The organism is Dyella dinghuensis (assembly GCF_003977615.1).
In the GTDB taxonomy this organism is placed as follows: domain Bacteria; phylum Pseudomonadota; class Gammaproteobacteria; order Xanthomonadales; family Rhodanobacteraceae; genus Dyella_B; species Dyella_B dinghuensis.
The window spans coordinates 1-779,772 of sequence record NZ_RYZR01000005.1; the positions used below are offsets into that span (position 1 = coordinate 1).

Annotated in this window: 719 protein-coding genes, 9 tRNA genes, 1 other RNA gene, 1 pseudogene and 2 riboswitches; of the genes and pseudogenes, 318 read left to right on the forward strand and 412 right to left on the reverse strand. The window is 59.6% G+C overall.

Features of this window, described 5'->3' with window-relative positions:
• Positions 1-166 precede the first annotated feature (166 nt).
• The 13 genes from EKH79_RS07435 to EKH79_RS07495 form a co-directional block, all read right to left on the reverse strand.
• Positions 167-242 (reverse strand) — tRNA-Thr (locus EKH79_RS07435).
• Positions 243-268: 26 nt separating this feature from the next.
• A tRNA-Gly gene (locus tag EKH79_RS07440) sits at positions 269-342 on the reverse strand.
• A gap of 96 nt (positions 343-438) precedes the next feature.
• A tRNA-Tyr gene (locus EKH79_RS07445) sits at positions 439-524 on the reverse strand.
• A gap of 105 nt (positions 525-629) precedes the next feature.
• Positions 630-1,118, reverse strand: a complete 489-nt coding sequence (locus EKH79_RS07450; RefSeq protein WP_126673180.1) for an acyl-CoA thioesterase — start codon at positions 1,116-1,118, stop codon at positions 630-632.
• 40 nt (positions 1,119-1,158) lie between these two features.
• Complete coding sequence (locus tag EKH79_RS07455; RefSeq protein ID WP_126673181.1) at positions 1,159-1,656, reverse strand: GNAT family N-acetyltransferase; 498 nt, start codon at positions 1,654-1,656, stop codon at positions 1,159-1,161.
• A gap of 88 nt (positions 1,657-1,744) precedes the next feature.
• The gene (gene ychF / locus EKH79_RS07460) at positions 1,745-2,836 is read right to left on the reverse strand and encodes a redox-regulated ATPase YchF (protein ID WP_126673182.1); all 1,092 of its coding nucleotides are present in this window, start codon (positions 2,834-2,836) and stop codon (positions 1,745-1,747) included.
• 82 nt (positions 2,837-2,918) lie between these two features.
• Positions 2,919-3,500 carry an aminoacyl-tRNA hydrolase gene (pth, locus tag EKH79_RS07465; protein ID WP_126673183.1) on the reverse strand — a complete coding sequence of 194 codons (582 nt, stop codon included), beginning with the start codon at positions 3,498-3,500 and terminating at the stop codon, positions 2,919-2,921.
• Positions 3,501-3,580: 80 nt separating this feature from the next.
• Positions 3,581-4,258 carry a 50S ribosomal protein L25/general stress protein Ctc gene (locus EKH79_RS07470; protein ID WP_126673184.1) on the reverse strand — a complete coding sequence of 226 codons (678 nt, stop codon included), beginning with the start codon at positions 4,256-4,258 and terminating at the stop codon, positions 3,581-3,583.
• A 465-nt stretch (positions 4,259-4,723) separates the two neighbouring features.
• On the reverse strand, positions 4,724-5,662 hold the full coding sequence (locus EKH79_RS07475) for a ribose-phosphate diphosphokinase (protein ID WP_126673834.1): 939 nt from the start codon (positions 5,660-5,662) through the stop codon (positions 4,724-4,726).
• Positions 5,663-5,712: 50 nt separating this feature from the next.
• A tRNA-Gln gene (locus EKH79_RS07480) sits at positions 5,713-5,789 on the reverse strand.
• Positions 5,790-5,817: 28 nt separating this feature from the next.
• The gene (gene ispE / locus EKH79_RS07485) at positions 5,818-7,197 is read right to left on the reverse strand and encodes a 4-(cytidine 5'-diphospho)-2-C-methyl-D-erythritol kinase (protein WP_126673185.1); all 1,380 of its coding nucleotides are present in this window, start codon (positions 7,195-7,197) and stop codon (positions 5,818-5,820) included.
• Positions 7,198-7,256: 59 nt separating this feature from the next.
• Positions 7,257-7,865: a lipoprotein insertase outer membrane protein LolB gene (gene lolB, locus EKH79_RS07490; protein WP_126673186.1), complete on the reverse strand. Its 609-nt coding sequence runs from the start codon at positions 7,863-7,865 to the stop codon at positions 7,257-7,259.
• The gene (locus tag EKH79_RS07495; RefSeq protein ID WP_425478492.1) at positions 7,862-9,571 is read right to left on the reverse strand and encodes a tetratricopeptide repeat protein; all 1,710 of its coding nucleotides are present in this window, start codon (positions 9,569-9,571) and stop codon (positions 7,862-7,864) included. The genes lolB and EKH79_RS07495 overlap by 4 nt, the downstream gene beginning before the upstream one ends.
• Positions 9,572-9,693: 122 nt before the next feature.
• Between EKH79_RS07495 and hemA the strand changes: the two genes are divergently transcribed.
• The 4 genes from hemA to ppk2 all read left to right on the forward strand — a co-directional run bounded on the left by hemA (position 9,694) and on the right by ppk2 (position 15,208).
• Positions 9,694-10,968: a glutamyl-tRNA reductase gene (hemA, locus tag EKH79_RS07500; RefSeq protein WP_126673187.1), complete on the forward strand. Its 1,275-nt coding sequence runs from the start codon at positions 9,694-9,696 to the stop codon at positions 10,966-10,968.
• 72 nt (positions 10,969-11,040) lie between these two features.
• Positions 11,041-12,120 carry a peptide chain release factor 1 gene (gene prfA / locus EKH79_RS07505; RefSeq protein WP_126673188.1) on the forward strand — a complete coding sequence of 360 codons (1,080 nt, stop codon included), beginning with the start codon at positions 11,041-11,043 and terminating at the stop codon, positions 12,118-12,120.
• A gap of 171 nt (positions 12,121-12,291) precedes the next feature.
• The gene (locus tag EKH79_RS07510) at positions 12,292-14,394 is read left to right on the forward strand and encodes an O-linked N-acetylglucosamine transferase, SPINDLY family protein (RefSeq protein ID WP_126673189.1); all 2,103 of its coding nucleotides are present in this window, start codon (positions 12,292-12,294) and stop codon (positions 14,392-14,394) included.
• Between the two features lie 34 nt (positions 14,395-14,428).
• Positions 14,429-15,208: a polyphosphate kinase 2 gene (ppk2, locus tag EKH79_RS07515; RefSeq protein ID WP_126673190.1), complete on the forward strand. Its 780-nt coding sequence runs from the start codon at positions 14,429-14,431 to the stop codon at positions 15,206-15,208.
• Positions 15,209-15,227: 19 nt separating this feature from the next.
• Here the strand turns inward: ppk2 and EKH79_RS07520 are convergent, their stop codons facing one another.
• The 3 genes from EKH79_RS07520 to EKH79_RS07530 are packed head-to-tail and all read right to left on the reverse strand — an operon-like array spanning position 15,228 to position 17,237.
• The gene (locus tag EKH79_RS07520; protein ID WP_199754231.1) at positions 15,228-15,494 is read right to left on the reverse strand and encodes an acylphosphatase; all 267 of its coding nucleotides are present in this window, start codon (positions 15,492-15,494) and stop codon (positions 15,228-15,230) included.
• Positions 15,495-15,498: 4 nt separating this feature from the next.
• Positions 15,499-15,966 (reverse strand): TlpA family protein disulfide reductase, encoded by a 468-nt coding sequence (locus EKH79_RS07525; protein ID WP_126673192.1) that lies wholly within the window; start codon positions 15,964-15,966, stop codon positions 15,499-15,501.
• Positions 15,963-17,237 (reverse strand): YihY family inner membrane protein, encoded by a 1,275-nt coding sequence (locus EKH79_RS07530; RefSeq protein ID WP_126673193.1) that lies wholly within the window; start codon positions 17,235-17,237, stop codon positions 15,963-15,965. The genes EKH79_RS07525 and EKH79_RS07530 overlap by 4 nt, the downstream gene beginning before the upstream one ends.
• 69 nt (positions 17,238-17,306) lie before the next feature.
• Between EKH79_RS07530 and wrbA the strand changes: the two genes are divergently transcribed.
• Both wrbA and EKH79_RS07540 read left to right on the forward strand, forming a co-directional pair.
• A complete protein-coding gene (wrbA, locus tag EKH79_RS07535; protein ID WP_126673194.1) occupies positions 17,307-17,906 on the forward strand; it encodes an NAD(P)H:quinone oxidoreductase in 600 nt (199 codons plus the stop codon).
• On the forward strand, positions 17,903-18,259 hold the full coding sequence (locus EKH79_RS07540) for a DUF2069 domain-containing protein (protein ID WP_126673195.1): 357 nt from the start codon (positions 17,903-17,905) through the stop codon (positions 18,257-18,259). Before wrbA ends, EKH79_RS07540 begins: the two co-directional genes overlap by 4 nt.
• Here the strand turns inward: EKH79_RS07540 and EKH79_RS07545 are convergent.
• On the reverse strand, positions 18,256-19,041 hold the full coding sequence (locus tag EKH79_RS07545; RefSeq protein WP_126673196.1) for an acyl-CoA thioesterase: 786 nt from the start codon (positions 19,039-19,041) through the stop codon (positions 18,256-18,258). The two genes, EKH79_RS07540 and EKH79_RS07545, sit on opposite strands and share 4 nt — an antisense overlap.
• Positions 19,042-19,148: 107 nt before the next feature.
• On the opposite strand from EKH79_RS07545, the gene EKH79_RS07550 reads away from it, so the two are divergent.
• A complete protein-coding gene (locus tag EKH79_RS07550) occupies positions 19,149-20,792 on the forward strand; it encodes an acyl-CoA dehydrogenase family protein (RefSeq protein ID WP_126673197.1) in 1,644 nt (547 codons plus the stop codon).
• 60 nt (positions 20,793-20,852) lie between these two features.
• Positions 20,853-21,344, forward strand: a complete 492-nt coding sequence (locus EKH79_RS07555) for an asparaginase domain-containing protein (protein ID WP_126673198.1) — start codon at positions 20,853-20,855, stop codon at positions 21,342-21,344.
• 315 nt (positions 21,345-21,659) lie between these two features.
• On the opposite strand, the gene sufT is transcribed toward EKH79_RS07555, so the two are convergent.
• Positions 21,660-22,217 (reverse strand): putative Fe-S cluster assembly protein SufT, encoded by a 558-nt coding sequence (gene sufT, locus EKH79_RS07560; protein WP_126673199.1) that lies wholly within the window; start codon positions 22,215-22,217, stop codon positions 21,660-21,662.
• A 212-nt stretch (positions 22,218-22,429) separates the two neighbouring features.
• Between sufT and EKH79_RS07565 the strand changes: the two genes are divergently transcribed.
• Positions 22,430-22,876 (forward strand): hypothetical protein, encoded by a 447-nt coding sequence (locus EKH79_RS07565; RefSeq protein WP_126673200.1) that lies wholly within the window; start codon positions 22,430-22,432, stop codon positions 22,874-22,876.
• Here the strand turns inward: EKH79_RS07565 and EKH79_RS07570 are convergent.
• Positions 22,873-24,351 carry an NAD(P)(+) transhydrogenase (Re/Si-specific) subunit beta gene (locus EKH79_RS07570; protein ID WP_126673201.1) on the reverse strand — a complete coding sequence of 493 codons (1,479 nt, stop codon included), beginning with the start codon at positions 24,349-24,351 and terminating at the stop codon, positions 22,873-22,875. The two genes, EKH79_RS07565 and EKH79_RS07570, sit on opposite strands and share 4 nt — an antisense overlap.
• Positions 24,351-24,659 (reverse strand): NAD(P) transhydrogenase subunit alpha part 2, encoded by a 309-nt coding sequence (locus EKH79_RS07575; RefSeq protein ID WP_126673202.1) that lies wholly within the window; start codon positions 24,657-24,659, stop codon positions 24,351-24,353. Before EKH79_RS07575 ends, EKH79_RS07570 begins: the two co-directional genes overlap by 1 nt.
• A 153-nt stretch (positions 24,660-24,812) precedes the next feature.
• On the opposite strand from EKH79_RS07575, the gene EKH79_RS07580 reads away from it, so the two are divergent.
• From EKH79_RS07580 to EKH79_RS07590, 3 genes are read left to right on the forward strand one after another with little or no spacing between them, the layout of a single operon-like run.
• A complete protein-coding gene (locus EKH79_RS07580; protein WP_126673203.1) occupies positions 24,813-25,400 on the forward strand; it encodes an RNA polymerase sigma factor in 588 nt (195 codons plus the stop codon).
• The gene (locus tag EKH79_RS07585) at positions 25,397-25,801 is read left to right on the forward strand and encodes a DUF3619 family protein (RefSeq protein WP_126673204.1); all 405 of its coding nucleotides are present in this window, start codon (positions 25,397-25,399) and stop codon (positions 25,799-25,801) included. The genes EKH79_RS07580 and EKH79_RS07585 overlap by 4 nt, the downstream gene beginning before the upstream one ends.
• 3 nt (positions 25,802-25,804) lie before the next feature.
• Positions 25,805-26,323 (forward strand): DUF3106 domain-containing protein, encoded by a 519-nt coding sequence (locus tag EKH79_RS07590; protein WP_126673205.1) that lies wholly within the window; start codon positions 25,805-25,807, stop codon positions 26,321-26,323.
• A gap of 69 nt (positions 26,324-26,392) precedes the next feature.
• Here the strand turns inward: EKH79_RS07590 and EKH79_RS07595 are convergent, their stop codons facing one another.
• Positions 26,393-27,493: an NAD(P) transhydrogenase subunit alpha gene (locus tag EKH79_RS07595; protein ID WP_126673206.1), complete on the reverse strand. Its 1,101-nt coding sequence runs from the start codon at positions 27,491-27,493 to the stop codon at positions 26,393-26,395.
• Positions 27,494-27,632: 139 nt separating this feature from the next.
• Between EKH79_RS07595 and cdd the strand changes: the two genes are divergently transcribed.
• The 4 genes from cdd (at position 27,633) to EKH79_RS07615 (ending at position 30,195) form a co-directional block, all read left to right on the forward strand.
• Positions 27,633-28,046, forward strand: a complete 414-nt coding sequence (gene cdd / locus EKH79_RS07600) for a cytidine deaminase (RefSeq protein WP_126673207.1) — start codon at positions 27,633-27,635, stop codon at positions 28,044-28,046.
• Positions 28,047-28,122: 76 nt separating this feature from the next.
• Positions 28,123-28,692, forward strand: coding sequence for a nitroreductase family protein (locus EKH79_RS07605; protein WP_126673208.1), 570 nt, complete (start codon positions 28,123-28,125; stop codon positions 28,690-28,692).
• 4 nt (positions 28,693-28,696) lie between these two features.
• Complete coding sequence (locus tag EKH79_RS07610; RefSeq protein WP_126673209.1) at positions 28,697-29,602, forward strand: 5'-3' exonuclease; 906 nt, start codon at positions 28,697-28,699, stop codon at positions 29,600-29,602.
• A 20-nt stretch (positions 29,603-29,622) separates the two neighbouring features.
• Positions 29,623-30,195, forward strand: coding sequence for an NUDIX hydrolase (locus tag EKH79_RS07615; RefSeq protein WP_126673210.1), 573 nt, complete (start codon positions 29,623-29,625; stop codon positions 30,193-30,195).
• Between the two features lie 5 nt (positions 30,196-30,200).
• Here EKH79_RS07615 and bla read toward each other — a convergent pair whose 3' ends face one another.
• From bla to EKH79_RS07640, 5 genes are all read right to left on the reverse strand, one after another.
• Complete coding sequence (bla, locus tag EKH79_RS07620; RefSeq protein ID WP_233590238.1) at positions 30,201-31,091, reverse strand: subclass B3 metallo-beta-lactamase; 891 nt, start codon at positions 31,089-31,091, stop codon at positions 30,201-30,203.
• 80 nt (positions 31,092-31,171) lie between these two features.
• Positions 31,172-32,227, reverse strand: a complete 1,056-nt coding sequence (locus EKH79_RS07625; RefSeq protein WP_126673211.1) for a TMEM43 family protein — start codon at positions 32,225-32,227, stop codon at positions 31,172-31,174.
• 39 nt (positions 32,228-32,266) lie between these two features.
• Positions 32,267-33,118, reverse strand: coding sequence for an MBL fold metallo-hydrolase (locus EKH79_RS07630; RefSeq protein WP_126673212.1), 852 nt, complete (start codon positions 33,116-33,118; stop codon positions 32,267-32,269).
• Positions 33,119-33,195: 77 nt separating this feature from the next.
• Positions 33,196-34,911, reverse strand: coding sequence for a gamma-glutamyltransferase (ggt, locus tag EKH79_RS07635; RefSeq protein WP_126673213.1), 1,716 nt, complete (start codon positions 34,909-34,911; stop codon positions 33,196-33,198).
• Positions 34,908-35,162 (reverse strand): YfhL family 4Fe-4S dicluster ferredoxin, encoded by a 255-nt coding sequence (locus EKH79_RS07640; RefSeq protein ID WP_126673214.1) that lies wholly within the window; start codon positions 35,160-35,162, stop codon positions 34,908-34,910. Before EKH79_RS07640 ends, ggt begins: the two co-directional genes overlap by 4 nt.
• Positions 35,163-35,177: 15 nt before the next feature.
• Between EKH79_RS07640 and EKH79_RS18860 the strand changes: the two genes are divergently transcribed.
• Positions 35,178-35,354: a hypothetical protein gene (locus tag EKH79_RS18860; RefSeq protein ID WP_158621213.1), complete on the forward strand. Its 177-nt coding sequence runs from the start codon at positions 35,178-35,180 to the stop codon at positions 35,352-35,354.
• Here the strand turns inward: EKH79_RS18860 and EKH79_RS07645 are convergent.
• The 3 genes from EKH79_RS07645 to rsmD are packed head-to-tail and all read right to left on the reverse strand — an operon-like array spanning position 35,339 to position 36,980.
• Positions 35,339-35,845, reverse strand: coding sequence for a hypothetical protein (locus EKH79_RS07645; protein ID WP_126673215.1), 507 nt, complete (start codon positions 35,843-35,845; stop codon positions 35,339-35,341). The genes EKH79_RS18860 and EKH79_RS07645 overlap by 16 nt on opposite strands.
• A complete protein-coding gene (gene coaD, locus EKH79_RS07650) occupies positions 35,838-36,377 on the reverse strand; it encodes a pantetheine-phosphate adenylyltransferase (protein WP_126673216.1) in 540 nt (179 codons plus the stop codon). The genes EKH79_RS07645 and coaD overlap by 8 nt, the downstream gene beginning before the upstream one ends.
• A gap of 45 nt (positions 36,378-36,422) precedes the next feature.
• The gene (gene rsmD / locus EKH79_RS07655) at positions 36,423-36,980 is read right to left on the reverse strand and encodes a 16S rRNA (guanine(966)-N(2))-methyltransferase RsmD (protein ID WP_126673217.1); all 558 of its coding nucleotides are present in this window, start codon (positions 36,978-36,980) and stop codon (positions 36,423-36,425) included.
• 74 nt (positions 36,981-37,054) lie between these two features.
• On the opposite strand from rsmD, the gene ftsY reads away from it, so the two are divergent.
• From ftsY to EKH79_RS07685, 6 genes are all read left to right on the forward strand, one after another.
• The gene (gene ftsY / locus EKH79_RS07660; RefSeq protein WP_126673218.1) at positions 37,055-38,125 is read left to right on the forward strand and encodes a signal recognition particle-docking protein FtsY; all 1,071 of its coding nucleotides are present in this window, start codon (positions 37,055-37,057) and stop codon (positions 38,123-38,125) included.
• Positions 38,126-39,214: an AsmA family protein gene (locus tag EKH79_RS07665; RefSeq protein WP_126673219.1), complete on the forward strand. Its 1,089-nt coding sequence runs from the start codon at positions 38,126-38,128 to the stop codon at positions 39,212-39,214.
• Entirely contained in the window at positions 39,211-40,272 is a 1,062-nt protein-coding gene (gene mutY, locus EKH79_RS07670; protein WP_126673220.1) for an A/G-specific adenine glycosylase, read from the forward strand. Before EKH79_RS07665 ends, mutY begins: the two co-directional genes overlap by 4 nt.
• Positions 40,269-40,547, forward strand: a complete 279-nt coding sequence (locus tag EKH79_RS07675) for an oxidative damage protection protein (RefSeq protein WP_126673221.1) — start codon at positions 40,269-40,271, stop codon at positions 40,545-40,547. Before mutY ends, EKH79_RS07675 begins: the two co-directional genes overlap by 4 nt.
• A gap of 70 nt (positions 40,548-40,617) precedes the next feature.
• Positions 40,618-40,693, forward strand: a tRNA-Phe gene (locus EKH79_RS07680).
• A 545-nt stretch (positions 40,694-41,238) separates the two neighbouring features.
• Positions 41,239-41,865, forward strand: a complete 627-nt coding sequence (locus EKH79_RS07685) for an outer membrane protein (RefSeq protein WP_126673222.1) — start codon at positions 41,239-41,241, stop codon at positions 41,863-41,865.
• A gap of 152 nt (positions 41,866-42,017) precedes the next feature.
• Here EKH79_RS07685 and EKH79_RS07690 read toward each other — a convergent pair whose 3' ends face one another.
• Positions 42,018-42,911: a hypothetical protein gene (locus EKH79_RS07690; protein WP_126673223.1), complete on the reverse strand. Its 894-nt coding sequence runs from the start codon at positions 42,909-42,911 to the stop codon at positions 42,018-42,020.
• Between the two features lie 558 nt (positions 42,912-43,469).
• Here EKH79_RS07690 and EKH79_RS07695 point away from each other — a divergent pair.
• From EKH79_RS07695 to EKH79_RS07705, 3 genes are all read left to right on the forward strand, one after another.
• Positions 43,470-43,730 (forward strand): hypothetical protein, encoded by a 261-nt coding sequence (locus EKH79_RS07695; RefSeq protein WP_126673224.1) that lies wholly within the window; start codon positions 43,470-43,472, stop codon positions 43,728-43,730.
• 116 nt (positions 43,731-43,846) lie between these two features.
• Complete coding sequence (locus tag EKH79_RS07700) at positions 43,847-44,071, forward strand: hypothetical protein (protein WP_126673225.1); 225 nt, start codon at positions 43,847-43,849, stop codon at positions 44,069-44,071.
• Between the two features lie 299 nt (positions 44,072-44,370).
• On the forward strand, positions 44,371-44,787 hold the full coding sequence (locus EKH79_RS07705; RefSeq protein ID WP_233590239.1) for a PepSY domain-containing protein: 417 nt from the start codon (positions 44,371-44,373) through the stop codon (positions 44,785-44,787).
• A 60-nt stretch (positions 44,788-44,847) separates the two neighbouring features.
• On the opposite strand, the gene EKH79_RS07710 is transcribed toward EKH79_RS07705, so the two are convergent.
• Positions 44,848-45,573: a cytochrome c biogenesis CcdA family protein gene (locus EKH79_RS07710; RefSeq protein WP_126673226.1), complete on the reverse strand. Its 726-nt coding sequence runs from the start codon at positions 45,571-45,573 to the stop codon at positions 44,848-44,850.
• A 167-nt stretch (positions 45,574-45,740) separates the two neighbouring features.
• Between EKH79_RS07710 and EKH79_RS07715 the strand changes: the two genes are divergently transcribed.
• From EKH79_RS07715 to EKH79_RS07725, 3 genes are all read left to right on the forward strand, one after another.
• Entirely contained in the window at positions 45,741-46,130 is a 390-nt protein-coding gene (locus EKH79_RS07715; RefSeq protein WP_126673227.1) for a thioredoxin family protein, read from the forward strand.
• A gap of 72 nt (positions 46,131-46,202) precedes the next feature.
• Complete coding sequence (locus EKH79_RS07720; RefSeq protein ID WP_126673228.1) at positions 46,203-46,547, forward strand: MliC family protein; 345 nt, start codon at positions 46,203-46,205, stop codon at positions 46,545-46,547.
• A 134-nt stretch (positions 46,548-46,681) separates the two neighbouring features.
• Complete coding sequence (locus EKH79_RS07725; protein ID WP_199754200.1) at positions 46,682-47,020, forward strand: hypothetical protein; 339 nt, start codon at positions 46,682-46,684, stop codon at positions 47,018-47,020.
• 24 nt (positions 47,021-47,044) lie between these two features.
• On the opposite strand, the gene recQ is transcribed toward EKH79_RS07725, so the two are convergent.
• Both recQ and EKH79_RS07735 read right to left on the reverse strand, forming a co-directional pair.
• Complete coding sequence (recQ, locus tag EKH79_RS07730) at positions 47,045-48,859, reverse strand: DNA helicase RecQ (protein ID WP_126673229.1); 1,815 nt, start codon at positions 48,857-48,859, stop codon at positions 47,045-47,047.
• A 97-nt stretch (positions 48,860-48,956) separates the two neighbouring features.
• Positions 48,957-49,298: an MGMT family protein gene (locus EKH79_RS07735; RefSeq protein WP_126673230.1), complete on the reverse strand. Its 342-nt coding sequence runs from the start codon at positions 49,296-49,298 to the stop codon at positions 48,957-48,959.
• 148 nt (positions 49,299-49,446) lie between these two features.
• Here EKH79_RS07735 and EKH79_RS07740 point away from each other — a divergent pair, with 148 nt between their 5' ends.
• Positions 49,447-49,851 (forward strand): hypothetical protein, encoded by a 405-nt coding sequence (locus EKH79_RS07740; RefSeq protein WP_126673231.1) that lies wholly within the window; start codon positions 49,447-49,449, stop codon positions 49,849-49,851.
• Here EKH79_RS07740 and EKH79_RS07745 read toward each other — a convergent pair whose 3' ends face one another.
• A complete protein-coding gene (locus EKH79_RS07745; protein WP_199754202.1) occupies positions 49,852-50,973 on the reverse strand; it encodes an inorganic phosphate transporter in 1,122 nt (373 codons plus the stop codon).
• A gap of 57 nt (positions 50,974-51,030) precedes the next feature.
• On the reverse strand, positions 51,031-51,660 hold the full coding sequence (locus EKH79_RS07750) for a DUF47 domain-containing protein (RefSeq protein ID WP_126673232.1): 630 nt from the start codon (positions 51,658-51,660) through the stop codon (positions 51,031-51,033).
• 136 nt (positions 51,661-51,796) lie between these two features.
• Between EKH79_RS07750 and EKH79_RS07755 the strand changes: the two genes are divergently transcribed.
• Positions 51,797-53,116, forward strand: a complete 1,320-nt coding sequence (locus EKH79_RS07755; protein WP_126673233.1) for a hemolysin family protein — start codon at positions 51,797-51,799, stop codon at positions 53,114-53,116.
• 195 nt (positions 53,117-53,311) lie between these two features.
• On the opposite strand, the gene EKH79_RS07760 is transcribed toward EKH79_RS07755, so the two are convergent.
• On the reverse strand, positions 53,312-54,070 hold the full coding sequence (locus EKH79_RS07760) for an RNA methyltransferase (RefSeq protein ID WP_126673839.1): 759 nt from the start codon (positions 54,068-54,070) through the stop codon (positions 53,312-53,314).
• 142 nt (positions 54,071-54,212) lie between these two features.
• On the opposite strand from EKH79_RS07760, the gene EKH79_RS07765 reads away from it, so the two are divergent.
• Positions 54,213-55,016 carry an inositol monophosphatase family protein gene (locus EKH79_RS07765; RefSeq protein ID WP_126673234.1) on the forward strand — a complete coding sequence of 268 codons (804 nt, stop codon included), beginning with the start codon at positions 54,213-54,215 and terminating at the stop codon, positions 55,014-55,016.
• A 41-nt stretch (positions 55,017-55,057) separates the two neighbouring features.
• Here EKH79_RS07765 and EKH79_RS07770 read toward each other — a convergent pair whose 3' ends face one another.
• The 7 genes from EKH79_RS07770 to EKH79_RS07800 all read right to left on the reverse strand — a co-directional run bounded on the left by EKH79_RS07770 (position 55,058) and on the right by EKH79_RS07800 (position 59,844).
• A complete protein-coding gene (locus EKH79_RS07770) occupies positions 55,058-55,399 on the reverse strand; it encodes a VOC family protein (RefSeq protein WP_126673235.1) in 342 nt (113 codons plus the stop codon).
• 81 nt (positions 55,400-55,480) lie between these two features.
• Entirely contained in the window at positions 55,481-55,843 is a 363-nt protein-coding gene (locus tag EKH79_RS07775; protein WP_199754203.1) for an antibiotic biosynthesis monooxygenase family protein, read from the reverse strand.
• A gap of 6 nt (positions 55,844-55,849) precedes the next feature.
• Positions 55,850-56,236: a VOC family protein gene (locus EKH79_RS07780; protein ID WP_126673236.1), complete on the reverse strand. Its 387-nt coding sequence runs from the start codon at positions 56,234-56,236 to the stop codon at positions 55,850-55,852.
• Between the two features lie 81 nt (positions 56,237-56,317).
• Positions 56,318-57,013 carry a DnaA regulatory inactivator Hda gene (hda, locus tag EKH79_RS07785; protein WP_126673237.1) on the reverse strand — a complete coding sequence of 232 codons (696 nt, stop codon included), beginning with the start codon at positions 57,011-57,013 and terminating at the stop codon, positions 56,318-56,320.
• The gene (locus EKH79_RS07790) at positions 57,010-58,176 is read right to left on the reverse strand and encodes an AI-2E family transporter (RefSeq protein WP_126673238.1); all 1,167 of its coding nucleotides are present in this window, start codon (positions 58,174-58,176) and stop codon (positions 57,010-57,012) included. The genes hda and EKH79_RS07790 overlap by 4 nt, the downstream gene beginning before the upstream one ends.
• Positions 58,177-58,250: 74 nt before the next feature.
• A complete protein-coding gene (locus EKH79_RS07795) occupies positions 58,251-58,829 on the reverse strand; it encodes a CDP-alcohol phosphatidyltransferase family protein (RefSeq protein ID WP_126673239.1) in 579 nt (192 codons plus the stop codon).
• 7 nt (positions 58,830-58,836) lie between these two features.
• Entirely contained in the window at positions 58,837-59,844 is a 1,008-nt protein-coding gene (locus EKH79_RS07800; RefSeq protein WP_126673240.1) for a DUF2066 domain-containing protein, read from the reverse strand.
• Positions 59,845-59,941: 97 nt separating this feature from the next.
• Here EKH79_RS07800 and purM point away from each other — a divergent pair, with 97 nt between their 5' ends.
• From purM to EKH79_RS07815, 3 genes are all read left to right on the forward strand, one after another.
• Positions 59,942-60,970 (forward strand): phosphoribosylformylglycinamidine cyclo-ligase, encoded by a 1,029-nt coding sequence (gene purM / locus EKH79_RS07805; protein ID WP_126673241.1) that lies wholly within the window; start codon positions 59,942-59,944, stop codon positions 60,968-60,970.
• A gap of 225 nt (positions 60,971-61,195) precedes the next feature.
• Positions 61,196-61,858: a phosphoribosylglycinamide formyltransferase gene (gene purN / locus EKH79_RS07810; protein WP_126673242.1), complete on the forward strand. Its 663-nt coding sequence runs from the start codon at positions 61,196-61,198 to the stop codon at positions 61,856-61,858.
• 52 nt (positions 61,859-61,910) lie between these two features.
• The gene (locus EKH79_RS07815) at positions 61,911-62,615 is read left to right on the forward strand and encodes a DUF3108 domain-containing protein (protein ID WP_126673243.1); all 705 of its coding nucleotides are present in this window, start codon (positions 61,911-61,913) and stop codon (positions 62,613-62,615) included.
• Positions 62,616-62,673: 58 nt separating this feature from the next.
• On the opposite strand, the gene murA is transcribed toward EKH79_RS07815, so the two are convergent.
• Both murA and EKH79_RS07825 read right to left on the reverse strand, forming a co-directional pair.
• Positions 62,674-63,933: a UDP-N-acetylglucosamine 1-carboxyvinyltransferase gene (murA, locus tag EKH79_RS07820; RefSeq protein WP_126673244.1), complete on the reverse strand. Its 1,260-nt coding sequence runs from the start codon at positions 63,931-63,933 to the stop codon at positions 62,674-62,676.
• A gap of 46 nt (positions 63,934-63,979) precedes the next feature.
• Positions 63,980-64,219, reverse strand: a complete 240-nt coding sequence (locus EKH79_RS07825; RefSeq protein ID WP_126673245.1) for a BolA family protein — start codon at positions 64,217-64,219, stop codon at positions 63,980-63,982.
• A gap of 177 nt (positions 64,220-64,396) precedes the next feature.
• On the opposite strand from EKH79_RS07825, the gene EKH79_RS07830 reads away from it, so the two are divergent.
• The 12 genes from EKH79_RS07830 to ptsP all read left to right on the forward strand — a co-directional run bounded on the left by EKH79_RS07830 (position 64,397) and on the right by ptsP (position 74,566).
• Entirely contained in the window at positions 64,397-65,407 is a 1,011-nt protein-coding gene (locus tag EKH79_RS07830; protein ID WP_126673246.1) for a KpsF/GutQ family sugar-phosphate isomerase, read from the forward strand.
• A 12-nt stretch (positions 65,408-65,419) separates the two neighbouring features.
• Positions 65,420-65,968, forward strand: a complete 549-nt coding sequence (locus tag EKH79_RS07835; protein ID WP_126673247.1) for a KdsC family phosphatase — start codon at positions 65,420-65,422, stop codon at positions 65,966-65,968.
• A complete protein-coding gene (gene lptC / locus EKH79_RS07840; RefSeq protein ID WP_233590240.1) occupies positions 65,965-66,630 on the forward strand; it encodes an LPS export ABC transporter periplasmic protein LptC in 666 nt (221 codons plus the stop codon). The genes EKH79_RS07835 and lptC overlap by 4 nt, the downstream gene beginning before the upstream one ends.
• Entirely contained in the window at positions 66,596-67,210 is a 615-nt protein-coding gene (lptA, locus tag EKH79_RS07845; protein WP_233590241.1) for a lipopolysaccharide transport periplasmic protein LptA, read from the forward strand. Before lptC ends, lptA begins: the two co-directional genes overlap by 35 nt.
• A gap of 7 nt (positions 67,211-67,217) precedes the next feature.
• Complete coding sequence (gene lptB / locus EKH79_RS07850) at positions 67,218-67,934, forward strand: LPS export ABC transporter ATP-binding protein (protein WP_126673249.1); 717 nt, start codon at positions 67,218-67,220, stop codon at positions 67,932-67,934.
• 124 nt (positions 67,935-68,058) lie between these two features.
• On the forward strand, positions 68,059-69,537 hold the full coding sequence (locus EKH79_RS07855; protein WP_126673250.1) for an RNA polymerase factor sigma-54: 1,479 nt from the start codon (positions 68,059-68,061) through the stop codon (positions 69,535-69,537).
• A gap of 163 nt (positions 69,538-69,700) precedes the next feature.
• Positions 69,701-70,024: a ribosome hibernation-promoting factor, HPF/YfiA family gene (hpf, locus tag EKH79_RS07860; RefSeq protein ID WP_126673251.1), complete on the forward strand. Its 324-nt coding sequence runs from the start codon at positions 69,701-69,703 to the stop codon at positions 70,022-70,024.
• A gap of 140 nt (positions 70,025-70,164) precedes the next feature.
• The gene (hprK, locus tag EKH79_RS07865; RefSeq protein WP_126673252.1) at positions 70,165-71,115 is read left to right on the forward strand and encodes an HPr(Ser) kinase/phosphatase; all 951 of its coding nucleotides are present in this window, start codon (positions 70,165-70,167) and stop codon (positions 71,113-71,115) included.
• A gap of 4 nt (positions 71,116-71,119) precedes the next feature.
• A complete protein-coding gene (gene rapZ, locus EKH79_RS07870; protein ID WP_126673253.1) occupies positions 71,120-72,013 on the forward strand; it encodes an RNase adapter RapZ in 894 nt (297 codons plus the stop codon).
• Positions 72,014-72,056: 43 nt separating this feature from the next.
• A complete protein-coding gene (locus EKH79_RS07875) occupies positions 72,057-72,449 on the forward strand; it encodes a PTS sugar transporter subunit IIA (RefSeq protein ID WP_126673254.1) in 393 nt (130 codons plus the stop codon).
• Positions 72,442-72,711, forward strand: a complete 270-nt coding sequence (locus EKH79_RS07880) for an HPr family phosphocarrier protein (protein ID WP_126673255.1) — start codon at positions 72,442-72,444, stop codon at positions 72,709-72,711. The genes EKH79_RS07875 and EKH79_RS07880 overlap by 8 nt, the downstream gene beginning before the upstream one ends.
• 124 nt (positions 72,712-72,835) lie before the next feature.
• Positions 72,836-74,566, forward strand: coding sequence for a phosphoenolpyruvate--protein phosphotransferase (gene ptsP / locus EKH79_RS07885; protein WP_126673256.1), 1,731 nt, complete (start codon positions 72,836-72,838; stop codon positions 74,564-74,566).
• Positions 74,567-74,577: 11 nt separating this feature from the next.
• Here ptsP and EKH79_RS07890 read toward each other — a convergent pair whose 3' ends face one another.
• Complete coding sequence (locus tag EKH79_RS07890) at positions 74,578-75,453, reverse strand: LysR family transcriptional regulator (RefSeq protein WP_126673257.1); 876 nt, start codon at positions 75,451-75,453, stop codon at positions 74,578-74,580.
• Between the two features lie 89 nt (positions 75,454-75,542).
• Between EKH79_RS07890 and EKH79_RS07895 the strand changes: the two genes are divergently transcribed.
• Positions 75,543-76,583 carry a YeiH family protein gene (locus EKH79_RS07895; RefSeq protein WP_126673258.1) on the forward strand — a complete coding sequence of 347 codons (1,041 nt, stop codon included), beginning with the start codon at positions 75,543-75,545 and terminating at the stop codon, positions 76,581-76,583.
• A gap of 153 nt (positions 76,584-76,736) precedes the next feature.
• Here EKH79_RS07895 and tsaB read toward each other — a convergent pair whose 3' ends face one another.
• Together tsaB and EKH79_RS07905 are read right to left on the reverse strand one after the other, a co-directional pair.
• Positions 76,737-77,423 (reverse strand): tRNA (adenosine(37)-N6)-threonylcarbamoyltransferase complex dimerization subunit type 1 TsaB, encoded by a 687-nt coding sequence (tsaB, locus tag EKH79_RS07900; RefSeq protein ID WP_126673259.1) that lies wholly within the window; start codon positions 77,421-77,423, stop codon positions 76,737-76,739.
• Between the two features lie 26 nt (positions 77,424-77,449).
• Positions 77,450-78,403 carry a hypothetical protein gene (locus EKH79_RS07905; protein ID WP_126673260.1) on the reverse strand — a complete coding sequence of 318 codons (954 nt, stop codon included), beginning with the start codon at positions 78,401-78,403 and terminating at the stop codon, positions 77,450-77,452.
• 189 nt (positions 78,404-78,592) lie between these two features.
• On the opposite strand from EKH79_RS07905, the gene EKH79_RS07910 reads away from it, so the two are divergent.
• The gene (locus tag EKH79_RS07910) at positions 78,593-81,421 is read left to right on the forward strand and encodes a valine--tRNA ligase (RefSeq protein ID WP_126673261.1); all 2,829 of its coding nucleotides are present in this window, start codon (positions 78,593-78,595) and stop codon (positions 81,419-81,421) included.
• A 163-nt stretch (positions 81,422-81,584) separates the two neighbouring features.
• Here the strand turns inward: EKH79_RS07910 and rimI are convergent, their stop codons facing one another.
• Genes rimI through pssA form a run of 3 tightly spaced genes read right to left on the reverse strand, consistent with a single transcriptional unit; the run spans position 81,585 to position 83,295 of the window.
• Entirely contained in the window at positions 81,585-82,055 is a 471-nt protein-coding gene (gene rimI / locus EKH79_RS07915; RefSeq protein WP_126673262.1) for a ribosomal protein S18-alanine N-acetyltransferase, read from the reverse strand.
• The gene (locus EKH79_RS07920; protein WP_126673263.1) at positions 82,055-82,525 is read right to left on the reverse strand and encodes a DNA polymerase III subunit psi; all 471 of its coding nucleotides are present in this window, start codon (positions 82,523-82,525) and stop codon (positions 82,055-82,057) included. Before EKH79_RS07920 ends, rimI begins: the two co-directional genes overlap by 1 nt.
• Positions 82,522-83,295, reverse strand: coding sequence for a CDP-diacylglycerol--serine O-phosphatidyltransferase (gene pssA, locus EKH79_RS07925; RefSeq protein WP_126673264.1), 774 nt, complete (start codon positions 83,293-83,295; stop codon positions 82,522-82,524). Before pssA ends, EKH79_RS07920 begins: the two co-directional genes overlap by 4 nt.
• Before the next feature lie 260 nt (positions 83,296-83,555).
• Here pssA and EKH79_RS07930 point away from each other — a divergent pair, with 260 nt between their 5' ends.
• The 3 genes from EKH79_RS07930 (at position 83,556) to EKH79_RS07940 (ending at position 86,558) form a co-directional block, all read left to right on the forward strand.
• Complete coding sequence (locus tag EKH79_RS07930) at positions 83,556-83,984, forward strand: DUF4124 domain-containing protein (protein ID WP_126673265.1); 429 nt, start codon at positions 83,556-83,558, stop codon at positions 83,982-83,984.
• Positions 83,985-84,072: 88 nt separating this feature from the next.
• Positions 84,073-85,770, forward strand: coding sequence for a proline--tRNA ligase (locus tag EKH79_RS07935; protein ID WP_126673266.1), 1,698 nt, complete (start codon positions 84,073-84,075; stop codon positions 85,768-85,770).
• A 464-nt stretch (positions 85,771-86,234) separates the two neighbouring features.
• A complete protein-coding gene (locus EKH79_RS07940) occupies positions 86,235-86,558 on the forward strand; it encodes an H-NS histone family protein (RefSeq protein WP_126673267.1) in 324 nt (107 codons plus the stop codon).
• A 70-nt stretch (positions 86,559-86,628) separates the two neighbouring features.
• Here EKH79_RS07940 and EKH79_RS07945 read toward each other — a convergent pair whose 3' ends face one another.
• The 30 genes from EKH79_RS07945 to ribD form a co-directional block, all read right to left on the reverse strand.
• Complete coding sequence (locus EKH79_RS07945) at positions 86,629-87,891, reverse strand: threonine/serine exporter family protein (RefSeq protein WP_126673268.1); 1,263 nt, start codon at positions 87,889-87,891, stop codon at positions 86,629-86,631.
• A 161-nt stretch (positions 87,892-88,052) separates the two neighbouring features.
• Complete coding sequence (locus EKH79_RS07950) at positions 88,053-88,499, reverse strand: NfeD family protein (protein ID WP_126673269.1); 447 nt, start codon at positions 88,497-88,499, stop codon at positions 88,053-88,055.
• Between the two features lie 66 nt (positions 88,500-88,565).
• Complete coding sequence (locus EKH79_RS07955) at positions 88,566-89,519, reverse strand: SPFH domain-containing protein (RefSeq protein ID WP_126673270.1); 954 nt, start codon at positions 89,517-89,519, stop codon at positions 88,566-88,568.
• Between the two features lie 54 nt (positions 89,520-89,573).
• Entirely contained in the window at positions 89,574-90,947 is a 1,374-nt protein-coding gene (locus EKH79_RS07960) for a sensor histidine kinase (RefSeq protein WP_126673271.1), read from the reverse strand.
• A gap of 124 nt (positions 90,948-91,071) precedes the next feature.
• On the reverse strand, positions 91,072-92,421 hold the full coding sequence (locus EKH79_RS07965; RefSeq protein WP_126673272.1) for a sigma-54-dependent transcriptional regulator: 1,350 nt from the start codon (positions 92,419-92,421) through the stop codon (positions 91,072-91,074).
• Between the two features lie 153 nt (positions 92,422-92,574).
• A complete protein-coding gene (locus EKH79_RS07970) occupies positions 92,575-93,789 on the reverse strand; it encodes an ABC transporter permease (RefSeq protein ID WP_126673273.1) in 1,215 nt (404 codons plus the stop codon).
• A 14-nt stretch (positions 93,790-93,803) separates the two neighbouring features.
• A complete protein-coding gene (locus tag EKH79_RS07975) occupies positions 93,804-95,129 on the reverse strand; it encodes an ABC transporter permease (RefSeq protein WP_126673274.1) in 1,326 nt (441 codons plus the stop codon).
• Positions 95,130-95,146: 17 nt separating this feature from the next.
• A complete protein-coding gene (locus EKH79_RS07980; protein WP_126673275.1) occupies positions 95,147-96,382 on the reverse strand; it encodes an ABC transporter permease in 1,236 nt (411 codons plus the stop codon).
• 1 nt (position 96,383) lies between these two features.
• Positions 96,384-97,688, reverse strand: a complete 1,305-nt coding sequence (locus EKH79_RS07985; RefSeq protein ID WP_126673276.1) for an ABC transporter permease — start codon at positions 97,686-97,688, stop codon at positions 96,384-96,386.
• A gap of 47 nt (positions 97,689-97,735) precedes the next feature.
• Complete coding sequence (locus EKH79_RS07990) at positions 97,736-98,986, reverse strand: ABC transporter permease (protein WP_126673277.1); 1,251 nt, start codon at positions 98,984-98,986, stop codon at positions 97,736-97,738.
• A gap of 11 nt (positions 98,987-98,997) precedes the next feature.
• Positions 98,998-100,320, reverse strand: coding sequence for an ABC transporter permease (locus tag EKH79_RS07995; RefSeq protein ID WP_126673278.1), 1,323 nt, complete (start codon positions 100,318-100,320; stop codon positions 98,998-99,000).
• A 53-nt stretch (positions 100,321-100,373) separates the two neighbouring features.
• Entirely contained in the window at positions 100,374-101,609 is a 1,236-nt protein-coding gene (locus EKH79_RS08000; RefSeq protein WP_126673279.1) for an ABC transporter permease, read from the reverse strand.
• 10 nt (positions 101,610-101,619) lie between these two features.
• The gene (locus EKH79_RS08005) at positions 101,620-102,936 is read right to left on the reverse strand and encodes an ABC transporter permease (protein ID WP_126673842.1); all 1,317 of its coding nucleotides are present in this window, start codon (positions 102,934-102,936) and stop codon (positions 101,620-101,622) included.
• A gap of 2 nt (positions 102,937-102,938) precedes the next feature.
• Entirely contained in the window at positions 102,939-104,171 is a 1,233-nt protein-coding gene (locus EKH79_RS08010) for an ABC transporter permease (protein WP_126673280.1), read from the reverse strand.
• A gap of 18 nt (positions 104,172-104,189) precedes the next feature.
• Positions 104,190-105,500, reverse strand: a complete 1,311-nt coding sequence (locus EKH79_RS08015) for an ABC transporter permease (RefSeq protein WP_126673281.1) — start codon at positions 105,498-105,500, stop codon at positions 104,190-104,192.
• Positions 105,501-105,592: 92 nt separating this feature from the next.
• Positions 105,593-106,315 (reverse strand): ABC transporter ATP-binding protein, encoded by a 723-nt coding sequence (locus EKH79_RS08020; RefSeq protein ID WP_126673282.1) that lies wholly within the window; start codon positions 106,313-106,315, stop codon positions 105,593-105,595.
• A gap of 132 nt (positions 106,316-106,447) precedes the next feature.
• Entirely contained in the window at positions 106,448-107,719 is a 1,272-nt protein-coding gene (locus tag EKH79_RS08025; protein ID WP_126673283.1) for an efflux RND transporter periplasmic adaptor subunit, read from the reverse strand.
• A 177-nt stretch (positions 107,720-107,896) separates the two neighbouring features.
• The gene (locus EKH79_RS08030) at positions 107,897-108,367 is read right to left on the reverse strand and encodes a hypothetical protein (protein WP_126673284.1); all 471 of its coding nucleotides are present in this window, start codon (positions 108,365-108,367) and stop codon (positions 107,897-107,899) included.
• Positions 108,368-108,661: 294 nt separating this feature from the next.
• The gene (gene hemP, locus EKH79_RS08035) at positions 108,662-108,868 is read right to left on the reverse strand and encodes a hemin uptake protein HemP (RefSeq protein WP_199754204.1); all 207 of its coding nucleotides are present in this window, start codon (positions 108,866-108,868) and stop codon (positions 108,662-108,664) included.
• A gap of 72 nt (positions 108,869-108,940) precedes the next feature.
• The gene (locus EKH79_RS08040) at positions 108,941-109,909 is read right to left on the reverse strand and encodes a potassium channel beta subunit family protein (RefSeq protein WP_126673285.1); all 969 of its coding nucleotides are present in this window, start codon (positions 109,907-109,909) and stop codon (positions 108,941-108,943) included.
• Positions 109,910-110,063: 154 nt separating this feature from the next.
• On the reverse strand, positions 110,064-110,867 hold the full coding sequence (locus EKH79_RS08045; RefSeq protein ID WP_148109000.1) for a hypothetical protein: 804 nt from the start codon (positions 110,865-110,867) through the stop codon (positions 110,064-110,066).
• A 140-nt stretch (positions 110,868-111,007) separates the two neighbouring features.
• Positions 111,008-111,505, reverse strand: coding sequence for a phosphatidylglycerophosphatase A family protein (locus EKH79_RS08050; protein ID WP_126673287.1), 498 nt, complete (start codon positions 111,503-111,505; stop codon positions 111,008-111,010).
• On the reverse strand, positions 111,502-112,461 hold the full coding sequence (gene thiL, locus EKH79_RS08055) for a thiamine-phosphate kinase (RefSeq protein WP_126673288.1): 960 nt from the start codon (positions 112,459-112,461) through the stop codon (positions 111,502-111,504). The genes EKH79_RS08050 and thiL overlap by 4 nt, the downstream gene beginning before the upstream one ends.
• 76 nt (positions 112,462-112,537) lie before the next feature.
• The gene (gene nusB, locus EKH79_RS08060; RefSeq protein ID WP_126673289.1) at positions 112,538-112,996 is read right to left on the reverse strand and encodes a transcription antitermination factor NusB; all 459 of its coding nucleotides are present in this window, start codon (positions 112,994-112,996) and stop codon (positions 112,538-112,540) included.
• On the reverse strand, positions 112,996-113,457 hold the full coding sequence (ribH, locus tag EKH79_RS08065; protein WP_126673290.1) for a 6,7-dimethyl-8-ribityllumazine synthase: 462 nt from the start codon (positions 113,455-113,457) through the stop codon (positions 112,996-112,998). Before ribH ends, nusB begins: the two co-directional genes overlap by 1 nt.
• Before the next feature lie 78 nt (positions 113,458-113,535).
• Positions 113,536-114,495, reverse strand: a complete 960-nt coding sequence (gene ldcA, locus EKH79_RS08070) for a muramoyltetrapeptide carboxypeptidase (protein WP_126673291.1) — start codon at positions 114,493-114,495, stop codon at positions 113,536-113,538.
• Positions 114,496-114,517: 22 nt separating this feature from the next.
• Positions 114,518-116,752, reverse strand: a complete 2,235-nt coding sequence (locus EKH79_RS08075; RefSeq protein WP_233590243.1) for a beta-glucosidase family protein — start codon at positions 116,750-116,752, stop codon at positions 114,518-114,520.
• Positions 116,753-117,041: 289 nt separating this feature from the next.
• Complete coding sequence (ribBA, locus tag EKH79_RS08080) at positions 117,042-118,136, reverse strand: bifunctional 3,4-dihydroxy-2-butanone-4-phosphate synthase/GTP cyclohydrolase II (protein WP_126673292.1); 1,095 nt, start codon at positions 118,134-118,136, stop codon at positions 117,042-117,044.
• A gap of 139 nt (positions 118,137-118,275) precedes the next feature.
• Positions 118,276-118,917, reverse strand: coding sequence for a riboflavin synthase (locus EKH79_RS08085; protein ID WP_126673293.1), 642 nt, complete (start codon positions 118,915-118,917; stop codon positions 118,276-118,278).
• 129 nt (positions 118,918-119,046) lie between these two features.
• Positions 119,047-119,224, reverse strand: a riboswitch (FMN riboswitch).
• 179 nt (positions 119,225-119,403) lie between these two features.
• Positions 119,404-120,525, reverse strand: coding sequence for a bifunctional diaminohydroxyphosphoribosylaminopyrimidine deaminase/5-amino-6-(5-phosphoribosylamino)uracil reductase RibD (gene ribD / locus EKH79_RS08090; RefSeq protein ID WP_425478484.1), 1,122 nt, complete (start codon positions 120,523-120,525; stop codon positions 119,404-119,406).
• Positions 120,526-120,616: 91 nt separating this feature from the next.
• Here ribD and cysK point away from each other — a divergent pair, with 91 nt between their 5' ends.
• Positions 120,617-121,573, forward strand: a complete 957-nt coding sequence (gene cysK, locus EKH79_RS08095; RefSeq protein WP_126673294.1) for a cysteine synthase A — start codon at positions 120,617-120,619, stop codon at positions 121,571-121,573.
• A gap of 230 nt (positions 121,574-121,803) precedes the next feature.
• Here cysK and nrdR read toward each other — a convergent pair whose 3' ends face one another.
• Genes nrdR through glyA form a run of 3 tightly spaced genes read right to left on the reverse strand, consistent with a single transcriptional unit; the run spans position 121,804 to position 124,318 of the window.
• Complete coding sequence (gene nrdR / locus EKH79_RS08100) at positions 121,804-122,340, reverse strand: transcriptional regulator NrdR (RefSeq protein ID WP_126673295.1); 537 nt, start codon at positions 122,338-122,340, stop codon at positions 121,804-121,806.
• A gap of 3 nt (positions 122,341-122,343) precedes the next feature.
• Positions 122,344-123,057, reverse strand: a complete 714-nt coding sequence (locus EKH79_RS08105; protein WP_126673296.1) for a CTP synthase C-terminal region-related (seleno)protein — start codon at positions 123,055-123,057, stop codon at positions 122,344-122,346.
• A gap of 7 nt (positions 123,058-123,064) precedes the next feature.
• Positions 123,065-124,318: a serine hydroxymethyltransferase gene (glyA, locus tag EKH79_RS08110; protein ID WP_126673297.1), complete on the reverse strand. Its 1,254-nt coding sequence runs from the start codon at positions 124,316-124,318 to the stop codon at positions 123,065-123,067.
• A 154-nt stretch (positions 124,319-124,472) separates the two neighbouring features.
• Between glyA and EKH79_RS08115 the strand changes: the two genes are divergently transcribed.
• Both EKH79_RS08115 and EKH79_RS08120 read left to right on the forward strand, forming a co-directional pair.
• Positions 124,473-125,549 (forward strand): alpha/beta hydrolase family protein, encoded by a 1,077-nt coding sequence (locus EKH79_RS08115; protein WP_126673298.1) that lies wholly within the window; start codon positions 124,473-124,475, stop codon positions 125,547-125,549.
• A gap of 12 nt (positions 125,550-125,561) precedes the next feature.
• A complete protein-coding gene (locus EKH79_RS08120) occupies positions 125,562-126,182 on the forward strand; it encodes a TetR/AcrR family transcriptional regulator (RefSeq protein ID WP_126673299.1) in 621 nt (206 codons plus the stop codon).
• A gap of 84 nt (positions 126,183-126,266) precedes the next feature.
• Here the strand turns inward: EKH79_RS08120 and EKH79_RS08125 are convergent, their stop codons facing one another.
• Positions 126,267-127,169: a DUF817 domain-containing protein gene (locus EKH79_RS08125; protein WP_199754205.1), complete on the reverse strand. Its 903-nt coding sequence runs from the start codon at positions 127,167-127,169 to the stop codon at positions 126,267-126,269.
• Positions 127,170-127,403: 234 nt separating this feature from the next.
• Here EKH79_RS08125 and ettA point away from each other — a divergent pair, with 234 nt between their 5' ends.
• The 3 genes from ettA (at position 127,404) to EKH79_RS08140 (ending at position 132,222) form a co-directional block, all read left to right on the forward strand.
• Positions 127,404-129,065 carry an energy-dependent translational throttle protein EttA gene (gene ettA / locus EKH79_RS08130; RefSeq protein WP_126673301.1) on the forward strand — a complete coding sequence of 554 codons (1,662 nt, stop codon included), beginning with the start codon at positions 127,404-127,406 and terminating at the stop codon, positions 129,063-129,065.
• A gap of 171 nt (positions 129,066-129,236) precedes the next feature.
• The gene (gene pyrF / locus EKH79_RS08135) at positions 129,237-130,049 is read left to right on the forward strand and encodes an orotidine-5'-phosphate decarboxylase (protein ID WP_126673302.1); all 813 of its coding nucleotides are present in this window, start codon (positions 129,237-129,239) and stop codon (positions 130,047-130,049) included.
• Between the two features lie 178 nt (positions 130,050-130,227).
• Positions 130,228-132,222, forward strand: coding sequence for a S1 family peptidase (locus EKH79_RS08140; RefSeq protein ID WP_233590244.1), 1,995 nt, complete (start codon positions 130,228-130,230; stop codon positions 132,220-132,222).
• Positions 132,223-132,274: 52 nt separating this feature from the next.
• Here the strand turns inward: EKH79_RS08140 and EKH79_RS08145 are convergent, their stop codons facing one another.
• The gene (locus EKH79_RS08145; RefSeq protein ID WP_126673304.1) at positions 132,275-133,453 is read right to left on the reverse strand and encodes an acyltransferase family protein; all 1,179 of its coding nucleotides are present in this window, start codon (positions 133,451-133,453) and stop codon (positions 132,275-132,277) included.
• Positions 133,454-133,558: 105 nt separating this feature from the next.
• Here EKH79_RS08145 and EKH79_RS08150 point away from each other — a divergent pair, with 105 nt between their 5' ends.
• Positions 133,559-134,389, forward strand: a complete 831-nt coding sequence (locus EKH79_RS08150; RefSeq protein WP_126673305.1) for an undecaprenyl-diphosphate phosphatase — start codon at positions 133,559-133,561, stop codon at positions 134,387-134,389.
• A gap of 46 nt (positions 134,390-134,435) precedes the next feature.
• Here the strand turns inward: EKH79_RS08150 and def are convergent, their stop codons facing one another.
• The gene (def, locus tag EKH79_RS08155; protein WP_126673306.1) at positions 134,436-134,975 is read right to left on the reverse strand and encodes a peptide deformylase; all 540 of its coding nucleotides are present in this window, start codon (positions 134,973-134,975) and stop codon (positions 134,436-134,438) included.
• Positions 134,976-135,273: 298 nt separating this feature from the next.
• On the opposite strand from def, the gene EKH79_RS08160 reads away from it, so the two are divergent.
• From EKH79_RS08160 to EKH79_RS08170, 3 genes are all read left to right on the forward strand, one after another.
• Positions 135,274-137,358 (forward strand): carbon starvation CstA family protein, encoded by a 2,085-nt coding sequence (locus tag EKH79_RS08160; RefSeq protein ID WP_126673307.1) that lies wholly within the window; start codon positions 135,274-135,276, stop codon positions 137,356-137,358.
• Positions 137,355-137,549: a YbdD/YjiX family protein gene (locus EKH79_RS08165; protein WP_126673308.1), complete on the forward strand. Its 195-nt coding sequence runs from the start codon at positions 137,355-137,357 to the stop codon at positions 137,547-137,549. Before EKH79_RS08160 ends, EKH79_RS08165 begins: the two co-directional genes overlap by 4 nt.
• Before the next feature lie 115 nt (positions 137,550-137,664).
• Positions 137,665-138,210, forward strand: a complete 546-nt coding sequence (locus tag EKH79_RS08170; protein WP_126673309.1) for a DUF2127 domain-containing protein — start codon at positions 137,665-137,667, stop codon at positions 138,208-138,210.
• Positions 138,211-138,213: 3 nt separating this feature from the next.
• Here EKH79_RS08170 and EKH79_RS08175 read toward each other — a convergent pair whose 3' ends face one another.
• The 6 genes from EKH79_RS08175 to xerD all read right to left on the reverse strand — a co-directional run bounded on the left by EKH79_RS08175 (position 138,214) and on the right by xerD (position 146,561).
• Positions 138,214-139,122 (reverse strand): DMT family transporter, encoded by a 909-nt coding sequence (locus EKH79_RS08175; protein ID WP_126673310.1) that lies wholly within the window; start codon positions 139,120-139,122, stop codon positions 138,214-138,216.
• Positions 139,119-139,991, reverse strand: a complete 873-nt coding sequence (locus EKH79_RS08180; protein WP_126673311.1) for a glycosyltransferase family 2 protein — start codon at positions 139,989-139,991, stop codon at positions 139,119-139,121. The genes EKH79_RS08175 and EKH79_RS08180 overlap by 4 nt, the downstream gene beginning before the upstream one ends.
• Before the next feature lie 50 nt (positions 139,992-140,041).
• Positions 140,042-140,827, reverse strand: a complete 786-nt coding sequence (locus EKH79_RS08185; RefSeq protein WP_126673312.1) for a hypothetical protein — start codon at positions 140,825-140,827, stop codon at positions 140,042-140,044.
• Positions 140,785-144,645, reverse strand: a complete 3,861-nt coding sequence (purL, locus tag EKH79_RS08190) for a phosphoribosylformylglycinamidine synthase (protein WP_126673313.1) — start codon at positions 144,643-144,645, stop codon at positions 140,785-140,787. The genes EKH79_RS08185 and purL overlap by 43 nt, the downstream gene beginning before the upstream one ends.
• Before the next feature lie 86 nt (positions 144,646-144,731).
• Positions 144,732-145,520 carry a disulfide isomerase DsbC N-terminal domain-containing protein gene (locus EKH79_RS08195; RefSeq protein ID WP_126673314.1) on the reverse strand — a complete coding sequence of 263 codons (789 nt, stop codon included), beginning with the start codon at positions 145,518-145,520 and terminating at the stop codon, positions 144,732-144,734.
• Between the two features lie 99 nt (positions 145,521-145,619).
• Positions 145,620-146,561, reverse strand: coding sequence for a site-specific tyrosine recombinase XerD (gene xerD, locus EKH79_RS08200; RefSeq protein ID WP_233590245.1), 942 nt, complete (start codon positions 146,559-146,561; stop codon positions 145,620-145,622).
• Between the two features lie 26 nt (positions 146,562-146,587).
• On the opposite strand from xerD, the gene EKH79_RS08205 reads away from it, so the two are divergent.
• Both EKH79_RS08205 and EKH79_RS08210 read left to right on the forward strand, forming a co-directional pair.
• On the forward strand, positions 146,588-147,088 hold the full coding sequence (locus EKH79_RS08205) for an RDD family protein (protein ID WP_126673315.1): 501 nt from the start codon (positions 146,588-146,590) through the stop codon (positions 147,086-147,088).
• A gap of 138 nt (positions 147,089-147,226) precedes the next feature.
• A complete protein-coding gene (locus tag EKH79_RS08210) occupies positions 147,227-148,492 on the forward strand; it encodes a polyhydroxyalkanoate depolymerase (RefSeq protein WP_126673847.1) in 1,266 nt (421 codons plus the stop codon).
• Positions 148,493-148,650: 158 nt separating this feature from the next.
• On the opposite strand, the gene ltaE is transcribed toward EKH79_RS08210, so the two are convergent.
• Genes ltaE through lptF form a run of 4 tightly spaced genes read right to left on the reverse strand, consistent with a single transcriptional unit; the run spans position 148,651 to position 152,406 of the window.
• Positions 148,651-149,667, reverse strand: coding sequence for a low-specificity L-threonine aldolase (gene ltaE, locus EKH79_RS08215; RefSeq protein ID WP_126673316.1), 1,017 nt, complete (start codon positions 149,665-149,667; stop codon positions 148,651-148,653).
• Positions 149,668-149,727: 60 nt separating this feature from the next.
• Entirely contained in the window at positions 149,728-150,183 is a 456-nt protein-coding gene (locus EKH79_RS08220; RefSeq protein ID WP_126673317.1) for a putative toxin-antitoxin system toxin component, PIN family, read from the reverse strand.
• A gap of 10 nt (positions 150,184-150,193) precedes the next feature.
• Positions 150,194-151,300, reverse strand: a complete 1,107-nt coding sequence (gene lptG / locus EKH79_RS08225) for an LPS export ABC transporter permease LptG (protein WP_126673318.1) — start codon at positions 151,298-151,300, stop codon at positions 150,194-150,196.
• Positions 151,300-152,406, reverse strand: coding sequence for an LPS export ABC transporter permease LptF (lptF, locus tag EKH79_RS08230; protein ID WP_126673319.1), 1,107 nt, complete (start codon positions 152,404-152,406; stop codon positions 151,300-151,302). Before lptF ends, lptG begins: the two co-directional genes overlap by 1 nt.
• A 97-nt stretch (positions 152,407-152,503) precedes the next feature.
• Between lptF and EKH79_RS08235 the strand changes: the two genes are divergently transcribed.
• The gene (locus EKH79_RS08235; protein WP_126673848.1) at positions 152,504-153,991 is read left to right on the forward strand and encodes a leucyl aminopeptidase; all 1,488 of its coding nucleotides are present in this window, start codon (positions 152,504-152,506) and stop codon (positions 153,989-153,991) included.
• 60 nt (positions 153,992-154,051) lie between these two features.
• On the forward strand, positions 154,052-154,474 hold the full coding sequence (locus tag EKH79_RS08240; protein ID WP_126673320.1) for a DNA polymerase III subunit chi: 423 nt from the start codon (positions 154,052-154,054) through the stop codon (positions 154,472-154,474).
• 26 nt (positions 154,475-154,500) lie between these two features.
• Here EKH79_RS08240 and EKH79_RS08245 read toward each other — a convergent pair whose 3' ends face one another.
• Complete coding sequence (locus EKH79_RS08245) at positions 154,501-158,142, reverse strand: hybrid sensor histidine kinase/response regulator (protein WP_233590246.1); 3,642 nt, start codon at positions 158,140-158,142, stop codon at positions 154,501-154,503.
• Positions 158,143-158,332: 190 nt separating this feature from the next.
• Between EKH79_RS08245 and EKH79_RS08250 the strand changes: the two genes are divergently transcribed.
• The 3 genes from EKH79_RS08250 to EKH79_RS08260 are packed head-to-tail and all read left to right on the forward strand — an operon-like array spanning position 158,333 to position 160,106.
• The gene (locus EKH79_RS08250; protein ID WP_126673321.1) at positions 158,333-158,968 is read left to right on the forward strand and encodes a YceI family protein; all 636 of its coding nucleotides are present in this window, start codon (positions 158,333-158,335) and stop codon (positions 158,966-158,968) included.
• The gene (locus EKH79_RS08255) at positions 158,965-159,546 is read left to right on the forward strand and encodes a cytochrome b (protein WP_126673322.1); all 582 of its coding nucleotides are present in this window, start codon (positions 158,965-158,967) and stop codon (positions 159,544-159,546) included. Before EKH79_RS08250 ends, EKH79_RS08255 begins: the two co-directional genes overlap by 4 nt.
• Positions 159,543-160,106, forward strand: coding sequence for a YceI family protein (locus EKH79_RS08260; RefSeq protein ID WP_126673323.1), 564 nt, complete (start codon positions 159,543-159,545; stop codon positions 160,104-160,106). The genes EKH79_RS08255 and EKH79_RS08260 overlap by 4 nt, the downstream gene beginning before the upstream one ends.
• A gap of 17 nt (positions 160,107-160,123) precedes the next feature.
• Here EKH79_RS08260 and EKH79_RS08265 read toward each other — a convergent pair whose 3' ends face one another.
• Positions 160,124-160,357 carry a glutaredoxin family protein gene (locus EKH79_RS08265; protein ID WP_126673324.1) on the reverse strand — a complete coding sequence of 78 codons (234 nt, stop codon included), beginning with the start codon at positions 160,355-160,357 and terminating at the stop codon, positions 160,124-160,126.
• Positions 160,358-160,725: 368 nt separating this feature from the next.
• Between EKH79_RS08265 and EKH79_RS08270 the strand changes: the two genes are divergently transcribed.
• The gene (locus EKH79_RS08270; protein ID WP_126673325.1) at positions 160,726-162,108 is read left to right on the forward strand and encodes an L-serine ammonia-lyase; all 1,383 of its coding nucleotides are present in this window, start codon (positions 160,726-160,728) and stop codon (positions 162,106-162,108) included.
• Between the two features lie 139 nt (positions 162,109-162,247).
• Here the strand turns inward: EKH79_RS08270 and EKH79_RS08275 are convergent, their stop codons facing one another.
• The 6 genes from EKH79_RS08275 to EKH79_RS08300 all read right to left on the reverse strand — a co-directional run bounded on the left by EKH79_RS08275 (position 162,248) and on the right by EKH79_RS08300 (position 166,439).
• Positions 162,248-162,586, reverse strand: a complete 339-nt coding sequence (locus tag EKH79_RS08275; protein WP_126673326.1) for an endonuclease domain-containing protein — start codon at positions 162,584-162,586, stop codon at positions 162,248-162,250.
• An 87-nt stretch (positions 162,587-162,673) separates the two neighbouring features.
• On the reverse strand, positions 162,674-163,978 hold the full coding sequence (locus EKH79_RS08280) for a sensor histidine kinase (RefSeq protein ID WP_126673327.1): 1,305 nt from the start codon (positions 163,976-163,978) through the stop codon (positions 162,674-162,676).
• Positions 163,962-164,648 (reverse strand): response regulator transcription factor, encoded by a 687-nt coding sequence (locus tag EKH79_RS08285; RefSeq protein WP_126673328.1) that lies wholly within the window; start codon positions 164,646-164,648, stop codon positions 163,962-163,964. Before EKH79_RS08285 ends, EKH79_RS08280 begins: the two co-directional genes overlap by 17 nt.
• Positions 164,649-164,943: 295 nt before the next feature.
• A complete protein-coding gene (gene rimK, locus EKH79_RS08290; protein WP_126673329.1) occupies positions 164,944-165,831 on the reverse strand; it encodes a 30S ribosomal protein S6--L-glutamate ligase in 888 nt (295 codons plus the stop codon).
• Complete coding sequence (locus tag EKH79_RS08295; RefSeq protein WP_126673330.1) at positions 165,828-166,280, reverse strand: ATP-dependent zinc protease family protein; 453 nt, start codon at positions 166,278-166,280, stop codon at positions 165,828-165,830. The genes rimK and EKH79_RS08295 overlap by 4 nt, the downstream gene beginning before the upstream one ends.
• A gap of 85 nt (positions 166,281-166,365) precedes the next feature.
• A tRNA-Gly gene (locus tag EKH79_RS08300) sits at positions 166,366-166,439 on the reverse strand.
• 243 nt (positions 166,440-166,682) lie between these two features.
• Here EKH79_RS08300 and EKH79_RS08305 point away from each other — a divergent pair.
• The 6 genes from EKH79_RS08305 to EKH79_RS08330 all read left to right on the forward strand — a co-directional run bounded on the left by EKH79_RS08305 (position 166,683) and on the right by EKH79_RS08330 (position 173,988).
• Positions 166,683-168,713, forward strand: coding sequence for a DUF6600 domain-containing protein (locus tag EKH79_RS08305; protein WP_126673331.1), 2,031 nt, complete (start codon positions 166,683-166,685; stop codon positions 168,711-168,713).
• A 54-nt stretch (positions 168,714-168,767) separates the two neighbouring features.
• On the forward strand, positions 168,768-168,968 hold the full coding sequence (gene thiS, locus EKH79_RS08310) for a sulfur carrier protein ThiS (RefSeq protein WP_126673332.1): 201 nt from the start codon (positions 168,768-168,770) through the stop codon (positions 168,966-168,968).
• Between the two features lie 57 nt (positions 168,969-169,025).
• Positions 169,026-169,826, forward strand: coding sequence for a thiazole synthase (locus EKH79_RS08315; protein WP_126673333.1), 801 nt, complete (start codon positions 169,026-169,028; stop codon positions 169,824-169,826).
• Positions 169,826-170,530 (forward strand): tRNA (guanosine(46)-N7)-methyltransferase TrmB, encoded by a 705-nt coding sequence (gene trmB, locus EKH79_RS08320; RefSeq protein ID WP_126673334.1) that lies wholly within the window; start codon positions 169,826-169,828, stop codon positions 170,528-170,530. Before EKH79_RS08315 ends, trmB begins: the two co-directional genes overlap by 1 nt.
• Positions 170,531-170,858: 328 nt before the next feature.
• The gene (locus EKH79_RS08325) at positions 170,859-172,676 is read left to right on the forward strand and encodes an SLC13 family permease (RefSeq protein ID WP_126673850.1); all 1,818 of its coding nucleotides are present in this window, start codon (positions 170,859-170,861) and stop codon (positions 172,674-172,676) included.
• A 28-nt stretch (positions 172,677-172,704) separates the two neighbouring features.
• Positions 172,705-173,988: a nucleotide sugar dehydrogenase gene (locus EKH79_RS08330; protein WP_126673335.1), complete on the forward strand. Its 1,284-nt coding sequence runs from the start codon at positions 172,705-172,707 to the stop codon at positions 173,986-173,988.
• Positions 173,989-173,994: 6 nt separating this feature from the next.
• Here the strand turns inward: EKH79_RS08330 and EKH79_RS08335 are convergent, their stop codons facing one another.
• The gene (locus tag EKH79_RS08335; protein WP_126673336.1) at positions 173,995-174,342 is read right to left on the reverse strand and encodes a Rieske (2Fe-2S) protein; all 348 of its coding nucleotides are present in this window, start codon (positions 174,340-174,342) and stop codon (positions 173,995-173,997) included.
• A 76-nt stretch (positions 174,343-174,418) separates the two neighbouring features.
• Between EKH79_RS08335 and EKH79_RS08340 the strand changes: the two genes are divergently transcribed.
• From EKH79_RS08340 to yedA, 3 genes are all read left to right on the forward strand, one after another.
• Complete coding sequence (locus EKH79_RS08340) at positions 174,419-174,694, forward strand: hypothetical protein (protein ID WP_126673337.1); 276 nt, start codon at positions 174,419-174,421, stop codon at positions 174,692-174,694.
• A 69-nt stretch (positions 174,695-174,763) separates the two neighbouring features.
• Complete coding sequence (locus EKH79_RS08345; RefSeq protein ID WP_126673338.1) at positions 174,764-175,636, forward strand: methylated-DNA--[protein]-cysteine S-methyltransferase; 873 nt, start codon at positions 174,764-174,766, stop codon at positions 175,634-175,636.
• 303 nt (positions 175,637-175,939) lie between these two features.
• Entirely contained in the window at positions 175,940-176,851 is a 912-nt protein-coding gene (gene yedA, locus EKH79_RS08350) for a drug/metabolite exporter YedA (RefSeq protein WP_126673339.1), read from the forward strand.
• A gap of 152 nt (positions 176,852-177,003) precedes the next feature.
• Here the strand turns inward: yedA and EKH79_RS08355 are convergent, their stop codons facing one another.
• The 11 genes from EKH79_RS08355 to EKH79_RS08405 all read right to left on the reverse strand — a co-directional run bounded on the left by EKH79_RS08355 (position 177,004) and on the right by EKH79_RS08405 (position 189,245).
• Positions 177,004-177,513, reverse strand: coding sequence for a fimbrial protein (locus EKH79_RS08355; protein WP_126673340.1), 510 nt, complete (start codon positions 177,511-177,513; stop codon positions 177,004-177,006).
• A 12-nt stretch (positions 177,514-177,525) separates the two neighbouring features.
• A complete protein-coding gene (locus tag EKH79_RS08360; RefSeq protein ID WP_126673341.1) occupies positions 177,526-178,044 on the reverse strand; it encodes a fimbrial protein in 519 nt (172 codons plus the stop codon).
• A 24-nt stretch (positions 178,045-178,068) separates the two neighbouring features.
• Positions 178,069-178,590 carry a fimbrial protein gene (locus EKH79_RS08365; RefSeq protein WP_158621214.1) on the reverse strand — a complete coding sequence of 174 codons (522 nt, stop codon included), beginning with the start codon at positions 178,588-178,590 and terminating at the stop codon, positions 178,069-178,071.
• A gap of 14 nt (positions 178,591-178,604) precedes the next feature.
• Positions 178,605-179,684, reverse strand: coding sequence for a fimbrial protein (locus tag EKH79_RS08370; protein ID WP_158621215.1), 1,080 nt, complete (start codon positions 179,682-179,684; stop codon positions 178,605-178,607).
• Positions 179,685-179,716: 32 nt separating this feature from the next.
• Positions 179,717-182,560 carry a fimbria/pilus outer membrane usher protein gene (locus EKH79_RS08375; RefSeq protein ID WP_126673344.1) on the reverse strand — a complete coding sequence of 948 codons (2,844 nt, stop codon included), beginning with the start codon at positions 182,558-182,560 and terminating at the stop codon, positions 179,717-179,719.
• 77 nt (positions 182,561-182,637) lie between these two features.
• Positions 182,638-183,381: a fimbria/pilus periplasmic chaperone gene (locus EKH79_RS08380; RefSeq protein WP_126673345.1), complete on the reverse strand. Its 744-nt coding sequence runs from the start codon at positions 183,379-183,381 to the stop codon at positions 182,638-182,640.
• Positions 183,382-183,454: 73 nt separating this feature from the next.
• A complete protein-coding gene (locus EKH79_RS08385; protein ID WP_126673346.1) occupies positions 183,455-184,030 on the reverse strand; it encodes a fimbrial protein in 576 nt (191 codons plus the stop codon).
• A 603-nt stretch (positions 184,031-184,633) separates the two neighbouring features.
• Positions 184,634-185,950, reverse strand: a complete 1,317-nt coding sequence (locus EKH79_RS08390) for an ABC transporter permease (protein WP_199754206.1) — start codon at positions 185,948-185,950, stop codon at positions 184,634-184,636.
• A gap of 14 nt (positions 185,951-185,964) precedes the next feature.
• Positions 185,965-187,134: an ABC transporter permease gene (locus EKH79_RS08395; protein WP_126673347.1), complete on the reverse strand. Its 1,170-nt coding sequence runs from the start codon at positions 187,132-187,134 to the stop codon at positions 185,965-185,967.
• A 10-nt stretch (positions 187,135-187,144) separates the two neighbouring features.
• Entirely contained in the window at positions 187,145-187,831 is a 687-nt protein-coding gene (locus EKH79_RS08400) for an ABC transporter ATP-binding protein (protein WP_126673348.1), read from the reverse strand.
• Positions 187,832-188,012: 181 nt separating this feature from the next.
• The gene (locus EKH79_RS08405; RefSeq protein WP_126673349.1) at positions 188,013-189,245 is read right to left on the reverse strand and encodes an efflux RND transporter periplasmic adaptor subunit; all 1,233 of its coding nucleotides are present in this window, start codon (positions 189,243-189,245) and stop codon (positions 188,013-188,015) included.
• A gap of 235 nt (positions 189,246-189,480) precedes the next feature.
• Between EKH79_RS08405 and EKH79_RS08410 the strand changes: the two genes are divergently transcribed.
• The 4 genes from EKH79_RS08410 (at position 189,481) to EKH79_RS08425 (ending at position 192,799) form a co-directional block, all read left to right on the forward strand.
• Positions 189,481-190,026 (forward strand): hypothetical protein, encoded by a 546-nt coding sequence (locus tag EKH79_RS08410; protein ID WP_126673350.1) that lies wholly within the window; start codon positions 189,481-189,483, stop codon positions 190,024-190,026.
• 50 nt (positions 190,027-190,076) lie between these two features.
• Entirely contained in the window at positions 190,077-190,763 is a 687-nt protein-coding gene (locus EKH79_RS08415; protein WP_126673351.1) for a fumarylacetoacetate hydrolase family protein, read from the forward strand.
• A 93-nt stretch (positions 190,764-190,856) separates the two neighbouring features.
• Positions 190,857-191,258 (forward strand): large-conductance mechanosensitive channel protein MscL, encoded by a 402-nt coding sequence (gene mscL / locus EKH79_RS08420; RefSeq protein WP_126673352.1) that lies wholly within the window; start codon positions 190,857-190,859, stop codon positions 191,256-191,258.
• 89 nt (positions 191,259-191,347) lie between these two features.
• Positions 191,348-192,799, forward strand: a complete 1,452-nt coding sequence (locus EKH79_RS08425; protein ID WP_126673353.1) for a M20/M25/M40 family metallo-hydrolase — start codon at positions 191,348-191,350, stop codon at positions 192,797-192,799.
• A gap of 66 nt (positions 192,800-192,865) precedes the next feature.
• On the opposite strand, the gene EKH79_RS08430 is transcribed toward EKH79_RS08425, so the two are convergent.
• A complete protein-coding gene (locus tag EKH79_RS08430; protein ID WP_126673354.1) occupies positions 192,866-193,342 on the reverse strand; it encodes a MarR family winged helix-turn-helix transcriptional regulator in 477 nt (158 codons plus the stop codon).
• Positions 193,343-193,403: 61 nt separating this feature from the next.
• On the opposite strand from EKH79_RS08430, the gene EKH79_RS08435 reads away from it, so the two are divergent.
• Entirely contained in the window at positions 193,404-193,925 is a 522-nt protein-coding gene (locus EKH79_RS08435; protein ID WP_126673355.1) for an O-acetyl-ADP-ribose deacetylase, read from the forward strand.
• On the opposite strand, the gene EKH79_RS08440 is transcribed toward EKH79_RS08435, so the two are convergent.
• The 11 genes from EKH79_RS08440 to EKH79_RS08490 all read right to left on the reverse strand — a co-directional run bounded on the left by EKH79_RS08440 (position 193,912) and on the right by EKH79_RS08490 (position 206,332).
• Positions 193,912-195,627: a BatD family protein gene (locus tag EKH79_RS08440; protein ID WP_126673356.1), complete on the reverse strand. Its 1,716-nt coding sequence runs from the start codon at positions 195,625-195,627 to the stop codon at positions 193,912-193,914. The genes EKH79_RS08435 and EKH79_RS08440 overlap by 14 nt on opposite strands.
• A complete protein-coding gene (locus tag EKH79_RS08445; protein WP_126673357.1) occupies positions 195,624-197,609 on the reverse strand; it encodes a tetratricopeptide repeat protein in 1,986 nt (661 codons plus the stop codon). The genes EKH79_RS08440 and EKH79_RS08445 overlap by 4 nt, the downstream gene beginning before the upstream one ends.
• Positions 197,606-198,583 (reverse strand): VWA domain-containing protein, encoded by a 978-nt coding sequence (locus tag EKH79_RS08450; protein WP_126673358.1) that lies wholly within the window; start codon positions 198,581-198,583, stop codon positions 197,606-197,608. Before EKH79_RS08450 ends, EKH79_RS08445 begins: the two co-directional genes overlap by 4 nt.
• Positions 198,576-199,085: a DUF4381 family protein gene (locus EKH79_RS08455; protein ID WP_126673359.1), complete on the reverse strand. Its 510-nt coding sequence runs from the start codon at positions 199,083-199,085 to the stop codon at positions 198,576-198,578. Before EKH79_RS08455 ends, EKH79_RS08450 begins: the two co-directional genes overlap by 8 nt.
• On the reverse strand, positions 199,082-200,014 hold the full coding sequence (locus tag EKH79_RS08460) for a DUF58 domain-containing protein (protein WP_126673360.1): 933 nt from the start codon (positions 200,012-200,014) through the stop codon (positions 199,082-199,084). Before EKH79_RS08460 ends, EKH79_RS08455 begins: the two co-directional genes overlap by 4 nt.
• Complete coding sequence (locus EKH79_RS08465) at positions 200,011-201,006, reverse strand: AAA family ATPase (protein ID WP_126673361.1); 996 nt, start codon at positions 201,004-201,006, stop codon at positions 200,011-200,013. Before EKH79_RS08465 ends, EKH79_RS08460 begins: the two co-directional genes overlap by 4 nt.
• A 135-nt stretch (positions 201,007-201,141) precedes the next feature.
• The gene (locus EKH79_RS08470) at positions 201,142-203,295 is read right to left on the reverse strand and encodes a type IV pilus secretin PilQ (protein ID WP_126673362.1); all 2,154 of its coding nucleotides are present in this window, start codon (positions 203,293-203,295) and stop codon (positions 201,142-201,144) included.
• Positions 203,296-203,350: 55 nt separating this feature from the next.
• Positions 203,351-203,893, reverse strand: coding sequence for a pilus assembly protein PilP (locus EKH79_RS08475; protein ID WP_126673363.1), 543 nt, complete (start codon positions 203,891-203,893; stop codon positions 203,351-203,353).
• Complete coding sequence (locus tag EKH79_RS08480) at positions 203,890-204,561, reverse strand: type IV pilus inner membrane component PilO (protein WP_126673364.1); 672 nt, start codon at positions 204,559-204,561, stop codon at positions 203,890-203,892. The genes EKH79_RS08475 and EKH79_RS08480 overlap by 4 nt, the downstream gene beginning before the upstream one ends.
• Positions 204,558-205,274, reverse strand: coding sequence for a PilN domain-containing protein (locus EKH79_RS08485; protein ID WP_126673365.1), 717 nt, complete (start codon positions 205,272-205,274; stop codon positions 204,558-204,560). Before EKH79_RS08485 ends, EKH79_RS08480 begins: the two co-directional genes overlap by 4 nt.
• Positions 205,274-206,332, reverse strand: coding sequence for a pilus assembly protein PilM (locus tag EKH79_RS08490; protein ID WP_126673366.1), 1,059 nt, complete (start codon positions 206,330-206,332; stop codon positions 205,274-205,276). Before EKH79_RS08490 ends, EKH79_RS08485 begins: the two co-directional genes overlap by 1 nt.
• Positions 206,333-206,580: 248 nt before the next feature.
• Between EKH79_RS08490 and EKH79_RS08495 the strand changes: the two genes are divergently transcribed.
• Complete coding sequence (locus EKH79_RS08495; protein WP_126673367.1) at positions 206,581-209,115, forward strand: penicillin-binding protein 1A; 2,535 nt, start codon at positions 206,581-206,583, stop codon at positions 209,113-209,115.
• Between the two features lie 44 nt (positions 209,116-209,159).
• Positions 209,160-209,837, forward strand: a complete 678-nt coding sequence (locus tag EKH79_RS08500) for a hypothetical protein (protein WP_126673368.1) — start codon at positions 209,160-209,162, stop codon at positions 209,835-209,837.
• A gap of 68 nt (positions 209,838-209,905) precedes the next feature.
• Here the strand turns inward: EKH79_RS08500 and EKH79_RS08505 are convergent, their stop codons facing one another.
• The 7 genes from EKH79_RS08505 to rpoZ all read right to left on the reverse strand — a co-directional run bounded on the left by EKH79_RS08505 (position 209,906) and on the right by rpoZ (position 218,038).
• Complete coding sequence (locus tag EKH79_RS08505; RefSeq protein ID WP_126673369.1) at positions 209,906-211,204, reverse strand: citrate synthase; 1,299 nt, start codon at positions 211,202-211,204, stop codon at positions 209,906-209,908.
• Between the two features lie 247 nt (positions 211,205-211,451).
• Entirely contained in the window at positions 211,452-211,697 is a 246-nt protein-coding gene (locus tag EKH79_RS08510) for a type B 50S ribosomal protein L31 (RefSeq protein ID WP_056005111.1), read from the reverse strand.
• A 91-nt stretch (positions 211,698-211,788) separates the two neighbouring features.
• The gene (locus tag EKH79_RS08515) at positions 211,789-212,718 is read right to left on the reverse strand and encodes a nucleoside hydrolase (RefSeq protein WP_126673370.1); all 930 of its coding nucleotides are present in this window, start codon (positions 212,716-212,718) and stop codon (positions 211,789-211,791) included.
• 83 nt (positions 212,719-212,801) lie between these two features.
• Complete coding sequence (gene recG, locus EKH79_RS08520) at positions 212,802-214,916, reverse strand: ATP-dependent DNA helicase RecG (RefSeq protein WP_126673852.1); 2,115 nt, start codon at positions 214,914-214,916, stop codon at positions 212,802-212,804.
• An 80-nt stretch (positions 214,917-214,996) separates the two neighbouring features.
• The gene (locus EKH79_RS08525) at positions 214,997-215,380 is read right to left on the reverse strand and encodes a RidA family protein (RefSeq protein WP_126673371.1); all 384 of its coding nucleotides are present in this window, start codon (positions 215,378-215,380) and stop codon (positions 214,997-214,999) included.
• A 68-nt stretch (positions 215,381-215,448) separates the two neighbouring features.
• Positions 215,449-217,611 carry a RelA/SpoT family protein gene (locus EKH79_RS08530; RefSeq protein WP_126673372.1) on the reverse strand — a complete coding sequence of 721 codons (2,163 nt, stop codon included), beginning with the start codon at positions 217,609-217,611 and terminating at the stop codon, positions 215,449-215,451.
• A gap of 136 nt (positions 217,612-217,747) precedes the next feature.
• Positions 217,748-218,038, reverse strand: a complete 291-nt coding sequence (gene rpoZ, locus EKH79_RS08535; protein ID WP_126673373.1) for a DNA-directed RNA polymerase subunit omega — start codon at positions 218,036-218,038, stop codon at positions 217,748-217,750.
• A 194-nt stretch (positions 218,039-218,232) separates the two neighbouring features.
• Between rpoZ and EKH79_RS08540 the strand changes: the two genes are divergently transcribed.
• A complete protein-coding gene (locus tag EKH79_RS08540) occupies positions 218,233-219,105 on the forward strand; it encodes an MlaA family lipoprotein (protein WP_126673374.1) in 873 nt (290 codons plus the stop codon).
• Positions 219,106-219,182: 77 nt separating this feature from the next.
• Here the strand turns inward: EKH79_RS08540 and EKH79_RS08545 are convergent, their stop codons facing one another.
• The 7 genes from EKH79_RS08545 to EKH79_RS08575 form a co-directional block, all read right to left on the reverse strand.
• The gene (locus tag EKH79_RS08545; protein ID WP_158621216.1) at positions 219,183-219,461 is read right to left on the reverse strand and encodes an STAS domain-containing protein; all 279 of its coding nucleotides are present in this window, start codon (positions 219,459-219,461) and stop codon (positions 219,183-219,185) included.
• 22 nt (positions 219,462-219,483) lie between these two features.
• The gene (locus EKH79_RS08550) at positions 219,484-220,182 is read right to left on the reverse strand and encodes an MlaC/ttg2D family ABC transporter substrate-binding protein (RefSeq protein WP_126673376.1); all 699 of its coding nucleotides are present in this window, start codon (positions 220,180-220,182) and stop codon (positions 219,484-219,486) included.
• A 27-nt stretch (positions 220,183-220,209) separates the two neighbouring features.
• Positions 220,210-221,103 carry an outer membrane lipid asymmetry maintenance protein MlaD gene (gene mlaD, locus EKH79_RS08555; RefSeq protein WP_126673377.1) on the reverse strand — a complete coding sequence of 298 codons (894 nt, stop codon included), beginning with the start codon at positions 221,101-221,103 and terminating at the stop codon, positions 220,210-220,212.
• 37 nt (positions 221,104-221,140) lie between these two features.
• Positions 221,141-221,914 (reverse strand): lipid asymmetry maintenance ABC transporter permease subunit MlaE, encoded by a 774-nt coding sequence (mlaE, locus tag EKH79_RS08560; RefSeq protein WP_126673378.1) that lies wholly within the window; start codon positions 221,912-221,914, stop codon positions 221,141-221,143.
• On the reverse strand, positions 221,911-222,747 hold the full coding sequence (locus tag EKH79_RS08565) for an ABC transporter ATP-binding protein (protein WP_126673379.1): 837 nt from the start codon (positions 222,745-222,747) through the stop codon (positions 221,911-221,913). The genes mlaE and EKH79_RS08565 overlap by 4 nt, the downstream gene beginning before the upstream one ends.
• 93 nt (positions 222,748-222,840) lie before the next feature.
• On the reverse strand, positions 222,841-223,470 hold the full coding sequence (gmk, locus tag EKH79_RS08570; protein ID WP_126673380.1) for a guanylate kinase: 630 nt from the start codon (positions 223,468-223,470) through the stop codon (positions 222,841-222,843).
• Positions 223,471-223,581: 111 nt separating this feature from the next.
• A complete protein-coding gene (locus EKH79_RS08575; RefSeq protein ID WP_126673381.1) occupies positions 223,582-224,439 on the reverse strand; it encodes a YicC/YloC family endoribonuclease in 858 nt (285 codons plus the stop codon).
• Between the two features lie 360 nt (positions 224,440-224,799).
• On the opposite strand from EKH79_RS08575, the gene rph reads away from it, so the two are divergent.
• The 10 genes from rph (at position 224,800) to cydX (ending at position 235,184) form a co-directional block, all read left to right on the forward strand.
• Positions 224,800-225,528, forward strand: coding sequence for a ribonuclease PH (gene rph / locus EKH79_RS08580; protein WP_126673382.1), 729 nt, complete (start codon positions 224,800-224,802; stop codon positions 225,526-225,528).
• Positions 225,525-226,142 (forward strand): RdgB/HAM1 family non-canonical purine NTP pyrophosphatase, encoded by a 618-nt coding sequence (gene rdgB, locus EKH79_RS08585; protein WP_126673383.1) that lies wholly within the window; start codon positions 225,525-225,527, stop codon positions 226,140-226,142. Before rph ends, rdgB begins: the two co-directional genes overlap by 4 nt.
• A 203-nt stretch (positions 226,143-226,345) precedes the next feature.
• Positions 226,346-227,509: a radical SAM family heme chaperone HemW gene (hemW, locus tag EKH79_RS08590; RefSeq protein ID WP_126673384.1), complete on the forward strand. Its 1,164-nt coding sequence runs from the start codon at positions 226,346-226,348 to the stop codon at positions 227,507-227,509.
• A gap of 79 nt (positions 227,510-227,588) precedes the next feature.
• Entirely contained in the window at positions 227,589-229,991 is a 2,403-nt protein-coding gene (locus EKH79_RS08595; protein ID WP_233590247.1) for a DUF1631 family protein, read from the forward strand.
• The gene (locus EKH79_RS08600; protein WP_126673385.1) at positions 229,988-230,326 is read left to right on the forward strand and encodes a PilZ domain-containing protein; all 339 of its coding nucleotides are present in this window, start codon (positions 229,988-229,990) and stop codon (positions 230,324-230,326) included. The genes EKH79_RS08595 and EKH79_RS08600 overlap by 4 nt, the downstream gene beginning before the upstream one ends.
• Positions 230,327-230,386: 60 nt before the next feature.
• Positions 230,387-231,706 (forward strand): Xaa-Pro dipeptidase, encoded by a 1,320-nt coding sequence (gene pepQ / locus EKH79_RS08605; RefSeq protein ID WP_126673386.1) that lies wholly within the window; start codon positions 230,387-230,389, stop codon positions 231,704-231,706.
• A 333-nt stretch (positions 231,707-232,039) separates the two neighbouring features.
• Complete coding sequence (gene cydP, locus EKH79_RS08610; protein WP_126673387.1) at positions 232,040-232,261, forward strand: cytochrome oxidase putative small subunit CydP; 222 nt, start codon at positions 232,040-232,042, stop codon at positions 232,259-232,261.
• Positions 232,261-233,844, forward strand: coding sequence for a cytochrome ubiquinol oxidase subunit I (locus tag EKH79_RS08615; protein ID WP_199754237.1), 1,584 nt, complete (start codon positions 232,261-232,263; stop codon positions 233,842-233,844). Before cydP ends, EKH79_RS08615 begins: the two co-directional genes overlap by 1 nt.
• A 57-nt stretch (positions 233,845-233,901) precedes the next feature.
• A complete protein-coding gene (gene cydB, locus EKH79_RS08620) occupies positions 233,902-235,032 on the forward strand; it encodes a cytochrome d ubiquinol oxidase subunit II (protein ID WP_126673389.1) in 1,131 nt (376 codons plus the stop codon).
• Positions 235,033-235,046: 14 nt separating this feature from the next.
• Entirely contained in the window at positions 235,047-235,184 is a 138-nt protein-coding gene (gene cydX, locus EKH79_RS08625; RefSeq protein ID WP_126673390.1) for a cytochrome bd-I oxidase subunit CydX, read from the forward strand.
• A 47-nt stretch (positions 235,185-235,231) separates the two neighbouring features.
• Here cydX and EKH79_RS08630 read toward each other — a convergent pair whose 3' ends face one another.
• Both EKH79_RS08630 and EKH79_RS08635 read right to left on the reverse strand, forming a co-directional pair.
• Complete coding sequence (locus EKH79_RS08630) at positions 235,232-236,581, reverse strand: aminopeptidase P N-terminal domain-containing protein (protein WP_126673391.1); 1,350 nt, start codon at positions 236,579-236,581, stop codon at positions 235,232-235,234.
• Complete coding sequence (locus EKH79_RS08635) at positions 236,539-237,102, reverse strand: UPF0149 family protein (protein ID WP_126673392.1); 564 nt, start codon at positions 237,100-237,102, stop codon at positions 236,539-236,541. Before EKH79_RS08635 ends, EKH79_RS08630 begins: the two co-directional genes overlap by 43 nt.
• Positions 237,103-237,204: 102 nt before the next feature.
• On the opposite strand from EKH79_RS08635, the gene EKH79_RS08640 reads away from it, so the two are divergent.
• The 5 genes from EKH79_RS08640 to EKH79_RS08660 all read left to right on the forward strand — a co-directional run bounded on the left by EKH79_RS08640 (position 237,205) and on the right by EKH79_RS08660 (position 239,119).
• On the forward strand, positions 237,205-237,429 hold the full coding sequence (locus EKH79_RS08640) for a TIGR02449 family protein (protein WP_126673393.1): 225 nt from the start codon (positions 237,205-237,207) through the stop codon (positions 237,427-237,429).
• On the forward strand, positions 237,422-237,760 hold the full coding sequence (locus EKH79_RS08645) for a cell division protein ZapA (protein ID WP_126673394.1): 339 nt from the start codon (positions 237,422-237,424) through the stop codon (positions 237,758-237,760). The genes EKH79_RS08640 and EKH79_RS08645 overlap by 8 nt, the downstream gene beginning before the upstream one ends.
• A 7-nt stretch (positions 237,761-237,767) precedes the next feature.
• Positions 237,768-237,954: non-coding RNA, 6S RNA (ssrS, locus tag EKH79_RS08650), on the forward strand.
• 98 nt (positions 237,955-238,052) lie between these two features.
• Positions 238,053-238,670: a 5-formyltetrahydrofolate cyclo-ligase gene (locus tag EKH79_RS08655; RefSeq protein ID WP_126673395.1), complete on the forward strand. Its 618-nt coding sequence runs from the start codon at positions 238,053-238,055 to the stop codon at positions 238,668-238,670.
• The gene (locus EKH79_RS08660) at positions 238,667-239,119 is read left to right on the forward strand and encodes an EVE domain-containing protein (RefSeq protein ID WP_126673396.1); all 453 of its coding nucleotides are present in this window, start codon (positions 238,667-238,669) and stop codon (positions 239,117-239,119) included. The genes EKH79_RS08655 and EKH79_RS08660 overlap by 4 nt, the downstream gene beginning before the upstream one ends.
• Positions 239,120-239,138: 19 nt before the next feature.
• Here EKH79_RS08660 and kch read toward each other — a convergent pair whose 3' ends face one another.
• On the reverse strand, positions 239,139-240,320 hold the full coding sequence (gene kch, locus EKH79_RS08665; RefSeq protein WP_126673397.1) for a voltage-gated potassium channel protein: 1,182 nt from the start codon (positions 240,318-240,320) through the stop codon (positions 239,139-239,141).
• A 153-nt stretch (positions 240,321-240,473) separates the two neighbouring features.
• Between kch and rpiA the strand changes: the two genes are divergently transcribed.
• Positions 240,474-241,115, forward strand: a complete 642-nt coding sequence (rpiA, locus tag EKH79_RS08670; RefSeq protein ID WP_126673398.1) for a ribose-5-phosphate isomerase RpiA — start codon at positions 240,474-240,476, stop codon at positions 241,113-241,115.
• A gap of 107 nt (positions 241,116-241,222) precedes the next feature.
• On the opposite strand, the gene EKH79_RS08675 is transcribed toward rpiA, so the two are convergent.
• From EKH79_RS08675 to rplM, 4 genes are all read right to left on the reverse strand, one after another.
• The gene (locus EKH79_RS08675) at positions 241,223-244,123 is read right to left on the reverse strand and encodes a TonB-dependent receptor domain-containing protein (protein ID WP_126673399.1); all 2,901 of its coding nucleotides are present in this window, start codon (positions 244,121-244,123) and stop codon (positions 241,223-241,225) included.
• 989 nt (positions 244,124-245,112) lie between these two features.
• Positions 245,113-245,186: transfer RNA gene (locus tag EKH79_RS08680), tRNA-Gln, on the reverse strand.
• Positions 245,187-245,253: 67 nt separating this feature from the next.
• Positions 245,254-245,646 (reverse strand): 30S ribosomal protein S9, encoded by a 393-nt coding sequence (gene rpsI / locus EKH79_RS08685; protein WP_126673400.1) that lies wholly within the window; start codon positions 245,644-245,646, stop codon positions 245,254-245,256.
• An 8-nt stretch (positions 245,647-245,654) separates the two neighbouring features.
• Complete coding sequence (rplM, locus tag EKH79_RS08690; protein WP_126673401.1) at positions 245,655-246,083, reverse strand: 50S ribosomal protein L13; 429 nt, start codon at positions 246,081-246,083, stop codon at positions 245,655-245,657.
• A gap of 125 nt (positions 246,084-246,208) precedes the next feature.
• Here rplM and EKH79_RS08695 point away from each other — a divergent pair, with 125 nt between their 5' ends.
• Both EKH79_RS08695 and coq7 read left to right on the forward strand, forming a co-directional pair.
• Positions 246,209-247,408 (forward strand): (Fe-S)-binding protein, encoded by a 1,200-nt coding sequence (locus EKH79_RS08695; RefSeq protein ID WP_126673402.1) that lies wholly within the window; start codon positions 246,209-246,211, stop codon positions 247,406-247,408.
• Positions 247,405-248,058 (forward strand): 2-polyprenyl-3-methyl-6-methoxy-1,4-benzoquinone monooxygenase, encoded by a 654-nt coding sequence (coq7, locus tag EKH79_RS08700; protein WP_126673403.1) that lies wholly within the window; start codon positions 247,405-247,407, stop codon positions 248,056-248,058. The genes EKH79_RS08695 and coq7 overlap by 4 nt, the downstream gene beginning before the upstream one ends.
• A gap of 314 nt (positions 248,059-248,372) precedes the next feature.
• Here the strand turns inward: coq7 and speD are convergent, their stop codons facing one another.
• Positions 248,373-249,158: an adenosylmethionine decarboxylase gene (gene speD, locus EKH79_RS08705; protein WP_126673404.1), complete on the reverse strand. Its 786-nt coding sequence runs from the start codon at positions 249,156-249,158 to the stop codon at positions 248,373-248,375.
• A 286-nt stretch (positions 249,159-249,444) separates the two neighbouring features.
• Here speD and crp point away from each other — a divergent pair, with 286 nt between their 5' ends.
• The gene (gene crp / locus EKH79_RS08710) at positions 249,445-250,140 is read left to right on the forward strand and encodes a cAMP-activated global transcriptional regulator CRP (RefSeq protein ID WP_126673405.1); all 696 of its coding nucleotides are present in this window, start codon (positions 249,445-249,447) and stop codon (positions 250,138-250,140) included.
• Positions 250,141-250,326: 186 nt separating this feature from the next.
• Here the strand turns inward: crp and EKH79_RS08715 are convergent, their stop codons facing one another.
• From EKH79_RS08715 to EKH79_RS08780, 14 genes are all read right to left on the reverse strand, one after another.
• A complete protein-coding gene (locus EKH79_RS08715) occupies positions 250,327-251,283 on the reverse strand; it encodes a bifunctional helix-turn-helix transcriptional regulator/GNAT family N-acetyltransferase (protein ID WP_126673406.1) in 957 nt (318 codons plus the stop codon).
• A 78-nt stretch (positions 251,284-251,361) separates the two neighbouring features.
• Positions 251,362-252,048 carry an HAD family hydrolase gene (locus EKH79_RS08720; RefSeq protein WP_233590248.1) on the reverse strand — a complete coding sequence of 229 codons (687 nt, stop codon included), beginning with the start codon at positions 252,046-252,048 and terminating at the stop codon, positions 251,362-251,364.
• A gap of 17 nt (positions 252,049-252,065) precedes the next feature.
• Positions 252,066-252,860: an indole-3-glycerol phosphate synthase TrpC gene (trpC, locus tag EKH79_RS08725; RefSeq protein ID WP_126673408.1), complete on the reverse strand. Its 795-nt coding sequence runs from the start codon at positions 252,858-252,860 to the stop codon at positions 252,066-252,068.
• A 51-nt stretch (positions 252,861-252,911) separates the two neighbouring features.
• The gene (gene trpD, locus EKH79_RS08730; protein WP_126673409.1) at positions 252,912-253,967 is read right to left on the reverse strand and encodes an anthranilate phosphoribosyltransferase; all 1,056 of its coding nucleotides are present in this window, start codon (positions 253,965-253,967) and stop codon (positions 252,912-252,914) included.
• Positions 253,964-254,563 (reverse strand): anthranilate synthase component II, encoded by a 600-nt coding sequence (locus tag EKH79_RS08735; protein ID WP_126673410.1) that lies wholly within the window; start codon positions 254,561-254,563, stop codon positions 253,964-253,966. The genes trpD and EKH79_RS08735 overlap by 4 nt, the downstream gene beginning before the upstream one ends.
• Before the next feature lie 82 nt (positions 254,564-254,645).
• The gene (locus EKH79_RS08740; RefSeq protein ID WP_425478494.1) at positions 254,646-255,602 is read right to left on the reverse strand and encodes a DMT family transporter; all 957 of its coding nucleotides are present in this window, start codon (positions 255,600-255,602) and stop codon (positions 254,646-254,648) included.
• A 33-nt stretch (positions 255,603-255,635) separates the two neighbouring features.
• Positions 255,636-256,310 carry a hypothetical protein gene (locus EKH79_RS08745; protein ID WP_126673412.1) on the reverse strand — a complete coding sequence of 225 codons (675 nt, stop codon included), beginning with the start codon at positions 256,308-256,310 and terminating at the stop codon, positions 255,636-255,638.
• 3 nt (positions 256,311-256,313) lie between these two features.
• Positions 256,314-257,789, reverse strand: a complete 1,476-nt coding sequence (gene trpE, locus EKH79_RS08750) for an anthranilate synthase component I (RefSeq protein ID WP_126673413.1) — start codon at positions 257,787-257,789, stop codon at positions 256,314-256,316.
• A gap of 50 nt (positions 257,790-257,839) precedes the next feature.
• Positions 257,840-259,846, reverse strand: coding sequence for an ATP-binding protein (locus tag EKH79_RS08755; RefSeq protein ID WP_126673414.1), 2,007 nt, complete (start codon positions 259,844-259,846; stop codon positions 257,840-257,842).
• Positions 259,847-259,879: 33 nt separating this feature from the next.
• Positions 259,880-260,473, reverse strand: coding sequence for a hypothetical protein (locus EKH79_RS08760; protein ID WP_126673854.1), 594 nt, complete (start codon positions 260,471-260,473; stop codon positions 259,880-259,882).
• On the reverse strand, positions 260,473-261,162 hold the full coding sequence (gene pdsR / locus EKH79_RS08765) for a proteobacterial dedicated sortase system response regulator (protein ID WP_126673415.1): 690 nt from the start codon (positions 261,160-261,162) through the stop codon (positions 260,473-260,475). The genes EKH79_RS08760 and pdsR overlap by 1 nt, the downstream gene beginning before the upstream one ends.
• 723 nt (positions 261,163-261,885) lie before the next feature.
• A complete protein-coding gene (rpe, locus tag EKH79_RS08770; RefSeq protein ID WP_126673416.1) occupies positions 261,886-262,554 on the reverse strand; it encodes a ribulose-phosphate 3-epimerase in 669 nt (222 codons plus the stop codon).
• A 98-nt stretch (positions 262,555-262,652) separates the two neighbouring features.
• On the reverse strand, positions 262,653-263,465 hold the full coding sequence (gene djlA, locus EKH79_RS08775; RefSeq protein WP_126673417.1) for a co-chaperone DjlA: 813 nt from the start codon (positions 263,463-263,465) through the stop codon (positions 262,653-262,655).
• Entirely contained in the window at positions 263,462-263,785 is a 324-nt protein-coding gene (locus EKH79_RS08780; protein ID WP_126673418.1) for a c-type cytochrome, read from the reverse strand. The genes djlA and EKH79_RS08780 overlap by 4 nt, the downstream gene beginning before the upstream one ends.
• A gap of 106 nt (positions 263,786-263,891) precedes the next feature.
• Between EKH79_RS08780 and EKH79_RS08785 the strand changes: the two genes are divergently transcribed.
• From EKH79_RS08785 to EKH79_RS08800, 4 genes are read left to right on the forward strand one after another with little or no spacing between them, the layout of a single operon-like run.
• Entirely contained in the window at positions 263,892-264,788 is an 897-nt protein-coding gene (locus tag EKH79_RS08785; RefSeq protein WP_126673419.1) for a phosphoribosylaminoimidazolesuccinocarboxamide synthase, read from the forward strand.
• 4 nt (positions 264,789-264,792) lie between these two features.
• Positions 264,793-265,128 (forward strand): DMT family transporter, encoded by a 336-nt coding sequence (locus tag EKH79_RS08790; protein WP_126673420.1) that lies wholly within the window; start codon positions 264,793-264,795, stop codon positions 265,126-265,128.
• A complete protein-coding gene (locus EKH79_RS08795) occupies positions 265,125-265,622 on the forward strand; it encodes an Mpo1 family 2-hydroxy fatty acid dioxygenase (RefSeq protein ID WP_233590249.1) in 498 nt (165 codons plus the stop codon). Before EKH79_RS08790 ends, EKH79_RS08795 begins: the two co-directional genes overlap by 4 nt.
• Complete coding sequence (locus EKH79_RS08800; RefSeq protein WP_126673421.1) at positions 265,619-266,032, forward strand: hypothetical protein; 414 nt, start codon at positions 265,619-265,621, stop codon at positions 266,030-266,032. The genes EKH79_RS08795 and EKH79_RS08800 overlap by 4 nt, the downstream gene beginning before the upstream one ends.
• Before the next feature lie 222 nt (positions 266,033-266,254).
• Here EKH79_RS08800 and tkt read toward each other — a convergent pair whose 3' ends face one another.
• A complete protein-coding gene (gene tkt / locus EKH79_RS08805) occupies positions 266,255-268,249 on the reverse strand; it encodes a transketolase (protein ID WP_126673422.1) in 1,995 nt (664 codons plus the stop codon).
• Positions 268,250-268,516: 267 nt separating this feature from the next.
• On the opposite strand from tkt, the gene EKH79_RS08810 reads away from it, so the two are divergent.
• The gene (locus tag EKH79_RS08810; protein ID WP_126673423.1) at positions 268,517-269,119 is read left to right on the forward strand and encodes an outer membrane protein; all 603 of its coding nucleotides are present in this window, start codon (positions 268,517-268,519) and stop codon (positions 269,117-269,119) included.
• 93 nt (positions 269,120-269,212) lie between these two features.
• On the opposite strand, the gene EKH79_RS08815 is transcribed toward EKH79_RS08810, so the two are convergent.
• The 6 genes from EKH79_RS08815 to EKH79_RS08840 all read right to left on the reverse strand — a co-directional run bounded on the left by EKH79_RS08815 (position 269,213) and on the right by EKH79_RS08840 (position 274,647).
• Positions 269,213-270,217 (reverse strand): class I fructose-bisphosphate aldolase, encoded by a 1,005-nt coding sequence (locus EKH79_RS08815; protein WP_126673424.1) that lies wholly within the window; start codon positions 270,215-270,217, stop codon positions 269,213-269,215.
• 136 nt (positions 270,218-270,353) lie between these two features.
• Positions 270,354-270,800, reverse strand: a complete 447-nt coding sequence (locus EKH79_RS08820; RefSeq protein ID WP_126673425.1) for an energy transducer TonB — start codon at positions 270,798-270,800, stop codon at positions 270,354-270,356.
• Between the two features lie 46 nt (positions 270,801-270,846).
• Positions 270,847-271,407, reverse strand: coding sequence for a hypothetical protein (locus EKH79_RS08825; protein ID WP_126673426.1), 561 nt, complete (start codon positions 271,405-271,407; stop codon positions 270,847-270,849).
• Positions 271,408-271,433: 26 nt separating this feature from the next.
• Positions 271,434-272,906 carry a pyruvate kinase gene (pyk, locus tag EKH79_RS08830; protein ID WP_126673427.1) on the reverse strand — a complete coding sequence of 491 codons (1,473 nt, stop codon included), beginning with the start codon at positions 272,904-272,906 and terminating at the stop codon, positions 271,434-271,436.
• Positions 272,907-273,316: 410 nt separating this feature from the next.
• Positions 273,317-274,129 carry a S1/P1 nuclease gene (locus EKH79_RS08835; RefSeq protein ID WP_126673428.1) on the reverse strand — a complete coding sequence of 271 codons (813 nt, stop codon included), beginning with the start codon at positions 274,127-274,129 and terminating at the stop codon, positions 273,317-273,319.
• A 53-nt stretch (positions 274,130-274,182) separates the two neighbouring features.
• On the reverse strand, positions 274,183-274,647 hold the full coding sequence (locus EKH79_RS08840; protein WP_126673429.1) for an OsmC family protein: 465 nt from the start codon (positions 274,645-274,647) through the stop codon (positions 274,183-274,185).
• A 171-nt stretch (positions 274,648-274,818) separates the two neighbouring features.
• Here EKH79_RS08840 and gap point away from each other — a divergent pair, with 171 nt between their 5' ends.
• Both gap and EKH79_RS08850 read left to right on the forward strand, forming a co-directional pair.
• Positions 274,819-275,835, forward strand: a complete 1,017-nt coding sequence (gap, locus tag EKH79_RS08845) for a type I glyceraldehyde-3-phosphate dehydrogenase (protein ID WP_126673430.1) — start codon at positions 274,819-274,821, stop codon at positions 275,833-275,835.
• 112 nt (positions 275,836-275,947) lie between these two features.
• The gene (locus EKH79_RS08850) at positions 275,948-276,859 is read left to right on the forward strand and encodes a hypothetical protein (protein ID WP_126673431.1); all 912 of its coding nucleotides are present in this window, start codon (positions 275,948-275,950) and stop codon (positions 276,857-276,859) included.
• Between the two features lie 51 nt (positions 276,860-276,910).
• Here the strand turns inward: EKH79_RS08850 and tpx are convergent, their stop codons facing one another.
• From tpx to hppD, 5 genes are all read right to left on the reverse strand, one after another.
• Entirely contained in the window at positions 276,911-277,411 is a 501-nt protein-coding gene (gene tpx / locus EKH79_RS08855) for a thiol peroxidase (protein WP_126673432.1), read from the reverse strand.
• An 89-nt stretch (positions 277,412-277,500) separates the two neighbouring features.
• The gene (locus EKH79_RS08860; protein ID WP_126673433.1) at positions 277,501-278,484 is read right to left on the reverse strand and encodes a fumarylacetoacetate hydrolase family protein; all 984 of its coding nucleotides are present in this window, start codon (positions 278,482-278,484) and stop codon (positions 277,501-277,503) included.
• 70 nt (positions 278,485-278,554) lie between these two features.
• A complete protein-coding gene (gene hmgA / locus EKH79_RS08865) occupies positions 278,555-279,862 on the reverse strand; it encodes a homogentisate 1,2-dioxygenase (RefSeq protein WP_126673434.1) in 1,308 nt (435 codons plus the stop codon).
• Positions 279,863-279,871: 9 nt separating this feature from the next.
• Positions 279,872-280,249 (reverse strand): endonuclease domain-containing protein, encoded by a 378-nt coding sequence (locus tag EKH79_RS08870; RefSeq protein WP_325050599.1) that lies wholly within the window; start codon positions 280,247-280,249, stop codon positions 279,872-279,874.
• Positions 280,250-280,326: 77 nt separating this feature from the next.
• Positions 280,327-281,421, reverse strand: coding sequence for a 4-hydroxyphenylpyruvate dioxygenase (gene hppD, locus EKH79_RS08875; protein ID WP_126673436.1), 1,095 nt, complete (start codon positions 281,419-281,421; stop codon positions 280,327-280,329).
• A 112-nt stretch (positions 281,422-281,533) separates the two neighbouring features.
• On the opposite strand from hppD, the gene EKH79_RS08880 reads away from it, so the two are divergent.
• Positions 281,534-281,998 (forward strand): MarR family winged helix-turn-helix transcriptional regulator, encoded by a 465-nt coding sequence (locus tag EKH79_RS08880; protein ID WP_126673437.1) that lies wholly within the window; start codon positions 281,534-281,536, stop codon positions 281,996-281,998.
• A gap of 88 nt (positions 281,999-282,086) precedes the next feature.
• On the opposite strand, the gene EKH79_RS08885 is transcribed toward EKH79_RS08880, so the two are convergent.
• Entirely contained in the window at positions 282,087-284,231 is a 2,145-nt protein-coding gene (locus tag EKH79_RS08885; protein WP_158621217.1) for a choice-of-anchor tandem repeat GloVer-containing protein, read from the reverse strand.
• A gap of 349 nt (positions 284,232-284,580) precedes the next feature.
• On the reverse strand, positions 284,581-286,089 hold the full coding sequence (locus tag EKH79_RS08890) for a peptide MFS transporter (RefSeq protein WP_126673439.1): 1,509 nt from the start codon (positions 286,087-286,089) through the stop codon (positions 284,581-284,583).
• A gap of 21 nt (positions 286,090-286,110) precedes the next feature.
• Here EKH79_RS08890 and EKH79_RS08895 point away from each other — a divergent pair, with 21 nt between their 5' ends.
• Positions 286,111-286,356 carry a hypothetical protein gene (locus EKH79_RS08895; protein WP_126673440.1) on the forward strand — a complete coding sequence of 82 codons (246 nt, stop codon included), beginning with the start codon at positions 286,111-286,113 and terminating at the stop codon, positions 286,354-286,356.
• 14 nt (positions 286,357-286,370) lie between these two features.
• Here the strand turns inward: EKH79_RS08895 and EKH79_RS08900 are convergent, their stop codons facing one another.
• Positions 286,371-287,219 carry a tryptophan 2,3-dioxygenase gene (locus tag EKH79_RS08900; protein WP_126673856.1) on the reverse strand — a complete coding sequence of 283 codons (849 nt, stop codon included), beginning with the start codon at positions 287,217-287,219 and terminating at the stop codon, positions 286,371-286,373.
• Positions 287,220-287,427: 208 nt separating this feature from the next.
• Between EKH79_RS08900 and pdhA the strand changes: the two genes are divergently transcribed.
• The 3 genes from pdhA to EKH79_RS08915 all read left to right on the forward strand — a co-directional run bounded on the left by pdhA (position 287,428) and on the right by EKH79_RS08915 (position 291,049).
• Entirely contained in the window at positions 287,428-288,513 is a 1,086-nt protein-coding gene (gene pdhA, locus EKH79_RS08905; RefSeq protein ID WP_126673441.1) for a pyruvate dehydrogenase (acetyl-transferring) E1 component subunit alpha, read from the forward strand.
• Positions 288,514-288,516: 3 nt separating this feature from the next.
• Positions 288,517-289,497 (forward strand): alpha-ketoacid dehydrogenase subunit beta, encoded by a 981-nt coding sequence (locus EKH79_RS08910; RefSeq protein WP_126673442.1) that lies wholly within the window; start codon positions 288,517-288,519, stop codon positions 289,495-289,497.
• Positions 289,498-289,663: 166 nt separating this feature from the next.
• Positions 289,664-291,049, forward strand: coding sequence for a dihydrolipoamide acetyltransferase family protein (locus tag EKH79_RS08915; RefSeq protein ID WP_126673443.1), 1,386 nt, complete (start codon positions 289,664-289,666; stop codon positions 291,047-291,049).
• A gap of 92 nt (positions 291,050-291,141) precedes the next feature.
• Here EKH79_RS08915 and EKH79_RS08920 read toward each other — a convergent pair whose 3' ends face one another.
• From EKH79_RS08920 to EKH79_RS08945, 6 genes are all read right to left on the reverse strand, one after another.
• The gene (locus EKH79_RS08920; RefSeq protein ID WP_126673444.1) at positions 291,142-292,608 is read right to left on the reverse strand and encodes an MFS transporter; all 1,467 of its coding nucleotides are present in this window, start codon (positions 292,606-292,608) and stop codon (positions 291,142-291,144) included.
• A gap of 78 nt (positions 292,609-292,686) precedes the next feature.
• Positions 292,687-294,123 carry an NAD-dependent succinate-semialdehyde dehydrogenase gene (locus EKH79_RS08925; protein WP_126673445.1) on the reverse strand — a complete coding sequence of 479 codons (1,437 nt, stop codon included), beginning with the start codon at positions 294,121-294,123 and terminating at the stop codon, positions 292,687-292,689.
• Entirely contained in the window at positions 294,120-295,157 is a 1,038-nt protein-coding gene (locus EKH79_RS08930; protein WP_126673446.1) for an aldo/keto reductase, read from the reverse strand. Before EKH79_RS08930 ends, EKH79_RS08925 begins: the two co-directional genes overlap by 4 nt.
• A gap of 11 nt (positions 295,158-295,168) precedes the next feature.
• A complete protein-coding gene (gene fae / locus EKH79_RS08935) occupies positions 295,169-295,687 on the reverse strand; it encodes a formaldehyde-activating enzyme (RefSeq protein WP_126673447.1) in 519 nt (172 codons plus the stop codon).
• Positions 295,688-295,896: 209 nt separating this feature from the next.
• Positions 295,897-297,270 carry a sensor histidine kinase gene (locus EKH79_RS08940; protein ID WP_126673448.1) on the reverse strand — a complete coding sequence of 458 codons (1,374 nt, stop codon included), beginning with the start codon at positions 297,268-297,270 and terminating at the stop codon, positions 295,897-295,899.
• Positions 297,267-297,962 carry a response regulator gene (locus tag EKH79_RS08945; protein ID WP_126673449.1) on the reverse strand — a complete coding sequence of 232 codons (696 nt, stop codon included), beginning with the start codon at positions 297,960-297,962 and terminating at the stop codon, positions 297,267-297,269. The genes EKH79_RS08940 and EKH79_RS08945 overlap by 4 nt, the downstream gene beginning before the upstream one ends.
• Before the next feature lie 215 nt (positions 297,963-298,177).
• On the opposite strand from EKH79_RS08945, the gene EKH79_RS08950 reads away from it, so the two are divergent.
• Entirely contained in the window at positions 298,178-298,696 is a 519-nt protein-coding gene (locus tag EKH79_RS08950) for a Spy/CpxP family protein refolding chaperone (protein ID WP_126673450.1), read from the forward strand.
• A gap of 118 nt (positions 298,697-298,814) precedes the next feature.
• Here EKH79_RS08950 and EKH79_RS08955 read toward each other — a convergent pair whose 3' ends face one another.
• Entirely contained in the window at positions 298,815-299,351 is a 537-nt protein-coding gene (locus tag EKH79_RS08955) for a carboxymuconolactone decarboxylase family protein (RefSeq protein WP_126673451.1), read from the reverse strand.
• Positions 299,352-299,490: 139 nt separating this feature from the next.
• Here EKH79_RS08955 and EKH79_RS08960 point away from each other — a divergent pair, with 139 nt between their 5' ends.
• Together EKH79_RS08960 and EKH79_RS08965 are read left to right on the forward strand one after the other, a co-directional pair.
• Positions 299,491-300,432, forward strand: a complete 942-nt coding sequence (locus EKH79_RS08960) for an AraC family transcriptional regulator (protein WP_126673452.1) — start codon at positions 299,491-299,493, stop codon at positions 300,430-300,432.
• A 64-nt stretch (positions 300,433-300,496) separates the two neighbouring features.
• On the forward strand, positions 300,497-302,083 hold the full coding sequence (locus tag EKH79_RS08965) for an inorganic phosphate transporter (protein ID WP_126673453.1): 1,587 nt from the start codon (positions 300,497-300,499) through the stop codon (positions 302,081-302,083).
• A gap of 140 nt (positions 302,084-302,223) precedes the next feature.
• Here the strand turns inward: EKH79_RS08965 and EKH79_RS08970 are convergent, their stop codons facing one another.
• Positions 302,224-302,439: a hypothetical protein gene (locus EKH79_RS08970; RefSeq protein ID WP_126673454.1), complete on the reverse strand. Its 216-nt coding sequence runs from the start codon at positions 302,437-302,439 to the stop codon at positions 302,224-302,226.
• Between the two features lie 329 nt (positions 302,440-302,768).
• Here EKH79_RS08970 and EKH79_RS08975 point away from each other — a divergent pair, with 329 nt between their 5' ends.
• Positions 302,769-303,212: a BON domain-containing protein gene (locus EKH79_RS08975; protein ID WP_126673455.1), complete on the forward strand. Its 444-nt coding sequence runs from the start codon at positions 302,769-302,771 to the stop codon at positions 303,210-303,212.
• 102 nt (positions 303,213-303,314) lie between these two features.
• Here the strand turns inward: EKH79_RS08975 and EKH79_RS08980 are convergent, their stop codons facing one another.
• The 4 genes from EKH79_RS08980 to rocF all read right to left on the reverse strand — a co-directional run bounded on the left by EKH79_RS08980 (position 303,315) and on the right by rocF (position 307,559).
• Positions 303,315-304,073, reverse strand: coding sequence for an SEL1-like repeat protein (locus tag EKH79_RS08980; protein ID WP_126673456.1), 759 nt, complete (start codon positions 304,071-304,073; stop codon positions 303,315-303,317).
• Positions 304,074-304,247: 174 nt separating this feature from the next.
• Positions 304,248-304,964 (reverse strand): SEL1-like repeat protein, encoded by a 717-nt coding sequence (locus EKH79_RS08985; protein WP_126673457.1) that lies wholly within the window; start codon positions 304,962-304,964, stop codon positions 304,248-304,250.
• A 180-nt stretch (positions 304,965-305,144) separates the two neighbouring features.
• Complete coding sequence (locus EKH79_RS08990; protein WP_126673458.1) at positions 305,145-306,524, reverse strand: tryptophan--tRNA ligase; 1,380 nt, start codon at positions 306,522-306,524, stop codon at positions 305,145-305,147.
• 111 nt (positions 306,525-306,635) lie between these two features.
• Positions 306,636-307,559, reverse strand: coding sequence for an arginase (gene rocF, locus EKH79_RS08995; RefSeq protein ID WP_126673459.1), 924 nt, complete (start codon positions 307,557-307,559; stop codon positions 306,636-306,638).
• Positions 307,560-307,725: 166 nt separating this feature from the next.
• On the opposite strand from rocF, the gene EKH79_RS09000 reads away from it, so the two are divergent.
• Complete coding sequence (locus tag EKH79_RS09000; protein ID WP_126673460.1) at positions 307,726-308,865, forward strand: hypothetical protein; 1,140 nt, start codon at positions 307,726-307,728, stop codon at positions 308,863-308,865.
• 68 nt (positions 308,866-308,933) lie between these two features.
• On the opposite strand, the gene EKH79_RS09005 is transcribed toward EKH79_RS09000, so the two are convergent.
• The 4 genes from EKH79_RS09005 to EKH79_RS09020 form a co-directional block, all read right to left on the reverse strand.
• Positions 308,934-309,009 (reverse strand) — tRNA-Thr (locus EKH79_RS09005).
• A 30-nt stretch (positions 309,010-309,039) separates the two neighbouring features.
• Positions 309,040-309,759: an SPOR domain-containing protein gene (locus EKH79_RS09010; RefSeq protein WP_126673461.1), complete on the reverse strand. Its 720-nt coding sequence runs from the start codon at positions 309,757-309,759 to the stop codon at positions 309,040-309,042.
• A gap of 32 nt (positions 309,760-309,791) precedes the next feature.
• A complete protein-coding gene (locus tag EKH79_RS09015; protein ID WP_126673462.1) occupies positions 309,792-310,550 on the reverse strand; it encodes a type III pantothenate kinase in 759 nt (252 codons plus the stop codon).
• Positions 310,547-311,518, reverse strand: coding sequence for a biotin--[acetyl-CoA-carboxylase] ligase (locus EKH79_RS09020; RefSeq protein ID WP_126673463.1), 972 nt, complete (start codon positions 311,516-311,518; stop codon positions 310,547-310,549). The genes EKH79_RS09015 and EKH79_RS09020 overlap by 4 nt, the downstream gene beginning before the upstream one ends.
• Positions 311,519-311,706: 188 nt before the next feature.
• On the opposite strand from EKH79_RS09020, the gene EKH79_RS09025 reads away from it, so the two are divergent.
• Positions 311,707-312,066: a hypothetical protein gene (locus tag EKH79_RS09025; RefSeq protein WP_126673464.1), complete on the forward strand. Its 360-nt coding sequence runs from the start codon at positions 311,707-311,709 to the stop codon at positions 312,064-312,066.
• 60 nt (positions 312,067-312,126) lie between these two features.
• On the opposite strand, the gene EKH79_RS09030 is transcribed toward EKH79_RS09025, so the two are convergent.
• The 5 genes from EKH79_RS09030 to EKH79_RS09050 all read right to left on the reverse strand — a co-directional run bounded on the left by EKH79_RS09030 (position 312,127) and on the right by EKH79_RS09050 (position 316,549).
• The gene (locus EKH79_RS09030) at positions 312,127-313,554 is read right to left on the reverse strand and encodes an ATP-binding protein (protein WP_126673465.1); all 1,428 of its coding nucleotides are present in this window, start codon (positions 313,552-313,554) and stop codon (positions 312,127-312,129) included.
• Complete coding sequence (locus tag EKH79_RS09035; RefSeq protein WP_126673466.1) at positions 313,508-314,194, reverse strand: response regulator transcription factor; 687 nt, start codon at positions 314,192-314,194, stop codon at positions 313,508-313,510. The genes EKH79_RS09030 and EKH79_RS09035 overlap by 47 nt, the downstream gene beginning before the upstream one ends.
• Positions 314,194-314,526 carry a PepSY domain-containing protein gene (locus tag EKH79_RS09040; protein WP_126673467.1) on the reverse strand — a complete coding sequence of 111 codons (333 nt, stop codon included), beginning with the start codon at positions 314,524-314,526 and terminating at the stop codon, positions 314,194-314,196. The genes EKH79_RS09035 and EKH79_RS09040 overlap by 1 nt, the downstream gene beginning before the upstream one ends.
• Before the next feature lie 90 nt (positions 314,527-314,616).
• Entirely contained in the window at positions 314,617-315,597 is a 981-nt protein-coding gene (gene dusA / locus EKH79_RS09045) for a tRNA dihydrouridine(20/20a) synthase DusA (RefSeq protein ID WP_126673468.1), read from the reverse strand.
• Between the two features lie 79 nt (positions 315,598-315,676).
• Positions 315,677-316,549, reverse strand: a complete 873-nt coding sequence (locus tag EKH79_RS09050) for a tetratricopeptide repeat protein (RefSeq protein WP_126673469.1) — start codon at positions 316,547-316,549, stop codon at positions 315,677-315,679.
• 341 nt (positions 316,550-316,890) lie between these two features.
• On the opposite strand from EKH79_RS09050, the gene EKH79_RS09055 reads away from it, so the two are divergent.
• Positions 316,891-317,667, forward strand: a complete 777-nt coding sequence (locus tag EKH79_RS09055; protein ID WP_126673470.1) for a ferredoxin--NADP reductase — start codon at positions 316,891-316,893, stop codon at positions 317,665-317,667.
• Positions 317,668-317,689: 22 nt separating this feature from the next.
• Here EKH79_RS09055 and EKH79_RS09060 read toward each other — a convergent pair whose 3' ends face one another.
• Together EKH79_RS09060 and EKH79_RS09065 are read right to left on the reverse strand one after the other, a co-directional pair.
• Positions 317,690-318,085, reverse strand: coding sequence for a hypothetical protein (locus tag EKH79_RS09060; protein ID WP_126673471.1), 396 nt, complete (start codon positions 318,083-318,085; stop codon positions 317,690-317,692).
• A 35-nt stretch (positions 318,086-318,120) separates the two neighbouring features.
• Positions 318,121-318,696 carry a protein kinase family protein gene (locus tag EKH79_RS09065; protein ID WP_233590278.1) on the reverse strand — a complete coding sequence of 192 codons (576 nt, stop codon included), beginning with the start codon at positions 318,694-318,696 and terminating at the stop codon, positions 318,121-318,123.
• Positions 318,697-318,883: 187 nt separating this feature from the next.
• On the opposite strand from EKH79_RS09065, the gene EKH79_RS09070 reads away from it, so the two are divergent.
• Together EKH79_RS09070 and EKH79_RS09075 are read left to right on the forward strand one after the other, a co-directional pair.
• Complete coding sequence (locus EKH79_RS09070) at positions 318,884-319,366, forward strand: DUF456 domain-containing protein (RefSeq protein WP_126673857.1); 483 nt, start codon at positions 318,884-318,886, stop codon at positions 319,364-319,366.
• A 73-nt stretch (positions 319,367-319,439) separates the two neighbouring features.
• Positions 319,440-321,212: a DUF885 domain-containing protein gene (locus EKH79_RS09075; protein WP_126673473.1), complete on the forward strand. Its 1,773-nt coding sequence runs from the start codon at positions 319,440-319,442 to the stop codon at positions 321,210-321,212.
• Between the two features lie 53 nt (positions 321,213-321,265).
• Here the strand turns inward: EKH79_RS09075 and trhA are convergent, their stop codons facing one another.
• Together trhA and EKH79_RS09085 are read right to left on the reverse strand one after the other, a co-directional pair.
• Entirely contained in the window at positions 321,266-321,934 is a 669-nt protein-coding gene (gene trhA, locus EKH79_RS09080; RefSeq protein ID WP_126673474.1) for a PAQR family membrane homeostasis protein TrhA, read from the reverse strand.
• A gap of 103 nt (positions 321,935-322,037) precedes the next feature.
• A complete protein-coding gene (locus tag EKH79_RS09085) occupies positions 322,038-322,487 on the reverse strand; it encodes a hypothetical protein (protein WP_233590250.1) in 450 nt (149 codons plus the stop codon).
• A 343-nt stretch (positions 322,488-322,830) separates the two neighbouring features.
• Between EKH79_RS09085 and EKH79_RS09090 the strand changes: the two genes are divergently transcribed.
• Positions 322,831-323,493: an energy transducer TonB gene (locus EKH79_RS09090; protein WP_126673475.1), complete on the forward strand. Its 663-nt coding sequence runs from the start codon at positions 322,831-322,833 to the stop codon at positions 323,491-323,493.
• A 102-nt stretch (positions 323,494-323,595) separates the two neighbouring features.
• On the opposite strand, the gene EKH79_RS09095 is transcribed toward EKH79_RS09090, so the two are convergent.
• On the reverse strand, positions 323,596-323,883 hold the full coding sequence (locus EKH79_RS09095) for a hypothetical protein (protein ID WP_126673476.1): 288 nt from the start codon (positions 323,881-323,883) through the stop codon (positions 323,596-323,598).
• 191 nt (positions 323,884-324,074) lie between these two features.
• On the opposite strand from EKH79_RS09095, the gene EKH79_RS09100 reads away from it, so the two are divergent.
• Genes EKH79_RS09100 through cls form a run of 3 tightly spaced genes read left to right on the forward strand, consistent with a single transcriptional unit; the run spans position 324,075 to position 327,509 of the window.
• Positions 324,075-324,653, forward strand: coding sequence for a cysteine dioxygenase (locus EKH79_RS09100; protein WP_233590251.1), 579 nt, complete (start codon positions 324,075-324,077; stop codon positions 324,651-324,653).
• Between the two features lie 42 nt (positions 324,654-324,695).
• Positions 324,696-326,063, forward strand: a complete 1,368-nt coding sequence (locus EKH79_RS09105) for an FAD/NAD(P)-binding protein (RefSeq protein ID WP_126673478.1) — start codon at positions 324,696-324,698, stop codon at positions 326,061-326,063.
• A 45-nt stretch (positions 326,064-326,108) separates the two neighbouring features.
• Entirely contained in the window at positions 326,109-327,509 is a 1,401-nt protein-coding gene (gene cls, locus EKH79_RS09110) for a cardiolipin synthase (protein ID WP_126673479.1), read from the forward strand.
• Positions 327,510-327,716: 207 nt separating this feature from the next.
• Here cls and EKH79_RS09115 read toward each other — a convergent pair whose 3' ends face one another.
• A complete protein-coding gene (locus tag EKH79_RS09115; protein WP_126673480.1) occupies positions 327,717-328,100 on the reverse strand; it encodes a hypothetical protein in 384 nt (127 codons plus the stop codon).
• Positions 328,101-328,188: 88 nt separating this feature from the next.
• Here EKH79_RS09115 and EKH79_RS09120 point away from each other — a divergent pair, with 88 nt between their 5' ends.
• Positions 328,189-328,827 (forward strand): nicotinamidase, encoded by a 639-nt coding sequence (locus EKH79_RS09120; RefSeq protein WP_126673481.1) that lies wholly within the window; start codon positions 328,189-328,191, stop codon positions 328,825-328,827.
• 4 nt (positions 328,828-328,831) lie between these two features.
• On the opposite strand, the gene EKH79_RS09125 is transcribed toward EKH79_RS09120, so the two are convergent.
• Together EKH79_RS09125 and EKH79_RS09130 are read right to left on the reverse strand one after the other, a co-directional pair.
• The gene (locus tag EKH79_RS09125) at positions 328,832-329,020 is read right to left on the reverse strand and encodes a CPXCG motif-containing cysteine-rich protein (protein WP_126673482.1); all 189 of its coding nucleotides are present in this window, start codon (positions 329,018-329,020) and stop codon (positions 328,832-328,834) included.
• Positions 329,021-329,029: 9 nt separating this feature from the next.
• The gene (locus EKH79_RS09130) at positions 329,030-329,749 is read right to left on the reverse strand and encodes an HAD family hydrolase (protein ID WP_126673483.1); all 720 of its coding nucleotides are present in this window, start codon (positions 329,747-329,749) and stop codon (positions 329,030-329,032) included.
• A gap of 126 nt (positions 329,750-329,875) precedes the next feature.
• On the opposite strand from EKH79_RS09130, the gene EKH79_RS09135 reads away from it, so the two are divergent.
• A complete protein-coding gene (locus EKH79_RS09135; protein ID WP_126673484.1) occupies positions 329,876-330,787 on the forward strand; it encodes an ion channel in 912 nt (303 codons plus the stop codon).
• A gap of 3 nt (positions 330,788-330,790) precedes the next feature.
• Here EKH79_RS09135 and EKH79_RS09140 read toward each other — a convergent pair whose 3' ends face one another.
• Positions 330,791-331,165: a YciI family protein gene (locus tag EKH79_RS09140; protein WP_126673485.1), complete on the reverse strand. Its 375-nt coding sequence runs from the start codon at positions 331,163-331,165 to the stop codon at positions 330,791-330,793.
• Between the two features lie 140 nt (positions 331,166-331,305).
• Between EKH79_RS09140 and EKH79_RS09145 the strand changes: the two genes are divergently transcribed.
• The 4 genes from EKH79_RS09145 to EKH79_RS09155 all read left to right on the forward strand — a co-directional run bounded on the left by EKH79_RS09145 (position 331,306) and on the right by EKH79_RS09155 (position 335,723).
• Positions 331,306-333,504 carry an alpha-N-acetylglucosaminidase gene (locus EKH79_RS09145; protein ID WP_126673486.1) on the forward strand — a complete coding sequence of 733 codons (2,199 nt, stop codon included), beginning with the start codon at positions 331,306-331,308 and terminating at the stop codon, positions 333,502-333,504.
• Between the two features lie 79 nt (positions 333,505-333,583).
• Positions 333,584-334,201, forward strand: coding sequence for a hypothetical protein (locus tag EKH79_RS09150; RefSeq protein ID WP_126673487.1), 618 nt, complete (start codon positions 333,584-333,586; stop codon positions 334,199-334,201).
• Between the two features lie 287 nt (positions 334,202-334,488).
• Positions 334,489-334,668 (forward strand): hypothetical protein, encoded by a 180-nt coding sequence (locus EKH79_RS18865; protein WP_158621218.1) that lies wholly within the window; start codon positions 334,489-334,491, stop codon positions 334,666-334,668.
• An 11-nt stretch (positions 334,669-334,679) separates the two neighbouring features.
• The gene (locus tag EKH79_RS09155) at positions 334,680-335,723 is read left to right on the forward strand and encodes a retropepsin-like aspartic protease (RefSeq protein ID WP_158621219.1); all 1,044 of its coding nucleotides are present in this window, start codon (positions 334,680-334,682) and stop codon (positions 335,721-335,723) included.
• A 73-nt stretch (positions 335,724-335,796) separates the two neighbouring features.
• Here EKH79_RS09155 and EKH79_RS09160 read toward each other — a convergent pair whose 3' ends face one another.
• Positions 335,797-336,240, reverse strand: a complete 444-nt coding sequence (locus tag EKH79_RS09160; RefSeq protein ID WP_233590252.1) for a hypothetical protein — start codon at positions 336,238-336,240, stop codon at positions 335,797-335,799.
• A 185-nt stretch (positions 336,241-336,425) separates the two neighbouring features.
• Between EKH79_RS09160 and EKH79_RS09165 the strand changes: the two genes are divergently transcribed.
• Positions 336,426-336,656, forward strand: a complete 231-nt coding sequence (locus EKH79_RS09165) for a hypothetical protein (RefSeq protein WP_126673489.1) — start codon at positions 336,426-336,428, stop codon at positions 336,654-336,656.
• Between the two features lie 160 nt (positions 336,657-336,816).
• Positions 336,817-337,011, forward strand: a complete 195-nt coding sequence (locus EKH79_RS09170; protein WP_126673490.1) for a DUF805 domain-containing protein — start codon at positions 336,817-336,819, stop codon at positions 337,009-337,011.
• 127 nt (positions 337,012-337,138) lie between these two features.
• On the opposite strand, the gene EKH79_RS09175 is transcribed toward EKH79_RS09170, so the two are convergent.
• From EKH79_RS09175 to EKH79_RS09190, 4 genes are all read right to left on the reverse strand, one after another.
• Entirely contained in the window at positions 337,139-337,795 is a 657-nt protein-coding gene (locus EKH79_RS09175) for a glutathione S-transferase family protein (RefSeq protein WP_126673491.1), read from the reverse strand.
• A 239-nt stretch (positions 337,796-338,034) separates the two neighbouring features.
• The gene (locus EKH79_RS09180; RefSeq protein WP_158621220.1) at positions 338,035-341,529 is read right to left on the reverse strand and encodes a protease pro-enzyme activation domain-containing protein; all 3,495 of its coding nucleotides are present in this window, start codon (positions 341,527-341,529) and stop codon (positions 338,035-338,037) included.
• Positions 341,530-341,841: 312 nt separating this feature from the next.
• Positions 341,842-342,561, reverse strand: coding sequence for a response regulator transcription factor (locus EKH79_RS09185; protein ID WP_233590253.1), 720 nt, complete (start codon positions 342,559-342,561; stop codon positions 341,842-341,844).
• 282 nt (positions 342,562-342,843) lie between these two features.
• The gene (locus EKH79_RS09190; protein ID WP_126673493.1) at positions 342,844-344,280 is read right to left on the reverse strand and encodes a sensor histidine kinase; all 1,437 of its coding nucleotides are present in this window, start codon (positions 344,278-344,280) and stop codon (positions 342,844-342,846) included.
• 377 nt (positions 344,281-344,657) lie between these two features.
• Between EKH79_RS09190 and EKH79_RS09195 the strand changes: the two genes are divergently transcribed.
• The gene (locus EKH79_RS09195; RefSeq protein WP_126673494.1) at positions 344,658-345,569 is read left to right on the forward strand and encodes a bestrophin family protein; all 912 of its coding nucleotides are present in this window, start codon (positions 344,658-344,660) and stop codon (positions 345,567-345,569) included.
• A 405-nt stretch (positions 345,570-345,974) separates the two neighbouring features.
• On the opposite strand, the gene EKH79_RS09200 is transcribed toward EKH79_RS09195, so the two are convergent.
• A complete protein-coding gene (locus EKH79_RS09200; protein ID WP_126673495.1) occupies positions 345,975-346,280 on the reverse strand; it encodes a hypothetical protein in 306 nt (101 codons plus the stop codon).
• A gap of 354 nt (positions 346,281-346,634) precedes the next feature.
• Here EKH79_RS09200 and EKH79_RS19140 point away from each other — a divergent pair, with 354 nt between their 5' ends.
• The 3 genes from EKH79_RS19140 to EKH79_RS09210 all read left to right on the forward strand — a co-directional run bounded on the left by EKH79_RS19140 (position 346,635) and on the right by EKH79_RS09210 (position 347,928).
• Positions 346,635-346,766 (forward strand): hypothetical protein, encoded by a 132-nt coding sequence (locus tag EKH79_RS19140; RefSeq protein ID WP_267900443.1) that lies wholly within the window; start codon positions 346,635-346,637, stop codon positions 346,764-346,766.
• A gap of 127 nt (positions 346,767-346,893) precedes the next feature.
• The gene (locus EKH79_RS09205) at positions 346,894-347,184 is read left to right on the forward strand and encodes a hypothetical protein (protein ID WP_126673496.1); all 291 of its coding nucleotides are present in this window, start codon (positions 346,894-346,896) and stop codon (positions 347,182-347,184) included.
• 198 nt (positions 347,185-347,382) lie between these two features.
• Positions 347,383-347,928, forward strand: a complete 546-nt coding sequence (locus tag EKH79_RS09210; protein WP_126673497.1) for a hypothetical protein — start codon at positions 347,383-347,385, stop codon at positions 347,926-347,928.
• Between the two features lie 130 nt (positions 347,929-348,058).
• On the opposite strand, the gene EKH79_RS19195 is transcribed toward EKH79_RS09210, so the two are convergent.
• From EKH79_RS19195 to EKH79_RS09235, 5 genes are all read right to left on the reverse strand, one after another.
• Positions 348,059-348,199, reverse strand: a complete 141-nt coding sequence (locus tag EKH79_RS19195) for an SEC-C metal-binding domain-containing protein (protein ID WP_199754240.1) — start codon at positions 348,197-348,199, stop codon at positions 348,059-348,061.
• A 158-nt stretch (positions 348,200-348,357) separates the two neighbouring features.
• On the reverse strand, positions 348,358-350,058 hold the full coding sequence (locus tag EKH79_RS09220) for an AIPR family protein (protein ID WP_126673498.1): 1,701 nt from the start codon (positions 350,056-350,058) through the stop codon (positions 348,358-348,360).
• A gap of 194 nt (positions 350,059-350,252) precedes the next feature.
• A complete protein-coding gene (locus EKH79_RS09225; protein WP_126673499.1) occupies positions 350,253-350,984 on the reverse strand; it encodes a TSCPD domain-containing protein in 732 nt (243 codons plus the stop codon).
• Between the two features lie 293 nt (positions 350,985-351,277).
• Complete coding sequence (locus tag EKH79_RS09230) at positions 351,278-351,730, reverse strand: histidine biosynthesis protein HisIE (RefSeq protein ID WP_126673500.1); 453 nt, start codon at positions 351,728-351,730, stop codon at positions 351,278-351,280.
• 108 nt (positions 351,731-351,838) lie between these two features.
• Positions 351,839-353,983, reverse strand: a complete 2,145-nt coding sequence (locus EKH79_RS09235; RefSeq protein WP_126673501.1) for an adenosylcobalamin-dependent ribonucleoside-diphosphate reductase — start codon at positions 353,981-353,983, stop codon at positions 351,839-351,841.
• Between the two features lie 391 nt (positions 353,984-354,374).
• Between EKH79_RS09235 and EKH79_RS09240 the strand changes: the two genes are divergently transcribed.
• The 4 genes from EKH79_RS09240 to EKH79_RS09255 all read left to right on the forward strand — a co-directional run bounded on the left by EKH79_RS09240 (position 354,375) and on the right by EKH79_RS09255 (position 359,664).
• Entirely contained in the window at positions 354,375-355,748 is a 1,374-nt protein-coding gene (locus tag EKH79_RS09240) for a DegQ family serine endoprotease (protein ID WP_425478485.1), read from the forward strand.
• A gap of 203 nt (positions 355,749-355,951) precedes the next feature.
• The gene (locus EKH79_RS09245; RefSeq protein WP_126673502.1) at positions 355,952-357,352 is read left to right on the forward strand and encodes a LysM peptidoglycan-binding domain-containing protein; all 1,401 of its coding nucleotides are present in this window, start codon (positions 355,952-355,954) and stop codon (positions 357,350-357,352) included.
• A gap of 38 nt (positions 357,353-357,390) precedes the next feature.
• The gene (locus EKH79_RS09250; RefSeq protein ID WP_126673503.1) at positions 357,391-358,092 is read left to right on the forward strand and encodes an HAD family hydrolase; all 702 of its coding nucleotides are present in this window, start codon (positions 357,391-357,393) and stop codon (positions 358,090-358,092) included.
• 192 nt (positions 358,093-358,284) lie between these two features.
• The gene (locus EKH79_RS09255) at positions 358,285-359,664 is read left to right on the forward strand and encodes a leucyl aminopeptidase family protein (RefSeq protein ID WP_126673504.1); all 1,380 of its coding nucleotides are present in this window, start codon (positions 358,285-358,287) and stop codon (positions 359,662-359,664) included.
• A gap of 129 nt (positions 359,665-359,793) precedes the next feature.
• Here EKH79_RS09255 and EKH79_RS09260 read toward each other — a convergent pair whose 3' ends face one another.
• The 13 genes from EKH79_RS09260 to EKH79_RS09320 form a co-directional block, all read right to left on the reverse strand.
• Positions 359,794-360,414, reverse strand: coding sequence for a DUF4126 domain-containing protein (locus EKH79_RS09260; protein ID WP_199754207.1), 621 nt, complete (start codon positions 360,412-360,414; stop codon positions 359,794-359,796).
• A 199-nt stretch (positions 360,415-360,613) separates the two neighbouring features.
• Entirely contained in the window at positions 360,614-362,953 is a 2,340-nt protein-coding gene (locus EKH79_RS09265; protein WP_126673505.1) for a carboxy terminal-processing peptidase, read from the reverse strand.
• A 10-nt stretch (positions 362,954-362,963) separates the two neighbouring features.
• Positions 362,964-363,971, reverse strand: a complete 1,008-nt coding sequence (lipA, locus tag EKH79_RS09270; RefSeq protein WP_126673506.1) for a lipoyl synthase — start codon at positions 363,969-363,971, stop codon at positions 362,964-362,966.
• 8 nt (positions 363,972-363,979) lie between these two features.
• Complete coding sequence (gene lipB, locus EKH79_RS09275) at positions 363,980-364,648, reverse strand: lipoyl(octanoyl) transferase LipB (RefSeq protein WP_126673507.1); 669 nt, start codon at positions 364,646-364,648, stop codon at positions 363,980-363,982.
• Between the two features lie 278 nt (positions 364,649-364,926).
• Positions 364,927-365,217 (reverse strand): YbeD family protein, encoded by a 291-nt coding sequence (locus tag EKH79_RS09280; protein WP_126673508.1) that lies wholly within the window; start codon positions 365,215-365,217, stop codon positions 364,927-364,929.
• Positions 365,218-365,247: 30 nt separating this feature from the next.
• The gene (locus EKH79_RS09285) at positions 365,248-366,474 is read right to left on the reverse strand and encodes a D-alanyl-D-alanine carboxypeptidase family protein (RefSeq protein ID WP_126673509.1); all 1,227 of its coding nucleotides are present in this window, start codon (positions 366,472-366,474) and stop codon (positions 365,248-365,250) included.
• 63 nt (positions 366,475-366,537) lie between these two features.
• Complete coding sequence (locus tag EKH79_RS09290) at positions 366,538-367,485, reverse strand: septal ring lytic transglycosylase RlpA family protein (RefSeq protein ID WP_126673510.1); 948 nt, start codon at positions 367,483-367,485, stop codon at positions 366,538-366,540.
• Positions 367,482-368,450 (reverse strand): lytic murein transglycosylase B, encoded by a 969-nt coding sequence (gene mltB / locus EKH79_RS09295; RefSeq protein WP_126673863.1) that lies wholly within the window; start codon positions 368,448-368,450, stop codon positions 367,482-367,484. The genes EKH79_RS09290 and mltB overlap by 4 nt, the downstream gene beginning before the upstream one ends.
• Before the next feature lie 135 nt (positions 368,451-368,585).
• Positions 368,586-369,701, reverse strand: coding sequence for a rod shape-determining protein RodA (rodA, locus tag EKH79_RS09300; protein WP_126673511.1), 1,116 nt, complete (start codon positions 369,699-369,701; stop codon positions 368,586-368,588).
• Positions 369,698-371,737: a penicillin-binding protein 2 gene (gene mrdA / locus EKH79_RS09305; RefSeq protein WP_199754209.1), complete on the reverse strand. Its 2,040-nt coding sequence runs from the start codon at positions 371,735-371,737 to the stop codon at positions 369,698-369,700. Before mrdA ends, rodA begins: the two co-directional genes overlap by 4 nt.
• Before the next feature lie 31 nt (positions 371,738-371,768).
• Positions 371,769-372,257 (reverse strand): rod shape-determining protein MreD, encoded by a 489-nt coding sequence (gene mreD, locus EKH79_RS09310; protein WP_126673512.1) that lies wholly within the window; start codon positions 372,255-372,257, stop codon positions 371,769-371,771.
• Complete coding sequence (gene mreC, locus EKH79_RS09315; protein ID WP_126673513.1) at positions 372,254-373,240, reverse strand: rod shape-determining protein MreC; 987 nt, start codon at positions 373,238-373,240, stop codon at positions 372,254-372,256. Before mreC ends, mreD begins: the two co-directional genes overlap by 4 nt.
• Before the next feature lie 194 nt (positions 373,241-373,434).
• Positions 373,435-374,481, reverse strand: a complete 1,047-nt coding sequence (locus tag EKH79_RS09320) for a rod shape-determining protein (protein WP_126673514.1) — start codon at positions 374,479-374,481, stop codon at positions 373,435-373,437.
• 266 nt (positions 374,482-374,747) lie between these two features.
• Here EKH79_RS09320 and EKH79_RS09325 point away from each other — a divergent pair, with 266 nt between their 5' ends.
• From EKH79_RS09325 to EKH79_RS09375, 11 genes are all read left to right on the forward strand, one after another.
• Entirely contained in the window at positions 374,748-375,683 is a 936-nt protein-coding gene (locus EKH79_RS09325) for a carbohydrate kinase family protein (RefSeq protein ID WP_126673515.1), read from the forward strand.
• 28 nt (positions 375,684-375,711) lie between these two features.
• Positions 375,712-376,074 carry a DUF1304 domain-containing protein gene (locus EKH79_RS09330; protein WP_126673516.1) on the forward strand — a complete coding sequence of 121 codons (363 nt, stop codon included), beginning with the start codon at positions 375,712-375,714 and terminating at the stop codon, positions 376,072-376,074.
• Positions 376,075-376,101: 27 nt separating this feature from the next.
• Positions 376,102-376,773 (forward strand): M24 family metallopeptidase, encoded by a 672-nt coding sequence (locus tag EKH79_RS09335; RefSeq protein WP_126673517.1) that lies wholly within the window; start codon positions 376,102-376,104, stop codon positions 376,771-376,773.
• A 382-nt stretch (positions 376,774-377,155) separates the two neighbouring features.
• On the forward strand, positions 377,156-379,321 hold the full coding sequence (gene fusA, locus EKH79_RS09340) for an elongation factor G (protein ID WP_126673518.1): 2,166 nt from the start codon (positions 377,156-377,158) through the stop codon (positions 379,319-379,321).
• 111 nt (positions 379,322-379,432) lie between these two features.
• Complete coding sequence (locus tag EKH79_RS09345; protein ID WP_126673519.1) at positions 379,433-380,656, forward strand: Dol-P-Glc:Glc(2)Man(9)GlcNAc(2)-PP-Dol alpha-1,2-glucosyltransferase; 1,224 nt, start codon at positions 379,433-379,435, stop codon at positions 380,654-380,656.
• A gap of 144 nt (positions 380,657-380,800) precedes the next feature.
• Complete coding sequence (locus tag EKH79_RS09350) at positions 380,801-382,402, forward strand: peptide chain release factor 3 (protein ID WP_126673520.1); 1,602 nt, start codon at positions 380,801-380,803, stop codon at positions 382,400-382,402.
• Positions 382,403-382,543: 141 nt separating this feature from the next.
• Positions 382,544-386,191 carry a response regulator gene (locus tag EKH79_RS09355; protein WP_233590254.1) on the forward strand — a complete coding sequence of 1,216 codons (3,648 nt, stop codon included), beginning with the start codon at positions 382,544-382,546 and terminating at the stop codon, positions 386,189-386,191.
• Between the two features lie 16 nt (positions 386,192-386,207).
• Positions 386,208-387,053: a CheR family methyltransferase gene (locus EKH79_RS09360; RefSeq protein ID WP_233590255.1), complete on the forward strand. Its 846-nt coding sequence runs from the start codon at positions 386,208-386,210 to the stop codon at positions 387,051-387,053.
• Positions 387,050-387,619, forward strand: a complete 570-nt coding sequence (locus EKH79_RS09365; protein ID WP_126673522.1) for a chemotaxis protein CheB — start codon at positions 387,050-387,052, stop codon at positions 387,617-387,619. Before EKH79_RS09360 ends, EKH79_RS09365 begins: the two co-directional genes overlap by 4 nt.
• Positions 387,616-388,614 carry a diguanylate cyclase domain-containing protein gene (locus tag EKH79_RS09370; RefSeq protein ID WP_126673523.1) on the forward strand — a complete coding sequence of 333 codons (999 nt, stop codon included), beginning with the start codon at positions 387,616-387,618 and terminating at the stop codon, positions 388,612-388,614. Before EKH79_RS09365 ends, EKH79_RS09370 begins: the two co-directional genes overlap by 4 nt.
• Before the next feature lie 83 nt (positions 388,615-388,697).
• A complete protein-coding gene (locus tag EKH79_RS09375; RefSeq protein ID WP_126673524.1) occupies positions 388,698-389,612 on the forward strand; it encodes a CPBP family intramembrane glutamic endopeptidase in 915 nt (304 codons plus the stop codon).
• Here the strand turns inward: EKH79_RS09375 and EKH79_RS09380 are convergent.
• Genes EKH79_RS09380 through EKH79_RS09390 form a run of 3 tightly spaced genes read right to left on the reverse strand, consistent with a single transcriptional unit; the run spans position 389,609 to position 393,523 of the window.
• Positions 389,609-390,088, reverse strand: a complete 480-nt coding sequence (locus EKH79_RS09380; protein ID WP_126673525.1) for a hotdog fold domain-containing protein — start codon at positions 390,086-390,088, stop codon at positions 389,609-389,611. The two genes, EKH79_RS09375 and EKH79_RS09380, sit on opposite strands and share 4 nt — an antisense overlap.
• Positions 390,089-390,138: 50 nt before the next feature.
• A complete protein-coding gene (locus EKH79_RS09385; RefSeq protein WP_126673526.1) occupies positions 390,139-392,619 on the reverse strand; it encodes an acyl-CoA dehydrogenase in 2,481 nt (826 codons plus the stop codon).
• 1 nt (position 392,620) lies between these two features.
• Positions 392,621-393,523, reverse strand: coding sequence for an alpha/beta fold hydrolase (locus EKH79_RS09390; protein ID WP_126673527.1), 903 nt, complete (start codon positions 393,521-393,523; stop codon positions 392,621-392,623).
• 118 nt (positions 393,524-393,641) lie between these two features.
• On the opposite strand from EKH79_RS09390, the gene EKH79_RS09395 reads away from it, so the two are divergent.
• The 5 genes from EKH79_RS09395 to EKH79_RS09415 all read left to right on the forward strand — a co-directional run bounded on the left by EKH79_RS09395 (position 393,642) and on the right by EKH79_RS09415 (position 398,296).
• Positions 393,642-394,220: a TetR/AcrR family transcriptional regulator gene (locus EKH79_RS09395; protein WP_126673528.1), complete on the forward strand. Its 579-nt coding sequence runs from the start codon at positions 393,642-393,644 to the stop codon at positions 394,218-394,220.
• Between the two features lie 151 nt (positions 394,221-394,371).
• Entirely contained in the window at positions 394,372-396,141 is a 1,770-nt protein-coding gene (locus EKH79_RS09400) for a phosphoenolpyruvate carboxykinase (GTP) (RefSeq protein WP_126673529.1), read from the forward strand.
• Between the two features lie 223 nt (positions 396,142-396,364).
• Positions 396,365-396,916, forward strand: a complete 552-nt coding sequence (locus EKH79_RS09405) for an RNA polymerase sigma factor (protein WP_126673530.1) — start codon at positions 396,365-396,367, stop codon at positions 396,914-396,916.
• Positions 396,913-397,368 carry a hypothetical protein gene (locus EKH79_RS09410; RefSeq protein WP_126673531.1) on the forward strand — a complete coding sequence of 152 codons (456 nt, stop codon included), beginning with the start codon at positions 396,913-396,915 and terminating at the stop codon, positions 397,366-397,368. The genes EKH79_RS09405 and EKH79_RS09410 overlap by 4 nt, the downstream gene beginning before the upstream one ends.
• Before the next feature lie 22 nt (positions 397,369-397,390).
• Entirely contained in the window at positions 397,391-398,296 is a 906-nt protein-coding gene (locus tag EKH79_RS09415) for a DUF4097 family beta strand repeat-containing protein (RefSeq protein ID WP_126673532.1), read from the forward strand.
• A 60-nt stretch (positions 398,297-398,356) separates the two neighbouring features.
• Here EKH79_RS09415 and EKH79_RS09420 read toward each other — a convergent pair whose 3' ends face one another.
• Positions 398,357-399,238, reverse strand: a complete 882-nt coding sequence (locus EKH79_RS09420) for a hypothetical protein (RefSeq protein WP_126673533.1) — start codon at positions 399,236-399,238, stop codon at positions 398,357-398,359.
• Positions 399,239-399,526: 288 nt separating this feature from the next.
• Here EKH79_RS09420 and EKH79_RS09425 point away from each other — a divergent pair, with 288 nt between their 5' ends.
• The gene (locus EKH79_RS09425; RefSeq protein ID WP_126673534.1) at positions 399,527-402,418 is read left to right on the forward strand and encodes a bifunctional diguanylate cyclase/phosphodiesterase; all 2,892 of its coding nucleotides are present in this window, start codon (positions 399,527-399,529) and stop codon (positions 402,416-402,418) included.
• A 17-nt stretch (positions 402,419-402,435) separates the two neighbouring features.
• Here the strand turns inward: EKH79_RS09425 and hslO are convergent, their stop codons facing one another.
• Positions 402,436-403,329 carry an Hsp33 family molecular chaperone HslO gene (hslO, locus tag EKH79_RS09430; RefSeq protein ID WP_126673535.1) on the reverse strand — a complete coding sequence of 298 codons (894 nt, stop codon included), beginning with the start codon at positions 403,327-403,329 and terminating at the stop codon, positions 402,436-402,438.
• A gap of 110 nt (positions 403,330-403,439) precedes the next feature.
• On the opposite strand from hslO, the gene mtgA reads away from it, so the two are divergent.
• The 3 genes from mtgA (at position 403,440) to EKH79_RS09445 (ending at position 405,692) form a co-directional block, all read left to right on the forward strand.
• Entirely contained in the window at positions 403,440-404,186 is a 747-nt protein-coding gene (gene mtgA, locus EKH79_RS09435; RefSeq protein WP_126673536.1) for a monofunctional biosynthetic peptidoglycan transglycosylase, read from the forward strand.
• Positions 404,187-404,249: 63 nt separating this feature from the next.
• The gene (locus EKH79_RS09440) at positions 404,250-405,182 is read left to right on the forward strand and encodes a glycosyltransferase family 2 protein (RefSeq protein WP_126673537.1); all 933 of its coding nucleotides are present in this window, start codon (positions 404,250-404,252) and stop codon (positions 405,180-405,182) included.
• A gap of 81 nt (positions 405,183-405,263) precedes the next feature.
• Positions 405,264-405,692 carry a CBS domain-containing protein gene (locus tag EKH79_RS09445; RefSeq protein ID WP_126673538.1) on the forward strand — a complete coding sequence of 143 codons (429 nt, stop codon included), beginning with the start codon at positions 405,264-405,266 and terminating at the stop codon, positions 405,690-405,692.
• Here the strand turns inward: EKH79_RS09445 and EKH79_RS09450 are convergent, their stop codons facing one another.
• Complete coding sequence (locus EKH79_RS09450; RefSeq protein ID WP_126673539.1) at positions 405,693-406,955, reverse strand: NTP/NDP exchange transporter; 1,263 nt, start codon at positions 406,953-406,955, stop codon at positions 405,693-405,695. It lies immediately after the preceding gene.
• An 81-nt stretch (positions 406,956-407,036) separates the two neighbouring features.
• Between EKH79_RS09450 and EKH79_RS09455 the strand changes: the two genes are divergently transcribed.
• Together EKH79_RS09455 and EKH79_RS09460 are read left to right on the forward strand one after the other, a co-directional pair.
• Positions 407,037-408,644, forward strand: coding sequence for a GMC family oxidoreductase (locus EKH79_RS09455; RefSeq protein ID WP_126673540.1), 1,608 nt, complete (start codon positions 407,037-407,039; stop codon positions 408,642-408,644).
• Between the two features lie 200 nt (positions 408,645-408,844).
• On the forward strand, positions 408,845-410,173 hold the full coding sequence (locus EKH79_RS09460; protein WP_126673541.1) for a serine hydrolase domain-containing protein: 1,329 nt from the start codon (positions 408,845-408,847) through the stop codon (positions 410,171-410,173).
• 121 nt (positions 410,174-410,294) lie between these two features.
• Here the strand turns inward: EKH79_RS09460 and EKH79_RS09465 are convergent, their stop codons facing one another.
• The 7 genes from EKH79_RS09465 to EKH79_RS09495 form a co-directional block, all read right to left on the reverse strand.
• The gene (locus EKH79_RS09465; RefSeq protein ID WP_126673542.1) at positions 410,295-411,347 is read right to left on the reverse strand and encodes an energy transducer TonB; all 1,053 of its coding nucleotides are present in this window, start codon (positions 411,345-411,347) and stop codon (positions 410,295-410,297) included.
• Between the two features lie 417 nt (positions 411,348-411,764).
• Positions 411,765-412,289, reverse strand: a complete 525-nt coding sequence (metJ, locus tag EKH79_RS19145; protein ID WP_126673543.1) for a met regulon transcriptional regulator MetJ — start codon at positions 412,287-412,289, stop codon at positions 411,765-411,767.
• A gap of 583 nt (positions 412,290-412,872) precedes the next feature.
• Positions 412,873-413,268 carry a glycine cleavage system protein GcvH gene (gene gcvH, locus EKH79_RS09475; protein ID WP_126673544.1) on the reverse strand — a complete coding sequence of 132 codons (396 nt, stop codon included), beginning with the start codon at positions 413,266-413,268 and terminating at the stop codon, positions 412,873-412,875.
• Between the two features lie 99 nt (positions 413,269-413,367).
• Entirely contained in the window at positions 413,368-414,468 is a 1,101-nt protein-coding gene (gcvT, locus tag EKH79_RS09480; protein WP_126673545.1) for a glycine cleavage system aminomethyltransferase GcvT, read from the reverse strand.
• Positions 414,469-414,536: 68 nt separating this feature from the next.
• Complete coding sequence (locus EKH79_RS09485) at positions 414,537-415,181, reverse strand: alpha-ketoglutarate-dependent dioxygenase AlkB family protein (protein ID WP_126673546.1); 645 nt, start codon at positions 415,179-415,181, stop codon at positions 414,537-414,539.
• Entirely contained in the window at positions 415,171-415,758 is a 588-nt protein-coding gene (locus tag EKH79_RS09490; protein ID WP_126673547.1) for a class I SAM-dependent methyltransferase, read from the reverse strand. Before EKH79_RS09490 ends, EKH79_RS09485 begins: the two co-directional genes overlap by 11 nt.
• A gap of 57 nt (positions 415,759-415,815) precedes the next feature.
• A complete protein-coding gene (locus tag EKH79_RS09495) occupies positions 415,816-417,213 on the reverse strand; it encodes an amidase (RefSeq protein ID WP_126673548.1) in 1,398 nt (465 codons plus the stop codon).
• Between the two features lie 181 nt (positions 417,214-417,394).
• Here EKH79_RS09495 and EKH79_RS09500 point away from each other — a divergent pair, with 181 nt between their 5' ends.
• From EKH79_RS09500 to EKH79_RS09550, 11 genes are all read left to right on the forward strand, one after another.
• A complete protein-coding gene (locus EKH79_RS09500) occupies positions 417,395-418,996 on the forward strand; it encodes an electron transfer flavoprotein-ubiquinone oxidoreductase (protein ID WP_126673549.1) in 1,602 nt (533 codons plus the stop codon).
• 185 nt (positions 418,997-419,181) lie between these two features.
• Positions 419,182-421,182, forward strand: a complete 2,001-nt coding sequence (locus EKH79_RS09505) for a glycosyltransferase (RefSeq protein ID WP_126673550.1) — start codon at positions 419,182-419,184, stop codon at positions 421,180-421,182.
• Between the two features lie 46 nt (positions 421,183-421,228).
• Positions 421,229-423,301: a glycoside hydrolase family 99-like domain-containing protein gene (locus EKH79_RS09510; protein WP_126673866.1), complete on the forward strand. Its 2,073-nt coding sequence runs from the start codon at positions 421,229-421,231 to the stop codon at positions 423,299-423,301.
• 147 nt (positions 423,302-423,448) lie between these two features.
• Complete coding sequence (locus EKH79_RS09515) at positions 423,449-424,195, forward strand: electron transfer flavoprotein subunit beta/FixA family protein (RefSeq protein WP_126673551.1); 747 nt, start codon at positions 423,449-423,451, stop codon at positions 424,193-424,195.
• A gap of 29 nt (positions 424,196-424,224) precedes the next feature.
• Positions 424,225-425,169, forward strand: a complete 945-nt coding sequence (locus EKH79_RS09520; protein WP_126673552.1) for an electron transfer flavoprotein subunit alpha/FixB family protein — start codon at positions 424,225-424,227, stop codon at positions 425,167-425,169.
• 194 nt (positions 425,170-425,363) lie between these two features.
• Complete coding sequence (locus tag EKH79_RS09525) at positions 425,364-426,335, forward strand: glycosyltransferase family 2 protein (RefSeq protein WP_126673553.1); 972 nt, start codon at positions 425,364-425,366, stop codon at positions 426,333-426,335.
• Positions 426,336-426,346: 11 nt separating this feature from the next.
• Positions 426,347-427,084 carry a class I SAM-dependent methyltransferase gene (locus EKH79_RS09530; RefSeq protein WP_126673554.1) on the forward strand — a complete coding sequence of 246 codons (738 nt, stop codon included), beginning with the start codon at positions 426,347-426,349 and terminating at the stop codon, positions 427,082-427,084.
• Positions 427,081-428,733, forward strand: coding sequence for an HAD-IA family hydrolase (locus EKH79_RS09535; protein ID WP_126673555.1), 1,653 nt, complete (start codon positions 427,081-427,083; stop codon positions 428,731-428,733). The genes EKH79_RS09530 and EKH79_RS09535 overlap by 4 nt, the downstream gene beginning before the upstream one ends.
• Positions 428,730-429,431, forward strand: a complete 702-nt coding sequence (locus tag EKH79_RS09540) for a WbqC family protein (RefSeq protein ID WP_126673556.1) — start codon at positions 428,730-428,732, stop codon at positions 429,429-429,431. The genes EKH79_RS09535 and EKH79_RS09540 overlap by 4 nt, the downstream gene beginning before the upstream one ends.
• A gap of 78 nt (positions 429,432-429,509) precedes the next feature.
• On the forward strand, positions 429,510-430,649 hold the full coding sequence (gene rffA, locus EKH79_RS09545) for a dTDP-4-amino-4,6-dideoxygalactose transaminase (RefSeq protein WP_126673557.1): 1,140 nt from the start codon (positions 429,510-429,512) through the stop codon (positions 430,647-430,649).
• A gap of 22 nt (positions 430,650-430,671) precedes the next feature.
• Positions 430,672-431,598 carry a lysylphosphatidylglycerol synthase transmembrane domain-containing protein gene (locus tag EKH79_RS09550; RefSeq protein ID WP_126673558.1) on the forward strand — a complete coding sequence of 309 codons (927 nt, stop codon included), beginning with the start codon at positions 430,672-430,674 and terminating at the stop codon, positions 431,596-431,598.
• Here EKH79_RS09550 and EKH79_RS09555 read toward each other — a convergent pair.
• From EKH79_RS09555 to cysD, 3 genes are read right to left on the reverse strand one after another with little or no spacing between them, the layout of a single operon-like run.
• Positions 431,595-433,163, reverse strand: a complete 1,569-nt coding sequence (locus EKH79_RS09555; RefSeq protein ID WP_126673559.1) for a hypothetical protein — start codon at positions 433,161-433,163, stop codon at positions 431,595-431,597. The two genes, EKH79_RS09550 and EKH79_RS09555, sit on opposite strands and share 4 nt — an antisense overlap.
• Positions 433,164-433,220: 57 nt before the next feature.
• On the reverse strand, positions 433,221-435,083 hold the full coding sequence (cysN, locus tag EKH79_RS09560; RefSeq protein ID WP_126673560.1) for a sulfate adenylyltransferase subunit CysN: 1,863 nt from the start codon (positions 435,081-435,083) through the stop codon (positions 433,221-433,223).
• The gene (gene cysD, locus EKH79_RS09565; RefSeq protein WP_126673561.1) at positions 435,083-435,979 is read right to left on the reverse strand and encodes a sulfate adenylyltransferase subunit CysD; all 897 of its coding nucleotides are present in this window, start codon (positions 435,977-435,979) and stop codon (positions 435,083-435,085) included. Before cysD ends, cysN begins: the two co-directional genes overlap by 1 nt.
• Positions 435,980-436,196: 217 nt before the next feature.
• Between cysD and EKH79_RS09570 the strand changes: the two genes are divergently transcribed.
• Genes EKH79_RS09570 through EKH79_RS09595 form a run of 6 tightly spaced genes read left to right on the forward strand, consistent with a single transcriptional unit; the run spans position 436,197 to position 442,367 of the window.
• Complete coding sequence (locus EKH79_RS09570) at positions 436,197-437,654, forward strand: UbiA family prenyltransferase (protein WP_126673562.1); 1,458 nt, start codon at positions 436,197-436,199, stop codon at positions 437,652-437,654.
• Positions 437,654-438,958 (forward strand): FAD-binding oxidoreductase, encoded by a 1,305-nt coding sequence (locus EKH79_RS09575; protein ID WP_126673563.1) that lies wholly within the window; start codon positions 437,654-437,656, stop codon positions 438,956-438,958. The genes EKH79_RS09570 and EKH79_RS09575 overlap by 1 nt, the downstream gene beginning before the upstream one ends.
• A 2-nt stretch (positions 438,959-438,960) precedes the next feature.
• A complete protein-coding gene (locus tag EKH79_RS09580) occupies positions 438,961-439,698 on the forward strand; it encodes an SDR family oxidoreductase (RefSeq protein WP_126673564.1) in 738 nt (245 codons plus the stop codon).
• Between the two features lie 5 nt (positions 439,699-439,703).
• Positions 439,704-440,654, forward strand: coding sequence for an NAD-dependent epimerase/dehydratase family protein (locus EKH79_RS09585; protein ID WP_126673565.1), 951 nt, complete (start codon positions 439,704-439,706; stop codon positions 440,652-440,654).
• Positions 440,655-440,679: 25 nt separating this feature from the next.
• Entirely contained in the window at positions 440,680-441,969 is a 1,290-nt protein-coding gene (locus tag EKH79_RS09590; RefSeq protein WP_126673566.1) for an NAD(P)/FAD-dependent oxidoreductase, read from the forward strand.
• Positions 441,966-442,367: a GtrA family protein gene (locus EKH79_RS09595; protein ID WP_126673567.1), complete on the forward strand. Its 402-nt coding sequence runs from the start codon at positions 441,966-441,968 to the stop codon at positions 442,365-442,367. Before EKH79_RS09590 ends, EKH79_RS09595 begins: the two co-directional genes overlap by 4 nt.
• 15 nt (positions 442,368-442,382) lie before the next feature.
• Here the strand turns inward: EKH79_RS09595 and EKH79_RS09600 are convergent, their stop codons facing one another.
• From EKH79_RS09600 to EKH79_RS09635, 8 genes are all read right to left on the reverse strand, one after another.
• Positions 442,383-443,654 (reverse strand): hypothetical protein, encoded by a 1,272-nt coding sequence (locus EKH79_RS09600; protein WP_126673568.1) that lies wholly within the window; start codon positions 443,652-443,654, stop codon positions 442,383-442,385.
• Between the two features lie 397 nt (positions 443,655-444,051).
• Positions 444,052-444,696, reverse strand: a complete 645-nt coding sequence (locus EKH79_RS09605; protein ID WP_126673569.1) for a class I SAM-dependent methyltransferase — start codon at positions 444,694-444,696, stop codon at positions 444,052-444,054.
• Positions 444,697-444,782: 86 nt separating this feature from the next.
• The gene (locus EKH79_RS09610) at positions 444,783-445,946 is read right to left on the reverse strand and encodes a rhamnosyltransferase WsaF family glycosyltransferase (RefSeq protein ID WP_126673570.1); all 1,164 of its coding nucleotides are present in this window, start codon (positions 445,944-445,946) and stop codon (positions 444,783-444,785) included.
• A gap of 255 nt (positions 445,947-446,201) precedes the next feature.
• Positions 446,202-448,085, reverse strand: coding sequence for a glycosyltransferase family 2 protein (locus tag EKH79_RS09615; RefSeq protein ID WP_233590256.1), 1,884 nt, complete (start codon positions 448,083-448,085; stop codon positions 446,202-446,204).
• A gap of 178 nt (positions 448,086-448,263) precedes the next feature.
• Positions 448,264-449,955, reverse strand: coding sequence for a hypothetical protein (locus tag EKH79_RS09620; RefSeq protein WP_126673571.1), 1,692 nt, complete (start codon positions 449,953-449,955; stop codon positions 448,264-448,266).
• Positions 449,956-449,960: 5 nt separating this feature from the next.
• Positions 449,961-451,319 (reverse strand): ABC transporter ATP-binding protein, encoded by a 1,359-nt coding sequence (locus EKH79_RS09625; protein WP_199754213.1) that lies wholly within the window; start codon positions 451,317-451,319, stop codon positions 449,961-449,963.
• A complete protein-coding gene (locus EKH79_RS09630; protein WP_325050592.1) occupies positions 451,309-452,166 on the reverse strand; it encodes an ABC transporter permease in 858 nt (285 codons plus the stop codon). Before EKH79_RS09630 ends, EKH79_RS09625 begins: the two co-directional genes overlap by 11 nt.
• A gap of 131 nt (positions 452,167-452,297) precedes the next feature.
• The gene (locus EKH79_RS09635) at positions 452,298-453,467 is read right to left on the reverse strand and encodes a trans-sulfuration enzyme family protein (RefSeq protein ID WP_126673870.1); all 1,170 of its coding nucleotides are present in this window, start codon (positions 453,465-453,467) and stop codon (positions 452,298-452,300) included.
• Positions 453,468-453,825: 358 nt separating this feature from the next.
• Here EKH79_RS09635 and rfbB point away from each other — a divergent pair, with 358 nt between their 5' ends.
• The 6 genes from rfbB to EKH79_RS09665 all read left to right on the forward strand — a co-directional run bounded on the left by rfbB (position 453,826) and on the right by EKH79_RS09665 (position 459,959).
• Positions 453,826-454,875, forward strand: coding sequence for a dTDP-glucose 4,6-dehydratase (rfbB, locus tag EKH79_RS09640; protein WP_126673572.1), 1,050 nt, complete (start codon positions 453,826-453,828; stop codon positions 454,873-454,875).
• Entirely contained in the window at positions 454,872-455,759 is an 888-nt protein-coding gene (rfbA, locus tag EKH79_RS09645; protein WP_126673573.1) for a glucose-1-phosphate thymidylyltransferase RfbA, read from the forward strand. Before rfbB ends, rfbA begins: the two co-directional genes overlap by 4 nt.
• On the forward strand, positions 455,756-456,313 hold the full coding sequence (gene rfbC / locus EKH79_RS09650; RefSeq protein ID WP_126673574.1) for a dTDP-4-dehydrorhamnose 3,5-epimerase: 558 nt from the start codon (positions 455,756-455,758) through the stop codon (positions 456,311-456,313). Before rfbA ends, rfbC begins: the two co-directional genes overlap by 4 nt.
• Complete coding sequence (rfbD, locus tag EKH79_RS09655; RefSeq protein WP_126673575.1) at positions 456,310-457,245, forward strand: dTDP-4-dehydrorhamnose reductase; 936 nt, start codon at positions 456,310-456,312, stop codon at positions 457,243-457,245. The genes rfbC and rfbD overlap by 4 nt, the downstream gene beginning before the upstream one ends.
• 3 nt (positions 457,246-457,248) lie before the next feature.
• A complete protein-coding gene (locus tag EKH79_RS09660; protein ID WP_126673576.1) occupies positions 457,249-458,661 on the forward strand; it encodes a mannose-1-phosphate guanylyltransferase/mannose-6-phosphate isomerase in 1,413 nt (470 codons plus the stop codon).
• A 134-nt stretch (positions 458,662-458,795) separates the two neighbouring features.
• On the forward strand, positions 458,796-459,959 hold the full coding sequence (locus EKH79_RS09665; RefSeq protein WP_233590257.1) for an alkaline phosphatase family protein: 1,164 nt from the start codon (positions 458,796-458,798) through the stop codon (positions 459,957-459,959).
• A gap of 92 nt (positions 459,960-460,051) precedes the next feature.
• On the opposite strand, the gene EKH79_RS09670 is transcribed toward EKH79_RS09665, so the two are convergent.
• A complete protein-coding gene (locus tag EKH79_RS09670) occupies positions 460,052-462,220 on the reverse strand; it encodes a S53 family peptidase (protein WP_158621221.1) in 2,169 nt (722 codons plus the stop codon).
• 729 nt (positions 462,221-462,949) lie between these two features.
• Here EKH79_RS09670 and EKH79_RS09675 point away from each other — a divergent pair.
• Positions 462,950-464,308: an OmpP1/FadL family transporter gene (locus tag EKH79_RS09675; protein ID WP_126673578.1), complete on the forward strand. Its 1,359-nt coding sequence runs from the start codon at positions 462,950-462,952 to the stop codon at positions 464,306-464,308.
• Between the two features lie 7 nt (positions 464,309-464,315).
• Here the strand turns inward: EKH79_RS09675 and EKH79_RS09680 are convergent, their stop codons facing one another.
• The 9 genes from EKH79_RS09680 to cyoA form a co-directional block, all read right to left on the reverse strand.
• Positions 464,316-466,718 carry a TonB-dependent siderophore receptor gene (locus EKH79_RS09680; RefSeq protein WP_158621222.1) on the reverse strand — a complete coding sequence of 801 codons (2,403 nt, stop codon included), beginning with the start codon at positions 466,716-466,718 and terminating at the stop codon, positions 464,316-464,318.
• Between the two features lie 91 nt (positions 466,719-466,809).
• The gene (locus EKH79_RS09685) at positions 466,810-467,808 is read right to left on the reverse strand and encodes a FecR family protein (RefSeq protein WP_126673580.1); all 999 of its coding nucleotides are present in this window, start codon (positions 467,806-467,808) and stop codon (positions 466,810-466,812) included.
• Positions 467,808-468,365 (reverse strand): RNA polymerase sigma factor, encoded by a 558-nt coding sequence (locus EKH79_RS09690; RefSeq protein ID WP_233590258.1) that lies wholly within the window; start codon positions 468,363-468,365, stop codon positions 467,808-467,810. Before EKH79_RS09690 ends, EKH79_RS09685 begins: the two co-directional genes overlap by 1 nt.
• Positions 468,353-469,495: a VirK/YbjX family protein gene (locus EKH79_RS09695; protein ID WP_158621223.1), complete on the reverse strand. Its 1,143-nt coding sequence runs from the start codon at positions 469,493-469,495 to the stop codon at positions 468,353-468,355. The genes EKH79_RS09690 and EKH79_RS09695 overlap by 13 nt, the downstream gene beginning before the upstream one ends.
• A gap of 82 nt (positions 469,496-469,577) precedes the next feature.
• On the reverse strand, positions 469,578-470,357 hold the full coding sequence (locus tag EKH79_RS09700) for an SURF1 family protein (protein WP_126673582.1): 780 nt from the start codon (positions 470,355-470,357) through the stop codon (positions 469,578-469,580).
• A 69-nt stretch (positions 470,358-470,426) separates the two neighbouring features.
• Complete coding sequence (gene cyoD, locus EKH79_RS09705; RefSeq protein ID WP_126673583.1) at positions 470,427-470,828, reverse strand: cytochrome o ubiquinol oxidase subunit IV; 402 nt, start codon at positions 470,826-470,828, stop codon at positions 470,427-470,429.
• Positions 470,825-471,463, reverse strand: coding sequence for a cytochrome o ubiquinol oxidase subunit III (gene cyoC, locus EKH79_RS09710; protein WP_425478486.1), 639 nt, complete (start codon positions 471,461-471,463; stop codon positions 470,825-470,827). Before cyoC ends, cyoD begins: the two co-directional genes overlap by 4 nt.
• Positions 471,456-473,429: a cytochrome o ubiquinol oxidase subunit I gene (gene cyoB / locus EKH79_RS09715; protein WP_199754250.1), complete on the reverse strand. Its 1,974-nt coding sequence runs from the start codon at positions 473,427-473,429 to the stop codon at positions 471,456-471,458. Before cyoB ends, cyoC begins: the two co-directional genes overlap by 8 nt.
• A 54-nt stretch (positions 473,430-473,483) precedes the next feature.
• The gene (gene cyoA, locus EKH79_RS09720; protein WP_233590259.1) at positions 473,484-474,374 is read right to left on the reverse strand and encodes a ubiquinol oxidase subunit II; all 891 of its coding nucleotides are present in this window, start codon (positions 474,372-474,374) and stop codon (positions 473,484-473,486) included.
• Between the two features lie 444 nt (positions 474,375-474,818).
• Between cyoA and EKH79_RS09725 the strand changes: the two genes are divergently transcribed.
• On the forward strand, positions 474,819-476,150 hold the full coding sequence (locus EKH79_RS09725) for an MFS transporter (protein WP_126673585.1): 1,332 nt from the start codon (positions 474,819-474,821) through the stop codon (positions 476,148-476,150).
• A gap of 9 nt (positions 476,151-476,159) precedes the next feature.
• Here the strand turns inward: EKH79_RS09725 and glmS are convergent, their stop codons facing one another.
• The 7 genes from glmS to EKH79_RS09760 form a co-directional block, all read right to left on the reverse strand.
• Positions 476,160-477,989: a glutamine--fructose-6-phosphate transaminase (isomerizing) gene (gene glmS, locus EKH79_RS09730; RefSeq protein WP_126673586.1), complete on the reverse strand. Its 1,830-nt coding sequence runs from the start codon at positions 477,987-477,989 to the stop codon at positions 476,160-476,162.
• 245 nt (positions 477,990-478,234) lie between these two features.
• A complete protein-coding gene (locus EKH79_RS09735) occupies positions 478,235-479,605 on the reverse strand; it encodes a pyridoxal-phosphate dependent enzyme (RefSeq protein WP_126673587.1) in 1,371 nt (456 codons plus the stop codon).
• A gap of 112 nt (positions 479,606-479,717) precedes the next feature.
• Positions 479,718-480,209: a hypothetical protein gene (locus EKH79_RS09740; RefSeq protein WP_126673588.1), complete on the reverse strand. Its 492-nt coding sequence runs from the start codon at positions 480,207-480,209 to the stop codon at positions 479,718-479,720.
• 9 nt (positions 480,210-480,218) lie between these two features.
• A complete protein-coding gene (locus EKH79_RS09745; protein ID WP_126673589.1) occupies positions 480,219-480,860 on the reverse strand; it encodes a hypothetical protein in 642 nt (213 codons plus the stop codon).
• A gap of 100 nt (positions 480,861-480,960) precedes the next feature.
• The gene (locus tag EKH79_RS09750; protein WP_126673590.1) at positions 480,961-481,185 is read right to left on the reverse strand and encodes an HP1242/YdcH family protein; all 225 of its coding nucleotides are present in this window, start codon (positions 481,183-481,185) and stop codon (positions 480,961-480,963) included.
• A gap of 355 nt (positions 481,186-481,540) precedes the next feature.
• Positions 481,541-482,167, reverse strand: a complete 627-nt coding sequence (locus tag EKH79_RS09755) for a hypothetical protein (RefSeq protein ID WP_126673591.1) — start codon at positions 482,165-482,167, stop codon at positions 481,541-481,543.
• Positions 482,164-482,757 (reverse strand): DUF4398 domain-containing protein, encoded by a 594-nt coding sequence (locus EKH79_RS09760; protein WP_233590260.1) that lies wholly within the window; start codon positions 482,755-482,757, stop codon positions 482,164-482,166. Before EKH79_RS09760 ends, EKH79_RS09755 begins: the two co-directional genes overlap by 4 nt.
• 210 nt (positions 482,758-482,967) lie before the next feature.
• Here EKH79_RS09760 and EKH79_RS09765 point away from each other — a divergent pair, with 210 nt between their 5' ends.
• Entirely contained in the window at positions 482,968-484,089 is a 1,122-nt protein-coding gene (locus EKH79_RS09765) for a PilT/PilU family type 4a pilus ATPase (protein WP_126673593.1), read from the forward strand.
• A gap of 157 nt (positions 484,090-484,246) precedes the next feature.
• Here EKH79_RS09765 and maiA read toward each other — a convergent pair whose 3' ends face one another.
• Positions 484,247-484,957, reverse strand: a complete 711-nt coding sequence (gene maiA, locus EKH79_RS09770) for a maleylacetoacetate isomerase (RefSeq protein WP_126673594.1) — start codon at positions 484,955-484,957, stop codon at positions 484,247-484,249.
• Between the two features lie 142 nt (positions 484,958-485,099).
• Between maiA and EKH79_RS09775 the strand changes: the two genes are divergently transcribed.
• The gene (locus tag EKH79_RS09775) at positions 485,100-486,263 is read left to right on the forward strand and encodes a phosphoglycerate kinase (protein ID WP_425478495.1); all 1,164 of its coding nucleotides are present in this window, start codon (positions 485,100-485,102) and stop codon (positions 486,261-486,263) included.
• Positions 486,264-486,423: 160 nt separating this feature from the next.
• Here the strand turns inward: EKH79_RS09775 and EKH79_RS09780 are convergent, their stop codons facing one another.
• From EKH79_RS09780 to EKH79_RS09805, 6 genes are all read right to left on the reverse strand, one after another.
• Positions 486,424-487,026, reverse strand: coding sequence for an alpha-ketoglutarate-dependent dioxygenase AlkB (locus EKH79_RS09780; RefSeq protein WP_126673596.1), 603 nt, complete (start codon positions 487,024-487,026; stop codon positions 486,424-486,426).
• A 14-nt stretch (positions 487,027-487,040) separates the two neighbouring features.
• Positions 487,041-490,118, reverse strand: a complete 3,078-nt coding sequence (locus EKH79_RS09785) for an error-prone DNA polymerase (protein ID WP_126673597.1) — start codon at positions 490,116-490,118, stop codon at positions 487,041-487,043.
• Complete coding sequence (locus EKH79_RS09790; RefSeq protein WP_126673598.1) at positions 490,115-491,515, reverse strand: Y-family DNA polymerase; 1,401 nt, start codon at positions 491,513-491,515, stop codon at positions 490,115-490,117. Before EKH79_RS09790 ends, EKH79_RS09785 begins: the two co-directional genes overlap by 4 nt.
• A gap of 9 nt (positions 491,516-491,524) precedes the next feature.
• On the reverse strand, positions 491,525-492,193 hold the full coding sequence (imuA, locus tag EKH79_RS09795; RefSeq protein WP_126673599.1) for a translesion DNA synthesis-associated protein ImuA: 669 nt from the start codon (positions 492,191-492,193) through the stop codon (positions 491,525-491,527).
• Positions 492,193-492,813: a transcriptional repressor LexA gene (lexA, locus tag EKH79_RS09800; RefSeq protein WP_126673600.1), complete on the reverse strand. Its 621-nt coding sequence runs from the start codon at positions 492,811-492,813 to the stop codon at positions 492,193-492,195. The genes imuA and lexA overlap by 1 nt, the downstream gene beginning before the upstream one ends.
• A 143-nt stretch (positions 492,814-492,956) precedes the next feature.
• Positions 492,957-494,288, reverse strand: a complete 1,332-nt coding sequence (locus EKH79_RS09805; protein WP_126673601.1) for an APC family permease — start codon at positions 494,286-494,288, stop codon at positions 492,957-492,959.
• 276 nt (positions 494,289-494,564) lie between these two features.
• Here EKH79_RS09805 and EKH79_RS09810 point away from each other — a divergent pair, with 276 nt between their 5' ends.
• The 3 genes from EKH79_RS09810 to EKH79_RS09820 are packed head-to-tail and all read left to right on the forward strand — an operon-like array spanning position 494,565 to position 498,804.
• On the forward strand, positions 494,565-495,500 hold the full coding sequence (locus EKH79_RS09810) for an ATP-grasp domain-containing protein (RefSeq protein WP_126673602.1): 936 nt from the start codon (positions 494,565-494,567) through the stop codon (positions 495,498-495,500).
• A 32-nt stretch (positions 495,501-495,532) separates the two neighbouring features.
• On the forward strand, positions 495,533-496,633 hold the full coding sequence (gene dinB, locus EKH79_RS09815) for a DNA polymerase IV (RefSeq protein WP_425478487.1): 1,101 nt from the start codon (positions 495,533-495,535) through the stop codon (positions 496,631-496,633).
• The gene (locus EKH79_RS09820) at positions 496,630-498,804 is read left to right on the forward strand and encodes an alpha-glucuronidase family glycosyl hydrolase (RefSeq protein WP_126673603.1); all 2,175 of its coding nucleotides are present in this window, start codon (positions 496,630-496,632) and stop codon (positions 498,802-498,804) included. Before dinB ends, EKH79_RS09820 begins: the two co-directional genes overlap by 4 nt.
• Positions 498,805-498,860: 56 nt before the next feature.
• On the opposite strand, the gene lpdA is transcribed toward EKH79_RS09820, so the two are convergent.
• The 4 genes from lpdA to EKH79_RS09840 form a co-directional block, all read right to left on the reverse strand.
• Positions 498,861-500,702, reverse strand: coding sequence for a dihydrolipoyl dehydrogenase (gene lpdA / locus EKH79_RS09825; RefSeq protein ID WP_126673604.1), 1,842 nt, complete (start codon positions 500,700-500,702; stop codon positions 498,861-498,863).
• Between the two features lie 14 nt (positions 500,703-500,716).
• A complete protein-coding gene (gene aceF, locus EKH79_RS09830; protein ID WP_126673605.1) occupies positions 500,717-502,087 on the reverse strand; it encodes a dihydrolipoyllysine-residue acetyltransferase in 1,371 nt (456 codons plus the stop codon).
• Positions 502,088-502,228: 141 nt separating this feature from the next.
• Complete coding sequence (locus tag EKH79_RS09835; RefSeq protein ID WP_126673606.1) at positions 502,229-503,065, reverse strand: mechanosensitive ion channel family protein; 837 nt, start codon at positions 503,063-503,065, stop codon at positions 502,229-502,231.
• 131 nt (positions 503,066-503,196) lie between these two features.
• Positions 503,197-504,000, reverse strand: coding sequence for a DUF2884 family protein (locus EKH79_RS09840; RefSeq protein WP_126673607.1), 804 nt, complete (start codon positions 503,998-504,000; stop codon positions 503,197-503,199).
• Between the two features lie 226 nt (positions 504,001-504,226).
• Between EKH79_RS09840 and EKH79_RS09845 the strand changes: the two genes are divergently transcribed.
• Entirely contained in the window at positions 504,227-505,882 is a 1,656-nt protein-coding gene (locus EKH79_RS09845; protein WP_126673608.1) for an FAD-binding dehydrogenase, read from the forward strand.
• On the forward strand, positions 505,879-506,892 hold the full coding sequence (locus EKH79_RS09850; RefSeq protein ID WP_126673609.1) for a 2-dehydropantoate 2-reductase: 1,014 nt from the start codon (positions 505,879-505,881) through the stop codon (positions 506,890-506,892). Before EKH79_RS09845 ends, EKH79_RS09850 begins: the two co-directional genes overlap by 4 nt.
• Before the next feature lie 6 nt (positions 506,893-506,898).
• Here EKH79_RS09850 and EKH79_RS09855 read toward each other — a convergent pair whose 3' ends face one another.
• The 7 genes from EKH79_RS09855 to EKH79_RS09885 all read right to left on the reverse strand — a co-directional run bounded on the left by EKH79_RS09855 (position 506,899) and on the right by EKH79_RS09885 (position 510,916).
• Positions 506,899-507,225 (reverse strand): DUF2845 domain-containing protein, encoded by a 327-nt coding sequence (locus tag EKH79_RS09855; protein ID WP_126673610.1) that lies wholly within the window; start codon positions 507,223-507,225, stop codon positions 506,899-506,901.
• Between the two features lie 51 nt (positions 507,226-507,276).
• A complete protein-coding gene (locus tag EKH79_RS09860; RefSeq protein ID WP_126673611.1) occupies positions 507,277-507,864 on the reverse strand; it encodes a DUF924 family protein in 588 nt (195 codons plus the stop codon).
• A gap of 3 nt (positions 507,865-507,867) precedes the next feature.
• Positions 507,868-508,311: a ferritin family protein gene (locus EKH79_RS09865; RefSeq protein ID WP_126673612.1), complete on the reverse strand. Its 444-nt coding sequence runs from the start codon at positions 508,309-508,311 to the stop codon at positions 507,868-507,870.
• A gap of 109 nt (positions 508,312-508,420) precedes the next feature.
• Positions 508,421-509,173 (reverse strand): DUF2884 family protein, encoded by a 753-nt coding sequence (locus EKH79_RS09870; protein ID WP_126673613.1) that lies wholly within the window; start codon positions 509,171-509,173, stop codon positions 508,421-508,423.
• Between the two features lie 83 nt (positions 509,174-509,256).
• On the reverse strand, positions 509,257-509,751 hold the full coding sequence (locus tag EKH79_RS09875) for a hypothetical protein (RefSeq protein WP_126673614.1): 495 nt from the start codon (positions 509,749-509,751) through the stop codon (positions 509,257-509,259).
• Positions 509,752-509,810: 59 nt separating this feature from the next.
• Entirely contained in the window at positions 509,811-510,359 is a 549-nt protein-coding gene (locus EKH79_RS09880) for a peroxiredoxin (RefSeq protein ID WP_126673615.1), read from the reverse strand.
• Positions 510,360-510,457: 98 nt separating this feature from the next.
• Positions 510,458-510,916, reverse strand: coding sequence for a hypothetical protein (locus EKH79_RS09885; protein WP_126673616.1), 459 nt, complete (start codon positions 510,914-510,916; stop codon positions 510,458-510,460).
• Between the two features lie 227 nt (positions 510,917-511,143).
• Between EKH79_RS09885 and EKH79_RS09890 the strand changes: the two genes are divergently transcribed.
• Both EKH79_RS09890 and EKH79_RS09895 read left to right on the forward strand, forming a co-directional pair.
• Positions 511,144-511,560 (forward strand): universal stress protein, encoded by a 417-nt coding sequence (locus EKH79_RS09890; RefSeq protein WP_126673617.1) that lies wholly within the window; start codon positions 511,144-511,146, stop codon positions 511,558-511,560.
• A 77-nt stretch (positions 511,561-511,637) separates the two neighbouring features.
• Entirely contained in the window at positions 511,638-512,498 is an 861-nt protein-coding gene (locus EKH79_RS09895; protein ID WP_126673618.1) for a ferritin-like domain-containing protein, read from the forward strand.
• Between the two features lie 56 nt (positions 512,499-512,554).
• On the opposite strand, the gene EKH79_RS09900 is transcribed toward EKH79_RS09895, so the two are convergent.
• The 5 genes from EKH79_RS09900 to EKH79_RS09920 form a co-directional block, all read right to left on the reverse strand.
• Complete coding sequence (locus EKH79_RS09900; RefSeq protein WP_126673619.1) at positions 512,555-513,016, reverse strand: DUF6491 family protein; 462 nt, start codon at positions 513,014-513,016, stop codon at positions 512,555-512,557.
• A gap of 93 nt (positions 513,017-513,109) precedes the next feature.
• Positions 513,110-513,382, reverse strand: a complete 273-nt coding sequence (locus EKH79_RS09905; protein WP_126673620.1) for a hypothetical protein — start codon at positions 513,380-513,382, stop codon at positions 513,110-513,112.
• A gap of 3 nt (positions 513,383-513,385) precedes the next feature.
• Positions 513,386-513,862 carry a DUF6491 family protein gene (locus EKH79_RS09910; protein ID WP_126673621.1) on the reverse strand — a complete coding sequence of 159 codons (477 nt, stop codon included), beginning with the start codon at positions 513,860-513,862 and terminating at the stop codon, positions 513,386-513,388.
• Positions 513,863-513,923: 61 nt separating this feature from the next.
• A complete protein-coding gene (locus EKH79_RS09915) occupies positions 513,924-514,667 on the reverse strand; it encodes a hypothetical protein (RefSeq protein ID WP_126673622.1) in 744 nt (247 codons plus the stop codon).
• Between the two features lie 74 nt (positions 514,668-514,741).
• Positions 514,742-515,614 (reverse strand): LytTR family DNA-binding domain-containing protein, encoded by an 873-nt coding sequence (locus EKH79_RS09920; protein ID WP_126673623.1) that lies wholly within the window; start codon positions 515,612-515,614, stop codon positions 514,742-514,744.
• Between the two features lie 78 nt (positions 515,615-515,692).
• Here EKH79_RS09920 and EKH79_RS09925 point away from each other — a divergent pair, with 78 nt between their 5' ends.
• The 3 genes from EKH79_RS09925 to EKH79_RS09935 all read left to right on the forward strand — a co-directional run bounded on the left by EKH79_RS09925 (position 515,693) and on the right by EKH79_RS09935 (position 518,106).
• A complete protein-coding gene (locus EKH79_RS09925) occupies positions 515,693-516,958 on the forward strand; it encodes an MFS transporter (RefSeq protein WP_126673624.1) in 1,266 nt (421 codons plus the stop codon).
• A 79-nt stretch (positions 516,959-517,037) separates the two neighbouring features.
• Positions 517,038-517,709 carry a glutathione S-transferase family protein gene (locus tag EKH79_RS09930; protein WP_126673625.1) on the forward strand — a complete coding sequence of 224 codons (672 nt, stop codon included), beginning with the start codon at positions 517,038-517,040 and terminating at the stop codon, positions 517,707-517,709.
• 79 nt (positions 517,710-517,788) lie between these two features.
• Entirely contained in the window at positions 517,789-518,106 is a 318-nt protein-coding gene (locus EKH79_RS09935; protein WP_126673626.1) for a hypothetical protein, read from the forward strand.
• 68 nt (positions 518,107-518,174) lie between these two features.
• On the opposite strand, the gene aceE is transcribed toward EKH79_RS09935, so the two are convergent.
• Positions 518,175-520,868, reverse strand: coding sequence for a pyruvate dehydrogenase (acetyl-transferring), homodimeric type (gene aceE / locus EKH79_RS09940; protein ID WP_126673627.1), 2,694 nt, complete (start codon positions 520,866-520,868; stop codon positions 518,175-518,177).
• Here aceE and EKH79_RS18870 point away from each other — a divergent pair.
• Positions 520,867-521,007 carry a hypothetical protein gene (locus EKH79_RS18870; RefSeq protein ID WP_158621224.1) on the forward strand — a complete coding sequence of 47 codons (141 nt, stop codon included), beginning with the start codon at positions 520,867-520,869 and terminating at the stop codon, positions 521,005-521,007. The two genes, aceE and EKH79_RS18870, sit on opposite strands and share 2 nt — an antisense overlap.
• A 132-nt stretch (positions 521,008-521,139) precedes the next feature.
• Here the strand turns inward: EKH79_RS18870 and EKH79_RS09945 are convergent, their stop codons facing one another.
• The 4 genes from EKH79_RS09945 to rsgA form a co-directional block, all read right to left on the reverse strand.
• Positions 521,140-523,431 carry an NADP-dependent malic enzyme gene (locus EKH79_RS09945; protein ID WP_126673628.1) on the reverse strand — a complete coding sequence of 764 codons (2,292 nt, stop codon included), beginning with the start codon at positions 523,429-523,431 and terminating at the stop codon, positions 521,140-521,142.
• A gap of 129 nt (positions 523,432-523,560) precedes the next feature.
• Complete coding sequence (locus EKH79_RS09950) at positions 523,561-524,844, reverse strand: peptidase MATCAP family protein (protein WP_126673629.1); 1,284 nt, start codon at positions 524,842-524,844, stop codon at positions 523,561-523,563.
• Positions 524,841-525,413 carry a hypothetical protein gene (locus tag EKH79_RS09955; protein WP_126673630.1) on the reverse strand — a complete coding sequence of 191 codons (573 nt, stop codon included), beginning with the start codon at positions 525,411-525,413 and terminating at the stop codon, positions 524,841-524,843. The genes EKH79_RS09950 and EKH79_RS09955 overlap by 4 nt, the downstream gene beginning before the upstream one ends.
• Positions 525,400-526,455, reverse strand: coding sequence for a ribosome small subunit-dependent GTPase A (gene rsgA, locus EKH79_RS09960; protein ID WP_126673631.1), 1,056 nt, complete (start codon positions 526,453-526,455; stop codon positions 525,400-525,402). The genes EKH79_RS09955 and rsgA overlap by 14 nt, the downstream gene beginning before the upstream one ends.
• A 144-nt stretch (positions 526,456-526,599) precedes the next feature.
• Here rsgA and EKH79_RS09965 point away from each other — a divergent pair, with 144 nt between their 5' ends.
• From EKH79_RS09965 to grxD, 4 genes are all read left to right on the forward strand, one after another.
• Entirely contained in the window at positions 526,600-527,847 is a 1,248-nt protein-coding gene (locus EKH79_RS09965; RefSeq protein ID WP_126673632.1) for an aminotransferase class I/II-fold pyridoxal phosphate-dependent enzyme, read from the forward strand.
• A gap of 1 nt (position 527,848) precedes the next feature.
• Positions 527,849-528,448 carry an SGNH/GDSL hydrolase family protein gene (locus EKH79_RS09970; RefSeq protein ID WP_126673633.1) on the forward strand — a complete coding sequence of 200 codons (600 nt, stop codon included), beginning with the start codon at positions 527,849-527,851 and terminating at the stop codon, positions 528,446-528,448.
• Between the two features lie 108 nt (positions 528,449-528,556).
• Entirely contained in the window at positions 528,557-529,414 is an 858-nt protein-coding gene (locus tag EKH79_RS09975) for a UDP-2,3-diacylglucosamine diphosphatase (RefSeq protein WP_126673634.1), read from the forward strand.
• 187 nt (positions 529,415-529,601) lie between these two features.
• Positions 529,602-530,525 carry a Grx4 family monothiol glutaredoxin gene (gene grxD / locus EKH79_RS09980; protein WP_126673635.1) on the forward strand — a complete coding sequence of 308 codons (924 nt, stop codon included), beginning with the start codon at positions 529,602-529,604 and terminating at the stop codon, positions 530,523-530,525.
• A 105-nt stretch (positions 530,526-530,630) separates the two neighbouring features.
• Here the strand turns inward: grxD and EKH79_RS09985 are convergent, their stop codons facing one another.
• The gene (locus EKH79_RS09985) at positions 530,631-531,305 is read right to left on the reverse strand and encodes a Fe2+-dependent dioxygenase (RefSeq protein ID WP_126673636.1); all 675 of its coding nucleotides are present in this window, start codon (positions 531,303-531,305) and stop codon (positions 530,631-530,633) included.
• Between the two features lie 150 nt (positions 531,306-531,455).
• Here EKH79_RS09985 and EKH79_RS09990 point away from each other — a divergent pair, with 150 nt between their 5' ends.
• Complete coding sequence (locus EKH79_RS09990) at positions 531,456-533,018, forward strand: tetratricopeptide repeat-containing sulfotransferase family protein (protein ID WP_126673637.1); 1,563 nt, start codon at positions 531,456-531,458, stop codon at positions 533,016-533,018.
• A gap of 89 nt (positions 533,019-533,107) precedes the next feature.
• On the opposite strand, the gene EKH79_RS09995 is transcribed toward EKH79_RS09990, so the two are convergent.
• Positions 533,108-536,320 carry a TonB-dependent receptor gene (locus tag EKH79_RS09995; protein ID WP_158621225.1) on the reverse strand — a complete coding sequence of 1,071 codons (3,213 nt, stop codon included), beginning with the start codon at positions 536,318-536,320 and terminating at the stop codon, positions 533,108-533,110.
• Positions 536,321-536,719: 399 nt separating this feature from the next.
• Positions 536,720-537,508, reverse strand: coding sequence for an AMP nucleosidase (locus tag EKH79_RS10000; protein ID WP_126673639.1), 789 nt, complete (start codon positions 537,506-537,508; stop codon positions 536,720-536,722).
• A gap of 168 nt (positions 537,509-537,676) precedes the next feature.
• Here EKH79_RS10000 and EKH79_RS10005 point away from each other — a divergent pair, with 168 nt between their 5' ends.
• The 3 genes from EKH79_RS10005 to EKH79_RS10015 all read left to right on the forward strand — a co-directional run bounded on the left by EKH79_RS10005 (position 537,677) and on the right by EKH79_RS10015 (position 541,780).
• The gene (locus tag EKH79_RS10005; protein ID WP_126673640.1) at positions 537,677-540,091 is read left to right on the forward strand and encodes an acyl-CoA dehydrogenase; all 2,415 of its coding nucleotides are present in this window, start codon (positions 537,677-537,679) and stop codon (positions 540,089-540,091) included.
• 80 nt (positions 540,092-540,171) lie between these two features.
• Positions 540,172-541,116 carry a DegV family protein gene (locus EKH79_RS10010; protein WP_199754217.1) on the forward strand — a complete coding sequence of 315 codons (945 nt, stop codon included), beginning with the start codon at positions 540,172-540,174 and terminating at the stop codon, positions 541,114-541,116.
• Between the two features lie 40 nt (positions 541,117-541,156).
• Entirely contained in the window at positions 541,157-541,780 is a 624-nt protein-coding gene (locus EKH79_RS10015; RefSeq protein WP_126673641.1) for a DUF4124 domain-containing protein, read from the forward strand.
• 117 nt (positions 541,781-541,897) lie between these two features.
• Here EKH79_RS10015 and EKH79_RS10020 read toward each other — a convergent pair whose 3' ends face one another.
• The gene (locus EKH79_RS10020) at positions 541,898-542,680 is read right to left on the reverse strand and encodes an SDR family oxidoreductase (protein ID WP_126673642.1); all 783 of its coding nucleotides are present in this window, start codon (positions 542,678-542,680) and stop codon (positions 541,898-541,900) included.
• On the opposite strand from EKH79_RS10020, the gene EKH79_RS10025 reads away from it, so the two are divergent.
• Both EKH79_RS10025 and EKH79_RS10030 read left to right on the forward strand, forming a co-directional pair.
• On the forward strand, positions 542,679-542,990 hold the full coding sequence (locus EKH79_RS10025; protein WP_233590261.1) for a hypothetical protein: 312 nt from the start codon (positions 542,679-542,681) through the stop codon (positions 542,988-542,990). The two genes, EKH79_RS10020 and EKH79_RS10025, sit on opposite strands and share 2 nt — an antisense overlap.
• Before the next feature lie 96 nt (positions 542,991-543,086).
• On the forward strand, positions 543,087-543,902 hold the full coding sequence (locus EKH79_RS10030) for an ABC transporter ATP-binding protein (RefSeq protein WP_126673643.1): 816 nt from the start codon (positions 543,087-543,089) through the stop codon (positions 543,900-543,902).
• Positions 543,903-543,941: 39 nt separating this feature from the next.
• Here the strand turns inward: EKH79_RS10030 and sppA are convergent, their stop codons facing one another.
• Together sppA and EKH79_RS10040 are read right to left on the reverse strand one after the other, a co-directional pair.
• Positions 543,942-545,822 carry a signal peptide peptidase SppA gene (sppA, locus tag EKH79_RS10035; RefSeq protein ID WP_126673644.1) on the reverse strand — a complete coding sequence of 627 codons (1,881 nt, stop codon included), beginning with the start codon at positions 545,820-545,822 and terminating at the stop codon, positions 543,942-543,944.
• 54 nt (positions 545,823-545,876) lie between these two features.
• Positions 545,877-547,283, reverse strand: coding sequence for an MATE family efflux transporter (locus tag EKH79_RS10040; RefSeq protein WP_126673645.1), 1,407 nt, complete (start codon positions 547,281-547,283; stop codon positions 545,877-545,879).
• Positions 547,284-547,374: 91 nt separating this feature from the next.
• Between EKH79_RS10040 and EKH79_RS10045 the strand changes: the two genes are divergently transcribed.
• A complete protein-coding gene (locus EKH79_RS10045; RefSeq protein WP_126673646.1) occupies positions 547,375-548,556 on the forward strand; it encodes a DUF3667 domain-containing protein in 1,182 nt (393 codons plus the stop codon).
• Positions 548,557-548,958: 402 nt separating this feature from the next.
• Positions 548,959-551,133 carry a primosomal protein N' gene (locus EKH79_RS10050; RefSeq protein WP_126673647.1) on the forward strand — a complete coding sequence of 725 codons (2,175 nt, stop codon included), beginning with the start codon at positions 548,959-548,961 and terminating at the stop codon, positions 551,131-551,133.
• On the opposite strand, the gene EKH79_RS10055 is transcribed toward EKH79_RS10050, so the two are convergent.
• From EKH79_RS10055 to EKH79_RS10105, 11 genes are all read right to left on the reverse strand, one after another.
• Positions 551,127-552,602: an efflux transporter outer membrane subunit gene (locus EKH79_RS10055; RefSeq protein ID WP_126673648.1), complete on the reverse strand. Its 1,476-nt coding sequence runs from the start codon at positions 552,600-552,602 to the stop codon at positions 551,127-551,129. The genes EKH79_RS10050 and EKH79_RS10055 overlap by 7 nt on opposite strands.
• Positions 552,589-553,806 (reverse strand): efflux RND transporter periplasmic adaptor subunit, encoded by a 1,218-nt coding sequence (locus EKH79_RS10060; RefSeq protein WP_126673649.1) that lies wholly within the window; start codon positions 553,804-553,806, stop codon positions 552,589-552,591. Before EKH79_RS10060 ends, EKH79_RS10055 begins: the two co-directional genes overlap by 14 nt.
• Positions 553,796-557,032, reverse strand: coding sequence for an efflux RND transporter permease subunit (locus tag EKH79_RS10065; RefSeq protein WP_126673650.1), 3,237 nt, complete (start codon positions 557,030-557,032; stop codon positions 553,796-553,798). The genes EKH79_RS10060 and EKH79_RS10065 overlap by 11 nt, the downstream gene beginning before the upstream one ends.
• 128 nt (positions 557,033-557,160) lie before the next feature.
• Positions 557,161-558,528, reverse strand: coding sequence for a sensor histidine kinase (locus EKH79_RS10070; protein WP_126673651.1), 1,368 nt, complete (start codon positions 558,526-558,528; stop codon positions 557,161-557,163).
• Positions 558,529-558,547: 19 nt separating this feature from the next.
• Positions 558,548-559,222, reverse strand: a complete 675-nt coding sequence (locus tag EKH79_RS10075) for a response regulator transcription factor (protein ID WP_126673652.1) — start codon at positions 559,220-559,222, stop codon at positions 558,548-558,550.
• A 101-nt stretch (positions 559,223-559,323) separates the two neighbouring features.
• A complete protein-coding gene (gene rpoH, locus EKH79_RS10080) occupies positions 559,324-560,181 on the reverse strand; it encodes an RNA polymerase sigma factor RpoH (RefSeq protein WP_126673653.1) in 858 nt (285 codons plus the stop codon).
• Between the two features lie 187 nt (positions 560,182-560,368).
• Complete coding sequence (ung, locus tag EKH79_RS10085) at positions 560,369-561,082, reverse strand: uracil-DNA glycosylase (protein WP_126673654.1); 714 nt, start codon at positions 561,080-561,082, stop codon at positions 560,369-560,371.
• The gene (locus EKH79_RS10090; RefSeq protein ID WP_126673655.1) at positions 561,079-561,918 is read right to left on the reverse strand and encodes a response regulator; all 840 of its coding nucleotides are present in this window, start codon (positions 561,916-561,918) and stop codon (positions 561,079-561,081) included. The genes ung and EKH79_RS10090 overlap by 4 nt, the downstream gene beginning before the upstream one ends.
• A 134-nt stretch (positions 561,919-562,052) precedes the next feature.
• Positions 562,053-563,018: a permease-like cell division protein FtsX gene (ftsX, locus tag EKH79_RS10095; RefSeq protein ID WP_126673656.1), complete on the reverse strand. Its 966-nt coding sequence runs from the start codon at positions 563,016-563,018 to the stop codon at positions 562,053-562,055.
• Positions 563,015-563,692, reverse strand: coding sequence for a cell division ATP-binding protein FtsE (gene ftsE / locus EKH79_RS10100; protein WP_126673878.1), 678 nt, complete (start codon positions 563,690-563,692; stop codon positions 563,015-563,017). The genes ftsX and ftsE overlap by 4 nt, the downstream gene beginning before the upstream one ends.
• Before the next feature lie 211 nt (positions 563,693-563,903).
• Positions 563,904-565,556, reverse strand: a complete 1,653-nt coding sequence (locus EKH79_RS10105; protein ID WP_126673657.1) for a DEAD/DEAH box helicase — start codon at positions 565,554-565,556, stop codon at positions 563,904-563,906.
• A gap of 358 nt (positions 565,557-565,914) precedes the next feature.
• On the opposite strand from EKH79_RS10105, the gene trxA reads away from it, so the two are divergent.
• From trxA to EKH79_RS10135, 6 genes are all read left to right on the forward strand, one after another.
• Complete coding sequence (trxA, locus tag EKH79_RS10110) at positions 565,915-566,241, forward strand: thioredoxin TrxA (protein ID WP_126673658.1); 327 nt, start codon at positions 565,915-565,917, stop codon at positions 566,239-566,241.
• Positions 566,242-566,402: 161 nt separating this feature from the next.
• Positions 566,403-568,190, forward strand: coding sequence for a transcription termination factor Rho (gene rho / locus EKH79_RS10115; protein ID WP_126673659.1), 1,788 nt, complete (start codon positions 566,403-566,405; stop codon positions 568,188-568,190).
• 199 nt (positions 568,191-568,389) lie between these two features.
• A complete protein-coding gene (locus EKH79_RS10120) occupies positions 568,390-569,055 on the forward strand; it encodes a response regulator (protein WP_115478317.1) in 666 nt (221 codons plus the stop codon).
• Between the two features lie 3 nt (positions 569,056-569,058).
• Entirely contained in the window at positions 569,059-570,564 is a 1,506-nt protein-coding gene (locus tag EKH79_RS10125; protein WP_126673660.1) for a sensor histidine kinase, read from the forward strand.
• Positions 570,565-570,760: 196 nt separating this feature from the next.
• Positions 570,761-572,128, forward strand: coding sequence for a glutamate--cysteine ligase (locus EKH79_RS10130; protein WP_126673661.1), 1,368 nt, complete (start codon positions 570,761-570,763; stop codon positions 572,126-572,128).
• Complete coding sequence (locus EKH79_RS10135) at positions 572,125-572,763, forward strand: LysE/ArgO family amino acid transporter (RefSeq protein ID WP_126673662.1); 639 nt, start codon at positions 572,125-572,127, stop codon at positions 572,761-572,763. Before EKH79_RS10130 ends, EKH79_RS10135 begins: the two co-directional genes overlap by 4 nt.
• On the opposite strand, the gene EKH79_RS10140 is transcribed toward EKH79_RS10135, so the two are convergent.
• Entirely contained in the window at positions 572,764-573,225 is a 462-nt protein-coding gene (locus EKH79_RS10140; protein ID WP_199754221.1) for a DoxX family protein, read from the reverse strand.
• A gap of 283 nt (positions 573,226-573,508) precedes the next feature.
• Between EKH79_RS10140 and bufA2 the strand changes: the two genes are divergently transcribed.
• From bufA2 to EKH79_RS10220, 16 genes are all read left to right on the forward strand, one after another.
• Positions 573,509-573,778, forward strand: coding sequence for a BufA2 family periplasmic bufferin-type metallophore (gene bufA2 / locus EKH79_RS10145; protein WP_126673664.1), 270 nt, complete (start codon positions 573,509-573,511; stop codon positions 573,776-573,778).
• Positions 573,779-573,840: 62 nt separating this feature from the next.
• Positions 573,841-574,692 (forward strand): MNIO family bufferin maturase, encoded by an 852-nt coding sequence (gene bufB / locus EKH79_RS10150; protein WP_126673665.1) that lies wholly within the window; start codon positions 573,841-573,843, stop codon positions 574,690-574,692.
• A complete protein-coding gene (locus tag EKH79_RS10155; protein WP_126673666.1) occupies positions 574,689-575,468 on the forward strand; it encodes an HvfC/BufC N-terminal domain-containing protein in 780 nt (259 codons plus the stop codon). The genes bufB and EKH79_RS10155 overlap by 4 nt, the downstream gene beginning before the upstream one ends.
• A gap of 81 nt (positions 575,469-575,549) precedes the next feature.
• Entirely contained in the window at positions 575,550-576,461 is a 912-nt protein-coding gene (locus tag EKH79_RS10160) for an AraC family transcriptional regulator (RefSeq protein ID WP_126673667.1), read from the forward strand.
• An 80-nt stretch (positions 576,462-576,541) separates the two neighbouring features.
• The gene (locus tag EKH79_RS10165; RefSeq protein WP_126673668.1) at positions 576,542-577,342 is read left to right on the forward strand and encodes a hypothetical protein; all 801 of its coding nucleotides are present in this window, start codon (positions 576,542-576,544) and stop codon (positions 577,340-577,342) included.
• A gap of 146 nt (positions 577,343-577,488) precedes the next feature.
• Entirely contained in the window at positions 577,489-578,391 is a 903-nt protein-coding gene (locus tag EKH79_RS10170; RefSeq protein ID WP_233590283.1) for an acyl-CoA desaturase, read from the forward strand.
• On the forward strand, positions 578,391-579,668 hold the full coding sequence (locus EKH79_RS10175; protein ID WP_126673670.1) for an NAD(P)/FAD-dependent oxidoreductase: 1,278 nt from the start codon (positions 578,391-578,393) through the stop codon (positions 579,666-579,668). Before EKH79_RS10170 ends, EKH79_RS10175 begins: the two co-directional genes overlap by 1 nt.
• A complete protein-coding gene (locus EKH79_RS10180; protein WP_126673671.1) occupies positions 579,668-580,474 on the forward strand; it encodes a DUF1365 domain-containing protein in 807 nt (268 codons plus the stop codon). The genes EKH79_RS10175 and EKH79_RS10180 overlap by 1 nt, the downstream gene beginning before the upstream one ends.
• Positions 580,471-581,769, forward strand: a complete 1,299-nt coding sequence (locus EKH79_RS10185) for an SAM-dependent methyltransferase (RefSeq protein WP_126673672.1) — start codon at positions 580,471-580,473, stop codon at positions 581,767-581,769. Before EKH79_RS10180 ends, EKH79_RS10185 begins: the two co-directional genes overlap by 4 nt.
• On the forward strand, positions 581,766-582,326 hold the full coding sequence (locus EKH79_RS10190) for a DUF2878 domain-containing protein (protein WP_126673673.1): 561 nt from the start codon (positions 581,766-581,768) through the stop codon (positions 582,324-582,326). Before EKH79_RS10185 ends, EKH79_RS10190 begins: the two co-directional genes overlap by 4 nt.
• The gene (locus EKH79_RS10195) at positions 582,323-583,123 is read left to right on the forward strand and encodes a DUF1295 domain-containing protein (protein WP_126673674.1); all 801 of its coding nucleotides are present in this window, start codon (positions 582,323-582,325) and stop codon (positions 583,121-583,123) included. The genes EKH79_RS10190 and EKH79_RS10195 overlap by 4 nt, the downstream gene beginning before the upstream one ends.
• A complete protein-coding gene (locus EKH79_RS10200) occupies positions 583,120-584,205 on the forward strand; it encodes an SAM-dependent methyltransferase (protein ID WP_126673675.1) in 1,086 nt (361 codons plus the stop codon). Before EKH79_RS10195 ends, EKH79_RS10200 begins: the two co-directional genes overlap by 4 nt.
• 4 nt (positions 584,206-584,209) lie before the next feature.
• Entirely contained in the window at positions 584,210-584,755 is a 546-nt protein-coding gene (locus EKH79_RS10205) for a lipocalin family protein (protein WP_199754222.1), read from the forward strand.
• A 131-nt stretch (positions 584,756-584,886) separates the two neighbouring features.
• On the forward strand, positions 584,887-585,444 hold the full coding sequence (locus EKH79_RS10210) for a sigma-70 family RNA polymerase sigma factor (RefSeq protein WP_126673676.1): 558 nt from the start codon (positions 584,887-584,889) through the stop codon (positions 585,442-585,444).
• Positions 585,441-586,277: an anti-sigma factor gene (locus tag EKH79_RS10215; protein ID WP_126673677.1), complete on the forward strand. Its 837-nt coding sequence runs from the start codon at positions 585,441-585,443 to the stop codon at positions 586,275-586,277. Before EKH79_RS10210 ends, EKH79_RS10215 begins: the two co-directional genes overlap by 4 nt.
• Before the next feature lie 200 nt (positions 586,278-586,477).
• Positions 586,478-586,795 carry an EF-hand domain-containing protein gene (locus EKH79_RS10220; RefSeq protein WP_126673678.1) on the forward strand — a complete coding sequence of 106 codons (318 nt, stop codon included), beginning with the start codon at positions 586,478-586,480 and terminating at the stop codon, positions 586,793-586,795.
• Between the two features lie 100 nt (positions 586,796-586,895).
• On the opposite strand, the gene dcp is transcribed toward EKH79_RS10220, so the two are convergent.
• The 8 genes from dcp to EKH79_RS10260 all read right to left on the reverse strand — a co-directional run bounded on the left by dcp (position 586,896) and on the right by EKH79_RS10260 (position 597,345).
• The gene (gene dcp, locus EKH79_RS10225) at positions 586,896-589,103 is read right to left on the reverse strand and encodes a peptidyl-dipeptidase Dcp (RefSeq protein ID WP_126673679.1); all 2,208 of its coding nucleotides are present in this window, start codon (positions 589,101-589,103) and stop codon (positions 586,896-586,898) included.
• 118 nt (positions 589,104-589,221) lie between these two features.
• On the reverse strand, positions 589,222-590,331 hold the full coding sequence (locus EKH79_RS10230) for a glycosyltransferase (protein ID WP_126673680.1): 1,110 nt from the start codon (positions 590,329-590,331) through the stop codon (positions 589,222-589,224).
• 18 nt (positions 590,332-590,349) lie between these two features.
• Positions 590,350-591,486: an adenosyl-hopene transferase HpnH gene (hpnH, locus tag EKH79_RS10235; protein ID WP_126673681.1), complete on the reverse strand. Its 1,137-nt coding sequence runs from the start codon at positions 591,484-591,486 to the stop codon at positions 590,350-590,352.
• A 134-nt stretch (positions 591,487-591,620) separates the two neighbouring features.
• The gene (idi, locus tag EKH79_RS10240) at positions 591,621-592,223 is read right to left on the reverse strand and encodes an isopentenyl-diphosphate Delta-isomerase (protein ID WP_233590262.1); all 603 of its coding nucleotides are present in this window, start codon (positions 592,221-592,223) and stop codon (positions 591,621-591,623) included.
• Positions 592,216-594,495 carry a hydroxymethylglutaryl-CoA reductase, degradative gene (locus tag EKH79_RS10245; RefSeq protein WP_126673683.1) on the reverse strand — a complete coding sequence of 760 codons (2,280 nt, stop codon included), beginning with the start codon at positions 594,493-594,495 and terminating at the stop codon, positions 592,216-592,218. The genes idi and EKH79_RS10245 overlap by 8 nt, the downstream gene beginning before the upstream one ends.
• A gap of 121 nt (positions 594,496-594,616) precedes the next feature.
• Entirely contained in the window at positions 594,617-595,693 is a 1,077-nt protein-coding gene (locus tag EKH79_RS10250) for a mevalonate kinase family protein (RefSeq protein WP_126673684.1), read from the reverse strand.
• A complete protein-coding gene (mvaD, locus tag EKH79_RS10255) occupies positions 595,690-596,718 on the reverse strand; it encodes a diphosphomevalonate decarboxylase (protein ID WP_126673685.1) in 1,029 nt (342 codons plus the stop codon). The genes EKH79_RS10250 and mvaD overlap by 4 nt, the downstream gene beginning before the upstream one ends.
• 54 nt (positions 596,719-596,772) lie before the next feature.
• Entirely contained in the window at positions 596,773-597,345 is a 573-nt protein-coding gene (locus EKH79_RS10260) for a DUF2147 domain-containing protein (protein ID WP_158621226.1), read from the reverse strand.
• Positions 597,346-597,422: 77 nt separating this feature from the next.
• On the opposite strand from EKH79_RS10260, the gene hpnI reads away from it, so the two are divergent.
• The 5 genes from hpnI to EKH79_RS10285 all read left to right on the forward strand — a co-directional run bounded on the left by hpnI (position 597,423) and on the right by EKH79_RS10285 (position 603,136).
• Entirely contained in the window at positions 597,423-598,577 is a 1,155-nt protein-coding gene (gene hpnI / locus EKH79_RS10265; protein ID WP_126673687.1) for a bacteriohopanetetrol glucosamine biosynthesis glycosyltransferase HpnI, read from the forward strand.
• A 78-nt stretch (positions 598,578-598,655) separates the two neighbouring features.
• Positions 598,656-600,083 (forward strand): hopanoid biosynthesis associated radical SAM protein HpnJ, encoded by a 1,428-nt coding sequence (gene hpnJ / locus EKH79_RS10270; protein ID WP_126673688.1) that lies wholly within the window; start codon positions 598,656-598,658, stop codon positions 600,081-600,083.
• A gap of 217 nt (positions 600,084-600,300) precedes the next feature.
• A complete protein-coding gene (gene hpnK, locus EKH79_RS10275; RefSeq protein WP_267900445.1) occupies positions 600,301-601,098 on the forward strand; it encodes a hopanoid biosynthesis-associated protein HpnK in 798 nt (265 codons plus the stop codon).
• Positions 601,095-602,135 (forward strand): flippase-like domain-containing protein, encoded by a 1,041-nt coding sequence (locus EKH79_RS10280; protein ID WP_233590264.1) that lies wholly within the window; start codon positions 601,095-601,097, stop codon positions 602,133-602,135. Before hpnK ends, EKH79_RS10280 begins: the two co-directional genes overlap by 4 nt.
• The gene (locus tag EKH79_RS10285) at positions 602,132-603,136 is read left to right on the forward strand and encodes a ferritin-like domain-containing protein (RefSeq protein WP_199754226.1); all 1,005 of its coding nucleotides are present in this window, start codon (positions 602,132-602,134) and stop codon (positions 603,134-603,136) included. The genes EKH79_RS10280 and EKH79_RS10285 overlap by 4 nt, the downstream gene beginning before the upstream one ends.
• 33 nt (positions 603,137-603,169) lie before the next feature.
• Here EKH79_RS10285 and hpnA read toward each other — a convergent pair whose 3' ends face one another.
• Complete coding sequence (gene hpnA, locus EKH79_RS10290; protein ID WP_126673690.1) at positions 603,170-604,147, reverse strand: hopanoid-associated sugar epimerase; 978 nt, start codon at positions 604,145-604,147, stop codon at positions 603,170-603,172.
• Positions 604,148-604,428: 281 nt separating this feature from the next.
• Here hpnA and EKH79_RS10295 point away from each other — a divergent pair, with 281 nt between their 5' ends.
• From EKH79_RS10295 to EKH79_RS10320, 6 genes are all read left to right on the forward strand, one after another.
• Positions 604,429-605,598: a phytoene/squalene synthase family protein gene (locus EKH79_RS10295; protein ID WP_126673691.1), complete on the forward strand. Its 1,170-nt coding sequence runs from the start codon at positions 604,429-604,431 to the stop codon at positions 605,596-605,598.
• The gene (gene shc, locus EKH79_RS10300) at positions 605,595-607,565 is read left to right on the forward strand and encodes a squalene--hopene cyclase (RefSeq protein ID WP_126673692.1); all 1,971 of its coding nucleotides are present in this window, start codon (positions 605,595-605,597) and stop codon (positions 607,563-607,565) included. The genes EKH79_RS10295 and shc overlap by 4 nt, the downstream gene beginning before the upstream one ends.
• The gene (locus EKH79_RS10305; protein WP_233590265.1) at positions 607,562-608,287 is read left to right on the forward strand and encodes a phosphorylase family protein; all 726 of its coding nucleotides are present in this window, start codon (positions 607,562-607,564) and stop codon (positions 608,285-608,287) included. The genes shc and EKH79_RS10305 overlap by 4 nt, the downstream gene beginning before the upstream one ends.
• Before the next feature lie 55 nt (positions 608,288-608,342).
• A complete protein-coding gene (locus EKH79_RS10310) occupies positions 608,343-608,714 on the forward strand; it encodes a copper resistance CopC family protein (protein WP_158621227.1) in 372 nt (123 codons plus the stop codon).
• Between the two features lie 191 nt (positions 608,715-608,905).
• Positions 608,906-610,561 carry a copper resistance D family protein gene (locus EKH79_RS10315; RefSeq protein WP_126673694.1) on the forward strand — a complete coding sequence of 552 codons (1,656 nt, stop codon included), beginning with the start codon at positions 608,906-608,908 and terminating at the stop codon, positions 610,559-610,561.
• Positions 610,562-610,655: 94 nt separating this feature from the next.
• Positions 610,656-611,555: a polyprenyl synthetase family protein gene (locus tag EKH79_RS10320; RefSeq protein ID WP_126673695.1), complete on the forward strand. Its 900-nt coding sequence runs from the start codon at positions 610,656-610,658 to the stop codon at positions 611,553-611,555.
• A gap of 24 nt (positions 611,556-611,579) precedes the next feature.
• On the opposite strand, the gene EKH79_RS10325 is transcribed toward EKH79_RS10320, so the two are convergent.
• From EKH79_RS10325 to EKH79_RS10335, 3 genes are read right to left on the reverse strand one after another with little or no spacing between them, the layout of a single operon-like run.
• A complete protein-coding gene (locus EKH79_RS10325; protein WP_126673696.1) occupies positions 611,580-611,930 on the reverse strand; it encodes a hypothetical protein in 351 nt (116 codons plus the stop codon).
• A gap of 57 nt (positions 611,931-611,987) precedes the next feature.
• Complete coding sequence (bioD, locus tag EKH79_RS10330; protein ID WP_126673697.1) at positions 611,988-612,665, reverse strand: dethiobiotin synthase; 678 nt, start codon at positions 612,663-612,665, stop codon at positions 611,988-611,990.
• Positions 612,662-613,366 carry a TMEM175 family protein gene (locus tag EKH79_RS10335; RefSeq protein WP_158621228.1) on the reverse strand — a complete coding sequence of 235 codons (705 nt, stop codon included), beginning with the start codon at positions 613,364-613,366 and terminating at the stop codon, positions 612,662-612,664. Before EKH79_RS10335 ends, bioD begins: the two co-directional genes overlap by 4 nt.
• Before the next feature lie 80 nt (positions 613,367-613,446).
• Between EKH79_RS10335 and EKH79_RS10340 the strand changes: the two genes are divergently transcribed.
• Positions 613,447-613,944 (forward strand): GAF domain-containing protein, encoded by a 498-nt coding sequence (locus EKH79_RS10340; protein ID WP_126673699.1) that lies wholly within the window; start codon positions 613,447-613,449, stop codon positions 613,942-613,944.
• Positions 613,945-614,129: 185 nt separating this feature from the next.
• Here the strand turns inward: EKH79_RS10340 and yihA are convergent, their stop codons facing one another.
• Complete coding sequence (gene yihA / locus EKH79_RS10345; RefSeq protein WP_126673700.1) at positions 614,130-614,774, reverse strand: ribosome biogenesis GTP-binding protein YihA/YsxC; 645 nt, start codon at positions 614,772-614,774, stop codon at positions 614,130-614,132.
• A gap of 115 nt (positions 614,775-614,889) precedes the next feature.
• On the opposite strand from yihA, the gene EKH79_RS10350 reads away from it, so the two are divergent.
• The 5 genes from EKH79_RS10350 (at position 614,890) to EKH79_RS10370 (ending at position 618,697) form a co-directional block, all read left to right on the forward strand.
• The gene (locus tag EKH79_RS10350) at positions 614,890-615,699 is read left to right on the forward strand and encodes a c-type cytochrome (protein ID WP_126673701.1); all 810 of its coding nucleotides are present in this window, start codon (positions 614,890-614,892) and stop codon (positions 615,697-615,699) included.
• A gap of 57 nt (positions 615,700-615,756) precedes the next feature.
• Positions 615,757-616,650, forward strand: coding sequence for a thiol:disulfide interchange protein DsbA/DsbL (locus tag EKH79_RS10355; RefSeq protein WP_126673702.1), 894 nt, complete (start codon positions 615,757-615,759; stop codon positions 616,648-616,650).
• 111 nt (positions 616,651-616,761) lie between these two features.
• On the forward strand, positions 616,762-617,427 hold the full coding sequence (locus EKH79_RS10360) for a thiol:disulfide interchange protein DsbA/DsbL (protein ID WP_126673703.1): 666 nt from the start codon (positions 616,762-616,764) through the stop codon (positions 617,425-617,427).
• A gap of 56 nt (positions 617,428-617,483) precedes the next feature.
• Positions 617,484-618,272: an endonuclease/exonuclease/phosphatase family protein gene (locus tag EKH79_RS10365; protein ID WP_126673704.1), complete on the forward strand. Its 789-nt coding sequence runs from the start codon at positions 617,484-617,486 to the stop codon at positions 618,270-618,272.
• A complete protein-coding gene (locus tag EKH79_RS10370) occupies positions 618,269-618,697 on the forward strand; it encodes a hypothetical protein (RefSeq protein WP_126673705.1) in 429 nt (142 codons plus the stop codon). Before EKH79_RS10365 ends, EKH79_RS10370 begins: the two co-directional genes overlap by 4 nt.
• On the opposite strand, the gene EKH79_RS10375 is transcribed toward EKH79_RS10370, so the two are convergent.
• A complete protein-coding gene (locus EKH79_RS10375; RefSeq protein WP_126673706.1) occupies positions 618,608-620,206 on the reverse strand; it encodes a glycoside hydrolase family 17 protein in 1,599 nt (532 codons plus the stop codon). The genes EKH79_RS10370 and EKH79_RS10375 overlap by 90 nt on opposite strands.
• Positions 620,207-620,371: 165 nt before the next feature.
• On the opposite strand from EKH79_RS10375, the gene EKH79_RS10380 reads away from it, so the two are divergent.
• The 5 genes from EKH79_RS10380 (at position 620,372) to EKH79_RS10400 (ending at position 629,418) form a co-directional block, all read left to right on the forward strand.
• The gene (locus EKH79_RS10380) at positions 620,372-622,471 is read left to right on the forward strand and encodes a transglycosylase SLT domain-containing protein (protein WP_126673707.1); all 2,100 of its coding nucleotides are present in this window, start codon (positions 620,372-620,374) and stop codon (positions 622,469-622,471) included.
• Between the two features lie 31 nt (positions 622,472-622,502).
• Positions 622,503-623,447 (forward strand): complex I NDUFA9 subunit family protein, encoded by a 945-nt coding sequence (locus EKH79_RS10385; RefSeq protein WP_126673708.1) that lies wholly within the window; start codon positions 622,503-622,505, stop codon positions 623,445-623,447.
• A 46-nt stretch (positions 623,448-623,493) separates the two neighbouring features.
• Complete coding sequence (locus tag EKH79_RS10390; protein ID WP_126673709.1) at positions 623,494-624,732, forward strand: multifunctional CCA addition/repair protein; 1,239 nt, start codon at positions 623,494-623,496, stop codon at positions 624,730-624,732.
• Positions 624,733-624,896: 164 nt separating this feature from the next.
• On the forward strand, positions 624,897-627,062 hold the full coding sequence (locus tag EKH79_RS10395; RefSeq protein ID WP_126673883.1) for an LTA synthase family protein: 2,166 nt from the start codon (positions 624,897-624,899) through the stop codon (positions 627,060-627,062).
• 124 nt (positions 627,063-627,186) lie between these two features.
• Positions 627,187-629,418 (forward strand): glycosyltransferase family protein, encoded by a 2,232-nt coding sequence (locus tag EKH79_RS10400; RefSeq protein ID WP_126673710.1) that lies wholly within the window; start codon positions 627,187-627,189, stop codon positions 629,416-629,418.
• A gap of 1 nt (position 629,419) precedes the next feature.
• Here EKH79_RS10400 and EKH79_RS10405 read toward each other — a convergent pair whose 3' ends face one another.
• The 5 genes and pseudogenes from EKH79_RS10405 to EKH79_RS10425 form a co-directional block, all read right to left on the reverse strand.
• The gene (locus EKH79_RS10405; RefSeq protein ID WP_126673711.1) at positions 629,420-630,625 is read right to left on the reverse strand and encodes a class I SAM-dependent methyltransferase; all 1,206 of its coding nucleotides are present in this window, start codon (positions 630,623-630,625) and stop codon (positions 629,420-629,422) included.
• Positions 630,626-630,628: 3 nt separating this feature from the next.
• Entirely contained in the window at positions 630,629-631,384 is a 756-nt protein-coding gene (gene tatC, locus EKH79_RS10410; RefSeq protein WP_126673712.1) for a twin-arginine translocase subunit TatC, read from the reverse strand.
• A gap of 141 nt (positions 631,385-631,525) precedes the next feature.
• Positions 631,526-631,712, reverse strand: a pseudogene (gene tatB, locus EKH79_RS19200) (Sec-independent protein translocase protein TatB); the annotation flags it as partial.
• Between the two features lie 24 nt (positions 631,713-631,736).
• A complete protein-coding gene (gene tatA / locus EKH79_RS10420) occupies positions 631,737-631,979 on the reverse strand; it encodes a Sec-independent protein translocase subunit TatA (protein WP_126673714.1) in 243 nt (80 codons plus the stop codon).
• A gap of 63 nt (positions 631,980-632,042) precedes the next feature.
• Positions 632,043-632,732: a lipid-binding SYLF domain-containing protein gene (locus tag EKH79_RS10425; protein ID WP_126673715.1), complete on the reverse strand. Its 690-nt coding sequence runs from the start codon at positions 632,730-632,732 to the stop codon at positions 632,043-632,045.
• A gap of 113 nt (positions 632,733-632,845) precedes the next feature.
• Between EKH79_RS10425 and hemH the strand changes: the two genes are divergently transcribed.
• Positions 632,846-633,904, forward strand: coding sequence for a ferrochelatase (gene hemH, locus EKH79_RS10430; protein ID WP_126673716.1), 1,059 nt, complete (start codon positions 632,846-632,848; stop codon positions 633,902-633,904).
• 17 nt (positions 633,905-633,921) lie between these two features.
• Entirely contained in the window at positions 633,922-634,764 is an 843-nt protein-coding gene (locus tag EKH79_RS10435; RefSeq protein WP_126673717.1) for an alpha/beta fold hydrolase, read from the forward strand.
• A 54-nt stretch (positions 634,765-634,818) separates the two neighbouring features.
• On the opposite strand, the gene EKH79_RS10440 is transcribed toward EKH79_RS10435, so the two are convergent.
• The 5 genes from EKH79_RS10440 to EKH79_RS10460 are packed head-to-tail and all read right to left on the reverse strand — an operon-like array spanning position 634,819 to position 639,149.
• A complete protein-coding gene (locus EKH79_RS10440) occupies positions 634,819-635,994 on the reverse strand; it encodes an ABC transporter permease (protein ID WP_126673718.1) in 1,176 nt (391 codons plus the stop codon).
• Positions 635,991-636,725, reverse strand: a complete 735-nt coding sequence (locus EKH79_RS10445; RefSeq protein ID WP_126673719.1) for an ABC transporter ATP-binding protein — start codon at positions 636,723-636,725, stop codon at positions 635,991-635,993. The genes EKH79_RS10440 and EKH79_RS10445 overlap by 4 nt, the downstream gene beginning before the upstream one ends.
• Positions 636,722-638,299, reverse strand: a complete 1,578-nt coding sequence (locus tag EKH79_RS10450) for an alpha/beta fold hydrolase (RefSeq protein WP_126673720.1) — start codon at positions 638,297-638,299, stop codon at positions 636,722-636,724. Before EKH79_RS10450 ends, EKH79_RS10445 begins: the two co-directional genes overlap by 4 nt.
• Before the next feature lie 7 nt (positions 638,300-638,306).
• Entirely contained in the window at positions 638,307-638,504 is a 198-nt protein-coding gene (locus EKH79_RS10455; protein WP_126673721.1) for a helix-turn-helix transcriptional regulator, read from the reverse strand.
• A gap of 42 nt (positions 638,505-638,546) precedes the next feature.
• Complete coding sequence (locus EKH79_RS10460) at positions 638,547-639,149, reverse strand: hypothetical protein (protein ID WP_126673722.1); 603 nt, start codon at positions 639,147-639,149, stop codon at positions 638,547-638,549.
• Between the two features lie 501 nt (positions 639,150-639,650).
• On the opposite strand from EKH79_RS10460, the gene EKH79_RS10465 reads away from it, so the two are divergent.
• From EKH79_RS10465 to EKH79_RS10480, 4 genes are all read left to right on the forward strand, one after another.
• Entirely contained in the window at positions 639,651-640,214 is a 564-nt protein-coding gene (locus EKH79_RS10465; RefSeq protein ID WP_126673723.1) for a fimbrial protein, read from the forward strand.
• Positions 640,215-640,286: 72 nt separating this feature from the next.
• Positions 640,287-641,036 (forward strand): fimbrial biogenesis chaperone, encoded by a 750-nt coding sequence (locus EKH79_RS10470; protein ID WP_126673724.1) that lies wholly within the window; start codon positions 640,287-640,289, stop codon positions 641,034-641,036.
• Between the two features lie 68 nt (positions 641,037-641,104).
• Entirely contained in the window at positions 641,105-643,834 is a 2,730-nt protein-coding gene (locus tag EKH79_RS10475; RefSeq protein WP_233590266.1) for a fimbria/pilus outer membrane usher protein, read from the forward strand.
• Complete coding sequence (locus tag EKH79_RS10480; protein ID WP_126673726.1) at positions 643,831-644,919, forward strand: hypothetical protein; 1,089 nt, start codon at positions 643,831-643,833, stop codon at positions 644,917-644,919. The genes EKH79_RS10475 and EKH79_RS10480 overlap by 4 nt, the downstream gene beginning before the upstream one ends.
• A 77-nt stretch (positions 644,920-644,996) precedes the next feature.
• Here the strand turns inward: EKH79_RS10480 and EKH79_RS10485 are convergent, their stop codons facing one another.
• Positions 644,997-645,296, reverse strand: coding sequence for a hypothetical protein (locus EKH79_RS10485; protein WP_126673727.1), 300 nt, complete (start codon positions 645,294-645,296; stop codon positions 644,997-644,999).
• A gap of 512 nt (positions 645,297-645,808) precedes the next feature.
• Positions 645,809-646,555, reverse strand: a complete 747-nt coding sequence (locus EKH79_RS10490; protein ID WP_126673728.1) for a ferredoxin--NADP reductase — start codon at positions 646,553-646,555, stop codon at positions 645,809-645,811.
• A gap of 338 nt (positions 646,556-646,893) precedes the next feature.
• On the opposite strand from EKH79_RS10490, the gene EKH79_RS10495 reads away from it, so the two are divergent.
• Genes EKH79_RS10495 through EKH79_RS10505 form a run of 3 tightly spaced genes read left to right on the forward strand, consistent with a single transcriptional unit; the run spans position 646,894 to position 649,358 of the window.
• Positions 646,894-647,844 carry an ABC transporter ATP-binding protein gene (locus EKH79_RS10495; RefSeq protein WP_233590267.1) on the forward strand — a complete coding sequence of 317 codons (951 nt, stop codon included), beginning with the start codon at positions 646,894-646,896 and terminating at the stop codon, positions 647,842-647,844.
• Positions 647,841-648,620, forward strand: a complete 780-nt coding sequence (locus tag EKH79_RS10500) for an ABC transporter permease (RefSeq protein ID WP_126673730.1) — start codon at positions 647,841-647,843, stop codon at positions 648,618-648,620. The genes EKH79_RS10495 and EKH79_RS10500 overlap by 4 nt, the downstream gene beginning before the upstream one ends.
• Positions 648,621-648,638: 18 nt before the next feature.
• Positions 648,639-649,358, forward strand: coding sequence for a pseudouridine synthase (locus EKH79_RS10505; RefSeq protein ID WP_126673731.1), 720 nt, complete (start codon positions 648,639-648,641; stop codon positions 649,356-649,358).
• 29 nt (positions 649,359-649,387) lie between these two features.
• Here EKH79_RS10505 and EKH79_RS10510 read toward each other — a convergent pair whose 3' ends face one another.
• Complete coding sequence (locus tag EKH79_RS10510) at positions 649,388-650,941, reverse strand: MDR family MFS transporter (RefSeq protein WP_126673732.1); 1,554 nt, start codon at positions 650,939-650,941, stop codon at positions 649,388-649,390.
• A gap of 174 nt (positions 650,942-651,115) precedes the next feature.
• Between EKH79_RS10510 and EKH79_RS10515 the strand changes: the two genes are divergently transcribed.
• Positions 651,116-651,721, forward strand: a complete 606-nt coding sequence (locus EKH79_RS10515; protein ID WP_199754228.1) for a TetR/AcrR family transcriptional regulator — start codon at positions 651,116-651,118, stop codon at positions 651,719-651,721.
• Between the two features lie 115 nt (positions 651,722-651,836).
• On the opposite strand, the gene EKH79_RS10520 is transcribed toward EKH79_RS10515, so the two are convergent.
• From EKH79_RS10520 to EKH79_RS10530, 3 genes are all read right to left on the reverse strand, one after another.
• Positions 651,837-654,401 carry a PKD domain-containing protein gene (locus tag EKH79_RS10520; protein WP_126673734.1) on the reverse strand — a complete coding sequence of 855 codons (2,565 nt, stop codon included), beginning with the start codon at positions 654,399-654,401 and terminating at the stop codon, positions 651,837-651,839.
• Positions 654,402-655,154: 753 nt separating this feature from the next.
• Positions 655,155-655,853, reverse strand: a complete 699-nt coding sequence (locus EKH79_RS10525; protein WP_126673735.1) for an ArsR/SmtB family transcription factor — start codon at positions 655,851-655,853, stop codon at positions 655,155-655,157.
• A gap of 65 nt (positions 655,854-655,918) precedes the next feature.
• A complete protein-coding gene (locus EKH79_RS10530) occupies positions 655,919-656,851 on the reverse strand; it encodes a LysR family transcriptional regulator (protein ID WP_126673736.1) in 933 nt (310 codons plus the stop codon).
• Positions 656,852-656,942: 91 nt separating this feature from the next.
• On the opposite strand from EKH79_RS10530, the gene EKH79_RS10535 reads away from it, so the two are divergent.
• The gene (locus tag EKH79_RS10535) at positions 656,943-657,932 is read left to right on the forward strand and encodes an NAD(P)H-binding protein (protein WP_126673737.1); all 990 of its coding nucleotides are present in this window, start codon (positions 656,943-656,945) and stop codon (positions 657,930-657,932) included.
• A gap of 8 nt (positions 657,933-657,940) precedes the next feature.
• Here the strand turns inward: EKH79_RS10535 and hrpB are convergent, their stop codons facing one another.
• From hrpB to gspE, 12 genes are all read right to left on the reverse strand, one after another.
• Positions 657,941-660,445, reverse strand: coding sequence for an ATP-dependent helicase HrpB (gene hrpB, locus EKH79_RS10540; RefSeq protein WP_126673738.1), 2,505 nt, complete (start codon positions 660,443-660,445; stop codon positions 657,941-657,943).
• Positions 660,446-660,526: 81 nt separating this feature from the next.
• The gene (gspD, locus tag EKH79_RS10545) at positions 660,527-662,953 is read right to left on the reverse strand and encodes a type II secretion system secretin GspD (protein ID WP_233590268.1); all 2,427 of its coding nucleotides are present in this window, start codon (positions 662,951-662,953) and stop codon (positions 660,527-660,529) included.
• A 3-nt stretch (positions 662,954-662,956) separates the two neighbouring features.
• Positions 662,957-663,685, reverse strand: coding sequence for a general secretion pathway protein GspN (locus tag EKH79_RS10550; RefSeq protein ID WP_126673739.1), 729 nt, complete (start codon positions 663,683-663,685; stop codon positions 662,957-662,959).
• Positions 663,682-664,332: a type II secretion system protein GspM gene (gspM, locus tag EKH79_RS10555; RefSeq protein WP_126673740.1), complete on the reverse strand. Its 651-nt coding sequence runs from the start codon at positions 664,330-664,332 to the stop codon at positions 663,682-663,684. Before gspM ends, EKH79_RS10550 begins: the two co-directional genes overlap by 4 nt.
• Positions 664,329-665,489: a PilN domain-containing protein gene (locus EKH79_RS10560; protein ID WP_126673741.1), complete on the reverse strand. Its 1,161-nt coding sequence runs from the start codon at positions 665,487-665,489 to the stop codon at positions 664,329-664,331. The genes gspM and EKH79_RS10560 overlap by 4 nt, the downstream gene beginning before the upstream one ends.
• Positions 665,486-666,355, reverse strand: coding sequence for a type II secretion system minor pseudopilin (locus tag EKH79_RS10565; protein ID WP_126673742.1), 870 nt, complete (start codon positions 666,353-666,355; stop codon positions 665,486-665,488). The genes EKH79_RS10560 and EKH79_RS10565 overlap by 4 nt, the downstream gene beginning before the upstream one ends.
• A complete protein-coding gene (locus tag EKH79_RS10570; RefSeq protein ID WP_126673743.1) occupies positions 666,355-667,020 on the reverse strand; it encodes a prepilin-type N-terminal cleavage/methylation domain-containing protein in 666 nt (221 codons plus the stop codon). The genes EKH79_RS10565 and EKH79_RS10570 overlap by 1 nt, the downstream gene beginning before the upstream one ends.
• Complete coding sequence (locus EKH79_RS10575) at positions 667,017-667,439, reverse strand: type IV pilus modification PilV family protein (protein ID WP_126673744.1); 423 nt, start codon at positions 667,437-667,439, stop codon at positions 667,017-667,019. Before EKH79_RS10575 ends, EKH79_RS10570 begins: the two co-directional genes overlap by 4 nt.
• Complete coding sequence (locus EKH79_RS10580) at positions 667,436-667,879, reverse strand: GspH/FimT family pseudopilin (RefSeq protein ID WP_425478496.1); 444 nt, start codon at positions 667,877-667,879, stop codon at positions 667,436-667,438. Before EKH79_RS10580 ends, EKH79_RS10575 begins: the two co-directional genes overlap by 4 nt.
• 101 nt (positions 667,880-667,980) lie before the next feature.
• Positions 667,981-668,421 carry a type II secretion system major pseudopilin GspG gene (gene gspG, locus EKH79_RS10585; protein WP_126673746.1) on the reverse strand — a complete coding sequence of 147 codons (441 nt, stop codon included), beginning with the start codon at positions 668,419-668,421 and terminating at the stop codon, positions 667,981-667,983.
• 60 nt (positions 668,422-668,481) lie between these two features.
• Positions 668,482-669,699, reverse strand: coding sequence for a type II secretion system inner membrane protein GspF (gene gspF / locus EKH79_RS10590; protein ID WP_126673747.1), 1,218 nt, complete (start codon positions 669,697-669,699; stop codon positions 668,482-668,484).
• Between the two features lie 174 nt (positions 669,700-669,873).
• Entirely contained in the window at positions 669,874-671,607 is a 1,734-nt protein-coding gene (gene gspE / locus EKH79_RS10595; protein ID WP_126673748.1) for a type II secretion system ATPase GspE, read from the reverse strand.
• Between the two features lie 255 nt (positions 671,608-671,862).
• Between gspE and EKH79_RS10600 the strand changes: the two genes are divergently transcribed.
• The gene (locus EKH79_RS10600) at positions 671,863-672,648 is read left to right on the forward strand and encodes a TatD family hydrolase (protein WP_126673749.1); all 786 of its coding nucleotides are present in this window, start codon (positions 671,863-671,865) and stop codon (positions 672,646-672,648) included.
• Between the two features lie 314 nt (positions 672,649-672,962).
• Here the strand turns inward: EKH79_RS10600 and EKH79_RS10605 are convergent, their stop codons facing one another.
• The 3 genes from EKH79_RS10605 to EKH79_RS10615 form a co-directional block, all read right to left on the reverse strand.
• Positions 672,963-673,499, reverse strand: coding sequence for a pseudouridine synthase (locus EKH79_RS10605; RefSeq protein ID WP_126673750.1), 537 nt, complete (start codon positions 673,497-673,499; stop codon positions 672,963-672,965).
• Between the two features lie 16 nt (positions 673,500-673,515).
• On the reverse strand, positions 673,516-674,424 hold the full coding sequence (locus EKH79_RS10610) for a class I SAM-dependent methyltransferase (RefSeq protein WP_126673751.1): 909 nt from the start codon (positions 674,422-674,424) through the stop codon (positions 673,516-673,518).
• A 215-nt stretch (positions 674,425-674,639) separates the two neighbouring features.
• Positions 674,640-675,302, reverse strand: a complete 663-nt coding sequence (locus tag EKH79_RS10615) for an NYN domain-containing protein (protein WP_126673752.1) — start codon at positions 675,300-675,302, stop codon at positions 674,640-674,642.
• Positions 675,303-675,480: 178 nt separating this feature from the next.
• On the opposite strand from EKH79_RS10615, the gene EKH79_RS10620 reads away from it, so the two are divergent.
• Positions 675,481-676,332, forward strand: a complete 852-nt coding sequence (locus EKH79_RS10620; protein ID WP_126673753.1) for an energy transducer TonB — start codon at positions 675,481-675,483, stop codon at positions 676,330-676,332.
• 49 nt (positions 676,333-676,381) lie between these two features.
• On the opposite strand, the gene EKH79_RS10625 is transcribed toward EKH79_RS10620, so the two are convergent.
• A complete protein-coding gene (locus tag EKH79_RS10625) occupies positions 676,382-676,720 on the reverse strand; it encodes a cupin domain-containing protein (protein ID WP_126673754.1) in 339 nt (112 codons plus the stop codon).
• A 37-nt stretch (positions 676,721-676,757) separates the two neighbouring features.
• Positions 676,758-677,675 carry a LysR substrate-binding domain-containing protein gene (locus EKH79_RS10630; RefSeq protein ID WP_126673755.1) on the reverse strand — a complete coding sequence of 306 codons (918 nt, stop codon included), beginning with the start codon at positions 677,673-677,675 and terminating at the stop codon, positions 676,758-676,760.
• Positions 677,676-677,773: 98 nt separating this feature from the next.
• On the opposite strand from EKH79_RS10630, the gene EKH79_RS18875 reads away from it, so the two are divergent.
• Both EKH79_RS18875 and EKH79_RS10635 read left to right on the forward strand, forming a co-directional pair.
• Positions 677,774-677,947, forward strand: a complete 174-nt coding sequence (locus tag EKH79_RS18875; protein WP_158621229.1) for a hypothetical protein — start codon at positions 677,774-677,776, stop codon at positions 677,945-677,947.
• A gap of 85 nt (positions 677,948-678,032) precedes the next feature.
• The gene (locus EKH79_RS10635; RefSeq protein ID WP_126673756.1) at positions 678,033-678,977 is read left to right on the forward strand and encodes an aldo/keto reductase; all 945 of its coding nucleotides are present in this window, start codon (positions 678,033-678,035) and stop codon (positions 678,975-678,977) included.
• Positions 678,978-679,045: 68 nt separating this feature from the next.
• Here the strand turns inward: EKH79_RS10635 and EKH79_RS10640 are convergent, their stop codons facing one another.
• The 5 genes from EKH79_RS10640 to EKH79_RS10660 all read right to left on the reverse strand — a co-directional run bounded on the left by EKH79_RS10640 (position 679,046) and on the right by EKH79_RS10660 (position 684,522).
• Entirely contained in the window at positions 679,046-679,423 is a 378-nt protein-coding gene (locus EKH79_RS10640) for a J domain-containing protein (protein WP_126673757.1), read from the reverse strand.
• Complete coding sequence (locus EKH79_RS10645; protein WP_126673758.1) at positions 679,420-680,142, reverse strand: hypothetical protein; 723 nt, start codon at positions 680,140-680,142, stop codon at positions 679,420-679,422. The genes EKH79_RS10640 and EKH79_RS10645 overlap by 4 nt, the downstream gene beginning before the upstream one ends.
• Positions 680,139-680,984, reverse strand: coding sequence for a DUF2167 domain-containing protein (locus EKH79_RS10650; RefSeq protein WP_126673759.1), 846 nt, complete (start codon positions 680,982-680,984; stop codon positions 680,139-680,141). The genes EKH79_RS10645 and EKH79_RS10650 overlap by 4 nt, the downstream gene beginning before the upstream one ends.
• An 82-nt stretch (positions 680,985-681,066) precedes the next feature.
• On the reverse strand, positions 681,067-682,107 hold the full coding sequence (locus tag EKH79_RS10655; protein WP_126673760.1) for a TraB/GumN family protein: 1,041 nt from the start codon (positions 682,105-682,107) through the stop codon (positions 681,067-681,069).
• Between the two features lie 180 nt (positions 682,108-682,287).
• Entirely contained in the window at positions 682,288-684,522 is a 2,235-nt protein-coding gene (locus EKH79_RS10660; RefSeq protein WP_126673761.1) for an NADP-dependent isocitrate dehydrogenase, read from the reverse strand.
• Positions 684,523-684,949: 427 nt separating this feature from the next.
• Between EKH79_RS10660 and EKH79_RS10665 the strand changes: the two genes are divergently transcribed.
• From EKH79_RS10665 to EKH79_RS10675, 3 genes are all read left to right on the forward strand, one after another.
• Positions 684,950-685,363: a hypothetical protein gene (locus EKH79_RS10665; protein ID WP_126673762.1), complete on the forward strand. Its 414-nt coding sequence runs from the start codon at positions 684,950-684,952 to the stop codon at positions 685,361-685,363.
• 97 nt (positions 685,364-685,460) lie between these two features.
• Complete coding sequence (locus EKH79_RS10670) at positions 685,461-685,826, forward strand: hypothetical protein (protein ID WP_126673763.1); 366 nt, start codon at positions 685,461-685,463, stop codon at positions 685,824-685,826.
• Positions 685,827-686,556: 730 nt separating this feature from the next.
• The gene (locus EKH79_RS10675) at positions 686,557-689,661 is read left to right on the forward strand and encodes a TonB-dependent receptor plug domain-containing protein (RefSeq protein WP_126673764.1); all 3,105 of its coding nucleotides are present in this window, start codon (positions 686,557-686,559) and stop codon (positions 689,659-689,661) included.
• A 146-nt stretch (positions 689,662-689,807) separates the two neighbouring features.
• Here EKH79_RS10675 and EKH79_RS10680 read toward each other — a convergent pair whose 3' ends face one another.
• From EKH79_RS10680 to EKH79_RS10690, 3 genes are all read right to left on the reverse strand, one after another.
• Positions 689,808-692,954 (reverse strand): efflux RND transporter permease subunit, encoded by a 3,147-nt coding sequence (locus EKH79_RS10680; RefSeq protein WP_126673765.1) that lies wholly within the window; start codon positions 692,952-692,954, stop codon positions 689,808-689,810.
• 305 nt (positions 692,955-693,259) lie between these two features.
• Positions 693,260-696,499: an efflux RND transporter permease subunit gene (locus tag EKH79_RS10685; RefSeq protein WP_126673766.1), complete on the reverse strand. Its 3,240-nt coding sequence runs from the start codon at positions 696,497-696,499 to the stop codon at positions 693,260-693,262.
• A 127-nt stretch (positions 696,500-696,626) separates the two neighbouring features.
• The gene (locus EKH79_RS10690; RefSeq protein ID WP_126673767.1) at positions 696,627-697,916 is read right to left on the reverse strand and encodes an efflux RND transporter periplasmic adaptor subunit; all 1,290 of its coding nucleotides are present in this window, start codon (positions 697,914-697,916) and stop codon (positions 696,627-696,629) included.
• Positions 697,917-698,367: 451 nt separating this feature from the next.
• On the opposite strand from EKH79_RS10690, the gene EKH79_RS10695 reads away from it, so the two are divergent.
• The 8 genes from EKH79_RS10695 (at position 698,368) to EKH79_RS10730 (ending at position 707,069) form a co-directional block, all read left to right on the forward strand.
• Complete coding sequence (locus EKH79_RS10695; RefSeq protein ID WP_126673768.1) at positions 698,368-698,889, forward strand: c-type cytochrome; 522 nt, start codon at positions 698,368-698,370, stop codon at positions 698,887-698,889.
• 149 nt (positions 698,890-699,038) lie between these two features.
• A complete protein-coding gene (locus EKH79_RS10700) occupies positions 699,039-699,728 on the forward strand; it encodes an alpha/beta hydrolase (protein ID WP_126673769.1) in 690 nt (229 codons plus the stop codon).
• A 12-nt stretch (positions 699,729-699,740) separates the two neighbouring features.
• A complete protein-coding gene (gene zapE, locus EKH79_RS10705) occupies positions 699,741-700,859 on the forward strand; it encodes a cell division protein ZapE (protein WP_126673770.1) in 1,119 nt (372 codons plus the stop codon).
• Positions 700,860-700,933: 74 nt separating this feature from the next.
• Positions 700,934-701,326: a peptidase C13 gene (locus EKH79_RS10710; protein WP_233590269.1), complete on the forward strand. Its 393-nt coding sequence runs from the start codon at positions 700,934-700,936 to the stop codon at positions 701,324-701,326.
• A 7-nt stretch (positions 701,327-701,333) separates the two neighbouring features.
• Entirely contained in the window at positions 701,334-702,209 is an 876-nt protein-coding gene (locus tag EKH79_RS10715) for a type 1 glutamine amidotransferase domain-containing protein (protein WP_126673772.1), read from the forward strand.
• On the forward strand, positions 702,206-703,495 hold the full coding sequence (tcuC, locus tag EKH79_RS10720) for an MFS transporter (protein WP_126673773.1): 1,290 nt from the start codon (positions 702,206-702,208) through the stop codon (positions 703,493-703,495). Before EKH79_RS10715 ends, tcuC begins: the two co-directional genes overlap by 4 nt.
• A 205-nt stretch (positions 703,496-703,700) precedes the next feature.
• Positions 703,701-703,997: a hypothetical protein gene (locus EKH79_RS10725; RefSeq protein ID WP_126673774.1), complete on the forward strand. Its 297-nt coding sequence runs from the start codon at positions 703,701-703,703 to the stop codon at positions 703,995-703,997.
• Between the two features lie 163 nt (positions 703,998-704,160).
• Positions 704,161-704,371: riboswitch (cobalamin riboswitch) on the forward strand.
• Positions 704,372-704,564: 193 nt separating this feature from the next.
• On the forward strand, positions 704,565-707,069 hold the full coding sequence (locus EKH79_RS10730) for a ribonucleoside-diphosphate reductase subunit alpha (RefSeq protein WP_199754230.1): 2,505 nt from the start codon (positions 704,565-704,567) through the stop codon (positions 707,067-707,069).
• Between the two features lie 63 nt (positions 707,070-707,132).
• Here EKH79_RS10730 and EKH79_RS10735 read toward each other — a convergent pair whose 3' ends face one another.
• The gene (locus tag EKH79_RS10735; RefSeq protein WP_126673775.1) at positions 707,133-707,429 is read right to left on the reverse strand and encodes a GIY-YIG nuclease family protein; all 297 of its coding nucleotides are present in this window, start codon (positions 707,427-707,429) and stop codon (positions 707,133-707,135) included.
• Between the two features lie 209 nt (positions 707,430-707,638).
• Between EKH79_RS10735 and EKH79_RS10740 the strand changes: the two genes are divergently transcribed.
• Together EKH79_RS10740 and EKH79_RS10745 are read left to right on the forward strand one after the other, a co-directional pair.
• Positions 707,639-708,664, forward strand: a complete 1,026-nt coding sequence (locus EKH79_RS10740; RefSeq protein WP_126673776.1) for a ribonucleotide-diphosphate reductase subunit beta — start codon at positions 707,639-707,641, stop codon at positions 708,662-708,664.
• A gap of 5 nt (positions 708,665-708,669) precedes the next feature.
• Positions 708,670-709,110: a GNAT family N-acetyltransferase gene (locus tag EKH79_RS10745; protein ID WP_126673777.1), complete on the forward strand. Its 441-nt coding sequence runs from the start codon at positions 708,670-708,672 to the stop codon at positions 709,108-709,110.
• A gap of 35 nt (positions 709,111-709,145) precedes the next feature.
• Here EKH79_RS10745 and EKH79_RS10750 read toward each other — a convergent pair whose 3' ends face one another.
• Entirely contained in the window at positions 709,146-709,781 is a 636-nt protein-coding gene (locus EKH79_RS10750; RefSeq protein WP_126673778.1) for a DUF2076 domain-containing protein, read from the reverse strand.
• 253 nt (positions 709,782-710,034) lie between these two features.
• On the opposite strand from EKH79_RS10750, the gene EKH79_RS10755 reads away from it, so the two are divergent.
• The 4 genes from EKH79_RS10755 (at position 710,035) to EKH79_RS10770 (ending at position 715,080) form a co-directional block, all read left to right on the forward strand.
• The gene (locus EKH79_RS10755; protein ID WP_126673779.1) at positions 710,035-710,421 is read left to right on the forward strand and encodes a BlaI/MecI/CopY family transcriptional regulator; all 387 of its coding nucleotides are present in this window, start codon (positions 710,035-710,037) and stop codon (positions 710,419-710,421) included.
• Positions 710,422-710,423: 2 nt separating this feature from the next.
• Positions 710,424-712,427 (forward strand): M56 family metallopeptidase, encoded by a 2,004-nt coding sequence (locus EKH79_RS10760; protein WP_126673780.1) that lies wholly within the window; start codon positions 710,424-710,426, stop codon positions 712,425-712,427.
• Between the two features lie 122 nt (positions 712,428-712,549).
• Complete coding sequence (locus EKH79_RS10765; RefSeq protein ID WP_126673781.1) at positions 712,550-713,854, forward strand: ABC transporter permease; 1,305 nt, start codon at positions 712,550-712,552, stop codon at positions 713,852-713,854.
• Positions 713,855-713,865: 11 nt separating this feature from the next.
• Positions 713,866-715,080 carry an ABC transporter permease gene (locus EKH79_RS10770; protein WP_126673782.1) on the forward strand — a complete coding sequence of 405 codons (1,215 nt, stop codon included), beginning with the start codon at positions 713,866-713,868 and terminating at the stop codon, positions 715,078-715,080.
• Between the two features lie 46 nt (positions 715,081-715,126).
• On the opposite strand, the gene EKH79_RS10775 is transcribed toward EKH79_RS10770, so the two are convergent.
• On the reverse strand, positions 715,127-717,475 hold the full coding sequence (locus EKH79_RS10775; protein ID WP_126673783.1) for a S9 family peptidase: 2,349 nt from the start codon (positions 717,473-717,475) through the stop codon (positions 715,127-715,129).
• 173 nt (positions 717,476-717,648) lie between these two features.
• Between EKH79_RS10775 and EKH79_RS10780 the strand changes: the two genes are divergently transcribed.
• Positions 717,649-718,035 carry an acyl-CoA thioesterase gene (locus tag EKH79_RS10780; RefSeq protein WP_126673784.1) on the forward strand — a complete coding sequence of 129 codons (387 nt, stop codon included), beginning with the start codon at positions 717,649-717,651 and terminating at the stop codon, positions 718,033-718,035.
• Positions 718,036-718,055: 20 nt separating this feature from the next.
• On the forward strand, positions 718,056-718,805 hold the full coding sequence (locus EKH79_RS10785) for a glutathione S-transferase family protein (protein WP_126673785.1): 750 nt from the start codon (positions 718,056-718,058) through the stop codon (positions 718,803-718,805).
• A 924-nt stretch (positions 718,806-719,729) separates the two neighbouring features.
• Here the strand turns inward: EKH79_RS10785 and EKH79_RS10790 are convergent.
• Complete coding sequence (locus tag EKH79_RS10790; protein ID WP_126673786.1) at positions 719,730-720,629, reverse strand: LysR family transcriptional regulator; 900 nt, start codon at positions 720,627-720,629, stop codon at positions 719,730-719,732.
• Between the two features lie 100 nt (positions 720,630-720,729).
• Between EKH79_RS10790 and EKH79_RS10795 the strand changes: the two genes are divergently transcribed.
• From EKH79_RS10795 to EKH79_RS10835, 9 genes are all read left to right on the forward strand, one after another.
• Positions 720,730-721,722, forward strand: a complete 993-nt coding sequence (locus EKH79_RS10795) for an aldo/keto reductase (RefSeq protein WP_126673787.1) — start codon at positions 720,730-720,732, stop codon at positions 721,720-721,722.
• A 14-nt stretch (positions 721,723-721,736) separates the two neighbouring features.
• Positions 721,737-722,132: a RidA family protein gene (locus EKH79_RS10800; protein ID WP_126673788.1), complete on the forward strand. Its 396-nt coding sequence runs from the start codon at positions 721,737-721,739 to the stop codon at positions 722,130-722,132.
• 51 nt (positions 722,133-722,183) lie between these two features.
• On the forward strand, positions 722,184-723,008 hold the full coding sequence (queF, locus tag EKH79_RS10805; protein ID WP_126673789.1) for an NADPH-dependent 7-cyano-7-deazaguanine reductase QueF: 825 nt from the start codon (positions 722,184-722,186) through the stop codon (positions 723,006-723,008).
• Between the two features lie 132 nt (positions 723,009-723,140).
• Positions 723,141-723,755: a hypothetical protein gene (locus EKH79_RS10810; RefSeq protein ID WP_126673790.1), complete on the forward strand. Its 615-nt coding sequence runs from the start codon at positions 723,141-723,143 to the stop codon at positions 723,753-723,755.
• 229 nt (positions 723,756-723,984) lie between these two features.
• Entirely contained in the window at positions 723,985-726,546 is a 2,562-nt protein-coding gene (gene mprF / locus EKH79_RS10815) for a bifunctional lysylphosphatidylglycerol flippase/synthetase MprF (protein WP_233590270.1), read from the forward strand.
• On the forward strand, positions 726,543-727,337 hold the full coding sequence (locus tag EKH79_RS10820; protein ID WP_126673792.1) for an AcvB/VirJ family lysyl-phosphatidylglycerol hydrolase: 795 nt from the start codon (positions 726,543-726,545) through the stop codon (positions 727,335-727,337). The genes mprF and EKH79_RS10820 overlap by 4 nt, the downstream gene beginning before the upstream one ends.
• A gap of 228 nt (positions 727,338-727,565) precedes the next feature.
• Positions 727,566-727,793 carry a CsbD family protein gene (locus EKH79_RS10825; protein ID WP_126673793.1) on the forward strand — a complete coding sequence of 76 codons (228 nt, stop codon included), beginning with the start codon at positions 727,566-727,568 and terminating at the stop codon, positions 727,791-727,793.
• A gap of 321 nt (positions 727,794-728,114) precedes the next feature.
• Entirely contained in the window at positions 728,115-728,345 is a 231-nt protein-coding gene (locus EKH79_RS10830) for a CsbD family protein (RefSeq protein WP_126673794.1), read from the forward strand.
• Between the two features lie 99 nt (positions 728,346-728,444).
• The gene (locus EKH79_RS10835) at positions 728,445-728,618 is read left to right on the forward strand and encodes a DUF1328 domain-containing protein (protein WP_126673795.1); all 174 of its coding nucleotides are present in this window, start codon (positions 728,445-728,447) and stop codon (positions 728,616-728,618) included.
• A gap of 137 nt (positions 728,619-728,755) precedes the next feature.
• On the opposite strand, the gene EKH79_RS10840 is transcribed toward EKH79_RS10835, so the two are convergent.
• Positions 728,756-729,622 carry a methyltransferase domain-containing protein gene (locus EKH79_RS10840; protein WP_126673796.1) on the reverse strand — a complete coding sequence of 289 codons (867 nt, stop codon included), beginning with the start codon at positions 729,620-729,622 and terminating at the stop codon, positions 728,756-728,758.
• Between the two features lie 126 nt (positions 729,623-729,748).
• Here EKH79_RS10840 and EKH79_RS10845 point away from each other — a divergent pair, with 126 nt between their 5' ends.
• Positions 729,749-730,210, forward strand: a complete 462-nt coding sequence (locus EKH79_RS10845) for a GNAT family N-acetyltransferase (protein ID WP_126673797.1) — start codon at positions 729,749-729,751, stop codon at positions 730,208-730,210.
• A gap of 11 nt (positions 730,211-730,221) precedes the next feature.
• Here the strand turns inward: EKH79_RS10845 and EKH79_RS10850 are convergent, their stop codons facing one another.
• On the reverse strand, positions 730,222-731,082 hold the full coding sequence (locus tag EKH79_RS10850) for an alpha/beta hydrolase (protein ID WP_126673798.1): 861 nt from the start codon (positions 731,080-731,082) through the stop codon (positions 730,222-730,224).
• Positions 731,083-731,604: 522 nt separating this feature from the next.
• On the opposite strand from EKH79_RS10850, the gene EKH79_RS10855 reads away from it, so the two are divergent.
• Positions 731,605-732,087, forward strand: coding sequence for a hypothetical protein (locus EKH79_RS10855; protein WP_126673799.1), 483 nt, complete (start codon positions 731,605-731,607; stop codon positions 732,085-732,087).
• Between the two features lie 31 nt (positions 732,088-732,118).
• Here the strand turns inward: EKH79_RS10855 and EKH79_RS10860 are convergent, their stop codons facing one another.
• From EKH79_RS10860 to EKH79_RS10890, 7 genes are all read right to left on the reverse strand, one after another.
• Positions 732,119-732,799: a hypothetical protein gene (locus EKH79_RS10860; protein WP_126673800.1), complete on the reverse strand. Its 681-nt coding sequence runs from the start codon at positions 732,797-732,799 to the stop codon at positions 732,119-732,121.
• A gap of 184 nt (positions 732,800-732,983) precedes the next feature.
• Positions 732,984-734,570, reverse strand: a complete 1,587-nt coding sequence (locus EKH79_RS10865; protein ID WP_325050596.1) for a sugar porter family MFS transporter — start codon at positions 734,568-734,570, stop codon at positions 732,984-732,986.
• Positions 734,458-735,348, reverse strand: a complete 891-nt coding sequence (locus EKH79_RS10870) for an SMP-30/gluconolactonase/LRE family protein (RefSeq protein WP_126673801.1) — start codon at positions 735,346-735,348, stop codon at positions 734,458-734,460. The genes EKH79_RS10865 and EKH79_RS10870 overlap by 113 nt, the downstream gene beginning before the upstream one ends.
• The gene (locus EKH79_RS10875; protein ID WP_126673802.1) at positions 735,345-736,109 is read right to left on the reverse strand and encodes an SDR family NAD(P)-dependent oxidoreductase; all 765 of its coding nucleotides are present in this window, start codon (positions 736,107-736,109) and stop codon (positions 735,345-735,347) included. The genes EKH79_RS10870 and EKH79_RS10875 overlap by 4 nt, the downstream gene beginning before the upstream one ends.
• A gap of 26 nt (positions 736,110-736,135) precedes the next feature.
• The gene (dgoD, locus tag EKH79_RS10880) at positions 736,136-737,284 is read right to left on the reverse strand and encodes a galactonate dehydratase (RefSeq protein WP_126673803.1); all 1,149 of its coding nucleotides are present in this window, start codon (positions 737,282-737,284) and stop codon (positions 736,136-736,138) included.
• Positions 737,281-737,922 carry a 2-dehydro-3-deoxy-6-phosphogalactonate aldolase gene (locus EKH79_RS10885; RefSeq protein ID WP_126673804.1) on the reverse strand — a complete coding sequence of 214 codons (642 nt, stop codon included), beginning with the start codon at positions 737,920-737,922 and terminating at the stop codon, positions 737,281-737,283. The genes dgoD and EKH79_RS10885 overlap by 4 nt, the downstream gene beginning before the upstream one ends.
• Positions 737,919-738,878 (reverse strand): 2-dehydro-3-deoxygalactonokinase, encoded by a 960-nt coding sequence (locus EKH79_RS10890; RefSeq protein WP_126673805.1) that lies wholly within the window; start codon positions 738,876-738,878, stop codon positions 737,919-737,921. The genes EKH79_RS10885 and EKH79_RS10890 overlap by 4 nt, the downstream gene beginning before the upstream one ends.
• 543 nt (positions 738,879-739,421) lie before the next feature.
• On the opposite strand from EKH79_RS10890, the gene EKH79_RS10895 reads away from it, so the two are divergent.
• On the forward strand, positions 739,422-740,144 hold the full coding sequence (locus EKH79_RS10895; RefSeq protein WP_126673806.1) for a FadR/GntR family transcriptional regulator: 723 nt from the start codon (positions 739,422-739,424) through the stop codon (positions 740,142-740,144).
• Between the two features lie 42 nt (positions 740,145-740,186).
• On the opposite strand, the gene EKH79_RS10900 is transcribed toward EKH79_RS10895, so the two are convergent.
• From EKH79_RS10900 to EKH79_RS10925, 6 genes are all read right to left on the reverse strand, one after another.
• A complete protein-coding gene (locus tag EKH79_RS10900; RefSeq protein WP_233590271.1) occupies positions 740,187-741,110 on the reverse strand; it encodes an aldose 1-epimerase in 924 nt (307 codons plus the stop codon).
• A 51-nt stretch (positions 741,111-741,161) separates the two neighbouring features.
• Positions 741,162-742,367, reverse strand: a complete 1,206-nt coding sequence (locus EKH79_RS10905; protein WP_126673808.1) for a glycoside hydrolase family 27 protein — start codon at positions 742,365-742,367, stop codon at positions 741,162-741,164.
• Positions 742,368-742,440: 73 nt separating this feature from the next.
• Positions 742,441-744,285 carry a glycoside hydrolase family 35 protein gene (locus tag EKH79_RS10910; protein ID WP_233590272.1) on the reverse strand — a complete coding sequence of 615 codons (1,845 nt, stop codon included), beginning with the start codon at positions 744,283-744,285 and terminating at the stop codon, positions 742,441-742,443.
• A gap of 140 nt (positions 744,286-744,425) precedes the next feature.
• Positions 744,426-747,308: a TonB-dependent receptor gene (locus EKH79_RS10915; protein WP_126673809.1), complete on the reverse strand. Its 2,883-nt coding sequence runs from the start codon at positions 747,306-747,308 to the stop codon at positions 744,426-744,428.
• Between the two features lie 556 nt (positions 747,309-747,864).
• Positions 747,865-748,374, reverse strand: coding sequence for a Dps family protein (locus EKH79_RS10920; RefSeq protein ID WP_126673888.1), 510 nt, complete (start codon positions 748,372-748,374; stop codon positions 747,865-747,867).
• 374 nt (positions 748,375-748,748) lie between these two features.
• A complete protein-coding gene (locus EKH79_RS10925) occupies positions 748,749-749,390 on the reverse strand; it encodes an HD domain-containing protein (protein ID WP_126673810.1) in 642 nt (213 codons plus the stop codon).
• A gap of 122 nt (positions 749,391-749,512) precedes the next feature.
• Between EKH79_RS10925 and EKH79_RS10930 the strand changes: the two genes are divergently transcribed.
• Positions 749,513-750,478: a GlxA family transcriptional regulator gene (locus tag EKH79_RS10930; RefSeq protein ID WP_126673811.1), complete on the forward strand. Its 966-nt coding sequence runs from the start codon at positions 749,513-749,515 to the stop codon at positions 750,476-750,478.
• Positions 750,479-750,572: 94 nt separating this feature from the next.
• Here EKH79_RS10930 and EKH79_RS10935 read toward each other — a convergent pair whose 3' ends face one another.
• Positions 750,573-753,890: a protease pro-enzyme activation domain-containing protein gene (locus tag EKH79_RS10935; protein WP_126673812.1), complete on the reverse strand. Its 3,318-nt coding sequence runs from the start codon at positions 753,888-753,890 to the stop codon at positions 750,573-750,575.
• 315 nt (positions 753,891-754,205) lie between these two features.
• Between EKH79_RS10935 and EKH79_RS10940 the strand changes: the two genes are divergently transcribed.
• The gene (locus tag EKH79_RS10940; RefSeq protein WP_126673813.1) at positions 754,206-755,660 is read left to right on the forward strand and encodes a sensor histidine kinase; all 1,455 of its coding nucleotides are present in this window, start codon (positions 754,206-754,208) and stop codon (positions 755,658-755,660) included.
• 104 nt (positions 755,661-755,764) lie between these two features.
• Here the strand turns inward: EKH79_RS10940 and EKH79_RS10945 are convergent, their stop codons facing one another.
• The 3 genes from EKH79_RS10945 to EKH79_RS10955 all read right to left on the reverse strand — a co-directional run bounded on the left by EKH79_RS10945 (position 755,765) and on the right by EKH79_RS10955 (position 759,615).
• On the reverse strand, positions 755,765-756,469 hold the full coding sequence (locus EKH79_RS10945) for a response regulator transcription factor (RefSeq protein ID WP_126673814.1): 705 nt from the start codon (positions 756,467-756,469) through the stop codon (positions 755,765-755,767).
• A gap of 278 nt (positions 756,470-756,747) precedes the next feature.
• A complete protein-coding gene (locus EKH79_RS10950; RefSeq protein WP_126673815.1) occupies positions 756,748-758,628 on the reverse strand; it encodes a CocE/NonD family hydrolase in 1,881 nt (626 codons plus the stop codon).
• 135 nt (positions 758,629-758,763) lie between these two features.
• Positions 758,764-759,615 (reverse strand): LysR family transcriptional regulator, encoded by an 852-nt coding sequence (locus tag EKH79_RS10955; protein WP_126673816.1) that lies wholly within the window; start codon positions 759,613-759,615, stop codon positions 758,764-758,766.
• Positions 759,616-759,736: 121 nt separating this feature from the next.
• Between EKH79_RS10955 and EKH79_RS10960 the strand changes: the two genes are divergently transcribed.
• The 4 genes from EKH79_RS10960 (at position 759,737) to EKH79_RS10975 (ending at position 762,755) form a co-directional block, all read left to right on the forward strand.
• The gene (locus EKH79_RS10960; RefSeq protein ID WP_126673817.1) at positions 759,737-760,738 is read left to right on the forward strand and encodes a zinc-dependent alcohol dehydrogenase family protein; all 1,002 of its coding nucleotides are present in this window, start codon (positions 759,737-759,739) and stop codon (positions 760,736-760,738) included.
• Between the two features lie 78 nt (positions 760,739-760,816).
• Positions 760,817-761,161 (forward strand): carboxymuconolactone decarboxylase family protein, encoded by a 345-nt coding sequence (locus tag EKH79_RS10965; protein ID WP_126673818.1) that lies wholly within the window; start codon positions 760,817-760,819, stop codon positions 761,159-761,161.
• 135 nt (positions 761,162-761,296) lie between these two features.
• Positions 761,297-762,121, forward strand: coding sequence for an oxidoreductase (locus tag EKH79_RS10970; RefSeq protein ID WP_126673819.1), 825 nt, complete (start codon positions 761,297-761,299; stop codon positions 762,119-762,121).
• Positions 762,122-762,143: 22 nt separating this feature from the next.
• The gene (locus EKH79_RS10975; protein WP_126673820.1) at positions 762,144-762,755 is read left to right on the forward strand and encodes a protoglobin domain-containing protein; all 612 of its coding nucleotides are present in this window, start codon (positions 762,144-762,146) and stop codon (positions 762,753-762,755) included.
• A 59-nt stretch (positions 762,756-762,814) separates the two neighbouring features.
• Here EKH79_RS10975 and EKH79_RS10980 read toward each other — a convergent pair.
• A tRNA-Arg gene (locus EKH79_RS10980) sits at positions 762,815-762,891 on the reverse strand.
• A gap of 150 nt (positions 762,892-763,041) precedes the next feature.
• Positions 763,042-764,946, reverse strand: coding sequence for a M61 family metallopeptidase (locus tag EKH79_RS10985; protein WP_126673821.1), 1,905 nt, complete (start codon positions 764,944-764,946; stop codon positions 763,042-763,044).
• 315 nt (positions 764,947-765,261) lie between these two features.
• Between EKH79_RS10985 and EKH79_RS10990 the strand changes: the two genes are divergently transcribed.
• The 3 genes from EKH79_RS10990 to EKH79_RS11000 all read left to right on the forward strand — a co-directional run bounded on the left by EKH79_RS10990 (position 765,262) and on the right by EKH79_RS11000 (position 768,260).
• Positions 765,262-765,909, forward strand: a complete 648-nt coding sequence (locus EKH79_RS10990) for an outer membrane protein (RefSeq protein WP_158621230.1) — start codon at positions 765,262-765,264, stop codon at positions 765,907-765,909.
• Positions 765,910-766,091: 182 nt separating this feature from the next.
• A complete protein-coding gene (locus EKH79_RS10995; protein WP_126673823.1) occupies positions 766,092-766,451 on the forward strand; it encodes a hypothetical protein in 360 nt (119 codons plus the stop codon).
• Positions 766,452-766,622: 171 nt separating this feature from the next.
• Positions 766,623-768,260 (forward strand): hypothetical protein, encoded by a 1,638-nt coding sequence (locus tag EKH79_RS11000; RefSeq protein ID WP_126673824.1) that lies wholly within the window; start codon positions 766,623-766,625, stop codon positions 768,258-768,260.
• Positions 768,261-768,291: 31 nt separating this feature from the next.
• Here the strand turns inward: EKH79_RS11000 and EKH79_RS11005 are convergent, their stop codons facing one another.
• The 11 genes from EKH79_RS11005 to EKH79_RS11055 all read right to left on the reverse strand — a co-directional run bounded on the left by EKH79_RS11005 (position 768,292) and on the right by EKH79_RS11055 (position 779,439).
• Positions 768,292-768,597: an STAS domain-containing protein gene (locus EKH79_RS11005; RefSeq protein WP_126673825.1), complete on the reverse strand. Its 306-nt coding sequence runs from the start codon at positions 768,595-768,597 to the stop codon at positions 768,292-768,294.
• 11 nt (positions 768,598-768,608) lie between these two features.
• Positions 768,609-769,796 (reverse strand): methyl-accepting chemotaxis protein, encoded by a 1,188-nt coding sequence (locus EKH79_RS11010; RefSeq protein ID WP_233590273.1) that lies wholly within the window; start codon positions 769,794-769,796, stop codon positions 768,609-768,611.
• A gap of 17 nt (positions 769,797-769,813) precedes the next feature.
• Positions 769,814-770,911: a protein-glutamate methylesterase/protein-glutamine glutaminase gene (locus EKH79_RS11015; protein WP_126673826.1), complete on the reverse strand. Its 1,098-nt coding sequence runs from the start codon at positions 770,909-770,911 to the stop codon at positions 769,814-769,816.
• 133 nt (positions 770,912-771,044) lie between these two features.
• Positions 771,045-771,698, reverse strand: coding sequence for a chemoreceptor glutamine deamidase CheD (cheD, locus tag EKH79_RS11020; RefSeq protein WP_325050598.1), 654 nt, complete (start codon positions 771,696-771,698; stop codon positions 771,045-771,047).
• On the reverse strand, positions 771,698-772,579 hold the full coding sequence (locus EKH79_RS11025) for a CheR family methyltransferase (RefSeq protein WP_126673827.1): 882 nt from the start codon (positions 772,577-772,579) through the stop codon (positions 771,698-771,700). Before EKH79_RS11025 ends, cheD begins: the two co-directional genes overlap by 1 nt.
• Positions 772,580-772,583: 4 nt before the next feature.
• On the reverse strand, positions 772,584-774,296 hold the full coding sequence (locus EKH79_RS11030; protein WP_126673828.1) for a methyl-accepting chemotaxis protein: 1,713 nt from the start codon (positions 774,294-774,296) through the stop codon (positions 772,584-772,586).
• Positions 774,297-774,307: 11 nt separating this feature from the next.
• Entirely contained in the window at positions 774,308-774,811 is a 504-nt protein-coding gene (locus EKH79_RS11035; protein WP_126673829.1) for a chemotaxis protein CheW, read from the reverse strand.
• A 94-nt stretch (positions 774,812-774,905) separates the two neighbouring features.
• Positions 774,906-776,567, reverse strand: coding sequence for a methyl-accepting chemotaxis protein (locus tag EKH79_RS11040; RefSeq protein WP_233590275.1), 1,662 nt, complete (start codon positions 776,565-776,567; stop codon positions 774,906-774,908).
• 168 nt (positions 776,568-776,735) lie between these two features.
• Entirely contained in the window at positions 776,736-778,712 is a 1,977-nt protein-coding gene (locus tag EKH79_RS11045) for a chemotaxis protein CheA (protein ID WP_126673831.1), read from the reverse strand.
• Between the two features lie 30 nt (positions 778,713-778,742).
• Positions 778,743-779,105, reverse strand: a complete 363-nt coding sequence (locus EKH79_RS11050; RefSeq protein ID WP_126673832.1) for a response regulator — start codon at positions 779,103-779,105, stop codon at positions 778,743-778,745.
• Positions 779,106-779,118: 13 nt separating this feature from the next.
• A complete protein-coding gene (locus tag EKH79_RS11055; RefSeq protein WP_126673833.1) occupies positions 779,119-779,439 on the reverse strand; it encodes an STAS domain-containing protein in 321 nt (106 codons plus the stop codon).
• Positions 779,440-779,772 lie beyond the last annotated feature (333 nt).

Below are 779,772 nucleotides of genomic sequence, written 5' to 3' on the forward strand. Positions count from 1 at the left end.
GTCGTCTTGCCGTGGTCCACGTGACCGATCGTGCCCACGTTCACGTGCGGCTTGGTGCGTTCGAATTTACCCTTTGCCATGAGCGCTAAATCCCGATGGAGTCAATGAGTGAAAGAAAAAATCTAACCTAAGGAAATCAAGCGAAACCCAACGGAGCCGCTTGTGATGGTGCTCATGACTGGAATCGAACCAGCGACCTCTTCCTTACCAAGGAAGTGCTCTACCGACTGAGCTACATGAGCATTGAAACTTGCAGCGACGAGATCAATGGAGCGGGAGACGGGAATCGAACCCGCACCATCAGCTTGGAAGGCTGAGGTTCTACCATTGAACTACTCCCGCCCTGCGCGGAACTCGTCTACCAGACCCTATTGGCAGATGAATCGCCGTTACGATCTGGTTTTCCAGCCTTGCCAATGGTTACCCGTGGCGATCAACTGGTGGAGGGAGGTGGATTCGAACCACCGAAGGCGTAAGCCAGCAGATTTACAGTCTGCCCCCGTTGGCCGCTTGGGTATCCCTCCAACAAAGAACGGCTATTGTGTGGATCGAGGCGTGATGTGTCAACACCTCGACCGGTCGAAACGGCCGGTTTTTCCGGATTTTCCCTGCGATCCTGACGCGCCTGTTCAGTCGTTTCCGGCGCCGCGCGTATCGACCAATTGCTCCATGCTCTTGGAGAGCTCAAGCAGATGCAGCGCTTTCTCTTGCAGACGACGTTCGTTGTCGTCGCGCGGCGTCCACGATGGCACCTGCGTGGGTTTGCCGTCGGGTTTATCGAGCGCAACAAACACCATGACGCAGCTGGTCGCCAGACGTTCTTCGCCGGTACGTAGATCGCGCGCCAAAACATCCACCGCCATCTGCATGCTCGATTTGCCGGTGTGAATGAGCTTCGCACGGACGCTAACCAGATCGCCGATAAGAATCGGTTTGACGAACTGGATGCCGCTGACTGCAGCCGTCACGCAATACGCACCGCTCCAGCCCACCGCACACGCATAACCAGCCTGATCGATCCACTTCATCACCATGCCGCCGTGCACTTTGCCGCCGAAATTGACATCGGTCGGTTGCGCCATAAAGCGGAACGTCACTTCGTGCTGCTGGCCTGACATGCGATCTCCCAAATGAGCGCAGCGAATCCAAGGGCGTGCATTATGCGCCTTTGCCTCGGCCATTCGGCAACGTCAGCACCATGGGCGTCGTAACCAGGCCCATGGGCGACGGTCGCTCACGCCCGGCCGCACGAAAACCCAGGCGTAAATAAACCGGCACGGCACAACGCGTTGCGTTGAGGGTGAAGCGTGGCGTGCCTGCACGACGTATCGCATCGCGCATCGTGCGCTCCCATAAACGCCGCCCTATGCCAAATCCTTGAAAGCGCGTACTCACAAAAAACTGGACTAGATGCGAGTCGTCACGCATCGCCGACACACCGACCAATACGCCGTCGATATAAGCAAGATGAAAGCGCTGCCCTTCGATGATTTTCTCGCGCAGCGACCGCGCGCTGCTGCGAGCGAGCAGCTCCTTGCCAACATGAAGCGACTGATCCGGAACGATCCAGCGCCGAACGAGGCGACGTATCAACAACCCCACCTCCCTTGCATCATCCGGGTGTGCGAGGCGCATGCGCAGTATCGGCTTGGACATGGGATTGATCGCCAGTAATGCCGCCAACATCCTCGCACGAAAAAGCCCCGTTTTTGCGGGGCTTTTTAGCGACAAACTTGGCAATTCCTTAAACGTTGAAGAGGAAGTGCAGCACATCCCCTTCCTTGACGATGTAATCCTTGCCTTCCTTGCGAAGACGACCCGCGGCGGCGGCGCCAGCCTCACCCTTGTATTGGATGAAGTCGCTGTAGGCGACCGTTTCGGCACGGATGAATCCACGTTCGAAGTCGGTGTGAATCACGCCCGCAGCTTGCGGTGCGGTCGAACCGGCTTTTACTGTCCAGGCACGTACTTCTTTGACGCCTGCCGTGAAGTACGTCTGCAAGCCGAGCAGCTTGTAACCCGCACGAATCACGCGATTGAGACCCGGCTCTTCCAAACCCAGATCCTTGAGAAATTCGTCGCGATCGGCGTCATCGAGCTGGGAAAGTTCTTCTTCAATCGCGGCGCAAACGGGCACGACCTCGGCACCTTCAGCTACCGCACGCTGACGCACGGCATCCAGATGCGGATTGTTTTCGAAGCCATCTTCGCGCACGTTGGCGATGTACATCAGCGGCTTGAGCGTAAGCAGGAAAAGGTCACGCACGAGCGCCTTTTCCTCGTCGTCCAGACCAAGGCTGCGGGCGGACTTGCCTTCGTTGAGACCTGCGGCAAGCTTCTGCAGAACGGGCTTTTTCGCCAACGCTTCCTTATCGTTCGCCTTCGCCGCGCGTTCCGCGCGATTGAGCGCCTTTTCGACCGAGTCGAGATCGGCCAACGCCAGTTCGGTATCGATGGTTTCGATGTCGGCGATGGGATCAACCTTGCCGGCCACGTGAATGATGTCGGTGTGCTCGAAGCAACGAACGACATGCGCAATCGCATCCACTTCGCGGATGTGCGAGAGGAACTTGTTGCCCAGGCCTTCGCCCTTCGACGCACCGGCAACCAGACCGGCGATATCGACGAATTCCACCGCCGTCGGCACCAGCTTTTGCGGCTTCACGATATCGGCAAGTTCATTCAAGCGCGGATCCGGCACGGGCACCACGCCGACGTTCGGTTCAATCGTGCAGAACGGGAAGTTCGCCGCAGCAATGCCCGCCTTGGTCAACGCGTTGAACAACGTGGATTTGCCGACATTAGGTAGGCCGACGATGCCGCATTTGATGCCCATGGTTTGAATCCGAAAGAGGTAATCGAAAATCGTGAAAGGAGAATAGTAAGACGGTGCGCGATGCGATCAACGTCTGCGTCCACTATTCCTTAGTTGTGTGAAGCTGTTGCATAGCCTTGTCGAACTGTCCATCGACGGCCAGCGGCAACACATCCAGCGCGCGTGCCACACCGTCGATCATGGCGTCTTCGTCTTTGACGGACGGACGACCCAGCACCCACGGCGTGACCTGATCGCGATGCCCCGGATGGCCAATGCCGATCCGCAAGCGGTGAAACTTGCCGTGCCCGAGGTGAGCGATGATGTCGCGCAGGCCGTTCTGGCCGCCGTGTCCACCATCGAATTTCATGCGCACGGTGCCGGCAGAAAGATCCAGGTCGTCGTGTGCGACCAGGCATTCGTCCGGTTCGATCTTGTAGTAGCGCAACGCGGATGCGACCGCGATGCCGCTCTTGTTCATGAATGTTGCTGGCTTGAGCAACCACACCGGCTCGCCGCCGATGCGCACTTTGCATGTCTCGCCATGCAGCTTGCCGTCGAGACCGAAACGCTCGCCCTGATCGCTTGCCAAGGCGTCAACAAACCAGAACCCGGCGTTGTGCCGGGTTCTGAGATATTCGGCACCGGGGTTACCCAGTCCGACAATGAGTCGCAAGCCTGCCATGGGCGAGATGACCGCAAGATCGGCCCCTCACCCTGCCCTCTCCCCAAAAGGGAGAGGGAAAAGTCAGGCGCCGTAGCGGCTTACTTCTTCGCATCCTTGGCGGGCGCTGCGGCAGCGTCGGCAGCCGGCTTGGCGGCTTCGCCTTCGGCACCTTCAGCCGGTGCTGCGTCGACTTCTTCCTGCACGGTCACAGCCGTGACCACCGGAACGTCGTGATCGGCGCCCAGATGCAACGCAACGATTTCCACGTCCTTCGGCAGCTTGAGCTCCGACAGGTGGACGATGTCGCCCGGCTTCAGGTCGGTCAGGTCGAGTTCGATGAACTCCGGCAGATCCTTCGGCAAGCAGGACACTTCCACTTCGTTGAGGTTGTGCGAGATGACCACACCAGCCGTTTTGCCGGCCGGGGACTTGTCCTGGTTGAGGAAGTGGATCGGCACATTCACGCGGATCGCTTCGTTCTCGTTGATGCGCAGGAAGTCCATGTGCAGCATCTGCTGCTTGAACGGATGCTTCTGCCAGTCACGCACCAGCACCTTCTGGGTCTTGCCGTCGACGTTGAGGTCGAGCACCGAGGAGAAGAACCACTCGTGCTTGGCGGCGAGCAGGATGGTGTTGTGCTCGATCTGGATGTTCTCCGGAGCGGCACCCGCACCGTAAACGACGGCTGGCACAAATGCCGTACGACGCAGGCGGCGGCTCGCACCTTTCCCCTGGTCCTTACGGCTCTGAGCCAGAATCTCATGAGTCTTAGCCATGTCAGTATTGCCTTGGTTTGGAAAACCGCCTCGCGGCGGCTGATTGGACTCTCCCGCGACCAGAAGAGCCGTATTGCCCGCTCGCGCGGACGGAAAAGTATTCAAGTATACAAGAAAATGCCGCATGGGGCCGAGCCTCGCGGCTTTAGCCCCTCTCCCCTCGGGAGAGGGGTTGGGGGAGGGTTCGGGCTTGCCGGGAGGTTGGATTTCTCGCTCCGGACGTACCCTCACCCGCCTGCCGGCACCCTCTCCCGGAGGGAGAGGGAATGCAAGCGTGGAGCCTAGCCTCGCGGCTTTAGCCCCTCTCCCCTCGGGAGAGGGGTTGGGGTGATGGTTCGGGCTTGCCGGGAAGTTGGATTCCCCGCTCAGAGCTACCCTCACCCGCCTGCCGGCACCCTCTCCCGGAGGGAGAGGGGATGCACGATTGGGCGATTGCCACTCTCCAAACGGAGAGGCGGCGCAGAATCAGTCGATGTAGAGCGAGCTGACCGATTCGCCGAAAGCGATACGGCGGATCGTCTCAGCCAGCAATTCGGCAACCGACAGCTGGCGGATCTTGGCGCACCCCTTCGCATCGTCACGCAGCGGAAGGGTGTTGGTGACGACCAACTGATCGAGCTGCGAGCCTTCGATATTGCGGATCGCCGCGCCAGAGAGCACCGGATGGACGCAATAGGCGACCACTTTGCGGGCACCGCGCTCCTTGAGAGCAGCAGCAGCGGCGCAGAGCGTGCCGGCGGTGTCGACGATGTCGTCCACCATCACGCAGGTCTTGCCGTCGACTTCACCGATGATGTTCATCACCGTCGCGACATTAGCCTTCGGACGGCGTTTATCGATGATCGCCAGATCGGCATCGTCCAAGCGCTTGGCGATGGCGCGGGCGCGGACCACACCGCCAACGTCCGGGCTGACTACAATCAAGTCGTCCATACTGTAGTTGCGCCAGATGTCGGCCAGCAGGATCGGCGAGGCGTAGACGTTGTCGACCGGGACGTCGAAAAAGCCCTGGATCTGGTCGGCATGCAGGTCGACGGTGAGGACACGATCGACGCCGGCCTTGCCGATCAGCTTGGCCACCAGCTTGGCGGTGATCGGCACACGCGCGGAACGCGGGCGACGGTCCTGGCGGGCGTAGCCGAAGTAAGGAATGACGGCGGTCACGCTGGCGGCGGAGGCGCGCTTCAGCGCATCGGCCAGGGCCAGCAATTCGAAGAGGTTCTCCGCGCTCGGCGCGCCCGTGGGCTGCAGGACGAACACTTCCTGGCGGCGCACGTTCTCTTCGATTTCGATCTGCACTTCGCCGTCGCTGAACTTGCCGACGAGCGCCTTGCCGAGCGGCACGCCCAGTCGATGGGCGACGTCTTCGGCCAAAGCACGGTGAGCGTTGCCGGTAAAGAGCATCGGGCTGGACGTGTCCACGGATGTTTCCTCAGAAACTAGCCATTGATGAATGGCTGGGGCGGTAGGATTCGAACCTACGCATGCGGGAATCAAAATCCCGTGCCTTAACCAGCTTGGCGACGCCCCAGTATTACTCGTTGTAGTTTGCTTCCTAATCAGGCCGTCGCGCCATGGCGCGATAGCGCCCGATGCAACGGTGACACCCCGACGCCCTCAGCCACCCAGGCTGTGAACGCGGCCGGACAGCGTCTTGCGACGGCCTCAGCCCGTTCGGGAGTTGCCGTTTCGAGGAAAACACAACCACTGCTGCCGGAGAGCCGCGCGTGGCCGTGGCTGCCGAGCCAGTCGAGCGCGGCGGCGACCCGAGGGTAGCGCTCGCGAACAATGGGCTCGAACACGTTTTCCAACGTTTCGCCGGAAGCAAAGGATGAAATTGTCGCCGGGGCCGCAATGCGTGTCAATTCAGTTGCTTGAAATAATTCGTCGCTTGACACGTTTGCGTGTGAGTCAAGTACGACATACCAGCGTTTGGGCAACGTGATCGATTTGAAGCGATCGACCGCGCCCGTCACCCATGCGGCGCGTCCACGCACAAATAGGGGCACGTCGTTGCCCAATGTTCTGCCAAGTTCTGCCAGCTCGTTCTGGTCGAGTCCGCATTTCCAAAGATGATTGAGCGCTACTAACACGGCGGCGGCAGTCGAACTCTCATCGCCAAGCCCGACATGCCGCGGAATACGCGGCTCGATGTCAATCTCGGCGCCTATGTTGATACCTGTGTGCGCACGCAACAGCACTGCAGCACGAAGAATCACGTCGTGTTCTTTTTCGCCATAACCCGTGCGATGACACAACTGATCGTCATCACGCACACGCAATCGAAGCTCATCACTCCAGTCGAGCAAACGCACAACGGATTGCCATTCGTCATGACCATCCTCATTCACGTCGAGCTTTCGCAAGAACAAATTCAGCTTTGCGGGTGCGGGCCAAACGGTCCACTCATGTGCCGCGGGTGCAGACAACTCGCGCGACATGAAAACACGCAATGCGTCAGGAAACCCGTTTTCACGATCCCGATCGCGCGCATAGGCAAACGCCGGGTCTCGTTTGTCGACAACAACGAAGCCGTGTTTTGCATAAAACGGCGCATTCCATGGCACATCCGCGAGCGTGCCCAGATCGACGCGGCGATAACCTGCCGATCTCGCCCATTCGCACGCACACTGCAACAAGGCCGCGCCGATACCTCGTTTGCTGTAGGCAGGCAGCACATCGATTTCGGCGATGCCGATGACATCGCCACCATGTTCCGTATCCAACCAGACAAAACCGACGGGATCATCGCTTTCCGCAACCCGCGCGACCCACACGAGTCCGCGCTGGATTGCTTCCTGAAGCATTTCCGGCGGAATAGATAGCGTCGCGTAAAACGGCCACGCAGGATGATCGCGAAACATCTGCACAGCGTTACGCTCAATCGCGCAGATGGCATCGACCTGAGTCGGAACCGCTCTCTCTATTTGAAATGACATGGGTGCTATCGCAGCCTGTTAGTGCACAAAAATGACGGGCAGCGAAGCATCGACAGGCGTCATTGCAAATTCCACGACTGGACGACGAGCTTCACCATGAAAGGGTTCTTCTGAGCGCGAATCAAAGTCGGCAACGGCGGTTTCTGCGTCGCGTCCCACGTGATGTAACTGACGCTCCAACCATCCTGCTGCAGCATCGAAAGCAGATGATCGTTGCCAAAACTCATGTCGGCATTCGAACCGCTGGCTCGCACGCCGAGCACCCAGGCGCGAAGTTCATCCAATGGCACATCCCAGCCCAGCGCCCGTTGCATCAGCGCCTCGGCGTTGGGGCCGCGTTGCGGGCCGCCATCCAGGCCTTCCAGCACAGCACCACCCGGCCCACCAGATAAGCGGAAACTTCTGCCGGTGATGGGCGCGCGCAGCTCGAATTCGTAGCGATCACCATTCTGCGTCCAGGTCAGATTGCCGCCACCGGCGTCACTCCCCGTCGACACAGCCAAACGCCCCACCAGCGTCCAGTGATTGGCACTGGCCAATTGCTGCTCACGCGCATCCTGTTGCGCGATCGACGTCGCATCGCCCTTGTTTCGAACGACCTGTTGCGGCACGCACGCAGCCAACAGCAGCGGCGCGGCCGCTACAAGAAAACGAAGGGAATATTTCATGGTTGAAGGCGCTTGATGGTTTCTTGAAGGTTGACGTTATGCGGATCGATGCGCCGCACTTCGTCGAAGATGCGTTGTGCTTGGTCGTGCTGCCCTGCTTTCCAGAGTACTTCACCAAGATGCACGCCGACGTCGGCATCTTTGCCGGACTGCCATGCAGCGCGAAGTACTTCGGCAGCCTGATCCAAATGACCAAGCCGATATTGCAACCAGCCCCACGAATCGGCGATGGAAGGATCATCCGGTTTTGCCGCGCGCGCCACCGAGATCAATTTCTCCGCCTCGGGCAAATCGCGGTTGGCATCGGCGAGCGTGAAACCCAGCGCATTGCTGGCATCGACGTCATTCGGTTTGATTTGCAGCAGGCGATGAAAATCGCCCACCGCCGAATCGATCTTGCCCATTTCGGCGTAAGCCAGACCGCGGCCATAAAGAAGATCCGGATCGTCGGGCACAACCTGCAACGCATGCGTGTACGCATTGATCGCTTCCGGATAGCGTTTTTCATGCATGTACAGATCGGCATCTACTTCATAAGCACGCCGCAATTGCGCCGGCTGATCGAGGTAATCGGTCTGCATTTCTGCCAACTGTTGATGCGCTTCGGCACTGCGCCCCAACGACTGCAACAGAATCGCGCTGCGAAGATCCGCGTCGAAGGCATGATCGTCGTCATCGGGAACCTGGTCATACCACTTCAGCGCATCTTCCTTGCGATCGAGCACCTCGGCGAGCTGGCCGAGCAAATAAGCGCTGGAATCGCGCACATCAGCGGGCGCTTGCGCGAGCTGCTTGTAGACTTCCGCGAGCGCTTTATCGTCTTTGGCATTCGCCGCCAGTGCAGCGCGCATCGCATAGGTCTGCGCGTTCTGCGGACCTTTCTCCAGCAATTGCGTCGCCTGCGCGTATTGACCGCTCTGGCCCAGCAACGAGGCATACGTCAGACGCAATCCGATGTTGGTGGGGTCTTTCCCCTGCGCCTCACGCAGAAGTGACAGGCCGCCGGTCTTGTCGCCATTGTCGAGCTTCAACTGCGCCGCCCATGCGTAGGTTTCGGCGGTACCGAAGCGTTTCATGGCTTCGTCGGCAATCTGCTGCGCATAGACGTGACGACCCAGCTGCTCGCCAAGCTGGCTCATCGCGAGCCATGCCTTGGGATCGGGCGGAAGCTTGTCGGGTGTCGCCAGGGTTTCCAGCAGGTGGGAAGCGAGCGCCGGATCGCGGCTGCCGATCAATACACGGCCGAACATGCGCCAGGCGTCTTTATCGCCACTGGCAAGCAGGATCGTCAGTTGCTGACGAGCCTCATCGGTTTGCCCCTGCTCTATCGCCAGCTCGGCACGCGCCTGCGCCAATTGCGAGGGAGACGCACCCAGCGCCTGCCAGCGGTTGATGGCGTTCTGCGCCGCGACCGGGTTATGCGTGGCGATCGCCAGGGCCGTGGCCTTGCCGGCGACATCAGGGTCCTTGGAGACCACCATCGCCTTGCCGTATGCCTGCGACGCCCTCTTGAGATCGGAGTCGGACAGCGCCAACTCACCGGCCAGCAGCTGGGTCAGAAGATCGTGGTCCGGATCCGGTGCCGGCAAGTCCACGCGCGCCAGGGGCTGCGGTGAAGTCGTTGATACGGCACCGCTTCGACCCTGCAGCGAGGCGCAGCCGGCCATGCTCAGCACAACCAACCCGCCGGCAACAAAATGCCGCATTTGCTTGAACTTGACCGTCCCGCTCAGCACACTATCTCTCCATCTCATCCGACGGTCCCGGTCATTCCGGCCACGCCTATTTTACGCCGGCCAACGCCTGCCGACTCCCATCGCATCTCGTCATGAAGCTGATTGCCCTCGGGCTTAACCACCTCACCGCGCCGGTCAGCCTGCGCGAAATGGTGGCGTTCGATGAAGATGCCACAAATGCGGCGTTGCGCGATCTGGCGATCCAACCTGGCGTGGATGAAGCGATGATCCTGTCCACCTGCAACCGCACCGAACTTTACGTAAGCGTAACGGCTGGCGCCGAGAACGTGCCGCAGGAATGGCTCAATCGTCACCATCATCTGACTCCGGGCAAGCTTGACGAGTTCCTTTATCGCCATGATGACGAAGCGGCTGTGAGGCATATGTTTCGGGTCGCTACCGGCCTGGACTCGATGGTGCTCGGCGAGCCGCAAATCCTCGGCCAGGTGAAAGACGCCTACCAGCAGGCCCGCGAAGCCCAGGCGCTGAAAACCTCGATGGACCGCCTCCTGCAACATACGTTTGCGGTAGCCAAGCGCGTACGTACGGACACCCGCATCGGCGCGCACACGGTGTCGGTGGCCTTTACGGCGGTGCGCCTGGCAGAACGCGTCTTTACGGATTTGCGACAGGCGTGCGTGTTGCTGATCGGCGCCGGAGACACCATCGAACTGGCGGTACGCCATCTGGCCGAAAAACAGGTCCGTCGCCTGATCGTCGCCAATCGCACGCTTGAAAATGCGCAGGAGCTTGCGAGCCGTCACGGCGGCTATGCCATCGCCCTGCAAGACCTGCCGCAGCATCTCGCCGAAGCGGATATCGTGATTTCTTCCACCGCCGCACGGCAACCCGTGCTGACGCGCACGATGGTCGAGAAAGCGATTGCCGCGCGCCGGCGCAAACCGATGTTCATGGTCGACATCGCCGTGCCGCGCGATATCGAACCCGCCGTCGGCGAACTCGACGACGTGTATCTCTACGGCATCGACGACCTGCGCCAGGTGATTGACGACAACCGCCGCTCACGCGAAAACGCAGCGCGCGAAGCCGATGCGATCATCGATCTGCAAGTCGAACGCTACATGGCGTGGCGTCGTGCGCTGACGGTGAAGAATCCCGCCGTGGATCTGCGCCTGCACGCCGAAACTTATCGCGACGAAGTGCTGGAAAAAGCGCGCGCGATGATTGCGCGCGGCAAATCGCCCGACGAAGCACTGGCGTTCCTCGCCAACACGCTGACCAACAAGTTGCTGCATCATCCCAGCGCACGTCTGCGCGAAGCGACATTGAGCGGTGATCACGACCTGCTCCACGCCGCCGGCCGTTTGTACGGTTTCGACGAAAAGCCCGAGACGAACGAGAACTAGCAAGGCGAAACGCCACTTGCCCGTTATCATGGGCTGCTATCACTCGTTCCATTCAGGGCACTGCTTTTGTCGATGACCCCTTCCATCCGCCGCAAACTCGAAGCCATTGCCGAGCGCCACGAAGAGATCGGGCTATTGCTCGGTCAGGCCGATGTGCTGGCCGACAACCATCGCTTCCGCGATCTCTCGCGCGAATACGCGCAGATCGAACCGGTCGCCGATGCCATGCGCGAGCAGACGCGCATCGAACGCGAGCTCGACGATGCGCGCGCCATGCTCGACGATCCGGATTTGCGCGACATGGCGGCCGACGATATCGGCCGCCTCGAATCCCGTGCAGCCGAGCTCGACGGCCATCTGCAACTGCTGCTGATTCCGAAGGACCCGCGCGACGAAGCCAATCTATTCCTCGAAGTGCGCGCTGGCTCCGGCGGCGACGAAGCCGCCATTTTTGCGGGCGATCTGTTCCGCATGTACACCCGCTTCGCCGAACGCCAGCGCTGGCAAGTCGAAGTGTTGAGCGAAAACCCCGGCGAACACGGTGGTTACAAAGAAATCGTGGCGCGCATCGAGGGCAAAGGCGCGTTCTCGCGCCTGAAATTCGAATCCGGCGTGCACTGCGTCAAGCGCGTGCCGGTGACTGAATCGCAGGGGCGCGTCCACACCTCCACGGCCACTGTCGCCGTGCTGCCCGAGCTGGACGAAATCGAAGAAATCGACATTTCCCCCGCCGACCTGAAAATCGATACCTTCCGGGCCTCCGGCGCAGGCGGCCAGCACGTCAACAAGACCGACTCGGCCATCCGCATCACCCACCTGCCCAGCGGCATCGTCGTGGAGTGCCAGGACGAGCGCAGCCAGCACAAGAACCGCGCCCGCGCGATGAGCCTGCTGAAAGCCCGGCTGCTTGACGAAGCTCAATCCAAACAGACCGCCGAGCAGGCGCAGTCACGGCGTCTGCAGGTCGGCACGGGCGACCGCAGCCAGCGCATTCGCACCTACCGCTACAAAGACAGCCTGGTCACCGATCACCGTATTGGCCTGGACCTGTACCGCCTGCCGGAAATCATGCAAGGCGACCTGGACGAGCTTTTGACGACCCTGGCGCGCGAACATCAGGCAGACGAACTGAAATCACTGTCCGGTGGTTAAAAAGCGAGTAAGAAGTCCCAGAGCGCGCTACTCTTGAAGCCGTCTGTAGGGGGAATCGAGTCACCTTGTCTGATCCGCCATTCCGGCACGCGCCGGAGTGAGGGAGCGAGTGTGAGGTCCTTCGCGACATTCGTGCCGTGCTCGCCATGACTTTCTCACTCGTTTCCTGACATGACAGAAGCTCCGCCAAACGACATCGCTGCGACACTGCAACGGCTCAATGAACTGCTGCAGCGTGACGCCAATGAAGAAGCGGTACAGCTCGCGGCCGGTTCGCGGCGCCTGTATCCCGTTTCGGCAGAACTCATCCACCTACACGGCATCGCGCTTTTGCGCCTTGGACGCCGGCGCGATGCGCAGCTGGCGCTGAATCGCGCTGCGGAACTTGCGCCCGGCAATATCGAACTGCAATGCAACCTGGCCAGCCTTTCGCTGGCGGACGGTAAGCCCGGCGCTGCCATCGAGCGGCTTCAAAGAGTACTCGCCGCAACCCCCGGACATCCGGCGGTGCTGCAATCACTCGGCGCAGCTTTCATGACAACCGGCCAGTTTGTACAGGCACGCGATGCATTCGCGCTGGCAGCCAAAACACTTCCGCAGCAGCCAGCGATCCGAGTCAACCTGGCCACGGCAGAAATGGAACTGGGCCGCATGACGGAAGCGGAGCAGCAGTTGCGCGAAGCGCTTCGGCAAGACCCATCCTTCGACGTAGCGCACGCGCTGCTCGGTCACATGATGCATCTGCAAAGCCGGCCGCACGAAGCAGCAGCGGCATTGCTCCGAGCCAGCAAGCTCGCACCGAAGAACGCGCAATACATGTTTCAGGCCGCGTTGATGCTGGATGAAGCCGGCGATCTTTCCGCCGCCAATGCAGCCTTCGCCGACTCGCTCTCGCGCGGGCCGACTTCGGTCCCCACGATGGGTCAACTGCTTTTCACCCGGCGCCGGCTTTGTCGTTGGAAAGGCATCGATGGACTCAGTGAACGCGTCATGCGCGCTGTAGCACAGGGCGAGCCTGGCGTTCATCCCTTTGTGTTTCAAGCCGAAGAAAGCGATGCCGCGCAACAGTTGCGTTGCGCCACCACGTACGCGAACAGGATCGATGAGCACGTCGGCGCGTTCCGCAAACAGCTTAATCTGCGCTACCCAATACCGTTACCAGACAGCCCGATTCGAGTCGGCATGATTTCCGATGGCTTCCACGAAACAGCCGTAGGACACCACATCGTTGGCTTGATCGAAGCGCTGGCCGATAGCGATTTGGACATCCATTTGTTTGCCACCACGCCGGACGATGGCAGCGTCATTCGCCGACGCCTGTCTGCCGCGGTGACGCTGCACGATGTGTCGAAGCTCAATCGCAAGCAGTTCGTCGAGCTTGTGCACGGCGGCGCGATTGAAATCCTGTTCGATTTAAACGGCTATCACGCTCGCGGCAATTCCGAACTGATGGCGTTGCGCACCGCGCCCGTCCAGGTGAACTGGCTCGGATACACCGGGAGTTCCGGTGCAAGCTGGGCAGACTATCTGTTGTCGGATGCCGTCGTATTGCCGTCGGAACTGCGCCAGCACGTCACCGAAAAAGTGATCCGATTGCCGCGTTGCGCGCAACCGAGCGACCCGGCTCGCAGAGGCGGCCAGACACCTTCACGTGCGGAATGTGGTTTGCCTGAAAACGGTGTTGTCTTCGCGACGTTCTGCGAAACCTACAGCATCAATCCAGCTGTCTTTGCGCGCTGCATGTTGATCCTGCAACAAGTGCCCGACAGCGTGCTGTGGTTGCTCAGCGGCCCCGCCGATGCGGACGATCGCTTGCGTCAAGCGGCCAAGGCGCTGGATGTTGCACCGGAACGTCTGGTGTTCATGCCGCGCATGCCCTATGAGGATTATCTGGCGCGCTACGCGCACGTGGATCTCTTCTTGGACACGCTGCCCATCAACTGTCGCGGCGCGGCATCCGATGCGCTTTGGGCAGGTTGTCCGGTGCTCACGCGCTCGGGCGAAACCATGGCCGGACGCACCGTAACCAGTTTGTTGCATCACCTGGGCCTGCCTGAATTGATCGCCGCCGACGCCGTGTCCTTTATCGGCATGGCCACGGCACTTGGCACGGACCCGGAAGCGCTGGCGACCGTACGACGCCATCTTGCTGAGGAACGCGCAAAGAATGCACTGTTCGACATGAAGGGATTTGCCGCAGACTTCCGTCGCGCCGTTCGTGCCATCAGCGCACGCCATCGCATTGGTCGACCGCCCACCGATCTGGACGTGTAATCTTGGGCTGAACTTGTCGCTTGGGAGAGAACCCATGAGCAAGCAGGACAAGCAATACAACAAGCGGATTGAAGAGCTTCAGCTGGAGCTTGCAGGCTTGAATCGCTGGCTGCACGAAAGCGGCAAACGCCTGTTGGTGATCTTTGAAGGCCGCGATGCGGCCGGCAAAGGCGGCACGATCAAGCGCATCACCGAAAGCATGGATACGCGCGGCTATCGCATCGCCGCACTCGGCAAGCCTGACGAAGTGGAAGCCGGACAATGGTATTTCCAGCGCTACGTTGCACATCTTCCCGCGGCTGGCGAAATGGTGCTGTTCGATCGCAGCTGGTACAACCGCGCTGTGATCGAACCGCTAATGGGCTTTTGCACCAAGGCGCAATACGAAGCGTTTCTCGACGCCGTGCCCGCGTTCGAAAAGTTGCTGACCGACGACGGCATCATCGTGCTGAAGTATTGGCTTACCGTCGATCAGAAAGAACAGGAAAAACGTTTTGCCGACCGTGCCGACGATCCGCTCAAGCGGTGGAAGCTTTCGCCTGTCGACATTGCGACGCGCTCGAAGTACGCCGAGCTTGGCGAACTGCGCAACAAGATGATTGCGCGCACGCATACGTCCAACGCGCCGTGGTTTCTGGTCGACTTCAACAGTCAGAAACGCGGACGCATAAATCTGATTCAGCACCTGCTGGAGCATGTGTCACGTCACGAAACACCCATACCGCGCGTCAAGCTCAAACCGCTCAAAGGCAAGCCCAAGCACGAGAATGTCAAAGACAAAGCGCTTTGGGTGCCCGATACGTTCGGCGAGTAATGCGATTCAAGGCGCAGTATCACGAGACGGCAAATCCGGCAGGAACATCGTCGTCGTACTCAGAACGCACAACGTCATCCACACGTGCCGCAGGTGGCCCTTGCCACAACCATTGCTCCAGCTCATCCACGGCGGCCGCGTCGCCGCACGCAACAACGTCGACGCGGCCATCCGGCAGATTTCTCGCATAGCCGCGAAGCTTGAGCCTCAACGCTTCGTTGCGCGCACTGGCGCGAAAGAACACGCCTTGCACTTTGCCGGTCACGAGAAAACGTGCGCTCATCACGGCATCAATGACCGATGGCTGCACTCAGCAACGCCGACGTGATCGGCCCGGTGAAATGCTTTGCAACTTTGCCGTCCGGACCAATGAGGTAGGTTGTCGGCAGACCCAGCGGTTCGTCGAAATCCTTCAGCGGCTTGTCCATCGTGACCTGGGCGATCGGATAAACGACGGCGTGTTTCGCCATGAACGCGCGAATATCCGCCGCTTCGGTATCGTCATAGGCGATGCCGATCGCACTGACGTTCGGATGCGTGGCGACGAAGTGCGAGATATCCGGCATTTCCTTGATGCAAGGCACACACCACGTCGCCCAGAAATTCACGATGACCCAGTGACCGCGCTGCGTGGCCAGGTCATACGGCTTGCCATCGAGCGTTGTCACCTTGAGCGACGGTTGCACGGGCATGGCGGCATAAACAGGGGATGCCAGCGCCATAGCAGCCAGCAGTAGTGATGACGCAAACCACTTCATGTTTCAGTTTCCTGGGGTTGGGGAGCAGGTGAAGCACGCAGAGGATAAACCTTGTCCAGCCGTGCACCCAAGGTTGCGCCGAGGGACTGCGCCAGCTTGGTCAGCAGCGCAAGAAGTTCCGGCGGAAGCTCGATATGCGACGCCGCCAGTTGCTCCACCGGATTCAATGGCAGGCGATAACCGCTATGGCGATAGACATGCAGCAGATCGGTGCTATCCAAACTGCGAGAGAGCAGCCAGCCTCCGGATTCGCTACGCCGAATCACATCGGCGCTCGACAAATCGTTGAAGTATGCGGCGATCGACGTGCTGCGCAAATTCGGCTCGGCCGCGCGAACGGTGGCTGTATCCAGCACAAGCCCTGCGCGCTGCGCATCCACGAAATGACGCAAAACGGCAAGCAACCCCAGAAATTCCGAACCTTCCGGCAGTACATCGCATGGCGCCTGATATTCAAACGCAGAAATGGACGCCGCCACCGACGCACAAAGAATGACGATGATCCACGACAGATAGATCCACAACAGCAGCAAGGGAATGATCGCTAGCGCACCATAGATCTGCTGATAATTCTGCGCATGCATCACGTAGTGGGTAAAACCCCATCGCGCCAGTTCGAACAAAATCGCACCGAGCAATGCACCGATGGCCGTATGTTTCTTGTTCACCCGGCGATTGGGCACCGTCGTATACATCAGCCACAGCGTGAAAAACGTCACGATAAATGGCAGTCCTTTCAACAGTTGCTGCACGATGCCCAACTGTTGCCCCGCATCCGCGAGCATCGGAATGGCTGCCACATAAGACATGGCGGCGATGCCGCCGACAACGAGGATCGGCCCCAGCGTCAGTGCCGCCCAATACAACAAAAGGCGCGGCCCCCACGGCCGGTGACGTTGCACCTGCCAGATGCGATTGAGCCTGTCTTCGATGCTGGTCATCATCGACACGGCACTGAACAGCATCACCAGTATGCTTATACCGGTGAGCTTGCGTGCATTGGTCGAAAAGTCACTGAGCGCGTTCTGCACCACATCGCCGGCAGTCGGGACAAAATTGCTGAAGACGAAATTGACCAAGGTGTCGCGTTGCGATTCAAACATCGGGAATGCGGCAAACATCGCCAGCATCGCCACCGTCAGCGGCACCAATGAAACCAGCGTGGTGTAGGACAGCGCACCGGCCGTCTCGAAGCACTTGTCGTCGAGGAAGCGCTGCCAGAGGAAATGGCCGAAGTTCAGGGTGCGGTCGCGATTGAAGCGCAAATTCATAAGTGCGAAGGATGCTCTTCCCTGGTGTCGCCCGTACACTACCCCATCCTATGTGAACGCCCAAAGCGCATGAGCGACATTCTGGTTCTCTACTACAGCCGTTCCGGCCATACCGCACAGCTCGCCCGGCTGATCGCGCGCGGCGTCGAAGAGGTTCCAGGCATGCGCGCACGCCTGCGCCAGGTACCCCCGGTGGCTCCGGTCACCGAGGTGGCCCAGCCGCCGGAACCGGAGGACGGTGCGCCCTACGTCACCAAGCAGGACCTGCACGATTGCGTGGGTCTGGCACTGGGCAGCCCTACCCGCTTCGGCAACATGGCCGCGCCGTTGAAATACTTCCTGGATTGCACCGGCGCCGAGTGGGCCAGTGGTGCGCTGGTCGGAAAACCGGCCGCCGTGTTTACCGCCACCAGCAGCATGCATGGGGGTCAGGAATCGACCTTGATCAGCATGTCGCTGCCACTGCTCCATCACGGCATGCTGTTGCTTGGCATTCCGTACACGGAACCGGCGCTCAGTCACACGACCAGTGGCGGCACGCCTTATGGCGCAAGTCACGTCACCGGCGCGAAAGGTGATAACGCCATCAGCGAGCACGAACGCGAACTCGCGCGTGCGCTTGGTAAACGCTTGGCCGTTGTCGCGCGTAAACTGGCGGCGAACGCGTGAGCACGCCGCTGCCTCCGATCTACCGCATCGGCCTTGCTGCGTGGGCTGTTTTGATCGTGCTGCAATGCGCGTGGTACGCATGGTTGTTTCCGCCGCAGAGCATGTCCGTGTGGACAGCCCTGGCCATTACCGTAGTGCCCCTGCTGTTGCCGCTGCTCGCGCTTCGCAATGTACGCCGTGCGCTGCTGTGGGTCGGCATCCTCAGCCTGTTCTATTTTTGTCACGGCGTGGCAGAAAGCTGGAGTTCGTCGCAAGAACGCTGGCTTGCACTGTTTGAAATTCTGCTGACGTTGCTGATCATCGGCGCGCTCGGCGCGGGTGTGAAACACAAGCCCACGGCAAGCGCCAGCTAACCGAACACCACCATGCTCTGGCGGCTCAGCGCGATGGGTTGTGCGCCCGGCCCCCAGAGCATCACTTGCTGACTGGTGTAACCGTCTTGCGCGGCCTGCAGCGTTGCATCGACGCGCCAATTGTTTAGCGGCAAGCCGCGGCTATCGCCGAACAGTTCCAGCATCCACGAGAGCGAACTGCCTGGCGCGGGTTTGTCGAGCATCGACAACGCGACCGGCGGGATGAAATCGGCAAAAGCCAGAACATGCGCTTCGTCAGCGACACCATCGTCCTTGAGCGATAGCTCGATCACCTGCTCCGTCTTCGTGCTGCCGGAAAATGGAATATCGCCCTGCAACCAGCGCGCTTCAAACTGCTGGGTGAATTGAGGCAGCAAGCCCGGCACATAGCGAAGCACATGCGGCTTCGCCATCGCCTCTACGACGGGTTGTATCGGCAACAAGCGCAACGCCGATTCGCGTGGCGCGCCAAAGATGCCTATCACCAGACATGCAGTCTCATCGCCATCGAGCAGGCGCGCCTCGATCTGCGTGACGCTTTTGCCCTGACGCAACACTTTCGCCGCGATTTTCACTGGACCGGCGGGAACGGGCGCAATGAACGCCACCTGCAAGCTGCGCAAGGGCACATCCGCGGATACGAGCGAACGCATGGCGCGCAAAGCCATCGCGGCCTGGATGCCGCCAAAGGCACTGCGGCCTTGCATCCAATCTTCGTCGAGCGAACCCGTCCACGTTTCGCCGTCGCGGCGGATGTTATTCAGTGTTTCGGAAAATCGCATGTTTTTGCCTCCGCGCGTATCCGGTCATGCTAACGGATGACTGCGACAGCGTGCAGCAAGCCATGCTGTGCCTATACTTGATCCAAGGCTCGAGCAAGGTGGCTGTCATGGGATTTCTGCAAGACGCTCCGCAACTGGCTCATCCGCATCGCAGCGACCGGTTGTTGATCGCTTTGCTCGACCGTGCCTTTCCGTCCAAACGCCGCAAGGCACTCGATGCCGATCTCGACGCGCTGGGCGATTACGCGCAGATGGCATGGGAACGCGCCAGTCGCAGCGCACGCCGCAAACCGATCCTTACTCAATGGGATGCATGGGGCCGACGTGTCGATCGCGTTGAATTGACTACTGCGTGGATGGAAGGCCCGCAGCTCACCACGCGTCACAGCATTCTCGCGTCGGGACACGAAAATCACGAACATGCGCGACTGGAAGAATTCACGCGCGCTTACGTCTATCACCTTGCGAGCGAGTTCTACACCTGCCCCCTGGCGATGACGGATGGCGCCGCGACGGCCATCAAGGCATCTGGCAATAAAACGCTCATCGATCGCGCGTTGCCGCATTTTCTCAGCCGCGACGCGCAAAACTTCTGGCTGTCCGGACAATGGATGACCGAGAACGCCGGCGGCTCGGATGTCAGCCATACCGAAACCGTGGCCGTGCAGGATGCCGAAGGTCAATGGCGTTTGTATGGCCGCAAATGGTTCAGCTCTGCGGTCGTCGGCGAAGCGGCATTGGCGCTGGCGCGCCCGGAAGGTTCGGGAACGGGGGCCGCCGCACTCGCGCTGTTTTACGTCGAAACGATGAACGGCGACGAGCGCAAGCCGGAACTGATGATCGATCGCCTGAAAGACAAACTCGGCACACACGAATTGCCGACTGCGGAAATTCATCTCGACGGTCTGCTCGCATGGCCGCTCGGCGAACTTGCGCACGGCGTGCGGCAAGTCGCGCCCATGCTCAACGTGACACGCACGTGGAACGCGATCTGCGCCGTCGCCAGCATGTCGCGCGCGATCAGCCTGGTGCGTGATTACGCGGCACGGCGGCAGGCATTTGGCCGTCCGTTGATCGAACAACCGCTACATGCGCAAACGATTGCCGATATGCAAGCCGAATTCGAAGGCGCCTTCGCGCTGGCCTTCGAAGTCGCCTACCTGCTCGGCCGCGTCGAACAGAATGCCGCGACGTTGCAGGAAACCGCATCGCTGCGCCTGCTCACGCCGCTTGCGAAATTATGGACCGGCAAGATGGCCGTGAACCTGTGCTCCGAAGCGCTGGAATGCTTTGGAGGCGCCGGTTACATCGAAGACACGGGCCTGCCGCAATTGCTGCGCGACGCGCAGGTGTATGCGATCTGGGAGGGCACCACCAACGTGCTGTCGCTCGACAGCCTGCGTGCGCTCGCCGGCAACAACAGCTTTGCGGCGTTGCGCAAGGTGATCAGCGGATGGCTGGGCGATGCGCACAACGCGCAGGCGGCCTTCGCCGTGCATGCAGCACTGGATGCCGCCGCCACACATATGGACGCGCAAAAACTCGAACGCAACGTGCTGGAAGCCGGCGCTCGCGGCATCGCTATATCGCTGGCCCGCTGTGCTGCGGCGGCCCTGATGGCACGCCAAGCCGCTTGGTCCTCGGCACGCGGCGACGAGCGTCCGGCGGCGGCATTGCGCCGTTTCCTGGGCCATGGCCTGCTGCGCCTGTCCGATATCAATGGGGAAGATACCCGCCTGCTGACGGAGTAATGCCGACAGCGGCGTCATCGTCCGGCTAAAATATCGGCTCACCCCTACGGCATCCCGATCATGCAGCATCTGACCATCGTCACCACCGGCGGCACCATCGACAAGATCTACTTCGATGACAAGTCGGACTACAAGATCGGCGCGCCGCAGATTGGCGAAATTCTCACGCAGCTCGGCGTTGCCTTTCAGTTCGATGTGATTCCGATACTGCGCAAGGACAGTCTGCATATGAATGCAGAAGATCGTGCGCTGATTCGTTCCACCATCGAAGCGCAGCCGCATCGTCATGTGCTGGTTACGCATGGCACGGACACGATGGTGGATACCGCCAAGGAACTCTCTGCGATCAAGGGCAAGGTGATTGTGTTGACCGGTGCGTTGAATCCAGCCCGCTTTCAGGGTTCGGATGCGGTGTTCAATGTCGGTTGCGCTGTCGCTGCCGTGCAGACGTTGCCTGATGGCGTCTATATCGCCATGAATGGCCGCGTGTGGGATCCGGCGAAAGTTCGCAAGAATCGCGATGCGAATCGCTTTGAAGAAGCGAGCAGCTAAAGTATTAACCCTCTCCCCTGCGGGGAGAGGGCTGGGTGAGGGGCAAACCTCGCGCGAAATTCGGGCGAAGCGCGCTTCGGCGCAGCTCAATCGCAAGATTGACCCCTCACCTCGATCCTCTCCCCGCAGGGGAGAGGAAGAAAAACTTAGAGGAAGCGAGCGGCTAAAGTATTAGCCCTCTCCCCTGCGGGGAGAGGGTTGGGTGAGGGGCAAACCTCGCGCGAAATTCGAGACGAAGCGCGCTTCGGTCCAGTTCAATCGCAAGATTGACCCCTCGTCTCGATCCTCTCCCCGCGGGGGAGAGGAAGAAAAGCGTTAGAGCATGCCGGTTTCGAGCTTGGCCACTTCCGACATCATCGACTGATTCCACGGCGGATCGAACACCAGATCCACATCCGCTTCGACAATCGTCGGAATCAATTCCAGCTTCGTGCGCGCATCGTCGATCAACACATCGCCCATGCCGCAACCGGGCGCAGTCAGCGTCATCTTCACGTACACCTTGCGCTGCTCGGGGCCGGCCGGCTCCAGGCTCACGTCGTAGACGAGGCCAAGCTCGACCACGTTGATCGGAATTTCCGGATCGAATACGGTACGCAGCTGCTGCCACACCAGCTTTTCCACATCGGCATCGCTGGCGTCGTCCGCAAGTTCCAGCGGCGGCGGTGGTTCCTTGCCCAGCGCATCAGCATCGTTGCCGGCGATGCGGAACAGATTGCCTTCCACGTACACCGTAAAACTGCCGCCCAGCGCCTGGGTGATGTAACCGACCTGGCCGGCCGGCAAAACCACGCTCTCGCCCTGCGGCACCATGACTGCGCTGCAGTCCCGCTCCAGAGTGAATGGTTCGCTGCTAAGACTGAAACCGCTCATGCCATCTCATCGATCGTTGTGGAAAGCCGCTTCGGCTTGCCCGGCCCTCTATTATGCCGGGGGCCTGTAGGGCCTGTCCCTACACATCAGGCTGAAACTACGAAATCTCAAGGGATGACGGGGGGAGAAAGACAGCGTATGCGGGTAAAATGGACGCTTTATGCGACAGGACTTTGCGTGACCGTGCAGCCTCTCAATCGCCGTTATCCGTCATGAGCCTGCGCCAGCTGATCGGCGAATGCTTCGCCCTGCTCTGCGCTGTGATGCTCGGCCTTGCGGCAGGTGCAATGTGGCTGCTACCCACCCTCTTCCTGCATCGGCAAATGCCGTGGATGGCCATACCCGTGGGCTGGCTGCTTGCGCATGCCACCTGCCAATGGGTGCATAAGCGTGCGTGGAATGCGGCAGCTCTTGCATCCATCGCGACCGTTGTCGCGACGGTTTACGTCCACGTGCTGGGTGCCGCGACCACGCTCTGGGAGATGACATCCGGTTACGGGTTGATGGGTGTCATACGCACCGCAGGCATTCCGATGCTGCTGGATCTGGCGCGTTTCGGTGTCAATTCAGGCGACATCGCCTGGTGCGTGGCCGGCATCGTCGTGGCCATCCTTGTATCGCTGCGCCTCTCGCGCAAGCCGGATCGGACGGCCAATTAGCCGTCCAGCGTCTTGAGTTCGGAAACCAGCTGCCCCGCAGCGGCCTGTCCGTCGCCGTACAACATGCGTGCGTTGTCGGCGTAGAACAGCGCGTTCTCGATGCCCGCAAAACCGGTGCCTTTGCCGCGTTTCACCACGATCACCTGTTTGGCGTCGGCGACGTCGAGAATCGGCATGCCGTAAATGGGCGATGACGGATCGGTCTTGGCGAGCGGATTGACCACGTCGTTCGCACCAATCACCAGCGCAACATCCGTCGCCGGAAATTCGGGATTGATGTCTTCCATGTCGACGATCAGGTCGTACGGCACGCCAGCTTCGGCCAGCAGCACGTTCATGTGACCCGGCATGCGCCCCGCCACCGGATGAATCGCGAATTTGACCTTCACGCCACGCGCCAGCAACAGCTGCGCAAACTCCCAAACCTTGTGCTGCGCTTGTGCGACGGCCATGCCGTAACCCGGCACGATCACCACGCGTTCGGCGTACGCCATCATCACGGCCGCATCCGCCGCTTCGATCGGCTTCTGGCTTCCGCCAATCTCTTGCGCCGCCGCGCCGGACGCGGCACCGAAACTGCCGAACAACACGTTGCCGATCGAGCGGTTCATCGCCTTGGCCATCAGCTGCGTGAGCAACGTACCCGCAGCACCGACCACCATGCCCGCGATGATCATCGCTTCGTTGTGCAGCACGTAGCCTTCGAATGCCACCGCCAGTCCGGTGAACGCGTTGTACAGCGAGATCACCACCGGCATATCGGCGCCACCGATCGGCAGCGTCATCAGCAGGCCAAACAGCAAGGCGAGCAAGAAAAAGGCGCCGATGAGCGGAAGGGTCAGATGCCCCATCGCGAGCATCACGCCAATCACCACGGCCGCTGCCAGAACCAGCATGTTCACGACGCGCTGGCCAGGGAAAACAAACCGCCGGTCCATCCAGCCCTGCAATTTGGCAAACGCAATCAGCGAGCCGGAAAAGCTCACCGAACCAATCAACGCACCTAGCACACCCAGCGCCAACGCGACGGGACTCAATGGCGCGATAACCGTGGCAACACCGTGCAGTGGTGACCAGCTTTCCGGCGCCAGCGGAAATGTATTGGGCGCCACGACACCGTTCACGGCGGCCAAACCGCCCACATGGCTGATCAGCTCCGTCGCACCAATGGCGGCCGCCGCGCCGCCGCCCATGCCGTTGTAGAGCGCCACCATCTGCGGCATCGCCGTCATCGCCACCCGGCGACCCGACCACCACGCGGCCGCCACGCCAATCAGCACGGCGCCGATGATCAGCCCGCGATTCTCCATGTCCGGCAGGAACAGGGTGGCGATCACCGCCAGCAACATACCGTAACCCGCCCACACGATGCCGCCCCGCGCGGTGCGCGGCGAGCTCATGCGTTTGAGGCCTAGGATGAAAAGAAGGGCTGCGAGGAAGTAACAGGCGTCGATCAGAGTCTGCAGCCAGGCCATCACTTGGCCTCCCCGCTACCCTTCCCGGGCTTGCTGGTCTTGAACATCTCCAGCATCCGTTCGGTGACCACATAGCCACCGGCCGCATTGCCGGCCCCCAACAGAACGCCCACAAATCCAATGGACATCTCGAATGGGGTACGGGCGTGGCCTAGCGCAATCATGGCGCCAACCAGCACAATGCCGTGGATGAAGTTCGAGCCCGACATCAGCGGTGTATGGAGAATGACAGGTACCCGCGCGATGATTTCGTAACCCGTGAACGCAGCCAACATGAAGATGTAAAGCGCCAGGAACCCGTCAAGCATGTGTTTCCCCCGCCAATCAGCCAGATACGACGCATCATACGGTGTCTGGTTGCCGTTCACTAAGTCAACCCGTGCGCGCGTCACGCGTTGATGTCGAGAGTCGAACAGATGGAGCCACGGGATGCCCGTCCAGACGATTCGGAAACTGGCGCCATGAACAGCGTCTCGGCAGTCTTTGAGTCGGATCTCCTGGTCCAGGAAGGCCGGGCCGTGCCCGCCAGCCTGGATGCTTTCCTGGCCAGCATGGAGCGCCGGGCCTTCCGCATGGCCGAGTTGCATCTGGGTCATCGCGAAGATGCCCTGGATGCCGTGCAGGACGCCATGCTCCGGCTGGTCAAGCATTACCGTGACAAACCGGCTGAGGAATGGACGCCGCTGTTCTGGGGCATCCTGCGCCGGCGTATCGTAGATATTCAGCGCCGACGCAAGGTTCGCTCCATTGTGGTCGGCTGGCTCGGCGGCGGTCACGACGACGACGGCGACGAACTACCCGTGTGGGAACCGGCCGATACCGGTCCGGACCCGCTCGAAAAATTGCACGGCGAACAGTCTTTTGCCGATATGGCAGCAGCCGTGAAGCAGCTTCCGCAGCGTCAGCGCGAAGCCTTCATGCTGCGCGTACTGGAAGGCCTGGATGTGGCTGAAACCGCACAGGCGATGGGCTGCTCGGAAGGCAGCGTCAAAACGCATCTCTCGCGCGCGATGCAACATTTGCGAGAGGAACTGGAGGAGTGGCGATGAACTCGTCCGACAAAGATTTCGAAAAGCGCGCCCGCGCGCTCTATCAGGAAGCCGCTCACCGCGTTGATCCGGTGACGGCCGGTCGCCTGCGCGCTGCGCGCCGCACGGCACTGGAAGCGGCCAAGACTCAGGCGTCGCCGCATCACCGTGCGCGCGTGTTGGTACCCGTCGGTGCGCTGGCCGCGATGGCCCTGGCTGCGTTGATGATCTGGCAACCGACACCCGGGTCGCACGACAACTCGTCCAACCAGCAGGCTGCCGTTCCGGTCGCTGCCGAACAGGACGTCGAAGCGTTGCCGCCGGGTACTGACAAGACCGATCCTACCCTGTACCAGAACCTCGACTTCTACAGCTGGTTGGCTGCCAATCAGAGCGGCAGCAGTAACCAGCCCAAAAACTGAGCCATGCTGCCACGTCGACATCGCCTGCCCGCCCTGTTCATCCTGACCCTTGGTTTCATGGCCGCGGCGCCGTCGTACGCGCAGAACGCACCCGTTGTACATCCGTGGAATTCCCTGTCGCCGACCCAGCGTAATCTGCTCGGTCCGTTTCAGTCACAGTGGGATTCCTTCCCACCGCGCAAGCAGGAACGCTTGCTTGACCGCGAAAGGAATTGGGAATCGATGCCGCCGGAACGCCAGGCGCAGATCCGCAGCAATATCGAACGCTGGCAGCAGATGACGCCGGAAGAGCGTCAACAGGCGCAGCAGAACCAGCATCTGTACGAGACGCTGCCGGCCGACAAGCAGCAGCAGCTGCATGACGCCTTTCAGCGCTTCCAGCAACTGCCGCCTGCCCAGCGCGACGCGTTGCGTCGTCAATGGCAGCAGCAATCGCCGGAGCAGAAGCAGCAATGGCTGCACCACCTTGGCCCTAATTCCACGCTTCCGGGTAAGCATGCCTTCGGCATGCCAGGGCGCTGACGGCGCCCATCGCCGTCATTTTTCTAACACGGTCGCGACAACGCTTGTGAAAACTCGTTTGCCGCCAAGCTACGCGGCAAAGATTTTTTCACCACCTCGCGTCACACAACTTTTTGCGACAAGCTCGTCGTTGAAGTCAGGCTGCAGGCTGTTTTCGCGAATGAGCAGCTCGGCGAAGTTGTAGACGTTGCGCGCATACATTTCCGACGCATGCAGCGGCGCACCCGCTGCAAGATTCAACGGACCGAGAATGGTCACACCACCGTGCTCGACGCGCTCGCCAGGTTGCGTCAATTCACAGTTGCCGCCGCTATCGGCCGCCAGATCCACAATCAACGCACCGGGCTTCATACCCTCCACCATCGCCTTGGTGAGGATTTTTGGCGCCGCGCGACCCGGTACGGCTGCAGTGGTGACAACGGCGTCGAAGACTTTCAGATGATCGGCCAGCGCCTGCTGTTGCGCGGCGCGTTCTTCGGCCGTCAGTTCGCGCGCATAACCGCCACTGCCTGCGGCACTGACACCCAGATCGAGAAACTTCGCGCCCAGCGATTCGATCTGTTCGCGTGTTTCCGGGCGCACGTCGTAACCTTCGATTTGCGCACCCAAGCGCCGCGCTGTCGCAATCGCCTGCAGTCCCGCAACACCCGCACCAATGACCAATACGCGCGATGGCCGGATCGTGCCAGCCGCGGTTGTCAGCATCGGGAAAAATTTCGGCGAGTTCTCAGCCGCAATCAGCATGGCGCGATAACCCGCCACCGCGGCCTGCGAACTGAGCACATCCATCGCCTGCGCGCGCGTGGTACGCGGCAGCAATTCCAGCGAGAAGGCGGTCACCTTGCGTTGCGCGAGCGCTTCGATACGCGTTGGCGCACCATGTGGACGCAACTGCCCGACCACGATGCTGCCTTCGCGCAAGCGAGTGATCGACGCGTCTTCGGGCGGTAACACGCACGCCAGCAAATCGGCTTGCTGCAATACCTGATCCTTGTCAGCGAACTCGGCATCGCCGTAGCTTGCATCCGGAAATCCCGCCGAGCTGCCCGCGCCATGCTCAAGCAATACGCGTACGCCCTTGCCATGCAATTTTTTTGCGACTTCGGGCGTGATGGCCACACGCCGCTCGCCAGCGGCCGTTTCACGCAATGCAGACACGGTGATCGACATCGGTTTTCCCCAGCGGAATCGTTTGAGCATCCTAGCCGATGCCCGTGTCGAGGCGAACTCCCATAAGCGCCTGTCTGCGGCCCCTGCGCCAACAGACTCTTGGGTTAGACTGGTCAGCCCGCCAGCGACGGAGTTCCGGATGTCGACGCAGCCAGTCAGCTCTGCCCTGCTGGAACTTGCCCGCGCCACGCGCGACAAGGCGTACGCGCCGTATTCGAATTTTCATGTCGGCGCCGCCCTGCAAACAAGGGACGGTCGTCAGTTTCCTGGCTGCAATGTCGAAAACGCGGCTTACGGTTTATGCAATTGCGCCGAACGCACCGCCCTGTTCAGCGCCATCGCCGCCGGATGCAAACCCGGGGATTTCACCGCCATGGCCGTGATTGCCGATACACCCGAACCCGTCACACCTTGCGGCTCGTGCAGACAGGCGCTTGCCGAGCTGTGCGACGGTGATATGCCCGTGCTGCTGGCGAATTTGAATGGTGCCACGCGGCTCACCACCGTTGCCGCTTTGCTACCTGATGGCTTCCTGCTGAAGCGGTCGGGCTAAGCCGATTCGAGAGGGCAAATTCTGGCGGAAACACGTACGGTTGTAGGATAGCGATTTACACCCCGACGGCCTCCCCATGCACGACGCGCTTTCCCTGCTTCAACAACGCCACTCGGCGCCCTCCCGCCAGCTCGGCGAGCCCGCACCGGATGCGGCGACATTGCGTGCTTTGCTTGAAGCATCCATTCGCGTGCCCGATCACGGCAAACTGGTTCCGTTTCGTCTGATCGAACTTCGCGGCGATGCAAAGCTTAGGTTCGGAGCACAGCTGGCCGAACGCGCCATTCGCCGCGATCCGAATCTGGCCGACTCCAAGCGCGAGAAAGAACGCAATCGCTACACATACGCACCGTTGGTAATCGTGGTAATTGCCCGCTTGCACGATGACGCCGGCATTCCGGAGATCGAACAGAAACTCTGCGCAGGCAATGTGGCGTACAACTTGCTGCTGGGAACCTACGCGCTGGGTTTTGGCGCGCAATGGCTAACCGGCTGGGCCGCGTACGATCCTGAAGTGGCCGCACTGTTGGGCCTCGCCAAAAATGAGTGCGTGATCGGCTTCGTGCACATCGGTACGCCACAGACCGAAATCCCTGATCGCGATCGTCCTGCTGTGGATGATCTGCTCAGCCAGTGGCAGGGCTGACAGGATGCCCGCATCCAGCCGTCCCACTGCGCACCTGATCGACGGCAGTCTCTACGTGTTTCGTGCCTGGCATTCGATGCCGGATGAATTCCACGATGCGGAAGGCCATCCCGTCAACGCGGTGCATGGCTACACACGATTTCTGTGCGAGTTGCTGGAACGCGAAAAACCCTCGCACCTTGCGGTGGCGTTCGATGCATCGCTGACCACGTCGTTTCGCAATGCGATCTACCCCCATTACAAAGCCAACCGCGAATTGCCGCCGCCGGATCTGGAACGGCAATTCGTGCAGTGCCGCGCCGTGACCGAAGCGTTGGGCGTGCGCGTGATGATCGATCACACCTACGAAGCGGACGATCTGATCGGCAGCGCGCTGTGGAGTTTGCGCGGACATGGATTTCGCAGCGTGATCGTCTCCGCCGACAAAGACTTCGGTCAGCTGCTGGGCGAGCATGACGAGCAATGGGATTTTGCGCGCAACACGCGCTGGGGACCAGCGGGCGTGTACGAACGTCTCGGTGTACGCCCCGAACAGGTCGCCGATTTTCTCGCCCTCTGCGGCGATGCGGTCGACAACATACCTGGCGTACCCGGCGTCGGGGCGAAAACGGCGGCGGCGCTGCTTGCACATTTCGGCAGCCTGGACGATTTGCTCGATCGTGTCGAAGAAGTCGCGTTCCTGCGCATACGCGGTGCCGCAAGCTGTGCCGCGAAACTGCGTGAGCATGCGGAATCGGCACGTCTTTATCGCCGGCTGACACGTATCGCATTGGATGCACCCGTCGAAGCAAGCGCGGAAGCATTGGTGCGTCAACGCAGCGGCGACAAAATCGAATCGCTATCCGAACAACTCCGCTTCGGCCCACTCACGCGCAACCGTCTGCGCGCACTGTGCAGTGCACAGGATTAATTCATAGGGAAATACTCGCCATGTCGACGAAGCATACGGATAGCAAACCCAGCGATGCCAACGCCCCGGTCGAGACCTTGTTTGAAGGACGCTGGCTCAGCATGCGCCGTCGCGGCCGCTGGGAATACGCCGAACGCAACAACCCGGGCGGCGCAGTCATCATTCTGGCCGTGACGCCCGAAGACAAGATTCTGTTCGTACAGCAATACCGGGTCGCCGTGCAGCAGTTCACCATCGAAATGCCGGCGGGCCTGGTCGGCGATCTTGCCGACAAACACAACGAAAGCGCATTACTGGCTGCACAGCGCGAGCTGGAAGAAGAAACCGGCTATCGCTGCGGCAGCGTGACCTTCGTGCACGAAGGTCCGTCGTCATCGGGTATGAGTAGCGAAATCATTGCCTATGCGCGCGCGCATGACCTTGTGAAAGTCGGCGAAGGCGGTGGCGACGAAAGCGAGAGCATCATCGTGCACGAAGTGCCGCGCAAGGAAGCTGGCGCATGGTTGCTCGCACGCGCCAACGAAGGTTTTTCCATCGATCCGAAGCTTTTCGCGGGTCTGTGGTTTATCGAACATGCCGACCTGTTCGGTTGATTCGATTACGGCTGCCCCGCTTTTTCCTTGGTCAGCTCAGCATCGAGATTTTTATCAGCGTCGGCAGCATAGGCTTTGCACGCTGCCGTATCGATGAGCGCATCAGGGTGAGCCCCCGTTTGGCGCCGCTGCACCCTGTCCCAGAAGTTGCTCTGATCGGGGTGCGGCGTTAGCAGGATGTCGCAAGGGAGTGCCGCGACAGTGGCAATCGACTTGCGAAAATCCTCGACACGGTGTGGATGCTTTGCATCATCGGTGTAGCGAAATGTTTTGTTGGTGTATGCCGTGAGACTGTCGGCATATGCGACGTTCAAACACGTATTTCCTTCGCAACTGTGCCACGTCCACGACATGCTGCCGGGCGTATGTCCGGGTGTGGCGTGTCCCGTGATCTCGACACCGCCAAAATTCACCACCTCGCCATCGCGCACCGCTCGTACGTGATGTACAGGCGTGTAGGTCGGTGCAAGACCAAATTGAGGATCTTCCGGATCAGCACCGCCCAGCTCCAATGCATGCGCACCGGGCGCACTGGCGAATACCTGTGCGCCGCTATCGTGCTGAAGCTGAGCAATGCCGCCAGCGTGATCGGAGTGTGCGTGCGAGTTGAGAATCCAATGGACATCGCTCACGCGAAATCCGAGCGCCTTGATATGTGCCTCAATGAGTGGCGCAGATTCGGGCAAGTCACCGTCGATCAAGACCAAGCCGTGCGGAGTGGAAATCAGAATCGACGACAAACCATGTGGACCCACGTAATACGTGTTTCCGAAAACCTTGAATGGTGTCTGTGGAGCATTCCAGGTTGCACGATCCTGCGCACTTACCGAAGACCAGGCCGAAGACCACATCGCGCAACAGGCAAGCGCAACGCCAAGTGAAAAGCGAACGGACATGACGAACTCCATCGTGGGGTCGCGGCGATGGTCCATCGCCGCGCGGTCCTTGCAGAGGCGTAAATGAGGCAACGCCGTGGCTATAAATGCGAATGGCTTCTCAGCGTCTTCACACGCCACGCGGTCAATACCGCGCCCACAAGCGCCAGACCGCCCCACTCGCCTACCAGCGTGCTGTCGTTGCCCAGCCACATAACGCTGGTGACCGCACCGACGACCACCATGGCAATCGCAGGCGTCAGGATCGGATCGATGCGTTCGTAATGCCAGCGCACCAGCAAACCTACGCCGGCCACAGCCAGGAGCAGACCGATCACATCGCGCAGCCAGCGGAATTCCGGCGGCACCGGCAAATCAGGGAAGATGTCGGAGATCGGCACGTCACCCACTTGCACGGCGTAACCGACACCGTCTTGTGCATCGCTGGCGGGAATCAACCGGTTGCCGTCCACTTTGGCTACGACCGTAACGGTTTGCGTCGGAACCGCTTCCCAGCCCACGCGAATATCGCCCACCTGCGGATTGGACGGAACGGCACTGGTGACGAGGTGCCCGTCGTACAGACTAAAGCTCGCCGCGAGATTGCTCGGCAAATTACGCAAATCCGGCGACACCGGTTGACTACCTTCCAGCGCGTGCAGCAGCGTCGTTGAGAGCACGAAGTCGTTGAGTCGCACGGCCCCCGCATAAAACTGCTGGCTCTGGATCGGAAGCGCGCCCGGATTGGTGTGCCCTTCGGGATGAACGAAATGACTGGAGTCGATCGGCTTGTCTTCCCAATCGAGTTCGTAGGCCGGCGGCCCACCGAATTGGGTTTCATGCCACTGGAACATTTGCACGTGGCGAATCAGGACCGGCTGCGGGGTCTGCTGATTGAATTGCTGATCGAGCGGCGATTCGACCACCTGCAAATCGCCGACGACGCGCACCATGTAACCCTGCTCGTCGCGATCCGGCCGCCCAGCCGTTCCCAGATCGAGAACATCGCCACCGTGGCGGCGCATTTGCGTCTGATAGTCGATCTGTCCTTTTTCGGTAACGGCAGTAAGGCCGACACCGATGAGAAGAATCACCGCTCCCAAAGCGGGCAACACCAATTCACGGAATGATGGAGGGGCCTTACGCTCGCCGCTCATCGAACCTCCGGTTGGTTGTCGCGGGACGGTGCTGTTGGTTTAGAGCAAGGCACCGCGCAATTCGGGCTGCTCCTCGGACGTACCATAGCGCCCACGCTCGTCGCGTGTCACGCGGGCCGTGGCGCAGGCGTGATCATGCGTGAAAAACAACCTCACGTTGCGTGAAAGCTTGTCGTCCAGGAAGACGCGCTTTTCTTCGATCAAGGCTTCCGGGAAGCGGTCGTAGCCCATGGTGATGGGAAGGTGGACCCAGTGCTTGCCCGGAATCAGGTCGGCGCAAAAAACTACGCCCGCGCATTCCGCCAGCATCAATCCCGGTGTATGACCGTCTGAAAAATGGAAGCGGACAGCCTGCCCCAGTGCCTGCGAATACTCGCCGGCCACCAGCTCCAGACGGCCGCTCTGCAGCAACAACGACTGCAACTCGGGAACAAAGGAAGCGCGATCACGCGGATGCGGCTTCATCGCACGCTGCCAATGTTGGGCACCGACCAGAAATTTTGCATGGGGAAACAGCAGGCTCGGCGTCTTGCCCTCCTCCCATGCCGCAAGCAAACCGCCGGCATGATCGAAGTGCAGGTGCGAGAGCACCACGACGTCGATGTCTTCATGCGAAACGCCCGCCTCGGCGAGCGAATCCAACAAGACGTGGTGACTTTCCACGACACCGTAGCGTTCACGCAGCGCCGGTTCGAAGAACGCACCGATACCGGTTTCGAACAGCACGTTGCGGCCGTCGAGATCTTTCACCAGCAGGCAACGGCACGCGAGCGGGATGCGGTTGAGTTCGTCCGGCGCAATCCAGCGCGACCACATCGCTTTGGGCGCATTGCCGAACATCGCGCCGCCATCGAGCTTTTGCGAATTACCGTTGATCGACCAGAACTGCATGACCACTACCCCACATCAAAGACGTCGCACTCAAACGCCTTTCGCCGATGACGAAAGGCGTTTGAAGCAGTTGCGCGTTATTGCACTTTGCCCAGGCCGTCAGCGCGGCGCGGATCGCTGGCTGCATCGACCTTGTTCGTGCGGCGGTCCCAGATCACCACATTCATGAAGCCCCAAGGCTCGCGCTGCTTGAGCGTGTAACCCATTTTGGTGAGCGCTTCGCTGGTCGATGCGTCGAAAGTGCCCGGCTCCGTCATGACCACATCCGGCATGTATTGATGATGGAAGCGCTTGTGCGCGGCAACGTCGTGCGCATCGCCGCCGTCGATAAAGGCAAGAATGCCTTCCAGCACCTGCGTGATGATGGTCGAGCCGCCTGGCGAGCCGATCACCGCCGTGCGATCAGGACCGATGACAATGCTCGGCGACATCGACGACAGCATGCGCTTGCCCGGTTCCGGCGCATTCGCCTTGCTGCCAAGCAATCCATAGACATTGGGCTTGTTCGGCACCAGGGCGAAGTCGTCCATCTCGTCGTTCAGCAGCACACCCGTGCCATCGGCAACGAAGGTGGAACCGAGCACGTAGTTCACCGTTGCGGTAATCGCCACCATGTTGCCGTCAGCATCGATGATCGAGAAATGCGTGGTGTGCATACCGGGATCTTCGCCGCTCGAAGGCGCAAGCATCGACGACGGCGTGGCCTTGTCGGGCAAGATGGTCTGACGCAAACCGTCGGCGTAATACGGCGACAGCAGCATGTTGAGCGGCATCTTCACGAAGTCCGGATCGCCCAGATAATCGTTGTGGTCGCGGAACGCGCGGCGCATCGACTCGATCACCAGATGCACGCGATGCACCTGATCGACTTTGGTCAGATCGAAACCGGAAAGAATGTTGAGGATTTCGGCAATGGCCACACCGCCGGACGACGGCGGCGGCGCAGTAATGATCTTGTAGCCGCGATAATCGAGCGTGATCGGCAGGCGCTCTTTCACGCTGTACGAGGACATATCTTTCAACGTCCAGTTGCCGCCAGCAGCGTGGACAGCATCGACGATCTTCTTTGCCGTTTTGCCGCTATAGAAACCAGCGTTGCCGTATTGCGCGAGCAATTGAAGCGTGTGTGCCTGATCCGGATCGCGCCAGATATCACCCGCTGCCGGCACTTTGCCGTTCGGCAGGAATTTAGCCGCCGATGCAGGCCAACGCTGAAGATTTTTCTGTTCGTCTTCAATGGAACCGAGCAAACGGTTATCGGGTTTGAAACCGTCGCGTGCCGTGCGGATGGCGGGTGCAAGCGAATCGGCCAAGGGCAATTTGCCGTAGTGTTTGGCAAGCCACACCAAGCCCGCCGGTTCGCCCGGAATGCCTGCGGAGAACGGCCCCTTCAACGCCGTATCGCGATTGGGCGTGCCATCCGGATTGAGGTAATCCTTGGGATTGACGGCTGCAGGTGCCGTTTCGCGCGCGTCGATAAAGACATCGCGATTGCCGGAAGCAACGTGCATCGTGGCCATGAAGCCACCGCCAATGCCCGAGCTTTCCGGTTCCACCACGGAAAGCGTGGACGCCACCGCAATCGCCGCATCAAAAGCGTTGCCACCTTTGGCGAGCACTTCGAAACCCGCCTGCGTCGCCAGCGCATTGGCGCTTGCGATACCGGCATGACCAGGACGCAACGCAAGCGGCGCAGTCTTGGTGGAAGGTGTCGGATTGTCGGCTGCGAAGGCAGCGCCGGTAGTCAGGACAAAACCAATAAGCAGCACGTGCCAGCGCAACGCAACCTTCATGCCTTGCTCTCCATCAGATGGGTGTATTTGTCGTGCAGTTGCTCGTGCGTTTCGGTATGCGCGGGGTCGATGATGATGCATTCGACCGGGCACACCACCACGCACTGCGGTTCGTCATGGTGACCGATGCATTCGGTGCACAACGAAGGATCGATGACGTAGTACTCCTCGCCAAGCGAAATCGCCTTGTTAGGGCAGACGGGTTCGCAGACGTCGCAGTTGACGCAGGTGTCGAGGATCTTGAGGGACATGCCGGACAAGTTTACATGGGCATACGCTTATTGTGCGAAGCAACAAAAGCGCATAAGCACAAGCACATCGGCGAAATGCCGAAAAAGCAGCGAGATAGCGCCCGGTTATCTGTACTGAAGTACGGGTGGGCGTATACCGAAGGCGGCGAGGATGCCCTCGCCGCCTTGGCGATGTCTTACATCGTGACGTAGCGAATGGTGGCGCCGGTCGGCTGCAGCGCCTGTTCCACGCGCTGCTCGTCGGCCTGATCGCCGATCACCAGAACGATGACGCCTTTGAAGGAACCGGGCTTGGCACCCTTGAAGGCATCGACGACGAAGTCGCCGGTCTTGCCCGAGTTGGAACCGCCGAAGGCAAGCAGGTTGCCCGGCAGCACGCCGCGAGCGACGTCGTCCTGCACGTTGCTCAGCTGGCGATCGCGCGAATCGTTGGAGGCATCGTCGTTACCGGCCGGCACCAGGAAGGCGTACGGCTGGCTGGCGGTCATGCCCTGCATGTTCTTCTGCACGATCTGGCCCAGGTAAGCACCCCAAGCCTTGCTGTCGTTCGGATCGGCCGGCTTGGTCAGCTGCTGGACCTGCTGCGTTTGCTGCTGCCCGTTGTCGCCCTGGTTGTTGCACGCGGACAGAGCCAGGCAGCCCGTCAACGCAAGGGCCGTGGCGATGAGAGTGAGTTTACGCATAGTTATCCCCTTCGGTTTCGGGTTGCTTTTTATGCCAGCGCTGCCGCATGGCTTGTTGGACCGCGGGATGCACGAAACCGGAAATGTCACCACCCAGGCGACCGATCTCGCGTACCAGCGAGGAAGAAATGAAGCTGTACTGCTCCGCTGGCGTCAAGAATAGCGTCTCTACCTTCGGAATGAGATGCCGATTCATGCTCGCGAGCTGAAATTCGTATTCGAAATCAGACACGGCGCGCAAACCGCGAAGGATGACGCCTGCACCGATCTGCTCGACAAACTGCGCCAGCAGGTTGTCGAACCCGCGCACTTCCACATTCTTCAGATCGGCCAGCGCCAGACGCGCGAGCGAAATGCGCTCCTGCAGCGTAAAGCCCGGACCCTTGCCCTTGTTCGGACTTTCGGCAACCGCCACTACCACGCGCTCGAACAAAGGCGCGGCACGCGCCACTAAATCGGCGTGGCCGTTGGTGATGGGGTCGAAGGTGCCCGGATAAACCGCGAGGCGTGTATTGACCGGTGGATTGTTCACGAAAAAGTGCTTTCGCGGGGGAAAGCATTAGCTTAACGGAATGGTCTAGGTCCGGCGATAGAGCGCATAGCGCACCTCGCCAGCCTGTCCTTCGCGATGCGGCATCCAATTGGCTGGAACAACGGGTGCCATTGCACGCGGGAATTCCACATATACCCATGCAGAGGCCGTCAGCCACCCGTGCTGCTCCAGTTGCTGCGCCAACGGCGTCCAGAGATTCAAGGCGAAGGGCGGATCGAGAAACACCAATCCGAACGGTTGCGGCGTTCCTTGCAGATAACGCCCGGCATCGAGGCCCGATACAACGCCGCCGTCTGCCTTGAGCCTTGCAAGGTTGCCACGGAGCGCCTCGGCCGCGGCGCCATCCGGCTCGACAAACTGCACCGTGCCGGCACCGCGCGAAAGCGCCTCGATACCCAACGCGCCAGTACCCGCACATAGATCCAGCGCCCGCACCCCCGCGATGGTGGGTGCCAGCCAGTTGAACAGCGTCTCGCGCACGCGCTCGGGCGTGGGCCGCAGCCCGGGCAGGTCTGGCACGTTCAAGCGGGAATTGCGCAAGTGACCGCCAATGATGCGGATTCGGCCAGACACAGGCTTCATGCGCCGTAGTCCTCAGCGGCCAGTACAGGTCGGGGTGATAGCATGATCGGTATTGTCTTTGAATATCGCCCCTCATGCTCAAGTTCTGGAAGAAGAAGCCTGCCGATAACGGCGCCGGGGAAAACGAGGAAGCGACGGATCAGGCCCCAGCGCAACCCATCGCGCAGGGAACGCCCCCTTCCGTCGAAGCGCCCGTTGCAGCGACCGAGACATCGGCCGAAGCGCCTGCGCGCCGTAGTTGGCGCGAGCGCCTGTCTGGCAGCGTTTTTTCGCGTGGCATTTCAACGTTGTTCTCCCGCCATCCCAAGCTCGACGACAGCTTGCTGGATGAATTGGAGACCACGCTGATTACTGCCGACGTCGGCATCGAAGCGAGCACCTCGCTCGTGGAGACGTTGCGCAAACGTATGCACAAGCGCGAGTTCGCCGATGCTGACGCATTGCTGCGCGCGTTGCGTCAGGAACTGATCGCATTGCTCAAGCCGGTGCAGACGTCGCTCGACATCGCAGGCCACAAACCCTTCGTCGTTCTCACAGTCGGCATCAACGGCGCGGGCAAGACCACCACCATCGGAAAACTCGCCCGTCGCTGGCGCGATGAAGGCAAACAAGTACTGCTGGCCGCTGGCGATACATTCCGTGCCGCCGCTGTGGAGCAGCTCAAGACATGGGGCGAACGCAATCAGGTGCCCGTGATTTCGCAAGGCCAGGATGCCGATGCGGCCAGCGTGATCTTCGACGCACTTCAAGCCGCGCGTTCACGCCATGCCGACGTGTTGATTGCCGACACTGCCGGCCGTCTGCATACGCAAGGAGGCCTGATGGACGAATTGGGCAAGATTGCGCGCGTGCTCAAAAAGCTCGATGCCGATGCGCCGCATGAAGTGCTGATGGTTATTGACGGCACCACCGGCCAGAACGCGGTGAATCAGGTACGTCAGTTCCGGCAGATTGTCGGTGTGACCGGCTTGGTCGTCACCAAACTCGACGGCACCGCCAAAGGCGGTGTGGTGTTCGCGCTGGCGCGCGAATTCGGCTTGCCGATTCGCTTTGTCGGCCTGGGTGAAACCGCCACCGACTTGCGCGTGTTCGATGCGGAGGCGTACGTCGATGGCCTGCTTCCTGCCGAATTCGCCAAAACATAAATGACCTTTCCGCGACCACTCCGTCTGTTGCTGATCATCACTGGCAGCGTGCTCGGTGTCGTCGTGCTTGGCGTACTGGCGTCGCTTTATCTGTTGCTGCAACCGGATCGTTTTACCGCGATGTTGCAGGAGCAAGCCAAGGAAGCAGGTCTGCAATTGACGCTATCCAGTCCCGCGAGCCCGACGCTGTTTCCGCGCCCTGCATTGCAACTGGAAGGCATCACGCTGATCGCCACCGATACAGGTTCGCGCGATACCAACATGCCCATCCTGCTCGCCGCAAACGGCCGGCTGGTGCTTCCTTGGCGCACGCTACTTGGCGGTCCGGTGGTGATCTCGCGCATGCAGATCAATTCACCGCGCGTCGATCTGGATGCGTTGCAGGCATGGCTGCTCGCGCTGCCGCCGCAGTCGACCAGCGTACCCGAACAGATACCGCGCATTGCGACAGGTGTACGCATTCGCAATGGCAGTCTGGTCGAAGGCAACAGCCAATGGTTGAGCGATGTGTCGCTCGATACCGGCCGCCTTGCGCCGAATCAGGCGTTCTGGATAAATCTGTCCGGCAAGGAACCCAACGGCACGCTTTTGCAGCTGCAACTCTCAAGCACTCTAAGCATCGACAAGGGTGCCTTGTTGCTCAACGAAATTACGGTACATGCTTCAGACAGCAGCGCTACCGAAGTGCACCTAGCGGGGCATGCACGCTGGAACGGCGCGGCAAACGCAACGCTGGCGCTGCAAGGCAAGTTCTCTCAGAAGGATGAAGGCAACTACGATGCTGCCGTCATGCTCACGCCAGCGAGCCAGGACAACCCGCTGTTGCTTCACCTTACGCTGCTCGGCACGAATAATCATGTCGATCTGGCGCTGCCGCCATTGGGATTGGCGCACTGGTGGAATCAGATGGCCAATCCGCAGGAGCCAAAGCTCTCCGCGCCGCCCGGTAATGGGCAAATCAACATGGCCTCACTCGATATCGGCAAAGTGCATATCGAAGGCTTGAGCGTGCAAACCGGCGATGCCGTGCCCGCCGATGCGCAAAGTGTTGCGCCGCCCGCAAAACCTGTCGCACCGCATCCGCAGTGACCACGTTCGCCAACGCCCTGCTCGCCTGGTTCGATCGTCATGGCCGTCACGACCTGCCGTGGCAACATCCACGCGATGCATATCGCGTGTGGCTGTCGGAAATCATGCTGCAGCAGACGCAAGTGAGCACGGTCATTCCGTACTTCCAGCGTTTCCTGGCGAAACTGCCTACGCTGGGCGATCTCGCCACGGCGGACGAAGATACCGTGCTCGCGTTGTGGTCCGGTCTTGGCTATTACCGGCGCGCGCGTTTTCTGCATCGAGCAGCGCAACGATGCGTTGAATTGCACAACGGTGAATTGCCGCGCGAATTCGATGCGCTTGCCGCACTACCGGGCATCGGTCGCTCCACCGCAGGCGCCATCCTCGCGCAGGCCTATGGACTGCGTTTTCCGATTCTTGACGGCAACGTGAAACGTGTACTGACGCGATACCACGGCATCGCTGGACATCCCGGCGAACGAGAAGTCGAAAAACAACTCTGGCTGCGTGCAGACGAACACACACCCGCAGAACGCACAGCGGATTACACCCAGGCGATCATGGATTTGGGCGCCACGGTATGCGTGCGCGCGCGCCCGCTGTGCGACGCGTGCCCGATGCGTAACGAGTGCATCGCGTTCCGCGAAAACCTCACCGCGCAATTGCCGACACCGAAACCCGGGAAATCCATTCCGACGCGCAGCACGATCATGCTGATCCTGCGCGACACCGAAGGCCGCATGCTTCTGCAGCGTCGCGGTGCACAAGGCGTATGGTCCGGCCTGTGGAGCCTGCCGGAAGCCGACGATACCGACAACGCATGGCGCGAAGCCCAGCGCCACGCCCGCATCGACGACGCGCAATCGCTAACGCCGTTCCTGCATGTCTTCAGCCACTATCGGCTTAAGATTCAACCCTTGCTGTTCGACAGCGCAGCACCCGCACACGCAATCGCCGATAATGCAGATCTGCGCTGGTGCGCCATCGCCGACCTGCCCGCACTCGGCCTCCCTGCCCCGGTGCGAACCCTGCTGATGGCGCTGCCGGAACCTACAGAAGAAGAGAAACAACCATGAGCCGCACCATTCACTGCGCGAAACTCGACATCGAGGCGGAAGGCCTGGATTTTGCCCCCTGGCCCGGCCCGCTGGGCCAGCGCATTTACGCCGAAATCTCCAAACCCGCGTGGCAGCAATGGCTGAGCCACCAGACCATGCTGATCAACGAATACCGTCTCAACCCGCTGGATCCGAAATCGCGCAAGTTTCTAGGCGAGGAAATGGAGAAATTCTTCTTTGGCGGCGACGTAAAAACCCCGGAAGGCTACGTCGCGCCCGAGTCCAAGTCTTGACGCACGGCCGCCCATCCGATTTAATGTGCGGCTCCACGCAACACCGATAGCCCCAGCGGCTGTCCACCCTGGCCGGGTAGCTCAGTTGGTAGAGCAGGGGATTGAAAATCCCCGTGTCGGCGGTTCGATTCCGTCCCCGGCCACCATGTTCTCGAGCCAAGACTTTGACCGGTCTTGGCTTTTTAGTTTCTGGGGTATGCACGCCCCACGCATCCACTCGCACGTGGATGTATTCTCGCTCCTCCATGAGCCAACCCTCCCCGACGCGTTCCTCTTTCGATCCCTTTGCATTAGGCATCTTCGTGCTGGTGTGTTTGGGGTTGAACTACGCAATCGTTCACCGATCGGGAGTCGTCAACGTCGGCCTTCAACTCTTCTATGTGGCGTGGCTCGTCATCGGTTCAACGTGGCCTTGTTGGAAACGATGGAGGCGCCAACATCGTCGGCGAGACTAACGCTATCGCGCACGGATATTCGCCGTGGAAGGCATGACAGGAGTCGCCGTTCATTGAAATTGCGCCCTACGCCTGCGCACTATGCCAGCACTGTCTAATGCAAGTCCGAGCTAAATTAGGCAATATGGACGTCAATACCGCAGGACGAAATCTTTAACTTGGCGCGAGTGTTTTGTCGCCGAGCCACATGAACGACAGACTCCCCTGTTGCCATTATTTTAAGGAAGGGAAATTACATGGACAGCAAAAAGCTTCTTTGCTTTGCATTACTCGCTTCAGTGACCAGCCTGAGCCACGCCAGCGGTTTTTTCGTAAACACCAGTCTCGGCGAAACGAATTTCTATCCGCAATCCAATGTGTATGACTTCTATGGACACAGTCATACGGAAGCGTTGCGCGTTGGGTATCGATGGACAAGCGGTGCGTTTTCATACGGACTGGAAACTGGATACGCGAACCTCGGCCACAGTCACCAATATTACGGTCATCTCATAGGATTCACCAATTTGAGTGAACGCATTGATGGCCCGGTGCTCGGCGCCAATCTGAAGTATTCGCTGCCGATGGGTTTCTACGTATCCGCGCGCGGCGGTTTTTTCAGGTCCACCGATCATCAAATATCCAAAGAAACCAGTTGGTCCTTTTTTCCGTACCCGCAAACTACCTACACGACCAGCGCCAACGTCTCCGGTATGGGAAGTTATTTCGGCGTCGGCATCGGATATGACATCAGCAAGTCATTTGGCGTTGGCCTCAATTACGACCGCTATCGCGCTCATGTTGTCACCAACTACCAAGAAATATTATTCGACGTAACGCCTCGAGTGGATGCCTACACGCTCACCGCAGAATATCGATTCTGATTTTCACGACGGCACCCCATTTGGATTGGCACGGAGCATTCATTACGGCGCGCCACGAGCATATCCAGCTTGTACCTCGATATGCTCAGCGCCACCAATTCTGCTTTTTTGGCGGGCACCCCCCGTCGTTGCCGCGCAAGGAGGCGCTGAATTCAATGCGCTCCCAATCGCTTGGACCAGGCTCCAATCTTGCGTACTGCGCCCCAGCTGATCGAGCCGTGCGATTCGCTTTGCATGAGACGCTGGCTGATTACACGAAGCACCTGGGCCATCAGCATGCATTCCTCTTCGGGCTTCAGCGCCTTTACGGCTGAGCTGGAGGTTTCATTGAGTCGCATGTCGAAGTCTGGGGCTTCCAGGCCATAGGAGTCGACAAGCCAATTGTTGATGTGTGCAAAGCGCTGCATCAGAGTTGCTCGCTCGTGAGACGTTAATGCACTCTCAAGCGCGAATTCATTTGATACGGCGTTATCGGATCGAAGCCACGCGAGCAGACTCCTGCGCAATTGGTTGGCTTCGTGATACGCATCCGGTGTGCCTGTGCGCACCGCTTCGCGCCATGTCGGTAGACATTGATTGATGCCGTGAAGAATTCGCGCTTCATACAGGCTGATGCGCTGATTGATGCGTCCCACCGATTCGAATTCAGACAGATCAACGTGTTCCAGTCCGGCGCAATGCAAGAAATCGGCGGCAAGCCCGCTTCTGCACGCGCTTGCATAGGATCTGACCGTCACAGCATCGCGACCGAATACCGCTTGCCAATCCTCCACAACCTGCAGCGGATTGAAACGGCGAACGTCAGGTGAAATGCGATCGATCGGTATCCAGTCACGGCTACCGCAACACAGATCTGTGGACAACGCGCTCAATGCCATCTCGTCCTGTCTGCGCACATAAAGAATGACTTGCACCGAGTGTGCGGAAAGATGTCCAGCCAATTCGTATATCGCAGCGAGGTCAAAACGCGAGGACATATGTTCGGCACTAAGCAGAACGCAGTCGCTGCGCGTGCGATCGATCAAGCGATTTAAATGCTCCATCATCAAAGCAACGGGTTGCTTGGAAGATGGGCTGATGAAGTCGCATCGATCCGATGAGAGAAATGCGGCAGCAATAGGATGGTGCGCTCGTTGCGCGCACAGCAGACTATCTGTGGGGTATAGAACGCCGTACCTTTTACGCAGCAAATTCGCATTCGCATGCAACGTGTGCTGCAGATAGGTCGTCCCAGTCTTTTCACTTCCAATGTGAAGAAGAACCTGCGCCACGTATTTTCCCCTGGCTGAAAGAAAGCAGCTGGCGCCCGATTCGTCGTCAGCTTGGCGCAAGAATAACGTAAGTCTTGATGAAAGCCAGACGAAGGCTTCGACTATTTTTCTCGTAAAATCATGCTGTTCCGATGCAACTTGCGATTTTCTCGCAATATCTTGCTTAACAGCACTTTGAAACGCAGCAACCGGAAAAAGAAAAGAGCTTGAGACGGCTTTGCCAGCGAATCTGGCGCCGAAGAATATCTATGGATCCTTGACGCGTTGTGCACCTGCCCCACACAGAAAAAATTTCACATTCACCCAACTCGTGTGAATCAACGGAAGGGTGTCATGAGCACGTTTTATATCCCCTACTGTGAAAGCCAAGCCGCAGAATGGCGTGTGGTAGAGAACGGTAAGACGCAGCTTTTTCACTCCCGCCGCGAGGCGCTCGTGTTTGCCATCGACCGATGCAAGGAGGCTCGGGCGTCCGGGGATCCTTCGGCGGTAATCAGCATCGAGGGAAACGACGGCCAATGGCGAGCATTTGATAGCCGCCTGCTGCCGGCCGCCGATGAACCTCCGGCCTGGAATGCCATGGTTCGCCACTGACGACTTGCACCCGCCCCGCCCGGGCTCAAGTAACCGCCAGACAGGCCGATAGAACACTCAACGATTCTCACCCGGACTTGGGGAAGTCTGGGGGCGGCCATCGCAGGGGGTGTGCCATGATTTTGACTGTTGTAGAAGAACTGATGCTCCACAACAAAACCTGCCCGCAATGTGGTGCAGGTGAACCATGTCTTGTTGCCGAGCATATTCAGGATTGTTGGCCTCAGCGTGTTGCCTCACAGGCGGCAGCGGTTCTTTCAGAGATCGCCGCCAGCGTTGTTGAAGAGCAACCCGTTATGGCGGCTCGCGTTCGCGTGCCGCAATTCAGCAGGTTTGGCTGACCTTCGCGTCAATCCGATGATGCATCGGTGATGCGCAACGCTCATCGGTGTGTCATCGAACGCCGCAAGTAACTTGCGGCGCGTCCTCGCGTGAGCTGCTTCACTGACATGTGTTATGGCCAAGCCATACATTTCTTGCGTATGCGCAAATACTACAAAAGGGTTCATGCCCGATACGGCTCGATAAACAGCCCGTTAGCAAAGCATGAATAAACCCCTATCGCGCCGCGCTGTTTTCACTCCGGATTGATATCGCGCGACAAAGACTCAAGGCTCCCAAAAGCCATGAGGATCCGTCCGTGAAAAAGACGATGACTTCATTGACCATCGCGCTAGCGCTGGTATGTGGTGTCGCCACGGCGCAGCAGGCCATGACTGAGCAGGATGTACGCGCCGACCTTGCGCAGCAGGGTTACAACGACGTGCACGATGTGGATTTTCATGACGGCGTCTGGACGGCTCGCGCCAAAAGCGGCGATGGCACGAAGGTGAAATTGCGCATCGATCCAACGACGGGACGCGCCTTTCCGGACTCGCAGATTTCTCGCCTGAGTGAATCCGACGTTCGCGCACAGCTCTCGACTGACGGCTACACACGCGTTCACGACGTCGACTTCGGTAACGGCGTGTGGACGGCGAAAGCAGAAAATCAGAACGGCAAGGATGTGAAGCTGCAGATCGATCCGGATACGGGCCGAATTATCGGCAGCAATTGATCGATCGCCGATTCTCACTGTGATAACACGAGGATTGACCATCCTCGCGTTGTTTGCATCTCACAGCGATGTCGTCAGGTTGGTAACCCAGTCGGGCAATATCCCGATGACGATGGCCTCCAGAGCGTGATCGGTGCCGGTGATGATCAGTACACCGACCAGTAACATCAATGCACCCAATATGCGTCGGCCGCGCGTGCTGGCATTCATCAATCTGGCACGCCAGCGCGACATCAACTTCTGTGTCGCCATGGCCATGGCGACCAGCACCGTCGCGATGCCGAGCGCAAAAGCCAGCATCACAAAAGCGACCTCGCCAAGGTTTTTACCTTGCGCAGCCAGCACGGTCGCAGCACCGAGTGTCGGCCCAACGCAGGGACTCCACACCAGACCAAGCAATACGCCAATGCCTGCTTGTCCCGCTAAACCGAATCGTTCCAATCGCGCCTGGCGTTCTCCCGCCCAGCTCGCGAGCGGCCCCATGATGTGCTCAAGCCACCCCTGCGCTCGCGGAATCAGCAATGCGATGCCTACGAGAAGCAAAAGAATGGCGCTTATCTTGCGAACCCGGTCGCCATCCAATCCAATCGAAGCACCGACAGTCGCAATAAGAAAACCGGCCAGCGTGAACGACGCGACCAGCCCGATCGCCAGCGCGAGTGGCCCAAAGCGATGACGTTGCGCTGCACTACCCAGCACGATGGGCACCAGCGGAATCACGCAGGGCGACAAGATCGTCAGCACGCCGGCTGCGTAGGCAACAAGTGGATTAAGGCTGCCGCTCATAAATACCTGACCAGGCAGGCAACGCCGATAAACATGTGCTCGTCTCCGTAGACATCTGTTGCCTGTGTCTTCGACATGCGTCGTATTGAAGTTACATTTCTCATCGGTGTAACCCGCGCCGTGCTTCCATCGAATAATGGTTTGACGACCAACGCAAGGCCCGACCCATGCACACACTTCGAATGCTCTCGCTTGCCGCGATTGGCTTGGCTTTCACATCTGTCGCCCTGGCTGCGCCGATTCAACCTTTCAGCACGGCTGCACTGAAAGCAGCGCAGGCAGCGGGGGAACCTGTCTTGGTGGACGCGTATGCGAGCTGGTGTCCGACCTGCCGCAAACAGGCACCGACCATCGACGCGATGGCCAAGGATCCCGCCTTCGCAAAACTCGTGATCCTTCGACTTGATTACGATAATCAGACGGCTGAAAAAAGCGCCCTGGGCATCACACAGCAAAGCACGTTGATTGCCTATCACGGTGCCAAAGAGGTCGGACGAACCGTGGGCATCACGGATCCCGAGCAGATCAAATCGCTGGCGCAATCGGCGCTGCAATAACGGCAAATCCTGTCGATAGGACAGCACGCTGAGTTCGTTCTATGCTGGCCCTCGCCAACACGAGGGCTGGCCATGCGCATTGCCAATGTCTTGCTCACCATATCGTTGATCGCCGTAAGCGGATGTGCGTCGACGGACGCAACGCACGCTCAGGCAAGCGCAACGTCGTCATGGATCAGTTATGCATGCGCGGATGGACGCGTCGTGCAAGCGGCGTATCCGGACACCCACACCGCGCAGGTCAAGATCGATGGTCAGACCCATACCCTGAACATCGCGATGTCCGCGGATGGAGCCCGCTACACCGGCGATGGCTGGCAATGGTGGACCAAGGGCATGCACGACGGCAGCCTGGCCCCCTTGGCAGCGAGCGAAACGATTGCGAACGCACCCGGCGTGGCCTGTCACGCCCCCTGATCTCACTTCGTTCTAACAAATGCGGCCCCAGTCATCGGAGCGACCACTGGCCGCCACGGTAATGACGCATAGGAATAACCGTCGCGTCATCGACGGCGCGCATCCTTTTGCCATCGGAAATGGAGTATCTCCCGATGGAGTCGCAGTACGTTTTTCCGTCCAGCCGTGGCCTTTTTCGCATTGTGAAACACGGTCACCGCTGGCGTTCGCTGGTCGAGGCGCTGGAAGTCGCGCGCCACGATTCGGCAGAAGCCGCCCTGGAAGCCTTGCGCATCGCCTGGCCACAGGCGCGTCTCCCACAGACTTTGAGTGAATGGCGTTACGTGGGTGAATCCACCGCGTTGCCCCATGCACGGTTGGCGCGTGCCACCAACACATTCAGAACTGCCGGCGTCGATCCTTCGCAAGCGCGCGTAAGTCGTTCGCGCCGTGCATGGAACCGCCCACACCGTGGCGTGACCGATCATGGATGATCGGTTGCTGCCTTCTCTCGCGGATCAATCCTTCGCGTTGATCACGTCGAGGAAATCGCGGCCATAGCGTTTGAGTTTTGCTTCGCCGATGCCGCTGATGGATGCAAGGTCTTCTTCCGTCTCCGGCAGTGCACGCAGCATGGCCAGCAAGGTTGCATCGTGGAAGATGACGTACGCGGGCACGCCATGTTGCTTGGCCAGCCTCGCACGCAGTGCACGCAGTGCTTCCCACATCGGCTGCTCGTAAGCCTCGATACCCAGACTCGCACCCGTCACCAACTGACTGTCGCGGCGACGCGATGCCTTGCGCGCAGGGCGCGTTTCTTCGCGCATGTGCACGGATTTGTTGCCGACCAGCACATCGCGGCTGGTTGCGGTAAGACGCAACGTGCCAAAACCTTCGGCATCCGTCGCAAGCAGGCCACTCGCCAACAACTGCCGGAACACGGAGCGCCACTGCTTCTCATCCATGTCGGCACCAATGCCGAACGTGGTGAGCCGATCGTGACCGAGTTGACTCATGCGCTCATTGTCGATGCCGCGCAGGACATCGATGACGTGCCCGGAACCGAAACGCTGTCCACTGCGATAGACCGCTGAAAGCGCCTTCTGCGCCGGCACCGTCGCATTCCAGGTTTTTGGTGGCTCAATGCAGTTGTCGCAACGCCCGCATGGACCATGAAAATCCTCGCCGAATGCACCCAGCAGCACTTCGCGACGGCAACGTGTTGCTTCGGCATACGCAAGCAAGGATTCAAGTTTCTGTCGTTCGACGCGCTTGCGTTCATCCGCAGATTCGGACTGCGCAATCATCTGGCTCATGGTGACCACGTCGGACAGGCCGTAAATCATCCACGCGTTGGCCGGCAAACCATCGCGACCGGCACGACCGGTCTCCTGGTAATAACCTTCCATGCTGCGCGGAAGATCCAGGTGGACGACAAAACGCACGTCGGGCTTGTCGATGCCCATGCCGAACGCCACCGTGGCCACCATCACCACACCGTCTTCGCGCAGAAAGCGTTGCTGATTGAATGCACGCTTCGCAGCATCGAGACCTGCGTGATAAGGCAATGCCTCGATACCCGCATCGGAAAGCCACTGCGCCGTTTCGTCGACTTTACGGCGGCTGAGGCAATACACGATGCCTGCATCGCCACGGTGCCCTTCGAGAAAACTCGTGAGCTGGCTGCGCGGATTATGCCGCTGCGCGACGATATAGTTGATGTTCGGGCGATCGAAGCTGGAGACGAACTGACGCGCCTGCTGCAACGCGAGCCGCTCGACAATCTCCTCGCGCGTGCGCGGATCGGCCGTTGCGGTGAGCGCGATGCGCGGTACGTTCGGAAAGCGCTGATGCAGGATCGTCAGTTCGCGGTATTCAGGGCGAAAGTCGTGTCCCCACTGCGAGACGCAATGCGCTTCGTCGATAGCAAATAGCGCGACTTCCGTGCGTTCGAGCAGATCGAGAAAACGCGAGGTAAGCAAACGTTCCGGCGCGACATACAACAAGTTCAATTCGCCCGCCAGCAATTGCCTTTCCACCTCGCGCTGTTGTTGCGCGTCCAGGCTGGAATTGAGATAGGCCGCGGCAACACCTGCTTCGCGCAAGGCATCGACCTGATCCTGCATCAATGCAATCAAGGGCGATACGACAATGCCCGTGCCTTGTCTGAGCAAAGCCGGAATCTGGTAGCACAACGACTTGCCGCCGCCCGTTGGCATGAGCACAAGCGCATCGCCGCCGTCGGCAACGTGTTCAACAATGGCTTGCTGAGGATCGCGAAAACGGGTGTAACCGAAAACGCTCTGAAGAATGTCGAGGGCGGTGGCAGGCATCCCTGCCATGCTAACAAACTGCGCCACCGCACTCACGGATGCCATGTGGTTGCGCGGAATGGAAGCGCGTCATCGCCATTCCCGAAACACCGTCCGATTACGATTCGGGCATGCCCCAGATCGCGTGATCGATATCCGCATCCAGGCCGAAACGCGACAGCGGCACGCGGCCGTTCTTCACTTCCACGCCTTCTGCCTTCAGCAGACGGCATTGCTCGCGATAACCGCGACTGCCGGGTGCCATGGCGATCTGACCGCTGGAGCGCAGTACGCGGAACCACGGCAAGACCATGCCATCGGGCACCTCGCCCAAGAGTCTTCCGACCAGCCGCGCCCTGCCCGGCAATCCGGCGCGCGCGGCAATGGCGCCGTAGCTGGCGACGCGCCCTGGCGGAATGGCCGCGATGGCAGCGAAAACCCGCAGATATTCCTCTTTCATGACAGTGTGCCCGTTTGGGGTACTCGGATGAAGCTTACGCAGACGTCGGCAGCAACCAGAGAAGTCTTCTTCATATCATGCCGTGTACGCAAAATTACCGCAGTCGTGGCACAGTATCCGTCCACCCGCTTTCTGTACGGACCGCCGTATGCATCATTTCGAAGCCGTACGTTCGCTTGTCGGCAGCCTGCATACCTTGAGGCAAAACGATCCGTATCTGATCAGCTTCGATCTGGTGCTCCCGCAAGGCCGCCATCAAGGCATTTACCTGGCGGAACTGGAAGATGAAACCGGACGGCGCTATCTGCGCATTTCCACACCTATCGGTCCGCTGTCAGGCACCGACCCCAAGCGTTGCCTGCGTTTCAACTGGGAGCAGCGCAACGGTTTTCTGGCTGTGACCGATCTCGATGGATCGCCGTACCTGCATCTGTGTGAAAACCGGCCATACGATCTGCTCAATCAGCAGGAACTGCGTCGACTGATCGATGAACTGGGCACGCTGGGCGATCAACTGGAGCAGGTGATCGTCAACGGCGGCGACTCGTTCTGATCAAAGCCAAAGACGCGCCACAGAAACGAACGCGTAAGCGAGCAGCGCCGTCACCGGCAGCGTGAGAATCCACGCCCACACCATGCGCTCGACTACCGACCAGCGAATGGCATTGAAGCGTTTCGCTGCGCCCACGCCCATGATCGACGACGAGACCACATGCGTCGTCGACACCGGCAAACCGAATGCCGATGCAGCAAGAATCACCATCGCGGAACTGCCTTCCGCAGCGAATCCATTGATCGGATGCAGCTTCACCATCTTGTGACCCAACGTCTTGATGATGCGCCAACCACCGCCTGCCGTACCCGCGGCCATCGTCAGCGCACACACCACCGCCACCCATGACGGCACGGCAAAACCGGTCGCCGTCGGCGCATGAATACGCAGGAAAGAAAGCCAGGAAGGCAAGCCATCGAACTGCCCCGCCGTCGTCGCGCTGGCGAGCGCGAGCGCGATGATGCCCATGCTCTTTTGCGCGTCGTTCATGCCGTGCGCCAAGCCCATCGCGCTTGCCGACACGATCTGCGCCTTGCCGAAGAAGCTGTTGACGAACGGCGTGCGCCCCAGATAGCGCAGAAAATTCTTTTGGCTTGCGAACCACGAAAGCAACGCGTAGAGCAAACCCATCAGCAGGAAGCCCAGCACGAAACCCATCAACGGCGAGACGACCATGGGCACCACCACTTTCGGAATGACGCCCTTGCCGTCCCACCAATGCGCGCCCTGCGCCCAGATCACCGCGGAAAAACGGCCGCCCGATGCCGCAATGGCTGCGCCCACCAGCGAACCTACCAAGGCGTGACTGGAGCTGGAAGGCAAACCCAGCCACCACGTAAGCAGATTCCAGACGATGGCCGCCAGCAACGCGCAAATCAGCAATTGCGGACCCGCTTCCACCACACCGGTGTTGACGATGCCCGCAGCGATGGTTGCCGCCACCGCCGTGCCCCACAACGCACCGATCATGTTGGTGATCGCAGCCAGCAGCACTGCCTGACCCGGCGTCAGCACTTTGGTCGCCACCACCGTTGCGATGGAGTTGGCGGTGTCGTGAAAACCGTTGATGTAGGTAAATGCGAGCGCGATCAGCACGACCGCAGCGACAAGGCCCAGACTCATGCGCCGACTCCCGTCGGGCAATACCATGCATAAGGGAAAGCGTGCACGGCGTTGTCCTCAGGAGTTCTTCAACACGATGGAATAAACGATGTTGCCGACGTCGCGGCATTTGTCGATGGCTTTCTCGATCAACTCGAACAGATCCTTGGCAAGCATCGCGCGCATGGGATCGTCGTTTTCGATGTAAAGCGTGCGATACGGCACCAGCAGCAGGCGATCGCCTTCCGATTCCAGCGTCTGCAAACGATCCTGCAGTTTCTTCACCGGGCCGATGCGCAAACCGTGCCGCAGCTCGCCGATCATCTGCGCGACGACTTCGGCCGAACGCGCGAGCACCAGCGTGCGCTGGGCGAAATCCACACCGGTGAGACGACTGGAGACAACCTCGTAGCGCTCGGCGAATTTTTCGATCGCCTTCGGAATCTTGTAGAGCGAGGTATTGAGCGCCTCGATATCTTCGCGATCCAGCGCGGTAACGAAAGTGTTCACCAGCTCTTCGCTGATCTTCGAAGCGAGCGCCTTTTCGCGCGCCCGAGCCGATGCGAAAGCCGCCATGACCGGCGCGCGATCGGCCTGCGTCACCAGTTCGTGCAAGGCCTTGGCGCTTTCGAGAGCCGCTTCTGCGCTCTCCTCGAGCAGGCCGTAAAACTTGTCGCCTTTGCCGAAAATGGTCTGGAGTGAAAACATGCGGGCAGCGCCTGAACCGGGAAATGGGGGCAAATGTGACGCGCATGTTACAGGACGCGCCTGCCGCGCCGCACCACCGGCGGCCCCGGGTGCCTTACACTCCACCCATGCCCGCATCTCCTCTCGCACTGTCGCGATGCTGACAACTATCGCGCTCGTCCTCGTCCTCGCCCTGTGTAACGGCTTCTTCGCGCTTTCGGAGATGGCCCTGGTCGCCTCGCGCAAGAGCCGCCTCAAGCAGATGGCTCGCACGAGCCGGCGCGCCAAGATCGCGTTGCGCCATGCCGAAGCGCCCGAACATTTCCTGTCCACGGTGCAGGTCGGCATCACACTGGTCATGCTGATCACCGGTGCGGTGGCGGGCGATGCGATCGGCTCCCACATCGCCGTCCTGCTGAACAACGGCGACTTGGCGTGGCTGGCGCCGTATACGCGCATCATCGGCATCGTGCTCGGATTCGTCGTGATCTCGTTCATCCAGATCGTGATTGGCGAGCTGGTGCCCAAGCGCCTGGCGCTGTCGGCACCTGAAAAAGTGGCCTCCATCGTCGCGATGCCCATGCTGGTGCTTTCGCGTGCCACGGCTCCGTTTGTGTGGACGCTCAATCGATCCAGCACCGTGCTGCTGAGACTGATGCGCGTAAAAGACCGTGGCGAAAACGCAGCAACGGAAGAAGAGATCCGATTGCTGGTGGCCGAAAGCACCGAACAAGGTGTGCTCGATGCCGACGAACAGGCGATGGTCAATCGCGTGTTGCGCCTGGGCGACCGCACGGTAGACAGCGTGATGAGTCCGCGCACACGCATTGCGTGGCTCGATATCAATGCACCGCTATCGGAAAACCTCGATGTGTTGCGGCAAACGCCATATTCGCGTTATCCGGCTTATCGTGGCGATGAGAGCGATATCGTCGGCGTGGTCGAAGTGAAGAGTTTGCTTGGCGGTATTACGGCCGGAAAGCTCGATCTGTTTCGCACCTTGGCCAAGCCACTGTACGTTCCCGCTACCGCGCGAGCGCTCGATCTGCTCGAAGAATTCCGCGATGCCGAAACACCCATGGCGCTCGTCGTGGACGAATACGGCGATATCGAAGGCGTGGTGACGCTCAACGATTTGCTCGCTGCCGTGGTGGGTGCGAGCCAGCTTGGACACGGCAAGGAAGAAAGCTCGCCGATCGTGCAACGCGAAGACGGCAGCTGGCTGGTCGACGGTGCAATTTCAACCGACGATCTGCGCGAATTGCTACATGTGGACAAGCTGTACGGCGAAGACGAGCATGAATTCCGCACTGCGGCGGGCATGGTCATGGCTGCACTGGGACACATTCCGCAAACAGGCGAAGTGTTCGAATGGCACGGCATTCGATTCGAAGTGGTCGATCTGGATGGCGCGCGTATCGACAAGCTGCTGATCACGCCGGCACCGAAAATCGAAGTTGCCGACGACGAGCAGTAGCGACGCGAGCGACAACGATTTTCCTCCTCTCCCCTTTGGGGAGAGGACCGAGGTGAGGGGACACTCTCGCGATTACGTGGGTGAGGGGACACTCTCGCGATTACGTGGCCGATGGGTGCATTGAACCATCGCTTCCGCAAGATTGGCCCCTCACCCCAACCCTCTCCCCAAAGGGGAGAGGGAGTCCCGCACGCTTTATTTCTTCTCGCGAGCCAGCTGCGCCATCCGCTGCGCATCGGCAAGAATCCCGTGCAGCATGCGCAACTCGCGTTCGTCCATTTGCGCACGCTGAAACAGTTTGCGTAACCGCAACATGATCGTCGTGGCGGCCCGGCCTTTGTGGAAATCGATATCATCCAGCGTTTGCGCCAGATGTTCGTAGAAGCGTTCCATTTGCGCGGCATCGGCCGGCGGCTCGTCATGCAACGGCGGCGGTGCGGAAATGTTTTCGCCGAGCCATGCAACGCGCAATTCGTACGCCATCACCTGCACGGCCTGTGACAGATTCAGCGAGCTGAAATCGTCCACGCTGGGAATGCGCACCATCGCGTGACAGCGAGCCAGCTCTTCGTTTTCCAAACCCGTGCGTTCGTTGCCGAAGACAAACGCCACCTGCTCGCCACGCTGTGCGGCCGCCAGTGCCTGCATCACGCCCTCGCGCGGCGTCAGCTCGGGCAGGTTCACGCCGCGCCGACGGGCAGACAGGCCGAAGGCCAGATTGGAGCCGGCCAGGCCTTCGATCAGCCCCTGATGGACCCCAGCTCCCTCCAGCACATCGTCGGCCCCAGCCGCCATGGCCGAGGCCTCGCGGTCAGGGAATTTATGCGGCGCCACCAATTCCATGCGGGTAAAACCCATGGTCCGCATGGCCCGCGCCGCGCTGCCGATGTTGCCCGGATGCGAGGTGCGGACGAGGACGAAGCGGAAAAGACGGGCGAGATCGGGGGCGGTCATGCGGATCGGATGGCTGGCAAACGGCTGAAAAGGATAGTGGAGATGGCGCCTTTTGGCCGCCAATACCCGTTCCGGGCCCGTCCGGCGCGCCACTCTGCTAGAATCCGCGGCCGCTAACCCGTTCTTTTGCCAAGCCAAAGCCATGACCAGACCCGCCGTCAACGTCGCGGTACGTGCCGCACGCTCCGCTGGTAACGTAATCCTGCGTTACATGAACCGCATCGACGGTCTCAACGTCGTTGAAAAACAACGCATGGACTTCGCCTCCGAGGTCGACAAGCTGGCTGAGGCCGAGATCGTCAAGGAACTGCGCCGCGCCTACCCCACTCACGCCATCCTCGCCGAGGAAAGTGGCGCGATGGGTAAAGGCCACTTGGTCTGGGTGATCGATCCGCTCGACGGCACGCACAATTACCTGCGCGGCATTCCGCACTTCAGCGTCTCGATCGCCCTGCTCGACAAGGGCGAGCCGGTGTACGCCGTGGTGTTCGATCCGTTGCGCGATGAGCTGTTCACCGCCAGCAAGGGCGATGGCGCATACCTCAACGATCGCCGCATGCGCGTGACCAAACGCGAGAACCTCACCGGCGCCATGATCGCGACCGGGTTTCCCTACCGCCAACGCGCGAATCTGGATTCGCAGCTGGCGATGACGCGCGCGCTGCTGTCGCAAGCCGAAGACATTCGCCGCTCCGGTTCGGCCGCATTGGATCTGGCCTACACCGCAGCCGGCCGCTACGACGGATTCTTCGAAATCGGCCTCAAGCCATGGGACATGGCAGCGGGTGCGTTGCTGGTGCGCGAAGCCGGCGGTCAGTACTGCGACTTCGCCGGCCGCGACGGCATTCCCGAAAGCGGCAATATCATCGCGGGCAATTTGCACGTGGTGAAGGCCATGACGGAAGCCATCGGTGCCAACGCCACGCCATCGTTATTGAAGGCCTGATGCAGGCCGAGAAAAAAGGCGCCGAAAGGCGCCTTTTTTGTTCACGTGGCCGACGCATCGAGCAACCCGATGTTGTAGGTCATGCCGAACGGATCGCGAACGTAGCAACGCGGCACCGCTGGGTTTTCCTCCAGCAACGTACATCCCGCCGCGAGCAATCGTTCCTTGGCGGCTTGAACATCCGGCACCAGAAATTCGAAAACCGGACCGTGCGACTTGCCTCTCTCGATGTAGAGGCGAAAGGCACCCGCTTCGAAACCGACCATGTTTTCGCTGCGCTGGACAATCTCCAGCCCCAACGAGGTTGCGTAAAACCTGACGGCCGCATCCCAATCTTCCGTGCGGATGATGATGTCGCGCGAAGAGCGAAACCCGTTTGTCATGGCAGTCACCCGATGCAAGGATCACGATCTGGTTGATTTCGCTGATACGGCTAACAAGAACCTACGCGTGCTCGCCTTTACTCAAGACGGTATCTGTCTTGCGACGACTTCGAAATGCTGCACTTCCGGCTCGAATTCCAGCAGAAAATCGGCGTCTTCCGGGTAATACTTCGCTTTCAGAATATCGTCGCCGGCAAAATCGCGGATCGCCTTTTCCGATACCCAATGCGTCATAGTCAGAAAGTGAGTAACATCGCCTTCCTCGCGACGCAGAACTGCAACGTCGATATTGCCAGGGACCGAACGATAGTCCGGGATGGCACGCTGCTCGAGAAACACAGCGTAGCGATCGGCGCGTTCGCGAGATGTTCGGCCATGCCAGATGCGACAGATCATCACGTTGCCTTTTAACAAAGCTGTATTGAGATCACTGACATCAACCATACGCCGCTATGCCGGCGAATGGCAGACCGCTTCGATATTGTTGCCATCCGGATCAAGCACGAAGGCGCCGTAATAGTGCTCGTGATAGTGCGGGCGCACGCCCGGCGCGCCGTTGTCGCGGCCGCCAGCCGCGATCGCGGCTTTGTAGAACGCATCGACGAGTGCACGGCTCGAAACGCGAAACGCCACATGGACAGGCGGATTGTTCGGCACGCCCTTGTATATCCAGAAATCCGGCTTCGGCGGTTCGCCCAACCCCGCGACATCGGTGTGACCGGTCACTGACGCGGGAAATTCCATCAATAGCGCATAACCAATCGCAGACAGCGCCTTGGTGTAAAACGCTTTGCTTTTATCGAAATCGCTTGCGGAGACGCCGGTGTGATCGATCATGCTTGCTCCGATGATGTCCAAGGCAGCTATCGTGAAAACGACGAACTTAGACTACTTCGAATACATTGCAATCAAAGCACGCTAAGGCTGCTCGCGCAAAAAGGTGCGTAGAAACGGCACCGTAATACGCCGCTGCGCCGCCAGCGATGCCTGGTCCAGTCGATCCAGCAGATCGAGCAACGCGCCCAGATCGCGCACATAACGGGCAAACAGCCAATCCAGCACCGCATCGTCCAGTTCGATGCCACGCAATGCTGCTTGTTGCTTCAACACTTCGCGGCGTTCTGCGTCGTCCAGCGGTTTGAGCGCGAATTGCGTGCATGCACCAAGCCGCGAACGCAAATCAGGGAGTGTCAGTGACAACTGCGCCGGCACCACTTCGGCCCCGAATAGAAGCGCCGTTCCTTCGGCTCGCGCACGATTGTATAGATCGAACAATGCATGCTCGGCATCGGGTTGACCTGCCAGTGCGTCAAGGTCATCCAAGGCAAGAAATTCGCTACCCGCCACGCCGCGAATGACCGATGCATGATCCTTCAACGTCTTCAACGGAAGGTATTGAACCGTGCGCCCCGCTTCACTCGCGCTCTGACATGCAGCAAGCAGCAGATGGCTCTTGCCGCTGCCCGATGGGCCGCTCAAGTACAACCATGGCGCGCCGCTCTTTGTTGCAAGCTCGCGAACAGCAGCAACCGCCGCGGCATTCGCGCCAGCATGAAAATGTTCAAAACGCTGGCGGCGTGGCCAGCGCAGAGTGAGAGGCAACTGCGCGGTCATGGCTTGTGCGGCCGCTCGCCTTCAATAACATGCGTTTCGGTTTTCACGTCGCCTTGCGTACCTTCGGTGATCGTGACATCCACTTCGGCGATTACCGTATCGGGCTCGCCTTCTTCGGTATACAGGTCGCTCTGTTTGTAGCGCTGCGCCAGATAACGCAGCAGCACGAGAATGACCGAGGCAGCCGGCAGCGCCAGCAATACACCGAGGAAACCAAACAGATAGCCACCGGCCAACACCGCGAAAATCACCGCCACCGGATGCAAGCCGATCTTCTCGCCGACCAAGCGTGGCACCAGCACATAGCCTTCCAGCAACTGGCCAACGACAAACACGCCGATCACCATCAGCAAATGCGTCCAGTCGCCGTGTTGCACGAGCGAGGCGATGATCGCTGCGGCGAAACCGGTGATGAAACCCAGATACGGAACGAAGCTGAGCAGACCCGCGACCATACCGATCAGCGGACCGACCGAAATACCAACCAGCGTCAACGCCACGCCGTAATAGATGGCAAGCGCCAACATCACCAGCAATTGACCGCGCACGAATGCGCCAAGCACGGCGTCTGCTTCGCGCGCCAGATGCGCAACGGTGGGTTCGATCGAGCGCGGCAGCATGCGGTCGATCCACACGACGAGCCGGTCCCAATCGCGCAGCAGGTAAAACCAGACGACCGGAATCAGCACCAGATTGGTCAACCACATCACCACACCAAAACCGGAGCGCGACAAGGTGCCAAGCACACTGCCGATGGACCCGATATGTTCCTTGATCTGCGCCATCAACCGATCGGTATCGAACGCATTGGGGTCCAGGTGCAGCTTTGTCTGCAGCCACGGCATGGCCACATTCCTCGCCCATTCCACGTAATGCGGAAAGTTCTCCACGAGGTTTTCGATCTGACGCGCAATCAAAGGCACCAGCAGCAGCAGCGTGGCGACGATCACGAGAATCAGCACGACAAACACGATGCTGACGGCCAGTGTGCGCCCAATGCCAAGCCGCTCGAGCCGATTGGCGAGCGGGTCGCCAAGATACGCGAGCATCGCGGCAATGGCGAAGGGCATCAGCACCGGCGCGAGCAGCCAGATAAACAGCGCGATCACCACGGTGATCGCCAGCAGTTGCCAGCGGCGGGAGGTCTCTTGGCTTATGGACACGAGTAGCTCATGAGTGACAGCCGGGTGCGGAAGGCAAGTTTGGCTTATGTGGCGGCGGGTTCAAAGCATTCGGCTCAGGACGCATGCCGCGCCTGCCATGCACGGTGCGACCAGCGCACGACATAGTCCAGGCCACTGACAACGCACAAGCCAGCGACCAGCCACATGAATGCGTAAGAGGACGGCGCAGGCCAGCGCGCCAGCGCCATCAGCACGCACACCAGATAGACGATCTGCATGAAGGTGCAGGCTTTGGATAACAGGCTCGGTTGCGGATAAATGCGCCCGATCAGCAAGCGCCACAGCACTGCGCCGGATGCAATGAGCAGATCGCGCGCGCAGACGATCAGCGTGAGCCACCAAGGCACCTCACCAAGCCACGCCAGAATCACGAAGCAGCTGACCAGCAGCAATTTGTCGGCGATGGCATCAAGCATGCCGCCAAGGCGACTCTGCCAGCCGTAATGGCGCGCCAGAAAACCATCGACGCCATCGGACACACCGGCAACGGCAACGAAAGCGAGTGACGACGACCAGCTCCGATGCAGCAACAACCAGCAAATGGGTGCGACCAGAACGACCCGCAGCATCGAAATGGCGTTAGGCAGATGCCGCCAGGGCGATTGCGACGCAGCGGGCATCGCGGCAACCATGGTCGTCTCAGTGCAGCCAGCGCAAGGTTACGTCGGCACCGTCGTGCGAGGTGCCCTGCATCATGCGGCCGCCGGCAGTGAGGTTCGCAGACAGAGTCGCCAATGGCGTTCCCGCTTTGACATCCAGCATCACGCCGTCGTCCTGCGCACCGAGCGTGCTGATTTTTTGCACGGTGGGATCGGCGCGCAAGGTGGAAAGCAGGTTGGCGTAATCCATCGCCGAATGCAGACCCGATACCCAAAGCTTGCCGTCGACCTGACCGGCGCCGATCACGTTGAGCGTCTGACCAAGACGATCCGTCGCGCTCTTGCCAGCGTCTGCGAACATCGCATCTTCACTGGTGCCTTGCGTGCTCCAATGCTGCGCGACACCGCCGCTGATCAAGGTCCAATCGGCGCTGCCGTTGTGCATGTCACCCATCAGCACGAGGCCGGTTTTGTAAATGCGCGTAATGGCAGCGAGCGCTGCCGGATCCGCACCGGCCAGCTGGCCCACATCGGGCAGCTGCGTGGGGTCAGCATACGTCACCTGATAACCGTGCTTGCTCACGGCATCAGCCAGCCCACCGAGATCGTCTTTGCCGAGCACGTTGCCGTCGCTACCGCGCACGACCAGCAGCACGGGCGGCTTCACGCCGGCGGCGGTCGCCCCCATCGTCGTAACGACACGCTGGACGGCACCCTGATCGAATGTCACCGCCAGCGTCAGGCTGGGCGGATTGCCAGGTCCACGCTGGTACTGGAAGACTTTCACGATACCGGCGGCATTCTGCATGGCATCGTCGTAACCGGCCTTGCCGCGCAGATCCTGGCCGCCTGACACACGCGCCAGCACCTGCCCCAATGCCGCTGAGAAGGCCTGCGTACGCTGCGCATCGCTGGTGTCAGTGACAGGCACCACCACGGTGTACGGCGACGTTGGCGGCGGCGGAGCGGCCTGACTCAAGGCGAGCTGCGGCAGGCCGGCGATCAGGCCAAGCAGCAAAGTAGCGAACAGCAAGCGTGTCAGGCGCATGGGTGGCCGGGCTCAGGGCGGGGGATTTGGGTCGAAGTCTGCCCAATCCGACCCCTAACGTCTATCATTGGACGTTTTCCGTGACGCAGGTTCCACCATGTCCGACGCCCTCACCTACCGCGCCGCTGGCGTGGATATCGATGCCGGCAATGCCGTGGTCGAACGCATCAAACCGCTGGTCAAGCGCACCTTCCGTCCCGAAGTGATGGGCGGCCTGGGCGGTTTCGGCGGTTTGTTCAATCTCGGCACGCGCTACAAGGAGCCGGTGCTGGTCTCCGGCACCGATGGCGTCGGCACCAAGCTCAAGCTTGCGCAGCAACTCGGGCGCCACGACACGATCGGCATCGACCTGGTCGGCATGTGCGTGAACGATGTGTTGGTGCAAGGTGCCGAACCGTTGTTCTTCCTCGATTACTTCGCGACCGGCAAGCTGGATGTCGATACCACGGTTGCCGTGGTCGGCGGCATCGCCAAAGGCTGCGAACTCGCCGGTTGCGCGTTGATCGGCGGCGAAACCGCCGAGATGCCGGATATGTATCCGCCGGGTGAATACGATCTCGCTGGCTTCACCGTCGGCGCCGTGGAAAAAGATGCGCTGCTCAGTGGCGAGGGCATCGTTGCGGGTGATGTGATTCTGGGCGTGGCATCGTCAGGTCCGCATTCCAACGGTTATTCGTTGATTCGCAAGATTGTCGAGCGCGCGGGCAATCCGTTCGATCTGGATATCGGTGGCGTCACGCTCGCCGATGCACTAATGGCGCCGACCACGATTTACGTGAAGCCCATGCTGGAATTGCTGAAGTCGGTGCCGGTGCACGGCATGGCGCATATCACCGGCGGCGGTTTGAAAGAAAACATTATTCGCGTGGTGCCCGATGGCCTGGGCCTGAAGATCGATGCGTTGGCCATCAAGCTGCCGCCGGTGTTCGAATGGTTGATGCGCGAAGGCAACGTGGCGCGCGAGGAAATGTGGCGCACCTTCAATTGTGGCATCGGCTTCACCATTCTGTTGCCGCGCGATGCGGTGGATGCGGCGTCCGCGCTGCTCGCCGAGCATGGCCTTGCAAGCTCTGTGATTGGCGAAGTCGTGAAAGCGACGGGCGACGAACGCGTCCACATTGGCTGAAGCGCTTTACTCCCTCTCCCCTCCGGGGCACGCGGAGAGGGGCCATGGATGGCCCAGGCTTTGAGGAGCGAGGAGAGGGCTGGGGTGAGGGGCCAACCTCGTCACGCGCTACACATCGTCAGCCATGAATCACTTCGATCTCGTGCATTAACGTCCACTTTCGCAAGAGTGTCCCCTCACCCCAACCCTCTCCCCGGAGGGGAGATGGAGTAAGAGCTGAAAGCCATGTCTTCACCGCTTCGCATCGCAGTACTCGCTTCCGGACGCGGCAGTAATTTCGCCGCGCTGCTGGCTGCGCGCGAACGTGGCGAGCTGTCGGCTGATTTCGTTTTGTTGGCCAGTGACAAACCCGATGCCGCGGCGTTGCAACTTGCGCGCATGGCTGGCGTGCCTACGCTGTTATTGGAACCGCACGATTACGCCGAACGTCGCGACTACGACGCCGCCTTGTTCGAACGCATCGCTGCCAGCAAACCGGACGTATTGGTGCTTGCGGGTTTCATGCGCATCATCGATGGCGATGCGTTGAAACCGTGGGTCGGCCGGATGATCAACATCCACCCGTCGCTACTGCCGAAATATCGCGGCCTGCATACGCACCGCCGTGCGCTGAAAGCCGGCGATACCGAACACGGCGCCAGCGTGCACTATGTCACCGCAGAACTGGATGGCGGCCCCGTCATCGCCCAGACCGTGCTGCCGATCGAAGCCGGCGATGACGAAAACACGCTCGCGACCAAGCTTCTACCGTTGGAGCATCAACTGCTTGCAGCGGTCGTTTCGCTCATCGCTGATGACCGCCTGGCGCTCACCGACAACGGCATCGCCTTCGATAGCGAGCCACTTCGCAAACCCTTGCGGTGGCATGACGGAAAGCTCACACGCTGACTCCGTGTTTCCGCAACGAGTCGTTCAGGATCGCTGCGTACACTGCCGATCCATGCGCACACTCAAACTCTCCCGAACCCTGCTCGCCGGCCTCACGCTGGCTACCTTCACCACCGCTGTGTTTGCATCGCCGCCGAAGTCGTTCACCGCGACTTATCAGGTACTGCGCGATGGCGAAGCGATGGGTCAGGCAACCATCACGCTGAAATCGCTCGGCAATGGCGAGTACGAATACAGCAACCAGATGAAAGGCACCTCTGGATTGGCCGCCATGCTCGGCGCCAACTCCAATGCCGTGACACGTTTCCGCTGGCACAACGACACGCTGGAAACGGAAAACTACACATCCAAAGTCAGCGCACTGAAAACCAAAGAGCGCACGATGCAGGTGAACTGGACCAGCAATCAGGTCACCGTCACCGACAACAAAGGCACGAATAACTACGCGGCAGTCCCAGGCATGGTCGACGGGAATACCTTTCCGCTGGCATTGGGTCTCGCATTGGCCAGTGGCAACCAGAGCGTCACGCTACCGGTCGGCGTGAAACAGCAGGTCGAGCATCAGCAATACAAAGTGCAGGCATCGGAATCGGTCCAGGTTCCTGCGGGCACCTTTAACGCCGAACGCGTGGCCCGCACGGATTCGGACAAACACTTCGAAGCGTGGTACGTGAAGCAATACCCGCTCCCGGTGAAGCTGGTGCAAACCGAAGGTGGCGATCTGACCATGCAGCTGAGTCAATTCAGCGCCAACTGAGCAAAAAAAACGGGCCGCATCAGCGGCCCGTTTCGTATGCGACCGTCACGTCGGCAAGTCAGGTCGGCAAGCGTCGAATCTTCGCGCCTAGCGTGCTGAGTTTCTCTTCGATGTTCTCGTAACCGCGATCGATGTGATACACGCGATCCACGGTCGTATCGCCTTCCGCAACGAGACCCGCCAGTACCAGACACGCGGATGCACGCAGGTCCGTGGCCATGATCGGCGCGCCACTCATCTTGTCCACGCCCTGGATGATTGCAGTATTGCCTTCAAGACGGATATCCGCACCAAGCCGCTGCAATTCGTGCGCGTGCATGAAGCGGTTTTCGAACACCGTCTCGGTAATAACGCCCACGCCTTCCGCGACGCAGTTGAGCGCGGTGAACTGCGCCTGCATGTCGGTCGGGAATGCCGGATACGGCGCGGTCGTGATATTCACCGCCTTCGGGCGGCGACCCTGCATATCCAGCTCGATCCAGTCCGGACCGGTCGAAATGTGCGCGCCGGCCTCTTCCAGCTTGGCGAGCACGGCATCGAGTGTGTTGGCGCGAGCATTACGCGCACGAACCTTGCCGCCGGTCATCGCCGCACCGACCAGGAAGGTGCCGGTTTCGATGCGATCGGGCAGCACTTCGTACGATGCGCCGTGCAGACGTTCGACGCCGTGAATCACCATCGTCGATGTGCCGGCGCCTTCGATCTGCGCGCCCATCGCGTTGAGGCAATTGGCCAGATCGACGACTTCCGGTTCCTGCGCCGCGTTTTCGATGATGCTGGTGCCCGATGCAAGCACGGCCGCCATCATCACGTTTTCGGTGCCGGTGACCGTGACCATGTCCATGACGATGTGCGCGCCCTTCAAGCGCTTCGCACGTGCCTTGATGTAACCATTCTCGACCTCGATCTCCGCACCGAGCGCCTGCAGGCCGCGAATGTGCTGGTCGACCGGACGCGAACCGATCTGGCAGCCGCCCGGCAGCGAGACTTCCGCCTGACCGAAACGCGCCACCAGCGGACCGAGCACCAGGATCGAGGCGCGCATGGTCTTTACCAGCTCATACGGCGCGAAATAGCGATCGGCAGAACGTGGGTCGACCTGGATCTTCATGCGGTCGTCCAGCACCAGCTGCACGCCCATCTGGCCGAGCAGTTCCATGGTGGTGGTGACGTCGTGCAGATGTGGCACGTTGCTGATCGTGACCGGCTCGTCAGCCAGAAGACAGGACGCGAGAATCGGCAGCACGGCGTTCTTGGCGCCGGAGATACCAACTTCCCCACGTAGCGGCTCGCCGCCGCTGATCAGAATTTTTGCCATCGGGAATCCTTCAAAAGCGAATGTCCGGGGAGCGCTGCAGCGACCGTCAACGGCGCGCGGCGACTTCCTCCGGCGTAAGAGTCTTGAGCGCGAGCGCGTGGATGGCGCCCCCCATCAGGTCGCCCAGTGTGGCGTAGACCAGGCGATGACGCGCCAGGGGCAGCTTGCCCGCGAACTGCGCCGCCACCACTTCAGCCTCAAAGTGCACACCGTCGTCGCCTTGCACGTTCACTTGTGCGCCGGGCAGGCCGTTTTCAATCATTGCCTGGATGCTGGCTGCGTCCATTGTTCTTCCACTGCGGGGGATCCTGAACGCCGGCACCCCTTTGTTAAGAGGTCAGCCATTGGCGTCAGGCATCAAGATAGAATGCGAATATGCCATGTTAATGGAAATCTGCTGTCGCAGAAACGACACGGGGTGCCCCAACCACGGCGAGCACCCCCTAGCCGTCAACGAGGACGCATGAACGCACCTATCGCCAAGCCCAAGTCCGCCCGGGTGGATGCCGCCGCCATCGTGCGCAGCGCACGCACCGTGATCGCCACGGAAGCGGCCGCCATTCGCGCGCTTGAGCCCCGCATCGACGATGACTTTGTCGCCGCTTGCGGGCTGATCCTGGGCTGCAAAGGGCGCTTGATCGTCACCGGCATGGGCAAATCCGGCCACGTGGGCCGCAAGATCGCCGCCACCATGGCCTCCACGGGTACCCCGGCCTTCTTCGTCCACCCGGGCGAAGCCAGCCATGGCGACCTGGGCATGATCCTGCCGCAGGACGTGGTGCTGGCCCTGTCCAACTCCGGCGAAACGGACGAGATCCTCTTCATCCTGCCGGTGATCAAGCGCCAGGGCATCCCGCTGATTGCCATCACGGGCAACCCGGATTCCTCCCTCGCCGGCCAGGCCGACGTGCACCTGGACGCCGGTATTTCCGCCGAGGCCTGCCCACTGGGCCTGGCCCCGACCGCCAGCACCACCGCCGCCCTGGTGATGGGCGATGCGCTGGCCATCGCACTTCTTGAGGCCCGCGGGTTTACCTCTGACGACTTCGCGCGTTCTCATCCCGCCGGCAGTCTCGGACGGCGTCTGTTGCTGCACATCAGCGACGTGATGCACACGGGCCCCGGCATCCCCACGATCTCGCCCGAAGCCAGCCTCACTGAAGCCTTGATGGAAATGACACGCAAACATTTGGGCATGACCGCCGTGATCGACAGCGATCAGCGTCTGCTCGGCGTGTTCACCGACGGTGACTTGCGTCGCGCTCTGGACGACGACGGCGTCGATCTGCGCAATGCCAAGGTCAGCGATCTGATGACGCGCGGCCCGAAGGTGATCAGTGCCGACAAGCTCGCCATCGAAGCGGCGCAGCTGATGGAGAAGTATCAAATTCACGCCCTGCTGGTGGTCGATCACGATCAACGCGTGGTGGGCGCCCTGAACATTCATGACCTGCTGCGCGCGCGCGTGGTCTGATCGGAAAAAAGCATGCCCAAGGATTATCTCGCCGACCTTCCCGCCGATCTGCTTGCACGCGCCGCGAAGATTCGTCTTGCCGCTTTCGATGTGGATGGCACGCTGACCGATGGCCGCCTGCTGTATAGCGAGAGCGGTCACGAAACCAAAGTCTTTCATGTGCACGACGGTCTGGGCATGAAGCGCTTGCAGGCCCATGGCATCGAAGTGGCGATCATCAGCGCACGCATCAGTCACCCGGTGGCCTTGCGCGCCGAAGAACTCGACATCGCCCACGTTTATCAAGGGCAGAACAACAAGCGCGAGAGCCTGCAACAAATCATCGAAGCGTTGAATCTGCAGCCCGAACAAGTGGCGTTCGTCGGTGACGATCTTCCGGATATTCCGGCAATGCGCATTGCGGGACTCGCCATCGCGGTCGCCAACGCGCATCCCTGGGTGGTCGAACAGGCGCATTGGCAGACGCGTCTTGGCGGCGGCTTGGGTGCCGTGCGCGAAGTGTGCGATCTGCTTCTGCACGCGCAAGGCAAAACGTCCGCAGAGAAGGAGCACTGGCGGTGAATCTGCGCCAATACCTGCGCGACAATCGAATCACGGTGGCCATTGTTGTGCTGGCCGTCCTGGCGCCTGCGAGCTGGTTTCTCGAACGCTGGGTGGAAGGACCGCCTGCGGTGAACGACTTCGTCGGCCCACCTGTTTCCGACTACGAGCTTTACACCTCCAAGGTGTGGAGCTACGACGTAAACGGCATGTTGAATTTCATCATGACCTCGCCCCGCATGAACCGCCGCGGCGGCGATGAGTCGCTGTACATCAATGCGCCGGAGTTCACGATCATTTCCAAGAAGCCCGGCATCCCCAACTGGCGGGGAAATGCCCCTTTTGGCTGGGTCAACAAATCCGGGACGCTGATGCGCCTGGATAATGCGGTCTACATGTGGCGACCTGCCTATGCGCAAGGTCCCATGGCAACATTATGTACCTCCAATGTCACTGGCTGGCCGAAAGAGAACCGCATGGAAACCGCGGATCCGGCCACCATGACGCAGGGTGCAAGCGTAATGAATGGCGTCGGCATGCGTGCCAACCTCAACGATAACCATCTGGAGTTGCTCCATGACGTGCACGGCACGATGTATTCCAGCCAGAACAACGCTACGGCTAAGCCTGTTGACTGCCGGGCTCTTCTTGCTTCTGCAACCGGCGCTGGCACGGCAGGATGATCGCAACCAGCCGATCAACGTCGTGCATGCCAACAGCATGGATGGCTACAACCAGCCCAACTCCATCAGCACCTTCACGGGGAATGTCCTGATCACTCAGGGAACCATGAAGCTGACGGGTCAGCTCGCAAAAATTTACACGGCGAAGGAAGACACCTCCGTCGATCACATCATTGTGACCGCAACGCCGCAGAAACAGCCGCACATCGAGCAGATCGACGACAACGGCAACCTCATGACCGGCGACGCGGATCAGTTGTATTACGACAACGTCAACAGCATCGCCATCCTCACCGGACACGCGCATGTGTGGCAGCAGAACAAGGGCGAGTCGTTCGGCGCCAAGCTCACCTACAACACGCAGACCGGTTACATGATCGGTGAAAGCGGTAACGAAGGTCAGGTACACATGACCTTCCTGCCCAAGCAGAAACCGTTGCCCCCGCCGAAGCATGGCGCGGCCCCTGCACCGGCGGCCGCGCCGGCCAAGCCCGCTGCAAAAACCCCGGCGGCAGCTACTAAACCGGCCTCCGCCTCCAGTTCACCGGCACCTGCCAGCAGCGCGCCGAGCAAGGAATAAACGCTACATGCTTTCCGCAGAAGGTCTGCAAAAAAGTTTCCGCGCGCGCCAGGTGGTGCGTGACTTCCAGTTCTCCATTCGCCAGGGCGAAGTCGTAGGGCTGCTCGGCCCTAACGGTGCCGGTAAAACGACCTGCTTCTACATGATCGTGGGTTTGATCGAAGCCGACGGCGGCCTGATCAAGCTCGACAAGCAGGACATCACCGGCCTGCCCATGCACGCGCGCGCGAAGCTGGGCATTGGTTACCTGCCGCAGGAAGCATCGGTATTTCGCAGACTTAGCGTGTCCGACAACATCATGGCCGTGCTGGAATTGCGCGAGCCGGATCAGCGCAAGCGCGACGCGCAGCTGGAAAGCCTGCTGGACGAATTGAAGATTTCGCACATCGCCGGCCAAAAAGGCATCAGCCTTTCCGGTGGCGAACGCCGCCGCGTGGAAATTGCCCGCGCGCTGGCCGCCGAACCGCGCTACATGCTGCTGGACGAACCCTTCGCCGGTGTGGACCCGATCTCGGTCGGTGAAATCCAGCGCATCGTGCGCCACCTCAAGGAACGCGGCATTGGCGTGCTGATCACCGATCACAACGTGCGCGAGACGCTGGGTATTTGCGACCGCGCCTACATCATGAATGAAGGCGAGGTGCTTTCGCGCGGCACGCCGGCCCATATCCTGGCCGACGAGAAAGTGCGCGAGGTCTATCTGGGCCGCGAATTCAGGCTCTGAATTCAGGCACTAAGTTGCGCCGTGTCACGCTCGTGCAATGAGCCACCCCATCCGGGCATGGGGGCTATGGCCGCCGCTCTATTTATAGGGTTAGGATGACCCTAAACTCGTTCCCATGGCAGGCATGAAACCCGGACTGCAGTTTCGACTCAATCAGCAACTGGCTCTTACGCCCCAATTGCAGCAAGCCATCCGGCTACTGCAATTGTCGCAACTGGAGCTGGCAGCGGAGTTGCGTCAACTCGCAGAGAGCAATCCCCTGCTCGAATTTGAAGAAGACGCCGACGCCGATCAGGAAGAGCTCGACGGCGAAAGCGACATCGATAACGACTTCGACATTCCCACCTCGTCCGCGAAAGAAACATCCGCGACGAGCGAGAACGACGAGGCCCCGGAATGGACCGAAGCCGATATCGGCTCGGACGAACCGATCGACTTCTCCTCGAGCAACGGCAGCAGTAACAGCAGCAGCCAGAGCAATCGCGACGATGACGGCATGGAGCCGCAGAACGCCGCACCGGAATCGCTGCAAGAACATTTGATGTGGCAATTGAACCTCACGCCGATGGATGGGCGTGCCAAGGCGATTGCCACCGTGCTTATCGACGCACTGAATACGGACGGCTATTTGGGTGAAGGCCTGGATGCCGTTCTCTCCGCACTGCCGCCGCATCTGAAAGCCACGCTGGATGAAGTGGAAGCCGTGCGCCGCCAACTGCAGCGCTTCGATCCTGCCGGCGTCGGCAGCATCGATCTGCCAGACTGCCTGCGCGCCCAGCTGGAGCAGTTCGACCCAAGCACGCCCTATCTCGATCTCGCACTGAAAATCGTCCAGCACGAACTGGAGCTGCTGGCGCGCAACGACATGGGCAAACTCGCCCGTCGTCTGCACGCCAGCGAGGAAGACACCACCGCCGCCGCCATCCTGATCCGCAGCCTGGACCCGCGGCCCGGCGCCGCGATGGATACCACGCCGGTGGAATACGTCGCGCCCGACGTCTATGCGCGCAAGGAAAGCACCCGCTGGCGCGTCTTCCTCAATCCGGACAGCCAGCCGAAGCTCAGCCTGAACCAGCATTACTGCAGCCTTATCGCCCGCGCACGCAGCGATGACGCCAGCTGGATGCGCGGACAGCTCCAGGAAGCACGCTGGCTGATTAAAAGTTTGGAGTCGCGTGCCGAAACACTCTTAAAGGTGGCCGACGCCATCGTGCGCCGGCAAAGCGCGTTCCTGGACTACGGTCCGGAAGCGATGCAGCCGTTGGTGTTGCGCGAAGTGGCCGAAGAGGTGGGTATGCATGAATCAACGATTTCACGTGTAACGACCCGCAAGTACATCCACACGCCGCGCGGCACGTATGAGCTGAAGTATTTCTTTTCAAGCGGTGTCTCCACGGAAGATGGCGGCAGCGCATCCGCAACGGCGATTCAAGCCATGTTGCGCAAGCTTGTCGACGGTGAAGATCCGCGCAAGCCGTTGTCCGATCAGGCTCTCGCTGAAGAACTTCACGGCAAGGGCATTCAAGTTGCACGTCGTACAGTCGCGAAATACCGAGAAATTCTGCGTATTCCCAGTTCAAGTGAACGACAGCGTAGTAGCTGAATACTTACTACCTACGCAAACGTAACAACTGGGAACTTGCGACTAAACGGAACGTTCTTATATTCAAGAGTAAGGTCTAGCTTCATGGTGCAAAAACCGTTTCACGGCGGTTCGCGCATCAGTCCACGCCGCCCAGGCGGCCTGCCAATGAAGGAGGCGCATCATGCAACTACAACTCAGTGGTCAAAAGATCGATGTCACACCGGCTTTAAGGGAACATGTGACAGCCAAACTCGATCGATTGACTCGCCTCGACGACCGCATCGTCAGCCTTAACGTCGTTCTTTCGGTCAGCAAGCTCCAGCAACGCGCTGAAGCCACTATGAACGTCACAGGCAACTCGCTGCACGCCGAAGCCATCGGAACGGACATGTACGCCTCGATCGACATGCTTTTCGACAAACTCGTGAACCAGCTTCGTCGATACCGTGAAAAGCTCTGCGACAAGCACCAGCATGAGGCTCGCGAGATTCGCCAAGCCGTTTAATACGCCCCAGCCCGCCCCACGCCGGGGCGGGCTCCCGCCCTGCTCCAAGCCGCGCGATGACGCGCCGCAGCGCACAAACTGGCACAATGTTCCTGCCGCCGCCTCCTGCCCAGGTCACCTGGCGGCACAAAGGAACGCTTTTGGACCGCCTCACCGCTCGACAACTCTATGACGACATCCATGAGCGCATGGCGCTCCGATGGGTCGCAGGTATGCGCGGCGAAACGCGCGTGCTGGAGTACGGATCCACGCCCGCCCGGCGCCCGTCGCTGGTGGGTTATCTCAATGTCATCTACCCGAACAAGATCCAGATCGTCGGCACGGAAGAGCTGAGCTACCTCGACGGCCTGGATTCGCGTCAACGCTGGGAAGTGATCCACAAAGCGGCCGCAACGCATCCGGTCGCTTTCATCGTCACCAAGGATCAAACCATTCCGTCCGACCTGCGCGAAGTGGCGGAAGAAACCAATACGCCGTTGTGGATCAGCTCCAAGCGCGGTCACGAATTGCTTACCTGGATGCAATATCACCTGGCGCGCACCATGGCGCCGCGCATTACGCTGCATGGTGTGTTGCTGGAAGTGTTCTCCATCGGCGTGTTGATCACGGGCGAGGCGGGTTCGGGCAAAAGCGAACTTGCGCTCGAGTTGATCAGCCGCGGACATCGCCTCGTTGCCGACGACGCGCCCGAATTCACCCTGATTGCACCCGACGTCATCGACGGTGCCTGCCCCGAACTGCTGCAGGATCTGCTGGAAGTTCGCGGCCTGGGCATCCTCAACGTTCGCGAGATGTTCGGCCACACTTCGGTGAAGACATCCAAATATCTGCGCCTCGTCGTGCATCTGAAACCGATGCGCGAAGGCGATCATTCCGATGCGCTCACACGTCTTACTGGCGACGTCGGTCATCGCGAAATCTTCGACGTAAAAGTGCCGATGATCACCCTGCCCGTCGCGCCAGGCCGCAACTTGGCGGTGCTCGTGGAAGCGGCGGTGCGCAGCCATATGCTGAAGAGCAAGGGCATCGATCCGGCCATGAGCTTCATGGATCGGCAGGCTCATCAAATGCAACGACTTCCACCCTGGTGATGTCATGAACGAGAACGGGAGTTTCATGGCTGCCGAGGATCCGAATGCCATCCATCTGGTCGTGCTCACGGGCATGTCCGGCGGCGGCAAGACGGTAGCGCTGCGCGCGCTGGAAGATCTGGAGTTCTACTGCGTCGACAACCTGCCCAGCGCACTGCTTCCGGAGTTGGTGGAAGCAGCCACGCGCGGCGACAACCGCCGCCGCCGGATCGCGGTCGGCGTGGACGTGCGCAATCGCGACGAAGATTTTCATCACATGCCGCAGGTGCTTTCCGCGCTTGCTGCCAATGTGCACGTGCATCTGATCTTTCTCGATTGCAGCGATGCGGTACTGACGAAGCGTTTCTCGGAAACGCGGCGGCGTCATCCGCTCGCATCGCGCCGCATGTCGCTGGCCGATGCGATTGCGCAGGAACGCCGCCTGCTGCGTCCGCTGATGGCGATTGCCGAACGGGTGATCGATTCCAGCGATCTCAACGTGCATCAGCTGCGCCGCCTCGTCGCCACCGGTTATGCGCAAACGACAGCGGGTCTCACGCTGATGTTTCAATCGTTTGCCTTCCGCCGCGGACTGCCGCTGGATTCGGATTTCGTATTCGACGCCCGCTGCCTGCCCAACCCGCACTGGGAACCAACCTTGCGGCCGCTATCGGGCAAGGACGGTCCGGTGCGCGACTTTCTCGATCAGCAGTTGCTCGTCGGCGAATACTTTGCCGACACCACGCGCTGGCTCGATGCATGGCTGCCCCGCTTCGAAGCGGACGACCGCAGCTACGTGACCATTTCCATCGGCTGCACCGGCGGCCGCCACCGTTCCGTCTACCTCGTCGAGAAGCTTGCCGCGCATTACCGCACTGGCCGCGAAAGCGTTCTCACTTTCCATCGTGAACTCGAGTGATATCCATGTTGTCACTAACAAACCCAACCGTAGCCGCTGCGCCATGACCGTCGGCGTGCTACTGATGACCCACGAGTCGGTCGGCCAGGCGCTGGTGAAAGCAGCACGTCATGTGCTGCCGAAGCTGCCGCTGCGTGTCGCCACCGTGGAGGTACCGGCTCGCGCCGATCCGGATGTGATGCGCACGCTGACTGCCAAGCATGCGCGTGAACTGGATCACGGCGATGGTGTGCTGGTGTTGGCTGATTTATACGGCGCCACGCCCTGCAACATCGGGCTGTCGTTGAGTACGGTCGGAGTAAGGCTACGCTGTGTATCGGGTTTGAATCTTCCGATGTTGCTGCGTGTTCTCAATTACGCCGACAAGCCGCTGGATGAACTTGCTGAAATCGCGGCCAGCGGCGGCCGCGGAGGAATTTTCATAGACCATGCTTGAAAAAGAGATTGTTGTCTCCAACAAACTGGGCTTGCATGCCCGCGCATCGGCGAAGCTGGTGCAGCTCGTGCAAGGTTTCAAATCCACCGTCTGGTTGATCAGCAGAGGCCGCGAAGTGAATGCCCAAAGCATCATGGGCGTGATGATGTTGGCCGCAGGTATCGGCACACCGCTGACGGTTCGCGCCGATGGCCCGGATGAAGACGCAGCGCTGAAAGAAGTGGTGGCGTTGTTCGATCGCAAATTTGACGAAGGAGCGTAAGCATGGTGCAAGGCACGGACAACGGAAAGCATGAAGCGCGAAACGCCATCTCTGTGGCGCAGCGCGACCATGTTTCCAACGCCCGTTCCCTGCTCGCCATTGCGCCCTCGCTGGAACATTGCCGATGAGGCAAATCCTCTCCGGCACCATGGCAGCGCGCGGCATGACCCTCGGTCGTGCACGGCTGGTTCAACCCAGTCGCTATCAAGTCGATACGCGCCCGTTGACAGAAGAGGAAATTCCTTCCGAACTTGAGCGCCTGCACGGCGCACTCGCTACCGCGCGTCATGAGTTGCATGAACTGCGCGGCAAACTGCACGGCGCTTTGGCGCGCGAGGTGAACGAATTCATCGATGCGCACAGTTTGTTGCTCGATGACGCCGAGCTGTTACGCGGCCTCGATGAAATGATCACCATCGGCCGCTATCGCGCCGGCAACGCGCTGAAGAAACAGCGCGACCGTCTTGCGAACGTCTTTGCGGCGATGGACGACCCGTATCTGCGCAGCCGCATGGAGGACGTCGACCAGGTGATCGGCCGCGTCGTGTCCGCCTTGCAACGCCAGACCAGCGCCGAAGAACGCAAACTGGCTGCGCGTGTCGGCGAGATTCTTGTGGCCGACACACTGGCGCCTGCCGACATGGCGCATCTGGCCGGCAATGGCCTACTGGGCGTGATCACCAGTTCCGGCAGCCCCTATTCGCACAGCGCCATCCTTGCACGCAGCTTGAGCCTGCCGATGCTGGTGGGTACACGAGACGCCTTGTCGACCATTCACGACGACGATCTGATCCTGCTCGATACCGAGCACGGTGAAGCCGTCGTGCATCCCACGGCGCAGGATCTCGCCCGCTATCGCGCATGGCAACGCGAAGCGGCGGCAGAAGGGCGCCGGCTGGCGAGTCTGGCCAACGCACCGACGCGCACGCGCGACGGTATCGACGTGCGGCTGCTCGCGAATGCCGAATCCACCACCGACGTCGCGCTCGCGCGATCGCGCGGCGCCGATGGCATCGGTTTGTACCGCACGGAATTCCTGTTCCTTCGCCACCGGCACCTTCCGTCCGAAGACGAACAGTTCATCGCCTACCGCGATGTAGTGCTCGGCATGGGCGGTGCGCCAGTCACGATACGCACACTCGATCTTGGTGCGGACAAGGCCGATGCCGCCGGATTGGTGGTTCGTGGCGAAGAGAACCCCGCACTCGGTGTGCGCGGTGTGCGTCTTTCGTTGCGTCACCCGGCTGTTTTCACGACCCAGATTCGCGCCATTCTGCGCGCTGCCTGCTATGGCCCGGTACGCGTGCTGGTGCCGATGGTGACGCAGCCGGATGAATTGATCGCGGTGCGTACGCTGTTCAAGCTGGCGCGGCAGGATCTCAAGCGCGAAAACATCGACCTACCGGAAAAACTTCCGCTGGGCGCCATGATCGAAGTGCCTGCCGCCGCGATCAATGTGCGCGCACTGCTAGAGCACGCCGACTTTCTCGCCATCGGCACCAACGATCTCGCGCAATATGTACTCGCTGCCGACCGCGGCAACGATGCGCTGGAAAACATCTACAACCCGCTGCAGCCCGCACTGTTGCGATTGCTTTCGCACGTTATCTCGGCAGGCCGGCGCGCGGGCAAGCCCGTCAGTCTGTGCGGTGAAATCGGCGGCGATGTGAATTTCACCGCGCTGTTGTTGGCGTTGGGTCTGTGCGAATTCAGCATGCATCCGAGTCAGATTCTGCACGTACGCGATCGCCTCGCTACGCTGGACCATGCACTTCTGCGCCGTCACGCGCCACGACTGATTCGCGCGCACACGCACGAACAAGCCGAAGAGTTGCTAGCCAGTCTGGTGCAGTAACGCGTAAGCCGTCAGACCGACTGCAGGAACGCTTCCAACGCAGCGCCGCGGTATTTTTCCCGATGCAACAGAATCGAAAGCTTGCGGCGTAAATCCAGGAACGGCGTTTTCAGCGCAACCAATCGCCCAGTGGCGACAGCATCGACAACGGCCACTTCCGGCAGGCATGCAATGCCCAGTCCCGCCGTCACCGCTTGCTTGATGGCTTCGATCTGATCGAGCTCCATCACGGTTTCGCCCGGCGGCAACTGCGCCAAAGCGCGCTCGCTGGTCGTGCGCGTGGCCGAGCCCGGTTCGCGCAATACCCAACGTTCGCCCGCAAAATCTTCGGGCTTCAGACTGCGTTTGCGAGACAACGGATGATCCGGCGGTGCGCACACAACCAGCGCGTCGTCACGCCACGGCCGTACTTCCAGCAGCGGATGCGTGACGGGGCCTTCCACGCATCCCACATCGAGACTGTGATCGAGCATCGCTGCAGCGATATCGCCCGTATTCGCCACCCGAAGACGAATGGCGACCTGTGGATGCGCGCGCACGAAGTCGCCCAGCAGTTCACCCACGCGATAGTTGCCGACGGTATTACTGGCACCGATGCGCAGGTCGCCCGCGAGCGAGACAGTTTTGCCCGCGGCCCGGCGTCCAAACTCGGCGTGGCGCTCGAGTAGCTCCTGCGCCAGCGGCAGCAACTCCCGTCCGCGCGGGTTTAGGCGCAACCTCCCGCGCTCCCGGTCGAACACGGGCGCATCCAGCTGACGCTCCATTTCGGCCAGGGCCATGCTGGCTGCGGGCTGGGTGAGGTACAACCGCTCGGCAGCAGCGCGGACGCTGCCGTGCAGGGCGATTTGCACGAAAACCTCTAACTGCCGCAGGCTGACGTTTAGCATCAGCTTATTTTATACATTTAATTAGATATTTCAAATTTTCTTTATCGATGGCGGCACGGACAATACGTCCAAACCCGAGGTATCCCGCCATGAACGCCACATCCATCCCCATGAAGAACATCCCGACCCTTCGCCTGAACGTATCCGGCCTTCTGCTGGCCGTCGGCATCTCCCTGGCGGCCTGGTGGCTCGGCCGCGCCGTGCCGCTCATTGGCGGCCCGGTCTTCGGCATTGTGATGGGCATTCTGGTGCGCAACCTGCTCTCGCCCAGCGAGACCTTTACGCCCGGCATCCAGTTCGCCAGCAAATACATCCTGCAGTGGTCGATCATCGCCCTGGGATTCGGCCTGAGCCTGACTCAGGTCGCCAAGACCGGACTGGAGTCGCTATCGGTAACGCTGGTGACGATGACCACCGCCTTCGTCACGGCGCTGGTGCTGGGACGCTTGATGAAGGTGCACAACAAGCTGCAGGTGCTGATTGGCGTCGGCACGGCTATTTGTGGCGGCTCGGCAATTGCTGCCATCACGCCCATCATCAAGCCTGACGATCACGACACGGCATTCGCGATCTCGACGATCTTCCTGTTCAACCTCGTCGCGGTGCTGCTGTTCCCGTTGCTCGGGCACATGCTGCATCTTTCCGATCTCGGCTTTGGACTATGGGCGGGCACGGCGATCAACGACACATCATCGGTGGTTGCAGCGGGCTACAGCTACAGCACGGCCGCGGGTGACTACGCCACGATCGTGAAGCTGACGCGTGCAACGCTGATCATTCCGATCTGCCTGATTCTTGCGATCGTTGTCGCCGTACGCGAAAAGCGCGCTGCCAAGCAGACGGGCGTCACCGGCGACTTCAGTCTCGCCCGCATCTTTCCCTGGTTCATCCTTTGGTTCCTGGTGGCATCCGGTTTGCGCACGGCAGGTTTCGTTCCGGCATCGTTGCTGCCAGTGCTGCACATCGCGGCGGAGTTCATGATTATCGTTGCGCTTACCGCGATCGGCTTGTCTGCCAATTTGCGCAAGATGGCATCGACCGGCGTACGCCCGATTCTGTTGGGACTTGGTGTGTGGGCAGCAGTGTCGATCAGCAGCCTGCTGGTGCAACTGGCCATCGGACAACTTTGAAACGCTGTGCTCCCTCTCCCCTGCGGGGAGAGGGCTGGGGTGAGGGGCCAACCTAGCGTCACCACCACGTCGAAGCGCAATTGCGATGCCACCGCATCGCAAGATTGACCCCTCACCTCAATCCTCTCCCAAGAGGGGAGAGGAGGAAAAGAGTCAGCGTCCCTGCTCAGCCAGCGTCAACGCGACCTTGTCACGCAAATACACTGGCAACGCGAGTTCAGGTGCATGTGCACGGCCAGCTTTGAACTCGCTGACCGCCAACGTCGCAACGTGGCGAGCCTGGGGATAACGCGCACCATCCGCAGAGCGAGGATCGATACCCAATCTCTCGCGCAAAGCGCTCGCATAAGTAGCCCAGCCCGTGCCGACAACGTGCCACGTATTGGCCTGTGGCAATTGCAGCGATTCGGCTGTGCACACGCGCTCTTCGTCCAACGCAATCAATCCGCCGTTGTCGTCGCGCCGATAGCTGACCGCATAGATTTCGCCCATGCGCGCATCGATCACCGCAAGAATGGCCGCATCGTCTTCGGGCGCTTCAAGCGCCAGCGCCGCGAGCGAAGAAATGGTCACCACGGGCAGATCGAGCGCCATGGCCATGCCTTGCGCCAGTGACACCGCCAGACGCACACCGGTAAACGCGCCAGGCCCACGACCCACCGCAATGCCGTCCAACGCATGCCTGCTGATGCCTGCTTCGGCCAGCAGTTCGTCCGCCATCGGCAATACGCGCTCGGCGTGCCGACGCGGCGCCAGCTCGGTGCGGGCAACGACGTCTTCACCGTGCACAAGCGCAACGGAGCAGGCTTCAGTCGCAGTTTCGATGGCTAGCAGGTTCATCGTCGCATTCTCGCACTTGTGCGCGCTCAGTACCGCTTCGCTTTAGGGTTGTAGTAACTGGTGTCAGATGCATCAAGCAATTGACGCATGGCCGGCCCAACGTGCTTGAACCCGTGCGCGGCGAGCACTTCTTTCTTGCCAGGAATATCGTACTGACCGGATACGCCCGGATGCGGCCGGCCATCGGCAGGAACATCTGCCGGACGCGGAAGTTGTTCGGGCCAGTGCTGCGCATGCAACGTCAGTGCGGGACACCAGTGACGATTGTCCGGATGCACCGGCTCGCGTTCCTTGATGTGGATGATCCCGCGTTTGTCGAATTCTTTGACGAAACCCTGATAAAAATCGTACTCGAGCGTGTTGTCGATCGTCGGCTGAACCGCATCGAGCATCGTGAAAAAGCGCGGATCGTTGCGTGCGATAAAAAACTGCGTCGACAAGGTGTGCTTGCGCTTGACGTAAAAATCGTTGCCCACAGCGCTGGCGATCGATGCCAAGCCCAGCTTCACTTTTGCAAACGGATGATGCAACCGACGCCACTGCGGGCGTTGATCGGTGCTCCATGTCGATGCAGCAAGATGCGCCTCCGGATGACGATCCAGCAGATCGATATAGCGCGTGATGATCTCCTGGTTGAACACCCAGGTGTCGGCTTCGATATGCAGCAGATACTGCGGGTTGTAGATCTCCACCGCCGCGCGACACGACTGCTGCAATAGATTCAGCGCACCATAGATGATGGTGCGCGGCTGGCAACGAACCAGCACGTCTTCCATGTGCGGTTCATACGTCGGGTCGGAACACGCATGGACGATCGGCCATGGCGCGGCATAGTTGAGCTTGATGATCTCCTGGTTGATTCGCGCGCAATCGGGCCGCTCATGGTTGGTCATGCACACGACCACCCTGGGACGCGGCGTCACCGTGGCTGGCACGGGCAGACCGGCGGTCGCGATATCGACTTCGTTCCTGATTTCCATGCGTGAGCGGTCGCCCTGTGCGAGAGTCGTCAAACCAGCTGGGCACTATAACGGAAGCAGACCGGCGCCCCGCTGACGCCCCACCGGGCCAGTTTGCCCGCGTTTTGGCAGGCCAGCTCCGGCCCTTTACAATGGATGCTTTACGCCTACCCACGCGTGCCGGACCCGGCGCGCAAACGCGAGTCCCCGATGGAAAAGAGTTTCGAGCCCCGCCCGATCGAGTCGAAGTGGTATGCCCGCTGGGAAGCCAGCGACGTATTCCGCCCGTCCGGCCATGGCGAGCCGTACTGCATCCTACTGCCGCCGCCGAACGTTACCGGCACCCTGCACATGGGCCATGCGTTCCAGCAGACCGTAATGGACATGCTGATCCGCTACCAGCGCATGCGCGGCATGAACACGCTGTGGCAGGTCGGTACCGATCATGCGGGCATCGCCACGCAGAAGATCGTCGAAAATCAGCTCGCGGTGGAAAGCAAAACCCGCCATGACCTTGGCCGCGAACCCTTCGTCGAACGTGTGTGGCAGTGGAAGGACGAATCCGGCTCCACCATCACCAATCAGATGCGCCGCCTTGGCGTCGCGGCGGACTGGTCGCGCGAACGCTTCACGATGGACGAAGGTCTGTCAGCTGCTGTGCGCAAGGTGTTCGTCGATTGGTATCGCGCCGGTTTGATCTATCGCGGCAATCGCCTGGTGAACTGGGACCCTGTGCTGGGTACGGCAGTGTCCGATCTTGAGGTGAATAACGTCGAGCGCGACGGCCACATGTGGTCGATTCGCTATCCAGTCACCGGCAGCGACGAAAGCGTTGTCGTCGCCACCACGCGTCCGGAAACGATGCTGGGCGACGTGGCAGTGGCCGTGCATCCGGACGATGAGCGTTACCAGAAGCTGATCGGCAAGATGCTGACGTTGCCGCTTACCGGCCGGCAGATTCCGGTGATCGCCGACGACTACGTCGACAAGGAATTCGGCACCGGCTGCGTGAAAATCACGCCTGCGCACGACTTCAACGACTACGCCATCGGCCAGCGTCACAAGCTGACGCCGATTGAGATCTTCACGCTCGACGCGAAGGTCAACGCGAACGCGCCCGCGAAATATCAGGGCATGGATCGCTACGAGGCACGCAAAGTCGTGCTCGCTGATCTCGAAGCGGCTGGTCTGCTCGTCGAAACCAGGCCGCACAAATTGCAGGTTCCGGTGAGTCAGCGTTCCGATGCTGTGATCGAACCGATGCTCACCGATCAATGGTTCGTCGATCTCACCAGCGACAAGCAGAAAGATGGCCGTCCCGGCGGCCGCAAGGCGATCACCGAACCGGCGCTCGACGCTGTGCGTTCGGGCGAGGTCAAGTTCGTGCCGGAAAACTGGACGACGACGTACACGCAGTGGTTGGACAACATCCAGGACTGGTGCATCAGCCGCCAGCTGTGGTGGGGCCACCGCATTCCTGCGTGGTACGACGAAGCGGGCAACATCTTCGTCGGCGAAGACGAAGCCGACGCACGTAAGCACGCGACCACCGCACCGGTCGGCGCACTGAAGCAGGACGAAGACGTGCTGGACACATGGTTCAGCTCAGCGCTGTGGCCTTTCTCCACGCTCGGCTGGCCCGCCAACGGTCCGGTGAAGAACGAGCGCGGCGACGTGGTCGCAAACTGGGAAGCCGACAAGATATTCCTGCCGAGCGCAGTGCTCGTCACCGGCTTCGACATCATCTTCTTCTGGGTCGCGCGCATGGTGATGGCGACCAAATACTTCACGGGCAAGGTGCCGTTCCGTGAGGTGTACATCAACGCCATCGTGCGTGATGCGGAAGGCCAGAAGATGTCCAAGTCCAAGGGCAACACGCTGGACCCGCTGGACCTGATCGACGGTATCGAACTGGAACCGCTGGTGGAAAAATCCATCAAGTCGCTGCTGATTCCGCAGGTGCGCGAGAAAGTCGAAAAACGCATCCGCAAGGATTACCCGAGCGGCATTCCCGCCATTGGTACCGACGCGCTGCGTTTCACCTTCGCTGCGCTGGCAAGCTACAGCCGCACCATCAACTTCGACATCAAGCGTGCCGAAGGCTACAAGGCGTTCTGCAACAAGTTGTGGAACGCGGCGCGCTTTGTGTTGATGAATCTTCCGGAAGGCGAATTGCCCGCGCCATCCGGTGCGCCGGCGACGGAAGCAGAACGCTGGATTCTCACACGCCTGAAGCAAACGCTGGGCGAAGTCGAACAGCATTTCATCACGTATCGCTTCGACTTGCTTGCGCAAGCGCTTTACGAGTTCACCTGGAACGAGTTCTGCGACTGGTTCCTCGAATTGTCCAAGCCTGCGTTGAACGGCGATGATGCCGCTGCTGCCGCGTCCACGCGCCACACGCTGGTCGTGGTGTTGGAAACTGTCTTGCGCGCGCTGCATCCGATCGTGCCGTTCATCACGGAAGAAATTTGGCAATCGGTGGCGCCGAAACTCGGCATCAAGGCCGACGGCATTTTGCAGCGCTCATGGCCCAACGCCAGCGATATGCCTGCCGATGAAGCCGCCACGGCTGAAATCGAGTGGTTCAAGAACGTACTGAGCGGCATTCGCCGCATTCGTGCAGAAATGAATATCGCACCGGGCAAGACGATTCCGTTATTGCTTGCCGATGGTGACGCGACCGATCGCGCACGAGCCGCGAAGTTCGCTGCGCAGATCAGCTTCCTCGCACGTGTGGACGCGCCGCAGTGGATTGCATCCGGTGCTGACGAACCAGCTGCCGCGGCAGCCGTGGTCGGTTCGATGCGCGTATTGATTCCGCTCGCCGGACTGATTGATCTGAGTGCCGAAAAGACGCGTCTCGCGAAAGAAATCGCACGCATCGAAGGTGAGATCAAGAAATGCGAGAACAAGCTGGGCAATGCGAACTTCGTCGCTAATGCGCCGGCTGAGGTGGTGGCGCAGGAGAGACAGCGGATTGCCGACTGGGGTACACAGGCCACGGCGCTGCGAGAGCAGATGCAAAAGCTCGGTTGATCGCTTCCGGAAAAGAAAAAAGCCCGCGTTCCTCACGGACGCGGGCTTTTTTTGCTCGTCATTCCGGCGTAGGCCGGAATCCAGTAACGGATGAGCTGAAAAATTCGGAAGAATATGGAGCGCTTTCGCCACTGGATTCCGGCCTACGCCGGAATGACGGGCATCAAGGAACATCAAACTCCAACGCCATCACAATGGCATCTTCGCGCCCGTTGTGCGCCGGGTAGTAACGCGGACGCCGTCCGATTTCGCGAAACCCCATCGATTCATACAACGTCTGCGCATTCGGATTCGACGGCCGGACTTCCAGAAACACGCGTTCGGCGCCGTTCCATCGTGCGATATCAAGCAACCGCTTCATCAGATGGCGGCCGAAACCTTGCCCGCGCTGCAGCGGATCGATGCAAACGTTGAGAACATGCGCCTCACCGGCACCCACTGACAAAATGCCGTAACCGATGATCTTGCCATCCATGCATAGCACCCACGAGGGGTGTCCCGCGCGCAGGCAGTCGCCGAAGATGCCTAACGTCCAGGGAAAATCATAGGAACCGTTTTCAAGTTCGCTGACGCGCGGCAAGTCCTCGCGCCGCATAGCGCGCATCTCCAGCGAGGGACGCGCCACGGCAACCATCAGGACGCCCCGGAAGCTCCCAGCGCGCGACGCATGCTACGCAACGCATGCCACAGACGGCGCTTGGAAGCGGCTTGAGAAAGCAGTTCATTGGGTGCATCGGCGAGGACGATATGCGCATCGCGCATGACGTCGGCCGGCAAGGCACGCCCCAGCGCGTGCGCCTGAGGCTCTCCGAACACGAGATACGCCTGAGCGTGTGGTACCTGCATCGCATCGGTCACTTCGATGCGTGCCGCGCGGGCGAGACTCGGCCCGAAAGCGCACAGCGCACGCCCAAGCAGATCTAGCTCACGCACTGCACACCCATGCGGTAGCACGACTACCACGCTGGTGCTGGACGGCAGCTCCATCGTTACCGGTTGTGCGATGGGTTCAACCACCGCCGTCGCACGCCGCCGCCACGACACCACGCCCAGCGCGCGAAGCACGCGCGAGCGGTGCGCAGGACTGGCGACGAGTGCGTTCATGCCACGCTACGCCGCGGACGTTTGCGATGCATAGCCAAACCCCACAGCGTCACCACCGGTCCGGATAGCAGATACAAGGTAAATACCACCAGCAACACGCGTGGCGGATCCACAAAGAACGGCACCAGAACCAGCACCGCGATAAGAATCCATAGAAACGGCACGCGCCCCATCGGCAGGGATTTGAAACTGTAGTAGCGGAAATTACTAACCATCAGCAAGCCGACGATTACCGCCATGAACGGCGTGAACTTGTCGAGCGTGACGCCGGACACTCCGAACTTATCCATACTCCAGACGAAAGACATGCACACTGCCGCAGCGGCCGGACTGGCCAACCCCTGAAAATAACGTTTGTCGATGACCTTGACCTGGGTGTTGAAGCGCGCCAGACGCAGCGCTGCGCACACGGCGTAGATAAACGCCGCCGCCCAGCCGATCCTGCCCCACGTGGCACCGTACTCGCGCAGGTTCGACAGCGACCAGTTGTACATCACCAGCGACGGTGCCAGGCCGAAACTCACCAGGTCCGACAACGAGTCGTACTGCACCCCGAATTCGCTCTGGGTATTGGTCAAACGCGCGACGCGGCCGTCCATGCCATCCAGCAGGGCAGCCACAAACACCGCAATGGCGGCATCCGTAAAACGGCCATCGATGCTGACGACGATGGCGTAGAAGCCGGCGAACATGGCGCCCGTCGTAAACAGGTTCGGCAGGAGATAAATACCGGGGTGCCGCGGCGGCCGGACTGGCGTGATGTCGCTCATGTATCAATCCGAAACGTGATGCCGTCAGTGTAGCAGGGTGCTGCGAATCGCCTCCCCGGATCGGGTGCGCCCTGGCGGGCACAAACCGCTTCAACTCCCTGTTTGTCCACGTGCCGCTTTAGCGCATTTACCCAAACGGGACGCAAGCAGAACGTGCAGAAAAGCACGTTCTCACGATTCCGGTACCTTCGGCGCTTGAGTCCTGACGACGCCAGCTGTTAACTAGTGCACCGCCTATACACCCGCCCCGGAGTCTGCCCATGCGTCGCCTCTCGTTTGCCCTTGCGCTTCTGCTGGTCGCGCCGATTGCCTCTGCTCAGGTCTACAAGTGGGTCGACGCCAAGGGCACCACTCATTTCTCCGAGAGCCCGCCGCCGGCCGGTACTAAATACAGCCAGGTGAACATCGCCGCGTCCGACTCGGAAGCCGCCGCAGCGTCATCGACCGCTTTGCCCGTAAACGCACCTAACGTTCCGACCGACAGCGGCAGCCAGCCGCAGCTCATGACCGATACGCCCCAAAACCGGGCCAAGCTATGCACCCAGCTCAAGGGAAGCATCGACGCCCTTACGGGCTCGGCCCCGGTCGTGGAACAACAGAACGGTCAACAAACACTGCTGAACCCCGATCAGCGCAAGCAGCAACTGGACGCCAGCCAGTCTCAATACCAACTGTACTGCGCGCAATAAGCACCTTTTCGCGCCCTCTTCCGCGAAGGGAAGAGGGAACGGCGGGCGGCCCGCTATAATCGGCGCTTTACCCCTGGATTCGCCGCACATGCGCCTTAGCCAATTCCACCTGGCCACCGTCAAGGAAGTCCCTGCCGACGCCGAACTCACCAGCCACAAGCTGATGCTTCGCGCCGGCATGATCCGCAAGCTCGCCTCGGGTATCTACACCTGGTCGCCGCTGGGCCTGCGCGTGCTGCGCAACGTGGAAAAAGTCGTGCGCGAGGAAATGAACCGCGCCGGCGCCATCGAAATGCTGATGCCCTCCGTGCAGCCGCGCGAGCTGTGGGAAGAAACCGGCCGCTGGCAACGCTTCGGCAGCGAGCTGCTGAAGATCAAGGACCGCAAGGAGCAGGAATTCTGCTACGGCCCCACGCACGAGGAAGTGGTCACCGATTTCGCGCGCAACGAGCTTAAAAGCTACAAGCAGCTGCCGGTCAATTTCTATCAGATCCAGACCAAGTTCCGCGATGAGATCCGTCCACGCTTCGGTGTGATGCGCTCGCGCGAATTCCTGATGAAGGACGCCTATTCGTTCCATCTCAACCAGGAATCGCTGAGCGAAACGTATGAGGTGATGTATCAGGCGTATTCGCGCATGTTTACGCGCCTGGGCCTGAAGTTCCGCGCCGTGCAGGCGGACACGGGCGCCATTGGTGGCAACGCCAGTCACGAATTCCAGGTGCTGGCCCATTCGGGCGAAGACGCCATCGCGTTCTCGGATGGTTCGGAATACGCCGCCAACATCGAAAAAGCCGAAGCATTGGCGCCTGCCATCAGCCGCCCTGCCCCGAGTGCAACGTTGCAGCGCATGGATACGCCGCGCGTGCGCACCGTCGACGATGTGGTTGCGCATTTCGGCATCACGCCCGACCGCGTGCTGAAGACCGTGCTCGTGCGCGGCAAGGAAGGCCTCGTTGCGCTGTGCCTGCGCGGCGATCACGACATCAACGAGGTCAAGGCCAACAAGCTGCCCGAGTTGCCCGACGAATCCGTGCTGGCGAGCGAAGAAGAGATTATTGCCGCCATCGGTGCGCGTCCCGGCTTCATCGGTCCGGTGGCGTTGCCCGATTCGATTCCCGTCATCGTCGATCGCAGCGCCGCGGCACTCGCCGATTTCGTCTGCGGCGGCAACGCCAACGACACCCATTACACCGGCGCCAATTGGGAACGCGACGCGCGCATCACACGCATCGAAGATATTCGCCAGGTCGTGGAAGGCGATCCTTCGCCCGATGGCCACGGCACCTTGCACATCGCACGCGGTATCGAGGTCGGCCACATCTTCCAGCTCGGCAAGAAATACGCCGAAGCACTTGACGCGACCGTTCTGGATGACCAGGGCAAGAAGCAGGTCATGCTGATGGGTTGTTACGGCGTCGGCATCAGCCGCATCGCCGCCGCCGCCATCGAACAATGCCATGACGATGCCGGCATCATCTGGCCCGAAACCATGGCGCCGTGGCGTGTGGCGGTGTGCGTGATCAATCCGAAGAACGCTCCGGAAGTGAATGCCGCTGCCGAATCGCTCTACAACGAACTCACCGCACGCGGCATCGATACGGTGTGGGACGATCGTGGCCTGCGCCCCGGCGCCATGTTTGCCGACATGGAATTGATCGGCATTCCGCATCGTGTTGTCGTCAGCGAACGCGGACTGGCTGCAGGCACGCTGGAATATCGCCGGCGCGATGCCGCTGAAAGCAGTGCCATCACGCGCGATGAGTTGTTCGAATTGCTGGGCTGAGCTCGGATTTCGCTCATCACAGAAAAAGCCGCCGCATGGCGGCTTTTTTAATCTCATCAGCATCAAAGCTCAGTAACTCGCAAGCCGCCCCTCCCCTACGTGCAGTAGGGGAGGGTTGGGGCGGGGTGAAGCCTTCAACCTCGCGGCAAGCTCGGACAACCCCACCCCGGCCCTCCCCTGTATGCAGGGGAGGGAGCAAATTCCAAGCAGCTAAGATTCCGCAGTAGCCTGCGTTTTCTTCGCGAATAAAAATAATCGCCCATTACCTTATTCACGCCCAAACGATTAACAAGCCTGCAATACGCAAATAGGATGATTCGTACAAATCGAATATTCATTATCTCATCGATATTGCTTTGCAATTCCGCAATATCTAGGGGAAAATCGAGAGTACTTCCGGGCATTTACAACTAAATGCACAAGCCCGGCAAGCCCATTTACACCTTTTTACCGGAGTCGCTCTTATGGCCATTGATATCAAAAACCTCAACCACACTCAGCTCAATGACCTGATCAGCAAAGCCCAGCTTCGCCAGAACGAACTTCGCAAGGAAAAAGTCATCAAGCTGCGCGAGAAAGTGCACGCTTTGATCAAGTCCGAGGGTTATACCTTCGAAGATGTCTTCGGCACGCCGCGTGTTGGCAAACGCCGTGGCACCGGTTCCGTGGCGCCGAAATACCGCAATCCGGCCGATCCGGAACAGACATGGTCCGGCCGCGGCAAGCGCCCGCGCTGGTTCAATGACGCACTGAAAGCCGGCAAGAAAGAAAAGGATCTGGCGATCTGATTTCTTGCAGCAACTGCTCGGAAAAAAACGCCGGCTCGTGCCGGCGTTTTTTATTGATCACGTTGCACGGTCATAGCGAACGGCGCGGGGCAATCGTCAATTCGCCAAACAATAATCCCGCCACCAGCGATATAAGCAGCGTCACCAGCAATATTCCGGTATCGAAACCAAGCGACGCATTGCGATCGAGCAGATAAGACACACTACGAAATCCCACGCTGCCCGGCACCAGCAACAAAATGCCCGGTTCGCGTACGACCGCACCCGGCCGGCCGACATAACGCGCATAAAGATTGGCTAATGCGCTGAGCAAAAAACCACCCAGAAACACACCGAATGGCGCGCCGGGCAAATTGACGGAAATCTCGCCGCCCAGGCGCGTTGTGACATAACCGACGATGACGGCCAGAATCACCACCGGCCAGTCCCTTTTCGCCGCGCGGAACAAAATCGCAAAAGCAATCGCAGCTACCAATAGCGCCGGATAATCCACCCATCCCGGCAGCGCAGGCAGTTCGAAATCGCGCGGTTCGATATGCAACACCGCGCAAATCTGCGTGGCGGCAACCGTACCGAATGTCAGCTTGAGCAGTGTCGCCATGGCACCACCCATGCGCGCCATGCCGGAGACCAGATGCTGACTGGAAATCTCGCGCACCGCTGTCGTCAACGACATGCCGGGCACCAGCACAATCAGCCCCGCAAGCACGACGGATTTGATCGCCAGCGGCACAACGAATGCGCTGACGATAATCGCCACGAGCGTCGCCACCATCGCGCAAATGGCGTCGCTGGCGACCGCCAATCGTGGCCGCGTGGCCGACAGTATTGTAATGGTGCCGATGATCAACCCGACCGCCGCCGCCACAAACAGATCCGCCAACGACGTATGCAGAAACAATGCATCGATGGCCGCCGCCGACAAACCGTAACTGCCGATCACCGCAGCCTTCTGTTGGCGCGTATCGGGAATCTCCAGCGCGCGCAACAGACGGAAACCTTCGCGCAAATCCAGCTCACCGGCGATGACGCGGTCGGCAATCTCGTCGGCACGGCACAGCTTGTCGAGATTCACATCGCCGGGAAGCAAACGAATGACTTGCGTAGCACTCGCCACACGGCCCTCATCGCCTTGCGCAAGATCGGCAAAGGAAATGATGATGGCGGTGGGGCTGGACCACACCTCCGCGCTCAGGCCAATGCGATGCGCCGAGCCGGAAATGGCCATCTCCAGGCGCGGCGACGATGCGCCGTATTTATGCAGGCGTGTTGCCAGTTCCACCAGAAACGCGATACGCGTGTTGATGGATGTAGTCGCAAACTGAACGCTCATGCGCCATCCACCCTTCGACAGGTGACGGCGGAGTACGACAGTGAATAGAGGATGTCATGGGCAGGCATGGCGCCATTCTTACCTGAAGCGCGCCACTTGGGTATGCGATGGGCTCGGCACCACGTAACGACGCCACGCTCCTCGCTTACCGGATACACCACTCAAGCCGGCCTTACCTTCAAGGTTGTGCCTTCCACAGCCACCACTTCGACCGTACTACCCAGCGGCAAATCGGGCCCGCTCACCAGCCATTGGCCGTCCCCGACGCACGCCGTACCTCGCCCGTTGACGATGGCTTCGATCAACACGTAACGGTTGCCGATCAGCTGCTCAGCGCGGCGATTCAGTTTTACGTCACCGGGCTCATTGCGGTGCAGCGTTGGGCGCAGCCCATACCAATAGGCCGCGCACGATGCGAACGCGAGTACCGCGAAAAGGATGGATTGAATCAGCATCGACAGACCCGGCACGATAAACACCAGCACACCCGTTACCGCAGCACCGATACCGATCCACAGCATGAAGTAGCCGGGCATGATCACCTCGATGGCAATCAACACCAGCGCGACGATCCACCAGATGTAATGCGCAGCAATGCTAGCGAACATGGTCGACTCCCTTACCGGTTCAACGCAGGCGTGGCGAGCGGAGTTCCACTCGCCACGCCTGAGATATCAGCTGATGGTCGGCGGCGTACGGCGCGCGGCAATCTTTTCTTGCTGCTGTCCCAATGATTCCTTCGCCAGCTCGGCAATGCCCGCCAGCGAACCGAGAATGCCCGTCGCCTCCATCGGCAGCAGCAGCATCTTTTGATTGGGCGAGTTGGCCATTTCCTTCAACGCTTCGACGTACTTGTTGGCGATGAAGTAATTGAGCGCATTGACGTTGCCGTTGGCGATCGCCTCGGACACCATCGACGTTGCCTTGGCTTCCGCCTCGGCCGAACGCTCACGCGCCTCGGCAGCACGGAACGCCGCCTCTTTCTCACCCTCGGCCGCCAGGATGACAGACTGTTTCTCGCCTTCGGCCTTGAGGATCGCCGCCTGACGGAAGCCCTCCGCTTCGAGAATATTCGCTCGCTTTTCACGCTCGGCTTTCATCTGCCGCGCCATCGAATCGATCAGGTCGCGCGGCGGCGCAATGTCCTTGATCTCGATGCGATTGACCTTCACACCCCACGGATGCGTGGCTTCGTCGACCACTTTCAACAGTTTTGCGTTGATCGCATCGCGCTGGCTCAACGATTCATCCAGATCCATCGAACCCAACACAGTACGAATATTGGTCATCACCAACGCGAGTGCAGCCTGCTGCAGATTCGCCACTTCATAGGCTGCTTTGGCGGCGTCCAATACCTGATAAAACACCACACCGTCGACGCGCACGACCGCGTTGTCCTTGGTGATCACGTCTTGGCTCGGCACGTCCAGCACCTGTTCCATCATGTTCATCTTGCGACCGATGCCGTACATCACGGGAATAAGAAAATGCAGGCCGGGCGACAGCGTGCGGATGTATTTGCCGAAGCGTTCAACAGTCCATTCGTAACCCTGCGGAACGACACGCACCAGCTTGGCCAGCACGACGAACACGAGCACGATAATGACTAATGCAACGATACTTCCCATGGCAACTCCTCCTTTTGATAAGGCGAGTATAGGCCAGCTTCGTTGCGTTACCGGTTACGCAGAGGTGGCTGTCAGAGGTAACGCCAGCGTAACGCGCAGGCCGCCGTCTTCCCGGTTGGCGAGTGCAATGCGGCCGCCGTGGGCTTCGCTGATCTCGCGCGCCAAGGCCAGGCCAAGGCCGGTGCCGGAACGCTTGGTGGAATAGAACGGCAACAGCGCCTGCGCCAGTACCGCCTCGCTCATGCCGGGTCCGCGATCGCCCACTTCGATACGCAGTTCATGGCCGACCGGGTGCAAGGCCAACGTCACGCCTTCCGGCGCACTACCCGACTCGTGCGCGTTCTTGATCAGGTTGATCAATACCTGTTCGATCTGCACCGGATCGAACCAGCCTGGCTGTGGCGGAATCTCACCGCTGAGCTGGAAGCGGCAATGCAGCGCCAGTCCATCGAGAAAGGGTTGCCATTCAATCGCCACCGGACGAGGCGCAGGAAGTTTCGCAAATCGTGCGTAACCGTCGATAAAGCCGTGCAGATGGCGAGCGCGTTCGCCAATGGTTGCGAATACGCCCGGCAAACGCTGCACATCGCCGCGACGCGCAAGCTCGGCACCGGAATGCGCAAGCGAAGAAATCGGCGCGAGCGAATTGTTCAATTCGTGGCTGACCACACGTATCACACGCTTCCACGCCGCCACTTCCTGCCTCGAAAGCTCGCGCGTCATGCGGCGGAACAGTTGCAGGCGATGCGGCCTTCCCTGCAGACGGAATGCCCGTTGCGAGAGATGGAAGGTTTCTTCGCTACCGTCCATTTCCACACTGAAAAGCGCGTCCTCGGTCCCTTCCGTGGCCTTGCGCAACGCTTCGGGAGAGTTCTCGATCAACGTGCCGAAATGCAGACCGTTGAGACTGCGGCCTTCGTTGAACAGGTGCCGTGCCGCGATATTCGCGTACGCCACACGTCCGCTGCTATCCGTCAACACCAATGCAACGGGCGTGTTCTGCACGACGGTATCGAGCAGCAATTCACGCTGCGCGAGATTCTGACGCTGCTCGCGGAGGGTCTGGCCCAACTCGTTGTGCACACGGATCAGGTCACCCAACTCGTCGCGGCGATTCAAGGCGATGGAAATACTGAAATCGCCATCGCGATAACTCGCTACCGCGCTTTCCAATGCACGCAGCAGGCGTTTGACGGGCTCCATCACGATATGCCCCAGCCACCAGCACAACGGCAGCAGGATGATCGCGCAGATGATGATGCCGCCTGCTTGAGTCGGCGGGGGGATGTCCAAAGTGAGCGCGGTGTGCAGCCACTTCAACGTCTGCGGTAAAGGCCAGCTCGTCACGCCGATATAAACCAGCGCGCCCATCAGCGCGGCAAACGCAAGCAAGACAGCCAGACGCCCTTCCAGCGACCTCAACCGCATCGTTCGTCCCCATTCACGCTAGAGCGGTGCTGCATGGAAGATCTCCCTGGGAATGCACCCGTTCTACAACACCCATGCGTGGATGTACCACTGCCGGAAGATCATGGCCCGCAACGGGTCCGATTCACGCCTGCTGCGTTGCGAGCCCGTAACGCTCCATGCGCCGGTAAAGCGCCTGTCGAGACAAACCGAGGGACTGCGCTGCGCGGCTCACAACACCATCGGCCTTATTGAGCGCCGCTTCAACCACCTCACGGCTGGGCTCGTCGAGATTGCGTACAGCCGCCGCCGTAACCGAATGCTGCGGCAAATTGAGCTGTTCGGGCGTGATAGGCGTGTTGTTGGCCAGTAAGGAGGCTCGCTCGATCGCGTTCTTCAGCTCACGCACATTGCCGGGCCATGGGTAGGTCAGCAAGGCCTCGCGCGCTGCCTCGCTGAGCTCCGCACGGCCAGCCAGGAAATGCTCGGCCAGCGGCATGATGTCGTCGATGCGCTCGGACAAGGGCGGAAGATTCACGTCGATGACGTTGAGCCGGTAATACAAATCTTCGCGGAACGTGCCGGCGCGAATCATCGCCTTCAGGTCCGCATTGGTCGCGCTCAATACGCGCACTTTCACCTTGCGCGTACGGCCCGAGCCCAGACGCTCGAATTGTCCGGTCTCCAGCACGCGCAACAGCTTCATCTGACCCGGCAACGGCAGGTTGCCGATTTCGTCGAGGAACAAGGTGCCCCCATCGGCAAGTTCAAAGCGTCCTTCGCGCGCCTTGTTGGCACCCGTATAGGCGCCAGCCTCGGCACCGAATAGTTCGGCTTCGATCAATTCGCCCGGCAACGCGCCGCAATTGACCGCGATAAACGCGCCATTCCGGACCGCCGAATTGGCGTGCACGATCGCCGCGATGCGCTCCTTGCCGGCGCCGTTAGGCCCGGTGATCAGCACAGGCACATCCGAACGCGCCACCTGACAGGCCAGATCCAGCGTCCGCGCCATGGCTTCGGAGGCAAACACCAGGCCGTCCAGATCGTATTTGCGCTGCAAGGCCTCGCGCCGCTTGCGGCGCTCCTGCCGCGTGCGGTTCACCTCGCGGGTGGATTCGGACAGCTCCAGCAGGTTCTCCACCGTCTGCAGCAGCTTGGCATCGTCCCAGGGTTTGGCCAGGTAATCGGCGGCCCCTGCCTTCACCAGCTCTACCGCGGTCTCCAGGTGCGTCCAGGCGGTCAGCAGGATCACCGGAAGGTCCGTGTGGCGCTCGCGCAGGGCACGGAACAGCTCCACGCCCTCTTCGCCCGAGGTCGTGTCGGCCGTGAAATTCATGTCCTGAATCACGACATCCACCGCTTCCCGCTCCAGCATCGCCAGGCCATCCTCGGGCGTCAGCGCCACAAGCGGCCGCACGTCATGCAACGAGAGCAGAAGCGACAGCGCTTCGCCCACGGCGGGGTTGTCGTCAATGATCAGTACGGTACGCATTCGTTTCCTACACATGCAGACATGGATGCAGCTCCTGCCCGAAAGGTTGCCATGACCATTTGCCTACGTATATGAAAAGTTGTCCGCAGCGCAGTGATCGTGTCGCGACGACAGGGTACAGCCTCGGGGCGTATGGTCGTGCTGCCCTCGCCGTCAAACCGTCCTTGTCGCCACCACCGGTGGCACGGCCGCAGCGCGCAACGCGGGCGCGAGTACCGCGAGCTGGCCCAGCGTCCACAACACCACGGCAGCAACGGGAAGGTAATAGAGCGGCAAGCGTGGCACTTCGTATTGCGTCACCAGCACAAGATTGAGCGCCAACGCAAACACGATGCCGAGCAAAATGCCTCCCGTGACGATGAGGAAATTCTCGGTGAGAAAGTAACGCAGGATATCGCCACGCGTTGCGCCCACCGCGCGACGAATACCGATCTGCCGGCGCCGCTGCTGCACCCAGAAGCTGGCCAGGCCGACGATGCCCAGCGCAGTGACCAGCATCAATGCAAGGATCACCCCTAACAGCATGCCAACCATGGCGCGGTCGCGTTCGAAATAATTGTGGCGCAGATCGCTGACGGTGTTGCTGTTGGCGTGATCGAACACGACATCCGGCGCCACCTTCGCGATGACGGCAGGCGCATCACGCACGATGCGTGGTATGTCGCTCGGGTCGGCGCGCACCAGATAGGTACCGTTGAGGAAACGTCCCGGCATGGTTGGCACAAACGCCGACCATTCCGCCGTATTCGTGCCCCGGCTTCCGGGTTGCGCGATCGCCAAATGATCGACTACGCCTATGACGCGGAAATGGAATCTATCGCACCAGAATTCCTTGCCTAGAGGATCGGCTCCCGGCCACAAGTGCGCCGCGAGTGCTTTGCTTATTACCGTGCTCGAATCATCGGCAAAATAATCATGCAGTGGCAGATAGTCAGCCGCTTGTGGCCACACGCCTTCGACAAGCTTCATACCCAGCGCCTGCACAGTACCGGGTCCGCCCTGATAGAAGTCGATCTGACCGCCCTGGATTTGACCCGCACGATCCTTGTTGATCCCGGCCGAATCGACCTGCTGCCCGAATGGAACGGTGTTGATAACACTGACCGACTGCACGCCAGCGATGCCGTGCAATCCGGCAATGATGCGCGCATTGACGTCCGGCCCCTGAGTGTCCTCAAAACCAGTAACGACGACCAAAGCCAACGAGTTTTCGTCTACCCCGCTAACGATGCGCATATTGCCAATCCGGTTGGCAATCAGGAAACAGGCGTTGCACAGCACGGCACACGCAAGCGCGATTTCCAGCGCAATCAACAAGGTCGCCAGGCGATGGTGGCGTAGCGCAGCGAGAATCGGTCGGATCTGCATGATGACGGCGCCCTTTAAAGTGTCTTCAATTGCAGCGCCGGAGGAATGCGGCTCGCGCGCAAGGCAGGCAGTGCACCGGCGATCAAGCTGACCACGAGGGCGAGCAAGAACGTCGTGAGTAACATCGTGAGATCCAGATGGGCCATATCCGCGTAGGCGGCCGGCTGACGACGCACCACCCACAGCCCGATCATCGTGAGCAACCAACCGCCAACGCCACCGAGCACGCCAATCAACCCCGCCTCGACCAGGCACTGAGCGAACACCGCACCACGCGTGGCGCCAAGCGCGCGGCGCACACCGATTTCGCCGCTGCGGCGCAGAAATTTCGCGAGCAAAAGACCCACCGTGTTGAACAGGCAAATGGCGAGAAAGGCGAATGCCAGCCATGTCTGGAGCCGCACATCGCTGGGCACCACGCCGTTGAAATCCAGCCATTGCATCAAGCCGCGCATGCGGGTGTTGTCGGCATGCGTGAAGCGGCCCAAGGCTTTCTGTTGTGCCGCGTAATCGTCTACAAAGCGCCGATAGCTTGCGACCTTTCCAGCATCGCCGAGCTGCACCCACAGCTGCACCCAATTGCACGGCGCCGCTTCAAGGTGCCCCGGCGTCGTTGGAATGCCCCAACAGTTGAACTGGTAGAAATGACCATCGTTGATTTCCAGCCCGCTAAAGAACGGCGCCATGACGTCCTCCGGCTTGCCGTAGAAGCTGGACGTATCGCCACCGCTGAAACGACCGCCCGCCACCGCATAGAACAATGGCGACGGCCGCCACGGTTTAAGTACACCGATGATGCGCACATCGCTATCGCGCAAACGTAAGGTGCGGCCCACGCTATTCTGACCCGCGAACAACTTGTCGTTAAGGTCCGCCGAGATCACCGCCACACGCGCATGCCTGGCGTCGTCCTCCGCGCTCCACCCGCCGCCGTATTGGAATGGCACATCGAACATCGGAAAGAAATCGGCCGTCGTCGACAGCATCGTTTCCATCAATGGCGGTAAATCCACACCCGGCGCACGCACCTTGAGCTGACTGTCCACGATCAGTGCCTGGCGGTCTGCGCGACGACTGCTCCACAGATCCATCGCCGAGCGGTAATCCATCACATCGGGTGGCTGGGCGTGATTGCTTTCGTTGGTTGGATCGGTATCGACCTGCGGATAGAACAGCGTGGCACTCTTGCCAGGCATCGGATCGCCCGAAAGCAGATGCATGACCGTGAGCGTGGTCATGCTGGCACCGATACCCACCGCGATCGCCAGCACCATCAACGCCGTCAGCATTTTGTTGTGCTTGAGGCTGCGCATGGCCAGATCGATGTAATACCCAAACATATGGCCCCCCTATGGACTCACACCGAACGCGTTGCGACGACCGGCGGCACGGCGGCAGCGCGCATCGCCGGGCCAAGCACGGCACACTGGCCGATCAGCCAAAGCAGCGCTGCGCCAACCGGCAGATACATCACCGGCAAACGCGGCAACTCGTAATGCACAATCAGAAAAAGGTTGATGCCGTACGCCAGCACCATGCCGACCACGATCCCCATCGTGGTGAGCAGGAAATTTTCAGTCTGAAAATAGCTGAGGATATTGCTGCGCGTTGCACCGAGCGCACGCCGCACACCAATGCTGTGATTTCGCTGCGACACCCAGAAACTCGCAAGTCCGACGATTCCCAATGCAGTGATGATGAGCATGGCGATGCAAACGCCGACAAGGATGCTGGCCATTGCACGATCATTCTGGAAGAAATCGCGCCGATGCTGCTCCATGGTGCCCTTCTCCAGCACGATGCGGTTGGGATCGAGCGCCATCAGTTTTGCGACGGCCGCTTTGAGCACCTCGTCCCGATCTTTCGGCGCGGTACGCAGCACATACACCGAGCCTTCGGCCGAACCCTCCTGGATGGGCAACACAACGCTGTATTGAGCGCCTTTTGCCATCTGCATTTCACTGGGCCTCACCAAGGTCCCCACCACGCCCACAACGGTGAGAGGGACGTCCTGGCCTATATAGACCTGCTTGCCAAGCGCCTCCTGTCCTGGCCACAGACGATCCGCTACAGCGCGTGAAACGATGGCTGGGTTAGGCTGGTTGCCTAGCTCGCCTTTATCCAGTGCCTCAACAACTTTGCTCATCGGCACATATTCTTCGGGTCGAAAGTCGCGTCCCTCGACTATCTGCGCACCCAATACACGCAACAAATTTTCGCCGTGATACATGGCCGCACTGAGACTGTCCTCCCGCTGGCTCAGCGTTAAGCGCAGGCCTGCGTTGTCGGAACCATAGTCGAACGGGATCTGGTCGATCAGCGCCGCAGCCTTGACGCCGGATATGCCTTCCAGCGCAGCAATATCCGCCGCCGCACGCGCGGGCGCGTCAGGGCGATTGCCGATGTAAGCGGTCTTCACGTACACCAGTTCCTGTTCTGCGACACCGCTGACGACGCGCATGTTTTCAAGACGCTGGTCAATCAGAAAGATGGCGTTGCAAATGATCGCGCATGTCAAAGCGATCTCGAGAATAAGCAGGCATGCCGTGAATTTGTGGCGCCGCAAAGTCATCAGTATGGGACGAATATCCATATCAATTCGCCTTCAATTGCAGTGCGGGAGGAATGTGGCAGGCACGCCACGCTGGAAGCACGCCCGCCACCAGGCTTGCACCGATAGCCAACGCAAAGGTCGCCAGCAGCATGGGCGTATCCATGTGGGCAAGCGGGGCGTACTCCGCCGGCTGCTGTCGTACGCACCACAACCCGAACAGAGACAGCAAAAGCCCGAGAGCACCGCCAGCGAAACCGATGGTGCCCGCTTCGATCAATAACTGTGCAAACAAAGCGCGGCGGGATGCCCCAAGTGCGCGACGCACGCCCAGCTCATTCGCGCGACGCATGAATTTCGCCAGCATCAGACCCACGGTATTGATGAGGCACACCACCAGAAAGCCCAGAGCCAGCCACGTTTGAAGACGCGCATCGCTAGGAACGACTTTCTGGAAGGCCAGCCATTGCATCATCGAACGCAAGCGGACATTCGGCGCCCGCGTGAATCGACCCAATGCGTGCTGTTCTTCCGAATAGTGCACGAGAAATGCCTGATATTCGCTGACGCTCGCGGCATCATCCAGTTGAACCCAGAACTGCAGCCATACGCATTGCGACCGCTCCAGATCTTCTGGGCCGCCGTTGCCGTTGCCCCAGCAATCGACCGAACCCTCGTGTCCCATGTGCGTGGCGCGCGATGTGGTCAAGGGAACAAAAATATCTTCGTCGCTGGCGTAGTTACCCATATAGGGGTCGTAGAAATGCGGATTCGGATGCCAATCGCCCAGCACGCCGATGATGCGAAAATCCGCTCCTTGCAAGCGCAACGTTCCGCCCACGCTGTTCTTGCCGCCAAATAATTTATCGTTCAAGTCAGAGCTGATAACGACGATGTGTGCTTTGCCAGCATCCTCCGCATCGCCCCATGCATTGCCGTACTTGAACGGCAAGCCGAACATCGGAAAGAAATCTTTCGTCGTAAACAACGCCATGGCCCGGAAGGGATCGATGCTCGACTGCGTTGGCTGCAGTGGCACCATGCCGCCGGTCATCAATGCCTGCCGCGTTGCGCGCTTCGCATTCAACAGGTTCATGCCGTCGATCCACGCTACCTGCTCCGGCGGCTCCGCGCCGGGAACGTACTTGCTGATATCTTGGGGATCGACTTGCGGGTAATAAATCGATGCGCTGCGCCCCGGCAGTGGATCGCCGGAGAGCACGTGAAGCACCGTGAGTGTTGTCATGCTCGCGCCAATACCCAACGCAATGGCCAGCACCATCAACGCGGTGAGCATGCGATTGCGCCTGAGCCCACGAAATGCGAGATCGAGGTAATAGCCAAACATCAGACACTCCTAATCCGATGACCCTGAGTTAGCGATTCAACCGAGCATCACACCGTGCGTGTTGCCACGACGGGCGGCACGTTGGCTGCACGCATGGCCGGCACCAAAACCGCCAACTGACCTAGTACCAACACCGTGGCCAAACCGACCAACACGTACCAGAAAGGCATGGTCGTCATCTCGAAGTACTGGATCAGCGCGCGATTCAAGCCGATGGCCAGCGCAATGCCAACCACTGCACCGCCACCGGCAATCAACAGATTTTCGAGCTGGAAGTAATGCCGGATATCGATCTTGCGTGCACCTAGCGCACGACGCACACCGATCTGCCGATGACGCTGCCCCACCCAGAAACTGGTCAGACCAACGATGCCCGCCGCAGTGACGGCCAGCAAAATCAGGCACACAACACCCATCAGCGCTGCCATACCGATGTCGGCGCGATACGCATCGGCGCGGATCGCCCCAAAGGACTTCACGCTGTCATCGTCGAGCACACGCATGGGATTGACCCCGTACAGCGCGCCGGGTATGGCATGCATCACCGCATCCATCCGTCCAGGCTTGGTGCGTACGGCGTAACGGGAATAATTGGCGTTAAGGCGAAGCGGTTCGATCGTCGAATTCCACACGAAAGTGCTCGCCCATGTGCCATTGCTGGGAACCTGCAAGCGCGCGACCACCCCGACAATCGTGGTCGGCTTGGTGCCGCCATCGAGGTACATCGCCTTGCCGACAGCACCTTGCGGAAATAACTTATCGGCAAGTTCTTTGGTCACCATCACCAAGGAAGGTTCGGCCGGATCGCGGAACCCCTTATTGGTGACATCACCCGCCGTGAAGTTGCGGCCGGCAACCAGCTGCAGACCCAGCGTCTTCAGGAAGTTTTCGTCGCCAAAGTAATACGTGCTGCGTGCATCGCCTTTAATCAGATCCGAACCCGGCTTCGTCGCGACAGAGCCGTTCCAGCTGCTGTCGAGCAACGGCAATGAATTGCTGGGTGTAACCGAGACGACATCCGGCATCGCACGCAAGGCTTCGATATCTTCGCGCTGCAGCTCATCGAGCTTCTGGATGCTGGCCGGATCGTCGCCGCTCGGCGCACCGACCCATTGCTGGCTCACCAGAATGAGATTGGATTCATCCATGCCGGTCGGGCGATTCACTTTCTCAACGCGCGAATAGATGATGAAAACGGCGTTGCAGACGATGGCAAGCGTGAGCGCGATCTGCATCGCGATCAGCACAACGCCTGATTTGTGTTTGCGTAACGCGGCAATCATGGGATGCAAGGACATGGCATCACTCCTCAATTCGATTTGAGCTGCAGCGCGGGTTGAACGCGCGAGGCTCGCCAGGTGGGATAGAGGCCCGCTAGCACCGTCGCGATGACGGCGACGATCAGGGTCAGGATCAACAAACTGAAATCCATACGGGCGAGCGTCGCGATCTCTTTCGGGAGTACCCACGCCACGCTCTTCACCCCGACCCATGTCAGCATCAAGCCAAGCAGGCCGCCCGCCGCGCCGACAATGCCGGCCTCGATCAGAAATTGCGTATAGATCGCGTTGCGCGGCGCACCAAGCGCCCTGCGCACGCCGATTTCCGAACTGCGGCGCAGGAACTTTGCCAGCAACAAACCGGCAGTATTTACCAGGCAGACAATCAGCAAGCCGAGTGCCACCACCAGCGACACCTGTGTATCGCTCGGCGCAACATGTTGGTCTTTCAACCATGCGGGCACGTCGCGCAAGCGATTGTTCACCGGCCAGCTGAAGCGTCCCGCCTCTTTCTGTTCGCGGAAATAACCATCCAGGTAATCTCTATACGCGGCGACATCGGCCTTTTCGTCCAGCTCGACCATGTAGGCAATCCATATGCAGGTCGATTGCTGCAGGCCAACGAACCCGCTTCCCTTCGGAATTTCGTCGCAATTGGTATTGCCATCGTTAGCTATCCCCATATCGATAGCACGCCGAAACGGAAGGAACACGTCCTCGAAATCGGTCGTGAAGCCGCCTGTGTTCACCACATCGTAGAAAACGGGCTTCGGCGCCCAGTTGTCGAGCACGCCGACAATGCGATAGTCCTTGCCTTCGATGTCGAGCGTTTTGCCGACGCTGTTCACGCCGCCAAACAATTTCTGGTTGAGTTTGCTGCTGATCACCACAACGGCTGCGCTTTGCGTATCGTCACTGGCGCTCCAACCGCTACCGTATTGGAACGGCACATCGAACATCGGGAAGAATTCGCTATAGACAGCGTGACCCCCGACATTGATCGGATGCATGCTTCGATCGGGCGGAATGATCGACGGCGATATGTGATACATCGCCGATTGATACTTGGCGCGATGCGCACGCATGAGCGCAACGGCGTCGTTGTAATCCATTGCATTCGGCGGCTCGGTGTCGGTGCCGCCCTGGCGCGCCTTGGGCCCCCAGATATCGATCTGCGGCACGAACAGCTTCGATGATTTCCATGGGATCGGATCGCCCGAGACGGCGCGAAACACCGAGTAAGTCGTCATGGACGCGGCCACGCCGAAGCCGATGGCCAGCACCATCAACATGGTCAAGCCTGGACTCCGCTTGAGACTGCGTACGGCCAGATCGATGTAATAGCCCAACATGGGGCACCTCCGCCCTTTGATTGATGTTCCTCTTGCGAGGATTTCTTCTTAATTCAAACCGATCGTGTCGCTTCCACCGGCGGTACACGCGACGCGCGCAACGCCGGTGCAAGCACAGCGCCCTGCCCCAGCAACAACAGCACGACAGCGCCCACAAGCAGGTACGTGCCCGACAGGCGCGCCACGTCGTAATGCGTCACCATCCACAGATTGATGCCGATAGCCAGCAAAGTTCCCACGACGACCCCAGCCACACCGATCAGCATGTTCTCCGTCATGAAGTAGCTGAGAATGTCGTTGCGCGTCGCACCCAGCGCGCGCCGGATGCCGATCTGCCGGCGCCGCTGGCCTACCCAGAAGCTGGTGAGGCCCACGATGCCGGCGGCGGTAATCGCCAGCAGCACGGCACTGACGATGCCCATCAAGATGGCCATGCCGTAGTCGCGCTCGTAAGCCTTGGCACGCACTTGCGCAAACGTCATCTCACCGTCGTCTGGATCGAAGATGCGCATGCGGTTTTGCGCAATCAGAGCTTTTGGCACATCGCGCATGGCTGCTTCCAGTTGTCCTGGCCGCGCCCGAATCAGGTAGTGCACATAACCTGTACCTACTTCTCGCATCGGCACCAGGACTGCGTTATACGCAAAGGCATTATCGTCGCTGTCCATCATGTGCGATTGCAGTGTGTCCGTGATGCCGACAATGGTCGAAGGCGTATTGTTATTGCTGGCGTAGATCTGCTTGCCGAGCGCGTCACCATTCGGGAACAGCACTTTCGCCAGATCCTTGCTGACGATGATCGCGGGCCATCCCTTCATGTCTTGAATCGTGAGCGATTGCACTTCGTCAGGCGTGAAATTGCGGCCCGCAATCAGCTTCACACCCAGCGTACCCAGCGTATGTTCGTCCGCCAGGAAGACCGACGCATCCGTCGTCATATGGATCTGATCGGGCGTCATGCGAATGAAGTTGTCCCAACCGGTTCCATGCAGGGGAAAACTGTTGAGCGACGTGGCGTCCTGCACGCTGCCAAGCTGATGCAACGCGGTCAGATCGGCTTTGATTTGTGCATCGATATTGTCATTGGACGAGTTGTCCGCCCAGTCAGACGTGATGACAAAAAGGTTCGACTCATTCACGCCCGACGGACGACTGACGCGGGCAATGCGCTCGTGAATGATGAATAGCGCGTTGCACACGATCGCCAGCGTCAGCGCGATCTGGAATCCAATCAGAATCGTGCCTGCCTTATGGCGGCGCATCGCGGCGAGTATGGGTTTGATCTGCATCGTCGTCGCCTCAGTTCGATTTCAGCTGCCAGGCCGGCTGCACTTGCGCGGCGCGCCATGTCGGATAAAACGCGGCAATCACCGTCGCCAATACCGCCACGATGAGCGTCGTAAGCAACAACGACATATCGAGATGCGCCAGACGTGCGACGTCGGGCTCGAACAACAGCCCAATCCCCTGCATGCCCACGATCGTCAACAGCAGACCCAGCACGCCACCCGCCAGACCGACGGTGGCCGCTTCCATCAGAAACTGTGCGTAGACTTCGCGACGCGTCGCGCCGAGCGCACGACGCACGCCTATCTCCGACGACCGCCGCATGAATTTGGCGAGCAGCAAGCCAATCGTATTCACCAGGCAGATGATGAAGAAACCGATCGATACGAACAATGAAATGCGGCTCTCGGCAGGCACCACTTTTTCGTGATCGAGCCACTCGGTCACATTACGCAAACGCACATTCGGCGCCCATTGGAAGCGGCCGGCTTGCTGCTGCTCGGCGGAATAGGCGGTGAGAAATTCTTTATAGCGTTCCGCGTCGGCCTGCGTCGGCAATTCGGCCCAGAACGGAATCCATGCGCACTCGCGATGCAACCATTGCTCGTCGTTCGAGAAATGGGCCGGCGCACCGCCGCAATTGTTGCGCCCGGCCATGCCGACATGGATGTCGACGGCGCGATTAACGCTGATGTAAACCTGCGCCGGGTTGGCGAACTCCATGTTGTCGTAGGCGTCGTAATAGCGAGGCTTCGGATCCCAATGCTCCGTCACGCCGACGATGCGATAGGCGTGCATATCCAGCGTCACATCGCGCCCGACGCTGTTCGCGCCGCCGAACAGCCGCTGATTCAATGCGTCACTGATCACCGCGACCGCCGCATGACCGTCGTCATCGGCATTCGTCCACGGCGAGCCGTATTTGAACGGCACGTCAAACATGGTGAAAAAATCCGCGGTGGTCGCGTAGCCGGTTGTCGTACTCGGTAAATCGTTGGCGTTTTGCGGAAGTACCGAAGGTGCGATGTCGTAGAGCATGGTCTGATGCGGCGCCTTGTGCGCCTGCATCAGTGCGACAGCATCGGTGTAATTGAGCGCGTCCGGCGGCTCGTTGCCTGGTTCGTTGTATTGCGGCCCACGGTTGTCGATCTGCACGTTGTAAAGCTGACTGGATTTCCACGGGATGGGATTGCCCGAGACCACACGAAACACCGACCACGTAATCATCGAAGCGGCCACGCCAAAGGCAATGGCCATCACCATCAATGCGGTAAGCACAGGGTTGCGCCGCAAGCTGCGCCACCCCAATCCCAGGTAGTAAACGAACATGCTCATGCCGGACGCGTCGCCTCGATCGGTGGTACGCGCGAGGCGCGCAATGCGGGAGCGAACACCGCACCCTGCCCTAACAAAACCAGTGTCACCATGCCGCCTAATACATAGGTCAGCGGCAGGAATCCCAGCGAGAAGGTTTTTACGAGCCAGAGATTGAGTCCGAACGCCAGCAAGGTGCCGATAGCGATGCCACCCAGACTGATGAGCAGATTCTCGGTGAGGAAGTAATGCAGGATGTCGCGGTGCGTGGCACCCAGCGCGCGACGCACCCCGATCTGTCGCCGCCGTTGGCCGACCCAGAAGCTGGTCAGTCCGACGATGCCGGCCGCAGTGATCGCCAGCAGCACCGCGCAGATGATGCCCATCAGAATGGCCATGCCGCGATCGCGCTCGAAGGCTTCCTCGCGAATCTGTTGATAATTGACCAGACCGTCTTTCGCAGGAAACATGCGCATGCGGTTTTCTGCATACAAGGCTTTGGGCGCCTCGCGCATCGCGTCGGCAAGCTGGCCCGGTTTGGCCCGCACTACGTAGAACACGCCCAACGGTTGCGCCAGCCGAAGCGGCCAGATCAGTGACTGGCCTGTATACGGTGCGCTCCACGTCGATACATCCTGGCGATGCAATGTATCGACAATACCGATGATGGTAGTTGGCGTGCTGCTCATCGAATAAAACGATTTGCCCAGTGCGTCGCCATTCGGAAACAACCGATCGGCGAGGGTCTTGCTGATGATGGTCACCGGCGGAATCGTGGATTCACGCAGGCCCATGTTTTGCACTTCGCCGGCATTGAAATCGCGGCCTGCAATCAACTTCAAGCCAAGCGTGCGCAGGAAATGCTCATCGCCTACGTAGACGGACGCATCGGTAGTCTTGGCGGTCTGATCGGGCTTCATGGTGATGAAGTTGTCCCAGCCACCGCCACGCAAAGGGTAACCGTCGGTGGGGGTAGCGTCGGCCACGCTCGGCAATTGCCGCAACGTAGCCAAGTCCTGCTGGACCTTCGCGGCTGCCTGCTCCTTCGTGTATTGCTCGCCCCACAGGTTGGCCATGGCAAACAGGTTGGGTTCGTCCACCCCGGTGGGTTCGGCAATATGCGCCAGGCGTTGATGGATGATGTACAGCGCGTTGCACACAATCGCCAGCGTCAGCGCGATCTGCAAAGCAATAAGCACGGTACCGGCCTTGTGCCTGCGTAGTGCGGAAAGAATCGGCTTAATCTGCATCACAACGACTCCCTCGCCTCAGTTGGACTTCAATTGCCAGGCAGGCTGCACCTGCGCAGCACGCCATGCCGGGTAGAACGCGGCCGCCACAGCGGCAAGCACCGACACCAACAGCGTCAGTGCAACCAGCGACAGATCCAGATGCGCCAGTTGCGCGATTTCCTGATCGAACAGAAGGCTCACCCCGCTCATGCCCACCGCTGTGAGCAGCAGACCCAGCACACCGCCTGCGATACCCACCGAAGCAGCCTCGAGCAGGTACTGCGTGTAAATTTCCCGCCGCGTCGCGCCAAGCGCGCGCCGCACACCGATCTCGCCGGCACGACGCATGAACTTCGCCAGCAGCAGGCCGATCGTGTTGACCAGGCAAATCACGAAGAAGCACAACGCCACGATCAGCGAGATACGGCTCTCCGGCGGAACGACGTTCTGCTGCGTCATGAATGCCATCACATCGAGCAACCGGATGTTGGCCGGCCAGCCGAAACGGCCCGCATGCTGCTGATCGGCGGCATAGCTGGTCAGGAATTGCCGGTATTGCTCCGCGTCACTGCGCGTATTGAGTTCCACCCACGGCATCAGCCATACGCAATTGCTTTGCAGCCATTGATCCCAACCGGTGAAGGCGAGATTGCCGCGGCAACTGTTGCGTCCGGAAGAGTCGACATGCAGGTCGAGCATGCGATTGAGCAACACGTAGAAGTCCGGCGATTCAGAGAACCCGTCTTCGCCCCACACAGCGTAGAAGCGTGGCGCAGGGTTCCAATGCTGGGCTACGCCGACAATACGATAAGCATTGCCGCCAAGGACAATTTCCTTACCGACGCTATTGGCGCCGCCAAACATGCGCTGATTGAATTCCTTCGTCAGAACGACATCGGCGGCGCGATGATCGTCTTCGCTGGTGTTCCAGCCGGAGCCGTAAAGAAACGGCACCTCGAACATCGGGAAGAAATCGCCTGTCACCGCATAACCGGACGCGGACGACGGAACACTATCGGCATCCCTTCCGAGCGCCGACAACATCACCGGATAAATCAAGGTCTGGCGCGACGCTTTATGCGCGCGCATCAACGCCATCGCATCGACGTAGTTGAGCGCTCCCGGCGGCTCGCCCTTTTCGTTCTGCTGCGGCCCCCAGCTATCGATCTGCGGTGCAAACAGCTGCGAGGACTTGTTCGGAATTGGATCATCCGACACCGCACGAAACACCGAGTACGTGATCATCGACGCGGCCACGCCAAAACCGATGGCCATCATCATCAGTGCGGTGAGCATGGGATTGCGCCGCAGGCTGCGCAGGCCAAGTTGTAGGTAGTAGGCGTACATCGGCTCGTGGCTCGTCCATGTCGGATGAATGCAATGGCGAGAGTGGCCCTCGCCCCCGCCCTCTCCCCGCATGGGGAGAGGGTGCTCGAACATCAGCCGCGGATTTGTCCGGCTGCCGCGGTATAGGCTGTGTGGAAGCGCGGATCTTCCGCGAGATCCACCACCTGACCGTCGATGATGTGCACGTTGCGTTGTGCGCGCGCGGCGAGTTCCGGATCATGCGTCACCATCACGATGGTGGCGCCTTCGCGATGGATTTCTTCGAGCAGTTCCAGAACGCCGCGTGCCATTTGCGTATCGAGGTTGCCGGTCGGTTCGTCGGCTAGAAGCAGGCGCGGCGTACCCGCCAATGCACGCGCAATCGCAACGCGCTGCTGCTGACCGCCGGAGAGTTCTGCCGGATAGTGCTTGGCGCGCGACGCGAGGCCCACGCGATCCAGCGCATTCATGATGCGCTCCTTGCGCTCGGCTGCTTTCATACCGCGATAGCGCAACGGCACTTCGACGTTGTCGAACACGTTGAGGTCGGGAATGAGATTGAAGGCCTGGAAGATGAAGCCGATTTTCTCGTTGCGGATCTTCGAGCGCGCGTTGTCGTCGAGCTGGCTCACTTCGATACCGTCCAGGTGGTATTCGCCGCCGGTGAATGTTTCGAGCAAACCTGCAATCGTGAGGAAGGTGGTTTTGCCCGAACCGGACGGACCGGTAACGGCGACGAACTCGCCTTCTTTGACGTCGATGTTGAAGTCGCGAAGTGCGTACGTCTCCACCACTTCGGTGCGGTAAACCTTAGAAAGGTGAGTCATCTTCAGCATGGTTGTGTCCTTCAGTTGAGGTTTTTGCCCCTCCCGCTTTTCTACGGGAGGCTGGGAGGGGGTGAAGGCTTGTCGTCACTCGACTCACCCCACCCCAGCCCCGCTCTGCGTACACAGAGCAGGGAGTAATCGTCAGCGGCTGATCACGACCCGCTGTGCGCCTTTAAAGTTGTCGGTGCCGGAGATCACGATGTTGTCGCCTTCCTTCAGGCCATCGAGGATCTCGACTTTGTCGATGCTGCTTTCGCCTACGCGAATCGGCGTCTTGGTGGCGATGCCGTCGTTGACGAGGTAGGCGTAGCTGCCGCCGGATTCGTCGACGAACGAACCGCGCTGCACCGTCAGCACGTTTTCGCGGTGATCCAGCAGAATGCGCACGGACAGGCGCTGGTTCTGACGCAGCTGCTTGGGCGTGCTGCCATCGAAGCGCACGCGCGCGGCGACTTCGCCGTTGACGACTTCCGGCGAAATGGCGCTGACGATGCCCTTCCAGGTGTTGTCGTTGCCGCTGATCTCACCCGACATGCCGATGGCAAGATCGCGCGCGAAACTTTCCGGCACCTTCACTTCCACTTCGAGCGCGGACAGATCGATCACGCTGAGCAGTTGTGCATCTTTCGCGACAGTAGCGCGCTCGGCGATAAAGAGCTGGCCGACCTGACCGTCGACCGGCGAACGCACGTTGAGATCGTCGACCTGGCGTTGCAGGTCTTTCACCAACAGCACCTGACGATCGTGCGCGAGTTTCTTTGCCTGGATGTCGAAGGTGCCGCTGTTGTTGTTGAGGTTGAGATCGGCTTGCGCGTGCTGCAGCGCGATGTCCGCTTTTTCGACGGAGTCCTTGGCGCGATCGACGTCCATCTCCGGCACGCCGCCCTGCGAATACGCTTTCTCGTAACGATCCAGATCGCGCTTTGCGGTTTGATCGTCGATCTTGGCGTTGTCGTACGCCTTCTGCATCTGCGACGTTTGCATGCGTGCACTGTTCTGCGAACGCATGTAGTCCACTTGCATGGCATCGGCGTTGGATTCTTCCTGCGCGAGCTTGTTGACGAGTTCGGGACTGTCGATGAGCGCGAGCACTTCGCCCTTCTTGACGTTGTCGCCCGCATGCACTTTCAGCGTCACGGCACCGCCGTAAGTGGCGTAAAGCGTGGGACTGACGGCAGCGACCACCTGGCCTTCTGCCGCGATGTCGCGAATGAAGGGACCACGCTGTACCGTGGCGAAAGCCAATCGTGAAGCACTCACCGAAGAGTCGGCTGAGAACAGTCGCGCAACACCCGGCGCAAAAATCGCCAGCACAATTACAGCCGCGACGGCACCGCCAATCCAGAGCAGTTTCTTCTTGCGGCTTGGCTTGACGTTGATCAGTCGGTCCTGGGCCGAGGTGTCGCGAATCATGGTGTTGTCCCTTGGCCGCGGACAGTGCGGCCCTACACCCGATATCAGCAATCTGCGTGCCAGCCGGCGAACGTGCGATTACTTTTGCACGATCAATCACTTATAGGATGCATGCGCATGCGCGCGACTGTCCGCGGACACCGGCCGGACAGCTGGACGGGCGGCGTGGACACGCCTTTACGGGTGCAAGGACACCGATTCCGCGTGCGCGATATGCGCAGCGACATGATGGCCCAAGGGCGAGAGTTCGCTGGTCGCGTTGCGTTCGAGCACGGTCAAGCCAGCGACCTCACGCAGACGAAAGTTTACGATGCGTGCGCTATCGGGCCTGAGCATCGGCATATCTGGCGAGCCGGGCGGCTGAAGTGGCGATTCGTGCATCGTCATCAAGGCTTCCCACGCGAGATAGTCGGTATCGGGAAGCAAATGCAGGCGCGCGCGCGGCCGACCGAAACGATCCATGCATTCGAGCCATTCGCGCGGACCGTCGTCAGTCACGGCGCTCGTCGCCATCAGCCAATGAATATCCAGCAACGGTGCAAGGGTGCGTTCGGTCACCAGCAAACCGGGTGGCAGCGCCTCGGTGATCACTTGCGCCGCGCTGTTATGCAGATAAAGCACGCTGCCGAGGCCCGGCAATTTGTGCATCAACCCATGCGGTGAAATGTGATGGAAACGCCGTGATAAAACAGTGCGCGGCGCGTGGCGGCAACGCTGTGCTATAGGCGTAGTAAGCCAACCGAACATGACGATCTCCCGATTGAAGACCTGGCTGGCGCACACATGCTGGCGAACAGGTTTAATTGAAATTCCCTTCTCCCATCGGAGCACGCGGGGAGGGCACATGGATGTGCCCGGCTCTGGGGAGCGAGGAAGGTGCCGGCAGGCGGATGAGGGTCCGGTGCTAAAGCCACCTTGAACCCGCTAGCACGAACCATCGCCTCACTTAGTCAAAATCAACTTCCCATTCCGCGTAAGCCGCAGGTGATATTCGCTACCAAGATGCTGAATCACCAGCTCCCGCTCACCCGCCAGCAAACGCTGACTGGAAATGCGCCGCACCGGCGATACGGATGGCGCGACGGCTTCCAAAGCCGACAGCATCGGCGGTTGCGATGGGCGGGAGAGGGTTAGCGTGCTTGCGGTCATGGCGCGACTCCGTCGTCAGGGTGACGATCAAATGATAATGATTCTCATTTAATAGTCAAGCGACGAGGTGAGTCAGGCCACGGAGCTCTCGATCCGCTGTTTCAGGGCTGCATCGATTCGCGGCAATAGATCCAAAGCACCCAGGTTTTGCTCCAGCTGTTCGCGCCGGCTGGCACCGAGCAAAACCGTCGAGACATGCGGATTGGTCAGGCACCAAGCGATCGCGAGCTGTGCCGGCGTCGTGCCCAATTCCGCAGCGATGACCGACAACTGCTTCACCTTCTCGACGCGGCTGCTGTTCTCGCCCAGCACCATATCGCGCAGCCATTCGTAACCCGGTTGCGTAATGCGCGAACCCTGCGGCACACCCTGGTTGTATTTGCCGCTCAACAAGCCTGATGCCAACGGCGACCAGATCGTGGTGCCCATCGCGTAATGTTCGTAGAGCGGTGCGTATTCCTGCTCGACACGTTCGCGATGCAACAGGTTGTATTGCGGCTGCTCGACCACCGGCGCGTACATGTGCATGTCGCGCGCGACGCGGTGCGCCTCATGAATTTCCGCGGCAGACCATTCGCTCGTACCCCAGTACAAGACCTTGCCCTGACGAATCAGCGTGTCCATCGCCGCAACGGTTTCATCGATAGGCGTTTCCGGATCGGGGCGATGACAGAAATACAGATCCAGATGCCCCACGCGCAAACGTTCGAGTGCCTGATGACAGGCTTCGATCACATGTTTGCGCGAAAGACCGCGCTGCGTCGGGCGTGGTTTCTCCGCTGCGCCGAAATACACCTTGCTCGATACACAGTAGCTATCGCGCGGAAAACGCAGATCGGCGAGTACATCGCCCATCAGGCGTTCGGCTTCGCCATGGTTGTACGTTTCTGCGTTATCGAAGAAATTGATACCGCGATCCCACGCAAGCGCCATCAACTCGCGTGCTTCGGAGCGGCCGACCTGGCGTCCGAATGTCACCCACGCGCCGAAGGACAACGCGGACAACTGCAGGCCAGTGCGGCCGAGGCGGCGGTATTGCATGGATATCTCCCGATTGTGACAGCAGCTATCGAACGCTGGATATCATCGACGATGATCAGACGCCGCAAAAGCAAACGCCCCCGCAAAGGTTACTACCTGTGCGAGGGTGCGATGTCACAAATTTGTGGACGAACGGCGTGATGAGATGGAAACGTCACTGCACCGTAAAATCGGTAACCGTGCTGTCAAGTGAGTTGCCCTGGTTTTGCATGTGCAGCGTCACTGCTACGTCATACTTTTCCAGATAGGCGAGCGTCATCTTGTTGGTCACCATGCCGTTGTTGTCGATGGCCTGGCAGTTGAGCTCCAGCGCCTGCCCCTGGATCGACGCATTCAACTGCGACGCACTGTAACGCTTGCCGCTCTCGCAAATGACCTGGCCCGGATCCGCAAACGTCGCCTGCCCTGCCGCACCGTACAAATAGACAAAACTTATGTGGCCATCGGTTTTCGTATCGAAATGCAGCACCTTGCGCGCCTCGATCACCGGCGAAATCGTGCTCTTGTCCGTCGGCACGTTCTGCGTCAGAAACGGAAAATAGCCGCGATACATCAGATCCAATCGCGTCGATGCCGCCGCACCGCGCGTCTGCGCGCTTTCCTTTCGGCGAACCAGACCGTGTCCAGCGTTTTCAATCGTTACTTCGACGGTATAGACACCGCCGGCATTACCTTGGCCGGTGCTCGTGACCTGGTCGCGCGTGTGCAAAACCATTCGGTTGAACGACACGGGATCCAGATTCGCGTTGATCACTGCACTCTTCACATCGGGAGCGAGTGCGTCGGCGCTGAAGTGCTGCGAAAAATAATCAGTATCTGTATTCGATGCGCCGCTCGGCGGAAGCGGTGCTGCGCCTTGATCCATGGACTGTGCGTTGCAGTTTGAACTGGCGTATCCAGCCATGAGCACCGGGACCAGCGTTAACGCAAGAAGCTTTTTCTTCGATGCAAAGCCCATGATCCGTCCTCTGAACGCACAATGCGCACCGCCAATCATCTTCCTCAAAACGATCGGCGAGAACAAGCTAAACAGCATGGCCGCCATGCAGAGGCTTCAGGTTCAACGTTACACGCCATTTCTTGCGATAGAAGCACGGGCTAGATAAGCCGCAAGACCGCCCAGAGCACGACGGCAGCGAATACCCCGGCGATCACATCGTCGACCATCACACCCAGACCGCCTTTGAGGTGGCGATCGAACCAGCGGATCGGCCAGGGTTTCCATACGTCGAACAAGCGAAATAGCGCAAAGCCTGCGACCACCGCCCACCATGGGGCGAGCAGCGCAGGCAACAGCGCGATCCACTGACCGATGAATTCGTCCCACACAAGACTGCGATGATCGTCGACACCGACTGCCCGGCCCGCTATATCGCATGCCCAGACGCCGATAACAAAACCGACAGCGATGACGAGCAGGTTGAGCGGCAATGACAGATGACGCAGCAACAACCACGGAAGAATGGCGGCGAGCGAACCGAACGTGCCCTGCGCTTTCGGCGCAAGACCCGAACCAAAACCGCATGCCAGCCATCCCGCGGGCGTGGATAAGAGTGCGCGGCGTTGTTCTACCGTTAGTGTCTTCGCGTCACTCATGATGTGAAGTGATCCCAACCACGATGCGTCAGCTCCAGCGGCTTTCCATCTGCATGTCGCACGCTCACGCCCTCGCCTTCCACGATGCGGCCTATCTTCGTCGCACCACAACCAAGCCGCGCAAAATCCGCCTGCACGGCTGCAATGTGCTGAGTTGGTACGGTGAAGCAAAGCTCATAATCGTCGCCGCCGCTCAATGCGAAATCCCACGACGTTGTGTCATCGAAGAGATCGAGCAGTGAAGAGGAACGTGGGAGCAGCGATACATCGATCTCCGCGCCGACGCCGCTGGCCACACAGATGTGACCGAGATCGGCGAGCAAGCCGTCGGATACATCGATACACGCGGTGGCGTGGCTACGCAAAGCCAAACCCGCTGCAACACGCGGCGTGGGACGATTCAGGCGTTCGATGAGGAACAGCGATCGCGCATCGTCATCACCATGCTTTCCTAAAAGCTGCAAACCAGCCGCCGCATCACCCAGCGTGCCGGTGACGAAGATCGCATCGCCCGGCTTTGCGCCGTCACGCATGAGTGCTTTGCCCGGCGGCACGAAACCGTGCACCGCAACGCTGATCGTGAGTGCGCCACGCGTCGTATCGCCGCCCACCAAGGCAAGACGATACGACTGCGCCAGTTGCGCAAAGCCGGTGGCGAAGTCGTCGATGAAATCGGCATCGCCCTTGGGCAGCGTCATGGCGAGCAGCGCCCATGCGGGCGTCGCGCCCATCGCGGCGAGATCGGAAAGATTGACGGCCAGCGATTTCCAGCCGATATCCGCAGCACGCGTGCCCGGCGGAAAATGCACGCCTTCGACCATGGTATCGATCGCGACCGCTAGTTCCTGCCCGGCTGGAACGGAAACAACCGCAGCATCGTCGCCGATTCCCAAACGCACATCGTCGCGCCCTTGCGCGGTGCGCTCACGAATGCGATCGATAAGGGAAAATTCCATGGCGGATTGGGTGTCAGCGATGAGGGAATGCGCAGGTCCGTAAGCGTGAGACGGCAGGACGTTCAGCGCTGTTCCGCTAACCGGCCCCGGGTCCGCGTTTTTCTACTCCACGCAGTTGCGCGGCGAGTTTGTCGAGCACACCGTTGACATAACTGTGCCCATGATCGGCACCGAAACGCTTGGTCACTTCGATGGCTTCATTGATGATCACGCGATAGGGAACGTCGGGCCGATACTTCAGCTCATAAGCCGCCAGACGCAACGCGGCGCGTTCGATCGGATCGATCTGCGCAACATCGCGATCGATGTACGGCTTGAGCGCTTCGTCGATGGCATCGACGTGTTTGTTCACGCCATGCAGCAGATCTTCGAAGTACTCCAGGTCCGCCACTTCCATATCCTGTTCGTGGCGGAACTGATCGATCACCGATGTCATCGAGCTACCGCTCATCTGCCACGCATACAATGCCTGCAACGCACGGCGACGTGCGCGCGAGCGTGCGGCGAGATCGATGCCTTCGGGACGTTGATTCATTACAGCTGTCCGTACAGGTTGACCATCTCAAGCGCAGCGATGGCGGCATCGGCGCCTTTGTTGCCGGCCTTGGTGCCGGAGCGCTCGATCGCCTGTTCGATGGTGTCGGTGGTGAGGACGCCAAACGCAACGGGTACGCCCGAACTGTAAGCCGCAGTAGCCAGACCCTTGGCGCATTCGCCTGCAACGAAATCGAAGTGCGGCGTGGAACCGCGAATGACCGCCCCCAACGCGATGACGGCTGCGTATTTTTCGGAGTTGGCGAGCTTGTGCGCCGCCAGCGCAATTTCCCACGCGCCGGGCACGCGGATCAGATCGATGGCGTCGTCTTTCACGCCATGACGCACCAGCGCATCACGCGCACCGGCCACCAGCGGTTCGACGACGAATCCGTTGAAACGGCCGGCGACGATGGCAAAACGGCCTTTGGGCGTGGCGAAATCGCCTTCGATGGTCTTCATGGTGCATGGATTCCTATGACGGGTGGGCCCGTGCGAGCCCGCTATTTTACGGGTTTGGGTTACGGCGTGCTTGGGAAATCAGGTCAATGGCGGCTCAAGCGGCTGCCGCAGATGGGGATAGCCGCTGAAATCCAGGCTCGCACGGCGTCCGACGACCCTCAGCCGGGCCGGCACACCGAACGGGAGGGTGAACTTGTCGGCATCGTGGCCGAAGGGCATGCCCGAAAGCACCGGGATGCCTGCAATGCGGCGAATCTGGGCAAACCCGTCCGCCAGGTCATAGCCGTTGTCATAGCTGGTAGGCCGGCATTGCGTGAAGTCGCCCAGAATCAGCGCCCGCTGCCGCCCCAGCACGCCCGACAGATGCAGGTGATAGAGCAGGCGTTCGATGCGGAATGGCGGCTCGCCGACGTCTTCGACGAACAGGATGCCGCCTTCGATATTCGGGAAGTACGGCGTCTGCAACAGACTGCAGATCATCGCGAGATTGCCACCCCACAATGGCCCCTGCACATCGCATTCGAGCCCGTCGCCGCAATCCCAGCTGGCGTTGCCGTGCGGTGCGCTCAACGTGCGCCAGAAATGACGCCAGGTAAGCGGGCTCAATTGCGGCGGACCAAAATCCGGACCGAGCATAGGACCACCGAACGTGACCACGCCGCTCTTGGCATACAACGCCATCTGCAATGCGGTGAAATCACTGTGGCCGACGATAGCGATGGGCTGACCCGCAAGACGTTCGCGCAACGCGTCGTAGTGCACGCCTTCGAGCAGACGTGTTGCGCCATAACCGCCACGAATGGACAACACAATGTCCGGCAGCGTATCGAACGTCGCCAGCGCATTGATGTCGGCAAGACGCTGCGCATCGCTTCCCGCGTAGCGCAGCTCGGTGCGATCGAGCACATCCAGACCATCCACCTCACAACCGGCCTCACGCAGGCGCTCCACGCCACGCGTCATCGCGTCGCGATTGTGCGGATAGCCCGAAGGGGCGATCAGACGAACGCGACAGGATGGATCGGCCTTCATGGTCATGAGTTCTCCTGGATGGGCATGATTACGGAGCGATGTGTGCCGCGGCGACGTTTGCCTGACCGTTCAATACGAAGTCGCGCGAGGAATGGCCGACCTGAATCGGATAGCTGCCGGCAGCGACTTGCCATTGATGTCCGGGCACATCGAACGTCGCAAGCAGACGCGGATCGACCGTCACCGTGACCGTCGTGCTCTGTCCCGGCTGCAAGCTGACTTTCTCGAAGCCAATCAGACGACGCGGTGCTTCGCCACTACCGGCAGGCATGCCGACGTAAACCTGCGGCGTATCCATGCCCGCACGCTGACCGGTATTGGTGACTTTGAAACTCACCGTGACGCGATCGCCTTGGGAGCTGACATGCAAATCGCTGTAACCGAACTTGCTGTACGAGAGACCGAAACCGAATGGGAACAACGGTTGCAGGTTCTTCTCGTCGTACCACTTGTAACCGACCGCAGCGCCTTCGATGTTGTAGTCGACATCCTGCGCATTGGTGAGCTGCGGGCGCGGCAACTGCTGCTCGTCCTGTGGGAACGTCACCGGCAAGCGGCCCGAAGGATTCACTTTGCCAGTTAGTACTTCTGCAATCGCCTCGCCGCCGCCGGCGCCGGGGAACCATGTTTCAACCACGGCATTGACCTTGGACAGCCACGGCATCTTCACCGGACCGCCGTTTTCCAGAACGACAACGGCATGCGTATTGGCAGCACTGACGGCATCGATCAGTGCATCCTGACCGCTCGGCAGCGAAAGATTCGGCACATCGATGCCTTCGCACGTCCACTGCGTGGCGAAAACAATCGCCACATCCGACGACTTCGCCAAGGCCGCCGCGCGAGCCGGATCGCTGCCATCGTCATAACGCACGGTGACGCCCGGCAGCAGTTTCTGCAGCGACTTCATCGGAGACGTCGGGTCGTAAACCATCCATTGCCACGTAGCTAGCCCGGGCGGTTGCGATGCGGGAATAGCTGGGCCACCGATCGGCCACACCTGTGCCGAACCGCCACCTGATAGCACGCCGACGTCGGCATGGCCGCCAATGATGGCGATGCTCTTGACGCTGTGATTCAACGGCAGCAGCGATTGATCGTTCTTCAACAGCACGATCGCCTGCTCTTCCGCACGCTGCGACACCAGCGCATCGGCCGCTGCGTTCAGCGGCTTGACGACCGGCGGATCATCGAACAGACCGCCGGCGTACATCTCACGCAAAATGCGATGCACCATGTCGTCCAATCGACTGACAGTCACCGTGCCTTTCGCGAGGGCATCCAGCAACGACTTGCCAAACGTTTCGGTCGAATTACCCAGACTGTCGCCGGAGACCACATCGATGCCGGAGACCTGATCCACACCTGCAAGCGCATCGTTGACGCTGTGGTCACCACCCCAGTCGGTCATCACCCAACCCGGATACTTCCAGTCGCCTTTGAGAACGTCGTTGAGCAGATGCCCGTTGGAGCAATCCCACACGTTGTTGACCTTGTTGTAACCGCACATCACCGAGGCGGGATGACCACTCTCGATGGCAAGCTCGAATGCAAGCAGATCCGATTCGCGCATCGCACGTTCATCGATGTTCGAACTGACCGTGAGGCGATTGGTTTCCTGATCGTTCAACGCGTAATGCTTGATCGTGGAAAGCACGTGCCGCGATTGAATACCGCTAATTTCGCCAGCGTCGATGCGCGAGGCAAGCAGCGGATCTTCGCCAAGGTATTCGAACGTGCGGCCGTCGCGCGGCTCGCGTGTCAGATTGATACCACCGGCCAACAGCATGTTGATGCCTTGCGAATGGGCTTCACCCGCAATCATGCTGCCGCCGGCGAAAGCGATTTTCGGATTCCATGTCGCCGCGATACCGAGCGTCGAAGGCAGTGGCGTTGCATTGCCCGCTTCGCCGCGCACGTGACGTGGCTGACCGTTTTGATCCTTAGTGGTCGGATAATTCTGGACGCCGATGCCCGCATCGTTTTCCTGCAGCGCGGGAATACCCAGCGAAGGCAGCGCAGGAACGTAACCGGCCGTACCGATGCCGCCCGGCGGTTGTTTCTCGATCATGGTGTTGTAGCTCTGCACCATGTGATGCTTGTCGTCCAGCGACATGCGTTTCACCAGCTGATCCGCGCGCTGGTCGGGCGTAAGCGAAGCGGACTGTTGCGCGATGGCGCTCGACATGCAGGCCAGCGATAGTGCCGTAAGGCATATCGTCTGCATCTGCTTGCGTCCGACTGGCAAATCCGTGACTTTCATCTCAACCTCGCATGTGCGGAACAAAACATGGCACAGAGCATGCCATGAAGAAGGTGTTTGTTGCGGCAAATGGCAGGCTAAATGGTGATGGTCTCGTCCGCCCACACGCCGACGCCCCCCTTGCTCGTCATTCCGGCGCAGGCCGGAATCCAGTGGCGATGGGGCTTGTTAGCGCGATAATGTGGCTGGCAATTGCATGCTGAGTAATCGCGTGACCGCAAAGATGACTACTGACGTCACTGGATTCCGGCCTGCGCCGGAATGACGGGATGTGGACTGTGGCGCGTGTTCACTCCGCGTACTCAACCACCTCCAGCCCAAACCCAGCGAGCCCCACAAGTTTTCGCGGCGTGCCAAGCACACGCAGGCGATGCACACCCAGATCGGTGAGTATCTGCGCGCCCAATCCATGCTGACGCCATTCCTGTTGCTGCACCTCTTCGGGCGCCTGAGCCGCCGGTTGCCGGTTGAGACGGCGCAGCAGCGCATCGGGCGTATCTTCACCCGACAACACCAACAGAACGCCGCGCCCTTCATCACCGATGCGGCGCAGCGCTGATGTCACCGTCAGGCCAAGATCGTCGCGTTGAAGATGCAGGACATCCGACAACGTGTTGCGCACATGCACGCGTGAAAGCACCGGCGAGCCGTCATCCACCGTGCCGCGCACCAGTGCGAAATGCAGACCGTGACGAATCGCGTCGCGATAAGCCACCAAGCGGAACGGACCGAACTCCGTCTGCACCTCGTCTTCGTAAACGCGCTTCACCGTTTTTTCGGTTTCCAGGCGATAGCGGATCAGATCGGCGATCGAACCTATCTTGAGGCCATGCTTTTTCGCAAAAACTTCCAGCTCGGGGCGACGGGCCATCGAACCGTCTTCGTGCAGCACTTCGATAAGAACTGCTGAAGGTTCCAATCCGGCGAGCGCAGCAAGATCGCAGCCGGCTTCGGTGTGCCCCGCACGTGTGAGCACGCCGCCAGGCTGTGCTGTGAGTGGGAAAATGTGCCCTGGCTGCGACAGGTCTTGCGGTTTGGCATCCGCTTTCACTGCCACCTGAATCGTGCGTGCGCGATCGTGCGCGGAAATGCCAGTGGTAACGCCTTCTGCCGCCTCAATCGAAACGGTGAAGTTGGTGTGGTACGGCGAGGTGTTGTCGCTGACCATCGGCCGGAGACCAAGCTGGCGCGTGCGTTGCTCGGTAAGCGTAAGACACACAAGTCCGCGTGCTTCGCGCACCATGAAGTTGATGTCTTCCGGCCGCACCATTTGCGCGGCCATGATCAGATCGCCTTCGTTCTCGCGATCTTCGTCGTCGAGAATGACCACCATGCGGCCGGCACGGATGTCTTCGAGGATTTCGGGGATGGTGTTGAATGCCATGGGTAGGTTGTCCGTTAGTCGGGCAAAACTTTTTTGGTTGCCCTGGGCTTGGATGAGGATTTGCGCAATGCGAGTGTTTCGCGCTGTGCGTGCCCTCACCCCTACCCCTCTCCCGACGGAAGAGGGGAATCATGTGGGGTTAGGCGAAACCGTGCTGTTTTAGAAAGTTTTCATCGATGCGCGGTGCTTCGCCGTTGCCCATCAGTCGTTCGATATAGCGCGCCACCACATCCACTTCGATGTTGACGGCGTCGCCTGCGCGTCGTGCGTGGAACGCGGTGTGTTCCACGGTGTGGGGAATCAGGTTCACACCGAAACGGTTGCCTGCTACTTCGTTGACGGTGAGACTGGTGCCGTCGATGCAGATGGAGCCTTTGGAAGCGATGTAGCGCGCAAGTTGTGCAGGCACTTCGAACATCCAGCGTTGCGAACGGCCATCGGGTGTAATGGATACGACCATGCCAACGCCGTCGACATGGCCCGAGACCAGATGTCCGCCAAGACGATCCGCCAGGCGCAACGCTTTTTCCAGATTCACGGGATCGCCAGCCTTGTGCTTGCCCAGCGTGGTGAGCGAGAGCGTTTCGTTGGAAACGTCGGCCGCGAATCCGCGCGCTTCGAGCGACACCGCGGTCAGGCATACGCCCGACACGGCAATGCTGTCGCCCAGTTGCACATCGGAAAGATCCAGATTCGCAGTATCGACATGCAGACGCACGTCACCGCCACGCGGTTCCAGCCGCGCGATGCGGCCGACGCTTTGAATGATGCCGGTAAACATCAGCGCACCTCCGCAACGAAGGTGAGCACGACACTGAGTTGATGATCGATCATGAAACGTTCTCCACGCACAGCGAATGTGGGAACGCCCCAAGGCATGAGGCACACGCACCGCTTGCGCGATGCATGCAGCCGTCTTCTTTCATCCGGACTTTGCGCGGCAGCGATCAACAGCTGCAACGTGAACCGTCGGCTCCGGCATTGGACCGGATCTGCTGACCTTCCGACAGGAGCCGGAAGCGCTCGCGGGCTCGGACCTTTCGGTCCCTACCGCCGGTGGGGAATTCCACCCCGCCCTGAAGACGTTTGTTGTCGGTTTGCTGGCAAGCCAGCCCCGCCAGTTTAACACCGACCGGCCGGATGAACCCGGCGCCCGCGTGCCCGGGCGGAAACAATGCGTTCGCCCAAGCGCCTGTAAGTGCCGGAATCGAGGCTTAAGGATGCGTGGGCCGGGCTTTTCTGTCCGGCCTGGATCTTTGACTGCAGATCAGCGCGTGACTCGAAAGCGATAGCGCCAGTCGTCGCCGATTCTGACCTCGTCCATGCGGCTCAATGCTGTCCGCTCTTGCATGCTTTTCAACGGCAACTGATGCATCAGCGGGCGCGCACTGTCGCCGAGTAAAATCGGGGCGACGTAAAGCAGAAGTTCGTCGGCAAGACCGGCGTCGAAGAGTGCGCCGCAAAGCGTGGGGCCCGCCTCGAGGTGCACTTCGTTGCAGCCGCGTTCGGCCAACAGATGCAAGACAGCGGCGAGATCGAGCCGATCCTCTTTCTCAGGCACAGCGATGCAATCGACATGCTGGAAGCGGTCGTCGACCGTCTGCGCAGAGTGCGCGTGCAACACGAGGGTCGGCACGCTGCCATCCAGCACATGGCTGCCTGCCGGCGTCCGCAGCTGTCGATCCACTATCACGCGCAATGGCGGTTGAAATGCGGTGTATGGATCGCCGCCTTCGGCAAAACGAACCGTAAGGCGCGGATTGTCGGCAAGCACCGTACCGCTACCCGTAAGAATGGCCGAGCTTTGCGCGCGCCATCGCTGCACATCGGCGCGTGCTGCGTCGCCGGTGATCCATTTCGATTCGCCATTCGCCAATGCCGTGCGGCCGTCCAGACTCATCGCCAGCTTGACGCGCACCCAGGGACGTTTGCGCTCGATGCGGCTGAAGAAGCCGATATTCAATTCGTGTGCGGCATCACGCATCAAACCCGCATCGACCGTGATGCCGGCCGCGCGCAATTTTTCGATGCCACGTCCGGCGACTTGGGGGAAGGAATCTTCCACCGCAATCACCACGCGCGCCACACCTGCAGCAACCAGCGCATCGGCGCACGGCGGTGTGCGCCCGTGATGCGCGCAGGGCTCGAGCGTCACATACGCCGTCGCACCTTTGGCGTTTTCACCGGCTTCACGCAATGCGAAAACTTCCGCATGCGGCCCACCCGCGCGCACGTGCCAGCCCTGCCCTACGACACGTTCGCCGTGCGCAATGACGCAGCCAACCCGCGGATTGGGTTGCGTGGTGTACAGACCGCACTCAGCCAGGCGCAATGCCTGCGCCATGTGCATGTGGTCAACCGCGTCGAAGGTGTCCAATCGTCGATTCATGGGCGGCAAGTGTGCGCGATCACGCCCCGTTTGTCGCGTGAGGAGCTGCGGAGTACGCTCTGCGTTTCGCGACCCTAGGCGAGGACCGACCATGATCCACAACAGCATCCTGGACACCATCGGCAGCACGCCCATCGTGCGCCTTCATCGCATCGCTCCCAAGCACGTCACGATGTATGCGAAGGTCGAATCGTTCAACCCCGGTGGGTCGGTAAAGGATCGCCTTGCCATCGCGATCATTCTCGATGCGGAAAAGAAGGGCTTGCTCAAGCCCGGCGATACGGTGATCGAAGCCACGTCCGGCAACACGGGTGTTGCGCTAGCCATGGTGTGTGCGGCGCGCGGCTATCATTTCGTCGCGGTGATGACCGAGACGTTTTCGGTGGAGCGGCGCAAGCTGATGCGCGCCTATGGCGCCAAGGTGATTCTCACGCCGGCCGCGGAACGCGGCAGCGGCATGGTACGGCGCGCGGAAGAGCTGGCGAAAAAGCACGGCTGGTTCCTGGCACGCCAATTTCAGAATCCCGCCAATCCGGCCTATCACCGCAGCACGACGGCTGCGGAGATCCTGCGCGATTTCGCCGGGCGCCGACTGGATGCATTCGTCACCGGCTGGGGGACTGGCGGCACGCTTACCGGTGTCGGCGAGATGCTGAAGCTCGCGCGGCCGGAAGTGAAGATCGTGGTATCCGAACCTGCCGGCGCGTCGCTGTTGCAGGACAAGCCTTGGCAGCCTCACAAGATCCAGGGCTGGACACCGGACTTTGTTCCCGACGTGCTCAATCGCGGCGTGTTTGACATCGACCTGCCCGTCGATGAAGTGCAGGCGCGCGACATGGCGCGGCGACTTGCTAAGGAAGAAGGCATTTTTGTCGGCATTTCCGCCGGCGCGACGGTGACTGCGGCGCTGAAGTTTGCCGAGACGGCCGAACCAGACAGCGTGATTCTCGCAATGCTGCCGGATACGGGCGAACGCTATATCTCGACCTTCCTGTTCGAAGGTGTTGAGGAAGGTTCGGATGATGCGTGGCTTGAAAGCCTTGGGTGAAGACCCTTCTGCTCGAATAAAGACGCTGGGAATAACCCTCAGCATCGCAATCTCGCTTTAGCTCGTCATTCCGGCGAAGGCCGGAATCCAGTGACCTCACCGCTTGATAGGCTTCAGCACGCTCGAAGTTTGTCGACACTGGATTCCGGCCTTCGCCGGAATGACGGTATAGATGTGGTCTTTGCGCGTGGTTGCTTCGACCGCTTCAAACGGAAGCGGCCGGGGGCAAATCAACTTTTACGCGAACGCTTGACCGCCGCCGCGGCAGCAGCCTCGCCGCCCAGCAACGAAAGCTGCAAACTTTCCAGCCCCGGCAGATCACGCTCAAGCTTCTCGATTTCCTCGCGGAACGCATGCACGTCTTCGAATTTGCGATAGACCGATGCGAAGCGAACGTAAGCCACCTGGTCAAGCTTCTTCAACTCACGCATGACCAGTTCGCCAACATGACGCGACGTCACTTCGCGCTCGCCGCTGCGGCGCAGATCGTCAATGACCGCGCGCACGGCGGCATCGACGTCATGGCTCGCTACAGGCCGTTTCTGCAGCGCACGTTCGAAGCTGACACGCAGCTTGCGCTCGTCGAAGTTCTCGCGCCGCTCGCCGCTCTTCACAATCGCCGGAAGTTTCAGCTCGGCCGTTTCGAACGTATTGAAGCGCTCGCTGCATTGCGGACATTCGCGCCGACGGCGCACGGTGGCGCCGTCTTCGGCAAGGCGTGAATCGATCACGCGCGTGTCTTCGTGCTGACAGAAGGGGCAATGCATGGGTTAAGCGGCCCTCCCAATTCGTAGGTCATCTGCGGCCTGCACGAATGCCTTGACCAGTGGCGGGCAGATGCCCCGCAAGGCGGCGCGTTCATGCTGGAACAGCGTGACTATGAAGTAAGGATGATTCTCCAGCTCCAATGCACGTACATCGTCCTGATCGTCGACAGCAACAACATGCAGCGGGTGATCGGCAATCGCTTCGCGGAAACCGCTGCCCAAACCGTAATTGCAGTGGTAACCCTCTTCGATACGCGTTTTACCGTAAATCTCCGCAATACGCGAACCGGGCTTGAGTTGCACGTTATCGCGCACTTCAACCAGGCCGCAACTCAGCGGAATGATGACGGGCCGCGCGGCGTCGGGCGCGGTCTCGGCGTGTTCGGCATCCGACCAACCCAAGGCATTCCGTGCATACTCCACGACTGCGTGCTGAAAACCGCCGCAGGTACCCAGAAAAGGCACGCCGGCTTCGCGCGCGTAGCGAATGGCGGTGAGTGCGCCTTCCATGTCGCGATACGGGCTGGCCGGCACGCACCACAAAGCGTCGAAAGCGTGCAGTGTTTTCCCGTCACCGATGGTGTCGGTGCCCACCCATTCCCACTCGACAGGAACGCCGGTGGCATCGGAAGCCAATGCAAGCGCCTGCGGAATCGCCCGGTGAGCGACGACATTATCGTCGCGATCACCGATCAAGCCGACTCGCAGCACTTGCATGGTCATCTCAGCCATAGACCGGGAATTTGCGGCACTGCGCGGCGACTTTTTCACGCACCGCCTTGATCACGTTCTCATCGCCGGGCGCATCCAGCACATCGCAAATCCAGTGCGTGAGTTCGACCACGTCGGCTTCCTTGTAACCACGCGTGGTCACGGCCGGCGTACCGACGCGCAAACCGGAGGTGACGAACGGCGAGCGCGGATCGTTCGGTACGGCATTCTTGTTGACGGTGATATGCGCCTTGCCGAGCGCGGCTTCTGCATCTTTGCCGGTGGCTTCGCGGCCGATCAGGTCGATCAGCATCAGATGGTTTTCCGTGCCGCCGGAAACGACCTTGTAGCCGCGCTCGATCAGCGTCTTGGCCATCGCCTTGGCGTTCTTCACCACTTGCTGCTGGTAATCCTTGAATGACGGCTCCAGCGCTTCCTTGAACGCGACCGCCTTGGCGGCAATCACGTGCATCAGCGGACCGCCCTGAATGCCCGGAAAAACGATGGATTGCAGCTTCTTCTCAATCTCTTCGCCAGCATCTTTCGCAATGACGAAACCACCGCGCGGACCGCGCAGCGTCTTGTGCGTGGTCGACGTCACCACATGCGCATGCGGCACCGGATTGGGATACACGCCCGCGGCGATAAGACCCGCAACGTGCGCCATATCGACGAACAGATACGCACCGACCTTGTCGGCGATAGCGCGGAAGCGCGCCCAGTCCATCACCTGCGAATAAGCGCTGAAACCGGCGACGATCATCTTCGGCTTGTGCTCGACGGCGAGGCGTTCGACTTCGTCATAATCCACCAGGCCCTGCTCGTTCACGCCGTACTGCACAGCGTTGAGCAGCTTGCCGGAGATGTTCACCTTCGCGCCATGCGTAAGGTGACCGCCGTGCGCCAGGCTCATACCGAGAATCGTGTCGCCCGGATTGAGCAGCGCGAAATACACCGCCTGATTGGCCTGCGAACCGGAGTGCGGCTGCACGTTGGCGTAAGTGGCGCCGAACAGTTGCTTCAGGCGCTCGATGGCGAGGCGTTCGGCCACGTCCACGTATTCGCAACCGCCGTAGTAGCGCTTGCCCGGATAGCCTTCGGCGTACTTGTTGGTCAGCACCGAACCCTGGGCTTCGAGCACGCGCGGACTGGCGTAATTCTCCGAAGCGATCAGTTCGACATGGTCCTCCTGGCGGCGGGCTTCGTCGGCAATGGCCTTGGCCAGTTCAGCGTCATAGCCGGCGATCGTGTCGGTCTTCGGGAACATTCGAGCCTCGTGGGGAATGAAGGTGGGAACGGCGGGGTTGAGTCTTGAAAGTGTAATGGTCGGGGGTGTTTGCGGCCACCGGCGGGACTTGTGGTGCCTATCGCGTACATTGTACCGTACAACGTACGCAATGGCACGCAAAGGGAGTATCCGCATGACGTTCGCCCGTTCCCGGCTCGCCCACGCCTGGCGTTGGCTTGCCCTGACGCTTTTATTCGCCCCGGCGATGCTGCTCGCGCAGACCGTCACCGGCGTGGGGTTTCATCACATCACCATCAACGATCCGGTCAACGGCGGCACGATGCCGGGCTTGGTGTTCTATCCGACCAGCCATGCGCCGGACGAGACCGCGATAGGGCCCTACCATGTCGCCGCCACGGTTGATGCACCGGCGATTCCCGGTGCAAAACCGCTCGTGGTGATCTCGCACGGCAATGGCGGCTCGGATCTCGGTCACCACGAACTGGCGACCTATTTGGCCAGCCACGGTTTCATCGTCGCCACGCTCGAACATCCCAAGGACAACTTTCACGACGTGAGCGGCGTGGGCTACGCGCCCGTTCTGGTTGGCCGGCCGATTCAGGTCAAAGCAACCATCACCATGTTGCTCAATGATCCACACTGGAAGATGTTGATCGATACAAATCGCATTGGCGTCGCCGGTTTTTCGGCGGGCGGATACACCAGCTTGATGATCGTCGGCGCGGTTCCGCAATTCCGGCGCTTCATCGACTTCTGCCATCGCTATCCCAACGACAAGGACGTTTGCGGCGAGGCCAACAAGCTCACTGCGGAAGCGCAAAGTCATGGGCAGACCCTCGAACAGATGATGGATGGCGTGCAAAGCCAACTCACGCACTGGGGTGATACCGCCGATCCGCGCGTGAAAGCGGCGTTCGTCATGGCACCGCTAAGTCTTGTTTTCGACGACGCGGGCATCGAGAAAATCGATCGCCCCGTTTTCCTCTACTACGGCCAGAACGATCATGTGCTCAGACCCAGCGCAAATGCCGAACATATCCGTCCGCTAATGAAAACGCTTGTGGCTGTGAAAATGGTGCCGCTCGCCGATCACTGGGTATTTCTCGATCCGTGCTCGCCCGAACTCGCCAAAGATGCGAAAGAAATCTGCAGCGATCCGCCGGGCGTCGACCGCGTGAAAGTGCATCAGCAGATTCAGGCCGATGCACTAGCCTTCTTCCGCAAGACGCTTGACGTTCAAACCCAATGATTCGAGATCCACGTGCCCAAAGCACTTAGCGACAGCGAGACTGAAGCCTTTCGCGCACGCATCTGCAGCGCCGCGGCAAAACTGTTCGTCGAAGAAGGCCCGGCGGCGATCACCATGCGCCGTCTGGCCAGCGAACTCGGATGCGGCACGATGACGCCGTATCGCTACTACGACAACAAGGAAGAAATCATCACCGCCGTGCGTACGCGCGGCTTGAATCACATGGCAGAAGCGTTGGAAAACGCACTGAATACGCCGGGTGATGGCCGAACGCGCAGCCGCAATGTGCGCGATGCCTACATCGATTTCGCGCGTCGCGACACGGCGACCTATCGATTGATGTTCGAATATCCCGAAGCCAATCGCGACGACCCAGCGTATCGCGAAGCGCACGCGCGTATGTGGCGATGCATCGCCGCCGACACGCAAGTGATGATCGACGAAGGCATCATCGAAGCGGATGCGCCGATTCTCGGTCATCAGGTGTGGGCCGCATTGCACGGTGCGGTAATGCTGGAAATCGCCGGGATGTTGCCGGAAGGTTTCGATGCGGCGGCGTTGCATGCGCGCACCTTTGTGGCGCTGATGGAGATGTCGCGTCCGGCGCGTCTCAAAAACAAGCCTGGACCCTAAGCCTCAGGTTTCTTTTCCCCTCCCCCTGCTTGCAGGGGGAGGTTGGGAGGGGGTCACTCACACTCGCCTCAACGCAAGAGTGTTTTAACCCCTCCCCAACCCTCCCCTGCGCGCAGGGGAGGGAGTCGTGCGATGCATGGCGATGGCGCTCACCATCACATAGCTGATGATCATCAGCAGCAACCACGCCCCCAGTTTCGATAACGGCACCATGCTCCATGCATGACGCTGCGCCGGATAACGCCACGCCGCGGTAAACGTGCCGATGTTCTCCGCAAACCAGATGAACGTCGCCACCAGCACAAAGCCAAGCAACAGCGGCATGCGCCGATGCACGCGCCGGATTCGAAAATAAACCCACGTGCGTCCGAACAGCACGGCAACCGCAACGAATAGCAACCATCGTGCATCAGGAAAAAAGTGATGCGTAAAGAAATTCACGTAAATGGCCATCGCCAGCCAAACAGTGGCCGCGAACGACGGATGATGCGTAAAGCGAAAATCGAACAAACGCCATGCCCGCGCGATGTAGCTGCCAATCGACGCATACATGAAACCGGAGAACAGCGGCACGCCGCCGAGACGCAAAAACGACGCTTCGGGATAAACCCATGAACCCACGGATGTCTTGAACACCTCCATTACCGTGCCGACGAGATGGAACATCAGGATGACTTTCGCTTCGTCGCGACTTTCCAGGCGCGTTGCGATCAACACGCACTGGATGGTCAACGCAGCCAGCGTGAGAAAGTCGTAGCGCGGCAACCACGCATCGCGCGGATAAAACGCCCAGGTCAGCCAGAGCAAACTGATCATGCACGCGCCGAACAAGCATGCCGATGCCTGCTTCACGCCGAAGCAAACCAGCTCGTGAAGGGCGATGGCCACGCGGCCGCGCGAGCGCGCCCATCGCCCGATTCGTGCGTCCCATCGCCGGATGACTCCCTGCGGGCCACGACGGCTTTTCGCGGTGACAGCTCCGTCCATCGACGACTCCCTCGGCATCAAAGGGAGCATCGCGGTCCGAAGTGTCCGTATCTGGCGCAAAAAGTGCCGCTGCCGTGGCCATCCGCTCGCATCCGGGCGGCAAAAAGCGCGTTCCGATGCAGGTCCCCGTCACCGGGAGTTGGGATGGAGCCGCTATAATGCCGGGTTTGATACCCACGCCCCGCGCGTTGCCTCTCTTCCCGGGCCAGCGACGCGCACGCCTTCGGAGCCAGCATGCAATACATCTACACCATGAACGGGGTCAGCAAGATCGTTCCCCCGAAGCGTCAGATCATCAAGGACATTTCGCTGAGCTTCTTCCCCGGCGCCAAGATCGGCCTGCTCGGCCTGAACGGCGCGGGTAAATCGACCGTGCTGCGCATCATGGCCGGCGTGGATACCGATTTTCAGGGCGAAGCCCGTCCCCAGCCCGGCATCAAGGTCGGCTATCTGGCGCAGGAACCGCAGCTGGATCCGGAAAAGACCGTGCGCGAAGTGGTCGAGGAAGGCGTCTCGGTAATCCTCGATGCGCAGAAGCGCCTCGAAGAGGTCTACGCCGCCTACGCTGAGGAAGGCGCCAATTTCGACAAGCTCGCCGCTGAGCAGCAGGAACTGGAAAGCCTGCTCGCCGTAAACGATGCACACGCCCTGGAGCGCCAGCTCGAAGTGGCCGCCGATGCGCTGCGCCTGCCGCCGTGGGACGTGCAGGTCGGGCCGCTCTCTGGTGGTGAAAAGCGCCGCGTCGCGCTCTGCCGCCTGCTGCTATCCAAGCCCGACATGCTGCTGCTCGACGAACCGACCAACCACTTGGACGCCGAGTCGGTGGAATGGCTGGAGCACTTCCTGCAGGACTATCCCGGCACCGTAGTGGCCGTCACCCATGATCGCTACTTCCTCGACAACGCCGCCGAGTGGATTCTCGAACTCGACCGCGGCCGCGGCATTCCGTGGAAGGGCAACTACACCGAATGGCTGGAACAGAAAGATGCGCGCCTGAAGCAGGAAGCGCAGCAGGAAAAATCGCGCCAGAAGGCGATCGAAAAAGAATTGGAGTGGGTGCGCTCCGCCGCCAAGGGCCGTCAGTCCAAGGGCAAGGCGCGTTTGAACCGCTTCGAGGAATTGAACGCGGTCGATTACCAGCGCCGCAACGAAACCAATGAAATCTTCATTCCGCCGGGCGAGCGCCTGGGCCAGGAAGTGATCGAGTTCAAGAACGTCAGCAAGTCGTTCGGCGATCGCATGTTGATCGACGATCTGTCGTTCAAGGTGCCGCCGGGTGCCATCGTCGGCGTGATCGGCCCGAACGGCGCGGGTAAGTCCACGCTGATGAAGCTGATCACCGGTGTCGAGACACCGGACAGCGGCGAAGTGAAGATCGGTCATACCGTGAAGCTCGCCTATGTCGATCAGTCGCGCGGCGCACTCGATCCGAAGAAGAACGTGTGGCAGGAAGTGTCGGGCGGTGCGGACATCCTCACCATCGGCAACTTCGAGATTCAGTCGCGCGCATACATTGGCCGCTTCAACTTCAAGGGTGTCGATCAGCAGAAGATCGTCGGCAATCTCTCTGGTGGTGAGCGCGGTCGTCTGCACTTGGCCAAGACGCTGCTGCAGGGCGGCAACGTGCTGCTGCTCGACGAACCGTCGAACGACCTTGACGTGGAAACGCTGCGCGCGCTCGAAGACGCGCTGCTGGAATTCCCCGGCTGCGCGATGGTGATCTCGCATGATCGCTGGTTCCTCGACCGTATCGCCACGCACATCCTGGCGTTCGAAGGCGACTCGCATGTCGAGTTCTTCCCCGGCAACTACAACGAATACGAAGCGGACAAGAAGCGTCGTCTGGGCGACGAAGCATCGAAGCCGCATCGTGTGAAGTACAAGAAACTGGCGTGACGCGCTTTACTCCCTCTCCCCTCCGGGGAGAGGGCTGGGGTGAGGGGCCAATCTACCGCCTTACTTCAATAAGACCGCGCTCCAATTGACCTTCACCGCAAGCGTGTCCCCTCACCCTAACCCTCTCCCCGAAGGGGAGAGGGAATGAGGAATCGGCAAGGAGAGACGACGATGCACTTCATGCAATCCCTGCAGGCCGCATGGACCCGCAACAACTCACTGGTTTGCGTCGGCCTCGACCCCGAACCGTCGAAATTTCCAGCGCATCTCAAAAACCATCCCGATGTCGTCTTCGAATTCTGCCGCGACATCGTTAACGCAACGGCCGATCTGGTCTGCGCATTCAAACCGCAGATTGCTCACTTCGCCGCGCTTCGCGCTGAAGAAACGCTGGAGCGCCTGATTGCGCATATCCACGCCGAACATCCCGGCGTGCCGGTCATCCTTGACGCCAAACGGGGTGACATCGGCAGTACCGCGCAGCATTACGTCACCGAAGCGTTCGATCGTTATGGCGCCGATGCCGTCACGCTCAACCCCTATCTAGGCCGCGATTCCGTCCAGCCCTTCCTGAATCGTGCCGACAAGGGCGTCATTCTGCTTTGCCATACGTCCAATCCCGGCGCGGCGGACCTGCAGGACCTCGACGTCGGCGGCAAGCCGCTGTACCAGCACGTGGCGAAGATCATCGCCAAGGACTGGAACACGCACGGCAACTGCGCACTCGTGACGGGAGCGACCTGGCCGGAACAGCTGGCCGAAGTGCGTGCCATCGTGGGTGACGTGCCTTTGCTGGTACCGGGCATTGGTGCCCAGGGCGGCGATGTGGAGGCGGTGGTGCGTAACGGTCGCACCGCAGCGGGCACCGGCCTGATGATCAGCTCCTCGCGCGCCATTCTTTACGCCGGCCACAACGTGGACTTCGCCACTGCGGCCCGCAAAGCCACCCAGGACTTGCGCGACACCATCAACCGGTATCGCTAAACCATTCGATTTACCCCGTAAGTTCCGGCGCCTATTTCGGGTGCGGCAAAGCCATCCGATGGCCCTCCCGCCCGCTGCACGGCTATGTCAGTATCGGTAGCGGGATCCGGCTTTTTTTGCCGGTCAGGCAATCATACGAAGGGAACGTATGCAGGCATTGAATGGGATGGCTCGACACGTGGTCACAAGAACAGCTGCCTTTCTTCACCAGCTTTCGCTGACGTTGTTGCTGATAACGGTTGTCATGGGCCTGTCGGGCCGCGCGCACGCGGCGAGCCCGGATCCGCAACTCGCGTCGAAGATCGACGCGGCGACATTCGAGGTGGTAATTCCCCGAGCTGTCGACGATCCGCTCACCTACGAAAAACCGTTGCCGCTCGATCTGATGCCTTATCAGGAACGCACGGACAAATATTTTTCGATCGGCACGGCGTTCTCCATCGGCAACAACCGCTACGTCACCGCCGGCCATGTGTTGATGGTCGCCGTGGGCGACCTGACCGGTGCGCCCGCGCTGCGCGATGCCAGCGGCCATGTGTATGCCATCGACAAGATCGAGAAGTTTTCGCTGCAGCAAGACTTTGTGATGTTCTCGCTGAAAGAACAACCGAACAACGCCGCGCTGGACGTCAACACGAAGCCGGCATTGAACAGCGTGGTATATGCCGTGGGCAATGCGCTGGGCACGGGCGTCGTGATCCGCGATGGTTTGTATACCTCCGACACCCCCGAGGATGAAAACGGCCGCTGGAAGTGGATGCGTTTCTCGGCAGCGGCATCGCCTGGAAACAGCGGCGGCCCGCTACTGGATGAACAAGGGCGCGTCATCGGCGTGGTGCTGATGAAGTCGGCCAACGAAAACCTCAACTATGCACTGCCGATCGGTGAAGTGCTGAACGCCTCAAATAGCGCAGCGGTTATCGACAAGCGCATGTCCTATCAGCTCGATGTGCTGAGCAATCATCAGAACAGCTCTTTCAAGGGGCAATTCTCCTTGCCCAAGAGCTACGCGGATTTCGAATCGGCGTATCTGAAACTTTCCGACAGCAATAGCGACGACATGCTAAAAGCGTTGTTGCAGTCGCAGGGCGACAACCTGTTTCCGCACGGCGCGGGTTCCAACGAGATTCTCTACAGCTCCCCGGATCTGAGTTACTTCCCGTCGCTGATCGTGCTCAGCAACAGCGGCCAATGGAATTACGAGGGGCGTGAATTCGGTCGCGTACCGCTAAGCGGCAGCGGTTACGTTGCGAGCGGCCTGGTCGGCCAAAATATGCTGATGCATCTGCGTCGGCCGGACGATTTGAAGGCGTCCACGTTCTACAACGATCCCAAGCAAGTGATGGACATGGTGTTGAAGACGGGATTCTTCATTCGCCCCGTGGGACCGGAACGCATCAAGATCACGTCGATGGGCAAACCCAAGTCGGATACGAAGTACACCGACGGCTGGCAGCGCGAATGGCGCGTTTACGTGTGGGACGAACCCTTTGCCAACATCCAGGTAGTGATGTTTGCCCTTCCCGTGCCGGACGGTTACGCGATCATGCTACGCATGAACCCTGCGGCGGTCACGCATGACAGCATGATCGACATGAAAGCGCTGACCGATTTCTTCAATGTCGATTTCGGCGGCACGCTGGCGCAGTGGAAAGATTTTCTTTCCGACAGCTCATTGTTGTCGGGCCCATTGAAAGACACGCACATCGACTTCGATTACGGCAAGCGCTTCAGCTACAGCTCCGGCCGCATCGCATTCAACTATCCCTCTTCGCTGCAGGAAGTCGCCACCGACAACGTGCTTGGCATGGGCTTCAGCTATTACACCCATAACGGCAAAATCGATCTGGAGACCAGCGATGTGCAGGTCCGTATCAATGTCACTGACCCGGATCGCATCAACGTAAGGCGTCACGTCGCGCCCAGCCCGGACCTCGATGACAGCTTCAAGGCGGCGTGGGGCAAGCTGCTGCACAAGCAGCATCCGTACGATGGCGTCGCTTACAACGACGGCGACGAAATGGATATCGCTGCCGTCGTCGATCCGGGCTCAAACGCGACGCCCACCGAGCTCTATACCGTTTTCTACGGCACGCAAGGCACGCATCAGCCCAGCGATATGAAAGCCAAACTGGATGAACTGATGAAACAGTTCAAGATCAAATCGCCTTGATAGATTGACTTGGTTCGTCATTTCGCATCGCGCGGAATGGCGAACCATCTGCTCAGGCACGTTGCACGGAAACGGCTTGCGACGACTTCAACGTCTTGCCCGACAAGCGCGCACGCAGCCACCGTTCGCACGGCACGGAAATCCAGCGAGCCACTGCCGCGCCCAGCAACCAGCACAGCGGCACGGCTGGCAGATACCAAAGAATACCCCACGTCATATCGGCACCTGTCAGGTGAAACAGGCGTACGACGGCCATCACCACAAACATGTGGCTTAGATAGATTTCGTAGCTCAGGCGACCGAACGAACGCAGCCCATTCAGCGCGCGCCAGGGATGCCATTCGCCTGCCGCTTGTCGCCACTGCAAGCCAATCAGTGCGCACATCACCGATGTCGTCAGCAGCAGCATGCAGCCGTCGTGCAATAGCGGCCACAATCTGTCTTCGATCACGTAAATCGCCACGAGGCCAAGACTGCCGAAGGCGATCAAAGCGCGAATGATTTCGATACGACGCGATGGCCATCGCGCCGCGATCAGCGCACCAAGCACACCCGTGGCGATAGCAGCCATGCCCGGCAAATAGGCTTTCTCTTGCCATATCTCGTTACCTGCCAGGGCGGCATGCGCCCACGGCAGAGACAGCGCAAACGCAATCAGCAACACCACCAGCGCCCACGTACGACGGATTAGCAGGCACGCCATAGGGAACCCGAGATAGAAGACTTCTTCTATCGACAACGACCAGAGCACATCCCAATTGCCAGGGAGATAACCGTAGTGCCCCTCATACCAATTCAGATGCAGTCCCAGTGCGGCGAGCAATGCGCGTGGCAGCGTCTGGCCTGCTCGGTGGATCACATAATCGTCGACACCGCATAGATGCAACACGCTGAGCACGATCAGCAACACCAACAGGCACGGCGCGATGCGCGCAAAACGCCTCACGTAAAAGGCACCTGCATCGATGCGATCAAGACCGCCCCAGCGTTGCAGCGTATTGCCTGTAATGAGAAACCCGGAAATGACGAAGAAAACGAAAACCGATTCGTAACCGTTGTAGTTGAGGGCATTGAGGATCGGAATCGGCACGTAAGCCGCCAGGACGCCGCGATGCAGCGGAATACGAAGACCGATGTGATGGAGCACCACCAGCAGGATGGACAGGCCGCGCAGCAGATCGATGCCAGGGTTGCGCTGAGGCGCTGCCGTCTGTTCCAAAACCTGCCCCATAAGTCTCCCTTGCCCCGAAATCGCCATATTTGACCGCACTTTCCCCGCCACGCAAGCGATGGGCGCTGACATAATTGGGCAAACCGATCCCAGAAGGAATCCCGCGTGAGTTTGTGGTTTCTCGTTTTTCTCAGCGTGCTGCAAGGCGTTACGGAACTCTTTCCGGTCTCGAGCCTGGGCCACACCTTGCTCGTTCCGGCGTTGTTCGGCATGCATATCGACAAGCATGCGCCGCAGCTCATCCCTTTCCTCGTTGCCCTGCATCTGGGTACGGCTTTCGCGCTGCTGGGATATTTCCGTCAACGCTGGGTGGCGCTTGTGCGCGGTTTTGTCGCGTCATTGAGCGGACGTCCGAACGATGACGGCCACATGATGTGGGCGTTGATCATCGGCACGATTCCAGCTGGTCTGGTCGGCATCGTGCTGGAAAAGCGGCTGGAGCTGGTGTTCAAGGACCTCCGCATTGTTGCCGCGGCGCTGATCGCCAACGGTGTGCTGTTGTGGTTGGGCGATCGCCTGCAGCGCACGCGTGCGCACAAGCCGCCGGAAAAACTCACGTATCGTCAGGCGCTCCTGATTGGTCTCGCGCAGATCGGTGCATTGATTCCGGGCTTCTCACGCAGCGGGCTGACCATGATTGCGGGTTCCGCGACGGGGCTCGACAAGGAAAAGGCTGCGGAATTTTCCTTTCTGCTGGGCACGCCCATCATTCTTGCGGCGGGATTGCTTGAAGTCCCCAAACTCTTCCACGCATCGCAGCAGCTGGCCGATGCGTTAATCGGCGGCGTGCTGACCGCGATTGCCGCATGGTTGAGCGTGCGCTTTTTGATGCGCTATTTCGAAGGTCGTGGACGCCTTGCGACCTTCGGTACCTACTGCGTGATCGCTGGTGCGTTTTGTCTCGGCTGGTTCCTGCTGCATCCGCAACCGGTTTGAAGTGACCATTCACGGCCGGTCTCTCTGGCCGTGAATGCATGACGCACTATTCGTCCGCTGACGGATCCATCCCCGGAAAAAGCACTTCGGTAAAACCGAACTTGGTGAAATCGGTAATGCGCGAGGGATACAGCCGTCCAATCAGGTGGTCGCATTCGTGCTGCACGACACGCGCATGGAAACCTTCCGCTGTCCGATCGATCGGCTGACCTTTTGGATCGACACCCTGATAGCGGATAAGCGAATAGCGATTGACCGCACCACGCAAACCGGGCACGGAGAGACAACCTTCCCAGCCCTCTTCCATATCCTGCGATAGCGGCGTAATCACCGGATTGAGCAGAATCGTTTGAGGCACAGGCGGCGCGTCGGGATAACGCTCGGAACTGTTGAAGCCGAAAATAACCAACTGCAGATCCACGCCGATCTGCGGCGCCGCCAAACCCACGCCGCCAGCGTCGTGCATGGTTTCGAACATATCGGCAATCAGCTCGTCGAGTTGCGCGCTGCCGATCATGTCCTTCGGTACAGGCGGTGCGACACGCAGCAAGCGCGGATCGCCCATCTTCAGAATTTCGCGAATCATGCCAACCTCACGAACGATGCTTAGCACTCTTACTGTGGACGACACGGCGTGAAAGCAAGCCTGCCACGTCGTCCTGTCAGTATACGAAGAATGGGCGTTTGCAGGCTGCCTGGCCTTAAAGACCTCGCCACTACGGCGCGATAGTGAGAGCCAATCCGGCGCATGCTGCCTTGCGCTATTGACCCTTGTCGCCGACAGGACGAACCTAGGGCCCTGCCCGCAGCCCGTCGGTAGCTTTCATCGCCCAGAGCGCGTTCAACGCGGCATCGAACAGGCTTATCTGACCCGGAGATCTGCCATGGAAACTGTTGCAACGAAGCCAATCGGCGTAGGCAGCAAAATCGTCTGGGCGCTCATCGCCATCATTGGCGCCTGTTGCCTCGCGGTAGTCGCACTGCGGCGCGGCGAGCCGGTGAACGCTATATGGATCGTCGCCGCATCCATTGCCGTGTTCCTGATCGGCTATCGCTTCTACGGGCGCTTCATCGAAAACTATGTTTTACGCATGGATCCCGGCCGCGCGCCACCTTCCGTGCTGCGTAATGATGGGCTGGATTACGTGCCTACTGACAAGTGGGTGGTGTTCGGGCATCACTTTGCAGCGATTGCAGGTGCGGGTCCCTTGGTCGGTCCGGTGCTCGCTGCGCAGATGGGTTACCTGCCGGGCACGCTATGGATATTGTTCGGCGTTGTGTTCGCCGGTGCCGTGCAAGATTTCATGGTGTTGGGTCTGTCCGTTCGCCGTGATGCACGCTCGCTGGGACACATGCTGCGCGAAGAACTCGGGCCGCTGGCAGGCGTCGTCGCGATGTTCGGCTTGCTTGCTCTGATGATGATTGTGCTGGCGGTGCTGGCGCTCGTGGTGGTGAAAGCGCTGACGCATAGCCCATGGGGCACGTTCTCCGTCGCCTGCACCATTCCGATTGCGCTGCTGATGGGCGTTTACCTGCGTTGGTTCCGTCCGGGGCGCATTCTTGAGGTGTCGATCATCGGACTGGTGCTGCTGATCAGCTCGATTGCTTACGGCGCGCACATTGCGGCGACGCCCGACTTGGCGGCGTTCTTCGACTTCGATGCGAAGTCGCTCGCGTGGCTGTTGATTGCTTATGGATTCTTCGCATCGGTGCTGCCAGTGTGGTTGTTGCTGGCACCGCGTGACTATCTGTCCACGTTCCTGAAGATCGGCACGATCCTGCTATTGGCAATCGCCATCTTCTTCGCTGCACCGCAGTTGCAGATGCCGGCGGTCTCGCGCTTTATCGACGGCACGGGCCCCGTGTTCCAGGGGCAGCTGTTCCCGTTCCTGTTCATCACCATTGCCTGTGGCTCGGTATCGGGCTGGCATTCGATCATCGCGTCGGGCACCACGCCGAAGTTGCTTTCCAACGAAGGCGAAGCGCGCATGGTCGGTTACGGCGGCATGCTGATGGAGGCGTTCGTCGCCATCATGGCGTTGATCGCTGCGACGTCGTTGCATCCGGGCGTGTATTTTTCGATGAATTCCCCCGCGGCATTGATCGGCACCACGCCCGAACACGCTGCAGCGGTGATCAGCCAGTGGGGCTTCGTCGTCACACCGGATGAGTTGACGCGCACCGCGCACGACATCGGCGAAACCAGCATTCTCAGCCGTGCCGGCGGCGCGCCAACGCTCGCAGTGGGCATGGCGCAACTGCTGCACAGCATTCTGCCGGGCGAGCGCATGATGGCGTTCTGGTATCACTACGCCATTCTGTTCGAAGCACTGTTCATTCTCACGACGGTGGATGCGGGCACGCGCGTGGGACGCTTCATGATCCAGGAAATCGCGGGCCTTGTTCACGAGCCGCTCAAGAGCACGGAATCGTGGCTCGGCAACGTGCTGGCGACGTCGATTTGCGTAGCATTGTGGGGTTACTTTCTTTATCAGGGTGCGGTCGATCCATTGGGTGGCATCAACACACTCTGGCCGCTGTTCGGCATCGCCAACCAGATGCTTGCGGCGATTGCCTTGATGCTGGCAACAGTGGTGACGGTCAAGCTGAAACGCCAACGCTACGTGCTTGTGCCGGGAATTCCTGCTATCTGGTTGATCGTATGCACGTTGACAGCGGGTTGGGAAAAGCTCAGTGGCTCAATCAGTTTCACGGCCGCTGCGCAGAACTACACCCAGGCCTTGCAAGCGGGGCAACTACTGGCGCCCGCGAAGAACGTCGCGCAAATGCAGCAGATCATCACCAACAACCGCGTGGATGCCACGCTGACCGGCCTGTTCATGCTGCTGGTGCTGACCATGTGCGCCTTCAGCGTCTACGCCATGATCAAAGCGTGGCGCAGCAGTGTGCCCACTGCGCATGAGGCACCCCGTATCGCACTGTCCAGTGTCGTGAGTCAGGCCTCATGAACATCGCCCTCTCTAAGCTGTGGCAGCGCCTAGTGCAGACCGCACGATTGAGCTGTGGCGTGCCGGACTACGATGTCTACGTGGCGCATCTGCGCACCCACCACCCCGAACGGAAAATCCCGACGTATGCCGAGTTCTTCCGCGAACGGCAAACCGCGCGCTACAAAGGTACGGGCGGCCGCTGCTGCTGAACGCTACGCCACGCCTGAATCTTGGAAAATCCGGGTCATGTCCTCATTAAGACATGGCCCGCCCACATCTCCCGCCATTAAACTGTCCCTTCACGCAAGCCCGTGACTGCCGCCCATGTCCCCCAGCGAACATCGCATTACCAAACCCAGCACCGAGATCGAAGCGCAACATAGCGTCGGTCTGCGGGTGATCGCGATTTACAAAGGGATCAAGACCATCGGACTGATCATCCTGGCCTTCATGGCGTTTGGGCTGCATCGCGAAAAAACATTCGATCATCTGATCGACATTCTCGAACATCTGTCGCTGACGGACACGAATGGCCTGCGCTGGCAGCTGGTCGAGATGCTCGAAAACCTCGGCCCCAGCAAATTCGTTGCCATCGGCATCGTTGCGCTGGTCTATGCGGCCATTTTTGCCACCGAAGGCACTGGGCTATGGTTACGCAAACACTGGGCAGAATGGTTCACCGTGATCGCCACCGGCTCGCTGATTCCGGTGGAAATCTATGAAGTGTTCCATCGCTTCACGTGGCTGAAGCTTGCAGCGCTGATCGCCAACGTCGCCATCGTGCTGTACCTGGTTCGCCTTGCTTTGCAACCGCATGCGCGAAGTTCGAATGGCAGCGCATCCAAAGCAACGCGCACGCAAGAAGGTTAACCGTCACACTTCGTGATGGACGGCCTCGGCAGGCAACTCACCTTCCGCTCTGCGACGCGGCATCAATTCGACGAGATACATCGCGGCAAGCACCAGTGCGCCGCCACCGACCATTCGCCACGTGAGCACATCGCTGCCCAGCAATACAGCGAAGAACGCGGCGAATACGGGCTCGGTCGTCATGACAATGGCCGCACGCGTGGCGGGCAAGTGAGCTTGCGCCCAGGTTTGCATCAACATGGCGCCCGCTCCCGCAATCAAGGCCATATACAGCACGGCGATCCACGCGCTGCGATCGGGTGGAAGCGCGGGACCGCCATGACTCACGGTGGCGAGCATGCAGACGACCGCGATGACGACCATCTGCACTGCCGACAGACCGAAAGCTTCTTCCGCATGCGACCAACGCCCGAGCAGCACGATGTGCAGGCCATAGAGCAACGCTGCGATAAGCGTAAGCCAAACACCTTCATCGACCGAAAAGCCATTCAGAGAGAGCAACGCCAATCCGAGCGTTGCCAATCCCACCGCCAACCAGATGATCGCCGGCATGCGCTGACGAAAAACGAGCGTGGCGAGTATCGGCGTGAACACCACATACATGCCGGTGACAAAACCGCTGACGCTGGGCGAAATAAGCGAGAGACCCCACGTCTGCAGCAATTGGCCGACACCGTAAAGCATGCCGAGCACCACGCCACGCCATAATTTCTGACGACCCAATCGCGCAACGTGACGATGGAATACCAGCAGCATCGCTATCGCGGCGATAATAAAACGCACCGCCAGAAAGTCGGCGACGGGCCAACGATCGACAACACCTTTGATCAGAACGAACGTCGAGCCCCATACCGCCGTCATCGCCAGCAAGCCGATGGTTGCCAGCGTGCGTATCCGCGATTCGGCAATCATCGTTTGGCCATCCGGAACAACTGACCGGGAATCTGCAGCAGGAAATGCGACCACAAGCCGAGCCATACCGTACCGGCAACCAGTGGCCGTTGTGCCGCGGGATCGAATTTCCGGAACCAGCGCCACATGCCGCGATGCTTGTGATAACTGACGAAGACAGGGCGATGGCGACTCGAACCGCCTTTGCCGTGCAGCACGCGCACATCGCCGGCAAGCAACACGCGCCAGCCCGCATCGCGTACGCGCCGGCATAGGTCAAGGTCTTCGCAATGCAGGAAGTACGCTTCGTCGAATCCGTTCAACCATTCGAAGACGCGACGAGGCATAAGCATCAACGCACCGGAGACGGCTTCTGCCTCGACGACATGATCGGGCATGGGACCACCGATATTCACGCCTTCGTCGTTGCGTTTGAATAGCGTCGTCAGCGCGCGTTGCAGCACCGGATCGCGACGATACGACGCGGAATCGGGCACACCTTTTTCATCGCATACCACGGCGCCAAGCAAACCTGCTTTCGGCTCTTTGGACAGAATCTCCAGCAATCGCTGCAGTTCCGATTCCGTGATCATGCAATCGGGGTTGAGAATCAGCAGCGTCTGTCCACGCGCCTGTGCGGCAGCGCGATTCACGGCCGGACCAAAACCCAGATTCTTGTGGTTGTAGATAATCTTGAGCCGGTGGTCGCTCTCGCGCCCACGCCCAATCGCCTGCGGAATGCCGTCGCTCGAGCCGTTGTCGATAAGCAGCACTTCCAGCGGGATGGAAAAACCCAGGACGCCGTAGATGCACTCGCGCAGCATCGGTCCGCTATCGGCGGAGACGACGATGACGCTGATGACGGGCGATGTTGCGTCGACGGCTGACATAGTGACCTTGCTTACCGAGACGAAGCGAACCTTATTCGATTGCGCTTCGTTTATTCGTCAATGTGATCCTGACCAAGCACATGCGATAGCGCCAGTGGCGGTTGATCGTCGCCGCGCGTCAGCCATGCTTCGTCGCCGCGCCAGCCAAACAGCTGCCAGCCACGAATTCGGAAGGCTTTATCGCGAACGAGATCGTACAGTACTACGCCACGCCCGGCTGTCATGGGCCATGCGACCCATCCCTGCCCCTTCGACAGTGACATTTGCGGCTCTACATGATGGATCTTCGTGTTCCTGCCGACGCGGTAACTCCGGTCAGTGAGGCATTCGATGTGAAAAGTTGCATCGGCCGGCCAATCACTGGGCGCCATCCACGTCGGCGATTCGAGTTCAATGATGACGGCCGAAGGCCCTACCGGCGCCATCGCCATGTCACGCCACTCTGGCGACTCGGCAGCCAGTGTTGAATCCCGCAAAGGTTTGCGGTTTTGCCACGACTCCAGCAACACCAGTAGCGAGAAACCCGCGAGCGCGACCAACAGCGTGAACGTAAGTCCCAGCGCGTGGCCTCCAAAGGCGCGAAAACTTGCAACCAGCACGCCCGCAAAGCCCCAGCGCAGCGCGCGACGGATAACACCGCTGTAGTACTGCAAGCGCGGCACATGCGTCAGCTGCGCGATCACCAGCGCCAGCAACAGCGGCGCACCGATCCACCACGGCAAGAGGGCAAGCAACAGTGCCCACGCGATGGCCACTATCAGACTTGGCCACCGGCGTCGTTGTGCGGCCGGATTCAGCCGCACCACACCCTTGCGTTGCGGAACATGCGCATCCACGGCGAATCCTCACCCCATGAATCCGGATGCCAGCTCATCTGGACGGTGCGATGCACGCGTTCCGGATGCGGCATCAGAATGGTGACGCGGCCGTCGGCAGCGGTGAAACCAGTCTGCCCGCCCGGCGAACCGTTGGGATTGAGCGGATAGTTTTCGGTCGGCTTGCCGCGGCTATCGACAAAGCGCAACGCAGCACCCGCCTTGGACGGACTGCACGCTTGCGGAAAACTCACGCGCCCTTCGCCATGCGCCACGACGACCGGAATACGCGAACCGGTCATGCCCTTGAAGAAGATGCTCGGCGAGTCGAGAACTTCCAGCGTGCACAGGCGCGCTTCGTATTGCTCGGACGCATTGCGCAGAAACTTCGGCCAGTGCTGCGCACCGGGGATGATGTCCTTGAGCTGGCTCATCATCTGGCAGCCGTTGCACACGCCGAGCGCGAACTTGGCCGGGTCGGCAAAGAACGCTTCGAATTGCGCGCGCAGCTTGTCGTTATAGAGAATCGATGCAGCCCAACCGCGTCCCGCGCCGAGCACGTCGCCGTAGGAGAACCCGCCGCATGCGGCGAGGCCACGGAAATCGTCGAGTTTCACGCGGCCGCTGGCGAGGTCGGACATGTGCACATCGACCGCATCGAAACCGGCACGCGTGAACGCAGCAGCCATTTCGACCTGACCGTTGACGCCCTGCTCGCGCAGGATCGCCACGCGCGGACGCGTGAATTGCTTGATATGCGATGCCGCGATGTCGTCGGACGGATCAAACGTGAGCTTCGGCGAAATGCCCGCATCGTCATCGGCAATGCGCCATTCGAGTTCGGCATCGGCACTGACAGGATTGTCACGCAGACGCTGCATGGCATGGCTGGTTTCATTCCACGCCTTGAACAGCTGCGTCCAGTTCCATTTGAACAGCTTATCGCCGTTGAGGAACATCTTGATGCCGAGCTTCTCGGTCGGACGGCCAATGCGCGCACTCATGCCTGCAAGGCCATGCTTGACCAGCAGTGCTTCGAACGCTTCACGATTGGCTGACGCAACTTGCAGCACGGCGCCGAGTTCTTCATTGAACAGTGCGCGCAGTGTCGCTTCCGCCCAACCATCGAGCGTGATTTCCAGGCCGCAGTGACCAGCGAAGGCCATCTCGAGCAGCGTCACAATGACGCCGCCGTCGGAACGATCGTGATAGGCCAGCGCCAGGCCGCTGCGATTGGCTTCCTGCACCAGCTCGAATATCGCCTTCAGATGCTTGGCGTTATCCAGATCCGGCGGTACGCCACCGCCACGATTGAACACTTGCGTCAGCGCGGAACCGCCAAGACGTGCACGACCGGCGCCAAGATCGATCAGCCACAGATCGGAATCGCCGCGATCGAGGCGTAGCTGCGGCGTCAACGTGCGACGAACGTCGCTAACGCGTGCGAAGCCGGTAATGACCAGCGAGACCGGCGCAATCGTGCGCTGCTGCGTATCGCCGTCCTTCCACACGGTTTGCATCGACAGCGAGTCTTTGCCGACCGGAATGGAAATGCTGAGATCGGGACACAGCTCCATGCCAACGGCTTTCACCGCATCGAACAGCGCTGCGTCTTCACCGGGATAATTGACCGCCGCCATCCAGTTGGCGGACAGGCGCACTTCACCCAGATTGTCGATCGGCGCAGCGGCAAGATTGGTAATCGCTTCGCCAACGGCAAGACGCGCGGCATCCGCGCTGCTCAACAAGGCGACCGGCGCGCGCTCGGCCATCGCCATCGCCTCGCCCTTGTAGCCGTCGAAGTCGAGCAAGGTCACCGCGCAATCCGCCACAGGTACCTGCCACGGGCCAACCATCGGATCGCGCGAGCACAAACCGCCCACGCTGCGATCGCCGATGGTGATGAGGAAGCTCTTGCTGCCGACGGTCGGCAAACGCAGCACGCGCATCAGCGCTTCTTCCATGCTGATGCCGTTCAAATCGGGAACGAGATCGATGCGCGGCTTGATGCGTTTCGCATCGCGATGCATGCGCGGCGGTTTGCCGAACAGCACATCCATCGGCAGATCGATCACGGTGAGGTTGCGGCGCGGATCGTTCACGCGCAGCACGCGCTCTTGCGTTGCCGTACCGACTACGGCATATGGGCAACGCTCACGTACGCAATACGCTTCGAATTCCGGCAGGTTTTCTTTCGCGATGGCGAGGACGTAGCGTTCCTGCGATTCGTTGCTCCACACCTGCATCGGCGAGAGCGAAGGATCGTCGCACGGCACTTTCGACAAATCGATCTCGCCGCCCACGCCGGCGTCATTCAGCAATTCGGGAATGGCGTTGGACAAACCGCCGGCGCCGACGTCGTGAATGCTCACGATGGAATTGCGTTCGCCACGCTGCCAGCAGGCATCGATGACTTGCTGGCAACGACGTTCCATTTCCGCGTTGTCGCGCTGCACGGAAGCGAAGTCGAGTTCCGCGCTGGATGCGCCGGATGCCACGGACGAAGCGGCACCGCCGCCGAGACCGATGAGCATGGCCGGACCACCAAGCACGATCACGGCATGACCCGGCTGCACGTCGTGCTTTTGCACGTGATCGTTGCGGATATTCGCAATACCGCCAGCGATCATGATCGGCTTATCGTAACCGCGACGCACACCGGCTTCGCCGGTTTCGTGCTCGTACGTGCGGAAATAGCCACCGAGGCATGGACGGCCGAATTCGTTGTTGAACGCGGCGGCGCCGAGCGGGCCGTCGCGCATGATTTCGAAAGCGCTCGCCATGCGCGGCGGCAGCGGACGATCCACTTCCCACGGTTGCGGCGAATCTGGAATACGCAGATCCGACACCGAAAAGCCGGTCAGCCCCGCTTTCGGTTTGGCACCACGGCCGGTCGCACCTTCGTCGCGAATTTCACCGCCAGCACCGGTTGCCGCGCCGGGCCACGGCGCAATGGCGGTTGGATGGTTATGCGTTTCGACCTTGATCGCGTAGTCGATGTGTTCTTCGTTGCTGCGCCACACATCGCCAGCGCCGACCGTGAAGCGCTTGCCGACGTTGCCTTCGATCACCGCCGCGTTGTCCTTGTAGGCGGACAGCGTGTGCGCCGGCGAGCGCTGGTGCGTGTTCTTGATCATCGCGAACAGGCTCTTGTCCTGCGCTTCGCCGTCCAACGTCCAACTGGCGTTGAACACCTTGTGACGGCAATGCTCGGAGTTGGCCTGCGCGAACATGAAGAGTTCGGCATCGGTCGGATCGCGGCCGAGTTCGGCGTAACGTTCGGCCAGATAATCGATCTCGTCATCGGCCAGCGCGAGACCCAGTTCGGTATTGGCCTTGGCCAGTGCCGCGCGTGCATCGCTGCCCAGCGCGATGTGTACGAGATCGCCCGGACTGCCGCCAAGAAAAAGACTCTGCGCCTTATCGAGGCTGGTGAGCACCGACTGCGTCATCGCGTCGTGCAGCACGGCGAGCACATCGTTGTAGCGTGCGTCGCCCTGCGCGGGCAAGCCGCTTACCTGCCAGGCCGTACCGCGCTCGACACGGCGGACATCGAAACCGGCGTCGCGCAAGATATCGGTAGCTTTGCTCGACCAGGGCGAAATGGTGCCAAGACGAGGCACGACCCACAGCGATGCCGCTTCCGGCTTGCCGTCCTTGGCCTCCAGGACTTCCAGCAACCGCTTGCGTTGCTCGCCCTGGGGCTCAGCCGAAGCATCGATGAAATTGACGAACCAGCACGCCTGCACCCGGGTACCACGATGCAGGGCATCAAGGTGGGCGTTGAGACGTTCCAGGCGAAAAGGCGAGAGGGCGCTCTGCCCGTCGAGTGCGATCATGCGGGGGAAAAGGCGCTAGGTAGCGAGGAAGCGCCTTATTCTACCTTATGCTGCCGCACTGCATCACGGCCATGGCGGCCGGGCGCTTAACTACCTGTATCGGAATGCTGTTTGACCGCATCCAGGAGCTGCTCGGGGGTCAGGAAACCGCCGATCACGGTGCCATCTTCGGCGTAAATCGTCGGGGTGCCCTTTTCGCCAACTCCCAGGCGCAGGCCCAGATCGAACTGGTCCTTCACCGGGTTCTTGCAGTTCGCCGGCTTGGGTTCGTGGCCCTCCTTGGCTGCCGTGAACGCGCTGTTGCGATCGGCAGCGCACCAGACCGAGACCATCTCGTTGTAGGTGTCGGTAGGCTTGCCGTCTTCGCCGGTCACACCGGTGCGCGGCCATGCCAGGTATTGGACGGCGATGCCTTCCTTGTTGATCGCCGCAATCTCTTCATGCAGCACGCGGCAATACGGACAGGTCACATCCGTAAACACCGTCACCGTGTATTTCGGATGCGGTGGGGCGTACACAATGCGATCGGCCATTGGCACCTTCGCAAGTTCGGCCTTGCTGTAGGTCGCCCAGGCGTCGTCCCGGAGGCTGTTGCCTTTCTCGGCGTCGATCAGATCGCCATTGATGACGTATTTGCCATCGGCGCTGACATACACCAGGTGCCCCGACGCGATGACTTGATAGAACCCAGGCATCGGCGCGGGCACTATCTGCTGAATCTCTGCAGAGGGAACAAGTCGCATGACGGCCATGCGCACGATGTTCTGAGGATTGTTCGGAGGTGCCGACATCCCCATCGTGGAATAGGCGTCAACGGCACCGCTCGACAGAGCGAGCAGACCCACGCAAAGCATCAAACGAAACTTCTTGGACATCACAACCTCACGACATACCGGCTTCGCTCAGGGTGACGTGCCGGTTGAGCACCGAAGTATCGCACAACGCCCGTAAGAGACTGTTCGCTCTGGCGGTTTTCAGCCACGAGGGTGATGCTGGGCATGCAGGCGTTTTAGGCCCTCTTTGGCGACGAGCGTGTAGATCTGCGTCGTGCTCAGGGCACTGTGGCCCAGCAGCATCTGCAGGGCACGCAGATCGGCGCCGTGATTGAGCAAATGTGTCGCGAAAGAATGCCGCAACACGTGCGGAGAGATACGTTTGGCATTGATACCCACCGCTGCCGCATGACGCTTCACCAGCGTCCAGAACATCTGCCGCGTCATCCCTTCGCCGCGATTGCTGAGAAACAGTGCGGGCGGTTGCCGACCTTTTGCCAGCGCAGGCCGCGCTTGCGCGAGATAGGTCTGAATGTGTTCCAGGGCAACTTCGCCCACGGGAACAAGACGATCCTTACCGCCTTTGCCGGTAATGCGTAAGACACCCTGGCGCGTATTCAACGCGGACAGCGGCATGTCGACCAATTCGGACACGCGTAGACCCGAGGCATACATCAACTCGAGCATGGCGCGGTCGCGCATGCCCAACATGGTCGATACATCCGGCGCGTTGAGCAGTCCTTCGATTTCGCGCTCCGCCAACGCCTTGGGCAAACTGCGCGGCATTTTCGGGCGTTCGATGAGTAGGGTCGGATCGTCGAACCCCGGTTCGTTGCGCGCCACGGACGCGTAGTAACGACGAAACGCCGACTGCCGCCGCGCCATGGAACGCACGGCGACCGGCTGCGAACCATGGAAGGCCGAGATATCTTCGCGCCGCGCCGTGTGCAGCCGGCGTCCGCGCGTGGCAAGCCAGCGTGCCAGGGTCTCGAGATCTTGCCGGTACGCCTCCAGCGTGCGTTCGGCCAGTCCGTCTTCCGACCACACCCGCTCGATGAAGGCAGCAATATCCTGCGCGTCCGCTTCGGCGATTGTCGTCTGCTCTTTACTCACATCACGTTTCATGCGCACGATGCTGGGCATTGCGCGCTCCCTATGCAAGCCATCCGATGACCAACACCACAACGACAGACCTTGCTTGCCCCCTTTGGCGACGATTGTTCGCTTTGCTCTACGACCTCGTTGCAGTGATCGCCATCGTGATGACGGTGGGACTGGTCTGTCAGCTGGCGACCGGCGGGCAGCTCATAACCGTCGACTCGCAGGTGCACATTGCATGGTGGTACCGGCCGCTTCAGGCCATCGTGGTGACGGCCTATTTCGTGTTCTCGTGGTTGCGCGGCGGTCAGACGCTGGGGATGCGGCCATGGCGTATTCGCGTGACGACGCGCGAAGGCGGAAGACTCTCGTTTTGGCAGGCCATTCTCAGAGCGGTTGTGGCTGCTGTGCCGCTAATGGCGCTGTTGCTGGCACCTGCCCTGGGCCTGCCCACAGCGCTGTGGTGCGTGCTGGGCATGTGGATCGTCTGGTTCGCCACGGGATTGGTGGATCCCCGCCGCCGCCCGGTTCACGACCTGGTAGCCGGCACCGAAATCCGCCGCATTGGCTGAGCCTCCCGGAATTTATTTCAATGAAACGACAGTCGCCTTGTAAGTCATTGATCCGTATTGGGTCAATTTCCTGTCGCATTGCAGCATTAAAATCCATTACCGGCTATCATCAAGCTTTAGATCGTGGGTAATTTCCTGATGCTCTACCAGCTACATGAATGGCAACGCGCCTTCCTCGGCCCCCTGAGCCACTACGCCGAGGCAAGTGCCCGCATGCTCAGCGAACCGAGCAGCCCGCTGTCGCAGCTGCCGGGTGCGCAGCGCATGGCGGCCGGCTACGAGCTGATTCATCGTCTGGGCAAGGATTACGAGAAGCCCGAGTTCGGCATCCATAGCATCAACGCGCACGGCAACGAGATCGCCATTGTTGAACGCATCGCGATGGAAACGCCGTTCTGCCAGCTTCGCCGCTTCAAGCGTTTCAGCGACGATCCGGACACCATCGAGAAGATGAAGAACGAGCCGGTGGTGCTGGTGGTAGCACCGCTGTCCGGTCATCACTCGACGTTGTTGCGCGACACCGTGCGCGCGTTGCTGCTCGATCACAAGGTATACGTCACCGACTGGATCGATGCACGCATGGTTCCGGCATCGGCCGGTCCGTTCCACCTGGATGATTACGTCGCGACGATCGAGCAGTTCATTCGCTTTATCGGTGCCGAATCGCTGCATGTGATTTCAGTGTGCCAGCCGACGGTGCCGGTGCTTGCCGCGATTTCGCTGATGGCCGCACGCGGCGAAGCCACACCGCGCAGCATGACGATGATGGGCGGCCCGATCGATCCGCGCCGCAGCCCGACCAGCGTCAACAACCTCGCGACCAAACAACCGTTGAGCTGGTTCAAAGGCAACGTGATTCACACGGTGCCGACGAACTATCCCGGTCATGGCCGCGAGGTCTATCCGGGCTTTCTGCAGCACGCGGGCTTCATCGCGATGAACCCAAATCGCCACCTCAACTCGCACTGGGATTTCTATCTCAACCTGTTGCGCGGCGACCTGGATGATGCGCAGTCGCATCGCAAGTTCTACGATGAATACAACGCCGTGCTCGACATGCCGGCGGAGTATTACCTCGACACCATCAGCACGGTGTTCCAGCAATTCCTGCTGCCGCGCGGTTTGTGGGACGTGAACGGCGAGCGCGTTGATCCGTCAGCCATCAAGCGCACTAGTTTGCTGACTATCGAAGGTGAACTGGACGACATTTCCGGCATCGGTCAAACCGAAGCGGCGCACGATCTGTGCACCGGCATTCCGTCGTCGCGCCGCGTGCATCGCGTGATTGAAGGCGCGGGACATTACGGTATTTTCAGCGGCCGCCGCTGGCGCGAAGTCGTTTATCCGCAGGTGCGTGACTTTATTCGTCGTTCGGAAGTGGCACTGGTTTCCAAGCGCGCCTGATTATCGCGCTGTTCCACATTAGCTCCTTCTCCCCTTTGGGGAGAAGGTTGGGATGAGGGGCGCACTAGCGATAAGTGACATTGCTAGATGCAGCGCGCTCATCCGCGGTCTCACAAGATTGCCCCCTCACCCTGCCCTCTCCCCGAAGGGGAGAGGGTTCAAGCGGCGAAGAATGTTTTGAACGCCTCGATGATGCGCGTAACGCCGTCGTCGTCGATATCCAGATGCGTGACCAGGCGCAGCGTCGGCAAGTAGCCAATGCTGATGCGCACCGATGCCGCACGCAGATGGTTGTCGAGTTCGCGCAGACGATCGGCAGGCACGTCGACGAACACCATGTTCGTGTGCAGCCCTAACACATTGACGTTTGGAATGTTCTTCAGACCGTCGGCCAGTCGTGCTGCCCGTGCGTGATCGTCAGCCAATCGTGTCACGTGATGATCGAGCGCATATGTGCATGCAGCAGCAAGCATGCCCGCCTGACGCCAGCCGCCACCGGTGACCTTACGCCAGCGTCGTGCCTTGTCGATCAGCGTGGCCGAACCCACCAGCACTGAGCCAACGGGTGCGCCCAAGCCTTTGGACAGGCACACCGAAACGCTATCGAAATGCCTTGCGATCTCGCGCGCTTGCACGCCACTCGCGACGGCGGCGTTGTAGAGCCGTGCGCCATCCAGATGAAGCGCCAGTCCACGTTCGCGCGCAAAGTCGTGCGCGGCACGCAGGTAATCGGCGGGAAGCACGCGTCCATGCCAGGTGTTTTCCAGGGCAAGCAGACGTGTGCGTGCGAAGTGCGGATCGATCGGCTTGATCGCCGCAGCGACTTTATCCAACGGCAATGTGCCGTTCGCGTCCTGCACGATGGGCTGCGGCTGAATCGAACCGAGCACCGCTGCCCCACCGCCTTCGAATTTGTAGGTGTGCGCATCATTGCCGACGATGTATTCATCGCCACGCTCGCAATGCGACATCAACGCAAGCAGATTCGATTGCGTGCCCGATGGCACGAACAGACCTGCCTCGAAGCCCAAATCGCTAGCCAACCGTTGCTGCAGCGTGTTGACGGTCGGATCCTCGCCGTAAACGTCGTCGCCCACTTCGGCGTCCAGCATCGCGGCACGCATGGCTTTTGTCGGGCGTGTGACCGTATCGCTGCGCAGATCGACCCAACTCATGGCGAACCTCGTGAATTCAGTGAATCTGTGACTTTGCCGCGCGCCGCGGGAATCGGCAAGTCAGCGCGGGCCGTTTATCGCCTCTTGCCATAAAGCAGGCGGCAGGATCAGAAACAAACTTTCGCGTTTGGTGCGGCGCGCGAGCCGCAGCAACGCCTCGTCACGCGTCAGCAGTGCCACGGCGTGGCTTTGATAGGCAAGCTCCAGAAATTTTTGATCGTCGCGATCGCGGCAGCGCGGGAGTGCGATGTCGGGTGCAGGCGCGTCCGGTGGTTGCCTGTGAACCCACCGATCAAAAGCCTCTACCGCAAGCGCGCGTTGTTCGTCGGTAAGCGCGAGTCGCCGATAGGTCAGCACGGCAAGCCATTCCGCGTAACAATCTTCGCGCGTGACAAGTTCGATCTCGCGCGCACGGACGGCTTGCAGCAGCGATGCACATTGCGGATCGCCAAACACGAACACATCCAGACAAACATTCGTGTCCAGAACGTAACGCGGTGTGGCTGGCGACGTCATGTCGCCACGCTCAAGCGTTTTTGCGGAAATAGAACCAGGCCACGGCGATCAGTATTAACGCCGGCAGCACGTTCGCCACGACAGGTGGAATGCCGTACACCGTGCCGAAACTGACGATGGCCTTCTGCACGAAGTACCAACTGATGGCGAGGATCATGCCCATGAAGATGCGCTTGCCCAAACCACCCGAACGCAACGCACCGAATGCAAAGGGCATCGCACACAGCACCAGCACCAGTACGTTCAGCGGATAAAGGATGCGACTCCACAGCGGTGTTTCGTACGGGCGTGTGTTTTCGCCATTCCTGTGCTTGTAGTCGATGATGTGTTCCAGATCGCGCATGGACAGGTATTGCGGCTGGATAAGCGACTGCTGCAACACTTCCGGATCGAGCTTGGAATCCCAACGCTCATTGGTCGCCGTTTGGCTGTGCACACCGGTGTCGTCGATCGTGCTGCTGCGCACGTTGTCGAGCACCCATTCCTTTCCGACCTGTTCGGCCGTGTTGGCCTGATCGAAGCGTGCCAGCTGCTGGCCGTCCGGCGTCAGCGTAAACACGCGCACGTCGATCAGCTGCACGTAAGGTCGGCCATTGATCGTACGCAACGTGCTGTTCTTCGCATTGATGATGCGGTCGCCGTCGCGCGCCCACAGACCACTGCTGGTCATGCCCAGGCTGCCGTTCGAGCGCAACCGCAATTCCAGCGCCTGTGCCTGCTGATCGCCCCATGGACCGATGGTTTCACCCATGACCACCACGCCGGCAACCAATAGGGCCACGACACCCACCGCCGACACCGCGATACGCAGACGCGACATACCAGCCGCACGCAACGCGGTCAGCTCACCGGTCGAAGCCAAACCGCCCAAGCCAAGCAAACCGCCAATCAACGCGGCGAAGCTAAACATCTCGTACATACGGCGAGGAATCGTCACCACGACGTAGAAGATCGCGTTGCTCAGCGTGTAACCGTTACGACCGATGAAACCCAGCTGACGCACGAACTGGATCATCGCGTCCAGACCGATCAGCACCAGCCACACCAGCAGCATCGAACCGAATACGGTCACGCCGATGAGATAATCCACGCGCTTGAGGCGAAAGCTAGCAGACATCAGGCGATCGCCTTTTTGCGCACCTTGCGCGCAGCGTATTGATTACGGAACGCCCAGGCTGCGAGCAGGAACAGCGCAAAGCTCAGCATCCACATCGGGAACGGATGATGCCAATGGCCTTTTGCCAGCTGACCGCGACACAACAACATGAGGTTGTTGTAAAGAAAGAAACCCAGCGCGGCGATCAGCATACGACCGTAGCGCGGTTCACGCGGCGTCTGTCGGGACAGCGGCAGGGCAAGCATCAATAGCGCGAGTGTCATCATCGGCACGATCGTGCGCCACGCGAACTCGGCACGCGCATCCGGGGTGTTGTTGTGCATCAGATCGATCATGTCCAGGTTGTGGATCGGATCTTCTGCATCGTCGGATTGGATCGACGACAACGCACTGTCGTTGCGCGTGTACTGCATGCGGCGCCAGTTGTCCCCGCCCAGCGGAATTTCATACTGCCAGCCGGTGAACAGCGCGATGTAACGGTTGCTGCCGTCGCTGTTGTAGAACAGATGGCCGTTCTTGCCGGTGGCCATTTTCATCGTGTACGTGCCGTCGCGGTTTTGACGCTCGGCAGCCAGGAAGGTGTTACCGAGCTTTTCGCCGTCGCGGCTCAGATAGTCCACCAGAATGATCCCGCCCTTGCCCGGGAGCTCCGTAAACCGGCCGGCGTCCAGACCCGCAGCGATCACCGAGCGGTTGGCTGCCGCGACGAGGTTGTCGGACGTGCGCGACGCCAGCGGGCCGCCCCACATCGAAATGGCCGCCACCATCGCGATCATCATCACCGCGACGATCGACATCGGCTTGAGCAAACCGCCCATGCCCATGCCGGACGATGCCAGCACGTGCATTTCGCTTTCGCGATACATACGGCCAAGGGATTGCAGTACGCCCAGGAATCCGGCCAGGGGAAGCATGGTCGACAAGCTGTCGATCATGCGCAGGCCAAGCACCTGGAACATGACGCTGGCGGGAAAGCTGCCTTTGGCCACCTGCTCCAGCACCTGCGCAAACGATGTGCCGGCCATGATGACCAGCAGCACGATGACGGTGGCGCCAACAGTCTGGCCCAGCTCGCGCAGGAAGTATCGGTCTAGGATGCTCAGCATGCGATAGAATCGTGGGTTCCATGCCCCGCCAGCCGGGCGAGGCAAACCCTAAGTCTAGCCGGTTCGACGCTCGTCGGCCTCCCGCAGGAAATTGATGATGACGCTCCAATTCAGCCTTGACTCCGCCGCTCCCGAAACCGCCGACGTCCCCTGTGTGGTCGTAGGCGTCTACGAAAACGGTCTGCTGACCAGCGCCGCGGCACGCGTGGACAGCGCAGCGGGCGGTGCGATCAAGCGTCAGGTGGAAAGCGGAGACATCACGGGTAAGGCAGCATCCACGACCGTGCTGTTCGCCCCGGAGGGCATCAAGGCCAAGCGCGTGCTGGTGGTCGGCCTGGGCTCGCAGAAAAGTTTCGAAGCGGCGCGCTTCCAGAAAGTGAACATGGAGGCCGCTCGCGCTCTCAGCCGTCTGCCTATCGATAGCGCCCTGTCATTCCTTACCGAAGTGGACGTTCCCAGCCGCGATACGGCGTGGCGCGTGCGCACGGCGGCACTCGCGGTCGACCATGCCACGTATCGCTACACCGCCACCCTCAAGCCGCGCGAGAAAAGCGGTCAGCCGGAGTTGTCCCATATCAGTTTCGCGGGAGCAGACAACGCGCAGACCGGCCTCGACCAGGCACGCGCCATCGCCGAAGGCGTGCTCTTTGCGCGCGAACTGGCCAACCTGCCGCCCAATATCTGCAACCCGGCCTACATTGCGCAGAAAGCCGTCGAATTCGCTGACGGCGAAGCGCACGTCAGCTGCAAGGTTCTCGATCACGAAGAGATGGCCACGCTCGGCTTCGGTTCGCTGCTTGCCGTGGGCCGCGGTTCGGCCAACAAGCCCAAGCTGATCGTCCTGGAATACAAAGGCGGCGGCGAAGACGAAAACCCTTACGCCTTTGTCGGCAAGGGCATCACGTTCGACACCGGCGGCATCAGCCTGAAGCCGGGTCCGGGCATGGAAGAAATGAAGTTCGACATGGGCGGCGCAGCCGGCGTGCTCGGCGCTTTCATTTCCGCGGTAAAGATGGGATTGAAGATCAATCTCGTGTGCGTCGTTCCGGCGGTCGAAAACATGCCCGATGGCGATGCCTATCGTCCGAGCGACGTGCTCACCAGTCTTTCCGGCATCACCATCGAAGTGCTCAACACCGATGCGGAAGGCCGCTTGATTCTGTGCGATGCACTCACCTACACCGCACAAACCTTCAAGCCACACACGATCATCGACGCCGCCACGCTCACCGGTGCATGCGTGATTGCACTGGGCAAATACGCCAGCGGCTTGATGAGCAAGCACGACGACCTCGCCGATGAACTGCTGCGCGCTGGTGAAACCACGCTCGACCGCGCATGGCGCCTGCCGTTGTGGGACGACTATCACGTGCAGCTCGAATCGGGCTTTGCCGATATCGCCAACATCGGCGGCAAGAATGCTGGTGCGATCACCGCGGGCTGCTTCCTGTCGCGCTTCACCGAAGGTCAGCGCTGGGCGCACTTGGACATCGCAGGCACTGCGTGGGACGAAGGCCGCAAGGGCCTCGCCACCGGCCGTCCGGTGCCGCTGCTGGCGCAGTGGTTGATCGATCGCGCCGGCTGATGGATTGGCCCATCGTTTCGATGCATTCGGAATGATGGGCATCCGCTACGTCACGACGTCATGCCGCGCGCCGACTTTTACCTGATCGCCAAGCCTCGCTTCAGCGAACAGCCGCTGCTGCTCGTGTGCGAACTCGCACGCAAGGCGTACGCAGCCCAACAGCCCACGTTGATTTTGACGCGCGACTTCGCGCAAGCCGAAGCGTTGGACGAACTGCTGTGGTCGTTCGACGACGACACGTTCATTCCGCACCAGCTCGCGGGTGACGACGATGACGAGCACACCGCCGTGCTGATCGTGCCGCCTGGTGTTGAACCGCCCGCGCGCGCCATGACGATCAATCTGCGCGAACAATGTCCGCAAAGCTATGGCGATCGCATCCTGGAAGTCGTCGCCGCCGATCCTGCCGAACGTGACGGTTCACGCACACGCTGGCGCGAATATCAGCGACTGGGCTTTGAGCTGAACAAATTCGACATGTGAGGGTGCGAACCCTCACCGTTACCGCTTCAAGCGGTTTTCGCTTCGGACGGCTTTGTTTCAGAACGCAACGCACGCGATGACAACGCGGCCATCAACGCTGTCGACAACTGCGCTCCGGTAAGCGGTTTGCGCAGAAACCCATCGATGCCGACCTGATGTCCGCGCGCCACTTCTTCGGCGCGCGTACGTGTGCTTATGGCGATAATCAGCACGTGCTCGCCAGCCCGCTCGCCCTGGCGTATGAGTTGCGCTACCTGGAATCCATCGATACCCGGCAAATCCAGATCGAGCAAAATCGCATCGCTGGATTCATGCGCCAACTCTGCCAACGCATTCAGGCCGTTGTTCGCGCAACGTACACGGTGCCCTTGATGTTCGAGGATGCCGCCGATGGCCGTCGCCGCGGTAGGATCGCCTTCGACCAGCAAAACATCCAGTGTTCGATCATTGCATTGCGAAGCGCGTTCCATCATGGGTGCACGCGTCGTCTGCTGCGCGACGAGCAACGGCAGACGAACATGAAACGTACTGCCCTGACCGAGCGCCGACTCCAACATGAGATGGCCGCCCATCAGGCTGACCAATTCATTGCAGATCGCGAGGCCAAGACCGCTGCCAACGCTGCGCTGCGGCCCCTCATCCTGTTCGAAGCGCCGGAAAAGTCGCTCGCGGCTGGTTTCCGGAATGCCCGGACCGGTGTCACTCACATCCATCTGCAGCTCGCCGTCCACCCATCCGAGATGAATGTCGATGCGACCTTGCTCGGTGAATTTCACGGCGTTGTTGAGCAGGTTGAACAACACTTGCCGGATGCGCAAACCGTCACCGATCAGTGACGCGGGCACATTCTCGTCAACGACCGCTTCAAGCATCAGCCCCTTGGCCTGCGCCGCGCCACGCTGCAAACGCACGACATCCTGCACCACCGGCCGCACATCAAATGCGGCCGATTCCAGAATCAGTTTTCCCGCTTCGATACGTGCCATATCCAGCGCATCGTTCAAGAGTTTGAGCAAGACGTTGCTGGCGCGCTGCATCGCTTCGGTATATTCGCGCTGCGTGTCGCTCAACGGCGTGGCGAGCAGCAATTCGGCCATGCCGATCACACCTGTCATGGGCGTGCGAATCTCGTGACTGAGCGTGGCCAGAAACTGACTCTTGGCCGCGCTGGCCTGTTCGGCGATCTGATGCCGCTGTTCGGCAAGTTGCATTTCATGCTTGTGCGACAGACGGCGTCGCCACGCGAGCAACACCAGATACCCCACAGCAATCACCAGCAACGCATAAATCAACCATGCCCACCAGCGCAACCATGGTGGTGACTGCACGTGAATCTTGAGCGGCGCGCTCAACTGCACCCACGCGCCTTCGGCACCGCGCGCCATCACGTCCAACGTGTAGTCGCCGCTGCCAAGACCAGAAAATTCGCGTTCGCCGTGGTAGTCGCGAGCAACCCATGACGTGTCCAGACCGTTCAGACGAAACCTGTACTGATTGCGCTCCGGATCGATATACGAAAAGAGCCGCGTCTGAATGTGCAGCTGGCTATCGCGCCAATCGATGCGCAACGGTTGCACACCTAACGGCAACGATTGCTCGACACCCTTGTTGTTCAGCACCGTGACTTGCGTCATCGACAACACCGACGAAGGCGGCTTGGCATCGACGATATCCGGATCAAAACCCGCAACGCCACCACCAGTGGCGGCGTAGAGATAACCGTTGGGCAGCAATGCGTAACCGCGCGAGAACTCGCTGTTGGCCAGACCGTTCTGCAGGCCCATTTTGTGGAAGGTGCCTTTGACGATGTTGAATCGCCACAAACCGTTGCGGCTGAAAATCCACACGCGCTGCATGCAATCCATATCCACATCGACCGCTTCCAGCGACGCCGGCCAACCATGCGCCGCATCGACGGAACGATCCAGCACCAGGCCCTGACCTTGCGCGTGGTAGTGATACAAACCGTCAGCGGTAGCGATCCAGATACCCGTGCGATCAAAATCGAATGCATCGATCGATTGACCCACAGGCACGCCCGGCACCATCTCGAAACGGTTCTTCGCGGGATTGAAGCGCATCAGGCCGCCATCGCTGCCGTACCAGAACATGCCTTTGTACAAAATCAGCTCGCTACCCCACATGACCTTGTCATTGGGTTTGTCCATCGCCACCGGTTGAACCACCAGCGTGTCCGGATCGATGCGGTACAGACCTTGCCCGAATGTGCGCGCATACATCTGGCCGTCGGGACCTGGCTCGACCTCGAGCGGATTCTTGAGGTACTGCGCATCCTGATCCACCTGATCGAGCTGACCATGCACATAGTCGTAGCGATACAGTGCACCCTGCACAGCGATCCATAGATGCTGCTTGGCGTCTTCGGTCATGCCGAGCACATCGCCGTCGCCGTTCAAGCCGCTGAGGATGTGCTCGATCTTGCCGGTGATCGGATCGAGTCGATCGATACGCCCCTTGCGCTCGCCGACCCACACATGACGTCCGTCGCGTCCGCGCGCCATGGTCGTCGCCATGGAGTCGCGAAGACTGTTGGGGTCTTCGGGAATGTGCGTAAAACGGCTGAAGCTGCTCCAGCCCGGCGCGAGATAACCCACACCGCCGTCGATGGTGGTCACCCACAATCCGCCTTCGCGATCGATCAACGTCTGCCAGATCCAGCTGCCGGGCAAGTCGCCAAAAAGCAGCGGTTGATCCATGACCGCCGTCACCGGCGCGCCCGGACGCATCTGCAGGTACATGCCGCGCTGCGTACCGATCCATAGATGTCCGGCCGCATCGCGCGTACTCGTCATCACATTGGTGTTGGGAATGACGGATGCGCCAAAGGGACGCGCGACGTCATCGGCCCCTACCACCAGCAGTCCACGCACCGATGCGATGCGTACTTCATCGCCCTCGCCATTGATGCGCCACGAATCCGTGGGCTGCGACGGTTCGAACATCTTGATGTGCGTAAAGCGGCCGTCCGCCTCGCGACGAAACACACCGCGATAGGCGCCTACCCACAATCGTCCTTTCGGATCGACGTAAAGCGCGCCCACCTGACCGAAATCCTCCGGTGTGGGGCCCAACAGTGGATTGACCACGTGCTCGAAGCCGTGGCCGTCCGCCAGCATGCGATCGAGCCCCTTGTCGGTGCCCGTCCAGACGGTTCCGTCCGGGGTCTGGGCGATCGCCCACACATGATCGCTGGTCAGGCTCTTCGGGTCGGCGGGATTGTGTCCCCAGTGGGTAAATCGGCTGGTCGTGGGATCGTAATGGTTGAGCGCCGCGTCCAGACTGGCCGCCCAGATGCTGCCGTCCCGATCGACGATCAGCGCCGAAATCTGATTGTTGTAGAGCGAGGTGGGATCGTTCTCGATGTGCCGGAAAATCTGGAAATGCACACCGTCAAATTCGGCAATACCGCTTTTGGTGCCGAACCACATGGAGCCATCGTGCCCTTGGGCAACGGCGTAGACACCGGAGCTGGGCAGTCCATCGTCCGCGCCGTAGCGGCGGAACTGCGGTGTCGGCAAGGGCGCGAATTCGGCGGTGTGCTCGGCCGCGTAGGTCGACGCTGCGGATGCCGGCTGCGGGGCAGACGCTGACGCGCCAGGTGCAGACGCGCCCAACATGAAGGCCAGCCCCAACATAAAAACCGACACGGTGGCCCCCTCAGGCACGTCAGGTGGGGCGTTCCCTACACGCACCCACACAAGGTTCGATCATGCCAAATCCCGGGCCTAACCGTATGTCCTTAACATGGCTACATTAGGGCAGATGTCGCGCAAACGGCAACAATCCGTTCTCCGTACTGCGGTGGAAGCGTTAACGCGTTTCGGCCAGACTCTCCGTATGACGCGCCGCGCCCTCTTCCCCGCCTTGCAGTGGCTTGCCCTAACGCTATCTGTCGGTAGCCTGACCGCGCCGTTGGCGGCCTGGGCCGCGCCAGAGAGCTATCACTACGATCCCGTGCATAGCCAGATCCTTTTCAGCATCGACCACGACGGCTTCTCCCGGCCGTTTGGACGGCTCCGCATGGCCCAAGGCTGGTTACGGTTCGATCAAGCCAACTGGTCGCAATCCAGCACCGAGCTGGATATCGACATGAACAGCCTGGACATGGGAGATGGCGCATGGAATGCCGCGGTGTGCAAATCATCGTTGCTCGACTGCAAGCAATACGGCACCGCCCACTTTGTCAGCACGTCCGTGGAGCAGAAAGATGCAACCCACGGCGTCTTGCACGGCACTCTCACCTTGCACGGCGTGAGCAAGCCGATGGACATACCCTTTCGCGTCAACCGCGTCGGCAACACTATTTACGGCATGCACACCATCGCCGGATTTTCGGCCACGGCGTCGTTAGATCGCACAGATTTCGGCATCGCTGCCTTTTCCAACTCGATCGGTCACAACGTCGTTGTCTGGCTGGAACTTGAAGCGATTCGCGATAGTCAGACCCCGGCAACCAACAAGGAAAGCCCATGAGCCTGCGCAATACGGAACATCATTGGGGGTCTGTCGCCAAGTTCTTCCATTGGCTCGTGGCGCTGGGAATTATCGTCAACGGCTTCTGGGGGCTGTTGATGACGGGCATGTCGCCGTCGATGAACAAGATCAACGTCTACGCATTGCACAAATCGATTGGCCTGACCGTGCTTGCGCTGTTTTTTCTGCGCGTGGCGTGGCGCATGTTCGATCGCCCGCCGCGTGACGAACCCGCGCCGCGCTGGCAGCAGATTGCCGCACACATCACGCACGTACTGCTTTATGCATTCGTACTGGCGATGCCGTTGACGGGCTGGTGGTATAACTCGCTGCACGGTTATCCCCTGCAGTGGTTCAAGTTGTTCAATCTTCCTGCGCTGGCCGCGAAGAACGACGATCTGGCGCGCACTGCCCATGCGGTGCACGAGTATCTGTTTTATCTCTTGTTGCTGGTGCTGGTGGGACACATCGGCGCGGCGCTGAAACATCACGTCTTTGATCAGGACAACGTATTGCGGCGCATGCTTCCCTTTGGTCGCGTGCGCCAAAGCAAGACAACCGACGGAGAACTCCCATGATATTGCGCACCCCTTATCGATCGATCGCGTTGTTGTTCGCACTGGCGTTGCCTTGCATGGCGAACGCAGCCGACTACGCCGTGCAGCCAGCCGGTAGCACGCTCGGCTTCACCAGCAGTTTTCAGGGCAGCAGCTTCGATGGCCAGTTCGGCAAATGGACGGCCGCCATCAGCTATGACCAGGCGAAACTCGCGGCGTCGAAATTCGACGTCACTGTTGATCTTTCGAGCGCCAAGACCGGCGACAGCGATCGCGACAGCGCGCTGCCCGGCCCTGATTTCTTCGACACCGCGAAAAATCCGCAGGCGCATTTCGTCACCACCAGCTTTCGCCAGCAAGGCAATCAGGTCATCGCCGTTGGCAATTTGACGCTACGTGGCGTCACCAAGCCGGTGAGCCTCAACGTAACGTTCAAGCCGCAAGGCAGCGGCGCGACGCTGGATGTCAGCGGGACAGTAAATCGTCTCGACTTCGGCGTCGGCGGCGGTCAGTACAAGGACACGAATGTCATCGCGGGTGACGTGAAGATCACCGCACACCTGGTACTTACCGCAAAATAATTCGCTGGCTTGCCGATTCACGCTTGTTCGATGAAGCCGCGCACGGCGGTTTCATCGAACGGCCAATCCAGTTCGCGGCCATCGCGAACATCTCGCAAAACCGGCACACGCGTGCCGTAACGATCTTCCAGCTCCTGGCTATCGTCCACCCACACACTGTCGAAATCAGGCAGACGCGCCTGCGCCAGCACGGCCAGCGCCTGATCGCACAGGTGGCAGTAATCCCGTTGATAGAGGACGAATGAGGCCATACGTAAGCGAATAGACTGCCGGAAACCGAACACACGCGTAGAATAGCCAGTTCATCCACGTCATCGCAGTACACTGGGGATGCTCTGATCAATTCTGCGTAGGTGGCATGATGTCCAGAAGGCTCTTAGAGTCCGTTGCGCGACGCAGGGAAGACTGGCTGTCTTGGCAAGTCGCGCAACGGACTCTAAGAGCCTTCTGGACATCACCCCATCATTTTAAAATTTAATACGCTGGGGCCGGCTCTATCCGTTCGCATCCCTTCGGTCCATCGTCTCGACAGACAGCCAGTCTGCCTTCGCCGATGGTCCTGTGGGCTGCGGACGGATAGAGCCGGTGACACCTACGCAGAATTGATCAGAGCATCCCCATGGCTGTCAGCGCTTTCGATATTTTCAAGATCGGTATCGGCCCTTCGTCCTCGCACACCGTCGGACCTATGCGCGCCGCTGCGCGTTTTGCCGAACGCTGGCTGGAAGAAAAAGGTGTGCTTGGGCGCGTCGCGCGGGTACACGCTGAACTGTTTGGCTCGCTGGCGATGACTGGACGCGGCCACGGTACCGACAAAGCCGTACTGCTGGGCTTCGAAGGCGAATGGCCGGACAAGGTCGATCCGGATCACATTCCGGAAATTCTCAAGCGCGTGCGCACGACACATCGCCTGCGCGTCCTGGGCAAGCACGAGATCGACTTCGACGAAAAGCGCGACCTGGTTTTCAACAAGCGCCAGAAGCTGCCCTTTCATACCAACGGCATGCGTTTTTCCGCCTACGATGCCGACGGCAACGAGCTGGCCACGCGCGACTACTACTCGGTGGGTGGCGGCTTCGTCGTCAATCACGATGAAGCCGCCGAAGACCGCATCGTCGCCGACACCACCGAGCAGCCCTACCCCTTCGCTAGCGGCGAACAGTTGCTGGCGTTGTGCGAAACGCATCATCTGACCATCGCCCAGCTGATGATGGAGAACGAGAAGGTCTGGCGTAGCGAGTCCGAAGTTCGCGACGGTTTGTTGAACATCTGGCGTGCGATGCAATCGTGCGTGGAACGCGGCCTTCGCTCGCCGGGCGTCTTGCCTGGCGGTTTAAAGGTAGCGCGCCGCGCGCCGGCCATGGCCGCCGAATTGCGCAATCAACCGGAAGCTGCCCTCAAGGATCCGCTGACGATTCTCGATTGGGTGAATCTGTACGCGCTGGCAGTCAATGAAGAAAATGCCGCAGGTGGCCGTGTGGTTACTGCGCCGACCAATGGCGCGGCAGGCATCGTTCCGGCCGTGTTGAATTACTACTATCGCTTCTGCCCGAAAGCCGACGAGAACGGCGTCATCGATTTCCTGCTGACGGCGGCCGCGATCGGCATTCTCTACAAAGAGAACGCGTCGATCTCCGGTGCGGAAGTGGGTTGCCAGGGTGAAGTCGGCGTGGCGTGTTCAATGGCGGCTGGCGGCCTTACGGCGGCGCTCGGCGGAAGTGTGCTGCAGATCGAGAACGCCGCCGAAATCGGTATGGAACACAACCTCGGTTTGACATGCGACCCCATCGGCGGACTCGTGCAGATTCCCTGCATCGAACGCAATGCGATGGGTTCGGTCAAAGCGATCAATGCCAGCCGTATGGCGTTGAAAAGCGACGGCAAACATCGCGTTTCGCTGGATAAGGTCATCAAGACAATGCGCGATACAGGGCGCGATATGAAGGACAAGTACAAAGAAACGTCGCGCGGCGGTCTTGCCGTGAACGTTATCGAGTGCTGAAACCTACCCCCTCCCAACCTCCCCCTGCTAGCAGGGGGAGGGGCATGTAGCGCCAAGAGTTAGGTTGATCGCGCCATCCTAAATCCTAAATCGACGCGACTGCTCCCTCCCCTGCTCACAGGGGAGGGTTGGGGTGGGGTCAGGCTTCACCCAACTTCCTCAAGATTTCCTCAAGCACCGATTCTGTTCGCAACAACACATCATCGTTCCAGAACCGAATCACCCGAAAACCGCATGCCTCTATGTCACGCGTGCGCGTTGCATCGTACTTACTCGCGTTGAGATGTTGGCCACCGTCAAGCTCGATAACGAGACGCAGCGGTATGCAAACAAAATCCGCGATATATCCCGCAATCGGATATTGCCGGCGGAACTTGAATCCCGCGAGATTCTCTCGGCGTAAATATCGCCACAAGTGATTCTCGGCATCCGTTGCAGCAGAACGTAATGCTCGTGCGCGCTTCCATTTTTCGTGCATAACCAGTCCGTGGTTTTGGAGAGAGCAAAAGATTTACCCCTCCCAACCTCCCCCAGCTAGCAAGGGGAGGAGCAAACGACCGTCGGCTTAGGCTGTTTGCGCGCTGCTTCGGTCGAAGATGATTGTGGCAACCGCACCGTTGGCATCACTGCGTGGCCGCATGGAAACATCCCATCCATAGAGCTCGCAAAGCCTGCGCACAATCGCCAGGCCAAGCCCGGCGCCGCTGCCACCCGCGCCTTCACCACGCACACCGCGCTGAAAGAGACGTTCGGCGTCTTCGGGCTTGATGCCCGGGCCGGTATCGATCACGTCAATGCGGCCTTTGTCGACCTCGACCGTCACGTTACCTTCCAGCGTGTATTTGATGGCGTTGCCGATAATGTTGGTAAGCGCGACCGACAAGACGGATGGTGGTGCATTGACGGTGACGGAACCTTTCTGAATCAACTCGATCTCGACAGGCTTGTCGCGCACTTGCGGACGCTGACTTTCGATGACATCGGAAGCGACTTTCGCAACGTCGGTGATTTCGCCGCGTGTGGGGCCGCGGCGCTCGGCTCGCGATAGCAACAACAAGGCCTCGATCAGCTCGGTCGCCTGACGCGACGCGCGCTCGATGCGCTTTAGACGTTCACGCAATTTGTCCGTAAGATCCGGCGAGCCTTGCAGCAACTCGGTCGTGCTGGCAATCACAGCGAGTGGCGTGCGCAATTCGTGACTGACGTCGGAGTTGAATTCGCGATCGCGCTCGACCATCGCGGTGAGACGCGCGGAATATTCATCGAGTGCCTGGGCCAATTCGCCCACTTCGTCATCCGCAAAATGCGGCGCCAGCAATTCAGCTCGGCCGGCTTTGCGGAAGTCACGCAGTCGCGAAGCCAGCTCGCTCACTGGCTTGAGCACCTTGCGGGAAAGCCAAAGGCCAATCGCCAATGACAGCAGACTGAAGAGAACGACAGCCGATACTAGCCCCGTAATGAGCTGGCGCTTGCCAAGGTCTTCGCGACTGATGTCGTAACTGAGAAAGCCGACCAGACCATATTTACGCGACACCGCCAGCTTGTAGTGCCGTACATGCCCATCAGGCTCCACGTCGTGCATGTCGTAGACGCCGGTGCCGAGGTTCTGCCAGGCAAGCGGTGCCTTGTAAATCGTGCGATCACTCCACAACCACGCATCGATCAGCTGAGATCGAAGTGGCTGATCGGGATTAGCGTTCTTGTTCTCGATCGCCTGATCGACATCGTTCTGCAGACTCGCGTTGATCAGCTGGTTCTCGACCTTCGCGCGCACGTACAACGACGCCACAGCAAACAACGCGCTGAGGCCAAATCCAAACAGCGCGAACGAGACAATGAGGCGGAAACGAAGCTTACGCCTGGACTGCATCCGGATCGACCATGCGGTAACCGATGCCGTGTCGGGTATGGATCAGCGCTTTGTCGAACGGCTTGTCGATCGCTGCACGTAAACCGTGGATGTGTACACGCAGGCTGTCGCTGTCGGGCAATTCTTCGCCCCACACTTTCTGCTCCAGATCCTGACGCGTGACGACCGACGGGCTTGCTTCCATCAATGCTTGCAGCAATTTCAAACCGATCGGATTGAGCTGGATCGATTTGCCTTCACGCGTGACGGTGAGCGTATCGAGGTTGTATGTGAGATCGGCAACCTTGAGCACGCGACTCTGCGGACCTTTGCCGCGACGTGCAAGCACTTCCAGTCGCGCCGCCAGTTCCTGCAGCGCGAAAGGCTTGGTCATGTAGTCGTCGGCACCGGATTCGAAGCCAGTGAGCTTCTGTTCCAGCGCGTCGCGTGCGGTAAGCATCAGCACGGGCGTTTGCTTGTGGGCTTCATGGCGCAGCTTGCGCGCCACGTCCAGACCATCCATACCCGGCAGGGTGAGATCGAGCACGATCACGTCGAAATCATGGACCACGGCCAAATGCAGGCCTGTGACACCATCTCCGGCGAAATCCACCACATGGCCACGATCTTCCAGATAGTCGCCGATATTGGTCGCAATATCGCTGTTGTCTTCAATCACCAGAACGCGCATGCGTCTCTCCGCTACGCATGCCGGCGCAGGGCCGGCGGAAGCTCAAGCTTAACGACTGCGGGCTGCAAATGTTAAGCGGGATGCTGAACGTCGAAAAACAGGCCGTTTTTCGACCGGGCAAAGAAAAAGCCCGGCTGCTGCGACGGTGCGTCGCTGCATCCGGGCTGAAGCTACTGCCCCGATACCGTCGTCTGCTGTCACCGGACCTTGCGGTTGAAGTGGCGAGCAAACAAACAGTGGTGCCTTTATAGGCTTGGGGGGGTTACGTGACAGTTAACCCCCGCTCACAGGCGGGTTAACGCGCCGCCTTGCCTGCCTTCTGCTCGAGGTGGCGGATGATCTTTTCGGAGACGTTCACGCCCGTAGCAGCCTCGATGCCCTCAAGGCCGGGCGAGGCGTTCACTTCCAGGATCAGCGGGCCGCGCTTGGAGCGCAGCAGATCGACGCCCGCGATGCCCAGACCAAGCGCCTCGGCGGCCCTCACGGCGATGCGTTTTTCATCGGCAGTGACTTTGGCGGCCTTGGCGCTGCCGCCTCGATGCAGGTTCGCGCGGAATTCTCCCGGCACCGCATCGCGCTGCATGGCGGCTACCACCTGACCGCCGACGACGAAGCAGCGTAAGTCGCTGCCTTTGGCTTCAGCGATGAATTCCTGCACCAGAAAATTGGCATACAAACCGCGGAATGCCTCGACCACGCTTTGCGACGCGGTGCGCTTTTCCGCCAGCACGACACCGGTGCCCTGACTGCCTTCATTGAGCTTGATGACATGCGGCGGCTCGCCGAGCATGTCCAGCACGTCGGTGGTGTCGTCCGGGTTGTCGCCGAAAACGGTGACCGGCATGTCCAACCCTTCGGCGGAAAGGATCTGCAGGCAACGTAGTTTGTCGCGCGCGCGCAGCACGGCATCGGATGAATTGGGTGTGTAGACGCCCATCATTTCCAACTGACGCAATACCGCCGTGCCGTAGAACGTACTGGATGTGCCGATACGCGGAATGGCCGCATCGAAATCGTGCAGCGCCTTGCCGCGATAGCGAATTTCCACGGAACCCGGCGCAATGCGCACGTAGCAGCGCAGCGGATCGAGCACACGCACGACGTGACCGCGTTCACGCGCCACTTCCACCAGTCGCTGGGTGGAATACAGCCGCGTGTTGCGCGAGAGAATGGCAATCTTCATGACTTGTCCGTCGTGATGTGCACGGGCCGAGGGAGGGTATAGGAAAGGGCGGGATTGACTGTGAAACGCCCGAACAAAGCGGTGCGCCCCAGCAGCATGGGGAAAAGCATGTGCCGGCGATCGGTCAAATTCATGTCAACCTCAAAACATTCACCTGCCATCGTGACTTCGGTTCGGATAAACCATCGTTCGCTGCGGCCGCCGCCGGTGTCGACGACAACCCGCCGATCCTGCGCCAGCGCTTCGCACTGCACCTGCCGCGGAAAGCGCCGGCCGATGCCGACGGTAAAGCGCAGCCAGGTCTTGCCATCACGTTCAAATGTTTCCAGCGCATCCACATGCAGCGAACTGCTGCGGGCGCCGGTATCCAGCTTGGCTTTGAGCGAAGGAATGCCTAACTGAGGCAATGCCAGTCGTTCCCGCCAGCCGAGGGTCATCACTTCCGCCATGTCAGCTCACGCTGTGGGTTTGGAGTTCTCGGTGGGGAACCGTAGGGAAATTTTTCGTTATCCATCCCCCTGTTTTCCAGCGGGATGGAGCGGGTGAAGGGAATCGAACCCTCGTCAGTAGCTTGGGAAGCTACAGCTCTACCATTGAGCTACACCCGCAACGTTCGGCGATGGTAACCGGCACTAGCGGCTTTGGGAATCCTGGTGAGGTGTTCATGTTTTTCACCGATGGCAACGCCATGTGAATCGTAGATAGCGGCCGGCTGAACCGCTTTTCCGAAAACACTTGCGGCATATGCATGGGGCCTTTTGCCGCGCCCATAATCTGCCTGCAACAATTCACAGGAAATGGACGACACACGGAAGCGCGACCGCCTCGCGCGTTACAGCACGGAGAGAACCATGCGCGTACTCAATGCTGAAGCTTCCTGCTTGCGCAGCCTGAAAATGGCGATGGCCATTTTGCTGCTGGTTTGCACGGGCTTCGTTCAAGCTCAGTCGGACGATACGCAAGGCAATGCTGCCAACGATCCGCCTGCACGCGTAGCGCGGCTTTCCTACGCTGCCGGCGACCTGGGCATGATGCCCGCAGGCAGCACGCAATGGACCGCTGCCGACGTCAATCGCCCGCTCACCAACGGCGACAAACTTTCCAGTGGGCCGGATGCCAAAGCGGAACTGGAGCTGGGCGGTGCAGCATTGCGCATCAATGGCCAAACCGATATCGGCGTGCTGAATCTCACTGATCAAACCGGCCAGTTCGAGCTTACGCAAGGCACGTTGAATATCACCGTGCGCAACATCTATCAGGGCGCAAGCTACGAGATCGATACCCCGACGCTGGCGCTGGTCATCAATCAGCCCGGCAGCTTCCGGGTGGATGTTCCCGCCGATGGCTCGTCGACCCGAGTGAATGTGCTCGACGGCATCGGCATGATCTACGGCGAAAACAGCGCACAGCGCGACGCATACAGCGGACGCAGCTACGTGTTCGCCGATTCGTCGTTGAGCAATGTCACCGTGAGCGAACTGGGTGGTGGCGATGCGTTCGACAACTGGTGCAGCGAACGCGATTCGGAGTATGCGAACGAAGAAACATCCAGCGCGCAATACGTGTCCGACGACACGGTGGGCGCGCAAGACTTGGCTGCTTACGGCACCTGGCAAGATGACGGCGATTACGGTCCGATCTGGTATCCAGGTGGCGTCGCCGTGGGCTGGGCGCCATATACCTTCGGTCACTGGGTGTGGATTGCGCCATGGGGTTGGACCTGGGTAGACGGCCTGCCGTGGGGCTTTGCGCCGTACCACTATGGCCGCTGGGCGTATGTGCATGGCCATTGGGGCTGGCTACCCGGACCACCACGCGTGCGCCCGATTTACGCGCCCGCATTGGTCGCGTTCGCTGGTCTGGGACGAGGCGGCCCGGTCGGCTGGTTCCCGCTGGGTCCGCACGATATTTACAACCCGTGGTATCGCGCGTCGCGCAACTACTACACGAACGTCAACGCGACCAACGTCGGCATCCATCCTGGCTTTACGCAGGACATGTTGTTCAACAACATCCACAATCAATACGGCTACTACCAGAACGGACGCACGCCGCCCGGTGTGACCTACGCCAACCGCAATGTGCCGCATGCCTTCACGGCCGTATCCGCACAAGCGTTTGCCAGCGCCGGTAATGTGCATACCAATCAGATACGCATGACGCCGCAGCAATTCGCCACGGCAACGGTGATGACACCCGCCGAAGTGCAGCGGCCGACGCCAGCCAGCTTCGGCCAGCCTCGTGCAGCGACTACGCGGCCATTGCCTGCGGCGGGATTCAATCGCCAGGTCGTCGCGGTCGGCGTGCCATCGGCGGCTGTGGCGGCGACGGCTTCATTGCACAGGGGCCTGCCCGCTTCGAACGTGCATGTAATGGGCGCGCATCCTGGTGTGGTCGCCAACTCGCCGCGGCTCATCACCGGCGGAAGTTACACGCGCCCGGCGGTAGCGCCTGCAGCAGCACCAAGCATCCCGCATCCGGGCAATCTCCCGCAGGTGCCGCGCTTCGAATCGGCGCAGCAGGTTCAGCAGCCCCCGGAATCTCCGCGGTATACACCACCTGCGCGCGTCGAACCCCAACAAGGCTACGCACAGCCACAAAATGAGGCACAGCAGCGTTATCAGGCAGCCGAACGAGCGCACGAATATGTGCCTGAGCAGCAGCGGGAACAAGAACAGCAACAGTCGCCATATCGTCCGCAAGACAGCTATCAGCAGCGCGACGCCTATCGCGCAGAGCCTCAGCCTGAGTATCGTCCGGCGCCCTCCTACACACCCGAACAGCGATCGGAGCCACGCCCCCAGCCGCAACAGCAGTCCCACCCGCAGAGCGCCCCGCACTCTGCGCCCGCGCCATCGCACGGAAATGACAATCAGCACTGATCTCGCCGCACAGGCCCGGCCAATTGCCGGGCCTGTGCCGTTACAATAGGCGGCATGCAGATCACTCTTAATGGCCAGCCGCGCGATTGCGGGCACGGCGCCACGGTTACCCAATTGCTTCTGGATTCCGGCTATGCCGGCCGCCGCGTCGCGGTGGAAATCAACCATGAAATCGTGCCGCGCAGCCGTCACGACGACCACCAACTGCGCGATGGCGATCGTGTCGAGATCGTTCACGCCATCGGTGGCGGTTGATTCGCTGCATTGTCTTCCATCCCCCCGCGCCCTGCGCTTTGCACGTCGACTATCCCCATGAATATCAAGACGATCGACAGCACCGACCCTCTCATCATCGCCGGCAAGAGCTACGGCTCGCGGCTGATCACCGGCACCGGCAAGTACAAGGATCTGGACGAAACGCGCCGCGCGACGCTCGCTGCCGGTACCGAAATGGTCACCCTGGCGATTCGCCGCGTGAACATCGGCCAGGATCCGAATGCGCCGAACCTGCTCGATGCACTGCCGCCGCACGAATTCACCCTGCTGCCCAACACCGCCGGTTGCTACAACGCGGCCGATGCAGTGCGCACCTGCAAGCTCGCGCGTGAGCTGCTGGATGGGCACAAGCTCGTGAAGCTCGAAGTGCTGGGCGATCAGCGCACGCTGTATCCCGATGTGATCGAAACACTCAAAGCCGCCGAGCAGCTGGTCGCTGAGGGTTTCGACGTGATGGTCTACACCTCCGACGATCCGATCCTCGCCCGCAAGCTGGAAGAGATCGGCTGCGTGGCCGTGATGCCGCTTGCCGCGCCGATTGGGTCCGGCCTTGGCGTTCAGAACCGATACAACCTGCTGGAAATCGTCGAGAACGCGAAGGTGCCGATCATCGTCGACGCTGGCGTTGGCACGGCTTCGGACGCTGCCATTGCGATGGAACTGGGTTGCGATGGCGTGCTGATGAACACGGCGATTGCGAGCGCGAAGGATCCGGTCCTGATGGCGCATGCGATGAAACTCGCCATTGAAGCCGGTCGCGCCGCCTTCCGTGCGGGACGCATTCCCCGCAAGCGCTTCGCATCTGCATCCAGCCCGATCGACGGCACCATCGGCTGATGAGCGATCGCGCCGGCCACGACGCGCCCGAATACATGCGCCGCATCCGCAGTTTCGTGCTGCGGGAAGGCCGCATGACACCTGCCCAGCAACGCGCGTTCGAAACACATTGGGCGCGTTTCGGCATCGACTACACCGGCACCGCGCAAGATTTCCACGCGCACTTCGGCCGCGCCGCACCGCTGGTCATGGAGATCGGCTTCGGCAACGGCGAGGCGCTTGCGTGGGCCAGCGAACACGACCTCCTTCGCGACTATCTGGGCGTGGAAGTGCATGGCCCTGGTGTGGGCCGTTTGATGAATGCGCTGGCAGCACGCGATGCTTCCAACGTGCGCATCTACAAGCACGACGCCGTAGAAGTGCTGGAGAAGGAAATCGCGCCGGAAACACTGGCGGAGGCGCGTATCTGGTTCCCCGATCCCTGGCACAAGAAGCGCCACAACAAGCGGCGCATCATCCAACCCGAGTTCGTGGCCTTGCTGGCGACACGTATGGTCTCTGACGGTTTGCTGCATCTGGCCACCGACTGGGAGCCTTATGCGCAGCACATGCTGGAAGTGATGGAAGCCGCTCCCGCCTGGCGCAATGCCGTGGGGCCGGGGCAATACGCCGAAAAGCCCGAATGGCGCATCGAAACCCACTTCGAGCGCCGTGGCCTGAAGCTTGGTCATGGCGTGTGGGATCTGCTTTACCGCAAACGATAGCGCCTCGCTCCTCCCCCTGCTTGCAGGGGGAGGCTGGGAGGGGGTCACCCATACTGGCCTCGACGCCAGACCGAGCAACCCCACCCCAACCCTCCCCTGCACGCAGGGGAGGGAGTTAGCGCATCGCTATGTGCATCCTTTGAGGAAGACAGCAGCGCTTCTTGCCCGCAATGCGGCAACGGTTCACCAGCTAGCCCGCTATGACGCTTATACTTTTGCGTCAAACAGGGACGAGTCACTGCGTGAATCATTCACTGCCCCGCCAAATCAAGCGTTGGCCGACGTTCCATAGGGACGTTCGATAGTGGCACTCGCCCTCACCCCCGAAATGATCCTGGTACTCGGGCTGGTGTGCTTCACCATGCTCATGCTGGTGCTGGAGTGGATCCGCGCCGACATGGTGGCGCTGCTGGTGGTGGTGGTCATCGGCCTGACGGGCCTGATTCCATCGGATCGCGTCTTCAACGGCTTTGCCGGTAACGCCGTGATCGCGATCATCGCGATCATGATCATGGGCGCAGGGCTGGACCGCGCCGGCGTGCTGGGCCTTACCGCCCAGTTCGTCATGCGTATGGCGCGCGGCAAGGAATCGCGCCTGGGCGTGGTGATCAACTCGGTTACCAGTCTCTTCAGCGCAGTGATCCCGAGTCAGGCCTTGGCGGCGCTGATGATTCCCGTGACCAGCCGCCTGTCGGCACGTACCGGTGTGCCGATCTCGCGACTGTTGTTGCCGATGGCGTTCTGCATCCTGACCGCAACGAACACGACGCTGATCGCCAACTCGCCGCTGATCGTGCTCAACGACCTCATCGCCAGCGCCAACGCCAACCTGCCGCCCGGCGCGCAGACGGTGCCGAAGTTCGGCCTCTTTAGCGTTACCCCGGTGGGCCTCGCGCTTGCTGTCACTGGCGTGCTGTTCTTCTACTTCTTCACCAACAAGCTGCTGCCGGAACGCGAAGACGAACGACAGAAAGTCACGCCCGGCCGTACGGAAAGTTACTTTGCGGAGACCTACGGCATCGTCGGTGAAACCGCCGAGCTGACGGTAACCGCGGAAAGCCCGCTGGTCGGCATGAGCATCGGCGAAGTAGAACAATTGCACGGTGCACCGCTGATTCTCGCCATCAAGAGCGCCAATGAAGCACGCATGGCGCCGCCTGCTGATCAAGTGATCTGGGTCGGCTCGATTCTGGGCGTATTGGGACCACGCGAGGAACTGAATCGCTTCGCCAATAACCAGCTGTGCAAAGTGTCGCCGCGCATGCGTCAGTTGGCCGAGTTGTTCAATCCCACGCGCGCGGGTATTTCCGAAGCGGTGATTCCGCCGAACTCGCGCTTTCTCAAGCAATCGGTGGGCGAGCTTCGTTTGCGCAAGCGCTACGGCATTTCCGTGCTGGCAGTGACGCGCGGCGATCAGATTTATCGCGATGATCTGCGCTCGGTGAGCCTGCGCACGGGCGACACGCTGGTGCTGCATTCCAGCTGGCGCGCGCTGCAGGAAGTATCGGAAGAGAAAGACCTCGTCGTCATTACCGACATTCCGCGCGAAGAGCAGCGCCCGAACAAGGTGTGGCAGGCAGTGGGCTTCTTCCTGCTCGCCAAATGCCTTGCGTTGTTTACCAATCTCGATCTTTCCGTAGCCATGATGACCGGCGCCATCGGCATGCTGCTCACCGGCGTGTTGAACATGGACGAGGCCTACCGCGCGGTGAACTGGAAAACGATCTTCGTCACCGCATGCCTGATTCCACTCGGCTGGTCGATGGATACAACAGGCACCGCAGCGTGGGTGGCGCAGGAAGTCTTGCTGCATCTCGGACATGCCTCGCCGTGGATTCTGCAGACATCGCTAGCCATCCTTACGCTGCTGTTCTCGCAGGTGATGTCGAACGTAGGCGCCACGGTGATGATGGTACCGGTGGCAATCAGCGTGGCGGTGGCAACGGGCGGGAATCCGTCCGCTTATGCGCTGATCGTCGCCGTCTCGTCCTCCAACACTTTTCTGTTGAGCTCCGGCCACCCTGCCCTGATGATGGTGACAGGCCCCGGCGACTATCGCGGCAAGGATTTTCTGCGTGCGGGTTTGCCACTCACGTGCATCGTGCTGGTCATCACCCTCGTCGCCATCAACCTGATGTTCCGCTGATCTTTCTTTCATTCCGGGCGACACCTACGTGACCACACACCCACGCGATCTTCGTCTTGCCATCGTCGGACTCGGTTACGTGGGATTGCCACTCGCGGTGGAATTCGGCCGCTTGTTCGACACGCTGGGTTACGACATCGATCCCTCACGCATTGATGCACTACAGCGCGGCACGGACAGCAATCAGGAAACATCTGCCGCCGAGCTATTGGCGGCAACACGACTACGTTTCACCACCGATGTCGAAGCGTTGCGCGATTGCAACGTTTACATCATCACCGTGCCCACACCGGTGGATGAGCACAAACGCCCTGATTTCACACCCTTGATTCGCGCCAGCCAGATGGTCGGCAGCGCGTTGCGCAAAGGCGACGTGGTGATTTACGAATCGACGGTGTATCCCGGCGCCACGGAAGAAATCTGCGTGCCCGAACTGGAGCATGTGTCTGGCTTGCAATTCAATACGGATTTTACGGTCGGCTACAGTCCCGAACGCATCAATCCCGGCGACAAGCAGCGCAGGCTTACCACCATCCCGAAGATCACATCCGGCTCCACGCCCGAGGCGGCGGATTTTGTCGATGCGCTATACGCACGCATCATCACCGCCGGCACGCACAAGGCACCGACTTTGAAGGTTGCGGAAGCCGCGAAAGTGATCGAGAACACGCAACGCGATGCGAACATCGCACTGATCAACGAATTCGCGCTGATCTTCCATCGCCTGGGCATCGACACGCAGGATGTGCTCGCCGCCGCCGGCACGAAGTGGAATTTCCTGCCCTTTCAACCCGGACTCGTCGGCGGCCATTGCATCGGCGTCGATCCGTACTACCTGATCCAGAAAGCACAATCGACCGGCTATTACCCGGACATCCTGCTCGCGTGCCGACGTATCAACGACGCGATGGGTCAGCATGTCGCCAGCGAAGTAATCAAGCTGATGGTCGGCCAAGGCCATGCGATACGCGGCAGCCGAGTGCTGGTGCTTGGTTTGACCTTCAAGGAAAACTGCCCCGACCTGCGCAACACGCGCGTCGTCGATCTTGTGCGCGAACTGGAAAGTTACGGCGCATCGGTCGATGTGCATGACCCATGGGCCGATGCTCATGAGGCGCAAAAGAGTTACGGATTGACGTTGTTGCCCAACGTTCAGTGCAACAGAAGCTACGCTGCTGTTGTACTGGCTGTTGCACACGATCAATTCAAATCCGGCGATGCGTACAACACACGCGCACTGACGATGTCCAACGGCGTGGTGTACGACATCAAGGGTGTGCTGCCGAAAGAGCAGGTCGACGGTCGCCTCTAAGCGAACTCAGTCGTTCAACAGAACGTCGCCGTTCTCGACGCGCACCGACACTGCGCGCAAGCTTTCGCCGCGGCACGGGCCGCCAATGCATTCACCGTTGTCGATGTTGAAGCTTGCACCGTGTGCGGCGCAGACCAGCATGCCGCGCGAGATAAGAAATTTACCGGGCGCCCAATCAAGGCGACGCCCTGCATGCGGGCAGATATTGAGCCAAGCACTTACGTGTTCGCCTTGTCGAAGCAGGATGACGCTTTCTTCGCCGTAGGTCGGCAGCATCACGTCCAGGGCCATGGCCTCGCCATTGGGCATATCTTCGAGCCGGCAGAGACGGCTTGGGGATGTAGCAGTATCCATCGGCACTTGCCTTGCTGGCTCTCAGGCGTCATCGTTACACGCGTAAGTCTTTGATTTTACCACACGGATTTTTAACATGCGCATCGTACTTCCACTGATGCATCGTCGCCGTCACCCTCTCGCACAGGCCTTTTCGCTGGTGTTGGGGCTGTTTGTTATCGGCGTGCTGATGGTATTTGGGCTGGTCGTTGCGGGCGTTTTGATGGTGGGCGGTGCACTGTGGCTGATTTGGCGCCAGTGGAAGCATGCCCGCACTGCGATGGCGCCCTCTGCGTCGCTCACGCCCCATGAGCCGGAAGTGCTGGAAGGCGAATATGTCGTCATTCGCCAGTCCCGCCCCGTGACGCACTAAGCGCAAGATTCGGATAGCTGCCGCCAGACGCCAGGCCTAACCTGTCGGCACCCTCACCCGGATGCCGTCATGTCCAACTCGTCCGCCACGCTTGAAGCTCCGCTGGAACACGTCCGCGCGCTGATCGAACGCGCGACGGAAGCGCCGTCGCTAAACGCACTTGCTGCTGCCGCCAAACTCAGTCCCACTCGTCTGCAACGCGCGTTTCGTCAGCGCTATGGGATGAGTCCTGCGGAATACCATCGCGCGCGTCGCTTTGGTCAATTCAAGACAGCGCTGCGTAAAGGTTCTCCCGTGGCCGATGCGGTGTATGACGCAGGCTTCGGTTCGGGTAGCCGCGTTTATGAGCACACCAATCGCCTGTTGGGCATGACGCCTGCGAGTTATCGGGCAGGTGGCGAAGGTGCGAGCATCCGGTACACAACGACCAGCACGCCGCTCGGACAATTACTCGTCGCCGCTACCGCAAAAGGTATTTGCGCCGTCACACTCGGCGCAAACGATGAAGAACTGGAGCAGCGGTTGGCATCGGAATTTCCACATGCCGAGCGCGAGCGTGTCGACAATGGACGCGAAGAATGGCTTGATGCCGTTATTGCACGCATCGCGAGCGAGTTAGGTTGGAGCGACAAAGCTGCGCCCGAACTTCCACCCTTAGACATTGCCGCGACGGCGTTTCAATGGCGCGTTTGGGAGGCGCTGACGCGTATTCCAGCCGGCACAACCAAAAGCTATGGCGAACTTGCCGCCGAACTGGGGCAACCGGGTGCTGCACGCGCCATCGGTCGCGCATGTGGGAGCAATCGCCTGGCGTTGATCGTGCCTTGCCATCGCATTATTCGCGAGGATGGTTCGCTGGGTGGTTGGCGTTGGGGTGTGGAGCGTAAACGGGTGTTGTTAGAGCGGGAGCTTCACAACGGCGATCGGTCTCAGAAGACCTGATGCTTAAGTAATAATCGTCAACGCCTCTTCTCCCACGGGGCTTCCTTTCCCTCACCGTCATTCCGGCGTAGGCCGGAATCCAGTGTCGACAAATCCCATTGGTGCCTCGAACTACCGACGTGATCGCTACTGGATTCCGGCCTACGCCGGAATGACGGTGAGGTGTAAATGACGGTGTGGAATACGTGCCCAATACCGATTCATGTCTTGCATTGATCGCCTTTCAATACTGCCTTGCATACCCATCTCTTCCCCAGAATGCATCCCGCAGCTATCGTGCACGCTATCCCCCGTGACACGCCCATGACCGACTCCGCCACTCCCGCCATCGCCACAACTGAAGCCCCGCGCGACAACCTATGGTTGCCGCTGTGCATGTTCGCGCTCTACATCATCTGGGGTTCGACTTATCTGGCCATTCGTGTCGCGTTGCAAAGCTACCCGCCCTTTCTTCTTGCGGGATGCCGCTTTGCATGTGCCGGCTTGTTACTGCTGAGCGTGCTGCGACTGCGCGGCGTAGCCATGCCTACCGCCCGACAATGGCGCAATGCCGCGTTCACGGGCATTTTGTTGCTTGGGTTCGGCAACGGCCTGGTGTGTTACGCGGAACAAAATGTGAGCTCCGGTATCTCTGCCGTCGTTGTAGCCAGCATGCCCTTGTTTGCTGCGCTCTTCGCGGGTCTTTACGGCGAATGGCCATCACGACGCGAAACGATAGGTCTGCTGATTGGTTTCGTCGGCGTAGCGGTGTTGAATCTCGGCAGCAGCCTGTCTGCCTCGCATCTAGGCGCTATCGCATTGCTGGTAGCGGCCGCTGCGTGGGCGTTTGGCTCGGTATGGAGCCGACGCCAAGACATGCCTGCGGGCCCTATGAATACTGCCGCACAAATGCTGTGCGGCAGCGCTGCACTGCTCATAGCGGGATTTGTTGGTGGAGAGAAGCTACCGCAACATCCAAGCCTTCATGCAACAATGGGTGCCGCCTACCTGGTGGTCTTCGGATCGCTCATTGCGTTTAGTGCCTATCTGTACGTGCTCAAGCACGCGCGCCCCGCTTTGGCGACAAGCTACGCCTACGTCAATCCGCCCGTCGCCGTGTTGTTCGGCGTGCTATTACTCGGTGAGAAAGTTGGACCATTTGATCTTATAGGCATGACGATCATTCTTGTCGGCGTCGTCACGATTACCGCTGCGAGGCAACGGCGGACGCGCTGATCGCATGAAAGCGTTAGCGCGCGGCATCGCCAGCTCGCGCTTCTTACCTCGTAAGCTAACGCCGAATTGCGCATCATCGATGGCGCCCTAAACGAGCCAGCCACGTTGATATACCACTGTCGCAAAACCAAGGCGACATGACACGCTATTACTTACTGATAAGTCACCGAAACCGTTGCGACGGATGAAACACTTCCCGCCGTGACTGCACCCACACGCCAATAACCCGCACGCAAAGCAATCACTGCTCCGTTATCGATAACGGGAACCGTGCGCGAGTTATTGGTGCCATTTGCACCAATGTTCAAATTATCCGCTGACTCCAGCTCTACCGCTGTGCCGTGCGCGCTGCCGGTATTGAGAAAACGTAGCGGATCGCTGGTATCTGACGTTCCACCAAACACAAACGTTGCACTGGTCATTCCCGGCGCGCAGTTCTGAAGGGTGAGGCTAAATGTCTGAAAGTTACCCGAGCCATTCGCATTAAGCACGCTAGCATCGATGGGGTCGAAGGTGATGGTGCGATCGTCGTCGCCCACGGCCCACTGACAAGTACCCGGATCGATCTCGCCAGTAATATCGAATTGCGTCTGCGCAGCAACAGCACTGGCGTGGATTGCCAGCACCGCTGTCCCCATTGCGACTAGGAATGTGCGCATCATGTGCCATCAACCTTAGAGGTAAGTAACGCCAAGAGTGACCGTCGCGCTGCCCGCGCCGGTTTTGGTCAGGCTACCCGTCTGATGGAACTGTGCCGTCAGAGGACGCGTACCACTGGTGCCAGGGTTGCTGATCACAATCGTGTTTGCGCCGCTCGGCAGCAGGACCGCGCCGGTGCTGCTTGTATCCCGCAGCTCAAACGGAGCACCAGGAAGACCGCTATCCCAGTAACTGACGTTGCCGCCGGTGGTCTTGTCAGCCGTACCCGTAAATTTAAAGGTAATGGACTGCATACCCTGCGAACAGCCCGAGTAGGCAATGTTGACCGGTGTGATAAATCCCGACTGGTAGGTGCCGGTGAACGAAGCGGCATTGAAGGTACCTACGTTGATGGGGTTGCCACTGTTAACCGAAATGGAGCAGGTACCCGGCGTGATGGTTCCAGTGATGTTGAATGTAGTTTGAGCTTGTGCAAACGAAGCGACGCACAACAAGCTCGTCGCGATCGCGAGTTTTAAAGTGAATGTACGCATGACAATGTCCTGTTGCTGGTCAAATCAGTTGTAAGTGAAGTTGATGGTGATGGGAACGTTGACAGTTCCCGCCGTAACGGCCCCTGTCGTCTTGTAAAAACGCACCATGGGGTTGTAGGTATTGGTCGGCAGACTTGGATTGACACCCGTCCAGTCAACGCTACTGCCTGGTGTTATTCGTGTTTGCGTGGATGCAGCAAGCAGCTCAATGGCAACCCCCGCAACACCCGAACCACTGTTCGCGGCGAATAACTGGTTATTTGATGAATCCGCCGCGCCCGAAAAACTAAGATGGATCGTACTGATACCTGTTGTGCATCCCGTTGCAGCGATCGGAATTCCCACAGCAGGTGTTGACGTATTCGTATTGAAATACGTATTTGCATAGGTACCTAGGTTGACGCTATTTCCGCCATTGACCGTAAACTTGCAGGTAGGCACAACGAACTGACCATTGAAGCTAATAGTCAAGTCCGTCGAAAAAACAGGTGCCGACGGCGCCGCAAGCGCCGCGAACAAGAACCAAGTCGCACATCTATATTTCATGGCCATCACCGTGATCACAGATAGGTCAACGTAACGGTAGCGGTGGCATTTGCCGCTCCCGCAGTGATAGACGTGCCCGTCTGGTAGTAACGCGCCTGAAGATTAATGGTGTAGTTCGCCGAACTCGTTTGGTTAAGAGTTAATCCGGAAGGCGTAGCCTTATTGAACTGAACTGGCGCGTTGCTGGTATTCGTCAACTGAATGCCCATGCCGGTAGCACCACCTGACGAGAGATTCATCACGCCGTTTGTGGCGTTGGCCACGCCATTGCTAGGGCTGATGCTGTACTGAATTGAATTCGCGCCAATCAACGCAGTCGACGTCGCCCCATCGGTGTTGGTCGACGACCAATAGCCAAAGAACGCCGGGCAATTATTCAATTGAATGTTTACAGGCACCCATTGAGACGTAGTGCTGCCCACACCTGTAAGTTCCGATGTGAGATGAGTGCCCATCGACACGTTGATATCGGGCGTCGCGCACGTTCCGGTGATGACGTTCAACGAACCTGAGGCGCTACCCAGTTCAACAAGCAAATTGTTTGACCCAATACGATACTGAACGGTGGGCAGGCTAGAAGCGGTGATGGCGCCAGAGCCGACGACACTGGCCGTTTTAACCAGACTGAAATAGAAGCGGTGGGTGCCCCATGAGTAATTCGAGCCAGCACCCACCGAATTAAAGTTGGCGGGAAACGCCTGGCTTTGCGAACCAGCCCAAGCCACCACACCGATGCCGGGAATGTTGGTCTGATAGATGGGTTGGTTACCGAAAGTAGAACTTACGTAGCCCGATACCGGCAACGGCGTTGAAGCGTAGGAATAGTTGAAGACGCTCAGCGCATCGCAATTTATGTTGGTGTTTGTATTCACTACGGCCTGAGAGCGATACAGCTCAGTGCCAACGGGCACATCGCGACCTGCCGTGATGGATCCAGTCAACGATGCAGTAAGCGTAACGGTGCTTCCGGCTAGAAATGAGCAAGAGGCCCAAACGTTCCCTGGGAGAAAACCGCTCACGCACAAAGCAATGATGGCGAAATAAAAACCCATCATCCCCCTCATGCAGCGCGCCTTGACGCCAGCGGGACGCATGTGAAGCTGCGACGAATTGGAACCATGCATAGTCATACTGCGTCCCTCGCGGTTAAACCGTGGGAAATGTGGTTACGTTGTAGAGGTGCATATTCCGTTGCGCCATCGAGCCGCACGCCATGACCACCGTGGTTGAGCACGGCGACCGGCTTGGTGACCGACGAATTGATTTGTTGCGTAGCAGCCGATGCCTTGGGTACGCACGACGCCTGGATCTTTTCCATATCCGTGCGCACACCTTTGGCTTGCGGTTTGAGTTGCACATTGATCTGGCACGAATCCGAGTCGCCTTCGCCCCACTGCACGGTGATGACGCCTGACGATTGCATGTCGCGCACATAGAGGCGGCTTGCCTGACCGGCGACACCGATGCTGTCGCCCTTCTCATCCAACACATTGGCGCCAAACGGGATAGGACGGCCGTCAGGCAAGCTGGTTTCAACGAGCAATGCGCGGCCACTAATGGTTTCGTAGTTGAGCAGCGTCACGGTGCCCGCGCGCGGAGCCACGCTTTCTTTCGTGGATTTCAGCTCCACACTGGTGCTGGAGTCCTTGGGATCGAGCTCGACGGTGTTGAGCTGATAAGGCTGCAAATACGGCACGACCGCATAACCGTTCCCGTCCACCACAGAACCCTGCCCGCTGAGGACTCGCGCACCTTTTGCGTTGGGTGCGTGCACCAGCGCGATAGTGTCGCCGGTGGGCGGCGAGAAGGTGAAGCCGCCGCCGTGCAGTATCAGCGAGCCCGAAGTACCAACGCTCGCCTGCGAATAGTTGGTGCCGTAGCTGTAGCTCGCGGCGTAATTGCCGTGACTACCGTTGTACTGGGCATTCACGCTTGCGTTGGTGGTGCTTGGGTCGTGGCTGAGCGTTGCGCCGTAGGCCAAACGTTGTTCGTCGCCAAGCATGCCGCTGACGCTGGCTTGCTCGTTGCTACCGCCTTGCTGCGAATGGCTCGTCAGCACATTGAAAGTCGGCGCACGCGCCGCCCGGCCCAGCGGCATGGAAAGCGTGAGGAAAATGCTCGTATCGACGCGACCCGGCGTGGTGGGCGCACCCACCGGCGCCGTGATATCGCCAGGAATGCTGTCGGTGATCGGGCTGCTGTACGGCGAATTTGCACTCGTCGTGTCGCGCGTACGCTGTGCGCTGATGCTGTAGTTCAGCAGTTTCCAGCGATTGCTGTAGCCCGCGCTGAAATTCACCTGGCGGCCACGCGCATTCCAATAATCGAGCACGGAACCGGTCAGGAAGAACTGACCGTAGCGATCGCCCAGCGTCTGGCTGATGTTCACGTCCATGCGGTTGCGCTGACGCTGGATGGCGCCAGGGTTTTGACCACGCGCGGCGGCGTCACGCATATACGTGGCGTCCTGTAGTCCGACGTAGCCGCTGGTGGAATACCGGTAAGCCGCCACCGCAAAGTTGGTGCCGGTGTCGACCAGATTCTTGTTGTAGCTCACCCGAACACTGGTGCCCGTCGTGGCGGACTGCCCGGGCACGCGATTGCGCGCCTCTGTGACGTCTGCCGCGAATGCGCCCACTTTGGTATTGAATGCCGCACCGCCCATCACCGATGCGTAATCGGTAGCCAAGGTAGCGCCACCATAAGCCGTGACAAGATTGGTAAGGCCACGTTGATACGTACCTTGCAAAATGGTCGGCTCATCGATCAGGTTGAGCTGATTGATCTTGCCGGCAGCCAGACTCCAGCGCGACATGCCCGGACGCAATGACATCGGTACCGCCGCGAAGGGCACCGTGAAGCGCTTCACACGCCCATCGGCTTCGATCTGTTCGACATCCAGATCGCCACCGTAACCGGTTGGCGACAAATCATCGATGACATAGGGACCGGGCGCTACGTTGGTGTCGTACACCACGTAGCCGTGCTGGCGAATAATCAGATGCGCATTGGTATCTGCCACACCGCGAACGATGGGTGCATAGCCGCGCAATGAATTGGGCAGCATGCGATCGTCACTGAAGAGGCGCACACCGCGCAGACGCACGCTATCGAACAGATCGCCCGGCGTGAACGTATCACCCACCAGCATTTGCGCACCCAGTGACGGGATATCGTGCTGCAAGAAGGTCGAGCTAGGCTGGTATTTGTTGCCATGGCCTTCGGTCCACATGAGCGAACCGGTGTGGTTGAGGCTCCACGAACCGATGTGCTGGGACAGGTTCAGGCCAAGATAGCCGCTAGCAAGCGAACGATTGCCATCGTCGCTGCGGTAGAAGTTGGCGTTGTAACCGATCACCGCCGCGTTGATACCGCTGTTCCATTCGGACGGGTCCACCCAGCCACGCGCGTTGTGCGACGAGTAGATCTGCGGCACCTCGATGGTGAGCGTCTGTTCGCCACCGTCGAAACTGGTGGTAGCACCAGGAATGTAGTCGCTCAGCGGGCTACAGAATCGACCGTCCGGAATGGGCTTTTTGTCAGGATGCGTGGTATCGGCAGCGACTTTCTTCAGATCGACGCCATAGCTCGCAAGCGATGTCTTGTCGAAACACGGCAAGACATCCTTGCCACCCGGCGCAACGTCCAAAACGATATCGGTGTTTGCGCGCCAAACGCGGTTTAGGATGATGTCGCCACGATAAGTACCTGGTGCAACTGCACCGCTCTTTTCAAAGCGCGAGAGATCCACTTTCGGCGCCATACCTGCGGGAAAGAAGTCCGCATCGAACGTTACCGCCGTCGTTGCGGCGGGATCGGCGGAGGAAGGATCGACAGCTGGATCGGCCGCCGCCGCATGCAACAAAGAGGGCGAAATCAGGATTCCGATGATCCAAGCCGAAAGCAGCCTCTGACGCATGGGCGCCACAGCACGGATACGTTCCGATTTGCTGGACTGCTTGATGGACACAACGATCTCCCGGTGAAGCGCAAGACTCCTAAGGCCGTGGCGAACACGGCCTCGGAGGAACGAAAGGAACAACCGACTTACTGATCGAGCGGCTTTACAACCTTGTCGAGCGCGCCAAAGTCATTGATGGTGGTGAAGACCACCTGCGTACCCGCACTCGGGGCACTGCTGAGATTTTCGATGGGGAAAACCGTGGACGAACCCGGCGCAACCATGCCGCCCTCACCGTCGATCTCGCGATCGCCCGCTTTCACGCCAACGTGTGCAAACGACACGTAGTAAGGCGTGGGGTTGGTGGCCTGCACGGCAAAACCTTTGCCCTTGGTATTGGGCACGACTTTCCATGTGAGCTTGTCGCGAGCCGTTGCTACGTCGCCCGACAAACCGGTCGGACGGAAAAACAATTTGATGCGCGTGCGAAAAGCGAACTGCAGATGGTTCTTGCCATCTTCAGCAGCCTTCGGCGGCACTTCGAGCACGTTCACCCAGAACAGGCTTTCCTTATCGGTCGGCAATGGTTCTTTGGTGTAAACCAGACGCACCGCTTGTCCTTTGGACGGATCGATGCGGAAAACAGGCGGCATGACAGTGAAAGGCACTTTCGCCGTGTCCGGCGTGGATTTGTCATCGCCGTCATCCAGCCACACCTGCACGAGCGCGGGTTGATTGCCCTCGTTGGTGAGCTTGACGGTAACTTCCTTGTCTTGGGCCGGATACACGACACGCGTGCCGCCGATCACCACACTGGCTTCGCTGCGGCCGGCAAAGACGCCCGCGAGTAAAAGACAGCCTGCCATGGCATAGCGCATTACGTTATTCATATATCACCTCAAGAATCTCTCGGTGACCGCGCCATGCGGCCACCGAGATAGGGAGCGATGGCTCTACAGCGGATTAGTTGTAGACAACCTGGTACAGCACGTCCGTGCTCACCAGACCAGCGGTCGCACCGCCGCCAACAGCCAGGTACTGCGCCTGGAAATCAGCAGTCGCCGTGTTGTTGACGATGGCCGGGAAAGTCACGCCGTTGGCCGGATCGTTCAGGACAATGGCCGTACCCGTGCTGTCGAGCACCTGCACTTCCGTGTTGGTGGCCTGGCCACTGAGCGCGTTCTTCAGCGCGCCGGTAGCCGCATCGACCTGCGGGCTGGACGGCACGAACGACATCGTGGCGACCTTGCCGTCTTCGCAGGTGGTCTGATTCGGACCGCCGATGATGACCTGGAACGTCTTGTTGCCAGCGACGTCGGTAGCAACAGCCAGGTCGGAAGCCGGAACCGGATCGAGAGCCACGGTGAAGTTGCCCGAGCCGCCGTTGGTGCCGGCGCCGCCGGTGACGGTGCAGGTCTGGTCGGTCACGGCGCCCGTGAACGTGATGGTGCCACCGGTGGAAGCCGCTGCGCTGGCAACGCCGGCTGCGGCGATACCCATAGCGACAACCAGGGCGGAGGCGAGTTTGATGTGCTTCATGAATCTAAGTCCTTGATGGAGGGTTTCAAATTAAAAATCCGCCGCCATGGCGGACTACTCTTGTCTCTCGCCAGATGACGAATGACGAAGATGCTTCGCTCAACTCACGTTTCGGAACCCGGCATATCCATGGGATGGATTTCTTCCGGGCAACATCCCTTCGACCCGGATAACTACTATCCAGTCAGGGATGCCTTTCCTTTGGCGCTTGCGAACTAGCGCAGAGTCGATGCCAACCGTAATGGCCGGGGGGATCAGTCGAAGTGCGCTAGGGCTCGGTGTTGTTTGAGCACGTGCTGCGCATGGTAATCAGACGAAAAAGACCAAAGAATGGGACTGATCTGAAAAATAAAAATTAGGACAAGTATGAAAAATGGAGAAGGGTGATTCGAGTCAAAGAATCGGGCTTCGTTTGCGGCTATGGACGTCGCCGCTCGCGCAAGTCGCCTGACGCCGATATCGCGCGAGGCCCACGAGAAAGTGTCAAATGCGCACACGCGCATAGCCTGAGCGATACATCAGGCGTCATGAGGATGTCTTTGGTGTCGGGATGGCGTGCAAGAACGAAGAGCACAGGCAAATGCCTGTGCTCTCGCCATCAGACTATAGCTCGCGCAATGCCGTGGTTACCGGCAACCGTGCGGCACGCAATGCGGGAAACAGGCCGCCCACGAAGCCAATCGCCAGCGCCCACTTCAAACCTTCCCACAACAGTTCTGGCGTCACTTTGAAGGTAAACGCAAGTTGCCCGGTGGAGCCGGCCGCCAAGGTGGAAGCTGTCCATCCATTGAAGATCAGCCACGCAAGCAAGCCGCCAATAAGACCGCCAAGCAAAGCCAGCAACATCGTTTCCAACATCACGGCCACGACAACGGGCACGCCGCGAAAACCGATGGCGCGCAATGTCGCGATCTCACGAGCGCGCGCGGCGACCGCCGCAAACATGGTGTTGAGCGCACCGAAGATGGCACCAATCGCCATGATCGAACCCACCGTAATGCCCATGATGCGCATGACCTTGCTCATGCCTTCGGATTGCTTGCTGAAGTAGTTGAGCGTGGTGTCGACATCCACTTGCAGACGCGGATCGGCTGCCAGTGCCGCCTTGAACGTGTCCATCGCTTTGGCGTCGGTGAGCTTGGCAAAAACGGACGTACGACTGCTGCCGCGGCGATAGGTATCCGCAACGACATCCGCATCGCCCCAGATTTCCGAGTCGTAAGCGTCGCCTGAAGCAAACACGCCCACGACATTCCACGTTTGCGTGCCGAGCTTGATTTCATGTCCCGGCTCCAATCCCACGAATTGCCGTTGCGCACCCTGCCCCACGACCAGCTCACGCATGCCAGGTTGGAACGCACGGCCAGCGATGATCTTGGCGTTGGGACGCAACGCCCATGCCTCATCACCGACGCCGCGTACTTGTACGCTGCCTTCGTCATCTGCCGCGCCGCCTTTTACCGGCAGATTGGCCGCTACGACGATTTCACCCGAAGCGATCGGCTTGTTCTGCTTATCACGCGCAATGCCGGGCGCTTGCTCGATGACCAAAATACTGTCACGTGTCAGCACCGAACTCACTTCGCTGGCCGAGCCGCCACGCAACACGATCGCCGTATCGTCGCTACCGGTGTTGCGCAACGTTTGGCTGTAGCCCTCGCCCATCGCCAGCAGCGCCACGAGCACACCCACCACGCCGGCAATGCCGATCACTACCACGGATGAGGAACCCATACGTTGCTTGAGCGTACTAATGCCCACACTGGTCACCGATGCGGCTTGTCGACCGCGCCGGCTAATCGCCATCCACAGCGCGAACACAACGGCTATCGCCAGCACTGCATACCATGGCAATTGCACCCATACGAACAATGCGACGACCAAGATCGCGAGCACGAGAAGATTGAAAAGAAATGTCATGATCTGGACTCCTGTCACCGGCCAGCCAGCGCGTCGACAATGTTCAAGCGCATGGCTCGCCATGCGGGAATGGCGCCTACCACCACACCGATCGCCAGCATCAGCGCGATACCCAACAACCAGCTGCTCTCGCCCACCGTCGGCAGATTCAGCATGCCGCCGCTGTTGGCGCTGACGCCGGGAATCAACACCGCCGCCAACGCTATCCCGATCACACCGCCCAGCACTACGAGCAACACGGATTCGGCCAATACCATCGCCAACACACCATGATCGGAAAAGCCCAGGGTTTTAAGAACGGCCAGTTCCGATGTGCGTTCACGCACTGCCTGCATCATCGTATTGCCCGTCAGCAGTAGCAGCGTGAAGAACACGGCACCCATGATCGAACCGACGATCAATCCGATGTCGGCCAACTGTTTCATCCAAGATGCTGTAGCGGCTGCTTCAGTCTGCGTGCGGGTTTCATGATCGGAATTGGCGGATATGGCGTCGATGCCTTTGGCCACCTGGTCGGCCTGGTTCACATCGTTGACACGCGTGACGTACCAGCCCACCTGCCCATTGTTGTAGCCCTTCATCACGGCGTCGTCGAAATACTTCCAGTGCATCAGAATGATTTGGCTATAAAACGACGCGCTCTGCTCCGTCGGGTGCAATACACCGACGATGTTGAACGTCCAGTTCTTGCTGCCATCCTGCTGCGGAAAAATATTCGACTGCAACGGAATCTGATCGCCCACTTTCCAGTGGTACTTCTCCATCAGCTTGTCGCCAACCAGAATGCCCGTTCGCGTCTCCAGGAACGACTTGCGTGCCGCGTCGGTGACCTGCACTTCCGGATATTGATCGATGTAGTTATCGCTGACGGCAAACGTGAACACCTGATTGTGCGGATCCTGATACGCGCCACCGAACCAGTTGGAATACGCCACCGATTTCACGCCGGGCACCGTAGCGATTTTCTGCCCCAAGCCCTGCGGCAACGTGTCGATAAACGAGAGCTTGGAACCGGTCTGCAGACGCTGCGCGCCGTTGGCGCTCTTGCCCGCCTGATCGAATGACGTGCGTACCGCATCGAGCATGCCGAACAGCAGGAACGCCGCCGCAATCGATACCAGTGTCAGCACTGTGCGGGCTTTGCGCCGGAACAGCGCTGCCCAGATGAGATGAAAGTATTTCATCGCAGCCTCCTCAGGCCGTGGCCGGCTCGACCAGCGTGCCCTTGTCCAGATGCAACGTGTGATCGGCGTGTTCGGCGGCTTTGGGATCGTGCGTCACCATCACGATGGTCTTGCCATGCTCGCGGTTGAGCTGACGCAGCAGACCCAGCACTTCTTCCGCCGATTGACGATCCAGGTCGCCGGTCGGTTCGTCGCATACCAGCAATGCAGGATCGGAGACGATCGCGCGTGCGATCGCCACGCGCTGCTGCTGACCGCCGGAAAGCTCGCTCGGCTTGTGCGACGCACGGTCGGCGAGACCCACCAGTTGCAGAGCAATCGATGCATTCTTGCGCCGTTGCGCGCCGGAGAGTTTGGTGAGCAGCAGCGGCAATTCCACATTCCTCTGCGCGCTGAGCATCGGCATCAGGTTGTAGAACTGGAACACGAAACCAACGTTGGATGCACGCCAGCGCGCCAGTGCACCCGCGCTCAACTGATCGATCCGTTGGCCACTTACTGTGATGCTGCCACCGGTCGGCGTATCCAGACCGCCCATGAGATTGAGCAAGGTCGTCTTGCCCGAACCCGACGGTCCCATCAACGCGAGGAAATCGCCCTCGGCGATATTGAGGTTGATGTGATGCAGCACTTCGACTTTTTGCTTGCCGCGTTCATACACTTTGGAGAGATCGCGGATTTCGATCAACGTACCCATAACTACATCCTCCTGAGTAGAACTGCCATCAGCACGCGTCAAAGACACATGCTGCTTGTCTTTTCCCCTCCCCCTGCTCGCAGGGGGAGGTTGGGAGGGGGTTGCTCGCACTTGCCTTGACGCAAGTGTGTTTGACCCCACCCCAGCCCTCCCCTGCAAACAGGGGAGGGCGTATTGGTCGCTAGTCGGTTTGAATCTTTACCTCGGAACCGTCGTGCAGATCATCGGGCGGTGACACCACTACTACGTCGCCCGCATTCACTGATGTGGGAATCAGACGCTTGTCGCCAAAGTCTTGTGTCGACGGTTGCACCGTTTGCTGGCGCACTTTCCCATCAGCAACGATAAAGACGCTCGCATTGCCATCACGCTGCACGATCGCTTTTTCCGGCACAAAGACACCCTTCGGCCCCGGCGTCGCCGCGGTCTGCTTAGCTTCAAGGAATGACACACGCACCCCCATGTCTGGCACGATGCGCGCATCTTTCTGTTCCATCGCCACACGCACTTTCACCGTGGCCTTGCCGCGATCGGCAGCGGGCACGATGGCAATCACGTGCGCGGGAATACGCCAATCGGGATACGCATCGAGCACCGCTTCGGCAGTCATCTTCGGCGTGACGCGTCCGATGTACGCTTCATTGACGTCCACATCGACTTCAAGCGAATCCATATCGACGATCGTGCCGACGCCGGTGCGCGTGAAACCACCGGTAGAGAATGGCGAGATGATTTCACCCACCTGCGCGTCCTTGGTGGTAATCACGCCGTCGAAGGGTGCACGTACTACGCAGTAGTCGTAATTGACTTGCGCTTCGACCACTTCGGCATCTGCAGCAACGGCCTGTTTTTCTTGAGAGCCGAGTTGCGCACGCGTGCTGTCGGCGAGCGTGCGCGCCTGCTCAGTGGCTTGTCTGGAAACTAAGCCTTGTTTGACGAGTTCGTCGTCGCGCGCAGCGTCGCGAAGATTTTGCGCCAGCTGCGCCTGAAATTGATTTACCAATGCATGCGCAGCCCTCGCTTGCGCGACAGCCGTGTCGAGCGCCGCTTTGTATTCGCTATCGTCCAGTCGTGCCAGCACCTGATCTTTCTTGACGCGGTCGCCCTCTTCGATCAGCACCTCGGTCAACGTGCCGGTGATCTGCGCAGACACGGTCGCCTGCCGGCGTGCGGTGACATAACCCGTGGCCTGCAACACGGCGCCTGCACCCGGATCATTGGCCGCGGCGACCGCGGTGGCGGTGTGTACGGCGACGGCCCGATGACCGAGCATCCACCAGCCACCGAATCCGACAACCAGCAAGACCAGCACGATTGCACCGACGATCCATGGCCAACGGCCCGAACCTCCACTGTGTTCTTCACGCTGATGACGCTCAATGCGTAGTTCCTTCAAGAGATCGCTGTTGCTCACCCTGCTGTCCCTTTGTTTCCCAATGAACGCACGATAGTGGTTCGAATCCGGGCGGACTACGTGCGCTCATCAGCCCTTATCAATGACAGCTGTCATGTTCTATGACGTATCAGAACGTCATGATTCGACACGAACCCGTATCTTTCTAAGATGCATAGCCACCATGGCACGGTGTGCGGTCGTAGCCGTCACGTATGATCGCCAACGCCATGTTGACGGTTCCCTGGAGCCAGTGATGCCGAAATTACCGCTCATCGCCTGCGTTCTGATGACGAGCTCCCTGCTGGTCATTGTGCCAAAGTCGACGCAAGCAACACCTGCCATGACAAGTAATTACTGCAAGGCACCCGAATTCAGGCAGTTCGATTTCTGGTTGGGCGACTGGGATACGTTTCGCATCAAGGACGAAAAGCCCGCGAGCACTTCGGTGGCGCGCAATCGCGTCACATCCATTCTCGGCGGCTGTGCATTGCGCGAGGTCTACACACGCACCGACGGTTACAGCGGCGAGAGCTTCACCATTTACGATGCCAGCCGCAACGTGTGGCATCAGAGTTGGGTAAGCAACCAGGGCGAGCTTGTGGTGGTGGAAGGTGCGCGGGAAGGCAACAACATTGTCCTGAGCGGCCGCATCACCGATACACAAGGTGTGCAACTGCAGCGTGTGACATGGGAGCCTGTAAAGGACGGCGTGCGCGAAACATGCCTTGGTTCACGCGACAACGGCAAAACGTGGACAGTGTTATTCGATATCCTTTTTCGCCCGCATGCTGCTTCGTGACGCCACTTGGGCGGCTGGGTCGCCCATTCGATAACTGCTACCCTTGCACCATGACATACATCATCGAAACGCCTGCTATCCCAAGCCTTCCCATTTACGGCCGCGAGGAACGTTTCCCTGTGCGCCGCGTGTTTTGCATCGGCCGCAACTACGCCGAACATGCACGCGAAATGGGCGCGACGGTGGACACATCCGCGCCGATGTTTTTCTGCAAGCCTGCCGATGCGGTGGTGACCGATGGCGCCGATGTGCCGTACCCGCAAGCCACCTCGGATCTGCATCATGAAGTGGAAATGGTAGTCGCACTAAAATCAGGCGGACACGATCTGGATGCCGTCCAGGCCGCCGACGCCATCTTCGGCTATGGCGTGGGTCTGGATTTAACGCGTCGCGATTTGCAGGCCATTGCAAAAGCCAAGAGTCATCCTTGGGATGTCGCCAAGGCGTTCGATCATTCCGCGCCCGTGTCCGCATTGCGGCTGGCAACGGAAGCGACACCCGCGGCCGATACCAACATCACATTACACATCAACGACACGCTGCGTCAGCAAGGTCATCTCAGCGAGATGGTGCATAGTGTTGTCGACATCATCGTCTCGCTGTCCAAGCTGTTCGAGCTCAAGCCCGGCGATCTGATTTTCACGGGAACACCCGCAGGTGTGGCGGCATTGCAACGCGGCGATCGTTTCCATGCGGAGCTCAAGGGCATCGCAACGCTGGATGGCCGCATTGTCTGAATAGCCGGCTCGGCGTCTGAAACCCTGTCTGCCTGCTCCCGCCTGCGTTAAAGTCGGCCTGCCGTCCGGCTCACTACCCTGGGAGAGATGACAATGAGCATGCTGCAGGAATTCAAAGAATTTGCCATGCGCGGAAATGTGGTCGACATGGCGGTCGGTATCGTCATCGGCGCTGCGTTCGGCAAGATTGTCACGTCACTGGTTAGCGACATCATCATGCCGCCCATCGGCTGGGCTACCGGCGGCATCGACTTCTCCGCCATGAAGTGGATTATCCGGCCAGCCGACAACAGCAACCCCGCGCACAAGATTCCGGAAGTCGCCATCGCGTACGGCAGCTTCATCAACACGATCATTGCGTTCCTGATCGTCGCCTTTGCCATCTTCATCCTGGTGAAGCTCGTCAACCGCTTCTACACCAAGGCCGCGGCCGCCACGCCAGCTGACGTAGTGCTGCTCACCGAGATTCGCGATCTCCTCAAAACCCGGCAATAAACCGCTCGCCCAGGGGGCGAGCATGACTTCCGGCCTAAGCACTGCCTCGTGCGAGCCCCATAATCGGGGTTCGCTACGAGGAGTCACCGATGCAACGCCCCACCCTTACCCTTCTTGCCGCCAGCCTGATGCTGGTTACTGGCCTTACCTGCGCAGCGGATGCGCCCACCACCATTCCCGCATCCGCCGTGCAGACTGCCGAACAGCTGCGCGACAAGGCCATGCACGACAGCACGGCGTACGACGTGGTCACGTCGCTGACCACGGAAGTGGGCGCACGCATGGCAGGCAGCGTCAACGATCCGCGCGCACGCGCATGGGCGATTGCCAAGTTCAAGGCATTGGGCTTCGACAAGGTTTACACCGAGGCGGTGACCTATCCGCTGTGGGTTCGCCGCAGCGAGCACGGTGCCATCGTGGCGCCGTTTCCGCAGCCGCTGGATCTGATTGCGCTGGGTTATTCGTCGGGTACGCCCAAGGGCGGCCTGACCGCTCAGGTGGTGCAATTCGCCAGCCTAGACGCGCTGAAAGCCGCCGATCCGGCCAGCATCAAGGGCAAGATCGTCTACATCGGCTATCGCATGCACCGCACGAAAGACGGCCATGATTACGGCATCGGCGGCGGCATTCGTGAAGAAGGCCCGCTGGTTGCCGCGTCGAAGGGAGCCGCGGCGTTTCTGCTGCGTTCCGCCGGCACCGACGCCAATAGCCGCACGCCGCATACCGGCGTGACCGATTTCAGCGACTTCGCGCACCCCGACAAGGCGATTCCTGCCGCAGCCCTGTCCAACCCGGACGCTGACCAGCTGGAGCGCGTGCTTGCTTACGGCAAGCCCGTCAGCATCAAGCTGGATCTGGATTGCGGCATCGTCGGCCAGTACACCGGCTACAACGTGATCGGCGAACTCACCGGCCGCAAATATCCGGACCAGGTGGTGGTGATCGGCGGCCATCTGGATTCCTGGGATCCGGGTACGGGCGCGATCGATGACGGCGCCGGTGTGGCGATCGCACTCGGCGCAGCCAAAGTCATCCACGATCTTCCGCAGCGCCCGGATCGCACCGTTCGCGTTGTCGCCTTTGCCAACGAGGAAATGGGTCTTTGGGGTGGTCGCGCGTATGCAGACAAGCACGCTGCCGAAGTCGGCAAGTTCCAGCTTGGAACCGAGTCGGATCTCGGTGCGGCGCCCGTTTACCAAATGCGGGCGAGCGTGAAGCCGCAGGCACGCGGCGCCATCGAGCAGATTGCCAAGGTACTCGCGCCGATTGGCGTGACCTACGACCCCACGCATCCGGGCGGCGGCGGTTCCGATCTATCGCAGATGCATCTGAGGGGCATGGCTGCACTCTCGCTCGATCAGGACGCCACCAATTATTTTGATTGGCACCATACGGCGAACGACACGCTGGACAAGATCAACCCGCAGGAGCTGGCGCAGAACGTGGCCGTCTATGCTGTGTTTACGTACATGGCGGCGCAGGCCGATGGTGATTTCGGTTCGGCACCGGGCGCTTTTGCGCACGATGGTGCGGGCGAATAATTGAGCGTTTTCGCGTCAACAAAAAAGGCGGCCAAGGCCGCCTTTTTTCATGCATGACGATCAGCGTTATTTGCTTTCCTCGCCTTCCGGCGAAGGCGGCGCTTCAGTGGTATCGAGCGCCTGCAGGTTCTCTTTCAAGCGTGTCATCACGTCCATCGCCTGCGACAGTTCTTCATAGGTGACGCCGACGGTACATTCGCGGCGCAGCTCATAAGCGATGCGTTCCATGTCATCGACCACGCCGCTGGCCTGTGCGGTCGTATACAAACGCCATGCACGGCGATCCTTGGGATCGGGGCGGCGTTCGACGAATCCGGCAGCCTGCAGGCGATCGATCACGCGGCCCACAGCAATCGGTTCCATCTCCAGGAACTCGGCCAGCTCAGTCTGTCTGAGACCCTCGCGGCGATAGAGCATCTTTGTCGCGCGCCATTGCGCACGCGTCAATCCGAACTTCACGGCGCGCCGATCAAAATGCTTGCGGAACAACAACGTGACGTCGTTGAGCAGGTAGCCGAAGGAAATATCTTCCGGTTTTGGCATGATGTGCAGCACTCTGGGTGTCACTTGACTGCCTAAGCATAAGCCGAAACCACCTGAACTTATGCCCATTACTCTCGTCACTGCCGACCTTACGCGACTGGCCCTGGACGCCATCGTGAATGCCGCCAATCCCGGCTTGCTGGGCGGTGGCGGGGTGGATGGCGCCATCCACCGGGCCGCCGGTCCGGCGCTATTGGCGGCCTGCCGGGCGATTCCCGAGGTCAACCCCGGCGTCCGTTGCCCTACCGGAGAGGCACGCATCACACCGGGTTTTTCGCTTCCCGCGCGTTTCGTCATCCACACCGTGGGGCCGGTATGGCATGGCGGCCATGACGGTGAAGCAGTCCATCTGGCGAGCTGCTATCGCTCGTGCATCGCCTTGGCTATTGAGCACGATCTAAATAGCGTCGGTTTTCCGGCCATCAGTTGTGGTGTGTATGGCTATCCGCCAGATCAGGCCGCGAAGGTCGCCATTGCCACGCTCCGCGACGTATTGACAACCCATCCGAAACTTGAGGTGCAATTGTGCGGTTTCGACGGCCGCATGACGGCGATCTGGCAACGCGCATTCAATCAAGTTTGAAGGGATATAACGGCGGCAGCGGCGAATCGTTCGCCGATGTGTTTTCAACACGCCACACGAAACCGTTGACGAAGACCGCGGCGAGATCGGTTGTACCGCTTGTTGCGTGATCCGCATACTGCGCACGCTGCAAACGTTCGATCGCTTCGCGTTGCGCATCGGAGTTCAACTCAGCAGATAGCTGACCGAGGTTCTGCAAGCCGGGGCGTTCCGCACGTGCCCACGCCAACAGGCTATGCGCTTGCAACGTGCTGTCTCGACCGCGTGCTGCATCCATGAATGCATGACGTAAATGCCGTGCAGAATCCATCGCGCGGGGCAATCCCGACGAAGCAGGCTTGCGCCTGGATCGACGCCACCACAAAAACGCCGCGATGCTGAGCAACCATAGTCCCACGCTGATGATAGCGACCCATTGCCAGAAGGAAGGTCCAGCGGACTGTGTTGTTGCGTTCGACGTTGCAGGCACACTGCTCGCAACCGCTGGCGTCGCGGTCACCGCGGCTTGAGTTGTAGAGGACGGCGTTGCTGGCGATCCATTTGCCGCTGCGACGACAGTCAACGTGCGCGCAGGAATCGTCGCCACCTGCTGCTGCCCGCTTTGTACGTCAAACCAGGTCAGCGTTGTAGCAGGAATAGTGAGAGTGCCTGCGCGCTGAGGAAAAATAGCGAAGCCGCGTTCACGGCGTCCCGTCAGCCACTGTCCATCATCCTGCGTCGTATTGGTGGGTTGATCGGGATACACCGTCGCGCCGTCGATCGTCGGCAAACTCGGTTCTGGCAGTGCATCGGCCGGGAGACCCATCGCCTCCACTGTCATGTGCAGATTAAGCGGCTGGCCCGCAGTGATCTTGCCATCGCTCGGCAACCCCTGAAGATCCAGCGTCAGCGTCCGTGCGGGCAGCCATGTCGTCTTGCCCCAATTGGAAGGCGTTGGCTGCACGTCAATCGTGACTGGCGACGAATCCGCCTCGACCGGCGTGCTGTTGCCAAACAGGCCGCCAAGCCCTGGATCATTGGCGTCGCCAGGTTCAACGGCCTCGCCTTGAAATTCGAACGACGGGATTGTCACGGTTCCCGCGCGCTGCGGGATCAATGCGTAGCGTCGTTCCACCACGTGATAGCGCTTTCCGTTTCGCACGGACTCATAATCCGTGTCCCCACCGAGCCGTCGCAAATCTGCGCCGTCGGCCTGTGGATCGGGCAACGTTCCGCCGTTGATATTCACGTCGAAGAACAGGCGCACGCGCAGAAGCAGTTGCTGACCTACGTAGGCATGACTCGGGTCAGCCGTGATGTCGATAAAGACATCCTTGTGATTGTCAGCACCCGTCGCCGAATTTTCGGGTGGATCGACATGCAGCGTCAGTGGCTGCGTTGGATTGCCTGCGATCGTCAACGACGGTATCTGCAAATCGCCCACATGCTTGGGTCGCAATGCGACGCCGATAATCACCTGCGCCGTCTGTTGACCGTTGACGACGTTCAATACGCTGTTAGTCGAAGCGCCGAGTATTTCGAAATCGTTATTCAGCGCACTGAGATCCGGCGTACTGGCATTCATGGTGCCATCGATGCGTACATTGAGTGTCACCGTCTCGCCAAGATGTACTTCATTCCGATCGAGCACGGCGTGCACACCATTCGCCATGGCGCTCAACGGCAGTAAAAGACAGAGAAGCCATAGCCAACGGTACATCATTGAACATCTCCATCGACTGGCTGGGCGCCGATGCGTTTGCGATACTCCAATTCAAACTTTCGACGCAGTAGCGCACCCGGATCGTCCGGCACGCGTTCCAGATTACGACGAACGTCATCAGGCAATTTCGAGAGCGGGTCATCGCTATCGATCGCGCCAAGTTCATGCGTCACGGGCTTCTTGTCGCCCTTCTTCTGCGCTTGAGCCAACGCATGATTCATCTGTTGACGCAAGGCCTGTTGCGCCTGCTCGGTTTGCACCTGTTCGCTGCTAGAGGCGGGCGCGGGGTTCTGACTGGCTGAATTCTGGGAGTCGTGGTCGCGCTGCTCCTGCTGTGATTTGGCATCTTGCTGTTCGCTGCGCGCCTGAGCATCTTGCGTTCCGTTGCTCTGTTGTTGGCCATTCTGTTGCTGGCCGCTTTGATCAGGTTTCGCCTGGTTTTTAGCATCCTGCTGCGCGCCATTTTGTTGTTGCGAAGACTGGCCGCCCTGCTGCGCCTGATTTTGATCGCTTTGGTTTTGTCCCGGCGACTGTCCAGACTGATCTTTCTGTTGACTCTGGTCGCTCTGACCATTTCCCGATTTCTGTTGCTGCTGCGACGGCGAATTCTGCTGTTGCTGCTTGCGCATCGCCTCTTCGACTGCATTGCGATTGACGCGCGCATCGTCATTGGCGGGATTCAATTGCAGCGCACGGTCGTAGGCTTTGATAGCGCCCGGATACTTACCCAATTTAGCGAGCGCGTTGCCGAGGTTATAGGCAGCATCGGGGCCTTTTGCCTGTTCCAGCGCCTGCACCGCACCGTTGTAATCCTTCGCGCGATACGCAGCAACGCCACGCCAGGCCGGATCTTGCGCAAGCTGCTGCGCTTTGGCGGCGTTGCCTTGCTGCAATGCGCTCGCTGCTTGTTGATCGGGACGTTGCCACCAATCCTGCCAACCGGACGCATAGGCGTGAGTTGGCCAACAGGGCAGCAACACCAGCGGCAGCAACATCACCCAGCCGCGCCGGAATGTCATGGCTGCGACAAGCAACAACGGCAATAGCAGCCACGGTCCGCGATCTTGCCAGACGTCACCGGCTTGCCCTTCGGCAAGCGTTGCGTGTTGTGAAGGCTGCAGTTCGGCGTGCAGTACCGTGATGTCGCTGCTGTCCTCGCTCATTACCGCGTAACGGCCGCCACCGGCTTGCGCGAGGTTGCTTAAGTCGTGGTCGTCGCGACGAGCAACGATCATATTGCCCTGTTCATCGTGGGCAAATCCGGTGTCACCTTGAGGCACGGGAGCGCCTTGTGGCGTACCGACACCCAACACCGAGACGTGCACTCCGGACAACGATGCTGCGCGCGCTGCAGCTTGAGCGGCGTTGTCGGCATCATCGGTGATCAGCACGATCGAGCCATTATTCAATTTGGCATGACGGATCAGCTCCACACCTTGCTGGATCGCCTGCGCCGCGTTGTCGCCATCGACCGGCATGGTATCCGGCCCCATGGCATTCAAGAGATCATCAAGGCTGTGCGCATCGCTTGTCAGTGGCGCCACGACAAAACTCTGGCCTGCATAACCGATGAGTGCATTCAATCCATCACGATTGGCCGCTAATAGATCGCGTGCCTTGTAGCGCGCACGCTGCATGCGGCTAGGTTGTATGTCCGTCGCCTGCATATGCTGCGACAACGAAATAGCCACAATCTGTGCGGCACGATTGGTATACATCGGCTCAGCGATTCGGCTCCAGGTCGGCCCCGCCAGTGCGAGGGTGCACAGCAACCAGCCCAGCGAAAAGAGCCACGCAGGCGTGTGCGTGCGCCGACCCTGGCCTGTGACCAGATAAGGCAGCAATGCCTCGTCTGCCAGCTTGCTGAGTTCGCGTCGCGAGGCATCGCGGCGCAGTCCCAGCCACAGACATACCGGCAAAGCCAGCAGAGCGAACAACCAGCCCGGCTGCAGGAAATGGAACTGATGAAAGGCTTCCATCATGACTGAGGCACCCGCAAGCGTGGCCACAGCATGCCAATCAGCAAACAAAGTGCCGCTGCACCGAGCGGAGCGCGGAACAGCTCGTGATGCAGACGCAGCGTCGGGCCTTGTTGTGGCATCGGCTCCAATGCATCGATGGCACGATAGGCATCCGCCAATTGATTGCCGTCCGTGGCCCGATAGAACTGGCCGCCGGTTTCATGCGCGATATAGGTGAGCATACCGGCATCGAGATCTTCGGACGGATTGACCTCGGTGTCGCCGAACAATCCTGGTACCGTCATGCGTGTCGCACCGATACCAATGGTATAGATGCGAACACCGGCGGCCTTCGCTGCGCGCGCTGCATCTTGAGGCGAAATGCTGCCGGAGTTGTTGACACCGTCCGTGAGCAGAACAAGCACGCGCGACGATTCAGGTAGCGCAGACAGACGTCGCACAGCGACGCCGATAGCGTCGCCAATCGCGGTTTCTGTGCCCGGCAGTCCAACTGCCGCACTTTGCAATTGCGCGCTTACCGCACTGAGATCGTAGGTAAGAGGCGTAACGAGATAGGCGTGCGTACCAAACACGATGAGTCCCATCTCATCACCGCTTCGGCGTGAGATAAAGTCGCCGGCGATCGCCTCGACGGCTCCGAAGCGCGTCACTTGCCGGCCCGCCAGCACCATATCAGGCGTTTGCATGCTGCCCGACAGATCGACGGCGAGCATGACGGCGCGCCCGCTGTGTTGTTGCGCCTGGGGTGGGCCCAGGGTTTGCGGCCTGGCTGCCGCGACCAACAGACATAGCCAGCCCAACCCCAGCAACCAGGATGTCGCGCTGCGCGCCGAGAGACTTCGCCCAATGTCCCAGGTGAGCGTCGCGTGCGGCAGCCGCAATGCCTGTCCCGGTGATGCGGGTCTTATGGCGAACCAGATCAGCCACGGTAACGGCAGAAACGCGAAGACCCATGGCCATGCAAACTCAGGCATGTTCCGCGCTCCCGGCGACAGCCTTTTCGCGTCGAAGCGCCGTTTCCAACCAGTGATACGCGGCGGCCTGCACACTCATCCGATCAAAATCTGCGCGTGGCTGATACATGCGCGCGTCGAGCGTCATCAGTTTGTCGAGCGTTGCGGTATCGACGGGTACGCGTGCCAACACTTCTCGCCATGCCGCGCCCTGTCGTTGGTGGGCATCCGTGGCATAGCGGCGCGCGGCGCGGCGCAGCAACTGGTGGAGTGATGATGCATAAGCAATATCGTCATCGCCGTGGCGGGTCGCTAATGCATGCAGCTCCGCGAGTATCTGCTGGCGTCGCATGCGTGCGCGGCGCCAGCGTCGATAGAGCAAAAAAGCAATGAAAAGAGCGACGCAGGCGATGGCGAGCAGCACCCACCAACCTGGCGCGGGTGGCCACCATGGCGGCGACGGCGGCATGTGCACATCACGCAGTACCACGTCGCTTTGCGGTTGCGGGAACGATGCGTTCATCGCCGAGTTCCCGCTTCAAGCAACAACGCCGCTGTCGATTCGAGCGGGTCTGCTGCCGTATCCATGACGCGATACGGCACGCCCAGCGATTGAGCCATCGCCATCAATTTGGCTTGTCCTGCACCTAGGCTTTTCTGAAATGCCTCACGCTGACTTGCCGTTTCCAGCACGAGGTTGTGCCGTTCACCGTGGTGCTCGATCGGGTAATAACCTGCCGGCACCTCATTCAGCTCGAGCGCGTCGGCTACGATCAGCACACGCAACGCGGTGTGGCGCATCAATTCAAGCATACGATCGCGCGCATCGTCCTCCGCGCTTTGTCCGTCGCTGATCAGCAATACACGATTGGCGTTCTGCTGAAGCCGAATGACGCGCTTGAACGCTTGTGAGAGCGATTCCTGATGATCCGTTGGGTTGGCATCGCATCGTGCCAGAGCGCCGCAGATGTCCAAAGCGCCGCGAGTTCCCCCACGCGGACGCTGCAAGTGAGCGTTGCCGCCGAACGTCATCAAGCCAACTCGCTCGCCTGCCCTCACTGCGTACCAGGCAGCCAATGCCGCCGCTCGGGCAGCTTGCACGGACTTGAAACGCACACGCGTTCCAAAGCGCATGCTCGCGTGCTGATCCATCAGGATAAGTAGTTGGCCTTCGCGTTCTTCCTGAAAAAGCTTGGTGTGCAAGCGGCCGCTGCGCGCGGTCAATCGCCAATCGAGACGACGTACATCATCGCCCGGTTGATACGCACGCGATTCGGCATAGTCCATGCCGCGACCATACAATCGGCTGGACTGCGCACCGACATGGGTGGCGCGACTGTCACGCGGCGGCAATCGCATTCGCGCCACACGACTGCGCAGCGCGATCAATTCGGACAGCGACACCTGGACACGGCCATTCCCGTCCACATGCTGGGAGACGACAGCGTTCACGGTAGAGGTACAAGATCCAGCAGCCGATGGATAACCTTCTCGCTACGAATGCCTTCGGCTTCGGCTTCGTAGCTGAGCAATACGCGGTGCCTCAGCACTTCATAAACGATGGCGTGAACATTTTCGGGGAGCACAAAATCGCGCCCGTTCAACCATGCGTGCGCGCGTGCGCAGCGATCCAATGCGATGGTGGCGCGAGGACTCGCTCCCCATGCAATCCACCGTTTCAATTCCGGCCCGTAGCGTCCGGCGTCGCGCGTGGCCAAGACCAGCTGCGCAATGTAGTGCTCGAGCGCGGGTGCCATATGGACGGCCAAGGCAGCTTCGCGTGCGGCGAATACGTCGTCTTGCGTGACGATGGGTGTAACGGATGGTGCCTGTTGTGCGGGCTTACTCGCCTGCTCTCGCGCCAATCGCAGGATGGCCAATTCCGATGCGGCATCGGGATAACCGATCGTAACGTGCATGACGAAGCGATCGAGCTGCGCTTCGGGCAACGCAAACGTACCCTCTTGCTCGATCGGATTCTGCGTGGCCATCACCATGAAAAGTTCGGGCAAATGCCAGGTGCTGCGTCCCACCGTGATTTGGCGCTCCGCCATCGCCTCGAGCAGGGCCGATTGCACTTTTGCTGGGGCTCGATTGATCTCATCGGCCAGCACGATGTTGTGAAACAGCGGCCCGCGTTCAAACTCGAAACTGCCTGACTGAGGACGGAAGATGTCGGTGCCCGTTAAATCGGCCGGCAATAGATCCGGCGTGAATTGCACGCGGTGAAAATCGGCTTCGATGCGACTGGCCAGGGCTTTCACAGCGGTGGTCTTGGCTAATCCGGGTGCGCCCTCGACCAGCAGATGACCATCGGCCAGCAGAGCGATCAGCAGGCAATCGATAAGGTGCGGCTGACCGATGATGTGGCGCTGCAGGTCATCGCGCAGGCGGGCAAAAGCGAGCTGTAAACGCCCGGGCATCGAGACTTGGGGCATATCCATCCAAAAATCCTGTACTGCGTGGTCCCATTTCAGACCACGGTGGTGGCTAAAAGTTTGGCAGGACTTACCTTTTCCAAACGTAAAAAGGGGCGGCACAGTGGCCGCCCCTTCTCATTGCGTCGTCGTTTTTCGCGCTTATTGCAGGCTGTCGCTCAGGATGCGCGGGGTGACGAAGATCAGCAGCTCATCCTTGTCGTTGATGTGCTGTGTGCTGCGGAAGAGGACGCCCAGGCCGGGGATGTCGCCCAAGCCCGGAACCTTGGAGATCGTGTCGCTCTTGTTAACTTCGTAGATACCGCCCAGCACGACCGTCTGGCCATTGTCGACAAGCACCGCGGTGTTGAGCGAGCGCGTATCGATGACAGGCACCTGACCGCTGCCCGGCACGGTGATGTAGTGGTCGAGCGAGTCCTTATTCACATTGATGCTCAGGAAGACTCGGCTGTCTGCAGTGATCGTCGGTGTAACTTTCAGTTCCAGCACAGCGTCCTTAAATGCCACGGTAGCTGTACCGCTTACGCCGCCAGAACCAGCCGTATTCTGATACGTCACGTAACCAATCTCTTGGCCCTGGCGAATATCTGCTTCCTGCTGATTGGCGGTAATCACACGCGGACTGGAAACCACCTCGCTGCGACCTTCAAGTTGTGCCGCGGACAGTTCCAGATCGAGCGCGTAGTTCTTGCCCAGAATGGCAGCAGCGAGGGAGGACGCGCTGCCCTGTGATGGTGTGGCGGGCAGATTCACGTTCAGACCACCCGAGCCCAATGTGTCCGAAGTGCCGTTATTACCTTGTGCACCACCGATAGCGCTACCGACCTGCAGCACCTGTCCACTCGGGTTGGTACGGTTGCCGCTCACACCCCACTGAACCCCGAGATCGCGCTCGAAGTCATCTGTCGCAATAACGATCCGCGACTCGATCAAGACCTGCTGCACAGGGCGATCGAGTTGCGAAATGATCGCTCGCAACTCCACCGTCTTTTCTGCCGTATCGTTGATTAGCAGCGTATTGGTGCGAATATCGAAAGTTACACTGCCGCGCGTTGACAGGAACCCGCGATGTTGGCTCGCAGGACCACTTGCGCCACCCGAAGTACTCTGCATGGTGCCGGTGGTCAACAGCTTGGCAATGTCCTGCGCCTTGCCGTAGCTGATCGGAACATAAGTGGTAATGAGTGGCGCAGTATCTTCTGCCTTGAAGCGCGCGTCTGAAAGACTTTGTTCGTAATCGGCGAGTTCTTTTTGCGGCGCAATCCAGGTCACATTACCGTTCTGGCGCTTGTCCAGGCCCTTTGCGCGCAGGATCACATCCAGCGCCTGGTCCCACGGAACATTGTTCAATCGCAGGGTGACACTTCCACCGACCGTATCGGAGGCAACGATGTTGCTCTGCGATTCGTCGGCGATGAGCTGCAGCGCTGAGCGAACCGGAATGTCTTGGAAATTGAACGTGACGCGCGTGCCGGTGTAGACGGGCTGTTGATTCAGCAGCGGATTGCCTGCTTTGGGATCGTGCTTCTTGGGCGTCACCTCGACCACGTACTGATCAGCAGTCTGGTAGGACGATGTATCCACGTCACCACTGAAAGCAATATCCACATGTGCACCGCCCGGCGTCGAATGCGACGAAACGGACTGCACAGGCGTCGCGAAATCCAGCACGTTCAAACGTTGAGCCTGGCTTGCCGGCAACTGCGCGTTGTCGATGTCGACAGCGACGTTACCGTTCTGGCTATGCATGTTGGCATTGGCACCGGCACCGTTGAAATTGATCAGCACCCGGCCAGCACCATTGGTTCCACGCTGGAAGTCGATATTGGTGATGGCCGGTCCGTTCATGGCAGACGGAAGCGCCTTCGACGGATCGACCGTGGAAGCCGTCGTCACTGGCTGAAGCGCACTGCCATTGTTGACGACCAGCACGAGACTATTGCCTTCGACGCGAGACTTGTAAGTCGAGGCTTGCATCAGCTCGATGACCACGCGAGTGCGTCCATCTGCCGATACGGCAGACACACCGGACGTCGTACCAACACCGATGTCCTGGTGCCGCGAAGCGTTGTTCACGGTATCGGGCAGGTCGATCGCGATACGCGGCGGGTTATCCGTCGTGAACACGCGAGGCTCGGGCACCTGGCTGCTGTCAAAGTTCAGGTGAACCTCCACCTTGCCACCCGGTAGGGTTTTGTAGGTGATGTCCTGAAGCGTGGTCGCCGCGGCGGCGCTAACCCACGTAGCGGCGCCCAGCATGATGACGGTCGTCAGGCAACGGCTGGCCAGGTGCATGGCTCGGCTCCGGACTGGTTTGATTGATTTGGTCATTGCATCAGCCCCTGTATTCCTATTTCGTCGCGTTCGCAGCGAGCGCGATGCTGGCTGGACGTTCCATCCAGCCGCCGTTGCCGTTGGAAACCAATTCGACCAGGTCGACCTTGTCACCACTGATGCCAGTGATACGGCCGTAGTTCTGGCCCATGTATTCGTTCGCATGGACGCGGTGAATCACGCCCATCGGGTCCTTGACCAATGCTTCCATGTTGGCGCCCGAACCGATGCTGCCAACCATTTTCAAGCTATCCAGAGAGAAAGCCTCCAAAGGCTGTCTCGGACGTCCTTCGTCCGGCCGTGGTCCGCTGTTTTCATTTAATTCGTCAGCGCTCGGACTGAACGGATCACGTTTATCCTGATCGTTGTAGATGAACGTCTCGAATGTCTTGATTACCGGCAGCGGCGGGATGGGCGCACCACGCTTGGCCTTCTCTTGCGCGACCCAATCGCGCAGATCGGACATGCCGCGTGTGCAACCAGCGAGCGTCAATACTGCGCCTGCGAGTAAGAGCACTTTGGCCAGATGCATGGGCTTCTTGGCAGTCATGATCTTCATTTCCGCCCCCCAGGCTTCTTGTTCTTCGCTTTGCCTGCCGTATCGCCTGTCTCAGAATCATCAAGGTACCGGTAAGTTTTTACCGTTCCCTGCAATACCAGAAGCTGATTTGGGCCAGGCTCCGCACCCGCCGTGGGCTTGCTTAGTGGTGTCAGGGAGACATCATGCATGGTCAAAATCACCACGCGCGGTAACGAAGCCACACCACTGATGAACGTACCAAACTGATGATAGGTGCCAATCATCTTCAGCTGAATGGGTTTTTCCGCGTAGAAGTCTTTCGGCACTTCGACGCCCGGCTGGAACAGTTCCTGCTGCAGCCCGGCAGAAAGCGCAGTCTGAGAGACATCCACCAGCAGCTCAGGCATTTCTGTCTTGCTGGGCAGCTGACGCAGCAGCTGGCGCAGCATGTCTTTCATCTCGTCGAGTTGCTGCTGCAGCGCCTCCAGATTGACCGACTTTGCCTGCTTCTCCGAGAACTCTCGCTTGAGTTGTTCCTCTTTGCCAGCGAGGTTCTGCAACGTGTCTTGCTGAGGGCTGATAATGAAATACCAACCTGCCAGCACGATGACTACAAAGAGCAATACTTTGAAGAAATTTTTTACTGATTTGGGCCAGCCGCCAATGTTGTTGCGGTCAAGATTCTTCAAATCATCGAGGAGTTTCATGACTTGGCTCCTCCCTTGACTGGCGCGCCCGATGGATTAGGTGCCTGCGAGTTCGTCGTCGGCATGGCCTGATTGGTCTGTGGAGCCGTCGTGTTGACTGGCGCATTCATCGACGAGCCGGTGCTGCTCGATGCAGCCGGCGATGCGCCAGGCCCGCTGCCATCGTCCTGTTTGGGACGCTGCAACGCGACAGTCAATCCAAAGCTATAGGGCATGCGCGTCGCATCGTGACTGTTTTCAGTTTTGCTGAGATCGGTCGGACCCATCCACGGCGATGCTTCGATGTTGCGCATGTATTGGGCGACACTGGCGTTCGATTGCGCGACGCCGCCGAGCGTCATCTGGTCACCCGCTTGCTTAATGGATGTCAGACGTGCGCTACCTGGAACGGTCTTAACCAATTCGTCAAACAGGTGAACCATCTGGGAGCGATTGGCCTGCAGCTGCTCGATGATCTGTTTGCGTGCAAGCAGCTGCGCGCGAACGTTTTCCAGATCGTTGATCTTGGTCAGGCGCGCGTCCACCTGCTTGATCTGATCCTGCAGGTAAGCGTTGCGCTCATTCTGATTGTCTACGCGCATGCCCATCCAGATGTTCCAGAGGACCATGAAGCCAATCGCAGCCGCAGCGGTGATGGCGAGCTGGACGAAGAAATCGCGTTCGCGTTGTTTCCGCGTCGCAGCGCGGTGCGGGAGTAGGTTTATGCGTGCCATCAGTCGAAACTCCTCATCGCGAGTCCGACTGCAATCATCAATGCCGGAGCGTCCTGGGTCAGCGACTGCGCCTGCACGCGATTGGAAAGCGACATCCGTGCCAGCGGGTTGGCGACGACGCAAGGCAAACCGAGCTGCTCCTCGAGCATCGTGTTGATGCCGTCGATGGAGGCACAGCCACCGGCCAATACGACCTGATCCACCTTGCTGTACTCGCTACCGGCATAGAAGAACTGCAGCAGGCGGCTGATCTGCTGGACCAGCGACTCCTTGAACGGCTGCAGCGCCTCGGCTTCGTACGATTCCGGCAAACCACCCTTGCGCTTCGCACGGCCGGCTTCCTCGTAAGAAAGACCGTAGCGGCGCATGATTTCGTCGGTGAGCTGCTTGCCGCCGAACACCTGCTCACGCGAATAAATGGTGCGCTGGTTCTTGAGTACGGAGAGCGTTGTCATCGTTGCGCCGATGTCGACGACGGCGACGAGCGCGTCGCGACCGACGTTCAACTGATCGGAGATCATCGTGAACGCGTTTTCCATCGCGAACGCTTCGACATCGATGATCTCGGCGGTGAGACCACCCAGATCGAGCGCCGCAACGCGCATATCGACGTTTTCCGTGCGCGATGCAGCGAGCAGCACGTTATTCATTTCGGGGTTGTCACGAACCGGACCCAGCACCTCGAAATCGAGGCTCACTTCCTCGATCGGATACGGGATGTACTGGTTCGCTTCCACCATGATCTGGCTTTCCAGATCGTCTTCGGAAAGTTCTGCAGCCATCGGAACGATGCGCGTGATCACTGCCGATCCGGCAACAGCAGCCGATGCGTGCTTCACCTTCGCGCCAGAGCGAGCGAGCGCGCGGCGAATGGCTTCGCCAACGGCTTCGACCTCGACGATGTTCTTCTCGACGACTGCGTTAGGGGGCAGCGGTTCGATCGCGTAATGTTCTACGCGATAGCGCCCGCCGGCTTGACTGAGCTGCAGCAGCTTAACGGCCGTCGAGCTAATGTCGACACCGACGAGCGGCGGCTTCTTGGGTGTTAAGAGCCCCACGATGATTCCCCCTTGACCCCTGGTGCGTCCGCCTATGGTTGGCGGGACTGCCGGGCCATTAGATCGAAAAATTAACGCAATAGCAACGGCCTACACGAACTTCTTCGAGACTTTTGACGTGATGGGCGCCACATTTGAGCCAACCCGCCAGAAGTCGCGATTAAGGTTTTGATAATCCGTCACTCATGTTGCACATACTGCTACATCTATACTCTGAACTGTTTTGACTCAGGTCTCGCTACACTCACATGACGCGAATTCTCAAGGCCCTCCTGCGCTGGGTCCTTATTCTGGGCTTTAGTGGACTTCTGCTCATCGCCTTGGCCGCCGGGGTCGCCTATTGGCTGGTCGCCCCCCGCCTCCCCTCGGTGGCGGTGCTCAAGGACTACCACATGCAGGTCCCCCTGCAGGTCCTGACCGCCGACGGCAAGCTGATCGCCACCTTTGGCGAGACCCGCCGTATTCCGGTCTCCATGGACCAGGTACCGGACATGCTCAAGCATGCGGTGCTCTCGGCCGAGGACGCGGACTTCTATACCCACCCTGGCGTGGACTGGCGCGGCGTCATGCGCGCGGGCTTCCATGTGGTGGCCTCGGGCGGCAACAAAACGCAGGGCGGCTCCACCATTACGCAGCAGGTGGCGCGTAACTTCTTCCTGAGCCCGCAGAAGCTTTATTCGCGCAAATTGATGGAAATGTTCATTGCGCTGCGGATGGAGAACGAGTTCAGCAAGGATCAGATCCTGGAGCTCTATCTCAATAAGATGTTCCTTGGACACCGTTCGTATGGCATTGCGGCTGCCGCGGAGTATTACTACGGCAAGAAGCTCGACCAGCTGACGATTGCCCAGTGCGCCGCAATTGCCTCGACCTTCCAGCTGCCCTCGGCGGTCAATCCGCTGACCAACGTCCCGCGCCTGACGGCTCGGCGCAACTGGGTGCTTGGCCAGATGCGCGAGCACAAGTACATCAATGATGCCCAATACACCGAAGCCATCAACACGCCGGAAAACGCCGCACCGCACGAGCAGCCCATCCAGGTCGATGCGCCTTACGTGGCTGAAATGGCTCGACTTCAGGCGCTGGACCGACTCGGCAACGACGCGCTAACCGAAGGCTATGTAGTCAAGACCACGCTGATCGGCACCCGCCAGCTCGCTGCCGTGGCGGCCGTGCGCGATGGCCTGGCCATCTACGATCATCGCCATGGCTGGCGCGGCCCGGAGGCCCATGAGGAGCTCTCCGCAGGTGCCGGCGAGTCCGATTACAGCAACATCCTTTCCAGTTATTCGGATGTAGCTGGATTGGTCCCGGGCCTGGTCGTTCACGCCACGGCCTCGGAAGCGGAGGTCTTCCTGCTCGATCATCAGACGATAAAACTCAGTCTGGACGCCATCAGCTGGGCGCGTCCGTATATCAGCGATAGCCGCGTGGGCGCCGAGCCAAAGGCCGTCGATACCGTGCTGAAGGCAGGCGACGTCATTCGTGTGATCCGCGATGACAAGGGCAATTGGCAGCTGACGCAGATTCCGAAGGCACAGGCCGCGCTCGTGTCGCTGAGCCCCGAAGACGGCGCGATCCAGTCGCTGGTCGGCGGTTTCAACTTCTCGCGCAGCAAGTTCAACCGCGTCGTGATGGCCGCTCGCCAGCCGGGTTCGAGCTTCAAGCCGTTCCTCTATTCGGCCGCGTTCGAGCGTGGTTTCACGACCGCTTCGATCATCAACGACGCGCCACTCGCGTTGCCCGATCCATCGCAACCGAACGGGCTTTGGACACCCAGCAACGATGACGACAAATTCGCAGGCCCCATGCGCCTGCGCGAAGCGCTGCTGGAATCGAAGAACCTTGTCTCCGTCCGCCTGCTTGACGCCATCGGCGTGCGTTACGCGCGCGAATACATCACGCGTTTCGGTTTCCCGCTCGATGCGCTGCCGAACAATCTGTCGATGGCGCTTGGCACCGCTTCGGTATCGCCACTCAGCATGGCGCGCGGTTATGCCGTGTTCGCCAATGGCGGTTATCTGATTACGCCGTACTTCATCAGCGAAATCGACGACCGCGATGGCAAACCCGTCTATGTGGCCAATCCAGCGCGCGCCTGCAACAACTGCCAGGCTCGCTTGCTGCAAAACACGCCGCCTGCCCCGCCGCCAGCCAGCATGCTGACCAACGGCGTATCGGCAAGCGCTTCCTCGAGTGCCCCGGCTGTCGCCGCCAGCGTGGCGACAGCCGGCGAAACTGTGCTGCCCGCAGATGCTCACAGCGGCGAAGCCGCGCCAGTGCTGGCGCCGCACGTCATCGATATCCGCAACGACTACCTCATCACGTCCATGATGAAGGATGTGATCACCAACCCGCTCGGCACCGGTTACGCGGCGAAAGTGCTCAATCGCCCGGATCTGGCCGGCAAAACCGGTTCGACGAACGATCACCGCGACGCCTGGTTCGTCGGCTTCAACGGCGATCTTTCAACGGCGGTCTGGGTCGGTTTCGACGACTTCGGCTCGCTGGGTAAAGGTGAATTTGGCGCCAAGGCGGCGTTGCCGATCTGGATCGATTACGTGGGCGAGGTCATGAAGGGCCTGCCGCAGAACAGCTTGGCGATGCCGCCGGGCATCACGACGCTGCAGATCAACAACCAAAGCGGCCTGCCGACCGAAACGGGCGATCCGGGCGCGATGTCGGAGATTTTCAAGGTCGAGGATATCGACCGCCTGCACAACATGGCCCAACAGCAACAGCAGCAAAACCAGGATCAGCAGCAGGCTAACGATATTTTCTAATTTTACGGTAGGCTTGCCCCGACGCTGCAGAAGAGGGCCGGGGCATGGCACGAGGTGAACACCACCGCATCCACGCACACGACCGTGTACAGCGCAATCGGTTACGCGTCGCACAAGAAGCGGCGCGCCTGATGAGTGAACACGGAATTCGCGACTTCCATCACGCCAAACGCAAAGCCGCCGAAAGACTGGGCGTACTCGACGAACAAGCCTTACCGCGCAATCACGAAATCGAAGAAGCATTGCGCGAACATCAACGGCTGTTTCAGGCTGACAGCCAACCGCAACTACTCAGGGCTCGACGCGAAGCAGCCGTCGATGCCATGCGATTCCTTCAACGTTTTGAACCGCGCCTGGTCGGTGCGGTGCTCGAAGGCACGGCCGATTCGCACTCTGCCGTGTGCCTGCACGTTTTTAGTGACGATCTTGAAGCTGTGGGTATCTACCTGCGTGAACATGGCGTGCCGGTTGAAACACAAACACGCCGTATTCGCATGAGCCGTGAAGAGCAAGCCGAGTTCCCGGTACTGCTCTTCGCCGCTGACAAGCTTCCGTTCGATCTGACCGTGATGCCGCTCAATGCATTGCGGCAGGCGCCCCTCAACCGCATGGACGAAAAACCGATGCGTCGTGCATCGCTGGCATCCGTGGAGATCATGCTCGCGGAGGAAGACAACGAGCAGGATGAATTCGAACGCAAATTGGCGGCAGCGATTCGCTGACTTCTATCACCCTGACAAAAAAAAGCCCGGCATGTGCCGGGCTTTTTTTATCTGGCGTGCGCGCTGGATTACTTGCGCTTGTCCATGCCGACGTAATTGCGCGTGTCGGAACCGACATACAGCTGACGCGGACGGCCAATACGCGAGCCTGGCGTTTCGTGCTGCTCGATCCAGTGAGCGATCCAACCAGCGGTGCGCGCAATGGCAAACATCACGGTGAACATCTCGGTCGGAATACCGAGCGCCTTGTAGATGATGCCCGAGTAGAAATCGACGTTCGGATACAGCTTGCGCTCGACGAAGTAGTCGTCCTTCAGTGCAGCTTCTTCCAGCTTCATAGCCACGTCGAGCAGCGGATCGTTGACGCCGAGCTCCTCCAGCACCTTGTGGCACATTTCGCGGATGATCTTCGCGCGCGGATCGAAGTTCTTGTACACGCGATGGCCAAAGCCCATCAGGCGGAAGTTGTCGTTCTTGTCCTTCGCACGCTTGACCGCGGTTTCCACCTTGTCCGGCGTGCCGATTTCTTCCAGCATCTTCAGCACGGCTTCGTTGGCGCCACCGTGTGCCGGGCCCCACAGCGCAGTGATACCGGCAGCGATGGAGGCGTACGGGTTTGCACCCGTCGAACCGACCAGGCGCACGGTCGACGTGGAAGCGTTCTGTTCGTGATCGGCGTGCAGGATGAAAAGCAGATCCAGCGCCTTGGCCACCACCGGCTTCATTTCCAGCGGCTCGCTCGGCACTTCGAACATCATGTGCAGGAAGCGATTGACGTATTCGAGGTTGTTGCGCGGATAACGGAACGGCCAGCCAATCGAATAGCGATAACAGGCTGCCGCAATCGTCGGCATCTTGGCAATCAGGCGGATCGCTGCAAGCTTGCGATCGTCGGCGTTATCGACGTCCAGATCCTCGTGATAGAACGCCGAAAGCGAGGCCACTGACGCAGCGAGCATCGCCATCGGATGCGCGTCGTGATGGAACCCCTGGAAAAAATTCCGCTGCGACTCATGCATCATCGTGTGGTGCGTGATGTCGTTTTCAAAGCCCGCGAACTGTTCCTTGTTCGGCAACTCGCCGTTGAGCAGCAGATAAGCCACTTCGAGGAAGCTCGACTTTTCGGCCAGCTGCTCGATCGGATAACCGCGGTACATCAGGATGCCCTGATCGCCGTCGATGTACGTGATGGCACTCTTGGTGCTGGCGGTACTGCCAAAACCCGGGTCGTACGTGAAGTGACCGGTGTCCTTGTACAGCGGGGCGATGTCGATGCAGGCCGGCCCAATCGTGCCGGTTAGCAGCGGCATTTCGCTACTACGGCCATTGGACTCATCTACCAGCTTGACGGACTTGGAATCGGACACGGAAACCTCCTACACATGGGTGCCACCGTGACCGCCGCAAAACGGCAACCGCCGGTGAGGGAAAGTCGCACCGTCGAGGGGGAACGTCGACGATGCATCCCATCCATTATCGCACATCGATCTGGAACATCCGAGGCCGCACGGTGCCATCGCGATGATTTACGAACGCGCAAAAACACAGAGCAGGCTGCGCGCCTGCTCTGTGTCGAATCGCTAACCTGCCGATGACAGCAGGTATGCAGAAAAATTACTTTTGCGCGTAACGGCGGCGGAACTTGTCCACGCGGCCGCCCACGTCGAGGGTCTTCTGCTTACCGGTGTAGAACGGATGCGAATGGCTCGAGATATCCACCTTGATCAGTGGGTACTCGTTGCCGTCTTCCCACTTGACGGTTTCCTTGGTCGCAATCGTGGAACGCGTCAGAAACGCGAAATCGGACGACAGGTCCTGGAACACCACCTGGCGGTAATTCGGATGGATATCGGGCTTCATGACGGGCTCAAAGCGGTGGGTGAAAAGAGCGGCATTATATCGGCCATCCAAAGGGTTGGTCAACCGATATGGACCCCGCGGAAACGGGTCTTCAGGCGCCCAAGGCCTTGCGAACCAGGGCCCCGAAGCGAGCCTGATCCAGCTCCAGCACCACATTCGCCCGGGCCGGCAGCTTCAGGCGGTTGTCCCAATCCACTACGGTGGCGCCACGGGTCAGGCGACCATCCAGTTCGATACCGACGTGCCTGCGCTCGCTGCGAACGATCACCGCAGGGTCGATCGCCACGGCCATCGCCAGCGCATCGGCGGCGATGATACCGCGACGCTCACGCTTGCGATTGGTTTCGCGCGCCACCCGGAACACGCGCTCGAAGAACGCGGCGCGATGGTCGCCGGTGGCCAGCCAGTGGTCGAATTCCGCTTCGTCGAAGGCATGTCGCAGGGTGAGCTCCCAATCGACCAGATCGAATTCGGGAAAACCTTCGAAAACGATATGCGCGGCTTCCGGATCGAAGCCCACGTTGAATTCGGCAGGTATATGCCCCGTATTGCCGTGACCGGTCACTGCGCCGCCCATCACGACAAGACGCTTGACCCGTTGTGGGAGCGTGGGATCGAGCCTGAGCGCCAGCGCAACATTGGTCAGCGGCGCGAGCGCCACCAGCGTGACCTCGCCGGGATGCTCGCGCGTCAAACGCAAAATCGCGTGCGCTGCATGCTCATCCGACACCCCCGTCACAGGCTCGGGAAAGCCGACATCGCCCAGACCATCACGCCCATGCACAAACGCCGCGTCTTCTTCGGGCAAACGAACCAGTGGTGTCGGGCAACCCGCGAAGACGGGCGTTTGGGCTTCCACCAAATCCACCAACGTGCGTGCGTTGCGCACAGTGTGCGACAAGCCGACGTTACCGGCCGCGATGCTCAATCCAAGAACATCGGCATGGGCGTGCGCCATCATGATCGCCAGGGCGTCATCCACACCGGGGTCGGTATCGATCAGAAGTAGTGGCTTGCTCATCGGGGGGGGAATTTGCGTCTGGGGAAGCGAGTTAGCTTAGACGCCATGTGGCGCTGGGGCTAGTCCACACGACATGGCGTCAGTTACGCGTTGGCGTATCGCGCCGCGCCACCGATCCAGCGTTCGATCAAACGACCTGCCTGCTCGGGATATTCGGCCAGCATCTGCTCGCCCACACGCTGCACCGCTGGCAAGAGATGTGCATCGCGCGTGAGATCGGCCATGCGGAAACTCAGCTGGCCAGTCTGGCGCGTGCCTAGCACTTCGCCAGGGCCGCGCAGTTCCAGATCTTTTTCGGCAATGCGAAAACCGTCGTTGGTTTCGCGCATGACCTGCAAGCGCTCTTGCGCGAGCTGTCCAAGCGGTGGTTGATAAAGCAGCACGCAGTTGGATGCAATCGCGCCGCGCCCTACTCGTCCGCGCAATTGATGAAGCTGCGAGAGACCCAGACGCTCGCTGTTTTCGATCACCATCAAGCTCGCGTTTGGAACGTCTACGCCTACTTCGATGACGGTAGTGGCAACCAATACGGCCAGCTCGCCTGACTTGAACGTATCCATCACGGCCTGTTTTTCTTTTGGCTTCATGCGCCCATGAATCAGGCCTACGCGACAATCGACAAGCGCGTGCGTCAGTTCCGCATGCGCCGCTTCGGCGGCCTGCGCGCGCAATTGCTCGGACTCCTCGATAAGCGTGCAAACCCAATACACCTGCCGTCCTTCCACGCAGGCGGCATGAATGCGTTCGATCACCTCTATGCGCCGCGCATTGGAAATGGCGATGGTTTGCACGGGTGTACGACCGGGTGGAAGTTCATCGATCGCGGAAATATCAAGATCCGCGTAGGCACTCATGGCCAGCGTTCGCGGGATCGGCGTCGCCGTCAACACAAGCTGGTGAGGCACCAGTTCGCCTTCCAATCCTTTATCGCGCAGGGCGAGTCGTTGCTGCACGCCGAAACGATGTTGCTCATCGACGATCACCAAACCGAGCCGCGCAAATTCGACACCCTCCTGCATCAGCGCATGCGTACCGATAACAATGGACGCACCTTCGGCTACGCGACGCATCGCTTGTTGCCGTGCCTTGCCTTGCTGCTTACCCGCTAGCCACTCCACCGAAATGTTCAACGGTTCGAGCCAATGACGGAAATTGCGCAGGTGCTGTTCGGCAAGCAATTCGGTGGGTGCCATCAACGCAACTTGATAACCCGATTCCACGGCCGCGAGCGCCGCCGCACATGCCACCGCGGTTTTGCCAGAGCCCACATCGCCCTGCACAAGACGCAACATAGGATGTGGCTGCGCGATATCAGCGCTCACTTCCTTGATGACGCGTTGCTGGGCAGCAGTGAGACGGAATGGCAATGCATCCAGCCAGCGCTTGCGCAACGCACCCTTGCCATTGAGCTTGGGCGCGCGACGTTCGCGCACCGCAGCGCGCAAGCGTTTCAGACTCATGTGTTGCGTAAGCAATTCTTCGAACGCAAGACGTTGCTGTGCAGGATGCCGGCCCAACATCAACTGATCCAACCGTGCATCAGCGGGTGGGCGATGCACATAAAGCAACGCTTCGCGCAATGAGGTCAGTCCGTGTTCGGCGCAAAGCGAAGGCGGAATCAACTCAAGCTGTGCATCTTGCGGCAACAGCTGCAAGGCCTTGTCGATCACACCGGCCAGGCGCTTTTGCCCCAGACCTTCAGTGGTTGGATAGACCGGACTCAGGCGTTCATCGAGCGCGATATCGGCGTTTTCCGCGAGGCGCTGGTATTGCGGATGCACCATCTCCAGGCTGCTGTTGCCCTGACGTACCTCGCCATAACACAGCAACCGTACGCCCACTCGCAATTGTTCGGCCTGTGCGCGGTTGAAATGAAAGAACCGCAGCAGCAGCGTTTCCATCGCACCATCGCCAATCGCCACCTTCAGTTGCGGCCGATAGCGAAAACCTTTTTCGACCGCCTCGACCGTGGCAACGACTTGCGCGCGCATTCCGGGCCGCAAATCTCTTAGCGGTGTGATGCGTGTGCGATCTTCATAACGCAGCGGCAAATGGAACCAGAGGTCCTGCACGCGGTGAAGACCGAGACGCGCGAATGTTTCGGCCAAGGCAGGCCCGACACCGCCCAGCGTTGCCACGGGCAGATGTCCGGGATCGGCAGTCGTGTCGATGATCGGGCGGGGTTTGGACGTGGCCATCGGCGTAAGACTAAACGAGTCGACGCGCCATGGGGACATGACTGCCGACAAGGGTTGTCAGCAGTCACCGCGTTGCAAAATCAGTCGAGCACCATGATCGCATCGACTTCGACATGCGCACCCTTCGGCAGGCCTGACACTTCGATCGTCGAGCGCGCCGGATACGGTTGCTGAAAGTATTCGCCCATCACCGCGTTGACCGCTGCGAAGTTGGCCAGATCCGTAACATAGATGCCCACGCGAACCACCTGCGCGAGCGAGCCACCTGCGGCCTGCGCTACGGCAACCAGATTGTCGAATACGCGACGCGTCTGCGTGGTGATGTCACCTTCAACCAGCGCGCCGGTTGCCGGATCGAGCGGAATCTGGCCGGAGAAATACACGGTATTGCCAGCACGGACGGCCTGCGAATACGGGCCGATGGCGGCGGGCGCCTTGTCGGTAGCAATGATAATGCGGGACATGGGAGACATTCCGTGGGGAGTAAAGCGCGGAGTGTAAAGCGACGCGCCGGGAATGCGTAGCCGACCTTTTACAGCGGATAGCGATAGACGCCGCTGACCACGCCCGTGCGGCGCACGCGCCGAATCACTTCCGCCAGATGCTTGCGATTCTTCACCTCGATGGTGAAGAGCAGCGTCGCCGCCGACATATCGCGCTCGACATATTCCACGTTTTCGATGTTCGAGTCGGCGGCCGCAATCGCCGCCGCAACGGTGGCAAGCACGCCAGGACGGTTGATGACTTCGATACGCAATTCGGCGCGGTAATCGCCCTGCACATCGCGATCCCACTCGATGGCTACGTAACGCTCGGGCGATTTGCGCAACTCCGCCACATTCGGGCATTCCGTGCGATGCACGACGATGCCCTTGCCAGGCGATAGATAACCAATGATGTCGTCACCCGGCAACGGGTGGCAGCAATTGGCAAAGCTCAACACGCCGCGCTCGGCGCCGGTGATGCGGATCTTTTCCGCAACGTGCGGAGCCCCCGCACCGCGCGCCGTCGTGCCGCGCGCAGCGACGAGCTGGCTGGCGACCTGATCGGCCATGCGATTGCCGAGTGCGATATCGGACAGCAGCTCTTCCAATCGCTTGAATTTGGATTTGTGCAGGAATTTTTCCAGCACGGCCGGCTGGATGGCGTCGAGATTCGTGCCAAGCGCGTCCAGCGCGCGATCGAGCATGCGATGGCCAAAGTCCACGGCATCTTCGTGCTGCAAATGCTTCAGGTACTGACGAATCGCCGTACGGGCCTTGCCGGTAACGACGAACTCCAGCCACGCAGGATTCGGCACCGCCGACGGCGCCGTGATGATTTCGACCAACTGGCCCGATTCAAGCCGCGCACGCAACGGCAGCAGCTTCTTGTCGACGCGTGCTGCCACAGCATGATCGCCGACGTCCGTGTGCACGGCGTACGCAAAATCGAGTGCCGTCGCATTACGTGGCAACGAAAGAATGTCACCACGTGGCGTAAACAGATACGTTTCATCCGGGAACAAGTCGATCTTGACGTTCTCGATGAATTCCGCCGCCGACGGCGTATTCGCCTGACTGTCGGCGAGCGCGGAAAGCCATTCGCGTGCGCGCGCCTGCGCGCTGTTCGCTGGACCACTCTCCGTCTTGTACGCCCAGTGCGCGGCCACACCACGTTCGGCCACCGAATCCATTTCGTCGGTACGGATCTGCACTTCGATCGGCGCACCAAATGGGCCCAGCAGCACTGTGTGCAGCGACTGATAGCCGTTCGCCTTGGGAATGGCGATGAAATCCTTGAAGCGGCGATCGACGGGCTTGTACAGCGCATGCACCACGCCGAGTGCCATGTAGCAGCTCATGGCGCTATCGGTGACAACGCGGAAGCCGTACACGTCCATCAACTGCGCGAAACTTTTGTGCTCGTTGCGCATCTTGGAATAGATGCTCCACGGCGATTTGATACGCCCGACCACGCGCACCGGAATGTGCTCGTCGATCAAGCGCGACGACAGCGCACCTTCGATGCGGCTCATCGCTTCGCGGCGATTGCCCAGCGCGGCGCGAATGCGTTCGCTGATCACACGATAGCGATCCGGATAGAGCGCGTGGAAACCCAGATCCTGCAGTTCCGCCTTGATCTTGTTCATGCCAAGGCGCTGCGCAATCGGCGCGTAAATTTCCAGCGTTTCGCGCGCGATGCGCCGGCGTGACGGCGCGTCCTTGGCCGAGAGCGTGCGCATGTTGTGCAGACGGTCCGCCAGCTTGATGAGAATCACACGCAGATCGCGCGCCATCGCCAGCAGCATCTTGCGGAAGCTCTCGGCATCCGCTTCCTGGCGGTTGCTGAAGCGCATCTTGTCCAGCTTGGTGACGCCGTCGACCAGTTCGGCGACGGTCTCACCGAACTCGCCCGCCAACTCGGCGCGACTCAGTTCGGTGTCTTCCAGCGTGTCGTGCAGGATGGCCGCGATAATGGTCTCGGCGTCCATGCCCATCTCGGCGAGGATGCCCGCCACTGCGATCGGGTGAGTGATGTAGGGCTCACCGCTCTTGCGCGTCTGGCCTTCGTGCGCAACAGCGCCTACCTCGTAGGCACGGATGACGCGCGCGACATGTTGCTCAGGGAGATACGAAATGCGCTCTTTCAGCGCCAACACATACGGCGGCAGTACAGACGTATCCTCTGAGGCGGGATGCGTGGCCGCGGACATGGTTTCACGACGCCCGTTCAGGCGTTCGCCTCGCTGCTTGGGATGGAACCAACTACGAAATGAAGGTGCGCAACGCGACCTTCAAGCCCGGTGTAACCGGATCGACGACTGCACTGTCGACAGCCGCCGCCATCCATCAGTCATCTCCACCCTTGGAGAGATCGTCATCAACTTCCTGTGCGGCCCATTCCAGCGCTTCGCGCTCGGCACGTTCGCGTTCGGCGCGATCGATTTCATCGATGGTGGCCTGGTCGATGCGACGGTCTGCGATTTCACGCAGCGCCAACACGGTAGGCTTATCGTTGTCGGGGTTGACGGCCGGTTCGGCACCGTTGGCGAGCTGGCGGGCGCGCTTGGTCGCCATGAGTACCAGTTCAAAACGGTTGTCGACTACCTCTAGGCAGTCTTCCACGGTAATACGAGCCATGGGGAATCCTTAAGCTTGAAAGCGACTTATGCGGCCTGACAGTTTATCGTTCAGACACTTGGCTGGCAATGTGATTGACTCTTATCATGTCGGGCTGTTGTGCGCCAGCTCGAAAGAAGGCCGCAAGTTGGGCACAATATAAAACTAGAAAGTACAATTTATCAAAATCCCCCTCCTTTGCGGATCCCCAGTCGATGCCCTCCCTGCCTCGCCTCGCTTTTCTGAACCGCCTTCTCCCCCTGGCCGCCGTGGCCATCCTGGCCGGCTGTGCCATCGCTCCGCCGCGTACGGACGACCCGCTGGAGAAGTTCAACCGCAAGAGCTACGCCTTCAACAACGCGCTGGACACCCATGTCCTGCGCCCGGTGGCGGTGGGCTATACGAAGATCACGCCCAAGCCTGTCCAGACAGGCATCAGCAACTTCTTCACCAACATCAAGCTGCCGATCAGCATTGCCAACAACGTGCTGCAGGGGCGTCCCAGCTATGCGATGGACGACACCGGGCGCTTGCTGATCAACCTGACGGTGGGTCTGGCCGGCTTCTTCGACCCTGCGACGAAGATGAATATCCCGCTCAAGGAAACCGACTTCGGTATCACCCTGGCCCGCTGGGGCGTGCCGGAAGGCGACTACCTGATGGTGCCGCTGCTGGGGCCGTCTACGTTCCGCGACATCTGGCAGTACCCGGTCGACGGTTACCTGTTCGATCCGCTGAGCTACTTCGAACGCAATCACAACTTCAAGGATGGCCAGTACTACATCCCCGAAGTGGTGTATTTCATCCAGATGCGCGCGCAGCTGCTTGATGCCGACAGCTTCCTGAAGTCCGCTTACGACCCCTACGCATTCATCCGCGATGCGTGGCGGCAGACGCGCTTGAACAAACTCTACGACGGCAATCCGCCGGCCGATGTGATGCTGAAGCTGCAGCAAGGTTCGGGCAACAACAACAATAACAACAACAATCAGAACTTCGACCCCGCGGAACTGCTGAAAGAGCAGCAGCAGTGGGAGCAAAAGCAGAAGCAGCAGAACAACTCAGGCAATCCGTCCGGCAATCAGTAAGGCTGTGTCGGGTAGCGCAAACAAAAACGGGGCATCTGCCCCGTTTTTTTTGTGCCCGCATGAAACGAAGAAGTGCGTCAGCTCAGAAAGGGCTCGACGCCGCAGACTTGCGCCAAGGCTTGCATCCCTTCGGGCACATGGAGCGCGGTCACGCGACGCGTAGCGTTATCTGCTTCGGAAAGCGCGGCCAATACACAGGCCAGACCCGCGCTGTCGCACGTGGTGACTGCGGAAAGATCCAGCTTATTCCGATCACCACTTCCGAACGCAACGCGCAATGCGGCAAGCGCTTTCGTTGCCGTTACAAAGCTCAACACGCCGGACACGGAAACCGTATCCGGTGTGTTGGTGGTCACACGAAAATCAGCTCGGGCAGAATTACTGACCGCCATTGGATTGGCCGCCATTGGGCTTGTTTTCCTGTTCCATGGATTTCAGTGCCTGATCACCCTGCGTTTCCAGATCGGCGATCAGCTTGTCGAGACCTTCCTTCTTGATCTCGGCATCGACCTGGTTGCGATAGTTGGTGATGTAGGAAATGCCTTCGATGATCACGTCGTACGCCTTCCACTGACCGTCAGCGGCCTTGTGGAACACGTAGTTGACCGAAATCGACTTGCCATCATCCGTGCTCACCTGCGTACGCACGACGGTGTACTTGTCGTTGAGGTCGCCCGTGAACGGAAGCACCTTCACCGTACCCTTGGTGTAGTTGAGCAAGCCGTCCGCATAACGGTTGGTCAGCGAGGTATAGAACGCCTTGGCGAAACGCGAACGCTGTTCCGGCGTTGCTTCGCGCGCATGCATGCCCAGCACCAGAATCGACGCCCAGTCGGTATCGAAATGCGGCAGGAAGATCTGGTTGATCATCGCCACCAGCTTGGGCTTGTTGTTCTGCAGTTCTGCCTTGTGATCGGCGATCTGGGTGTCGAGCGAATGGGTGATCTCGCTTACCACATCCTGCGGCGTGGCCGCGCTGGAAGCCTGCGCGCTCGATGCATCCTGCGCGAAAGCCGGTGCGGCGATCGCTGCGCTGCCCAGAGCGATAGCGGTGGCAAGTGCCAGGTGACGCAACATGGGAAACTCCTCGGAAAATGAACCGGCTTAGTGTTTACCGGCGTTGGGATTGGATGAACCATTGCCAGCGGGATTGTTGTTACCACCGTTGTTGGCATTGCTTCCGCTGGACGAACCACTGACCAGGAACTTGCCGATCAGGTCTTCCAGCTGCACCGCCGACTGGGTCAGCACCAGCTGGTCGCCATCCTTGAGCGAATTCGGCGAGCCACCGGGCTGGATCGCAACATACTGGCTGCCAATCAAACCACTGGTGAATATGGCGGCGGCCGAGTCATCGGGAATCTGGTTGTATTTCTTGTCGATGGACATGGTGACCGTGGCATCCAGCTTGACCGGGTCGGCCTTCACATCGGTCACGCTGCCGATGGCCACACCGGCCATTTTCACCGGGGCACCCACGGCCAGCGCGCCCACGTTGGTGAAGCTGGCCTTCACGTTGTAGGTGCCGCCAATGGCGTCAGCCGCACTGCCACCGCCGAGGAACTTGCCGAGCATTTCCTCCAGCGGCTGCGTGGATTTGGTCAAACCAATGTGACCACCATCGGCAAGATAGTTCTTCGCATTGCCAAACTGGACGCCGACGTACTGATCGCCAAGCAAACCGCTGGTGTAGATCGTCGCCACCGAGTCGGCGGGAATCTGCGCGTACTTCTTGTCGATCGACAGGCTGACGTCGGCGACATCCTTGCCCGGTTCGAGCGAGATGGATTGCACCTGCCCGATGCGCACACCGGCCACTTTCACTGGCGCGCGCTCTTTTAGCGCACCGATGTTGGCGAACTGCGCGTCGACCGTGTAGCTCGCGCCCTGATGACTGTTGGCGATCGACGACGTCTGGGTGGCGAGATAAACCAGCGCGGCGAAGCCAAGAACGATGAACATGCCGGTGCCGACGGCATAGGATTTTCTCTGGCTCACAGCAAAGTCCTCGAAAAGAAACGATTGATCATGGCAGTCACATCAGGAAAGCGGTGAGGATGAAGTCGAGTGCAAGAATCGCGATCGACGAAGCCACCACGGTGCGGGTGGTCGCGTAGGCAACGCCCTCGCTGGTCGGTGCCGTGGTGTAGCCCTGGAATACGGCGATCAACGAGCAGACCGCGCCGAACCCGACACTCTTCCAGATCACGCCATTGATGATGTCTTGATACACATCGACGGTAGAAGTCATGTTCGACCAGAACGTGCCGTTGTCGACGCCCAGCCAACTCACACCCACCAGATGGCCACCGAAAATGCCCATCGCACAGAACACGCAACATAGCAGCGGCATCGCGATCAGACCGGCAAGAAAGCGCGGCGCGACAACATAGGCAATCGGATCGACCGCCATCATCTCCATCGCCGCGATCTGATCGGTCGCACGCATCAGGCCGATTTCCGCCGTGATCGACGTACCGGCGCGGCCGGCGAACAGCAACGCCGTCACCACCGGACCCAGCTCACGATAAATCGACAACGCCACCACCGAACCGCTGGCCGATGTACCGCCGAAGATAGCCAGCACGTGATACAGCTGCAGGCCCAGCACCATGCCGACGAACAATCCGCAGGTCATGATGATGGTGAGGCTCATCGCGCCCACGAACCACAGCTGCCGCACCGTCTCTCGCACATGCCGAAGACTGCGTGGAACCGCCGCCAGGACGCGCAGCAGAAACAGGCCACACGAACCGATCTGCCCCAGCGACTGAAGAACGACGTTCTCGCGATGCACCTGCGCGCTCATGCAATTCCCTCTTTGAAACCAAGGGCCTGCGCGTAATCATCGGCCGGATACTGGAAAGGCACCGGACCGTCCGACTCGCCACCAAAGAACTGGCGCGTCCAAGGCGAACCGTCATCCGCGATGGTTTTCGGATTGCCCTGCGCAACAACCTTGCCGTTGGCGATCAGATACACATGATCGGCCACCTGCTTGATCGCTTCCAATTCGTGCGCGACCAGCACGCTGGTGATGCCGAGCGTTTCGTTGAGTGTGCGGATCAGCTTGAGCACCTGGTGAAGTGCGATCGGATCCAGCCCCACGAACGGCTCGTCGTAAAGAATCAGCATCGGATCGAAGACAATCGCACGCGCCAATGCGACGCGGCGCGCCATGCCGCCTGATAGTTCGGTCGGCAGCAGCGATGCGGCTCCGCGCAGCCCAACCGCCTGCAACTTGGTCAGCACGATGTTGCGAATCAGCACTTCCGGCAGACTCGTGTGCTGGCGCAACGGAAACGCAACGTTTTCAAAGACATCGAAATCCGTCAGCAAGGCGGAATTCTGAAACAGGTAGCCAATGCGTTCGCGCAGCGTAAACAGCTGCTCGCGCGAAAGCCGCGGCACATTGAACCCATCCACCCACACCTGACCCGCATCGCCACGCATCTGCCCGGTGATGTGCTTGAGCAGCGTGGTCTTGCCGGTGCCGCTGGGGCCCATGATGGCAGTGACCTTGCCACGCGGAATGTCCAGATCCAGCGCATCGAACACGGTCTTGCCGCTCAGCACCGTGGTGAGACCACGAATGCGCACCAGCGTGCGTTCGTCAGGCTTGGCAAGGACGGGATCGGTCATAGGGAGGGGACGCGGGGAAAGTGCTCAAGTTAGCTGAATTGAAGGTGTAATGCTATGCGGACCGGTACAGTAATCGGTCGAATTCGTCTGAATTCAAGGGTCCGCGAGCAATTCCCGGATCAAACCTTCGTGCCGCTGACACGGTAACTGGCTACGCTGACGAACGGCTTGCACGATCGCCTGAAGGCCGTCCAATGCGTCCTCGAGCCGATCGTTGACGATGATGTAGTCGAATTCGTGCGCGTGCGCGATTTCACCGCGCGAATTGCGCAGCCGGCGTTCGATGACTTCTGCGCTGTCCGAACCACGTCCACGCAAGCGGCGTTCCAACTCGGCACGCGATGGCGGAAGGATAAAAACGCTGACGCAATCGGGTTTGGATTTGCGAATCTGCCCTGCGCCCTGCCAGTCGATTTCCAGCAGCACATCACGGCCTTGATTCAGAAGACCCTCAACCGTCTTGCGCGACGTGCCGTAGAAATTTCCGTGCACTTCGGCGTGTTCGAGAAAGATGCCTTCCGCCACTTCGCGCTCGAACTCGGCCCGTTCCACGAAGTAATAGTGGCGTCCGTATTCTTCGCCCGTTCGCGGTGGTCGCGTCGTGTGCGAGATCGACAACGAGATGCCCGGCTCGCGCTCGAGCAGCGCGTTGACCAGCGTCGACTTGCCTGCACCGGAAGGCGCGGCAACGATGAAAAGCGTGCCGCTCTTATCGACAGGCATGACACGCAGTTCCTTCGCCCCCTCTCCCCATCGGGGAGAGGGTTGGGGTCAGGGGCCACGCCTTGCGCAACGTCGCTGCAATGCGCAGATTTCTTCGCATGGCGCCCGCACTCATTCGATGTTCTGCACTTGTTCGCGCATCTGCTCGATCAGCACCTTGAGCTCAACCGCCGCATTGGTGCTGCGTGCATCCACCGACTTGGAACCGAGCGTATTGGCTTCGCGATTGAATTCCTGCATCAGGAAATCCAGGCGGCGGCCGACCGGCTCTTTAAGACCCAGCACGCGACGCGTTTCGCCGATATGCGTGCTCAGACGGTCAAGCTCTTCATCGACATCGCTGCGGGTGACTTGCATTACCAGTTCCTGCTCAAGGCGTCCCGGATCGGCAGGTTGTTTCAGATCTGCCAGACGCGATTCGAGCCGCGCGCGCAAGGCGATACGAATCTCCGGCATCCAGCCACGTACATCTGCTACGACGCGTTCGATGCCATCGAGCCGTTCGCGCAACATATCGCCGGTCTTTGCGCCTTCGCGCTCGCGCGTCGCAGTCAGTGCATCCAACGCGCGATCAAGCACGTCGAGCAGCGCCATCTGCTGCACATCCTGGTCGACCTCCGCATGCTGCAGCACGCCGGGGAAGCGCAGCAGTTCGGTGAATTCGACACGCATGCGCGGGAAACGCGTTTCCATATCCAGCGCCAAGTCGGACAACCGCCCCAGCATCGCGCCATCCACCTTGAGCGATTCCCCACGCGACTCGCCCCGGCGCACGATCACATCGACCTTGCCGCGCGAAAGACGCGCCGCAATGCGCTCGCGCAATGCGGGCTCGAAGCTGCGCAACTCTTCAGGCAGGCGCGGGCTGATCTCCAGATAGCGATGATTCACCGTCCGCAGCTCACAGGTCAGCGTTCCGGCGGGAGAAAGGGCCTCGGCAGACGCATAAGCGGTCATGCTGCGAATCATGGAGTTAAGGCCCACGCTGTTAAGAAAGAGGGCAATGGTAAACTGTCCCGCCCTAACTTGCCCAATCAAGGGATGCTCTGATGTGTTCTGCGTAGGTGGCATGATGTCCAGAAGGCCTGCAGCGTGTGTTGCGCGGCGCTGGGAAGACTGGCCGTCTTGCCAAGCTGCGCGGCACAAGCTGCGGGCCTTCTGGACATCACCCCATCATTCAAATCCAATATGCCGGGGCCGGTACTGTCTGCCCGCATCTCTTCGGTGCGTTGGCTCGACAGACGGCCAGTCTGCCTTCGCCAACGCTCCTGCGATCTGCGAGCAGACAGTACCGGTGACACCTACGCAGAACACATCAGAGCATCCCTTATGACAACAGTGTCCCGCCCTAGCGGCCGTGCCAGCGACCAGTTGCGCAACATCGCCATCGAACGCCACTACACCCGGCATGCCGAAGGCTCCGTGCTGATCTCTTTCGGCGATACACGCGTGCTATGCACCGCCAGCGTGGAAGACCGCATGCCGGCCTGGTTGCGCGGCAAAGGTGAAGGTTGGGTCACGGCCGAATACGGCATGCTCCCTCGCGCCACCTCCAGCCGTACGCAGCGCGAAGCGACGCGTGGCAGCCAGGGTGGCCGCACCATGGAAATCCAGCGCTTGATCGGCCGCAGCCTGCGCGCCTGCGTGGATCGCCAGGCACTCGGTGAACGCGTCATCACACTCGACTGCGATGTCTTGCAGGCCGATGGCGGCACGCGCACCGCAGCCATCACTGGCGCCTATGTCGCATTGGTCGATGCAGTGACCGTGCTGATGCAGCGCGAGAACCTGCGCCGCAATCCGATCATCGGTGCGGTGGCGGCGGTCTCCGTCGGCGTCTATCAAGGCATGCCCGTGCTCGATCTGGATTACGCCGAAGACGCCAACTGCGACACCGACATGAACGTCGTGATGAACGACGGCGGCGGCTTTATCGAAGTGCAAGGCACCGCCGAAGGTCACGCATTCCGCCGCACGGAAATGGACGAGATGCTGGGACTGGCCGAGAAAGGCATCGCCGAACTCGTTCGACTGCAACGCGCGGCACTCGCAGGATGAGCAATACCTTCGCCACGCAGCGCATCGTGTTGGCCAGCAGCAATCGTGGCAAGTTGGCGGAGTTCAACGCGTTGCTGGCCGATAGTCACTTCGAAGTCGTGCCACAAGCCGAGCTGGGCGTCGATGATGCCGAGGAAACCGGCCTCACGTTCGTTGAAAACGCGCTGCTGAAGGCGCGTCATGCGTCACGCGTGACGGGACTGCCGGCGCTCGCCGATGACTCAGGATTGTGCGTTGCGCACCTCCGCGGCGCACCGGGTCTGTACTCGGCGCGCTACAGCGGATCGCATGGCGACAACGCTGCAAACAATGCCAAGTTGCTGCATGAGCTTGAGGGTGTGCCGCACGAACAGCGTGGCGCATTCTTCATCTGCGTGCTCGCCTTACTCGCGCATGCAGACGATCCCGCGCCACTGATCGCCGAAGGCCGCTGGCACGGACGCGTTCTCGACGCCCCACGCGGCACGCACGGTTTCGGTTACGACCCACTCTTTCTCCCGCACGACCAGCTGCTGAGTTCGGCCGAGCTGTCGCCCGAAGTGAAAAATCGCCTGAGCCACCGTGCGCAGGCCATGGCACAACTGCACGCACGCATTACCGAGCTGCGCACCTGATCTTCGCCCCCTCTCCCCTTTGGGGAGAGGGCTGGGGTGAGGGGCCACTCTTGCCACAGTGGCAAGATTTAGGAAACGCAAAATCGGCTTTTTTTCACCGGAGAAACATGCTTGGTCGCAAGATTGACCCCTCACCCTAACTCTCTCCCCAGAGGGGAGAGGGAATGGATTTGCGGCACATGTAAGTGTGAGGCTCACCAAGCATGTCATTGATCGCACCACCGCTAGCGCTCTACGTCCACATGCCGTGGTGCGTAAAAAAATGCCCGTACTGCGACTTCAACTCGCACGGCTTGCGCGGCGAACCGCCGTACGAACGCTACGTGGAAACGCTGTTCGCCGATCTTGATGCAGACCGCGCCGATTTCGGTGAGGCATTGAGCCATCGCCCCATCGTCAGTGTGTTCTTTGGCGGCGGCACGCCAAGCCTTTTTTCGCCGGAACTCGTCAAACGCTTTCTTGAAGGCGCACGCGAACGCCTGCCATTCGTCGACCACTGCGAAGTCACATTGGAAACCAATCCCGGCACGGTGGAACATGGCCGTTTCGACGGCTATCTCGCTGCCGGCGTCAATCGCATTTCCTTCGGCATCCAGAGTTTCGATGACGAAAAGCTCAAGCGCCTTGGACGCATCCATTCCGCGACGGAAGCGGAAGCCGCCGTGAAATCCGCGCAGGATGCCGGCTACGACAATATCAATCTGGACCTGATGTATGCGTTGCCGCAGCAATCCCTGCCCGGCGCGCTGGCCGACGTGGAACGCGCCGTCGCGCTCGATCCAACCCACATCTCGCACTATCAGCTCACCCTGGAGCCGAACACCGTCTTTGCTGCCAATCCGCCGCCGCTACCCGACGACGACGACGCCTGGGCCATGCAGGAAGCCTGCGAATCGCGGCTGGCCGAAGCCGGCTATGGGCAATACGAGATTTCAGCCTATGCACGCCCCGGCCGGCGCTGCGAACACAACCTCAACTACTGGCGCTTCGGCGACTATCTGGGTATCGGCGCCGGTGCGCACGGCAAGCTCACCGACGTGTCGGCCGGCCAAGTATTCCGCCGCTGGAAGATACGTCACCCCAACACCTACCTCGAGGCCGCTGGCTCCCCTGGCCGCGTAGGAGGCCATACCGCTGTCACATTGGATGAGCTGCCCTTCGAATACATGCTCAACGCCTTGCGGCTAGTTGAAGGCGTTCCGCTGGGCGATTTCGCTGCACGCACCGGCCTGCAGCCTCAAAGCATCGCCGCCAAAGTCGCCGCGGGGCGCCAGAAAGGCTGGCTGGAAAGCCACCCCGACCGCCTGAAAACCACCCCCTTGGGCCAGCGCTTCCTCAACGACGTCATCGCTAGCTTCCTGGACTGAAAATATTTTTCTGCCGCCAATGGCGGCGGCGGGCCGCTGGGCATACACTGAGCCCCGGGGAATTACTGAGAACCAGGTCATGGATGTCGAATTCAGGGGACGTCCGCCACTCACCGTCCGCGAGCACACCGACCGTGTCCAGCACGGCCAGATGCCGTCGCGCGCGCGCCGCTTGGTCGGCGACATTTGCGCCCTGTGCGATCAATGGCTGGATCCCACGCTCCGGCACTGTCTGGATCGTTTCGACAAACGGCTTTACGAGCAGGCCGAAAGCTCCCGCAATCATCTCGAACAACAACGCTGTTTCGATAGCCGCAATCTGATCCAGCAGCAGAGCGCCGGATTCATCCAGTCGTTTGCCTCGCGCCTGCGCGAAGCCTTCGAACAGATGGGCACAAACGACGACGAACAAGCGTCTCATCAGATGACGCTGCAATCGTTGAGCCTGCTCGATCGCAACGAACACGAATTGACGTCCGCGCTTGAGAAACACGCAGCGCGCATCGAAGCGCACAACGGACCCGTGCTGTCGGAGCTGTCGTATCGACTCGCCGTGCTCGTCGGCGCGCCGCCGCTGGAAGGCAAACACTTGCCGCCGGGGCCACTCAGCCTTGCGCATATCCTGCGCGATGCCAGCGAGGCCATGAGCCTGCCGCTCGAACATCGTCTCGTGCTGCTGCAGGTTTTTGAAACCAGCGTCGGCGACGCAATTGTGCGGCTCTACGACGGCATCAACGAAAAATTGATCGCTGACGGCATCCTGCCGCAGCTGCGTGCCTTCCCTGCGGCGCGCCCGGTTCATGGGCCCGCGCACGGTGCGGCACCCGCGGCGACGCAACCGGCCGCCACGCAAACACCGACGCCAGCACAACCCACCGAACAGCGCAGCGAACCGATCGCCGTGCTGGAAACGCTGCGCGATTTGCTGTCGCGCCAGCGCGTCACTGCTTCGGGTCCTGCACCGGTTTACAGCGGCCGCACAGCGACGTCGGATGAATTGCAAGGTGCGCTGTCGGCCTTGCAACAGCACATGATTCAGGTCACCGACCAGACCAGCCGCGAATTGCGCAGCGCCCAGCGTCTGCACGAGGAACTGTTGCTGCAACTCAACGCAGGCGTGCCGGCCGGTGCGCCGCGCATGCAGCTGAGCACCGAACAGGGCGATACCGTCGAATTGGTCGCCATGCTGTTCGAACAACTCGCACAACAACTCCATCACGGTCCGAATGCGCGCGCACTGCTGGGCAATCTGGAATTGCCGCTGCTGCGCATGGCCATCGCCGATCGCGATTTCTTCAATCAGCGCGAACATCCCGCGCGTCAGGTGCTCGGCAAACTTGCCGAGACCGTCAACGACTGGCTCGATGGCCCGGATGGCGACACCGATCCGCAACTGCTGGGCAAACTCAGCCAGCTCGTGGAACGCACGCAGCAGGAACCGCCTACCGCTGGCCTCTACACCAGTCTGCTTGCGGACATCGAACATCACCTCTCGCAACTGTCGCGCAAGGCGCAAGCGACCGAGCGTCGTCACGTCGAAGCCATGCAAGGCCGCGAGCGGCTGGAACAGGCACGTCGCCGCGCCGACGAGCTGATGCGCGAACGCTTCGCGGTGAGTTCGCCGCGCGGCCTGTTGCGCACGCTGCTTGAACGCGCATGGACGGATGTGCTCGCGCTCAATCTGTTGCGCCATGGCGAGCACAGCGACGGCTTCCGCCAGCAACTGCGCATCACCGATCAACTACTCGGCCAGTTCCCCGTCACCGACACCGCCTTGCTGCGGCACGAAGTGGAAACGGGCTTGCAGCAGATCGGCATGAATGCCGAAGAATCCGAGCAAGTGGCGCAGCGCCTGATCGGCACCGAGCCGTCAATACCTGAAACACCAACGATTGCGTCGCCGGACGATGTGCCAGCCGAAACGACCGCTCCCGAAGCGGCCTCGGACATCGCGCCGGAGTCGGAAAAGGCGACACCTTCCGAAGCCGCCGCTCCGATCATCGTGCCCGCAAAGCCGCGTCCGTCGACAGCGTCTGCGATGGCCGATCCACCCAGCGCCACCGATCTGGCGCTGCGTCTGAAGCAGCGTCAGCGCCTGGGCGAGCACCGTGGTCAGGAAGCACCGGTTGCAACCAACGCAGCTGTTGTGCCGCCGCTGGGTCTGCGCGAAGCACGCATTCACAACCGTCTGCGTCAGTTGCCGTTCGGTAGCTGGTTCGAATTCATCGATCCCACCACGGGCGAATCCACGCAACGCAAATTGGCGTGGTTCTCGCCGGTCTCGGGCAACAGCTTGTTTGTCACGCGCCGCGGTCAACGCAGCGATGTGATGAATCTGCAGGAACTGGCACGCGCCATTGCCACTGGTCGTGTGCGCGAACTGCCGCCGCAACAAGAAAACCTGCTTGATCGCGCGTGGCATTCGCTCACGGCGAGCCTGCTGCGTCCGTCGCCGTCGTCCCAGCCGGAAGTACGCTCATGAATGCGCCTGAACAACGCCGTTCACCGCGCAAGCGGCCGGATCACAACGTCACGATCACCGACGCGATCACCGGCCAACCGCTCGGCCATCTGGGCAACCTTTCCAGCAGCGGTATGCTGCTGATCGGTCACTGCGTTCCGCGCAGCGAAGCGGTGTATCAGGTCCATCTGCCGCTGCCACGCCACGACGGCAGCATGCCGAGCATCGAAATCGGCATCCAGGAACAATGGCACGAACCGGCGGCGAGCCCGGGGCAAACCTGGGTTGGCTACCGCATCATCGCCATCGGCAACATGGACGCCATGCATCTGGACGACTGGCTGCAGCAAGCCTGATTCGAGACAGCGGACCCATCGCGTTACACTGGCGTACTGATGCCTACGCCGGAACGTCGCATGAGTCACGACCTCGCCCCGCTTTACGCCCAACATATCGCCACGCTGCGCGCGCGCTCCGACAACGCCCTGGCCCTGGACGACTTCGATCATTTGCTGATCGCCGCAAGCACGCCGCTGCGCAAGTTTCTCGACGATCAGGATTACCCGTTCGTCGCCAACCCGCACTTTCGTCACTGGCTACCGTTGACCGATGCGCCGGGAAGCTGGGTTGTCTACACACCCGGCAGCAAACCGAAACTGATCTTCGTGCAGCCGCGCGATTACTGGCATGTCGTGCCCGATGCGCCGAGCGGTTACTGGGTAGACCAGTTCGACATCACTATCGTGCGCACGAGTGCCGAAGCCGTGGCTGCGTTGCCTCAAGGCAATCGTGCTGTCATCGCGCCGAATTGTCCGGAAGTAAATGGCGTCGAAGCGAACAATCCGGAAAAGGTCGTCAATTATCTGCATTGGCATCGCAGTTACAAAACACCTTACGAGCTGGCGTTGATGCGTCAGGCCAGCGTTGCGGGAACGCGTGCACATCGTGCTGCGGAAAAAGCGTTCCGCGCAGGCGAAAGTGAGTTTGGCATTCATATGGCCTATCTTGCAGCGGCCAATCAGATCGATGCGGAGCTGCCGTATGCGAGCATCGTCGGTTTGAATGAACACGGTGCCGTGCTGCACTACACGAACTTCGATCGCACGGCACCGAAACAAAGCCGATCCTTCCTGATCGATGCAGGCGCCAGCGCTTCAGGCTACGCAAGCGATATCACTCGCACCTACGCGGCGAAGGGTCATGCCGAATTCCAGGCGCTGATCGATAGCGTCGATAAAGCGCAGCAGGGCTTTGTGTCGAAAGTGAAAGCGGGACAGAGTTATCCCGAACTGCATATTCACGCACACCACGTACTGGCTGATGTGCTGCGCGAACACGGCGTCATTCGCATGAGCGCCGAAAGTGCGGTGCAGTCGGGCGTTACGGCCACGTTCTTCCCGCACGGCCTGGGTCACCCCATCGGCCTGCAGGTGCACGACGTCGCCGGTTTCCAGGCGAATGAAAGCGGCGGCAATATCCCGCGTCCGGACGGCCATCCGTATTTGCGCATGACGCGCGTGCTGGAACCGGGCATGGTCGTCACCATCGAGCCGGGCCTTTATTTCATCGACATGTTGCTGGAAGAGTTGCGAGGCAAGCCTGCTGCGAAGGATGTTGATTGGGCCAAGGTCGATGCGTTTCGTCCCTATGGCGGTATTCGCATTGAAGATGATGTCGTGTGCACGAATGGCGAGCCTGAGAATTTGACGCGGGATGCCTTTGCAGAGACTCACTAAAACTGCAACGAAACCTTGCGTGACACGCGAACCAATGCCGTCATTCCGGCGAAGGCCGGAATCCAGTGGCGACAAGCTCCGGGTGTGCTCATGCACATCAAACGATATCGTCACTGGATTCCAGCCTTCGCTGGAATGACGAACAAAAGCGACGCCGCCTTGCTTGGTAGCCACCTTTTTGTTGCGTTTTAAAACAGCAAAAGCGCAATCAAACATATACGCCTTATTACCAAAGCACCTATCGTGCCGCCGCTGCGGCACGATGGCGCACGACAATCACCGGAAAACAGAGGTATGCTCCGCGCATGTCATAGGAGGTAGGAAACCGTCTCTATGAACATGCCGGACCATGGGCCCACGTACCCTTCCCCGCCGCGCAACCCGCTGCGCCGGCTCAGTGCTGAACTCATCCTCATCGTTCTTGCCAAGATCGCGTTCTTTTCGCTGATCTGGTGGTTTGTCGCTGCGCATTATCCGCGGCCCGACACAAGGCCCGCGGCCATCGAACATTTGCTCGCACCGTCTCCGTCCACTACGCCGGAAGCCAAGCCATGATCATCGATAGCGATGTCGTCACCTTGTCGCGCTTGCAGTTCGCACTTACTGCGCTTTACCACTTTCTGTTCGTGCCGCTCACGCTGGGGCTCGTGTGGATGCTGGCGATCATGGAAAGCGTCTATGTGATGACCGGACACGAAGTCTGGAAACGCATGGTGCAATTCTGGGGCGTGCTGTTCGGCATCAACTTCGCGATGGGTGTCGCCACCGGCATCACGATGGAATTTCAGTTCGGCATGAACTGGGCCTATTACGCGCACTACGTGGGCGATGTCTTTGGCACGCCCTTGGCGATTGAAGGCCTGATGGCGTTCTTCCTTGAAAGCACGCTGGTTGGCGTGTTCTTCATGGGCTGGCATCGGCTTTCGCGCGTGAAGCATTTGCTGGTGACGTGGTTCCTTGCGCTCGGCACCAACTTTTCGGCTTTGTGGATATTGATTGCCAACGCATGGATGCAACACCCGGTCGGCGCAAAGTTCAACCCGCAGACCATGCGCATGGAGGTGACCAATTTCTCTGACGTGCTGTTCAATCCCGTAGCGCAGGCAAAGTTTGTGCACACGGTGAGTGCTGGGTATGTCGTGGGTTCCATGTTCGTGCTGTCGATCAGTGCGTGGTATCTGCTACGCGGACGCAACGTCGATTTTGCGAAGCGCTCGATGACGGTCGCGGCAAGCTTCGGTTTGGCTGCAGCACTTTCGGTCGTCGTACTCGGCGACGAATCGGGTTACGCCGTGTCGGAAAACCAGAAGATGAAGATGGCGGCGATCGAAGCCATGTGGGAAACCGAGCCGCCGCCGGCCTCCTTTACGCTGTTCGGCATTCCGGATGTGCAGAACCGCACGACGCACTTCGCCTTGCATGTCCCGTGGGTGATGGGTGTGATCGGCACGCGCTCGCTCGATACGCCCATACCCGGCATCAACAATCTGGTGGCGGACACCAAGGGCAAGATCACGGACGGCATCCAGGCATACGATGCGCTGTTGACGCTGCGCAAGAATCCCGGCGATGCGCAGGCTCAATCGACATTGACGAAGTACGACGATGACATGGGCTACGCGCTGCTGCTCAAACGCTACGTCGATGATCCGCGGCAAGCGACGCCGGACGACATTCAAAAAGCAGCCGACTCCACCATTCCCAACGTGCCCGTGTTGTTCTGGGCGTTCCGCATCATGGTCGCCTGTGGCCTTTACTTCATTGCACTGTTTGCCTATTCGTTTTGGCTGGCTAGCAAGCGCAAGCTCGATAGCTATCGCTGGTATCTGAGGCTCGCGTTGTACAGCTTACCGTTGCCGTGGCTCGCGGCGGAGCTGGGCTGGATCGTCGCCGAATACGGGCGACAACCCTGGGCCATCGAAGGCATTCTGCCCACCGCGCTGGGTGTGTCGTCGCTCACCGCGGGTCAGGTGTGGACATCACTCGGCGGCTTCGTTTTCTTCTACACCGCGCTCGCCGTGGTCGATGCGGTGTTGATGGCGAAATACGCGCGCAAGGGACCGGACGAACTGGGTCTATGGCCCGTACGCGATGCCAAGGCGCCATCGGGAGCGAACACGGCCGGAGCATTGTCATGACGATGCGGATCGCTGCTTCATCCCGTTGCCACGCGCGCACCCTTTGAGGAGAACGCCATGTTCGATACCACGACGTTGCGGCTGATCTGGTGGGCTTTGCTCGGCATTCTGTTCATCGCGTTCGCGCTGATGGATGGCTTCGATTTCGGGGTTGCGGCGCTGTTACGCATACTGGGTCGCGATGAACAGGAACGACACGTATTGCTGCAAACCATCGAACCGACATGGGAAGGCAATCAGGTGTGGTTTGTGCTCGCCGGTGGCGCAACCTTTGCGGCGTGGCCGACCCTCTACGCCACGGCGTTTTCAGGGTTGTACCTCGCGCTGGCGCTGGTGCTGCTTGCTTTCATCCTTCGCCCGGTGGGTTTCAACTTTCGGGACAAGGTGCATGACGCACGCTGGCGCGCGGTATGGGACAGCGTGCTGATCTTTTCCGGTGTCGTGGTGATGCTGATCAGCGGTGTTGCCTTCGGCAATCTTTTTCTCGGCGTGCCGTTTCGCTTTGACGACGATCTGCGCATGACGTGGCAAGGTAGCTTTTTCGACCTGCTGCATCCGTACGCGATACTCGCCGGGCTTGTCAGCGTTGCCATGCTGTTGACGCATGGTGCGTGCTGGGTGGCCTATCGTGCCGACATAACCATAGCGCAGCGTGCGGCACGCATTGCGCGATGGACGGCGCTGACGTATGCGATCACGTTTGTTGCCGCAGGTATCTGGCTGGGTTACGGCATTCCCGGCTTTGCCATTGCCGGCCCGGTGACCACCGATGGTGTTGCCAATCCGCTCTTCAAGCAAGTCACGGTGGGCAGCAGCTGGTTTGCCAGTTACATGCTGTATCCATGGTTCTGGGCCGCACCGGTGATGGGTTTGCTTGGTGCGATCGGCGTGCAGTGGACGGTCGGCAAGCACAGTTTGACGGGCTTTCTGTGCAGCAGCCTGATGATCGTGGGAACGATCCTCGCAGCGGGTTTTGCGCTGTTTCCGTTCCTGCTGCCATCAAGCCTTGATCCGCGTTCCAGCCTCACGGTGTGGGATGCGTCGTCGAGTCACGGCACGTTGCTCTTGATGCTGGGTGCGGTCATCGTCTTTCTGCCGCTCATCATTCTGTACACATCGTGGGTGTATCGCGTCATGCGTGGCCGCGTCACGCTGGAAGACGTCCAACACTCGCACAACACTTACTGAGGAGCACGATAGCCATGTGGTATTTCAGCTGGATATTGGGGCTTGGCCTGGCGTGCGCGTTCGCTGTACTCAACGCGATGTGGTACGAGGTGCATGCTTCCGATGAGGCGCATCAACAGAAAGAACCTCCGCCGCCGAACGAAGGCCGTTGATCGTTCGCAAACGGTGACGGTCGGCGCCTGCCGATCGTCACAATGGCTTATCGTGCATTCAAAAGTGCTTCGATCTCGCGTGGATCTTTTGGTACGCCCGCGGTGAGCACCTCATTACCGTCGCGCAGCACAGCCACATCGTCTTCGATGCGGATGCCTATACCGCGCCATGCTTCGGGGACGGTCAGGTCATCGGGAGCGATATAGACCCCCGGCTCGACGGTAAGCACCATGCCCGGCTCTAGCAATCGCGATTCGCCATCGACGCGATAATCGCCCACATCGTGTACATCCAGACCAAGCCAATGGCTGGTCTTGGCAGGGAAAAAGCGCTTGTAAGTGCCTTGCTCGACCGCTTCCGCCGGATCGCCCTTGATCAAGCCGAGTGCACACAAGCCCTCGGTGATCACATGCACGGCGACATCGTGTGCGGTGTTGTAACTACGCCCGGGTTGCACTTCGTCAATCGCGGCCAATTGCGCCGTCAGCACGATCTCATAGAGCGCGCGCTGCTCACGGCTGTAGCGGCCGTTGACAGGAAAGCTTCGGCTGATGTCGGAGGCGTAGCACTCCAACTCGGCACCTGCATCGATCAGCAGCAAATCGCCGCCTTTCAAAGCCGCGCGATTGGCTTGGTAGTGCATGGTGCATGCGTTGACGCCACCTGCGACGATGGGTGGAAACGCCGCGACCGCTCCGTGGCTGCGCATGACACGAAGCACTTCCGCTTCGACTTCGTATTCGTGACGGCCTGCATGCGCCAGCGACATCGCGGCAAGATGTGCCTCGACTGCAATGGCGGCGGAGGCACGCATCAGTTTCAATTCAGCGCGTGATTTGTACAGGCGCAAGTCGTGCAGCAAATGACCGAGCGCGACAAATTCCTTGGGCACGACGCCACCGCCCCGCAGCTGACGCAAGCGGCGCATCCAGCCAAGCAGTTGCGCGTCGAATTGCGGTTCGCGGCCGAAGTGACAATAGACGCGCCCACGTCCTTCGATCATGCCGGGCAGGATGTCGTCGATATCGTCGATGGGAAACGCATCGTCCATCCCGTAGTCGCTGACGGCACGTTCCGTACCGATGGACGGACCATGCCAGCGCTCATGCTCGGGATCGCGCTCGCGGCAGAACAAAACGGCCTCGCCATGCTGGCGTCCGGGTAGCAACGCAAGCACCGCGTCAGGCTCGGGAAAACCGCTGAGATAGTGGAAATCCGAGTCCTGCCGGTACGGCCATGCGGCGTCGGCATTGCGCATGCGTTCGGGTGCGGTGGCAATGATGACGACGGCATCCTGCCCCGCCATTTTCATCAGCTGGCGGCGACGGCGTGCGAATTCGTCGGGTGCGATAGTCAATGAAGGGTGTCGTTGGCGGGTTGATTCGGAATGTGGCATTCGGTGAACAACAACATGACACCCATGCGCACAAATTCGTGCACTTCGATCAGCGCATCCTCGTCTTCGTCTTCATCGCCGAAGTCCAGCGACGACGAGGCGATCGAGCTGATGTCGCGCAGGATTTCCTTGCCTTCATCGGACAACCGGTTATGGATTTCCGGACCGCCCAAACCGAAACCGCCGAGAAACCCGCGGCACCAATCGACAAGGGCGTCGGCACGTTCGGTCAAGGGGCGGTCATCGGACGGCAACAACGGTTCGAACCCAAGTTCGGGGTCGGCCAGTTCGGCTTCGCTTTGGCGAACCAGTTGTTCCAGTACTGCTTGATCGGCCGGTGCAACGGTGATGCCACCGGCATCCAGATGCAGTACTTCCAGCACCGAACGGCGCCCCGGGCGGCCGTTACCCGACAGGTAACCGCACAAGGACCCGTGCAACTCGCTGGCGCTGATAGCCAGCCGTAAATGCGTCGTGACGCTGTCCAGTTCGTCATGACCGATGAAGTCGGGGGCGGCCATAGCGGCACTCCGTTAACGGCTAAAGCACAAGTCTAATGCACACCCCCATCCCGACGTTCATTCCCCGCAGATTTCCACCGGCGTCCTGATATAGTGCGGCCCATGAAACCTTCCGACTCTGCCCAGTTCGAACTAGCCGCTTTAAGCCAGCAGCTTGATCGCCTGCTTGAGCATGTGCATCGGTTGAACGAAGAAAATCGCAGCCTGCGTCACAGCCAGGAACAACTGGCCAGTGAACGTGCTGGTTTGTTGGCACGCAACGAACAAGCACGCAGCCGGGTGGAAGCTATGATTCAACGACTCAAGGCACTGGAAAGCAATGGCTGACGTCATTAGCACAACGACCAACGAGCCCGTTGCGCTGCGATTGATCGATCGCGAATTTCTGATTGCGTGTCCACCCGACGAACGCGAAGGCTTGCTGGAAGCGGCAAGTTTTCTCGACCGGAAAATGCGCGACTTGCGCGCGCATGCCAAAACACCCGGCTTCGATCGTCTTGCGGTGCTCGCTGCCATCAGCATTACGCACGAATATCTGCAGCTGAAAAAACAAGCGGCGCCAAATGCTGACGCCAGCGTTGCTGAACCTGGCATCGCTGAAGGTCTGGCTACATTGCGCCGCAAGCTTGAAGCAGCACTCGACGCGCACGTAAAATAGATTCCGGCGTTCTCTGCGGTGTGCGCCAGCACACTCTTACATTTTGCCTTGTTCCTATTTACGACCCGGGACGGTTACTTAAGGTTGTTGTGCATGTCCGCCACGAGCGGAAAGCCTTTAGACCTTAATCTCCCTCCCACCTGATCCCATTTGGATCAAGGTCGTTTGGTGGGCAGCGGCATCGCGGTTGACGCCACCTCATTCCCAGTCCGGCCGCCGCTCTTGTGGCGGCCGGGAGCGGACCGCCAGCCGTGGCATCCGCGGGCGTACGAGCTTCAAGGAGACGCGCGACGTGGATACCGCCGCACGACGCCGTGAATTACGCCAGCGCCTCGCCGAGCGCCGGCGCGCGTTGACGCCGCCCCAGCGCATGATGGCCGCCCAGGGGCTGCGCCGCAGCCTTGAGCACCTGCCCGAATACCATACGGACCAGCGCGTGGCCGGTTATTGGGCCTGCGATGGCGAATTGCCGCTCAACCTCGTGATTCCGCCGCTCGCATCGCGCGGGCAACAGTTCCTGCTGCCGCTGATCGGCCAGGACAATCTGTTGCGCTTCGCGCCGTGGGCCGCCGGAGACGACGTGCAGCCGAACCAGTTCGGCATCCCTGAACCCGTGACGCCGCGCGAATGGCTCGCGCCATTCCAGCTGGATCTGGTGCTTGTACCACTGCTTGCGTTCGACCGCCAAGGCAACCGGTTAGGCTACGGCGGCGGTTACTACGATCGCAGCTTTTCATTTCTGAAGGATCAACTGCGCCCCACCGAACCGTTGCTGGTGGGCATCGCCTACGATTTTCAGGAATTACCGGGGATCGTCCCCGAAAGCTGGGATGTCACACTGGACTTCATTGCCACCGATCACGAACTGATCGATTGCCGCGCCGATTCCGCAGGAGACGCCAGCGCATGAACCACTGGCTGATGAAAACCGAGCCCGACACGTTTTCCATCGACGATCTCAAGCGCAAGAAGCATGAGGCATGGGACGGCGTACGTAACTATCAGGCCCGCAATTTCATGCGCGACGAGATGCGCGTGGGCGACGGCGTGTTTTTCTATCACTCCAACTGCGCGGAACCGGGCATAGCAGGCCTTGCGGAAGTGGCGAGCGACGCCTACCCCGATCCCAGCCAGTTCGATCCGAAAAGCAAATATTTCGATCCGGGCAGCTCACGCGACAATCCGCGCTGGATGCTGGTGGATGTGAAGTTCGTAAAAAAGCTAAAGCGTGTGATCACGCTCGACGAGTTGAAGAATCACAAGGCACTGGCCGATATGCGCCTGCTGCGCAAGGGAAATCGTCTTTCGGTGATGCCTGTGGAAGCCGCGGAGTGGAAATATATCCTGGGGCTTGAATAGAGCGTCGCGCCAACCCGACCTACTGAAACACGCGCTGCAAGACAAAATCTGCCGTGACTTTCTCGCCGGTGAGCAACATCGCCGTCAGCTCGCCACCCAGCACCTGCGGCGCAATGATCACATCCGGCTGAACAAGCCTGATCCGGCTTAAATGGCGTGCGTCGTTCACCGCCGCCACCGTGCGTGCGCTGCCGCCCAACTCTTTCACGGCAAGCACGGCAAAGGCGTTTTCAGCGTCATCATCCCGCATGGCCAGTACGGCCTTCGCCTCGTGTGCGCCGGCCTGACGCAACACATCGACATCGCTGGAGTCGCCGACGACGATGTCGACGTCCGACGGCTCGCCATCCGCTGGCGCGTCCCGCAGCAACCGCGTGACCGGTTGCCCGCGTTTCACGAGTTCGCGCCAGGTGTTGATCGCCAACGACGTATTGCCGATCACCACATAATGATCTTTGCGCTTCATGGTGCGCCCCTTGTGACTGACGATACGTTGCAGGCTGCGCTTCATCATCGGCGCAACCACGGCGGTGAGGGAGGTGGCAAACACCGCCACGCCTAGCACCACCACCGATACCGCAAAAAGCCGCGCGTCTTGCGTGCGCGGCACGATGTCGCCATAACCAACTGTGGTCATGGTGATCATCGCGTAATAAAGCGCCGTGACGAGATCCTTGATAGGCGGCGAAAATTCCGCGCCCAGGTAATAGCTGCCAAGCGTGGCATACATCACCAGCATGGCGACGGATGTAAAGGCAAAGAGCGTGCTGGCGGCGAGACTGGATCGATCGAATTGTTGCCACGCAAACACAAGGGCCAACAACAACAACGCAAAGTAGATCAGCAAGACGACGTTATGGTGTATGCCGAACGTAAGACTGGCGAGCGCGGCAATGACCAGAAGTACGGCCATCGTCCAGGCCAATCGCGAGCGCATAAGCAGGCCCACTGCCGTGATGAGCAGCCCAAGGCCAATCAATAGCGGCGGCAAGACACCGGGACGTAGGTCGAACTGGCGATCCATCAACAGCGCCACATAGTGCTGCCAGTCGTCACCCAGATCGGTGCGCAGCAGGCTGACGGTGCCTCCCGCCAACAGCAAGGCAAGCGGCAAATGCGGAAACCAGCCGTGGGCGCGCAACACTCCCGCCCATCGCCGCAGGCGAAGGTGCCAGTTGGGTTGCAGGGGCTGTAGAGGCATCCGGTCTCCGCATCGTCCGATCTACGATCCGCCCAACCGCCCAGGTGGATGGCGCAACCCTAGCAAGGTCCGGGCTAGCCTGCCAAACGCAGCGGAAAGGTGCGGTCATGCTTCAAATCGACGATCATTCGCGTTTTCAGGAATGGTGATGCCATGAGCAACAATCAGGAAAAGCGCGAGGCTGGCGAAGCCGCCATCCAGTACGTCGAAGACGGCGCCATTATCGGGGTAGGCACGGGTTCTACAGTGGCCTTCTTTATCGATGCGCTGGCCACGATGAAGGACCGCATCCAGGGCGCAGTATCGAGCTCGGAACAATCGACGGCGCAACTGAAAAAGCACGGCATTCCGGTATTCGATCTCAACGCAACAGGACCCCTGGCCCTGTATGTCGACGGCGCGGATGAGTGCGACACACATAAGCGCCTGATCAAAGGCGGTGGCGCGGCGCTGACACGCGAAAAGATCGTGGCACAGGCTGCGCAGAAATTCGTGTGCATTATCGATTCGAGCAAGCGCGTGGATTTGCTCGGCAAATTTCCGCTACCGATCGAAGTGATCCCGATGGCGCGCAGCCTGATCGGGCGCGAGATCGTCAAGCGCGGCGGCAACCCGGTGTGGCGCGATGGTGTGGTCACGGACAACGGCAACTGGATCATCGATGTGCATGGCTGGCAGATTGCCGATCCGGTGGCGATGGAAACGGAATTGAATCAATTGCCGGGGATTGTGAGCGTCGGCCTGTTCGCGCGTCGCCCCGCTGATGTGGTGCTGATAGGCAGCAAAGTAATGTGAGCGGCGCACGGCGATTACACGCCTCGCATCATCGCCATTGATCCGTCATGACAAAAAAAGCCGGGCCCTTTCAGGCCCGGCTTTTGTCTTGTTGCGATTGACGTCGATTACTTCGAACCGCCGAAACGATAGTCGATCTGACCCATGATTTCGCGACCGTACACGTTGTAGTTCTCGGTATTGAAGAACGGGAACGCGGTGTAGGAAGGATCCCTCGGCGGCATCTTGTTGGTCAGGTTGTTGACCAGCAGCGAGAGGTCCAGCCCCGGGATCGGCGTATAGGTGAAGCTGTAATTGAACGTGATCCACGGCGCTACGCTACCGGCACCCGGGAAGTTCGGGCCGTCGACCATGCCGGTGTAGTTCGGCGACGATCCATAACGGTGCCAATACAACGTGCTGGCGTACTTGTCATGCAACGACCAGTTCAGCGCACCGCTGACAATGCTCTTGAATTCCGAGCTGTACAGCGGGTTGGTAAGCTGGTTGATCGGCAAGCTGCCCGGATAGATCTGGTACGAGTGCTTCAGCATGTCGTTGTAATCGAACTGCAGGCCGAACGTTCCCACCGGCGTCGGGCTGAACTGGTACTTCAACTCCGACGTGATCGAGTCCGTCACTTCATTGGAGATGTTGATGTAGTACTGACTGATCGTGCTGACCTGACCGGTCACCGCATTGCGCTGCACCTGGCCGTCGTTACCGTTCGGCCCAACCACCGTCTGACAGATCTGCGAATTGGCGGGCAGCTGGCCCAGCAAGCACTGCGAATCCTGACGCATCAGCAAATCAGCCGGCTGCGGCGCGATTTCGTTGGTAATCGCAATGTGCAGGTAGTCGACACTGAAGCTCATGTTGTTGAGCGGCGCCCAAACGAAACCACCGGTCCAGCTCTTGGCGGTGGTCGGCTTCAGATCCTTGTTCGAGTACAAGGTGCCTTCCACTTCTTCGGAGAAGTCCGAAGCACAGTTCTTGCCGCCGTTTTGAACCTGGCAAAGGTAATAGTCGGTGACCGACTGGTAGTTACCGCTCGGGCCCAGATACAACGCCGACATATCGGGAGCCAGGAACGACGTCGCGTAGTTGCCACGCAGCAGCAACGTATCGAACGGGCGATATTCCACGCCGGCCTTGAACGTGAACTTGCCGTTCGTTTCGCCACCCTGCGGCAGCGAGTAGCGATCGTAGCGACCCGAGATGTCGAACGTCAGCGGCTTGAACACCGGCAGGTTCAACTGGAAGGCCGTCGCAGCGTGATTGCGGGTACCGCCACCGGACGTCGCAGTCTGGCCCCAGATGTCGCCGGCCTCTACAAGCGGATTGGCCGGTTCGTACCACGCTTCGCTGCCGCCTTCGATGAGCGCCGCAAAACCCGCATCGCCGCCTGGCAGATGGAACAGGCTGTCGTTGCTGATCGTGGCGCGGGCGTTGTTGACCCAGGTATTGGAGTTTTCTTCAACCGGTACCGTGAAGCTGGCGATTTGCGCGGGTGTCAGCGGCGTGAAGAACTTCGCGTAGTTCGGGTTGTACATGTTCAGACCCGTATTCGGGTCCATGCCCAGCGACGGGCCCAGGATCGAATTGAAATAACCGTCGACCGCCGAAGCAAGACGCTCTGGCGCGCTCACGCTGGTGCGATCGCCGGAACGCAAGAAGTAGGCGTCCCAGTTCCAGTTCGAATCGCCGAACGTACCGTTCGCACCGACGTCCGCCTGATACATAAGGTCGAACTGACGGGTCAACTCGTTGTAGTAGTTGTTACCCACTTCCTCCGGCGCAAAGATGCGCTCGGGGTCAAGGATGTCACCGGTCTTCGCATCCTCGATAAGTCCAGACGGATAGTTGTTCTGGTCGATCGGACCCCACCAGATGAAGTCAGATCCAGGCGTGAATTTCTGGGTCTGCACGTCCATCAAAACGTCGCTGTACAGACGAACGTGATCGTTGAGGTCGTAACGAAGCTTCAGCATGCCGTCATAGCTACGGCTCTGGTTGAGCATCGTGGTGTAGCCAAGCACATGCTGCGAACCGCAATACGTACCGTAACGACCCGCGACACTCGATGTAGTCTCGTTTGTCGTACCGTTGAACAGACCGCTCATCGGGCCGCAACCATTCGGCGGACTGATATAGCCCTGGATGGCGCCGGTGTACTCGTTGATGTTGCCGTAATCGGGAATCGTGGCTACCGGTTCATCGTGTGGCGTCGTCGCGGTGAAATCACGCTGATAGGCCCACATCGGCGACTGATTGTCGAATTCGAACGAACCCAGCACGTTGAGCTTGCCGTAATCGTGGCCGAACGAAATGGCGATGCGCTGGCTTGCGCCACCGCCGCCGTCGTAGCCGCCCGCACGCACAAGCACTTCAACGCCATCCATATGTTGCTTGGTGACGATATTCACCACGCCGGCGATCGCCTGCGAACCGTAAATCGACGAACCGCCGCCCGGGATGATGTCGATATGATCGACCATCGAGATCGGAATGTTCGAAATGTTGGTGAAGTTGCTCTGGCCGTTGTAGAGCTGGCCGAACTGCGTGATCGGTTTGCCATCGATCAGCGTTAGCGTGTACTCCGGGTTCAAACCGTACAAGCTGATGGTCTGCGCACCCTGAGTGAAGCCGCCACTTTCCTGCGGACCCTGCACCGAACCGGTTGCAAACACCGAACTCTGCAGCACGTCTGTCACCGAGTTGAAACCACGTGCCTGGATGTCGGCCGCAGTGATCGTGTAGGTCGGTGTTGCAGTCTGAATCTGTGCGTTGTTGATCAGCGATCCGCTGACCACCACCGTGTCGAGCCTCTTGGCCTTTTGGTCCTGCGTGCCGCTGGTGCTTTGATCAGTACTCGTCGACTGCTGCGTGGTGTCCTGAGGAGCCGCAGCGATGTTAACTGCTGTCGAAGTACTCGGGTTCGCGGTCGGAGTGGTGTCTGCGTAGACGTTCGCAACAACGCCAATCGACAACGCAGCCAGAATGGCTGCGGCAACGGGTTTTTTAAGCATGTGAGGCTCCCTCGGCCTGATCTGCGTTTGATTTATTTATTGCGGAGAACCCAAATTGGGCCCCTCCCCCGCAATCAGCACGTCGCAAACACTTTGACCCTCATGGGGCAAACCGAACGACGACTCCCAAAATGCACAACAGTCCGACTGCACTAACTTACGGCAGCCTTACCTAGTGCTACAGCTATGTTTACAAAATATGAAGATTTTGTGCAAATGGCTTACGGCACTGAGTGGCTAAGAAATATTCCTATTCGAGAAAATTCCTACATATTTTCGGTGCTTATGTTGTTAGGAAATTTTCTCGTGAGAAGCGCGACGCAGAGTAGTAAGCGGTTTCACTCAGGCGTCTTTCTCAAAATTTTGGTGAGGCGGAGATTCGCGCGATTTTTTTGCGTGTTAGGCCGTCCGTTTTTTGAGCGCGGTGATGCTTCGCCGCATGATTCTGCGGTCGGATACGGCTAACTTTTTGGTGCTTGGCTTGATAGTCGCTCAAGCTAACGTCGGCTCAACTGACGACCCACAGGGCGCGGCACGGGACGTGCCGAGTTAACGGGGTTCGCCTCCTTGACCCTCCGAGCCAGATACAGAGGGCCACCTTTTAGGCGAGCCTTTCGAATGGGTTCACGTAGGTGCGGCGAGGATTGTTCGCCCCATCCATGGGGCTCACCCCTCCGCGCTACGCGCTCCGGGGCCAGCGCTTTGCGCTGTCCAAATTTGCTCCTGGCAAATTTGTCGAACGTGGGTCGTCTCCTTGACCCTCCCAGCCAAATACAGAGGCCCGCCTTTTGGGCGGGCCCTTGGAATGCGCGAATGTGGGCGAGGATTGTTCGCCCCATCCATGGGGCTCACCCCTTCGCGCTACGCGCTCCGGGGCCAGCGCTTTGCACTGTCCAAATTTGCTCCTGGCAAATTTGTCGAACGTGGGTCGTCTCCTTGACCCTCCCAGCCAAATACAGAGGCCCGCCTTTTGGGCGGGCCTCTGTATTTGGCTGGGAGACTAGGATTCGAACCTAGATAAACGGAGTCAGAGTCCGTTGTCCTACCGTTAGACGATCTCCCAATGTCGTACCGAGCGGTGCGCTCTGACTTGGTGCACCGGACGGTCGAATCGCTGCCTCGAGTGAGGATTAGCGCTTCGAGAACTGGGTCGCGCGACGGGCTTTGTGCAGACCGACTTTCTTACGCTCGACTTCACGGGCGTCTCGGGTCACGAAGCCAGCCTTGCGGAGCTGCGTCTTCAGGCTTTCGTCGTACTCGATCAGGGCACGGGCGATACCGAGGCGGATGGCGCCGGCCTGGCCGGTGATGCCGCCGCCGGCGACCGTGACCTTGATATCGAACTTGTCGGTGCTCTGGGTCAGTTCGAGCGGCTGGCGCACGATCATGCGCGAGGTCTCGCGACCGAAGAACTGGTCCAGGGTCTTGCCGTTGACTTCGATCGCGCCGGTGCCCTTGCGCAGGAACACGCGAGCTGCGGAGGTCTTGCGGCGGCCGGTGCCGTAATTCTGCTGAATCGCCATATGCTTCCTTAGATTTCCAGCGCCTGCGGCTGCTGTGCGGTATGCGGATGTTCTGCGCCGCCATAGACCTTGAGCTTGCGGTACATGGCGCGGCCCAGCGGGTTCTTCGGCAGCATGCCCTTCACGGCGATCTCGATGACGCGCTCGGGATGGGTGGCCAGCAGGTCTTTCAGACTGGTGGTCTTGAGGTTGCCGACGTAGCCGGTGAAACGGTGGTACTTCTTGTCGTCCAGCTTGGCGCCGGTGACAGCCACCTTCTCCGCGTTGATCACGACGATGTAGTCGCCGGTGTCGACGTGAGGGGTGAACTCGGGCTTATGCTTGCCGCGTAGACGACTCGCGATCTCAGTCGAGAGACGACCGAGAGTCTTGTCCGTGGCATCAACCACGTACCAGTCGCGCTTGACGCTTTCCGGCTTGGCGCTGAACGTTTTCATTTCGGAATACCTGTCTGCCGCCACATGGGCGGTAAGCGGAATCGATGGAACAAAGGCGCGAGATGATAGCGAAGCTCTCATCTGTCGCGCAAGCCCACGAGGGGCTGCGAGTCAGCAATGATAGCATGATTGATATGCCTCTTGAGAAGCCCCAACACCGCATTGCCGTGCTGGCCGACCAGTGTGTGCAATGCGGCCTGTGCCTGCCCGTTTGCCCCACGTATGGCCTGGACGGCAACGAAGCTGAATCGCCGCGCGGGCGGATCGCGCTGGCCGCTGCATTGGCCCGGGGACAGGTTTCGGTTACCACGGCCCTGCGCGAGCCGATCGACCACTGCCTGGGCTGCCTGAATTGCCAGCGGGTCTGCCCCGCCGGCGTTCATTATGAGGAGCTATTGGTCGAGACGCGAGGCTTGCTCGGCCCCGCACCGGATCGCCCCGCCCTATTGCTGGGGGTGGTCAAACGGCCAAAACTGAATCGATGGCTGCAACGGCTGGTCCGATGGACCGGCGCTGCGCGATGGGTTCCCGCCATCCTGGGAGGAAAGACGGCGCCGTCCTGGCGCGCCGCATTGTCCTTACTGCCACGCGGATCCAAATTATCGGCAGTGAACTCGATTTCCCAACGCGAACCCGATTTGGGAGCGGTCGCCTTATTTCCAGGCTGCACCGCCAGCGTGCAGGATGCCGAGGCGGAACGTGCTGCGGAATCGCTGCTTCGCGCCGTGGGTTATCGCGTTACACGCCTTCCCGCCTTCTGCTGTGGTGCACTGGATTTGCACGATGGTGCCACCGCGGATGCCGATAAAGCGTCCGACAAGGTGCAACGCGCCTGGAGCGGCGCCCAGGCCGATCATCTGATAACGATCACGCCGGGTTGCCTCAGTACCTTGCGGCGCGCATTGCCCGGGGTTCGGGTCGGCGATCCCTATGCACTGCTCGCCGAACACTCCGATCGGCTGTCATTCCGGCCTTTGGCGTTGTGCGTTGCGCTGCACGTCCCATGCACGCAAGCGAATGTCGCGCGTAGCGATGCCGCGCTTGTGCAATTGCTGAAACGCATCCCGAATCTGGAACTCAAGCGCTTATCCACACCGCCGTATTGCTGTGGCGCCGCCGGTTCGCATGTGCTGCAGTTCCCGGATCGCGCGGAACGTTTGCGTGACGATGTCATCGCACACATCAACACGCTGGATGCGCAACTGATTCTGTCGTCCAATATAGGTTGTCGACTTCATCTGGCTGCAGGATTGGCCGAACATGCATCGACATTACCGACCCTGCATCCGCTAACGTTGCTGGCACAGCAACTGGACATCCGATGAACCCCACGCGCCATGTACGCACGCTTACACCGCTTGACCGCTTGCTCGCAGGTGTTGAGCGCGCCCTGGAAACCGTGGCCGGCTCGCCGGAGGCCAATCGTGTGTCACCGGCACATGGCATTGCAGAAGCCGAGATGGATGACAGCCAGCGCCGTCACGCTGCGGGCCTGATGCGCATTAATCACACGGGTGAGGTATGCGCGCAGGCGCTATACGACGGGCAGGCCGCGCTTGCGCACAAGGAAGAAAATCGCGTGCACCTGCTTCACGCCGCGGCCGAAGAAACCGATCATCTTGCGTGGTGCAACGAGCGTCTGTCCGAACTCGAAAGCCGTCCGAGCCTGCTCAACCCACTGTGGTATGCGGGCAGCTATGCGATTGGTGCGCTGGCAGCGCTTGCTGGTGATTCGATCAGTCTCGGTTTCGTCGTGGAAACGGAAAAGCAGGTGGAAGCGCATCTTGCGGAGCACATCGACAGGCTTCCTGCGCAAGACGAACGGTCACGAGCCGTACTTCAGCAGATGCAAACCGATGAAGTGCAGCACGCGCAGAATGCGCGTCAACGTGGGGGCATTGCGCTGCCGTTTCCCATTCCGCAGTTGATGCACACCACGTCGATGGTGATGAAGACGGTGGCGTATCGCGTTTGATGTGGCATGTGGTTTATCTATCGCTAGAGAAACATTGAGGCAATGTCGAAGCCCGACGTCATTCCGGCGAAGGCCGGAATCCAGTGGCGTTATCGCTGATTTGATACCTCATGGTTGGGACGCTCGCTTTGCAGCGTAGGTATCTGGCGATAAGGCTCGATTCAACACTGAAGACACTGGATTCCGGCCTTCGCCGGAATGACGGTGAGATGCTTGAAAGGGTTGAGGCCAGACGAATTGCCGCCTCAATAAATCGCGGCTCGCTCTCTGTCCAACAGACAACAAGAAAAAACCCGCCTTTCGGCGGGTTTTCGTTACATCAGGTTACGTCCGTGGAAGAGCTCTTCAATCTCACGGCGAAGCAGCGACTCGATGCGCTGACGTTCCTTGAACGACAGATCGTCCGCATGCGCCTCGAACAGATACGTATCGAGGTCGAAGTCCTTGATGTGCATCTTGGTGTGGAAGATATTTTCCTGATACACGTTCACATCGAACATCTCGTACTTCTGACGAATGTGGCGCGCCAGATAATCCTGCACCGAGTTGATCTTGTGATCGATGAAGTGCTTCTTGCCCCGCACGTCGCGCGTGAAACCGCGCACGCGGTAATCGCACACCACGATGTCGGACTCGAAACTGTCGATCAGGTAATTCAGGGCTTTCAGCGGGGAGATCACACCGCAGGTCGCCACGTCGATGTCCGCACGGAAGGTCGCGATGCCGTTGTGCGGATGCGTTTCCGGATACGTGTGGACGGTGATATGGCTCTTGTCCATATGCGCCACCACGGCATCGGAGATCGTGTCGCGGCCCAGCTTCTCCACCACCGGCTCCTCGGAAATGAGGATGGTGACCGACGCACCCTGCGGGTCGTAGTCCTGACGGGCCACGTTGAGGATGTTCGCGCCGATGATCTCGGCCACGTCGGTAAGGATCTGCGTGAGACGATCGGCGTCGTACTGCTCGTCGATGTACTCGATGTAACGCTGGCGCTGGTCTTCGGACACCGCATAGCAGATGTCGTAAATATTGAAGCTCAGGGCCTTGGTCAGGTTGTTGAAGCCCTGCAGACGCAGGCGCGGGAGGGGTTTCACCACGGCGACACTCCATGGCCGGGTCACGGCCGACAGGTGAGGCGGGTTAGCTACAAGGGTCCCCGCTGATTAGAAAAGCATGCTGGACCCTTATCCTGCACGCCTCTTGTGTACGAACGATGGCAGCTGCCACCATCCGGAAGACTGCGAAGTATGCGGCATATCGGAGCAAAACTGAACCTACGGGGTTCGCTTCGACTTTGCCATAATGCAAAGGTTGTTCAGGGACGTAAGCCTTTTTGCCGCTGGATGGGGCGGCTCTTGGAACTCTCAGCTTGGGGAAAATTCTGTGGTGCAGCTGAAATATCAACTACAACAAGCGTTCGAAAAGTCACAGGCTCCTCTCGGTTTTGCGCCAGACCCCGCCGCCATGGAGCGTTTTCTGGGGATGTGCCACCGCCGCCGGTATCCGGGCAAAACGGCCATCATCCGCCCGGGCGACCCCGCCAACACCCTGTATTACGTCATTGAAGGCTCTCTGGCCGTCTGTACGGAAGACGAACAGGGCCGCGAACTGATCCTGGCCTACATCAGCCGCGGACAGTTCATCGGTGAGATGGGGCTGTTCGTGGAGCAGGCCCAGCGCGAATCGATGGTGCGTACCCGCAGCCCTTGCGAAATGGCCGAAATCAGCTATGAGCGCCTGTTCCAGCTGATGGAAGGCCCGCTGCGCGATGAATGCCCGAAGATTCTGTTCGCCATTGGTGCCCAACTCACCCATCGTTTGCTGCGTACGTCCCGCCAGGTCAGCCGCATGGCCTTCATGGACGTCACCAATCGCATCTCGCGCACCCTGCTCGATCTCTGCCAGGAACCGGATGCGATGAGCCACCCGGCCGGTACGCAGATCCGCATCTCGCGTCAGGAAGTCAGCCGCATCGTCGGTTGCTCGCGCGAGATGGTCGGCCGCGTGCTCAAGCAGTTGGAAGAGCAAGGCATGATCGAAGTGTCCGGCAAGACCATTGTCGTGCGCGGCACGCGCTGAGCCCCTTGCCTCCTCTCCCCTTCGGGACGCGGGGAGGGGCCATGGATGGCCCCGCTCTGAGGAGCGAGGAAGAGGACTGAGGTGAGGGGACACGCTTGCCTCACCGGTTATAACAGCCGCGCTCCAGGTAGGCGCGAAGCAAGATTGGCCCCTCACCCCAACCCTCTCCCCACAGGGGAGAGGGAGTTATGACGCTGGCTTCTCGTAGATCATGTAAACGTCCGCGCGCTCGTAATGCGAGCCCGGACGGATGGCCGGCTGGAAGCGGAATCCTGCTTTTTCATACATGCCCAGCGCGGGCTTCAGCGCGCTGTTGGACTCGAGGAACAACGTGACGCCACCGCGACGGTGAAACTCGGCGATGGCTGCCTCAAGCAGACGCTTTCCCGCACCCAGGCCTCGGAACGTTTCGTCCACACCCATCTTGGTCAGCTCGAACACGCCGGGCGATTCCTGCAGCAGCGCACACGTGCCAATGATTTCGTTACCCAGCCGCGCGAAGAAAATCGCCCCGCCCGGTTCGAGGATGTAGTGCTCCGGATCGCTGAGCACCGCACGGTCGATATCCTCGATGTGGAAATAGCGTTCCAACCACGCCGCGTTCAGGCGATAGAAATGTTCGCGCCATTGGGGCGCGTAAGGCACGATTTCCAGCGGCGTGGCCAGCAGCGCGGCGTGCTCGGCCAGAATGGCTTCGGCGACGGGACGCTCCTGCAAGGCGCGCTCGCACGCCGCGATGGCCTCGAGCAACTGCGTGGCATGCTCGCCCAACGACGCTGTGACGCCCTGCCGCACGGCGCACCAGATCGGCCCGAGTTCGCCCAACGCGTGATTGGCCTTGTCGGTGAGGGCAAGCACGGAGCGACGCCCATCCTTCGCATCGCGTCCGCGTTTCACCATGCCGGCGCGAACCAGCTTGTCGGTGAGCTGGCTGACCGCCGAATGGGTTTGGCCGATCGCCTCGGCGACTTCCGTGACCGAGCGCGGCCCCACATCCCACAGGTAACGCAAAACCGGGAGCCAGCGCGATTCGATGCGGGCGCCGCGAGCCTGATAGACCTCATCCGCTGCGCCGTAGAACTGATCGCTCAACGCCTTCAGGCGGCTGCCCAAGGCCAGTTTTCCCAAGGATGCGATGTACATAGCCGGATCATGTGCGAGATACGTAAGTACTAACGTATCTCCGTCTGGCGTGGCTCGCAAGTGGCCAAATGAAGGGAATCAGTACCAGGCGACGCGCGCTACCGAGCGGCCGAGTGCCTTCTCCACGCGCTTGCACAGCTTGGGCGTGCCGTTCACCAGCACGGGCTCATGCGCCTGTTTGAGCATCGCCGCATCGAGCATGGAATCGCCGTAGGCGACACGCCACGTTTTCACGCCCTTCGCGGCAAGGCTTTGCACCTTGCGACGTCCGACGTTGTGCACTTTCACGCGCATGCCCGACCAGCCCGGCTTGATTTGCGATCCGATCACGCCGACCTCGGGCAAGCCCAGTTGCGAGAGCAAACGCGTGGCAAGCATCTGCTCACAACCCGTCACGACAAAGACTTCATCGCCATCGGCAACGTGTCGGCGCAATGCGTGCAAGCCATCGCGATAAAACTGCCGCGGGCGCCGCACGATGTGATCGGCGAACGCATCCACCGTTTCCTGATAACGCTTCTGACTCATTCCGAAAAGCGCAACATGGACCAGCACACGCGCCGCCCACCAGCGTGAGAACACACCGCAAAGCAACCACCACGGCATCGTCAGCAACGCCAGGATTTTGCTCAACAGCGATTGCTTGTAGCGATGACGCATGAACATCGCGAACGAATCGCCATGAAACAGCACGCCGTCGAAATCGAACAGCACCGTGCGTGACGCGCTCGCGTCGGCACCGGAAGACTCCGGCGCGTTTGTCATGTCCCCTGTCGCCATGATCAGTGCGTATCGAAAAGTCGCTTCAATTCCTGCCCGGGATCGGCTGCGCGCATAAATGCTTCGCCGATCAGGAAGGCGTTGATCCCGGCCTCGCGCAGCTGCGCGACATGTTCCGGCGTGTGAATACCCGATTCGGCAACCAGAATGCGGTCGTATTCGATCAGCTGCTGCATTTCCAGCGTGATTTCGAGCGAGGTTTCAAAGGTGCGCAGATTGCGATTGTTCACGCCGATCAACGGCACCGGCACGGCTTGTGCGCGTTCGAGTTCTTCCGCGTCGTGCACTTCGCACAGCACGTCCAGATCAAGATCGGCAGCGAGCAACGACAGTTCGAGCAAATCCGCGTCGCCCAGCGCTGCAACGATCAGCAGGATGCAATCGGCGCCAATCGCGCGGGCTTCATACACCTGATAGGGATCGATCACGAAGTCTTTGCGCAAGACAGGCAGCGAACAGGCTGCGCGAGCCTGCTGCAGAAAATCTTCACAGCCCTGAAAAAAATCCTTGTCCGTGAGCACGGAAAGGCACGCGGCACCGCCGATTTCGTAGCTGCGTGCAATCGCAGCAGGATCGAACTCCTGCCGAATTACGCCTTTGCTGGGACTGGCTTTCTTCACTTCGGCAATCACGGCCGGTTCGCCCGCGGCGATCTTCGCTTCGATGGCCGCAGCAAAACCACGCGTATCGGGCATATCAGCCGCGCGTGCGGATAGCTCTTTGAGTGGCAACTTCGTGCTGCGCTCGGCGAGCTCTTCGGCTTTGCGGGCAAGGATGCGTTGAAGAATATCGGTCATGAGGTTGCGTTCAACGGATGAAACAAAATAACAGTGGCGCGACCACCGGACTTACTCGGTAGTATCCGCGAGTCGCCGCGTAGTTGCCACGAATTCATCCATTTTGGCACGCGCCGCACCACTGGCGATGGTGGCCCGGGCCAGCTCGATACCACTGGCAATGGAACCCGCCAGACCCGAGGTATAGAGGGCAGCACCGGCATTCAGGCACACGATGTCGTGTGGCACGCCATGGCGATCTTCGAGTGCTTCCAGCAGCATGGTCTTCGAACCTTCCACGCTGTCGACACGCAAATTGCGGCTGGATGCCATGGCCAGCCCGAAATCTTCGGGCTCGATCTCGTACTCATGCACCTCGCCGTTGCGCAGCTCGCCCACCAGCGTGGCCGCACCCAGCGAGATTTCGTCCATGCCATCGCGGCCCCAGACGACCATGGCGTTCTGCGAACCGAGCGCCTGCAACACGCGCACCTGGATGCCGACCAGATCCGGGTGAAACACACCCATCAGGATGTTCGGAGCACCCGCCGGATTGGTCAGCGGCCCAAGAATGTTGAACAACGTGCGCACGCCCATTTCCTTGCGCACCGGCGAAACCACCTTCATCGCGGGGTGATGATTGGGTGCATACATGAAACCGATGTCGGTCTCCGTCATGCACTGCGCCACCTGCGTCGGTGAAAGATCGATGCGCGCACCGAGTGCTTCAAGCACATCGGCGCTGCCCGATTTGGACGACACGCTGCGACCGCCATGCTTGGCGATACGCGCGCCCGCTGCCGCGGCAACAAACATCGACGCGGTGGAGATATTGAAGGTCGACGCACCATCGCCGCCGGTGCCGACGATATCGACAAAATGCGGATGCGCCGGCGCGTCGACTTTGGCCGACAGCTCGCGCATCACACGCGCAGCGCCGGTGATTTCGCCCACCGTTTCTTTCTTGACGCGCAGGCCGGTGATGATCGCCGCCGTCATCAACGAGCTGACTTCGCCGTTCATGATCTGGCGCATCAGCGCGATCATTTCATCGTGGAAGATTTCACGATGTTCGATCGTGCGCTGAAGCGCTTCCTGTGGCGTGATGGAAATCGCGCGCCCGGTCATGCCGCGAGCTTTTTCTTCGGCAAGCCGAGGAAATTGCGCAGCAGATCGTGACCGTGCTGGGTCAGAATCGACTCCGGATGAAACTGCACGCCTTCGACGGCCAGCGTCTTGTGGCGCAGGCCCATGATCTCGTCGATCGAGCCATCCGCGTTCTCCGTCCACGCGGTGACTTCAAGGCAATCGGGTAATGAAGATTGCTCGACGACCAGCGAGTGATAACGCGTGGCTTCGAACGGATCAGGCAATCCAGCAAACACACCCTGCCCGCGATGGCGTACCGGCGAGGTCTTGCCATGCATTATCTGCTTGGCGCGAATCACTTTGCCGCCAAAGGCCTGACCGATGGCCTGATGCCCAAGGCACACGCCGAACACCGGAATATCGCCACCCAGCTGCGTGAGCACATCGAGCGAAATACCTGCATCGTCAGGCGTTCCCGGCCCGGGCGAAATCATGATGTGCGACGGCCGCAGCGCGCGGATACCGGCGATATCGAGCGCATCGTTGCGCACCACCTTCACCTCCTGTCCCAACTCGCCCAGGTACTGCACGAGGTTGAAGGTGAAGCTGTCGTAGTTGTCGATCATCAGGAGCACGGGCGGGATTCCGGCAGGGGATGCGATACGGGACAGCCATTATCCATCGAACACGGGCGGTGTGGACGATGACTCCCGGCACTCAGAGGGCGGGTGCCGGGGTCGGTTCGGCATGCCGCCACACCGACCAGCTCACGCCGGCCACCAGCAGCACGATGGCCGCAATTTCCAGCGGCCGCGGCCAGCGATGGTCATAGATGAACGCATAAAGCAGCGCGAACAGCGTTTCGAATACCAGCAACTGGCCGGCCAGGGTCAGCGGCAAGCGGCGGGAAGCGGCATTCCACAGGGCGTTGCCCAGCCAGGAAGCGCCGATCGCCAGCAGCAGATTGACCAGCCAGAACACTTGCCAGCGCGCGGGAGGAAGGGCCTCCTGCACCCAGCCCGCAGGCAGCAGCAGGACCAGTAGCCACAGCAACAGGCCAAGCAAACCCGTCACGGCGCCCCATAACATGGCCCATTCGTTGCCGGAGAAATGGGCGGTGCGGCGCAGGTAACGCGCGTTCTGCACCGCGTACCACGTCCAGCAAGCCAATGCGCCCGTCGCGCAGGCCATGCCGATGCAGCGGCTGAGAACGCTGGCGTGCGGTCCGCTGTTCGCGCTGAATACATCCGCATTGATGCAGGCGATACCAGCCAACACCATCAACAGCGGCCATGCCAGTCGCGACAATGGCACCGAACCATGATCGCCATGGCCGATCAATGTCACGGAAACGGGTAACACGCCGATGATGAGTGAAGTGGCTGCTACGCCGACCTCATGCACGGCAAAACCGAGCAGCACGTAATACAGCAGATTGCCCACCAGCGCGAAGCGCAGCAGTGCAAAGAAATCATCGCGAGTAAGTCGAGCGATCACGCTGCGCGCGGTCGGCAACAACGCAAGCGAGGAAACGATGCCGTACATCACGTAACGTCCCGCGCTCAACAGCACGGGCGAAAAATCGCCGAGCAGGCGCGGCACCAGAAACACCATGCCCCACATCGCGCCAGCCAGTAATCCGTACAACACGCCACGCTGCATGACGTTCCTTATGTGCTGAAAACTCTATAGCCGCGCACCCATGTTTTAAGGGCGCGCCAGAACTTGTCGCGTATAGCTTTCGATGACAAGACTGAAAGGCTGATTGTCGCCGGTGTACAGCACCGCGCGATGCTGCAACACGTGATCGGGAATCGTCAGCGATTGCTGACTAGCTGGCGGCAACGGGGTACCGCTGTCCCAACCCGCCGGCAACGGTGACCACAGCAAATCTGCTGCAAGCGTCTGGCGACGGAAGTGCAACGGTTGAACGACTTTGCCAAACGGCACATCGGACGTATCGAGTTGCCGATTCATCTCCGGCGTGAGGCGCGAAGGCACATACCAGTTATCTGCGTCCGACAACACCACGTCACCGCAACTCAACGCCACGCGGCGGTAGCGCACCTGTTCGTCCGGACCGATGCCGAGCAACGCTCGCGCACCATCAGGTAACGGTTTGTCGGCGCCATGCACGCGCTGCGCAACGATCTTCGCCTCCGGCGCGAGGTGATGCGCGCCGCACCATTGCTCCAGTGTCAGCGTTGCACTCGGGTGGCTTAGCAATTGCGCATTCAACGTCTGCAATTCGGCCAAAGCCTGTGTGCGGCTAAGCAGCGTATCGGGCCAGCCTTGCGACGATTGGCGCGCCGACAACGACCACGCGGCGATCAGCATCGTCAACACAACAAGATGACTAGCACGGCGCACGATGTCTGGCATGACTCACAATCCCTTGGCAGCCTGCGCGACCGCACGGAACAGCGCGCGGCCCTTGTTCATCGTTTCTTCCCACTCCGACGCAGGATCGGAGTCGTACACGATGCCCGCACCCGCCTGCACATGCAGACGGCCGCCTTGAATGACCGCCGTGCGAATGGCGATGGCGGTGTCCGCATCGCCCCACCAGCCGATCCAGCCGATCGCACCGGCGTAGATATTGCGCTTGTACGGTTCCAGCTCCTGGATGATTTCGATGGCGCGGATTTTTGGCGCACCGCTCAACGTACCAGCCGGGAATGTCGCCTTGAGTACGTCCATGTAGCTGAGGTTCGGCTTTGCGGTGCCCTGCACCTGCGACACGATATGCATGACGTGCGAGTAACGTTCGACGACGAACGACTCGCTGACTTCCACCGTACCGGTTTCACTGATGCGGCCGATGTCGTTGCGACCGAGATCGATCAGCATGACGTGCTCGGCCCGTTCCTTCGGATCGGCCAGTAACTCGGCTTCAAGTGCGCGGTCTTCTTCGTCTGTCGCGCCGCGCTTGCGCGTGCCGGCGAGCGGACGCACCAGGACTTTGCCGTCCTTCATGCGCGCCAGAATTTCCGGCGACGAACCGACGATCTGCGTATCGCCAAGATCCACGAAATACATGTACGGCGACGGATTCATCGCGCGCAATGCGCGATACACATCCACCGGCCGCGCGTTAAAGCCAACACTCAAACGTTGCGATGGCACGACCTGGAAAATGTCGCCCGCACGAATGTATTCCTTCGCCCGCTCGACCATCGCTTCGAATTCCTCGCGCGTGAACGAGGATTTGAAATCGCTCTCGTCGAGCGCGATCGATTGCGTGAGCTGCGGATACGACGCGCCACCTTGGCGCAGCCGATGCGTCAGCGCATCGAGGCGGCGCAGCGCTTGTGCGTACGCCTGCGGCTGCGACGGATCGGCGTGCACGATCAAGTACAGGCGACCCTTGAGGTTGTCGAACACCGCCACTTCTTCGGCGAGCATCAACAACACATCGGGTGTGCCGAGTTCGTCTTTGCGATCCCACTGCGCCAAGCGCGGCTCGATGTAGCCGATGGTTTCGAAACCGAAGTAACCCACCAGGCCGCCGCTGAAAGCTGGCAGTTGCGGCAAACGCGGCACGTTGTAGTGCTCGCGAAGTTTTTCGATTTCGGCCAGCGGATCGTCCAGATGCCGGCGTTCAACCACTTCGCCCGCATCTTCCACCTCAAGCTCGTGACCCCGCAGGCGATACACGCGCTTGGCCGGCAGACCGATGATCGAATAGCGGCCCCACGTCGCCCCGCCTTCCACCGATTCGAACAGGAACGTGTACGGACCATCGGCCAGTTTCAGATAGACCGATAGCGGCGTGTCCAAATCGGAGAACACTTCGCGCACCAGCGGGATGCGGGTGTGTCCTTGGGCTACAAGCGCCTCGAATTCGTCGCGGGAAATCACGTAGGGTTCCGGATGGCCAAACGGGGGAACGGCCATTGTACAGACTCTGCCTAACCGGCTAGACGCTGCCTTGGCATCGCATGCAGGCGCAGCGTAAAGGCCACGCCACTGCCATCTTCCAGATTTCTTGCGGAGGCGATGCCGCCGTGGCGCTCGGCCACCAGCCGTACGACGTACAAGCCAAGGCCCAAATGGGGTGCATCGCCCGGCGTAGCTTTCTCGCGCAGGCTGACCAGCGAATCGAACAGGCGGCCCTGCATGGCGGCTGGCAACAGCGGGCCCTGGTTGGCCAGTTCGATTTCCGCGCCGTTTTCGATCGGACGAAGACTGAGACGCAACCAGCCATCGGGCGGCGTGAACGACAGGGCGTTGTCGAAGAGTTTATCCAGTGCCTGGGCGATCAACTCCGGCGCGCCGTGCAAATGCACCGGTTGATCGGGCAGCACGCAATCCAGGTGACGCACGCCCGCAAGCGGCCGATACGCTTCCGCGCAACCGTCCACCACTTCGACCAGATCGACATCTTCTGGCTCGGCCGCCGCGATGGCGCGTTCCATTCGGCTCGCTTCGCTCATCGCGCGAACAAGCTGTCCAAGGCGCGCAACGCCATCGCGAGCACGCGCGAGATAAGGCTGCGCTTCGTCGGAGAGTTCAGCGTGTTCGAGGTTATCCAGCGACGACTTCACGATCGCCAAAGGCGTGTTGAGTTCATGCGACAACTTGGAAGCAAGCGTGCGCAAGTAATCGGTGTAACCACCCACAGCCTCGAACAAGCGTTGGAAGCTGCGTGCCAGGTCGCCGATTTCATCTTCCGATTCGGCCATCGGGAATTGGCCCTCAAAGAACTGGCCATCCAGACGGCCGTCGTTGATTTGGGCGCGTTCGACGGCATCGCGCAAACGGCCAAGACGAAGACTGAGGCGCGTGGCAAACAGCAACAGAATGGCGCCAGCAACAAGCATCACGCCAAAGCTGGTCAGCAGCAGACTCAGGAAGGCGCGGTTGGCGAGCAAGGGAACCGCTCGGCTGGCTTGTTCCAACAGCAGCACGCTGACCACTTCATGATCGCGCTCGATGGGAACCGCCGTCGCCAGCACCACGCTGTCGCGCTCTTCGCCCTGTCGCCACACCGTGGCCGGTTCACCACGGCTGGCACTTTGCACTTCAGGAAGGTCCAGACGCGGCGCATCTTCGGTCCACGACTCGGCATCTTCCAGCGGATTGGCTAGCAGCGAGCGATAGATCAGCGACGACAACCACGGCGGTTGCGGGCCGGATGTCGTCAGACGACCGCTTTGTGCAAGCAACCAACCGGACGGTGTCATAAGACGCGCACGCGTGTCATCAGGTGCCAGCCGAACAAGTTCCTGCGCCAGATCCGGCGAGTAGCGCCACAGCGATCTTTCTTCCGTTGCCAATGGATCGCCGCCATTGGCTGCCGAGTAAATGCCTACGCCAAGCGCGCTCAATCCAAGATCCGGCGGCAACCGCAGTTCTGCGCGATAGCCGCTGCCATCTTCCTGCCATTGACCGACGATTCTGTCCGGCAAATTGCCCGCAGCGGGATCGACCGGCAACGCGGTGAACGCACCGGGCGCTGCGCTGGCAATCAGATAGCGGCGATGAATGGAGCCTTGCACAAGATCGAGCACGAGATGATCGGCGGACATGGCATTGGCATCGCCGGCATCCGCACGCGTTCGGCGCGCCGTGCGCACATCGATGTACATGTAGAAGCCGTTGTCATCTTCGGCGAGCAGCAACTTGCCTTGCGTGCCGATGGACTGACTCCACGGCGTCATCGGCGCCCAATCGTCGCCGTAGCCATCGATGGTGATCGGATTCACCGCCTGCTGCACGTACCAGCCCTTGCCGGATTGCGGCAGCGGCGCATCGGTAACGGCGAGGCTTCGCGCGACAGCTGTCGCGGTTGCCGTAAGCGCCTGCTCCTGCCCCTGGCGCAGCAGCGTTTCCATCTGCCGCACATACAGCCAACCCGCCACCGGCAGTGCAAGCGTGCACAGCGCTACCAGCAGCAGTTTTTGGCGCAGACTCATGCGGGGGTGTCCCGGCTTGTTCCAAGCCGCAATTTAATGGGTTGCGGCTTTGCTGGTCGAGCCCGGCGCAGGAACGAACTTGGCGTAAGTGGAATGTTCGACGACTTGCTTGAATGCATCCAGCGCAGCCTGACTTTGCGGATCGCCCTGCCCGACCGTCATGGACCAGCTGTAACGGATGCCTGCGGCTTTTCCGGGATCGCAGAACACGACGACGTCATTGACGTGATCGCTGCCCGTATACATCACGCCCTGGCATGCCATGGAAGGATTTTTGACGGGGTATGCGGCAACCGTGCCTGCCGGATCGACTTGCAAGTAGTGCTTCCGGTCATCCTGAAGCTCGACATCCAATGACGGCAGTTTGGACGGCCAAACGTTAAGCACAATCACGCGATCCGGTTTGCCCGTCCAATCGCCCTGATAGAGCACGTAATTCACACCGATGGCGCTGGCATAGGTGCAGCAGTCTTTGGTCCAGCCGCCGGGCGAAACAGTGTGGATGGCCCAGCCCGGAACGTTGCCGTCTACAACGCCGTGAGCATCCACGACGTTGTTCGACGGCTGCGCGGCCATCGACACGTTCGCCACGAACATCAAAAGCGCAACAACCCAGCGCATACGCATCACGGGCGCCACCTGTAACCCACACCGTGCACCGTCTCGATGGCATCGAATTCCGGCGCCACCGCAATAAACTTTTTGCGGATGCGCTTGATGTGCGACGTGATCGTCGCATCGTCCACCACAAGCTCCGCTTCACGCATCAGCTGATCGCGATTCTTCACGTGACCGGGAAAGCGCACCAAGGTGTGCACCATCCAGAATTCGGTCACAGTGAGCGGCACTTCCGCATCATTCCACGTGATGCGCATACGTTCGGATTCGAGCTTGAGCGGACCGTGGCCGATCACCGTTTCGCTGGATATCGGCGCCTTCAGCGATTCGATACGGCGGAACAACGCAGCGATGCGTGCCGCCAGCTGATGCAGGCTCGTGTCTTTGCTGAGGTAATCGTCCGCACCAAGACGCAAACCGGAGATCACATCGAAATCCGAATCGCGCGCGGTGAGGAAGATGATGGGTAGCGTGGCGGACTTCGCCCGCAGCTCGCGGCACAGATCGAAACCGCCTTCCGGCTCGTCACCCAAACCGATATCGATGATCACCAGTTCCGGCAGGCGCGTCGCGAACGCATTGGAGGCCTCCAGCCGCGAGCCGTAACCGCGCGTGTCGTAGCCGAAACGGGTCAGCGCCTCGACGTAGTTGGCGCGAATCAGCGGTTCGTCTTCGACGATGGCGATGTGGCGTCCCATGAAAATTCCTCGTGATGTTGGCGCGCAGCGTGCAGTGTGGGTGATCGACACGCAAGCCGGTCGGGCACTTTGCCCGCGTTCTGCCAGATTCCATCGCCCGATCGCCCCGCAGCCGCCGGTAGGTGCGCCGCGGCGAGGTGTTTGATAACCCCAAGCCCAAACGAAACGAACCGCATGCGCGCTGACCCCTCGATCGACCCCAATGCCGAACTTCGCAGCTTCGAGCCACTGCGCGTGGTGCTGGCGCTGGGATCGCTGCTTCTTGCCCTGCTGATGAGTCTGCCCTGATGTCATCGAGTTACTTTCATGAAGCCGACGTGGACGGCTTCGGCGCGGCCGGCGCGCAAGGACGGGCACCGGTCGCGCCATGCGGCGAGCCCGATCCCGACTGGCAACCTCTGTAAACGGCGCAGTTGAGCCATTTTCTCCGGTCATTCCTGTCCCGGCGTTCCATCCCCTCGCACTCCCGAGGGGATTTTTTTTGGCGGCTCGAAATTATTTGCAGAAATCCGGGAACCATTTGGGGGGAGCCCGGTCACTTACTACGGCAGGCGTGTAGTCCATTTTGCCGTGGAACTCGCCGGTGCTGATAAGGCGGCCGAGCCTCCCGTCCTTACCAGCAACGTGCAGGCCACTCCTGCCATGGTGTCTCCTCTAGCGTCTTTCCGACGCCCCTCCGCCCGGTGCAGACTTCCCCCTGCGCCGGGTTTTTCTTTTCTGGCCTCAGCCCAGCGCCTGGCGCATCTTCGCGATGACGGCCTGGTAGTCCGGCGCATTGAAGATGGCCGAACCGGCCACGAAGGTATCGGCGCCCGCGGCGGCGATTTCGCCGATGTTGTCGGCGGTAACGCCGCCGTCCACTTCCAGGCGGATGTCGTAGCCGCTCTCGTCGATCAGGCGGCGCACGCGGCGCAGCTTCTCCAGCGCCTCGGGAATGAACTTCTGGCCGCCGAAGCCTGGGTTCACCGACATGATCAGTACGAGATCGAGCTTGTCGAGCACGTAATCGAGCCAGTTGAGCGGCGTCGCCGGGTTAAACACCAGGCCGACCTTGCAGCCGGAGTCCTTGATCAGGCCGATCGTGCGGTCCACATGCTCGGTAGCCTCGGGATGGAAGCTGATGCGGCTGGCCCCGGCCTTGGCAAAATCCGGAACGATTTGATCCACCGGCTTCACCATCAGGTGCACGTCGATCGGCGCAGTGATGCCGTAATTGCGCAAGGCCTTGAGCACCATCGGCCCCATCGTGAGATTGGGGACGTAGTGGTTGTCCATCACGTCGTAGTGCACCCAGTCGCCACCAGCGGCGAGCACCTTGGCGGTGTCTTCGCCCAGTCGCGCGAAATCGGCGGAAAGGATGGACGGGGCGATGATGGGCGACTGCTTGCTCATGGGAAGACCTTGCGAAAGAAAAAGGCGTGGCGGCGCAAAATGCGGCGCGGCAGGCGTGTCATTTTGCCACGTCGCCCGCGGCGACGCTTTGGCCCGGTCTATTTGAAGCCGCGCTCGGCCTTGATGCGCTCGTAGGCGGCGTTGATCTCGCTGGCGCGCGACTCGGCGCGCTTACGCATGTCTTCCGGCAGGTCGCCGAGGCGGTCCGGGTGATGTTCGGAAATCAGCTTGCGATAGGCGCGTTTGATCGCGCGATCATCCGCATCGCGCGCAATACCCAGCACGGTGTACGGGTCGGGGCCCTGCGCATTGCGCTGCGGCGGCACGTAACCGTTATTGCCGTGTCCGGTACCGTAGCCCTGGCCACGCGCGCCAGCGCCCTGCCACACGTAGCCCTTCATGGCCATCAACGCCATCAGCTCCATGTCGCTGATGCGCAGCGCGAACGCGAGTTGGCGAAGGATCGACATTTTCTCCGGCGACGGCGAGCCTTCCGCAAGCACGGTCTCGATCACCACGTCCAGCAATGGAAAGGCATGATCGCGACGCAAGCCCGCCCACTGGCGCAACGCGTTGATCGGCGTGGTGACATCGAACTCGGGCTGCTTGCCGGTATTGAACGCGCTGATCGCAGCCTGGCGTTGGCCGTTGGCCAGGCCCATGCGCGTCATGATGCGTTCGGCGGTGGCGATTTCCGCTTCGGAAACGCGGCCATCGGATTTCGCAACGGCGCCCAGCAACTGGAAAAGCGGTACGACGTAACCGCCCGATTCCGGAGCCGCCTCGCGGCGCTGAGTGAAATTCAGATTGTCGAGCGCGAAACCGATGATGGCGCCGATGACGACACCGGTCATCCCGCGTCCCAGGAAAAAACCTACTGCAGCAAACAGAATGGTGTAGGTGTATTTCATGGTTGCCCGGCGGCCTGCGGTGGCGGTGTTTGCGCGCTATACCAGCGCGCCAGCTGATCCAGATCCGCGTCGCTGACCGGACCGATGGCCGCGCGCATCAACGGCACATCGCGGCTGCCGTCGCGGTAATCCTTCAGTGCCTTGCGCAGGTAATCCAGTTTCTGGCCCGCCAGATTCGGCGCGCCCGGAATCTGCGCCATGCCCGTTTCGCCGTGGCATGCCGCGCACAAGCCCAGCCGCACCGGTTTGGGCGGCATATCGGCAGCAAGCGCTTGCAGGGCACAGGTCAGACCGAGTGCCACGACGAGGAAGGTTCGCATCGGCAACACAGAAATATAAAGTCGCCGATTCTATCAGTGTCCCCTATCAGCGTCGCTGGCCCAGACCGTTACAATAGTCCGCTTGTTTGACCCCTTGGAGCGCGCCGTGCCGACCACCCTCTCGCAATCGAACCTGCCCGGCCTTGAGCTTATCCACCGCGGCAAGGTGCGCGATGTGTATTCCCTGCCCGGCAAGCGCTTGCTGATCGTGGCGACCGACCGCCTGTCGGCTTTCGACGTAGTGCTCCCGGACCCGATTCCTGGCAAGGGCGAAATGCTGACGCAGATCTCGAATTTCTGGTTCGGCAAGACCGCGCATATCGTTCCGAACCACCTGCTGCACACGCCGTTGGAAGAGGTGCTGCCCAAGGGCACAGACCTGGCGCTTTACAGCAAGCGCGCGGTCGTCACCAAGCATCTGAAGCCGGTGCCGGTGGAAGCGATTGCGCGCGGTTATCTGATTGGCTCGGGCTGGAAGGACTACCAGGCAACCGGTTCGCTGTGCGGTATCAAACTTCCCGTCGGCTTGCGCCAGGCCGAGCAGTTGCCCGAACCGATTTTCACGCCATCGACGAAAGCCGCCGTGGGCGATCACGACGAAAACGTCAGTTTCGATGCCGTGGTTTCGGCGGTCGGCAAAGATCTGGCCGAACAGGTGCGCGATGCAACGCTCGCCATCTACAAATGGGCGGCTGAGTATGCTGCGAAGCGCGGCATCATCATCGCCGACACCAAGTTCGAATTCGGCACCGACGAAGACGGCAAGCTGTACGTGATGGATGAAATGCTGACGCCCGATTCGTCGCGCTTCTGGCCCGCCGATCAGTATCAGGTCGGCATCAGCCCACCCAGTTACGACAAGCAGTTCGTGCGCGACTATCTGGAAAAGCTGGGCTGGAACAAGCAGCCACCCGCGCCGAAAGTTCCCGCCGACGTGATCGCTGGCACCGCGGCGAAATATGCCGAAGCGCTGCAACGTCTCGCTGACATCAAGCTGGATTGACCCTATGAACGCGTGGCTTAGCCTGGGCCTCGCGATTGGTGCCGAGGTCATCGCAACCAGTGCGCTGAAGGCCGCGGATGGTTTTACGCATCTGTGGCCGAGCGTGATCGTTGTCGCGGGTTACGCCATGGCGTTTTATTGCCTCAGCCTAACGCTGCGGCAGATTCCGCTCGGCATTGCGTACGCCGTATGGTCGGGTGCGGGAACGGCGTTGATCGCGCTGATCGGCGTGGTGATTTATCGGCAGAAGCTCGATCTGGCCGCCGTCTTTGGTATCGCCCTGATCGTGGCGGGCGTGCTGGTACTCAACCTTTTCTCCAAGAGCGGCGCACACGGATGACATCGCAAGACACCATGCACGGCCCCCGCAGCATGCGCGACTGGCTCGACAGCTACAGCCGCGATCATCAGCATCCGACGAATCAAGTGCTGCACTGGATTTGCGTGCCGCTAATCCTGTGGAGCGCCATCGCGATGATGTGGACGATTCCCGTTCCCGAATCCTTGTTGCATCCGGGCGCGTGGTCGGTGCTGGCCATCGTTCTTGCATTCACGTGGTACTGGAAACATTCGCACCGTCTTGGCGCTGCATTGCTGATCGTATTGGTGCTGTTTGCGTTGAGTTGCTACTACCTGTTTCAGCAATTCGGGCCACGTGACTTGCTCAAGCTTGGCATCGTCGTCTTCGTCGTCGCCTGGATCGGCCAATTCATCGGACATCTGATTGAAGGCCAGCGCCCAAGCTTCTTTACCGATCTCGCTTACCTTTTGGTTGGCCCTGCGTGGCTGATGGATAAATCCCTCCGTCGCATGGGCTTCAAGGAAACCGCATGACGAGTGTGCTTACGCTGCTCAGCAGCCTGATCTGGTGGGTGTTGTTCAGCAGCGTTGGCGCCGTGGCGCCTGCGGTGATCGCGTGGATCGTGTTGCGTTGGAACGAGCGTACGTCGGTGGTTTTCAACCGCGTCTATCTGGCGTGCTTGATCTGGTGTCTGTCTACCATGCTGCTTAGTGCGGGTGTCGCGGCGCATCTGGGCATCATGCGTGCGCCGTTTGGCCCGCTGCTGGCTAGCGGAACGTTCCGTGCGTCGCTGGTGTTGTCGATGCTGGTGGGAGTTATCGCGATGTGGCGGTTGATTCCGCGTGTCGATGCGCATCGCATTCGTTTGACGAGTGCGTGTCTTGCGGTTGCCGTGGTGATGGCGATTGCGTTTGGGGTTGTGACGACGCTTGCTAGCGGTTGATTGGGTCGACGCGGAGCAATTCCAGCCTAGCCTCACCGTCATTCCGGCGCAGGCCGGAATCTAGTGTCCTCGCAACCAGTTCGTGAGGAAGCGTACAACCGTTATCGCCACTGGATTCCGGCCTGCGCCGGAATGACGGTGAGGTACCAGTTGCGGTTTTCGCGAAACTGGACTTATCGCTTTCTCCCTCTCCCCAATGAGGAGAGGGAATAAAGCGCATGATCAGCCAATAACTTTCTTCACCGTATCGACGACATGCGCAACGGTGAAACCAAACTTTTCGAACAATATCGGCGCCGGCGCCGATGCACCGAACGTAGTCATGCCAATGACTGCACCGTCAAGGCCCACATACTTGCCCCAAAAATCCGCATTGGCCGCTTCCACCGCCACGCGTGCACGGCACCAGCCCGGCAGAATGGCTTCACGATATTCCGCTGGCTGTGCATCGAATTCTTCCGTGCAGGGCATCGACACCACGCGCACGGGAATATTTTGCTGGGCAAGCGTGCGTGCCGCTTCCATCGCCAGCTCCACTTCCGAACCAGTCGCGATGATGATCGCCTTGAACTTGGTATCCGCCGGATCGGAAAGCACGTAAGCGCCGCGCTGAATGTCCGCCAGCTGCTGCGCGGTGCGTTGCTGATGCTTGAGCGTCTGACGCGAGAAGATCAGGCACGACGGCTTGCCTTTGCGTTCGACTGCCACCTTCCATGACACGGCCGACTCTGCCGCGTCACATGGACGCCACAAGCGATTGTTCGGAATCAGACGCAGCGAACTGATGTGCTCGATCGGTTGATGGGTCGGGCCGTCTTCGCCCAGACCAATCGAATCGTGCGTATAGACGTGAATGACATGCGCCGGAATCAGGCAGCTCATGCGCACGGCATTGCGCGCGTAATCGGAAAACACCAGGAACGTGCCGTCGTACGGAAGCAGTCCGCCATACAACGCCACGCCGTTCGCGATCGCGCTCATACCGAATTCGCGCACGCCGTAATGCACATAGTTGCCATCCGGGCCGGTGATGGTCTTGCTGCCCTTCCACATCGTGAGATTGGAAGGCGCCAGGTCAGCCGATCCGCCGATCAGTTCGGGCAGCAGCGGGCCGAACGCATCCAGCGTCATCTGCGAGGCCTTGCGCGAAGCGACATCCGGGCCATCTGCCTGCATCTTTTCGACAAACGCCTGCGACTTGCTGGCCCAATCTTTGGGCAGCTCGCTGGCGGTGCGGCGAACGAACTCTGCGGCAAGCTCGGGATACTCCGCCTGGTACTTGGCGAAGGCGTCGTTCCACTTCTTCTCGCGTTCGGCACCGATTTTCTTCTTGTCCCACGCGGCGTAAATTTCGTCCGGAATCACGAAGGGCGGATAGCGCCAGTCGAGCATGTCGCGCGCGGCGGCCACTTCGCTCTTGCCCAGCGCAGAACCGTGCGCTTCTTCCTTGCCTTCCTTGTTCGGAGCGCCAAAACCGATGATCGTCTTGCAGATGATGATCGTCGGTTTTTCGCTCTGCGCGTTCGCCTGCACGAAGGCTTGCTTTACCGCTTCGGCATCGTGGCCATCGATCGGGCCGATCACGTTCCAGCCATACGCGTCGAAGCGCTTGGCGGTGTCGTCGGTGAACCAGCCTTCCACTTCACCGTCGATGGAGATCTTGTTGTCGTCGTAAACCAGAACCAGCTTGCCTAGCTTCCACGTACCGGCAAGCGACGCGGCCTCATGCGACACACCTTCCATCAAGCAACCGTCGCCCGCGAAGACGTAGGTGCGGTGATCGACGATGTCATGACCCGGACGATTGAAGTGCTGTGCAAGCAATTTTTCGGCGAGCGCAAAACCCACCGAATTGGCGATGCCCTGACCGAGCGGACCGGTGGTGGTTTCCACGCCGACTGTATCGGCCGCTTCCGGATGTCCCGGGGTCTTGGAGTGCCACTGACGGAAACGCTCAAGCTCCGACATCGGCAGATCGAAGCCGCTCAGATGCAACGCCGCATACTGAAGCATCGAGCCGTGACCGTTGGAGAGCACAAACCGGTCGCGATTGGGCCACTTCGGATTGCCGGGGTTGAACTGGAGGAAGTCGTTCCAGAGGACTTCGGCGATATCGGCCATACCCATGGGCATGCCCGGATGGCCGGAGTTGGCTTTCTCGACAGCATCCATGGCCAGGGCGCGGATGGCGTTGGCGAGTACGCGGCGGGTGGTCATTCGGGGAATCTCCGGAAGTGGCGGCGTGAAAAGTCCGCATTGTCTCCGATCCCCACTGCTCCCGGCCATCCTTAACGAGTGAAAGAACCCTCCAACTGCCCGTTGACATTAACTTCGGCTTAATACTGTACCAATCGGTATTGAAACCCTTCAGCCGCCTCCCCATCTAATTGACCAGCACCGTCGACGAACGGAGCCCAGCCCGGCATGAAGCCTCTCCCCAAGGCGCCGTGGTCTGGATACCTAAGAGTTAAGAAGGAATCCCCCATGAAAAAGACGCTGTTTGCTATTGCCCTCGCTACTGTCGGTGTTGCTACCGTTCCCGCCGTGTTCGCGCAGAGCGCTCCCACTCAGACGGCCCAGCAGGGCTGGTATGTCGGCGCGCAAGCCGGCTACGGCGAGGTCAACAATGGCCGCTATGACAATCAGGGCAACTACATTGGCGGCATCAACGGCGGTTACCGTTTCGCCATCAACCCGGAAGCCTCGGTTGGCGTAGAAGCCGGTTACCAGTACCTGGGTGCGGTCGACGCCAAGGGTGCCAACGATTCGTCCTCCGACCGTGCGCGTCTCCACGGCCCGACCCTGGGTGCAAACCTGCGCTGGAACTTCAATCCAGACTGGTACGCCGAAGTCCGCGCTGGCGCTTTCTATGCGGAAGGCCAGGGCCTGACCAACGCGTATGATGGTTCTTACGCTCGTTTCGAGCGCGTTCGTCCCTACGCCGGCGTGGGTGTTGGCTACAACATCAACCAGCACTTCAGCGTTGGTGTGAACTACAACTATTACGACGGCTCCAGCCGCGGTGGCAACCAGGGTGTGCAGTTGGACACCAACGCCGTCACGGTCGCTGCCGAATACCGCTTCTAATAACAAGTTGTCGATCGACGTTGTCTGTTGAAATAAAAAAGGGCGCCATGTTGGCGCCCTTTCTTTTATCGACGAAATTATCGATGAAGGCGATCAGCCCTTCCACTGTCCCAGCGCGGCCAGACCGTTGTCCTTGGCGCGAGCGGAAACCGTCTTCTGCGCTTCGGCGTAGTTGCCCTTCATGTCTTCCGACCAGAGCTTCAACGCGGCCTGCTGCATGGCGCGACCGTAGGAGAACGACAGCGGCCAGGGATGCGGGCCCATGCGATTCATCGCATTGAGGTGCGCGGTGGATTGCTCGTCGCTCTGACCACCGGAAAGGAACACGATGCCCGGCAGTGTCGCCGGCACGGTGGTCTTGAGCACGCGCACCGTGGCTTCAGCCACTTCTTCCACGCTCACCTGCTCGTCCGATTCCTTGCCCGGAATCACCATGCTGGTCTTCAGGATGGTGCCTTCCAGCAGCACGTTCTGCTCATACAGCGCGTTGAACAGGCTGCGCAGCACGGCTTCATGCACTTCGTAGCTGACTTCGATGGTGTGGTCGCCATCCATGATCACTTCCGGCTCGACCATCGGCACCAGGCCGGCTTCCTGGCACAGCGCGGCATAGCGGGCCAGCGCGTGGCAGTTCGCTTCGATCGCGGTGGAGCTGGGGTTGTCTTCGCTGATGTTGATCACGGCGCGCCACTTGGCGAAGTGCGCGCCGAGCTTCACGTATTCGGCCAGGCGCTCGCGCAGGCCATCGAGGCCTTCGGTCACCACGTCGCCCGGGAAACCGGCCAGCGGCACGGGGCCTTTATCGACTTTGATGCCCGGGATGATGCCGTTCTTCTTCATCACCTGGGTGAAAGGCACGCCGTCCTTGGTGGACTGGCGAATGGTTTCGTCGTACAGGATCGCGCCGGAAATGTGTTCGGAGAGATTCGGCGAGGTGAGCAGCAGCTCGCGGTAGGCGCGGCGGTTTTCTTCTGTGTTTTCGATGCCGACGGCCTCGAAGCGCTTCTTGATAGTGTTGGTCGACTCATCGATCGCGATGATGCCTTTGCCAGGTGCGACCATCGCCAGGGCGATGCTCTCGAGATCTTCAATGCTCATGGGACGACTCCGTAACACTTGGGCGGCATAGGGCCGCAAGAAGGACGCCACCCGTACGGGCGGTTAGTTAGAAAGTCGGGAATTATAGCCCCAACCGGCCGGAGGGGTTCCGGCCGGGTCCTTTCAGCGCCTGGCGTCAGGTCGGCGCGTAGCCGGGAAGCTTGCAGGGCGCCATCACTGCGGCCTGCTCCTTGGGGTCATCCGGAGCGTTGAAGGGCACGACGTAATACGTCGACACCGGCTCGCCCTGCTTGTTGATCTTCGACGGCGCGTAGCGGAAGTGGGATACCGCGCTGACCGCGGCCTTGCCGAGATCGCTCGCCGGCACCACCTTGGCCACCATCACGTTGTACGGCACGCCATCGGAACCAACGTTGTACGTCACCGCCACGCACCCGGGCTTATAGATGTTCACGCCGCTATTGGGCACATCCACCGAGACATCGCTGTTGGTCAGAACCCACGTATAGGGAAGCTGCTCCGGCGCGACGCGACGGGGTTGTTGCGCCATGACAGGTGCGCTGCTAGCGACAGCCAGCGCCACGAGCAGTGCGGATCGGACACGACAAGAAGTGATGTTCATGGGGATATCTCCTGCCTACCGCGGAAAGTGGGGATGAGTATGCAGTTTAATCGTCGCGCGCCTCTGCAGCGCTATCGCCTGATGCAACTGTTTCGTTGACAGGATAACCGCGCAGCCTGTGCAGCAAACCGATCAGGCCACGAGATCCTACGGCGAGAGCACCACCTGCCAGGGCTTCGAGGGTGTAAGAGCACACGTACCGCCATTCGCCGGGCGGCAGCACCCCCGTCGCAGCATCGGCCACGCGCTCGCGAAGAAACAGCATGATCATCAGGTGGCTGATACAACCGCCAAAACCCGAAATAATCATCCACATGCCCAACACCGAAAAGGCGATATGCTGCACCTGATCAGCACTTATCGGACTCTCCAGAATTTCGCGCTGTCCTTTGCCGATGGCCCACCAGGCAAGTATGCCCGGGCGTACCCAAAGTACGGTTGCCAGGACGAGAACGAAGAGCCCTAACAACAGCTGATAGAGGGTATAGACGCTCCCGGGGTGCGATTGCGAAAGCCAGAACGGCAACTGTTCCAGAATGTTCACAGCGAGCAGAACAGCACCCAGACGGATAGCGATGCAAAGCACCGTAAACAACGTCGTCTTCATACCCCCTCCCTGACGGTTCGAACTAACTAAAGATCGCGAAGACTTTCCACCATGCCTTCCGCGCCTACGGAAAGAAGCTTCAGTGTATTCGTGCCACCGCCGCGGCCGATGTGGTCGCCATGCGTCAGCACGACGCGATCGCCATCGGAGAGCTTGCCCATCGCGAACATCTGACGCACGGCTTCGCGTGCCGATACGGCAGGGTTCAACGTGTCATGTGTGAACTTGACGGGCTGCACGTCGCGCAGCACCAGCATACGGCGACGCGCATCGTCGAACGGTGACAGTGCGTAGATCGGCACCGCGCTGCGATAGCGCGACAGCCATTGCGCCGTCGCACCGGATTCGGTCAAGGCAACAATGGCGCGTACGCCTACTTCGCTGGCCAGCAACATGGCCGCTTTCGCGATGGCCTGGTCGGTGCGATCAAGGCGATGTCCCGCCGTGCTCAGGTCTTCCTTTGGCTCGAATTGGCGTTCGGCGCCGAGACAGATGCGACGCAAAGCAGCTACGGCCTTGTCTGGGTGCGCACCGGCCGCGGATTCTTCCGACAGCATCACCGCATCGGTGCCGTCGATCACGGCGTTGGCGACGTCCAGCACTTCGGCACGCGTCGGAATGGGCGACTTCACCATCGACTGCAGCATCTGCGTGGCGGTAATCACCGCGCGGTTGCGTTGCACCGCTTCGCGAATGATCTTTTTCTGCAGGCCCGGCAACTCGGCGTCGCCGATTTCCACACCCAGGTCGCCGCGCGCCACCATGACAACATCCGACGCATCGATGATTTCGCCGAGCACAGGAATGGCATCGGCGCGTTCGATCTTCGCTACTAGCGATGCGTTGCCGCCGGCTTCGTGCAACAGCTTTCGCGCCAGATCCATGTCTGCGCCTGAGCGCACAAAGGACACCGCGAGAAAGTCCGCACCGATTTCCGCGGCCAACTTGATGTCGGCCTTGTCCTTGTCGGACAACGCGGCCACGGACAAACCACCGCCCTGACGGTTCAGTCCCTTGCGGTCTGAAAGACGGCCGCCGATCAAAACCTGGCAGCGCACTTCCGCGCCGACAACCTCAAGCACGGTTAGCGCTACCAAGCCATCGTCCAATAAAAGCACGTCGCCGGCATGCACGTCCTGCGGCAAACCGAGGTAGCTCACGCCAACGCGCGTCGTATCGCCAGGCGGCGCATCGGCACGGCAGTCCAGCACGAACGGTTCGCCATCGCGCAATTCGATCGGGCCATTGGCGAAGCGCTCAACGCGAATCTTCGGACCTTGCAGGTCGGCAAGAATGCCGACTTCGCGCCCTACCTTCTCTGCCGCCTTGCGCACTGCGACGGCGCGGGCGCGATGATCGTCGGATTGACCATGCGAGAGATTAAGACGAACGACATCGACGCCTTCGGCGATGATTCGCTCGAGCATGCCAGGCGCGTCGGTGGCAGGGCCCAGGGTGGCAACAATCTTGGTGCGGCGTAGATGAGTGTCGGTAGTCATTGCGTCATTTTCTGCAGTTGTCTTTGCAGACTAGCAGAACTGAACGGCGACTCGACAACTGCTTTTTGCCAACGCATGCGTACTGTCGCAGTGCGTCAAAATTGAGCGCTCGAAATGGACGGATAAACGTATACCCGTGCGAGTGCTTTTTTTGAGAACGGCGTCGTCAACACTTTCGAGTCATAGCCGCATATCAAGTGCAGCACGCACGCAATACCAGCTCTCGTAAGTCCATTCCATTCGAGAGATTTATGAGCCAACCAGATTTTCCAACGCGCCTCGCCTCAATCCGTGCATGGGAGACTTGCGTCACGATGTTCACGCAACGCTTACGACCTTGGCGCCCGTCTCGCCCCGCCCACTCGTCAAAATTCTGAATACGTATGCAGGGACGGAGGCGGCCAGCCTCATCACCCGTTTTGCAGCGCGATATTCAGTACTTCGGCCAGGCGGCGGCCTGCCTCGCGCAACCGGTTATCCGCGATGGGCAGGTTGGCATCGATATAGGCCTGATCGATCTTGTGGCCGTCCGGATAGATGGTGCGCGTGATCTGGCACGACTCCTCCGCCCATTGTGCGTAGGGGTTGTCCAGCGGAGCGATCGGCTGCGGCAACGGCTCGAAGCCTTCTGCATCGAGCATGTTCGCGTAGGCTTTCCAATCCATGTTGCGTGTGCCGAGCAGACCCGAATCCCACACGCGATGCAGATTGGTGCCCTGCCCCTGGAATTGCACCTGATAGTTGTTGGCACCCGCATCGTTTTGGAAATTGCCGTGCAGCGGCTGATGAATATCGCCCACGAAATGCACGACGAACTTGAGCGCCTGCAGTCGCGCCGCATCAGGCTGACTGCGATCGCTCAGGATGGCCACGTAGTGCGGAAGCGCCTCGACGACGCACTTGCCATCCTTGCAATCGCGCGGTGGTACATACACGCAGCTGGGATCGCGAAAGTCGATGTAATGCAGCGGACGTGTTTCCTTCCAGAGGGCCTGCTGGTTGGGATCGTTGCGAATTTCGTCCGGCCAGCTGGCAATGTCGGCCAATGATGTCGTGTGATCCAGCGCCAGCAGATGTTCCATTTCCGCCGTTGCCTCCGGACTCAAATGGCGCTGCGCCAATTCGGCAACGACACTGTGTCCAAGCGGGCCCCACGCCTCGGCGACCGGCGCGATGGCGAGTGTGACGAACAAAGCGGCAGCGATACGGCGTACACGGAACATACGGGCAACTCGACGGATGGAAACGGAGCATCTTGCCATAGTCGATATGACAGTCAGACGTTGCTGTTATGCACGACATCGCCAGCCGCATCGAACACGCGGACGTTCACCGTAATACCTTGCCGCACGCTCTCGGTGACGATGCAAAAATTTTCGAATTGCGCGAAGGCTTGATGGGCATGCTCCAGTGCGGATGCGTTGTCGCCGAGCTGCAGATCCACTTCCACGTGCGTGATACGTAGACGGCCGTGCTCATTTCGCGACACCGTGGCTCGCGACCTGGTCACCAGCTTCCCGGGATCGTTCTTGTATTTGCGCAAGGCGAACAACAGGCTGGCCGACAGGCAGTTCGCCACGGAAACCGCCAGCAGACGCGATGGATTGGGCCCAGCATCCTTGCCCAAGGGCGGGTTCTCATCCGTGATCAGATCGGGAATCTGCGTGCCGTCGAACCGGACGCGGAATTCATAAGGGCCCGTCTGCTCAAGGGTGATCTCGACCAACTGCTCGTCGCTCATGGGGTTTCTCCGCACCAAGAAGGGCCTTTATAGCCCGGCCCGGCGCATGCCTGCCTGTGCCCGGGGCCGGTTACCTGCGTGAAGTAGCCGGTTCGGGCTAAAATGCGCGTTCCGGCGGCCCATCAGGACCGCCGCTTTGCTGCTCGCCATCACTTTGGAGGACGCTGTCCCATGGCCATCAAGGTCGCCATCAACGGTTACGGTCGCATCGGCCGCAACATTCTGCGTGCGCTGTACGAATCCGGTCGTACGAACGAATTTCAGATCGTCGCGATCAACGACCTCGGCAATGCCGAGACCAACGCGCACCTTACTCAATACGACACCGCGCATGGCCGCTTCCCGGGTCAGGTGACGGTGGACGGTGGCGATCTGATCGTCAACGGCGACCGCATCAAGGTGTGCGCGGAACGCGATCCGTCGAAGTTGCCCTGGGGCGAACTCGGCGTGGACGTGGTGCTGGAATGCACGGGCCTGTTCACCTCCAAGGCCAAGGCCGGCGCGCACATCGCTGCGGGCGCTAAGAAGGTGATCATTTCCGCGCCGGGCGACAAAGACGTCGACGGCACCTTCGTGTTCGGCGTGAACGACGACAAGATCTCGGCCGGGCAGCATCAAGTCATCTCCAACGCCTCGTGCACCACCAACTGCCTTGCGCCGCTGGCGAAGGTTCTGAACGACAAGATCGGCATCGTGCATGGCCTGATGACGACCATTCACGCCTACACCAACGATCAGGTGCTGACGGACGTCTATCACTCCGACCTGCGCCGCGCGCGTTCGGCCACGCATTCGCAGATTCCGACCAAGACCGGCGCTGCTGCCGCGGTGGGCCTGGTGCTGCCGGAACTCAACGGCAAGCTCGACGGCTTCGCCATGCGCGTGCCGACGATCAACGTCTCGGTGGTCGACCTCACCTTCGTCGCGGCACGCCCGACCACGAAGGAAGAAATCGATGCGGCCATTCTTGAAGCTTCGCAGGGTGCGTTGAAGGGCATCCTCGATGTCAACAGCAAGCCGCTGGTGTCGATCGACTTCAACCACAACCCCGCCTCGTCCATCTATGACACCACGCAGACGCGCGTCATGGGCGGCACGCTGGTGAAAGTGCTGAGCTGGTACGACAACGAGTGGGGCTTCTCCAACCGTATGTTGGACATGACCAAGGCGTTGATCGCAGCGAAGTAAGTTTTCACTCATAGCGCATGCATCAGGGCGGCCACCTCGTGTGGCCGCTTTTTTTGTGCCATCGCCAGCGCGATACTGGCGCGAACATCCAGGTCCAGGAGGGAACCCCGAGATGAACGTCGCGATGAAACGTGCACTGTGGTTAGGGATAGGCCTCTGTCTGCCATGGGGACTCGCCACCTCCGTCGCCGCAGCGGATAACACCGGTTGGATAGCAGCACCTCCTTCTCAAGACATCATGCCGGACGCCGATTGGGTAACGCTCTTCGACCAAAGCAAACCATTGGCCGATCGCCAGCACATGCTCGCCAATCTCGAGCAATCGCCCGGACTGAAAGATGATCCTGAAGATCTTTACAGGCTCGGGTCGCTTTACCACATGGGCGAGCATGCTCCGGGTTCACCCGTACAAGAAGATCCCGTCAAGGCCACCCTGTATCTGGGCAACGCTGCCCTGCACGGAAGCACGCTAGCCATGGCGAAAATGGCGGAGCTGAAATTGGCAGCGGGACAGTATCGTGAAGCGATGAACTGGGCGCAGATTTACAGCCATTACGCATTGATGTCCCCCGCGAGCCAGGGCACCGCCACGGAAAGCTACGCCGCCGAGCTGGTCGATCGTATCAAGGACAAAATCGACCAATCGGTCATGCCGGCCGTCATGGCTGACGTGAACAGCTTCGTTGCTCAGCACGATGCCGATATCCGCCTCGGCATGGCCAGGGAACAGGCACGCGAACATCACACGCCGAAAACGCCTAAACATTACTACGTTGGCCCGCTTGGCAGCCGGGCATCGGATTCCGGCATTGCCGATTACATGCTTGTATTCAACGCAGACGGCACCGTGGCGACTATGCTGCTCATCGATGCCGTGCCACGCCCCAACATAGGAACAACGATGCGCTCGTATGCGGCGTCCATGACGTTGAAGCCTCAAGACAATCAACGCCCACGCTACGCATGGGTACCGGTGCTACTGGGGAACCATGAGTACCGCATGGATAGCGCGCACGGTGGCTGATAACAAAAAAAGCCGGGCATAGCCCGGCTTTTTTATCAACGATGTCGACCGTCAATGCAACGCCGCGAGCGCCGCATCGTAATTGGGTTCCTGCGCGATTTCGCTCACCATCTCGGTGTGCAGCACCTTGTCGTGCTCGTCGAGCACCACCACCGCGCGCGCGGCGAGACCGGCCAGCGGACTGGAGGCAATCGCCACACCGTAATGCCTGAGGAAATCATGACCACGCATGGTGGACAACGTCACCACGTTGCTAAGACCTTCCGCGCCACAAAAACGTGCTTGTGCAAAAGGTAGATCTGCGGAAATGCACAGCACCACCGTGTTGCTCAGTGCACTGGCAGCTTGGTTGAAGTGACGCACGGACATCGCGCAGGTTGGCGTATCCACACTCGGGAAGATGTTCAACACTTTGCGCTTGCCGCTGAAGTTCGCGAGCGTCGCATCGGACAGATCTTTGGCAACGAGGCTGAAAGCCGGTGCCTTATCGCCCACGGCCGGAAAATGACCGTCGATCTTGATCGGGTTGCCTTTCAGGGTGACTTGGGACATGAGGCGTAACTCCTGTGTCTGTGAGATGCATGCGCGCGTCGTGCGATCGGAAGAAGATAGCGCCGATGGCGCACCACGTCACCTGTGCATCACTTCTGCGGGGCGATAACCTGTTCGATAGCGCCGAAGATCGACGCACCACGCGCGTCGGTGATCTCGATACGCAACGTGTCGCCGTACTTGAGGAATGGCGTGCTGGGCTTCCCGCTCGCCAGCGTTTCGACGGTGCGCTGCTCGGCAAGGCATGACGCACCCTTGCTCGTATCTTCGTTGGCAATCGTGCCCGATCCCACGATGCTTCCTGCCGTGAGCGGCCGCGTCTTGGCCGCGTGCGCAACGAGCTGCGCAAAATTGAACTGCATGTCGACACCGCACTCCGCTTCGCCAAACCACTTGGCGTTGAGCCATGTGCGCATCGGCAGGTGAAGCTTCTCATCCTGCCACGCATCGCCCAGTTCGTCCGGCGTTACAAAAACCGGCGACAGCGCCGAGCGCGGCTTGGATTGCAGGAAGCCAAAACCCTTGGCGAGCTCATTGGGAATCAGATTGCGCAGACTGACGTCGTTGATCAAACCCACCAGCTGAATATGCGCAGCTGCCTGCTCTGGCGTCACCGCCATCGGCACGTCATCCGTAACGACCACGACTTCGGCCTCCAGATCGATACCGTAATCCTCGGTCGGCACAATCACCGGATCGCGCGGACCGAGGAAACCGGCGCTGGTCGCCTGATACATCAGCGGATCGACGTAAAACGATTCGGGCACTTCTGCGCCACGCGCACGACGCACACGCTCGACGTGGGGCAAATAAGCACTGCCATCGACAAATTCGTAAGCGCGCGGAAGCGGCGCTGCCAGCACTTTCATATCCAGTGCAAACGCACCCGGCGCTTTACCGGCATTGAGATCTTCCGACAACGCATTCAGGCGTGGCGCAATGTTCGACCAATCATCCAGCGCTGCTTGCATGGTCGCGGCGATGCCCGTGGCTTTCACCGCATGCGTCAGATCGCGACTGACGACGATCAGCGTGCCATCACGGCCGCCTTCCTTGAGACTACCCAGTTTCATGCCTTCACTCCGTCGGCCGCACTCACTAGCAGCCCTCTACGTATTCGATTTTCGGCGGCCAACGTGCGTATCACGCACGCTCCGGGTTGAAATGTTTTTTGATGCCTTGCCAGCACTTGTAGTAATCGTGCTGGAGCTGTGGTGCATCCAGCGCCTGTTTGGTCGGATGAATCACCTTGCGCGTTTCGAACATGAAAGCCATCGTGCCGGTGAGATGATCAGGCTTGCTGACATCCGCGACACTTGCTTTCTCGAAACTCGTGGCATCCGGACCATGACCGCTCATGCAGTTATGCAGGCTAGCGCCGCCCGGCGCAAATCCGCCCGCCTTCGCGTCGTAAACGCCTTCGATCAAGCCCATGAATTCGCTGGCGACATTGCGATGGAAATACGGCGGACGGAATGTGTGCTCGGCCACCAGCCAGCGCGGCGGGAAGATCACGAAATCGACGTTTGCCGTACCGGGCGTATCGCTTGGCGAGGTGAGCACCGTGAAGATCGACGGATCGGGATGATCCACGCTGATAGAGCCAACGGTGTTGAAGTGGGTGAGATCGTATTTGTAGGGCGCGTAGTTACCGTGCCAAGCCACCACATCCAGCGGCGAATGATCGATGCGAGCCGTCCACAGCGAACCCTGGAATTTATTGATCAACTCGAAGTTGCCTTCGACGTCTTCATAAGCGGCATGTGGCGCGAGGAAGTCGCGCGGCAATGCCATCGAGTTCGCGCCGATCGGACCGAGATCGGGTAAGCGCAGCAATGCACCAAAGTTTTCTGCGACGTAGCCGCGCGCTTCACCATCCAGCAATTCCACGCGGAAGCGAACGCCACGCGGAATCACCGCGACTTCGAGCGGCTTCACTTCCAGCACACCCAACTCCGTCGCGATATGCAAACGCCCCTGCTGCGGCACGATGAGCAACTCACCATCCGCGTCGTAAAAGAAGCGCCCTTGCATCGAGCTGTTCGCGGCATAGATATGAATGCCGCAACCGGCTTGCTCCGCCGGGCCACCGTTGCCTGCAAGCGTCACAAGGCCGTCGACGAAATCCGTCAGATCAGACGGCATCGGCCATGGATCCCAGCGCAATTGATTGGGCGTTGGTGGCGCTTCGTCGAAGCGATTGTGAAACGTGCCGTGCGGTTTCGGTTTGAACGGCAGATGCATGGCCGCTGGCCGAATGCGGTAGAGCCAGCTACGCTGATTGCAGTGACGCGGCGCGGTGAATGCGGTGCCCGACAACTGCTCCGCATACAACCCATGCGCCACGCGCTGCGGCGAATTCTGTCCCTTCGGCAAAATGCCGGGAATCGCCTCCGTAGCGAACTCGTTGCCAAAACCGGATTGGTAACCCTTCGATTCGATCACGCGCATCACCTGGTTTCAGTACTCCCCTCTCCCATCGGGAGAGGGGTTGGGGGTGAGGGTGCGGTGTTCGAGAGCGCTCAATATCGCCTCAAGCACCGCATCGGTCTGTTGCAACGCCTCGTTGTCCCAGAACCGCAAAACCGCCATGCCTTGCGATACCAGATACTGCGTGCGTATTTGATCCGACTGCTCGTTGTGTTGCGAACCATCCAATTCGACTACGAGACGTTTCGCTTCACAATAGAAATCTACGACATAAGGTGGTACTGCATGCTGGCGGCGGAATTTATAGCCATTCAAGCGACTATCCCGAAGGTGGTACCAGAGCTTTTGTTCTGCTTCGGTGCTCGTTCGCCTGAGACCGCGCAATAGCTTTCGCGTCGTGGTCGGCAACGGTGGTTTGATGCTTCCTTGCACTGCCGAACCCTCACCCCAACCCCTCTCCCGATGGGAGAGGGGCTTTTAAAGCGTTACAGCACGCCGCGCTTCATCTGGTCGCGTTCGATCGATTCGAACAACGCCTGGAAGTTGCCTTCGCCGAAACCTTCGTTGCCTTTGCGCTGAATGATCTCGAAGAAGATCGGCCCGATGTTGTTTTGCGTGAAGATCTGCAGCAGTTTGCGCTGCTTGGTCTCCGGATCGGCGTCGATCAGGATCTTGTTCTTGGCCAGGCGCGGCACATCTTCGCCATGATTGGGGATGCGGTGTTCGATCACGTCGAAGTACGTATCCGGCGTATCGAGGAATTCGACGCCCTTCGCGCGCATCGCTTCCACCGTGTCGTAAATGTTGTCGGTGAAGCAGGCGATGTGCTGGATGCCTTCGCCGTGATACGCATCGAGATATTCATTGATCTGCGATTTCGGATCGCTCGATTCGTTAAGCGGTATGCGCACGATGCCATCCGGCGCCGTCATCGCCTTCGACACCAGGCCGGTCTTGGCACCCTTGATATCGAAGTAGCGAATTTCGCGGAAATTGAACAGACGTTCGTAGTAGTCGGACCACTTCTGCATGTTGCCGAAGTAGAGGTTGTGCGTGAGGTGATCGATGAAGGTCAGACCGAAGCCTGCGGGATTCTGATCGGCACCCGGAATCGGCGCGTAATCGGCGTCATAGATGCTGCCCGCGCTGCCGTAACGATCGATCAGGTACAGCATGCAATCGCCAATGCCCTTCACCACCGGCGCATTCACCGCTTTCGTATCCGCTTTATCGGTCAGCGCTTCGCCGCCGTTCGAGAGCACGGTCTTGAGCACTTCGCTGGCGGGCTTCTTGAAGCGAATCGCGAAACCGCACGCGCAAGGGCCGTGCTTGGCGGCGAAGTCGGCTGCAAAGGAGTTCGGTTCTTCGTTGACCAGGAAGTTCACACCACCCTGGCGGTACACAGTGATCGCGCGGCTCTTGTGTTTGAGCACCGGCGCGAAGCCCATGTTCTTGAACAGTGCATGCAATTCGCCACCGCGAGCGCCGGGTGCGGCAAACTCAACGAACTCGAAGCCATCGATACCCATCGGGTTCTCGAAGGTGGTGACTTGCATACCGAGGTTGGGTTGGGCGTTCATGGCGCTCTCCTGGTCAATCGATGCGCGACGGCAGCCACGGCAGCGTGCCACCATCGGGATAAGGACCACGTTATAGTTACAAATGAAACTAATTGCAAGGAACAGTGCCGCAATGCCCAATCCGCGTAAGCCTGCCCCGGTCGGCGCCGAACACGCCCCTCTCGAGCTGGAGCATTTCCTGCCCTACCGGCTGTCGATCCTCTCCAACACCGTCAGCCAGGCCATCGCGGACGATTACCAGCGACGTTACGACCTTAGCGTTACCGAATGGCGTGTGATGGCGGTGCTGGCCCGATTCCACGGCCTGTCGGCGCGCGAAGTGGCCGAGCGGACGGCGATGGACAAAGTCGCAGTGAGCCGCGCACTGGCCCGGCTAGTGGAAGCCGGTCGCGTACACCGTGAAACGCACGACGGCGACAAGCGCCGCTCCGTGCTGAACCTGACCGAGGCCGGCTGGCTGATTCACGACGATGTCGCGCCAATGGCGCGCAACCGCGAACGCGAAGTGTTGGCCAAGCTCGATGCAGAAGAGCAGGAGTGGCTGACGCGCATTCTGGACAAGCTGCTGGCGCACTGAACTTTAGCCCGGCCGCAAATCCGCCTATGGCGAGTCGGGCCGATCAAGGATCGAACCCGACTTGCAGGAAATTACAACGCTGTCCGCATCAATTGGCCCAGATCGGAACCGTAGAGGGAAGACCCGAGTTGAAAATGACTTGACCGCTAGGCACGACAAACGACGGTGTGGAGAGCGTAAAGCTGCAACCACTATTCGGATTGCACGCCGTGCCCTGATTGGTCATCAGCATCGTATTCATTCCGTTTGTCCAAAGAATGTCGGCACGACCGTCGCCGTTAAAGTCGGCAACCGTAGCGATGTGATAGCCCTGTAACTGAGGTGGTATGGGTTCAACCACAATCTGTTGTACCGCCCCGCTATTGCTCATCATCCAGTAGCCCCACTCGGTGCCGGAAGCATTGACCCAAACAAGATCTGCAGTACCGTTACCGTCCAGATCGCCACGGCCCTCAAGCAACCATCCTGGAGGGAATGTCGTGATGTATTTGGATGTAAAGCCGTTCGCCCCTGCGAACCAGATGTAAATATCGTTTTTGGCGCTCGTCCAGACGATGTCTGCGTAGCCATCGCCATTGAAGTCGCCAATCGCGATGGGGTAATAACCCGGGGTGTAACTTACCGTCTTGTAAATAGGCCAAGCACTGGGGTCGCCCATCAACACGTACGAAAGAAGGTGCTGGGACACATTGTTGAACACGATGTCGTCAACACCATCATTGTTCATGTCGCCCGCACCAACGATCTGCGAGCCAGAAGGGACTGTCCCGTAGTATTTGGGGACATATCCGCTCGCGCTGCCGAACCAGATGTACATGTCATTCTTAGCGCTGGTCCAAAGAATGTCAGCGATGCCGTCGCCATTGAAATCGCCCACCGCCGCTGGGTAGTAACCTTGAGCAATCGCCTGCATCACGGCGCTGCCATTGTTAATGGAATTCAAGGTTGAAAGTTCACCCGGGCCATAAGACATGACCGACGAACGACCGCTACCAATGAGGTCATCGGCGACCGGCACCGTCAAGCGAAAAACTTCGCCGCCTCCATTCGCCCCGCCAAGCTGAGTGGTGCCGTAAAAGGCACGACCAGAACCTTGCAGCACGGCGTTGGGCCAGTAGCCACCGTTGGCCTGCTGCCCGGTAAAACTATAAAGAGACGTGAAGACCCCTTTCGGGGACACTCGAAAAACTGTTCCGCTATTGGCGGTACCACCGATTGTGGTGACACCATACAGGTTGCCGTCTGCACCAACGATGAGGCTCGGTACGACGGTAGGTTCTCCGTAGACAGAACCATCGTTGTTTGCGTACGAGAAAGAGTACAACACTGAGAATTGCCCGGCCGCGCTGTACTCAAAAATGGTACCGGCTCCACCCGCGCCGCCCCAAGACGTTGCACCAAACAAGTTTCCCTGTGCGTCCTTCGTCAAGCTTGTTATGGAATTACCATCGGCACTGTCGAGCGTATAAAGCAACGTCCTGTCACCGCCCGAATTCATTTCGAAGAGAATGTCGCCTGCCGACCCGGAAATGGCTCCTTGCGGTAACGATCCATAAAATTCTCCATTCTGGTCCATCTGAAGGGTATTGGGCGGCAGCGCATCCGTTGAAACATAAATCGGGGTTTCAACGCCGCCCGGTGTAACCCGAAATACCACCGATGGCGAACTGACGGTGCCCTGGGACGTGGTCATCATCGCGGAGCACATCGTGTAACCGTAAAAATTGCCATCCGCTCCCTGGAAAAGACCGGTTGGGCATGCTCCACTCGACGACGACCACAGGCCGCCGCCGTCTGACGGCGTCACGGAGAATGTAAAGAGATTTGTAAGCGACCCCGCTGAAGAGAGTGTAGACACTGTTCCTTCGGGCGCTTCATTTTCATTTACTAACGGAGGCCCCAGGAATGCACTTGAAAAGAGCAGTGTTCCGTTGCTCATCTGACTAAGCTTTGGGCCGTACTCGTTTCCTGAGAATGGATACGATCCGTTCAACGGTACGCCATCGTTCGCGGTCATCTCGTAGAGATCGGTATAGGACCCCGCGGGAGTGACTGAAAAAATACCGCCTCGCCCGGGAATCCCCCCAACGCCGGCAACGCCATATACGTTGCCGTCGTTCCCGACTATCAAAGAAATTGGTTGTGCCAGACCATTGATACCTTGTGAGGTACCAGGCATTGCCGTTTGCGATACATGGGGTGCCGCAGCGTGTGCTGCACTGCTCAAAGCCATCGCGAACGCAACTCCCATCAAACTACTGATGCGCGAATTCACAGTACCGGACAACGAGCGACGCGATGCGCCGCGCTGCATCGAACAACGACTCGACATGACTTCCCCCTAGAAGCGTGAATGTTTGTTACGGCAAATGCTTCAACGCAAGTTCAAACCACCCTAGTCCAAGTGCTTAAGTCATAAAGCACAAAAATTCGGTCAGCAGCTACCTTCTGGGCCACCGGACGATATTCTAACCATCACGCAGTGTGACCCGCTTTGGTATCCGATTGTGACAAAAGTACCTAATAAATGGTTGGAGTAGCGACATTTCCAGCCATTTAATGCACACCGCACAATCACGTGCTTACCTCACGCCGTGCATCAACCGGTTGATCAGCGGCGAAATCAGCAACAGCACGACGCCTGCACCGACGAGTGTCCAGAAGCTGAAATTGAAGCCGCTGAGAGCGGAAGCGGCGGTCATACCGTTTTCACCGCTGATATGGCCCGCAAGCAATCCCGAAAGATTGCCGCCCTCGGCTAGCGACAGAAACCAACCGCCCATCGCGACGCCAACCAGACGCGGCGGCGCCAGCTTTGTCACCATCGACAAACCAATGGGCGACAGACACAGCTCGCCCACCGTCTGCAGTACGTAGCAGGTGGTTAACGGCCAGAACGGGATCAATCCGCGCGGATCGATTAAACGCGACAAGGCATACACCAGCACCAGAAAGCCCAGGCCGTTGAAGATCAAGCCCAAGCCGAACTTGCGTGGAATCGACGGCTCCATGTGACGGCGCGACAAGAACGACCACACCTGCGTCACGATCGGCGCCAACACGATGATCGCCAGCGGCGTCACCGATTGATACCAACCCACCGGGAATTCCCAACCGCCAAACAGCTTCCGGTCGACCAGGTTTTCGGCAAGGAAATTGAACGACGTGCCGAACTGGAAGTAGAACATCCAGAACAACAGGTTGAAGGCGAAGATGATCAGCATGGCGATTACGCGATGCACCTGTACTTTGCCGGTACGCGCCGCTTCGGCAATCAACATCGCCGCAACACCAATGAACAGCAGACCGAGCAGCCACTGCAGACCCAGCGCGCTGATCTTCGACAGCACGAAGTAAATGACAGGCACCGCCACCAACACGCCGATGAAGACCCACAACACGCGCGTGCGACTCGCTGCTTCCGGCGCAGGACGGCCCACACCTCGCAGACCGCGGCGACCGAACCAGAACCAAAGCAGGCTCAACAGCATGCCGACGCCGGCCGCTGCAAACACTGCGCGATAGTTCTGCACCATCGGCGTATCGGTGAAGTAGCTCGCGAGCCAGCCGGTCAACAAGGGCGCCACAAAGGCACCGGCATTGATGCCCATATAGAACAACGTGAAACCGCGATCGCGGCGATCGTCATTGGGTCCATACAACTGACCGACCATCGACGAAATGTTCGGCTTGAACAGGCCGTCGCCGACGACCACCATCGCCAGACCCAGAAGCATCGCATCCTTGCTGGGCAGCATGATCGTAAAAAGTCCCGCCGCCATGACCAGCGCGCCGAGCAGGATCGATCGCTGATAGCCGATCAACTTGTCCGCCACGTAGCCGCCGAAAATACCGGTGGCGTAGATCAGTGCGGTGTACGCACCGTAGGTATTACTGGCCCAGGATTGTCCCGACGCATCGCCGTGGTAGAACTGCGCGACGATATACAACGCCAGCGCCCAGCTCACGCTGTAGAACGCAAAGCGTTCCCAGAATTCGGTCATGAACAGCATCCACAGCGGACGCGGATGGCCGAGCAGTTGTGGAAAGTCGGGCGTAGCGGCGGCGCCGGCTTCGGGATTCTGGCTCACGGATAGTCCCCTTGAATCGTGATGAGCGCGGAGTCGAAGGCCGCGCCGATTGGCTCTATGTATCGGGCGCGCGATGGGACGTCAAATGCGTCGCACCATGAAACTTCCCTCACCGTCATTCCAGACACGCAGATCGCCGTTGTTCCGCGCACTCGCCTCACCGTCATTCCAGCGAAAGCTGGAATCCAGTCAAATGTGGGTGCGCAGCACACATCATTTTCGTCGAAAAATGCCAAAGGCGCTGGATTCCAAATTTCGCTGGAATGACGATAAGGAAGGCATCAGCTTCCCAATATCGTGCGCACGTCGAGCAATTCCGGGAAAAACTCCAAATCCAGCGCCTTCTTCAAAAACGCCACACCGGAGGAACCACCCGTCCCCCGGCGATGTCCGATGATGCGCTCGACGGTTTTCATATGGCGGAAACGCCAGAGTTGGAAACTCTCTTCCACGTCCACCAGCTGTTCGCACATGTGGTACTCCGGCCAGAACGTTGCACGCTCCTCGTAAATGCGCTTGAACACCGGCAATAAATCGTCATGGCGCTGATAAGGTTCGCTCCAGTCGCGTTCGACGCGCGCCGCGGGCACCGCGTGGCCACGGCGCGCCAGATAACGCAGGAATTCGTCGTACAACCCCGGCGCTTCCAGCACTTCGCGAAGTTGCGCTTGCGCCTTGGGGTCGTAGTCGAATACGGGCAGCATCTGCGCGTTCTTGTTGCCGAGCATGAATTCGATCATGCGGTACTGCAGCGACTGAAAGCCCGAGGAAGGGCCCAGCACATCGCGAAACTCCAGATACTCCGAAGGCGTCAGCGTCTCCAGCACGGCCCACTGTTCAAACAGCTGGCGCTGCACCTGCTTCACCCGCGCAAGAATCTTCAGACACGCATCGATGTCATCCATCCGCAAATGCGCGATGGCGGCTTTCAGCTCGTGGATGACCAGCTTCATCCAGAGTTCCGCCACCTGGTGCTGCACGATGAAAAGCGTCTCATCATGGTGCGGCGGCTGGCTGAGGGGCTGTTGGGCGCTGAGCAACTGGTCCAGCCGCAGGTAGCCGCCGTAGGTCATCCGGCCGTTCAGGTCCAGCTCGATGCCCGCTTCAAGATCCCGCCGATTGTCCGTCATGGTCGCCCGCAAATCCCGGAAAACGCACATGTTAACCGGTCGCGGGGGCGGGGCCGTACGGACTCGCATGCTGCACCGTACCTTGCGGCGCAACATGGCGTCCTGCTAAAAATTGCCGTCTTACTCTGGGATTTTATGCGCGTCCGGCCCCACTGGATGGGCCGCGCCTCCCCCCGCAGATTTTTCCTACCCCACCCGGGAGCGAGTCGTGTCCATCGCCGCCAAGTTTGAAATCGAATATCTGCAATACCTCGATGCCGAAGGCAAGCAAGTCCGTGACGACCTGCCTGAGTTCGCCAAAGACCTCAACCACATGGTCGAGCTGTACAAGCTGATGATGTCGACACGCGTGTTCGACGCGAAGTCGGTAGCACTGCAACGTACCGGCAAGCTCGGCACCTATGCAAGCTGCCTCGGTCACGAAGCCTCGCACGTGGGCATCGGCAGCGCCATGCGGCCTGAAGACGTGTTCGCCCCCAGCTACCGCGAGTACGGTGCACAGCTCTACCGTGGCGTACAGCCGCGCGAGGTGTACATGTACTGGGGCGGTGACGAGCGCGGGAATGATTATCAGAAAGAACCTGCACGTCACGACTTCGCCTGGTCGGTGCCGATTGCCACGCAGTGCCTGCATGCCGCCGGTTCCGCGCTGGCCTTCAAGATCCGCAACGAACCGCGCGTAGCCGTATGCACGATCGGTGACGGCGGTTCGTCGAAGGGTGACTTCTACGGTGCCATCAACATCGCTGGCGCGCAGAACCTGCCGATGGTTGCTGTCATCGTGAACAACCAGTGGGCGATTTCGGTGCCGCGCAAGATTCAGTCCGGCGCCACGACGCTCGCGCAGAAAGGCATCGCCGCCGGCCTCTACAGCATCCAAGTGGACGGCAACGACATCATTGCCGTGCGCAAGGCGATGGAAGACGCGCTCGAACGCGCACGCACCGGCAAGGGTGCCAGCGTGTTGGAACTGGTTACCTACCGCCTGAGCGATCACACCACCGCCGACGACGCACGTCGTTATCGCGGCGAGCAGGAAGTGAAAGACGCCTGGGCGAAAGAGCCGATGAAGCGCCTGCGCAACTGGCTGGTCGCCAAGAAAGTGTGGGACGACAAGAAAGAAGAAGCCTGGAAGAACGAGTGCGACGAGTGGATGGATAACGAGGTCAACGCTTACCTCGAAACCAAGACCCAGCCCGTCACGGCGATGTTCGACTACACCTTCGCCGAAGTCCCTGCCGATCTCGCCAAACAGCGCGATCTGGCTATCTCGCTCGACAAGAAGGCGCACTGAGCCATGGCACAAATCACTCTTATCGAAGCCGTTACCCAGGCACTCGCTTATGAAATGGCGCACGACGAAAGCGTCGTGGTGCTGGGTGAAGACGTTGGCGTGAACGGCGGTGTGTTCCGCGCCACGCAGGGTCTGCAGGAAAAGTTCGGCGAACTGCGCGTGCTCGACACGCCGCTGGACGAAACCACCATCGCCGGCGTTACCGTCGGGCTGGCCGCACAGGGCATGAAGCCGGTAGCCGAAGCGCAGTTCGAAGGCTTCATCTATCCGATGATGGAACAGATCGCCTGCCACGCTGCACGTCTGCGCAACCGCACGCGCGGCCGCATCACTGTGCCGGCCGTGTGGCGTGCACCGTGGGGCGGTGGTATCCGTGCACCGGAACATCACTCCGAAGCGAACGAACATCTGTTCACCAATATCCCCGGCCTGCGCGTGGTGATGCCGTCGTCGCCGGCGCGTGCTTACGGTCTGCTGCTCGCCGCCATCCGCGATCCGGATCCGGTGATGTTCTTCGAACCCAAGCGCATCTACCGCCAGTACAAGGAAGAAGTGCCGGACGACGGTGAAGCACTGCCGCTCGACGTGTGCTTCGTGCTGCGTGACGGTACCGATGTCACCATCGTGACGTGGGGTGCGCAGGTGAAAGAAGCGCTGGAAGCGGCCGACGCACTGGCCGAAGAAGGCATCAGCGCCGAAGTGATCGACGTGGCCACGCTCACGCCGCTCGACTTCGACACCATCGCCGAATCGGTGCAGAAGACGGGCCGTTGCGTGATCGTGCACGAAGCGCCCAAGACCGCTGGCTTCGGCGCGGAAATCGCTGCACGCGTTGCGGAAGAGTGCCTGTATGAACTGCTCGCGCCAGTCGAGCGCGTTACCGGTTACGACACGCACATCCCGCTGTTCCGTCTGGAAATGAAGTATCTGCCCAGCACGGAGCGTGTGGTCGAAGCCGCCAAGCGCACGCTCGCAGCAAGCTAACGCTCTTAGCCCCTCCCCCTGCTTGCAGGGGGAGGTCGGGAGGGGGTAGTTCCCCACAAAACGCAGCATTCCGCTTTGTGACGGCTACACCCCCACCCCAACCCTCCCCCGCTACACGCAGGGGAGGGAGCCCACAACGAATCATCCACTTTTCGGAACTCCGAACATGGCCGACATCAAGACGTTCTACCTGCCGGACCTCGGCGAAGGCTTGCCCGACGCGACCGTCGTCGAATGGCACGTCAAGGAAGGCGACACCATCAAGCTCGACGCACCGCTGGTGTCGATGGAAACCGCCAAGGCGGTGGTCGACGTGCCTTCGCCCTACACCGGCAAAGTCACCAAGCTACACGGCGCTGCAGGCGACGTGATCGAAACCGGCGCAGCACTCGCCGAATTCGAACCCGATCCGAATGCCAAGCAACGTGCCGAAGCCGAATCCACCGGCCATCATCACGGACCGAAGAAGGCTGCCGCACCGGCTGCCGAGCCGAAAAAAGTCACCGCTTCCGATGAAGGCGGCGAGATCGAATCGGGCAACGGCAAGACGGCGGACCGCGAAGACGAAGGTACGGTGGTCGGCGCAATGATCAGCGGCAGCCACGTGCACGTTGAGCAAGCGTCCAGCGTGGGTGGCGTGAAGGCCGTTCCGGCCGTTCGCGCGCTGGCGAAGAAACTCAAGGTCGATATCGCACGCGTGAAGCCGTCAGGCGCCGATGGCGTCGTCACTCTGCAGGATGTGAAGAACGCTGCTGCAAATGGCTCCGCTGCACTCGGTGCGGCGCCTGCGCGTGCGGCGCCCTCTTCTGCTGGTCGTCACCTCGCTCCCGAGCTGCCGCAGCCGGAAGCGGCGCGTACGCCGACGTCGCTCGCGGGCAAGCCGGTGCGCACTGCGCCGCCAAGCGTGCAAGCAAGTGGCCAGCCGGAACAGTTGAAGGGCGTTCGCCGCAATATGGCGCGCGTGATGGCCGATGCACATGCCAACGTCGTTCCTACCACGCTGGTGGACGATGCGGATCTGCATGCATGGATCGGCAAGCAAGACATCACCGCTCGCCTCATTCGCTCCATCGTCGCTGCGTGCAAGGCTGTCCCTGCGCTCAATGCATGGTTCGACGGCAAGAACCTGACTCGCACGCTGCACCCGCATGTGGACATCGGCATCGCCGTGGACACGGAAGACGGCTTGTTCGTGCCAGCCCTGCGCAATGCCGACGTGCTGGATGGTGCCGGCATCCGCGCCGGTATCAAGCGTCTGCGTACACAGGTGGAAGATCGCACGATTCCGTCGTCGGAACTGAGCGGCTACACAATCAGCCTGTCGAACTTCGGTATGTTCGCTGGCCGTTACGCGACACCGGTGGTTGTGCCGCCATGCGTGGCCATCATCGGTGCGGGCAAACTGAGTCACGATGTGGTGGCAGTCATGGGCGGCATCGAAGTGCATCGCCGCATGCCGATCAGCATCACCTTCGACCATCGTGCTGCAACGGGTGGCGAGGCGGCTCGTTTCCTGAAGGCGATGCTTGACGATCTGTCGCTGCCTAACTAATCGCCGGTCGTTGCTTAAAGAAAAAGCGCCCCTCCCGGGGCGCTTTTTTTGTGGTCTAAATATTGTTTCGCAGACCAAAATGCGGTCGCCCTTCAGATCCTCGTGCAATCGTTCAGACGCAGATGCCGTGTTTCCGGCGCCCAGATGATCGACACCACCATGCCGATAACCAGTACCGCTGCCAGCGACAGCATCGCCATTTCCACGCCATAACGCGCCATGGCCATCGGCAGTACAAATACACTGAACGCTGAGCCAAGACGACTGAACGCGATGGCGAATCCCACACCGCATGCACGCACTTCGGTAGGAAAGCATTCGGGCGGATAAACACCAACGAGGTTTGATACCGCCGACAAGGCTGCCGTGAACACAGCGAACGACGCCACTAGTGCCATTCCCCATGAGTTTGGCAACAGGCTTAACGCCGCCAGCGATACAGCAGTGACTGCAAAGGAAGAAATCAGGAATACGCGTCGCGGCAGGATGACGGTGAGCCAGATACCGACGATCGCTCCTGCAATCAGCAAACCATTCAACAAGAGGTCGGCGTGTCCATCGTTCGGTAAATTGAATAGCCGGAGAATGGTGGGGAGGAACGTATAAATCGCGAAGTACGGAATCACGATGCACACGAAGAACACACAGTTGAACAGCGTGCGGCGAATCAGATCACGGTGAAAAAGACGACCGAATCCACCCGACGCATGATGATCGTCGCGCGTTCTCGTATCGAGCATCACCTTCTTGCCAAAGTACTTTTCCACCACCGCATTTGCTTCGGCCTGGCGTCCCTTGTTGAACAGCCAACGCGGTGATTCGGGCGTACCCATGCGCAATACTAGAACGATCAGTGCCGGAACACCGGCCGAAGCCAACACCCAACGCCACGCGTCAGGATTCGATGACTTTTGAATGTACTCCATGCCAATGATATTGGCCGCCACATAGCCGATGGTCCAAATTACGCTAAACGAACCCAACAGCAAACCGCGATGCTTGCGCGGCGAGAACTCGGCAAGAATCGCGTGCCCCACCGCGAAATCGCCGCCCATGCCTATACCGAGCAACACACGTAACAAACACAGTGCCAGCGGCGATTGCACATAGAACTGCGCAAAAGCCGTGGCAGTGATGATCACAAAGCTCAGCAGGAAAATCTTCTGACGGCCGACGCGATCGGATAGACGTCCAAAAATCAGACTTCCGAGGAAAATACCCATCAGAGTGGAGCTGCCAATCAGCCCATTCCATACAGCTGCAAGCCCAGCATCGACTCCGAGAAAATTCAGAATACTTTGCAGGACAACAGGCAACGGTTGAAGCTGCCCGTTGATGGCCTGCATCTGATTGAGAAATGGCGTCAACGCGTAAGCGATCGTGCCAATTGCATATCCTTCGGTCAGATGCGCGCCAAACGTCAGTCCGGCGATCTTGCAATGGAAGAAGTTCAACGGCACATCGTCGAGCAGAACCTTCTTCTCCGACGTCCCTTGTTGTTTGTCGATATGTCCGACCAATCCCTCCGCGGTTACAGCTCGTCCATCTCCGCTGCCCATGTCACTCCCTTCCCTAGCATGAGCGCCGAAGGCGCCCGGGTTATGCAAACCACAAGGTCGCCCGTGTCATTCGCTTCGTTATTGCAAGCCGCCCATCATCAGGTACTTCAGTTCGACGTATTCATCGAGGCCATACTTGGAGCCCTCGCGACCAAGACCTGATTCCTTTACGCCGCCGAACGGAGCGACTTCGGTGGAGATGATTCCTTCATTGATGCCGATCATTCCGCTCTCGATCGCGTCGGCAACGCGCCAGATGCGCTTCATGTCCTGCGTGTAGAAGTACGCGGAAAGACCATACGGCGTGTTGTTAGCGGCGGCGATCACCTCCTCTTCCGTATCGAATTGGAAACACGCTGCAACGGGGCCGAAGGTCTCGTCCTCGGCGATCAACATGTCGTGCCGGGCATTCGTCAAAACGGTCGGTTCGTAGAATGTTCCGCCCAACACATGGGGCTGGCCACCGATGAGCACGTTTGCCCCTTTGCTTACCGCATCCGCGACATGAGCTTGGACTTTTTCAAGCGCCGCCTGATTGATCAGCGGGCCTTGTTCGACCTCGCCCGTCAGGCCGTTACCGACCCTCAGCTTGCTGACTGCCGTCGACAGCGCCGTGGTGAAGGCATCGTAGATACCACTCTGAACATAGAAGCGATTGACACACACGCAGGTTTGTCCGGTGTTCCGGAATTTCGATGCCATCGCACCGCGCACAGCCGCATCGATATCGGCGTCGTCAAACACGATGAAGGGTGCGTTACCACCCAGTTCCAGCGACATTTTCTTCAAGGTATTCGCGCACTGGCTCGCCAGGAGCTTGCCGGTGCGCGTTGAGCCGGTAAACGAGAGTTTGCGAACGATTTCCGACTCAGTAAACACCTTGCCGATCGCACGCGCTTCGCCGGCAACAACGTTGAAGACGCCAGCGGGAATACCCGCCTCTTCGGCAAGCACCGCCAGCGCAAGGGCCGATAGTGGCGTGTCCTCTGCGGGCTTGAGCACCATCGTGCAGCCAGCCGCGAGTGCCGGTGCAGCCTTGCGTGTGATCATCGCGAGCGGAAAATTCCACGGCGTGATAGCCGCGACAACCCCCACGGGCTCGCGCGTTACGAGGATCTTCGAACCAGGAAACGGGCTGGGGATGACATCGCCATAGGCGCGCTTGGCCTCTTCCGCGAACCATTCCAGGAAACTCGCGGCGTAACCGACTTCTCCACGCGCCTCGGCGATCGGTTTGCCCTGCTCGCGCGTCAGAAGCTCCGCGAGCGCTTCTTTGTGCTCCAGCATCAACTCGCCCCAACGGCGAACCTTGATGCTGCGTTCCTTGGCGGTCAGCGCGCGCCAGGCAGGGAATGCTTTGGCTGCCGCGGACACCGCTTGCTGAGCTTCCACCTCACCGCCTCGCGCGATCTCGACGATGATGTCGCCTGTCGCCGGATTGCGAACGGGGAACAAAGTGGAACTTGTTACCCATTTGCCATCGATGTAGTGACTATTGCGAATCAATTCCTTCATGCCGCATTGCTCTTGTCTTGCGCATATTCGTTGTGCGCTGGGCGGGATTCGCGTGCGATGCGCTTACCGGACGTGTAATCGTTGATAAGGTCGCAAGGCGTGTAGTTGCGCTCCAGCTCGTACAACTCTTCGTCGTCGAGTTTTGTGTTCAGCGCTGCTACGGCGCTATCGAACTGCGCAGGCGAATCGGCACCGACCAGCATGCTGGCGATGCTGCTCTGACCGAGCACCCAAGCTTGCGCGATTTGCGCAGGGGACACGCCGCGTTTTGCGGCGACACGAGAAGCGGATGCAGCAATCGCCAGCGACGCTTTGTCGCCATACATCTGCGCGGTAAAGAAATCGGTCTGATTGCGCGTCGAGTTCGCATCGCCTGAGAGCAGGCCGCGCGCCAGCGGACTGAACACTGACACACCGATGCCCTGGTCGGCACAATACGGAATCATTTCACGCTCTTCCTCGCGGTACGCAAGGTTGTACTGCAGCTGCATGTTGATGGGTTTGGCCCAGCCATGCCGTTCGCACGCCTGGATGATCTTGGCGAGTTGCCACGTGTACATGGTGGACACGCCAACGTAGCGCGCCTTGCCCGAGCGTACGATGTCGTTCAATGCATCCATCGTTTCTTCGACGGGCGTATTCACATCGAAGTAGTGCAGCATGTAGATGTCGACGTAATCCATGCCCATGCGCGTGAGCGAGCCATCGATTCCATCCATGATGTGTTTGCGCGAATGGCCGCCGGCATTGGGATAGGCTCCCATGTCGTAACCCACCTTGGTGGTCACGACGATTTCTTCGCGACGAACCAGGCGGTTGAGGATGCGTCCCACGACTTCCTCACCGACACCGGTCGAATAGAAATCCGCGAGATCGATGAAGTTGACGCCCGCTTCCAGGGCGTGTCGAACGATCGGTTCGCTCTGCGCTTCGTCAAAAATCCAGGGCTTCCACTTCGGCGTACCCATATTCATGGTGCCGAGACACAAGCGCGACACTTTCAGGCCCGATTGGCCCAGTCGAACGTATTCCATGTTCGTCGTCCTCAAGCCTTCTTGGGCGTATAGAAGGGATTGGATACATCGCGCGCGGCTGCGAAGACGTCCTGGCGCAGTGGCAGGCCGAGCATGGCGGCCTTGATCGCGTTCTTGCAGGCGCGATAGTTGTTTTCGTACACCGCATCGAGGTCATCCGCTGCGGGATTGACCCAGTTTGCGGAAACGACCACCCAATCGTTCTCTGCTTCGGGCGGCAACACGCCCTGCTCCAGCGATTCGGCGACGGCCTTGGCGATACCCGCTTGCGATGCGCCCCACGTGGCGTTGCCGTGGAAGTCGTTCACGATCTGCGCTTTGTTGACGTAGAGTGTAAGCGGCTTGGTCGGCACACCGGGCGTGGCGATGATGACGAACGGTGCATGACCGGCTGACGGTGTCGCCAACGCCGTGGCAAATGCCTGGCCTGCGGGGCCGGTTCGTGGACCGACCAGCACATTGATGTGTGCGAGATTGACGCCCGGCCCTTCGAAGCCTTCGCCGATATAAAGCTGCTTGCCTGTATCCATGTTTGCTGTGTTGTTCCGCAGTGAGTCGATGACTCGATTGTGCGGTTCGTACAGCAAGCGAAAGAATCGTGCTTTCCCGATGGACACATGAGGAAAGCTCTTGGCACGCCGTGGAGTAATTCCTACACGGAACGAAAATCGTAAACGTACTAGGACTACCGAAATTTCTAGCGAAATCGATTTCGGAACATCACCTCTGATGCCAGAGGTTACGCTCCCTCAGCTCCCGGCAAGCGCATGGTTATCGCCAGTCCGCCACCGTCTGCGTTTTGCGCCGTCACGTCACCGCCATGCACATGCACAACACGATGCACGATAGCCAACCCCAGGCCATGCCCGTTGGCATGCATCGCGTTGGTGCCGCGGAAAAACGGGCGAAAAAGCAGACCAAGCTCTTCCGCTGGAACGCCAGGGCCATGGTCGCGGATGCGCACGATGGCGCTTTGCTGATCTTGCTCGACATCCACGTCGACCGTGCCACGGTCAGGGCTGAACTTGATCGCGTTGGCGATGATGTTGTCCAGCGCACGTTCGAGCAAAATGCCGCTGCCCCACACAAACACCGGGGCCGTGCTGCGTATCTTCAGATCGATACCGCGCGCTTCGGCCTCCACGCGCGCGGCATCCAGGCGTTCTTTCGCGAGATCGGCGATATCGACCGAATCGCGCTCCATGCCTGGCAGGCCGCCCTCGAGCCTTGAGAGTGCGAGCATCTCGGTAGTCATGCGATCCATGCGCACAATCTCGCGCTCTGCATGCTTGAAGTGCACAGCCGCCTCGTGAGCCGTCGCGCTGTGTTGCGCGAGATCGAGAATCAGATGCAGACGCGCCAGCGGTGAGCGCAGTTCATGCGATAGATCCTGCAAGACACCACGATCGTGCGCGACAAGCACTTCGATACGCTCGGCCATGCCATTGAAGTCGCTCGCGAGCTGACCAAGCTCGTCGTGCGCGTTACTCCATCGCTTGTCGACGCGCGTCGTGAATTCTCCGGCTGCCATCTTTCGCGTCGCCGCACGCATGGCTTCAACGGGTCGCGAGACGCTGCGCGCCACCCACCAGCCGATCGCGCCAACCAGCAACAAGGACAGCGCCAGCTGCGAACCAAGCAGAATCTTCTCGCGCATATGGCGCGGAATGCGTGCACGCGAACTACTGACGCCCACGAGTTGCCGCGTGTGGCCGTCCTTGCCGGTCACGTTTTGCACACCGATATAAAAACCTGGGAAGGGATTCAGCGCGAGGTTCTGACCCGCCGCCAGCCAATCCGGCAATGAATCGCGCACCGGCGGCGGCAAATGCATCTCGCGGAGCGGCTGGCCGTTTTCATATAACGTCGCATCGATGCCTTCCGCGCGTTGCTGCTGCGCCCACGTCGCCAGACCATCGGCGCCACCGGTGTCGTAGGCGTCTTCTGCCGACTGCGCAATCGTCGTCCAATCGATGTCCTGCTCGGCCGAAAACGCAATGAAGCTGCTGGTCACCCAGCTGCTGAGCGCGAACACAAGCAGATTGGCGATGCAGAAGTAGATCAGCAATCGCCAGAACAACGGACTTCTGAAGGGACTCTTGAAGGAGGTCATGCCTGCGCGGCGCCGTTGGCCAACAGCACATAGCCGGCACCGCGGATGGAATCGATGCGCGGCGCATTCGGCGAGGCCTCGGTGAGCTTGTGGCGCAAGCGGCTCACATGCACATCGATGCTGCGATCGAATCGCTCCAGCTCGCGGCCAAGCGCCACGCGCGTCAACGACGTCTTGTCGATCACTTCGCCGGCACGCTGCACCAGCATCAACAATAAGGAGAATTCGGCGCCGGTGAGATTGAGTTCCTGATCGCCGGCATACGCGCGCCGTTCGGCGGGCATCAAACGCAATACACCGGCCGTGAGCACACCAGCACCTTCGGCGGAGTGGCGCCTCAACTGCGCACGCACGCGGGCGAGCAATTCGCGCGGCAGGCACGGTTTGGACAGATAGTCGTCCGCGCCCAGCTCAAGGCCGACCACACGATCGACCGGCTCGCCGCGGCCGGAAAGCATGATGACGGGCAGACGATGTTGCGCGCGCAAATCGCGCAAGGTGTCCAGACCGCTACGGCCCGGGAGCATGACATCGAGGATCAACAGGTCCGGACGCAGTGCCGGATCGCGCAGTTGCGTCAGAACGGCCTCGCCATCGTGCACCACTTCCACTTGCAGACCTTCCCGACGCAGATATTCGGAAAGCAGCGCGCACAGCTCGCGGTCGTCATCGCCAATCAGTATTCGGGACATGGGTTCGTCGTGGGGAAGCCAATGGGGACCGGTGCCTACTATCGCATTACCTGTCGCGATTGGCTGCCGGTTAGGCCTTGTAAAACGCGGACTTGGACGACTCGCTTGCCTGACTGGCGATGACTTTACCCTTCTTTACCACGCCGCAAAGATCTTAAACGCGCCCATGCATTCAAATAATCACCAACAACAACCCCCCACGCAGGAGCTTCACTATGCGCAAGACAATGACTCTGTCGATCATCCTGGCTGCGGCTATCGGCTGTTCCGCGCTGGCCTTCGCTCAGGGTGGTCCTGGTTTCGGCGGCCCCGGCGGTCACGGCGGCCACCATGGTTTTCACGACGGCGGCCTCCCCCTCCGCGGCGTGACCCTCACCGACACGCAGAAGGCTTCGATCAAGTCTATCAAGCAGTCGGAATTCACCAGCCTGAAGTCGCAGTTCGAGGCCGTCCATCAGCAGCGCCAGGCGTTTGAAGCCTTGTCGCCGAGCTCGTCGGGCTACCAAGCTGCTGCGGCAAGCCTCGCTCAGGCTGAAGGCCAGCTCACCACCGCCCGCATCACCGCCGAAGCTGCTGCAGATGCCCAGATCTACAACAGCGTGTTGACCGGCGCACAGCAGACGCAGGTTGCCACCAACAAGGCGAACTTCCAGGCGCGTCAGGCCGAGTGGCAGCAGTTCAAGGCCGAGCATGCAACGCAGTCGACTACAAGCAGCTCGAGCTCTGCCCAGTAATACGTTTGACCCATAAAAACGAAGTGTCTCGGTTAGTCGAGTCTTAGCGGACGTTCTAACCCAACTTAAGCGATCGCCGCTGCATCGGCGATCGCTTTTTTTGTTTCCGCATTCGGTATTACGCAACCTTCGGAAAATCAACCACGGTGTCGTTGACGCGGTTGAGCATGTTGGTGAAGAGAATCGCGCTGATCGCATACAGCGCTTCGATGATCTGACGATCGCTATAACCCGCTTGCTTGACCGCATTCACAGCGTCCGCAGGAACGGTGCCGGACGTCTTCACCACATTCACGGCAAATTTCACCAGCGCATCGATCTTGGCGTCGGCACTGAATGCGCCGTTGCGCAATTCATGCATTTGCTCGTTGGTGAATCCGGCGAGCTTGCCCGTAAAGCTATGTGCAGCCACGCAGTAATCACAGCCTGATGCTTCGCTGATCGCAAGATTGATCGCATCCTGCTCGCGGGCATTCAATTGGGTCTGCTTGAGCGCAGCACCCGTTTGCAGCACCTGGCCCAACACGCCCGGTGCATTGCTACCCAGCACGGCATAGGCATTGGGCACCTTGCCGACGGCGCGCTTGATCGCGCTGAACATTTGCTCGGTTTCGCCGGTGGCTTCGTTGATGTCGATGGTATGAAGGCGGTTCATGAGATTTCTCCAGTGGGATTAAAGTTGGCGGGTTGCAACGATTCGCGTCGCTGCATCCGTGGAGCTATCTTAGGCACCGACTGTGCATCGATCTGCACAGAAAAATTCATTTTCTTACCCAATCGTCTCAAGCATTCCCATGGATAGCCTCAGCCATCTGGTCCGCACGCTGTCGGTTTCCGGCCGGGTCGACCTCCATTGCCTGCTCGCGGGCATCTGGATTGCCGATCAGCCCAAAGCGCCACCAGGTCATGTGCCCTATCACGTGGTCTTTGCCGGCGGGGTGCGCGTGCGCATGGGGCACAACGTCCACGAGTTCGAGGCGGGCGACATCCTGGTTTTTCCGCACGGTGCCGGCCACGTGCTGGAGAGCATCGCCCAGGATGCGAACCACACCCCCTCTGACGACAACTTGCAGCAGCATTTCAACGGCGTCGTCACCGAGTTGATTCACCCCGGCGAAGGACCGGCACTTGAGATGTTGTGCGGCGAATTCGTGCTCGGAGAAACCGGCATATGGCTGCTGCGCGCACTGCCGGATGTGCTGCGTATCAGCGCGAAAGACCGCCCATCCGTCCTGTCCTTGGTCGGCATGATGCGCGACGAAAGTGTGGAACCCAAACCTGGCAGCGCTGCGGTCGTCACCGAACTTTCGACCGCACTCTTCACGCTGTTGTTGCGCCGCGTTATGACCGAGCAAGTGGTCCATGGCAGCGTTCTTGCGCTGCTAGCGGATACGCGCATCAGTCGCGCTGTCGATGCCGTGCTGCAGAATCCTGCTCAACCGTGGACAGTCGATACGCTGGCCAAGCAAGCGCATCTCTCTCGCGCCACGTTCGCGCGGCACTTTACGCAACGCAGTGGCATGGCTCCGCTGGAATGGGTCACACAGGTCCGCATGGAACTGGCCGCGCGTTTGTTAACGCATGACGGATTAGCCGCCAATCACGTTGCCGAACGGTGCGGCTATGCATCCGAAGCCGCTTTCGGGCGAGTGTTTAAAAAACATTATCAAGTCGGCCCAGGCGCTTATCGCCGCCGCACACTGAATCGGAGTAGCCTCAACGATTCATCCGTGTGATTGTCACGTATTTGTCTTGTGCAGTGCTTAGCTTCCATGAGGCTGACCACTAAAGGGGCATGCCATGCAGACGGAAGTCGCTGTTGCTACAGCCGCGTCACCAACGAGCCAAGGTTCGGGGCGCATTTTCGGTATTGTTTTTGCCTTGGTGTTGTTGGTGGGCGCCGTCTATGCGGGCGTTCACCTGATCGAAGATCTCTCCATCGTTCGCACACACTCCTCCGGGCCTTTCATCCTGTTAGGCATCGCGCTGCTGATTGCGCTGGGTTTTGAATTCGTCAACGGTTTCCATGACACGGCCAATGCTGTGGCTACGGTGATCTACACCAATTCGTTGCCAGCCAATCTCGCCGTGATCTGGTCGGGCGTCTTCAACTTTCTCGGTGTGTTGACCTCAACGGGTGCGGTTGCGTTCACGGTGGTGTCGCTGCTTCCCGTTGAGTTGATCTTGCAGGTAGGCAGCGGCGCCGGCTTCGCGATGGTGTTCGCACTGCTTATCGCTGCGATTATCTGGAATCTCGGCACGTGGTATTTCGGTTTGCCCAATTCGTCCTCGCATACGTTGATCGGTTCGATCATCGGCGTCGGTCTGGCCAATCAACTGACGTCGTTGAAGACCGGCACCAGCGGCGTGGATTGGAATCAGGCGATGGGCGTATTCAGAGGCCTGATCTTCTCGCCGATTGCGGGTTTCATCCTGGCAGGCCTGCTGATGTTTCTGCTGAAGGGATTGGTGAAGATTCCCTCGCTCTATAAAGCACCCGAAGGCAAGAAGCCGCCGCCGTGGCCGATTCGTGCCCTGCTCGTTCTCACCTGCACTGGCGTGAGCTTCGCGCACGGTTCCAACGATGGTCAGAAGGGCATGGGTTTGATCATGCTGATTCTGATCGGCACGGTTCCCACCGCGTATGCGTTGAACAATGCGGTATCCGGCGGCGAAGTGAAGAGCTTCCATCAGGTCTCGATCGAAGCGCAGCAAGTCCTGGCAAGCCTCGACCACGGCGTACAGATCAATGGCGATCCGCGAACGATCGTCACCACGGCGATCCAGCAGCGCAAGCTGTTGCCCGATACGATCCCCGCGATGTCTGCATTGATTGCAGAGATCGACCATCAGATCGGCACTCGCCAGTCGTTGAGCAACGTTCCGCAAGAGCAGATGGGCAACGTACGTAACGACATCTATCTGGCCGACGCGGCGATTCCTTATGTCCTGTCCTCTCCCGGCGTGACCTCCGAGCAGCATGACGTGCTGACGACGTGGCATGCCCAAGGTGTGAAAGCGACGCAATTCATTCCGCTGTGGGTCAAAGTCGCTGTGGCGCTCGCGCTGGGCTTGGGCACGATGGTGGGCTGGAAGCGCATCGTCACGACGGTCGGCGAAAAGATCGGCAAGGAGCATCTGACGTACGCACAAGGTGCATCGGCAGAATTGGTGGCGATGGGATTGATCATGGCCGCCGACGCGTATCACTTGCCGGTCAGTACAACGCACGTGCTGACCTCGGGCGTCGCGGGCACCATGGCCGCGAATGGTTCAGGCCTGCAGTGGGCAACCGTACGCAATCTGCTGATGGCATGGGTGCTGACGTTGCCTGCTTCGATTCTTCTCGCCGGCATCCTGTTCGTCATTCTCAAGCACGTCTTCTAACTTCCCGATCCATGCAAAAACCAAAAGAGCGCGGCATTCACTGCTGCGCTCTTTTTGCATGAGGCTGATTGAACCAATCACCCGGAATCACAGTTGGTCGTCCCTGACCGTGCCACTTCCTGAGATGACCGTGGCAATGCTTAGTGCTTGTGATGCTTTGCCGCGTGTTTCTTGGCGGCGTGTTCGGCGTGCTCGATCGCATGCAATTTGTGGCCGTGCGCAAGGTGCGCATGGTGACTGGCCGTATCGTGGTCACCGGATTCGGCATGTTTTGCCGCTTCGCGATGATGCTTGGCTGCCTCGTCCAGATGCTTTGCAGCTTCGTGGTGATGATGATGAATCTCATGCTCGCTCATGCAACTCTCCTCGATAGCTAGGCACCCGGCACAGATAACCGGGCTTTGCTAGCTAATCAGAAGACGGTGTCATGCTTGTGACGTCAGACAATCTCGTTTTTCCCATCCGTTACAAAGTAATGCATGACGGCTCTAGGCGAGCAACGTTTGTCGAACAACCTGTTCGCACGATCAACACGTGCCTGAACAAACGCAACGCCTCATGACATTTTGCAACATTGTTTTCACATGCAAGCTGTTGCCATGGTTGCGCAACATGAAACGGACCGGCGTAATCGCTCGTCCGATCACTTTGCAAACAAGTGATTTATATGCCCAAGGAGATTGCCATGCGTAACCTGTCCATTCTGCGCAAAACACTAATCGCGAGCGGTGTCTTGATGGCCGTTGCTGCTCTACCGCTGACTCAGGCGATGGCGCAGGACACGTCCGGCTCATCCGCCATGCAATCCTCGCAACAAGCGCCAGCCTCCGCAGCGTCGTCAAGCAACGAAACCGTACCCGGCAAGGTAGATGACTCCTGGATCACCACCAAGGTGAAATCCAAGCTCGCGGCAGCGAAAGGTATTAAATCCTCGGATATCTCCGTCAACACGACGGAAGGTGTTGTGACGTTGACAGGCACAGTAGCCTCGTCCAAACAACGCACGCGCGTCGAGCACCTCGCGAAACAGGTCAAAGGTGTCAAGAGCGTCGATGGCAGCGGTTTGACTGTCAGCGCAACAAGCAGCAGTTCAACGCCTGCATCGTCAAGCAGCGCCAGCAATCACTAAAAGCGGGTTCGCTCGATGAGTGAACAGCTTTCGATTATGCCGGGCGAGATTCTGCATACCTCGCCCGGCATTGTTCCCGAGCTCGCGTTGTGAGCAGATTCGTCAGTCACGACTTGCGTTGTCGTTGTTTTGCACGGCCGCAGGCCTTTCCTTTAGAACGCCCTGCAAGTTTCCGACTGTTACAGTGCCTTTCCACATCGCATCGCGAACGCCGAAATATTCTTTAGGCACCCAGAACCATTTCGAGTAGAAGTCTGTGCAGACGCGAATGTCGCCAGACTCACAATTCGCGTTTCCCCGCGATATGTACATGTCCGAGTAACCGATAAATCCCGGTTCGGCCCCAAGACCGAATATGTCCATCCAGCTATCGTGCAAGGCTCTAACTTCGCGCGGCTTCGCACTGGCGTCGCCGAACTGTTTGTATAGCGTCTGTTCCAGAGCGAGCGCCTGCTTCTGCTGATCGGAAGTCAGTTGTTGCCAGATCCGGTCACGGGTTTTCTCAAATGGCGGATATTCGCGCTCCGCCGAAAGAGCCACCCATGCGTAAGCTTTCACAGGGTCCTTCGGGACGCCCTGGCCATTGAGATACATCAGGCCTACGCTGACTTGCGATACCTTGTCCGCGTACCAGGCGCTTGCCTGGAAATCGTACATGGCATTCTTGTAGTTTCCTATCGAGTAATCTTCCATGCCGCGATATTCGTAGCGAAGATCGGGATGGCCGACCGTCGTCGTGTTTTCCATAACGTGTAAAGCGTGGCGGGGAGTTGGCAATTTATCCGCGCTGTCTTGCGCGAACACAGGAACAACGATTGACGAGAGCGCGAGTGCTGCGAAACCGACGTGATGCAATTTCATGATGACCTCCTGCGCATTCAATCCTTGGAAACGCGACGTGACAGTCCGGCTGCCACGCGATCAACAGAAAGCGTATGTACCGTACAACCGTTCGATGACGCTGCGCGAGTGCCGTTGGGCGCAGTTCGCCTTGCGCTCATGTAAAAACTAAACCGCAAAGAAGCATGCGGCTAGTTATTGGCCATTGCCGTGAACATTTTGCAGCGGCCCCATGGTTACGGTGCCGCGCCAGGTCGCGTCGCGCCCGGCGAAGTAATTGTTGGGATCCCAATACCATTTGGCATAGGGATCGCTGCACTCGTTGAAGTTGTCCTGCGCACAAATCTTCACGCCGTTATAGGTATGCACATCGGCGCTGGCACCGTAATTGATGCCCGCTGTCATATCCACCTTGCTGTCACGTATCGCTTGCAGCATGCGCGGCTTGGCAACTGCATCGCCATACTGTGCAGCGATGGTCTGCTGCATCACCTTGGCCTCTTTGCGTTGCTGAGAGTCCAGATCTGCCCATACCTGATTTTGCGTCGCCGTAAATTGCGGATATTGACGCTCCGCCGCTACGGAAACCCATGCGTACGCTTTGACGGGATCTTTCTCTATGCCCTGACCGCGCAGATACATCAGACCGATGCTTAGCTGCGACGGTTTGTCCGCATAGTATGCGGCCTGCAAAAAGTCTTTCATGGCACCGGAATAGTCACCGGCTTCATAACGGCGCATACCGGCAAACTCATTGAAGAGATCGGGATGGCCCTGGGTATAGGTCTTGTCCATCGTCGCCAGCGTCGACGTCGTATCGTTCGGCGGCGATGCGGGGGCGTCTTGCGCGAGCGCTGAACCAGGAACCGCGCAAAGCAGCAACCCTAAAAGCTCCACATACGGCTGTTTCATGATGACCTCCGACGCGTTCGTCAAAACCACGCGGCGCGGCATCTTGAATGCCGCGTCATCGGCATAAGGCGAGCTACATCCTACGCCTGACGCGAACGTTGTGAAGGCCCTAGCGAGCGCCATCGCAAAGGGATTAATCCTTTGTGAGGACGATCTATGCGTACCGTTAAACGGATGCTTTTACGACGCTTGTTCTTTTTCTTGCGAGGCGAGCAAATCCAGCGCTTCACGCAAATAGTGGAGCGCTTCGTCGCGAGCAGGTTCGTCGACGTAATCGGGCGTGCTCGCTACCGGCTCACCATCGAGTTCCAGCACCAGCGAGCGTGGCAGAACATGCAGCGTTGCGGCATCGCCACCCAGCGTCTTCAGCTGCTTTTGCACGACACCCGCTGCCTTGGGATCCTTGAACGATTTGGACAGCAACAACTCGTCGCCTTCCGATGAGAACAACCGGAAACGGAAGCTGCCGTCCGTGTCGCGGAAGCTCGCGAAACGTGGCGACTTGATCGATTTGCTCGGCAACTTCGCTGAGCCCGCGCGCATTGTCACAGACGACATCGCACGCAGGCCAATGGCATCGCGAAGCTCGGCGAGTTTCGGTGCGGCAACGGCACGTGCCTTGCGCGCGCCTTCGCGCAAAATGTCTTCGATGGCGGCCGGACGCGAGATGAGGCTTTCATAGCGCTCTCGCATCGGCGCCACATCGGCTTCGATGCGCTCGTACAACACCTGCTTCGCTTCACCCCAACCGATGCCTTCTTCCAGCGCGCGACGGAACGCTGCGCTTTCCGCATCGCTGGCGAAAGCATGGAAGATGGTGAAAAGCGAGGAGCTATCGGGATCTTTCGGTTCGCCCGGTGTGCGCGAATCGGTGACGATGCGCATGACCGTCTCGCGCAAATGTTTTGCGCCGCCTGCAAACAACGGAATAGTGTTGTCGTAGCTCTTGGACATCTTGCGACCGTCCAGCCCCGGCAACGTGGCCACTTGCTCTTCGATCACCGCTTCAGGCAATACGAAGAATTCGCGGCCGTAAATGTGATTGAAGCGCTGGCCGATATCGCGCGCCATTTCAATGTGCTGAATCTGATCGCGGCCGACGGGCACCTGTTTCGCATCGAACGCCAAAATATCCGCGGCCATCAGCACCGGATACATGTACAAACCCGCTGTGATACCCGCATCGGCGTCTTCACCCGTTTCGGTGTTCTTGTCGACCGCAGCCTTGTACGCATGAGCGCGGTTCAGAAGGCCTTTCGAGGTGACGCAGGTAAGCAACCATGTGAGCTCCGGAATTTCCGGAATGTCCGATTGCTTGTAGAAGGTGACCTTGTTCGGATCGAGTCCCGCCGCCAGCCACGTTGCCGCGATTTCCAGGCGCGAGCGTTCAATGCGCGCCGGATCGTCGCTCTTGATCAGCGCGTGGTAATCGGCCATGAAGAAGAACGCATCGACATCGGCACGGCGGCTTGCGGCGATCGCCGGGCGAATCGCGCCAACGTAGTTGCCAAGATGCGGCGTGCCGGTGGTGGTGATGCCGGTAAGGACGCGTGTTTGCATGCGGCGACAGTCAATTCATCGAACGAGTGAACATTTCCGCACAGTTACGTGCGGGCTGATTTCAGGCAGTGTACGGGTAAAACCGGGAAACGCGACCCATGCGCAGTCCGATCAATCCGGGCCGCGCATCAAGGTGGACTTGCCGAACAGCGATTCGACCAGCTCCACAGCAAGTTTGGCCGTCTGATTGCGTTTGTCGTAAGCCGGATTCAGCTCGACGATATCCACCGAACCCAGACGCCCCGTGTCGGCAATCATCTCCATGCACAGCTGCGCTTCGCGATAGGTCGGCCCGCCACGCACCGTCGTGCCGACGCCGGGCGCGATGGACGGATCGAGGAAATCGACATCGAAGCTCACGTGCAGATGCGTATCGGCATCCAGACCATCCAGCGCCTCTTCCATCGTGCGCTTCATGCCCACTTCGTCGATGTGGCGCATATCGTAGATATCCATCTTCGCTTCGCGCACGAGGCGCTTCTCGCCTTCGTCCACCGAACGGATGCCGATCTGACGAAAAACATCTGGAGAGACCGCCGGTACGCGATCGCCGATTTCCACCAGCTCGCGCGGCCCGTTGCCGCACAAACAGGCGACCGGCATGCCGTGGATGTTGCCCGATGGCGTAACTTGCGAGGTGTTGAAATCTGCATGTGCATCCAGCCACAAAACACGCAGCTTGCGCCCCTGTTCGCGGCAATGGCGCGCGACGGCGCTGATCGAACCAATCGCCAGACAGTGATCGCCACCCAGCATGACCGGCAGGCGCCCGGCCTGCAGTTCGTGATGGATGGCGCCGTGTACGGCGGTATTCCAGGCGATGACTTCAGGCAGATGGCGGTAGCCCTGCTCCGGCGGCTGCCAGGGGTTCATCGGGCCATGCAGGTTGCCGCGATCGATGACCTCCAGCCCACGGCGGCGCAATTTCTCGGCCAGCTGGGCAACGCGTAAGGCTTCGGGCCCCATGGAGGCCCCCCGATGTCCCGCACCGATGTCGGTAGGCGCGCCAACCAGTGCAATCACCTGCTTACTCATACTGCTTTTCTCGTGATGTTTCGCGTAGATAGCCAAGTGTACCGGGTCGGGCGTTGACGGCCCATTAGGCCTCCCCAGGCCCGATGAATTGAGGCCTTCATGCATCTGCGATAAAAAGGCACCACAGGGAGAGGCGGCGCCCCTTCGCGCCGCACAGGGGGACAATATGACTTGCGCAGTATGTGGGGCGGCGACGTCAGGTACGTCGACGATTTGCGGTTCATGCGATCAGGTTGTCGGGCGCGGCCGGTTTGCCGGCAGCGGCGGCTCGTATTCATCGGGATCAGGACGCCTTGAGGATGTCTCATCGGGCATGGCGGCGGTCTGGTTTGTCGTTCTGCTGGCGATAACGCTGGGCAGCACCTTCGTCCTCCTGGGGCGACCCACCGATGCATTTACCAGCGGCGAACTGTTCGGCGGCGTAGCTGCCCATATCTTGCTGGCCGCGATCATTGCGGGGCTGCTTCGCTGGACGGCAAAAGCCCGTTTTGGGCGAACGTTCCTGATCACGTGGGCGATACTCATACCGCTGATGTTTATTTCGAACATCGCGCAGCGAAGTCAGCTGCAGAATCAAGGCGTGCATCAGGCACTGCTTGATCTGCGCAAGGCGATGAACACCAAGAGTCCGGCGACCAGTTCATCCGTCGCGCCCACGGCGAATCAGCCCACGGCAAATCAAACAGTGTCGTCCGATGGCAGCGGTGCATCGGCATTGCAAGTCGCCATCGAACACATTGCGCAAAATGCTGCGGCATTCAAGCAGCAGCAAGCGGCACGCACGCAGAAGGAAAAAGATCTTCATATTGAGCTTGTCTTGCAGCCGCAACGTCTTGTGTCGGCGCAGGGGATCGGGCTGAGCCGCTCATCGGTTGATCAATACCGAAACCTGATGACCGAACAACAGACCGCGCTGAAGACGTTCGAAGACCAGAACCAGGCGTATCTGATGCAGTTGCCCGAACCCATGCAAGACGCGGCACTGCGTGGCTTTCTGAAGTCGCGCGCATCGGCGGATCAGGCGTTCGACCAGTACTTTCTCGTAGAGAACACTACGGCCGATACGTTCGATCAAGTGTTGGACGTTGCGCAGCATGCACTCGGTCGCTCGCGCCTCGATAGCAACGGCAAACTGCTGCTTCCCGAACCGATGCATAGCCAGATGGTGAGCCTGTGGCAAACGCTCCAGCAGAACGTCGTGCAGGAGACGGAAGCCAAGCAGAACATGCAGGCACTGGCTGCACAGCATCAACAACAGATGGATCAGCTGCTGCAGCAAACTGCAACGCCAGGATCGTCCCAATAGATTTCGTGGAATCCACATAGCAACAGGCAAACAAAAAGCCCGCGACGAAGCGGGCTTTTTGTTGAAACTGGTGCCGGCACCCGGATTCGAACTGGGGACCTACCGCTTACAAGGCGGTTGCTCTACCAACTGAGCTATGCCGGCATGGAGCCGACTATTGTAGCAAACCATCGCTCAAAAACAGCCCGTGCTGTGGGATCCGATCGCGGTATCGTGGACGCGGCTGCGCCAGTCGAAGTGGGCGCTGTCTACCGGGATCAGGTCCAGCCAGTACTCCGGGACGGTTTCCGTGCGCTCGCTCATCTGGGCGGGGAAACCCGCTTCGGCGATCTGATCGCGGCGCTTGCGCGCATTGGCCGGGTCCTTGAACAGACCCAGGGAAACCGTGTTCTGGTCGTCCCCGGCGCCGCTGATCACAAAATAATCCTGGATGTTTTTCGCCGCGAGCTGACGCGCTTCCGCAAGCGCCGCGGCATGGCTGGACGTGGCCGGCAGATAAACCCACCACCCGCGCGACTGCGTGGTCTGCTCCTGCCGGGCACGCATGCGTTGAACTTGCGGCTCGAGCGCATTGCGTGCCACGCGCAGATCTTCCTGCGTCGCAAACGGGCCCAGCGCCATGCACGCGTAGCTGAGCGTATTGGTCGATGGCTGCGCCGACAACGGATTGGCCGCCGAGGAGGATTGCGCGGGCGTCGCTGCCGCCACGTTCGTCGCCGAGGCGCTTGACGTCACCGATGCCGCGGGTGGCGGCAATTCCGACAGCAGATGCAATTTATTAACGCCCGGATCGGTGGGCAGATGCGCGTGCGTGTCGTTCTGGCCAAGCAGCAGCCATGCGCCGACAGCGATATTGAGTGCAATAAGCAATACGAACAGCAGGCGCAGAAGCATTAGCCATTCACCAGCATGGGTCGTTGGGGATTCTAGGGGGATGCGGGCGCGGGATGGGAGTGGGCCCATATAAGTAAGCCACGCAGCACGCTATCGGGCGCGAGTTCGGCGGACAAGCCCAGCAGCGGCAGCAATGTCGCCGCGTCGCCGCCATCTAACAGCAAGCGTGGTGCTTTTCCGGGATGTTGGTTGGCGATGTGCCGGGTAAACCGTTCGATCAACGCCGCAACCGCTTGCCAGCAACCCGATGCCACGGCGTCAGGCGTGTTGTCGGCGATATCGCGAATCGCAGCGCGATAATCGGTTTGCACGCGCACCGTCGCGCCAAGCAGCGATTGCTGCATCAGCAGCGGACCGGGCGCGATCAAACCGCCCAGATGCTGGCCATCCGCTGCAAGCGCATCCAGCGTCAGCGCCGTGCCGATACCTGCGAGCACGCAAGGCGTATGCCCTTCCGCGTGCGCCGCCACCATCGCAAGAAAACGATCCACGCCCAGCCGATGCGGTTCGGGATACGCGTTGCGCACGCCGCATGCTTGCGCAGGTGTGCGCACCCACGTCACGTCGCGCGCAAAGATCTCAGCGATCAGGGTTTGAATCTGTGCCTCGCGTACTTCATCCACGACGGACGAACCCAACACATGGTCCGGATGTGTCAGCGCTCGCCACGATTGCGTCAAAACGTTTGCGACGTCTTCGTTCCACGCGACGGCACCGCGTGCCGACCAGCCATTCGCGGCCGCCATCGCCCATTTCAGCCGTGTGTTGCCAAGGTCAAGCAGGAGTTTCATGCGCGGCGCACCGTGACATCGGCGCTGTCGATACCGTGCAGGCCTGCAGCGGTTTGCAATTGCAGTGCGCCGCGTGCATCGATGCCCGCACCAATTCCGTCCAGATCGCCCATTGCGCTACTGACGCGCAATGGCACGCCACGTAGCGCATCGTGCTGCGCGTATTCGTCGACGAATGCCGCAAAACCATCGCGTTCGAATTGCGCCAGGCCCTGCACCAGACTGGTGACGAGCGCTGCCGCCACCTGATTGCGATCAGGCGGCGTACCGTTGCACAGACTCGCCAGATCGGCGATCGGCTGGCCGGCTTGCTCATGCAACGCCGGCGTCAATCGCAAATTCAGACCGATGCCAATCACCGCAGCACACGGCCCCTGATATTCCCCGCTCAATTCGACCAGAATACCAGCGAGTTTTCCGCGTTCGGTCAGCACATCGTTCGGCCATTTGAGGCGCGCACCATCGATGGCAAGTGCATGCAATGCGCGCAGCACGATGACACCCGTCGCAAGCGACAAACCCGAGAGCGATGCAAAGCCCGCATCGAAACGCTTCAGGCAGGACAGATAAAGATTGAGCCCTGGCGGCGACAGCCAGCTGCGCCCGCGCCGTCCGCGCCCTGCCGTCTGTGTTTCAGCGGTGACGATGCTGAAGTCGGGCGCGGCAGGGCCGCGCCGTTGCAATTCGCTGGAGGTCGAATCGAGCTCCCAGCGCACGTCCAACGCACCGAGCCGACCGGCAATGACCGGCGGCAGCTGCAAACGGATGCTCTCCTCGTCCAGCATCTGGATCGGCCAGGGCAAATGGTAACCGGCCGAACCGGCGGACTCGATCGGCACGCCGCGATGGCGCAGCGCCTCGATCTGCTTCCAGATGGCGGCGCGCGTCACGCCCGTCTCGGACGCCAGACTCGCCCCCGAAAGCGTGTCTCCGGAGGCCAACAAGGCCAGTAGTTGTTGCGGCTGCATGGTCTCAGTATCCGCGGAGACGACAGGCGCGAGGGGGCCGTTGAAGGGCTGGGAAAGAAGGATGTCGCATCGGGCGATTCTACCGGGAGCCGGCGCTTTCACCGCGTCCCGAGGGTGGCACTGGCATCTGTAGGTGGTTTCTGGGACGATCCGGCTGTTAGGGCATTCGCCTCGGGGACGGAATCGCCATGCGTGCCACACCATTGTTGCTTGGATGCTTGCTGGGACTGAGCGCCATCGCCACGGCGGCGGCTAACGGCTCGTCGATCGCGGGCACGCTCGGCAGCAGCGCGGGCTCCAGCTATAACTGCACCCACCAGTCGCCGGAACACAGCAGCAACCATGATGCCGCTCCGAGCGGCGGCGATGCGTTGAGTGTTTCTCACGCCAGCGCCGTACCGTCACCGCCTGCCAGCCATCACACCAGCACGCCGAACGGCTCGTCGGAAAGCGATGTCACGCACTTCGGCGATGACGCATCGCCGAATCATTCCTCGCACGATTCCGGCCTGAGCTGGCAATCGCTGCTGCCCGGCTCTATCCAGTAACAGCAACGCGCTGTCCATCTTCGACGGAACGCTTGCGGGAAATTCCGCGTCGTTCGTGCGTCAACCCGGCGGCAACAGCACGCTGAAGCGCGCGCCGCCAAATTCTTCGGAGCGGTCCACGGTCAACTCGCCGTGATAGGCGCGCACGATGTCCTGCACGATGGACAAGCCGATGCCGTGACCTTGCACGCGTTCGTCGCCACGCACACCACGCTGCAGCACCTTTTCGATCTTGTCGTCGTCGATGCCCGGACCGTCGTCTTCGACACTCAACAGCAAGCCGGGACGCTGACGCCCTCCCGCCGATTGCATCTTGACCACGAGCAACACGTGATGACGCGCCCACTTGAACGCGTTCTCCAGCAGATTGCCCATCAACTCGAGTAGGTCGCCCTGCTCGCCATAGAACGCGGCGTTGTCCTGAATATCGAATTCGCACAGCACGTTCTTGGCGGCGTACACCTTTTCCAGACTCTGCACGAGATCTTCGGCGTGACCGGCAATCGGCACGGCGCTCGCGAACGTCTGACTGCCCGTCGTCGCGGCACGTGCCAGCTGATAGGCGACCAGCTCGTCCATCTTGCGCACCTGATCGAGCACCGGCAGGCGCGCGGCCACCGGAACGTCACCGGCCGATTCCAGCTGCGAGCGAATCACTGCCAGCGGCGTCTTCAAACTGTGCGCGAGATCGGCGAGCGTGTTGCGGTAACGCGTACGCTGGACGCGTTCGCTGTCGATAAAGGCATTGATGCGTTCGGTGAGGCCCGTCAGCTCCAGCGGATACTGGCTGTCTAGGTGATCGGTCTTGCCGCGTTCGATGCGACTGAGATCGCTCGCCACTTTACGCAGCGGCGTCAGACTCCAGTACAACAGTATCAACTGCAGCACGATCAACATCACGCCGAGCAGCGCCAACCATCCAATCAGGCTGCGGCGATAGACGGCGACATTGCCCTCGAGCTCTTCTTCGGTCTGCGCAACGGTAAACGTGAGCAGCACCGGATTGCCATTGGGCACGTCCAGCGCAATGCCGAAACTGTAGTAGTAAAGACGGCCGAGCTCGGTATCGATGGGCCCGATGAATTGCTGCTGCCCCGGCGCCAGCTTGGGCAGGAAACCGAAGTCGCGTTCCAGCGCCGATGGCGATTCCCAATGGAATCCGTTTTCGCCGGTAACCACGGCATACAGCCCCGAGCCCGGACGCGAGAACATCGGATCGGGCGGTGTGTCGGGCAGCAGGGGCGTGCCGTCGCGGCGCGGATCGGTGCCGGCGATGTAGGTGATGACGTAATCGTGCAGACGATCCTGCAGCTTGTTGCGCTCGCTGGAATCGTAGCTTTGCGACAGCGTCAGGCCGATCGCGCCCAGGAATGCTGCGAGCACGAGTGCCGTGGTAAGCGCTGCGCGCGCCGCCAGTGAGAACGGGCGGCGCGCCGTCGCATTATTCGTCTTCGCTTCGAGGGATGGCAAAGCGATACCCGCGTCCACGCACCGTTTCGATCGGCTTCATCGTACCTTCTGGATCGAGCTTCCTGCGCAAGCGACCGATGAAAACCTCGAGCACGTTCGAATCGCGGTCGAAGTCCTGCTGGTAAATATGTTCGGTGAGGTCGGCTTTCGATACCAGCTCGCCGGCGTGCAGCATCAGGTACTCAAGCACCTTGTATTCGTAGCTGGTGAGGTCCACCACCTTGCCGTCGACCGTCACGGTTTGTGCCGTCGTATCCAGCTTGATCGGTCCGCATGCCAGCACGGGCTTGGACCAGCCGCTAGCACGGCGTACCAGCGCGTTGATGCGCGCCAGCAGTTCTTCGACATGGAAAGGTTTGACGAGGTAGTCGTCCGCACCGTGCTTCAACCCTTCGACCTTGTCCTGCCAGCTGCCGCGCGCGGTGAGGATCAGGATGGGGTAACGCTGACCCGCTTCACGCAGCGACTTGACCAGATCCATGCCCGACATCTTGGGCAGACCCAGATCGATGATGGCCAGATCGAACGGCACTTCGCGACCCAGGTACATACCTTCTTCGCCATCCTGGGCGGCGTCCACGGCAAACCCATCGCGTTTGAGTCGAGCCGCCAGCGTTTCGCGCAACGGCGCTTCGTCTTCGACCAGGAGGATGCGCATCAGTGTTTCTCCTTCTTGTTGCTTCCGCCATTAGGGGACTTCTTGGGGGATTGTGCCGCAGCCGGTGGACGCGCGCTGACTTCGGAAGGGACACGCAGGAAGCGCACATGTCCTTCTGGTGTGAGTACCTTGATGCGGTACTCCGTCCCACGCCCGTTTTGACGCGGCTCGGCCGACAGCACTTTACCGCCGACTTGCCGCTGCACCTGCTCTACGGCTTGATCCAGACTCAGATTTTTAGGAGGTGGTGCTGACGATTGGGCCGCAGCCATACCGGCCATCAGCAGCCCGGCTGCTGCAATCGCCCCTGCTAGATGGTGCTTGAAACCCATAATCCCTTGCGATTGATGCCGGATCCGGATCCGGCCGACGCGCCATACTGCAAAACGGGTGCTGAATGATCGCCGGACGGCCGATCAGCGTCACGCCGCGACCTGCGCTGGAGCCATCGCCTGCTCAATGAGTGACCAGTTCGCGCCGGAAAGATGCGCCCCCTCGCTCAATCGCCGGCGAAAGGCTCGCGCACCGGGCTCGCCCTGATAAAGACCCAGTAAATGGCGCGTGATGTGTTTCAGCGCGGTGCCGCGCGCCAGCTCGGCTTCGATGTATGGGCGCATGTGTTGCAGCACGCTGTCACGCGACGGCAACGGCATGTCATACAGGGCCGCCTCCACCTGCGCGAGAACGTAAGGTTCGTGATAGGCAGCGCGGCCGAGCATCACCCCATCGACGTGCGCCAGATGCTCCCGTATCGCGGGCACCGTGGTGATGCCGCCGTTGATGACCACCACCAGCTGCGGAAATTCGCGCTTGAGCCGATAGACGCGCTCGTAATCGAGCGGCGGTATCTCGCGATTCTCTTTCGGCGACAGCCCTTGCAGCCACGCTTTGCGTGCGTGCACGACGAGCACTTCCACGCCGGCATCGAGCATGGTTTCGGTGAAGTGCTGCAGATCGGCGTATTCGTCCTGATCGTCTACGCCGATGCGGCACTTCACCGTGACCGGCACGGGCACCGCATCGCGCATCGCTTTCACGCAATCGCCCACGAGCGCGGGCTCGCGCATCAGGCACGCGCCGAAGCGCCCGGACTGCACGCGATCGGAAGGGCAACCCACATTGAGATTGATTTCGTCGTAACCCGCCTGCGCACCGTAACGCGCCGCTTCGGCCAATTCATGCGGATCGCTGCCGCCCAGTTGCAACGCAACAGGGTGTTCCTGCTGGCTGTGTTCCAGCAAACGCAACTGCTTGCCGCGCACCAACGCAGCGCTGGTCACCATCTCGGTGTACAGCCGCGCGTGGGGCGACAACAGACGATGGAAATAACGGCAATGACGATCCGTCCAGTCCATCATCGGCGCCACCGATAACCGGTAGTCGTGGGGATTGATGCTGTGCATAGCTCAGTATTTTAGCCGCACAGCAAGCTATTGCGCTTTGGCGGTCGAAATTCGGCCCGCACCACGTCACCTGGAGCCGCTACAACGGATTCGTGCTTCCGTCCGGCTCATCCGTTGATGGCGTCGATGAGGCTGGCTGGGCCACTGACGTCGGTTTGGTGCTGACGTCCTGCAACGCCCCCACCCTGACCGTACCGCTCCAAAAGCTGTCCTGCGCCTTGAAATAGGTCTTGGAGTTCCACCGATTCTCGGCCCAGAAATCGCCGCAGCCGGTGATGACGCCACCTTCGACCGAGCCCAGGCCACAGTCAGGCAGCGGATCCCCAGCATCAAGTCCGGCCGCACCTAAGCCCGCCCCGCTCAAGTTGCCAAAAAACTGTGATTTGGTGGCCTGCGAATTAAAGATGGCAACACCAAGGGGCGAGCCAGTCATGTGCAGCTTCCCTTGCTGCAGTTCGGCGACCATGCGTGGTTTGGCCACTGCATCGCCGTATTCGGCCGTCAGCTGTTTCAGGATTTCATTGGCCTTATCGCGCTGATCGGGATCGAGCTGCGCCCACACGCTATCGCGCGTCTCGACAAACTTCGGGTAGTTGCGTTCCGCAGAAAGTGCGATCCACGCATAACCTGTAACAGGATCTTTGGGAACGCCCTGGCCATTGAGATACATCAGGCCGATGCTTAACTGCGACACCTTGTCGGCGTAGCGAGCGCCAAGCAGGAAATACTTCATCGCTCCGGCGTAGTCGCCTTTTTCGTAGCGAAGAATGCCGCCAAATTGACCATGCAGATCGGGATGACCTTCGGTCGAATTTTCCTTCATCGATTTCAGTGTGTGCTGGAGTTGCTGGTCCGATTGCGCCGCGGCTACATCACCATCGGCGGCAGCAGCGACAAAGGGAGTGAGTGCGAGCAGAACGCAGCAGATAAATGTGCGACGTAACGCCTTCATGACGCCTCCTTGGCCCATTACAAAAGGCAAGCCAGACAAGCAATGCGGACGGCGGGCAGTCTACACCTGGAAAATGCGTACTGTTTTGCGACATCGTCAGGCCCGTTCCGGGGCCAGATACCAGATCAACATGGCCGGCGCCAACCCGTCACGCCACGCGGCCCATTCATAGACCAGCGCTATGGATTCGTACAGACGATGATCCCGGCAATGGCGTAAAATATCACCGCGGTCACGACCCCCAAGCAGCTTGAGCCAGGCGCCCGGCAACCGCGAGCCCTCGCGATACGCACTCACGCAGTGACCCGCGTTCCCCTACCGCAATCTGAGAACACAACGCTATGGTGGCTTTGGCGACCGAACAAGTTATCGATGTGCATCACTGGAACGAAAGCCTTTTCAGCTTTCGCACCACACGCGATCCCGGCTTCCGTTTCGACAGCGGACAATTCGTGATGATTGGCCTGGAAGTGGACGGCCGTCCGCTGATGCGTGCGTATTCGATTGCCAGCGCGGCATGGGAAGAACACCTGGAGTTCTTCTCCATCAAGGTGGAGAACGGTCCGTTGACCTCGCGCCTGCAGCATCTGCAGCCGGGTGACAGCATCACCGTGAGCCGCAAGCCGACCGGCACGCTGGTGCTGACGGATCTCAAGCCGGGCAAGCATCTATATCTGCTGGGCACCGGCACGGGGCTCGCGCCTTTCATGAGCATCGTCCGCGATCCGGAAACCTACGATCGCTACGAAAAAATCGTGCTCGCCCATGGTGTGCGCAATATCAACGACCTGGCGTATTCGAACTATCTGCAGAACGAACTGCCGCAGCACGATTACCTCGGCGAACTGGTACGTGAGAAGCTGATCTACTACCCGACGGTCACGCGCGAACCGTTTCGCAATCGCGGCCGCATCACCGACAACATCGTCGATGGCGCGATGAGCGCTGCCATCGGATTACCCCCGCTCAATCCGGACACCGATCGCGTGATGTTGTGCGGCAGCCCAGTGATGCTCGACGATCTGTGTGCGCTGCTCGACGCGCGCGGCTTCCATGCGTCACCGCGTACACGCGAGCCGGGCGATTACGTCATCGAGCGCGCGTTCGTCGAAAAATAAGAACGAGGCCACGCAGGATCGCCTAGCTGTCGCGGTCCTGCGTCACGTGCCACGCAAAACATTTTGTCAGTCGAGCGGGAATGTCCGGCACGTTTTTCTGCACCCATTGGCCAATGGACGCTTCTTCATCTTTCATTGCCGCGCCCGCCCAGGTAGTGACGTACGTGCCGTGTAACGGATCGTTGCGATAGAACAGAAAGCCGTTGTCGGACACGTGCGTGTCGACATAGATCACGCGCCAGTCGCCGTCGCGGAAGACCTGCAGTACATCGACGTTCGCAACATGAAGCTGTGCTGCAATGACCGGTGCCCATGCGTGCTTTTGCGCATCGGTCAGCGTTCGATCAATGCCCGCGCACGGCGACGCGGTCGCGGCACCTGCGATCAGCGATGCATGGAGCAACAGCCATTTGCGCATAGAGCCTCCAGAGGTCGCAAACAACGCACGCGGCATCAATCGCGCACGCGGCCTTTTCCTTCGTTGTCCCAATAGCCGAACAAACGCCTTGCAATGAATTTGTACAGGCGCTTGCCTGTTGCGCGCCATAACCGCGAATGCGGCGCCGGTGTTTTCAGCATCGCATGTTGCCGCTCGCTGAGTGCATGATCGCAGTAGGTGCGTTTGTGCTTGAGTAAATGCCGCAGATCCTCGCGCGCAAGCAGGCGGAACAGACGCCCGCGCCGGCCACGCGTCCATGCAATCTGGAAGTCCACCAGCGCAGGACGCCCATCCGTCCGCACCAGCCAATTAGGCTCTTTGGCGAGATCGTTATGCACGATGCCGCGCCGATGCAATTGCGCCAGCAAACGCAGCGCATCGCGGTAATAGGCAACGTCGCGTGGCTTAGCCTGTTGCATGGGGAGGCCGCCGATATAACTGCGCAGCAATTCGCGTCCATCCCAACCCAGTAGCGCCGGCACGCCGTCGATGCCGTCCAGTTTCGCGAGCGCCCTCGCCTCGCGTGCTGCGGCACGTTTCGCAAACGCACGCGCCCACCAGCGCGCCGCGCGTACATCGCGGCGAATCATACGCACGCCATCGCGCTCGATGATCTCGATGCGGCCAAGTTCATCGGCCTTGAGCAAAGTGGGTTTGGCGTCTGACACTGATTTACCTGGCTGGGATGGCGAGCGGCTTGCCCATCGCGTCGCGGCGACGGACTATTGTGGCCGATCCGCGGCCCTGTCGCCGCCTCGAGGATGGCGCATGACTGCGATGGAAATCGCGCTCTACCTGTTGGCCGCGGTGCTGATCATTGCGGGATTGATCGGCACAGTGCTGCCCATCCTCCCCGGCATTCCGATGATCTTCGGCGGCATCTGGCTTGCCGCGGCGGTCGATGGCTATCACCACGTCGGCAAGGGCTGGTTGATCACGCTGGGTGCGCTGGCGGTCCTGGGCCTGCTGGTGGACTTCCTGGCCGCATCAATGGGCGCCAAGCGCGTCGGCGCCAGTCCACAGGCCATGTGGGGTGCCATGCTGGGCACCCTCGTCGGTCTGTTCTTCGGCCTGCCCGGTTTGCTGCTTGGGCCGTTTGCCGGCGCGCTGGTGGGCGAGTTCACCTCGGGCAAAAGCGTGCTGCGCTCGGCGCATGTCGGCATCGCGACATGGCTTGGGCTGCTTTTCGGGACGCTGGTCAAGCTGGTGATCTCCTTCATGATGATCGGCCTGTTCGGTTTTGCGATGCTGGTAGGGTAGCGACCAACTTTCGATACATGCCGCTCACACGCAGTCCCCGTAAGCTCGACCCACTTACATTGGGGAACTTCGTATGAGCAAACGTCTCGCCCTCGCCGTGGCGATCGCATTGGCTGCCGCCGGTTCGGTCCACGCGCAAACCTCGCAGACACCCGCATGGGTCGCGCGCAGTAACGACGACGCCAAAGTACTGCTCGATGTCATGGCGCGTTTCACGCCCGAAAACGCCACGCAGGTCGGCGTACCCGGCTATGACGACAAAGTCGTCGACCTGAAGCCCGATTCCGACGCACGCACACGCGCCGCCTATGTCGACGCACGCGCCAAGTTGCAAGCGATGCTCGCGACAGAGAAGGACACCAACGTACGCCAGGATCTGCAGATCATGATCAATGCAGCGAACCTGGCGATCGAAGGCATCGATCTCAACGACAAATACATGCTGCCGTACCAGGACGTCGGCCAACTGATCTTCAACGGCGAATTCGCGCTGCTGCGCGATGACGTCGATGCCAAGCGCTGGCCGGCCGCACGCAAGCGTCTGCAGTGTTACGTCGGCCAGGCCCCGGGCTGCACGCCACTGATCAAACTGGCCGAAGCACAAACCATGGCGCAGTTGTCCGACAAGCATCTGCTGGGCCCGTACAAGAACAACGTCGATCAACAGATCGACAACTCGGATCGTTACGCCCAAGGCATTCGCCAGCTCTTTACCAAGTACAAACTCGACGATGCTGCCGGCAAAGCCGCGCTCGATGCGATGGATGCCCAGCTGAAGGATTACAACGCATGGGTGCGCAGCACCATCGTGCCGCGTCAGCGCGATGATTTCCGCTTGCCCGAACCTCTGTATGCGTACAACCTCAAGCAGGTCGGCATCGATATTCCGCCGGAAGAACTGATCAAGCAGGCACAGCTAGAGTTCGTCGAAGTGCGCTCGGCCATGCAGACCATGGTGCCCGAAGTCGCGAAGGCCGGAGGTTTCCAGGCGACGGATTATCGCGACGTCATCAAGGAGCTGAAGAAGCAACAGCTCGGCAAGGACGATGTGGTGCCGTGGTATCACCAGGTGATTACGCAGATCCAGGACATCATCCGCCGCGAACACATCATCACGCTGCCGCAGCGTGACATGCAGATGCGTGTCGCGTCCGATGCGGAAACGGCTCAACAACCCGCGCCGCACATGGATCCCCCACCGCTCGTCAACAACCACGGCGAACGCGGCACGTTCGTGCTGACGATGGGCAACCCGGCCCAAAAGGGCGACAACTCGGCGACCTACGACGACTTCACCTTCAAGGCCGCTGCGTGGACGCTCACTGCACACGAAGGGCGGCCCGGGCACGAACTGCAATTCTCGGCGATGGTGGAACGCGGCGTATCGCTGGCACGCAGCTTGTTCGCCTTCAACAGCGTCAACGTGGAAGGCTGGGCGCTGTACTCCGAATCGGAAATGATGCCGTACGAACCGCCGGCAGGTCAGTTCACCACGCTGCAGTTTCGTCTGGTGCGCGCAGCACGCGCGTTCCTCGACCCGATGTTGAATCTGGGCATGATCAGCAAGGAACGCGCACACGACGTTCTGCGCTATGACGTGGGTCTCTCCGAAGCCATGACGCGCGAAGAACTGGACCGCTTCACGTTCAACAGTCCTGGCCAGGCCACGGCGTATTTCTACGGTTACATGCGTCTGCAACAGCTTCGTCTGCAAACCGAACTGGCGCTGGGCAAGAACTTCAATCGCCAGGCCTTCAACGATTTCATCATCGATCAGGGTTTGCTACCGCCCGATCAGCTTGCTGAAGCCGTGCGCACCCAGTTCATTCCATCGCAACAGAAGTAACGCAAGAACAGGCAGCCGGCCTAAACATCAGGCCGCCTGCTTTCGTTTGACGCTCAGAGATGCGCGTTCGGCACGACGTAAAGCAGCACGGCGAGAAACTGCAGCACGCTGCCGGCGAGCACGAAGAAATGCCACACGGAATGGTGATACGGCAAACGGCGCCACAGATAAAACGGCACACCCAGCGTGTAAGCCACACCGCCGCCGAGCAACAACACCATGCCGCCGGTTTGCAGATGCGCCAGCAACGGCCGGAACGCAACGATGCCGACCCAGCCCATGGCGACATACAGCAACACCGCAAAACGGCGATAGCGCTTGAGCAAGCCCAGTTCCAGCGCACTTCCCAAAAGCGCCAACGACCATACGATGCCAAACAGGCTCCAGCCCCACGTGCCGCGCAACGCAATCAGCGTGAACGGCGTATAGGTTCCCGCAATAAGCAAAAAGATCGCGATGTGATCGAGCGTGCGCAACACACGCCGCGCCGATTCGGCGCGTACGGTGTGATAAAGCGTCGAAGCGGTGTAAAGCAGAATCAGCGAGATGCCATACACCGCGCTCGCCAGTACATCGCTCGCGGTGCCGGCGATAGCCGTATGGATGACCAGCACGGCAAGTCCGATCACGCTCAGCACGATGCCGATGCCGTGAATCACGCTGCTGGCGAGCTCATCGCCAAAACCATAACGAGGAAGCACGGCCTCGTTTGCTGCAGTCATGCGAACAACTCCGTGGCATCCCGCCATGATGCGGGACAAGCTGGCACCTTAACCGGCCTGTCTCGATTTGCCTAATGCGGAAAACGCATCAGGCCTCGGCGCATCAGGGCTCGATGATGAAGGCGCCAAAGGCGATGCCGATATTCCATCCACGACCTTTGCCGCTCAGTGCAAGCGACACGTTTCCCTTGGTCAAGATCTGACTGTCCGCACTGACCTGCGCACCCGCATGGGCTTCAGCGCTCGCGTAGTGCCCCAGCACTTCGTGAATGTCGTAGACACCGGTAAAGCGGCCTTCCCCATCGTCGACTTCGGTTTTGCCGAACGTCAGTCCACCGCCTTCCGCACGAATGTGCACGTGCATGGTCTGGCCGTTATAGCAGCGGATCGTGCCGGTACCTTCGGCGCGCTTGTAGAAGGCCGACCATCCGGTCAACTGAAATTGCATGCGGCAGTCGACATCGGAGGCCGCATGCGCGGGTGCCGAGGTAGCCAAGCCCGCCAGACACAGCAATGCGGCACCCATCCACGTCATGGCAGCGGTCGTTTTCATCGGCGTTCCTGTGGCATGGGGAAGTACGAATTGTCGCAAAGGGTTCTACCGGATTTTCGTGAAGGCTGTCATCACGAAAGTTGCACATGCAAGCAAACCGCCGCCCGTCAGGATGCGCGCCAAGGGTGCCGCCTCCCCGGCACCCCTATCCTGCAACCCCGCGCCTCGCGGGGTCTTTTTTTGGCACGCCTTTTTTGGCCCACCCGTTCACGGCGTTTAGACGGCTATTGCACAAACCGTGACGAAAGGCATAGGCTGAAGTTGCGCCGGCCACGATCCCCCTGTGTCCCCACACAGCGCGGCTCAAGCGCATCACAACCACATCGTCGTCAGGAGGTCGCTTATGCCGTCCGCAAGCCTGGCTGTCGTTCGTCGTGCACAACCGGATATGGTTCGCGTTGCTGCACTGAGTGTGGCTATCACGCTCAATCTTGCTGCTTTGTTGTTAGTTATGCGGCCACTCGCGCCGCAGATTGCCGATGCGATTCAAACGGCGAAAGTCGAAACCGTACGCATCATCGAACCGCCACCACCCAACCCGCCACAACCGCCGGACATCATTGTCAAACCATTGCCCAGGCCATTGCCGGTCACACCGCCTGTGCATGTTGCGCACGTTGAGGTCGCTCCACCCGTCGTGACACCTACGACAGAACCATCGGATAACGCCAAACCGGTTACGGTGCCGACCAACAACAACGTTGCACCGCCGCCATCGATCGCCCCGGGCGTGGTATCGCTTGCGTATCGTTCATCGCCGTTGAAGTTTCCGGTGCAGGCGTTGCGTCAGCGCATGTCAGGCACGGTGTTATTGCGCGTTTTGGTGGATGAAAGCGGTAAACCGGTCGATGTGGTGGTCGAGCAGAGCAGCGGCTTCAAGTTGCTCGATAACAGTGCGCGCGAGCAGGTGTTGTCGTCATGGCTGTTTCAACCTGCCGTGATCGACGGCCACACAGTGCGCGCATGGGCGCGTGTGCCGGTCAGTTTTGCATTTCAGCAAATGTAAAAAGTGCGTTGCCGCAGATGCATTAGCGTGTAGGGATCGAAGCCCGGCCGGCCATCCAGTGTGCTGGACCGGGCCTCGCTCCACGGCTACCGCAGGGACATCTCAGCGCAACACGGTCGGCGCTGCCGCGGGGCGGCGTGCAGCGTGCGCGATGCCCCAGATCAATCCGAACAGCAATAGCGCAGGCAGGCACAACGGCAGCAGGGACAGCGCGACGATCGGCAACACCAGCAGCATCACAAGCCCGCCGATGAACAAGCCGATGCCGCCTGCAAGCAAGCCAATCAGGCCGCCCACCAATCCGAACGTCAGCTTGAATACCAGGCCAATCAACGACCCGATCATCCACAGGGCGCCTACCATCACTGCAATAACTATCAGCCCGATCATGTCCGTTTCTCCGTGTCAACCGTACGGTCAGATGCGCGTGGCCCGCTGAACGTTTAAAGGGCGTGGCATAAGGATAGGCCTGCGCAGACTGTGGTCCATGCTGCAAAAGTCATGGTTGATATCCAGGGTCTTACGTCCACTTAACGATGGGCATGCTCCACTTCGGATCGTCCAGGCCGCCCATAAAGCCTATGCGCTCTTACCGACACAGCCTCAAGGCGTTGCGCGACATTGCGCTTGCGAACACGCTTGAGAAAAATCCCGATCTGGCGTCGATATCGCGCGAGCTCGGCGCCATCATTCATCGCGATGCATCCGTATTGGCGGACGGCATGGCGGATCTGCGTCAACGCAATCGCGGTTTCGAGCGCTGGCTGCTGGGCCGGCGTGGTCGTCCGGGCGTCAGCGTGCTGGTGATGGCGTGGCCGCCGGGTTACACCACGCCGTCGCACGATCATGCGGGTTTGTGGGGCATTGAATTGAGTTTGTATGGCGCACTGGAAGTGGAATCGTGGTCGCGCGAATCCACGGCACAGGCGTGGCAACTGCGTGGACGCGACTGGCTCGGCCCCGGCGATTCGACATGGTTCGACGCCGATGTGCCGTATATGCATCGCTGCCGCAATCTTTCGCGGCACGAAACCGCGCTGACGTTGCATATCTATGGTGGCGATCTGGAAGACTACGCCACGTATGAAGAGTCCGAATCCGAACCGTACTGGCAGAGCCAGCCGCAGCGCGCAAGGATTGCCGGTCCGCTTCGCGTCTGATATCAACACACATTCAGCTGTATCCACGTTTCAAGGAATGACATGTTTCGACGGGTCGCCATCATTGGCGGCGGCGCCGCAGGGGCTACGCTGCTCAGCGAATTGCTGGAGCGCCCTGTGTCGCAGCCGCTGCATCTCGACTGGTACACCGGCGGCGGTGTGCCCGGTCGCGGTGTCGCGTATGGCACGCGCTCGTCGTTGCATCTGCTGAATGTTCGCGCCGCGTCGATGGGCATGTTCGCGAATCGTCCGGGCGGCTTTCTCGAGTACATGCAGAAAATCGATCCGGCCATTTCGGGCACCGATTTTCTGCCGCGTAGCTGGTACGGCGATTATCTGGAAGCACAGACCGCCACGGCACTCGCGCGTGCCAAGGACAAGGGCCACGACGTTCGCGTCGTACCGTATGAAGTGGAAGCGGCCGTACCGGAAAACGACGGCGTCACCCTGTTTCAGGGCGAATCGCAGACGCGCGTCGATGCCGCCGTGCTCGCACTGGGCGCACTGGAACCGCGTCCGCTATCTGGCGTAAGCGACGATGCACTGGCCAGCGGCCGTTATGTCATCAAACCCTGGCCGATGCTTGCCGAAGTGAAGCCCGATACCCAGGCACACAACGTGATCGTGATCGGCCTGGGTTTGACGGCCGTCGATGTGCTGCTAGAGCTTGCTTCCAAATGGCCGAACGCGCGCTTCACGGCCATTTCGCGCCATGGCTTGCTGCCGGAAGTGCATCAGGCCAATGCCGCGATGCCCTTCGAAGACAGCGACGAACTCGTCGAAGCGATGCGCGACGCGCCCGATATCCGCACCTGGATGCATCTGCTGCGCGACGCCATTCCGCGCGCGAACGACTGGCGTCGCGTGATCGATTGCCTGCGTCCACACACGGCCATGTTGTGGGGACAGTTGTCGCATGCAGAACGGCTACGTTTCCTTCGTCATACGCGCTGGGCGTGGGAACGCGCGCGTCATCGCATGGCGCCGCAGATCGCTCAATCCGTGCATGCGCTGGAACGTGAAGGACGCCTGCGCCGTTTGCCTGGTCATATGCACAATGTCGTTCTGACCGACAACGGTTTGCGGATGACTTTCCTGCCCAAGGGCGATAAGACGGAAGTCACGCTCGATGCGGACATGATCATCCAGAGTACCGGGCTGGAAACGGACGTGCGCCGCACCCAGCACACGCTTCTTCAGCAGCTGATGACCAACGGGCATATCCGCTCCGATCCGTTCGGCCTGGGCGTCGACGCCACCACCGACGGCCACCTGCTGCACGACGGCAAGCCATGGCCGCGGCTGTTCGCCATTGGCAGCTTGCTGCGCGGCACGCTGTGGGAGTCCACGGCCATGCCGGAGATCCGTCAGCAGGCACGGCAACTCACCGATCGGCTGCTGGCCGACTAAGGACTAGGAAGACCCACGCTCCGGCGTGCGAGAATCGCGCGCATCATGAGCATTCCGCAGCTTCTCACCGTCATCGCCATGTTGTTGCACATGGCGGGCATTCTGGCCGCGATGCACGCGGTGATGAACACACGCACGCCACAGGGTGCTTTCGCGTGGGCGCTTGGCCTGACCCTGCTGCCGTACGTTACGTTGATTCCCTACCTTTTCCTCGGGCGCAGGCGATTCTCCGGCTACGTCACGCTGCATCGCGCCCATCGCCAACGCCTTTCGGACGCCACGCTGCGCGACGGCCACACCGACATACCGCCTGCATGCTCGCAATACACCGCGTTGGTGCAAATGCTCAACGCAAACTTCCATCCGGGCCAGCAGCTGAAACTGCTGATCGACGGCGATGCCACGTTCGAAGCGATCCTCGGCGCCATCGCCAAAGCGGAGCGCTGCATACTCGTGCAGTTCTTCATCATTCACGACGATGCGCTGGGCCGGCGCGTGCAGAAAGCCTTGCTCGAACGCGCAGCAGCGGGTGTGCAGATATTCGTACTGTTTGACGGTATCGGCAGCCACGCGCTTCCGAAACACTATGTCGAGACATTGCAAAAGGGTGGCGTGGCGATCCATCCATTCGCCACGCAACGGCGCAGCAACCGCTTTCAGCTGAACTTTCGCAATCACCGCAAGATTGTAGTCGTCGATGGCTGGCTGGGCTTTGTCGGTGGCCTGAACGTCGGCGACGAATACCTTGGCTTGAAGCCGCCGCTGGCACCCTGGCGCGATACGCATCTGCAACTGAGCGGGCCGGCGGTGATCGATCTGCAACGCAGCTTCGCCGTCGATTGGCACTGGGTGACCGGCGAATTGCCGCCGATCCTGCCCACCCGTCCAGCGCAAGGCAGCGCTTACAGCTTGATTGCAGCGATGGGACCTGCCGATCCGCAGGAAACCTGTTCGCTATTTTTCACGGCGGCGATCAATGCAGCGCGTGAGCGTCTGTGGATATCGTCGCCCTACTTCGTGCCCGATCAATCGGTGGTATCAGCCTTGCGCCTGGCGGTCATGCGTGGCGTGGATGTGCGCGTGCTTCTTCCATCGCGACCCGATCACCATACGGTATTTCTCGCGTCATCGCTGCACGCATACGACGCCACGAATGCAGGCATTCGTCTGTTCCGCTATCAACCCGGCTTCGTGCATCAGAAGGTGCTGCTTGTCGACAACGATACGGCCAGCGTCGGCAGCGCCAATCTCGACAACCGTTCGTTCCGCCTGAATTTCGAAATCACGGCATTGAACGTGGATTCGTATTTTGCAAAAGACGTGGAGCAAATGCTGCTGGAAGATTTCAGCAAAGCCGTCGAAATCACCCGCGACGAATACCGCAAAGCGTCGTACTTGCGGCGCCTCGCCATGCATGTCGCGCGATTGTTCGATCCGATTCTGTAAAACGGCGAATCCAGGTGATTCGACATCTGCTCCCTCCCCTACGTGCAGTAGGGGAGGGTTGGGGTGGGGTGAAGCCGTCACGCTTGAGGCGAGATTGCTCAACCCCTCCCCGACCCTCCCCTGCTTACAGGGGAGGGAGCAAAATCATGCACTGTTGAGTTCTTCAGGAAAGACGTTGAACTAATTCGAAGACCCTGCTCTCTACGATCAGTCGCCGCGCAGCGCACCGCGCCAGTTGCCACCCAGAATGATCCAACCCAGACCTGCACCGACCATGGCGCCAATAAATTCACAGGTCACGCGCAAGCCGATGTTGTCCGGATCGTGTATCAACGCCAGCTTGGCTTTGAGCAACTGGATGGATTGCAGCTGGCCATAGTTGAAATAAAACAGGTCCCAGATATCGCCATTGGCCGTGAGCAGGATGGCCAGCAAAAACGCGATGCTGAATTGCCGCAGCGGACTCCAGCCCTGGCGGCGACCGAATGCATGGACGATCAGATACAGCACAAAGGCTGCTGCCGCGCTGATGGCACCTGCTTCCAGGCCGCCCACCATGCCGTAGCCCATCCATGACTGGTCGTATTGCATCGTCTTTCATTTCCGTCGATCGGTTCACTTGCATTATGCAGGCGATCCGCTGTGGAATCTTGCGGTTCGCTTCCTTTGCGGGTTAACCATGCAAGCTCATGCCGCCCTGATCCTTGTCGATGTGCAACCGGACTTCATGCCCGGCGGCGCACTGGCCTGCCACGAGGGCGATGCCATCGTTCCGGGCATCGACAAGCTGCTGAATCGCCAGCTTTTCAGGCACACCGTGGCAACCCAGGATTGGCACCCGCGCGGCCACATCTCCTTCGCCCGCATGCACGCAGGCAGCCAGCCCTTCCAGCAGATTCCGCTGTATGGACATCCGCAGACGCTATGGCCCGACCACTGCGTGCAGGGCACACCCGGCGCGGCCCTGCATCCGGATGTGGACTGGACCTCGATGGACCTGATCCTGCGCAAAGGCAGCCGCCCGGACGTCGACTCCTACAGCGGCTTCCAGGAAAACCACGGGCCGGATGGCACACGGCCAAGCACCGGTCTGGCCGGCTGGCTGCGCGAGCGCGGGGTGGACGAGGTGTATGTCGCGGGCCTGGCGCGCGATGTCTGCGTGCTATGGACGCTACAAGACGCGGCCGCTGCGGGCTTCCGCGCGCATCTGTTGTGGGATCTCAGTCGCCCGGTCACGCCGGACACGGATGCCGCAACACGCACCACGCTGGAAGCGGCCGGCATCGGTATCGTCGAATCAGCTTCCCAGCTGCATTAAACGCTCACGCTTCGTCTTCACCCGCGACGGAGACATGCGGGTTGTCATCTGCATCGATCCACACCTCGATGCTGATCGGGCGGCAACACACCTGACAATCTTCGATATAGCGCTGATCGCCGGCCGAGGCATCGACCAGGATCTCGATGCGTTCGCCGCAATAAGGGCACTGGATGTTCTGCGCGTTGAGCATGCACGTAGTCTAGCGCGCCGCCCGCAGGGCGAGCTGGGCGATTGCCGAGGGAATCGCTGCAGGGCCATCAATGGTCAGCATGCGCGGCGCATCCGCCTCGCCTAGACCGTTTTCCATCTCGTGCTCCCAGGTCACGTGATAGGGCATGTGCACGCCCCAGCCGCCCAGACGCACTACCGGCTCGATATCCGAACGCAGCGAATTGCCGACCATCGCGAACTGCGCGGGCTCCAATGCAAACTCGGCCAGCACGCGGCGATAGGTGCCTGCATCCTTCTCCGAAACAATCTCGATACGCCGGAAAAGATCGGCCATGCCCGACTGCGCGACTTTCTTCTCCTGATGAAACAGATCGCCCTTGGTAATCAGCACGACCGCATGCTGCTCGGCGACGGTGGCGACAGCCTCGCGCACGCCAGGCAGCAGTTCCACCGGATGTTGCAGCACACCCTTGCCGACCTCGATCAGCCGATGGATATCCGCCGCAGAAATCCGCCCGTCCGTAATGGCAATGGCCGTCTCCACCATGGAAAGCGTCATGCCCTTGGCGCCGTAACCGAACAGTTTTAGATTGCGGCGCTCGGTGGCCAGCATGCCGGCCTGCACGTGCGCATCGCCGACATCGACGTAATGGCCGACGATGGCGGTGAACTGGGTGCTGGCCTCGCGGTAGTAGCCTTCGCTATGCCATAGCGTATCGTCGCCGTCGAATCCAACCAGCTTGAGCATAAAGCGTACTTTGCGTCTGAAGAATGCAGAAGCTTACCGCTGATGGCCGGCGCGTGCAGGACGCCACTTTCCGGACAACCTTGAGCGCTACAATTCTTCCCGGCGCCAGCGCAACGGAGAACACTCATGGCCAGCAAACCTGCCTCACCCTCGCGACAACGCCCGCGTATCGTGCAGATCGGCGGCCGGCAATTCGTCTCCGAAGGCATGCATGTGCGCCTGTGGGACGACTTTTACCATCGCGCCCTCACCATGTCGTGGCCAACTTTTTTCGGCTTTGCGACCAGCGTGTTTCTGATACTCAATTCGATATTCGCGATGATCTATGAGATCGATCCGCACGGTATCGCCAATCAATATCCCAAAGGCCTGGCCGGCGCCTTTTTCTTCAGCGTGGAAACACTCGCCACGGTCGGTTACGGCGATATGCACCCGCAGTCGATCTACACGCATATCGTGGCGACCGGCGAAATCATCATCGGCATGGGCAACATCGCGGTGATCACGGGTTTGATCTTCGCGCGGTTTTCGCGCCCTCAATCACGTATCAAATTCGGCAAGCACCCCATCGTGCGCACCATTGAGGGTAAGCGGGTGCTGATGATGCGTGCTGCGAACATGCGTCTGAATCTTATCGCGCAGGCCTCAGCAAAACTGCATCTGATGCGCTTGCATTCGTCGCCGGAAGGGTTCCAGATTCGGCGCATCGAGGATTTGAAACTCGTGCGCGATCAGCATCCGCTCTTTGTGTTGAGCTGGAACGTGATGCACATCATCGACGAAGACAGCCCGTTCTACGACGCACCACTCGAAGAGATGGAAGCAAAAGAAGCGGCGTTACTGCTGACCATCGAAGGTATCGACGAAACCACGTCGCAATCGATGATGGCGCGCCACCAGTGGAGCATCAAGGAGATCCGCTGGAATTACCGCTACGCCGATCTGGTGCATCGCGGCGAGGACGGTATCAACGTCATCGACTACCGAATCTTCGACGACGTGTTGCCACTCGAAGAGGAAGAGCAGAAAGCGACGTAAACCTCAGGCACCCACGCGGCGGCGCTCGCCCTCGATATCGTGCACGGGGCGCACTTCGATGCATCCGGTCCTCGCCCACGGGAAAGACATGGCAATCTGCACGGCCTCGTCCATATCCTTGGCTTCGATCAGATTGAAACCACCCAGATATTCCCGAGCTTCGGAGAACGGACCATCAATCACGGTGGTCTTGTTGTCGCGCACGCGCACGGTTTTGGTTTTCTGGGGCGGCTGGAGTTGCATGTAATCCAGCAGGTGGCCTTCCGCACGCAATTCGTCGGCGTGCTTGAAACAGCCATTCATCATTGTGTCGTATTCGCCGGGCGCCAGCGCGTTGAGCAGCGCGTCGTCGTTATAGATCATGACCAGAAATTTCATGATGTACTCGCCTAAGTTGTTGAACGAAGCGACAACTGCTGAAGACTAGGGCAACCCATGGACAGAATCTACTGCCCCTGGTCATGCCTGAACTCGTGCGATGATGGTGTAACGCCGGCCTTACATGTGTGGAGAGTTCGATGCAGCGCCCGTTTCGCGCCCTTCTGCTGACCACCATCTGCTTCGGGATGGGCATTTCCAAAGCGCATGCCACGCCCGCACCTGCCTTCGATGTGCGCCCCGAGCAAGGCGTCATCAGCCGTTTGTTACCCAAGCAGGCGCCGCAGTTCGAGCTTGGCGCGATGGATTCGAAACACGGGCACGAACGTTTCCGCATTTCCCGGGATGGCAATCGCATCAAGGTCGAGGGCAGCAGCCCGAGCGCCCTGCTGTTCGGCGTGAATTGGTATCTCAAATACGTCGCACATGTGCAGATTTCACCGAACGGCGACCGGCTTGGTCCGACAGATACCTTGCCACTCCCCACAGCCACGATTGAACGGGAAACGCCGTACGCGTTCCGCTATGCGCTGAACGAAAATGTCGACGGCTACACCGCCGCCTATTGGGGCTGGCCGCGCTGGGAGCGCGAAATCGATGTGCTGGCACTGTCCGGCATCAACGCGATGATTGTCGAGCGCGGCATGGACACCGTGCTGTATCGCACTTTCCGCGACGTCGGTTATTCCGATGACGAGATCCGCCAGTGGATCACGCAGCCCGCGCATCAGAACTGGCAATTGATGGGCAACCTGTGTTGCTTCAACGGCCCCATCAGCAGTGCGCTGATGCAAAAGCGCGCGGAGTCCGCACAGAAAATCGTCGCGCGATTGCGCGAACTTGGTATCACGCCGGTATTGCCCGGTTTTTATGGCATCGTGCCGGCCGACTTCGATAAGAAATTTCCCGCCGCGCATGTCGTGCCACAGGGCGAATGGGCCGGATTTACGCGGCCGGGCTGGCTCGATCCGCGCGATCCGATGTTCGCCAAACTCGCTGCATTGTTTTATCGGCATCAGCGCGAGTTGTTTGGCGACAGCACGATTTACGACATGGAAGTGTTTCAGGAAGGCGGCGACTCCGGCAACGTACCCGTGCCCGAAGCCGCGCGCGATGTGCAGAGCGCCTTGTTGGCGGCGCATCCCGACGCGCGCTGGATGATGCTCGCATGGCAGGGCAACCCGCGGCAGGATCTGCTTTCGGGGGTCGATCGCCAACATCTGCTGATCATCGATATCGATCATGACCGCATGCCGCGCGACGATCGCCAGAAAGATTTTCAGGGTGCGCCTTTTCTGTTCGGCGGCATCTGGGAATTCGGCGGCCGCACGACATTGGGTGCCAATATCAACAACATCACTGCGCGCCTTCAGCATCTGGCACGCGCCAATAACAACATGGCCGGCACGGCAGTCTTTACGGAAGGCATGGATACCAACCCCTTCGCCTTCGACTTGTTCACCGAAATGGCGTGGCGAAACCAGCCGCTGGACACCGAGCGCTGGACGGCCGATTACGTGCGACGACGCTATGGCGCGCTCGATCCGCATGCACTGGCGGCGTGGCGCGTTCTTTTGAATACGGCGTACAACATCCGCATCGATAACGTGGTTTTCAACAGTGAGCGCGATGCTGCACAGGAGTCGCTGTTTAACGCGCAACCGAGCCTCACCGTCAATCGCGCGTCCAACTGGTCGCCGGAAGCGATGCGCTACAACGCCGAAGCATTCAAGAAAGCGTTGCCGGAGATGCTGCAAGTCGACCCGGCACTGCGTAGCAGCGAAACTTATCAGTACGATCTTGTCGACATTGCTCGCCAAACGCTTGCCAACGAAAGCCGACTACTGCTGCCGCAAATCAAGGCTGCTTACGACAGCAAAGATCGCGCGCGCTTTGACGCGTTGACGCAGCGCTGGCTTCAGCTCATGGATTTGCAGGACGCGCTGCTCAACACCAATCGCTTCTTCCTGGTCGGCACATGGCTTGCGCATGTGCAGCCGTGGGCATCGACACCGGATGAGCTGACGCAACTGGACTATGACGCCCGCTCCCTGCTCACCACCTGGGGCGACCGCAAGGCCAGCGAAGGCGCCAGCCTGCACGACTACGGCAACAAGGATTGGGCAGGCCTGACGCACGATTACTACCGCCTGCGCTGGCAGACCTATTTCCGGTCGCTGGATGAGGCGCTGAGCACCGGAAAGCCTCCCGCATCCATCGACTGGTTCGCACTCGGGGACGCGTGGAATCGAGGCCCACAGCGCTATGCCGACGTGCCCTCCGGCGATGCCTACGAGGTCGCCACCCGCATCGCCAGGACGCTTCAGCCAAGCCCCTGAAGTTTCCGCCAGCCGGGCCGATAACCCTGTCGAACCCCTTGGCATAGCGCCCTGGGGTGGTACTTACAGGGAAACCATCATGATCAGCACCCGGCCGAATCTCGCCTATCTGAAAGCTGCCTGGGCAGCGCACGCCAGCATCAGTGCCGAACATTGCCGGCAGAGCTATGACGAAGCGGGCATTTCCTTCGAACGCGTCAATCATTCGTGGATCGTGCGCAAAGACGGCACGCAGGTCTCCACGATGCCCTTGCGTTACACGCGACAGGAATTGCGCATGGGCTTTCTCGGCCGCATCGAAATGGAAGCCCGTAAGGCGGCCCATGAGATGGAAACGATCCTGCTGCACGAGCTGGAACTTCCCGAAGATCATTCCATCGTCGTCGAGATGGAAGAAGCCATGCGGCGCCTTCGCCGCAATGGCACGCGCTCGATGAAAATTTTCGTCGGCCCGCGCGTACTCTCGGAATGCTTTCCGCAGGTCTTCGCCGAAGTCCATGTATTTCTCGACGCGCCAAGAGCATGCCTGTTCCTGCACCAGCGCAATACCAAAGAAAGCCCGGCGACCGATCTTCTGGCCGACGCGCCCAAGCGCAAACGTCACCCTCGCGCTGAAAGCTACGCGGAACTCGCCAAGCTCATCGCAACGACGATTCAAGACACGACGGAAGAGTCGTCGCCAGCCATGGGCACCTGATGACATCTACCGATCCTTGCCCTACGCGGACGCGTCACGTGCACGATCAGCTGAACAAACCCTCGCAAAAAACTACGTCGAGCTGACGAAGGGCCGTCCCTGATCGGTCAAGAGACACCCATCTGGTGGCTGCCAAGAGACTGGGCTAGATTAGGCCCCGGGGGAATCCAGCTTGCACCATCCGAACCGTAACGACCCGTCTTTTCGGGGCGTTGCCGCGTTTGGTTTGCACCAATATGCATCGGCCACGGCATCCCCGCTGACGAACCAGCAACGGGAGAGTGCTGATGACTGTGCGTAACCTTATCGCGAAGAATGCCGTGGCGATGTCCACCGTCCGTGCGCGTTCTCCCGCCGCCAGTATCGTCGCCTCCCCTTTCCTCTTGCGTCGCCCGCATCCGCGAAGCCGATGGCTTTTTTGCGGCTACGTGGCGGCCATTGCGCCGAACTCCAACGATCAAACATGAAGGGATACATCATGGTCAGTACCCACACTTTTCGATGCTGGACGCTCGCAGTGATCGCCTTGTCAGGCACCTGCCTGCTCACCAGCTGCTCGGATGATTCACCCTCCGCGTCCGCACCGACCGCTACGCAGGCAGCTGCGCCCGCGACACCCGACTATGTGCAACCGAATGCATCGCCATCGCAGCTCGAAAAGATGGCAGTCAGCTGCCAAACGAACAACGCCAACCTGCCCTGTGCGGAAGCAAACTGGACGCAGTACATCAAGCTTCGCCCCACGGATACCAAAGCCATCGCGAATCTGGGCTTTGTGTTGAACGAAGAAGACAAGGATCAGCAAGCCATCGACCAGTTCGAAAAAGACATCAGCATGGGCGAAGGCACCTACGACATCTTTGCTTACTATGCCGATAGCCTTGCGAAAGTCGGCCGCACGGACGAGGCCATCGACTGGTCCTACAAGACGCTGAAAATCGTGCCTTCGCTCGTGGACGTACGCGGCAAACTTTCCAAACTGCTCATCACGAAGAAGCGCAATTACGAAGCGCTTGCCCTACTCGCCGAGTTCGACCAATACCTGGACACGAAAGGCCAGCAACCGTATTTCATCGGCGACCGCATGGCGATCGAATCGGCCCTGCACAACGGCATGGCCAAATCGGATGAAGCCAAAGGCATCCGGATGGAGAAGCTCGATGGCACGTTCTACGCACCCGTGAGCGTGGGCGAATCCGGCACGCGCGCGTTTGTGGTGGATACGGGCGCGACGGACGTGTTGCTCAACGACGACTTCCTCGTCGCCTCCAAAGCACCGTACAAAATCGTGCGCGCGCATGTACTGGCGAGGCTTGCCGATGGCCGCGAAGTCGACGCCAAGGAAGTCATGATCGATCACATGCTGGTCGGGCCGATCGAACTAGACAATGTGAAAGCCATGTCTTGCGGAAAATGCGAGCTATTGCTGGGCGAGAATGCTCTGTCCAAATTCAACATGAACATGACGCAGGTGCAGGGCGTGGATGTAGCAACACTGACGCCCAATACGTCGTTGCGATAACGTCAACGCTTTCGTCCCGCAAAAAAAGGGCGGCTGAAAAGCCGCCCTTTTTCGTGACCATCTCACAGCAAACTTAGCGTCTTGCCCCGAGCAAACCCACTTTGTAACCCGCCTCTTTCAATCGGCTGGTGGCTCTGATGCTCAGCGACACCAACACGATCAGATTCACGAGCGGCAAAAAAAGCGAGATGATCAGAAACACTTTGTTCAACGTGGAATAGCCCATGCCATTGCATAGGCGAATAATGCCGGTGATGCTCAGAGCCAAACTCGCCAGGACGCAAACCAAAGTGAGTCCGCCAGCGAACGATCGATTCATGGCCATTCCCACGAAGTACAAAAGAATCGAATAAATAATCAGCTTTTGCCCGCCTGCAACCTGCTCAAGCGCGGCGCTGTGCTCAACGACATCTTCAACACTGGACTTCGGTGCATCGTACGGATTGTTCACGCTCATGTTTTCCCCCTGGTTCCCGATTAGCCTGCTGCATACGTGTATCGGCTTGGCTGCCGGCATGTCAACAAGCCCCCCAATCGTCAGTCTGACGTAATCCGTCGGTAAAACAAGGGGCTAACCCGGGCGCGGGCCCTCATATGTAGACGTCTATCTGTGGGATCACGCAACCATTTCAAAAATCCGCGCCTCAAACGTCATGGACGGGTAGCCCCGAGTTTTCCCGCCGCCCCATGAATGGTGACGCCATGTACGCCACAACCGATCAGATCGAGCACATGCTCAGCAAACTGGCGATCTCTGTGCCGCGCTTGCTGACGGAAAACGACGGCATGGATTTCTGGATCGAATACCTGCAGCGCGCCGACCAGATCAAGGAACAGGCAGGCCTGGACAACTACGACTGGGTTGCCTCGCGGATCGATGAAATACCCATGAAATATGGCGTGCTACCGCCATCGCAGTGGATGTGCTGCTGATTCGAACCAGCCGATCTTAAACTTTGTAGCGGACGGGCCCAGCCGGCGACCCCTGATCGCCTGCTGGGCCCGTTTTTTATGTCACGGCCACGGCCCAAATAGCGCGCTCAGCTTTGGCGTAAGCTAGAAGTCCCTTCCGTGTAGAGCAAAGGGGCAACGTATGGAACCGCATTTCCACCCGTTCTTTGGGTTGATCGCTGGCATTCTGGCGGTGATTCCCGCCTGGAAGATTGTCTCCAAGGCTGGCTACAACGGCGCATGGTCGCTGTTGCTGTTTATCCCGCTGGTCAACATCATCATGATGTACGTTTTTGCTTTCAACGTGTGGCCGATAGAGCGCTCACGCGCACCGTAGTCTCTGCAAAAGATTGGCATGAAGGGGCCGACCTCGCGTCGGCTCCTTTTTATTTGTGTGGGTAAAAACTCCCTCCGGCGGCTACAAGCAAGAACTCCATCCGTTAGCCAAGGTCGGTGCTTCCTCATCAATCCCGGTCAGGTGCACCCAGAGGAAAAAACGGCCGATAGGGACGCGCCTCGTCCACTGCGCGCGCAAAGGATGGGCGGGCGAGTAATCGCTTTCGATATGCGATGACATTCGTGAAAGACGGATCGATACGATGCGTCCAGTCGGCATAAAAAAGAAAGGGTGCCGCACTGCAATCGGCAAGACTGAAATCACCCGCCGCCCACTCGCGGCCGCTCATCCTCTTATCCAGCCACGCATAGGCGGTATCGAGCAGCTTGCGCGCATCGGTGACGCCGAAAGGATCGCGCTGCGCTTCCGGACGCAAGGCGTTGAAGACGATTCTCTGTTGCGGTGTGGAAATGTAGTTCTCGAAGAAGCGATCCATCAGTCGCACGTTCAATGCAGCGCCGGGATCCTTGGGCAGCAGCGAAACCGGCCCCGGATATGTCAATCCGAGGTATTCGATGATGATCACCGCTTCCATCACGGTGCGATCGCCATCCACTAAAACAGGCATACGTTTAAGCGGCCACAACTCGGCAAATTCTGCGGTCATCGCTGGATTGTCGTGACTGAGCACACGCCATTCAAACGGCGTACCGTTTTCATAGAGCGCGACAAGCACCTTTTGACAATACGAAGAGAATGGATGCGCGTAGAGTTTCAATGTCATCGTTGTGCCTTCTTGTCGGAACGGACGAAACGACCTCAGCGGACCGTTTTGTTATACGACGAAGCAAACGAGGTCAAATCGACACAAAAAAATAACGGCAGCGCTTTCGCCGAACGGGCCAATTTTTACGGCGCATCCATACGTGCGCCTAAAACAGACTAAACGCGACCCCTGGAAATGATAAGGGGCGGGCTGTTATGCCCACCCCTTATCGTCATTTGCACTTACAAGAACAGCGATTAATGCAGCGTGGCGCGCTTGAGACTGCCAGCGTGGGATGAGCCAACCGAGGCCGTGACGCCCGGGGGGCACAACACGCCGCCGCATCCGCCACCGCCACCACCACCGCCGCCACCACCGGAGGAACCGCCGCCACCGTAGGAGCCCGAACCTTGTGACAGGGTGGCAACACCCTGCAGGCTGCTCTTCTGAACGACGTAACCAGCCGGAATCGTGTAGGGATTGCCTTGACCGTCGGCCACGCGTTCGGAAATGAAGCCGCCGCCCGGTGCACCGGTTCCCTGCCAGATATAGGCGCTGCCTTGCGCGTTCGTCCACAGGATGTCGGCCAAGCCGTCGCCGTCGAAGTCCTCGATCGACGCCACGGTGTAGCCAGCACCCGCACTAACGGCCTTGGTGCTAACAACGGTGTTGCCATTCATGATCCACCAGCCAAGTTGACTTGTGGATGCGTTGTACCAGATCAGATCCGTGCTACCGCTTCCGGCGATTTCACCGGCGCCTTCCAGAACCCAACCCGCCGGGTACGTACCACCATACGTCTTGGTGAAATTGCCCGTACCGTCATTGATCCAGTAGTAGATGTCGTTCTTGGTGCCGGTCCAAACGATATCGATGTATCCATCACCATTCAGATCGGCCAGGTGCGGCGTATATCCCGCAGCAACATTGATGACATTGCCCGGCGTTCTGCTGCAGTTGATGTTGTAGAGCTGACCATCCTGCTGCGTACCGCTACAACTGAAGCTCCAGAAGCCAAGCTGATTCGTCGTGCTGTTGTAGAAAATGGCCTCGGATTGGTTGGTGCCGTCGGCAACGCCCGTTCCGATCAGTGTCCAACCTGCCGGGTAGGGGAAGGTAAATTCATAATTACCCCAGCTGTAAACGTCGACCGTAAGCGTGTTGGTAATCGCGTTGTCGCTGAACTGCACCGCCTGGCCTTGCAGCAGACCGCTGAACAGATCGTTGGCGACCGACTTGATGGTGTCACCCACCTGGAAGGGCTGCCCGAACTGGAAGGTGACCGGATTGAATGCCCAAGGCGGAGACGCTACCTGCACGACTGTACCGCCACTCATCCACGCCATGATGGGTTCGGCATTGCCCTGTGTGCAGGTCTGGGCATTACTCAGGCAGCTGGCCGGCGGAAGCATCAAGATGGTGCTATGCCCGTCTGTTGCCTGTTGCGGCGTAATCGGATTGGCAACGTCAGCAGGATTGGATGCCGTACCGCTGGTGTTCTCACCTATCACGTTCCACGTACGCGTAATTGTCTGGCTGCGCGTATCCTGCGCCGAAATCGCATTCACCAAATTGGTGACGTTGAGCGAACCCAGACCTGTCGCATAGTCGTAACCGGCGCCCGTTACCCACGCTGGCACGAGCGACTGACTGCCGCCAGCACTCTCCACACCCATGGTTGTATAGCCATAGAGCGTGTCGCTTTGATTGGCAACGGCATAGCAATCGTCGGAGTTGATCGGGCACGGCTCATCGTTGTTACCGACGGTGACATCGTGGAAAACGCACGAAGGATCCGAGCCATTGCTGCCGCACGTATTCACCGGCGAACCGTTGATACCATACTGCTTGCGCGCCAACTGATACAGCATCGGTGCGATGTTGCCATGATTCGTGCTGTCCGACTGATTGATCAGCGCCTGCACGCCAGCCATGGCGGGTGCAGCGAACGACGTGCCACCTGCGCTATTGAAAATCACTGCGGTGGGGTCGAGATAGTTGCACGGTTGGGCATAAGGGTTCACCGTCGTGTCGGACATGCAGAAAAGCAATGCATGACCAAACATGCCGTTGGCAGCAAACAGCGAAACGTCAGGAAGTGCACGAGTCAGCGTTTGCGGCATGCCAGCGATACCTTCCTGCCACGCTGGCTGCTCCCACAGATAGCTCGGACCGCCGCTACCACCGATGACGGTAGTGAAACCTGCCGAATTACACGCGCTGAGCGGATCGGAATATCCAAGCGCCTTATCCAGTATCGGGCTGGCGCAGGAATCGTTCCAGGTCATCTCGGGGACATACGACAGTGCGCTTGCACCGAGTGCGCCGTTTCCAGCAAGCCAATACTTACTGGTGTCACTCGCGTCGTTGAAATCGGTACCGCCCACCGAGACATTGAAGGGCGTGCTGCCAAGGCCGTTAACTTCAAGACCGAAAACTGCGCCGCCCGATTGGTCCTGATCACATCCCGCCGAACCGGAGTCGCCCGACGAGACAAACACGCTGACGCCTTCAAAGGCTGCCTCATTCCAAAGATAGGAGACCTCTAGAGCGTCACCCACCGGCGCAGCCACCGACTCGCACTCGCCGTAGCTCAGGCTGAGGATGGGCGGCGGTGTAGCGCTGGAGAGCAGGTTCTCTGCGGCAAGAAATGCACCGAAGTCCGAACCGCTATTCGCGCAGGAAGCCAACACGACGTTGGCATCCGGCGCTGCAGCACCGGCCCATTCTGCATCGAGGGCAGCCTCGTCTTCGTCACCCGTGCGACCCGGATCCACGCACTCTGCAACGCCCTGGGGAGAGACGGGATTGACTTGACTGAACACACCCTGCGCATCGGGAGGCAGGAACGTCGAACGGAACGTCGCAACGTCCGGATTCTGCACGTCACTGTCTTCGAGCACTACCACGGTCTGGCCCGCACCGCGTACACCCTCGCTCCACTCGGGATTGACGTTGTAGATCGTGTTGAAGTCCGCAGGCGCTACGTCGTAATACGTGTTGCCGTTGTAGACGGAGTTGAAGTTCGACGACGGACCACTCGCCGACGTCCACTGCCCCTTTGCATTGCGCTTGACCGTGCCGACGTTGACAGCCTGCGACTTCGGGAAGAAATCCGAAAGCGACGCAACACCTGCTACAACGGGAGTCAGTGCAGCGGGCAGCTTCTGCTCGGTTGCATTGGCGAAATGGGTTTTGCCATTTTCGACATAGCGATGCATCGTCGTACCGAAGGCACGCTCAACGGCAGCCACCGGTCCCATGAAGTGAATCATCATCTTGTCGGCAGAAATCGACTTGACGCCCAATCCCTGCGATTGCAGCCAATTCTTTACCGTGGCGATGTCCTGGTCGCTCGGACCGAACTGCTCGCCCAACTGTTTGGCAGTAAGCCATTTGTGATAGTTCGGCGATCCGGGGGAGCTCAGCGACGCCGCATAGCGATTGAGCTGTTCCTGCTGTGCCGGAGTGCGCTTGAGCAGCAAGGTCATCGACGGGATCACTTCCGTCTGACCCATGCGACCACTGTCCACGCTGTGCGCGATCCGCACGGGGATCGTACCCTTCAGCGTGCTCGTCTGGTTATTGCTTATCTTCGAAGCGTCGATAAGCGGGGCGCTCTTTGATCCCGTTGCGGCTGTTGCGGATACGCCTGCGGTAGAAGCAACGGCGGCACACGCCTGCCCTGCTCCACCCGCCGCGAATATCAAAGCAGCTCCTGCAAGCCATGGCTTGTATTTGTTTGTTAGCACGCTGTCTCCCCCGGAGATTTGTGTTGACTGTTAGACGTCCCGGATATCCCCAACACCTGGAAGATGCTTTCAGTCGCAATCTTCGAGGCGCCTCTGATGATCATCCGTGCGACGAAATCGTCCTCATCAGTAGCGTGATCTTAATCATCGTGACTTGATTTCGTCACACACGGGGTGCCAGCTAAATCCTCACCGACTTCTCACGGAATTTCAGCAGGGCTTCAGACGCGGAACGATGGAAACGGCAAAAAGGATATGCGTCCGCGTCGACAAGGACCGGAGAAAAATGCGTTGAAAACAGGGGTGTAAACGTCAAATCGCGAGTACGTAACCCGTTCCGTGCACGGCATCCAGAGGAAGCGGCTCCCCCAGAGCGGCGAGCACTTTTCGGCGAAGACGATGAATAAGCGATTCGAGTCGATGCGGATCGAAGGCAGTAACGTCGTCCGTCAATGCTGCTATCAACGACTCACGCAAGATAACTTCATTCGGTTGCTTCATCAGAGCGTCAAGAAGACGTCGCTCTGCCTTGCTCAACTTCACCCTGCCGCCAGCCGGCGACAAAAGGAACCATTCGTCGGCACTCAAACGCCACGTTGCGCCATCGACCTGCGCCGAAGGCCCCAAACGTCGCGCAACACTGTAGAGCGTTGCGACAAGCACGTCGATTTCGACCGGCTTAGAGAGATACGCGTCCGCGCCTTCGCTCAGGCCACGCACTAAATTCGCGCTGCCGGAATGCCCGGTAAGCATGACAACACCAATGTGCGAGTGGTCAGCGCGCAGCTGCCGGGCCAGTTCGAAACCGTCGCCATCGGGCAACCCCACATCCAGCAGGACGATGTCCGGCAATCGCTTGCCCAAGGCCTCGCGCATTTCGGCTGCACGGCCCGTCGTCACCACCTCGAACCCAAATTGCCGCAGCTTGGGTACCAGAACCCTATCCCGAAGCACTGCATCGTCCTCCAGAACCAGGACGAACAACGGTCCAGGACGCTCGTTCAAGTCGGGCGAGTTGGACGGCAAATTCACGACACGTATTCCATGAAATCGGATACCCCACAAAGAAAACCAACGATGCGGCGAATGGACGCGTCAGTGCTCACTCAACGCGATGTCGCACGCAAACACTTAAAGTTACACGGCGCAAGCGTCCGTGCCTGGCGTTTTACCCGCAGCCCCCTGCGACGGCACGACCTCGATTACCTGACAAACCATACGCTATGGAAAACGAATGTTTGTCATCGCCGTGTGAGCAATTACTAGCAGCAAAAAAGACAAGCACGCAAGTCATCGATGAAAAGATGGATGCATTTAAAGGTAGGAACGCATCCCATCCTCGAAGGTCGCCGGTGTCGCCAATACCATCTCGGGCTCGGCGATCGGAAGTCGGATGCGAATGATGGAACCCTTACCAAGCTCACTTTCGACAGCAGTGCTTCCACCCGCGCCGCGGATGAGACCATCCACCACGCTCAAGCCAAGACCCGTACCATCGCCAACGGATTTCGTCGTGAAGAACGGTTCAAAGATTCTCGCCTTCACATCATCAGGCATGCCAATGCCGGTGTCATGGATAGATAAAGTGACGCGATGATCCGATCTCTCGATGGAAAATGTGCACGTACCGCCAGTCGGCATGGCATCGCGAGCGTTGGACGCCAAATTGATCGTCGCAAGTTCGAACTGGCTGCGATCGAAGTAGACCAGAATCTCATCGTCGGGCACATGCACCTGCAGCTGCACGGTTTGCGGTAAAACTTTCCGGATAAGCGGAAGAATGCCTTTCAACGCGGCAACGATGTCGAAGACCTCGAGATGCGCTACGTCGTGGCGACTGAACGCCAGCAGTTTCCGGCATACCGACGTACCCCGGCGCGCGGCACTTTCAATACCATCCATCGCCTCAGCCACAGCGAGAAGATCATCATCCGGCGAATCGTCTATCGGCAAGCGGTCTCGCTCGACAGAGAAACCAATAATGATTCCGAAAATATTGTTCATATCGTGCGCGATGCCGCTGGCAACCTTTCCCATGGCATCCATCTTCTGGGAATGCAGCAACTGCTCCTGAGCACGCTCGCGCGCTGCAATCTCCAGCGTCAGTTGTTTCTGCTTTTCATTGGCCTCGTTGTAACTCTGTCGCAGCGCGTAGATGCTTCGGTCGAAAATGACCGCGATGAGGAAGTAGCTCATCAATGCTCGCATCGGCAGCAAGGCGTAGGCATCGATGACGACGGGAGGCAAATGCAGCACATTGGCAACTTTGATCGGCGCAACACTCATGATTAGCGTGATGGCCTCGCCGGCATACGTTATCCAAAGCGCCGTTCTTCCCAGCATGATGCCGCTGAGCGCCAAAATCATGATGAATGTCAGATTGCCATCCGTGGCCTGATAACCGAAAGCGGTGTATGCAATCGCCCCTGAGCACAAGACGGACCCAAGGTAGATCGATACGGCGGGTTTGAATTTCCCCAGGCGGATGAGGTAAATCCCCAGCCATGCCGTAATGGTCATGGCCAGGTCCGTTCCAAAATCGATGGCGATGGCCGTCATCGATCCGGAGCGGGCGCGGTTGTAAAAGTGGTCCTGGAGATAGGCCCAGTGAAACGCCACCAGGTAGACCTTGTTCAGCGGGACGCGGAGGCCTTCGAACAAGAGCAGCAGTTGCATGAAGATGGCATTGCGACGATCCACCGGATCATCGATCGGCACTCGGCCAAGCCACGACTTTATTCGCTCATACATGCCAGACACCTTTGAATACACTTCTTAGGCATTCCCTGCGTGATTCTCCTGAAACAACCGCCAAGCTCAACCAGCGCGATGACCGGCGTCGCCATTGAAAAGCACTTCCCCGAAGACCGAGGCCCCATTTCGCTGCGAGCAGGGTCAAGCCAGTTCGAACGCGTCGGGCGCAGCATTCGGCATCGCTTATGTCGAGTACGTCGCACAGAGTACTTGTACTAGATTCCGGCCGCCGCTGACGTACTTTTCAACAGCAAAGCTGATCAAACACATCATGGACCGTTGCCACCCATCGGCAAGCGAGATTTCCTTTTCCCGCCCAAACTCGCGAGTATGGTGTAATTTCGATTCGTTAATCCCTTATCCCTGAAGCCGTAATGATCGTCCGTCCCCGCCCCAACTGGTTCCGTCTTTTGCTGGTCGTTCGGGGCTCGGTGCTGCCAATGATTTTGCCGCAGCTGCTGCTGACGCTTGCGTTTGCACTGGTGGTCACCCTTCTCCATGGCCGCGTTTATGTCTGGAAGGTCTCGCTGACCTTTGTGCCGTTCTCGCTGATCGGCTTGACGCTGGCGATTTTTTTGGGCTTTCGCAACAACACCAGCTACGCCCGGTATTGGGAGGCACGCGTGTTGTGGGGTGAGGTATTGAACGATACCCGGTCGCTGGCACGGCAATCGCTGACGCTGGTAGATAGGGACTCGAATAGCACCGTGTTCGTCCATCGACTCATCGCCTTTGTCCATGCGTTGCGCCACCAACTGCGCGGCACGGACCCGAATACCGACTTGGCACGCTGGCTCTCCAAGGACGACCTTTCCCGGCTGAAAGGCGCGCGTTACAAAGCCTCCGCCATTTTGCTGATGGCTGACGAATGGTTGCGCGATCGGCGGTTAGCAGGCCAGCTTGTCGCACCGCTAGCGCAGGCCATGCAGGTGCACATGGGACATTTGAGCGACGCGCTTGGCGGTTGCGAACGCATCGCCAGTACACCCATCCCGTTTACCTACGGCGTGATCATCCACCGCACGGTGTACCTCTATTGCCTGCTGCTTCCCTTCGGCCTGGTGGATTCCATCGGGGCGATGACGCCTGTCGTGATTACCTTTATCGCCTACACCTTCTTCGCGCTGGAAGCGCTGAGCTCGGAAATCGAAGAACCTTTCGGCACCGAACCCAACGATCTTCCATTGGATGCCATGTCCGAAGGCATCGAAACATCGTTGTTGGAACTATTGGGTGAGCGCAATCTGCCAACCGCGCCACAACCCAAAAACTACGTGCTGACCTGATAGAAAAATCGACTGCGTATTGAAGAAGGGGTATTCCTTTTTCAATTCGCTACAACGAACGCTTAGGCCAACATCGCTGCCAGGGTCGACACGCAAAGCACAACGCAGGCGGCGAAAAGGCTGTTGAGCATCAGGGTTTCGAATTTCATGGCGGTTCTCCGTTAAGTGGATGAGTGAGGCTTTCGAGATGGATATTGCAAGCCTGATGCCAACCGCATCAGTGCCTCGAAAACCGCATAACGGCGCCATTTACGCGTATTGTTAGCGACAAGCCATCCTGTCCGCGGACGGTTGTCCGCACTGTCCGGACAGGCTACGGACAAACCGATGTCTGCAAAGCACGACGGAGTGCGATGTCGATGCGCGCAAGCGCAAACAAACGTTTACGCAGCATGGTTTGAAGCGTTATTGCAACGCCAGCATGTAAGTCAGCAGCCAAAACGCCACTTGAGCGATCAACACTGGCGCGATGCGTTTGATCTCTTTTCGTCCCGACCATAGAAAGCTGATGACGACGGGTATCTGGCCGAACATTAAAAGTATGGCGATGTGATCAGCCGTGCCTTCGTCATGACGCGGCGCGTGGAATCCGTGGCGAATGAGATCCATGACTACCATCACCAACACGATGCCCGTCATCACCAAGGGTGTGGCACCGTTCCAGCGCTGAATAGGCGGCGTGTGTGCGTTATACGGTTCACTGGATTGCATGCCCGGCTCTCCTCCGCATGAGATCGCATCAAGCTTATCGCAGGTTGCGCGCGCGATATGACGCAGACATGTCCGCATGCAGCCGAACGCTGTCGTTTACGGGACGACATGTGGCAATGATGTTCCTAACCCCAACGAAGCTCTTTCGCATGCGTCGCGTAGGCATTGACCAACGCATCGAATCAATCAGCCCCGACAGATTGCATGCTGCACTTCATGGGAAGGTGCGGTAGTCGGGCGTGCCCATCCGCAGTGATGACCACGACACGCCCGACTTGATGTGAAGTAACGCGGATCGCCCGAGTTGACGCTCAGACGATCCGCTGGCCACCACCAACTAGTTAGGAGTTGATCATGGTTACGCTCGATCATACGGCACCCGCACGTCATCGTGACCCCGCCGCGGTGCATTTCCCTTACTTCACCGCCGCGCACGCTGCGCGATGTCGAGCCACAGTGGGCATTCGTCAAAACGGAAGCAGCTGATTCCGACAAAACGAGCAGGATTTTTCCTGCAGCCCTTCACGCCGCGCGCAATACGCGGCGTGACCTACGAACACATACGCACGTTGCCGCATCTTGCGGCAGGCTCAATCGTGCAAAGGAATCTTCAATGAACGAGAAAGCAAACGGCGCCTGGCTCACCCTCAACACCAGCTACTACGCCGCGCCCATCGGCAACCCGCTCACCCTGCTGGATGATTCATACCTGCTGCTGGAACGCGCGCATGGCATCGTCCAACTTATGCGCGAAGCACTGCAACTTTCACCCTGCATCGATGCGCACGCATTGACGCTCGCGCTAAAAGGCGTCGAAACACTGATGGAAATGAGCGCAGGCTCTGCCGAAGAAGCGCATGTTCGCCTGGCGCAGATTGGGGATGGCTGGGTTGCCAGTCAATGAATGGGTGCGTGAGTTGTGTCGCCCAGGAGTGACTCGCTGCGCCTTTTGAATCGCTCAGAAAGTGGGCCAAACCGCCGCCACATCTGGATTGGCCCCTTCTGCCGTGAGGTCGTTGACGCGCTCCCGCCCGCTATCTGACACTGCGCCTGGATTTATGTGCATATTTTCGCGGTCTTCCTAACCAGGGACATCAAACCTATGCGCTCTTCGATATCTCAGCGTGCCTTTCTGAAACGTGGATGGCGCGCATTTATACCTGCCGCATTGATCATCGCCGCAAGCACCATCGGCATCGGTTCGCAGGCCGTTGCCGCTGATGCATCCAGAGATGCACTCATCCGTGCCGCCGAAATGGCGTACCTGAAGAGCGCGGTGTTCACGCCCGACTCGCCGATGATGGACGCGTTGCTCGCACCCGCGAAAGCCGCAAATCCGGATGTATCGGACGACGTTTGGGCCGGTGTCAAAGCCGACACAGGTTCGGCGATTACATCCGTGATGTTCGGTCCGGGAAGCGCAGTCGAAACGACCATGCACCAATCGCTCGACAAACTCTCCAATCCGGAACTGCAGCACCTGACCGTGTTGCTGTCAGATCCGGTGATGATCAAGTTTCAGCAGCTGATGGCCGACCCGTCGACGCAACGCGAACTCATGCAGGGATTGATGGGCAGCACGGTAAAAATGCAGGCCGCGGTAAATGGTGTGCTGGTGCGGCATGGTTTAAAGGTGCCGGGCCCATAGTTTGACGCGTGCAGCAAGCGTAGCGAAGTCACTCTGTCCGACCCTTTCTATTGCCACTGACGAATAAAAAGAGCGGCCGAGGCCGCTCTTTTGTTATCTCACGTAATAGTGACGCCCGGCACCATCGAATTTACCGGACGGCATGCAACAGTTCTTGAAACAACCTCGCGGAGCCGCAGGGGCATGGATCGTTGCGGCCAAGTTTCTCGAAACAACTCCTTGTTGCCGTGGACGATACGCTCGCCCTTCTTGACCCGCTGCTCGGAGGGATAACCCTTCCGGCGTTTACTGCTGCGCTCGAAAGCTGAAATTGTTGGTTGACATGATACTTCTCCTCAACACGCTCCTGATGGAGCGGCGCTGATCATATTAGCGCGACATTTGACGACCCTCGAAAAAAATACTCAGAACTTTTCTATTTCTTTTACTCTATTGTGGCAAAGCAAATTGCTGAGCTCTTCCGTTATGAATGTCTTTTTCGTAAGCCTTCACAACCGCATTACGCAGAGCCTCTACAGCCTTCAGAGACTTAAATTCGGACTTATAATTGTAGCTGTCCCCACCGTGTTCTTTTACGTAGTAGTTCAACTCAACTATAGCGTGATCAATAATCGCCTTAAGAGACTCCAAGAGCCTGCGCTGCGGAGCTTTTGCATTCTGGCTCGACAAGAGAAAAGGAGAAGGATTCTTCAAAAACTCATTGCCAGCGGCTGATTCTTTAAGAATGCATCCTACCAAGTAGAGCAATATAAAGATCGTCAACCCATATTTCCCAATGCGCTCCTCTTTAATTTTCGAACGAAGGGAATAAATTTCTGTCGTCAGTAACTGTGCAAATCTCACGCGAGACGCATTCATATCTATAGAAAATATTCTCGCTTCCAAGTCACCGAATATACGGTACTTTTGATGCGCACTAGTTGGCTCACCCAGGTACAGAGCAAGAATCATCCTTCCGGCATCTTCGTTCTTAAGCTCGGCAGTGGCCACAACTTCACCACGCTTAATTGTGTACTCAGAGTAAGCGCCGTACAACGAGTCAAATTCATTCTTCAAGCGAAGCTGAGCAGAGTCGTTCGAATTTAGATCCCTAAGCGAAATAGCATTTTGATTGTTTGTACGATACGCGATCACTTCTGGAAGCTTTCTGTCCGAGCCAACCTTCACTATTCGAACCAAGACTTCCAATTTCGGAGTCAGGGCCTTTCGGTTTTCATAAAAGCTCAGCAACGATTGGCAGCCATTGCATACGGATAACCCCGACAGCGTGATCGTCGAACCTCGAACCTTGATATCTTTTGCAACCACTGTTAATCCATTATGGAAAGTCAAGAAATTCTCATGCTCTCCTTTATCTACAACTGACTGAATAATGTCCTTGTTAACCCTCGTTCTTCCCAATCCAAGACGAACGTTTTGCGCAAATATGCGTGAATCATCAATGCCTGGAAGACTAACTAACTCCTGGGCGCGGATCGCTGTGTATACGAGTTTAGGGGAAGTCTTTGCGCCAAAATAAAATAAATGGTCTGCGTCAACTTTGAGCTTGACCTCTTCATCAAGGAACCAATCCTTGGAAAGCTGTTTCAATAGTGGTCCAAGTCTTTTCAGATCCCACAATTCAATTAAATGACCTGCGGCTTCGGCTTGAGCAAGATAATCACTTGCATCCACATTTGCCGCCACATTGCAAACAAATATCGGTCGGATTTTGTAGCCATTCCCTATCTTGTCGGCGACATCTCCTTCTTCAAGGAGTTTCTTGAGCTCATCATTCTTGGTTGTCGCAATAAGCTTTAGAACCGAAGAACGCGACTTGAACTGCGCCAGCGCGCCAACAAAGCTTTTTAGATCGGTATCGCCAAGAGTTCCAGGAATCTTTTCCTTTCGCTTGGCTTGGAAAACCGTGATTTCCTTACTACTGTCCGACACCACGATTGCATCTACGCCGGCGTCATGTTTCTTATCGCAAACAGCGTCTTGCGCCTCAGTTTCATCGAGACGAAATAGCACTTCCAAAAACCAAATTAACAATGCTGCAGATGCAGTTCTTCCTTGAGCTTCGTAGGGAGTTACAAATTGGCTCAAAGCTGCAAAGTCTTTCGCGTCCGATTGAATATACTTAGCCATATACGTTCCTTGTCAGAATTCAACGTAACGAACAATCAAATACGACCATTTAGTGTCGATGGTCATTTGAATGTCGCGGAGCTGCTTAGAGCAGATACTCAGTCAACAAGAGCGGGCGACCTTTTCGTTACAATCAAGAAAGGGCGACATAACTGCCGCCCTTTCTTAAGGTTCTTGCCACTAAGCCATTGCGGCTAGCCGCACTTGCTATAGCCACAATTCAAACAAGTCTGACACCCATCCATCAGCACCAGCGCCTTCGTGTTGCACTTGGCGCACAGCGTTGCACCCGGCGGGAAGCCGGCGGAGTCGTTGGTGTCGGCGTCGGTGGGGCTTAACTCAGTTTTTTTTTGCGCGGATTTTTCGTAGGCGGCGCGCTTTTCTGCGATGAGGGCGCGTTGGCCGTCGCTCATTTCCGGGTCGTGGATGAGGCCGATGTTCTTCATGTGCTGCTCGATTACCGCGCCGATCTCGGCAACGATGCTGGGCATGTAGACGCCGCCGGCTTTGAAGTAACCGCCGCGGGGGTCGAAGACGGCCTTGAGTTCTTCCACGATGAAGGTGACGTCGCCGCCTTTACGGAAGACGGCGGAGAGAATGCGGGTGAGCGCCACGATCCACTGGAAGTGGTCCATGTTCTTCGAGTTGATGAAGATCTCGAAGGGGCGGCGCTGTTCGTACTTGGTGCCGGCGTTGAGCACGATGTCGTTGATGGTGACGTACAGGGCGTGTTCGAACAGCGGCGATTTGATCTTGAAGGTGGAGCCGATCAGCGCCTCGGGGCGCTCCAGGCTCTCGTGCATCTGGATGACTTCGGCGACCGGAGACTCTTTGGGCTCGATGGCAGGTGCGGCGGTGGGCGCGGCTTTGTCTTCGGGCTTGACGACCTCGTAGCCCTTGATCTTTTTTTCGATCTTGATCGTCATGTGCGGTGTCTCTTTTTGTGGCGGTGCGCGAGGTGCGGCTTATCTATATAGATGGGGGTTTGCGCGCCAGGGGCAAGTTTTTGGTCTGGCGTTTTTGCTTTGGGTGCGGACTGAAGTCACTGGATCCCAGCCTTCGCTGGGATGACGAGCATTTCACGGTGCGGCGTGATGGATGCGTCGAGGTGTTCTTAGCTACTGGGGCTTTTTTTGCCCCGGCCTCTCCCGGAGGGAGAGGGGGACTGCTGAAAAAAAACATCCGGCCCGCAGCTCTACGGGCCGGATGTTTTTAGTGCTTACTTCTTGCGGGCGGCCTTCTTGGCGGTTTTCTTGGTCGCCTTACGACCGGCCTTCTTGCTGGCAGTGGACCTCTTCACCGCTTTCTTGGCGGTTTTCTTACCGGCGGCCTTTTTGGCCACTTTCTTTACGGCCTTTTTAGCCGTCTTCTTGCTGCTGACCTTCTTTGCAGCTTTCTTGGCCGTCTTCTTCACGGCTTTCTTGCTGGCTTTCTTTGCAGCGCCCTTGCGGGTTGCCTTCTTGGCGGCTTTCTTGGCTGTTTTCTTCACAGCTTTCTTGGCACCAGCTTTCTTGGTTGCCTTCTTCGCGGCCTTCTTTGCAGGGGCAGCAGCTTTTGCTTTCTTGGCTTTCTTGCGACGCTTTTTCGGAGCAGCAGGAGCCGCTTCGTTCGACGCCGGAGCAGCCGGTGCAGTTTCGTCGTGATGGACTTCAAACTCGGTATCGATAGACATGCGGGTATTCCCCTCCGGTACGTTTGTTATGGAACTTGCGATAAGTCTGTTACGGATACGGATTGCTGTGAGCAGAAACGTAGCGCGATTTCGCGTTACATGCCACCACTAAAATTTTCCGTAATAGCCTTCCTTCAAAGCATCGAACAAATTGGCGGCGGTGTGCATCTCTCCGTCGTACTCCACTTCTTCGTTGCCTTTCAGTTCCACAACGCTACCGTCTTCCAATTCGAAGCGGTAGAGGGTGTTTTCAAGATCGGCTTCTTTCACCAGCACGCCCTGGAATGCAGCGGGGTTGAAGCGGAACGTGGTGCATCCCTTGAGGCCCTGTTTATAAGCGTAGAAGTAGATGTCTTTGAAGTCTTCGTAGGGGTAGTCGGTGGGCACGTTCGCGGTTTTGGAGATGGACGAATCCACCCACAACTGCGAGGCGGCCTGAATGTCGACGTGTTCTTTGGGCGAGATGTCGTCGGCAGCGACAAAATATTCCGGCAGCTTGGCCTTGGGGTCGTCGCCGAATGGCATGGCGTCGGCGTTGATCAAGGCGCGGTAGGCGAGCAGCTCGAAGCTGTAGACCTCGACCTTTTCTTTCGATTTGCGGCCTTCGCGGATGACGTTGCGCGAATAGTGATGGGCAAAGCTGGGCTCGATGCCGTTGCTGGCGTTGTTGGCGAGCGACAGCGAAATGGTGCCGGTGGGCGCGATCGAGGTGTGATGCGTGAAGCGCGCGCCAACGGTGGCCAGCTCTTCGACCAGGTTCGGCGCCACGCTGGCGACGCGCTGCATGTAGCGGCTGTATTTGGCGTGCAGCACGCTGCCGCGAATCTGATCGCCGACCTTGTAGCCGTCTTCGACCATTTCCGGGCGCTTGCGCAGCATGTCGCCGGTGACGGTGAAGGTCTGGGCGAGTACGGGCGCCGGGCCTTTTTCTTTGGCGAGGTCGAGTGCGACTTCCCAACCGGCCACGGCCATTTCGCGCGAGACGTCTTCGGTGAAGGCAACGGCTTCGGCGCTGCCGTAGCGCATCTTCAGCATGGTGAGCGTGCTGCCAAGGCCGAGAAAGCCCATGCCATGACGACGCTTGGAAAGAATCTCGTGGCGCTGCTGTTCGAGCGGCAGGCCGTTGATCTCCACCACGTTGTCGAGCATGCGGGTGAAGATTTTCACGACTTCGCGATATTCGTCCCAATCGAAACGCGCCTTGGGACCGAACGGATCGCGCACGAAGGTGGTGAGGTTCACCGAGCCGAGCAGGCACGAGCCGTACGGCGGCAGCGGTTGCTCGCCGCAGGGATTGGTGGCGCGGATGTGCTCGCACCACCAGTTGTTGTTCATCTCGTTCACCTTGTCGATGAGGATGAACCCGGGCTCGGCGTAGTCGTACGTCGAGACCATGATCATGTCCCACAGGTGACGCGCGCGGATGTGGCCGTAGATCTTGCAGGCGACCAGACCGTCTTCGCGCTCCACGTAGTTTTCATGCGTGGGCCATTCGCGCCACACGACGATGCTGGGATCGTTGAGGTCGACGTCGTCTTTTTCTTTGATGTGCACGGGGAAGACGAGCGGCCAATCCTGATCGAACTCCACCGCCTGCATGAAGCCGTCGGTGATCAGCAGCGAGAGATTGAACTGGCGCAGGCGGCCGTTCTCGCGCTTGGCGCGGATGAATTCCTTCACGTCGGGATGGCTGACATCGAAGGTGCCCATCTGCGCACCGCGACGTCCACCGGCCGATGAGACGGTGAAGCACATCTTGTCGTAGATATCCATGAACGACAGCGGGCCGCTGGTGTAGGCGCCCGCACCGGACACATACGCACCGCGCGGACGCAGCGTGCTGAACTCGTAACCGATGCCGCAACCGGCCTTCAGCGTGAGACCGGCTTCGTGCACCTTGTCGAGGATGTTGTCCATCGAGTCGCGGATGGTGCCGGACACGGTGCAGTTGATCGTCGACGTAGCAGGCTTGTGTTCCAGCGCGCCGGCGTTGGACGTAATGCGGCCGGCCGGAATCGCACCGCGGCGCAACGCCCACAGAAAATGTTCGAACCACTCTTCGCGAAGTTCCGGCGTGGCCTCCACATCGGACAGGGCGCGCGCAACGCGCTGCCAGCTGTCATCGATGGTGGCGTCGACGGGCTCGCCGGTTTTGCTGCGGAGACGATACTTCTTGTCCCAGATGTCCATCGAGGCGGGCTGCAGCGGAATGGCTGCATCGCGACCTACGTTTGTTGCACGCAAGGTGCTCATCGGCTTCCTGATCTCCCGATGTGGCCTCACGGCCACGCTGGTTTCTTATATAGATGGAGACTTCCGTCAGTTGACCGGGAAACCCGGTCTGCCAGTTCACGCCCCCGCGCGTGATCTCCGGCCTGACATTCACTTCGCGAACAGCGGCAGCCCCTCCTGACGATATTCACACAGGTACCAGTTCTTGGGTAGTCAACCGCTGCTGGTACACAAGATGTTGTGATTGCGGATGGGCGGAAACGTTACCCCCGCGACGGGGCGATGTAAAGTGCTAACTGCGTCGCACTTGCGGGCGCCCCGATTGACGCTGCGCAGGCGCGCTCCGGGAACCGCGCGGGAGGCTTGCGAGTCGAACAGGTCCAACCTTTTTGATCGTTGAGAAGGAGACTTCATGCAACACCGCTTTCTTCGCCGTTCCACGGCTTTTTTCAGCCTCGCGTTGATGGCTGCTTCACCAATGCACGCGTCGGCTGCACTGCCGCCGATCGTGGATGGACAGCCCCTGCCCTCGCTCGCACCGATGCTTCAGAAAGTGACGCCGGCGGTGGTGAACATCTCCACCAAGACGCGTGTACGGGTGAACAACCCGTTCTTCGATGATCCCGTGTTCCGTCAGTTTTTCGGATTGAACGGTTCGCCGCGCGAGCAGGTGGAACAGAGCCTGGGCTCGGGCGTGATCGTGGATGCGGACAAGGGTTACATCCTCACCAACAACCATGTGGTGGGAAATGCGGACGACATCACTGTCACATTGCAGGATGGGCGGAATTTCAAAGGCACGTTGATCGGCACCGATCCGGCAACCGATGTCGCGGTGGTGAAGATCACGCCCGATCATCTGCAGGCGTTGCCGATTGCCGATTCGTCCGCGCTGCGCGTGGGCGATTTTGTGGTGGCCGTGGGCGATCCGTTTGGATTGGGGCAGACGGTGACGTCGGGCATCGTGTCGGCGCTAGGTCGTTCGGGGCTGGGCGGTTCGAGTTTTCAGAATTTCATTCAGACGGATGCGTCGATCAATCCGGGCAATTCCGGCGGCGCGCTGGTGAATCTGCGTGGCGAGCTGATCGGCATCAATTCGATGATCCTGTCGCCGTCGGGCGGCAATGTGGGCATCGGTTTTGCGATACCGACCAAGGTCGCCAGCGATGTGATGCAGCAGTTGATCGCGCACGGCAAGGTCAGCCGCGGCAGCCTGGGCGCGCAGACGCAGGACATCACGCCGAATATCGCCAAGCTGCTTGGGTTGAAAGACAACAACGGTGCGGTGGTGACGCGCGTGACGCCGGGCTCCGCGGCCGATCGTGCGGGGCTTCAGGTGGGCGATGTCGTGACAGCTATCAACGGCACGCCGCTGGATAGCGCCGATCAGCTCAACAATGCCGAAGGTCTGCTTCCTGCGAACAGCACGGTGGCGTTGACGGTACTGCGCGATGGCAAGACGCGAACCGTCAATGCGCAGCTCACGCCGGAGAAAGTAGCGTCGATCGATGCCGGCAAACTCGATCCTCGTCTGGTTGGCGTCACCTTCAGTGATCTGAACGATGCGCAAACGAGTCAGGGCTTGGCAGGCATCGCGGTGACATCGGTGAGCCCCAACAGCCGCGCGGCGCAAGCAGGGCTTTCATCAGGCGATGTGATCGTGGGCATCGGCAATCGCCGCATCAGCAGTCTGCGTGATTTGCAGGGTTTGGCGGTAGCAAAGCCTCGCCAGCTAGTGTTGCTGGTCGCCGCGGGCGATGGGCTTAACTATGTGGTGATTCAGTGAGTTGAGGGACGGAGCGTATAGGCGATATCCGTCGATTCGTTCCGTCTCAATCAACTGTTTGACGCAAATATATGAACGCGCTTGATGTTTTCGCTTGATGTTTTGCCTCCAGGCCGTTGAAATACAGCATCCTGTCACTGTGTGCACGCGGTTTTGACGGCACACTGGCATCATTTCAGCCATTTCGTAGGTCGCGCATTCCTATGCCTGTACGTATTCCACGTCTGCTTTCTGTCGCCCTGATCGGTGCGAGTCTTTCCACCGTCGCACTCGTCGCACTGGCGCAATCACAGTCACTGACCTGGCGCGGCGACGTTGTCACCGGCAACGGCGTGATGAAGGGCATGGCGCAGGCGTGGCAGTCCTCCGGTCATGGCCGCGTCGAGCTGCAACCGTTCAACACGGCATCGGGTCTGGATGCGGTGGCGAGCGGTTCGGCGGATATCGCAGGCAGCGCACGCGGAAGTTCCGGCAACGCGGTCGATAGCGGCCTCACCTTCACGCCGGTGGCGTGGGATGCGCTGGTGTTGGTCACCAGTCCATCGAACCCGGTGAGCAGCCTGACCTTGCAGCAAGTGCACGACATCTACTACGGCAAGATCACCAACTGGAAAGACGTCGGCGGCAACGATTCGCCGATGGACGTGTTCGCCGTAGCCAGCCCCGGCGACGGTGTTGAGTTCAGCCTGCGCAAGCTGGTGTTCGGCCGCGGCAGTCAGCCGGTGGCGGCACCGCGCTTGTATGTGAACACCACGCAGCTGGAAGCATCGGTGGCGCTCGATCCGCGCGCGTTCGGTGTGACGACGCTGTCCAGCGTGGCGGGCAATTCGAAGATCAAGATGATCCGCATCAGCGGTGTTGCACCGAGCGTATCGACCGTGGCAAGCGGTTCGTATCCGTTGTTCACCGAGCTGTACCTGGTGACCAATGCCAGCAGCCCGAATGCAGCGAACGCGAAGGCTTTCGTCGATTTCACGCAGAGCGCAAAGGGTGAATCGGTGCTGCGCTCGCATAGTCTGGTGCCCTATGCCGACGGTGGCGCGTTGACGGCGATGGATTCGTCGCGCCGCAGCCGCATTCTGGCGGAAGTGGGTGCGCACGCCAGCGCCGAACCGACGCAGATCGCCGCAGCCGCCGCGCCGCGCGCAGTGGTTCCGTCCGCTGCCGCAGCAACCGCAGCCGCAGCCGCTGCACGCGCGAATACGCCTAGCCTCGCAGCCGTGGCAGGCGCCGTGGTCGCCGCACCGCAACCGAGCAGCCTGAAGGGTGTGCACGGCGATGCGTTTACCGTTGCCGATGCAACGAGCCATGGCAGCGATTTTGCGAAGGTCACCGCCGATGCCGTCGTGACGTTCGACAAAGTGCCGGTGAACAAGACCAAGGCCAGCAAGACGGCTGAAGCACCGGTCAAGAAATCGGATGTCCGCAAAGTCGCCAGCGCTCCTGCGCCGGCGGCTGCCCGCAGCTACCGCGTGGGTTCCGGCGAGACGCTGTATTCCATCGCGCGCAAGCATGGCGTCGATGTCGCACAGATTCGCAGCTGGAATCACCTGAAAGACAACACGGTCCGCACCGGTCAGGTGCTGCGCATCGAAGCGCGCTGAGCCGTCACGACGCGCCGATCCCTTCCAGGGATGCCCCCATGCGCATCCTCGCACTGACTATCGATCTGGATGACACCCTCTGGCCGGTGATGCCGGCGCTTGAGCGTGCCGATCGCGATCTGGACAACTACCTGCGCCGTCACTATCCGCAGGTCGCCAAGATCTGGCCGATTCCCGCCATGCGTGAACTGCGCGCACGCGTGGCCGCCGAACGCATCGACCTGGCGCACGACTTCACCGCACAGCGTTACCTCACCATGCAACGCGCCTTCGATGCCGCGGGTATCGCCGAGGCACCACTGGATGCGATGTGGGAGATCTACGCCACAGCACGCAACAGCGTGGAGCTGTATCCCGATGCCCTGCCCGCACTGGAAGCCCTGGCCGCCAAGTGGCCGGTGGCCAGTTTGACCAACGGCAATGCGGATCTGGAACGCATCGGTCTGCGCATGCACTTTGCACATCACATCAGTGCACGCGATGCAGGCGTTGCAAAACCGGATGCGCGCATTTTCCTCGCCGCTGCCGAGCAACTCGGTGTAGCGCCCGATCAGATCCTGCATATCGGCGATGATCCCGAGCTGGATGTCGTGGGCGCACGCGACGCAGGCCTGCGCACAGCATGGATCAACCGCCCCGGCCACCCCTGGCCCGGCACATTGGGCGCCAAACCCGATCTCGACCTGCGCGATCTGGCCACGCTAGTGCAGTGGCTCGACGCAAATCACTCCTCAACCTAGCCCCTCTCCCATTGGGAGAGGGGTTGGGGTGAGGGTGCGAACTTGTACAAACCTTCAAAGGTTCGTTCCAAGCCTTTCGTTTGAAAGCCACGCGTCTCGAAAAACGAAGTTTTCTCCAATTCCCACCCCAGAAGCTTTGAACAGTCTTGGAAACGCGCGATCATTCACGCCAAACAACCAAGACCAAAGCGCATGGCCGCACTGACCGAAATCCGCTCCAAACGCTCCGCTCCGACACCGATCGAAGCGACCGACACCGTCCATTTTTCCTCCACGCGCAGACGCCTTACACCCGCGCAGCGCAAATGGGCGGAAGAAACCGGGTTCGATGCGAAGCCCGGCAGCGTGTGTCTGCTAGCCGATACGAACGGCAAGCTGGCGCGCGTGTTAGTGGGCGTGGATCGACAGGATGCACTCGGCGCGCTGGCAGCGTTACCGACGATGCTGCCGGTCGGCGAATACACACTCGATGCCGACAGCGTGCCGCTCGATGCGCAACTCTCTGCGCTGGGTTGGGCCCTGGGTGCGTATCAGTTCACGCGCTATCGCAAAGCCAAACGCGCGCCCGCAACGCTGGCCGTCGACACCGCCACCTTCGAAACGCTCGCGCCACTCGTCAGCGCGACCGCCCTGGTGCGCGATCTGGTCAACACGCCGACCGAGGATATGGGCCCGAAGCAACTGGCCGATGCCGTGAAGCATCTAGGCAAGGTGCACAAGGGCAAGGTGCATGAATGGGTCGGCGAAGAACTGCTGGAAGCGAACTTTCCGACGATCTACACGGTGGGCCGCGCCAGTCATCGTCCGCCGCGATTGATCGAGCTGACGTGGGGCAAGGCATCGCATCCGAAACTCGTCGTGGTCGGTAAGGGCGTGTGCTTCGACACGGGCGGTCTGGATTTGAAACCGTCCGACGGCATGCGCTGGATGAAGAAGGACATGGGCGGTGCGGCACACGCCATCGCGCTGGCTGGATTGATCATGCACGCGAAGTTGCCGGTGCGCCTGACATTGCTGATTCCGGCGGTGGAAAATGCCGTTGCGGGCAACGCAATGCGCCCTGGTGAAGTGGTGGTTACACGCGGCGGTCATAGCGTGGAGATCGACAATACCGACGCCGAAGGCCGTCTGGTGCTATGCGATGCGCTGGCCTACGGTGCGGAGCAGAAGCCCGATCTGATCATCGACTTTGCCACGCTCACGGGTGCGGCACGCGTGGCGCTGGGCCCGGATCTTCCGGCGTTGTTTGCCAATGACGATGCGATTGCGGATACCGCGCTTGCACATGGTCGACAGGTCGCCGACCCGATGTGGCGGCTGCCGTTGTGGCGTCCTTATCGCAAGATGCTCGATTCCTATCTGGCGGATTTCGCTAATGCCGGTCCTTCGCGTCATGCCGGTGCGATTACTGCCGCGCTGTACATGGAACGATTTATTCCCGACGGCATGCCGTGGGTGCATCTGGACACGTATGCGTGGAACGACGGCGATCGTCCTGGCCGTCCGCGCGGTGGTGAGGCGATGGGTTTGCGCGCGATGTTTGCGTTTTTGCAGAGCCGCTATCGCGCGTGATGCACCGATTTTCTCCCTCCCCTGCGTGCAGGGGAGGGCCGGGGTGGGGTTGTCCGAGCTTGCCGCAAGCGTGAAGGCTTCACCCCGCCCCAACCCTCCCCTACTGCACGTAGGGGAGGGAGTTATCGGCTAACGCGTCGCGCCCGTCTCGCGAAATAGCCACGTCCCCATGCTGCGCACACGCTGCACGATCATGCGCAATCCGCGCGCGATCTTCGGCAGCAGCCAACACAGCAGCACCATAAACAGCACCAGCGCGATCAGCAGCACAAGCGGGTGCTGCCACATCAGGTAGAGGATGCCGAACAACGACACGTCCTCGCCCGCGCTTGCCGTCCAATTGCTGATCGGCTCGGGGGATGTGTTGATCAAGGCGCGGCCGCCGGATTTGGCCAGATGCGTACCCGTCACCACGGCACCACCGAGCAACGCAGCGGCAATTTGTTCGTCCATCGGCGAATGCTTGAAGACACCCCACGCCAGCAACGTGCCGACCGGAATGCGGATAAAGGTCTGGAAGGAATCCCACACGCTGTCGAACACGGGAATCTTGTCCGCGAGAAATTCGCCGAGCATCAACACACCCGACGCAATCAGCACCCAGTTGTGGCTGAGTACCACCAGTCCGGATGGCAGATCGACGTAACCGAGACGTCCAAGCAAGCCGGCGATGAACAACGTGGCGTAAAGACGGATACCGCTGGCCCATGCCAGACCGCCGGCCAGCGCCATGTTCGACAACAGGTTCATGCCATACCTCCCTCTTGCGAGCGGTAGCGACCTATTTCGGGTGACGACCTCTTGCCATGCACAGGGTGCTGCGCGCCGTTCGTTTCGACGGTGTGGCGAGGCCAACCATCGTCATCCTCCCCTTAAACCGGTGAGGAGGCAAATGCAAAAAAAAGCAGCGCCGAAGCGCTGCTTTTTCGGTTCATGCGATACCGCAATCTCAATGATTGCCGCTGGATGCCGACTTGGCCGGCGCAGAAGCGTGTGAAGCGTCTGGCGCGGGTGTACTCGAACCACCATCGCCGTTGCCGACGGAGGTTTCAGGTGCTGTCGTCGCATTCGGACCGGCAACCACGGCCAGCGCAGGCTCGCTCTCTTTGCCGCCGTACGGAAGCACCACGGCCGCCAGCTTCGGATTCGCGTTGATCAAGCCCACGGCGTCATACAGCACGTGCGCCGTTTCCTGCAGCTGCGGATCGGGAGCATTCTTGGCCTCTTCCTGTTCCTTCAGTTCGGTGGTGAGGCTGCGCTCGCTCGGGTTGAGACCGTCGTCGAGCTGATCGTTGTCGTCGGACACCGAGTTGTTGCCGTCAATCGTCTTGTGACGCGCACGGAAATCGGCCTGGATGGCGTCGAGCTGTTTGCGTTCGGTTTCACGCTGCGCAAAGTTGAGCGAGATCGTGGTGCGATCGGCCAGCTTCTTGTACTGCGTGAGTTCGTCGAGCATCAGCTGCCATGCGGGAGATTTGGCGGCGCGCGCATCGTGCAACTGCTGCAACTGCGCCAGGTATCCCTTCATGTCGGCGACGGGCTTGTAGTCGGCCGGTGCGATCTGCGTCCACGGCAGGGCGTTGTCGTACGTCGACTCGCCGAAATCCTTCTCGTCGCCGTTGGTCGGATACAGCAGGTCCGGAGTCACGCCACGCAGCTGCGTCGAACCGCCGTTGATGCGGAAGAATTCCTGCACCGTCATCTTCAACGCGCCGAAGTTAGCTTTGCTGTCCGGGTCGGAAGCGAAGCGATCGAGATCGATCAGCGTCTGCACGGTGCCCTTGCCGAAGGTCGGCGTGCCGATGATCAAACCGCGGCCGTAATCCTGGATCGCCGCCGAGAAAATCTCCGACGCCGATGCCGTGCCACGATTGACGAGAACGGCCATCGGACCGCTCCACACCATCGGGGAATCGTCATCCTTGCCCTGCGCCTGGACCGCACCGCCCGCATTGCGCACCTGCACGGTCGGACCCTTGTCGATGAACAGGCCGGTCAGCTCGTTGGCTTCATACAGTGAACCGCCGCCGTTGTTGCGCAGGTCGATGACCACGCCCTGCACGCCTTCGGCCTTGAGTTCGCCCAGCAGCTTGCTGACATCGCGGGTGGCGCTCTTGAAGTTCTTGTCGCCTTCGCTGCGCGCACCGAAGTCGGAATAGAACATCGGCAGTTCGATCACGCCGATCTTGCGGTCGACGCCGTTGTCGTCGATGTCGATAACTTTCTTCTTAGCCGCCTGATCTTCAATGGCGATCTTCTCGCGCACCAACGGAATGATGACGTGCTTGCCATCCGGACCCTGGTCTGCCGGCGCAATTTCCAGGCGCACGGTGGTGTCTTTCTTGCCGCGGATCAGGTTGACCACGTCGTCCAGGCGCCAGCCGACCACGTCGACGATCGGGCCGCTATCGCCCTGACCGACGCCGAGCACGGTGTCGCCCACATGCAACTTGCCGGACTTGATGGCGGGACTGGCGGGCACCAGCGAAGCGATCTGCGTGTAGTCGTCGCGGGCCTGCAACTGCGCACCGATGCCTTCGAGCGAGAGCTTCATCGTGATATCGAAGTTCTCGGCTTCGCGCGGACCCATGTAGTCGGTGTGCGGGTCGGTCGAATTGGCGTACGCCGTCATGAAGGTCTGGAACGCATCTTCACCGTCGAGCTGACGCACGCGGTTGACGTAGCTGCTGTAGCGCTTGTCGAGCGTCTTGCGGATGTCGTCGTCGGTCTTGCCGGCAAGCTTCAGGCGCAGCCAGTCGTTCATCACGCGCTTGCGCCATAGATCGTTGAGCTCGGCCTGGTCTTTCGGCCAGTCGGCGTTCTTGCGATCGATGGTGTAGGTGTCGTTGGTGTTGAAGTCGAAACCCTGCTTCAACAGGCTGCGCGCATAGTTCATGCGATCGACCGCGCGCAGGATGTACTGGTTGAAGATGTCGAACGGCCCAGAGAGGTCCCTGTTCCAGATCGCGTCGTCAAATTTGTCTTTGTATTGCGCGAACTTCGCCATGTCCTGCTGGGTGAAGTAGACCTTCTCGCCATCAAGCAACTTGAAGTACAGCGTGTAGATCTTCTGCGACATCGCATCGTCGAGCGGCTGCGCGTCGTAGTGGAAGCGGGTGAGCAAATGCGCGGAGATCAGCGCGGCATCGGCCTCGGTCGCGTTTGGCTGCAGCGGCAGCGTGGATTCTTTACGCGGCTTGGATGCCCCCATGTCAGCCGCGGATTGCGCGGAAGCTGTCACGGTGACAGTTAAGGCCAACATCAATGCGAGCAAGGGTCGAAAGGTCATGGAGTTCTCTTCAAGCGTGCTCGGTGACACCGGCCGCATGCGCCTGCTGGTCGGCGTGGTAGGAGGACCGCACTAGCGGGCCAGAGGCTACGTGGTGGAAACCCATCGCCTCGCCGGCCTCACGCAGCGATTCGAATTCGTCGGGCGTCCAGTAGCGCACCACGGGATGGTGGTGCGGCGTGGGTTGTAGGTACTGACCGATGGTGACCATTTCCACATCGTGCGCACGCAGGTCGCGCAGCGTTTCGATCACCTGCTCGTAGGTTTCGCCCAGGCCGAGCATGATGCCCGACTTGGTCGGCACATCCGGATGCTGCGCCTTGAAACGCTTGAGCAGGTCGAGCGACCACTGGTAGTCGGCGCCCGGACGCACTTCGCGATACAGATGCGGCACGGTTTCCAGATTGTGGTTGAACACATCCGGCGGAAATTCCTTGAGCACTTCCAGCGCACGTTCCATGCGGCCCTTGCCGCGGAAATCCGGCGTAAGGATTTCGATGCGGATGCTCGGGCTGGCATGACGTACGGCGCGAATGCACGCAGCGAAATGTTCGGCACCGCCATCGCGCAGATCATCGCGATCCACCGAGGTGATGACGACGTACTTCAGGCGCATGTCGGCAATGGTTTCGGCAAGACGCGCCGGTTCGAGCGGATCGGGTGCAGCCGGACGGCCATGTGCGACATCGCAGAACGAACAACGGCGCGTGCACACTTCACCAAGAATCATGAAAGTGGCCGTGCCCTTGCTGAAGCACTCGTGGATGTTCGGGCAGGATGCTTCTTCGCACACCGTCACCAACGCGTTTTCGCGCAGGCGCGCTTTCAGCTGTTGCACCGCGTTGCCTTGCGGCAGACGCACGCGGATCCAGCTCGGCTTGCGCAACGTCGGCACAGCCGTATCGAAGCCCGCGCGATTGAGCGCAATCTTGTCATTGCCAAGCTGCTTCTCAACGGTAGACGTCCCGCTGACGACGCTGATCGGAATGGCTTTGGCGGAAGTGGAGATATCGCTCATGAAATAAGTCAGACCGCCACGCGTGTGGGGAGTTCGGGAGTGACGGGGGCAGCCGGTTCAGCATCGAAGCCGAACTGCCGGCAAAGCTCACCGATCAGCACATCCTCGACGTCCACCAACCGCGACGGACCGCCCAAGTCTAGCACCTGAGTGACTGCCAGGTCCTTGTAACCGCAAGGATTAATGCGATGAAAAGGTTCCAGGTTCATGTTCACATTGAAGGCCAGGCCGTGAAAGCTGCAGCCTCGGCGAACGCGCAATCCGAGGGCCGCGACCTTGGCATCGGCCACGTAGACGCCCGGGGCGCCTTCACGCCGCACCGCTTCGATATTCCAATGCGCCAGCGTATCGATAATCGACTGCTCGATCTTGTTCACCAGCTCGCGCACGCCCACGCCGATGCGGCGCAGGTCGAACAGCGGATAAGCCACGATCTGGCCGGGCCCGTGATAGGTAACCTGGCCGCCGCGATCTACCGGAATCACGGGAATTTCACCTGGTGCGAGCACGTGCTCCATCTTGCCGGCCTGGCCGAGGGTAAAGACGGGGTCGTGTTCGAGAATCCAGAGCTCATCGACCGTGGTAGCGGTGCGGTTGTCGGTAAAGGCGCTCATCGACCGCCAGACCGGCTCATAAGGTTGGCGGCCCAGGCGGCGGATTTTCAGCGGGTGGGACATGGCGGAGCCTGCAAGGTATTGGGGCAATCTGAGGCCGCGATCGGGCGCTTACAAGTGAAGGAAGTCGTGCGGAAGGGGCTTTTCCGTGGGAAATGTCCGCCTACCGGAGGCGCCGTGCTCGCCCCGCTTTTGCTCGTCATTCCAGCGCAGGCTGGAATCCAGTGACTGTAGGGTTTAGCCAAAGCGAAAAAAGTAATGCGTGCTTCGCACGAGTATTTCACTGGAGCCCAGCCTTCGCTGGGATGACGTGGCGGGCTTCGTTAAAGGATACGTTTCAATTACAACGTGTACCGAATATCCGGATCAGCCCGCAGCGCCGCATGCGCCGCGTCGTACTGCTCACGCGATTCGCAGCGAAAACTCACCGTCACCGAGAGAAAGTTGCCTTCCCGCGATGGCCGGTGCCGCACGGTTTCGTGCAGCACGTGCAAACCGATACCTTCGAGGATCTCCGGCACGCGGGCTTTCAGATCCGCGCTGGCGTTACCCATCGCGGTGATTTCGAATTCGCCCGGAAACTGAAAACCCTGGCCTTCCTGCGCCGGCTTGATCTCGCCCAGGTCTTTCATCGGCTTTCTCCGCTCACTCGATTGCGTTGATCACTTCTTGCCGCTGCCGTGAAACCACAACAGGATGCTGTCCCACAGACGCTTGAAGAAGCCGCCCTGCGGCGCATCGTTCAAGGCGATCAGCGGCACGTCTTCGATCGGCTGACCATCTTCGGTGACATGCAGCGTGCCGACCTGCTGACCCTTCTTGTATGGCGCAATCAGCGTGGACGGAATGTCCATGGTCGCTTTCAGCTTGTCGTAGTCGCCGGTCTTCACCGTCACGAGCACGTCTTCGGCAACGCCGAGTGGCAGCTGGTTGTCTTCACCCTTCCACAGGCGCGGCGAGGTGAGCGCCTTGCTCGCTTCGTAAAGCTTGTGGGTTTCGAAGAAACGGAAGCCGTAGTTGAGCAGCGCGATCGCCGAATCGGCACGCGCTTTTTCGCTGCTGGAGCCCATCACGATGGCAATCATGCGCTGATCGCCGCGCTTGGCGGAGGCGTCGAGACAGAAGCCGGCTTCCGCGGTGTGGCCGGTTTTTACGCCATCCACCGTGGGATCGCGCCACAGCAGCGTGTTGCGATTGCCCTGCTTGATGCCGTTCCACTCGAATTCCTTGATCGCGGAAATCGCGTAGTCATCCGGATAGTCGTGAATCAGCGCGCGCGTGAGAATCGCGACATCGTGCGCGGTAGTGAAGTGATTGTCGGCCGGATAGCCCGACGCATTCACGAAGTGGCTATTCACCATGCCGAGCTGTTTGGCATAGGCGTTCATCAGGTTGGCGAAGGTGTCTTCGGAACCTGCCGTGTGCTCGGCGAGCGCGATGGCCGAATCGTTGCCCGACTGGATGATCATGCCGTACAGCAGATCCTTCAGATCGACCTGGCTGTTGAGCTTGAGGAAGCTCGTCGAGCCGTCCGTGCCGGCACCGCCTGCGCGCCACGCGTGTTCACTGATCATGACCTGATCGGTGAGGTGAATCTTGCCCGAGGCGATCTCCGCGGAGACAACGTAGTCCGTCATCACCTTGGTGATCGAAGCGGGCACCACTCGCACGTCTGGGTCTTTCGACGCCAGGATCTGGCCCGTGGCGTAATCCATCAGCACCCAGCTCTTGGCATCGACATCCGGCGGCGGCGGCACCGGCGTCGGCACGGCCACCGGAGCAGGCACATTCGGCGTGGGCTTGGGTGGGGTCTGCTGGGCGATGGCGCCGACGGCGAACGCGAGGGTTGCGACGGCGAGAATGGGCAGAGAACGGCGGAACAGATTCATCGTGGGCTTACATCCATTTGCTTGGATTATCGGCGCGCTCGGCGCCACTACATGGGGAAACGCTCAGTCTACCGCGACCTGCGGGTGAGGCAGGCCCATTTGTTCGATTTGGGTGGTCACCCGGTCGGCGCTGTCCACGTCGGCCAGGGGGCCAACGCGCACACGGTGGACGAGCCGTCCGGCAATGGTCGCATCCACGACCTGCACCGGAGCGAAATTCGCGGTGCGCAATTGCGCCGCGACGTGCTCGGCATTGGCCGGATCGGCGAATGCACCCACCTGCAGATAGATGCCCGGCGTGTGCTCCGACGGCGGCGGCACCACGGGCGGCGGCGGGGCTTCCTGATCGACTGGAGCCGAAGGATCGATGCCCTGCACTTCCACCAGGCCGGTGCCTTTGGGCCACACGCCGATTTTTACTGCTGCGGCGTAAGACAGATCGATTACGCGGTCCTCGTGGAACGGCCCGCGATCGTTGATACGCACGATCACACTCTTGCCGTTCTGCAGATTCGTCACGCGCGCATAGCTCGGCAGCGGCAGCACCTTGCTGGCGGCCGTGAACTTGTACATGTCGTAGTCCTCGAGATTCGAGGTCTTGTAGCCATGGAACTTGCTGCCGTAGAACGACGCGATGCCGCGTTCGTCATAGCCACGCGCACTCGGAAGCACCGAATACGTGCGGCCGAGCACCGTGTAAGGCGACTTGTTTCCGTACAACGAGTGCGACTCCACCTTTGGCACCGGCTCGGGCAGATTGCTCACGTCCGGTGGCGGACCATCCGGCACGCTGTCGCTGTTGCTGCGGTAGCGGCTGCTTTGCGGTTGACTGGTGTCGTCGTTAATACCGCCACCGCTGGATGCACTCGAACCACCGCTACCGCCGCCGGATGACGCCGGCGAATACGATGACGATGACGATGACGACGAACGCGTGCTGTGGTGACCACCGCATCCGACCAGCACCAGCGTAGTCGCAAGCAGCCACGACAGGTGCCATGGCGTCCTCATCGTGAGGCAGTCTCCGGACTGTTCACGCCTTGCGCGATCGCTTGCGCCAGCTGATTCACCGCCATCGCATACATGGGACTGCGGTTGTAGCGCGTGATCACGTAGAAATTCTGGAAGGTGAACCAGTATTCCGGACCATTCTCGCCCTGGAATTTCTGCACTGTGGTGCTGGCGCCGGGATCGAGATGCTGCACGGGCGCATAGCCCCAGGCTTCGAGTTGTTCCACCGGCCACAGCGGTGTCGAATCTTTTATCGTGAGCGGTTTTGCAGCGCCGTCGGGTTGCGCGCGTGCCGCCACGATGCCACCCGTCACCCAGCCGTGCTTGGCGAAGTAGTTCGCGACGCTGGCGAAGATGTCGGGCAGCGAGTTCTGCAGATCAATGCGCCCATCGCCGTCTTCATCGACCGCGTAGTCGCGAATGCTGTCGGGCATGAACTGGCCCCAGCCCTGCGCGCCTGCATACGAACCGGTAAGCGTATCGAGCGGGCCGGCCAGCTGATTGTCCGGCAGCTCAAGCAATGTCTTCAGTTCGCCACGGAAGAAGGATGCACGCGGCGGGTAATAGAAGCCGAGCGTGACCAGCGCATCGAGCACTTTGTAACTGCCCGTGTTGCGCCCGTAGAACGTTTCCACACCGAGAATCGCCACGATGTATTCGGGCGCTACGCCGTATTGCTTGCCGACTTTCTCAAGCAGATCGCGATGTTCGCGATAAAAATGGATACCCGCATCGATGCGTGCAGGCGTCATGAAGATTTGCCGGTACTCGCTCCACGGCTTCGCTTCGGCCGGACGGCTGATCGCGTTGAGGATGCTCTGCTGCTTATTCGCACCGTTGAGCAGCGCATTCAGAGCGGCCGGATCCTTACCCGTTTCCTTCGCCACTTCCTGGACGAACTGAGCCTGACCGGGATGATCCGCAAACGCCGGGGTGGCGATCAAACAGGAGAGCGCGAGGAGCATCCGCGAGGGACGAAAACGACGTGGCCATGAGGCCAGCTGCGGCAGTGGATTCGCTGTCTTGATCGGCATTGCGCACAGGTTAGCATGCAATGCGGCGCAATCTATGGCATGCCGCTGACGCGATAAGGATCGAGTTCAGTCGTGCACTTTGCGGTTGGCGTGGATCGACATCAACACACCGAACCCAACCAGCAATGTCACCGCCGACGTACCGCCGTAACTGACCATTGGCATCGGCACGCCGACCACCGGCAACAGCCCGGACACCATGCCGCCATTTACGAACACGTAGACGAAGAAACTCATGCCGATGGCGCCCGCGACGAGTCGCGAGTACGTATCGCGTGCCTCCATGGCGATCCACAAACAACGGCCGATGATGAAGGCGTACAGCACCAGAATTGCGCAGACGCCGATCAGCCCGAACTCTTCGGAAAACACGGCGAAAATGAAGTCGGTGGTGTGCTCGGGCAGGAAGTCCAATCGGGACTGTGTGCCCTGCTCGAAACCTTTACCGAACATACCGCCCGAGCCCACGGCGATCTGCGACTGAATGATGTGCCAGCCGTTGCCGAGCGGATCGGATTCCGGATTGAGCATCGTCAGGATGCGGTCGCGTTGGTACTGGTGCATGAAGTGCCACGCGATCGGAATCAAACCGCCGACACCGGCAAGCAGCAGACCGATACGCCACCACGCCATGCCGGCGAGGAACAAGGCGAACGCGCCTGCAGCAGTCACCAGCAATGCCGTACCCAGATCAGGTTGCTTGGCGATCAGCCCCGCCGGGATGGCAATCAACAGGCCCACCACCAGAATGTCTTTCCAGCGCGGCGGCAACTGACGCGGATGCAGGTACCACGCCACCATCATCGGCATGACCAGCTTCATCAGCTCGGAGGGTTGAAAGCGCATGATGCCGAGATTGAGCCAGCGATCGGCACCACGCCCCTCACCCAGCACGGCCACCACCACCAGAAGCATGAGGCTGCCGACGTACAGCCATGGCGTCCAATTGCGGAACATCGATGGCGGAATGCGCGACAACAGCATGATGAGCACACCGCCAAGTAAAAACCGCGCCGCCTGACCGGCAACGAGCGGAAGGTTGGCGTTGCCCGCGCTGTACAGCGTGACGAGCCCCACGCCGCACAGAATGACCAGCGCGCATGCGAGCGGCAGATCGACACGCGGGCGCGTGAGGATGCGACGCAGAAAACGATAGAACCGGGCGCGCAAGGTATCGATCATGGCGTGCCATCCCCCGCGCTCGAAGAATCCGGTGCGGGACTGGATGCATCGGGTGTGGGACTCGATGTATCCGGCGCAGGCATATCCGACTGCGGCGTGTCTTCCGGCGCGACACTGGTCGCGGGCATCGGCTCGGGCAACGGGCGATTCGGCGGTACAGCGCCGCCTTGTGCCGCCAGCCACGCATCGAGAATCTTGCGCGCGATCGGGCCGGCATCCTTCGCGCCCCATGCGCCGGCTTCCAGCACGACGGCCACGGCGATACGCGGATCTTCCGCAGGCGTGAATGCTTCAAACCATGCACGGTGACGAGCGGCGAGATACGCCGTGTTCTTGTTCTCGTTGTACGCGTCGCTGGTGCGCGAGAAGCGCTCCGCGGTACCGCTCTTGCCCGCAATGCGATATGGAAAACCGTCACCGAGTTTTACGCCGGCGCCGGTGGACAACGGGTCGTTGCTGTAGATCACCATCTGCATGCCTTCGTTGACCGCTTCCCAGTCCTTCGCGTTCTTGATCAACGACGGACCGCTAGGCGGATTGGCAAGCGGCAGCGGCGATTTGCCGACATCCGCCGTCGCCATCACCGCACGTGGCGCATAAGGCACACCGCGTCCGGCGAAGGTCGCCAGTGCATGGGCCAACTGCATCGTGGTGACTTCCCAGTAGCCCTGGCCAATACCTGCAATCACCGTTTCGCCGGGATACCAGCTCGGTTCCTTGGGCGAATGTTTTGCCTTCCATGCTCGTGAGGGCAAGATGCCAGGCACTTCGCCCGGAATGTCGACGCCGCTCGGATGTCCAAATCCGTAGGAACCCATGAAGTCGCTGACGCGATCGATGCCCAGATCGAGCGCGAGCTTGTAAAAGTACGTATTGACCGAGGCGTAGATCGCTTTGTAGAGATTCACCACGCCCGCGCCGTAACGCTGGTCGTCTCGATAACCGCGTGCTTGTCCCGGAATGTAGAAAACGCCGGTGGAAACCACGGAATCTTCCGGCCTGCGAACACCGTATTCCAGACCCGCCAACGCCATGAAAGGTTTGATCGTGGAACCCGGCGGATACGCGGCCCGCAACGCGCGGCTGATCAGCGGCTTGTCGGAATCGGTGTTCAACGACTTGTAATCGGCGGTACTGATGCCGTTTACAAACAGATTGGGATCGAACGTCGGCACGCTGACCATGGCCAAGACCTGACCATTGCGTGGATCGATCGCGACGGCTGCGCCGGGACGTCCTTCAAAAGCATCTTGTGCCGCTTTCTGAATACGCGAATCGATGCTGAGATAGATGTTCTTGCCGGGCGTCGGCGGATCGACGCTCAGAACGCGCTGGATACGTCCGTCGGCGTTGACTTCATCCAGCTCGTAGCCCGGCTTGCCGTGGAGCATGTCTTCATACGAACGCTCGACGCCAGTACGACCGATGTGCGTCGTGCCTTTGTAGACGTCCGGATCGAGGTCGTCGAGATCGTTTGCATCGATGCGGCTGACATAACCCACCACATGCGCAAACAACGGACCCATCGTGTATCTGCGCGTGAGGTACGGAACCACATCCACGCCGGGGAAACGCCAGCGATTCACCGCGAAGCGATCGATATCGTCTTCGCTCAGGCGCATCTTCAACGGCACGCTGTCGAAATGGCGCGTCTGCTTGAGCTGCTTGCGGAAGGCATCCAGATCGTCGGAATCGAGCGGCACCACCTGGCCGAGTTCCGCCAGCATGGTATTCATGTTCTGGATTTTGTCCGGCACCACTTCGAGACGGAATGCCGGGACGTTGTCGGCAAGCAACACACCGTTGCGGTCATAGATCAGACCGCGCGTGGGTGGAAGTGCGCGCGGCTTGACGCTGTTATTGACCGAGCGCAGCGCAAATTCGTCGTGATGCCGTACCTGCAAAAACCAGTAGCGGCCGACCAATGCCCCCAGGCCAAGCAGGATCAGCGCGAAGCCGACAAATGCCCGGCGACGGAAACTTTCGGCTTCACCGCGCGTGTCCTTGAAGGCGCGACGATTGAGCAACTTCGTCATGCCCGCCGCTCCATCTTGTCGCGCACGATGTTCATTGCAGTCGCAGCCGCATCCGCAGATCGTCGAGCAACAGGAACAGGAAGGGCCACAGCGCCGCACTGACAAACGGCGACGCCCACCACAGCGCAGGCGGTGTCGCTTCGCCCGCGAAAGCGCGCACGATCAGCAACAGAAAACGATCGTTGACCAACAGCGCCAGCACCGCCAGTGTCTGCTGCCACATCGGAAAAAAGCGCAGCCGCGAGCGGAAACGCAGCGCGATGAACGCCAGCACGCACAGGCGCAGTGCCTGTTCGCCCAGCAGCACGCCATTCAACATATCCGCGCATACGCCCAGCACAAAGGCCAAACCGAGGTTGATCCGCGCATCGCCCGATTCCAGCGCCCAATACAACAGCACGAGCGCCGGCCAGTAAGGCTTGAACGGATCCAGCACGTGCGGCAGCGGCACCAGCATCAGCAACAACGCGAAGACTAGCGTGCCGATGAACCACCACAAGGAGAGACGCGCGCGACTCACGTCTGCGGCACTCCTGTCGACGCCGGGGAAGCGGGCTTGAACGACGACGGCAGCGGCACTTTGGGCGCACTCGACGCCGGCGCAGGCGCTTCGTCCGACGGCGGCCCCGCGGACGGCGATGGTGGCGGCGGACCGGCAGGTTCTGCCAGATCGTGGAGGATCAATACTTCGTCGGTGCGATCCAGATCGGCACTGGGAATCGCATGCGCTTCCAGGAACATGCCAGTTGCGGATGGCGCCACGCTGCGAATTTCCCCGACCGGAAAACCTTCAGGGAACCGGCCGCCCAGGCCTGAGGTCAGCAACTTGTCGCCTACCTGCACATCCTGCGCAATGGGAATGTTCGGAAGCGTAAGCTGGTCGCCTGCACGCGACCCGTAGGCGACCGTGCGCAGACCGGTGCGCGCATCGACCACCGGAATGGCGTGATCGGGATCGGTGACAAGCATCACCGTGGATGAATTGGGCAGCACATCGATCACCTGCCCCATCACGCCATGCGAATCGATGACGGGCTGACCCGTCTTGACGCCGTCGCGTGCGCCGGCATTGATCATCATGCGGTGGCTATAGGCGCCAAAATCGATGCCGATGACGCGCGCCATCTGCACACGCAGGTTCAGGCTGCGCTGCGTGTCGAGTAATTCTTTCAGGCGCTGGTTCTGCTGCGCCACCGCCTGCATGCGATTGAGCTTTGCATTGGCCAGCAACAGGTCTTCGCGCAGTTGCTGGTTCTGATCGGTCAGCATGCGACGGTCGGCGAAGGCCACGCTCGCCGCGCGCAAGCCTTCAGACGGAAGGCTCGCCAGACGGTACACGGGTTCGATCACAATGGACGTGGCATAGCGCATGCGCCACAACCACCCGTTACGGTGGTCGAGCACCATCAACACCATCGCCATGGCGAGATAGAAGATCAGCCGCAGCGTACCTGCGGCGGTGCCGGCGAACAGGGGCGAGGATTCCTCGCGCGCTAGCGGCATGGGCGAACCTCACGCACGTACTCCCTCTCCCCTGCGGGGAGAGGGCTGGGGTGAGGGGTCATTCTCGCCAGATGCCTCTTATTCAGTGCTTTTTTTAATGCGCTCTGATTCGACATGGACGCAAACCTTGGCCCCTCACCCTACCCTCTCCCCGGCAGGGAGAGGGAATAATGTGTCCTCGCAGGCGAGGACCGTTACTCAGGTGCGAAGAAGTCGCTGCCGTGCTGATCGATCAGCTCCAGCGCCTTGCCGCCGCCACGCGCCACGCAGGTCAACGGATCGTCCGCCACCTGCACGTGCAGACCGGTTTCTTCGGACAGCAGACGATCCAGATCGCGCAGCAGCGCGCCACCACCGGTAAGCACGATGCCGCGTTCGGCGACGTCCGAGCACAGTTCCGGCGGGGTCTGTTCCAGCGCCGACTTCACCGCGGCCACGATACCGGCGAGCGGTTCGTGTAGCGCCTCGAGAATCTCGTTGGAGTTGACGGTGAACATGCGCGGCACGCCTTCGGCCAGATTACGGCCGGAGATTTCGATCTCCTTGACCTGGCTCTGCGGGAAGGCGCAACCGATTTCGAGCTTGATGCGCTCGGCGGTGGATTCACCGATCAGCGTGCCGTGGTTGCGGCGCACATAATTGATGATGGCTTCGTCGAAGCGATCGCCACCGACACGAACGGACTGCGAGTAAACGATACCGTTGAGCGAGATCACCGCCACCTCGGACGTACCGCCGCCGATATCCAGCACCATCGAGCCACGCGCCTCATGCACCGGAATGCCGGCGCCGATCGCAGCGGCCATGGGTTCTTCGATCAGGAACACGTCGCGCGCACCGGCGCCTTCGGCCGATTCCTTGATCGCGCGGCGCTCCACCTGGGTCGAACCGCAGGGCACGCACACCAGCACGCGCGGGCTGGGACGCAGCAAACGGGAGCGGTGAACCTGGCGGATGAAGTGCTGCAGCATCGCCTCGGTCATGGTGAAGTCGGCGATGACGCCATCCTTCATCGGGCGAACCGTGGCGATATTGCCCGGGGTACGGCCAAGCATGCGCTTAGCGTCGGTACCCACGGCGGCAACGGTACGGGGACCACCCGGGCCGCGATCCTGACGGATCGCCACGACAGAAGGTTCGTTCAGGACGATGCCCTGACCCCGTACGTATATAAGCGTGTTGGCTGTGCCGAGGTCGATGGAGACATCGTTGGAAAACATCCCGCGAAACTTCTTGAACATGGGTCCGCCGTCTATCGACTCTGGCTAAAAAGTAAGCGGGCCAGTCTAGTCAGCAAATCCTTTATCCGCAAGGACATGTTCGTTAAGAAAGCCTTGTACGACGCGGTGATACGGCCATTTTGTGACCTGTCAGCGCATCGCCCCGGCGCTGCCCGCAAGTCGCCATCTTCGCCGGTTGCCGCTACGATGACGGGCTTTGGTCAATACCATCGCTACCGAGGGTCGTACGCGACCGATCGGTGGCCCACATCGGGGCTTTCAACCACATGTCTGCCGTCATCTGCGGATCGCTCGCTTACGACACCATCATGGTGTTCCAGGATCAGTTCAAGAACCACATCATTCCCGATCAGGTGCACATCCTGAACGTGTCCTTCCTGGTGCCGGCGATGCGCCGTGAGTTTGGCGGTTGCGCCGGCAACATCGCGTACAACCTGAAGCTGCTTGGCGGCGATCCGTTGCCGGTCGCTGCCGTGGGTCAGGATTTCGCGCCGTACCGCGAACATCTGCACAAGTGCGGCATCCGCATGGATTGCATTCGCGTGTTCGAAGAACAGTTCACGCCGCAGTGCTTTATCACCACGGATCTGGACAACAACCAGATCACCGCGTTCCATCCGGGTGCGATGTCGAGCGCGCACGAAAACCATGTGCGCAACATTCCCGATATCAGTTTCGGCATTGTTGCGCCCGATGGCCGCGATGCGATGCTGCAGCATGTGGATGAGTTTGCGGCACGCAACGTTCCTTTCATTTTCGATCCCGGTCAGGCGATGCCGCTGTTCAATGGCGACGAGTTCCGCGCGATGATCGAAAAGTCGACGTACGTGATCGTCAACGATTACGAATCGCAGTTGCTGCAGCAACGCACGGGCTGGAGTGCGGCCGATATTGCATCGCGCGTGAAGGCTTACATCGTGACGCTCGGACCGCGTGGCTCGCTGATTCACGCCGATGGCAAAACATATGAAATTCCGCCGGCACGTGAGCGCAAAATTGTCGATCCGACCGGTTGCGGCGATGCTTATCGTGCAGGCCTTATTTTCGGCATCATGAAGGGCATGGAATGGCCGACCATCGGCCGCATGGCATCGCTGATGGGCGCGCTGAAAGTCGAGCATCCCGGTACGCAGAATCAGTCCTTCACTTACGACCAATTCGCGAAAGAATTCCAGGAACAGTTCGGTTACACCCTGGCGTAACCGACTCTTGCATCAGAGAGACATCAGCATGTCCATGCTAGCCAACATTGTGATTGCGATCATCGCTCTGATGCACGTCTGGTTCCTGGTCCTCGAAATGTTTCTGTGGGACAAACCCACCGGCCGGCGCGCTTTCGGACTCACGGCGGAATTTGCCACACAGTCGAAAGTGCTCGCTGCGAATCAGGGTCTGTACAACGGATTTCTCGCCGCAGGCTTGATCTGGGGATTGCTTCTCGGCAACACGCCGGAAGGTATGCACGTAAAGATTTTCTTCCTTGCGTGCGTGCTTATTGCAGGTCTGTACGGCGGCTCCACCGCCACGCGCAAAGTGCTCTGGATTCAGGGGCTGCCGGCCCTCATCGGTCTTGTACTTATCTTGCTGAGCTGACGCCTGTTACAGGCGACATTTGCCGTCATGACACATCACGATCGCGAAGCGGTAGGCAACGCTTTCAATCCAGCATTGATGCACCACGCGCGTGCGAAAAGCTGGGATGCGTTGAACGCCATCAGCGAGCGCATGCATCCGGGCATTCGTGAAGACGAGGCCCTGGCCATGGCCGGCGAGGTATTTCGCGAGCTGGGCATGGAACGCCTGTGGCACCCGCCATACATCCGGATCGGCCCCAATACCCTCAAAACGTATCGCGAGCGCTCCATCCCCGACGTTCAGCTGGGCGAAAACGACATCTACTTCGTCGACCTCGGCCTGGTTTTCGAGGGCCATGAGGGCGACGTCGGGGACACTTTCGTGGTCGGCGATGCCCCGAAATACGCCGCCTGCGCCCAGGCAGCCCGCGATTTGTATCGGGACGTCGCCGCAAAATGGCGAAATGAGGGCTTGAGCGGCCGTAACCTGTATAATTATGCGGATGAGCGCGCCGAGGCGATGGGCTGGCGATTCAACCACGCCATCAAGGGCCATCGCATAAGCGATTTTCCGCACTCGGTTCACAAAGGCGGCGATCTGGGCGATTTGGAACACAGCCCTTCCAGCGACCTATGGGTCCTGGAAATCCAGATTGCACACCCGAACGAACCCTTCGGCGCTTTCTACGAGGACCTGCTGACCGGTGCAGCCCTTTAGAGCCTGTTTACTGTTTCGGCGTGGCCCGCGCCGGATCTATTTGCCAGCCGGGCAAGGAGGAACGAAGGCGTGTATGTCAATACACAACTGAGTGAGGACGCAGCCCGGCGGGCAAACAGACCCGGCCCGAAGGGTTGCCACGGTGCGGCCGTCATGCGGCAGCGCGCGACTTGGCTTGACAGCCAGTCAAGCCTGCGCCGCGCACCACCACCTGCCGGCCGCACCGTGGCAACGCGGGCTACGCCGAAATAGTAAACAGGCTCTCAAGGCGCCCGCCAGCCCTCGGAAACGCCAGATACACATTGAAAACGTACGCTGCGGACAGAGCACGGAATGTCCGCCCCCTGTTCGCCCAACGACTTTTACTTACGGAACCAAGACTGTGGCTCGCCAAAAACCCTTAAGCCTCTACCGCAATATCGGCATCATCGCCCACATCGACGCCGGTAAGACCACCACCACCGAGCGCGTGCTGTATTACACCGGTAAGAAGCACCAGATCGTCGACGTGCACGACACGAAGGACGGCAAGGGCTCGACCACCACCGACTACCTCGAGCAGGAACGCAAGCGCGGCATCACCATTCAGTCCGCCGCTGTGTCCACCGAGTGGAAGGGTCACCAGATCAACGTGATCGACACCCCAGGCCACGTGGACTTCACCATCGAAGTGAACCGTTCGCTGCGCGTGCTCGACGGCGCCGTGGTGGTGTTCGACGGCGTGGCCGGCGTGGAACCGCAGACGGAAACCAACTGGCGCCTGGCCGACCAGTACAACGTGCCGCGCATGTGCTACGTCAACAAGATGGACCGCATCGGCGCGAACTTTAAGCACGCCGTGGACGGCATCAAGAACCGCCTAGGCGCCAACGCCGTGCTTTGCCAGGTGCCGCTGGGCAGCCACGACGATTTCATCGGCATGGCCGATCTGATCACCGGCCAGGGCTACATCTGGGAAGGTCACGACAAGGACAGCAAGTGGGAAACCATTCCGCTGGCCGAGATCGCCAACCACCCGAAAGTGCAGGCGTTCACCACCTCTGCGGACAAGGAATGGATCGGCAACCTCGCTGCATTGCGCGAGGAAACCATCGAAAAAGCGCTGGAAATGGACGATGAAGCCTTCGACAAGCTGCTTCACGCAGGCGACGTCGAAACCTTCGTCAAGAGCGGCGACTTCAGCCTGGAACTCTTGAAGAAGTGCATCCGTACCGGTTGCGTGCAGGGCAAGCTGGTGCCGATCTTCTGCGGCTCCTCCTACCGCAACAAGGGTGTGCAGCAGCTGCTCGACGGCGTGATCGACTACATGCCGTTCCCGGGTGAAAACGGCGGCATCGGCCTGGTGGACGAAGACGGCAACGTCGTCGGTGAACAGGGCGTGGTGGACGAAGCTCCGGCGCGTGCGCTGGCCTTCAAGGTGATCAACGACCAGTTCGGTACGCTCACCTTCTGCCGCATCTACTCCGGCGTGATCAAGAAGGGCGACACGCTGCAGAACGTGACGCGCGGTAAGAAAGAACGCATCGGCCGCATCGTGGAAGTGCAGGCGAACGCGACCAAAGACATCGACGAAGTTCGCGCCGGCGACATCTGCGCGTTCGTCTCGATGAAGGAAACCGAGACCGGCGACTCGCTCACCGATCCGTCGAGCCCCGTGTTGCTGGAGCGCATGCGCTTCCCCGACCCGGTGATCAGCGTGGCCGTGGAACCGAAGAGCCGCAACGACATCGACAAGCTTTCCACCGCGCTCTACAAGATGGTGAAGGCCGACCCGTCGCTGCGCATGGAAGTGGACAAGGAAACCGGACAGACCGTGCTCAAGGGCATGGGCGAACTGCATCTGGAAATCACCATCGACCGTATGCGCACCGAACTGGGCGTGGACGCGACGATGGGCAAGCCCAAGGTCAGCTTCCGCGAAGCCTTCGGCCAGATGGTCGAACACACCTACACGCACAAGAAGCAGTCCGGTGGTTCGGGTCAGTTCGCAGAAGTGAAGATGATCTTCGAACCGGGCGAACCGGGCAGCGGCGTGGTGTTCTCCGACGAAATCGTCGGCGGCCGCGTGCCGCGCGAATACATCCCCGCTGTCGAGCACGCCGTCACGGTGGAATCGCGCCAGGGTCAGGTTGCCGGTTACGAAGTGCTGGACTTCAAGGCACGCCTCATCGACGGCAAGTTCCATGACGTCGACTCCTCGGCACTCGCCTTCGAAATCGCCGGCCGCGCCTGCTTCCGCGAAGCGCAGCGCATGTCCAAGCCGAAGTTGCTCGAGCCGGTGATGAAGCTGGAAGTCGTGACCGAAGCCGATTACCTCGGCGACGTGATCGGCGACATCAACCGTCGTCGCGGCTCGATCAGCGAACAGGGCCAGAAAGGTACCAACGCATTCGTGCAGGGCTTTGTGCCGCTGGCGGAAATGTTCGGCTACATCAACTTCCTGCGCTCGGCCACCAGCGGCCGTGGCACCTTCTCGATGATCTTCGATCATTACGAAGAAGTGCCGGCGAGCATGGTTGCCAAGTTGATGGAGAAGGAAGCGAAGTAAGTTTCACTTCCGGATTCAACTAGAAAAGCAAAAACTCGGGAGGTCACTCCCGAGTTTTTTTGTAAGGGCGCGTAAGATCAGAAGACGCCGGAGAAATATTGAAGGGATTTTATGCAGACTTCTCGATCGCTCTGGCGAAATGCTTTTGCAGGTTTGATATGCGTTGCCGCGTGGCTATTCGCGCTGATTTACGCACACGCCATGCATCCGCAGGTGGCGGACGAAGCGGTACATATACCGCAGATCCAAGATTTTTTAAGCGGGCATCTTGCCATGTCCGCTGGATTGGCGATGCTTCCGGGCTATCACTTGCTGGTAGCTGGCATTATGAAAGCATTGACCCTCCACTCGATCATGAGCATGAGAGTCATCAGCGCCGTTTTTGGACTGGCGTCCGGCGTCACCTTTTATTGCATTCGCCGATCCTTGGGCGATGCATCTGCGTTTGTATATGCAAGCCAATTTTTTCTGTTCCCGCTTTTATTTCCTTACTATTTCCTGGTCTACACGGACATCCTGTCGCTTGCCTTGATATTGGCAGCGTTGCTTTCAGCGCTAAAACAACGACATGTCATCGCCGCGGTGATCCTCCTCGCCTCCATCGGCGTAAGGCAAAACAACGTCATCTGGGCTGCATTCCTGCCCCTTTTCGTCCTTTGGCCTGACATTAATAAGCAATCGTTTAAGCAAATAGCTCTCTCGAAAAGTACTTGGCGCATCCTTCTTCCTTATGCGTTGCCCGTAATCGCCTTCTTTGCTTATTGGGCATGGCATGGTTCGATTTCGGCCTCCAGCAAGGTCGCTTACGAAAACCCCGAACTGAGCCTTCACCCTGGAAACGTATATTTTTTCCTGTTTCTCTTTCTGGCGTTCTTTCCATTTCAAGCATGGACTGGCGTCAGGAAAATGTTTTTAGTCATCCGCTCAAAGCCATGGCTTGCGCTTCTTTTCATCGGCGCGGCCGCAAGCATCAAATTGAGAGGAAGCCCCGATAACTATGCGTTTGCTGACTATTTTCTGCGCAATGCGGTCATCGCGTTTGTTCATGGCGGCTGGCCACGCTATGTCTTTGGGTTGCTGGTGGTACTGGGTTTCTGCAGCATCGCTTTCACACGGTTCTTATTGCATCAGAGCTGGCTGCTATATCTCGTTTGCGCCTTCTACCTGTGCTCGTACTGGCTCATTGAAAATCGATACACCATGATCCCTTTTGCGCTCTGGATGGTGTTACGAAAGGTCGAGAATGACACCGCCGAACGATGGACCATGATTGGTTGGTTCATCATTTCCCAGTTTTTTGTTTGGGGCATCATGAGCCATCGATTCATGCTCTAAGTGCCTCAAAGACGCACTGCCTTGGCCGTTCCCTCCCCGCCATTCCGGGCTGCGCAGAAGCGCTTTAGTCCATGACGAATAAAAGCGCAGCCAGCCCAAATCCACGCTAAAATAAAGGGTTCGCGCCTCCATCGACGCTCCGATATGTCCAGCCATCTTCAAGAAACCCACCGCCGCCGCACCTTCGCGATCATCAGCCACCCCGACGCGGGCAAGACCACGCTGACGGAAAAGCTGCTGCTGTTTGGCGGTGCGATCCAGATGGCCGGCTCTGTGAAGGGCCGCAAGGCCGCACGTCACGCGACTTCCGACTGGATGGCGTTGGAAAAAGAGCGCGGTATTTCGGTCACTTCGTCGGTGATGCAGTTTCCGTACGAAGGCAAGATTGTCAACCTGCTTGATACCCCCGGCCACGCGGACTTCTCCGAAGACACCTATCGCGTGCTCACCGCCGTGGACTCGGCCTTGATGGTGATCGACTGCGCGAAGGGCGTCGAAGAACGCACGATCAAGCTGATGGAAGTGTGCCGCCTGCGCGATACGCCCATCATGACCTTCATCAACAAGCTCGACCGCGAGGGCCACTCGCCGATCGACCTGCTGGACGAAGTGGAATCCGTGCTCGGCATCGCCTGCGCGCCGCTGACATGGCCTATCGGCATGGGTAAGCGACTGAAGGGTGTCTATCACATGCTGCTCGATGAAGTGCATGTGTTCGAAGCCGGCAAGAATTTTACGCGGCAGGATTCGACGATTTTCAAAGGCCTCGATGCACCAGGCCTTGAAGAAGCCATCGGCTCCGAGGCGCTGAGCGAATTGCGCGAAGAACTGGAACTGGTGCAAGGCGCCTCGCACGCCTTCGATGTCGAGCAATACCTTGCCGGCAAACTCACGCCGGTGTTCTTCGGCTCGGCCGTGAACAACTTCGGCGTGCAGCTGCTGTTGGACTTCTTCGTCGAGCACGCGCCCTCGCCTCGCCCGCGCAGTACGCTCAGCCGTGAAGTAAAGCCGGAAGAAGAAAAACTCACCGGCTTCGTTTTCAAGATTCAGGCAAACATGGATCCGGCGCACCGCGACCGCGTGGCGTTCATGCGTGTGTGTTCAGGCACGTACACCGCCGGCATGAAGATGATGCAGACGCGCACGAGCAAGGAAGTGCGCATCGCCAATGCACTCACCTTCATGGCGAGCGATCGTGAAATTGTCGAGAGCGCGTATCCGGGCGATGTGATCGGCTTGCACAATCACGGCACGATCAGCATCGGCGACACCTTCACGGAAGGCGAAGCGATCAGCTTCACCGGCATCCCCAACTTCGCACCGGAACTCTTCCGCCGTGCCCGCCTGCGCGATCCGCTGAAGATGAAAGCGCTGCAGAAAGGTCTGGCGCAGCTTTCCGAAGAAGGCGCGACGCAGTTCTTCCGTCCGCTGATGAGCAACGACCTGATCTTGGGCGCCGTCGGCGTGCTGCAGTTCGACGTGGTGGCTTACCGCCTCAAAGATGAATATGGCGTCGACGCAAGCTTCGAGCCAGTCAGCGTCATCACGGCCCGCTGGGTGCATTGTGACGACGAGAAGAAGCTCGAGGAATTCCGCGAGAAAAACATCATGAACCTCGGCATCGATGCCGCCGGGGAATTGGTCTACCTCGCCCCGACCCGCGTGAATCTGCAGCTGGCGCAGGAACGTTCGCCCGCGGTGCGCTTCTCCGCAACCCGCGAGCACGCCGCGTCGCTCGACCTCTAAGCCTCGCCTGCGGCGACCCCGCGGGCAGCGGCTACCACCCTCGCCGTCATCTCGCTAATCTGGCCATCAGGCCGCCCCGACCGCCACCCGAATCTTCCGGGCGATGTGGGGCGCTCCACTGCCAACTCAGCGGGAATTCGCATGGCCGGTTCGAGCGTCATAACGACTCCAACTAAAAGGTATGGATGGCTGGCCAATCTGCCGATTCGCTACAAGATCATGCTGGCGATCGGGCTTTTGCTCGCGCTGTTCCTGATCGACAGCCTGGTCAACGTCGCTTCGCAGAACAAACAGTCCGAGACGCGGCACTGGGCGGATCACACCTATCAGGTACTCCTGCAGATCGAAAGCCTGCAACAAACGGCGCTGTCCGGGCAGCTCGGATTGCGTGGCTACCTGCTCACACGTAATCCCACCGAATTGGCGCGTGAGAATGACAGTGCCAAGGCGTTCCAGAATCGGCTTGAACAGTTGCGGCAACTGACCAGCGACAACGCCATTCAACAATTGCGCATCGACCACGTTCAAGCGCTCTCGCAGCAGTTCAGCCGCGAATTGCAGCGCATGGTGCTGACACCGGAAACACAGATCAAGGATACCGACCCACAAGTTGTCGCTCAGGACAAGGCAAAGATCCAGGCCGATTACCTCGCCCACCGCACCGTGCGCGTCGAAGATTACACGGCCGTACTGGATGAAATGCGCGATACCGAACGTCAATTGCTGACGGTGCGCAATGCAGACGTCGAACGCGTTTTAACGGAAACGCTTTACGCCAACATCGCGAGCGCAACGATCGGCTTGCTGCTTGGCCTGATGGTCATTTCTCTCACCTCGCGACTGGTGACGCAACCCATTCGCCGCCTTACCGATTTGATGACGCGCCTGGCTGCCCACGATCACGACATCACTATCCGTGGAGTTGGCCGCAAGGACGAAGTCGGCGAAATCGCGCGCGCGTTGCAAATCTTCAAGGACATGGTGATCGAGACAGAGCAACAGGCCGTACTGAAAAGTCAGGCATCGTCCATTTCCAGCAGCCTGCAAGTCGCCACCGATCATCGCGAATTCGCCGAGCGGCTGACGTCGCAACTGGCTCCGCTGCTGAGCGCAGGGGTCGCACTGTTCTACGGTTACGACGAATCGAGCCAGCGTCTGGATCTGCTGGGCAGCTACGGCCTTCGGTTGATCAGCAGTCCGGATGCTTATATGCCGGGTGAAGGATTGGTGGGACAGTGTGCGTTATCGCGCAAGCCCGTTTTCCTGAATCACATTCCCGACAACTATCTGCGCATTGATTCGGGCAGCGGCGCCGCGCTTCCTCGCCACGTCGCCATCTTCCCTCTGATGATGCGCGATCGACTGGTCGGTGTTCTCGAATTCGCAGGTTTCGACAACCCCACCCCCTTGCAACTGCAGTTGTTGGAATTGCTGCTGCCCATGGCGGCCTTGACGCTGGAAATCCTGACCCGCGCCATCAACACGCAAGACTTGCTTGATCAAACGCGTGAACAGGCCGACGAATTGCGCCTGTCGAGCGTCACCATGCGACAGCAGCAGGAAGCGCTTCGTGCTGCAAACGATACGTTGCAGACCAAAACCATTGAGCTGGAAGAGCAATCGCAGCGTTTACTGGCCTCGGAAGAAGAGTTGCGCGTGCAAGCCGATGAGCTGCAGGCCTCTAATGAAGAACTGCGACTGAAGACCGACACACTGCGGCACCAAAAGCAACAGTTGGAAGCGCTGCAAGAGGAAACCGAGCAAAAGGCCGAAGAACTCGCACGCGCCAGCCGCTACAAGAGCGAATTTCTCGCCAACATGTCGCACGAGTTGCGCACGCCGCTCAATAGCCTGCTGATCCTCTCGCGCAGTCTGGCCGACAATCGCGAGGGCAATCTGGATGCCGAACAGATCGAATCAGCACGCATCATTCACGACGCGGGCTCAAGTCTGCTGCGCTTGATCAACGACATTCTCGACCTGTCCAAGATCGAGGCCGGCAAGATGGAGTTGTCGCTGGTCGATCACCCGCTGCAAAGTCTGGCCCGCAGCCTGCGTCGCAACTTCGATCACGTGGCGCGCGAAAAGAAACTCGATTACGAAGTCGCTATTGAAGAAGGCTCACCTGCAGAAATTCACACGGACCCTAATCGGCTGGAGCAGATCATCAACAATCTGCTCGCCAACGCATTCAAGTTCACTGCGAAGGGATCGGTCCGCGTTCGCATCAGCGCGCCCTCGGGCGATTTGCCCATCCCCGAATCGCTCAATGGTCAGAACTTGGTGGCAATCAGCGTCAAGGACAGCGGCATCGGCATCGCGCCGGACAAACTCGAGCGCATTTTCAACGCTTTCGAACAAGCCGACAGCAGTACGAGCCGTCAGTTTGGCGGCACGGGACTGGGCCTGAGTATTTCGCGACGCATGGCCGAATTGCTTGGCGGCGATATCGTGCTACGCAGCGAAGTCGGCCACGGTAGCGAATTTGTATTGTTGATCCCCGAGCGGATCACCAGTAGCGCAGCAGAAACCTCGGCAAGCGCCACGCATGTGCTCCCACCACGCCCGGTGACACGCGCACTGATTCCGGCGGACGGCGTGAATGACGATCGCGATCGCATCGCACCCGGCGAAAGCGTCATTCTCATCGTCGAAGACGATCCGGCGTTTGCACGCATTCTCGCCGACATCGTGCGCCAGAAAGGCCATCGTATGTTGCATGCGGTGGACGGTGAAAGCGGCCTGGAATTGGCCCGCCGTTTTCATCCGGTCGGCATTCTGCTGGATGTGATGTTGCCTGGTATGGACGGCTGGACCGTTATCGAACGGCTCAAGGCCGATCCCGCCACGCGCCATATTCCCGTGCATTTCCTCTCGGCCACCGACGATGCAGGGCGCGGCCGCGAACTCGGTGCTGTGGGCTTCCTTACGAAGCCCGTCACGCGCGAAGCTATCAACGAAGCGTTCGAGCGTTTGCTGCATTTCGCCAAAGGGCGTACTCGTCACTTATTGGTCGTTGACGACGACCCCAGCGCGCGCAGCGCCGTGCGCACACTGCTCAACCAGGACGACGTGGCCATCGACGAAGCCGCTTCCGGTGAAGAGGCGCTCCAGAAGATTCAACAAACCGGCTACGACTGCATCGTGCTCGACCTCGGCCTGCCCGGCATCTCCGGCATGGAATTGCTCGAGACGCTTGCCGACAGCGGCAGCATTCCTCCCGTCGTGGTTTATTCGGGCCGTGAATTGAGCCGCGAAGAGAACCTGCGCATTCGCCAGTACACCGACAGCATTGTCATCAAGGGTGTCCGCTCGCCCGAACGCCTGATGGACGAAGTGAGCCTGTTCCTGCACAGCATCAAGCAGCACGGCGAAAGACTCGGTCCGACAGCCGTCCCCGCCAGCCACGATGGACTGGATGGTCACCACGTACTGCTCGTGGACGACGACATGCGCAACTTGTTTGCACTGTCCAAAGTGCTGCGCGGTTGGGGCATGCAGGTGACGATGGCGCAAGATGGCCATAAGGCGTTGCAAGTGCTGTCGGAAACGCCGCAAGTGGAACTCGTTCTGATGGACATCATGATGCCCGGCATGGACGGCTACGAAGCGACGCGTGCGATTCGCGGCCAGCCCACGCACGACAAACTGCCGATCATCGCGCTCACGGCAAAGGCCATGCGCGGCGATCGTGAACAATGCCTCGAAGCAGGCGCCAACGACTACCTGTCAAAACCCATCGATCTGGACAAGCTGGCGTCCATGATGCATGTGTGGCTGCGCAACTGATGCCGAGGATCAGACCGTGAGCGCGCCCGGACTGGATAACATCGAGGTCGACCTGCTCATACAGGCGCTTCAGCGACGCCACGGCTACGACTTCAGCCAGTACGCGCCGGCATCGCTCAAACGGCGCGTGCAGCAGCTCACCGAACAACTCGATTGCAAGACGATCAGCGGTCTTATCGAACGCGTGATGCATGAGCCGGAACTCCTTCCGAATATCCTGGAAGGACTTACCGTGCCGGCTTCGGACATGTTCCGCGACCCCACCATGTTTCGTGGTTTGCGCGAACAGGTTTTCCCGCTGCTTGCCTCTTATCCGCAAATCAACATTTGGCAAGCCGGCTGCGCCCACGGACAGGAAGTGTATTCGCTCGTCATCCTGCTTGAAGAAGCCGGCCTCTACGAACGCACGCAGATTTTTGCGACGGACTTGAGCGATCGTGCGTTACAGCAAGCGCAAGACGGCATCTATCCCGCACGCGAAGCGCAGCAATGGTCACGCAACTATCAGGCATCGGGTGGCACCCGCTCGCTCGCCGACTATTACAGCGCGCGCTACAACCTTTTGAAGGTCGACCAACACCTACGGCGCAACGTGACGTTCGCCAAACACAACCTCGTATCCGACAGCGTGTTCTGCGAAGCACACCTGATCCTGTGCCGCAATGTGATGATCTATTTTTCCAATCCTTTGCAGAATCGAGTGCTTTCGCTGTTCCGCGACAGCCTCGTCCGCGGTGGTTTTCTGTGCCTGGGTTTGCGCGAAAGCCTCGAATACGCATCCAGCGCCGGGGAGTTCACACCTTTTGCCGAACAGCTTCGCATCTATCGGCTGGCCATTCATCAGGAGCGCAAGCTTGCATGAACGTGCCAGCGGCCATCGCGATTGGTTGCTCGGCCGGCGGCGTCGATGCGCTCAAGGCCGTCATCGGCGGGTTGCAAGCAACATTGCGCCAGACGGTGGTAGTGTGCTGCCACAGCAGCTCCGATACGGTGGGGCTGCTGTGCGAAGTGCTCGGCCGCACATCGAAGCTGCCCGTCATCGAGGCGGCCGAACGCCATCAGGCGCAACCTGGTGTCGTGCAATTGGCGCCTACCGGTTATCACTTGCTAGTGGAAAACGATCACCACTTTTCGCTGTCGATCGACTCGCGCGTGAACCACTCGCGACCGTCCATTGACGTTCTCTTCATGTCTGCCGCCGACGTCTGGCGCAGCGCACTCATCGGCGTGGTTCTGACCGGTGGAAATAACGACGGAGCAGCCGGTTTGCGACGCATTCGCCAGTTGGGCGGCTTAGCTATAGTCCAATCTCCCCACGGTGCCGTTGCGGCCACCATGCCGCAAGCTGCGCTGGATCTTGCGGGCGCGGACCACTGCGTTCCGCTCGATGACATCGCCCCCCTGATCAATCGCTTGTGCATGGCATGACTACGCATATTCCAAAAATACTGGTTGTCGACGACACCCGCGCCAATCTCGTGGCGATGCGCCGTCTTCTTGCCGATTGCGGCGCCGAACTGGTAGAAGCCAGCAGCGGAAACGAGGCGCTTTCGCGCTGCCTCGACCAGCAATTCGCGTTGATTCTTCTGGATGTGAACATGCCGGACATGGACGGTTTCGAAGTCGCCGGCTTGCTAGCCGATGCCGAACAATTGCGCGACACGCCGGTCATCTTCGTCACCGCTGCGTATGCAGACGATTTGAATCGGCTGAAAGGCTATCGCTCGGGCGCCGTCGACTACATTGCAAAGCCGATCAACGATGTGATCCTGCAATCGAAGGTTCGCGTTTTCCTCGAACTGCATGCTGCACGCATGCAATTGCAGCAAACCCTGGAAGAACTTTCCTCACGCAACGAGCAGCTGCAGAAAGAAATTGCCGAACGTCAGCGTGTCGAAGCCAAGGTGCGTCATCAGGCGACTCACGACATGCTTACCGGCCTGCCCAATCGCGTGCTGTTTCATGACAGGTTGCGCGACGCCATGCAGCACAGCGCGCGCCGGGAAAGCAGCTTTGCCTTGGTACTGGTCGATATCGATGGTTTCAAAGCCGTGAATGACACGCACGGCCATCCTGCCGGCGATGCGCTACTGCAAGCCATCTCGGCGCGCCTCAACAACCACGTTCGCAGCGATGACACGGTGGCGCGCCTGGGCGGCGACGAATTTGCGCTGATCTTCGAAGACGTGAGCGGCACCGCGCCGCTGCTGCAGCGCTGCCAGGATATCTGCGACATGCTGGCCAAGCCTTACCCGCTACAGAGTTCGCGCGGCGATTTCACCGCGCATGTGAGCGCAAGCGTCGGCGTCGCCGTGTGGCATGAAGGTATCGACTCCGATGAGTCGCTGATTCAGGCCGCCGATCGTGCGATGTATCAAGCCAAAGAGAACGGCAAGAACGGCTGCGTGCTTTCCGCACTTTAGATAATCAACCGCAGGCATGACGTATGGCACTGCGCATAGTGTGGCGCGCAGCCCTAGCGTGCTGACAAAACAAGGGAGTTTTCATGAACGAGATGGTCGCCTTTACAACACCCGCTTCGGCGCCAGCCTGGAAACGGTGGCTGATCTTTTCGCCACTCGCGCGCATTGTGATCTACGCCGCATGTTTCTTCGCAGTCGGTTATCCGCTTTTTCATCTGGCGACCGCACTCCATCTGGGTGGCAAAGACGCCTCGCCTTTGGAACGCAACGTTGTCGGCCTGGTGCTTGAGTTCATCTCGATCTTGCTGGTCTATATTGTTGCTGTGCGCTTGGTCGAACGGCGGCGCGTGTCCGAACTCGCTTTGCGCCAGCTCCCCACCTATGGCATCGCCGGCCTTATCGCCGGGTTCCTGCTGCTGAGCACGATGACGTTGCTGCTGTGGCTGATGGGTAGCTACCACGTTCTGAGCGTCAATCCCGATGCCGCGTGGCTACCGGCGCTACTTGGCATGGGCATCGCCACCGGTATCGCGGAAGAAACCCTCTTTCGTGGCGTGCTTTATCGCATTTCGGAGGAAGGCCTGGGCACGTGGGCTGCATTGGCAATCTCCGCATTATTTTTTGGCGGCGCGCATCTTAATAATCCCAACGCTACGTTGTGGAGCGCACTGGCGATCGCGATCGAGGCCGGCATTCTTCTGGCCCTGGTGTTCCATCTCACTCGCTCATTGTGGATGGTCATTGGCCTGCATGCGGCGTGGAATTTCAGCGAAGGCACGATCTACGGCTTTGCGGTATCCGGCTTCGACGTGAAAGGCATCATCGTGCCGTCGATCATCGGTTCGGACTGGGTGACTGGCGGAAAATTCGGTGTCGAAGGCTCCGTGGTGGCCGTTGGGGTTTCAGCCGGCATATCGGCGGTGTTGTTGGCGATTGCGATCCGGCGCAAGACGATCGTGGCGCCGTCGTGGGTGCGCAAGCGCAAAGCGCTGTCTTAAGTAGCCTGCGGTTTGCGCGGCGACAGCCAGAGCAGGATGCGGGCGCGGAATACCTCGGTGCCCGCAGCATCTTTGACGTTCACCAACACCGGCCATTCATAGCCGCTGGTCGATTCGATCAGCGGCTTTTCGGGCGTGGCGATGGCGTGCATCGTTCCCTTGGCCTTGTTGAGGTAGTCCACCGTCATGCCCTTGGGTATCCAGCGCATGCTCGCCGGCAATGTGGCTTCGGCCATCACGCCCGCACTGAGTTCGGCGAGATTGCAAAGCGCAATGGCGTGCACCGTGCCGATGTGGTTGTGCACACGGCGGCGATCACGCATGTGCACTTCGCAACGACCAGGCTCCAACGATACGAAACGTGGCGTGATCGTTGAGAAATACGGCGCCCTCAAGCACACCGCACGCGAGAACATCCAGTGACCGCCCGGCCACGCTGTGATGCGGCGATAGAGTGTCAGCAGCGGTGCGCTCATCGTTTCCCCTAGATCGGCGGCGGATCACCCGCCACCGATCTCAGCACGTATCACGCGGCGCGTTGCGCGGCGTCACTGATCTTTTTCTCGTCCGCACGCGTCACCGCCGAACGCAGCTCGGCAGGGTCGAAATCGTCGACGGAGATGAATTCGAACACGCCTTCACGTACGCGCTTGAGCAACGCCGCTTCCGTCGGATCGATCACGCCCGCTTTGACGGCCTCGTCCAGCTGGCCGATATAGTCGTGCGAGGTGAATTGACCCGCCTTCTGCGCCTTGCCGAACTTGCGTTCGACCGGCTCGGCAGCGATCACATCGGGCAACAGCTCATTCATGCGGCCCACGGTGTTGTTGGCCGTCGGCGTGAGATAAGTCCATTCCAGCAGACGATCACGCGCCTCGCCCGGTGCCGTGATGATGGCGGCGACGCGACGCCCCAGGCGATCCGACGGCGGCACTTCGCGGCGGCCGAACGGGAACACCAGCACGTGCAGCAACCATGCAATGGGACGCACCGGGAAGTTGCGAATCGCTCCATCGAGCGCCATCTGTATGCGCCACATGCATTCATGGAATGCCCACGCGAGCAGCGGACGATCCGCTTCCGGCCGACCGGTATCTTCGTAGCGCTTGAGCATCGCACTGGCGATGTACAGATAACTCAACACGTCGCCAAGACGCGCCGACAATTTTTCCTTGAACTTCAGCTTGCCACCGAGCACGCCCATGAACGTGTCCGCGCACAAGGCCAGTGCTGCGGAGTAACGATTGAGTTTGCGGTAATAGCGACGCGTGTATGCATCGCCCGCTGATTCACCGATACGCGCGCCCGTCACACCCAGCACGAAGCTGCGCACCGCGTTGGAAATGCCGAAGCCGATATGACCGAACAGCGCGTCGTCGAAACTCTTCAGTCGCTCGCTGTAATCGGGAATCGACAGCGCTTTCATTTCCTTCAGCACGTAAGGATGGCAGCGAATGGCACCCTGACCGAAGATCATCAGGCTACGCGTCATGATGTTCGCGCCTTCCACCGTGATGGCGATGGGCACACCTTGCCACGCACGGCCTGCGTAATTCTTCGGGCCCAGCTGCACGGCTTTGCCGCCATGCACGTCCATCGAATCGCCGGCGATGGTGCGGCCCCACTCGGTTGCGTGATATTTGGCGATCGCCGACGGCACGGCAGGCTTCTCGCCGCGGTCTACCGCGGCAGCGGTGGCACGCGAGAGCGCGGCCGTCGCGTAGGTCAAACCACCGATGCGCGCGAGCGCCTCTTCCACGCCCTCGAAACGCGCCACAGCCAGACCGAACTGCTTGCGCATGCGTGCGTAAGCGCCGGTCGCGGCGACGGCCATGCGCACGCCACCCGTCGCGTTGGACGGCAACGAAATGGCACGACCGACCGAAAGGCATTCCACTAGCATGCGCCAGCCATGACCGGCCATGTGCGGGCCGCCGATAAGCGTCGACAACGGCGCAAAAATTTCCTTACCGTGCACCGGACCGTTCTGGAACGGCACGTTGAGCGGGAAGTGACGACGGCCGATTTCCAGGCCGGGGGTGCTACGCGGCAGCAGCGCCAGCGTGATGCCGAGATCTTCTTTGTCGCCCAGCAAATGCTCGGGATCGTACAAACGGAACGCGAGACCGACCACGGTCGCAACCGGCGCAAGCGTGATGTAACGCTTGTCGAAGGTGAGCTTCATGCCGACGGTTTCGACGCCATCCACAACCTGCTTGCAGACGATGCCAAAATCCGGAATCGAGGTCGCGTCGGAACCCGCATAAGGGCCCGTCAATGCGAAGCAAGGAATCTCTTCGCCAACGGCCAGACGCGGCAGATAGAAATTCTTCTGCTCGTCGCTGCCGTAATGCAGCAGTAACTCGGCAGGACCAAGCGAATTGGGCACGGCCACGGTCGAGGCAACCGTTGCCGACATCGTGGCGAGTTTCTGCAGCACCGCCGAATGCGCCAGCGCAGAGAAACCCAGGCCGCCGTACTGCTTCGGAATGATCATGCCGAAGAATTTGTTCTTCTTGATGAACTCCCACACGTCCGGCGGCAGATCCGCCAGTTCGTGCGTGATCTGCCAATCGTCGACCATGCCGCACAGCTGTTCGACCGGGCCGTCGAGGAAGGCTTTCTCTTCGACGCTGAGCTCCGGCTTGGGCTGCTTCAGCAGTTCATGCCATTGCGGCTTGCCGGAAAACAGTTCGCCTTCGAAACCGACGGTGCCCGCTTCAAGCGCGGTCTGCTCGGTGTCCGACAACTTCGGCGTCACCTTGGCGAACATTTTCAGCAGCGGTGCGCTGATGTTCTTGCGGCGGAAGTGGATCATCAGCAGCGGCACGGCAATCAGCAGCTCGATCACGAGTAGCACGACCGTCGTTCGCGGCGCGCCAGCCAGTAATCCGACGACGAGCGTCACGACGATCGTCGTCACGGCCCACGTACGCAGGCTGCTGCGGTGATAAGCGCAGGCACCACTGGCGATGATTGCCGCCAACAGAGTTAGTAGTACGGACATCTCAACACCTCGTTGCAGGTTGCTTGATCGCGTCGACGTCGGCGTCGACACGTTCCAGGCTTGCCATGAAGCCTGCGATCTGGGCTGTAAATGCGTCATTCGCATCGCCAGCCAACATATGGGTAGCGCCAGGTACTTCGGCATGCCGTGCATGCGGTACCAGTGCGAGAAATTCTTCGACCGTGCGATGGGAGACCACATCGCTGCGCTCGCCGGACAGCAACAGCACCGGCACGTCGACCTTCGCGGCGGCCTCGAGCAAACGCGGCTGATAGCGTTCGCTCTCCATGATCAGGCTGCCAGAAAGCAATGCCGGATCCCAATGCCAGCGCAAACGTCCATCGGCGCCTTCGCGAAGCAGCGGGCGCAGTTGCTGCTCGCTCTTGCGTTCGCGTCGCTGCGGCAGATATTCGGCAATCTGTTCGGCGGCTTCGTCGTAGCTCGCAAAGCCATCGGGATGCGCTTGCATGAACGCGAGAATGCGTTCGACGCCGGATGTTTCCCAGCGCGGCGTAATGTCGACCAGCACCATCGCGCGAAACGGCGATGGCCGTGTTTCACCCGCAACGGCCAGACCGAGCAAGCCACCCATCGACGCGCCGATCAGGATTGGCGGTTGCGGCTGAACGCGTGCGATACCTAGCAGATCGTCGACGAACTGTTCCATGTGGTAATCGCCACCCGGCACGTGGTCGCTTTCCCCGTGACCGCGGCTGTCGAAGGTCACGCAGCGGCAACCGCGAGCGGCCATCGTCGCGGCAGCGGCCTTCCATGCTCCGCGCGTCTGGCCGAAGCCGTGCGCAAACAGCAGTGTCGGCGCATCGGCGGGATGGCGTACATCGGCCGCCAGCGATAGGCCGTCGCTGGTCGTGAATGAAATGCGCGTGGCGGTTGTGGATTCCATACGCACGAGTATGGAGCGCTCGCGAAACGCCGTCAACCGGCGCCCGAGAATTGCGTGCTGGAACTGTGAAACCGCCCGCGGAGCACCGTTTTTGCGCGGTCTGGGCTACCATACGGAAATGAATGTACGCCAGAAACCTGAACGCACACGCCTTTCCGCTGAAGACTGGGAAGACGCAGCTCTTACTTTGATCAGCGAACAAGGCGTGGGCGCTTTGGCCGTCGAGGCGCTCGCCCGTCAGCTTGGCGTAACCAAGGGTAGCTTTTACTGGCATTTCCGCACCCGTGAAGCCTTGTTGCAGGCCGCGCTGGAACGCTGGGAACAATACGGCGAACGCGAAATCATCAGCCAGATCGAGGCGATCCCCGATCCGCGCGAACGCCTGCCGGAACTGTTCCGCCGCGTCGCCCACGAGCTGCAGCCGCACCGTGTATACGCCGCACTGCTGAAAGCACTGGACCACCCGCTGGTCGTTCCGGTGATGGCGCGCGTTTCCAAGCGCCGTACCGAGTTTCTGCATACGGCTTATAAGCAGGCGGGGATGGAAGGCGCCGATGCACTGAACCGTGCGCGCCTGACTTATGCCGCCTATGTCGGCTTCCTGCAGCTCAATTTCACGCTCGGCCTGCCAAGGTTGAGCCACGAAGAGTTCGACGCCTACGTCGAACACATGATCGCGACGCTGATTCCTGCCTAAGCGGCTTGTTGCAAGTGATGATTCCAAGTGCCTGACGCGTCAGGCGCGACACCCCGCCGCACGCCCGTTTGCTGCACATAACCTTGCAATGCCAGTTCCTGTAACTTAGCGTTCTACATCCTTTTTGTGGGTAGACCAAGGCGAGGGAAACATGACGAGCAAGCTGGATTCGCTCGAGCGATGGGTTAATGACGTGGCGGCAAAGACCCGCCCCGCGACCATCCACTGGTGTAACGGCTCCGATGCCGAATATCGGATGCTGACGCAGCAGATGCTGCAAAGCGGAGATCTGATCGAACTCAACCAGCAGACCCATCCGGGCTGCTATCTGCATCGCTCCAGTCCGTCGGACGTGGCGCGCGTCGAACATCTCACCTTCGTCTGCACGAAGGACGAGGCCGACGCCGGCCCGAACAATCACTGGATGGCGCCGGCCGACGCGCACGCCAAGATGGATGCGTTGTTCGACGGCTGCATGGAAGGCCGCACCATGTACGTGATTCCGTACTGCATGGGGCCGATCGATTCACCGCTATCGCGTTGCGGCGTCGAAATCACCGATAGCCCCTACGTGGTCGTGAATATGCGCACGATGACGCGCATGGGCGCGGCAGCGCTTGCGCGTATCGAGCGCGAAGGCAGCTTCGTGAAGGGCCTGCACTCGACTGGCGAGCTCGATCCTGAGCGTCGCTTCATCATGCATTTTCCCGAAGAGCTGTCGATTCAATCGTACGGCTCGGGCTACGGCGGCAATGCGCTGCTCGGCAAGAAATGCCATGCGCTTCGCATCGCCAGCTATCAGGCACGCACGGAAGGCTGGCTCGCCGAGCACATGCTGATCGTCGGTATCGAAAATCCGCAGGGCCAGACGCATTACATCGCGGCAGCGTTCCCGTCGGCATGCGGCAAAACCAATCTGGCAATGCTGATTCCGCCGGAGGGTTATCGCAAAGACGGCTGGCGCGTGTGGACCGTCGGCGACGATATCTGCTGGATGCGTCCTGGTGCAGATGGACGTCTATACGCCATCAACCCCGAAGCCGGCTTCTTCGGCGTGGCGCCGGGCACCAGCACATTGAGCAACCCCAATGCGCTAACGACGATTGCACGCGACACAATCTTCACCAACGTCGCCGTCACCGCCGATAACCAGCCCTGGTGGGAAGGCGTGCCCGGTACGCCGGTGACGGATTGGCAAGGTCGTCCGTTCGACGCCGCCAATGGCCCCGCCGCACATCCGAATTCGCGCTTCACCGTCAGCGCCAAACAGTGCCCGACGTGGTCGTCCAAAGCCGAAGATGCGCAAGGCGTGCCGATCAGCGCGATCGTTTTCGGTGGCCGTCGGCCGTCGCTGATTCCGCTGGTGATGGAAGCGCGCGACTGGACGCACGGCGTGCTGATGGGCGCCGCGATGGGTTCGGAAACCACAGCGGCCGCCACGGGTGCGGTGGGCGTGCTTCGCCGCGACTCGATGGCGATGAAGCCATTCTGCGGTTATCACTACGGCGACTACTTCACCCACTGGCTCTCGTTCGACAAGGCCGGGGCCAAGCTGCCGAAGATCTTCCACGTGAACTGGTTCCGCAAAGGCAAGGACGGCAAGTTCATGTGGCCGGGCTTCGGCGAAAACCTGCGCGTGCTGGAGTGGATGATCAACCGCGTCGAGGGCAAGGCCCGCGGCACGGAAACCCCGATCGGCATCCTGCCCGCCCAGAATGAGCTGAAGATGGACGGTCTGGATCTGCCGCGCGAAACGCTGACCGAACTACTCCAGGTCGACATTCCCGGCTGGCAGACCGAACTGCACGCCATCGGCGAGTACCTCGACAGCTTCAGCCCGCGTCTCCCTGCCCGCCTGCGGCAGGAGCAGCAACGCGTGGCTCAGGCCCTGGAAATACCGCGCAAGGCTGCAAACGCGTGAAGCACTGACTTCCTCTCCCTTCGGGGAGAGGACCGAGGTGAGGGGTCAATCTTGCGATAAGAGCCATGAAAGTCGGCTTTGAACCCGCCTTATCGCAAGATTGGCCCCTCATCCCGACCTTCTCCCCAAAGGGGAGAAGGAGTAATCCCCTCTAAACCTATTGGCTTGCAACGGCATCAAAGCTAGCAAGATGATTGCTGCTTGCATTGCCAACGGAAGTGCCATGCCACCTGCACTGGCTGCGGGACACCACAACGATATGGATGACGTACGCGCGGCCGCAGCGGGCGACCGTCAGGCATTCCAGCGCCTCTACCGCCAGCACGCGAGCCGGATCCATGGCGCGATGTTGCGGTTGTCCGGCTACGATCATGCGCGGGCGGAGGACCTGACCCAGGATGCCTTCGTGCGTGCCTGGCAGAAGCTCGACAGCTTTCGCGAACAGAGTGCTTTCGGTACGTGGCTTTATCGGTTGGCGGTGAATGTGGCACTGATGGACATACGGGCGCGGGGCGCCGACCCCGTCGGTTATATCGACGAGGACAGCCTTCCCGAGCATGGCGAGACGCCGTTCTGTGCGGCCGAACGCGATGAACTGGAACGTGCGATCGGCAAACTACCGCCGCGCGCGCGCGCCGTATTGGTACTGCATGACGTGGAAGGCTGGCACCACGACGAAATTGCCGGCGAACTGGGTATGGCAGTGGGCTCATCCAAGGCGCAACTGCATCGTGCACGCGGGTTGCTGCGCAAAGCACTTGGAGATGTGACATGAACGAATTTGAATGGCTGCGCCAAATGCGCGATCTGAACCAGCCGGTCGCACCGCGGGATGATCTGTGGGCGCGTATCGACGCTGCGATCGACAACGCAACGCCGGCGGTGGTGGAAACGCCGACGCCGATCAGGCGGCCGCGTCATCGGCAAGCCTGGGCGCTTGCGGCCAGTGCGGCAGCGGTCATGCTGCTGGCCGGTGGCATCGCCTGGCGCATGCATTCCGTTGCGCCGTCTGTCGTAGTCAGCAACAAACCGAACCTGGAAAACGCACCGTGGAAACCAAGCGATCCACGTTTCGCCGGTGCCGCCGTGGAATTTGGCGCCGCACGCATGGAACTGCAACAGGCGATGCAGCAAGCTCCCGATTCACCCGCCTTGCAGCGCCTGCTGCAACGTACCGAACAACAGCAAACACAGCTGCGCGAGCAGTTGGAGAAACAAGCCGGCTAAGGCTCTTCAGGACACAATAACTATGAAAAACGCCCGCTACCTGCCGCTGCTTATCTGCCTGTCCTGGGGAGGGCAGGCCATGGCCGATACCCCGCTCGACGTGAGCCATCCCGCCTCATCCACAGCGCATATCGACATCATCAACATCAAAGGCGAAGTCACCATCACCGCATGGGATCGCAACGAAGTTCACGTCGGCGGCGAGCTAGGCGAAGGCGCCGCACCGCTGAGCATCGATGGCAGCGAAAACAATCTGACCATCGGCGTGAAGGCCGAAGGACAAAGCGGATGGCTTAACTGGGGCAGCGACAAATCGATGTCGTCCACGCGCCTGGACATCAGCGTGCCGCGCGGTGCATCGCTGAAGGTGAAGATCGTCAGTGCACCGCTCAGCATCGACGGCATCAACGGCGGCGATATCGACGTCAGTTCGGTCAGCGGCCGCGTGCGCATCAATGCGCAGACGCCCATGCTCAACGTCATCTCCGTGAGCGGCAACATCGCGTTCTCGGGTCAGGCAGCACAGGCAAAATTGCAAACCGTGAGTGGCGACATTCTTGCGCCATCACTCGGCAACAGCGTCGACCTGCAAACCATTTCCGGCCGCATTCAAGCCGGTGGCGGCCCATGGCAACATCTCAATCTCAGCACCGTATCGGGTGACGTGCAGCTTGCGGGCTCGCTGGCGTCGGGCGGCAATATCACCATCGACAGCATGAGCGGCGATGTGCAACTGCTGGTTCCGTCGGCGCTATCGAGCAACGTGCACGCCACAACCTTCAGCGGCGATCTGCGCAGCGACTTCGGCACACCCAAGCAACCCGAACACGGCCCGGGCAGTTCGCTCGATGCGGTGGCAGGCACCGGCAACGGCAAGATCAATGTCGAATCGTTCAGCGGCGACGTGCGCATCCGTAAGCAGGATTGAACACGTGCACAAACAAAAAGCCCCTGCATGGCGGGGGCTTTTTTTATGCGTGATACCGGATCAAAGATCCTGGTGATATTGCACGTACGGCGTGCGCGACTGATCCGGCTGCGGCGGACCGGCCGGCGTATTGGTCGCATTGCCGGAAGACCACACGTTCTGCGCACCGAAACTCAACGAACCCTGCCACGGCAAACGCCAGGTAACGCCTAGATCGATACTGTTCCAACGGCGATCCGGATACAGGCCAGGGTTGGGCATGCCCGGATTGTTCACTTCCGGCTGCATGCTGCGGCCAATGATGCTACCGCTGACCGGGCCATGATCGATGCCGAAGCTCAGGGCTTTCTGATCCAGCGTGCTCAAGCCCAACAAATTGCCCGGCAGCAAGTGGATGCGTCCCATGCTCGCGCCCAACACCACGCCGCTATTGCCACTGAGTGCGAGTCGGCCCTTGGCATTGAGCTGCGTGCTGTTGTCGAAATCGGTGAGACCATTCACGCCAGTGACTGCGCCGGGGAGCACGCGCGGTAGCGGAGTGGGATTGGTCACCTGATCTTGCGCGACACTCAGACCGAGGCTGTAGCGCCCGGTGTTGTAGGTTGCGCCCACTTCCGTACCGACGATACGCGGCTGCGTCGCCCACGATTTCTGATTGATCGTGGCCTGCGTCGTGACATTCGGTGTCACGCCATATTGCAGCGTGCTCGAATTGACAGTGCCGCCGCCCAACGGATTCAACGACAACGACGAGTCGTTTTGTGCGCCGGCCGTCGTCGAATTCTGCGATTGGATCAGCAATGAACCCGGCGCCGGCTGGCCGGTCTTCAACGTCGTCTGCTGTTGTATCCACGGATTGGTGGACTGATCAGCGCTCACAGTTTGCCCTGCCGCGATCAGCGGCATGCAAAGCAATGGCAATGTCAGCAGCAATCGGCGCATGAACATTCGAAAGCGACGTATAGGACACCCGTCCAGGCCTCGAGGAGGCATGGACACCCGGAGTTCAGTATATCTGATTTTACTTTTTACTAACACCCGGGACCGCATAAAATTTCTGTGGGCCACTATGCCAAAAAAGCCTTTCGAACAAGGACTTGCTGGCACGCCGGATGCTTGTCACAGTAGCCTCCCGGGGAGGCCGTGAAGAAGCTGTGAGTCCAAACGACATGACGGCGCCATCACGATATATAGTCAGCCAAAACACTGGGCAGGGGTCCAACTAATTCCATGAATTCAGCGCCTGGCCGCAGTTTTCCGTCGCCAGCCTCCGGGGTTATTCCGGCGGAGCTGCGTGAGACCATGGAAAAGCTGTTTCGTGCGGTCGACTCGGTTAGCGTCCTGGAAACCTGCGAAGCCGCCCTCGTTCATCTGGGCCTGACCGGCACGCTCCATTGGGTGTCCTCCGAAGCGGAAGATCCCGCTGCGCCGCCGGGCCGGATGAGCCTGGCGAAGGACCCGCAAAGTCTGCAGACCCTCGTTCTGGATGGCGATCCGGCCCAGCTGAACGATGTGGCCACGGCCGAACTGGCCTGGCTCGGGCGCCTGGCCAGCACTCGCCTGCGCCAGCTCAGTGAAACCGGCCGTCTCTATGAAGCCATTTCGCGCCTCGCCATGGCCGAGCGTCTGCAACGCGCGCTCTACGCCATTGCCGATCTGGCCGGCACCGCTCACAACATGAGCGAGATGATGCAATCGCTGCATTCCATCGTCGGCATGCTGATGTACGCGGAGAACTTCTACATCTTCCTGTACGACCCGGGCACGGATAGCGTGCGCTTTCCGTATTACGTCGACACTGCCGATCAGAAGCCGCCGTCACCCGACGAAACCTATCCGCTGCAGGACATGCGACACAGCCTGTCGTGGAATCTGCTGCAGACGGGTCAGCCGATCATGGGTTCGGTGGAAGAGCTGGCGCGGCAACTGGAAGGACGCTTCCAACTCGTAGGACCGGCGTGCGAGCACTGGCTGGGCGTACCGCTGCTGCGTGGCAGCCAGGTCGTCGGTGGTATCGCCGTGCAGAGTTATCGCGCAGATACGCACTACACGCGGCACGATCGCGACCTGCTCAACTATGTGGCGCAGCACATGCAAACCGCGCTGGAGCGCCGCGAAGCACACGCCGAACTGGAGCGTCGCGTCGCCGATCGTACCGCCGCGTTGCGTGCGACCAACCGCGTACTTCGCCAACAGGTTTTGCAACGCCAACGTGGCGAGCGCCTGCAGTCTGCATTGTTTCGCATCGCTGAACTGGCAAGTGCACCGGAAAGTCAGCAAAACTTCTATGCAGCGGTTCACCGCGTCGTCGGCGGATTGCTCTACGCGCGCAACTTCTACATTGCGCTGCTCGATGAAAGTTCGCAGACCATCAGCTTTCCGTATTCGATCGACGAAAAAGAGACAACACGTCAACCGCGCCCCATCGGCAATGGCGCGACGGAATACGTACTCAAACACGGCAAACCGCTGCTGGCAGACCGCCAGACGTTCGATCGGCTCGCTGAGGTCGGCGAATGCGTGCAGTCAGGCACGCCATCCGTCTGCTGGCTCGGTGTGCCGCTGGTGTGGGACGACCGCGTGATGGGCGTCCTCGCTGTGCAAAGTTATTCGCCCAAGCACATCTACGACACCCGCGATCAGGAACTGCTCACCTTCGTGAGCTACCACATCGCCAACGCGTTGCAACGCAAGCAAACCGCCGAATCGCTGAAACAGGCGTATGTGAATCTGGAGCGCCGCGTCACCGAACGTACGCGCGCCCTCGCACTCGCCAACCGCGATTTGCGTGAGCAGATCGCCGAACGCGAGCGCGTCGAACGACGGTTGATGTACGAAACCCTGCATGATTCCCTGACTGGCCTGCCCAACCGCACATTGCTGCTGCAGCGACTCGGTCAGGCACTGCAGGGCTATCACGCCGATGCGGCCAAGCTGTTTGCGGTGCTGTTTATCGACCTGGATCGCTTCAAGGTCATCAACGATTCCGTGGGTCATCTGATCGGCGACGATTTGCTGTTCCAGGCCGGCAGCCGCATTCGCGCCTGCCTCAAAACACGCGATTTAGTGGCGCGTCTGGGCGGCGACGAATTCGCGGTATTGCTGGAAGGTATCAGCGATGCCGGCAAAGCGACGGTGGTGGCCGAACGCATCATCGCGGAATTGCACGTGCCGTTCCGTCTCGGCATCAAGGAAATCTTTACCTCAGCGTCCATCGGCATCGCGTTGCCCGCACAGCATTACCAGCAACCGGAAGAGTTGCTGCGCGATGCGGACGCGGCCATGTATCGCGCCAAGGACGAAGGGCGCCATCGCGCCGCCATGTTCGACGATCGTCTTCGCCGCGAAGTGCTTTCGCTGCTTGAGATGGAAGGCGACTTGCGCCGCGCATTGACGCGCAACGAGTTCGTGCCGTTCTACCAGCCGATCGTTTCGCTCGAGGACGGTCGCACAGTCGGTTATGAAGCGCTGCTGCGCTGGCGCCACCCCGATCGCGGCCTGCTGTGTCCCGGCGATTTTCTCGCCGTGGCCGAAGAAAACGGCAGCGCGGAAAGCATCGACTGGCAGATCTTCGAACAGGTTGCATCACAGGCAAGCATGCTGGCTGGCGCGGACGGTTTCGTCAGCCTCAATGTTTCCGGGCGCCATTTCCGCCTACCCGATCTGGATGATCGCTTGTTGAACCTGTTGCGCGCACATCGCGTCAACCCGCGTTCGCTGCGTATCGAGGTGACCGAACGCACGCTGCTGGAAAACCCCTCGCAGGTGAAACGCATGCTCGATAACCTGCGCGATCACGGCGTCGGCATCGCGTTGGACGACTTCGGCACCGGCTATTCGTCGCTAAGTTATCTGCATCAGTATCCGATCGAAACGCTGAAGATCGACCGCACCTTCATCACCGAACTTGCCAACGCCGGCAGCCCCAGCGTGCCGGTGGTGCGTGCGATTCAGGTGCTGGCCGACTCGCTGCAGATGCAGGTGATTGCCGAAGGCATTGAAGAAGAAGCGCAGCGCCAGGCGCTGCGCCACATCGGCTGCCGCTTTGGGCAAGGTTTCCTGTTTGCCAGGCCGCAATCGGCGGACTTCTGGTTGGGGACGACGATCAGCACGGTGAGCTGACCGTCCGCCTCACGGCGTCATTGCACCGTCGATGAGGTCGCAGCGCCGCCACTCAACAGATGCTCCGCGTCGACACGGTCGAACGTGTAGCTACGCGCGCAGAATTCGCACGTCACTTCGATCAGGCCCTGCTGCGTTTCCAGCGTGGCTTCGATCTCTTCGCGACCCAGCGAACGCAACATCGTTTCGACACGTTCGCGCGAACAGCTGCAGCCGAACGCGAGCGGGCGCGGTTGGAACAGGCGCACGGTTTCCTCGTGATACAGGCGATAAAGCAACTGCTCCGGTGGCGTTGTCAGCAGCTCGGCCTTGCCCAATGTCGCAGTGAGATGCTCGATGCGCGGCCATGCGTCTTCGTCGTGCACCGCATCGCGTCCGCCCTCACCCGGCAGCTTCTGCAACATCAGGCCCACCGCGTGTTCCTCGTTCGCGGCGAGAATGATGCGAGCAGGCAACTGCTCGGACTGCTGGAAGTAATTCTCCAGCGCGCCGGCAAGTTCCGGATGACGCAAATCGACCAGACCCTGGTAACGCTTGCCGCGCTCCGCGTGGCCGATGGTGATGGCCATGATCGCGTCGGGCAGGCTGCTCAGCGGCAACTCGTCCGGCACGGCGCCGTCCCAGCGAGCCAGGCCACGCAAACGGCCGGTGTCGGAGCATTCGGCGAACAGCAGGCGCAGCGCGCCGGCGCTCTTCAATTCAATCGACAATGCGCCATCGAGTTTGATGTTGCCGGTGAGCAATGCACTGGCGGCGAGCGACTGACCGAGCAGATCGCGCAATGCGGCCGGATAGTCGGCTCGGCCGGCCACCTCGCGCCACGCAGGTCCCAGCCGCACGACGACGCCACGTACACCCGCGCGCTCGAGCATGAACCGATGCAACACGTCTTCCACAAGTACGGTTTCCACTTCTCAACCTCACAAAGCCAGACAACCAAAGATGGGGGCTCGCTTGGATCTGACAATAGCCTACCCCTGTCGCCGCTTATACTGCGCCAGCCTTTGTCCACGGGTTGACCATGCCACAGCTGCCCTTGCTCCGCCGTCTACTGCGCTACGCCGGCATTCTGGTGCTGTCCTGGGTGGCGCTGAGCTGGCTGGTGGTCTTCGTGCTGCGCTTCGTGCCGCCGTGGACCTCCGCCGTGATGATGGAGCGCCGCCTGAGCGCGATGGTTCATGGCGAGAAGGATTTTCATCTGCAGCACCATTGGGTGCCCTGGTCGCGGATTTCGCCGTGGGTGCCCATTGCGATGGTGGCCGGTGAAGATCAGAAATTCCCGTTTCATCACGGCTTTGACTTCAACTCCATCCAGAACGCAATTGACGCGGCGGACGATGGCAGACGCCTGCGCGGGGCCAGCACGATCAGCCAGCAGACAGCGAAAAATCTTTTCCTATGGAACGGCCGAAGCTTCGTTCGCAAAGGGTTGGAGGCGTATTTCACGGTGTTGCTGGAAATCACCTGGCCCAAGCAGCGCATTCTTGAGGTGTACATGAACATCGCGCAGTTAGGAGATGGCATCTACGGCGTGGGGGCTGCGAGCGACACGTTCTTCCACACCTCTCCTGCGCAGCTTGGGCCCGCACAGGCGGCGAGACTGGCCGCCGTGCTACCCAGTCCTGATCGCTTCCGTGCCGACCGTCCAAGCGGCTATGTCATGGAACGAAGCCGTTGGATCGAGCAGCAGATGGAACAGCTCGGCGGTCCGGCCTACCTGCAAAGCAAACAACCGCCGCGTGACACAGGCAACGGCCGGCGGCGTTGATGGGCCACTACTTCTGCCAGCTCTCACGCTAGCATTGCTTACACCACGCATCGGATCTGCAGCATGCCGAAACTCACCGTTGTCGTTCCCGCCTTTAACGAAGCGGAAGTGCTACCGATCTTCCACGAACGTCTGTGGAAAGTGCTGGACGGACTTTCGCTGCAGTGCGACATGCTGTACGTGGATGACGGCAGCCGGGATAGCACCTGGGACATCATGCAATCGCTGGCCGCTGCAGATCCGCGCGTCGGCGCGCTGAAACTCTCGCGCAATTTCGGCAAGGAAATCGCGCTTACCGCGGGGCTGGATCATGTCGATGCCGATGCCGCGATCGTCATCGACGCCGATTTGCAGGACCCGCCCGAACTCATTCCCGAACTTGTCGCGCAATGGCAGGCGGGCCATGACGTGGTGTATGCGACACGCAGCGCACGTGCCGGCGAGACGGGTTTCAAGCGGTTCACCGCCGCCGCGTTTTATCGGACGATGGAGATGATGTCTGATGTCGCGGTACCACGCGACACCGGCGATTTTCGCCTGCTTTCGCGGCGCGCGCTGAACGCGCTTGCGCAGTTGCGCGAACGCCAGCGCTTCATGAAAGGTTTGTTTACCTGGATTGGCTACAAGCAGATTGCAGTCCGGTATATGCGCGATCCGCGCAAGGCGGGCAAAACGAAATGGAACTATTGGCGCCTGGCGCAATTCGCCATGGAAGGCATCACGTCCTTTTCCATCGCGCCGTTGAGACTCGCCACGTGGACGGGCCTGGCCGCCTCCGTCTTTGCGTTCCTTCTCGGCATCAAGGTGCTTGCCAAAGCACTTATGCATGGCGACCCGGTGCCTGGCTACCCGAGTCTGATGGTCGCTGTGCTGTTTCTTGGCGGCATTCAGCTGCTTGCCCTAGGTGTAATCGGCGAATACCTCGGCCGCAACTACAACGAAAGCAAGCAACGCCCGCTGTATTTCATCGAAGAAGAGCGTTTGCCACGCGCGTAAGCGTCGTTTCACACGAATGCTACATCCGGGCGCTACACTGTGGGACACGCGGCCATGCTGCGGCCGCCGGGGAGGTTTGGCATGCGTCAGGTCAAGCATCTGCTTGCCACGAAAGGCACCGATATCTTCGCCGTCGCGCCCGAAGCGCCCGTGCTGGAAGCCGTCAAACACATGGCCGAGCGACATGTTGGTGCGTTGCTGGTGATGCGTGGCGAGCAACTGGTCGGCATCGTTTCCGAACGCGACTACGCGCGCAAGGTCATCCTGCAGGGACGATCGTCCGCGCAAACGGCCGTGTCGGAGATCATGAGCAGTCCGGCGCTCACCGTCACTCCCGAAACGGATGTGTTCGATTGCATGCGTCTATGCACAGACAGCCGCATCCGCCATTTGCCGGTGGTTCACGGCAATCGCGTTCTGGGCGTCATCTCGATCGGCGATCTGGTCAAGGAAGTGATCAACGCGCAGGCTGAAGAAATCGATCAGCTGCAGCGTTACATCACTAGTTGATCACACCTGCTCGGCGGCAGGCTTCGTCGTCGTTGCGCTCGCGCTGCCCTCCGGCATGAGATCGGGGGAATATGCTGCCTTGCGCGCAACCCAGATTCCCAGGCTCGCAATACCGGCGCCGATCAGCGCGACGCTGCCGAGTGCAGCGCCCAGTTTGTCCAGCCCGCTTACACCGCTGGTGACAATCAGATCACCGAAGCGCCATACCGCGGTCTCGACGAAGTTCTTGCCCTTGTAGCGCGTCTCGCGAGGCACGCGCGTGTAGAGGGCATCGACCGCCGGCTTGGTCATACCGTAAGCGAACGCGCGCGTCGTCACGATCATGACGGCCAATAACGGCACGGCATAGCCGAGCAGCGATACTTCAGCATGACCGCCAATCGTGATCATAAGCAGCAACGCCACGTTGATGATCATCGGCAACATCAGCGCCCAGGCGGCACCGCGACGTACGAGCAGCCAACGTGTCAGTGTCAGCTGGAACAGTGCACCCAGCAGATTGGTGGCCAGATCGATGTGCCCGTAAAACGCCGTCCTCGCCACTGCATTCGTGAAATGCGACTTGGCGAAATCCGCAACCAATGCATAAGCAAGCGTGCCTACACCGTCGCCGAGCAGCATCAACACAGCCATATAGCGCAGGAACGGCCGCGACCAAAGTTCGCGCATTCCCGCCCATAGCGAACCACCAATGGGTTGTTCGGTGGCGCCGTCAGACGAGCATTTACTGGAAATACGCAATAAAAGCATCAACGACACGCCGAGCATCACCGCCGACACCAGCAGCAATGGTGCGACGCCGAGCAAACCGACCAGCATGGACGTCACAAACGGTCCAAAAATCGCGCCTGCCATGCCGCCTAACGCAATCAGCGGAAACACCTCGCGTGCGCGTTGGCTGCTGAATACATCGGCCATGAAGCTCCAGAACAGCGACACCACAAACAGGTTGAACACACTGACCCACATGAAGAAGATCACGCCAAGCGTGCGCGTACCAATGCGGTCCTGCGCCAAAAAGGCAGGAATAAACAGCAACAGGTCCACGATGAAGAAGCTGTAACTCCACACGAGCAATCGACGACGTGGAAAGCGTGCCACCAGCGCGCCGAATACCGGCGTGAGAATAAGCATCGCGATTAATGTTCCCGCGTAGAAAAGCGGCAGCTGCGAAGAGCCCACCGCACCACTCAACTGGTCACGCACGGGGCGCATGATGTAATAGGACGTCAGCACGAAAAAGAATGCGAATGCAGACACCATGGGCGTCGCATCTTTGCGTGCGATAACTGTCTGCGGGGAGTTCACTGGTGGTCTTCCAGCGTGAGGCCGCGCAAGACTAGCATGGCAAAGGAATCCGAACCTGGAGTGCATGTGGACTACGACTACGTGATCGTCGGCGCGGGTTCGGCAGGCTGCGTGTTGGCCAATCGGCTTAGCGCCCATCCAGGCAAGCGCGTGCTGTTGCTGGAAGCCGGTGGTTACGACTGGCATCCGTTGATTCACATGCCCGCCGGTATCGCACATCTGCCCAAGCAACGGCGCCTCAACTGGAACTACGACACGGAACCAGAGCCTGAGCTGCGTGGCCGCCGGCTGTGGTGGCCGCGCGGCAAGACATTGGGTGGCTCCAGTTCCATCAACGCGATGTGCTACATCCGCGGCGTGCCGGCCGACTATGACAGCTGGGCCGATGCAACCGGCGATGCCCGGTGGTCATGGCAACAAGTACTGCCGTGGTTTTTGCATAGCGAGGACAACACGCGCGGCGCAAGCACGTGGCACGCAACAGGCGGCCCGCTGAGCGTCTCGGACCTGCGATACCACAATCCCCTCTCGGCAGCGCTTGTCGACGCTGCCGCGAGCGCAGGATTCGTTCGCAACGATGATTTCAACGGTGCCGATCAGACAGGCTTCGGTTTCTATCAGGTCACACAGCGCAACGGCGCGCGTTGCTCGGCGTCGGTGGCGTTCCTGCGGCCGGCACGCACGCGACGGAACCTCCACGTGCGCACCCATGCGCTCGTGGAACGCGTACTGATCGAGCACGGGCGCGCCGTGGGTGTGCAACTGCGGCGCGGCTTCAGACACGAACGCATTCACGCCGGTGAAGTGATTCTCGCCGCGGGCGCGATCAATTCACCGCATCTGCTCATGCTCTCGGGTATCGGGCCGGCCGATCATTTGCGCGAACACGCGATCGAGCCGGCGATCGATCTGCCCGGTGTCGGTGCAAATCTGCAGGATCATCTGGACATCTGCACCTTGGTCGGCAGCACGCAGAACATCACCTACGATCGCATCAACGAACTCGCGGCCGGTTGGCGTTACCTGCGTCGTCACGATGGACCGGCCACGTCCAACGTGGCCGAGTCGGGCGGTTTCGTACGCAGCCGTCTGGCGACGGATGCACGCTGCGATCTTCAATTCCACTTTGTGCCCGCACTGCTCGACGATCATGGCCGCCATCGCTTGCCTGGCATCGGGTACACGCTGCATGCGTGCTATCTGCATCCTCGCAGTCGAGGCCGGTTGCATCTGCGTTCGGCCAATCCTGCCGAGCCCATCGCGATCCACGCCGGTTATCTGAGCGATCCGGAGGGGCACGATCTCGCGCGCATGATCGAAGGCGCAAAGATCTCGCGGGAGATCTTCGCGCAACCGGCTTTCGATGCGTATCGCGGCAATAGCGTCTTCCCTGAAAAGGCGCCGCAAACGGATCGTGACTGGGAAGATTTTGTGCGCCGCAAGGCGGAGACCATTTATCACCCCGTGGGAACGTGCCGCATGGGTGTAGACGAGCACGCTGTGGTGGACAGCGAACTGCGCGTGCATGGGGTCACGGGGCTACGCGTGGTGGATGCGTCAGTCATGCCCGCGCTCCCAAGCGGTAACACCAATGCGCCAACCATCATGATTGCTGAACGGGCTGCCGACCTAATACGTGGCTAACGGACTGACGCAACAGCGTTTAAGCGCCGCACAGGTGTGTAAACGCTTCGCCCACGCAAGTCGCACGCCAGTTAACTGGCCGATTTGCCGCCATTGTGGCTTGCTTCGAAGTGCCGCAAAATCCGGCGATCCCCATCATGGACGAATCCACGAAGACCCCTAACGGGGCGTCGCAAGACGTCCCTGGTACGCGGAGCAACATGCTTTTTTTCAAGCCGACTTTGCTGATTGCCAGTTTGCTCGGGGTCACCGCGGCACTGACAACGCAATCGACAGCCCGCGCCGTGGCGCCCACGGGTCAGCCCGTCGCGGTGGTGGCGCATCCGGTACGACAAGACACGCCGGTTGTCGACACGAGTGTCGCCAGCCTTCCGCCCGATCGCGTGAAGGCAAGTCTGGATGCTTATTCGCACTGGCTGGATGTCGTCGCACAACGCAACGAAGTCGCCGGCATGGCCACTGCGGTGATCGTCGATAACAAAGTCGCCTTCGAGCGCGAAATCGGTTACGCCGATACGTCCACGCAAGAACCGATCACCGCCGACACCGTGTTCCGGCTTGCATCGCTCTCCAAGGCATTCGCCACGGCGGTCACCGGCTTGCTGGTCGATGACGGTCACTTCAGTTGGGATACCAAACTCGCCGATGTGCTGCCCTTCTTCCAGTTGAAGGATGCGCAGGCGTCCAACCAAGCGACGGTGAAAGACATCGTGGGCCAGCGCCTGGGTTTGCCGCATAACACCTACGACTCGATGCTCGAAGACAACGTGCCGTACGAAGAACTGGTGCGCAAGCTCGATGAAGTACCGATGGCGTGCGACGTCGGCCAGTGCTACGGCTATCAGAACGTGGCCTTCAGTCTGATCGGCGATGTGATCTACGCCGAGACGGGCGACTTCTTCTATCACCAGGTCGACAAGCGCATCTTCTTTCCGCTCGGCATGGCCACGGCCAGTTACGGTCGCGACGCATTGGAAAGCAGCAAGAGCTGGGCGCGCCCGCACCGCCCGAGCGGCGCGCATAGCTGGACGCCGTTTGATCCGAAGGAAGCCTATTACCGTGTCGCCCCTGCCGCCGGCGTGAACGCCAGCCTGCACGACATGGAGCATTGGTTGATCGCGCAGATGGGTGGAAGGCCCGACGTGCTGCCGCAGCCGCTGCTGGAATATCTGCACGCACCCGGCGTGGATACGCCGACCGAGATGCACGGCGCGCCGTGGCGTCGTGCGCGCCTGAGCGCTGCCAGTTACGCGCTGGGCTGGCGCGTGTTCACGTACGGCGGCGAAACGATGGTCTTCCATGCCGGTGAAGTGGAAGGCTATCGCACCATGATCGCGTTCTTTCCGAAGTACCACGTTGGCATGGTGACGCTGTGGAACTCGCCAGGCGCGGTCGGCACCGACCTCATGCCGATGGTGTTCGACAGCATGCTCGGTCTGCCACACGTGGATTGGGCGGGCGTGGAAAGCGATCCACCGCCGGCTGGCACCCCGTCGGGCACACATCACAAACGGCATCGCCACAACTAGTCAGGTGATCGTTTGAGGAAGGCATTCCTGCAGTGCCCTCGATGCTCAGCCTCGATGTCAAAATAAAAAAGGCGGAGCCATGGCTCCGCCTTTTTCTCAGGCATGACTTGTCAGCGGGCGATTACTGCGCGCCACCCAGCGAGAACTGAATGCGCTGATGCTGCTGCGACTCTACCGCCACACCGTCGCGCAACGCCGGCGAGAACTTCGCACGGCGGATCGCCTCGATGGCGGCGCTGTCGAAGACATGTCGTGGCTGGGCACCGACAACCTGCACATTGCCGACAGTGCCATCCGCGTTGACGGTGAACGCAACGTCCACCCAGCCTTCGAGGTTGTTGCGCAACGCATTCGCCGGATATTGCACTCGAATGCTGCTGACCGGGATAGCGTCGCGTGTTTCGCCGCCACCCGACGAAGACGGCGTATTGGCCGCCACCTGTGTCGACGTAGCAGCCTTGGTCGCTGCCGCCTTGTCTGCTTCTTGCTGCTTGGCCTTTGCCGCTGCCAGCGCAGCCTGTTCCTGTGCCGCCTTATCTGCCGCCGCCTTGTCGGCTGCAGCCTTGTCGGTCGCCGCCTTGTCCGCTGCTGCCTTCTGCTGCGCGGCAAGATCGGCCTGATGCTGTGTATCGAGCTGCTTCTGCTGCTCTTCGTCCAGCGTTTTGCGCTGGGCATCGAGCTTGGAGCGCAGGATCGTCAACGTGTAGTTGGTCGGATCGACCTTCGCCAACAGATCGATCTCGCGCTGGGCTTCGTTGAAGTCGCGCTGATTGATCACCTGCTCGACGTTGTTTGCCGCGAACGGGAAGGTTTCGCGCAACGCGTCGGCCGCGGTCTGGTTACCCGGCTGCTTCTGCAACACGTCCAGATAGAACTCGAAGGCGTTGTTGCCAGCCGGTGCAATGACACGTTGCTCGTTCATCGCCTTGCGCGCGTTGGCCAATAGATCGTTAAGGCTCATCGCCTCGACATTGACCGGTGCCACCTGCTGCGCAGCGACAGGTGTGGATGGATGGCTACCAAGATCCACCGAGACCAGCTCTTCGTGTGGCTTGATGATTAAGAACCAGGACGCAACGGCCAACGCTCCAACAATACCGAGCACGGCGATGGTCAGGGGCTTGATAGCCCCACGCGCGCGCGAACGCGCAAGACGAATTTTTCGGGTATCCATGATCTCTCACTGACTACGTGGCATCAGATACCCGCGCTTCCCCCCTGTTATCCAGGAGCGGCTTTCCCCAGGGTTGCCGCAGCGCGGATGGAGAAAAGGTAACTCGATTATGGCGGCACGGCAAATCGCGTTGGACTTCACGTCCTGCGACGCAAATTGTTGGTAGGGGTACGAAAAATTCCTAGCTCGCTGTGCGGCTGGCGGAAAGGAAGGGGCATATAGAAGCGCGGCGGTGGAAAAGCGTCGACAGCGCAACACGACTTAACACTTCCGCGGGCGAGTCTGGTACCCGATGCTTCATTTTGGGTTCCCCAAAATGAAGCGTCCCGGCAGATGCCGGGACGAAACGCTTTTCGAAGCACCTCCCTGCGCTGGGCACCGCAGGGAGACAATTCCGATAAAACTTAGTTGTTGTGCTTACTTCTTAGCTTTCGAAGTCTTGGTGGCCTTCATGACCTTGGCAGCCGCTGCCTTCTTGGCAGTGCGCTTACGGGAAGCCTTGCGGGGTGCCTTTTTCGCAACGCGCTTGGCAGTGGCCTTCTTCGCGCCTACGCGCTTAGCGGCCTTCTTGGCAGTCTTGCGAACGGTGCGCTTCTTCGCAGTTGCCTTCTTGGCGACCGGCCGCTTCTTGGCGGCAGTCTTGCGAACAACGCGTTTCTTGGCGGCTTTCTTAGCCGATTTCCTAGCAGTTTTCTTGGCAGTGGCCATAGTTCGTCTCAGCTCCTCATCAGTTGGCAGTGGTTGCCCAGTAAAAGCGTGCAGGAACGCCTCAACCAGCAAATCGCTGTTCGTGGCGTGCCTTAAATTGTTCACCTGGCGGTAGGTGCGTAAATCCGAAAGCAGTCGCAGTACGTGCATCGGAATCGAAACGGTGATCTTTCTCACCGCGTCGGCTTTGGCGCCGTGTTCGACGTAAGGCTTTATGAATTTCGATGCCACCATTGGTACTGTTCCCTGTTATATGGTGCGAAAGCTATTCCTGAACATTTCAACTGTCAAATGATTTTCGCCATGAAATCAATCTGTTCGCTCCCGAGCGGGGACGACGGCGACTATCTCAACGGGTGTGCGCTACTCACAAAAATCATTGTCGGCAGCCGTCCAAACATCTAAAGGGCTTGTATGGCGCATTTACAAAATGTGCAAAAAACAAGCTGAAAAACGTGATTTTTCTCATTGACGCTGATACACACCAATCGTCCATTGCATTCATTGCACGATGGATGACACGGCGCGATTTTCATGCCTGAAGAGGGTCAAATCGGAGCATGAACGAAATTCAACCGAGATGCGTCCGGGAGACGCCAAAAGGGTCCGAATTCGTCTCCGAACACCCTCGATGCATTCCGGAACGACCTTGCGAGCGACCGATCGGAACGTCGTACACACCACCTCGCACGACATCATCGACGTCCGTTTTTGGATGATCGACACGGCGTGCGATCCCCCGTCGCGAGGATTTTTTCATACCGCAGAAACGACGACGGCCGCCTAAGCGGCCGTCGTTAATCGCGCCGATCGGCGATCAATGCTCTTCGTTTTCGATCAGTTCGGCGTAGGCGTCGGCGTCGAGCAGTTCGTCCAGCTCGCCGCGGTCGCTTGCCTTCACGGCGAAGATCCAGCCGTCGCCATAAGCATCTTCGTTGATGGTTTCGGGCTTGTCGTTGAGGTTTTCATTGACCTCGACAACCTCGCCGGAGACCGGGGAGTAAATGTCCGAAGCGGCCTTGACCGATTCGACCACGGCCGCGCCGGTACCGGCTTTCACCGAAGAACCGATCTCGGGAAGTTCAACGTAAACCAGGTCGCCGAGCTGGCCCTGCGCGTGGTCGGAGATGCCAACACGGATCAGGCCGTTGTCTTCGACACGGGCCCACTCGTGGGACTTGAGGAATTTCAGATCGCCGGGAATCTCGCTCATGGTCGGGTCCAGTCGTCGTAGGTTTAGATCAGGGGTGTAAGCGTGGATTCTAACCGCTTCCGCCGCGGCTCAATACCCACTTTGTGATGAGGTTTGTCTTTAGATGCCTTCGCAGGGTTTGCCGTCGCGGACGAAGGGAAACTTCACCATGCGAACCGGCACTTCCTTGCCGCGGATATCGACACGGACATTGTCCAATGCACCGACCGGCACGCGCGCGAACGCAACGGCTTTGTTCAAGGTCGGGGCAAAACTGCCGGAGAGAATTTCACCGTCGCCGCGATCGGTCAGCACTTTCTGGCCGTGACGCAATACACCTTTTTCGTCCAGCACCAGGCCAACCATCGTGCTCGGCACGCCAGCAGCCTTCTGTGCTTCGAGTGCCTTGCGGCCGATGAAGTCGCGGCCTTCATCCAGTGAAATGGTCCACGCCAGTGCCGCTTCCCATGGCGTGACGTTCTCGTCCATGTCCTGGCCGTAAAGATTCATGCCGGCTTCGAGACGCAAGGTGTCGCGTGCACCCAGACCGCAAGGTGCAACACCGGCGGCCTTCAGTTCGTTCCACAAGTTCACAGCCTGATCTTCCGGCACGATGATTTCGAATCCGTCCTCGCCGGTGTAGCCGGTGCGTGCGATGAACAGCGCCACGCCGTGCGGTCCCTGCGCTGCGGCAGCGGCAAAGCGGCCGAGCTTCTCGATGCGCGCACGATCAACCTCATGCAGCAAGCCCACGACCTTGGAGCGCGCATTCGGTCCCTGCACCGCGATCATCGCGAAGTCGGGGCGCTCCTGCACTTTCACGTCGAAGGCTTTTGCCTGCTTTTCGATCCAGGCCAGATCCTTGGCGCGCGTGGCCGCATTCACCACCAGGCGGAAGAATTCGTCGCCCAGGAAATAGACGATAAGGTCGTCGATCACGCCGCCCTGCTCGTTGAGCATGCAGGTGTACAGCGCCTTACCCTGCACTTTCAGCTTGTCGACGTTGTTGGCGACCAGATGACGCAGGAAGTCGCGCACCCGCTGGCCATGCAGATCGACCACCGTCATGTGGGAGACGTCGAACATGCCGGCGTCGCGGCGCACGGCGTGATGCTCTTCGATCTGCGAGCCGTAACTGATCGGCATGTCCCAGCCACCGAAATCGACCATGCGCGCGCCAAGCTCGCGATGGGTGGCGTTGAGTACGGTCTTGTCGGTCATTGCAGGTCTGCCAGGCTGGGGATCACACATTATCTCTGCCGCTCTGCATCAATCCAAGCTGCACGGCATCATGGTCGGCGCGACGCCAGCGTATGGATGTAGCGGAAGGTGAGGTTGATCCGGGGCGTATCGACCGCGGCGCTCTTGGGTAAATCATGCTGATAGAGGCGCTGCGTGGCGCCAGCCATGAGCAGCAGGCTGCCGTGTGCGAGCGGACATTCCATCGTATCGGCGGGCGCCAGGCGGGTCCCGCGCGGTACTCGCCGGCGCAAGCGAAATCGGCGCGTAGCCCCCAGGCTGAGCGATGCAATGACCGGCTGCTCACCTAGTTCAGGCTCGTCATCACTATGCCAGCCCATGGAATCGCGGCCGTCGCGATACAAATTGGCCAGCACGCTATTGAAATGTGCGCCACAAAACTGCTCGAGGCGAGCGCGCAGAGGCGTCAACGAAGGCGTCCAGGTGCGCGGCTCGAAGCGCGTGCGCGAATACATATAGGTGGTGCCCGGGCCGCCAATCCAGCAGCTCAATCGCGGTGCGCTCACCTCGCGGCCGAACATCAGGAACCGGTGCTGCTCCCAGGAAATTTCATCGAGCAACCGTTCGAGCAACCGATCGGCTTCATCCTTCACCAACCACGATGCGGCGTAACGCACATCCGCACCGGGCAATGGCAGCGCCTGCCAGGTGTCTTCACATGGTTCAACGATCATCGCGCGAATAGGCGTACACCTGCGCCGGCGGCGCATTGCGCCAGACCATGCCAACGCGCTCGCAACGCAATTGCAGGTCCTTGCGTACGCGCTCATCCAGCGGACTGCGCCATCCATAGGTGTATTGGACAAACACGCCGCCGGGACGAAGCACCGCGAAAGCCGCCGCCAGAATGTCGCGCTGCAATGACGGTGGCATCGTCAGCAAGCCCAAACTGCTGAGAATGGCATCGGCACCTGCGGGTGCCAGCACACCCGTGCGCTGCGCCAGCTCGTTGACGTGTCGTGCATCGGCGCACAGCACATGCGCATGCGGAAAGCGGTCCCGAAGGATGCCGTGCATCGTCTCGTTCATTTCCAGCACGAGCAGCTGCGCGGGCGAGACACCGTGATCGAGCAAGGCCTCTGTGATAACGCCGGTGCCACCACCGAGTTCGATCACGCACTCGGACTGATCGGGCATGGCGCTGATCATCATCCGCGCCAGCGGCTGTCCGGATGGAAGGACAGAGGCCATCTGCAGCGGATGCTTGATCCACTCGCGAAAAAACGTGAGTTGTTGCGTATAGGCGGGCATGGGGATGGGCGGCCGATTTTTCGCCCACTTTACCCGGCGTTCCGTAACAAAACGTTGTCAGACCGGAATCGGATATTCCGGCGCCGCATCCAGCGTGGCCGACCACACCGCGGCCAGCTCCAGCAGGCGCAGATCCGAGCCCCGCGCGCCCACCAGCTGCAACCCAACCGGCATCCCATCGGGCAATGTGCCCATGGGAATGCTGACGGCGGGGCATCCAGCGAGATTGGCGAAGCTGGTGAGATCGGCCTGCGAATCGGGCACGGGGCCATCCAAAGGAAAAGCGCCCTGCGGTGTGGTTGGCGTAACGAGCACGTCGATCTGCGCAAAGAGCCGCCGCATCTTCAAGGCGGCGGTGTCGAGTACACGATCGGCGTCGGCATAATCGACCGCCGATTTGCGCGCGGCGTAATCGATCATCTGGCGAAAACGCGGCGACACGGGATGTTCCGTATCGGCAAGTTGCATCTCAAACGTGCGTTGCATTTCCGCTTCCATCAGCAGCAGACCGGCGCGGCGCGCGCGTGGAAAATCCCAGTCTTCGAAATCCACGTTGCGCCGCTCGCCCAGTTCGCGATCGAGCTTGGCCAATGTCGCGTCGAATAGTGCGATGACGTCGGGCTGCACACCGCGATCCGGCAGATTCGACAAGACGCCGCAACGCAACTTGCCCGGTTCCCAATCCGGCGGCGAGAGTGCCACGCGACGGCGACGCGAGCGCGGATCGTCCGCGTCGTAACCGGCCAGCACCTGCAGCAACACGGTCAGATCGTCCACACTGCGCGCGATCAATCCGACGGTATCGAGCCAGCGCGCCGCGGGCGTCATGCCACGCGTGGAAATTTCGCCTTGCGTGGGCTTCAGTGCAAAGACGCCGCAATAACTCGCCGGAATGCGAATGGAGCCGAGACTGTCCGAACCGATCGCCGCAACGGCCAATCCCGCCGCCACGGCAGCCGCTGCACCGCCGGACGAACCGCCCGCGGTGTAGCCCTGCCGATGCGGATTGTGTGTGGGCCCGTAATGCGGATTGTCGGTGACGGCACCCAGCGCGCCCTCATCCATATTGGTCTTGCCCGTCAACACAGCGCCCGATGCGCGCAGGCGCGCCACCACATGCGCGTCGTATTCAGGAACACGACCCGTCGGCAACCCCGAACGCGTGGGCCAGCCGGCCACGTCGAAATTGTCCTTGATCGCAATCGGAATGCCGTCGAGCCGCCCGATGACGCCATCGCGGCGGCGATACTCGGCCATCTGCGCCTGTTCGCGCAGCAGCGCCACCGGACTCAAGGTCACATAGGCATTGAGCTGCGGATTGATGCGCTCGATGGCGCTCAGATAGACCTCGGACAACGCCTTCGCCTGCACGCGGCCAGCCGCCAGCCAGTGCAGCAACTGACACAGGCTTGCACGGCGCAGATCGATGTCAGCCATCGGCGGTACAGAATTCATGCGCACTCCGGCACAGGACCAACGCGATTAGGGTTCCCCGGATTAGGGTTACTTCGGGCAAACCGGCGACAATCGAGACCCCGTTTGCCGCGCAGTAGGCGAACCCGGAGAATAGCCGCCCGGACCGCCTCTAGGACACTACGCGGTCGCCCCTAGCCATCGCCAAGCCAAGAGAGCCCCCATGACCGAACGCGAAACAATGGAATACGACGTTGTCGTCGTCGGTGCGGGGCCGGCCGGGCTATCGTTCGCGATCCGCCTGAAGCAGCTCAAGCCGGACACAACGGTGTGCGTGATCGAAAAGGCATCGACGATCGGCGCGCAGATTCTCTCCGGCGCGGTGATCGAACCGCAGCCGCTGGATGCCCTGCTCCCGGGTTGGCGCGATAACCCGCCGCCGATCTGCGTACCCGCGGGCGAGGACGAATTCTGGCTGCTCAACAAAACCGGCGGCCGCAAGCTGCCCGTGCCACCAGGCATGCGCAACCACGGCAACTTCATCGTCTCGCTCGGCGCCCTGTGCGCATGGCTGGCACCGCAAGCCGAAGCGCTGGGTGTGGATGTGTTCCCAGGCTTCGCCGCGGCGGACACCATCTATAACGAAGACGGTTCCGTCGCCGGCGTGCGCATCGGCGACATGGGTGTGGCGAAAGACGGCTCGCACAAGCCCGGCTATACGCAAGGCATCGACATCAAGGCGAAAGTGACCGTGCTGGCGGAAGGCGCGCGCGGCAGTCTTACCAAGCAGCTGATCAAGCGCTTCGCGCTCGACAAGGACAGCGACCCGCAGGGCTACTCCATCGGCATCAAGGAACTGTGGCAAGTGCCCGCCGGACGCGTGACGCCCGGCAAGATCGTGCACAGCTTCGGCTGGCCGGCCGACAGCCACACCTACGGCGGCAGCTTCCTCTATCACCTCGATAAAGATCGCATCGCGCTTGGCTACGTCAGCGGCCTGGATTATTCCGATCCGAATTACCAACCGTGGGAAGCGTTCCAGCAATGGAAGAACCATCCCATGATCAAACCGCTGCTCGAAGGCGGCACCATTCTTTCGGCCGGTGCGCGTGCGATTGTCACCGGCGGCTATCAATCGCTGCCGAAAGTGGACATGCCCGGCGCATTGCTGATCGGCGACACCGCCGGTTTGCTCAATGTCCCGAAAATCAAAGGCACGCATCAAGCGATTCGCAGCGGCATGCTCGCCGCCGAACATCTGGCCAAGGGCGAGATGAGCTCAACCGGATTCGATGCAACCTTGCGCGGCTCGGAAGTAATGAGCGAACTGAAGAAAGTTCGCAACATCAAGCCCGGCTTCAAGAAAGGTTTGTGGTGGGGCATGTTGAACGCCGCGTGGGAAACCTTTACCGGCGGCGCCTCCCCGTGGACGCTCAAGAACAAGGCCGACTGGTCCTCGCTGCACAAACTCGGTCAGCAGGAAGAACCCAAGCGCGACTACGTGCAGCGCGAATTGCCGCCGCGCGATCGTCTCGCCGGCGTCTACTTCGCCGCCACTGAACACGACGAAGACCAGCCCATCCATCTGCACGTGTCGGACACCTCGGTGTGCGTCACGAAATGCGCCCAGGAATACGGCAACCCCTGCACACGCTTCTGCCCGGCCAACGTCTACGAAATCGTGCAGGACGACGCCGGCAAACGCCTGCAGATCAACGCCGCCAACTGCGTGCACTGCAAGACCTGCGACATCAAGGATCCGTACCAGATCATCAACTGGGTCACGCCGGAAGGTGGTTCGGGGCCCAATTATCAGAACCTGTGATACGCACTGCTTGAGTGTGCGCACCGTGCGAGCCTGTCATCTTTTCACTCTGGTCAGGCTCGCTTCTGGATAATGATCCTGGATGACACCGCGAGGCCAAGGCTCTGAGCATTTCCCTACGCTGGCGACTCAAGCGTCTTTACTACCTCGGCGGCCGTCTTGGCGGCAGCATCGCGCAACGCGGAATGCGCGGCACTTTTGCGCGTATCCGGCAGGAACTTAAGCAACGCCCAACACAGGATGCAACGTTGTCGCTGCTGCCATTGGAAGAGCGCACGGACGGCCTTGCATTCGCACACGTCGAATCGCCGCGGGTGTCCGTCATCATTCCTGTGCACGGCAAGCTCGCGTACACACTGGCGTGCCTTCGCTCCATGGCCATGCATTCGGCCGCAGCTTCTTTCGAAGTGATTGTGGTGGACGACGCTTCGCCAGACACCAGCGCCGCCATCCTTCAAACGATCGATGGTCTACGCGTGCACATCAACGCCGAAAATTCCGGCTTTGTCGGTAGCTGCAATGCAGGCGCTGCACTCGCACGTGGCGAATACCTGCTTTTTCTCAACAACGATACGCAAGTTACTGCCGGGTGGCTGGACGCGCTCATCCAGTGCTTCGTGGATGAACCAGAATGCGGCTTGGCCGGTAGCAAGCTGGTGTATCCGGATGGTCGCCTGCAGGAAGCCGGCGGCTGGGTATTCAGCGATGCAAGCGCGTGGAATGTCGGTCGTTTCGATGCACGCAATGAATCGTCCTATCGCTATCGCCGGCGCACGGATTACGTATCCGGTGCATCGATGATGATTCGTCGCGACTTATTCGAAACGTTGGGATGCTTTGACCTGCGCTACAAACCCGCGTATTACGAAGATACGGACCTCGCTTTCGCGGTGCGTGCATCCGGGCTGTCCGTTTTCTACGAACCCAACAGCGTAGTCGTGCATTGCGAAGGCATCAGCGCAGGCACGGACATCACGGCGGGTATGAAGCAATATCAGGCCATCAATCAAGCGACGTTCGCGGCGAAGTGGCGCGAAGCACTTTCCAGGCAACCCAAGCCTGGGACGCCACAACCACAGATGTGGCAACGGTACACGCGCGGACATGTGCTCGTCGTGGACGTCACTGCACCCGAACCGACCAGAGATTCGGGATCGCTACGCCTGGCAGCCATGCTGCGCATCCTTCATCAGGAAGGCTGGCGAGTGAGCTTTGCGCCGGACGACGGCCATGCCGACGATGATTCGATCGCCTTTCTCGGCGACCTTGGTGTCGAAGTGCTGCATCGCCCATCCGCACCTAACATTCCCACATGGCTCCGTGAGCACGGATCCGAACTGCACGCCGTGATTCTTTGCCGCCACACGGTGGCAGGACAGTACACCAAGGTGGTGCGTCAATATGCGCCGCAAGCCAGGCTGATTCTTGACACGGTCGACCTGCATTTCCTGCGCGAACAACGCGCCGCCGAGCTGGACGACAGCGCCGCGCTACGGCGCAAGGCCGAGGCCTCGCGCCGTAGCGAACTTGCGCTGATCAACGAATGCGATGTCACCTTCGTGGTCAGTTCGCACGAACGCACGATATTGCATCACATGGCGCCCGAGGCGCGCGTCGAACTGCTCAGTAATATTCACGACGTCTATGGCCGGGGGCGCGACTACGTGGGGCGGCGCGACCTGGTCTTCATCGGTGGCTACGGGCATCCGCCGAACGCCGACGCCGTGCATTGGATCGCCAGCGATATTCTTCCCGCCTTGCGTGAGCAGATACCTGATATCCGCGTGCACATTCTCGGCGACATGCCCGAATCGGCCCGCGCAGCTTTGCAAAGGCCTGGACTGGAGCTGCATGGCCGTGTCGATGACCTCGCGCCGTGGCTCGACAGCTGCCTCGCCTCGCTCGCACCGTTGCGTTTCGGCGCCGGTGTCAAAGGCAAGATCAATATGGCGATGAGCCATGGTGTGCCGGTCATTGCCACCAGCGTTGCCACGGAGGGCATGCATCTGCGCGATGGCGACGATGTGCTTCAGGCCGACCGCCCGGAGGAAGTCGTCGAAGCGGTGCAACGGCTGATGTCCGACGAAGCGCTTTGGATGCGGCTTTCCGATGCTGCGCTTCACAATGTGGAACGGCATTTCTCGGCGTCCGCTGCGCGCGCGACCCTGCACGCCGTACTCGGCTAAAAGCCCTGCTACGCATCACGCCTTCGATCCCGGTTACGATCTGCGCATGCCCTTGCCGAACTACGCCAAAAAAGCCGTCTTCCATGTGCTGCGTCTCGGCTTCCGGCTGACACCGATGTCCGCCGCAACACGCGACCGGCTGCGCCAACGCTTTCTCGATCGGCACATGGATCTGGTTCCGGAAGGTCCGCGCAGCAAGGTGCCTGCTGCGGATCGGGAACGTCGGCCTCGCGCGCTGGCGGCAGGTCGTGCCATCGGTTACCGCGAACAACGTACTCAGAAACTCCCAACGCATTTGCCGGCAACGCTGGTGGCGTTCTACCTACCCCAGTTCCACGCGATTCCGGAAAATGATGCTTGGTGGGGTGCAGGTTTTACGGAGTGGCACAACGTCACACGTGCGTTACCGCAGTTCGAGGGACACGCCCAGCCGCGACTGCCTTCCGATCTGGGCTTTTACGATCTTCGCTCGCCTACGGTCATGCATCGGCAGATGCGGCTTGCTCGCGCTTACGGCATCAGCGCCTTTTGTACGTATTTTTATTGGTTCGCTGGCAAGACGTTGCTGGAATCGCCACTGCAGCAATGGCTGGATGATTCGTCGCTCGATTTGCCGCTGTGTCTTTGCTGGGCCAATGAAAACTGGTCGCGGCGCTGGGATGGGCGGGCCGATCAGATCCTGATTGGTCAACAACACAGTGCGCACGATGATCTGGCATTCATCCAGCATGTGTCGCGTTATTTGCGTGATCCGCGCTATCTGCGCGTGGAAGGCAAGCCGTTGTTGTTGGTCTATCGTCCCGGGCTGCTGCCCGAACCGAAAGCGACCGCAGAACGGTGGCGCCAATGGTGTCGCGACAACGGCATCGGCGAAATTCGACTCGGCTATGTGCAAAGTTTCGATCGCGTCGATCCGCGCGATATCGGCTTTGATCTGGCGATCGCCTTTCCACCGAACAACACCACGCTCAAGCCGATAACCGCGACGCAGAAGCTTCTGAATCCTGCATACAAGGGCGATGTCTACGATTGGCGCGAGCTGGCAAGTCAAAGCATTGCGCAGCCGGAACCGAACTATCCGCTGGTTCCTTGCGTCAATCCCGGCTGGGACAACGAGCCGCGCCGCAGCGGCGCCGGCCGCGTATTCCTGCACGCTTCCCCGCGTGGTTATCGCGACTGGTTGCGCAAGGCGATCGACATTAGCCGCCAACGCACAGGGACCGCATCCATGGTTTTCATCAACGCGTGGAACGAGTGGGCCGAAGGCGCTGTACTCGAACCCGATACGCGGCTGGGCCATGCGTGGCTGGCGGCCACGCGTACCGCACTCATCGATACAGCGGATGAAAAACCAGCCACTGCCACTCGCCCCTGCGCGGTGATCCACGTGTGGTATGTCGATTTGCTGGATGAGATGGTTGCGAGCCTGCGTGCCAGCGGCATCGATTGGCGCGTTGTCATCACGACAGCTCAGGAACACGCGGATGCTGTGCGCGAGCGCGTCACACGGCTCGGTCTGGATGCCGAAATTGCCGTCTTCGAAAATCGCGGCCGCGATATCCTGCCGTTCCTGCATGTCGCGGATCGCTTGCTCGACGAAGGCGTCGATGTCGTTCTGAAGCTTCACACCAAACGCTCCACGCATCGCGACGACGGCGAGCGTTGGCGCAAGGAACTCATCGACAATCTGCTTGCGCCGCAACGAGCGCAAGGTACCTACAAAGCGTTCTGCGGCGACCGAACGATGGGCTTGGCGGCCGTCGAAGGTCACATTCTTCCACTCGACGCGTACATGGGCGCGAACAAGGACCAGGTGGACTACCTTGTCACGCGCCTCGGTTTGCCCGATGCATGTGTGCCCGACACACGCTTCATTGCCGGCAGCATGTTCTGGGCGCGCCTGGCCGCACTGCGCCCCTTGCTTGATGCGCACCTGGGCGTCTGGGAATTCGAAGATGAAACGGGCCAGATCGACGGCACGCTTGCTCATGCGGTGGAGCGCGTGATGACGCCGGTGGCGGACGCCGCCGGCTACACAACGAAAGACATCGCCTCCCTCTGCGGCTTGCCCAGCGCCAAGCCGGAACAGCCCTACCCTTACGCCCGCCGTAGCCTCTGACGGCTTTACGCGCCGCCGTGCCTTTGCGTGGCGGCTGCAGCAGGGCTAGACCATTCGCCCCCGCATGGTCGACCGAATCGGGTTAAAATGATCGTTTACATGGCAATCCCCAGTACCCGCATGGGTGCCCGTTAGAAGGAACCGCAGATGAAGATTCTCGTCGGCTACAAGCGCGTGGTGGACTACAACGTCCGCATTCAGGTCAAACCCGATGGCACCGGCGTGGTGACCGATGGTGTGAAGCTGTCCGCCAATCCGTTTGACGATATCGCGCTGGAAGAGGCGCTGCGTCTGCGCGAAAAAGGTGTGGCCGACGAAGTGGTCCTGGTCGGCATTGGCCCGGCCGACCTTACCGCGCATCTGCGCAACGGTCTGGCGATGGGCGCCAATCGCGCCATCCACGTCGTCACCACCGATGCCGTGCAACCGCTGACTGCCGCGCGCGTGTTCCAGAAGCTGATCGAGAAAGAACAGCCGGGCCTGGTAATCCTCGGCAAGCAGGCCATCGACGACGACGCGAACCAGACCGGCCAGATGCTCGCCGCACTGTGGGATCGTCCGCAGGCGACGTTTGCCGGCAAGGTCGAGATCGCCAACGGCAAGGCGACGGTCACGCGCGAAGTCGATGCCGGCCTGGAAACGATCGAAGCCGAACTACCGGCCGTGATCACCACCGACCTGCGCCTCAACGAGCCGCGCTTCATCAAGCTGCCGGACATCATGAAGGCCAAGTCCAAGCCGATCGACAGCATCGAATTCGCCTCCTTGGGCGTCGACACGCACGATCAGCTCAAGACCACCCACTACGCCGCGCCGCCCAAGCGCACCAAGGGCGTGATGGTGAAGGACGCGGCCGAGCTGGTCGCCGTGCTGAAGCAGAAGGGCCTGCTTTAAGCAGCCGCCGGACGAGAGAGGAAACACTCATGAGCAAGATTCTGGTCATCGCCGAACATCTGGGCGGCAAACTGAACCCCTCCACCGCACGCGCTGTGAGCGCTGCGGCGGCCGCGAAACCCGAAGCCATCGATGTGCTGGTGTTGAGCGACAACGTCGATGCGATTGCCGCCGATGCAGCGAAGATCGACGGCGTCACGCGTGTGCTCACCATCGCCCGCGCAGAGAACAGCCATCCACTCGCTGCCGTGCTCGCTCCGCAGATTGCCAAGGCGGCGGCCGGTTACAGCCACGTATTCTTCCCTTCCACCACCTTCGGCAAGGACGTCGCACCGCGGGTTGCAGCGCTGCTTGGCGTTGCGCAGGTGAGCGACGTGATGAGCGTGGAAGCCAGCCATACCTTCAAGCGCCCCATCTACGCCGGCAACGCGATCATCACCGTGGAAGCCGATGCGGCACACGCAGTGGTTGCGACCATCCGCACGGCGTCCTGGCCTGCCGCCGCAAACGGTGCCAATAACGCGCCGGTGGAAGCGTTGAACGTGGATGTCGCACTGCCTACGCATACTCGCTTTGTCGAGCTCAAACAGGGCAAGAGCGATCGCCCCGACCTGCAGAGCGCGAGCAAGGTCGTGTCCGGCGGCCGTGGCGTGGGATCGAAGGAAAACTTCGACATCATCTACAAGTTTGCCGACAAGATCGGCGCAGCGGTGGGCGCATCCCGCGCAGCGGTGGATGCTGGTTACGTACCCAACGAACTCCAGGTGGGCCAGACGGGCAAGATCATCGCGCCGGAACTGTATATGGCCATTGGCATTTCCGGCGCCATTCAACATCTCACCGGCATCAAGGATGCAGGCACCATCGTCGCCATTAACAAGGATGGCGAAGCGCCGATCTTCGAAATTGCCGATATCGGCCTGGTGGGCGATCTGTTCAAGCTGATTCCCGAGCTGGAACAGCAACTGGGCTAACCCAGCCTCAAACGTAGGTGCCGGCATCCAAACCGGCATCCTTCGTATGTTTTTGTGTGAGACGCCACACCTGTCGTCCGAAAACACCAGTTATTCCGATCCATCGCAGGCCAGGGACGACGGGGATTCACATTGAGAATTGAACAGGCATCATATTGACTGCCTCTTCATTCCGCTCCGAAGGAGTTCCGCGCATGGCGCCGTCTATGGGTCCACAAACTACGCCAATGGCCGCCGTAGCACCCGAGTTGAGTGTGGTGACCACCGTCTATCGGTCGGAAGCGTTTCTCCATCGATTCATCGAAGAAACGGTTGATGCCATCGCCCGTGCCGGCATCGAAAACTATGAACTCATCTTTGTAGATGATGGCTCTCCGGATCAGTCACGCGACCTGCTGCTGAAGGCACGTGCAAGCAACTCCCACATCAAAGTCATTGATCTGTCGCGTAATTTCGGCCATCACAAAGCCATGCTGGCCGGGCTTTCCTATGCGAAAGGCAAGCAGATTTTCGTTATCGACTGCGACCTCGAAGTCAGGCCAGGTGAACTGCAACGCTTTGTGGATGCGCTGCGGGATACGGGTGCGGATGTCGTTTACGGCGTGCAGGAAAAGCGCAAGGGCGCTGTGGTGGAACGCATCGGCGGCGCCATCTTCTGGCACGTCTTCAACAAACTCAGCGATACCACGGTCCCCGAGAATGTATTGAGCGAGCGCATCATGACGCGCCGTTACGTCGACGCACTGCTCTCGCTGGGCGATCGAAACGTATTTCTCGGCGGCATGATGTATTGGTCGGGTTTCAGGCAAATCGGGATTACCGTACAAAAAAGCGTGCGCGAAGGTGCATCCACCTACTCTTTCCGCAAGCGCTTTTCCTTGCTTATGGAAGCCGTCACGTCCTTCTCGACGGTGCCTTTGAAATTTGTCCTATTCGTCGGCCTCGCTGTGACGCTAATCGCCGTTGTGGCAAGCGCGATACTCCTAGTAAGAAAAATTGTGCATCCCGAGGCGGTGCTTGCGGGCTTTACCTCCCTCATGCTCGTCACCATCGGCATGGCAGGGGTAATCATCACCGTACTGGGTATCATTGGCCTGTACATTGCGCGCATTTACACGCAAACCCAGAATCGCCCCTTATTCATTGTTCGTGAATTTCACGATTAAGGTTATTGGTAATGAATGAAGATCTGAATGCATACAAGCAAGCCTATACGTCCGAGTTTCCCTATCACTGGGATGAGGAGTTGCTTCTCAAGGCGTATGCAAAAAAGATTGTAGAGAAACTAGGACATGCTCGCGATATCCGCATACTCAGCCTAGGTATTGGCGGCCAACGCGTCAGCCGTACAATCCGGGAACAACTGCACGTCGCCGAATATCACATCATTGAAGGCTCCGCGGACATCATCGCACGCTACCGCGATGAAACCTCTCCTCCATCCCATGTCACGATTCATCACACCTATTTTGAAGAGGCTCGCTTCGACCAGCCCTTCGACGCCATCGAGATGGGCTTCGTTCTTGAGCACGTCGATGATCCTGGCCTTGTGTTGCGAAAATTTCGAAGCCTGTTGAAACCCAACGGCATCCTTTTCGCCGCGGTACCTAATGCACGCTCGCTGCATCGACTGCTCGGCAAATCGGCCGGCTTCATGCAAAACCTTTATTCGTTGAGCCAATTCGACCTTGAGTTAGGACACAAGCGTTACTTCGACAGCAACACCATCGCCCAGTTGGTGGAAGATTCCGGCTACGTCATCTCGGACAAACTGGGTCTGGTTATCAAACCGCTGACCACGTCTCAGTTGCAAAAACTCGCCCTTGATGAGCGCGTGGAAAATGCCCTCATTGATGTTGGCTACGAAAACCCCGATATCACAAACGGCATTCTTCTGATCGCTCACCCTGCATGAAGCATGCATTAGTCCTTAGTGGCGGTGGTTTTCAGGGGTTGGCGCTCGTCCGGTCGCTGCAACAGTTACACGATGTCAAGGTTATTGTCTGCGACATCTTTCCGGACAATCTCACGCGCTATGTCTGCGCGGATTACCTGCTCGCACCACCGCTCTCTGATACGAATACCTTTTCCAGTTTCCTGATGGAAACCGTAAGCCGGAAGAATATCGATGTCATTTTTCCGGCGACAGCGCGCGAGCTTTCCATTCTCTCGCAGCTCAAAGATGAACTTCGAGAACGAGGCGTTCATGTCGCAGCCTGCGATCAGGGACTGCTGACTACCTTGCTGGACAAGCAACAAGCATACACATGGATGCACCAGCAGGAGCTTCCAGCACAGACTTTGCACGACGCGACGGATTTCAATTTTTCACAAGCGCTGTTCGGCCGGCCGCGTAATGGCTGGGGCGGCCAAGGAACACACGTTTTGCGCAACGCCGGGGACATCGTTGCGCACATCGATGATCCCAAAGCGTATATCTGGACTCTCTGGCTTCCATCGTTCGAAGAGTTCTCGGCGGATTTCGCAATCGATATCCATGGTCGGATTTCGCCCATCGTACTGCGCAAACGAATACGCGTATCCGGCGGCTTCGCCGTCATTTCCGACTCAGTATCCAATCATGCGCTGGAAGATCTCGCAGGACGTGTCGCGCAGACCCTCTCTACCCATGGCGGAGGCGGTCTGTTCAACATTCAGATATTGGTTCCGAAGGAAGGCGAACCTTTTATTTCCGATATCAATCCCCGCATGGGTACGTCTGCAACGCATGGCTTGGCAGAAGGAATAAACCTACCCGGTTTCTTCATGGCTTCTGTTCGCAATGACGTCGACGCGCATGTGACACCCCAACGAAAAATGGTCCGCACGGTGCGCTTGCTGGAGGACCTTGTCGTTCCTCATCTGGCCCGGAAACCAAGGGGAATCGTTTTTGACCTGGATGACACGCTTGTCGATCACAAGCTTTGGATGTTCGAAAAGATCAAGGCGCTCTACCTCGCCTTATTCCAGCACCGAACAAATCGTGAATCATTCTTCCGATGCGCAGCGGGCTTGATTGACGAAGGTGTACGCAGCGACCTGATCGATCGTCTGCTTGCCGAATTGGCTCTACCAACTACGTTTCGCGAGGAGACCATCGAAGCGTATAGAGCTGCGGTTGTTCCGAACACGCCACTATTCGATGACGTTGAATCGATACTCAAAGCTCTCAAGGCTGAAGGCTTTAAATTGGCCGTACTGACTGACAACCCTCCGGCTACGCAAAAATCGAAGATCCGACACGCTCTTCCGCTGAATGCGCTCGACACGGTTATTTATGCCCGCGAGCACGGCAAGGAAAAACCTGATCCCACGGGCTTTCTGAAGGTGGCTCAGGCGCTGGACATAGAGCCCGCAGACCTAGTGATGGTCGGAGACAATTATTTTCGCGATGGCGAGGGTGCAGTTGCGGCTGGCTACGCGCACTCATTTGTCATTCAACGAGCCGGCACGTTTTTGAACCACAGCCAGAGCCTGTCCGAACGGCTTGGCATACAAACCGAGCCTCGCATCAGCCTCGTTAATTCCCTGCTTACTGTTCATCACGCGTGCACTGCATCATGAGTGTCCATACCGTTGCCATCATTCAATCGTCTTACATTCCCTGGAAAGGTTATTTCGACATCATCCATGATGTCGATGAGTTTATCTTTCTGGAAGATGTTCAATACACCGTGCGTGACTGGCGCACGCGCAACCGCGTCAAATCCGTTAATGGCTCGCTCTGGCTGACCGTGCCAGCAGGCGCTGATCGCAACAGGCTGTTGTGCGACGTAACGCTTGAAAGCAGCGAATGGCAACGACAACATTGGAAGACAATCAACCACAGCTATTCGCGAGCGCCTTATTTCCGACAGTACGCCCCATTCTTCGAAGAGCTTTATCTCGATCGTAAGTGGACCAATCTTTCGGAAATGAATCGTTGCGTGACACAACGAATTGCCACGGAGTTGTTGGGTGTCAAGACCCGATTTACGGATTCGCGCAGCTATCAAGCACAAGGCATGCGACTGGAGCGCGTGCTTGACTTGCTCAAACGAAGCGGCGCTTCCACCTATATCTCTGGACCTTCTGCATCCAGCTATCTGGACGCAACCAAATTCGAAGATATCGGCGTCGCGCTGCGCTTGAAGGATTATTCCGACTACCCGGAATACCCGCAGCTCTATCCGCCCTTCGAACACGCCGTAAGCGTGATTGACCTAATCTTTAACCTGGGCCCGCAAGCCACCGATTACATCTGGGGACACCGCCGCACCTAAGCGCACACCCGGTCCGGTTAGACTCTCCACTATCCATATCGCTGATGTACGTCGATCCAGCCAGAATTTCGGAACCTGATGAACATACCTTTCAATCGTCCCTACCTCGTTGGTCGCGAACTGGATTACATCGCAAAGGCCCACGCCAACGGACACCTTTCCGGTGATGGCGCATTTACCCGTCAGTGTCACGCCTGGCTGGAACAACACACAGGTACGCAGAAGGCACTCCTAACGCATTCGTGCACGGCGGCGCTCGAGATGGCAGCTATCCTTCTCGATCTGGAGCCGGGCGACGAGGTCATCATGCCGTCCTTCACGTTCGTTTCGACGGCGAATGCTTTTGTATTGCGTGGAGCCGTACCCGTCTTCATCGATATACGTCCCGACACGCTCAACATGGACGAGTCCTTGGTCGAGGAGGCGATCACCTCGCGCACGCGAGCCATCTGTGTCGTACATTACGCGGGTGTTGCCTGCGACATGGATGCCATTGTGGCGATCGCCAGAAAGCATGGCCTCAAAGTTATCGAAGACGCTGCGCAGGGCATTCTCTCCACTTATCATGGCCGCGCCCTGGGTAGCATTGGAGACCTTGCCGCACTGAGTTTTCACGAAACGAAGAATGTCATTTCGGGTGAAGGCGGCGCGTTGTTGATCAACGACCCCGCCTTGGTGGAACGCGCGGAAATCATCCGCGAAAAAGGCACCAATCGAAGCAAATTCTTTCGCGGCCAGGTCGACAAATATACGTGGGTGGACGTTGGTTCGTCCTACCTGCCGAGCGAGCTGATTGCAGCATTTCTTGCGGCGCAACTTGAAAGAGCCGAAGAGATTACGGCCCAGCGACTGGCGATCTGGGACAATTATCACGAGTGGGCCGCACCACTTGAGCAAGCCGGCATGGTGCGACGTCCGGTCATACCTGACGATTGCGTGCACAACGCACACATGTATTACCTCTTGCTGCGCGATCTCGACTCGCGCACCCAATTCATCGAATCGATGAAAGCTGCCGGCATCGGCGTGGTGTTTCATTACATTCCACTGCACAGCGCGCCCGCTGGGCAGCGCTATGGTCGCGTCGCAGGAACTCCGTCACACACCGATGCTGCGAGCGAACGGCTGGTTCGCCTACCACTATGGATCGGGATCGAACCGCACTTGGATTACATCCAGGACACGGCACAGCAAGCACTTCGAGGCATAGCAACATGACGGGACGCCACGACAGGTTCTAATGAAACACTGGCTACGCACATCGGTCGTTGCCTCGATCACCATCGTCTGCGTGGTCATGACCGTCCATCTGTTCGACTGGCGCACAGTCATACAGGCACTCTCGCGAATGCGCCTCGCCTTTTTCCTGTGCGGTTGCATACCTGTGGTGATCGGTATGTTCGTCGTGCGTGGGATTCGCTGGTTGACCGTGCTGGGACTTCCGCTTGATCGGCATCGGTTGTGGCAATCCATTGGCGCTAACGGTGCAGCTAGCGGCCTCGCCTCAGTGACACCGTTCCAGCTGGGCGAAATCATAAAGATCGGCATGATTCCCGACCACGACCGCAGCGCATGGCGCATGGGGGTTTCTGCTTTTTTCCTTGAGCGCGTCCTCGATCTCGCTGGCGTCATTGGGATGGGACTATGCGGCTTGCTGATGCGCACCGATCACGCGTGGCTAGGTGTAGTAGCTTCTTTTGCACCAGTTTTTTGCGGTCAGCTGCTGTATTCGTTCGCACCTATGACAAAATATCTCCCACACCGCTTGCGGCATCATACAGACCTGTTGCACGACTACCGCTGCGTGACCGTCGCGAGTTTTCTAACGCTTCTACTATGGTTGCTGTATCTAACGATGTGGTGGATTGCGGTGAACGCCATCCATGTATCGTTGACGTTCGGCCAGGCCACTTTGCTGCTGGGTAGTGTGATGCTTGCTGTCGTCGCCAGCATGACCCCAGGCGGACTGGGTGTGGCGGAACTGGGGAGCCGTGGCGTGCTGCTCTGGTTGGGAAAGTCCGCGGCCGAAGCAGACGCGGGCGCCATCGCTTTACGATTGTTGACTCCGATACTCGCGTGCGCGGGCGCACTATGCCTTCTGTTGACTTGGCTTTATCGACGAAGAGCCTCGCTGAACAGTCATCCAACTAAACCACGCAAGACTTAACGTCGCACGTACACCTTCAACAGTGGGTCTGTGCTCAACGATGGAATTTGCCGGTAATGATCTTCGATGTACTGCGTCATGAGCAGATGCGTATGTTCATACCGCAGGTTATCGCGCCCATCAACCCCGATGTCTTCGAAAAAAACCAGCGATGGCGCCACATGCGACAAACGCTCGATTTCCTGCCGTTGAAAGGCGTCGCTACGCGGAAACAGCGAATAGATTTCGTATACGGGCGATTTGATGTCAAGCAACGCGTAAGCACCAGGCCAAACCGGCACGGATAACACCGTTCTATTTTTAGCGCCATAGACAGCAGCAAAATGTTGAATGTCTTCAACCGAATTGGCGACACCGTTGTCCATTAGGAGCCGGTCGCCATCGACGGTCACGGTGCGCCAGTCCGGAGCCGTCCTCGCCATATATGCCGGATGCAGCGGCAGTGTGACCCAAACGGAAACCAGCGCCACAACACCTACGCTTACCAAGCGCAACTGGTCCGCGCGACGCTCCTGCCACGGGAAGCATAGCAACGCCAGTAGAAACGGAAAGATCGACTGCGCAAGGTGCAGTGCATCGGCTCGCGAGTACGCAACATTCAAATAGGGAATCGCAGTAAACACGCACGCCGCAAATACCGGATAGGTAAGCAGCCCATTGCGCCGCAGCTCGCGAATCAGCAGGACAAGACCACCCGCGCATAGGACAGGCATCACGACATAAAGGCAACCGATAAACCAAGATCGCACGCCCATGAACGTCCAGATCGACGCAGCGGGCAGTGTCCAGGGCCAAGGGATGGGCAAAGGTAAATTCGTACCCTTGTATTCGAACAGCATGTAGTGAATGCTGTCCCAGAACATCAACGCGAAGTGCCGATCGCATAACAATGCCAACAGGATGGGGCTAAATCCCGTCAGTACTCCGGCCACCCACGCCGGGATGCAGCGATGCCACGCGGGCCGGTTACTCGCGACCGCCAGGAAGGGAAAGGCGATGATGCTGGCAAGCACCCCATAGACACCATGATTGCGACCGATCATGGCAGCAACACCCACGACGACACCATGCATGAAAAACCGCCGCGTATTCGGTTGCGCGAGCACATACGACAACGACGCTACGAGGATGATCGACATCGCTTCGTCGTATTGCTTCCACCATGGCACGCCCCACAGCAAACACAGCAGCACGATCAGTAGCGATACGAACCACCGAAGCGGCACACGTGTCGCGACGCACTCCCAAACCAGGCAAACTGCAACCACGATGCCTACTGCAAAAAAGGCAACAGTCGCAGCGCGAACCGCGACAATTCCAATGTTTCCAAAGATGCGAACAAACGCAGCCGCCCAGTAATAGCGCGCGGGATCGTAGGACAGAAAATCCCGCAACGGCACCTCGCCGAGCGCGGTTCGCTGCACGCCGTACCAAAGATAGCCCTCATCGGAAAGGCTGAAACCCACGTGACTTTCGAGCAGGGACGCAATGGCGCACCCCACCAACGCGATCACCACAATGACCGCGACCCTTGTGCCGTAAATTGCGTCGTGCGCGCGTATCATGCTGTACCTACCGGCCACCGATTATGTCCTTGTGCTGGAGGCGCAATCATGCTGCTCTTACGCGCTTCCGGGTGACGGATGCCCTATGAGGTCAAGCACCAATTGCTCAACCACGGACTCGAGCGATGTACGATCGGTGCGCACGTGCATGTCCGGCTGTTCCGGCGCCTGGTAGGGTGAATCGATACCAGTGAAGTTCTTGATTTCGCCCGCACGCGCCTTGCGATAAAGCCCCTTCGGATCGCGCCGTTCGCATTCCTCCAGTGACGTATCGACGAACACTTCCATGAATTCGCCACCGGTAAACAGGCTGCGCGCGAACTCGCGCTCGCTACGGAACGGAGAGATCACGCAGACCAGCACGATCAGGCCCGCATCGACCATCAGATGCGCTACCTCGGCAACGCGACGCACGTTTTCAACGCGGGCCTCTGGCGTAAAGCCGAGATCACGATTCAGACCGTGACGTAAATTGTCGCCATCAAGCAAATAGGTGTGATACCCCATCGCGACAAGACGGCGCTCCAGAAGATTGGCGATGGTGGACTTGCCCGCGCCAGATAAACCAGTAAACCACAAGCACCGCGGCTGCTGGCCCTTGCCGTGGGCACGTGTCTGCTTATCGACGTCCAGGTGCTGCCAATGCACATTCGCGGCTCGATGCAGCGCGAAATCGAGCATGCCGCACGCGACCGTCGCGTTAGTCTGCCGGTCGATCAGAATGAAACCGCCCAGCGTGTGGCTATCGGCGTACGCCTCGAACGCGATGGGATGATCAAGGTCGAGATTGCAATAACCGACCTCGTTGAGCTCAAGGCGGTGCGCCGCCAATTGCGCCTGCGTATTGACATCGATCTTGTGCTTGATCGACGTGATACGCGCATTGACGGTGCGTGTGCCGATCTTCAGCAAGTAACCGCGATTGGGTAGCAGTGCCTCGTCGCCCATCCACAGCACGTGCGCCGCGAATTGGTCTGCCTCGGGTGCTGGATGCATGGCCTCGGCGATCACATCGCCGCGACTGATGTCCACTTCGCGATCCAATGTCAGCGTGACCGCCTGCCCTGTTCGGGCTTGAGGTAAATCACCGTCGGCCGTGACGATACGTGCGACACGCGCCTGATGCGTGCCGGGTTGGACGACAATCGAGTCACCGACTTTGACCAGTCCACCGCATACCGTGCCGGCGTATCCGCGAAATGTCTGATCCGGGCGATTCACCCATTGCACAGGCATACGGAATTTGTCTGCCTGCGCCGGCGTGACGGAGATGGTTTCCAGCACATCCAATAACGTTGGGCCTTTGTACCAAGGCATGTTTGACGACGATGCACCAACGTTATCGCCCGTCAACGCGGCTACGGGAAGCGCACGTACAGCATGGATCCCCAACGTTTGTGCAAGCTCGGCATATGCCTCGCGAATAGCCTCATAAACATCTTGCTGAAAGTCGACAAGATCCATCTTGTTGACTGCAAGCACCACATGTCGAATGCCCAGCAGTGCACAGATGTAGGTATGCCGACGGGTTTGGGTAAGCAACCCCTTGCGCGCATCCACCAGCACGACAGCGACATCCGCATGCGATGCGCCGGTCGCCATGTTGCGCGTGTATTGCTCGTGCCCCGGGCAATCGGCCACGACGAAGTTGCGGTGCGTACTGTGGAAATAACGGTAAGCGACATCAATCGTTATGCCCTGCTGGCGCTCGGCGTCAAGACCGTCGGTCAGGAGCGAAAAATCCAGCACGTCGTCATCGGCATGTTGAAGGCGGCTCTCACGCTTCAATGCTTCGATCTGGTCATCAGGAAGCATACCGGCGTCGTAAAGCAAGCGGCCAAGCAACGTGCTCTTGCCGTCATCGACGCTTCCGCAGGTAATGAAACGCAGCAGACTGCGCTTGGAGTGATCACCCGACATCAGAAGTAACCTTCCTGTTTCTTGCGCTCCATGGATGCAGAAGGGTCTTGGTCAATGACACGCCCCTGCCGCTCGGAGCTACGCGATTGGATCATTTCGTCGATGATCTCGTCGAGCGAGGATGCTGCAGACTCGACTGCCCCCGTGAGGGGATAGCAACCGAGCGTGCGGAAACGCACCATACGTTTTTCGATCTTCTCACCTTCGCGCAAGGTAAAACGATCATCGTCGACCATGATCAACGCACCGTCGCGCTTTACTACCGGACGTTCTTTGGCGAAATACAAAGGCACAACGGGAATATTTTCACGTCGGATGTATTGCCATACATCGAGCTCCGTCCAGTTCGACAACGGAAAGACACGTACGCTCTCTCCCTTATGAATATTCGTGTTGTAGAGGTTCCACAATTCCGGACGCTGCCGCTTGGGATCCCAACGGTGCTGTGCATTGCGAAACGAGAAAACGCGCTCTTTCGCTCGCGATTTTTCTTCATCGCGGCGTGCGCCGCCAATGGCAGCGTCGAACGCATGTTTATCCAGCGCCTGCCGCAACGCGACTGTTTTCATGATATCGGTGTGTACCGTCGCACCATGGACGAGCGGCGAGATGCCCTGACGAACACCATCTTCGTTGATGTGAACAAGCACCTGGACATCGCCTGCCTTCGCCACGTCATCACGAAACGCGATCATCTCGCGAAACTTCCATGTGGTGTCGACATGAAGCAGCGGAATGGGCGGTCGCGCTGGAAAAAATGCCTTACGCAGCAGATGCAGCAAGACCGAAGAATCCTTACCAATCGAATACAGCATGACTGGCCGCTGAAAGTTGGCAGCGACCTCACGGAAGATATGGATGCTCTCGGCTTCCAGGGAGTCTAAGTAGTCGGACACGTCGACGGGCGGCCTATGGGCGAATCAAGCCATCATTTTGGCATGAAGTCCGCGTAGATTGCCTCAGGGAGGCTCCTCCGATCCCTGAATCAGGCCATTTTTTAGGGATATGGCTGTTTTGGCCCGCATGATAAAATCGCAGAGAAATGCGGCCATGGGTCATGGGGACTCGCAGCCTAGGCACACTACCGTTTAACGATAGTGAGAAGGGGAACCAATGACGTCGCTGGAAACGGCTCCAAGTCGAAACGCAGAGACCCATGCGTCTGTGCCTCTCTGCGTCGACCTTGACGGCACGCTCATTCGTAGCGACCTGCTTGTGGAGTCCGCTCTCGCGCTCCTGGCGAAGCAACCGCTGATGGCATTTGCGATGCCTGTGTGGCTACTGCGTGGCAAGGCCTATCTCAAGCAACAGATTGCGCAACGGGTCGAGCTCAATCCCGCAGCACTTCCTTATAACGAAGATGTCGTTGCATGGGTGCGCGATCAGCAGTCTTCACGCACCACCATTCTGTGCAGTGCTGCCGATGCCAAGCTGGCCACCCTCGTCGCTGATCATGTTGGCGGCTTTGATGCCGTGATAGCGAGCGATGGTGAACACAATCTTTCCGGCGCCAACAAAGCGAAAGTTCTTGTCGAACGCTTTGGCGAGCGTCGCTTCGATTATGTCGGCAACGCAAAAGTCGATCTGCACGTCTGGAAGTCCGCCAATGCGGCCATCGTCGTGGAGTCGGGCTCGCAGCTGTCCAGCGCCGCCGCCGGTGTTACGCTGCTTGAGCGTACCTTCACGCATGGCAGGGCATCGCCAAAGCACTGGCTCAAAGCCCTGCGCGTGCATCAGTGGATCAAGAATGTTTTAGTGTTTTTGCCATTGCTCGCAGCGCACCGCGTGTTCGAGCCGCACGCGCTGATATCTGCTGCGCTTGCTTTCATATGCTTTGGGCTTTGCGCTTCCAGTGTCTATGTCACGAACGATCTTCTCGATCTTGCCGCAGACAGACAACATCGCCGGAAAAAGCACCGCCCCTTTGCGGCAGGCATCATTCCGCTCTATCTGGGTCCTGTGGTGGCGTTGCTGTTGCTGGTCATCAGCTTTTCGCTTGCGTGGTTTCTCACACCTACGTTCGTCCTGGTACTGCTTGGCTACTACGTTCTGACTACAGCGTATTCACTGAAGTTCAAACGCATGGTCATGCTGGATGTAATCGTGCTTGCAGTGCTTTATACGACGCGCATTCTCGCGGGTGCCGCGGCAATTCAATCCAGACCCTCTTTCTGGCTGCTGGCCTTTTCCATGTTCATCTTCCTCAGCCTGGCCATGGTCAAGCGCTATACCGAGCTGCTGGCCGCGCAAAAATCATCGAGCATCAAGGCGGCTGGCCGTGGTTACGTCGTTGAGGATTTGTCGCTGATCCAATCGCTGGGCGGTTCCAGTGGATACCTCTCCGTGCTGGTGCTGGCGCTGTACATCGACAGCACCGCCAGCCAGTCGTTGTATCGGCATCCACATTATCTTTGGCTGCTGTGCCCGTTGTTGCTGTATTGGATCAGCCGCACATGGGCGATCGCACATCGCGGTGTCATGCATGATGACCCGGTGGTGTTTGCTGTGATGGATAACGTCAGCCGCGGTTTGCTAGTGCTGGCCGCGATCATCGTGATTGCGTCCATCTGATGAGTAGCGTGGGCCAATCATGGGGGCGGTATCCCGTCGCCGCACAGACGATCATTGATATCACTGATCGCCACCGCCCGCTGCCCACCGTCAATGGCGTCGTGCTGCCCTACGGTAATGGCCGCAGTTACGGCGACAGTTGTCTCAACGATGGCGGCACCTTGCTGCGCGCGCGCGGCATGGATCGCTATATCCGCTTTGACCCCTTTACCGGTCAACTGGAGTGCGAAGCCGGCCTGCTGCTTTCGGACATATTGGATCTCGTTGTCCCGCAAGGGTGGTTTCCGCCAGTAACGCCCGGCACTCGTTTCGTTACGGTGGGCGGCGCCATCGCCAACGACGTGCATGGCAAAAACCATCATGTGACCGGAACCTTCGGCCAACACGTACTCAATCTCGAACTGCTTCGCTCCGATGGCAGCCGCATGGTCTGCAGCCCCGAGCTTCATCCGGACTGGTTCGCTGCCACGGTGGGTGGCTTGGGATTGACCGGCCTTATCACACGCGCGACGTTGCAACTTCGCCGAATTGCCGGACCGTGGATGAGCTGCGAAACACGCCGATTCCGGAATCTCGATGGTTTCTTTCATCTTTCCGAAAGCGTGGCTGCCAGGCACGAATACACGGTGGCATGGGTCGATTGTGTAAGTACGGGCGATGGCCTGGGCCGAGGCCTTTTTACATGCGCCAATCACGCCCCCGCGTCTCCCGATGTAAAACCGGGCGCACCGAATCGGCACCTGTCGATGCCTTTCACGCCACCGGTTTCTCTCATCAATCCGCTCAGCCTGAGGGCGTTCAACAGCCTCTACTTCCACCGCCAGCGCGAAGACATAGCCCACGCCACGACCCATTACGTGCCGTATTTCTACCCGCTGGACGGTGTGGGCAACTGGAACCGCATCTACGGCCCGCACGGGTTCATGCAATACCAGTGTGTCGTTCCTCCCACGGCCGCGCAGGAAGGGATCAAGCAGTTGCTTGAAGTTGTCGCCCGGGGCGGTGATGGCTCCTTCTTGGCTGTCCTGAAACAGTTTGGCAACCAACCGTCGCCCGGAATGCTTTCGTTCCCCCGCCCGGGCACTACGCTCGCCCTGGATTTCCCCAATCAGGGCGAACGCACGTTACGCTTGCTGGATAAGCTGGACGATATCGTAGCGGCAGCCGGTGGCGCGGTTTATCCGGCCAAGGACGCCCGGATGAACGGGCAACGGTTCCGTCAGTATTTTCCGGCGTGGGAAGCCTTCAGCCATTTCATTGATCCCCGGTTTTCGTCCAGTTTCTGGCGCCGGGTCGCGGAGTAAGCATGCTCAGGATCTTAATCGTCGGCGCTTCATCGGCCATCGCCGAGGCCACCGCACGCTGTTATGCAGCGCGTGGTGCACGCCTTTTTCTCATCGCCCGTCAATCGCAGCGGCTTGAAGATATGGCGTCGGATTTGAAAGTGAGGGGCGCTGCTGATGTCGCTTTCGCAACACTGGATGTCAACCAGCTCGACGCGCATGGCGACGTGCTATCGCAAGCGTGGACGTGGCTGGGTGAAGTCGACGCGATGCTTGTTGCCCACGGCACGCTGCCCGACCAGAACGCCTGCGAAGCATCAGCCGAGCTTGCCGTGAAAGAATTCAACACCAACGGCACGTCAACCATCGCATTGATGACCCTCGCGGCCAATCGATTTGAAGCGCAGAGACACGGCACATTAGCGGTCATTTCGTCTGTAGCCGGGGATAGAGGGCGCCAAAGCAACTATCTCTACGGTTCCGCCAAAGCAGCGGTCACTGCGTTCGCCAGCGGATTGCGCCAACGCCTGACCAAGGTTGGTGTCAACGTATTGACCATCAAGCCTGGTTTTGTGGATACACCCATGACGCGCGATTTCAAGAAGAGTGCACTTTGGGCCAAGCCAGAAAGTATTGCGCGCAGCATTGTCCGCGCCGTCGATCGTGGCCGCAGCGTGGTCTATCTGCCCTGGTTCTGGCTGCCCATCATGCTCATCATTCGCCACGTTCCTGAATTCGTTTTCAAACGCATAAAGCTCTAAAGCCCATGGACAAGATTGCAAAGCACTCCAAGCTTGTGCTGACCGGAGCCGCAGGCTTGGTCGGGCAAAATCTCATCGTCGAACTTAAGGCACAGGGCTACACTCATCTGGTCGCCATCGACAAGCACGAATACAACCTCGGTATTCTTCGCCATCTACATCCAGACGTCCAAACGATCCTCGCCGACCTTGCCGAGGATGGCGAATGGACCGAGGCATTTGCCGGGGCCGCCTGTGTGGTGCAATTGCATGCGCAAATTACCGGCAAGTACACGGAGCTGTTCACGCGAAACAACATTAGCGCCACTCATCGAGTACTCGATGCCATGCGCATTCATAAGACCCCCTACCTGGTGCACATCAGCTCCTCCGTTGTCGTATCTGTAGCCAACGATGACTACACCAACACGAAGAAAGCGCAGGAAAAGCTAGTTGTCGAAAGCGGTATCCCTCATTGCGTGTTGCGCCCGACACTTATGTTTGGCTGGTTCGACCCCAAGCACTTGGGCTGGCTTTCACGCTTCATGGCGAAGACGCCAGTTTTTCCAATCCCTGGCGATGGCCGTTACATGCGTCAACCACTGTATGAGCGCGACTTTTGCCGCTGTATCGCACGCTGTATCGAAACACAGCCAGATGGTGACACCTACGACGTTGTCGGAGATGTCCGTATCGATTACGTCGATATTATTAAGACGATTAAGCAGGCAAAAAAACTGCGCACGCTGATCGTACACATTCCCTATGGCCTGTTCCAATTTTTGTTGCGCTTATACGCACTCTTCAGCAACAGACCCCCATTCACCGCTGATCAGTTGAAAGCATTGACCGCAGGCGATGATTTCAAAGGCATCGATACTGAAAAAGTATTTGGCTTTCGACAAACACCATTTGCCGATGCGGTGCGCGAAAGTTACTGCGACCCACGTTACTCCGCCATTGTCCTGAAGCGCTGATGCGCGACTAGCCGGATATCAATCCATGACACAAGCACAACGCATTGCCATTCTGGGTGCTGGACCGATGGGGCTCGCCGTAGCCTACCAGCTGGCGCGCGACGGATATCGTCCCGTTGTTTTCGAAGCGGATGATCGTGTGGGAGGCATGACAGCGAGCTTTGACTTCTCGGGACTCAGCATCGAGCGTTACTATCACTTTCATTGCATCTCCGACAGCGGTTTTCTGAAGATGCTTGAGGAACTTGGTCTGGCCGACCGCATGCGGTGGACCGAGACAAAGATGGGTTACTGGTACGGCAAACGTCTGCAGCCTTGGGGCAATCCCGTCGCCCTGTTGAAGTTCAAAGGACTCAGTTTATTTGCCAAGGTGCGATATGGCCTGCATGCATTCCTCTCGACAAAACGTAAAGATTGGCGCCCCCTAGATCATGTAGAAGCTACAGGATGGATCCGTCGCTGGGTGGGCGACGAGGCATGGCGTGTACTTTGGAAGCGCCTCTTCGATTACAAGTTCTACGACTACAGTGACAATCTCTCGGCAGCCTGGATATGGAGTCGAATTCGTCGCATTGGAAATTCGCGCTACGACCTGTTTCGAGAGAAGCTTGGCTACCTTGAAGGTGGCTCAGACACTCTTCTGACAGCGCTAAAGGCATCCATCGAACAGCACGGCGGCGAGATACGACTATCCACGCCCGTGCGCAAGATCGTGATTGAAGACGGCGCCGTCAAAGGTGTCGAGACGGCCCAAGGCATAGAAGATTTCGAAAAAGTCGTCAGTACAGTGCCGCTGCCATTCCTCCCGCGTCTGATGCCAGATTTGCCATCCGACATTCTTTCGAAGTTCTCTGCACTCAAGAACGTGGCGGTCGTCTGCGTGATCGCAAAGTTGAAACGACCGGTCACCGAAAACTTCTGGCTCAACACTAATGATGACGACATGGACATCCCCGGCCTGGTCGAGTATACGAATTTGCGCCCGTTGGACCAGCACGTCGTCTATGTACCCTTTTACATGCCGGGCGAGCATCCCAAATATGGCGATGCCGATGATGTCTTTACCAATAAGGTGCGCCGCTATCTGAAGATGATCAACCCGTCATTGACCGATGACGACTTCATCGATATCAGGGCAAATCGCTACCGGTTTGCTCAACCGATCTGCCCTCCTGGATATCTGGATTCGATTCCTCCGCGAAAACTTCCGGTTCACGGCTTGTGGGCTGCAGATACGTCCCATTATTACCCCGAGGATCGGGGAATTTCCGAAAGTATCGACTTCGGTCGTATGCTGGCTAAGGAAGTAGAATGATCCGGCAGCTTGTTTCGTCGCAGTTCATGCGTTTTTTATTCACTGGCGGTCTCGCTGCCTTAGTGAACTTCGGCAGTCGCATTCTCTACAACCGGTGGATGGGATTTTCCGCGGCAGTGTGCGTTGCCTACGTGACCGGCATGATCACAGCCTTCGTGCTTGCTCGCTGGCTCGTCTTCGGCAAAGGCGGGCAATCGACGCACCGGTCCGCCGCGATCTTCCTGCTCGTCAATATTTTCGCGATTGCCCAGACCTGGGCGGTCAGCATTTTATTGGCCGACTATCTTCTTCCTGCCATGGGCGTTCGACGATTCGTGCACGAGATCGCACATGCGGTAGGCGTTATGATCCCCGTATTTACCAGCTATATCGGGCACAAACGCTATTCATTTCGGTAATGCATTCCACCCCTATCATTTGAAAATACTTCGATCGACAAGCTGCTGACACTGGGTTCCCTTGAGAGCCACGTGCCAGGCTATCGTTTTAGGGCCCGCGAACTGTATAGGTAGCTGATAAATGTCGCTACCCGCGTTAATGCAGCGACCCAGTTCTGCACGCCATCTAAACGTGTCGTACTCCTGCCTGCCGTGCATCAAAAATTGAACAAAGGCGCATACAAATACGACGCCGATGAAAGCTCGCACTCTGGAACCGGCCTCGCCATAAATGTAGAGCAGAAGCCACGTCAGGAAAATGTACGGATAAAAGAAGTAGCGCGGGCCGCCAAGCACAGGATGCAGCTGATCGATCGCAACTCGACTGATCGATGCAATGATCGCAGCGCATAATGCGCCGAGCAGCATAACGAAGTACTTGTCGTGCCACTTTTGCCGACCGATTGCGAACCCAAAAATGACTCCGAGAATCGCGAGTCCTATGACACAAAGCAGTGCGATGGGGGGGCGTTCAGTCGAAATCACATAGTGACCAAAAAAGCGTACTACGATCTGTACCGCGTCAAAGTATCGCTTACCGAATCCCATTGGCACGGTTGCAGTTACCACCGAGATGCACTGGATCACTGCAACAAGTGCAGCCACAGCAAACACCTCCTTATCTCCGCGCTGTGGCTGCTTGAATGCTCGATAACCCAATAGGGCGGCGGCTGGTACTGCCATGGGGGAAGAAAGCCCACCAACCACTGTCAACACGCATCGCCAGATCGTCCTTGGCCGCTCGTCTACGCGCCAGAAAACCACAACGAAAGACCACAAAGCGCCCCACCAGAAAGCATATTCCGATACCGCAAATACCTCTGGTTGCGTAGGAATCAACGCTACAGCAACCGCCGCCAGCTTGGGAAAACGCAAATGAGTGGGACTGTACGCGATGAGCGCGATCGTCCCGATCTCGAAGATTAGCGTGAGCGCATACGCGATCGCAGGATAATGCGAGGCGGATAAGCTAATTGAAGTCAAGAAGATCAGCTTCGCGGGCAACACTAGATACCCTGCGACGGGAGCCCACAACGAGTGCCAACCTTGCTCAAGATAGGCAGGTAGAGTGATCGTGCCTTCTTCCACCCACACGTAGGGATGGTGCCACTCGACGGGCCGTCTCCATACGAAAACAATAAGCAGCAAAATGAGAATCCCGGGTACGGACGACATCCAGTCTCGGATCCGCGGAAAAATACTTTTCATCATGTTGGTGTCAGTCACTTCGATTAATGTACTCAACATTTGATTTTATCGAGATCTGCTGATCCGGACGTTTGATAGTCACAGCGCCGATCCTTTTAAACACTCACTCTATGTGGGACGAATACAAGCTGCTGACGGACAATTGATTGCCGTAACTACTGCGTCGTGCACACCAAGCTGAAGGCTGCGTAGATGCACCGGCACGATGATTAATATGCCGCACGCAAATGTGTAAACCATGCCAAGCTAGCCAAATGGCAAAAAAATGAGCTTTGACGCATAGCTGTCCCCGTTCGACACGTCACCGACTGACATGCCCCCTTTTTAGTACTCCGCGCCCTGCAATATACCGTCCCTGGTATATCTCCGTCGGAAAAACGCACACCCCACACGGACACCACAAGTCGACCGACTATTACAGTGCAACGATATAGCCTTAGACCGCCCGCGTCGGCACGGACTCAACATCCACCAGAGGAGCGCGCCCAGCGACAGAGTATTCTCGAAGCGGGTACTGGAGACCGGGCGCTCGTGGTGAATCCTTTTTCACTCGCAGAAACACACCCCATTCAAGCGCGACGTTGAACATGTGTGTCAGGGCGAAGTTGAGTGGGATGTGCATGCCGCGAAGCTCTTCGAGGATCCCCGGATAAAGATTGTAATGGGTCCGCTCCCACAGAAAATATCCGTGCGAGTCGCCCAGATAGAAACGGTCGTACTCATAGCAAATGTGCTTAAACGACGTTTCACTAAAGAACGTGTAGTGGCCAAAGAGCAGACCATCGTCGCTCTTGCCGTATGGCGTCCAAATCTCAATAGTTGCATCGTGTCTGCATACTCGAAGCAACTCCCGGAATACCTCGGGATGGCGCTTGATATGTTCGAACGAGTGGCTTGAGTAAACGTAGTCGATGGAATCGTCTTCGAATGGAAGCCGATTATTTTCGTAATCCATAACCAAATCGACGCAAGGAGTCGAAAGGATATCGATACCGAAGAATCCATCTCGCTTGTTGCTCCCACAACCAAGCTCAAGTTGTCGGATGGTGGTGCTCGATTGCTGGCTTGCATGCATCTTCATCGACTCCACATTCAGACCGGGCGTACAGACGACGATATCGAACCAGTCGTTAACAGTACATAGAGCGCGGTGCCGTCACACTCCTGTCACACATTGCCGCGAGACACCACTCCTAATTTGTGCGCGGCCGCCGCTGCCAAGGGTCCAAACGCCTGCTCCGCCAGGAATGCGTGGTTTTCGGGCATGATCCAGGCGGGCACCATCGCCCGCTCATCCCAAGCGTCACATGCCGCAGAAAGGGCCTGCGCTATAGCTTCAGGCGTCATATCGAAGGTGGAGCGAATCACCGGCGCAAAGGTGGATAGATCTTTGTTCGCGTAGCTATTCGTCACGACTTCCATTCCGAAGGCCGCCATCTCGAGCGGCGGATAACTCGGATGTGGTGACACCATGAGTGACAAACCGATCGCTGATGTGCGCAGAAGCTCCGCGTAGTTGTCGATATCCAACTTGCCTAATGCCTTCAATTGGACCGGCCCAAGGTCGAGATCAGAAATGAGTTCGCCCGGGGTCACAATCTCCCACTGATTGGATCGAGGGTCATTCCACCCCCAAATCCGTAACGCTTCACATATCAGCGAAAACGCATTGCGCGGCGTCGACGGGCGCCCATACACGACGATGCGCCGTGACCTCGGTGACGTGGAAACACGTGCATGCGTCAATGCCGATCGTAGGCCGTCGTTGATCGTCGGTTCGAAAACGACTCTTCGAACATAATCGAGGCCTTGAGAAGCGAAATAGTCGGCCAGCAACGACGTATTGAAGATGCCCAGATCCTGCTTCGGACGATAGGTTGCAAGCGCGAGCGCCGACTGGCTCGACCAGGGATAGAAACCCGGCTCGAAGTCCTGAATCATGTACGCCAGTTTGCCCGGAGCGCCATAAGAGCTCTCCTGCCAAGCAGCAACCCGTTGCGCGGCGTAGGCTGTCCACCACGCGGTAGCCAGCCAATGATCGCCGGGGGCCACTGGCAGCGTCTTGCCATACCTATCGCTAAAGGAGACAACCTGCGCGTCGGCTATCGAGTCCTGCGCCGAAGCCACCGGCGAATACCGCGCAAAGCGTGCCAGTGCCGCATCGTCAGGCGGTGAATCGGTGAGGATGATGCGACTGGCCTCGAAATGCGTAGCCATCGCCTCAAACACCTGCACGGCAGTATGGATGCCACCAAAATAGTGCTGCGAATTGATCGACGGAACGAGCAGGTTCAGTCGACGCTTCTTGAACACCGACGTCCGTGGAGTCAAGGGTGTCGTTTCGTGGACATGCGTAGACGGCGCCTGAGCGTCTACCTGCCGATCGGCAAACCGGGTCAGATGTCTCGCAGCATAGCGAGCCGTGCGTCTCAGCAAATCACTCACGCATTTCTCCCGAGCACTGGCACGAGTGACATGCTGTTAAGGCTGCAGCTGAATTAAAAATCGCCGTCGCGCCGTGCCCCCGAGCGTATATCGCCTCCGCCAATGTCATAGGAAAGACCCACGCAAAAACACAGAGCGTATTCAATGCTGTTTCCTCAATTGAGGAACACAACTCAGATAGTCGAGGTTTTCATTGTAATAAGGGTCGCCTTCTGTCCTAAAAGGCGCATAAGCACGCTCAGATTGTTCAAAATCTCCGGCGGGGATATCTCGAGGATCTCTCGTCTTCGACTCGTGATGTATGAGCCTCGCTTCCGGAACATAAACATTCAACAGTCCACGCCGATAAGCGCGCAGGCAAAGCTCAACATCGCTGCCGCACACTTGAAAGCTTTCATCAAAACCTCCAAGCGCGTCGAATTTCTTTGCCTCAATTGCCATGCATGCGCCAGTAACCGCCAGCACGTTGCGCCGCATGATCGGAGAGACGTAGTTACTCTGTATGTGCAAAGGCTGCATACCCTTGAAGACATGATCAGCCCATCCACCCAGCCCCAGCACGACACCTGCGTGCTGAATAGTCATGTCACCATAAAGTAAAAGTGGGCCGCAAACTCCGACATCTGTGCGCAGGGCGTGCTCCACCAATCGACTTAACCACTCTGGGTCAATAATTTCGATGTCATTATTCAAAAAAACGAGCACATCACCCCTCGCCTGTTCAGCCGCGAGGTTATTTAGATAAGACCAGTTGAAAGGAACGTCGGCACGAATGAGTTTAATGACCCCACTTCCAGCCATGTCCTCCAGCCATCTCAACGTGGCGATCTCCTTCGACCCGTTGTCCACAACGATCAACTCATAGCGCGCGGCATCTGTCACCTTTTTAAGGCTACTTATGCACGTACGCAGCAAATCCAAACCATCTCGCGTTGGAATGATTATGCTGGAGTCTATCCCGCGGCTGTCTTGCGGTACCGGGTAACGCACGTCGTAGCAAAAGCTGTTGACTCCATCGCGCGCGATCGCCCCCGGATACACTTTGTCGAGGTATCTTTGCAATGCCGCGCGACCCGCATGATGCGCGTAAGGCTTCGAGTCCGCATTACCTGCCGTCGAGCCAGCATGCTGTCGCCAGTGATAAAGCACTCTCGAAATATGGTGCACTTCGGCACCACCAGCGATACACCTAAGTATCAAATCGTAGTCCTGCGCACCATCCATCGATGAGTCAAAAAGACCGACTTCATGTATAAGGTCGCGCCGGATAGCCACCAAATGCCCTAAGTACATTTGCGACAAAAATAGGTCCGGACTCCAGTCGGGCTTAAAAAAAGGAAATTTCCGACGACTGCTCTCATCGATACAGTCATGATCCGAGTAGATAATGTCGGTTTTGTCGCCATCCATAGCGGCCATTACTGCCGCCAACGCATCCGGATGCAGCAAATCATCGTGATCCAGCAACACGACGAACTTCCCCCGCGCAATCTTGAGAGCCTCATTAGAGGCTGCAGAAATTCCTCCACGCGCCCCCCCTTTCATGACGATTATCCGAGGGTCGGCCGCGGCTTCCTCTTGCAAGATATCATGTACGTGCTGCGCGCTTGATGCATCATCATAAATGCACAGTTCCCAATTAGAGTAACTTTGAGCACGCACACTAGCAATCGCCTCACGCAGAAACTCCTGCGGAGTTTCGCATGTCGGCATTAATACACTGATTAACTCGCCGTGTTCGCGCAACGCGACCCTCGGCTCCTGCGTAACAGTCCAAGAGCGATAAGCCTCGAAGCCATCGAGCCCTTTCTGAATTGGCGTACCACTTGGATTTGCGGCCAGCTTTGCCTGGTCGAATGCCATGACACGGCGGGAAAAAAAACGCGGACCCCGCATCACGTTTCGCAAGACGCGAACCATGATTTGCCACCTGCTCAGACCATCGGCTCTGGCCTGGTAGTAGCTTCTTCGCCCGGCTGATTGCAGCGCGCGAAGTTTTTTTAATAAGCTAATTCTCTGATTCATTTTCTCAATCTTGGCCAGCGTGCTTCAAAACCGCGTAGCCCGCGTGTGTATTTGCGATCAATGCACAACTGATGCGTCACCCCCATGATGAAACGAGTCGTCGTTGAGCACGCATTAACCGAACCATTTTAATTGACTAACGCTTCCGAAAAACGCAGCTGCCTTCGCCATAAGTGCGTCATTTTCTTATACGAAGTCGCCGCAAAATTCTAAAACCGATACTTCGTTGCAGTTCTTCGATCTGCAACTTCTGCTGTTGCAGGGCCGTCGTCAGACTTTCGATCTCCTGCAGCGACTTTGCATGTTCCACCCGTGTCTTCTGTAAATCTGCAGACGAACGCTCTTCGCTTCGCTGAATATCGTTCTGAAAATGCGTAGTCAGCTCAAGCCGCTCCCTAGCACGCGTCAAATCCTTGACTACATTCTCGTATTCAACCCGCTTGAGCTCCATTGCCATCGTGGCCAGCTGCCCACTGGCATCATCATTGGCATCGACAAGTTTCTTGCATTGGCTATTAGATTCGGCCAATTGTTCGCTCAACGACGAGTTTTTAGCGATCAGCTCATCGACGATGTCCAATGTGGAAAGCAATTCGATATCCAGTCGCAGAACACGCCCTCGGCGAAGAATGTCTTCAGGCCAAGTGAAAAGCACCTGCGGGTCGCTGTCGGTACGGACGAACCTCTTCTCAATTAAATCGGCTTCATATTTAGTAAAACCAATGAGCGAGAAATGCTTCCCCTGAGAAAAATTCCAAATAACCTGACTGTCATCATCCAGAAGAACAAGCGAATGGATGACGCAGTGAGCCGCACTATCCACAGGATCCAGTCGATACCGTGTACTAAAAGTTTCCGAATGGCTGTAATTGAGAAGCGGAAAATCAAGCTGGCACCGCCCCCCTTCCGTTAGCTCCATACGAGACTGACGCGTCTCATCAAAAGGCTGCCCTTCTTGAGCATAATAGAGCCGCGCACTGCTTTTCGATTTAGGTGACCCTCCGGACTTCTCCACCTGCTCCAAGCTACCCAGCAGCTCACTGAAGTCGACAACTTCATCAGCCAAATTGGATAATTTTTTCCAGCTCTCCGATGAATTGCCTGACGAGATGATCTGATCCACAGTCTCAACCATCCGCCGAGGCAATGAAGGAAGACTTTCGTTTGCCGTGTCCTGCTTCTGAGTGCGAAGCCCGTCGTCAAGAAATGAGCTGAGTGCATCTTTCCGCTCAATGATCGGAACCGACCAGTGAATACCCAGCGCATCCCCTAAACGCGTCAACGTGGACACCGGATCTCGCAAAAGCTGGTCATAGGCAACCATGTAACGAGGTGTGTCGCGCGTCGCAACTTCTGCTTCTGCCAAATGCTGCATCCACGACACAACACCGAAGGAACGACTGAAATGATGAACGCGCTCAAGCGACGCGGCCACTTCTATGGGTGACCGAGTCACAAATACGGTTGCCACCGGTATATCCAGTTCATGTAGCACGTCCAGCCACAAAGGCGCCAGGCGACACAAACGCGGATCCTTGATTCCCCAGAGAGGCACATCGGAAAAATCGCGCTTAATGAGCGCCTTGATATTCGCTCTTGCTTCCTGTGCGGCACTGCTCTTTAGCCAATCTTGTGGTAAAGGTTCCAGGCTGTGCCAAAAAGTCTTCATGGAATGCAGAAGCTGATCGTTGATTCGAACCGCATCCGCGTGTTCCCAGAACCCCTTCGCATTCATGTTTTCAGGGCTGAGCAGATGCGAACCAAGATCCATGCCCAGCAAGTTCAAGCATCGCGTCATGGCCGAGGTGCCGCTGCGATGCATACCGAGCACCAGAACACAGAGACGACTGGATTTAGATGACGCATTCATGGTTATCAAGTTCCTTCAAGTGCCTCAAGCGTCACACCATCGACTAGATTTACCCAGCCGGTCGACAAACGATCGGATGAAGCCATCACCTTGAACATCAGCACGTCGATTCGGCGATCAAGGTAAGTTTCCTCCTCACCGATACGCCCCAGCACTCCAGCATTCATGAAGTAAGCGCCTCCGGCCAGATCACAATCAAAACCGTAGCGCAAAGAGTACGTTTTACCGGCATCAACTATTTCGATCGCATTTTGACTAGCCGCACTGACGGCGCCGGCAATTTCTATGCCCGTAATAGACTTGATCATCATGCCAAACCGCACGCCTACTATGGTCTGTTCAAACTTGACCTGATAAACGTAAAAGTAGCGCTCACCAGCATTTAGAACGTTGACTCGCCGTCCATCCATGGTCTCCAGATGAGGGTCATGGATCACAGCTCCCTGGCTCGAGTATATGACTTCACTCTGCGACTTCAGATTTTCGTCGTAATACGCCTCGATTACATCGTGTTTCTTTACCTGAGATGGTTCAGGCGCATTGCTCGTGGCGCTAGTTACCGTGAGCGCAGGAGCGCCGCCCTTATATTCTTGCCGCATAGCCAAGCGGAGCTCCATAGCCCGCTCCTCTGGCGCATAAAGCATTCGCTGATATCGGGAAATGACCGCCTTAGGTAACCCATCTGCAAGAACTTCACCTCGATCCAAAAGGATCGCACGATCGCAAAGCTCCACCACAATGCCTGCGGAATGTGAGACGAACAGAACGGTGCACCCGGCATCGCGCAATTTGTCTATTCGCGCAAAACACTTCCGCTGGAACGCTTCATCGCCCACAGATAAAGCCTCGTCCACTACCAGTAAGTCGGGCTCGACGTGAATGGCGACCGCAAATGCCAAACGCACATACATGCCGCTGGAGTACGTTTTTACTGGCCGGTCTATAAATTCCCCAATTTCAGCAAAGGCAAGAATTTTGTCCAGGCGCTCCGTAATCTGAGCGCGCGTCAATCCCAGCACGGTGCCATTGAGATAAACGTTTTCAAGGCCAGTGAACTCCGGATTAAAACCTGCTCCCAACTCCAGTAGCGCAGCAACCCTGCCTCGTACATGCACGTCGCCGAATGTTGGCGCAAGCGTGCCACAGAGAATTTGCAGCAATGTGGACTTTCCGGAACCATTGCGGCCGACGATTCCCACTGTTTCGCCGCGTCGGATGGAAAAGTTAACGTCGGAAAGCGCGCAGAACTCACGATGCCATTTGCTTCCGCCAAAGATCATCTGCATCAGACGATAGTGAGGCTTGTCATAAATGGGGAATACCTTTGCAACCCCTTTAGCCTCAACGATCAGTTCAGAGGACATCGGCGAAGCCCCTTTGCGTGGCCATAAACCATGCATGACCTAGCCAAGCGACAAAAAAACCAATCGCAGTCGCCAGGGCAAGCTCGGACCAATCGGGCATCGCTCCAACCAAAGCAACCGTACGCGCCTGATCGATGAAGAACGTCAGTGGATTCAAGTAAAACAACCTCTGCAAAGCGTTCGGCAGAATATTCACTGGAACGATGGCCGAGGACAGAAAGAGTAAGGCCGTAGCCAGAACCGGCATGACCTGACTTATATCCCTGAGATACACACCAAGGGATGCCAAAAACCACGAGACGCCAAGGGTCACAAGCATCAACGGTATGAAAATGATGGGCACTATCACAATGGTCGCGTGCAACCTTTGCTCAGTAGCAAGCATCAACAAGGCCAATACACATGTATTGATCAGCGCATGGAAAATTGCTGAAAAGATCATTGGCCAAGGAAGAATATCCAGCGGGAAAACTACTCGCTTGACGAAGTTGGGATTGGCCACAATCAGTGTGGCAGCACGAGTTATGCACTCCGAAAAAAATCCATGCACAATCAAGCCCACGAATAAAATGACTGCGTAAGAATGGTTGCCTCCAGCACTTTGCGGCCAACGACTCTTCAACACCTCGCCAAAAGCAAAAGCATAAACACCCAACATCAGAAACGGGCTAATTACCGACCATGCCAACCCGAAGCTGGCACCGCGATATCGCCCCAGAACTTCACGCTTACTGAGCTCCCACACCAACGATTTATGCCGGGTCAAAGACGCAAATGGCCACTCCCATCTCCTGCGCTCTTGCAGTTCCGTGACGTCACTCCGGCCACCCTGAGTGGATTTACTCAATTTACTTTCTCCCGAACGTGCAATTCACGGCACCGATTGAAAAGTTGGCGCATCTACTTGCCCTTGTACGTACCGTACGCGCGACCAGCATGGACCAACACAGACTTCATCGATGCTCTGCAGACACCAAACTAATTGGACAATGCAACTGACAGTTCACGCTGCAAATCCAGAATATCCTCTACTCCCACCGACAGCCTTACCAGGCCATCGCTAATGCCTAACCGCTTGCGATTGGCTGCGGGCACGGAAGCGTGCGTCATGATCGCGGGATGCTCTATCAAGCTCTCTACTCCACCAAGCGATTCAGCCAGCGCAAAGAGCTCGCAACGTTCCAACATGCGCCGAGCCTTTTTCAAACCGCCCTTGATTTCTACGCTAATGATCCCGCCGAAACCGTCCATCTGCCGCTTGGCCAATGCATGCTGGGGATGGCTCTTAAGGCCCGGGTAAATCACCTTTTCTACGGCGGGGTGCTTTTCCAGCCAGCGCGCCAGGTCCGACGCTCCTTCGCAATGCGCCTTCATGCGCAGATGCAGGGTCTTGAGTCCGCGCATGGCAAGGAATGCATCAAACGGACCGCCCACAGCGCCGACGGAGTTCTGCAGAAAGCCCATCTGCTCGGCCAGTTCGCGGGTGCCTGCGACCACAATGCCGCCCACCATGTCGGAGTGACCATTTAAATATTTGGTTGCCGAGTGCAGCACTAGATCAGCCCCGTGTTCCAGCGGGCGCTGCAGCATGGGAGAGCAGAACGTGTTGTCGACCACCAGGATCAAGCCGTGCTTTTTGGCGAAGCGGGCGACCTTGGACAGATCCACCAGCTTCAGCATCGGATTGGTCGGTGTCTCGGCCCAGATCATGCGCGTATTGGGCTTCAAGGCCGCTTTGAGCGCGTCGCCGTCGTTAAGGTCGATGAAGCTGAAATCCAGCCCAGCCGAACGTCGGCGCACTCGTTCGAATAGCCGGTAGCTGCCACCGTAGAGGTCGTCCATAGCGATGACGTGGCTACCGGAATCAAGCATATCCAGCACCGTCGCCGCCGCGGCCAGGCCCGATGCGAAGGCGAAACCGGCGGCGCCGCCCTCCAGGTCTGCTACGCAGCGCTCATACGCCATTCGCGTAGGATTTTGCGTTCGCGAGTACTCGTAGCCTTTGTGCTTGCCCGGGCTCTCCTGCACGTAGGTGGAGGTGGCGTAGATGGGCGTCATGATGGCGCCGGTGCTCGGATCAGGATGCTGGCCGGCGTGAATGGCGCGGGTTCCCAAACCTAGCGGATTGTTCTTCTTGGACTTTTTCATGGTATTGGCGGCCCCGTCTTGCCATGGAAATCGGTAACAAACGAGCCATATTACCGTTTCACGCTGAACAGCTGAAATAAACGGCGCAAACCGCCAAAGGCTTACTGCTCGGCGCAGCGTCTCCATGACTCGATCCCAGACCGCCGCCGATAGTCGCCTCTGCGCACCGAAAGCCTAGTTTTTTGACGGGTAAATCTAGCTCCCCCACTTACGGGAGATGGAGCTGCCAGGGCCAGATGAACAACCATACTCCGGCGTCCGACTACACAGATATGAATGCGCTCTAGCCCTGTGCTTCACAGGGCAGTCCGACGAAACCCGCTCTATGACAAAATGTGCGGCCACCTCGGAGGGTCAGATGAAAACTTTGCTCGTTACCGGCGGAGCCGGTTTTATTGGCGCCAACTTCGTGCTTCAAGCTGTGGCGGATGGCTTGCGCGTAGTGAATCTGGACATGCTCACCTACGCGGGCAACCTCGACACGCTGGAGCCCTTGGCAGATAACGACCGTCACGTTTTCGTGCAAGGCGATATCGGCGACCGCAACCTGATCACCCGTTTGCTGGCCGAACACAAGCCGAGCGCCGTAGTGAACTTTGCCGCCGAATCCCACGTCGATCGTTCGATCGACGGCCCCGCGGCGTTCATCCATACGAACGTGGTGGGCACCCTGGGTCTGCTGGAATCCACTCGCGACTACTGGCGCGAGCTGGAAGGCAAAGCGAAAGACGAATTCCGCTTTCTGCACGTTTCGACCGATGAGGTTTACGGCTCGCTCGGCGCAGAAGGCAAGTTCACCGAAACGACGCCTTATGCGCCCAACTCGCCGTACTCGGCCTCCAAGGCAGCCTCCGATCACCTGGTGCGCGCGTTCCATCACACGTATGGCTTGCCAACGCTCACCACCAACTGCTCGAACAACTACGGTCCGTATCAGTTCCCTGAAAAACTGATTCCGCTGGTCATCCAGAAAGCACTCGCTGGCGAGTCGCTGCCGGTATACGGCGATGGCATGAACATTCGCGACTGGTTGTTCGTGGGCGATCATTGCTCCGCCATTCGCCGCGTGCTCGACGCGGGCAAGGTGAGCGAAACCTATAACGTGGGCGGTAACGCCGAACGCACCAACATCACTGTGGTGAAGACCATTTGCGCACTGCTGGACGCGCACCATCCGCTTCCCGATGGCCGCGCACGGGAATCGTTGATTACCCACGTGAAAGATCGCCCCGGTCACGATCGCCGCTATGCGATCGACTCCAGCAAATTGCAGCGCGAGCTCGGCTGGCAGCCATCGCAGTCGTTCGAAAGCGGAATAAAGCAAACGGTAGAGTGGTATCTCACTCATCAACCCTGGGTACAACGTGTACTCGATGGCAGCTACCGGATGGAGCGGCTGGGCGTATGAGCAAGCGCAAGGGCATCATTCTCGCCGGCGGTTCCGGCACGCGTCTTTATCCCATCACCCAGGCCGTCAGCAAACAGCTGTTGCCGGTCTACGACAAGCCGATGATTTTTTATCCGCTGTCGATGCTGATGCTCGCGGGCATCAAAGATGTGCTGGTGATCAACACGCCGCATGAGCAAGCGCTCTTTCAGCGCCTGCTGGGTGACGGATCGCAGTGGGGCATCAATATCCAGTACGCCGTGCAGCCTTCTCCGGATGGGTTGGCGCAGGCGTTTGTCATCGGCCGCGATTTCATCGGCAGCGATCCAAGCTGTCTGGTGCTGGGTGACAACATTTTCTACGGCGTGGGTCTTACCGAGCGTCTGAAGCGGGCGGATTCGCGCGATCATGGTGCCACGGTGTTCGGTTATTGGGTCCGCGATCCGGAGCGTTACGGTGTCGCTGAATTCGACGCCAGCGGGCGTGTTGTAGGGCTGGAAGAAAAGCCGTCCAAACCCAAATCGCACTACGCGGTGACGGGTCTGTACTTCTACGATTCGCGCGTCTGCGATTTCGCAGCCGATCTGAAGCCGTCGCCACGCGGCGAATTGGAGATCACGGATCTCAACCGTCGTTATCTCGAAGACGGCTCGCTGCATCTGGAACAACTCGGCCGCGGTTACGCATGGCTCGATACCGGCACGCACGAATCGTTAATGGAAGCCGGCAATTACATCGAGACCATCGAAAACCGTCAGGGCCTGAAAGTGTGCTGCCCTGAAGAGATTGCGTACATCAATGGCTGGATCGATGCCGAGCAGGTGAAGCGACTTGCCGCGCCGCTGGCCAAAACCGGTTACGGCCAATACCTGCTCAATCTGATCGAACAAGGACACGTGGGATGAAAATCGTCCAGACCTCACTCCCTGGCGCGGTCGTCATCGAACCCCAAGTGTTTGGCGATGCACGCGGCTTCTTTTACGAAAGCTATAACAAGGCCAAGTATGTCGCGGCCGGCATCACGGCTGATTTCGTTCAGAGCAATGTCTCGCGTTCGAGCAAAGGCGTATTGCGCGGACTGCATTATCAGTGGCCCAACCCGCAAGGCAAACTGGTCAGTGTGCTTGAGGGTGAGGTCTACGACGTTGCCGTCGATATCCGTCGCGGCTCGCCCACGTTCGGTCAATGGGCCGGCGTGATGCTTACTGCGGAGAATCACCGTCATTTCTGGATACCGGAAGGTTTTGCACACGGCTTTTGTGTGCTTTCCGACAACGCCACGTTCTCGTATCAGTGCTCGGCGCTTTACGACGCCAAGGCCGACGCGAGCGTGCTCTGGAACGATGCGAGCCTCGGCATCGATTGGCCGATCAGTGCGCCACAGCTTTCCGAGAAAGATCTCAAGGCACCGCTGCTCGCCGACATTCCTGCGGACCGACTGCCTGTGTTTGCCGAATGAATATTCTCCTGCTTGGCGCGAACGGTCAGCTTGGCCGCAGTTTTCTCGAACAAGGTGGCTTGTCTGCACTGGGTGACGTCACCGCCGCGAGCCGCGACGGTAAGCGTGTCGATGGTGGCGCGGCTGAAGTGGCCGATCTCTCTGCACCGGAAACATTGACGACACTGTTGGACAAACTGCGTCCCGGCATCATCGTCAACGCCGCCGCTTATACGGCGGTGGATCGCGCCGAGCAGGAAGAAGATCTGGCCACGCGCGTCAACGGTGAAGCCGTCGGCGTGCTCGCCAACTGGGCTGCCACCAACCATGCGTTGGTGGTGCACTACTCCACCGATTACGTTTTCGACGGTAGCGCGACGTATCCTTATCCGGTCAATGCATCGACCGGCCCACTTGGTGCATACGGTCGTAGCAAGCTCGCGGGCGAGCGCGCACTGGAAGCGAGCGGCTGCGATTACTTCGTGCTGCGCACGGCATGGGTTTACGCCGCACACGGTCAGAATTTCTTGCGCACGATGTTGCGATTGGGCGCGGACCGCGACGAGCTGCGTGTGGTTGCCGATCAGCAAGGCGCGCCTACCAGCACCGATCTGATCGTTCGCGCCACGCTCGCCGCCATCACCGCCTGGCAACAAGCCGATGCCTCTCAGCGCACTACGATGCGTGGCGTCCATCATCTCGTCGCCAGCGGCCATACCAGCTGGCACGGCTTTGCCAGCGCCATTTTCCAGAAAGCCCATGCCCGCGGATTGATCGAACGCGTTCCGCGCGTCCTGCCCATCACGACGGCAGAATTCCCTACACCAGCCAAGCGTCCCCCCTGGTCGGTGCTGGACAATACGGGATTCCAGCAGCGATTTGGTTATGCTCTGCCGGACTGGCAGGATGGCCTTAACGAAGTGATCGAAACCCTTTCCAACCAGGCTCGCTGAATCATGTTGATTCCTTTGATCCTTAGCGGCGGCAGCGGCACGCGCCTATGGCCCGTGTCTCGCCGGAACCTGCCAAAGCAGTTCCTGTCGCTGAGCGGCGACGGCACCCTCTTCCAGCAAACCGTGGCGCGCACGCAGCGCCTGCCCGATGTGCGGGCACCCATTGTGGTGGCCAGTGAGGATCATCGCTTTCTGGCTGCCGACCAGTTGCTGGAAAGCGGCGTCACAGGCGCCAGCATCGTGCTTGAGCCGGTGGCTCGCAACACAGCTCCGGCGATTGCGCTCGGCGCGCTGAAGGCCATGGAGCAAGACGCCGATGCGCTGCTGCTCGTGCTGCCCGCCGATCATCTGATCGGCGACACGAAAAGCTTCACCGACGCGGTGAGGCAAGCGTTACCCGCGGCAAAACAAGGCTGGCTGGTGACGTTCGGCATTCACCCAGACCGTCCGGAAACAGGCTTTGGCTACATCCGGCGTGCCGAATCGATCGGCGACAATGCCTATCGCGTTGGAAAGTTTGTCGAGAAGCCGGATTTGTCCACGGCCGAGTCGTATCTGAAAGACGGCGGCTACGACTGGAACTCCGGCATGTTCCTGTTCAAGGCATCGCGTTATCTGGAAGAACTGGGAACGCACGCACCCGCCATGCTTGCCGCGGTACGCCAAGCCTACGCAACCGGTCACAAGGATCTGGATTTCGTGCGCGTGGATGGCGATGCCTTCGCCAAGGTTCCGGATAACTCGATCGATTACGCGGTAATGGAAAAAACGTCCCACGCTGCGGTGATTCCGGTCGATTGCGCGTGGAGCGATATCGGCTCGTGGTCGGCGCTGTGGATGTCCGGCGAGCACGACGCGCAGGGCAATCAGCGCGAAGGCGACACGATGGCGATCGACACGCGCAATTCGCTTTTGCGTTCGCACGACCGCCACATGATCGCCACCGTCGGCGTGGAAGATCTGGTCATCGTCAGCACGCCCGATGCCACGCTGGTCGCACATCGCAATGCGGCGCAGGACGTGAAGAAAGTGGTCGATCAGCTGAAAGCATCCGGCCGCACCGAACACTCCTTCCATCGTGTGGTTCATCGCCCGTGGGGCAGCTACGACTCGCTCGAAGCGGGCGGCCGGTTCCAGGTCAAGCGCATTGTCGTCAAGCCCGGCGCGAGCCTGAGCCTGCAAAAGCATCATCATCGTGCGGAGCACTGGATCGTGGTGTCCGGTACTGCGGAAGTCACCTGCGACGAGAATGTATTCCTGCTCGGTGAAAATCAGAGCACGTACATCCCGCTCGGCAGCGTTCACCGCCTGCGCAATCCGGGCAAGATGCCGCTCGAGCTGATCGAGGTGCAATCCGGCAGCTACCTCGGCGAAGACGACATCGTCCGCTTCGACGACGTCTACGGACGCGCTTGATAGAAGCGCTCTGACACCAGCGCGACTTGATACTGTCGCGTCTTGGCGCTGCAATAGCCTTGTTGCCTGCCTGCTTATGCAGACAGGCTGTCAGTAGCAGCGGTGCTTCGCTGCATCCATCAAGGAACTTGCAGATGTTTCGTTACGCATCGTCTGGCTTCGGCATGCACCGTGTGTTCATGCGAAAGCTTGCCAGCCTCGCCACACTGATCGCCGTGCTGGGCACCTCCACCGCCTGCCTCGCGGCAAAGAATGCGGCATCCCCCATGCCGCCAGTGCGCCATGTTTTCATCATCATGCTGGAGAACGAGTCCTACGCGGTGACGTTCGGCCAGAACTCGCTGGCACCGTATCTGGCTAACGACCTGCCCAAGCAAGGCGCGCTGCTCCCCAATTTCTACGGCATCGGCCACAACAGCCTGGACAATTACATCGCGATGATCAGCGGCCAGGCACCCAACCCGGCCACGCAGGACGACTGCACGACCTTCAGCGAATTTGTGCCGTCCGCGGCGAAGCCCGACGCGAATGGCCAACTACCGGGCATCGGCTGCATTTATCCGAAACATGTCGACACGCTTCCCAATCAGCTCAGCGCGGCGGGTTTAACCTGGAAAGCGTACATGGAAGACATGGGTGCGGATCCTTCACGTGAAGCCGCCACATGCGGACATGTTGCTATTGGTGCAGATGATCCAACGCGTCACGCGACACCGAACGACCAGTACGCCGCCAAGCACAATCCGTTCGTCTACTTTCACTCGATCATCGACGACAAGTCTTACTGCGACACGCACGTCGTCAACTTGAATGCGCTGACGAACGATCTGGCCCACGTTGCAACAACTCCCAATTTCGCTTACATCACGCCAAACCTTTGCAACGATGGGCACGATGCACCGTGCAAGAACGGCGATCCAGGCGGCCTGATTTCCGCCAACGCATTTCTGAAGACGTGGGTGCCGCGCATTCTCAACTCGCCCGCGTTCAAGAAAGACGGCCTGCTGATCGTCACCTTCGACGAAGGTACCGATGGTACGGCCTGCTGCAATGAGCAGCCGCTACCGGGCGGCCCGCAACCCGGACAGTTTGGTCCGGGCGGCGGACAAATCGGCGCAGTGTTGCTGTCGCCTTTCATCAAACCTGGCACAACGTCCACGACGCCGTATAACCACTACAGCTTGTTGCGCACGCTCGAAGACATCTTTGGCGTGAAGCATCTCGGTTATGCCGCCGCCGACTCGTTGCAGCCCTTTGGCAGCGACGTGTTCACCGCACATCCTGCATCACAAAAATAGATCGTCCAGACACTTTTCCAGGTTGAAAAAAGACGCCTCCTGATTGCTCAGGAGGCGCTGGAAGGAACTACAACATCGTTAACGACTAATACTTACCAAGCCGACGCATAGACCAGGTTGTAGGCGTTCACCGAGCCGATACCGGTGGCGAAATCCCAACCCGTGCCCGTGCCATAGGCCTTGTCATAGGCGGACGTGGACGTCGACAGCACACCGTACGTGCCCGAGGGCTTGTAGCAGCTGTGCGTGCCGGTGCAGTTCACATCCATATCGCCCTGGGTGATGTCGTAGAAGATGCACGACGTACCCACAGCGTTGCCGTTGCTGGAGTTGCAGGTGCTGCTGCCGGATGCGCCGTACTCCGTGTTAGCCAGGGAGTAGTACACAGAGTCCGGATTGCCTGCGCCGGTGGTGAAGCCGTTGTGCTGATCAACCAGTGCCTGGATACCGGCCATGATCGGCGAAGCGAACGACGTGCCACCTGCGCCGGACCAGCCGCTTGGAGCGCCCGTGCAAGGCTCGGATCCGTCGTTTTTGCCGGCGGTGCTGGAGTTGCTATAGCAGTAGACGTAGTAGTGACCCCACAGACCATTCGCCGCGAACAGCGAGACGTCCGGGATATCGCGCACGCCGTCAGACGGATTGCCGACCAGACCAGACTGCCACGACGGCTTGGGCCAGCCCGCACACGTGCCGCTGACGACACCGCTGGTGCTGGCTTTGCCGGTCGCACAACCGCTGGGGCCACCGCTGCCGGAACCCGTCGTCAGGAAGTCCGCTTTACCGGTGCTGCTATTGCAGAAGCCAGTCGAGCCGTAGGGCGTGCTGTAGCCTTCTTTCGAGGACAGCAGTACGCCCGCGCAGGAGTCGTTCCACGGAATTTCATTGATGTACGACAGTGCCGACTCGTAGGTCGAGCTGTTGGTCGAGCTCCAGTACGTGCTGTTGGTGCCGGCATAGGTATCGCCGAAGTCGGTACCACCCACCGCCACGTTGTACGGTGTGGAAGCAAAACCGCTTACCGCGATGCCGTGCGTTGCATTGGCCTGGTCCGCATCGCAGCTGGCCGCGCCTTCGTCACCCGAAGAGACGAACACCGAGATACCTTCCGCCGCCGCACTCTCGTACGTCGAGCTGTAGGCCGCATTCTGCGTGGCGCCGTTTTCCGCTTCGCACTCACCGTAGCTCACACTCCAGATCGTCGGCGCAGAACCTGCTTCAAGCAGATCTTCCATCGCGATCAGGCCACCAAACGTGGTCGACGTGTCTTTGCACGACACGAGTTCGAGTGTCGCACCCGGTGCAGCAGCGCCCGCGTACTCCACGTCCAGCTCGGCTTCGCCGTCGTTACCGACAACGTCACCCGGGTTGGTGCAGCTTTCCGGATGAACCTGGCTGAAGGTGGCGGTCGGCAGGCCGAAGGTCGAGCGGAAAGTGGTGATGTCACTGGTCGAATACACGTTGGTGTCTTCGATCAACGCAATCGTTTCGCCGGTGCCGGTGACACCCGCGTTGAACACGGAGGTCAGATTGTAGATCTTCGCCAAGTCCGCCGGCGTCACCGCTTGAAAGGTGGAACCGCTTTCGGTGAACGTGTAATCCACATGCTCCTTCTTGTTGGTGTGCGGACGGAAGTCGTTGAGCGACACCACGCCATCGACCACACCTGCGAATGCCGCCGGAATCTGCGGATCGCTCATGTTGCCGATGTGGCTTTCGCCCTTCACGTTCAGATGGTGGATTTCGGTGGCGAACGCCTGACGCACCTGCCCGGCCGTACCGGAGAAGTCGATCGTCATGCCGTTGCCGTACACGCGATTGACGGTGAAACCCTGTGCGGTCAGCCAACTGGTAATCGCATCGACGTCCATCTGCGACGGACCGTATTCCGCACCGAGCTGGGCATTGGTCAGCCATTGATGATAGTTCGGCGAACCCTTCGTGACCTGCTGCTGCATCAGTGCCTGCAGCGCCTGCTCACGATCTGCAGGGCGCTTCAGTTGCAGCAACATGTGATCCATCGTGGTCGTGTCGGCAACGCGACCCTGATCGTTGCTGGCCGTTGCAAAAGGCGATGTATTGCCCGCAAGCATGGTGCGATCATTATTGTTCGGCGATTGCGTAATTTGCGGCTTCGACAGCATGCCGAGCGTGCCGGCATGACTGCTGTTGGCATACATCGACGCCACACTCATGGCTAAAACGGTCAACACAAACTTGGCAGCACGATGGCCGCCATGACGTACGGATCCAAATCTCACGTGTGTTTCTCCCCAAGGAGTATTTGTAAGAAGTGGTGTTCGCAGATCTGTGATGCGTCCCAAAACAAGCGGCGACATGGCAGAGCCACGATGCACCAAACGCAAATCCAAAACGTGTCTTGCTGATTGCTTGTCTTACGTGCTGCCACGTTCCCCCGTTGCATGGCAGCGATGACACTTTCGCGACTCTTGTGTGCTCTGGGTCGCTCTTTTCTCCCCGTGTTCATTTCTATCATGCACTTCACATGATCGAAATATGACAGCAGCATGAAACAGATCACATTCTGATGTAGGCGCAAAATGTTTCGTTTTTTTCGCGCACTCACGTTGCACATGTCGGCAACGACACACGCAAACGATTACATCACCCAATGATTTTTTTGATGCGCGCGCAACATGGTATCGGCATGACACACCAACATTGCGGCATAAAATCCGTATGCCGATGTTTGATGCAATGCAATCGAATGCACAGAAAAGAACCAACGCATTAGTCGATTAGCAATGTGAGTTCGCATGGGAATATCGATCAAAACGATAGAGCGTTAGCACGCAAAGGCCATAACGCTTTCAGGTCTGAAAAATCGCAGCTAAGTGTTTGAGGTCATTGGCAGCTTTAGTGATATCTTGAGCATCAGCGAAACGATTCCTGGACTGGGGAGTCCATCAGACGCTTAGCGTCTAGGAATTTTTCGTAGTTCGCGCTCACCGCCTATAAGGAAAACGAACATGACTCTTCGCCCCATGGTCCGCCATGGTTCGCTTGCCGTGGCTTTGCTTACCGCGCTGACATTGCCTGTTATCGCCCATGCCGGTGCATTCCAATTACCGACTGACAATGCCGCAGGCTGGGCGCGTGCCGATGCAGGCGGCTCGCTTTTTCCGGACGATCCCACGGCTGCCTACAACAATCCCGCAGCGATGGCGTTTTTTACCGGCCCGATGTTTCAGCTCACCGGCATCCAGATCCGGCCCAGCGCCGTTTTTCACGGACAGACCGAAGACGTAGACGGCAATCCGACCACCGGCGGCAATCCCAACGGCTTTGGCAAGTTCGTTCCGTTTCCGAACTTCGCATGGGCGTTGCCAGTGAACGATCGTCTTACGCTAGGCGGCGCACTCACCGTGCCGTTCGGGCTGGAAAGCCAATACAACTCGTCGTGGCGCGGCCGCTACTTCGGCACCGAAACCTACCTTGAAACGGCTAACTTGAGTTTCTCGGCGAGCTTCAAGGTCAACGATCAATTTTCGCTCGGCCTGGGAGTACTCGGTCAGTACACCAAGGCCTCGCTCGATACCGTGGCCGATGCTTACGGTGCAGCACAAGCGTTGTTTGGTATTCCGCTCCCACCGCAGCAGGCGGACGTGCAACTCAACGTCAATGCACGACGGAAGTTTTCCTTCGGTTATCTCGGCGGCTTGGTCTACAAACCCACCGACCGCGATACGTTCGGCATGAGTTATCACTCGCGCATCGATCAGACGCTGAGCGGTTCCTACAATCTTTACGGAAGTGCTGCCGGCAAACAGTTACTGGCCGAAGCGCCGTTGCTCGATCCGGCGTTGCCATCGATCAATCCGAATGGCGGCCCAGTCAGCGCCGTATTCGATACACCGGCCTTTGCCAGCACAGACTGGTTGCACGTATTCACCGATCGACTGTCCATCGCCGGCACCATCAAATGGACGCAATGGTCCAGCTTCCAGGACCTCGTGCTGACATCGAAGGGCCAGACAATTTTCGCGCTGCCGGAACATTTCAAGAACAGCATGATGTATGCCGTCGGTGGCGACTACAAACTCAACGATGCATGGACCTTGCATGCAGGCGTTGGCTTTGACGAAACCCCGACCAACGCCACCGACCGTGATCCTCGTGTGCCAGATGCCGATCGCAAACTGCTTGGCTTCGGCGTGGGATACAAGGTCAGTGAAAAACTCAGCTTCGATGTCGGCTATCAGCACGAGTTCGTCAACAACGCACAGGTGCATATGACCAATCAGCCGATTCTTGGTGCAAGCTCGATCAACGGTTATTTCGTTGATACCGGCGATATCCTGAGCCTGACTGGCACGTATCGCTTCTGAGATTGCGTCAGAATGCCCACGCACCACTCAACAAATAGGTGCGTCGATTGTGTAGCGGCACAAACGTTTCATTGAAATACGTGCCGTAGAGATTACGATCAAAAAGATTCTTCACGCCCAATGTCACACTCCAGCGTTGCGTGCGATAAGACACATTCGCCGCAACGCTGGCTTGGCCAGGGATCTGAATGTAGTTGAGGTAATCCACGGTCTCTCCAAGGCTGCGACTGCGCGCCAATACACCGGCTGCCACTCCCCACCCTTGGAGTGGGGCATTCTGAAAGGAATAGCTACCCCACACGCTGAAAAGCTGTCGCGGAGCTGCACTCGCAGGCGTTCCGTCATGATTCTGGATCAATGCATTGGTGTAGCTCGAACTGATTTCCAAGCCGCGCGTCACCTGTCCGTTGAATTCAACCTCGACGCCTTTGTCAGTCTGACCGGGCCCAGGCATTACATAAAACGGTTCGAACGCTAGGATGTCGTAACTGTGATCAAGCATGATGCGATACGCAGCAACGGTGAGACGTGCACGGTTATCGAATAAATCGAACTTGCTTCCCACTTCTATTTGACGCGACAAAATGACAGGTAGCGGCCGCCCATCCTTGCCGAGATAGGTATTGGGCGCAAAACCATTGGATGTACTTGCGTAAAGCGAGATGTTCGGCTTGATTCTGTATACGAGACCGAAGCTTGGCACCCACTGTACCTTCTCCTGATTCCACGGCGCACCATCCGGGTACTCCGTTTGCAACTCATAGACCGACCGCCGCCACGCCAATAAAAGTTGCCACTGCGTTCCCAGCGAGACTTGATCTTGAATGAAGAAGCCACTCTGTGTCGTCCATGGATAGCCCGACTGATAACCCAGTGCATAGTCGCCGGGTGAAAGTACCGACGCAGGTGGCGGTAGCGCACCGCCAGTAAAAATGTTGTACGGGATGCTATTGCTCAACACATCCGTAATACCGCCTACCTGTACACGCGAATAGTCGTAGCCAAGCGTCACGGTATGCTGCATCCATCCGTGTCCAAAGGCTCCGACAACATCATTCTGCAGGGCGTAATAGGCGTCCTTGTACCAATAGTCCTCGGCTATTGCCGTTGTGTCGCCGTTCGGTTCGGTGCCATACAACTGCCAATCCTGCTCGTTGGACGATTCGCGGACATATTGTGCACGGCTGCGAAATGTCCAGACATCGTTGAAGCGATGCTCGTACAAGTAATACAGGCGCCGCGAATTGATCTCGTTGTGATCACCTGGATTGTCCAGAAGAATACCTGGCGGCGACGCCGAGGAGACGCTGCCGTTAAACAGCAGCACATGATCCGGGATCGGCAAGCGATCCATCATCAAGGAAAAACCAGCGACAAAGGTGGTGTTTGCCGTCGCCCATCCGATTGATGGCGCAACGTAACGCTCGCGCTGCCCACGCATCCCTTGCGGCGTGTGATCGGCAACATCGCCATTGAGGATCAGGCGATAGCTCCATGTCTTGCTGTTATTCAATGCTCCAGCCAGATCAAGACCAAGTTGCTTTTGGCCATCCTGGCCGATGGAAAATGTCAGCACATGGATCGGATCAGCCTGCGGCTTTTTAAGCACGACGTTGACCAAGCCACCGAAATCGTTGCTGTCATTGTCATCGCCAAGAATTTGCTGCGGCCCTTTGAGCACCTCGACTCGCTCCACGCCTATCAATGGCGGGAATTCACCGACACCAGAAACGCTATTCGGCAAACCGTCGGTCATACCGTTGCCTGTCACGAAACCGCGCACATCGAAAGTGGGCAGCCCATTTGAGGTGTCGTAATACAACACGCCTGAGACGTTCTGTACGGCATCGGCAACGGTTTGCAATTGCTGCGATTGAAGCAGCCCTTGCGTGACGATTCCCACGGATTGCGCTATGTCGAGCGGATCGGAAAGCGTGCGCGCGGGGCCGCTAATCACATCGCCCATGTAGCTCACATCTTTGTTGATGACACCGATAGCTTGAACGGGAGGAAGCAATGTCGCCGCTGTTGATCCGTTGGCCGACCTGGACGTTGCGTCTGTCGCTTTTGCAGACACGGTCATCGTCGGCTTGATGACCACCGTGCGTGCATCCACAAAATCAAACGTCAGGTCGGTACCTTTCAACAATTGCGTCAATGCCGCTCGCACATCCAACGTACCCGACACCGTTTGCGAACGCATGCCAGCCACGGTTTCACCGGCCGTGAGCACCTGCATATCGGCTTGTTTACCAAAGGCGATCAAGGCCGTGGAGAGCGATTGCGCAGGTATCAAAAAGCGCACACCAACAGGCTGCACAGCCGCGGCAGGCGGTGCAGCGAGGGCGCTCATCGAGGCAAGCAACATTGTCAGGCAGCCGTAAGCCGGCAGCCAGGCAAACCGGCTCATGACATACACAAATCTTTGACGATGTCTTGAGTCTGACATGCCGCGCGCAAGTTTTCACGCGCGGCGAGATGCCGCATATCGCTATGGCATATCAACGATGCGCAGCGGGATGCTCGTCGGACAGGATGACCTGATTTCCATGCGTATCGACGCGCAACGGATACAGCTTTGGCAGCGCATCGAGCCAGCTGTCGATGGCATCCGTACGAATCAGGCCGGTGTAGGTGAGCGTGTCCAGATCCGTATCGGCGATCTGCACGGGTTGCCGGCTGTAGCGATTCAAGTTCGCGATGACCACGCTCAACGGTTCGTCGACAAATTCCAGCCGATGGTCCTGCCAGCCCGTCGCCTGTTCGGCCGTCATGCTGCCCATGCTCATCGCCGACGTATTGGGGTCATAGGACACCAGCTGGCCTGCCGTCACTTCCAGCGTACCGCCCTGGCTCGCACCGGGTTTCTGGCTGATGTTGGAAACCTGCACGCGACCCTGCGTGACAGCAATCGTCACGCGATCACCCGTGCGGCGCACGTCGAAAGCCGTCCCGATATCGCGAACAGAGATGTCACCCGCGCCCACGACAAATGGACGGCTATTGTCGTGCACCACCGTGAAGAAGGCTTCACCGCTGGTCAAATCAATCTGACGCTGCCCGCGACTGAAGTGTGTCGTCATGGTCGATGCCGCACCCAAGGCGACTTGCGTGCCATCCGGCAAAGTAAAGTCGCGGTTTTGCGCGACCGCGCTGTTGTAGACCTCGATGTTGACGCGGTTGAGCGAGATCCATGTGATATACGCACCACCCAACACGACGGCGACAAACGAGGCCGCCGCTGCAAGCGGCATCCATCGACGCTGTGGCGCAACCGTACGGCCAAATGCTTTGATCAAGCCCTGCCGCGTCACGCTATCCAGCGAACCGAGCTGACTGGCCAACTGGTTCACGCGCTCGAACGCTTCCAGATGGCGTCGGTCTTCGCCGGTCCATGCAAGCCACTGTTCGATCGTTTCGCCTTCGGCATCGGGCGCACGTAATCGCACCCACCAATCGGCGGCGGCATGCAAGATAGGGTCTTGCTTGCTCTTGGCCATTACGGCATCTCCTGTTCGTCGACCATCGCGCGGCAATGCGCCAAGGCGTTGGTGACGTGATAGCGCACCATGCGCTCACTCAGATTCATAGTCTGCGCGACAGATCCAAAGTCGCGCCCCTCGATAACGTGCAATACGAATGCCTGACTCGTCTTGGGCGGCAACTCACTCAATGCTTTGCGAAGACCGGCAACCTGTTCCACCGCTATCGCATGATGAACCGGCGACTCCTCGGCCATCGGTTCGTCCTGCGATTGTCCAGCCACAAAATCACCGCGTACTTTTCGTTTGCGCAAACGATCGATGGCGAGGTTGCCTGCGATCCGGAACAGATAACTGCGCAGCGATTCCACGTCCTCGCGGTTGTCCAGCGTAAGCATGCGCAGATAGGCATCCTGCGCGACTTCCTGCGCGTCGGAATGCGAATTCAGCCGGCACTGAAGGAACGCGATCAGCGCACGGTTATGCTCGCGGAACAGTTTTTCGATCTCTTCCACGTGCTCCGACAGCGTCACGGTCGTCATACCTTCGAAGGCCAAGGCACTCAGCTTACCCAAGATGATTCCGGAAGGAAGTTATGTAACGGTTGGTTGGCCGCAGGCTGCTCCTTTACCAAGGCGATCGCCCGTGGCACGGGTTGCCCCAGGGCCTCCGTCACCAGGTTTTCGGCCTGCAGACGAAGCGCCTCGCGGCGGCGGAAAGCGGAACGATGATTGCTGGGTACCTCGGCCTCCGACTTGTGTGGCATGGACCGTGGCAGCGCATACCAGCCGCCATGCATCACGCGTCCGTGCTGCTCTTCCCAGAAGGCGTCGTAATCGGCATGGAGCGGGCGGCCGGCCCGGCGCAGCGGATGCGCATCGTTGCTGATCGCGTCGATCTCCTTGATGCCGTAGTGGCGCGCAAAGGCATACACCAGCGACAGCATCAGCTGCTTCGGGCGCATGCCGTGCAAATTGCGCGTCAGCGTGCGCACAACGTCTTTGGCGTTTTCACCATGTGGACCTTGCAGGCACCCAATGACGATGCGTGGCCGCTCGCCAACGATGGAGAACACGATCCGATAGAGCGGATGACCATGAACATCGTTGAGCTGCAGGCACAGTTCACCCTCGCAACCCTTGAAGATCGGCGGGCGCAGGCACACACCCAGCAAGGAGCCATCCTTGGCGACCAACATTCCCAAACTTGCGTGGCCTTTGGCGTAAATCGCGTCAAACAACTCGCGCGGGAATTGCGACAAGGTGAAGCGATAGTGCTGCGAGATGCTATCGATGCGCTCTCGGCGATGCCATTGCACGTTCACATAACGATGCATGTGACGTTCCAGCAAACGCGGATCGCGGCGACGGTAAGCGCGCATCTGCGGAGTCGCCTGGATAAAAGCGAGAAACTGCGCCTGACGAAACGGCATGCACGCCATGCGCACGACATACTTCAGGCCTGTCACCACACGCTTGTACCAGGCGCCGCTCCAATCCTTGCGATGACGCATCGAGTGCAGCAGGTTCACGAACGTGCCCGAATGCGCCCGATCCGTGGCACTCGCCATGGCGGCGCAATAATCCTCGACGAGAAGCTTCGTCTGGCCGCCGCGCTGCGATTCGGGCGCGGAAGCACCAGGGGGAAGAAAAGCTTCGATGCCGACACCCAGAACTCCGGCGGGTGGTTGGTTGTGCTTGTTCAAGGCCATCGTCTCGGGAAACCGTTGCAGTCCTCCTAAGACGTTTCAGGGCGCGGATTTTGAAATGCGGGGAAAGGACCGGAAATTACAGGGTTTGGGGGTGGCGAAGCCGGTATTCCCCGTAACCGACATAAACGCTCCCTGCCAGCACCATCAGCGCCAGCAGGTACCAGGTGATCAAATAGCTGAGATGATTATTCGGGAAGTTGATGACGGTCAGGCCGCCTTCGGGCCAGGACGGATGATCGGCATCGTGTGGTGTCGCATCGGCATCGACGAAATACGGTGCGACATCCTTCAATCCGCGCGCCGTAGCGATAGCGGGAACATCGCGGGTGTACCAACTGTTTTTCGCCGGATCGTTATGGCGCATGAATGCGGACGGCTCGCTCATGCGCAGTAAACCGGTGATCGTCACCTCGTCGCTTGGCCCCACTGCGCAATGCCCATCGCGGCCGCACCAATCAGCCGGAGCGAAACCGCGATTGATCAGGACGATGGAGCCATCGGCCATGCGCAACGGCGTGACGACCCAGAAACCGCTGCCTTCATCCGTGGCCGTCCACACCAGCGTCTGACGATCGTTCAGAAGCGTGCCGGAGAGGCTGACGTGCCTGTATTCGTCGTCTTCGGCATTCACGCTGGCCCATTGATTCGAACCTGGCGCGGCAACGGGTGGTGCGTGCACGCGCTGATTTACATGCGCGATCAGCTCACGCTTCCACGCAAGCCGTCGGACCTGCCAATTGCCCAGCAAAATAAAACCGGTAAAAAGTGCCAGACCGAACATGGCAAGCAACGTCAAAGCAAACGGACCACGCGGGCCACGCACGACATCTTCGGCGGGAACAGTTTGTTGAGGCATACAGCAATGATCGCATGAGCCGCATGCGATGTCCCTGCCGGCGGTTTTAGCGCGACATGTTGCCGCCTGTCACGGCTCGTTTCGTGCGTTCTGCATGGTCCAGGGCATCATGTTGTCGTTGAGGTGATACATGATCCAGATCGAACCGCTCAGCGTGATCACCACCAGCACCACCGTAAACACGAACGCCAGCATGTTCCAGCCGCCTTCGGACTTCGTGCTCATATGCAGGAAGTAGATCATGTGCACCACGATCTGAATGCCTGCAAGAAGAAGTATCAGCGCATCGGCCGGCCCCGATTTTGCAAACGCACCGCTCATCACCAGAAAAAACGGAATGAAGGTGAGAATCGCCGCCAGCCCAAAACCCGTCATGTAACCTTTCAGCGTGACGTGAATCGCTTCCACGCCATCGTGTTCGGTGTCGTGTTCGTCATGATGATCGTGCGGCGAGTCGGTGGGCGCACTCATGGCAACACTCCCATCAGATAGACGAAGCTGAAAACGCCCACCCAGATCAGATCCAGGAAGTGCCAGAACATAGACAGGCACATCAACCGGCGTTTGTTCGCGGGAATAAGGCCTTTCTTGCTCACCTGCACCATCAGGGTAACCAGCCAGATCAAGCCGCACGTCACGTGCAATCCGTGCGTGCCGACCAGGGTGAAGAACGAGGACAGGAAGGCACTGCGTTGCGGACCGGCACCGATCGAGATGAGGTGCGCGAACTCCGTCAGCTCCAGCCCGATAAAGCCCGCGCCGAGGAGCCCAGTGATGGCGAGCCACATCATCATCAGGCCCTGCCGGTTCGCCCTCATCTCAAGCACCGCAAAACCGTAGGTGATCGAGGAGAACAACAGCAACGTCGTGTTGAGCGCGACGATCGGCAACTCCAGCACCTGGGCTGCTGTTGGCCCTCCCGCATATTCGCGCCCCAGCACACCGAACGTGGCGAACAGGCACGCGAAGATGAGGCAGTCGCTCATCAGGTAGATCCAGAACCCGAGCAGCGTGCCGTTGGGCGCGTGATAGTCGCCGCTCGCGTGGAAATCCAGCGTCTGCGACGCGCCGTTATCCGCAGTCATGGTGGTCGACATATCAGACATGGCTGGCCAGGAGCTCCGTGCGTGATGCTTCGACGCGGGCGACTTCGTCGGCCGGGATGTAGTAATCGCGGTGATAGTTGAACGTGTGCCCGATGCCAGTCGCCAACAACGCGACAAACGAGATGATCGCGAGCGGCCACATGTACCAGATCATCGCGAAGCCGAAAACCGTCGCGAGCCCCGCAAGGATGATTCCCGCGCCGGTGTTCTTGGGCATGTGGATCGGCGTGAAGCCTTGCAGCGGCCGCTGATAATGATGCTGCTTCATCTGCCACCACGCATCCGCGTCATGAATCTGCGGCGTGAAGGCGAAATTGTATTTGGGTGGCGGCGACGACGTAGACCACTCCAGCGTGCGTCCACCCCAGGGATCGCCCGTGACATCGCGCAATTTTTCGCGACGCATGAAGCTCACCGCAAACTGGATCAACATGCTGACGATGCCGAGCAGAATCAGGAACGCGCCAAACGCTGCGATTTCAAACCAGATCTGCAACGACGGATCGTCAAAGTGATTGAGTCTGCGCGTGACGCCCATCAGGCCCAGCACATATAGCGGCATGAAGGCGAAGTAAAAACCAATCAGCCAGAACCAGAACGAACACTTGCCCCAGAACGGATCAAGACGAAAACCAAAGGCCTTCGGAAACCAGTAATTGATGCCCGCGAACAAGCCGAACAGCACACCGCCGATAATGACGTTATGGAAATGCGCCACGAGGAAAAGGCTGTTATGCAGCGAGAAGTCAGCGGGCGGCACGGCCAGCAAGACACCCGTCATGCCGCCGATGGCGAAGGTGACGATGAATCCGACCGTCCACAGCATTGGCACTTCGAATTCGATACGCCCGCGATACATGGTGAACAACCAGTTGAAGATCTTCGCACCCGTTGGAATCGAGATGATCATCGTGGTGATGCCGAAGAACGAATTGACGCTCGCGCCCGATCCCATCGTGAAGAAGTGGTGTAGCCAGACCAGGTACGCGAGCACGGTGATCACCACGGTCGCGTACACCATCGACGCATAGCCGAACAAACGCTTGCGACAGAAGGTCGCTGTGACTTCCGAGAAAATGCCGAATGCAGGAAGGATCAGGATGTACACCTCGGGGTGTCCCCAGATCCAGATCAGATTCACATACATCATGGCGTTGCCGCCAAGCACCGTATCGAAGAAATTGGTGCCCGCGTAGCGATCAAGCGCAAGCATCGCGAGAACAGCAGTGAGTACCGGGAAGGCCGCCACGATCAGGATATTCGTGCACAGCGCGGTCCACGTGAAGATCGGCATGCGCATCAGCGTCATGCCAGGCGCGCGCATCTTGATGATGGTCGTAAGCAGATTTACGCCCGATAACAGCGTTCCGACACCTGCTATCTGCAAGGACCAGATGAAGTAATCCACGCCCGCGTCAGGACTTGAAACGATGTCGGAAAGCGGCGGATAAGCCAGCCAACCGGTGCGCGCAAATTCGCCGACGAACAGCGAGATCATCACCAGCACCGCACCGGAGACCGTCATCCAGAAACTGAAGTTATTGAGGAACGGAAACGCGACGTCACGCGCGCCGATCTGCAAAGGCATCACGAAATTCATCACGCCGGTGACCAGCGGCATGGCGACGAAGAAAATCATGATCACGCCGTGCGCCGTAAAAATCTGGTCGTAATGATCCGGTGGCAGATAACCGGCGTTATGACCGAAGGCTATCGCTTGCTGTGCACGCATCATCACCGCGTCGGAGAAGCCGCGCAGTAGCATCACCAGACCGAGAATGATGTACATCACACCGATTTTCTTGTGATCGATACTGGTAAACCATTCGCGCCAGAGATAACCCCACAGGCGGTAGTACGTGATCACACCGAGCAGTGCGATCGCACCCAGTGCCACCACCGCAAACGTTCCCACCACAATCGGTTCTTTCAGCGGAAGCTGATCGATCGTCAAGCGACCGAAGATCAGTTTGGCGAGGTCGGGATGGTTAGACATCATGAGCACCGTTCCGTATTCGCATTAGGGGTGAGAAGCAGCCATTTCGGCCATGCCACTGGAATCTTTGCGAGCATTCATCGCACCGCTTTCCGCCGACGATTTCATGTTCCGCGTGCACGTCTCATCGTTGTGCACGCAGTGGGTGAGAATGTCCTGATACAGACCGGGCGCGACCGACGCGTAGTAACTCACTGGAACGTTTTCGCTGGGCGCCTCGAGCTTCACATAAGCTTCACGACTCAGCGCGCTGCCGTTCGATTTCGCCTGCTGGACCCATTGCGCGAAATCGCTGTCGCTCATGCCGTGAAAAGTGAAACGCATATGCGAGAAACCGTCGCCGCTGAAGTTGGCGGAGAAGCCCTCGTAATCGCCGGGCTTGTTGATCACAGCCTGCAGCTGGGTTTCCATGCCTGGCATGGCGTAGATCTGACCGGCTAGCGACGGGATAAAGAACGAGTTCATCACTGACGTAGCAGTTATCTTGAACTGAATCGGCCGGTCGACCGGCGCTGCCACCTCATTCACGGTGGCAATGCCTTGTTCGGGGTAGATAAACAGCCATTTCCAGTCGAGTGCGACCACATCGACGACAAGTGGCTTCACATCCGCAGGCATGGGCTTGCCCTCGGCGATGCGGTCCAGCGGCCGGAAAGGATCGAGCTTGTGCGCACTGACCCACGTCAGCGCACCGAGCGCAATGATGATGAGCAGCGGCGCCGACCAGATCAGCAGCTCCAGCATCGTGGAATGATCCCAATCGGGCTCGTATTCGGCCTTCTTGTTCGATGAACGGTAATGCCATGCGAACGCGAGCGCCATGATGATCACGGGCACCACGATCAGCAGCATAAGAATCAAGGCATCGATGATCAGATCGCGTTGCTGTACCGCCAGATCGCCCGACGGCGACATGAGTACGGTATGGCACCCCGATAGCAGGGCAACGCAAGGCAGTAGCAGTCTTCGGAGAGCCTTCATGGACGTAACCGGCGACTTCTAGAAAGGGGGAAAGGTGTGCTGCACCGAAAAGGTACGCCGATCCGCGGGTCACAAGCAAATCGTACGGACGTTTTGTTCAATTCTGTGCAGCTCCGTACAAACATTTGCGCTGTAAATGCCCCAGGCAACGCCCTGGAACAATGCGAACTATCCTAGTCAATCGAAACGTTGTGACAAGGTGATGCTGGAAAGACTACTTATTACTCCCGGATGTACCATCACCCAAACTGGGGTTGACGGCAGCGAGCCCTGACGGCTTCATACACGCTGCAAGAAATTGAACGCTCATCCCTAGCCTTGGCGCGAAGACGGTGCCATGCTGTAGGCGCCAATTCTCCCCATATCCGAGTAACGACGATGTCAAGTACGTTTCAGGAACATGGTGATCCCTCGAACAGTTCGGCCGCCCATATCGGTCGACTGCAAGTCCACGCGAAAGTCGCGCCAGGCGAAATCGCTATTGGCGTGGTGATTGGACGGACGTCCGAATACTTCGACTTCTTTGTATTCGGTATCGCTTGCGTACTGGTTTTTCCTTCGGTGTTTTTCCCGTTCGAAAGCCTGCTCGACGGCATTCTCTGGTCGTTCGTGATTTTCTCGCTCGCGTTTGTCGCGCGTCCGATCGGCACGACCATCTTCATGACGCTGCAGCGGCGTTGGAGCCGCGGCACCAAGCTCACGATTGCATTGTTCCTGCTTGGCAGCGCGACAGCGGGCATGGCGTTCTTGCCAAGCTACACGGTGATCGGCAACTGGGCCATCGCATTGCTGGCATTTTTCCGATTACTGCAAGGTGTTGCGTTAGGTGGATCATGGGATGGCCTGCCATCCTTGCTCGCACTCAACACGCCGCCGCAGCGACGTGGCTGGTACGCGATGCTTGGCCAGTTGAGCGCACCCATCGGTTTCTTGATTGCAAGCGCATTGTTCCTGTTCCTGCACGCCAGTCTTTCCCATGACGACTTCATCGACTGGGGTTGGCGGTATCCGTTCTTCGTCGCGTTTGCCATCAACGTCGTGGCGCTGTTCGCGCGCCTGCGTCTGGTCGTGACCGAGGAATACACACACGCGATGGAAGAGCGCGACCTGGAACCGATCGGCATCGTCAGCATGCTGCGTGCACAGGGTTACAACATCTTCATCGGCGCATTCGCGGCGCTGGCCAGTTATGCGTTATTCCATCTGGTCACGATTTTCCCGCTGTCGTGGATCGTACTCGGCACGACACAGACGGTGAATTCCGTGCTGATCGTTCAAATCATCGGCGCGTTCGTGGGCATTCTGGGCATCATCAGTTCGGGCATCATTGCCGACCGCATCGGTCGACGTACCACACTGGGAACGTGTGCCGCATTGATTGGCGTCTTCAGCCTTTTTGCACCGTGGCTGCTCGGTGGCAGCGAATTCGCGCAAGACACGTTCATTATCGTCGGATTCTTTCTACTTGGCCTTTCGTACGGCCAGGCAGCGGGCAGCGTGACGTCGAACTTTGAAACACGCTTGCGCTATACCGGCGCAGCGCTCACATCCGACTTCGCGTGGCTGATCGGCGCTGCTTTTGCACCGCTCGTTGCCCTTGGCCTGTCAACACGCTTCGGCCTGGCGGCCGTCACCGTCTACTTGCTCTCAGGCGTTGCATGCACACTGATCGCGTTGCGCGTGAATCGGGCATTGGCGGCGCGCGAGTAAGCTCGCGCGCTACTCAACCGTGACGGACTTCGCGAGGTTGCGCGGCTGATCCACGTCCGTGCCTCGCAAAACGGCGACGTGGTAGGCAAGCAACTGCAATGGCACGGTAAAGACGGCGGGCGCAATGAATTCGCCGCCCGCATCGATGCGCAGAATGCTGCCGCGCGTGGCGTTGCCGTCGATATGTGCGGCGGTATCGGCAAAGACGATCAGTTCACCGCCGCGCGCACGCACTTCCTGCAGGTTGGATTTGAGTTTGTCGAGTAGAGGACCGTTCGGCGCCACCGCGACGACCGGCATGTCTTCATCCACCAATGCCAGCGGACCGTGCTTGAGCTCGCCTGCTGGATAAGCCTCGGCGTGGATGTACGAAATTTCCTTGAGCTTGAGCGAGCCTTCCAACGCCACCGGATAATGCGCACCGCGACCAAGGAACAAGGCGTGATGGCGAAGAATGAAACGTCCTGCCAATTCCACGATTTCAGGCTCGAACTTCAACGCATCTTCGATCGCGCGTGGCAAATGTTGAAGTTGGCTGCAAAGGTCGTTGTAACGCTTGCTGTCCAGACCTTGCTGTTTGGCGAGATGCAGCGTGAGTAGCGCCAGCGCTGTCAGCTGCGTGGTGAAGGCTTTGGTCGACGCAACACCGATTTCCGGACCGGCGCGCGTCATCAGCTTTACATCGGCCTCGCGCACCACCGATGACTCGGGCACGTTACAGATAGCGAGCGTGCCGATATAACCACGGCGCCGCGATTCGCGCATCGCGGCGAGCGTATCCGCCGTTTCGCCCGATTGCGAAATAGCGGTGAAGAGTGTGCCTTCTGGCACGACGGCTTCGCGATAGCGGTATTCGCTGGCCACCTCAACGCTGACGGGCAAACGTGCGTACTCTTCGATCCAGTACTTGGCGACCATGCCGGCGTGATAGCTCGTGCCACACGCAATGATGTGGATGCCTTTCACCTTCGCCAGCAATTCTTCGCCGCCGGCACCAAAGATATTCGGCAGGATGCCATTCGGACCGATGCGCGCTTCGAGCGTATCCGCCACGGCGCGCGGCTGCTCGAAGATTTCCTTCTGCATGTAATGGCGATATTCGCCGCGTTCGACAGCGTCGGCAGAAAGCTCGCTCTCGTGCAGGGTGCGTTCGGCCGGTTTTCCGTCGAGCGTGTAGATCTGCAGGCTGTCTCGCGTGATCTCCACAACGTCGTCTTCGTCGAGGTAGATGATCTTGTTGGTGACCTGGATCAACGCCTGTGCGTCGGAGCCAAGGAAGTTTTCGCCGATGCCAACACCGACCAACAACGGTGCGCCGCGTCGTGCACCGACGACCCGGCCGGGTTCGTCGCGACTGATCACCGCAATAGCGTACGCGCCTTCCAGCCCGCGCACGGTCGCCAGCACCGCATCGCGCAGAGGCATGCCTTTGGAAATGTGATGGTCGACCAACGCGGCGATCACTTCGGTATCGGTTTCCGAGGTGAAGACGTGACCGTTCTTCTGCAACTGTGCACGCAGGGCTGCGTAGTTCTCGATGATGCCGTTGTGCACGAGTGCGACACGGCCCGCGACATGCGGATGCGCGTTGGCTTCGTTGGGCACGCCATGCGTTGCCCAACGCGTATGTGCAATGCCGGTGCCGCCCGGAAAGGGGTTGGCCTGGTACAGCGCTTCCATCTCGCGCACCTTGCCCTTGGCGCGTACGCGATGGACTTCACCGCCTTCCAGAACCGCCAAGCCGGCCGAATCGTAACCGCGGTATTCCAGCGCCTTCAGGCCGACGATGAGGAGAGGCGCGACATCTCGTTGGGCGGCAGCGGCGACGATTCCACACATGGACGTGTCAGTTCCTGGTCAAAATGAGCGGGCACATTAAGACGAATGCCGTTTCGGCTGGCTTTCCTATGACCCACCGTCATTCCGGCGAAGGCCGGAATCCAGTGACGAGAACCTACGGAAGTGTGGGCACGTATGCGGCTTTTCGCCACTGGATTCCGGCCTTCGCCGGAATGACGGTGAGGGGGCACGGTTCGTGATGAAGTTAAAGCTAACCGCCTCTTCTTTTCGCAAGTGGTTCGCGCTTAGTGCACCCTGCGACGCAAATAGTTCAGCAGATCGATACGCGTGATGAGGCCAAGGAACTGTTGCCCATCGACAACGATGGCCACGTGACCGCGCTCAAACACCGGCAACAACGACTGGATGGGCGAGCGCACATCGAGCATCTGCAAATCGCTGATCATCGCGGTGGCAACGGAATCGCGGAAGCGTGCTTCCTCGGCATGCACATGCATCAGCACATCCGACTCGTCGAGGATGCCGACGATGCGGCTACCGTCCATCACCGGCAGCTGCGAGACGTCGTAAAGCTTCATGCGCGTGTACGCGGTCATCAGCAATTCGTTCGGTCCCACGACAACGGTGTCACGGCGTGAAAACGGACGCAGCAACAAATCGCGCAGATCGCCGTGTTGTTCGCGGTCGATGAAACCGTTGTCGAGCATCCAGTAGTCGTTGTACATCTTCGACAGGTACTTGTTGCCGGTGTCGCAGACAAGCGTGACGACGCGTTTTGGCGTTGTCTGCTCACGGCAGTACTTCAGCGCAGCGGCGAGCAGCGTTCCGGTGGACGAACCGCCCAGCACACCTTCTTTCGCCAGCAATTCGCGCGCAGCAACAAAGCTTTCCTTGTCGGAGATCGCGTAAGCTTTTTTCACGCGCGAAAAATCGCTGATGCTCGGCAGAAAATCTTCGCCGATGCCTTCCACCATCCAGCTGCCCGATTTGGTGGAGAGCACACCTTCGTTGATGTATTGCGCAAGGATGGAACCGACCGGATCGGCCAGCACCATTTCCGTGTTCGGCGATGCTTCGGCGAAGAACTTCGACAAGCCGCTCAGGGTGCCGGACGAGCCACAACCGACAACGATGGCATCGACCTTGCCATCCATCTGCTTGAGGATTTCCGGTCCCGTCGTTTCGATGTGCGCTTTCGGGTTGTCCGGATTGCCGAACTGGTTGATGAAGTAGGCGCCGGGCGTTTCGCGCGCGATACGTTCGGCCATGTCCTGGTAATACTCCGGATGGCCTTTGGCGACATCCGAACGCGTGAGCACCACTTCGGCGCCCATCGCCTTGAGGTTGAAGATTTTCTCGCGGCTCATCTTGTCGGGCACGACCAGAATCAGGCGATAGCCTTTCTGCTGTGCGACCAGCGCAAGACCAAGGCCGGTATTGCCCGCGGTGCCTTCCACGAGAGTCGCGCCTGGCTTGATCTTGCCGGCCTTTTCGGCGCCTTCGATCATCGACAGGCCGATACGGTCCTTGACCGAACCGCCCGGATTGGCGCTTTCCAGCTTCAGGAACAGCTCGCAAGGCCCGGTATCCAGGCGCTGGGCACGCACCATAGGGGTGTTCCCGATGAGTTCGAGGACGCTTGCGTTGACCGTCATGAAAACTCCATTACCTGGCGATGGTGGAACGCACGATTCATCTCGTGCCGGCCTTGAATGATAACCGAGGCGCGCGCTGGCCCGGCGTCAGTCCATCCGGACGAAAACACAACTACTTGATGGTGACGGTCAGGTGATACGTTGCGCCGCCTCGGCTGGGCTGGATGGTCAGTGTGTATTTGCCGCTGACGGGCAACCGGCCCGTCCAATGAGTAGCGCGGCCGTGTCGCCCTGCGTTGGGCAAGGTGGGGCCGCTCACGTCGTAACCGCCATCGTCTTTCGAAACCGTCGCGCCGGGCATGTAGAAGATGAACGACGCGTTGTCTTCTTCGGTTGTCAGTTGGATGTCAGCGTGCTGACCTTCCCTGGCGACAAAGGTGTACGTCGCACTGGCGCCACGTTCGACGCTGTCGTTGATCGTGGCCGTGGTTTTGCCCGAGGAAAAACGAATTGGCGTGATCGGGTAGTCGCCGTATTGATAGATTTGACCCGACGCGCTGCTCACCCCGCCTGTCAACAGCACTGCAAGCAACGCAGAGAAAAAGCACACGCGTTTTGTCGAGATAACGCCACTGCCACTCCGTGTTGCGCCGATCGCCGACATGGCGTCCCCCTAGTCGCTGGTGACCTGTGTAATTGCGACACCGGTTATGACATTTTTCTTCGTCGTGTACACGAGTGTTTGCGTTACGGTGAAATCTTTCGATGAATGCGATGGATATGACGCTGCGTAATGGAAGTGTCCGTCAGCATCGGGTTTTGCGGTGCCGACATGCGATGACACATCGCCCAGTGTCGCGCCGACGCCAGGAATGCCGAATTCGATATGGGTCAATTCGTGCGGTGCAATCGCGCAACCATCCGGCAACTTGCCACCAGGATTGGGTTGTTGCGCAACACTGAGGATGCTTTCTTCCGCACCGCCCATTTCGCCCGATGAAAACCAGAACAGCGTTGGTTCTCCGCGCGCGTCGAGGCCGGCGTAACAGAGCCATTCCGTCGCTTCGCCCGCATCGCCTTCGTGCTGAAGCGTACCGCCAAAAGCACGCTGCACATCGAACAAACTGGTTTTCTCCAGCACGATGTCCAGCAAACCTGCATGGACATCGTTGAACAAGGCCGTGCTTCTCGTCTGCACGATGTCGCCCGCCGAAGGAACCGCCTGATTGGGGCTGAGATGTTGCGCAAAAACACTGGAAACGGGTGCGATGAAAAGGGTTGCAGCGAGGGCATAGCGCAACGTCGTCGATCGCATGTCCATTCCTTTTGAAAACGAGAATTCCGATACGAATCGGCCCCGGCAGCGCTTCCCAGCGGGAAGGCTCCGAGGCCGCATGTCATGTGAAAACGCTGGGTCAGTTGACGGGGTGCTGGCTGTCCCACATGCGTTGCAGTCGTTCCTTGGCATAGAGCTTTTCTTTCTTCATGCCGCTAAGGGTGACATCGTCTATGGGTAAAACGCCGATTTCGGCATCGTGCACCTTGCTGTCGAGTTCCCTGTGGTACTGGTATAGCCGACGAAACTCCGCGTCGGCTTTCATCAAGGCTTCGACATCGTCACGCTGCTGGTTTTCAAACATGATCCAACCTCCTCGCGATAAGACTGCGGGCAAACAATTGCTACAGCCGGGAACAAAATCGAAACACGCGCATGACCACGCCCCACATCCTTCAAAAAGGATACGGGTGAGGGAAAAGTGGCGGGTTTGCGCATAATTTCGGGTCGGTAAACCGCGGAGGCACAATGTCCGCGGTAACTTCGACCCTACTCCCCACCGGCGGGGGCACACAAGGCCCCCATGGGAAGGCGCATCAGAGCGCGGGCGGAAGTCAAAAACCCGTAAATCCGCCGATCAAAAACCAGAAGGGCCGGCTTTGAATGCCGGCCCTTCTTTGTGCTGCAGCCCCTCAAACCGCGAGGGGCGAATCAGTCGATCAGTTGCCGCCGTTACCGCTGGGCTGCGACTGGTTTTCCTGCAGCGCCCTGGCCGCCTGGGCGGCCTTGGTGGCAAGCGCTGCCTGGCGTTTGGCAGCCTGCGCCACCTTGGCCTGTGCGGCCGCCAGCTTGCGCGCCTGGTCGGCTTCCGCCTGAGCCTGGGCGGCCTGCGCGGCCGCTTGCTGGCCCTGGGCCTGCAGGCGTGCGGTTTCCTGTTGCGCGATCTGGAACTGCATCCGCTGGATATCCAGCTGCTGCTGTGCGGAGTTGGCATCGATGCGACTGCGATCAAGCTGCAGCTGCGCGTTTTCCTGATCGAGCTGGTTGAGCTGGCGCTGCGACATCTGCAACTGCGCCTCGGCCTTGGCCTGATCCACACGGCGTTCGGCGATGTACAGCGCATGCGGACGGTCGTGCGAACTGGCCTGCGAGAGCTGATTGACCGCTTCGCGCGCGAGCGACTGATCGGCCTGCGCATAGCTGCCTAGCGTGGGATCCGACGCGAGCTGGTTGAGGCTGTCGTTCAAGCGGGCGACATCCATATCGTCCTTTTTCGCCTGTACGGCGGTGCTGGCAAGAAGACCCAGCACCATCGCGGCGATGATCGAAGTCATGCGCTTATTCATGGCTGGCCTCCCTGATTTTGCTGGCCAGGAGCAGGTGTCGGCTGGAAGCCTTGCGCCGGTTGCTGCTGCGGTTGTGCCGGAGCACCGTTGAGCACCGACGAGGACGGTGCCGGCATGTCCTGCTGCATCGGCGCCTGCTGCGGAAGCGGGGCGCTGCTGGTCGGCGGTGCCGGCGTGGTCGAGGACGAAGCGGGATTGCCACCGTTGTCCTGACCATTGTCCTGGTCGTTACCCTGCCCATTGTCAGCCTGCTGCATGGCGGCCATCTGGGCTGCTAGCTGGGTCTTCTGCTGCTGGTAGTGCTGATCGTTCTCGGACTGCGCTTCATCGTTCTGCGCGCGCAACTGACGGTTTGCGTCCGTTTTTGACTGAATTTGACCACGCGCCTGCCCCAACAGCGCCTTCGTGCGGGCCAGTGTGGCATCCGCGCGCGACTCATCGGCTAGGTCCGAAGCCTGGGCATATTTGCCATTGGCCATCGCTACCTGAGCCTGCTGGAATTTATCCTGCGCAAACCCGAAATCCACCGGATCGTAGTCTTGCGCACCGGCATCGCGTGCGGACTGAATCTGCGATTGTGCCTGTGTCATAGCGCCATCTGGCGGTGGCACGCTTGCGCAACCGCCTAAAATTAGGGCTAAAGTCAGGGTTAGAACGGGTACCACCGCTGAGAAACGCTTGTCGCGCTTCTGTAACGGGGAAAATGTGTGGACCATCACTCATTCCTCTCCGAGGATCACAGCGTATTGTGAGCGGGCACAATCCTTGAATGCAATGTGTAAAAACTTGGGGTCTTTACGGTGGATATCGGTTACTTCCTCAAATTGATGGTGGATAAGGGCGCGTCGGACATGTTTCTGACGACCGGCGCCCCGGTGAACATCAAGGTCGAGGGCAAGTTGTACCCGCTCGGCAACACCGGGCTGCCCAGCGGCATGGTGAAAAAGATCGCTTATTCGCTCATGGACGAGGGCCAGGTTCCGCAATTCGAGCGCGATCTGGAATTGAACATGGCGCTGGCGGTGAAAGAAGCCGGCCGTTTCCGTATCAACGTTTTCAAACAGCGCGGCGAAGTGGGCATGGTAATCCGCGCGATCAAGAGCGAGATTCCCAGCGTCGAGCAACTGCAGCTGCCAACGATTTTCCGCGATCTGATCATGGAACCGCGCGGCCTGATCCTGGTGGTCGGCGCGACAGGTTCGGGTAAGTCGACCACGCTTGCGGCGATGCTCGATCATCGCAATACGAATACGCCCGGCCACATTCTGACGATTGAAGATCCGATCGAATACCTGCACCGCCACAAGAAATCGATCGTCAATCAGCGCGAAGTGGGCCTGGACACGCACACGTATCACGAAGCCTTGCGCAACGCGATGCGTGAAGCGCCGGACGTCATCATGATCGGTGAGATTCGCGACACCGACACGATGGAAGCGGCGATCGCGTTCTCCGAAACCGGTCACTTGTGTCTGGCAACGTTGCACTCGAACAACGCCGACCAGACGCTGGAACGCATTCTCAACTTCTTCCCCGAATCGGCGCACAAGAACGTGCTGATGAACCTCGCGCTGAACCTGCGCGCGGTGATCAGCCAGCGTCTTGTCACCGGCAAGGACGGGCGCCGTCTACCCGCGGTGGAAGTGCTGCTCAACACGCCATTCATTCGCGACATGATTCGCCGCGGTCAAATCCATGAAGTAAAAGAAGCCATGGACCGCAGCCTGCAGGAAGGTATGCAGACGTTCGATCAGTCGCTGTATCGGCTGTACAGATCTGGCCGTATCGAGCTGGAAGAAGCGCTGGCCAAAGCCGACTCGCGCGATGGGTTGGCGCTCAAGATTCGTCTTTCGGAAGGTGGCGGTAATAACACCGAAAACGCGGAGCTGGCGGGCAACGATCCGTACGGGTTGGGTTTTTAAAGGCGCAGCCAAAGGCTGCTCTGATTATCTTCTCCCCTTCGGGGAGAAGGTGGCCCGCAGGGTCGGATGAGGGGTCAGACTCGCGAGGAGCTCATTCGATGTGAGGATATGTGAGTACATCTCTTCAATTAAGAAGAGTTATCGCAAGATGCGCCCCTCACCCCAACCCTCTCCCCGAAGGGGAGAGGGAGAAAGCTGAGGGCTCACTGCTATGTGGCGCATCCGGCTGCCTTTCAGGCGTCGCCTCGTGGAATGCATCAAGCCCCGCACACACCGCATCGATGCGCAGAATCGTCGGGTAATCACCCAACGGCACTTTCCAGCGCCGCGCGTTGTACACCTGTGGCACCAGACACGCATCAGCCATGGTCGGCGTATTGCCATGACAGAAATGGCCGGTGTCCTTGCTATGGGCAAGCATGGTTTCCAGCGCCTGGAATCCGGCAACGACCCAGTGACGCATCCACTCCGCTTTCTGCGCATCGTCCGCACCAAACTGACTGCCGATTTGTTGCAACACACGCAGATTGCCAATGGGATGGATATCGCAAGCGATCAGCTGCGATAACGCACGTACGCGTGCCCGCCCCGCCGCATCGGCAGGAAGAAGTGGCGGCTGTGGGTGCTTCTCGTCGAGGTATTCGATGATCGCCATCGACTGCGGCAGCACCACATGCCCATCCACCAGTGTCGGCACCAGCTCCTGCGGGTTGACCGCCACGTACGCCGCACCATGCTGTTCGCCGCCATCGCGCACCAGATGCACTGCCCGCGTTTCGTAACGTAATCCCTTTAGATTCAGCGCAATGCGCACGCGGAACGCGGCGCTCGAGCGCCAATAGCTGTACAGGACGAGGCCGGATGCCATAGGACCACTCCATGGAAGGTCGATGGAGACAGTGTAAACCCCGCCGTTTGCATCGACGCGGTGAGGGCGGGAAAATAACGGGTTCCGGCCTTCCGGCCGACTTCCTCAGCTATGCCAGGAGTTCCACGTGACCGTCACCCGCATGAGCGACCTCGACCTGCGCGGCAAGCGCGTGCTGATCCGCGAAGACTTGAACGTGCCGATCGAGAATGGCCACATTACGTCCACGCAGCGCCTAGATGCCTCGCTGCCCACCATCAAGGCCGCACGCGATGCCGGCGCGAAGGTGATGGTGATGTCGCACCTCGGGCGCCCGAAGGAAGGCCAGTTCGATGCAGAGGACTCGCTCGCGCCGGTGGCAACCTGGCTCAGCGAACATCTTGGCCAGCCGGTGCGCTTGGTCGCCGACTATCTCAACGGCGTCGATGTCGCCGACGGCGAAGTTGTCGTACTCGAAAACTGCCGCATGAATGTCGGCGAAGGCAAAGACGACGAGGCGCTCTCGAAGAAATACGCTGCGCTGTGCGATGTGTTCGTGATGGATGCATTCGGCACCGCACACCGTGCACAAGCATCGACGCATGGTGTGATCAAGTTCGCACCGATTGCTGCAGCAGGCCCGCTGCTTTGCAATGAGCTGGATGCGCTCGGCAAAGCGCTTGAGCATCCCGCCCACCCACTGCTCGCCATCGTGGCGGGCTCGAAGGTTTCCACCAAGCTCATGCTGCTGGAAAACCTGATTGGCAAGGTTGATCAGCTGATCGTCGGTGGCGGTATCGCCAACACCTTTATCGCAGCCGCCGGTCACTCGGTCGGTAACTCGCTGTACGAACCGGATCTTCTGCAAGCTGCCAAGAAAGTGATTGCCGATGCGAAACGTCGCGGCGCCGAAGTGCCGATGCCGGTCGACGTGGTCGTTGCACCGGAGTTCTCCGCGCACGCACCGGCCTCGGTCAAACCGGTCGATCAGGTGAAGGATGGCGAGATGATCCTCGACATCGGCCCGGAAACGGCCAAGCGTTACGCCGAACTGATCGCAAAGGCCGGCACTGTCGTGTGGAATGGTCCGGTCGGCGTGTTCGAGTTCGATGCCTTCGGCAAGGGCACGGAAGTGCTCGCGCATGCCATCGCCGATTCGAAGGCGTTCTCTATTGCAGGCGGTGGCGACACGCTTGCTGCAGTCGACAAGTACGGTATTGCCGATCGCGTTTCCTACATTTCCACTGGCGGTGGTGCGTTCCTGGAATTCCTGGAAGGCCGGGAATTGCCCGCTGTGACGGCGCTGAGGGCGCGCGCTGCGAAGTAATTGATCATATGGATACGGGCGCCCGATTTACACGGCGCCCTCCATACCTCGTCATTCCGGCGAAGGCCGGAATCCAGTAACGAGAGCCTATGGAAGTGCGGGCACGTATGCAGCTTTTCGTCACTGGATTCCGGCCTTCGCCGGAATGACGGGATGAAACTCATCGCGTGCCCCAAGTCTCGCTTTGAATGTCAGACCGCACGCGAAACGCCACGCTGATTCTCGGTCCAACGGGATACCGAAGCTTCGGTATCCCATGATCGTAATGCAGCTGCGCATTCCACCCCATCAACAACAAACTCCCTGCCTCAAGCTCCAGCTCCGTCTTCAAATGCGGCGGCTCCTTGCGGCGTATCGTCATAGTGCGCGTAGCACCTAACGACAACAAGACGATGGGCTGATGCGCAACCAACTCATGCAGCGTGTCGCTATGCGGCGCCACGCTATCGTGCTCGTCGCGATAAAGATTCAACCCGATGCTGTTGAACGGCGCATCGACGTGTTGCTTCACGACGCTCAATGCCGCGAGTAGCACTGGCGGTATCGCAGGATCCTCTACCGCGTAATGACCATGCAGGCGCGGCACACCCACCATACGCTCATACATCATCCGCATGCCCGATCGCCAATCGGCTTGCGCACGAATCGCGTTGAACCATTTTTCCGCCAGCTCGCGCGAGATCACCTCAGGCTCATACGTAATCGGCCCGGTGACTTCATCGGCAATCCTTTGCACGCCTGGATCAAAAAGTAACGATTGCATGGCTGCCAGCACCCTCAATGAAAATCACGCGAGCGTGCATCCAGCTCACCGAGCATGCCGCTCATATCGTGCAAGCGCCGCGCAATGAGATGACTGACGCCATCCACGGCTTCCCATCGCCCCTCGATGGCGAGCAGCGTTGCCTCCAGATACGGACGACGCTGGCTTTGTGCAACGTGATTCCACACCACCACATTTACGTAACCGAATTCGTCTTCGATGGTGATGAAGGTGACGCCACTGGCCGTCTGCGGTTGCTGGCGTTGCGTCACGAGACCCACGGTGCGTACCTGCGTTTCGTGCGGCTGCGCACGCAAGCTGCGCGAATCGATAAAACGCGCAGCACGCAATCGATGCCGCAAAAGCTTGAGCGGATGCGGACCGAGACTCAGCCCGCTGTGGGCATAGTCGGCCACCATGTTTTCCGCCACGGTCGGCAACGGCAGCACGATATCGCTCTCGCGCGGGCTTTCGCGCCCGAACAACGGCAACTGCGATTCCACGCCAGCCGATAACCACAGCGCGCGATGACGATGCCCGGCCAGACCGCGCAACGCGCCCGCATCGGCCAGCAGGTCCTGATGACGCCGATCCAATTGTGCGCGCGTGCATAGGTCGACGATATCGCCAAAAGCCTGCTGCTCTCGTGCAGCCGAAATACGTAAAGCCACATCCTCGCGGCAGCCGCGTAACTGCCGCAGACCAAGCCGCAGTGCCAAACCGCCATGGCTGCGCGAATCGCTTTCCAGCGTGCAATCCCAATCGCTGTAGCGCGCATCCACCGGCAACACGCTGATGCCGCCACGCTGCATATCCTGCACGATCTGACTCGGCCCGTAGAAACCCATGGGCTGCGCATTGAGCAATGCACACCCGAAAGCGGCAGGCTCATGGCACTTCAGCCAACTGCTTACGTAAGCGAGATTGGCGAAGCTGGCCGCGTGACTTTCGGGAAATCCATAACTGCCGAAACCTTTGATCTGCTCGAAGATCTGCTCGGCAAACGCTTGGGTGTAGCCGTTCTTGAGCATGCCCTGAGTGATGCGTTCGTGATGCACTTCCATGTCGCCATGACGCCGCCACGCGGCCATCGAGCGACGCAATTGATCCGCCTGCCCTGCCGTATAGCCAGCCGCCACCATCGCCAGCTTCATCACCTGCTCTTGAAACAGCGGTACACCCATGGTGCGTTCAAGCACCGGTTTTAGCGCTTCTGACGGATAGTCGATCGGCTCCTCGCCTTTGCGTCGGCGCAGATAGGGATGAACCATGCCGCCCTGAATCGGACCAGGGCGCACGATGGCGATCTGCACAACCAGGTCGTAGTAACCGGCAGGTTTTAGCCGTGGCAGCATCGACATCTGCGCGCGGCTCTCGATCTGAAAGACGCCGATCGTGTCGGCACGCTGGATCATTTCATAGGTTTTCTTGTCGTCGTGCTCGATCGTCGCAATGCTCAATGCCTTGCCGCGATGTTGTTGAACGATATCGAAGCATTTGCGCAAGCACGTCAGCATACCCAGTGCCAGGCAATCGACTTTGAGCAAGCCCATGGTGTCCAGGTCATCCTTGTCCCACTGGATGATGGTTCGATTCGCCATCGTTGCGTTTTCCACCGGAACGAGTTCATGCAGCGGCGCATCGTGGATGACGAAGCCACCCACGTGCTGACTTAGGTGGCGTGGTTTACCGCGCAATTGGGCTGTCAACGCAAGAAGCTTGCGCATGACAGGCGCTTCGGGGTCGAAGCCTTGTTCACGCAGGCGCCCGTCCAGCGAAGCGTCGCCAAGGCGGAAAAAGCTTCGGCTGAGCTTTTCTATTTGATCCTCTGGCAAACCAAGCGCCTTGGCTACGTCACGCACCGCGCTTTTGGTGCGATAACTGATAACCGTCGCTGCAAGCGCAGCGCGTTCACGTCCGTATTTTTTATAGACGTATTGGATGACTTCCTCACGACGCTCATGCTCGAAGTCGACATCGATATCGGGTGGTTCGTCGCGCTCGATGGAAATGAATCGTTCTACCAGCAAATCGACTTTCCTGGGGTCGGCATCCGTGACGCCCAAGGCAAAGCACACGATGGAGTTGGCAGCCGATCCGCGCCCCTGGCAGAGAATCTTCTGGCTCCGCGCATAACGCACGATGTCGTGCACCGTAAGGAAAAATGCCTCATAACGTTTTTTCTCGATCAAGCACAGTTCGTGCTCGATCTTCGATTGAAACTCACTTGGCACACCATTCGGCCAACGCCATGCAGCACCTTCGGCCACCAGATGACGCAGCCACTGTATGGCCGAGTAACCGTCAGGAACCAACTCTTTCGGATATTGATAGTGCAAGTCTTTTTTCAACGAAAACGTGCATCGCTTTGCAATGCGCACGCTCTCATCCAACAATGCTTTCGGATAAATCTTTTCCAGTGTCGAACGCCTACGCAGGTGCCGCTCCCCATTTCGGAATAACACGGCGCCCGCTTTGGCGATGGTCAGGTGATGACGAATCGCGGTCATCGTATGCTGCAATGGCAGGCATCGACGGATATGCATGTGCACATCGCCGCTTGCGACGCGTGGTAACTGCAAGGATTCACCCAATGCTTCGAGTTCGGCCAGACGCGCATCGTCGTCGACATCGCGATGCAGCTCCACCGCCAGCCATGCACGGTCATCGAAAAGATGCTTCACCCATGCGGCATGCTCGCGATCCGGTTCACGCTCGGGAATCCATAGCGCCAACGTTCCCGGTGCACCTTCGGCCATGTCGGCCCGGGTCAAGTGATAGTCGCCTTTTTCGGAAGCCCTGCGCCCTTGCGTGATCAAACGGCACAACGAGACATAGCCTTGCTTGGTTTCTGCAAGCAGTACCAACTTAGGGCCATCGGCGAGCTGGATTTCCGTGCCGACGATAAGCGGCACTCCCGTATCGCGCGAAGCCTCCCAGGCGCGCACGATACCGGCCAGCGAACATTCGTCGGTGATCGCCAACGCGGTATAACCGCATTCCGATGCGCGCTCGAACAATTCACGTGCGCTGGAAGCACCGCGTTGAAACGAGAAATCGGAAAGGCAATGCAGTTCGGCGTAGTCCGTCATGCGAACCACCCGTGCAGCATCCAGCCCGATTGTTCGCCCGGCGCGCAGAACGCCCACGCGCGCTGGCCCATGTCGGTTTCGATGATGTAGTAGTCGCGGCGCGTATCGCCGCCGTCCCACCAGCCGGTTTCCAAGCGCTCGGGGCCGGAAACGATGTGCAATGCACCGCGCCATGGAATCGGCCGTTCCAGCAACCATGTGGGGCGCGGACGCGGCTCCAACGGGCCTTCGTCTTCGGTGGCGACATGTTGTGAGTGTTCCGGGCGTGGATCGATGGTGGTGCCCCACTGATGCACCGCGCTATCGCCCAGCCGCGCGCGCAAACGTTCGCGCAATTGCTCGAAAGGCAATGCGTTGGCAGGGCGTTCGTCAAACAGATCGCGGCCAGCAGGAACGAAACTGGGCAGATCCTCGGCGATCAATCGCAACGCAAGTACCGGTGCGGGCAATTGCACTTGCTCAAGGCGGCCGCGTGCGGCGTCGAACAACACATCGGCGCTGCGTTCGGGCGAAAGCATGCCCACGGGCACATCGGTGACGATGCGATCGCGATGTTCCAATCGTAAAAGGAATCGCTGCACACCGCCGTCGCGGCCGGACAGATACGCAGCAAGATCGCCGGTCATGCGCCGCAACGGAAAAACCAGGGCAGCGATATTTTCGACTTCGTGCGACAACTCGACATACCAGTCGATGCCATCAGGCGGGATGTAGAGATCGAGCCCTGCAGGTGCATCGCCCATCAAGCGATCCATGGCCTGCAATAACGCAACGCCGAAGCGCCGTTGCAGGCCATCGCGCGGCATGCGCAGCAGTTGTCCGAGCCGACGCACACCCATGCTTGGCAACGTATCCATCGCCTGCGTTGGCAAACGGCTTTTGCTCAAAGGCACATCGTCGAGAAGACGTTGCATGCCTTCATGGCTCAACGCCGTCTGTCCATCGCTGACGCCGGCCAATACATACGCGCCATGTGGCGTCGGCGCGGCGGTTACGCGATGGCGAAAACCGAGTGCGGTGATATCGCTACGCAACCGGCGCTCCATCACCGCCCACGATCCGAACAGGCTTTGGCTCTTGCTGACTTCGAGCACGATCGCGTGCGGCAACAACGCGACTTGCGAGCTGTAGCGATACGCCACGCCAGCGAGAAACTGCTGCCAGCGTTCGACCTCGTCAGCGTCGTAGGGAATCGCATCGAATCGCGCCAGCAATGCTTGCGCAGCCGTCAATCGTTGTCCGATATAAAGTCCCGCTGCGCGTGCGCGCGCATTGACAGCTACGATGGTGCGCGCGTTGATGGGTCCATCCACCAACACCAACGGTGTGTCATCGGTGCGGTGACGGAGGACTCCATCCAGCGCCAGCTGAGGCAGCAACAGGCAGGCCCACAACATAAGCCGGCCTCACGCGCTTTGCTTCTTTCGTTCGTGAATCCGGCAAAGGCTGGAAAGACGTTGAACGGAATCGAAGGGAATAGCCTGCGAGGGTGCATTGCCGCCACGGCATTTGCGTACCCAGATGGCAGTGCTCGGTGTGGTTGTAAGTTCGAGGCGCAACGAGGCCGGCGATGCATTGGTCAGATGCTTGCGGTCGCGAAATACGAACGCCAATGCACGGCCCGTATCCGCCGCCACCTGCAAACGGCGCAGACTGCGATCGTCCGCCTGATGCGGCCACGCCAGCACGGCTGCGCAGCTGCCCGAACGCAGACACTGCTCGGCGGCCCACAACACCTGTTTCTCTTCCGCATCGACAATGCTCAGACGATGCAGATTCACGCCTTGTTGGCGCCAGCCCATCGCACACGGCAGATACGGTGGCGCGATCAGCACGACCGGACGTTGGCCTTGCGTCAAACGGGCGAGTGTCGGCAATACCAGACGCAATTCGCCGACGCCGTCGGCCGGCATCAAAATCTCCGTCAGCGCGGCTTCCGGCCACCCGCGTGCAGGCAGCGCGGCGTCGAGCATCGGCCAACCGGTCGGCTGTTCGCCTTCCACAATCGGCACCGCGCGACCGCGCCAGACCTGCCGCGCGTCCAGCAGATTCGACAGCGCTACCACGGCGCTCATCAGGCGCCCCTCACGAGACCTGCAAACAAGCCTTCGATGGCGAAGTCTTCGGTGGGATCGGGATCGATCGGCTCATAACCCGCGCTGTTCGGCAGCAGGCGAATCACATCGCCCTTCCAGTACAGGCGCTTGATGGTGAAGCGCTCGCCTTCCACGCGCGCCGCGACGATCTGCCCGTGACGCGCCACCGGCGTGGCGTGCACGGCCACCAGATCGCCATCGAGAATGCCTTCGTCGCGCATGGAATCGCCGACGACGCGTACGAGGTAATCCGGACGCAAGCGGAACAAATCGCTCGACACACGCATGCTGCGTTCCACGCGCGATTCGGAAAAGATCGGCTCGCCGGCGGCGATGCGGCCGATCAGCGGCAGCTCCATGGTGTCGGCGGCAAACGGATCGTTTTCCTGCACCAGCCGGATGCCGCGGGTGCGATTGGGTTCGATCACCAGCCGCCCTTTCGCCTCCAGCGAGCGCACATGCTTGAGCACGGCACTAACGTTGGGCAGGCCCATGGCGTTGCCGATTTCTTCCAGGGTGGGCGCCTCGCCGGCTTGGTCCAGGCGGGCCCGGATGAAGGCGAGGATGTTGGACTGGCGGCTGGTAAGCTGGATGCTCATGGGGCCCATCTTTTCACCTTTTTTGGTGAAAATGAAGTGCGGCGACAAGCTGCCCGACAATCAATGACTTGCGGGCCACCTTTCCGCCGCAGCGGTGGATTTAGCCCCGAGCGTGCGCCTAAACCGTGTCAGGACCTGAGACCTCAGGCGGCCCGACGCCCCTGCCAATAGCGCCACAGCGCGTACACCGGCAAACCGCAGGCGATGATCACCAGACTCATACCCGCATCGCCGGGCGTATCGATCGCCGTTGCGACGATCACGCCAAGCACCGTGCATACGAAAACAAACGGCAATAGCGGATACAGCGGTACACGAAAAGGCGAAGGTTGATTCGCAAACTGGCGGCGATACCAGAACAGCGTGGCAATACCGAACGCATGACCGAGCCACTCGCCCACCGTGGTGTAGTTGAGCAATTGGCCGAAGGAACCGGAGAGCGTCAGCACGATCGCCCACACGCCCAGCACCGCCAGTGCCACCTGCGGCGCACGCCAACGCGAATCGATATGACCGACCGAACGGAAGAACATGCCATCCGCACCCATCGTCTGCAGCACGCGCGCACCACCGGCGATGGCAATGCTGCAATAACCGAAGGTGGAACACGCGATGCCGACTGCCATGATCGTCGCGCCGCTCGGGCCGAAAATGTGGCTCATCAGATCGGCCGCAGGCGCTTTGCTCGCTGCCAGACCTGCGTGCCCCAAACCCACCAGGTACGCGATATTGACTAGCACGTAGCAGACCACCACGCCGATCATGCCAAGCGCCAAAGCACGCGGCAGCGTGCGCTGCGGATCGCGCACTTCGCCTGCCATGTCATTGAGGTAATGAAAACCGCCGTAGGTAAACAGCACAGGCAGCAACGCACCAATCCATGCACCGCTGGGCACTTCGTGCGTCGTATCCACGGCAAACACATTGCCGAAGTGTCCATGCGCCAGCACCAGGCCCACGACCAGCAGCATCACAATCGCGGCGACTTTCAGCAGCGTAAACAGATTCTGCATCCACGCGCCCGCGCGAATGCCGAAAAAATTCACGCCGGCAATGAAAGCAATCGCACCGACCGCCACCGGTTTCACCCAAACATTCGGCAAGCTCACGGCACGGCATGCGTAATCGGCAAACGTCGTCGCCACCGCAGCAACGCTGCCGGGATAGTTGATCAACGCCATCGTCCAGCCGAACAAAAACGCAGGTAACGGACCAAAGGCTTCGCGCAGATAGATGTAGATACCACCCGCCTGCGGCCGGCGTGCGCCGAGTTCGGCGTAACACAGCACACCCGCCAGCGTCAGCAGACCGCCGATAGCCCACAGCGAAAGCAAGGGCAAACCCGAAGCCGTGCGCTCGGCGACCGTCGCGGGCGTTCGAAAAATACCGGCACCGATAACGCCGCCAATAACAATGGCCGCGCCATCCCAAACGCCGAGGCGTCGCAGGTACGAGCTTGAAGAATCGTTGGTCATAGATGCCGACAATAACCCGAGTCGGCACAAAATTTCTGGTGCCTTATGCCGCATGGGCTGTCATCGCTCGACGGCCAGATCAAAACGAATAGCCCGCAGACATGCCCTTGGTCACATTGACATCGCATTGGAGACGCCCAGATACTCGCCACGTCACGCGCCATGAGGTTTTGGCGCCTCGGCCCCGAGGGGTGCTGCGACGGACATGAGTCCGCCACGCTCGGTGTGCCGCCTCCCATGTTAAGGGCGCCCACCCCAGTGATTGGAGGTGTTCGCATGTCTGCGCCTGTTTCTGATTTTCGTATCGCCATTGCCACGTCCGAAGCGTTTCGCTCGGTGCATGTGGATGACGTGTATTTCGTGGCCGTGCTGGAATTGCTTGGTGTCCAGCCGACCGTGTGCGTGTGGAATGATCCCGATGTGGATTGGGCATCGTTCGATGCCGTACTGATTCGCACCGTGTGGGATTATTTCCGGCATTACTCGGCATTTCTTGCGTGGCTGGATCGGCTTGACCAGCTCGGCGTGCCGACGATCAACGATACTAATCTCGTTCGCTGGAACAGCGAAAAACGCTATCTGCTCGATCTTGAGCAACAAGGTGTGCCGATTATCCCGACGCACTTTGCGCGTGCAGGTTCATTGCTGGAAGTGCTGCGATCGGTTCCTTCGCGCGAGGTCGTCATCAAGCCGAGTGTCAGCGGCGGTGCATGGCATACAGCGCGCGGCACGCTTGGCACGCCGGCATTCAAAGAAGCGATTACATCATTGCCATCGCATCTGGATTACCTGGTGCAGCCGTTTGTGCCCGAGATAGCCACGAATGGCGAATGGTCGCTGCTGTATTTCGCTGGCACGTACAGTCACGCGGTGCTCAAACATCCTGCTGCGGGCGATTATCGTGTGCAGGAAGAACATGGCGGCACGGCCATTCCTACGAAGCCTGATGCGTTCATTGTGCAAGCGGCGGATAACGCACTGGCGGCCGTTACAGCACTGGGTTATCGCGAGCAGGTTTATGCGCGTGTCGACGGCGTGGTGGTCGATGGCCAGTTCCGCATCATGGAGCTGGAGTTGATCGAGCCACTGCTGCATCTAGGAATACGGCCGGACGCGGCGGAACGCTTCGCCAAGCATGTCGTCGAACGGCTCAAACAGCTCAAAGACGAAGGCCGTGACGTCACGGCTGCGAAGGCGGCCAGCACGCCCTAGAATCGGGGACACTGACCCATTCCCCGACAACCTTGTCCACACCACCGCCACGCAAGATTCTTCACGTCGACATGGACGCGTTCTACGCGTCGGTGGAGCAGCGTGACGATCCAACGCTACGCGGCAAACCCGTCGTCGTTGCGTGGCGTGGCGCGCGGTCGGTGGTGTGTGCGGCAAGTTACGAGGCACGCAAGTTTGGCGTGCGCTCGGCGATGCCGGCGGTACGTGCTGAGCGGCTATGTCCGCAAGCGATTTTCGTACCGCCGGACTTCGTGCGTTACAAGGCGGTATCTCGGCAGGTGCGCGAGATTTTTTCGCGGCACACGGATCTGATCGAACCGTTGTCGCTGGATGAAGCGTATCTGGACGTCACCGTCACCAAGACCGATCTGCCGTCCGCAACCGCCACCGCGGAGGCGATTCGTACGGCGATTCGCGAAGAAACCAGCCTCACGGCATCGGCAGGCGTTGCACCGAACAAGTTCCTCGCCAAGATCGCGTCGGACTGGAACAAGCCCGATGGCTTGTATGTCATTCGTCCGCATCAGATTGAAGCGTTTCTCGCGCCACTGGCGGTCAATCGGCTGCCTGGTGTCGGCAAGGTGATGGAAGCAAAGCTGGAAGCGCTCGGCATCAAGACTGTAAGTGATCTGCGCCGGATGACGCTTGCCGATCTGGAAATGCGTTTTGGCCGCTGGGGCCGGCGCCTGCACGAACTTTCGCTCGGCATCGACGAACATGCGGTGCAGCCGGACCGGCCGACGCTGCAAGTTTCTGCGGAGGACACGTTCGAACACGACATCACGCTCGACGAACTCGAGCCGCATATACGCCGCCTCGCTGAGAAAACGTGGGCGGCGCATCAGCGCGAGACGGGTCGCGTCGCACGCACCGTCGTGCTGAAACTCAAGACATCGGATTTTCATACGCTGACACGCAGTTTCTCACCTGCCGTGCTTCCGGGTTCTGCTACGGAACTCGCTGATCTGGCGTGTGCGCTACGCGAGCGCGTGGAACGGCCGGCGGATAGCCGTTATCGTCTGGTTGGCGTGGGCCTGTCCGGCTTCGTGGATCAGGATAGTTTCATCGCGCAACGCGATCTTTTCGACAACGCATCGGCACATCAGACATGAATGCATTCATCCGTACACTCGGTTCGCTTGTATTCCTGATTGCCACGCTTCTGTGCGCAGCGCCAACCCATGCCGAAGATGGATACGATCTATGGATGCGCTATCACCTGCTCGCACCCGAACAGGTGAAACGCTATGACAGCCATGCCTCGCAGTTGATCATCGGCTCCACCACACCGACACAGACGGCTACTCGCGACGAATTGCAGCGCGGGCTCAACGGATTGCTCGGCCACGCTCCGCTGCTTTCAAACGACATCAACCGCAATGGCGCCATCATCGTCGGCACACCATCATCTTCGCCGCTCATCGCGCGATTGAAACTCGATACGACAAGTTTGGGAAATGAGGGCTATCTGATCCGTAGCGTCGCGGTAGACGGCCACACCGCAACAGTCATCGTCGCCAACACGGATGTGGGCGCACTGTATGGCGCGTTCCATTTCCTACGCCTGCTGCAAACCGAGCAATCCGTCGATCACCTCGATATACATGAATCGCCACGCTTGAAGTTACGCGTGCTCGAACACTGGGACTATCTCAATGGCCAGGTGGAACGCGGTTACGCCGGCGCATCGATCTGGGATTGGTGGAAGCTCCCGGATTGGCGCGCCCCGCGCTACACCGACTACGCGCGCGCGAACGCGTCGATCGGTATCAATGGAACGGTGCTCAACGACGTCACCGATGGCGCCACCATTCTGACGCCCACGTACCTGCAAAAAGTCGCTGCGCTGGCCGACGTGTTTCGACCCTATGGTATTCGCGTCTATCTCAGTATTCGCTTCAGCGCGCCGATTGAAATCGGCGGATTGAAGACTGCCGATCCCCTTGATCCGCAGGTACAACGCTGGTGGCGCGAGAAAGCCGATGAGATCTACCGGATCATTCCAGACTTCGGCGGCTTTCTCGTGAAGGCCAATTCGGAAGGTCAACCCGGCCCGGAAGATTACGGCCGTACGCACGCCGATGGCGCGAACGTGCTCGCCGATGCAGTTGCGCCGCATGGCGGCATCGTTATGTGGCGCACATTCGTTTATTCGCAGAACAATCCGGATGATCGTGCGAAGCAGGCTTACGAAGAATTCAAACCACTCGACGGCCGCTTTCGCTCTAATGTGATCTTGCCGGTGAAGAACGGCCCTATCGATTTTCAGCCGCGCGAACCGTTCCATCCGCTCTTCGGTGCGATGCCGAAAACGCCGCTGATGATGGAATTTGAAATCACCAAGGAATACCTCGGCTTCGCGACGCACCTTGTTTATCTGGGACCGCTCTATGAGGAAGTGCTCTCTGCCGACACCATGGTGCACGGGAAAGGCTCAATCGTAGCGAAAGTGATCGACGGTTCGCTGGAGGGCCATACGTTAACGGGCATGACCGGCGACTCGAACATCGGCACCGATCGCAACTGGACCGGATCGGATTTCAATCAGGCCAACTGGTACGTGTTCGGCCGATTGGCGTGGAATCCTACGCTCTCATCGCGCGCGATTGCCGACGAATGGGTACGCATGACGTTCACGAACAACAACGCGTTCGTCAAACCCGTTGTCGACATGATGATGGGCTCGCGTGAAGCAGTGGTCGATTACATGACGCCGCTTGGTTTGGTTCACCTGATGGGGCCGGGCCACCATTACGGACCCGCGCCGTGGGATGCGAGCGAATCGCGCGCGGATTGGCGTCCCGTCTACTATCACCGCGCCGATCATGAGGGCATTGGCTTTGATCGAACCAGCACGGGCAGCGATGCCGTTGCGCAATATGCACCGCCGGTCGCGGAACAATTCAACGATCTGAAACAGACGCCCGAGCAATTTCTGCTCTTTTTCCATCACGTGCCATGGGATTACCGGATGCGTTCGGGCCAGACGCTGTGGTACGAACTGGTGGCACATTACTCGCAAGGCGTCGACGACGTAAAACAGATGCGCGAAACGTGGCGTCATATGGACGGCTATATCGACGATCAGCGTTATCAGCAAGTCGCCTCCTTCCTCGCTATCCAGCAAAAAGAGGCGCAATGGTGGCGCGATGCGTGCATCGCTTATTTCCAGAGCATCTCGGGGCTGCCATTGCCACCGGGCTATGCGCCGCCAGAAAAGTCGCTCAAATACTACGAATCGCTCACCTTCCCCTTCGTTCCGGGCTATTCGTCGTGGCAATAAAAACAAAAGGGCCCGGATAATCCGGGCCCTTTTGCATCTGCATAACGCTACAAGCGTTACTTCTTTTTCGGCATATACAAATCGGTGATGGTGCCCTCGTAGGCTTCCGCCGCCATGCCCACCGATTCGCTCAAGGTCGGATGCGGATGGATGGTGAGGCCGATATCCGCCGCTTCGCTGCCCATTTCGATGGCGAGCGCGACTTCGGAAATCAGATCGCCCGCGTGCGGACCGATGATGGCGCCGCCGACGATGCGATGCGTTTCTTCGTCGAAGATCAGCTTGGTGAAGCCTTCGGTGCGATCGATGCCGATCGCGCGGCCACTGGCGGCCCACGGGAATTTGCCCACGCCGACCTTCAAGCCTTTCTCTTTCGCCTCGCGCTCGGTGACGCCGACCCATGCCACTTCCGGATCGGTGTACGCGACGGACGGAATCACGCGCGCGTCGAAATAGCTCTTCTGACCGGCGACGACTTCGGCGGCGACTTTCGCTTCATGCGTGGCTTTATGCGCCAGCATCGGCTGGCCGACGATATCGCCGATAGCGAAGATGTGCTTCACGTTGGTGCGCATCTGCGTATCGACGTCGATGAAGCCACGATCCGTGACGGCAACACCCGCTTTCTCTACACCGATCTTCTTGCCATTCGGCGTACGGCCCACGGCGACCAAGACGCGATCGAACACGGTGGTCGCAGGAATGTTTTCGCCTTCGTAGCTGACTTCGATGCCTTTCTTTGTCGCCTTCGCCTCGACCACTTTGGTCTTGAGGTGAATACCCTTGAGCTTGCCGCCCAGACGTTTGGCGAGCGGCTTGATCAGATCGGCATCGGTGCCCGGAATGATCTGGTCCATGAATTCGACCACGGTCACTTCGCTGCCGAGCGCGGAGTACACGGTCGCCATTTCCAGACCGATGATGCCGCCACCGACGACCAGCAGTTTCGCCGGCACGTCCTTGATTTCCAGCGCGCCGGTGGAATCGACGATGCGATCGTCGTCCCACGGGAAGGCAGGCAGCTTCACCGACTGCGAGCCCGCCGCGATGATGGCGTATTCGAAGCGGATGAGTTTCTTGCCGTCGGCGGTTTCCACTTCCAGTTCGTTCGGCGACACGAAGGTACCGACACCCTGCACAACGCGCACTTTGCGCTGCTTCGCCATGCTGGCGAGACCGCCAGTGAGCTGGCCGACCACCTTGGTCTTGAAGCTGCGCAGCTTGTCGATGTCGATCTTGGGTTTGCCGAAGGTGATGCCGTGTGCGGCCATCGCATCGGCTTCGTCGATCACGGCTGCAGCGTGCAGCAATGCCTTGGACGGAATGCAGCCGACATTGAGGCACACACCGCCGAGCGTGGCGTGGCGTTCAACCAGCACGGTGTCGACGCCAAGATCGGCCGCACGGAAGGCAGCCGTATAGCCGCCCGGGCCGGAACCCAGCACGACGAGTTTGCATTCGATATCGGCGGCTCTTCCCGTTGAAGTCGCCGCTTGCGGCGCCTTTGCCTCCTCTCCCCTCTGGGGAGAGGATTGAGGTGAGAGGGCAGCGCTTGCGGGAGACGGGCTAGTGCCACTCGCTTTCGTGGAAGTACTTGGCGAGGGCAACCCCTCACCCCGGCCCTCTCCCCGTGGGGGAGAGGGAGTGTTGGCTTCGGCGGACGTTTCAAGCACCGCAATCACGGCACCTTCGGAAACCTCATCGCCCACCTTGAGCTTGAGTTCCTTGATGACACCCGATGCGCTGGCGGGAATTTCCATCGTCGCCTTGTCGGATTCGAGCGTGATCAGGCTTTGCTCTTTCTCGACCTTGTCGCCGACTTTCACCAGCACTTCGATCACCGGCACGTTGTCGTGACCGCCGATATCGGGGACTTTCAATTCAATGGTATTGGCCATGACGACGCTCCCTGTCAGAGCAACAGACGACGAATGTCGCCCAGCTGCGTGGCGAGGAAGGACGCAAAGCGCGCGGCAAGTGCACCGTCGATGACGCGGTGGTCATAGCTGAGCGAGAGCGGCAGGATCAGGCGCGGCGCGAATTCCTTGCCGTTCCACACGGGCTTGGTCTGCGCTTTGGACACACCGAGGATGGCCACTTCCGGCGCGTTGACGATCGGCGTGAACGCCGTGCCGCCGATGCCGCCGAGCGAGGAGATCGAGAAGCAGCCACCCGACATGTCGTTCGGACCAAGCTTCTTGTCGCGCGCCTTCTTGGAAATCTCGCCCAGTTCAGCGGCCAGATCCAGCAAACCTTTCTTGTCGCAATCGCGAATCACCGGTACGACCAGACCATCGGGCGTATCGACGGCAATACCGATGTGGAAGTACTTCTTGAGCACCAGCTTCTCGCCGCTCTCATCAAGCGACGCATTGAACGTCGGGAATTTCTTCAGCGCCGCGACGACTGCCTTGATCTGGAACACGAGCGGCGTGACTTTCAGATCCTTGTTCTCTTCGCCGAGCTTCTTGCGGAAGGCTTCCAGCTCGGTGATGTCGGCATCTTCGTGCTGGGTGACGTGCGGAATCATCGCCCAGTTGCGCGCAAGGTTCGCGCCGGAAATCTTCTGGATGCGCGACAACTGCTTTTCTTCGATCTCGCCGAACTTGGCGAAGTCGACTTTCGGCCACGGCAGCAGATTGAGACCGCCACCCGATACAGCGCCACCGGAAACCGGACGCGCACCGGAAGCGAGCGCATGCTTGACGTACGCGGTGACGTCTTCGCGCACGATGCGGCCGCCACGGCTGCTGCCCTTCACCTGATGGATATCCACGCCCAGTTCGCGAGCGAAGGCGCGGATGGCAGGACTGGCATACGGTGCGTCGCCCGGCATGACGAGTTTGGCGTCGATCGGCGGACGCGCCTGCGGCGATGCATCACCTTCGGGCACATTGCCAGGCAGGACGCTGCGGCCGCCTTGCGGTGCGGGTTCTTCCTTCACCTGCGGCGCGGGCGCCGGGACTGGTGCGGGTGCCGGCGCTTTTTTCTCGGCAGCCGGTTCGCTCTTGGCGGGACTGGGTGCCGGTGCGGCAGCGGCGTCTTCGGCTTCGATCATGGCGATGACGGCGCCTTCGGACACTTCGTCACCCACCTTCAATTTGATTTCCTTCACCACGCCGGCGAACGGCGCGGGGACTTCCATCGTCGCTTTGTCCGACTCCAGGGTGATCAGGCTTTGATCTTTCTCGACTTTGTCGCCGGGCTTGATCAACACCTCGATAACGGGAACGTCGGCGTTGCCACCGATATCGGGGACGCGGACTTCTTTCAGGTCAGCCATGATTTCTCCTGCAAATCCAAGGCGACCGCGATGGGGGAGGCGGGGGCGGCCGCAAGGCTTCCATCATAGCAACCGACGCCCAACTCGGACATGGCAAATCGGCCCAAATAGGCCATGCGCATACGTATGCGGGGGTTTGACCTACTCGTGCGCCACGGATTTGCCGACGATATGCACGTCGCGCTGCGGGTACGGAATGCTGATACCGGCCGCATCGAAGCCCTCTTTCAGCGCGCGCAGGAAGTCGGTCTGCGCGGGCCAGAAATCGGTGGTTCGCGTATAGGCGCGTAACAAAAGATAGACGGCGCTGTCGCCCAGGCTGTCGGTCCACACCGTGGGCGCGGGGTCTTTCAGGATGCGTGCGTCGGCTTCGAACAGCCTGTTTGCCACCGCGATGGCTTTGCCGATGTCATCGCCATAGCCGATACCCACGCGCAACTCGAAGCGCCGCGTGCCGCGCCGATTGAAATTGATGATGGCGTCACCGCCGATCTTCGCGTTCGGCACCACCGCTTCGCGGTTGTCCGACATCACGAGCTGTGTGTGCATCAGGTTGATGCTTTCTACGCTGCCTTCCACGCCGCCCGCGCGAATGAAATCGCCGACGCGGAACGGGCGGAAGATGATCAGCAGCACACCCCAGGCAAGATTGCTCAGCGAACCCTGCAAGGCCAGGCCGATGGCGATACCGCCAGCACCGAGTGCAGCGAGCAAGGGCGCGCCCGGAACGCCCGCCGTCTGCAGCACCATGACGGCCAGCACGATCAGCAGCACGCCATACATCAGATTGCGCAGGAATCCACTGAGCGTGGGATCGACTTGCGCACGCTGCATCGCTCGTTGCAGCAGATTCGCCAGCCGTGCCGACAGCCACATGCCGATCAGCAATACGATCAGCGCACCTAGCCACTTGGGACCGTGCTGCTTGAGAAGCGCCGATAGGTCGTCGAGGGAGAGCTGCAGAAGATGATCGAACATGACGCAATCCGTCGCGGAACTGCCTAAAGCCTAGCAGCCTGCGAGTAAACCGGTAGGCAAAAAAAAGCCCGGCTGGGAACCGGGCTCACATGACTGTCCATGCTGGGGGAAAGCATGGTCGCGGGGGGTCACTAGCGTTGGGCGTATTGCCTTGCCTTGTCGAGACGGTCCGTGTCCGAAGAGAGAAGCTGAAGCCGCTCGCCATGGGCGAGACGGAACTGGAATTGCTGTTGCAGGCGATCGAGATCGGTCAGGCGCGGGCACACTTCCTGTGCGCGCTGCGCGAGCTGTTCGGCGGGTTCGGTGAGTGCTTTTTGCAGGGAGTTTTCCAGTGAGCTCGTGCGTGCCTGCAAGCTGGCCATCCGGCTGGAGTCGCCGCTGAGCGCGTCGGCTACGACGTTGCGCATCACGTCACCCGTCATGTCGGCGACGGTTTGCTGCATGTCGGCGCCGAACGCACGATCGTCGTCATCGGCTTTCCACTCGCCCTTGTCGAGGCCGTTTTCGATCATTTGCAGCGCGACGACTTCTTTTTCGTGGAGCGATTGCTGATAGCGCAGGCGTTCATCGCTGTTTTCCGCAAACGTCGCCACCACGGTGGAAAGTGCCGAGTAACCGATGTTCACGCCATCGCGCGCAATCGCTGCGATGGTGGGTACGAGTTCGCGCACCTGTTGTTCGTAATCGCGCAGACGCGCTGCGTCGGCGCTGGACACTGCCACGTCCCGTCCGTCGACGCGCAATTGTCCGTTGTGCATGAAGACATCGCCCGGCGTGCCATGGTCGCGCGTAAAGGCAATGCCATCGGGTTTGATCTGCACGTCGTACTGAGTGTTGTAGGTGCACTGAAAGCTTGCGTGCGTATCCGCAGCCTGCGCGCCGCACGTCGCGGCGAGGCCTGCAACCGCGGCAACAAAAATGACATGACGATGCATGAGCGACTCCCTCCTCAAGGCACACGAATGGGTCCTAACGCGTGCTTGGATGCGTCCCGACTTGCATAGGGTTTAACACCGGAGTGCATCGCAGCATGGGCCGTACGTCATCCCCGTGCCATCGGTCATAGAGCAAGCGTTTTGCCCGATGGCGCAGCGCACATAGGAAAACGGCCGGGCGCGCGATAAGTTGGACTACTGGGACGCGGACAGGGGCGACACACACATGCAATCCACCGATGCCATTGTGGTCGGCGCTGGCCTGGCAGGCCTTGTGGCCGCGACAGAGCTCGCCGATGCCGGCAAACGCGTGCTCGTGGTCGATCAGGAGCCGGAACAAAGCCTGGGCGGCCAGGCGCATTGGTCGTTCGGCGGCCTGTTTTTTGTGGATTCGCCCGAACAGCGCCGGATGGGCGTGCGTGATTCGCATGCGCTCGCACTGGCGGACTGGATGGGCACGGCGGCGTTCGACCGCCCGGAAGATCATTGGCCACGCAAATGGGCCGAAGCCTATGTCGACTTCGCCGCTGGCGAAAAGCGTGCATGGCTGCATGGCATGGGCATGCGCTGGTTTCCGGTAGTCGGCTGGGCCGAACGCGGAGGATATGGCGCAATCGGGCACGGTAATTCCGTGCCGCGCTTCCATGTGACGTGGGGGACAGGCCCCGGCGTGCTGGAACCGTTTTTGCGGCGCGCACGTGATGCGCAATCGAAAGGTCTGTTGCAGTTTGCGTTTCGACATCGTGTCGACGAGCTGATTGTCGACAACGGTCATGTTGCTGGCGTGCGCGGCGTCAAACTCGCGAACGACAACATGGAACGCGGCAAACCCAGCTCGCGCGACGTCGTCGGTGATTTCGAACTTCGCGCACAAGCGGTGATCGTCGCGTCGGGCGGTATTGGCGGCAATCACGAGCTGGTGCGCAAGAACTGGCCGGAGCGTCTTGGTCCGCCGCCGAAGCACATGCTGTGCGGCGTGCCTGCGCATGTGGACGGTCGCATGCTTGGCATCAGCGAAACTGCGGGTGCGCGACTGATCAATCGCGATCGCATGTGGCATTACGTGGAGGGCATCGAGAACTGGAATCCGATCTGGCCGATGCATGCGATCCGCATTCTGCCAGGGCCCTCATCGCTGTGGTTCGATGCACGCGGACAGCGTTTGCCGGGGCCGTTGTGGCCGGGTTTCGACACCATGGGCACGCTGGAGCATTTGCGTCGTACCGGTTACGACTACAGCTGGTTTGTATTGGATCAGCAGATTATCCGACGCGAATTTGCGCTTTCCGGTTCCGAGCAAAATCCCGATCTCACCGGCAAGAGTTGGCGACAAGTTGCCAAGCGCGCGATCGGCAAAGGCGCACCCGCTCCGGTGGAAGCGTTCAAGAGTCACGGTCGCGATTTCATTGTGCGGGACAATCTGGACGATCTTGTTGCGGGCATGAATGCGCTGGCCGGCAATGCACTACTCGATGTGGCGAAGCTGCGCGAAGAGATCGAGGCACGCGATCGCGAGTTCGACAATCCGTTTACCAAAGACAGTCAGGTGATGGCCATCCACAATGCGCGCCGCTATCGCGGCGATCGACTGGTGCGTGTGGCAAAACCGCATCGCATGCTCGATCCGGCCAATGGTCCGCTCATTGCAGTGCGTTTGAACATTCTCACGCGTAAAACGCTCGGCGGTCTTGAAACGGATCTGCAGGGGCGTGTGTTGGGACACGATGGTCAGCCGCTGGAAGGTCTGTACGCTGCCGGTGAAGCGGCCGGTTTCGGTGGCGGCGGATTGCACGGTTATCGCGCATTGGAAGGCAGCTTTCTAGGCGGCTGCCTGTTTTCCGGGCGCGTCGCCGGACGCGCGGCAGCGGCGGCTGTCACATGAAAGCTCGTCCGCGCATCGCCATCTATGGTGCCGGGATGATCGGCAACTATCTGGGTGGCCGGTTGCACGACCATGCGCATGTACGTTTCATCGCACGTGCGAATGTCGCGGCGACGCTGAAAGAACACGGGCTGCGTATCAGCGATTTGCACGGACACGACAAGCACATTCTTCCGGACGCGCTGGATATTCACACTCGTCCTGACGCGGTACGCGACGTGGATCTTGTGCTGGTGACTGTGAAATCGGCCGCGACGATGGATGTGGCGCATGAACTGTCCAACGTGCTTGCATCCGGCGTTCCCGTGATCAGCTTTCAGAATGGCATCCGCAATGCGGCCGAACTGCGCGCTTCGTTGTCGGGACATAGCGTGTTGTCGGGCGTTGTACCTTTCAATGTTACTCAACCTGATGCCGGACATTTCCACCAGGGTTCGTCCGGCGAGTTGAAGGTGGAACGTTCGCCCGTATTGGAACCCTTTCTTCCGGCGTTTGCTGCTGCGGGCATTCCCCTGGAACAGCACGACGATATGCAAGCCGTGCTATGGGCGAAGCTGTTACTCAATCTAAACAACCCACTGAACGCTCTGAGCGGCCTGCCGTTGCGCGAAGAATTGTCGCGACGCACATGGCGGCGCTGTCTGGCGCTGCTGCAACGCGAAGGGTTGCGTGTGCTGGATGCAGCAGGCATTCGCCCGGCGCAACTCACCACCGTACCCGCGCGCTGGGTGCCGAATGTGTTGTCGCTGCCTGACATGCTGTTCAATCGTGCCGCTTCGCGCATGCTCGCCATTGATCCACTGGCCCGATCGTCCATGTGGCAAGACTTGCAGGCCGAGCGCCGGACCGAGATCGATTACATCAATGGCGAAATCGTCGCGTTGGCCGCGTCGAAGGGGCTTACCGCGCCGGTCAATGCGCGTATCGTCGCGCTGATTCGCGAAGCCGAGAAGTCGTACGAGCCCTGGAGCGGCCGCGCGTTGCTGGAAGAACTACGCGAGCTTCGCTGACCGCGATCAGCGTGCCACATCGTCGATGTGCGTGACTTTGCCATCGGCCATGACGAAGGTGGTGGTGTGGCCGTTGCGGCGATATACCCACTTTTCGCCCTTGGTCTTGTCATTGGATTGAACCTGCACGCCGCCCTTGCGGTGGCTCGATCCTTTCTTCGAGCTGGCACTCTTGCCGCTGCTTTTGGAGCGAGAGCTGGGATTGCCCAGCATCTCTTTCACCTTGGCCGAGCTATCGCCGACAACGATCAATTGACTGCCGATGCGGATGCTCTCCATCGCATGAACGTTGCACACGCAGAAAAGCAAAACGATCGCGAAATAACGGCGCATGACATACTCCTTGTCTTCATCAGGCCAACATCCTTGGCCATGCGTTGCGTATCAGGAAAAGCCGGAACCGGGCTCGGCGAGATACGCCTTTTCTTCCGGCGTCGTCGCCCGGCCAAGCACGGCGTTTCGATGCGGAAAGCGACCAAAACGCGCGATCACCGATTCGTGGCGGCGAGCATAGTCGAGAAAGTCGGTGTAGTGATCACGCTCATTTGCCGGCGCGCTGTTGCACAGGTCCCCGAACAATTGGACACAGCGATGCTGCAACCCAATGTCTTCAGCGTGTTGCAGCGGCATGTAAGCGAACACGCGCTGGATCGGCGGTAACTGCCGGTCGAAATCTTCATCAAGACCGGACACAACCATCTGCTGCGCGCGAAGATCCTGCCGCCATGCGCGTGGATCGTTGCGATAGATATTGCGGGGGAACTGATCGAGAACGATCAGCAACGCCAGCCAGCCGGAGGGCGTTGTCAGCCAGTGATTCAAACGGCCTGCTGCGGCTGCATCAACGTGATCGCCGAATTGCTCGCGAATCTGCGCATCGAACGCAGGATCGCTTTGGAACCATTTGGCCGTATGGGCAGGATCGAACCAGAACGCCAGCACCGAAAGCGCTTCGGGTGGCGTACTCGTCACCCGTCAGTGCCCTACGGCTTTGGCAAGGCTGTGCATGTCCAGATGGATGGACTGCAGGCGTGCAAGCTGACGATGCAAGGTCGTAGTCAACTCGTCGGGCGCGATGCGGTTCAACGCACGCTCGAATGCGAACAGCAGGCTTTCTTCATGACGTGCAAGCAGGCGGATCCATGCGTCGTCGCTGCGTGGCATGCCGCGCAAGAGCAACGCATCCAGCCGTTGACGCGCACGTTCGATAAGGCGGCTACGCGTGGCCGGCGCGATGGCGTGGTTGCGCAACTGCGTCTGCAAGGCGCTGATCACTTCCGTAAGCGACAACGCTTCCTCATGGAGCACTGTCCGCAGCCCCGGCTCACTCACTTGCGCAGCGGCGTGACGATACAGCGCACGCAGCTCAAGGCTACGGCGGATCAACGCATTGCACAGATGTTGGGATTTGAGCGACACGGGGTCGCCTCCTGCTGCAGCTCAGCTGACGGTGAGTGCATGTTGCCGGACAAGCACTTAGCCGCGGATTAACCTGCCTACGCTAGCAATCGGCCGCTCAGCTGGCGTTTCATTGACCGATCTGAACGAGGTTCAGCGGGCGCCCGTTGCTGGCCCGCAGGCCTTCCTGGAGCTGCGAAAGACGCTGGATATCCGGGCACAACGCCTGAATCTCGGGCCGGAGGGCCTGTAGACGCCCTTCCAGCCGAGGCTGGAAATTCGTGGCGACGTTGCTGGCCTGGTCGCGAAGCGTGCCCGCCTGCTGCAAATCGCCCGTCATGGCCGCATTCAATGCTTGCTGACCAAGCGAGGAAGCCACTAGCGGCGTGATGTCGCTCAGGATCTGATTGGCGTAGTTATCGGCGGCATCGCCGTGCCAGTCGTGGGTGCTGTGGCTGTCGGCGATGCGTTGACGCAAATCGGCGGCGTGCGCGGCAAGGCGGCGATCGAGCTCGGCGCGCGTGTCCTGATCGAGATCGAGGCTCGCCGATTCATCATGAATGGTTTGCATGGTGATCGCCACGCCGTGCTGCGCCACGCTTTTCACGCGCGGCATCAAGGCACGCAGATCGCGTTGGAACACGTCGATGCGATCCTGATCTTCATCGCTCAACGCTACCGGCTGACCATCGGTCTGCAAGCTGCCGGCGCCAAGCACGACACGGGTGGGTGCAGGCGCATCGCGATCGAATATCAGGCGATCCGGCTCTACCGTCACATCGTAGCTGCTGGTCGCGTGGCAGACCTTCGCCAGATCCTGGGCGTGCACGCTGCCGCAGACAGCCAGGAGCATGCAAACAGCAAGCAAGGGATGGGAACGCATGGGCAAGACCTGAGTGTCAGCCAGAGTAGGCACTGGCCGACATCGATAAAGCCCTGCGCGGGAACTGCCGCTGAATCGCCGGATCAGAACGACCGCGAACGAAATTGCAGACGCACCGCCGGCTGGCCGAGCTGCCAGGCGAGCCAAAGAAGCACTACCGTGGCGACTACGCCCACGCCTGCGCTGATCAGCAATAAATGCTGCATGTGCTGTGCTTCTGCGGCCTGCTCGGGTGTGGAATGCCCCGCTGCCACAAGCACTGGAGCGATGACCGTAAGCATGTGCCACTGATACCACGCTACGACGGCGCGATACGCCGCCCACACGGCCAAACCGAGCGACAGCACACGCAATACCGGCCGCGCCCACGCCTGTCGCAGGATGCAACCCGCGCTGACAACGATCACCGCAAACGCGACGGCAAAGTATCCCGCGTCCCACGCCAGCATGGCGTGCACCTGGTCGATGTCGCTATCGCCGGCCGGCAGCGTCTGCAACACGCCCCACAACTGCTGCACATGCCGGACGTATTGCACGCAACCAAAACCTGCCGCCAGCAACAATACCCAGGCGATCATCCGCCACCACGCGAATCCTGCCTTTCTCCTGTGGCCCAGATCAGAACGGGAAATCAGCATCAGTGGGTCGCCTTTTTCATGGCAGCAATATCGGTAAGCACGTCGGCGGAATTTTTCTCGGGATCCACGTCGCGGTAAATCTTGACGATCTTGCCGTTCGGATCGATCAGGAACGTGGTGCGTTTTGCGAAATGGATGCCGACCGCAGACGTCAGCACGCCGTAGCTGGTGGCGACCTGCCGATTGGCATCGGAAAGCAACGGGAACGGCACGTGGTATTTGGCCGCAAATTCCTCGTGCGATTTGACATCATCCAGACTCACGCCCACCACGACGGCACCCTGCTGACGCAGCTTGGCGACGTTGTCGCGAAACGTGCATACCTCGGTGGTGCAGCCGGGAGTGAAATCCTTCGGATAGAAGTACAGCACCAGCCACTGACCCTTGTAGTCAGCCGGCGAATGCCAATGACCGTTTTGATCCTGCAGATGAAAAGCAGGCGCAACCTGACCCACTTGCGGATCGCCCAACTTCACCGCCGCCGACACCGGCATGGCCAGAAAACCCAGCAGGCAAATCAGCGCAGGCACGATCGAAAAACGGCGCATGGACGCAACTCCGGAAAAGAAGCGGGACGAGTATACGCTGCCCCAGAAAAGCGAAAGGCGCCATGCGGCGCCTTTCGTCGATCACCCGTATGAGGATCTTATTGAACCGGCTTGATGGTGAAACCGTCGACAGCCACGCCGAGGTTCACGCCTTCGCCCGTACCCGTCAGCGCGATCGACACGGTGCCCTTGGTCAGCACCTGAGCCGTACCGCTCTGAACGACACCAGCCGAAGCGCCGGCCTGGGCGTAATCGCCGAACACGTCCTTGATGCCATACACATTGCTGATATCGCCATGTCCGGTGACGCGGAACTTGCCTGCCGTCAAACCACCGCCGTGCAGGCTGATGGTGACTGCCGCGCGCTGACCGTTGTCGCAGGTGACATGGCCACTGCCGGTTGCATGCTGATAAATCGCCGACCAGCCGGCCATGCTGTACGTCAGGTGGCACTTGATCGGTGCCGTCGCCGCGTGGGCCGCCGTCATGGGGAGGCTAAACAGTCCGCCAGCACAAAGCGCCAAGGCGGCGGTAATACCAAGAGTACGCTTGCTCATCGGTGGGTCTCCTTACGTTGCGTTTACGGACGTCAATGCCGTTGCGGAAGTGTCCGATTTGGAGTCTGAACAAAGCGGCAAGGGCGCCTCGGGCCGTTCAGCATCGGCAAGTTCTTGTGATGAGACCGTGAGTTCGTATCTGTCGCTTTCCCGCCAGTTGATGCTTAACTAACAGTACGCCGCGCACACTGATCCCGAGGCGGCCGCCTCCCTGCCATGGAGCCTACATGCTCAAGTATTCGCTGGTCGGCTATGACAGTTCGGATTCCTCGCAGCGTGCCTTTCGCTTCGCTATCGACCTGGCACGCGCAGGTGGCGGCCGTGTGCGGGTGGTCTCGGTACTGCAGGTCGCCCAGGGCGGCGCCGATGCCTGCTGCCTGATGATGACCGACTCGGCCACCCAGCGAACCAACGAACTGTTGCAGGAACTGCGTGGTATCGCCGAAGACGCCGACAAGCTCGTGGATCTGGAAATCACTCACGGCAGCCCGGGCGACGTGCTGCTGACCCAGGTCCGTAGCTACCCCATCGATCACATCGTGATCGGTCATACCGCACGCGGCACCCTGGGCCGATGGCTGCTGGGGTCGGTCTCCGACGACGTACTGGCCGGCTCGCATGTGCCGGTAACGGTCGTCCGCTAAGCCCTTGCGCTATCCCGGGTGGGCTGGCATTAATCCGCCGCAGCGTTCACCACTTATGCTGTTGTCCCCGATCTGTCATGGATCGAGTCGCCTTTTTGCACAGGAAACGCCGCGTGGACTACAGCTCCTCTGCCCTGCCATGGACTCTGGAAAGCCTGAACTTCGCCGACATCGACATCGCTCGCGTCAGGCATAACGAAGATCTCTTCCTGTTGCTGTGCAGCGCATCGTTCGTGGAAAGCGGCTCGGACCTCTACACGCACAACCTCATCGCACACTTCGATGGCGACCTCGAATTGCAATCCTGGTTGCGCGAGCACTGGGAGCACGAAGAGATGCAGCATGGCCGGGCATTGGCTGGCTATGTGCGCCATGTGTGGCCGGAGTTCGACTGGGATACCGGCTTCCAGGCTTTCTGGAACGACTATGGCGCCTTGTGCACGAGCGAGCAGCTCGAACCCTCCCGCGGCCTGGAGCTGGCTGCGCGCTGCGTAGTGGAAACGGGTACGGCCAGCCTTTATCGCGCGTTGAACGACATCGTCGACGAGCCCGTGCTCAAGCAACTCACCAACAACATCAAGAGCGATGAAGTGCGGCACTACAAGCACTTCTACCAAGCCTTCGTGCGCTATCGCGAACAGGAACGCCTCGGGCGTTACAAAATTTTCCGCGCCGTCTTGCGGCGCGTGAACGAAATTCGAAACGAAGATAGCGACATTGCCCTGCGCCACGTCTTCAACCAGTGCTACCCGCAACACAAGGACGACAAGGCGGAATTCCAGAAAGTCGCCGGTCCTGCGCAGGCACTTCTGCGCCGGCACATTCCTGCAGAAATGACGGTGAAGATGCTGCTCAAGCCACTGAGCTTGCCGCCACGCTTGCAGCAGTCGCTGGAAAAACCGCTGGCGCGAATCAGTGAAAGATTGTTCTTGAACTGATCCAGCGCCACACATGCTGCACGCATGTGTGGCATATGGTTACGTGCTGATCGCTATCAACCGCCCGCTGCGGGCGATGCACTCGCCGAATCACGCGGCTGTTCGTTCACGTCGCGATGCGCGGCTTGGTCGATCTTCAGCTGCACCAGATTGATCGGGCGAATTTTCATGATCGGGCATGGTGCATAAGGGCCGCCTGTCAGGACCTTATCGAGATTGGACGACACCTCATGAATGCTGGAGGTGAGACCAATCGCCTGGGTCCACTCCAGATTGGGGCATCCCCAGACATCCAGTAGGTAGGCGGTCCTCGCATTCGTGTACACCACCAATTGGGAATCGGAAAGCGGCTCCCACGACCACATCGGCCCCAGATAACGGAAGCTGGGTACGGGCGCACCCGCTGCAGCGTTAAAGGCCGCCTGCCGCGCCTGCATGCGTTGCGCGGAAGGTACGGTAGAACAGGCGGCGAGAAGCGCTCCAAGGACAACCGCGCCGGCGACTTTCATTTTCAACATGGCACAAACTCCGGATCATCTGTCATGCGATAACGCATGTGCACCGCGCCGGGTGCACATCGGGCTCGCAGGGTTCATACGGATTTTGACCGTCTAGCCCGAGGAAGGTTGCTCGGTTTCCCGCGTGCATTCGTCCTGATGGGTTTCCGATTCAGGCCAGTGATACCAGTCCTTGTGCAGCGAAAACCGCTTGCACGCCAGACAGGCGGTAATTTCCCAGCGGTAACCGCAACCGGGACATACACCGCCCGTCCAGAACGTATTCCAGCAGGTGCCGCAACCGCCCATCTGCTGCGTGCAAAGCCAACGGCTGGTGCCCAGGGGACGCCAGGTGCAATGCGGACAATAGATGTCCGGTTCGCTCACCGCTCAACCGCTGGTAGACGCCGGCGCCGGTGCATTGCCACCGTTGTCGCGCGGCATGCTGTCGACCTGCCGCTGGTTTTCCTTTTCCAGCTTGAATTGCGCAAGGTCGATCGGGCGAATCTGCTTGATCACGCACGGAATGTAAGGACGCCGCGTCAGCACCTTGTCGAAGCCGGTCTGCACCGTTCCGGCGAAACTGGTCAAACCAATCGAGGTGGTAATGGTGAGATTGCTGCAGGGCCAGACATCCAGCAGGTAGGCGCGATTGGATAGTGTGTAGACCACCAGCTGGGTGTCGCTGAGCGACTCCCAGGAATAAATTTGTGATCCGAATACCAGGCGAAAACTGCGAACAGGCGCGCCGGCAGCGGCGTTGTATGCCTGCTGGCGTTGCTGCAAACGTTGGTTATAAGGCTGGCTTGCACATGCCGCCAGCAACATCCCCATGAACACTGCAGATAAGACTTTCATCTTCGACATGGCACTTCCTCCGTGATCGGATAAGCAGCCAAACGCGCCAGCGCGCGGCCCGTGCACAACGCTACTTCTTACCTACTTCGCTCCACTTGCCCGGATCGTAACCGCCCACCTCGAACACCAATTTTTGCTTGCCACCGTCCTGCAATTCGACGTTCATGGTAATGCGCTTGGTCTTCTCCATCGCATCGATAAAGCCCTTATCGTCGCGAATAAAGATGGCCGGCTCACCGGTGGTCGGCAGGAACGCGCGCAGCGGATGCGGCTTACCGTCGAAATCGGCCTGGATCGTGCAATTGCCCTTGCACACAAAACCATGGCCGGGGCCGAACATGAAGACGCTCTGGCCCCACTTCGTATGACGACGCAAGACCAGACGCACCTGGTTGTCGCCCGACGGGAAGGTCGTGAACAGGCTTGCCGTGGATTGCGTGCCGCCTTCCATCGGTCCGACCTGGTACGTCCACAACGCAGCGAGGCGGCGCTTCTCGGTCACGTCTTTCCAGCGCTGCTCGACCGCCGGCAAGGTCTGCTGCACTTCCTTGGCGGCATCGGTATTCGGGAAGCGTTTGACGATGTCATCGCCCACCTGCGAAGCCATCTCGTCGTTCTTCAACTGCAGCATTTTGCGATAGCTCTGCAGCTCGTCGTTCACCTGCGAGTTTTGCGGCGACGCCTGTGCATCGGAAGCACTGGCACTGGAGGCCGGCTGCGAGCTGCCCTGATCCTGTTGCGAACACGCCGCGAGCGAAAGCAAACCGCATGCGGCGACGAGGGTGACGGAACGGCGGAAAGGCGAGCGAATCATCGACGACACACCGGCAAAGGAAAGGCCTCTAGCTTGAAACGAGCCAGGGCACGGCGCAAGCCGTCCGGGCGAGGTCATGCGGTAGCGGCTTGCCCGAAGCGTTCGCGCAACGCAGCACGGTACCGGCGACTGCACGGAATCTTGATGCCGTCGCGCATCAGCAGCCGCGCATCGCCTGTCTCCAGCGGCTCGATTTCCACCAGAAAATCCAGGTTGACGACGTAGCTGCGATGCACACGCACAAAGTGTTGCGCATCCAGCCGCGCCTCGATACCGGCCATGGTGGCGCGCAGCGGATAGTCGCGCTCGCGCACATGCAGGTTCACGTAATTACCCGATGCCTGCAGCCATTCGATTTCGCGAGCGGCCAGCAGAAATTCCTTGCCGAGCTTGCGCACCAGAAAACGTTCGGGCTGCTCCACCGGTTCCAGGGGCGGCCCGACATCCGGTTCGTCAAGCAAACGTGCCTCGCCCTGCAAACGCATCACCCAGAAACGATAAAAGCTGATGCCTGCAATGATGGAAAAGTAAGTGCGGACGTCCTTGAGATATTCGTAGCCGAAGCGAACCCACCAGTGCCCGAAATCGTAATGATCGCCTTCCACGATATAGGCAAGCTTGCGCAACAGCACCATGCCTTCGACGTGGATTAGGCTGAAAACAATGCTGCACAGCACATGACGTGGTACATTCTGCTGCCAGGTCTCCCAGCCAATCGGCCAGCGTCGCAACGCCGCTATCAGCGCCGGTAACAAAGCCAGGATCATGATCGTGCTGCTCACCTCCCAGACCCAGGGAGCCCAGGGCGGAATGCTGCGATTGTCCATCTGCGCGATGACGCCGTTGAACGCGGTGTTCACCACCGCAAAGACCGGCCAGAAGCCGAGCTCGAACGGACGTCGCCAGCGTTGAAAACTTTCGTATGTGAAACGGCGCTCTATACCCATGATCCGGATTCTACACAGCCCCATCCAGCCGACACGCTGCCCAAGCGGCATAATGCGGCGTCACGTCAAGGATTGAACATGTCCTCTTCCCCAACGCCAGGTTCGGCGGACTCGCTTTTTCAACACCGCGCGTATATCGCGTTCTGGTGCGCGCGCACTGCCTCCAGTTTCGGCTTCCAGATGCTTTCGGTGGCGGTGGGCTGGCAAATCTATGCGATGACAGGCCGGGCGTTCGATCTCGGCCTGATTGGTCTGGTGCAATTTTTTCCGTCCGTGTTGCTGGCATTGCTGGCGGGACATCTTGCCGATCAGTTCGATCGCCGGCGCATCGTGCTGATCGGGCAGATCGTCGAATGGATTGCGATCGTGCTGCTCGCGACGTTGACCTTGCTGCATGCGATCAATGAAGTAGGCATTCTGTTGCTGATCTTCACGATCAGCACCGCTAAAGCGTTCGAATCGCCGTCGATGCAATCGATGGTGCCTGCATTGGTTCCGCCATCGCTGTTGCCGCGCGCCATGGCGGTGAACGGTTCGGCGATGCAAGCGGCGATGATCATGGGGCCTGCACTCGGCGGCTTTCTCTACGTCGCGGGTCCCGGTGTCGTGTACTCGGTCTCTGCCGTGTTGTATCTGATCGCAGCCACGATGGTGGCTCAGTTGCACTACGAACAAGCGCCGCCGAAGCGCGAGCCGGCAACACTGAAAACCTTGTTCGCGGGCGTGCATTTCATCCGCGAACGCAAAGACGTACTCGGCGTGATTTCGCTGGATCTTTTTGCCGTATTGCTGGGTGGTGCGACGGCGCTTTTGCCGATCTTCGCCAAAGACGTGCTGCACACCGGTCCCTGGGGCTTGGGTCTGTTGCGTGCTGCGCCCGCTGTCGGCGCGCTGTTGATGTCCTTCTGGCTGGCGCGTCACAGCATGGAACGTCGCGTGGGCATGACTATGTTCGCCTGCGTTGCAGGTTTCGGTGTCGCGACGCTGGTGTTCGCACTGTCGAAAGTAATCTGGCTGTCGTTGGTGGCACTCTTCGCGCTGGGTGCTTTTGATATGGTCAGCATGGTGATCCGCGGCTCGCTGGTGCAATTGGATACACCTGATGCGATGCGCGGCCGTGTCAGCGCGGTGAACGCGATTTTCATCAATACATCCAACCAGCTCGGCGAATTCGAATCGGGCATGCTGGCTGCATGGTTGGGCGCCGTGGGATCGGCCGTGGTGGGCGGCATCGGCACGCTGGTCGTGGTCGGCTTGTGGATGATGATGTTTCCCACCTTGCGTCGGCGCCAACGATTGCACGTGGAGCCGGTGCCCGATGAAGCAAGTTCGCAAACGATCTAGATCGATGATGGCGTTGACGCGACGCCGATTCACAGCGCGTTACCTTGTCGCCTGATTTTTCGCTAAAAGGATTGCCGCCTTGATCATCGTTCACCATCTCAACAACTCACGATCGCAGCGCATTCTGTGGCTGCTTGAAGAGCTGAGCCTGCCGTACGAGATCAAGCGATATCAGCGCGATCCGAAAACCATGCTCGCACCACCGGAGCTGCGCGCCGTGCATCCGCTCGGCAAATCGCCGGTGATTACCGATGGCGATCTGACGCTGGCCGAATCGGGAGCGATCATCGAATATCTCGCTGACCGATACGGTGCCGGCTCGCTTATTCCCACAGCCGGCTCGCGGGAGAGATTGCGCTGCAATTACTGGCTGCACTACGCGGAAGGCTCGGCCATGCCACCGCTACTGCTGAAACTCGTGTTCCGCCGGGTTGAAACGGCACCCGTACCGTTCTTCGTGCGGCCGGTGGCGAAGGGGATCGCGGTGAAGGTGCAACACGGTTTTGTCGATCCGCAGATCGCTTTGCATTTGTCTTACCTGGAAGGCGAGCTGACAAAAGCGGAATGGTTCGGCGGCAACGATTTCGGCGTCGCGGATATCGTCATGAGTTTCCCACTGGAAGCGGCATCGGCACGCGGCGGCCTGGACCGCTATCCTCATCTACAGGGATTTTTGCAGCGGATTCACGTGCGACCTGCCTATCAGCGCGCCCTGGAACGGGGCGGCGAATACAGCCTGTTAGGTAGCTGAACGCACGGAGCGGCGGTTAACGCCCCGCTCACGCAGGCACTGGCAACGTCATACCTCTGGACAGCGGTGGAGCATTTTCATGAGCAGGCAAACCGATATCGAACGACGACTGGACGACCTCAGCGACCGCGTGCGGCACTACTCCAATGGTGTCTCCGACACGGCCGACGGTTTGCTGACACGCGGCAAGCGCGTCGTGAGCAAGTTCAACCGCCGCGATGCAACCAAGCGCGTTTCTCAGGCAGCCGAGGACTTCGCGGACGAAGCGAACTATCAATACCGTCGCCTGCGCCGCCATGTGAATCGTCACCCGGTCGCTACGGTAGCGATCGTGGCGGGCACCATCGGCGCGTTCCTGCTGCTGCGCAAGGCGTTTCGCAGCGACGATGACGATTGATCTTGTCGCAACCGTTCCGACGGCCATAAAAAAGAACCCGCCGATTGGCGGGTTCTTTTTTTGCGACATTACACCGACTGCGGATTCGGCTTATCCGGATCGAGCTTGTACTCGCGGATGGCGCGCGCGACGTCCTTGGCGTTGACCTTGCCGTCCTTCGCCAGTGCGGCAAGTGCGGCGTGCGCGATCCAGTAGCGATCCACTTCGAAGAAGTTGCGCAGGTGTTCGCGTGTATCCGAACGGCCAAAACCATCGGTGCCCAGTACGGTGAAACGCATCCCATCCGGCATGAAGGCGCGGATCTGATCGGCGTATTCGCGCACGTAATCCGTTGCGGCAATCGCCGGACCCTGATGACCTTGCAGCAAGCCGGTGACGTACGGCACGCGCTGTTCGGATTCCGGATGCAGGCGGTTCCAGCGTTCGGCGTCGAAACCGTCGCGACGCAATTCGCTGAAGCTGGGCACGGACCAGATGTCGGCGCTGACGCCGAAATCTTTCTCAAGCAATTCGGCTGCAGCGATCACTTCGCGCAGGATGGTGCCGGAGCCGAGCAACTGCACGCGCGTGTCGCCCTTCTTCGCCTTGCCGCCGTCCTTGAACAAATACATACCCTTGATGATGCCCTCTTCCACGCCTTGCGGCAGGTCGGGGTGGGCGTAGTTTTCGTTCATGACCGTGAGGTAGTAGTACACATCCTCCTGGTCTTCGAGCATGCGGCGCGTGCCGTCCTGCAGGATCACGGCCACTTCGTAGGAGAAGGTCGGATCGTAGGCGCGCACGTTCGGGATCGCACCGGCGAGCAGGTGCGAGTGACCGTCTTCGTGCTGCAGGCCTTCACCGTTCAACGTGGTGCGTCCGGCCGTACCGCCGATCAGGAAGCCGCGCGAGCGCATATCGCCTGCCGCCCACGCGAGATCGCCGATGCGCTGGAAGCCGAACATCGAGTAGTAGATGAAGAACGGCAACATGGGTGTGTTGCTGATGCTGTAGCTGGTCGCCGCTGCCATCCATGCGGCCATGCCGCCGGCTTCGGAAATACCTTCCTGCAGCACTTGGCCCTTCTGGTCTTCGCGGTAGTACAGCAACTGGTCGGCATCCTGCGGACGGTACTTCTGGCCGAATGGCGCATAGATACCGATCTGGCGGAACATGCCTTCCATACCGAACGTGCGTGCTTCGTCGGCGACGATCGGCACCACACGCGGACCGATGGCCTTGTCACGCAGCAACAGATTCATGCCGCGCACGAGCGCCATGGTGGTGGAAATTTCGCGGTCGCCGGTGCCCTTGGTGATCTGTTCGAATCCGGCCAGATCCGGCGCCTTGAGCTTGACGTCGGTATGACGGCGACGCTGCGGCAGGAAGCCACCGAGTTCCTTGCGGCGCTCGAGCATGTACTGCACTTCGGCCGAATCCTTGCCGGGGTGGTAGTACGGCACATCCTTGAGCTTGTCGTCGGTCACCGGAATATTGAAGCGGTCGCGGAAGTGACGCACGGCTTCGTCGTCCAGCTTCTTCTGCTGGTGCGTCGGGTTCTGCGATTCGCCTGCGGCACCCATGCCATAGCCCTTCACCGTCTTGGCGAGGATCACGGTGGGCATGCCCTTGGTGTTCACCGCCTGGTGGTAAGCCGCATAAACCTTGTGCGGATCGTGACCGCCGCGGTTCAAGCGCCAGATGTCGTCATCGCTCAGATTGGTGACCATCTCGCGCGTCTCCGGATATTTCCCGAAGAAATGCTCGCGTGTGTATGCGCCACCGAAGGCTTTGCAGGCCTGGTATTCGCCGTCGACGGTTTCCATCATCAGCTTGCGCAGGACGCCCCTGGTGTCGCGCGCGAGAAGCGGGTCCCAGTAGCTGCCCCACACCACCTTCAGTGCGTTCCAGCCGGCGCCACGGAACACACCTTCCAGTTCCTGGATGATCTTGCCGTTGCCGCGCACGGGACCGTCGAGACGCTGCAGGTTGGCGTTGATCACGAAGATCAGGTTGTCCAGCCCTTCGCGGCCGGCCAGCGCGATAGCGCCGAGCGATTCGGGTTCGTCCGTTTCGCCGTCGCCCATGAAGCACCAGATCTTTCGATCGGACTTCGGAATGAGGCCACGGTGTTCGAGGTATTTCCAGAACTGTGCCTGATAGATCGCCTGGATCGGACCCAGGCCCATCGATACCGTCGGCACCTGCCAGTAATCGGGCATCAGCCACGGATGCGGGTACGAGGACAGGCCGCGACCGTGACCGGCGACTTCCATGCGGAAGAGATCGAGCTGATCTTCGCCAATGCGGCCTTCGAGGAACGAACGCGCGTAGATGCCGGGGCTGGAATGGCCCTGATGGAACACGAGATCGCCCGGATGATCGGCACTCGGCGCACGCCAGAAATGATTGAAACCGACGTCATAAAGCGTCGCCGACGAGGCGAAGCTGGCGATATGACCGCCCAATTCGCCAGGCTTGCGGTTGGCGCGCACGACCATCGCCATCGCGTTCCAGCGGATCAGCGTGCGGATGCGCCATTCCATCGCGGCATCGCCGGGCATCTTCGCTTCCAGATGCGTAGGGATGGTGTTGACGTATTCGGTGGTCGGATCGAACGGCAAATAGCCGCCCGAACGACGTGTGGAATCGACCAGCTTTTCCAGCAGGAAATGCGCGCGTTCGGTGCCTTCGCGATTGATGACGGCACTGAGCGATTCAACCCATTCCTGGGTTTCGGTAGGGTCGAGGTCCTGGTGGAGGATATCGTCGATCTGATCCATGGAACGTCTCCGCGGCGCCCGGCGCCGCCTTGCGGTGGATGCGCGTCGCTGGGGAGGCGACGAAACCGTTGCATCGGTTCGGCGGCAACGTGCCGGCACGGACAAGACCGCGTGGCGAGGGCGCCGCTGGACGAGCTAAGACTTCTGATTCTAGCTGTCGCGCGGCGATCTAGCCAATTGAAAAGCACTACATACGTATGCGCACGGCTGAAGTCCTTCTCTCACGGAGAAGTAGGCAGCCGTGCGGTAGGTCTGCCGCAATGCACAACGATCAGCTGGCGCGCTCGCTTTGTGCCGCACGAATCTGTGCGTCCACGGCGGCAATGGCCGTCATGTTGATGACACGACGTACGGTCGATGAGGGGGTAAGGATATGAGCCGGCTTGTCGACGCCCATCAGGATCGGCCCGATCGCCACACCGTCGGTCATGACACGCACCATGTTGTACGTGATGTTGGCGGCATCGAGGTTGGGCATCACGAACAGATTGGCGCGACCGCTCAGCGTCGTATTGGGGAAGATGCGTTCGCGCAGCACTTCGTCCCATGCCGTATCGGCCTGCATTTCACCGTCCACTTCGAGCCGCGGCGCACGCGCCCTGAGAATCTTGTAGACCTCGCGCATCTTGGCTGCGCTGGCATTCTCATGACTGCCGTAGTTGGAGTGCGACAGCAACGCCACCTTGGGCTCGACACCAAACAGCTTGAGACGATACGTAGCCTGCAAGGTTGCCTCGGCAATCTGCTCGGCGGTGGGATCGCACTGCACATGGGTATCGAGGAAGAACCAGGTGCCCTTGTCGTTGATGACGCCACTCATCGCCGAGGTGCATGACACACCCGGATCGAGACCGAACACGCTGCGAATGTAGCCGAGCTTCTTGTGATAACGGCCGACCAGGCCGCAGATCATTGCGTCGGCTTCGCCACGCTCCACCATGATCGCGGCGATGAGCGTCGTGCGCGAACGCAACAGGTTTTTCGCGGCAGCGGGCGACACACCGCGTCGCTCGGTTAGTGCGTGATAGGTCTGCCAGTACTCGTTGAATCGCGGATCGTCGTTGATGTTGGTGAGTTCGAAATCGACACCCGGACGCATGCGCAGGCCCAGGCGCTCGATACGGTTTTCGATAACGTCCGGGCGGCCGACCAGAATCGGATAAGCGAGCTTTTCGTCGATCACCGTTTGCACGGCACGCAACACGGTTTCTTCTTCGCCTTCGCCATACACCACGCGCTTGCGGTCCGCGCGTGCGCGCTCGTACACCGGCTTCATGATGAGACCGGTGCGATAGATGAACTGCGCGAGTTTCTCGACGTACGCGTCCATATCGTTGATGGGACGCGTCGCGACACCCGAATCCATCGCGGCGATCGCCACGGCCGGCGCCAGCATCACCAGCAGGCGCGGATCGAAGGGACGCGGAATAAGGTATTCGGGGCCGAATGTCGGCGGCTCACCGCCGTAGGCACCGGCGAGATCGCCCGATTCCATCCGCGCCAACGCAGCAATCGCGCGCACGCAGGCGAGCTTCATCGCCTCGTTGATGCCGGTCGCGCCGACATCGAGCGCGCCGCGAAAGATGTAGGGAAAGCACAAGGCGTTGTTGACCTGGTTCGGGTAATCCGAACGGCCTGTCGCGATGATGCAATCCGGGCGCACCTTCTTCGCTTCTTCCGGCAGGATTTCCGGCGTCGGATTGGCAAGGGCCAGGATGATCGGCTTGTCCGCCATCGTCGCGACCATCTCCGGCTTCAGAATGCCGCCGGCGGACAGGCCGAGGAAAATATCGGCACCATCGACAATCTCGGCCAGCGTGCGTGCCTTGGTGTCGCGCGCGTAACGTTGTTTGTCGGGATCCATCTGGTCCCGTCCGGTATACATCACGCCTTCGCGGTCGTACGCGAGAATGTTTTCCGGTTTCAGTCCGAGCGCCACCAGCATGTCCAGGCACGCAATGCCCGCCGCGCCCGCACCGGCCGTGGCCAGCTTCACGTTCTGGATTTTCTTGCCGACGATTTCCAGCGCATTGAGAACCGCCGCACCCACGATAATCGCGGTGCCATGCTGATCGTCGTGGAATACCGGAATCTTCATCCGTTCGCGCAGCTTGCGCTCGACAATGAAACACTCCGGTGCCTTGATGTCTTCCAGGTTGATGCCGCCGAACGTCGGCTCCATCGAGGCGATGATGTCGACCAGCTTGTCCGGATCGCGCTCGGCCAGCTCGATGTCGAACACGTCGATGCCCGCGAATTTCTGGAACAGCACACCCTTGCCTTCCATCACCGGCTTGCCGGCGAGCGGGCCGATATCGCCCAGACCCAACACCGCGGTGCCATTGGTGATGACGGCGACCAGATTGGCGCGTGCCGTCATCTCGCTGGCGGCCTGGGGATCTTCAACGATAGCCTCGCACGCGTAGGCCACACCCGGCGAATACGCCAGCGACAGGTCGCGCTGGGTCAGCAGCGAGGTGGTCGGCGAGACCTTGATCTTGCCCGGGCGCGGGTAGCGGTGGTAATCGAGTGCGGCTTTGCGGAAGTCGTCGGAATGAGCCATCGGATGCGTCGATACGTATCGAAAGAGGGGAATTCGGTTCGCCGGAGCGAGATTGGCGCATGGTAGCACCCGCCCGCCTTCGCCACGGGCGCCTTCCGCTGTAGGCGAGGGACGTCGTAAAGCGCGGATTTACACCCCGGCGGACAGGGTCTCTGCTTCTACTTTCGACATGCGTATACGATTGATGAAAAGCGAGAACGCCAGCTTGCCTGCCAGACCGTGTACGTGCTGCATCCACGGCGGCAGCCATCGCGGTGCAACAAGCGCGCCGGAGAGAAAGTGCGGTTCCAGGTTCATCACGTCCTGCAAGGTGAGCTTGCCCGCGAACAGGTAACGCAGCAGATCCATGCGGCGCTCTTTCAGCGCCCAGCGAAAGAAGGTGTGGACGTCGAGCAAGCCGGACAGATACACGTTGTCCTTGGCGAACGCCGAGCCGCCGGTCAGCGGTACCCCGCGGAAGACACGTTGTGCGGAGTGAAAACTATCTCCCACGCTTTGACCACAGCGGTTGAAGAAGCGATAGACCTCGACGAAATCCGCACCGTTGAGCGCCATGTCGATGGCCAGAATGCGCAGGCTGATACGTTTGAGCCGCGCGATATCGATTGCGCCTGACATCAGTTCGGCGAATACGGCCAAACCTTCCTGCGTCGCCGTGACGCGTGGCGACGTGCGCGCAAGCGAAGCGAGCAGCGGCTGGGCGCGCCCATTCAACGCCGTGAGCGAATGCACGTAGGCTTCGTGATTGAGCAGCTGATAACGGTCGTACTGGCTGAAGCGCATGCCGCCACGCAGGCGAATGCGTGTCGCACCTGCCGCCGCTTTCGCCGTGAGATCGTTGTCGACTTCGACGGAAATCACACCGGCGCCGAAGAAGCTATCCAGCGCGGTCGAAAGGTCGGCACGCAACACGTCGGAGGGAATGTTGGCCGTGATGTCGTCGTCTTGCAGATCGGCACCCAGTTCGTCGGAGAGTTCGACGAAATACTTCGCGGCATCGAGATTGCTGCGATCGCTGCCCGGAATCGAATCGCCCGGGCGTCCGTACAGCTGGATGGACGGCGCGGTGACGCCTTCCGTACCCACGGCCTCAAGCATTTCCGCAGCGATACGCCACGATTCAGCGGTGCGGCGCAGATACTCGCCAAGCGGGTCGCCGTCGCTGGCTTCCGCTTCGATCGCTTGCAGTTCCTTGCGCACGTCGGAAAAATCGGGAACCTTGTAGCTCACTTCCGGCAACGCGTACTGCCCTCTGCCGTATTCCTCGATCATGCGGTCTTCGAGCGACGCCGGCCAGCTCACCGTCGACAGGATATTGATGCCGCGCACGGCCGCGAGTAGTCGTTTGTCGAGCGCGGCATAGCATTGCAGTTCGGGGGGAATGGCAGCAGGTGCGTCGGCGGAGGTATTCATGATGCGGATGTCCGTAAAGCATCGATGCGACTGGTGAGTTCCGTCGCGATCGGATCGGGTTTGAAGCTGTAGGTGAAGCTAACTGATTCGACCGCCGGCATGAAAGTAATGCGGCGCCCCCAGCGCGTATCGCTTCGCAGCGTTAGCGTGATGCGACGCGGATTCGTCATGGTGCTTGCGTTCACGTCCGTCACGTCGCGCAGCGGAATTTTCGCCAGCTCATCGCGATTCTTCACGATGATCGCGTCGCCTTCCAGCCAGACTTCGTCGACCATGTCTGCGACAAGATTGCGGTAAAGCGCATAGCCGATCACAGCCATCAGCAGCGGGAAAATAAGGAACATCGAGGCGCCTTGTTTGCCGGCATGGACAAGCACCCAGGCCACCACGGCAACGATCATGACAGCGCCGCACCAAATGACCGGAAAGGTCTGCTTGTAGAACGACGTCAATCGCGAAGAGATACGGCGCATCTCCATAGGTCTGGCACCTTGATCGACTACACCCTGATCGACTACACGTTGATCGACGACACCCTGATCGACTATCGGATCGTTATTCCCTCTCACGTGAACCGCGCGGACTGTGTGGCTTGGTGGCGGGTCGTCCGCCGCGCTGGCGACGGAGGCGGGATTCGAGCATGGCGGCCTGCTCTTCGCGTTCGTCGCGAAGCTTCAGGTAATTGCGCCAGCGTTCTTGCGAGAGTTCGCCTTCGTCCAGCGCGGCTTGCACGGCGCAGCCGGGTTCGCTGCCGTGACCGCAATCGGCGAAGCGGCATTTTTCGGCCAGCGCTTCGATGTCGGCGAAGAGATCGAGATTTTCTTCGCCGGTAAGTTTAAGTTCGCGCATGCCGGGCGTGTCGATCAGACAACCGCCGCTCGGCAGCTGCAGCAGCGCGCGATAGGTCGTGGTGTGACGGCCGCGGCTGTCATGTTCGCGCACGGCACTGGTGGCCATGTGCTGACTGCCCAGCAGTGTGTTGGTGAGCGTAGACTTGCCCGCGCCGGACGAACCCACCAGCACCGCGCTGTCGCCCAGCTTCAGATAAACCGACAACGTTGCGACGCTTGCGGCATCCTTGCCGTTGATCGCATGAATCGGCGTGCCGTTAGGCAACCGGCTACGCAGCTCTTCCAAACGCTCCGCGGCGCCGTCGTTGAGATCGAGCTTGCTCAGGATGATCACCGGCTGTGCACCGGAACCTTCCGTAAGCGAGAGATACCGCTCGATGCGCGCGGGATTGAAATCGCCATCCAGACCGGTCAGCACCAGCACGTAGTCGATATTGGTCGCGATGACCTGCCGCTCGTAACGTTCGCCCGCCGCCGCACGCGACAGCACGGTGCGTCGCGTTTGCACGATCGTTATATGCGGCGGCTTGCCCGGTTCGATCTCGACAAAATCGCCGACGGCCGGCCGCTCTGCCGGATCGAGGCCGCGCTTGAGAAAGTGACCGGCGGGCTGGGCGCCGAAGGTCTGGACACCGTCATGCAGCTCGTAACCCGCGCGGTGCTGTGCAACGACACGCGCCAGTCGCCGTCCTTCACCCGGCAACGACTGGCCGCGCCAACCGATATGCCGGAGTTGTTCGATGGTTTGGGCATCGCTCATAGTCCGATTATGCATGTGTAAGGGCCTGTCCGTCGTCTGCCATGTTTAGAGCCCACGGACGCCTCCCACGGGCCGGCTAACGCTGTTAGCATCCCGTTGAACCGGCGGATGCCGGGTTTTTGCGAATGAAGAAGGACGTACCCGTTGGCCCCGATCAAACCCAGTGCGCATCTGGCAGAAGTGCGCTACGAAATCCGTGGCGCGCTGACGCGCCGCGCTCGCGAGCTGGAGGCTGCCGGTCAGCCGATCATCAAGCTCAATATCGGCAACCCGGCCCGCTACGGTTTCACCGTGCCCGATCACTTGCGCGAAGCTATCGCCGCGCATCTGCATGAGAGCGAAGCGTACGGCCACGAGCAGGGTCTGGAAGAAGCGCGTGAAGCCATCGCCGCGCAACAGCGCGCGCGTGGCGCGCAACATGTGGAAGTCGAACGCATCTTTATCGGCAACGGCGTCAGCGAGCTGATCGATCTGAGCCTGCGCGCGTTGTTGCAGCAAGGCGACGAAGTGCTGCTGCCGAGCCCGGATTATCCTTTGTGGAGTGCGGCGACCATTCTCAACGGCGGCGTGCCGCGTTACTACCGCTGCCTCGCCGAACATCGTCACATGCCCGATCCGGAAGAGATCGAGGCGCTGATCACGCCACGCACGCGAGCGCTGGTGTTGATCAATCCGAACAATCCCACCGGCGCGGTGTATCCGCGTGCGTTGCTGGAACAGATTGTCGAGATTGCCGCACGGCATCGTCTGCTGTTGCTGTGCGATGAAATCTACGACGAGATTCTTTACGACAACACGCCGTTCCAGCCGCTCGCCGAGGTGGCCGGCAGCGTACCGTGCGTGAGTTTCGGCGGATTGAGCAAGGTGCATCGCGCTTGCGGTTATCGCGTGGGCTGGCTGAGCCTGTCCGGCGATCCGATGCGCACGCACGACTATCGCGATGCCCTGCAATTGCTCGCCGCGTTGCGCCTGTGCGCGAACGTCACCGCGCAATGGGCGGTGATTCCCGCCTTGAAAGATACGCCGACCATCACCGCACTCACTGCGCCGGGCGGCCGCCTGCACACCGCGCGCAAGGCGGTGGTCGAAGGCGTCGCGGCGAGTAAGTATCTCGATCTCGTCACGCCCGGCGGCGCGTTGTATGCGTTCCCGCGCATCCGCAGCGATCGCATGGCGAACTTCAACGACGATGCGTTCGCCTTGCGTTTGCTGGAAGAAGAATCCGTACTCGTCGTTCCAGGCTCGAGCTTCAACGTGCCGAACAGCCGCCACTTGCGCCTCACGCTGCTGCCGCAACCGGCGCAGCTGAGTGAAGTGTTCGTGCGCATGGAACGCGTGCTCGAGCGCATGGCCACGGAAGAAACACCACGCGCTGCTGCTGCGCTCGCCTGATATGCCCTTTCACTATCTGGCGCTCGGCGACTCCTACACCATCGGTGAAGATGTCGCCGAAAAAGCGCGCTGGCCGGTGCAGTTGGTGGAAAAGCTGCGTAGTCACGGTGTCGCGATCGACGATCCACGCATCATCGCCGTGACGGGCTGGACGACGGACGAGCTATCCGCCGCCATGGACAAAGCGCAGCTGGAGCCGGGTTACGACCTCGTCACGTTGCTGATCGGGGTCAACAACCAATATCGCGGACGTTCTGCGGGCGAATACCGCGTGCAGTTTCACGCACTGCTGATGCGTTCGATTGCGTTGGCGAACCATCACCCTGAACGGGTCATCGTGGTGTCCATTCCCGATTGGGGCGTGACGCCCTTTGGGCATGCCAGCGGCCGCGATGTGGCCAAAATCAGCCATGAACTGGATGTTTTCAATGCGATCGGCCGGGACGAAACCATCCGCGCCGGCGCTCATTTTGTGAATATCACTGGCATTTCCCGCACTCACCCCTGGTTCGTCGCCGCCGACGGCCTACACCCCTCGTCGGCTCAGTACGCCCTGTGGACGGACGCCATCGAACCAGTCGTGCGCGCCGCGCTGCACTGAAAACGGCCTTAAATCCTCGACGGCAATCATCCTGCAACCATTTCGCCATCGCACGGTGACGTTCGGGTACGAGACTGTGGTCCCGGCACATAACCGGGGAACAACGCCATGGCCATCCTTCGCTGCCGAAGCGTTTTCATATCCGACGTCCATCTGGGCACACCTGATTGCAAGGCTTCCTACCTGCTCGATTTCCTCCGAAATCTGCAGTGCGAAAAGCTATATCTGGTGGGCGACATCATCGATCTTGAATCCCTGAGCCGCCGCCGCTGGTGGCATCCGGACCACGGCACCGTGATCGCCGAAGTGCTGGATATGGCGCGTCGCGGAGTGCAGGTGACCTACATTCCGGGCAACCACGATGCGGCCCTTCGCGGCATGGTGGGACAAACCATCTGCGGCGTGCGCATCGAACTGGACGCCATCCACGAAGGCGCCGACGGACGCCGCTACCGCGTCAGCCACGGCGACGAATTCGATCCCGAGCAGATTGGCCGCAGCTGGATGCTGAACATCGGCGAGGCCATGCATCGCTTCATCTGCTGGAGCAACCGCCGCGTGAACGCGTGGCGACGCCGCATGGCGCTGCCGTATCTGCCGCTGTCGATCATCGTCAAATCGCATATTGGCCAGGCATTGGCCTATATCCGCGCCTACGAAGACCGCGTGGCCGCCGATGCGCGCGAACGCGGATTCGATGGCCACATCTGCGGCCATATTCATTACGGACAGGTCCGCACGATCGACGGCGTCGTGTATCTCAACGATGGCGACTGGGTGGAACACTGCACCGCACTGGTCGAAGACGATATGGGCTCGATGGAACTGATCCATTGGAGCGAACAGCCCACCGCGCTGGGACGCGCCAGCCGCGAGCTGGTGATGCCCTCGCCCACCGCCGCCCTGGCGCTAGCGCCACTGGCCCGCTACAAGCGCGACGACGAAGACTTGCGCCCGGCAGCCTAAGAGCACCTGCTCCCTCCCTTACGCGCAGGGGAGGGTTGGGGAGGGGCCAATCAACCTGGCGAAGAGCTACCCCCTCCCAACCTCCCCCTGCCTTGCAGGGGGAGGAGCCAGAAACAAAACCTTGAACCCGCCTCCGCCGCCTGCATATCGACGGGATACAATGTCCGTCTTCCCCGGAGCCCTTTGCATGTCCCTCGACACCCCCACCCGCGAACGAATCGAAACCCTGCTCAAAGACCACCGCGTGGTGTTGTTTATGAAGGGCACCCGTCATCAGCCGATGTGCGGTTTTTCCGCCGCAGCCACCAACACGCTCAACGAACTGCTGCCCGACTACCACACGGTCAACGTGCTGGAAGATCCGGAAATCCGCGAAGGCATCAAGCAGTTCGGCAATTGGCCGACCATCCCGCAGTTGTATGTCGACGGCGAACTGGTCGGCGGCGCCGACATCATTCACCAGATGTATGGCAGCGGCGAACTGCATCAGCTGTTCGGTGCCGCAGCGCCGGATCGCACACCGCCGGAAATCACGATTACCGATAAGGCTGCCGAAGCGATCCGTCAGGGCACGGCCAATGCACAGGGTCTGGCACTGCATCTGGAAATCGGCCCGGACCACAGCGCCGGCTTCCAGCTTGCACCGGGTCACGATCACGATATCGTCGTCAACGCCAACGGCATCGAAGTGCATTTCGATCCGGCCAGTGCGCAGCGCGCGAAAGGCATCGTGATCGATTGGGTTTCCACGATGCAGGGCGAAGGCCTGAGCCTGAAGTTTCCCAATGCCAACGAAATCCGTTCGATGAGCGTGCAGGAACTGCAGCAACGCCTCGCTGCGAAGAACATCACGTTGATCGATACACGTCCGGCACAAGGCCGCCAGATCGCCGCCCCGCTCGCGCAGGCACGCGTTCTCGAAGAAGAAGGCTACGACGCACTCGCCGCGCTGCCGAAAGACACGCCGATTGCCTTCATGTGCCATCACGGCATTTCCAGCCGCGGCGTGGCGGAGCGCTTCGCTGCACATGGTTTTACGCAGGTGTATAGCGTCGACGGTGGCATCGATGCTTGGGCTGCGGAAATCGACTCGAGCATTCCGCGCTACTGAAAACGCGCTGCTTTGAAAAAGACCCCGCATGGGGTCTTTTTTTTACGTGTCATCAATGCATGCAACGGCCGCAGCAAAAGCCACGCGCTTATCGCGCAGCCTACGTCAGGTGTCCGCCCACATGCGAACCAGGTTCGCTCGCGACTTGCTGATCAGGTCGAACGCCGGGCTCTTGCCTTCGCGACTGAAAGTCAAACGCTTGGCGTTTTCCATATCCCACAATATTTCCCGCTGCGCAGGATCACGAATCTGGCTTTGCACCCAGATGATCGCCGCATCGCGCACACCGCGGGTAACCGGTGTGACGTGGTGCAACGTGTTGGCGGGATAGGCAATGGCGGAACCCGCCTCAAGCTTGAACTGACTGCTGATGCCGTTCATGAGTACGGTCAACTCACCGCCATCGTAACTTTGCGGGTCGGAGAGAAAAATGGTGATGGCAATGTCGCTACGTATCGCATTGCTCATAATCCCCATGATCGGCGAATCGACATGAGGGCCGTATTCCATGCCCTGTTGATAGCGATTGAACAATACCGACGTCGCCGCCGCCGGCAGCAGTGCCGTCTGCAATTCACCGCTGCGCATAAAGGCTTCGCGCACGGTGCGTGCAATCTGCTCGTATTCGGGTGTACCCGACGTCACTTGCAGATTCCGCTTCACCTCACGCGCAGACCAACCCGCCGTGTCGGCTCCATCGATAAAAGACGCACCCTGCAGTCTGGGCCGGATGGCAGCCAGCTCACCGGAGTTGAGAATAGCGGGGAAGCAGTAAATCAAGGCCGTAACCCTTTATGAGGTCGCATGACGTCTTCCATGGTAATCGCACACCCCATCAAGCGGAACGTCTGCCGTCATGCGGCCACTCTTTATCGTGAAGAACATGCAAGACTTGGCATCGATTCTGAAACCATCCGCATCAGGTAACCCATGCCGCCCACCTCCCTCTCCCCCGCAGCGCGCCAGTGGCTGAGCGAAGCCGGCAGAGCGTTATCCGAAGGGCGCGCTGATTTGGCCGAACAACCGCTGAGACGCGTGCTGGCCGAGGCGCCCGGCTTTGCCAACGCGCTGTTCCTGTATGGCATAGCTTGTCAGATGCGTGGCGACAGCATCACCGCCGCCGAGTACTTGCGCAAAGCCGCAAAGCAACGCCCGGATGACCCGAGCACCCTCACGACTCTGGGGGGTGCCCTTTACGACTCTGGCGCAACCGATGAAGCATTTGTCTACCTGCGCCGAGCCACAGAACTGGCCCCCAAGCAGGCCTCAACTTGGTACAACCTCGGTAAAGCGCTGAAATTGCACTGGCAACTGGACGAGGCCGCAGATGCTTTGCAACGCGCCCTCAATCTGGACGAACGGCATATCGCTGCGCGCAACACGCTCGCAGACATTTTCACGATACGCGGCAACATCCCCGACGCGGTTGCCCAATACCGCAAATCGCTGGCCTTGCAACCCGATCAAGCGCAGGCCTGGCAGGGATTGGCCAATCTGAAAACCGAGCCACTAACGCTGGCGGATGCAGGACAGATCCACCACATCCTGCAAAACCAGCAGCTTTCAAACGACGATCGCATATCGCTGGGTTTTAGTTTGTACAAAGCCCTCGAAGATCAGCGTGACTACGCCGGCGCCTTTCAGGCACTGCTAGAAGCCAATGCACTCAAACGCCAGCTGGTCCAATGGGATGCGGTGGCCGGGCATGGCCATGTCGATGCGATTGCTAACGTCTTTCGTGATCCGTCGCCAGTTCCGCTCGATCCGGTCCTGGGACATGAAGTGATTTTCATCGCCAGTCTTCCGCGTTCCGGATCGACACTGGTTGAACACATTCTTGCTTCGCACCCGCTAGTGGAAGGTGCAAACGAGATCAGCGACCTCTCGCAGGTTCTCGATGAAGAATCGAAACGACGCGGCAAAGAGTTTCCCCATTGGGTGCCCGACGCCTCGGCGGAAGATTGGGCGCGACTGGGCAAAGACTATCTTGCCCGCACTGCCCGCTGGCGCACCAAGCGCCCTTATTTCACCGACAAGGGATTGCTGAACTGGCAGTGGGTCGGCGCGATTCGTGCGATGTTGCCGGGCGCCAAAATCATCAACTGTCATCGCGATCCGGTCGAAACCTGTTTTGCCTGCTACCGCCAGTTATTCAGCGAAGGCATCCACTTCAGCTACGACCTGGAGGACCTGGCCAGCTATTACAACGACTACCAATGCCTCAGCGACTACTGGCAGGAACGTTACCCGGATCAAATGCTCGATCTTGCCTACGAGACCCTGGTGCAAGAACCCGAAGCGCAGATTCGCCGCTTGCTTGCCTTCTGCCAACTGCCTTTTGATGTCGCGTGCCTCTCTCCGCATCAGACGCAGCGCGAGGTGCATAGCACAGCCAGTGCGGCGCAAGTGCGCCAGCCGATACGAGGCGATACGGCGCGCAGTCCGCGATATCAGGATTTTCTGAAGCCGCTCATTCAACGCCTCAATCGCTGAAATGAAGAAGGCCGCCAGATAACCGGCGGCCTTCTTTGTTGCTCCCGTTACCGGCGCCCTTTCGGGCACCGGTGAATGACGATCGGGAATTACCAGTCGAACTTCACGCTGAAGTCCACGTAGCGCGGAGCTTCCAGCGAGAGCGGGGTCTTGTAGACCGGGTTGTAAGCGCCCTGGCCATTGGTGACGGTCTGCATATAGCCCGAGACATACAGCAGGGCATTCTGCTCGTTGAGCAGGTTATGAACCATCGCCTGGAACGTAAGGTGCTTGTTGCCCCATACCGGTATGTACGTCAGCGCCAGGTTGATCTGATGGATCCACGGCGTGTGACCACTCGCTCCCGGAGGCGATGGCAAGCCACCATAACCGACGCCGGTTGTCGAATTGCCCGCGGGTACGCCACCACAGAAGTGCTGGTAAGAACCACCATATTCATCCGGATCAATGATATCGCCGTAACCGCTCAAGCATTCGTTCGGCGCGCCAGACTGGATGATATAGGTGCCGCTTACGAGCCACTCGGGCGTGATGGAATACGCACCGAAGGCCTTCAGCGTGTGACGACGGCTGTTTGGCAGCTCGCCGTTGCTGTACTGCATCAGGTCGGGGAAGTCCCACTGCGCCGTGGTTGAACCGGAAAGACCACCCTGCTGTTTTGCAATCTGCGTCTGGTTCGAGATCTGGCCGATCGCGGTGTCGGTCGGGCCCTCAGTCGTACCCCACGACTTCGAGAACAGGTAGTCGACCTTGCCGTACCACTTGCCGTCCCAGGTGTGTTCCAGATACGTCTCCAGACCGTAGTACTTACGCTCTGGCGTCGGGAATGTGCAGATATGATTGCAGAGAACGCCCTGCCCGGTGTTCGGATTCCACTCGACCAGCTGGTTGCCTTGCGGGATGTAGTTGGCCTTGCCTGGATTGACCAGGGCTCCAACGACAGCGTCCGGCAGTACGAGGTCGGTGTCATCGACGAAGTTGCTCACCTTTTGATAGGTGGCCGTCGTGCCGAACACCAGACCGGTATCGCCGAGGGTCTTCTGGAAACCAAGAACGAATTCATCCTGGTATTCGGCTTTCAGGTTGTTCGACGCGTAATCCTTGCCGTTGCCGATCACGCCATTCTCGCCATCCGGCGAGTAGAAACCTGGGTTGGTCACACCCGGGGCCAGAACCACCGGCACCGGGGTCAGGCCTTGCGGAACACCGTTTGCACCGATGGACGTGTAGGTATAGGTCACTTCGCCATTCACGGTGCCAAAGGTCGAGTTGCGTGCAGCCAGACCCGTCGGCAACGCCAGATAGTAGCGACCCGCATTACCGAACAGCTTCGCCGTGCTGTCGCCGAAGATATCCCAGCTGAAGCCCAGACGCGGCGCCCACTGCGGCTTGGTCTCGCGCACGTATTCCACGCCACCTGGCGCGCTATTGATGAACGAGTCGTTGCGTATGCCAAGGTCAAGCAGCAGGTTCGGCATGACCTGCCAACGATCTTCGATGTACTGCGCTTTTTGACGGACTGCCAGGTTGATATCCGAGCTATCGAGATTCTCCTGCACATACCGTCCGGCGACGGGCGTCGTGACGTAGGGCGCAGTGGTCGCGTAAATCGGAAGCGAGTTGCCGTCGTTGTAGACCCAGGCACCGCCACCGAGGGTGGTGAACCCGTCGTGATCGTCGTGGGTCTGCATGTTGTCGATACCGAACTTCAACTCGTGCGTATCCGTGATTTTCCAATCAAGGTCGATGCGCAGATTGTTGACCTTCGAGGTGTGATCCGGATTGCCCTGCTGCGTCGGATACAAATTCGGGATCGAAGCCAGATTGGAGTAGCCCGGCGTGCTAGACGACAAACCCGGCGCATAAATCACCGGCTGAACATTTCCGCCGGGTATCGTCACGTAATACTTGCCCTGCATCTGCCCGGCAAGAACTTCGAGTGTGAGGTCGTCGGTGATGTAGGACGTGTACTTGAGGACGCCGAGATTGAAATCGTTCTTGGTCAACAAGCCCGGGCCGTAGTAATTGGCGACGCTCTGGTTCGAGTAGTTGTAGTTGTAGTAGTTGTTGCTGTTGAGGTTGGAGTCGCTCTTGACACCCGTCAACTCAAGAATGTTGCTGTCGTTGATGTTCCAGTCCAGCTTGCCGTAAAGCTTGGGAGAGGACGTGGAGGTCGATTCCCAACCCGTCGGCGTCGTCAGACCGTTCTGCGCCACGCCGGCCTGATTGCTGTCGTGCTGCCATTCGGCGGTCAGGAAGAAAAACAGCTTGTCCTTGATCAGCGGGCCGCTGAGATAGGCGTCGTACACCGTTTCCCAGTCACTGTTCTGCCGCTGACCGTTTTCGATTTGGCCGTATCCGGCCGGGTAATTGGTCGTGCCCTGATGGCCGTTGAGGTAAGCGGTACCGGGTACTCCGCCGATTGTCGGCGTGGTGATACCCACTGGCGTGTTCGGATTCGAGTACGTGATGTTGTCGTAGCTGCTTTCCGCCCAGCTCGGACGGTAGTCGACGTACACACCCGCATGCCATTGGTTGCTACCGCGCTGACCAACCTGGCTGATCACGCCACCGGTCGAACGGCCGTACTCGGGGCCATAACCGGAGGTAATGGTCTGCTGCTCGGCAATCGCGAAATACGGCAGCGTGATGCCACCCGCGCCGCCGATCGGATCGGTGGTGTTGAAGCCGTTGAGGTAATAGGCATTTTCGACGACGGCGTTGCCGCCGATCGAGACCAGCGGCGCACCGTTCGGTCCCGTACCAAGGCTGGAACCACCGAAGGTCACGCCCGGCGCCAGAATGGCGATGGATTCCGCATTGTGCGCAATCGGCAGATCTTTCAACTGCTGCGAGGTCATCACCGCGCTTTGGCGCGTCGAGGTCACATCGATCTGCGGCACCGAATCGGCGGTCACCGTCACGGTGCCCAGATTCTTGGTTTCCTTGGACGAGGCAAACGGCACGGTAACGGCGCCGGCCACGGTCACATGGACGTTTTCCTGCGAGGCGACCACCTGGCCATTGCTGACCAGCGACACCGTGTAGGTACCCGTCGGCAAACTGGCGGCGTAGTAACGGCCACTGGAATCTACCGGCACATCGCGCGAAAGGCCCGTTCCAACGTTTTGCAACCGGACGACTTCGCCTGCCTCGACTGGCGCGCTACCGGTGATCGAGCCTGTGGTGGCCTGCGCGTGTGCGTGTCCCGCGTAGCCGAAGCCCAGCGCAATCGCTAGGGCCAATGCGGTATGGCGCGTCTGCGTCGCCTTGGATGCAGGCACGTGTTTTTTAACATTCATGAATTGTGAGCCCCCAGCAGAAATAAGTTTTAGTCGGGGCAGAACTAGGCACGCAGATCCCATCTCGGCTGGGAAATCCCCGCACCGAGTCTGCGTATCGCCTTATCTCCCCGTCCCTTCCCCAACAGGTTGCCAATAGTCTTTCCCAGAATTTAGCGACTACCTAACAACCTGTAGGTCGACGTTACGGGGCTTCGTAACAAAAAGTCAATGGCTGACAGCCAAGCGACAGGTAGGTGTACGATGGGCGGCCGCCCTTAAATTAAGGCGTGGCCACGGTATTCGTTGTTATATCGGCAGGCCGAGGTGCGGTCTTTGTGGGCACGGCGCCCCGGCATTGAAACGCACCGCAACCGTTCCAGTCCCGCGTGCCATGCCGGACATTCAAGGCACGCTTTTCTATTCGTTGGGCTCGTCTTCGAAACGCAGATGCTTCACGCTGCGGCCATTGCGGCGCACCAGCTTCAACGCTTCGATACCGATGCGGATATGTGCATCCACATATTGCGAGGTGACAGACCGATCACTCAGTTCGGTCTTCACTCCTTCCGGAATCATCGGCTGATCGGACACCAACAGCAGCGCACCGCAGGGAATTCGATTGGCAAAACCGGCGGCGAAAATTGTTGCGGTTTCCATATCGACGGCCATGCATCGCGTACGGCGCAGGTATTCCTTGAACGTTTCGTCGTGTTCCCACACGCGACGATTGGTCGTGTAGACCGTGCCGGTCCAATAGTCGCGACCCATGTCGCGAATCATGGTGGAGATACCGCGTTGCAATTGGAAAGCCGGCAGCGCAGGAACTTCCGGTGGCAGGTAGTCGTTGCTTGTGCCTTCGCCACGGATAGCGGCAATCGGCAGGATCAGGTCGCCAAGCTGATTCTTCTTTTTTACGCCACCGCATTTGCCGAGGAACAACGCCGCACTCGGTTCGATCGCGCTAAGCAAATCCATCACCGTCGCCGCATTGGGACTGCCCATACCGAAGTTGATCAGTGTGATGCCGTCGGCAGTAGCACTGGGCATCGGGCGATCGCGGCCCTGCACTTCCACCCCGTGCCATTCGGCAAACAGATCCACGTAGTGGCCGAAGTTGGTAAGCAGGATGTGTGGACCGAAGTGGTCGAGCGACACACCGGTATAACGCGGCAGCCAGTTGGTGACGATCTCGTGTTTGGTCTTCATGCCATCTCTTTCGTCAGGCACAGCGCAGTCTTCGCTGTGCGAAGCCGGCGACGCCACGCCGGCAAGATGCCAAATCGCATAGTCCTATATTAGAGCCTAGTGCCGCCATATTCGCATTCCCTTGAAGTGGCACACTTCACCATCGGCACCCCGATGAAGGAGAGTGGCATGCTTGCCTGCGGCTGGATCGTTGCACTGATCGTGCTGTTCGGTTTTGCCTATATCGGCCGCGGCTGGCTGGCATGGGTTGGCGCACTCGCCGTGCTGTTCCTGACCTGGTACTTGTGCGGCATCGATACGCCGATGCTGTTCACGCCGCTTTTGCTGGCATCGATACTGCTGGCCGTGGTGACCGGTTTTGCGCCATTGCGCCGCACGTTATTTGCGCGTGCGCTGCTTCCCGCGCTGAGCCGCGTGATGCCCAAACTCGGCGCCACCGAGCGCATCGCCCTGGAAGCAGGCACCGTTTGGTGGGACGCGCAAATTTTCACGGGTGCACCCGACTGGAAATATCTCGCCGATTTCCAATGCAAGCCGCTGAGCGACAAAGAGCAGGCTTTTATGGACGGCCCGGTGCATCAGCTATGCGCGATGCTCGATGACTGGCAGGTCCAGCAAGATCGCGATCTCTCGCCGGAAGTGTGGGATTTCCTCAAGCGCGAACGCTTCTTCGGCATGGTGATTCCGGAAGAGTTCGGCGGACTTGGTTTTTCCGAGATCGGCCATTCGCGTGTGGTGACGCGCATCGCGAGCCGCTCCATTGCAGCAGCAGTCACGGTAATGGTGCCCAACTCGCTGGGTCCGGGTGAACTGCTCGTGCATTACGGCACGGACGAACAGAAAAAACGTTATCTCGAACGCCTCGCTACCGGCCAGGAAATTCCGTGCTTCGCCCTGACCGGCCCCGAAGCCGGTTCCGACGCAGCGGCCACGCAATCGGAAGGCATTGTCGAACGTGGCACATGGAACGGCGAGCAAGTGCTCGGACTGCGGCTCAACTGGAACAAGCGTTACATCACCCTGGCGCCGGTCGCGACGCTGATCGGTTTGGCCTTCCAGTTGAAAGACCCCAATCATTTGCTCGGCGAGACGGTTGATCGCGGCATTACATGCGCGCTGATTCCGCATGATTTGCCTGGTATCGACATTGGCCGCCATCACGATCCGATGGGTGTGCCGTTCAACAATGGCCCCATCGTCGGCAAGGATGTCTTTGTGCCGCTCGACGCGATCATCGGCGGCACCGATCAAATCGGAAACGGCTGGCGCATGCTGATGGAATCGTTGGCGGCAGGCCGCTCGATTTCGCTACCCGCTCTCGCAGTAGGTGCTGCGCAAATGTCCACGCGTATTTGCGGCGCCTATGCGACCGTGCGCGAACAGTTCGACACACCGATTGGCCGTTTCGAAGGCATCGAAGAGCCGCTCGCGCGCATCGCCGGTCTTACGTATTTGATGACGGCGACGCGCACGCTCACCTGCGGGGCATTGGATGCGGGCGAGAAACCCGCAGTGATTGGCTCCGTCGCCAAGGCCTATCTCACCGACGCGATGCGCGAGGTCGTGAGCGACGCCATGGATATCCGTGCCGGCGCGGCCATACAACGCGGTCCGCGCAATGCGTTGTCGCGCATGTGGATGTCGGTGCCGATCGGCATTACGGTCGAAGGTGCAAATATCCTGACGCGCTCGATGATCATTTACGGCCAGGGCGCGATACGTTGTCATCCGTGGGTGCCCAAACTCATCGATGCGATTGCCGACAAGAACCTGGTCAAGTTCGACGTCGCAACCTTCGGCTACATCAATTTCGTTTTCACGCGCGGCGTGCGTGCGCTGCTGCTTGCGCTTACAGGAAGCCGCCTTGCACGCGTTCCCATCGATACGGAATTGAAGCGCTACTATCAGCACCTCACGCGCTATGCGTCCGCTTTCGCTTTCGTCTCCGACATGTGCATGGCCACACTCGGCGGTTCGCTGAAGCGGCGCGAAAAGATTTCCGGCCGCCTGGCCGATGCACTGGCGTGGCAATACCTCGCGGCCGCCGCGCTCAAGCGCTATCACGACGAAACCAAGTTCGCCTCCAACTACGACCTGGCGCGCTGGAGCGTGACGACAGCCCTCTTTCGTACACAGGAAGCGTTGCGCGGGGTGCTGGACAATCTCCCCGGTCCGCTGGCAATCCTCGCCCGATGCCTCGTATTCCCGCTAGGTGCGCACCGCCGTCCGCCGTCGGACCTGCTGGGTCAACGTGCGGCGCGCGCGATCCTCGAGGACCGCGAAGCCCGCATCAATCTGACGCCGGACATCTACGTCCCCGGCCCGGACGAACCTGGCCTGGGCCAGCTGGAAGCCGCACTGGAAAAAGCCGTGCGCGCCATTCCCGTCGAAACCAAATTACGTGACGCCGTACGCGAAGGCCGGCTGGAACGGGCGCATAAGGACCAGCTCGACGAACTTGGCCTCGCTGCGGGTGTCATCACTAGGGAAGAGTACGAGGCCCTGGCCGAGGCGCAGGCAGCGCGTGATGAAGTAGTGCAGGTCGATGCGTTCGACACGAACACATACCGCACGCTGCGCTGAACGTTGGCGCAGTGCCGCAATCACATGTCGTAGACGCATGCTATGTTGGCCGCGCGAACGAAAGTGGAAGGATTAGCTACATGCGAATGGGTCTGGCCATCGATGCCTCCTGCGACCTCCCGCAGGACTTTCTGCTCGAACACGACATCTCCGTCATGCCCATCGCGGTGCGGGTGAACGACTCCGTCTTCAAGGACGATCGCAATCCCGCCGAAATCGACCGCTTCCTCCGGCTCAAACTGGGCAGCCGCAGCCACTCTGCCGAGACCGAGCCATGCTCGGTGGAAGACGTACAGAAGCTGTTCCTGGAAAAGCTGGTGCTGGAAAAGGACTGCGTGTTCTGCCTGACCATCACCGCCACGCGCAGCCCGATCTACGATCATGTCGTGAAAGCCAGCTTCGGCGTGTTGAAAAACTATCGGCAGGTGCGCGAGCGCGCCGGCCTGACCGGTCCCTTTCTGATGCGCGTGATGGATACGCGCAGCCTGTTCGCCGGCACGGCGCCCTGCGTGGTCGAGGCGGCGCGGTTGATGAAGGCGAACGAGACGCCTGCCGCCATCCGCGAACGCCTGGCCTACATCGCGGAAAATTCCTACGGCTACATGCTCCCGCGCGACCTTTATTACTTGCGCGCGCGCGCCAAGAAAAAAGGCGATCGCAGCGTGGGCCTGTTCAGTGCGGTGCTGGGCTCCACGCTCGACATCAAACCCTTGCTGCGCGGCTACCGTGGCGAAACCAGCCCGGTCGGCAAAGTGCGTGGCTGGGAACACGGTTGCGAAACACTGTTTAGCTATGCCGCCGATCGCGTACGCGCCGGCTTGCTGGTACCTGTCATGTGCGCGGCCTACGGCGGCGATCTGGCCGAGTTACCCAAATTGCCCGGTTACGACAAGCTGCAACAGGCCTGCCAGGAACATAACGTCACGCTGATGCAAGCACCCATGAGCATCACCGGCATGGTCAACGTCGGCGAAGGCGCGGTTTGCATCGGCTTTGCCGCCGAGGAACACGACGTCGAGTTCTGATCGACCGGCGTGGGTCACGTTTCACCACTAGAATCGATGCATGAACCGTTTTGGCGTCGGCATGCTGTTTCTCTGTGGGCTGCTTCTGGGCAGCCTGACGATGCTCGCGCATGCACAGGACAACACCGTCACCGCCTACAAATGCATCTCGGCGCAGGGACAGGTGACGTATCAGGGCGCGCCGTGCAAGCACGACCAGAAACAACAGACCCTGCAGCTCGACGACAACGAGCCCGGAACCCCACCCGCTCAAGCGGATGAAAACGACACACAGCAGACCGCCGCAACACCCGCGCCACGGCCGCCTGTGCCAACTACGCCGCCGTCGTTGATGTATCGCTGCACGCGCGCCACCGATGGCAAGACGTACCTGAGCAACAACGGCAATCCGGCGCCGTATTACGCACCACTGGCGATGACTGGCATCATCCCGACGCCGCTCGGTCAGACATCACCCCGCGTCACGGCGAACGCCGCCATGGTCGCCAGCCACTACACGCAGGTGCAGGACCAGTGTCAGCCGATGTCGCCGCAGGACACGTGCTCCGAACTGCGTAGTCAATACGACGACACCGAAAAGAAGTTGTCGCGCGCCTTCAAGAGCGATCAACTGGCGTTGCAACAACGCGAGAGCGAACTGCTCGCCGAACTCAGCCACTGCTGAGTAAATTCTGCGCAATCTCATGCAAGCCGTTGTTACATGGGCGCCGCACGAAGTTGTCCACAGGTTTGCTACCAACCTTTCCCCAAAAGCTGTGGAAAAGTATTCGCGTGGCGCGAATTAGAATCCGTAATGGAGAAAGCCGCCATCGACGGCCAACACGTGGCCTGTGATGTAACTCGCGGCAGGCAAGCAGAGAAACGCAATCGCTGCGGCCACTTCTTCCGGCTCGCCAATGCGGCGTAGCGGCGTGTGGTCGAGCACTTCGTCCAGATAATCGGCATCCGCCAGTGCAGGCTCGGAGCGTTGCGTGCGGATGTACCAGGGCGCCACCGCGTTGACGCGAATGCCGTCGATCGCCCATTCCGCCGCCAGATTGCGCGTGAGCTGGTGCAGCGCTGCCTTGGTCATGCCGTACGGCGAGCCGGTGCGCACATGCGTGATGCCGGACACCGATCCCACGTTGACGATGGCCGCATTGGCATGTTCGGTCAGATGCGGATGGGCAAGACGGCACATTTCAAATGCCGAAAACAGGTTCTGCTCGAAGATGAGGCGGTATTCGTCCTCTTCATAATCAAGCGTTGCCTTGGGCAGGTTGCCGCCCGCGTTGTTGATCAGGAGCGACACCGGCGCGTCCATGTCCGCGATCCAGTCGAACACCGCCAGACGATCCTCGGCTTCGCTGACGTCGGCAGCAAAAGCCAGTACGTCGATCTCGGGAAAATCGTCCGTCAGTTCGATACGAACCTGCTCGAGATAATCGTCGTCGCGCGCCACCAGCAGCAGGCTGGCCCCCATGCCGGCCAGCTCGCGCGCGACCGCATAACCGATGCCCTTGCTGGCACCGGTGATCAAAGCGGTGTGGCCCTGCAACTGCCAGGCGTCGATGCGGCTGTTCATGCGCAAAGCTTACACGATCGACTTGTCCTGGGCGCCACGGCGCGGGACACTCTATCTCTCGCCGATCGAGGCCGATGCCATGAAGATGACGATTGCTCCCGCACTGCTGTGCGCCCTGACCCTCGCCGCATGCAGCGACAAACCGCCGCCGGCGCAATCGACTCCGGCCCCGGCCGCCACGAGCGCACAGACCAGCAATGCGCCGTGGAGCGCCATAAAGCAGGACGAGCAGCGCGCCAAAGATGTCGCGAAGCAGGCGAATCAGGCACAAGACAACGAACAGCAGCAAATTCAGCAACAAACACAATAAGCGTTCGACTTACAAAAGTCGTTTGGACGTCTGTACGTCCATCGCTTGTAAGCATGGGCATTTGCAGGCATCGTTCATGGCATGAATTCCGATAGCATGCCGCACCTCTCCGACGACGCCACCCCGTTGCTCGATATCACCGAAGCAAGCGTGATGCGCGGCGAGCAACTGATTCTGGACCGGCTGAGCCTGCACCTCGCCATGGGGCAGCACACCGCAATACTGGGACCCAATGGCTCCGGCAAATCGACGTTGATACGACTCATCGCGCGCCAGATCTATCCGCTGGCGCGCCGCGACGGCACGCCGGTCATCCGCATTTTCGGCCGTGATCGCTGGAACGTGAGCGAACTGCGCAGCCTGATCGGCATTGTCTCGCCGGCCGTTCAACTGGATTACACCAGCGACACCCCGCTTGAAGTGTTCGATGCCGTGGTCTCCGGCTTTTTCTCCGCGCGCGGGCTGTGGGTCGATCATCAGGTCACCGCTTCGATGCGTGAACGTGCACACGATGCGCTGGCGCAGATGGACGCCTCACATCTGGTTGGCCGCGAGATGGCAAGCCTTTCCACCGGTGAAGCGCGTCGCGTACTTATTGCACGCGCGCTAGTGCATCGTCCGCGCGCACTTCTGCTGGATGAACCCTGCGCCGGACTGGACCCTGCCAGCCGCCGGCGCTTTCTCGAAAGCCTGCGCCATCTCGCCCAGCACGGCACAACGCTGGTGCTGGTGACGCATCACGTCGAAGAGATCTTGCCGGAGATCCAGCACGTCGTGCTGTTGCGCGAAGGCCGCGTGTTGCACGAAGGCAGCAAGATGGATGTCTTGACCGATGCGGCGCTCACCGCAGCATTCGGCATGCCCATTCGCACAACGCAACACGGCGGCTATTACAACGCCGCCGTGGATTAATCTTTTGCGGCACGCGGCGCCAACCGCCGCGCCACATCGTCAATGCGCCGAGCAGAAGCAGTACGAATACACGTTCGGCTGACCCACGTGTGCCGTGCTCAACATCTGCAATTCCGGCGCCATCGCCGGCAGCTGCGCCACCCAACTGGGTAACCGCAGGCCGTACGACTGCAGACCATCCACCATCGCATTCTGGCTGAAGCTTACGAAGAAGCGCTCCAGCGTGCCGGTCGGCGGCTCCTGGTAGCGCACGGAGTAATCCTTGCCGAGCTTGGCCAGACCCGCTGCCTCGTTAACCGCTGCATCCAAGCCACCGAGCTGATCGACCAGGCCACGCTGTACCGCCTGATCGCCGGTCCACACGCGGCCCTGGGCGATGGTATCGATCGCGTCGTAATTCTTGCCGCGCGCCTGCGCGACGCCACCGACGAAATCGCGATAACCCTTGTTGATGATCGACTGCATGACCTGCTGGATCTTCGGGTCGAGCGGACGGCTGATATCGAACGCACCCGCCAACGGTCCGGTGCCGACACCATCGCTGGTGATACCGATTTTGCTCAGTGTGTTGGGGATGGTGTAGTACATGCCGAAGATGCCGATCGAACCGGTGATCGTATCCGGCTCGGCATAAATCTTATCGGCATTCATTGAAATCCAGTAACCGCCGCTGGCCGCCACGTCGCCCATCGATACGACGACAGGGATGCCTGCCTTGCGCGTCTGTTCCACTTCGCGGCGAATCTCTTCGGCTGCATAAACTTCGCCACCCGGCGAGTTCACACGCAACACGAGCGCCTTGGTGCGATCGTCTTCGCGTGCAGCGCGGATCAGCGCCGCGGTGGATTCACCACCAATCGAACCGGCCGGTTGATCGCCCGACGTGATTTCGCCTTCCGCGACAACGACGGTGACACCCGAGCCCAGCAGATTGTTGCGGTTCGACATGCTCGCCGTATAACGATCCATGCTGACCTGACGGAAACTGTGACCGTCCTTGCCTGCCGGCACACCCTGCGAACGCAGCATGCTGATCAGCTCTTCGCGCGTGGCGAGTCCATCGACCAGATGTTCATCGACGGCAAGTTTGGCCAGATTGCCCTGCGCCGTCATGATGCGATTGGGAAGATCGTCGATATCCGCGCGCACCACGGCTGGATCGAGCTTGCGCAGTTTCGCAACCTGATTGATGTAGCCATCCCACAAACCGCCCATCCAGTAGCTATCCGCTTCCTTGGATTCGGGCGATGCGTGATCGAGGATGAAAGGCTCCGCAGCGCTCTTGTACTGACCAACGCGGAACAGATAGACATTCACGCCGAGCTTGTCGAGCAAGTCCTTGTAGAACAGTCGATAGTTCGACAGGCCTGTAATCATCAAACCGCCCTGCGGATCGAGCAGGATGCGGTCCGCATGCGCCGCGAGGAAATACTGGTACTGATCGAGCTCCGCGCCCCACACCAGCACCGGCTTGCCGGCGGCGCGGAAGCGATCGAGCGCTGCGCCCACTTCACTGAGCGCAGCGAAACCGCCACTCTGCAACTCATCGGGAATAAGCACGATGCGCGTAATGCGCGGATCCTTCGCGGCCGCATCGATGGCGCTGGTCAAGTCGCGCAGTTGCACTTCGGTCGGCTGATTTCTGGAAAGTTTGGACAGCGCGCGTTGCAACGGATTAACGCTGAACTGTTCCACCAGTCTGCCCTGCGGCCGCAGCACCAGCACACTGTCTTCGCGGATTTCATTGACGTGGCTGCCCGCGCTGATACCCACGCAGAGCAGCAGCAGGAGAAAAAGGAATCCGAAAAATATCAGATTGATGATCACCAGCCGCACCACATTCAGGCCGCGCCCGAACACACGCAGGAAAGCCCAGAATCCATTGGACGGGTGTTGGTGCAAGGGCGGGGGTGTGCTCATAAATCGAAGAGTTCCTGGTGGTTTCCGCCAGCGTACCGGTTCACACGACGCAGGTCATGAGGGGATCGTGGCATCCGCCCTGTCTGACGCAACAGGGCCAAACGTCCCGGGTTGCTGCCGGTGCGAGCTGCGCCAGAAGCGGACGAACAGCAGCAACGCGGCCATGCTCAGTCCGGCGATCAGGCCCATCCAGATACCGCGCGGCCCCAGCCCGGCGTGGAAGGCCAGCCACCAGCCCACCGGCATGCCGACCAGCCAATACGCGAACAGCGTGATGGCCATCGGCACCCGGGTGTCCTTCAAACCGCGCAACGCGCCATTGGAGGCGACCTGGATCCCATCGGAGAACTGGAACAGGCCGGCGAGCAGCAGCAACTGCGCCGCCAGCGCGATCACCGTTTGGTCATGGGTGTAAAGCGAGGCGATGGCGCGCGGGAATCCCAGCATCACTGCCGCCGAAACAACCTGCGTCACCAGGGTCAGGCCAATACCGCAGAACCCAGCATAGCGAACACCCGACGCGTCGCCTCGACCCACGGCATTGCCAACACGCACCGTGATCGCCATCGCCAATCCCAGTGGGATCATGAAGAACAGCGATGCCACATTGATGGCCACCTGATGACTGGCCACGGCATCCTCGCCCATGCTGCCAATCAGTAACGCCGCGGCAACAAACAACCCTGCTTCGGCCAGTAGCGTGATGGCCATCGGCAACCCGATATGCACCAACGCGCCGATGCGCTGCAGATTAGGCCCTTCGAAACAGTCGAAGATCCCCAGCCCGCGATAGTTGCGATGGCAAAGCACGTAGATGCCGAACGCCAGCATCTCCAGCCACAGAACCGTCGCCGTCGCTATACCGCATCCGCGTGCGCCTTGCGGTGGCAAACCCAGCTTGCCGAACATGAAGACGTATCCGAGCGGCACCAGCAACAGCAATCCGCCGAAGCTGAAATACATCGACGGCCGGGTCATGGACAGCCCTTCGGATAAACCACGCAGCGCGAAATAGCAGGTCAACGCAGGCGCGCCCCAACTGATGGCGCGAAGAAATTCGCCCACATCGATATAAAGCCCCGGCGACACGCCGATGAGCCGGATCAGAGGCTCGGCATGCCGCACCGCAAACCACAGCAATACGCCCATAGCCAAGGCCAGCCAGATGGCCTGGCGAAACACCGAACCCGCTTCGTGACGACGCCCCGCGCCATCCAGCTGCGATATGGACGGGGGCACCGACATCATCATGCCGATGCCGCTGACAATCGCCAGCGACCACACACTGGCACCCACCGCGACAGCGCCCAGCACATGCGCACTGACATGCCCTGCTAGAACAGCATCAATCACATTGCTGCCGATCGCAGCGAGCTGCGCCAGCATAAGCGGCAGGGCGAGGTGCACGGTGGCGCGAATCTCCCGCGATGCCCTGGCACGGTCGATGTGGATAAATGTCATGGAATAAACGTCTCTGCGAACATCGATTGTACCCGAGCCTTTCCAGCCCAGCTGTGCCAAGATCGCACGCTGAAATGCAGGGGATTGAGCAATGAAGGAACTGACCTCATTCGAAGGCCTCCAGTGTGCCAACTGCACGACGCCGCTGGAGGGCGAGTACTGCCATCACTGCGGTCAATCCGTGCACAGCGTGCTGCGGCCGGTGCACGGTTTGATGGAGGAATTCCTCGAGACGTTCCTGCATATCGACGGACGCATTTTTCACACGTTGCCGCCGCTGATGTTCAAGCCCGGTTTCCTCACGCTGGAATATTTCTCCGGCCGGCGCGTGCGCTACATCGCACCGTTCCGATTGATGTTCGTGATGTGTCTGCTTTCCCTGTTCGTGATTCACATCGACACGGACCTGATCACGAGTCGTTCTGCGGAGCAACGGCAACAGAAGTTGCTGATCGGTCAGAGCGGTTCTTTCGCGGACGATACGGACACCAGCGATGTCCAGCGGGATCTGAATAAAAAGCTGGCGATCCTGGAGGCCGCGCGCGCCGACAACACCGGCCCGACCGGCAACGCGACAATCGTGTCGCAAATCGACGCCACCGAGCAGAAATATCGCGACGAGGCGAAGCAACGCCTGATCGACCTGGGCAAGTCGCCAGCGGCCGCTGCGTCCACGGCGTCAGCCCCGGTCCAGGCATCGGAACATGAAGACGGTTATTCCAAGGCGACGGGACCCGTACACATCGGCTGGTTGCCGGACTTCGCCAATGAACGGCTGACCTTGCTGCGCATTCACATGGTCGAAAACATCAAGGCGCTATCCAGCGGCAGTCTTTCCTCCAGACGGGAAGCGCAGGAGCGTCTGATCACCAATCTCTTCGGCGCCCTGCCCGGCATCATGCTGGTGCTGATCCCCGTCTTCGCGCTGGTATTGGCGGTGTTTTATCTGTTCAGACGCCGGCTCTACATGGAGCACCTGATCGTCGCCCTGCACAGTCACGCCTTCATCTTCGCCAGCCTCTTGCTGTTTGCGCTGGCCGGGATGCTCCAAACCTGGCTTACCCCACATGCCCACTGGGTGATCTATGTGCTGGGCACGATCCAGGTCGCCCTGACCGTCTGGATCCCGATCTACCTGCTGATCATGCAAAAACGGGTTTACCGGCAGGGCTGGCCCATGACGATCGTAAAATATGGCTTCGTCGGCTGGATTTACACGTGGTTGTTTGGCTTTGCCCTGGCCGCCGCCGGCATCCTGGGCCTGGCGCATTGACTGTCATTTTTCGGGCCAACAAAGCACGGTTTTGCACAGCGTCAAGGGATTGAAATACTCGTGTACCCAGAATGTGACGGGCGTCGCAATACTTTTGAAGCAATCTTTCAACTTATTGATGCATATAATCTTTTTTGGTTGGTCAAAAGTTGAACAGCGCGTGCTCAAAGGCGATTTAAAGGGCATTTAGGCACCCTCTCCCAAGCACATCCACAGACTTATCCACAGCTCTTGTGGATAAGGGAAAAACCACGTTCCGTAGAGCCACTTAGCCGTTGTTCCTAGATGACAGGGCAGCAATCGCGGGCAAGCACTGATCGCAACATCTCTCGTCGTTTTTTCGTAGGGGCCGCGATCAGCTCGCGATACACTCGAACCGGTATCGGGGCCTACTTCCTATCCATGCCATCCGTCCTTCGCGTCGCCTTACCGGTACCGCTGCCCACGCTCTTCGACTACTTGCCGCCCGCCAGTGGCGAAGCGGTGGTTGGCGGTCGCGTACTTGTGCCGTTTGGGCGCGGCAAGGCCGTGGGCGTGGTGATCGAGGTCGATGTTCCGACGACGGTTGGCAGCGCGCGACTCAAGCGCGTGCTCAAGGTGCTGGATGAAACACCGTTACTCGATGCCGAACTGATGCAGACGCTGGCCTGGGCCAGCGACTATTGGCTTGGCGCGCCGGGCGAAGCCTACGCCAATGCGCTACCTCTGCTGCTGCGCGAAGACAAACCGTTGCCGGAAACCGGCGAACCGATCTGGCGGTTGACGATGGCCGGCGAGAGCGCACGCGATGCAGGCAGCCGCCGCGGCAGCAGTCGCGCCCTGTTGCAGGCATTGAGCGAGGGTCCGATGTCCGCCGCCGAGCTGGACATCTCCATTGCCGATTGGCGTGCCGCGGCGCGACGGCTTGTCGACGCGGGTTTGGTCGAGCGCGACGAGCGAGCGCAAACGTCGCATCTCGACTTGGTGACGAGCGCTCCAGCATTGCATCCAGAACAGGAAGCCGCTGTAGCCGCTGTCGCCAAGGCACTCGGCAGCTTTCAGGCTTTTCTGCTCGACGGTGTCACCGGCAGCGGCAAGACCGAGGTCTACCTTGCGCTGATCGCGCAGACGCTTGCACAAGGCAAACAGGCGCTCCTACTCGTGCCCGAAATCGGCCTCGCACCGCAAACCGTACGGCGGCTTCGCGAACGCCTCGGCGTGCCGGTTGAAGTACTGCATTCCAATCTCGCCGAAGGTGAGCGCGCACGCGCGTGGCTGCGCATGCGCTCCGGCGAAGCGCGCGTCGTGTTGGGTACGCGCTCGGCCGTGTTTACGCCGCTACCGCACGCGGGCCTGATCATCGTCGATGAAGAGCACGACAACGCGTACAAACAACAGGAAGGCTTTCGTTATCACGCACGCGATCTAGCGCTGGTGCGCGCTCGGGCACTGAACGTGCCGGTGCTGCTTGGATCGGCGACGCCGTCACTGGAAAGTCTGGCCAACGTCGAAGCGGGCCGCTATCACGGTCTACATCTGCGCTCGCGACCCAGCGCAGCCCATCCGCCGCAAGTGCAGATCATCGACATGCGTGCGCAGCGGTTGGATCACGGTCTTTCACCGGCACTGATGCATACGATCGGCGAAACAGTGGCGCGCGGCGAGCAGGTGCTGGTATTCCGCAACCGCCGCGGCTACGCGCCGGTGCTGCTGTGTTACAGCTGCGGCTGGCACGCCGATTGCCCGCGCTGCGAACACCCGCTCACGCTGCATGCCGCCCGGCGGCGATTGATCTGCCATCACTGCGATTACCAGACCGGCGTACCGGCAGCGTGCCCGGCGTGCGGCAGCACTGAGCTGAAACCGCAGGGTCAAGGTACTGAACGCCTGGAAGAAGCGCTTGTTGCGCAGTTTCCGCAAATGCCTGTATTGCGCATCGACCGCGAAACCACGCGTCACCGCGATGCATTCGAAACGTTGCTCGACAATCTGCAATCCGATGCTCCCGCGATTCTGGTCGGCACGCAGATGCTGGCAAAGGGGCACGATCTACCCAACCTCACACTGGTCGCCATTGTCGGCGTGGACGAAGGTTTGCTCAGCATCGACTTCCGCGCGGGCGAACGCCTCGCGCAACTGGTCGTGCAAGTTGCAGGGCGCGCGGGGCGCGCACGCAAACCCGGGCGCGTGCTGTTGCAAACCCATCATCCCGATCATCTGCTTTTGCGCAGCTTGCTCGCAAACGGATATGGTTTTGCAGCAAAACAGTTGCTCGCAGAACGCAAGCAAGCCGGATTGCCGCCATACGGCCATCAAGTATTGTTGCGTGCCGAAGCGCATCAACGCCCTGTCGTCGATGCCTTTCTGTCGGAAGCGCGAGACGCATTGCCCGATGTGACCGAATGGCAGATCTCCGGGCCGATGCAAGCACCGATGCCGCTGCGCGCGGGGCGGCATCGCGGTCAATTGCTGATCGAGTCGGCGACGCGCCGAAATCTGCATACGGCACTGCGGCCGTGGTGGATGCAGCTGTCGCAATTGCCCAGCGCACGCAAGGTGCGCTGGTCGATTGATGTCGATCCGGTCGATCTTTACTGAGCTTTCTGCACTGTGTTCGCTTGCGCCGTCGCGGTGGCATCCATACCCGCCTGCTCGCGAGTCCAGCCGCCGCCCAGCGCACGAATCAAATCCACGCTTGCCTGCAGGCGGCGGGTACGAATGGTTTCCGCACTGCGCTCGGCCGACAACGCCGCTGTTTGCGCCGTGACCACTTCGAGATAGTTCACGATGCCTTCGCGATAACGGTTGTTGGCGATGGACTGCGTTTTCTGCGCGGCTTGAACGGCTTCGTCTTCCTGCCCCGCTTCGACGCCCAGATCGCGCAGCAACACCAGATCGTCCTCGACTTCGCGAAAGGCACCCAGCACCGTCTGACGATAGTCCGCCGATGCTTCGGCGAATTCCGCATGTGCTTCGCGTACTTTCGCGCGACGCAAACCGCCGTCGAAAAGGTCGAGTGTCGCCAACGGCCCGAGTGCCCAGAAGCGGTTGCCGATGGCCAGCAGATTTCCAAGCCCCGTGTTCTGGAAACCGTAACTGCCCGACAAGCTGAGATCGGGGAAAAACGCCGCGCGCGCCACACCAATGCCTGCATTGGCTGAGTAGACACGCCGTTCTGCGGCAGCGATGTCCGGGCGGCGCTCAAGCAAAGTCGATGGAACGCCGACCGGCGTTATCGGAACTTCAAGCTGTTCGCGCTGAGGTGCCAGCGAGAAGCTGGATGCAGGCACACCCACGAGCGCCGCGATCGCATGTTCGACCAACGCGCGTTGCGCCTGCACATCGGTGACTTGCGCTTGCGCGTCGTGCAACTGCGCCTGGGCTCGCGACACGTCAAGGCCCGAAGCGATGCCGCCAGCGTGACGATTCTCCGTCAACGTCAACGCGCGCTGATAAGCGTTCAACGTATCGTCGAGAATGCCCGCTTGAATGTCGTAACCGCGCAGCCGTACGTAGTCGTCCGCCAGTTGCGCTTCAAGACTGAGTTTCGCGTTGGCAAGATCCGCCTTCGCTGCCTCGGATAAGGCACGCCCCTGCCCGACTTCATTGCGAATACGCCCCCACAGATCCAGATCGTAGCTCGCGCTCGCACCGACGGTATCGCTGTCGTACTCGTTGGGCTCGTTGCTGCCGCGCAGTGGACGATTGTCCGACTGGCGCGCGTGAATCGGATTGGCCATCACACCGAAATGCGGAAACAAGCCGGATTGGAGCTGGCTTTCATATGCACGCGCGGTGTCGTAACGCGCCAGCGCCGCTGCCAGCGATGGATTGTCCGCGTCGAGTTGGGATTCCAGCTTTGCAAGCGTGCCGTCGCTGTAAACCGACCACCAGTCGCCACGCGGCGCTTGATCAGCCGGCGATGCGACACGCCAAGCGGTGCCTGCTTCCTTGAACGTCGCGGGCATCGGCGGCAACGATGGCGTGTGATACGTGGGCGCCAGCGAACAACCGCCCAACAGCAGCGCTGCAGCGACACCGGCAAACAAGCGATCAGCGCGTATCATGGCTTGGATCCTCCGCAGCCGCCTGATGCAAGGCGGCACTGTCGTCGGGTGTTTCGTCAACGCGTACTTTGTCGCCATCCATCAGCGAATCCGGTGGATTCTCGATGACGCGATCGGTGACCGTCAGCCCCTTGTCGATCTGCAAGGACGTGCCGAGATCCAGCGCGATGTGTACTTTGCGCAAACTGACGCGACCATCGGAATCCAGCACGGCGATCTGCGGACCTTGCGAGCGGAAGATCAACGCACTCGCTGGAACGCTGACGAGGTTCGGATTGACGGAAAGATCGAGCCTTACATCCGCGTAATCGCCCGGCTTCAAGGCGCCGTCGCTGTTGTTCGCCTCGAACTGTGCGAGCAGGCTGCCGGAACTTTGGCTGATCGCTTCCGACGTACCGATCAATGTCGCCTCGAATGTGCGTCCCGGCATCTCGGGTACGCTCAGTTCCGCCTTCATACCCGGTTTGATCGCACTCGCATCCACTTCGGGAATCGGCACGTATAAACGCATGCGGCTAACGTCGGCTACTTCGAACAACTCCGGGCTGCTGGGGCTGTTTGCGGTAATCAAATCACCCACGTCGGTTCGGCGTGCGGTGACAGTGCCGGTGAAGGGCGCCGTAATGTTCTTGAACCCTTCCAGCGCACTCAGACGATCGACATCGGCCTTCGCTGCCAACACGGTGGCTTCGGCTGCCGCTGCTTCGCCGCTTTTTTCATCGGCTTCCTGTTTCGACACCGAATCGGAAGCGAGCAAATGCTGCCAGCGCTGCGAGGTAATGTTGGCGAGCTTGGCATCGGCTTGCGCTTTTACCAGCACCGCCTTGGCTTGCTCCAGTTGCTGATCGAGTTCCGGTGTATCGATGCTGGCGAGCACATCGCCCGTCTTCACCTTGGCGCCGATGTCCTTGTACCAGCTCTTCAGATAACCATCGACACGCGCATGGATCGGCGCGGTGTACCACGCATCCAGATGACCGGGCAGCGTGATCGCGTGCAACTTTGCCGGATCGGAAGACGGCGCGAGCCGTACGCTGGGAATCAACTGTGCGTCCGTCCATTGCACCAACTCATGATGCTGGCGATAGCGGATAGCCAGACCTAGCACGACAGCAAGCACAGCCACTGTGACACCCACAATGGCGACGCCTTTCAGGCGCGGCGGCTTTTGCGACGACTGTATGGGCATGGAGTTATGCGACATGGGGAAGTCCATTGACTGGATCGGTAGACGATGCATGGTGTTCGCGCCCATGCACGATGCTGAAAACGACCGGCACAAACAGCAGCGTGGCAGCTGTAGCGAATAACAGGCCGCCGATCACCGCGCGGCCGAGTGGCGAGTTCTGTTCCTGGGACAACGCCATCGGCAACATACCGATGATCATCGCCAGCGCCGTCATGCAAACGGGGCGGAAGCGAGTGAAGCCCGCTTCGAGCGCCGCTTTTACGGCATCGCCGTGTTCGGCAAGGCGCTCGCGGCAGAAGCTCACCACAAGAATGGAGTTGGCCGTTGCCACACCCATGCACATGATGGCGCCGGTCAGTGCAGGCACGGAGAGCGTCGTGTGCGTGATGAAGAGCATCCACACGATACCGGCCAATGCAGCTGGGAGTGCCGTGATGATCACGAACGGGTCCATCCAGGACTGGAAGTTCACTACGATCAGCATGTAGATCAGCACGATCGCGCCAAGCAATCCGAACAGCAGGCCGGAGAATGCGACGTGCATCGCCGTCACCTGACCGAACAGTCCCACCGTGGAACCTTTCGGGCGATCTTTTGCTGCACCGTCCAGCACTTTCTGCACATCACCCGCGACGGCTCCAAGATCGCGGCCTTGCACCGCGGCGAAAATATCGTACGAGGGAGCGATGTTGTAATGCGTCACTACGGCAGCCGTTGAAGTGCGCTCGATGCTTGCCAGCGCACCGAGTGTCTGTTGCGCACCGGTACCCGATGCAGTCACGGGGAGACTCTGCAGCGCCGGCAACGTATCCATGCGATATTGCGGGGTTTGCGCAACGACCGGATACGACACGCCGTTGCGCGGATTCAGCCAGAACGTCGGTGCAACCTGCTGCGTGCCGGCGAGCGACGCCACCATGCTGTCAGTGACATCGCGTTCGGTGATACCGAGCTGATCGGCGCGCACGCGATCGACATTGACGTTCAACTGCGGTGCCGAGTTCGATTGCTGGATGCGCACATCGGCAATGCCGGGAATGGCCTGCATCTTGCGCAGCAGTTCAATCGCGTAGGCCTCGTTGGCTTCACCGTTGCGCCCCGACACTTTCACATCCAGCGGCGCAGGCGCACCGAAGTTCAGAATCTGCGTGGCCATGTCCGCCGGCAGAAACGAGAACGTCGTACCGGGGAATTGGCGCGGCAGTACTTCGCGCAGTTTCCGCACGAATTCGGCACTCGGATCATGACCGGGATTGAGCAACACCTGGATATCGCCGTCCTGCGAACCGATGGTGCCGCTATTGCTGTACACCATGTTGGTACCGCTCGAAGGCAAGCCGATGTTGTCGATGATGTTGTCCAGCTGCGACGGCGGAATCACGCGGCGGATGGCATTTTCAACATGATCGAACTCGGCCGCCGTATCTTCAATACGCGTACCCACCGGTGCGCGAACGTGAATCGCAATGGCACCTGCGTCGGTCGTCGGGAAGAAATCCATGCCGAGGAACGGCACCAATGCGAATGACACGAGCACAACGGCGAGAAAGCCTATGACGAAGCGCCTGCGCGCTCCCAGTGCGAGCGACAGCGTGCCGTAGTAGGCATCGCGAATTTTCGCAAAACGATGCTCGAAATTCTGTTGAAACTTCACCAGCGCCAGGCGGATGCGGCCACGACGGATGACGGGATGCTGATCCCCCACGTGGTGATTGATGAAAGGATCTTCCGGATGATCGCCCGGATCGGCCTCCACCACATGCGGTTTCAGCAGGTACATTGCCAGTGTCGGCACCAGCGTGCGCGACAGCACAAAGGACGACACCATCGCAAAGATCACCGACAGCGCCATTGGCCGGAACAAGAAGCCCGCGATACCTTCGAGCATGAACATCGGCACGAACACGATGCAGATGCAGAGTAGCGAAACAAAGGCGGGCGTTACGATCTGCTTGGCGCCATCCATGATCGCCGTATGCACATCCTTGCCCTGCTCCAGATGCCAGTTGATGTTCTCGATCGTCACCGTCGCGTCGTCCACGAGAATGCCGACAGCAAGCGCAAGACCGCCAAGCGTCATCACATTCAAGGTTTGGCCGGTCGCGGCAAGCAGCGCAATGGCAGAAAGAATCGCAAGCGGAATCGACACGGCAATGATGACGGTGGAACGCCAGCTGCCCAGGAAGATCAAAATCATCAGCGACGTGAGGCACGCGGCGATGATGCCTTCACGCGCAACCGATGAAATGGCTTCTTTCACGAATACCGATTGATCGCCCAGTAATTTGATGTGCAGCGACGGCGGCATCGTTTCGTGGATCAGCGGCAGCAGCTTCTTGATGCCTGCCACCACCGCGAGCGTGGAAACACTGCCGCCCTTGAGCGCAGTCATCAGCACGGCACGATGACCGTCTACGCGCACGACGTTTTCCTGTGGCGGCGAACCATCACGCACATGCGCCACCTGGCCGATGGTGATCGTTGCACCGTTGACGGTCTTGATCGGCAGATTGTTCAAGTCCTGGATCGCCGTCGGACTATCGTTGAGCTGCACCGTGTATTCGTTATGCCCGATCTTGATCGTGCCCACCGGCACGATCTGGTTCTGCGCAGCGAGCGCATTACCCACGTCCTGCGCAGAAAGCCCCTCGGCGGCGAGCGCCTGCGGATCGAGATCGAGCATGACTTCGCGAATCTTGCCGCCGTAAGGCGTGGGAACCACGATGCCCGGCACGGTGACGAGCGTGGGACGCAGGAAGTTCTGCGCCGTATCGAGAATCTGTTGCTCGTTGAGCTTGGGGCTCGACAACGCCATCTGCAGGATCGGCACCGTCGATGCGTTGTAGTTGATGATCTGCGGCGGCGTGATGCCTGCCGGCATCTGCTTGAGCACCGTCTGCGAAATCGAGGTGACCTGCGCGGTCGCCGTACGAATGTCCACACCGGGCTGGAAGAAAATCTTCACCACGCCGATGCCCGGCAGCGATTGCGATTCGATGTGCTCGATATCGTTCACGCTGTTGGTGAGCTGACGCTCGTAGTAGTAGATGACACGGCCCGACATGTCGCTCGGCGACAAACCGTTGTACGTCCACACCACGCTGATCACCGGAATGCCGATGTTCGGGAAGATGTCGGTAGGCGTGCGCAACGCGGCCAGCGGCCCGGCAATCAAAATGAAAAGCGCGAGGACGATGAAGGTATAGGGGCGCGCGAGGGCGATTCTGACTAATCCCAACATACGGCAGCTTCCGGCGACACCACGTGGATGGCCGGGCGATTATCTGCCTGTGGGAATCGGGGGCCCTTTCATGGGCATGAAGATTGTTTCATTTAGGCCCAAATGCACGGCCTCATTGGTTTTTTTGTTCAAGCGACGGGCTGCAGACGGATATCCATGCCGATGCGGGCGCCCGTCTCAGCGCTGTCGATATAAAGCTCGAAATCGTGCAGCTTGGCGATGGCCGCCACGATGCTCAGGCCCAGCCCATGGCCAGTGGTTTCCCGGCTGCCATCGCCGCGATAAAAGCGTTGCCAGACGGCCTGGCGCTGCTCTTGCGGGATACCGGGGCCGCTGTCGGCGACTTCCACGCGCGCTACGCCTAGCTCGATGCGCTTGGCGCTCAACGTGACCTGCCCTCCCGCGGGCGTGAACTTGATGGCGTTACCGACCAGGTTTCCAAGTGCCTCGAATAACAGATCGGGATCGGCCTGCGCGATCAAGCCCGGATCGGCGTGCAGCGCGAACTGCAATTGCTGATCCTCGGCCAACGGCGCGTACAACTCGTACACGTGTTGCAAGGTCTCGCCCAGATCGACGGCGACAAACCCTTCGCGCCGGCGACGGTCTTCCAGTTCGGAAATACGCAACAAGGCGCGGAAGCGTGCCAGCACGTCGTCCACATCGCCCACACAGCGCTCGATGAGTTCGGCGTGCGGATCGCTTTCTTCCATTTCCTGTTCGATGCGATACAGCTGCGAGCGCAAACGCGTCAGCGGCGTGCGCAGGTCGTGCGCAATGTTGTCGCAAACGCCTTTTACTTCACCCATCAAGCGTTCGATCTGATCGAGCACGTCATTGACGATGGCGGCAAGCCGGTCCAGTTCGTCACCGCGTCCGCTGATTGGTAAGCGCTGGCGAAGATCGCCGTGCATGATCGGTTGCGTCGCGCTTTCGATCTGACGAATGCGCCGGCGCGGCGCGCGATTGAGAATCAAACCGCCGAGCAGGCCCGGTACCAGCGTAAACGAAAGTCCCCACCACAAGGCGTGCCTGATGATGCCGCTGACGTGCGCCGTCACGCCGGTGGTGTGTGCCAATGCAAGCACGCGGTTGTCGTCCAGACGCGCTGCAATCACCGTCAGGTCCTGCACCGCAGGCAATGCATCGCGCGCAATGATGGTGTCGGCCTCTACGCGCATGGGATCGCCATCGACCTTGAGCGCCGGCGGAAGCTGGACGACATCGCCGGAGACCCAGTTGCCATGCGCATCAAACAGGCCCCATGCGTTGTAGTTGGCATCCTCCAGCAACACATAGTCGTCGAGCATCGTCGGCAAACGCGCAGGATCGATGTGTTTCAGATAGCTGATTTGCTGAATGAGGTCGCGATCCGTGCGCACCTCAAGATAATGAATGGTTTCCCAATAAATCGAACCGAGCAGCACGGTGCCCCAGATCACGAAGAACAGACCGTAGCTCAGAAGCAGGCGCGACGTGGTTGCACGCCAATGCATGGACCAATCTTTGTTTCGATTAGCCAAGGCGGTATCCCGATCCGCGCATGGTGCGAATCAACGAAGGTTCGCCATCGATATCCACCTTGCGGCGCAGGCGTGCGATATGCACATCGATCAGATTGGTGCCAGGATCAAAACGCAGGCCCCATACGCTTTCGAAAATCATCGCGCGTGTGAGTACCTGTCCCGGATAACGCATCAGGAATTCCAGCAGCCGGTATTCCGTGGGTAGTAGCGTCAATTCGCGATTACCGCGACGCGCGATACGCGTGATCATGTCCAGTTCCAGATCGGCGACACGCAAGCGCGTTTGCGCCGAGGGTTCCTGCCGATGTCGGCGAAGCAGCACTTCGATGCGCGCAGCCATTTCGTCGGGAGCGAAAGGCTTGGTGAGGTAATCGTCGCCGCCTGCACGCAAACCACGCACGCGTTCATTCACATCGCCCAGCGCGCTGATCATCAGCACCGGCGTTCGGATACCGCGCTCGCGCAATTGCGTGACGAGGGTGAGTCCGTCCATGCCGGGAAGCATGAGATCGAGCGTGATGGCGTCGTAGATGGGTTCCTGCGCGCGCTGCAATCCTTGCAGACCGTCGTTGACGCGATCCGCGCTGATGCCATGCGCAGCTAGCTCCAGCGCGATTTCGCGCGCGGTGATCTCGTCGTCTTCAATGACCAGAACGTGTGACATGCATCAGCCGGCTCGGAAATCCACACGGACTTAAACACAGCGGACTCAAACAAAAAAGGCCTCCGCAAGGGAGGCCTCTTTCCATCGCACGTCGGCGATGCTCAGGCTGCGAACAGACCACGCATTTTCTTCATGGCGTTGGCCTCGACCTGACGGATACGTTCGGCAGAGACACCGTATTCGTCGGCCAGATCCTGCAGCGTGGCCTTGTCGTCGTTGAGCCAGCGGCGCTGGATGATGTCGCGCGAACGTTCGTCGAGCTTCTGCAGCGCAGCCGACAGCGTTTCGAGCTGGTTGTCGGACTGATCGGCATCGGAGACGTTGTCGTACGGATCGGCACCCTCGTCGATGAGGAACGCGGCCGGTGCGGGCTTGGCGTCTTCGTCGGCGTCGGCCGGCGCTTCAAAACCGATGTCGCGACCGGACAGGCGCGATTCCATCTCACGAACCGTCGCTTCCGGCACGCCGAGGTCTTGGGCGATCACGCGCACTTCTTCGGCATTCATCCAGCCCAGGCGCTTCTTGCTCTTGCGCAGGTTGAAGAACAGCTTGCGCTGCGCCTTGGTCGTGGCGACCTTCACGATGCGCCAGTTGCGCAGGATGAACTCGTGCATTTCCGCGCGAATCCAATGTACGGCAAAACTCACCAGGCGCACGCCCTGATCGGGGTCGAAACGCTTGACCGCCTTCATCAGGCCGATGTTGCCTTCCTGAATAAGGTCGGACAGCTGCAAACCGTAGCCGCTGTAACCGCGGGCCACGTGCACCACAAAACGCAGATGCGACATCACCAGCTTGCGGGCGGAATCGAGATCCTCGTCCGCTTGATAGCGGCGCGACAGGTCTTGCTCCTCATCCTGGGTGAGCACCGGAATCCGGTGAACCGCCGAGATGTAGGCATCCAGACTGCCGACGACGCTGGGGACCGACAAAGTGGCCGTCGCCAAGGCTTGGGACATGTTGGAACCTCCTGAATGGGGTCAGCTTAGCACTCTGATACTTGGAGTGCTAAAGGCACCGAGAGTTCCGGCGCCTTTTATGTACCGAATAGTACACGAATGGCCCGGCCTTGTCCATGTTCAATGGTCCCTTGGAGCAGGCTTTCAAGCATGACTTTAGGGAGATGAACAGGATGTGGGCTGTCGGTCACAAAGCCGTTTCCAGCTGGGCCCGGGGCGGCAGCGACCAGTCGACGGGGGCCTGGCCCTGGGTCTCCAGATACCGGTTGGCCGCCGAGAAATGACCGCAGCCGATAAAGCCCCGATGGGCCGAAAGCGGGGACGGATGGACAGCCTTGAGCACCGCATGGCGGCGCGTGTCGATCAGCTGGCCTTTCCGCTGGGCATAAGAGCCCCAGAGCATGAAGACGATCCCTTCCCGCTCGCGGTTCAGGGCATCGATGGCCGCATCGGTAAAACCTTCCCAGCCTTTGCCCTGATGCGAGGCCGCCAGACCTCGCTCCACGGTCAGCACCGCGTTGAGCAGCAGCACGCCCCGATCGGCCCATGGCGTAAGGCACCCATGATCGGGCGCCGCGATGCCGAGGTCGCGCTGGATCTCTTTAAAGATATTCACCAGCGACGGCGGCGAAGGCACGCCCGGGCGTACCGAAAAACACAAACCATGCGCCTGCCCCGGACCGTGATACGGATCCTGCCCGAGGATCACCACGCGCACCGCGTCGAACGGCGTGTGCGTAAACGCATTGAAGATTTCCGGCCCCGGCGGATAGATCACTTTGCCGGCGTGTTTTTCCGCGCGCAGGAATTCGGAAAGCGCGCGCATCTCGGGGCGCTGCAGATAATCGCCGATGCGACTTTTCCACGACGCTTCGAGTTTGATGCGATCGTCGTCCGTCATGCACTTTCGCGCGTGCGCAGATGTTGCGACACGCGCAATTGAAAAAGCAGTTTCGTGACGAGCAAGCGCTCTTCGACCGGTTTCTCGACCAGATCGTTGGCGCCGGCGCGAATCAGTGCCGCCTGATTCACCGGATTCTCATCGCCCGTCATCACCAGCACCGGCAACTTGCCTTTGCCGTAGCCGAAATCGATGCGGATGAATTTCAACAGATCGCCGCCGGTGAGTTCGCCTTTGAGGCTGACGTCGGTGAGCACTACATCCGCGCCGATCGCGCCTTGTGCACGTTCGGCCTCGAGCATCGCAATCGCGTCTTCCACGCTCACGACGTGACGGACGGTAAGGCCGATCTTTTCCAGCATGCGGCGCGTCGCCAGCGCGACGACGCGGCTGTCTTCGACGTAAAGCACGGTGCCGTCGGCAATGCTTTCGGGGCGAACGTATCCGCGGATGAATTCCGCCAGCGCCTGAAAGCCGAGCGATTTATCGAAATAATCGGTGACGTGCTCGCCCAGCGAACGGCGATGCAGGCGATCGTCCACATCGCCGGATACGACGACGATGGGTACGTAAATCTGCGGCGCGGATTCGCGCACGTAGCGCGCGAGTTCCAATCCATCCATATCGGGAAGGCGCAGCGCGATGGTGATGAAATCGAACACGCCGTTCTGCAGCAGCTGATGCGCCTCGGCACCCGTGCCGCAACCAACGACTTCAGCCTGCGGCAGCTCCGCAGTCAGTACACGCGTGATCAGCTGGCGGACGACCTTGGAGCCATCCACCACCAGCACACGTGGTGCGGTGCTGATGTCGCGGCTGCTGATACTTCCACTCATCAAAAAATCCCATCAGATCAAGCGTAGCTTCCCAGCTCGTGCGTCGGCGGGCACCCCCTGCGCCCGTTGGCTTCATCATCATGCACTAGCGCAGGCGAATTGGGTGCGAACGGATTCACCGCCCGCCAGACCCGTCACGCTGCCCGGCGCAACTGCCAGGCGCTGACCAGACGTGCCCCCAGCCACCCCAGGACCGCCGCAGCGACCGGCACCGCGAGCAGCAGCCACGGTGGCAAGCCGCCCACGTGGAGCTTCCCTTCATAAACCTGACTGAGCCGCGCCACCGGATCGGCCAGCGCGAATTCGATCGCAATCGCCAGTGCCACCGCCAGGACGCCGCTGAACAGGCCGTACCAGATGCCCGCGTAAAGATAGGGACGACGCACGAAGGCGCGGCTCGCACCGATCAGTTTCAGCACCCCGATTTCATCGGCGCGGCTGGTGATGTCGACGCGCACCGTGTTGCCGACCACCAGCAACACCGCCAACGCAAACAACCCGGCGAGAATCAGCACCGCGCGATTGCCGACACCAAGCAACGCATCCAGACGCTGCCGCCAGGTGCCGCTGTCTTGCACCACGTCCACGCCTTGCTCGTTGCGCAGATCGTCCACGAGCTGATTGGCGGTATCGGCGGAAACGCCGTCCTGCGGCTGCACCAGCAACACGTAAGGTAGCGGGTTGTTGTCGAGCGCATGCAGCGAATCGGAGAACCCCTGCATCTTGCTCAGTTCGTCCAGGCCTTCCTGCGGCGATTTCACCGTGACGTTGGCGACACCATCGTGCTGCTCGATCTTTTTCGCCAACAACTGGGCGTTGCTCGCCACCTGATCGGTTTTCAGGAATACGTTGATGACCTGGTTGCGGCCCAAGGCATCGCCCAGCGATTGCACATTGGAGAGCAGCAGATAGAACGCGAGCGGCAACGCCAGCGCCAATCCCATCACGGCGATGGTGAGCAGGCTGCCGACCGGCTTGGAGGCGAGACGGCGCAAGCTGTTGGCTGCACTCCAGCCGTGATGTTCGCGCCAGCTTGAAACCGGGCGGCGCTGACTGCGTTCGGTGCGTGCAGCGGTTTGCGCTTCGTTGGGTGTGCTCATAGCACTTCCTCCGCCGAAACGTCCGCGACCAGACGGCCGTGATCGAGCACGATCACCCGTTTCTTGATGCGTTTGATCAAGGGCAGATCGTGACTGGCAATCAGCACCGTGGTGCCGATCTGCTGAAATTCCGCAAACAGGCCCATGATCTCCACCGCAAGTTGCGGATCGAGATTGCCGGTGGGTTCGTCCGCAATCAGCACCGTCGGTTTGACGACGATGGCACGTGCGATACCTACGCGCTGCTGTTCGCCCGTCGATAGCGATGCGGGCAACTGGCGTTCGTAATCGAGCAAGCCGACTTTTTCCAGGGCGGCACGCACACGACGACCACGCTCCAGCGGCGCGATGCCGCCGATGACGAGCGGCAACTCGACGTTCGCGAAAACCGTGCGATCCATCAGCAGGCGATGATCCTGAAACACCATGCCGAGATTGCGCCGCAATTTCGGAATGCCGCTCTGGCCGATCTTGGCCAGACTCTGGCCGTCGAGGCTGATGTGCCCGTGCGACGGACGCTCGATCAGCGCCAGCAATTTGAGCAGCGTGCTTTTACCGGCACCGGAATGCCCGGTGACAAATGCCATCTCGCCTTTGGCGACTTCGAACGTAAGCTGCGAAAGGGCCTCGTGGCCGCCTTCATAGCGCTTGCTGACTTGATCGAAGCGGATCACCGCGTTCCCCATCCTTAAGTCTTGCCACTGGCGGCAAGGATAAGGGAAGGATGGTGAGAGAGATACGTCTGTGAATGCGCTTGTTTATGTCGCGATGCGGTCGGTGCAGTCGATACGGATCGCAGACTCGGCGTCTACGTGTATCGCACCGCACCAGCGCACGGAAGCATCAACGCGATCTGCGTAGGCCGGGACGAACCCGGCACATGCCTCAACGACCGGTAAACAGACGCGTCAGGCGACGGAAAAAACCCTGCTTTTTCGGCGCGACGTGTTCGCTACCGGCAGGCGATTGCGCAACGACCTGTCGCGACGGACGGCTGTTGCCGTTGTTTCCGTTCACGGCGTGGTTGGCGGCCACCTCGGTACCCGGCGCACCTTCACGGCGACGACCGCGACCGCCACGACGACGACGGCGCTTGGCCTCGCCCGTGGTTGCATCGGCTTGCGCAGGCGGCTGCGTTGAAGGCGTATCGCTTTTGGCGACGGCCACATCGTGCGGCTTGCGCGGGCGATCCTCGCGGCGACGCTCAGGCGCACCGCCCGAACGTTCGCCACGGCGTGCATCAGGACGACGCGGGCCACGCGAGGGCTTTTTCGCATCCTCACGCGGCTTCACCTTATCGCCGAAGGCGGCGCTGTCGGCAGCAGACTCCGCGGCAAACTGCGCATCGATCTGTTTGGGTTCCGGCATCACCAGCATGCCCGGATCGATCGCGGCGACCGGAATCTTCTGACCGATGTATTCCTCAATATCGGGCAGCGACATCGCATACAGGTCGCAGGCGAAGCTGATTGCATCGCCTTCGGCACCCAGACGCGCGGTACGGCCGATGCGGTGTACGTAATCTTCGGCGTCCTGCGGCAGGTCGTAATTGAAGACGTGACTGACGGCCGGAATGTGCAGGCCGCGCGCCGCGACGTCGGTACAGACGAGAATATCGAGCTGACCGTCCTGGAAACGTTGCAGCAGTTTCTGGCGTTTCAGCTGCGGCACATCGCCCGACAGCGCGCCCACGCGATAACCCTGGCGCTTCACCCGATCGGTAATGCGTTCGGCCGCCGCTTTCGTGTTGACGAAGATGATGCTGCGCGATGCCGACGCCTGATTCAGCAGGTTCAGCAACAACGGCATCTTTTCTTCTTTCGCCGGGAAGAACACCTGCTGACGCACGCGATCGGCGGTGACGTTGTCGGTTTCGACCACCATCTTCTCGGCGTTGTGCATGTGCTCGTACGCCAGCTCCAGCACGCGATGCGACAGCGTGGCGGAGAACAGCAGCACCTGCCGCTGCTCGCGCGCCGGCAGACGGCGGAAGATAAAGCGCACATCCTTGATGAAGCCCAGATCGAACATGCGATCGGCTTCGTCGATGACCATCACTTCCACACCGTTGAAGCCGAACACATTCTGCTTGTGGTAATCGAGCAGACGGCCGGGCGTGGCGATGATGATGTCGCAGCCGTCTTTCAGCTGCTGGCGCTGCTTGTCATAATCCACACCGCCGTAAATCAGCGCGGTGCGCAGGCCGGTGTAGCGGCCGATGTTCTTGGCGTCTTTTTCGATCTGGATCGCCAGTTCGCGCGTCGGCGCAATCACCAGTGCGCGCGGATCGGAATCCTTGCGCTCGGCAACGGCTGGTTGCGTTAGCAGGCGATTCATCAGCGCGACCAGGAAGGCGCAGGTCTTGCCCGTGCCGGTCTGCGCCTGGCCGGCGACATCGCGGCCCGTCAGTGCCACCGGCAGCGTGAGCGCCTGGATCGGGGTGCAACGTGCAAAGCCGGCTTCGTCCAGACCTTGCTGGAGGAGCGGATGCAGGTCGAATTGTGTGAAAAAGGTTTCGGTTAGGACAGTTTGGGACATGAAGGGTATCTGGGTGCGAGCAGACGCCGAGACGCCGGCCCGGTCCCGCGGATGCTCTGTCAACCTTGGGACGGGTGGATGAATGCGGCGCGCTGCGTGGCGGCGCCGAAAGACGGATGCACCCACCCGGCATAGGTGAAAAGGCTGCTGAAGCCCCCTCACCTATGCCAGCCAGGTACGTCGTTGTTGCCCTTGAATCGCTTGAATCGCGTCCCGACTTAGGCTGGAATGGAACGTAAGCCGCAACGGCACCGTTGCCATTCCCGGATCGACCCGCGCCTCATGGGCACCTCGTAGTGTAGCTGATGATCGCCATCCGGTCCTTAACCCGTTATCCCGCCTACCTAGGAGACCCACGGTGAGCGAACTAATCAGCCATGTGAGCGACGACGCCTTCGACCAGGAAGTGCTCAAGTCCGATACCCCTGTCCTGTTGGACTTCTGGGCCGAATGGTGCGGCCCGTGCAAGGCCATCGCGCCAGCGCTGGAAGACCTCGCCAAGCAATACGAGGGCAAGCTGCGCATCGTGAAGCTGAACATCGACCACAATCAGAAGACGCCCCGCACCTACGGCGTGCGCGGTATTCCGACCCTGATGGTCTTCAAGAATGGCAAGGTGGAAGCCACCCAGATCGGCGCCGTCAGCAAGGGCCAGCTGGCCCAGATGATCGATAAAGCGATCTAAATCTCGTTGTTGTAGCGTTGACTCGCTGCGCAGGCCCTTTACGGCGCTGCGCGGCGAGTGCTAGATTCCTCTTCAGTAGGGGCTGTGTGCCGCCCCCTCGCGCGTTCCGCGCAACGCTCGTCCTCCCTCCTGTCATCAACGGCGCCCCGTGAGGTTTGCCCGTGTCTGATATCGAAAGCAAAGATTCTTCCGACGCTAATAGCGCCGACAACAAACCTGCGAGCGATACGCCGCGCACTCGTGCGCCGCGCCGTTCCGCTGCCGCGATGGCGGAGGCTCGCGCCGAAAAGGCCGCGCCGCCGGCACCGCCGCCAACACCTCCGCCCGCCGCCGAGACGCATCACTACGACGCGCCGACGCCAACGGTGTCCAACGATGCTCCGCGTTACAACAACGGCGAAAGCCAGGAAGCGCGCGGCAACGAAGGTGGCCAGAACCAGAACGGTCAAGGCAACCCGAACAGTGGCCAGCCGCAGCAACAGGGCGGTCAGAGTCAGGGGCAAGGCCAGGGCCAGGCCTACAACAATGATCGCCGCAATGATCGCAACAACGATCGCAATCGCCGCCGTCGCCACGAGCGCGGCAATCGTCCGCAGCAAGGTAACGGCCCGGGCGCCCCGCCGCGCAACAATCCGCACGGTCTGCCGGTGGATGACGAGAACGCCGACATCGGCAGCAACGATCGGGTCATCAATCTCACCGAGCTGAAGCGCAAGAACGCGATTCAGCTGCTGGAGTTCGCCGAATCGCTCGGCCTTCAGGAAGGCGTTGCACGTCAGCGTCGCCAAGATGTGATCTTCAACGTCCTCAAGGCCCACGCCCGCTCCGGCGGCGGCATCTGGGCCGAAGGCGTGCTGGAAATCCTGCAGGACGGCTTCGGCTTCCTGCGTTCGGCCGATGAGTCCTACCTCGCCGGCCCGGATGACATCTACGTCTCGCCCAGCCAGATCCGCCGCTTCAACCTGCGCACCGGCGACTACATCACCGGACGCGTGCGTCACCCGAAGGAAGGCGAGCGCTACTTCGCGCTGCTGAAGGTCGACGACATCAACGGCGATCCGCCGGAAGCATCGAAGAACAAGATGCTGTTCGAGAACCTGACGCCGCTGTTCCCGCGTAAGGCGTTCAAGCTGGAACGCGGCAATGGCTCGAGCGAAGACATCACCGGACGCATCCTGGATCTCGTCGCGCCGATCGGCCGCGGCCAGCGCGGCCTGATCGTCTCGCAGCCGAAATCCGGTAAGACGATGATGCTGCAGAACATCGCGCAGGCCATCACGTACAACCATCCCGATGCGCACCTGATCATGCTGTTGATCGACGAGCGCCCGGAAGAAGTGACGGAAATCGCCCGCACCGTTCGCGCCGAAGTGATCAGCTCCACCTTCGACGAACCCGCCGTGCGTCACGTGCAGGTTGCCGAAATGGTGATCGAGCGTGCGAAGCGCCTGGTCGAACACAAGAAAGACGTGGTGATTCTGCTCGACTCCATCACGCGTCTGGCTCGCGCCTACAACACCGTGGTACCGAGCTCCGGCAAGGTGCTCACCGGTGGCGTGGATGCGAACGCGCTGCAACGCCCGAAGCGCTTCTTCGGCGCAGCACGTAACGTGGAAGAAGGCGGTTCGCTCACCATCATCGCCACCGCGCTGATCGAAACCGGCAGCAAGATGGACGAGGTGATCTACGAAGAGTTCAAGGGCACCGGCAACATGGAAGTGCACCTGTCTCGCCGCATCTCCGAAAAGCGCGTGTACCCGGCGATCGACATCAACCGCTCCGGCACACGCCGCGAAGATCTGCTGATCGATCCGGACCTGCTCGCCAAGATCTGGATTCTGCGCAAGCTGCTGCACCCGATGGACGAGCTTGCCGCGATGGAATTCATGCTCGACAAGATGAAGAACACCAAGTCCAACGACGAGTTCTTCAATTCGATGAAACGCTGATCGAACACTGCAAAGCACGATCGAAAAGGCCACCTCACGGTGGCCTTTTTGTTGTGCTCTTGCTGCGACGGCAGAAAAAAATACGCAAAAATTACTCGAAACTTACGGCAAAGTTTCATAACTTCGTCAACTGTCAAAACCCAGCGTACAAAGCGTTATTAGCTGTTACGATCTTGCGACTTCCCAGCCTTCGTGTCGTATGCGCATTCTGCTAGTTGAAGACGATCCCCTGGTTTCCGACGCCATCGTGCGCGGCCTTGCCACTGCCGGTTATGTAGTCGATGCGGTTGGCGATGCCGAATCCGTGCAAGGGCGCCTGGACACGACTCACTACGATCTGGCCATCGTCGATCTGGGCCTTCCCGGCGAAGACGGCTTTACGCTTGTGCGCCGTTTGCGCCGCGACGGCAGTTCGCTGCCGCTGCTGATCGTGACCGCGCGCGACGGGCTGGACGACCGCGTCAACGCGCTGGATCTGGGCGCCGACGACTATCTGGTCAAACCCTTCGCCCTGCCCGAGCTGGCCGCGCGCTGCCGCGCCCTGATCCGGCGCGCCACCGCCGCCACGGCCAACGAGATGGTGGTCGGCCGCCTGCGCATCGATCTGGCCGGTCGCCGCGCGATCGACGATACCGGCCGCGTACTCGAGCTCACCCGCCGCGAATGGTCGATCCTGGAGTGCCTGGCGCACCACAGCGGCCGCGTGGTCAGCAAAGAGCGCCTGATCCAGGCCATCGTCAGTTGGGACGAGGAAATTTCCGGTAACGCCATCGAGGTGCACGTTTCGCGTTTACGCGCGAAACTGGGCGACGCAGCCACGGTCCGCGGCATTCGCGGACTGGGTTATCGCCTCGATGACGCCTAAGTAATGACAGAAAGCCCGAAGCTCAAACGCGCCCCCAGTATTCGCGGCCGATTGTTCGGCTATCTGCTGCTACCGTTGGCGGCGTTGATGTCGCTCGCCTTTTGGGCCGATCACCGCACCTTCGTCACGCCGATGTACGACACCTTCGACCGCGCGCTTTCGCGTGCGGCGATCGCCATTGCTGCACAAGTGCATCAAGGCAACGACGGCACGCTGTATGTGGAGGGACCGGACCCGGGCACCCTTCACATGCATCCGCCTTCCGGAGCGCACCTCGGGCCACCGCCGCCGCCCGACGGAGACATCACCGATCGGCACGATTCATCGCTGCGCTTCGAACCTGACAACCGGCCGCTGGCCTGGATGCGACTGTATCCAGGCGCACGAGAAACCCTTCTCTATCGCGTCAGCCTTCCAGACGGCCATACGATTGCCGGTGACGATGGCTTGCCGATCGCGGACGGTCATGAGTCCGACAACGTCGGCTATGAAAACGCAACCTATAAAGACGTGTACTTGCGTGTCGCCACGTACCACACTTCGGTAGGCGATACGCCAGTGCTGGTGACGGTTGGCGAAAACGTGCACCACCGCGACATCGTCGTGCGCCGCCTGGACAGCATCATCGGCGTCAGCGATGGCATCCAGTTGTTGCTCGTGCTGGTGTTGACGCTGTTCGGCATTACCGTTGCCTTGCGCCCCATCAACAAGTTGCGCGAGCAGATCGCCAAACAGGAACCGCAATCGCTGCAACCGCTCATGTTGGAACCGGTGCCCGGTGAAGTGCGTCCGCTGGTGGAATCGCTCAATACCATGCTGATGACCGTGCGTGACGCAACGCTCGCACAACAGCATTTTTTGACCAACGCAGCGCATCAGTTGCGTACGCCATTGACCGGATTGAAAGCGCAGCTGGAAGTGCTTGCCGATGAAACGCAAGATACCGCGCAACAAGAGCGCATCACGCGACTGCAAGGCAGCGTGGATCGTCTCGCGCACACCGCCAATCAGCTGCTCGCGCTCGCACGCGCCGAACCGTCCTCGCATGGTCCGAGCGATTTCGTTTCGATCCAGATCGACGCACTGGTCGGCGCCGTTATCGGTTCCATGCTCGATCGCGCACTGGCGCGCGGCATCGACCTGGGCGCCGAATGCGAACCGCTGCAGGTACATGGCGTTTACTGGCTGTTGCATGAGCTTTTGATCAACCTGCTTGACAACGCCATCCGTCATACGCCCGATGGCGGCAACATCACCATTCGCTGCGGTCGCCAGAACGGCATGCCGTATCTTGAAGTCGAAGACAGCGGCCCGGGTATTGCCCACGCCGAACGCGAACGCGTACGCGAACGTTTTTATCGCGCCGCCGGCAGCGACGGCCAAAGCAGCGGCCTGGGCTTGGCCATCGTCGAGGAAATCGCGCGTAGCCATCGCGCGCACTTCAAAATCCTGGATGCACTGGAAGGGACAGGTGCGCGCATGCGTATCGAATTCCCCAGCCATGGCTAAGGTCATCTTCAAATCCGCCTGACGCCGTATCAATCTTACGGAGTCCCGTCACAAGAGGGTCAGGGCCTGACACGTCCGCCAGTACGGTGGATATCCTTGTAGCTGTACTGTCAGGTACAATTTTTTTCGCTCTCCCCCTTTTTGCGACGGCGTAGCGCCTCCATAGTCGGTGGCTACTCCCTCGAAGGCTCGCCCCGTGTCCATACCCAGTGCCGTCAAAAGCACCCCCATCCACGGCCGTCAGCAGTTGATCGATTACCTCGCCGCCGGTGAAAAGCCGCGCGAAGCGTGGCGAATCGGCACCGAGCACGAGAAATTCGGCTTCCGCAACGACGACCTCCGCCCGCCGACGTTCGAAGGCGATCGCGGCATCAGGGCGCTGCTCGAAGGCATTGCCTCGCGCTACGGCTGGGAGATCGCGCGCGAGGGCGAAACGCCGGTTGCGCTGATCCGCGACAAAGCCAACATCACGCTAGAGCCGGCCGGCCAGCTGGAGCTTTCCGGCGCACCGCTGGAAACCATCCACCAGACCTGTTGCGAAGTGAACAGCCATCTGGAAGAAGTGCGTTCCGTGGCAGATGAACTGGGCCTTGGCTTCCTCGGCATGGGTTTCCAGCCGAAGTGGGCGCGCAGTGATATGCCGTGGATGCCCAAGGGCCGCTACAAGATCATGCGCGAATACATGCCCAAGGTCGGCTCGCTCGGCCTGGACATGATGACGCGCACCTGCACCGTGCAGGTGAATCTCGATTTCTCCAGCGAAGCGGACATGGTGCGCAAATTCCGCACCAGCCTCGCGCTGCAACCGATTGCCACGGCGTTGTTCGCCGATTCGCCGTTCACCGAAGGCAAGCCCAACGGTTATCAGTCGTATCGCTCGCACGTGTGGACGGATACCGATCCGAACCGCACCGGCATGCTCGATTTCGTCTTCGACGACGGCTTCAGCTACGAACGCTACGTCGATTACATGCTCGATGTGCCGATGTATTTCAGCTATCAGAACGGCCACTACATCGATCTGGCCGGGCAGGATTTCAAACGCTTCATGGGCGGCACGCTCGATGCGGTGCCCGGCACGCGCGCGACGATGAAAGACTGGGCGGACCATCTCACCACCGCTTTCCCGGAAGTTCGCCTCAAGCAATATCTGGAAATGCGCGGCGCCGATGGCGGCCCGTGGAATCGCCTGTGTGCATTGCCGGCGCTGTGGGTGGGTCTGCTTTACGACGACGATGCGCTATATGCCGCGTGGGAATTGGCGAACACACTTACCCGCGAAGAACGTCACGCTCTGCGCGATGGCGTGCCCAAGCATGCGATGAAACTTCCGTTCCGCAACGGCACCGTGCGTGATCTTGCGCGCGAAGTGCTGGAAATTGCCGGACATGGACTCAAGCGCCGCAATCGCCTCAATCGCAACGGCGCGGATGAAAGCATCTTCCTTGAGCCGCTGATCGAGATTGTCGAGGCCAACCAGACGCCCGCGGAACGCAAGCTTGAGTTGTTCCATGGCGAATGGAACGGCAGCGTCGATCCGGTGTTCAAGGAATTCGCGTATTGATCGCGGCTAGTTCAGCCCATGCGCCGTTTCTGGCAGGGCTGCTGCTTGGTGCGTCGCTGATCGTTGCCATTGGTGCGCAGAACGCATTCGTTCTGCGCCAGGGCTTGTTGCAAATCCATCGTTTTCCAGTCGCGCTGTTCTGCGCGCTATCGGATGCGGTGCTGATTGCCGCAGGTGTCGGCGGCCTCGGCATCGCAGTGGGTCAGCATCCGCGTTTGCTCGCGCTGATTGCGTGCATCGGCGCGCTCGTACTGATGTGGTACGGCGCGCAGGCATTTCGACGCGCCATGCATCCCAAGGTACTCACCGCCGATACGCACAGCGCATCCGCCAGCGTGTGGAAAGTGCTTGCTGCCTGCGCGGGATTCACCTGGCTCAATCCGCACGTCTATCTCGACACGGTCCTGCTGATTGGCAGTCTTGCCTCGGCGTGGCCATCGCCATGGCCACGCACGTTGTTTGCCGTCGGCGCCGCAACATCTTCGTTTATCTGGTTCTTCTCGCTCGCTTACGGTGCGCGATTGCTCGCGCCACTGTTTCGCAAACCGATGGCGTGGCGCGTGCTTGATGTGCTGATTGCACTGGTGATGTGGACCATCGCCATCAAGCTGCTGCTTTCGTTCATCGTGCACTGATCAATCGAACGTACGGATGCGCAGCCAGCGCGCCAGCAACGTATCGAGACTTGCCTTGCCCGGTCCTGCCATCAGGAACCAGAAGAAGATCAACGAGTACACCACTTCGTCGGCTTCGACGTAATCGTCCAGCCCCATCAGATTGCTCGACACGACAAGTGTCACCGCGACAATCATGTTGATGATCATGGGAACGGTCACCAGCCGTGTGAACAAGCCCAGCATCAGCAAGAGTCCGCCTACCAATTCCGTCCACGCCGAAAGCGCTGCACTGAATGCCGGGTGCGGAATGCCCCAACCGACAAAGCGCTGCGTGAAACCTTCCAGGTTATGGACCTTGGCGATGCCGGTTTCCAGCCAGAAGTAACCGAACACCAGTCGCACCACCAGCGGCCCCAGCCAGCGCCATCGATGAAGCAAAGCCAGTGCCCATGAAGCTTTCGTCGCGATAAACGTCTGCATCGTCATGTTTCCTTAAATGAAGTAAGCGCATGATGCGTCCGCCCGCAGGTGCGTGCCATGTTCCGGCGTCCAGGCTTTCTAGCCCTGGGTCCAGCGATGGTGGCACTCGATGCAGACTGGACGATCGGGCATAAAAGAGGGATGGACGGAGGCAGTCGTAGGCTGCCCGCTTCAAGACAATTGACACTGTCGAGACCACTTCGCAGCCTTTACGCGCAGCGGCCGAGACAACTCCCCATTTTTGCCGCACTGCGGCGAACAAAACTTCTCAACGGAGCCAACTATGAAGATCAAGACAGTCAACGCCAGCGCTATGGCCGTGATGGTGGCCGGTCTGTTCGCCGCCGCAGCGGTCAACGCCGCACCGGTCGGTGCGCCCGCGGGCGATCAGGCCATGGTCAAGTGCGTCAACTCGTCGTCGTGTAAGGGCCAGGGCGCATGCAAGCAGGCGTCGAACTCCTGCAAGGGTCAGAACTCGTGCAAGGGCCAGGGCTTCACGATGCAGAAGTCGCAGGCTGATTGCACCGCAGCACAGGCTGCTGTGAAGAAGTGATCGACCCGGCGGGGCTCGTCAGCCACGCGAGCCCCGCCTACCTCTCCGACAAAACGATTGCCATGACACCCGCCACATCGTCTCAGCCACTGCCCTACCTTGGTTACGGACTGGGCCTGCGCGTGGATCATTACGAAGCGCTGCTGGCCAATCCGGGGAACGTCGAGTGGCTGGAAGTCGTTTCGGAAAATTACATGGTGGATGGCGGTCTGCCGCTCGTATGGCTTGACCGCTTTCGCGAACGTTTTCCGTTGGTCATGCACGGCGTGTCGCTATCCATTGGCAGCACCGATCCCCTGGATGAAGATTACCTAGCGCGGCTCGCTGCATTGGCAAAGCGCGTCGAGCCCGCATGGGTGTCCGACCATCTTTGCTGGACCGGCGTGCAAGGCATCAATCTGCATGACCTCATGCCGCTGCCATACACCGAAGAAGCACTCGATCACGTCGTCAGCCGCGTGTTGCGCGTGCAAGACACGCTCAAGCGCCGCATCCTGCTGGAAAACGTATCCAGTTACGTCAGCTTCGCCGATTCGCAGCTGACTGAGTGGGAATTTCTCGCCGCAGTTGCAGAACGCGCCGATTGCCTGATTTTGCTGGACGTCAACAACGTGCACGTCAGTGCGCAGAACCACGGTTTCTCATCGCTGGATTACCTGCGTGGCATTCCCGCCTCGCGCGTCCAGCAATTTCATCTCGCCGGTTTTGAGCAAGGCGAGCATCTCATCATCGATACACACGATGCGCCGGTATCGAATGCGGTGTGGGATCTCTACATCGAAGCCGTACGCCGCTTCGGCCGCGTGTCGACCATGATCGAGCGCGATGACAATTTCCCGCCGCTTTTCGAATTGATGGCCGAACTCGACCACGCGCGCACGCTGGCCGAACCGCTGTTGCAGGATGCCGCATGAGCTCGCTGCAAACCATTCAAGAGCAGATGCTGCAAGCGGTGCTCGCGGAACGCGCGGCGAAACTCCGCAGCATTCGCAGCGACGACATCGCCGGCGCCGAGGATCGGCTTTCGATTTATCATCACGGCTATCGTGTGCGCCTCCGCGACGCACTGAAGAATGAATTCACCGGCCTGCAATGCATGGCTGGCCGGCGGTTCCATGCGTTGCTCGACACCTACGTCAAGGCGCACCCGTCGGAGCACTACAACATCCGCTGGTACGGTGCCGACCTGCCATCGTTTCTCGATGAAACCCAACCCTGGTGCGACGAACCTCAACTCGCCGAGATGGCCTATGTCGACTGGGCGGTTTCTACCGCGTTCGATGCCGAGGACGAACGCAGCATGGGCATGGCCGATCTATCGGCCGTACCAGCGCATGCGTGGGCCAACCTGCGGCTGAGCATGCAGAAACATCTGCGCGTACTCACCGTCACACACAACGTCGATGCGTTTCGGCGCGCTGCAGACAGTGGCGCCAAACGCCCTCACCTGCGCCGTTTTGTGCACGCACGCCGGATTCTCGTGTGGCGCAAAGAGACAACCATTCACTACCGCACACTGGATCGCGATGAGTGGCCTGTGCTGAACGCGGCACTCGGGGGCGAAACGTTCGCGGCGATGTGCGAACGGCTGGCCGACCATCACGACGAGTCAACCGCCATGTCACGCATGGTCCAACTGCTGCAAAGGTGGCTGGAGACGGGGCTGATCCAAGGCTGGACAACGGACTGACCCATTCCGGGGCACCCCGTGTAACCGGCCCGCACTTCCGGCGAAGTAAGTCTTAGAGACCCCGCCACGGAAGCGTTGCCCATGTACATCGAGCACACCCCCGCGCTTGGCAATAGCCCACGCCCATTGCCCGTCGAACCGGCACTGGAATCGCTGCTTAGTCAATCGATGCTACGCGTGGACATCGTGGCGGAGCTGCACTATTGCGGCTCCTGGTTCATGGACGAACCGCGTTACGACTGCGGACTCTTCCATCTTGTCGGCACCGGCGAGTGCCAGGTAGAAAGCCCAGCCCTGACGGAAGCGCTACAACTTCAGGCGGGCGATCTGGTGGTGTTCCCACATGGCGATCCGCACCGCTTGAGCTCCGTATCGGATGACTCGGCATCAGCCACCAGCCTGATCTGTGGCGAATTGCATTTCTCCAGCAACACCATGCATCCACTGAGCCACGCATTGCCCGCTTGTTTCGTAGTGCGTGCCGCACATGCCGACAACGTGTTTCGGAGTCTGTCGACCATGATGGTCGACGTCGCCAACTCGGGATTGGCGGGCCGCCAGATGCTTTTGAACAAACTTGCCGACACACTCTTTACGTTGGCCATCTGCGATTTTGCCCAGCGTCAGACCGATCATCGCGGACTGTTCGCCGCGCTCGCCGACACACGCATCTGCAAAGTGCTGCGCGCTGTGCATGAAAATCCCGGCCACGCGTGGACGATGCAATGCATGGCATCGCTTGCCTGCATGTCGCGTTCCGCATTCGCCGAGCGCTTTGCGCAATTGATGAAAATTCCGCCGATGCAGTACGTCACGCAATGGCGCGTCAGCATGGCTGAGCGCTTACTGCGCGACCGGCAGCTGTCCGTAGCCTCGATCGCCGAACAACTCGGCTACAGCAGCGAAGCCGCCTTCCGGCGCCTGTTCAAACGCGTCAGCGGTGTTTGCCCCGGACGTATTCGCAGCCAGGATCAGGACTACCTGCTCAACTGATCCGTTTATCGGGTGGATGCATCCAAGGTCTGTCTTCCGTCGTATGGGTTCTTATGTGCCCATCACGGCAGACGGACTTCATGGCAAAAGACCAACACGGATCCATCGTCACCCGCGGATTTCTTTTGCTTGTCACGGCAGGTATAACGCCGCAAACCGTTGCGTCAGACAGGCATTACGTGGGCACCGCCCATGCGAATGACAGCCATGACGTTCTGTACAAGGAAGAACATTTCGTTTTTGACGACCACGGCGAACGCACTCGTCTGGTCCTCTATCGCTGCCCTTCCGGTGAACCGTTCGCGCGTAAATGGGTGCACGACGTTGCCGGTGCCGAAGCACCGAATTTCGATCTGATCGATGCACGCAGCGGCTACCGCGAAGGTGTTTTGGGCAAACCAGGCGCTCGCATGGTCTATACCCAGGCAGACGCCCACGCGTCCGTTCACGTCGAACCTTTGCCGGATCGTCCGAACGAAGTCATCGATGCGGGTTTTGACACGTATGTGCGTCAGCATTGGGATGTATTGCGGGCCAATCAGCAGGCACCTGTCGCTTTTGTCGTGCCGAGCCGGCTCGGCTATGTCGATCTGCGACTCACCGACGCGGACGCCGGCACAGCCAATGGTGAACCCGTCCGCCATTTTCGGCTGAGCATGAATGCCTGGTACGGCTTTGCCGCGCCCTCGATCGATCTGACCTACGGCACAACCGACCAGCGACTGCTGCGCTTCGACGGAATCAGCAACATTCGCAATGCAGCGGGCAAAAACCAGCGCGTAATCATCGACTTCCCACGCGCAGCCGAGATGGCGGCCCCGAGTGCGACAGACATCCAGAAGGCCGCGAGCCTCCCGCTCGTCACGCACTGCGCTGCGTAAAGCGCCCCCGCTGCATCCGTAGGCCGGGTTCCTCCGTATATCTCAATAACCCCTTTGCAGGCACGCTCATGCCCACGCGCGAGACCGACGTCAGGAACGACAAAAGCTTGGCAATCGAACAACGGACACTCGGCGCCGTGGCAGCGTTGCGCGGATGGTTTGATACGCAAATTCAAATCGACGCTGCCGACGAGCGCGCCAACCGGCTCGACTGGTTACGCGCCGTGCCATTCATTGCACTGCATGTGGCCTGCGTCGCCGTGTTCTGGGTCGGGGTGTCTCCGGTTGCATTGATCATTGCCACGGCCTTGTATGCGATCCGCATGTTTGCGTTGACGGGCTTTTATCACCGTTATTTTTCTCACCGGACCTTTCGTACGTCGCGTCCCGTGCAGTTTTTCTTCGCGCTGATTGGTGCCGCGTGCGTACAACGCGGCCCGCTGTGGTGGGCGGCGCATCACCGCCATCACCATCGCCATGCCGATACCGAACTTGATCCGCACTCGCCGTCTGTCACCGGCTTTTTGTGGAGCCACATGGGTTGGTTTCTCACGCCGAATGCCTTTCGCACGGACATGTCGCGCATTCCCGATCTTCGTGATTACCCGGAACTGCGCTGGCTGGACCGATACGACACCGCCATACCCGTCGCACTCGCCGTAGTGCTTTACGCGCTTGGCGCCCTACTGCATCACGTTGCCCCGTCACTGGGAACGACCGGCGGACAGATGCTCGTTTGGGGATTCTTCGTTTCGACCGTGGTGCTATTCCATGCAACGGTCACGATCAACTCCCTCGCCCATCGCTTTGGCCACCGTCGTTACCCGACCGGCGACGATAGCCGCAACAACGTTTGGCTCGCATTGATCACGTTCGGCGAAGGCTGGCACAACAACCATCATTTCTATCCCGGTTCCGCGCGCCAGGGGTTTCGCTGGTGGGAAATCGATATCACCTGGTATGGGCTGAAACTGCTCCAGGCATGCGGTCTCGTGTGGGATTTGAAACCGGTCCCCGCCTGGGTCGTCGACAAGGCGAGGCATTCGTGATGCGTATCGCTATCGTCGGCTCAGGTATTTCAGGTCTCGCCTCGGCTTACCTGCTGTCGCGCAATCACGATGTCACGCTCTATGAAGCCAATGACTATCTGGGCGGCCACACGCACACGCATGCCGTGCAGCAGAACGGCCAGTCGTATGACATCGACACCGGCTTCATCGTCTACAACCCAGCTCACTATCCGCTGTTGACGAAGCTTTTCGAAGAGCTTCACGTCACCGGCAAGCCGACGACGATGAGCTTCTCGGTGCAAAACGCAGCAAGCGGACTGGAATACAACGCCAGCGATCTCGATGCGCTGTTCTGTCAACGGCGCAATCTGTTGTCTCCGCGGTTTATCGGCATGGTGCGTGACTTGATGCGCTTCTACCGCGAAGCACCCGCCCTGCTCTCAGAAAGCCATTCAAACCCGACACTCGGCGAGTATCTCGACGAGCATCGCTATGGCGACGCATTCAAGCACGATCATCTTGTTCCGATGGCTTCGGCATTGTGGTCGTCACCCGCGCACCAGATTCTTTCGTTTCCTGCGCGCTATCTCGTGCAGTTCATGGCCAATCACCAGATGCTGCAGGTGTCGGGCCGCCCGGAATGGCGCGTGGTGCAAGGCGGTTCATCGACCTATATCGGCGCGATGATGAAGCAGTGGTGCGTCAGGGTCCGATTGAAGCAGCCGGTGCTTTCCGTGAAACGCCTTCGCCACGGCGTGGAGGTGACGACGCTGCATGGAACCGAGGACTTCGATCATGTCGTGATGGCATGCCACAGCGATCAGGCACTGGCACTTCTGCACGACGCCAGCGAGTCCGAGCACGAAGTACTCAGCGCTATCCGCTATCAGGCAAACGACACGGTATTGCACACCGACGCGTCCTTGCTCCCGCGAAATCGCAAAGCGTGGGCAGCGTGGAATGCCTATATCCCTAAAGATCCAGGGGACGATTGCACGGTCAGCTATTGCATGAACAAGCTGCAAGGTGTCGTGTCGCCCGAGCCGTTTATCGTGACACTCAATCGCACCGATGCCATTGATCCCGCCCGCGTTCTGCGGCGCATGTCTTACCACCACCCGGTTTACGACAGTGCGTCAGTGGCTGCGCAAAAGCGCAAGAGTGAAATCCAGGGTCATCGACGCACCTGGTACGCCGGCGCTTATTGGGGGTGGGGCTTTCATGAAGACGGCATGCGTAGTGCCGTCGAGGTCGCCGATGCGTTGGAACAAATCGGCACGGAATTTACATCCTTCTCGACGAGGATGATTGCGTGATGGGCGACTCATCCTGGTCCAGCGCCATCTACGAAGGAACCGTGACGCATCGCCGCTACGCGCCGCGTGCACATGCGTTTTCCTATCGCATGGCGCAGCTGTATCTGGATCTGGATGAAGTGGACCGCGTGTTCGATCGACGGTTGTTCTGGTCGGTAAACCGCAGGAACTTCGTCGAATGGCGCCGCGCGGACTATCTCGGCCCATCCGACATACCGCTGGCGGAAGCAGTGCGTCAACGAGTTCGCGAACAGACCGGGCGAACCATCGCTGGCCCGATCCGCATGCTTACGCACCTTCGCTATGCGGGACATATCTTTAATCCCGTTACGTTTTATTACTGCTTTGAACCCGACGGAAGCACGCTTGATTGCGTCGTTGCCGAGATCACCAATACACCGTGGCGCGAACGTCATGCGTATGCGCTCTCGGTCAATGACGCCCAAACGCATGGCCGCGCATTTCACTGGGACATCGCGAAGTCGTTCCACGTCTCGCCCTTCATGCCGATGGATCGAAGGTACCACTGGCGGTTCACGGCGCCCGCCCACGATCTGCTCGTCCACATGAAGGTATTGGAAGCCGAACGACTGGATTTCGATGCCACGCTGTCACTGGCACGCCAGCCCATCAATGGGCGGTCACTTGCGCGCGTGCTGTGGCGCTACCCGCTGATGACGGTGCAAGTGGTTACCGCCATCCATTGGCAGGCCCTGCGTCTGTGGCTCAAGCGCAATCCGGTTCACGATCATCCTGCTCGATCCGCTCATGCCACTGCCGCCCCTCGGCTACGGGATACCTTATGAACGAGCTCGTCTCTCAGGCGACCCCTCGCACGACAAGGCGTGATGCATCGGCCTTCGATCGCTTTCTTCGCAACCGTTTGATCGAACGCTTGCGTGGCCTACGTCACGGACAGCTTATCGTCCACGATAGATGGGGGAGCGTTGAGCTTGGCGATGCGTCATCAGATGACGCGTCGTTGATCGTCAACGTTACCGTGCGCGACCCTGCGTTTTATCGCGCGGTCGCCATGCAAGGAAGCGTCGGCGCAGGTGACGCCTATGGCGACGGCGACTGGCATTGCGACAATCTCGTCGGACTTGTGCAATTGCTCGTTCGCAACCGGGACTTGCTCGATGGCATGGAGAGTGGTGCCGCACGCATCGGCGGAGCCATATTGAAGTTGTGGCATGCATTGCGTCGAAATACGCGCGAAGGAAGCCGTCGTAACATTGCCGAACACTACGATCTCGGCAACGATTTTTTCAGCACCTTCTTGTCGTCCGACATGATGTATTCGTCGGCATTGTGGTCCGACGACAGTGACACGCTTGAACGAGCGTCAACACGAAAACTGGATGTCATCTGCCAGAAGCTCGACCTGCGTCCCGGCCTTCGCGTCGTGGAGATTGGCACGGGCTGGGGTGGATTTGCGATCCATGCCGCCAAGTACTACGGCTGCCACGTTACAACGACAACGATATCGCGCGAACAATATACGCTCGCCAAGCGGCGTGTGGACGAACAGGGCTTGGGCGATTCGATAACCTTGCTCGTGCAGGACTATCGCGATCTGGAAGGTCAATACGATCGTCTTGTGTCCATCGAGATGGTCGAAGCCATTGGCGCCGAATATCTTCCTGCGTATTTTTCAAAACTGACGCAGTTATTGAAGCCCGATGGCACCGCGCTCGTTCAAGCCATCACCATCGAAGATCACCGCTATACGCAAGCACTTCGTTCGGTCGACTTCATCAAGCGACATGTTTTTCCCGGCAGCTTTATTCCTTCCATCAACGCCATGCTTTCCGCCAAGTCCGAAGTCAGCGACATGGCACTCGTGCATCTTGAGGATTTTGGCCAGTCCTACGCTCGCACCTTGCATGCGTGGCGTCAGCGCTTCATGGGCGCGTTGCCGCAAGTCAGAGCGCAGCATTTCGACGAGCGCTTTATCCGTCTCTGGGAATTTTATCTGGCCTATTGCGAGGGCGGATTTCTGGAGCGATCGATTGGCGTATCGCATTTGTTATTCGCGCGCCCCAAGGCTCAACCCCGTGCCACACGCTGGACGGATGCGACGGAGGCCACGCATCTATGAATTTCTGGGGCAATCTCATCGGCTATCAAGTCGTCTGGTTCACGGCAGTGATCGGCGCAGCGCATGGGAAGACGTGGCCCGGCGTCACCGTCGGAGCGCTTTTCGTTCTATGGCAAATTCTTAGGGCCGATTATCCCTACGCAGAATGGCGGTTGCTTATTTGCGCCGTCACGCTCGGTATCGTCATTGAAGGCGTTCTCGCTCGAACGAGTTGGGCAACCTATGCAGCATCCGCCCCAGCTATTCCACCGGGTGGTGCACCGCTCTGGATCCTGGCTATTTGGGCGTCTTTCTCCACGACGCTTAATCGCAGTCTCGCGTATTTGCGCGAACGTCTCTGGCTTGCATGGCTGCTCGGCGCCATCGGTGCACCGCTTGCTTACCTGGGCGCGCAGCGAGGTTGGGGGTCGGTGGTCTTTCAGCAGCCCTCCTGGCGCGGGCTGACGTGGATCGCGTGCAGCTGGGCCGTGGCGATGCCTTTGCTGGCGTTTCTCGCCCGTCGCTGGACATCGCTCTATCGATTGAAACCTGCACTGATACGGACCACGAAATCATGAGCATAGGGATGCAATGCCTACTGCTCCTGATCGTCATGGTCATCATCATGACGCTTGGTTGGCGTTGGCAGAAAAGACGTTCGAACGCAGGCATCGTCGACGTACTTTGGTCGATTGGCGTTGGGCTCGGTGCCGTGCTGATGGCACTGATGAGCGATGGTGCAGCGTTGCCGCGATCACTGGGCGCCGTGTTCGGCGCGGCATGGGCGGCGCGTCTGGCGTTGCACTTGTGGCGACGTGTCAGCCACGAGCATGAAGACGGACGTTACCGGCAACTGCGCAGGCACTGGCGCGGCAATCAGACAAAGTTCTTTCTGTTCTTCCAGTTTCAAGCCGCGCTTGTTGTGCTCTTTTCGTTGCCGTTCGCAGCGGTCGCGCGCAACCCGACTTCTCAAATTACCCCCGCTCTATTCGTAGGAGCAGTTATCTGGGCAATCGCCATCCTGGGCGAAACGGTGGCTGATCGGCAGCTCACACGCTTCCGACAAAACCCGGCTCACAGCGGCAAAACGTGCCGTGAGGGGTTGTGGCGTTACTCACGCCATCCCAATTACTTCTTTGAGTGGCTGCACTGGTTTGCCTATGTCGCACTAGCGTGGGGATCGTCACTGGCGTGGCTGGCCTGGTCGGGCCCGATCGTGATGTACATCTTCTTGCGCTGGATTAGCGGCATCACGTTTACCGAAGCGCAAGCCGTCCGCCATCGCGGCGACGACTATCGCGAGTATCAGCGCACAACGTCCATGCTGATCCCGTGGTTTCCGAAGTCCACAACATCAGACAAGGGGCTCACATGAGTACCGCCGCCGTGGCAACGAATGCATTGGCTTCCGATCGAGCAGCAGCTGGCCTGCTCGGACTGGCCGAACGCCGGCTGGTTCCGGATGTATTGATACGCATGGGCATTCGGCAACTCTGCGCACAGCGGCTTCGCGAGGAGCGTCAAGGCGGCGCGAACAAGGAGGCGGCGCTTTATCAGCAGCGAATCGAAGCGTTGCGCTGCAGCCCAGTCGCGATTCACACCGATGCCGCCAATGCGCAGCATTACGAACTTCCCGCAGCGTTCTTCCAGCAATGCCTCGGACCGCGAATGAAGTATTCGTCGTGTTACTACCCTACCGGCGAGGAAACATTGGCGCAGGCAGAAGAAGCCATGCTTGCGCTGTACGGTGAACGCGCGCAGCTTGCAGATGGGCAGGATATTCTTGAGCTCGGCTGCGGATGGGGTTCATTGACGTTATGGATGGCCGAACGTTTTCCGAATTCGCGCATTACTGCCGTATCCAACTCGAACTCGCAACGCATCCACATCCAGAAGGCGTGCGGCGAGCGTGGCATTTACAACGTTCGCATCATCACCAGCGATGTCAATGCACTGGCACTGGATGCGGAGGCTTTCGATCGCTGTGTCTCGATCGAGATGTTCGAACACATGCGCAATTACGAGACACTGCTCGCTCGCATCGCAGGCTGGCTTCGTCCGTCAGGGAAGTTGTTCCTGCACATATTTGCGCATCAAACGCTGATGTACCCGTTTGAGACCGAAGGCGGCGACAACTGGATGGGACGTCACTTCTTCACGGGTGGTCTTATGCCATCCGTCGACACGCTGCTTTGGTTTCAGCGCGATCTCTTTCTCGAGGAACGCTGGAAGGTCGATGGCACACACTATCAACGAACTGCGAACGACTGGCTCGCGAATCAGGACAGGCATGAGGCGGAAGTGATGCGCGCGCTGACGCGTGCTTACGGCACCCAGCAGGCGTCGCTTTGGTTCCAGCGTTGGCGCATGTTCTGGATGGCATGTGCGGAGTTGTTTGGCTATGACCATGGCCAACAATGGCTCGTCGCCCATTACCGTTTTGCGCGCCCGGACTGACATCATGCGCACCTCACGAATCACGCTGATCACTCTAGCGCTTGTGACAATGCCACTACTGGGCTGCAGTACGAATGCGCCGATGCCGCACGTCGCCCAGGTCGATCTGCCGCGCTATATGGGCGCTTGGTATGTGATCGCGACGATCCCAAGCTTTCCGGAACGTCATGCTTATAACGCCGTGGAATCGTATGCCATGCGTCCGGACGGAAAGATCCAGACGACCTTTCGTTATCGCAACGGCAGTTTCGGGGCTCCGGTAAAAACCATGCATCCCGTCGGCACGGTGCAGCCCGGCACCGGTCAGGCTGTCTGGGGCGAGCAATTCGTCTGGCCGATCCAGGCGGAATATGTCATCGCCTACCTGGACAGCAGCTATCGGACGGTGATTGTCGGGCGCAGCAAGCGCGATTACGTGTGGATCATGGCGCGCTCGCCCACACTTGCGCCGCAAGAGTACGCGCAACTGGTCCAGAAAGTAGCCTCGCTTGGCTACGACACGAGCAAACTGCGGGAGGTGCCACAGCAATGGCCCGAGCCGACGCCTTAGCTTTGACATTCCGTCAACGATCTCAGCACGTACAGTGGCTCCGCCTGGGTGTCACTTCGTGTTATAGATCGCTCGCCTCCGCTGCACGCCCTGCTTTCGCAAGCCTTCCCACTCTTCAGGACCGCCTGCCTATGAGCGTTACCCGTGCCGATCAGGAAAATCTCGAGCGCCTGCTGCAACGCACAGGCCAGAGTGATCGTGATGCGTTCGCCGAACTTTATCGTCGGACTTCCCCGCGCCTCTTCGGTGTCTGTGCACGCATGCTTTCCGACCGGCGGGAGGCTGAAGAGGTTTTGCAGGAAGCGTATGTGACCGTCTGGCAGCGCGGCAGCAGTTTCGATCCCGCACGCGCGGGCGCCATGACGTGGCTGATTGCACTGGTGCGTAACAAGGCCATCGACCGTCTTCGTCAGCATCAGAACGCGACGCTCGATCATGACTTTGCGATCGACAGTGTCGCCGATGACGATCCGACGCCTGCATCGAAAGCGGAAAGCACGCAGGAGTATCGCCGGCTGGAGGAGTGCCTGAAGCAGCTGGACGCGCAGCAGCGCCGCTCCATACGCGAGGCCTTTTTCAGCGGCAACACGTATAACGAATTGGCGGAACGCGCCAAGGTTCCACTCGGCACCATGAAGAGCTGGATTCGTCGTGGATTGCTGCAACTTCGCGCGTGTCTTGAAACATGAATACGCCCTTTGAAGACGATCGCAACAATCTCCGGTACGCCGAATATGTGCTCGGCGTTCTCGATGCAGATACTCGCGCCGCGGTTGCGCGCGAGGTCATCGAAAACGACGAGGCCGCGACTGCGGTGGCTCGCTGGCAACGACATTTGATGCCGCTGGCTCAGACACTTCCCGAAGTGACACCACCGGCATATGTGTGGGCTCGTATCCTTCAAGCTTTGCATTTGGACAACCCACGCGAAGCGACACCTGCACCACGCCGCTCCTTGCTCGAAAACCTTCGCTTGTGGCAGTGGATCGGCATGGGTGCGTCCGTCGTTGCCGTCGCATGCATCGTCGTCATGCTGAGAACCGTGACGCCCACCGTGCATGAAGCACCCGCCGTGACGTTGATGGTGTCGAGCATCAAGCAAACCAATGGCGTCGCGGGATGGACCGCCACGATGGATCTATCGCGCAAGGAAATGATCGTTGTGCCGGCGACACCCGTCGCCTATGCGAAAGATCGCAGCACGCAATTGTGGCTGATTCCCGCCGGTGGAAAGCCTATTTCCGTGGGCGTTTTCACTCCGGATGCGACGAATGTCTTGCCATTGAATTCAACGCTGCTGGCACAACTGGGGCCCACCGCATCGTTGGCCGTGTCGGTTGAACCGTTGGGTGGTTCGCCAACCGGACAACCGACAGGTCCTGTCGTCGCACAGGGTTCTATTGGTGCAGCGCCGACTCCTCAATCAGGCGGGAAAATAGCAATGATTGAGTGGAGATCGGCCAGACAACGCGCTGAAGCGAGCCATATCTCCTCACATGCGGAAGGGACGCTCCTGAGCTGAACTCGGTAAGTTAAGCGCGAGTGATCGTTATCGCAGAGTCTCGATTGTTGCGTAGCGCCATTCGCGATGTTTACTTGATTGAAGCGCACACATTTCGACTTGCACGGCGCGTGGTGTAGAGTGCGAACTGCCCCGTTCAGCAGGTCCGCTCCCGGTCATTCCGGTGTCTTCGTTCCAGTGCTAATTCAATGGAGGGCAGCATGCGTCGCTTCGCAACCGTTATCCTCACTGCGTTTTGTATCAGTGCATTACCCATGCCATCGATCGCCCAGACTGGCGTCACGCAAATAGCCAGGAACGTACGGGAGATCGACAAGAATTTTGACGTTGCTGACAAGAATCACGACGGCAAGCTCACTCGGGAAGAAGCGCAATCGGGATCTACCCCGATGATCGCCAACCATTTCGATGCCATCGACGCGGACCATAAGGGTTATGTGACCAAGTCCGACGTTCACGCATTCATTCAACGCAACCTGACGCGTGGTCACGCAGCTGCCGCCAGCTCATCACCTTGAGCTTTCGTCAACGGCGGAGATTTCCAATGCGTGCTCGTTGAGCATAAAAAAGGACCGGCAAAATGCCGGCCCTTTTTTCGTTACTTAGCGCTGGAAAAACTTACTTCGTCTGATCCTGCTTCAAACCGCGATCGATCAACATCGGCTCGATGCTTGGATCCTGGCCGCGCCAGTCCTTGTAGAGCTTGGACAGTTCGACGGTGTTGCCGCGTGAAAGAATCTGGGCGCGGAAGCGATCGCCGTTGTCGCGCGTCAGGCCGCCGTGTTGCTTGAAGCCTTCGAAGGCATCGTCAGCCAGCATCTGCGTCCACAGGTAGGCGTAGTAACCGGCCGAGTAGCCATTGCTCCAGATGTGCAGAAAGTAACTGGAGCGGTAGCGCGGCGGCACGTAGGAAAGATCGACGCCGTCTTTCTTCAGTGCAGCGGTTTCGAACGCGTCGGCATCCTGCTTGGGCTGATCGGCGGTGATCATGTGCCAGTTCATGTCGAGCAACGCAGCAGCGACAAGCTCGGTCATGTCGTAGCCCTTGTTGAACAGGCCGGCCTTCTTCATCTTATCGACGAGCGGCTGCGGCATCGGCGAGTTGTCTTTGTAGTTCTTCGCGTAGTTGGCGAACACCTTCGGGTCGGTCGCCCAGTGTTCGTTGAACTGCGACGGGAACTCGACGAAGTCGCGTGCGGTTTGCGTGCCGGAGAGCGTCGGGTACTGCTCATCGGCAAACAGGCCGTGCAGGCCGTGGCCGAATTCGTGGAACATGGTGATCACGTCATCCATCGACAACAGCGCGGGCTGACCGTCGGCGGGCTTGGTGAAATTGGCCACGTTGTAGATGACCGGCTTGGTGCCGAGCAGCTTGGACTGGCCAACGAAGTTGTCCATCCACGCGCCACCGTTCTTGGTGTCGCGCTTGAAGTAGTCGCAGTAGAACAGGGCCAGCGACTTGCCGTCCTTGTCGAACACTTCGAACACGCGCACATCGGGGTTGTAGACCGGGATGTCCTTGCGTTCCTTGAAGGTCAGGCCGTAGAGCTGGTTGGCGGCGTAGAACACGCCGTTCTGCAGCACGTTGTTGAGTTCGAAGTACGGCTTGATCTGCGAATCGTCGAGATCGTATTTCGCCTTGCGAACTTCTTCGGCGTAGTGCTCCCAATCCCACGGTTCAAGCTTGAAGGTGGGCTGGTGCAGCGCAGCCTGATCCTTGTCGATCTGCTTCTGGATATCGGCAGCTTCGACCTTGGCCCGTGCGACCGCTGCGGGTGCCAGCTTGGCCATGAAGTTCATGACGTTGTCGGGCGTTTCCGCCATCTGATCTTCCAGCGTCCACGCGGCGTAATTCGGGAAGCCGAGGAGCTGGGCTTTCTGCGCGCGCAGCTGGGCGAGACGCTCGATGATGTCGCGCGTGTCGTTGGCATTGCCTTTTTCGGCGCGATTCCACGACGCTTCAAACAGCGCCTGACGCGTCGGGCGGTCGGTCAGATCCTGCAGCAGCGGCTGCTGCGTGGTGTTCTGCAGCGTCAGCACCCACTTGCCATCGAGCTTGCGATCTTTCGCGGCTTGCGCGGCTGCATTGATGTCTTCGTCGGAAAGACCGGCGAGTTTGCTCTTGTCGTCGACAACCAGCGCACCATCTTTTGCAGCGGCGAGCAGCTTGTTGTTGTACTGCGCTTGAAGCGTGGACTCTTCCTTGTTCAAGTCTTTCAGCTTGGCCTTGTCGGCGTCGGAAAGCTTGGCACCGCCCATGACGAAGTTGCGATGCACGACTTCGATCAGGCGCATCGATTCCGGATCGAGCTTGAGCGAATCGCGCTGGTCGTACACAGCCTGGATGCGCTGGAACAGTTTGTCGTTCAGCGTGATGGCGTCTTGATGCGCGGCGAGTTTCGGCGCTTCGTCTTCCTGCACTTTCTGCAGGGCGTCGTCGGTGTTGGCAGCGGTGACGCCGTTGAACACCATCATCACGCGGTTGAGCAGTTCGCCGGACTTCTCGAGTGCGACATAGGTGTTGTCGAATGTCGGCGCATCGGGGTTGTTGGCGATCTTGTCCACTTCCGCCATCTGCTGCTTCATGCCTTCTTCGATGGCAGGCTGATAGTCGGTGTCTTTGATCTTGTCGAACGGCGGCGCCTGATACGGCAGCGTGCTGGCCGTGAAGAACGGATTGCTCGCCTGGGCCTGGGCCGAAGCTGTCGTGGAGCTGGCGGCCGGTGTGCTGGCGGACGATGCGGGCGCGGCGCCGTTGTTGGGGGCCTGTGAGCAGGCGGCAAGACTGATCGACATGGCGATTACGATAGAACGAAGACGAGGCATGAAGGCTCCCCAGGGTGTCGGGCCCGCCAGGCGGGGCGTTAACAGTTAAGTCCCCGACTGTAACCAGAGCGCCCCGATCTTCCAAGCCTGCCTGTAGGCAGGGGCAGATTCGCCCCCGTTAGGTGCTGTAGGTGCGGTCCTTCCAGCGGGAGCGGACGCCCCGCCAGTAGCGGATGGCCGAGCTCCAGGTCATTCCGATGTACAGGAGCGCACTCAGCGGCAGCAGGAGTGCCCAGGTCAGCCGCATCTGGTAATAGCGGAGCATGGGCAGATAGCTGAGCATCATCGCGATGAGGGCCACGAGGCCTAGACGCCAGCTTTGTGCCGATCCAAGCAGGATGAAGGGCACGCCGTAGGCGAAGATGAAAAGGATAGTCACGATCAGCAGCATGGCCGTGGAATAGCCAAGCTGCGTGAAGGCCGAACGCGCCACCATGTCGTGGATGGAGCGCAGGTCGCCATAGGGGCGCAGACTCACCACGCTACGGCTCAAACCCAGCCATGTGCGATAGCCAGCGTTTTTGACTTGCCGTGCCAGTGTGCAATCGTCGATCAATGCATTGCGCAAACTCGCAAAGGCACCAGCACGTTGAAGTGCTTCGGTGTCGACAAGAATGCAACCGCCCGCCGCGGCTGCCACGTGGCGAAAGCTGGAGTTGGAAAGCGCGAACGGATAGATCAGCTTGAAGTAGTAGACGAACGCGGGCAGCAACAAGCGATCCCAGAAGCTGGTGCGGCGAAGATCTGCCATCAGCGATACGAACTGGCGATTGTCCTTGCGCTTGTGCGCGAGGAGTGCCGCAAGCAAACCCGGCTGCAGTTGGATATCGGCATCCAGCAGCAAGGTCATCGGCGTGCGCACGTGCGACTTGCCCTGCTCGAGCGCCCACAACTTGCCTGCCCAACCTTCCGGCAACGGTTGGCCGCTGACAACACGCGTATTCGGAAAGGATGCAGCGATCTGGGCTGTGGCATCGCTGGATTGATCGTCCACGACGATCACCTGCAAGCCATGACCTTGCGATTGCAAACCCGTAAGCGTGAGGCCGATGACATCGGCCTCATTCCGTGCAGGGATTAGTACGGTGATCTCGCTGAGATCCACCGACCCGGCTTGCGGGTCGGCTTCAATATGCTCGCGGGTGCTCCAGGGTCGCCACGGTGTCAGCAGCAACCCCACCCACATCACTGCCGGTATCGACGCGGCAACCCATTCCAGTGTGCCCATCGGTAGCGGCGTTTAACGTCAGTGATTGGCTTCGGTCTGCGACGTGCGGCGCTGGATCGAGCTGAGCGGAATCTTGATCGCGGTGGCGTCGGCACGATCGCCGTACATTACCGGCAGATCAGGCGCCATCGGGCCATCGGTACGCGGACCCAGCATCGACACCTTCAGTGCCTTCAGCGGGTGAGCGAACATGTCATCCACGGCCGTGCCTTCGAAGCCGCAATGCGCCATGCAGTTATCGCACTTCGGATTGATGCCCACACCGTATTTTTCCCACTCGGTGTCTTCCATCAATTCTTTGTACGTCTTGGCGTAGCCCTCATCGACCAGCAAGTAGCACGGCTTCTGCCAACCGAAGATGTTGTACGTCGGGTTGGACCACGGCGTGCACTGGTACGCCTGGTTGCCTGCGATGAAGTCCATGAACATCGCCGACTGGTTGAACGCCCACTTGCGCTTGCGCTCTTTGCCAATCTTGAAGATGTTGCGGAACAGCTGCTTGCTTTCGCTGCGGCCGAGGAACACGTCCTGACGCGGTGCATGCTGGTAGCTGTAGCCCGGCGACACAGTGATGCCTTCGACGCCCAGTTCCATCGCGTAGTCGAAGAAGTCGGCGACTTCTTCCGGCGGCTCGCTGTTGAACAGCGTGCAGTTCACGGTGACACGGAAGCCCTTGGACAGCGCCAGCTTGATCGCGGTGACAGCTTTTTCGAAAACGCCGTCCATGCACACGGACTTGTCGTGCTGCTTTTCCAGGCCATCGAGATGCACGGACCAGGTGAAGTACGGCGACGGCTTGTATTCGTCGATGTGCTTGGGCAGCAGGATCGCGTTCGTGCACAGATAGATGAATTTCTTGCGCTCGATGAGGCCTTCGACGATTTTCGGCAGTTCCTTGTGGATAAGCGGCTCACCACCCGGAATGGAAACGACAGGTGCGTCGCATTCGTCCACCGCTGCCAGCGCCTGCTCCACGCTCATGCGTTTCTGCAGAATTTCCTTGGGCTGATCGATCTTGCCGCAACCGGCGCACGCCAGATTGCATTGGAACAATGGCTCCAACATCATCGCCAGCGGATAACGCTTTTGACCGCTCAGCTTCTTGCTGATGATGTAGCGAGCGATCGTCGTTTGTTGAATAAGCGGAATACCCAAAGGATTCTCCAGTACGTCAGTGCCATCGATGCCAGCAAACCTAGGGTTTGGGGACGCTTGCGCATCAAACGGCGGTAAGTCTTACATAACCACAGTATAAAGCAGCTTCGAAAGGGCCGTTATTCCCCGCCAGCCTAACCTGCGGACCTGGGGGCAAACACGTGCGCATGGTCACGGCGGATGCGCTCCCATTCCATCTTGAACCAGGGCGTGAACGTGCCAGGATTGGCCGCCATCTCCGCGTCGAGCGCATCGGGGGCGATATACCGCAGGCCTGAGATTTCGTTCACGTTCACGGTCGGCGCATCGTCGCTGCGACCGGCGTAGACCCAGCACAATTCGTGTTCGGCACCATCGGCGTCGAACTGCGCCTGGTATTCGAACTTGAACAGATAGTCGAGTCCGCACTGCAGCCCAAGTTCTTCGCTCAGACGGCGATGAATGGCGTTGTCGATCGTCTCGCCGCGACGCGGATGACTGCAGCAGGTGTTGGACCAGAAGCCCGGCCACAGACGCTTGCCGGGCGCACGCTGCTGCATCAGCAGCTCGCCTTTCGCATTGAATACGAAGATCGAGAAGGCGCGATGCAACGTGCCCTTCCCGACATGCGCGGACGCCTTGTCGAGAAAGCCGACTTCACGGTCTTCGTGGTCGACCAGGACTAGCGGTTCGTCGTCGAAGGAAACCACTTCGCGCGAATCGCGCCATTCCTGGTGCTCGCGTTCTTGATTATCCAATCTCGACCTCCATCGCCTGATAGCCGGCATCGCGCATCGCCGCGGCGACTTTTTCCTTGTTCTGCGGGCACAGCGCGACGATCGAACCGCCACCACCGCCACCCGTCAACTTGGCACCGAGTGCACCGTGTTCGCGTGCGATCTGTACCAGTTCTTCCACTTCCCAGCTCGACACGCGCAACGCGTTGAGCAGGCCGTGACAGATGTTCATCAGATCGCCAAGGCGTTCCAGATCGTATTGCTGCATGGCTTCGACGCCTTGCAACGTGAGTCCATCGATCTGCTGGAAGATGCCGTCGTACAGCGCCGGATTGCGCTGCCACGCGTTGCGCACCTTGCCGACCGTCACGGCGGTAAGGCTTTCCTTGCCGCTGATGCCGATCACCAGCGGAATGCGCTTGGCGAGTTTCAGCTCGCGCATCATCGGGGCATCGCCCTTCTGTGCGGCGCGCTTGTACAGCAACAGCTTGCCGTAGGTAGCAACGGTGTTGTCGATACCCGAAGCCGAACCGTGCGCGACTTCTTCGCAGCGGAAGGCGAGCGCGTTGATTTCGTCATCGCGCAGGCCCAGCTGATAGTGCTGATCGAGCGCGCGAATCACGGCGACGGCCATGGCAGCGGAGCCGCCCAGGCCCATCGCACGCGGCACGTTCGGGAACACTTCGATGCGCACCGATCGTTCGGTCAGCTCCAGCTGATCGAAGATGATGCCGAGCGAGCGCTGGAACGAATCGCGGTGCGCCGGATCACGATGCAGGCGATATTCCACGCCCCAGCGCGGGATCAGCATGTCCACGCCGCCAGAGTTCGTATCCTGTGCCGTCGCGCGCACCGCGAGCGGCACCGGCGCAGCAATCGCATGACTGCCGTACACCACGGCGTGCTCGCCGAGCAGAATGATCTTGCCGTGACCGCAGGCGCGATGATCGACCGCCGGTTGTTCCGTGATTTCCGGAACGCCGCGCGATTCTTTGCGCACCTGGTCGACAATCTCCTGCGCCTTCCAGATCTTGATCTCGCCGCTTTCCACAAGTCGCTCGACCACGGTGTCAAAGATCTCCGCTGTTGCACCGGCTGCCACCGCCACGCTGCGTGCGTGCAGTGTCATGTGGCCCTGCTGGATACCTTCGGTAACCAGCGCACGCAGCGCCGAGAAGTTTTGTGCAAGACCCACCGCACCCATCACTTCGGCCAGCTCGCGCGCGGTCTTCACGCCGAGCAAGCGCAGGTCGAGTGCGACGGTGGCGTTGGACTGCAGCGGACCGCCGACGATGCCGACCTTCATCGGAATGTCGAGCTCGCCCACCAGCTCACCCTTCTCGCCTTTATACCAGCGCGTGAGCGAGGTGTAGCGGCCGCCGCGTGCAGCGTAGGCATGTGCAGCTGCTTCAATAGCGCGCCAATCGTTGCCGGTCGCCAGCGCCACCGCATCCACGCCGTTCATCACGCCCTTGTTATGCGTGGCGGCACGATACGGATCGATGCTGGCGAATTCGTTGGCGAGGATGATGCCGTCGCGTACTTCTTCGCCGGCGTAGCCCTTGCCGGTGAGGTTTTCAGCCGGAATCACGCAACGCGCGCGAACCATCGCACGGTCGGTGAGGTTGGAAAGAATGCGCAGGAAGACGCGGCCGCCGGTCATCGTTTCCACCAGCGAGGCAATGCCTTCGCACATGGTGTTGACGAGGTTCGCACCCATCGCATCGCGCGTGTCGACGAGCAGATGCACGACGAGCATGTCGCCGCCTTCTGCGCGTGCATGCGTGTGCACTTCCAGATCTTGTGCGCCGCCGCCGCGCGCCACCATCTGCGGATGCAGACTGTTGGCGAGATTCAGGATCTCGGCCTTGCGTTGCATCAGCGCCGACTTTGCGTGCGCGAGATGCGGCACGTCGACCACCTGTACCTGACCGATCAAGATCGGCTCGGTGCTCTCGACTTTGAAGCCGCCGACACCACGCACCACTTTCGCAGCAGACGAAAGCGCAGCAACGATGGACGGCTCCTCTACCACCAACGGCACGATGTAGTCGCGGCCATTGACGAGAAAGTTAAGTCCCAGGCCGACCGGCAGACCCATCACGCCGACGACGTTCTCGATCATCTTGTCGGCTTTGTGGATTTTCAGCGTGTGCTCGCCGGAGACGAGCGACTGATAATCCTCTGCCGACACCCAGCCGCGCTCATGAATGATGCGGACGCGATCGGAGACGGAAAGTTTGTAAAACGCAGGGAATCGGGAACGTTCGCTGCTCGATGTTTCGGCGCTCATGCTTGAGGCACTCCGCGTAGGTCGATAATGTCGTAGCCCATCGCCTGGACGTTGCATGCAGCACGCCGACAATGTCCTTCAAAAACGTTGGCCATCACGCTAGAAATCCTTGAAGGGCGATTCACGTCTGGCGCATATGGCAGCTGACCCCATGCAATTCAAGTGGCAAGGGGATGACCTGCATACCGGCCGCAACAATGGCGCGCTCAAATGTCGCCAACCTTTCCGGATCATCGGCAAAAACCACGCCGAAGTCCCCACCAGCACCGCACGGCTTGAAACTGACGTTCGCCCGAACCGCCATTTCTAGCAAGCTTTTTTGCGCCGGTGAATAAATCTCCAAGCCACATGCCTCGCCAAAACTCTGCAACGCTGCGGCGTAGTCATTTGTCAGCCCAATGAAAGATTGCGCCTTTTTTGCACGCAATGCATCCACGGCAGCCGCAGAAATCGTGCCGAGTTGCTGCATATGGAATGCGTACTTTGTTTCATTTGCGGTACGCCACTGCGACAAATGCCGCAGCGAATGGGATGTCGAAACCGCTTGTCCTGACCAGACAAACAGCGAATGCACACCCGGCAGCGGCCATGTTTCATGTTTGAAACTCGGCACATGGTCATGACCGGCGAGCTGATAGCTGATCAATCCGCCAGCGACACCCGCAGCGACATCGACGCCGCTACCGCGACCGCTCTGCCAACCACCATGCATGCGATACAGACGGCGTGTCCATTGCACAGGATCGCCCATCGCTTCGCTATGGCCCGCATACGTCGCAAGCGCCGATGCAAGCGCAACCGTCAGCGCCGCGCTGGAGCCAAGGCCCAGCTTCACGCGTGACGCGCCATCGCCATAGAAAAAGCCGGATGTATCGAGATGGATGCTGAAGCCACCCGCCAATGGCGGTGCAAGCCCCTCGCTTCGCAGATCGTTCCACACATGCTCGATCAACGTGAGTTTGGCGGCGGTGGCTTTATCGCACTGCCATTGCAACGTGCCATCGCCATCGATTGAGATGCGTGCAGCAGCGACATCGAGATCCGGTGCATACACATCACATACACCGTCGTCCCGCGACACGATGCGCGCCTCGGCACGGCGATTGACCGCCAGCACCAGTGCAGGCGCGCCTTCGAGTACAGCGTAATCACCCAGCAATACCTGCTTGCCGGGTGCGCTCGCGGTGATTTCCATCATGCTTCCACGGCATCCTTTGCGATGGCGCGCACACCCGCACCAAGGCCCGTGTCGTGGACATCCAGCACGCCCGGCACATCGCGCAATGCCGCTTTGACTTGTTCGATCGCCGACGGCGCGCAAACCGCTTTCACCTGTGGACCGGCATCGACGGTGAAGAACACCGGCACGCCTTGCTGACGCAGGGCACGCACGCGATGCATGCATTCCATCGTCGCACCGTTCCAATAAAGCAAACCAGGTTGCGATGCCATGGCCAACGCATGCATCTTCAGGCAGCTGTGTTCGGAAATCAGCGCCAGCGCATCGAAATCACGCGCATGGATCGCATCGCGCGCGGTGGCGAGATCGGCTTCCTGCGTATCGATCCATGCCGATTGATAGGGCGATGTCCGCGCCGTGCGGTTCATGCCTTCGCTGGAACCAATCTGCTTGGCCGCCGTGGAAGTAATGGCTACGGCAACGCGCAACGGCCATGCATCGGCATCGAGCAGCGGTGTGGCAACCGAATCGGTGCCATCGGCACGCTGACCATGCGCCCACTCGACGTATCCGCCAAAAATCGAACGTGCAGCCGAACCGGAACAACGGCGCGCAAGCACCGACAGCTCTGCATCGCTGAGTTGAAGATTCAGCGCATTCGCGCCTGCATGCACCAATGCGGCAAAGCCCGATGCGGAAGAGGCCAAGCCCGCCGCGGTCGGAAAATTATTCTGACTGGCGACGTCTGCGCCCCATGCCACACCTGCGCGCTCGCGCAGCAGGTTGAGGCACGCGGTTACACGCTTGGCTTCGGCTTCATCGCTGCGGCCATTGAGGCTGACGCGATCGTACGTTTGTTCCGGTGTGAAGCGCACCTGGGTGCGGGTCCACAAACTGTCCAGCGTGATCGATATGGAACCGACCACCGGCAAGTTGAGCGCAGCATCGCGCTTACCCCAGTACTTGATCAGCGCGATATTTGGCTGAGCTTGCGAGGCAGCATGGAATGGGCCGTGTGCATCGGCGCGGGGTTCACGTGTCATACGTTTTGCTGGATGTGTCGCTGGGGGATGGAGTAGCAAAAAACCAAACAATCGTTATTTGTCAGACGCTTGCATCACATAAGGCAAACCGTTCCGGCCCGGGGTCGTCATCGTGACCCGGCTCCATACGGTATTTCCGCCAAACAAGCTGATGCCGATATAGCCGCGCAACTGCAGCCGATCAGGGCTCAGAAGCCTTACCAGGCAATTGTAGGTCTTGCCATTATCGGAATTATAAACCCTGCCGCCGGTCCACTTGTTGTTACGGGCGTCATATCGCAGGCCGGTCAGCAGTCTGAGCCCGGTCAGAGGCTGCCCGCGCAGCGCCGGATTGGGATTATTCCGGTCGGTGACGATCTTTCCGTCGAGCGCCGGGCCGTCCTCCGGACCGTACCTGTCGTGCAATTGCCAGCGGATATAGCCCTGATATTCGTCGCCGACGCGCTCGATGTGGATCACGGCATCGCGGCTGTCGACCAGCCAATCTCCGACGATGCCCGCCGCTGCCGGCGAATCGGCCACGCCATCATCGGCAACGACGGGGATCCACGGCGCTGACAAAAGCACGAAGGCGAGCGCAGACAACCACAGAAGACGCGGAAGGCGTCCGAGACGTGCACCAGTCATCGTGCCCTCCTTGCATGGTGGATAAATGGACCCAATGTCCGGCGCTTCGGCAAAGCGTGCCTGTAGCATAAACGTCCATGTCATCAAGCTGGATCGTCACCACCATTATCCATGGACTAGGCATCGCGCTGGCCTTTGCGGCGACAGGCTATACCTTCGTAGCGCTGTGGGCTGTGCTCAAAGCACGGCGCGTGTCCGATTTGAACGACATCGGCAAACAGCATCAGCGACCGGTAACCGTGCTCAAACCGCTGCATGGCGCGGAACCCCGGCTCTACGAGAATCTGCGCAGCTTCTGCCTGCAGCAGCACCCGGACTTTCAGCTCATCTTCGGCGTGCGCGATCCGGACGACGACGCGATCGCCGTCGTGCGACGACTCCAGTCGGAGTTTCCGCAGCTGGGCATCACGATGGTGATCGACCCGCGCGTGCATGGCGCGAACTTCAAGGTGAGCAATCTCTTGAACATGATGGCGCACGCCAACTACGACTGGCTCGTGCTGGCCGATGCCGACATCCACGTGCCCACCGATTACTTGACGCGCGTCACAGCTCCGCTTGCCGATCCGGGCGTGGGCATCGTGACGTGTCTCTACTACGGCATTCCCGGCCCCTCGTTCTGGTCGCGGCTTGGACGTCTGTTCATCGACGACTGGTTTGCGCCATCCGTCCGGCTCTCGCACGCGTTCGGATCGACGCGTTTTGCATTCGGCTCCACCATTTGCCTGCGCCGCGATGCGCTGCAAACCATCGGCGGCTTCGAAGCGCTGAACGACACCCTGGCCGATGATTTCTGGCTCGGCGAACTGACGCGCCGCGCGGGACTGCGCACGGTGCTTTCGGATGTCGTGGTGGGCACGGATGTAAACGAAAGCCAATTGAAAGATTTGTGGACCCACGAGCTGCGCTGGCTGCGAACCATTCGCTCGCTCGCCCCCTGGGGCTTTGCCATGACGTTCGTGTGCTTCACCACGCCCCTGCTGTTGCTGGGCCTGTGTCTCGCGCCCGGTGCGATAACCGTGACGCTTGCCCTACTCGGTGCTGCGGCGCGGGTTTTGATACACTTTTTGCAGCGGCACACCGATGATCAAGCCTTCCCCTGGCATGAAGTCCTGTTGGTTCCTCTCCGCGACGTCTTGATGCTGATGGAATGGGCAGCCGCCCTCGCCGGATGGCAAGTAAGATGGCGCGGTCAGGTTCTGCATGCACGAGGCGGCGGTTCAGCGCCGTAGACCTAACATTTTTGCTGGATTTCTGAACTATCTGCTGTCCCTGGGCACGGTTACTGCCCCCGCAGGAGTCACATCGTAATGAAAACGCTTTTTCTGCAAGCTCCTTCCTTTGACGGCTTCGATGGTGGCGCCGGTTCGCGTTATCAGGCCAAGCGCGAGATCAAGAGCTTCTGGTATCCGACCTGGTTGGCGCAGCCGGCCGCGATGGTTCCCGATTCGCGCGTGCTCGATGCACCGGCCGACGAAGTGTCGGTGGAAGAAAGCCTGCGCATCGCCGAAGGCTACGACCTGGTGATCATCCACACCAGCACGCCCTCGTTCCCGACCGACGCGAAATTCGCGGAGCTGCTGAAAGAGCGCAAGCCGAACGTAATGGTCGGTCTCGTCGGTGCGAAGGTTGCGGTGGATCCGTCCGGCTCGCTTACCGCATCGTCCGCGATCGATTTCGTCGCACGCGAAGAATTCGACTACACCTGCAAGGAAGTGGCCGAAGGTCGTCCGTTCGAAAGCATCACCGGCATCAGCTATCGCCTCGCCGACGGTACCGTGCAGCACAACCCGCCGCGCGCGATGATCGAGAACATGGATGACCTGCCGTTCGTCGCGCCGATCTACAAGCGCGACCTGAAGATCAGCAACTACTTCATCGGCTATCTCAACTATCCATACGTGTCGATCTACACGGGCCGCGGCTGCCGCTCCAAGTGCACCTTCTGCCTGTGGCCGCAGACCGTTGGCGGTCACCGCTACCGCACGCGCTCGGCCGCGAACGTGCTGGCCGAAGCGAAGTGGATCAAAGAGAACATGCCCGAAGTGAAGGAGCTGATGTTCGACGACGACACCTTCACCGACAGCTCCAACATGGAGCGCGTGCATGAGATCGCACGCGGTCTTGGTGCGATGGGCTGGACGTGGTCGTGCAACGCGAAGGCGAACGTGCCGTACGAATCGCTGAAGATCATGAAGGAAAACGGTCTGCGTCTGCTGCTCGTGGGTTATGAGTCGGGCGACGATCAGATCCTGCACAACATCAAGAAAGGCCTGCGCACCGATATCGCGCGCCGCTTCACCGAAGACTGCCGCAAGCTGGGCATCACCATCCACGGCACCTTCATCCTCGGCCTGCCGGGCGAAACCAAGGAAACGATCGATAAAACGATCGCGTTCGCCAAGGAGATCAACCCGCACACCATCCAGGTGTCGCTGGCTGCGCCGTATCCGGGCACCTCGCTGTACAAGCAGGCGGTGGAGAACGGTTGGCTGAAGGAAAATGAAGCGGTCAACCTGGTCAACGACAAGGGCGTGCAGCTCGCGCTGATCGAGTACCCGCATCTGTCCAAGCAAGACATCTTCCACGGCGTCGAGAAGTTCTACCGGGCGTTCTATTTCCGCCCGTCGAAGATCTGGGAAATCGTCAAGGAAATGCTCACCAGCTGGGACATGATGAAGCGCCGTCTGCGTGAAGGCGTGGAGTTCTTCCGCTTCCTGCGCGCGCACGAAGCCTGATCTTTTGAAGCGGAACTTTTGATGATTACCTCGCGAGCGCAGCGAGCCGCTTTTGCCTCCTCTCCCCTCCGGGGAGAGGATTGAGGTGAGGGGCCACGGCTCGCCTCATCCTGCAATGAAATCGCGCTCCGAATCATCTCATCGGCAAGATCAGCCCCTCACCCCAACCCTCTCCCCGGAGGGGAGAGGGAGTAAGAGCAATCGCCCTCGACTGATCATCACTGCGGACGACTTCGGTTTGCACCAGGCCGTCAACGAAGCCGTCGAACACGGTTACCGCGATGGCGTATTGCGCGCAGCGAGCTTGATGGTTGCCGCGCCCGCTGTCGCCGATGCCGTGGCACGCGCCAAGCAGAATCCCGGGCTGGCAGTCGGATTGCATCTTGTGCTCGCCGACGGCCGCGCGATATTGCCGCCGCAGCGCATTCCCGACCTGGTCGATGCGCATGGTATGTTCAACTCCGACATGGTGCGCAACGGCTTTCGTTTCTTCTTCCTGCCGCACGTACGCAAGCAACTCGCCGACGAAATTCGCGCGCAATTCGAAGCCTTCGCGGCGACGGGATTGCAGCTGGATCACGTCAACGCGCACAAGCATTTCCATCTGCATCCCACGATCCTGTCGATGATGCTGTCGATTGGCCGCGATTACGGCATGCACGCTATTCGCCTGCCCTCGGAACCCGGCATGGGTCCGTGGCTGCGGCCGTGGCTCGCACTCATGCGCTGGCGCATGAAAGAAGCCGGCATCCGGTACAACGACCATGTGTTCGGCTTGCGCCATAGCGGCAGCATGGATGAAGCCGTGATGCTGGATATTCTCAAGCAACTGCCGCCGGGACTTTCCGAGGTGTATCTGCACCCCGCTTCGCATGGTCATATCACTGAGAGCATGGCGGACTATCGCCACGCCGACGAACTCGCTGCGTTGTTGTCGCCGCGCGTGCGCGAAACCATCGCCGAACGCTATGTGCTGTGCGACGGCTTCTCCGATCCCGCGGTGTCGGCGGCATGAACATGCAGCGCCTGACTTATCTCGCCGGATTTCTCGGCCTGGCCGGCGCGATTGCGCTGATCGTGCATCAGGGCTGGGGCGAAGTGGTCGCTGCGATCGATCGCGCCGGCTGGCCGCTGTTGTGGTTGCTGCCGTTCCACATTGTGCCGCTCACGCTCGACGTGATCGCATGGCGCATCTTGCTGGCACCCCGCGACCAGCACAAACGCGCGACGCTCCCCTTTCTGTTTTGGGTCGCATCCATTCGCGAAGCGAGCAACCGCCTGCTGCCCGTCGCCAACATCGGCGGCGAAATCATCGGCATTCGCCTGGTGAAATGGCGCGGCATCGGTGGTGCCGCGGCGGCGGCAAGCATCATCATGGAAGTGCTGTTGACGCTGGTGAACCAGTACCTGTTCACCGCGCTGGGCATCATCCTGCTGGTCGAGCTGACGCGAAATATCAGCGCTTTCAGCACCGTGATTTCCGCGCTCGCGGCAAGCCTCCCGCTGCCGATTTTCCTGATCATCGTGCTTCGCCACGGCAAGGTATTTTCGCGCCTGGAAGGGTTCGCCGAAAAAATGCTGGGCGGCCGCACCAAGCTCACCGAGCTGATCGACGGCGCGGGTCTCGATCTGGAAATCCGTTCGCAGTATTCGCGTCCGCTGCGCCTGGTCGTCGCCTGCTTCTGGCAGTTCATGGGTTATGTGGTCGGCAGCTTTGAAACGTGGCTGGCGCTGCGTTTGCTCGGTTATCCGATCAGCGTGTGGGATGCGATTGCCATCGAAGCGGTCACGCAAGCGTTGCGCCACATCATTTTCGTGGTGCCTGCCGGCCTTGGCGTGCAGGAAGGCGGTCTGGTGCTGTTCGGCGATATCATCGGTTTGCCGCCTGAGGCGAGCGTGGCGCTGTCGCTGGTCAAACGCATGCGCGAGATTGGTTTTGGCGTACCCGCCCTGATTTCCTGGCAGTGGGCCGAAGCGCGCCGGATGTATGCCGGTGCATCTACCAAAGAAACTTCGGTCAACCGCCCCTCTGATGAGAATGCAAGTTCATGACGCTCCAACACGAGGCCTTCGACACACAAACGCTGGTGCCCGGTTTTCACGAACCGGTGCTGCCGACGGGTGAGCCGGACGAAGCCACCATTGCCGCCTCCGAGGAACGCTCACGCCATTGGTTGAGTGCTGGCGGCGAACGCATCAAATACGGTTCGGACGCGCACAAAGAAATGATGTGTCGGATGTTCGCCGAGACGTTCAATCCCTATCGCCCGTCCGTACTCAAGTGGCCGACGCTGGACGACGCGGCGCTTCATCGCATTACGTCGCTGCCGATCTGGGACATCGCCGTGCAGACCGAAGGCAAGGCGCGTCTGCGCATGGCCGCCTATGCACGCACGATCACCGATACGCCGATGCGCAATGCGCTCGCGCAAAACGCGTGGGAGGAAAACCGCCACAAGGAAGTGCTGTCCAAGATGGTGCTGCACTATGGCATTCCGCTCGTACCGGAGCCGCCGTACGAGTACCCGCAGGATCCGGAATGGGCGTATCTGGTCACCGGTTATAGCGAATGCATCGATAGCTTCTTCGCGTTCGGCCTGTTCAAGGTCGCACACGAATCGGGACTGTTCCCGCCCGAGCTGATCGACACCTTTGAACCCGTGATGCAGGAGGAATGCCGGCACATCCTGCTCTTCGCCAACTGGGTCGCCTGGCATCGCGCCAACCTCAACCTGTTCCAGCGCATTGCCTTCGAATGGAAAGTGTTCCGCGTCTGGTGGTTCCTAGGGATGGAACGCATGGACCTGGCCAAGAGCCTGGACGGCGACGGCAACGAACACGCGCAGGACAACAACTTCACCGTAAACGGCGCGCAGTCGGTGACGGAGAAAGAGCTAAGCGTGGCCGAACTGATGGCCTGCTGCCTGAGCGAAAACGATCGCCGCTTCGCCGGTTACGATAAACGCCTGCTGCGACCGACCACCATGCCGTTCATGGTGAAATGCGCGTTGCCGATACTGCGGTTTTTCGAGCGCCGCAAGAAAGCCAAGTGATCCGTCGATGATTGCAAAGCTGACGCGTGCGCGTCAGCTTTGTTGACGAAACCACCGCACGGCATCTTCCAAAGCAAGCCGCGCAGGACGCGCTGTGTAGCCAAGTTCCCGTTCGGCCTTGGCGCTGGTGAAGAACATGCGCTTCTTCGACATACGAACTTCTTCCACCGTCGCAATCGGATTCATGCCAGTCAGACGGGCCCACGCTTCGGAAATGTGCGCGATCGGCATCACCACACCATGCGGCAGGCGAACTTTCGGCGGCTTGCGTCCGGCGATATCGGCAATCTCGGTGAGCACGTCGCGCAGGCTCATGTTGTAGCCGCCGAGGATGTAGCGCTCGCCGACAACACCGCGTTCGAATGCAAGCCAGTGACCCTCAGCGACATCCTCGACATGCACGATGTTCAATCCCGTATCCACGTACGCAGGGAGGCGCCCCAACATCGCGTCGCGCACCACGCGACCGGTCGGCGTGGGCTTGATGTCGTTCGGACCAATCGGCGTCGATGGATTGACGATCACTACCGGCGTGCCTTCGGCGGCGAACTGCCTCGCCACTTCTTCGGCGAGAAACTTGGAGCGTTTGTAGTGGCCGATCATGTCGTCCACCGTCACGGGCGTGGTTTCGCTGCCGGGTGTTCCGTCTTTCGGAATACCCAGCGTGGCCACGCTGCTGGTGTAAACAATGCGCGGCACCCCAACCTGTCGCGCAGCTTCCAGAATCGAACGCGTGCCCTCGACGTTGGCTCGATACAACTCGTTGGGATCGGGCGCCCACAGACGGTAATCGGCTGCGACATGGAACAGCGCATCGCAACCATCGCAGGCCGGCAGCAGGGAAGCGGCTTGCGTGAGGTCCCCTTCGGCCACCTCGACGTCCAAACCCTGCAGATTACGCCGGTCCGAGTTGGGGCGCGCCAGCACACGCACGCTGTGCCCATCGCGCAACAAGCGCCGTGCAACGGCCGAACCCACGAAACCGGTGGCACCGGTGACCAGCGCCCTCACTGCGTTATCGCCGCGGATAGGTCGGAAGGCACAGCAAAACGAGCGGCTTGCTCACTCGAAAGAGTTAGACATGTCATGCGACAATTATGGACGAAAAGCGCTTGCTGCTTCAGCATATTGGGCATGCTAGCCCCTCCCCGCCAGCCCGCTGTCCGTCCCCTTATGACCCTACGTGCCCCACTGCACCGTTTGTCAATGGAAACGGGTACCGCCGAACGCCGTGGCGTTCCGGATTCGTACGGCCATGGGTGTGGCATAATCCCGGCGGCCGAGGCATGCCCATGATCGAACTGAATAGTGCCACCGCCATTGCTGGACGCGACGAGGCCAACACCTACCAGGATGAGATCCTGCCCAAGGTGTCCCGGACCTTCGCGCTGACCATCCCGCAGCTTCCTCCGGAACTGCGTCGTGCGGTTGCCAATGCATATTTGCTGTGTCGCATCGCCGACACGATTGAAGACGAGCCGGCATTGTCGGCCGAGCAAAAGCGCGTCTTCGAAAATGCGTTCGTCAATGCCGTCACCGGCAATGCCGATGCACAGCGTGTCGCACATACCGTTGCACCGCTATTGTCGAATGCGACGCTGGAAGCCGAGCGCGACCTGATGCGCCAACTGCCGTTGGTGCTGCAGGTCACGCGCAGTCTGAATCCGGAGCAGCAGGCATCGATCGTGAAGTGCCTGAAGATCATGTCGCACGGCATGCACGAGTTTCAGCGCAAGGCCGGCATACAAGGTCTGGCTACGCTGCACGACATGGATCGCTATTGCTACTGCGTGGCGGGTGTCGTCGGCGAAATGCTGACAGAGATGTTCGTCGATTTCGAACCGGCGCTGGCACCTCATCGCAACACGATGCTGCGTCTGGCCGTGTCCTTCGGACAGGGCCTGCAGATGACCAACATCCTCAAGGATCAGTGGGAAGATCGCGCACGCGGCGCCTGCTGGTTGCCGCAGGATATGTTCGCGCATCACGGTGTGAATCTTTCCACGTTGAAGTCGGGCACGCAGAACGCCGGTTATGCCGCCACGATGTCCGAACTCGTCGGCATTGCGCACGCGCATCTTCGCTATGCGTTGGACTACACCTTGCTGCTTCCTGCAAAACACGCAGGTGTTCGCCGCTTCTGTTTGTGGGCGATCGGCATGGCGCTGCTGACGCTGCGCAATCTGCACAACAACCTCGATTTCTCGGCGGGTACGCAGATCAAGATCTCGCGTAATGCCGTCGCTCGCACGATTCTGTTTACACGCATCTTCGGCAAATCCAACACTGCGCTGCGCTGGTTGTTCTCGACCACCGCGCGGGGCTTGCCGCTGACGCCGCTGGCTACTGAATGGAACGAACCGTCGGCGCCCGGACGTACGTGGCCCAAGCGTTCCATTCCGCACATCGCTGAAGTTGCGTTGTTCGAACCGGCGGACGTCCACGAAGCGCAGCATCGATGAATTCGACGACACCACTTACCGCTCCCACCACTGACGACCTTTTCCAGCCTTCACAGACGAGCGGTCTGGATCAGGCCATCGAGCGTGGCCGTGTGACGCTGCTGGAGCATCAGCACAAGGACGGCCACTGGTGCTTTGAGCTGGAGTCCGACTGCACGATCACCGCCGAATACATCCTGATGATGCATTTCATGGATGAAATCGACGATGTCTTGCAGGAGAAGATGGCGCGCTATCTGCGCGCCACGCAGGCAACGCAGACGCACGGCGGCTGGTCGCAGTATTACGGCGGCGCCATCGATCTTTCGTGCACGATCAAGGCGTATTTCGCGCTGAAGGCGGCCGGTGAAGATCCGGATGCCGAACACATGCGCATTGCGCGCGAGGCCGTGCTTTCGCATGGTGGTGCGGCAAAAGCGAATGTGTTTACGCGCATTCTGCTCGCCCTGTTCCAGCAGGTGCCGTGGCGCGCGACGCCATACGTGCCGGTCGAGATCATGCTGTTCCCGCGCTGGGCGCCGTTCCACATCGAGAAGATCTCGTATTGGGCGCGCACCACGCTGGTGCCGCTGACGATTCTCTGCTCGTTGAAGGCCAAGGCGGCCAATCCACGCAACATCAACATTCGCGAATTGTTTGTCACGCCGCCGGAAGAGGAACGTCATTACTTTGTCCGCGGCGGTTTGCTCAATCGCTCGTTCCTTGCGCTGGATAAAGTCGGCCGCTTCATCGATCGCTTCATGCCGAAGTCGATCCGCAAGCGCGCCGTCAGCAAAGCGGAATCGTGGTTCCGCGAGCGTTTGAATGGCGAAGACGGCATCGGTGCGATTTTCCCGCCGATGGTCAACAGCTATGAAGCGATGGCGCTGCTGGGTTATCCCAAAGATCACCCCGCTCGCCAGACCTGCCTGCGTTCGATCCAGAACCTGGTGGTGCATCGCGACGATGGTTCGGCGTACTGCCAGCCATGCGTATCGCCGGTGTGGGACACCGTGTGGAGCGCGCTGACGCTGATGCACACCAGCGACGACGCGACGACGCAATCGGCCATCGCCAAGTCCGTCGACTGGTTGCGCTCCAAGCAGGAAATGGAACTGAAAGGCGACTGGGCAGCGCGCGCACCCGACGCGCCACCAGGCGGTTGGGCGTTCCAGTACAACAACGCGTATTACCCGGATATCGACGACACGGCGGTAGCCGCCGCGTTGCTGCACATCCAGGATCGCCGTAACGGCGAATCCGGCCGTCATCGCTTCAACACCGATCGCGCGGCGGACTGGATGATTGCGCTGCAATCGAAGAACGGCGGTTTCGCCGCCTTCGATGCGGACAACACGCACTACTACCTCAACGCGATTCCGTTTGCCGATCACGGCGCGCTGCTCGATCCACCGACCGAAGATGTGTCCGGCCGCGTCGCCGCGTGCCTGGGCGTGCTTGCACGCCCGCAGGATCGCGAAAGCCTGCGCCGTTGCGTCGACTATCTACGCAGCACGCAGTTGGAAGATGGCAGCTGGTGGGGCCGCTGGGGCAGCAATTACATCTACGGCACCTGGAGCGTGCTCGGCGGTCTTGCCCTGGCGGGCGAAGATCCGCAGCAGCCATATATCCGTAAGTCCATCGAATGGCTGTGTTCGCGCCAGCACGCTGATGGCGGCTGGGGCGAGACCAACGACAGCTACATCGAGCCGGCACTGCGTGGCACCAACCACAACGTCAGCACGCCGCAATCCACGGCATGGGCGCTGCTTGCGCAGATGGCGATGGGTGAAGTGCATTCCGATTCCGTCAAGCGCGGCATCGCCTTTCTGCTCGCCGATCAGCAGGCAACGGGGCTGTGGTATCACCCATCGCACAATGCGCCCGGTTTCCCGCGCGTGTATTACCTGAAGTATCACGGCTACACCGCGTACTTCCCGCTGTGGGCACTATCGCGTTACCGGCAACTGAAGAAGTCCTCTGCTTGAGCGACGCGCATGCCATCCGCACGACGGGCATTGTCGTCGCGCTGGCATCCGAAGCCAGAACGCTGATTCCTCACGTCGCACTTGATCGCGTCACGCCGCTGGCAGATGGCGCAGTGCTGCGGCTCAGTGGCATGGGATTGCCGGCTGCCCAGCGTGCCGCGCAGGAGTTGGTCGACGCGGGCGCAAAAGCGCTAGCCGTTTTCGGTGTGGCGGGTGCGCTGGATTCGTCGCTATCGAGCGGCACGCTCATTTGTCCGGAATATGTTCTCGATGAGAATGGCGGACGTTACGCAACGGATGCATCCTGGCGCTCCAGTTTGCAGCAATCATTGCCGACGACATTGCGAGCATCGGGATCGTTACTCAGCGTCCGCGATCCGTTGCTTACGGTGACCGAAAAAGCCGACGCCCGTCGGCGCTTCGGCGCGCTCGCCGTCGATATGGAAAGCGCCGCCGTCGCCGCTATCGCGCAACGACACTCACTACCTTTCATAAGCTTACGAGCGATTGTCGACGAAGCTAGCGATACGGTTCCGACGGCGCTCAATAATGCCGTCGATGCATGGGGCCGCCCCCGTACATTCGGCCTGATAACCGCGTTATGCCGACATCCTTCGGTTCTCGGGGACTTGCCCCGACTATACTCACGCATGCAACGCGCCACCCATGCGCTCCGCGCCGCCGCCCAGGCAACCGGACCGACGCTGGGCTGGCACCCGTAAGCTGCATCTTTTGTTTCGCCGTCGCTACGGCCATGTCATAACGGAGAAAATCCTGATGTCCCTGCGCCATCGTCTCGGTACTTTCCTGGTTGCTGCAAGCTGCGCGCTCGTCAGCGTCGGCGCTTCCGCACACGCCATCCTTGTCGACAGCTCGCCCAAGGCCAATGGCACGGTCGCAGCCGGTCACGTCGATATCGTCTTCAAATACAACAGCAAGATCGATCAGCACCGCTCGCGTATGACGCTGGTGAAGTCCGATCAGAGTGAAACGACGTTGACGATTGCAGCGAATGGCAAACAACCCAACGAGCTGGATTCAGGCGTCGATCTGACACCCGGCACATACACCATTCGCTGGCAGGCGCTGGCGCTCGATGGTCATATCACGCGTGGTGATGTGCCTTTCACTGTCGCTGCCAAACCGTAACCTCCACGTCGTCATTCCGGCGCAGGCCGGAATCCAGTGGCGATAACGCATGAATGTTCGATCACGAATGAAGCGTGCTTACACTGGATTCCGGCCTGCGCCGAAAAGCTTCATAACAGCGAAGCTGGTCAATGACGAGCAAAAAAACGACCCCGTAGTTCGACATTCACCTCAAGCCTGAGCGATTCCCCGTGGAACTTCTCGTCGACATCTTCGGCTACCTCAGCATCATCCTGCACGGTCTGGTCATCGTCGCGCAGTCGATGACGCTCGGCGGTGTGCTGTTCCTGGTTTTCCTGTTGCGCCCCTTCATGCATCTGCTGCCGCAAGGCGCCGATCTCGAACGACGCATCGCACGACTCACCATCTACAGCGCGATCGGGCTCGCCCTTTCGGAAATCGCCGGCACCGCCTTGCAGGTTGCCGTGCTGATGTCGACAGTCGGACTGTCGTTCTCCGACGTGATGCAGGCACCGTTCGCCGTATGCGGCACGGTGAAAGTCATTTGCGCGCTGCTGCTGATTCCCTGCCTGGGCAATCGCATCTCCCGCAGCCCGCTTGGCGCCGTTTTGCCGCTGCTGCTTGGCGCCGCGGAGTTGACCGCCGCAACATTCACCACTCACGCATTCGCACGCCTGAGCGACAACACGCTGCTGCTTTTCGTCGAAGGTTTGCATCAGTTCGGCGCGGCGATCTGGATCGGCGCCATTCCCTGCTTCGTGCTGGCGTTGGCCAAGCTCAAGGATGCCGACGGCTGGCGCATCGTCGGTGCGCGCTTCTCGCGGATGTCGATGATCGGCGTGGCCAGCATCATCATTTCCGGCTCGATCATGAGCGTGTACTACATCGGCAGCATTCAGGGGTTTTACGGCACCGCATACGGTGTGATGGTGGGCGCCAAGATCGCGATGTTCATCGCGCTGTTGCTGCTTGGTCTTGGCAACCTGATGGTGACCGAGCGGCTGCGCAAGAACCAGGAAACATCGGTAATTCGCCTGCGCCGCTTCGCCGAAGTGGAAATTGGCATTGGCTTCACGATTTTCTTTGCGGCCGCATCGCTGACATCCGTGCCGCCGGCGGTGGACCTGACGAACGATCGCGTCACGCTGCACGAAATCGCCGTGCGTAATGCACCGGCGTGGCCGCGATTCACGTCGCCGGATCACGACACGCTCGCGATCTCGCAAATGCAGTCGCAGCTGGACAAAGATGCCGAACAGCGTCATGCCGCCGCCGCGCAAGCGAATGTGCCGGGCTCGGGCATTCTGCCGCCGCGTAACGCCGAAGACATCGCCTGGTCGGAATACAACCATCATTGGGCCGGCATCTTCGTGCTCGTGATTGGTTTGCTTGCGCTGATCAATCGAGCAGGGGTGGGGTGGTTGAAGCACTGGCCACTGCTATTTCTGCTGATGGCCGGCTTCCTACTCATACGTTCGGACCCGGAAGTGTGGCCGCTCGGCCATGAAGGATGGTGGGTCGCGTGGCGCGATGTGGAAGTGGCGCAACATCGCTTCTTTGTGGCGCTGATCCTCCTGTTCGGTCTGTTCGAGTGGGCCGTGCGCACCGGACGCCTGCATAACCCGAAGGCGGCCCTCGTGTTTCCGCTGCTGGTATCGGTGGGCGGCGCGATGCTGTTGACGCACAACCACCAAATCTCGAACGTGAAGGATCAGCTGCTGATCGAGCTGACCCATACGCCGCTCGCGCTGGCAGGTGTGTCGGCAGGCTGGGCGCGCTGGCTGGAGCTGCGCCTGCCCGGCCGTGGCGGCCGCATTGCCGGCTGGGTGTGGCCGATCTGCTTCATGCTGGTCGGCGTGATTCTGCTTTGGTACCGCGAGGCCTGATCCTCGCCCTGTAAAATGGTTCGGCTGTCCCCGGCGCGTCTGCGCCGGGGGCAGTCATAATACGCATCGTCCCGATTTGTCATTCCGGAACCGCATGAGCCTGACGTCCCCCGAGGTTTCCTTCGACACCCGCGTGCCCGCGTATCTGCGCCGGCTCGACCATGCCATGGATGCGTTGCTGCCACCGGGCAACACCGATCCGGACCGGCTGCACGAAGCCATGCGCTACGCCTGCGAAGGCGGCAAGCATCTGCGTGCGCTGATGGTGTACGCCGCAGGCGAAACGCTCGGCGTCGCACCGGAGAAACTCGATGCCGCCGCATGCGCCGTCGAACTGATTCACGCCTACTCGCTGGTGCACGATGACTTGCCGGGCATGGACAACGACGATCTGCGTCGCGGTCGCCCCACGGTGCACAAGGCGTACGACGTAGCAACGGGAATTCTCGTTGGCGATGCACTGCAAACGCTCGCCTTCGAAGCACTGGCAAATGCGAATGGCCTGGATGCAGAACAACGAATTCGCATGATAAAGGCGCTGACGCATGCGTCCGGTTCGCTCGGCATGGTCGGTGGCCAGGCGGTCGACATGGCCTCGGAAAATCTCACACTAAGCCTGGAACGGCTTGAGTCGCTGCATGCGCGCAAGACAGGCGCGTTGATTCTTGTAACGTGTCAGCTCGCTGGCATTGCCGCAAACGTGCCGGATCGCGTTCGCGATGTGCTTGAACACTTTGGCAAATGCATCGGTCTTGCATTCCAGATTCAGGACGACGTATTGGATCTGGTTGCCGATACGGCAACGCTCGGCAAAACAGCCGGAAAAGATCTGGCTCAGAACAAGTCTACGTTTCCGTCTTTGCTCGGTCTGGAGCCAGCGCGTCAACGCGCCGACGCCTTGTTTGACGAAGCACGCGACGCCGCTCGCAGCATATCGAGCGATGCCGGCCCGCTGCTATGGCTGGCCGATCACATCCAGCAGCGCAATCACTGAAAGCCGTTCGGCCTGAGCTGCAACTCAGGCCGGTCGCACGTCGTGCAATTGCCAGCTCATGCCAATCAGCCAATTCAGGCGCTGGCGCACGATGCTCATCGGAAGATCGGTAATGACATTCACCTCGGTATGCAGATCGACCAGCTTCGCGCTGACCTTGGCCGATGGATCAGTGACACCAAGGCGCTCATCGACCTGATCCGGATCGGGCTGCATCGCGCGCCAGCGTTGAAACAACGACGGAGTGCTCAGCGCGTCCTGCAACGCCGCGGCGAAATCGCCGGGACCTGCACCGTCATAGCTCAGCTCGGGCTGCGAACCTCGCGCATGCGCGAGATCCTGGATCTGCAAAAAATAGTGGCTGCGCTGGGTCATGGACTCTCCTTTTATCCCATTGCTTGTGAAGCACCGGCATTCAGTCCCGTCTTCCCTTTATATCCCTAGCGCCGCGCTATCCAGCAGACCGAACGCCTGCTCGGGTGACAACCCATGCGGCAGGATGCCCAGGCAAGGCGCGGGCAACAGCGCGCGCAAGGTGTCGATATTTTCCTCGATCGCGAGCATTTGCGGATCGATCCGGTTGCCGATCCAACCCACCAGCTTGCAACCGTCTGCCTTGATCGCCTCCGCCGTCAGCAATGCGTGACTAAGACAGCCCAAACGCAATCCCACCACCAACACGACCGGCAGTGCCAGCGTTTTGGCGATATCGGCCGCAAATAAGTCCGGCGCGAGCGGGACACGCCAACCGCCCACACCTTCGACGACGACCACGTCGTAACGCTTCCGCAAGTCATCGAATGCCGCGTGCACGGGCGACAAGGTAATCGTCACACCTTCGTGCGATGCGGCTAGATGCGGTGAAAGCGGTTCGCGCAAGGCGACGGGATTGATGTCGTCGTATGACGCGTGTGGCGTGCTGCTCGCCGCCTGCAACGCGAGCGCATCTTCGTTGCGCAAGCCTTCCGGTGTTTCGTCGCAACCGCTGGCGATCGGCTTCATGCCGCAAGCGCTTCGTCCGGTCGATCTGATCGCATGCAGCAACGCGCAGGCCGAATGGGTCTTGCCGATACCGGTATCGGTCCCGGCGATGAATACAGCACGTGTCATGCGGGTTTTGCCTTGGCTTTGCGCGACCAGCGACCGGTGATCCAGTACACCGCGGTCAACAGAACATAGATATAACCCGGCAAACCGGCGCCCGTACCGGATTCGGGGATCAGCAATGCCGTGACGAGGGAAAGCGCTGCGACCAACAAAGAGCCAACCAACGCGTACATCGTTTCGTGCGCCTCGATATTGTCGACGCGATCAAGCTGCGTGCGACGCAAACTGTGGTGATAGAGCAGCGCAAGACATGCAGCCATGCAGATATAGGCCGACGCGTAACAGATATACAGCGCTTTCAATTCGTGCACGCTGTCGATCGCCGGCTCGTTCGGCAACAACGTGTGCCCGAATGAGTAATAGATCGACGTGAACAACGACTGGAACAGCATGTTGAGCGGATAGACAAAGATCAGCGCGAAGAACACCAGCATCAGGCTGAGCGTGATGCTGACGCCATCGTGCGTGCGGAAGCGATCGCGCCAGCGCACGTGGCGATGCCAGAAAATAAGCAGCGTTGCGAAGCTGCACGCAAAACCGGGAATGCGATACAGGTCCAGCAACAAATCGTGCAGACTGTGCGGCGTCTCGGCCCCGGCAATCGCCAGCACGCTCACCGCAAAGGCAAATGCGGCGTCGAAAAAGCCGTCCAGCCGGTGCGCCTCGACGCGACCCGCGTGTCCTGCATCGTGCCGATCATTCATGATATGCGTGCTCCCCTTGTACCCGGACCCAAGACGTCCCATCTTGTTGTATCAGTCTGCAGCAATCGAGTCATTCCGTCATGTTTGAGATCAAGCACAACACCGCGGCGAACAAGTCCGAGCAGTATGCCGATCTGGCTGAACAGGCCCGGGGCATGCTGGCTGGCGAGCCCAGTCTGGTGGCGAACGCGGCCAATTTCTCGGCGCTGGTTTTCAACAGCCTGTCCGATCTTAATTGGGCGGGGTTTTATCTCTATGACGGCACCGAATTGGTGGTGGGACCGTTCCAGGGCAAACCTGCCTGCATTCGCATCGCGATCGGGCGAGGCGTGTGCGGTACTGCTGCGGAAACGCGCCAGACGCAGGTGATACGCGACGTGCACAGCTTCGACGGTCACATCGCGTGTGATGCGGCGTCGCAATCGGAAATCGTTGTGCCTTTGATCAAGGCCGACGGTACGTTGCTGGGTGTATGGGATGTCGACAGCCCTTCTGTTGCACGCTTCGACGAAGAGGATCGCGTTGGCATGGAAGCGCTTTGCAAGGTGTTCATGGAAGCCGTGGCCAACGTGGCTTAAAACCGCGAACAGAACCTCACGCGACAGGCCAATTTATACCGTCATTCCGGCGAAGGCCGGAATCCAGTGGCGACAACGTTTGGTGTGTATGAGCACGTCTGCGGCTTATGGACACTGGATTCCGGCCTTCGCCGGAATGACGAGCCAAGGCAACGTCATGGCATTCGGCTGCTTTTTGGCGGACCTTAATCACTGGGCCGCCCTTCGCCATGCAACATACGCATCACCGCCTCCCGCGCCGCTTCCACCCCGGTGCCCTCCGATGACGAAAAAATCTGCGCCGTGACAGGCGTGCTCGCATCCAGCTGCTTGCGCAGCGCCGCCAGCGCTTGCGCCGCCTGATTGCGCGAAAGCTTGTCGGCCTTGGTCAGCAATACGTGACAGGGCAATAGCGTCCCAAAGCAGAACTCCAGCATCGTCCGGTCGAATTCCTTGAGCGGATGACGGATGTCCACGATCAGCACCACGCCGCGCAGACTCTTTCGATCGTGCAGATAACGATCGATCTCCTGGCGCCAGTGCTCGCGCAGCTCTTCGGGCACCTTCGCGTAGCCATAGCCGGGAAGATCGATCAGACGTGTCGGCGCGGCCTGCGACATTTCGTCCTGCACGACACCTGGCAGCGAAAACGCGACCATCTGCTGGGTGCGACCGGGCGTTTTCGAGGTGCGCGCCAACGACTTGTGGCCCGTCAACGCATTCAATGCACTGGACTTTCCTGCATTGGAGCGGCCGGCGAACGCAACCTCGGCCCCCACATCGGCAGGCAACTGGTTGACGCGATGGGCGGCGAGCACGAATTGTGCGCCCTGCAGCGGATTGATCGACATAAGGTGTGGTTTGACCGGCTAAGATGACGTGGGGATAATTTCGAGGTTCTGCCAGTCACGGCACGCAGAGGGTGCGCGCTGTACATCCGTAGCAGTATTTCCTGGAGGCAAGTGTATGAGTTTTCGGCCCGCCGGTTTTCGGCCCGCTGTTGTGAATGCAGTAGCCCTGGTCTTCGCGCTCTCTGCCGGCGTGGTATTTGCGCAGAATGCCAAGGGTCAGGCGGCCCAGAAAACACCGGCTCCGGCCACCGCCTCCACCGCCGCCAAGCCAGCCGCTGCCAGCAGCGCCCCGGCCGCGGCCGCCCCTGCCGCTTCAGATCAAGACGTCATGGCGGCCAAACCCGGCGACGCCACGGCGGGTCAGGCCAAGGCTGCCGCCTGCGGCGCCTGCCACGGTCCGGACGGCAACTCGACCGACGGGCAGTATCCGAAGCTGGCGGGCCAGCACGAGATGTACATCGCCCATCAGTTGAACAACTTCAAATCCGGTGCGCGCCAGAACGCCATCATGCAGGGTATGGCCACACCGCTCTCGGTGCAGGACATGCATGACATCGGCGCTTACTTCGCCAGCAAGCAGTCGCTTCCCGGCGTGGCCGACGAATCGCTGGTCGCGCAGGGCCAGAAGCTCTACCGCGAAGGCGATACCGCACGCGGCATTCCCGCCTGCATGGCCTGTCATAGCATCGACGGCCGCGGCAACCCGGGTGCGATGTATCCGCAGCTCACCAGCCAGCACGCGCAGTACATCGAAGCCAAGCTGAAAGATTTCCACGACGGCGTGACGTGGGGCACCGAAGCGCATGCGCAGATCATGCCGCTGATCGCCAAGAAGCTCGATCCGCAGGACATCTCCGCCGTGGCCACGTACATCGAAGGCTTGCACGTGGCGGACAAGTCCGCGCCGGTATCCGCCTCGCCGTAACTTTTCGTTTGCGTTGTTGTCCCAGATTTTCTTGCATCACCCCCTTTGAGGCCCGCCATGTTGAAGCGTTTGTCTTTCCTTTGTGTCGCGCTGCTTGCGCTGACTGCCTGCGGTCATAACGGCAGCTCCGATAACAGCGCAGCTCCGACACCCGCGCCCGCTCAGACAGCGCCAGCCGCTCCGGCCTCGGCAGCGAAGCCTGTCGCGTCCGCCAGCACACCGGCACCTGCTTCCACCGCTGCAGCCGCCAGTACCGCTGCGGCGCCGGCAACCGCCAGCACGGCCGCGCAAAAACCGGCTGCGCCGTCGGCACCGGCCGAACCGTTCGTCGATAACGGCAAGTGGGTGGAAGGCAAGAACTACTTCACCATCGAACCGGCACAGCCCACCGGCATTCCCGACAAGATCGTCGTGACCGAAGCGTTCTCCTACGCCTGCCCGGCCTGCAACGCGTTCCACACCACGGCCGATCAGCTGGCGCAGAACCTGCCGTCGAATGCGGTGATGACCTATCTGCCGGTGTCGTTCCGTCCGGACGAAAACTTCCCGCTATTCCAGCGCGCCTACTTCGCTGCCAAGGCACTGGGCGTGGCGGACAAAACCTACGATGCGATGTTTGATGCCGTGTGGAAAACCGGCGAGCTCGCCTCCGACGACCTGACCACCGGCCGTCCGAAGCCGCAATCGGCATGGCCCACCATTGACGACATCGGCAAGTTCTACGCCAAGTACGGCGTGGACCCGAAGCAATTCGTCGCGGTCGCCAACTCCTTCAGCATCAACACGCAAATGAAGCGTGCAGACGACATGGTCAAGGCGTATGGCGTGGATGGCACGCCGACGATCATCGTCAACGGCAAATATCGCTTCACACCGGGTGACGCAGGTGGTTATCCGCAATCGATCGAGCTGACCAAATGGCTCATCGCCAAAGAAGCCGCCGGCAAGTAAGTTGAAAGATCCAGGCGCCCGGTTTACCGGGCGCTTTTTGTTTGACGTCGCCCGTGTTTGGCGACATGACATTCGCGGCAACCCATTTGTCGCTATTGCGCAGGAAGAACCATGTACACGACCGCCCGATTCCGTTGGACCACTTTGTTTTTCGGCTTGCTGCTGACCAGCGCCTGCAACGCTGCGAGCCCTGATGCATCAACCTCTGCGCCGACCTACACGGATGGCAACGAATATGTGACCTTGGCGCCACCTTACCAACGTATGAGCAACGCCGGCAAAGTCGAGGTGGTAGAGGTGTTCTCCTACGCGTGCATCCATTGCGCCGAGTTCTCGCCCTACGCCGACGCGTTGCGCAAGTCGCTGCCCCCGGGCGTGGTTTTCAAGCTTGTACCCGCTCCGTTTAATGACACATGGGTACCGTTCGCACGCGCGTACTACGCCGCGAAAAAACTCGGCGTTGTGGAAAAGACGCACGACGCACTCTTCAAGGCCAAGTTCACCGATCAATATCCGATCAATTCTCCCGGTGAGATCGCCAACTTCTACGCCAGCCAGGGCGTAGACAAAGCAAAGTTCGTGAGCATTGAAAACTCACCGGAAGTGGACGCGCAGATCAAGAGCGATCTCGCACTGATCCAGGCATGGGGCGTCGACGGAACACCGACCATCGTTGTGGATGGCAAGTACCGTACCGCCAACGTCGGGACCTTCCCCAACCTCGTCGCTCTGACGAAGTGGCTGGTGCAGAAAGAATTGAACGAAAAGGGCAAATAAATTAGAGAGTGCGACCATTCACACCCGCCGCACCCTAAGCATGTAACGTTGTACCAATGACCCGCGCTGCATCCCCCGCCAAGCAAAGGCTGCGCCTGCTGAGCTGTAACATTCTCGCAGGCGCCAGCGTGCAACGTTATCGGCAGTACGTCACGCGCAGCATCAACGCGGTGCTGCCCGGCCGCAGCAAGCTCGACAACCTTGATCGCCTGGCCGAGCTGTTACCGCAATTCGATGTCATTGGTCTGCAGGAAGCCGACGCAGGCAGTCTGCGTTCGGGCTTTCTCAACCAGACGCGCTATCTCGCCGAAACGTCGGGCATGCCGTTCTGGAGTCATCAACCGAACCGTCCGGTGGCGCAGCTTTCGCACACGGCAAACGGACTGATCTGCCGGCTCGAACCGCATGCTGTGATCGATTACCCGCTACCGAGCCGCATTCCAGGACGCGGCGCGCTGCTCGCACGATTCGGTGATGACACGCATGGGCTCGCGGTAATGATTGCGCACCTCTCACTCAGCGCCCAAGCGCGTGCGAAGCAACTCGGATTTATCGCCGAAGTGCTGCAGGATCATCCGCACGCCGTGCTGATGGGCGATCTCAACACCGATGCGCATAGCCCCGAAATGCGGCACTTGTTTGCACACTCGACACTGCAACCACCAGAGAATCCTGTGCCCACGTTTCCCAGCTGGAAACCGCGGCGGGCGCTGGATCACATCCTGGTCTCTCCGGACATCCAGGTCGAAAAAGTCTGGACGCTGCCGCAAGCTTTCTCCGATCATCTGGCGCTTGCTGCAGAAATCCAGCTACCCGCCTCCTTTGCCCAGCGACAACTTCGATGACAGCCAAACGAACCATCCACGCACTTCTGCCATGGCTCATGCTGGTGGTGATCGGACTTGCTTCGGCATGGCTGCGCTATCGGTTTATCGAGCCGGCTGCACTGGCGCATATGTGTGACGAGGGCAATGCGCACATCCCTGCCTCATGCGGTTTTCGTCATGCCGTAGTGATTGGATTCAATACGTACAGCTTTGGCATCGCCGCGCTTGTCGTGATGGCAGTTGCGCTGGTGTCGAAGAATCGCTTTGTCGCGTGGCTTGCTGCAGCGCTCGGCCTGTTCGCCATAATCATCTACTGCTATTACGCTGGCGCCATCGCGTTGCTCGTGGGTTGTCTACGCTTCCTGCGGCTGCAGGCGAATCGCATGGCGACATCCGTTGACCCATACCGGCACGGCGATCGCAACGTTCAAACCCAGCCATAACCAAGACACGTAGTTCATTCCCACTTCCACGACGACGGGCACGATCGCCAACGCGGGACCGGCGCAGGCAAGAAAGCGTTGCTCGATAGATGGCATTTTTTCTTCGAGCGTCAGCAATCCGAACAGGGCGTAGCCGATGCACGGCAACGCGAACAAACCGATCGGAAAATCCATGTAGCGGCCGTCGAACGCCATCAGGATGTCGTAGAGCACCAGGCCGAACAGCGCGACGAAGCGCCACCACGACGCGGGTTCGGAATGATCGTAGCGATCCGCCAGATGCGCCGCGATACGACGCCCCAGCGCAAGCGCCACCATCAACGCCAACGCCAGGCTCACCGAAGACAGCACCCATTCCCATAGCGGACCGCAGGCGTACATCATCTTTCGCACTTGCCACGCAATGGCTGCGCCTGCTGCCACGCCCGACAGGAACGATGCAAACCAGCCACGCCAGCTGTGCCACGTGCGGCCGACGCCACCGACGACCATAAACAGTACCGCGCCAATGCCGGACGCCACCCAGCCCCACCACCAATGCGGCTCTTCCGTCACCGGTCCGAGCATCGCAAATTTCGGATTTGCATCGGAATCGAAAATGCCCCAATAACCGCCGACGGTGCCTTCCAGCGCACGCTTCCACGGTTGATCGAATGTCTCGATCACGTTGTAGGGCATGTGCACGGTCGCCGCGTAGTTGACGAACTCACGCAGATAGCGCGCCTCGTTGACGAGGCTTGGTTCGGCGGTGCGGCGCAGGCGGCCGGCACTCGGCCAACCCGTCTCGCCGATCATCAGCTGCTTGCCGGGAAACGCGTGCTGCAAGCGTGTGTAGATGCTCTCGACGTACGGCACGGCATCCTTCGCAGCAACCGGTTTGTCTTCCCAATACGGCAGGATGTGGATGGTGATGAAGTCCACCGAGTTCGCCATTTGCGGATACTGCAGCCAGCGTTCCCACACATCGGCGTAGGTAATCGGAATGTCGGACGGCGTCGCCGCACGAACGGTCTGGATGTAGGTCGCCAGATTCTTCGGCGACACCTCGCCACGCAGCAGCACTTCATTGCCGACGACGATGCCGCGTATCGTCTTCGGATTCGCATTGGCCGTCGCGATACCCGTCGCTATTTCCCGCTCGTTCTGCTTGCTGACGCTGCTGATCCAGATGCCCATCAACACTTGCATGTGATAGCGCGCAGCAATCGCCGGCACCGCACTCAATCCATTGCTTTGCGAATAGGTCCGCACGCAATCGAAGCGTTGCGAGAGCGCACGCAGATCTTCATCGATGCGTTCCGGCGTGATGACGAACCTGGTATTCAGCGGCGACTCGCCCACCTTGCGGAACGGCGCGTACGACACGCAGGCAATGCGCGCCGACGGCGCATCCTGCAGGCTCACCGGCTGCCCGACGCTCCACCACCAGATCACGCCGGTCAACGCGGCAGCCACCAGCAGCAACCAGGCGAAGCCGAAAGCAACAGCGTTATTGGAAGGTTGCGGCATGGGTTATCCGTCGGTGCGTTGTGCTCCAAACGCGGAAGCTTAGCAGCCTGATCGCCATCGGCACGCTCACTGGTTCTCGACGAAATGCATGGAAAGCTTACGACTCGTTCAGGGCGCCGCCAAACCATCCATTACACTTTGCCGGGATTGCCCGCAGGAGTTTCCATGGCCCCGCAAGCCGTAACGCGTCTTGGCCGCCGTCTGTTGATCGTGATCGCCAGCTGCATGCTGGCCGCTCCGATCGCCGCGCAGACGGACACCGCAACCCTCGAATCGCAACGTGCGGCGTTCAAACAAGCTTATGCCGCGGCAAGTCAGGGCGGTGACAGCTGGCGCTCGCTGGCGAGCGGATTGCAGGATTATCCGCTGTATCCCTACCTCGAAGCCGCGTCGCTGGAGCACGACATCCAGCAAGCCGACCGGCCCACGGTCGAGGCGTACCTCAAGCAGAATCCGGATCTGATCCCAGCCGATGACCTGCGTCGTAACTTTTTGGCGGAACTGGCGCGGCGTCAGGACTGGACCGACTTTCAGGCGATGTATCAACCCGGCCTTGGCGATGCGCTGACCTGCGACGCGTTGCAGGCGAAGCTGGCCGGGAGTGTCGCGCTCGATTTCAACAAAGATCTTGCAGGACTTTGGTCGGAGGCGTCGCTGCCGTCCGCCTGCGATCCCGTCTTGCAAGCCGCCCATGACCAAGGGCTGCTGACACCGGCGCGGCTATGGGCGCGTATCGATCTGGCTGCCGATGCGGGTAAAGGCAACACCATTTCGGCCCTGGCGCCATGGCTGCCCGATGGCGATGCCAATGAAGCGCAGCGTCTGGCGCAGGCACTGAACGATCCCGCCAGCGCTGTTCGTGCCGCGGGAACATGGCCCGATACACCGCGCTCACGACAGGCCGCCACGCTTGCACTGGTACGTCTGGCACGCCGCCAATCGGATACGGCCGACGACGCATGGCAGAGCCTGCAAGGTCATTTCCAGTTCACCCCCACGCAACGCAACAACATTCTCAATGCACTGGCCGTGTTTCACGCCACCGATTACGACGCCAATGCATTACAGCGCCTGATCGACCTGCCCGCTTCGGCGCAAACCGATACCAGCCGCGAATGGCGCGTGCGCGTTGCGCTGGCAGCACAGAACTGGAGCGCGGTGCTGGCAGCCATCGAGGCGATGCCTCCGTCACAGCGACAGGATGACGAGTGGCAGTATTTCCGCGCGCGTGCACTGAGCCAGCTCGGCCGATCGGACGAAGCGCAACGCGCTTACAACAGCGTGGCTATGCAATCGAGCTACTTCGGCTATCTCGCCGCAGATCATCAGAACACGTCTTATTCCATCTGCTCCGTGCAACCGGCGGGCAGTCAACAAGGCGAGCAGGACGTGCTGGCGATCCCTGGTATCCGCCGCGCGTTCGAACTGTTTGCCGTGGACATGCTCAATCCCGCGCGGCGCGAGTGGAACAGAGCGCTTGCCAACGCCGATGCGCAGACCATTCGACAGGCCGTCGTCCTCGCCGACCAGCGCGGCTGGTACGACCGCGCCGTGTTCGCGTTCAACAACGGACAAGGCCTGCACTACTACACGCTGCGCTTTCCGTTGGGACGCCAGTACAACCTCGTGCAGCGGGCCGATCAGGCCGGCATCGATCCCTATTGGGCCTACGGCATTCTTCGCGTGGAAAGCGCCTGGATGTTCGACGCCCACAGCGGTGCCGATGCGCGCGGTCTGATGCAGCTCGTCCCCGGCAGCGCTGCAGAGGTGGCCCGCCGCAACGGGCTGCCGTGGAGCGGCGGCAACAGCCTTTTTGATCCGTCGGTGAACATCCAGCTTGGCACGCGTTATCTCGCGCAGATGGCAGACCGTTTCAACGGTTCGTTGTGGCTAGCCAGCGCCGCCTACAACGCGGGCGCAGCGCGTGCCAATCAATGGCTGGATCAGCGCAGCCAGCTGCCGCCCGACGTTTTCGTCGCCACGATTCCGTTCAAGGAAACCCGCGAATACGTGGCACGTGTGATGTACTACAGCGTGATCTATGATTGGCGATTGAATGGCAACGCGGCACCGATTTCCACACGCATGGCGCCGTTGAGTCAGGTGTATAGCCGTCCAACTGGTGAGCCGCAGCGCAAGATGATCACCTGCGCCACGCCACCAGAACCGGCATCGACCACAACGATTCCTGCACCACCCAGCTCTGCCCATTTGAGCCCGGCACCATCGAGAAGCAGCGCACCCGCCACGGAACCGGCGCATTGATTTAAGGCGCATTGATTTAAGGATTGCCGCCATGACAACGCAGCGTATCGTCCTCCTCGGCGGAACCGGGTTCGTCGGCAGCTATCTTGTGCCCAGGCTTGCAGCCGATGGGCATCACATCATCCTGCTTTCGCGCAATCGGGAATCGCGACGCTCGCTTGCGGTGCTGCCCGGCGTTTTCGTTCGAAGTGCCGATGTGTACGACGACAACGTGCTGCGCCAGCATTTCGATGGTGCCGATGCCGTCATCAATCTGATCGGCATTCTCAATCCCGGCGGCCGCCATACTTTCCAGCGCGCGCATACCGACATGGCACGTCGTGTCGTCAACGCCTGCAAAGTGGCCGGTGTAACGCGTCTGCATCAAATGAGTTCGCTTAAAGCCGGTCAAGGTCTGTCGAACTACCTGAAATCGCGCGGCGAAGCGGAAACGCTGGTCAGGGCATCGCCGTTGAACTGGACGATTTATCAGCCCAGCGTGATCTTCGGTGAAGGCGATGGTCTGGTCACGCGTTTCGCTGCATTGCTGCGCAAGATGCCTGCGTTGCCATTGGCACGCGCCAACTCACGGCTGGCGCCGACCTACGTCGGCGATGTCGCCGAAGCCATCGCGCGCTGCGTGGCGGACGACAAACTAGCCACGCGCCGCAGCCTCGAACTGTATGGACCGGAAGTGTTGACACTTGGCGAGATCGTGCGCGCCATTCGCGATGCGGCAGGGCTTCGTACGCCAATCATTCCTCTGCACGACAGCCTGGGGCGTCTGCAGGCACAAGTTGCTGGCATGCTGCCGGGCAAGCCGTTTTCGACGGATAACTTCCTTTCGCTGCGCACAGACTCGGTCGGCAAGGTCGATGGGTACGCAGCGCTAGGTATCGTGCCCCAGCCCTTCACGCCATGGTTGCCGTACCTCGTGCGTGGGTCGCACCGTCAAAACCGGCTCGACATCGCACGACAGACTTTCCGCCACCGTTGAATCCCCTTCCAAAGGACTCATACGCGTAGCGTGTCAGAATAGGTGCATGCGTACCTACCTCGTTGGCGGCGCCGTCCGCGACAGATTGCTTGGACGACCGGTGATCGATCACGATCACGTGGTGGTCGGCGCACGCCCCGAGGACATGCTGGCGTTGGGCTACAAACCCGTTGGCAAGGATTTTCCGGTCTTTCTGCATCCTCAATCCAACGAGGAATACGCGCTCGCCCGCACCGAGCGCAAAACAGGACACGGCTATCACGGCTTCGCGTTTCAGGCCGATCCCAGCGTGACGCTGGAAGAAGATCTGGCACGGCGTGACCTCACCATTAATGCGATTGCGCAAGACGAAGACGGGACGCTCGTCGATCCTTATGGTGGCGTGCGCGATCTCGAGCAACGCGTACTGCGACATGTCTCGCCAGCCTTCGTGGAAGATCCCGTGCGTCTTCTGCGCGTGGCGCGTTTCGCTGCGCGTTTTGCGCCGCTCGGCTTCACGGTCGCCGACGAAACAATGGCATTGCTGCAGCAGATGGTGCTCGCGGGCGAAGTCGATCATCTGGTACCCGAACGCGTATGGGCCGAAACGCAAAAGGCGTTGACGGAAGCACAGCCTTCCGCGTTTTTGCGCGTGCTACGCGAATCGGGCGCACTGGCCGTGTTGTTTCCGGAAATCGATGCGCTGTACGGCGTGCCGCAGCGCGCAGAGTTTCATCCGGAAATCGACACCGGCGTACATCTGGAAATGGTTCTTGATGCTGCCGCGAAACTGGCACCGGGCGACGACCTGGTCGGCTTTTGCGCACTCACCCACGATCTGGGCAAAGCGCTCACACCGGCCGAAGAGCTGCCTCGTCACGTCGGTCACGAACATCGCGGAGTGGCCCCTTTGCGCGCGCTGGCCCAGCGCCTGAAGGTGCCGACCGACTATGCCGAACTCGCCGAGCTGGTCTGCCGCGAGCATCTCAACGCGCACCGTGCGCTGGAGCTGAAACCCGCCACTGTGCTGAAGCTGCTGTTGTCGCTTGACGCCCTGCGCCGCCCGGAACGCCTGCAGACGTTCCTGGCCGCCTGCATGGCGGACAAGCGCGGCCGCCTTGGTCACGAGCAGGATGATTACCCGCAGGCCGCATGGCTGCGCTATGCGCGCGAGGCTGCGGCATCTGTCACGTCCGCCCCCTTTATCGCCGAGGGGCTACAGGGCCCGGCTGTGGGTGCCGCGATGGAGAAAGCCCGGATCCAGGTCATCGCAGAAGTGCGCCATAACAGCGAAGCTGGTAAATGAAACTATGTAACACTTGAGCGAGTCGGCGTATAAAGAGCGACTCGAAAAAGCAGCCACGTCATCATCAAGCTTGCATTTGACTGACGACATGGTGCAAACCCGTCTACGCTGTCCGCCCTGACCGGAGCACGTCTGTGCCACTGACCTTTTCCTCCCCGTCGCCCATGCGCGAACGTTTCCGCCCATTGTGGTGGTTCGCCATCGTTTACGTGTTGCTCGGGGCCGTCACACGTGTGGCGTTATTAGTGATGACCGGCAAAGGCGTACCGCCGAATCCGCTTTACTGGCTGGTCGCGTTCGGCGTGGGCCTGTGCTCGGACCTGATGACGTTTCTGTATGTGGCGTGGCCGCTGCTGCTGTTCTTGTGGATCGTGCCCTCACGGCGCCCGTTGATTTCCACGGCACGCCAGTGGGTCACCTATGTCGTCGCGATGGCGGCGCTTTATGCGCTCACTCTGTTGGTATTGCACCTCACCATCCACGCACAGGTGCACGATGTCTGGCCGGTGATCGCCGTATTCCTGTTCTTCCTGCCGTTGCCGGCGCTCTGTTACAACGCGCGCAGCGGCCAGCGCGGTTTGCGCACGCTTTGCCTGTTGTTGATTTTTGGCCTGCTTTTCGTCGCCGCCTCCGAACTGGTGTTCTGGGAAGAATTCGGCGTGCGATTCAACTTCATCGCGGTGGACTATCTGGTCTACACGACGGAAGTGGTCGACAACATTCGCGAGTCGTATCCGCTCGCCCGCTGGATCACGATCATGGCGATCGTCGCCATTGCCATCCTGCTGCTGTCTCGCGGCTACCTGCGCACGCGCGATAGCAATACGCGCTTCTGGCAGCGCACCAGGGTTGTGGCAGTCTGGTTTGTGCTGACGGTCGCGTCGTTGTTTCTCTTCAACAGCGCCAGTAAGGATGTCACCAGCAACACCTACGTCAACGAGGTGGCCGGCAATGGCATCTATCAGTTCTTCGGCGCCTTCCGCAGCAGCCATCTGGACTACGATCGCTTCTATCGCACGATTCCCATCGACGATGCATTCACCCGCGTGCATGCAATGCTGAAAACGCCCGATGCAACCTTTGTCAGCAACGATCCGCACGACATCACGCGCGAGATTCGCAACCCGGCGCCGGAAAAACACCTCAACGTCGTGCTGATCAGCGTGGAAAGCCTTTCGGCTGATTTCATCAAAGCGTTCGGGTCGAGCCACGGCGACATCACGCCCAATCTCGATGCATTGGCTGGACAAAGCGTTTTCTTCGATCACCTTTACGCCAACGGCACGCGCACGGTGCGTGGTCTTGAAGCGTTATCGATGTCGATTCCGCCGACGCCGGGCGACTCGATCCTCAAGCAGGCACACAACGAAGACATGCTGTCGCTCGGTCAGATTTTCGACCAGCACGGTTATATCTCGCAGTTTGTCTACGGTGGCTACGGCTACTTCGACAACATGAATTATTTCTTCAGCCATAACGGCTATCAGATCGTCGATCGCAGCTCGATCCCCAAGAGCATGCCGATTCATGGCCAGAATGTGTGGGGCGTGGCGGACGAAGATCTATACACCTTGGCGCTGAGCCAGATGGACGCGATCCATGCGCAGGGCAAGCCGTTCTTCCTGCACATCATGACCACATCGAACCACCGCCCCTTCACCTTCCCCGACGGGCGCGTGAAGCAGCGTAACGGCACGCGCGAAGGTGCCATCGCGTACACGGACTGGTCGATTGCCGATTTCATCAATCGCGCGCGTTCAAAACCGTATTTCGATGACACGGTGTTTGTGATTACCGCCGACCATTGCGCATCCAGCGCCGGCCGCAGCAGCGTGCCGATCGATCGCTATCACATCCCGTTGTGGATCTACGCACCGAAGCACTTTGCGCCCAAGCACGTCGAACAACAGATGGGCCAGCTGGACATTCCGACGACGCTGCTCGGCATGCTCGACTTCAGCTATCGCAGCCGCTTCTTCGGCCACGATGTGTTCCAGATTGCGCCCGAGCAGGAACGCGCTTTCCCGGCCACGTACGAGAAGCTGGGTTATCTGCACGGCAAGCGCCTGACCATTCTCGATCCGCAGCGCAAAACCGAACAGGTGTTCCCCAACTTTGACACGGGCGATGCCACACCGGTGCCCAGCGTCGATCAAAACGATGTGGACGATGCAACGGCGTCCTACCAAGTCGCCAGCTACCTGTTCAAACACGGGATGCTTGCACGCACCGCGGCCGATGCGACGCCTGTTGCACCAGCCACGTCCATCGCGCCCGCACCTCAACCGGCACCAGCCGCCAGCGCGGCGATTCAGCCACCCAGTCACTAAATCCTGCGCTTGTCAGGCGGCGGCAGGGTCGTCTGACTATCTTTTCGATTTCAAGGGCAGCAACGTTTCATAAAATGTCAGCGGTATGGCAACGCATCGCGCGCACGTGTTTCAAGGGACTTGAATGAGTTCGGAAAACATTCCATTTCGCCGTCTCTTCAGCGTGCTTTGTCTAATCTGGCTGCTGTTGAATATGCCCGTACTGCTTGGCCTGAAAGCCATGCCCTGGGATGCACTCGACGAGTTTTATCCCACCGTTTATTTCAACGTGCACCATCTTCGCCTTGGCGAAGCACCGTGGTGGAACCCCTATATCTATTCGGGTTATCCGCAAATTGCCGACCCGCAGGGGATGCTGTTTTCACCCCTGCTGATGTCATGGATGCTGCTACGTCAAGACCCCGGTACGACATGGTTCGCATGGGGCGTTCTGCTGCATGTCCTGATGGGTGGCACAGCCATACTCGGCATACTGCGACGCGATGGCATCAATGCATTGGGCGCACTAGTTGGCGCAACCGTGTTTATGGCCGGCGGCGTTGCGGCATCGCGCATGGAGCATACGCCCGATCTGATTGCCTACGCGTACGCGCCGGTCGTTCTGCTCGCGCTACGTTATTTCCTCGCTTCCCCCACATTTCTGCGTGGCATAGTGTTCGGCCTTGCAGCCGGCGCGATGGCCACGCAGCTCGTACAAATTTCCTATCTGGTAGCCCTGATGATCGCCACCTACGCGGTCATCGGTACGTTGCGGCATTGGCGCAGCTATACCACGACAGATCGTTGGCGCTGGTGTGCGGGGATGACGGCAGCGATTGTCTTCGCGCTCGCCCTGGCACTGCCGCAACTTGTATTCAGTTGGGCATATATGAGTATGTCCAACCGCGCTGTCATGGCGTTGAGGGATACATCGAACGCATCGCTGGATTGGCGTGCATTCCTCACCTTAGTGGACCCCAACGCGTTACATGCATTGCGTGGCAACTACAATGGCCCGGCGAGCGTCGTCGAGGCTTATCTCTTCATTGGCGTTCTGCCATTGTTGCTGATGGTCGGCATCAAAGATGCGTGGCGTGATTCTCGCCACAGGCGCCAACTGCTGTTCTTCGCTGCGGTGTTGTCGGTAGCCGGCTTGTACATGTGCGGAATCAATACGCCGTTCTATCCCTGGCTCTACAACTGGCTTCCGGGCGTTCAGCATTTTCGCCGCCCGACCGACGCAGCTTATCTGTTCAATTTCGCCTTAGCCGTATTGGCAGGATGCGCGGCAGCCCACATCAACCTGAAATCGCGTCGCCACGTAATAGTCTTGGTTGCGATCGCATCGTGCTGGTTAGCGCTGGCCAGTCTGCACATGCGCGATCAAGGGTTCCGCTGGCAATACGCTACCGTTGCCGCAGCGGGGTTTGGATTGCTTGCCCTTTGGCGGCTGAGCAAGCCAGGCACTCCGTGGCGCAGCACGCTATGGCTATTGGCGTTACTGGTCGTGGACTATCGATGCTTCAATTTGAATGGCCGCTTCAATGAACAGCATGATTCTGTTCGCGAGTTCGCTGCCAATCCGGCGGTACCTTTTCTTGAGCGCGCCTTACAGAACGACCATCCTGTGCTCCCTGCGCGCATTGAAACATTGAATACAAGCACCGAGTGGGACGATCAGGTGGCACTGCATGACATACCATCCACTCAGGGCTATAGCCCCGTGCGCTACGAGCTTTACGAGCAGTGGTATGGCGCGCGTGAAAGCAGCAACAGCCCCAGAGTCGACACACCTTTCAACCCTTCGCCCAATAGTGTGATGGGCAGACTCCTCGATGTGGAATATCTGGTTATAGGCCATCGAAAGGATCAACCACCCATCTCCGCGCCTACCAGCTTCGAACGCGTATTCGCTGGCAAGGATGACGATATCTGGCGTAACGATCTGGCGCTTCCACGCTTGCTGACACCCTCGTCCGTACGCTTGTTGGCGGCTGGTGAATCCCCGGATGTCACAGAATTCGGGGACAGCGATTTTCGTCAGGTTCTTTGGCTGACACCCCGCGATGAAGAGGATGCACGCGAAGACCATACCGCTGCATCGACATGCAACTCTGGCGTAGAACAAGCGATAGCCGTCAAGGCTAGTCTCACACAACTAACCATACGAACGCATAGCGCCTCCCCAGCATGGGTTGTCGTTAGCGATCTAGACTTTCCTGGATGGGAAGCCGACGTCGACGGTCAGGCTTTACCCATTCATCGTGCGAACGGCATGTTTCGGGCAGTGTGTGTCCCCGGTGGCGACCACGATGTGCACTTCACGTTCCATCCGTTCTCGATGGTGACTTACGCGTGGCGACATCAACATGCGTGAACTACAAGCGATCACCCTGATCGGCAGCCAGCAGCTCTTCCGGCACAGGTAACACGCTGAGCCCTCGCGCAAATAGCATGGCCTGGAAGCGTTCGCCCATCTGATCGGGCATGGTCAGCTTCTTCACTTGCTGCGCAAGGCGATAACGCTCGGCCTCGTTATCGGCACGCTCGTAAGTCTGTTCGAAGACCTGCTGCAATCCAGTGGCAATAAGGAACTGTGCCTGCGGTAAATAGGCCGCTACACCAAAGCCTGCGCTATTGCCCGCCTCCGCGAGCGCCGTGAAATCAACCGAAGCAGTGAGATCGTTAAGACCAGGCAAATACAACGGATCGTTGTGTGCGCGATGACGATAGTGCGCCATCAGCGTGCCGTCGTGACGCTCGGGCAGGTAGAACTCGCGGCGCACGTAGCCGTAGTCGATAAACAACATCACACCCGCTTCGAGTGTGCCGGCAATCGCCTGGATCCAGTACGGTAGTTGCGGCAGGATTTCCGAGCGATAGCCGTCTTCGAACTGGCGATCAAGGTCTCGCTCGACATGCCGCACCGCGCCTGTAACCAGTGCATCGGCGGGACGATCGACACGCACTAGACGACCGTAGCCATCCAGCGCGACATGTTCTTCGTAGACCTCCCCGTGACCGATGACGAAACGCGTCGTCGGCAATGCATCGATCACTTCGTTGGCGAACAGCACACCTTTCCAGTTTTCTTCGGGCGGGCGGTCGATCCACGCGACGCGCGCAACAACATCGGCGGACAGCGAGGCATGCAGCCGCTCGCACTGGCGATCGCGCAAGTCGGCGCTCGGTTCCAGAATCAAATACTGGCGCGGCAACGTGCCGTTCTCGGCGAAGGCGCGCAATGCCACCTCGGCGAAAATGCCGCTGCCGCCACCCAGTTCGAGAAAATCCGCGTCGTCACCGAGCACCGCGAGTGCCGGCTGCACAGCATTGACGACGCATCGTGCGAACAGTTCACCAAGCTCCGGCGCGGTGACGAAATCGCCCGCTTCGCCAAACTTGGTCTTGCCTGCGCTGTAGTAGCCCAGGCCCGGCGCGTACAGGCAACGCTCCATGTACTGCGCAAAGGACATGGGACCATGCGCGGCAATTTGTTCGCGCAGATGCTGCAACAGGCGGTCCGAATGCGCGCGTTCGTCTGCGGCGGGTTCCGGCAGGCGTGAGGTTTTCGAGGGATTCATGGATCAGACTGAAGCGTCAGCAGGTCGTGGCTTGAGCAGCCAGCGCACGGCAAGCACACCCAATTCGTAGAGCAGGCACATCGGAATGGCCAGCATGATCATGGAGGTAATGTCCGGCGGTGTGACCACGGCCGCCACGGCGAAAGCACCGACCATCGCGTAACGCCGGCCTTTGCGCAGTTTGTCCAGATCGACAATGCCTACTGCAGCGAGAATCACCACCGCAACAGGCACCTCGAAACACAGGCCGAAGGCGAAGAACATCAGCATCACGAAATCGAGGTAGTGCGTGATGTCCGTCATCATCTCCACGCCCTGCGGCGTCACTGCCGTCAGAAACCGGAACGCGGCGGGCAACACCAGAAAATACGCAAAGGCGCAGCCGATGTAGAAAAGGATCATGGCAGCGACCAACAACGGGCGCGCAAGACGCTTTTCGTGCTTGTACAAGCCGGGACTGACGAACGCCCACAGCTGATACAGAATCACCGGCATGCTGATGAACAGCGCGGTGTAGAACGCCAGCTTCAGCGGCGTGATAAAGGGACTTGCCACTTCCGTCGCGATGAGATGCGCGCCTTCGGGCAAACGCGACACGAGCGGAGCAGCCAGCCACGAATACAGGCGATTCGCAAACGGCACCAGCGCAGCAAGCACGACCACGACCGCGATGATCGCCTTGATCAGACGCGAACGCAGTTCAAGCAGATGCGAGAACAGGCCCTGCTGCAAATCCATCTCGGGCTCAGACGCTGCCATGCTCGGATTCCTTTGGCGCGTCGATCTGCGTGACTTCTTTCTTCGTTTCAGCAGCGGCCGTCTCGACCTGCTCGCGCGTCTGGCGCATGGTGCTGTTTACTTGGTTCTGCATGGCTTCCGCTTTGGCGGCAGCCTCGCGTGCAGTGCGCTTGAGATCTTCGATTTCCAGCTCGCGCTCGACCTCGGCGCGCACGCTGTCCCAGCCGGAACGCAGGCGGCGCACTAACGCACCCGCCGTGCGCGCCGCGTGCGGCAGCTTTTCCGGGCCGAGCACGATCAACGCGACCAGCGCCAGCAACATCAGCTTGCCGAGGCTGATCTCGATCATGACCGTGTCTCGTTTCGGCTGCCGTTATTTCGATTCGTTGGAATCGCGCTGGTTTTGCGTCGACTGAGTATTGCTCGGTGGCGGATCGGCCTGCAGTTTTTCCTGCGCCTTGCGCTTTTCTTCGTCCTCATCGCCCTGCATGGCTTTCTTGAAGCCACGCACAGCGTTGCCGAGGTCGGAACCGACGCGCGTGAGCTTGCCGGTGCCGAATATCAGCAGGATGACAACCAGAAGAATCAGCCAATGCCAAATGCTATCCAAACCCATGAGAACCTCGTTGCGGAGCTCTTTGCCGTCTGCGACCGCGGTTGCTGCCGCTGGCCTTCCGTATCAGTGAGCAGTGTACTCCTCCAGGGCGTCACGAAAGTTGACAACCGAGGCAGGAACGTTCGTCACGCCACCTTCGAAAATGCGCCGCGGGGTGATGCCCTGGCCGTAAACTGCCGCATTGGCGTCATAATCGATCTTCAGCACCGAGCCATCCAGCGCCACGCCGGCAAACAGGCCCCTGGCACGCGAGTACGAATAAATTTCGGCTTTCAACTGCTCATCGGTAGCGGCGGACGCAGTGCGGCCTACCGGGCCGGCAGCAGCCGAGGCATCCGCGCCGAGCGTGAATTTGCCGTTGACGACCGAATCCACGCCGCGCTGTGTGCGGAAGACCAGGATTACGTCGGTCTTGGATACGCCGATCTGGAACCCGACACTGCCGCCGCCGAACGAGATAAAGCTGGGATTGGACCATGTTCCATCCGGGTTCTTCACCGAGATAAGGCCTTCGCCACGACGTCCGCCAAAGACGAAGCCGACCTTCAGCACGTCGGGAATCACGGCGATGGCCTTGGCATCCTTGAGCAGATCGCCCGGGATGGATTTGTCCGGCGCCTGCTCGATTTCGTTGAGCACGCGGACCGCATTCTGCGCACGGGCCTGCGGGGTGTCGTCGTCGGCGTGCACCGCCAGCGGCAGCAAAAGTGCCAAAGCCAGGAACGAAATACGACGCAGCGATGTTTTGAACATGGGCAGCTCCGGTTTAGTCAAAAGAGTCTGGATCGTGATGCGGCGGCATGGAACCCGCGCGATGCGGAGCGCTTGTGGCAGACTTCGTCTGCTAACCAGCTACCATCGCCACGATGCCACGCAACCACTATACCTACCTGGGCGGTCATTCCAACGACCAGTCTTCCAAGGCTGGCGTACTGCTGGTGAACCTTGGCACACCGGAAGCGCCGACGGCACGTGCTGTAAGGCCTTATCTGGCCGAGTTCCTGGGCGATCCACGCGTCATCGAATATCCGCGCTGGCTGTGGTGGCTGATCCTGCACGGCGTCATCCTGCGCATTCGCCCGGCGCGTTCCGCGCATGCCTACGCACGCATCTGGACGTCCGAAGGCTCGCCCCTGCGCGTGGGCTCGGAAAAACTTGCCACCGGCTTGCAGGAGAAACTCGGCCAGCTTTGCACTGAGCCGGTACGTGTCGCATTGGCGATGCGCTACGGCACCCCGTCCGTTCGCACGCAAATCGAACAACTGCAGCGTCAGGGCGTGCAAAGGCTTTTGGTGCTGCCGCTATATCCGCAATATTCGGCCACCTCCACCGGCTCAGTCATCGACGCGGTGGCCGATACGCTCAAGCAACTGCGCTGGCCCCCGGAGTTGCGCATCGTCAACGATTATCACAACGATGAAGGCCACATCCAGGCGCTCGCGCATTCCATCGAGCGCTGGTGGTCCAAGCATGGACGGGGAGAAAAACTGCTGCTTTCTTTCCATGGCATTCCGCAGCGATACGTCACCGCGGGCGATCCGTATTTCGATCAGTGTCAGAATACGGCGCAGTTGCTGCGCACACACCTGGGACTCAGCGAGACGGAACTCATCGTGAGTTTTCAGTCGCGTGTTGGCCGCGAGCCGTGGCTAGAACCGTATACCGACGCCACCGTGCAACGCCTGGCTAAAGAAGGCGTGAAACGACTGGATGTCGCCTGTCCTGGCTTTTCCGTGGATTGCCTGGAAACGCTGGAAGAAATAGCGATGCAGAATCGCGATTTCTTTATCGGCGCCGGCGGTGAAGACTTGCGTTACATACCCGCGCTCAATGACAGCCCCGAACAACTGAGCAGTCTCGCCGCGCTCATTTTGAAACACACACACGGTTGGCTGCAGCCTGCCAGTGCGGCCCAAGCCACATAACCTTTCGAGAACACCGCGTGACCGCACCCATTGAAGAGCGCATTCCCCTGCGCAGCCATTTGACGCTGACTGCGCAGATGTGGGGCAAGCCCGATGCGCCGCCGTTGCTCGCATTGCATGGCTGGCTCGACAACGCGGGTAGTTTTGCGTTTCTTGCGCCGATGCTAGCCAAGCGCTGGCGTGTGATCGTGCTCGAACTGCCCGGTCACGGCCACTCCGGTCACTTGCCCGCCGGTAGCACTTACCACTATCTCGACTACGTCAGCTCCGTCCTTGCAGCAGTCGATGCACTGCATCTGCAACGATATTCCCTGCTCGGCCACTCACTCGGCGCGGGCATTGGATCGCTTGTAGCAGCAGCACGGCCACAATGCATCGAGCGGCTCTATCTGATCGAAGGACTTGGTCCGCTCGGCGATGACGGCACCAACACGCTGCAACGTTTCCGCGACGCGTATGTGTCTACCACTACGAAGACCAAGGCCAAACGCGTCTTCGCCAACATCGACCAGGCCATCAGCGCACGCACGCTTGCAAGCGGTCTTCGCGCGGATCTGGCGCGACCGATCGTCGAACGCGGCCTGATCGAAGTGGAGGATGGCTGGCGCTGGCGAAGCGATTCACGTCTGACACGACCGAGCCCTGTGCGCCTCGCGGAAAGTCAGATCGGCGCGTTGCTGTCGGGCATCGAAGCGCCGACATCGCTGTTGCTGGCCAGTCCCTTCACGCCTTATCTGCCGACGGCGTTGATGCAAGCGCGCGCCGCACACGTCAATCGCATCACGTTGACGCACATGGAAGGCGGTCATCACCTTCACCTGGAACATCCCGACGCCGTTGCGGCGTGGTTGATAGCCTAAGCCAGCATGTAAATCAGGCGGGGCCGGTGTCGCCAGCCCCGCCTGCTTACGTACTTACGCAGAAATCGCCAGTCGCTCCGAGCGATAGACCTGTGCGGTCACCAGCGTCACCAGGAAAGCAACCAGCAGACCGACCGCAATAACGGTCGCCAGTTGCGAACCGCTGATGCTGTCGCCATGAAGCAGTTGCGTGATGCCGACCTGCTGCCCGAGCAACGGCACGGCATACATCCAGTCGGCAACCTTCACCGGCAACACACTCAACATGACGGACGGTACCGCGGGTATCAACATCAGCATGGAGAGATACGTCTGCGCTTCGCGATAACTCTTGGCAAAGGCAGCCACGAGTGTTTGCAGCGATGCGAACAGGATGACCAGCGGAATCATCATCACCAGCACCTGCAAGACGAAGGAAGGCCCGAAATTCATCGTCATGCCTAGTTTCTCGGCGGGAATCAGTCGGCCGAATACATTGAAGCCGAGCAGGCAGATCAACAGACTCGTCGACGAGAACACACAAATCGCCCCCAGCTTGCCGAGCAACACTTGCCAGCGCGGCACCGGATTGGCGAAGAGAGGCTCAAGCGACTGCCGCTCGCGCTCGCCTGCGGTGAGATCGATGGAGAGATACATGCCACCGATAAAGATGGCGAGCACAATGAAGTACGGAAGGATGGCGAACAATTGCCCAGAGCGCGACTGCGGCGTGGATTGATCGCGCTCGTCGATCGATACCGGCGCCATCATGGTTGGCGAGAGACCACGCGCCACCAATCGCATCGCGCCCTGTTCGCGCGTGTAGAGTTGAAGCATACCTTTTAGCCGTTCAACGGAACTGCCGGTGTCGCGCTGGGAGGAGTCGTAGATCATTTCCACCTGAGAGGCCTGCCCTTTGCGCCAGGAATCGCCGAAGTCCTTCGGGATGCGCAGTACTACGTCGGCATCCATGTCACGCACGGCTTTTTCGGGATTGGCGATACCGGGCTGAGGTACGAACCCTTGCTGCTTGAGCGCGCTGATCAGATTTGGCGCATATTCGGCGCCGATTACCGGCACCTTCAACGGTTGATCCGCCTTGTTGAGCTCACGTGTGATGACGACGTTCATGATCATCACGAGAAACAGCGGACCAATCAGCGGACTGAACAACAGAGCACTCATCATGGTGCGCCTGTCGCGCAGGTTTTCTTTCACTTCCTTGAGGAAGACGATCAGCATCGTGTTCATGCGGCCAGGCCCTCCTCGCTGCCGATAATCTTCACGAACGCGTCCTCCAGATTGGCCTCGCCCGTTTGCGCACGCAGTGCGTCAGGCGTTTCGTCGGCGACGACACGACCGTGCGCGATCACGACGATGCGATCGCACAGCGCCGCCACCTCTTGCATGATGTGACTGGAAAAAAGTACGCAGCGGCCTTCTTCCTTCAACTTGTGCATGAACTGACGCAGGCTTCGCGTTGCCATGACATCAAGGCCGTTGGTAGGTTCGTCGAGAATCACATTCTTCGGATCGTGGATCAGCGCACGAGCAATGGCCGTCTTGACGCGCTGGCCCTGCGAGAAACCCTCCGCGCGGCGATCGGCGATGTCGGCCATATCCAGCGTCTCGATGAGTTTGTCGCGGCGTGTACGAATCAGCGCCTTGTCCATGCCTTGCAGACGCGCGAAATATTCGATGTTTTCGCGCGCGGTGAGGCGTTTGTACAAACCGCGCGCATCCGGCAATACGCCGAGCTGGCGACGAACGGCTTTTGCATCGCGCGCGACGTCGATGCCATCGACCAATACCTGCCCTTGGTCCGGCGTCATGAGTGTGTACAACATGCGTAACGTCGTCGTCTTGCCGGCACCATTGGGGCCGAGCAGCCCGGTGATTTCACCATCGCGTGCCTTGAAGCTGACGCCATCGACGGCTTTCACGGCGCCGAAGTGTTTGCGTAGATCCTTCACTTCGATCATGGCAATGCTCCATTGAAATCGATGAATGCAGGTGTTCCGTCCAACCTATCCAGACAACTCGCGTCGAGCTGCTTCGGGTCGGGTTTGTCGATGAATTTGCCGAGCAGCTGCGGCATGCAGCCGCGTGGCAGCAGTGAGTGCCCCTGTCCCTTGAAGACGAGCTGTCGTCCATTAGTAAGGCCCGGCAAAATCTGCTCGCCATAACGCGGCGGCGTCACGGGATCGAATTCACCGGACAGAATCAGAATGGGTTTGTCGCTCTTCAGCGGATCGTGGAAGTTCGCCGGACGCGTGCCGTGCGGCCATGCATCGCACTGCGCTTTCAATGCGTCGATCAGATGATTGCCGAGTATGGTGTTCTGGTCCTGCGGGCGCGGTTGCAACAGGTCGGCATCTTCGCTGCATATCACGCTCATCGACATGCCGTTGTTCATGTCGCCACTGAGGTCGCCGTTGAGCAGTTTGGCCTGACCAAGCAAAGGCCCGACGTCGCCGTGCGCGGCAGCATTGATGGAAAGCGGCAACAGGGCGGCAGTTTCCGGCTGATAGGCGAACATGCGCACGACACTGGCGAGCGAGAACTCCGTCAACGGACGTTCGACCGTTTCGTAGGTCTCAGGATCGCGGAAGCTCACCGTATGCGGATTGGCGCGCAATGCGTCACGCAACTGATACAGCGTTTGCATCGAATCGCCAAAGCGCTGCTTGCAGGCGGCGATGGCCGCGCAGTTGGCGAAATTTTTCTTCAGCGCATCGTCCAGATTGGCGGCGAAGTCTTCGCCTAGCACGAGCTGATTGGGCACCACCGAATCGAGCACGACACTGCGCACGCCATCGGGATAGTGCACCAGGTATTGCTGCGCCATGCGTGTGCCGTACGAAACGCCGACCAGATCAAACAACGGCGAACCGAGTGCCTTGCGCACATCTTCCAGATCCTGTGCCGCAATCGTCGTGGTGTAGTAGCGCGGATCGGCCTTCTTCTCCACCTCCGCCAGACACGAAGCGACTTCCGTGCGTACTTTGGTCAGATCCAGCGTCGTGCTGGAATCGTTCGCAGCATCTTCGGTTTTCTTGCAGCTCAACGGATTGGAGCTGCCAGTGCCGCGCTGATCCAGCAGTACGACATCGTGGTGCTTGCGAACATCCGCAAAGGCCTGTGATTCGACGACCCACGATTCGGTGGCCGCCTCACCCGGGCCGCCTGCCAGCAACACGGCCATGTCCGGTTCGGGCACTTGCGCATCGCTGCGCGCAATCGCCAGCTTCAAACCGATGTGCCGGCTGTGCGGATCGTCGCGATTTTCCGGTACGTCGAAGGTCGTGCACCACGCTTGCGCGGTGGCGCCGCTGCCCTCACGCCCCAGCTCGCACGGCTTGAACGTGAGCGAGCCGCGTTGCCAGGTGCGCGGGACCTGCGAAGGTTCCTTGGTGTCCACGGCCGTGGCAATCGGCGCGGCATCGTTGTTCGTCGCACTGGCAGGCATGTTCTCGCGCCAGTGCTGATAAGCCACGATGCCGACCACTACAACGGCAACCCCGATGCGAAACATGGTTCGTGCCTGCATGGCCATATATCCGTCACTCCCCTCCGGGTACGAAGATCATTTCAATCGGCATCCCGAATAGACGCGCGATCTTGAAAGCCAACGGCAGACTCGGATCATATTTGCCGGTCTCGATGGCATTGATGGTTTGTCGCGAGACATCCAGTTTTTGCGCGAGATCGGCCTGCGACCAGCCACGCTCGCCGCGCAAATCGCGTACAACATTGTTCATGGCACGGCTCGCCCGTGCATGCCACTGTTGTGAGCGGCACACTCAATCATGGGATTGCCTGCGCCGCTGCCAACGCGCGATGCCGATGGCCAACCCTATCCCGAGAAATCCGGCGCCCGCACCACACAGGAAGCCCTCGCTCATATCGTCGAGCGAATGGCGGGAAAACCACGCCGCGGCAAGCCCGATACATCCGCCGAGCAGAAACCAGATGTAACGAGGAATGGCCGCATCATCGTCGCAAGCGGCATCCGCGCCATAGCGGCGCGAGACCCACCAGCGTGTAAAGCCATAGCAAATGACGGTGACGGGAAACACCCAGATCAACACCGTGCCATCCAGCTTGAGCACGCCAGCCGCGCTGAGGAAACCGCCGATCAGACTCAGCGTGCCCAGCACCGCAGTCGCGGCCCCCAGCCCGACCAGATGCATGCGCTGCTCGAGTTCGTCGCTATCGCGGATGCGCCGGAACATCAGGCTGATGACATACAGCATCGGCACCACCGGGACGAGCGCGAGACAGACCTTCATGGGCAGGCTCGTCATGGTTCGTACCAATGGCCATGCCAGCAGCATGAAGGCGGTATAGAGCGCCATCGCCACCATGACCCGCCGTGTGTATTGCCTCTCGGAGAAACGTGACATGGCTCGCCTCAGGCCTTAGCGGGGCGATGGTCTGCGGATGCGTGGCCAACAGCCCCGCCAATTGCCCAGATAGGGCAACCCCCTTGTCGTATCGCGGCGCCGCTGCTCATAACCCTTCCCCGTCATGTCAAGTTTGCTTGACATAAGCCTAGGCGCGCCTATCGGGCATGTCAAGTGTGCTTGACAAAAAGGAGATCAAAACCACCGCCTTGGACCCATCGCGTCACTTTTGGACAGGGCCATCTTCGGTTTTGTACACCCGGTTCACACTTTTCCTTGACGTGACGGCAACTTTTTTAGCTAAAACGTGTAGGCCTTGTGAGGATTTTGGTAGAGAATCCTTGAAAGTGTGACTCTCATCACCCTTTGGCCCGATTGTTGCTCGATGGTCAGTGCAAGGCGGTGAGCCGGCCCGTGAGGGGGCCGGCGCGCCACGCTTAAAGCAAGCGATTTACCGAACCGCTGCACCCTTACTACACACGCTAAACAAGGAATATCGCAATGAAGAAGACCTTACTCACCGCGGCACTGCTGACCGCTTTTGGCGTTGCAGCCGTTGCTCCGCAGGCCCGCGCCGCCAATACCAGCTCCGGCACCATCACTTTCACGGGCTCGCTCACCGCTTCCACCTGCACGGTGGCAGTCAACGGCGGCGCTTCGACTCAGACGGTCACGCTGCCCACCACCCCGCTCGTTAACGGTGTGCTGTCGGCTGCCGGCCAGTCGGCTGGTTGGACGGCGGTCACGCTCACCCTGAGCGGCTGCACGGGCCTGACCGGTTACACCAAGGTGTACCCCTATTTCACGGGCACGGGCATTGATACGACCACCGGTTACCTGAACAACACCGGCACTGCCACCAATGTGGAAGTTGCGTTGTCCAACGGCCAGAGCACGGCCAATGCGCTGACGCTGCAGGGCGCATCTGGCGCTCAGAACGCTGGCACGCAATTGCTCTCGGCCACCACCCCGACGTTCTCGTACTTCGCCGGTTATGTGGCTACCGGCGCTGCGACGGCCGGTGGCGTGTCTGCCTCCGTGCAGTACACCCTCAACTACCAGTAATAACCAGCAAACCTCGCTGCTGCGGCCGGATTTCCGGCCGCAGCGTACTCGCCAACTGGTTCTGAGATTCCCATGAACAAACTGATCCGCGCCCTGGCCGCGGCGCTGCTGGCTTCCGGCTGCTTGCTTTCCAGTGCCCATGCCAACGTCATCATCAGCGGCACGCGAGTGATCTTTCCGGCGCAGGACGGTGAGGTCGACGTGCGACTGACCAACCAGAACGCCACACCGGCATTGGTCGAGGCATGGATCGACAGCGGGGATCCGAAATCCACGCCGGACAAAGTGAACACCCCGTTCCTGATCACGCCGCCGCTGTTCCGTATGGAAGCGAACCGCGATCAGAGCCTGCGTATCCTGTTTACGCATAGCGAACAGCCGATGCCGGCTGATCGCGAATCGCTGTTCTACCTCAACGTGCTGGAAGTCCCGCCCAAGCCCAGCGGTCCGCAGTTTCAGGGCAAAAATTACATGCAGCTGGCGATTCGTTCGCGGCTGAAACTTTTCTATCGTCCTGCCGGTTTGGCGGGCGATCCGCAGAAAGCACCGAACGCACTCACCTTCAAGGCGGCCAACGACGCCGGGGTGGGCACGGTGGTGGTGCATAACCCCACGCCCTACTACGTCACGATCGGTCAGATCACGGTGACGGTTGGCGGCGTGTCGCACAAAGTGGACACCGGCATGGTGGCACCGCTTTCGGATTTGCGTCTGGCCGTGTCGGATCTGAAGCAGGCGCCGAGCGCTGGCAGCGCGATCCAGTATGACTGCATCAACGACTACGGCGCTGACGTGGTCCTCAAAGGCAACGTAACGCCGTGACGAATCGGCGCGCCACATGCCGACCTGGCCATTCATGGCCTGTGGCGTGTCGTCGCGCGCTTCTTTGCGTGGGTATCGCGGCTGCGTTGACGAGCTGGGCTGATGCGTCGCTGGCTGCCGCCGCCAATGGTGCGGATGCATCGGCCAGTCCCGCAGCAGCAAGCGGTGCAGATGCCAACGCCAGCAGCGGTTACGCCGATTTCGATCGCAATCTGCTCTCGGGCGCCGGTCAGAACACCACGGATCTCTCCCGCTTCGAACACGGCAATCCGGTACTGCCGGGTAGCTACAACACCGATATCTATCTCAACGATACGTGGGTCGGCCGCGGCGATGTGCGCTTTGCCATGACGGCTCCGAAAACCAGCGCGGTACCGTGCGTGGATAGCAAGCTGCTCGACGTATTGGGCTTGCATCCGACCAAGCTGTCCGACGCGACCGTCGCACAACTGAAAGACCCGAACGCGTGCGTGACCATCGGCAACGTGATCCCGGGCGCGACCATGGCGTTCGACATGACGGAGCTGCGACTGAATGTCGTCGTACCGCAGGCCTACATGAATCAGATGCCGCGCGGCTATGTCAGTCCGGAATATTGGGACGCGGGCGTGCCGGCGGCGATCTTGAACTACGACTTCAACAGCTACCGCAGCGACAGCAATGGCCAGTCGCAGACCACTTCGTACCTTGGATTGAACAGCGGCCTGAATATCGGCCCGTGGCATCTGCGCGAAGACGCCACCGTCAACTGGCAATCGGCCACGGCCAATAGTCCGGCGCGGATGGAATGGCAAAACATCCAGGCGTATGTGCAGCGCGATCTTCCCTCGATGCGAGCGCTGCTGACCATCGGCGATAGCTACACCGACGGCGCAGTGTTCGACAGCTACGGCATCCGCGGTGTGCAGCTGGGCACCGATGATCGCATGTTGCCGCAATCGCTGCAGGGTTACGCCCCGCTCATTCGTGGCGTCGCCAACACCAATGCCAAAGTCACCGTGCGCCAGAACGGCGTGCAGATCTATCAGACGACCGTCGCACCGGGTCCGTTTCAGATCAGCGATCTGTATCCGACCGGTTACGGCGGCACGCTGGATGTCACGGTGACCGAAGCGGATGGTCATGTAACGACTTTCTCCGTGCCCTATGCCTCGGTCGCGCAATTGCTGCGTCCCGGCATCACGCGTTTCGACATCGCCGTAGGTGAGCTGCGCGATGCGACGATCAATAACAAACCCGCCGTGGTGCAGGGCACGTTGCAGCATGGCTTCAGCAATCTGTTGACCGGTTACGCCGGTATCGTCGGTTCGACCGGCTATGCCGCTGCGCTGATCGGCGCCGCGATCGACACACGCTACGGCGCTCTCGCGGTAGATCTCACGCAGGCAAACGCGCACATCCCCGGCTATTCGACGCAGTCCGGGCAGAGCATGCGGATCACGTACAGCAAAATCATTCCGTCGACACAGACGACCTTCTCGGTCGCTGCCTATCGCTACTCCACGGGTGGCTTTCTCAGCCTCACGCAGGCCGCGCAGGCGCGCCAATATGCGCGCGAAGGCATCAATGCCTTCGACTACGTACCCCCGTCGAATGTACCGACGATCGATGGCGTGCCGGAACAAAGCGTACTGACACCTGCGCAACAGGCAGCGCTCAACGGCACGGCATTCACGACGAATCCGATTCTCTCCGCCACCGGCGTAGAGCGCCAGCGCAACAATTTCACGCTCTCGCTCAGCCAGCGTCTGGGACAAAGCGGCGGTTCGATCTATGCCAACGTCACCGCTAGCGACTATTGGAACACCACTGGCAACTCCACGCAGTTCCAGGTGGGTTACAACAATCATTTCCATCGGCTGAACTTCGGCATTTCGGCGACGCGGTCGGTGACGCCGCTTGGCCGCTACGACAACGAATACTTCGTGAACTTCAGCCTGCCGCTGGGCTCAAGTCCACATGCGCCGACCTTCATGCTCAATGTCACGCATGACCAGCTCACCGGCTCGCAGGATCAGGCGATCCTGAATGGCACGCTCGGTTCGGACAACCAGTTCGACTACAGCGCAACCGGCACACACAGCGGCGATGGTGGCGGCAACTCGGGCAGCGTGAACGTGGGTTACCGCAGTCCGTACGCCGTGTTTAACGCCAGCTACGGCGACGGCAGCGGTTACTCGCAGGCCTCTGCGGGCGTGACCGGTGTCATCGTCGCGCACCCGGGCGGCGTCACCTTCGGCCAACCGACCGGCGACACGATCGGCATCGTCTACGTGCCGGGCGCCGCTGGCGCACAAGTGCAGAGCGCGCCTGGCGCACGCATCGACCACTTCGGCTATGCCGTGGTGCCTTATCTGACGCCTTACAACCTCAACACCGTGCAGATCGATCCGAAGGGATTGCCGCTGGATGTACAGCTCGATGCGACAAGTGCGCAGGTGGCTCCGTATGAAGGCGCCGTGGTGATGCTGAAGTTCAAGACCGAGAATGGCCGTGCGATCATCGTGCACGCTACCTTGGAAAACGGTGAACCGCTGCCGTTCGGCGCGGAAGTTTTCAATGAGAAGGGAACGTCGCTCGGTGTGGTTGGCCAGGGCGGACAGATCCTGGTGCGCGGCGTCAATCAGTCCGGCCGATTGAGCGTACGCTGGGACGATAACGGCGCGGCCCAATCGTGCTCGTTCGACTATCAGCTTGCTCCGCGGGCCAAGGGCAAGAAGGCGAAAGCCTATAACGAGATCCAGGCAACCTGTACGCGTGTCGACGCCGTCGCACAGGTCACGAGGAGTGGTACATGATGCATCGTTTCTTCAACCATGCTTCTCGATGCATCCAACTTTTTGGCCTGCTGTTGCTGGCGATCTTTGCGATCGGCTGGGCGCCGCGCGCTGCTGCCACCAATTGCACGGCCTCATCGGCGACACTCAGCTTCCCCGCCACCGTGTCCGTCCCAACGACTGCGGCGGTAGGAAGCACGCTGGCTTCGGGCAGCGCCACCATGACCTTTTCATGTACCGCCGTGTCGAAGAACAATACGCCGGCGACCATCCAGGCGGGCCAGTATCTGGCCACGCTGGATCCCACCAACAATACGAACGGCCCTGGCATCACCTTCTCGACCGGCGTGTCCGGTCTCGCGGTGCTGGTCAATGGCAGCCCGGTTGCGACATCGAGCAACAGCGGCAATGCGAGTCTGGATGGCCCCACGAGTACCGCTGGTTACGTTCCAGGGTCCGTTTCGTGCACCACTAACAATTGCAGCGGCACGGTAACGGCAACCTACACGGCTACGCTGATCAAAACCGGACCGATTGCACCCGGCACCATACCCCAGATCAATCTGATTCCTTTCTGGTGGTATATCCCCGGAAACGGAAACGGGTATTCCACCAGCATGAGTTTGAATGCAAACCTCATCCTGCCGTCCATCGCTTTGACGGTGCCCAGCTGCACTCTCACTGCCGGCTCCCAAAATATCGCGGTGACGCTGCCGGGTGTCGCAGCGTCATCGTTAGCGACCACTGGGCAAGTGAACGGTAGAACCGGTTTCAGCATCGCGGTAACAGGTTGCCCAACGAGCGTGACCCAGATCACCACGTATTTTTATGGCGGTAACATCGATACCGCCACTGGCAATCTGACCAACAATGGCTCGGCGACGAATGTCGAAGTGCAGTTGTTGAATGGTTCCGGCGGCAGCGCAGCGGCACTCTCGGCGATCACGCTGACTGGCGCACAGGCGACGGCGCAGAATTCTTCGGTGTTCAACGTCAGCGGTGGCAATGCGACATTGAATTACTACGCGCAATACATCGCTTCAGGTGGCGCGGCGACTGCCGGCAGCGTCTCCACCAGCGTGACGTTCACGATTGCCTATCCGTAATCCTGATAACGCGCGAGTCGTTATTCGCGCCACTCACGCTCAAGTTATTCAGCAGATTTGCCGATAACTTTCAGGCATCACTCGTACGTTTGAGTCACCAGTACCGGATCGGCCGTACTGGATTGAGCGGCACGAACATAGCCAGCGAAATACCTGAGCACTTGATCGGACTCGATGCTGGATAGATGCACCACGCTGGTGCTGTAAGTCCGCGATGCATCGACCGTCGTTCGGGTCGTGCCGCCAGAACAGCTTCGCCGATACGACTGGCGTGCTCCTTCGACGCTGGCGGCCTGACTCAGCAAATCCGGTGCGGTAGAAAGGTTGCATGTCGGTTCGACCAACGAACCCATGAACGAAATGGTTCCGCCTTCCATCGTTCCGCCTCCGCCAGCTTTCACTGCGGACGCGCCAACGACCGACACGACGAAACATCCAACAAGAAGTACCCACCGCCGACCACGCATATCGCCGCCCTCCATCGACACCCACTACTGCGTGGGTGCTTGAAGGCCACATCGGCCGCGTCGCTCATCACCTTGATAGCGCCGGCCGGGGTCATCGCTGGAAGTGTGAAGTGCATCACATAAGTTGACGTGATCGGCGCGTCAAAAAGTCTGCACATAGCTAAAAAAATGACTCGCGTTTTCCGAAATTCCTTATTTTGGACAATAAGTTACCGTGACCGCGCTGTTCTTTGGCAGAACAGATGCGATCTCCAGTCCTTCATCGGAGAACCAAACCCAGGCGACCAGGGGGCGAAGGTCGCGAGGGCGATGTCTATGAAGCAGGCGATGCCGTGACGGCATCACGTGATCCAGAACTCCTGCATGTCGGCTACGTCCGACTTATCGGCAAGAATTTGGCGCGCTTGAGTGCGCCTTCGCTATCAACGCGAGGAAATGTATTTCTCGCGACGGATTTGCGGCACGGGCAAACCGAAGTCCTTGAGCGTGTTGAACGCCGCGTCAACCATGTTGGGATTACCGCACAGGTAAGCGATATCCCTATCCGACGCAGGCACCAGTTCGGCCAGCACGCTTTGCACGTGGCCGTTGCGATCGCCAGGACGCGGCACGGCGCGCGGTTGGCGACTGAGGCAGCCGTGGAACATGAAACCTGGATGCGTCTGCGCGAAAACCTCGAATTCCTCGCCGTAGAGCAGCTCGGTTTCGTTACGCGCGCCGTAAAGCAAAACGACTTCGCGATTGCCTTGCGCCAGCAGTTTCTCGAACAGCGGCAGCATGGCGCGATACGGCGTCACGCCTGTGCCGGTGGCCAGCAGCAAGTAACGCGGGTGGGTGTCGGTGTCCTGCAAGCAGAAGCGGCCGTACGGACCGCTTGCCTCGATCGTGCCGCCGATTTCCAGCTCGCTCAGCAACTTCGTTGCCGCGCCGCCATCGACGTAGCTCACGGCAATTTCGATCTGCTGCACCGGCGAGGTGCCATCGCCCACGCTGCCCACGGAGTAGCTGCGCTTGGTCGCGGTGCCATCTTCATAGTGGAAGTGAATCTGCAGGAATTGGCCCGGGATGAACGCCAGCGGCTGTCCGTCTACGCGCTCGAAAACCAGATGCCGGACAGAAGGCGCCAGCATGCGGCTGTCGGCGAGGCGGAGGGTGAAATGTTCGGCCATTCAGGGGTTGCTCTGATCAAAACTGCGCGGGAAACAGTGCGTGCGCCCGGATGGACCGGTCCGCAGGACAAGGCCCGCTATAATAAGGGTCCCGGACACTCCGATCTATTCTGCGCAGGCGGTGTGATCTCCAGAAGGCCCACGGGACGGCCGAGGACCCTCTGGAGATCACCCCTCACCGACGCGCTTGGGGTTGGCCCTGTCTGCCCGCATCTGTTCGGGTGCGACAGAGTGGCGCAGACCGCCGGTCTGCCCTAGCCAACACCCCAGCCGACGGCACTGCTCCTGCCGTGTGCGCAGAACGGATCCCGAGCGTCCTTCCACTGATGGTGCAGTCCATGTCCTCTACTCCCGCGCTTGTCGTCGACAATTTGCGCAAAACGTATGGAAACGGCGTCGAAGCGCTCAAAGGCGTCAGCCTGACGGTGCAACCCGGCGACTTCTTCGCCCTGCTGGGGCCCAATGGCGCCGGCAAGTCCACGCTGATCGGCATTCTCTCCTCGCTGGTGAATTCCACCTCGGGCGATGCGGAGGTCTTCGGCGTATCGGTCAACAAACGCCGCAACGAGGCGATGAAGCTGATCGGCCTGGTGCCGCAGGAACTGAACTTCAATCAGTTCGAGAAGCCGTTCGATATCTGCGTGAACGAAGCCGGTTTCTACGGCATCCCGCGCAAGATCGCTGCCGAACGCGCCGAGAAGTACCTCAACGAGCTGCGCCTGTGGGACAAGGCACAGCATCAGGCACGCATGTTGTCCGGCGGCATGAAGCGCCGGTTGATGATCGCCCGCGCGATGATGAACGAGCCGCGCCTGCTGATTCTGGACGAACCCACCGCCGGCGTGGACATCGAGATCCGCCGTTCGATGTGGCAATTCATCAGCGGCATCAACGCAGCCGGCACCACGGTGATTCTCACCACGCATTACCTGGAAGAAGCCGAACAGCTGTGCCGCAACATCGCGATCATCGATCACGGCAACATCGTCGAAAACACCACGATGAAGCGCCTGCTTTCCAAGCTCGACGTGGAAACCTTCGTACTCGATGTCGACAACGCCCCGTCACATCTGCCCACCGTGCCAGGCATGACGTTGCGCCGCATGGACGAACACACCATCGAAGCCGAAATGCCACGTACGCAGGCACTCAACACGCTGTTCGAGGTATTCAGTACCAGCGGCATCAGCGTGACCTCGATGCGCAATAAAACCAACCGTCTGGAAGAACTGTTCGTGCGACTCGTCGAACATGGCCGCCAAGAGCCGAGCAAGGAGAAAGTGGCGTGAGCAACCTGTCCGGCAATCTCATCGCGCTGCACACCATCGTGCGCCGCGAAATCGTACGCATCATGCGCATCTGGACGCAGACGCTGATTCCGCCCGCGATCACCATGACGCTGTACTTCGTCATCTTCGGCAAGCTGATAGGTAGCCGCATCGGCACGATCCAGGGTGGCTTTACTTACATGCAATACATCGTGCCGGGGCTGGCGATGATGAGCATCATCACTAACAGCTACGGCAACATTTCCAGCTCGTTCTTCGGCGCCAAGTTCCAGCGCTCGGTGGAAGAGATGCTGGTGTCGCCAATGTCCAACTGGGTGATTCTGCTTGGCTATGTAACGGGTGCGGTGGCGCGTGGATTGGTGGTTGGTGTGCTGGTGCTGGTGATTGCCCTGGGATTTACATCGCTGCATATCCAGCATCCGCTCATCACCTTGTTGTCGGTGTTGTTGGGGGCGACGATTTTTTCGCTAGCCGGTTTCGTCAACGCGATCTATGCGAAAAAATTCGACGACATCGCGCTCGTTCCCACCTTCGTACTGACGCCGCTGACGTACCTGGGTGGTGTGTTCTATTCGGTGAGCATGCTTGGCGAGCCATGGCAGGCGATATCGCGTGTCAACCCGATTCTCTACATGGTCAACGCGTTTCGTTACGGTGTACTGGGCATCAGCGACGTGCAGGTCGGCGTTGCGTTCGCCGTGATGCTGGCGTTCGTGGTTGTGCTGTCGTGGCTGGCGCTGAATCTGCTACGCCGCGGTGTGGGCCTGCGTTCGTAACGGCACGGCCCATCGCTTATGCGCGTCAACAAATACATCAGCGAAGCCGGCCTTTGCTCCCGCCGCGAAGCGGACGAGTGGCTGCTGGCCGGACGCGTCACCATCAACGGTGAAGTCGTCACCACCGGTGCCAAGGCGCTGGATGGTGACGAAGTACGGGTGGATGGCGAGATCGTCAAAGCACGCATTCTCGCCAGCACGCCCGGCGCCAAGCGCGCTGTGTACATTGCGCTCAACAAACCCGTCGGCATCACGTGCACGACGGATCAGGACGTCGACGGCAACATCATCGACTTCGTGGATCATCAGGAACGCATCTTCCCCATTGGTCGGCTCGACAAGGATTCCGAAGGGCTGATCCTGCTGACCAGCAATGGCGATATCGTCAACGAAATCCTGCGAGCGGAAAACCATCACGAGAAGGAATATCTCGTGGCCGTGAACAAGGCCGTGACGGATGAGTTTCTCAAGGGCATGGCGCGCGGTGTACGCATTCACGGCCAGATGACGCAACCCTGCCGCACACGCAGAATCGCCAAGTTCGGCTTCGGTATCGTGCTGACGCAAGGCCTCAACCGGCAAATCCGCTTGATGGCCGCGGAATTCGGCTATCGCGTCACGCAACTTCGCCGCGTGCGCATCATCAATGTGAAACTCGGTCACCTGAAGCCCGGGCAGTGGCGCAATCTCACCGACGCCGAATTGAAAAGCCTGCTGCCCAACCGCACGCAGTGGTGATGTGAACCACTGCGCCTTGATAGCGGCGCTTAGTGCCGCTTGCGCAGCGGCACGTCTCGCAACATCCACGCGGCGGCAAAGGCGAGCACGATCACGCACGCAGCCACCATGTAGACATAGTGCAGCGCGCCGCCGAATGCGTTGAGATAAATGCCACGCAACGCATCGGGCAACTGGTGTACACCTTGCGGACCCATCGAATGCGGCAGGACGGCATCGTGCGGAAGCGTATCGGCCAGCTTCGTGTGCAGCTGATTGGTGAACAACGCACCGAACGCCGCCACGCCGATCGAACCGCCGATGGAACGAAATAAGGTGGCGCCAGACGTCGCCACACCGATGTATTTGAAGTCCACCGCGTTCTGCACAGCAAGAATCAACACCTGCATTACCATGCCCAGGCCCATGCCGAGCAGGCAGATGTACATGTAAAGCAGCCACACCGACGTGTCGTTGTTGAGCGTCGCAAGCAAGCCCATCGCCACGCACGCGAGCAGCGTGCCGACAATCGGGAAGACGCGATAGCGGCCTATCTTGCTGATCAGTCGCCCGCTCACGATCGAGGTGAGCATCAAACCGCACATCATCGGCAGCAGCTGCATGCCGGCTTCCGATGGGGTCGAGTTTTTCACGACCTGCAGATAGAGCGGCAGGAACGTCATGCCACCGAACAACGATGTACCGATAATGAAACCGATCAGGCAGCACAACAGGAACGTGCGCTCCTTGAACAGGTGCAGTGGAATGATTGGTTCGGAAGCGTGGCGCTCCTCATAGATGAAACCGCCAAGCGCAATAAGACCGAACACCAGCGTGAACCACAATTGTCCCGAGTCCCACGGCAAAATCACGCCACCTTGCGTCGTAAACAAAATAATGCACGTCAGCCCTGTCGCAAGAAAGCCGGCGCCCATGTAGTCAATCTCATGCTTTACCTGTGCGCTGTGTGGCTTGAACACAGCGCCGATCACCGCCAGCGCCACGATGCCGAGCGGCAAATTGATGTAGAAAATCCAGCGCCATGACAGATGTTCGACCAGGAAGCCGCCGATCAGCGGACCGATCACGGTCGCCAATCCAAACACGCCACCGAACATGCCTTGATAGCGTCCGCGTTCGGCTGGCGGAATGACGTCGCCGATCGCCGCCATCGTCACCACGAGCAAACCACCGCCGCCGAGGCCCTGCAGCGCGCGCATCAGAATGAGTTCCGTCATGTTCTGCGCGAGGCCGCAAAGAATCGAGCCGCCGAGGAACAAGACGATTGCCGCCTGCAAAACAATCTTTCGGCCGAACAGATCGCCAAACTTCCCGTAGAGCGGCACGACGATCGTCGATGTCAGCAAGTACGCGGTGACCACCCACGACAGATTCTCCAAGCCACCCAATTCCCCCACGATGGTGGGGAGCGCGGTGGAGACGATGGTTTGATCGAGGGCCGCCAACAACATCACCAGCAGCAGCGCCGAAAACAGCAGCCGGATAGGCGGATGCTCGCGCACTGGTTCAGATGCTGGTGAGGACGCGCCCCCGCCTGCGACGGTGGGGCGTTCTTCTTCGATAACGGGCAAATCTACGCTCATGAGCAGTCGATTGAAATTAATTAATGACTTGGTTAATATATATTGCACTACTCAGTACAGTCAATGGCCGTGGACATGGTGGCTCGAAACGCCGACAAATCAGCCCTTCGTACGCCCAGAAGCCGCGTCAAGCGTCAAATCGAGCCGCGCCGCCCCGGTCGTCCAACAGGTGCCGTGAGCGGACCGGAACAACGCAATCGACTACTCGACACCGCGCTCGCGCTGTTTGCCAAACAAGGCATCGTCGACACCCCACTTTCAGCGATTGCACGCGAAGCGGGCGTCACGCCCGCCATGCTGCATTACTACTTCAAGACGCGCGATCAGCTGCTCGATGTACTCATAGATGAACGCATTCAACCGCGCCGCATCGCCGTCAGCGAGATGTTCAAGATGGACGAAGGCGAACCCGTCACCGTCATCACACGACTGGCGGAAAAGATGATGCAAACCGCGACGGAACATCCCTGGTTCCCTTCGCTATGGATGCGCGAAGTGTTCAGCGATAACGGTGTGCTCAGGCAACGCATCATCAAGCGCTACGGAAAACTGCATCACCAAGGTGCCATTGATTGCATTGCGCACTGGCAGGCCGAAGGCCGTCTCAATCCGGACATCGAACCGGCGTTGGTGTTCATCTCGATTCTGGGCCTGACGATCATGCCCTTGATTGCCGTATCGTCCTGGCACACAGATCCTTCGCGGCCCACGCTGGGGGCGTCGGACGTTGCTCGACACGCCGTCGCCCTGCTCTCGAACGGTGTCGGTCCGAAACGTTGACCGAATCGTCAATCATTTTTCGCCGAATAAACTGCAAAAAAAGCCCGACCGCAAAGGCCGGGCTCTTTTTTTGTTCTGATAAAAAACGATGCGCGTCCCTGCGCATCACATGCACTCAGAATGTCACGCTCCAGTTGTTCAAGGTGCCGTAGTCGCCGTAATACTCCGGATCGTTGTCGATCACTTTCAGCTTCCACGTACCGTTTGCCTTTTCGCCCGAGGCGTTCACGGTAAACGTCTTGTTGATGTTGCCGTTGTCCTCATAGTTCGGCTTCTGCAGGACCGCGTAGTCGCCGCTCGGTGCGTACAGCACGATCTCCAGATCGCCCGACCAGTTGTGCGTAATGTTCACGTGCACCTGCAGGTTGGACGGCGCATTGCCCGATTCACCCGTTACCGCAATGTTGCTGGTGATGGTGGCGTTGTCGTTGATCGTCACCGGCGTGTTGTTGGAGAACACACCCGTACCGCCGCCACTGCTGCTTACCGTCACCGAGTTGCTGGTGCTGTTGGTAGCACCGGTGTTGTCGGTCACCTGCAACGTCACCGTGTACGTACCGGCTGCCGTGTAGGTGTGACTTGGGCTGGCGGACGTGGACGTGCTGCCGTCGCCGAAATTCCACGAATAGCCGCTGATGGTGCCGCCGGTATCGGTGGAGGTGTTGGTGAACGCAACGGCGAGACCGCTCACGCTATCGGTGAAGCTCGCCACCGGCTTGCCGGTAGCACCCGACGACACCGTGACCGAACCGGTCTTGGTGTTGGTGGCACCGGTGTTGTCAGTCACCTGCAGCGTTACCGTGTACGTACCGGCGGCGGTGTAGGTGTGGCTCGGGCTGGCCGAGGTGGAGGTGCTGCCGTCACCGAAGTTCCACGAATACGCGTCGATCGTGCCGCCGGTATCGGTAGACGTGTTGGTGAAGGACACCGCCAGGCCGCTCACCGAATCGGTGAAGTTTGCAACCGGACTGCCACCCGACGAAGTGCCGCCGTTGGCGAGCGTGGCGAACTGACTGGTGATCACGCTGCCCCAGCCGGTGGTGTAGTCCCAACCGGTCGCTGCGGATTCACCGGAGTTGTTGCCCGACGTGACGTCGTGGAACGCCGCGGCATAGTTCGCCGACGACGACTGTGCCACCTTGTAGAACACCGGCGCGGCGAAACCGAGGCTGGTGCCATCGGCCTGCAGAACGCGTGCCCACACGCTCAACGCAAGCGGCGCAGCAAGGCTGGTACCGCCGATCTGCTGATTGGCTGCACCGTCGACGGTGACCAACGCACCGCTATCCGGGCTCGCGTTGAAAGCAACATCCGGCACACCGCGATAGGTCTGATTGGTGATGCCCGACACACCCTTCTGCCAGCTCGGAATCGGCTCGAACGTGCTCGGGCTGCCACCGGTGGCACCCTCGTTCTCGCTGAGGTTGTTCCACACGGTTTCGCTCGACCACGTCGTGGTGCCGGTGGTGTACAGCTCCGTGCCACCCACCGCGGTGACGTATTGCGAACTTGCCGGCCAGCTTGGCGTTACGCCGCCATTGCCGCACTCATCCGCGCCCGAGTCGCCAGCGGAGACGAAGAACGTCTGACCTTGTGCCACGGCCTGCTTGAACGTGGTGTCGTTCGATGCTGCCGAACCGTCGGACTGCGAATCGGTTTCGCACTCGCCCAGCGATACGTCGACGGCCTTGATGATGTTGTCCGACACCACTTGCGCGTAGTCAGTTTGCAGATCCGCATCGTCCAGTGATGCCGCGACGTAGAAGTAATACTGCGTCACACCGGTGAATGCGATGATGTCCTGGCTATCCAAGTCCCATTCGCCATCGCCGCTGGTGTCGCTACCAGAGGTGTTGCCCTTTAGCGTGAGCGTAACGCTCGGCAAACCGGCCGAGGAGAGGTAAGACTTCACGTCGCTCTCGACGTTGGTCATCGAACCTTCCGACACCGAACCGATCGGCACCGACGTCACTTTCGCCAGACTGCTGGCGCCGTAGATCACCGGAAAATCGGTGGGATTGTGACCGACAGCGGTGCCGGTTGCATTCGGCTTCGTGGCATTCATGTGCGCCACGATCGGATCGGCATAACGCGCAAACACATGCGAGGTATGCACGTTCTGCACACCCAACACGGCATGCACAATGCCCTGCAAGTTGGCAGGGATCTTCACGTCGCTGTTGTTGGCGTAAGCATCGCGGCCGTCATGCGTCTTCACGTGCACGAACGACGTGTTGAACGCGGCCTGTGCCGTATCGGCATGGCCATCCGCTTGCACGTAGGCATTGTTCGCACCGATCTGCACATTCGAGAAACCCGCCTTGGTCAGATACGCAGCGACCTGCTGTGCCTGATCTGCCGTCGGCGCGTATTGCGCGTTGAACTGGGCGGAGGTCAGCGGCTTGAAACCGGGTTTTGCAAGGTAATTGTCCAGCTGCTGTTCGTTACGCAGCTTCAATGTGAGAACCACATGCAGCGGTTGTGCAAACGCCAGCGGACCGACCACCTGATCGCCCTGACGCAACGACACAGCCGGGTGGATGGACACCAAGGCTGCATTGGTTGCGCTCGGGACAGCGACGCTGTCTGCAACCGGTTGCGCCATGGCGCCCACGGAACCGAGCATGGATATGCCCAGCGCAGCAATCAGCGTTTTGATACGAAGTTGACTACTCGGCATTTCTAACTCCCCAGGAATTTGGAGACAAAACGACCCTTCTGAGGTCGCATGTACCCCATAACAGTTAAGTCGCGTTAGGACGCGACGCCTTGTGTTTCGCTAGATGCCTAACGATTCCTCGAGTCTCGGCATGCCGCTGCTCCCCCTGCACTCCCAATGCAGCCAGTGCCGACCCATCACTCGAACGACGCGTACCCCTAACTTGCAAAGCGTCATCGCGGAATCATTCGCCGCGTGCTCCATGCAGCGAATACTTGCGAAAGTATCTTTCGAAGAATCCTGCGTCAAGCCGACGCGATAGAACCGATGCGACGAAACTAATCACTATTTCTTCTTCGCATCGCGCACGCGAATGTCGTCGTTGCATTCACAAAAATTAATGCACGACGTCAGCACGGAGACAGCGTTGATGTTATCGATAGCATGCGCTTCTCGTAGTCAACAAGCATTGTGTTTTCCTCGTGAAAACAGCTTGTTTTGAGCGCTCTTTGGCGTCTACGCCGTGTGAACGACCACGAGATGAAAAATCGCGAAAGGTGATGAATAAAACATCATTCACCGTTCACAATGAGACCTAGTCGACAGTGCACCGCAAGGCTCATGCAAGCGAGCGTTTTGAAAGTGTCATCGCTTCTGCACATCTCAATGCACATTCGCACGATCCAAAGTTTCATACGTTTGTGCATGCAACATCATCGCGCGACATTGCGCTGCGCGAAAAATGATGAACCGTTGCTAACGCACGTGTTGCGATCAGGTATCGAGACGCACGCCGAGCTTGGCAAGCCGGCGTAAACCATCCGGCGTCGGCAGCAATGCGCGATTGCGATGTGCGCGACGAAGCCATCCAGCATCAAGCATGGCACCTGTAATCGCCACACCCAGCGGACCACCGAGATGCAGGCGGCGTTCGGTCCAATCCAGACAGCCGCGTCCGCGTAAACGCAGCAGCTGAAGCGCAGGCGTGGCCTCGAAGCCCGCACTTACCAGCGCGTCGGTGGCGGCGGGTTGCAGCGACATGCCGTCGCTTCCCGCATGCAGCCAGCCGCGCTCCAGCCACGCTTCGCACAGTGCAACGCCCAATTGACCGGCAAGATGCCGATAACAGGTCCGCGCACGACACAGTGCGGGATCGCGCGCTGCGGCCGACGACGCCGTGCGATTTGCATGCGGAAGTGCCATCGCTTCCAGCCATGCCGCAACATCGTCGTTCGCCAGCCGAAAATAGCGGTGGCGTCCCTGCTCATGCAAACCGAGCAGACCGCCATCAAGCAAGCGCTTAAGATGCGCACTCGCCGTCGCGGCACTGACGCCTGCGACACGCGCCAATTCGCCAGCGGGACGCATCGTGCCATCCATTAGCGCGAGCAACATCGCCGCCCTGGCCGGTTCCGCCAGCATGGAACCCAGCTCGGCAAGCTGATAGCGATTGAGTGGGCTGACTTCGGTCATGGGGCACAGTCTAGCCATCGTGCGTCGTCAACGCTTCGTTAGCAGCCGAAGCTTTTTGGCAACGATTATCGTCGTATTTCAGCGCTTTGCTTTGCTGACGGGCGTGACGACAACTTCGCATAGCCGATCAATGCCTCGGCAAGATGACTGAAGAGCGCTCGCGCGGGCGCGCTACGGCGCAGGTCCTCATGCATCACGACCCATGTATCCATGTTTATCGCCAGCTCGGGAAACAAACGCACAAGTGCCGGATCCCGCCGCGCGAGGCCCGCCTGGCAAACGCCAATGCCAAAGCCGGCGCGTATCGCCGATAGCGCAGCCATATCGTTATCGGTGCGCAACGAAAAGTTCTCGCGTGTATAGGGCATGCCGGGGGGACGCATGCTTCGTATGTACGCTGTCTCACGATCGAAACCGATCAGCGCGTGCTTGCTCAGATCGGCCATGCTCTTGGGACGCCCATTTGCCTGGATATAGCGCTTGTGTGCATGGAAGCCCAGGGCGATGTTGCCGACCTGTCGCGCCACCAAGGCCTCCTGCGTGGGGCGAACCATGCGAATGGCGATATCGGCATCGCGACGAAGCAGGTCTTCAGCCTGATTGGACAACGACAACTCGATCACGATGCCGGGATGCTGTTGCCTGAAATCGGCCAGCATGGGCGGAAGCACTTCGGCACCGATCACTTCGCTTGCCGTAACACGCACGACGCCAGCGACGGTGTCTTGCTGTGTCGTGGCCGCACGACGCAAGGCAGCGGAAGCCGATGCCATGGTCTGCGCGTGTGGTAGCAACGCATGCGCCATGTCCGTGGGCGTTAGTCCTTGTGGCGATCGCGCGAAAAGCGGCACGCCCAACGCATCTTCCAATTCGCGCATGTGCCGGCCGAGACTGGGTTGCGTCATGCCGAGCTCGCGCGCAGCGCCAGAAAGACTCCCTTCGCGCATAACCGCGAGGAAGGATCGATAGAGCTCCCAGCCGGGCTCGTGATTGGCCATGCATATTTGTATAGCAGATCTACGCTATTAGGCAATTTTCAATTAGCCATGACACGCCCAGACTGGCTCCATCTCAACGGAGGGCCTAGTCATGAACTCATCGAAGATAGCGCTGGTAGTGGGTGCCAATGGCGGCATTGGCGGCGAAGTGTGCATGGCTCTGAAGCGGCACGGATGGCAGGTGCGGGCACTCGTGCGCACACCACCAGCCGATGCCAACACCCATGGCATCACCTGGATGAAAGGCGACGCGATGCAATCCGACGATGTGCTGGCCGGCGCCGAAGGCGTCGATGTGATCGTTCACGCGGTCAATCCGCCCGGCTATCGCGGCTGGGACAAGCTGGTGTTGCCGATGCTGGACAACACGATTGCAGCAGCGCGTGCGGCAGGCGCCCGTATCGTCTTGCCCGGCACGATCTACAACTTTGGCACCGATGTCTTTCCATTTCTGCGCGAAGACTCCCCGCAACATCCCTGCTCGCGCAAGGGAGAAATTCGCGCGGAGATGGAACGTCGTCTCGCTGAAGCGAGCCACGAAGGCATACGCACATTGATTTTGCGCTGCGGCGATTTCATCGGTCCGCGCGCCGGCAATTCCTGGTTCTCGCAAGGTTTGACGAAACCTGGAAAACCGGTGACAACGGTCGCCTATCCCGGCGATTACGCCACCGGCCATGCATGGGCCTATCTACCCGACGCAGGCGAAACGATGGCTCGCTTGCTTGATCGCGAAGATGAGCTTGCGGATTTCGACGTCTTTCATTTCGGCGGTTACTGGCTGGATGGACATGGCATGCAGGACGCTGTTCGTCGCGCGACGGGCAATCCACGCATCGCCTTGAGCCACTTTCCCTGGTGGCTGGTTACCGTCGCTGCACCGTTCAACGAGACGATGCGCGAATTGCGCAAGATGCGTTATTTGTGGAAGAAACCCGCCAAGCTCGTCGACGACAAGCTTGTGGCCTTTCTTGGCGGTGAACCTTACACCCCGATCGACGAAGCATTGCGCACGACGCTGACCAGCATGCGTTGCCTGCCTGTGCAAACCAAATCGGTCGGTGCGCAGCTACTGGTGTAATCATAGGATCATGTACCGCGTGGCTTGGCACGATGCGTGGGCGTTGCCGTCCACGGATCGTCCGGCCACGGATGTTTGGGATAGCGGCCCTTCAATTCCTTCTTCACTTCCGGATACGTGCGTTCCCAGAACCCTTTCAGATCCTGTGTGACCTGTATTGGCCGCCCCGCAGGCGACAGCAAATGCAGCGTGACGGGAACGCGGTTTCCCGCCACGCACGGCGTATCGGCCAGACCGAATAATTCCTGCAGCTTCACCGCGAGTACGGGCGGCTCGCCAGGACTGTATTCCAGCCGCCGTGTTTGACCGCTGGGCACCGTCAAACTGTCGGGAACCTGCACGTCGAGTTGTTTGCGTTGTTCGTAGTCGAACAATGACCCCAGTGCTTGCGAAAGATCATCGGCGGCCAATGCATCGAGCTTTCGTATGCCTTGAAGATACGGCGCGAGCCATGTTTCGAGCGTATTGAGCAGCTGCGCGTCGGAAACGTCGGGCAATCCCAGTTCCGGCATCCACTCGCGCAGCGATTGCATGCGCAGGCGAAGGCGTCGCGCCGATTCGCTCCATGGCAATGCATCCAGGCCTCGCTGGCGAATCGCGGCAAGCAGCGCCGGAACGGCATCTTCCGCTTGCACGGGAACGCTACGGCGCTCGAGCACGATGCCCGCGAAACGGCGCTCGTCGAATGCCTCTACGGCTGCACGTTCGTCATTCCAGCGCACCGCGCGAACGCGCTTGAACTGGTCTGGATAGTCCTCTTCCAACACGCGCGGATCGAACGGTGCCGCGGAAAGTATCAGGCTGTCGCGTGATTCATGCCGCAAATCCAGCGCCACCAGCCAAGGTTCGCCGAGCAATGCGGTTTGTTCGTGCAGACGCGCGCCGCGTCCGTTGGCGAGCGTGTATCGCAACGTATTATTTTCGTCCTGACGGGCGATGCGATCCGGGAAGGCATGCAGCATGAGATCGCCGACAGCGTGACTGTGTGGCACACCGCTGGCCGCACTGCGGACATCCAGACGGCGGCGCCAGCCTTTGCAGGCCTGCTCGATGGCGGCAAGCGCTCCGCTATCCGCACCACCGCCTTGTCCCGTAGCGCTGCGACGATCGCGCCATGTATGCAGCGCGTTCACGCGCACACGAAAGTCATCGCTGCGCGCTTGCTCGCCACGCATCGGCGAACGTGCCTCCATCAATGCAAGCAAATCAGCAACGAGTGGACGCCACGTTTCGGGAGCGCGTAGCGCCGCCGCACCGAGACGCGGCGTCGCACCAAGTTCCAGCATATTTCGCCCCAGCGGCGTGATGCGCTGTTGCGTATCGAGCGCACCCAGACGCGTCAACAGCTCGCGCGCTTGCGCCAGCGCACCGTTCGGCGGCGAATCAAGCCAGGGCAATTCCGCACTGCCCCATGCGGCAAGTTCCAGGGCGAGTCCGGACAATTCTGCCTGCATGATCTCCGCGGTTCGCGCGGGATCGAGCCGCCGGCTTTGCGGCCAGAGCCGATAGGCCGTGCCTTCCGCCACGCGGCCCGCACGACCGGCGCGCTGATCGGCTGATGCTTGCGAGATGTTCACCGTTTCCAATCGCGTAAAGCCCGAATTGGGATCGAAGCGCGGCTCACGTGCCAGGCCCGCATCGATGACGGTGCGAATGCCTGGCAAGGTGACGCTGGATTCCGCGACGTTGGTGGCGAGAACGATGCGTCGCGTACCCTCTTCTGCCGGCGCCAGCGCGAGTTGCTGTTCGGCCAGTGAAAGTTCGCCATGCAATGCAACGACTTCCACGTCGTCGCGCTGCAGAGTTTGCGACAAGACGTTTTCGGCACGTGCGATCTCACGACGACCCGGCAGAAATGCCAGCAGATCGCCCGCACTCTCTTCGAGCGCCTGCTTGGCAATGCGCGCCATGTGATGCTCGATGCTTTCCTGCGCGCGCGCAGGCGGATATTCGATGCGAACGGGAAAGCTGCGACCCGGACTGCTGATGCGCGGCGCATCCATCCACTGCGCAATGCGCTCGCCATCCAGCGTGGCCGACATCACGACGATACGCAGATCCCGACGCAACGTTGCTTGAATGTCCAGCGCCAATGCCGCACCGAGATCACCTGCCAAATGACGCTCGTGAAATTCGTCGAACAGAATCGCACCGATATCCGTGAGCTCGGGATCGTCCTGGATCAGGCGTGTGAGAATGCCCTCGGTCACCACTTCGATACGCGTGGCGTTGCCGACTTTCGATTCGAAGCGAATGCGATAACCGACCGTCTGCCCAACCTGCTCACCACGCTGCTGTGCCATGAACTGCGCAGCAGCACGCGCCGCGATACGACGCGGCTCGAGCATCACGATCTTTTTGGCCGCCAGCCACGATGCGTCGAGCAATGCGAGCGGAACCTGCGTCGTTTTACCCGCACCAGGAGGTGCTTCGAGCACCAGCCGCGGCCGCGCCTCCAGCGAGGCGCGGATGTCGGGCAACAACGCGGTGATCGGGAACACGAGCGGTTTCATGCGCCCGATGATAGTGGCGTTGACCTTGAACGCGAACCTACGCCGTGCATGCCCCACGAAGGGGCATGCACTAACAGTCAGTTACTGTTTGAGCGGATATGTCACAGGATTGGGCGCCGGCGCGTTCGCCGCGGGAGGACGCGCACGCAACGGTGCCAGCGACTCGAAGCCATTCTGGTAATCATTGGTAATTTGCTTGGCATCGTCACTGTCCGTAATCACGCGCGGCGTAATCAACACGATCAGTTCAGTGCGGGTCTTGGACTTGCCCGTTGAGCCGAACAGCTTGCCCAGTACGGGAATGTCGCTCAGCAACGGAACACCCTGGCCATTGTCGGAGTTTATCTGCTGAATCAAGCCGCCTAGCAGCACGGTCTGTCCATTCTGCACGCCAAGCTGAGTCGCGATCTGGCGCTGTTCAATGGTGTAGTTACCCTGGCTATTAGCCGCACCCGTGGTGGCGCTGACTTGCTGATCGATGTTGAGATAGATCAGTCCACCCGGATTAACACGCGGCTGCACGTCGAGAATGATGCCGGTGGGAATGTATTCCACCTGGCCGACCGTCGTGGCGGTCGTGCCGGTGGTCAGTCCGTTGTAATACGTCTGATTGACTGGAATCTGATTGCCCACCTGGATGTGCGCCACCTGATTGTTGAGCACCACCAGCGAAGGCGCCGACAGGGTCTTGGTGTTCTGGCTGCTTTCCAGCGCGTTGAGCGCTACCTGAAATTTTCCATTCGAACTCAGGAACGAATAGAAGAACGGCTGCCCGCCATAAGTATTGGTCGAGTTTGAATTGGCGCCAATGCCACCGCCAAGACCAATCATGCGGTGCGCTTCCGGATTGCCTGGCGTGTAGCCGCCGCTGGAATTCTGCGAGCCGCCAGCCAGACCTTGCAGATACCACTGCACACCGTATTCGAGATCTCCCTGCAGATCGACTTCGAACACGCGCGTTTCGATCTGCACCTGCAACGGCGGTACGTCGAGCTGCTTGATTGCACCAAGAATTTCCAGCCACTGCGCCGGACGGCAACGCACCAGCAGCTGATTGTTGGCATCCACGGAACTGATTCGGATGCTGCCATCTTTCGAGCTGTAACCCTGATCCTGGTTGTTGTTGTTGGCCAAGCCGCCATTCATACCCACGCCACTGACACCAGTGCTGCCGCCGGTACCGCCGGACGTGCTGCCAAACGCGCCACTCGTACCCGAACTGGATGTCGACGGGAACGAACTTGACCCGCTGCTGCTGCCCAGACCACTCGAAAGACCACCGCTGGTGGAACTACCGAAGCTGCCGGCCGTGCTGCCCATGCCGCTGGACGAACCGCTCGCATTGTTGCCAATACCGAGTGTCGTCGCGCCACCGGCGCCCGGTGCAACAGCTCCGCCGTGATCGCTACTGCTGCCGCCGGCATTGTCGGTGTAGATCTGTGCGAGATAGTGCGCAAGGTCGGACGCATTGTCGTTGCGCACATCGTAGACATAGAGCTGCGGTTCGTTGCCGCCACCGAGATCGATCTTCGCAATCCAATCGCCGACTTCGCTGAGGTAATTCGGTTGCGTGCTGATCACCACCAGTGCGTTGGTGCGCTTGATGGGAATGAAGCGCAGCATGCCGGCCAACGGTGTATCGCCCTTGGGCCCGAACATGCTGTCGAGCTGCGGCATCAGATCGTCGACCGTCGCGTGCTGAAGATTGAACACACCGACCGACATGCCGCGCAACCAATCGACATCGAAGGTGCGCACCGTGCGGTTGTAGTTGTCCAGTTCATCGGGCGTACCCGACACGACGATGACATTGCGCGCGTTGTCGACCAAGAGGATCGAATCAGGCCGCGCGAACGGCTTCAGCAGCTTCTGCATCTGATCGGCAGCGATGTAATGCAGCGGGAACAGCCGCGCTTGCAATCCTCCGGCCGGTGCCGCAGCGCCAAGACTGGGCGCGACATTACCTTGCACGGCATCCTTCTCCGGCATGACAACGTAGCGGCCATCCGTCTTGATTACCGTGTTGTGCGTCCACGACAGCAACGTTTCCAGGATGGGCATCGCCTGGCTGCTGTCCACCGGTTCAGAAGTAGAGAAGGAAATATTGCCTTCCACGCCCGGCACGATGGTGTAGTTCTGTTGCAGCAGATCGCCAAGGATCGCCTTCACCACCGCCTGCACAGGCTGATTTTCGAAGTTGAACGTCACCGCACCGCTACCGGTAGCCGCCGGTCGCGGTGTCGACAACGCAGTCGGGCGTACGAATTGGCCGGTACCGGTGCTGACGCTGGCCACACTTGGCGCGGCGGGAGCGTTGTTCAAGCTGTTATTGAGCGATTGCGGCTGCGGTGCGGGCTTGTCGGTCCCCGCGACCGCTTCGCGCTCCAGCGACAGGTCCGGCTGGATCAGCGGCTTGTTCGCCGCGCAACCACTCAAGAAGACGGCCAGCGCGAAGGCGCCGATGTGCAGGCCGTGGCGTCGGTAACGTTGCATGCGCGTGTGTGACATGGATCAGTGTTCTCCTTGAGCGTTCCCGGATGGCTGCTGGGAGCGCTGCTTAAGAATGGCGGCCCGGAGCTTGAGTAAACGTTGAGATTGAGCGTCGTTGGGTTGAGGCGCTAAAGGCACACCCTGCTGTACTGGCGTGCCCATTCCCGGACCAGGCACCATGGGCCCGACACTGGGTGGGCCGCCCATGGGAATGGCCTGGTTGGTGGCGCTCGCATTCTTTTGATCGATGGGTGCACCAGCGGGCAATTTCAGTTCTGTGCGCCCACTGGACGAGGCAAAGATGGCCGAACGCGGAAGCACCTTGATCAGCTTCCAGCTGCTGTCCGGCAACATGGCACCTTCGCGTACGCGAACATCTTGGCTGGTATCGCTCTTGTTGTTGTCGTGGTCGTGCGCGCTACCGAGCAATGCCATACGCAGAGTGGGCGTGATAATGACGCCGGTCAGTTGCAGATCGCCGATGCTGACGCCTTCGTTATTACCGCTGGAAACGATAGGTTTGCGATCGCTGCTGAACAGCGGATGCTCCCAGACCTGCGAGTAAGTCTGCAGCAATGGTGGCGATGGTAGCGCGACGTTGTGCATGACAGGCAGTGGTGGTGTAACACGCGGCGGATCCCATTCCACACTGCGACCCACCCCAAAAAGCAGCGACAGAAAGACGACGCCAAGCACAGCGACTGCTGCGGCACACGCGGGTGTCAGGCGACGTTGCGCGGCGGCGTTCATGGCGCGTCATCCCCCGTTGTGGCGGCAGCGTCCGCCGAACCGGCAGCAGGCGCCTTCGCATGCACGTAACCGGCTAGCGTGAATTGAACTTCCAAGGGTGCAACGCCGGTCTTCTGCATGGCGATCAGCGGATTGCGATAAACGCTGAAGTCCTGCACAAACAGATAAGGCTTGCCTTTCTCAAGCGCATACAACAACCCGATCAACGGCTGCACGTCACAGTGCAGGCTGATGCTCACGACCACTTTGCGATACGGATCGCCCGGTGTTGCAGGCGGATTGGGCACCGGCATCTTCTGACTGACTTCGCAGCTGCCTTGCTGCGATTGCGCGGCGGCGTCGTCCACCACGCGCTGCATCAAGCCGGCGGCAGCAGCGTTCGGATCGTTTTCAGGCAGGAAGGTGCTGCTATCGATGGAGTCGCGGCCAAGCTCCGCAAGGCGCTTCTGCAATTGTGGTTTTTCTGCGATCGCTGCGGCGAAGCGGCTCTGCGTGTCGCGCAGATCGTCCATCTGACTGCTGATATCGCGCAATGGCGCGACGAACCACCAGTGCAGCAACAGGAAATAGGCAAGCACGATAACCAGCACGAGCAAGCCAATCGCAGCAAGGCGGCTTTCCAGCGGCTTCATCGGCCTTAAGTTCATGGCGTTGCTCCCGCCGTGCTGCTGGCCGCGGGTTTGGCGCTCTTGGGCTTGACCAACTGCGCGTCCATGTAGAAACGCTCCTTGTTGGTCTGCGGATCGCGCTGAATGACACCCTGGAAATTCGCACCCGTAATCAGCTTGCTGCTTTGGAGCACGTCGATCAGCGGCGCCGCCTTGGCGCTTTGTCCCTGAATACCGATGCGGCCGCCGCTATCGATGGTGAAACGTTCCAGCCATGTGTCATCGGGGATGCGCGTGGTGAGATCCTGCAACACATCGACAATGGCAACGGCATCGGTCTTGCGATGGGCGAGGAATCCGGAAGCGCCAGCGCTATCTTCAAGCTGCTTGCGAAGATCGGCGATCTTCTGCGCATCTGCGCGCATATCGTCGACCTGCGATTGCATGGCGGTGAGTGTGTCTTCGCGATTGTGCAGCCACTGCCCTAAGCACAACAGCAACAGTACGAGCGCTGCAATGGCCAGACCAATGTTGAGCCTGCGGCGCGGATCGGGATGCGCGCGCGCCATCTCCGGCGGCAACAGGTTCACACCCAGACGCTTGTCGCCCTCGCACAGATCGACCGCATCAATAGCGATACCCGCCTTGCGCAACTGCTCCAGTTGCGCATCGACTGCGGCACGCGGCACCGCAACGAGTTCGGCGGCGATGCGGCCCGCGGTCACGGAAACGGAAAGTTCGCGCAGGTCGTAGTACACCTGCTCAATGCGGAACGGTGTTTGCCGATCCATTTCGAACGCGCCGATCTGACGCAAGTTGTCGCGCGCCGCTTCGGGCAACACGATTCGGCGCCGCAACACCGCGTCTTGTGGCAGGCACAGCGCCAGGCGCAGGTCCTGCGGATCGATACCCGTTACAGCCGATTTCAACAGCGCCTGTTGTTCGGGTGCATCGAGCTCATCGCTCCAGGGCGCCGACACCGCCGGTTGGCCGCTGCGATGCACGGACCATTGGCCACCGTGGTGCCGCAACAGGCACCAGACGTTGCCGGCGCGGAAATACGCCTGCCAGCGAACCGGCAGCAACTCGCGCAATTCGCCGCCCCACCACGCAAAGAATGCGGGCATGGGCGAACTTCGCCATGCGCGGCGTGCGCGATCGAGCTGCGATCGCCATGTCTGTGTTGCGGAATTCACTCCCCATCTCCCTCTTGCCAGCGCAGCACCGCAAAAGATTGCGACCCGGGCCGATATCCCTGCAAGCGTACCGTGGCACGCAGCACTGCGCGCGTTCCATCGGCCAAAACTGCTTCGGAACGAATACTATCTGTGATGCCGTTATTGGATAGCCCCGCGAGGGGGTTGGCAGCAGCGGCCGCAGCCGCAGCCGTGCGATTGGCAATCATCGCCTGCGCCTGTTGCATGTTCATGCCAGGCAACGCGGCCAGATCGAGCAGCGGTGCGGTGGCCGGGTCGGGGCTGGTACGGCCGGACCAGATCGTGACGTAGGGGGAAAGGGCTTCGTACAGCGCTGGGTTCATCCCCAGCACCATCTGCAATTCGTCCAGGCTGGCGAAGGGTCCGTTGCGGGGGCCGTAGTCGCGCCCGGCCGCGATATAGGCTGCCTTGCGCTGACTCGCTTGCTGCGGGGACACGGCGAAGCTGCGCCAGTCGACGACGGACTGCGCAAGTTGTGCAGCATGATTCTGATCGACGCCCGCCGCGACGAAGAGATTGGTGATGACATCGGGCGTAGCGGCATTGATATCCACTTTGCCGCTTTCGGAAATGATGGAAACGGCGACTTTCGAATCTTCGAACGCGAACGGATACATGCGTCCGTCCGCCATCCACCGATCGGCCATGTTTGGCGCTTGCAATGCATAGATTGCGCGCATCAACCCGGCTTCGGCGGCATAGTGCGCGCGCGTCTGCTGGAACTGATATGTCGCTTGCAAACCTTCGGTGTGCGCCAGTGCTGCATAGCCGCCCAACAGAATGGCGAGCAGCGTGCATGCCCACATGACCAGTAACAAAGCAACACCGCGTTGGGTCTTTTTCATCACATCACCGGCTGCGGCTGTTGCAGGCCTCGCAGCAAACCCGGACCCTGTGCGGCTGCTGCATTGACGCGCAACGGTGCGCTCAGCAGTGGCCACTCTCTTCCGTGTGCGAGCGTCAGCTTGATTTCGACGATGTTCGGCATGTTGCCGGTAAATTTCCAATCGTCCTGCCAATCCATCGGCTGGCCTTGTGCATTGAGGCCGCGATAACTGAAAGCGCCATCGACAACGCCATCGACCAATACCTGGGGATCGCCCAACGGATGCAGCGGGCTGCCATCGGGCGGCAGTTCGGCAAGGCTTGCGACAAGTTGCTTGCCGTCCCTGTCCGTCGACACCAGTTTCACGTCGATCAGCTGCGGCCCCATCCTGCCCAAATAACCCGGCAACGGCGCGACGAAGCGCATTTCGTCGCTGCTGCCGACGAAGAAGATGTTGTTGCCGCTGTCGTCATGCGCGATGGCCTGCGCCAAGGCCTGCATCAGTTCGCGCCGCAGGAATTGCTGCGAGGAACGCACTTGGTCCAGTTGCTCGATCTTCAACTCACCCGATTCCACTGTATGCGTCGACGAACGAATGCCGGCATAAACACCCAGTAGCAATAACGACAATAGCGCTAGCGCTGCCAGGACTTCGAATAAGGTAAACCCGGCCGTATGCTTCATAACGGCGCCGTGGGACTGTTGACGGAGCCGATGCGCAATGTACTGAAGTGCGCCTTGTGCTCGAAGGGTTCGGCACCCCACATGACGTCGAGATCAAGCCGGTACATTTGCATCGCATTGGCGTTCGTAGCCGACGCAACACCCGGTGCGGTCCACGGCGTAACGGCGAGTTTCCAGCGATAGTGATCGTCGAAGTGCCCCTCGGTGACGCCAGGCTTCACCGGATCGATCGCAAAGCGCGTATCCAGCAGCGTGCGTGCCCATAAGGCGGCCTGACTATGATCGGCTGCGTCTTTGGACAGACGAATCGAACCACCGGCAACTTCCATCAAGGCACCAAATGCAATCGCCAACAGCATGATCGCGGCGATCACCTCGAGCAGGCTGAAGCCTCGCGCATGGCGCCTCGATGCGTTCATGTGTTCTTGGCCGTGTCGTAGATGCTGATGGCGCCGGTCAGCCATGACACGTTGACGTGCCATTCGCGCCGCCCGCTACGCAACGTAATGCGGCCGCCGGTGGAACTGCCATCGGGGAAGAAACGGATACGTGCAACGTCACCGCTGCTCTGATCGCTAGCCGCGCTGGTCACAGACAGATCCAGTCCTTTGGGCAGACGCACGTCTCGTTTGTCGGTACCGCTGTAGGTCGCGTTGCTGGTGTCGATCTGAAAGATGCGCTGCTGGCCGTGCACGATCGCTTGCGTGCGTGTCGCGCGCAGCGATGCGGCAAGTTCACCGGCGGCGGCGTTGATACGCGCACTTGCCAATCCATGCGTGACCGACACCGCAACTGCTGCTGCCGCGATACCGATGAGCAGAATCACGGCAAGCATTTCGAACAACGTAAAGGCGCGCAGCGCACGCCTGGATCGATAACGGCGGGACCGTGAAAAAGCGGCGGAATGAGGCGTCTTTGCACAGCCCCATCCAGCAACGCTTGCTACCGGTCCCTGGATGTTCACTGCCAGTTACCCACGTCGGCGCTATAGCCATCGCCACCCGGCTTGCCGTCCTGACCGTAGAAAATCAGGTCGTACGCACCGTGCTCACCGGGATACTTGTAGCCAAAGTCATGCCCCCAGGGATCCTTCAACTGCGAGGGCTTCAAATACGGGCCCTGCCAATTGGTAGCGGCAGCCGGTTTGCTCACGAGATCGCCCAGCTGCGCGGGCGGCGAACCGTTGTCCAGCGCATACGCATCCACCGCCTGACTGATCGTGGTGAGCTGCGCTTTGCCTGCGCCGTACTTGCCCTTGTCCACGCTGTTGCCAACCTGACGAACGACGATGGCGCCGACGATACCAATCAGCACGATCACTGCCAGCATTTCCAGCAGGGTGAAGCCAGCGCTGCGGCGTGGATGACGCAGTTGCCGGGTTCGCGGATATCTGTACTGCATGGGCTGGTTTCTCCGTTTTAGGCGTGTAGCGTGTGGGATGCGTTTATCGGACAACGCAAATCATTGGATGTTGCTGGTAAGACTGAGCAGCGGCAACAGGATGGCCGACATGATGATGGCCACAAAAACCGTCATGACGATGGTAAGCGCAGGAACTAACGCAGCCAGCAGACGATCGATCGCACGGCGGCTTTCAATCTCGAACGTGTCGGCGACTTTCAGCAGCATGGTATCGAGCTGGCCCGCTTCTTCGCCCACTTGCACCATCTGAATCGCCAGACGCGGAAAGCGCTGCGATTGCGACAGCGCGAGGCTCAAACCGTTACCGCCCTTGACCATTTCCGTGGCTTGTATGAGCGACTCATCCAACGCGCGGTTAGATGTGACCTGCCGCGCAATACCGAGCGCCGAAAGCAACGGCACGCCGTTCTTGACCAGCGTGCCGAGCGTGCGTGCAAGACGCGCCGTTTCCACTTTCAATACCAGCGGACCGATCATGCGTATCTTCAACAGCTTCTCGTGCCACGCGAGCCGCAATGCCGGATCGCGCATGCGTGAGCGCCATACGAAGATGCCACCGACAACAAGCAAAATGATCAGCCACCACCAATCCTGCAGTGTGGTGCCAAGCGCGAGCACGGCGCGCGTGATCCACGGAATCGGCACCTGCATGTCCTGAAAGATCGGCACGAATTGCGGCACGACATACGTGAGCAGCAACAACAGCGAGCCCAGCACGCCCACCATCAGGAACGCCGGATAGATCAGTGCGTTGATGATGCTGCCGCGCAGTTGCTGCGAGCGTTCCAGGTAATCGGCGAGACGACGCAACGTGTCTTCCAGCGATCCGCCCACTTCGCCCGCGCGCACCAGCGCGATGTAAAGCTTGGGAAAGACCCCGTGCTCTTCATCCAGCGATTGCGAAAGCGTGGTGCCGCCGCGCACGCGGTCGCGCACACGTTCGATCAATTTTTTTGCGTGCTCGCCTTCGGGCAGATCCATCAGTATGCCGAGCGCGCGATCGAGCGGCTGTCCTGCACCAAGCAGCGTCGCCAGCTGATGCGTGAACTGCGCCAGTTGATCGCCATTGAACGGACCGCGCTTGAAAAAGCCCGCAAATCCGGTGCCCTCGCCGCCCGCGTCAGCCGGCTTGGCTTCCAGCGGCGTGTGGCCCTGATCCTGCAGGCGCATGACGACTTCGTCGAGGCTCGATGCCTCCATCTGCCCTTGCAGGATTTCGCCAGCGGCACTGACGGCGCGGTAACGGAACTGGCTCATATCAAGAATGGCTCTTTACGTTTGCCTCCTCTCCCCTCCGGGGAGAGGATCGAGGTGAGGGGCCAATCTTGCGTCGTGGCAGCATCGAAATCCGCTGCCATGTGAGCGAGGGGCGAGAACCGCCCCTCACCCCAGCCCTCTCCCCGGAGGGGAGAGGGAGCAACGCTGAGACGATTAGCCCTCTTGCGTGACACGCAACACCTCCTCGATGGTGGTGATGCCCGCCACAGCTTTGGCAATGCCATCTTCATACATGGTGCGCATGCCTTCCGCACGCGCCTGACGTTCGATCTCGCCAGCATCGGCACGCTGCATCACCAGGCGACGCAGCGCATCGCTCATTACGAGAAATTCCAGAATGGCGCGACGGCCGCGATAACCCGTGGGATTAGACGTGCTGGTACCCGGCTTCCACAAGCGAATCGGCCGCTCGTCGGTGTACTTCTCCAACTCGAACTCTTTGACGACTTCCGGTGGCGCCTCATAAGGAATTGCCGTTTCCGGATCGAGTCGGCGCACAAGACGCTGCGCGAGAATGCCGTTGACGGTGGAGCCGAGCAGATAATCTTCCACGCCCATGTCGAGCATGCGCGTGACGCCGCCTGATGCGCTGTTCGTATGCAGGGTTGACAGCACAAGGTGACCGGTCAACGCGGACTGGATGGCGATGCGGCACGTTTCCAGATCGCGCATTTCGCCGATCATGATGACGTCCGGATCCTGTCGCATGATCGAACGCAATGCATTGGCGAAATCCAGACCGATCTGCGGCTTCACCTGAATCTGGTTGATGCCCTCAAGCTGGTATTCGACCGGATCTTCCACCGTGATGATCTTGACGCCGGGCGTGTTGATCTTCGACAGCGCGGTGTAAAGCGTGGTGGTTTTGCCCGAACCGGTCGGACCGGTGACGAGCAGAATGCCGTGCGGCCGCTGCAGCACCTCCACGAAACGTTCACGGAAGTTCTCGGTGAATCCGAGCGATGCAAAATCGAACACCACCGTTTCGCGGTCGAGAATACGCATCACCACCGACTCGCCGAAGCTGGTCGGCACGGTGGAAACGCGCAAGTCGAGTTCCTTGCCTTGCACGCGCAATTGAATGCGGCCGTCTTGCGGCAGGCGGCGCTCGGCGATGTTGAGCTTCGCCATGATCTTTACGCGGCTGATCACGGCAGCGGTCGAGCTGGACGGCGGCGCTTCCACTTCGTGCAGCACGCCGTCGATGCGGTAGCGCACTTTCAACCGGTTTTCGAACGGCTCGATATGCACGTCCGATGCACGCTGTTCGACCGCGCGTTGAAGAATCAGGTTGACCAGGCGAATCACCGGCGCTTCGGATGCCAGATCGCGCAGGTGTTCGACATCGTCTTCTTCCGCCGCACTGCCATCGAGATTTTCCACGATGGTGCCCATCGCCGATCGGCCCTGACCGTAATAACGCTCGATCAGATCGTCGATCTCCGAACGCACGCCGATACAAAGCGCCACCGGTTTGCCCGCGGCAAGACGCACGGCGTGCAGCGGATAGGTATCGGCCGGATCGGACACCATCAGTGCAAGACCGTCATCACCTACACGCACCGGCACGACGTGCTGCTGCTTGAGGAAGCGAACGGAAATATCGAAGTCAACGGGCGGCATGTCGGGGGCATCACGTGCGGCGAGCAACGGCGCATCCAGACGTTCCGCCCAGGCTTCGGCCAGCTCGCGCTCGGAGACCAGGCCCAGCCGGGCCAGCAAAGCGGTCAAGGTGCCCTCGGGCGCTTCTTCATGAAGACGGCGTGCGCGGGCCAAATCGTTGTCTTTCAGGCGCCCACGCGCCACCAGCAGTGTGCACACTGCCAATTCATGGTCATCCGTGGCCTTCATCGCCCCAACGGACGCCGGCTTTACGACTGCCGACATGTTCCACCCCGCTCGTGACCTACGTCTCAATATGTCTTCAACTGCCCGACGTTCCCACGTGTCGAGCAGACGAATCCCATTCGTAACACAACCTTCAAGCGACTGGCGAGCCTTGTTAGGCGGATATCTATGCGATAGCTGACCGGCTGTTCATGCTGCGATTGGGCGGCACCTGAGCGACCGGACCCTTTGTGCAGGCGGCATGGATAGGGTCGCTCGGTAAATGGGACAATAAAACCTTTAAAAGGGTTCGCCATGCAGCTCATCGATATCGGGGCCAACCTGACCCACGAATCTTTCCGGCACGATTTCGACGCCGTTCTGGACCGTGCGCGGACGCATGGGATTACGCGGATGATTGTCACCGGCGCGTCACACGCCGGTAGCGAGCACGCCCTGGACCTGGCCCGTGCCCATCCTGGCTTTTTATATGCCACGGCGGGCGTCCATCCCCATCACGCCATCGACTACAACGACGCTACGGACACGCTTCTTCGTACCTTGGCGCACGCACCGGAAGTGCGCGCGGTGGGCGAAACCGGGCTGGACTACAACCGCAACTATTCCCCGCGCGATGTGCAGCTGCAGGTCTTCGAGCGGCAATTGCAGATTGCTGTGGATGTCGGCAAGCCGCTCTTTTTGCATCAGCGCGATGCGCATCATGATTTCGTTGCGTTGCTGAAGAAGTATCGCGACAAAGTACCCGCCGCCGTCGTGCATTGTTTCACCGATACACGCGAAGCGTTGCACGACTATCTCGCGCTCGATTGCCATATCGGCATCACGGGTTGGATTTGCGACGAGCGTCGCGGCACGCATCTGCGCGAATTCGTGCGCGAGATTCCTGTCAACCGATTGATGATCGAAACCGATGCGCCGTATTTGCTACCGCGCACCGTGCGCCCACAACCAAGTCATCGACGCAATGAGCCGATGTTTCTCAAGCACATCTGCGAAGAAATTGCGCGCGATCGTGGTGAAGCTGTTGATGTTACTGCGGCGAACAGTACTGCGGCGGCGACTACATTTTTTTCGTTGTGAGGTGGCGCTGTTTGCGAAATGCGTTCAGCGCCGTGGTTTCGCTATGCCCTGATTGTCAGTCGTAGCGAAACTAGAGAATCGCACTCATTTCCGATACATAAAAAGCTTGCATCGTCATTCCGGCGAAGGCCGGAATCCAGTACAATTATGCTGTACGAAGTACTCAACATAATTGGTTATGTGTGCTTCGCACGACGTATTCAGACTGGATTCCGGCCTTCGCCGGAATGACGCCGCTACCTTTTATCCTCTTCGGATAATGCGCGGCCGCCTAATTTTGTCGTGGTCGACAATGAAAACCGCAAAGCACCGCATCAAGTTTTCAGCACGCGCGTTTCACCCGGTGGCAAATCATCCAGCGTGTAACTGCCAACACGCACACGTATCAACCGCAACGTCGGAAACCCGACCGCAGCCGTCATGCGACGAACTTGCCGATTGCGCCCTTCGCGCAAGGTGATCGTCAACCAGCTGGTCGGAATGCTCTTGCGAAAGCGCACGGGCGGATCGCGCGGCCAAAGCCACGACGGCTCGCCAGCATGCTCGGCAACCACCGGTAGCGTCAGTCCGTCGTTCAAGACGACACCACGACGCAACGCCTGCAGCGCTTCATCGTTCAATGCACCATCGACCTGCACAAGATAGGTTTTAGGTTCTTTGTGCTTCGGATCGGTAAGACGATGCGCCAGTGCACCGTCATCAGTGAGCAGCAGCAAACCTTCGCTGTCGTGATCCAGTCGCCCGGCCGGATAGACGTCCTTTTGGCGAACATAGTTCGCCAGGGTCGGACGTCCATCGTTGGCCGTAAACTGACACAGTACGCCGAACGGCTTATTCAGCGCGATCAGCATTGCTCGTGCGAAACGATCACTTCGCTGTGCTGCCCGAAGCCGTGGGCATAGCGGCCGGCTTTTTATCGGCGCCGTTTTTGACGAAGCGCAACGTCATGCGATCCGACTCGCCAATGGCCAGATACTTGGCACGATCCTGATCGCCCAAGGTCAACGTTGGCGGCAACGTCCAGACACCTTTCGGGTAATCCTTGGTGTCTTTCGGATTGGCGTTGATTTCGCTCTGGCCATCCAGCTTGAAGCCCGCATCGGTGGCCAGCTTGATCACGTAGGCAGTCGGCAGATAGCCGCTGCCTTTCACCAAATCCATCGTCGCGCCATCGGCTGCACGATGATCCACCACGCCGAGCGTACCGCCCGTTTTCAGGACGGCATAGAACGCCTTGAACATCGCCTGCGCGGTGCCGGCCTGCGTCCAGTTGTGCACATTGCGGAAGGTGAGCACCATGTCGGCCGAACCGGCCGGTCCGAGCACCGGTGCTTGCGGATTGAATGTCGCGATCGTGGCTTTGCTGTATTCCGCCGGATCGGCCGCGAACTTGGCACGCAATGCCGCGGTGTCCTGCTTCGCTTCGGCGTTGTTGTCGGCGACCGCAGCGATGTAATGACCGTTGTCGCGCAGCAGCGGTGCCAGAATCTCGCTGTACCAGCCGCCGCCAGGGGTGATTTCGATCACCGTCTTGTCGGGCTGCAGGCCGAAAAACTGCAACGTTTCCTTCGGATGGCGATACACGTCGCGCGCTTTATTCGGCGCAGAGCGCCATGAGCCGGCGAGCACGGTATCCAACTGGCCAGCGGTGAAATCACTGGCACTGGTGGGAGGTACCAAGTCGCCCGCCGGTTGATCCTGCCCCGCCTGTTGCGCATGGGCCACGCCTGCGAACAGCAACGCAGCTGACAACCCGAAGGCCAGCTTGATTTTCATGACGACTCCTTCCCAAGTGATCTGCGGCAGCCTGCCGCCGGACGTGTGCAGCGAATGTGGATATTTTACGATTAATTTACAAGAGGCGTGTGGCCATTTAGCTATCAGACTCTTTCCTAGCCCTGATCCCTGACTTATACGCTTCAAGCGTGCGCCCGGTTACCTCCCTTTGCACGGGGAGGTAAAGATATTTGTCAGGCTGTCGTTGGGCAAAGCTAAAACGGTCTTGGACAGACCGATTGCAACCCGTCGATATGCTCGTGCAAATCCGGAGCGATGCCCTGCCACATGGGGTCGAGAATGAAGTCGATACCTTCGTAGCGCGCTAGTTTGGCCGCCGGAATGAAGTCCGCATCGCCAGCCACCAAAACGATCTGATCGACCTGCTTTTTGTAGGCCAGCGCGGCGATATCGATGCCGATTTTCATGTCCACCTGCGTCTGGCGCATGTCCGGCTCGAAATGCTCGTCGCCCAGCTCTTCCCAATACAGCGATTCGTCGCGCAGCTGCTGATAGGCATGTTGCTTGAGCTTCCATTCGCCACGATCGGCCAGGCGGCCAAGACGCAAGGCCATCTTGCGCTGACGACGAAGCTGATCGTGCAGATCGCGCCGAAACCCTGCTGCGTTGGTGCGCGCGAAATCCATGCTCTCACCACTGATCGGCTTCACCAGCGATTTCTCGAGCGGCGGACAGTCGTAAAAGAAAATGCGATACAACGCCTCACGAGGACGATCCAGCGCTTTCAAATGTTCCAGCGCCATACCGAACACTGTCTTGGCTACCGTGCGTGCATCGTTGGCGTCTCGATCACCCCAGACTTTGCGATAACGTGCAAGAAAAAAAGCGCCGTCGATAAGAATGGCGGTGCTTGGCATAGGAATCCTTATAAGTGCCGCGATGAAATGTGATGTCGATTCGACTGACTTGCATATTTTACGTGATGTCAGCGCAATCGTCGCCCTATCGACAGTGATCGACTTGTCCTTGCTGATGTCGTCATACGCTCGTCACGCCTCACGTTATACTCGGCGAGACACAACAGGGGACTGTGCCATGACACGCATGATAGCTGGCTTGATGCTGATGGGATTGACGTTTGCGGTATTGGCCGCGTCACCTGCCGAAGTGCGCAGACGCGCCGAGGCAAGCATGGTTGTCACCGGCTGGATCGAGGTCATGCCTGATGGCAGCGTGCACAGCTATACGATCGACCATCCTGAAAAGCTGCCGCCCGCTGTCGTCTCGCTGATTCAGAACAACGTGCCCGCATGGAAGTTCAAAGTCGACGGCAATCCGCAAGTTATTGAACGCGCGCAGATGAACTTGCGCATTGTCGCCAGGCGCGTGGATGACACGCATGACACCGTCGCGATCGCTAGCACCAATTTCGATAGACCTTTTGTTCCTGGCCAAAGCCCTGCGTCCAAAGACCGAGTGGCGCCTAAATACCCGCAGGAGGCCATCAATGCCCGGGTGACTGGCACCGTTTTCCTACTCGTGCGTGTTGGCCGCGATGGCACGGTCATGAATGCAGGAGTGGAGCAGGTCAATCTGGGCGAATACGGTAACGACAGAGACATGGAGCACTACAGCGCCGTGCTCGCCAATTCTGCGATCGCCGCTGCCAAGCAATGGACGTTCACCATTCCAACTTCTGGGCCAACGGCCAACGATCCCTTCTGGTACGTGCGCGTACCTGTGAATTACAACCTGCAACAGTACGGATCGCCGCCTGCAAAAGATCTGTACGGCAAATGGGATGTCTATATTCCCGGCCCACGTGAAGTCATTCCGTGGTTGCAACCGGACATTCGTCAGCCCGCGCAAAGCAGCGACGCCATTCCAGCTGGCAGCATTTCGCAAGCGGATGAAAACTTGCATCTGCAGACGCAGCCAAGCGGCTGAGAAGGCCAAACCAATCTCGGTATGACTGGATCACAGGATGGCGGATGACTTATTCACCGCCATCCGGCCCCCAAAAGATCACCCACGTCGAAAAATCGTCGGTGAAATTTTCGAAGCGGTGAGAAATTCCCGCTTCGACGAATAGAACGTCGTTTGCCTGAAAGCGGCGGCACTCATCGTTCTTGATGAAATCACCACTACCGCTAATGACGACGTAAAGCTCATCCTGCTTGTGCGGACCTTGCGTATCGATCTGCTGCGGCGCGTAGAGGCCGGCTTTCATCGTGCCATGGCGAAGACCGTAGAAAAACCTGAAACCTTCGGCGTTACCGGGGAGATTTGCCTTTGCGTGGGCAAGTGTCAGCAGCCAATCCGCGTCTGGTTGCATGGATGTCTCCCGTTCGATCAATGGCTGTGCACAAACGTCACACGGACGCCGTTTCGTAGTTCAACTCCGGCAGTTGCCCGCAATAAGCATCTGCCTCTTCGACGAGCCAATCGCGGAATGTGCTCACACCGCGATGATCATCCGAGCGCGGCGGATAGACCAGGTAATACGCTTCTTTGGCAATCATGTAACGATCGCCCAGCATGATCAGACGCCCGGCATCGATCAGCGACTTGCACGTCACCATGCGCCCCAGCGCAACACCCAGTCCTTCCAGCGCAGCCTGCTTCAGCGCATCGACCGTATCGACTTGCGCGACATAGCGTTGCGGCGGCTTGCCGCCATATTTGTCAAACCAGTCGTTCCATCGGTTGTTACTGTTGGGATCGCCGATCAAAGGCCAGTTTGCGAGATCCGTCGGATCGGCGCCTGCCATGCGTTCGATCAGCGCTGGTGCAGCGACCGGTGCGATCCATTCGCCGAACAGGCGCACACTGCGCAGCCCTTCCCATGTGCCTTTTCCGTAGCGAATGGCTGCATCGACGGCTTCGCGGTCGAAATTCACCAGCGCCGAACCCGTCTGCAAATTGAGCTCCAGCTCCGGGTGCCCTGCTAGCAGTCGCGGCAAACGTGGGACGAGCCAGCTGGAAATAATGCCGGCACTCGCACTCAGCGTGAGCGCCTCGTGCCGCCTGCAGCGATAGCGCGACATCGCGTGCTCAATGCCGTCGAAGTGTTCGCCCACGGCTTCGAGCAGGCTGCAGCCCTCGACCGTCAACGTCACGCCACGTGGCCCGCGCTCGAACAGGCGTCGTTCGAGGCGTTCCTCCAGCTGGCGCATTTGATGGCTCAACGCGCTGACGGTGAGGTTGGCTTGTGCAGCCGCGCGGGACAGATTGCCCAACCGCGCGACCTGCACGAATTGCTGCAAAAGACTGAGAGGCACCCTGCTCATCTTGAATATCCCTCAAACCTGGCTTGCGAATATATCGCTTTTTCGGGATATGGCATGCCATTACCTTGAGCACACCCCAACCCACAACGGAACCTCCCATGCGCTCGCCATGGATCGATCTGCTGTTTCTGCACGGACACGCCACCCCGAGCCAGCTGGCCTGGCGCCCCGACAAGCCTGCCCACGACGCGTCACCGCGGCAGATAGAGGTGGACGTCGCTCAATTGCCGCTGCAGAGCGGCGTCGCACGGGATCACGCCTGCCCCGCTTGATTACATCGCGTGCACACCCACCTCGGAAGGATCATGTTTCGCTTCATGCGACGCATCCGTCCCCGATCCTTCCGAGGTCTCTTCCATGCAACAACGTCAATTGGGCCGATCCTCCCTATCTGTCGCCCCGCTCGCCTTCGGCGGCAACGTGTTTGGCTGGAGTGCCGACGAGAAGCGCTCGTTCGAACTGCTGGATGCCTTCGTCGAAGCCGGTTTGAATCTGATCGACACCGCCGACGTCTACTCGGCGTGGGTACCGGGCAATCGCGGCGGCGAATCGGAGACCATCATCGGCAAGTGGCTCAAGCAAAGCGGCAAGCGTCATAGCGTGGCGATCGCCACCAAGGTGGCCAAGTGGACCGAACATCGCGGTCTCTCGCCCATGAATATCAACGAAGCCGTGGAAGGCTCGCTCAAGCGATTGCAGACCGACTACATCGATCTGTATCAAGCGCATGAGGACGATGCCACCGTGCCCCTGCACGAAACGCTCGGTGCGTTCTCGCGATTAATCGAGCAGGGAAAGGTGCGCGTAATCGGCGCTTCGAACTATGGCGCAGACCGATTTGCCGAGGCGTTGAACGTATCGAAAGAACACAACCTCGCGCGCTATGAAAGCCTGCAGCCGGAATACAATCTGGTAAGCCGCCACGGCTATGAGAAGGAACTTGAGCCGTTGGTGCTGAAAGAAGGCATCGGCGTCATCAACTACTACGCGCTCGCCAGCGGCTTTCTAAGCGGCAAGTACCGTACCGAGGCCGATCTCACCAAGAGCAGTGCGCGCAGCGGTTCGGTGAAGAAATTCCTCAATCCACAAGACTTGAAGGTATTGGCGGCGCTCGATGACATCGCCGCCGCACACAAGGCAACCACTGCTCAAGTGGCGCTTGCATGGCTGATGGCACGCCCTGGTATTACTGCACCTATTGCCAGCGCGACCAGCGTGGAGCAACTTCAGGAATTGATCGGCGCCGTAAATCTCACGCTTTCTGCCAATGAAATCGCCGCATTGAATGCTGTCAGTGCGTGATATCGACGGCGCCTGTGCGAAAGCACGGGCGCCATTCAAGCGCTATAAGCGACGCATGCTGAGACGACCTAACGCCGGCGCAATCGCACCGCCGTTTCATAAGCCGCGTTGATCTCTTTGGATTTCGCCTCGGCCAGCTGTCTTATGTCCTCGCCCATCTGCGCTACTTTGTCCGGGTGGTACTGACTGATCTTCACCCGGTAGGCGTATTCGATCTGCGCGAGATCGGCGGTTTCCGCAACGCCAAGCACGTCGAACCATGCCGGAGTACTGGGTGCAGCAGGCTCCCAATTCCGTTCCCACTGTTGTCGGGGCGGATCGTTCCGAGGGCGATCCGCATCCTGGCGCGTTGGTTCACGACTTGTATTAGGCGTCAGATAGTTGCTGACGAGGCGGTAGCCAAAGAACAGGCCTGCGACGATTACCACGATGTCTACGGCAGTCATTCCCGCAAGCCCTCAAAGTGATGCAAATAGGTTGTCAGCGCTTCGAACGCGGCGGTGTCGGGCTCCACGAACTGAAGGCTGGCATGGATGCGTTCACGAAGAATGCCAGCGAGATCGTTCACTGCCTGCGGCGATAATCGCGTTGCGGCAACAACGCGTAAGTCGCCGTCGAAACGTTGCCGCAGGCTGATCTTCCGAACGATGTTTAGCGCGAATGGCGCGCACAGCAGTGCGTCGAGCGCAATCGCCGCAACGGCGCGGCGAGACAGATTCAACGCCTTTCTGTACCGGTATACGTGGAGCAAGGCGAGAATAATCGCCGCATAGACGCTAGCAATCCACACAAGCAATGCCTGAGCGCTCTGTAGTACAAGCAACGCATACGGCAGCGCGACAGCAAAAAGCAGCAGCAATAACAGCGTCCATGGCGCAATCGCCGACAATGCGACCACTATCCGGCGCGATGGCACGGACTGCGCACTACCGCTGAATTCGCCATGCTCCGGCCAATTCAGGCGAAACAACGGACGATTCGGAAAGAAGGGATTCGGCAGGAAAACATGCCTTCCGCGCAGCTCGAACGTCGAACCGCCCGAAACACGGCAACCGTTGCGTGTGCTCTCGAGAACGATCTCGTTGTGATAAAGCAGCAGCGCGGAGTCGTAGAGATAGAGCGCTACGACTCCGCCCAGCAACCACAGCACGTCGTGCAAGGTCATTGCGTCGACTGTTTTTTCTTGAACAGATTCTTGACCCAGGCGCTCAGCGCGACAAAACCCGCCAGTACAAACTTCCACGCGGCAATCAGGAAGCTGCCGATAACGGTAAATAGACCTTTCTTCGCCGCAACCGCCAGTGCGCCGCCGGTAATCAATGCCGCCAGGCCATATTCCGCCACGCGATCGCCCGGGCGATATTCGGCGTAGCTCTCGCCAGGCGCGAACTGAAATCCGGACAGCGTGCTCTTGAAGCTGGTAATGGCCGCAGCGAGGTTGTCCGGTGCGCTGACCACCGTCACGCCCATGACACCGTGCCGCCCCAACAGTCGCGTGTCGTAGTTCACGGCACGCTGATGATTTCCCGTGTTTTCAACGAGCAAGGACCACGTCAGCGATTTGATTTGCGAGTCGTATAGAGGCTGTGCGTACCAGCCGATGACATTGAGCTCATCCCATCCACGCTCTCGGCGCTGCTTGTTTGCTTCGGTAGTTCCATCCCGATAGGACTGAAGGATGGCGTCCGGATCGAGCTTTTCATCATCCTTGACGTAGCCGGTGTCCTGATAGGAGAACAGCGCAATCCACTTTATAGGTTTCGGAGCGAGCGTGTACTGATCGCCGTTGGACGGCGGATCATGCATGATTTCCCTTAGCGAACGCGTCCCCGCCGCATCGAGAAACGCATAGCCATCCGGAACATTCAACGTTGCGTGCGTACCGAGCTTTACGGTGACGGGCCCTACCTGCCAAGGCAATCCCGCGACAGGATTCTGCTGCGCAACAGCCGTCTCACCGAGACACGACAAAAGCAGCGCGAAAAGCACCAGAACTAACCGTTTCATCCCTTGTCCCCTGTATCCCTGAAACACGTTACACCCCGCGCCACTTTATCAGGACCGGCGGTTAGCGTGGCTAAGCCTCTCGCTATTTGTCCAATTCTTCTGGCGACTGGACGGTATAGCCCTTGGCCTTAAGCTGCGCGAGGAAGCCATCGGGTGACATAATTTGTTCCATCGGCAATACCGCAAACGTTTGCGTGTTGCGCGACATCGCCGATTGGGCGGCGGCCACCCAGGTGGCGGCCATGCGTTCGGGTAAATCGTGCAGGCCCAGCTGCTGGGCGAAATCCGCATTGACGACCGCGATCACGCACGACTCGTAACGGTTGTTCAGCGCGAAGCCTCGCAAGGTTTGAATATCCCCGGTCGACCATGCGTTGGCGCGCTGGGTGAGTGCGTCCATGTCGTTTTCGACCGTGTCCAAGGTCTGATTGAAACAGCTGATGTCGTGCAGACTAGTCTGCTTGATCGTTTCCACGGCATCGCGTGGATGTTCGACCACTACCTGATATTTGATGGGCGTGCTGGTGACATTGTGTTTGTGCGCCAGTTTCTCCACGGTGCCTACCACGCTGCCGCCGTTGGTGAGGTCGGCTTTGTCGAGGGCTTTCTGATAAAGCTTCATCGCCACCAAGATCGGGCGCCAGTATTCGATGCTTTTGTCATCACCGAAGTACTGCTGTTTGGCGACCTCCCAGCGGATATAGATTTCCGGAGGAAGAACCTGCTGCAGGCTTTCGCCGCCTGGATTTTTGCGTGCGCTGTAGACCGATGGCAGCAACGCCAGCTTTGTGAAAAAGCCCGCATGCAGTTTCAATTCTGCGCTGGGTGGCTCGAGCAATTCCTGCGAGTGCGCAAGAGTGTCTTCAACTTCCGTCGAGCGCCACTGCATATGTCGTGGAAGCGGCGACAATGTGCCTAGCACCCACATCACGTGATCACCTTTGCTCACTTTCCAGAGACCTGGGCCCGGTTGCACGCCGGTGACGATCACTGTTTGCAACAGGGGCGCGTGAAGGTGGGACGATGACGGCGCACTGCTTGAAGAGGCGGGTGCAGCGGTCTGCGTCCATGCCGGCATGGCGATGAAAAAAACCAGCAACCCTAAAGCCAAGCTCATACGCATGCGTGATGCTCCTGAATTGCTGGGAAGCGACTCATCGACGTCCTCACGATACTAACGACATCGTTGACGGCGCAGCGTTCCCGTACAAACGAGCGGCGTTTCGACATCGGTCAAACAACCGTAAAAAACAAAGGGCGCCGAGCGCCCTTTGTTCACGCTACAACGATGTAATGGCAGCGATCAGGCTTTCGCAAGTGCCGCAAGTGCGTCGTTGAACGTTTTGCTGGGGCGCATGGCGGCGCTGACCAGTTTGATATCCGGATGGTAGTAACCGTGGATATCCACCGGCTTGCCCTGTGCGCCGTTGAGTTCGCCGACGATCTTCGCTTCGTTCTCCGTCAGCGCTTTCGCGAGCGGTGCGAATTTCGCCTTCAGTGCTGCGTCGTCGTTCTGCTCCGCCAGCGCCTGCGCCCAGTACATGGCGAGGTAGAAATGGCTGCCGCGATTGTCGATTTCGCCGACTTTGCGCGCGGGCGACTTGTTGCTATCCAGGAATTTGCCGTTGGCCTGATCGAGCGTCTTCGCCAGCACACCGGCCGCGGCATTGCTGTAGCGGTTGCTCAGATGTTCGAGCGATGCCGCCATCGCGAGAAATTCACCGAGCGAATCCCAGCGCAGATAATCCTCTTCGAGGAATTGCTGCACGTGCTTGGGTGCCGAACCGCCCGCACCGGTTTCGAACAAACCGCCGCCGGCCATCAGCGGCACGATGGAAAGCATCTTCGCGCTGGTGCCCAGTTCCATGATCGGGAACAGGTCGGTGAGGTAATCGCGCAGCACGTTGCCGGTGACGGAGATCGTGTCCTGGCCTTTGCGAATGCGCTCCAGCGAGAACTTGGTGGCATCTACCGGCGCCAGCGTGCGGATGTCCAGGCCGCTAGTGTCGTGATCCTTCAGATAGCGCTCGACCTTCTTGATGATCTGCGCATCGTGCGCGCGATTTTTGTCGAGCCAGAACACCGCGGGGGTATTGCTGAGACGCGCGCGGTTGACGGCGAGCTTCACCCAATCCTGAATCGGTGCATCCTTGGTCTGGCACATGCGCCAGATGTCGCCGGTTTCCACGTTCTGCTCGAGCAGCACCGTGCCCTTCTCATCGATCACGCGGACGACGCCGTCACCCGCGATCTGGAAGGTCTTGTCGTGCGAACCGTATTCTTCGGCCGCCTGCGCCATCAGGCCCACGTTCGGTACGCTGCCCATGGTTGCCGGATCGTGCGCGCCATGTGCCTTGCAGTCTTCGATCACCGCTTGATACACGCCCGCGTAGCTGCGGTCCGGAATCACCGCCTTGGTGTCCTGCAGCTTGCCTTCGGCGTTCCACATCTTGCCGGAGTCGCGAATCATCGCCGGCATCGACGCATCGATGATGACGTCGCTGGGCACGTGCAGGTTGGTGATGCCCTTGTCGGAATTGACCATCGCCAGTTGCGGACGCTTGGCGTATTCGGCGTCGATGTCCGCCTTGATCTCGGCCTGCTTGTCTGCCGGTAGCGAACCGAGGCGGGCATACAGATCGCCAATGCCGTTGTTCGCATTGAAGCCGATGCTCTTGAGTGTCGCCGCATGCTTGGCGAGCACATCTTTATAAAACTCGATAACGACGTCGCCGAACATGATGGGGTCGGAGACCTTCATCATCGTGGCCTTCAGATGCAGCGAGAACAACACGCCCTGCTTCTTTGCATCGGCAATCTGTGCATCCACGAAACTCGCCAACGCTTTCTTGCTCATCACGGCCGTATCGATCACTTCACCGGCGGTGAGCTTGGTCTTTTCCTTGAGAACGTTGCTGCTGCCGTCTTTGCCAAACCATTCGATCTTGACCGTGGTGGGCGCATCCACGGCAACCGATTTTTCGCTGCCGTAGAAATCGCCCGCACTCATGCTGGCAACGTGGGTTTTCGAATCCGCCGACCACGCACCCATCTTGTGCGGATGCTTGCGCGCGTAATTCTTCACCGACGGCGGTGCGCGGCGATCGGAATTGCCTTCGCGCAGCACGGGATTGACGGCGCTGCCCTTCACCTTGTCGTAGCGCGCGCGGATGTTCCAGTCGCTGACGTCCTTGGGATCTTCCGGATAGTCGGGCAGCGGGTAGCCCTGGCCCTGCAATTCCTTGATCGCGGCCTTCAGCTGCGGCATCGAGGCGCTGATATTGGGGAGCTTGATGATGTTGGCGTCCGGCGTGGTCGCCAGTTCGCCCAGCTCGGTCAGATCGTCCGCGATTTTCTGATCGGCTTTCAGGATGTCCGGGAACTGCGCGAGGATGCGGCCGGCAAGCGAAATGTCTCGCGTTTCGACTGTGATGCCTGCCGTGCTCGTATAGGCCGCGATGATGGGCAGCAAGGACTGCGTGGCGAGGTAGGGGGCTTCATCCGTCAGCGTGTAGATGATCTTCGGCGTTTGGGACATGGTCTGCAGGGGCCTTTGGTTGCTACGGCATATCAATGAGGAGGGCGGCCACCGCTACAGGCGGAGCCGCCAGGCACACCGGGTGTGCCGCCTCGCCGGCCATCGGCGCGGAACGCGGTGGCCGTCCGCGAGAGCTTCCCATTGTCGCGTTTTCATCCAGTCGGTGAAAGCACGGCCCAGGTAGGGCAAGGGCGACTTCGGGTACGGGCGGCGTTGTCGAGCGATGGGTCGACGTGGCGTTTCGATCTTGGGACGCGAGGCTGAAATCCAAGACCCGCAAGCCCGCGATTTCCGTACGTATGCGTATGGAAGCATGCGTCATGACTCACATGGTATGAGGCCGCAGGCGGCCACTACTATGTAGCGCACCGCTGACAAATATTTGTGCAGTGCTGACGAACTGATCAATCTTTTCATGGGGACAGTCATGACCACGCGTATCGCCTCGCTTCTGATCACGATTACTGTGTTTGCCCTGGCCGGCTGTGCGGACGCACCGGCAGTCACGGTGCACCACTACACATCCGGCGAGATCAGCGCGAATGGCGGCCAGAGCGATGTGTCGGAGCGACCGCTCACAGAGACGCAAGTCAATGCGCTGACCACCTGGATCAATACGCGTGGCGGCTGTTCCGGAATGAGCGCGAACATTCCCGATAAGCCAAGCCTGGACGTGCAGATGCACGAGGCGAACGGGCAGAGTTCCCATCTGTCGGTGTACACACGCGACGATGGTTCGTCCACGGCCTATCTATACCAGGGCAATCGTCTCGTACCGATGCGCTGCCCGCTGACGAGCGCCGAGTTCGCCACGCTGAAGTCTGCACTCAACGCGCAGTAATCGTTTTCGACGATCGCGCAGCGGCTTGGCCGCTACATAGGCATACATCGGCAGATCCGGTTAGTATCCGGATGCTGTGCATGCCATGGGGAGCCGCATGAACGGATTGAGCCAACGCATCGTCGATTTCATCGCCGAGCTGATGCCGCTGTATACGTTCCAGTTTGCCGACGGTCACGATTGCGCATTGTCGCTCGTGGACGGAACGCTGCTCATGCCCGTCGATGAGTCGAGCAGCGATCGCGACGAAGGTTGGGTTGTCGTGTTGTGGCAAGGCGATGCGCAACGCCGCTCGGAAGTGCCTGGTCCGTTGATGGCTTATCAGGCAGCACTGCGTTGCGCCGAGTTTCATGGTGTCGGCCGACTGCCTGCTGAAGTTGCCGCGCATCGACATATTCTAATTACACGACTGCGCGAGATCTGCGGCGATCTGTTGCATATCGAAATGGCGACGCGTTTTTGAGCTGCGACTGATCGCGCTTATCACTCATCGATAATACAAAGGTTGTTCTTTGTATCGATCGCGCAATGCGACTCGGTACGCGATTGTATTCGCGTCATAGCGAATGGACCAGGCAGACCTTGTTTCGTGACGTGCAACGACAACACGTCGCGCGATGAAAACATCCATCGCCATCAAGCAGTGTTGCAACGCGACAAACGTTCAGCATTGCTGTGAGCATGTGCGCTCATATCCGTTAAACGAAGCCCGGGAGCGCACATTATTTTCGTGAAAGGTTTCTTCACGTTGCATAAGCGCGACGTTATTGGTTGCGCGCAACCGTGCAATGACTCGTAAGCGTTATGTAGCCGCTTAATGTTCACGACAGCGAGCCCATTTCGATAGCACGTCATAACTTATTGATTCGTCGGCATCGCTTAATTAAAGCCAATTCAGAATCCAAATAAAGCCAATTCAGAATTTATTTCACCACGACTTTTGGCACATAAAACTGACGCATGCCTGACACGCGCATTCAAAAAAGCAAACTAAGCAAATAATTTTTTATGTGTATGTGTTGATAAAAAAGTGTTGATGACAGAAACGTTTGGACTATGCTCAATTTTCCAAACGGGAATTTGTTTGGATAGCGATGAATTCTCTTTACCCCACCCACAGAGAATCATCGCCTAGGCAAGGGGAATTGCTAAACGTCTAACCCCAACCAGACGAAAATCTAGGGAGCACAACATTGAACACACAACATCAAAAGATCGCGATAGCGATCCGCACAGCATTGGCACTGGGGAGTCTTGCACTAACAACGGTCGCGGTTGCACAAACCGCAGCACCTGCTCAGCAGCAACCGGCATCGACAACACCCCAGACGTCGACGTCCGACACTGCTACTCCAACGAATGGACAGGCACCGCCTGCCAGCACAGCACCTCAAAATTCAAAAACGTTGCAGACAGTGACCGTGACCGGCTCGCTGATTCGCAACGTTGATGTGGAAACGGCGCAACCTGTTACCGAACTCTCGCACGAGCAAATCCAGCAACAGGGTTTCGTCAGCGTAGGTCAGATTCTGCAGAACGTTTCTTCGGTTGGTTCTTCCGGCACCAGCCAACAAAGTTCGCTCGGCGGCATCGTCGGCCAATATGCAAGCCTGCGCGGCTTGGGTGCGCCACGCACGTTGATCCTCGTCGATGGCGAACGCTATACCACCGACATCTTCGGGCAGACCGACCTGAGCACCATTCCGAGTTCGCTTATCGATAGCGTTGAAATTCTGCAGGACGGTGCGTCGTCCACATACGGTTCCGACGCCATCTCAGGCGTGATCAATATCCACACCAAGAATGTGGACGGCCTTTATCTCGATACGTACAACAGCACTTACTCGCCGGGTAACTTCGGCAAGCAAAGCCAGTTCAGTCTGACCGGTGGCAAGAAATTCTCGCGCGGTTCGTTCACGTTCAACATGACCGTGCAGAACACTAACCAGATACTGTCCAGCCAAGCCTGGTTCAGTAAGAACGGTTATTTCAGCTTCCCGAACATGCCAGGCTCGGTGGGACCATCGGACTACGGCACCATTCTTGGGGTCAATGGCACACCGCTCGCCAATCCGTTGACTGTCAACATGGGCCAGAACGGGCTTGATCTCGCCAACTACCATGTCAACACGTTCGGCGTTCAATACCCTTCGCCGTATTACGCCAACGACTATTACAACTCGGCAGGCCTGGAAACGTTGGAGCCGGACAGCCGTTTGCGGTCGTACACGTTGAAGGGCGATTTCAAAGTCACCGACCACATCACCGCGAAGTTCACCGGCACGTATAACACCAACAACTCCACCGACTATATCGGCGGCTATCCGCTGAGCTCGTTGACGCCCGCCAACGGTGTAAATCTCGCCAACGCGCTGGGTTTGCCAGCCGGCAGCCTCGGATCGGCCTGGTTCCCATCGCTGTCGGCAAACAGCTATTACAACCCCATGCCCGGCAATGCCCTGCAATTCAGCCTGCCGTTGCAAGAACCCAATCGCGTCGACACCAACAACATCAAGCAGGAAGGGTTCCGCACTGGCCTGGAAGGCGACTTCTCGCTCGGTGAGAACGAATTCAACTGGGATGTTAACTACGGCGACTACCGCTATATCCAGGATAGCGGCGGTCCTGGCAATCTGAATCTGGTGCATTTGTATAACGCCCTTGGTCCCTCGTTCATGAGTGCCGGCGGTCAAGTGCTGTGCGGCACGCCAAGCAACGTGATTGCCGGGTGCGTTCCGCTCAATCCATTCTCCGGTGCAGGCGGTCTTACGCCGGCCGAATTGAATTACCTCAACTACACCTACTTCACTCACTCGTGGAGTGAGCAGCGTGAAACCAAGGCCGACTTGAGCGGTGACATGTTTACCTTGCCGAAGGCGTTGGGCGAGGGTGACGCGACGTTCGCTATCGGCGCCGATCACCGCGATGTTTCCGGTGGCGTGACGCCCGACAGCTATACGCAGCAAGGCTTGAACACCAACCTGCAGCAGAACCCGGGTGAAGGTTCGTACGGTATCAACGAAGCGTACGCCGAAATCAACCTGCCGTTGTTGAAGGATATGGCCGGCGCGCAGTTGCTGGACTTCGACGTCTCGCATCGCTACTCGCACTACACCAACTTCGGCACCACCAACAACAATTCGTACAAGCTGTCGTACAAGCCGATCGATGATCTATTGCTTCGTGCCAGCTACGGTACCGGCTTCCGTGCAGGATCGATCTCCAACCTGTACGGCGGCACGATGCAGAGCTTCACCAACTACACCGATCCGTGCGACGTCAACTTCGGTCTGACGGGTGTGCCGGTGGTGGAACAACGCTGCTTGAACGGTTTCGCAAATCTGCCTGCGGTCGGCCCTGGGTTCACGCAGCTCAACACGAATGGTGTGCCGGTGACCGGCCCCAATACGACCAGCACCACGCCGTTCTATACCGGTGCCAATCCCAACCTGAAGCCGGAAACGTCCAAGAACTTTACGGCAGGTATCGTGTATAGCCCAAGCTGGTTCACGGGCTTCAACATCACCGCGGATTTTTACCGTATCCGTGTCGACAACGTGATTACGTTGCCGTCCGCCGACAGCATCCTGAGCAACTGCTACCTGTTGGGTGAAGCCCAGCAGTGCGATCAGTTCTCGCGCTCTGCGACGAACGGTCAGATCGTCAACCTGTTACAGGCAGTGGTTAACGAAGGTTTTGTCGACGAACACGGTGCCGATCTCTCGGCAAGCTATCTGTTCCCGGACACCCCGATCGGCAAGTTCAAGATCGATACGAACGGCACCTACATCACGGAACTGCGTGAGCAGGATGTCACGGGTGGCCCCGTGGTCGACTACAACATCGGCACCTACGATCCGATCCTCGGTCCGGTGTGGCGCTTCCGCGACACCACGAATCTCAACTGGTCGTGGGGCGCATGGAGTGCAACGTGGACGATTCGTTACTTCTCCTCGCTGTCTGAATCCTGCCGACCGGATGAACCGGCACTCGACGAATACTTCCCGTGCACCAACCCCAATGGCAATGTGCAGGGGCAGCAATCGGGGATTTATCGTCAGGGCAGCCTGGCCTTCAACGATCTGCAGGTCAGCTGGAAGGCTCCGTGGAAGGGCCAAATCTCGCTCGGCGCCACAGACGTCTTCAACCGCCGCGGACCATTCACCTACATCGGCGCGGAAAGCGTGATCGGTCCATTGGGCCCGACCGGTACGGACGGCTATACGCAATTCCCGTATAACCCGCAGTACGACATCGGTCGTCAGATCTACCTGAAGTACACGCAGCAGTTGTTCTGATGCAGCCCATGCGTTGGCATGGATGGGCGACCATCCTGCCAATGCAACATCGACGCAGAAGCAACAAAACAAAACGCCTCCCCTGCTTGCAAGGGGAGGCGTTTTGTTTATGACGGTGACATGTTTTTGTAACCCGACGCGGAAGCTCAGCCAAATCCTTTTGCCGAATACGGGCGTGCGCCAGTGCGCCGCTCGCGTCTACGTGCACGCCGCGCCGCCCAGCGTTCGCCCAGACAGGAGAAGACAACGTAAAGCGCCGGCGTGCTGAGCAGCGTCAGGCTCTGCGAAATCAACAAACCGCCGATCAAGGCGATACCCAACGGACGGCGCAGATCCGAACCTTCGCCCATGCCTACGGCGATGGGAATGGCCGCAAGAATCGCCACCATCGTCGTCATCATGATCGGACGGAAGCGCACGAGACTTGCTTCACGCGCCGCTTCCAGCGGTGATTTGCCATGCTCGCGCTGCGCGACCAAGGCGAAGTCGATCATCATGATGGCGTTCTTCTTCACAATACCGATCAACAGCACCAGCGCGATCTGCGCGATAACGGATAGCTCCGTATTAGTGAACCACAGCGCCAGCAACGCACCCACGCCAGCTGCAGGCAACGTAGAAAGAATGGTGACCGGATGAATCAGACTTTCATACAGAATGCCGAGCACGATGTAGACGGTGACGATGGCACCGAGCACCAGCCACAACATGCCGCTCTGCGATTGCTGGAAGCGACGGAAATCGCCACCCACATCGAGCTTGATATCGCCCGGCATACGCATGTTGTTAGCCGTCGCCTGCACGATCTGCAATGCCTCGCCCATGCTCGAACCGGGCGCGAGATTGAAGCTCAGGTCCATCGTCGTGTACTGATTCATGTGCGACACCTGCGTCGGCGCAAGGCCCGGCTTCTGTTCCGCAAAGGCGGAGAGCCTCACCATCTTGCCGTTGGTCGCTGGCACAAGAATGTCGTCGATGGAACGTGGCGTGGAGGTTTGCGAAGGTACGGCATTCACCACGACACGGTATTGGTTGAGATCCGAATAAATCGTGCTGACCTGACGCTGGCCGAACGCGTCATAGATGACTGAGTCGATGGTGCCGATGTTCACACCCAGACGCGACGCTTTGTCGCGATCGACGACGATGTTCTGTTGCAAGCCTGCATCATCCAGATCGCTGCCGACGTCGCGCAGCTTGGGATTCTTTCTCAGCTCATCGACCAGCTTGGGCAACCACGCCTGTAACTCGGCGGTGTCGTTACCCTGCAGCGAAATCTGATATTGCGCACCTTGATTGGTGCCTCCGCCGCCAAAGCTCGGCAAGTCCTGGATGGCACGCAGGCGAACATTGAGGTCCGGATACTTGGCCGCTTTCGCGCTCAGGCGCGCGAGCGCCGTCAAGGTGTCGTCCTTGCGGCCCTGGGCATGCGTCTTCAACTGAATATCGAACGAGCCCGATGCACCTTGTCGACTGCTGCCTAGACGAGAGCCCACGACAGCCACGTCGCGGTCACGCAACAGCATGTCGATCAATCGCTGCTGACGCGTTACGGAATCCTGGAAGGACACCGTTGCGCCAGACGTCGCGCGGCCACGCAGCAACCCGGTGTCCTGCGCCGGGAAAAGGCTGGTCTTGATCTGGCCCGACATTGCGATCAGCACGGTCAAGCCGATCAGCATCAATGGCGTGAGCGAAAACAGCAACGCGTGTCGCAGGGAGAAATCCAGCGACACCTGATAAAAGTTAAGCATGCCTTCGTGGAAGCGGTCCAGCATATGGCCGAGTTTCGACGGCTTTTCCGGCTCGCTGTGGCCACTCAGAAAATGACCGCACAACGATGACGTCAGCGTCAGCGAAACAAGCGCCGACACCACGATCGCCGCCACCAGCGTCAAGGTAAATTCCTTGAAGAACATGCCGGTGATGCCGCCCATGAACAACAACGGGATAAACACCGCAACCAACGAGGCAGTAATCGACACGATGGTGAAGCCGATCTCGCGCGCGCCCGTCAGTGCTGCATCGAGCCGGCTCATGCCCTGATCGATATGACGAATGATGTTCTCGATCACCACGATCGCATCGTCCACCACGAAGCCGATCGCAATCACCAGCGCAAGCAGCGTCAGGTTGTTCAGCGTAAAGCCCCACGCATACATGATCACCGCCGCGCCAGCGAGCGAGAGCGGCACCGCCGCCGCGGCAATCAGCGTCGGCGCCCAGCGTCGCAGGAACAGCGCCATCACCATGACGACCATCGCCAGACTGATCAGCAGCGTAGCCTGCACTTCATGCAGCGATGCACGGATCGTCGGCGTGTCGTCGAAATACGGTGTGAGCGTCGTGCCGGGATGCAGGAAGCTCCGCAGCAGCGGCACTTCGGCATTCACACGATCGACGGTGCCGATGATGTTGGCGTTCGACTGCTTATAGACATACATCAGGATCGCAGGCTTACCCTGGAACCAGGCTGCCTGGTACGCATCCTGCTGTCCGTCGTAAACCCTCGCGATATCCGACAGACGCACCGGCACGCCTTTGCCATTGGTCGAGATGACCAAGTTGGCGAAGTCGGCCGCCGAATGCAGATTGTCATTGGCCATCACGGCCATCGTGGTCTTGCCGTTGGACAGAAAGCCCTGCGGCTCGAACACGTTCGCGGCGGTCAGCGCGTTACGCAACTGATCGGGCGAGATGCCCATGGAATTGAGCGCGCGAACGTTCACATCCACGCGAACGGCCGGTGTCGCGGCACCGAGAATATCGACTTCGGACACACCGCTTAGCTGACGCAAACGTTGCGCAAGCAGCGAATCAGCGACGTCGTAAAGATCGCGTGCCGATTGCGTATCCGAGGTCAGCGCAAACGCGATGATCGGGTCGTCGTTCGGGTTGGCTTTTTCGTAGCTCGGCGGGCTGTTGAGACCGGACGGCAGATCGGGCGCTGCGGCGTTGATCGCCGCCTGCACGTCGCGTGCGGCGTCGTCGATGTTGCGGCCCGCATCGAACATCAACAGCACCTGCGTACTGCCGAGCGAGCTGGACGAACGCATGGTATCGATGCCCGGCACCTGACCCAGATGGCGCTCCAGCGGCGCGGCCACCGTGGCGGCCATGTTGTCTGCGCTGGCGCCGGCCTGGCTGGCGGTGACGAAGATGACGGGGAACTGCATGTCCGGCAGCGCGGAGACACCCAGCAGCGCGTAGCAGATGACACCGACCGCGAACACGCCCATCGCCAGGAGTGAAGTGCCGATCGGGCGACGGATGAAGGGGCCGGAGATATTCATGCTTGAATCAACGTACGAGGAGCGGATTGGTTGAAGCTTTCCCCCTCTCCCCTTTGGGGATAGGGCCGGGGTGAGGGGCCCATCTCGCGTTGAAGCCCCATCCGAAGCATGCTCCGATTTCAGCCATCGCGAGTGTGTACCCGATCACCGCAATCGTCTACCCGGAGAGGAGCGGACGCAAACGCGAAAAGCGCATAACTGTCTGGTTCTGCCGCGTTTGCTGATTTGAAGTTTCGCGAGTGTGGCCCCTCACCTCAATCCTCTCCCCAGAGGGGAGAGGAGGCGAATGCGAAAAGCACATCACTTCAAATTGCGCCACGCTGCGCGTGCCGCAGCGCGCGTCGCTCCCTGCGCTCGCGCAGCCAGTCGGAGAAACGCTCCATGTAGAGGTAAATCACGGGCGTCGTATACAGCGTCACCAGCTGCGACAACAGCAGACCGCCCACAATCGACACGCCCAACGGACGGCGCAGTTCCGCGCCGATACCGTTACCCAAGGCCAGCGGCAAGGCACCGAGCATGGCGGCCGCGGTAGTCATCATGATCGGGCGGAAACGCAACAGACATGCACGGCGGATCGCCTCGCGCGGCTTCATGCCGGTGCGCTGCGCTTCGATCGCGAAGTCGATCATCATGATTGCGTTCTTTTTCACGATACCGATCAGCAGCACGATACCCACGATGCCATCCACCGAGAGGCTCATGTTGCACAGGATCAGCGCCAGCAATGCACCCACACCCGCAGGCGGCAAGGTGGAAATGATCGTAATCGGATGAATGTAGCTTTCATACAGCACGCCAAGCACGATGTAGATCACGATCACCGAGGCCAGCAACAGCAACGCTTCGTTGGTCAGCGAGGAGGAGAATTCCGCCGCTTTACCGATGAACTGTCCACGCACTTGCGGCGGGAAGTTGAGCTGCTTCTCGACCTCGTGAATGGCATCGACCGCTTGCGAGAGCGAATAACCCTGCGCCAGATTGAACGACACCGTCACCGCAGGAAGCTGCTGCTGATGGCTGATCACCAGTGGCGCATTGGTTACTTGTGCATCCACCAGCGAGGCCAGCGGAATCGTACCGCCGGTACCGAGAATGATGCCGGTGTTGGCAACCGCGATGCCGGTGGTGGTCGAGGAGTTACTCGACGCAGCCTGACCAAACGTGGTGGCGTTGCTGCCCGTCAATGCGCCGCTGCCGTTGCTCTTCACCGTCAGCTGATTGAGCAACGACGTGCTGCTGCGGAACTGCGGTTCCACTTCCAGCACCACGCGGTACTGATTCAACTGCGTGAAGATGGTGGAAATCTGACGCTGGCCGAACGAATCGTAGAGCGTGTCGTCGATCGTCTGCACCGGCACGCCGAGCGTACTGGCTTTGTCGCGATCGATCGTCAGCTTGAGCGCCGTGCCCTGATCGGCCAGGTTGTTGTCGACGTCCGCCAGCTCCGGACGATTGCGTAGCGCCTGCGTCATCTGTGTGGCGTACTTGGACAGCTCATCCGAATTCACGTCCGACATCGAGTACTGATACTCGGTGGCGGCGACGCGCGTATCCAGTGTCACGTCCTGCACGGGTTTCAGATACAGCGCGACACCCGGAATATTGGCCGCGTCGTTCTGCAGGCTTTGCACCACATCATCCAGGCTGCCGCGCTTGCTGCGATCTTTCAGCACGATGCTGAGCTGGCCTTGATTGAGCGTCGGGTTGATCGAACCAGCACCGATAAATGCGGCGATACCGGCCACGTTGGGATCTTTCTGCAACGCATCTGCAACGGCTTTGGTACGCGCTTCCATCTGCGGGAACGCGACGTTCTGATCGGCCTGCACCACACCTGTCACCAGGCCGGTGTCCTGTTCGGGCAACAAGCCTTTCGGAATGACGATGTACAGGAAAATGGTGACACCGATGGCGACGAAGGCCACCAGGATCATCAACTGCTGATGATCGAGCACCCAATCCAGCGTGGTTTCGTACACATTGACGGTACGCGCCCACACGGTGCGCTTGCCTGCGGCGGCGTGGCGCTCATGTGCATCGTCGCCTTCCGGCAACGCATCGGGCTTGAGCAGGTACGCGCACATCATCGGCGTGAGCGTCAGCGACACCAGCATCGAGATGACAACGGCAGTCGCGAGCACCCAGGCGAATTCATGGAACAGACGGCCGGTCACGCCGGGCATCAACAGCAGCGGCAGGAAGACGGCGATCAGCGAGACGGTCAACGACAGCACCGTGAAACCGATTTCCTTCGCGCCGACTTCGGCCGCCTCAATGCCTTCCTTGCCCTGCTCGATGTAACGCACGATGTTTTCGATCATCACGATCGCATCGTCCACCACGAAACCGGTAGCGACGGTGAGCGCCATCAGCGAGAGGTTGTCCAGCGACATACCCGCGAACGACATCACGCCGAACGTGCCGAGCAGCGAAAGCGGCACGGCTACCGACGGAATGATCGTGGCCCACAAGCGCCGCAGGAACACGAAGATCACCGCCACCACGAGGGCGATGGTGAGCAGCAACGTGAACTGCACATCTTCCACCGATGCACGAATGGTGATCGTGCGGTCGGCGAAGATATCCAGATGCACGTCGGCCGGCAGCACGCTGCGCAGTTGCGGCAGGATCTGCCGGATCTGCGCCACCGTCTGCACGATATTGGCGCCCGGCTGACGGCGAATATCCAGCAGCACGGCCGGCTTGCCGTTCGCCCACGCGGCGAGCTGATCGTTTTCGACACCATCGACGACTTTCGCCACGTCGGACAGACGCACCGGCGCGTTGTTGGTGCTGTTGTACGAAATGATGGTGTTTTTGTACTCAGCCGCCGTCGCCAGCTGATCGTTGGTGGAAATCGTGTACGACTGCGTCGCGCCGTTGAGCGTGCCCTTCGGCGCGTTGACGTTGGCTTCGGTCAGCGCGTTGCGCACGTCTTCCATCGTCAGGCCGAGATTGGCCAGCTGCGCAGGATTCACCTGGATACGCACTGCCGGACGCACGTTGCCGGCAATCGATACCAGGCCCACGCCCTGCACCTGCGAGAGTTTCTGCGCGAGGATCGAGTCGGCCAGATCGTTCACATCGCGCAGCTGACGACTGTCGGACGTGAGCATCAAGGTCATGATCGGCGCGTCGGCCGGATTCACGCGGTTGTAGACCGGCGGATAAGGCAGCGTGCTCGGCAAGGTGCCGCGTGCCTGATTGATCGCCGCCTGCACGTCCTGCGCCGCGATATCGATGTCGCGGTCCATGTTGAACTGCAACACGATGGTCGACAGACCCGCGGAAGAGTCCGACGTCATCATGTCCAGGCCGGAAATCTGGCCGAGATTGCGTTCCAGTGGCGTAGTCACCAGCGAGGCCATGGTGGACGCGCTTGCACCCGGATATTGCGTGGTCACCACCAGGCTGGGTGCTTCGATTTCCGGTAGCGCCGATACCGGCAGCTCGCGATAACCGAGCACGCCGAGTAGCAGCACCGCCACCATCAACAGGGCGGTGGCGATAGGCCGGCGAATAAAGAGCGAGGAGAATCCCATGGGTCGTCGGAACCGTCAGTTGGGTGCGGTCGCGTGTGACCGTCCGTGAAAAGATTGGTGGCAAATCCGTGTGCCTTGATACAACGCGCTCGTTTTGCTCGAGCGCGTTGCATGCATGGCGATGGTCTTAAGAATTGCTCGACCCACGGCGACCACCACCCTGCTTCCATTTCTTCTTGTCAGCGTCCGACGCTGCCGGCGCCTGCGGCACTTCGCCCGGCTTCAAGGCCTGAACCTTGCTGCCCGGCTTCAGGCGGAACTGACCTTCGGTCACCACCTGATCGCCCACATTCAGACCGTTGCTGACCATCACGTGGCTGTCGCCCACTTCGCCCGCGACCGTCACCGGCGCCATCGCGACGGTTTGATCCGGCTGCAGCTTGTAGACGAAGTCGCCATCCGGACCGCGCTGTACCGCCTGCGCCGGAATCACCAGACCGCCGGACACCGTGCGCACGCGCAGCTGCACGTTCACGAACTGACCCGGCCACAGCGAACTCTGCGGATTGTTGAACTGTGCGCGGAGCTTGAACGTGCCCGTGGTGGTATCGATCTGATTGTCGATCGTCTGCAGGAAGCCGGTCGTGTCCAGCGGATGCGCATCGCTGCGATCAAGCGCGATCACTTGCAGCTTGTCGGCGCCGTTCTGGAATGCATTGCGCACCGCTTCGAGGTTCTGTTCCGGCAGATTGAAGATCACGTAGATCGGCTGGATCTGCGTGAGCGTGACAATCGATGTGGTCGTCGTCACCACATTGCCCGGGTCGACATTGCGGATGCCGGCCACGCCGTCGATCGGCGAGATGATCTTGGTGAAATCGAGCTGCACTTTCGCCGAGCGGGCGGCGGCTTCATCGGCGATCACCGTCGCCTTCAGCTGCGCCACGTTATTGCGGAAGGTATCCATGTCCAACGCGGCGACGTAACCGTTGGCAACCAGCTTCTGGTTGCGGTCCAAGGTGGAGACGGCGGTGGAAAGCGACGCTTCGTCCTGCTTTTGCTTGGCGACCGCCTGATCGTAGGCAGCCTGGAAGGTACGCGGATCGATCTGGGCAATCACATCGCCCTTCTTCACCGCTTTGCCTTCCTGGAAATTGATCGTCCACATCTGGCCGGCGACCTGCGGATTGACCGTCACCGTGTTGAGCGCCGTCACCGTACCCAGCGCGGTGAGATACACCGGCACGCTCTGGCTGACCGTGGGTTCAACGGTCACCGGTACCGGCGTGTTGTCCTGACCGGGGCCGCCGGGCTGGTTCTGTCCCTTTGCGTCGTTATCGCCACTGCCCTGACCGCCACCATGGCGATGACTACCCGCAGCAGTTTGTGCTTCAGGTTTATGCAGCAAGCGGAATGCGACCCCACCCACCACAAGCACGGCGATCACGATCAACGCGATCTTCCAAAAACGCGACATTTGAAACTCCTGGAATGAACGGGGGGACCACCCGACCCCACCGAAACGAATAACACACTCGTTGTCCTAAGCCTTGGAAATAAGCATAGGGGCAGCTCAACGAGGTTGGACAATGCCGGTAGACAGGGGTGCCGCATGACCGATGGCAGGGTCCATAGCCCCAAAGCGTATCAGGCGAACGTGACCATGTGTCTGCACTACACACTTCTTAATAGACCCATTTGAACAACCGGTGAGCCCATGCTGGCCCTCGCCGATCGCAAGAACTGGAGCGGCCTCTCAAACTTGCCGCAGGCTTCGTCTATACTCCGAAGCTTATTGCCAAAGGGGGCTTCGGAATTCCGGACGAACCGCGGCAACGTCGCCGGGGGGCGGCAAAGCGCGCCACAGGGGATGTGGTGGCGTTCCAGATTAATCATGAGTTGACTGGAGTACTTGCGTGAGCGGTTCCATGAGCAAATCCGACCAGAGTTTCCTGCGTCAGTTCTCGTTGCTTATCGCCGGCCTCGGCGTGCTGACCCTGGTCCTGATCTTCACAGCCTGGACGATCTACGAACACGAGCCGAAGGAAGTCGATCCGAACGCTCCGCAACAACTTTCCGCCAGCCTCGCCCCGAACGGGGCCGTGTACGCCGGCAATACCGGCCGCGCCGCGATGGAGGCCGCACAAGCTGCCGCCGCCAAAGCCGCCGCGGCACAAGTCGCCTTCGGTGGTTCCACCGACGGCAAAACCATTTTCGATGGCGTGTGCACCGCCTGTCATACCGCCGGCGTGCTTGGTGCGCCGAAAGTCGGCAGCAAGGAAGCGTGGGCGCCGCGCATTGCCGAAGGTATCGACACGCTGGTCCAGCACGCGCTCGATGGCTATCACGGCCCGGACGGCAATACGATGCCGCCGAAGGGTGGCAACCCGTCCTTGAACGAAGCGCAGGTCAAGGCCGCCGTCACCTGGATGGTCAGCCAGTCCAAGTAATACCCGATGAAACTACCCAACGCCGCCGCAAGGTGGCGTTGTTGCTTGCGCGGACGCCTTGATCAAGGACTTCTCGCGCGCAAATGTTTCCGCCGCCTACACGCGCCCTCGAAAAACGCGCAACAAGCGAGCCGGTTATCATTCCCGTTATGACCTCCCCCACCCTCACCCCCGAACCGTCCAGTTTCCCGGACGAAACCACCGAGTTCACGCTGCAAGGTCCTGTTGGTCCACTCGAGGCCATCAGCGATGTCGCGGAACCGGCCGACGCGCGGCGTGGCGTCGTCGTCATCTGTCATCCGAATTCGAAAGATGGCGGCACGATGCGCAACAAGGTCGTGACGATGCTCGAGCGCAGTCTGCGCGAATCGGGCCTGGATACGCTGCGTTTCAATTTCCGCAGCGCGGGCGATTCGGCCGGCACCTACGACAACGGCATCGGTGAGAGCGACGATCTGGCGGCCGTGGTTGCATGGGTGCGCAAGATGCGTCCCGATGACGCACTCTGGCTCGCCGGTTTTTCGTTCGGCAGCTACGTCACCTTGCGCAACGCCGTCAAACTGAAAGCCAATGCACTGATCAGCGTCGCGCCGCCGATCGGCCGCTGGGAACACGAAACGCTCGCACTGCCGACATGCCCCTGGCTGGTCGTCATGGGTGAGGAGGACGAAATCGTCGAGCCGCAAGCGGTGTTCGACTGGATCGACAACCTCGAACAGCCGCCCGAACTTATCCGCATGCCGGAGACCGGCCATTTCTTCCACCGCCGCCTGATGGATCTACGCGGTTCGGTCAAACATGCGGTCCAGGACTGGCTGCCGCCGCGCCGCCATTCATAAGTAGCTACGTTTATGTCCGACACGACACCCGGCGCGCCCAGCGCGCGTTACCAGGAAGGCGTCGCCGCGCATCGCTGGACGTCCGATCCGGCGCAACTCGCCGTGCTGCCGGAATTCGATCGCATGCACGCGGCGTTCGCCGCCAAAGACGACAACAACGGCGGCTTGTTTGGCCGCCTCAAATCGCTGCTCGGCGCCGAGGAACGCGTCGCCGTGCCGGGTTTGTATCTGTGGGGCAGCGTCGGCCGCGGCAAAACCTTCCTGATGGATCTGTTCGCATCCAGCTTGCCGCAAGGTGTCGCCTTGCGCCGGCACTTTCATCGCTTCATGGGTGAAGTGCACGAAAGCTTGCGTGAACTGGGCGAGCGACAGGATCCACTCGTCGAAGTGGCTGCAGGCATTGCGGCGCGTTGCCGCGTGTTGTGCCTCGACGAATTTCTGGTCAACGACATTGGCGATGCGATGATTCTCGCCAACTTGTTCGAGTCGCTGTTTGCGCGTGGCGTGACACTGGTAACCACCTCGAACACGGCACCCAGCAATCTCTACAAGGACGGTTTGCAGCGCGCACGTTTCCTGCCGGCGATTGCGTCGATCGAAGCGCAGTGCCATGTCGTCGAGATGATTTCTGCACACGACTGGCGCCTGCGCGCACTCACACATGCGCCGGTGTATCACACGCCTCCGGGTGCGGAAGCCGAACGTGCGCTGGCACGTATCTTCTCAAGTCAGGCACAGGGTGAGATCGTCGATGGCGGTGAGATCACCATCAACGATCGCGTTATTCCCGTTCGTAAGCGTGCCGACAACATCTTCTGGTTCGACTTCGCCGCACTGTGCGACGGTCCGCGCGCCGTGGCCGATTACATCGAGCTGGCCAAGACCGGGCCGGCGATCATCATCTCGAACGTCCCGCAGTTCACGGTCTACAGCGAAGACCAGGCCAAGCGCTTCGTGCAGCTGGTGGATGAGTTCTACGACCGCCACGTCAAACTTATTCTTTCCGCCGCCGCGCCAATCACCGAGCTTTACGACGGCGAGCGTCTGCGTGCCGAATTCGGCCGCACCGAATCGCGTTTGATCGAGATGCAGAGCGAGGAATATCTCGCCCTGCCGCACCGGCCGGAGTAACGACCCGGCAATCTTCTCCGTCCGCGGCACAAGCTGCTACCGTGATGGCCTCGTTGACCGGCCCGGGAGTCGCCATGTTCAGTGTTATCGCCATCGCTTTGCTCATGGGCGCGCCGCAAGCCGCAGCAACATCGGACGATGCCTTCAGCGAACGCGTGCAACACGGCCACATGGCGGAAGGAGCCGCCAGCGGACCGGGCTATCAAAAGCAGTTCTGGAACAAAACCGCCATCGCCCTGGGCAATACGTATCGCGGCTGCATCGCCAGCAATGCTGGCGACAAAACGCCGTTCACCCTGGTCGCCGACATTTCACCCGACGGCCATCCGCTCAATGTGGAAGTGCGCGCGCCCATACCTGTTGCGCAATGCGTCGCTGCGCAGTTTTCGACCTGGACGTTTCCCGCGCCGCCGAAATTTCCAGGCTCCGTGAACTACCCCATCATCATCGACGTTAGCGTCAAATAAGTCGCACATGGCGACGGTACTGATTCCACTTCCCCATCTTGACTACGACCCCAGCGAAGTCGCCGTGCCATGGCGCGTGTTGACGCAAGCGGGACATACCGTCGTATTCGCCACGCCGGATGGCCAGATCGCATCGGCCGATCCGATCATGCTTAGCGGCGAAGGCCTCGATCTTTGGGGCTTGATACCAGGCCTGCGCAAGTACCCGCTATTCGGTTTATTGCTGCGTGCCAATCGCGATGCGCGCAACAATCACGCATCGCTGGTGCAGGACAAGGCATTCCGTTCTCCAATCACCTGGAACGACATCGCCACAACGCCCTTCGATGCGTTGCTGTTGCCCGGCGGACATTGCGCGCGGGGCATGCGCACCTACCTTGAAAGCGAACTACTGAAGAAAACGGTTAGCGCGTACTTTGCGGCGGACAAACCGGTCGCTGCGATCTGCCATGGTGTATTGCTGGTCGCGCGCAGCAAGGGCGCCGATGGCCGTTCCATTTTGTACGGACGCCGCACCACCGGGCTGACCTGGGCGCTTGAAAAATCCGCATGGTCGCTCACGCGCATCACGCGTTTCTGGGATCCGAATTACTACCGTACCTATCGGGAAAAATCGGACCAGCCGGTGGGTTTCATGTCGGTGCAACAAGAAGTATCGCGAGTGTTGGCCGACCCCTCGGATTTCTTGGATGTACCGCGCGATGCGCCGCATTACCGGCGCAAAACATCCGGCCTCGTGCGCGACACCGATAACGATGACCGCCCCGCCTTCGTGGTCCGCGATGGCAACTATCTTTCTGCGCGCTGGCCTGGCGATGTGCATCGCTTCGCGCGTGAATTCCTCGCCATGTTGAAACCCGTCGACGAAGGATCGCCAGGTTGAATCAGCCTGCATCACATCGCTCGCGGCGCGAAAGCGTCAAGGCGATCGTCCGGGTCGTCAGCGGCAATTTTCTCGAGATGTACGACTTCATGGTGTATGGCTATTACGCGCCAGCCATCGCGAAGGCGTATTTCCCGGCGCATAGTGCGTACGCATCGCTGCTGCTTACGTTGCTCGCGTTTGCAGCGGGCTTCGTGATGCGGCCGATCGGCGCCATTGTGTTGGGCGCCTATATCGATCATCACGGACGCCGCCGCGGCCTTATCCTCACGCTCGCGTTGATGGCCATCGGCACGCTACTTGTGGCCGCCGTGCCCACGTACGCAACCATCGGTATGCTGGCGCCGTTACTTGTCGTGGCCGGACGCTTGCTGCAAGGCTTTTCGGCGGGTGTCGAGCTGGGCGGTGTATCGGTTTACCTCGCGGAAATCGCCACACCCGGACATCGCGGCTTCTATTGCTCGTGGCAATCGGCGAGTCAACAAGTCGCAGTCGTATTCGCCGCGTCACTGGGCTTGTTGTTGCAGTACTGGTTACCGCCGGATGCCATCACCGGCTGGGGATGGCGCATACCGTTCGTCATCGGCTGCTTGATCGTTCCGTTCCTTTTCCTGATTCGACGCTCGCTGGAAGAAACGCAGGCGTTCCTTGCGCGACGCCGCCCGGATGTCGGCGAGATTTATCGCTCGATGCTCACCAACGGCCGCGTCGTGCTGCTGGGCGTAGCGCTGGTGATGATGACGACGGTCTCGTTCTATCTGATCACCGCCTACACACCGACATTTGGCAGCGAAGTGCTGCATCTATCGCAGTTCGATGTCTTCGTCGTCACGCTCTGCATCGGCCTGTCGAACTTCGTGTGGCTGCCCGTGATGGGCGCGCTGTCCGATCGCATCGGCCGTCGCCCGCTGCTGCTCGCTTGCACGTTGTTGGCGCTGATCAGCGCCTACCCGGTATTGCACTGGCTGGTAGCCTCGCCGAATTTCGAAAGACTGCTAGCTGCGGAGCTATGGCTGTCTTTCATTTACGCCAGCTACAACGGCGCAATGGTCGTCACGCTGACGGAAATCATGCCCGCCGACGTGCGCACCACGGGTTTCTCACTGGCCTACAGCCTCGCAACAACCGTAGGCGGCTCCAGCCTCGCCATTTCGCAATGGCTGATTCACATCACCGGTAACAAAGCCGCACCGGGAATTTGGATGTCGTTTGCTGCCTTGTGCGGATTAGTCGCGACACTTGTTGTTTTTCGTGATCCAAACAGTCGCGCGCAACATAAGCATTAGTAACTAATGTTGAAGCGCAAAGAACTTCAATGTGGCACCGTGCCAGAAGTGTCTTGAGAGCGCCCTTCCCTGTATCGCAATCGCATCGACCAACGTGCCCCGCAAAAAGTGTCGACATCGAGCCGCGCACATATCAAGCGAAACAACACCGCCTGTGACAGGCTGCGGTACGCTAAGTCACCAGTACAGCATCGGGATTGATCGTATGCGTGCACCCGTAGGTTCGGTCGTTGGACTGTGTGCGGCCTCCGCCACCATGTCGGCGATGGGCATGGCGTTCCTCGGTTACTGGGGTGTGCACGAGCCGTCGCCCTGGAAGGGGGGCGACATCTTGGTGGTGTGCCTGGCATTCCTCAGCTTCCTGGCTTTCGGCTCGACCATCTGGATTATCACTACGCCGATCCCCGACGACGGTATCGAAAAGATCGTGCCGGCCCGGCGCATGTTCGCCACCGGGCTGTTGCTGATGTGGGTGGCGGTGATCGTTGCGGTGATCCCTTGAGGGCCCAGCCGGATCGCAAAAGCTTCCGATCAGTCACGAGTGTTATGCGCCTGAGGCCATAACGGCCGGCAAGCCGCGTCGCGCCTGACTTCGACCTAGTTATCCACTGCGTTATACACGGCCTTATCCACAAGTTGTTGGGTTGACCGATGACCCCGACCCCGATATGTTGTGCCTGTCGGTGCCATTCTCAGACCTAGTGTCGGACTGGCTTAATAGGGAATCCGGTGCGAATCCGGGACTGCCCCGCAGCGGTAAGCGGAAACGAACGCCCAACCATGCACTGGTCCTGGGGACCGGGAAGCTGGGCAAGTAGGAGGACCGCAAGGTCCACGTCCGTGAGTCCGAAGACCTGCCGACACGGCACAACCGGAACGTTGTGCCGAGCGTGACGGCCCCCGCGCGGAGGGCGTCGTGTGACGTGGAGCTGTTCGCGTCGCATGGCCAACCGCGGTAACCGCCACATCAGCCCTGCGCGCGGGAGCAGGTAGTTGAACCTGGAGCTTGTCCCGCTTACCCGGACGTGGGATCCGGTCAAGGGAAAGCTCCGTTGCCGGAGCGTCCGACATGCAGCCTATTGATACCGAATCGCGCGAGCGCAACGACGTTCGCGCGGACACGTCCGCCTTTTCTACCGACGCCTCGTCGGCCACTGCCACTCACACCACGATGTCCGTCACTGCCGAAGCACCGTTTGCCCTCACGCCGCCGCACAACCCTGGCCAGATGCGCGTTACCAAGCGCAATGGCGGACAGGAGATCGTCGACGTCAACAAGATCGTTCGCGCCGTCACGCGCAGTGCAGAAGGCTTGCACGGCGTGGACCCGCTGCGCGTGTCGCTGAAAACCATCGGCGGTTTGTACGACGGTGCCACCACGCAGGAACTCGATCAGCTGTCCATCCGCACGGCGGCAGCGCTGACGGCGGAAGAGCCGGAATACGGCCAGCTTGCCGCGCGCCTGCTCGGCAGCTTTATCGATAAGGAAGTGAGCGGTCAGGAAATCCAGAGCTTTTCGCAATCCATCGCGCGTGGTGCGGAACTTGGTCTGCTGAATGCGCGCCTGCGCGATTTTGTTGCGACGAATGCACGCAAACTCAACGACGCAATCGATCCACTGGCGACACGCCGCTTCGAATACTTCGGCCTGCGCACGGTATACGACCGTTACCTGTTGCGCCATCCGCAGCTGCGCAAGGTGATCGAAACGCCGCAGCATTTCTTCATGCGCATTGCCTGCTCGCTAGGCGGCAATGAAATCGGCGAGACGCTTGAGCTGTATCGCCTGCTTTCCTCGCTGGAATACATCGCCAGCTCGCCGACGCTGTTCAATGCGGGCACGTCGCACGAGCAGCTCAGCTCCTGCTTCCTGCTCGATTCGCCAACGGATTCGCTGGAGTCGATCTACGAGAAATACGGCGACGTCGCCAAGCTGAGCAAATTCGCGGGCGGCATTGGCCTGGCGTATTCGCGCGTGCGTTCGCGCGGCTCGCTGATCAAGGGCACCAACGGTCACTCCAACGGTCTGGTGCCGTGGCTGAAGACGCTGGACGCATCCGTTGCCGCCGTGAATCAGGGCGGCAAACGCAAAGGCGCCGCGTGCGTGTATCTGGAACCGTGGCACGCAGATATCGAGGAATTCCTCGAACTGCGCGACAACACGGGCGATGAAGCGCGCCGCACGCACAACCTCAATCTGGCCAATTGGATTCCCGACGAATTCATGCGCCGCGTCGAGCACGACGGCCATTGGTCGTTGTTCGATCCCAAGGTCGTGCCGCATTTCGTCGACACCTGGGGCGAGACGTTCGAGCAGGCGTATCACAAGGCCGAAGCCGAAGGTTTGGCCGTCAAGACGGTGAAGGCGCGCGAGCTATATGCGCGCATGCTGCGCACGCTGGCGCAGACCGGCAACGGCTGGATGACATTCAAGGATCGTAGCAATGCGACCAGCAATCAGACGGCCAAAGCTGAAAACGTTATCCACCTCTCGAACCTCTGCACCGAGATTCTGGAAGTCACCAACGCCAGCGAAACGGCGGTGTGCAATCTCGGCTCAGTCAATCTGGCGCGCCATGTCGTAGATGGTGCGTTCGATTTCGCCAAGCTCGCTTCGACGGTACGTACGGCCGTGCGTCAGCTCGATCGCGTGATCGATCTGAACTTCTACCCGATCGATACGGCAGCCGTTGCCAATCGCAAGTGGCGTCCGGTAGGTCTGGGCGTGATGGGCATGCAAGACGTGTTCTTCAAACTGCGCCTGCCGTTCGATTCGGCCGAAGCGCTGGAATTGTCGACGCGTATCGCGGAAGAAATTTATTTCAACGCCCTGTCGCAATCCAACGCGCTTGCCGAACAGCACGGCGCACATCCTGGCTTTGCGGAAACCCGCGCAGCGAACGGCGAATTGCAATTCGACTATTGGACGAATGCCAAGCCGCACGATACGACGCGCTGGGACGCACTGCGCGAATCGATCAAGGCCAAAGGTCTGCGCAACTCGCTGCTGATCGCGATTGCACCGACGGCAACGATTGCGTCGATCGCCGGGTGCTACGAATGCATCGAGCCGCAGGTCAGCAACCTGTTCAAACGCGAAACGCTGTCGGGCGACTTCCTGGTGGTGAATCGCTATCTGTCCGATGAGCTGAAAGCGCTGGGCCTGTGGACCAGCGAAGTTCGCGACGCCATCAAGCTGGCCGAAGGTTCCATCCAGGGCATCACGGCGATTCCGGAACGTCTGCGTTCCATCTATCGCACCGTGTGGGAATTGCCGCAGAAGGCATTGATCGATCTCGCTGCTGCGCGCGGTGCATACATCGACCAGAGCCAGTCGCTGAACCTGTTCATGGAGAATCCGAACATCGGTCAGCTCAGCTCAATGTACATGTACGCGTGGAAATCCGGCGTCAAGACGACGTATTACCTGCGCTCGCGTCCGGCGACGAAGATCACCAAGACCACGGTGACCGCCGCTGCTGTGCAAGCGCCGGCGCCTGACGCGCAGGATGCTGCGACCGCCGCCGTGTTCTGTTCGCTGGAAAACCCCGAGTACTGCGAAGCCTGTCAGTGATGGCAGTCGCTTGAGAAAGCTGGAATCCGGTTCATCGGATTCCAGCCGTTCTGGAAAAGGCTCTTATTCAAAAATCTCCGAATAGAGATCTCGCCAATAAGGATTGGTCTTTTCAATGAGCTGGATCTTCCACAAACGATTCCAGGCTTTCAGTGCCTTCTCGCGGGCAATCGCCGACTCTATCGAATCATGTATTTCGAACCAGACCAAATCATGCACGCTGTAACGTTTGGTGAAACCTTCCGCGAGATCATGCTTGTGTTGCCAGATGCGGCCACACAGGTCCGAAGTGACACCGATGTACAACGTAGCGTTGCGTCGATTCGCAAGGATGTAGACGCACGGGATTCGTTCTCGCATAAATTGAACTTGCTAACGTTTCGCCAGAGCTTGCCTCATCGCCTCCACACATACGACCGTCATCCCAGCGAAAGCTGGGATCCAGCGTCTTTCGCCGACACAGATTGTCGAAAAAACAGAAGGCACTGGATTCCAGCTTTCGCTGGAATGACGAGCAAAATCCATCGTACACATCAAACAACCCGATAAGCCTGGTCAAGGAACACTCTATGTCCGCCCAACCCACTCGCGATTCGCACATCCTCGACCCGGGTTTCGAACTCACGCTGCGCCCGATGCGCTACCCCGAGTTCTACGAGATGTATCGCAACGCGATCAAGAACACCTGGACGGTGGAGGAAGTCGATTTTTCGCTTGACGTCACAGACCTGAAATCGAAGATGTCTGATGCGGATCGCCATTTGATCCACCGTCTCGTGGCATTCTTCGCCACCGGCGATACGATCGTGGCGAACAATCTTGTGTTGAATCTTTACCAGCACATCAACGCGCCGGAAGCGCGCATGTATCTGTCGCGCCAGTTGTATGAGGAAGCGCTGCATGTGCAGTTCTATCTCACGCTGCTGGACACCTACATTCCAGATCCGAACGAACGCAACAAAGCATTCGCTGCGATTCAGAACATCCCTTCGATTCGCCAGAAAGGCGCGTTCTGCTTCAAGTGGATGGACTCCATCCAAAGCGTGCAGCGGCTGGAAACACGTGAACAGCGCCGTCAGTTCCTGCTCAATCTGATCTGCTTCGCTGCATGCATCGAAGGTTTGTTCTTCTTCGCCGCCTTCGCTTACGTGTACTTCCTGCGCTCGCGCGGTTTGCTGCATGGCTTGGCTTCCGGCACGAACTGGGTGTTCCGCGACGAATCCGGGCACATGGGCTTCGCCTTTGAAGTGGTGCGCACCGTGCGCGCACAGGAGCCCGATTTGTTCGATGCAGAGATGCGCACGCAGGTGGAAGCGATGCTGGAAGAAGCCATCGCCTGCGAAACGCAGTTTGCCGAAGACGTGCTCTCCGGCGGCGTGGCTGGCTTGTCGGTGAAGGATATGCGCCAGTATCTGGAATACTGCGCCGATCAGCGCCTCACACAATTGGATATGCCGAAGAAATATGGCGCGAAGAATCCATTCGACTTCATGGATCTCCAGGACGTGCAGGAAGTGACGAACTTCTTCGAGCGTCGCGTCTCCGCGTATCAGGTAGGCGTGGAAGGCGACGTCGCCTTCGACATGACGTTCTGATCGCGATGACGCGCGAGCCCATCATTGCCGTGAGCGATGCGCCAGAGCCTGAAGAGCTGGCGCCGATCCGGCAAGGTTTGGACCGCTACAACAAGGAAACCAGCGGCATCGGCGATCGCCATCCGCTCACGGTGTTCGCGCGCGACCCGGACAGCGGCAAGGTGGTCGGCGGCATCATCGGCCGCACGTCGCGCGGCTTGCTGTTTATCGACGTGTTTTATCTGCCGGCGCCGCTGCGCGGCAAAGGGCTGGGCAGCGCGCTGCTGCGCCGGATGGAAGCGGAAGGCCGCCAGCGCGGCTGTTACAACGGCATTCTCGATACCAACAGTTTTCAGGCGCCCGAGTTCTACAAGCGCCACGGCTGGCAGATGTTCGGCGCGATCGATTGCGAACCGCCGGGCACGCAGCGGATGTTTTTCACCAAGCGCCTGTTACCGGAAAGCTGATCCGCGCACGCGTTCACGCATGCGCGGATCGTGACTTACGTCCAGCTGTTGTCGTCGAAGTTGTTGTCGAAGTTATCGTCGGCAAAATCGTTGGACGAAAAATCCTGACCGCCGCCGTTCATGCCATTGTTGCCGCCCAGGAAATTATTTTCCGTGACGTTCTCGATCACTTCCGGCTGGCCGCCGAAGAAGCCGCCGTTGTGATGACCGCCCAGCAGATTTTCCAATCCATCGAACAGGAACATACCGCCAGCGACGCCTGCCGCGGTCGTGGCCGCGCTTTGCAGAAAACTCGGCGCGGTGCTTTGTGGTGCGGCGTAACCGGGGCTGCCAAACAAACGCTCGCGCCACGTCGGCGGGGGTTGCTGTTGCTGCGGAGCCTGTTGCATAACGGGTGGAACGCTGCTCCATCCCGAGGATTGGCCGCCCAGGAAGCTACCGCCGCCCTGCTGATTGGCGACCTGCGCCTGCAGCTGCGCGATCTGCGCTTTCGCGGCATCCAGCGCGTGCTGCTGTAGCAGGCTGCGCTGCACCAGCAGATAAAGCGCATCGGGCTGACCGGCGATCCGCTGGTTGATCAACGCATCGGCTTGCGGATCTTTCACGGTGCCATTCACCGCCGCGAGGCGCTGAAGGAAGTCGTCGAGGATAAGTTGTTCCTGGGGAGTCATGGTTTCTCCATTGAGCTGCGTACGGATACGGGCGTAGTGCGGGTGAAGTGAGAGATAGGCGCCGGGCCCACGAGGTTAAAGGGTTACATCCGACAGGGTTGACGCCGGCACGTTTCGCCGTTCAGTTCCGACACCAGCAGCCGGCCCATTTCGGCCGATCAGCATGCCCCGGTTTCATGGCAGATAGCCTATTGACTACAGATGTAGTCATGGCGTAGGGTGACTACATCTGTAGTCACGGCAGTGTCAGGTCATGTCCAAACCAACCGTTGGCGATCAGGAGCTGGCGCTCCTGCACTATCTCGCCGAACACGAAAATGCATCCGTGGGTGAAGTCGCTGCCGATTTCGGCGAATCGCGCGGCCTTGCGCGCTCGACCGTGCTGACCATGATGGAACGACTGCGCGCCAAGGCCTATCTAAAGCGGCGTCACGTCAGCGGCATGTATCGCTACAGCACCGCGACGGGCCCGGGTGAAGTGATGAGCCAGGCGGTCGGACAGTTTGTCGAGAAGACGCTGTCCGGCTCGCTTTCACCCTTCGTGGCCTGGATGTCGGAGAAGGCCGAAGTCACCGATGGCGAACTGGCCCAACTCGAAGCGCTGGTCGCGCAACTGCAATCGCGACGCAAGGAGCCCTGAAGATGGATACGCTCGCCGCACTTGTAGACACCTTGTTCGTGCGCCTTGCGTGGGCGACCGCGCAAGCGACCTTGCTGATTGGCGCGTTGTGGCTGCTTGGGCGTTGCGTACCGCGCCTGGCTCCTGCGATGCGCTGCATGCTGTGGTGGCTTGTCGCCGCGCAGTTGTTGCTCGGCCTTACGGTTAGCCATCCTGTCCCACTGCGCTGGTTGAAACCCGCAACGGCGAGCACGCCAGACACGCATCTGGTTGTAACGCACATCTCCAGCGGCGCGGATAACAGCGCGCTGCCGATGCAAGCGTTGCCGGACAATCATGCAAGCAACGCGTTCGATCTCATGGCAGCGTCATGGTCGTGGCGCGAAACCGTTCTCGCTTTATGGCTGCTGGTGATGGCGCTGCAGCTGTATATAGTTATCCGGCAATGGCGCGAAAGCAGAAAGCTGCTGCGCGAAGCAACGCCGATGCAGGATGAATCCCTTCATCTGCTATGCACACAGCAGGCACGCGTATTGGGATTGCGTCACTGTCCGCCGTTGTTGCTTTCCGACGCGATCACCTCGCCGCAGGTGACGGGCATGTGGCGCCCAGTCGTTCTATTTCCGGGCACGCACGCGCTGAACGATGACGAATCCGCGATGGCGCTCGCACACGAACTGGCACATATACGCCGCGGCGATCTGTGGCTTGGATGGGTGCCGGCGATCGCACAACGCCTGTTCTTTTTCCATCCGCTGGTGCATTGGGCAATGCGCGAATACGCCTTGAATCGCGAAGCGGCCTGCGATGCACATGTGCTTAAACAACCGACACTGGAGCCACGCGATTACGGCCGTCTGCTGCTTCGTCTTGGCGTGTCCGCACCCATGCACTCCAGCCTCGCAGGCGCATCGCCGACGTTCAACAATTTGAAGAGGCGCATGATCATGCTGCAGCAAACAAGCATCGCCCCATCGCGTGCGCGCGGATGGGTATGGGTGGTTGCGGTTGCGCTTATTGGCATACTGCCGTACCGGTTGACGACTGCTGATCCTGTCCATACGAGCGCGACGAGCGCCGATCAAACGGCCGACAGTGCGGTATTCACACCGGCCCCACCGCCGCCACCGCCCGCCACACCTGCCATACAGCCCCCGCCACCTCCGCCGCCCACACCCGCAATACCGCCACCGCCACCCGTGTCAGCGCAACTGGCAGAGCAGGCAGCGCCTGCATTGCCCGCTGCGCCGGCTGTCCCTGCTGCTCCACCTGCTCCGGCTTCGCCGCCTGCTCCTGCTGCTCCACCTATACCGGCTGCACCACCAGCTCCCGCCGCGCCAGCCATGCCTCCTGCACCACCTTCATTCACAGCAAGGCACATGGATATCGACATCAATTCCAATGCCAAACACGGCTTCGTACTTTTCGATGGCGATTCCCTCATCGTGAACGGCAGCGACGCCGATTCACGCACCGCCTATCGCTACTACAAACCACCCGTACCGATGCTCTGGTATCGCAACGGCGGCACGAGTTACGTCATCCATGATCCAGACATCATCCAGGAAGCACGCAACACATATTCGACGGTGACGGAAGTGGCGCGCGAGCAGGGTGAACTCGCGGGACGACAAGGATCGCTGGCGGGAGAACAAGCTGGATTGGCAGCAAGGGAAGCGGCCTTGGCCGGACGTCAGGCTGAGCTGGAAGGCCGCCGCGCCGCGCTGGAAGCAAAAAGAGAAGCGTTGCGCGTCAAAGCGGAAGCATCCGAAGAGAAGGTGGCCGACGAGGCAAGCCTGACCGGCCAACTGGCAGGTGTAGGTGACGAGGCCAGGGAGATAAGTCTTCAGTACGCGAATATCCGCAGCGAACAAAAGGATTTGTCGGACCGTCAGAAACAGTTGGAGCACGAAATGGAAAACCTGAGTGCCCGGCAGAGAGAAGCGTCCGAGCAAGTGGACGCGCAAATGGGCAAGTTGCTGGACAAAGCCAAGACTAGAGGTTTGGCGGAACCCGTCAGCCGATAAGACGCTCCTAAAAATCGGGCGTTGCCGTAGCGCACGCCCGTCGCTCGCCTGACATACCCACGTCGACACAAACGCCTGCTCAGCAGGCGTCAGGGACTTTTGCGCTCTTTTGGAGGCCATCGATGTTCGGTTACTACCTACTGCTCGCCACGTACAGCCTTAAGCGCAGTCGTGTCATCACCGTACTAATGATTCTGGCGATTGGTCTCGGCATCGGCGCAAGCATGACGATGATCACCGTGCTGCATGTGATGTCGGGCGACCCCTTACCCGATCGCAGCGCACAGCTCTATGTGCCGCTCATCGATCCGATGCCCGTCAGCAACGACACCAAATCCAAGAACACCACGCCCGAAGCGGACGTGACCTGGGTCGATGCCATGAATCTATTGCACGACGCGCGCGCCGAACGGCAAACCGCGATGGCTGCCGCGTCGCTGCCGGTTCGTCCGCAACAAAGCAACCTGCGGCCGTTCTTCGAAAACGGTCATTACGTCACGGCCGATTTCTTTCCGATGTTCGGCACTGCATTTCGCGCCGGTAGCGGATGGACGGCACAGGATGATGCAGAGCATGCGCGCGTGGTCGTGCTCAACACCGAACTCAATCGCAAGCTATTCGGCGATGCATCGGGCATCGGCCGAACCGTGCGCCTGAAGAACACCGACTTTCGCGTCGTCGGTGTCCTGGATAACTGGAATCCGCAGCCGGTCTTTTATACGCGGATCGACGACCGCGCGTTCGGCAGCACCGATCAGTTCTTTTTGCCATTGCAAACTGCGCAAGAGCTGGGCTTCGATTTCCACGGCCGTTTCGCATGCTGGGGCGACGGTGGCGACAACCGCACCAGCGACCATTGCACCTGGCTGCAATTCTGGGTGCAGTTGAGCGACGCGAAGAAAGCCCGTGCCTATGGCGATTATCTCGCCGACTACTGGCACGACCAGCAAACGCATGGCCGGTTTCCACGACCGGTGAATCCGCAACTTTACGGATTGATGGATTGGCTGGTCAGCCAACACGTCGTTCCGGACGACCTGCGATTGCAGATGTGGTTGGCGATTGGATTTCTCGGCGTCTGCATGATCAACATCGTCGGCCTGCTGCTCGCGAAATTTCTAAGGCGCAGCGGCGAAATCAGCGTGCGGCGCGCGCTGGGTGCACGCAAGCGCGACATCTTCCTGCAGCTCGGCATCGAGTCGGCAGTGATCGGTCTCGCAGGCGGCACGCTGGGCTTGATGCTGGCGGAGTTCGGATTGTGGACGGTCCGCCAGCGCCCGGACGGTTACGCAAAACTCGCGCAAATGGATCCCACCATGCTGCTTGCAACCTTCGCGCTCGCCATCGTCGCAAGCGTGCTCGCCGGTTTGCTGCCTGCCTGGCGCGCCTGCCATGTCACGCCAGCCCTGCAACTCAAAACTCAATGACGAGGCCAATCATGTCGCTGTCACCCGTTATCGCCAGCCTCACCCGGCACAAACTCACGGCGTTGCTGCTGGTTGTGCAGGTCAGCCTGACGTGCGCGATCGTGTGCAATGTCGCCTTCATGATCGCCCATCGCACATCGCAACTGCGGCAACCCAGTGGCGTTGTCGAAGATGAGTTGGTGATGGTCGATAGCGACAATCTGGACGACAACGCGCAATCGCTCGTGCGACACAAGGCCGATATCGCTGCATTGAGTGCCATCACTGGCGTGAAATCAGTGGCCGCTGTCGATGCGTTGCCGTTCAACGGCAACGATTGGAGCAACGGCATCTCACTGGCACCCAATGTCACGTCGAAGATCACCGCTACCGCCTACAACGGCACCTCAGGCGAAATCGCCGCACTGGGTCTGCATCTGGTCGAAGGCCGCGATTTTCAGTCGAACGAATACATACCCATCGATACCGCGCACGACTGGGCCGGTATCGATCATGTGGCGGTCACTATCGTGACGCGTGCACTGGCCGATCAACTTTTCCCTGGTCAGGACCCGTTGGGAAAAATCATCTATCCCGGTAACGGCCCGGTTCGCATCATCGGCGTGGTGGATCATCTGGCGCGGCCGCACACCCACGACGGTGCGCAGAATGAATACGCCACGCTGTTTCCGTTATTGCCCGATGGGAACGATGTCACCTACGTGCTGCGCACATCCGCGCAAGATCGCGATCGGGTCTTGAAAGAAGCCAGCCAGGTACTGAACCGTCTCGACGACAACCGCATACTTCGGCATCCGCAAACATTCAGTCAATTGCGCGCCGACTATTTCCATCGCAGCCGCACGATGATTTCCCTGCTGCTTGCTGCGGCAGGAGGTTTGTTGCTTGTCACGGCGCTGGGTATTGCGGGCCTTGCCAGCTTTTGGGTGCAGCAGCGCAAGCGGTCTATCGGCATTCGTCGTGCGGTGGGCGCCACGCGGCGCGACATCCTGCGCTATTTCCAGAACGAGAACTTCCTGATCGTCAGCGCTGGCATCGTGTTTGGCTCATTGTTGGCCTATGCGCTGAATCTCGCGCTGATGGAGCATTACGAACAACCGCGTTTGCCGCTGTCTTACCTCGGCATTGGCGCGCTTTCGCTATGGCTGCTTGGTCAGCTTGCCGTGCTCGGCCCAGCCTTGCGTGCCGCGGCAGTGCCGCCTGTCGTCGCAACGCGTGCAACGTGATGAAAGCACCGCGAGCAGCAGGATCGGCTGCTGCTCGCGGACAGGATTATTTCCAGGGCCAGGGCTTGAGTGCGTATTCCTTGGGCGGTGTGTCACCGGCCAGGTTGGTCACGAAGTAGTCCCAGCGACGACGCGTGATGTATGGCGTTGCCGCCGCATAGCCGTGATGTTGGTTGGGCACCATCAGCATGTCGAAGTCCTTGTTCGCCTTCATCAACGCATCGACAACCAGCAAGGTGTTGTAGAACGGTACGTTGTCGTCAATCGTGCCGTGCACCAGCATCAGGCGACCCTTGAGGTTCTTCGCCTGATCTTCGTTGGCCTGATTGTCGTAATTGGTGCTGCCATCCTTGTTAGTGGTCAGCAGACCCTGCCACTTTTCGCCCCAATCGTCTTCGTATTCGCGGTTGTCGTGGTTGCCGCTCTCGGACCAGCCGACCTTGAAGAAATCGGGATAGCGGAACATGGCATCGGCGGTTGCGTCGCCACCACCGGAGTGACCCCAGATGCCTACGCGTTCCAGGTCGATCCAGTTATAACGCTGGGCAAGTTCCTTGATCGCAACGACCTGGTCGGGCAACGTGTTGTCACCCATGTTGCCGTACCACGTATCGTGGAATGACTTGGAACGCCACGGCGTGCCCATGCCATCGATGGCGACGACGATGAAGCCGAGTTCCGCCAGCGACTGATCGTCATACTGCGAAGGCATGAAGCCGTAGGTGTACACCGAACCGGTCTGCGGACCCGGATAGATGTAGTCGACGATCGGATATTTCTTCTTCGGATCGAAGTGCGTGGGTTTGAACATCAATCCATACACATCCGTTTTGCCATCGCGCGCTTTCAGCGTGATCAGCTCGGGCGGCTGCCAACCCGTGGCAACAAGGCGCGAAATGTCGGCCTTGGCGACGCTTGCCGCCGTGTGGCCATCGTTCGCATCGCGCAACACGGCGACCGGCGGTGCGGAGGTCGTGGAATAACTGTCGACGAAATACTTGCCATCTTCGGACATCGTGATGGTGTGGTCGGCATTTTCCGGCGACAGCAGCGTCGGTTCGCCGCCATCCAGACTCACTTTCCAGAACTGCTGGTAGTACGGATTCACGCCCGGCGTGCGACCCACGCCACGGAACCACACCGTGCGCGTTTTCGTATCGACCTTCAGCACTTCGGTGACGTTGCCATCGCCGGTGGTGATCGCGTGCTTGAGCTTGCCGTCGGTGAGATCGTAGAGGTATAGGTTGCCCCAGTTGCTGCGCTCACTGAACCAGATCGCTTCGTGCGTATCGGGCAGGTATCGCCAGTTCACGGTGCCGTTGCCGCTTTCGTAATCCGTGGCGACGTCTTCGTGGAAGACGGTGCGTACTTCGCCCGTTTTGGTATCGGCAATGCGGAAGGTTTCGTGCTTGTGATCGCGCGATGTGGAAACAAACGCCAGCGTGTTGCCGTCCTGCGACCACTTCACATCATCCCAGCCGCCGTCTTCGCCGCAGCTGACGTCGTCGCACAAGGTAGAGCGGTGCTGATCGGCCGGCATCTTCAAGCGCACGACCTTATGCCCGGGCACATTGATGATGACGCGTTCGATCATCGTGATGTTCTTGTCGCCCGGCAGCGGATATTTCCATGCCGAAAGTTCCGGATGGCCGACGCGCGTGGTGACCGTATACATATCGCCGTCGAGACGCTGGTCTTGCTGGAACGTCGCGATCTGTTTCGAATCGGGCGACCATTCGAGAATGGCGTTATCGGTGTGTTTCCAGCCCGCGTTGTCGGTCGCGTAGCCGAAGTTCTCCACGCCATCGGTAGTGAGCTGCGTTTCCTTGCCGGTGACAACGTCGCGCACCCACAGATTCCAGTTGCGGATGAAGGCTTCCTGCTTGCGATCGGGCGACAGCACGCCCGGCTCCTTGCCGGTTTTTACGAGCGTGCTCTTATCCACGCACTCGCCGGCGGCCTTGAGGTTGCACAGATACGTGGTGCCACCGACTTCGACCTGGTCGCGGCCATCGGCGGCCACGCGGTAGTCGGTGATGCCAAGCTTGTCGGTCTTGACCGATTTCGCGCCGGCCTTCGTCAGCGCGCTGGCGAGTTTGACGTGATCGAACAACGGCGATGCCTTGCCACTCGTCACATCCATCTGCACGTAGTGATCGCCGTGCACATCGTGATCGACATACCAGAAGTGCGTGCCATCGATCCAATGCACGGTACGCACCGCGTGATCGACCAGCGGCATCGTGTTGTAGGGCATAAAACGCTCGGCCTGCGCATAATCCTGCGCGGTCAGCGTATGGCCCTCGGCCATGACATGGCCCGCGTACGACGTCGCCGCCAGCAACCCGCACACCATTGCGCCGTACAGACGCGACGTTCCGATTCTCGAACGCATGCTCACTCCCCGGTAAGAAAACGAACTGCCGCCGCAGCGGCTGCCCCCAAACTGTAACAACCCTACATCCTAATAGCCCGCGGCATCGCACACCCCTGCCAAAGGTACGCGGCGTGGCATTGGACGGCGAGCGGTCTTATTGTGTGCGCTCCCCAACCCACTTGCGTTGCCCCATGACCGACACCTTGCCCGAAGCCCGTCTGCTGGAAATGGTTTTCCCCGACCACACCAACCATCTCGGGACCCTGTTCGGCGGACAGGCGCTGGCCTGGATGGACAAGGCGGCATTTATTGTTGCCTCACGCCACGCACGACGCATCGTCGTTACGGCGCGCTCGGAAGAAGTGAGTTTCCGCGTGCCCGTTCGGAAGGGCCAATTGGTGGAACTGGTCGCGCGCATCGTCGGCACCGGCCGCAGTTCCATGCAGGTTGAAGTGGAGATGACGGCCGAAGATCCGTTGACGGGCGACCGCCGCGTCTGCACCACCGGCCGTTTCGTCATGATCGCGCTCGATTCGAACGGCTCGCCTACGCCGGTGCCGTCTCTTACTGCCAACTGATCCTTCCACAGGGGATTTGCATGTCGCACACATTGACTGTCATCGGCAATTACATCTCGCCGTACGTTCGCAAGGTGCTTGTGTGCCTGGAGCTGAAGGGTATCGAGTACGTTATCGATCCGATTACACCCTTTGTCGGCAACGATGCGTTTACCCGAATAAGCCCGCTGCGACGTGTGCCGATACTGATCGACGGCGATCTGGTTCTCAACGATTCCTCGGTGATTTGCCAGTATCTGGAAGACAAATATCCGTCGCCTTCGCTCTTTCCTGCGGACATCGTCGCGCGCGCGAAAGCGCGTTGGCTAGAGGAATACGCGGATACGCGTCTGGCCGATGTGCTGATATGGCGCGTGTTTTATCAGCTGGCGATTCGTCGGCACATCTTTGGCGAGACGCCCGACGACAGTATCGTGCAGCAGGCGCGCGATGTGGATATTCCGGCGACGCTCGATTATCTGGAGACGCAATTGCCTGCTGAAGGTTTCATCTTTGGCGATTTGTCAATCGCCGATATCAGCATTGCCTGTTATTTCCGTACGGCGTCGTTTGTGCGTTATGTGGTGGATGCACAGCGGTGGCCGCGCATCGCGGCGTTGATTCAGAACGTGTTGGCGTTGCCTTCGTTTCAGAAGTTGGCGAAGTTGGAGGATCATGTTCTTCGATTACCGCCTGCGCAGCAGCGTGAGGCGCTTATTGCGGTGGGGGCGCCGATTACGCGTGAGACGATGGCGACGGATACGCCGCGGCATGGGTTTCCTCGTAACTGAAGATTCTCTGCGTTTAATCCATCATCGATCATCCCGCGATCACGTTTATCCCGTCATTCCCGCGAAGGCCGGAGGCGTTTTACAACAGCGAAGCTGGTCATCCAGTGGCGTTATCGTTTGGTTGTGCGCTATCGCCAGGTTGCTCGCCTGCGCGGCGGGCGTTTCGTGCCTCTGCCGAGGCCCGAGTCACTTTTCTTTGCGGGCCCAAAGAAAAGTAACCCAAAGAAATGGCCTGAAGGGCTCTCAGCAATGGCTGGATAAAAACACGGAAGGGCTGTGCCCACATGAGGCGTTACGTTCCAAATACGCCGCATCGCTACACCGCAACGCGTTGGGCCCCAGAGGGCTTAGAGCATGCGGCCGCCCGTCTTGCGGAGCGACTCGCTTTCAGCCCTCACCGCTCAATACTCGCGGTTTAGCAGCTCCGCGGAAGCGGGCACGCGAAATATTTCGCTGGAGATGAGCTGCAATGCTTATTTACCTCAACAACAAAAGCTTTTGAGGCCATTTCTTTGGGTTACTTTTCTTTGGGCCCGCAAAGAAAAGTGACTCGGCTGCCGGCAGGCAGTCGAAACGCCCGCTGCGCAAGCGGCAAACTCGCGATAGCTCAGCAACAGCAAGAGCCTTTGAGGCCATTTCTTTGGATCACTTTTCTTTGGGCACGCAGAGAAAAGTGACTCGGCCGCTCGCAAGCGGACGAAACGGCCGCCACGCAGGCGAGCAGCCTGGCGATAAGGCATCAACGGGACGATACAGTCACTGGATGACCAGCTTCGCTGTTGTAAAGCGCTTCCGGCCTGCGCCGGAATGACGGTGAGGTGATGCGTGACGGTGAGGAATGGGATGGACGGTGAAGCGGGATGACGAGATAAACGTTGTCGCTAGTTGGTCATTGACGACAGCACGATGCGAAAGCACAACCCATCAAAGTTGCTTCGCCATCAACTCAACCAACCAATCCACAAACACCCGCAATCGCGCCGGCATATGCTTATGCGGCGTATAAAGCACCGTCACCGGCAGCGACGGCGGCGGCGTCCCCGGCAAAACTTCACGCAACTGCCCATTCGCCAACGCCTCGCTCACGCGATAAAGCGGAAGCTGCGCCAAACCCAGCCCCGCCTGGCATGCGTTTAGATACGCCTCCACACCACTCACTGTCACAGACCCCGGCAAAGTAACTTCACGACGCTTGCGCCCCACCATGAAATCCAGCGGCTCACTGCGATGCGTCGTAGGCGATGCCCAATTCACCGCGCGATGTCCGTTATGCAAATCCGCCAGCGATTGCGGCATGCCATGTTTGCGTACATACGCAGCACTCGCGGCGGTGATTTGCTGAAGCGTGCCGACTCTTCGGCTGACCAATCCGGAATCAGGCAACTTGCCGATACGCAATACGCAGTCAACGCCCTCGCTCAACATATCGACAAAGCGATCGCCGGTACCGATATCCAGTTCCACATTCGGATAGCGTGCGAAGAATGCGGGAAGCGATGGAATCAACCACAGGCATGCCATCTGCGTCGGCACATCCACACGCAAACGTCCGCGTGGTTGCACGCTCGCCTCGCGAAAATCTGCTTCAACGGCATCCACGTCCGCCAACAATCGCACGCAGTGGTTGTAGTACGCCTCGCCGTCGTGGCTGGCGCGCACGCGTCGCGTGGTTCGCTGCAGTAATTGCGCGCCCAGACGTTTTTCCAGCCGTTTGATGGCGTGGGTGACCGTGGCGCGCGGGAGGCTCAGATCATCGGCTGCAGCGGTAAAACTCCCCAGTTCGACGATCCGCGTAAACAGGCGCATGGCTTCGAGGCGGTCCATGAGATTGTTTCACTGAATGAAATAGTGATGCTCATTATTGAGTATTTATCGCACCCGCGCCTGTGCCGACAATGTGCCACTCCCCACCATGAGGCAACCCATGCAAACTCGCACACTCGGCAAGAACGGCCCCAAGGTTTCCGCCCTCGGTCTTGGCTGCATGGGCATGAGCGATTTCTACGGACCGCGCGACGACGCCGAATCCATCGCCACCATCCACCACGCATTGGATCGCGGCATCACCTTGCTGGATACGGCCGATATGTACGGCCCTTTCACCAACGAACAGCTGGTCGGCAAAGCCATCAAAGATCGACGCGACCAGGTCTTTCTTGCGACAAAGTTCGGGGTCGTGCGCGATGCTGCCGATCCGACCAAGCGCGCGATCAGCGGTCGTCCGGAATATGTGCGCAGCGCATGCGATGCGAGCCTGAAACGCCTGGGCGTGGATCACATCGATCTTTACTACCAGCACCGTGTTGATCTGGACACGCCGATCGAGGACACCGTTGGTGCGATGGCGGATCTGGTGAAGGCCGGCAAGGTGCGCTACCTGGGCTTGTCGGAGGCCTCCGCGCAGACCATCGAGCGTGCCGACAAGGTGCATAAGATCACCGCATTGCAAAGCGAACTGTCGTTGTGGACGCGCGATCCGGAAGAGAACGATACGCTCGACATGTGCCGCAAACTCGATATCGCATTCGTGGCGTACTCCCCGTTGGGGCGCGGCTTTCTTACCGGCGCGATCACCAAGCCCGAGGATTTCGACGCCGACGATTTCCGCCGCAATAACCCGCGTTTCCAGGGCGAAAATTTCGCGCGCAATCTGCAGTTGGTGCACCAGGTGCAAGCGCTGGCGAAGGAGAAAGGCTGCACACCGGCGCAACTCGCCCTTGCCTGGTTACTCGCACAAGGCGAAGACATCGTGCCGATTCCGGGTACGCGTCGCCGTTCGCGCCTGGACGAAAATCTCGGCGCCGTGGCCGTGACGCTCGATCAGAACGAACTGGCCTCGATCGATCGTATTTTCCCGCCCGAAGCGGTGGCTGGTGCTCGCTACGCGGCGGCCGGCATGACGCATATCAACAAGTGATCATCGAGAAAATCATGGACACGATCGAACGTATACAGCCGTCTTCGTTGTTTACGATTCCAGGTATCAAAGCCGCGGCGCGTGTCGGGAATCTGCTCTTCGTTTCCGGGCAGGTACCGCTGGGGCCGACCGGAGAACTGGTCGGCATCGGCGATTTTCGGATGCAGGCCGAGCAGGTATTTTCCAACCTCGGTGCGGCACTCAAGGCCGGGGACAGCGGATTTGACCGGATCATCAAGCTGACGTCGTTTTTCACCGATATCGGGCGCGATCTGCCAGCCTTTCGCGAAGTTCGCGATCGCCACATCGCCAGCGAACATGCCACGGCCAGCTCGGCCATCCAGGTCGCCCAGCTGTTCCACCCCGCTGCATGGCTGGAAGTGGAAGCGGTCGCGCTCTGCGGAAACTGACGGCTGCACCCGGGAAGCGCCAAGGAAGGCACTTCTCATTAAAATAACCGGATGAGCACCCCCGATCACTCCCCGCTCGGCAAGCACACCGTCTACGCCGACCGTTACGACCCCAGTCTGCTGTTTCCGATTCCTCGCCAAACCAAGCGCGATGAGATCGGCGTCACCCAGCCGTTGCCTTTCCAGGGCGTGGATATCTGGAACGCTTACGAATTGTCCTGGCTGGACATGCACGGGAAACCCATCGCAGCGGTGGCGGAATTCCATGTGCCGGCGAGTTCGCCGAACATCATCGAGTCCAAGTCGTTCAAGCTTTATCTCAACGGATTTGCGCAGGAACCGGTGGCCAACGCCGCCGCGCTGAGTGCGCTATTGCAGCAGGATCTGTCCCGCGCGGCAGGTGCGCCAGTGATGGTGCATATCCAGGCGCCACGTGCAGCAGCGCATACGTTCGCCGACCTCGATGGGGAATTGATCGACACGCTGCCGGTGAAAATCGACGATTACGGTCCGCCCAAGGCCGATTACCTGCGCGCCGATCAGCATGCCGATATGGTTGAAGAAACGCTGATTTCGGACCTGCTGCGCTCCAACTGCCCCGTCACCGGACAGCCCGATTGGGGCAGTGTGCAGATCCGCTATCAGGGCGCGCCGATCGACCGCGAGGGCTTATTGCGATACCTCGTCTCCTTCCGTACCCACAACGAATTCCATGAACAATGCGTGGAACGCATCTTCATGGATGTGATGAAGCGCTGCACACCGCAGCGACTTAGCGTTTACGCTCGCTACACCCGCCGGGGAGGGCTGGATATCAACCCTTTCCGCAGCACCGACAAGGACCTCCCGGCCAATGTTCGCGGGGCGAGGCAATAGCGCCGCAACCGGTTACACTCTGCGCCCCCGGTCATCGGCACTTCAGATCAGCGGCGCTAGCCTTAACAACTGGTTTGATTTTGCAGGCCGACGGTTTACCCGTCTCATGTCCCACCTTTCGGAATCCCGCACATGAAACTCACCGCCCGTTCCGCCGCTCTTTACAGCGTTACGTTCGCCGGCCTGCTGGTGCTCAGCGCCTGTGGCAAGAACGATCAGTCGGCGAATCAACCGGCTCCTTCCAGCACGGCTCCGGCCGCGCCGAGCACTGCGCCGGCCAAACCGGCCCCGGCCAGCACGGCCGCTGCTCCGGCCGCTGCACATACCGCTGCCGCTCCGGCTGCCGCCAGCACCGCTGCTGCCGCGCCGACGCCGCCCACCGCTGCACCGGCTGCTGCCGACAACGGTTTCCAGGTGGCCACGGTGACGTTGGGCGATACGGTCACGCCGGATCATAAAGTGCGCAAGGAAGTGCTTTCGTTCTCGCCGAGCCAGAAGACCATCTATGTGAGCGTCGACACCAGCGGTACCACTGCCGGTGCAACGCTCAACGCGAAGTGGAGCTATCTGGAAGGCAGTGGCCAGCTGGTCACCAGCACCAGCCAGTCGATCACTGCCGACGGTCCGGCCACCACCACGTTCCGCGTGGTCAATCCGAACCTGTGGCCGGAAGGCAAGTACAAGGTGGACATCTCGCTCGACGGCAAGCAGGTCGCGAGCAAGCAGTTCGAAGTGAAGAAGAGCTAAGCCGCTTCGACAAGCAGTGACCCGGGGCGCCCCGCGAGGGCGCCCTTTTGTTGTGCGATTCGTCGCGGCACCTGTGCTTATGACGAATGCGCCATCGAAGCCCCAGAACGCTTCGTGAGTTTTTCTCTGCAATGCCCGGTATGGCACCATCGCCGTCTCGGGGAAATCGAGAGGCCGTTTCAACGTGGAGCAACAAGGCGGGGCCGAAGTCCTTAGCCAGGAAGATGCCTTGAGCCGGCCGGGCCCGGTCTGGTTGCGTCGATTCGGCGGTCCTGCGTTATCGGTGTTGATGCTGTGTCTGGCGCTCTGGGCGCTGTACCGGCTGGCTGGCGAGGTGAGTTACCACCAGGTTGGCGAGTACATGCATCGCCTGCGTCGCGGACGTATCGGTCAGGCCATCGTGCTCACCGCGCTTGGTTATGCGGTGATGCCGCTGTACGACTTGTTCGCCTTGAACGCGATCGGCCGCAAATTGCCGCGTCCGCGTGTCGCACTGATCTCCTTCATCAGTTACGCCTTCAGCAACACGCTGGGCATGGCGATGCTGGTGTCCGGTTCCATTCGCTACCGCTTCTATATCCAGGCCGGCTTGTCGACGATAGAAGTCGCCAAGGTCGTGCTGTTCTGCACGATCAGTTTCTGGCTGGGCCTGTTTGCCATTACCGGCGTGACGTTGTTGTTCGTGCCGATTCCGCGCAGTCTGCCGCTGGGATCTGTGCACTTACTGCTTGGGATTGTGCTGTGTGCGATTCCACTGCTGTGGCTGGCCGGCGGCGCGATATTCCGGCGTCCGGTAAAGCTGTGGCGCTGGGACGTGCGGCTTCCACCCGTCTCGATCGGACTTCGGCAGGTTGTTGTCGGCGCCATCGACTGGGGTCTGGCGGCGGCAGTGCTCTACGCGTTGATGCCTGACGAGCTGGTGCTGCATTTCGGTTCGTTCCTCGCGATTTTCGCTCTGGCGCAAATTGCTGGCTTGATCAGTCACGTACCGGGCGGCCTGGGTGTGTTCGAAGCGGTGATGCTTGCGGGCTTCGGCGCCACCGGCAATCAGGCGCTGTCCGCACCCATTCTCGGCGCGCTGGCCGCCTATCGCGGTGTCTACTATCTGCTGCCGCTTTGTGCGGCGGCTGTCGTGGTGGTGGTACGCGAAGCACGCGGATTACGGCAGGCTGCGTTGCTGACGCCATGGTTCAACGGATTGCTGCCGCCGTTCTTCTCCGGACTCACCTTGGTATCCGGTGCAGTATTGCTGTTCTCCGGCGCCACTGCTGTGTTGCCCGGCCGATTGGAATTGCTCAGCGATATCTTGCCGCTGCCAGTGATGGAAGCGTCGCATTTTCTCAGCAGCGTCATCGGCATGTCGTTGCTGATTCTCGCGCGCGGCTTGCAACGGCGACTCGACGCTGCCTATTGGCTCACGCTGATTTTGTTGATCGCCGGTGCCGTGGCGCAGTTGCTGAAAGGCATCGATTACGAAGAAGCGGGTCTGCTGATCTTGCTCGCCGTCGCCCTGGCGCCCGCACACCGTCTGTTCTACCGGCGCGCGTCGCTGTTCGACATGACGTTCTCGTTCGGCTGGTTTCTTGCCTGTGCGACGGTGCTCGGCTGCACGGTATGGCTGGTGTTCTTCAGCTATCAACATGTTGAATACAGCCGCGACCTGTGGTGGCAATTCAGTTTCTATCACGGCAACGCGCCGCGTGCGTTGCGCGCGCTGGTGGGCGCAACGGGCGTAGCGCTGCTGTTTGCGCTGACGACGTTGATTCGTTCCGCACGTCCGCGCCCTACGCTTCCCGACGAATCGGAATTGGCGCGCGCAACGCCGCTGATCAAGCATTACTCCTCCGCACAAGCACACCTGGCGTTGATGGGCGACAAGAGTTTGCTGTTCGATCCCGACGGCAAAGCGTTTCTCATGTACGGCATCGAAGGCCGCAGCTGGGTGGCGATGGGTGATCCGGTCGGCCACGACGAGCGCGCACGCCAGGAGCTGGTCTGGACCTTCCGCGAACGCTGCGAGCGCGGCGGTGGCTGGCCGGTGTTCTATCAAGTCACGCCGGCGGATCTGGATCTGTATCTCGAAGTCGGTATGAGTCTTCTGAAGATCGGCGAAGAAGCGCGCGTGCTGTTGGAACACTTCAATCTCGACGGCAAGTCCAAGAAAACATTGCGCGGCACCGTCAACAAATTGCATCGCGAAGGCTTGCGGCTTGAGGTCGTAGCGGCTCAACACGTTCCTGCACTGCTGCCGAAACTCAAATCCGTATCCGATGCGTGGTTGCGCGATAAGCGCACGCGCGAGAAAGGCTTCTCGCTTGGCGCATTCGACGAGCGTTACCTGTCGCGCACACCGATGGCGGTAGTGTGGCAAGACGACAAACCGGTCGCCTTCGCCAATCTGTTCCTCTGCGAAGACAGCAAGGAAGAGGCCTCCGTCGATCTGATGCGCCAGTTGCCAGATGGCCCCACCGGACTAATGGATTACCTCTTCGTCGAGCTGATGCTTTGGGCCAAGGCCGAAGGCTATCGTTGGTTCAACCTCGGCATGGCGCCGCTCTCGGGCTTGCAGAGCCGCCGCCAGGCACCGCTGTGGAACCGTTTCGGCGCACTGATCTTCGGCCGTGGCGAACGCTTCTATAATTTCCAGGGTTTGCACCGCTACAAAGACAAATTCGATCCCGAATGGGAGCCGCGCTATATGGCGGTCCCGGGCGGCATCGCGTTACCGGTGGTGCTTACTAATGTTGCCAGCCTCATTTCAGGCGGCCTGACCGGAGTGGTGCGCCGATGAAATTTCGTCTTGTCGCGGTCGTAGTGATTGCCGCTATCGTCGCCGCGCTCTTTATCTTCAAACCACTTCCGCGCCCGAGCCTGGAAGAGGCCACCGTAAAACTCCCAGCTACGGCGCAGGCACCTGCCGGCCACGACGACGTGCTCGCGGTTTTCTATTCCGGCGATGGCGGCTGGCGCGATCTCGATAAGGAAGTCGGCAACCGTCTCGTTGCGCGCGGCATACCGGTGCTCGGCATCAGCTGCCTTTCTTACTACTGGCGCAATCGCTCGCCGGAAGAATCGGCGAAGGACCTCGACGCACTGATCAACAAGTACACCACGCAGTGGCACAAACAGAAAGTATGGGTGATCGGCTTTTCGTTCGGCGCAGACGTGGTACCCACGATTGTCGAAAAGCTGAGCCCGCAGAACCGCGCACGCGTTTCGCAGATCGTGCTGCTTTCGCCCAGCCGCGATACGAATTTCGAGGTCGAGCTGGAAGGCTATATGACCGAGAACTGGCTCAAGACGCATACCAAGGCGTTTATGGAATGGCTCAATCCGGTGCCGCACTTCCCAGCTCTCCCGCGCATTGCTGCCTTGCAGAACAAGCCGCCCGTGATTTGCTACTACGGTCACGATGACAGCGACGACAGCGCCTGCAGCGACCCGACCTTGCCCAAATGGGTGAAGGTTTACGAAATGCCGGGTGATCATCATTTTGACTACAACTATGATGGCCTTGCCACGCGCATGATCGGCGACCTGCCAAGCGACGCACCGGCATCGCCACAAACAACATCGCCTTAAGACGCATTAAGCGATGCACTAACGCGTGCATCGCTCCGTCGCGATTTCAGCGGACCGCGCGTCCAATCATTCATCTTGATCAACGTGAATGACATGCAGGCTGTCTGCACATACCTCCAACACCGGATTTACGCCGAAGGTGATCAAATTGGTTACTGCATCGGGAGCATGTGCCTGATGCACACCACGAGTGTCTACTCATGCGTCCGAATCCCAAGAGGTACTGTCATGAATCAAGACATCATCAAGGGTCAATGGAAACAGCTCTCCGGCAATATCAAACAGCACTGGGGAAAACTGACCGACAATGATCTGAAGGTTGCCGAAGGAAGCATGGAATATCTCACCGGCAAAGTCGAAGAACGCTATGGCATCGCCCACGAAGAAGCTGAAAAGCAGGTACGTGCGTTCGAGCGCGAATTGAACAAACGCGGCGGCACGACGACTCACCACTAATCAACACACGCGGACCCCGCACCAGCACGTTCCGTTGTTCAAATTATTCTGGCTGGTGCGGGGACGATGGAATAAGGCACGTTAGCCACCCCCATCATCGCCTCGACACTGACTCTGGACTTCGCAGTCGGCGGCGCAGCCAAGCGCTGCTGCACGGCATCCAAGCATTGCAAATGCTGCGTGACGATCGACTTCACTTGACTGAACCGCTCCGACTCGCACGTACATCACACGGACATCTCGTTCACGGCGCGATTGATCGAATCGATGCTGTCGACAGGAGTTGTCGGCACGTCGAAATCGTCAGCACGAGGTAAATGTATGAATCACGACACCATTGCTGGTCAGTGGAAACAGGTCAGCGGCAAGATCAAGGAACAATGGGGCAAATTGACCGACGACGACATGAAAGTTGTCGAAGGCAATGCCGACATGCTCGCGGGCCGGTTGCAGGAACGTTATGGCATCGCACGCGACGAAGCAGAACGGCAGGTGCGCGAGTTCGAAGAGGACTTGAGCATGAGCCGACAGAAGACACCTCGTCGCCATTGATGATTGCGCTCGCGCGCCGACCGAGCCGTCTTCTTTACTGACAAAGCCGGTACGCCATTCAGATCATTCCACGTTTAACCTTCACCGTAGGAGATCGCCATGCTTTACTGGGCTGCCGTATTTTTCGTTATCGCCATCATCGCCGCCGTGTTCGGCTTTGGCGGCATCGCCGCCGGTGCGGCGAGCATCGCAAAAATTCTCTTCATCGTGTTTGTTGTCCTGTTCGTGCTGTCGCTGATCTTTGGCGGCATACGACGCGGACCACGTTTATAACGATCGATATCAATACCGAAGATCGCGGCACCTTAGGGTGCCGCTTTTTTTTGTAACTTTGAGCGACGAAACCGGGTCGCTACAAACCAACGATGTGCGGGTTGCTTGCGCCGGGCGGCCCTATCTGGGCCGCGTATCTAACCGTTGCGAAATATCACGATCTCATGCGGCGTCATCGTATCGTCCGTTTGCAGCCAGCTTTCCTGCGCGACAACTTCCGTGCACGGGCCAAGCGTACCGATGCGAATCTCGCGCTGCGCCGCTTCATGTCGGAGCATGCTCATCACCTCGTGCAACAGTGTCCCAGTGAACGGTGTGTACAGATAGAACAACGTGCCCTGTGAAAAATCAGCATCGCGCACGTCTTGCGCGAGAAACGTCGCGTTGTTCAGCCTCAAATCGCTAGCACTCTTTCTCGCGCTGGCGACGTATGCGGGCTCGCATTCGATGCCGATGCAACGCGCCGAAGAGCAAATCGCCGCAAGCAAAGGTACGTGACCAAGACCGGCACCGAGGTCGACAAGAACGTCTTGCTCATTCAACCCGGTGCGGCTGATGAATTGAAAAATCTGCGTCGCTGGCGTCGGCTGGTAGAACACCATGTCCGGTGCAAGTTCGGCGCTGACGTCGTGCGGTTCATCCAGTTGCAGAACGCCGCTGACCAGCACGTCCAGGTCGTCGTACCTTTCGCTGCCTGCCCGGCCGGCGTTCTTTTCATCATGATCCGCCTCATGCGTGCACTGCATGAGGCGATGTGCACCGCTCCCTGCCCGTATGTCGCGACGCAGGGATTCGTAGAAGTCACGATTGGATGCCTCAAGTTCGGCCCCTATTTTCGATACCTGATCGAGCATTGCCCTGTCGGCTTCGGCATCCTCGTGAATAAGACACGATTCAAGCCGGTCGAGTGCATCCAGCCGCCTTCGCCAATTGTCGGTCACGTATAGAGTGCGATCGGACTGCAGCTCCACGAGGAGACGCGATAACCTGCCTTGCGCGTTCATGGCGGCGCTTCTCGCGGCAGATATCCGGCCTCGAACGCATCAGGCTCGCGCATGAATGCCTCTCGAAAGGATGGGGGTACATGTTCTGCTTCCAGAGTGCGAAAGCGAAAACCCAAGAGGCATCGAATGCAATCGATCAAGGTTCGTTCCGTGGGAAAAGAGGATTTCCAGGCATGGAAGCCATTGTGGGATGGTTATAACGCTTTCTATGGCAGAAAGGGATCCACGGCGTTGCCGGAAGAGATTACGAAAACGACCTGGGCGCGATTTTTCGACACCGATGAACCCATGCACGCTCTCGTCGCAGAACGCGAAGGCGCGCTGATAGGTCTTGCGCACTATCTTTTCCACCGAAGTACGATTCAGCGCGAACCGACTTGCTATATGCAGGACCTGTTCACCGATGAAGCGGCACGTGGCGCGGGTGTCGGGCGCGCGTTGATCGAGGAAGTCTATCGGCGCGCTGCGATGGTGGATTGCCCACGCATCTACTGGCATACGCACGAAACGAACGCAACGGCGATGGCGCTTTACGACCGTGTCGCCGACAAGTCGGGTTTCATCGTGTATCGGAAAGTTCGCCTGTAACGACAGCGCCGTCAGGACAGTGATTGGCGCCGGATCCATTCGGCGAGCTGCGCCAGCACCTGGTGCCGGCCCGTTTCGGTTTCATTGAACAGCTCATGGTAGAGCGTATCGAAAAAGCGGCTGGTGAGATGCTTCGTGGCCCATGCCCCCGACGAAAAATCGCGGCTGCCGGATGGGTCCACAAGCCGGTCGCTGCCGGCAACGAGCAGAAGAGTCGGTACACGCAACTGCCACGCATCCGTCACGCTGGATGCGCCGGCACGAAAAATGAAATCGGCCAGACGCGGCGTGACCTTGTTGCTGCAGAGCGGATCGTTTCGATACGCCTCGATCACATTGGCGTCGTGCGACAACCCATCCAGCTTCAGGCCGTTGCGCAAAGGAAGATTCGGCGATACCCGCGTCAACACGCTGGCCAAACGACGTAGCCACGGCCCCTCATAGCTGCGCAAGGCGGGTGACGACAACACCAGGGCCGGCGGTTCGATGCGACGATCGAGCACCGTTCGTACCGCGACGAGACCGCCCATGCTATGCCCGAGCAGCAGGGGTGCCCGACCGGTGGCGCGCGCGTAATCGTTGTAAACCGTCGCAAGGTCTTGCAGCAGATCGTCGCTATGCCGGAGCGCGCTGCGCTGACCGGGCGTGTGACCATGGCCGCGCTGATCGTAACTTCGCACGGCAAAACCTCGCGCGAAGAACCACTGCGCCAGCTGTTCGTAGCGTCCACTGTGTTCGCCCAGGCCATGCACGATCAGCACCGCGCTTTGAGCCGAAGGATTGGGCCAATCGCGCAAAAAAAGCTTCTGACCATCTGGCATGGTCAGCCATGCAGGGTCAGCCGAATGTGTGGCACGTTGATTGACCGCCATTGAATGCGCCCGTGGTTCCATAGCCCGCCCTGCCCGACCCACCTACATTACCTCCACCGTGGCCTGCGCGGAAGCCGGTACGTCACCGGTCGCAACCCTTTGCGAAAACCGTTTCGTCGCTTCGAAGACTTTTCATTTGGACGTCCAAACGAATTGTTCTCAGTGCGAAAAATCGAATCGCGGCAAGCAGATTACTTTTCGTTGCGCGGAACATTTCGTGCAGACACCCCACTTGCTCGTACGAAATGCATGCTAGACATGCAAAACAGCGCAATCCCGACGCTCGCCGCTCACGTGAAATACGCGTGAATTCGGCTGTTTTTTTGACCTTACGCGCCAATCCGTGACGCACTTCACTAAAGCGTATCGCGCGATAGCCGATCTACATCAGCACGCCGCGCGTGTCGTATCCGAACTTATCGAGTAGTCGCGCTTATGAAATTCATGCGTACCGCAGCATCCCTATCCCTCATCGTCATGATGTCGACGGGCGTCGCGCACGCCGACGGATCTGCCGAAAACATGACGCCTCAAACTGTGACGCGGGTCGCAAAGGTGGCCGGGTCGGTCATCCAGGCCACAGTACGTTCGGTCGACAGGGCAACGCCGGCCGGACCGGCCGGCCAGGACGATATCGCCGCCGTCTGCATCACTTCCGGTTCCGATGTCGGCCAGTGTGGCGTGTCCGCGACCCTGGCGCAGGCGGGTTGCGGTGCCGCTGGCAAGCCTTTGTCGTCATGTCACGACGATAAAGTTGCACGCGCGCAACATGTCGCCCTCTGCAATGCAGAGGACGTGGGTCTATCGGGTTGCCTGTCGAAATACGCCACCGCCCTCGTGCGTCATCCGGATATGGCCGAGAAGGCCTATCAGTTCAGCGTTCGCCGCGATGACAAGAATCTTCCCGACGTTACTGTGCTCGTCTCAGCCAAGCAGACCGAACAGGATGCGGCACAGATGGCGCTGGACAGCATGACATCGGCGAGGACGGCATCAAGCAACTGATCACGCCGGGTGTGCAGTTGCATTGCAACGGCTACTGCGCAGCAGAATCCTTGCCGTCCAATGCATTCTGCATCTGTTGCGCCAGGTCGCTGAGATCGCTTTTTGCTTGCTCCTGCATGTCGTCCATCTGGGCAACCACACGCAGTAACTCATGCGGGTCCAAACTCCCGGAGCGAAGGTCGGTCATCGTGTCGATCATTCTTGGGCCATTGATGATCAATCTGAGATTGCTTTCGAGCGTCGTGGCCGTTTCCCGCTGGGCAGCATAGACAGCCGAATAGCGATACATGCGTTTGCTGTCGATCCAACTTGCCGACTGGTTGGCCACGGCTACGTCCCAGGCTTCCTGGCGCAATGTTGGCCACCTAAGGTTGAGATTGAAATTAAAGCTATGGATTTGTGTCAGGGCGAGTTGCTCGAGGTCTTTATCGGGCGCCTTGGTTTTCAGATCCTGTTCCAGCGTGTCGCGAAGACGACCCAGAACATCCGCTTGACGCGTGTCTTTCGCTAAAGCCTCGCGAACCTCCACCAAATTAGTGCGGATTTCCGCGTCGATCTGTTCACTGGCCGCCTCGGCTGCGTGTTGATGATGAACACGCTCGATCCATGCCTCAAGGCCAAGCGCAGTGAGGATACTGAGCACAATCATCAGGTAGTGCTTGAGAAAATCCTTGAACGACTTCAGAGCGGTGCTGGGCAACTCCAGATGCATGGCGGACAACTCCTGGCCTGATATGCCGGCAAGGGTAACGACTCTCGAAGCCAACCGGAAAGTACAAGGCGCGAATTTGAGTGCAAAACCGGTTCGCCTGACTCCATATGTCTGGAATGCAAGGTCTCGATCAATGGCCCACGGCCGGGCGTGCCGACCGGAAGCCTTCAAAAATCACTGAAATTTACTGCCCGATATCGCGCAACTTCCGGCCGCTCATCAGGTTGCGCTCGATATGCTCAAGCGTGACACCCTTCGTCTCAGGCACCAGCCAGAAGGTGAGACCGATAAAGACCAGGTTGAGCGCCGCATACAACCAGAATGTCTCGGTGTGACCGACACTGTTGAGCAAGGTGAGGAAGGTGGCACCGACGATCATATTGGCGATCCAGTTGGTAAACGTGGAGCAGCCAATGCCGAAGTCGCGGCCTTTCAGCGGTTGCACTTCCGAACATAGGGTCCAGATCAGCGGACCGGCCGACATCGCAAAACCCACGATAAAAACCAGCAACATGCCAACGGTGAACAGCTGCATCGCATGCGACACCGCACCCATGCCCATCATTGCACCGACCACGCCGAGGCCGATCGCCATTACGGCGAAGCCGGTATACAGGATCGGCTTGCGGCCCCACTTGTCGATCAGGCCGATCGCGATGAACGTGGCCAGCACGTTGGTGAGGCCGACGATGGCGGTAAACCACATCTGTGAGGTGGTGTCGTAGCCCATGTCCTTGAAGATGCGCGGCGCGTAGTACATCACGACGTTCATGCCGGTGAACTGTTGCATCAGCTGCAGCAACACGCCAAGACCGACCGAGCGGCGAAAATTGCTGTTCTCCAGAAACAAATGCCAGCCGCGCTGGGGTGTACGCAATTGCTCTTTGATCTCGTTGGCTTCGCGCGTCACCGCGTCAGGATTGCCGCGCAGCTGCTGCAGTACATCGAGGGCTTCGGCCTCGCGGTTGCGCATCATCAGCCAGCGCGGGCTGTCGGGAAGAAAGAAAACGCCAAACAAGAACAACACGCCAGGGATCGCGATCACACCCAGCATCAAGCGCCAGTTTCCGCTATAGCTGAAGGCCGTGTCGGAGAGAAACGCGACCAGGATGCCGATGGTGATCATCAACTGATACAACGAAACCATCGCGCCACGAATGAATTCGGGTGCAACTTCGGCGAGATAGAGCGGCGCCGTAAACGTCGATATGCCGATCGCCAGGCCCAACACTACGCGTGCCGCGATCAGTGTGTAGGGCGACCACGCGAATCCGCAAAGCAGCGAGCCCACCACGAAGAGCACGGCGCCAAGAATCAGCGAGCGCTTGCGGCCCAATGCAGCCGACATCCAGCCAGCCAGCAGCGCGCCCATCGCAGCACCGAACATCATGCCGCTGACGATCCACTCCACCATATGATCGGAGATCGCGAAATCGCGCTGGATGAACTGCGTGGCGCCCGATATCACACCGATGTCGAGACCGAACATGAGTCCGGCGAGCGCAGCGAGCACGCAGGTAAATACCGCGGTCGCTTTCGCGTGCGTCGCAGCGGGCGTAGCAATGGCATTCATGGATGACTCCCCGGTCGGATAAGCGAATTGGATGCCTTGATCGGCATCTTCATGTCGGTGTCGTGAATTGCATGGCGTGGCGCGGTCACGCAGGATGGCCAGCAAAACGCGGTTCGGCGATGCCGGTGAACGGCACATCGACGGCAAACAGGCCGCCGGCATGCGGGTCATGGGCAAGCGCTTCCGCGCTGAGACCATCGCGTGCGCTGGTGATGTAAAGCGTATTCAGATGCGCACCGCCAAAGGCGATGCGGGTGGGTTGACGGGTCGGCACGGTGATGACGAAATCTTCGTTGCCGTTGCGGTCGTAGCGCACCACGCGGCCCAGTCCCCACTGCGCATTCCACAAACCACCTTCGGCATCCACGGCGGAACCGTCGGGATCACCATTCAGATGCGAGAGATCGATATGAACGCCTGCATCCGCGACATGATCGCCGTACGCACAGCGGCGTATCAAGCCGGTCACCGAATCGCAGAAGTACATCGTCGCCCCATCCGGACTGAACGCGATGCTGTTGCTAATGGCCACAGGGCCTAGTGGAAGCTTTTCGAGCACGCGATCCGCACCAAGTCGATAAAAGCTGCCAGCGGCGTAGCGCGCCTCGCCTGCCGCGGGCTCGTGCAGCGTTCCAAATACAAATCGTCCCTGGCGATCGCAGGCACCGTCGTTGAGGCGTGTCGGCAAGCCTTTCTCCACCTCGGCAATCCGGATCAACTCACCCGATTCCAGATGAAAGAACGCGAGGCCTCTGGCCAAGCCAAGCAAGAGCCACTTATCGTCCTCGCATAACGCGAATGAGGCGAGACGCTCGGGCATGCGCCACTGGCGCGTGCTGTTGTCGGCAGGACAAAAGCGCCACAGCACGGATTGGTGGATGTCGGTCCAATAAAGCACGTTTTCTCGCGGACACCACGTCACGCCTTCGCCCAGCGTGTTGCGTGCATCGAGCACCAACGCTGCGCTCAACGTCATGCCCAGCCGCCGTCGACGATAAAGTCGTGACCCGTGCACATGCGGCTGTCGTCCGCGCCAAGAAACAGCGCGGCGCGCGCAAGGTCATCCGCGGCGAGATAGCCGGGCATGCACTGCTTCTGCTGTATTTCGCGCTCACCGGCTTCGTCCAACCAGAGTTCGCGCTGCTTGTCGGTGATAACCCAGCCGGGCACGAGCACGTTGATGCGAATGCGATCCTTGCCCAGCTCGCGCGCGAGGCCATTGACCAGGCCATGCACCGCCGACTTGGCCATCGCATACATCGGATAGCCCGCGTTCTTGATCATCCATCCGGTGGACCCAAGGCAAATCACCGAACCACCGCCCAGCTCACGCATGCCAGGCACTACTGCCTGCGTTGCGAAATACTGATGACGAAGATTGACGGCAATACTCTGCTCGAATTCCTCGACGGTGGTGTCTTCCAGTCGATGGCGCCGATCATTCGCGGCGTTGTTGACGAGTACGCTGATTTTTCCGACGCGCGAAGCCGCCTCGGCGATCGATGCGCGCAATGCCTCTACATCGGTGACGTCGCAGCGCAGGAATATCGGCGCATGACGCGTATCGGGCAACGCAGCGCGCAAAGCTGCCGCGCCCTTCTCGTCGATATCGAGAAACGCCACACGCGCGCCCTGTTGCGCGAATTGCGTGACGAATGCTGCGCCGATGCCGGTGGCGCCACCCGTAATCAAAACCGCACGATCGACCAGACTGGGATACGTGGCGAACGAAGACATGTCGAATCTCGCAGGGAAAGAGGTGCTTACCACTCGGCCACGCTGCCGTCGGAATGACGCCAGATCGGATTGCGCCAGCGATGCCCGATCGCCGCGCGTTCGGCGACATAGGCTTCATTGACCTGCACGCCCAAGCCCGGGCCGCCGGGAATCGACACGAAGCCATCCTCATAGGCGAACACGCTGCGATCGACGACATAGTCCAGCAGATCGTTGGCCGCGTTGTAGTGGATGCCCAGGCTCTGCTCCTGGATGAACGCGTTGTGGCAGATCGCGTCGAGCTGCAGATTGGCCGCCAGTGCGATCGGCCCGAGCGGACAATGCAGCGCCAGCGCCACATCGTAAGCTTCCGCCATCGTGGCGATCTTGTGCGTTTCGGTGATGCCGCCAGCGTGCGACGGATCGGGCTGAATGATGTCCACGCCACCGGTCGCGAAGACGCGCTTGAAGTCGTAGCGTGAATACAGTCGCTCGCCCAAGGCGATCGGTGCAGGCGAAATTGCTGCGAGTTCGGGAATCGCTTCAAGATGATCGGAAAGCACAGGCTCTTCGATAAACATCAGTTTGAAGGGCAGCAGTTCGCGCATCAGCACTTTCGCCATCGGCTTGTGCACACGCCCGTGGAAATCCAGACCGAGACCGATATCCGGACCGACGGCATCACGCACCGCCTGTACGTTTTCCAATACGCGTTGCACCTTGGCGTGCGTATCGACGAAGTGCATCTCCTCCGTGGCGTTCATCTTGACGGCGGTGAAGCCGCGAGCGACGGCGTCCTTTGCTGCCTTGGCCGTATCGGCCGGACGATCGCCGCCGATCCACGAATACACGCGGATGCGCTCGCGCACCGGACCGCCCAGCAAGGTATGTACAGGCACACCGAGATGCTTGCCCTTGATATCCCACAGCGCCTGATCGATGCCCGCGATGGCGCTCATCAGCACCGGACCGCCGCGATAAAAGCCACCGCGGTATAGCACGCTCCAGTGATCTTCGACGTGGCGCGGGTCCTTGCCGACCAGATAATCGGCCAGCTCTTCCACAGCGGCGGCGACGGTATGCGCGCGGCCTTCTACAACCGGTTCGCCCCAGCCGCTGATGCCTTCATCGGTATCGATGCGCACGAACAACCAGCGCGGCGGGACGAGAAAGGTCGTGAGACGAGTGATCTTCATACGTTGATTCCTTGAGATGCTATGCCCGTCTTCCAGGCCTGTGCAAAAGCGTGCGCGCGCTGGCGTACGTCGTCCGTTTCGCGTCCGGGAGCGTAAAGCGCCGAGCCGAGTCCGAAGCCATCCGCACCCGCGGCGATATAAGGCGTCATGGTTTCCGGCGTAATGCCGCCCACCGGCAACATGGCGAGATCACGCGGTATCACTGCGCGCCATGCCTTGAGTACGGCGGGGGTAATTTGCTCGGCGGGGAATAATTTGATCGCGTCGGCACCGGCTTGGATCGCGGCGAATGCTTCGGTCGGTGTCGCTACACCAGGGATGCAATACAGGCCTGCGCGCTTGGCCGCTGCGATAAGGGCGACGTCTGCATGCGGCATGACAATCACGCGACCGCCGGCGGCAGCGATCTGCGCCACCTGTTCGCTGCGTAGCACCGTGCCCGCGCCAATCAGGCAGTCATCGCCGAACGCCGCCGATAAGTGCCGGATGCTTTCCAGCGGCTCCGGCGAATTCATCGGCACTTCGATGATGCGGAATGCGGCGTCGTGCAGCGCGTGGCCGACAGCGAGCGCTTCGTCCGGGCGAATGCCACGAAGAATCGCTACGAGAGGCAAGGTATTCAACCAGTCGCGGATCATGCGTCTATTCCAAAAAAATCATACGTTTTAGCGTGACTATGCAGCCCTGCCGCCGAAGCCAGTTGCCATAACCCTTGCGCGGCCGCATCGCCGATGATGGCCGGGGACGCATAGCCAAAGTACGTGGCGGCCACAGCGTAGCGATTGCAAAGCGACAGGTCGCCAATCAGACACAACGGCACGCTGCTGTCGCCGCCATCGCGTACCAGTGCAATGCGAAATTCCTCACCGATCAATAGTCCGGAAAGAAACTCCGGCACATCATCGGCATCGAGCTGATTGTTCAACATCAGGGCGCGCGACGAGAACAGGCGGCTGAACGCGCCCGCCGCGCCGCTTTCCCTGGCGCTATGCAGACCGCGCAGGAAAGCATCGTTGGGAACGGGTTGCGGATCTTCGACCGACATACCGGCGCCGAGTATGGAATGCTTCATCAGCAGTGCGTAAATTTCACCGGTCATGATCGTATCGAACGCAGCAATCCGACCGTCGCTGACGGTGACCCATTTGCTATGCGTGCCGGGGAGTACGAAACGGACATTCGCCCGATGTTCCGACTGTTGGGACAGTGCACCGATAATTTGGGTTTCCTCGCCGCGCATGACGTTGGCCGGCGAGTCCTGCAGCAATCCTGGTGCGATCCACATGTCATGACGGGCGCACGCGTTGTTGCGCATGACACCCTTGGCGATGACATTGATATCCGCCGGCACTTCAACGTAAGGCACCTCCTGCCAGCCTTGCCGGCTACCCACCATGCCGGCCGCGAGAATGATGCAGGGCGGCCAGCCAGTAGTAATGGCACGTAATGCGGCGGAAAAACTGCCCTCCGGCAACTGACGTATACCCCACGCATGCTGACGCGTCGACACGACGTTTCCATCGACGTCATAGAGATAGGCACGCAGGCTGGAGGTACCCCAGTCGAGGCCAATGAGTTGCACCGCTACGTTCATACCGGCCTTCGTCCTCGACGCTTGTCAGTCTTGTTGGCGTGCGCGTCCAGGATCATCCGTTGCATCGCATGCCATGCCAACTCGGGCTGTCGACGCCCCTGCGCCCCTTATTCGTATAATACTACAATATGTTTAGGGGCGACAGGTGGCGGTTTAGCCGAATCCCATAGTCCGATGCGCCTGATGAAGCGTAGGTTTTTGCTTGGCCTGCTTGCGCAATCAGGCGAGCACCGGACCTTTGCGCTTCCGCGCCAGTACTCGTAGGCTGGATGGAAATCCAAGAAACAGGCGGTGACCCAACTCACCAGATGCAGCTTCCGGCGATGTTTTCAGCGCTTAACTTCGCGGCGCGGGCTGGAGAAATCTTTCGAGGAACGACTGGCATCTTCAAACACGCCCTACATGCCATCGCGATAGCCGGCTGACGTCACGCGGGCAACCTGCTATAGAGCCTATTATATTATAATTTATCCAGTTCACTGGATCAGTTGAACTCGCCGCAAATCGTGTTTTAAATGCATCCAGTCCCAGGAGTTCAATGCCATGATGAAACCCATCGCCGTGCGCAACCTGCACAACCAGGTAGTGCATGAGTTGGGACGGCTTATCGTCAGTGGCGAACTAAAGGCCGGCGATAGCTTTCCACGCGAGGAACTGCTTGCGGAGCAGATGAACGTAAGTCGCACCGCGTTGCGTGAAGCGATGAAGGTGCTTTCTGCCAAGGGCCTGATCGAATCCCGGCAAAAGACCGGTACTCGCGTACGCGATCCCATGCACTGGAACCAGCTCGATGCCGAAGTGTTGGGCTGGCGTTGCGCCTCAATGCCAACGGATAGCTTCGTCGAAAAGCTGGTGGAGATGCGTGAGATCATCGAACCGGCGGCGGCTGCTGCCGCTGCGCGTCGCCGCACCACACAACAGTTGGCCGTGCTGAAGGATGCATACCAGGCCATGGAGGCAGCGACCCATCTCGATGCCTGGGCCAAGGCGGATCTCGCCTTTCACGAGTGCCTGCTGCAAGCCGCAAACAACGAGCTGATGTCATCGTTATTTTCGGTGATCGAAACGGCCCTGGACACTTACTTCCGTCTGTCTGCAGGCAATGCTTCCAACTTCAATGTCGCCCTGCCGCAGCATCTGAAAGTCTACGAAGCGGTGCGAGCCAAGCAGCCCGATGTGGCCCGGCAAGCGATGATGAAATTGGTTCGTGATTCGCAGGACAACATACGGCGTGGCGCCAGCAAGTCGCCTGGCAAGCGAAAGTAAGCCTTCGATATTCGCTGCATCGCGAGCAGTAAAGCAGCGACATCAACTCTGCATCATATCGAGCACGCTAAAGACGAATCGATGCTCTAACGTCGCGCGCGGCAGCAACATCGTCATACCGTTGGCGAGCGCTCCTCCGGGTAAATGCACCGCGTTGATGGGGTGATCGACCGGTTCGAAACAGAAAAAGTCGCCATCAGTTGGCGTATACAGCACGAACGCATCGACGTCGGCACTGATCCGCAAACCGAGCCGTAATGCTCGCCAATGGATATCAGCTTCGCCCGTCCAAGCGTGAAAAGCGTGATCCAGACCTTCGCCTGGCAACATGCGCTTGTTCCTGAAGTCCCAATACGGTGGAACTGCTACGCGCTCAATCGGCAGCGGTGATTGACCGTCGTTAATCCATACCTGCGGCGCGGGTGCGCGCAGGTGGACCTCGCCGTGACGAGGAAAGAAGGGATGCAACCCGAGACCGAACGGCATCGTCGCCGATCCGGTATTGGTGACCGCCAAGTCGACCTGCAAAGCATCGTCGTGCAGGGCATAGTTCAACGTCGCCGCATAGCTGTACGCCGTTGCGGACGACTCGCGCAGCGACAGTTGCGCCTCACACGCCGTATGCGATTGCACCTGCCACGCACGCTGCCAACCGCTGCCGTGAATAGGCCACGGTTCTCCTTCGCGATTGGGCGTCAGTGCAATCCAGCGTCCATCCACGAGGAAGCCGCCTTCGGCAATGCGGTTGCTCCATGGCACCAACGGGTAACAAGCCAAACGATTGGGGTCGATCGGATGCGTCTGCGAATTCGAAATCGGCTCGTGGCGACGCATCAGAGCAATCGACTCACCGCGTCCGTGCCAGTCGAAGCCGGCGAGTCCGCCGCCGGCTTCGGGTACGATGCTCGCGCTCAGTGCAGCGCTCCTGATTTCCAGCACTGATAGCTGCTCTTTCTGCTCGATCAAGGCTGGCTGTTCTGCACTGTACATAGACGAGCAGGAAAGATTGCGAGCATCTTAAAGCGCCGTGATGCGATACATCACAATGCCATGTGCCGGCAGGTTGGCCTTGATGGAGCCGTTGCCTTTCGTCTGCGAGTGCTTCCAAAGATCCCGCATGCGATAGCTCGCAGCGTTCTTCAAACCTATCTCGCTGGCATCGACGCTGACGTCGCGTGCAGCATCGGTTTCGTTGAACACTGCTACGGCTTCACTGCCATCCTTGAGCGGTTTGACAATCACGTGTATGCCGTCGGTATCGCGCACTTGTTTGCCTTGCACACCCAGCGGATCCTGATCCACCGCAATAACTTCCTTGTTGAGCAAAATCTGTAGCGCATCGGGCTTGATCGTGCGCAAGTCGGTGCCGATCAGCAGCGGCGCGGCCATGATCGACCACAGGCTGAAGTGACTGCGGTATTCGCTGATGCTCATGCCGCCATTGCCCACTTCGAGCATGTCCGGATCGTTCCAGTGGCCCGGGCTGGCATAGCCGTCAAGCACCACGTTCTGCTTGAAGATCTTCAGCATGGAAGCATATTCGTCGCGAATGTCGTCGGTGGTACGCCAGGAGTTGGCATCGACCGGCGGCTTGCCTGCCCATAGCCACGGCTTGTTCTGACCCCATTCGCAAACGCTGTAGAAGATATGCCGGCCGCTTCCACGCAACGCCTCGGCCATGGCCGTATAGCGCTGCTGTGCATCGATCTTCTGGTTATTGCAGTTGTCGTACTTCAGATAGTCCACACCCCACGATGCAAACGTCGCGGCATCCTGCTTCTCGTGGCCGAGGCCGCCGGGAAAGCCGCGGTTTTCCTGTAACGGCTCGCAGGTGGATGTCCCCGCACTGGAGTACAGGCCGAACATGAGACCGTGTTGGTGGATGTAATCGGCCAACGCCTTCATGCCACTGGGAAAGCGTTTGGGATTGGCTTGCAACTGGCCGTTCTTGTCGCGCTGCCAATTGGCCCAGCAGTCATCGACGTTGACGTAGCGATAGCCGGCGTCGCGCAACCCTAAACTGATGAACTTGTCGGCGATGCCACGGATCATTGCCTCGTTGAATTCGTCACGGCAGTGTGTGGAATTCCAGTTGTTGAAACCCATCTGCGGCAATGTCGGCGTTGCCTGGTCCGCGCGAACGGGCGAGGCAGTGGCCGAGATGGCAAGAACGATTGCGAAAGGCGCCGCGGCGCGCAGCACATGTGCAAGAGAACGGTTCATCGATTTTTCTCCACTAGCGTAAAACGAGATCGGGTAGGTATCGGAGTGGGCTGCGCCAATCGTCAGCGATGCTTCAAGGCGCCGGCACGGTGGTCGTGCCCAGCACGGGATGCTTCAACGTATTCAGCACGGGTCGGCCTTCGACCAGCAAGTCCAGCACAACCAGCTGATTGCCGTGCGGCTTCAGCCACGCTCCTGGTACGTACAAGGTTCGCTGTGGACCGATGCGCCAAGTGCGGCCCAGCGGATGCCCGTTGAGCCAGACAAAACCTTTGCCCAGGCCAGCTGTGTCAAGGAATGTGTCCGCCGCTGCACTGCCCGAGACCGGTGCGTCGAACGTACCGCGATAGAAACAAGGTGCGTGCTGGCAAGTCACCCGAGCGTAATGCAGGGAATCGCTGTCGTTGAATGGCAACGAATAGATTTGCCAATCCATCAACGGCTGGCCTTGCAGCGTGACACCGCCCAAGATGCCTTTGCGCTCGGTAATCATCTGCTGACCGAAGTTGATGCGGCCGTCGTTTTGCACCAGCAGATCCAGCGTATCGCCCTTCGCCAGCTTCAGCGTCAGCCGGTCCTGCTTCAACCGGCGGTCGAGTATGCCGACACGCTTACCGTCAACGTAAACCTGCGCATAGTCGTGCAATCCGTCGATGCGCAGTTCGCCCGCAAAATCGGCGGTGACTTGTTTGCGATAAAGGATGTCGCCGTACGCCTGCCCCAGCGCTTCCATGGTCTGCAGTTCGTGCGAGGCCGTCGGCGTCGGTAGTTCATCCCACAGCGACACCGACTCATCCAACTTGATGCCGCGGATAGCCTGCGTCGCTGGCGTCGCCGGCACCGGCGGTGGCGTTACGCCGGTCGCCTTCATGATCACGTTGCGCAGCGCGTTGTACTTCGGCGTGGGTCTTCCGCTTTCGTCGAGCGGGCTGTCGTAGTCGTAGCTGTTCACGTCCGGCTGATAGCTGTCGTCATCCCAATTGGCGCCGTTCATCCAGCCAAACGACGTGCCGCCATGGAACATGTAGAAATTTACCGAATAGCCTTGCTGCAGTATCCACGCCAGTTCGGTAGCGACCTTCTCGGCGCCGATCACATGATGAGGCGCGCCCCAGTGATCGAACCAGCCCACCCAATATTCGCCCGCCATATAGGGACCGCCCGGCTGCCACGTGTGCAGCTGCGCGAATTTTTCGTGCGCGTGGCCAACGCCGAAGTTGATCACCTTGAGCAGGTCCGGCAAAGAACCCGGCTGCTCGGCACTGTCGGAGGTATAGAACAAAGAAGTGTTGAAACCGCTGTCGATCAGATCCTGACGAATCTGTTCCAGATACGCGTCATCATGACCAAAACTGCCGTACTCGTTTTCGACCTGCACGGCGATGATGTTGCCGCCGCGGCTGTACTGCAACGGTGCAAGTTCCTGACCGAGGCGCTGCAACCAACGTTGGGCCGGCTGCATGAACTTTGGATCTGTGCTGCGCACCTGCGTGTCCTTGTCTTTCAACAGCCACGCCGGCAGGCCACCGAATTCCCATTCCGAGCAGACGTAAGGGCCGGGACGAAGAATCACATAGAGACCTTCTTGCTGCGCCTCGCGGATGAACTCGGCGACATCATTCTGTCCGCTGAAATCGTAATGACCGGGCTCCGCCTCATGCGCATTCCAGAACACGTAGGTGGTGATGGTGTTCAAACCCATCGCCTTGGCCATTTTCAAGCGCGCGCGCCAATACTCGCGGGGGATGCGCGGGTAGTGCATTTCGCCAGAGATGATGCGGAAAGGCTTGCCATCGAACGTGAAATGACCCTGCTCGATGGTAAGGCCGCGCGCCGTGGCGGTCGTCGCGGCAGAAACGTTGCTGGCCAATAAAACACCAAGTCCAACGCCCATCGAAATACTTTTCAATACATTCATCGAAACCCCTCGCCTTGAACTACCGACGTGTCTTCTTTTGGCCAACACGTCACTCAACCTGCCAGAAACCTACCGGAGTCGTTACATGGACGTCCATTCCAAAGTCATGCGTGGAACCGATCGCCATGCCACGACATGCTTCAGAAGGTGCCGCGAACACCGACGGTATACACAGTGCCATCCGCCTCGGCATAGAGGAACCGATTCGGATAAACGGAGTAGTCGTAAAGATGCGACTGGGTCAAATTGGTGCCGGTAACGAACAGCGAAAGATGGTTGTTGACTTTGTAGCTTGCGCTCAAGTCCAGCTCGCCGTACGAGGTGCGGTTCTCAGGCTGAGCCCCCGACCCGTAAGCAATGCTCTCCAGATATTTTCCGCGCCAGTTGTAGGCGAGACGTACCTGCCAGGGTCCTTTTTCATAATAACCGCTGAGGTTGGCCGAATCGCCGATGCCCGGCACGGCAAATTTACCGGAGGTGCTGATCGTGCCTGGACTTAGCGTCGCGCTGCTATTGACGTGGGTATAGTTGAAAGCCATGCCCAGACCGTCAAAAGGCGCAGGCAGTAGGTGCGCAAACTGATAGTTGAAAGTCAGTTCCTCACCGTAAATATTCGCCGAGTTCAAATTGATCGGCTCGCTCAAAGACCACGTTTGACCGAGGAACTCCACCGGCGTACTTACAATCGTGCTGAAGTTGCTGACCTTCTTGTAAAAACCTTCAAAGGCAAGATAGCTGACGTCGTTGATGTACCACTCCATGCCTGTGTCATAGTTTCTCGACGTGTAAGGCTGAAGTTCGGGGTTACCCTGGCTGATCGTCAGCGATTCGGGTCGTGTGCCGAAGCTCTGGTTGTAGTACAGATTACTCAGCTCAGGCGGCGTCAGCGTTTTGGAGAGTGCAAAACGGTAAATCAGGTTGTCGGTCAGATTGAGCTTGAAATTAAGTGCCGGTAACCATTTATGGTATCCACCCGTTGCTTCCTGCGGCTGCAGCGGTCCGTACGTAACCTGACCTGCACTGCTATCGGTTGGACTGATGTAGTAACTGGTGGGCTCCTGAAAGATAGCCTGAGACTCCGAGTCTACGTGCAAATAGCGCACACCGACGTCGAGAGTCCACGACTTGTCCCACAACGTGCCGTCAAAAACCGCCTTGGCGAAGGCTGCCTTGTTGTTTTCCTCCACCTCGTTGAAGCTCCCGGGATCGGGTTGCGGCCCAAAGCTGTGGTACTGAGCCAATGCGGCGAGCAGCGCGGTGCGTTTGGCGGGCGTCAATTGATTGTAGGCTGCCGGTGTGGTCAACCAATTGATATACGCAAGCGCGTTGTATTGAATCCATTGCCTTGGCAATCCGGGTTGCGAAACGCCGTTGATCGGAGCTGGAGGGGTGTAGATGTAAGCGCCGACAACGCTGGCCGGCACGGACACGGCGTAGCCGCAGTACGCATTGCAGAGAATGCCATCCGGTGTGGTCAGGTCCACCGACTTGTTGTATTCGCGATTTTCCTGGATGCCGAATTCGAGGTTGGACAAGAGGCCGCTATCAAAACTCTTGTTGAGATTCAGCTGATACTCGGTGATGCCTTCCGTAACGTTGTTCGACTGACCGCCCGCGTTGCAGCAGTGCGCATACAGGTCGTTGAGGTTGGTGGTGGAGATGATATTGGTATAGCTCGGCGGTTCGTTGTCGCCATTGTTGGTCCAGGTCGGATTGACGCCGACGTTGCGTGCACCGATCACGGTGAAGAAACCGTCCGCGCTTTCCTTGTTCCAGGCTTTGGAGTTGGATACGTCCAATGTGAGTACGGTCGACGGATCGAAATCAAAAGCCACGTTCAATCCGTTCTGATTCATTATTTCGTTGCTTGGGTTGTAGGCAACGACATAGTCGTTCGACATGACACCGGTGTTCTTTCGCACATAGCTCAGCACGGTATTGTTGGCATCGGTGGTGAGCGACTGGAAATCACCGCTGTTTCCGTATTCGCCAAATTCATGTTCCAACGGGTCGATGCGATAGCCCGCGTACAGGGTGTCGAACTTGAACGTCAGGCGGTCGATCGGGTGCCAGTCGATCGCGCCGGTGAAGCTCTTGCGCGTGCGCTCTTCGACCACGACATTGTTGGCCAGCGTTTCAGGTATGGCGACGTTCGTGTACTTGGGGTTGTTCAAACCGGAAAGCTGCGAAATATTCTGGTTGACGTACCAGGAGTTTGCCTGCGTATTGATCTGGGTATCGTCGCGCTTGTAGTACTGCACGGACGCCAGCCAGCCGAAGGTGTGATCCGAATTGGTCCAACCGGTCAGGCCTGATACCTTTGGCGTGGTCTTGCCGGACCAGCTGCCGGTCAGGTTGCTATTGACCCCTGCGGCAGTGCCCGTTGCGTGGAACCCGCTAAAGTCCAGCGGTCGCGCCGTTTGAATATCCACGACGCCACCGATGTCGACCTCGGGAATATCGGCCGACGACGTTTTGTTCACCTGGGCGACGCTGATGATGTCTGAGGGAAGCACATCGAAATCGAAAGCGCGCGAACCGGACGCGGTGGCCATCTGGCGGCCGTTGATAGTCACCGCCACGAAATCGGGGCCAAAGCCGCGGATCGCGATCTGATCGGATTCACCGCCGCTTCGATCCACTGACACGCCGGGCACGCGCTGCAACGCATCGGCGACATTGGGGTCGGGAAATTTCCCGGCCTCTTCCGCGGAAATCGAATCGACGGTATTGACCGAATTTTGTTTGATCGATTGAGCACGGCGGATCGCGTCGAGCTGGCCGCTGACGGTCACCACGCTCAAGTCAGTCACTTTCTTGTCGCTGGCTTTTTTCTTGTCATCCGCTGTGCCAGTGCCTCCAGCAGCACTGCTCTGGGCCGACGGCGCAGATGCAGGTGTGCCGGTAGCCGATGCGGGCGTATTTGTTTGTGCGTGCGCTTGTGTGCCGTAACCGATCACACACGCACCCGTCATTATCGCCAGCGCCTGACACACCGAAAACGTCAATTTGGTTCGTTGCATGGATTGCCCCTTAAATTACGTAAACATGTACGCAACGGCGGACATGACCTCACGTCCCCGCCAAGCCGGTCTGCTCTGCTTGATGCCGCACTACCCCGTTGGCCACGTCACCCGAGCGCCGCCCCCGCTCGTTGGCGATTCGTGAGCCATGTCGTAAAGCAACCCATTGGATCGGCCGGATTGCCGGGACAATCGCTTCGGATTGTCTGTCGCCGCTGCCTGCGCGTCTCCAATAGTATTATTTTAGGATAATAATATTCCCGTAACGGGCGACAAGCTGCAGCGCAACATTCCGGTGACGGCGACATGGCCTATCGGGCTGCGCAGAAAGAATGCTGGCGTTGGATCAACACGCGGATGGCACGCAGGAGCGGGCATGCTCAGCGATACCAAAAGGTCGCCCTGATTTTTCACATGCGACTCGCCACCGTACCGGTTTCGAAGGTACCTATTAAGACTCTCGATCTTTTTGAAGATGCTTTCGCGCGCGCAAGAAAAATGAAGGGGTGCACGGATGTGCACCCCTTCATTCGTTCCTTTTGCGCGGATAGATTCGCTACGCGATCGTCTCCGCGAGAAACCACGCCCTGCCCTCGGCTTCGTCGATCCAGTTCTCGATAAGGCTGGCCGATGCTACGTCTCCGTGGGTATCGCATAGCGCGTGTGCGTCTCTCAATTGGACAGCGAGCTGCTGATTGTCTTCCAGCAGCTCGACCAGCATGTCACGCGGCGCCACATATTCGCTGTCGTTGTCGGCGGTACGTTGCAGCCTGACGGCATGCGCCATCGAACGCAACGTCGTCCCACCGAGCTTGCGTACCCGTTCCGCGATGAGATCCGTTGCCGCGAAAATCTGCGCACTTTGTTCATCCAGCAGCAGGTGATAGTCGCGAAAATGCGGCCCGGTCATGTGCCAATGAAAGTTCTTCGCTTTGAAAAACAGCGCGAACATATCGGCCAATAAGAGGTTCAGGCTGATCGATATTTCGGAAACCGCCATCGCGCTTATGCCGCTCGGCACCGTAGTCGCCGCGACAGTCTGGCTGTGCGCCTTGGTCAAGGACATGTCCATCATGCACCTCCATGGGTTTTATTGACGGCGAGGCGGATTACCGTCGCTGCGACGCCGGGTCTGTATGCGGAGTCGGTCTTCGTGCAGCTGTCGAGATGGGGAGATTTGGATTTGTCGTTCATGCCAGCGCTCTCAATGAATGCGTGGCGCCGTCTTATGTCCGGCGCACACTTGCCCGTCCAAGCAAGATCGCGTGCACCTACGGCAGCGTCTCGCTCGGCATTTGGATGTCTATCGCAGTGAACTCACTCTAATCCGGGCTACAGATCACTGGAATTTCATTGTTTCAATGCCGTTGATAGCCCGCGTCTATGTAGACGACGCACACTTACCCAATCAGGTGAGATCGTTTGCCAAAACGTATGACGTCAAGCCGCCCAGGCCGAACCGCGAATTACGCTGCAAAAGTTCCCGCGATGAAAATGCGGGTCTTTATCCGCAAGCACGTCGGCCTTGACGTTGCCGAACGTGGTTTCGGGTTTGTGCTTGATGCCGTTGTAAAACGTCTGGATGATGTCTTCTTTGAACTGGTTGCCACGCGGATGTGCTTGCACAACGGCATCTCGCTCGGCATCGCTGTATTGGTCATACGCCATGCCAAGCACGTCCATTTCTACGCCCGCCGTAACCAGTGCAATCAACGGATGCATATGCTTGGGAATACCTGGCGTAGTGTGCAGCGCAATGGCTGTCCACACGGTGTCGATGTCCTGCTGATGGATGCCATGTTTCTTGAGGAAGTCTCGCGCGACATTGGCGCCGTCCACCTCGAAACGCTCATCGGCGCTGCTGTATTTCTGCGTCAGCCCCATGTCGTGGAACATGGCGCCGCAGTAAAGCAATTCCGGATCGAACTTCAATCCGCGATGCTTGCCGGCCAACGCACCGAAGTAATACACGCGACTGGAATGATGGAACAGCAATGGAGAAACAGTATCGCGAACCACATCGGTGATTTCACGAGCGAGCTGGCTGTCGGGAACAGCAATGCCATTGATAGTGAGGGACATGGGGGATCTCCATAGGCTGGGGACATCAATTCTCCCGGTCTTGATTTCTGTCCTCAATAGACGTAATACGTCATATACTGCCATTTCGCGCGTCATGCGGACGCACGGGAAACTCATCTCTCATGGCCAAAACCGTGGCTGTCGTTGCCTTGCCGGGTGCCCAGTTACTCGATGTTTCCGGCCCACTGGATGTGTTTGCGCAAGCGAATATCGAAGCGGGCAAGACGTTCTACGCGCTCAAGGTGATCGCCTGTCAGCGCGGCCCTGTCCACAGCTCGTCCGGAGTGCGCCTGCTACCCGACGAAATCGCCGGCGAAGGGAATGAGCGCATCGACACGTTGCTGGTTGCTGGCGCCCCAAATGCCGGAAAGATCGCGCTATCGCCTCACATCCTTAAATGGTTACGAACAACGGCCAAGCGCAGCCGGCGTTATGGATCGATTTGCACGGGTGCCTTCGTGCTTGCTTCAACGGGTTTGCTGGACGGGCATCACGTCACGACGCATTGGGCAGCGGCTGAAGATCTCGCTCGCGCATATCCCAAGATACAGATTGACGAGGACGCACTTTATGTCCGCGACAGAAAGCTACGTACTGCCGCGGGTGTAACGGCGGGTTTGGATCTGGCACTCGTTCTGGTGGAGGAAGATTTAGGCCGCGATATCGCCAAGCGTGTCGCTGGCCAGTTGGTCATGTATTTCAAGCGGCCGGGCGGCCAATTGCAGTTCAGCCGAAAAGGCGAAACCCGGCCTATCGGGCACTCCGTGTTGCAGGAAGTTCAGCGCTGGGTTGCTGCCACGCCGGATCTGGATCACAGCATCGCCAGCCTGGCAAAGCGCGCGGGATTAAGTCCGCGGCACTTCGCACGTCTATTCCATGCGGAAGTCGGCATAACACCCGCAGCATGGGTGGAGGCCAGTCGTGTCACTACGGCGCGGACGCTATTGGAAAATGGGCACGACACACCAAAGCTGGTTGCATCCAAATGCGGCTTTGCCAATGCAGACACACTACGCCGCGCATTCAAGAAACACGTTGGCGTTACGCCCGCGGAGTACCGCAAACAGCATACGTTGCAGCTTCAATAGCCGATCCGCCGTGCGCGTTTTTGAATTCACATAAAACATGAGGCCGGGCATGACTGCCCGGCCTCATGTCGCAGCTTGAGTTTATGCCTGCGCCTTAGTGGCTAACACCAACCGCTGTATCGACGCCCGAGGTAACGGTACCTCCCTGCAGACGATTCGGCTGGATCTGCGAGCCGGCCGGAATCACTAGGGGATTGCCAGATGCGTCAGCCACTCGCTGGGAAATAAATCCACCGTTGCCGTCGCTCAGCCACTCGTACACATCGCCCGCAGTACCGACCCACAGGATGTCCGCCAGACCATCACCATCGTAATCAGCGATGCTAGCCATGGTGTAACCCGGCGTGACGCTCATGGTCTTCACGCTTGTCACTTCAAAGCCATTCATGTTCCACACTTGCATTTGGTTCGTGGCCGGGTTCGTCCAGAACAGAGACGTCACACCATTACCCGCCACATCGCCCGCGCCAAATAGCGTGAAGCCTTCCGCGTGATTCTGAATCGCATGAGGGACGAAGCCCCCCTGCTGGTCGTTGATCCACACATAGACGCTGTTGTCGGTCTTGCTCGTCCAGACGATGTCTGCGTAACCATCACCGTTGACATCAGCCAGATGCGGCACATAGCCCGTAGCGGCGCTAATGAGAGGCGAAGTAGTAGCACCCATGTGGATAGAAGCATGGCCAAGCACCCGCAGTTCCGTCACCGAAAGCTGCCACCAGCCGATCTGCCCCGTCGCACTGTTCCACCAGAACAACTCGTCAGAACCGGCGCCGTCGAAATTCGCAGCGCCCATCAACTGCCAGCCCGCCGGATACGGCACGCCGACTGCCCCAGCGTAGTAATTGCTACTGCCGTTGGAAGCCACGCCACCCAGGCCATCAGACAACCACACGTACAATTGGTTATCGGGACCCGTCCACGCGACCGAACCGATGGCAGTGCCTTCTGGAGCGAACACACTGTGCGCCTCAGCGGAGTAGAACTCGCCTATCGCGCCAATCGTGTAGCCCGGCGAAACGGATTGCGACACGTTGTTCAGCACCACGCTGCCCTTCATACCCAGCTGCAGGAAGGTACCCTTCACCGGATCGACCACCGCGATGTCGCTATATCCGTCGCCATAAGCTTCATAGGCCGACGAAAGATAATCGGACGGTGCGCTGTAGCCATTCTTGAACGGTGTGTAGAACTTCTTTAACGCGTTGACCAGGTTGGCCGCGTTAATGCTGCCAAGGCCCGTCGCCACGTTGTAACCGGAGCTGGTATTCCATGCCGGATCCAACGAGTCAAAACCACCTGCACTGAGTACGCCATAGCTGTTGAGGCCGTTGCCCGTGTAGCAGTCGACGGTCCCGCCGTAGCATGGCACAGCGCTGTTACCCACAGTGACGTTGTTAAACACGCATGTGCTTTCAACGCTTGCACCGTTACTGGAATTACATGCATTCAACATCGCCGTATTGGGCGATCCAACCGTGCCGTATTCCTTGTTCGCGATGCTGTACAGCGCTGGCAGAATGTTACCGTTTGCCTGGCCCGTCGCCTGGTTGATCAGTGCCTGCACACCGGCCATCGCGGGCGCCGCGAAGGAGGTGCCGCCAGCGCTGTTGTACAGCACGTTATCGGGGTCGGTGTAACTACACGCCGTACCTCCCTCCGTTTGGTCGGACATGCAGAACACCAGCGCATGGCCATACAGACCATTGGCGGCAAACAGCGATACGTCCGGCAACATGCGCGTGCCGTATTCGATGGCGCCATAAATGCCGACCTGCGGCAGCGACAAGCTCCAGTTCGTGCTGTAACCACCACCGCCACCGGCAGTATTCAGATACAGCGTCGCAGGATCGTTGCAGGCTTGCACGCCATTACTATAGCCAAGCACACCATCCAGCACGCTACTGGCGCAGGAGTCGTTCCAGGTCATTTCCGGGATATAGCTGATTGCCGACTGATTGAGGGCAAGATTGCCTGAAGTCCAGTACGGCCCGTAGTTCGTGAAGTCGTTGAAGTCGGTACCGCCCACTGCAACGTTGAAGGGTGTCGAGGCCAAGCCGTTAACCGCAAGACCCTGATACGCAGCCTTCTGGTCCTGATTACAACCTGCCGAACCAGCATCGTCGGATGCTACGAAAACCGTCACGCCCTGGGCAGCAGCTTGCTCCCAAAGATCACCAGCCTCATTGGCCATGCCATCCACAAAGCCATCGGCCTCACATTCACCGTAGCTCAGGCTGAACACTGCCGGGATCGGCGTGGTGTAACCGGTCAGCAGATTTTCCGCGGCCGTGAACGGGCCAAAGGTCGGACTGTTTGCGTCATCGCAAGAAGCGAACACGACATTGGCATCGGGGGCGGCTGCGCCGATCCACTCGGTATCCAATGCCGCCTCACCCTCATCACCGTTGGTGCCCGGATCTGGGCAACTGGTATCGCCGGCTGCTTGTAACGGGTTGATATACGCGATCGTACCCAGCGCATTGGCTGGCAAGAACGCGCTACGGAAGGTTTGCACGTCGGCAGGCAATACATCCGTGCGCTCCAGCACGGCCACGGTCTGGCCTGCGCCACGGATCGGCGTGCTTTGGTTCCACAAGGGGGTGACGTTGTAGATCGTGTTGAAGTCGGCCGGGGCGACGTCATAGGTCGTCTCCGTCTCGATCGTGCCGGGTGGGACCGTAAACTGTGGCGCACCCGCCGCCTTTGTCACTGTCTTCCATTTACCCGTGTGCTTGTCCTTGGTCACGGTGGCAACGTCGGTATGCAGCGCCTTCGGGAAGAAGTTGGTGAGCGAGGCCGCTCCCACCACCACCGGCGCCAACGCGGCCGGAATCTGCTGCGCGCTCGTGTTGGCGAAATGCGTTTCGCCATTGACGCGATAGCTATGCAGCGACGTATGAAAAGCGCTTCCTACCGCCGCCGCGGTGCCTGAGAAGTGAATCATCATGCCCGTGGGCGAAACCGAGGTCACTTTCAGCCCCTGTCCCTGCAACCACTGCTTGACCTTGTCGATATCCGTCTGGGCCGGCCCGAACATCGTACCGATCTGCGTCGGGCTCAGCCAATGATGGAAGTATGGCGAGCTCGCATTGGTCAAAGCCTGGACATAGGCGTCGAACTGCTTCTGCTTGGCATCACTGCGCTTGAGCAGCAAGGTTACGTTGCGGAGTGTCTGCGTAGACGGCAATGTGCCAGCGTCGTTCGCCGAGACTGCCAGCGCGGGCTTGGTGCCCACCGCGACGGTCTTCGAATTATCGATCGCATCCGTGATCCGGGCGGTATCCGGCGCAAAACTCGGCAAGAGGCCTGCCTGCGCAGCAGCTGCGTGGGCACCTAGCGGCGCCCCCGCGGTGAGCGCCAGGCATACCGCCCAAGACAGCATTTTTTCTTTCTTACAACGGGTATACATGCACGCTCCCCTCTTTTTTGCGTAAACAGCTCTAGCTAGATCGCGGATGGCGACCCAGTGCTGACAATCCGTTCCCTTGCTCCCCCCGCCATGCCGGAATGACACTGTTATGACATAGCCAGGCCTAGCGAGGCTAAAAGAACAAACTGTTTACCGTCACGCACGGTAATTTCACTCGACTCACCAAATCTCACCAAGCAATATGAGCCAGGGGCGGGGGATGCCCAGGGCCATTGGCACCACCATCCTTCGATTTTCAAATGCAGCATTCGGCGGCGCGCAAAACCCTGCGCGACTTTCCGATCGAGACACTCCATGTGGCAACGCTTGACAGCCTGGCTCAGTGCCGTACCGATAAGCGATCCGGTTGACCGCCGAAACGCCGTGTTCATGCAGTGGCTGCTGGCCTTCCAGGGCCTCCGGACACCGCTGATCAAGATTTATCTGCTGGCATCGGAGTGGCCGTATATGACGGCACACTTTTTCGAAAAAACAGCTTCGGGCGAAGGCATGTCCGTGGCGATAGATCTAGGCACCGATCTGGCGATGACCGTATCGGCCTGGGTCGGCTTCTATCTGATTCGTGTTGGAAAATTTCGCCAGGCTGTCAAACAGTTTCTCGCCACACTGCTCATTTCGGGCGTGCTCGCCTATGGCACCTTTGGCTATAGGGTCAATCCAGGGGACTCGTTGCTTATCATTTCCCTTGCCCTGGGTGGATTGATGCTCGGTCGCCGTGCGCTATGGACAATCTATGTGTCGATCCTGCTCATCTTCGCCGCAGGTATGACTGCCGATTATGTGCATACCGCGGACGCGTCGAAAACGATCTTCGCCGCCTACAGCAATCTACTGTTCCGTACGTTTAGCTACGCGCTCATCACCATCATTCTCGACCGAAGCAGCGGCGCGTTACGAGAGGCATTGGCTGAATCGGATATGCATCGACGTCAGCTGCAGCACGAAATGGTGGAGCGCGAACGCACGCAAGAGCAGCTGCTTCATGCACAGAAAATGGATGCGGTTGGCAGATTGGCTCAGGGTGTCGCGCACGATTTCAACAATGTGCTGGCGGTCATCCTCGGCTTCTCGAAGGAGCGGTATCGACTGGATGAGCCCGAAGCAGAGCGTAGCGCCGACTCCATGGCACTGGCGCAGGCGCTGCTTGGCGTTGAAATGGCCGCCCGTCGCGCCGATTCGATCAGCCGCAAGCTGCTCAATTTCAGCCGACGCGATATGACACATGTCGAAATTTTCGACATAGCCGAAGGCATTCGGGATGTGGAACTCATGCTTCGCCAATTATTTCCACAAACGGTGCATTTGGTCTTCAAACTCCCGAATGAAGCACTGCTCATTGAATTCGACCTCAGCCAATTCGAGTTGGCCATATTGAACATTGCTTCCAACGCTCGGGATGCCATGCCTGAGGGCGGCACCTTTGAAGTAGCAGTTGTTCGATTTGATTCGACTACCGTGACTCTTGTATTGGCGGATACCGGCACGGGTATGCCGGAGGAAACGAAAGCTCGGATATTCGAGCCTTTCTTCACAACCAAGCCTGTTGGAAGCGGCACGGGAGTGGGTCTGACCGTTGTCTACAATCTGATTCGCAATGCCGACGGAAGTATCGAAGTAGAAAGCGAGATCGGAAAAGGGACAGTATTTCGAATTCGTTTTCCGCTCGCCAAGGCGCTGGACCCGGACATATCCATGTATGCGCGAGGCCTTGAAGATCCTCTGAAAATCGCGCGCCTGAGCAGACAATGACTGCGGCATCCATCGCAGCTTGACGACTGATGGAGTCGGCTTCAGCTGTCTATTTGAATGGCTTGGAGCAAACCTGTCGACAGCAATACGGCGCTGCTCATCGATCAAATCAGTAGAAAGACATACCCCTCGCCGTGAACCGCGGTCAGCGGCAACGGCACGCCAAGCACTCGCTGCGCTTTCTTGCGTAACCGGTGAATCAAGGAATCGAGGCGGTGCGGATCGAAGTCATAAACGTTAGCTGTCAGCGCCTTGATCAATTCATCGCGCGATACCGCTTGGTTGGGCTTTTCCAGCAACTTCGAGAGTAAGCGTCCCTCGGTCTTGGTGAGCGCCACCATGCCACCCGACGGGGAAAGCAGACACCAGTCGTCCGCATCCAGGCGCCAATGGCGCTGAGTCTGTGCCTGCGAAGCACGTAGCCGTCGCGCAACACTGTACAACGTTGCAGCAAGCAGATCGGTATCCACTGGTTTGGTGAGGTAAGCGTCCGCACCCTCCGAAAGACCTCGCACCCGATCGGCTGTGGTGTTACGCCCAGTCAACATGACAATACCCACATCGCTCATTTGCGCGCGGAGCTTACACGTAAGCTCGAAGCCGTCAGCATCCGGCAAACCTACATCGAGGATCAGAATGTCGGGCCAATGGGCCTGCGTATAGCGATCCAATTCTGCCGCAGAACCGACGGCGGTAATGTCAAAACCAAAACGCTGCAACTGAGGTACCAGCACACGGTCTCTCAGCAGCTCGTCGTCTTCGAGCATGAGCACGCGCAAAGGGGCTTTGACAGCATGAATCGAATTCATCTTTTATTTTCCACGCACAAGGCAGGCTACTAAGCATGCGAATCAAACCCTACCTTCCCTGTATGAAGCGCATAAAACCAAGCGCCAATTTAAATGAGCAAACTCCCAAGCAATTCGACGATAAACACGAACACGATCTTTAGTGTGTTGCGGGCTCTGACCAACTTGGTAGCCGAAAGCGGGCATTCACGACTTTACAAGAACAAACTCCAGACTTAACAACCTGAGATGCGGCAGTTCGTGTGACCTCGTGCATCAGGGATTCAAAAAGGCAAAGATTACTGCCCCTTTTGCACTGGCAGCAGCACTGCACTCCCTGCGTTGGTACCACGCATGACGCTCACCGTCTCTGCACGATAATCCTCCGGCTTGGCGAAGAAAATGTTCGGCACATAGGTTTGCGGATTGCGGTCGTACACCGGGAACCAGGTGGATTGAATCTGCACCATGATGCGGTGTCCGGGCTGGAAGACGTAATTGACGGGTGGCAGGCCGAATTTGTATTCCTGTACTACACCTGCCGGAATTGCCGAGGGTGATGCAAGATCCTGGCGATAGCGGCCGCGGAAAATATCCATGCTGATCGGCAGTTCGTAACCGCCCATTTCCGGCTGTTCGGCAAACGCTGGCGGATAGACGTCGATGATCTTCACCACGAAGTCGACGTCCGTGCCGGTTATTTTCGCGAAGATGTCCGCAATGGGATTGCCTTGCAAACGCACGGCGTGATCCAGTGGCGCCGTCTGGAAGGTGATCACATCGGGGCGACTGGCAGCGAAACGCTGATCGTGCAGTAACCAGGTGCTCCACTGCGCGTGATCGCTGAAGCGAACAGGCTGCGGCACGAAGGGCACCGGCTTGTCTGGATCGGACACATAGCTATCCTCGCCGTCCGCAGGACGATCGAAGCTCAACTGATGATTCGCGCCGAGATACATCGGCGTGAGGCGTTGCACACCCGGCCAATCCGATAGTGCTTCCCAGTGTTTTTCCGACGGCTCGAAAACCATCACGCGCGGCAACGGCTTCGCAGGCTTCTCGTCTTTCAGATACTGATCGAAGAACGGAATCAGGACATTCTTGCGGAAATCAGCCGATGTATCGCCGTTCCATTTCAGCGGGCCGAGCGATTCGCCCGCGCGATTGATCTGACTGTGGTACCACGGGCCGAGCACGAGATGATTGTTGGCGACGGCACCCGCCTTCTTGAGCGCTTCCCATGTGTGCACGGCGCCGTAGATGTCTTCCTGATCCCACAGTCCCTGTAGCCACATGGTCGGAACACGCGACGGGTGCGCAGCTTCCAGCTTGTCCAGCGCCTGCAATTGCCAGAACGCGTCGTACGCGGGATGCGCGGAGAGGCGGTTCCACCATGGCAGTTGTTGAAAGCCATGCGCCTCGGCGTAGACACCTGCGGCGCCGCCATTCAAGTAAGTCTGATAGTCGTCGTAACCGACGCGCGGCACCGGATCGGCCGCACCGGCAACGGTGCTTTGCTCGGTGAAGTAATCGAGATTGCCTTGGCGGAACGCGCCGTTATGGAACCAGTCGTCGCCGCGCCAGCCATCGACCATCGGACTTTGTGGTGCGGCAACTTTCAATGCAGGGTTCGGGCCGAGCAATGCCATCGCCACCGTCCAACCGTCGTAGGACGATCCGATCATGCCCACTTTGCCGTTGGATTCAGGCACATTTTTGACGAGCCACGCGAGCGTGTCATACGCGTCAGTGGTGTCATCGGTCGTGCTGGGATTGAGCGGGCCACGCGGCGGCCGCGTCATCACAAAATCGCCTTCCGAACCGTTTTTGCCGCGAATATCCTGCGATACGAAGATGTAGCCGTCGTCCACCCATTCGCGCAACGCCGACCACACGGCATCGCGCAGAACCGGAACGTTCTTGTCCACATCGTTCGATGCGCCATACGGCCCGCGATCGAGCAGCATCGGAAGATTTTTGGCGCCGTTGGGTATGACGATGATCGTGTGCAGCTTCACGCCATCGCGCATCGGGATCATCACTTCCCGGCGGACGTAGTTGTAAGCCGTCCTGGGTGGATTCCATGTCTTGGGGAGATCGCTGCCTTGCTGGATCATGTCCGGCGTCACGGCCGCGGACTGGCCGGCGAGAAGCATGGCGAGCGTTATGCCAAGTAACATCGTGAAACTCCCCAGTCGTTGTGCGGTGATGTGCGGGTCGCGTGATCATCGATAAGTAATGCGCAAGCCATTGGTATGGCAAGTGCCACACGTCGCGATGCGGCGGTAAAGCGATCTTTTCCGCTCGTCTTCTACTCAATTCGCCAATTGATCGACGACCATATCCAGCAGTGCGCGCAATCGGGCGAGGCGCCGCATATCGCGGTGATAACCAACCCAGACGTCGCGCGTGGGCGGCTCTTCGCCCAGATCGATGCGCTGCAGGTTGTCGATGGTATCGCCGAGCGGGCGCGGCAATACGGCGACCCCTGCACCCATGACACACATACGCGCCTGCACAGAGCGGGCGTTGCTGCGAAAGCCGACATGCGCATGCGGAAGCATGCGTTGCAACCACGCCACTTCGGGCATGCCGCCAAAAGCGACATTCATTACCAGCAACGATGCGCCGGTACCATCGCCGGTTTCCGGGCGCGGGTAATCTGACGCGATATACACACCGTAGGGCATACGCAAAAGCTTGCGCGAGACGACATCGGGTTCGTCGAACGGTTGAATGCGAAACGCCAGGTCCGCCTCGCGCCGCGACAGGCTGAAAAAGCGCGAATCGGTAAGCAGTTCGATGATCACGCGCGGATACTGTTTTGAGAACTCGGCAATGACCGGCGTCAGGATGTATTCGGCAAACCAATCCGACGAAGTGATGCGCAACATGCCATCGAGTTGCTGTTCCTGTCCGGTGAGTTGACGTTGAAAAGCGAGCGCCTCTTCCTCCATACGCTCGGCGTGACTGAGTACGGCAGCACCTTCGTCCGTCAACACGAACCCATCCTTGGTGCGCTGAAACAGCTGATGTCCCAGTGCCCGTTCGAGCGCCTGCAATCGCCGGCCCATCGTGGGCTGCGTTTGCCCCAGTTTGCGGGCGGCGGCGCCAAGCGTTCCTTCGCGCGCGATGGCCAGGAAAACGCGGAGATCGCTCCATTCCATCGGCACACCTCATCGCTAATAGTCCATGCAATTATGCATGGACGGAATGCATTTATTTTGATTTTCATACAAAAATAGTGAGCGTAGCTTAGCCATCAGTCCCCTGATTGCCGAGTGAGCCGTGACCAAGTCCACCTCCATGAAAGCCGCCGTGCTGGAAAACTACGGCGCCCCGTTTCGCCTGACCGACATCGCCCGGCCCGTGCCGCGTTCCGGCCAGGTGCTGGTGCGTGTCATGGCCAGTGGCGTCAATCCACTCGATCTGAAGATCCGCAGCGGCGCTGCCGAACACGCTCGGCATCCGCTACCGGCGATCCTCGGTATCGATTTGGCCGGCGTCGTCGACGCCGTCGGGCCGAATGTCACTGAATTCCGGGTCGGCGATGAGGTGTATGGCATGACCGGCGGTGTCGGTGGCGTTCAAGGATCGCTCGCCCAATACGCAGCGGTCGATGCGAGCCTGCTTGCACTGAAACCTTCTCATTTCAGTATGCGCGAGGCCGCGTCATTGCCGCTCATCTTCATTACGGCGTGGGAAGGTTTGATCGATCGCGCGCAATTGCGTGCCGGACAAACCGTGCTGGTGCAAGGCGGTGCCGGCGGTGTCGGAAGCATCGCCATTCAAATCGCGCGCGCGTTCGGTGCGACCGTCTTCGCTACGGGCGCGGCATCGCGCGCTGGCGTGATAGAACAACTGGGTGCCACGCCGATCGATCACCAGCAACAACAGGTCGAAGACTATGTCGCTGCGTATACATCCGGACGCGGTTTCGATGTCGTGTATGACACCGCTGGCGGCGCAAGTCTCGATGCTTCCTTCAAAGCGGTGTCGCGTTTCGGCCACGTCGTCAGTTCGTTGGGATGGGGCACGCATGCATTGGCGCCGCTGTCCTTCCGCGCTGCCACCTACTCCGGTGTGTTCACGTTACTGCCGCTGTTGACCGGCGAAGGCAAGGCGCATCACGGAGACATCCTGCGCGAAGCCACGCGTTTGGCCGAAGCGGGAATGATCAAGCCGCAGGTGGATCCGCACCCCTTCGCCTTGAACGACGTCGGCGCGGCGCACGCACTTATCGAGAAGCAGCAAGCGCAAGGAAAAGTCGTAGTCAGCATTCAACATTGACGCAAACGCGACACCTGTCGACACCGACGCGTTTATCGCGATCGGTTATCACCCTGCAAATCCACGAGGAGAAATCTCATGATGAACTGGCTTGAATACCGCAAGGAACTGATGGGCCGTATCGGCGAAATCGGCAAGCTGAGCCCCGATACGGTCGCGGGCTATCAAACACTGTCCAAGGCAGGTGAGAAGACCGGAAAGCTGGATGCAAAAACCCGCGAGTTGATCGCGTTGGCTGTATCGGTGACCACGCGTTGCGATGGCTGTATCACCGTGCACACGGGCGAAGCGCTGAAGCACGGCGCGACACGCGAAGAAATTGCCGAAGCGCTTGGCGTTGCCGTCGCACTGAACGCCGGCGCCACCCTGGTCTACTCTGCCCGTGTGATGGATGCTGTCAGCGAACATAGCGCGGCGACCTAAGCATTGACGTTACGCATATTGAAAGACCAGCACAACGAGATAGCGGCTCAGTAACCGCACGGTTGATGAGCCGCAGACACCAGCCACCGTTCGACAATGAAGTCGGATGCGAGTTTGACTTGAGGAAAATTGAGCATGCCCACGGCAAATTGGTTCGTAACCGGTATTTCGCGCGGGTTTGGCAAGACGCTTTGTGAGGAGTTGCTGGTGCGCGGCTACCGTGTTGTTGGCACAACACGAAATGGCTCGTCCGATATCACCCACGAAAACCTGATGGTGATGCAGCTTGACGTCACGGATGAACAGCAAACCGAACAGGTCATCAAGCAAGCAATCGAGAAAATGGGGCGCATCGATGTCGTCGTCAACAATGCAGGATTTGGCATGGTGGGCGCCGTGGAAGAAGTCTCGACGGAAGAAGCACAAGCGACGTTCGATACCAATTTCTTTGGCACATTCAACGTTATCCGTGCAGTAGCGCCGCACTTCCGCGCGAATCGCTCCGGCCACATCGTCAATTTCTCGTCGGTCGGCGGGATTACCGGATCGGCTGGATTCGGTATCTACAACGCCGCGAAGTTCGCCATCGAAGGCCTGTCCGAAGCGCTCGATCTCGAACTTAAACCCTTTGGCATCACAGTCACCATTGTCGAACCCGGCTACTTCCGTACTGAATTTCTTTCATCCGGCTCCATCAAAAAAGCCGCCAAGCTTGTCGATGCTTACGCCGACACCGTGGGAAAGGCGCGCAACAATGTTTCTTCCGCAAGCGGCAACCAACCGGGCGACCCGGCAAAAGCCGTTCGCGTGATCGTCAACGCGGTCGAATCGCCGTCGCCCCCGTTACGCTTGCCGCTTGGGTCAGATTGCTATGCCCGCATCGACGAAAAACTGGCGCGCCTAAAGCGCGATATGGACGGCTGGCGCGCGATGGCAACGGCCACGCAATTCGATCCATAACCATCACCCGAGAAACGCCCCCATGAACGCAAATGCGAGCGATATACCTGGCTATACCTATGGAACGTCCACCGTCGCCGCCTCGTCTGCAACGCTCGATGATCTACAGCGGCTAAAGATATCGGCCGGTTTCACTGAGGAAGACGCACGCTATCTGCGCACGGCCGGAGTCGTGCTGGAAGATCAAGTCGAGCGCATCGTCAATCACTGGCGTGCCGGCATCATCGCCGGCATTCCGCATCTCGCCCGGCACTCGCGAAACCTCGACGGATCGGCCAATCCCGATTATCTGGCGCGAAGTAATCGCCGTTTCCAACAATGGATTCTCGACACATGCTTGCGTCCTTACGACCAGGACTGGCTCAACTATCAACGGGAAATCGCCTTGAGGCATACCAGCGTCAAGAAGAATCAAACGGACCATGCCGATTCCACGCCCTTTGTGCCATATAGCGACATCGCCGCCTTCCTGGCCGTTCTCAACGACACGATAAAACCGTATCTGGAAGCCAAGGGCGACAACGAATCCGATGTTGCGCACATGCACAACGCCTGGTGCAAATCGATGCAGATCCAGATTGCGCTTTGGGCGAAGCCATACATGGAAATCGAAAGCGCCGGCACGGAATGGTGACAACGCCGCGTCTCGACGACTGCTTCCCGTTCCAGAACGGAAACATCCCAAGAAGAGATTGGCGCGCCCGGAGGGATTCGAACCCCCGACCAATGGCTTCGGAAGCCACTACTCTATCCGGCTGAGCTACGGGCGCGTGGTGTACGCACTGGCATAGGCGATCGGTGGATGCGCGCCAGGGCGGGCGGCAAGTATAGCGAAGTTGACGGGGGCCGCCCACGACTGCGTGTGCCGGCCGCCGCCGAGCCCTCTCCCGTTGCGGCGAGAGGGCTCTTGAGACCGTTGCTTAGCGGGCTTTGATCAGCTCGCTGAGCGTGTCGGGCTTGCTGGTATCGCGTTCGATATGCGGATATTTCAGACCGCCGTGATAGTCGATGCGCAGCGTCTTGTACTCGTTGAAGTTCTGCACGAGCAACTCGATCGGCTGATTGGTATCGGTGGCGGATGCCTTGACGGCATCGGTCATCACTTCCGGCGAATAAGCCTGACCGTTGACCGCGACAACTTTCATGCCCGGCGATAGACCGGCATTGAACGCAGGACCATCCCACAGCACATCGCCAACATTGCCATCCATACCCACCATCACGCCGAGCGAGTACGTGAAGTCGGCGGAGTGGCGGAACGCTTCCGCAGCCTTGATCGCGTCGGACGGCTTGTCGTTGTAGACAAGTTTCCAGCCGTGCGCTTCCAGGCCGCCAATCAGCGGACCGTGGCCGTCCAGACGCGTGCGCAGATACGGTTTCCAGTCAAACGGAGCGATGTCGTTGAGCGTTTTCACCACGTCATCGAAGGTATACGTATCGACGTCCCACGCACCCGGATTGACACCGAAGAACGCCTTGCCGAAATCGTCGATGGTTTTCTTGTTGTGCGTGAGTTCGCGCAGCTTGCTGTCGACATCGAGCCAGATCATTTCGCCGGCCGAGTAATAATCTTCACTCGCCTGATAGTTGCGATAAGGCAACGGGCGACGCAGTGCGATGGTGGGATCGTTCGTCGTGTCCTGCACGTTACGCCACGTCGCGAGGCCCGGACGACCCTTGTCGTAGGTGGCGGCGACGGCCGCGATCATTTCCTGATACTGCTTGTCGCTCCACAAACCCGAGCGCGCGGCCATCACCTGGCCCCAGAACTGCGTCTGGCCTTCATAGACCCACAGCAGGCTGTCGCCCATCGGTACGTTGAAGTTCGGTGTGGCGAGATCCGCGCCACGGCGATACTTGCCATCCCACGAGTGATTGAATTCGTGCGAGAGCAGATCGCGCATCACCCAGCTCTTGTCCCACTCGGTGAAGTAACCCGTCGGCGTACCGTCTTCGCTGGAACGATGATGCTCCAGACCGTTGCCGCTCATCTTCTCGCTGAGCGAGAACAGGAAGTCGTAGTGGTTGTAGTGATGCGCGCCGTAAAGCTTGTACATCTGCTGCACGAGCGCACGATGGATCTTCACCTGTTCGGGCGTGATTTCCAGATATTTCGGATCGTCGGCAATGACATCCATGTGCACGGGCGTGCTTGCACCCGGATCAAGATCGACGCTCTTGAAGTATTTGCCGGCGTAGATCGGCGAGTCGACGAGATCGTCGTAGTTGATCGACTTGAAGTGCACGGTGTCGCCGTCTTTCGAAGCGACCTCAAGCGCCGAACCGAACTGCCAGCCAGTTGGCAACTTCACGCTGGGATCGGTCTGGATCTGGCGCGCGTAGTAACCGGCCGGATACAGCGACACGGTGTTCCACTGCAGGTTGAGCATTTCCGGCGTCATCACCACACGGCCCTGGCGCATGTCCTGCGGCGACAGATATTGGAAGTCGACTTCCACCGACGTAGCGCCTTGCGGCACATCGACCTGGAAGGCATAGACGTTGTACTGATCGCGCACCCATGGCAGCGTCTGGCCATTGGCCTTCACCGTCAGGCCGGCGAACTTGTCGATCGGGCCCGTCGGCGAATGATTGCCAGGAATCCATTGCGGATAGAGCAAGGTCAGCGGACCCGGCGCGGCCGGCACCACTTCATGCACGCGAAACACGCGATGTGCGAGGTCGGTGGCATCGACATCGATCTTCAGCGTCCCTGCGCTGTACGGCACGTTCTGCGGTGCGGGAGTGTCATCCGCAGAAACTGAAAAAGCGACGCATCCCAGCAAGGAAGCTAGGACGGCGGCGGCGAGTGGCGTGGGTTTCAAGGTGGTCTCCTGGGGTGCGGCTTACGCCGCCAACATGAATGTGAAGGCGGCTTGAGACCACGATGCTAGCCATCTGAACAGCCTGCGCCCCCCTGCCAGAGGTCACACGCAATGCGCTGATACGCCTTGTCGCATCTATCGCGCAGCCTCTCTGGGCCTTTCCTCACAAAACTGAACGGCGACTTCCACGCGAAGCTGGCCGAAAGTTTGGTGCAAGAGGACTGTTACAATGTCGTTACACCGCGTATCCCCGCGCGGTCCCTCGTAGCGACTTCCCCATCGCTGCGACGGCCTAATAAAAAAATGGAGTCCTCCATGAATAAGCTCGCCCTCTCGGCCGCTATGGCCGCCCTTGCCCTGTCCCCCGTGCTCAGCCAGGCCGCCCATGCGGACGGCACCGCCAGCACTGCCACTTACGGCTCGAACATCAATCCGAACTGGCAAGACAACTTCTTCGTCGCCGGCCAGCTTGGCCAGTCCCAGTACCGCGTGGACAGCGACACGCTGAACCACGATCACGGCGTGTTCCAGAACGTCCGTTTCGGCTGGCGCTGGAATGGCCTGATCGGTCCGGAAATCGGCTACGTGTACCTGGGTCAGCCCAAGTGGTCTGACGGTTACAGCCAGCTCTCGGTCAAGCCGCGCGCCGCCACCGTTGGCGTGAACGGCAAGTACAACTTCTACCAGAGCTGGTTCGTTACCGCGCACGCCGGTTACATGCGCTCGCAGACCAAGTTCGACGCCATCGGCGCGTTCGGCAGCGACCGTTACAAGACCTGGAACAGCGGTCTGTACGCCGGTGTGGGCGTTGGTTACGACGTGACCAACAACTTCAGCCTGGCGCTGAACTACGACAACTACCGCCTGCAGTCCGGCAACGGCACCAGCTTCGACACCATCGGTGTGCCGCATGAGCGCGCCAATGTGGCTGCGTACTCCGCCTCGGTGGAATACCGCTTCTAAGCCAGCTCAAAGCCGTTATAACTGCCGGTTATAACGACGGCCTGACAAGGTCCCCCGAGGCAACTCGGGGGACTTTTTATTTGTGCTCATCGGGCGGCATATCGAGCCTAAAGTTCGCCCCGGTCCCGCCGATACACCAATCAACACGCTTTCGCGTGGCACCTCGGCCTAAGGACTGACATATGAAAAAGCTACTCGTCGCGACCTTGCTGATGGTCGCACCAATCGCCGCCCAAGCATGCGCCCCTACCGATTTCACCATTCAGGACGTGAAGGTAAGCGCCGTTGGTTCGGGCGTCGGCACCCGCCTGAGCGTCAAGGGCAAGTTGGTCAACAACTGCTCCGCCGCTGCCGCTGCCCAGGTTCGCGTCGACGCGAAGGACGGCACCGGCAACGTGCTCGCCTCCAAGGCAGGCTGGCCCGCCGGTACGACCAACCTCAGCCCTGGCCAATCGGTCGATTTCGACCTTGGCCGCATGCTTCATTACCAGACCGACATGCAGAGCTACTCGCTCACCGTGGTCGACGTTCGCGCCTGGTAACCGATTTTCCCAAATGCGTGTGTGAACCTGCCGGCGAGCCTCACCTCGCCGGCTTTTTTTATGCGCGATGCCCTAGCGCCGGGCCTACATATGGCCCATGATCAGCGCGTTGCGCCTACACAGATAAGTGCAGTAGGTCCCTTGATGCGTCTGCTGCGGGGGTAGAGGGGTATGGGTCGAGAGTTGTGGGACAAGTATTGGGTTAGACAACTCGCTCTGGTGATCGGTTATGTGATCACCTATCTGTCGATCCGTGACTTCTCAACATCAAGTTGGCCAATTACGACGCCGCTGCGTTTCGCCTGTCTGTTATTCCTACCCTATCGCTACTGGCCGCTTTTTGCGGGAGTGGACTGTGTTGCCCAATCCTACGTTGCTTATGAGTGTGTTGACCGGTTCGGCATTCTTTGGTCGCTTACGCAGTTAGTCCCGTACAGCGCCATTTCCATGCCCCTTGTATGGTGGTGCCGCGAAAAGCTAAACCTATTTCCCAGTACGCAGCTAGTTAACTTCAAGGCGTTGCTGATATGCACGGTAGCCGTCTCACTGGCATGGGATGCTCAAGCTGTTTTGAGCGGAGCCTGCGGCCAGGTGAACGGACATTGGTTTGTTATCCCATTCATAGACGTGCCAGAGGGATTTTTAGGTAGATACATCACGATTGTTGCCTTAATGCCCTGGGTATTGATGGTTCGTGCCGAATACCTTTCCGAAGAACCCTGGCAACGAAGATTGCGCAAAGCAGCGAAGGAGTTATTAGCGGTCGATACCTTGGCTCTTTTGTTATCCACCGCATTATTTGTTTACTGGCTTTATCTGCATAGCGAAGAAGAAGCCAGAAAACTTTCCTACCTAGCCGCCTTTTTGCCCATCGCGTGGTTAACTCTAAAACCAGGCTGGAGGGCAGCTGCGCTTGGCGGAACACCGGCCATTCTATGCGTTGCCTCCCTTCTGCAATACGACACTGCCGAACTGAACATAGAAACAGAAGCGTTTATCGCCTTCGTTGTGACGTGTCTATTCACACTAGGGGCGCGCATTACCGCGCAAAGCTTGAAAGAAGAACAGGATCGCCTGGAAGTTGAACAGGCTCTGCAGCTGGCGCGCCAAAGCTTTCAACTAAGTGAAACGCGGATTAAGAAAACAGCTCAAGCCTTGCAAGTCGCGGGTACTTCGTTGCAATTGACGCAACATCAATTGCTGGATCGTGTTCACGATGTACTTCCTGAAAGCGAAGTGCAGCGCTATTACCGCCAAGCCGCATCCATGCAGGACCACGTCAATCGACTGGTTGATAGCATGTATCCCTCCGCATGGCGTCAGCGCGGTTTGTCGGCTGCCCTGCACGAAACGATTGCCGATGCTCTGCGTGAAGCCGCCATCAACTATCGTTGCCGCATAAGAGGCCCGCTGGACGACCTGACGCCCGCCATACATGCGGCTATTTACCGGCTTGCCTGCGAATCGGTAATGCACATCAATGGACAACTTGTTTGCTCAAGCATTCGGCTTGGCGTTCGCAGTGGCGCGACGGCAAACGGCTATTGGGTTGCCCTGCAGGTGGAAGGCAAGCTTGATAACAGTCACATCAACGATGCGATGTTCGATACAACCGAGCGTGACATGCTCGGATCGCGGCTTGGCGCTTACGGGCTTGGGCTGCTCGCCCTGCGCAACCATGCGCGCCTATTTGGTGGCGAGCTGCGCAGCAAAGTCACTGAAAACGGATTACGTCTCTCGTACATGCTGGTCGACGTTATCAATCGGCCCATGGAGCAACTCACGGCGCCGCAACCATGGACTGCCTGAGCTCGGATACCTGAATCCAGGTGCGTTAAGCTCAATGCAAGGTAAAGAGCTTATCGAACCCGGCAACACGGAGCGTTCCACGCAATGCCGTATTCGCATTGACGATGCGAATCTCCGAACGATCGCCACCGGCATGCTCACGCAGTAAGAGCAGCATGCCCAATGCCGAACTATCCATGCTGTCGACGTCGCCAAGATCGATCACGTAGCTGCGCGACGGTTTACGGCCGCCCAGGCACGCTTCGTGAAATTGACGATGCACGCTGAAATCGAAATTCGTGCCGAATTGCAGGGTGACGCAATCTTGTTCGGTATCGTGTTGAACGTTGAGGCTCATGGCAGTCTCCCTTAGAACAATTCGATTTCGCCGGCGTCCATCGTGTTCTGCAGCGCAGGACCACGGGAGCGGATGCGGGCCTTTTCGCGTTGCAGCGCCAGACGCTCGCGCACACGCTCGGAATGCTGGCGAAGTACCTGTGCATCGACCGGGCCGCAGGCCAACTCTTCGATGTCGCGCGTGGTTTCCGCTGCAACGCCCTGCAGCTCGACCAGGCGCGTGCGCGTCTGATTGAGCAACTGGCTGAGAATGTCTTCGAACTGCAGCGAGCGAATCGTGGTGGAAACGTCGTTGCCCAAGCCGCGGTTGATTTCGACCACCTGATCGGCCACGGCGCTGGTGCGCGCATCGCTTTCCGTCACGTGAGCCATCATCGCGTCAATGCCGCCCTTTGCGGACAAGGCCACGTTCAAATCCTGCGAGGCCAATTCGCCGATCAGGCCACGCACCTGCTCCATCGCAATACGTGCGCGCTCCACGTGACTGCCGATCTGCTCGTTGAACTGATTGGAATGGCTGGCGAGGTTGCGGATTTCGCCCGCCACCACCGCGAAGCCGCGCCCGGCTTCACCGGCACGCGCCGCTTCGATCGCGGCGTTGAGCGCCAACAAGTTGGTTTCTTCAGCGATGGTGTTGACGTTCTTCAGCAACGCGAACACCGCATCCATTTCCTTCGACATGCCATCTATGCGGTAAACGATGCGCAGGCTCTCGCGCGACAGCTGCACGATCAACCCCACGAAATGTTCCAGCAGATCGCCGGTACGCGCCGCGAAATCCTGCACGGACACGCCGCCGTTCTGCACATCGATGATCTGCTTGAGCAAGGACTGCTGCATGCCGGTCTTGTGTGACAAGCCATCGAAGCCGCCACCCAATTCCTTCACGGCGTCGCCCAGAAGATCCAGTGCCTGATGCAGCTCACGCGAAGCATGACCCAGCTCATCCACCAGAGCACCACGCACATCTTCCAGCGCCTCGCGCACGGGTGTGTTGTCGGGACCGGCCGATGTTTCCACGACGACCGAAGGCACTGCCATGCGGCGGCATTCGTAGATCCACACCGCACAGAGCAACGTGACGAGCACGGGCGCCATCCATGCCGGGTTCCAGACCAGGCACAGGACGAGTGCCACCAGACTGGCGCCGATGCCAATCAGCGGGCGGGATGCGGAATTGTTGAACATGTTTGTGGACATAAAAATGTTCCGATGCATCAAGACGCGGCGCGACGTGCGCCGACGATAGGTTGTTGTGCAAGAAGCAACAGACGTGCAGCCACGCTTTCCAGCGGCAGCTTCTCGTCGGCGGCACCGAGTTTCCACGCCGCGCCAGGCATGCCCCACACCACGGAGGTCGCTTCATCCTGCACGACCGTCGGCGCGCCACATTCACGCAATTCGAGCAAGCCGCGCGCGCCGTCATCGCCCATGCCCGTCAACAATGCGCCGATGGCGGCGGCACCGACGCTCGCGGCGACCGAACGGAACAGTACATCCACGCTCGGTTTGTGCCGGTTGACCTGTGGACCGTCATGCAGGCGGCATACGTGCTTGGCGCCATCCCACATCACAAGAAGATGCTGACCACCCGGCGCGATATACGCGTGGCCCGGCTGAATCGGTTGATTGTCCCGCGCTTCGCAGACACGCATCGCCGAACACTTGTTCATGCGCTCGGCGAACGCGCCACTGAAAGCGGCAGGAATGTGCTGTGTAATGACCATCGCGGGTGCATCTGGCGGCATCGCCTCGAGCAACACGCGAATGGCCTCGGTACCACCGGTCGATGCGCCCACCGCGATGATACGGTTGCTACCGCGCGTGCCCGGACCTTGCGAGCGCGGCAGTACCGCATCAGCGGTATGCCGCGGCGGCACGTCCAGTTTTTGCACGGTCGTATAAGCGCGCGGACGCGTAAGCGCAGCGAGCTTCACCTTCGCGCAGATCTCGCCCGCGGCGTCGGCAAAGCTGTTCGCCAGATCGTTGGCCGGCTTGGTGAAGAAATCCACCGCACCGATTTCAAGCGCGCGCAGCGTGACTTCTGCACCACGCTCGGTCAGCGACGACACCATCACCACCGGCATCGGACGCAGGCGCATCAGGTTTTCAAGAAACGTCAAACCATCCATGCGCGGCATTTCGACATCGAGCGTCAGCACGTCAGGATTGAGCTGCTTGATCTTTTCGCGCGCGATCAACGGATCGGCAGCCACACCGACAACCTCGATGCCGGGGTCGGAATCGAGCATAGCCGACAACAGCTTCCGCACCAGGGCGGAATCGTCGATCACCAGTACGCGCACTTTACTCATTGCTACTTTCCTGCCTTTGCCTGTTGGAGAGGGACGAGAGATGAGCAGCGAGGGCACGCCACTCGCTCTGGCAAGCCCCCTGTAGCTGACATGCGCGCTGCACCCTCGCTACTCATGTCTCGCCCCTGGTACATCAAAACAACTCCACTTCACCCTTTATCGGATCGTTCGCCAAACGCTTGAGATACTGCTGCTCGTTGGCGGCCAGCTCGTTGTCGCGCGTGGTGCGCAACTGACGCACGCGCACGCGGCCACTCACCGGGAAAAACTGCAGTTGACGCGGGTAGATGTCGCCGACATCCGCTGCCCTCAACTTCAACCCTTCCGCCTCCAGATACCGTCTGACGAAGGAGACATTGCGCTGACCTACATCGGTCATATGCGTCAGCACACGGCCACCGCCGAAAATCTTCACCGAGAAATTTTCGCGTCGGCCGCCGGCTTTGAGGATGGCGTTGATCAATTGCTCCATCGCATCGCTGCCGTAACGCGCCGCACGTCCTACTGCCGATGACCAGCTGTCACGCTCGCCCACCGGTTCGGGCAACATGAAGTGATTCATGCCGCCGATACCGCGCTCCGTGTCGTGAATGCATGCCGATACGCATGAACCCAGCACGGTGGAAATCATTTCTTCCTGCGTGCTTACATAAAACTCGCCGGGCAAAACCTTGACGGTCATGCAGCGCTGCGTGGCATCCCAAAAACGGCGTAAGTGTTCAAAGCCCGGCAAAACAACTGAATTCTTATCTGGCGCAATCGCAACGCCAGCCATAGGTGCTGTCATTATTTGCACTTCCGATAAACCGTACGGCCAACTAAATCGAACGAATCGCTAAGGCCGTACATCGATTCGGAGTGCCCCAGAAATAAATAGCCTCCTTGCTCCAACAAACCGGCGTAACGCTCGAACAGGCGCTGTTTGGTCGGCTTGTCGAAATAAATCACTACATTGCGGCAGAAGATCGCGTCGAACGGACCACGCATCGGCCACTCATGCAAAAGATTCAACGGTTGAATGGTGACGAGCTCACGCAACCGCGGATGGACACACGCGAGGCCTTCATACGTACCCTCGCCTTTCAGAAACCAGCGGTTGCGACGTTCCTCGCTGATACCGCCCATACGCTCAAGCGAATACGTGCCTGCGCGCGCCGCACCCAATGCCTGCGGCGAAAGATCCGTCGCCAGGATGCGTGCATCGACCTTGCTGCCCGTTCGCTCCAGCGCTTCGGCCAGCACCATCGCCAACGCATACGGCTCTTCGCCAGTGGAACATCCGGCCGACCAGATGCGCAGGCGGTCGCTGCTGCGCTTCTTTTTCTCGATCCAGTTCGGCAACAGTTCGTTGGCCAGCAAATCGTAGTGATGCATCTCGCGGAAGAACGAGGTGACGTTGGTGCTGATCGCACTCGCCAGTTCGCCCAACTCGGCATCGGGATCGCTGCGCAACAGATTGACGTACTCATCGAATCCGTCCAGTCGCAGCGCCCGCAAGCGACGCACCAAACGACCCTGCACCAATTGACGCTTATGTTCGCCAAGCACGATGCCGCAGTGCTTGTAGACGAAGTCGCTCAGAAACGCGAAGTCTTTGTCACCCAGCGACCATCCGCTTGCGACCGCCGCAGCGCCGCACGAATCGTCATCATGCATGCGTGCGGCCATCGGATCAGAACTCCTTCCAGGCGCCAGCGTCGGCCGTTTCTACGGGACGCGCTGCGACTTTGGGCGTGCTCTTGCGTACTGCGGCGAACACGGCTTCGGCTTCTTGTGCGACGGCCGTGGCCACCGCTTTTGCCGGTGCTTTGTTCGTCGTACCGCTAATCTGGAAGAACGCGACTTGCTGCGACAGTTCGTCGGCCTGTTCGTGCATGGCGCGCGCCGCGGCGGAGGCTTCTTCGACCAGTGCCGCGTTCTGCTGCGTCATTTCGTCCATCTGCGACACAGCGTTGTTGACCTGATCGATACCTGCCGACTGCTCCTGGCTGGCCGCAGCGATCTCGGCGACGATGTCCGTCACTTTCTTCACGCTATCGACAATGTCGGTCAACGCCTTGCCGGTCTGATCTACGAGGTCGGTACCCGTGCGAACCTTGTTCGCGCTTTCATTGATGAGCTGCTTGATTTCCTTTGCCGCACCGGCGCTGCGCTGTGCGAGGTTGCGCACTTCGGTGGCGACCACTGCGAAACCGCGGCCCTGTTCGCCCGCACGTGCCGCTTCCACCGCCGCATTGAGTGCGAGCAGGTTGGTCTGGAATGCAATCTCGTCGATCAAGCTGACGATGTCGGAAATCTTGCGGCTGGAGTCGTTGATCTCGCGCATGGCCGTAACGGCCTGTGCAACGACGTCGCCGCCACGCTCGGCCTGCTCGCGAGCACCACGTGCAAGCTGATCCGCATGGCTAGCGTTTTCGGCGTTTTGCTTCACCGTCGAGGTCATTTCTTCCATCGACGATGCGGTTTCTTCCAGGCTGGAGGCCTGTTCCTGCGTACGCTGGCTGAGATCGTCGTTGCCGCGCGCAATCTGCTGCGCAGCGGTGCTCACTGCATCGGAACCATGACGCACGTCGGCGACGATTTCGACCAGACGCTCGTCCATGGTGCGCAGCGCGGAGAGCAGCTTCGCCAGCTCATCATTGCCTTTGACGACAACCTCATGACCCAGCTTGCCCTGCGAAATCTCGTTGGCGAGGCTCATGGCATAGCTCAACGCGCGGCTGATCGAACGAACCAGCATCGTCGAACGCAACAGGGCAAACAGCAAACCGATGAACAGCGCAGCGAAGGTGATCATGCGGATGCGCTGATAGCTCTTCACCTGATCCTGGAAGATCTGGTTGGCTTCCGTCCGCTGCGCGTCGACAACCTTCGAAAGCGCATCCTGACGTTGCATCAGCAGCGGACGCATTTCCATTTCGATCGTATCGGAAGCGGAACCGTCGCCGGCTTTGATTGCATCCATCACATCGCCGCGTGCCTGGTCGTAATCTTTGTCCGTCGAGTGATAGTCCTTCATGGCAGCGGCCAATGCCGGACTCATTTGAACGGCGTCCAGGCGCTTCTTGTAGTCGTTCAATTCCGCCATATAACGATCGGCTTCGCCGACTTTCTGCTTGATCTGGTCGGCTTTGCCGGTCAGCGCAGCGGCTTCGCTCATCGCGAGGAAGTACTTCAGCGAGTTCGTGCGGATGTTGTCGACGTATTGCGACGGCACCAGTTCGTTCTCGTAAATGGCTTGCGTGCCGGCGTTCTGGCGCGACATCGCAAACAGGCCGATCACCGCACCGGCGACGAGCATCACGCAGAGCAAGCCAACCAGCATGATCAGGCGTGCGCGGATGGTCAGTGACGTAAACTTGAATTTGGGGAAGCGCAGTTTCATTGTTTTATTCCTTAGGCCACGGCTTTCACGTCATTAGCCGCGAGCGCGGCCTCCAGCATCTGCGCATCCTGCGGTTGCAGCAGTTTGTCCGCATCGAGCAGCAAGACCATGCGCTCGCCCACGGCGGTCAGTCCTTTCAGGTATTCGGTGTCGACGGTGGTGCCCATGTCCGGCACTGGGCGCATCGCATCGCTCGCAACGTCGATCACGTCGGAGACAGCATCCACAACGACGCCGAACTGGCGGCCCGCGACCGTGACGATCACCGTGACAGTCGTGGCGTCGTATTCCTCGCGTGCGAGTCCAAAGCGCAGTCGCATGTCGATCACTGGCACGATCGCACCGCGCAGGTTCAAGACGCCCAGCACGTAGTGCGGCGATTGCGGAATGCGCGTCACCGGTGTCCAGCCACGAATTTCGCGCACCGACAGAATGTCGATGCCGTATTCCTCGTGAGCGAGGTTGACGGTGAGGTACTGCGCCTGGGGTCCCGTGCCCCGCGTTTGGTCTGACATGTTCGCCTCGTCGTTGGAGCATCCCCGGATGCTCCCGTTCGAAAGAATGGATCGGCGGTTTTGCTTGAAACTTGAGCGAATAACCCAGTGAAAATCAGAATTCCGACCACTCGCCGGCCACCGCCAGGGGTCGCGCCGCAGGCTGTTGCGGGCGCTGGGAAGGCGCGGGTTTCCGGGCGGCGGAACGGGCCGGTTGCGGCTTGTTTTCAGGGGCGGCCTCAAGCCGGAAATAGCCCATCTGGGCATGCAGCAGACTGGCCTGCTCCTGCATGGCGTGGGCCGCCGCGGCGGCCTCCTCGACCAGGGCGGCGTTCTGCTGCGTCACCTCGTCCATCTGCGTGACCGCGCGATTGACCTGATCGATACCGGCGGACTGTTCCTGACCGGCCGCCGCCAGCTCGTTCATGATGTCGGAGACTTTCTTGACGCTGCCGATGATGCCGACCAGCGCCTGCCCGGATTCATCCACCAACACGGAGCCGGCCTGGACTTTCTCGACGCTGTCGTTGATCAGCGCCTTGATGTCTTTCGCCGCGCGCGCACTGCGTTGCGCCAGATGGCGTACCTCGCCAGCGACGACGGCGAAACCGTGTCCCTGTTCGCCTGCGTGAGCAGCCTCGACCGCGGCATTGAGCGCCAGCAAATTCGTCTGGAAGGCGATTTCATCGATCAGGCTGACGATGTCGGAAATCTGCGCGCTCGCTTGTTGGATCGCTTTCATCGCGGTGCTGGCACGCGCGGCCACATCGCCGCCGCGCTCGGCTTGCGCGCGCATGGCGACGGCCAGCTGGCTGGCCTGGCTCGCGTGATCGGCGCTCTGCTTCACGGTCGCCGTCATTTCTTCCATCGACGACGCCGTTTCTTCAAGGCTCGACGCCTGTTCCTGCGTGCGCTGGCTCAGGTCATCGTTACCGTGGGAAATCTCTTGTGCAGCAGACGTCACCGCCTGCGCACCTTCCTGCACCTTGCTGACGATGTCGGTCAGCTTTCCGCGCATGCGCAGCAACGCATCCATCAGGCTGCCTGATGGTGGTACATACTGCGCATCGTCACCGCGCAAATCGCCGCTGGCGATGCGGCCGGCCATCGCCAGCGCGTGGGCGGGCTCACCGCCGATACTCAACCGGATACTTCGCATCGATTCCCACACCACGCCGATCACCAGCAGGGCAACCAGCAACGCGCGCAGCAGGCTGCCGATCAGCATGTGCTGAAATTCGGCGTCGATATCGACAAAGTACGCACCCGCTGCCACGTGCAGATCCCACGGCTTGAACCAGCTCGTGTAGGTGATTTTCAGCGTGTCGCCCTTGCTGCCCGGCATGGGCCACATATATTCGGTCAGGCCATGGCCGTCGCGCTGATCGGCGGCGAGCATGTCGCGATACATGAATTTCCCGGTCGAATCGGCTTCGTCGTGAATGCTCTTGCCCACACGCTTCGGCATGACTGCGTGCATGCGCATGACGAGACTGGAGTCGAATGCATAGACATACCCCGCACCGTCGTTCCAGCGCATCGCCGACACGACAGCGAGTGCGCGTTTTTTCGCTTCGTCCTGACTGAATTCACCCGCGTTGGCGCGATCGGCGAAGCTCTGCATCACCGCCGTGGCCGATGCCACCTGATCGCCAAGCGAACGTTCGCGCGCCTCCATCTGCAAACGGCGGCTAGCCACGGCGGACATCACCGTCAACGTCAGCAAACCTGCAACAACGATGACGATAACCAGCCACACGCGTGCCGCGAGACTCATTCGACCTAACATTTTCAGCGGGGAATTCATAAACGGGCCTTCACATCACTTCAGGGGTACACGGCGCTTGCTTGTTCTTTCAGGCGCAGCCGCACGTCACCGTCTGGCGCGGTTGCGGCCTGATATCGGTAAGAGGCGGCGCTTTCCTGCGCCGCCTGGAGAGAGTGCTTAGGCTGCCTTTCGGCGGCTTTGCATGCGAATAAGACCGGCAACGTCGGTAATCAGCGCAACCGAACCATCCGCAAGAATGGTGGCGCCCGAAATGCCGTCGACGCGGCGATAGTTCGCTTCGAGCGACTTCACGACAGCTTGTTGCTGACCGACCAGTTCGTCGATAAACAAACCTACCTGAGCACCGTCCGATTCGACGACAATCACCAAACCTTCTTCGATTTTCTGTCGCGCATTCGCGCAACCGAATTGCTCGTGCAAGCGAATGATCGGCAGATATTCGCCGCGGAAACGGAAGAGTTCGCCGCCGCCGGTAACCGTACGTACGGCGTCAGCGGGCAACTGGATGGATTCGACGATCGATACCAGCGGCACGATGTAGCACTCATCGCCCACCGACGTGGTCAAGCCATCGATGATGGCGAGCGTGAGCGGCAAGGTGATTGTGAAAGTGGTGCCAGCGCCAGGACGGCTCTTGATCGCCACACTGCCGCCAAGATCCACGACATTGCGGCGAACCACGTCCATACCCACGCCACGGCCGGACAAATCGGTGGTCACGGCGGCGGTCGAGAAGCCCGGCTGGAAGATCAGTTCGCCCACTTCTTCGTCAGTGATGTTGTCGCCGTTTGTGATCAAGCCTTTTTGCACCGCCTTGGCAATGATGGCCTCGCGGTTCAAACCGGCGCCGTCGTCGACGATTTCCACCACGATGGAACCGCCGCGATGGAACGCTTCCAGGCGCAAGGTGCCGACATCGCCCTTGCCCGCAGCACGGCGTTTTTCCGGTATTTCCAGACCATGATCGATCGCGTTGCGCACCAGATGCACGAGCGGATCGCCGATTTTTTCGAGCACCGTCTTGTCGAGCTCGGTATGTTCACCGACCAGATCCAGCTTCACCTGCTTGCCGAGTTTCTGGCTCAGATCGCGCACCAGACGCGGGAAACGGTTGAACACCGAACCGATCGGCAACATACGTATGCCCATCACGCTTTCCTGCAAGGAACGCGTGTGGCGTGCGAGCTGCGCGAGACCTTGCTGAAGCAGCGCGAGTCGCGACGGATCGAATTCTTCGCGGAACTGATCAAGCATGGCTTGCGTGATGACCAGCTCGCCCACCAGGTCGATCAATCCATCGATCTTGTCGATGGCAACGCGCACGGAGCCGGCGTCATTGCTGCTTGCCGCAGCGGCACGCGCGTTACCCGATGGCGCATTCGCCGCAGCCGGAGCGGCAACCGCCTCAGCCACCGGCGCAGCGGCTGCAGTAGCGAGAGGCTCAACGCTCAGATCGCACTCGTCTTCCACCCACTCGAACACGCCCGCAATCGCTTCACGCGTGGCCGAACCGGTCAGTTCGATGCGCCAGCCGAGATGGCATTCGGTTGGATCCAGCGCTTCCCATACGGGCAGTCGATCGTAGAGCGCTTCGACGTTGAGCTGACCCAGCGCGGCGAGTTCGCGCAACAGGCGCAGCGGCTCGTTGCCGCCTGCGAGCATGCTTTTGTGCGGGCGGAACTGAATCACCCAACCACTGGAAGCCGTCGATTTTGCCGCCGCTTTCGATGCCGCAGCCGGCGCGGAATGCCCCGCCGCTGCCGCCAATTCCTGCTTTAGCGCTTCGCTTTGCGCATCGGCAAGCGGTTGACCGTTCTGCGCGCGATCGAACATGCCACGCAGGCAATCCACCGTACGCAGCATCAATTCGACAATCACTTTGTCGACAGCGCGACGGCCTTCGCGGACCTGATCGAGCAGCGATTCGGCTTCGTGCGTGAATGCCGCCATTTCGGGAAAACCGAACGTAGCGGCACCGCCCTTGATCGAGTGCGCCGCACGGAAAATGCTATGCACCAACTCCGCATTGCCGCCCTCATCCAGCGCAAGCAGCGCCGTTTCCATCGCGTCCAGCCCTTCCAGGCTTTCTTCGAAGAACACTTTGTGAAACTGCGCGATGCTGATCGTGCTCATGAGGGCTTTCGACTCTTTTGATGGTGACGCTTAACCAAGTACGCGACGAACGGTTGCCAGCAACTGTTCCGGATCGAAGGGCTTCACCAGCCAACCGGTTGCACCGGCAGCCTTGCCTTCCATCTTCTTGTCCGTGTTGGACTCGGTGGTGAGCATGAGGATCGGCACACCTTTGTAATCGGCGCGCTGACGCAGCTCACGCACCATGCTGATGCCGTCCATCACCGGCATGTTCACGTCGGCCAGCACGAGGTCGAAACGCGAGGCTGCCGCCGTATCCAGCGCAAGCTGGCCATTTTCCGCTTCGCTCACGTCATAACCGGCACTACGCAGCGTGAAAGCCACCATGCCGCGCATCGACGCCGAATCATCTACCGCAAGAATCTTTGCCATTTTCCACCTCAGTTCAAGCCGGCTTCTTCGCCGGCAACGCTAATGTTTGTGCCAGACCCAACTGGCTCGCTGCGTCGTACAACGGTGCACTGACACCCGCCCACTGCATGGCATGCCCGCGTTTCTCAAGCTCGCGCTGATACACGACAAGCAATTGCAGCGCGGCCGTATCCACACGGTCCACCTTGGAACCATCCAGCGTGATCTGCGGCGCATCCAGCGAGGAGGAAAGTTGCCGATACAGATCCCCCACGTCGGCGATGCGGCTATCGGGCGGCAAGCCTATTGCCGCACCCATGGCCGATGCCGCATCGCCTTTGCTCTTCGTACCCATAAAAGTGCCCTCGCCGGATGAGCCCGTTGCAGGTTTTATCGGCACGTTGAGGGGTAGCTTTAGTGAGTTTTGTGTGTATTGGGTTGGGATTTTTGGGGTGTGATGTGGCCGTCCGGGTGCGCGCCTGCACGCTTGGCGTTTTCTCCGAGCTGGCCAGCCTTAGCTCGTCATCCCAGCTCCTCATCGTCATCCCAGCGAAGGCTGGGATCCAGTGACTGTATCGTCCCGTTGATGCCTTATCGCCAGTGTGCTCGCCTGCGCGGCGGGCGTTTCGTGCCTCTGCCGAGGCCCGAGTCACTTTTCTTTGTTGGCCCAAAGAAAAGTAACCCAAAG

Bases quoted from the DNA above. Each gene is read 5' to 3' on its own strand.
- EKH79_RS07450 (WP_126673180.1), bottom strand. From the start codon at position 1,118: ATGTCAGGCCAGCAGCACGAAGTGACGTTCCGCTTTATGGCGCAACCG.
- EKH79_RS07455 (WP_126673181.1), bottom strand. From the start codon at position 1,656: ATGTCCAAGCCGATACTGCGCATGCGCCTCGCACACCCGGATGATGCA.
- ychF (WP_126673182.1), bottom strand. From the start codon at position 2,836: ATGGGCATCAAATGCGGCATCGTCGGCCTACCTAATGTCGGCAAATCC.
- pth (WP_126673183.1), bottom strand. From the start codon at position 3,500: ATGGCAGGCTTGCGACTCATTGTCGGACTGGGTAACCCCGGTGCCGAA.
- EKH79_RS07470 (WP_126673184.1), bottom strand. From the start codon at position 4,258: ATGGCTAAGACTCATGAGATTCTGGCTCAGAGCCGTAAGGACCAGGGG.
- EKH79_RS07475 (WP_126673834.1), bottom strand. From the start codon at position 5,662: ATGCTCTTTACCGGCAACGCTCACCGTGCTTTGGCCGAAGACGTCGCC.
- ispE (WP_126673185.1), bottom strand. From the start codon at position 7,197: ATGTCATTTCAAATAGAGAGAGCGGTTCCGACTCAGGTCGATGCCATC.
- lolB (WP_126673186.1), bottom strand. From the start codon at position 7,865: ATGAAATATTCCCTTCGTTTTCTTGTAGCGGCCGCGCCGCTGCTGTTG.
- EKH79_RS07495 (WP_425478492.1), bottom strand. From the start codon at position 9,571: ATGCGGCATTTTGTTGCCGGCGGGTTGGTTGTGCTGAGCATGGCCGGC.
- hemA (WP_126673187.1), top strand. From the start codon at position 9,694: ATGAAGCTGATTGCCCTCGGGCTTAACCACCTCACCGCGCCGGTCAGC.
- prfA (WP_126673188.1), top strand. From the start codon at position 11,041: ATGACCCCTTCCATCCGCCGCAAACTCGAAGCCATTGCCGAGCGCCAC.
- EKH79_RS07510 (WP_126673189.1), top strand. From the start codon at position 12,292: ATGACAGAAGCTCCGCCAAACGACATCGCTGCGACACTGCAACGGCTC.
- ppk2 (WP_126673190.1), top strand. From the start codon at position 14,429: ATGAGCAAGCAGGACAAGCAATACAACAAGCGGATTGAAGAGCTTCAG.
- EKH79_RS07525 (WP_126673192.1), bottom strand. From the start codon at position 15,966: ATGAAGTGGTTTGCGTCATCACTACTGCTGGCTGCTATGGCGCTGGCA.
- EKH79_RS07530 (WP_126673193.1), bottom strand. From the start codon at position 17,237: ATGAATTTGCGCTTCAATCGCGACCGCACCCTGAACTTCGGCCATTTC.
- wrbA (WP_126673194.1), top strand. From the start codon at position 17,307: ATGAGCGACATTCTGGTTCTCTACTACAGCCGTTCCGGCCATACCGCA.
- EKH79_RS07545 (WP_126673196.1), bottom strand. From the start codon at position 19,041: ATGCGATTTTCCGAAACACTGAATAACATCCGCCGCGACGGCGAAACG.
- EKH79_RS07550 (WP_126673197.1), top strand. From the start codon at position 19,149: ATGGGATTTCTGCAAGACGCTCCGCAACTGGCTCATCCGCATCGCAGC.
- EKH79_RS07555 (WP_126673198.1), top strand. From the start codon at position 20,853: ATGCAGCATCTGACCATCGTCACCACCGGCGGCACCATCGACAAGATC.
- sufT (WP_126673199.1), bottom strand. From the start codon at position 22,217: ATGAGCGGTTTCAGTCTTAGCAGCGAACCATTCACTCTGGAGCGGGAC.
- EKH79_RS07565 (WP_126673200.1), top strand. From the start codon at position 22,430: ATGAGCCTGCGCCAGCTGATCGGCGAATGCTTCGCCCTGCTCTGCGCT.
- EKH79_RS07570 (WP_126673201.1), bottom strand. From the start codon at position 24,351: ATGGCCTGGCTGCAGACTCTGATCGACGCCTGTTACTTCCTCGCAGCC.
- EKH79_RS07575 (WP_126673202.1), bottom strand. From the start codon at position 24,659: ATGCTTGACGGGTTCCTGGCGCTTTACATCTTCATGTTGGCTGCGTTC.
- EKH79_RS07580 (WP_126673203.1), top strand. From the start codon at position 24,813: ATGAACAGCGTCTCGGCAGTCTTTGAGTCGGATCTCCTGGTCCAGGAA.
- EKH79_RS07585 (WP_126673204.1), top strand. From the start codon at position 25,397: ATGAACTCGTCCGACAAAGATTTCGAAAAGCGCGCCCGCGCGCTCTAT.
- EKH79_RS07590 (WP_126673205.1), top strand. From the start codon at position 25,805: ATGCTGCCACGTCGACATCGCCTGCCCGCCCTGTTCATCCTGACCCTT.
- EKH79_RS07595 (WP_126673206.1), bottom strand. From the start codon at position 27,493: ATGTCGATCACCGTGTCTGCATTGCGTGAAACGGCCGCTGGCGAGCGG.
- cdd (WP_126673207.1), top strand. From the start codon at position 27,633: ATGTCGACGCAGCCAGTCAGCTCTGCCCTGCTGGAACTTGCCCGCGCC.
- EKH79_RS07605 (WP_126673208.1), top strand. From the start codon at position 28,123: ATGCACGACGCGCTTTCCCTGCTTCAACAACGCCACTCGGCGCCCTCC.
- EKH79_RS07610 (WP_126673209.1), top strand. From the start codon at position 28,697: ATGCCCGCATCCAGCCGTCCCACTGCGCACCTGATCGACGGCAGTCTC.
- EKH79_RS07615 (WP_126673210.1), top strand. From the start codon at position 29,623: ATGTCGACGAAGCATACGGATAGCAAACCCAGCGATGCCAACGCCCCG.
- bla (WP_233590238.1), bottom strand. From the start codon at position 31,091: ATGTCCGTTCGCTTTTCACTTGGCGTTGCGCTTGCCTGTTGCGCGATG.
- EKH79_RS07625 (WP_126673211.1), bottom strand. From the start codon at position 32,227: ATGAGCGGCGAGCGTAAGGCCCCTCCATCATTCCGTGAATTGGTGTTG.
- EKH79_RS07630 (WP_126673212.1), bottom strand. From the start codon at position 33,118: ATGCAGTTCTGGTCGATCAACGGTAATTCGCAAAAGCTCGATGGCGGC.
- ggt (WP_126673213.1), bottom strand. From the start codon at position 34,911: ATGAAGGTTGCGTTGCGCTGGCACGTGCTGCTTATTGGTTTTGTCCTG.
- EKH79_RS07640 (WP_126673214.1), bottom strand. From the start codon at position 35,162: ATGTCCCTCAAGATCCTCGACACCTGCGTCAACTGCGACGTCTGCGAA.
- EKH79_RS18860 (WP_158621213.1), top strand. From the start codon at position 35,178: ATGGGCATACGCTTATTGTGCGAAGCAACAAAAGCGCATAAGCACAAG.
- EKH79_RS07645 (WP_126673215.1), bottom strand. From the start codon at position 35,845: ATGCGTAAACTCACTCTCATCGCCACGGCCCTTGCGTTGACGGGCTGC.
- rsmD (WP_126673217.1), bottom strand. From the start codon at position 36,980: ATGAAGCCTGTGTCTGGCCGAATCCGCATCATTGGCGGTCACTTGCGC.
- ftsY (WP_126673218.1), top strand. From the start codon at position 37,055: ATGCTCAAGTTCTGGAAGAAGAAGCCTGCCGATAACGGCGCCGGGGAA.
- EKH79_RS07665 (WP_126673219.1), top strand. From the start codon at position 38,126: ATGACCTTTCCGCGACCACTCCGTCTGTTGCTGATCATCACTGGCAGC.
- EKH79_RS07675 (WP_126673221.1), top strand. From the start codon at position 40,269: ATGAGCCGCACCATTCACTGCGCGAAACTCGACATCGAGGCGGAAGGC.
- EKH79_RS07685 (WP_126673222.1), top strand. From the start codon at position 41,239: ATGGACAGCAAAAAGCTTCTTTGCTTTGCATTACTCGCTTCAGTGACC.
- EKH79_RS07690 (WP_126673223.1), bottom strand. From the start codon at position 42,911: ATGATGGAGCATTTAAATCGCTTGATCGATCGCACGCGCAGCGACTGC.
- EKH79_RS07695 (WP_126673224.1), top strand. From the start codon at position 43,470: ATGAGCACGTTTTATATCCCCTACTGTGAAAGCCAAGCCGCAGAATGG.
- EKH79_RS07700 (WP_126673225.1), top strand. From the start codon at position 43,847: ATGATTTTGACTGTTGTAGAAGAACTGATGCTCCACAACAAAACCTGC.
- EKH79_RS07710 (WP_126673226.1), bottom strand. From the start codon at position 45,573: ATGAGCGGCAGCCTTAATCCACTTGTTGCCTACGCAGCCGGCGTGCTG.
- EKH79_RS07715 (WP_126673227.1), top strand. From the start codon at position 45,741: ATGCACACACTTCGAATGCTCTCGCTTGCCGCGATTGGCTTGGCTTTC.
- EKH79_RS07720 (WP_126673228.1), top strand. From the start codon at position 46,203: ATGCGCATTGCCAATGTCTTGCTCACCATATCGTTGATCGCCGTAAGC.
- EKH79_RS07725 (WP_199754200.1), top strand. From the start codon at position 46,682: ATGGAGTCGCAGTACGTTTTTCCGTCCAGCCGTGGCCTTTTTCGCATT.
- recQ (WP_126673229.1), bottom strand. From the start codon at position 48,859: ATGCCTGCCACCGCCCTCGACATTCTTCAGAGCGTTTTCGGTTACACC.
- EKH79_RS07735 (WP_126673230.1), bottom strand. From the start codon at position 49,298: ATGAAAGAGGAATATCTGCGGGTTTTCGCTGCCATCGCGGCCATTCCG.
- EKH79_RS07740 (WP_126673231.1), top strand. From the start codon at position 49,447: ATGCATCATTTCGAAGCCGTACGTTCGCTTGTCGGCAGCCTGCATACC.
- EKH79_RS07745 (WP_199754202.1), bottom strand. From the start codon at position 50,973: ATGAGTCTGGGCCTTGTCGCTGCGGTCGTGCTGATCGCGCTCGCATTT.
- EKH79_RS07750 (WP_126673232.1), bottom strand. From the start codon at position 51,660: ATGTTTTCACTCCAGACCATTTTCGGCAAAGGCGACAAGTTTTACGGC.
- EKH79_RS07755 (WP_126673233.1), top strand. From the start codon at position 51,797: ATGCTGACAACTATCGCGCTCGTCCTCGTCCTCGCCCTGTGTAACGGC.
- EKH79_RS07760 (WP_126673839.1), bottom strand. From the start codon at position 54,070: ATGACCGCCCCCGATCTCGCCCGTCTTTTCCGCTTCGTCCTCGTCCGC.
- EKH79_RS07765 (WP_126673234.1), top strand. From the start codon at position 54,213: ATGACCAGACCCGCCGTCAACGTCGCGGTACGTGCCGCACGCTCCGCT.
- EKH79_RS07770 (WP_126673235.1), bottom strand. From the start codon at position 55,399: ATGACAAACGGGTTTCGCTCTTCGCGCGACATCATCATCCGCACGGAA.
- EKH79_RS07775 (WP_199754203.1), bottom strand. From the start codon at position 55,843: ATGGTTGATGTCAGTGATCTCAATACAGCTTTGTTAAAAGGCAACGTG.
- EKH79_RS07780 (WP_126673236.1), bottom strand. From the start codon at position 56,236: ATGATCGATCACACCGGCGTCTCCGCAAGCGATTTCGATAAAAGCAAA.
- hda (WP_126673237.1), bottom strand. From the start codon at position 57,013: ATGACCGCGCAGTTGCCTCTCACTCTGCGCTGGCCACGCCGCCAGCGT.
- EKH79_RS07795 (WP_126673239.1), bottom strand. From the start codon at position 58,829: ATGGTTGCCGCGATGCCCGCTGCGTCGCAATCGCCCTGGCGGCATCTG.
- EKH79_RS07800 (WP_126673240.1), bottom strand. From the start codon at position 59,844: ATGCGCCTGACACGCTTGCTGTTCGCTACTTTGCTGCTTGGCCTGATC.
- purM (WP_126673241.1), top strand. From the start codon at position 59,942: ATGTCCGACGCCCTCACCTACCGCGCCGCTGGCGTGGATATCGATGCC.
- purN (WP_126673242.1), top strand. From the start codon at position 61,196: ATGTCTTCACCGCTTCGCATCGCAGTACTCGCTTCCGGACGCGGCAGT.
- EKH79_RS07815 (WP_126673243.1), top strand. From the start codon at position 61,911: ATGCGCACACTCAAACTCTCCCGAACCCTGCTCGCCGGCCTCACGCTG.
- murA (WP_126673244.1), bottom strand. From the start codon at position 63,933: ATGGCAAAAATTCTGATCAGCGGCGGCGAGCCGCTACGTGGGGAAGTT.
- EKH79_RS07825 (WP_126673245.1), bottom strand. From the start codon at position 64,219: ATGGACGCAGCCAGCATCCAGGCAATGATTGAAAACGGCCTGCCCGGC.
- EKH79_RS07830 (WP_126673246.1), top strand. From the start codon at position 64,397: ATGAACGCACCTATCGCCAAGCCCAAGTCCGCCCGGGTGGATGCCGCC.
- EKH79_RS07835 (WP_126673247.1), top strand. From the start codon at position 65,420: ATGCCCAAGGATTATCTCGCCGACCTTCCCGCCGATCTGCTTGCACGC.
- lptB (WP_126673249.1), top strand. From the start codon at position 67,218: ATGCTTTCCGCAGAAGGTCTGCAAAAAAGTTTCCGCGCGCGCCAGGTG.
- EKH79_RS07855 (WP_126673250.1), top strand. From the start codon at position 68,059: ATGAAACCCGGACTGCAGTTTCGACTCAATCAGCAACTGGCTCTTACG.
- hpf (WP_126673251.1), top strand. From the start codon at position 69,701: ATGCAACTACAACTCAGTGGTCAAAAGATCGATGTCACACCGGCTTTA.
- rapZ (WP_126673253.1), top strand. From the start codon at position 71,120: ATGAACGAGAACGGGAGTTTCATGGCTGCCGAGGATCCGAATGCCATC.
- EKH79_RS07875 (WP_126673254.1), top strand. From the start codon at position 72,057: ATGACCGTCGGCGTGCTACTGATGACCCACGAGTCGGTCGGCCAGGCG.
- EKH79_RS07880 (WP_126673255.1), top strand. From the start codon at position 72,442: ATGCTTGAAAAAGAGATTGTTGTCTCCAACAAACTGGGCTTGCATGCC.
- ptsP (WP_126673256.1), top strand. From the start codon at position 72,836: ATGAGGCAAATCCTCTCCGGCACCATGGCAGCGCGCGGCATGACCCTC.
- EKH79_RS07890 (WP_126673257.1), bottom strand. From the start codon at position 75,453: ATGCTAAACGTCAGCCTGCGGCAGTTAGAGGTTTTCGTGCAAATCGCC.
- EKH79_RS07895 (WP_126673258.1), top strand. From the start codon at position 75,543: ATGAACGCCACATCCATCCCCATGAAGAACATCCCGACCCTTCGCCTG.
- tsaB (WP_126673259.1), bottom strand. From the start codon at position 77,423: ATGAACCTGCTAGCCATCGAAACTGCGACTGAAGCCTGCTCCGTTGCG.
- EKH79_RS07905 (WP_126673260.1), bottom strand. From the start codon at position 78,403: ATGGAAATCAGGAACGAAGTCGATATCGCGACCGCCGGTCTGCCCGTG.
- EKH79_RS07910 (WP_126673261.1), top strand. From the start codon at position 78,593: ATGGAAAAGAGTTTCGAGCCCCGCCCGATCGAGTCGAAGTGGTATGCC.
- rimI (WP_126673262.1), bottom strand. From the start codon at position 82,055: ATGGTTGCCGTGGCGCGTCCCTCGCTGGAGATGCGCGCTATGCGGCGC.
- EKH79_RS07920 (WP_126673263.1), bottom strand. From the start codon at position 82,525: ATGAACGCACTCGTCGCCAGTCCTGCGCACCGCTCGCGCGTGCTTCGC.
- pssA (WP_126673264.1), bottom strand. From the start codon at position 83,295: ATGAGCGACATCACGCCAGTCCGGCCGCCGCGGCACCCCGGTATTTAT.
- EKH79_RS07930 (WP_126673265.1), top strand. From the start codon at position 83,556: ATGCGTCGCCTCTCGTTTGCCCTTGCGCTTCTGCTGGTCGCGCCGATT.
- EKH79_RS07935 (WP_126673266.1), top strand. From the start codon at position 84,073: ATGCGCCTTAGCCAATTCCACCTGGCCACCGTCAAGGAAGTCCCTGCC.
- EKH79_RS07940 (WP_126673267.1), top strand. From the start codon at position 86,235: ATGGCCATTGATATCAAAAACCTCAACCACACTCAGCTCAATGACCTG.
- EKH79_RS07945 (WP_126673268.1), bottom strand. From the start codon at position 87,891: ATGAGCGTTCAGTTTGCGACTACATCCATCAACACGCGTATCGCGTTT.
- EKH79_RS07950 (WP_126673269.1), bottom strand. From the start codon at position 88,499: ATGTTCGCTAGCATTGCTGCGCATTACATCTGGTGGATCGTCGCGCTG.
- EKH79_RS07955 (WP_126673270.1), bottom strand. From the start codon at position 89,519: ATGGGAAGTATCGTTGCATTAGTCATTATCGTGCTCGTGTTCGTCGTG.
- EKH79_RS07960 (WP_126673271.1), bottom strand. From the start codon at position 90,947: ATGCGGTTGAGGTCGCTGGAAGGGCGTCTGGCTGTCTTGCTTGCGTTT.
- EKH79_RS07965 (WP_126673272.1), bottom strand. From the start codon at position 92,421: ATGCGTACCGTACTGATCATTGACGACAACCCCGCCGTGGGCGAAGCG.
- EKH79_RS07970 (WP_126673273.1), bottom strand. From the start codon at position 93,789: ATGCAGATCCGACCGATTCTCGCTGCGCTACGCCACCATCGCCTGGCG.
- EKH79_RS07975 (WP_126673274.1), bottom strand. From the start codon at position 95,129: ATGTTTGGGTATTACATCGATCTGGCCATGCGCAGCCTCAAGCACAAC.
- EKH79_RS07980 (WP_126673275.1), bottom strand. From the start codon at position 96,382: ATGGATATTCGTCCCATACTGATGACTTTGCGGCGCCACAAATTCACG.
- EKH79_RS07985 (WP_126673276.1), bottom strand. From the start codon at position 97,688: ATGTTTGGCTATTACCTCGATCTCGCATTTCGTGGGCTCAGGCGCAAT.
- EKH79_RS07990 (WP_126673277.1), bottom strand. From the start codon at position 98,986: ATGTCCTTGCATCCCATGATTGCCGCGTTACGCAAACACAAATCAGGC.
- EKH79_RS07995 (WP_126673278.1), bottom strand. From the start codon at position 100,320: ATGTTGGGCTATTACATCGATCTGGCCGTACGCAGTCTCAAGCGGAGT.
- EKH79_RS08000 (WP_126673279.1), bottom strand. From the start codon at position 101,609: ATGCAGATCAAACCCATACTCGCCGCGATGCGCCGCCATAAGGCAGGC.
- EKH79_RS08005 (WP_126673842.1), bottom strand. From the start codon at position 102,936: ATGTTCGTTTACTACCTGGGATTGGGGTGGCGCAGCTTGCGGCGCAAC.
- EKH79_RS08010 (WP_126673280.1), bottom strand. From the start codon at position 104,171: ATGCAGATTAAGCCGATTCTTTCCGCACTACGCAGGCACAAGGCCGGT.
- EKH79_RS08015 (WP_126673281.1), bottom strand. From the start codon at position 105,500: ATGTACGCCTACTACCTACAACTTGGCCTGCGCAGCCTGCGGCGCAAT.
- EKH79_RS08020 (WP_126673282.1), bottom strand. From the start codon at position 106,315: ATGCTGAAGATGACTCACCTTTCTAAGGTTTACCGCACCGAAGTGGTG.
- EKH79_RS08025 (WP_126673283.1), bottom strand. From the start codon at position 107,719: ATGATTCGCGACACCTCGGCCCAGGACCGACTGATCAACGTCAAGCCA.
- EKH79_RS08030 (WP_126673284.1), bottom strand. From the start codon at position 108,367: ATGCACAAATTGCCGGGCCTCGGCAGCGTGCTTTATCTGCATAACAGC.
- hemP (WP_199754204.1), bottom strand. From the start codon at position 108,868: ATGACCGCAAGCACGCTAACCCTCTCCCGCCCATCGCAACCGCCGATG.
- EKH79_RS08040 (WP_126673285.1), bottom strand. From the start codon at position 109,909: ATGCAATACCGCCGCCTCGGCCGCACTGGCCTGCAGTTGTCCGCGTTG.
- EKH79_RS08045 (WP_148109000.1), bottom strand. From the start codon at position 110,867: ATGGGCTTTGCATCGAAGAAAAAGCTTCTTGCGTTAACGCTGGTCCCG.
- EKH79_RS08050 (WP_126673287.1), bottom strand. From the start codon at position 111,505: ATGAGTGACGCGAAGACACTAACGGTAGAACAACGCCGCGCACTCTTA.
- thiL (WP_126673288.1), bottom strand. From the start codon at position 112,461: ATGGAATTTTCCCTTATCGATCGCATTCGTGAGCGCACCGCGCAAGGG.
- nusB (WP_126673289.1), bottom strand. From the start codon at position 112,996: ATGAATCAACGTCCCGAAGGCATCGATCTCGCCGCACGCTCGCGCGCA.
- ribH (WP_126673290.1), bottom strand. From the start codon at position 113,457: ATGAAGACCATCGAAGGCGATTTCGCCACGCCCAAAGGCCGTTTTGCC.
- ldcA (WP_126673291.1), bottom strand. From the start codon at position 114,495: ATGACCATGAAGGCCGATCCATCCTGTCGCGTTCGTCTGATCGCCCCT.
- EKH79_RS08075 (WP_233590243.1), bottom strand. From the start codon at position 116,752: ATGAAAGTCACGGATTTGCCAGTCGGACGCAAGCAGATGCAGACGATA.
- ribBA (WP_126673292.1), bottom strand. From the start codon at position 118,136: ATGGCATTCAACACCATCCCCGAAATCCTCGAAGACATCCGTGCCGGC.
- EKH79_RS08085 (WP_126673293.1), bottom strand. From the start codon at position 118,917: ATGTTTACCGGCATCATTCAAAGCGTCGGCCGCATCGCGCGGCTGGAA.
- ribD (WP_425478484.1), bottom strand. From the start codon at position 120,525: ATGAATCGACGATTGGACACCTTCGACGCGGTTGACCACATGCACATG.
- cysK (WP_126673294.1), top strand. From the start codon at position 120,617: ATGATCCACAACAGCATCCTGGACACCATCGGCAGCACGCCCATCGTG.
- nrdR (WP_126673295.1), bottom strand. From the start codon at position 122,340: ATGCATTGCCCCTTCTGTCAGCACGAAGACACGCGCGTGATCGATTCA.
- EKH79_RS08105 (WP_126673296.1), bottom strand. From the start codon at position 123,057: ATGCAAGTGCTGCGAGTCGGCTTGATCGGTGATCGCGACGATAATGTC.
- glyA (WP_126673297.1), bottom strand. From the start codon at position 124,318: ATGTTCCCGAAGACCGACACGATCGCCGGCTATGACGCTGAACTGGCC.
- EKH79_RS08115 (WP_126673298.1), top strand. From the start codon at position 124,473: ATGACGTTCGCCCGTTCCCGGCTCGCCCACGCCTGGCGTTGGCTTGCC.
- EKH79_RS08125 (WP_199754205.1), bottom strand. From the start codon at position 127,169: ATGGACGGAGCTGTCACCGCGAAAAGCCGTCGTGGCCCGCAGGGAGTC.
- ettA (WP_126673301.1), top strand. From the start codon at position 127,404: ATGCAATACATCTACACCATGAACGGGGTCAGCAAGATCGTTCCCCCG.
- pyrF (WP_126673302.1), top strand. From the start codon at position 129,237: ATGCACTTCATGCAATCCCTGCAGGCCGCATGGACCCGCAACAACTCA.
- EKH79_RS08145 (WP_126673304.1), bottom strand. From the start codon at position 133,453: ATGGGGCAGGTTTTGGAACAGACGGCAGCGCCTCAGCGCAACCCTGGC.
- def (WP_126673306.1), bottom strand. From the start codon at position 134,975: ATGATTCGCGAAATTCTGAAGATGGGCGATCCGCGCTTGCTGCGTGTC.
- EKH79_RS08160 (WP_126673307.1), top strand. From the start codon at position 135,274: ATGGAAACTGTTGCAACGAAGCCAATCGGCGTAGGCAGCAAAATCGTC.
- EKH79_RS08165 (WP_126673308.1), top strand. From the start codon at position 137,355: ATGAACATCGCCCTCTCTAAGCTGTGGCAGCGCCTAGTGCAGACCGCA.
- EKH79_RS08170 (WP_126673309.1), top strand. From the start codon at position 137,665: ATGTCCCCCAGCGAACATCGCATTACCAAACCCAGCACCGAGATCGAA.
- EKH79_RS08175 (WP_126673310.1), bottom strand. From the start codon at position 139,122: ATGATTGCCGAATCGCGGATACGCACGCTGGCAACCATCGGCTTGCTG.
- EKH79_RS08180 (WP_126673311.1), bottom strand. From the start codon at position 139,991: ATGTCAGCCGTCGACGCAACATCGCCCGTCATCAGCGTCATCGTCGTC.
- purL (WP_126673313.1), bottom strand. From the start codon at position 144,645: ATGATCGCACTCGACGGGCAGAGCGCCCTCTCGCCTTTTCGCCTGGAA.
- EKH79_RS08195 (WP_126673314.1), bottom strand. From the start codon at position 145,520: ATGTCCAAGAAGTTTCGTTTGATGCTTTGCGTGGGTCTGCTCGCTCTG.
- xerD (WP_233590245.1), bottom strand. From the start codon at position 146,561: ATGCCCAGCATCGTGCGCATGAAACGTGATGTGAGTAAAGAGCAGACG.
- EKH79_RS08205 (WP_126673315.1), top strand. From the start codon at position 146,588: ATGACCAACACCACAACGACAGACCTTGCTTGCCCCCTTTGGCGACGA.
- EKH79_RS08210 (WP_126673847.1), top strand. From the start codon at position 147,227: ATGCTCTACCAGCTACATGAATGGCAACGCGCCTTCCTCGGCCCCCTG.
- ltaE (WP_126673316.1), bottom strand. From the start codon at position 149,667: ATGAGTTGGGTCGATCTGCGCAGCGATACGGTCACACGCCCGACAAAA.
- EKH79_RS08220 (WP_126673317.1), bottom strand. From the start codon at position 150,183: ATGACGTCGCCAGCCACACCGCGTTACGTTCTGGACACGAATGTTTGT.
- lptG (WP_126673318.1), bottom strand. From the start codon at position 151,300: ATGTCTGCTAGCTTTCGCCTCAAGCGCGTGGATTATCTCATCGGCGTG.
- lptF (WP_126673319.1), bottom strand. From the start codon at position 152,406: ATGCTGAGCATCCTAGACCGATACTTCCTGCGCGAGCTGGGCCAGACT.
- EKH79_RS08235 (WP_126673848.1), top strand. From the start codon at position 152,504: ATGACGCTCCAATTCAGCCTTGACTCCGCCGCTCCCGAAACCGCCGAC.
- EKH79_RS08240 (WP_126673320.1), top strand. From the start codon at position 154,052: ATGCCGCGCGCCGACTTTTACCTGATCGCCAAGCCTCGCTTCAGCGAA.
- EKH79_RS08250 (WP_126673321.1), top strand. From the start codon at position 158,333: ATGACGCGCCGCGCCCTCTTCCCCGCCTTGCAGTGGCTTGCCCTAACG.
- EKH79_RS08255 (WP_126673322.1), top strand. From the start codon at position 158,965: ATGAGCCTGCGCAATACGGAACATCATTGGGGGTCTGTCGCCAAGTTC.
- EKH79_RS08260 (WP_126673323.1), top strand. From the start codon at position 159,543: ATGATATTGCGCACCCCTTATCGATCGATCGCGTTGTTGTTCGCACTG.
- EKH79_RS08265 (WP_126673324.1), bottom strand. From the start codon at position 160,357: ATGGCCTCATTCGTCCTCTATCAACGGGATTACTGCCACCTGTGCGAT.
- EKH79_RS08270 (WP_126673325.1), top strand. From the start codon at position 160,726: ATGGCTGTCAGCGCTTTCGATATTTTCAAGATCGGTATCGGCCCTTCG.
- EKH79_RS08275 (WP_126673326.1), bottom strand. From the start codon at position 162,586: ATGCACGAAAAATGGAAGCGCGCACGAGCATTACGTTCTGCTGCAACG.
- EKH79_RS08280 (WP_126673327.1), bottom strand. From the start codon at position 163,978: ATGCAGTCCAGGCGTAAGCTTCGTTTCCGCCTCATTGTCTCGTTCGCG.
- EKH79_RS08285 (WP_126673328.1), bottom strand. From the start codon at position 164,648: ATGCGCGTTCTGGTGATTGAAGACAACAGCGATATTGCGACCAATATC.
- rimK (WP_126673329.1), bottom strand. From the start codon at position 165,831: ATGAAGATTGCCATTCTCTCGCGCAACACGCGGCTGTATTCCACCCAG.
- EKH79_RS08295 (WP_126673330.1), bottom strand. From the start codon at position 166,280: ATGGCGGAAGTGATGACCCTCGGCTGGCGGGAACGACTGGCATTGCCT.
- EKH79_RS08305 (WP_126673331.1), top strand. From the start codon at position 166,683: ATGCGCGTACTCAATGCTGAAGCTTCCTGCTTGCGCAGCCTGAAAATG.
- thiS (WP_126673332.1), top strand. From the start codon at position 168,768: ATGCAGATCACTCTTAATGGCCAGCCGCGCGATTGCGGGCACGGCGCC.
- EKH79_RS08315 (WP_126673333.1), top strand. From the start codon at position 169,026: ATGAATATCAAGACGATCGACAGCACCGACCCTCTCATCATCGCCGGC.
- trmB (WP_126673334.1), top strand. From the start codon at position 169,826: ATGAGCGATCGCGCCGGCCACGACGCGCCCGAATACATGCGCCGCATC.
- EKH79_RS08325 (WP_126673850.1), top strand. From the start codon at position 170,859: ATGATCCTGGTACTCGGGCTGGTGTGCTTCACCATGCTCATGCTGGTG.
- EKH79_RS08335 (WP_126673336.1), bottom strand. From the start codon at position 174,342: ATGGATACTGCTACATCCCCAAGCCGTCTCTGCCGGCTCGAAGATATG.
- EKH79_RS08340 (WP_126673337.1), top strand. From the start codon at position 174,419: ATGCGCATCGTACTTCCACTGATGCATCGTCGCCGTCACCCTCTCGCA.
- EKH79_RS08345 (WP_126673338.1), top strand. From the start codon at position 174,764: ATGTCCAACTCGTCCGCCACGCTTGAAGCTCCGCTGGAACACGTCCGC.
- yedA (WP_126673339.1), top strand. From the start codon at position 175,940: ATGACCGACTCCGCCACTCCCGCCATCGCCACAACTGAAGCCCCGCGC.
- EKH79_RS08355 (WP_126673340.1), bottom strand. From the start codon at position 177,513: ATGATGCGCACATTCCTAGTCGCAATGGGGACAGCGGTGCTGGCAATC.
- EKH79_RS08360 (WP_126673341.1), bottom strand. From the start codon at position 178,044: ATGCGTACATTCACTTTAAAACTCGCGATCGCGACGAGCTTGTTGTGC.
- EKH79_RS08365 (WP_158621214.1), bottom strand. From the start codon at position 178,590: ATGAAATATAGATGTGCGACTTGGTTCTTGTTCGCGGCGCTTGCGGCG.
- EKH79_RS08370 (WP_158621215.1), bottom strand. From the start codon at position 179,684: ATGCGTCCCGCTGGCGTCAAGGCGCGCTGCATGAGGGGGATGATGGGT.
- EKH79_RS08380 (WP_126673345.1), bottom strand. From the start codon at position 183,381: ATGAATAACGTAATGCGCTATGCCATGGCAGGCTGTCTTTTACTCGCG.
- EKH79_RS08385 (WP_126673346.1), bottom strand. From the start codon at position 184,030: ATGAAGCACATCAAACTCGCCTCCGCCCTGGTTGTCGCTATGGGTATC.
- EKH79_RS08390 (WP_199754206.1), bottom strand. From the start codon at position 185,950: ATGACATTTCTTTTCAATCTTCTCGTGCTCGCGATCTTGGTCGTCGCA.
- EKH79_RS08395 (WP_126673347.1), bottom strand. From the start codon at position 187,134: ATGAAATACTTTCATCTCATCTGGGCAGCGCTGTTCCGGCGCAAAGCC.
- EKH79_RS08400 (WP_126673348.1), bottom strand. From the start codon at position 187,831: ATGGGTACGTTGATCGAAATCCGCGATCTCTCCAAAGTGTATGAACGC.
- EKH79_RS08410 (WP_126673350.1), top strand. From the start codon at position 189,481: ATGCCGAAATTACCGCTCATCGCCTGCGTTCTGATGACGAGCTCCCTG.
- EKH79_RS08415 (WP_126673351.1), top strand. From the start codon at position 190,077: ATGACATACATCATCGAAACGCCTGCTATCCCAAGCCTTCCCATTTAC.
- mscL (WP_126673352.1), top strand. From the start codon at position 190,857: ATGAGCATGCTGCAGGAATTCAAAGAATTTGCCATGCGCGGAAATGTG.
- EKH79_RS08425 (WP_126673353.1), top strand. From the start codon at position 191,348: ATGCAACGCCCCACCCTTACCCTTCTTGCCGCCAGCCTGATGCTGGTT.
- EKH79_RS08430 (WP_126673354.1), bottom strand. From the start codon at position 193,342: ATGCCAAAACCGGAAGATATTTCCTTCGGCTACCTGCTCAACGACGTC.
- EKH79_RS08435 (WP_126673355.1), top strand. From the start codon at position 193,404: ATGCCCATTACTCTCGTCACTGCCGACCTTACGCGACTGGCCCTGGAC.
- EKH79_RS08440 (WP_126673356.1), bottom strand. From the start codon at position 195,627: ATGATGTACCGTTGGCTATGGCTTCTCTGTCTTTTACTGCCGTTGAGC.
- EKH79_RS08445 (WP_126673357.1), bottom strand. From the start codon at position 197,609: ATGATGGAAGCCTTTCATCAGTTCCATTTCCTGCAGCCGGGCTGGTTG.
- EKH79_RS08450 (WP_126673358.1), bottom strand. From the start codon at position 198,583: ATGCCTGAGTTTGCATGGCCATGGGTCTTCGCGTTTCTGCCGTTACCG.
- EKH79_RS08455 (WP_126673359.1), bottom strand. From the start codon at position 199,085: ATGAACGCATCGTTCCCGCAACCGCAAAGCGACGTGGTACTGCGTGAT.
- EKH79_RS08465 (WP_126673361.1), bottom strand. From the start codon at position 201,006: ATGGATATGCCCCAAGTCTCGATGCCCGGGCGTTTACAGCTCGCTTTT.
- EKH79_RS08470 (WP_126673362.1), bottom strand. From the start codon at position 203,295: ATGCACCTGGCCAGCCGTTGCCTGACGACCGTCATCATGCTGGGCGCC.
- EKH79_RS08475 (WP_126673363.1), bottom strand. From the start codon at position 203,893: ATGAAGATCATGACTGCCAAGAAGCCCATGCATCTGGCCAAAGTGCTC.
- EKH79_RS08480 (WP_126673364.1), bottom strand. From the start codon at position 204,561: ATGAAACTCCTCGATGATTTGAAGAATCTTGACCGCAACAACATTGGC.
- EKH79_RS08485 (WP_126673365.1), bottom strand. From the start codon at position 205,274: ATGGCACGCATAAACCTACTCCCGCACCGCGCTGCGACGCGGAAACAA.
- EKH79_RS08495 (WP_126673367.1), top strand. From the start codon at position 206,581: ATGACGCGAATTCTCAAGGCCCTCCTGCGCTGGGTCCTTATTCTGGGC.
- EKH79_RS08500 (WP_126673368.1), top strand. From the start codon at position 209,160: ATGGCACGAGGTGAACACCACCGCATCCACGCACACGACCGTGTACAG.
- EKH79_RS08510 (WP_056005111.1), bottom strand. From the start codon at position 211,697: ATGAAGCCCGATATCCATCCGAATTACCGCCAGGTGGTGTTCCAGGAC.
- EKH79_RS08515 (WP_126673370.1), bottom strand. From the start codon at position 212,718: ATGAGCAAGCCACTACTTCTGATCGATACCGACCCCGGTGTGGATGAC.
- recG (WP_126673852.1), bottom strand. From the start codon at position 214,916: ATGGCCACGTCCAAACCCCGCCCGATCATCGACACGACTGCCGATCCC.
- EKH79_RS08525 (WP_126673371.1), bottom strand. From the start codon at position 215,380: ATGTCCCGCATTATCATTGCTACCGACAAGGCGCCCGCCGCCATCGGC.
- EKH79_RS08530 (WP_126673372.1), bottom strand. From the start codon at position 217,611: ATGTCCGCGGCCACGCATCCCGCCTCAGAGGATACGTCTGTACTGCCG.
- rpoZ (WP_126673373.1), bottom strand. From the start codon at position 218,038: ATGGCTCGTATTACCGTGGAAGACTGCCTAGAGGTAGTCGACAACCGT.
- EKH79_RS08540 (WP_126673374.1), top strand. From the start codon at position 218,233: ATGCCCTCCCTGCCTCGCCTCGCTTTTCTGAACCGCCTTCTCCCCCTG.
- EKH79_RS08550 (WP_126673376.1), bottom strand. From the start codon at position 220,182: ATGTTGCGTCACCTGGCACTTGCCACCGCTATCGCTCTGGGCAGCGCA.
- mlaE (WP_126673378.1), bottom strand. From the start codon at position 221,914: ATGAGCGCGCAGGTGCATCGCGAGAACGTCGTTCTTCAGTCGCTGGGG.
- EKH79_RS08565 (WP_126673379.1), bottom strand. From the start codon at position 222,747: ATGACCGATCCCGTCCTTGCCAAGCCTGACGAACGCACGCTGGTGCGC.
- gmk (WP_126673380.1), bottom strand. From the start codon at position 223,470: ATGCCTGTCGATAAGAGCGGCACGCTTTTCATCGTTGCCGCGCCTTCC.
- EKH79_RS08575 (WP_126673381.1), bottom strand. From the start codon at position 224,439: ATGATTCGCAGCATGACCGCTTATGCGTCTGCCGAGGCCCTTTCTCCC.
- rph (WP_126673382.1), top strand. From the start codon at position 224,800: ATGACAACAGTGTCCCGCCCTAGCGGCCGTGCCAGCGACCAGTTGCGC.
- rdgB (WP_126673383.1), top strand. From the start codon at position 225,525: ATGAGCAATACCTTCGCCACGCAGCGCATCGTGTTGGCCAGCAGCAAT.
- hemW (WP_126673384.1), top strand. From the start codon at position 226,346: ATGTCATTGATCGCACCACCGCTAGCGCTCTACGTCCACATGCCGTGG.
- EKH79_RS08595 (WP_233590247.1), top strand. From the start codon at position 227,589: ATGGATGTCGAATTCAGGGGACGTCCGCCACTCACCGTCCGCGAGCAC.
- EKH79_RS08600 (WP_126673385.1), top strand. From the start codon at position 229,988: ATGAATGCGCCTGAACAACGCCGTTCACCGCGCAAGCGGCCGGATCAC.
- pepQ (WP_126673386.1), top strand. From the start codon at position 230,387: ATGAGTCACGACCTCGCCCCGCTTTACGCCCAACATATCGCCACGCTG.
- cydP (WP_126673387.1), top strand. From the start codon at position 232,040: ATGAACATGCCGGACCATGGGCCCACGTACCCTTCCCCGCCGCGCAAC.
- cydB (WP_126673389.1), top strand. From the start codon at position 233,902: ATGTTCGATACCACGACGTTGCGGCTGATCTGGTGGGCTTTGCTCGGC.
- cydX (WP_126673390.1), top strand. From the start codon at position 235,047: ATGTGGTATTTCAGCTGGATATTGGGGCTTGGCCTGGCGTGCGCGTTC.
- EKH79_RS08630 (WP_126673391.1), bottom strand. From the start codon at position 236,581: ATGCCACATTCCGAATCAACCCGCCAACGACACCCTTCATTGACTATC.
- EKH79_RS08635 (WP_126673392.1), bottom strand. From the start codon at position 237,102: ATGGCCGCCCCCGACTTCATCGGTCATGACGAACTGGACAGCGTCACG.
- EKH79_RS08640 (WP_126673393.1), top strand. From the start codon at position 237,205: ATGAAACCTTCCGACTCTGCCCAGTTCGAACTAGCCGCTTTAAGCCAG.
- EKH79_RS08645 (WP_126673394.1), top strand. From the start codon at position 237,422: ATGGCTGACGTCATTAGCACAACGACCAACGAGCCCGTTGCGCTGCGA.
- EKH79_RS08660 (WP_126673396.1), top strand. From the start codon at position 238,667: ATGAACCACTGGCTGATGAAAACCGAGCCCGACACGTTTTCCATCGAC.
- kch (WP_126673397.1), bottom strand. From the start codon at position 240,320: ATGCCTCTACAGCCCCTGCAACCCAACTGGCACCTTCGCCTGCGGCGA.
- rpiA (WP_126673398.1), top strand. From the start codon at position 240,474: ATGAGCAACAATCAGGAAAAGCGCGAGGCTGGCGAAGCCGCCATCCAG.
- EKH79_RS08675 (WP_126673399.1), bottom strand. From the start codon at position 244,123: ATGCTTAAAAAACCCGTTGCCGCAGCCATTCTGGCTGCGTTGTCGATT.
- rpsI (WP_126673400.1), bottom strand. From the start codon at position 245,646: ATGGCGATTCAGCAGAATTACGGCACCGGCCGCCGCAAGACCTCCGCA.
- rplM (WP_126673401.1), bottom strand. From the start codon at position 246,083: ATGAAAACGTTCAGCGCCAAGCCGGAAAGCGTCAAGCGCGACTGGTAC.
- EKH79_RS08695 (WP_126673402.1), top strand. From the start codon at position 246,209: ATGATTGATATGCCTCTTGAGAAGCCCCAACACCGCATTGCCGTGCTG.
- coq7 (WP_126673403.1), top strand. From the start codon at position 247,405: ATGAACCCCACGCGCCATGTACGCACGCTTACACCGCTTGACCGCTTG.
- EKH79_RS08715 (WP_126673406.1), bottom strand. From the start codon at position 251,283: ATGTACATCGCATCCTTGGGAAAACTGGCCTTGGGCAGCCGCCTGAAG.
- EKH79_RS08720 (WP_233590248.1), bottom strand. From the start codon at position 252,048: ATGACAAACGCGCCGGAGTCTTCCGGTGCCGACGCGAGCGCGTCACGC.
- trpC (WP_126673408.1), bottom strand. From the start codon at position 252,860: ATGACCGATATTCTTCAACGCATCCTTGCCCGCAAAGCCGAAGAGCTC.
- trpD (WP_126673409.1), bottom strand. From the start codon at position 253,967: ATGACCGGGCGCGCGATTTCCATCACGCCACAGGAAGCGCTTCAGCGC.
- EKH79_RS08745 (WP_126673412.1), bottom strand. From the start codon at position 256,310: ATGCCAGACATCGTGCGCCGTGCTAGTCATCTTGTTGTGTTGACGATG.
- EKH79_RS08755 (WP_126673414.1), bottom strand. From the start codon at position 259,846: ATGAGTCTGCGCCAAAAACTGCTGCTGGTAGCGCTGTGCACGCTTGCA.
- EKH79_RS08760 (WP_126673854.1), bottom strand. From the start codon at position 260,473: ATGCGTATGCGCTGGGTTGTTGCGCTTTTGATGTTCGTGGCGAACGTG.
- pdsR (WP_126673415.1), bottom strand. From the start codon at position 261,162: ATGGGACGCCACATCGCCATCGTCGAAGACGAACCGCTGATTCGCGCC.
- rpe (WP_126673416.1), bottom strand. From the start codon at position 262,554: ATGAGCAAGCAGTCGCCCATCATCGCCCCGTCCATCCTTTCCGCCGAT.
- djlA (WP_126673417.1), bottom strand. From the start codon at position 263,465: ATGAAATACACCTACACCATTCTGTTTGCTGCAGTAGGTTTTTTCCTG.
- EKH79_RS08780 (WP_126673418.1), bottom strand. From the start codon at position 263,785: ATGCGAACCTTCCTCGTCGTGGCACTCGGTCTGACCTGTGCCCTGCAA.
- EKH79_RS08790 (WP_126673420.1), top strand. From the start codon at position 264,793: ATGAACGCGTGGCTTAGCCTGGGCCTCGCGATTGGTGCCGAGGTCATC.
- EKH79_RS08795 (WP_233590249.1), top strand. From the start codon at position 265,125: ATGACATCGCAAGACACCATGCACGGCCCCCGCAGCATGCGCGACTGG.
- EKH79_RS08800 (WP_126673421.1), top strand. From the start codon at position 265,619: ATGACGAGTGTGCTTACGCTGCTCAGCAGCCTGATCTGGTGGGTGTTG.
- tkt (WP_126673422.1), bottom strand. From the start codon at position 268,249: ATGACCACCCGCCGCGTACTCGCCAACGCCATCCGCGCCCTGGCCATG.
- EKH79_RS08810 (WP_126673423.1), top strand. From the start codon at position 268,517: ATGAAAAAGACGCTGTTTGCTATTGCCCTCGCTACTGTCGGTGTTGCT.
- EKH79_RS08815 (WP_126673424.1), bottom strand. From the start codon at position 270,217: ATGAGCATTGAAGATCTCGAGAGCATCGCCCTGGCGATGGTCGCACCT.
- EKH79_RS08820 (WP_126673425.1), bottom strand. From the start codon at position 270,800: ATGAACATCACTTCTTGTCGTGTCCGATCCGCACTGCTCGTGGCGCTG.
- EKH79_RS08825 (WP_126673426.1), bottom strand. From the start codon at position 271,407: ATGAAGACGACGTTGTTTACGGTGCTTTGCATCGCTATCCGTCTGGGT.
- pyk (WP_126673427.1), bottom strand. From the start codon at position 272,906: ATGACTACCGACACTCATCTACGCCGCACCAAGATTGTTGCCACCCTG.
- EKH79_RS08835 (WP_126673428.1), bottom strand. From the start codon at position 274,129: ATGTTCCGTGTACGCCGTATCGCTGCCGCTTTGTTCGTCACACTCGCC.
- EKH79_RS08840 (WP_126673429.1), bottom strand. From the start codon at position 274,647: ATGAGCGACGAGCAGTTGGTCGAGATCACCCTTGAGCAGACGGGCCCT.
- gap (WP_126673430.1), top strand. From the start codon at position 274,819: ATGGCCATCAAGGTCGCCATCAACGGTTACGGTCGCATCGGCCGCAAC.
- EKH79_RS08850 (WP_126673431.1), top strand. From the start codon at position 275,948: ATGAACGTCGCGATGAAACGTGCACTGTGGTTAGGGATAGGCCTCTGT.
- tpx (WP_126673432.1), bottom strand. From the start codon at position 277,411: ATGTCCCAAGTCACCCTGAAAGGCAACCCGATCAAGATCGACGGTCAT.
- EKH79_RS08860 (WP_126673433.1), bottom strand. From the start codon at position 278,484: ATGAAACTGGGTAGTCTCAAGGAAGGCGGCCGTGATGGCACGCTGATC.
- hmgA (WP_126673434.1), bottom strand. From the start codon at position 279,862: ATGCGCGTGATCGAATCGAAGGGTTACCAATCCGGTTTTGGCAACGAG.
- hppD (WP_126673436.1), bottom strand. From the start codon at position 281,421: ATGAACGCCCAACCCAACCTCGGTATGCAAGTCACCACCTTCGAGAAC.
- EKH79_RS08880 (WP_126673437.1), top strand. From the start codon at position 281,534: ATGCCCAATCCGCGTAAGCCTGCCCCGGTCGGCGCCGAACACGCCCCT.
- EKH79_RS08885 (WP_158621217.1), bottom strand. From the start codon at position 284,231: ATGGCTTTGAGCAGTGCAGCACACGCTGCGGCACCCCATGTATCGCAA.
- EKH79_RS08895 (WP_126673440.1), top strand. From the start codon at position 286,111: ATGAGCGCGGAGTCGAAGGCCGCGCCGATTGGCTCTATGTATCGGGCG.
- EKH79_RS08900 (WP_126673856.1), bottom strand. From the start codon at position 287,219: ATGACGGACAATCGGCGGGATCTTGAAGCGGGCATCGAGCTGGACCTG.
- EKH79_RS08910 (WP_126673442.1), top strand. From the start codon at position 288,517: ATGGCACAAATCACTCTTATCGAAGCCGTTACCCAGGCACTCGCTTAT.
- EKH79_RS08915 (WP_126673443.1), top strand. From the start codon at position 289,664: ATGGCCGACATCAAGACGTTCTACCTGCCGGACCTCGGCGAAGGCTTG.
- EKH79_RS08920 (WP_126673444.1), bottom strand. From the start codon at position 292,608: ATGGGCAGCGGAGATGGACGAGCTGTAACCGCGGAGGGATTGGTCGGA.
- EKH79_RS08925 (WP_126673445.1), bottom strand. From the start codon at position 294,123: ATGAAGGAATTGATTCGCAATAGTCACTACATCGATGGCAAATGGGTA.
- EKH79_RS08930 (WP_126673446.1), bottom strand. From the start codon at position 295,157: ATGGAATACGTTCGACTGGGCCAATCGGGCCTGAAAGTGTCGCGCTTG.
- fae (WP_126673447.1), bottom strand. From the start codon at position 295,687: ATGGATACAGGCAAGCAGCTTTATATCGGCGAAGGCTTCGAAGGGCCG.
- EKH79_RS08940 (WP_126673448.1), bottom strand. From the start codon at position 297,270: ATGACCTCCTTCAAGAGTCCCTTCAGAAGTCCGTTGTTCTGGCGATTG.
- EKH79_RS08945 (WP_126673449.1), bottom strand. From the start codon at position 297,962: ATGTCCCGAATACTGATTGGCGATGACGACCGCGAGCTGTGCGCGCTG.
- EKH79_RS08950 (WP_126673450.1), top strand. From the start codon at position 298,178: ATGCGCAAGACAATGACTCTGTCGATCATCCTGGCTGCGGCTATCGGC.
- EKH79_RS08955 (WP_126673451.1), bottom strand. From the start codon at position 299,351: ATGAACCGCCTTCATACCATCGACATCAACGAAGCCACCGGCGAAACC.
- EKH79_RS08960 (WP_126673452.1), top strand. From the start codon at position 299,491: ATGGATAGCCTCAGCCATCTGGTCCGCACGCTGTCGGTTTCCGGCCGG.
- EKH79_RS08965 (WP_126673453.1), top strand. From the start codon at position 300,497: ATGCAGACGGAAGTCGCTGTTGCTACAGCCGCGTCACCAACGAGCCAA.
- EKH79_RS08970 (WP_126673454.1), bottom strand. From the start codon at position 302,439: ATGAGCGAGCATGAGATTCATCATCATCACCACGAAGCTGCAAAGCAT.
- EKH79_RS08975 (WP_126673455.1), top strand. From the start codon at position 302,769: ATGCGTAACCTGTCCATTCTGCGCAAAACACTAATCGCGAGCGGTGTC.
- EKH79_RS08980 (WP_126673456.1), bottom strand. From the start codon at position 304,073: ATGAAATTGCATCACGTCGGTTTCGCAGCACTCGCGCTCTCGTCAATC.
- EKH79_RS08985 (WP_126673457.1), bottom strand. From the start codon at position 304,964: ATGAAACAGCCGTATGTGGAGCTTTTAGGGTTGCTGCTTTGCGCGGTT.
- EKH79_RS08990 (WP_126673458.1), bottom strand. From the start codon at position 306,524: ATGCAAACACGCGTCCTTACCGGCATCACCACCACCGGCACGCCGCAT.
- rocF (WP_126673459.1), bottom strand. From the start codon at position 307,559: ATGAGTAAGCAGGTGATTGCACTGGTTGGCGCGCCTACCGACATCGGT.
- EKH79_RS09000 (WP_126673460.1), top strand. From the start codon at position 307,726: ATGACTTGCGCAGTATGTGGGGCGGCGACGTCAGGTACGTCGACGATT.
- EKH79_RS09010 (WP_126673461.1), bottom strand. From the start codon at position 309,759: ATGCTTCTGCGCCTGCTGTTCGTATTGCTTATTGCACTCAATATCGCT.
- EKH79_RS09015 (WP_126673462.1), bottom strand. From the start codon at position 310,550: ATGAAACTCCTGCTTGACCTTGGCAACACACGGCTGAAATGGGCGATG.
- EKH79_RS09020 (WP_126673463.1), bottom strand. From the start codon at position 311,518: ATGCAGCCGCAACAACTACTGGCCTTGTTGGCCTCCGGAGACACGCTT.
- EKH79_RS09025 (WP_126673464.1), top strand. From the start codon at position 311,707: ATGCGTGCCACACCATTGTTGCTTGGATGCTTGCTGGGACTGAGCGCC.
- EKH79_RS09035 (WP_126673466.1), bottom strand. From the start codon at position 314,194: ATGCGCATCCTCCTGGTCGAAGACGAAGCGCCGTTGCGCGAAACGCTG.
- EKH79_RS09040 (WP_126673467.1), bottom strand. From the start codon at position 314,526: ATGGGTTTCAAGCACCATCTAGCAGGGGCGATTGCAGCAGCCGGGCTG.
- dusA (WP_126673468.1), bottom strand. From the start codon at position 315,597: ATGCACAGCATCAATCCCCACGACTACCGGTTATCGGTGGCGCCGATG.
- EKH79_RS09050 (WP_126673469.1), bottom strand. From the start codon at position 316,549: ATGAAGGCGTTACGTCGCACATTTATCTGCTGCGTTCTGCTCGCACTC.
- EKH79_RS09055 (WP_126673470.1), top strand. From the start codon at position 316,891: ATGGTGGCTTTGGCGACCGAACAAGTTATCGATGTGCATCACTGGAAC.
- EKH79_RS09060 (WP_126673471.1), bottom strand. From the start codon at position 318,085: ATGCGCAAATGGCTGTTGCTCCATGCATCGCTGATCGCAGGTGCCGCG.
- EKH79_RS09065 (WP_233590278.1), bottom strand. From the start codon at position 318,696: ATGATTCGCCGCGATGTACGCGCGGCGCGCTGGTGGGCGCGTGCGTTT.
- EKH79_RS09070 (WP_126673857.1), top strand. From the start codon at position 318,884: ATGGAAATCGCGCTCTACCTGTTGGCCGCGGTGCTGATCATTGCGGGA.
- EKH79_RS09075 (WP_126673473.1), top strand. From the start codon at position 319,440: ATGAGCAAACGTCTCGCCCTCGCCGTGGCGATCGCATTGGCTGCCGCC.
- trhA (WP_126673474.1), bottom strand. From the start codon at position 321,934: ATGACTGCAGCAAACGAGGCCGTGCTTCCTCGTTATGGTTTTGGCGAT.
- EKH79_RS09085 (WP_233590250.1), bottom strand. From the start codon at position 322,487: ATGAAAACGACCGCTGCCATGACGTGGATGGGTGCCGCATTGCTGTGT.
- EKH79_RS09090 (WP_126673475.1), top strand. From the start codon at position 322,831: ATGCCGTCCGCAAGCCTGGCTGTCGTTCGTCGTGCACAACCGGATATG.
- EKH79_RS09095 (WP_126673476.1), bottom strand. From the start codon at position 323,883: ATGATCGGGCTGATAGTTATTGCAGTGATGGTAGGCGCCCTGTGGATG.
- EKH79_RS09100 (WP_233590251.1), top strand. From the start codon at position 324,075: ATGCGCTCTTACCGACACAGCCTCAAGGCGTTGCGCGACATTGCGCTT.
- EKH79_RS09105 (WP_126673478.1), top strand. From the start codon at position 324,696: ATGTTTCGACGGGTCGCCATCATTGGCGGCGGCGCCGCAGGGGCTACG.
- cls (WP_126673479.1), top strand. From the start codon at position 326,109: ATGAGCATTCCGCAGCTTCTCACCGTCATCGCCATGTTGTTGCACATG.
- EKH79_RS09115 (WP_126673480.1), bottom strand. From the start codon at position 328,100: ATGCAATACGACCAGTCATGGATGGGCTACGGCATGGTGGGCGGCCTG.
- EKH79_RS09120 (WP_126673481.1), top strand. From the start codon at position 328,189: ATGCAAGCTCATGCCGCCCTGATCCTTGTCGATGTGCAACCGGACTTC.
- EKH79_RS09125 (WP_126673482.1), bottom strand. From the start codon at position 329,020: ATGCTCAACGCGCAGAACATCCAGTGCCCTTATTGCGGCGAACGCATC.
- EKH79_RS09130 (WP_126673483.1), bottom strand. From the start codon at position 329,749: ATGCTCAAGCTGGTTGGATTCGACGGCGACGATACGCTATGGCATAGC.
- EKH79_RS09135 (WP_126673484.1), top strand. From the start codon at position 329,876: ATGGCCAGCAAACCTGCCTCACCCTCGCGACAACGCCCGCGTATCGTG.
- EKH79_RS09140 (WP_126673485.1), bottom strand. From the start codon at position 331,165: ATGAAATTTCTGGTCATGATCTATAACGACGACGCGCTGCTCAACGCG.
- EKH79_RS09145 (WP_126673486.1), top strand. From the start codon at position 331,306: ATGCAGCGCCCGTTTCGCGCCCTTCTGCTGACCACCATCTGCTTCGGG.
- EKH79_RS09150 (WP_126673487.1), top strand. From the start codon at position 333,584: ATGATCAGCACCCGGCCGAATCTCGCCTATCTGAAAGCTGCCTGGGCA.
- EKH79_RS18865 (WP_158621218.1), top strand. From the start codon at position 334,489: ATGACTGTGCGTAACCTTATCGCGAAGAATGCCGTGGCGATGTCCACC.
- EKH79_RS09155 (WP_158621219.1), top strand. From the start codon at position 334,680: ATGGTCAGTACCCACACTTTTCGATGCTGGACGCTCGCAGTGATCGCC.
- EKH79_RS09160 (WP_233590252.1), bottom strand. From the start codon at position 336,240: ATGCCGGCAGCCAAGCCGATACACGTATGCAGCAGGCTAATCGGGAAC.
- EKH79_RS09165 (WP_126673489.1), top strand. From the start codon at position 336,426: ATGTACGCCACAACCGATCAGATCGAGCACATGCTCAGCAAACTGGCG.
- EKH79_RS09170 (WP_126673490.1), top strand. From the start codon at position 336,817: ATGGAACCGCATTTCCACCCGTTCTTTGGGTTGATCGCTGGCATTCTG.
- EKH79_RS09175 (WP_126673491.1), bottom strand. From the start codon at position 337,795: ATGACATTGAAACTCTACGCGCATCCATTCTCTTCGTATTGTCAAAAG.
- EKH79_RS09190 (WP_126673493.1), bottom strand. From the start codon at position 344,280: ATGTATGAGCGAATAAAGTCGTGGCTTGGCCGAGTGCCGATCGATGAT.
- EKH79_RS09195 (WP_126673494.1), top strand. From the start codon at position 344,658: ATGATCGTCCGTCCCCGCCCCAACTGGTTCCGTCTTTTGCTGGTCGTT.
- EKH79_RS09200 (WP_126673495.1), bottom strand. From the start codon at position 346,280: ATGCAATCCAGTGAACCGTATAACGCACACACGCCGCCTATTCAGCGC.
- EKH79_RS19140 (WP_267900443.1), top strand. From the start codon at position 346,635: ATGGTTACGCTCGATCATACGGCACCCGCACGTCATCGTGACCCCGCC.
- EKH79_RS09205 (WP_126673496.1), top strand. From the start codon at position 346,894: ATGAACGAGAAAGCAAACGGCGCCTGGCTCACCCTCAACACCAGCTAC.
- EKH79_RS09210 (WP_126673497.1), top strand. From the start codon at position 347,383: ATGCGCTCTTCGATATCTCAGCGTGCCTTTCTGAAACGTGGATGGCGC.
- EKH79_RS09220 (WP_126673498.1), bottom strand. From the start codon at position 350,058: ATGGCTAAGTATATTCAATCGGACGCGAAAGACTTTGCAGCTTTGAGC.
- EKH79_RS09225 (WP_126673499.1), bottom strand. From the start codon at position 350,984: ATGACGATCAAGATCGAAAAAAAGATCAAGGGCTACGAGGTCGTCAAG.
- EKH79_RS09230 (WP_126673500.1), bottom strand. From the start codon at position 351,730: ATGTCTATCGATACCGAGTTTGAAGTCCATCACGACGAAACTGCACCG.
- EKH79_RS09235 (WP_126673501.1), bottom strand. From the start codon at position 353,983: ATGAGCACCTTGCGTGCAACAAACGTAGGTCGCGATGCAGCCATTCCG.
- EKH79_RS09240 (WP_425478485.1), top strand. From the start codon at position 354,375: ATGCAACACCGCTTTCTTCGCCGTTCCACGGCTTTTTTCAGCCTCGCG.
- EKH79_RS09245 (WP_126673502.1), top strand. From the start codon at position 355,952: ATGCCTGTACGTATTCCACGTCTGCTTTCTGTCGCCCTGATCGGTGCG.
- EKH79_RS09250 (WP_126673503.1), top strand. From the start codon at position 357,391: ATGCGCATCCTCGCACTGACTATCGATCTGGATGACACCCTCTGGCCG.
- EKH79_RS09255 (WP_126673504.1), top strand. From the start codon at position 358,285: ATGGCCGCACTGACCGAAATCCGCTCCAAACGCTCCGCTCCGACACCG.
- EKH79_RS09260 (WP_199754207.1), bottom strand. From the start codon at position 360,414: ATGAACCTGTTGTCGAACATGGCGCTGGCCGGCGGTCTGGCATGGGCC.
- EKH79_RS09265 (WP_126673505.1), bottom strand. From the start codon at position 362,953: ATGACCTTTCGACCCTTGCTCGCATTGATGTTGGCCTTAACTGTCACC.
- lipA (WP_126673506.1), bottom strand. From the start codon at position 363,971: ATGAGCGATATCTCCACTTCCGCCAAAGCCATTCCGATCAGCGTCGTC.
- lipB (WP_126673507.1), bottom strand. From the start codon at position 364,648: ATGTCCCACCCGCTGAAAATCCGCCGCCTGGGCCGCCAACCTTATGAG.
- EKH79_RS09280 (WP_126673508.1), bottom strand. From the start codon at position 365,217: ATGAAAGACCTGGGCGAGATCAAGCCGGCGCAGGAAGGCCAGGGTTTT.
- EKH79_RS09285 (WP_126673509.1), bottom strand. From the start codon at position 366,474: ATGAATCTGTTCCGCCGTTCTCTGCCCATTCTCGCCGTCGCAACCCTC.
- EKH79_RS09290 (WP_126673510.1), bottom strand. From the start codon at position 367,485: ATGAGGACGCCATGGCACCTGTCGTGGCTGCTTGCGACTACGCTGGTG.
- mltB (WP_126673863.1), bottom strand. From the start codon at position 368,450: ATGCTCCTCGCGCTCTCCTGTTTGATCGCCACCCCGGCGTTTGCGGAT.
- rodA (WP_126673511.1), bottom strand. From the start codon at position 369,701: ATGATCGATACCTTGCGCGCCCGGTTCTATCGTTTTCTGCGTCGCATC.
- mrdA (WP_199754209.1), bottom strand. From the start codon at position 371,737: ATGACGAAGTTGCTCAATCGTCGCGCCTTCAAGGACACGCGCGGTGAA.
- mreC (WP_126673513.1), bottom strand. From the start codon at position 373,240: ATGCCGCTAGCGCGCGAGGAATCCTCGCCCCTGTTCGCCGGCACCGCC.
- EKH79_RS09320 (WP_126673514.1), bottom strand. From the start codon at position 374,481: ATGTTCAAGAAGTTTCGCGGGATGTTTTCCAACGATGTCTCCATCGAC.
- EKH79_RS09325 (WP_126673515.1), top strand. From the start codon at position 374,748: ATGTCTGCCGTCATCTGCGGATCGCTCGCTTACGACACCATCATGGTG.
- EKH79_RS09330 (WP_126673516.1), top strand. From the start codon at position 375,712: ATGTCCATGCTAGCCAACATTGTGATTGCGATCATCGCTCTGATGCAC.
- EKH79_RS09335 (WP_126673517.1), top strand. From the start codon at position 376,102: ATGACACATCACGATCGCGAAGCGGTAGGCAACGCTTTCAATCCAGCA.
- EKH79_RS09345 (WP_126673519.1), top strand. From the start codon at position 379,433: ATGCAGACTTCTCGATCGCTCTGGCGAAATGCTTTTGCAGGTTTGATA.
- EKH79_RS09350 (WP_126673520.1), top strand. From the start codon at position 380,801: ATGTCCAGCCATCTTCAAGAAACCCACCGCCGCCGCACCTTCGCGATC.
- EKH79_RS09355 (WP_233590254.1), top strand. From the start codon at position 382,544: ATGGCCGGTTCGAGCGTCATAACGACTCCAACTAAAAGGTATGGATGG.
- EKH79_RS09365 (WP_126673522.1), top strand. From the start codon at position 387,050: ATGAACGTGCCAGCGGCCATCGCGATTGGTTGCTCGGCCGGCGGCGTC.
- EKH79_RS09370 (WP_126673523.1), top strand. From the start codon at position 387,616: ATGACTACGCATATTCCAAAAATACTGGTTGTCGACGACACCCGCGCC.
- EKH79_RS09375 (WP_126673524.1), top strand. From the start codon at position 388,698: ATGAACGAGATGGTCGCCTTTACAACACCCGCTTCGGCGCCAGCCTGG.
- EKH79_RS09380 (WP_126673525.1), bottom strand. From the start codon at position 390,088: ATGAGCGCACCGCTGCTGACACTCTATCGCCGCATCACAGCGTGGCCG.
- EKH79_RS09385 (WP_126673526.1), bottom strand. From the start codon at position 392,619: ATGTCCGTACTACTAACTCTGTTGGCGGCAATCATCGCCAGTGGTGCC.
- EKH79_RS09390 (WP_126673527.1), bottom strand. From the start codon at position 393,523: ATGGAATCCACAACCGCCACGCGCATTTCATTCACGACCAGCGACGGC.
- EKH79_RS09395 (WP_126673528.1), top strand. From the start codon at position 393,642: ATGAATGTACGCCAGAAACCTGAACGCACACGCCTTTCCGCTGAAGAC.
- EKH79_RS09400 (WP_126673529.1), top strand. From the start codon at position 394,372: ATGACGAGCAAGCTGGATTCGCTCGAGCGATGGGTTAATGACGTGGCG.
- EKH79_RS09405 (WP_126673530.1), top strand. From the start codon at position 396,365: ATGCCACCTGCACTGGCTGCGGGACACCACAACGATATGGATGACGTA.
- EKH79_RS09410 (WP_126673531.1), top strand. From the start codon at position 396,913: ATGAACGAATTTGAATGGCTGCGCCAAATGCGCGATCTGAACCAGCCG.
- EKH79_RS09415 (WP_126673532.1), top strand. From the start codon at position 397,391: ATGAAAAACGCCCGCTACCTGCCGCTGCTTATCTGCCTGTCCTGGGGA.
- EKH79_RS09420 (WP_126673533.1), bottom strand. From the start codon at position 399,238: ATGCGCCGATTGCTGCTGACATTGCCATTGCTTTGCATGCCGCTGATC.
- EKH79_RS09425 (WP_126673534.1), top strand. From the start codon at position 399,527: ATGAATTCAGCGCCTGGCCGCAGTTTTCCGTCGCCAGCCTCCGGGGTT.
- mtgA (WP_126673536.1), top strand. From the start codon at position 403,440: ATGCCACAGCTGCCCTTGCTCCGCCGTCTACTGCGCTACGCCGGCATT.
- EKH79_RS09440 (WP_126673537.1), top strand. From the start codon at position 404,250: ATGCCGAAACTCACCGTTGTCGTTCCCGCCTTTAACGAAGCGGAAGTG.
- EKH79_RS09445 (WP_126673538.1), top strand. From the start codon at position 405,264: ATGCGTCAGGTCAAGCATCTGCTTGCCACGAAAGGCACCGATATCTTC.
- EKH79_RS09450 (WP_126673539.1), bottom strand. From the start codon at position 406,955: ATGGTGTCTGCATTCGCATTCTTTTTCGTGCTGACGTCCTATTACATC.
- EKH79_RS09455 (WP_126673540.1), top strand. From the start codon at position 407,037: ATGGCAAAGGAATCCGAACCTGGAGTGCATGTGGACTACGACTACGTG.
- EKH79_RS09460 (WP_126673541.1), top strand. From the start codon at position 408,845: ATGCTTTTTTTCAAGCCGACTTTGCTGATTGCCAGTTTGCTCGGGGTC.
- EKH79_RS09465 (WP_126673542.1), bottom strand. From the start codon at position 411,347: ATGGATACCCGAAAAATTCGTCTTGCGCGTTCGCGCGCGCGTGGGGCT.
- metJ (WP_126673543.1), bottom strand. From the start codon at position 412,289: ATGGTGGCATCGAAATTCATAAAGCCTTACGTCGAACACGGCGCCAAA.
- gcvH (WP_126673544.1), bottom strand. From the start codon at position 413,268: ATGAGCGAGATTCCCGGCGATCTGAAATTCCTCAAGTCCCACGAGTGG.
- gcvT (WP_126673545.1), bottom strand. From the start codon at position 414,468: ATGACCGACAAGACCGTACTCAACGCCACCCATCGCGAGCTTGGCGCG.
- EKH79_RS09485 (WP_126673546.1), bottom strand. From the start codon at position 415,181: ATGATCGTTGAACCATGTGAAGACACCTGGCAGGCGCTGCCATTGCCC.
- EKH79_RS09490 (WP_126673547.1), bottom strand. From the start codon at position 415,758: ATGCCCGCCTATACGCAACAACTCACGTTTTTTCGCGAGTGGATCAAG.
- EKH79_RS09495 (WP_126673548.1), bottom strand. From the start codon at position 417,213: ATGAATTCTGTACCGCCGATGGCTGACATCGATCTGCGCCGTGCAAGC.
- EKH79_RS09500 (WP_126673549.1), top strand. From the start codon at position 417,395: ATGACCGAACGCGAAACAATGGAATACGACGTTGTCGTCGTCGGTGCG.
- EKH79_RS09505 (WP_126673550.1), top strand. From the start codon at position 419,182: ATGCGCGGCACTTTTGCGCGTATCCGGCAGGAACTTAAGCAACGCCCA.
- EKH79_RS09510 (WP_126673866.1), top strand. From the start codon at position 421,229: ATGCCCTTGCCGAACTACGCCAAAAAAGCCGTCTTCCATGTGCTGCGT.
- EKH79_RS09515 (WP_126673551.1), top strand. From the start codon at position 423,449: ATGAAGATTCTCGTCGGCTACAAGCGCGTGGTGGACTACAACGTCCGC.
- EKH79_RS09520 (WP_126673552.1), top strand. From the start codon at position 424,225: ATGAGCAAGATTCTGGTCATCGCCGAACATCTGGGCGGCAAACTGAAC.
- EKH79_RS09525 (WP_126673553.1), top strand. From the start codon at position 425,364: ATGGCGCCGTCTATGGGTCCACAAACTACGCCAATGGCCGCCGTAGCA.
- EKH79_RS09530 (WP_126673554.1), top strand. From the start codon at position 426,347: ATGAATGAAGATCTGAATGCATACAAGCAAGCCTATACGTCCGAGTTT.
- EKH79_RS09535 (WP_126673555.1), top strand. From the start codon at position 427,081: ATGAAGCATGCATTAGTCCTTAGTGGCGGTGGTTTTCAGGGGTTGGCG.
- EKH79_RS09540 (WP_126673556.1), top strand. From the start codon at position 428,730: ATGAGTGTCCATACCGTTGCCATCATTCAATCGTCTTACATTCCCTGG.
- rffA (WP_126673557.1), top strand. From the start codon at position 429,510: ATGAACATACCTTTCAATCGTCCCTACCTCGTTGGTCGCGAACTGGAT.
- EKH79_RS09550 (WP_126673558.1), top strand. From the start codon at position 430,672: ATGAAACACTGGCTACGCACATCGGTCGTTGCCTCGATCACCATCGTC.
- EKH79_RS09555 (WP_126673559.1), bottom strand. From the start codon at position 433,163: ATGATACGCGCGCACGACGCAATTTACGGCACAAGGGTCGCGGTCATT.
- cysN (WP_126673560.1), bottom strand. From the start codon at position 435,083: ATGTCGGGTGATCACTCCAAGCGCAGTCTGCTGCGTTTCATTACCTGC.
- EKH79_RS09570 (WP_126673562.1), top strand. From the start codon at position 436,197: ATGACGTCGCTGGAAACGGCTCCAAGTCGAAACGCAGAGACCCATGCG.
- EKH79_RS09575 (WP_126673563.1), top strand. From the start codon at position 437,654: ATGAGTAGCGTGGGCCAATCATGGGGGCGGTATCCCGTCGCCGCACAG.
- EKH79_RS09580 (WP_126673564.1), top strand. From the start codon at position 438,961: ATGCTCAGGATCTTAATCGTCGGCGCTTCATCGGCCATCGCCGAGGCC.
- EKH79_RS09585 (WP_126673565.1), top strand. From the start codon at position 439,704: ATGGACAAGATTGCAAAGCACTCCAAGCTTGTGCTGACCGGAGCCGCA.
- EKH79_RS09590 (WP_126673566.1), top strand. From the start codon at position 440,680: ATGACACAAGCACAACGCATTGCCATTCTGGGTGCTGGACCGATGGGG.
- EKH79_RS09595 (WP_126673567.1), top strand. From the start codon at position 441,966: ATGATCCGGCAGCTTGTTTCGTCGCAGTTCATGCGTTTTTTATTCACT.
- EKH79_RS09600 (WP_126673568.1), bottom strand. From the start codon at position 443,654: ATGTTGAGTACATTAATCGAAGTGACTGACACCAACATGATGAAAAGT.
- EKH79_RS09605 (WP_126673569.1), bottom strand. From the start codon at position 444,696: ATGAAGATGCATGCAAGCCAGCAATCGAGCACCACCATCCGACAACTT.
- EKH79_RS09615 (WP_233590256.1), bottom strand. From the start codon at position 448,085: ATGAATCAGAGAATTAGCTTATTAAAAAAACTTCGCGCGCTGCAATCA.
- EKH79_RS09620 (WP_126673571.1), bottom strand. From the start codon at position 449,955: ATGAATGCGTCATCTAAATCCAGTCGTCTCTGTGTTCTGGTGCTCGGT.
- EKH79_RS09625 (WP_199754213.1), bottom strand. From the start codon at position 451,319: ATGTCCTCTGAACTGATCGTTGAGGCTAAAGGGGTTGCAAAGGTATTC.
- EKH79_RS09635 (WP_126673870.1), bottom strand. From the start codon at position 453,467: ATGAAAAAGTCCAAGAAGAACAATCCGCTAGGTTTGGGAACCCGCGCC.
- rfbB (WP_126673572.1), top strand. From the start codon at position 453,826: ATGAAAACTTTGCTCGTTACCGGCGGAGCCGGTTTTATTGGCGCCAAC.
- rfbA (WP_126673573.1), top strand. From the start codon at position 454,872: ATGAGCAAGCGCAAGGGCATCATTCTCGCCGGCGGTTCCGGCACGCGT.
- rfbC (WP_126673574.1), top strand. From the start codon at position 455,756: ATGAAAATCGTCCAGACCTCACTCCCTGGCGCGGTCGTCATCGAACCC.
- rfbD (WP_126673575.1), top strand. From the start codon at position 456,310: ATGAATATTCTCCTGCTTGGCGCGAACGGTCAGCTTGGCCGCAGTTTT.
- EKH79_RS09660 (WP_126673576.1), top strand. From the start codon at position 457,249: ATGTTGATTCCTTTGATCCTTAGCGGCGGCAGCGGCACGCGCCTATGG.
- EKH79_RS09665 (WP_233590257.1), top strand. From the start codon at position 458,796: ATGTTTCGTTACGCATCGTCTGGCTTCGGCATGCACCGTGTGTTCATG.
- EKH79_RS09675 (WP_126673578.1), top strand. From the start codon at position 462,950: ATGACTCTTCGCCCCATGGTCCGCCATGGTTCGCTTGCCGTGGCTTTG.
- EKH79_RS09680 (WP_158621222.1), bottom strand. From the start codon at position 466,718: ATGAGCCGGTTTGCCTGGCTGCCGGCTTACGGCTGCCTGACAATGTTG.
- EKH79_RS09685 (WP_126673580.1), bottom strand. From the start codon at position 467,808: ATGGCCAAGAGCAAGCAAGACCCTATCTTGCATGCCGCCGCCGATTGG.
- EKH79_RS09700 (WP_126673582.1), bottom strand. From the start codon at position 470,357: ATGCCTCAACAAACTGTTCCCGCCGAAGATGTCGTGCGTGGCCCGCGT.
- cyoD (WP_126673583.1), bottom strand. From the start codon at position 470,828: ATGAGTGCGCCCACCGACTCGCCGCACGATCATCATGACGAACACGAC.
- cyoC (WP_425478486.1), bottom strand. From the start codon at position 471,463: ATGTCTGATATGTCGACCACCATGACTGCGGATAACGGCGCGTCGCAG.
- cyoA (WP_233590259.1), bottom strand. From the start codon at position 474,374: ATGTCGCCGTCGGGCGATCTGGCGGTACAGCAACGCGATCTGATCATC.
- EKH79_RS09725 (WP_126673585.1), top strand. From the start codon at position 474,819: ATGTCAAGTACGTTTCAGGAACATGGTGATCCCTCGAACAGTTCGGCC.
- glmS (WP_126673586.1), bottom strand. From the start codon at position 477,989: ATGTGTGGAATCGTCGCCGCTGCCGCCCAACGAGATGTCGCGCCTCTC.
- EKH79_RS09735 (WP_126673587.1), bottom strand. From the start codon at position 479,605: ATGACGGTCAACGCAAGCGTCCTCGAACTCATCGGGAACACCCCTATG.
- EKH79_RS09740 (WP_126673588.1), bottom strand. From the start codon at position 480,209: ATGTCGGCGATCGGCGCAACACGGAGTGGCAGTGGCGTTATCTCGACA.
- EKH79_RS09745 (WP_126673589.1), bottom strand. From the start codon at position 480,860: ATGCGATCGACGACGTTGCGCTATGCCCTCGCTGCAACCCTTTTCATC.
- EKH79_RS09750 (WP_126673590.1), bottom strand. From the start codon at position 481,185: ATGTTTGAAAACCAGCAGCGTGACGATGTCGAAGCCTTGATGAAAGCC.
- EKH79_RS09755 (WP_126673591.1), bottom strand. From the start codon at position 482,167: ATGAATAAGCGCATGACTTCGATCATCGCCGCGATGGTGCTGGGTCTT.
- EKH79_RS09760 (WP_233590260.1), bottom strand. From the start codon at position 482,757: ATGACACAGGCACAATCGCAGATTCAGTCCGCACGCGATGCCGGTGCG.
- maiA (WP_126673594.1), bottom strand. From the start codon at position 484,957: ATGGCATCCGGCCTCGTCCTGTACAGCTATTGGCGCTCGAGCGCCGCG.
- EKH79_RS09775 (WP_425478495.1), top strand. From the start codon at position 485,100: ATGAGCGACCTCGACCTGCGCGGCAAGCGCGTGCTGATCCGCGAAGAC.
- EKH79_RS09780 (WP_126673596.1), bottom strand. From the start codon at position 487,026: ATGCAATCGTTACTTTTTGATCCAGGCGTGCAAAGGATTGCCGATGAA.
- EKH79_RS09785 (WP_126673597.1), bottom strand. From the start codon at position 490,118: ATGACGGACTACGCCGAACTGCATTGCCTTTCCGATTTCTCGTTTCAA.
- EKH79_RS09790 (WP_126673598.1), bottom strand. From the start codon at position 491,515: ATGTTGTGGGCCTGCCTGTTGCTGCCTCAGCTGGCGCTGGATGGAGTC.
- imuA (WP_126673599.1), bottom strand. From the start codon at position 492,193: ATGAGCGCCGTGGTAGCGCTGTCGAATCTGCTGGACGCGCGGCAGGTC.
- lexA (WP_126673600.1), bottom strand. From the start codon at position 492,813: ATGAGCATCCAGCTTACCAGCCGCCAGTCCAACATCCTCGCCTTCATC.
- EKH79_RS09805 (WP_126673601.1), bottom strand. From the start codon at position 494,288: ATGACCAACGATTCTTCAAGCTCGTACCTGCGACGCCTCGGCGTTTGG.
- EKH79_RS09810 (WP_126673602.1), top strand. From the start codon at position 494,565: ATGTCTGCGCCTGTTTCTGATTTTCGTATCGCCATTGCCACGTCCGAA.
- EKH79_RS09820 (WP_126673603.1), top strand. From the start codon at position 496,630: ATGAATGCATTCATCCGTACACTCGGTTCGCTTGTATTCCTGATTGCC.
- lpdA (WP_126673604.1), bottom strand. From the start codon at position 500,702: ATGGCCAATACCATTGAATTGAAAGTCCCCGATATCGGCGGTCACGAC.
- aceF (WP_126673605.1), bottom strand. From the start codon at position 502,087: ATGGCTGACCTGAAAGAAGTCCGCGTCCCCGATATCGGTGGCAACGCC.
- EKH79_RS09835 (WP_126673606.1), bottom strand. From the start codon at position 503,065: ATGTTCGATCATCTTCTGCAGCTCTCCCTCGACGACCTATCGGCGCTT.
- EKH79_RS09840 (WP_126673607.1), bottom strand. From the start codon at position 504,000: ATGCATCGTCATGTCATTTTTGTTGCCGCGGTTGCAGGCCTCGCCGCG.
- EKH79_RS09845 (WP_126673608.1), top strand. From the start codon at position 504,227: ATGCAATCCACCGATGCCATTGTGGTCGGCGCTGGCCTGGCAGGCCTT.
- EKH79_RS09850 (WP_126673609.1), top strand. From the start codon at position 505,879: ATGAAAGCTCGTCCGCGCATCGCCATCTATGGTGCCGGGATGATCGGC.
- EKH79_RS09855 (WP_126673610.1), bottom strand. From the start codon at position 507,225: ATGCGCCGTTATTTCGCGATCGTTTTGCTTTTCTGCGTGTGCAACGTT.
- EKH79_RS09870 (WP_126673613.1), bottom strand. From the start codon at position 509,173: ATGCGTTCCCATCCCTTGCTTGCTGTTTGCATGCTCCTGGCTGTCTGC.
- EKH79_RS09875 (WP_126673614.1), bottom strand. From the start codon at position 509,751: ATGATCGCCTGGGTATTGTTGCTGGCGGCAGGTTTTGGTTGCGTGCAA.
- EKH79_RS09880 (WP_126673615.1), bottom strand. From the start codon at position 510,359: ATGCGCCGTTTTTCGATCGTGCCTGCGCTGATTTGCCTGCTGGGTTTT.
- EKH79_RS09885 (WP_126673616.1), bottom strand. From the start codon at position 510,916: ATGAGCAAGCGTACTCTTGGTATTACCGCCGCCTTGGCGCTTTGTGCT.
- EKH79_RS09890 (WP_126673617.1), top strand. From the start codon at position 511,144: ATGCTCAAGTATTCGCTGGTCGGCTATGACAGTTCGGATTCCTCGCAG.
- EKH79_RS09895 (WP_126673618.1), top strand. From the start codon at position 511,638: ATGGATCGAGTCGCCTTTTTGCACAGGAAACGCCGCGTGGACTACAGC.
- EKH79_RS09900 (WP_126673619.1), bottom strand. From the start codon at position 513,016: ATGTTGAAAATGAAAGTCGCCGGCGCGGTTGTCCTTGGAGCGCTTCTC.
- EKH79_RS09910 (WP_126673621.1), bottom strand. From the start codon at position 513,862: ATGTCGAAGATGAAAGTCTTATCTGCAGTGTTCATGGGGATGTTGCTG.
- EKH79_RS09915 (WP_126673622.1), bottom strand. From the start codon at position 514,667: ATGATTCGCTCGCCTTTCCGCCGTTCCGTCACCCTCGTCGCCGCATGC.
- EKH79_RS09920 (WP_126673623.1), bottom strand. From the start codon at position 515,614: ATGGGTATAGAGCGCCGTTTCACATACGAAAGTTTTCAACGCTGGCGA.
- EKH79_RS09925 (WP_126673624.1), top strand. From the start codon at position 515,693: ATGTCCTCTTCCCCAACGCCAGGTTCGGCGGACTCGCTTTTTCAACAC.
- EKH79_RS09935 (WP_126673626.1), top strand. From the start codon at position 517,789: ATGAGCAGGCAAACCGATATCGAACGACGACTGGACGACCTCAGCGAC.
- EKH79_RS18870 (WP_158621224.1), top strand. From the start codon at position 520,867: ATGGAACGTCTCCGCGGCGCCCGGCGCCGCCTTGCGGTGGATGCGCGT.
- aceE (WP_126673627.1), bottom strand. From the start codon at position 520,868: ATGGATCAGATCGACGATATCCTCCACCAGGACCTCGACCCTACCGAA.
- EKH79_RS09945 (WP_126673628.1), bottom strand. From the start codon at position 523,431: ATGGCTCATTCCGACGACTTCCGCAAAGCCGCACTCGATTACCACCGC.
- EKH79_RS09950 (WP_126673629.1), bottom strand. From the start codon at position 524,844: ATGAATACCTCCGCCGACGCACCTGCTGCCATTCCCCCCGAACTGCAA.
- rsgA (WP_126673631.1), bottom strand. From the start codon at position 526,455: ATGAGCGATGCCCAAACCATCGAACAACTCCGGCATATCGGTTGGCGC.
- EKH79_RS09970 (WP_126673633.1), top strand. From the start codon at position 527,849: ATGCCCTTTCACTATCTGGCGCTCGGCGACTCCTACACCATCGGTGAA.
- EKH79_RS09975 (WP_126673634.1), top strand. From the start codon at position 528,557: ATGGCCATCCTTCGCTGCCGAAGCGTTTTCATATCCGACGTCCATCTG.
- grxD (WP_126673635.1), top strand. From the start codon at position 529,602: ATGTCCCTCGACACCCCCACCCGCGAACGAATCGAAACCCTGCTCAAA.
- EKH79_RS09990 (WP_126673637.1), top strand. From the start codon at position 531,456: ATGCCGCCCACCTCCCTCTCCCCCGCAGCGCGCCAGTGGCTGAGCGAA.
- EKH79_RS09995 (WP_158621225.1), bottom strand. From the start codon at position 536,320: ATGAATGTTAAAAAACACGTGCCTGCATCCAAGGCGACGCAGACGCGC.
- EKH79_RS10000 (WP_126673639.1), bottom strand. From the start codon at position 537,508: ATGAAGACCAAACACGAGATCGTCACCAACTGGCTGCCGCGTTATACC.
- EKH79_RS10005 (WP_126673640.1), top strand. From the start codon at position 537,677: ATGCTTGCCTGCGGCTGGATCGTTGCACTGATCGTGCTGTTCGGTTTT.
- EKH79_RS10010 (WP_199754217.1), top strand. From the start codon at position 540,172: ATGCGAATGGGTCTGGCCATCGATGCCTCCTGCGACCTCCCGCAGGAC.
- EKH79_RS10015 (WP_126673641.1), top strand. From the start codon at position 541,157: ATGAACCGTTTTGGCGTCGGCATGCTGTTTCTCTGTGGGCTGCTTCTG.
- EKH79_RS10025 (WP_233590261.1), top strand. From the start codon at position 542,679: ATGCGCAAAGCTTACACGATCGACTTGTCCTGGGCGCCACGGCGCGGG.
- EKH79_RS10020 (WP_126673642.1), bottom strand. From the start codon at position 542,680: ATGAACAGCCGCATCGACGCCTGGCAGTTGCAGGGCCACACCGCTTTG.
- EKH79_RS10030 (WP_126673643.1), top strand. From the start codon at position 543,087: ATGCCGCACCTCTCCGACGACGCCACCCCGTTGCTCGATATCACCGAA.
- sppA (WP_126673644.1), bottom strand. From the start codon at position 545,822: ATGAGCACACCCCCGCCCTTGCACCAACACCCGTCCAATGGATTCTGG.
- EKH79_RS10040 (WP_126673645.1), bottom strand. From the start codon at position 547,283: ATGACATTTATCCACATCGACCGTGCCAGGGCATCGCGGGAGATTCGC.
- EKH79_RS10045 (WP_126673646.1), top strand. From the start codon at position 547,375: ATGAAGGAACTGACCTCATTCGAAGGCCTCCAGTGTGCCAACTGCACG.
- EKH79_RS10050 (WP_126673647.1), top strand. From the start codon at position 548,959: ATGCCATCCGTCCTTCGCGTCGCCTTACCGGTACCGCTGCCCACGCTC.
- EKH79_RS10055 (WP_126673648.1), bottom strand. From the start codon at position 552,602: ATGATACGCGCTGATCGCTTGTTTGCCGGTGTCGCTGCAGCGCTGCTG.
- EKH79_RS10060 (WP_126673649.1), bottom strand. From the start codon at position 553,806: ATGTCGCATAACTCCATGCCCATACAGTCGTCGCAAAAGCCGCCGCGC.
- EKH79_RS10065 (WP_126673650.1), bottom strand. From the start codon at position 557,032: ATGTTGGGATTAGTCAGAATCGCCCTCGCGCGCCCCTATACCTTCATC.
- EKH79_RS10070 (WP_126673651.1), bottom strand. From the start codon at position 558,528: ATGCATTGGCGTGCAACCACGTCGCGCCTGCTTCTGAGCTACGGTCTG.
- EKH79_RS10075 (WP_126673652.1), bottom strand. From the start codon at position 559,222: ATGTCACACGTTCTGGTCATTGAAGACGACGAGATCACCGCGCGCGAA.
- rpoH (WP_126673653.1), bottom strand. From the start codon at position 560,181: ATGTCCCAAGCCTTGGCGACGGCCACTTTGTCGGTCCCCAGCGTCGTC.
- ung (WP_126673654.1), bottom strand. From the start codon at position 561,082: ATGACGGACGACGATCGCATCAAACTCGAAGCGTCGTGGAAAAGTCGC.
- EKH79_RS10090 (WP_126673655.1), bottom strand. From the start codon at position 561,918: ATGAGTGGAAGTATCAGCAGCCGCGACATCAGCACCGCACCACGTGTG.
- ftsX (WP_126673656.1), bottom strand. From the start codon at position 563,018: ATGAGCACACCCAACGAAGCGCAAACCGCTGCACGCACCGAACGCAGT.
- EKH79_RS10105 (WP_126673657.1), bottom strand. From the start codon at position 565,556: ATGTCCCAAACTGTCCTAACCGAAACCTTTTTCACACAATTCGACCTG.
- EKH79_RS10120 (WP_115478317.1), top strand. From the start codon at position 568,390: ATGCGCATTCTGCTAGTTGAAGACGATCCCCTGGTTTCCGACGCCATC.
- EKH79_RS10125 (WP_126673660.1), top strand. From the start codon at position 569,059: ATGACAGAAAGCCCGAAGCTCAAACGCGCCCCCAGTATTCGCGGCCGA.
- EKH79_RS10140 (WP_199754221.1), bottom strand. From the start codon at position 573,225: ATGCAGACGTTTATCGCGACGAAAGCTTCATGGGCACTGGCTTTGCTT.
- bufA2 (WP_126673664.1), top strand. From the start codon at position 573,509: ATGAAGATCAAGACAGTCAACGCCAGCGCTATGGCCGTGATGGTGGCC.
- bufB (WP_126673665.1), top strand. From the start codon at position 573,841: ATGACACCCGCCACATCGTCTCAGCCACTGCCCTACCTTGGTTACGGA.
- EKH79_RS10155 (WP_126673666.1), top strand. From the start codon at position 574,689: ATGAGCTCGCTGCAAACCATTCAAGAGCAGATGCTGCAAGCGGTGCTC.
- EKH79_RS10160 (WP_126673667.1), top strand. From the start codon at position 575,550: ATGTACATCGAGCACACCCCCGCGCTTGGCAATAGCCCACGCCCATTG.
- EKH79_RS10165 (WP_126673668.1), top strand. From the start codon at position 576,542: ATGGCAAAAGACCAACACGGATCCATCGTCACCCGCGGATTTCTTTTG.
- EKH79_RS10175 (WP_126673670.1), top strand. From the start codon at position 578,391: ATGCGTATCGCTATCGTCGGCTCAGGTATTTCAGGTCTCGCCTCGGCT.
- EKH79_RS10180 (WP_126673671.1), top strand. From the start codon at position 579,668: ATGGGCGACTCATCCTGGTCCAGCGCCATCTACGAAGGAACCGTGACG.
- EKH79_RS10185 (WP_126673672.1), top strand. From the start codon at position 580,471: ATGAACGAGCTCGTCTCTCAGGCGACCCCTCGCACGACAAGGCGTGAT.
- EKH79_RS10190 (WP_126673673.1), top strand. From the start codon at position 581,766: ATGAATTTCTGGGGCAATCTCATCGGCTATCAAGTCGTCTGGTTCACG.
- EKH79_RS10195 (WP_126673674.1), top strand. From the start codon at position 582,323: ATGAGCATAGGGATGCAATGCCTACTGCTCCTGATCGTCATGGTCATC.
- EKH79_RS10200 (WP_126673675.1), top strand. From the start codon at position 583,120: ATGAGTACCGCCGCCGTGGCAACGAATGCATTGGCTTCCGATCGAGCA.
- EKH79_RS10205 (WP_199754222.1), top strand. From the start codon at position 584,210: ATGCGCACCTCACGAATCACGCTGATCACTCTAGCGCTTGTGACAATG.
- EKH79_RS10210 (WP_126673676.1), top strand. From the start codon at position 584,887: ATGAGCGTTACCCGTGCCGATCAGGAAAATCTCGAGCGCCTGCTGCAA.
- EKH79_RS10215 (WP_126673677.1), top strand. From the start codon at position 585,441: ATGAATACGCCCTTTGAAGACGATCGCAACAATCTCCGGTACGCCGAA.
- EKH79_RS10220 (WP_126673678.1), top strand. From the start codon at position 586,478: ATGCGTCGCTTCGCAACCGTTATCCTCACTGCGTTTTGTATCAGTGCA.
- dcp (WP_126673679.1), bottom strand. From the start codon at position 589,103: ATGCCTCGTCTTCGTTCTATCGTAATCGCCATGTCGATCAGTCTTGCC.
- EKH79_RS10230 (WP_126673680.1), bottom strand. From the start codon at position 590,331: ATGGGCACACTGGAATGGGTTGCCGCGTCGATACCGGCAGTGATGTGG.
- EKH79_RS10245 (WP_126673683.1), bottom strand. From the start codon at position 594,495: ATGAGCGCCGAAACATCGAGCAGCGAACGTTCCCGATTCCCTGCGTTT.
- EKH79_RS10250 (WP_126673684.1), bottom strand. From the start codon at position 595,693: ATGATGGAAATCACCGCGAGCGCACCCGGCAAGCAGGTATTGCTGGGT.
- mvaD (WP_126673685.1), bottom strand. From the start codon at position 596,718: ATGACACGTGAACCCCGCGCCGATGCACACGGCCCATTCCATGCTGCC.
- EKH79_RS10260 (WP_158621226.1), bottom strand. From the start codon at position 597,345: ATGACTGGTGCACGTCTCGGACGCCTTCCGCGTCTTCTGTGGTTGTCT.
- hpnI (WP_126673687.1), top strand. From the start codon at position 597,423: ATGTCATCAAGCTGGATCGTCACCACCATTATCCATGGACTAGGCATC.
- hpnJ (WP_126673688.1), top strand. From the start codon at position 598,656: ATGAAAACGCTTTTTCTGCAAGCTCCTTCCTTTGACGGCTTCGATGGT.
- EKH79_RS10280 (WP_233590264.1), top strand. From the start codon at position 601,095: ATGAACATGCAGCGCCTGACTTATCTCGCCGGATTTCTCGGCCTGGCC.
- EKH79_RS10285 (WP_199754226.1), top strand. From the start codon at position 602,132: ATGACGCTCCAACACGAGGCCTTCGACACACAAACGCTGGTGCCCGGT.
- EKH79_RS10295 (WP_126673691.1), top strand. From the start codon at position 604,429: ATGATCGAACTGAATAGTGCCACCGCCATTGCTGGACGCGACGAGGCC.
- shc (WP_126673692.1), top strand. From the start codon at position 605,595: ATGAATTCGACGACACCACTTACCGCTCCCACCACTGACGACCTTTTC.
- EKH79_RS10310 (WP_158621227.1), top strand. From the start codon at position 608,343: ATGTCCCTGCGCCATCGTCTCGGTACTTTCCTGGTTGCTGCAAGCTGC.
- EKH79_RS10320 (WP_126673695.1), top strand. From the start codon at position 610,656: ATGAGCCTGACGTCCCCCGAGGTTTCCTTCGACACCCGCGTGCCCGCG.
- EKH79_RS10325 (WP_126673696.1), bottom strand. From the start codon at position 611,930: ATGACCCAGCGCAGCCACTATTTTTTGCAGATCCAGGATCTCGCGCAT.
- bioD (WP_126673697.1), bottom strand. From the start codon at position 612,665: ATGACACGTGCTGTATTCATCGCCGGGACCGATACCGGTATCGGCAAG.
- EKH79_RS10335 (WP_158621228.1), bottom strand. From the start codon at position 613,366: ATGAATGATCGGCACGATGCAGGACACGCGGGTCGCGTCGAGGCGCAC.
- EKH79_RS10340 (WP_126673699.1), top strand. From the start codon at position 613,447: ATGTTTGAGATCAAGCACAACACCGCGGCGAACAAGTCCGAGCAGTAT.
- yihA (WP_126673700.1), bottom strand. From the start codon at position 614,774: ATGTCGATCAATCCGCTGCAGGGCGCACAATTCGTGCTCGCCGCCCAT.
- EKH79_RS10350 (WP_126673701.1), top strand. From the start codon at position 614,890: ATGAGTTTTCGGCCCGCCGGTTTTCGGCCCGCTGTTGTGAATGCAGTA.
- EKH79_RS10355 (WP_126673702.1), top strand. From the start codon at position 615,757: ATGTTGAAGCGTTTGTCTTTCCTTTGTGTCGCGCTGCTTGCGCTGACT.
- EKH79_RS10360 (WP_126673703.1), top strand. From the start codon at position 616,762: ATGTACACGACCGCCCGATTCCGTTGGACCACTTTGTTTTTCGGCTTG.
- EKH79_RS10365 (WP_126673704.1), top strand. From the start codon at position 617,484: ATGACCCGCGCTGCATCCCCCGCCAAGCAAAGGCTGCGCCTGCTGAGC.
- EKH79_RS10370 (WP_126673705.1), top strand. From the start codon at position 618,269: ATGACAGCCAAACGAACCATCCACGCACTTCTGCCATGGCTCATGCTG.
- EKH79_RS10375 (WP_126673706.1), bottom strand. From the start codon at position 620,206: ATGCCGCAACCTTCCAATAACGCTGTTGCTTTCGGCTTCGCCTGGTTG.
- EKH79_RS10380 (WP_126673707.1), top strand. From the start codon at position 620,372: ATGGCCCCGCAAGCCGTAACGCGTCTTGGCCGCCGTCTGTTGATCGTG.
- EKH79_RS10385 (WP_126673708.1), top strand. From the start codon at position 622,503: ATGACAACGCAGCGTATCGTCCTCCTCGGCGGAACCGGGTTCGTCGGC.
- EKH79_RS10390 (WP_126673709.1), top strand. From the start codon at position 623,494: ATGCGTACCTACCTCGTTGGCGGCGCCGTCCGCGACAGATTGCTTGGA.
- EKH79_RS10395 (WP_126673883.1), top strand. From the start codon at position 624,897: ATGCGCGAACGTTTCCGCCCATTGTGGTGGTTCGCCATCGTTTACGTG.
- EKH79_RS10400 (WP_126673710.1), top strand. From the start codon at position 627,187: ATGAGTTCGGAAAACATTCCATTTCGCCGTCTCTTCAGCGTGCTTTGT.
- EKH79_RS10405 (WP_126673711.1), bottom strand. From the start codon at position 630,625: ATGAATCCCTCGAAAACCTCACGCCTGCCGGAACCCGCCGCAGACGAA.
- tatC (WP_126673712.1), bottom strand. From the start codon at position 631,384: ATGGCAGCGTCTGAGCCCGAGATGGATTTGCAGCAGGGCCTGTTCTCG.
- tatA (WP_126673714.1), bottom strand. From the start codon at position 631,979: ATGGGTTTGGATAGCATTTGGCATTGGCTGATTCTTCTGGTTGTCATC.
- EKH79_RS10425 (WP_126673715.1), bottom strand. From the start codon at position 632,732: ATGTTCAAAACATCGCTGCGTCGTATTTCGTTCCTGGCTTTGGCACTT.
- hemH (WP_126673716.1), top strand. From the start codon at position 632,846: ATGCCACGCAACCACTATACCTACCTGGGCGGTCATTCCAACGACCAG.
- EKH79_RS10440 (WP_126673718.1), bottom strand. From the start codon at position 635,994: ATGAACACGATGCTGATCGTCTTCCTCAAGGAAGTGAAAGAAAACCTG.
- EKH79_RS10445 (WP_126673719.1), bottom strand. From the start codon at position 636,725: ATGATCGAAGTGAAGGATCTACGCAAACACTTCGGCGCCGTGAAAGCC.
- EKH79_RS10450 (WP_126673720.1), bottom strand. From the start codon at position 638,299: ATGGCCATGCAGGCACGAACCATGTTTCGCATCGGGGTTGCCGTTGTA.
- EKH79_RS10455 (WP_126673721.1), bottom strand. From the start codon at position 638,504: ATGAACAATGTTGTACGCGATTTGCGCGGCGAGCGTGGCTGGTCGCAG.
- EKH79_RS10460 (WP_126673722.1), bottom strand. From the start codon at position 639,149: ATGTCACGTTTCTCCGAGAGGCAATACACACGGCGGGTCATGGTGGCG.
- EKH79_RS10465 (WP_126673723.1), top strand. From the start codon at position 639,651: ATGAAGAAGACCTTACTCACCGCGGCACTGCTGACCGCTTTTGGCGTT.
- EKH79_RS10470 (WP_126673724.1), top strand. From the start codon at position 640,287: ATGAACAAACTGATCCGCGCCCTGGCCGCGGCGCTGCTGGCTTCCGGC.
- EKH79_RS10480 (WP_126673726.1), top strand. From the start codon at position 643,831: ATGATGCATCGTTTCTTCAACCATGCTTCTCGATGCATCCAACTTTTT.
- EKH79_RS10485 (WP_126673727.1), bottom strand. From the start codon at position 645,296: ATGGAAGGCGGAACCATTTCGTTCATGGGTTCGTTGGTCGAACCGACA.
- EKH79_RS10490 (WP_126673728.1), bottom strand. From the start codon at position 646,555: ATGGCCGAACATTTCACCCTCCGCCTCGCCGACAGCCGCATGCTGGCG.
- EKH79_RS10495 (WP_233590267.1), top strand. From the start codon at position 646,894: ATGTCCTCTACTCCCGCGCTTGTCGTCGACAATTTGCGCAAAACGTAT.
- EKH79_RS10505 (WP_126673731.1), top strand. From the start codon at position 648,639: ATGCGCGTCAACAAATACATCAGCGAAGCCGGCCTTTGCTCCCGCCGC.
- EKH79_RS10510 (WP_126673732.1), bottom strand. From the start codon at position 650,941: ATGAGCGTAGATTTGCCCGTTATCGAAGAAGAACGCCCCACCGTCGCA.
- EKH79_RS10520 (WP_126673734.1), bottom strand. From the start codon at position 654,401: ATGCCGAGTAGTCAACTTCGTATCAAAACGCTGATTGCTGCGCTGGGC.
- EKH79_RS10525 (WP_126673735.1), bottom strand. From the start codon at position 655,853: ATGACCGAAGTCAGCCCACTCAATCGCTATCAGCTTGCCGAGCTGGGT.
- EKH79_RS10530 (WP_126673736.1), bottom strand. From the start codon at position 656,851: ATGGCCAATCACGAGCCCGGCTGGGAGCTCTATCGATCCTTCCTCGCG.
- EKH79_RS10535 (WP_126673737.1), top strand. From the start codon at position 656,943: ATGAACTCATCGAAGATAGCGCTGGTAGTGGGTGCCAATGGCGGCATT.
- hrpB (WP_126673738.1), bottom strand. From the start codon at position 660,445: ATGAAACCGCTCGTGTTCCCGATCACCGCGTTGTTGCCCGACATCCGC.
- gspD (WP_233590268.1), bottom strand. From the start codon at position 662,953: ATGTCACACACGCGCATGCAACGTTACCGACGCCACGGCCTGCACATC.
- EKH79_RS10550 (WP_126673739.1), bottom strand. From the start codon at position 663,685: ATGAACGCCGCCGCGCAACGTCGCCTGACACCCGCGTGTGCCGCAGCA.
- gspM (WP_126673740.1), bottom strand. From the start codon at position 664,332: ATGAACTTAAGGCCGATGAAGCCGCTGGAAAGCCGCCTTGCTGCGATT.
- EKH79_RS10565 (WP_126673742.1), bottom strand. From the start codon at position 666,355: ATGAAAAAGACCCAACGCGGTGTTGCTTTGTTACTGGTCATGTGGGCA.
- EKH79_RS10570 (WP_126673743.1), bottom strand. From the start codon at position 667,020: ATGAAGCATACGGCCGGGTTTACCTTATTCGAAGTCCTGGCAGCGCTA.
- EKH79_RS10575 (WP_126673744.1), bottom strand. From the start codon at position 667,439: ATGAACGCATCGAGGCGCCATGCGCGAGGCTTCAGCCTGCTCGAGGTG.
- gspG (WP_126673746.1), bottom strand. From the start codon at position 668,421: ATGCAGTACAGATATCCGCGAACCCGGCAACTGCGTCATCCACGCCGC.
- gspF (WP_126673747.1), bottom strand. From the start codon at position 669,699: ATGAGCCAGTTCCGTTACCGCGCCGTCAGTGCCGCTGGCGAAATCCTG.
- gspE (WP_126673748.1), bottom strand. From the start codon at position 671,607: ATGTCGGCAGTCGTAAAGCCGGCGTCCGTTGGGGCGATGAAGGCCACG.
- EKH79_RS10600 (WP_126673749.1), top strand. From the start codon at position 671,863: ATGCAGCTCATCGATATCGGGGCCAACCTGACCCACGAATCTTTCCGG.
- EKH79_RS10605 (WP_126673750.1), bottom strand. From the start codon at position 673,499: ATGCTGATCGCGCTGAATAAGCCGTTCGGCGTACTGTGTCAGTTTACG.
- EKH79_RS10610 (WP_126673751.1), bottom strand. From the start codon at position 674,424: ATGAAAATCAAGCTGGCCTTCGGGTTGTCAGCTGCGTTGCTGTTCGCA.
- EKH79_RS10615 (WP_126673752.1), bottom strand. From the start codon at position 675,302: ATGCCAAGCACCGCCATTCTTATCGACGGCGCTTTTTTTCTTGCACGT.
- EKH79_RS10620 (WP_126673753.1), top strand. From the start codon at position 675,481: ATGACACGCATGATAGCTGGCTTGATGCTGATGGGATTGACGTTTGCG.
- EKH79_RS10625 (WP_126673754.1), bottom strand. From the start codon at position 676,720: ATGCAACCAGACGCGGATTGGCTGCTGACACTTGCCCACGCAAAGGCA.
- EKH79_RS10630 (WP_126673755.1), bottom strand. From the start codon at position 677,675: ATGAGCAGGGTGCCTCTCAGTCTTTTGCAGCAATTCGTGCAGGTCGCG.
- EKH79_RS18875 (WP_158621229.1), top strand. From the start codon at position 677,774: ATGCGCTCGCCATGGATCGATCTGCTGTTTCTGCACGGACACGCCACC.
- EKH79_RS10635 (WP_126673756.1), top strand. From the start codon at position 678,033: ATGCAACAACGTCAATTGGGCCGATCCTCCCTATCTGTCGCCCCGCTC.
- EKH79_RS10640 (WP_126673757.1), bottom strand. From the start codon at position 679,423: ATGACTGCCGTAGACATCGTGGTAATCGTCGCAGGCCTGTTCTTTGGC.
- EKH79_RS10645 (WP_126673758.1), bottom strand. From the start codon at position 680,142: ATGACCTTGCACGACGTGCTGTGGTTGCTGGGCGGAGTCGTAGCGCTC.
- EKH79_RS10650 (WP_126673759.1), bottom strand. From the start codon at position 680,984: ATGAAACGGTTAGTTCTGGTGCTTTTCGCGCTGCTTTTGTCGTGTCTC.
- EKH79_RS10655 (WP_126673760.1), bottom strand. From the start codon at position 682,107: ATGCGTATGAGCTTGGCTTTAGGGTTGCTGGTTTTTTTCATCGCCATG.
- EKH79_RS10660 (WP_126673761.1), bottom strand. From the start codon at position 684,522: ATGTCCCAAACGCCGAAGATCATCTACACGCTGACGGATGAAGCCCCC.
- EKH79_RS10665 (WP_126673762.1), top strand. From the start codon at position 684,950: ATGACCACGCGTATCGCCTCGCTTCTGATCACGATTACTGTGTTTGCC.
- EKH79_RS10670 (WP_126673763.1), top strand. From the start codon at position 685,461: ATGAACGGATTGAGCCAACGCATCGTCGATTTCATCGCCGAGCTGATG.
- EKH79_RS10680 (WP_126673765.1), bottom strand. From the start codon at position 692,954: ATGAATATCTCCGGCCCCTTCATCCGTCGCCCGATCGGCACTTCACTC.
- EKH79_RS10685 (WP_126673766.1), bottom strand. From the start codon at position 696,499: ATGGGATTCTCCTCGCTCTTTATTCGCCGGCCTATCGCCACCGCCCTG.
- EKH79_RS10690 (WP_126673767.1), bottom strand. From the start codon at position 697,916: ATGTCGCGTTTTTGGAAGATCGCGTTGATCGTGATCGCCGTGCTTGTG.
- EKH79_RS10695 (WP_126673768.1), top strand. From the start codon at position 698,368: ATGAGCAAATCCGACCAGAGTTTCCTGCGTCAGTTCTCGTTGCTTATC.
- EKH79_RS10700 (WP_126673769.1), top strand. From the start codon at position 699,039: ATGACCTCCCCCACCCTCACCCCCGAACCGTCCAGTTTCCCGGACGAA.
- zapE (WP_126673770.1), top strand. From the start codon at position 699,741: ATGTCCGACACGACACCCGGCGCGCCCAGCGCGCGTTACCAGGAAGGC.
- EKH79_RS10710 (WP_233590269.1), top strand. From the start codon at position 700,934: ATGTTCAGTGTTATCGCCATCGCTTTGCTCATGGGCGCGCCGCAAGCC.
- EKH79_RS10715 (WP_126673772.1), top strand. From the start codon at position 701,334: ATGGCGACGGTACTGATTCCACTTCCCCATCTTGACTACGACCCCAGC.
- EKH79_RS10725 (WP_126673774.1), top strand. From the start codon at position 703,701: ATGCGTGCACCCGTAGGTTCGGTCGTTGGACTGTGTGCGGCCTCCGCC.
- EKH79_RS10730 (WP_199754230.1), top strand. From the start codon at position 704,565: ATGCAGCCTATTGATACCGAATCGCGCGAGCGCAACGACGTTCGCGCG.
- EKH79_RS10735 (WP_126673775.1), bottom strand. From the start codon at position 707,429: ATGCGAGAACGAATCCCGTGCGTCTACATCCTTGCGAATCGACGCAAC.
- EKH79_RS10740 (WP_126673776.1), top strand. From the start codon at position 707,639: ATGTCCGCCCAACCCACTCGCGATTCGCACATCCTCGACCCGGGTTTC.
- EKH79_RS10745 (WP_126673777.1), top strand. From the start codon at position 708,670: ATGACGCGCGAGCCCATCATTGCCGTGAGCGATGCGCCAGAGCCTGAA.
- EKH79_RS10750 (WP_126673778.1), bottom strand. From the start codon at position 709,781: ATGACTCCCCAGGAACAACTTATCCTCGACGACTTCCTTCAGCGCCTC.
- EKH79_RS10755 (WP_126673779.1), top strand. From the start codon at position 710,035: ATGTCCAAACCAACCGTTGGCGATCAGGAGCTGGCGCTCCTGCACTAT.
- EKH79_RS10760 (WP_126673780.1), top strand. From the start codon at position 710,424: ATGGATACGCTCGCCGCACTTGTAGACACCTTGTTCGTGCGCCTTGCG.
- EKH79_RS10765 (WP_126673781.1), top strand. From the start codon at position 712,550: ATGTTCGGTTACTACCTACTGCTCGCCACGTACAGCCTTAAGCGCAGT.
- EKH79_RS10770 (WP_126673782.1), top strand. From the start codon at position 713,866: ATGTCGCTGTCACCCGTTATCGCCAGCCTCACCCGGCACAAACTCACG.
- EKH79_RS10775 (WP_126673783.1), bottom strand. From the start codon at position 717,475: ATGCGTTCGAGAATCGGAACGTCGCGTCTGTACGGCGCAATGGTGTGC.
- EKH79_RS10780 (WP_126673784.1), top strand. From the start codon at position 717,649: ATGACCGACACCTTGCCCGAAGCCCGTCTGCTGGAAATGGTTTTCCCC.
- EKH79_RS10785 (WP_126673785.1), top strand. From the start codon at position 718,056: ATGTCGCACACATTGACTGTCATCGGCAATTACATCTCGCCGTACGTT.
- EKH79_RS10790 (WP_126673786.1), bottom strand. From the start codon at position 720,629: ATGGACCGCCTCGAAGCCATGCGCCTGTTTACGCGGATCGTCGAACTG.
- EKH79_RS10795 (WP_126673787.1), top strand. From the start codon at position 720,730: ATGCAAACTCGCACACTCGGCAAGAACGGCCCCAAGGTTTCCGCCCTC.
- EKH79_RS10800 (WP_126673788.1), top strand. From the start codon at position 721,737: ATGGACACGATCGAACGTATACAGCCGTCTTCGTTGTTTACGATTCCA.
- queF (WP_126673789.1), top strand. From the start codon at position 722,184: ATGAGCACCCCCGATCACTCCCCGCTCGGCAAGCACACCGTCTACGCC.
- EKH79_RS10810 (WP_126673790.1), top strand. From the start codon at position 723,141: ATGAAACTCACCGCCCGTTCCGCCGCTCTTTACAGCGTTACGTTCGCC.
- EKH79_RS10820 (WP_126673792.1), top strand. From the start codon at position 726,543: ATGAAATTTCGTCTTGTCGCGGTCGTAGTGATTGCCGCTATCGTCGCC.
- EKH79_RS10825 (WP_126673793.1), top strand. From the start codon at position 727,566: ATGAATCAAGACATCATCAAGGGTCAATGGAAACAGCTCTCCGGCAAT.
- EKH79_RS10830 (WP_126673794.1), top strand. From the start codon at position 728,115: ATGAATCACGACACCATTGCTGGTCAGTGGAAACAGGTCAGCGGCAAG.
- EKH79_RS10835 (WP_126673795.1), top strand. From the start codon at position 728,445: ATGCTTTACTGGGCTGCCGTATTTTTCGTTATCGCCATCATCGCCGCC.
- EKH79_RS10840 (WP_126673796.1), bottom strand. From the start codon at position 729,622: ATGAACGCGCAAGGCAGGTTATCGCGTCTCCTCGTGGAGCTGCAGTCC.
- EKH79_RS10845 (WP_126673797.1), top strand. From the start codon at position 729,749: ATGCAATCGATCAAGGTTCGTTCCGTGGGAAAAGAGGATTTCCAGGCA.
- EKH79_RS10850 (WP_126673798.1), bottom strand. From the start codon at position 731,082: ATGGCGGTCAATCAACGTGCCACACATTCGGCTGACCCTGCATGGCTG.
- EKH79_RS10855 (WP_126673799.1), top strand. From the start codon at position 731,605: ATGACGCCTCAAACTGTGACGCGGGTCGCAAAGGTGGCCGGGTCGGTC.
- EKH79_RS10860 (WP_126673800.1), bottom strand. From the start codon at position 732,799: ATGCATCTGGAGTTGCCCAGCACCGCTCTGAAGTCGTTCAAGGATTTT.
- EKH79_RS10865 (WP_325050596.1), bottom strand. From the start codon at position 734,570: ATGGTCTCAGCGCGGAAGCGCTTGCCCATGACCCGCATGCCGGCGGCC.
- EKH79_RS10870 (WP_126673801.1), bottom strand. From the start codon at position 735,348: ATGACGTTGAGCGCAGCGTTGGTGCTCGATGCACGCAACACGCTGGGC.
- EKH79_RS10875 (WP_126673802.1), bottom strand. From the start codon at position 736,109: ATGTCTTCGTTCGCCACGTATCCCAGTCTGGTCGATCGTGCGGTTTTG.
- dgoD (WP_126673803.1), bottom strand. From the start codon at position 737,284: ATGAAGATCACTCGTCTCACGACCTTTCTCGTCCCGCCGCGCTGGTTG.
- EKH79_RS10885 (WP_126673804.1), bottom strand. From the start codon at position 737,922: ATGATCCGCGACTGGTTGAATACCTTGCCTCTCGTAGCGATTCTTCGT.
- EKH79_RS10890 (WP_126673805.1), bottom strand. From the start codon at position 738,878: ATGAACGTAGCGGTGCAACTCATTGGCCTCGACTGGGGTACCTCCAGC.
- EKH79_RS10895 (WP_126673806.1), top strand. From the start codon at position 739,422: ATGATGAAACCCATCGCCGTGCGCAACCTGCACAACCAGGTAGTGCAT.
- EKH79_RS10905 (WP_126673808.1), bottom strand. From the start codon at position 742,367: ATGAACCGTTCTCTTGCACATGTGCTGCGCGCCGCGGCGCCTTTCGCA.
- EKH79_RS10910 (WP_233590272.1), bottom strand. From the start codon at position 744,285: ATGAATGTATTGAAAAGTATTTCGATGGGCGTTGGACTTGGTGTTTTA.
- EKH79_RS10915 (WP_126673809.1), bottom strand. From the start codon at position 747,308: ATGCAACGAACCAAATTGACGTTTTCGGTGTGTCAGGCGCTGGCGATA.
- EKH79_RS10920 (WP_126673888.1), bottom strand. From the start codon at position 748,374: ATGTCCTTGACCAAGGCGCACAGCCAGACTGTCGCGGCGACTACGGTG.
- EKH79_RS10925 (WP_126673810.1), bottom strand. From the start codon at position 749,390: ATGTCCCTCACTATCAATGGCATTGCTGTTCCCGACAGCCAGCTCGCT.
- EKH79_RS10930 (WP_126673811.1), top strand. From the start codon at position 749,513: ATGGCCAAAACCGTGGCTGTCGTTGCCTTGCCGGGTGCCCAGTTACTC.
- EKH79_RS10935 (WP_126673812.1), bottom strand. From the start codon at position 753,890: ATGTATACCCGTTGTAAGAAAGAAAAAATGCTGTCTTGGGCGGTATGC.
- EKH79_RS10940 (WP_126673813.1), top strand. From the start codon at position 754,206: ATGTGGCAACGCTTGACAGCCTGGCTCAGTGCCGTACCGATAAGCGAT.
- EKH79_RS10945 (WP_126673814.1), bottom strand. From the start codon at position 756,469: ATGAATTCGATTCATGCTGTCAAAGCCCCTTTGCGCGTGCTCATGCTC.
- EKH79_RS10950 (WP_126673815.1), bottom strand. From the start codon at position 758,628: ATGTTACTTGGCATAACGCTCGCCATGCTTCTCGCCGGCCAGTCCGCG.
- EKH79_RS10955 (WP_126673816.1), bottom strand. From the start codon at position 759,615: ATGGAATGGAGCGATCTCCGCGTTTTCCTGGCCATCGCGCGCGAAGGA.
- EKH79_RS10965 (WP_126673818.1), top strand. From the start codon at position 760,817: ATGATGAACTGGCTTGAATACCGCAAGGAACTGATGGGCCGTATCGGC.
- EKH79_RS10970 (WP_126673819.1), top strand. From the start codon at position 761,297: ATGCCCACGGCAAATTGGTTCGTAACCGGTATTTCGCGCGGGTTTGGC.
- EKH79_RS10975 (WP_126673820.1), top strand. From the start codon at position 762,144: ATGAACGCAAATGCGAGCGATATACCTGGCTATACCTATGGAACGTCC.
- EKH79_RS10990 (WP_158621230.1), top strand. From the start codon at position 765,262: ATGAATAAGCTCGCCCTCTCGGCCGCTATGGCCGCCCTTGCCCTGTCC.
- EKH79_RS10995 (WP_126673823.1), top strand. From the start codon at position 766,092: ATGAAAAAGCTACTCGTCGCGACCTTGCTGATGGTCGCACCAATCGCC.
- EKH79_RS11000 (WP_126673824.1), top strand. From the start codon at position 766,623: ATGGGTCGAGAGTTGTGGGACAAGTATTGGGTTAGACAACTCGCTCTG.
- EKH79_RS11005 (WP_126673825.1), bottom strand. From the start codon at position 768,597: ATGAGCCTCAACGTTCAACACGATACCGAACAAGATTGCGTCACCCTG.
- EKH79_RS11010 (WP_233590273.1), bottom strand. From the start codon at position 769,796: ATGTCCACAAACATGTTCAACAATTCCGCATCCCGCCCGCTGATTGGC.
- EKH79_RS11015 (WP_126673826.1), bottom strand. From the start codon at position 770,911: ATGAGTAAAGTGCGCGTACTGGTGATCGACGATTCCGCCCTGGTGCGG.
- cheD (WP_325050598.1), bottom strand. From the start codon at position 771,698: ATGACAGCACCTATGGCTGGCGTTGCGATTGCGCCAGATAAGAATTCA.
- EKH79_RS11025 (WP_126673827.1), bottom strand. From the start codon at position 772,579: ATGGCCGCACGCATGCATGATGACGATTCGTGCGGCGCTGCGGCGGTC.
- EKH79_RS11030 (WP_126673828.1), bottom strand. From the start codon at position 774,296: ATGAAACTGCGCTTCCCCAAATTCAAGTTTACGTCACTGACCATCCGC.
- EKH79_RS11035 (WP_126673829.1), bottom strand. From the start codon at position 774,811: ATGTCAGACCAAACGCGGGGCACGGGACCCCAGGCGCAGTACCTCACC.
- EKH79_RS11040 (WP_233590275.1), bottom strand. From the start codon at position 776,567: ATGAGTCTCGCGGCACGCGTGTGGCTGGTTATCGTCATCGTTGTTGCA.
- EKH79_RS11045 (WP_126673831.1), bottom strand. From the start codon at position 778,712: ATGAGCACGATCAGCATCGCGCAGTTTCACAAAGTGTTCTTCGAAGAA.
- EKH79_RS11050 (WP_126673832.1), bottom strand. From the start codon at position 779,105: ATGGCAAAGATTCTTGCGGTAGATGATTCGGCGTCGATGCGCGGCATG.
- EKH79_RS11055 (WP_126673833.1), bottom strand. From the start codon at position 779,439: ATGGGTACGAAGAGCAAAGGCGATGCGGCATCGGCCATGGGTGCGGCA.